Below are 922,746 nucleotides of genomic sequence, written 5' to 3'. Positions count from 1 at the left end.
GCTCCTCAACCAGCTGGGCGAAGTCCGGCAACGTCACGGTGGCGCGCGGCGCGCGTTCGGTCACTGGCGCCGGCGCACTATTTTGTTGCTGTGGCGAACTACTCGGCCCACAGGCCACCAGCACACCGGTGAGAGCGGCCAGCGCCGTCAAACGCAAAGATGTATTGATCATGTTTCCGACTTCCCTTTGCTGGTGAAAAACCGGCGCCGCATACCGCGCCGGACAACCGCCGCGCCGCTCATGGCGGCGGCGCGGCACCGTGATCATCAAGCGGCGCGGTCGTACTCCACTGCCAACATGCGGCCATGGCACACCACGCCAACAGCGGTCCGATCGCAGCGCCAAGGGCCCCATTCGACGCCGGGTGTCCAGCGACGGCCGACACCGCACCGAGCACCAGCCGGCCATGCCACCACCACGCATTGCTCAGCGGCACGCCCGGCGATGGAACTAATGGGATATTCGACGGCGACGCTGCCTTTCGACCGGCCCACCAACCGGTTGCGACCGGTGACTGGTGCGCCGTGTCGCCAAGGCAGGCCGCCGCTGGCCCCTAAGCCGAGCTGCCCGTAGACAGGCGTTATCAGCGCAGCCATCGACCGCCAACGTCCGCTGCGGCCTACCGCACGAACAGGCTCACTGCCCATCGGCACCCTGCTCCAGCGCGTGTCCGCCGATCACCACGTGATCCATGATGCGCTCGGCGGTGTCCTGGGGAATCTCGCCCACCAGCACCAGCAGCAAACCGCCACCTTGGCTGGCTTGCGCATGGCGGGTCATCGCCAACGTCGGGCCCATACGGCTGACACCCTGCTCAACACTGGCGCCTTCCGGCACGCCCTGCACAAATAGCGTGAACGACGCCAACCCATCGCCGTAGGCCAGCGCGGCCACCGGCTGGTGTACCGGCGCTGAACGGCGCAAATCCCGTTGCAGTGGCACGAAGCCGGCCGGCAACCAGCCAGGTTCAATATTGGGAGATATCTCGCGGATTGCCCCGAGGTCTTCGATGGCGTGGTAGCGGTGGGTAGGTGGCGGCGCAAAGTCAGCAGCGGTTAGCGGCGGCGACAACTCCAGCTGTACGAACTCCATGCGCTCCAACGGCGCATTGTTCGGATCCAGCGTTTCGGACTTCAACAGTAGCTTGCTGTCACGATCGACCCACAGCCGGTAGCCATAACGGTGGTTGTCGAGCGGCCGCACCCGCAGTCGAATAGCACTGCGCCCCGCCACCCGCGCGTCGCCGTCCAGCAGCACGCTGTATTGCGCCGGCAACTGTTCCGCCATGCGGTCAAACAACGACACCACCGAGCGGCCATCGCGGTTCGGCATGCGCGTAACGCTGCCGTCCGGGTGTACCGCCAGCACTTGCTGGCCAACCCGCAGCAATTCGGCGCGACCATCGAGATGACTGAGGCGTTCGTACTCGATGCCATCAATCACCGCATGGCGCACCGCCAGCGTGGTGACATCATTGCCGTAGAGATACACCAGCCGCCCGGTAAAGGTGCGGCTGCGGTAGGCGCCAGCCATGTCGGCCAGCAACGTGCGGGCTTCGGTGACCGGGGTCGCCAGCGGCTGGGCGGCCGCCGGCAGTGGCAGGCAGAGTAGAGCGCCGGTGAGCACCAGCGCCCAACGGAAGCGGCGCTCACCCATCATTCAGATTCAGCGCGCAGGGCATCCGCGTTGACCAAGCGCACATAAGGCAGCATGCCTTGGCCACCGTGGCGGGCCGACATTTCACTGTGACGCAGCAGCATCGGGCTGATCGGCTGGCTACCCTGCTGGGCACCGTTTTCCTGCGCCGCCTGGGGACGGGTATCGAGCCCTACCAAGGCGATGTCACCCAGTGGACGTCCCCGATAGGCCTCGGACAACCGTGCCGGCATACCGTTGTGGGACGCGGACGCCGCCATCGGTGCACTGGCCACCTGGGCCGGCCCACCCACCGGGCTGCCGCCCCAGTACTGCCAGCCCACCGTTACCGTGGCCGCCGCCACGCCAGCCGCCACCGCCACCCGGGTCAGATGACCGAGCCAGTTGCCACGGCGCGGTGCCTCATCGGCCAGCGCTTGCTGCAGGCGTGCGCTGAAGTCACCCGGCACAGCGGCCACCGGCTGCCCACGCAGGATGTCCGATGCCAACTGCCACCGGCCAAACTGGGCCGCCGCGTCGTCATCGAGATCGCGCAGCACACGGCGCAGTTCCAGCTCACTCGCTTCGCCGTCCAACAAACTGGACAGTCCTTCACGCTCACGTTCAGTTCTCATGGCGTCACCTTTGTAATGCAGACCATGTCTGTCCTTCTCCCACACTAACCCCGCTCCATCAGGGGTCGCACAACCTGATCAATGGCCTCGCGGGCGCGGAAGATGCGTGAACGCACCGTGCCCACCGGGCAATCCATCACCGCGGCAATGTCCTCGTAGCTCAAGCCCTCGAACTCGCGCAGTGTGACTGCGGTTTTCAGCTCTTGGGGTAAAGCGTTGATAGCGCCGTGGATGGCCTGTTCAAGTTCCTCTGACAAGGCCAGTGATTCCGGAGTTCCGAATTCGTGCAAACCATCTGCACCGACAAACTGTTCGGCCTCGCCAGCATCGACATCACTACCCGGCGGCCGGCGGCCCTGGGCCACCAAATGGTTCTTCGCCGTGTTCACTGCGATCCGGTACAGCCACGTATAAAATGCGCTGTCGCCACGGAACCGTGGCAGTGCCCGCCATGCCTTCAGAAACGCTTCTTGAGCAATGTCCTGCACTTCATCCTGGTCACGCACGTAGCGGCTGATGAGCGCAAAAATACGGTGCTGATACTTACGCACCAGCAGATCGAACGCGCGCTGATCGCCTTTCTGACAGCGTTTGACTAATTCCTCGTCTGACACCCGTGCTCCCCCGACTGGCTCGCACTGTCAAGCCACAATGGTTCCTTCTGACGGACGTGCTAGCGGAAAAGTTCCCATCACGCCCGTAACGATATTGCCTGCCCAGCCCGGAGGGCGGACAGCGCGCCATTGTAGCAAAGCCGTCATGCCACACACCTGTCACCGCAAACGGTTTATCAATGTGATACGAAGCCGACTGCAACTGTTTGATACCGAAGCACTCTTGGTTCGGGATGGTGGTGCCTGCGCAGCGCTCTTATACTGGCGCCCTGCCAGACCCCACCGCCCGGTGGGGCAGACTCAGGCCGAGCCAGCCACGCGGAGTATCCATGGCCACCTATCGCCACGACGTTCTGATCATCGGCAGCGGCGCTGCCGGATTGAGTGTTGCCTTGCGCCTCGGTACCGACAGCCGCATCGCGCTGTTGTCCAAGGGCGAATTGACCAGCGCCAGCACCTATTACGCTCAGGGCGGCATCGCTGCCGTGCTGGATGAAAAAGATTCCCTCGACTCCCACGTTGCCGACACCCATGTGGCCGGGGCCGGGCTGTGCCACGACGACGCGGTGCGCCGGACGGTCGAAGACGCGCCAGAAGCGATCCGCTGGTTGGTGGACCAAGGCGTCGGCTTCACGCGCTTTGACGAAGACGGCCCGTTCCACCTCACCCGCGAAGGCGGACACAGCCACCGCCGCATCCTCCATGTGGCCGACGCCACCGGGCTGGCGGTATCCGGGGCACTGATTGATCAGGTGCGCCAGCGGCCCAACGTCGACCTGTTCGAGCATCGCACCGCCGTGGATCTGATTCTGGAAGGCGACGGCGATCAGCGTCGCTGTGTCGGCGCCTATATCCACAACACCATGACCGGCCTGACCGACGTGTTCCTGGCCCGGGCGGTGGTGCTGGCCACCGGGGGCGCTTCCAAGGTTTACGCTTATACCTCGAACCCGGACGTGGCCACCGGCGACGGCATCGCCATGGCCTGGCGCGCCGGCTGCCGGGTGGCCAACATGGAATTCATGCAGTTCCACCCCACCGTGCTCTACCACCCCAAAGCCAAGTCCTTCCTGATCAGTGAAGCGGTGCGCGGCGAAGGTGGCCGACTGCTGCTGCCGGACGGTACGCGCTTCATGCCGCGCTTTGATGAGCGCGCCGAATTGGCGCCCCGCGATGTGGTGGCGCGCGCCATCGACTTTGAAATGAAGCGACTCGGCGCAGATTGCCTGTACCTCGATATCAGTCACAAGTCGGCCGACTTCATCATCGAGCACTTCCCCACCATCTATGCCAAATGCCTGCAACTGGGCATCGACATGACCAAGGAACCAATCCCGGTGGTACCGGCCGCGCACTACACCTGCGGCGGCGTGATGACGTCACTGGATGGCGAAACCGATCTTCCCGGCCTGTACGCGGTGGGCGAAACCGCGTTCACCGGCCTACATGGTGCCAACCGCATGGCCAGCAACTCACTGCTGGAGTGCTTCGTGTTCGGCAGTGCCGCCGCGCGCCACATTGCCGAGCGTTTGCCGCACTGGCCGCAGCCGGGCGAGGTGCCACCCTGGGACGATTCGCAGGTCACCAACTCTGATGAAGACGTGATCATCAGCCACAACTGGGATGAGCTGCGCCGCTTCATGTGGGACTACGTCGGCATCGTGCGCACAGTGAAACGCCTCGAGCGTGCCCAGCACCGCATCGAGCTGTTGAAACGGGAAATCGCCGAGTACTACTCCAACTACCGTATTTCCAAGGATCTGCTGGAATTGCGCAACCTGGTCGTGATCGGTGAACTGATTATCCGCTGTGCGCTGCAGCGCAAAGAATCACGGGGACTGCACTACATCCTCGACTACCCGGACATGGCTGACGAAATCAGGGATTCGATTCTGGCTCCCGATTCCGACCCCGCCTGAACCACGCCGGCGGTGCGCCACCGTTGAGGTGCAGCACCGCCTGCAGGCAGCGCCAACTGTCGTCATCCATGCTGTGACGGAACAAGAGTTGGCGCCGCCCCACCACTACACAGCCGGGCCAGTGCCGAGCAAAGAAAGGGGCAGCATAACGCTGGCGCCGGCCGCTGGCAGTTTCCACCAACAGCGCCTGCGGCCAAAGCCACAGCGCCACCGCCGGATCATGGCGCCGCCATTCGCGGCGCAGCAATAGCACCACCGCCAGCAACAAGACGGCTTTGATCAAGGCATGCAGTGAGCTGTCGAGCACGGCCAGCGCCGCGGCAACCGCCGGCAGCAGTTGCCAGACACGGGCGCGCCAGTCAGGAGTAAGCGGTTTTCTCTGTCCCCAGCAGTCCCAAGACATGGTCAATGAAACCAGCCAGCGCCGGATCCTGCGGTTGCGAACGACGCGTGAACCACTCGAACAGATCCGGATCGGAGCACGTCAGCAGTTGCTCGAACAACGCCTGATGAGCCGGGCTGTCGTTGAGAAAGTGCTGGTTCAGATAGGCGTTCACCACCACGTCGGTTTCCTTCAGGCCGCGGCGGCACTGCCAGGTGAGACGGCGCTTGATGTCTTCGGCGTTCATGTTGCAAACCCTCCAAACCGGCGTCGTCGGAACCCCAGCGTATGCCTGCCGGGCCGGACGACTGACATTGATGGCGCGCATTATCTATCATCAGCGGTCCTACTGTCTGCCGGGCCGCCCCGCGCATTGTTGTCAGGAGCAGCGCAATGACTGATCACTGGAATGTGTTTCTCGACCAGCAGGGAGCGCGCCGCGACGGCGACGGCCTGCTGCTAGGTTTTGCTGAGGCCAGCCCGACCCCCGCTGTACCGCTGCTGGCGGTGATGGCCCAAAGCCAGGTGCTGGCATTGCGCGGCGCCGACGCCGCCACCTTTTTGCAGGGGCAGGTGACCGCTGATGTGCGCTTGCTGAGCGAACAACGGCCGTTGCCGACGATGCATTTGAGCCTGAAAGGCCGCGGCCTATTCAGCGCTCGTCTCTTGCCGGCCGCCGAGGGCGGTGTCGATCTGCTGCTGCCCACTGCGCAGAGCGCCGACGACGCAAAGAGAATGCTTGGCAAATACATGGTGTTCTCCAAAGCCACGCTCACCGACGACCCGCGCGTGGTGCTGATGTTGGTGGACGACACACCCGACACTCTGGAGCACAGCTTGCATCAGGCGCGCCTGCCACAGCCGCTGCCGGACCATGTGGTGGTGGAAGGTGACATCACCGTGGCGCGACTGGACGGCCGCCGCACCTTGGTCATCCTGCCTGCAGAAGCGGCCATGGAACGATGGCCAATGTTGGTCGAAGCGCGTACGCCTTGTGCTGATGATGGCGCCCGCCTCGCGAGCATCGTCGCCGGTGACGGCGAGCTGCTGCCCGGCGCCGAAGACCTGTTCCTGCCGCAGGCGTTGAATTTCGATGTGTCCGAGGGCGTCAGCTTCCGTAAGGGTTGCTACACCGGCCAGGAAATCGTTGCCCGCATGCACTTCAAGGGCGAGATGAAACAGCGCATGCAGCGCTATCGCTGGCCCGATGCCACCCGTTTACCGGCTCCCGGCGCCGTGGTGCGCAGCGACGCCGGCCGCGCGCTGGGTGAGGTAGTGATGGCGGTAGCCGCTGACGATGCGGTGGAAGCGCTGGTGGTGGTGCGCCTAAGCCATGACGGCGATTTGCATCTGGAGCCGTGGGGCGCGCTGCAGGCCACGCCGCAACCGCTGCCCTATCCACTGCCGGAAAAGTGACGGTGCAATGAAGCGTTACGATGTTTTCTTCGCTTGGGCCGGCGGATTTTGATTTATTGCAGGCTTTCCGCTTTGTGCCCGGCCGCGGGTCGGGCGGCCGCAGGAGCGCCGCACCATGAAAGCCTGGTTGACCGGTCTGGTGACCACCCCACTGCTGTTGCTGGCAACGGTGATGATGTTCATCCCGATGATGCTGGTGGCACTGCTGAAGCTGATTCCGCTGCCAGCGTGGCAGCGACTCTGCTCACGCCTACTGATGTGGATCGCGGAAAGCTGGGCGCAACTCTGCCGTGGTATTTTCGCGTTCTTCACGCCGGTGCAGTGGGACATTCGTGGCACTGAATCACTGCGCCGCGACACCTCCTATTTGGTAATCTGCAACCATCAGAGCTGGGTTGATATTCCGGCGCTGATGCAGGCGCTCAATCGCAAGACGCCGTACTTCAAATTTTTCCTGAAACAGGAATTGATCTGGATTCCGTTCCTCGGGCTGGCGTTCTGGGCGCTGGATTACCCGTTCATGAAGCGCTATCCGAAGTCAGTACTGGCCAAGCGCCCGGAACTGCGCGGCAAGGACATGGAGATCACCCGCCAAGCGTGCGAGAAGTTTCGCCACATGCCGGTGACCATCGTCAATTACTTGGAAGGCACCCGCTTCACGCCGGAAAAACAGGCGCGCCAGCGCTCACCGCACAGTTACTTGCTCAAACCGAAGGCCGGCGGCATGGCGTTTGTGCTCGGCGCGCTGGGTGACAGCCTGGATGCGATTCTGGACATGACGGTGGTGTACCCGGACCAGCCGGCGCCGGGTTTTGGCGATCTGCTGTGCGGCCGGGTGCGCAAGGTGGTGGTGGATATTCGTGTACTGCCACTCACCGACAGCCTGCGCGGCGACTACGAGAACGATGCCGCTTACCGGGTGGCCTTCCACCAGTGGTTGAAAGAGTTGTGGCAGGAAAAAGACGCGCGCATTGGCGTCATTAAACAGGAGCTGGCCGCTGAGCAGCGCCAGCGCTAAACCGCGCCGACTCAGCGGCGCGGTTTAGCTGTGCACACGGCTGGATTAGAGGTCAGCCAGCGGGTGCTGCGGTGCCGGCATCACCATCATCGCCGCCACATCCTCAGCGGTGACTTCCGCTGCGGTGTGGTGACGGAACTTCGGCGCGCCGTCTTTCTCGATCAGCAATGCCCGCACCCCTTCACGGAAATCGCCGTGCATGGCGCACTGCACCGACATCACCCACTCGAACCGGAACGCCTCTGCCAACGACAGATGGCGGGTACGGCGCAGTTGCTCCCACACCAAATGGGTGGTCATCGGGCAGCCCTTGGACAGGGTGCCGGCGGCGCGGCTCCACCATTTGTCGCGCTCGGCCTGGGCCAGGATGTTGTCCAACACCCGTTGCAGCGTCGGCGCCTCGCATGCGGCGTTGATGGCATCGAACTGCTCACGCACCGGAGAGGCCGGTGCATCACCGCGCAGTGCCACCAAGGCGTCATGCAGATGCTGGGCATCCGCATCGTCATCGCCGGACAGCGGCAACGCCGACAGCGCCGCTTTCACCTGTTCACGGTCAACGCCGATGAAGTGATCCGCCAGCCCCATGAACAGTGCATCCGCAGCGTTCAGGTGGACGCCGGTCAGCCCCGCGAACAATCCGGTGTGGCCCGGCGTGCGGTTGAGGAACCAGCTGCCGCCCACATCGGGATACAGGCCAATGGTGATTTCCGGCATCGCCAGCCGCGAGGTGGCGGTGACCAAGCGCATGGAGGCGCCCTGCATCAGGCCCATGCCGCCGCCCATGACCACGCCCTCGGCCCAGCACAGCACCGGCTTGGGGAAGCTGTGCAGCAGGTAATCGAGTTCGTACTCGGTGGCAAAGTAATGCTCGATGAAGTGGTTGCGCTCCCCCACCGGCTGCATGCTCTCGTACATCTTGACGATGTCACCGCCGGCACACAGCGCCCGCTCGCCTTCTCCTTCCAGCCACACCGCCGCCAGTTTCGGATCGGCCGCCCAGGCCCGCAGTTGCGGCAGCAGCAGGTCGATCATCTCTTGGCTGAGCGCATTGAGGGACTTGGGCGCGTTGAGGCGGGCGATACCGATGAAAGCATCGCCGGCGGTGGCAAGCTGCTCAAATACTACGACGTCAGACATGTGGCTTCGCTGCTCCTTATTGCGGGTCGCGGCCCAGTATCTGCTGGATGCTGGAAAAGTCCAGACGACCATTGCCGCGTGCGGCGTGCAGGCCATAGAGGTTTTTCGCCAGCGTACCGAGCGGTGCGTTGCCGCGTACGGCCAGCACGTTTTCCAGCGCCAGACCGAGATCTTTGAGCATCAGATCCACGGCAAAGCCGCCTTGGTAGTTGCGCGACGCCGGCGCGGTTTCCATCACACCCGGCCACGGGTTGTAGACCTCCAGCGACCAGTTGCGGCCGGAGCTGGCCAACATGATGTCGGACAGCACCGCCGGATCGAGCCCGTTGTCGACGCCCAATTGCAGCGCCTCGCAGGTGCCGAGCATATGGATCGCCAGCAGCATGTTGTTGCAGATTTTGGCGATCTGCCCAGCGCCATGATCACCGGCGTGGAAAATGTTGCGGCCCATGGCGGCGAGGATTGGCCGTGCCTGTTCTACTGCCGCCGCCGGGCCACCGCAGATGAACGTCAGGGTGCCGGCTTCAGCGCCGCCAACGCCGCCGGATACCGGGGCATCAATCAGCGTGCGACCGCGCTCGGCTGCCGCCGCCGCCATTTGGCGGGTGGTGGCGGCATCAATGGTGGAGCAGTCGATGATCAGCGCCTTGGCGTCGATCACTGACAGCAGGTCATTGGCGCCTTGGTAGAGATTGGCCACTGCCGCCGCGGACGGCAGCATGCTGATCACCACATCGGCACTTTCAACGGTGCCTTCAGCGCTGCCACCGGCGCGTGCGCCGGCCTCAACCAGTTGTGCGACCAGGCTGTCGCTGAGATCAAACACACTGACCTGGTGGCCGGCCTTGATCAGGTTGCGGGCCATCGGTCCGCCCATATTGCCGATACCGAAAAATGCGATGCGAAGGGAATTGCTCATCGGGGTGCGCTCCGTGTGTTGTTATCGGATGGCCGGATTACAGCGCGGCTCCCGCCAACAGGCGGCGGGCCACGATCAGGCGCATGATTTCGTTGGTGCCTTCAAGGATCTGGTGTACCCGGGCGTCGCGCACATGCCGCTCGAGCGGGTACTCGCGGATATAGCCGTAACCACCGTGCAGCTGCAGCGCGTCATTGCAGACATCGAAGCAGAGATCAGTGGCAATGCGTTTGGCCATGGCACAGAACAGCGTGCGTTCGGCATCCATTTGGTCGAGCTTCCACGCTGCCAGCCGCACCATCTGCTGTGCTGCCACATATTGGGTGGCCATGTCCGCCAGACGGAACTGCACGCTCTGGAATTCCGACAATGACTGACCAAACTGCTCGCGCTCACTGATGTACTGACGCGTCTGCGCCAGCGCGGCTGCGGCCGTGCCCAAGGAGCAGCTGGCGATGTTGATGCGGCCGCCATCGAGTCCCTTCATGGCGATGGCAAAGCCTTCGCCTTCGGCCCCGATGCGGTAACGCGCCGGCACCCGCACCGACTCCAAATTGATTTGCCGGGTCGGTTGGCTGCGCCAGCCCATCTTGTCTTCGTTGCGGCCGTAGCTGATGCCGTCACTGTCAGCCGGCACCAAGAAGCAGGAAATGCCTTTCGGTCCCGGCGCGCCGGTGCGCGCCATCAACACCAGCACATCGGTGCTGCCGGCGCCGGAAATGAACGCCTTGGTACCGGTGATCAGGTAGTCATCACCGTCACGGCGGGCGGTGGTTTTCAGCGATCCGGCGTCGGAGCCGGCACCCGGCTCGGTGAGGCAGTAAGAAGCCAGCAATTCACCGGCCGCCAACTGCGGCACCCACTGGTCGCGCACTTCAGGTTCAGCGAAGCTCGCGACCATCCAAGTGGCCATGTTGTGGATGGTGATGAAGGCGGTGGTCGAGGTGCAGCCCTGTGACAGCTGCTCGAAGATCAGCGACGCATCCAACCGGCTGAGGCCGAGGCCGCCGGCGTCTTCCGGGGTATACAACCCCATCAGACCCAGTGCCCCGGCTTCGGTCAGGGTGTCGCGCGGAAATATACTGTCGGCGTCCCACTCGGCGGCGAACGGCGCCAGTGCCTTGTCGGCAAACTGGCGCGCGGTCTCCTGGTAGGCGCGCTGCTCGTCACTCAGTGAAAAGTCCATGACGCGCTCTCCCGGTCTGTTACTTCAGGCTGATGGTCATGTTCGCTTCCTGCACCACGTCGTCTTCCGGCCAGCGTGAGGTGACGGTCTTGGTTTCGGTGTAGAAGCGCACACCCTGCTTGCCGTAGGCGTGCAGGTCGCCGAAGAACGAGCCTTTCCAGCCGGTGAAGGAGAAGAACGGCAGCGGCACCGGAATCGGGATGTTGATGCCGACTTGGCCCACTTCCACTTCGTGTTGGTATTTGCGTGCGGCGGCGCCACTGGCAGTGAAGATCGAAGTGCCATTGCCGTATTGGTTGGCGTTCACCAGTGCGATGGCCTCGTCGAGGGTGTCCACTTCCACGCAGCACAATACCGGGCCGAAGATTTCTTCCTGGTAGATGCGCATCGACGGGGTGACCTTGGTGAACAGGGTCGGGCCGACCCAGTGGCCGTTGGGGTAGCCGTCCACGGTGCAATCAGAACCGTCCAACAGGCACTCAGCGCCTTCTTCCTTGCCGGAAGCGATCAGGCTCAGCACACGCTTGTAGGCGGCTTCGCTGATCAGCGGACCGTAGGCGGACTCTTCTTTTTCCCACGGGCCCGGCTTCACTTTCGCCAGCTCATCACGCAGGGCCGGAATCATGTCGCGGGCGCTGCCCACAAACACCGCTACCGAAATTGCCATACAGCGCTGACCCGCAGCACCCACCGATGCGCCCACCATTTGGTTGACCACTTGCTGGGCGTTGGCGTCCGGCATGATCACCGAGTGGTTCTTGGCGCCGGCGAAACATTGGGCGCGTTTCATGTTGTCGGTGGCGGTGCGGTACACGTGCTGGCCCACCGGCACCGAGCCGACGAACGACACCGCGCGCACGGTCGGGTGAGTGAGCAGTTGGTCGACCTGCTCGCGGCCACCGTGCACCACTTGCAGCAAGTCGCGCGGGGCGCCGGCCTCCAGCAGCAGTTCAGCCAGACGCATCGGCGTCATCGGGTCTTGCTCGGACGGCTTCAGGACGAAGGCGTTACCGCAGGCAATCGCCATCGGGAACATCCACAGCGGGATCATGGCCGGGAAGTTGAACGGGGTGATGCCGACGCACACGCCCAGCGGCTGGATCCAAGAGTGGGTATCCACCGCGCGGGCAACGTTTTCCACGGTTTCGCCCATCATCAGCGCCGGAATGTTGGCGGCCTGCTCGACCACTTCGATGCCGCGCCAGATGTCGCCCTTGGCGTCGGCAAAGGTCTTGCCGGTTTCTTTGGCGAGGATTTCCGCCAGTTCATCGTGGTGCTGCTTGAGCAGATGTTGGTAACGCATCATCACCCGCGCCCGCTCCGGCACCGGCACTTCGCGCCAGGTCAGGTACGCGGCGTGGGCGCTAGCCACCGCCTGCTCCACTTCGTCATGGGTGGCGAACGGGACTTTGGCCAACACTTCCTGGGTGGCCGGGTTGGTGACGTCCAGCAGTTGGCTGGCGGCGCCGGTGGTGAACTCACCGTTGATCAGGTGGGGAACGATATGGGTCATGATGCCTTTCCTCTTGTTGTGCGTCGGCAGCGGTATCGGCGCGCCGATGGTTTAGCGCGGATGTGGCGAAGTTTTAACACAAGCGGCCCCTGTCGTAAGATGGCGAAAGTTGCCCATGATGGATTTTATTGCATGAACCACCCTGGACTGCCCGCCTGGGCGGAAACCTCCAACTGGCCGCTCACCGGCCACGGCGAGCGCATCCTGCTGCCGCCAGAGCTGCTCCAAGCACTGTCCCATCACCCTCTTTCACAAGGGCTGCACCCGCTGGCCATGGGGTTTTATCCCGCTGCTTTGGGGCACCAAATGCGGCGTCCGAGCCCGGCGGACCATCTGGTGATTTATTGCGTAGAAGGTGAGGGTTGGTACGACACCGGGGCACACCAAGGCACTGTCAGTGCTGGAGATTTACTGGTGCTACCCGCCGGCCGGCCACACGCCTATGGCGCGCGCGGGGAATCGCCTTGGAGCCTGTACTGGGTGCATCTGGGCGGACCGCTGGCCGCACGGCAAATGGCCGAGCTGGACCCGGACGCTGCCAGTTGCCTAGGACTGGGACTGAACGAGCAGATGGTGCAGTACTTCCATCAGTTGCTGGAACATACCCGCGCCACCACGCAGATCGATGCGTTCCTGTTCGCCGCGCACCTGTGCCGTACCCTGCTGAGCTACGCCACGCTGTTGCGCCGACGCCCGCCGGCCGGCCCCCGCGGTATTGATGTGGAAGCACTGCACCGTTACATGCAGGCGCATTTGGATCAGCGGCTGACGCTGGAGGATCTAGCCGCCGCCGCCGGTATCGAGTCGCGCTACCAATTCATCCGCCAGTACCGCGCCCAAACCGGCGAGACACCGGTGAAGGCGTTTCTGCGCATGAAAGTGGCTCGGGCCTGCTATCTGCTGGACACCTCCGACGCTACCGTGGCGGATGTGGCCGCTGCCTGCGGCTTTGACGACCCCTACTATTTTTCGCGGGTGTTCCGCAGCACCACCGGCACCAGCCCCAGTCGCTATCGGCAAAGAGACTGACGAGCGCACGGCTGTATTTGTAAAATGGAAAGGCGAAAAATGAGAGGTTAAAGCTCTGTAAAACAGCAAGTTAGCGGTTTTTTGGAGCCGAAAAACAACTGGTACTTTATTCTTAGATTGCTGTGTAAACGAGTGTAAACATCACGTAACCATTCCCGCTTAACGGGACGGCAGTGACCAATCGATGGGCGACATACCCTGACGCTGAAGGTAGTCATTGGTGGCGGAAAAGTGCCCGCAGCCAATAAAACCGCGGTGCGCTGACAGCGGCGACGGATGCGGCGCTGTCAGCACGCAGTGGCGCTCACGGTCGATCAGCGCACCCTTCTTCTGCGCGTAGCTGCCCCACAGCAGGAACACCAACCCGCTACGTTCGCGATTGAGGCGATCAATCACCGCGTCGGTGAAGCGTTCCCAGCCGCGCCCTTGGTGGGAGTTGGCCTGGCGCGCACGCACTGACAGCACCGCATTGAGCAGCAACACGCCCTGCTCAGCCCAGACCGTGAGGTCGCCATCACGGCCGAACGTCAGGCCGAGATCGCGGTGCAGTTCCTTGAAGATGTTCTGCAGGCTGGGCGGTGGCCGCACGCCGGCCGGCACCGAGAAACTCAGGCCGTGTGCCTGACCCGGCCCGTGGTAGGGATCTTGGCCGATGATGACCACTTTGACGTGGTCAAAGGGCGTGGTGTTGAGCGCATTGAACATCTGCGCGCCGGGCGGATAGATCTCCTGCCCGTCACGCTTTTCCTGTTGCAGAAACGCCCGCAGCTGCGCCATGTACTCGGTGTCGAATTCCTCGGACAGCACCTGCTGCCAAGCGGGGGTGAGCTGGATCGGGCGCGCTGCAGACATGATTTACGACATCACCACCCGGAACAGATAACGAATGCGCTCGCGCACGTCGGCATCGCCAAGACGCTGCGGCGCCACCAACAGATCCAGTTCGATGCCGGACAGGTCGGCATAGATCAGCTCCGCCGCTTCTTGCGGCTGGCCGGCGCCGATGCGCTCACAGGCTTGGCGCAGCACTTTTAGCTGCTCTGCTTTGTAGTTCTCCGCCAGCTTGCGCAGCCGCTCATCCAACACCGCTTCCATGAAGAACGCTTGTTCGGCGATCAGGTGGTCACGTTGCTCGCGCACTTGGCGCAGGATGTAGTCGGCGGTGGCATCCGCCAGCGCCGCCAGCACCGCCGCTTTCTTGTCGGCGTCGACGCCGTTCACGTCCAGCTGGCCGATCAACTCGAACGCTTGGTCGCGGAACGGGCCGATCACGTCACTCATTGCCTGCTCAGCAAAAAGCGTGAAGGTATCAGCGATGAGGTCGGTGATGTCCTTGAAGTAGTAGGTGGTGGCAGACAGTGGCACATCCGCTTCCTTTGCCACCGCCCGGTGCCGCACGCTGCGTACCCCATCGCGGATGATGATCCGCAGCGCCGCCTCCAGAATGGCACGGCGACGCTGTTCACTGCCCGCGCGGCGAGCCTTTCGTCCTTGGTACTGAATCACACTGTTCATCGTTTCCAACCTTGATGGATGACGCGTCCCGACCCCGACGCTAAGAGCTCAACGGTCGCATGTGCGGGAAGAGAATCACATCGCGGATGGACGGCGAATCAGTAAATAGCATGACCAACCGATCAATACCGATGCCTTCACCTGCGGTGGGCGGCATGCCGTATTCCAGCGCCACGATGTAGTCATCATCGTAAAACATGGCTTCCAGGTCACCGGCGTCCTTGTCCTGCGCCTGGCGGCGGAAGCGCTCGGCCTGATCTTCGGCGTCGTTCAGCTCAGAGAAACCATTGGCAATCTCGCGGCCACCAACAAAGAACTCGAAACGGTCAGTGACGAAGGGATCGGCGTCACTGCGGCGCGCCAGCGGCGACACCTCGGTGGGGTACGCAGTGATGAAGGTCGGCTGCAGCAGGCGGTGCTCCACCGTCTCCTCAAAGATCTCGATCTGGATCTTGCCGAGGCCATCGCTGTCTTTGATCTTCAGCCCCATCGACAAGGCCAGCGCGCGCGCAGCGGCTTCATCAGCCAGCGTGGCGGCACTGATGTCCGGGTTGAAGTGCAGGATCGAGTCGAACACCGTCATGCGCGCAAATGGCTTGCCGAAGTCGAAGCTGTGGCCCTGGTACGGCACTTCGGTGCTGCCGAGCACCTCCAAGGCGATGGTGCGCAGCATGTCTTCAGTGAGGTCCATCAGGTCGCGGTAATCGGCGTAGGCCTGATAGAACTCCACCATGGTGAACTCCGGGTTGTGGCGGGTGGACAGCCCTTCGTTGCGGAAATTGCGGTTAATCTCAAACACCCGCTCAAAGCCGCCCACCACCAGCCGCTTCAGGTACAGCTCCGGCGCAATGCGCAGGTACATGTCCAGATCCAGACTGTTGTGGTGGGTGATGAACGGCCGCGCGCTGGCGCCACCGGGAATCACCTGCAGCATCGGCGTTTCTGCTTCGTAGAAGCCACGCTCCTCCAGATAACGGCGGATGCCGCGGATCACCTGGCCACGGATTTGGAACGTCTTGCGCGTGTCGTCGTTGGTCATCAGATCAACGTAGCGCTGACGATAACGAGTCTCGGTGTCGGTCAAGCCCTTGTGCTTTTCCGGCAGCGGCCGCAGTGATTTGGTCAGCAGCTGGTGCTCATCCATCATCACGTACAGATCACCTTTGCCGGATTTGCACAGCACGCCGCGCACGCCAACGATGTCGCCCAAGTCCCAGTGACGGGTGGCCTGCTGCACATCCTTGGTGGCATACACCTGAATGCGGCCGCTGCGGTCCTGCAGCACCTTGAACGCCTTGCGATCGAGCATCAGCCGCCCCGCCACCGCCACCACGATCGCCTTCTGTTCCAGCTCTTCCTTGCTCAGCTCGCCGTACTGGGCGAGCAGTTCCGTGGCCAGGCTGTCCGGGCGGAACTGATTGGGGAAGGCCTGGCCGTCGGCGCGTAGCTGCTGGAGCTTCTCGCGGCGCTCGGCGATCAGTCGGTTGTCATCGTGGTGCTGGAGGGTGTCGTCTGTCATGCCTAATTCCTGCTGAGGCGCGCCGGGGCGCCGAGATGGCCAGTCCGGGTCACAACCCGGACTTCAAGGAGGCCTGAATAAATTGGTCCAGTGCGCCGTCGAGCACGGCCTGGGTGTTGCGGGTTTCGACGTTGGTGCGCAAATCCTTCACCCGCGCGTCGTCGAGCACGTAGGAGCGAATCTGGCTGCCCCAGCCGATGTCAGACTTGGAGTTTTCCAAACGCTGCTTCTCGGCGTTGCGTTTCTGCACTTCCAACTCGTAAACACGGGCGCGCAGCATGCGCCACGCTTCATCGCGGTTCTGGTGCTGGGAGCGGCCGTTTTGGCACTGCGTCACCACAGTGTGTTCTTCGCCGGAGTCCGGGTCTTTGAACACATAGGTGAGCCGCACCGCGGAGTCGGTCCGGTTCACGTGCTGGCCACCGGCGCCGGACGCGCGGTAGGTATCAGTGCGCACCTTGCTCGGGTCGATGTCGACATGGATGTCGTCATCCACTTCCGGCGACACGAATACCGAGGTGAACGAGGTGTGACGGCGGCCACCGGAGTCGAACGGCGACTTGCGCACCAACCGGTGCACGCCGGTTTCAGTGCGTAGCCAGCCGTAGGCGTGGTCGCCCTGCACATGCACGGTGGCACTCTTGATGCCGGCCACATCACCGGCGGAGGCTTCCACGATTTCGGTTTTGAAGCCTTTGTCTTCAGCGAAACGCAGGAACATGCGCAGCAGCATCTCGGCCCAATCCTGGGCTTCGGTACCGCCGGAACCGGCCTGGATGTCCAGGTAGGCATTGCTGCTGTCCATTTCGCCAGAGAACATGCGGCGGAATTCGAGAGTTTCCACTTGCGCCTCAAGGCCATCGAGGTCGCGGTGCAGCTCTTCGAGCATGTCCTCGTCCTGCTCGTCCACGGCCAACTCCAGCATCGCCTCGCTGTCGTCAAAGCCACGGGTCAGGGTGTCGATGGTTTCCACCACATGCTCGAGCTGGGCACGTTCGCGCCCCAAGCCTTGGGCGTATTCGGGTTTGTTCCAGACGGCGGGATCTTCGAGTTCCCGCTGAACCTCGATCAGACGTTCGCTTTTGTTAGCGTAGTCAAAGATACCCCCTCAGCGCTTCGGTACGCGCCTTGAGGTCTGCGAGCTGATTGCGCAGTGGATTGATTTCCATAGCCTCGGATTCCGGAGTGTGCTGTCTGCGGCGGGCGCCGCAAAGGGCGTGAATTCTAACGATTACACGCCCGGATGGCGAGGCGGACGGATTATTCGAACAGTTCGAATACGTGGAATGCGTCGGGACGCATCACTTCCAGCGCCGAGCCGATATAGCGGGCGTTGTCAGGAATACCGTCACCGGTACGGAATACCTTGAAAGAGCGTTCGACGGCGCTGTTATCGAGCACGGAACCGGCGGGCACTTCCACCCACAGGCACAGGTCCCGCTCTTGGTAGCTGAACGCCACCTCGCGGACGATGCCTTCTTCGGGAAGCTTGATACGTTGCACGTCATTTTTTGTACTTAGGCGGTGCTTCATGATGGTTTTCATGCAGGGGATCTCCCGGTTTTGGCATTGCCGGCAGCTTGTGGGAGCCGACATCAAGAACGGGATGCTACCTTGCCCCCGCAGCGGAAACTAGCCGTCCGCTCAGTGGCCGATGAGGTGCTGGAACACCAACTGCACCGAGCGCCGGCCCTGCCACTGGTTCACTTCCAAGCGGTACAACCCCTGCACTCGTGTCGGCTGTTGAGCCAGCAGCGCCTCGTCAGCGCCGAAATGAATGGCGTCTACCACCGCGCCGGTATCCGGCAATCCCAGCGTTAGCTTCAGGTGCCGTTCACCCACCACGCGGGCGTTAAGCACTTCAAACTCGCCATCGAACAGCGGCGGCGCAAAGCCTTGTCCCCAGGGATAGGCACGCTGCAACAGTTCCGCCACCGACAGCGTGACGTCGGTGGCAGCGAGCGGGCCGTCACTGTCCAGCACCGGATCAAAACAGCCCGGCAATGCCAGCTCTGCCACCGCGTCACTGAACGCGGCGGTGAAGGCAGGCAAGTCGGCTTCCGCCATGGTCAAACCGGCCGCCATGGCGTGGCCGCCGAAGCGGTGCAGCAAGCCCGGGTGGCGAGTGGCCACCCGGTCGAGCACATCGCGCAAATGCAGGCCCGGAATTGAGCGCCCGGAACCCTTCAACATGCCCGGCTGCTGGGCCGGCGCCAGCGCCACCACCGGTCGGTGCAAACGCTCCTTCACCCGCGACGCCAGCAGCCCCACCACGCCCTCGTGCCAGTGCGGGTCATACAGACAAACCCCCAGCGGCGCAGCGGCGCCACGTTCGGTGAGCTGTGCCACTTGCTGCTCTGCAGCATCGCGCATGCCCTGCTCGATCACCCGCCGTTCACGGTTGATGCGGTCCAACTCGCCGGCGTGGGCCAAAGCTTCGACGTCGTCATCCGCCAGCAGACAGGCGATGCCGAGCCGCATATCGGCCAAACGGCCAGCGGCGTTGATGCGCGGCCCAACCACAAAACCTAAATCAGTGGCGGTCAGCAGGGCCGGTTCGCGCCCGGACACCTGCAGTAGCGCTCGTACCCCGGCGCAGGCCCGGCCGGCACGAATGCGCCGCAGCCCTTGCTCCACCAGCGCGCGGTTGACGGCGCACAGCGGCACCACATCCGCCACCGTGCCCACCGCCACCAAATCCAGCAGTTCTGCCAGTGGCGCGGCGGCCGGCTGCCCCTGCTCGCGCAGCGCCGCGCGCAGCGCCATCAGCACATAGAAGGCCACACCGACACCGGCCAGGTTGGCCAGCGGGTGATCGGTCACCAACCGCGGATTCACGATGGCATCGGCCTCGGGCAGGGCCTCGCCGGGCAAGTGGTGGTCGGTAATCAGCACCCGGATGCCGGCGGCGCGGGCGGCCGCCACGCCATCAATGCTGGCGATGCCGTTGTCCACCGTGATGATCAAATCCGGTGTGCCCTGCTGGCAGGCCAGCTCAACGATCGCCTCGGACAAGCCGTAGCCATAAATGAAGCGGTCCGGCACCAGGAATTGAGGTTGCGCCAACCCCAGCCATTGCAGCCCGCGCCACAGCAACGCGGTGGCGGTAGCGCCGTCGGCGTCGTAATCGCCGACGATCAGCACCGTCCACTGCTGGGCACGCGCTTGCAGCAGCAAGGCCACTGCGGCGTCGAGGCCGGGCAGGCAATCCGGCGCCGGCAGTTGCTGCAACGATAGATCCAGCTCGGACTCAGAACTGACACCGCGAGCGGCGAGAATACGGGCCAACAAGGGCGGCACCGACGGCAGCACCACATCGGGAACCGGACGGCGGCGAATCTGGGGCAAGCTCATGAGCGGACACATCCTGATACAACGAAAACCGCGGTGCGGCAGCGGCCGGCGCCGCAGTATAACAGCCTGCGCCGGCGCTGCTGCGGCCCACGCCGTTGGCGCGGCGAAACCCGCGAGTCACAAATCTCGCCCGGACGAGGGCTTTAGAAAGGGCACGCATCCCCTATACTGACCAGCCGCTGCCCAAGGAAGGTTCTAACTGGGCACAAAAATGTGAGCATACACTCACATGAATGTCGTGCGGCCCACCGGGGCCACCTTCACGGCATGGCGATTTTAAGAAATGGGAAGTCGGCAGCAGCGCCGAGCACTGTGGCACTTCTTCCCTGACACCAACTGGAGAGCATCGTCATGATCTACTCAGGCAAGGCCGTCAGCGTCCAGATGCTGGACGACGGCATCGCCGAACTGAAGTTCGATCTTCAGGGCGAGTCCGTCAACAAGTTCAACCAGGCGACCGTTCAAGAACTGACTGAAGCTGGCGCAGCCCTTAAGGCTGACGGCAACGTCAAAGGCTTGATCGTCACCTCCGGCAAGAACGTCTTCATCGTCGGCGCCGACATCACCGAATTCACTGAGATGTTCAAGCTGCCGGAAGATGAAATTGCCAGCTGGGCACTGCGTGCCAATCAGGCGTTCAACGGTATCGAAGACCTGCCGTTCCCGACCGTCTGCGCCATCAACGGCATTGCGCTTGGTGGCGGCCTGGAAATGGCGCTGTCCTGCGACTTCCGCGTTGCCAGCACCGTGGCCCAAGTGGGCCTGCCGGAAGTGAAGCTGGGCCTGTTCCCGGGCTTCGGCGGCACCGTGCGCCTGCCGCGCGTGATCGGTGTCGACAACGCCGTGGAGTGGATCGCTGCCGGTGGCCAGCACAAAGCTGATCGTGCCCTGAAAGATGGCGTGGTCGATGCAGTGGTCGCTCCGGAGCAACTGAAAGACGCAGCCATCGCGCTGGTCAAAGAGTGCCTGGCGGGCAAGATCGACCACCAAGCCAAGCGTCTGGAAAAGCAGGTCGCAATCACCCTGCCGCCGCTGGAAAACATGATGGCGTTCCAGACCTCCGGTGCGTTCGTAGCGCAGCAAGCGGGCCGCAACTACCCGGCACCGATGGCCGCCGTTAACGTCATGCAGCAGCACGCTGGCATGAACCGCGACCAAGCGCTGGAAGTCGAGTCCAAGGGCTTCGCCAAAGTGGCCAAGACCCCGCAAGCCACTGCGCTGGTGGGCCTGTTCCTGGCCGACCAAGCGGTGAAGAAAGCCAATGGCGCGCACGTCAAGAAAGGCGCCAAGGACATCAACCTGGCAGCGGTGCTGGGCGCAGGCATCATGGGTGGCGGCATCGCCTTCCAGAGCGCTTTGAAAGGCACCCCGATCATCATGAAGGACATCGCCGACAAGGCGCTGGACCTAGGCATGGGCGAAGCCTCCAAGCTGCTGGCCAAGCGCGTTGAGCGCAAGCGCATGGACGCACCGACCATGGGCAAAACGCTGTCCATGATCCGCCCGACCCTGAACTACGGCGACTTCGGCAACGTTGACGTGGTCGTGGAAGCGGTGGTCGAGAACGAGAAAATCAAGCAGTCCGTGCTGGCCGAAGCTGAAGGCCATCTGAAGGACGGCGCGGTGCTCGCGTCCAACACCTCCACCATCTCCATCACCCGCTTGGCCTCGGCGCTGAAGAAGCCGGAAAACTTTGCCGGCATGCACTTCTTCAACCCGGTGCACATGATGCCGCTGGTGGAAATCATCCGTGCCGAGAAGACCTCTGACGAGACCATCGCCACGCTGGTGAAGTACGCGCAGAAAATGGGCAAGAACCCGGTTGTGGTCAACGACTGCCCGGGCTTCCTGGTGAACCGCGTGCTGTTCCCGTACTTCGGCGGCTTCGGCATGCTGATGCGCGACGGTGCTGACTTCCAGCAAGTCGACAAGGTGATGGAGAAGTTCGGCTGGCCGATGGGCCCGGCATACCTGATGGACGTGGTCGGCATCGACACCGGCGTCCACGCTGCTGCGGTGATGGCGGAAGGTTTCCCGGAGCGCATGCAGTACGACTTCAAAGATGTGTCCACCGTGATGTACGAGAACAAGCGTCTCGGCCAGAAAAACGGCATTGGCTTCTACCGCTACGAAGAAGACAAGAAGGGCAAGCCGAAGAAAGTGGTCGACGAGGCCACCTACGAGCTGATCCAGCCGCACGTGGCTGCGCGCAAGGAATTCGACGACGAAGAAATCATTGCTCGCATGATGATTCCGCTGTGCACCGAAACCGTGCGCTGCTTGGAAGACAACATTGTGGGTTCGGCAGCAGAAGCCGACATGGCAATGATCTACGGCATCGGCTTCCCTCCGTTCCGCGGCGGCCCGCTGCGTTACATTGATTCCATCGGTACCGAAGCGTTCGTGGCACTGTGCGAGAAATACGCACACCTGGGCGGCATTTACCAAGCCCCGCAAATGCTGAAAGACATGGCCGCCAAAGGCGAGTCCTTCTTCGGCTGATCACGGACACAGGAGATAAAACAATGAGTCTGAATCCCAAAGACGTGGTGATTGTCGATGCGGTCCGTACGCCGATGGGCAAGTCCCGCAACGGCATGTACCGCAACGTGCGTGCAGAAAAGCTGTCTGCTGAACTGATCAACGCCCTGCGTGTGCGCAACCCGAACTGGAACACGGCTGAAACTGAAGACGTGATCTGGGGCTGCGTAAACCAGACCAAAGAACAGGGCATGAACATCGCCCGTAACATCGCCCTGCTGGCGGACATGCCGCGCACCACCGCTGCACAGACCGTCAACCGTCTGTGTGGCTCGTCCATGCAGGCGCTGCACATGGCCGCGCAAGCGATCATGACCGGCAACGGCGATGTGTTCGTGGTCGGCGGCGTGGAGCACATGGGCCACGTGGCCATGGATCACGGCATTGATCTGAACCCGGAAGCGTCCAAGCACGTTGCCAAGGCCTCCAACATGATGGGCCTGACCGCGGAAATGCTCGGCCGCATGCACGGCATCAGCCGTCTGCAGCAGGACGAGTTCGCGGTGCGCTCCCACCAGAAAGCTTGGGAAGCCACCGTTGAAGGCCGCTGGAAGAACGAAATCGTGCCGATCGAAGGCCACGATGCCAACGGCTTCAAAGTGCTGTGCGAAATCGACGAAGTGATCCGTAAGGAAACGACCCTCGAAGGCCTGCAAGGTCTGCGTCCGGTGTTCGATCCGCGCAACGGTACGGTGACGGCCGGCACCTCCTCAGCGCTGTCCGACGGCGCCTCGGCGCTGCTGGTGATGAGCGCTGAACGCGCTCAAGCGCTGGGCCTGAAGCCGCGTGCCAAGATCCGCAGCATGGCGGTGGCTGGCTGTGACGCCGCCATCATGGGTTACGGCCCGGTGCCGGCAACCCAGAAAGCGCTGGCCCGTGCTGGCTTGAAGATCGATGACATCGATTACTTCGAGCTGAACGAAGCGTTCGCGGCCCAGTCGCTGCCGGTCCTCAAAGACTTGAAGCTGATGGACAAGCTGGAAGAGCGCGTCAACCTGAACGGCGGCGCCATCGCGCTGGGTCACCCGCTGGGTTGCTCCGGCGCGCGCATCACCGGCACCCTGCTGAACGTACTGGAATGGAAAGGCGGCACCCTCGGCCTGGCCACCATGTGCATCGGTCTGGGTCAGGGCATCGCCACCGTAATCGAGCGGGTGTGATGTCCGGCTGCCCCGCTCACGGGGCAGCACCGGCGATCGAAAAAAAGGGACGCGCAAGCGTCCCTTTTTTTCATGTCTGCGGGTTGCTTCCAGTGAAGTTCACCCACCAGCGATCCACGCCTAATCATCGCGCAGCGATGAGTGCATCGGCGCCGGTCAGTCGCCCTGCCCCTCCCCCCGCACTTGGCGCTGGAACACGCTGGGCGCCTGCCCCAAGCGCTGCTTGAACAGCGCCGAAAACGCCGCCGGACTGGCATAGCCCAGCTCCAGCGCCACTGACGTCACCGACTCGCCGGCCGACAACCGCGCCAACGCCGCCAGTAAGCAGGCCTGTTGCCGCCAGCGCGCAAACGACATGCCGGTCTGTTGGCGGAAAAACCGGCTGAACTGACGCGGACTGCGATGCACCTGTGCCGCCCATTGTTCGGCGCTGATGCGTCGGTCCGGTGCTTTGAGGAACGCCCGACACAGCCGGGCCAGCTGCGCATCGCAGCCGATTGGCGCCGACAACGGCATCGAGGGTGCCGCGGCCACCTCATGCAAGATCAGTGTCATCAGCGCCTCGTCGCGGCCACCCAAAGCATGCAGCCCCTCCACGTCGGCAGCCGCCAGCAGCAGCTGGTGCAGTAGCGGACTGACCACCAGCACCTCGCATTGACGCGCCGCCCGTGGCGCCGCCTGCGGCTCAATATAGAGGCTACGGGTGCTGACACCCTGCATGCGCACTTGGTGCGGCTGTCCGGCCGGAATCCACACCCCACTGTAGGGCGGAATCACCCAGGCACCATCGTCAGTGGTGACCTCCATTAACCCAGACATGCCGTACAACAGCTGCGCCCGCCGATGGCGGTGGCGCGGCAGCACAGTGCCGGGAGCGTAGTCCGTAGCAATTGCCAGCACCGCACGCGGCAGATCTTCCACGCTGCTTAAGGGAACGTTGCGCACACCGGACTCCAATGGCCGAAACCCGTGCATTGTTGTCCGATCATCGAAAGCATGCCAAGCCCGCAGCCCGTATTCTGCCGCTGTTCTGCAGTAGGAGTTCGCCATGGACGTGTTATTCGTGCTGGGCATTGCCACCGGCATTACCACCGCGCTGTTCGGTTTCGGCGGCGGCTTTGTCACCGTGCCGCTGCTCTATGTGCTGCTGTCGCAGGACGGCAGCAACGCCATGCACAGTGCGGTAGCTACCTCCACCTGCGTGATGATATTCAGCGCGCTGATGGCCAGCTGGCGCCATCACCGCCACGGCAGCTTGCCTTGGCAGACGGTGCGGCCGTTGGTACTGCCGCTGGCGATCGGCGCGGCGCTGGGCGCGCTGCTGTCGGCCCAGCTGGACGCGGCACTGCTGCGCCACCTGTTCATTGGTTATCTGGTGCTGACGCTGGCCGACAACCTGTTGCGCAAAGGTTTTCTGCAACCGCAGCAAGCCACTCTGCAACCGCTCAGTGCCAGCGCCAATGCCGTGGCCGGCTCTGTGATCGGCGTCATCGCCGCACTACTGGGCGTTGGCGGCAGCGTGATGACGGTGCCATTGATGCGCCGGCGCGGTGCCAGCATGACCACCGCCACGGCACTGGCCAACCCGCTGACGTTGCCGGTGGCAGTGGCCGGCGGCGCCGTCTACCTGCTGCTGCCTGCCGTGACGACCACCAGCGCAGGCCAGGTGGGACTGGTGCATGTGCCGGCCGCACTGACGCTGATGCTCGGCGCTTGGCTCGGCATCCGCCTGGCGGCGCCGCTGATCGGCCGCATCCCGGACGCGGTGCATGCCCATGCCTATCTGGCATTGCTAACAATGGTTCTGCTGGTCATGGTCATGCTGTGACAGCGCCATGACTGCGCCGCTGTAAAATCCTGTTGGCTCACTGGGCACCCCGGAACCTCACGCGCACACTCCGGCCGTAACAAGTGCACGAGGAATTCAACCGCCACCACGGAGGTAGCCATGGAAGCCCTTGCACGGACGCTCTATCAACGCCTGCAACAGCCGATACCGGACGCCGGAGCATTGGACAGTGCGCGTGCTTTTCTCCATTACCACCTTGATGCTTGCGAGGCGGACGACAGCCCACTCCCGGCTCAGCTCGACCAATTGCCCGCCTGGCTCGATAGCCAGCACCTGTCAGTCGGCAAGGCGTTCGAACAGTACCAACTGGAGCGCCAGCAAGGCGCTCCACGGCGCTACTTCTCCAACATCAGTCATGCGCTCGACTTTCTCCGCCGCGCAGCGCCTACCAAGCTGGTCGATGGCGCTTGGCTCTACGGCTGCTGCGAACATTGGAATGACCCTCGCTTTGCTCCTCTGGTGCGCACCTACTTGGAAGAACTTGGGGATGGTCTGCCAAGCCAAAACCATGTGCTGCTCTACCAGCAGTTAGTCCAGCGCTATCACTGTGAAGACCTAGAGCGCCTACCGGACAGCTTATTTGTACAGGGGGCTCTGCAACTGGCGCTGGGCGCTTTGACAGAAGAATTTCTGCCGGAGGTGGTGGGCTTCAACCTCAGTTATGAACAGTTGCCACTGCACTTGCTGATCACCCGCCAAGAGCTGGCCGAGCTCAATCTCGACCCCTACTACTTCGTGCTGCACATCACCATCGACAACGCCGATAGCGGTCACGCGATCATGGCGTGCCAAGCCACCCAGCGGTTAGTGGCAGCTGCCCGTGATCCACAAGCGTTTTATCGTCGCGTGCGACGTGGGGCGGCGTTGGCAGAGCGTGGCATCGGCACGCCGGATTTGATTCGACAGTTCGATCTCACCGAGGCACTTGATCACGTATTGGCGGCGAAAGCGGCGGTGGGCTTGCAGCTGCACCACGCCGGTTGCCGGGTCGGTAGCCAACCGCTCAAATCCTTGCTTGATGAAGGCCGCAACGACGGCAGCGCGTTGCGTGCTGCGTTGCTGCGCGAAGGCTGGTTGAAACCAGGCCAAGAGCCGCTCCAAAGCCGGTTCTGGCGCTTAATCTACCCGCCGGGCGCGCAGATGTACGGGGTGTTCTCGCTGCGTGAACAGCAGTTGTTGCTCGATTGGCTTGGCAGCGGCAGCTCGCTGTGGGACAGCAGTCGGCCGCAACGTGACGACAGCAGCCCCTCACCGGGGCAGCACCAACAGCTGCTTCAGCGGCTAGCGCCATGCGCCGATCGTAATGCGCGCATGGCGGCTCTAGTACCGCTGCTAGGCCCCTCGCAACACAGTACGCCATTGGGTCTGCTGGCCACCCGTGCCTTCCGCGCCGGCAGCATGGGGGCCTGCCCACGGCACTGGCTGTCGCGGGGCCTGTCGTCGACCCAGCGCAGCATGGTGATTTGAGCGACAGCGTACGGTCATGCTGATGCCGGCTGCCGGGCGGGCCAGTGACCTGTAGGCACCGGATCGAAAGATGGGGCGCTCGATTACTCGCTGGCAGCGGCGTCAACGCAGCGACGAAGTGTGTCGCCCACGGCCAATCCCCGACGCGCCATGACGCCGGCGGCGCCTTCCAGTGCGGCGCGATACGGAGCCGGAGCGTGGTACACCGGGCAGCTGGATGGCGCCCCAAGGCAGGGCACCATGGTGCGGATCGCCAGCACCTCACCCGCCGCAGAGATGAAGGCGATGTCGAGTGGCACCTCAACCTGATACATCCAGAAACCGGTGCGGGTCTGGTCGTGACGATAGAGAAAGTAGATCAGGGTGTGATCATCTGGCGCTGGGCGATCACGGAAGCCTCGCGCGCGCTGGGCCGGCGTGGCGGCTAATTCTGCGTGCCATGGGCCACGCTCACCAGCGGCACCGGACGGACACAGCGCTACGGTCGGCGCTGGCGCCGCCCCCAGGACGCCCGCCCACGCTCCGATCGCCACACTGGCGAGCAACCGCCAACCGTTCATCCTGATCTCCCACCTCGATCTGCAAAAAATAGAACTTGCGTGCGGCACCTCGGTCACAGCACAGGCGCGTGGCAAATTGCTTGGGCAACTTGGGTGTTCCGGCGCGGCGCGCATTCGATACCGACAACAGTACAAAGCTTCAGAAGGGAGGCAACATGAAACGACTTATGGTCGCGGCCGCAGTGATCGGCCTGGGGGGATGCGCAGTGACCAACTCAGCGCCCACTCAATTGGACACGGAAGACCAGAAAATGGCTTATGCCGTCGGTTACCAAATGGGAATGATGGTGCGTGACAGCGTCGGTGGCTTGGATCAGTCACTGATCCAACACGGTCTGCGCACCGGCCTTGATCCACAGGGCAAGCCATTGCTCAGTGACGAAGAAATGGACGAAGTCGGTGCCGCATTCCAGCGCCGCGCGCAGGAGCAGGCAGAAGCCGCCCAAGCCAAGCTGGCCAACGAGAATAAAGTTGCCGGCGACGCTTTCCGCGCTGAGCATGCTCGCCAAAGCGGCGTCGAAACCCTCGATAGCGGCATCCAGTTGGAGCGCCTTGCCAACGGCAGCGGCCCTCACCCGGCCATGGACGACACCATTACCGCCCATTACCGCGGCACGCTGGTGGACGGCACCGTGTTCGACGACAGCAACGAGCGCGGCGAGCCGATCAACTTCTCCCTGCGCCAAGTGATCCCGGCCTGGCAAGAAGTGCTGCCGATGATGTCAGTGGGCGACAAGTGGCGCATCGTAGTGCCGCCGCAGATGGCCTATGGCGATCAAGGTGCCGGCCCGATCGGCCCCAACTCCACGCTGGTGTTCGAGATCGAACTGCTGGATGTGGAGAAATCCTGAAGCACGGCGCTAAAAGCTGCCTTTCCCGGCCTGGCCGTGACAGCCCCTTTACAGGCGGCTAGTCTCGACAGGTCCGGGGCGGGCCGCACTCCGCCTTCCTTTCACCCAACAGGGATGTGTCATGAAACGGCTGTCAATATTGCTGCCCCTGCTGGTGACCCTTTCGGCACCAGTGGCTTATGCAACGGAAGCAAGCAAGGATCAGGTCCGCGCGCAAGTCAGCACACTTACCGAATTACGTCAGCAAGGCAGCAGCCAACCCGAGCGCTATGCCCTCGATCAACCCGAAGGGGTTGAGGCGTGCCGCAGTGAGGCAGCGCCAGCATTGGCGCAAGTGCAAGCCATTCAGGACCAGGTAGTGGGCTACGAGCACCTCGGCTATCGCATCAACTTGACCCTCGCCAGCCAGGCGTTGAAAGAGTGCCTCGGTTGCAGCGATGCGACCGCCAGCTGTGACAACGCGCAGTCGCTGCTGGACCGGGTGTCGCAGCAATTTCTGAGCAAACCGGAGCCGGCTGCCGCTACTCCTTGACCCTCCGCACCGGCCTATGTGACCCAGTTCACGGGCCGGTGGCTTCGCCCGACTGTAACTGACCGGCGACCGCTTTTGGCGTATAGTCGGCGCCGTTGAACGTCCGGGTTATGTGTCACATCGGCCTTGGCCGGCATTCAGCAAGCACTACTATCTCAAACCGAGGGGACCTCCCGTGCGCAAGTACCTGATTGCCTGCCTGGCACTTTTCTCCCTAGGGCTGTCTGCCCTGGCGAATGCGGAAGATTTCCGCCTGACGATCCACAATAAAACCGGTTACGACATCCACTACATCTATCTGAGCCCGCCCGACTCCGAAGATTGGGAAGAAGATGTTCTCGGCAGCTCCATCCTGCGTGATGGCCACAGCCAGCCGATCGACATCAGCGGCTACGACAACCCGATATTCGATATCCGTGTGGTCGATGAAGACCACGATGATTACGTGTTCTGGAAGCACAACGTCCGTCGTCACGATTCCCTGACCGTGACCTTGGACGACCTCAACTGAGGTCAGCTGGCGGCGCCCACGGGTGCCGCCGCTTTACTGCCCGTTGTCCGGTTCCGGGTAATTCACATAGAAGGTTTCCCCACCGCGCTGCACCCGCACCACCGCCTTGCCGGAAGACTCAAACGACTGCCACGCCAGTTCGTCCCAAGCGGCTTCACCAAGCGGGTAACCATTCAATGACACCACTGTATCGCCCGGTTTCACGCCGCTGCGCGCAGTGACTTCCGTCGACAGCCGCTCTCCGACCAGATAACCGTCCGCACTGCCAGCCGTGACCGGCGTCAGGTCCAGCTCCTCCAGCACCTGCTCGCGCGGTGTCAGAGCGGGCGGTGACGCCTCTCCTTCCGGCTCCGCAACCGCGGACTGTACCGCTGCTTGCGCGGCACCGGACAACGGCGCCAGCTGCAGCACCTGCACGCCATACGCACCCTCGATCAGCGCCCGATCCGGCAGCAATGCCTTGATGCGCCGCTCAGCATCCAACCGCTCGCCAACCCGGTAGCGGGCAATGCGGGTGTCATCAATCACAATCACCGCCGACGCCAGAGCCGCATCATCGGTCTGAAACAGGGCGATTAATTGCAGCCCCGCCAACAAATGATTACTCCCAGCTTTCACCGCAGCAGCGGCCGGCGGTGCCGTCGGTGAGGGACTGGGTGGAGGCGACAGCGGAGCCTGAGGCGCGTCAGACGGGACTCTCACCGGCAACGGTCTCTCGGCATGTCGCGGCCATTGCCACAGCCCTATACCGACCAGCACCAGGGCGCCACTGAGTAACCAACCTTTGCGTCCCATGCCGCCCTCCCGGCTAGGCCTGAAATCACAAAAAGTGAAATAGATGAAATTCAGCTTTTCGATTTTTTCTATTTAATTCAAAGCACCAATATGACCTCTATAGAAGCCGTTGCGTCCCGTCAGCACCTTCCATCAAGACTGGAGCAACCTGGCCAGCGCGCTCACTAAGGGTGTCGACGGATGCGGCATAGCGCCTGGCCTCACACGACAACCGCCGGGCCGGGGCCGGAGCGCCACTGGAACGAGCTCTCCGCGCTGCGCCGCCGGGACACTTATGATCGCAGCATGACAAGAATGGCAGGCTGCACCGGCAAAAAAATAAATATTTGGAAAAGCTGCGTTTCTTGAACTTATGTTCAAGTTCAACTCCGGGGATCGACACAATGATGCCCGCCGCGTCGGACCTGTCCCGACCCCCGCGCTCCAGAAGCCTGGCGCCGCATCCGCAACACACTCTCTACGGCAGCTGTTGCCCGGTTTGGCGGGAGGCCACCATGAACGACGTCAACACCATGTCAGACTTGGATATTTTCATGGCACTGGTGGACGCCGGCACCCTCGCCGGAGCCGCGCGACGGCTGTCACTGGCACCGATTTCAGTGAAAAAAGGCCTGCAGCGACTGGAAGAAGCGCTTGGTACCAGCTTGGTGCTGCGCGATGGCCATGACCTGATCCTGACTGCCGCCGGTGAGGCGCTGCATGATCGGCTGTCGGACGTGTTCGCCCATATTCACGACACCATCAGCGCGCTGTCGAATCCGGACGATGCGCTCAGCGGCAGCCTGAAGGTCATCGCTAGCCTCTCCATAGGCCGCCGCCTGATTGAACCGCTGGTAGCGTCCTTTTCGCGACTGTACCCGGCGCTGCAAATCCACTTGCATCTTGAAGACCGCCGGGTGGACTTCATCCGCGACGGCTACGACCTCGCCATCACCCTCGGCGAGCCGCAGGACTCCAGCCTGGTGGCGCGCCGGCTGCTGAGCAATCGCTGTTTCCTAGTGGCCTCACCAACCTATATCCGCGAGGCTGCGCCGCTGCACCGGGCGCAGGACATCCGCCTGCATCGCTGTCTGGCGCTGGACAGCCAAGGCGCGCTCAACGACCTGTGGCCACTGCGTTCCACCCACGCGGGTGAGCAAGGCCAACGCGCCCGGCAGGAAAACATCAAGATAGTGCCGAACATGACCACCGATGACAGCGATGTCTACTTGGCCTGGCTGCGTGCTGGCAAAGGACTAGGGGTGGTGGGCGAGCAAGATGTTATCGACGATTTACGCCGCCGCACCCTGGTGCATGTTTTGCCCGATTACCGGCTGCCTAATTTGGACTACTACTTGGTATTCGCCGGCCGCCGCAACCTGCCGCAACGCACCCGACTGCTGATCGAGTATCTGGACGCCCACTTGGCGCCGCCGGCCTGATTCCGAGCGCCAGCTGCGTTACACTGCCGGCCCTTGCCGCCACCCGCGCCGACCATGCTTTGCTGCCCACTCGATCAATTGCCGCTGACACTCACCGATCGGCACGCCCGCTGTGCCAACGGCCATCATTTCGACCGCAGCCGGGAAGGCTACTGGCCGCTATTGCCGGCACATTTCAAACGCTCCCGGGATCCCGGTGACAGCCGTGACATGGTGCGCGCCCGCGGCCGCTTCCTTGACCAAGGCCACTATCGCGCGCTGGTCAACGCAATGCGGACGCTGCTGGCGGACGCCGAGCTACCAATCGGACAATACGTACTGGATGCCGGCTGCGGTGAGGGCTACTACCTGCACCAACTGCAGCAGCAACTCGGTTGGCCGGCGCACCAGTGCGTCGGCATGGACATCTCGAAGTGGGCAGTACGTGACGCCGCCAAACGCGCGTCGGCAATAACCTGGGTGGTGGGCACCAATCGCCAACCGCCCGTGGCGCCCGCCAGTGCGCGTCTGTTGCTGTGCTTGTTCGGATTCCAATGTTATCCGGCGTTTCACGATGTACTGGCACCCGGCGGCGAGTTGCTACTGGCCGATCCCGGTCCCGACCACCTGCTCGAATTGCGACAACTGCTATACGCCGAAGTGCAGCACAAGCCGCTGCCCACCGCCGCCCGCGCCGAAGCCGCCGGACTGGAAGCCGTAGCGCAACAACGGGTGCGCTATCGCATTAGCTTGGACGCGGCGGCGTTAGCCGATTTGGCGTTGATGACGCCGCATTTCTTCCGCGCCAATGCCGAACGCCGGGCCGCACTCGCCAAACTGGAGAGCCTATCAGTGCAGCTCGACGTCGTGCTGCACCGACTTCGCCGCCCCGCCATTTAAGCCACGCTCACGACCACAGGTCGTCGTCGCCGCCGACTGATTGGCAACCGCAGGTAAAGCGTTCATAGTCGATGGGTTCATTGTTTTTCACCCATCTAGGCTTGGCACAGGACGCAGCCCCATGTTGGAGATGATCGACCTGATTCTGTTCGGCGCCATCGTCATGGTGGCGGCGCTGTTCTGGCGCGGACAGGGCGTACGCGAACGCGCTTACCGGGCGGCCCGCCAGCACTGCAAACAGGTTGATGTCGAACTGCTCGACGAATCGGTAGCACTGGACCGCATCTGGATCGCCCGCCACGGCAACGGCCCGATGCGGCTACGCCGCACCTACCGCTTCGAGTTCACCGTCACTGGTGACGAACGTTACGAAGGCCAACTGGTGATGCTCGGCAGCTTGGTGCAGAGCATCACGCTGCAACCGCACCGGTTCCAATCACTGCACTGAGCCCGCTTACAGCGCGGCCAGTGCCGCCTTCTGGTCTTCGCTCAACGGCGCTGGCGCTTGGGTCTGCCAATCAAAATGCACTTGTACCGCTTGGCCACGTGCCACGCACTGGTCGTTCTGCCACGCCTCTTGGCTGACAGTGAACGAGGTGCGGCCGATGCGCTCCACCCAGGTACGGATTTCGACTTCTGATCCGTAGTAGGTTTGCGCGACAAAATCGATTTCGATACGCGCCAGAATCAGGTTGAGGTTGCGAGGATCCATGTCCGAGCTGAACAGCTCGAACACACCGCGGCGTCCGGTCTCGAACCAGCCGGCAATGACGGTGTTGTTGATATGGCCAAACGCGTCGGTTTCATAGAAACGCGGCTCAATAACAGTGCGGTGCATAAAAAACTCTCCCGATCAATCAGCGCGGCAGTATAGCCTGCCCGCTCATAACTGCTTGGCATGAGCACAGAGCGATTGGTCATTTCCCGATTACGCCGCCGCCTCGTATGGTCAAGGGCTGATGTGGGCCAACGCGGCCCGCAGGTGTATCGACTTACAGGAGAGTTTCCATGACGTTGCGACTGGGCGATGAAGCGCCGAACTTTGACCAGGACACCTCCATCGGCCGGATCAACTTCCACGACTGGGCCGGCGACAGCTGGGTGGTGCTCTACTCTCACCCGGCGGATTTCACCCCGGTGTGCACCACTGAGCTGGGCCGCACTGCGCGCCTGAGCGAAGACTTCGCGCGTCGCAATGTGAAAGTCATCGCACTGTCGGTGGACCCGGTAGACTCCCACGCGCGCTGGATCGAAGACATCAACGACACCCAGCAGTGCGAAGTGGATTTCCCGATCATTGCCGACGAAGACCGCAGCGTCTCGGAGCTGTATGACATGCTGCACCCGAATGCCGCGGCCACCGTTACCGTGCGCTCGGTATTCTTCATTGATCCCGCTAAGAAGATCCGCGCCACCATCACCTACCCGCCCAGCACTGGTCGCAACTTCGATGAGATTCTGCGAGTAATCGACTCGCTGCAACTGACCGATGGCTACAAAGTGGCAACGCCGGTGGATTGGAAAGATGGCGACGACGTGGTGATCGTGCCGTCGATCACCGATGAAGCAGAGCTGAAACAGCGGTTCCCGAAAGGCTACAACGCGGTGCGTCCTTACCTGCGCCTGACGCCGCAGCCGAACAAGTAATCCGCTGCCTCAAAAAAGCCCGCGCTAAGCGGGCTTTTTTTGTGACGTCGATTCAGCGCCCGGCGCACACCGGGCAATCCGGATCGCGCTTGAACGGATGCTGACGCCATGTCAGTTGCCGGCCATCCAAACTGTGCAACACGCCGTCCACGCGCTCGCCGGACAGCAGCCGCAGCACCATCAGCGCCTGCCAAGTTCCCACTGTTCCCACCACCGGGCCGAGGATACCGGCTTGACTGCAGGGCAGTTCCGGCGCTTCGCCGTCACCGTACAGACAGCCGTAACAGGGCGAATCCGGGTGGCGGAAATCAAACGCCACCGCCTGACCCTGCAAGCGGATGGCTGCACCGGACACCAACGGCACGCCGTGGGCGTGGCAGCGCTCGTTGAGCAGCGAACGGGTGGGAAAGTTGTCGGAGCAATCCAGTACCACGGTGGCATTCGGCAGCTGGGCGTCCAGCCATTGAGCATCCACCGCACAGTGGTGCGGTTCCACCGTCACGGTCGGGTTCAGTGCGTGTAGCTCGGCTGCCAAAGCAGAAGCTTTGGCCTGCCCCACGTCCCGTTGCCGATAGGCGATCTGGCGATGCAGATTCGACACTTCCAGGTGGTCCGGGTCCGCCACCACCAAGGTGCCGACTCCGGCGCCCACCAGATACAGCGCCGCCGGGGCACCGAGACCGCCGGCACCTACCATCACTACCCGCGCCGCCGACAGCGCCGCTTGGCCATCCAGATCGAACTCCGCCACCAGCAACTGGCGGCTGTACCGAAACAACTGGGCATCGGTCAGCATTGCGTCCACCTCCCCCACGTCACCCGCTCCTGATCACCGTAATCGCGCGCCGTGGTCACCGCGTCGAAACCCGCCTGCCGCAAGCAACTACGCACTGCTGCGCCTTGGTCGTAACCGTGTTCCAGTAGCAGTAGACCGCCCGCGCGCAAATGAACACCGGCTTCTGCCACGATTCGCCGCACATCATCAAGACCGTCATCACCGGCCACCAGCGCCGAGGCGGGCTCAAAGCGCACGTCGCCCTGCACCAAATGCGGATCATCAGCACGGATGTAGGGCGGATTGCTGACAATCACATCAAAGCACTCCGGCACCGCCGCAAACCAATCGGAACAGCGCCAATCAACGCGGGCCCCAAGCTCAGTGCCGTTGGCAGCCGCCAGCGCCAGTGCCTCCGGCACCCGATCCACCGCCACTAGCTGCCACTGCGGCCGCTCCAGCGCCAGGGTGATCGCTACCGCACCCGTACCGGTGCCGAGATCGAGCACCCGCAGCGCGGCGGAGCCCGCTTGCTGCAGCGTTAGCTCCACCAACAATTCAGTATCCGGACGCGGGATCAGCGTCGCCGGCGACACCGCAAAGCGGCGGCCGTAAAACTCCCGCGCGCCCAGAATGTACGCCACCGGCTCACCGGCCACCCGCCGCGCCAGCCAAGCGTGGAAGCGGGCCTGCCCGGCGGCATCCACACTGCGGTCAGACCAAGTGAACAGGTAGCTGTCGGACACACCGAGCGCCTCCGCCAGCAGGATGCGGGCGTCCAGCGCGGCACTGGGAGACACCGGCGCCAGTTGTGCTCGCGCCGTCGCCAGCAGCGTGGCAATAGTGGCGCTCATGCGCCGTGTTCGGCCAACGCCGCCAGCTGCTCGGCCTGATGTTCCGCCAGTAGCGGTTGGATCACCCCTTCCAGCTCGCCGTCGAGCACGTCAGCTAAGCTGTACAAGGTCAGGTTAATGCGGTGGTCGGTCAGCCGGCCTTGAGGGAAGTTGTAGGTGCGGATGCGTTCCGAACGGTCGCCGGAGCCAACCAGCGACTTGCGCGTGGCGGCACGCTCCTGTTGCTGCGCTTGCATCTGCGTGTCGTACAGCCGCGTCTTCAACCACGCCATGGCTTTAGCGCGGTTCTTGTGTTGGCTACGCTCATCCTGGCATTCCACCACCACACCGGTGGGCAAGTGAGTGATCCGCACCGCCGAGTCGGTGGTGTTGACGTGCTGACCGCCGGCACCGGAAGAACGGAACGTATCGATGCGCAAGTCTTCGTTGCGCAGTTCCACGTCACCGACATCTTCGGCCTCTGCCATCACCGCCACCGTACAGGCGGAGGTATGAATGCGGCCTTGGGATTCGGTGGCCGGCACCCGCTGCACCCGGTGCGCGCCAGACTCGAACTTGAGCCGGGAATACACTTGGTCACCAGTGACCCGGCAAATCGCTTCCTTGAAACCGCCATATTCCCCTTCGTGAGTGCTGACCAGCTCCACCCGCCAGCCTTGGCGATCGGCAAAACGGCTATACATACGCAACAGGTCGCCGGCAAACAGGGCGGCTTCGTCACCGCCGGTGCCGGCGCGGATTTCCAGATAGACGTTGGCATTGTCACGCGGGTCCCGCGGCAACATCAGCTGTTGCAACGCCGCTTCCAGTTGCTGCAGTCGCTGTTCGGCATCAGCGCGTTCTTCCTGCGCCAGTTCACGCAGCTCGGGGTCGGGATCGGCCGCCATCGCTTCGGCAGCCTGGCGGTCGGCCAGCGCCTGACGGTACTGGCGGTAGCAGACCACCACTTCCTCTAACTCGGCGTATTCGCGCGAGCAGGCGCGAAACCGTGCTGCGTCCTGAATCACCTCGGCGGTGGCCAGCAACGCGGACAGTTCTTGGTGACGTTCCACCAGGCGGTCGAGTTTCTGGGTAAGACGTTCCTTCATGATTCGGTGCTCGCAGCATGGACGGGAGGGCGACGCGGGGACGTGCTAACGGCGGCTGCCCGGGTCTTGCGCAAGCAGAATCTCGCGCGCCAGCAGCAGTGCATCATGACGGTTTTCCGCCGCCAACCGGCGCAATTGCACACTGGGGCTGTGCAGGACTTTGTTGACCAAGTTGTGCTGCAAACGCTTGAGTACTTCGGCTGGATCGGCGCCGCCTTCCAGCTGGGTCAGACTGCGGCGCAACTCGTCCTCGCCCAGCGACACCACCCGCTCACGATACTCGCGCAGCGTGTCCACCGCCGCCAACTCCCGGCGTTCACGAGCATGGCGCACAATCGCGTCTTCAATGATGGACTCCGCTTGGCGCGCGGCTTCCTGGCGTTGGCGTACGTTTTCCTCGATCGCTTCGTGCAGGTCATCAACGCTGTACAGATAAACGTCCTGCAACTTGCCCACCGCCGGATCGATGTCGCGTGGTACGGCAATATCGACCATGAAAATCGGCTTGTGCCGGCGTTTCTTCAGTGCCCGTTCGGCCATGCTGCGAGTGATCACGGCCTCCGGCGCGCCGGTACAACTGATAACGATGTCCGCTTCTTCCAGCGCCAACGGCAGCTCTTCCAGGCCAATGGCGTAAGCATCCACCTCGGCGGCCAGCGTTTGGGCACGCGCAAGGGTGCGGTTGGCGATGGTAATGCGGGTCACGCCCTGCTCACGCAGGTGGCGGGCGACCAGGTCGATCATCTCACCGGCGCCCACCAGCAGCGCCCGGCTGCCGCGTAGATCGGCGAAGATATGACGCGCAAAAGAGACCGCCGCATAGGCTACCGAGACCGGATGGGCACCAATACCGGTTTCAGTACGAATCCGCTTGGCAACGCCAAATACTTGCTGGAAAGCCCGCGCCAGCTCGCCGCTGAGCACTCCGGCATCCATGGCGCAGGCGTAGGCATCGCGCATCTGGCCAAGGATTTGCGGCTCACCGAGCACCAGAGAATCGAGGCCACCGGCGACGCGCATCATATGCCGCAACGCGTCAGCGCCTTCATGCATATAGAGCGCATCTCGCAGACGGTGATCGCCAACGCCGTGCCAGCTGGCCAGCCATTGCACCAAATCAGGGCCGGTTTCATCGACCCAGCAGTAGATTTCCGTGCGGTTGCAGGTCGACAGCAAGGCTGCTTCCACCACCCCCGGCACCGTGCCCAGATCGCGCAGCGCGGCGGCCACCTGCGCTTCCGGGAAGGTCAGCCGCTCGCGCAGGCTGAGCTCCGCAGTGGTGTGGTTAACGCCTGTTGCCAATAGCTTCATGTCGGAATGTCACTGCCTCAGACGGGATCCCGGCCCGGTCGGCCACCACCGGAACCGGCGCCTTGGGCGCGGCCGGCTGGGAATACGTGGGTGCCGCATTTTGCGGGATTTGCCCCCCCGAAACAATTGGCGCCCCCGGCAAGCAGTGCCTTGGGCCGCCGGGAAGGCTATGCGATGATGCCAGCACTGCACTCTCGGGACTGTCCATGCCTGTCTTTATTTGTCTGCGCTCCTACCGCCCTCTGACCCTGTCAGTCGCCGCCGCCCTGCTGCTTGCCGGCTGCACTACCACGCCGCCAGCGGCCCAACCGGAGCCGGCTCCGGTGCCGGTGGACTACGCCCCCTACGACAGCAGCGTGCTGGCCGATCTGCTGGTGGCAGAAGTGGCCATGCAGCGCCATGTCTGGCCACTGGGGCAGTCCTATTACCGGCTCGCCAGTGCCGACTACCGCAGTCCTGAGGTGAGCGCCCAAGCGGCGCGGCTGGCAGCGCTGCTGCAGGATCCGGAACAGACACTGGCACAGAGCGAACGCTGGCTGTCGTTGGCGCCGGACAGCGGTGAAGCCCACCAACTGGCGGCGCTGGCCAATATCCAGCTCGGCCGCCGCGACGCCGCCGCCCATCACATCGACCGGCTACTGGCGCTGGAGCCGCGCATCGGCCTCACCCGCTTGGTGGCCCATGCCGAAGGGCTGGATCAGGACGCCAGCGCCAACCTGATGGCCGCACTGGCACAGCTCACCGACCGCTACCCGGATCAGGGCGCACTATGGTACGCCCGCGCCCTGCACTTGCGCAGCGAGTCCGATATGCCCGGCTCACTGGCAGCGGTGGAACGCGCCATCCGCCTGCAACCGCGCCATGAGGAAGCTCGACTGCTGAAAGGCCGGCTGCTGTACGAAGCCGGCAACACTCGCGCTGCCCTGCGCCACCTGCGCCGCGAAGTGCGCCGCGCTCCGGACTCGCTGCGGCCACGGGTGATCTACGTCCGCTATCTACTGGAAGCCGGCGACGCTGACCAAGCAGCCAAGCAGTTGCAGATCCTCACCGAGAAATTCCCCGACGATCAGGACCTGCAACTGTCACTGGGTTTGTTCGCACTGCAACAAGACCACCGCGACACCGGCCGCGCGATCCTCGAAGCCCTGCTGGAAGCCGGCTACCAGCCCAGCGAAATGCAGCTTTATCTGGGCCAGTTGGAAGAACTAGAGGGCCGCCCGCAGCTAGCCATCGAGCACTATTTACAAGTGCAGGACGGCGACAACGTGCTACCGGCACAGGTGCAGGCAGCACGTCTGATGGCAGACATTGGTCAATACCGCGCCATGCACCGTCAGTTAGCCAACCTGCGTCAGCAATTCCCGCAAGAATTACCGCGCCTGTATGCGATGGAAGCGGAACTGCTGTCGCTACAGCAACCGGAAGCGGCGCTACTGCTGCTCAACGAAGCGCTGGAGACGTTGCCCGATCACCCGTCGTTGCTGTACGGCCGCGCCATGCTGGCGGAGCAAATCGGATTGCTGGAGGTCACCTTCGCTGACCTGCGTCGCATTCTGGTGCGTGATCCGAACAACACCGAAGCGCTCAACGCGTTGGGCTACACCCTCGCCGACCGCTCCGATCAGTACGAAGAGGCTTACGGCCTGATCCAGCGCGCGCTGGCAAAACAACCGGATAACCCCGCGATTCTCGACTCCATGGGCTGGGTATTGTTCAAGCTTGGTCGGGCCGAGGAAGCAGTGCCCTACCTAGAGCGGGCCTACCGCGCCTACCCCGATGCCGAGGTGGCGGCACATTTGGGCGAAGTGCTCTGGCACCTCGGCCGCCAACAGGAGGCCCGTAGTCTGTGGCGCGATGCCTTGAGCATGGATGAGGGCGGCGGCCACCCGGTGCTGGATAGCACGCTGCAACGGCTGCTGAACGGAGTCGCGCCATGACTGTGCGTTGGGCAGCCATGATCATCACCGTCGCCACACTGTTCAGCGGCTGCGCCAGTTGGCGCACGGTCGAGGTGCCGGAACACCTCAACGCTGCGACCTTACAGCACTGGGATTTGAGTGGCCGACTCGGTTATCGCACCGCCGCCGACGGCGGCAGCGCCAGTCTGGAATGGCGCCAGCGCAGCGAAGGCGGCCAGATTCTGTTTTCCGGCCCGCTTGGCTTCGGCAGTGCCGAATTGCTGTGGAATGGCGAGGGCGCGGAATTGCGCCACGGCAAGCAACGACACCAAGCCCCCACGCCCGGCGCGCTAGCCTGGATGCTCACCGGCATGGACCTGCCAGTGGATGCTCTTTATTACTGGGTGCGCGGCCTGCCGTTCCCCGGCGCACCGGCGCAATTGCAGCGCGCCGACGACGGCTCGGTCACCGGCCTGCAACAACTGGGTTGGACGCTGCGCTTCGACCGCCCTGAGGCGGTCGGCCACTTGGTGCTGCCACATCGGGTCCGGGCGGAGCGCGGCAGCGACCGCTTCACACTGCTGATCCACCGCTGGGTGCCACTGTCATGACGTTAACCTTGCCGGCGCCAGCGAAGCTCAACCTGTTCCTGCACATCAACGGTCGTCGCGATGACGGCTACCACCTGCTGCAAACCCTATTCGTCCTGCTCGAACATGGCGACACCTTGCACTTGCAGCCGGCCAATGACCTGCAAGTGCACTGCCCCGGCCTGCCCGGCGCCATGACCGACAATCTGGTCTACCGGGCGGCGAAGCTGCTGCAGGCTCACACCGGCACTCGCCAGGGTGCTCACATTTACGTCACCAAACGGCTACCGGCCGGCGGCGGTCTTGGTGGCGGCTCCAGCGACGCCGCCACCGCGCTGCTGGGTTTGAACCGGCTGTGGGAGCTGGGACTGTCACTCGACACCTTGGCGCAGTTGGGTCTCGAACTGGGTGCTGACGTGCCCGTATTCGTGCGTGGCCACAGTGCGTTTGCCGAAGGTGTCGGCGAGCAACTGACGTCAGTAGACGTGCCTGAACAATGGTATCTGGTGGTTTTTCCTGGTGTTTTTGTGTCCACTCAGGAAATATTTTGCGACCGGGAATTGACAAGGAACACCCCCCCCATTACAGTGCAGGCCGTTCTCGGGGCAGCCCCCGAAACACAGCTCGGAAACGACTGTGAGCCCGTTGCCAGAAGGCTGTTTGCCGAGGTAGATGAGGCGTTGGGCTGGCTTGAGAGGCATGTCGGCACAGGCCGCATGACCGGCACCGGAGCTTGTGTTTACGCAACGGTTGCAAATTGGCAAAAAGGCGCTAAATTACTCGCCCACTTGCCACCGCGCTGGTCAGGTTTCGTCGCACGGAGCTGCAACACTTCGCCCCTTCACCGGGTGCTTGAAGACAAAGGTTGAGCTTCGAAGGTGACACAACGGTTAGTGTTGGGGTATCGCCAAGTTGGTAAGGCAACGGGTTTTGATCCCGTCATTCCCAGGTTCGAGTCCTGGTACCCCAGCCATCTTCCTTCTCGTACACTTACGCGAATCACAGGATCAAGGGCCTCAACCCAGGCCCACCAGTGACCTATACCTTGGGGGCGCCCGTGTCCAAACTCGTGGTCTTTACCGGCAACGCTAATCCGGAATTGGCGCAAGCCATGACCCGGCAACTGAACATTCCCCTGGGCGCAGCCGATGTCGGCACCTTCAGCGACGGGGAAGTCGCCGTCGAGATCCAGGAAAACGTGCGCGGCAAGGACGTCTTCATCGTCCAATCCACCTGCCACCCCACCAACAACAACCTGATGGAAGTGCTGGTCATGGCTGATGCCCTGCGCCGCTCTTCCGCTGGTCGCATCACCGCCGTGATCCCCTACTTCGGTTATGCCCGTCAGGACCGCCGCGTGCGCTCCGCCCGGGTACCGATCACAGCGAAGATTGTTGCGGACATGCTCACCACCGTCGGTATCGACCGCGTGGTGACGGTGGACCTGCACGCCGACCAGATCCAGGGCTTCTTCGATATCCCGGTGGACAACGTCTACGCCACACCGCTGATTGTGGCTGACATTGAGCGCCAGCATTACGACGACATGATGGTGGTGTCCCCGGACGTCGGCGGCGTGGTACGTGCTCGCGCACTGGCCAAGCAGCTCAATGACATCGACCTCGCGATCATCGACAAACGTCGGCCCAAGGCCAATGAGTCTCAGGTGATGCACATCATCGGTGAAGTAAAAGGCCGCACCTGCATCCTGGTGGATGACATGGTCGATACCGCTGGCACCCTGTGCAAAGCGGCGCGCGCCCTGAAAGACCACGGCGCCGCCAAGGTACTGGCTTACTGCACCCACCCGATCCTGTCCGGCGCAGCGATCAACAATATCCGCGAGTCCGATCTGGACCAACTGATTGTCACCGACACTATCCCGCTGTCCACCGCCGCCCGCGATTGCGGCCGCATCCGCGTGCTGTCACTGGCACCGATGCTGGCGGAAACCATCCGCCGGGTGAACAACGAAGAATCCCTGTCCGCCATGTTCGACCGCCTCGAGCTGGTCTGAGCTGAACGCCAGGCAATAAAAAAGGGCCCCCAGGGGCCCTTTTTTATTGCACAACATCTAACGCAAGGTGCGCATGTCGGCCACTACCCGCTCAGTCTTCGTCGCTCTTGAGCTTACGGTACTCGATCGGCGTCATACCCACCCAACGCTTAAACGCGCGGTAGAAGGTACTCGGTTCCGAGAACCCGGTCAGGTAAACGATCTCGTCGATTGACTCATCGGTACCGCCCAACAAACGCTTGGCCAAGCGGCAGCGGTAATCGGCCACCAGCTGGTTGAAGTTGGTGCCAGCATCGGCCAACCGAGTACGCAGTTGGCGCGGTTTGATGTTCAGCCGCGCCGCCACATCTTCCAAATTGGCGTGCCCAGACTCTAGCAGCTCGGCAATCAGGCGGTTGACCTGTGCCACCAGATCCTGTTTCTCCAGTCGCGCCACCTGCTCGATCGCCAGCTGCTCATGCAAACGCAACAGCTCCGGCTCGTGGTGGGACGACGGCAGATCCATCAGCGCGCTTCCAAAACGCACCCCGGTATACGGCTGGTCAAACAAGATCGGGCAGCCGAACACGCGCTGGTACTCTTCCATGTCGGCGTGCTGGGAGTGTTTGAAATAGATCTGCAGCGGCTCGAAGGCACCATCGGTGACGAAGCGGAAGAACTTGATCACACCGACCATGCCGCATTCGTTGAAGTGGTGCAGACGCCGATCCCAGAACATCTGCTTGAGCACCACGGTGTCATCGCTCTCTTCCAGCTCACCGCGGGCAGCATCAGACAGCAGACGCTGATAATTCAGCGCCCGCTTGAGGCCCTCACCAAAAGTGGAGCTGCTCAGGAACAGGTATTCCAGCACCTGGCCTTTGAAGATCGGAATGTGGGCACCGAGGTGCAGCCCCACATACGGATCACCGGAGACTTCCTCCGCGGCCTGCCAGAACCATTCCTGGGCATCATGGGGCGTGCGCAGATCGGGCTGGCTCAGCACTGAGGCCTGCAACCCGACTTTCTGCAACACCGCATCAGCGTCAATGCCCGCGGCTTTCATTGCTGTGTAGGCCATACGCAGCAATACGCCCGAATCAGTCAGTTCTGCCATCCTGCTCGATTATCCTGACAGTTCAACACAGGCTGGCAGAGTAGCATACGCCGCACCCAAGCCGGAACCTGCGCCGATGACTCGTCAGTGCCCTCATGCTGCCAGCGCTTGCGGCTCCGGCCGACGGCTGAGCTGGGAGATACGCCGCAGCACTGAGAAGAACTGCTTGCGGAAGCCGCCACTGTTGTACGGCAGACCGTAACGGGCGCAGATTTCTTCCACCCGCGGACCGATTTCCGCATAGCGATGAGCCGGCATATCAGGGAACAGGTGGTGCTCGATCTGGTGGCTCAAGTGACCGGACATAATGTGGAAAAGGCGGCCACCTTCCAGGTTGCTGGAACCCAGCAACTGGCGCTGGTACCAGCCGGCTCGGGTTTCGCCCTCGGCTTCCTGCTCGGTGAACATCGACACGCCGTCAGGGAAGTGGCCACAGAAAATAATCGCGTAGGACCACAAATTGCGCACCAGGTTAGCGCTGACGTTGCCGGCCAACACCGGCAGCGCGCCAGGGCCTGCCAACAGCGGGAACAATAGATAATCCTTCAGCACCTGGCGACGCGACTTGCGACCGATCTCGCGCAGCTGCTGCCAAGCTTCACGCAGCGTCTTGCGACGCGTGATGACTTGATCGAACTCCACATCGTGCAGCGCCACGCCCCACTGAAACAGCCCTGCTAGCACCCAGTTGTAGAGCGGCTGGAAGCGGTATACCGGATGCCACTCCTGGTCTTCCGACATACGCATGATGCCGTACCCAACATCGCGGTCCTTGCCAACGATGTTGGTGTAGGTGTGATGCATATAGTTGTGCGAATGACGCCACTGGTCCGACGGGCACACGTTATCCCATTCGTAGACATCACCGCGCAGGCGCTCATCCTGCAGCCAATCCCATTGGCCGTGCATGACGTTGTGGCCGATTTCCATGTTTTCCAGAATCTTCGAGATCGACAGCAGTGCCGTACCGGCCAACCATGCCGGCGGCAGCCAGCCGGCAAACAGCAGCGCCCGGCCGCCGATTTCGGTGCCGCGCTGCCAGCGCAGAATACGGCGCAGGTAGGCCTCATCGCGCTCGCCCAGCGAGCTCATCACTTCCTGGCGCAGCGCCTCGATTTCGTTGCCGAAGGCTTCCAGTTCTGCGCCTTCCAGGCGCTTGGGGACAATCGCGTTCATGCTGTGTTCCTCACAGTTGGACCTGCACCGGACCGGCCGGCGCATGCACACAAATTTGGACGGATTCATTGCGCACTTCGCGCACTTCACCAGTGCGCAGGTCGCGCACCAGACCGCTGTCGACGTGGCATTTGCAGGCTTGGCAGATGCCCATGCGGCAGCCGTAGCGCGGCGTCAACCCAGCCTGCTCGGCCAGTTCCAGCAACGAGCCACCCTGTTCGCCATCGGCGCTGACAGCACTGCGAGCGAAATGCACTTCGCCTTCGCCCACTACCGTCGGCGGCGACAGTTCGAAGCGCTCGCTGAGCGGCGGCGCCACACCCGCTTCGACGCTGGCTTGCTGCACTGCGTCCATCAACCCAGCCGGACCGCACAGCAGCCATTGGCGCGCAGCGGCATCCGGCACCAGCGCTTGCAACTGCGCTAGGCTGAAACGGCCACCGTTGAGGCCTTGCCCAGCCTCACGGGTGCAACACCCGAGGCTACGCAGTTGCGGCCATTGCGCTGCCAGCACTGCCAGCTCCTCCACCGCCAGTGCTTCGGCGGCGGTGCTGTAGTAGTGCACCAGCACCACATCGCGCTGCTGCCCGGCAGCGGCCAAGGTGCGCAGCATGCTCAGCATTGGCGTGATGCCACTGCCGCCGCAGATCATCAGCAGCGGGCCATCGCCCTCCGGCAGCAGAAACTCACCTTGCGGCGCACTCAGTTCCACCAGATCGCCATCGCGCATGCGCTCTAGCACTTCTCGGCTGACCAGACCCTGTTCATGGGCCTTGATGGTGAGCCGCAACAACGGCTCCTGTTCGCCAGAAGCGATGGTGAAGCAGCGGCTATGGCGTACGCCATCGCACTGCACAGTGAGCAGCACATGCTGGCCGGCACGGTGCCCCGGCCAGTGGGCATTAGGCCGCAAGCTGATGGTGGTCACGGAGGGGGTCTCACGCTGCACCGCCACCACTTCGGCGCGGATGGTCCGGCTGGACCAGAGTGGATTGAACCACTGCAGGTAATCGTCCACGGCCAACGGCGTGGCCAGTGCACGGGTGAGCACATTATCCGTGGCGCGCCACATCCGCTGGGCCCAGCTGGGCGTCAGTGCGGCGGCGGAAGTCGATATCGCGGGCATCGGCAGGCCCCTCCATAGGTGAACATGTGTGCACATTAAATATTGCCAGCTATAAAAGTCAACACCTGTTCACTAAATGATTTTAAAGCTATAAATATCAACATGTTGCAATGTGAACAATGCATTGATGTATGATTCATGGCCTCCCTATATGCATTACTGTGCACACCAAACCGGAACGCCCATGAGCACTACTGCCGAAGCACGCCGAGATCCCCGCCGCGGACGTACCCGCCGCGCCCTGATGGATGCCGCACTGGAACTGGTGGCACAGAAAGAAAGCTTTAGCTCGCTGTCGTTGCGGCTGGTAGCGCGCAAGGCCGGCGTCGTGCCGACCGCGTTCTACCGCCACTTCCCGGACATGGATGCGCTGGGCTTGGCGCTGGTGGACGAATCATTCCGCACCCTGCGCCAAGTGATGCGCGACGTGCGCAGTACCCGCGAACCACTGCCGGACTTGCTGCAGGCGTCGGTGGATGCCTACATGCGCCATGTACTGGAGCAGGCGCCGCATTTCCATTTCGTGGCTAAAGAACGCTTCAGCGGCACCCCGCCAATTCGCTCTGCCATCCGCCAAGAAGTACGACTGTTCACCAGTGAACTGGCCACTGATCTGTCGCGCTTTCCGTTGCTGGCCAAGGTCAGCGCCGAGGACTTGCAGATGATGGCGGCGCTGCTGGTGAACAACATGTCGGCGATCACCGAACAGATCCTCGAACTGCCCGATCAACACCCGGACGAAGCGGCCTACTTGCAGCGCATTACCGTCAAGCAACTGCGGTTGATCCTGCTCGGCGCCAGCGCCTGGCGCAGCCGCCCGCGCTGAGCCCAGAGCGCCGGCCCGCAACCGGCGCGAGGCAATCCGGCCAATCCTGCGGTTTCAACGCCTCCCTATACTGCGCGGCACTGCTCCTGATGCTTGGAAAGGATGTGTCCGATGAGTGCTGCCATTGAAGAGCTGCGCAATGCCCCGGCGATGTTGCCGTTGTTCGCCAAAGCGCTCCTGCGCGCCAATGTGAAGCCGGGCAACAACCCGGTGCTGCCCAATGCGGGCATCCGCCTGCGTGATGTGGTGCTCGATCCCAAGCACCTGCGCACCTACCGCAATGTGTGCGGTTTCCCAGCCGACGGCATGCTGCCGGTGACCTACCCACACTTGCACGCCCACCCGCTGTTCATGTCACTGCTACTGCGCAGCGATTTCCCGTTTGCTGCCATGGGTTTGGTGCACGTGCGCAACCGCATCACCCAGTTCCGCCCGATTGCCGAGCGCGAACAACTCGACATCGAGTGCGGCTTCGGTGAGCTGGTGCGGGTGGCGAAAGGCTACGAATTTTCAATGCTGACCAGCGTCAGCACCGGCGGCGAGCTGGTCTGGGAAAGCGAATCCACCATGTTCCGCCGCGGCGGTGGCACCGGCGTGGAAGAACCGCGCAGTGCACCGAACACCACGCCGGTGACTGACGCCGAAGTGTGGCAGGTGCCTGGCGACATCGGTCGTCGTTACGGCGCCGTATCAGGTGATCGCAACCCCATCCACCTGTACCCACTGAGCGCCAAACTGTTCGGCTTCAAGCGCCAAATCGCCCACGGTATGTGGACCAAAGCGCGCAGCTTGGCCGCTCTCCACGAGCAACTGCCGGTGCAGCCGTTCACCGTCGACGTACAGTTCAAGCTGCCAGTGTTCATCCCGGCCAAGGTGAAGTTTGCCCACACTGCGGTGGCCGACGGCATCGACTTCCGGCTGGTAGCGCAGGACGGCATCAAGCCGCACCTGACCGGCACCCTGCGTCACGCCGACTGATCCACCCCGACCCCGGCCACTGCCGGGGTCGTCGTTTCACCCTGCTTAAATCCCCCTGCTGCCCCCCTCCCCGACTGCTGACGCCATTTGGTCGCGGCACTGCGTCACAGCATATTCATATTTCGTATAAGCATATAACTATAAATTGTGTACCATGTTTTACATCCGGCCCCACTCGGGGCTGCCCATGCTGGAATCCGTGGCGCCCGGCGCCTGCCGCTGCGAGTTGGAGAGGACACCCGTCATGCAACCCGTTGTCACCGCTTTCTTTGATCCCGATACCTTCACCTACAGCTACGTGGTGGCAGACCCATCGTCTAACCGCTGCGCGCTGGTGGACCCGGTGCTGGACTACGACGCCGCCTCCGGCCGCACCGGCCACAGCAGCGCCGAAAAGCTGGTGGCGTTTGTGCATGCACAGCAATTGGAAGTGGAATGGTTGCTGGAAACCCATGTCCACGCCGACCACCTCAGCGCCGCCGCCTGGCTGCGCAAACACTTGGGCGGACGGCTCGCCATCGGCGCGCACATTACTCAGGTGCAGGACACCTTCACCAAGCTGTTCAACCTGGATGACGTGGCCACCGACGGCCGCCAGTTCGACCATCTGCTGCAAGATGGCGAGCCGTTCAAGGTCGGCAACCTCAGCGCTCAAGCACTGCACACGCCGGGCCATACCCCGGCCTGCATGACCTACCTGATCGGCGACGCCGCGTTCGTCGGTGACACCCTGTTCATGCCCGACTACGGCACCGCACGCTGTGATTTCCCCGGCGGTGATGGGCGGGTGCTGTACCGCTCGATCCAGCGGCTGTTCACGTTGCCGGATAGCACCCGCGTATTCCTGTGCCACGACTACAAAGCCCCCGGGCGCGATGAGTTCTGCTGCGAAACCAGCATCGGCGCGCAAAAAGCCGCCAATATCCACGTCCATACCGGCATCAGCGAAGACGAGTTTGTGGCCATGCGCAGCGCCCGCGACGCCACGCTGGGCATGCCGAAACTGATCCTGCCGTCAGTCCAAGTGAACATTCGAGCTGGCGATCTGCCAGCGCCTGAGGACAATGGCAGCCGCTATCTGAAAATTCCCCTCGACGTGTTCTGATTCGCCTGCCAGGAGCCCTCATGCCTACAACAAAAACGCTCACCGCCCAGTTGTCCGTTGCCGCCCAACTGTTGCCTGACGATCTACCGGCACTGGCCGCCGCTGGGATCACCACCCTGATCAACAACCGCCCGGATCAGGAAGCACCCGACCAACCCAGCAGCGCTGACCTGGCGGCGGCGGCCACCGCCGCCGGACTGAGCTATCACTATCTGCCGATCATCCCCGGGCAACTGACCGATGACGCGGTGGCGCAGTTCGCTGCGCTGCTGGCCGCAGCCCATGGCCCGGTGCTGGCGTTCTGCCGTACCGGCACTCGCTCCACCACGCTGTGGGCACTGACGCAAACGCAGCAGCGGCCAGTGACCGAAATTCTGGCCGTGGCGCAGGCGGCCGGTTACGACCTCAGCGCGCTGGCACCGCGCCTGGCCCAGCGCAGCCAAGCAGCGCCCACGGCCAGCGTCAGCGGCGACTACGATGTGGTGGTAGTCGGCGGCGGCGCGGCCGGCTGTGCGGTCAGCGCCAGCCTGTTGCGGCGCCAGCCGGCGCTGCGTATTGCCATCGTGGAACCGGCCAACGAACACTATTACCAGCCGGGCTGGACGCTGGTGGGCGCGGGTGTGTTCGACCCACGCCAGACCGTGCGCGCCATGGCCGACTGCATCCCCAAGGGCGTGACCTGGCTGCGCGGCGCGGTGGCCGAGTGTCTACCGGACGCCCAGCAGGTGCTGCTCGAGGATGGCCAACGCTTCGGCTACCGCGCGCTGGTGGTCTGCCCCGGCTTGGCGCTGGATTGGGACGGTATCGAGGGGCTGCGCACCAGCCTCGGCCAACACGGCGTCACCTCCAACTACTCGTTCCAGCACGCGTCCTACACTTGGCAGCAGGTGCAAGAGCTGCGCAGCGGCAAGGCGCTGTTCACCCAACCACCGATGCCGATCAAGTGCGCCGGCGCGCCGCAGAAAGCGCTTTATTTGTCCTGCGACCATTGGTTGCGCCAGCGCCGTCTGGGCGACATTCAAGTGGACTTCTGCAATGCCGGCGGGGTGCTGTTCGGGGTCGCTGATTTCGTCCCACCGCTGATGGAATACATCCGCAAATACGACGCCCAACTGCATTTCGGCGAAACCTTGGTGGCGGTGGACGGTCCCGGCCGCACCGCACTGCTGCGCTACACCGATGCCGACGGCCAGAGCCAAACCCGCGAACGGCAGTTTGATTTCCTGCACGCGGTGCCGCCCCAGGTGGCGCCAGCGTTCATCCGTTGCAGCCCACTGGCCAACGCCGACGGCTGGGTGGATGTGGACCCACACACATTGGCCCACAACCGCTACGCCAAGGTGTTCAGCCTGGGCGATGTGTGCAGCGCGCCGAACGCCAAAACCGCAGCGGCGGTGCGCAAGCAAGCGCCGGTGGTGGCCGAGAACCTGCTGCGCGCGCTGGCCGGCGAGCCCGCCAGCGCCCACTACGACGGTTACGGCGCCTGCCCGCTGACGGTGGAGCGCGGCAAGGTGGTGTTGGCGGAATTCGGCTACGGCGGCGCCCTGCTGCCCACCTTCCCGCTCGATCCGCGCGTGCCGCGCCGGCTGGCCTGGACGCTGAAAACCCAGGTGATGCCGGCGGTGTATTTCGACCTCATGCTGCGTGGACGCGAATGGTTGGCCGGGCCGCAGGCCCGCCCCGGCGACGCCGTGCCGCAACCCTGAAGGAGAGACCATGCCTGCTCGGCTCGCCCGCTGGCTGCCCTGCCTGACTTGGGCGCACGGGTATAACCGCCACACCGCCGCCAGCGATACGTTGGCGGCGGTGATCGTCACCCTGATGCTGATCCCGCAGAGCCTGGCTTACGCCATGCTTGCCGGCCTGCCGCCGGTGACCGGGCTGTACGCCAGCATCCTGCCGCTGATCGCTTACACGCTGTTCGGCACCAGCCGGGCCCTGGCGGTGGGGCCGGTGGCGGTGGTGTCGCTGATGACCGCCGCGGCACTGACGCCACTGTTCGCACCAGGCAGCGCCGAATACCTCGGTGCCGCCATGCTGCTGGCAATGCTGTCGGGGGCAATACTGCTGGGCATGGCGCTGCTGCGGCTGGGATTTCTGGCTAACTTCCTTAGCCATCCGGTGATCTCTGGGTTCATCAGTGCGTCCGGTCTGCTGATCGCACTGGGCCAGCTCAAGCATGTACTCGGTCTCAATATCAGCGGCGATACCGCCTTGCTGCTGGTGCCGGCGCTGGTGAAAGCGCTGCCCACGGTGCACTGGCCGACGGCCGCCATCGGCCTCAGCAGTCTGGCGTTCCTGTTCGCGGTGCGCAGCCACTTGGCACCGCTGCTGCGTGCACTGGGCATGCCGCACGCGCTGGCCGGCAACCTCGCCCGCCTCGGGCCAGTGCTGGCGCTGATCGGCGCGGTAGCGGCGGTGCAGTGGGGGCAGCTGGTGGACGCCGGCGTTCACGTGGTCGGCGCCATCCCGCAGGGATTGCCGTCGCTGGCCTTACCGGCCTGGGACGCTTCGCTGGCGCTGACGCTGCTGCCGGCGGCGATCCTGATCAGCCTGGTGGGATTCGTGGAATCGGTGTCAGTGGCGCAGACCCTGGCCGCGCGCCACCGTCAACGTATTGATCCCAACCAGGAACTGGTCGCACTCGGCAGCGCCAACGTCGCCGCAGCACTGGGCGGCGGCTTCCCGGTCACCGGCGGCTTTGCCCGTTCGGTAGTGAATTACGATGCCGGCGCCCGCACGCCGCTGGCCGGGGCGCTCACCGCACTCGGCATTACCATCACGGTGCTGTTCTTCACGCCGCTGTTCCACAACCTGCCCCATGCGGTGCTGGCCGCCACTATTATCGTGGCGGTGCTGAGCTTAGTGGACCTGAAAGCACTGGTGCGCACTTGGCGCTACTCGCGCCAGGACGGTCTAGCGATGGCCGGCACCATCGGCGGCGTGCTGCTACTGGGTGTGGAAGCCGGCATTCTGATCGGGGTCGGGCTGTCGCTGCTGCTGTTCCTGTGGCGCACCAGCCAGCCGCACATGGCGGTGGTCGGCCAGATGCCCGGCAGTGAGCATTTCCGCAACATCGCCCGTCACAACGTCATTCAGAGTCCAACCGTGCTGTCAGTGCGGGTGGATGAAAGCCTGTACTTTCCCAACGCCCGCTATCTGGAAGACCAGATTGTGGCGCTGGTGGAGGCCCACCCTGCCACCCGCCACCTGGTGCTGATGTGCTCCGGCGTTAACTTGATTGATGCCAGCGCCCTGACCAGTCTGGAGGCCATCGCCGCCCGCCTCGCCACCGCCGACATCCAACTGCACCTGTCGGAAGTGAAAGGCCCGGTGATGGACCAGCTGCAACGCACTGATTTCCTCAAACAGCTCAATGGCGAGGTGTTCCTGTGCCAATACGATGCGCTGCGCTCGCTGGACCCCGACAGCACCGCCCGGGCGCTGCAGGCCGGACGCGCATCAACCTGAGGCGGCCATTCAAGCGCTGATCGATGTCGTGCCGAATGGTGGCAGGTGCCACAGCAAACACCGCCACCGCAGGCCGGCGCACCGGTACCGCCACTGCCCCCATCGCCCGAAAACGAAAAAACCGCCCCGGCCTATCGGCCGGGGCGGCTTCACTTCAAGCATTTAACGCCTAACAATCAGGCCAGCGCCGGCGCCATGATCGGCTTGGCGCAGACCTGCTCATACGCCAGTTCGTAGTGGCCTTTTTTCGGATCCACGTTGTAGAACTGCACCCACATTTTTTCCTCGTACAGCTCCACCCAGACGAAGCCACACTGGCCGCCCTGCTGGAACCTCACCGGGTTGCGCTTGGCATCCTTGATGCTGTCCGTTTTGGCACCGGCGCCGGTGAGGATAATCTCCGCCGGCCCCAACGCCGGACGCGGCTCCAACCACTGCATATTGTGATCATGGCCGGTGAACAGCATGTCAGCCTGATTGGCAAAGCAGCTTTCAAGGAAGTGCTTGTACTGGCGGCCATCGGCGTTCTTGCCGGTGAACAGCCAACGCAAACCATCATCCAGATTGCCGGCGTTGCCGTGTTTGCCGTTGGACACGTAGGGCACGTGCGACATGGCAATCTTCCAATGCGCACGGCTGCTGTGGACCCACTGTTGCATCAGCTTGCGCTGCGGCTCGCCAAAGTTCTGCCAGGAGTAGGCCGGGTCCGGGTCGTCATAGAAGCTGGTGAGCGGATTGGAATCCACCACGAACAATTCCATGAACGGCTGCTCCGGCGTGCCGCCGAACGCCTGGGTGTAGTAGCGGTCCGGCATGTTCCATTTGCGCGAATAGCGCTGCTCGGAATAGTGGTACTCCACCTGGTAGTCGCCACGCTTGTTGCAGCTGCCACCGCCCAGCGGGGTACAGGCGTTGTCGTGGTTGCCAAGGCAGAGGAAGAACGGCAGGTCGATGTTCTGGTAGGGCAGCTCGAACTTGTCGAGGAAGCCTTTGTCAGCCACCGACGTGGCGCCTTCCTCATACAGGTTGTCACCGGTCACCAGCACGAAATCCGCGCCCTGCGCCGCCATCACCTGTTCCATGGCTTTGGCCACGTAGGTCTGGCCGGCGCCACCGGTGCCGGTATCGCCAATGGCGAGGAAACGCAGCCGGCGCTCACCGCCGAGCATCGGCTGATCACCGCCCGGAGTGGTGCTGCTCCCACTGCTGCCACCACCGCAGGCGCTCAAGGCCGGTACCGCAGCACCGCTGACCAGCAGGTTACGCAGAAAACGACGTCGGTCCATGGTCATGCCACCACCTCCTGATCAAGCAGTCGCGGGGCCAGCGGCGCCGGGTTCGGCAGCGGTGCGCTGGGTTGCTTCACCCGGCTGACGCGGTTGCGGCCGGTGGCGGTCTGGTAGGAGCGGGCAAAGGTTTCTTCGTTGCTGCGCTCCTGCACCGTTTTCAGGTGGAACCAGTCGGCCTGGCAGTGTTCTGGGGTGATGTCGAGCACCACATAGCCACGGTGGAACAGGTCCACCCATTTCAGGTGCGGGTTGGCGGAGTAGAGGAACGCAAACGCCAAGTCGGACAGTCCCTTGGTCGGCGCCGCCGGCGAACTGACCGCCGGCACTACGAATTCCACCGCTTTGGAGCCGTCGCCATTGAACGGGTTGTAGGCAAACAGGTTGCCCGGGTCCGGGCTCAAGTCGAAGGCCCACGAACTGTGGATATCGCCGGTGAGCACCACGGTGTTATCCAGCGCCAGCGCGTCGATGCGGTCGAGTACCGCTTTGCGGCTGTGATAATAGCCATCCCACTGGTCGTAGTTGATCTTGATGCCGCCACCCACATCCCAGTTGGGGTTGTCGATCACCGCGCCCAGCGTTAGGTGCGCCATCATTACTTGCTGACCGAGGATGTGCCAATGGGCGCCGCGGGACTGCGACCGCTCCATCTCATCGAACAGCCAGCGCTCCTGTTCCAGCCCCAACAACGTGCGGTTGGGATCGCGGGTTTCGTGCGGCAAGGTCGCCTGGCGATCGCGGCCGATCAAGCGCGTGTCGAGCATGATCAGGCTCAGCAACTGACCATAGTCGAAGGTGCGGTAGATGCGCACCAAATCATCCGGTAGCACCGCACGAATCGGCATCCACTCGTGGTAAGCGCGCACCGCCGCCCGCTTGCGGTCGGCGTAATCGCCTTGGCCGTTGTTGTGGTTGGCGGCGCCTTCGCGCCAGCTGTTGTCGGCCACCTCGTGGTCATCCCAGACACAGATGAACGGGTGCTGGCGATGGCACTCCTGCAGGTCCATGTCGCCACGGTAGAGCGCGTAACGGCGGCGGTAGTCCTCCAGCGTCACGATCGGGTGCGGCGGATCCAGTGGCCGTTGCGACTTCAGCTTGGCGTCTTCGTACTCGCCCGGGCCGTATTCGTAGATGTAGTCACCAAGGTGGATCACCGCCGACAGGTCCGCGCGCTGCGCCACCTTGCGGTAAGCATTGAAGTAGCCATAGGGGTAGTTGGAGCAGGACACCAGCGCGAAGCGGGCCCGGTCCACCACCGCATCACTCTCCGGGCTGGTACGGGTGCGGCCCAGCGGCGAGTAAAAACCAAGACTGTTGAAGCGGTAGTAATAGGTGGTGTCCGGCTCCGGCAGCAGCGGATCCATCTTGATGGTGAAGTCAGAATCCGAGCGGGCGTAATCAAAACCCTGGTAGATCACGTTGACCATCAGTGGATCGGTGGCCACTTCTACAATCACCGGCACTTCATCCAGCCCTGGCGCGGTCAACCGGGTCCAGAGGATCACTTGGCGCGGCCACGGATCACCGCTGGCCACCCCGTGCTGGAACGGGTTGGGGCCGTCGTAGGCGGGCATGTTCGGCAGCGATGGCTGCGTCAGGTTATTGCCACTGCTGCTTTCGCCCCCGCAGGCCGACAACAGGCCCAGGGACAGGCCGGCCATAGCCGAGCCCTTAATAAAGTCACGACGTTTCACCCGCGACCTCCTTTTTTATGTCGAGAATCAGCGCAACGGAAAATAGGCGCCTTGTTATCGGTCAGGGACGTTTCAATTTAGTGAAAACAAACCCGGCAGGAGGAAATTCTATAGGGGAGTCAACGACTTATAATCGCACGAAAGTACTAGAATTGTTGACGATGCGTAACCCGAAACCGCATTTTCAGCAACGCATTAGCAGCCATCGCAGGTGGCCTTGGCGGCACACGGGTGGATTTGTAACAAGCGCCCGTTACGGCGCGATGACAGTGACCGATCGGGGTACACTGCCGCCACTTTCGGCGGAGATCGGCGCATGGGAATCAGGTGGGTACTGTGGTGGGCAGGATTGTTGCTGCTCACCGGCTGCCAGGGTCCGTTACAGAACTGGACCGATGAAAAACTGGGTTACGGCACGCGGGAAGAAAGACTGACTGGCCTGCTGATCAGCGCCGACCGCAGCCAACTGGTGCTGCTGACTGGCGATGCCGATTATGTGCTCGATATTGATCCAGAACTGGCTGAGCGGCTGCGCAATCCGCCGCGCCCGGAACACATGCGGCTGTCGCGCATGGACGTGGACCGCCGGGGCCGCAGCCACATCACGCTGTCATTGATACCGGTCCAAACGCCGCGGGTGACCAAGACGCTCCACGACACTCCAACCCGCTCGCAGCCAAAACCACCGATGCCGGCCAACGCACTGGCGCGACTGTCGACCGAACTGGTGTTGCCCACGCTGCCGACCAGCTCGGAGCCGGAACCGTCACCGTTGCAGCAACATTTCGAACTCAGCGGGCGCCGCTACCAGAGTAGCGGCGTGCAGGTCCCGGAAGCGTTGGCGCATCCGAGCCATCTGTGGGTGTACCTGGAGCCCGGTCGCGGCCGCGCCGCCACCCGCACTGCCACCAGTCCGGTGCTGGCATTGGCCGACGGCACGCTGATTATCGCCGGCGCCACGCTGATGGTGGTCACCATTACGGCGGTGTGGGCGGTGGGCTGTAGCAGCGCCCATGTGCGAGGCTGGTTCACCGGCAAACCGACACCCGATATCTGCTGAGCGCCGCGTACAGCAACAAAAACGCCGCCCGAAGGCGGCGTTCTTTCAGCGGCGGCGGCGCTAGCGATCCTGCTGGTAACGGCGCAGCACCCACTGCCCGGCCGGCCGACTGCGGAAGGCTTGCAGTTGATTACGGAACGAGGCCGGCAGCGTCGGATCCTGATGCCACCCTTCCCACGGCGTGCCCGGCGCCGCCACCAGTGGTGCCAACAACGCGGCTGCGGTGATGTCCGCCAACGTCAATCGATCACCGACTAGATAGCCGTCGCCCTGCTCCGGCAACCGAGCTTCCAGCGCCGCCAAACCCTGCTCAATACGCTCCAGCGCACGTCGCTGTTCGGTGGGTGTGACGCGGTACAGTAGACGGATGCCGCGCTCCAGCACCGGCCGGTACCAGCGCCGCGCCAGCGCCGGCAGCCGGTATGGCCCCAGCAGCGCCTGCGCCACCGTTTCGCTGCCGAGCACTTCGCCGAACATCCAGCGCCGCACCGCCACACCGAGGCGGTCATATTGCTGCTCCAGCTCGATCACCGTGCGGCGCAGTTCCGCGTCCGCCGGCAATAGCGCTGGTTGCGGATAGTACTTATCGAGGTAGTAGGCAATGCGGGTGGAATCACCGACCCAGCGCTGGCCATCATGCAGCAGCGGCAAAGTGTCGATCGCCGCCCGCACTCGGGTGAACACCCGGTGCGGTCCCGGCAACAGATTGCGTGGCTGGCAAGACAGCCCCTTGAAATCCAGCACCCAACGGGCTTTTTCGCAGTAGTGCGACAACGGAAACTGATACAGCACACGCGCCTGTGACATCTCAAACCACTCACTTACCCAAGCCAGCGCTCAGTCTAATCGGGCGCCCCGCCGGCGCCACGACAAGCGCGCCTGGCGGCCCGGTCGGTGCAGCCAACACCGCGCCGCCAGTGGGCTTCCAGCGGGCCATCCTGTAGCATTGCCGCCTTTGCACGCCTGCCTGACTGGAGTACGCACCATGGGGTTCAAATGTGGCATCGTCGGCTTGCCAAACGTGGGCAAGTCCACCCTCTTCAACGCCCTCACCCAAGCCGGGATCGAAGCGCAGAACTTCCCGTTCTGCACCATCGAGCCGAACACCGGCATGGTGCCGGTTCCGGATGCCCGTCTGGATGCCCTGGCCGCGATCGTGAAACCGGAGCGGGTGCTGCCGGCGACCATGGAGTTTGTTGATATTGCCGGTCTGGTGGCCGGTGCGTCTCAGGGCGAAGGCCTGGGCAACAAGTTCCTCGCCAACATCCGTGAAACCGACGCCATCGCCCACGTGGTGCGCTGCTTCGTGGACGACAACATCATCCACGTCTCCGGCAAGGTCGCGCCGCTGGCGGACATCGAAACCATCAACACTGAACTGGCTCTGGCCGATATGGAGTCGGTGGAAAAGGCCCTATTGCGCGCGCAGAAGTCCGCCAAGGGCCAAGACAAAGACGCCGCCAAACTGGTGGTGGTGCTGGAAAAACTGCTGCCGGCACTGCACGACGGCCGCCCGGCGCGCAGCGTGGCACTGGACGACGACGAGCGCAAAGCGCTGCGCTCGTTCAACCTGCTGACGCTGAAGCCGACCATGTACATCGCCAACGTGGCCGAGGACGGTTTCGAGGACAACCCGCTGCTGGAGGCGGTGCGTGAACTGGCCGCCAGCGAAGGCGCCAACGTGGTGCCGATCTGCGCCAAGATCGAAGCCGACATCGCCGAGCTGGACGATGACGAACGCGCTGAGTTCATGGCGGATCTCGGCATGGACGAACCGGGCCTGAACCGCGTCATCCGCGCCGGCTACCAACTGCTTGGCCTGCAAACCTACTTCACCGCCGGGGTGAAGGAAGTACGCGCTTGGACCATCCGCGTCGGCGACACCGCGCCGAAAGCCGCGGGCGTGATTCACACCGATTTCGAGAAAGGCTTCATCCGCGCCCAGACCATCGCCTACGACGATTTCATCCATTACAAGGGTGAAAGCGGCGCCAAGGAAGCCGGCAAGATGCGCGCGGAAGGCAAAGAGTACGTGGTGAAAGATGGTGATGTGCTGAACTTCCTGTTCAACAACTGAGCCAGATTAGGCCGACCAGCCCACCCAAAAAAAGCCCTGCCCTGCAGGGCTTTTTTACTGCCCCCGCAACGGCATTACCGCCATCGCGGGCAGCTTTTTTACCGTACGCGTTGGCACCTGGCCAGATCGCTACCGACAGGCCGTCACGGTTGAGCCCGCGCGCGCTCCTTGTCAGCATTCGGTAATGGACTCCCATCACCTTGAGGACACTTTCCTTGCCGCAGCCCAACCACTGTGACCACGCGCAACTGCAGTCCGTACTGACGCTGTTGCAATCGCTACTCGGCACGCAACTGCTGGCGGTGTCAGTTCACGGCTCCTGGGTCGCTGGCGGCTTGCAGCGGCACAGTGATATCGATGTTCTGGCCGTCACCCAACAGTCACTGGATCAGCCCCAGCGACGGGCACTCACGGACGCGCTGTTGAAGCTATCGGAGAAGTATCCAGCGCCGACGCCGGGACCGCGCTGCCTAGAGCTGGTGGTCTGTGCGGCGCCGACGCTCGACCACCACAGCTGGCCGACCACGGTCGACTATCTTTACGGCGAGTGGCTGCGTGGGGAGTTTGAGGCTGGCGCTTTGCCGCTGCCGCACCGCGACCCGGAGTACTGTCTGCTGTTGGCGCAAGCGCGCGAGCAATCGCAATCCTTGTACGGCCCGGCACTGGCACAGCTGATCGCGCCCATTCCGGCACACCATCAGCAGCGGGCATTGCGAGAGTTGATCCCGGCGCTCGACGCGGCGCTGCTGGACGACACCCGCAATGTCCTGCTGACCTTGGCGCGCATGGCCTATACCGCCCGCCACCGCGGTTTCATTGCCAAGGACGCTGCCGCGCGCTGGGCCGCCACCACACTGACGCCGGCGCACGCTGCGCTGCTGGAGCAGGCGCGGCGTGAATACCTTGGCGAGTTGGAAGATGACTGGCGCGGACAGGCGCAAGCGGTGACTAACCTGGCCGCCGCATTAGTCGAGCAGGTGCTGGCCGCAGGCTGAACCGTTTAGTAGCCGCTCCAGTGCGTCACTGCGGCGCAGCAATAACGGCGTGCCGCGGCTCCACATCTGCCGCTTACGCGCACGCTGAGTGCATCGGGGAACGGGGGCACACACTGTCGGCACTGCCGACAGCAATCGTTTAGGTGAGCACGAGTCCCCGCGTTGCTTGCGCCTAACAACCTCGCCCCATCAACCCTGCCACGGCTCCCATTGCCAACCTTGCGCGCTCACGCGCAAGCAATCGGTCAGCGCCAAGCGCTGGAGGAAATAGTGGTCATGGGACACCACCACTAAGGCGCCGCGGTAGCCGCGCAACAGCTCTTCTAGCGCCTCCAGTGACGGCAGATCGAGGTGGTTGCTGGGTTCATCGAGCAACAGCAGTTGCGGGGGCGGATCGCTGTACAGCAGGATCGCCAGCGCCGCTTTGAGCCGCTCGCCGCCGCTGAGCTGGCCACTCGGTACCGTGATCCGATCCGCATCCAGCCCAAGCTGCGCCAGGCGCATGCGCAACTCGGCATCGCTGAGCGTAGGCGCCGCGGCTGCCGCCTGGGCCAGCACCGTCTGCGCGGGGTCGAGCAGCGCCAAATGCTGGTCGAGATAATGGCATTCGGCCACCACCCGACACTCACCCGCCAAGGGCTGCAGCTGCCCGGCCAGCACTTTTAACAGCGTCGATTTGCCGCTGCCGTTATCCCCCACCACCGCTATGCGCTGGCCGCCCTGCAGCGTTAGGTCGACCCGGCAGGTGGCAGCTGGCAGATGTGGCAGCTGCACCCGCTCAAGCACCGCCACGTGCCGGCGGCGGTGCTCGGCAACGGCAGGCGGATGCAGGTGAATCGCCTGTTCCGGTAGAACCCGCTGCGCCGCGTCGCGCACCTGCGCATGCAGTTCGCCGTGCTGGCGCTCGAGCTGCAGCTGCAACTTGCCGGCACTGGCTTGGCTGCGCTCCTTCTGCCGATCCAGCAGGATCTTGGCTTGGTTGCCGTGCTTGCCGTGCCGCTCTCCGCGCGCCTCACGCCGCTGCTGGCGTTCCTGCTGTTGGCGCAGCGCGTACTCGCCCTGCTGGCGCTCGCGTTTGAGACGCTCAAGCTCAGCCAATGCCTGCTCGCGCTCGGCGGTTTGCTGCGCGGCATAGAGCGCATAGCCACCGCCATAGCTGCGCAGACCAACGGCGGACAGTTCCACCGTGCGCGCCATGCCCGCCAGCAAGGCACGGTCATGACTGACCACCACCAACCCACGCGGCCATTGCTGCAATTGCGCGATCAATGCCGCGCGATGGCGGGCATCCAGATGGTTGCTGGGTTCATCCAGAATCAGGAAATCGGCGTCTGACAACATGGCGCCGGCCAGACTCACACGCATCGCCTCACCGCCGCTGAGGCGGGCGACGGGGGTGGCGGCGTCAAGATGGCCAAGGCCAGCGCTCTCCAGCGCCCGCTGCAGTCGCTGGGCCATGTCCCAGCGGTCGCCGATGCAGTCGAAATCGTCCGCCGCGCAGCCCCCGGCTTCGATGCGAGCCAACGCTGCCAGCACCGGTGCTGCCCCAGCCAGATCAGCCACCCGCGCGCCGGCGGCCGGCATCACCTGCTGGGCCAGGTAATGCACCGGGCCGGAGCGCAGGCAGCGCCCGGCGCTGGGCGCCAAACGGCCGGCCAACACCTGCGCCAGCAGCGTCTTGCCCACGCCGTTGCGACCGACCAACCCGGTGGGCCGAGCGTCAAAGGTTTCGTTGAGATTAGAAAACACCACCCGACCATCGGGCAGCGACAGCGAGACGCCTTCCAGCGTCAGGAAACGAGAGGTCATCACAGGACTCCGACCGTGCCAAGTTCGCGCCCTGCACGCAGGGCATGGAACGTGCCGTCAGCGACGGCGGCGTCGGGTATCACATGTAGGCGGCACCTCTGGGGAATGGATCATCGAGCGCTAATTCTAATGTGCGGGCCCGGCGCAGAGAAAGTACCGGCATGCTGATCCCCTCAGCAGCGCCATTTCAAACAACAGAAAAAACTATCGAATCGCTTCAATTAACTGATTGGAGCTATGACTGCTGCCGACCTATTCTTTGTTCCGTCCCCCGATATCCCGGCATTGATGCCCACCGCCCCAAGGAGAGAACGCCATGAGCAACAAGCCCAAACTCACCACCGCCGCCGGCGCCCCGGTTGCTGACAACCAAGACGTGATGACCGCCGGCCCGCGTGGCCCGATGCTGCTGGAAGACGTCTGGTTCCTGGAAAAGCTCGCCCACTTCGACCGCGAAGTGATCCCCGAGCGCCGCATGCACGCCAAGGGCTCCGGTGCCTTCGGTGAGCTGGTGATCACCCACGACATCAGCCAATACACCAAGGCCAAAGTGTTCGCCGAGGTTGGCAAAAAAACGCCCATGTTCGCGCGTTTCTCCACTGTGGCCGGCGAGCGTGGCGCGGCGGATGCCGAGCGTGACATCCGCGGCGCGGCGCTGAAGTTCTACACCGAGCAGGGCAACTGGGATCTGGTCGGCAATAACACGCCGGTGTTCTTCTTCCGCGATCCGCTCAAGTTCCCGGACCTGAACCACGCGGTGAAACGCGACCCGCGCACCAATATGCGCAGCCCCAACAACAACTGGGATTTCTGGACCAGCCTGCCGGAGGCGCTGCACCAGGTGACCTACATCATGGGCGATCGGGGCATTCCTGACGGCTATCGCCACATGCACCTGTTCGGCTCGCACACTTACAGCTTTATCAGCGCCGACAACCAGCGTTTCTGGGTGAAGTTCCACTTCAAAACTCAGCAGGGCATCAAGAACCTGACCGACCAGCAAGCGGCCGCCATCGTTGCCGACGACCGCGAAAGCTCACAGCGCGATCTGTACGAAGCGATTGAAAAAGGCGACTTCCCGCGCTGGACGCTGTACGTGCAAATCATGCCGGAGACCGAGGCCGCTGATTACCGCTTCCATCCGTTCGATCTGACCAAGGTATGGTCGAAGAAGGACTATCCGCTGATCGAAGTCGGTTACATCGAACTCAACCGCAACCCGGATAACTATTTCCAAGACGTGGAGCAAGCGGCCTTCACCCCGGCCAACGTGGTGCCCGGCATCAGCTTCTCGCCGGACCGCATGTTGCAGGGCCGCCTGTTCTCCTACGGCGACGCTCAGCGCTACCGGCTTGGCGTCAACCACCACCAGATCCCGGTGAACGCACCGCGCTGCCCGTTCCACAGCTACCACCGCGACGGCGCCATGCGGGTGGACGGCAACCACGGCAGCCGCCTGCATTACGAACCGAACACCTACGGTGAGTGGCAGGAGCAACCGGACTTCCGCGAGCCGCCGATGGCGCTGGAGGGCGTCGCAGGGCGTCATGATTTCCGTGCCGACGATGACGATTACTTCACCCAGCCCGGCACCCTATTCCGGCTGATGCCGGCGGATGCGCAGCAGCGGCTGTTCGACAACACCGCCCGCGCCATCAAGGGCGCTGAACGCCACATCCTGACCCGCCATATTAGCCACTGCTACAAGGCGGACCCGGCCTACGGAGAAGGCGTGGCCAAGGCGCTCGGCATCCCGATGTCGGACGTGGAGCTGTAAGTCCGGCCCGACCCAAAAGCCCGCAGTCTACTGCGGGCTTTTTTATAGGTCGCCGTGGTCAATCCGACGGCGCCGGCGCCGCACTGACCCTAGCCGGCCGCTGGCTGATTCCCGCCAGCCCTGCCTGCCCTAATTGCCCTACTTCCACTACCTACCATACCTGCTGTACCTGCTCCATCTGCTCCATCTGCTCCATCTGCTCCACCTGCCCCACCTGCCCCACCTGCCCCACCTGCCCCACCTGCCCCACCTGCCCCACCTGCTCCACCTGCTCCACCTGCCCAACCTGCCCAACCTGCCCAACCTGCCCAACCTGCCCAACCTGCCCAACCTGCCCAACCTGCCCAACCTGCCCAAGCTGCCCTACCGGCCCTGACGCCACGGCCGCGCTAGCGTGCCGAGCTGTGCCCAGAGCAGTGTCGCCGGCGGCACCGATTCGGCGGCGCCCAGTATGGCTGCATGGGTGATCTTTCCCGCTTGAACACCCGGCGCCGTCAAGCTAGCCGGCACTTCCCGAATGGGCGCGCGATCGACTCCCACGACCTCAAGCAGCCGCTCCGCGCACTCCGATGAAATTGAAAGCGGCACTGCGGCGGCCTTGCTATCCTGTCGCCGCATGCGCGCGGATTCCGGCCGCGGCGCACTGGCACTGGTCCTGCTCTGCCGCGCCACGGTGTCACAGCATCACTGCCGCCGGTCACAACCCGTGAACCGCGAATTGCGACCGGCGAGCTCCTAGCCGCGCACCATGAACCACCGATGTCGTTCCCCACGACGCCGTCCAACAGGGTATCGAACCGTTTTGAGCACGTTGAAACAGGCGCTGGCACAGCAAGACTTCGTCTGCGTGCTGGAAGTGATTCCACAGCCGTCGGCACGCCGCTGGGCGGCGTTGGAGCAGATCCTCCAGCACGGGCAGCTGGCGGGCGCGCCGCTGCTGCCGGCGTTCGCTGATCGCGTCGGTCTGCATCACGACATCGGTCCGCTGGCCGCCGCCGGTATCGCCAATGATCCAGCGTCAGCGCTGCTGCATTTTTCCGGCAAGGACCGCGAACGCAGCCATCTGCTGCAACAGATGGCCCTGATGGAGCAACGCGGCCTGCGACAACTGTTGGTGCTGAGCGGCGACCGACTGCCCGGCCACCAGCCGGACCAGACCCCGGTGCGCTACCTGGAGTCGGTGCCGGCATTGCAGATCGCCCGCGAATACGGCCCCGACTGGCTGTTAGGCGCCGCCCTCAACCCGTTCAAATACCTGGAAGAAGAACGCGCGGCGCAGTACCTGAAGGCGCAAAAAAAGCTGCGGGCCGGAGCGGATTTCCTGACCTTGCAGCTCGGCTACGATGCCGCCAAACACCTGGAGGCGCAGCGCTGGATGGCCGCTCAGCCGCAGCCCAAGCCGCTGCTGGCCTGTGTCATGAAACTGACCAGCGCGCGCGCTGCCACCCTGCAATCAGTGCCCGGCATCGTCATCACCGATGCCATGCGCAGGCTATTGGACGACGAACAGCGCCGCTCGCCGGCCGCCGCCGAGGCGCGCGCACTGGAGCGGCTGGCGTTGCAGATCATCGGCCTGCAATGGATCGGCTATGCCGGCATCCATTTGTCCGGGGTGCACACACTGGAAGAATTGCAGCGGCTGGAACAGGCGATCGACGCCCAACGTGGGCGCATCCATTCGCTGGAACACTGGCAACAGCGCTGGCGCGCCTGCTGGGAACGCGCGGATGGTGGGGACACTGTGTTTGCGCCGCCGCTGGATCGGCAGCCGCTGGGACAACCTGATGCCCGCGCCACCGGCCGCGAGCTGCGGCGCTACCGGTGGCTAGCACAGCTGCACCGCGTGCTATTTGACCGCCGCCACTGGCTCGGCAGCGCGGTCGGCTGGCTGGTGACACGGCAGTTCTGGCAATCGGCGGCCGGAGCACAGCTGTTGCATGCCACTGAACGGGCCGTCAAACGGCCGCTACTGGGCTGCGACAGCTGCGGCAATTGCCGGCTTGAAGACACCCTCTATGTGTGCCCAGAAACGTGCCCGAAGGGGTTAGCCAACGGTCCCTGCGGCGGCACTCATTTGAACCGCTGTGAGTTCGGCGACCGTGAATGCATCCACAGCGTCAAATACCGGCTGGCCAAGGCCACTGACCAATTGCCGCAACTGGCGCAGACGCTTATTCCCTGCATCAACGCTGACGACCGGCACCGCAGTTCCTGGCCGCGCTGGTTTGAGGAAGAGGACTCAAGGTCTGAGCAATGAAGTGCGCTCGGCAGCGCCCGAACCACTGGCCGCAAGCGGTCAGCGCTGAGGCCGCCGCAGCATTCGACGCGGCGGACGGAACCGGCTTTGAATCCAGAACTCGACGACACCTGCGCTAGCACGTAGCTGTCGAGCGAGGCGCTCGGCTACCGTCAAAAAGTTTACGCTGGCTGCGGCAAGGTGGCGTATTGCCCTTTGAAATACAGCAGCGGCTGCTCCACCACTGCATCCTGCAATTTCAACGCCTTCACTTCGCCGATCACGATGATGTGGTCGCCGGCCGCATGTTCAGCGTGGATCTCGCAATCGAACCAATGCAAACAACCGGCAATCACCGGGTTGCCCAATGGCGACCGGTGCTGCTCCACGCCCTGCCATTTGTCGGCACTGCGCTGGGCAAACTGGTTGGAGATCGCCACCTGCTCACCGGTCAGGATGTTCACCGCAAAGCGCCCCGCACGGCGGATGGTGGGGTAGCTCAGCGAGCTAGCCATCACGCTGAACGACACCAGCGGCGGGTCCATCGACACGCTGTAGAACGACTGACAGGTGAACCCCACCGGCTCGTCATCCAGCTGCGATGAAATCACCGTGATGCCAGAGGCGTAGTGGCCCAACGCATCGCGAAAGCGAGCGGGGTCAATGGCGGTACTGAAACATGACATGGTCAATTCTGAATCCTGGACGGCGGAGAAAGCGTGGTGCGTGCGCGGTCGGCGCGGGCCACTTTGGTTGCAAACCAAGCAGCGCGACCGGGGTCACCGGCCGCGCCATGCGGTCGACTGCGCCGTTGCAGTCAGCCGGCCAGCTCGCGCCGCACAATCTCGGCGCCGGCACTGAGTGCCTGCAGTTTGCCGCGCGCCACATGGCGCGGCAGCGGCGCCATGCCACAGTTGGTGCAGGGGCAGAGTTTGTCGGCATCGACAAACTGCAGCGCCTTGCGCAGCGTGTCGGCCACCTGCTCCGGGGTTTCGATGGTATGGGTGGCCACGTCGATGGCGCCCACCATCACTTTCTTGCCGCGCACCAGTTCCAACAGTTCCATCGGCACGCGGGAGTTCTGGCATTCCAGCGAAATGATGTCGAGGTTGGACTGCTGCAGTTTGGGGAAAATTTCCTCGTACTGGCGCCACTCGTTACCCAGCGTTTTCTTCCAGTCGGTATTGGCCTTGATGCCGTAGCCGTAGCAGATGTGCACTGCGGTTTCGCACTTCAGACCTTCAATGGCGCGCTCTAGCGTGGCGATACCCCAGTCGTTCACTTCATCGAAAAACACGTTGAACGCCGGCTCGTCGAATTGAATGATGTCGACCCCGGCGGCCTCCAATTCCTTGGCTTCCTGGTTGAGAATCTTGGCAAATTCCCAGGCCAGTTTTTCACGGCTTTTGTAGTGCGCGTCGTAGAGCGTGTCGATCATGGTCATCGGCCCCGGCAGCGCCCATTTGATCGGCTGCTGGGTCTGCTGACGCAGGAACTTGGCGTCTTCGACGAACACCGGTTTCTGCCGGCTCACGGCACTTTTCACGGTCGGCACGCTGGCGTCATAGCGATCGCGGATGCGTACCGTTTCGCGCTGCTCGAAATCGACGCCGTCGAGGTGCTCGATGAAGGTGGTGACAAAGTGCTGACGGCTCTGCTCGCCATCGCTGACGATATCAATGCCGGCCTGCTGCTGTTCCTGCAACGACAGACTCAGCGCATCCTGCTTGCCGGCGGCCAGTTCATCGCCTTCCAGTTTCCACGGCGACCAGAGTGTCTCCGGCTGGGCCAGCCAAGAGGGTTTCGGCAGGCTGCCGGCGGTGGACGTGGGCAACAACTTCTTCATGGCAAAATCCTGTGCTGGTGATCGCTCAAAGCGCGTAATTGGCTGACCACTGCTCAAGCGTGGCGCGGTACGGCTCGATGAAACATTCCTCGACAAACTTGCCCTGCTCGATGGCCAGGCGGCTGCGCTCTTCGCGGTCGTAGACGATGCGCGTCAGCGAGTAATCCTGGTGCTGCAGGCTCGGCTGGTAGCGCTGGCCGGCCGCGGCGTTGGCGTTGTAAATCTCCGGCCGATAGATCTTCTGGAACGTCTCCATGGTGCTGATGGTGGAGATCAGCTCCAGGTTGCTGTAATCGGTGAGCAGGTCGCCAGTATGGTAGAACGCCAACGGCGCAACGCTGCCCGGCGGCATGAAGTAACGCACTTTCATGCCCATTTTTCCGAAGTAATCATCGGTCGGAGAAAACTCGTTCTGCAGGTACTCCACGCCCAGTACCGGGTGCCGATTGGCAGTGCGGTGGTAGACCTTGCTGCTGGACACACTCAAGCAAATCACCGGCGCTTTGCTGAAGTTCTGGCGGTAAGTTTCCGACGCCACAAAGGCTTGGAAGATCTGCCCGTGCAGCACACCAAAGTTGTCGGGGGTGCTGAAGCTGTCGCGATTGCGGTTGTGCTCCAGCAGCAACACGCTGAAGTCATAGTCGCGTACATAGGACGAAAAGTTATTGCCGACGATGCCGCTGATGCGGGTGTCGGTGCGCCGGTCGAGGATGTGGGTCTGCAGCACCTCGATCAGCGGCAACGCATGGGCGCTGCTGTCAGTGCCGATCTTCATCTCTACCGAGATGATGTCCAGCTCCACCCGGTAGCGGTCGCCTTCCGCGTTATCCCAGTACGCCAGGTCGTTGAACCGGTTGTCGATCATGGTCAACGTGTTACGCAGGTTTTCCTGGCGGCTGGTACCGCGCGCCAAGTTGGCGAAGTTGGTGGTCAGGCGCGTATTGCTCGACGGCTGGTAGTGCTCATCGAAGCGGATACTGTTCAGGGAAAACACAAATTGTTTGCTCATGGCTCTCGGGCGTCCTGATGATCCAAGATGGAATCGGGTCTGATTTCCGGGTTCGCTGCGGGCGTTCCGGCCGGCTGCTCGCCGACGCTGATAGAGCGCGTATCGCGGGCATTGGCCGGGGGTGTGTTCCGCAGTAATGAACGACGAGAGTTTTATACCCGAACGCTACTATGAAAAAAAATGATGTTATCTCACCGAGACATGAGAGCAACTCATAATCAGTACAGAATGACTGATGGCATCCGCTGTCAACACCGTATCCACCCACAAAAAAGCCCGCGATAGCTTGCGGGCTTTTTTGTGGCGCCGGGGCAACTGCGTTAGAACCGGGCGCTGGCATCCAGCCCGATGCTGCGGCTGCGGCTGTCGCCGTCCAGTCCTTGGCTGTGGCGGTAATCCAACCCCAGCGTCCACAGACGACCGAGCACTAAGCCGACACCCGCTTCCACGCTCAGCAGGTCGCGGGAGGCTGGTGCCGCCGAGAGACGGTAAGGCGCGCCGCCGAGATCGGCGTAACCCAGCGCCGCTGCACTACTGCCCTCAAAGTCATGGCTGTACTCCACCCGCGCACGTGGCGTCAGCTGCCCCCAGCTGGTCAGCCAGCCTTGTTGCAGCCGCAGCCCGGCGCTACCGGATACCGCTTCCACCGTTTGCCGTTCGAACTGCAGGTTGTACCAATCGGCACCATATTCGGTGAACGGGTCCAGCCGCGAGTGGGAGCCGGCCAGTCGTACATAGGGCGACAGCTGGCGCAGCCCCTGCTGCCACTCCCAACCGCCGGTCAGCGCGGCAAATACCTGACCGCCACTGCGCTCGCCGCGCGCCAACAACGCGGTGTCGGTGACATGGCGACGGCTGTCAAAGTCGAGGCGGCCGTAACCCAGCAGGCTGTCAACAAACCAGCCTGGTGACGGGCGATAACTGCCGTACAGCGCCAACGACACCGAGCGCGCCCGGCTGCGGGTGCCGGCATCACCGACATCGGTCTTATCTTCGCCGTAGCCGAGGCCCACACCCGCGGTCCAAGCTGGGCTGAAACGAAAATCGGCACCGCCGCCCCAGGTGACTTGGGTGTGATCGAGATCCAGCAAGCCGTCATCGCGCTCGCCGAAGCTGATGCGCGCGCTGCTCCAAAATGCCAGTTCATCAAGCTGCCCGGCGGGCGCCGCTGGGCCACTGCCGGTGGGCGCTGACAACGCCTGCGCCATGGCATTGAGAGCGTCTTGCAGCGCAGGGCTGCCGCGCTGCTCCCAATGGGCGGGCTGGGTGCGCGGCACCATGTCCACTTGCACCGCAAAACGGTTGCGGCGCGCCGGTTCATCATGGTGCAGCTGCTCCAAGCGCCGACCAATCAGATCAATTTGTGCTGTCGCCAGTCGCTTGGCGGCGTCAGTTTGTGCCCGTACCAAACCGATCACCTCGGCATCCTTGGACGGGTCAGGCCGCGCGATCACCTGGATGCTCACGGTACCCGGCGCCGACACGCCACCCTTGTTGGTCAGCGTGTACTGCAGTGACGCACGGCCGGAAAAGTCCGCCGCAGCCTGGAAACGCAGCCGGTAGCCGTCATCGACCAGCTCGGCGACGCCGGCCGCCGCCAGCGGCTGCTGGCTGATGGCCGCGGCACTGAACGGGCCATGCTGCGCACCGTCGGTCAGCCGCAGCTCGGCACTGTTGCCAGCCACCACCTCCAGCACATGGTGTTGCAGCAGTGGCACCGGCAGTGCCGCCACATCAATGGTCACGTTGCCGCTGCCGCTGAAGCCGAACTGATCGGTGATCGATACCGTCAGCACCCGCTCGCCGCTGTCTTTCGGCACACCGCTCACGCGGCCATCAGGGTCCAGACTCAGACCGGTATGCAAGCGCCCATTAACGATGGCGAAGCTATACGGACCGGTGCCGCCAGCTGCGCCAAGCTGCACCGGGCCATAGTCATCATCCACCTGCACCGACGGCAACGTGGGCACCACCAAACTGATTACCGGCGCGTCCACTTTCAGCTGCAATGCCAACGTGCCGCTGAAGCCCAACGTGTCCGTCGCCGACACTGTCAGTGGGAAGTCACCGCTCAGTTCCGGCGTCCCGCTCAGCGTGCCATCCGGAGCCAACAACATGCCTCGCGGCACCGCGCCGGCCACCACAGTGTAGTCATAGGGCGCTCGGCCACCTTGCGCGCTAAAGGGGGTGTCGGGGTAGACACTGCCGCCGACGCCATCCGGCAGGCTGCTGGGCGACAGGGTGATGTTCGGTGCGTCGATGGTCAGGTCCAGGCTCAGATCGCCGGTGAAGCCGTGGGCGTCCATCACCTGCACGTCGAGCGGGAAGTGACCGCTGGTCTCCGGCGTGCCCGACAACATGCCCTGGACGTTCAACGTCATGCCGGCCGGCAGTACCCCGCTCACCACTGCGTAGGTATAGGGCGCTTGGCCACCTTGTGTGCTGAAAGGCGTGTCCGGGTAGGCACTGCCACCGACGCCGGTTGGCAGGCTGCTGGGTGACAGGGTGATCTGCGGTGCGTCGACATCCAGATCCAGATTCAGGTCACCGGTGAAACCGTTGGCGTCCGTCGCCTGTACACCGAGCGGGAAGCGGCCACTGGTCTCCGGCGCACCCGACAGCATGCCCTCCGCACTCAACGTCATGCCGCGCGGCAATACGCCGCTCACCACGGTGTAGGTGTAGGGCGCTTGGCCACCTTGGGCGCTGAAGGCGGTGTCGGGGTAGGCACTGCCGCCGACGCCGGTTGGCAGGTTGCTCGGCGACAGCAGGATATCTGGGGCATGTACGGTTAGATCCAATGAAGTCCCGCGCCTGACAAACGCATCGCGGATTTCAATGTTCACTGGGAAGAAACCGGTTTCAGTGGCCATTCCGCTTAAGGTGCCATCAGCCGCCAAGGTAAGGCCATCCGGCAATTCTCCGGGGCTCACGCTGAACGCATAAGGCGGAATGCCGCCAGTGGCCAAGAGTTGGCGCGAGTAAGGCTGACTAGCCGTGACCGACAGTACGTGTGTATCTAGGCTGAGTGAGCCGTGTTCAGCCGTTAAGCTGACATCCGTAGGAGAGCTGGCAAACCCGAGGCTGTCAGTGGCGATGAACGTGAGGGGGAATATGCCGTCCTCGGTAGGGGCGCCAGAAATCAACCCGTCTGCACCCAGACTCAAGCCGGGCGGTAGCGGGCCTCCGACACTGGTGAAACGGTAAGGCGGGGTGCCGCCGCTGGCCGCCAGCTGCTGAGCATACGGGTAAAAGAGCATGGCCGGCGGCAGGGACGTCGGTGACAGGGTGATCTGTGGTGCGTCGATGTCCAGATCAAAAGTCTGGTCGCCGGTGAAACTGTTGGCATCCACCGCCGACACCGTGAAGGAAAAGCGACCGCTCTCCTGTGGCGTGCCGGACAATACGCCCTCGGGAGTCAAACCCATGCCCCGCGGCAGCGCTCCCTGTTTCACGCTGAACCGGTACGGTGGGACGCCGACGCCTGCGGTCAGCCTGGTCGACGGATACTCGGTGCCGGCAACGGCTGCCGGCAGGCTGGACGGCCGTACCGTCAGGCTGTACGGCTGTACCGGCGGCGTCTGGTTCCCAGTCACAGTGATTCGGTAGACTCTTTCGGTGACGCCGTCCTCTGCGGTGATCTTGATCTCCACAGTCATGGCATCGCCATTGGGAGGCAGCTGGCCCCTCCAAGTGCCCCCGGACGTGATCGGCGATTGGTTCACCACCATGGTCGCTGCACTATTGCTTAACCAGAGCGTCAGTAAAAATATTTTTGTGCCGTACGGCAGCCAAATTTCCCCCACCCCGCCCACGAAGTCAAAATCTTGGCCCGACCACGTAGGAGCGGCGCTAATAGAGCGTAGATTTGCATCACTGGACAGTGACCCCAAGCGCATGATGCCTGCCGAGCGTCCATCAAACTCCGTCTGTAACCGCTGTACGTGACTAGGTGCCTGCATCAGGTCAACCCCGGCCGCCAGTGCCCCCATGGTGCTCAAACACAACAACAGCCCGGCCAGCAGCACGCCGAAAAGGCGGCCCAGCGATGATTGTTTCCCGCTCATGTCATCCCCTATGACCACGCCCCCAAGCCCCCTTGGCTGGCGTGCCCGATCCCCGTCAAAGTGATCCCCGCGCAGCAGCGCAACCTCCCCGGTCGTGATCTGCTGCGCCGGCTATTTTAAGTTCTGTGCCCGGCACTGCGGGCGCGGCGCGCTGCCGCTGTGCCCGCCCGTGGGCGGTTCTGCCCTGCCTTGCTGGTCAAGGTAAAGAGCCGCAACCCACCGGCTCAGCTTGGCCCCCCAAGCACTGGCCGACACCGCCGGCGAGCCGGTCCTCGTCATCGCCACAAAGCAAAAACCGCAGCAGGCTGCGGTTTTTGACGTCCGTCACAATGTCGGCGTTATATCAGAAGTCCACACTGGCCGACAGTTGGAATGTGCGCGGTGCGCCCAACGCCAAGTTGGTGAAATGCGGCGTCGCCCAGTAGGCCTTGTTGGTGACGTTGGTCACCGCCGCACGGAAGGTCACCGGGTAGTTCGCCAATCCCGTGCGGTAGCGCGCGCCCAAATCCAACAGCGTGCGATCCGGAATCGACTGGGTATTGGCGGCGTCCACATATTGTTTGGAGGCATAGCTGGTATTGGCGGTCAGCGTCAGCCGTTCCACCACCGGCACGTCCCACTCCACCCCCAGCTTGGCTTGCCATTCCGGCAGCCCGGTGGCCTGTTGCCCTTCCAAGTTGGGCGTCACCGCCCGCGTCACTTCGGCGTCCGAGTAGGCGACCCCACCCATGACCCGCAGGCTGACCACCGGCGCGCCGAAGAAGCCCCACTCCACCCCACGGTTACGTTGCTCACCCCCAAACACATATTGGTTGTTGTCGGTATAACCGTTGGGCCGCTTGATCTCGTAAAGGCTGAGCGTGTGGGCGAACTCACCAAGGTCGAACTTGACCCCGATTTCGTGCTGCTTGCTCTTGAAGGGCTTGAACACCTCACCGGCGTTGGTGGTGCCGATCGGCGCGATCGGTCCCTGGCTCAACCCCTCGCTGTAGTTGGCGTACAACGACACCTGTTCGGTGGCGCGGTACAACAACGCCGCCGCCGGCGTGGTGGCGTTCTTGTCGTAGCGCGGCTGAGCGGGGCCAGGCAGGTAGCTTTTCACCTCGCTCTCCACCTGCTGGTGCCGTACACCGACCGTCAGTTGCAGCTGCTCGTCGAAGAACGACAGCGTATCGGCCGCACCAACGCTGGTGAGCGTGGTGCCGGTATCGGTCAGCGCGGGAATGTTGGAGGGTCGCGCCACTTCCGGCCCCCATTCTGGCCGGTAGATGTTGCTCAACCAGTTGTTCGGCAGCAGGTTACGGAAGCCGCGCAGGGTGTAGTCCTCTTTGTAATAGGTGGCGTTGACCGCAAAACGGTGCCCCACCACGCCGGTCTGAACACTGCCTTGCAGGCCCACTTCCGCCGATTTGCGCTCCATGCGGTCGGAGACGCCGCTGTAGTTAATGGAAAAATCACCGCTGCTATTGAGCACATTGCCGACCCCCATAATGGTGTCGATCTCCGACTTGCTGAGCCCCGCGGTGGCGTACACCATCAGTTGGTCGGTGATGTCGAATTCGCCACGCAGCAGCCCGCCTTTGTCCGTGTTGTCGAAAAACGACCACGGCGGGTTCCACGAGGTGCCGGGTTTGGGCGGCTTCGGCACCGCCACACCGGGCGCCAGCGTCAGCCCGCGTGTCAGCCCCTCGGTGTAGTCCTCCATGTGGTACAGGTCCGCCGACAGCCGCGCCCGTTCGCCGCGCCAATCCAGCCCCAGCGAGGCCATCTTCACTTCCTTGTCCTGCTTCTTCACCGCGGTTTCGCCATCGCGGTAGACGCCGTTGAAGCGCACGCCGAATTCATTGTTGTCGCCAAAGCGCCGGCCCACATCCACATGGCCGCCGACCTGGGCATCCGACTGCCAGCTGCCGGTGAAACGCGTCAGCGGGTCGTCGCCGGCCCGTTTGGTGACCAAATTCACCGCGCCGCCGGCGGAGCCTTTGGGCGGCATGCCGTTAAGCAGCGCCGACGGACCTTTGAGCACATCGATGCGTTCAAACATTTCCGGGGCGTTGCGGTGGTAAGCGCCGACACCAGCCAGGCCGTTCACCGACACGTCATTCACCGCCGACGGCAAGCCGCGGATCGAATAACTTTCCAGGCTTTCGCCGGCGATGCCGCTGATAAACACCGACGGATCGGTTTTGGCGATGATCTGCTGGATATCCGTAGCCTGCTGGTCGGCGATGTACTTTTCAGTGTAGGCAACGGTGGAAAAGGGCGTTTCCATAAAATCCCGGTCGCCGAGCAGGCCGACACGGCTGCCGGGCGCCACCTGCTCGCCGGCATAACGCAAGGTTTGCCCGGTCTGCCCCTGCACCGACACCGGCGCTAATGTCAGCGTGCTGGCGTCGCTGGCCGCTGTCGCCACCACCGCGTAACCGCCGCCCTGCCGTACCGCCTGCAGGCCGTGCTCGCTCAGCAGCGCCGCCAAACCTTCTTGAATGCTGTAATCGCCGCTCAAGCCGCCACTTTGGCGGCCGCGTGCCAACGCCGGGTCCAGCTGCACGCGTACCCCGGCGTGGCTGGCAAATTGGTGCAGCACCGAGGCCAACGGACCTGCCGCGATGCGATAACTGCTGCGCGCCACGGCGCTGTCAGCTTGCTGTGCCAGCGCTGGCGTCACCGCCGCCACGCCGCCAACGGTGCCGAGGCTGGCGCACAGCGCCCATGCCAATGCGGTGCGAGTGCCACGGGCGGGCGCCGGGCTGAGTGCTGAATCCGCGGCGGAGCGTCCGCCGTAAGTGTGTCGCAACATGGTTCCATTCCTCTCCTATGGAATTTGGTTTGGCTGTTTCTCCCTTGCCAACGGCACGCGCGAGCACGGGCCGTGGAACGCCTGATCACCGGTAGGCGGCGATCACGTCATCGGCCATACGGTCGATACAGGTCAGGCTGGCGGTGCACAGGTACCAAGTCTCCGGATCAACGAAGAACACCTTGTTCTGATTCCACGCCTTGGTTTGCTTCAGCAGCGGATTGGCCAGCGTGTCGCGGTTGACCACCGCGCGACGTTCCATCACCGCGGTGCGGTCGATCACGAACAAGATGTCAGGGTTAGCGCGGTGCACGAACTCGTTGGAAATCGGCTGGCCATGGGGGCCGGATTCAACATCCGGGCTGGCGGATTTGACGCCGAAGGTGTCGAAGATGAAGCCGTAACGCGAGCGCAGCCCAAACGACGACAACGCGCCATTGTTGTGCAGCACAATCAGCGCGGTCTCCGAGCGGCCGGCGGTGACCGCCTGCACCGCCGCCACGGTGGCATCGATATGGGCCACTTTTTCTTGCGCCAAGGCGTCTTTATCGAGAATGCGGCCGATGGTGAGCAAATGCTGCTTGGCCTCCTCCAGCGCATGGCCCTGGGTGTTGTTCAGGTCGATGTCGTAGTGGATGGTGGGCGCCAGCTCGCTGAGTTCGTCGTAACTTTGCGCTTGCAGCGGCGAGATCAGGATCAGGTCCGGCTTCAACACATGCAGCCGTTCCAGATTGGGTTGGATGGTGGTGCCGACATCCATCACCCGCTCGTCATCGCGGTAACGGCTGAGGAAACTGGACACGTAATCCTTGGAAATGCCCACCACCGGCGCCTGCAATTGGTCCAGCGTGTCCAGCTCGCTCATGTCGAACGCCACCACTCGCTGCGGCAGACGGGTGACGCGGGTGGTGCCCAGTGCGTGCTCCACCGTCACCGGGGTGTAGTCACCGGCGGCCTGCTCGGCCGCAACGCGGTCATCCGTCGCCGGTTCACAGGCGGTCAGCGCCGCCGCCATCACCAGCGTGGCCAAGGTGCAGGGCCAAACCCTGCGGTGCTCCATGCGCATCGTCAGTCTCCAGAAGGCAAAGGGTTGAAGTAATTGCAGAGGTAGCCGTGTCGGCACGGCACGATCTCTAGGTCTAGGCCGTACAGGTCCTGCAGGTTGGCGCGCGTCACCACCTGTGCCACCGGGCCGCTGCTGTGCACCCGGCCGCCGCGCATCGCCACCATGTGGTCGGCGTAGTTGGCGGCGAAATTGATGTCATGCACCACCATCACCACGGTGCGACCGTGCTCATCACACAGCCGGCGCGCGGCGCGCATGATGTCCACCGCGTGTTTCATGTCGAGGTTGTTGAGCGGCTCATCCAGCAGCAGTAGATCGGTGCGCTGAGCCACGGTCATGGCCAAAAACGCCATCTGCCGCTGGCCGCCGCTGAGTTCATGCAGCAGCGCTTGGCGCAGCGGCAGCAATGACAGGAACGCCAGCGACTGCTCCACCACCTGTTGATCGGCCGCGGTCAGTGCGCCACGGCTGTAAGGGAAGCGGCCGAACGCCACCAGCTCTTCCACCGTCAGCCGCAAATTGAAATCCAGCGTTTGCCGCAACGTGGCCACCCGCTTGGCGTACTCGCGCAGCGGGATGGCGCTGATGTCGCTGCCGTCTAACAGGATGTCACCGGCGCTCGGCGCCAGCAGCCGCGCCATGGCCATCAGCAGCGTGCTCTTGCCGGCGCCGTTGGGACCGATCAGCGCGGTGACCTGGCCGCGCGGAAACTCCAGGCAAATGTCCTCCAGCACGCGGCGGTCGCCGTAGGATTTTTCGAGATGGCGGACAGCAATCATGGCGTGCCTCGGCGTCGCACCATCAGCGCCAGGAAGTAGCTGCCGCATACCAGGTTCACCAGGATGCTGACGGTGGTGTTGTAGTTGAACCATTGCTCCACCAAGAACTGGGCAACGATGAACAGGCCGATGGCGATGGCACAGCTCATCGGCAGTGTGACCCGGTGGCGGCTGCTGCCAGCCAGGGCATAGGTGATGTTGGCGACGAACACGCCCATGAACGCGGTGGGCCCGACCAAGCTGGTGGACACCGCCACCAACACCGCGATCAGCGTCAAATAGAGGCGCACCGCGCGGCCATAATCCTCGCCCAGCGACAGCGATTGCTCGCGCCCCAGCGCCAGCAAATCCAGCACCCGGACTCGCCGCCACAGCAGCCAGCCCACCGCCGCCACCGCCAGCGCGGAGTACAGCACTTGGTCTGGCCGTGCGCGGTTGAACGAGGTGTAGTTGAGGCCCTGCAGAATGGAAAATTCACCGGGACTGGTTTTCAGCTGGATGAACTGGGTGAAGGTGGTCAACACCATGGTCAGCACCAGACCGGTGAGCAGCAGCAGGTAAACGCTGTGCTGCCGATCGCGCAGCAACCAGCGGTGCAGCAGCCACGAATAGGACAGCATCAGGGCCACCGACAACAACGCATTGCCGTGGCGGCCCAGCAGCACCAAGCTGTGCGCGCCAAGCAGCAGCACCAGCAGCGACTGGAACAGCAGGTAGATGGCTTCGTAGCCCATGATCGCCGGCGTCAGAATGCGGTTGCCGGCCAGCGTCTGGAACACCACCGACGACAGCGCAATGCAGACGCCGGCCACCACCATCGCCGCCAGCCGTGTCGCCCGTTTCGGAATCACATAGTTGACGTCAAAGCCGGAGCCGACCAACAAAAACGCCAGCGCCAGCGCCGCCACCAGCAGCCACAGCCCCCAGCGCGCGTTCATTTGTGCAGCCTCAGGATCAGCACCAGGAACAGCAGCCCACCGATGCTGCCGGCGGTGATGCCGATTGGCACTTCAAACGGATAAATCAGCAGCCGGCCCAGAATGTCGCAGGCCAGCAGCAGCGCCGCGCCCCACATTGCCACCAACGGCAGCGTGCGCTGCAGGTTCTCGCCGTAACGCAGTGCCACCAGGTTCGGGATCACCAGCCCAACAAACGGAATCGCGCCCACGGCGATCACCGACACCGCCACCGTCACCGACACCAACAACAGCCCCAGCGCAGCGGTGGCGGCATAACCGAGCCCGAGGCTGGCAGCCATGTCTTCACCCATGCCCAGTACCGTGAAGCGGTGGGCGTAGAGGTAGGTGATCACCACGATCGGCAGGATCAGGTAGATGATTTCGTACTGCCCTTCCACCACCCGTGAGAAGTCGCCCATCAACCAGCCCTGCATGCTTTGCAGGATGTTGTGGCGGTAGGCGTAGAACTCCGCCACCGCACTGAGCACGGCGCCGTACATCAGGCCGATCACCGGCACCAGCACGGTGTTGTTGAAACGAATGCGGCGCACGATCACCACATAGAGGATGCTGGCCAAGAAGCAGCACACTAGCGCGAACGCCATGCGGGTGCCGGCGCCAGCAGCGGGCAGCCAAGTCAGCGACAGCAAGATGCCGAGCTTGGCCGCATCCAAGCCGCCGGAGGTGGCCGGTTCGACAAAGCGGTTGCGGACGATCTGCTGCAAGATCACACCGCACACCGCCAGCCCGATGCCAGTCAGCACCAGCGCTATCAGCCGTGGCAGGCGGCTGGCGGTGAGCGTCAACCACGCATCGACGTTGCGCTGCCACAACGCCGACCACGACAGCTCGCCGGCTCCGACCAGCAGCGAGGCCAACGCCAACACCAGCAACAACAGCGGCAACGCCGCACGGCGCAACCGGTTGGGCTCAGCCAGCATGACCGCCCCGACGCCCGCGCTGTGAATACCCATGTACAGGCGCGCCGGCACTCCAAGGCCAGCGCGTCAAACCCTTCTCTCCACGGAAACTCTCCCTGAGCGTGGTGGCGTCTGATACTTTGACGGATGAGAATGCAGGTGATAATTGTTCGCATTATGCATGTGATCATTCCGATCACGCAACGCTCGCCACCGGCCCATTGTCGGCGCCCGGGCGTTGACCGCCTGCACCGCCAAGGAGGCTTTCATGCAGGACCATCGCGCCACATCCACCGCCGCTGACTCGCTCTCTGACCACGAAGCGGAACAGTGGCTGCTGCAGCAACAGCAGCCGCAACAGCTGCGCCCCCGGGCGGCCATTTGGCTGCTCGACCAACTCGACACCGACGCCTTGGGCGCGGCGCTGACCGAGCTGGCCGCTACCGAGCCGGCACTGCACGCACGCTACCGCTTCAGCGATGACGGCGAGTTGACCAAGCACTGGCCCACCGACGCCCCGCCGTGGTCGCTGGCGCCCCTTACTTGCCACGGCGCGCTGGCGACCGCCGTGGATCGCGACACCTGCGACTGGGACCTGGCAACGCAGCCACCGCTTGCCATCGCGCTGCTCAACAGCGAGGACGGCCTCGCGCTGCGGCTGCAACAACATCCGGTGCTGGCACAGCCGACCCCGGACCAGCTGTTCAGCGCGCTGGCACAGCACTACCTGGCCGCTGCCGGGCAACCACTGCAGGCGCGCCCGGTGCTGCTGGATACCTTGCCCGTATCGCCACAGGACCAGGCCGAAGCGCTGATCCTTGCCTGCTTTCGGCGCTTGCTGGAGCAGCCCACCATGGGTGCCGACGACGATTTTTTCGATTACGGCGGCCACTCGTTGCTGGCCACCCGCATCATCGGCACCTTGCTGGCTGCGCATCAGTTGGAGCTGCGCTTTAACGATTTCTTCGAAGCCCCCAATGCCGCCGCGCTGGCCCGCCGCGCGCAACCGGCGCAGCGACGGCCACAGCAGCAAGCGCTGTCCAGCGCGCCGTCACAGCGGGTACCGATGGCTTGGGCACAGGCCTCGTTGTGGCGAGCGCAGGTGGCTTACCAGCATGGGCCGGTGTTCAACCTGCCGTTCGCGCTGGCGCTGCCGGACGGCATCGATGAATCAGTGCTAGAACAGGCGATCGCTGATCTGGTGCAGCGCCACAGCAGCCTGCGCACCACCTACCACGGTGACGCGTTGGAGGGTTGGCAGCAGGTCGTGCCGCCAGATCAACTGACGCACTACCGCTGGTTCTGGTCCAGCGCCGACAGCATCGGCCTCAGCCTGGCGCAGGCCGCCGCCCACTGTTTTGACCTGTCCGCCGAGCTGCCGCTGCGGGTGCGGGTACTGCGCGATGCCGCCAGCGGGGCGCAGCAGCTGTCATTGCTGGTGCATCACTTGGCTGTCGATGAATGGTCGGTCAACACCCTGATACAAGATCTGGCGCTGGCCTACCAAGCGCGCAGCGCGGGCATCGCACCACCGTGGCCGGCCCCCGCGGCCGGCTTTGAACTGTTTGCCGCCCAGCAGGCGGCACAGCCGATGGACCCGGCGCACTTGGGTTATTGGACCGAGCAGTTACAAGGCGCGCGCCGCGGGCTGACGCTGCCCGGCATGTTGCCGGCCACCTCGCCCTCCGCCGCCGCCGCGTGGCTCAGCCGCACCCTGCCGAGCACCCTATCTGCGCAGCTGCCGCGCAGCGCCCGCTGCTACGGCAGTTCATTGTTCGGACTGGTCTACACCGCCATCGCGGCCACCTTGCACCGGCTCGGGCAGCTGCCAGAGTTAGTGCTCGGCACCTCCACCGCCGGCCGCGACGATGCGCGCTTTTTCGACACCGTCGGCTACTTCACGGTGATGACCGCCCACCGGGTGCGGTTCGCCGGCAACCCGTCGCTGGCGGCGCTGCTCAAACAGGTCACCCACACCCTCAACACCTCGATGCAGTACGCCGACATTCCGTTGGAGCAGGTACAACAAGCGCTGGGCATGGGCGCCACAGACGGGCTGTTGTTCGATGTCTATGTGCAGATTCATGCCGACAATGCCCTTAACGGCGCGCTCACGGACGCGGCCGGCACGCGGCTGCGCTACCGCCAGATCGACGCCGACAAAACCGAATCCATGTTCGGGCTGCAATTTGAAATCATGGATGACGTGCTCGATGACCAGCGCCGGTTGCGGCTGGTGGTGACTTACCGGGTGGATCGTTATCCGCCCACGCTGGTGGCGCAAATCTGCGACGGCGTGGAAGCCGTGCTGAGCGCGCTCTGCGACCCCCAACAGGCCGAGCAACCCCTGCAGCACAGCACGCCCGCGTGAAACGACGTGGCGCCGCGCACCCACAGCATGGGGCACGGCGCCTTGGCTGCCATAGCGAACACCGCCACGACACCACGCTCTGCGCCAAGTACTGCGCTCCAGCGGTGACGGCTAGCACCGGTGTGCTCTGAGTCCAGTGCTGCGGATGGCGACGCGGCGGTGTCACCCCCGAGATCGCGCTCTGTACAGCAGGGTGCGCCGCATCCGATGGGCACGGCGATCTGCCCAACGGTGAGGCTATTACGGCAGACGCGGCCGGCGCTCGCGCCTCCGCTACGCCGTGGCCTGCGTACTGAATCCGCCGAGTGCAGACGGCAGCAGTTGGCCGCGTTGCCCAGTGCTGCATGCCGCACCACTGGGTTATCGGCAGCGCTAGCCCGCTCTAGGTGCCGAGCCATCCCAGCTCAAGCGGCGGAGCGCACTGCTTAGCGCGGACAGTATCCGCACGACGCCTCACTCACAGCGCTGAGTAGCACCGCATTCGCTTGGTGGTCGGCCTGATGCCGTTGTGGCCTGCAGCGCGACAGCGGCATTCACCGCGTGCAGCCGGCATCAGGCCAACGCGATGACCTAAGCACGCACGCCTTCATTGCGGCGGCAGCCCGTAATGTTGGAACGCGGTGGTGGCCGGAATGCGGTAATGAGCCTGCCCCAACAGCTGATTAACGATCACCGCATTGCGGTAAGCGCCAATGCCTAAGTCCGGCGCGCCCACACCGTGCTGAAACACTTCCGCGTTCTGGATAAACACGCGACCACGGCCGCCGTCTTGGCGCTGCGCGATGAAGTCGCTGTCGACCAGACAATCGCCGTGTTCATCGGTGGCCAGCACGCTGTGTTTTAGGTGTTCGAACCAGTGCGGCCAGGCGTGGCGATAGCCGGTGGCGGCCACCACCGCATCGCAATCTAGCCGGCAATCCTGCGCCAACTGGCGATGCCGGCAATGCAGCCGCACTGCGCCGCCGGGCAACAGTTCAGCGTCCGCCACCTCGCAATTGGAATAAAGCCGCAGCCCCGGCTCAGCACCGGCGATGGAGCGCTCATACAACAAATCGTAAATAGCAGCGATGGTGGACGCGCTGATGCCTTTGTAGAGCAGCCCCTGCTCGGTCACCAACTGGCGTCGCTGCGAGCGCGGCAAGGCGGTGAAATAGTCCATGTAGGCGGGTGTGAAACACTCTTGCCCAAGCTTGGAATACTCCATCGGGTGGAAGCCTACCGAGCGCGTCACCCACTGGATCGACGCGCCCGCCGCCACCTGCTCCGGCGTCAATCCTTGCAGCAACGCCAGCACGCACTCGGCAGCGCTTTGTCCAGAACCCATCACGGTGACCGATTTACGTTGCGAAAGTTGGGATTGTCGCGCCGAAAAATCTGCTGCATGACTGATATTTTCGCTAGTTAAATTTTCTGCCCAAGCCGGCAACCAGGGGCGCGTGCCAATACCAATGGCCAGGTCTCGGCTGTACCAGCGACTGCGGCCGGCCTGACTCTCCACCTCCACTACAAAGCGTTCACGCGCGGCATCATGGCCCACGTCGCACACTTCGCTGCCAAACTGACATGCAGGCAACTGCTGCGCCGCCCAGCGGCAATAGTGATCGTATTCTTGGCGCGGAATCAGAAACTGATCGTAATAGTAAAACCGGTACAGCCGATCGTGCTGGTGCAGATAATTCAGGTAACTAAGCGGATGAGTGGGGTCGGCCATGGTCACCAAATCCGCCAAAAACGGCACCTGCAATGTGGTGCCGGGCAACAACAGCCCTTGATGCCAAGAAAACTGCGGTTTGCGTTCAAAAAACGCCGCGCTCTTGTGGGTGTGGCGCGACAGCAGTGCTGCCAAACCAAGGTTAAATGGGCCGATACCGATGCCGGCCAAGTCCAGGTCAGGGTGTTCCGTCACAGTGTGCAATGCTCCCAAGGTGTAGCCAGTGAAATGCCGGCGCTCAAGCGTGTGCGGCCAGTAGCTGTTCCACGTCGGCCACGGTGCGGCAGTGCAGCAATTGCTGCGGCGAAATCTGCACCGAAAACGCCTCCGCCAACCGCTGGCACAGCGGCTTCAGGTGCTGTGGCCGCAAGCCCAACTCAGCAAAAGTGGCCGCAACATTGGCCGGCGCTTGGCGATGGCCGAGCACATCCAGATAGATAGCCAAAATCGGGTCCGGCGGCGGCGCGCTCAGTGCGGCGATGGCGGCCGCGCGATCCGGTTTGCCGTTGGCGGTGAGCGGCAACTGCGGCAGTGCGCACCAGCGGCTCGGCCAGTGCGACGCCGGCAGGCACTGGCGCGCATGGTCTCGCAGCGTCGCCGTGGTCAGCGCAGCGCCGGCCACCGGCACATACACCACGCCCAACTCCAATTCGCCCTGCTGTGCGTCTCCACACGCCACCGCTAACACCTGCGCCACCTGCCCATGGCGACCCAATTCGGTTTCGATATCGGCAAGTGATAACCGCACGCCGCGCACCTTGATGTAGCCATCCACACGGCTGTCGAACATCAGCACGCCGTCGGGGCGGTATCGGCCGCAGTCGCCGCTGCGGTAAGCCCGCAGCGAACGGCCGTCAGGGTCGTCGACGGTAATGAAATCCTGCTGGGACAGGCCGCCCGGCTGCAGATAGCCGAGCGCCAGATTGACGCCGGAGCTGTGGATGCGGCCACGCACGCCCACCGGGCAATGGCGGCCATGCTCATCGAGCAACCAGTACTGATTACCGGGCAACGGCCGACCATAGGGCACGCGCGGTTGATCCGCCGCGTTGATCAGATGCCAGATGCTCCAGATGGTGGTTTCAGTGGGGCCACCGAGCGAATACAGCTGCGCCTGCGGCGCCCAACGGCGCAACTGCGCCAGCACCGCCGGCTTAATGAAATCGCCGCCCTGCGCCACCAGTCGCAGCGACGCCAGCGACTGGTCGCGGCAACAACACAGCAGCATGTCCACCATCGCCGGCACCGAGCACCACACACTGATGCGGTGCTGCGCTACCAACCGGTTCCATTGCAGCGCGTCTTTCTCCTCCTGCGCCTGCGGCAGCACCAGCGTGGCACCGCTGGTGAAGCTGCCCAGCAGGTCGAACACCGACATGTCGTGGTGGAGCGGCGTCACCGACATCACCACATCGTCAGCGCTCAGCTGCCAGGCCGCGCGGGTACTGCCGATGACATTGGCGGTGGCGCGGTTGTGCAGCACCACGCCTTTCGGCTGGCCGGTGGTGCCGGAGGTAAACAGGCAGTAGGCCGCGGCGCGACTCAGTGAACGGGCCGCCAGTGTGTCGGCATCTGGCAGCGCAGCGGGCGCGTCGCTGTCCAGTTGCTGCGGCGTACACCAAGCCACGTCCGCTGGCGGCGCGGTGAGGCTCACCCGCAGCGCCGGCTGTGCCTGCGCCAGCCAATACTGCTGCCGCGCCGGCGGCGCCGTAGCATCCACCGGCACCCACACCAGCCCCAGCAGCGCGCAGGCCAACATCACCGTGATGTGCTCGGCACTGCGCGGCAGGCACAGCATCACGGTGTCACCAGGCTGCAAACCACGCGCTTGCAGCCCGGCCATGGTGCGGCGCACCTGCGCCCCCAGTTGCGCATAGCTCCATTGCTGTTCGCCCTGCACCAACGCCACGCCGGACTGGCAACCGCCGAACAGATGCTCTGCCAGCGTCACCAGGAATGGCTCACTGTGGGCGCTGTCATCGGCGTTGTTGGCGGCGTAGTGGCCGGTGTCGATCAGGCGACCGCTATGCAATGCCAGATCGCCGCTGTCGACCACCTGCTCCACCGCACGCACTAGCGCATCCAGCAGCGCCTCGATCACATCAGCGCCCAGTGCTTGTTCGGCATAGTCGGCGTCGAACTGCAGACCGCCTTCGACGCTGTGGCTAAAGCGCAGATCCAACGCCACCTGCGGCGTTTGAGTGAGGCCACTGCACCATTGCATCGGGCTGTCGGCAGCAGCGGTGGGCCAAGACAAACCATTGGTGACCACCACGGGTAACACCGGCCCTTGGCGGAAGCGTTCCAACAGCATGCGCGCCAACGCCACCCCGGCGCCGGACACATGCTGCAAGCCGGTCAGCACGTGCTGCTGCAAACGCGCGGCGCGGGCCGCCAAGGGCGTGCCGTCCTGCGGCCAGCACAGCGCCAAAAAACTGGAGCGGTTGGCCAAGGGTCCGTCCTCCGGCGGCGCCACCGGCACCGCCACACACAGCTCGCCGCCTTCCTGCCAGTGGCTGAGCACTTCCAACACCAGCGCCATCAGCGTGCTGTTGAGAAACAGCTGCTGTTGGGCGCCGGCGCGGCGCAGTGCTTTCAACGCTGCGGCACCCAGCGTGCGACTGCGGCGGGCATAGTGGCTGCGTGCTATTTGCGCCAGCGGTGTCCGCCACGGCAGTTGCGGCGGTCCGCTGACAGCGGCCAACTGCTGCGCCCAATAGTCCGCTGCCGCGTCCCGCTCAGCAGCGCTCGGCACGCTAGCCGGCAATGCCGGTGGCGACGGCGCCGGTTCGCCTTCGAACAGTTCGCGCATCAGCTGGGCGATGGCACGGCCATCGACGATCAGGGCATCCATGCGCACGAACACCACCAACTCCGCATCCGGCAGCTCAAACAGCGTGATCGCCCACGGCGGCCGGTCGGCGGCACAGAGCGCGTGGGCCTCCTCCCGGCGCCGCACGGCTAACTGTGCTGCGATCCAGTCGGCACTGGCCGCGCGCCAGTCTTCCTGTTGCAGGTTCAGAGGCGCCGACTGCAACAGCCACTGGCAGCGCTGCTCGGCATCGATGCGGGTGCGCAGCGCCGGATGGCGCGCCGCCATGGTCTGCAGCCGCTGACGCAGCAGCGCCGCTGACATCACACCGCGGTATTCGCGAAACTCCTGCATCGCCACCCCGCCGAGCGGCAACTGCTCGGAACGCCCGAGCAGGTAGGCTTGCTGCAGCGGCGTCAGCGGCGTGCGGCGTCCGGCATCCGGCTGCAGCGGCTGTGACAACACCGCCGCCGGCGTCGCCGCCAGCTGCTGCAACTGCGTCAGGCAGCGTTGGAACAGGGCGCTTAGCCACGGCTGCGGCAGCGCATCAAGGCGCACATCCCAGTTCAGCAGCAGGCCACCACGCCACTGCACCAGTTGCGCGTCGAGCGCCACCTGCGGGCCCTGCGACACCACCCAGTTCATATCGCCGAACACCTGCTGCACCGCTGGCGCGAACAGCTCGCCCTCCGGCAAGTCCACGGCGGCGGTGAACACCACTGGAGCACCCTGGGTGCTGCCGTGGTGGCGCGACAAATCGCGCAGCAACTCGACGCCGGAATAACCGCTGTGGCTGAGCCGCTGTTGCCACTGGCTGGCCAGTTGCTGGCACAACGCCGCCAAGTTCTCAGCCTCATCCAACGCCACGTCGATCAGCAACGTATTGGCGAATTCACCAACCACCTGTGCCACCGCCATGCCCAGCGCTGGGCGCCGGAAAAACGGCACATTGAGGCGAAAACGGCGGTCGCCGCAGGCCTCACCCAGGCACACCGCAAACACCGCCAGCAACAACGTCGACAACGTCACCCGTTGCTGGCGCGCGCACTGGCGCAGCGCCTGCAGCTGGGCCGGCGATAGCCAAGCTGCCAGCCGATCACTGTGCGGCGCGGCGCCGGCAGCCCGCAGCGGCAGGGTCGGCGCCGGCAATAACTGCGGCAATTGCGCGCGCCACCATGCACGGTCCTGCTCGCGGGCGATGCGCAGCGCCTGATCACTTCGCGCGCGGTCCCACCACTGGAAGAACGACGGTGCATTAACGGCAGCATCCGCCTGTTGGTAAAACAGCGCAAAATCATTCATCAACACCCGAAAACTGCCCGGATCCACCGCCGTCATATCGGCGTCCACGTGCAAACGCACCGCTCCGTTGGCCAGCAAACTGAGTGAAAAACGGGTCGCCTGGCCCTGCTCCAGTGCCAGCGTTTGATGAGTCCAGGATTGGCGTTTCTGCAGCAACGCCGCGGCCTGCGCGGCGGCCTCAAGGGTGCGAAAATCATCCACCTCCAGCGCCAGCTTTGGCGCCTGCGGTGGCAGCTGCTGGCGCCCGTCGGCGGTGATCGACAGCGCCAGCATCGGATGCTGCCGACCCAGTGTTTCCAGCGCCCGGCGGCAGCGTTCTGGGTCCAGATCCCAGCCATCGAATTCCGCGTAAAGATGGGCGGCAACGGCGCCCAAAGGTGCATCAATACTGCGTCCCAGCCAGCACGCAGCCTGCATTGCAGTCAGCTCTCTCATTCCCTGCCCACTCGGTTGACAAAACACATCCGTTGGTTCTGTATACACCGCAAATGAGAATGATTCTATTTACCATGCAGACTGTGCGGACTTCTCATGCACTTGCCAAGGAGGCGACCGATGAAAGCTGGCATCCTGCCACAGCAGCATCCGGACCCCGTGCCGGCCCGGCAGCCCTTGCCACAGTTTTCGTTTTCATCCGGATCGCAACTGCTGACGGCGTGGGATCTGGGCACGCCGCTAACGCTCGCCGCCGTCGATGGCGACCAGCCCGGCAGCGCGCTACAGCAGGCGGTGCAGAGTGCGTTCCAACGCGCCCGCGCCGCCGGCCAGCCACGGCCGCTGCTAGTCGGTGCCATCCCCTTCGACGCTTCGCAACCGTCCTGCCTGTACGTGCCACACCGCTACCAGTGGCAGCGTGCCGCCACCGCGCAGCCGGCGCACACCCCGCAACCGCCGCTGCTGAACCAGCGCAATGTGCCGGATGCGGCGGCGTTTAAGCAGGCGGTGACGCGCATGGTGCACCGCTTTCGCGGCAGTGATTTGTGCAAGGCGGTGCTGTCAGTGCAGCGCCAGCTGACGTTTGCCGCTGATGTAGATCTGGAGGCCCTGCGCGACAACCTGCGCGCACAGAACCCGCACGGCTATCTGTTCCAGGTGCCGATGCTCGGCGACAGCACGCTGCTGGGGGTCAGCCCGGAACTGTTGGTGCGGCGGCACGGCAATGCGATGTTGTCGCACCCGCTGGCCGGGTCAGCGCGCCGCCACAGCGATCCACACGCCGACCGCGACAGCGCCGAACGGCTGGCGGCGTCGAGCAAGGATCACTACGAACACCAACTGGTGGTGGACGACATCCGCCACCAGTTGCAGGGCTGGTGCTGCCGGTTACAGATCCCGGCGCAACCATCGCTGACCAGTACCAGTGCACTCTGGCACCTCGCCACCCGCATCGAAGCGGAACTGGTACAGCCGGCGCCCACAGCATTGCAACTCGCCTGCCGGCTGCATCCGACGCCGGCGGTATGCGGCCACCCCACTGCTGCCGCACGCCAGTTAATCCAGAGTCTGGAACCGTTCGAGCGTGGGTTGTTCACCGGCACCGTCGGCTGGTGCGATGCCGACGGCAACGGCGAATGGGTGGTGACGATCCGCTGCGGCACTGTGTGCCGCAATCAGGTGCGGCTGTTTGCCGGCGCCGGCATCGTGGCCGCCTCCGACCCGGACGCAGAATGGGATGAAGTGCAAACCAAGCTTGGCACCATGCTGCGTGCCTGCGGGTTGCCCCAATGAGCGGCGCCGTGGAATTCACGCCATGGCCGGCGGCACGCGCCGCCCACTACCGCGCGCAGGGCTATTGGATCGACCAGCCACTCACTGCCGTACTCAGCGACACGGCGCAGCGCGCTCCGCACGCCGACGCCCTGATTTGCGGCGAGCGGCGCATCAGCTACCACCAGTTGCAGCAAGCCGCCACCCGCTTGGCACAGTGGCTGACCGCGGAGGGTTTGGGGCCCGGCGACACCGCGCTGGTGCAACTGCCGAACGTGGCGGAGTTCTACATGGTGCTGTTTGGGCTGTTGCAGGCCGGCGTTGCGCCGGTCAACGCGCTCTACAGCCACCGCGCGTTTGAGCTGAATGCGTTTGCCGATCAAATCCGCCCGCGGCTGATCATCGGTGACCGCCACCACGAGCTGTTCCGCACTGATGACTTCCTGCGTGCCCGTGCGCGCCAAGGTGAACCGGCTCCCTGCGTGTTGCTGCTGGATGCCGCCGACGCCCACCACGACTTGCAACGGGTGTTGCAGCAGGACCACCCGGCGCCGGTGACACCGCAGCCCACGGCCCCCGACCAGGTTGCCTTGTTCCAGTTATCAGGCGGCAGCACCGGCACGCCGAAACTGATCCCGCGCACCCACAACGACTACCACTACAGCGTGCGCGCCAGCGCCGACATTTGCCGGCTCGGCCCCGACACCCGCTACCTGTGCGCGCTGCCGGCGCCGCACAACTACAGCCTCAGCTCGCCCGGCGCGCTGGGCGTGTTCCATGCCGGCGGCTGCGTGGTATTGGCCGCCAACCCGGAGCCGCAGCGTTGCTTTGCGCTGATCCAACGCCACCGGGTGACCATGGCCGCGCTAGTGCCGAGCGCGGTGGCGCTGTGGCTGGACGCCGCGCCCAGCGCGCAGTCACTGCCATCGCTGCAACTGCTGCAAGTGGGCGGCGCCAGCTTTGCCGAGGCGCTGGCACGGCAGGTGCCGGAACGCCTGGGTTGCCGCTTGCAACAGGTGTTCGGCATGGCCGAAGGACTGGTCAACTACACCCGCCTTGATGACCCGGATGAACTGGTATTCCGCAGCCAAGGCCGACCGATCAGTGCCGCTGATGAGGTGCGCGTCCTCAGCGCCGATGGCGAGCCGGTGGCCGACGGTGAGGCCGGGCTGCTGGCCACCCGTGGCCCTTACACCTTTTGCGGCTATTACCGCAGCCCGGAGCACAACCGCAGCGTGTTCGACGCCGACGGATTTTATTTTTCCGGCGATCTGGTGGTGCGCGACAGCGACGGCAATCTGCGCGTGGTGGGCCGGGTGAAAGATCAGATCAACCGCGGCGGCGAAAAAGTGGCGTCGGAGGAAATCGAACACCTGCTGCTGCGTCATCCAGATGTGCTGCAGGCGGCGCTGGTGGCGGTGCCGGACCCACTGCTGGGCGAGAAAAGCTGCGCCTTCATTGTCAGCCGCAACCCGCGCCTGAGTGCGCCGCAACTGCGCCGCCATCTGCTCCAACTGGGCATCGCCGAATACAAATTGCCGGACCGCATCCACCGGCTCGACCAACTGCCGCTGACGGCGGTGGGCAAACCCGACAAAAACCGGCTGCGCGAGCAGCTGGCCCATTGCTGACAGGACGAGCACCGCACCATGAGCCTTCCCCACCAGATTGATTACCCGATGCCGGCACCGGCGGAGTTCCCCGCCGGCCGCACCAACTGGCCGTTGGAGCCGGCGCGAGCGGCGTTGCTGATCCACGACATGCAGCGTTACTTCCTGCGCGGCTACCCGGCCGGCAGCACGCTGCGCCAGCAATTGATCGGCAACTTGGTGCAACTGCGCCAGTGGGCCCGCCGCCACGGTATGCCGGTGATCTACACCGCCCAGCCGCACCAGCAACCGGCCGCCGACCGCGCGCTGCTGAATGATTTTTGGGGCGCGGGGCTGCCGGCGGCGGCGGCCGCGGAACAAGCCATCGTTGCCGAGCTGGCACCGGACAGCACTGACCTGGTGCTGGACAAGTGGCGCTACAGCGCGTTCCAGCGCAGTGACCTGCTGACGCTGCTAGGTGAACGCCAGCGCGACCAGCTGATCATCGGCGGCGTCTACGCCCATATCGGCTGCATGGCGACGGCGTTGGAGGCGTTCATGCACGACATCCAGCCGTTTTTGGTCGGTGACGCGGTGGCGGATTTTTCTGCCGCCGAGCACCGCATGGCGCTGGATTATGTGGCCGGCCGCTGCGGCCAAGTCACCAGCACCGCCGCGCTGTTGGCGGCGCAGCCGTTCAGCCTGCCCAGCCGCGACTGGCTGCACCAGCGGGTGGCGCAACTGGTGGAGGACAGCGACGAGCTCGACCCCGACGAGAGCCTGATCTACTACGGCCTCGATTCGCTGCGGGTCATGCAGCTGGCAGCGGAACTGAGCGAGCGCGGCATCCGCGTCAGCTTTGAAGAGTTGGCGCAGGCACCGACGCTGAACCAATGGTGGCAACTGTTGCAACAGCGCCAGGCCGCCGCCTCATGAGCGGGCGCTTTGCCGGGCAGCGGGCGCTGGTGGCTGGCGCCGCCGGCGGCATCGGCCGGCGCGTGGCGGAACGCTTGCAAGCGGAAGGCGCCGACGTGATCGGCCTCGATCAGCAACGGATTGAGGTCGACTTCCCGCTGCGGCAAGTGGACCTCACCGACGCCGCTGCAGTGCAAACGCTGTGCGCCGAGTTGCGTCAGCAGCAACCGTCGCTGGATGTGCTGATCAATGCCGCCGGCAGTCTGCAACAGGGCCGCAGCGATGACATTTCCGCGCAGCAGTGGCAGCACTGTCTGGCGGTGAATGCCAGCGCGCCGTTTTACCTGATGCAGCAATGGACACCGGTATTCCGCCAGCAACGGCGCGGCGTGATCGTCAATCTGGCGTCCAATGCCGCCCATGTCCCGCGCCTGGGTATGGCGGCCTACTGCGCCGCCAAGGCGGCGCTGGCCCATTTGAGCCGCTGTGTGGCATTGGAACTGGCGCCGTTCGGGGTGCGCTGCAACCTGGTCTCGCCGGGCTCGACGCGCACTTTGATGCTGGCGCCGCTGCTGGCCGGCGACGACGGCGAAGCGCGCCTGATCGCCGGATTGCCAGAGCAATTCAAGCTCGGTATTCCGCTCGGCCGCATTGCGGAGCCGGATGATATCGCTGAAGTGGTGCTGTTCCTCGCCTCGCCGGCGGCGCGCCACTTGACCCTGCAAGACATCGTTGTGGATGGCGGCGCCACCCTCGGCGCCTGACCCTGCGCTGCGGCGCAGCACGGATTGCCACGGGGCCGCGCCCCACTGCCAAGGAGTTGAGCATGACCCTGTCGGCCGCCGACCAGTCCCGCCTGGATGCGTTCTGGCACTACTGCCTGGAGCACCAGCACTTCAATCTCGGCTACCCGGAGGCGGCCGATTTCGATTACGCCGCGCTCGAGCCGTTCCTGCGTTTCTCGTTGAACAACTGCGGCGACTGGGGCGAAGCCAGCAACTACTTGCTCAATTCGTTCGGCTTCGAAAAAGAGGTGGTGCAGTACTTTGCCGACCTGTTCCGCATAAGCGCCGACCAATGCTGGGGCTATGTCACCCACGGCGGCACCGAGGGCAACCTGTTCGGCTGCTATCTGGCGCGCGAGCTGTTTGCCGACGGCATCCTTTACTGCTCGCGCGACACCCACTATTCGGTCGCCAAAATTGTGCGGCTGCTGCGGCTGCCGTGCCGCTGGGTGGCCTCACAGCCGGGCGGCGAAATGGACTACGACGACCTGTCACGGCAGTTGCAGATCGACCGCTGCCGCCACCCGATCATCTTTGCCAACCTCGGCACCACCTTGCGCGGGGCAGTGGATGACCTGGCCGAAATCCAGCGCCGGCTGGCACGCCATGGGCTCCACCGCGAGCAGTATTACCTGCACGGCGACGCCGCCTTGAGTGGCATGATTCTGCCGTTCGTGGACCAGCCGCAGCCACATACCTTTGCCGACGGACTCGATTCAATCAGCGTGTCCGGCCACAAGATGATCGGCTCACCGATGCCGTGCGGCATCGTGCTGGCGCAGCAACGCCATGTGCAGCAGGTGTCGGTGGCGGTGGATTACATTAGCGCCCGCGACCAAACCATCAGCGGTTCCCGCAATGGCCACACCCCGCTGCTGCTGTGGGCGGCCCTGCGCAGCCGCACGGCCAGCGGCTGGCGTCAGCGCATCGCCCAGTGCGTGGCGCGGGCCGACCAAGCGATTGAGCGGTTCCAGTCCGCCGGCGTGCCGGCCTGGCGCCATCACAATTCGATCACGGTGGTGTTTCCGTGCCCGTCGGAGCCGACCTGGCGTCGCCACTGCCTCGCCACCTCCGGCGATACCGCACACCTGATTACGCTGCCACACCAGCAACCGGCACAACTGGAGCGGGCGATCGATGACATCTGCGCCGAATGGCAAACGCTGACGGTGCCGCACACCGAGGTGAGGGCAGCGCGGCGGGCGTCGTCGTCCAGTTAAGCCAGCGCGCAGAACTCGCACGCGCCGGCGGCGTGGGCTTGGTTGGGTTTGATTGGGCTTGATTGGACTTGGTTGAACTTGTGTCGGGTCGGGCTTGAGTCGGACTGCTTCAGTGACAACCCCACCCGAGCACGCTAGGCCGCACAGCAGTGCTGTAGCCGAAACGCAGTGACCCAGTGGTGCCCCAAATGGCGTCGTCCCCACCACGCTGGACGGGATTGAGCCGGGTGGTGGCGGCGTCGGCTAAACCGTATTCGGTTACACCACACTCGGTTGAACGGCGCGCCATCGACCGCGAGCCCGGTCAGGCTAAAGGCGGCTGCATGGTGTCGAATGGCAGCAAAACCAGCGGCAGCGCGCCGGTGAGAAGGACGCACAGCGGATGCGGCACCGGCTCAGCGCAGTTCAATTAGACCCAGTGAGTGGCACTGGACTTGGCCGGCCGGCGCCTCGCCAGATTGAAAACGATGCAACGCCTTCAGTCGCCCGCAGCGGTTCAGCGCGGCACCGGCGGCAGCACCGCTTTGTGCAGCACCCGGTACATGGCGGCCTGCTCGTCACTCATCAGCCCCATGCTCTGCAGGCGTGCCACCAACGCCGATTCGCGCCGCTCCAGCCGCTCTGCCAAGGCGCTGAGATTAACGCCGGCCTGATACTGGTCATGCAGCAGGGCGTGGTCTTGCTCGCTCCAGGGCAGTCCGGAGTTGGCCGGCAATCCGGCATCCAGATTGCGCTGGCGCTTTTCGTCCAGGCTGCCACCGCGCCGGCGCGGTGGGGACAGTTCGCCGTCGTCGCCGGCAAATTCTTCCGCCAACGCAAACAGCAGGCGGATCGCCGCCGGCTGATGGGTGACCGATTCTTCCGGCAGCATCTCGCCGGTAAGCGGGTGCAGGCCGTTGGCCAGCGCCTTGAGGGTTTCGCTGAGGGTCATGGCCGCTCCTTGTGGCCCGACAGGATGCCGCCAAAGGTACCCGCACCCGCATCCGGCTGACCAGTGCTCAACCACGCCCGCGAATAAATGACAGCCACCGCCCACTGCCAGGCGGCGGCCGGCTGACCCCGCCCGCTTGCGCGCCCTAACCCACCACAACTGTCGCCTAGAGCTTGGCGATCGACACCTCGGTGGATTTCACGAACGCGATCACCTCACTGCCCACTTGCAGTGCCAGCTCGCGCACGGAACGGGTGGTGATCACTGAGGTGACGATGCCGGCCGGGGTCTGCACGTCGATCTCCGACAGCACGTCGCCGAGTACGATTTCTTTGATGGTGCCGCGAAACTGGTTACGCACATTGATGGCCTGGATGGTCATGCTTTTTCTCCTGTGAAAAACAACAATCGGCGTTACTGCGCCCAATGTAATTGCGACGGTAATGGTGCCGCCGGTTCCGGCTGCAGGTCGCCGGGCTGTTGCGCCAATACCCGCTGCAACACCTGGGCCTCCAATGCCGCCAGTTGTGCACTGCCGCGCTGACGGGGCCGCGGCAACTGGACCTCCAGATCGAGGCCGATGCGGCCGTCCTCGATCAGCAGGACGCGATCAGCCACCGCCACCGCTTCGCTGACATCGTGAGTCACTAGCAGCACGGTGAAACCGTGCTGCTGCCACAACTGTTCGATCAATTGCTGCATGTCGATGCGCGTTAACGCATCGAGGGCGCCGAGCGGTTCATCCAGTAGCAACAACTGCGGCCGATGCACCAGCGCCCGCGCCAACGCCACCCGCTGCTTCTGGCCGCCAGATAGCGCCGCCGGCCACTCGCAGGCACGCTCGGCCAGCCCCACCGCCGCCAGCGCCGCCTGTGCCTGCGGCCGCCAAGCCCCGCGCAGGCCGAGACCGACGTTGTCGATCACCCGTTTCCACGGCAGCAAGCGCGCGTCTTGGAACATCAGCCGGGTGTGCTCCCGCTGCGTCGCTAGGGGCGCGCCGCCGCTGTGTACGGTGCCGGCGCTGGGCTGCTCAAGCCCGGCCAGCAACCGCAGCAAGGTGCTCTTGCCGCAACCGCTGCGGCCCACCACCGCGACAAACTGGCCGGCCGGAATTGTCAGCCCGATGTGCGCCAACACCGACCGCGCGCCGTACTGTTTGCCGACGCCGTCTAATTGCAGCGGCAAGCCGCGTGGCGCCGGCGGCGGGAATCGTGCATTCATCGACCACCTCCACCGACTTGATAGGCCGGATGCCAGCGCAGCCACAGCCGCTCCAGTGCTCGCGCGCCGAGGTCTGCCAACTTGCCGAGCAACGCGTAAAGCAAAATTGCCAGCACCACCACATCGGTTTGCAGGAATTCGCGCGCATTCATTGCCAAATAACCGATGCCAGCATTGGCGGAAATGGTTTCCGCCACGATCAGCGTCAGCCACATAAAACCAAGCGCAAACCGCAACCCAACCAAGATCGATGGCAGCGCCCCGGGCAGGATCACCTGGCGGAATAGGCTGAAACCGGACAGCCCATAGCTGCGGGCCATCTCCAGCAGACCGGCATCAATACTGCGAATGCCGTGGTAGGTATTCAGATAAATCGGGAACAAAGTGCCCAGCGCCACCAAGAAAATCTTCGCCGACTCGTCGATGCCGAACCACAGGATCACCAGCGGAATCAGCGCCAGATGCGGCACGTTGCGCACCATCTGCACCGAGCTGTCCAGCAGCCGTTCGCCCCAGCGCGACAGGCCGGTGATGAAACCCAGCAGCAAGCCGATACCACCGCCAATGGCGAGCCCAATCAGCGCCCGCCAGGTGCTGATGGCCAGGTGCTGCCACAGTTCACCGCTGCTTACCAGTTCGCTGCCAGCGGCCAGCACCGCACTGGGTGCCGGCAAGATGCGGCTCGATAACCAGCCACTGGTGACTGCCAGTTGCCAGCCGCCCAGCAACGCCAGCGGCAATAGCCAAGGGGCGATGCGCGCGGCCCAGCCGCGCCGCGTGTCAGTGCCCATGGCGAGGACTCCGGTCGCGGCCCACGGTTAACGCCGGTCGGCTGCAGCCGCGCCAGCTCCCGGCCCGTGCCAAGCCGAACTGCGACCGACGTGAGCACTGCTGCGGCCGCAGCCGCCGTAGTGAATAAGGTCTATCCCCCATCTCAGTGCTCCCCGTCCGCCGGCGGCGTCCACACTCGCTGCGCCACCGACAGCGGTTTCGGTATCAGCTTCAGCGCGGCGAAGCTGTCGGCAATGCGCTGCTGCGCCGCCACCACCTCCGGCGACAACGGCTGCGCACCGTAGCCTTGGCGCTGTACTGCATTGAGGGTGATGGCGGGCGACAGCCCCAGCAGCGGCGCCACTTGGTCGGCCACCTGCTGTGGCTCCCGTGCCGACCATTCGCCCACCTCGCGGATCGCGGCAATCAGCGTCACCACCCGCTGCGGGTGACGCGCCGCCCAGTCGCCACGGGCGAGGTAGAACTGGTGGTTGTCTGCCAGCCCGGTGGCATCGGCCAGCACCCGCACCGGCAGCTGCGCTTGTGCCGCTGCCAGGTAGGGGTCCCAAATCGCCCACGCATCCACCGCGCCGCGCTCGAAGGCGGCACGCGCGTCCGCCGGCGGCAGGTACACCGGTTGGATGTCACGCCACGTCAGCCCAGCACTTTCCAGTGCGCGTACCAGCAAGTAATGGACGTTGGAGCCTTTGTTGAGCGCCACCTTGTGGCCGCGCAGTTGCGCGAGGTCACGAATCGGGCTGTCACGGTGCACCAAGATCGCTTCGGACGTCGGCGCCGGCGGTTCGTGGGCAATGTAGAGCAGATCAGCGCCGGCGGCCTGGGCGAACACCGGCGGCGTCTCGCCGGCCACGCCCACATCCAGACTGCCCACATTGAGCGCCTCCAGCAGCTGCGGGCCGCCGGGGAATTCCACCCACTGCACGGTGACGCCGAGCGGCGCCAATTGTTGTTCCAAGGTGCCACGGGCTTTGAGCACCACCAGCGTGCCGTATTTCTGGTAACCGATGCGCAGGGTCTCAGCGGCAGCGGCGGCAGGGACGATGACCGTCACCCACAACGCAAGCACCACGGCCAGACGCCGGCGCAGACTTGTGTTGCCCATGGCAACCTCCTGTTGTCTGCAGCGGGAACGACCACCTGCTTGCCCGTTGGCGGGCCAAGTAAGGCGGGAAAAAAACGTTCAGATACTCCAGTGCGCCTGCACCAGCCGCTGGTTAAGCAGGTGCGGTGCAATTGGCGCCGGCCGCTGCCGCAGCGCAGCATCTAGTTGTTCGGCGGCGTGCAGCAGACGCTGCTGCACCTCAGCGCGCGCATGGGCCGGCACGCTGTCGGTGGCACGCACGATATCGCGGTCCACCGCAAACACGCTGGGCAGAATCAAACCTGCCTTGAGCGCGGTGAGCACCGGATTGAGGGCGTAATCCACCGACAGCATGTGGCCGTGGCTACCGCCACTGGCGATCGGCAGCACCACCTTGTCGGCCAGCGCCCGCTCTGGCAGCAAATCCAGCAGCACTTTCAGGCCACCGGCCAGCGATGCTTTGTACACCGGCGTTGCCACCACCAGCGCCTCAGCGGCGGCCACCTGTTGCTGCCAGCCGATCACGGCGGGATGACTAAAATCGGCGTGTAGCAGCGGCTGCGCCGGCAGCTCACGCAGCCGCAACCAGCTCAGCGAGTGATGCTTGGGCGCCAGCGCTGCCGCCACAATTTCCAGCAGCGCTTCAGTGCGCGATGAGGGTGACGGGCTGCCCGACACCAACACGATTTCCATCAATCGTTTCTCCTCTGGCCACCCACCGCGGTGCAGATGGCAGGCCACTATGGTGGCCGCTCTGCCAAAGAAAAAAGAATAAATGATTCTGTTCTTATGCAATCGCTTGGCATAAGCCATCACTGCTCGCGCGCATATGCACAGAAGTAAGCGGTCTTTCCGTGGCGCCCCGCGTGCGCCCTAGCATCACTGCTGCCCTGCCCATTGCGCCGCTGCCAAGGAGATCGGCCATGTCTGTTTCTGCTGCTGCCCACCCGCTCGCCAATGACGTGGTACTGGAGCGCATCCAAGCCGCGCTGCACGGCCTGCGCTACGGCGCGGTGGAGATCACCGTGCACAACGGCCAAGTGGTGGTGATCGAGCGGCGCGAGAAATTCCGCCTACCAGACACCCGCCCGCCCCGTTGACCCAGCGCGCCGGCCCAAGTGCTGCCGCGTGCGGCCCGCTGACCGATCACGCCGCGGTCCCCGCAGGTCTAGCAGTAGCGGTATCAGGACAGCAGCAGTCTGGGTCGCTCTGGGCGTCGCCACTGCCAGAGCGGCATCCACGCCGGCCACTTCGCACGTCACCGCCGCTCTGTACGGCACCCTGAGCCACGCTGCCGTTGGCGCCGCTAAAGGCCGTCTCATCGCTCGCCGATGCGTGCGGCTGTCTCCCAACTCGCCCCCACGGCAACGGGGTGCAGACCACCTCGCCGCCCACCGGCTGCCGTTTAAGCAATTGCCGTCGCCCGCGTCTCTAGCTGCTGCCACGCGCGCAACCGCGACCAACCGCCTTCACGCCGCCCGAATGCGGAGCAAAAAAAAGCCGACCCGTATCTAACGGATCGGCCAGGGCCATGCCGGCCGGACTTACTGCATTCAGTTGTGCTGCATCGCGCGCTTGGATCGGAACAGCGCCGGGATCGACAGCAGGCAGATCACCCCCGGCACGATCGACACCGTCCACGCCACAGTGCTGAGCGCCAGCGGCGTTTGCTCCAGCACTTCGGTGCCGGAACCTTGTTGGAAACCGGCCAGTTGCAAGATCAGGCCGGCCAGGCCGGCGCCCAGCGCCAAACCGATTTTTTCTCCCCAGATCCACAGCCCAGTGAAGGCGCCCTCTTCGGCAATGCCGGTGCGGCTGCGCTGCTGGGCGATGATGTCGGGCACGATGGCGAAGCAGAACAATTGCTGCCCCGCATTGGCAATGCCAAACAGCACGATGGCAAACCAGAAACCAGCGGCGCCATACATCGCCAGCCACAGTGATGCGGTGGCGGCACCATAGAGCACGGTGGCGAGCACAAAGCTGTTGTGCTTACCGAAGTTGCGCGCCAGCCAGGTCCAGCACCAGGTGGTGGCCACCGTCAGTACCGTCAGCCCGAGGAACAGGGTCGGTACCGTGGCCGGGTCATTGCCGAGCCAGTATTTGTCGTAGAACGGCAGCATCGCGGTACTCACCGCCACTGAAATCATCTGGATCACGAACGCCAGCCACAGCCAGCTGAACGCACGGTTGCGGAACGGCGCCAGCATCGAGCCGGAACGTACCTGCGGCTGCAACGGTTTCACCGGTGAACCGCCGGTGCCGAGCACCGCACTGGCCATGCCAGCAAAGGCAATCAGGCCAATCAGCAGCGCCATATTGGCGTAGCCTTCGTGACCGCCGCCGGTGGCGCCCACCAGCCACGGCGCCAGCGCGCCAGCGAGCAGGAAACCGAGTGCCAGCAACGCACTGCGCCAAGCTGCGACCTTGGTGCGCGCATGCGGGTCTTCGGTGACTTCTGCCAGCAGCGTGGCGTAGGGCACGGTGAACAGCGAATAACCGGTGCAGGTCAGGGTGTAGAACGCAATCACCCACACCAAGGTCGATTGCCAATCACCCAGATCCGGCGGCGAAAACATCATCGCGAACGCCACCAGAAATACTACCGAGCCCACTGCCATCAGCGGCCGGCGACGGCCCCAACGGGTGTTCAGGCGATCTGACCAGCGCCCCAGCAACGGATCGAACACCAGCTCCCACAATTTCGGAATCAGAATCCCGGCTCCGGCGGCGCCAGGCGGAATACCGAGAATTTCAGTCATGAAAAACAGCAGCAAAATTTGTGGCGTTAAAATAAAAATTGCCGGCCCCAAACTACCCATGCCATAGGCAGGGGCAAACCAGCGGGACGGCAAGCCGGACGCAGTGCGCGGGGTAGAGGTCACGTTGTTATTCTCCTGGTTCAACACATCGAGACCGACCCCGAGGGTCGGCCGGTTACATCAACAATCCCAGTGCTTTGGCACGGGCCACCGCCAAGGTGCGGCGGTTCACTTGGAACTTGGCATTAATGCGTTTGGCGTGGGCTTTCACGGTATGCAGCGAGATCGACAGGATGTCGGCGATTTCGGCATTCGAGTAACCCTTGGCGATCAGTTCCAATACTTCGTGCTCGCGCTGGCTGAGCAGCGCTTCGGCGCGCTCCGGCGGCGCGTTCTGGGCGCTGGAGTCCGGTTTAGGCAACGCCCGCTCGCTGAACTCGTGCACCGCGTTGAGCTGGGTTTCCAGCACTAGGTTGCGCTGCCCTTGGCGTGCCGCCATCGCCGCAGCAGAGGCCAGCATGCGTTCCGCCTGGCGGATATCGCCGCGCTGGTGACGCGCCTTACCGAGTGCGGTCAACGCCTGGCTGACGATGACTTGGAAGCCGGCGCCTTCCGCGCGCTCCAGCGCTTGCGTCAGCACCTCGATCGCTTCATCAATGGCGCCCTGGGAACACAACGCTTGGGCATGCAGGAAACTCATCAGCGCAAACAATTCCGGGCACGAACTCGGCGGCGTCAGCGCCACCGCGTCTTCGTACTGGCGCCGCATGCGCTCCAGCATCTGCGTCACCGGCAGGTAGTGGCGCGCCTGCAACCACACCCCGGCACTGCCGACGCTGAGCACGCTGCGGTAAATCGATTCGGACACGTCGCGGGTGTGCATGGCGCGCTGCACTTCCGCCAACCGCTGTTGAGCGCGGTCGACATCGCCGGCGCGCGCATCCAGCTGCGCCAGCAACACATAGCTGTAGAAAAACACCGGCGTGCCGGCCGCCATCGACAATTCGCGGCCCTGCTCCAGCGCCGGGCGCGCGGCTGCGTCGTCGCCGATCATCATCAATAGCCAGCCGCGGCGGATCTGTTCCGCGCCGCGCAGCAACGCCGAGCCGCCACCTTGGCCGATCAAGGCGACGATCTGGTCCAGCGCCTGCAACGCGCGGTGCAGGTGGCCGGCCAGTTCTTCCACCTGCGCCTGGTCGAGCAGCATCTGGCATTCCAGCAGCAACTCGCCTTTGCGGCGTGCCAGCTCAAGCCCCTGCACCTGCAACCGCTGCGCCTGCTCGTGGCGGCCAAGCGCCAGTTCAGCGCGGGTCATGGACGAGAAACACAGGATCATTTGCGTCCAGTCCTCGTCCTGCTCCAGCGCTGCCAGCGCTTGCAGACCGAGGTTGCAGGCTTCTTGGGCCTGACCGCGATGCAGTGCCACTTCGGTTTGCAGCGCCAGCCGGGTGCCGTCCCAGCCGCTGTCTGGGAAGGCGTCCAGATAGCGCTCCGCCAATTCCAGCCGGCCGCCCATCACCAGCGCGCGGGTGGCGATGCGTAGCGCCGCCGGCTGACCGGCAAAATCATCCACCTGCAGCTGGCGCAAGCCGGCCAGCAGCGGTGACAAGTTGTGTTCGGAAAACAATTTGTGCAGCGGTACCTGCGCCAGCGCGCGCACTGCACGCGGAGCATCCGGCACCCCCAGCGCGTAGCCAAACGCGCTCAGGTGACGGCCGGCCAGTGCTAGCCATCCGGCGCCAGCCAGCAGCGCATCTTCTTGGTGCGGATAGCGTTCGCGCAGTACCGAGCGCAGCGGTTCATAGAGCGTGAAGCGTTCGGTGCTGCCCGGCAGCGTGCGCAAAAACGCCTGTTGTGCCAGCAGTTCCTGCAACGCGCGCGCCTCACCAGACAGGAACGCGCACAGCGCGCTGTCGACAAAGGGCGCGTGGGCAATCACCTGCAGCAGCTGCTGGCTGTTCGGGGCCAACGGTGCCAGCACTTCTTGGTCAAGGTAATCGAGCAATTGCGGGCAGCGATGCAGTTGGGTGTGGGCCAGCAGCTCGCGGCCGGTCTGCGCGTACAGGAACAATCGCAGGCCGGCGGCCCAACCGTCGCTCTGTTCATGCAGACGGCGGGCACAAAAATTCTGCCGCGGTGCCACCGCTGCCAGCAGCTCGCCGACTTCGGTTACCGTCAGCGCCAACGCTTCGCTGCCCAGTTGCAGCAACTGGCCATCCAGCAGCAGTCGGCTCAGCGGCCACTGCGGCTGGCTGCGGGTGGTCACCAGCCACTGAATACTGCCGTGCTGTACCTGTTCCAGCAGCCAGGCATCGCTGTCGTGATCGCGGCAGTAGCCGTCCAGCACCACCAAGGTGTCGGTGCGAGCCGCCAATGCCGACGCCAGACTGGCGCCGTCATCGTCCTGCGGCAGACACAATGCCTCGCCCAGCCGTGCTGCCAACTGCGCCGCGCTAAGCGGCTGACGCGGCAGCGCCACCCACACCACCGAGGGCGCATGGCCGAGCTGGGCAAACTGGTGCGCCAGCACCGTTTTACCGAAACCGGCCGGCGCACACAGCAGGCGCAGCCGCAGTGGCCGTTCCGGTGCCAGCGCGGTCAGCAACCGCTGCCGAGTAATGGCACCATCGAGCACACTGTGGGGGCTGGGGCACAACATGGCACTGTCTCCTCGCATCCGGCGCCGACACGGCACCACTCAGATTCAGTCCTCGCAGGACACCATCAGGCCGCAGCCATCCGGGCCGGTGAAACCATCCAGCAGCGCGAAGAAGGCATCCGGATCCACCGCTTGCTCCGGCGACAACACTCCGTGGCCTTGGATCGCACCCTGCTGCAACAGCGGCAGGAACAGTGCCAGCGGAATGCCGGTCACCGCACTCATGCCGCCAGCCGGCACCTGACGCAAGGTGGCGCCAACGCGGCGCTCACGGCCGTCCTTGGTGCCTTGCGCAAACGCCATAATGCCGATGGCATTGTCGTCTTCGCCTTCCATCAGCCGCTCGCGCCGCTGGTCACGGCCGCCGTCGCTCATCAGCACCGCCGCCGCTTGGTCCACCGTCATGGCGCCGGCACGCACTTGGTCCGCCAGCGCACGCAGATCGTCCACGAGAACTCCGACGCCAAGCATACCGTTCATGCAATTGCGCAGCGCTGGGAATCGGCGCGGGAAGGTCACCGCTTCTGGATGGCCGATACTCCAAAGATCCAGCGGCCCGTAACCGGGGTAGTTGAAGCTGCGCTGCTCCAGCGGCAGGCGTTCTTCGACATTGCCGTCCTGCACCAGCGGGATGGTCTCGGTGAGGCAGTGCACCAGATGTACGGCAGCCGCATCGGCGCTGGCGCCGGCTTCGCCTTCCTCAAAGAAGCCGTCGTCTTCGTTGTGGGCGTTGGACAGTCGCCAAGCGGAGTACAGGGTGTGAATGTCGTCCAGTTGCTGGGCGGCTTTCATAGCCAGCATGTTGGCGATACCGGGGCTGGCGCCTAGGCCAATCACAGCAGTGATGCCTTTGTTGGCGGCCTGTTCGTGCAGCGCCAGCATGTCCAGCGTCGGCTGCCAGTCGTCACAGATGTCGCAGTAGTGCTTGCCTTCATCAATGGCGGCTTGCAGCACCGGCACACCGAAACGGAAGAACGGCCCGGCGGAGTTAATCACCACATCGCACTCGCGGATCGCTGCGCGCAGGTCGGCGCCGTCGGTAATGTCGAGGAAGCGCGCCGAAAAGCGTGGGTCATTCAGCGACGCGGCGAAGCGCCCGGCGCGTTGGTGGTCGATACCAGCCAGCACCACTTGCTCAACGAAATCGAAGGTTTTCATCGCCCGCACTGCGGCGCGCCCCATGCTGCCGCCACCGCCGATCGCCAATACTTTCACACTGTTTCTCCTTGAGGTTGTCAGCCGGACCGCCGGGCCCGGATACCGGATACCGCCGGCGCGGTCAGAAGCTCATGCCCACGCTGAGCGACACAAAATCGCGGTCCACCCAGGTGTTGTAGCGGCCGCCGAAGTAGTCTTTCACCGTCACCGTGGCGCTGTAGCGATCGCGGTAACGGGCGCTCACGGACAGCTCGATGGACTTCGCTTCTTGGTTGAAATTGGGGCCCCAGCCATGCATGTCGTGGGTCCACACCAGCATCGGGCGCAGCCCGACACCGCCGCCCACATCGGCGAAGTCAGCAATAAACGCCGAGCGGTAGCCCCAGGAGTCGCGGCTGTGGAAGCCATCACCGTTGCAGTGCTGCGGGTTGTCGGTGTTGAGCAGCGTTTCGCACAGCCCCGGCACGCCCACTTCACCGTAGCCGTAGATCGAATCGCGCCCGAAACGCACTGCACCGGGGCCGGTCTTGAGGTCGCTGATGTGGTTCCACGCCACCTCGCTCATGAACAAGAACCAATCGGCGCCGAACGCGCCGGGCAGAAACTGGCTGAACGCCAACTGCACTTGCGACACCGGCAGACGGCGGTAACCGCGCAGGTGCTTGCCCTCGGACACCGCATCGCCGTTAAGCACGGTGGGGCTGATCGGCGCGCCGATGGTCTGCTGCGCAATGGCGTCAATGCCCAATGCGGTGTAGGTCAGATCGGTACTGTTTACCTGCAACGGCATGTTCGGTCGCAGACTCAGCTCACCGGAAAAGCTGGTGGCGCCCTCGGCCAATTCAGTGCGGAAGGTGGCCGCGTACAGCTCGATGCTCTCCGGGTAGTCGACGGTGTAGCCGGCCAGCGGCGAGTTGCCGACCAGGTTGGGATCGAACTGCGGATCGGTCACATCCAGCACGCTGCTGGCGATGGTGCTGTAGAACGGTGAGCGGCTGTGATAACGGCTGGCGATCAGGCCGAACTCGGTATCCTTGAGGGCGGCTTCTTTCCAGCGCAACGCCACGCCGTACTCACCACCGTCCTTGGGGGTGTTGTCGGCGTAACGGGGGATGTAGAGGTAATCGGGATCATTGGGGCGGAAATCGCTGCCGTAAATCAGGTTGCCGGTGACGCAGCCGTCCTGCACCACTTCGGTGGTGGCGAAGAAGGTGCCGCAGTTGCTGACCGCCATTTTCTCCCAGCCGAACTGGTAGAACAGGTCGACGCTGACGTCGTTACCGAGTTGCTGGGTCAGGTACACCATCGGCGCCGGGATCAGCGTTTCTTCGAGGATCATGCCTGGACGGCGGTAGGCGTTGCCGTTGTAGGCATACAGATCATTGAGCGCGTGCGTGTAGTCGTCGTTACCCCATGTCACCACTTGGCGGCCAACGCGGATTTCACCGTCTTGACCGCCCAACTGCCAGCGGGCAAAAGCGTAGGCATCAAGCAGCTCAATGCCGGAGGTGCGCGCGTAACGGTAACGGCCACTGTTGCTGATGTCATACAGGCGCTGGTGACGGTCCTGCTGCTCGACGTCGTACCACCACTGGCCACGCACGAACAAGCCGACATTTTCGTATTCCAGCGTCAGCCCGTGCAGGCCCTTAAACACCTGGGTGTAGACATCACCTTTGTTGAAGTTCAGCCGGTGGTCATCGGACGACAACGTCGATGCGGTGCCGCCGTTGCCGACGCCGATCAGCGATTTATCCGGGTTGCTCAGCGCCCAGCCGATGCCGGCACTGATGTGATTATCCAGCTCTCCGCGCAGGTCACCGCGCTCGAATTCAAACGCCAGCGCCGGGGTACCGGCCAGTGCCACGGCCAATACCAGCGCGTGGTGACGGCACAGCGGCCGAGACATTGTTGTTATGGTCATGGTGCAGCCTCATCGTGGAACCAGACACGTCGATGGGGTGCAGCGTCTCAGTGGCAGCCATGGCGTCGGTATTACCCCCAGGGGGTATTCACACCCCCCTCTTTCCATGGCCCAGACCTACTTTGGTAAAAACCGGTGAAACACGCGCCGTTGCTGGCGTTCAGCGATGCGGGAAGCGCTCGGGGCGGGCACAGGGAGGTGATAAAAACAGCGTCTACCGGAGTGCGGTGAGCATGACGGTCGGCAGTGTTACCGGGTGCGCGGCGGTCGACGTTACCGGGCTACCCACCCGGCCGCCGTCGAACGCCCCGAAGTAACTCCCGGTAACGCTCGATCACTCGCTGGTACTGGCAGTACTGAACGCTTGCGACACGTAACGGGCACGGCGCAGGCGCGCGGTGAGGCTGTCGAGCAGGTCGCCGCTGATGGAGGTCGGCACCAGCACCGCTTCGATTTCCAGTTCTTCTTCACCGAATGGGTTGATGTCCACATCGCGCAGCGGAATGTTGGCGGTTTCAAACACGGTTTCCAGCAGCGCCAGCGCTTGATCGCGGTGCTCGCGCGGGGTGATTACACACACGGTGTAGGTGGCTTCCACAGTTTCCACGTCAATCGGCTGGCGATCGATGCGGTTCACCACCGGCCGCAGCAGCGTGTTGGCCGCCAGCACGAACAAAGCACCGAGTAGCGCTTCAAGGATCAAGTCGGCACCCGCTGCGGTGCCCACGGCGGCCGAACCCCACAGCGTGGCAGCGGTGTTGATGCCGCGCACGTTGCCTTCCTCGCGCATGATCACGCCGGCGCCGAGGAAGCCGACCCCGGACACCACGTAGGCGACGATGTGCAGCGGGCTCGGGGTGCCGCCATGCAGTTGGAAAAAGCGCACGCCGACATCCACGAACAGCGCGGCGCCGACACACACCAACACGTTGGTGCGCAGCCCGGCGGTCCGTTGGCGCACCTGCCGTTCCAGCCCGATGATGCCGCCGAGCACGAACGCCACCAGCAGACTGACGGTGGTGTCGGCCAAGGACATGAGATTGATATTGGCAATGCTTTGCATGCGAGCATGCTCCCTTGGCTGAATGACAACCGCATGAATAAAAAAGGGCCGGTGATACCGGCCCTTGTAACCCGGTACCCGCGCCGATCAGTTGGCCACCAACAAATCGCCAAGGAACAGGTAGGCAAAACCGAAGTAGATGAACACGCCCACCAAATCCATCACCGACGTGATCAACGGCGAGCTGAGCGTCGCCGGGTCGGTGCCGATGCGACGCGCCAGGAACGGCAGCATGGCACCCACCACGCCGCCGATCACGGTGCACGCCAACATCGACAGGCCGACGGTGGCCAACACTTCAATGCCGACGCCCTTGGAGAAGTAGGCCAGCACCGCTTCCAGCAAGCAGATCACCACGCCCATGGTCAGCGCCACCGGCAATTCGCGCTTGATGACAAACCAAATATCCTTCCAGCGCAACGTCAACTCACCCAACGCCATGGAGCGAATCACCAGCGTGGCCGACTGGCTGCCAGTATTGCCGCCCATGTCGACGATCGGTGCGATGAACGCCGCCAGCACCAACACTTCGCTGAGGATGTCCTCCTGATGAGACACATAGGTGCTGGTGATGACGCCGAAGAACGTCAGGATCACCAGCCAAAACAGCCGCGTTTTGACGATCTTGCCGAAGCTGGATTCACGCAGATCGAGGTCGTCCCCTTCCAGCGTGGCGCTGCCGCCGAAGCGTGACAGCGAGGTGGCATCCTGCTCTTTCTCGATGTCCATGGCGTCGTCCACGGTGACGATGCCGATCATGCGCTGGCCGCCGTTGATCACCGGCACCGCCAGCAGGTCGTAGCGACGGATCAACGCAGCGGCCTGCTCCGCCGGCCATTCGGCACGGGCGTAGATCGGATCCGGCCGCATCAGGTCGGCGATGTTCTGCTCCGGCGCCGCCAGCACCAGCTCACGCAGCGACAGCGTGCCGAGCAGCCGTTTCTGCGCGTCCTGCACGTAGACCACATAGATGGTCTCTTTAGCCGGTGCGTGGGTGCGCAGGTAAGCCAACGCCTGGGCGGCGGTGCTGTCGGGGCTGACCACGGCGTAATCGGACGAGGTCACTGCGCCCACCGAGCCATCCGGGTAGGACGCCATTTTCAGCAGATCCTCGCGCTCCACCTTGGCCATCGCCGGCAGCAGCTGGTTCTGCGCGGCATGGCTGAGACGGTTGAAGATGTCGGCGCGATCATCGGACGGCAGGTGCTCGAACAGCCGCACCACGGTGTCCTTCGGCATGATGCCGATCAGCGCATCCTGCTGCTCTTGCGGCAGGTAGGAAAACAGGCCGGCGCGCTGGGTTTGCGGCAGTGCCATCAGCATGTTCATGACATCGCGGATCGGCTCATCAGCGAGCGCATCGGCAAGGTCGGCATGGGGGGTGTTGAGTACCGCCAGCGCGAACGCGTGCACGTCGCCGGCACGCAGGGTCATTTTCAGGCGGTTGAGCAAGTCATTGCGGTTCATTGTCGTTCTCCTTCCAGCTCCGGCGCCGCACTCAGTGCAGGAACGCCGGGCTCACCACCACCACACCCAAGGTCAGGGTGCGCTCTTCGTGCCAGCGGCCCACCGGGGCGCCGAAGCTGACATCCAGCTGCAAGCGGTCGGCCAGCAGTTCATGGCGCGCGCCCAGCTGCCAGCTTGGACGCTGGCCGCCGAGGCCGAACATCTCCGCGCCGATGTGGGTCTGCGGCAGCCATTGCCATTCCAGCGCGCTGCCCCAGTTGGCACGGGTTTCCCAGCCGTGATCCTCGTCGCGGTGATGAGTCACACCCAAGTTCACGTGCGCCACCAGCGCCTCGCCCTGTAGCGGCACACTGGTAATGCCGTTGAAGGTCATGTCGCCGAGCAAGTCGTCGTGGATGCGGCGGTCGCGGTCGCTGCCCAGTGACAGCGCAAAGCCGGGGGCTTGATCGGACAGGTCGCGCAGCTGGTGCTTTACCTGCCAAGCGGTCAGGTGGGTGTCGTCGTCATCATCCCAGCCGACGCCGAATGACAACTCGGTACGCTCCACCGGCGTGCAGCCCGGGTTCAGCCAGTAGGCCGGCGCGGTATGGCCGTCATGGCGTACTTGCTCAGTCCAGGCTTCCAGTTGGCAGGCCCCGGCATCGATCACACCGGCGTCGTCGGTATTCCATGGGCGCCCGGCTTGGGCAGACAGCGGCAGCAACGCCGCAGAGGCAGTCAGAGAGAGAGAGGTCAGGCGTGCGGTGGCACGGATGAAGGCTGCCCGACGGGCGGCGCGATCGGCCGCGTGGTGGAAATCAAACATGGTGCATCTCCCTCCGAATCATTTATCGGGGGCGGCACCGGCCTGATTAAAGGCGTGCGTCAGCCTCCGATAAATAATCCGGATTCTTAAAATGAATTTTGGCAAAACAATAAAATCGACAACTGCCAGGTTCGGGGTCCATAACGGCCTCCATCAACGTCATCGGTAGCACCGTCATCGCACGGACGACGGGCACGAGTTCACTACGGGCAAGACCCCGAAGCACATGGACGGACCACAGAAAAGCACTGCACGGCTAGGCCGAATCAGTGGCTATGCGTCTTTCAGAGGAAGGTACGAACGAAGGAAGGGTGTGACTTCGACGTGCCGCCTCGCGCTCCCGGCGCGATCACGGCAGTGTTGCTGCGCGTTATCTTGCCGAGAAGGTGCAGGCCCAGGCCTGCTGACAACTGTGACTCGAACAAGTGCCCACTCTGGGGGCCTCCGCAGTAATTAACACGCGGCGGATTATACGCATCTGCAACGCGGGCGCAATTGATCGCGACATTTTTTTATTATTCAGTTTAATTATTTCAATGGCAGGCCACCCCGTTGTTGGAAAGTGCGCGGCGCACAACGGTACCAACGGCGGAAGGCGGTGGAGAAATTACCCGCATCTTGGTAGCCGAGCGCTGCCGCCACCTGCCCCACCGGCTCGCCCGCCAACAACAACTCCGCCGCCCGCCGTTTACGCGCCGCTGTCTGCAGGGTCTGCAAGCGGGTGCCGGCGCGCTGCAGGCGCCGGCGCAAGGTGCGGGTGGATAGATGCAGTTGCGCCGCCAGCGCATCTTGGTCGAGCAACTGCTGCTGTTCACACAGAGCCCGCCACAGCAGCACTTGCACGGTCACCAGCAGCGGATCGCCCTGCTGTGCCGCCAAGGTGCGATGCAGCTCGCGGTCCGCGTGGGCGGCCAGCGACGGGTTGGCGGTCAGCAGCGGTGTTTCCAGGCCGTGGCGCTCGAACAACAGGCGGTGCTCAGCGGCCCCAAAGCGCACGCTGCCAAACCACTCGGCAAACCGTGGCGCTGCGCACGGCGCCCGCATCAACTGCGCTTGCACCGGTCGCACCGGCACCCGCGCCGTGCGCACCAAGCCATCCACCAGCACCGCCATGAACGCTTCTACCGCGGCCGGATGAACGCTGTCGGGCGCACCGCTAGCGCGGATGACCAGCGCGGTGTGGGCACCGCTGTGTTGCAAACAGACCTCAACGCTGTCGGACACCAGCCGGTAGAACGCCACCACCCGGTGCAACGCCTCACGCACCGTGGCACTGGACACCAACGCCACCCCCAGCGCTTGGAAATAGGTAGGGCTGAAATGGGCCGGCACATCAAGCGCGAAGGCCGCATCACCACTGGCTTGCTCTGCGCTTTGCCAAAGCCGCGTCATCGCCGCCACCGGCACCCGTGCCATCGGATCGCACTGGCGCGCACGCGCCAAGCCGGCCGCCGCCGCCAACGCGTCGGCATCAAGCCCACGTGCCTGCAAAGCATTGAGGACCGCGTGAAGCCACACGGCGATGGTGGTGCTGCTCATGATGTTGGCCACTTTGCACAAGTTTTTGGCCAACGCTAGCAAGAGTTCAGCGACGGCGCCATCCAGACTCGGAGGCCACTATGGACCACTTGGGGAGAATCACCGTGTCCGGCTTGCCGTCCTTCCAACCGAGTTTACGCCCGCTGTTGCTGGCCACCGCCGTCGCTCTGGCCCTCAGTGCCTGCGGCGGCTCCTCGTCTTCGCACCGCAGCACGACAGCGCCGACGCCGGTGCCGCCGCAGCTAGTGCTGCCCGGTGCGGGCGAGCAGTTCGCACACCACATTGCTCTCGACCATCACCCGGATGCTGTGCGCCAACACCTGATCACCCGCGGCAGCAGCATCCACCCGGTACTGGACGAGCTGTTGCTGCCGGTGGTCACACCGCCAGCGCAGGTGTCGCAGTGGCAGCCGCAGGGCCCCCGGCTCGCGGCACCGGCCGACCCGGTCTGGGGCGGACGCGGCGCCTACCGCACCCTGCACGCTGACGCGGTCAACAGCGACACCGTCCACACTGCTATCGCCCAGCCGATGCAAGCGTCGTGGGTAGCAGAATCAGAGTTGTACCTGCCGGAGGGCGCCACCTTCGATGACGCCGGCAACGGTTATGCCGTGCCCACTGACCCTAAAGAAGACGTGTGGCTGGTGAAATTCGATGGCCGCACGGGTGCCCGGCTGTGGGCCATGGGCGGACGGCAGTTCGGCCAAGGCGGTGCACCTATTATTCTCAATCATCCGCAGCAACCGGGTGAGCACATCATCATTGCTGCCAGCTTCGACCAAGTCATGGCGGTGGACAGCCACGGCAACCTGTTGTGGGCCACGCCCACCGGACTGCCGCGTGATCCTGGCCGCAGCACCGTACTGTCGCGTTCGTTCGGCGCCAACTACCACCCCGCCACCGGCAGCATCCTGACCGTGTTCGGCAACGGCGCGGTGGTCGGCCATGCGCTGGCCGACGGCCGGCTGCTCACACCGACCGCCTATCAGCTGCCGGGCAGCCCGCCGCCGCGGCCGCCGATCGAAGTGAAGCCGGAACTGTTCATGGCTGAGCTGGAAGGCATTATCGGCCACCTGTTCAACGATCTGCAGAGCTTTGCCGATATCACCAACCTGATCCTCGGCGGCGATGTGGAAGTGGCCAACTACTTCAGCATCCACCCAGTCACCGGCCAAGTAGTGATTGCCAGCACCGCGCCGGATGAGGCCGACGGCTACCGGGACGGTGTGTCCGAAAAAGGCGCGCTGTACGGACTGGCAGTCAGCACCAACAGTGACGGCTTGCTGCAATTTAATGTCCAGTGGCAGCAGCATTTCGACGGCGGCAGCGCGTCGACACCGGCCCTGAACGCCACCGGCGATCGTATTTACGTAGCTGATGACGCCGGACTGGTGATCGCTGTCAACGCGGCCACCGGCCAGCGCATCTGGGAGGCCGACACGCACGCTGGACAGGTGGTGGGCTCGATCGCGGTGGACGATGAGCGCCAGGAAATCTACGCCGCTACCGGCACTCACATCATCAAGTGGTTTGATCAAGGCCACTGCGCTGGCGATGGCCAGCAGTGCGGCCAGCCGGCGTGGCGCAGCAACCTGCCCGGCGTGTTTGACCTGAGTCCACTGACTGACGGTAGCGCCAGTACCGCACTGCACCAGCGGCTCGGCGCCTTGCTGACACTGGTAATGCGCGGTCAGGGTAACAGCCAATTCAGCTACCGCACCGACACCGCCAACATGGTGCTCGCCGGTGTCACCGCCAATGGCATTGTGGCCCAGGCCGGTTTCGGCTGGGAGGCCGGCCCCGGCCGGGTATTGCCATTCCAACTGGCGCAGGTGGTACTGGACCGCGCCGATGGCAGCGTGCTGCACAGCACACCAGCGCTGGAAGAGAGTGTGGCGGTGATGTCCTCGGCCAACAGTGGTGATCTATACATGGGCAACTCGCCGATCCGCCGTGTGCTGTCAGATGCACTGATCCAACGCGCGGGCACCACCTTGCAGCTGGAGAGCTTCGCCGAGTTCGGCTATCGCGCTTACGGCGGCATCACCCGCTTCGGGCTGTCCACCGCCAGTCATCAATGGCGGCGCATGGTCGATGATTTGCTGCGCGCGATGACGCTGCGGTTGGAGAACCACCGCGATAGCGCCGCTGATCCAGGCTGGCACAGCGATGCCGTGGACGCCAACTTCAATCAGGTCAGCCTCTTGCTGGCACAGCTGCCGGACGCTTTGGCGGTGGGTGAGCAACTCGGCGAGTTGGGCGCTGACGCGGCGCGCTACCAGCAGCTGCAAGTCGACCTCGCCGACGCGCTGGCGCGCCAGCATCTGGCTGATGCGCTGGCCGCATTGGCGGCGCTGTGATGGCCATTGAGGAGCACACCATGACCGCTCGTTTGATAACCTCGCTGGTACTGCTCGCCGGTGCCCTAAGCGCGTGTTCGGACGGCGCCCCGGCGCCGTCCGCCAACGCCGCAGCCCAAGCCGAACTGGCCGCTCACAGCGCCGAATTCCGCCGCGAGCTAATCCATGTCACCGAGGGCGTGCATGTGGCGGTGGGCTTCGGCCTTGCCAACAGCATCCTGCTGGAAGGCGGCGACGGCATCGTCGTGGTCGACACGCTGGAAACCCGGGAGCAAGCTGCCGAGGCACTGGCAGCGTTTCGCACCGTCACCGACAAGCCGCTGGCCGCCATCGTCTATACCCATAACCACGTCGACCATATCTTTGGCGCCGGCGCCTTCGACCCCGACGGCCAGGTGCCGGTGTACGCCCACCGCTCCACGGCGCGCTATATCCATGACATCGTCAATGTGATCCGGCCCGTGATGGCGGTGCGTTCGGCGCGCATGTTCGGCAGCCACTTGGAAGGCAGTGCGCTGGAAAACGCCGGCATCGGCCCCTTCCTCGGCATCAACGCCGAACGCCACGTGGATCTGCGCCTGCCCACCGAAACCGTGGACCGACAGCGCGTGGTGCAGGTGGCAGGACTGACGCTGGAACTGCACCACGCCCCCGGCGAAACCGACGACCAACTGTTCGTGTGGCTGCCGCAGCAGCGCACGCTGCTACCGGGCGACAACTTCTACCGCGCCTTCCCCAACCTCTACACGCTGCGCGGCACTCACCCGCGCGACGTCGACCAGTGGGTGGCCAGCATCGACCACATGCTGGAATTCCCAATCGAGCACTTGGTGCCGTCCCACGGCCGGCCACTGCACGGCGCCGAGGCGATCCGTAGCGCGCTCACCGACTACCGCGATGCGATGCAATATGTGCACGACCAAACGGTGTACTGGATGAACCGTGGCCTCACTCCAGAACGCATCGTTGAGCAGGTGCAGCTGCCGCCGCAGCTGGCCGCGTCACCTTACTTGCAACCGTTCTACGGTCAGGTGGACTGGTCGGTGCGCGCCATCTTCGACGGCTACTTGGGTTGGTTCAGCGGCGATGCCACTGATCTGGCACCGTTGCCGCCAGCAGAACGCTCCGCCTTGCTGGCGCAGTTGGCCGAGCGCGACACCCCCCTCAAGCAGGCGCTGGGCGATGCAATTGCCGCGCAGCAATGGAGCTGGGCCTTGCAGCTGGCGCGCGCGCTCAACGATTTGAATCAACAGGATCAACAGGTCCGCAACTGGCACGCGCACGCGCTGACCCGGCTCGGCGAGCAGAGCCAAAATGCCAACGCCCGCCACTACTATCTGACCCAAGCGGAAGAAGTGCTCAACGGTTTGCAACCCGGGGTGCGCACGCCGGTGGAGGCGGCCACCGTGCACAGCATCCCGCTGGCGCAATTGTTCACCTCGATGCGGGTGTCGCTGAACGCTGAACGCGCCGGGCAGCGCCAGCTGACGGTGGCGTTCGAATTCACCGACTCAGGCGAGGCCTGGCACCTAACGCTGCGCAATGGCGTGCTGGTCGTGAAGGAAGGCCGCACCGAGCGGGCGGACATCCGCCTTGCGTTGCCGGCCTGGCTGTGGAAGGAGGTCAGTGCCCAACTGCGCAACCCCGGCGTCGCTTTCCTGCGCAGCGATGTGCGGCTACAGGGATCGCTGGCAGAGCTGGTGGGTTTCCTGCGCTTGTTCGACCCGATGCAGTGACCGAACGGGGCCTGTGTTGTCGGCACAAAAACAGGCCCCGTGCCCGCACCACCGTACCTGTTTCGCCATACCGCTTTACCCGGCGCCCCGCTTCTCCGTATCATCCAATACTGACCTTTTGGACAGTGAATTTGGAACCATGGAGCTGATCGCCAAACTCTCGTTGCTGGCCGATGCCGCCAAGTACGACGCCTCCTGCGCCAGCAGCGCGGCGCCGAAGCGCAACTCGCGCAACCGCGAGGGCCTCGGTGCGTCCACCGGCGGCGGCATCTGCCACAGCTACACGCCGGACGGCCGCTGCGTGGCGTTACTCAAGATCCTGCTGACCAATTTCTGCCTGTATGACTGCCAGTACTGCATCAACCGCCGCAGCAGCGATGTGCCCCGCGCCCGCTTCAGCGTCGATGAAGTGGTGCGGCTGACGCTGGACTTCTACCAGCGCAATTACGTCAGTGGGCTGTTCCTCAGTTCCGGCATCATCCGCTCGCCGGATTACACCATGGAGCAACTGGTGGCAGTGGCGCGCAGTTTGCGCGAGCAACACCAGTTCCGCGGTTACATCCACCTGAAGACCATCCCCGAGGCGGACCCAGCGCTGGTGGCCGCCGCTGGCCGCTATGCCGATCGCGTCAGCGTCAATATCGAGCTGCCGCGGCAGGAAGGACTGCAGCGACTGGCACCAGAGAAAAGCCTGTCCACCATTCATTCGGCCATGGGGGTCATTCACCAAGCCGGCGAAACCCACCGCCACGCCACCCCCAGCTTCAGCGGCCGTAAACCGGCACGCTTGGCACCCGCTGGCCAGAGCACGCAAATGATCGTCGGTGCCGACGACAGCAGCGATGCGCAGGTGCTGACCACCGCCGAAAACCTGTATCAGCGCTTCAAGTTGCGGCGCGTGTACTACTCGGCCTACAGCCCGATCCCCGGCGCCCCCGGCACCGTGCCGCACCAACCGCCACCGCTGCTGCGCGAACACCGTCTCTACCAAGCTGACCATCTCATCCGTCTGTACGGCTTCGGCGCGGGTGAATTGCTGGCCGGCACCACCACGCTGGCACTGGATCTAGACCCAAAACTGGCCTGGGCGCTCAACCACCGCGACCAGTTCCCGGTGGACCTCAACCTTGCTCCCGAACAGCTGATTGCGCGCGTGCCCGGTATTGGCCTGCGCAGCGCCCAGCGCCTAGTGATGCTGCGCAGGCGACGGGCGGTGTGTTTCGATGATCTGGTGCGACTGCGCTGCGTGGTACGCAAAGCGCAGCCATTCATTGTCACCCGCGATTACCGGCCTTCGAGGGCCGAACCGGAGTCGGCACGCTTGGCACGGCAACTGCGAGACCCGGTGCCAGAACAACTGGGGCTGTGGGGATGAGTCTCGCACCGGTGACAGCATTGCCGCCCAGGCCAGCGACGCACCACTCGGCCAGTGCCGACCGATGAGCTGGACCGGCCACGCCGCTGATTTCAACGCTTGGCGCGATCAGGCGCGGGCGCTGTACCGCGCGCAGCTGCCGCCGCACCAAGTGCATTGGGACGATGCCGCGCAGCCCAGCCTGCTCAGCGACGGCGGCAACTTGCCGGCGCCGGTGCGCGCTGGTCCGCGGGTGCCCAAAACACTGTTAGCACAGCTGGAGCGCGCCGCCGCCTGCCGCATCGAACAGCGCTGGAATTTGCTCTACCGGGTGCTATGGCGCGTCGCCGAAGGTGACCGCAGTGCCATGTTGGCGGGCGATGCCGATGGCAGCCAGCTGGTGCAGCGCCTCACCGCGGTGCGGCGCGAGGTGCACCACATGCACGCCTTTGTGCGCTTCCAGCCCGCTCCCGACGGCCTGCCGCTGGACCTGATCGGCTGGCACCAACCACGCCATCAAATACTGCGCTGGGTCGGCGACCACTTTCACGGCCGCCTTGGTCGTCGCCGCTGGCTGCTGGCCACCCCGGACGACGGTGCCTTGCACGGTGATGGCGAGCAGGTGCATTGGCTGGCACAGTGCCCGCCAGATTGGGCCTCCGCTGCACGCGGCGCTGCCGGCGAAGGCGATCCGATGTGGGAGCGCTATTTCAGCAGTACCTTCAATCCCAACCGCCTCAATCCCCAAGCACAGTTACGCCACATGCCGCGACGCTTCCTCGCCGCGCTGCCGGAAGGTGCGCTCAGCGCCCGGCTGATCCAGGCCACGCGCCGGGGAGCGGCCCCGGAAGTGGTTCGCAGCGGTGCTCCACTGCGCATCAAGTCAGCGCCGCCCGCCGAGGCAGAGCCTGCAGAACCGCACCGCGACAATCAGGCTGGCCGTGCGGACAAAGACCGCTGAAACCTGGTAAACAAGGGGGGCGGAACCGGTCACCGAGTGGACCCTTGCAGATGTCTTGGCAGACACCAGGGCGCTCAATGCTTGACAGTGCCGCGACGCTCATCGAAAATGCGCGGCCTCGATCAAGGCTACGTAGCTCAGTTGGTTAGAGCACAGCACTCATAATGCTGGGGTCGGTGGTTCAAATCCACCCGTAGCCACCATATCGAAAAAGGGCTGAACCGCAGGGTTCAGCCCTTTTTTTATGCCGGCTGCCGACTAGCGCAGTTGCGCCGACAGCGCTTGGTATGGCGCCCCCTCGCAGCCCACCAGACTCTCAAACACTCCGCGCTCCAGATAGCGCGCTTGCGGCAAATACTCCCCCATCACATCAGCTTCATCGCCTTGGCGCTCGGTGCGGTAAATCGCGTGCGCGAAGTCCGGCGCAGTCAGTAGGTTACGCATTACCACGAAGCCGCGCTCAGGATCGTCCTGCCCCAGCGGCGCCGCCACGCCAAAACCATCGCCATGTTGCGGCCATGCCAAGTAATTGACGCCGCACTCGGCGCTGGCATTAGCCGGCCGGTCCTCCGGCAGGCTGGTGACCACCACATAGTGATCGTCTTGATCCAAATGCAGCTGACCATCGTGCAGGCAATCCGCCACCGTCAGCGAGAAAAACTCGCTTTGGCACAAGGACCAATAGCGCATCTCCAATGGCGTCCCCTTGGGCGTATTGGACGGTGTGCGGGGCAAGCGCCCATAGAGCACAACCACTGGCCCCAACCCTCGATCCAGGTGGGTGTAGGCGTACTGGTTGTGAGAAGTGGCGTACAGCCCATCCAAACGGGGCGGCCGGTCTCCATCGCGACAGTGCTCCGCCTGCCCGGCAAACGCGCACAGCAGGTTCACCTGCGGATTGAACGCTGCACGGAAGCGCGGCGGATTGCTGGCCGGGCTGGGCATGCCGCGCAGTGCGCTGTACTGCGCCACACTGATCAACTCACCGGCCGGCGGTTTTAGCTGGGCATTTAACTGCGCGCACGCCTGCTCGCCACCGAGGCCGTCCACCCGTACTTCCGGCGGCAGTTCGGCGTCATCAAACGCCTCATCGCTGGGCAGGTAAATACGGTAGATCACCACGACCTCACCCTCCGCGCCGGGCTCGACGTAAAGCGTGTTGGCCGCCGCCGTCTCCGGTTTAGGACCCGCGACTACATGCACCCGGTACGCCATGGACGCCGACGGCTCGTCATCCGCTTGGTTAGCCGCCAACGCCACAAACGGATTGACCGCGCCAGGCAAGGGCGCAATGTCGGTGTCCTGCAGGGCATGGTATTCACGGCCATCCACATAGCTGGTCAGCGACAGCGCGCGGGCCGCCGGGAAGTCACCCTCAAGCGCCACTTCCCGCTGTGCCGGCAAACGGAAGTGAGCGGCCCAATACCGGGCGTGCTTGTCCGGCGGGCTAGCGCTTTCCTCTTCCTCCTCAGCGTCCGTGCCAGGCCCGTACCAGAAACAGGTTTGGGGCGCCGGATCGGGGCCGGGGCCGGGGCCGGGGCCGGGGCCGGGGTCGGGACCGGGATCCGGACCAGGGTCGGGACCAGGATCCGGACCAGGATCCGGACCAGGGTCTGGACCGGGATCTGGACCGGGATCTGGACCAGGGTCGGGACCAGGCTCGGGACCGGGATCTGGACCAGGGTCGGGACCAGGCTCGGGACCGGGATCTGGACCAGGGTCGGGACCAGGCTCGGGACCGGGGTCTGGACCGGGATCTGGACCAGGATCTGGACCAGGGTCGGGACCAGGATCTGGACCGGGATCTGGACCAGGGTCGGGACCAGGATCTGGACCGGGGTCTGGACCGGGATCTGGACCAGGGTCGGGACCAGGATCGGGACCGGGATCTGGACCAGGGTCGGGACCAGGATCTGGACCGGGGTCTGGACCGGGATCTGGACCCGGGTCGGGACCAGGATCTGGACCGGGGTCTGGACCGGGATCTGGACCCGGGTCGGGACCAGGATCTGGACCGGGGTCTGGACCGGGATCTGGACCCGGGTCGGGACCAGGATCTGGACCGGGGTCTGGACCGGGATCTGGACCCGGGTCGGGACCAGGATCGGGACCGGGATCTGGACCAGGGTCGGGACCAGGGTCGGGACCGGGGTCGGGACCGGGATCAACTGGCGCCGCCCATTGCGGCGCCTTCAACTCTGCTTTGAGCCAACTGCAAGCTAAGTCGCCACCGATGCCTGCCACCGTCATCTTCGGTGGCGGTGTAGCGCCGCCGGTTTGCACCGAGGCACGGTAGAGCAGTACCACCTGTCCGTTGGCGCCAGGCTGGGCGTAAAGCACGTTTTGATCGGGGCGGTCCGGTACCGGGCCAAGCATCAACGGCACACGGTACATCGGCACTTCAGCTGCGCCAGCAGGCAACGCGAACGGACCACCGGCGCCGGCCAGCGGCACCAGCTCAGCAGCGTTCAGACGGTGGTCGGGCCGGCCTTCAACGTAGCTGGTCAGTGACAGCTCAGGAGCCATAGCACCGACCAATGCCAGCTCAGCGCCGGGCCACCAGTTGAAATGTGCGCTCCAATAATGACCCAGCGGATCCTGACCGCCGGACGTGCCCGGCAAGCCGGTGCCAAGATCATGCCAAAAACAGGTTTGTGGTCGGTCATCCACACCGGTGGCCAGTGCAGTGCGATCGTCGCCACAGGCGACCAGCAGCAAAGTGGCCAGCGGCCACAGCCGCCATAACGGCAAAGTACTCATGTTGTCCCCCACAACAAAGCGAGGGGCACATCTTTCCAAAGCCGCGCACGGGGCTGAAGGGAAGGCGCGGAAACCGAGTCCGGTTTCCGGTCACAGCGGATTATTTGCGGGTATTGGGCCCAATCGGCATCGGGAAGGCGTGGATGTTGCCATTGGGGCCGGCGTCGAGGATCTTGCCAATGCCCTCTTTTTCCACTTCGTCGATACGGATCACCGCATTGACCGGGATGAACGAGCGCTGCACGCCAGCGAACTCGTTCTTGAGGCGCTCCTCGGACGGGTCCACCACCATCTGGGCACGCTCGCCGAACAGGAACTCCTCCACCTCGATGAACCCGTACAGGTCACTTTGGTAGATGTTGCTGACGTAGATCTCATAGATCTGCCCTTGATTCAGGAAGATCACTTTGTAGATCTGGCGCGGTTGCGTCATGGCTCGGGGTCCACTCACAGTTGGCGGTGATTAATCGGGCGGCGAGCATAGCACATTCCCCCGCCGCCGCGGCGGCCCGGCTGGCCGCGGCCCGTTGCTGTCCTAACAAGCGAACCATGCGGCATTTCGGTGCCACAGGCTTGGTGTGGCGGGGCCGCTTCCGCTAGCCTTGGAGGCTGACCATTGGGGGTCGCTGGATAAGGGAAACACTGCTGATGACGTCCTACGTGACACTTGCTGTTCTACTGCTGGCCTTGGTGCTGTCAGTGGGCGTTTACAACCGCCTGATCACCCTGCGCAACCGCTTTCGCAACGCCTTTGCGCAGATCGACGTGCAGCTGCAACGCCGCTACGACCTGATTCCCAACCTGGTGGACACTGCGCGCGCCTACATGGAGCATGAAGCCGGCACCCTCACCCGCATCACCGAAGCGCGCAACAGCGCCGACAGCGCCCGCCAGCGCGCCAGCCGCGCGCCGGAAGATGGCGTCGCCATCGATGCGCTCGGCCAAGCCGAAACCGCCCTGCGTCGTTCGTTGATGGACTTCAATGCCGTGGTGGAGAACTACCCGGAGTTGCGCGCCAACGAGTCCATCCGCCAGCTGATGGAAGAGCTGTCTTCCACTGAAAACCGAGTCGGCTTCGCCCGCCAGGCGTTCAACGATGCGGTAATGTTCTACAACACCTACCGCGAGCAATTCCCCAACTCGATCATTGCTGGCCTGTTCAAGAGCCGCTTCACGCCGGCCGAACCGCTGACGCTGGACACCCCGGAGGCGCGCCGCGCGCCGCGCGTAAGCTTCTGACCGTTTCGGCATGAGTTTCTTCGAACAGCAGGCGCGCGCCCGCCGCCGCAGCCTGGTGCTAGTGGGCTACTTCCTGCTTGCCGTGCTGCTGACCATGGTGGCGGTGGTGGCTGGGTTCTACCTGCTGCACGCCTACCTAGACAGCAAGGTACCGCCGCTTGGTCCTTGGCTGCGCGACGGCCCAGCGCTGGTAGCCAGTCTGACCGTGCTGGCGGTGGTGGCCGCTGGCTCACTGACCAAGCTGTGGCAGCTGCGCGATGGCGGCGAAGGGCTGGCGCGCCTACTCAAGGCGCGCGCGGTTACTGCTGGCGCCGATGCACCGCAGGAGCGCCAGTTGATCAACGTGGTGGAAGAAATGGCCATTGCCGCCGGCCTGCCAATGCCACGCCTGTATGTGCTCGATAACGAACCTCACATCAATGCCATGGTGGCCGGTTACCAGACCTCCCGCGCCTGCCTGTTTGTCACCCGTGGCGCACTGGAACAACTGCCACGGGACGAGCTTCAGGGCGTGATCGCCCACGAATTCAGCCACATTTTCAACGCCGACATGCGCCTTAACCTGCACTTAGTGGCGCTGTTGGCCGGCATCCTGACCTTGGGCAAGCTCGGCAGCTTCCTAATGCGCAACGCCTTCCACCTGTCCGCGTCCCAGCGCCACAGCCGCAACAGCAACAAGGACAGCGGCGGCGCGCTGTTCTTGGTGGTTGGGCTGCTGCTGGTACTGATCGGCTACCTTGGGCTGCTATTCGGCCGCTTGATCAAGGCGGCGATTTCGCGGCAGCGGGAGATGCTGGCGGATGCCGGCGCGGTGCAATTTACCCGCAACCCGGCCGGCCTCGCCGGCGCGCTGACGCGACTGCGCAACGGTGCCGGCACCGAGCTGCGTTCGGTGTATGCCGAGGACATGAGCCATATGTGCTTCGGCAACCCGCTTGCCGCCCATCGTCGCTGGCTGGCCACCCACCCGGAGCTGGATGAACGGCTGGCCGCACTCGGCCCGCAATGGCTGGCACGGGCACGGGTTTCGGCGCGTCGTGCTGCGACACCGGACCCGCAGCAACCCCAGCCGCACCTGGCCGCGGCCGGCAGCGCTATGGCGTTCAGCGGCGCGGCCGTGGCCGCGCAAGTCGGCACCGTGACGCCGGCTCACCTCGGCTACGCCCAAAGCTTGGTGGACATGATCCCGCCGCCGGTGCGCGCCGGCCTGCGTGAGGCGGACAGCGCCCGCGACATCCTGATGAGCCTGATGGTGGCCAATGCCGGCAGTGCCGGCGCGGGGATGCTGGCGGCACACCCACAGCAGGCGGCGCTGGCACACTGGCTGCCGCTACTGCGTCCGCTCGGGCCGCGCATGCGTCTGCCACTGGTGGATTTGGCGCTACCGGCGTTGCGCGAACAGTCGCTGGACGCACGCCAACAAACGCTGCAGGCGCTAACCTCATTGCTGCGCCAAGACACTGCTTTCAGTGTGTTTGAGTTCACGCTGTTGCAGCTGGTCACCCACCAATTGCTGCCACGGGATGGCCGCAAGGCAGTGCTTTATCACCGCTACGCCGAGGTCGGCCCGGAGCTCACCTTGCTGCTGTCGGTGCTGGTGCACGCCAGCGGCGCCACCGGCGATGCCGCCGAACACTTATTTCAACGCAGCGGAAGAGTGTTGCTGCCGGCCGGCAGCACGTTGCGGCCACGCACCGTGTGCCGGCTGGAATGGCTCGGCGAAGCGCTCAATCGGCTCAACCTGCTGGCGCCACGCTTGAAGCAGGCGCTGGTGCAAGCCTGTGCCGACATCGTGCTCACCGACGGCAAAGTGCAAGTACCGGAAGCAGAACTGCTACGCGCGGTGTGCGCCACGCTGGAATGCCCCATGCCACCACTGCTGCCGTCCCCATCACTCGCTGCGGAACGGTAAGTACTGACGGGCGTCGTCACGGTAGTTACGCACTGCCTGTGCCTCGCGCCCGCAGAAGTCCGCCACCGCTTGCTGCAAGCGCGGTTCCCGCAACCAATGCAGCGATGCGGTGAGCACCGGCTCGAAGCCGCGCAGCAGCTTGTGCTCGCCCTGCACACCGGGATCAAAGCTGCGTAACCCGCGCTCAATGGCAAACTCGATGCCTTGGTAGTAACACAACTCGAAGTGCAGGGCGTCCTGCGCTGCCAGCGCGCCCCAATAGCGGCCGTACAATGCGTGGTCATCAAACAGGTAAAGTGCGGTAGCCAACGGCTGCGGCTGCCCCGGCGCGGTGGCCGCCACCATCATCAGCTGCGGCGCTAATCGCTGCTGCACGCTATCAAAGAATCGCGGCGACAAGTAAGGGCGGCGCCCGCGCTCGAAATAGGTCTGCGCATAGCAGGGATAAAACGCTTGCCACCAAGTGGCCGGAATCTGTTCCCCTACCGCCCGTTCGATCTGCAATCCATGCTGGGCACGCTGGCGTTCCTTACGCATGTTTTTTCTTTTTCGTGACTGCAATGCCGCTAGAAAATCATCGAAATTCTGATAATCACGATTGTACCAACGGAAGTGGCAGTCGAGTCGCTCGATCAGTCCCGCGCCGGCCAGCTGCTGGCGCTGTGCCGGCTCGGCAAACAACAGGTGCCAACCAGACGCTTGCCGGGCTGACAGTGCCTGCTCTACTTGTTCCATCACCCAGTCACCGGCGTCACGCTGCGCCGGCGCGCGCCAGCGGGGGCCTTCCACCGGCGTGTACGGCACTGCCGTAACCAGCTTCGGGTAATAAGCCAGACCAGCCCGCTGAGACGCCTGCGCCCACAGCTGATCGAACACGTACTCGCCGGATGAATCGTGGCGGCAATAGAGCGGCAACCAAGCCTGCGGCTGCGGCATTTCCAGCAGTTGCCACGGCGCCGCCGGATGCGGCGCCACCACCGCCGCGTCCAGTAACGCCTGCTGCCAAGCATCACTCAGAAATGGGTAACAGTGCGGCAAGATGCCTCCTTGGTCTTTGCAACAAGCCCGAGAATGGTATAGGAATTGGGGCTGCGTTCATTACAATACAGCCCTTCCCTGACTCGCTGATGGCACGGCGTCCATGCAGCAAATTTTATGAACTTGATTCATTTATTTACCGGGGCTTTTTGTTTCCTACAACAACGCCAATAAAACAGTGCTTCGTCATGCCCATTGCCAAGTCTCTTGTCGTCTTTTATTTGATGTTCTCATTCCTGATGGCGGTCGGAGGCCTAGCCCTGATGCTGTCTCCGGCGGCGCTGGCCGGTTTGCTCGGCACGCCGTGGCAGCCGGATTCCGAGGCGCCATCCTTATCTCCGATCCTTGGCCGCCAGGCTGGCCTCGGCCTGCTGCTAGCGTCGGCGCTCAATGCGCTGGCGCTGTGGCTGCCGAGCCGCCGCCAGTGGGTACATGGGGCGCTGCTGGCGTTCTTGACCGCCTTTGTGGCCAGCCACTGGGAGCTGTTCCGTCACCACGACAATCCGTGGCTGGTGGCGCTGTTCTTCTTGCCGGTAGCGCTTTATGCACTGCCGCTGCTGCCGTGGCGCGCGCCGCTGTTCATGGTGCGCGGCGAAGAAGGCGAAGTGAAATGGTTCAACCCCAACAAAGGCTTCGGCTTCATCCTCACTGCTGATGGCCGCGAGGTGTTCGTGCACTTCCGTGCGGTACGCAACGGTGGCCGCCGCGCGCTGCAGCAAGGCATGCAAGTGCGTTTCCGCAGCCACACCACCGAGCGCGGCGAGCAAGCCGAGCGGGTTTATATCCTGTCCTGATTGAATAACGACGGGCCCGGCCATGGCCGGGCCCGTTCCTTTCCTGCGTGTCCTGCCTGCGAGATCCCTGCGTGCAATTGAGTGTTTTGGACTGGCTGGTGCTGGGCGGCTACCTGCTGCTGGTATTCGGCCTCGGGCTGTGGTTTTCGCGCGGCAATGGCACCACTGAACGCTACTTTCTCGGCGGCCGCGGCTTTCCCGGCTGGGCGTTGGGATTGTCGTTGGTCGGCACCTCGATCAGCTCGGTGACCTTTCTCGCCTATCCGGCGGATGCGTTCAAAAGCAACTGGATGCGGTTTCTGCCAACGCTGATGCTGCCGCTGGCGGTATGGTGGGCGGCGCGTTATGTGCTGCCCTACTTCCGCGCCAGCGGCGCCACCACCGCCTATGAATTTCTCGAACAGCGCTTCGGCACCTCAGTACGGGTGTATGCCGCTGCGGTGTTCGTCATCGCCCAGTGGGTGCGACTGGCGACGGTGCTGTGGCTGCTGGCACTGCTGCTGCAGCAGATTATCGGGCTGCCGCCGACCACTGCGATTATCTGCGCCGGCCTGTTTGTCGGCATCTACACCGTGGCGGGCGGCATCGAGGCGGTGGTGTGGACCGACGTGATCCAGACACTGACGCTGATGCTCGGCGGTGTGGTGTGCTTGGTGGTGGTATTGCAATGGCTGCCCGGCGGCATCATGCAAGTGTTCGAACTGGCGTGGCCGGCACACAAACTCAGCGTCGGCGACTGGCAGCAGGGCAACCCGCAGCCGGTGCGCTGGGACCTGTCGCTGACCACCAAAACCGGCACCATGCTGCTGCTGGTGGGACTGACCAACTGGCTAACGGAATACACCAGCAACCAGAACACGGTGCAGCGCTTCTGCGCCGCCCGCTCCGACCAAGCGGCACACCGGGCGCTGTGGGTATGCGTCGCCACCAGCCTGCCGCTGTGGGCGTTCTACATGTTCCTCGGCACCGCACTGTGGGCCCTGTTCCAAGTGATGCCGCAGCCCATACCAGACGCCATTCTCGCTGGCGAGATCAAGGCCGAGGCGTTGATCCCGTGGTTCATCAACACATATCTGCCGTCAGGGCTGGTGGGACTGGTGCTGGCGGCGGCGCTGGCGGCGGCGATGTCGTCGCAGGACTCCGGCATCAACGCCATTTCCACCGTGGCAGTGACCGACCTCTACAAGCGGCTGGTCCGTCCGCATGCATCGGATCGCCACTATTTGAAGGCCGCCTGGCTGATGTCGTCGGTGTCGACACTGATGATGATCGGTGGTGCCCTGCTGTTGGAGCGCGCCACCACCGACACGCTGCAGGATGTGATCTATCTGCTCACGTCGCTGCTCGGCGGCGGCTTGCTGGGACTGTATGTGCTTGGCATCCGTTCTCAGCGCGGCGGCGCGGCAGCGGCCTGGTGCGGCATCGGTGCCACCCTGCTGTTCACCGCGTGGATGCTGGCCGGCCGCCAGGGCTGGTTACCCGGCCACTGGCAGCTGCCATTCGATCTCTATTACGTTGGGCTGCTCGGCAATCTGCTGTTGTTCACGCTGTCGTACGCACTGGCGACGCTGGCGGCACGGCGGCGCAATACCGCATCACGCACTAACCAGCCGGCGCACCAGCACAGCAACCAGGGATCGATCAAGTAGTCCCACAGGTTGTCGGACGGCATCACCCGCAGGCCGAAGCCCAGCTGCGCCGACACCAACAGCAGGCACAGACCATAGGCACCGCGCTGCCAGGCCAGCAGGCCGAGCGCCAGCAACACCAGGCTGAAGCGCCAATCACCGAAGCCCAATGAATAGGGGTCAAGGTAGCTGGCGCCGAGGCTCATCGGGTAGAACCACAGCGCGGTGAGCGTCACCGCCCAGCACAGTGCCCGCAACTGGCCGGCGTCGATCTGCGCGCGGCCGCCGAGGCGCTGATGCATGAACAACAACGCCAGCGTACCCATGGTGAGGCTGAATTCGCCCAGGTAGCTGCGCACCCACATGCCCAATCCCCACGGCATCGGCAACACGGAGGCCAGCACCACCACAATCGCCAATGGCACGCCCACGTGCAGCGCACGCACGCGCAGCAGCCGCAATAGCAGCGACGCCACCACCAACCCCGCCATCAACGACGCGAACGGCCATGCAAGCAAGGTATTGGTAATCACGGCTGACTCCGGTGAGCAACCCGCGCGGCTGACGCCAGCGGGTCCTGGCCGTCGGCGCGCCACCAAGCGTGGGCGATCAACGTCTTTTTCCAGGAATAGAGGATGTGCACATCGCCATTACTGGCGCGCACCACATAAGGGTAATCGAATTGCGAACGGCAGCCGTCGTGGCGGCAGTTGTTGTGCTCGGTGGCGGTGAGCACGCGCTGGTATTGCTCACCGGTCACTGGCCCGGCACGGAAACGGCTGAGGCGGTCAATCACCAGCGCGCGGAAGCTGTCGGCATCGATGTCGTCATCGCGCAGGCCAGCGTCGTCATGCACCGCTTGCAATGAGGACCAGCTTTGGCCGCGGTCGCGGGTTTCCATGATGTACAGATCATCGCGCTCCACCGCATTGTTGTTCACCACCAGCAGCCAATGGCCGTCGCCGAGGCTGACGCCACCCACCGCAGACCCCGGGTTGGGCAATTGACCATCGAACAGCGGTGTCCAGCTTTCGCCGCCGTCGTCGGTGTCACTGCGCCACAGGATGCCGGGTCGGCTGTTACGCGCATTGCGCAGGAACGACACCGCTTGCTGGGGACTGTCCACCAGCACCAGCGGCTGCAGCGATTCACGCAGCTTGCCGATGCGCGAGCGAGACAAGATGCGGTTGTACTCATCGAGCCGCAGCACCTCGCCGTATTTACCAATGAACTCGTGATACACCGGCAAGCCGATGGTGCCATCGGCGTAACGAATCGGCGGCGCCTTCACCAGCGTGCTCAAATTGAGGAACGGCGAGGTCACCAGACCATCGCTGATGCGCCACTGACTGCCATCACCGTCGGACTCCGCCACCGCCAGCCGGCTGGCACCCCAGCCGCCAAAGCTGACCACCACCATGTACAGCCGCAGTCGCCCATCGGCATCCACCGTCGGCACCACATTGCCGAGCTTGCGTACATGGCGACCCAAGCCTTGGCTGACCTGTTCACGGGTCAGCAGCACGTGCTCCGGCCCCCACTCGCCACTGTTTGGGTCGAACACGGCGGAATGGATGCTGACGTCCGCCGCCCCTTCACGGGACCCGGCGAACCAAAAGCCACGCAGCCGGCCATCCGGCAATTCAACCAGTGATGAAGCGTGGGTCTGCAGCGTGTCGCCGTCGGACGCGAAACTGAGTTGCCAGTGATCTCCAGGCTGCGGCGTCAGTGCCGCCACCGGATCTGGCTGATAAAGAGGAAGCGGCTGCCACACATGCATCGGCAACCCACAGAAGAATCCCGCCACCAGCAATGCGCCGATGCCCCAGTGTTTCCAGAAATTGCCCTGCCCCATGCGCCGCGGCATCCCCTTGCTAAAAGGCGTAAGTTATTTTTGAATCTTGTTCGTTTGGTGGCCCCCGCGCGGCGTCGCGGGGGTCTGTTTCCGCGAAGCAGGAAGACCGGGGCGCGGGATTGTAACAACAGCCGTGACAATGCACAGCGCCATTTGTCCCAGATTGGCCTCCATTGGCCCCACACGACGGTTTCGACCGCTGGTCGCTGTGCAAGTGCCCCGCTACCATGGACGCCACCCCGACTGCTCCAAATCCTTGTCCCATGATGCGTTGCGCTGCGTTGTCACTGTTCCTGACTCTGTTACTGCCGTTACCGGTGGCGGCACAGGCGGCGGACGGCGACTGGCAGCTGGCGTCGCTGCGCGACGGCATCGAAGTGCATGTGCGCCAACGCCCGGACAGCGCCCTGAAAGCGTTCCGCGGCGTCACCCGCTTCCAGTTGGATGATCCCTATACGCTGGTGGCCGCCCTCAACGATTACCCGCATTACCCACGCTGGCTGCATTACGTGGACGCCGCCGAGGAATTCCAACGCAGCTCGCCGCTGGAACGACAATTGCGACTGGTGGTGCGGCTGCCGTGGCCGTTGCAACATCGCGAAGCGATCCTGCGCGCCACCGTCACCCAAGAACAGCCGCCACCGCTGGCACGGGTAACGGTGGCGTTGGAAAGCGACAACAGCCTGTATCCTGCGCAGTCTGGGTTCGTGCGCTTCCCGATGATGCGCGGCGTGCTGACACTGCAACTGCTAGGGGCGCAGCAGGTGGAAATGACCTACCAGTTGGAGCTCGACCCGGGCGGCCGGGTACCGAGCTGGCTGGCCAACCTGGCGCTGGCCAATGCGCCCTACTACACCTTGCTGCGCCTGCAGCGCACCCTATCGCGCCCGGAATACGCCGACGCTGGCGCCGACATCCCCTATCTGCAACTGCGCAGCGCCCCCGAGCCCCCTTGACGACCGTCTCGGAAACGTAACAATTCCTTTTTGAATCTGATTTCTGGCGCGCCGCTGAGCTATGCTGCGGGCCATAAAATCACAGTTTTTTCACCTCTACCGCGGGCCGCCATAGGGATGCCGGGAGATACCGCATGTTGCGTCTACTTTTTATTGCCTATGTCTGGCTGGCGTTCGTGCCGCTGGTGGTGCTGTCGACCCTTGGTTTCGGGCTGGCCTGTCTGCTCACCGCCCCTTTCCTCGGCCCGCGTGCCGCCGGCCGCCTGTATGCGGTGCCGTGGGCACGGCTGGGGCTGATGCTCAGCGGCGTCACCGTCAGCGTTGATGGCCGCGAGCACGTCGATCCGCGCCAAAGCTATGTGGTGGTGGCCAACCACCTGAGCCTGTTCGACATCTGGGTGCTGTACGGCTACTTGGATCTCGACGTGCGCTGGGTGGCAAAACAGGAAGTGCGCCGCATTCCGGTGCTTGGCGCTGCCTGCGTGATGCTCGGCCACGTGTTCATCGACCGCTCACACCCGGACAAGGCGATCGCCAGTATCAAGGCCGCCCAAGACACTATCCGCGACGGCACCTGCATGCTGTTCTTCCCGGAGGGCACCCGCAGCCGCAACGGCCGACTGCAACCGTTCAAGAAAGGCGCCTTCAAGGTGGCGACCGAAATGGGGCTGCCGGTATTGCCGGTGATGATCCAAGGCACCTACGAGATCCTGCCGCCGGACTCCGTGGCGCTGCATCCGCGCCATGTTCACATCGGCATCCTGCCGGCGCTGGCGCCACAGCCAAGCACCGAGCGCGGCGTGGATGAACTGATGTGGGCGGCCCATGCCCGCATCGAACACGGTCAGACCGAGGACAAGCTGGCTAATCTGGCCTGAACCTTCGCCACCACCTCGACGAACGGGCCTGCGGGCCCGTTTTTTGTTGGCGTTGGCAAATCTGACATGAGGCGCTGTCAAAATGGCCCTAGGTCCCACCAGCGCCTGCTTTACACTGCGGCACATCACTTCTTTCCATCGCAGAGAGCAGAGCAACCATGAAGGACTTCAATCAGCGCGTCGCCGTAATCACCGGCGCCGGTTCCGGCATCGGCCGGGCCTTGGCTCAACAACTGGCTGCCGAAGGCTGCCGTCTGGCCCTCTCCGACATCAACCAGGAAGCGGTGGAGAGCGTGGCGGCGGACCTGCGCAATAAAGGCGCCCAAGTGATGGCCGACCGCTTGGATGTGTCCGACCGTGAAGCCTTCTATGCCTACGCGGACAAAGTCGCGGCGGAATACGGCTCAGTGAACCTGGTGTTCAACAACGCCGGTGTGGCGCTGGGCGTCACCGTCGAGCAGATGAGCTACGAAGACTTCGAATGGATGATGAGCATCAACTTCTGGGGCGTGGTGTACGGCACCAAGGCGTTCCTGCCGCTGCTCAAACAAGCCGATGCCGGCCACGTGATCAATATTTCCAGCCTGTTCGGGCTGGTGGCGGTACCGACCCAGTCAGCCTACAACGCGGCCAAATTTGCCGTGCGCGGCTTCACCGAGTCGCTGCGCATGGAGCTGGAACTGGAAAACTCAAACGTGTCCTGCTCCTGTGTGCACCCGGGCGGCATCAAGACCAACATCGCCCGCAATGCGCGCATGCACGATGTGTCCCACATCACCGGTCTCGACAGCGAGCGCTCCATTAACGAGTTCGAGAAGTTCTTCCGCACCACGCCGGAACAGGCTGCCGCCACCATCCTCAACGGTGTACGCCACAACAAACGCCGCATCCTGATCGGCAGCGACGCCTACGCCATCGACGTGCTGCAACGGGCACTGCCGGCGCTGTACCAACGCGTGGTCGCCACCGGCCAGAAGCTGCAGCGCAAACGCGCCTAACCGCATCACGCCTGAGCCAGAGCCCCGGGGACGGTTTGTTCTCCGGGGCCCATTCCTTTACGATGGCCACTTCTTGTCCAAGCGATCTGCACACCGCTTGACGCAGGGATGCGCCGGTTGCTGCCGGTCTGTCCCACGAGGTTCTGTTCCGTTCCAGGCATCCGGCGATGCCCGGTGCTCTCCAAACCTTGCGCCAGGGTGGGCCGCCGCGGATGCCAACGTGCCCTGTATCGAGAACCATGACCCACACCGAATCCACTGCCGAGGCGCAACCCGCCGCCGCTGACGTCGCCAAGACCCGCTTCGATGTCTTCAATCTGCATCCAGACCTGCTGCGCGGCATCGCCGACCAAGGTTTCGAGTTCTGCACTCCGATCCAAGCGCAAGTCCTGAGCCACACGCTGGCCGGCAAAGACGCTATCGGCCGCGCGCAGACCGGCACCGGCAAGACCGCCGCCTTCCTGATCACCGCCATCGACGACCTGCTGAAAAATCCGCTGACGGTGCCGCGCTATGCGGGCGAGCCGCGCGCGCTGATCGTTGCGCCCACCCGCGAACTGGCAATGCAGATCGAGAAGGATGCGGTGGCGCTGTGCAAGCACACCCCGCTGCGCGTCATGAGCGTGGTCGGCGGCATGAACTTCACCCGCCAACAAGAGCGCTTGCAGCACTCACTGATCGACATTCTGGTCGCTACCCCCGGCCGCCTGCTGGATTTCTGCACCCGCCGCGACCTGTGGCTGGACCGCGTAGAAATCTTGGTGCTGGATGAAGCCGACCGCATGCTCGACATGGGCTTCATCCCCGATGTCAAACGCATCGTGCGCCACACCCCCACCTCCCAGTACCGGCAGACGCTGCTGTTCTCCGCCACCTTCAGCCAGGACGTGATGAACCTGTCCAAGCGCTGGACCCAAGACGCGGAAGTGGTGGAGATCGAGCCCGAGCACGTCACCACCGACAGCGTCGACCAGAAGGTGTTCATCACCGAGACGGCGCAGAAGTACAACCTGCTCTACAACCTGATCGTCAGCGGCGACCTCGACAAGGTGATGGTGTTTGCCAACCGCCGTGACGTCACCCGTCGCCTGTGCGAACGCCTGCAGAAGGCCGGCCTCAACGCTGCCATGCTGTCCGGCGATGTACCGCAGGCCCAGCGGCTGCGCACGCTGGAACGCTTCCGTGACGGCAAGGTACGGATCCTGATCGCCACCGACGTGGCCGGTCGCGGCATCCACGTTGACGGCGTCTCCCACGTGGTGAACTACAACCTGCCGGACGACCCGGAAGACTACGTGCACCGCATCGGCCGCACCGGCCGCGCCGGCGCCACTGGCACGTCGATCAGTTTTGCCTGCGAAGACGATGCGTTTTTGCTGCCGGAACTGGAGCAGGCAATCGGCATGAAACTGGATTGCGAGTACCCGCCGGCGGAGCTGCTGGGCGCCCCACGCCAGACCGAACGCAAACCGGAACGCCCTGAACAGGCGACTGACGCAGCCGATGACGCCGAGGCAGTACCGACCGCCGCAAACGCAGACAGCGACGCTGCTGCGCAACCCGCGCCCGCCGCTGACGCCGTTGTTGCTGACGGCAATAGCGCTGACAGCAACGACGACGACCAACAACCCGGCGACGCCGACGGCAACACCGCCGCACCGCGTGAAGCGCGCCGTAGCCGTCGTGGCGGTCGCCGCCGCCAACGCGGTGAGCGCCGCAACCAAGCCACCCCCGATGCCGGCACCGGCGGCACCGAAACCACGGCGGCCGCTGCAGCGGCGGCAGTGGCAGACGGTGGCGGAGCCGACGCCTGATGGTGCCGGAGATCAGTGCCAGCGACGCCATTGCCCTGCTGGACGACGCCGACTGGCTGTTCGTGGACATCCGCGACGCCGCCAGTCACGCGCAATTACAGATCCCCGGCAGCCGGCGCCTGAGCCAGCTGGACTGGGATCGCTTTGACGCCGAAGTGCCCCGCCAGCGCAAGCTGGTGGTGTACTGCTACCACGGTCATAGCAGTCTCAATGCCACCGCGTTCCTGCAGCAGCAGGGTTACACCGCGGTCAGCCTGCATGGCGGCTTCGAATACTGGCGCCAAGCGTGCGCCCAGCACTGCGTTCCCGGCGACCAATAACACCGCCCTATCGAAAAGATAACGTCAAACGATTTTATCTATCCCCTCACCACACTGACCATGGGAAGCCTGCACAGGAGGTTTCCCATGGCCAAAACTCTCAGCTTCGGCATCATGCACATCAGCGTCGCCTTTCTGGTGGTGTGGACGATGACCGGCGACTGGCGCATCGGCGGCGCCACCGCACTGGTGGAGCCGTGTATCAATACCGTCGCTTACTACTTCCACGAGCTGTTCTGGAAACGGCGCCAAGCACCAGCAGACGAGGCGATGCTGTCGGTGTGAAGGCCCCGGCCGGACGGCCGGGGCGTGGCAGGTCAGAGGTGGCTTTCGGCGTATTCCGCCAGTGCCGAGCGCGGCACACCGTTCAAGTGCACCGAGCCGCCATGGGCGAAACCTTTGAAGCGCTCGATCATGTAGGTCAGGCCGGAACTGGTAGGCGTCAGGTACGGGGTATCGATCTGCGCCAGGTTACCCAAGCACACCACTTTGCTGCCTTCGCCGGCGCGCGTGATGATCGCCTTCATTTGGTGCGGCGTGAGGTTCTGGCTTTCGTCGATCAGGATCAGCGCTTTCTGGAAACTGCGCCCGCGGATGTAGTTCAGTGATTTGAACTGGATGTTGGCGCGTTCCTTCACGTACTGGATCGAGCCATTGGGGTTCTCATCGTGCAGATGCAGCGCCTCGATGTTGTCGTTGATAGCCCCGAGCCACGGATCCATCTTTTCTTCTTCCGTCCCGGGCAGGAAACCCTGCTCTTCCGCCAGCGGCGGTGTCGAGCGGGTGGCGATGATCTTGTTGTAGCTGCGGTGCTCAATGATCATTTCGATCGCCGCCGCCAGCGCCAGAATGGTTTTGCCGGAACCGGCAGCGCCGGTCAGCGTGACCAAATGCACCGCCGGATCCAGCAGCAGATGCAGCGCCATCGCCTGATAGATATTGATCGGCGTCAGCCCCCACGCCTGCTGGCTCATCAACTGCTCCGCCGGCAGGTGCCACAGCACCACACTGTCGTCCTCCACCGCCATCACCCGGCCGATGAAGCCTTGCTCATCGAGCACGAATTGGTTCAGGTACAGATCACGGCCGGCCAATGCGGCGCTCAGCTCGGCGCGTGGCAACCGGTGATGCGTGTCCGGCCCTTCACGCCAACTGTCGACCTGGGACACCTGCTCCCACAAGCTGCCTTCGATTTCGAAATAGCCCTGCGACAACTGGCGCACATCCGACACTAACTGATCGGTGTGGTAATCCTCCGCCTCAATGCCGCAGGCGCGTGCCTTCAGCCGCATGTTGATGTCTTTGGTCACCAGCACATAGCGGCGCAGCGGATCGCGTTGCTTGAGGATCGCCACATCATTGATGATGCGGTTGTCGTTCAGGTGTTCCGGCAGCGGGTGCGCCAGTTCTGCCACCGGGCGCGGCATCAGTACCGACAGGCAGCCTTGGGTGCTGTCATGGGCGCGCGGGATCGGCACCCCGGCATCCACCTGCTCCGGCGAGGCATGGCCAATAATACGGTCAATCTGCCGGATCGCCGCCCGGCAATCAGCAGCGCTGTGGGACTTGCCGGACTTCAGCTTGTCCAGCTCTTCCAGCACCGTCATCGGGATCGCCACCGCATGCTCCTCAAAATTGAGCAGCGCATTGGGATCATGGATCAGCACATTGGTGTCGAGCACATAGACCTTCTGTTGCCGGACGACAGCGCCGGCAGGAGGTTGTGACTCAGTGCGGGTGCGGGAGGAACGGGAGTGAAGCGGTGCCGCGCGGTGTGCCATGCTCAATCCTCATGCTGCTGGGAAGGAAAAGCGGGCGGGATCCTGGCCACTTGGCGGTGCACAGCGGCCGGGAAATCCCGGTATTCGGCGGTGCAAACGACGCCTCAATGCGTCGCAGATGCCTTCGACCTTAACGTGCCGATCGCAGGCGCACAAACAGTTTTTCGGCCGACATTACAGGAGTTTTCATGTCTGCATTGAAACGCCCGGCAGTGGCATTCCCACCGCCGCTAGTACCGCTCTTGGGCATCATTCTCGGGGCTTTTCTGGACCGCGTGCTGCCCTGGCAGCTGCCGGCGTTACCGCGCCAAGGCGCAGCATTGGCGATGATCGCGGCACTGGTGGCGCTGTGGGCAGTGCTGACGCTGCGCCACCACCGCACCACCGTCTTGCCGCAGCGCGCGGCCACTACTTTGGTCATGGCCGGCCCGTTCCGATTCAGCCGCAACCCCATCTATCTGGCCTTCCTGTTGGTGCAGCTGGGCGCAGCGGCGGCGTGGGGCAGTGTCGGCATGCTGCTCACCCTGCCGATCGGCATGCTGATACTGCAGCGCTGGGTGATTGCCCCAGAAGAGCAGTTCCATGCCCAGCAGTTCGGTGACGCCTGGCACAGCTACCGGCAGCGGGTGCGGCGCTGGCTGTAGCCCCGGCGCGCACCTTCACCCACGCCAGTGGCGCCAACTGCACCTGCTGCAATTGGAACCGCGGCGACGCGAAGTGCCCCGGCACAAAGCGGCTGCTGCGCTCGGCGCGCGGCAGCCAACCCAGACGGCGGTAGAACTCAGCGACTAATTCACTGCAAAAAAACCCGGAATAATCCGGGCACAAGCGAAAACCGGTGCACAGATCCCGGGCCAAGGTACGCAAATAATTTTTGTAAGGTCGCTGGTGCACGCAGCGCAGTAACCGCAGCACCGCGCGCCGCTGGGCAGCGCTCAGCGGTGAGCCTTCGCGGCGGCGCACGGCAATCTCGCCGTCGTATTCATTCAGTTGGCGTGACAACGATACCAGCGCCACACCAGCCACCGGCTTGCCGATCAGCACATCCACCACCGGACTCATGGCGGTGGCTTCCAAGATCAGCGGCTCCGGCAGCCCCGGCTCGTTGATCACCAAGCCGACGTGACTCCAATAACTGCGGGTAAAGAATTGGATACTGCCACTGACCAGGCCGCGGCCGGCGAACAGCAGCAGGTCTCCGGTTTGAAGGGACTCCAGCACCCGCTGTCGGGGCAGGAGGTCAAGTTGCGGACGGGACGGCAGCAACTTCATCATGGTCACGGTTCTTTCATGCCAGTCATGCCCTCACCCTAGGCGCTGGCCGTGACGGAGATGTGACAATTGCCGCGCCGGCACACGTCACGCAACCGTCACCGCCAGTCGCTATGTTCGACGCTCCCGCAGTCACTGCATGGAGTGTCCCGCGGCATGGACGACGCCGACGCCCGCGCCTGGTACCAACAACATCTGCCTGAACATGCGTTGCTGCTGCGCGTGCTCGACGAGGGCGCGCGCTGGTTGCGGGTGCGTGAAGTGCTGCGACTGGAATGGGGCGCGATGCCGGTGCCGGTGTATGCACTGGAGCTGGGCAGCGACGCCCGCAATGCGCCGGTGCTGGGACTGTTTGGCGGTGTCCACGGCATCGAACGCATCGGCACCCAGGTGCTGTTGTCGTGGCTACACAGCACGGTGCAACGGTTGCAGTGGGACCACCACTGGCGCGAAGTACTGCAGCGGGTACGGGTGGTGGTGATGCCGATGGTGAATCCGCTCGGCATCGCGCTGCACCGACGCAGTACCCCGGAAGGCATCGACCTGATGCGCAACGCACCCATCGACGCCACCGAACCGGTGCCGTGGTTGGTGGGCGGCCATCGCATCGGCCCTTGGCTACCGTGGTACCGCGGCAAGGCCGGCGCGCCGATGGCCGCGGAAGCGCAGGCATTGGTGCACTGTGTGCGCCAGCGGGTGCAGTCTGGCCCGTTCTCGCTGACGCTGGACTGTCACAGCGGCTTTGGCCGCCGCGACCGGCTGTGGTTTCCTTATGCCCGCAGCCGCACCCCCTTGCACCATCTGGCCGAAATGCACGCGCTCAGTGAGCAGTACGAGCACACCTATCCGCATCACCACCCGTACCTGATCGAGCCGCAATCGGCCAGCTACACCACCCACGGCGATCTGTGGGATTACCTCTATGACGACCTTTGCCACCGCCATCCGGAGCGCATCATGCTGCCGCTGACGCTGGAGATGGGTTCGTGGCTCTGGGTCAGCAAGAACCCGCGCCAAATGTTGGACTACTTCGGCTACTTCAACCCAGTCATCAGCCACCGCCACCGGCGCGTGCTGCGCCAACACTTGCCGCTGATCGACTTCCTGCTGTCCGCCACCGCCCATTGGCAAAACTGGGTGCCGCTGCCAGACCAGCACCAGCGCCACCTGGAGCAGGGGCTGCGGCGCTGGTACCCGTACCACAGCGGCCCGCCGCTTGCATGAACCCGGCCTCCCCCTGACTGCCGAGGAGTTCCACCATGCGTTTATTGCCCACCGGCGCCGCCATGCTGACCGCTTGTTGCTGCACCGCAGCCGCCGCTGCCACCGCCACCCTGCACTTCACCAGCAGCCAACCGGCGCAACCGTTGGTGTGCGCGGGCGAGCGCTTTCGCACCACTGACAGCAGCCTGTCGGCCGCCCATTTGCAGGGCGAGGCGTGGCAAACACTGCAAGGACTGCTGCGCAAGACGTCGCAGGTCTCCACCGAGGTGCCTGCCGGCGCGCCGTTGACGGTGGCACTGGTGGCCAACCTACGCCAAGGCAGTGGTGTCGGTGCCAGCCGCGGGCGCTGCACTCCGACAGTGCAGTGGACGCCCATTGCTGGTGCGCACTACCACCTGCACCTGGAGGCCGCCGGCGCTGACTGCCAGTTGCACGTCACCTTCAGCGAGGCTGACGGTGCGCCGGAGCAGCCACAACCGGTGCAACCCCGGCCCTACCGCTGCCCGTAAGCTGGCTGGCACGGAAGCTGCTTTATCCCCCCTGCGCCGACCTGCGGCGCACCCATCCGCAACCCGCAGGGGGATCACCATGTCGTCACCCGCCTCTTTGAGCTCTGCCCGTGTTGTTGCTGGCGCACTTTGTGGCGCCAGCCTGATGATGACCTCGCCGGCTCACGCCGAGGTTTCCGCCAGCCTATCTATCGCCAGCCAGTACCTGTGGCGCGGCCAGAGCCTGAGCAGCAACGCTGCGCTATCCGGCGCCCTCGACTACGACCACCGCAGCGGCTTTTACCTCGGTGGCTGGACCACGTCGCTGGATGAATCGATCGAATACGACCTGTACGGCGGCTACCGCGGCCAGCAGGGCGACTGGCAGTACGACCTCGGCTACGTCGGCTACTTCTACCCGGACGCATCGCCGGACAACATGCAGGAGGCCTATCTGAAGCTCGGCTACGGCGGTTTCGGTGCCGAAGCTTACTTCGGGGTCGGCGATTACGGTTGGGGTGGCAATGCGGTGCGCAACCGCGACAACTATTTTCTGCTGCGCTATCAGTACCAGAAGTTTGGCGTGGCCGCCGGCTACTATGACCACTCCGCCGCCGACTACACCCATTTGGACGTGAGTTACGAGGCCTATCCGGGCCTGGTCTTCACCGCCTCGCAAATCGTGCAACAGGACGCACCGAAGCCGTGGGACAACGCGCTGCAGGTGATGGTGGCCTACACCTTCACGTTCTGAACCGCGCCGCCCCCGGTGCCCGGTCCAGCGTGGCACCGGGGGAGCGCGGACGCTGTGACCCGGCGGCGTTGGTGTTGATGCCGGAGCGCGGCGGTCTGTACGGCGCTTGCCACGTGCCCGATGATAGGTGCGCCGAGCCGGTCGGCCGGTCGGTGGCAAGCCGCCCCCAGCGCATCCCAGTGGCCGTTGCACCCAGCAGGCCCTGCGCCGGTGCAACCGCCGCACCGCGACGACCGAGCGCTTCACCTCCGCAGCAACGGCTTCCTGCTCATCGGCCGACCCATTGATTTCGGCGGCCAGATCGCCGCGGCCCACGGATTGCCGGGCTAGCATCCTGAGTGGATCGAGTGATCACCATATTCCGCAAAGGAATATAAAGATCACCATTCATTATTTTTGAAACCATGATGCCATTGCTAAGGTGCCCTGCCTGATATGAGGAGTAGGTCACCATGCTGCGTCGTCTATTTGTACTGATCCTGGCATCCGCCACCGCCCTCGGCAGCATGACCGCAACCTCTGCGGCGCGTGCCGATACCACTCTGCTGAACAGTTCCTACGACATTGCCCGCGAACTGTTCGCCACGCTCAACCCGCTGTTCGAAGCCGATTATCAGCGCGAACACGGTGTAGCGATCCACATCAACCAGTCCCACGGCGGTTCCTCGCGCCAAGCGCAGGCGATCATTCAGGGCCTGAAGGCAGACGTGGTGACCTTCAATCAGATCACCGACATCGACGTGCTGGCTCAGCGCGGTCTGGTGGCAGCAGACTGGGCGGAGCGCTTCCCGTCCGCCAGCTCGCCCTACTACAGCACCGCCGCCTTCCTGGTGCGCAAGGGCAACCCGAAGAACATCCGCAACTGGGACGACCTGGTGAAAGAGGGCGTCAAAGTGGTGTTCCCGAACCCGAAAACCTCTGGCAACGGTCGCTACACCTACCTCGGTGCTTGGCTGTTCGCCCACCAAGCGTTCGACGGTGATGAGCAGAAGATTCGCCAATTCGTGCGCAGTTTCCTGTCCAACGTGGCGGTGTTCGACACCGGCGGCCGTGGCGCCACCGTGACCTTCGCCGAGCGCGGCATCGGCGATGTGCTGATCAGCTTCGAGTCGGAAGTGTCTAACATCCGCAAGGAATACGGCGATGGCGACTACGAAGTGATCGTGCCGCCGGTGAGCATCCTGGCTGAATTCCCGGTGGCGGTGGTGGACAAAGTGGTCGACGCCCGCGGCACTCGCGAGCAAGCCCAGGCCTACTTGGAATTCCTCTACTCCGAACCGGCGCAGGAGATCCTGGCGCAGTTCAACTACCGGGTGCACAACCCGGCGGTGGTAGCCCGCACCCGTGCCCAGTTCCCCGAACTGCAGCTGCTGAAAGTGGACGAACTGCTGGGCAGCTGGGAATCGGTGCAAGAGGCTCACTTCGGTCGCAACGGTATCCTTGACCAGTTGCAGGCTCGGAGTCGCTGATTGTCCTCCGCGCTGTTTTTCCGCCGCCAGCCGGTATTGCCCGGCTTCACGCTCAGCTTCGGGCTGAGCGTGTTGTTTGTGAGCGCGGTGATCTTGGTACCCCTGACCGCGCTGCCGCTGTACCTGAGCGGCCTCGGCTGGGCGGAGTACTGGCAGCTGATCACTGATCCACGGGTGCTGGCGTCCTACCAGGTCACCTTGAAAGCGGCGGCGCTGGCCGCCGTGGCCAACGCCCTGATCGGCCTGCTGCTGGCATGGGTGCTGGTGCGTTACCGGTTCCCCGGTCGGCGCCTGATGGATGCGCTGGTGGACCTGCCATTTGCGCTGCCCACCGCCGTCGCCGGTATCACCCTCACCACGCTGTTCGCCAGTAACGGTTGGCTTGGCCAGTGGTTCCACCGTTTCGATATCCAGATCACCTACGCGGTGCCGGGACTGGTGCTGGCGATGGCGTTCACCAGTCTGCCGTTTGTGGTGCGCGCATTGCAGCCAGTACTGGAAGACTTGAGCGTGGATTACGAAGACGCCGCTCGCACCCTCGGTGCCAACCGCGCCAAAAGTTTCCTGTACGTGGTGTTGCCGCATTTGCGCCCGGCGCTGATCACCGGCACCGCGCTGGCGTTCATCCGCAGCCTTGGCGAGTTCGGCGCAGTGATCTTCATTGCCGGCAACATCCCGTTCGAAACCGAAGTCACCTCGTTGATGATTTTCGTGCGGCTGCAGGAATACGACTATGAAGCAGCCGCTGCGGTGGCCTCGGTGGTGCTGGCCACCTCACTGCTGCTGCTGATTGCGGTGCAACGCTTGCAGCACCATTACCTGAAACGCCTGCAGGGGAACTGAAATGGCCCAACCTCCCCGCAATCCCCTCGCCTGGCTGCTGATCGCGCTGGCGATGACGTTGGTGGTGCTATTGCTGGTGCTGCCGCTGGTGCTGATTTTTTCCAAGGCCTTCGGCGCCGGCCTTGATGTGCTACTGGCCAACCTGGTCGACAGCGACATGCAGTCCGCCATTCGCCTGACGCTGTGGGTGGCCGCTATCACGGTGCCGGTGAACCTGGTGTTCGGCGTCGCGCTGGCCTGGTGTGTGACGCGCTATGATTTCCGTGGCCGCAGCCTGCTGCTGACCGTGATCGACCTGCCGTTTGCCATGTCACCGGTGGTGGCCGGGCTGTGCTATCTGGTGACCTACGGCATCACTAGCCCGCTCGGCCAGTGGCTGTCGGCACACGACATCCAAGTAATGTTCAGCCCGATTGGCATCACGCTGGTGACCATTTTCGTAACCTGCCCCTACGTGGCGCGCATTTTGATTCCGCTGATGGAAAGCCAAGGCAGCGATGAGGAACAGGCGGCACTGACCCTCGGCGCCGGCGGCTGGCAGGCGTTCTGGCATGTGACGCTACCGAATATCAAATGGGCGCTGCTGTACGGCGTGGTGATCACCAACGCCCGCGCAGTCGGCGAATTTGGCGCGGTGTCGGTGGTGTCCGGTGCGGTCCGTGGTCAGACCCTGACGCTGCCGCTGCACGTGGAACTGCTGCACATGGATTACAACACCGTCGGCGCCTTCACCGCCGCGGGCCTGCTGGCCTGCATGGCACTGCTGACGCTGGTGATCAAGACCTTGATGGAGTGGCACCAACAGCGCAGCCAGCGGCTGGCGGCGGCGTCCTCCGACGGAGACACAGCATGAGTATCGAGCTCAGTCATCTGGACAAGCACTTCGGTGCCTTCCACGCGCTGCAAGACATCGCGCTGACCATTCCGAGCGGTTCGCTGACCGGCCTGCTGGGGCCGTCCGGCTCCGGCAAGACCACGCTGCTCCGCATCATCGCCGGCCTTGAGCAAGCGGACAGCGGTGCGGTGCTGTTCAACGGGCAGGACGTGACGCGGCTGCCGGTGCAGCGCCGCCGCATCGGCTTCGTGTTCCAGCAGTACGCGCTGTTTCGCCACATGACGGTGGCCGACAACGTGGCGTTCGGCCTGCGCATGCTGCCGTGGCGCGAGCGCCCCAGCCGCGCCGCCCGCCGCGAGCGGGTGCAGGAATTGCTGCGCATGGTGCAGCTGGAGCACCTCGGCGAACGCTACCCGGCACAGCTTTCTGGCGGCCAACGTCAGCGCATCGCCCTCGCCCGTGCGTTGGCGGTGAAGCCGGATGTGCTGCTGCTCGACGAGCCGTTCGGGGCGCTGGATGCCAAAGTGCGCAAGGAGCTGCGCCGCAGCCTGCGCGACCTGCACGAAAAAATGGGCATCACCACGGTGTTTGTCACCCACGACCAAGAAGAAGCGATGGAGCTGTCTGATCAGGTGGTGGTGATGAGCCAGGGCCGCATCGAGCAAGTCGGCACCCCGGCGGCATTGCAGGCCCACCCGGCCAGCCGCTTCGTGCTCGACTTCCTTGGCGACCGCAATGTGCTGGAAGGCGACGTGGATGGCTGTCGCTGGCACAGCGGCCCAGCCTGGATGCGCCTGGCCGCCGGCCTGCCCAGCGGCCGCCACCGCCTGTACCTGCCCAGCCATGGTGCCAGCTTGGCCACCCGCGCCTCTGCCAACGCCTCGTTGCCTGTGCGGGTCCTCGGCATCAACGAGCAGGGCCCGGCGATCCGCGTGGAGCTCGCCGCCGAGGGCTGGAGCAGTGACGCGCTGGAGGTGGCGTTGCCGCACCAGCACGACCTTGGCGACCAGTTGCTGCGTGGCACATTGCTGTACCTGATGCCCGGCCCGATGCAATCGGTGGATGCCCAAGACCGCCTCGGCCCGGCCGTCAGCCTGGCCGGCCCGGACGGGCCGAAGCTGGAAGCAAGCGGCCACTCACACCGGCGGGCCTGAGCGCGCCGGCCGGCCAGGACTTTATGGCCACCGGCGTTTCGGTATATGCTGCGCCCAATTGCTATCGCCGTCGGGGTCTTCAGACAGCATCTTGGACACACACACCGCTTCACACACGCTCGAACTTGAGCCCTACGACGCCCGCCGCTTGGCCAACCTGTGCGGCCGGCTCGATGAGAATATCCAGCACATCTCCCGCCGTCTGGGCATCGATATCGCCAACCGTGGCAATGCCTTCACGCTGTCCGGGGACGATGCCGCCGTGCAGGCGGGCGCCGATGTCCTCAACCAGTTGTACCGCGAAGCCGGTGACGGCCAAGACATCACCCCGGAGCTGGTCCACCTGCACCTGCAGGGCGCTGGCGCCAGCGCGCCGGAAGCGCGCCGCCATGACTTCGAGCACCCGTCGGAAAACCCGGAAATCCGTACCCGCCGCGCCCGCGTGCGTCCGCGCGGCGAGCACCAAAAGCAGTACATTCACAGCATCCGCCGCCACGACATCAACTTCGGCATTGGCCCGGCCGGTACCGGCAAGACTTGGTTGGCGGTGGCCTGTGCGGTGGAAGCCATGGAGCGCGGCGAAGTGCAGCGCATCATTCTGGTGCGCCCGGCGGTAGAAGCCGGCGAAAAACTCGGTTTCCTGCCCGGCGATCTGGCGGAAAAGATCGACCCCTACCTGCGCCCGCTGTACGACGCGCTGTACGAGATGCTCGGCTTCGAGCAGGTCGAAAAGCTGATGGAACGGGAAGTCATCGAAGTGGCGCCGCTGGCCTACATGCGCGGCCGCACCTTGAACAACAGTTTCATCATTCTCGACGAGAGCCAGAACACCACCCAGGAACAGATGAAGATGTTCCTGACCCGCATGGGCTTCGGCTCACGGGTGGTGATCACCGGCGACATGACCCAGGTGGACCTGCCGCGCCATATCGGCTCCGGGCTGGTCCATGCCATCACCGTGCTGGCGGAGGTGCCGGACATCGGCATCACCCGTTTCGACAGCCAGGACGTGGTTCGCCACCCCTTGGTACAGCGTATTGTGGAAGCCTATGACCGCCATGAACGCGCTGCCGACACCCCGCACTGACCTGCAACTCGGCGACCAACTGCCGGCACTGCCCGCCTTCCTCACCCGCGACCAGGTGGCGCAGTGGGCCGATCTGGCGGCCCGTGCCGCCGGCGGTGGCGCCGGTGAATTGGTGGTGCGGCTGGTCAGCCGGGCCGAAAGCCAAGAACTGAACCGCGATTACCGCGGCAAAGACGCGCCCACCAATGTGCTGTCATTCCCGTTCGAAATGCCCGACGGCATCGAGCTGGACGACGACGAGTTGATTCTCGGTGATCTCGCCATCTGCGCCGAAGTAGTGGCTGAAGAGGCCCGCACCCAATGCAAACCGGAGCAGGCGCACTGGGCACACATGGTGATCCACGGCGTGCTGCATCTGCTCGGCTATGACCACATTGAAGAACAAGATGCCGCCCTCATGGAGGCACTGGAAACCGAGCTGCTCAACGCGCTCGGCCATGACGATCCTTACCTGCTGCCTGAGCAGCCCTGATCGTCGCTGATTTCATTTTCTGACTGTTGTTGACGTTGTGGAGTACTACCCATGTCGGACGATCTTTCCGAATCGACCAGCCCGGGCCGAAGTTGGCTCGACCGGATTACGCAATTCTTTTCCGGCGAGCCCACCACCCGTGAAGACCTGCAACAATTGCTGCATTCGCTCAGCGAGCGCGGCGTACTGGACAGCGAAACGCTGACCATCATTGACGGCGCCATGCAGGTGTCCGCCATGCAAGTGCGCGACATCATGGTGCCGCGCGCGCAGATGATCACCATCAAGGCCAGCGCCCAGCCGCGCGAATTCCTGCCGCTGATCATCGAATGCGCCCATTCCCGTTTCCCGGTGGTCGGCGACGACCCGGATGAGATCATCGGCGTGCTGCTGGCCAAAGACCTGCTGCCGTTGGTGCTGGACCCGACCCGCGCCGAGCGCTTCCAGATCAAGGACCACATCCGCCCGGCCTTTATCATTCCCGAGTCCAAGCGCCTGGATGCGTTGCTGCGCGATTTTCGCGCCAACCACAACCACATGGCGATCGTCGTCAACGAGTACGGCGGCGTGGCGGGCTTGGCCACCATTGAAGATGTGCTGGAAGAAATCGTTGGTGATATCGAGGACGAAACCGATATTGAAGACGACGATTACCTGATCCGCGAAATGGACCACGGTGTGTGCGTGGTCAAGGCGTTGATCCCAATCGAAGAATTCAACGAACACTTCCGCAGCCACTTCAGCGACGAGGAGTTCGATACCCTCGCCGGCCTGCTGCTGCAACAGTTCGGCCACCTGCCCCGCCGCGGTGAGCAGGTGGAATGGAACGGTTTCCGCTTCACCGTGGTGAGCGCCGACGCGCGCACCATCCGCCTGGTGGAAGTGGCGCCGCTGCCGGCCGCTTCCTGATCGCGGCCGCCGGCGCGCCGATGGTGTGCGCCGGCGGCATTCTTTATCATCCCGGGTCCGGTGCCGCCACTGCGGCCGTCCGCTGCCGACAGGAGTAGCTGCGTGTCCCTGTACCGTCCCCAACGCCCGCTGATGGCCGTGCTAGCGCTGCTTGGCGGCCTGCTTTACCCGCTTGCTTTCGCCCCCTACGACTTCTGGCCGCTGGTGCTGCTGAGCATCGCGCTGGCGTGGTGGACGCTGGGTGCCACCGCCAAACAGGCGTTCTGGCGCGGCTGGCTGTACGGCCTCGGTCTGTTCGGTTTCGGCGTGTCCTGGCTGCATGTGAGCATGCACGACTACGGCGACACTCCGCTGTGGCTGGCGGTGCCGATGACGGCGCTGTTCGCGGCGTTCTTGGCGCTGTTCCCGGCGCTGCTGGCCGCGCTGACAGTGAAATTCAGCCGTGGACGCCCCTCGCCACTGCTGTTTGCCGGTGGCTGGTTGCTGCTGGATGTGTTGCGCGGCGCCCTGCTGACAGGCTTCCCTTGGCTGTACGCCGGTTATGCGCTGATCGACACGCCGCTGGTGGCCGCCGCCCCACTCGGCGGCGTCTGGCTGATGACGCTGATTGCGGTACTGGCCGGGCTGACGCTGGCACTCGCGTGGCAGCGGCGGCCCAGCGCCTTCGTGACCGGCGCGCTGCTGCTGCTCGGCGGTGCCACGCCGTTGCTGCCGCTGGAGCGCTTCATCGAACCCGCGGCCGATGCACCGACTAAAGTGGCGCTGGTGCAGGGCAACATTCCCCAGGACCTGCGCTGGCTGGCGACCATGCGCGACGCCACCCGTGACATCTATGCCGGCCTCACCGCCGAGATCGGCAGCGATACGCTGGTAGTGTGGCCAGAAGCGGCGCTGACCGAGTTCTACGACACCGCGCGCGAGTTCCTCGCCGAGCAAAGTGCGCTGCTGGCGGCGCGCGACTCAGCGTTGATCTCCGGCCTGCCCACCCGCGATTGGCAGGGCGACGGCTGGCGCTACTACAACAGCATTCTGGTAGTGGAAGGCGGCGAAGGCATTTACGACAAACAAAAGCTGGTGCCGTTCGGCGAATACGTGCCGCTGGAATCCTTGCTACGCGGCTTGATTCCGTTCTTCGACCTGCCGATGTCCAGCTTCACTCCTGGCCCGGCCAAGCAAGACAACCTGCTGGCGCAGTACATGGTGGTGTCGCCGTTCATCTGCTACGAGATCGTTTACCCAGAATTGGTGGCGCGTCAGGCCGCCGACAGCAACGTGATGGTGACCATCTCCAACGATGCCTGGTTCGGCCACTCTGCCGGCCCGCACCAGCATTTCCAGATGGCGCGGCTGCGGGCAGCGGAAACCGGTCGCTATCTGCTGCGCGCCACCAATAACGGCATCACCGCCATCATTGATGAGCGTGGCGTGGTGCAGGGCCAATTGCCGCAATTCGAGCGCGCGGTGCTGGAGGGCAGCTTCATGCCGTTCTCCGGCAGCACCCCGTTCGTGCGCTGGGGCGGCGCCCCGGTGTGGTGGTTGGCCGCCTTGCTATGCGGCGTGGGGCTCTTGGCACGGCGGCGCTGAGCCAGCCGCCGTGTTGGGCACCGGAACCGATGGCGATCACAAATAGCGCAAGCGGTAGAACACCAGCGCCATCCATTCGTAGTAAATGTCCGGCAGCAGCGCCAGCGCTCCTACCGAAGGCATCCACGCTGGGCCAAGGCTGTCATCGGCGCTGATCACTTCCACCCGCAGTCCCTGGGCGCGAAATGACAGCGCCGCCCGCGCTTGGTGAGCACGACTGGTGACCAACAGGATGCTGTCGATGCCACGCAAGCGCAGCTCTTGCGCGCCATAGCGGGCATTTTCCCAGGTATTGCGGCTGCGCTGCTCCAGCCAGGCCTGCTGCTGCGGCCAACGCCGCTCCAGCAGAGTGCCCATCAACGCACTTTCGGTGGGCCCCAGGCGCCGCTTGCGGCCGCCGCACAGCAACATTGGCAGCGCCGCTTGAGCGGCACGCTCGGCCCCCACCGCCAGCCGCCGCAGCCCGGCCGGCGGCAAGCGCCAATGGCCGCCCCATCGGGTACGCCCAGCGCCCAGTACCACCACCGCCTGCGGCACCACATCACGCTGCCTGCGCGGTGCCGGTGGCAGCAGCCCCAGCACCACCGCCGGCAGCGTGCCGACCGCGGTAAGCACCAACACCCATGCCATGACCGTCATAGCCGGCCACCGCTGTCTGCCTGCAGTTGGCTCATGTATCCTATGCCCTCTTTCTTCTTATCACCCTGGACGGCGTCCCCGGCCACTGCCGGCCGCGCCGTTCACGCATCTGGAACACGTGGCACCGATGGAAACACAGTATCGTCCCGAGCAAATCGAAGCGGAAGCCCAAGCCTACTGGGCACAGCACAACACCTTCAAAGTGTGTGAAGACCCGTCGCGGGAAAAGTTCTACTGCCTGAGCATGTTCCCCTACCCCAGCGGTCGGCTGCACATGGGGCACGTGCGCAACTACACCATCGGCGACGTGATCAGCCGCTACCAGCGCATGCTGGGCAAGAACGTGCTGCAACCGATGGGTTGGGACGCCTTCGGCCTGCCGGCGGAAAACGCCGCCATCCAACGCGGTGTGGCTCCTGCCGCCTGGACCTACGACAACGTTGCCTACATGAAAGGCGAGTTGCAGCGGCTCGGTTTCGGCTATGACTGGAGCCGCGAAATTACCACCTGTGACCCCGAGTACTACCGCTGGGAGCAGTGGTTTTTCACCAAGCTTTACGAGCAAGGCTTGGTCTACCGCAAGATGTCCACCGTTAACTGGGACCCGGTAGACCAGACTGTGCTGGCCAACGAGCAGGTGATCAACGGCCGTGGCTGGCGCTCCGATGCGCTGGTGGAACAGAAAGAAATCCCGCAGTGGTTCATCCGCATCACCGACTACGCTGAAGAACTGCTGAACGACCTCGACCAGTTGGACGACTGGCCGGACCAAGTGAAAGCAATGCAGCGCAACTGGATCGGCCGTTCCGAAGGCGTCGAGCTGTGCTTCGATGTCGACGGCACCCCGCTGCGCGTCTACACCACCCGCCCGGACACCCTGTTCGGTGTCAGCTATGTGGCAGTGGCCGCCGCGCATCCGCTGGCCCAGCAAGCCGCCACCGATAACCCGGCGCTGGCCGCCTTCATCGAGCAGTGCAGCCACACCAAAACCGCCGAAGCGGATCTTGCCACCATGGCCAAGCTCGGCGTCGACACCGGCCTGCGCGCGCGCCACCCTCTCACCGGCGAATCAGTGCCGGTGTGGGCCGCCAACTTCGTGCTGATGAACTACGGCACCGGCGCCGTGATGGCGGTTCCGGCCCACGATGAGCGCGATTGGGAATTTGCCCAGCAGTACGGGCTGCCGATCAAGCAAGTGATCGCCCCGGCCGACGGCAGCGCGGTGGATCTCACCCGCGGCGCTATGACCGACAAGGGCGTGCTGGTGAATTCCGGTGATTTCACCGGCCTCACTTCCGACGCCGCCTTCGATGCCATCGCCGCGCGCTTGGTGGAACAGGGCTTGGGCGAGAAAAAGATCAACTACCGCCTGCGCGACTGGGGTGTATCACGCCAGCGTTACTGGGGTGCTCCGATCCCGATGCTGACGCTGGAAAACGGCGACATCGTACCGGCTCCGGCCGACCAGTTGCCGGTGGTGTTGCCGGAAGATGTGGTCATGGATGGCGTGCGCAGCCCGATCAAGGCCGATCCGGAGTGGGCACGCACCGAATTCAACGGCCAGCCCGCCCTGCGCGAAACCGACACCTTCGATACTTTCATGGAATCGAGCTGGTACTACGCGCGCTTCTGCTCGGCCGATGCCAGCACCATGGTCGACCCTGCCGCCGCCAACTACTGGCTGCCGGTGGATCAGTACATCGGCGGCATCGAGCACGCCATCCTGCACCTGCTCTACTCGCGCTTCTTCCACAAGCTGCTGCGCGACACCGGTCTGGTGGATTCCGACGAGCCGTTCAAGCGCCTGCTGTGCCAGGGCATGGTGCTCAAAGACGGCGTCAAAATGTCCAAATCAAAGGGCAACACGGTCGACCCGCAATCGCTGATCGACCAGTACGGTGCCGACACCGTGCGCCTGTTCACCATGTTTGCCGCACCGCCGGAACAATCGCTGGAATGGAGCGACGCCGGCGTTGAAGGCGCCAACCGTTTCATCAAGCGCCTGTGGCGTCTGGTCACCGAAAACCTTGCGCCCACGGTAGCGCTGGACCCGGCTGCTCTGGATGACGCTGCCCGCGCACTGCGCCGCAAGACCCATGAAACGCTGGCCAAGGTCAGCGATGATTTCGGCCGACGTCAGACCTTCAACACCGCCATTGCCGCGGTGATGGAACTGATCAACGAGGTGGCGCGCTTCCAACCCCAGTCCGCCCAAGACCACGCGGTGGTGCGGGAAGCACTGGAGAACACGGTGCTAATGCTGGCGCCGATCGTGCCGCACCTGTGCCACGTGCTGTGGCAGGCGCTGGGCCACACCGATGCGGTGGTCGATCAGGCGTGGCCGCAACACGACGACAGCGCCTTGGTGAAAGACACCATCGAGCTGGTGGTGCAAGTGAACGGCAAAGTGCGCGCGCGCATTGATGCGCCTGCCAGTGCTGACCAGGCCACGCTGGAGCAGTTGGCCCGCGCCGCGCCGAACGTGCAGCGTTTTCTTGAGGATGTAGTGGTGCGCAAAGTGATAGTGGTGCCCGGCAAGCTGGTGAACATTGTGGTATCTGCCGCATGAGCCGGCGCGGCGCGGTGTGGCTGGTGGCTCTGTTGGGGCTGGTGCTGACGCTGAGCGCCTGCGGCTTCCGGCCGCGTGGCGCGCCGCAGTACGAGCATCTGTCGGCGCTGCAGCTGCGCGGTGCCAGCCTTAATCTGGAGCACTTGGTGCGGCGCGCATTGGAAACCAGCGGTGTGGCGGTGCATGACGCCGCGCCGTTGGCGCTCACCATCAGCGACGAAAACACCCAGCGCCGCACCGTGGCGGTGGACCGCTACGGCCGCGCGGCGGAGATGGAGCTGCGTTACAGCTTTACCTGGCAATTGCTCGATGCCGACAGCCGCCAGCCGCTGAATGAACGCCGCAACATCGCGCTGATCCGCAACTTCATCTACGACGCCGACAACGCCACCGCTGCCAGTGACGAGGAATCCTCCACCCGCGATTCGCTGTACGAGGACGCCACCTGGCAACTGCTGCGCCAGCTCGACGCCACCGTCGGCCGGCTGCGCGCCGCGCAACCGGACAACTGGTCGCTGGACGGCGAGACCCGCGCCGACCGCCATGCAAATTAAGCCGGAAGCGCTGTCTCGGCAGCTGGCCCAGAACGGCCTGCTGCCAGCCTACCTGGTGAGCGGCGATGAGCCATTCCAACAGCAGGAATGCACCGACCTGCTGCGCCGCACCGCGCGCGATAAAGGCTTCGATGAGCGGCACTTATTTTCCGCCGACAGCGGCATCGACTGGCCCGCCCTCTATGCCGAAGCGCAGAGCCTGAGTTTGTTCGGCGGCGCCCGCATCCTCGAAGTCAGACTCGGCGAAAAGCGCCCCGACAAAAGCGCCAGCGAGATGCTGGTGCAGCTGTTGGAAGCGCCCCCCCCCGATACCCTGCTGGTGATTAGCTGCTCCAAACTCGACCGCCGCCGCGATCACGGCAGCCGCTGGGTGAAGGCGTTGGACCAGGTCGGCGCCATGATCGAAGTATGGCCGGTGGCCGCCGGCCAACTGCCCGGCTGGATTGAAGCGCGGCTGCGCCGCCTCGGCCTTGCCGCCAGCGGCGACGCGCTGGCGCTGCTGGTGGAGCGCAGCGAAGGCAACCTGCTGGCAGCCGCTCAGGAAGTGGACAAGTTGGCGCTGCTGTTCCCCGGCGCCACCTTGACGCCGGAACAGGTGGAAGCGGCCGTCGGCCACAGCAGCCGTTTCAGTCCGTTCGACCTTGGCGACGCGCTCGGCGGCGGTGACCTGCCGCGCGCGCTGCGCATCCTCGACACCTTGCACGCTGAAGGAGTGGAGTCACCGGTAGTGCTCTGGGCCTTGACCCGCGAAGTACGGCAACTGGCGCAGATCATTGGCGGTGAAGACCCCGGTCGACTGCCGCCGCAGCGTCTGCGCCAATTGCAACAGCAAGCGCGCCGGCTCGGCCCGGCTGGGGTGCAGCAGGCGGTGGCGCTGGCCGCCCGTGCCGATCAGGCGCTCAAAGGCATGGCGGACGGCGATCCTTGGCAGCACCTCACCAGTTTGGTGCTGCGGCTTGGCGGGCAGCCGCTGCCGGCGGTGTTGGAACTGTAAATCGCTCTGGCGCCCCCCGCGCCGGACCGCATGGTCGGCCCGCTGCGGCGACGGCACTGCTAAGCTGCCGGTTCTTTCGTTGCTCCGGACCGGACATGTTCAAGCGAGACGCCACCGACACTTCCTCGATTTCCTTCACTGCGCTCTACACCGGCCATGTGTGGGAGAAAAATGGCCTCTCAGCGCCTGCGTTCCATACCCGCACCGGCGCGCTGCTGTACCACGCGTTGGCCCCGTTCGAAGCGGTCGGCGGGCGACTGGTAGGCGGCAACATCCGCACCTTCCTACTGCAACGGCACCATCTGATTGACCACTTGCTGGAGCAGGCCATCAGCGACGGCGTCACCCAAGTGATCGAAATCGCCTGTGGTCTGTCACCGCGCGGTTACCGGTTTCGGCAGCGCTATCCACAGCTGCATTACATCGAAGCTGACCTGCCGGACATGGCCGACCGCAAGCAGGCCCTGCTGGCGCGCTTGGGTGCACTGGGGCCCCGCCACCAAGCGCTGCCGCTGAACATTTTCCACGAGCAGGGCGCAGACTCACTGGAACAGGTGCTGGCCGACCACTTTGACCGCAGCCGACCGCTGCTGGTGATCACCGAAGGGCTGGTGAATTATTTTCCGCTCACTGCCATGGATCCGTTCTGGCGCCGACTGGCCCGCGCCATGCAAGGTTTTCCGTTCGCGCGCTATTTAACCGACAACTATCCTTTGCTGGATGACCATCCGTTTCACCGCACCATGCAGACCCTGCGCGGTTTGCTCGGCGCGGTGTCGCGCAGTTCAGTGAGTTTCCATTTCGGCAGCGATGCCGAGGCGGGCCATCACGTGCAGGCACAAGGCTTCGACCACGTGACAGTGCACAACCCGGAGCACTTCTACCAAACGCTGCCGATCCCGGTAGTGCGCGGCACGCCGTTCGTACGCGTCATCGAAGCGCGCACCGGCGCATAAAAAAACGCGGCGCCTCCGTGAAGAGGCGCCGCGTTCCCGGCTCCGTGCAATCCCCCGACTGGTCTGGAGCTCAGGACGGTTCCTGGTCCTGGGTCGCTTTCAGCGGCCCGGTGACCAGCGCAACACCGATGCCCACCGGGATCAGCAGCATGCCGACAGCAATCAACAGTGACAGGAAACCGCTGCCGGTGGTGAACAGTTCGCCAAACACTTCCATGGTTGCTCTCCTGCAATAAACGTCAGGAGTCCATGGCACCACAGTGGCAGATCGGAACCTTGCACCAGATCAAGATCCACCGGTTACAGACTCGGCAACCGGGGTGAATCTTGATCTGGCTCAGGAAAACGGCGGTCAGCCGTAGAGGGTATGCACCTTGACGGCGCTGGGACCGGGGGACAAGAACAGCGCCGGGTCTTTCAGCAACGCGGCAAACCGTTCGGCAGCAGCGATATTGCCGTGCTTGAACAAACAACGCAGCAAACCACTTTCATCGTAGTCGAACACCAGCAATTCCAGTTCCAGCTCCGGCGATGCCAGATGCAGGGTGCAGTCACGGGCGTGATCAGCGATCGGGAAACCCGGCGTGTCGAGCTTGATCAAGCAACCGAAAAAGTTGATGTCGACCACCTTCACCGCCCGCTCGAAACCGAGCCGGTCGCTGACTCGCGACGCACAAGTGACCCGGCCACGGGTGTTGCACGGCACCAGCCGTTCACCACGGCGCCGCTCCAGGTGGCCAAGTTTGTGCTTCGGATACAGCGTCAGCCCAGCCAACGGCTCCAGCGGATCACCGCGCAGGAACGCCGAAAATAGCGCCAATGATTCGTCGCGCTTTTCCAGCTGCGGCAAGTGGTCGGCCCCCTTGATCAAGGCAAAGCGGGCATTCGGGCAGCGCGCGGCGAACGCAGCGTTCTCCCACGGCAGCGTAAAGCTGTCGAACTCGCCGGTGGTGACCAGCGTTTCACACTGCGGATAACCGAGCAGACCTTCCACCGACAACAGCCGCCGGCCGTTAATCTTGTAGCGCTCACGCTCGTTGTCGCTGAGCATTTTCATTTGCCGGTAGAACAGGCGCCGCGCGGTGGGCGTGATGCCGGTTTCCGCCAGCCGTTCGTAGTTCACCAAATACAGCACCACCGCCTGGGAGAACTCATCCATGCGGCCTTCGTCGAGCACCCGCACGGACTCTTCTACCAGCATCCGCCAGCTCTTACGCGGCCGCACCACAATGCCGGCCACGATCAGCTTGTCCATCAGCGCGGGGTATTTGTAGGCAAAGGTGCTGGCAATCGCAGAGCCCAGCGACAGCCCCATCACATGCACTTTTTCGACGCCGGTGAACACCACGAACTCGTGCAGCAGATCGGCTAAGTCTTCCATGCCCAGTTCCGGCGACAACTGGTCGTTGTTGCCCAGCGACGGCAGGTCCACCAGCACCACCGGAAAATCGTTGTAGATGGCCTCGACCGAATACTTGTAGGACGTGAAATTCTGGAACGCGCCGCCGATCACCAGCAGCGGTGGTTTGTGTGCATTCTCCGGGGATGAGAACGCCAGGTAATCAATGCGCCACTGCCCCACCCAAAACGCGTGCGGCACGGCTTTGATCGCCCCCCGGTCGTAAGACTGGAACGAAAATCCCATGAAACGGCCTCCAAGGCTGGCCTGTTGTTCTTGTTGTGAGGGCGATGTCGTGGCACTGGCCATCGCATGCCCTTCGATAGGTCTGGTTTCCTGATAGTGCGTGCTCGCTCAGTCTTTCGACTGAGCACGAGGCATTCTGTGGTATTTGCGGGAGCGCGTAAACGGTCCAGCGAGGCTATAATGTTAATCTTTCATTGAATCGGATTGGCCCTGACCACCATGACCCATCTTGATTACATGCGCCGCCTCGGCACCCAAGCCCGTGATGCTTCACGCGCCATGGCCCGTGCCAGTACCGCCGCCAAGAACACTGCGCTGCAGGAAATCGGCAATGCCTTGGTCCGCCATCGCGACAGCATCCTGTCCGCCAACGCCGCTGACATGGCCGCCGGCCGTGCCAACGGCCTCGACGACGCGATGCTCGACCGGCTCGAACTGACCCCGGAACGCTTCGATGACATGCTCACCGGGTTGGAGCAAGTGGCTGCCCTCACCGATCCGATCGGCGAAATCACTGGCCTGCGCTACCTGCCGTCCGGCATCCAAGTGGGCCAGATGCGGGTACCGTTGGGCGTGGTCGGCATCATCTACGAATCGCGCCCCAACGTGACCATCGATGCCGCCGCGCTGTGCCTGAAGTCCGGCAACGCCGCCATCCTGCGTGGTGGCTCGGAAGCACTGCAGGCCAACCAAGCCATCGCCGCCTGCATCCGTGAGGGCCTCGCCGCTGCCGGGCTGCCGGAGCACGCGGTACAGGTGATCGACACCACCGATCGCGCCATGGTCGACGCCTTGATCCAGCACCCGGAATACGTCGATGTGATCGTGCCGCGCGGCGGCAAGGGACTGATCGAACGCATTAGCAACAATGCGCGGGTACCGGTGATCAAGCACTTGGATGGCAACTGCCACCTGTACATCGATGACGACGCCGATTTCGACAAGGCGCTGCCGGTGACGCTGAACGCCAAAACCCACCGTTACGGCACCTGCAACACCACCGAAACGCTGCTGGTGAGCCGCGCGGTGGCGGACACCATGCTGCCGCCGATTGCCGCCGCGCTGGCAGAAAAAGGCGTGGCGTTGCGCGGCTGCCCGGCCACGTTGGCGCTGCTGGCGGGCCGCATCAGCGCGCTCACCGCCGCCACCGAAGAGGACTGGCACGAAGAATATCTAGCGCCGATTCTGGCGGTGAAGATTGTCGACGGGCTGGACGCGGCCATCGAGCACATCAACCGCTACAGCTCCGGCCACACCGAATCGATCATCACCGAGAACTACACCCGTTCGCGGCGCTTCCTCACTGAGGTCGATTCCAGTTCGGTGATGGTCAACGCCTCCACCCGCTTTGCCGACGGCTTCGAGTACGGCTTGGGTGCCGAAATCGGCATCTCCACCGATAAGTTCCACGCCCGTGGCCCGGTGGGCTTGAACGGCCTGACCAGCAACAAATGGGTGGTGCTGGGCGACGGCCACGTGCGCAGCTAATGACCTCCTCGGCCCCGCTGGCGCTGTACGGCGGCACCTTCGACCCGGTGCATGCCGCCCATGTGGCGGCGGCGCGGGCGGTGGCCGCAGCGCTAGGCGGGCCGGTGCATCTATTACCCAACGCCGTTCCACCACACCGACCACAGCCGTACGCCAGCCCGGCGCAGCGGCTGGCAATGCTGCAGCTGGCCGCCGCCGACGCACCGGAATTGAAAGTTGATGACTGGGAGCTGCGTCAGCCGGGGCCGTCTTACACACTGGCTACGCTGGAACATTTCCGTCAGCACATCGGCCCCGAGCGGCCACTGGTGTGGGTAGTCGGCGCCGACAGCTTCGCCTCGCTGCACCACTGGCACCGGTGGCAGCACTATCCAGCGCTGTGCCACTTGGCAGTGCTACCACGCCCCGGCGCGGCAGCCGCAGACCCAGCGGTGGCAGCGGCTTTCACGTCGGCCGACGCCGCAGCGCTGCGCGGGCAGCCGGCCGGGTTGCGATTAATGCTCACCGCGCCTTGCCTGGAACACTCCTCCACCGCCATCCGTACCGCGCTGGCGGCGGGCCAACGCCACCCCGGACTCGATGCCGGCGTGGCGGACTTCATTTACCGTGAAGGTCTGTATAATGCGCGGCACCTGCCGACACTAGACCGCAATTCCCAGGACTCGCATGACTGATACCCGCTCTCTGTACGACATCGCTCTGGCCGCACTGGAAGACCTCAAGGCCAAGAACCTCACCCACCTGGACGTGCGCGGCATCACCAGCATTGCCGACCATATGATCATCGCCACCGGCACTTCTTCCCGGCACGTTAAGGCCTTGGCCGACAACGTGGTGGAAGAAGTGAAGAAAGCCGGCCATCTGCCGGTAGGCGTGGAAGGCATGACCAGTTCCGAATGGGTGCTGGTGGACTTGGGCGATGTGATCGTCCACGTGATGCAGCCGGCCACCCGCGAGTTCTACGACCTGGAACGCCTGTGGCGCAACCCGGACCACCACCCGGACCGCGCCAAAGACCAGGACGCCTGATTTGCGCGTACGCCTGCTGGCGTTGGGCACGCGCATGCCGGACTGGGTTGAAGCCGGCGTCAGCGAGTACCAGCGCCGCCTGACCCAAGACATTCGCCTCGATATCGAGGAACTGCCGCTGCCCAAACGTGGCCCCGGCAGCGACACCCGTTCGTTGGTGCGCCAGGAAGCGGCAGCATTGGAAAAACGCCTCGCCAAATACCCTGGCTGCCGGACTGTGGCGTTGGAAGTCACCGGCCGCCGCCTCACCACCCACCAACTGTCCAATGAACTGGGTCGCCTGCGCGATCAGGGCCAGGATCTTAACGTGCTGGTGGGCGGTCCTGACGGCCTATGCTCAGAGCTGTCGGCACGGTTTCCGCAGTGGTCGCTGTCCGACCTCACGCTGCCACACCCGCTGGTGCGCATCCTACTGGCTGAACAGGTCTACCGCGCCTGGTCGCTGCTAGTGGGGCATCCCTACCACCGCTAAACAACAAGCCAAGATTGTAAAAGCCTGCCGCCGCGCCTTGCTGTGGTCATCACGGTTGCCGACAGTGGCTGCTCTACTGTTGCTGTTGGAGCCTTGCCATGACCACCCTGTACTTCGCTACCGGCGCCTGCTCACTGGCACCCCACATTGTGCTGGAATGGATCGGCGCCCCGTACACAGCGGTCAAAGTCCAATTCGGCTCGCCGGAATTGCTGGCGGTGAACCCGGCCGGCAGCGTACCGGTGCTGCGCGAAGACGACGGCTGGCTGCTCACCCAGGCCGGCGCCATCCTCGATTACCTCGCCCGCAAACACCCGGAAGCGGCCCTAGATGCCGGTGACGACCTACGCCAACAGGCTGAACAGCAGCGTTGGTCAGCGTTTCTGACCAGTGACCTGCACGCCTCGTTCTGGCCAGTGTTCGGCCCCCAGCGCTATACCACCGACAGCAGCGACGCCGCACAGCAAGCGGTGTGCGCAGCCGGACTGGAATTGGTGCGCAACCGCTTGGCACGGCTGGAACAGCACCTGCAAGGGCGCGAATGGATGCTCGATCGCCGCTCCGTCATTGATGCCTACGCGTTCCCGATGATCCGCTGGGCGATCCAGATGCTGCCGGAGAAGATTGAGCCGTTTCCGGCAATCCAAGCTCTGCACGACCGGCTCGCCGCTGACCCGGCAGTGCAGCGGGTCTTGGCACACGAGCAACGCTGACCCGCGGCCACAGCAATAGCCGGTATAGCAGCAACGCCAAGCTCCAATCGATCCAGAGCGTCCACAGGTTGTGGGATAAAAAGTGGGCTCCTTGCACCATGCGCCCCCAGGACAATAACGCGCCAAGTGCCAGCGCCGCCCCGAGCACCCTCCGGGCGGTGCGCGGCCAGCGGTCCCACAGTGCGAAATAACCCGCCAGCCAAACGAAGCCAGTGGAGGCATGCCCGCCCGGCCAGCAGCGGCCGGGCCGGGCACCCTGCGGCAGTAGTGACCAGAGCGGGCGGAACAACTCGGCACCGCCATAACGCTGTAAATCCGCCGGGCAATGGAATCCGGTCGCCGCTTTCAGCAACGGCACCAGCGCACTGGCCAGCGCCGCTGCCAACAGCAGGTAACCGAGCCGCCAACGCCACAACCGATCGCCACCCGGTCGCAGCAACCACAGCCACAGGCCAAGCAACGCCGCAAACAACACCAGCACTGCATACTTGACCCAGCGGTGCAGCACCGTCTCCAGCCACCAACTGTCACGGCCCGGAAACCCCCAACGTTGGTAGAGCAGATCCGCCCCCCACAGATCCGCCCCACTCGCCTCCCACAGCAGCAAGACCGCCAATAACAGCAGCGAGGCCAACACCCAACGCTGCGGAAACGCTCCAGCGCGCCTCATCGGTGATGCGCCCCCCAATAGGTACTGCCGGCATCAGTGGACGCCGGCAGCGGACCGGCGGCCAGCACACCGCTCCAACTCAGCAGCCGATGGCGATAGGCGTAACTGGCACCTTGGTAGAAAGCGATATTGCGACGCATCAGCTCGTCTTCCAGCGACGCCGGTTGCTCGCGCACCAACCCCAGCGCATCACGGTGTTCGCGCAGACTGTGGCGCGGGCTGAGGATCATCAGCCGATCACCGTCGAACAATCCCAAGTGCTGATAATTGCCGATCAGAACCCGCCGCCCTTCAGCATCAGGCCGCAGCATGTCGCGGCCAAAGAACGTCGACACGTAGGAACGATCGAGCACGCCCAATAGCGTCGGTGCCACGTCGATCTGGCTCATCAGTCGTGCTTCTTCCCGGGGCGCCACCCAGGCCGGCGCATACACCAACATCGGGATGTGGTACTGCGCCACCGGCAGGTCCTGCTTGCCAGCACTGCCGGCGGTGTGGTCGGCGACGAACACGAACAGGGTGTCATGGAACCACGGCTTTTCGCGTGCCCGCTCAAGGAACTCGCCAATGGCGTAATCGGTGTACTTCACCGCACCGTTGCGGTTACTGCCGGAGGGGATGTCGATGCGTCCATCCGGATAGGTGTAGGGCCGATGGTTAGAGGTTGTCATCAGCTGCATGAAGAACGGCTGGCCTGCGGCATACAGCCGATCGGCACGCTCCTCGGCCAAACGATACAAGTCCTCATCGGCCATGCCCCAAGCGTTGGTGAAGCTCAGCGCGCTGTCCGGCACGCTGCTTTGATCAACGATTTGGTAGCCATTGCCACTGAAAAACGCGTTCATGTTGTCGAAGTAACCGCGCCCGCCATAGAGAAACGCAGAGTCGTAGCCAAACCGATTGAACTGCTCGCCCAAACTGGCAAAACCGGTTTCGCGACCGATACGTTTGACGATCGAACGTCCCGGCGTCGGCGGCACCGACAGCGTCAACGCTTCCAATCCCCGATCAGTACGGGTGCCGGTGGCATATAAGTGGGTAAACACCAGCGACTGATCCCACAGTGCATCCAGATTGGGCGTCAATCCGTCGGTATTGCCGAAGCGGCCAAGGTAACGCGCAGAAAAACTTTCCAGCGTCACCAGCATCACGTTGAGCGGTTTGGGCGGGCCGGAGGCCTGTACCCTACGCCGCAGATCGAGCAGTTCGTCAGTGACGAAATGACTGTTCGACTCCGCCACCTCTTCGCGCAACAAGCGATCCACATCTTCCAGCGGCAAGGTGGCATACAAACTGTTGTAATCCAGCTCGTTGTTGCGGAACGCAGCGAAAAATTGGTAAGGCCCGTTCGCGGCCAGCTCAATCTGGTAGCTATTACCGCCTTGCCCACGCGGCCACTGCTGGTCAAGTCCGAAACCAGCCAGCAACGCCAACAAACTGCAGCCGGCCCACAGCGTCATCCGCGGCCGCCAACCGGCGTCGACCCGTCGTGTCCAGCGGTCAAGCCGTCCCCCCCACCATTGAGTAGCCACCATCGCCACCACCGCAATCAGTGCCAGCAACGGGTACACCGGGTAGGACTCAAGAATGTTGTCCACCACCTCGCGCGAATAAACCAAGTAATCGACCGCGATAAAATTGAAGCGAACGCTGAACTCGTCCCAGAACAACCACTCAGCAAAAGCGACAAACAGCATTAGCGCCAAGCTGGTGGCCAGCACCCACTTCAACACCGCAACGTGCCAACGCCGGCGCCATAGGGCGGCAGGACAAAGCAGCACCCAGCTCGCCAACGGCCACAGCGCCATCGCCAAGAAACCAAAATCGTAAAGCGCGCCCACCCACCACAGGTGCCACACCGCCGACAACGACAACTCAGCGTCTGCACCGCTACGCAGCAGCAATGCCAGTCGTGTGAGCCAGAAAAGACTTAACCAGCACAGAGAGATCAGGTACAAGTAGCGCAGCCGGGCGGACTGCAATGCGGACACAGGCATGGACGTTGCTCCACAGCTCAACCTTCGACGGCAGCGAGTGTGCAACCTCTAGTGTCAACCGCTTGTCAAAGCCCCGTGAAGCTCCCGTGAAGGCCCATGCCCATGCGTATTCTTGTCATCGAAGACAACCGCGACATCCTCGCAAACATTCTCGACTACCTGCAGATCAAAGGCTTTGTGGTCGACTGCGCCCAAGATGGCGTCAGTGGATTGCACCTGGCGGTGAGCCAGGATTACGACCTCATCGTGCTGGACCTGATGCTGCCCGGCATCGAAGGCTACGAGGTGTGCCGGCGGCTGCGCCAGGACGCCGGCAAGACGGTGCCAATCATCATGCTCACCGCCCGTGACGGCCTTGATGACCGTATCAAGGGCCTCAACGTCGGCGCCGACGATTACTTGGTGAAACCCTTTGCGCTGTCGGAACTGGTGGCACGTATTCAAGCGGTACTGCGCCGCAGTCAAGGTAATCCATCACGCAAACTGCAAGTGGCGGACCTGGAATACGATCTCGACACGCTGGCCGTTTCGCGCGCCGGGAAACCGCTAAAATTGAACCCGGTGGGCCTGCGTCTGCTGCAGGCACTGATGCAACGCAGCCCAGCAGTGGTGCGCCGCGAAACACTGGAAGAGTTACTGTGGGGCGACAACCTGCCGTCCAGCGACAGCCTGCGCAGCCATGTGCACCAGCTGCGCCAGGTGATCGACAAACCATTCGACAGCAATCTGCTGCACACCGTGCACGGCATCGGCTTCCAGCTGGTGGCGGACGACGATGAGCTCGCTTAAACGCCAGCCCCTGGCGCGCCGCATTGTCATCGGCTTCACGCTGCTGACGGCGGTGATCAGTGGCCTGTTTTCGTTCGGCATCGTGGCCGTGGTGCACTTCGTCGAAGAGCATCTGGTGTCCAAAGAGCTGGGGCGGCAGATGACCGCCATCCTGCACACCGACCTACCCGCCGGGCGTGCGCCGCGGCTCGACCCCTCTACCCAGTTCTACATGATGGGCAACAGCGATTACCCGGTGCCGGCGCGGCTCAGGGATGTCGGCACTGGTTTCACCGAGCGCTCCGACGATGACGACGCGGTGTACATCTACATGCGCGAAGTGAATGGCGTGCGCTACTACTTAGAGCAGGACCAGCGCGAATTCGAAGCACGCGAGCATGCGCTTTATCGGGTGGTTTTCGCCGGCTTCGTACTGAGTGTGGGTATCGCTTGGCTGCTCGGCCAAATGACCGCGCGCGGCATCATGCGGCCAGTATCGCGGCTGGCGCAGCAGGTGTTACACCGAGATCAACTGTCGGTGTCAGCACCGCCGCTGGCGCCGGATTATCCCAACGATGAGATCGGCTATCTGGCGCAGGCGTTCGACCACACTCTGTACGAGCTGCGTCACTCACTGGAACGGGAACGGCTGTTTACCGCCGACGTTAGCCACGAGCTGCGTACGCCGCTGATGGTGATCACCGGCGCCACCGAACTGCTGGCTGAGGCCGATCTGTCGCCGCAAGAGCGCATGCAGCTGCTGCGGGTGATCCGTGCCAGTGATGACATGGCCGGACTGGTGGAGACCTTCCTGCGTTTGGCGCGCCGCGAAAGCGGCGCGGTGCCCTGTGGCGGCACGCTGTCATTGCGTGCCTGTGCCGAAGCCCAAGCGGCATTTTGGGCGCCACTGTTTCATGAGAAAGGCCTCAGTTTCGAGCTCGACGCCGGCGCTGATCTACCGTGCCAATACGATGCGGTATTGCTGCGCGCGGTGATCTCCAACCTGCTGCGCAACGCGCTCCATTACACCGACCAAGGCGGTGTGGTACTGCATTACGACGGCAATCGCTTCAGCGTTGAGGATACCGGCATCGGCATCCCGGCCCATCTGCGCCAACGCATCTTCGAACCATTCAAACGGTTAGAGCACGCGCAAGCGCGTGGCGAGGGACTCGGACTGGGGCTATCGCTGGTACGCCGTATTTGCCTGCGCGAAGGCTGGCAGATCGAGGTCAGTGACCGCAGCCCCAGCGGGTCCTGCTTCGTGGTAACGCTGGGCGCTGGCTGCGCTCCGGTTTGACACTCTTTTCACAGTAATTTGACAGTTTGTTTTCCACCACTGCCGTAGCGTGACCGCTTTCGGCAGCGCGTCCTGACGTGCGTGTTTCCGTTCATTACCAGCCACAGGCTCTCACCCATGCCCTCCACTGTTTCCCCGATGCGCCCCATCAGCGTTGCGGCGCATCTCTCGTTCGTTGCCGGCAGTATGGTGCTGCTGATGGTGCTGTTCAGCTTGCTGCGCGCCGCGCTGCTGGCCTACAACAGCGAACTGGCGGCAGCGGCCAGTGCCCACGACATCAGCCGCGCCTTCTTCAACGGCCTGCGCTTCGACCTACGCATCACGGTGTTTATGATCGCGCCGTTGCTGCTGGCGTTGCCGTTCCAGCGGCTGATCAACGCACGCCGACTGTGGCGCCTGTGGCTGACCTTCTGTGCTGCGCTGGCGCTGTTCCTCGGTGTCATGGAGCTGAACTTCTACGCTGAATTCCACCAGCGCCTGAACAGCTTGGTATTCCAGTACCTGAAAGAAGACCCGGCCACGGTGGTGAGCATGTTGTGGCACGGCTTCCCGGTGGTGCGGCTGGTGCTGGCGTGGCTGGTGGCCAGCGCGCTGCTGTACCTGCTGCTGCGCCGGCTGGACCGGTTCAGCCGTGGCAGCGGCCGCGCCAGCAGCCTGTTCAGCCGCGCGCTGGTGCTGCTGCTGTGTGTGGCGCTGGCCACGGTGGCCGCCCGCGGCACCCTGCGCCAAGGCTCGCCGCTGCGCTGGGGCGATGCTTTCAACACCGGCACGCTGTTCACCAACCATCTTGGCTTGAATGCAGTGCAATCGCTGGCCGACGCGGCGCGCAACAGTGCCTCCTCGCACCGCGAGAATCTGTGGAAAAGCAATGTGCCCGCGGACGAAGCGCTGGCGCGGGTGCGCCAGCGGCTACTGCTGGACACCGACCAGCTGGTGGAAGCCGAGCTGGCGCCGGTGCGGCGCGTCACCACGCCGCCGGCGGACACCCGCTTGCCGGTGCGCAACGTGGTGGTAATCCTGATGGAAAGCTTCGCTGGCCGTTACGTCGGCGCGCTCGGCGACGCCTCCTCGATCACCCCGCATTTCGACGCACTGGCCGAGGAAGGCTTGCTGTTCACCCAGTTCTTCTCCAACGGCACCCATACTCACCAAGGCATGTTCGCCACCATAGCCTGCTTCCCCAACCTGCCAGCCTTCGAATACCTGATGCAGACCCCGGAAGGCGGCCATCCGCTGTCTGGTTTGCCCGCCCTGTTGGCGCCGCGCGGCTACCAAGACGCCTACGTCTACAACGGTGATTTCGCCTGGGACAATCAGCGCGGCTTCTTCGGCAACCAAGGGATGCGTCACTTTGTCGGCCGCCGCGACTACATTAATCCGGTGTTCTCCGACCCAACCTGGGGCGTGTCCGACCAAGATATGTTCGCCCGCGCGGTGGAAGAGCTGGACCGCATGGACCCGGCGCAGCCGTTCTACGCACTGCTGCAATCGCTGTCCAACCACACCCCCTACGCGTTGCCGGACCCGCTGCCGGTGGCAGAAGTCAGCGGCCACGGCCGCAATGACCTGCACCTGACCGCCATGCGCTATTCAGACTGGGCGCTGGGGCAGTTCTTTGCCGCCGCTAAAACCCGTGACTGGTACCAAGACACGCTGTTCGTGATCCTCGGCGACCACGGCTTTGGCGCCCCGGAACAACTGACCGACATGGATCTTTACCGCCATCACGTGCCGCTGCTGCTGTTGGCGCCGGGCATTCAGGAGCGCTTCGGCGCCACCCGCAACACTGTGGCTACCCAGGTCGACGTGGTGCCCACCGCGCTAGGCCGCCTCGGCGAGCGCTACCAGCACCAGTGCTGGGGCCGCGATCTGCTGGCGCTGCCGGCGGATGATCCCGGCTACGCCATCATCAAACCGTCTGGCACCGAGCAGACGGTGGCGCTGATCCGTGACGGCCGCGCGCTGATCCAGCCGCGCGGTAGCGCGCCACAAGCGTGGCAATTCGCACTCGGCGAGCGCCGCACCGCCCAGCGCGACCAGCTTAGCGCCGAAGACCGCGAGGACCTGCGCACGCTGGACAGCTACCTGCAGGTGGCCACCCGCGCGCTGCTCGACAACAACGTCGGCATCCACCCGGCGCCCGGCGGCCGCTGAGCAAACACGGGCGCTGGCAGACCCTGCCAGCGCCCGTGTCAATCAGGGCCCATCACCGTTATCATTGCCGGCTGCTCCACCAACCCGGCGCATCCCCCATGCAATCACCCATGACGTTCAAGGACCACCATCGCGAAGGACGCATCTTCACGGTGCGGCTGCTGTGGGCGTTCGGGTTCGTGGTGCTGCTGGCGCTGGTGCTGGTGGCCCGCATGGTGTGGCTGCAAAGCCTGCAACACGACCGCTACGCCACGCTGTCGAACAAAAACCGCATGCAGACCCAGGCCATCGCGCCCCCACGGGGCCTGATCTATGACCGCCGCGGCGTATTGTTAGCGGACAACCAGCCGGATTTTTCGCTGGCCATCGTGCCGGAGATGGTCGCTGATCTCGACGCCATGCTCGCCGAGCTCGGCACCTACATGGCGCTGGAGCAAAGCGATATTGACCGCTTCCGCCGCCGCCTCAATAGCCCGCGCCGGCCGTGGGAGCCGGTGCCACTACGGGCGCGGTTGACGGAAACTGAGATGGCGCGCATTGCCGTCAGCCAGCACCGGCTACGCGGTGTGCGCATCGATGTGGAAGCCATCCGCAACTACTCCCACGGCGAACTATTTTCCCACGTGCTTGGCTATGTGAACCGCATCAGCGCCGAAGACATCGAGGCGATGACGCCGGAAGAGCGCGCCAATTACAGCGGCACCCACTACACCGGCCGCATCGGTGTGGAGCGTTTCTACGAACGGCTGCTGCACGGCATTGCCGGCTTTCGCAAAGTGGAAACCAACGCCCACGGCCGCATCTTGCGGGTATTGGAAGAGTCGCCACCGCAACCCGGTCAGGATCTGCGCCTGCACCTCGACCTGAAAGTGCAGAAAGCCGCCTGGGATGCGCTCGGTGACCGGCGCGGCGCGGTGGTGGCCATCGATCCCCGTGACGGCGGCGTGCTGGCGTTCGTGTCGCGCCCCGGCTTCGACCCCAACCTGTTTGTGACCGGCATCTCCCACGTCGACTACGCCGGCTACCGCGATGACCATGACCAGCCGCTGTTCAACCGCGCGTTGCAGGGCCAGTACCCGCCCGGCTCCACCGTGAAACCGATCATTGGCCTTGCCGGCCTTGCCGCTGGCGTCACCGACTGGCAGCGCACCATCTGGGATCCGGGTTATTACCGCATCGAAGGCGAAACCCGGGTGTTCCGCGACTGGCGCCGCTGGGGTCACGGCCACGTGGACATGAACAAAGCCATCATGCAGTCCTGCGACACCTACTTTTATGACATGGGCTACCGGCTCGGCATCGACCGCATGGCCGCGTTCCTGCGCAACTTCGGCCTCGGTGACCGCACCGGGGTGGACCTGCCCAGCGAAGCGCGCGGCATCCTGCCGTCACGGGAATGGAAACGCTCGGTGCGCAACCAGGGCTGGTTCCATGGCGACACCATCAACGCCAGCATCGGCCAGGGCTACATGCTCACCACGCCGCTGCAGCTGGCGCTGTCCACCGCCATCCTTGCGCGCCAAGGCGATACCGTGGTGCCACGGGTGGCGCAGTGGGTGCCGCCGGCATCGCCGCTGGATGACACCGTGTTGGAGCAGCATGACCACTGGCGGCGCATGACCCAATCGATGGTGAACGTGATCCACAGCAGCCAAGGCACTGCCCGCGCGCTGGGGCAGAATGCTCAGTTCCACATCGCCGGCAAGAGCGGCACCGCGCAGGTGTTCTCGTTGGCCAATGACCAGGAATACAACGCCCAGGAAATCGCCGAGCGGCTGCGTGACCACGCGCTGTTCGTAGCCTTTGCGCCGGCCGAACAGCCGGCCATCGCGGTGGGTGTCTTGGTGGAAAACGGCGGCGGCGGCGGCAGTGCCGCCGGCCCGGTGGCGCGCGCAGTGATGGATGCTTGGCTGCTCAACGACGACGGCGAGCTGGAGATTCCGCCGCCGGCGCTGCCGGAAACGGTGCCCGCCTCGCTTGGCGGTCCGCTGCCCGCCGCCGCCCCGCAGGAGCCTTGAACATGTTGCCTGATCCGCATCGCAGTCCGCGCCTGCAACCGCGCTTCGACCCCGACAGCCTGGCCTGGCGTCTGCACCTCGACGCGCCACTGTTGGCGGCGCTGCTGATGGTGGTGCTGGGCGGCCTAGTGGTGCTCTACAGCGCCAGCGACGGCAACCTGGACGTGGTGCTGCGCCAGAGCATGCGCTTTGCCATCGGCTTCGGTCTGATGTTCGTGTTGGCCCAGGTGCCCCCCCGCAGTTACCGCTTCAGTGCGCCACTGGTTTACCTAGTCGGTCTCACATTACTGGTGATGGTGTTGCTGTTCGGCACCGAGGCCAAAGGCGCCCAGCGCTGGCTCACCTTACCCGGCCTTGGCCGCTTCCAGCCCGCGGAGGTGATGAAGATCGCCGTACCGGCGATGGTGGCCTGGTACTTCCGCGAGCGGGCGCTGCCGGCACGTTTGCGCGATGTGCTGGTGGTGATGGTGATCATCGCCGCACCGGTGCTGCTGATCGCCAAACAGCCCGATCTCGGCACCGCCATCCTGGTGGCGGCCGCCGGCTTCATTGTGCTGTTCATGGCCGGCCTTAGCTGGCGCCTGATTCTGTCTGCGCTGGCGGTGCTCAGCGCGGCAGCACCGGCGATGTATTTCTTCGTGATGCACGGCTACCAGCGGCGCCGGGTGGACACCTTTCTGAACCCGGAATCCGATCCGCAGGGCGCCGGCTGGAACATCATTCAATCGAAAACCGCCATCGGTTCTGGCGGCATGTGGGGTAAAGGCTGGCTCAACGGTACCCAGTCGCGGCTGGATTTCCTGCCGGAATCATCCACTGATTTCATTTTTGCGGTGCTCGGCGAGGAACTGGGCTTTGCCGGCGTGGTCTGCCTGCTGGCGGCTTATATGTTCATCATCAGTCGCGGGCTGATCATCAGCCACTATGCGCAAGACACCTTCAGCCGGCTGCTGGGCGCATCGCTGGCGCTGACGTTCTTCATCTATGTGTTTGTAAATATCGGGATGGTGTCCGGCCTGATGCCGGTGGTCGGTGTACCCTTGCCGCTCATCAGCTACGGTGGCACGTCCATCGTGACACTGCTTGCGGGTTTCGGCGTCTTGATGTCGATCCACACTCACCGCAAACTGCTGGGCCATTGAGAGCCCTCTTAACTGGAGCCAACATGCGACGGAATCGTGTTTCCCCCCTCATGACTGCGTGGCTGCTGGGCGCCAGCCTGCTGGCGGTCACCCCGGCTGGTGCCAACGACTACGCCTCACGGCCGGAAGGCCAGGCGCTGCTGCGTGAACTGACCGCAGAAGGGCTGGACGCACAGCATGTGCGCCGCCTGCTGGACGCTGCCACCCGTCAGGACAAGATCCTGGAGGCGATTGCCAAACCGGCCGAGCGCACCCTGACTTGGGGTGAGTACCGCAAGATTTTCATCCAAGACAGCCGCATCGAACAGGGCGTGGCGTTCTGGCGCGAACACCGTGAACTGCTGGAGCGCGCCGAGCGCGAGTACGGCGTGCCGGCAGAGATCATCGTCGCCATCATCGGCGTTGAGACCCGCTACGGTCAGCACAAAGGCACCTGGAAAGCGCTCGACGCGCTGGCCACCCTCGGCTTTGACTACCCGCCGCGCGCCGACTTCTTCCGCAAAGAGCTGAAAGAACTGTTCCTGCTGGAGCGTGACGCCGGCATCGACGCCGCCACCGTTACCGGTTCCTATGCCGGGGCGCTGGGCATGCCGCAGTTCATCCCGTCCAGCTACCGCGCCTACGCGGTGGATTTCGACAAGGACGGTAAGATTGACCTGATCAATAGCCCCGCCGATGCCATCGGCAGTGTTGCCAGCTACTTCCGCGCCCACCGCTGGGAAACCGGCGCGCCGGTGGCCGCCCGCGCCCGCGTCAGCGGCAACAGCTACCAAAGCCTGTTCGGCACTGATTACACCCCCAATCGCACGCTCGACAGCCTGCGCCAGGCCAACGTCACGCCGCTGGCCTGCGATGGCGGCGAAACCCGCTACTGCTACCAGCTGCCGGGCAGCACTAAGGTGGCAGCGCTGGAATTGGACGGTGCCGAGGGCAGCGAATTCTGGCTCGCCAACCATAACTTCTATGTCATCACCCGCTACAACCGCAGCCGCTACTACGCCATGGCGGTGTACCAGTTGAGCCGGGATATCGCTGACCGCATGGAGCCATAATGCGTCACGCACTCCCTCTTCTGTTGTTGACCACCTTGGTGGGCTGTGCCGGCAATCCGCCGGCGGAGCCGGTGCCGCCGGCCAAGGGCGGCACCGGCTCCGCAGCGGCGATCCCGCCGACGCCGGGTGCTGACCGCTATTCAATGGCGCGCGATACCGCGCCCAATCACCGCCCGGATACCCAGCACATCCGCGAACCGGAGGTGCGCCATGAACCGCGCAGCCGCTACGGTAACCACTCGCCCTACATGGTGTTTGGCCAGACCTACCATGTTATGGCTAGCGGCGAGGGCTACCGGGCGGATGGCATCGCGTCGTGGTACGGTGCCAAGTTCCACGGTCACCGCACTTCCAGCGGCGAGCCCTATGACATGTACCAGTTCAGTGCCGCCCACCGCAGCCTGCCGCTGCCGAGCTTCGCCCGCGTCACTAACCTCGAGAACGGCAAGTCGGTGGTGGTGCGCGTCAACGACCGCGGCCCGTTCCATCCAGACCGCGAAATCGACCTGTCGTGGGCGGCTGCCCATCGGCTCGGCATCGAACAGAGCGGCACCGGTCGCGTGCGCGTGGAAGTGCTGACGCCGTCCGGCCCGGCCACCGTGGCCACCACCACGCCGCCGCGCAGCAGCACCGCCGCAGCGGCACCCAACGCTGGCATGCGTGCTGCGGTGGACAGCCCGCCGCCGCCGGCCGAGCTGTACCTGCAAGTGGGCGCCTTCAGCCGTCCCCAGACCGCCCAACAACTGGCCGACCGGCTGGTGGCGCAGTTCAGCTACCCAGTGGCGGTGCGTGACAGCGCCAGCGACTCGGCGCTGTACCGCGTGTGGGTGGGCCCGTTTGCCACCGAACCGCTGCGCGAGAACGCCCACGACCAACTTTACCGCTCCGGTTACGGTGAACCGCTGCGAGTGATGCCCTGACCCATTTTATTGCCCGGCCCAGCCGGGCCGCCGGCCCTAGTAGGGTCGGTGTTGATGAGACCGAATTGCCTGGAAAGGACGATTTTTGCCAATGAAAACTTTGCGTGCCCTTGCTCCCCTCTCCGCCCTGCTGGCAGGCGTGTTCAGCCACAGTGCCCTGGCCAACGACATTCCCTCCGCACCGCGGGTGGATGCGTCCGGCTACATCCTGATGGATGCCGCCAGCGGCCAGATCATGGTCGAGCACAACATCCACGAGCCGCTGCCGCCGGCCAGTCTGACCAAGATCATGACCGACTACATCGCAGCGCGGGAAATCGCCAACGACAATCTGGCGCTGGATGACATGGTCACCATCAGCGTGAAAGCTTGGCGCATGGGCGGCTCACGCATGTTCGTCAAGGAAGGCTCGCAGGTGAAGGTCGAAGACCTGCTGCGCGGCATCGCGATCCAGTCCGGCAATGACGCGGCGGTGGCCATCGCCGAGCACATCGCCGGCTCCGAAGAAGCATTCGCGGAAATGATGAACCAGCAAGCCAACCGCTTGGGCATGAAGAACTCGTTCTTTGCCAACGCCACCGGTTGGCCGGACGAGCGCCAAGTTTCCAGCGCCTACGACATGGCGGTGCTGGGCCGCGCGCTGATCCAGAACTACCCGGAAAACTACGCGCTCTACAAAGAAAAGTCGTTTTCCTACAACGGCATCGACCAGACCAACCGCAACCTGCTGTTGTGGCGTGACCCGAGCGTGGACGGCATGAAAACCGGCCACACCGAAGCCGCCGGTTACAGCTTGGTGGCCTCCGCCCAGCGCGACAGCATGCGCCTGATCGCGGTGGTGATGGGCGCCAAGTCGGAACAGGCCCGCGCCCGCGAGACTCAGACCCTGCTCAACTACGGCTTCCGCTTCTACGAGAGCTACGAGGCCTACGACGCCGGCGAAACGCTGACCACCACCCGCGTGTGGATGGGCACCGACGCCAAGGTGGCGCTGGGGCTGGACGAAAAACTGGCGATGGTGATCCCGCGCGGCAGCCACGACAGCCTCGACGCGCAAATGACCGTCAACGACCACGTGCGTGCACCGATCGAACAGGGCCAACAACTCGGCACGCTGGTAATCCGCAGTGGCGAACAGGTGCTGCTGGAAAAACCATTGGTGGCACTGACTGCCGTGGAAGAAGCCGGCCTGTTCAAGCGCCTGTGGCACCACGTGCTGCTGTTCTTCCACAACCTGTTCTGATTCCTGCCCTTGAAAAAGGCCCCCGCCACCCCGACCTTTGCGGGCTTGGCGGGGCGCCAGTGCTCCGCAGCCGTGGCATCATTGCCACTTTGCCGCCGTGAGGAGCGAGCCATGACCACCGTCAACGAACACCTCTGGGACTTCCCCCACCCGATGACCCTGAAAGTGATGGGCGCCAAAGACAGCCCGGTGCAGGACGTGGTGGTGGCGGTACTGACCGAGCACCTGCCCAGTTTTGATCCCACCGATACCATCACCCTGACGCCAAGCAGCAAGGGCACCTATGTGTCCGTCAATGCCCGCGTGGTGATGGACAGTGCCGACCAGGTACGCGCCATCTACGCGGCGCTGAACGATTCGCCCCACGTCAAAGTCGTGTTCTGATGACGCTGGCCCTGCACCTGCGCCGCTTCGACCGCATCGACTACGCGCCCTGCTGGCAGGCGATGAAGCACGCCACCGATCTGCGCAGCGCCGACGACGCCAACGAGCTGTGGCTGCTGGAGCATCCGCCGGTATTTACCCTTGGCCAGGCCGGCAAGCCGGAGCACGTGCTCAATGCCGGCGACATCCCGCTGGTACAGACCGATCGTGGCGGCCAAGTCACCTACCACGGCCCCGGCCAGACGGTGATGTATCTGCTGCTGGAGTTGGCGCCGTTGGGACTCGGCGCGCGGGCGCTGGTGACTGGCATCGAACAGGCACTGGTGGCGCTGCTGGCGGAGTATGGCCTCGAAGCCGCCAGCCGCCCGGATGCCCCCGGTGTCTATGTCGGCGATGCCAAAATCGCCTCGCTTGGGCTGCGTATTCGCCGCGGCCGCAGCTACCACGGCCTGTCGCTCAATCGCGACATGGACCTCGACGTGTTCCAGCGCATCAACCCCTGCGGCCACATCGGTCAACCGATGACCAGCCTCGCCCTGCTCGGCGTGCCGTGCGCGCGGGAGGCGGTGGAAGCGCGCCTGCTGCACCACGTCACCCAGCAGCTGGGACTGCCCGCGCCGACCCAGACCTTTACCACTTTGCCTGACGTGCCGGTCACCGAAGCTGCTACACTCGACCGCGCTGTGCCACCGCTTGCCGAGGACTGACATGACCACTGCCCACCCTGCCCGCGCCAAGGTCCAACCCGGAGAAAAACTGCGGGGTGAACGCAAGGTGCGCACCATTCCTTTGGTCGACCAATCTCCGGCGCCGCAGCGCAAACCGGACTGGATTCGGGTGCGGGTACCGTCCAGCGGCCGCATTCAGCAGGTCAAGGACATGCTGCGCCAGCAGAAGCTGCACACCGTGTGCGAGGAAGCCGGCTGCCCCAACCTGCCTGAGTGCTTCGGCAACGGCACCGCCACCTTCATGATCATGGGTGACATCTGCACCCGCCGCTGCGCCTTCTGTGATGTGGGCTTTGGCCGCCCCAACGCGCTGGACGCCGACGAGCCACGCCATTTGGCTGAAAGCGTGGACGGCATGGGCCTCAAATATGTGGTCATTACCTCGGTGGACCGTGACGACCTCGCCGACGGCGGCGCGCGTCACTTTGCTGAATGCATCAGCGCCGTGCGCCAGCGCACCCCCAAAGTGCAAATCGAAATTCTGACGCCTGACTTCCGTGGCTGCTTAGAAGACGCCATCGACGTGCTCAGCGCCACGCCGCCGGACGTGTTCAACCACAACATCGAAACCGTACCGCACCTGTATAAGCGCGTGCGACCCGGTGCCCGCTTCGATCATTCGCTGAAACTTTTGCAAGATTTTGGCGCCCGTAACCCCTCGATTCCCACCAAGACCGGCATCATGGTCGGCCTCGGCGAAACCAACGAGCAGGTGATCGAGACGTTACAGGCGATCCGCGCCCACGACATCGACATGGTCACCATTGGCCAGTACTTGGCGCCGAGCAAACACCACGCCCCGGTGGAGCGCTTCGTGCATCCGGACGAATTCCGTGAGTTCGCCCGCATTGCCGAACAGCTTGGCTTCACCTCGGTGGCATCGGGCCCGATGGTGCGCAGCTCCTACCACGCGGACCTGCAACACCAGGGCGTCGACGTCGGCACCCTCTGATCAATTCAGGAGACTGTGGTCATGGCAGTGTGGATTCCGGTGATCAAACTGGCATTGCCCTATGTGGCCACCATGGCCACGGCGGCAATTCCTGCCTTTACCCAACGCCGCGACGCCTCGCTGGATGCGGTGCCCGTGCAGATCGAAGAACTGCAACGCGCGGTAGCCGGCAACGCCGAAGCACTGCAAGGTCTGGCCGGCCAACTGGAACAGGCACTGCGAGCGCTCGATCAGCAAACCACCCTGGCCACTCGCCGCGGCCGGCGCGCGCAATGGCTGTCCGCCTTGGCGGTGGTGGTGGCGGTGGCTTCCCTGGGCGTGTCGCTGTCGGTGGTGCTGCCATGAGCCGGTCGCTGCGCCTGCTGTTGCTGCTGCCAGCGCTGATGCTGGCCGCCTGTGTCACCACTCCCGAGGCTCCAGACGCGGTGCACCGCCCCGACGCCGATGCCGAGCGCCGAGCCACACCGACGCCGGTCTGCTCGGACATCGGTTCGCCGGCATTTGTGATCTGCCAGTTCTACAGCCGCTACATCACCCTGCACCCACGCGGGCTCCCCGACGACGCCACCGCCCGCGTGCTACAACCTTTCCTCAGCAGCAGTCTGCTGACGCTGCTTAACGACGCTAGCGAGCGTGCTGACGAATTCAGTGGCCGCATCCTATTCAGCGGCGGCGACGTGATGCCGGATGCATTCAGCGTGCTCAATGTGCGCACCTTCCGCGGCCCGGAAGGCAGCAGTTGGGCGTTGGTGTCGATCCAGCTCGAAGACGGCGAACGCCGCCAGCGCTGGATTGATGAAGCGGTGGTACGCCAAGGGCCCGACGGCTACCGCATCGAGGAATTCGTGCTGCGGCCGGCGGACCGCAACGGCGGCCCGCCCAACACGCTGCGCCGCCAGCTCGGCGACGGCGGTCTCTGACGCCAGTACCCGCTGTCACGCAACTGCCATTGCCGGCACCTAGCATGGGGCGCTTCCGTTGCTGCCCAATGAGATGCCCCCATGCTGCGTCTACTTGCCCTCTGCACGACCCTAGCGCTCAGCGCTTGTGGCGGGAGCAGTGCGTCCTCCGCGCCGCCAGCGCCGACCGCCGCCACCAGCTTCAACCTAGCGGTGATCCCCGATACCCAGTTTTATTCCGAAAACAACGAGCGCGGTTTTCTTAACCTCAATCCGCGCTACCCGAAACTGCCCTTCGAGCCGATCCGCGGCTTCCAAGGCATCACCCAATGGCTGGCTGACCACGCCGACGATTACCAGGTCGCCTTTGCCGTCCATGTCGGCGATATCGTCCAGAGCGGTACCGAGAAAAAAAATGAATGGAAGCGGGCCGACGCCGCCATGGCACGGCTGGAAGCGGCCGGCGTGCCCTACAGCTTGGCGCCGGGCAACCACGATGTGCGCGACAAGAACCAGCAGGACAGTGAGCGCACCCACAATAAAGAGCTGTTCCTCGATTATTTCGGCCGCAATCGCACCGCCAACGGGGCATCGCTGATCAGCAAGGACCCTCTGGGCTACAGCGAAGCGCGCCATTTCACCGCGCTCGGCCAGCGTTTCATGGTGCTGGCGCTGGACTGGCGCACCTCCGACGCCACCTTGCAATGGGCCAATGAGATGGTGGCGCAGCATCCCAACACGCCGGTGATCGTGGCCTCCCACGACATCCTTGATGTCGACCTGGCCCAACATCAAGCGGTGGTGACCGGCAACGGCGAACGGCTGTGGGAAAAACTGATCCGCCACCACGACCAGATTTTCATGACCATCAGCGGCCACAATCACCACGCCGCACGCACCCAGCGCTTCAACGATCAAGGCCTTTCGGTGGATATGATTCTGGTGGATTACCAAGACGAATATGCCGGCGGCAATGGCCTGATGCGGCTGCTGGAAATGGATCTGGCGGCCGGCACCGTTACTGCGCTTACGTTCTCCCCTTGGGTGCTGGAAAAATACCGCGACAGCGGACTGCACAACATCGTCAAAGATTGCCCGGACTTGCTCACTACCGCCGACTGCGACCAGCTGCAGCCGCAGCCGAACGTGGAGCAACCCGGCATCCATCTTGACCACCAGTACCGCTTCGCACTGGATTTCCGCCAGCGCTTCGCGCCGTTCCGTGGCTTTACCGCCAGCGTCGGCCAGGTGCCGTTCGAACCGTCGCTATCGGATCTGCTGCGTGAGGAACTGGCGGCCGCCGCTGCGGCCTTCAATGCCACCCGCTGAGCCGGGGAGATGACGGCAGCATCCCGGTGCACTAGGCTGGACGCCCATTGCTAACCGGGATGCACCATGCTGTACCTCAATGACGAGCTGTCGCTGCCGCTGGAACAGATCCAGCTAGAGGCGATGCGCGCCCAAGGCGCCGGCGGCCAGCACGTCAACAAAGTCTCCACTGCCATTCACCTGCGCTTTGATGTCGGCGCGTCAAGCCTGCCGGACTGGGTGAAGGAGCGGCTGTTGGCGCAGTCCGATCGGCGCCTGACCAGCGACGGCGTGTGGATCATCAAAAGCCAACAAGCGCGCAGCCAATTGCAGAACCGCGAGGCGGCGCTGGAGCGGCTGCGTGAATGGATCTTGGCGGCCCTGCACACCGACCCGCCGCGCATTGCCACCCGCCCCACTCGCGCGTCACGGCGACGGCGGCTGGATGCCAAACAACACCGTGGCCGCATCAAGGCCCTGCGCGGCCCCGTCAACAACGATTGAATGCGCTGGACGTGCCGCCCGAGGCACGCACAATAGCCTCATCCCTTCTGCTGCAAGAGCGCGCGAGAGCCAATGATGACTTACCTGATGCTGCTAGCCGGACTGGTGCTGCTGACCCTCGGTGGTGACTGGCTGGTGGCCGGCGCCGCACGGCTGGCCTCGCGATTCGGCATTTCAACGCTGGTGGTGGGGCTGACCGTAGTAGCCTTCGGTACCAGCGCCCCGGAACTGATGGTGACCCTCAATGCCGCCTTCACCGGCGGCGGCGCTGCCGACCTGGCGCTGGGCAATGTGGTCGGCAGCAACCTCTTCAACATCCTGCTGATCCTCGGCGTCTGTGCGCTGTTGCGGCCGCTGCTGGTGGCTCCTGGCCTACTGCGCCGTGACCTGCCGTGGATGGTGGTCGCCTGCGGTCTGTTGGTGTGGTGCATGCAGGACGGCAACGTTTCAACGCTGGAAGGCGCCGTGCTGTCCGGCCTGCTGCTGGTGTATATCAGCCAGACGCTGTGGCAAGCCCGTCGCGATAGCGCTGCCAGCACGGCGACAGACCGTACCGACGACAGCCCATCAGGGCCTCTCGCTGGCGAGCTGCTGCGGATTGTCGGCGGGCTGGCGTTGCTGGTGCTGGGCGCCCATTGGCTGGTGGCCGCAGCGGTGGCACTGGCCCAGCAATGGGGCCTGAGCGAAACCGTGATTGGTCTGACCATCGTGGCCGGCGGCACCTCGCTGCCGGAAGTGGCCGCATCAGTGATGGCGACGCTGCGCAATCAACGGGACATGGCGGTGGGCAACATCGTCGGCAGCTGCTTGTTCAATGTGTTTGCCGTGGCCGGCCTTGGTGCGCTCGTGGCACCGGGCGGTTTGGTGGCGCCGGCCAGCCTGGTGGCGGTGGACGGCTGGGTGATGCTGGCGGTGGCAGTGGTGTGCCTGCCAGTGTGCTTCACCGGCCGGCGCATCGACCGCTGGGAAGGCGCGCTGTTCTTTGGCTACTACTTGGCCTACTTGGCGTATCTGATCCTCGACGCCACCGGCCACCCGGCGCGCGATGCGCTGGCAGCGGTGATGCTGACCTACGTGGTACCCGCAACACTGCTGTTGCTGGCGCTGAGTGTGCTGCTGTCGGCCCGTCGGACCCAACCGGTGATGCCATGAACCCAGCGCTGATCGACCTGGCGGCACTGCCGCACACCGCGCCGCTACCGATGCTATTCATCGGCCACGGCAGCCCGATGAACACGCTGGAAGACAATTCCTGGACTGCGCGTTGGCAGCAGCTGGCACAGGCGCTGCCGCGCCCAGCGGCAATCCTGTGTATCTCTGCCCACTGGGAAACCCCCTCACCGCAGGCCAGCGCCGCCCACTGGCCTCAGACGATTCATGACTTCCGTGGCTTCCCGCCGGCGTTGCAGCAGTATCAGTACCCGGCGCCGGGCGCCCCGGCACTAGCGCAGTGGCTGCACCAGCACGCCGACGTGACCATGGATGCTGGGCAGGGGCTGGACCACGGCGCGTGGTCGGTGCTGGCGCGCATGTACCCGCACGCCGATATTCCGGTGGCGCAGTTAAGTCTGGCGCGGCCGTTCGATGCCGCCGCCCACCTCGCCCTCGGCGCGCGCTTGGCACCGCTGCGCCAGCGCGGTGTCCTGCTGCTGGCGAGCGGCAATGTGGTGCACAACCTGCGCGACCGCAGCACGCACACGCCGGCCTGGGCCGAGGACTTTGAAGCCCGCGCCAAGCAGGCGCTACTGACCCGCGATGACGACGCCTTGGTGGCCCTGCTCACCGAAGATGCGGCCGCACTGGCGGCCAACCCCACCGCCGAGCATTACCAGCCACTGCTGTATCTGCTGGGCGCGCGCAGCGTCGAGGACCAGGTGAGCTGCCCCACCGAAGGACTCGACCAAGGCACGCTGTCGATGTTGTCGGTGCTGTTCCAGCCGTCGCACTCCTGAACCACGCACTTGCATCGTGCCGCACGGCACGGTGCAATGGCCCGGTGTTCATTACAGGGATGCGTCATGAACCTGCGTGTCTACCGTTGCTGGCCGCTGTATCTGCTGGCCCTGATCAGCGCCGGCTGCGTCACTGCTCCGGCACCGGAACCCGCCGCCGCGGCAACACCCGTCACCGCGGCCGCGCCACCCCCGCCACCGGCGGCCGCCACACCGGTGCGCTACCAAGGCGAAATCGCCTGCGGTGACGACAACTGCCCCACCCTGCTGCTGACGCTGGAGCTGGACCCCGACAGCCACCGCTTCGTGGCCTGGGAAGCGCCGGCGGATCACAGCGCTCCGCGTCAAAAAGTGAACAGCGGCCATTGGGACCGCATCGACCAACCGGATGACTGGCCCGATAGCCAACTGCTGCATCTGCGTGACCCCCAGCGCAATGACCAGCGTTATCTGCTGATCCTCGACGACGACACGCTGAAACTGCTGGACGATGATCGCCAGGAATTCTGGTCACCGTTTAATCTGCTGCTGCACCGGCTGTGAAGGCGGCAACGTAGGCCGCCGATTGCAGTGCCCGCGGATGGGCAGCGCGGGCGCCCACACCGGTAGGCAACGGCCGGCTGCGTTGCTGATGCCCGAACGCCGCGCCGCCCGCAGTTTCGCTACCCCCAGACTTCCACGTTTCGCTAGGCGGTGATGACGTTGAGTGGACTGCCCGGCCAGCGCGCCGGCAGCTTAGTGCGTCGCAGCCATCCGCACTGCCACCCCCATCAACCACTGACCGCGAGCGCCGGATCGGGATACACCCGCGTGTGCTGCGCCTGTGCCCACAGCGCCACCCCCGGCCGCAACGCCTCGGCGATGGCACTGGAGCGCGGCACCTGTACTTGCAGCGGCGCCTGTGCGCGTTCGGTATGCAGCTCCACCCGCAGCGACGGCCCGGCCAAACTGACCGCCGCCACCCGCGCTGGCAGGCCGCCGGCTTGGGGCTCCAGCGACAACTGGATTTCATGGGGCCGTACATAGGCCACCTCACCGCCAGCCACCTCCGGCCAGGGATTCACTTCACCCAGGAAGCGGCACACGAAAGCGTTGGCTGGCTGGTCGTAAACCGTTTGCGGACTGCCCTCCTGCTCCACCCGGCCACGGTTCATCACCACCACCCGGTCGGCCACTTCCAGTGCTTCAGCTTGGTCGTGGGTGACGAACACCGTGGTCAGGTGGATTTCCTGGTGCAGCCGCCGCAGCCAACTGCGCAGCTCGGCACGCACTTGAGCGTCGAGCGCACCGAACGGCTCATCCAGCAGCAGCACCTTCGGCTGTGCCGCCAGCGCCCGCGCCAAGGCAATGCGCTGGCGCTGGCCGCCGGACAGCTGGCTGGGATAGCGCTGGGCAGTCCAGTCGAGCTGCACTAGCTCCAACAGACGTATCACCTGACGGTGGATCTCGGCTTTACCGGGCCGCTCGCGACGCGGCTTCACTTTCAGGCCGTAGGCGACGTTGTCGTACACCGTCATATGGCGGAACAACGCATAGTGCTGAAACACGAAGCCAACGCCGCGTTCGCGCACATGCACGCCGGTGGTGTCTTCGCCGTGGAACAGCACCTGGCCGCTGTCCGGTTGCTCCAGCCCAGCGATAATGCGCAGCAGCGTGGTCTTGCCGGAACCGGACGGCCCCAACAGCGCCGTCAGCGCCCCACCGGGCAGGTGCAAACTGACATCGTCCACCGCCTGAAAACTGCCGAATCCTTTGTTGACCCCGATTACGTCGATACTCATAGCTGCCTCCTCAAGCGCTGGCCGCGTCGCGGTGGCGGCGCCGCTCCAGCCACTCCACCACCGACTTCACCACCAGCGTCACCACCGCCAACCCGGCCAGCAGCGACGCCACGGCAAAGGCGGCGGTGAATTGGTATTCGTTGTAGAGCACTTCGATATGCAGCGGCAGCGTGTTGGTCTCGCCCCGGATGCGGCCGGACACCACCGCTACCGCGCCGAACTCGCCCATGGCGCGGGCGTTGCACAAAATCACGCCGTACAGCACGCCCCACTTCACGTTTGGCAGCGTAACGTGCCAGAACGTCTGCCAACCGCTGGCGCCGAGGGTGAGCGAGGATTCCTCTTCCTCGCGACCCTGCTGCTGCATCAGCGGAATCAGCTCCCGCGCCACGAACGGCAGGGTGCCAAATACCACCACCAGCACGATGCCAGGCACCGCGAAGATCATCCGCAAACCGTGCTCAATCAGCCACTGGCCCACCGGTCCGTGACGGCCGAGGAAGATCACGAACATCAACCCCACCACCACCGGCGAAATCGCAAACGGCAGATCAATCAGGGTGATCAACAAGGCCTTGCCACGGAACTGGAACCGAGTCACCGCCCAGGCCGCCGCCAAACCGAACACCAGGTTCAGCGGCACCGCAATCAGCACCACCAATAACGTCAGGCGGATGGCGGCGGCGGCGTCCGGTTCAGTCACCGCCGCCAGCCAGACACCCAGACCCTGTTCAAAGGCGCTGTAGAGCACCACCGCCAGCGGCAGCAATAGGAATAACGCCAGGAAAGCCACCGCTACCGCGGTCAGCAACCAGCGTACCCAGTGCGGTTCCTGGGTCGCGGCGCGCCAGGGTGCGGCGCTGCCAGTGAGCGTCAGAGGTTCAGACATCAGCGGCTCCTTACTGGCCATGGCGGCGCGCCGCCCACCATTGCAGGGTGTTGATCAGCAGCAGCATCACGAACGCTGCCAACAGCATCAGCGTGCCGAGCGCGGCAGCGCCGGCGTAATCGTATTGTTCGGCTTTGGCGACAATCAGCAGCGGCGTAATTTCGGTTAAAAACGGAATATTGCCGGAGATAAAAATCACCGAACCGTACTCACCGATGGCGCGCGCCAAGGCCAGCGAAAAGCCGGTCAGCAGCGCCGGCGTCAACGCCGGCAGCACCACCCGCCGCAGTGTGGTCCAGCGGCTGGCGCCGAGGATCGCCGAGGCTTCCTCCAGTTCCGGCTCCAGATCCTGAATCACTGGCTGCAGCGTGCGCACCACGAACGGCAGGCCGATGTAGGTCAACGCCACCAGCACCCCCAATGGCGCGTAGGCCACCTGCAAGCCGAGCGGCTCCAGCCAGCGGCCAATCCAGCCGTTACCTGCAAACAGCGTCACCAACGCAATGCCGGCCACCGCAGTGGGCATGGCGAACGGTAAGTCCACCAGCGCATCCAAGAAACGCTGCCCGGGGAAGCGGTAGCGCACCAGCACCCAGGCCACCACGGTGCCGAACACCAGGTTGATCAACGCTGCCAGCAACGCGGCGCCGAACGACAAGCGGTAGGACGCCACCACCTGCGGATCGCTCACCGCTGCCCAAAACTGAGCACCGCTGAGCTGCGCGGTGTAGAGCAACAGGGCCGCCATCGGTAACAGCACGATCAGCCCCAGATAAAACAGCGTGAAACCCAGCGTCAGCCCAAAGCCGGGCATCACCTGAGTACGCTTGCGGACAACCCACATCTAGTTTCTCCACCCACGCCGGGCCGCTGCCGGCCCGGCGCTTCCAGTCAGCGACGGACGCTGCGGTTTTCCTGCAGGATGCGGTCGAACACACCGCCGTCATTGAAGTGAGTGCTCTGGGCCTGGCGCCAGCCACCGAACACGTCATCAATGGTGAACAGTTTCAGCTGCGGGAATTGCGCCGCATGGGCCTGCGCCGCAGTGGGCTCGGTGGGACGGTAATAATGGCGGCCGATCAGCTGCTGCGCCGCTGGGCTGTAGAGGTACTCCAGATAGGCGGTGGCCAAATCGGTGGTCTTGCGGCGCGCGGCATTGCCGTCCACTACCGCCACCGGTGGCTCAGCCAAGATGCTCAAGCTCGGCACCACGATTTCGAATTTGCCCTTGCCTAGTTCCTCGATCGCCAGCAACGCTTCGTTTTCCCAAGCGATGAACACATCACCGAGGCCGCGCTGCACGAAGGTGTTGGTGGCGCCGCGAGCACCGGAGTCCAGCACCGGCACGTTGGCATACAGCCGGCGCACAAACTCATAGGCTTTTTCTTCAGAGCCGGTCTGGTCCAGCGCATAGCCCCATGCAGCGAGGTAATTCCAGCGCGCGCCGCCAGAGGTTTTCGGGTTCGGCGTGATCACCTTGACGTCGTCACGCACCAAATCGTCCCAATCCTTGATCTGCTTCGGGTTTCCCTTGCGTACCAGCAATACGATGGTGGAGGTGTAGGGCGAGCTGTTGCGTGGCAACGCCTGCTGCCAATCCGCCTGCGTCAGCGCCTGCGGGTTGAGGTCGTGGATGGCGTCGATGTCGTAGGCCAGTGCCAAGGTCACCACATCGGCTTCCAAGCCATCGATCACGGTGCGTGCTTGGGCGCCGGAGCCACCATGGGACTGGCGCACGGTGACGGTTTCACCGGTGGTTTGTTTCCAATGCTCGCTGAACAGCTGGTTGTACTGCCGGTACAGCTCGCGGGTGGGGTCGTAGGACACATTCAACAGCTGGCGGTCAGCACTGGCGGCACCGGCGAGCAGACTCAAGGTGACGGCCAGTATCCAGCGAAGGTGTTGGGGCATGGAAACTCTCCTGACAGCGAAAGGCGGACGCGGCGACAGCACCGCAGACCCTGCAATCTAGGGGCTGGCGTTTTATTCCGTAAAAGAATGATTCGCTATCTACATATGCTTCATGGAAATCGCCGGCGGTGTTCCGACAACGCCGGCAGCGCGGCATAAGCTCAGCACCAGAGAGCATTTCATCTGCTCCCGACGTTGCCCCTATGCTGGCGCGGCACGCCCGTTCTATGGGCGTTTTTTTCGGCCTGTGGCCGTTTGTGACCGTTTGGAGAATGGACCATGAAAAACCCTGTCATTCAGCGCACGCTGCTGGCGGCCGCGCTGGCCGCGGCAGTGCCGTCACTGGCCTTGGCCAACCCGGCTGCTCCCATGTTCTACGGCACCCTGCATCTGTCGGTGGACGTGCAGGACAGTGACGCCCCCGGCGACGACACCGCCGTCAACGCCTCCAGCAACGCCAGCTTTATCGGCCTGCGCGGCAACCTGCAGCTGCAACCGCAACTGAAAGTGATCTACCAAGTGGAAGCGCTGGTGAACCTGGTGCAGGACACTGACTTCCGCGTCAACCGCGACACCTTCCTTGGCGCCACCGGCGACTGGGGTCTGGTGCGGATCGGTCGCTTCGATACCCCGACCAAGGTACTGCGCAGCCGCATCGATCTGTTCAACAACCAAGTTGGCGACGCCCGTAACGTGGTGCACGCCGATGGCCTCGACCGCCGCCTCAACAACAGCATTCACTACCGCACCCCGGTGTGGTCCGGGGTCACCGGCAACGTACAGCTGTCCACCAACAATGCCGATGCGTCCAACCAGCCGTCCGGTAACCGCCAAGACAACGACGTGTTCGTCTACAGCGTGTCGATCCAGCACGACACCGACCATAGCTACCTGGCGTTCTCCCACGATCACGACCGCGACAACCGCGAGAAAGCCTATCGCTTGGCCGGCTACTACGACCTCGGCCCGGCACGGCTGACGGCGCTCTACCAACGCACCGAGAAAACGCCGGATGCCGGCGCCACCGGCATTGCCGCCTTCGACACCCAGGCCTGGGGTGTTGGTTTGCGCTACAAGGTGGCCCCCAAAGTGGCGCTGAAGACCCAGTACTATCAGCTGCTGATCGACAACCCGGCGGACGACAAGGTGTCGCAGATTGCTGTGGGCGCCGACTACCAGTACGCGCCGACGTTGCAGTTCTATGCCAACTACGCGTTCACCGACAACGACGGCCCGATCCGCCGCACGCCCTACAACGTGGCGCGTACCTCCACCACTCAGGCCGGCGAAAAGCCGTCCGGTTTCACGGTCGGCACCGTGTTCCGGTTCTGAGTGATAGAGCGCAACGATGGACAGCCCCGGCCCGCCCGGGGCTTTCTATTTTTGGAATATAAGAATCACAAAACAGTCTTTTATGGAATAAGCCTGCCGCCCTAAACTTGTCTCCTGCTGTGGAGACACTGTCATGCCGTTGGCGCACCTGATCGACTACTTCAACCATCAGTACCGGCTCGAATACGGCGAGCACGCGGACGCGGCGCTGGTGCAGACGCCGGAGCGGCGCATCCAAGCTCGCTTCGCCGGGCTGACGCTGGATTCGGCATTTCAGCCCATCATCCGCACCGACACCGGTGCGACGGTGGCCCATGAAGCCTTGTTGCGCGCCACCGCCGCATCGCAACGGCGGCTGTCGCCGGCCAGCGTGTTCATGCTGCCCACCGCAGCCGGGGAAGTGGTGCTGCTCGACCGCCTGTGCCGCACCCTGCACGCGCTCAATGCGTTGTTGTTGGAACTGCCGGCCGGCCAGCTGTTGGCGCTCAATGTGCACCCGCGCCATCTGACCAGTGTGCTGCACCGCCATGGCCAAGTGTTCGAGGCGGTGCTGCGGCAGCTGGGGCTGTCACCGCAGCAAGTGATACTGGAAATCAGTGCCGCCGCTGTGCTGCAAGTGCCGCACCTGCAGCAGGCGGTGGACAATTACCGCGCCCGCGGCTACCGGCTAGCGTTGGACGACGTACCAGTGCAGGCAGCGCCGCAGCCGGCTTGGCTGGCGTGGCAGCCAGATTGGATTAAGCTCGATTTGCGCAGCGGCCCGCTGGATTGGCCGGCGCTCAACGCCTGGCGCCGGGAATGGCCCAGCGATGCCGAGCTGGTGGCGGTCGGCGCCACTGCGGCGCAGCTACCGCACTTGGCCGACCTCGGCATCCAGCATGCCCAAGGGGACCAGCTGGCACCGCCTTGTTCGGCGCTGACCCGTTCACCGTTGTTCAACGTTCAAGGGAGTGTGCAGTCGTGAATCCGACTTTTGTGATCATCCCCGGCTGGCACAGCTCCGGCCCAGATCATTGGCAGCAGCACTGGTGGCGCACGCTGCCCGGATCAATCCTGCTGCTGCAGGACGACTGGCGCACACCGCGCCGCGAGGACTGGGTGCAACGGCTGGATGATGTGTTGGCGGCGCTGGACGGTCCGGTGGTGCTGGTCGCCCATAGCCTCGGCTGCGTGACGGTGGCGCACTGGGCCCAGCGACACCGGCGCGACAACGTGGTGGCCGCGCTGTTGGTGGCACCGGCGGACGTGGAGCGCCCGGACGCCGCCGAGCCGCTGCGCGCCTTTGCTCCGCTGCCGGTGGGCGCACTGCCGTTTCCTGCGCTGCTGGTGGGATCAGAAACCGACCGCGCCGCCGCCTTGGGCCGCGCGCGCCTGATGGCGTCACTGTGGGAAACCGATTTCCTCAATCTCGGTGCTGTGGGCCACATCAACGTGGCAGCCGGTTTCCATCAGTGGGAACAAGGCAAACAGTTGCTCAGCCAATGGCTGCAACTGCGGCTCGGACTCCGCATCGCCGGTCCGCAGGATGATGCCGACAGCAGTCCGTTGCCACGGGCGTGGCCGAGCGCTTGCGCCAGTGCCGGCACAGCGCCGTGGGCGCCGCACGGGCAGCAATGGGGCTGAGCGCTTATCGTGCTGGGCACAACGATTCAGAAGCGGCAGCGGTGGCTGCATCGCCAGGGCGGCGATGCAGCCGGGCCGTAGCGCTAGGATTTATTCGGCAGTGGTGGGATCAATCACCCGGCGCACGGTCTGGATGGCGTTGGCCGGGAAGCCGCCCTGCTCGGCGTGAGCCCGCACCGCGGCCTCGTCCGGGGCGATGTAGACGCAATAGAGTTTGTTGTCGGTAACGTAGCTGTGCACCCACTGCACCGCCGGCATTTCCCGCAATACCGCGCAGGACGCCTGCGACAGTGAATGGATGTCATCGCTGGACATCTGCCCGGCGCCGGGCACCTCTCGCTCGATGATGAAACGGGGCATATGTGGCTCCTTGTTATTGTGATCGTAGGGAGCCTTCCATCATCACCCGCTGCAGCGAGCACGCCACTGTGCTTTAGTCTGACTCGCCGGCTGCTGCTTCACCCCAGCGCGGCATCAGCGTCTGCGCCACGCCGAGCTGATCGAGAATGCGCGCCACCACGAAATCCACCAACTCTGCCACCGACTGCGGCCGATGATAAAAGCCCGGCGCGGCCGGCATGATGGTGACGCCAAGACGCGCCAGCTTGAGCATATTTTCCAAGTGGATCGCCGACAGCGGTGCCTCGCGCGGCACCAAGATCAGCTTGCGGCCTTCTTTCAACGCCACATCAGCGGCGCGCTCGATCAAGTTGTTGCTGGCGCCGGTGGCAATCGCCGACAGGGTGCCGGTGGAACAGGGGCACACCACCATCGCCGCCGGCGCGCCAGAGCCGGACGCCACCGGCGCGGTCCATTGCTCCAACCCGCACACCACCAGCCGACCGCCGGATTCGCCCACTGCCGCACGCAATGCATCAGCCATGGCGGCGGTGCCTTTGGGCAACTTGAGATCGGTTTCGGTACCGATCACCACGCGCGCCGCCTGCGACACCACCACATAGACCTCGGCCTGCGCGGCCAGCAAACACTGCAGTAAACGCAGCGCATAGGGCGCGCCGGAGGCACCAGTGATGGCCAGGGTGACGCGCAGCGGCGCCGGAGTTGTGTTCATGGTGTCCGTCCTCGTCAAGGGCGCGGCAGCTGCATGCTGCCGTCCGCCACTGCCGCCGCAAAAGCAGCGGCGACCTCGCTCATCAGTGTGCGCAGCGCCAGGCACTGCCTGTCGGGGCAGCGCGGGCCCGCCTCTAGGCTTCGACTGCCGCGGGCGACGTGCTCGGCAAAGCGGTGCCAATCGCTACGCCCAGCAGCGACGTAACGCCGCCGGCCAAGGCGATAGCCGGTTGACCTGAAGGCAGCGACTGGCAACGCTCAAATTCAGCCAGCGCAGCCAAATTGCGCGCGTAGGTCAGCATCGCAAGCGCCAAGCGATGAATATTCAAGCGCCGATCGCGCAAGCCCGCGTCCGCCAGCGGCCTAGCAGTCCCATACCCGCAGCGCCGTCATAACAGCTATCTGGATCGCTCCCCACGCCTCTAGCCGGTATCGGCACGGACGTCAGGCGCTTGGCGCCGCCTGCAATGCCGCCAACAGCTTGCGGTGCACACCGCCGAAGCCGCCGTTACTCATGATCACCACCTGCACCGGTTTGGCGCTGTGGCGGTAGCGCTCCACCAGTGTGTTCACCAACTGATCCAAGTCGCCGCTGACTTCGGCCGCCACCGGCGATGCCGCCACCACCGATTCCAGCGACCAGTCCATGCCCGGCGGCTGGTACCAAACTACGTGGTCGGCCTCGGCCACGGCATCGCTCAACTGTTCGCGGTGGGTGCCCAGGCGCATGGTATTGGAGCGCGGTTCGATTACTGCCACCACGGTGTCGTCGCCGACCCGGCGGCGCAGGCCGGCCAGCGTGGTGGCAATGGCGGTCGGGTGGTGAGCGAAGTCATCGAACACTGTCACTGGGCCAACACTGCCAAGATTCTCCATGCGCCGTTTGACGCCGGCGAACACGCTCAGCGCGGCGGCGCCGTCGGTGAGCGACACGCCACAATGGCGCGCCGCCAGCAGCGCGGCGACGCCATTGCTGACGTTGTGGTCGCCAGTGAGCGTCCAACGCACCTGCGCGGTTTCACCGTCGCTGTGAACGCTGAACAGGCTGCCGTCCTCCGCTTCACGGGTGACCGTGATCGGCGCCTCGGCGCCGAACCGCTCCACCTCGCTCCAGCAGCCCATCTCCAGCACCTGTTCCAGCGCTGGCTCGCCGGCGGGCAGGATCACCCGGCCACGGCTCGGCACGGTGCGCATCAGATGGTGGAACTGAGTCTGGATGGCCGCCAGGTCGGCAAAAATATCGGCGTGGTCAAACTCCAGGTTGTTGAGCACCAGCGTGCGCGGGTGGTAGTGCACGAACTTAGAGCGCTTGTCGAAGAACGCGGTGTCGTACTCGTCCGACTCCACCACGAACAGCGGGCCCTCACCGAGCCGCGCCGACACGTGGAAATTATCCGGCACACCACCGATCAAGAAGCCTGGCGTCAGGCCTGCATGCTCCAGGATCCAGGCCACCATGCTGCTGGTGGTGGTTTTGCCGTGGGTACCGGCCACCGCCACCACGTGGCGCCCGGCCAACACCTGCTCCGCCAGCCACTGCGGGCCGGACACATAGGGCAGATCGTGGTCAAGCACATACTCCACCGCCGGGTTACCGCGCCGCAGTGCGTTGCCGATCACCACCAGATCCGGCGCCGGCTGCAGATGTTCCGGCAGATAGCCGTTCATGACTTCAATACCGGCCGCCGCCAGCTGATCGGACATCGGCGGATAGACGTTCTGATCGGAACCGGTGACGCGGTGACCGAGGGCGCGCGCCAGTTGCGCCAAGCTGCCCATGAAGGTGCCGCAGATGCCCAGCACGTGAATATGCATGTTGTCCTCGTCGACGGATTCGGCAAAGGCCCGATTGTGGCAAAGCGCACCCGCGCTGTCGCCTGCCGCACCAAGATGGCAGGAGGCGGTGGCGGACAGTATCATGCGCGCACCGTGATCCAATGAAGGACTGAATAGCATGGCCCGCAAGAACGCTTTTTATGCCCAATCCGGTGGTGTCACCGCTGTCATCAACGCCTCCGCCGCCGGGGTCATTGAAGCGGCGCGGTCCAGCCGCGTGATCGGCAAGGTCTACGCCGGCCGCAACGGCATCATCGGTGCCCTCACCGAAGACCTGATCGATACCTCGAAAGAATCGCGCAGCGCCATCGCCGCGCTTAAGCACACTCCAGGCGGCGCATTCGGCTCCTGCCGCTACAAGCTCAAAAGCGTGGACGCCAACCGCCGCGAGTACGAGCGCCTGATCGAAGTGTTCCGCGCCCACGACATCGGTTACTTCTTCTACAACGGTGGCGGCGACTCCGCCGATACCTGTCTGAAGGTGTCGCAGTTGGCGGAAACCATGGGCTACCCCATTCAGGCCATCCACGTGCCGAAGACGGTGGACAACGACCTGCCGATCACCGATTGCTCGCCGGGCTTCGGTTCGGTGGCCAAGTACACTGCAGTGTCGATCCGCGAAGCCGCATTGGATGTCGCTTCCATGTGCGCCACCTCCACCAAGGTGTTCGTGATGGAAGTGATGGGCCGCCACGCTGGCTGGATTGCCGCCGCCGCCGGTCTGGCCCAGGAGCAGGAAGGCGATGCGCCGCACATCATCCTGTTCCCGGAAATCGCCTTCAACAAAGAGAAATTCCTCAAGAAAGTGCAGCAGACGGTGAAAAAATACGGCTACTGCGTGGTGGCGGTGTCAGAAGGCGCGCGCTACAAGGACGGCACTTTCCTCGCCGACGCCGGCACCACCGATGCCTTCGGCCACAAGCAGCTGGGCGGTGTGGCGCCGGTGATTGCGCAGATGGTGCGCGACGAACTGGCGCTGAAATACCACTGGGCGGTGCCGGACTACCTGCAACGGGCGGCGCGTCACATCGCCTCCGGCGTCGACGTGGAACAGGCTTACGCTGTCGGCCAGGCTGCCGTGGCGTTTGCCGAGCAAGGCAAGAACGCGGTGATGCCGGCCATCATCCGCGGCAAAGGCAAAACCTTCAGCTGGACCATCGAAGAAGCGCCGCTGGCCGATGTTGCCAACGTGGAGAAGAAGATGCCGCGTAACTTCATCACCCGCGACGGCTTTGGCATCACCGATGAAGCCCGTGCCTACTTGGCGCCGCTGATCCAGGGCGAGCCGGACACGCCGTTCAAGAATGGCCTGCCGGTGCACGCGCGGCTGAAATTGGAAGCAGTGCCGAAGAAGCTGAAAGGCAAATTCGAAATCTGATCCCCCATTCCGCCCGTTGTGGCGGAAATCGGGACAACAAAAAAGCCGCTGTCGATGACAGCGGCTTTTTTGTGTCGGCACCACCGCGCCGGTTTAATCCAGCGGCGGCGGGTTCTTTTTCTTCTTCGGCAGCGCGTAACCAGACTGGGTATCCGCAGCCACCGGACGCCGCGGACGATTGCCGGCTGGTTTGTCGCGCTTCGGCGCGGCACTGTCAGCACTGCGACGCGGCGCGTCGTTGCCCGCTTCGGCGGCGGGACGACGGGGCCGGGCAGCAGGTTTCGCCGCCGCGCCCTCTGCAGCGGCGGCCGGACGCGGCGTGCTGCTGCGTGCGCCGGACTTGGCGGGTGCCTTGGCCGCAGTTTTCGCCGGCGCCTTGCCGCTGCCTTTGGCGGCGCTCTTGGCGGCGTCTTTCTTCTTCAATTTTTTCTTCTTGCTGCCAGCCGCCTTACCGGATGCCTTGAGCTTCTTCGGCCCTTGGAATTTACCCGGGAACGCCTCGATCACACGCGCCTCGAACTGTTGGCGCAGGTAGCGCTGGATGCTGGCCATCAGGTTCCACTCGTGCGCCGCCACCAGCGAGATCGCCACGCCGTCACGGCCCTGACGGCCGGTACGGCCAACCCGGTGCAGGTAGTCGTCGCCACTGCGCGGCATATCGAAGTTGATCACCAGATCCAGACCGTCAATGTCGATCCCGCGCGCCGCCACATCAGTGGCCACCAGTACGCGCAGATCACCGTTGCGGAATCGGTCCATGATCTGCTTGCGCTCTTTGTGGTCCTTCTCGCCGTGCAGCACATAGATCTTTTCGAACTGGCTGCGCAATACGCCGGCCAGCCGATCAGCCTGCTCGCGGGTGTTGGTGAACACAATCACCTTGTCGTAGGGCTCATTGGCCAGCAGCCAGCGCAGCACCCGCTCTTTATGACCAAGATCGTCCACGGTGATGATCTGCTGGCGAATGCTGGTCTGCATGTCACGCACGCTGTTGATCACCAGCTCCTGCGGATCGCGCAGCACCGCCGCCACCACCTGCGCCAGCCCATCGCCGCCGGGCGTGGCAGAGAACAGCAGCGTCTGACGGCTGTCCGGGCAGGCCTGCGCCAGCCGCAACACGTCATCTTTGAAGCCCATGTCGAGCATGCGATCCGCTTCGTCGAGCACCAGCGCTTCCACATCGCCCAGCTCCAGCGTGCCGCTTTCCAGATGCTCCAGCAGCCGCCCGGGGGTGCCGATGAGGATGTCCGGGTTGCGACGCATGCGCGCCGCCTGCACCTTGAAATCCTCGCCGCCGATGATGGCTTCGGCGCTGACAAAGGTGAACGGCGTCAGCTGCTCGACACTTTTGGCAATCTGGCGCGCCAGTTCACGGGTGGGGGCCAGGATCAACACCCGCGCGCCCTTGCGGTGGTCCGGGTGACGCACCAGCCGGTCCAGCAGCGGCAGCAGGAAGGCGGCGGTTTTGCCGCTGCCGGTCTGGGCGGTCACACGCAGGTCGCGGCCGTTCAATGCCGCCGGGATCGCCTCCGCCTGCACCGGGGTGGGGGCTTGGTAGCCCAACTGTTCGACGGCGCGCAGCAGCCGCTCATGCAAGGGAAGTTGTTGAAACACAGAGAGTCCTCGGACCAATCAGCAATGCGCGCAGTGTACTGAGTTTGCCCGACCACGACACGCGCCACGGCGGCCGATTAGCGCCGTCATCAAACTGGTCATTTATCATCCCGTTACACAGTCGACGGCGGCCAGTGGTACAGAAGCGGCCCGGATTGGTATAATCCGCCGCCATTCGCCCCAGCCACCACTGAAGGACACCATGGATTACGCAAAAGTGCCGGTCGGCAAAGATGTCCCGAACGATATCAACGTCGTTATCGAGATTCCCGCCAACAGCAACCCGATCAAGTACGAAGTGGATAAAGACAGCAACGCCATCTTCGTTGATCGCTTCCTTGCCACGCCCATGTTCTACCCGGCGAACTACGGCTACATCCCCAACACCCTGTCCGACGACGGCGATCCGCTCGACGTGCTGGTGGTGACCCCGTACCCGGTGGTGCCGGGCAGCGTCATCCGCTGCCGCCCAGTGGGCGTGCTCAACATGAGCGACGAAGCCGGCGAAGACACCAAGCTGATCGCGGTACCACACGACAAGCTGACCACCATCTACAAGGACGTGCAGGAGTACACCGACCTGCCGCCGCTGCTGATCCAACAAATCAGCCACTTCTTCGAGAACTACAAAGACCTCGAGCCCGGCAAATGGGTGAAAGTGGACGGCTGGGACAACGCTGAGGCCGCACGCAAAGCGATTCTGCAGTCCATCGACGCCTACGCGATCGCCAACAACGGCTGATCTAGGCTGCGTTGTGAAAGAGCCCTGCTATGCAGGGCTTTTTTGTGGCTGTCCGCCACGCCCCATCGGCACATTCTGCACCCCAGCTCCTGCTTGCCGAGCACTGCCCGCGCGGTCGCCTGCGCCGCAACCAAAACGCCCGCTGCAATGCAGCGGGCGTGAGGTCCGAACCAGATGCCAGTCCGGCAGATGAAGCCAGCATGAAGGCGGCATTAACCCTGAGTGAGCAATACCCGCAAATCGATGATTTGGGCGTTGGCGCGGGAGATATAGTTGGCCATCACCAAAGAGTGGTTTGCTAACATCCCGAATCCGGAACCATTGAGGATCATCGGGCTCCATACCGTAGCTTGAGTGGCTTCCAACTCGCGAATCACCTGGCGCAAGCTGACCAGTGCATTCTTCTTTTGCAGCACATCGTGGAATTCGATTTCTGCGGCTTTGAAGAAGTGCACCAAGGCCCAACTGGCGCCGCGTGCTTCATAGAACACATCGTCGATCTTGCTCCAGGGGGTCTTTTCCACTTGGCCAACACGATCATCACTGCCGTCATCCAAGTCCAGCTGGGCACGCCCAACGCTAGCGGACAGCCGCAGCGACAAACTGCCAAGCCGGTTTTGCACTTCGCCGAGCCAGTAGTTGAGGTTGTCGGCGCGGGCGTAGAAACGGGCGTTCTCACCGGCCGGCGCCGCCAGCCGCGCCTGATAACGCTCCAGCGCATTGATGCCGCGCCGGTATTCGCTTTCGGTGGCAGGAACCGCCCAGCTCTTGTGGTCAAAGTTGAACTGCGGCTCCGCCACCGCCAAGTCCGGATCTTCCCGGCTCTGGCTTTGCGAGCGACTCATGTCACGACGCATCACCCGGGTCAGGTCACGCACCTGCACCAGCACGCCGAGCTCCCAAGCTGGCATGTTATCCAGCCACAGCCGGTGCGGCATGATGTCGTTGGACAGGTAGCCGCCGGGCTTGGTGAGCAGGGTGTCGGCCACGTCGATGAGCGAACCGGTAATGACTTGGCCGGCCACCTCGCGCCCTTCAGTGCGGACCGGCATCAGGTCCGGCTCCTGGCTCCAATACCAGCCAAGGCCGATATTCACCAACAGCAACAACGCCACCACCGCCAAAATGGTGCGTCCGAGAGTCCAGCGCCGGGCGCTGCGCACCGGCCGTTCAGCAGAAGTGCCCGCACCGCCAGCGGCGGCCGAGTAGGATCGTTTGTTGTTCATGGGAAAGGTCCCCGTGGTCCCGAAACAGCGTGCGCGCCCACGCGCGCACTGCGGGAAACTATATCAGACCCACGGGAACGTAGAGCACTCCGGCGGCACCAGCAGGGCAACCGGTCAGACACGGATATCACCTTAAGGGGGAACTGCGCATGAGGCTGCTGCGAACGATTCTGCTGCCACTACTGTATTGGTGCCTGGCCGCCACACCGGCCCACGCCAACCTGTTCGGCGACCAGCAAATTCCAAGACCGGAACAGGCGCTGCAGGTGGAAGCCTTCGCCAACCCTGACGCCCAGCGCGTGGACGTGATCTTCAGCCTGCTGCCGCAGGTCTATCTGTACCGGCAGTCGCTGGGCTTCACCTTGTACGACCAGCAGGGCCGAGAGCTGCACCGCTTCGACCCGCTGTCGCTGCCCGACGGCACTATTAAGGACGACGAAATCTTCGGCGAGGTGGAGGTCTACTTCGACCAGCTGACATTGGCGCTGCCACTGCCGGACGGCATCAGCGGCCGTACCGTGCTGACCGCCGAGTACCAAGGCTGCCTCGACAATGTGCTGTGTTACCCGCCTCAGGAAAGCCAGCTGGAGCTGGACTTCGGCGGTGCCGACAGCGTCGGCAGCGAACCGGCGGCCCACAGCGCTAGCGCCGGCACTGACAGCAGCGGCTTCTTCGATACGCTGCGCTCGCAGGACGCCAACGTGTTCTCGCGCTGGCTCGGTGAGCAGAACTTGGCGCAGGTGCTGCTGCTGTTCTTCGTCGGCGGCCTGCTGCTGGCACTGACGCCCTGTGTGTTCCCAATGATTCCAATCTTGTCCGGCATCATCGCGGGCCAAGATCAGCCCACCGCCCGACGTGGCTTTTTCCTTAGCACCGCCTATGTGCTGGGCATGGCGCTGCCTTACACCCTCGCCGGCTTGCTGGTGGCGCTGTTCGGCGCCGGTCTCAACCTGCAATTCATGCTGCAGCAGCCAGCGGCCATCATTGTCGCGGCGCTGATCTTTGCGGTGCTATCGCTGGGTATGTTTGGGGTGTTCACGCTGCAACTGCCGGCCGCGCTGCGCGACCGCCTCAGTGCCGCCGGCGACCGCCAACGCGGCGGCTCACTGGGCGGCGCGGCACTGATTGGCGCTATCTCCGGCTTGATCGTGTCGCCCTGTGTGACGCCGATTCTGGCCGGCGCACTGATGTATGTGGCCAGCAGCGGCGATGCGGTAACCGGCGCCCTGACGCTGTTCACGCTGGCGCTCGGCATGGGCGTGCCGCTGATTATCTTTGGCACCGGCGGCAGCCATCTGTTGCCGCGTGCCGGCGGCTGGATGGACGACATCAAGGTGTTCTTCGGGGTGGTGATGTTGGCGGTGGCGGCGTGGTTGCTGTCACGCATTGTGCCGGCCCCGCTGGCGCTGGCGCTGTACGGCATTCTGCTGCTGATTTACGGCGTCGCACTGGGTGCTTTCGCGGCCGACGCTGGCCGTTTAAAACGTGGCGTGGCCTTGGTGCTGGCGCTCTACGGCGCGCTGTTGCTGGTGGGCGCCGCGGCTGGTAGTCGCGACCCGCTACAGCCGTTGGCTCCGTTTACGGCACCGACCATGGTGTCGATGCCGGCTGCCGCCGGACCGGCTAGCCAGCCCGGTTCCGGCGCCTTTGTCGACGTCAAAGGGCAAGCCGCGCTCAATGAGCTGCTGGCCGACGCCCGCACCGAGGGCCGGCCGGTGATGGTCGACTTCTTCGCCGAGTGGTGTGTGGCGTGCAAGATCATGGAAGCCACCACCCTCGCCGACGCCAGCGTGCTGGACCGCTTCGCCGAGCACGATATGCTGCTGGTGCGCGCCGATATCACCGAGGTCAATGCTGACAACCAGGCGATCATGGCGCAGCACAACATCTTCGGCCTGCCGAGCTTCCTGTTCTTCGATGCCGCCGGCAACGAGGTGGCAGACAGCCGGGTGCTTGGAGAAATGAATGCCGGCCGGTTCCTGGAGCATCTAAATCAGCGGGTAATTCCGGCGATCTGAGGGCTAAAACCCCGTGACCGTGCGGTTCCAGTTGTAAGGAATCTTGTAAAACACTTTTCCTGCCCCGGCTTTGCCCCTAGTATTGCTGGTTGAATATTGCCCCGGACTTCCGGGGCAATTTGTATCCAAATCGGCACATTTTCAGCGCAGTTCATGCCTGCGCACGTGTTGGAGGTCCTGGTGGCGTCACTGCTGGTTCTGCACGGCCCGAACCTAAATCTGCTCGGTACCCGCGAGCCGGACACCTACGGCCATACCACGCTGGACGACATCAACGCCGAGCTGCGCCAGCGCGCGGCGGCCGCCGGCCACCGGCTCGACATCCTGCAATCCAATGCCGAATACCAGCTGGTGGACCGCATTCATGCGGCCGCCGCTGACGGCACCGATTTCATCATTATCAATCCCGCAGCCTTCACCCATACCAGCGTGGCGCTGCGTGATGCCCTGCTCGGCACCGCTATTCCGTTCATCGAAGTGCACCTGTCCAACGTGCACGCACGGGAAGCGTTCCGGCACCACTCCTATTTTTCCGACATCGCGTCGGGTGTGATCTTGGGCCTTGGCGCCCAAGGCTATTACCTGGCGCTCGAAGCCGTCTTCAGCCGCCTGGGCGACTGACCCGCCCGGGCCTCACTGACCACCCCACACAGGATCGTTCCATGGATATTCGCAAGATCAAGAAACTGATCGAACTGCTGGAGGAATCCGGCATTGACGAGCTGGAAATCCACGAGGGCGAGGAGTCCGTCCGCATCAGCCGCCACAGCCAACGTGGCAACACCGTGATGATGCCGGCCGCCTACGCTCCCGCGATGGCTCCTGCCCCGGCGCCGGCCCCGGCCGCGGCGGCCCCAGCTGCACCGGCCCCGGCTGCTGCACCGTCCGAGCCGCAATTCAACGGCCACGTGATGCGCTCACCGATGGTCGGCACCTTCTACCGCGCCCCGGCACCGGACGCGGCCAACTTCGCCGAAGTGGGCCAGCAGGTGAAAGCCGGTGACGTGCTGTGCATCGTCGAAGCGATGAAGATGATGAACCAGATCGAAGCCGACAAGTCCGGCACCATCGAAGCCATCCTTGTAGAAAACGGCGAGCCGGTGGAATACGACCAGCCGATGTTCACCATTGTCTGATCAGGAGCCGGCCATGCTGGAAAAAGTCGTAATTGCCAACCGTGGCGAGATCGCCCTGCGGGTGCTGCGCGCCTGCCGCGAAATGGGCATTCGCACAGTGGCAGTGTACTCCAAAGCCGACCGCGACCTGATGCACGTGCGCCTGGCCGATGAAGCCGTGTGCATTGGCCCAGCGCCGTCCACCGAGTCATACCTGAACATTCCGGCGATCATCAGCGCCGCGGAAGTGACCGACGCCGATGCCATCCACCCGGGCTACGGTTTCCTTGCCGAGAACGCTGATTTCGCCGAGTGCGTGGAGCGCTCTGGGTTCAAGTTTGTCGGCCCCAAAGCCGACACCATCCGCCTGATGGGCAACAAGGTGTCCGCCATCGAGGCGATGAAAAACGCCGGCGTGCCCACCGTGCCCGGCTCCAACGGCCCGGTCACCGAAGACGGTGAAAACACCGAGCGGCTGGCGGCAGAAATCGGCTACCCGGTGCTGATTAAAGCGGCGGCCGGCGGCGGTGGCCGTGGTATGCGGGTGGTGGAATCTGCTGAGCAACTGCGCGGCGCCATTGCACTGACCCGCACCGAGGCGCGCAACGCCTTCGGCGACGACACCGTGTACATGGAGAAGTACCTGACCCAACCGCGCCACGTGGAAATTCAGGTGCTGGCTGACGGCCAAGGCAACGCCATCCACCTCGGCGACCGTGACTGCTCGCTGCAGCGCCGTCACCAGAAAGTGGTGGAAGAAGCGCCGGCACCGCACATCCCGCAGCATCTGAAGGATGAAGTGGCGCAGCGCTGTGTCGATGCCTGCATCGAGATCGGTTACCGCGGCGCCGGTACCTTCGAGTTCCTGTACGAGAACGGCGCGTTCTACTTCATCGAGATGAACACCCGCGTGCAGGTGGAGCATCCGGTGACCGAGATGATCACCGGCATCGACATCGTCAAGGAACAGCTGCTGATTGCCTCCGGCCAGCCGCTGTCGATCCGCCAACAGGACGTGGTGATCAACGGCCACGCGTTGGAAGTGCGCATCAACGCCGAGGACCCGGAGAAGTTCACTCCGAGTCCCGGCAAGGTCAGCTACTTCCACGCCCCCGGTGGCAACGGCGTGCGGGTGGACTCTCACCTGTATTCCGGCTACTCGGTGCCGCCGTTCTACGATTCGCTGATCGGCAAGATCATCACTTGGGGTCCGACCCGCGACATCGCCTTCCGCCGCATGCGCAACGCGCTGGAAGAGATCGTCGTCGATGGCATCAAGACCAATATACCGCTGCACCGTGACCGCATCTTCCGCGACAAGAATTTCGCTGAAGGCGGTGTCGATATCCATTACCTGGAATCGAAGCTCGGCCAAAGCTGAGCTATCATGCACCGTTGCGCTGAACGGCCCGCTGCCCCGCAGCGGGCCGTTTTTGTCTCTACGTTTGCCACAAGGACTTGCCATGCCCTGGTTACAACTGCATCTGCCGAGCACCGCCGATCTGGCCGATGAGGTGGAAGATATCCTGCTGGAACTGGGCGCTGTGGCAGTCACCCTCAGTGACGGTGCTGACCAGCCACTGCTGGAGCCGCCGCCCGGCGCGATGCCGCTGTGGAACGAAACCGTGGTCACCGCATTGTTTGAACAGACCACCAACCAAGACCTGCTGCTGATCGCGCTCACCGACCGCCTCGGCCGTGCACCAGTCAGCCACCGCTTCGAAACCGTCGACGACCAGCGCTGGGAACGGGCGTGGATGGATGACTTCCATCCGATGCCGTTCGGCGAACGGCTGTGGATCGTGCCGAGCTGGGCTGAGCCACCGGCGCCGGATGCGGTGAACCTGCGGCTAGATCCGGGCCTGGCGTTCGGCACCGGCACCCACGAAACCACCGCGCTGTGTCTGAATTGGCTCGACGGCGCCGACGTGGCCGGCAAGACGGTGCTCGACTTCGGCTGTGGCTCCGGCGTGCTCGCCATTGCCGCGCTGCTGCTTGGCGCCGAGCGCGCCATCGCCACCGACATCGACCCACAAGCACTGCTGGCCACCCAAGCCAACGCGGAACTGAACGGCGTCGCCGACCGGCTGCACTGCTGCTTGCCGGAGCAACTGCCGCCGGGGGATTACGACCTGGTACTGGCCAACATCCTCGCCGGCCCGCTGGTGGAACTGGCGCCCTTGCTACTGCTGCACTGCCGCCCGGGCGGCGCGATCGTGCTGTCCGGCATCTTGCAGGACCAGGTGGATTCTGTGATCGAAGCATACCGTCACAGCGTGGCGCTGAACCCGGTCACCCTGCGTGGCGAGTGGGCTCGCGTGGACGGCACCTGCAAACCGGTGCCCAATTCCGCAGCATGAAGGCGGTCTGAGCTTGCCGGGCACAGCCCGGTTTGAGTACAACAGAGCCTGCTTGCCGTGAAGGTTGCTATGTCCGACATCGAACACTCCCCATTTAAGACCCGTTGCCCCCACTGCCAGGCGCAGTTCAAGGTGGGCCCGGAACAGTTGCAGCAAGCCCACGGCGCGGTGCGCTGCGGCCGCTGCATGGATGTGTTCCAGGCCGCCGACCACCGGGTGACCGAGCCGGCAGTGTGGTCCGACAGCGACAGCGCCGCCCCGCGTGGTTCGTTGGCCTTGGAGTTGGACCTGAGCGACAGCTTCCTCTCTCTGGACGGCCCTCAGCGGGACCCGCTGCGTAGCGAAGACTTCTCTACCCTCGCCGGTGCGGGCCGGCCGAGCCACGACGAGGTGCCGGACGAGTCGTGGGCGGAAGCGCTGCTGCGCGAACTGGACGATCCGGCACCCAGCACCACGGCACCGATCACTTCGGCACCGGCCCCGCAGCCACCGCCGCCGGCCGCCGACTTGGCGCCGCTGGTCCCGGCGCAATCCGCGCCGGCCGACGCCCTGGAGCTATCACTGCTGACCGATCCGGAACCGATCCCGGTCGCGCCGCCGCCCCACTTCAGCCGCCCGCAACTGCCGGTGGCCGCGCTGTTCGGCGGCAGTCTGCTGATCATCGCCCTGCTCGCCGCACTGGCCGGCCAATACCTGTATTTCCATGCCGACCGGCTGGCACGCACCGACAGCCTGCGGCCGCTGTATGCACTCACCTGCGACCTGACCGGCTGCACGCTGCCGGAACGGGTGGACCTGAGCCGGGTGCGCAGCACCAACCTGCTGGTACGGCCGCATCCGGACCACAGCGGCGCGCTGCAGGTGGATGCACTGCTGTTCAACCACGCCGATTATCGTCAGCCGTTCCCGGTGCTGGAATTGACCCTGCACGGCGCCGGCGGTACCCCGGTGGCGCAGCGCCGCTTCCAGCCGGACGAGTACCTGCAGGGTGATCTTGCCGGCCTGCAACAGATGCCTCCGGACGTGCCGATCCGCATCGGTTTGGCGCTGGAACGCCCAGCCGGTGGGGTCGAGGGCTACCAGTTACGGCTACTGCCCGCCAACAACTGACCCCGGCGCCCCTTTTCCCCCGCGCTCCGGGTCACTATCATGTGCGCCCCCCGCCCGCACCCGGTCGGGGTTCCGGAGGAGCGCCATGCGCATTGGCCCGTACACCTTTCCCAACAATCTGATCCTGGCGCCCATGGCCGGGGTCACCGATCGCCCGTTCCGGCAACTGTGCCGCGAACTGGGAGCCGGGCTGGTGGTGTCGGAAATGGTGACCTCGGACACGCGCATGTGGAACTCGCGCAAGAGCCGCACCCGCCTCGACCACACTGGCGAGCCGGGGCCGATCTCAGTGCAGATCGCCGGCGGTGAGCCGACCATGATGGCCGAGGCCGCGGCCGCCAACGTGGCACTGGGTGCCCAGATCATCGACATCAACATGGGCTGCCCGGCCAAGAAGGTGTGCAAACGCGCCGCCGGTTCCGCCCTGCTGCGCGATGAAGCGCTGGTGGCGGAGATCCTCAAAGCGGTAGTGGGCGCAGTGCCGGCCAGCGTGCCGGTGACGCTGAAGATCCGCACCGGTTGGAGTGCTGACCAGCGCAATGGGCTGGTGATCGCGCAACTGGCGGAGTCACTCGGCATTCAAGCGCTGGCGGTGCACGGGCGCACCCGCGAAGACAAGTTCAACGGCAACGCCGAATACGACACCATTGCCGCCATCGTGGAAGCGGTGTCGATCCCGGTGTTTGCAAACGGTGACATCGATTCACCACAAAAAGCACAACGGATACTGGAAACCACTAGGGCCGGTGGTATCATGATCGGCCGCGCAGCCCAGGGTAATCCCTGGATCTTCCGGGACACGGCCTACTATCTCCAACATGGAGTGCTGCCGCTGCCCCCGGAGGTGAAGGACGTTGCGCAACTGGTGGCCCAGCATCTGGGGGAGCTGCACCAGTTATATGGCGAGGACGCCGGTGTGCGGATCGCCCGCAAACATCTGGGCTGGTATACCCAGTCCCTCCCGGACGGCGAACGCTTCCGGCAAGGATTCAACCGTCTGACCGGCGCCGCCGATCAGAGACAAGCAGTCGAGCAGTATTTCCACGATCTTGAGAACGTTACCGACCGCATTCGCATCGGTCGCTATGACGTGGTACCTGCCGCCGAAACGGACGGCGCTGCGCTCACCACTCAAGAAACGGCGCAATCCGTTGCTCAAAAAGGAGTCAAGGCCGCATGACCAGCACAGCCGCACGGACATTTATTGGCATGAATACCATTGAACCGCGTTCCACCCCGCAGCCGCACCTGACCCTGGCCCAGGCCGACCATCAGGACACCCTGCGCAACTGCGTGCGTCGCTCGCTGAACGAATACTTCCGCAACCTCGAAGGGGAAGCCCCCAACGACCTGTACCCGATGGTACTGGCGGAAATGGAAATCCCGTTGCTGGAAAAGGTGCTCGAGTACACCCGCGGCAACCAGACCAAAGCCGCTGAAATGCTTGGCCTCAACCGCGGCACGCTGCGCAAGAAGCTCAAGCAGTACGGGCTGCTGTAAGCGCCACGGGCTCGGCCCGACTTTTCTAAGGGCAGTGACAACTGCCCTTTTTTGTTCAACCCACAGGTGACAACCCGATCATGAGCCAAGCCGTCCAACGCGCGCTCCTCAGCGTTTCCGACAAAACTGGCGTGGTGGAATTTGCCCAGGCACTTTCCGCGCGCGGCATCGAAATCCTTTCCACCGGCGGCACTTTCCGTGCCCTGAAGGACGCGGGCGTGGCCGTGCGTGAAGTGTCCGATTACACCGGTTTTCCGGAAATGATGGACGGCCGGGTGAAAACTCTGCACCCGAAAATCCACGGCGGTATTCTTGCCCGCCGCGGCCAAGACGACGCGGTGATGGCCGACAATGGCATCCAGCGCATTGATCTGGTGGTGGTCAACCTGTACCCGTTCGAGCAGACCGTGGCGCGCCCGGACTGCAGCCATGAAGACGCCATCGAGAACATCGACATCGGCGGTCCGACCATGGTGCGCGCTGCGGCGAAGAACAACGCCCACGTTGGCATCGTCACCAATCCGGCCGACTACGCCCAAGTTCTGGCTGAGCTGGCTACCCACGACGGCGCCCTGTCCGACGCCTTCCGCCTCGACCTGGCGATCAAAGCCTTCGAGCACACCGCCGCCTACGACAGCGCCATTGCCAACCACTTCGGCCAGCAAGTGGGCAACGGCAACACCCCCTTCCCGCGCACCCTGAACCTGAACTTCGTCAAGGCGCAGGACATGCGCTACGGCGAGAACCCGCACCAGCGTTCGGCGTTCTACACCGAGCGCGCGCCGCAGGAAGCTTCGGTGGCCACCGCGCGCCAGTTGCAGGGCAAGGAGCTGTCCTACAACAACATCGCCGACACCGATGCGGCACTGGAATGCGTCAAGCAGTTCGGCGAGCCGGCCTGCGTCATCGTCAAGCACGCCAACCCCTGTGGGGTGGCGGTGGCGGCTGACCTGCTGAGTGCCTACGACCAAGCGTTCCACACCGACAGTGAATCGGCGTTTGGCGGCATCATCGCCTTCAACCGCGAGCTGGATGACACCACCGCGCGCGCCATCGTCGAACGCCAGTTCGTCGAAGTGATCATCGCGCCGTCCGCCACCGACGCCGCGCAAGCGGTGATCGCGGAGAAGAAAAACGTACGCCTGCTGGTGTGCGGCCAATGGCAGGCGCCGGGCGCTGCGCTGGACTACAAGCGCGTTAACGGTGGCCTGCTGGTGCAAGACCGTGACCTGGGCATGATCGGCGCCGACGACCTGAAAGTGGTCACCCGCCGCGCGCCAGATGCGGACGAAATCCGCGACCTGCTGTTCGCCTGGAAAGTGGCCAAGTTCGTTAAATCCAACGCCATCATCTACGCCAAGGGCGGCCGCACCATCGGTGTCGGCGCCGGCCAGATGAGCCGCGTGAACTCCGCCCGCATCGCCGCCATCAAGGCCGAGCACGCTGGGCTGCCGGTGGCCGGTGCAGTGATGGCGTCCGACGCCTTCTTCCCGTTCCGCGACGGCATCGACAATGCCGCCAAGGTCGGTATCCGCTGCGTGATCCAACCGGGCGGCTCAATCCGTGACGACGAAGTGATTGCCGCCGCAGATGAGGCCGACATGGCCATGGTGTTCACGGGCATGCGCCACTTCCGCCATTGATCCACCCGCCCCGCTGGCGCCTTTGCCGGCGCAGCGGGGCATGCTAGAACGCCTGATTCCGGCCCGCTTGGGGCCGCCGGGAGCGTCGCCTCCCTCCGACTTGTGAGTAGGCCCAGATGATGAATGTTCTGATTATCGGCAACGGCGGGCGCGAACACGCGCTGGCGTGGAAGGCAGCCCAGGCCGCTGGCGTGGACACCGTGTTTGTTGCACCGGGCAACGCCGGCAGCGCCCGCGAAGCCAAGGTGCAAAACGTCGCCATCGATGTGCTCGACAAAGAGGCGCTGGCGGACTTTGCCGCCGCCAACAATGTCGGTCTGACCATCGTCGGCCCGGAAGCGCCGTTGGTGATCGGGGTGGTGGACCATTTCCGCGCGCGCGGCCTGCGCTGCTTCGGCCCCACCGCGGCAGCTGCCCAGCTGGAAGGCTCCAAAGCCTTCACCAAGGATTTCCTCGCCCGTCACCAAATTCCCACCGCCGAATACCGCAACTTCACCGAGCTGGATGCGGCGCTGGCCTACCTGCGTGAGCGCGGTGCCCCGATCGTGGTGAAGGCCGATGGCCTCGCCGCCGGTAAGGGCGTAATCGTTGCCATGACGCTGTCTGAAGCGGAAGACGCGGTGCGCGATATGCTTGCCGGCAACCGCTTTGGCGACGCCGGGCACCGGGTGGTGATCGAAGATTTCCTCGACGGCGAGGAAGCTAGCTTCATCGTCATGGTCGACGGCAACAACATCTTGCCGATGGCCACCAGCCAAGACCACAAGCGCATCGGCGATGGCGATACCGGCCCGAACACCGGCGGCATGGGCGCCTACTCGCCGGCACCGGTGGTCACCCAGGACGTCCACGACCGGGTGATGCGCGAAGTGATCCGCCCCACCGTTGACGGCATGGCCGCCGAGGGCAATCCCTACACTGGCTTCCTTTATGCCGGCCTGATGATCGACAACAGCGGCGCACCCAAGGTGATCGAGTTCAACTGCCGCTTTGGCGACCCGGAAACGCAGCCGATTCTGATGCGTTTGCAGAGCGACATTGTTGCCCTGTGCCAGGCGGCGCTGGACGGCAAGCTCGACCAGGTGGATGCACAATGGGACCCGCGCCCGGCATTGGGCGTGGTGATGGCCGCCGGCGGTTACCCGGCCGACGATTACCGTAAAGGGGATGTGATTCACGGCCTCGACGGCGTCGATGCCGACGACCTGAAAGTGTTCCACGCCGGCACCCGCTTGGACGGCGACGACGTGGTCACCTCCGGTGGGCGCGTGCTGTGTGTCACCGGCCTCGGCGACACCGTCACCGCCGCCCAGCAACGCGCCTACGACGGCGTGCGAGCGATCTCTTGGGACGGCTGCCAAGCGCGCAGCGACATCGGTTACCGCGCTATCGCTCGCGAGCAGTAAGCACCCTGGCACCGCCGCCTGCGGCGGTGCCCCTTGCCGGGGCCGGCGACAATGCTAAGGTAACCGCTCCCGGCCACCGGCCTGGCCTTGGCTTGTTACGGACGACCACCATGGGCCCCACTTCCCGATCTGCCTGCCCTGTCTGGCTGCGCCTGTGCGTCGCGCTGTGGGCACTGCTTTGGGTGCAGTTGGCAGCGGCGGCACCCCCGCCGCCCTATCTGGTGCCGGCAGACATCAGCGATGCCACTATCACCATGTACTCCGAATACCTCAGCGATCCGCGCGGCTCGCTGACCTTGGAGCAGGTGCGGGCACTGCCCAATGCCGCCTTCCACCCCGCCACCCGCAACTCCGAATTTCTTGGTTTCAGCAACGACGTTTGGTGGATCCGCGTAGCGCTGTCCAATCCCGGCGCCCAGCCGCGCTCGCTGCTGTTGAGCCTGCTGCCGGGCCGGTTTGCCGAACTCGACTTCCACCGCCCCGAGGGTGATCACTACCGCCTCAGCGAAAGCGGCCATCTGCGCCAGCCGCCGTGGGGCGATGTGGCCTTTCGCACCGCTACCTGGCGGGTGGAGCTGCCGCCGCACAGCACCCAGGTGTTCTACCTGCGTGTGCGCCCGGATCGCGCGTTCAACTACGCGCTGTCGCTGAGCACCGCCGAAAGCTTTCTCACCCATTACAGCCGCGAAGACGCGCTGTTGCTTAGCCTCGGCGGCCTGCTCGGCGGCCTGGCGCTGTTCACCTTTGCCCAGCTGTTAAAGCTGCGGCAGCGGGTCTACGCCTACTACACCTTGTACTTGGCCGGACTCGCCAGCGCTGCGCTGGCAGAGGCCGGGCTGCTCGGCTTTCAGTTTCTGTTCTGGCCGGGGCTGTCGCCGCACTTAGAGGCGTTCGGGGGACTGCTGGCGCTGGCCGCCTGCGCCGCGTTCACGCGCAGCTTCCTCGACACCCGCTACCGCATGCCATGGGCCGACGGCTGGCTGATCCTGATGCTGCTGCTGGCCTTGGTCGGTGCGCTGGTGGGCTGGTGGCTGCCAGCCTCGCACGCGCTGCAATGGATGTACCTGCTGTGCCTGTTCGGGGTGCTGCTGTTCACGCTGGTGAGCGCCGCCGGCTGGATCGCCCGCGTGCCCGGCGCCGGCCTCTACTTGCTGGCACGGTTGCCGCTGCTGACCGCGGTGCTGTGCATGGTGCTGATTACCTTTGGCGTGGTGCCGCTGGAATTGAACGCCGCCATGGCAGTGATGATCGGCGGCGTGTTCGAGGCGCTGCTGTTCGCCGTGGGGCTGGCCGACAAGTCTCGCCAAGACCTGCGCCGCCACCTGCTGGACGAGCAAGCCGAAGCGCTGTCCAAAGCCACTTGGCGCGCGCGCAGCGATACCCTGTCGCGGCTCAGCCATGAGATCCGCACGCCGATGAGCGGCATTCTTGGCATGGCCGAAATCCTGCAGGACACACCGCTGACACCAAACCAGCGCGACTGCGTGCAAGCGATCGAAACCGCCGGCGGCAGCCTACTGCGCATGCTCAATGATGTGGTGGAATACGCCCGGCTGGAACACGGTCACACCGAAGTCGAGCAAGTGCATTTCGACCTGCAAGAACGGGTGATGGAAGCAGTGGAGTTGTTCCGCGAGCGTGCTGCCGAGAAGCAGGTGGAGCTGATTGCCCACGTGCACTCCAATGTGGCACTGCGGGTGGCCGGCGACCCCGGCCGGCTGAAGCAGATCCTGATCAACGTGATCGGCGCCGGCATCCGCCACGCCCAGCCCGGCGAGTTGCTGTTGGATATTTCCCGCGCCCCCACCGGCCAGCTGGATGAACTGCGCTTCGAGTTAGAAGGCTCTGCCCTCGGCGTGCACGAAGCGCCGTTCGCGCCCTTGGTGTCCGCGCAGGATGACGCGCTGCAGGACAGCGCGGCGCTCGGCTTGACCATCGCCCGGCAACTGGTGGACATCCTCGGCGGGCGCTGCGGGCTGCGCCACGGCCGTACCGGGGTGGCGCTGTGGTTCACGCTGTCACTGCCGGCGGTGGAGCAACCGGCCCGCGCCGGCGCTGATTACCGTCTGCTGCAAGACCGCTCGCTGCTGGTGGTGGATGACTCCAGCACCGTTACCCGCGTGATCCGCCAGCAGGCGTTGTCGTGGGGCATGCGCGTCACCGCCTGCCACGACCCACGCGAAGCGCTGGCGAGCCTGCGCAGCCAGATCAATCTGGATGATCCCTACGACCTGGTGCTGCTGGACCAGAACTTGCCCGGCATGAGTGGCCTGCAACTGGCCGCCCGCATCCTCGAAGACCCGCAGGTGCACCCCTCGCCGCGGCTGCTGATGCTCACCGGCGTTAACGACAGCGGCTCAGAAATCACCGCGCGCAGCATCGGCATCCATGGCGTGCTGCTCAAACCGGTGTCCGGCGCGGTGCTGCGTGAGACCCTGGCCGGCTTGCTCGGCGCCGCCAGTGCTACCCAGCAGCCGGAGGCGGAACAAGACAGTCGACTGCCGGACCCCGGCCTGCGACTGCTGGTGGCGGAAGACCACCAGCTCAGCCAGAAAGTGATTCGCGGCATGCTGGCTAAGCTCGGCCTCGATGCCCACATCGTGTCGAATGGCCGCGAAGCGGTGGACGCCATGCAGCGTGGTCGTTACGACATGATCTTGATGGATTGCGAGATGCCGGACATGGACGGCTTCGAAGCCGCCCGCGCGCTGCGCAGCTGGGAGCGCGAGCAAGGACGCAAGCCGGTGCCGATCATTGCGCTCACCGCCCATATTTTGCGCGAACACCGCGAACGCAGCCTCGGCGCCGGCATGAACGCCCACATCGCCAAACCGATCGAGCTGGATGTGCTGCGCCGCACTATTGTCCAATTCAGCCCGACGGAGGGCAGCGCAGCTTATGCCCCCGACGAATCAGGCTTATCATGAGCCGTCCTGACAACGGAGAGTGACCATGTCCGAGTCTGCGGGTCGCCGCATGAGCCCCCTTGATCACCTGCTGTCCAGCGCCGACAACGCCCTGCGCACGCTGACCCCGGGCGCCGCCCGCAGCGGCCGCCCCAGCCCGGCGGTGCACCGCCAACAAGCCAGCACCCCGGCCGACAACCATCAGGCGCGCCACATTGCCGGTCTGATGCGCATCAATCATACCGGTGAGGTCTGTGCCCAGGCGCTGTACCAAGGTCAGGCCACCACCGCCAGCCTGCCGCACGTGCGCCAAGCGATGGAAGAAGCCGCGCGCGAGGAAGAGGACCACTTGGCCTGGTGCGAAGAACGCATCCGCGAACTCGGCAGCCGTCCGAGCCGTCTCAACCCGCTGTTCTATGGCATGTCATTCAGTATCGGGGCGCTGGCCGGCCTGATCGGCGATCGTTGGTCGCTGGGGTTTGTCACCGAAACCGAACGCCAAGTGGTACGCCACTTGGACAGCCATCTCGCGCAACTGCCACAGGAAGATGAGCGCAGCCGCGCCATCCTCAGTCAGATGCGTGAAGACGAACTGCGCCATGCGATGACCGCCAAAGAAGCCGGCGGTGCTGAGTTGCCGGGGCCGGTGCGGCGGCTGATGTCCACCCTCAGCAAGGTGATGACGTTCTCCACCTATCGCCTGTGAAGCGCGCATAAGCCTAGAACAAAGCCGTCTAATGGACGGCTTTTTCATTCCCTATACTGCCTGCCTGATTCGTTCACCCCCGATCATGTTCAGGAGTAGGCAGTCCCATGGCCCTTCAGCAGTTCCGCGCCAGCGCGCAGCTTCAAGCCGGCACCCGCGTTGACGTCAGCGCCCGGCAATTTTCCCTCGCTATCGATGAGCCGGCCGAACTCGGCGGCACCGACACCGGCATGAATCCGGTGGAAGCACTGCTGGGCGCGCTGGGCGCCTGTCAGGCGATCGTGGCGCGGGTCTACGCGCGTCAGTTCAAGGTGCAGCTGGATGACTTTCGCGTGGAAGTAGAAGGCGATCTGGATCTGGATGGCTTCTTCGGCAAAGCGCCGGTGCGCCCCGGCTACGGCGAGATCCGCTATCGCTTCCAGATCAGCACCCCGTCCCCGCGCGCCAACGTTGATGCGCTGATTGCCCACCTCGAACGTCACTGCCCGGTGGGCGACAGCCTGGCCCAGCCGGTGCCGCTGAAATTGGCCGGCATCGACATCACCGAAACCGCCGCCGCCTGATCGGCGGGCATCAAAAAAGCCGACGCATGCGTCGGCTTTTTTGTGTTTCCAGACCAGCTCAGTCCAGGTTGCGGGAGTAGAAGATCTCCAGCATTTCCTTGTGCAAGCGGCCTTTGATCTCTTCCAGCTCTTCGGCGCTGAACTCATCCGCTCCGGCACCGAACAGATAGTTGTCGATGTCGAAGTCCTTGAGCAGCATCTTGGTGTGGAAAATGTTCTCTTGGTACACGTTCACGTCGATCATCTGGTACTCGTTCTGGGTATCCTCGGTGAGGAAGTTCTGGATCGAGGTGATGTCGTGATCGATGTAATGCTTCTGGCCGTCTACGTCCCGGGTCATGCCGCGCACGCGGTAATCGACGGTAACGATGTCGGAATCAAAGCTGTGAATCAGGTAGTTCAGCGCCCGCAGCGGTGAAATCACCCCGCAGGTGGACACGTCCACGTCCACCCGGAAGGTGGAAATGCCGTTGTCCGGGTGCGACTCCGGATAGGTGTGCACCGTCACGTGACTCTTGTCCAAGTGGGCCACGATGGTGTCCGGCAGCGGCCCCGGGGCTTCCTCATCGAAGTCCGGATCCGACGGCGGTGACTCGTGTTCCGCGATCAGCATGGTCACGGAAGCCCCCTGCGGGTCATAGTCCTGCCGGGCAACGTTCAAGATATTGGCACCAATGATTTTGGTCACATTGGTGAGAATTTCGGTGAGACGCTCAGCGTTGTAGAGCTCATCGATATATTCGATGTACTCCTGACGATGCTGCTCCGTCTTGGCATAACTAATGTCAAAGATGTTGAAGCTGAGCGATTTCGTCAGGTTGTTGAAACCATGCAGCCGGATCTTCGGGTTCAGTTCTCTCACCTCGGTCTACCTTTCCTCTGCGCCGTACGCAGTCACACGTTGCCAACGAATCGGGCTCCGGAAATCGGCGGGTGGTAAATCATTTGCACCAGCACACCTTCCGGGTCCAGACAGTAGAAACTCCGCGCCCCATCACGATGGGTCTTGGGTTCCTTCCTCATCGTCACGCCCTGCTCTTTCAGGAACGTGAACCATGCGTCCACATCTTCAATGCGGTCGATGATGAAGCCTATGTGATCCAGTCGCTGCGGCTGCGGGAAGGATTCGCCTTCCCAGGTATGCAGCGCCAGATTGTCACAGCCCGAACAAAGATAGACGTTGTCCGGATCCGGGCGCCACTCCACTGCCATGCCCAGCAACTCCACATAGAAGTGCTCACAGGCAGCGAGATCGCGCACAAACAGCGCCACATGGCGCAGGCCCCCGAGGGGTGTTGGCCGGGCCGCCATTACGCGGCCTCCACCACTTCATAGCTGTGCTCGATCTGTACTCCGGCACGTCCAAACATGATGGACGCCGAACAGTACTTCTCGGCTGACAGCTCTACCGCCCGCTTCACCTGATTCTGTTTCAGGTTGCGGCCGGTGACGACGAAATGCAGGCGGATGTGGGTGAACACCGCCGGGATTTCGTCTTCTGCCCGCTGCGCGTCAATCTCACAACGGCAGTCGGTGATGTCCTGACGGGACTTGCGCAGGATGTGCACCACATCAAAGGAGGCGCAACCACCCAAACCCAGCAACAGGGTTTCCATCGGGCGCGGTCCACGGTTCTCACCGCCATGATCCGGTGGTCCATCGACCAAAATCCGGTGGCCGGAGCCGGACTCCGCCTCAAAACACACATTGCCTTGCCAGCGAATGGTCGCACGCATGGTTCGTCCTCCCGTCAAGGGGGCGCAGAGTATCACAACCCCTGCCGGGGCCATACCCTGAAAACGGCACGCATTACCGGCCCTAGCGCCCGCTGCTACGGGCGCCGCAGAGGCTGCTGCAGGACCGGCAAGGCTTTCCCCGCCGCGGCGCTGGCCTTGGGCGGTGTGCCCCAGTTAGCATCCTCACTGTCCTCGCCTTGGCACAGGCGCCAAAAAAGGGCACTATCGGACCGCTTTGTCAGGCGTTTTACCTATTTAACCTTGTTAACCAACCCTACGATGAACTTGGCCCATGTCGGATCCCAGCAACAAAATTATTCCTAATCTGGAAAATTTCCTGGCTCACTGCCACCGTCGCAAGTATCCGGCGAAAAGCACCATCATCTACGCCGGCGACGAGTCAGATGCGCTCTATTTTGTGCTCAAGGGCTCCGTGACGGTGATGATTGAAGATGACGACGGCCGCGAGATGATCATGGCCTACCTCAATGAGGGCGACTTCTTCGGTGAGATGGGGCTGTTCGAAGCCGAGCCCAGCCGCTCAGCGTGGGTGAAAGCAAAAACCGAATGTGAAGTGGCTGAAATCAGCTACAGCAAATTCCGCCAGCTGGCGCGTGAAGACGCCGACATTCTGTTCACGGTCTCGGCTCAGATCGCCGGCCGCCTGCGTGCCACCACCCGTAAAGTAGGCGACTTGGCGTTCCTCGATGTCACCGGCCGCGTGGCGGGCACTCTGCTCGACCTGTGCAAGCAACCTGATGCGATGACCCATCCAGACGGCATGCAGATCAAGGTCACGCGCCAAGAGATCGGCCGCATTGTCGGCTGCTCCCGCGAGATGGTCGGCCGGGTGCTGAAAAATCTGGAAGAACAGGGATTGGTTTCGGTGAAAGGCAAAACCATGGTGGTCTACGGCACTCGCTGACCCCGCCCGCGTCACCGTTTCCATGACAGGCGCCCACGGCGCCTGTTTCATTTCTGCTGCCGGCACCAGCCGCAGTCAAACACCGCCCCCACTTTCGCCGCGCGCTGCTCGGCATCCAGCACCCACGGCCGCTCACTGAATGGTGGCTGATGACGCACATGCTGACTGTGCCCACAGCTCAGCAACACCACCCAATGGCCTTCTTCATCCTGCCGAAAACCGGTAATGCGCGATGGCATAAGTGTTTCTCCGGGAACCAAAATTTTGTCAAAGCGCGCCCATATTACGAACTTTCAAAGACGTGGCGGCGAGCAGTTTGCACACTGGTTACCACGCCAGAACGGATCTGGTGAAGACCCCATTCAGGAGATAGCAACCATGTTGAAGAAGCTTTCCTTGCCCGTGATCACCGCTGCACTGGTATTCGGCGGCGCCTCTGCCCACGCTGAAATGAACGCCGACCAACTGAAGGCTCTGATCCAGAAGGCCAACGAATATGGCTTCACCTACTACACCGAAATCGACATCGACGACGATATGAGCGCCGAGATCGAAGGCTGGGTGGACGCAACCACCTACGCTGAAGTGCAGTTCTCCGCCACCGGCGACAAGGTAGGCGAAAAGCGCAAAGAGAAGAAAGACCCGTACGGCCTGAGCCACGATGCCCTGCAAAACACCCTGCGGGCAGCGGCCGCCAACGGTCTGGTCAGCTTCGAGAGCATTGATGTCTCCAAGCGTGGCCACATTTCCGTGGAAGGTTACACCGCGGACAAGAAAGAGAAGGAAATCAAGGTGCAGATGAACCAGGTTGCACCGCCGGCGCGCTGATCGCACGCCGCTCCGACAGCGACCAAACGGCACTCCTTGGAGTGCCGTTTTTTATGTCAGCGGAACAGCGTGGCCAAGGCGTCGCCCGGCTGCGGCGCCCGCATGAACGCCTCGCCAACCAAAAAGCGATCAATACCGGCAGCGCGCATCCGCGCCACATCGTCAGCATTGAGAATGCCGCTTTCGGTGACCAGTTGGCGGTCCGCCGGCACCTGCTGCTGCAGCGCCAAGGTCACATCCAGCGACACCTCGAAGCTGTGCAGGTCGCGGTTGTTGATGCCGATTAGCGGCGCCGGCAATTGCAGCGCGCGCTCCATTTCCTCGGCGGTGTGCACTTCGATCAGCGCGTCCAGCCCCGCTGCCACCGCGGTCTCGTAGAGCGACGCCATCAGTTCATCGGACAGCGCGGCGGCAATCAGCAGCACGCAGTCAGCGCCCAACGCCCGCGCTTCCCAAATCTGATAGGCGTCGATGGTGAAATCCTTGCGCAGCACCGGCAATGAGCAGGCCGCCCGTGCCTGCTGCAAGAACGCATCCTCGCCCTGGAAAAAGTCGCGATCGGTGAGCACCGACAAACAGGCGGCACCGCCTTGCTCGTATTGGGCGGCAATCAGCGGCGGATCAAAATCAGCACGGATCACGCCCTTGGAAGGCGACGCTTTTTTGATTTCGGCAATCACCGCCGGCTGGCCGGCGGCCACTTTGGCGCTCAATGCCGCAGCAAAGCCACGCACCGGCAGTTGTTCATTGGCCACCACCGCGGCCTCTTGCACCTGCAGCAACGGGCGCGCGGCACGGCAGGCGGCCACTTCTTCCTGCTTACGCAGCAGGATACGGTCCAGCACGGTGCCGGTCTGTTGCACGCTCATGATGCGCTCCGCTTGAGAAATTCAGTGAACTTGGCCACATCGCGCAGGCGTTCCGCGGCCTCGCCGTTGTGCACCAGGTCTTCGGCCATGCGCACACCATCGCGCAGCGTGCCAGTGACGCCGGCCACATAAATGGCGGCGCCGGCGTTGAGTGCCATCATGTCCGCAGCCTTCTCGGCGTTGCGGGATTTGCGCTTGCCGAAGGCATCACGGATCAACGCCAGGGAGGATGCCGCATCGGCCACATCGAGGCCCACCAACGAGGCAGATTCCAACCCCACATCTTCCGGGGTGATTTCGTATTCAGTCAGCGTGCCGTGCTTGTACTCGGCCACCTTGGTGCGGCCAGCCAAGCTGATTTCATCAAGGCCATCGGCGCCGTGCACCACCATCACATGCTCAGCGCCGAGGCGGCCCAACACTTCCGCCATCGGCCGGCATAGTTTGTGGGTGAACACGCCGATCACCTGACGTTTGACGCCGGCCGGGTTGGTCATCGGGCCGAGGATGTTCAGCAACGTGCGGATGCCAAGGTCGCGGCGCGGATTGGCGGTGTGCTTCATCGCGGTGTGGTGCTGCGGCGCGAACATGAAACCGACACCGACTTCGCGCACACAGCGGGCAATTTGTTCCGGCGTCAGGTCCAGCTCAATGCCGGCTGCTTCCAACACATCCGCCGAGCCGCTCTTGGAGCTGACCTTGCGATTGCCGTGTTTGGCCACGCGACAGCCAGCGGCGGCGGCTACGAATGCCGAGCCGGACGAGCAGTTGAACAGATTGGCGCCATCGCCACCGGTCCCGACGATGTCGACCAAGTAATCGAGGCCGTCCACCGCCACCGGCAGCACCAGCTCACGCATCACTTCCACCGCGCCGGTGATTTCATCCACCGATTCGCTTTTCATGCGCAGCGCCACCAGGAATCCAGCAATCTGCGCCTCGGTGGCGCCGCCGGTCATGATCTGGCGCATTACCGCCTGCATTTCTTCGCGGCTGAGGTCAATGTTTTCCACCGCTTGGGCGATGGCGCGACTGATGTCCATGGCTTGTCCCCTATAGCAGCGCGTTAGCGCTCAAGAAAATTGCGCAACTGCGCGTGGCCGTGCTCCGACAGAATTGATTCGGGATGGTACTGCACGCCCTCGATGTCCAGTTCACGGTGCCGCAGCCCCATGATCTCTTCGCGGCTGCCGTCTTCATGGCAGGTCCAAGCGGTCACTTCCAAACAGTCCGGCAAACTCGCCTGCTCCACCACCAGCGAATGATAACGGGTGGCGGTGAACGGCGTCGGCAGGTTGCGGAACACGCCCACGCCGGTGTGATGAATGGCGGAGGTCTTGCCGTGCATCACTTGCCCCGCGCGTACCACCTTGCCGCCAAACGCCTGGCCAATGCTCTGGTGGCCCAGGCAGACACCAAGAATCGGCAGCTGGCCGGCGAACTGTTTGATCGCCGCCAGCGAGATGCCGGCTTCGTTGGGGGTGCAGGGACCGGGGGAAATCACCAGCCGGTCCGGCGCCAGCGCCTCGATCTCGGCCAACGAGATCGCGTCGTTACGGTGCACCAGCACCTCGGCGCCGAGCTCCATGAAATACTGCACCAGGTTGTAGGTGAAGCTGTCGTAGTTGTCGATCATCAGCACCCGGATCATGCGCGCTCTCCAGGCTGGGCCACCCGCAAACCGGACAGCGCCATGTTGATGGCGGTGAACACCGCACGGCCTTTGTTCATGGTCTCTTCCCACTCCAAACGCGGCACCGAGTCAGCCACCACGCCGGCGCCCACTTGCACGTAAACGCGCTCGTCTTTGATCACCGCAGTACGGATGGCGATGGCGGTATCCATCTGGCCGTTGAAACCGAGGTAGCCCACTGCGCCGCCGTAAACGCCGCGCTTCACCGGCTCCAGCTCATTGATAATTTCCATGGCGCGGATCTTCGGTGAGCCGCTCAGGGTGCCGGCCGGGAAGGTCGCGCGCAGTACATCCAGCGGCCCCAACCCGTCGTTCAACTCGCCCTGCACATTAGAAACGATATGCATCACGTGGGAGTAACGCTCCACCACCATCTGCTCGGTCACCTGCACCGTGCCCGGCCGGGAAATACGACCGACGTCGTTGCGGCCGAGATCGATCAGCATCAGGTGTTCAGCAATTTCCTTCGGGTCCGCCAGCAACTCGGCTTCCAGCGCCAGGTCTTCCTCCAGCGTATGGCCACGGCGGCGGGTACCCGCCAGCGGCCGCACCGTGACCACGCCATGCTCCACGCGTGACAGGATTTCCGGCGACGACCCGGCAATGTGGAAATCGCCCAAATCAAAGAAGAACATGTGCGGCGACGGGTTCAGGTATCGCAACGCCCGGTACAGATCCAGCGCCGGCGCTTGGAACGGCGCGGACAACCGCTGCGACGGCACCACCTGCATGACATCGCCAGCAGCGATGTAATCGCGAATCTGCTCCACCATGCCTTCGAACTCGGCCTGACTCATTTCTGCTTGCAGATCCTGCTCGGCAATCGCCTCGCCACGCGGGCGGTCATCCGGCCCCTCAGTGGGCGCCCGCAGCCGGGCCTGAAGCACATCCAGCCGCTGTTGTGCGGCCGCCAGTGCACCGGCCTTGGCCGGGTCGGCCAGCACAATCAGGAACAGGCTGCCGCGCAGGTTATCGAACACCACCACTTCTTCACTGCGCACCAACACGATGTCGGGCACGCCGAGCGGATCGCGGCCACGCGGCTCGCCGACCCGCGGCTCGAAATAGCGCACGCTTTCGAAGCCAAAATAACCGGCTAGGCCGCCGTTGAAACGCGGTAGACCCGGCACTTCTGGCGCTCGAAACTGGCCGCGGTAGTGCTCAATCCAGGCAATAGGATCAACGTCTTCCAGCACCTCGTTGACGTCGCCGCTGCGCTCGATGGTGCGCCCACGCACGGTGATCACCTCACAGCCTGGCAGGCCAATGATCGAGTAGCGTCCCCAACGCTCGCCGCCCTGCACCGACTCGAACAGGTAGCTGTACGGGCCCTGTGCCAATTTGCGGTAGGCCGACAGCGGCGTGTCCAGATCCGCCAGTACCTCACGTACCACTGGCACACGGTTGTAGCCCGCACGGGCATAGTGCTCAAAAGAGTCCGCAGACATGATCAATCCTTTGTGGTGTAGAAAACGGGCCTTTAGCCCGGGAGCCAAACACGCAAAGCAGAGTGCCCATTACAGAGCACAGGGGAGCGTCACCATCGCCAGGAGGCGGGTGCGGGCAGAGCAGCGGATTGTGACAGTGCGGAGGACCGGTTCACCGGACGGATTCCTGCAACCAAAAGATGAATGGGCCCGATTGTAGCCACAGTGCCCGACCGAGGCGACCCCCGGCAGCGGCTTTTTTGCCGCCGCCGATCGGGCTGACCTGGATCAAGCCCGGCGCAGCGGCCACGCTGTGTGATTGATCCAGGTCAGCAGCTGTCGTCGTGGGACGGCGGATACTGTCCCCACTACGGACCAAGGAGTAACCCTCATGTCATTCCCCTTGCGCACCACCCTGCTCGGCCTCGTCGCCGCCTCTCCGCTGCTGGTGACCCTGCCGGCCCACGCTTATGAAGCCGGCGACTGGCTGGTGAAATTCGGCGTGACCCAGGTCAACCCGAAGAGCAACAACGGCAAACTCGCCAACGGCACCCTTGCGGTGGACGTGGAAGACGCCACCCAACCGAGCATCAGCGTGACCTACATGGCGACCCGCAACCTCGGTATCGAAGTGCTGGGAGCGCTGCCGTTCAACCACACCGTGACCCTCAACGGCGACAAGAGTGCGACCACCAAGCACTTGCCGCCGACCGTCACCGCCCAGTGGTTCTTCCTGCCGGATGCGCAAGTGAACCCCTATGTCGGCGTGGGCCTGAACTACACCACCTTCTTCAACACCCGTGAGACCGGCCCGATCAGCGGCGCCAATCTGAAGTTGGAAGACTCTTGGGGCGTTGCGGCGCAGGTCGGGGTGGACATCAAGATCACCGAGAGCCTGTATGCCAACGCCAGCGTGCGTTACATGGACATCGATTCTAAAGCCAAGCTGAACGGCGCCCGCATCGGCACTGTGCATATCGATCCGGTGGTCAGCACCCTCGGCTTCGGCATGCGGTTCTAAGCCACGCCGGGCGGCGCTGCCGCTCGGTCCGTGTGCAACAGCCCCGGCGCCTTGCGGCACCGGGGCTTTTTTATTGTTGTCAGCAGAGCCGTGAACGGCGCCCCAGTAATGGACCTTGTCGGCAGTCCCCGCCACCACATATGATGAGAATCATTTCCAATGACAACAAGTTCTCATCTCCTAGGATCCGATCTTGCCGACGCCCGAGCTGGCCCGCCAGCACCCCATCGCACTGCTCTACGCGGACCACCATCCGTGGCTGCTGGGCTGGCTGCGCCGTCAGCTGAGTGACGCCGGGCTGGCCGATGACTTGGCGCAAGACACATTCGTCAGCGTGCTACGCGACGGCAGTGCTGGCGATATCCGCCAACCGCGTCCGTTTCTGGCCACCATTGCGCGGCGCCTGATGGCCCGCCGCCATCGCCGCCAACTGCTGGAAAACAGCTATCTGGAATTGCTCGCCGCGCTGCCGCCGGAACACGCGCCGGGGCCAGAATCCCAATTGTTGGCGCTGGAGGCGTTGCAACAATTGGATCGGGCGCTGGATGGTCTACCAGCCAAAGTGCGCGAAGCATTCCTGCTCGCTCATTTGGAAGGCCTGCGTTACGTCGACATTGCCGAGCGCCTTCGCGTTTCCACCAGCTCAGTGAAGCAATATCTCAGCCGCGCCAATCAGCAATGCTTGTTCGCCATTACCCTATGAGACCGCGCCATGACCTCCACGCCCGGTCCGTTCGCTGAAGGCGCGCCGCTGCCAGTGGAGGTGGCGCAGGCTGCCGCAGACTGGCTGACGCTGCTGATGGCCGATGTCGTCAGCGAGGACGATCGCCAGCGCTGGCAGGCGTGGCGCAACGCCCACCCAGATCACGAACGCGCTTGGCGCCATATCGAAGCCATCACCGGCCACCTGCAGCAGCTGGGCCCGACGCCGGCCTACCAGGTGTTGTCGCCCTATGGCGAGATGCAGCGCCGCCAGCAGCCATCACGGCGCAAAGTGTTGAGCTGGCTGCTGCTGGCCGGCGCCGCCGGCGGCGGTGCTCTGCTGGCCACCCCGGCCAGCCGGCCTCTACGCCAGCGGCTCAGCACCGACTACCGCACTGGCACCGGTGAACAACGCAATTGGACCTTGCCGGACGGCAGCCAGTTACTACTCAACACCGACAGCATCGTAGTGGTCGATTTCCAACCTCAGCAGCGGCGTCTGCAGCTGCTGCAGGGCGAGCTGTGGTTGGTCACCGCCGCCGCGCAGGGGGTCGCTGGGACACTACCGCCACTGGTGGTGGACACTGTCCATGGTCGCATCCAAGCGCTCGGCACCCGCTTCAGCGTGCGCCACTGGCCAGAGCGCACCACGGTGACGGTGGTGGAAAGTGCGGTGGCGGTGATGCCGCGTGATCAATCGGGACCGGCCCAGCGGGTGACTGCTGGTCAGCGTACTGCCTTCGACCGGGTGGGGGTACGAACTCGGCCGCGCGCCAGCAGTGCAGCACCAGCCTGGGTGCAGGGCCAGCTCGTGGCCGACGATTGGCCGCTGGAGCGCTTTATCAATGAATTGGAGCGCTACCGGCCCGGTTATCTACGCTGCCACCCGGCGATAGCGACGCTGCGCATTTCCGGCATATTCCCGCTGCATGACACCGACCACATCCTGCAAACGCTGCCGCAGGTGCTGCCGGTGCGCCTGTCGTGGCGTACCCGTTACTGGGTGTCAGTGTTGCCGTCTGCGACCGACTGATTCGCCGCTCGGTTTATTTTTTCTGCCCGATTCCGGCGCTCGCGGCACCTCTCTTTCAAACACCGGTTTTTCATCACTGTTTGAGGGACAGGCATGGCAGCCCACACACTTCACTGGACGTCCATATTCCGCCGCAGCCCACTTTGGCTGTGGTGCGCTGCACTGGTCTGGGCCGGCAGCGCGGCGCTGCCGGCACTGGCTGACGATTACAGTCGCAGCTATCGCATTGAAGCCGGCGCACTGACACCCGCACTGCAAGCCTTTGCCCAACGCGCCAATGTGTTACTGACATTCAGCAGCAGCCAAACTCGAGGTCGCCACACTGCTGGGCTGCACGGCGATTACTCGGTCCTCGGCGGCTTCAACCAACTGCTGTCCGGCACCGGTCTGGCAGCCGAGCCATTGCCGGGCGGCGGTTACCGGCTGCGCGAGCTGCCGCCGGATGCGCCGGCGGCGCTGGCTCCGGTGGCGGTCAGTGCCAACCAACTCGGCGAGATCACCGACGGCAGTGGCCGCTACACCACCGGCGCACTTGCGACTGCGACCCGGTTGGTGATGTCGCCTAAGGAAACGCCGCAATCAATCAGTGTGGTCACGCGCCAGGAAATGGCCGATTTCCAACTCAATGCCATTGATGACGTGATGACGCACATGCCGGGGGTCAGCATCGCTACCTACGACAGCGAGCGCACCGAGTATTACGCGCGCGGTTTTGCGATCCAGAACTTCCAGTACGACGGCATCCCGATGATGCGCAACTCGGCCTACTCCGCCGGCAACACCCTCAGCGACATGGCGACCTACGACCGCGTGGAGGTGCTGCGTGGCGCCACCGGCTTGCTCAACGGCAGCGGCTACCCTGGCGCCACCATCAACCTGATCCGCAAAAAGCCCACTCCCACCTTCCAGGGGCAGGTCAGCGGCAGTGTCGGTCGCTGGAACGATTACCGCGGCGAACTGGACGTGGCCGGCCCACTCACGGCCGACGGCGGTGTACGCGGCCGCGCGGTGGCGGTGCACCAAGACCGCAACAGTCAGCTGGACGGTTACCAACGCGACACCACCGTGCTGTACGGGATTATCGAAGCCAATCTCGGTGACAGCACGCTGCTGACGCTGGGCGCCGACTACCAAGACAACCAGCCGACCCGCTCCACTTGGGGTGGCAACCCGATCTACACCCGTGACGGCCGCTTCAACCACCGCTCGCGCAGTTTCAACAACGGCGCCGATTGGAGTCACTGGGACCAATACACGCGCACGCTGTTTGCCACGCTGGAGCACTTCCACGCCAACGATTGGGTCACCAAGTTGCAGCTCAATCACCAGATCAACGGCTACCGTGCCGAACTGGGGTCAGTGGCCGGCGGCCATCCGGACTCCGCCACCGGTACCGGGACGCTGATGTGGACCGGCAAGTATGTCGGCGAGACCCGCAGCGATGCCGCCGACGTTTATGCCAGCGGCCCGTTTGAGTTGGCCGGCCGCCGCCACGAATTAGTGGTCGGCGGCAGTGTCAGCCGCAGCACTTGGCACAACCGCAACTATGACGAGCAGCCGGGCTATGACGACGTGGTGCCGGATTACTACCGCTGGACCGGCCGCGTGCCGGAACCAAACTGGCAGCTGAGCAGCCGCAATCATGAGGTCACTACCGAACAGGGGCTGTACCTCACTGCCCGCTTTGACCTGCACCAGCAGCTGAAACTGATCACCGGCACGCGGCTGTCCAACTACAAGGACGAGGATCTGCGCGAGCGTGGCGTTTGGGTGCCCTACGTGGGGCTGATCTACGACTTGCGGCCCGAGCTGTCGCTTTACACCAGTTATTCCAGCATCTTCCTGCCGCAGTCAGAGCGCGATCTGCAGGGCCGCCGGCTGGACCCGCTCGAGGGCGTCAACTACGAAGGCGGCCTCAAAGCCGAGCTGCTGCAGCAACGGCTCACGGCAACGCTGTCTTACTTCCAGCTGGAACAAGACAACTTCGCCCAAGCCAGTGGCGGCACCACGCCAACCGGCGAGCCGGCGTTCCGCGCCGTCAACGGCGTGCGCACCAAGGGCCATGAACTGGAATTGGTCGGCGCCCTCAGCGAACGCTGGAATTTGCACGCCAGCTATACCCATAAAATCGCGCGCCGCCACGGCGACAAAGTCGACACCCTGAGTCCAGAAAACCAACTGCGTCTGTACGCCACCTACGATTTCGCCGACCAGCTCGACGGGCTAACACTGGGCGGCGGCGCCCGCTGGATGGACAAGACCTGGGGCGATGTCAGCTATCCGCCCAGCAACGGCATCCGCCGCCACACCGTGGACGATTACTGGGTACTGGACGCCATGGCGCGCTACCGCATCAACGACCGCCTCAGCGCCAGCCTCAGCGTCACCAACCTGCTGGATGAAAAGTACTACAGCATCTTCAGTTGGTACGGCACCTACACCTGGGGCGAGCCGCGCAACACTCGGCTCAATGTCACCTACCGTTTCTGAGGCCATCGCGTCCGCTGCGGCGGCGCACTGCTACGGAGTCCCGGTACGCCGGGTCACTGCCATGTCGCGATTCGTTGCTTCATTGCCGCTGCTGTCACGCAGCGGCGCCGCCGTACTGGGCGGCTATGCATTTTGTTGGGGACTGATCGCGTTCGGGGTAGCGGCGGGATTCACTCTCGGCATGCCGTTCCACGACGCCGAGCGGCTGTTCAGTTTACTGGCGCTGATGCTCTACCCCTTGCTGTTTCTGTGGAGTTTCAGCACCCGCCACGGCGCACGTTTGTGGGCGCTGCTGCTTGGCGGCGCGGCACTGATGAGTGCCTTAGCATCACTGCTGCAACAGCGGCTGTTGTGAAGGAGCCTCACCTGATGTTCAACAATACCCGTCAGGCCATGGCCTGGGTGCACACCTGGTTCGGCCTGGTGCTGGGGCTGGTGCTGATGCTGGTGTTCTTCTTTGGCGCACTGTCCGTGTTCGATCGCGAAATCGACCGCTGGGCAATCCCGGCGTCGCGGTTTGCGCCGCAGCCGATGCCATCGTTCGACCAGGTACTGCGGCCGGTATTCGAGGACCTGCAACCGTCCGCCGCCAGCCGCCAATTCCTACGCGACAAAGTAGCTGAGCCACTGCCGGACTATTTCGATCGACCAGCACGCTGGGGCGCCTACACCACCCACCGCGACCCGGTGCTGAGCGTATTCGCCGGTTTTGAAGTGCCCCACGCTTACGACCCGGAACAACTCGCTTGGGGCACCCGCACCATCGACCCGCGTGATGGCCGCGCGTTGCCTGACGACCATTTGAAAATCGGCAGCCAATTTTTCTACCCACTGCATTACAGCCTTAACCTGCACTGGATGAGCCTCGGTTACTGGATCGTCGGTGCTGCCGCGCTGATCATGCTGGTGGCGTTGATCAGCGGCGTTTTTATGCACCGCAAACTGTTCCGCGAGCTGTTCACCTTCCGCCCCGGCAAAGCTCAGCAGCGCCGGTTGCTGGACTTGCACAACCTTACCGGGGTGGTGGCACTGCCGTTTCACCTGATGTTCTCGCTCACCGGGCTGGTAATCTTTGCCGGCATTTATTTCCCGGTGACCCACACCCAGCTTGATCCGCTGCACGAACTGCACGAGCAGTTGGAAGAAGCCGACACCGGGCTCCCTCACGACCGTGCCGGCGTCACCGCGCCGCTAGCGTCGGTGGACGCCATGGTGGCAGAAGCGCAGCGGCGTTGGGCGGCACGCGGCATGGCCGGCGAAGTCGGGTTCCTGATGCTGCAGCACATTGGCGATGCCAATGGTTATGTGAGCATCTACCGCGCCGGTACCGACCGCATCGCGCTCACCGGCGAAGGCATCCACTTCCGCGCCAGCGACGGTGAGGTGCTGCGCGAGGACCCAGCGCCCAGCGCCGTGGCGCGGGTGGATGAGTTCCTCACTGGCCTGCATCTACAGCACTTCCGCCACTGGCCGCTGCGTTGGCTGTACCTGTTTGGCGGTCTGACCGGCGCGGTGTGCATCGCCACCGGCCTGCTGTTTTTTGTCGAAAAACGCAAACGCCAACACGCGCGTAACGGCCATCCCGCCGCGCGCGTGGTGGATGCTCTGGCAGTAGCCAGCATCACCGGCATGTTGATCGCTACGCTGTCGATATTGGTCGCCAACCGGCTGCTGCCGGAGACACTGCCAGGGCGCGGTGACTGGGAACAATACTGCTTCTGGGGCAGCTGGCTGCTGGCGCTGCTGCATGCCGGCTGGCGCACTGCGCCTACTGCGCGTGCGCAACCGGCCCCGGCTTGGCGCGAACAGTGCTGGGTGATCGCGGTGCTGGCCGTGGCAGCAGTGCTGCTGAACGGACTCACCACCGGCGACCATTTACTACGCACTGTGAGCAACGGCCACTGGCCAGTCGCCGGCATCGACTTGGCACTGCTGGTCAGCGCTCTGGTTAGTGCGCGGGTGGCGTACCAGTTGCGGCCGGTAGCGGTCGCCAACGCCAACATGGGAAGTGGAGTGCGGCATGATTGAAGTGTGGCTGCTCAGCGCCGCGCTGCTGGCTACCCTAATCGGCGCCGGCTGGTGGGCACTGTCTCTGGACTCGCACTGGAAACAAAGCGGTGGCAGTACGCGCCTACCACCAACGTCCGCGCGCTGCCTGCGGGGGGCCGGCGCCAGCGCCTGGCTGCTGGCACTGATGCTGTGCCTGCTGGCCGATCACGCCACCATGGCAGTGTTGGTATGGGTCATGCTGCTAGCGTTCGCCACTGCCAGCATGGCGATGCTGTTAGCGTGGCGGCCACAATGGTTGGCGCTATGGATCGGCGGCCACCGGCACTGATCGCAGCCGCGTTACAGCGTGCCACTGCAATCCGAGGTCAACACCAGCGGCAAACCGATAGCAATTAGCGCCAGCGCAGCAGCGAGGTGCAGCACCACCGACAACCCCATGGTGCGCCGCGTGCAGTGCCCGACGTGGTCCCAACTCGCGCGTGCGCGGCGCCATTGCCAGTGCGACAGCAGCACCATGATGCTGCCAAGCAGCAGGATGCTGAGTGCCAGCACCACCTGCTGCAGCCGCAGCGTGGCGGGCATCCACTCATCCAGTGACAGGCCGCCGCGGCAGCCCAGGCCACTGCGCAGCACCAATGCCAGCCACAGCGTCCACACCACGCCTTCTAACAACATTCTCAGGGTTACCGGGCTCATCGGCGTCAGCCGCTCCAGAACAAGCAGTCAGGTCAACGACGGGCCGGCATTGGGCCCGCCCACATCCGGCGAGGGCGGCAATATGAAGTGGGACAAAAGCGGATTCACCATCGTAGTCGATGGCAGGCGGCTTACCACGGAGGGCTCTGTCACCCAGGCCAAAGCAGTCTGGCATGGGGGCGACGGGGGTGCTGCAAAAAACCGTTAATATCCGCGCCGGCGCGGCCGCCTAGGGCGACCGGCGCCGAGCGGATGGCGCCATCAGAGTTCGTTGGCGATCTTCTTGTAGCCTTCCACCAGACGCAGGTTGGTCTGCGCTACGTCCTCGGAGAAGCTGGACGCGTCTGGGGTCACCGGCTCGATCATGGCCAGATCGGAATCGCCGTGTACGTGGCTGGTGGACGGCACATAGAAGTTGGCCGGGATGGTGCAGGACTCCACCACCGAGTTGTGGCGCACCACCGAGCCGTCGCCCACGGTGCAGTTGAACAGCACTGTGTTGAAACCGATGAACACACCGCGGCCGACAGTGCACGGGCCGTGCACGATGGAACGGTGGGCAATCGAGGTGTTCTCACCGATCAACACCGCCGCCCCGGATTTGGAGTGGATCACCACGCCGTCCTGGATGTTGGAGTTGTCACCGATGATGATCGGGTCCATGTCGCCATGTTCGTTCACTTCATCAGCACGGATCACGGCATAGGGACCGATGAACACGTTTTCGCCGACCACCACCTTGCCGCACAAAATAGCGGTGGGATCGACAAAGGCGGACTCGGCCACCACAGGGAGGTCTCCACGGGGATTTTTTCTGATCATGCGTCTGTTCCTCGGTGAGTAGGATGCAGGACGATCAGGCTGCGACCGCAGCCAGCGCCTCACGCATCGAATCAATCACGGCACGGTAGTCCGGCCGTCCGTAAATCGCCGAACCCGCCACAAAGGTATCGGCGCCGGCCGCGGCAATATCGGCAATGTTCTGTTCATTGATGCCACCATCCACCTGCAGGCGAATTTGATGGCCGCTGTCGTCGATCAGCTGGCGCACCGCCGCCACCTTACGCAGCGTCGACGGAATGAAACGCTGGCCGCCGAAGCCGGGGTTCACCGACATCAGCAAAATCATGTCGAGCTTGTCGAGCACATACTCCAGCCCGTCCGGCGGCACTGCCGGGTTCAGCACCAAGCCGGCCTTGCAGCCCAAGTCTTTGATCAGCTGCAGCGAACGATCCACATGGCGGCTGGCATCCGGATGGAAGGTGATGTAGCTGGCGCCGGCCTCGGCAAAGCTGCGGATCAAATCGTCCACCGGCGACACCATTAGGTGTACGTCGATCGGCGCTTCGATGCCAAAGTCGCGCAGCGCTTTGCACACCATCGGGCCGATGGTGAGATTCGGCACGTAGTGGTTGTCCATCACATCGAAGTGGATCACGTCCGCCCCGGCCGCCAGTACGGCGGCCGCTTCCTCGCCAAGGCGAGCGAAATCCGCCGCCAAGATGGAGGGGGCGATCCAGGGGGAAAGCTTAGCCATGGGAACTATTCCTCAGCGGGGGCGCCGGCGGCGCCGCTGCGTAACCAATGATCCAGCGCCGCCAGCCGCGCCGGCGTGCCAATGTCGTACCAGTGCCCGTCATGGTGCTGGCCGGTGACCTGCCCATCCGTCATCGCGGCGCGCAGCAAGGGCGCCAGCCGGGCCGGTCCATCGGGCAGGGAGTGGAACAGCGCCGGGCGGTAAACGCCGACGCCGGAGAATGTGTAGGCCCGGGCACCGGGACTGGGTGGGCCGCTATTGTCTGCCACTTTTGCCGCTAACGCCACGCCGGCGGTGGCCAGCAGACGGAAATCCCCTCCCGGCACGTGGGGCGGATTATCCACCAGCACCAAGTGCGCGAGACCGGCCGGCGGTGTCAGCAGCGCGGCAAAATCGATGTCCGTCCAGATATCACCGTTGACCACTAAAAACGGCTGCTCGCCCAGCAGCGGCAGTGCCCGGCGGATGCCGCCAGCGGTTTCCAGTGGTTCGGCTTCACGGGAATAGTGCAGTGCCATGCCGTGGGCCTGGCTGCCGAGCGCCGCTTCGATCTGCTCACCGAGCCAGGCGGTGTTAATCACCACCTCGCGCACACCGGCCGCCGCCAGGCGCGCCAAGTGGTAATCAATGAGAGTGCGGCCGCCCGCTTGTAGCAGCGGCTTGGGGGTGTGGTCGGTGAGCGGCCGCATGCGGGTACCCAGTCCCGCCGCCAGCACCATGGCTTTCACCCGTGCACGCCCTCCTCGGTCAGGATCGTCAGCACCCGGCGCAGCGGCGCCAGTTCTTCATAGCGTGCGGCCACCGTGTCCAGGTAGGCGGCGAAGCGCGGCGTGTCGGTGACATAGCGCGGCTTGCCATCACGATGAGTAATGCGGGCGAAGATGCCCATGATCTTCAGGTGGCGCTGGGCGCCCATCAGGTCGCAATCACGCAGGAAACGATCGCGAGAATCCGGCACCGGCAGGCCGCGCTCGCGGGCCATGGCCCAATAGTCGCCCAGCCAGCCACTGACGCGCGCCTCCGGCCAGCTGATGAAGGCATCGCGGAACAGCGACACCGCGTCGTAACTGACCGGCCCACGCACCGCGTCTTGGAAATCCAGCACGCCGGGGCTAAACGGCCCTTCCATCAGGTTGCGCGGCATGTAGTCGCGATGCACAAACACCTGCGCCTGATCCAGCGCTGCGCGCACCAGTTGTTGATCCACTTGCACCAGCAGCCGACCCAGCTCGGCGCGGGCGCTGTGGCCCAGCCGGCCGGCCAGATGGCGGTCGAGGTACCAATCAGGGAACAGCGCCAGCTCGCGGCGTAGCAGCGCTTCATCGTAATCCGGCAGCCCGCTGACATCGGCGTTTTGGATGTCCAGCAGCACCTTGAGTGCGCGCCCGAACAACGCATCGGCATTGTGCTCATCGAACACATGCAGCCACGTCTCACGGCCGAGGTCACTGAGCAGCAAAAAACCCTGCGTCAGATCGGTGGCTATGATCTGCGGCACCGCCACCCCGGCGGCGGCCAGCCGGCCAGCGACGGCCACGAACGGGGCACTGTTTTCATGCTCCGGCGGCGCGTCCATGGCGATCAAACTGCTGCCGTCCGGGCGGTAATAGCGGAAGTAGCGGCGGAAACTGGCATCAGCCGATGCGACCTCGCCCCGTACCGGCTCACCGAGGGACGTTTGTACCCACTGATCCAATGCCAGTCGGCGTGTATCCTGTTGATTGGTCTGCGGCTGCATTGCCTCTGAGCTTCCTTTACACTCGCCACTTTTGCAGCGCTTTTTACCCGTTCCGGATACCGAATGCCACTGCGATCCGTCCCTTCAAGGCTGTTCACTACCCTGCTACTTGGCGGGGCCCTGCTGCCGTTGCCGGCCATGGCCGAGCTGGGTTGGATGACCCGTGAGCAGGTCCGCCAGTTACCACCCGAGCAACGCCAGAAGGTACCGGCTTGGTGCGAAGGGTTGTACTACAACCCGGCGCTCGGGGTGCCGGACCCGGCGGCAGACACCATTGTCACCATGGCGCGCTCGCAGATGGTACCCGGCGGCCTGACACAATTGTCAGGAGATGTTCGCATCGAGCAGCCGGGCCGCATGCTGAGCGCCGACCAGGCCCAGCTCGACCAGACCAGCGGCGACTTCCTGCTGGAGGGCCGGGTACGCGCTCGCACCCCGGAATTCGCGGTCGATGCCGAACACATGAGCGGCAACATTCACGCCCGCGCCGGCACCTTCACTCAGGTCGACTATGCGCTCTACGCCCAGCACGCCCGTGGCAGTGCCAGCCGTATCGAGCAGCAAGGCGACATGGTGTATCTGGACCAAGCGCGCTATACCACCTGCCCGCCGGACTCCAGCGGCTGGCGGTTGGATGCCGGTCATATGGCGCTGGACCAAGCCACTGGCTGGGGCACTGCACGCAATATGGTGCTGCGGGTGCGCGACGTACCGGTGCTGTACCTGCCGTGGATCACGTTCCCGATCGACGACCGGCGCAAATCCGGGTTGCTGTTCCCGAGCCTGACCACCAGTGACGACGGCGGCTTCGACTTTGCCCAACCGATCTACCTGAACCTGCATCCGCAGTTGGATGCGACGCTGGCGCCGCGCCACATCCAGAACCGCGGCACCGGTCTCGACGCCGAATTCCGTTATCTGACCGGGCTCGGTCGCGGCACCTTGAGCTATGGCCGCATCGAATCCGATCGCCAGTTCAACAATGACTCGCGGGTGATCGCCGGCTACCAGCACCACGGCCAGATCAACCGCTGGACCTTGGACGCCGACGTCAACTATGTGTCGGATGACTTCTACTTCAAGGACCTGGACACCGGCCTCGACGTGCGCTCGCAGACCAACCTGCCGCGTGAAGGTACCGCGCAGTACTGGGGCCGCACCTGGTCGTTCCTGGGCCGAGTGCAAGCGTGGCAGACCATCGACCCGATGCTGCCGGACGCCAACAAACCCTACCGCCGGCTGCCGCAGCTGGCGGTCAGTGGTGATCCGACCTTGGTCGGCCCACTGAAAATGTTGTGGATGAGCGACTTCACCCGTTTCGATCGTTCCACCAGCCTGCCGTTGGACAACATCACCGGCGACCGTCTGCACTTGCAGCCGGCGCTGACCATGCCGCTGCGCACCTCCTGGGGTTATGTGGAGCCGCGCGCGCGGGTGTACCACACCCGCTACCAGCTCGATGGCGTCGACACCCTGCCCAGCGATCGCCCGACGCGCGACATGTGGGGCGTCAGCATGGACTCCGGGCTGTTCTTCGAGCGCGATCTGGCGTTCCGCGACAACGACTGGGTGCAAACGCTGGAGCCGCGGCTGTTCTACAACCGCATTGACTACCAAGACCAGAGCGACCTGCCAGACTTCGACTCCGGCGAGCTGACGTTTGGCTACAACAGCCTGTTCCGTGAAAACCGCTATACCGGTTACGACCGCATCGGCGATGAAGAGAAAGTGTCGGTGGGTCTGACATCGCGGCTGCTCAACAGCGACAGCGGGCGCGAAGCGTTGCGACTGCGCATGGGGCAGTCCTATTACTTGGAAGACCGCCAAGTGCAGTTGGACAACCGCCCGGTGGACCGACGCGACTGGTCGCCGATGGTGGCGGACGCCACCTGGTACTTCAAACGCTACTGGCACCTGTTCGCGGAAACCCAGTGGGACCGCGAGAATGACCGGCGCGAGCAAAACAGCATCCGGCTCGGTTATTCCGATGGCGAACGGCGGGTGGTGCACGTCGGCTACCGCTACCGCGCCCAGGAAAACATCGAGCAAACGGAACTGGCCGGCTTCTGGCCTGTCCACCGCAACTGGAACGTGATCGGCCGCTGGCTGTACGACATCAAAGACGAGCGCTCGCTGGAAAACCTGGTGGGCGTCGAGTACCACGACTGCTGCTGGCAATTGCGACTGGTGAGCATCCGTACCCTGAGCGACCGCAAGGGCGACGGCCGGCTGCTGGCGGACCGCAACCTGCAATTGCAGATTCAGATGATTGGCCTCGGCGGTTTCGGCGGCAAGATCGAGAAACTGCTGGAGCGCAGCATACCGGGCTACGGGAGAACCTACGCCGATGAAGATTGATGCCCCACTGCGCAGGCTTGGCCTGCTCACCCTGCTGGCCCTGTGGACTGGCGTTGCCAGCGCAGCCATGGAAGTGCTGGACCGTATCGCTGCGGTGGTGGACGACAGCGTGATCATGGAAAGCGAGCTGGACGCGCGCGTCGATGAGCTGGCCCGGCAGATGATTGCCGACCGCCGCAGCTTGCCACCGCGTGACGTGGTACGCCCGCAGGTGCTGGAGCGCATGATCGTCGAGCGTCTGCAGATGGACATGGCCACCCGCGCCGGCATCCGCGTCGATGATGGTTCGCTGAACCAGACCCTGACCGGCATCGCGCGCCAGAACGACATGAACTTGGAACAGTTCGCCGACGCCATCCGTGAAGACGGCATCGACTGGGGCTCGTTCCGCGAGCAGATCCGTACCGAAATGGTGCTCAACCAGCTGCACCAGCGCCAAGTGGCACGTCGGGTGCGGGTCACCGACCGTGAAGTGGAACGCTTCATTGATTCGGAAATGGGCAAGCAGCTGTTCGAATCGGAATTCCACCTCGGCCACATTTTGGTGTCGCTGCCGGACGAAGCCTCGCCGACGCAACTGGAGCGCGCCCGCAAACGCGCCGAAGAGGTGGTGCAGAAGCTGCGCGATGGCGCTGATTTCAGTGAAATGGCGGTGAGCTACTCAGACGGCCCCAACGCCCTTGAAGGCGGCGATCTGGGCTGGCGACCGGCGGCACAATTGCCATCGCTGTTCGCCGATGCAGCCTTGACGCTGGAAGAAGGTGCGGTCACCGAACCGCTGCGCGCCGGCAACGGTTTCCACATCCTGAAAATGTTTGGCAAGCGCGGCGAAGCGGTGCAGATTGTGTCGCAGACCCACGTGCGTCATATCCTGATCCGCTCCACCGCGCTGCGCTCCGGTGCCCAAGCGGAACGCCTCGCTGAACAGCTGCACGACCGTGTTGCCGCCGGTGAAGACTTCGCTGCGCTGGCGCGCGAATACTCTGATGATCCCGGCAGTGCCCGCTCCGGCGGTGACCTCGGTTGGGTGTCGCCGGGTGAGATGGTGCCGGAGTTCGAAGACATGTACGGCAGCCTGTCCCAAGGCCAGCTGTCGCCGGTGTTCCAGAGCGAATTCGGCTGGCACTTCCTCGAAGTGCTGGGCACCCGCAAAGCCGACATGAGCGACGAATACCGCGTGCTGCGGGCGCGCCAGGCGCTGCAACAACGCCGCTACGAGGAAGAGCTGCAGCAGTGGCTGCGCGAAGCCCGTAACGAAGCCTACGTCGACATCCGCATCTAATCCCGCTGCCCGGGCTGCTGCGCCAGCCCGGGACAGTGCTATGCTCTGGCTCTTCAACCCTGAGGAGCCTGTCACCGTGCCACTACCCCGCGTCAGCGATCGCCGCCCCCTTGCTGTCACCAGTGGAGACCCCGCCGGTATCGGACCGGATCTGGTGCTTGGGCTGCCACGTTCGCAGCCGGGTGCGCCTCTGGTAGTGCTCGGCGATCTGGACGTACTGCAGGCACGTGCCGAGCAGCTGCGGCTGGAGGTACGACTGCGGGCTTGGCAACCCGGCGACCGCGCCAGCGGCGAAGCGCTATCAGTCTGGCACTGCCCAGCCGGCGCCAACGTCATCGCCGGGCAACCCGATCCGGCCACCGCGCGTGGCACCCTCACCCTGCTCGACCGCGCCATCGACGGCTGCCTTGATGGCACTTTTGCCGGCATGGTCACCGCCCCGCTGTCGAAAGCGGTGATCTGCGAAGGCGCCGACGCCAGCTTCACCGGTCACACCGAATACCTGGCCCAGCGCAGCGGCATCGAACGGGTAGTGATGATGCTCGCCACCCCGGCCCTGCGGGTGGCGCTAGCCACCACTCACCTGCCGCTGCGCGAGGTGGCCGATGCCATCAACGCCGATGACCTCAGCGCCACCCTGCGCATCCTGCACAAGGATCTGCGCGAGCGCTTCAGCGTGCCGCACCCGCGCATCATGGTGCTCGGTCTCAATCCCCACGCCGGCGAAAGCGGCCACCTCGGCCGTGAAGAACTGGATGTGATCATCCCGGTGCTGGACGCTCTGCGCGCCGAAGGCATGCAGCTCAGCGGCCCGTTGCCGGCCGACACCGCCTTCACGCCCAAGCACTTGGCGCAGCAAGACGCGGTGCTGGCGATGTACCACGACCAAGGCTTGCCGGTGCTCAAATACAGCGGTTTCGGCGAAGCCATCAACATCACCCTCGGGCTGCCTTTCGTGCGCACCTCAGTGGATCACGGCACCGCCTTTGACCTGGCTGGCAGCGGCCGCGCCAGCCATCGCAGTCTGCAGGCGGCCACCCGCTGGGCGATGACGCTGGCCGGACAATGACCGGTTCCAGCTAACGCGCTACACTGCATCATCTTTTTTGCCAGAGGATCGCCCATGGGCTCGCACCAAGCGCGCAAGCGCTTTGGCCAGAACTTCCTGACGGACCAAGCCATCATTCAGCGTCTGGTCCGCAGCATCGCACCCAAGCCCGACGATCTGATGGTGGAAATCGGCCCCGGCCAAGGGGCGCTGACGCGCCCGCTGATGGACGCCGTGGACCATCTGCATGCGGTGGAACTCGACCGCGACCTGATTGCCCTGCTGCAGCGCACCCTCAGTGAGCGCCGCCTGACCATTCACCAGGCCGACGCGCTGCGGTTTGATTTCAGCACCCTCAGCAGTGGCCCGCGCAGTCTGCGCGTGGTCGGCAACCTGCCGTACAACATTTCCACGCCGCTGATGTTCCACTTGATCGAGCAGATCAGCGAGGTGCGCGACATGCACTTCATGCTGCAAAAAGAGATGGTGGACCGGCTGGTGGCGGTGCCCGGTACCAGCGACTGGGGCCGGCTCAGCGTGATGATTCAGTATCACTGCCGCACCGACTTTCTGTTCCCGGTGCCGCCGGGCGCGTTCAACCCGCCGCCGCGAGTGGATTCCGCCATCGTGCGGCTGACGCCCCATGATCAATTGCCGGCGCCGGTAACCGACTACACGCTGTTCAGCGAGCTGGTGAACCAGGTGTTTACCCAGCGCCGTAAAGCGGTGCGTAACGGTCTCAAACGTTACTTGACCGCGGCGGAAATCAACGCCGCCGGTGTCGATCCGGGCCTGCGCCCGGACTGTCTGTCTTTAGCGGATTTTGCCACCTTGGCCAACACGGTGGCCGCCGCCCGTGCCACGGAGGCTCCATGAACCACGCCGCCGATCCTGCCCAGGTGTACGCCATCGACGTCACCACCGTGGCGGAATTCCTTGCCGAACAAAGTGATGACGACGCCGAGCGCTATGTGTTCGCCTACCACATCACCGTCACCAACAATGGCTCGCTGCCGGCCAAGCTACTGACGCGCCACTGGATCATCACCGACGGTGATGAACAGGTGCAGGAAGTGCACGGCGAAGGCGTGGTCGGGGAACATCCCCATCTCGCGCCCGGCGATGCGTTTGCCTACACCAGCGTGGCGATCCTGCCGACGCCGTTCGGTACCATGCAAGGCAGCTACCAGATGCTGGCCGACGACGGCCACTACTTTGATGCCGCCATCGCCCCGTTCACCCTCGCCCGTCCGTTGATGCTGCACTGAACCGGAGACCCCATGGCCACCTACGCCATTGGAGACATCCAGGGCTGCCTCGGCGCCCTGGAGCGCCTGCTGGATCGCATCGCTTTTAACCCCAGCCAAGATCGCCTGCTGTTGGCCGGCGATTTGGTCGCACGCGGCGAGGACTCACTCGGCACCCTGCGCCTGCTGTACCGCCATCGCCACGCCATCCAACTGGTGCTCGGCAACCACGACCTGCATTTACTGGCGATTGCTGCCGGCACGGTGGCGCTGCGCAAAAAAGAACAGGACTTGGCACCGATTCTCGCCGCCGCCGACGGCCCAGAGCTGCTGGCCTGGCTGCAGGCGCAGCCGCTGGCGCTGGACCTGCCCGAGTTCGGCGCGGTGATGGTGCACGCCGGCTTGCCGCCGCTATGGAGCCCGGCGCAGCTATTGGCGCGCGCAGCCGAAGTGGAGACCGCCATCCGCGAGCAGCCGGCGCAGTACTTCGCTCACATGTACGGCAATGAACCGCTGCAGTGGCAGGAAGACCTGGCGCCGCCGCTGCGCTGGCGGGTGATCACCAACTATCTGACCCGCATGCGGTTTGTCGATGCCGACGGCGCCCTCGATTTGTCCAGCAAGGGCGAAGCCGATGCTCCGCCGCCGGGTTACGCACCCTGGTATCTGCACCCAGCACGCGACACCGGTACCCGCGTGTTATTCGGCCACTGGGCGGCACTGGCCGGTAATACTGACGGCGGCAGCAATATCACCGCACTGGATACCGGCTGTGTGTGGGGCGGCCAACTCAGCGCATTGCGACTGGAAGACAACCGGTTTTTCCGCTGCGACTGTGGGCCGTCCGCCGCCTGAACCGCACCACGTGATGGCCACAAAAAAGGGCGCCCTAAGGCGCCCTTTTTGATACACCACAACCGCTTACAGCAAACCTTGCAGCCGCTCGCGAATTGTCGCCTGGCAATCGCTGACCAAGCGTTCGATCAGCTCGGCACAGGTGGGGATGTCGTCGATCAGACCCTGCACCATGCCAGAGGTCCAGATGCCGTAATCCACGTCGCCTTCGCTCAGCGCCACCTTACCCTTAGCGCCCTGCACCATGTCAGCGATCAACTCGAACTTCATCGCCGCGCCGGCTTCCTGCTCGATCTCACGCACTTTGGACGCCACCGCGTTCTTGAACACCCGCGCAGTGTTGCGCAACGGCCGGAAGATCAACGCTGTGTCCAGCTCGCTGGCAGCGACGATGGCTTGTTTGATGTGATCGTGCACCGGCGCTTCACGGGTCGCGAGGAAGCGCGTCCCCATGTTGATGCCCTCGGCGCCTAGCGCGAAACAGGCCGCCATCTGCGCACCGGTGCCGATGCCGCCGGATGCCAACATCGGAATGCTCAGCTGCGCTTTCGCTGCGGGCAGCAGCACCAGGTTGGGGATGTCATCCTCGCCCGGGTGACCGGCACATTCGAAGCCGTCCACACTCACCGCCGCCACGCCGACGCTCTGCGCCTTGACCGCATGGCGCACCGAAGTGCACTTGTGGATCACCTTGACGCCGTACTGATTAAACAGCGGCATGAACGGCTCCGGGCTGCGGCCGGCGGTTTCCACCACCTTGATGCCGGCCTCACACACCACCCGCGCGTACTCCTCATAGGGCACCGGCTTGATGGTGGGCAGGATGGTCAGGTTGACGCCGAACGGCAGGTCGGTCATCTCGCGACAGCGCTTGATCTCGCGCTCCAGATCCTCCGGCGTCGGTTGCGTCAGCGCGGTCAGAATGCCGAGTCCGCCGGCATTGGAAACGGCGGCGGCCAGTTCGGCGTAGCCAACGTTCTGCATCCCGCCCTGCACGATCGGGTAACGGGTGCCGAGCAATTCGCTGATACGGGTTTTCATGCATGCCACTCCTCGTAAAAGACCGGGGGACTAGACCACGATCGTGGCCGCGCCGCAATTGCAAAACGTCGTTCCGCTGAGGCTCCAGCGCGGCATTTCAGCCAGCCAGTGCCGCCCGATGACGCCGCCGACGACGCAGGTCGCCCAGCAAGTAAGTGGCCAGCGACAACAGGATCAGCGCCACCCCACCCCAGAGCCCGGAACCGAACTGCTCGTTGTTGAACGCCACCCCTACCGCCACCGCCAGCACCGGCGTGATGAAGGTCACCAGCGACACGGTGGCGACGCTGAGCCGCGTGAGGATGAAGTAGTAGCAGAGCAGCCCCACCAGCGAGCCGATCACCGCCAAATACAACACCGACCAGGATCCGCGCACTGTCAGCGGGATCGACAATGGCTCGCCGCTGACCCACCACACCAGCATAAACAGCGGCGCCGCCAGCACCAGGCTGCCGAAGGTCTGGTTGAGCGGCGGCTGGCCACTGCCGACGCGCTGCACGGCAATAGCACTGGCGGCAAAGCAGGTCACCGATGCCAGCATCATTAGCAGTGGCACCAGCAGCGCGGCATCGGCCCGCAACGAATCATGGAACACCAGCGCCAGCCCACAGAAACCGAGTACGCAGGCCAGCCAATGTGGCCACTGCAACCGAACGCTACCGGGCAAACATTGCAACAAAATGCCAGATAGCAACGGCGCCAAACCGAACATCACCGAGATCAACCCGGACGGCAGCTGCCGCGCGGCCAGATAAGACAGCATCATCGACACAAAAATACCCGGCAGTGCCGCCACGTACCCCAGCGTGGCCCGACGCGACCAATCGAGTCGGCCGCCACGCAGCCAAAGCAGCCCGGCGCACAACACCGCCGCGAGCGCCATGCGCAGCATCAGCGCACCGAGCGGGGCACCAGCTTCGGCGCTCCATTTGATTGTCAAAGGCGTGGTGGTCCAGACCAGGATCACCATCAAGTAACTCAGCACCGTCGCCATGAGGGGCTCCGCAAACGACATCAACAGGAAAAACCGGATGGCGGGCGCAGGGGGCAGCCGCCGGGCAGCACAGATCAGCCTCGTCGGAGGCCGGCGCGGAGGAAGAAAGCAGATGCAGCGAAAACGGCTGCCAACACGGGGGGTTACCTTTTCAGGGACGCAACGTGCGACCATGATGCGGGCCTGATTCCCGCAACGCAATGCAGAGAACCATGACGCACGAAATTTTTCTGGTAGGCGGCGCCGTTCGCGATGCCGCGCTCGGTTTGCCGGTCCACGACCGCGATTGGGTGGTGGTCGGCAGCACCCCAGCTCAAATGAAAGCCGCCGGCTTTCGCGCGGTGGGCAAGGACTTTCCGGTATTTCTGCACCCGCAGACCCAGGAGGAATACGCGCTCGCCCGCACCGAGCGCAAGGTCGGCCACGGCTACCACGGTTTCACCTTCAATGCGGCACCGGACGTCACCTTGGAGCAGGACCTGGCGCGCCGGGATCTGACTATTAACGCCTTGGCCCAACGTGCAGACGGCACCGTAGTGGACCCCTACGGCGGCCTTGAGGATCTGCGTAACCGAGTGCTGCGCCATGTGTCCGACGCCTTTGTCGAAGACCCGCTGCGGGTGCTGCGGGTGGCGCGCTTTGCCGCTCGCTTCCACCGCCTCGGCTTTACTGTGGCGCCAGAAACACTAGCGCTGATGCGCAGCTTGAGTTGCCCGGAAGAATTGCTAGCGCTGTCGGCCGAACGGCTGTGGCAGGAAACCCGCTCAGCGCTGGGCGAGGCCGATCCGCAGGTGTTCTTCGAAGTGCTGGAGCAGTGCGGTGCACTGGCGGTGGTATTCCCGGAACTGGCTTGCCTGCGCGGTGTGCCGCAGCCAGCCCAGCATCACCCGGAAATCGATACCCTCACTCACCAGTACTTGGCACTGAAAGCTGCGGTGGCGCTGGATGCGCCGCTGGAAGCACGCTTTGCGGTGCTGGTGCACGACCTCAGCAAAGGCGCCACCCGTGAAGCGGACTGGCCGCGTCACATCGCCCACGAGCGGCGCGGCGTGGCGCGCGTCAAAGCCTTGTGCGAACGCCTAAAAGTGCCGTCGGCACTGCGTGAACTGGGCATGCTCACCGCCGAGTGGCATACCCACAGCCATCGCGCATTGGAACTGCGCCCCGACACACTGTGGAAACTGCTGCGCGCCTTTGATGTGCTGCGGCGGCCGGAGCGATTCGAGCAATTCCTGCTGGCCTGCGAGGCCGATGCCCGCGGCCGCGAAGGCTTTGCCGAGCGGCCTTATCCGCAAGCCGATTACCTGCGCGGCGCTGCCCGCGCCGCCCGTGACGTGGATCTGGATGCCCTGACGCACAGCGGCCTCGAAGGTCGCGCCCTGGGTGCCGCCATCGAACAAGCGCGGCTTGATGCGTTAGCGCAGTACAAACACCCGTCGTCACCGGCGCCCTGAACCCTAGCGCCGCCACTGCGTGTGCACAGACATCGCACACCCACAACGGCGCCCCAAAATCTACTGAAGGAGCCGCGCAACCATGAATGCTGTCGCCCTGGTCACCGGTGCCGCCCGCCGTATCGGCGCGGTGATTGCCGAACACCTCCACCAACGCGGCCTGAACGTGCTGCTGCATTGCCGTCATAGCACTGCCGAAGCGGATGCCCTCGCTGCCCGCCTGAACCAGCTGCGGCCAGATTCCGCGCGGGTGCTCAGCGCCGACCTCTGTGATCCGCACGCGGTGCGCCGGCTAGCAACCGAGGCGCTGGCGCAATGGGGCCGGCTCGATGTGCTGGTCAACAACGCCAGCAGCTTTTACGCCACGCCGCTGGCCGCCGCTAATGACGAAGACTGGGATGCACTGGTGCACAGCAACCTGCGCGCGCCCTTCCTGTTGATCCAAGCGCTGGCACCGGCACTGCAAGCGCAGCAGGGCGCGGTGGTGAACATCATCGACATTTACGCCGAAAAGCCGCTCACCGGCTTCAGCCTTTACTGTGCTGCGAAAGCGGGCCTCGCGGCGCTGACCAAAGGCCTGGCGCGCGAACTGGGCCCGGCGGCACGCATCAACGGCGTAGCGCCGGGCCCGATCCTGTGGCCGGAACAGGCGGACAGCGGCGATCCGGATGCGATCATTGCCTCCACTGCGCTGCAACGGGCCGGCGCGCCGGACGATATTGCCGGGGCGGTGTGCTGGCTGGCGCTGGATGCGCCCTATGTCACCGGACAAATATTGGCAGTGGATGGTGGGCGTTCGCAGGTCTATCACGGGGCGTTTTAGCCCGCAGCTCTGGACACCGCATCAGCGACCGCGGTGCACTTGGATCGCGCTGTAGCGGTTAGCGACTTTAGACCGCTCTTTCTGAGTCGGGCTGCCAGCGCCGCAGTCTCTGTATCGGGCTGGCGGCACCGCAGTCGGTCGCGCAAGCCAGTGCGCTCGCTGAACCTAAAATCTGAGTGTACGTGGATGAAGTCGCGCTCCGGCTAACCGCCGGAACTGGGAAGCCCCCCCTGAGAAATAGGGTGTGGCCTCTAAGTGCGGGGTTCGAGGTTCGAGGTTCGAGGTTCGAGGTTCGAGGTTTGAGGTTTGAGGTTTGAGGTTTGAGGTTTGAGGTTCGAGGTTTGAGGTTTGAGGTTTGAGGTTTGAGGTTCGAGGTTTGAGGTTTGAGGTTTGAGGTTTGAGGTTCGAGGTTTGAGGTTTGAGGTTTGAGGTTTGAGGTTCGAGGTTTGAGGTTTGAGGTTTGAGGTTTGAGGTTTGAGGTTGTCAGCGTGTGAGGGGCTGCCGCAGCGATGCAAGTGCCCCCGATAATTAGCCACACCTCCGCCGTGGCCCACTCAAGGCCGACCACGACGTGAGGCCACAGTGCCAAAGCGTCAGGAGTGGGCGACAGCCACCTGAGAGGGCGTCCACACCAGCGGCACCTCGGTGAGCGCACCGGGATTTTCCAGTGCGTCCCACAGCTGCTGCCAACTGCGTCCGGAGCCCGGGCAGCGCCCCTGCGGATCCAGATCCAGCAGCGGCTTGAGCACGTGGGCGTAGTGGTACACCTCATCGCGCGGCAGCAGCACACCGTGGTGCTCACCGGCCAAGTCGCCGTAGGTCAGCACATCGATGTCCAAAGTACGGCTGGAGAATTTCTTCTCGGTGCGCAAGCGACCGTGGGCCGCTTCGATCTCGCGCAGGGCGGTAACCAATTCCGGCAGGGATTGGCGAATCCAGACTTCCACCGCCAAGTTATAGAACGGGCGGCCGTTAAAGCCCACCGCCGCACTTTCGTAGATCGGACTGACACGCAAGGTGCCGAAACGTCGATGCAGGTCATCCAGCCCGGACACAATGTGTTGCTCACGCTGGATATTGGAGCCGACACCGAGCAATACCCGGGTCGCCGTTGGGGAAGTCACGCGCGCTGTCCTCGTTCGATCACGACACCCACATCGCGGGCCCCGCGCAGAGCGCCAGGCTTTGACAAGCGCAGCCGCAGCCACGGCACCTGGAACTCGTTCAGTACAATGGTTGCGGCCTGTTCCGCCAGTGTTTCCACCAGCTGGAATTCGGCAGCCCGAATAAAGGCAATCAGTCGTTTGCCCACCGCTTTGTAATCGAGTGCGGTCTCGATCCCATCCGTGGCGGCCGCCGCACGGATGTCCCAGCCCATCTCCAGGTCCAGCGAGACGGTCTGGCGAATGCGCCGTTCCCAGTCGAAGATGCCGATCACGGTATCCACTCTCAAGTCACGGATGTACACAATATCCATTTCCAATCCCCATGCGACCATGCGAATCTTGCACGCCTGAAGGGCGGCTCGCGCAAGACGGAGGAGTATAGCCGGTGGACCTCAGCATGTTACAGGATCATGTCTGGCTGCTGCTGACGCTGAGCGCCGCAGCCTACTTGATGGGCTCCATTTCCAGCGCGATTTTGACCTGCCGCGCGCTGGGCTATCCCGATCCGCGCACCCAAGGCTCCAGCAACCCCGGCGCCACTAACGTACTGCGCATTGCCGGCAAACCGGCCGCAGCGCTGACGCTACTGGGCGATGTGCTTAAGGGCGTGATCCCGGTGCTGGTGGCACGTCAGCTGGAGCTGGGCAACACCGGCGCAGCGCTGGTGGGCTTGGCCGCGTTCTTCGGGCATCTCTATCCGGTATTTTTTGAATTCCGTGGCGGCAAAGGCGTCGCCACCGCGTTCGGCTTGCTGTTCGTGCTGGATTGGCGGCTGGGGCTGGTGACTGGCGCCGCCTGGCTGCTGGTATTCCTGCTGACCCGTATTTCCTCGTTGGCAGCGCTGCTGGCTTTCATCGCCATGCCGGTAGCAGCGTGGTGGCTGATCCCCGACGCGCTGGCGCCACTGGTGCTGCTGTCCGCAGTGCTGCTGCTGCGACACCAGAGCAACATCCGCAAGCTACTGGCTCGCGAAGAGTTAGGGTTCCGCGCTCCGCGCGATCATTGATTAAGCACAACTGCTAGCACAACACGGCCTGGTTCAGGTGCAAACCTGCCGGGCCCTGTTGCGCTACTGATCGGTCACCAACGCCTTCACCCGGCCACCGGCTGCAACTCCGACAGCGGCCAACGCGCGCGCACCGCAATACCCAGATCCTGCTGCTGCTCGCCCGCTGCCATGCGCAAGGCGCCGGCGAAGGCGATCATCACCCCGTTGTCGGTGCACAGTTGCGGGCGCGGATAGCACACCCGCACCGGCGCCAACGCGCGTGTGCCGCTACCGAGTGCCTCCGCCAATCGCGCCCGCAAACGACGGTTGGCACTGACGCCACCGGCCATCACCAAACTACCGTGACCGGTCTGCTGCATGGCGCGGCGGCACTTGATCACCAGCGTTTCCACCACCGCCTCTTCGAACGCCCGGGCGATGTCAGCACGGTCTTGGTCGGACAGCGCCGCGGCACCGCCGCAAGCGGCAATAGTGTTCAAGCAGTAGGTTTTCAGGCCGGAGAAACTGAAATCGAGGCCAGGCCGGTCAGTCATCGGCCGCGGGAAGGTAAACCGCTCGGGATCGCCGTGCTCCGCCAGCGCACTGATGATGGGCCCGCCGGGGTAGCCCAGCCCCATCATCTTGGCGGCCTTATCGAACGCCTCGCCGGCGGCGTCATCGAGCGACTCGCCCAGCAAGTGGTAATCGCCAAGCCCTCGCGCATCAAGCAGTTGCGTGTGGCCGCCGCTCACCAGCAGTGCCACAAACGGAAACGTCGGTGCGTCGTCTTCCAGCAATGGCGCCAACAAGTGGCCTTCCATATGATGCACCGCCAGCGCCGGCACGCCCCAGCCAAACGCCAAGGTGCGCGCGGCGGACGCCCCGACCAGCAAGGCGCCAGCCAGACCCGGCCCAGCAGTGTAAGCAATGCCGTCAATATCGGTCGGCGCCAGCTGTGCCTCAGCCATGACCTGCTCCACCAACGGAATCAGGCGCTGGATGTGATCGCGGCTGGCCAGCTCCGGCACCACACCGCCGTGGCGGGCATGCATGGCGATCTGGCTGTGCAGCGCCTGGCCGAGAATGCCGGCCTCGGTGTCGTACACCGCCACCCCGGTTTCATCACAGCTGGTCTCGATTCCTAACACTCGCATGGGCACGTCCTCCGGCGCGCATCATATCGCCCCACCTAGGCGGTCGCCACACAGCCCGCTTTGCAAACTCCGACGGCTTCGGTAGAATGCCGCGCTCGCCGTGCCATCACGGCCGTCAATCCCACAGCAGGTCGTCACGGCGTCCTGATATATAAAGGTGATTCTGAATGCCGCAAGTACGTGTAAAAGAAGGCGAACCGTTTGACGTTGCACTGCGTCGCTTCAAGCGCTCCTGCGAAAAAGCCGGTGTCTTGGCTGAAGTCCGTCGCCGCGAGTTCTACGAGAAGCCGACCCAAGAGCGCAAGCGCAAGCGTGCCGCCGCTGTGAAGCGCCACCTGAAGAAGGTGTCCCGCGAGCAGCTGCACCGTAAGCGTCTGTACTGATTTTCCCCCTCGGGGATTATTGATGAGCGATATCAAGGACCGCCTCACCGCGGCCATGAAGGACGCCATGCGTGCCAAGGACAGCGCCCGACTGGGTGTGATCCGCATGGCGCTGGCGGCCTTCAAGCAGATCGAAGTGGACGAGCGCATCGAAGTGTCCGATGAGCGCGCTTTGGTCCTGCTCGATAAGCTCGTCAAGATGCGCCAGGAGGCGGCCCGGCAATTCGCCGATGCCCACCGCCAAGACCTGGCCGACAAGGAGCTGGCAGAGATTGAGGTGCTACGCACCTTCCTGCCAGCGCCGTTGTCCGACGCCGAAGTCGATGCCCTGATCGACGCCGCCGTGGCCGCCACCGGCGCCCAAGGCATGGCGGACATGGGCAAGGTCATGGGCCAGCTGAAACCGCAGCTGCAGGGCCGTGCCGACATGGCCGCGGTCAGCCAACGCATCAAGGCCCGTCTGGCCTCCTAAGCCCTCCCTACTCCGCCCACTGGGCGCTGTGGCAGCCAGCCGCTACACTGTGTTCCCTCTGAACGCTCCTCCGGTCATTCCATGGCACGCATTCCCGATTCGTTCTTGCAGGATCTGCTCGCGCGCACCGACTTGGTGGAGATCATCGATGCGCGAGTGCCGCTGAAAAAAACCGGCCGCAACTACAGCGCCTGCTGCCCGTTCCACAACGAAAAAACACCGTCGTTCACGGTCGCCCCCGACAAGCAGTTCTATTACTGCTTCGGCTGCGGCGCCAAGGGCAACGCGCTCGGCTTCCTGATGGAATACGAGCACTTAGGCTTTCCCGAGGCGGTCAAGCAACTGGCCGACCGCGCCGGTGTGGAAGTACCTCGCGAGCAGGAAGATGCTGCCAGCCGCCAGCGCAAGAGCCACATCGACAGCCTGCTGGAATTACTGGAGCGGGCTGATCGCTTCTACCGGCAGCAGCTGAAAAGCGCCGCCGAACGCCAGCCGGCCGTGGACTACCTGAAAGCGCGCGGCCTCAGCGGCCAGGTTGCCGCCCGCTTCGGCCTCGGCTTTGCACCGCCCGGGTTCGACAACCTGATCCGCGAGCTGTCGCTGGATGAAGCCGGATTGGCACTGGCGCTGGAAGGTGGCCTGTTGGTGCGCCGTGAAGACACCGGTCGCACCTACGACAAATTCCGCGAACGGGTGATGTTCCCAATCCGCGACAGCCGCGGCCGCACCATCGGTTTCGGCGGTCGAGTGCTGGGTGACGCCAAGCCCAAATATCTGAACTCGCCGGAAACACCGGTGTTCCACAAGGGCCGCGAGCTGTACGGACTGTGGGAATGGCGTCAAAGCCGCGACCAAGCCAAGCAGCTGTTTGTGGTGGAAGGCTACATGGACGTGATCGCGCTGGCGCAATACGGCGTGCCGAACGTGGTCGCCACGCTCGGCACCGCCACCACCGAAGATCACGCCGGGAAGCTGTTCCGCCAAGTGGACGAAGTGGTGTTCTGCTTCGACGGCGACAACGCCGGCCGCCGCGCCGCATGGCGCGCGCTGGAGTCGGTGCTGGGCGTGCTGGAAGACGGTAAGCAAGCACGCTTCCTGTTCCTGCCGGACGGCGATGACCCGGACAGCCTGGTACGCCGGGAAGGCCGCGAGGGGCTGCTGGCGCGCGCCGATGAAGCGCCGCCGCTGACCCAGTTCCTGTTCCAGCATCTGGAGCAAGATCTCGACATGGGCACGCTGGACGGCCGTGCGCGCTTAGCGCGCCTCGCCCTGCCCTACCTGCAACGCACTAAGGGGCTGTTCTACCGCAGTCTGCTGCGCAAGGAGCTGGCGGACCGCACCCGGCTCACAGAAGACGAACTGATCCACCTGATGGACGCGCCCGGCACGCCCGGCGCAACTTCGACGCCAGCAGCCGCGCCGCCGCCCGATTACGATATGGCGTCGATGCCGCCACCGGATTACGGCGAGCCGCCGCCGCGCTACAGCGGTTACGGTGACGAGCCGGACCCGGAGCAGCGTCCGCGCCGCCGACGCCGCTGGCGCGATCGCGATGAAGCGCCCTATGTCCGGGAGCCGATCGACATCAGCCTCGGCCTCGCTGAGCAGCTAACACTGGTGCTGATTCACCATCCCGGCTTGCTGGCCGACATGCCGCTGCCGGAGCAGATTGAGGAATTGGAACTACCGCGTCTGGACCTGCTGCTGCAGGTGGCGGCGCGGCTGCACGATCAGCCGGACCTGCCGCCGGCGGCACTGCTGGGCAGCATCATGGCCGAGGAACAGGGCGAAGACCTGTCGCGGCTGCTGCGCGCCTCGTTGCGGCCGCCGATGGACGACGCCACCGCGCGCCGCTACTGGCGCGATGCCACGCTGCGACTGCGCATCGCTGACTTGCAGCGCACCATCCGCATCGCGCAAGGACAGGTGCCACCGGATGTGGCGACTTTGGCCGCCCTGCACCAAGAGTTATCCAGCGCACGCTTGGCGCTGGCCGAACCGCTGCAATAGCGGGCACTTGAAAAGCGCCCCTGACGCCCCCATATCAGGGACCATCACCAGCCCGGCCGACTCCGCCGCCCCACCGCAAAGCCGCGTCATTAGGCATTTTGCGGGGCGTTGAGTATAATCCGCCGCTTGGCTTTCTCGCATTTCTCAACCACGGGCCGCATTCATGTCTTCTCAGAAAGAGCAGCAGTCACAGCTCAAGCAGCTGATCGCGCTGGGTAAAGAGCAGGGCTACCTGACCTACGCTGAAGTGAACGACCACTTGCCGGAGTCCATCACGGACACCGATCAGGTGGAAGATATCATCCAGATGATCAACGACATGGGCATCCCGGTGGTGGAAAAAGCCGCTGATGCCGAGTTGTTGCCGATGGATGAGAACTCCGAAGGCACCGACGAAGTCGCCGAAGAAGAAGCGGCGGCGGTACTGGCCTCTGTGGAATCCGAGCCGGGCCGCACCACCGACCCGGTGCGCATGTACATGCGCGAAATGGGCACCGTGGAACTGCTGACCCGCGAAGGCGAAATCGAAATCGCCAAACGCATCGAGGAAGGCATCCGCGAAGTGCTGCACGCCGTGGCCTACTGGCCGGGCACTGTGGAAACCGTGATCGCCGAATTCGACCGCATTACCGGTGAAGAACGCCGCATTTCCGACCTGATCGCCGGCTACCTCGACCCCAACGACGACGGCGCTGCGGCTCCGGCGCAACCGGCGGAAACCCAATTCGCAGCCCGCAAGGAAGCTGCCAAGAAGGATGACGAGGAAGAAGACGAGGAAGAAGCCGAAGAGAGCGACGACGACACCGAAGAGGACGATGGCAGCATCGACCCGGTGCTGGCCGCCGAGCGCTTCAACCACCTGCGCCAGCTGATGGAAAAAGCCCGCAAGGCTGAGAAGAAACACGGCCGCGATCACGCCACCACTGCCAAAGCGCAGCTGGAAATGGCGGAAATGCTGACCCTGTTCAAGCTGGTGCCGCGCGTCTACGACGAGCTGCTGGGCAGCCCGCGTGAGCAGCTCGACCAAGTCCGCCGTCACGAGCGCGAAATCATGGCGCTGGTGATCAAGAAAGGCGGTATGGCACGCAAAGACTTCATCAAGCTGTTCCCCGGCAATGAAACCAATGCCGGCTGGATCGACGAGCAGTTGGGCAACAAGAAACTCAAGCTCGACGCCGATCGCTTCAACGCCGTAAAGGACGATGTGATCCGCACCCAACGCCGCATTACCCTCATCGAGGAGATGTCTGGCCTGCCGGTGCACGAGATCAAAGACATTAACCGCCGGGTGTCGCTGGGCGAAGCCAAAGCCCGTCGCGCCAAGAAAGAAATGGTGGAGGCCAACCTGCGTTTGGTGATCTCCATCGCCAAGAAATACACCAACCGCGGCCTGCAATTCCTCGACCTAATTCAGGAAGGCAACATCGGCCTGATGAAGGCGGTGGACAAGTTCGAGTACCGGCGCGGTTACAAGTTCTCCACCTACGCCACCTGGTGGATCCGGCAGGCCATCACCCGCTCCATTGCGGACCAAGCCCGCACCATCCGGATTCCGGTGCACATGATTGAAACCATAAACAAAATCAATCGCGTGCAACGCCAGATGCTGCAGGAAATGGGCCGCGAGCCGACCCCGGAAGAACTGGGCGTGCGCCTGGAAATGCCGGAAGACAAAGTGCGCAAGGTGCTGAAGATCGCCAAAGAGCCGATCTCCATGGAAACCCCGATCGGCGACGACGAAGATTCCAGCCTCGGCGATTTCATCGAAGACTCCAACATGGAGAGCCCGGTGGATTCCGCCACCATGCTGGGTCTGGAGGAAGCCACCCGCGAAGTGCTGGCCAACCTCACCGCCCGCGAAGCGAAAGTGCTGCGCATGCGCTTCGGCATCGACATGAACACCGACCACACGCTGGAAGAAGTCGGCAAGCAGTTCGACGTCACCCGCGAGCGGATCCGTCAGATCGAAGCCAAAGCCCTGCGCAAACTGCGCCACCCGTCGCGCAGCGAGCACCTCCGGAGCTTCCTGGACGGCGATAGCTGACCGACCGGACTTGCAACAATACAGAAGCCGCTGAATAATCCAGCGGCTTCTTTTTTGCCGCACCCTGGTGCAGCGATCCCTTCAAGGGCCTATAGCTCAGTTGGTTAGAGCAGGGGACTCATAATCCCTTGGTCCCAGGTTCAAGTCCTGGTGGGCCCACCAATTTCCAAAGCCGCGCACTGCGCGGCTTTAAGCTATTCAGGGTTGTGACATCTGGATCAGCCCATAGTCCAAAGGTACAAAATCGGTACAGTACTGGTTATCCGCCTTTGACTGCGGAGCGAACAAGCCGGCCTCCTGGCGAATACTTGCCCAGCTAGAGGTGGCCTTCTCTTCTGCACTCACATTGTCGAGGAAATTGGCCAACAGTCGCCTCGACTCGACGATGCCTTTAACTTGGCCGAACCGAGAGTAGCCATCCAGCGGGCCAGAATACTAGCCGGACGCGAGACTGCGTTGTTGACGCATGATAGTGGAGGCCATGTTTTGCTCTTGCTCGGTAATAGAGCTGGCTTTCAGCCTCGGCCACAGCCAACAAGGAGCGCCGATCGAATGAGCCAAACAGTGCATATACACCGTCACAACGTCACCCTCGAGATAGTTCTGCAACGCAGCCATAGCGTACCTGCCAACTCACTGGCATTGACAATCTGATGCTGGCTCAGCTGTCGCCATAGACAGCGCAGCAAGGCCACTCGAGTAGCGCTGACCTGCCCTCGCCAACCATCCAACGACGTCGAAGTACCCACTCTCTCTACCTACTCACCAACCCAGCGGTTCAGAATGCACGGAATAGGTGGAGTGCAAGATAAAAGGGGGCGGCACTCCGTTGGCCCGGAAAGCAGTCTGCACGGGGGTTGGAGACGGCACCCAATCAGTGCACCTGCGTGCCGCCTACACCGCAAACCTTCGCCAGCACTGGCTCTGAGGCGTGCCTAACACGCCAAACTACGATCAGGCTGGAGGTTCTCTGGATGGTCTTGCATTGACGGTTAGCTGTCCGGCCAGCTAGCCGATACGCACTGGGTCACCGAGTGGCTCAATGCCATGGTCAAACTCGGCTCATCTTGGTTAAGCTGCCCTCACTTACGCACGATAAAGCCATACAGAGCTTATTAAGTGGGAACGCAACCGAAGGATCGATCATGGCGGCCAGCAGTAACTTTGCCTTTCTCCAAGAGCACGACCCGGTTTTCCTGCAGCTTGCGAGCACAGCCGAGCAGGTCTTCGCCAGCGATCCCAACACCACCCTGATCAAGTTGCGTCAACTCGGCGAAGCCTTGGCCCAGGATTTGGCCAGCCGTGCAGGTATCGAGTTCGATGCCACCACCACCCAGTCCGACCTGCTCTACAAGCTCAGCCGCGAGATCCAGCTGGATCAGAACATCCGCAGCCTGTTTCACACCCTGCGCGTCGAGGGCAATAAGGCCACTCACGAGTTTCGCACTCAGCACCGTGAGGCCATGGATGGGCTTAAGGTCGCCCGTGCTCTGGCCATCTGGTATCACCAGTCGTTCGGCAAGAATGCTCATGCGTTCAAACCCGGCCCCTTCTTCACTCCCGCAGACCCCAGCGCTCCGCTGCGCGATCTGCAAAGCCAGATCGAACAGCTCAAGACGCAGCTCAGCGAGTCCAGCCAGCAGCTGGAAAGCAATCAACAGTTGGCAGAGCTACACAAGCGTGAGGCCGAAGAATACGCCGTGCTTGCCGAGCAGATGGATGCCGAATCACGCAGCCATAAGCAGCTAGCAGCCGAACACGAAGCCGCATTGCAAAAGCTGCGCAGTGAGCACGAGCAAAGCCTCAAAGCTCTGCAGCAGCAATTGGCAGCCCAGCCACAAACCAGCCAACAGGTCGCCAAGCTGACTCAGCAAGCCAGCAGCAGCTTCGATCTATCCGAAGACCTGACCCGCATCTTGATCGACCAGCAGTTGATCGACGCCGGCTGGGAGGCCGACTCCCTCGACCTTACCTACGGCAAGGGTGCACGCCCGGAGAAAGGCAAGAACAAGGCCATCGCCGAATGGCCCACCAGCAGCCCCAAAGCCTGCGCCGACTACGTACTGTTCGCCGGTCTTACGCCAATCGCCATCGTTGAAGCCAAGCGTAAGCGCATCAATATCGCCGACCGCATTCCCCAGGCCGAGCGCTATGCCCGTGAGTTTAACTTGGCGACAGAGCATCAGCAGCCCTGGCTACTAGCGGGTCAAACGCAGCCCTGGAACGATGGCCAGGGTGGTCACTTCCGCGTGCCCTTTGCCTTCGCCTGCAACGGTCGGCCCTTCATCAAGCAGCTCGCCGAACAGTCCGGCACCTGGTTCCGTGACCTGCGCAGCACGGCCAACACGCGCAGGCCGCTGCCTGACTTCCACACCCCGAATGACCTGCTCGACCTGCTCAAACGCAGCCAGGCAGACGCCGAGGCCAAGCTCAAAGCCGAAGGCTTCGCCTACCTCAAGCTACGCGACTACCAGGAGAAAGCTATCCAGGCCGTGGAGCAGGCCCTGGCCAACAATCAGCGTGACTGTCTACTGGCCATGGCCACCGGCACCGGGAAAACCCGCACCATCATTGGCCTGATGTACCGCTTTCTGAAGGCCGAACGCTTCAAACGCATCCTCTTTCTGGTTGACCGCAGCGCCCTCGGCCAGCAGGCCATCGACGCGTTCAACGACACCACGCTGGAGCAGAACCACACCCTGGTGCAGATCTACGACATCAAAGAGCTGGGCGATATGGCCGCCGAGGCGGAAACCCGCGTCCAGGTCGCCACCGTTCAAGCAATGGTCAGCCGCATCTTCCGCTCGGATAACCCGCCGCCCGTGGGCGAGTTCGACTGCATCATCGTCGACGAAGCCCACCGGGGTTATACCCTCGACCAGGAAATGACCGAAGGCGAACTGGCCGTGCGTGATCACAGCCAATACCTCTCGCAGTACCGCCGCGTGCTCGACCACTTCGACGCCTGCCGCATTGGCCTCACCGCCACCCCAGCCAAACACACCAGCGAAATCTTCGGCAAACCGGTATTCACCTACAGCTATCGCGAAGCCGTGGCCGACGACTGGCTAGTGGATCACGAACCACCGATCCGCTACGAAACCCAACTCAGCAAGCACGGCATCCGCTTCGAGAAAGGCGAGTCGGTCAGCGTTATCAACACCCAGACCGGCGAAGTTGACGTAGCCGAGTTGGAAGACGAGCTCAGCTTCAACATCGAGTCGTTCAACCGCCGCGTGATCACCCCGGCCTTCGACAAGGTCATCTGTGATGAACTGGCCAAGGAGCTGGACCCGTTTGGCGAAGAGAAGACCATGATCTTCTGCGTCAACCAGGCCCATGCCGAGCGAGTCAAAAACCTGCTCGATGAAGCCTTCAAAGAAGCCTACGGCGAGCAGTACAACCAAGCCGCCGTGGAAATCATCACCGGCCAGAGCGACAAGGTTGAAACGCTGATTCGCCGCTACAAGAACGAGCCCACCCCCAATATCGCCATCACCGTCGACCTGCTCACCACCGGCATCGACGTGCCGAAAATCTGCAACCTGGTGTTTATGCGCCGGGTGCGCTCGCGCATCCTCTACGAGCAGATGAAAGGCCGTGCCACGCGCCGCTGCGACGACATCGGCAAAACCGTATTCCGCATCTACGACCCCGTCGACCTCTATGCCAGCCTGGAAGCGGTCGACACCATGAAGCCCCTGGTGAAGAACCCCAACATCAGCCTGGAGCAACTGGTCAGCGAACTCATCAGCGGAGCCAGCCATGATGCTCCTGGCAGCCAGGACGACAGCAGCCACGCCCATGACGTGCTCGACCAGCTAAGCCAGCGCGTGATGCGTATCCTGCGCAAAGCCCAGCACAAGGCCGAGGACAAACCCTCGCTAAAGAAAAAGCTCGATGAGCTGCAAGAAGTGTGGGGCGTTGAGCCGGCCAAGTTACATAAACACCTGCACGACCTTGGCCCACAGCAAGCGGCCAACTTCGTCCGCCAGCACAGCCAGCTGCTGAACCAAATGGCCGCCGTCAGCGCCCTGCTCGGCTCGGAGAACCACCCGGTTATTTCCACCCACAGCGACGAACTGTTGGTGCGCGAACAGAACTACGGGCAAAACCAGAAACCGGCCGACTACCTGGAAAGCTTCAACGACTTTATTCGCACCCAGCTCAACCAGTCCGCCGCCCTTGGCGTTGTGGTCAACCGCCCCCGCGACCTGACCCGCGAGCAACTGCGCGAAGTCCGCCTGCTGCTTGACCAACATGGTTTCAGCGAAGCCAGCCTGAAAAGCGCCTGGCGCAATCAGACCAACCAGGAAATCGCCGCCAGCATCATTGGCTACATCCGTCAGGCGGCCATCGGCGAAGCCCTGCTGCCCTTCGACCAACGCGTGGCCAAGGCCATGCAAGCCATCTACGCCCAGCAACCCTGGACGCCCGTGCAACGCAAATGGCTGGATCGCCTGGCCAAGCAACTGGTGCATGAAGTGGTCATCGACCCGCAGCAGGTCAACGATGCTTTCCGTAACGATGGCGGCCTCAAAGCCCTGGACCGCAACCTAGGCGGCAACCTGGACCGGGTATTGGAAGCCCTGAACGACAACCTGTGGTCGGCAGCGGGCTGAGCATTGACGCCTCGTGGATTTACCGACAGCAGGTGTCCTCGGTCCCAGGACAGCGGACACCTGCGCTCGAAGCCAGTTGCGCGCTGTATATGGGCAAACTGCTACGCCCACAGACTGCCAAACACACCGATCCGCTTATCATTACAGTGCCAAACCCCTTGCAAAACACTGCCGTGGTGCATAACCTCTCACGCAACACACCCGCCATGCCTATGGTTGCTTCGGCAGCTACGCACAAATTGAGCGGGTTTTTTATGTCCGATAGTTTTTCCGCATGAAGCCCTTCAGCAAGCCAGCCATTGATATTCCTGCGCAGCTGGCCCTGCTCAAACAGCGTGGGCTTACCATCCAGGATGAAGCCAAAGCGCACTGCTTTCTGGAGGCGGTCAGCTTCTTCCGCCTCACGCCCTACATGCGCCCATTCCAGCTTTCGGAAGATGCCGACCACGGTTTCAAGCCCGGCACGCGCCTGCAGGCACTCACCCGTCTGTATGACTTCGACCGTCGCCTGCGCCTGCTGGTCATGGATGCCATCGAGCGCATAGAAGTCGCGGCCAGGGCCGTTATTAGCAACCACATGGGGCCGCAATATGGCTCGCATTGGTATCTAGAACCAAAGTTCTTCCAGCGCAGCTATCGGCACCAGTCACTACTCGACAGCATCCGCAGCAAGCAGGACAAGGCATTCCAGGATCATCTGCGCGAATGCCAGCGCATCGACGCCCCCCAAGCGTCTGACGCCCGCAAAGAGCAGCTCAAGAGCATGCGCGCCAAGGAAAGCTACGCACGTCATTACGCCCTGACATATAACAGCCCCGAGCTAATGCCCGCCTGGGCAGCCATGGAAGAAATCACCCTGGGCGATCTCTCGCATCTGTTCAAAGGCCTGGCTCGCGACGCCGACAAAAAGGCCATCGCCAAACGTCTGAAGCTACCGGCCCCACTGCTGCAATCCTGGCTGCACACCCTGACCACCATCCGCAATATTTGCGCGCATCACGCACGCCTGTGGAACCGCGAGCTGGGTATTCGTCCCGAGCTACCCAGAACGTTTAATTTCCCCTGGCCGCAACACCTGCAACAACCCGGACAACATGCCCGCCTGTTCACCGTGCTGTGCATCCTCAACCTGCTGATGCGTCAGGTCAGCCCGCATACCAGTTGGGACGGGCGCCTGCACCACTTGCTGGCAGAGTTTCCAGAGACCAACCTACGGGCCATGGGTTTTCCGCCCGGCTGGCAGAACGACCCGTTCTGGCAAACACCCGACTAAGCCTCCCTATTTCCCTGTGAGCCGGATAGCAGATGTATTCGGCTCACGCCATGAGCCAATTAGAGATCCCCCATGACCAATTCCGACATCGTCCAGAAGCTCTGGAACCTCTGCGACGTGCTGCGCGACGACGGCATCAATTACAGCGACTACGTCACCGAGCTGGTCTTGCTGCTGTTTATCAAAATGGAATACGAGCAGGTTCAGAACAACGACAGCTTCGCCCACAAGCTGCCCGAGGGGGCACGCTGGCCCGATCTGGCCGGCAAATCCGGTCTTAACCTGCTCGACCACTACCGGCAGATGCTGCTGGATCTGGGCAAGAACAGCGACCCGCTGATCGCCGCCATCTATGCCGACGCGCAAACGCGCCTGAAAGAGCCGCGCCACCTGGAACAGTTGATCAAAAGCCTGGACGGCATCGACTGGTTCAGCGCCCGTCAGGATGGCCTCGGTGATCTCTACGAGGGCCTACTGGAAAAGAACGCCAGCGAAACCAAATCCGGCGCTGGCCAGTACTTCACCCCGCGCCCGCTGATCGACAGCATCATCCGCTGCATCAAGCCGCAACCCGGTGAAACCATCCAGGACCCGGCCGCCGGCACCGCAGGCTTTCTGATTGCCGCCGACGCCTATATCAAGCGCCACACCGACGACCTCTATGACCTCGATGAGAAAGTCCGCAGCTTCCAGCGCAACAAGGCCTTTGTCGGCATCGAACTGGTGCCCGGCACCCGCCGCTTGGCGCTGATGAATACCCTGCTGCACGGCATGGAAGGCGACGAAGAAGGCGTGGTGCACCTAGGCAACGCCCTTGGCCAAAGCGGGGCCAACCTGCCCAAGGTGGACGTGATTCTCTCCAACCCGCCCTTTGGCACGGCCAAAGGCGGTGGCGGCCCGACCCGTGACGACCTCACCTACAAAACCAGCAACAAGCAGCTAGCCTTCCTGCAGCATATCTATCGCGGCCTCAAGCCCGGCGGCCGCGCCGCCGTGGTCCTGCCGGACAACGTACTGTTCGAGGCCGGCGTCGGCACCGAGGTACGCCGCGACCTGATGGACAAGTGCAACCTGCACACAATCTTGCGCCTGCCCACCGGCATCTTCTACGCCCAGGGCGTCAAAACCAATGTGCTGTTCTTCCAGAAAGGCAGCACCGCCAACCCACGCCAGGAACAAGGCTGCACCCAGCGCGTATGGGTCTATGACCTGCGCAGCAATATGCCCAGCTTTGGCAAGCGCACCCCCTTTGGCGCGCAGCACCTCAAACCCTTCGAGGACGCCTACGGGGATGACCCGAACGGCAACAGCCCGCGTGCCGAGAATGTGGAAGGGATTGGCGAGCTGAGCCGCTTCCGCGTGTTTACCCGCGAGCAGATACGTGAGCGTGGCAACTCCCTGGATATCAACTGGCTAAAGGATGCCGACAGCCTGGACGCCGCCGAACTCCCTGCCCCGGAAGTGCTGGCCGGTGAGGCCATGGCCGAACTGACCGAGGCGCTGCATGAGCTGGAAGAACTGATGAAGGCGCTGGGTGCTGGGGATGAAGTGGCGGCGCAGAAGCAGTTGATGGCGGAGGTGATGGGGTTGGCGGTGGTTCAGGAGGCTGGGGATGAGTGAGTTGCCGAATGGCTGGGAACGCGCTGAGATTGGCGATCTGTGCAACCTGATCAATGGCCGCGCATTCAAACCTCAAGAGTGGTCAGACTCCGGTTTACCAATTATCAGGATTCAAAACCTGAACAATCCGGCTTCAAAGTTCAACCATTTCTCGGGAGATTTTGACGCAAAGCACCATGTTAAAAATGGCGATCTACTGTTTGCTTGGTCCGGCACACCAGGCACCTCTTTTGGCGCGCATATTTGGCATGGCGGCGATGCCGTTCTGAATCAGCACATCTTCAAGATTGAGTTTTCGGAACGAGAGACTAACCGTGGATTTCTTCGTTACGCGATTAATCAGAAGTTGGATGAGCTAATCAGCTCGGCTCAAGGCGGGGTAGGCCTTCGCCATGTAACCAAGGGGACTTTCGAGAAAACAGAGATTTCCTTTCCGCCACTCGCCGAACAAACCCGCATCGCCCAAAAACTCGATGAACTGCTGGCCCAGGTCGACACCCTCAAAGCCCGCATCGACGCCATCCCCGCCCTACTCAAACGCTTCCGCCAATCCGTCCTCGCCGCCGCCGTTTCCGGGCGGTTGACGGAGGAGTGGCGAGAGGAAAAGCCCGGCGACCTTGGTGTTGTACTAAACCCAAAGGCAAAAGCTCTTGGTATGGAAGAGTTAGCTGCCGCCGAGGAGCTATTGACGGAGCCACTGCCCACTTTCTGGAAGAAATACGCTTTGGAACAACTTGTTGAGCCTGACCGGGGCATTCCATACGGAATTGTTCAAACAGGTAGTGCTGTTGAAAAGGGTATTCCTACCGTTAGATGTGGGGACGTTAAAAACCTATTTATTGATACCTCAGGCCTGAAAATAGTTTCAGCTGAGATTGAGCATGAGTACAAAAGAACTCGACTCAAAGGTGGTGAAGTATTGCTGGCGATTCGCGGCTCCGTCGGTAATGTTGGTGTTGTTCCTGTATCGCTGCGTGACTGCAATATTAGTCGTGAATTAGCAATGATTCCGACACTTCCATCAGTAGTGCCGTTCTATCTGGCGTGTCTTCTTCAGAGCCCGCTTGGGCAGCGCTTACTTGTTGGCAAGGTCCGTGGTGTGGCACAAAAGGGCATTAATTTGGCCGATGTGAGGAGACTGCCAGTTGCTTTACCACCATACGAAGAACAAACCGAAATAGTCCGCCGCGTAGAACAACTCTTTGCCTTCGCCGACCAACTGGAAGCCAAAGTCGCCTCGGCCAAAAGCCGAATCGACCATCTGACTCAAAGCGTCTTGGCCAAAGCCTTCCGTGGCGAATTGGTGCCGCAAGACCCGAACGACGAACCGGCCAGCGTGCTGTTGGAACGCATCAAAACCCAGCGCGCCGCCGCGCCCAAGGCCAGGCGCGGTAGAAAGGCATCGGCATAAACGCACGATTCAGCCGCTAACGCAGGAGCTGCCGCATGAACCCCAAGGACTGGATTGATTTGCTGCAGCGCCTGTTTGCCTGGCTCAGTGAGCGGCGCAACCCGGTACGCCAGCAGGCAGCACGCGTACTGGCGACCTTCGAAGCCCATGGCGTGGCCCGCACTGAGATCAATGCCCTGCTGCCGGAAGCGCTACAGCTAAGTGCCTACCAATGGTCGAATGCCGATCAGCTCAAGCTGGCCTTGCGCCAGGCACATCTGGATTGGCTCATCCAGCATTTCGCGCTCGAAGAGGGCTGGCTGACCGGGCAAAGCGATTCGGCCCACCAGCACCTCTTTAGCTACAAAGCGCCGGGGGAGCTGCATCAATGGTTTCAGGAGCAGCGCACACCTGAGGCCGACTTCGAATTCAAACTGCATCTGCTAACACCCAACGACCAAGAAATCGGGCCGGGCTCGGAAGGCTATTACGCTCTGATTCTGGAGCGACTGGCTGAAGACCGTTCGGCATGCAGACGCTTTTACCACCTCACCGAAGGCGGCCACTTCGAGAATCGGCCCTGCCTGACTCATCTTCTGCAGGTTTTGGCAATTGCCCATCACCATGGTGCCATCATGCGCCGCTCGCAGCTGGATGCAGCTTCCCTGTATCAACTGAGCCACCATAAAGGGCTTATCCCCAACTGGCTGGACAGATGCCGCCCTCACCCCCTGGAAGCCGACCATGAGCTATGGCCACACTACTCCGGGCACTCCCCATGGCTAGATGAACTGCGCGCTGACGCCGAGCAGGGGCTCTGTGGTGCCCAGCTGATTGAGGTCGTTGAGAAGATTCGTACGGATATTCAACGTTTCTCGCGATAGCCCGGCACGCGACACAATGACAATAGCGTTTCTGAGGTACAAAAAACGGTACGCTAGCGGTACAGCCCCTAGCTTTTTCAGGTTTCGCAAAGTTTCGTTCAAGCACTGTAACGACGCTGCCTTCAGCTTATTTTACTTGCACCAAGCTATTTACGGTTTTGCTGGGCTTGAGGCGCTTCCAGGCAACTCATAATCCCTTGGTCCCAGGTTCAAGTCCTGGTGGGCCCACCAATCTCCCAGCTCGCCTCTTTCAAATCGGCCCATGGCAGAACTATTGCCGTGGCGTTGCCGCACATCTCAGGCCCCACCACATTTGACCCACACACATATCCCTCCGCTTTTCTTCTTCCGAATCTGAATCGCCCCCTGCCTTTACAAATCACCCACACAACCCCCAACTTTCGATAGGTTCCCCTCTCCCCCTCCCCGTCCTTAACTAGTCCCCTTGCATGGCGTGCCATGCCGGCGGGTGCTGCCCGCCTCCAAACAACAACAAAGACACACCCGTTTCCGGAGCGTGCATCATGAGGTTTTCTGTTCCGTCGCTGTCCCTGTTAACCGCTCTCGCCGCCACCTTGGTCCTGTCTGGCTGTGCCGCTCTGTATCCGCCGTTGGGCTGGACGCTGGGTGCCTATGCCAAAGGCGAGGTGGTGCCTTATGTGCTCGACGAAAACGATGCCAACGTATCGGCTTGTGGCACCGGCAACGGTCTGACGCAGCTGATGGCGTCCTTTGGTCGAGTGGTGAAAAGCCCGGATTACGTGCTGTTTTATACCGATCTGCTGACCGGCCTGTGCGCCGAGGAGCAGGCCTACGAGGCCGATCTGCGCCACTGGCGCGCGCGTCAGCAGGGCCAGTCGGTGATCGCCCGTGACGAATTGCTGCAGGCGCAGCGTTGGCACGCGCTGGCGGCCGAGCGCCGTATGAAAGCGGTCGGTGCCCTTACCCGCCGTTACGGCGAACTCGATGAGCGCTACTGCCCGCGCCTGCGCACTCGTGATGACGAACTGACGTATATGGTCGGTTTGGTGACGGTGTTGCAGGCGGTGCGCAGTGATCTGCTGTCCGGCGCGCAGGTGGGCGTGCCGCGCGATCTGGCGATGCAGGCGATGCGTTCCTCAACCTGTCTCGACAACGAAAAATGGTGGGGCGTGCCGCAGGCGATTCGCGCCACGGTGTGGTCGTTCGTGCCGGGCAGTGCGCCGGACGGCGCCGACATTTGGCAGGCCTACCGCCAAGCGGGCGCGGTGGCCGCACGCCATGGCGCCACGCTGCCGCTGACGCTGTTCGCGTTGGGTGCGGGCAACCAGGGCCGTGACAACGAGCTGCGTGAAGCGCTGCGCCAAGCCGCCGCCATCCGTGCTGCCGAGGTGGCGCCGCCGGAGCCCTACGCGCTGGTGGATTTCATCTCCCGTGGCCAGCTGCTGTACCTGTCTGACCAAATTTGGATTGAACAAACCGGCGCGCGGACGCCAGCCGGTGCCCTGGGCACCTTCCCCGGCGAGAGCCGCCGCCCGGCCGCCAACATCCAAGGATTGCTGTAACCGTCGCCAGACTTTTGCCACTCATCAGAACAAGAAGGTGAAACACATGCTGAAGAAACTGACCCACGCCGCCCTGCTTACCGGTGCTCTGGCGTTCTCTAACGGCGCCGCCGCCATGGTTGATCGGACCCTGTGCGTGTTCGACGTCGTAGGCGCCAACGGCGATACCTACCAGATGATGAAACAGTACGTGCTGGCTGCCCAACAATGGGGTGTGAACTTCAAGCTCAAGCCGTACACCGACGAAGCGCTGGCCAAGGGCGACTTCATGGCCGGCCACTGTGACGCGGTGGAGCTGTTCGGCATCGCCACCCGCAGCATTCTCAAATTCCCAGGATCGCTGGACATGATGGCGGCGCTGCCCACCTACGACGGCCTCAACACCGCCATCGCTGCGCTGTCAGCGCCGAACGCGGCGCCGCTGATGAAGGACGGCAAATACGAAAACGCCGGCATCATTCCTGGCGGCAAGGTGTACTTGTTCTCGCACGATCGCAACACGCTGGACGACTGGGAAAAGCTGGCCGGCAAGCGCATCACGGTGATTTCAGAGGATGAGCAGGCGGTAGAGATGATCAAATACGTCGGCGGCACCGTGATGCCGGCGTCGGTGAGCACCTTTGCCGGCATGTTCAACAGCAAGAGCGCCGACCTGTCCTACGCTCCGGGCTTCGCTTACCAAGCGCTGGAAATGTACAAAGGCTTGGGCGAGAACGGCGGCATCCTGCGCTACAACCTCGGCATCCTCACCTTCCAGGTGACGCTGCACCACGACCGCTTCCCGGCAGAATTCGCCCAGCAATCACGCACCTGGGTTTACGACAACATGTGGGACGTGGGCATGCGCGTGGTGGAACAAGCCGAAGCGGCGATTCCCACCAAGTACTGGGTGGACCTGAGCGCCGACAAGGAAGCGCGTTACAACAGCATGTTCTCTGACGTGCGTCAGCGCCTCTATGACGCCGACAAGGTCTATTCGCGCCGCATGCAGACCATGTTGAAAACCATCCGTTGCCGTGAACTGCCCGACAACGCCGAGTGCACCCGCGATACCGAAGGCGGCCCGGCGATCTGAGCCCGCGGCCCCGCTGCCAACACAGCGGGGCCGATCTTCTTTCCTGTCCCTTGTTTGCCAGGATTTTTCCGATGCTAGCTACCCATCAGGCTCACGCCTCCGCGAGCGGCCAGGCGGCGCCGCGCTCGCAATCCCTGTGGTCGGTGCTGCCCGCCTCGCTGATTTTGTTGTTGGCGATTATTTTCGGCACCAGTTCCTACCTGCACTCCCAGCTACTGTCATTCGGACAGAGCATGTGGAACGACTACGGCATGCTGCGCCACGCGATGCCGGCCCCCACCTGTGATGCGCACTTCGATATCGAGCAGCGCATTGCCGACCAAATCGCCCGCGCCGAAGCGCAGGCCGCCGACAGCATCCTGCCGTTCCGAGCGCCGAACCCGGACAGCATTCGCCGTTCGCTGCAGGCGCAGCAGGTGCAGTGCGCCGAACAACACCTGGCCTATGCCCACAACCAACAGCTGCGGCAATCCTCGCTGCTGGTGGCCTACAGCAGCGTCGAAGCCGCAGTGGGTGAAGTGGCAGTGATGGGCTTGGATGCGCAGAAGTACCTGCTGGTGGGCGTGATTTTGCTATGTGCGCTGGTCGGTACGCTGCAACACAGCCACATTTCGCTGCGCGCCATCCGTACCCAGCGCGATGCCCAGGTGTCTGCACTGTTTCAACTGTTCGGCAACCTGTTGCTGCTGCTCAGCGCGGTGCGCTGGCGCGCCATTGCCATGGACTCCGGCGACAGCGCGTCGCCTTGGGTGCACTGGCTCTGGATTGTCGGCTTCAGTGCTCTGACCCTGGTCAGCGTGGTCCAGATGTTGCGTCGTGACCGACAGCTGCCCAGTGGCGGCAACTGGCTCGGTGCGCTGCTGACGATCCCGGTTTACGCCTATATGGCGCTGATCTCTGGTCTCTACTTCCTGCTGGCAGAGCACTATCAGGCCGGCATGGCGGTGCAGCTGATCAAGATGGTCAAGCACGCCGACCTGTACATCAACGTGGCGCTGTACGTGTGGGTCGGGATGCTGCTGAAGCAAACGCGGCTGGCGCACCTGGTGTTCGACGCCATCCGTCCGTGGAAACTGGCACCGGAGCTGATCACCATTGTGGTGGTGCTACTGGCCGCACTGCCCACCGCCTTTACCGGCGCGTCCGGGATTTTCCTGATCGCCGTCGGCGGTCTGATCTACCACGAGATCCGCATGAGCGGCGCCCGGCGTCCGCTGGCATTCGCGGCGACGGCGATGTCCGGCAGCATGGGTGTGGTACTCAACCCCTGCCTGATGGTGGTGATCATTGCCTCGCTGAACAAGCAGGTGACCACAACGCAACTGTTCGACAGCGGCCACAACGTGTTCCTGCTCACCGCGGTGCTGTTCTCCGCCATGGTGCTGCTGACCCGGCGCAATCCGCTCAGCTGTGCCCCGGCCCGAGAAGCATTGCCGGCATCGCTGAAAGCACTGATTCCGCTGCTGCCCTACGTGGTCATCGCCACCGTCAGCATCACGTTCTTCCACTTCGTGCTGAACCAGCGTTTCAACGAGTTCTCAGCGCCGACCATTCTGCCGGTGACGCTGATCCTGCTGCTCGGCTATGACGTTTGGAGCCGCAAGCGCCAGCCGCAACCGGCTGCGCCGGCGGCGGGCGAGGTCGCTCCGATGGCGCCGGCCAGCGGCGGCTTCTGGCAGCGGCTGATCGCTGGCACCGCAGAATCCAGTATCCACATCGGCGCACTGCTGATGTTGATGGCGCTGTCCGTGGTACTCGGCGGCGTGCTGGAGCGTGCCGGCGTGATGGAGCTGTTCCCCACCGACTTCAGCTCGATATGGATGGCAATGACCATGCTGGTGGCGGTGCTGGTGGTGATCGGCATGTTCATGGACCCCTACGGCGCCATTATTTTGGTGTCCGCCACCATCGCCAGCATCGCCTACCAGAGCGGCATCGATCCGGTGCACTTCTGGATGGTGGTGCTGGTGGCGTTCGAACTGGGTTACCTGACGCCGCCGATTGCGCTCAACCAGATTCTCACCCGCCAAGTGATTGGCGATGACGAGATGGACCTGACCCACGCCGAGAGCCGCGCCGAGCAAACCTGGTGGCGCCGCCATGAGCGGTTGGTGATGCCGGTGACGGTAATGGCCATCGCCCTGTTACTCGTAGCTTACGTCCCCCTGGCGGTTGGGTACTGAGCTACGTTGCCGCGCCTGACGGACACCCGGTCAGGCGCGGCTTTTTTCTGCAACGATCAAAACCCGCTGCCCATGCTTTCTTCCCCGCACGCTCCCGTGCACCATGCCGGCAACCCTCCTCCCCTGTTGCCGGAGCCGCTGATGCTGAAAGTGATTGCCCAAGATTTCATCCACCCGCAGCACATCGAGCAGGTGATGCCGCTGTACCAAGAGTTGGTGGCACTGACCCGGCAAGAACCGCACTGCCTGTCCTACGAGCTGTTTACCAATCAGAAAGACGCCGGGCACTTTATCTTTGTCGAGCTGTGGCCGGACCGCGCAGCCCTCGACGCCCATTGCGCCACCGAGCATTTCCAGCGGCTGGTACCGCAGATCGACCGCTGGCAACGGGCGCCCGGCACCTACCTGCTGATGGACCCCGTGTTCGACGCCTGACCTTATTAACGTGCCCTTAGAACCAAAAAAACGCCGCTGTTCAGCGGCGTTTTTTTGTTCCATTAGACACCCGATTTTTACAACAACTGCAGCTCCCGCGCGCGCGCCACCGCCTGGGTACGCGAGGTCACATCCAGCTTGCGGTACACGTTGTGCAGGTGCCATTTCACCGTGCCTTCCGAAATGTGCAGCAGGCGCCCAATCTCGCCATTGCGTTGACCGCTGGCCAGATGGGTGAGGATGTGTTGTTCCTGACTGGTGAGCAGATCATTGCCGCTCGGTTCCGGGCCCTCCAGCAACTGTGCCAGCAGTGCCGCCACCGGCGCCGACACACTGCCGTCGTCAGCCAACCGGCGCAGCAGCGGCTGCAAGCTGGTTTCGTTGCGCAGCCATTGCAACCCGCCGTGCCCAGCCACCTGCTCCAGCGCTTGCTGCAATGAGGTGAGCGCCGCACCGGCCTGCCCGCGCCGCTGAGCGGTGACCGCCGCCGTCACCAAGACCGACAGCCGTCCCACTTCTGCGCCGCGCGGCAACGCCGCCGGACGGCCACTGCCGGGCATCCGTTGGCGTACACATTGGGCACGCAGCGTCAGCAACCGGCTTTCGCAGCGGTTCGGCAGCGTCAGCGGTTCATTGCAGAGTCCGCGATAACGGCGCTCCACTTGCAGTTGCCACGGCAACCGCTCCAGGCCGCGCTGGGCCGCGGTGGCCAAGCCTTGCTGGAATACCGGCTGGGGGTCGGCGCCGTCCCACAACGCCAGCCCAACCTGGGCGCTGTACCACAGCGCCAGCACGTCCACGGTGGCGTGCAGTTCCAGCCCCGGGCGCACCTTGGCCAACGCCGAGCGCGCCGCCTCACCATCGCCTTGGGCCAGCAATGCCACGGCCCGCAAAATCAGCACCTGCTCGAGCATGTCCTGTTGATCGGCCGGCAACGGCGCATCGTGGTGGAGCAGCGCGGCGGTTTCCGCCAACGCACTGAGGTAGTCCTCCTGCGCCAGTCGCACCATGGCCTGCAACAGCGCCACCCAGCCGAGGCCATAACCGGAGTTTTCCTGGCGGAACAATTGCCGCGCGCGGTCAAGTCGCTGCAGGGCAACACTGGCGTGACCTTGATGCAGCAGCGCAAAGGCTGACACACACAGCACGGTGCCGGTTTCCATGGCGCCCGCCTCCTGCCAGCGGGTCAGCCACGCTTCACTCAGCCGCGCCGCGTCCTGCAGCGCATCAGCCAGCGCCGCGTTAACGCAGCGCTGGGCTTCCAATTGCGATTGCAGCACCGGCACCGTGCGGCTGGCCGGCTGCCGCGACGCCACCTCGGCCAACGCCTGCTCCGACTCTTGCACGCGGTTGGTGAACGCCAGCGACCAGGCTGACAGCACGCCGAGCTGCGGCACCTGCTGCCGGGCCGATGCCGGCAAGCGATTGATCCATGACAACAGCCGCTGGTGATCACCACGGCGCCGCACCAACTCATGACCGTACTCCGCCATCAGCGTGGCGGCCTGAGCATAGTCCTGCGCCAGCAGCGCATAGTGAACCGCTTCTTCCATGCGGCCCTGCTGCTGGAACAAACGCATAGCGCGGCGGTAACACATGGCGGCTTGTTCGGGATGGTTGCGTCGCAGCCGCTGGCGCAGGAAGGTGCGCAGCGGCGCCAGCAGACGATAGCTGCCGCCATGGTCCGGCAGCGGTTGCAGGAATAGATTACGGCGGCGCAGCGCTTCCAGCAGCGGGCCACTGCCACTGCGGCCGCGCACGGCGTCGAGCTGGGCGGCGGACACGGCGTCCAGCAGCGCCGCCAGCGTCAGCAACTGGCGTTCTTCGGCGCTGCAACTGCGTTGCAGCAGCGTTTCAAAATAGTGCTCCAGCAATGACGGCAGCTGTTGCTGCAAGGCATCGATGTTGTGCAGCCGGCCGGCTTGCAGCTCACGCAGGCCGTACATCAGCGGCAACGGCCAGCCTTCCAACTGCTGGCGCAGTTGCTGCCAACCGGCGCGCTCGGGGGCCGCCAAGGTGGCCGGCAGCAACTCTGCCAGCTCACGCTCGCTGATGGTCAACTGTGCACCTTCCAGTCGTTGCAGCTGACCGTCGAATACCCAGCTGGCAAGCGGCAGCGCCGGCTCGCTGCGGGCCGCCATTACCAGCGACCACGCTAACGGCCGCAGCACTAGCAACTGCTCCACCAGTGTCAGCGCCGCGCGGTTGCGCAGCACATCAAGATTGTCGAGGAACAGCACCTGGCGCGGTGTCTGCTGAGCGTGGCGCTCTAGCAGTTGCTCCAATGTGCCGGTGCCGTCGCTGCCGAGCGCTTGATGCAGCGCTTGCAGCAAGGTGGGCGGATGGTTGTCCGCCGCAGTGAGGGTGAGCCACGCCACCGGTTCGCCATGGCGGCGATACCACTGGTAGCCGCAGCGCATCAGTGCGGTCTTGCCGTAACCGGGAGGCGCTACCACCAGCGTGAGCGGGGTGGCGGCATGGGACCAACCTCCCGGCAGCGCAACGGTGCGCGCGAACAGAGTACCGCCTTGCGGCGGCGCCATCCTCGCGCGCTGTGCCAGCCGCGTCATCGGCAGTTGGGTTGTCATGGAAACTCCTGCTGGGCCACTGCGTTATCGTTGTTATGTGTGACACACCGGCAACCGCCCACCCAAGGGCGGCGCTGCCCTTGGGGTTATAACTGCATCATTTGCGCCCGGCCATCACCCGGTTGCCTGATTCGCGGCTCATTGCGACAGCGTACCGGCCGCTTCGATGAAGGCGGGCATACCACTGCGCTGGCTGGCCGCGGCCGCCAATTTACGCTCGCCGGGCGAGGCATAGTCACGGTCCCAGGCGATCACTTTCGGCGTCATCAGGCGGTGCCACAGCGGCGGCAGCAGTGCCACGATGATGGTGGTCAGGTAGCCGCCAATCATCATGGGGGCATCCGGGAACGGCCGCAGGTCTTGGTACGGCACCTCCCCTTGAGCGTGGTGGTGCGAGTGACGGGTCAGGTTGAACATGGTCCAGGAGCTGACCCGGCGGTTGGTGTTCCAAGAATGGCGCGGCTGCACCGGCGTGGACGGGTCACGCACGATACCGTAGTGCTCCATGTAGTTGACGATTTCCAGCAGCGACTTGCCCCACAATGCGCAGGCAGTGAAGTACAGCGCCGCGGTCCAGCCGCCCAGCGCCCAGGCCGCCGCCACCAGCAACAGGCTCATGAAGTGGCCGCGCAGGAACGCATTGCTCACCGACCACAGCCCCTTGTTGACGCGCACCAGCCGCGCTTTCTCAATACGCCAGGCGCTGACGTTGCCTTTCCAGGTGGAGGCCAGCACGTGGTAGTAGACGTTGCGGCCGCGCGGCGCGGTGGCCGGGTCGTCGATGGTGGCCACGTAGCGGTGGTGGCCGTACACATGCTCGATGGAAAAAATGGTGTCGAAACTGAACGCCAGCAGCCAACGGCCGATCAGCATCGACACTTTGTCCCAGGTACGGTGGGTTAATTCGTGGGCGGTGACGGTGCCGATGATGCCGATCATCAAGCCGGTGAGCAGTACGCCGAACAGATGATGCAGCCAGGTGTTGGCCGCCCGCGCGGCAAGCACGTCATAGCCGCTGACCGCACCGATCCAAGCGCCGAAGCCGAACGGGTCGGTGCCAAGCATGCTCCACACCGACACAAAGGTGATCAGCGCCATCAGCGGCAGCGCCAGCCACAACTGCACCGTCAACACGCCGGGCAAATTGAATTCCGGCGTGGTGGTGTCGTCACCCAGCAGCGCGTCGCCCAGCACATAGAACAGCACGATGGCGACGAACCCGGCGATGATCCAGTTGCCGCCCGCCAGCAGGGCCAACACGCTGGCCAGGCCGATGCCGTGGAACAGGAAATACTTCAGGTAATGCAGCAGTTTCATGACAGACCTCGTGATTGTTGTTGGAGTGGTCGGGGTTACACCGCTGCAGCCAGCGGTTGCGTCAGGAAGCGGTCGGCATGGATACGCGCAGGATCAATTCCCTGCTGCCGCAGCACGTCACTGGCGGCATCCACCATCACCGGTGGGCCACACAGGTAGGCGTCGGTGTCGGCCGACACTGCGCCGAAGTGTTCGGTAATTAGGCCGCGGGCGCCGGTCCAATCGTCATCACCGGGCTCGGACAACACCGGCAGCACACTGAACGCGGCCGGCCATTGGCGAGCCAGTTGCTCCAGTTCATCAAGCAGGTACAAATCCTGTTGACGGCGGGCGCCGAACAGCACCCGCACCGGGCGCGCCAACCCTTGGGCAGCAGCGTCCTGCAAGATGGCCCGGATCGGCGCCAGACCGCTGCCACCGGCCACCATCAGCAACGGGCCGGTGCCGGGATGCAGATGGAAGTCGCCCAGCGGGCCGCGCAGCGACACCGCCTCGCCGACCAACTGCTGGTCATTGATATGCGCCGAGAACAGGCCGCCGGGCACGCGGCGCACAAAAAATTCCGCGATGCCGTCATGGCTCGGCGCGGTCGCGAATGAGTAGTTGCGGGCGACGCCGGGCAGCGACGCCACCGACAGCTCCACATACTGGCCGGCGAGATAACGCAGGCTGTCATCCAGCCGCACCCGCAGCAGCATGATGTCGTGGGTCAGCCGCTGCTGTGCCAGCACCCGGCCACCGACCTGCTGGGCAGCCGCCAGCGGCCGGTCGAGCACCGCCTCGACGCGAATCTCACCGAGCGGCACCGACTGGCAGGCGAGGATGTAACCCTGCTGCATTTCCTGTTCCGACAGCACATAGCTGAAGTCGGTGAGCTGGCGCACTTTGCCGTCCACCAACTTGCATTTGCAGGTACCGCAGCCGCCCACGCGGCAGCTGTAGGGCATATCCAGACCGGCCCGCAAGCCGGCCTGCAGCAACGTTTCGCGCGCCGCCACCGGCACCGCATGTTGGTTGACCCAGGCACTGTGATTTTTGTTTTTCTTGAACCAGCTGAACATGGTCTGCTCCCGGTTGGCATGAGGGCCGCACTGGCCATGGATGCACCTTAGGAAGCCGGCGGCAGCAGAAACAGGTCACCGCATGACAACTGGGGGTCATTTGTGGACACTAGTGCCTGCACGCCCAGTTACCGGGAGAAACGGGAATGTCGCTGACAATTGTGTTGCCCAGCCTGTACTTGCAGCAGCTCGGTGAATTGGTGGACAGCCTGGGTGGTGATTTCGATCGCTGCTTGGCGGCAGCCGGATTGCAGCGGTCACAGCTGGACACCGCGCTGCTGCGACTACCTTGGCGGGCGTTCCAGCAGCTGGTGGAGCAATCGCTGAGCCACAGCGGCCGTGCCGATCTGGGGCTGCTGCTGGGCGAGCGGCTGCCGGTGCAGACCCACGGCGTGCTCGGCTATGCGGCGATGAACGCCACCACCCTGCGCGATGCCATTGATCTGCTGGTGACCTTCCTGCGGGTGCGTATCACGCTGCTGGCGCTGACACCGGAACCGCACGCTGACGGTCTGCGCTTGCAGCTGACCGCGGCGGTGCCGCTGGGCGCCACCGAGCGCTTTCTCGCTGAAGCGGTGTTGTTGGCGATCAAACACATTTTCGACTTCATCACCCGCGATCACGATGCGGTAACGGCGGTGGCGTTCGACTGCGCCGCACCAGACAACCTAGCGCTGGCGCAGACGCTGTTCCGCGTTCCGGTGCATGACCAGGCCAGCTGGACCGGTTTGGTGTTGGACCGCAGCCGGCTCGATGTGCCACTGCGGCTGGCCGACCCGATGGCGTTCGAAAGCGCCCAGGCGCTGTGCCGCCAGACGCTGGAGCAACTGAGTGCTGATGACCGCCTCGGCCAACGCATCCGCCGCTATCTGCTGGAGCGCCAAGGCCGATTCCCGACGCTGGAGGAAGTGTGCCGCCAGTTGCACATGACGCCACGCACGCTGCACCGGCATCTGGCCGCCGAGGGCACTTCGTTCAAGCAACTGAGTGATGACCTACGCCACATGCTGGCGGTGGAGCACCTGCGCAGCGGCCGGGTGCCGCTGCAGGAATTGGCGTACCTGCTCGGTTACAGCGACATGGCTAATTTCCGCCGGGCATTCCGGCGCTGGGAAGGCGTGCCGCCATCGGAATTCCTCGCGGCACTGCAACGCGACAGCTGATCAGCGTTCCTCGGGCAGCGGCACGAAGCCCACATCGCGCACGCTGAGTGCGGCACCATCCGCGCCCTGCACGGTCAGCGTACGCACCGGACTGCCCTGCTCACGGTCCACCATCACCATGCCGTCGCCGCAGCCGTTCCAGCGTTCACTCCACTGGCGCAGCGCGGTGATCACCACGAACAGGTCGCGTCCCTTGTCGGTGAGCCGGTATTCATAACGAGTGCCGTGCTCGCCGGCATCGACCTTGGTGAGGATGTCCGCCGCCACCAAGCGTGCCAGCCGTTCACAGAGAATATTGCGTGCGATGCCAAGCCGGCGCTGGAAATCGACAAAACGGCGCGTGCCCTGCATCGCTTCCTTCACCAACATCAACGACCAGCTGTCGCCGACCTGGTCCAAGGCATCGGCCACGGTGCACTCCAGAGCCTCAAAGCGTTTGCGGGACACGGCGGGTCTCCAAGCGTGGTACGGAACGTCAAAGTCTAGCCAGATTCGGTTGCACAACAAAACTGGAATGGATTACGGTTGCATCTCGCAACCAAATCCAACCGCCGGAGTGACCCATGAGCCGTTCGCTGGACCCGCTGTTCCGCCCGTTCCAATGCAAGTCGCTGCAACTGCGCAACCGCGTGGCGATGGCGCCGATGACGCGCAACTTTTCTCCCAACCACGTGCCGGACCAAGCGGTGGTGGACTACTACCGCCGCCGCGCCGAAGGCGAGGTGGGGCTGATCATTACCGAGGGCACCACCATCGACCGGCCGTCGGCGAACGGCTATCCGCAGGTGCCCTCGTTTCACGGTGACGCGGCCCTGGCGGGCTGGAAACAGGTGGTGGACGCGGTGCACGGCGCCGGCGGCGCCATCATTCCGCAGCTGTGGCACGTGGGCGCGGTGCGTCGTGCCGGCGTCACGCCCTACCCGGACGCCGCCGCGCAATCGCCGTCAGGACTGTTCAAGCCAGGTCGCAACAACGGCGAGGCGATGACCGAGCAGGAAATCGACGCCACTGTGCAGGCATTTGCCGATGCCGCGCTGGCCGCCAAACAGATCGGCTTCGATGGCGTTGAGCTGCACGGTGCTCACGGCTATTTGATCGATCAATTCTTCTGGGACGGTACCAACCAGCGCACTGACCGCTTCGGCGGCGATGCGCTGGCGCGCACTCGTTTCGCCACCGACATCGTGCGCGCAGTGCGCGCAGCGGTCGGCCCCGAGTTCGCCATCGTGCTGCGCTACTCTCAATGGAAACAGCAGGATTACGCCGCCCGTCTGGCCGAAACGCCGCAGCAGCTGGAGCAATTCCTGACGCCGCTGGTGGATGCCGGGGTGGATGTGTTCCACGCTTCCACGCGCCGTTTCTGGGTGCCAGAGTTTGACGGCTCGGAACTGAACCTGGCCGGTTGGACCCGCAAGCTCACCGGGCAGCCGACCATTTCGGTGGGCAGCGTCGGTCTCGACGATGATTTCATCGGCCACGACAACAGCGGTATGGGCGGCACTGCCAAGCCGGTCGGCATCGACGCGCTGCTGGAGCGCATGGCCGCCGACGAATTCGATTTGATCGCCATCGGCCGTGCGCTGCTGCAAGACCCGCAATGGCTGCAGAAGATCCGCGACGGCCGTGACGAGGAGATCAATGTGTTCACCAAGGACGCCCTGTCCTCGTTGAGCTGATGCGTGTCCGGCACCGCCACCTGCGGTGCCGGACCCATAACATTTCGGCACCTTCGTCTTAATAACTGCAACAAGAATCCAACACAGGCACCGGTCTCGCAGTGGGATATTCGTACCAAATCTGTCCACACGAATAACCACAACAAAAAAGGATGCGAGGCATGTCCATCTCGACCCTCCTACGGGAGCGGGCCGCGTTGCCGTGGCTGCTGCTCGGCGTATTGTGTTTGTCCCTCAGTGCCTGCGGCGGCAGCAGCAGTGGCAGCGCCCGGCCCGCCACCGGCGGCCCGGAACAGCCCGGCGTCACCGAACCAGAACTGCCCGGCGATGATGACGATGATGACGATGGCGGTGACGGCGGCGAAGGCGGCAATCCCCCGGTGGCGCAGCGGCCCGCCGGCCGCTATCAATTCGCCAACGCCTGCTACCGAGTGGCCAGCAGCGATGGCCGCTACTTGAGCGCCAATCCCTCAAAAAGCCGCTACGACCTCACGGATAACCCCCAACACGCCAGCCCGTTCTACTTCAAACCGGCAGCGCTGGGTGAGTATCTGCTGCTGTCTGACTACCAACGCAATGCCGGCCAGCGCGGCAGTAAACAACTGCTTGGCATCAGCGACCCGGCCGACCTGTTCCTTGATCCAGCCGGTAACTTTGTCGGTGAGCTGGGCTACTTGGTGGCCGGCCTGGGCGACACCCTGAACCTGGTGCTGGACCCGATCGCGCCGCTCGGCAAATTGGTACGCAGCCTCGGCGAACTGGTCACCGGCATCGGCGGCAAAGTCAGCGACATTTCGGTGGCGCCGCGCCTTGGCATGGTGAAAGACGCCAACGACCTGTCGATCTGGGCGCTTAATCCGGTTGGCGATGACGAGCAATACCAGATTCGCTCGCGGGTCACCGGACTGGTGCTCGGTGCCGGTGGCGGCGGCAGCCTGAGTATGGTGTCGCCGTCGGTCGCCGGCCCCGACACCCGTTTTCGCTTTGAGCAAGCCGACGGCTGTGCCGAATACCCGGAAGCCGAACTCAATGCCACCGTGCACGAGGCGCCAGCAATCTATCTGAACGAGGTTGACCGGTTTCGCGGTGTCGCTGGCATTGAAGACGATGACATCTACGGTTTTGTCGACACTCACACCCACATTTCGGCGTTTGAGTTCATTGGCGGCCGGGTGAACTACGGCGCGCCCTTCCATAAATTCGGCGTCGACCATGCCTTGGATGATTGCTCGGTACACCACGGCCCGTTCGGCATGACCGGGCTGGTAGAGCACCTCACCAGCAACCCTGGCCCACACGACACTAAAGGCTGGCCTAGCTACGGATATTGGCCGCGCAACGACTCGCTTCAGCACCACCAAACCTACTATCGCTGGATTGAACGCGCGCACTTGGCCGGCTTGAAAGTGATGGTCAACCATCTGGTGCACAACGAGGTGCTGTGTCAGATCAATCCGCAGAAAAAGAACGAATGCGACAGCATGGCCAGCATCGAACTACAGGCCCGGCGCATGAAAGACATGCAGGACTACATCGACGCCCAGCACGGCGGCCCCGGCCTCGGTTGGTTCCAGCTGGTGACCGATCCGGCGCAGGCACGACAAGTGATTTCCGAAGGCAAGATGGCGGTAATTCTCGGCGTCGAAACCTCGCAAGTGCTCAACTGCGGTGAAAACTTGGGCATGGCGATGTGCACCGAAAAGCAGGTGTTGGAGAACCTCGACCGGCTCTACAACCTCGGTGTGCGCAGCCTGTTCCCGGTGCACAAGTTCGACAACAGCTTCGGCGGCCACCTGCCTGATCTATCGGCCGGGTTCGGCATCGGCACGGTGCTGTATGTGGGCAATATCCTCGAAACGCTGCATCCAATCGAGTTTGAGGAATGCGCCTTCGACGAAGACGCGCCGGAAACCGACGGCAACTCTCTCAAAGCGTTGTCACCCGGCGGCATCTTCGAGCAGTTGCTGTACCACCTGGAGTTCATCGGCAACGTGCTGCCCGGCGCGCCCGGCCCGCTGGCGCAAATCGATCCACGCCGCGGCACCAGTCATTTGTGCAACAGCCGCGGCTTGTCGACGCTGGGCTATTTCCTAATCGAGGAACTAATGAAGCGGCAGATGATGATCGAAACCGACCACATCAGCCAAAAAGCCGCACGCCAGATCCTGGCCGTCACCCAGGGCCGCAATTACCCGGTGATCAACAGTCACGGGAGTTGGGGCGGCAGTAATGCGATCCGCGATCTAATCGCGGCTCAGGGCGGTATTACCGCTGACTTCGCTGGCACTCGTGGCGGCTGGGTCGATGCCCTGCGTAACAACGGTCACCGCCAGCGGCCAGCCGGCCAGCATGTGGGCCCGTTTGGCGGCGCCGGCTTTGCCTCTGATGTGAACGGTATGGCAGCGCTAGCCGGCAACGGTGGCGGCGCCGAGGACTTCGAGCGACTGTATCCGTTTACCTCGGTGGACGGGCGCGTGAGCTTTGACGTGCAACGCACCGGCGATCATGAGTTCAGCCTGTTCGAGGGGCGCGGAGTAGCGCATTACGGTCTTTACCCGGACCAGATCGCCGACATGATCCTGCACAGTGACCGCTCACCGGAGGAGATCGACGACGCGGTGAACCAGCTGTTCACCTCGGCTGAAGCCTACCTGCGCATGTGGGAGCGCATCGGCCAAGCCCAGCGTTGAAAGCACCCCGCCCAGCGTCACCACGAGGCTGGGCGGGGTTGCTCAAGACCATTAAAGTAGGTGCCCCCAGTATCACGGCAGCACTTATGAATCTCGACTACGGTCCTCTCAGCACACTGTTCTACGACGCCAGCAAACCGGTGGGGTACAGCCTCAACGGTGATCTGGCGTTTTATCTGAAGCAGGCGGCCCAGTGCGGCGGCAGGCTGCTGGAACCAGCAGTGGGTACCGGCCGCATGCTGATACCGCTGCTGGAAGCCGGCTTTGAGGTGGATGGTCTCGATCGTTCGGCGGACATGCTGGCGCGCTGCCGCGAGCACTGTCAGGCGCGCGGCCTGAGCGCGCAACTGCTGCAGGCCGACATGGCCGCGTTTGCGTTGCCGCTGCGCTATGCCGGCATCCTGCTGCCCGCCGGGTCATTCTGTCTGATAACCGAACTGGAGCAGGCCCGCGCTGCGCTGGCTTGTTTTCACCATCATCTGCTGCCCGGCGGCCGTTTGGTGCTGGATATCGAGCCACCGCCGAGCACACCCTGGCAACCCTCCAGCACCCGCCTGACGCTGGCCAACGGACGCACCCTGACGCTGGATTGCTCTGTGGCCAACTTCGAACCAGAGCAACAGCGCTATGAACTGGCGCTGCACTATAGGCTGATGGAAGGCGAGCAGGTCGTGGCAGAAGAACAGCAGCCGTTCCCGCTGCGCTGGTATCACGCGGAACAAATGCAACGCTTGCTGGAAACCTCCGGATTCGAGGTGGAGAGCGTGCTATCGGACTACCGTGTTTCGGGAGTCCAATCTGGCGCGGAGATGCTGACCTTTATTGCGCGCCGCAAAAAATAAAAAAACGGGGCTGAAAACCGCCCCGTTTTTCTGTTTCTTAAAACACTGTTACGGGTTTGTCACAGACACGGTGCTGTTGTCCACCTGACCGTTGACGGTGCAGGTACCCAAGCTGCTGTTGAACTTGAAGTAGCTGCCGCCAGTAGAGCCGTTGATGGGCCCAAACACGGCGCCGATGGAACCCGGGCTGCTGGTGCATTTACCCAGCGGGGTACCGACATCCACGTTGGTGAAAGTACCGTTGACAGTGGCGTTAGGAGTGGTCGGAATCGACGACACCGGCACCGAAGCCGTCCACGGGAAGTTCAGCTTTACGCTGCTGCACAAGCCCGCACCGGAAGCACTGCCACTGGTCACATTGATCACCATGTTACCCGCCGCCTCTTCGACAGTACCGGTCAGCGTCAAGGTGCAATTGCGCAGCGTCAGCGAGCCTTTGGACAGGTCCGCAGTGCCGGTAAAGGTGTGCGGGCCATTGCCGCCGTTGATGGTCAGAGCTTGAGCCGTGTTGATGGCCATCAGGCCGACCAGACCCGCCGTGACCGCGATCATTACTTTTTTCATCCTAGCGTTTCCTATGTGGTTATTGTGATGTGGAGAACTGATGCCGTGTGAACGGCGGTTTGATACAGGTCGGCATCCATGCCGGTAGTACCGATCCAAACTCAAGCGCTCCCAGCGCGAACGCCGGGAGCGCTCTCGTCAAGGCCGTGGCAGTTGCGTGTGCAGTTCCAGCTTCGCGCCACCGGACGGAATCAGCAGGCCGTAGTCGGCCATCAGGAAATACGTACCAAAGGTGTTGAGCACCAGGTTCAGCGGCAGCTCCAGCGCGTTAACCGATTGCTGCGCCACTTTCATGGTGCCATCCGCGTTGAAAGACACCGGCCCCGTCAGCTGCAACTGCAACGGCACTTGCACCAAGTCGTGCAGCACATCGCCGAAACCTTCGACCCCCATCGCGGTGGCAATAGCCGTGATGTGCGTCTGAAGCTCCATGGCATCCGCATAGAGGTCCACGGTCAGATCAAGCACCGCCTGACCATCTTGTTCTCGGATGACACCCCGGATCGGTTGACTGCGGCTGCACTGCTTTCCAGACGCAATATCGTCGACGCAAGAGAGGTCATCGATCGCAGGGCGCAACCGCATTACCTGCGGACCGGAGTCCATACCCAGCACCCCTTTCTCGCCTCCCAGTGGCGGGAAGGCGGCGTAGATAGGAAGCGAGGTTCCGAAGATTTGCGCGGGATGCACCACTACTTCCAGACCGCCCAACGCCGCGTCGTAGTCGCCCACTTCCGCCACCAAGGACGCGGTCAAATGCATGAACAAGTTTTCCGGGCACTCAGCGCGGTCGTAGCCGGCGATCACGTTCTGCTGGTCATCGCGGATCTGGCCATTGAGGTAGCCGCAACCGATGTTCAGCCCCGGCATGGACATGTTGTCGCCTGGCTCATACAGGGTAGTGCTCAGGATTTTCGCGCTGTTGCGGATCGGTGCGATCCCGCCAGGATCAAGACAGGGGCCAGCACCCGCACACGCCATCGGGTCGCGCTGAGAACTGTCCACGCCGTCTTCCTCAACGCTGTACTCCATATAGGAAATACGCATCTGGTCCATTTCGGCAGGGATCAGGGAGGGCGCATTGCGCTCATGGCGCAGGTTGCCGTTGGTATCGACGCTGGGTCCGTTAAGCACTTGCAGAACCCGTGTGCTGCTGGCTTCAGCGCGGAAATACTGCACCAAGTCCGGACCGCCTCCGGTGGCCAAATTGACCGATTGCACGATCATGTCGTCGTATCCGACGATCTCGTTATCGGATTCGATGGGGGCTTGCGTCCGTTCCAAGGCATGCAGCTGGGTCTGAATCGGTAACCCGCTAACATCACAAATGGCGCCCTGACCATCACACTGCGCCGACGCGCTGTGGCGGTCTCCGTTGGACGCCAAGCGGTAGCGATAGAGTGCGCCCTCTTTCCAGGGCTGCTGCGGCCAGAACCGCAGCTCCGCCCCATTCACCTCCACTCGTCCCGCTACCGCTCCGAGCGAACGACCACTTTCATCAATTTGTTCGACTTGGTAGCTGCCGCCTAACTGCACCGAGGACGCTGCGATGGGCTTGGAAAAAATAGTGATCAGTGGTCGGTTGGCCGGCAGTGTGCTCAACGGCAGATCCGGTTCCGGCAGCTTCGACAGCTCTGCTACAACGGTGAGCCCCAAATCACTGACTTTCTTGCGGCGGTAGGGCTCGCGCAAACTACCGGCGCAGTAGCCCACCGTGCTGTTGGCGAGATCCAGCGAAGCAGGATCCAAGGCGCACGGCTGACCGGGATAGGTCACCAACAACATTGGCGCGCGCTGTGGCACAGGCTGAACACCAAGGTCGATGAACTGCGGCATCTCACCGGACGAGGAATCTTCGATTCTCCATCCGTACTCGTGCCCCTCGTTCACCTGCACCGGCATCTCCAAGCGCATACCGCTGTTGCCGGCCACGGCGGCGCCGTTCAAGCCGACGATGCCAGTGCCCAAACTCAGTTCGTACAACGACGGTTGCACCTGATCGCCTTGCTGCTGGGCGTAACTCAGCGGCTGCTGCGGCTGCAGGTACAAGGCGCTGCCGCGCACCGCGGCGCTGAACGGCACCGGCACGCCGTTATGCGTCAGAGACAATTGCTCAGCGTCTTGCAGGGCGATCGCCTTGTTGAACATCAGCGTCAGCGGCGCATGAGGGTTCACGCGGGCGGGATCGGCTTCGGCGCCGGCGTGCACTTGCTCAAGCACCCGGTCGTCCACCGGCGGACGCACGCCGCTGGTGGGTTTACCTTCCAGATGCAGGCTGATCAGGGTGCGGGCGTATTCACTAGACAACAGTTGGGGCTCTGCCACCGCGATCACGTCCAGCACCAAGTCGTCGCCACGGGCGCGGGCGGTGCCCACCAGAGCGACGTGCATTAGGGTTTGCGTGACGGCACCGTTGGCGCGGGGGTCTTCCGCGCTGATCGCCACGTCCATCATGGCGCGCACCAACTTCGGCGCATCAGCGGCGCGGCTATAGGGGTTGTCCAGCAGCACGCCCGTGGCATCACTGAGCAATTCCAGCGTCACGCGGCCGGAGGACAGTCCGGCAGCCACTTCACCGCCCAACTGCACATCCAGATTGCTGGCGTTCAGCACGGTACCGCGTGGCAGCCGCAACGGTGTTGCGGCGGGAAACGCTGGCGCATGAGCCAGCTCCACTATCAGGTCGCCATCCAATGCCACCTCGGCCTCTGCGCCGAGCAGTACCGAGGACAACGGCACCTGATTTACCGCGGCGCCAGTCAAGGCACTGGTGCCGCCGCTGACCAAGCTCTGACGCATCATGGCGCGCTCGCGCTGCCGATTGCTCTCCGTTACCGGCGGCCGGGTGTCGACCACGGTGAAGCGATAGCGGGTCTCGGCGCTGCCGGCACTGCCCGGCAGACTGTGACCGGCGGTGCTGAGCAGTCCGCCGCCCAACAGTAACTGGTAGCTGCCGGCAGGCAGGTCCGCCCGTGGGTCCACGGTTAAGTAGGGTCCCACCGCCAGTACATCGGCGGCCACCAACTGATCGTTGGCATCAAGCAAGGCGACGGTGCTGTCTTGCTGATTGCCATAGCGCACGCTGGCTGGGTCCAATGGCTGGCTCAGCTGCAAGCGCAAGCTGGCAAAGTCCGGCACCGCCTGATCCAACGCCGGCCACTGGTTAACCACCGTAAAGCGGTCACCCTGCTGACCGGTGAGCGCAGCATCCCAGCGCGGTGCGGTATTGAAGTCGAGAGTGCGGGCCGGTGCCGTGCCTTTTTCCAGATCAATGGCCGGCAACGCCAGCTGGTACGCCGTCAGCGGCTGCAGCGGCGCAGCCGGGGTCAGCATCAAGCCGCGACCTTGGTCCACTGTCTCTACGTGCAACGCCACCGGTGGCTGACCGGCCGCCACCAATTGCAGTGACAGCGCATGCGGTTGTTTCACGGCGCTGGAAAAACTCAGCATCAGCGGCGCCGTCACCGGCACGTTGTGCTGGCCCGCGGCGGGATAGGCGAACACCAAGTTTTGGTTGCGCCGCTCTATCTGGTTGTCGTAATCAGCGTTGACGTCATCTTTGCTGCCACCGCAGGCGGCCAGGCTGGCAGTGAGTGCCAGCAGCATCCACTTTTTCATTATTGTTCTCCTCTCCCGGCTCAGAAGTTGACGCTGACGGAGCCGACGAACACGTTCACATCGCCGCGCGTCGTGACAGTGGCGTAGCTGCCTGGTGTGGCGCTGCTGGACAGCTGGAAGTCACGCTTGTCCAAGTGCTGGTACTGGTAACCGAGGTCGAGCTGCACTGGCCACGCCAGCAACGGCACGCGCGGAATCTGCGCACTCAGGCCGAGCCCGAACACCGTCTTGTTGGCATCGATGTAGTTCACGTCGAGGGTGCGAGTGCTGGCCAGCGGGCTGCGCTCGCGGGCAACACCGACGGTGAGCATCAGGCTGTCGGAGAGGTCCACTTCCATGCCGACGCGCGGAATGATGATGTCGCGGAAATTGATCTGGCCTTGGTCTTTGATGGTGTCGTGTCGCAGGTCGCGCTGCTGCTTGCCCCAGGCTTGGTATTCACCGGTGAGCCCAAGCCGCATACCACCGAAATCGTATTTGAAACCGAGTGTGGTGATGTCCGGCTGCATAGCGTCGTAGGCGCGAATCGCCATTTGCAGACCCGGCGATTGAATGACCCCCGGTACGGTAATGTCCGCACGCACCTTGGTGCGGGTGTTGGAAGAGGCACGGTAGGACAGCGCGGTTTCCAGATTATCGAGCCAGCATTCCGCCTGGTCACAGAAGGTTTCGCCCCAACGCAGGTTGAAGCCGACGATGGGCCGTACTACCGGCTTGGCGGATACCTCCAGCTGCTCACCGGAGGTGTCACCGCCGAGGCTGGTGCCGGCGTAGAGCTTGGCCTCCGCATGCAGTGTCACCCGCGCGGCGATGCCGGCGTCGATGCCGCGCCACAACTGAGTGCCGATACCGGCGGTGAGAAACAGCGGCTGACGCCCATAGGTGAGGTACTGCGGGCCGCTCTGCGTGTTCGATGAGAACGACAGCATTTCGCGGCCGTACTTTTCCACCCCGGCCATCAGACCGAAGTAGATTGGATGATCACTGCTGGTCAGTCGCGACAGATCGGTTTTGAGACCCAGCATCAGCTGCTGGCTGGGACGGTCCTCAATACGGCGGCCATCGGCCTTGAGGTCATGGTCGGCATGCAGCATGCCGAGCGTAAGGCTGCCGCGCCGGTCTTTGACCAAGTTAGCGGGGTTGTAATAGACCGCAGAAATCTGCGAGGAAAACAGCGACAGCGACTGGGCGGAGGCGACATCGCCCGGCAGGATGCCGTAACTGCTCGGCGCATTGCCCATCGAGGCCCAAACCGGCGCACTCGCCATCCCACACACACCCACAGCCGCACAAAGAATGCGTTTCATTGGCACCGTTTTTACTCCCTGATGATCTTGTTTTTATGCCTTCACGGTATCCATTACCGGAGTCGGAAGACGGCTAGTCAGGACCGTCGACCGCACCAGTCACAGGTGTCCCGTGACGCAGCGCACAGCAAGAGTAGGGGTACAAAAAAAAGCGTGAAAGTGGCGAGGAATAACCGAAGTATTTGACTCGGATTCAAACGAAACGGAGGTGTCAGGCGATTAGAATAAACTTTACAAAAACCGCCTTATTTCATTTATCAATGCAAAAACTCGACACACCATGGTGCTGATAAGGCGTCAAAAAATAAAAATAATAAGACTATTTTTTACGCTCTCACCAGGGTGCCATCATGGCACCTTCGCGCAAGCTGGACATAGACACGCGGTACCACGTTGCGCGGCCGGAAGGGTCGCGCGCACTGACGCGGACACCGGCTGGTGGCGGCACCAGCAATCCACCTCGAAGCGGCCACAGGCGGCCGGTGCACACTGGTTGTCAGCGCCACAGACGGGGCACTGCTGGATCGGGGACGGCACAGCGGAACGGGGAACAGTCACGATCAAGTCCGGCAGGTAACAGGGCGCACAGCATAGGCGGTTTGCCTTGCGACCGCAGTGCGCGCCAGCGGCTGACCCAAAACCGTACATCAGTGTCGGCCACCCCATAGTGCTCGCCGCGCCAAGTGTCGATGCTGTATGCCGGCATTTTCGCCTTGACCTGCAAGGACCATAACAATGACAACGACTTGCCTTACACCGTCCCACCTTGCTGCCGGTTCGGCGCTGCTGCTGGCAGCGCTATTGACCGGTTGTGGCGGCAGCTCCTCATCGTCATCCAATCCGGTTCGAGTTGCGCAAAGCTGCTTTTGGGGCGGCCCCTATGTGCGCGAGGTTCCGGAGACCAACATTGCGTATCCCGACACCGGCGCCACCTATTGGAGTGCACGCTTCGAGCTGCCACCCGGCGCGTCGCTGGAACTGCATGGCAATTTCCCGCAGGGGCGCTACATGTCGCTGACCAGCTATGACGAAGACCGGCCCTACTCAACGTTGTCGGATCGCGACATTGAACCGCTGCCAGGCCACATCAACCCATTCCGCACGGGCCACCCCCGCTCGGAAGCGCAGCGTAGTTACCAGGTAACGCTGGCCGAGAACGCCAACGGCGCCAGCAACACGGTGGAGCTGGTGCGAGCCGAAAGCATCGTGTTGTACCGGGTTTATGTGGCCGATCCGGGGCTGGATCGCCAAGGCGGCCAGCCGCTACCAGCACCGGTACTAACGCTGGCCGACGGCCGTACACTGGAAGGCGAAGCGGCCTGTACCGAGCTGTCAGCCAGCCGCGAAGTGCTGAAAATCCCGATGATACCGGCGCCTGCCTATGACGCCATGCGCGCGGCGAACAACCCGGCTATGGATCCGCCACTGTTCCGCGCGGCCTACAGCTCGACGGTAAATATCGACTGCAGCTTCCTGAACAAATGCGCCGAGCACGAGCAACAACCGGCGCAGCGGGAGGTGCGTTTCTACGCGGTACTCGACAACCAATACGTTTATTCCTATGTGGACCGCGCCATCAAACCGCTGGTGGTGCTGCGCGGGAAGTTGCCGAAAACGCCCCAGACCCGTGGCGCCAGCCACTTCGACGACAACGGCAGCGAGCTGCGCTACTGGTCGCTGTGCCAGAACGAGTACTTCTCCCAGCGGGTGAATGCCTGCTTGTATGACGAGCAATTACTGGTGGGCGACAACGACGAGTACTTGATCGTCACCGGACTGGAGCAGGATCGCCCCAGTAACGCTACGGACGCTTGCAAGGTGAATTTCCTGCCCTGGCCGGAAGCGGGCGATGGGCGCGGCCTGTTTGAAGGGGGCACCAACAACGAGACCGACGGTTTCCTGATTCTGCGTAACATGCTGCCGGCACCCGGTTTCACCCAAGCAGTACAGCACACCAGCACGCCCGGTGATGAGGCCCAGGTCATGGGCGAATACTTGCCGGATACCGCCTACTTCACCGTCGATGAATTTGAAGCCTTTGGCTGCGACGTGTTCGACCAGCTGCAACGTCCATTGCAGTGATTCCAGCTGCGCAGCCCCGATCTGGGGCTGCGCGCCTCTCCGCTCTAGCCGCCCGCTACTCGCCGTCGCCGTTGCGCACCAACACCAAGTGATAGTTCCCCGGTTCCGGCACCTCGTACTCAGCCATTGGTACAACACCGCAAATGAGAATGATTGACTTTATCAAGATCGATCTATAAGTTGATAACGTCAACCATTTCGAGGCACTGCTGTGTACACCCGTTACCTGGTCGATCCCCTTCACCGACTCACCCGCGCTTATTTTCGCCACTTGCGTCACGCCATGGCAGGTGCCGACATCGCCTTGCCGATGGGGCAAGTGCGGGCGGTGAAGGTGGTCAGTTTGCTGATGCCGGAGGCCACGCCCCACGCCTTGGCGCAGGCATTGGATCGTGACAAAGCACAGATCACCCGTTTGCTGAACGAACTTGGCAGCGCCGGGCTGGTGGGACGTCACCCGCACCCCGACGACGGACGCCGCCAGCTGTTGACCATCACTGCCGAGGGTCTGGCACTGCTCAAACGCCTGCAACAGCTGGAGCAGCAGACCATGGCCCGCATGAGCGCCGGCCTCAGTGACGAGGACGTGGCGCACTTCATCCGCATGGCGGACACCATGACCGCCAATCTGGACCAAAGAGGTTCCCAATGACGACGCCCCGCCGCCCCACACCGCGCACCCTGCGCGTACTGGGCTCTGAAACCATTACTCCGAACATGCTGCGCGTCACCCTCGGCGATGCCGGCCCCGACCGCTTCCCGCGCGATCAAGAAAGCGCCTACATCAAATTGATGTTCCCAGAAACCGACAGCTCGCCGGCGTTGATGCGCACCTACACCGTGCGCTTCCAACGTGACGACGCTTTCGATGTCGACTTCGTGTTGCACGAAGATGGCGGACCGGCGGCGCAATGGGCGCTCAACGCCAAACCCGGTGATGAAATCCTGATCGGCGGCCCCGGGCCGAAGAAGCTGGTCGATCCCAGCGCTGACTGGTTCCTGTTGGCGGGCGACATGACTGCCCTGCCGGCGCTGAGCGTGAATCTGGAGCAGATGCCGGCTGATGCGGTCGGCGACGCGGTGATCGAGATCCTGCATGCCGACGATGTGCAGCCGCTGCAACATCCGCCCGGCGTCACCCTGCATTGGCTGGTGAATCCACATCCGGGCGAACAGCCACAACTGCTGGCTGATCATCTGGCCACACTGCCCTGGCGTGACGGCCGGCCGTCGATCTGGGCGGCCTGTGAGTTCAGCGGCATGCGCGCGCTGCGCAAGTTCTTCCGCGAACAGCGCAATGTGGACCGCCGTGCGCTGTACATTTCCAGCTACTGGAAACAGGGCAGCACCGAGGACCAGCACAAGGTCATCAAGAACGACGACGCCCGCGCCGACGAACAAGCGTGAGCGTTCAGCCGGCGCCGGATGCGGTGGCAGCCGGCGCGTTATCCAGCCATGACAACGCCAACTCGCCGGCCTGCCGGATCCGCTGCGGATCCTGGTAGGTCCGAGCCATCAGGATCGCGCCTTCATACAACGCCACCATCTGCTGTCCGAGCCGCTCCGCCTGTGGCGCCGGCCAATGGCAGCGGTACAGGTGCGCAAACGCCTGCGCCCACTCATCAAAAAATGCCTGCACTGCGGTCAGCAGTTTCGGTGACGCGCCGGGCGCGTCCACCGCAATCACCCCCATCAAACAGCCGATCGGCCCGTCCATGAACAACTTGGCGGCGCGCTGGTTGATCGCGGCCATGCGCTCGGCGGCCGACCGCTGCTCGTCATAGGCGACGGCAAACAGGTACTGACTGATTTGTGCGTGGGTGTATGCCAGCACGTCGGCGAGCAGCGCCTGCTTGGTGGGGTAATGGTGATAGAACGCCGCTTTGGTCAAGCCGCAGGCGCGCGCCAAAGCCTCCATCGAAGTGCCGTGCAAACCACTGTCCTTGAACACCACGGCGCAGCTGTGTAGCAGCTGCTCACGTGAAATTTTCTGCGGACGCATGACGCTCTACTCCCGACGTGAAGGGTCGAGAAAGAGTAAATGGCGCCAGTATTCATCGCAACTTGAAAGTTACTAAACGTTCGTTTAGTTTGCAGAAATTACATCCCGGAACGCCGCACGCCGGCCACCGCGGCCCTATTCCCGACTCAGGACCCAGCCATGAGCACCTCCCAGCCCCTCACACTGCACGCCGCCGATGGCTACCCGTTGGCGGCCTGCCTATACCCGGCCCAAGGCCCGGTGCAAGCCAACCTGTTGGTGGCCAGCGCCACCGGGGTGCCGCAACAGTTCTACCGCCGCTTTGCGGAGTTCGCGGCCAGCCAGGGCATGCAGGTGCTGACGTTCGACTACCGTGGTATTGGCGGCTCACGCCCTGCGGATCTGGCGACGGCGGACATCAGCTATGTCGACTGGGGAGAGTTGGATCTGGCCGCCGCCGTGGCCCATTTCGCCGATGCTGACGCGCCGCTGTATGTGGTCGGCCATTCGTTCGGGGGGCACGCGCTGGGCATGCTACCCGCCCCACAGCAAGTAACCGCCGCCTACGTGGTGGGCTGTGGCGCCGGCTGGGCCGGCTGGATGCCGCGCCTGGAAGGCTTGAAAGTGCGGTTGATGTGGAACCTGGTGCTGCCGCTACTGGTACGGCGCACGGGCTATTTGGCCTGGAGCCGCTTTGGCATGGGCGAGGACCTGCCGAAAGGTGTCTATCAGCAATGGAAGCGTTGGTGCCGTTGGCCGCACTACCTGTTCGATGATCCGCAGCAAAGTGCACTGCACCAACGCTACGCCGCGGTACGCATCCCGATGCTGTTCGCCAACGCGCTGGATGACGACTGGGCGCTGCCACGTTCGCGCGATGCGTTCATCTCTGGCTACCGCAATGCACCCTGCCAAACCCGCGACCTGACGCTGGAGCGCGGCGCGCTTGGCCACATGGGTTATTTCCGGCCCGGTGCCCAATGGCTGTGGCAGGAGATGCTCGACACGCTGCCGCAACTGGCGCCGCGCTGACCGGCGGCGATTGGGCGGCAGCGGCGTTGTCACGTACCATGACCGCTGCTCCGACCGACAGGAGGCGCCGTGCCGCCCGCAGTTTCCGCCGTTCCCCCGCGCCCGTTCTGGCAAACCTTCAGCATCTTCGTATTACCGCTGGTGTTGACCAATATCCTGCAAAGTCTGGCTGGCACCGTGAACACGGTGTTTGTCGGCCAACTGCTCGGTGTCGAAGCGGTGGCGGCAGTGTCGGTGTTCCTGCCGATCCTGCTGTGCCTGCTGGCATTCGTGATCGGGCTGTCCTCCGGCACCACAGTGGTGGTGGGCCAAGCCTGGGGCGCCAAGAACCCGGAGCTGGTGCGCCGCGCGGCCGGCAATGCGGTGTTCCTGACGCTGGTGGCCAGCGTCACGCTGAGTGTGTTCGGGCTATGGCAGTCGAAATCGATCCTGATGCTGCTCGGTACCGACCCGGCGATCTTGTCGCTGGCACTGCCCTACTTCCACGTGATGATGGCGGGGCTGCCGCTGATCTTTCTGCAAATCGTCTATACCGCCCTGCTGCGCGGCGTCGGTGACAGCCTGTCGCCGCTCTACGCGTGGGTGCTGACCATTGCCGTAGGACTGACGGTCACGCCAATGCTGATCCACGGCAGTTTCGGCCTACCGCAACTGGGCACCATGGCGCCGGCGGTGGCCAACCTGATCGGCAACACCTTGGCGATCACGCTGCTGATCATTCTCCAACGCCGTGGCGGCCGGGTGCTGCAAGTGGACCGCGCGCTGCTCGCCAAGGTGCGGTTCGATGCACAGATGACCGCCACCATTCTGCGGCTGGGCATTCCCACCGGCGTGCAGATGATTACCACCGCAGTGGCTGGACTGGTGCTGATCGGCCTGATCAACCAATTCGGCAGCGCCGCCACTGCGTCCTATGGCGCGGTAGCGCAGGTGATCAACTACATCCAGTTCCCGGCGCTGTCGATCGGCATCGCCTGCTCGATCTTCGCGGCGCAGGCAATCGGTGCGCGGCGGCCAGAACAGGTGGCGGTGGTAACGCGCACCGCCAGCATCATGAACCTGGTGATCACCGGTGGACTGATCCTGCTGGCGTACCTGACCAGCCGCCATCTGACCTCGCTGTTCATCACCGATGACGAAGTGCTGGAGCTGGCGCAGGGTCTGCTGCACATCGCGCTGTGGTCGATCCTGTGCTTCGGCGGCAGTGTGGTGCTGTCCGGCACCATGCGCGCCAGCGGCACGGTATGGACACCGATGGCCATCACACTGTCAGTGATTATCTTGGTGCAGCTGCCGCTGGCCTGGTGGCTGAGCCGCCGCATGGGGCTGGATGGCATCTGGTATGCCTACGCGGTGAACTTCACGCTCGGCTTTGCGCTGCAGTGGGCCTATTACCAGTGGGTGTGGAAGAAACGGCCGCTGGTGGCACTGGACAGCGTCAGCGCATCGCCAGCGACCTGACGCCGGCGGTCAGATCAGTGCGCGACCAGTGTGGCGCTGCAACACCGCCAGCGGGCTGGTGCCCGGGTCGTACTGGTTTTCCACCGCCAAGTGCAGGGTCTGCTCCAGCATGTACTGGCCGGACAACACGCCGTGGGACACTTGGTCAGAGAAACATACCCACACTGAGCCAGGCGGAAACGCCACCCGCTGCTCATCCACCTGCTGCTGGTAAGTGAGGTCGGATTTCATCTGGTCGTGCAGTTGCAGCATCAGATGGTCGTACTCACTGCGCCGTGACTTGGTGATGCCCAGCGAATCCAGCACCCCGGCCTGCCACGCCACATAGCGCTTGGCGCGCGGCAGCATGGTGCGCACCACGTCATCGAAACGTTCACCCAAACGCCACACACGGGGTTCACCGTGGGGGTTGATGTTGGTGAACACGCGCAGGATGCGCTCGCCATAGTTGGGCCGTGACGGGAATGCGTCCACGTGCATGCGGCGATCATCGGCGCGCCAAGACTGGCGACGGCTGTCCACCGGCATCGGCCGGTAGCTGGTGGCCGCCACCCGCAGCGCACCGCGATATCGCGGTAGCAAGGACTCCACCAGGGATTGGGCCTGATGGCGGAACCGCCCGACCATCTCGGTCAGCGCCCGGTGAGTATCGGCCTCAGCCTGCGCGCCCTTGAGTTCACCCGCGCCGTCGAGACTGATGTTGCGCACTTTGGGCGCCAGCAACTGCGGATCCAGCAACGCCTGTTCTTGCGGTTGCAGGCGGAACGGCAACTGCGGGAAATACAGCACTTTCCCGGCTTCCAACGCCGCCGCCCAGGCCGGATCACTGTGTCCCCACTGCCAATCGTTCACTGGCATTTCGAGGATTCTGCCGCTCATTGCACCTCCCGTTCTCGCGCCACAGCGGTTTGTGAAAAATTCGTGAAAGCGAGACACAGAGTAATATAAAGCGGCAGCGCGCTCCAGTGGAACGCGATTCATTTTCATTCATGATGGCGGCGAAGCACCGCGGTAAATCCGCCGCTAAGCGGGCGTCCGAGGCGTTCAAGATAGGGGCGTGGCAGACCGTAGTGAGGACTTACCCTTGCTGACGGAGCCAATGCTGGAGGAATTCGGTCACGGCGGCACGCTCGCCCCGGAACAGCACCCGGTGCGCGGTCTCGCGGCGTTGGTAGGCGTACATGGGATCGTAATACTCCACCAGCAGTGCTTCGATCCAAGCGCAGTGAGCGCTGACATCGCCACTGCTCTGCTGCACCGCCAGCGCCTGAGCCATCAGTTTGGACAGCTGCCGATGGCGCGCATGGCCGAGGCGTTTGACGATGTTGTCCAGGCTCTGCCGCAGACGTTCGGCAAAACGCTGCGGGCCGGCTTCCGGCCCATGCAGGGCGACAAACTCGGCGCACAGCTTCACCACATAGTCGTCGACAATGCGCGCCACCCGTCCGGCCAAGCTGTCTTCCAGCCATACCAGCGGCGCCTGCAGCATGCCGCGATGGAGCGACAGCGGCAGTGAGCACGCGCCCACCAACCGCGCCTCATCCTCCACCACAAAACGACGCGCACCGGCAGAACGCTGGCGCAGCAGATCCAGCGCCAGTCGGTTTTCAAAATCGATCTGGCCGGGCTGGGCGGTGGCATGTTTGCCAAAGCTGGATCCTCGGTGATGGGCATGGCCTTCCAAGTCCAGCGCTTGGTCCAGCGTCGCCAGCACCTCGGTCTTGCCGGTACCGGTCATGCCGCCGAGCACCACCCAGTGACACTGCGCTACCGCCTGCTCGGTGGTATCGATCAGCACCGTGCGCAGCGCCTTGTAGCCGCCTTCCACATAGGGCAGCTGCACGCCGGCCTCCTGCAACCACTGCTGCACGATGCGCGAGCGCAAGCCGCCCCGGAAGCAATACAACACGCCATCAGGATGCTGCTGCGCGAACGCCGCCCACGCCGCCACCCGCGCCCGCTTCACCGCACCGCCGACCAGCTGGTGACCCAGTTCGATCGCTGCGTGCTGCCCGTGCTGCTTGTAGCAGGTGCCGACTTTCTGACGCTCGATATCGTTCATGAGCGGTAGGTTGCAGGCGGCGGGGAAGGCGCCCTTAGCAAACTCCACCGGTGCGCGCACATCCATCAGCGGCACCCCCGACCGCAGCAAACCGGCAAGGTCAGTAACAGCGCTCATCCGGCCAGCACCACCGCATGGGGGCCGGCCGGCTCCAGCACGCCGATCGGAGACAGCGCCAGCCCCGCCGCCGCAGCGGTGGCCACAAATTCCGCCTCGCCCGCTGCCGTCACTGCCACCAGCAAACCGCCGCTGGTCTGCGGATCGCACAGCAGTTGCCGCTGCACCAGCGTCAGTGCCGCGATGCGGTGACCATAGCTGTCATAGTTGCGCTGGGTGCCGCCCGGCACGCAACCAGCGGCCAGATAATGCTCGACGCCGTCCAAGCGTGGCACGGCAGCCGCCTGCAAGCGCGCAGTCAGACCGGCGCCGTCTGCCATTTCCACCAAGTGCCCCAGCAACCCGAACCCGGTGACATCGGTCATCGCGGTCACTGCTGGCAGCGCCGCGAACGCCAGCCCGACCTCGTTCAGTGTGCACATCCAGTCGCGCGCCACGTGTTCATCACCGGGCCGCAGCAGCGCTTTTTTCTCGGCCGTGGTGTAGATGCCGATGCCCAGCGGCTTGGTCAGGTACAGGCGATCACCGGCCTGCGCGGTGTCGTTGCGTTTAAGCCGGTCGCGGGTCACTTCGCCAGTCACCGCCAGACCAAAAATTGGTTCCGGCGCGTCGATCGAATGACCACCAGCCAGCGGGATGCCGGCCGCATCGCAGGCAGCGCGACCGCCGCGCACCACCTCGCGCGCCACTTCCGGCGCCAGCACATTCACCGGCCAGCCGAGAATGGCGATTGCCATCAGCGGTCGGCCGCCCATGGCGTAAATGTCGCTGATGGCATTGGTGGCAGCGATACGGCCGAAATCAAACGGGTCATCGACGATGGGCATGAAGAAATCAGTGGTGGAGACCACCGCACGGTCGTCATCGAGGCCGTACACCGCGGCATCATCGCGCGAGCTATTACCGACCCACAACTGCGGGTCCAGGTGCTGAGCACCACTGCCGGCGAGGATCACATCCAGCACTTGGGGAGAGATTTTGCAGCCGCAACCAGCACCGTGGCTGTATTGGGTAAGGCGGATCGGGGAACTCATCGGGCAGGCCTGTCGGACGTCAAAATCCGATGGTAACAAAGCGTGCAAGCCGCGCGCGAACGCACATTGCGACCAAAGGCCAAAAGGCCGCACCCGGCTTCTGTGGTACCACAGAGGGCAAAGCCGGCCGTCGCCGGATGCCATGTCCTGTTTGTGAGTCAGCCATGTCCACTGTACTGCCCCCGCATTACCTGAACGCCCATCGCCAGGCCGCTGAACAGCCGGAACATTTCTGGGCCGAACACGCCGCCGCGCTGGATTGGCACCGCCCTTGGCAACAGGTGCTGGATGCCAGCGATGCACCGTTTTACCGCTGGTTTGCCGGCGCCGAATGCAATATCTGCCACAACGCCCTCGATCGCCATGTGGCGGCCGGCCGCGGCGCCCAAGCCGCGCTGATCTACGACAGCCCGGTCACCGGCCAACAACGTCGCTACAGCTACCAGCAGTTGCTGGACGAGGTTGCCCGCTGCGCCGGCGCGCTGCAACAACGCGGCGTGCAGGTCGGCGACCGGGTGGTGATCTACATGCCGATGGTGCCGGAAGCGGTAATCGCCATGCTCGCCTGCGCCCGCATCGGCGCGGTGCATTCAGTGGTGTTCGGCGGCTTTGCCGCGCCGGAATTGGCCAAACGCATCGACGACGCCACGCCGACGCTGATCATCAGCGCCTCCTGCGGCATTGAGCCGGGGCGCACGCTGGCCTACCACCCACTGCTGGAGCAGGCGCTGGCGCTGTCCAGCCATCAGCCACGCCACTGCCTGATCCTGCAGCGCGAGCAACTGCGCGCCGAGCTGAAGCCGGGCCGTGATCTGGACTGGCACACTGAAGTCAGCACCGCCGCACCGGTGGCCTGTGTGCCGGTGCCGGCCACCGCGCCGCTGTACGTGCTCTACACCTCCGGCACCACCGGCAAGCCGAAAGGCGTGGTGCGCGATCACGGCGGCCACGCGGTGGCGCTGCACTACTCCATGGAAACGGTCTACAACACCGCTCCCGGCGAGGTGTTCTGGGCGGCGTCGGATGTGGGCTGGGTGGTGGGGCATTCCTACATTGTCTACGCGCCGCTGCTGCGCGGTTGCACCACGCTGCTGTACGAGGGCAAGCCGGTGGGCACGCCGGATGCCGCCGCATTCTGGCGTGTGATTGCTGAGCATCGGGTGAATACGTTCTTTACTGCGCCCACCGCCCTGCGGGCGATCAAAAAAGAAGACCCAGACGGTGCGCTTGCCCGCCACCATGACCTGTCCAGCCTGCGCGCCCTCTACCTGGCTGGCGAGCGTTCCGACGCCGATACCGTGCACTGGGCCGAGCAACTGTTGCAGGTGCCGGTGGTGGATCACTGGTGGCAGACCGAACTCGGTTGGCCAGCGATTGCCAACTGCCAGGGCTTGGCACCGCTGCCGGTGAAAGCCGGTTCATCCAGCGTGCCGGTGCCGGGCTTCCAGCTGGCGGTGCTGGATCAGGACGGCCAGCCGCTCCCGCCCGGCGAAATCGGTCAACTGGCGCTGAAACTGCCGCTGCCGCCGGGCACCCTCAGCACGCTGTGGCATAACGAGGACGGCTACCGCAGCGGCTATTTGGAACGCTTCCCCGGCTACTACCAGACCGGCGACGCCGGCTATGTGGACGCAGACGGCTACGCCTGGGTGATGTCGCGTATCGACGACATCATCAACGTGGCCGGCCACCGACTGTCCACCGGCGCCATGGAGGAAGTGGTGGCCGGTCACAGCGATGTGGCGGAATGCGCGGTGATCGGCGTGGCGGATGCGCTCAAAGGCCAGCTGCCACTGGGGCTGGTGGTGCTGAAAGCCGGCGTGCAGCGGTCGCCCGCTGATATCTGCGCTGAAGTGGTGGCGCAGGTGCGCAACCAGATCGGCGCGGTGGCGTCGCTGAAATCGGTGCTGGTGGTAGAGCGGCTGCCGAAAACCCGTTCCGGCAAAGTGCTACGCGCCACCCTGCGCGCCATTGCCGACGGCCAGCCCTACCAAGTGCCGGCCACCATCGATGACCCGCGTACGCTGGAAGAGCTGGCGCCACTGCTACGTCCCGGCTGAGCGCCGCGGGGTATATCATGGCGCCCTGCTCCGGGTCGCTCGCGGCCCGGCCTTCACCGCCCAAGCAAGGAGCTCCGTGATGGAAATCGAAGTCTGGTCCGACGTGATCTGCCCATTTTGCTATATCGGCAAACGCAAACTCGAAGTCGCTCTGGAGCAAACTGGCATCAGCGCCACGCTGCACTGGCGCAGCTTCGAGCTCAACCCGATGGCGCCGCCGTCCTACGGTATCGGCCTGCTGGAGCTGTTCACCGGCCATTACGGCATGTCGCAGGAACAGGCACTGGGCCTGCTGCATCATGAAGAGCGGGAAGCGCAGCGCATGGGATTGGCGTTCGACTGGCAGGCCGCCCAGCCCGGCAGCACCTTCCACGCCCACCGCCTGCTGAAACTGGCCGCCAGCCAAGGGCTAGCAGACGCGGTGCAAGAGCGTTTCATGCGCGCTTACTTCTCCGAGGGCGCTCGCATCGGTGATGCCGCTGTGCTGCAACAGTTGGCAGAGGAAGCCGGTTTAGCCGCCGACACCGTGGCGTCAGTGCTACAAGGCAGGGAGTACACCCAAGACGTCCGCGCTGACCAACGCCGCGCCCAAGAACTGGGCATTCGGGGCGTGCCTTACTTCCTCATCAACGGCCAGGTGGCGGTATCCGGCGCCCGTGAAGTCGCTGATTTTGTCGACGTGCTGCAATCACAGCGCAGTCCAGACACCGCTGGCGAGCAATGCGCGGACGGTCGCTGCGACCTGCCGTCCTAAACCCGGCTCGCGCTGCGCAAAAAATGTGCAAATAGCACAATCTGGCGATAAGATGTGCACATTGCACATTTGGAGATCGCCATGGGCAGCGTCCCGCACCAGCAACCTGAAGCCGACGCCGTACTCGCCAAAGCGGTGCTGCGCGCCGCCGAGCAGTTGGGGCTGCGCCAGGCTGAGCTGGCGGCGGTGCTCGGCATCCACCGCACCGCTGTCAGCCGGCTGAAGCAAAATCCGGCACTCGACCCGCACTCCAAAGCCGGTGAGCTGGCGCTGCTACTGATCCGGGTGGCGCGCGCACTGTTTGCCCTGACCGGCGGCGACGAGGAGTGGATGCGTCACTTCTTGCGCACCCCCAACCGTCTTACCGGCGCAGTGCCGGCAGAGCAGCTGCAAAGCATCCAAGGACTGGTGACGGTGCTGCAAACCGTCGATGCGCTGCGGGGCAAAATATGAACCTGTGGCAGCAGTGCCAGGGCGAACAGCATCTGCAAACCCTGCAAGGCACGCTGTTCAGGTTGGTGGAAAGCCAAGAGCAGGTGGCCACGCTCGGTTACGTCGACAATCTCGCCGAGCAAGCACTGCTGGAACAAATGCTGGAAGACGTGAAGCCGCCGTCACCGCTGGATGCCAGCGGCCTGCACTATCTGCTGCGGACGCCGTTTCGCTACCCGCCGCTACCGTGGGGCTCACGCTTCGGCAGCGTGCACGAACCAAGCCTGTTTTACGGGGCCTTGGACACCCCCACCGCGCTGGCGGAAACCGCTTATTACCGGCTGCTGTTTTGGCATTCCATGGTCGCCCCCGCCCCGAAAACACAACTGCGCACCCAGCACACGCTGTTCAGTGTCGGCTACCGCAGTGGCCGCGCGGTGGCGCTGCACCAACCGCCGTTTGCCGCCCATGAGGCACTGCTGCGCCACCGCAGCCACTATCACGCTTGCCAACAACTGGGCGCGGCCATGCGCGCCAGTGCGGTGGAGTTGTTCGAGTACCGCTCGGCACGCGCACCGGCGGGCGGGCTGTGCGTCGCGCTGTTCAGTCCGTCGCCATTCCTGCAGAAACGCCCACGCAACAGCGCCCGCTGGTTCTGTGAAGTGACCGCCGAGCAGGTGACCTTCAAAGCCCTGCAAGCAGACCAACTGATCCACTTCGCCGCCCGCGACTTCCTGGTGGACGGCGAGCTGCCGCACCCAGCCTGAGCGGTTACTGCCGGGTCAGATGAGCTGGCGAGAACTGCTCCGCCCGCGCCAGCGGCCACATGCGGCGGTAAAAGTCATTGTCGACCTCGCCTTGCAGCAGCGCTCCTGGCTCCAGATACGGATACAGCTTGCTAAACAACTGAATCTCGGTGGATGACACCCGGCATGCCAGATGATGGGGCCGCAGGTGCGAGGGATGATCGATACCGCCAGCGGCCACCATCTCTGACAGCGCCAGCAGCGTGTTGCGGTGGAACTGGTACACCCGCTCGGCCTTATCCGGCACTGACAGCGCCTGTTGGCGGACCGGATCCTGAGTGGCTACGCCGACCGGGCAACGGTTGGTATGGCAGCTGAGCGACTGAATACAGCCCAACGCAAACATGAAACCGCGCGCCGAGTTGGTCCAATCAGCACCGATTGCCAGCGCTGCCGCCACATCAAAGGCACTGACAATTTTGCCTGCCACGCCAATACGAATGTGCTCACGCAGCCCGGCGCCCACCAAGGTGTTATGCACCAACAGCAAGCCTTCGCGCATCGGCACGCCGACATGGTTGGCCAGCTCCAGCGGCGCGGCACCGGTACCGCCTTCGTTGCCATCGACCACAATGAAATCCGGATAAATACCGGTTTTCAGCATCGCTTTGACGATGGCCATGAACTCCCACGGGTGCCCCAGGCAGAGCTTGAAGCCCACCGGCTTGCCGTCACTCAGCTCCCGCAATTGCTGGATGAACTCCAGCAACTCCAACGGCGTGGAAAACGCCGAGTGACGCGCCGGCGACACGCAGTCTTGACCCATCGGCACGCCACGGGTGGCGGCGATTTCCTCGCTCACCTTGTGCGCCGGAAGGATGCCGCCATGCCCCGGCTTGGCGCCCTGGCTGAGCTTGATTTCAATCATCTTCACCGCGTCACGCTGGGCCTGTTCGCGAAAACGCTCGGGATCAAAGCGGCCGTAATGATCGCGGCAGCCGAAATAGCCACTGCCGATTTCCCAGATCAGGTCGCCGCCATGCTCCAGATGGTAGGGGCTGATGCTGCCTTCGCCGGTGTCGTGAGCGAAGCTGCCTTTGCGTGCGCCAGCGTTGAGGGCGCGGATCGCCTGCGCACTGAGCGCGCCGAAACTCATGGCAGAAATATTGAACAGCGACAGCGAATACGGCTGGCGACATTGCGGCCCGCCGACAGTCACGCGGAAGGTGGCCGGATCGGCCGGCAGCGCCGGCTGCATGGAGTGGCCGACGAACTCATAGCCGTTGGCGTAAACGTCCAACAAGGTGCCAAACGGCCGGTCGGCATTTTCGTTTTTCGCACGCTGATAAATCAGTGATCGTTGGGCGCGGGAAAACGGCACTTGGTCGTTATCAGACTCGAACAGGTACTGGCGCAACTCCGGCCTGAAGTTCTCGAAAATGTAGCGGATGTTTCCCACCACCGGATAGTTTCTGCGGATGGCGTGGCGGGTCTGCAACACGTCCGCCAGCCCACGCAGTGCCAACGCCGAGAACACCAGCGCCAGCAGCACCCACCAAGCCGAGCGTGCGCCCGCCAACAGCGCAACGACACTGACCGCCGCCACAAGGATACAAAGTGCCCAGACCGAAAAACGGGCCCACGATGAAAGCGCCATGAAAAGGTTTCTCCCACCAACAAAGGGTACTGAACGGGTGGTTTTACACGCCATGGCCAACGCGATCCAGCCAGCACCAACTATTTCACAAAACCATTAGGCTAGTGGGGGGGGTCGAGGGCGTTGCGGAACTGACTTGGGGACATGCCGCTCCAGCGCCGAAACGCCTTGGCAAACGCACTTTCGTCGCTAAAACCGAGTTGTTCGGCAATCTCTTGGATACGGCCATCGGTGCGCAGTAGGCGCTGCGCCAATGCAAAACGCTGTTGATCCTGCAATTGGCGGAAGCTGACACCTTCGTCAGCCAGTTTACGGGCAAGATGGCGTCCACTGAGATGCAGCCGAGCGGCAACCTGATCTTTGTTCCACTGCGGATGCACGCGCAGCAGGGCCGTTACCCGTTGGCGAGTGCTTTGCGCGGCCACCTGCGCCAGCCCGACATCAGCCAACTGCACGAGATGATCGCGCACACCGGGATTGGCTTGCTCCAGCGGCAGCGCCAGTTGTGCGCTGGAAAACTCCAGCGCGTCGATGGCAGCGCCGAACATGACCGGGCAACCGAGCAACTTGGAATAATCCGCCGCGGCCGCCAACGGTGCGTGCCGCAACAGCAGTCGCGTCGGTTCAAAGCGGCCGCCGGTATTGCTGCGGCTGAGCTGCAGGATCATCGTCAGCACCGCCTCTACCCGCTGCGCCGGGCGGGTGCGAAACGCCGACTGCACCTGCAATTGCTGCCGTTCGCCCTCACTGTGCAGCTGGAAGCCAACGCCGCCGATCAAAGGCGCGTACTCCACCAGCGCCGCCATACTTTCGGCATAGTTGCTGCAGCTCATTAGCAGCAGCCCGGTGATGTCCAGATGCCCCACCTGCAGCGCCAACCCCAGCCGCAGGCCGATCAGTGGATCGGCGCTGTGGCAAAGCTGATCCCAGAAGCGATCCAGCTCCGCCATCGCTACCCGCTCGCCAGCGGTCGGCCACGGCGGCACCGCCATGCCCAGACGCGCGGCCGCGTCCGCCAGCGCTTGGGCAAAGCGCAGGGTTACGGTGGTACCGGAGCAAGTAAGAAAAGTGGCCATGTCCTGTTTTAACCGAAACCCGGTCCCGTTGCAGCCGGGTACGGTGCCGACGGGCGTTTTAATCTACTGCTGACGCCCCGCATAACCACAACAACGAGGACGCCTATGTACGCGCTGATCGGCGCCGGCCCGATGGGGCTGGCCATGGCCCGCAACCTGAGCAAAGCCGGTGTGCCCTTCATTGGCTTCGAGATTCACAGCGATGTCGGCGGATTGTGGGACATCGACAGCCCCACCAGCACCATGTACCACTCCGCGCATCTGATTTCTTCACGCAGCAAAACTGAGTTTGCCGAGTTTCCGATGCCCGCCGGCACCGCGCTCTATCCAAGCCACCGCGCCATGCGCGACTACTTCCGCGACTACGCGCGGGAGTTCGATTTGTACCGGCACTATGAGTTTTCCACTGAGGTGTTGTTGGTAGTGGAAGACGGCGCTGATTACCTGGTGACCACCCAGCACCAAGATGAGGCTCCGCAAACGCGCCGCTTTCGCGGTGTACTGATCGCCAACGGCACCTTGCACTGCCCCAACCGCATCACGCTGCCCGCGCCGTTTGACGGCGAGCTGCTGCACTCCGCTGATTACAAGCACCCGGATATTTTCCGTGACAAGCGGGTGCTGGTGATCGGCTGCGGTAACTCTGGCGCCGACATTGCGGTGGAGGCGGTTCACCACGCCGCATCGGTGGATATCCTGGTGCGACGCGGTTACTACTTCCTGCCCAAGTTCCTGTTCGGCCGCCCAATCGACACATTAGGCGGTGCGCTGCCGTTGCCGCGCCGCTGGAAACAGACGCTGGATAGCTGGCTGATCCGCGCGGCGGTGGGTAAGCCGTCCGACTACGGCCTGCCGGATCCGGACTATCGCCTGTACGAATCCCACCCGGTGATCAACTCTCTGCTGTTGCACCATCTGGGTCATGGCGATGTGCGGGTACGCCCGGCGCTGACCGCCGTTGACGGCCGCACGCTGACGTTTGCCAACGGCGAGCGCGCCGACTACGACCTGATCCTCACCGCCACCGGTTACCGGCTCAACTATCCGTTCCTGACGCCGGGCCTGCTGGACTGGGACGGCCACGGCGCGCCCCAGCTGTTCCTCAACGTGTTCCCCGCGCAGCGTGACAACCTACTGGTACTGGGCATGGTGGAAGCCGCCGGACTCGGCTGGGAAGGCCGCAATCAGCAAGCCCAGCTGGTGGCGCGTTATCTGGTGCATCAGCAGCGCAACAGCGCCGCCTACCAAGCGTTCAACCGCACCAAAGGTGCACGTGCCGGTCGCCGGCTCGATGGCGGCTATGACTATTTGCCACTAGAGCGAATGGCCTATTACGTCAGCAAACAGGCGTATTTGTCCGCGTTGGCACACCACTCCCGACAACTGGCACTGTGACCCAGCGCGCGACGCTGGCATGGTGGCGCCCACAACAATAATCGATGCACCGCGTCACTGGCCGGTGCACACGCTCTGCGAGGCCTGCGATGACCCACGGCTTTGATTTCGGTAGCGGCGATCTGGTGGTGATGAACATCGCCATCGCCGCGATGATGTTCGGCGCATCATTGCAATTGACCGGCGCTGACTTTCGCCGCTTGCTGACCCAGCCGAAAGCACCACTGGCCGGCATGGTGGCGCAATTTCTGCTGCTGCCGCTGGCGACCTTCCTACTGACGCTGGTGCTGCCAATCGACGCCGAGTACAAGCTCGGCATGATGCTGGTGGCGGCCTGCCCCGGCGGCGCCTTTTCCAACATCCTGACCTGGATCGCACGCGGCAGCCTGCCGGTATCGATCACCATGACTGCCGCCTCCAGCACGCTGGCGACAGTGCTAACGCCGCTCAACTTTGCGCTCTACAGCAGCCTAAACCCGGCCACCCGCGAGTTGATGACGCGCATCAGCCTGGATCCGCTCAGCCTGCTGGCGCTGATTGCCTTGGTGCTGGCGCTGCCGCTGGCTCTGGGCATGTTGGCCGGCAAGCGGTTTCCGCGCTTTGCACAGCGCTCCGAGCCATGGTTTCGCAATGGTTCGCTGCTGGCGTTCTTAATGTTCATCAGCGTCGCGCTGAGCCGTAACTTGTCGCTGTTCCTAGAAGTCGCGCCTGCGGTACTGAGTCTGGTGGTGCTGCACAACGGCGTGGCACTGCTGACCGGCTACAGCCTGGCGCGGATGTTGCGGCTGGACGGCGCGGAAACCCGCGCCGTCACGCTGGAAATCGGCATTCAAAATTCCGGGTTGGCGCTGCTGATCCTGTTCACCTTCTATCCGCAAGCCGGCGGCATGGTGCTGGTGGCGGCCATGTGGGGGCTGTGGCACTTGGTGTCTGGTCTGTCGCTGGCACAGTTCTGGGGTTGGAGGCACCGCCATGATCTACAGTGACAAGCGCATTCTAGTCACCGGCGCTGCCGGCTACATCGGCCGCCAAGTGTGCGCGGCGCTAGCCGCCGAAAACTGGGTGATCGGCACCGACATTCGGCCGGCGGAACTGCCCTGCGAGCTGGTGCAAATGGACGTGCGCGACCCGCAGCTGGAGACCCTACTGCGCGCGCAGCGCATCACCCATGTGGTGCACCTGGCGGCGGTGCTGGGCGACAGCGGCGACCCGCAGCGTGATTACGATATCGACGTCAACGGCAGCACCAATGTGGTGGATGCCTGCATCGCCGCCGGCGTGCGCCATCTGACGGTGACCAGTTCCGGCGCCGCTTACGGCTATCACGCGGACAATCCACCTTGGATCAGCGAAACCGATCCGCTGCGCGGCAATGACAGCTATCCCTACTCTCGCCACAAGCGACTGGTGGAAGAAATGCTTGCCGAGCGCCGCCAGCAACACCCGCAGCTGGCACAATTGATCCTGCGGCCCGGCACTGTGCTCGGCGCCGGCACCCGCAACTTGATCACCAATTTGTTCGAGAAAAAAGTGATGCTGGCGCTGCGCGGCGCGGTGTCGCCGTTCGTGTTTATCTGGGATCAGGACGTGGTGCGCATCATTGTGCGCGGGGTCGAAAGTGGCGCCACTGGCGCCTACAACCTGGCTGGCGACGGTGCGCTGCCGCTGCGCGAACTGGCGCACCTGCTCGGCAAACCGTGCCTGGTGCTGCCGCCGACGCTGGTGCGGTTGCTGCTGCAAATTGGCCAACGCTTGGGCCTGACCCGCTACGGCCCGGCGCAGTTGGATTTCCTGCGCTACCGCCCGGTGCTGGACAACCAGCGCCTGAAAACCATATTCGGTTACACCCCACAGCTGACCTCGGCGCAGGTATTCCGGCTGTGGCGCGACCACCATCGGGAGCAGTAATGAGAACCGTGTTGATCACCGGTGCCACCGGTGGCCTGGGCCGTGCGCTGGCGCTGCGTTACTGGGATGCCGGCCACAGTCTGGTGCTGATGGACGTGAACGCCGACGCGCTCAACGACTTGGCTGGCCGTTTCGGCGACGCCAGCCGCGTGCATACCATCGTTTGTGACCTGTGCGACGACGACAGTATCCATGCCGCCGCCGCGCAACTGACAGCGTACACCAGCATGCTTGATGTACTGATCAACAACGCCGGCATCACCCATCGCTCGGCCGCCAGCAGCACGCGCCCGGAGGTGTTCGCGCGGGTGATGCAGGTGGATTGGCTTGGCACCGTGTCGTTGACCCAACTGCTGCTGCCGCAGCTGCGCCACGGCGGCAAGGTCATTTGCATCGGTTCCATGGCCGGTTGGATGCCGGTGCCGGGGCGCGCTGCCTACTGCGCCGCCAAAGCTGCGCTGACCCAATTCTTTGAAGTATGGCGCCTGGAATTGGATCAATTGGGCATCGGTTTGCTGATGGTGTATCCGAGCTTTCTCGACACCGCTATCGAGCGCAATGCCTTGGGGGCCGACGGCGCGCAGGCCAACCATGCACGCAGTACCTTGGGCTCTGTACGCTCGGCGGACTGGATGGCCGCTAGAATTCTGCACTCTGACCGCCGCCAGCGGATGCGGCTATTTCCCGACCGGCTGTCGCGCTTGGCCAGTTTACTGTGGCGGGTGTGGCCGAAACTCTACTTGCGGCAGGTACGACGCCGCTTCCCCGAGGACATCCAACCTTGATGGTGCCGCTGCTGGCGCTGTGCGTGCTGATCGCGTTCACCCTCGAAGCCATGACCGGCTTCGGCAGCGTGGTGATTGCGGTGTCGCTGGCGTCATTGGTGCTGCCGCTGGATCAAGTGGTGCCGGCGGTGGTGCCGCTGAACGTGGTGATGAGCAGCGTGATCCTAGCGCGCGAATACCGGCACATTCAGTGGCGCCTGCTGCTGGGCCGCATTCTGCCGCTGATGGCGCTCGGCACCGTGAGTGGCTATCTGCTGCTGCCGCTGGTGGAGCCCACGCTGCTGAAGAAGCTGTTCGGCCTGCTGCTGATCGGTTTTTCCAGTCGCGAATTGTGGCAGCTGCACCGGCAACGCTGGCGCCCACTGCCGTCGGCGGCGGCGCCGGTGGTGATGCTCGGTGCCGGCGTGACTCACGGTCTGTTCGCGTCCGGCGGGCCGCTGCTGATGATTGCGCTGACCGGCAGCGCGCTGTCGAAAGCGGCGCTGCGAGCGACGCTGATCAGCGTGTGGTGGACACTGAACCTGTGCCTGACCGTGGCATTTTGGCTGGATGGGCGACTCGCGCCGCAGCTACCGACGGTGGCGCTTCTGCTGCTGTGTCTGCCGGTCGCCGTGATGCTGGGCAACCACTGGCACGGCAAGGTGGATGAGCAGCGATTTAAGAAAGTGATTTATGCGGTGTTAGCCGTGGTGGGCGTCATGTTGGTCGGATCTGCGCTGTAAGCGGACTCACTGATGGCTAAGTGCTAATAAGCCCCAGGAAAATGGGCGAGGGAACTGGCGGCCAGATATTGGACGCCAGGTTTTCCGGCAAGCAGTAGGCTGCCCCTTGATCGGACGCGCTCCTCGCGTGCAGCAGCAACAGCATCGACATATTAGAAATCGAATAAAAACGCCGAAGCCGCTCAACACTTTATTGGTTGAGCGGCTTCGGCGCTTAGGCACAGCTTATAGCATGTTATTTGCTCAGCATTGCCAGCTCAGCATCCTGCTGCAAAATAGCCCACCAGCGCGCCGAGTCCCCTGATAGGTCGACACCGACCACAGGCGAATCGTTACATTCCGGCGCCCGCGCTGGGGTGCCCGCCAACAAAGACTCGTCGAACGGCATATTGAGCACGCAGGCCTCACTCACCAACGGCTCCCAACCGTTTTCCGTTTTCCAACCCAGCGCCGCGTCAGCGGCCACCGCTGCGGGCGCGGTCAGTGCAATGGCGTAACGGTCTGACAGGCTATTGCGCAGGTCCCATTCCTTGCTCGCGCCGCTGGGCAGCGTGTGCGGCTGCTTGGCAGAACCGTCCGGCTGGCTGCCGGGCAAGCCGGTGTCTTGTTCGAGGTCTTTGATCGCGCCGTATTCGCTGGCGTAGATGCCAGTGTGTTGTTGAATACCACTGACAATCAGCACGTCTGACAGGGTGTCGGCAGTGCCTGCCTGCCAGCTGAGCATCACGTGTTTTTTCAGGTCGGTGGTGGTAGCGGGAATATCCACGGCGTTGAGGTTGCCGCCGTTAAGGACCAGGCGCTCTGCGCCGTTCAAGTTCGGCGTCCACGGCTGGTGATACTGATAAAGATACTGATAAGCCAAGCGCAGCAGATCCACGCCGTCTTCGGCACGACTGAAGCCGGGCGTGACTTCCATCGAACGCGCGCGACTGTCGACGCGGTTAAAGGTGTTGTTGGTGCCTCCCACCAGCTTGGCCACAGTGCCATCCGGGGCGGTGCAATCATTGCCCACAAAGCTGGCATCGAAATACATCACCGGCCGCGTGTTGGCGGGAATGGAGTTCGGAAACACAATGCGCTCGCAGCGGTTGCTGGTGCGCGAGAAACGGTCCAGCAACTGCCAATCGGGCTGGGCCAATTCTTTCGGGCCCTGCTCGTTTGCGGTCACAGTGTGCGGGGTAAACCAAGACTCGTAATCCACCCGGTCGCCCTGGAAAGTCAGCACCGAGGCGTTGGCGTCAAACGCGGGCGAGCCATTGCTCATGGTGTTCATTTTTTGCTGGATGATGCGCTGCACCAGCTCGCGCTCGCCGTAGCGGAACTCATAGCCTTTATAGGACGCGTTGCCGGACATGATTTGCGTGTACTGCGGCAAACGGTAGTTGCCGTCCGCAGTGGTCCAAGAGCCCGGATCAACATGAATAGGCGCTTGAATCACCGAGCGCTGATACATGTGTTCATGCCCCTGCACCCAAATCACATCGTGCTTGGCGAAGAACGCACGGATTTCATCCCACTGATTCATTAGCAGGTTATCGCCGCGAACGCCTTCCACGATCATTTCACGGGTCTCGCCGTACTTGGCGCCCACCAAGCCATCGTGGCTGGCGATGACGATGTGATCGACCTTGCCCTCGTGCTGCATGACGACGTCTTTGATCCACTCAAACGCGATCGGCAAGTTGTAGTATTTGAGCAGCACGATCAGCACGTTGTCCCGCACCACGTAGTAATTCAGGTACTGGGCACCGACCATGTGCACCGCATCTTTAGGGATGTAGTCCTTCATGGTCTCAATCCATTGCACCGAATAGGCAAAGCTGTCTTCGTGGTTGCCCATCAGTGGCAGGAATTCAATGCCCGCATCTCGATAAGCCTCTGCAACGGAGGTCCACTGCTCAAACTCTTTTGCCGTGCCCTGGTCCGTCAGGTCTCCCACCGGAATCACGATATCGACCCCAAGTTCACGCTCTTTTTCCAGCACCGCGCGCATAGGGTGCATCGACACGTTGTCACCGCCGCCCTGGGTATCTGGCAGCAAGCCAATTTTTAGTGTGCTGACTGGTGTTGGCGTGACCGGTGTTTCCGGTGAGGTGCTGGGGCTGGTACTCGAACCGCCGCCACAGGCAGCTAAGACGCTGCCGACCATTGTCACCAAAAGGCTCTTTTTCACGAAACTCATTGCTCTTCCCCACAGCATGAATAGGCCGGACCAAGCCGGCAGGTAGCTGCGGGCAGCGAAGCCCTTAGAACACCCACAGCAGGACGGGCGTATCATGCGGGTGTCATGTGGCAGTGGGGTGTCTTAGGTAGGTCAACTCAGAGGCAAAAAGAGTGTTTGCGTTGGTCCTGAGCGCAACGCTAAGACCTCTCAGATTCCGCTCTGTCTTTAGATTTTCTGTTTCTGTTTCCTGATAAAGCAATAAACGCGCAAGCCTAGGCGCCAGGTTGTTTACGGAGCGTCAGCGCTGGTCGCTCAAGTAGGCTTTTCCAATCAGCCAGAAGTATCGGGTTCGGCGAAAAACACGCCTTTTCCACGGATGTTGGAAAGCCCAAGCTGGAAGACCTAGTTGAAACAGGGGCCCATCCGCCCCTCCCTCAATACTCCACGATCACCGTCACGGTATCTTTATAAATTTCGGCCGGGCGTGCCGCCTGATCCGGGTTCACTCTCACTTGGCAACTCTGGACGTCGGTCAACCCCGTGCTCACCCGGCTGAAGGCGTTGTTGCGGTTCCACACCGAGCTGTCTGGCTTCAGGATTTGGTACTCCATGTAGTTGCCAGAGGTGCCCGCCCGCATGCGTTGCCAACCGTCAGCGAAATGGCCGCCGTCGTCGACGTAAAGGCGGTAATTCTCTCGCTGGGTGCAGCAAACAGATTTAACGTTTTGTAAATACGCCAAGAAAGGCGCACTTTGCCCACTTTGCCCACTTTGCGCACTGGGTGGACGATTAGTGGTAGCGACCGGACTGTCACTAAGTGCCACCAGCCATCTTTGCGCGCCATCAACCGGGACGCGCCAGATATTGCATGCCGAGGAAGAAGAGAGAGAACCTGTTGGGCTAGTTGATTGGCGCATGAGTAGGCGGATATATAGGGGTTGGCACCCGGCCTGAGGGCGGGGCAGCGGCGGGCAGCATAGTCACATACTGCTGGGAACAGGCGCGGACTAACCGCCTTAACGAGCGAGCCCGCGGGCCTCGCCTAAAACGATTTGCAGAAACTCCATTTACATCATTTACCGCGTCAGGCTGAGACTGACCGAGGTAGCGGGTGCGGGTGAAGCAGTCCAGCAACTGTCAATTGGGCTGGGCCAGCTGTGTCGAGCCTTATTCATTTGCTCTCGCGGCGTGCCGGGCAAAACGAGACTCGCAGTCCACCCGGTCGCCCCAGAGGGTTAGCACCGAGGCGCTGCCGTCGAACGCGGGCGTATACTAAGTAGGCAGCAGGGCGGTATCCATACTCGGCATCGGCCGGAATCAAAGAAATCAAAAAATCCTTTACACACGCCCTTTTTCTAACAGAGAGTCCAGCACCTCCAAGGCAGCCGCTTTCTTTTCGGAGCCCATCTTATTGATATTACCGACCTTACAGCGTAGCGCCGGCAGTCTAGCTAAACCTTCTATCTCAAGGACATCCCAGTCGGGCCCCGGCCCGTACAGACTGCACAAAAAACCACGCTCCTCGGCAGTCATCGTCTGAATAATCGTTCTCAAAGCTTATTGGGGCGCGCTTTGCAGGAGCTCAGGCGTTATGTTTTCGTTGGCCATGCCCATGAACTCGCTCGCAACGTGGTGGCTGATATGCTTCCATCTCGGGCTGAGCAGCTCTTCCGTAAAACGGCTATGACAACCTAGGTAGACCACGAGCGCACGCCGTATTTCCTCGGTAAAGCCTCGGCTTTCCAACAACGACCACACATCGTAGAAATCGTGAGGATGCTGACGATCAAACGCAGCACAGAGCTTGCCTGAATGGCGCTCCGCCAATGAGACCATATTCTCGGGCGTTGATCTGGCTGGCATGACGCAGCCGGATCATGTGCTTGGTGTAGTCGCGCCGGTCTTCGTGGCGGGTGCGGGTCTGCGTCACCATGAAGGGCTGAAACCCTTCCTTGCGCAGTTCGGTCAGCACCGTGGCGGTGGGGATTAGGCGTACCGCTGGGAACGGCCTTCGTGGGGCGCTTCCGCAAAGATGGACGGAGCCACGCGGTGAATCTGGTCATCGGACAACGGGGAGTCGTTGCGCAGTACCGGGGAGCGGGAAGCGAAACGGGATGCGAGTTGCATGGTCTTTCTCCTGACGAAAAGGGTTTGCTGTTCAAACCGCACACCGGATTCCTAGATCCGGAGCCCAGCCTTTCGGCTGTTCGGTGCGGTTGGCACGAGGAACCCGGTTGGCCCTGTTGCCACCGTCTTTCCTGAGTTCATCGCCCGCGACGGTCAGGAGCCCACGGACGTGGGCCGTCAAGGAGCAAAGCGACAGGATGGTGCGGCCCGCAGGCGCAGCCGAGGACACGGCCTGGCGCGCCTTGATGGCACGCGGCCACGGGCTACAGTCGCGAGCAAGGTGATGGAGTCAGGAGAGACGGCTGGACATGGCAACAGCCGCCATGATGTGCAGACCGCACGCAAGCGAAGCGCGCAGGCCCGAAGTTGGAGGCCGGGCCGTAGGCGTCAGGGATGTGGAAGGCTGGCGAATGCCAGTCCCTTCAGGGATGAGCGAATAGCGAACCTGGAGCAGCGCGATCCGCGAAGTGGGGACGAAAGCATGTGTTTCGTTTATTATCTATTTGTGCTATCGGCTTATTTCGGCCATAAGCAGTAACTCTTCCGCGCCAGCAAGCCGAATGGCGAAAAACAGCTTTGTTCGTGGAAGCTGCCAAATTGGTCAGGTCAGCACATCGACCAAAGCTGCCTCCGTTTCTGGTCAGGATCAGGCTGGCAAGTGGAACAGGATGTTATTGAGTCAAGAAAAGCAGCTTGAACCAACAGGATGATAAAAAGTCAAGGGATGCAGGGGGCACAATTGGATACAGCAAATGGATCGCCGGGTAGAAATCCTCTTGCCGCAGCACAGCGGGAAAGAGCTGGTGCGCAAACATTCGAAAAATACGAATACCAGTACCACTGGGCTCTCTGCCGAATCCTTGGTGCTCACGAGAACTCGGATGATTACGTTGTCTTTATCGAGCTTCATGAGGACGTGGTGCTGGCGACTTCGACCGATGAATCCCTCGCACGGTTTGAATTCAATCAGGTAAAAAATGTCAATGCTACACCTTGGAATCAGAAGAAATTGACTTCGATCCCAAAGTCAACCACCAAAAAAATTACAAATTCAATTCTCGGAAAAATGCTCCAAGGGGTTCGCAAAAAACCATTTTTTGAAAAGCTGAACTCGCTCGATTTGGTTGCGACCTGTGGCTTTAAGCTGCCTCCTAAAACCGACGGCTTGAAGCTCTCAATTATTTCAATAGGTGATCTTCATGATGACTGCCTGAAAGATATCCAGGCTGCAATCAACAAAGAGCTTGGATCCTACCCTATCCCTAGAACCTTGAGGTTCATCACACCTGATCTAGCTACCTCCGGTTTTCAAGATATAGCTATTGGCCGAATTTCCAAGCTCGTCGATGTTAAAGCCCCTGGGGCCATGTGCAACGCATCAACGATCTATCGAGTGTTAATTGATGACTTACATCGCAAGGGAACTGTGGCCTTTGATTTTACTGATTGGAGCAATCTTATAAAAAACAAAGGAACCACTCACGGCGATGTTGAGCGAGTTATCTCGTCCTATACAGAGAAGAAGGGGTTCGAGGTTTTTGAGAAAGACCTGGACGACATCCTCAAGGATCTTGCACTGAAATCGAATAAGCGGATTCAGGTACGCAGAGCGTTTGAACGCTATCACAACGCCGTTCGCCTGGAGCGTTCATTGATTGCCATCGACAACCAACAAGCAGTCAAGGATGCGGTTGAACGCAACTTTGAAGTATTCGAAAGGCAAGGCGTAATAGATTTTATGAAGCTGGCACTTGAAGTTTTGCCAGAGGCAACCAAAAAGAATCTGGTGGACTTGGAATCAATTCATGCCGCGATCATTTACGAGCTGTTGAGCAAGTGTCATGAAAAATGAGCCGACAATCGACAACTTCAAACTGCTGATCAGAAATCTCAGGACAAAGCGGCATGGAAAACTTAGTATTCAAACGACTAGTAGTAGCGTCCGATACCCTAAAATCCGGAAATCAGTTCGAGTTCAAACCCCGCTTCAACTTGATAACGGCGAACGACAATAGCGTTGGGAAATCGACTCTAGCGAAGTTGCTGTTTTGGGCTCTGGGTGGAGACCCTGTCTTAGATGTTACATGGGCGGGGTTTGATGTTCGCTGCCTGGTTGACTTCAGTGTCGGCAATGAGACTTATCAGGCGGGGAGATATGGGAACATCATGTTTCTTCGTCGCCCAAATGGCGAATGGGAAAAATTTCCCAAAATCACAGGCGCATACTCGGATGCCTTTGCTGAGATCGTAGGCTTCGAGGCCCTGTTGCCTAGCAGGAGCGACTCAACCAAACTCGAAACCCCGCCTCCTGCTTTCTACTTCCTGCCTTTCTACGTAGATCAGCAGCGCAGTTGGTCTCACGCATGGAACGGCTTTACCAATCTTGAGCAATACGCGAAATGGCAAAAGACCATCATTGAATATCACACAGGCTATTTGCGGCCTGAATTTTTCACGTTCGAAGAGAAGATTGCTGCTCAGAACCTTGAGAAAAAAACCGCAGAAGGCGAAGTAAAAAAGATTGAGACAGCTATTGATGTAGTAAAAACGTACGTACCTCAATCCAGCAAAATGGTCACCCTATCAAAAGGTGAGTTCGACACCCTCGCCGCAGAGGTCTCTGACGACATCGCAAAACTGCAGGCTAAGCAAGAGGATCTACTTGGGACGATTGCCGAAATCCAAACGGAACGCGTCTATTTGCAAGGCCAACTTGATCTGGCAACGATTGCATCCTCTGAGCTTGATAAGGATTACACTTTCTCTGTCGAATGTGTTGAAGGCGAGACTCTTCTTTGCCCGCTGTGTGGAACCGTACACGACAATTCGTCACCGAGTCGGGCCGCCATTCTCGCTGACAAAGACGAGGCTGAAAGACAGGTGATGCAAATCAACGGAAAGATCGAGCGCCTAAATAAAGAGTTGTCTAATTCTCAGAAAAAGCTTGAGAGTACGCGTGCCGAAATTGATGGGATAAACAAAAAATACAAGTCGCTTGAACCCTCGGGCACATCTGAAAATCAGGAAAGTGCTGCCGAATCATCATTTCTAGACAGCATCGCATCTCGTGCAGTTCAAAAGCATGTACAGCGGACGATGGAGACCAAAACAGCTTTGATACGCTCCATCAAGTCCACGAATAGAAATTTGAGGGCCGAACAGAAAAAACTACTGACCAAGGAAGAGCGGGAGGAGCTGAACGCCGCATTCAAAAACTCCTTGACTTCTTATTTACAGGAGCTGAATGCGCAAGGCGTTAATCTGGCACCAGTCGAATCCCCCCTCGATTACAAGAAAATCCATGGGAGCGGAGGCGCAGCGGAAAGCACCCGTGGCATCTTGGCTTACTACATGTCCGTTATCCATCAGGCGCACAAAGCAGAAAATGAAGCTTTTCCGGCCATTGTGATAGACACTCCGAATCAGCAGGAACAAGCCGATTTCAACTACGAAAAAATTCTCCAATTCCTGATGGGCGCGGTACCTTCAAATGCACAGCTCATTTTATGCGCCATGGATCGTGACGAAATCAAGAGCTACAGACGTGCGGCACACGTGATCGAACTGGATGAACAGAAAATCCTTAAAGAGACGAATTACATCGAATGCCGATCTTTGCTTAACTTCGATGGATCAATTGCAGAACCTTCGAATAAGCTACCGAGTTGAACCACTCATGTTTATATTTACAGGACGCAGTGCATACACACCAGGATAATAATCTCGCAGAGTGGACGTTATTTAACAACAGCGTTATCCGGACTGCTGTTCATGAATGCATGCGCTGAACGTAAAGTGCAATCATAGAAATGCTGTTCTGTCATCTCGAAGATTCACGGCCTCTGTGGGGCGTTGGCAGGCGGAGTTCTTGGTCTGAGCGCTCACAAAAAGGATGATGAAGATGCGAATAGCCAACTTGAGGATCGAGAACTTTAGGGGTGTAAGAAGCGGGTTTCTTCAGTTTGGAAAACATCCCGTTCTTGTCGGAGACAATAACTCAGGCAAGACTACCCTGATCGAAGCTTTGACTCTCGTGCTTGGCAGGGATCGTCTTATTCGCGAGCTGAGCGAGCATGACTTCTTCGGGTCCAATCCACAAGCAGCCGATAGGATCAAAGTCGTAGCAACGGTCACAGGTTTTACCGGCGACGACCCAGAACAGAGTAGCCAATGGTTTCGTGATGAAAGAGCAGTAGTGAAATGGCTTGACGAGACGTCAGGCCAAGTGCATCCCGTGCGGAACAACCCGGAATGGAAACTATGCTGTCAGCTCGGGGTTCAAGCACGCTTCGACCATGACACCCTAGCCGTGGAGACTGTGCGCTACTTTTATGACCACGATGAACCTATAGATCCGTTTGCTGATGAGGCTCCGGCCCCCGTTCCAGGCAAGCTCATTCAAGAACTGAGCTTCTATCTGGTACGTGCGAGCCGGACGTGGGACAAAGTCTTCTCGTGGGGGAACGAGCTCTTCAAACGCACAGTGCTTGCAGCTGCGGCTCAGCCCGCAGCTGCGTTGCTGGCCGAGCGGGACCGTCTGCGAGAACCGGCGCAACCTATCGACGCCGACCCGGGCATTCAACCGCTGATTCAGAACCTGAATACCGAGCTTGCGCTCTCATTCCCAAATGCTCCAAAAGTTCAGTTGAGGCTTACTAACACAGACAGTCGGTCTGTGATGGAAGCAGTTTCAGCCCACTTTGCAGGCACTGATGGCTTCAGTATTCCTGCAGGCAGACAGGGCAGCGGGCTGGTTTCCATGCAGGGTCTGCTACTACTGCTCGAGCTCGGTCGTGCTCGTGCTGCAAGCGGTGGTGAATTCCTGATGGCATTGGAGGAGCCCGAAGTCCATCTACCGCCATCTGCGCAGCAACGGTTGGTTCAGAGGGTTCAAGCTCTCTCCACTCAGACATTCGTCACGACCCATTCACCTCTTGTTGCCAGCATGGCCGATCCGACCTCTGTGCTGATCTTGAAGAAGCATGATGGCGTACTTTCAGCCGAACCGTTCCTAGCGAGCCCACTTACTGCCGCGACGCCAAACTGGAAGCGCAAGTTCTTCCAGCACAGCAGAATTGACGTACTGAGTGCGCTGATGCAGCCGGCACTCCTCGTTCCAGAAGGCCGTGCCGATTTCCAGTTGATGCGTTGCATCCTCCGGCCGTTGACGATGACTGAAGGCTGGGTCGAAACAATGACTCGCCCCTTCGGCATCGAAGTCGGCGTGGTTCCAACGGAAGACGCAAATGTCATCGAGACCCACAGGCTGATGAGGCGCATCCACAAACGTGTGTGCTGTCTCGTCGATGGTGATGCCGCAGGTCTGGAATACGCAGATCAACTGCGGCTGGAGGCCGAGCCGCCCAGCTCGATCATCCGCTGGAACGATGGCGCAATGATCGAAGATGTCATCGGGTGGATTCTCAATGCGGATGAGGACGCAGTAGTTGCCAAGCTCGCGGAGATATCCCCTCAGCCTCCAAATTCGAGCGCGGATGTCGTGGCCTATTTGAAGACAAAGAAGATGGACGTCATCGCCTATGAAAGTCTCGCGGAAGCCATTTCTACGACGCCAGCATGCAGGGAGCGGGCCGCAGATCTCTTAAGCGGTCTGGCCTGTGCCTGTGCCGGCGATGACGCTACGCAGCGCTTTGTTCGCGGAGACCATGGTGTGTGGGTGTTTCATCCATGACGGTTCGCGCGTTCACCGGCGGTGCTGGTTGTGGAAAGACCCACATGCTCATGGCATCGCTGTCAGCGCATCTGGAAGGCGCTCCTCTCCAAAGCGGGCAGAAAGTCCTGGCTCTCACCTTCATGCATGGATCTCGCAGGCGCTTGGAAGAGCGCCTTGGGATGCTTCAGAACCTGAGCGCCAAGACAGAATGCACGACCATCGACAGCTTCGCATGGCGTCTGTTCCGACGTTGGCGTTCGCTCGCTTCAGCCCTCGGTTTTGTGAACATCCAACCGAGTGAGTACGAGCGCATATGCGAGGCCGCCAGTGCACTCGCACAGGTCAGAGATGTCCAAGGCTGGGTGGCTTCGACGTTTCCTGTCCTTGTCCTGGACGAAGCCCAGGACATGACAGCGCACCGCCTAGGCATGGTGGCAGGCCTGGCCAACAGGTTGGAGGTCTTTGTTGCTGCGGACGAGTTTCAGTGTCTGAGCGAGGAGCTACGCCCCAACCCTGCGTGCGCTTGGCTGGCCCAAATATGCGCCCCTGAGGAGCTTTTACAGCCTCGTCGGACAAACGTTGACGAGCTACTCAATGCAGCCAGAGCAATTCGCGCCGGCGAGGCGCCTAAGTCGGGGAAGTTCTTCGTCGTTGCGCAGACCTCCACTGCGCCCTTGGCTGGTGCCTGGATCAACTCCAATTTGAGCTGGTATGGCGGAGGTAAGAGCGTCGCCATTATCACCCCAACCCTTGGAACGTTTGCCAAAGGCGCTTTGGCCTGGGCTGCTGCCAACAAAACCAAGAAAGGTGCAGGCCCGTATGAAGTCGCATGGGAGCAGTCAGAGGCTAAAGCCGCAAGCGAGTACCTCGCCGCGATCAAACTTGCGGACTGGACCGACGCTCCCTCCATCATTGCCGTCCTCGCGGCAGTTGGTGACGCCAGAACAACCAGGGATGTGTTCGAATGGCTAGAGACTCAACGTCGGACCCGGGCGAAGCTGGAGTTCTCAAAGGATGAGGTCGTGAAGTCGATTGAGCAGTCCTTTTCCCAGCGCCGCCAATCTCGCAGAAACGAGGTGCGTGGATGGAAAGGGATGACAGTTCATGGCGCGAAGAACCGAGAGTTCGACAACGTGATTGTTCTGTGGCCAGCGGCGGTTGCTGGTAGTGACGACCAGAAGAGGCGTTTGCTCTATAACGCAGTGACGCGTGCGAAGGAACGATGTGTTGTTCTTGTGCAGGCATCCGCCCATATGAACCGACCTCCGTTCGCATAAAGCACCGAATTGCCCGAGGGGGTCAGATTTACTTCGGCGTCCGGGGTCAGTTTTATCATCAGAGTTAACAGATAAACTCCGCGCGCGAGTATCAACAATCTTTGGAATAGAGGTAAATCATGTGGTTCGTCGTAAAATTTCGAGAGGGCAAATCACCCTCCACTAACAAATATCCACACACCGTTTTGGTTCAAGATAATTGGGACGACTACTCCTATAAGACGACCTTTCACGCCACCATTCATTTATCACCAGACGATGAAGTCGAACTCGGTAGCGTGAAGATCCTCAAGGAGGATCAAACTCATGGCCTAACGCCAGTCCCGCGAAAAGCATTTCGAGTATTAGGCGAGAAATTTTGCTCCCTCGGTGCCGACCTAGAGTATTACGAGAAGCTCTTCAAGCTAGGAGTGGCTGTCTACGAAGGATATTTGGAAGGGCTACAGGACGTGGCATACAGCGATAGTGTCCGGGCTCAGTTTGAAGATCATGAGGGATTCAAAGTTTCGCTGCTCCGCTTCAGCGGTGCAGAACGGACCATCGTAGACGCCAGTCGTCTATTTATGCGTAAAACCCCAACTATTCGTCGCAGAGGGCGTGGCTTTGTCATGCGATTCAAGACTCAAGTTGCACGTCAGGCCACTTCTTTGATTGTTGATTTTGATTTTCGAAGAAAAGGCCCGCTTCCCAACAGAATCAACGTCCTCATTGGTTATAACGGAACCGGAAAGACACGTATGCTGGCAAATCTAGCGACAGTAGCCAGCGGTTACGGCTATGGCGAGAAAAGGGACTTCTTAGAGAAGCGCGCGGGCCGTTTCGTCGGAACTCAACCACCTTTCAAGTCTGTAGTAGTTGTCTCATACAGTGCATTCGACACATTCGCAATTCCAGGAAAAACCAACATAGAAAAAAGGCGCCTTGAGAATGAAGGTGGAATCTTTGGCTATGTCTACTGCGGCTTGCGCGAACGAATAGATGTAAATGACGATGAGGCTTATCGGCTTAAAAATTTGGAAGAGGTAGATCAGGAATTTCTCAGCGCGCTAGAGAGAATACGAAGCTCTGATCGTATGAGTATATTGCTCGATGTATTGAAACCTCTACTCCAAGATGCCTCATTTCAGCGAATCGGTCTGACCACTCTATACGCTGACAAAAACGAAGAGTCACTTCTTGATCTTTATCATGGACTCAGTAGCGGCCATAAAATTGTCACCAAGATGATGACCGAATTGACTGCACACCTCGACGACGCACATCCAACGCTAGTGCTCATCGACGAGCCAGAGACCCATCTGCACCCTCCGTTACTTGCAACTGTCCTTAAAAGCATACGTATATGTCTCGACCATTTCGATGGCTATGCCATCATTTCGACGCACTCTCCCGTCGTACTTCAGGAGACCCCATCAAAGTACGTCCTCGTACTGAAGCGTATTGGTGAACTCTCAAAGGTCGTTACGCCATCAATCGAAACCTTTGGAGAAAATATCAGCGTTATCACCGAAGAAGTTTTCAATCTCGATGATGGATCAACGGACTGGCACGACACGCTTCAATCCCTAGCCAGATCACATAATTTCGAAGAGATTGAAGATATGTTCGGCCGCCGCCTAGGATTCGGGGCGCGATCGTACATGGCAAACTTCATGAAAGAGGATTTGTGAAAGCATGCACTCCATTACTCCTCCTGACATGGACAGCGAAGACGTATTTGATAACATCACTGCCGCAAAACGACAACCTACACGCCGCCGACTGGAGGCAGCCAGAAGACGTGTCGTTGTCGCATATGGAATGTATGAAAATGCCGCTCCCTCTGTTGAGTCGCTAGTTCCTGCCACCGTAACAAACGTACAGCGTAAGGCCTTACATCACGCATACTCCGTAGAAACAGCCCCCATGCTGGATCTACGGGAGAAGCTCAACGAGCCCGTGATGGCCGCACGTTGCCCATTCTGTGGAATCAGTGAGTCAGGCACCCTGGATCATTATCTCCCCAAAGAGCTATATCCAGAGTTCTCAATTTTTTCTTTGAATTTGGTTCCAAGCTGCGCAAAATGTAACACACGGAAGCGTACGTTGATTGTCGATGAAGACACCGATGTCCGATTGTTCCTTCACCCATATTTTGACGATATTCCTAACCAAACATTCCTGACTGTTCGCGTCAGACTCCGCCAAGATGCACTGCTTTTGGAGTTTCGTGTTCGCCGGCCAGTGGGGATGAGCCAAGCCCGATACCTCCAACTGCGCTCCCACTTCAAACAGCTCGATCTAGCAAGTCGCTACCGGAAACTCTCACTTGTCGAACTGCGTGGACGGCACGGTGGCTTTGTTCGCTTTTACCAAAATGGCGGCGGTTCGGCCCGTGTAGCTGCTGAATTGGAGGCAGAGGCGGATGACTACGAGGCAGCGCATGGGCCCAACTTCTGGAGAGTCATTCTGTATCGCGCACTCGCAGCACACAATGGTTTTTGCGATGGGGGGTTTGATGTCGTAAAACCACCGCAAGTAGATGGAGCCGGACAAGAATGAAATCCCATCCATTTACCCCGTCCCACTATCGTCGCCGCAATCGAATTTCTTGGGGAAATGTTGACGCAGGCGAAGTTCGATCAACTCGTGGTGCGGTTGGAGCTGACGAAATCCCGCCGGGGCCGGCAAATAGCGTGACTGCGAAAAGCGCCATACTGGCGCGCCTCGTCAATCAACGCGCAACGCAGATAGTCAGCACCTTGGGGCGGACCTGTGACTCTGGCTAAAGCCGCTGTACGCGAAACCGTTGGAGCGGCCGTACCGCAATATGCGGAGGCCGAGCAGGAACGCCTTCAGCGGGGACTAGCGCTCGACGGTAACCGTCCGGCAAAGTCACCTTGAGTAGGCGGCAAGAATCGAAGAGCATACGTGCCTACGTAAATAGGTGGACACGTATGCTCTTAATGCCAGAAGAAAGCCCAGGCCGCCGGCGTCGGCGTCGGTACACGGACGAATACAAGGCGGCATTGGTCGCACAATGTAAGCAGCCGCATGTCTCGGTAGCGGCGATCGCGCAGGCCCATGGCATTAATGCCAATCTGCCGGCTTAGCCGGTGGATTACCTTGTTTATTCAGGAGTAGAACGTTGATAACTGTCTTCGAGCAGATAACTTACTGACCTTTTTGGGTCGGAAGCAGCCTTCGCTTCAAGCAATCGGAAAATGGACCGAAGCCCCCAAAACTGACAATAACCCACGCTCGGCAAACGACACTTTTTCGGCACCAGCCACAATGGTGTGACTCAGCGTGCGCACCTCCACCAGCCCCAGCGCTTCCTTTAGCCGCTGTGTCAATCCCTTATCGGCCTGCGACGGCTCAGGATTCATGCTCGGATGGTTGTGCGAGAGGATCACCGCCGCCGTATTGAGTCGCAGCGCCTCCTTGCCCACCTCGCGCGGATACACCGATGCTCTGTCGATGGTGCCATGGAAGGGAGCAGCAAGACCGCCTACACCCCACTCAGCCACACACCCACCGTTGGCAAGTGCGCAGCACGCGTAGGCCCGGATCAACGATCCAGGCCGAAGGCGTCAGGGATCAGCACCGAATGGCTGTGATTCGGCAGGAAGCACGGGGCGCAGCCCGCGAGCCCGACGGCGGTACGCCGGGACGAACGACTATGGCTTATCGTCCTTGAGAGACAGCGTTCCACGAGATTCGAGCAGACGCCGCGTGTTGTCCAGCTCTTTTTGCAGCAATTCTGCATCTGGCAGTACGGTGCGGTAGTTCGCCGCCATTACCTTGGTCGGCAAGCCATCCAGTGCATAACGCGCCAGGGCATGGCCCTTGTCAGCGCACAGGATCAGACCCACCGGCGGGTTCTCATCCGGGTAGGCCCAATGCTCCTTGGCATAGTTGCAGTACATGTGCATCTGCCCCACATCGGCATGGGTCAGGCTGCCCAGCTTCAAGTCAATGATGACCAGGCAGCGTAGCTTGCGATGGAAGAACAGCAGATCCACCCGATACCAGGTCTGGTCGATGCGCAAGCGCCGCTGCCGCCCGACGAAGGTGAAGCCTTCTCCCAGCTCCAGCAGGAAGTCTTCCAGACGCTGGATCAATGTCGCCTCCAGGTCGGATTCCGAATACTCGTCCTTGAGGTCGAGGAACTCCAGCACATACGGGTCTTTGATCGCGTCATTGGGCGTGACTGCATCCTCGGGCTTGGCCACTGAACCCTTGACCAGCATCGCCGCCTTGTCTTTGGACAAGGCCGTGCGTTCGTAGAACTGGCTACCAATCTGCCGGTCGAGTTGGCGCACGCTCCAGCCGCCGCGCAGTGCCTCTGCCTCGTAGAACTGACGAGCATGGTCATCCTTGACAGACAGCAGCCGGACATAGGCCGACCACGGCAGGGTGAAGACCTGTGCCAGTTCGGCGAGGTCGAATTTCCGAGACACTGTCTCGGAATTCTCGATGAGCAGTCCGTCTTCAGATTTCCGAGACAGTGTCTCGGAAATTGCCTCAAGGGGGTAAGCGACGAAGAAGCGCCGCATGTTCTCCAGGTTGTCCGGACTGAACCCGCGCCCGAATCGGGCCGTCAGATCGGCGGACAACCGTTCCATCAACTGCTCGCCGTAACCGGCCCGCCGCCTGCCTTTCTGCTCGGCTTCGACGATCCGGCGGCCAATCTCCCAATAGCTGGCCGTCATCAGCGCATTGACACTGCGCGCTGCTGCCTGGCGTGCAGCATCCAGCAACTCCACGATGCCGCCGTGGATGCCGGCATAGCCGGCAGGTAAGGCAGCAGGTTTCCGCGTTGCCACGGGCGTCTTCCTTGTCATGCTGTCACCTCTATAGAGCGGGATGCCCCGGTGATCGCCAGCCGCCGATTCGCCACCAGTTCCGCCGCATCGCGCACCGGCTTGTCCTCGGTATGAACATAGTGCGTGAACATCGCCACGGTCTTGTGGCCTGTGAGCTTCATGCCCACCTTGGTCGGCACGCCAGAATTCGCAATATCGGTGGTCGCTCGGTGGCGGATGCCATGCGTGCCGACGTGCGGTACACCAGTGGCCTTGAGCACGCGCGTCCAACCGCCGTAGTGCTCGCCGTGGGTCATGTGCCGGGTCGGGTCGTTCGGCGACGGCAGGACGTAGGGGCAGCCGCCCCGGCGCGGCGCTGTGGACAGCAGCCGATAGGCTTCCTCGCTCATGGGCTTGGAGATACCGCCGGTCTTGCTGTCGGGCCAGACGACGCGGCGGTTTTCCAGATCAACCCAGCCCCATTCCAGTGGGCAGATTTCGGAGCGGCGGGCGGCAAACTCGAATTGCAGGCGGATCGCCAGCGGGATGACGTAGTTCTCCAATCCTTCCGCCTCCAAGTGTTCCAAGTGGCGGAAGATCCGCACCAGCTCATCGTCCACGATGAGCCGGGTTTCCTTGCCGGGCGGGTACATCGGGACGTGACGGCACGGATTCGCACCGTCCGGGCGCAGCCCCCACACTTCGGCCAGGCTGAACATCTTGCGCAGCACGCCAAAGGTGCGGTTGGCCTCAGCCTGCTTGTAGGCCAGCTTCTTCATCAGCGCCGCCACGTCCGGGCGCTTCACATCCTGCACATTCATCCGGCCCATGATCGGGATGATGCAACGGTCAATCACGCCCTGATAGCCACGCTGCGTGCTGAGCTTGTTGCGCTGCTTCGAGTAATCCTCCATGAAGGTGTGGCAGAGCTCCTTCATGGTCGGTGCCTTGCGGGCGGCATTCTTAGCTGCGCTGGGGTCGCCCCCCTTGCGCACCTCGGCCAGCCACTCCTGCGCCATCGTGCGTGCCTGATCGACCGTCAGTTCCCGGTACTGACCCAAGGCGGGCTTGCGGCGCTCGCCGGCGTTCGTGCGGTACTGGAGCATGAACACCTTGCGGCCCGCCGGGGTGATCTTGCACAGGAAGCCAGGAACCACGGTATCCCGTAGTTCGACGGCCTTGTCTTGGGGTGTGCCGCATCGACTGCGGACTTAGTGAGCTTGATCTTCGCCATGATGACTCCTTGGAAAGCCCGGTTTCCAAGAGCCGCATGGGAGCCACGCGAGGGGAAGCCGGGTCAAGTTTCGGAAAGCACCGGCATATATTGAACTCGCCTAAGCAATTGATAAATATACTGTATCGAGCCTTGGCGTAGTCCAGAGAATTGCGGCACTGGAGTCATCGTGAAACAAAAAAACAGGGCGCCAAGAGCGGGCACATTCGCTTATGAAGGGGAGCGCTCCTTACTCGAACGAGGGATTACCAACTGGCTCGGACGGTTTCACCTGCATAGGTAATGAAGACCATTTTGTTTTTGTTAGCCTCGGTAACGAGCGCGTTCTCGAAGCGAGTGTAGCCAAAGCTCCTCCTTCTACGGCTTCATCTGCCGCAGCAGGAAGTAGCTCCTCTATGGCCTTTTGACACGCCCGGTACGTCGGAAGTGTTTTTAACCGTCATAGTCGTTGCCGCCGTCAACCGCATGTCGAACACCAATGGTTCGCCGGCCGCAACAGTGGCGGTGACGATAAACATAGTGACAGACAGCTTCAGCGCTCCAGAGTGCTCCAGTGATTTCAAGTGTAGAATTCGGTGAGCGCGCGGATACGCTTGATGCCGTCGGGATAGCGCCCGCCCATGCGCCCAAGATAGCTGGCGCGATGCAGGTGCATCATTTAGGCCCCTTGTGATAAAGCAAAGCACGCATGTGGGTATCCGAGAAGACCCCGTCTACAGTGGAACCCAAGGTGGCCTCTTCCCGGCTGGTGATATAGAACGCCGCTCTGGCTCCCCCTCCCCCGCGCCAAGCTGATCAGCTTGCGAGACTTGAGCGCATTATCCAGAGAATGTACGGAAGCGCCCTGAGATAGCGCCACGCTCGCGGGGCGAACTGGCCTGGCGGGAGCAAAGTAAGCCAAGGCTACTGGGATGTCCCGGTTTGCCAACTACTAAATTGACGGCAAAGATCGACGCGAATTAGGCAATTATCAAACCAAAGTGGGGGGCTCCGCAGTGCCCACCATGCTGAAGGATCCACCAGAGCGGCGGCCACGCAGCCAAGCCTACCCATTATCATCCGAGTGGACAGGGTCAGGCTTCCGACCGAGCACTGCTTTCATACTGGCCGGGCTAAAAATGGACGTATCTACAACACTAAGACAAGCTGCGAGCTCTACTTCACCGCCACTAAGCTTGTGGAGCTCGAACTCTTTCGGACAGAGGATACCGACATCCGCCACCCAGTAAGGTGAGAAGGCTGTCAGCACGTAGTGACTCGGGCTAACCACCTCCGTACTAAATCCGTTTTCCAGCATTACACTTCTGGGATAGTCGCTTTCCTTCACTAAGTACTCCACTGTCCCAGGAGACACTTTCAGCAGGCCAGCTACCGTTACTGGAAGCAGCGGCCCTAGCGCTCCTGTAGTAACCATCACCGCAGGTATGAAAAAAGAAAGAAAGAGTACACCCAAAGCTGATCTTCCCTCATTTTCATTCAAACGAATCGTGTACAAGAAAGATGAAACTATAGGAATTAAGACGAGCATAATCATTGCCAGCCCAAATAAAAACTTGCTATGGCAAACCAACCCTGCTCTCATTAGCCACTGGGACAAGGGGTATGCGAATAAAAGTGCTGCAAATGTAAAAATAACAATAAAAATAATCCTAAGCCCCCCTCCAACACTAGACTTCAACCAAACAAACTCTCTAGCAATGATTACTAACGATAAAATAAGAATAGCAAGACCCAGAAAAACCTCTAAGCCTTGGTGACCCAACGTCACTATAACAACGATCAATGAAAATATAGCCGCCGCATCCATAGCTGCAGCAGGCCGGCCTCTCTTATCAGATGGAATAAAATTAAAAGCAGCGCGAAAAAGCAACGGCAGCGCCAACGTAAACGCTAGCAAAGAGACGATTACCAGTGCCCCTGCCAACCCTAAAGCGATTAGCAAGGCTGGGTTTCTCAAAGAGCTTACCAATAAATCCCCTTGCCCTAGCAGTGTAAAATAACTACGTAGTATGGCTGCTCCAAATAAAGCCGATATAAAAAACATCACTCCTGGCAAAATCACAGAACTCTCCGATATCAGATCGGCTAATGATCTTTTCACGGCACTGCTCTGTTTATCCGTTTCCATAATACCTCCAAAAAATTTATTTTCTTTACACCTACAAATTCAAATCAGTCCCATCAGCCCGATGAGCTATACCTAAGCGGCACCAACTCTGGAGTGCATCATTAACTCCCGCGCGCACTCCTAACGCCCCACCCTCGCCGCCATCCTCTCCCTCTCCTCCACCGACAACGTGCCCGCCACCATATTTCGCCACAGTTCTCTGCGTTCTTCGGCGCTGGGGGCCATGGCGGAGAAGGCGTCGTCGCGGCAGAGGGCTTTGCCGATGACTAGGTTGGTGCGTTCGCGGTAGCTGCTCCAGATGTATTGGTGGGGGCCGTGGGTGTGGCCGCGGCGCGTCGGGAGGGATTCGATGGCGGCGATGCGGTAGAGGTGCTCTAGCGGTGTGTCGAGGTTTTGGTATCGGTAGCGGCCGTGCCAGAGGCTGCCGGTTTGGCGGCGTTTGCGGTTGACGTAGCCGGTATAAAGGGTGCTCAAGCGCTTCATGATGACGCTGAGTTCCGCGGGATCGGGCAGCTGGATGACCAGGTGCATTTCGGTGGGCAGCAAGCACCAGCCGCAAAGGTCGATGCGGTATTCCTGGCGCAGGGTGCCGAGGGTGCGCAGAAAGGCGCGGTAGTCGATATCTTCTTCGAACAGCTGCCGGTGTGGGCGGCTGACATTGTGGATGTAGTGGCTATAGCTCGCTGAAAATTGCCGTCGTTCCCTTGGCATGGTGCTCTCCATTTCGTCTGGACCTGCCCCCGGACAGGTCTCGCTCTCCTCTTGAGGTGTCGTGTCTTTATTTTTATTTTCAGGCTGCGTCCTGCAGCCATAAATTGATGCAGATCAATTACAGTGTTTCGGTTGGTAACAGGCGCCTTTTCTGCCGTAAAAAAGTGACTGACTTATCATTCCCATCGGCTACTCGCCGCCCCACCTGCGAACTGCTGCAATACGAGCCAGACGTTTGCGACGACGGGCTGAAACACATTGATCACCATAAATATATGTCCTCGATCATGGCACATTTTTTCGGGAAGTCGGCATGAACTTTGAGAAAAGCAGGATTTCCTGTCGACCGCTCAATAGTTTTTTTCTTACATCGAAACGACGTCGCTACAACGTAAGCGATTGTAGTGGCAGGTTCAAAAAACATCGTCGGGTTTTACGGGAGCAGATCGCTTGTTGGCCGGTCGCCAAGCTGGGTAGCCTGAATGTGTCCGGCGCTTGGGGCAGTGAAGCCGGACAGGGTCGAGGCCAGGAAGGTGTCGGCATCGACGATGAGAGCGTGGCACGACTTCAGAGAGAAGCTCGAAACGCTCTTTGACTCTCAAAAAAATGTTCTTCAACTCCCATGATGGGAAAGGAGCAACACCATGAAAAAGAAACTTCTGACGGGTTTGACTGGGGTGGCTGCAGCAGTGGCCTTGGCTGGGGTAGCGTCTACTGCGAGTGCTATGGCTCCGCCGTATGTAGCATGTGTATACAAAGGCGAGACCTCTCTAGACCTTGGTGGATCAGCGGTGAACTGCTGGCTCAACATGTCGGTGAAGGCTGACTGCGATGGCAATGTCGTTGAAATAACTGCTGCTGGCGCAAACCCGGGCGATAGCACGTGTGCAGCGCTTTTCTTGGGCGGGTTCCCTTGGACTAGCACTCTGAGTGGCATCAATAGTGGTACTGGGAACATTAATACCGGCACTAGCATGCCGTACTCCGTTCTGCTCTTTACGCCCAGCGGGATCTCTCCTATCGCGGGTGGAGTCGTGGAGCTATTCGGCAGTCCAGCTGCAGGAGACAACTTCGCCTGCGATGGAAAAACGATCACTTTGCCGAAAGTCGTAGACGTCAACCCCGGCGGAATTAGCGGCAACTTCGGTGGGTCAGTAACATTCACCGGTGCCCTTTCTCGGATTGCGTGCGGCGAACACCTCTAACCCTTCCTAGCACCTCTGGGCAAATAAGCACCGCTGTTTCTGGCGGTGCTTTTCAGTCCGAGCAATAACTATGATCGCGCTAATCAGGGCAGCTTACACTTCAGTACTGGCCACAGTAGCATTGGGAGTGGCCTATATCGCGCTAGTCCCCTCAGCTCCTCCCTCACCTGCGCCTCACTCAATTTCACCTCAGCAGAAGAAGGCTGAAATCTCTATCGACTCTGCTTCATCTAACGAAGTCGCAGCTCATCACTCCACTCTTCATGACTCCGACTGCGACCTGGACGCCAGCCCCATCAGCAGAGATTCGTCAAACTATACTGTGACAGCCATATTCCACGACAACGCTTCCAAATCCTCATCCGCCGCTATCAACCTCGCAAATATAGGAACATTAAGATTTAAGGAGGGCGATACTATACTAGCTATGGGCAGAGTCAAAAAAATCGGCGTTAGAGAAGTTATAATTTTCAGCTCGGGATGCTTGCTCACGGCACGCTTAGACAGCCTAGACGCACCACATTTAGAGCCACTAGAACCCCCATCAGTAAATCTCCAAACATCACAGCATGAAACCCCTCGAGAAACGCTCATAAAAATGCATGATTTGACACCAGTACAAAGTGATGCCCCATCAGGGTACGTAATAGGGAGCCGATTTTATCCAAAGATTTTGAAAGAATGGGGAGCAGAGCCGGGAGACATAATAATATCTGTAAACGGATATCTTTTGGGGGAGACAACAAACGACCTGCTCGCACTAGAGTCCTATAAAGAAATGGGCAGAGCAGAAATAAGAATCCTCAGTAAACACGGAGAAACTTTATATCGCCAGTACCCATAGATGCCATCCCTGCAAAAAGCTAACCTTGTAGGGTAGCGCCAAGGTGCAATCCATGCACCTTGGCGCAGACCAAACTAAACTACTTTATGGACTCCGATATATACTGAATAAAAGTGCCTCCCTTCGGCACCATTAGCTCCACCAAAGTGCGCGGAGCATTTGCCATTAGAGAAAAGGCAATGTCATTATCATTTCTCTGCTCAATAACCATCCGCCCATCATTTAGAAATTGTACACCACCTGACAACTCCATCGTCACCTTATAACTATAAAAATTGTGATGCATTACCGCTAACAGCTTCTTATTATTTACAACATCCGTCTTCAACCAAGGCGCGTCCAGATACAAGTTTACCCGCGTCTTAAGAACAGGCCCCAACGGGCTTTCACTTATGAATGCAGGTATAGGACTCATATCATTGCCATACCTCATTCTCATCACTTGAAACCCCGAGTCTATAATATTGTGCCTACCTGCCGTCGGGACCTTGGTGAAGGTCTGGAATGAAGTGGTAACTATGTGCCCAGGGTGTATCAATACTTTTAGCGATCCATCGGGCGCTAGATCAGTAGTGACTTCCGCAAAGAGCGCTCCACTAAGATATGTAAACTTATCTTTGGGACACTCTGACGGCACGGCCCAGCTACACTTAAGAGGAAAGCCATCACCTACTCCCGCAACGGCACAATTTCCGTTCGGACCACTCTGAACTGAGAAATCTGGATAACTATCAAAACCACAGCCAACATTTGCCCCAGCTGTCGCACCGCCACTTCCTGTTGTTACAAGGAGGGGATTGGAAAAGTCATCAAGATCGCGCCACCCATAAAATGTGGAGAGAATTTTAGCACTATTAGCAGGAGGCTTTAGCCCATTAGGATCGATAGCCGTATCGCCGTAGGCTGAGTCCATAAGACCTGATGTACTACTGTCGCTTTCCCAGACTACTTCCGAGTTCTCGCTCATCGCATAGTCGTAGAGAATTGCCGTATTATAAGACACCCCCCCTCCCAGCCCACTCATAATGGTTGGCGAGCTGTCGTTCATTAAATTTTTATTTTTATCCACCACATTGGAAAGCCTCAGCAGCTGCAAAACATTCTTACTAGCCGCACCTCCTCTAAAGTATTGAATCAAGTCCGGACCACCACTAGTGTAGGAGGGCGCACTCTCCTCCCAAATGAAATAGTCATTAAATACAGAAGGAAGGTTATTCTGAAAGTTGCTCTTATAATGGGTAGACACCTCTGCCAGCATCTGCGTCGCCAGCGGCAATCCGTCTAAGTCGCACAAACTTGCCCCGGCTTGATTAGCATCACAGTTGGTTGTCTGGGTGGAGACACCACCATTAGAACTTAACTTGTATGCGTATAGCTTACCTTCCAACCACGGCGTATTAGGGTAAAATTTCAGTGTATCTCCATGCAACTCGACGGTCCCATCGACACGCTCATCCATTACATCAGGTTGGACTGGGTCCACTTCATACACTGAAAAGGTCTTAGCGGCTCCATTCGTATCGAACAAACTTGCTTCATCAATCTGTTTAGAAAAAACCACTACGATAGGTCTGTTAGACGGCATCTCAGGCACTGGAAGCAAGTCATCTGCCTCTAGAGGAGCCAAAGCTCCTAAATCGTCATTTGCATGCGGCTGCATTCCTCCTAAGCACCTACCAGCGACCATCTGCTGTCCAGGAGCGGGCTGAAGATTCCTCGAATCAGTATTAAGAGCACATGGAAATCCGGGATAAATCCCCAAAATATATACTGACTTTTTTTGGACATCTACTGGATTTCCGTTTGGCTGCAAACCAAAGAAGCCTAGCTTGTATCCTTGGCGTTTATTAACCAACTCCTTAAAATTAATCACCTCATCTACCACCCCGGCCCACTCATTGCCCAGGGTGCCACGAATATCGCCCTGTACACGCAGGCGGTAGTTGAAGGGGGTTCCGGTTTCCGTGGGGCTTTCCAGCAGTGACTCCGGTTTAATGACTAATGCGGCACCGTCGGCGTATACCGTAACCGGCACGGGAATCTCACTACCGTTTTCTTGTTTCACCAAGCTCACAGTGCCATCAATGCTGTCTGGGTCGATGGTGCGGCTGAAGTTCAGGATGATGGGTTCGTTAGCTTTCAGGAACGGTGTTTTGTCCAGTTGGGTCGCATCGTCCCAGCCAATGGTCATGCTCACCAGTGACATTGCGCTGTTATCCACCGGCGGCACCGGCGCATTCACTTGGTCATCCAGCCCCTGCATATAGAAGCTCAGCACGGCGGTGGCACGCTCGGTGCCGAGGATGTTCGGCTGCACCACGCCCACGGCGTTCAGCGTCATCAGGCCGTCTTCCACCAGGGCGGTGCCGACCAGCTCGATGTGCAGCAGGGTTTGGGTGACGCTGCCGTTGGCAATATCGCCTTCGGCGGAAATGCCCATGTCCATCATCAGCCGCACCAGCTTCGGCGCTTCTGGGTTGGTGCTGTAGGGGTTCTCGATCAGGTAGCCGGTGGCGTCTGACAGGAACTCCATGTACACCTCCCCAGAGCTAAACCCGGCCGGCACTTCGCCGCCAATGTAAATCGGCAGGCTGCTGGCTTTGATCAGCGAACCACGGTCGATACGCAGCGGCGTGGTTTCGTCGTGCTCGGGGATGTGGGCCAGCTCGGCTGCCAAGTAGCCGGACGCTTGTGGCGTGGCCGGATTAGCGGAGCCTTCGGTACCCAGCAGTACCGAATACATGGGCACCAGGTTGACGCGCTTGCCGGTCAGCGGGCTGTCCATGGGCGTGTCGTCGATGATCTGCACCATGCGTGCGCGATCACGGTTGGGGTTCTTGGTGCTGGCCGGCGGACGGGTGTCTTCCGGGGTGAAGCTCCAGCTCCAAGCGTTGGCGCCCATGCCGGTGGCCGGCAGGGTTAGGCCGCGGCTGCTCTTAAGGCCGGTGCTGCCGGTGGCGATTTTAAGGGTGTACTGGGCGCCGCCGACCATGTCGTTAACGGGGTCAATGGTGAGGTAGCTGTCGCCCACCAGCACCCGTGCCGGCACCAACTGGCCGTTGGCGTCCACCAAGGAGATGGTGCTGTCGGCAGCGTCACCGTATTTGACGGTGTTGCGGTCCAGCGGCTGGCTCAGTTGCAGGCGCAGGCTGGAAAGATCTGCCACCGGCAAGGTTTGGCCATCGGGGAAGCGACGCAGTACGTCAAAGGTGTCGGCCCCGACGCTGGCCGCCGGGCCTTGGTGCAGGCCGCGGGTGGTGAAGTGCAGGCTGCGGGCGGCAGACTTGCCGTCGGCCAGCGCCAGCTCGGGAATATCAATAGTGTAGTGAGCCAGCGGGTTTAGCGGGGTATCCGGCGTCAGGATCAACCCCCGGTCGCCGTCGACGCTGGTCATTGATGCGGCCACCGGCTGGCCATTGGCATCCAGCAAACGCACGTTGGCGGTGGCGGGGTCGGTTACGGCGCTGGTGAAGCGCAGCACCACCGGCGACGGCGTGGGCACTTCCACTTGGTCGGCCAGCGGGAAGGAGTACACCAGGCTCTGCCCGGATGCGCGTATTTTATCTTCGTAGCCGCTTTTGACATCGTCTTTGCCGCCGCCACAGGCGGTCAGGCTGACAATGCAGGCGGCCAATAACAGGCGTTTCATAAGGCCACTCTCCTTGTTGTTATCAGAACCGCAGCGTTACGGACGTGGAGAACACGTTGACGCTGCCTTCGGTTTTGGCGTCGCCCAGATAGAGCCCATTGCCGTCGACCACTTCAAAGGTGCGCTTGTCGATGCGCTGGTGCTGGTAGCCGAGGTCCATGCGGACGGGGTAGGCCAGCATCGGCATCTTCGGAATCACGGCGGTGAGGCCGAGGCCAAATACGGTTTTGTCGGCATCGACGTAGTTCACGCCAACGGTGCGCTTGCTTTCCAGCGGGCTGCGCTCGTGGGCCACGCCGGCGGTGAAGGTCAGGTGATCGCCCAGATCAAACTCCACACCGACGCGGGGAATGACGATGTCGCGGAAGTTGGCGTGGGCCTGGTCTTTGATGGTGTCGTCGCGCAGCTCGCGCTGCAGGCGACCCCAAGCTTGGTACTCACCAGTGACGCCGAGGCGGAATTGGCCGAAGTCGTATTTGACGCCGAGGGTGGTGATTTCCGGCTGGAACGAATCGAAGGTTTGGATGGCCAGATTCAGGCCCGGCGGCACGATAACGCCCGGCACCGACACGTTGGAATTCACCTTGGTGCGCGCATTGGAATAGGCGCGGTAGGCGATGGCGGTTTCGAGGTTATCCATCCAGCAATCGGACTTGCCGCAGAAGGTTTCACCCCAGCGGATATTAAGGCCGACGATGGGGCGGAATACCGGCTTGGCGGACACATCCAGCTCTTCGTTAGAGGTGTGGCCGGCCAAGGTGGTGTCGGTGTTCAGGGTCGCGCTGGCGTGCAGGGTGACGCGCAGTGAGAAGCCCACATCAATACCGCGCCACACGCTGGTGCCGACGCCGGCGGTCAGGAACAGCGGCTGGCGGCCGTAGGTCAGATACTGCGGCGAATTACTGGTGCTAGAGCTGAACGCCATCATTTCTTTGGCGAACTTTTCCACGCCCACCATCATGCCGAAGTACAGCGGGTGATCGAGGGTGGACAGGTTCGACAGGTCGGTTTTGAGACCCAGCTGCAGCTGCTGCGACGGCGTGTTCATGATGCGGTCGCCGTTGGTTTTCAGGTCGTGGTCGGCATGGAACACGCCGCCGGTGAGTTCGCCGCGGCGATCACGCACCAAGTTGGCGGGGTTGTAATACACCGCGGAGATGCGGTCGTTGAAAATAGACAGCGACTGGGCCGAGCCGACATCGCTGGGCAGCAAGCCATAGCTGGAGGGCGCATTGCCGAGCGACGCGACGGCGGGCTGTGCCAGCACAGCTGCCAGCCCCCAGGTCATGGCCCACGCGAGAGGTTTTAGTTTCACGGTTTGATCTCCTTTCTTATTTTGTTGCGCCCTATCTATGGGCAACAGGTCAGCAAAGCCGCCCCCACCACGGCACCGGCCAGGCGCACGGAACGACGCCTGACCAGGTTGGCTTTCGATGGTCCGCCGTTGCGGAGCACGGCTTTTCAGATGCACGACGCCAGCACGCAGCCTCGTAGAACTAGGTTAGGAGGGGGGTTGGGGGTATTGAACAGAACGTGGTGAAAGGCTGGATTTCGTCTATTTCATCTTTTATGCGCTAAAAAACGGCACAGACTGTGACATCAGATACTGAGCAATAGACTGTTTCAGGCGATTACGAATTAGTAAAAATGCAGACGTTGTTCGGCAACCTTCTATTTTATTTCTTATATTTTTTGACAACCTTTGTCGCAGGCGATTTTAGTTCGGTTTTGAACGGCGTCACACTTGTACGCTCGCACAGAATGTGACTGGCGGGTTCAATTTCTGTGTGGAAGTGCCAGCCTGACTGGGTGTCACCAAAAGTGACAAGCAAGGCCAGCCAGCGCTGTCGCGATCCAGCACCCGCCACGGCAGCGTCGTGCTTATTCCTGCTCCATTTTTTCGAACCGCTGCGCGAGAAAATCCACCAGTGCCCGAACCGACGGCAGCAACCCACGCCGGGAGGGAAACACCGCGTGAATGATTTCGCGGCGCGGCGCCCAGTCGGGCACCAACTTCACCAGCGAGCCGTCTTGCAGCTGGGGACTGACCATAAGCTCCGGCAGTTGCACGATGCCGACGCCGGAAATGGCCGCACAGCGGAGTGCCACCATGTCGGTGGTGATGAAACAGGGGCGATGATGAACGGTGGCGTGGGCGTCATCCGGCCCATGCAGCGACCAAGCAAAACTCTGCTGCGGCGTGCCCAGGCCAAGGCTGGGCAAGCCATTCAATTCTGACGGCACCGCCGGGTAATGGTACTGGGCGATGAACGCCGGGCTGGCCACTAAACACTGGGAGCGCTCCGCCAACACCCGCATTACCAGGTCGCTGTCTTGCAACGGCGGTGGCCGCACGCGAATGGCCACATCGACGCCTTCGGCGACCAGATCCACTCGGCGGTTAGTGGCTTCCAAGTGCAGGGCCACCTGAGGGTGGGCGGCCATGAAGTCGGCCAGCATGGTGTCCATCACTGCGTGCAGCAGCGCCACCGGACAGGTCATGCGGATCACGCCACGCGGCTCGGCGCGGGTCTCATCAATCGCTTCTTGCGCTGCTTCGGCTTCCACCAGCATCGCCTTGCAGTGCTCGTAGTAGGTGCGGCCAATTTCGGTAACGGTGAACTGGCGGGTGGTGCGTTGAAGCAACCGCACGCCCAGGCGCTCTTCGAGGCTGGCAATGCGCCGGCTGAGCTTGGACTTGGGCACCCCCAAGGCACGCCCTGCGGGCGCAAAACCGCCGTGATCGACCACCTGAACGAAGTAATACAGATCATTAAGGTCCTGCATCGGATGCCACCACTGTTCATTAAATGGAACGCTGAGATGCAAATTAGGCTACTACCGACTCCATCGTGCCATCAATAGCATGGGCTTCAGTTAACCCACCCCTGATTTGGAGGACGCCATGAAAAACGTACTTGGCCTCTACAGCGCCCCGCGCCCGCACTGGGTCGGCGACGGTTTCCCGGTGCGCTCGATGTTCTCCTACAACAGCCATGGCAAGCAGTTGAGTCCGTTCCTGCTGCTGGATTACGCCGGCCCGGCGGAGTTCTTGCCGACCAATCGCCCGCGCGGTGTCGGCCAGCATCCTCACCGTGGCTTTGAGACGGTGACCATCGTTTACAAGGGCGAGGTGGCCCACCGCGATTCCACCGGCGAAGGCGGCGTCATAGGCCCTGGCGATGTGCAGTGGATGACCGCCGGCGGCGGCATTCTGCACGAGGAGTTCCACTCCCCGGCGTTCAGTGAAAGCGGCGGCACGCTGGAAATGGTGCAGCTGTGGGTGAACCTGCCGGCGAAGGACAAGATGACGCCGCCGCGCTACCAAGCGATCACCGATGGGCAGATTCCGGTGGTGCCGCTGCCAAACGGCGCCGGGCAGGCGCGGGTGATTGCCGGTGAGTTGGGCGGCCAAGCTGGCCCGGCGCAAACGTTCACGCCGATGCAGGTGTGGGATTTGAGCCTGGCGCAGGGCAGCTACAGCGCCCTGACGCTGCCTGACGGTTGGCCGGTGGCGCTGGTCGTGCTGGGCGGCACGGTGCAGATCAACGGCAACACTGTGGCCCGCAACGCGGAGATGGTGGTGCTGGACGCGGCCGGCAGCGAGCTGTCCATTGAGGCCAACAGCGATGCCAGCGTGCTGCTGCTGAGCGGCGAGCCGATCGACGAGCCCATCGTTGGCCACGGCCCCTTCGTGATGAACAGCCACCAGGAAATCGTCGAGGCCATCGATGACTTCAACAACGGCCGCTTCGCCCGGATGCCGGCCTGACCGAACCCGCCGGCTGCCCCCGCAGCCGGTTCTCAGGGTGCTACGCACCCTTCCAACCCGAAGGAGCACGTTATGAGCACACCCGCTAACTTCAACGGCAACGCACCGGTGATTGATCCCAACGACGCAGTGATGGTGCTGATCGACCACCAGAGCGGTCTGTTTCAAACCGTCGGCGACATGCCGATGACCGAGCTGCGCGAGCGCGCCGCTGCGCTGGCCACGGTGGCGACGCTGGCAAAGCTGCCGGTGATCACCACTGCGTCGGTGCCGCAGGGGCCCAACGGCCCGCTGATTCCAGAGATCCACCAAAACGCGCCGCACGCTCAGTACGTGGCCCGCAAAGGTGAGATCAACGCCTGGGACAACCCGGAATTTGTCGAGGCCATCAAAGCCACTGGCCGCAAAACGCTAATCATTGCCGGCACCATCACCAGCGTGTGCATGGCGTTCCCGGCGATCAGTGCGGTGGCGGAAGGTTATCGGGTGTTCACCGTAATCGATGCCTCGGGCACCTACAGCAAGATGGCGCAAGAAATCACTTTGGCGCGCATGCTGCAGGCCGGCGTGGTGCCGATGGACACCGCCGCGGTGGCGTCCGAGCTGCAGAAAACCTGGAACCGTGAGGATGCGCTGGAATGGGCAGAAGCCTACACCCATATCTTCCCGGCCTACCGGTTGCTGATGGAAAGTTATAGCAAGGCGCAAGATGTGGTGAAAAACAGCGAAGTGCTGGATTCAATGCGCTGAGTTTAACGCAGCTGCAACGGCGCCCCGCCCCGCGCGGGGCGCTGCTGCTGCGCGGCTGCAGCAAATACGCTATAAAATGCGCTGTAGAGCACCTGCCCCTCTTCTGCACAGCATGCGCTGCCCTCAATAGAATTCCCTTCTGTTCAAGTCTTTGCTTCTGTTCTTTTTATTATTCTGAAAGTTTATTTGCCCCTTCGCGCCATCCATTTTCGGATCGAACGACTTCGCCCAGACACAAACCAGCTGCATCTCAGACGATGACGCTGTAGCGGCCAAGGCTCTGGGCAAGCCCGTACCCCGCCGCCAAACCTCCCTGCAACCGCACAGCCAGCGCGTGAATATTTTTTGGTTCAGATAAGAATCGTCCCAAAGCCGACAGGTTGGCTCAGGCGCAGCATAAACGTGGGTGGTGAACAGTGCTCACGACGCTGGAATGGGCTCGTTCGCCTCTCCGGATCTATCCATCCATCACGAGTGAGGCTACCCCATGAAACTGAACTTCAAACACGCCATGTTTGCTGCCGCCTTAGCCACCACTGCTGGCTCCGCCATGGCTTACGACGTGCGCATCGATGTTAACGGCAAACTCACCAGCAGCACCTGTGAGGTCACCGCAGGATCGTCCAAACAGGCCACCATCAACCTGCCGGAGCTGGACGTCAGTAGCTTGAACGCGGCTGGCGCCTCGTCAGGCCGCAAGCAACTGGATCTGGCGGTAACTGGCTGCCAAGACACCACCGTGGCTGAGGTGCACTTCGAGCCGTCCGGTGTGAACGTGACCCCGGCCGGAACACTGCGCAATTTGGCCACCAGCGAGCCGGCGGCCAACGTGGAAGTGCAGCTGCTGGACGGCCAGTCCAAGGTGCTGAATCTGAACACCGACACCGCCAGCTACGCCGTGTCTGGCGCCACCGGCACCGTGACCCTCTATGCCCAGTACTACTCACCGCAAGGTGATGCGCAGCCGGGCAATGTGACCTCTTACATCGAAATGTCCATGGCCTATCGCTGAAGCCCGTGAGCGGGTCGGGCCCAGTGCACCGACCCGCTTTGCGACCTTCGCCAACAGGAGCCAACCATGATGTTCAGTAGCGTCTTTAAGCAGGTTGTCCCGTCAGTGCTGTGCGCCACGCTGCTGTCTGCCGCAGCGCAGGCCAATGTGGTGTTGTCTGGTACGCGGGTGATTTATGACGGCGCCGAGCGCGAGATCAGCGTTAACGCTCGCAACCCCAGCACTACGCCGGTACTGGCACAAGTCTGGATCGACAGCGGTGATGCTGCCGAGCGGGCGGAAAGCAGCCGCGCCCCGTTTTGGATCACACCGCCGCTGATTCGCATCGAAGCCGGCGGCGCCCAGGTGTTCCGGGTGATGGAGGTGCCTTCCACCGTGCCGATGCCGACGGACCGGGAAAGCGTTTACTACTTCAACATTCTGGATGTGCCGCCGCGGCCGCTCGATGCCGTAGAGCCGTCCTACATGCAGTTTGCCTACCGCACGCGGGTGAAGCTGTTCTACCGGCCCAAAGGTCTGCCAGGCAGCCCGGCGGCCGCCGCAAAACAGCTGCGTTGGTCGCTGCACCCGCAGCAAGACGGCACCGTGGCGATGGAAATTGTTAACCCCAGCGCTTTCCACGTGTCGTTCAACAACGTGCGCGTGAAGGTGGTGGACACCTTTTATGACGTCGACGTGGCCATGACCGCGCCGCTTTCCACCCAGCGCTACAACGTGGACGGCCTGACCATGTTGCCGCCCATCGGCAGCGTGCAGTTCGAGTGGATCAATGATTTCGGCGCCACCGCGCAGGAAGTAGTGCCACTGCGCTAAGCCCACTCAGCACTTGCCCGTCAGCCCCTACGCCCTCCGCAGCTTTGTGACGAGGTGGACCATGCAGCCACGCCTATTTTTGCACCGCCCGGCGGCCACCGTGTTGCGCTGCCTGCCGGCCTTGATCGCCCTGGCGCCGACCGCGCCGCTGCAGGCTGCGCCCTATGCGGAGTTCGATGCGCGGCTGTTTGGCACATCGCTAGATCAAGGCATGGATCTGTCCCGCTTTGCCCAAGGCAGTTCGTTGGAGCCGGGCGAATATCTGCTGGACGTGGAAATAAACCAGCAGTCGGTAGGGCGGCATAGCGTGCGGATGGTCAAGGACGGTCAGCAGACAGTGCCTTGCCTCAGCACCGCGCAATTGGCGCAGTGGCATGTGCGCACTGAGGAACTGGACGCCGACGCGGAGTGCTTGGCGCTTGAGAATCACCTGCCCGGCGCAGCGGCGACTGTGGATGCCGCCAGCCAAACCCTGCGGCTTTCTATTCCCCAAGCGTGGTTGCGCCAGCTGCCGCGCGGTTATGTCAGCCCGGCGCAATGGGACCAAGGCATTTCGGCGGGATTCGTTAATTACAACCTGAACAGTTTCCAGTCTGGCGCTAATGACTTGGCCAGCCAGCGTTCTTATTTCGGCAGCGTCAATGCTGGGCTCAACCTGGGCGCATGGCGCCTGCGTTCCGACGCCACGTACAACCACGACGAGTCCGCCGGCGGGCGCTCCACGCTGTCCACTCTCTACGCACAGCGCAATGTGGTGGGTTGGCGTTCACAATTGACCGCCGGCCGCGCCTACACCCCGGGCGACCTGTTCAACAGTTTCCAATTTACCGGCGTGCGGCTTGGCTCTGATGAACGTATGCGGCCGGATTCTCAAAACGGTTTTGCGCCAGTGGTTAAAGGCTTGGCCGAGACACAGGCGCGGGTAAGCGTTTACCAGGCCGGCACCAAGATTCATGAGCTCAGTGTGGCGCCGGGCCCGTTTGTTATTGATGACCTGTACAACACCGGCTACGGCGGTGACTTGGAGGTGGTGATTGAAGAAGCCGACGGCCAGCAAAAACGATTCACTGTGCCCTACGCCAACATCGCGCGCTTAGTGCGCCCCGGCCAGTTTCGTTACGACTTTAGCGTTGGCCAGTACTACCAACAGCACAGTGATTTCACGCCCGCCTTTGGGCAGGGCAGCTACCAAGTCGGCGTCAGCAATCTAATGACGCTGTACACCGGCGCCTTGGTGGCCGAAGGCTATTACGCCGGCATCGGTGGCATGGCCTTCAACACACCGGTCGGTGCGCTGTCGTTGGACCTGACCCACTCCGATGCACGTCATCTGGATAGATCCGTGTTCGACGGCGAGGACCGGCGGCACGGTGACAGCCTGCGCTTGGCATACAGCACCACGCTGCGCCCCTCCAACACCAACATTGCGTTGGCGGCGTACCGGTTTTCCAGCCGCGGCTATCTGGACTTCGTTGATTATGCCCGGCTGAACAGCGGCACCTGGGGCGCTTTCCCCTGGTTTGCCGACGGCAATGTGGCGGCCGCGCCGTACGCGCTGCGGACGGCGCAGCGCAATCGGCTGCAGGTCAGCCTGAATCAACCGCTGGGCCACCGCAGTACGCTGTTTGCCAGCGGTTCGCTGCAAGACTATTGGGACAGAGGCGCCCAGCGCGACCTGACCTATCAGGCGGGCTACTCCACCGCCTTTAACTGGGGTTCGCTGAATGTCAGCGCCAGCCGCACTCAGCAGTGGATGGCGTCCTCTCATACCGCTTTGATGGCCAGCGTCAACGTGCCACTGGGCGGCAATCGGCGCCGGGCAGCAACGCTGAGCAACGCCATCAGTTACGGCAGTGACCAGACCTCCACGCTGCTCAGCAGTGTGCAGGGCAGCGGCGGCGATCACGATCAGTTGAGTTACCAGATCTACACCAGCATGGCGCTGGACGGCAGTGAGCGCGAGCAAGCAGGCGGTGCCTCGGCGCAGTACGCCGGTCGCCACGCGCAAGTGAATGCAGCAGCCAGCAGCGGCCCGCGCGGCAGCTATCAAAACAGTGTGGGCGTCAGCGGCAACATATTGGCGCACAGCGGCGGCGTGCATTTCTCGCGCGACCAAGGCGACAGCTTTGCCATCGTGCATGTGCCGGGTGCCGCCGGCGCCTCCTTGGAAGGCAGCCGCACCCAGGTGGATGAGCGCGGCTACGCGGTGGCCTCCAACTTGCTGCCCTATCGCCTGAATCGCGTCGCGGTGGACCCTAAGGGCAGCGCCCTGGATGTGGAGATCATCGGCACCGAGAAAGCCGTAGCGCCGACGGCGGGCGCCATTGTGCAGCTGGAATACGCGGTGCAATCCGGGCGCGCAGTGCTGCTGGAAGTGCTGCGCTCCGATGGTGAGGCGGTGCCGCTGGGTGCGGTGGTGCAAGACGGCAACCTGCACACCCTGGGGCTGGTGGGCCAAGGCGGCCGGGCGTTCCTGCGCGGTGCCGACCAGCCCGCAGAGCTGTGGGTGCGCTGGGGTAACCAGTGGGGCCAAGAGTGTTTGATCCATTACCAGCCACAACCGGCGTCTGAGCCCGGGATGCTCAGTGCCCAGACCGAGACCTGTCAGATGATGGTGCCGCCGCGCCGCACCTGCGAGCGACAAGAGGAGCCCTGCCATGACTAATCACGTTTCCATTCTGGCCTGCGTCGGTGTCATCGGTGTTGGGCTGCTGTCGAGCCTGCCAGCTTGGGCAGACACTTCAAAATGCGAAACCTACGATCTACACGCCGACTTTGGCAGCAAGAGCTTTGCCGCCGGCGCCGATCAGAATGTCACCGGCGCGGGCTTCGGAGAAAGCCGGGCGGAAGGCCAAATGTTCAATTGCACTAGCGCCAACATCGGTTTTAAAACTTCCGGCGCGGTTCAGTCCAACCCGACCGTGCAGGGCGTCATATTCGATGACGCGGGCGTGCAACATGCGGTGTTCAGCACCGGCATTCCCGGTATCGGTTATGCCGTGGGCATCAGTGACCGGCGCGGCACCGAATATCAACCGCTGTTGGCCGATCAGCCCACCATCACTTATCAAGGGCCAGGCAACGCCAAAACGTTGGGCTACAAACTTAAAGTGAACTTCGTGTTTACCGATCGGCTGGTCAGTGGCCAGTACCGGCTCTCCAACAAGGACTTGGCTTCTTTCTTCGGCATCACGGCGGCGGGAGATCGGCTCGGCAGCCCGCGGTTCACCGTAAACGCCACCTTCAACATTACTGCCCGCACCTGTGCCGTAAACAGCGGCTCGGTGATCGGTGCGCTGGAACTGCCGCTGGTGTCGAGCCGTGATTTCGAGGGCGTTGCCAGCGGCGGCAATGCCGGTCAGCCGTCGAATGAATTCAATATCGAGGTGCGCTGCGAGGGCGGCGTCAATGTGTGGGCAAGCGTCAGTGATGGCTTGGCGCCGGCCAACACCAGCAACGTGCTGACGCTGGCGCAAGACCGTATGGCTGCAACGGGCGTGGGCCTGCAAATGTTTCGCCGTGGCAGCAGCACGCCACTGCTGTTCGGGCCTGACACCTCCGATGCGGGCCGTGCTGGCGCGTGGTACGTCGGCACCGCGCCCGGTCAAGGCGGCGTGATGAGCACCAAGCTCTACGCTCGTTATGTACGCACCGGCGACAGACTCAAAGGCGGCCAGGTAAGCGGTGTGGCCACGCTGACATTTTCCTATCGGTAACACGGGGCGGCGGCCAAATGTGAGCGCCCAGAAAACCAGGTGGCGCGGGTGGCGGGCTTTCCTCAGCTTGGCTACGCCGCGCCCGGCAGCACCCTGATTGATACAGCCGGTCAGCAGCACAGGGTTAGCACTGGTGAACCGCGCGTCACTGCGCCATTGTTGGGGCACCCCTTGTCGCTGCCAGGAGAGCTGCCCATGCCTGATGCTACAGACCGGTTTCGTGTCCGCTACCGCGCTGGCATTTCTCGCCATTATCACGGCCTGATGCATGGCGTGTTTGTGCTCGCTTATGGCGCGGCGTGGATCGGATTTTTTGTGTCGCAGGTGAACAGTCTGCGCAGCTGGGAATGGCTGGCCATTGCCGTGGGGCTGGTGTTGTTCAATCTGGGCGAATACGGCGTACACCGGGGTTTGGGCCACCGGAAACACGCGCTGGGCACGCTGTTTTATAAACGCCACACCGGCGATCACCATTCGTTTTTTGTCATGGATCGGATGCCATTTGAGTCATTGCGCGACTGGCGGGTGGTGCTGTTTCCGGCGTGGTTGATTGTGCTATTTAGCCTGTTGGCGCTGGCGATCTGGGCGCTGCTATCACTCTGGAATGCCAATGTGGCGGCATTGCTGTCGGCTACTCTGCTGGGTGGGTACTTGCTGTATGAAGTGATGCATTTGTGCGAGCACCTGCCCGATCAGCACCCGATCACGCGGCTGCCCGGTATCGCTCACATGCGTCACTTGCATGCGCTGCACCACCGCCGCGATCTAATGACCACGCGCAACTTCAACTTGGTGTTTCCACTGACAGACTGGTTGCTAGGCACCCTGCATTGGGAGCCGATGCCGCGCAAAGATCAGTGATCGCCGCCGCAATACACCCCATGCAGGGTGCGCATGATCTCCAGCGCCGGGCCGGGCTTTACCGAGTAAAACACGGTTTGTGCTTCCTTGCGGGTGCTGACCAACTCCGCCTCGCGCAACACCGCCAGATGCTGTGACAGCGCCGACATCGACAGCCCTACCTGTTCCTGCAAAGCACCCACCGAGGCCTCGCCCTGCACCAGCCAGCACATCACCATCAAACGGGTGGGATGGGCCAGCGCCTTGAGCAGCGCGGAGGCTTCGGTGGCATGTTGCTGCATGGCAGCCAGATCCGGCATCGACGCCGTCATCTCGATTTCCTCATTGACAAAAATTCAAGGAACGCTAATTTAGCAATCTCTAAATAACCAGCGAGGCCCTGTCTCGCACGTTCACACAGGAGTCGGTCCATGCACCCATGGTGGCTGTATCCGCTGATCGGCGGCGCCCTCATTGGCCTGTCCGCGACCCTGCTGCTGGCCCTCAATGGGCGGGTGGCGGGCATCAGCGGCATGCTCAAAGGCATTTTCATGACCCCCACCGAGGCCGGCAACGGCCAGCGTTGGGCATTCCTGCTCGGCATGATCGCCGCCGGCAGCCCGCTGGCACTGATGCTGGGCATCAACACCGAATCGCCCGCCAGTGTACCGGTATTGCTGATCGCCGGGGTGCTGGTGGGACTCGGCACCAGTTTGTCCAACGGCTGCACCAGTGGCCACGGCGTCTGCGGCCTCGGCCGCCGCTCGGCACGCAGCCTGGTGGCGGTGGTGACCTTCATGAGCACCGCCATTCTAACCGTACTGATTCTGCGCACGGCAACCGGAGGCTGACACCATGAAACAACTGATCGTGGCTTTGGTGATGGGCGCCTTGTTCGGCGCGGGGCTGACGCTGTCGGGTCTCAGCAGCCCGGACGTGGTGCTTGGATTCCTTGATGTGTTCGGCGACTTCAACCCGGCGCTGTTGATCGTGATGGCGGTGGCGGTCGCCATTACCTTCCTGACCGGTGGCCTGATTCTGCGGCGCGGTAAGCCGCTGTTGGCGGAGTCGTTCGCAGTGCCCACCCGCAAGGACATTGATGCTCCGCTGATCGTCGGTGCGGTGCTGTTCGGCATCGGTTGGGGCTTGGCCGGCTACTGCCCGGGGCCGATCGTGATCGGGTTGGGGGCGGGCACCGGCACCGCATGGATTTTCCTGCCGGGAATGCTGGCGGGGATGGTGATTCACCAGCTGTGGCAGCGGCGCGGGACCTGAGGGGCTGCTCTTGACGCGCCCGTTGTTGAGTCACTCCTCGCAGACAGGGAGAGCCTGCGGGCGCACAAGATCAAGCGCCAAGGCTCCCTTCACGCACGGCTCAACAGCATCTCAGCCCGGCACATCGACCACGTCAGTGGCAGCCGTTTCCACCGCCAGCCGGAAACCCATCACTTTCAGGATCGCAACCAGGGTTTTCAGAGAAGGGTTGCCCTGAGCTGACAGAGTTCGGTACATCTGCGTCGGGTTGAGTTCGGCGCGCTCTGCCACCGCTTTGACACCACCGAACGCCTGCGCCAGTTGGCGCAGGACGATCAGCAGTTCCGCTTGGTCGCCGTCGGCCAGAATGCCGTTGATCACTTCTGATGCCAGGGCGGGATCGCTGCGGTACAGCTCCGCCATGGCGTCGTCGTGGGGTCTGCTTCTCATGGGTATGCCCTCTGTTGCCAGTCCTGCCAATAACGCACAGCCTCATCGATATCCGCCCGCTGGGTACGCTTGCTGCCGCCGCACAGCAGCAAGACCAGCCGGTGTCCGGACAGCGCGTAATACACGCGGTAACCCGGCCCAATATCCACTCGCAATTCCCAGACCCCGTCACGGCAGTAGCGGTGGTCACCGAAGTTGCCGTGGTGGAGCCGCGTCACCCGACGGATGATCGCCACCTTGGCGCGCCGGTCGCGCAACCGCCCCAGCCAGTACAGATAAGGGTCCTTCCGCTCACTGGGCGTCAGGTAGTGCTCAAGATCGAACATGGCCAACTTCGTTTATAGACGACAAGCAGTCAAGAGGCATATTGCTCGATCTGCCGCCCTGGACGCTGGAACCGACAGACGGCATGGCAGGCTCGCCTCCACCCGAGCCGTGGACACTAGCCTGATTGAAGAGCGGGAATTGAGAGATGGAAGACGCATCAGATGCCGGATATTCGATCTTGGCGCCGTCACCGGCACTGCCATTGGGGCAGCGGAAGAGAGCTTTGGCCGTGGCAGCAAAGGCTTTGAAAGCAGGCATTTCGAGATCCAGGCACGCCGACCGGACCTGGTCAGTTGCAGGGTCATCGTGCGTTGGCTGTGGCAACAGAAAACCGGCCTAGAGGGCCGTATTTATTGAAGTTGGATCACTCCAAGTACTGGCAATCACTGTACCCGAGCAAGACAAAAAGCCGCATCGCACGCGGCTCGCTATTTCGGAGAACCAACATTCCAGTCGCTTGAATAGTCCATGCGTCCTTGGACTGCCCGTCGCCATATTCGGCCTGACTTGCTTCCGACGGAACCACCATCCTCTACAGCCTAAGCGCCCCCAGCACTCCCGTTAACCAGTGCCAGGCCCCAAAAAAAACGGCGCCACTCAGGCGCCGTTTTTTATTGCTCAAGCCGTCAGAGATTGTACGGCCCGGTGCAGATTTCATGCACGCGGAAGGTCTTGTTGGCGTTGAGGAAACCACCAAAGTCGAGACGGAAGGAATCAAATTCCAAATCTTCTTTCACCTTCACCCGCAGGAAGCGCTGCTTGGTATTGAAGCCCAGACCGAGCAGGTCCAGGTTCAGGCCCGTGCCGCCGACGACTTTGGAATCCACCTCTTTACCGTCGTTGTAGAAACGCACGGTGATGAAGTCGCCCAGCAGCTCCAGGTTGAGCAGCTGAGACGCCGGATCGGAGATCACGAAGCCCACTTCTTTGTCGGTAATCTTCACTGAGGTATCCAGCGCTTCTGCTTTGAACCAGCCAAAGCCGTAGAAGATCGCCAAGCCCATGCGCAGTTCGGCATAGGTTTCGCTGTCACCGTCAGCCAGGAAGTTACGGCCTGAGATCGAGCAACCGATGCAAGCGCCATCAGTTTTGGTATCCGGGCGGAACTGGGACAGATCCAGCGCACGGTAGGTGGTGGTGGCGTCACAGGTGAAGCTGGTGTCGCAGGCATCACCGATGCCGTCGCCGTCAGAATCTTCCTGGCCAGGGTTCGGAACCAGCGGGCAGTTGTCGAGATAGTTGGGAATGCCGTCGCCGTCGGCGTCGCCCATGTCCGGTGCGCCGCCGCTGCACGCATCGCCCACGCCGTCACCGTCCCAGTCTTCTTGGCCCGGGTTGGCGACGAACGGGCAGTTGTCGGTGTCGTTCGGTACGCCGTCACCATCGCGGTCGGTGTCGCACACATCACCAACGCCGTCACCGTCTTGGTCAGCCTGGTCGATGTTCGGCAGGTAGGGGCAGTTGTCCTGATCGTCCGGCACGCCGTCGCCGTCTACGTCGCCTTCACAGGCGTCGCCAATGCCGTTGCCATCGGTGTCTTTCTGATCCGCATTGGCGGTGAACTCGCAATTGTCTTGGTCGTTGTCCACACCGTCGCCATCGGCGTCGGTGTCACAGGCATCGCCAATACCGTCGTTGTCGACGTCACTCTGCTCCGGGTTGAACACCAGCGGGCAGTTGTCGATGCCGTCGTCAATGCCGTCACCGTCGGTGTCGGTGTCGGTGTCGCACGCGTCACCAATGCCGTCGCCGTCGGAATCAAGCTGGTCCGGGTTGTACATACGCGGGCAGTTATCGAGGTGGTTGGCAATGCCGTCGCCGTCGATGTCCGGATCACACACATCACCGACGCCATCGCCGTCCATATCGGCCTGGTCAGCGTTGGCCATGGACGGGCAGTTGTCGAGGTGATCAGGAATGCCATCACCGTCGCTATCAATGTTATCGACGGTCGGTTTGCGGTCACTGTCGCCATCGGCGGTACAGGCCGCCAGCCCAAGGCCGAAGGTGCCGGCCATCAGGGCAATCAAAAGGGTGCGGTTAAAATGATTCATGCCCTGTGTCCTCAGTCTTCAAGCACGGTGAATTCGACGCGGCGGTTCATGGCCCGGCCGGATAGCGAATCGTTGGAGGCCAGCGGCACGGTCTTGCCGTAGCCACGGCTGCTGAGCCGGTCAGTCGCCACACCCAGCTCTACCAGTGCGCGGCGCACGGCTTCGGCGCGACGCTCGGACAGGTCGAGGTTGTACTCGTGAGAGCCGCTGCTGTCGGTGTGGCCGCCGATTTCCAGACGGAAGTCGGTCTGCTCGTTGAGCGATACCGCGATCTTTTCCAGCGCCGGCATGGTGGTGGCGAGGATCTGGTCGGAGTTCAGTTCAAAGGCAATGTTGTGGAACACGATCACCTGGTTTTTCAGCAGGCAACCGTTGGCATCCACCTTGCCGCCCGCCAGCGTGTTCGGGCACAGGTCGCGGGAGTCCGGTACGCCGTCGCCATCGCTGTCCGGCTCACGCACGTAGCGCTCCACTTCCAGCGTTTCGTAGATGTACTTGTCGACTTGGGTTTCCTTGCGGAAGCCCAGTGGCAGTTCCACGCCGATGCCGAAGCGCCAGTCGAAGAAACCGCCCTGATCTTCGGAGACAGTGCCACGGATGCCGTCGTAGCTGTCGTACATGTAGCGGGCGTCCGCACGCAGTTTGAGGCCGTTCTTGAACAGCGGCGCGGTCACCGCACCGATGCCAACGTTGGCGTGGAAGCCAATCTTGTCGTCACGGCTCGGCACCACGTCGTTGCGCAGCACGCCGACCTGGCCGATCACGAATGGGGTGAAGCGCTCGCGGTCGCCGAACGCCCACGCCAAACCGGTGGTCACCGCGGCTTGATAGAAATCACTGCCGCCACCCTTGCCGGTATCCAGCTGGTAGCCGCTGCCTTCACTTTCCCACCACAGTTGGTCGGTCAGTTGGCGGCCGTAGATCAGGCTGGCGCCAAAGCCCTTGCGCGAGATAGCGCGATCTTCATCCACCACTAGGTAGGACATCTGGGCAGCGATGTATTGTTTGGTCTCGGTGCCGTACTGACTGTCAGCGGCGGCGGCACCATGGGCCACGGCCGTCACAGCCACTGCCAACGCAGTGCGTGCAATAAAGTTCGCCATCATGAGCTCCGGGTGGGACGTTGGAACGGCACGGCACCGCAGCGGTGAAACGCGCCGAGGGTGGCGCATCCGTGCCAAAACCCGCGCATGATAGGGACTCAGGAGGGGCACTACACAGAGGGCGAGGCCCTGGGGTTACCAAAAATAACCAAGTCACTACAGGACGCTCACCGGCGCCCGAGGATTGTAAATTCAGGTATACAAGACGGTGCGTTTCTGGCTCCCTCCGCTCACCCGCTTGGCGCCCTTGGTCACGGCCAGCGTCGCGCCGGTCCGCCGCATCACAGGCAGAATTGCTATTGGCTGAAACTCCATTTCTGCGCGATTGCGCCATGGATACGCACCTTCGAGGGCGCGCCAGGCAAACTAACTAAACCACTGATCTGAGACACCTTTCACATCGGCCGCTGGTTTTAGCGGGCATTGGGCTAAAACCCCATGCTATATTCCATGGCCGCCAGCCTCTGTTATGATCCTTTGGCGCTTACGCCATAACAGAACAACCCAGGCCGGCGCCCGGCAGGGACCGCCCCCCGTTATACAGACGCACAGATGCGTCGCCAGCTCATTATTTTTTACCGATAACCCATTGCGGCGATTTGTCATTTTCGCAAATGTGAATGATGACCACGCCACCTGAAGATTCAGGACCGGACTGCTGCGCAGCGGCGGGCCTCCATTGACTAGATTTGAATAACCCATGAGACGTTATCTAACCGCCGGGCTGGATCGGCTTTCCATCCAGCAACTGGAAGACATCATTGCCGACGCCGAGGTGTTGCTGGAAAAGCGCCGCCAGCAGGCCGAGCAGGCTCCTCCGGCTCATACTCTGGCACGAGCCCACGGCCAAGCACCGCAGATTTCCTACCGCGGTCGGCCCTCGGCGCGCGACTGAATCCGCGCTACCCTTGGCGCTCTGCCATGACCGAGCCAAGGAGTACCTATGGAATCCCTCACTCGCCACACTGAGTCGTTCAGCACCTGCGCACAGATCCGCGCCGAGGACGTTGCGGCCATTGCCGAACAGGGGTTCCGCACCCTGATCAACAACCGCCCGGACGCCGAAGGTGGTGACAGTCAGCCGCGCAGCGAAGACATCGCCAAAGCGGCAGCGGCGGCCGGTTTAAAGTACATCCATATTCCGGTAATCAGCGGCCAGATCACGCCCGAGCAAGTGACACTGATGCGCTCTGCCCTAGACAACGCCGAGCAGCCGGTACTGGCGTTCTGCCGCTCCGGTGCCCGCTCCACCCAACTCTGGGGGCTGGCGCTGCAACAATCCCAGCACAGATGAATTTTTCATGACCGGGTTGCACAACGGAGGGTGCCTCCCTATCCTGAAAACTCATTTTTCTCACGGTTACTGACAGGACAGACCATGGCACCGCTCGCAACACGCCTTGCTTCGTCTTCCACGCTGGCCCATTTGGCCGAGCGTCGTCAGCCGTGCGCTGCGTTTTATTTCGGATATTGGTTTCGCCAGCGGCGCGCCTGATCCGAGCAGTGCAGGCGCCCGTTAACACGGACGCCTGACACCAGATCCATGAAACCCCGTCGGCGTCCGCCACGGGGTTTTTTCATGGCAAAAAAAGGACATTGATCAGATGAACACCAACGCGACATTGGCTGCCCACCCACCTGCAGCAGCAATCCGCCCCCCCGCGCCGGAGTTGCTGCCCAGCATCGACGCCCTGGCCGCCGAACTGCCGCTGTCGCCCGCGCTGGCAGCCCAAGTGGCGACCCACCGCCAAGCGGTCCGCAACATCCTCGCCGGCCGCGATCCGCGCTTGCTGGTGGTGGTGGGTCCGTGCTCGATCCACGACGTGGACGCCGCCATGGACTACGCCCGCCGCCTGCGGGCGCTGTCAGACCAGCTCGGTGACAAGCTGCTGCTGGTGATGCGGGTCTACGTGGAAAAGCCCCGCACCACGGTGGGCTGGAAAGGGCTGCTCTACGATCCAGCACTGGACGGCAGCCATGACATGGCGCTGGGCCTGCGTACGGCGCGGCGATTGATGCGCGACATCGTGGCACTGGGCCTGCCGGTGGCCACCGAATTGCTGCACCCGATGGCGGCCGGCTACTTGGAAGACCTGCTGAGTTGGGCTGCCGTGGGCGCGCGCACCACTGAATCGCAGATCCACCGCGAAATGGTCAGCGGGCTGTCGCTGCCCTGTGGCTTCAAAAACGGCACCGATGGCGGCACCACGGTGGCGATTGACGCCATGGGGGCGGCAGCGCGCGGGCATCACCACTTTGGCGTTGACCGCCACGGGCGCCCGGCGGTGCTGGTGAGTGAGGGCAATGCTGACACCCATTTGGTCCTGCGCGGTGGTCGCAGCGGTCCTAACTACCATGCCGACGCCTTGGACGCGGCCAGCAACGCCTTGGCGAACGCAGGGGTGTCGCCGGCACTGATGGTGGATTGCAGCCACGCCAACAGCCAGAAAGACCATCGCCGCCAGATCGAGGTATTGAAGGATGTGTTAGCGCAACGTCGCGCCGGTCGCCATACGCTGCGGGCGGTGATGATCGAGAGCCATCTGGAAGAAGGTGCGCAGCCGCTGTGCGAAACGATGCGCTACGGCGTGTCGGTCACTGATGCCTGCCTTGGCTGGCAAGACAGCGAACAATTGCTGCGGGAGGCGGCGGCGCAACTGTGAGGCCGCCGCCGGGGTGCGTCACGCCAGCCACGACCAAGGGCTGTGACGCACGGCGGCGCCGACCATATAAGCAAACGCCAATACCGCCACCACACCCGCCAGCGGACGGCGACCGCGCAGCGTAATCACGCCGGCGCCGATATAAACCAACAGCGCCAGCAGTTTGGCACCAAACCATGATGCGTCCAGCGGCGACAGCCGCAGCCACAACATCAGCAGCACACCGGCCAGCAGCAACAAGGTATCAATCACATGCGGTGCGATCCGCACCCAGCGCTGTGCCAGATAGGCACTGCCCTGCATCAGCCACACCCAACGCACCAGGAACAGCAGCCCGGACAGGGCCGCAAGCGTCACGTGCAGGTGCTTCAGCGCCACATAGCTCATCGGAATCCCACTACGCTTGGCACTTGGTAATCCAGCGGCGCTACCGCATCCCAACTGCCGTCTTCGTTCTGACTACAACGACGTTCCACTTCGATGACACCATCGCCCTGCGCCTGCCACAAGCAGCTGAGGAAGACATCGCCGCGCACCAAGGAGTGGCACACCGAGAAACTGGCAGCGGGCCACTGCGGGGCCAGTGCCCAGCACGCGCGCGCCAACGTGGTCACTAGCGCCTCGGCCGCCGCCATCTGCTGCGCTGCACGTTCGGCCTGGCCCAGTCCCAACACACTGACACCGGCACCGCTCTGGAACAGCCGCAGCTGCTCGCCGGGCCAATAGGGTGCCGCCGCCAACTCAATCAGCAGGTGCTGGTCCTGCAACAGGAAGCGAAACGGCTGTGGCCACGCCAACGGCGCTAACCATTGCGCCAACAACGCTTGAGTCGGCGCCGTGTGCACCGCCTCTGGCGCCGGCAACGCCGGCAGCTGCGTCAAACGCAGCGCGTACAGCTGATGCTCGTTGATCAGTTGCGCGAGAGCAGAGCGCAGCGGGATTTCTTGATATTGGCGTACCCGCTGCGCTTCGGCGGCGGTCAGCACCCGGCCGTGCTCATCGAGCAACTGGAAGCGGCCAGAACGCGGGTTCAGCGACAGCGTCACCGGGCCGAACGCCGGTTGGCGTGGCGCCGCTTGGCAGTGCACCGGCGCTTGCCAGCGGCGGGCGGTATAAGGCGTCGAACCAGCACCTAACTGCGCCGGCTCCTGCATCCATTCAGACATGGTCCCTTCCCCAACCTATGGCCACCCGTGCCATCGAGCGCGGCCATCAATCGTGACGGTACGACCGTTCCCGGGCGGGAGCGGTTCGGGGCTCATTAAACGTGCAACGCACGGCGGAGTGAAGCGATTTGGGACCTGGTTTGCAAAATCACGACAAAGGCTGGCGCTTGCATCCGCGCCGCACTGGCGTACGCTGCCGCGCCACGCTGACGCCATCTGGATCCGGACTGGCCGAGCCGGGAGCGAATCGATTACTGTAATCAACCGTTGCACCGCGGTGCCGAACGGGTGGATGGAGAGGTCGTCATGATGATTCCTGCACTGGGCTTTGGGACCTATCGGCTGACCGGCAATGTGGCTCAGCAATCCGTGGCCGCGGCGCTGCGCGCTGGCTACCGCCACATTGATACGGCACAGATTTACGGCAACGAGCGGGAAGTGGGCCGCGCCATCGCCGCCAGCGGTGTGCCGCGTGACGAACTGTTCGTCACCACCAAGGTGTGGGTCGATCACTATGAGCCGGATGCGCTGCTGCTGAGTCTGGAAGAAAGCCTCGACCGGTTGCAGCTCGACAGCGTTGACCTGGTGCTGATCCACTGGCCGGCGCCGGACAATCCGGTGCCGATGGACGCATACCTACCGGCGTTGCTGGAGGCCCGCGGCCAATGCATGACTCAGCATGTGGGCGTGTCCAATTTCAGCATCGCTGATCTCAAACAGGCGCTGAAGCTGGTCGGTGAAGGCAGCCTGCTCACCAACCAGGTGGAAGTGCATCCCTATTTGCAGAACCGTGCTCTGGTGGATTTCTGCCGTGCTGAAGGCATCCGCGTCACCGCCTACCTGCCGCTGGCCTACGGCAAGGTCAATCAAGACCCAGTGCTGCAAGCGATCGCCGCCCGCCATGGCGTCAGCGCCGCCCAGGTCAGCTTGGCGTGGTTGCTGCAACGCGGGTTACTGGTGATTCCATCATCCACCCAAGCGACACACATCCGCGACAACCTGGCCGCCGCCCGCGTCGTGCTCACTGATGACGACATGGCAGCCATCGCCGCACTCGACCGTAACGAACGTCTGATCGACCCCGCCGAGTTGGCCCCGCGCCAGTGGGATTGAGTGATTACTGGCCGATTCGCCGAAGCGCGCTGCTGTGCTCCGGCGCGGCCAGCCCGCTTCGCCACCGGTGACGCACCGGTCAGCCGCAAGCCTGCCCACCGTTCCTCCGCCAAACCGCGGCGCATGTCTCCCTACTGCTACCTATCATCTGATCGGCCCTTTTTAAGATTGAGAACCAGTCGGCGGGTTACCACCATGTGTCGCGCCACAAAGGTCATTTTTTGAACACACTTGCCGCCTCATCGACATGGATATCAATCAACAAGTGCAGATACGCCAACGAGCAGAACAACGAAAAGATTTGGCTGCGGCCTTCAACTTCGGACGCGACGTGTGGGCAGAAGTCTTCCACGAGCCCTGTTTCAGGGAGCGCCACTACGCCGATTTGTTTACTCAGATGTGGTCAGCGCCGCAGCGGACCTTTAAGAAAACCGAACTGTATGGACTGCTGGCGCCGTTGAGTTCCCGCACCGCCGCGCGCCATGTGCAGCAAGCGCTGGAATTCGGCCTGCTGCTGGAAGTGCCGAGCCGTTCCGACCGCCGCCAGTTGCGCGTCAGCCTCAGCGACGAATGCGCGCTGCGCATGGAGCGTTATTTGGATCTGGCACTGGTGCGACTCACCCGCCACCTGGCGCAGCGCCACACCCTACCGCCACCAGCGGTGACCCGCGCCCTGCGCTGAAGATCAGCCGCGCAGCGTTCGCATCAGCGCAGCGGTATCAAGATGCTCGTCGATCCAATCCGCCAGCCGCTCCAGCGACGTCTCTTGGCGGGCAGCGTGATCGACCCTCTGCGCCGCCACCCCACAGCGGCTGAGCAACTGCGCCAGCACTGCGGGCTGACCGAGTACGCCGTGCAGAGCACTGCCAAACACTTGGCCATCGTCGCTGATGGCGCCGGCGGCAGCGCCGCTGGTGCCCGCCAATAGTGGGCGAGCCAACGCCGCACCCTGGCACTGCACATCGCCAAAGTCGGTGGCCGCCACAGCTTGCCCGCCCCAGTAGGCCGCTGCCGGTTGCGGCTGTGGCGCCTGCAGCCGACTGCGCAGTGCCAGCAGGCCGAGGCCGGCTTCGGTGCGCCCGTGGCTATCACTGAGCTGCTCGCCCAGCAGCGCGAAGCCCTGTCCCAATCCCAGCAGCACACCACCGTAGCGCAGGTGGCGCAGCAGCTGCGGGCGCCAACCGGCGTCCGCCAGCCAACGCGCATCACCGAGCGGATCGGCGCTGGGCGGTATCAACACCAGGTCGGCGCCGGGCCAAGCGTCGGCGTGCCGCAGCAGCGTCAGCGCCACCTGCGGATGACGCCGCAGCGGTTCCAAATCCGCGTGCTGGGCCATGCGCGGCAGCGACGGCACCACCACCCGCACGGCTTGCTCGGTAGTCGGTGTCGGACAGTGGCCGAGGCTGTCTTCCGGCTCCAGTATCAGCCCGTGCAGATACGGCAGCACTCCGGTCACCGGCTTGCCGCTGTACTGCTGTAACCAGTCGACGCCGGATTGCAGCAACGCCGGATCACCGCGGAAACGGTTGATCACCAGCCCGCTGACGCGCGCCTGTTCGCTGGCACTGAGCAGCGCCAAGGTACCGGTCAGGTGCGCGAACACGCCGCCGCGATCAATGTCTGCCACCAACCACACTGGGCAATCGACCCGCTCGGCAAACCCCATGTTGGCCAGATCGCCGGCGCGCAGATTGATTTCTGCCGGGCTGCCGGCGCCTTCCACCAACACCACGTCGTGGCGCCGGCGTAGTGCCTCCCAAGCCGCCACCGCAGCATCCAGCGCTTGCAGTTTGAACTGCTGGTAATCACGCGCCGCCATGTGGCGCTGCAAGTGACCGCGCACAATCACATCGCTGCCGCGGTCGCTGCGCGGTTTCAGCAAGATCGGGTTCATGTCGGTGTGCGGCGTCACCCGACACGCCGCCGCCTGCATGGCAGTGACGCGGGCAATTTCGCCGCCGTCAGTGGTAAGGCTGGTGCTGAGGGTCATGTTCTGCGGCTTGAACGGCGCCACCGACACGCCACGGCGCGCCAAGTAACGCCCCAGCGCCGCCACCAGCGTGCTCTTGCCGGCATCGGAGGTGGTGCCTTGGATCATCAAGGCACCGCGGATCACAGTTCGATGCCTTTCTGCGCCTTCACGCCCTGATCCGCGAAGGCGTGCTTCACCACTTTCATTTCGGTGACGGTATCGGCCAGTTCGATCAGCGGTTGCGGCGCATAGCGGCCGGTCACTACCACGTGCTGCATCGGCGGCCGCTGCAGCAGGTCGTCATAGACTTGGTCGTGGTCAAGGTAGTCGTAGCGCAGCGCGATATTCAGCTCATCGAGCAGCACCAGGTCATAGCGGGGATCGCGCAGCATCGCGGCGGCTTGCTCCCACGCGGCAGTGGCCATCGCCACATCACGCTCGCGGTCTTGGGTATCCCAGGTGTAGCCCTCGCCCATGATGTGATAAGTGACGCCGGGCAGATTACTGAAGAACGCGGCTTCACCGGTGGGGATGCGGCCCTTGATGAACTGCACCACGCCGACTTTCATGCCGTGCCCGAGCGCCCGAGCGGCCATGCCAAAACCGGAGCTGCTCTTGCCCTTGCCGGGGCCGGTGAGCACCAGCAACAGACCCTGTTCTTTCTGCGCCGCGGCAATCCGCGCCTGCATGATGGCTTGTTTGCGCGCCATGCGCTGGGCGTGGCGGGCGGGGGTTTTGGCGTCTTCACGCATTGGGAGGCTCCACGGCGGGGGCAGCGGCGGCATCAAGGCCGGCCACTGCGGTGGGTACAAAAACCGGCGCCCCGGCCAGCCACGCGCGGCTGAGCGGTTCGCCATACAGGGCAGAAAGGCGCTGCTCGGTAAGCAGCGTGGCGGCGTCACCGGCCTGGTGTTGGCCATCGGTGCCAAGCAGCAGCACCCGGTCGCACCAGCGCGCCGCCAGATTCACATCATGTAGGCACATCACCACCGCAGCACCGGCCTGCGCATGGTGGCTGAGGCGCCGCATCACCTGCACTTGATGGTGCAGGTCGAGATGGTTGGTGGGTTCATCCACCAACCACAGCGCCGGCGCCAGCGCATCGGCCACCGCCAGCGCCACCCGTTGGCGCTCGCCGCCGGATAACTGTTCCAACGGCCGCTGCGCCAGGGCGGTCAGCGACAGCGCGGCCAACGCCTGATCCACCCGGTGATGGTCGGCGTCGGTTTCGCCCTGCCAACCGGCGCGCCACGGGTAGCGCCCCAGCAGCACCGCTTCGCGTACCGTGGTCGGAAAACTGTCCTGCTGAGTCTGGAACACCACCGCGCGGCGCTGGGCCAACGCTTGGCGCGGCCACTGCGACAGCCGCTGGCCGTCCAACCGTATCTGCCCGGCTGCGGGTGAGCGCAAGCCGGCCAGGGTATGCAGCAAGGTGGTTTTGCCGGCGCCATTGGGGCCGAGAATGCCCCAGCATTCACCGGCCTGGATGGTCAGCGACAGCGGTGCCAGCGTGCGGCCGGGAATGCCCGGGTCGAGCCGGTCCAGCTGTAATACCAAGGCCGTCATGTGCGCCTCCGCACTAGCAGCCACAGGAAGGTGGGCACGCCGATCAAGGCGGTGAGCACGCCTACCGGCAGCTGCTCCGGTGCCACCACGGTACGTGCCAGGGTATCGGCGGCGGTCAGCAAGGTGCCGCCGGCCACCGCGGCGGTGGGCAGAATCCAGCGCTGATCGTTGCCGATCAGCAATCGCATCAGGTGCGGTACCACCAGCCCGACAAAACCGACGGTGCCGGCGGTGGTCACCGCCACCGCGGTCAGCAGGCTGGCGCTCAGGTACAACAGCCGCTCTACCGGTCGCACCGCCACCCCCAATGCCGCTGCCGGCAAGGCGCCGCGGGCCAGCACATTGAGCGTGCGCCCGGCCGGCCATGCCAGCAGCACCGCCACGCCGAGCAGGAGCAGCGCCGGCCACGGTGTGCCGGCGTGGCTCAGGTCGCCCATCAACCAATACAACATGCCCGGCAGCCGTTCGGTGGGGCCGATCACCAGCAGCACGCTGACCAGCGCGCTCCAGCCGGCGGCCAGCACCACACCGGTCAGCAGCAGACGCTCACCGGCGCCACGGGTGGCGAGGCCGGCCAAGCCAAATACCAGCAGCGCCGACACCAGCGCACCAATGAATGCCGCACCGGACACCCACCAGGCCGCCAGCCCCAACGACAGCGCGCCCAAGGCACCCACCGCTGCGCCGCCGGAGAGTCCCAGCACATAAGGGTCCGCCAACGGATTGCGCAGCAGCACTTGCATCAGCGCGCCCGCCAATGCCAGCAAACCGCCGGTGGCAAACGCCGCCAGCGCGCGCGGCAAGCGCAACTCCCAGACCAGGGTTTGATGCAGCGGTTGGCCGTCGCCCAGCAACGCAGCCCAGAGTTCCGCCGGGCTCATGGCGACACTGCCCACCGTCACCGCCGCCACCAGGGAGGCCAGCGCCAGCGCCGGTAGGCACAACACCACCAGCGTGCGGCGCTCAACCATCGCTACGCACTTGGTCGAGGTGATCGCACAGCGCGCGGGTGCCGAGCAGCAACCGCAGCGATGGCCGCTGCAAGGTAGACGGCGCCACAAAGAACAGGTGCCCCGCCTGCACCGCCTGCAACGACGGGAAGCGGCGCCAGGCATCCACCCAGCGGTGATCATCTTCGCCCATGCCGCCGGACACGATGACCTGCGGATCGGCGGCCAGCACGGCTTCCAAATCCAGCTTCGGTGTCAGCCGTGGCAGAGCGCCGAACAGATTGATGCCGCCGCACAGGCGCACCGCCTCACTGATGAAATGGGTGTCATTGACGGTCATCAGCGGGTCATCCCAGACCTGATAGAACAACGTCACCGGGGTCGCGGTGCGGTAGCGCTCGCGCAGCGCCGCCACCTCGTCGGCAAACGCCGCGGCGCGCGGATGGCCGATGGCTTCAGTGCCCGCCAGCGTGGCGAGCCGGTGCACCGTGGCACTAATGCCGGCGAAATCGCCCGGCTCGGCGAAGTACACCGGCACCCCAAGGCGGATCAAGGTGTCCACCTGACTGCGCGGATTGCCGCTGCGCCACGCCACCACCAGATCTGGTTGCAGCGCCAACAGCGCTTCCAGGTCCAAGCGCTGGTAACTGCCGACCCGCGGCAGCTGGTTGGCTTGCGGCGGGTAGTCACTGAAGCTGACGGCGCCTACCAACCGCTCGCCGGCGCCGGCGTCATAGACCCACTCGGTGGCGCCCGGCGACAGCGCGATAATGCGTTGCGCCGGCGCCGCCAGGCACAGCTCGCGCTGATCGTCGTCCACCACGCAGCGCTGCGTCGCCCATGCTGGCACCGATGCGGTGGCCAACAACGCGATCAGCGCACTGCGCCACAAGCTTGTGAACATGGAGCCTCTCCCACATTGAACCGGGGCCGCAGCAGCGGCCCCGGACTGTCCTCAGCGGCTTTGGTACTGCACGCTCAGGAACGCATAGCGGCCGGCATTGATATAGCCGCGCGCCAGTTCGTACTGTTTGTCGAACAGGTTTTCCACCGACAGCCGCGCGGTCCAACGCGGATGGAAGGCCCAACTGGCGCGCAGGTCCAGTTGACCATAGCCGGCCAGACGCTGGCTGTTGGCGGCGTTTTCGAAGCGGTGAGACTGCGCCAGCGCCGACGCCCCCACCCCGAACGCACCAAACTGGCGGTCCACATCGACACGCATGCCGTCGCGGGCACGGCGCGGCAGCCAGTTGTCTGTTCTGGCGTCACGGGCATCGGTAAAGGTGGCAGCCAATTGCAGCTGCCAGCCGGCCAGCACGGTACCGGACTGCAGCTCGGCGCCACGGATGCGTGCTTTATCAACGTTCATCGGCACCCACACCGGGCTGCCCGGCGCGCTGGGTGCCCAGGCAATCAGGTCATCCACGTCCATCTGGTACAGCGCCGCATCCCAGAACCAGTGATCGTACTGGGCGCGCAGACCCAGCTCCACGGTTGCCGAGGTTTCCGGGTTCACGTCCGGGTTGCCGCTGCCGGGGTAGTACAGGTCGTTGAAGGTGGGCGCGCGAAACGCGGTGGCGTAGGAGGCGCGGGCACGGTGCACGCCGTCGATGTCGAGCCCCAACGCCACACCACCGGTGACCTTGGTGCCGAACGCTTCGTTGTCATCCCAACGCAGGTTGGCCTGCACCGTGGTATCGCCATAGCCCAGGGTCAGCTGGCCGAACACGCCGACGTTGTCGCGGCTGCGCTCGTCGTAGCTGTTGAGGCTGGTGACGCGGTCTTCCAAGTAGTCCGCACCGACTACCAAGTAATGACGCTCGCCTAGCAGCACGGTGTTGTCGAGGCGGGCGCTGCGGGTACGGGTATCAAAGTAACCGGGGTAGTTGTCCACCGCTTCGGTATCGTCGCGCGCTTCAGACAGCTGCACGCTGGTGCGCCAGTGCTGATTTACCGGTACATCCAGTTTCACGCCGGCGGTCTGGTTGAGGAATTCTTGGTAGCCGCCCTCGTAGTGGGTGCGGCCGTTGCTGCGCAGCAGCACCGTGCTCAGCTCAACGCCGTTGTCGAACTGATGGCCAACGCTGGCGAGTGCCGAGGTGTTGCGGTACGGCTTGTCCTCACCACCGCGCACCACCGGCGCGCCGTCGGTGGCGAAGTGATTGACCGACAGGCTGTAGCGGGTGTTGCCTTCGCTGCCGGAGACGCCGACGCCGGCTTCGCGGCTGTCGAACTCACCGCCGCCGAGGCGCAGCCAATGGCGGTCTTCGCCATCGTTGTCGCGGGTGAACACTTGCACCACGCCGCCCACCGCATCGGCGCCATAGAGGCTGCCACGGCTGCCGCGCACGATCTCAGCGCGTTGCAGCATCGGTGTCGGCAGGTGCTGCCAGGACGGGGTGCCGGAAGTGGCCGAGCGCAGGCGGATGCCATCCACCAGCAGCACCGTGGAGCTGCTGCTGGTGCCGCGGGTGAACACACTGGTGGTCTTGCCGAAGGCGCCATTGCTGACCACGTCGATGCCGGGTTGGCCGCGCATCAGCTCGGTGAAATCGCGCGGCTGGCGGCGCTCGATCGCATCACGGTCGATCACGGTGACAGCGGACAGACTCTCATCAACGGTCTGTGCCATCAGCGCCGGCGTGACCACCAGCGGGTTGAGCAGCCGACTGTCATCGTCTTCGCTGTCCGCGTGGGCGGTAGCCGCCAGCAGCGCAGTGCCAATGGCCAGGGAAAGCGTGTGCAGGGCAAAACGTGGAGCGGTACCGGCCACCCGCCGGCGTGCTGGAGTGTTCAAGGTCGTGTCCCCTAGGAGCGATAGCGGGCAGACGCTCGCGGCAAGGGGTCACGACAGCTGGCAGTGGCCGGCCGCGCCCCGACCTTGCCCGCCGCAATGTCTGGTCCAATAGCGTCAGGCCGGTCTCCGGGCTGATGAGTTGCGGCAGTACCGCGGCATCGGCCGCCTTCCCATGTCGTTGACACAGTGGCATAGGGCCGGTGCACTCAATCACCGTTGCGGGGGCAGCGTCGGATTAGCGCTAGCGCGCACCAACTTCCCGTTTCACCCCGCCGCTGCACGGCGGGACACCTGAGGCGGGGCGAAACTAGCAAGGGTAACGGGGGCGGTCAATGTCAGGCGCTGATGGCGCTACAGACGCGTGGTCTGGCCGCTCAGCGGATCGTGCGCAGCGCCTGCGCCAGTCGCTGCCACTGGCCGGCGTCGGCCGGCGGCAGGCCGAACCGCAGGGCCGCCTGGCCACCGTTCTCGGCGGCGTCCCAATGGCGCACCAGAATGCCCTGGCGCGCCAGCTCATCGGCCACGAACACCGCCGCCGGGTGCGGCACATAACAAAATAGCGGCGTGCTGCCGGCCACCGTCAGCCCAGCCTGTTCCAGCAGATGCACCAGCCGCGCTTGCGCCCGCTGCAGGTTGCGCGCGGTCTGCACCTGCCAGGTGCGGTCCGCCACCGCCTGCCGCACCAGACTGCGTGCCGGGCCGCTGACCGCCCAGGGGCCAAGCTCGGCTGCCAGTGCCGCGCCCAGTGCGCGATCCGTCAGTGCCAGACCGCTGCGCAGTCCGGCCAGCCCGAAGAACTTGCCCAACGAACGCAGCACCACCAGCCCCGGCGCGCCGCTCGCACCGGCTAAGCTTTGCGGGGCAGCAATCGGGTCCATGAAGGCTTCATCCACCACCAGCCAACCGCCACGGGTAGCCAGTTGCTGGTGCCAGCTGCGCAGCTGCGCCGCCGGCCACAGCGCACCGGTGGGATTGTTCGGTTGCACCAACACCAGCACATCCAGCTGCGGCAAGGCGATGTCGACCTCCACCGCGCTGTTCAGCTCTACCACCTCATGGCCGGCGCTACGCCAGCGATGAGCATGCTCGGCATAGCCGGGCACCGGCACGCCGACCCGGGCCGCCGCACGCAGCCGTGGCAGCAGCTGAATCGCGGCCTGACTGCCCGGCAGCGGCACGCAATAGGCATCGGCTGGCGCCCCGGCCCAGTCCGCCAGCACCGCATCGAGGCCATCGTTCATGTCCGGCAACCGTTGCCAGACCTCCGCCGCCAACGCCGGCACCGGCCACCCTTCCGGGTTAATGCCGGTGGAAAGATCGAGCCACTTATGCAGCGGGATGCGGTAATGCGCCGCCGCAGCCGCTAATTGTCCACCGTGACGCAACCCCGTCATCGCACTGCTCCTGCCAACCACCACAGCAACGCCCACAACCAAGCGCCACGCTGCACTAATGTCATCGCCGCCGCCAGCGTAGCCGCCTGCGGTGCCGGGCCGGCGCCCAGCAACGGGCGTTCACTGACGCGACCGTGGTATTGCGCAGGGCCACCGAGCGTCACGCCCAGTGCCGCCGCGCCAGCCGCCATCACCGGACCGGCGTTGGGACTGCCCCAAACCCGGCCCTGCTGCTGCCAGCAGCGCCACACCTGTGGCCGGTTCCCCGCCGGGGCCAGCAACCAATAGGTGGCGGCGGTGAGACGCGCTGGCAGCCAGCCGAGCACGTCATCCAGCCGCGCTGCGGCCCAACCGAAATCGACAAAGCGTTGATTGCGGTAACCCCACATCGCATCCAACGTATTCACCAACCGATGCAGCAGTACCCCGGGCAGCCCCGCCAGTGCAAACCAGAACAGGCTGGCGAACACCGCATCGGCGCCGTTTTCCAGCACCGATTCGGTGGCCGCGCGAGCGATACCGGTTTGGTCCAGGGTACTGCAATCACGGCTGACCACCTGTGCCACCGCCACGCGGGCGGCGGGCAGGTCGGCGGCCGCCAGCGGCTCAGCGATGGCGCGGGCGTGATCACCGAGGCTACGCAGCCCCAGCGCCGCATACAGGCCCGCTAACGACAACAGCGCGGCCGCCCAGCCCGGCAACGCGTGCAGCAGCCACACCGACAGCCACAGTAGCGGCACCACTGCCAACAGCAACGCCAGCACGCCGGCAGCGCGGCCGGCCACATCGGAGCGCGTCACCGACGGTGGGTTGAGCCGCTGCTCAAGCCACTGCGCCCAATGGCCAAAATACACCAGCGGATGGTGGCGGCGCGGCTCGCCCAACAGACGGTCGGCGGCTAGACCGAGCAGCAATGACAGCCCCGGCGCCGCCATCAGCAGCGCTCCGGGGTTGCCTTGACAGTGTCAGGAGCGGCGCACAGGATGCCCGGCGCTGCATCGGTTCGGCGATGCCCTGTCATGGTGATTCAATGTCCTCTGCATTCTGGCAACTGGCGCCAACGGCGCCGGATGCGGCGGTGGCCGCGCAGGCCCGCCACCATCAAACCCAATTGACCAAGCCCCCCGGTGCACTGGGGCAACTGGAAGCGCTGGCGATCACGCTGGCCGCGCAACAGGGTCGCGTGTTCCCGCAACTGCAGCGGCCCTGGATCACCGTGTTTGCCGGCGATCACGGCGTCTGTGAGGAAGGGGTGTCCGCCTTTCCGCAGGCGGTGACGGCGCAGATGGTAGCCAATTTTGCCGCCGGCGGCGCGGCCATCAACGTGCTGGCACAGCAACTGGATGCCACGCTGGAAGTGGTCAACCTCGGCACTGTAGCGCCGCTACCGCCGCTGGCCGGTGTGCGTGATGCAGCGATCATGCCCGGCACCGCCAACCTGTGCCGCACGCCGGCCATGACCACAGCTCAATGCACCGCCGCACTGGCCGAAGGTGATGCCGCGGCGGCGCGCGCCGCTGACGCCGGCAGCGACCTGTTTATCGGCGGCGAGATGGGCATCGGCAATACCACCGCCGCTGCTGCACTGGCCAGCGCACTGCTCGCCTGCGACCCGGCAGCACTGGCTGGCCCCGGCACCGGACTGGCGCCCGCCGGCGTGCAACATAAAGTGCAGGTGCTGCGCGCTGCGCTGGCCCGCCACGGCACGGACAGCGAGCCGCTGGCAGCGCTGGCCTCACTGGGCGGCTTGGAGCTGGCCGGCATGGCCGGCGCTTTCATCGGTGCTGCTCAGCGCGGCATCCCAGTGCTAGTGGACGGCTTCATCGCCACCGCTGCCGCGCTCGCCGCCTGTCGCCTGCAGCCCGCACTGCGACCGTGGCTGCACTTCGGTCACCGCTCCGGCGAACCCGGCCACAGCCGCTTGCTCAGCGCATTGGACGCCAGCCCGTTGCTGGATCTCGGACTGCGTCTTGGCGAAGGCAGCGGCGCCGCTGCCGCGGTGCCGTTATTGAAACTGGCCTGCGCGCTGCACCGCGACATGGCCACCTTTGCCGACGCCGGCATCAGCGGCGCCTGATCTGACGGAGAGCACCATGGAACCCCTGCCGACCCTGTTTGACCTGCTGCGCCACGGCGAGCCACAAGGTGGCACCAAGTACCGGGGCCATCTGGACGATCCGCTGTCCGCCACCGGTTGGGCGCAGATGCGCGCGGCGGTGCAGGCGGATGAGCCGTGGCAGCGCATTGTCAGCTCGCCGCTGCAACGCTGTCAGGCGTTCGCGCGCGAACTGGCGGACGCGCGCGGCCTGCCGCTGGAGATCGAGCCGGCATTTATGGAAATCAGCTTCGGCGACTGGGAAGGGCTGACGCTGGAGCAGGTACAGGCGCGCGACCCCGAGCGGCTGCAGGCGTTCTGGCGCGGGGAGGCCGACCCGCCCGGCGGCGAACCGCTGGCCGACTTCGTCGCCCGCCTCCGTGGCGCTTGGCAGCACTGGCGCGAGCGCTGCCAAGGCGAGCACGTGTTGCTGGTGTGCCACGGCGGTGTGATTCGCGTGCTGCTGGCAGACGTGCTGGGGCTGGAAGTCGGCCATGCACTGGCCCGCATCCAGGTGGATTTCGCCTGTCGCTCGCGGGTGCGCCTCGACGGTCCGCTCAGCAGCCTGCTGGCCCACGGCTATCGGAGCACGCCGCCGTGAGCGCGGCCCCGCTGCGCGTCGCGCTGCAATTTCTCACTCGGCTGCCGGTGTCAGCACCGGCGCCAGACGCGGCGCTGGCCGGCCGCGCCATGCTGTGCTGGCCATTGGCCGGCGCGCTGATCGGCGCCCTGTTGGCGCTGTTGGGCGTGGCGCTGGGCTATCTGGGCATGGCCGCATTGCCGCTGGCGGTGGTGCTGGTGATCGCCTGGGTGGCGGTCACCGGCGGCCTGCATTTGGACGGTCTGGCTGACAGCGCCGACGGCTGGATAGGCGGCCAAGGCGATCGCGACCGCACGCTGGAGATCATGCGCGACCCGCGCAGTGGCCCGATGGGCGTCACCGCGTTGGTGCTGGTACTGCTGGCCAAGGTGGCGGCGCTGGCGGTGCTGTGGCGGTTGGGCAACGCCATCCCAGCGCTGATTGCCGCCGCCCTGCTCGGCCGCGCCAGTTGCCTGGCCCTGTATCTATCACTGCCTTATGCGCGCACCGAGGGGATCGGCCGTTCCGCGGCGGACAATCTGTCACCGCCGGCGGCATGGACGGCGCTGGGGCTGGCTTGGCTGGCGGCGGCATTGCTCGCACCGCTGGCCGCACTGGCGGCAGCGATGTGGGTGCTGTGGGTGCGGCGGGCACTGCAGCGGCGGCTGGGTGGATTTACCGGCGACACCGCGGGCGCGTTGGTGGAAACCGTGGAAGTGGTGGTGTTATTGACCGCAGGGCTGGCATTCTGAGGCGCTCACCACTTTGGCGTTACACACCGCCGATGGATTAATCCGGAAACTGGCATGCGCAAAATACTTGTCCTGACGTTGGCCAGCTTGGCCCTGCCCAGCGTTGCCGCCAGCAGTGAGATCGACTGCAACGATCCGCTCAACACCGTGGAAATCAATCACTGTGCCCAGCGTGAAGTGGACGCCGCCCAGGCCGAGCTGACCAAGTACTTCCAAGCCAGCCTCGACCAACACGCCGATGATCCAACGTTGATCACCGCACTGCGCACTGCCCAGCACGCTTGGGAGGCGTTTGCCGCCGCCCATTGCGATGCCATTTATACCCAGTGGCGCGGCGGCACCATTCGCGCACTGATGGCACTGTCCTGCCGGGAGCAGCTGACCCGGGCCCGCACTCACCAGCTGTGGCAGGCGTTCTTGGCCGACATGGATGGCAACGCGGACCTGCCAGAGCCACCACAACCGAAACAGCCGTAGCAGCGCCAGCGGTTGGCGGGCAGCGCGACCGCGGGTGATCACCGCACGTTGCCGCTACGCAGACCCCCCGGGTGGTGGGCGGGCCGAGCGCACTCACCCGCCAACCTGCCAAACTTATCGCGGCCGCTGCACCAACAACGCCACCACGCCGGCAATACCGAGCATCCAGCAGTAATGAATCGCCCCCATCAGCGCCAACGGCGACAGCCCGGCGATGGAGCACGCCAGCAGCACTTGGGCGCCATAGGGAATCAGGCCCTGCACCACGCAGGAAAAGAGATCCAGCATGCTCGCCGCCCGGCGTGGGCTGACGCGATATTCTTCGGCGATTTCCTTGGCCATGCTGCCGCACACCACAATCGCCACAGTGTTGTTGGCGACGAACAGGTTCGACACCACCACCAGCGCAGCAATACCGGCTTCGCCGACGCGGGCGCCGGCGCGCTGCCAGCGGCGAGTAGTGGCCTGAATGCGGTCGATCAGCCAGCGGGTACCGCCCTGATCGTGCAGTAGTTGCGACAGGCCACCGATCAGCATCGACAACAGCATGATCTCGAACATGCTTTCAAAGCCGCTGTAGATGGCGCCGCTCAACGCGGCGATGCCGTAACCGCTGTCCGCCAGCCCAACGCCGCCGGCCAGCACGATGCCGATCATCAGCACCACCAGCACATGCAGCCCGCTCAGCGCCAGCAGGAACACCGCCACATAGGGCAACACCTTCCAGCCGTCCACCGGCGCGCTGGCCACCGGATGGGTGCCGCCGCCGAGGGCGGCCAGCAATACCACCGTGACCACTGCTGCCGGCAGTGCGATCCACAGATTGACGCGAAACTTGTCTCGCAGCGCTGCGCCTTGGCTGCGGGTGGCAGCGATGGTGGTGTCCGAGATCATCGACAGGTTGTCACCGAACATGGCACCGCCCACTACCGCCCCAATCGCCAGCGGCAACGACAACCCGGTGGCGCCGGCAAAGCCCACCGCAATCGGCGCAGCGGCGGCGATGGTGCCCATGGAGGTACCCATGGCGGTGGCGATGAAGGCGGTGATGATGAACAGCGCCGGCAATACCGCGCTGGCCGGCATCAGCGACAGCCCCATCTGCACCGTGGCGTCGACACTGCCGATGCTCTGCGTCACGCTGGCGAACGCGCCGGCCAGCAGAAACACCAGGCACATCAGCATGATGTTGGGATGGCCAACGCCAAGCAGCAGCCGATCGACACTGCGCGACAGCGGCCGCCCCGCCATCGCCAGTGCCAGCACGATGGCCACCATCGCCACCACCGGCGCTTTGATCTGGTAGAACGCGTAATCGACGCCAGTGGCGCTGAAGTACAGGCCACTGCCGAGGAACAGCACGAGGAAGCTCAACAACGGCAGCAACGCGGCGGCCCGTGGCGTCGGGGCGTGGTCGGAATTCATCACGAGGCGGCACCTGCCGCGAGGGTTGGGTGGGTCACGGGGTTGATCCTGGGTCAGGCTGAAAACAGAGGGCTGCAGTGTGCGGGTTGGCGCGGGCCAGCGCCAATGCTGCAGCGCCGACACACCGCTGGCGTTCAGCGACGGCGCGGGACGCCGGCGGCAAAGACGGAGGCAGAAGCGGTGGCGACGCCGCCACCGTACGCTGCCGCGGACGCAGGCGGGATGTCACAGCGGCGCGCCTTTCAACACCCACGGCAGCCCGGCCACGCTCATCAACACGCGGTCACAGCGCTCGGCCAGTGCTTGGTTGAGCCAGCCGAGTTCATCACAGAAACGGCGGCTGAGCGGGTCCATCGCCACCAACCCAAGCCCCACTTCATTGCTGACGATCACCAGTGCGCCGGGGTAATCAGCAACCGCCTGCAGCCACGCCGCACGCTGTTCGGCAAACGCCTGCTCGCCGGCATGCAGCAAGTTGGACACCCACAGGCTCATGCAATCAATCAGCAGACAGGGCGCGGCGCTCGCATGTTGGGCCAGCACCTGGCCCAGCGCCAGCGGCTCTTCCACCAGCCCCCAGGCGGCCGGTCGGCGGGCGCGGTGCTGGTCGATGCGAGCCTGCATTTCGCCATCGCCGGCGCCGGCGGTGGCCACATATATCACTGCCGATTGCGCCGCCGCGCACTGCTCTGCCAGCGCGCTCTTGCCGGAGCGGATGCCGCCCAATACCAGCGTCTTGCTCATCAGCTTTGGTCTCCGTCCGAAAACGGGCATGCTGCGCCATGGCCGCTGTGGATGCCAGCCGGGTTGCGGTCCAGCGGCGTAATCACTACTTTAGACATCCCTAAAACACGCCGGGCTGACCGGCCCCGGTCGAGAACGCCATGTCCGTTTCTGTCTCTGCTCGCCGCAACCTGCAATGGCTGGTGGCCGCCCAGGCCCTGGGCGGCGCTGCACCGCCGATCATCATTTCGCTCGGCGGCATCGTCGGCCAACAGCTCACCGATGACCCGACGCTGTCGACATTGCCGGTCAGCCTTTACAACCTCGGCTTGGCGCTGTCGACCTTGCCCGCAGCATGGCTGATGCGTCGCCTCGGCCGTCGACCGGCTTATTTACTCGGCGCGCTGCTGGCAGTGCTGTCGGGGATTCTTGCGGCATTGGCGATCCGCCACGGCCAGTTTGTCACCTTCTGTATTGCCACCGCCGTAGCCGGCTTCTACGGCGCCTGCGTGCAAAGCTATCGCTTCGCAGCCTCTGACTTGGTGCCGCCGGCGGAGCGGCCACGGGCTATTTCGCTGATTATGATCGGCGGTTTGGCGGCCGCCATCATCGGCCCGCAAGTGGTGATCTGGACCCGTGACAGCTGGGCCGGCGTGCCGTTCGCCGGCAGTTTCATTGGCCAAGCCGCGCTGGCGTTGTTAGCCATTCCACTATTGATGGCGCTGCGCATCCCGCGCGCCGCCTCGGTGATCGTCAGCGACGGCGACCCCGGCCGGCCACTGGCGGCACTGTTCACCGACCGCCGCTTCGTGGTGGCGGTGATCGCCGGCATCGTCTCCTATGGTCTGATGGCGTTCATCATGACCGCCGCGCCGATGGCGATGGTGGGCCTGGAGCACTCGGTGGACCATGCCGCGCTCGGCATCCAATGGCATGTGCTGGCGATGTTTGCGCCGAGTTTCCTCACCGGACGTCTGGTCAGTCGTTTCGGCGCCCACGCCATTACTGCGCTGGGGCTGCTGTTGATCGCGCTGTCCGGCGGCGCCGCGCTGGCGGGGCTGACCGTAGGCCACTTCTGGGCGTCGCTGATCCTGCTCGGTATCGGTTGGAACTTCGGTTTCATCGGCGCCACCACGCTGGTGACGGCGGTCTACACCGACGCCGAGCGCGCGCGGGTGCAGGCGCTCAATGACTTCCTCGTGTTCGGCACCGTGGCGATCGCCTCGTTCGGCGCCGGCCACCTGCTGCACAGCGTCGGTTGGCAGATGCTGAATCTGGCGATGCAGCCGTTAATCGCCGTGGTGTTAGTGTTGTTGTGGGTGGATGCGCGCAAAGGCTGATGCCACTCAGGGCGCTAGCGTCAGCAACAGGTCGTCCACCCACAGCGGCGGAGCCAGGCCGCAGCGGTGCGCGCTCACCGCTCGGGCGAAAACCGAAAGCGTGGTACAGCGCCCGCGCTGCGTGGTTACCGCCACTAACGCTCAGCCGCATTTGCCGCACGCCCTGAGCCCGCGCCCAGTCAGCGGCAGCATTCAATAGCTGGCGCCCGTACCCCTGTCCGCGCGCCTCCGGAGCCACCCACATTTGATTGAGGTCGGCGTACGCTTGCGTCGTTTGTTTGCACCAAACCACGCCACACGGCCTGCCCTCAGGTGCGGCAAACAGCAGACAGTGCTGGTCTGAGCTCACGGCGCTGAGGAAGCGCTCACGCCACACCGCTTCCGGGCGGGCGGCCTCTTCTGCATAGGTGCTGCCAAAGGCATCCGGGGCGTCTCACAACGCGGCCAGCCGCAATGCCCGCCCGATAGCGGCGCCATTCATGGGCCTGTGCCGGCCGCACCGTCATCAACGCGGCACCGCCTTGGCAACCGCCCCGCGGGCTTTCGCTGCCACCGCCTTCACCCGTCACTGGCGGGCAACTGCCAGCCACTGCGCGCCGCCCATTCCTCGGCGCCCGCCATAAGGATGTCGAACACAGGGTCTTTGATGTCGTAGTAGAAGTCTTCGTCCTGCGGGTCGCGCGCAATCAATCGCTGCTTGATCAAACCGTATGCCTGCGCCGCCACGGGATGGCTGCGCAGGTAGTCGCGACACAGCAACGCGTAGCGCTGGTTGCGGGCGCCGGCCACGCGCACATGCAGATTGACCCGTGGTTGCAGGGATTTGAAAAACCGCTTGGCGGCATCGGCATCGGTCCACTCCGCAGCCGGCGGTTTGTGATCCGCCAGCCCAGTGCGCTCAATCAGTCCCAGCCCTGCCAGTGCCGCCGCGGGCATGGCAGCCAACGCCGCGACGCTGACCTGTACATCCAGCACCGGCTTGGCCACCAACCCCGGCACCGCGGTGGAGCCGATATGATGGATCGCCACAACATCCGGCCAGAGCGCGCGCAACGCGCGAGCCAGTTCGGCAAAACGCTGCCCCGCATCGGGGTCCGGGACGGCCATCACCATGCTCTCCATCTGCATTTCCTGTCAGTACAAATCGATAGCGCAGTGTGGCACAGCGCGGTGCCATGGAAACAGACGCCATCCAGCCTGCTCCTGTTGCCGCTGACGCCGCCAAAGGCCGAGGCCCACGCCGCAGGCTTGCTAAACTGTGCGGCGGCAGCGGCCACTCCGCTGTCCGGCGCGCCACGGTGGCGCCCGGCACCACTGGCAAAGGATATTCCGATGACCCACCTGCTGCGCCCCGCCTGGCTGGCGGTGGCCTTGACGCTGCCGCTGAGTGCGGCAGCCGATGCCGAACGCGGATTCGCAGCGCTGGCGTACCCGAGCGGCGGCGAAACCCTGTATTGCCAAACCCCGTTTGCCGCTGGCGATCGCATCAGCGTCGAACGCATCTACCCGGAACGGACGCTGCTACAGCACTTTGGTTGCAGCAATGCGCTGGCCTGCCGCCAGCACGCCGACTACCTCGCTGCGCGCGACGATCCGCACCAAATGTTCCCCTCCGAACGACGCATGGACCTGCTGCGCCGCGATACCCTGTTTGGCGAACTGCGCCAGGGCGAACGTGGCGAGTGCGGTGTGGCGGCGGTGTTCCAGACCTTTGACCCGCCGCCCCATGCCCGCGGCGACGTGGCCCGGGCCATGCTTTACATGCACACCGAACGCGGCGTACCGCTGGTGGGGCCGCTGGAAATGTACCAACGTTGGAGCTTGGCCGATCCACCGGATGAGGCCGAACGCGCCCGCCATCAGCGCATCGCTGACGCCACCGGCCGGCGCAATCCGTATATCGATGCACCACAACGGGTGCAGCAGGTGAGCTTGCCGGGCGGGCTGCGCTGACAGCATTTAGCGCTCGGCAGGCCGCTACCGGCGGTTCACACTACCGTATTTCCCCCAACACCGGAGCGCGTCCATGACGCCGGACACTGCAACACTGATGGCGCACTACAACCACCACATGAACATCCGCCTGTACCAAGCCGCCGGACGTTTGCCCACGCTGGAACTGCACCGCAACCGGGGAGCTTTTTTCGGCTCGCTGTTCAGCACCCTCAACCACATTGCGGTGGGTGACAGTGTCTGGCTGCACCGTTTTGCCGCACACCCACAGGCCGGCGCGCTGCGCGCGGCCTTAGCCGAGGTGCCGCATCCGACGTCACTGCAACAGCCTCTGGCCGACTCCCTGCCCGCCCTGCACAGGTACCGCGAGCGACTAGACCGGCTGATCGTTGACTGGGCTGACACCCTCACCGAGGCCCAACTGACCGCACCGCTGAGCTACCGCAATATGGCCGGCCAGCCGCAGTGCAAACGCTTCGCCCATCTGGTGCAGCACTTCTTCAATCACCAAACCCACCACCGGGGCCAAGCCAGCACCTTGCTGTACCAAGCCGGTGAGGACGTGGGCGTCACCGACTTGGTGGCCGTGGTGCCAGACCTGCTGCCGTCGTGATCAACCGGTTGCCACGACTCCGTGGTGCACTGGCGCTGTGGACGTCTCAAGCACAAGCCGCTGTCGAACGCTCACGGGCTTCACTGCGTTGACCTTCGTCGCTCTGAAACGCATAAAAAAGCCCCGCTGCGTCACCACAGCGGGGCTTTTTGCTTGGTACCGGATTGCGATCAGAACTGATCGGCATCCAGCTCCATCATGGTGGCGCTGCCGGCCTTCATCTGCGTCAGCAGACTCTGGGCGCGCGGCAACAGGCGCTCGAAGAAGTAGCGCCCCACCACCTGTTTGTTGGCACCGAAGCTGTCACCCCGGCCATCGGCCGCCACCATCATGCGCGCCCACAGCCAGGCGTAGGTGACGTAACCGAAGATGTCCAAGTACTCCACCGCCAGCGCGTTGACCGCATTCGGGTCGCGGCCCGCTTGGTCCATCAGCGTGCCGGTGGCTTCCGCCAGCAGCGCCAGTGCCGCGTCCAGCTCAGCACGGACCGAGGCCAGGACGGCGTTATCGCCTTCTTGTTCCAGCCACAGACGCACTTCAGACAGGAACGCCTGCACTGACTTGCCCTGATTGCGAGTCACTTTACGGCCGGCCAAGTCCAGCGCCTGAATGCCGTTGGTACCTTCGTAGATCTGCGCGATGCGCGCATCACGCACCAGTTGCTCCATGCCCCACTCGCGAATGAAGCCATGGCCGCCGAATACTTGTTGGCCGGTGATGCAGTTGTCGAGGCCCCGGTCGGTAAAGAACGCTTTGGCCACCGGCGTCAGCAGCGCCACGCGGTCTTCAGCGGCGGCGCGCTGGGCGTCGTCTTCGGAGTACTTGGCCAGATCCAGCTGCATGCCGAGGTAGGCAGACAGCGCGCGACCGGCTTCGTTGAGCGCACGCATGTTCATCAGCATGCGGCGAACATCGCCGTGGACAATGATCGGGTCGGCGTTGCCGTTGGGGTTTTGCACGCCGGTGGCGCTGCGGCCCTGCAACCGTTCGCGGGCGTATTCCACCGCGCTCTGGTAGCTGGTTTCACCGAGGCCGAGGCCCTGCAGGCCGATCGACACCCGCTCGTAGTTCATCATGGTGAACATGCAGGCGAGGCCTTGGTTTTCTTCACCCACCAGCCAGCCTTTGGCGCTGTCGAAGTTCATCACACAGGTGGCGGAGCCTTTGATGCCCATTTTGTGTTCGATGGAGCCGCAGGCAACGCCATTGCGCTCACCGAGGGAGCCGTCTTCGTTGACGAAGAACTTCGGCACCAGGAACAGCGAGATGCCCTTGCTGCCGGACGGCGCGCCGGGCAGCTTGGCCAGCACCAGGTGGACGATGTTGCTGACCAGATCGTGCTCACCACCGGTGATGAAGATCTTGGTGCCGCTGATAGCAAAGGAGCCATCGCCGTTCGGCTCCGCTTTGGTGCGGATGATGCCCAGATCGGTGCCACTGTGCGGCTCGGTCAGGCACATGGTGCCAGACCACTCGCCAGCGTAGATGTTCGGCAGGTAGGTCTGCTTGAGCTCTTCGGTGGCGTGGGCATCGAGGCACAGGCTGGCGCCGTTGGACAGCAGCGAGTACAGCGCCAGCGAGGTGTTGGCGCTGTGCATCATCTCCTCGAACAGCACCGCCAGCATCTTCGGCATGCCTTGGCCGCCGTACTGCGGGTTACCGGACAGTGCGGTCCAACCGTTTTCCGCCATGGTACGGAACGCCTGCTTGAAGCCGGCCGGCGCGGTGACCTCGCCGTCCTGCCACTGGCAGCCTTCTTCGTCGCCGCTGCGGTTGATCGGCAGCATCACGCCTTCCACCATTTTGCCGGCTTCTTCCAGCACGGCATCGGCCAGGTCGCGGGTCACTTCAGCGGTGGCCGGCATGCTGGCCCACACTTGTTCGGCAGCAAAGACGTCGTTGAGGACGAAACGCATATCGTCGAGGGGAGCTTTATAAACAGCCATGGAAGTCTCCTGGCAAAGGGCCCGGCAGCCGGGCCATGCAACGAATGTGAATGAATCAAAAACAACAATGCCCACCGGTGGCGGGCATTGTTGCAACTCAGGTCGTCACCGGTCTCAGAACGCGAAGTGCTCTTCGTCCAGTGCCATCAGGCAGTCAAGACCGCCTTCCAGGCAACCTTTGTGGCCGGCCGTGCGCGGCAGGATGCGCTTGAAGTAGAACTGCGCGGTGGCCACTTTGGCTTTGTAGAAGTCAGCGTCAGCAGCGCCTTCGGCCAGTTTCTTCTGCGCCACAGCGGCCATTTCGGCCCACAGGTAGCCCAGCGTCACGTAGCCGGAGTACATCAGGTAGTCGACTGACGCCGCGCCCACGTATTCCGGGTTCTGCATGGCTTGCATGCCGATCGCCATGGTCATGTCGCCCCACTCTTTGTTCAGGCGTACCAGCGGCTCGACGAACTCTTTGAGGTCGGCATTTTCAGCGTTGGCTTCGCAGAACTTGTGGATGCGCTTGGTCCACGGACGCAGCGCTTCGCCACGGGTCTGCAGCACTTTACGGCCGAGCAGGTCGAGCGCCTGAATACCGGTGGTGCCTTCGTACAGGGTAGAGATACGCGCGTCACGCACGTTCTGCTCCATGCCCCACTCGCGGATGAAGCCGTGACCACCGTAGATCTGCACGCCGTGGTTGGCCGCTTCCAGACCGGCTTCGGTCAGGAATGCCTTGGCGATCGGGGTCAGCAGCGCCATCAGGCCGTCAGCCTGCTTGCGGTCTTCATCAGAGCTGGATTTCTGCACGATGTCGCCGAGCTGGGAGATCAGGTACACCAGCGCGCGGCCACCTTCGGCGAATGCCTTGGCGGTCAGCAGCATGCGGCGCACGTCCGGGTGAACGATGATCGGGTCAGCCGGGCCGTTCGGGTTCTTCGGACCAGACAGCGCGCGCATGGCAAGGCGCTCGCGGGCGTAACGCAGACCGCCTTGGAAGCCGGCTTCGGCGTGGGCCACGCCCTGCACCGCGGTGCCCAGACGGGCGAAGTTCATGAAGGTGAACATGGCGTTCAGGCCGCGGTTTTCCGGCCCGATCAGGTAGCCCTTGGCACCGTCGAAGTTCATCACGCACGTGGCGGACGCCTTAATGCCCATCTTGTGTTCGATGGAGCCGCACGCCACCGCGTTGCGCTCACCGAGGGAGCCGTCGGCATTGACGTGGAACTTCGGCACGATGAACAGGGAGATACCCTTGGTGCCTTCCGGCGCGCCCGGCAGACGTGCCAGCACGATGTGGATGATGTTCTCTGCCATGTCGTGTTCGCCGGCAGAGATAAAGATCTTGGTGCCGGAGATGGCGTAGGAGCCATCAGCCTGCGGCTCGGCCTTGGACTTCAGAATGCCCAAGTCGGAACCACAATGCGGTTCGGTGAGGCACATGGTGCCGGTCCACTCGCCGCTGATCAGCTTCGGCAGGTAGGTGTCTTTCTGCTCCGGCGTACCGTGGGTCTCGATGGTGGCGACCGCACCGTGGGACAGGCCCGGGTACATGCTCCAGGACCAGTTGGCGGTACCGATCATTTCAGAAATCGCGATACCGGCAGAGGACGGCAGACCCTGGCCGCCGAAGTCGACGTCGCCGCCCATGGCCGGCCAGCCGCCTTCCACGTACTTGGCGTAGGCTTCTTTGAAGCCTTTCGGGGTGGTGACCACACCGTTGTCGAAACCACAGCCTTCCTCGTCACCGGAACGGTTCAGCGGCGCCAGTTCATTGGCGGCGAACTTCGCACCTTCTTCCAGGAACGCATCAATCAGCTCTGCATTGACGTCTTCCAGCCCCAGAGCGGCGTAGTGCTCGTCAATGTTCAGCAGCTCGTGCAGTACGAAACGCATGTCGCGCACGGGGGCTTTATATTCAGACATCTCTGACCTCCGAAAACCAAAAGATTGAATGCAAGACGGGCGGATGCCGTTGCATCCGGGGACAGCGCTCAAAAAATACTCAGCGCATGATGGGCCACAATGTTAGCCGCCGAAAAACAGGCGGCCCACCAGTATTTGTGACCCGCGAGTCAAACAAGCGTTTGAAAATGCCCGTTTGCGCCACACCCCGTTATACTGTCCGCCCGACCGATGACAGCCCCGTTACGAGGAGCCCCCATGCTCGACCAAGAACTGCTCGACATCCTGGTATGCCCGGTGAGCAAGGCGCCGCTGTTTTGGCAAGAATCCAGCCAAGAATTGATCTGCAAGGCCAACGGGCTGGCCTATCCGGTGCGCAATGGCATCCCGGTGTTGCTGCCGGAAGAAGCCCGCACGCTGTCCGACGACGAACTGCGTCAACTCTGACACATCAGCTTTAACACTTTTTACCGCCGGTCTGCGGCACCATGTGGCCGCGCCGGCCACTTCGCCGCCGCGCCCGGTTGTTGGCAAAGGACCCTGCTGCTATGCGCTCTGCCCTGATCCGTCTGCTCCTGCCGCTGCTGCTCGGTGCCGCCTTGCCGGCGCTGGCTGATTCTACCGACCCGCTGCCAGCCTTGGGCGAAACCACCGCCGAGGACAGCGAGGCGGCGCTGGCACGCGAGGTCGACGCCTGCCTGCTGCGCAGCCTGCGCACCGCCGCGCCGGATACGCCAGTGGAAGTACTGCGTGGCTGGTGCAATGACGACGTGCGCAGCGGCCGCGAGCGCAACGAAGATGCGTTGCGCCAGCGGCTGACGCTAGAGCGCAACTCCCAGTACAACCCGTTCGTAATGACCCCGCACCGACGCAACTACATCATGCCGGTAAGCTGGTGGTCGAACCGGCAGTGGAACGATCCGGACAAGGAAGACGACAACCTGGACTCCACCGAGGTGAAATTCCAGCTGTCGATCAAGATGCCGCTGGCGACCAATGTGTTCGACCACTACAACATCTTCTTCGCCTACACCCAGGTCAGTTTCTTCCAGGTTTACAACGGCGAGAACTCGCGGCCGTTCCGCGAAACCAACTACATGCCGGAACTGTTCGTCACCCGCACCGTGGACTGGCAGTTCGGCCCGGTGGATTCCGAGCTGATCGCATTTGGTTATGTGCACGAATCCAACGGCCGTGACATGCCCACCTCACGCAGCTGGGACCGACTGTTTGCCACCTATGTGGCGCGCACCGGCTCCTACTACTGGTCGCTGCGCAGTTGGTGGCGAATTCCGGAAGACAAGAAAAAAACCCCGGATGCGGTGAAGGGTGACGACAACCCCGACATCGAGAAATACCTGGGCAACTTCGAACTCAACATCGCGCGCCCGTTCGGCAACCATGTGGTGGAGCTGATGTGGCGCAACAACCTGCGCAGCGGCAACAACCGTGGCGCCGCACAGGTGGATTACACCTTCCCGATCTCCAGTCGTTTCAAGGGCATCTTCCAGGTGTTCAGCGGCTATGGCGATTCATTGATCAACTACGACGACTATGAAAACCGTATCAGCCTGGGCGTGCTGCTCACTGACACCCTGTAACCGGAGACCCGCAATTGTGTTGACCCCCCTGCGCTTGCTGCTGCTCACCGCAGCACTGCTGCTTACCGCCGGCTGCACCAGCCTCGGCCGCGACACCGTGGCACCGGAAGTCCACCTCGCCAGCGTGGCGCTGCTGGGCGTGACCATGCTCGACCAGGAATGGGAATTGACGCTGCGGGTACGCAACCCGAACGATCATGCGCTGAAACTGCGCACCGTGGATTATCAGATCTTCCTCGGCGAGCACCGCTTCGCGCGCGGTCTTGCCAAGCCGGACGAAGACATTCCGGCCATGGGCGACGCCCTGGTCAAAACCCGCGTTACCACCGGCCTGTTTGCCACCCTCAAACACCTGCAGGCGCTGGATTACCGCGGCGACAAACCGCTGGAATACCGCATTGAAGGTCAAGCGCGGGTGGGCGGCATACCGCTGCCGCTGTCGTTCCGCCACGCCGGCAACATCGACTTCCCCAACCTCTGATCAACGGGGACTGCGGCGCTGGCGCACATAGCGGCCCGGCGTCTGCCCGGTCCAGCGCCGGAACGCATGGATGAAGTTGGACGCACTGGGGTAACCCAGTCGCGCTGCCACCTGTTCCACCGCCAACCCGCCGGGATGCAGCAACGCCTCCGCCAGCCCCTGCCGCACTTCATCGCGTAGCTGGCGGAAGCCAACGCCCTGCTCGGCCAATTGCCGGCGCAGGGTGCGGCTGCACAGACCCAGCTCGGCCGCCACCTGCTCCATGTCCGGCATCTGCGCCACCCGTGCCACCAACAGATCGCGCACGCGCCCGGCCAGCCCCCGGCGTGCCAACCGTGCGTCCAGCAATTGCTGGCAGTGCAGCACACAGCGCTGCTGAGTCAGTTGGTTACCGAGCGGCAGCGGCTGATCGAGGCGGTCGGCCGACAGCACCAGGGCATCCAGCGCCTGCCCGAACAAGGGCGTGCGCTGGAACACCGCATGGTAAGGCGCCAGATCCTTCGGTGCCGGCGCGCTGAACCACACTTCGCGACCAGCTTCGGGCACGCCGAACAGCTCCTGCTCTAGCACCGCGATAGCGCTGACGTCGCGTTCCACCATAAAGCGGCGCACTGGCGCCGGCAGCGCACTGCCGTCCACCGTCAGCAGGGCACGGCCATCGTGCTCGCGCAGCTGGATGTGGGTGAACGCGAAGGTCAGTTCAAGAAACTGGATCCCGAGCAACGCCGCATCGCGGAACGTGGGACTGCTCATCAATGCAAAGCCCCAGATGCCGTAGGTGGCCAAGTGGTACAGCTCGCCGGTCTGCACCCCTTGGCCGCCGTCATCGCCCAGCGCCGCCACCAGGTTCTCTACCAGTTGCCATTCCTGCCGACCCTCGATTTCAGCCTGCGGATCGGTCAGCTGCTCCGCCGACAAACCGGTGTCGGCCAAGCACTGGCGCGCCGACAGGCCTTGGTTGAGGCCCCAGCGGTAGAGCAATTGCACCGACGCAGCGCCGCGCCGGGATTGGCCGGGGTGAGTCATGATGGCTCCTGGAGATGTCCGATTTTCATAATCTAATGTCCGGCTCGCCCCTCAACAAGGGCGCACGGCTGCCCTAGCATCAACACTGTCCGTCATTGCCCAAGGTCACTACACCATGAATAACAAACTTGAGGCGGTCATCATCGGCGCTGGTTTCGGCGGCGTTGGCATGGCCATCCGGTTGATGCAGGCCGGTATTGATTCCTTTGTCATTCTTGAAAAAGGCGAGGACGTCGGCGGCTGCTGGCGCGAAAACACCTACCCCGGTGCCGCCTGCGATGTCCCTTCCAACCTTTATTCGTTCTCGTTTGAGCCCAACCCCAACTGGACCCGGCGCTTTGCCCCGCAGGCGGAAATCTTTGCCTACCTGCGCCACTGCGCGCGCAAGTACAACGTTTACCCCAAGGTCCGTTTCGGCTGTGAAGTGGAACAGGCTCGCTACGACGACGCCAGCCAGCGCTGGAGCGTGACCACCCGCAACGGCGAGCACTACGACAGCCGTCTGGTGATCGCCGCCACGGGCCAGTTGAACCGCCCGGCCATGCCGCAGCTTGGCGGCGAAGAACGCTTCACCGGCAGCCGCTTCCATTCCGCCCGCTGGGATCACGATGTGGACCTGCGCGGCAAGCGGGTCGGCGTGATCGGCACCGGCGCCAGCGCGATCCAGTTCGTGCCGGCGATCATGGATAAGGTGGCATCCTTGACGCTGTTCCAACGCTCCGCTGCCTATGTGCTGCCCAAGCCAGACCGCGCCTACACGCCACTGGAGCAGAAGCTGTTTGACAAGCTGCCGGCAATACAGAAATTCAGCCGCGGCGCCATCTACAGCTTCTACGAAACGCGGGTATTCGGCTTTAGCGGCTTCGACAAAGCGATGGCGATCTACCGTCTGCGCGCGCAGCAGCACATGCGCCGCGCGGTGAAAGATGCCACCAAACGCGCACAGTTGACGCCGGACTACCCCATCGGCTGCAAGCGCATCTTGCTCAGCAACGACTACTTTGAGGCTCTGGCCCAAGACAAAGCCAGCATCGTTACCGACCGCATCCAGGGCTTCACCGAGAAGGGTCTCGCCACCGCCGACGGCCGCGAGCACGCGTTCGATGTGATCATCTACGGCACCGGTTTCCAGGCCACCGACTTCTTGGCGCCGATGCGCATTACTGGCCGCGACGGCGTGGACTTGAATCAGGCTTGGCGCGACGGCGCCGAAGCCTATTACGGCATGACCGTGCACGGCTTCCCGAACCTGTTCATGCTCTACGGCCCGAACACCAACCTCGGCCACAACTCCATCGTTTACATGCTGGAAAGCCAGTTCAACCACGTTATGAGCTGTCTGGACAGCATGGAGCAGACTGGCGCCGGTGCCATTGAAGTGCGCGAGACCGTGCAGGCATCCTTCAATGCTGCATTGCAAGAACAAATCCGCGCCACCGTCTGGGACCAGGGCTGCACCAGCTGGTACAAGAACGAGAGCGGTAAAAATACCAATAACTGGCCGGGCTTTACGTTCCGTTACCGCCAAGCCATCCGCACGGTAAAAGCCGATGACTATGAATTTTCTTCCCGCTGATCCCCGCTCTGCCCAGCGCGTGGCACGCGCTGCACTACGCACCGCGATGAAGTTGATGGTGCAGCCGCTGTTTCACCCGGCAGTGCCGGTGCCGATGCTGCGCAAAGGACTTCGTGCCACCGCACTGACCACGCTGCCAGCGCGCGGCATTGAGCGCGAACAAACCCAGCTCGGCGCAGTACCGGCCGAGCTACACCGCGCCCGCACCGGCCAGCGTGCCGAGCGGGTGGTGGTCTACCTGCACGGCGGCGCCTACTGCGTCGGCTCGCCGGCTACCCACCGCGCCATCACCAGTGCGTTGGCACGCGATAGCGGTGCCGACGTCTATGCGCTGGACTACCGCTTGGCGCCGGAGCATCGCTACCCGGCGGCGGTGGACGACGCCGTCAATGCGGTGCTGGCGCTGATGCGCGACGGTTACCCGGCCGACCGCATCACCGTGGCCGGCGACTCTGCCGGTGGCGGTTTGACGCTGGCCTGCGCCCTGCGCCTGCGTGACCAGCACCACGTGCGCCTGCACGGTCTGATCCTGCTGTCGCCTTGGGCCGACCTGACCCACCCCAACGCCAGCGCGCCGGTGCAACCGCCGGAGGTAATGCTGAACTGGCGCGGGCTCGACAGCAGCGCCGAGCACTATGCCGCCGGCCAACGTAGTGAACCGGAAGTGTCGCCGCTGCTGGCCGCACTGCACGATCTGCCGCAAACACTGATCTTGGTCGGCAGCGATGAAATCCTGCTCGACGACAGCGTACGGCTGGACCGCGCGTTGGCCGACGCCGGCGTGGTGGTGGATACCTTCGTTTATGAACACATGTGGCATGTGTTTCCGGTGCACGCCGGCGTGCTCAGCGCCGCCGACGATGCGCTGCTGCGCATGGCTGAGCATGTGCAGGGCTTGCACCATGAATGACACCATCCTGCTTACCGGCGCCGCGTCCGGCATCACCCGCGCCACCGCCCGCCTGTTCCATCGGCACGGCTGGCGGCTAGCCTTGCTGGACCAAGACGCCGCCGCCTTACAGGACGTGGCCGCTGAACTGCGCGATGCCGACGGCCGCCCGGCTTGGCACCAAGCCGTCGATGTCACCGACAACGACGCCGTAGTCGCAGCGGTCAACGCCGCCGGCGAAGCGCTGGGTACCCTTCGCGTGCTGTTCAACGGCGCTGGCATTCTGCGCGTGGGGCCATTCGAGGACATTCCACTGGCGGTTCACCGGCGTCTGATCGATATCAACGTGATCGGTCTGATGCAGGTGACGCTGGCCGCCCTGCCGTGGCTGCAGCGCGCAGAACGACCGGTGGTGGTGAACATGAGTTCGGCGTCGGCGGTGTACGGCATTCCGCACTTCGCCAGCTATTCCGCCTCGAAGTTTGCGGTGCGGGCGCTGACCGAATCATTGCAGATCGAGTGGGAGCGCCACGGCATTCACGTGTGCGACATCATGCCGCCGTTCGTGCGAACGCCGATGGTGGATGAGCAGAGCTGGCAGCCGCCGGTGATCCGCCGCTTGGGCGTGAACTTGGAAGCCGAAGATGTGGCCGCCGCTGCGTTCGAGGCGGTGCGCAGCGCCAAGGTGCATCACCCGGTGAGCGCGCCGTTCAAGGCTTTGGTGTGGATGGAAAAACTAGCGCCGCGTGACATCACACGGCGCATGATCCGTTGGCTCAGCCGCGATTGATCAGCCCGGCGGCCAAGAGAACGGCCGCCCGCCGAGCACATGGATGTGCAGGTGGAATACGGTCTGGCTGGCGCCGGCACCGTTGTTCACGTTGAGGCGGAAGTCAGTCAGCCCCTGCTCTGCCGCGACCTTGTTGGCCACCAGCAGCAGGTGCCCGAGCAACGCCTGATCGTCCTCGGTGGCGTCGGACAGCTTCGGAATCGGCTTCTTGGGGATCACCAGAAAATGCACCGGCGCTTGAGCGTTGATGTCGCTGAACACCAGGGACAGGTCATCCTCGTAGAGGATGTTGGCCGGAATTTCACGGTTGATGATCAGAGAAAAGATGGTTTCGGACATGGCGTTCCCCGACATAAAAATGGCTCCCAACCATAAGACTTCCCAGTCACTGTGACCAGCATCACAGCACTGTGTTGCCGTGTCATGGATCACAACCTGACCGGCTAATACAGGATTTATCAGCCATAAGAGTGAGCTTGGCGCGCCCGGCTGTCATAATGCGGCCCCATTACTGTGGACCACACACCTCGGGCAGCGCGTATCCATGGCAACCCTGTTTGTAGAAAACCTCACCGTCCTCGACTTTTCCTACCTGCACGCCAAACGCGGCATGGTCGGCGAGAGCTGGATCGTGGATCTAGAACTTACCGGCACGCTCGATGAGCAGGGCATGCTGTTCGACTTTGGCCATATCAAGAAAGCGGTCAAGAAGGTGGTCGATCAGAGCGTTGATCACCGCCTAGTGATTCCCACCGGCAGCAGCTGCCTGCACCACTGCGCACTGCAGGACGGCCAGATCCAGCTCGACTGGCGCTATCCGCAGGGCACCATCAGCATGAAAGCGCCGGCCTGTTCTTCGGTGCTGTTGTCTGGCGAAGAAGTGAACAAGAGCGCCATCACCCTGCACCTGATGGACATCGTGCGCGCGGTACTGCCGGACAATGTTTCCGAGCTGGTGCTGACGCTGCGCGAGGAAGATGTCGGCACCGCGCCGTTCTACCACTACTCCCACGGCCTCAAAAAGCACGACGGCAACTGCCAGCGCATTGCCCACGGCCATCGCTCCGGCATCCAAGTGTTCGAGAACGGCCGCCGCAGTCGCTACTGGGAAAAGCTGTGGGCCGACCGTTGGGAAGACATCTACATCGGCACTCGCGAAGACTTGGAAGGCACCTACTTCCTTGATGAAGTGCCGCACCACCGGTTTCGCTACCAAGCGCCGCAGGGCCAGTTCGAGCTGCTGATCCCGGAAGATCACTGCTACCTGATCGACACCGACAGTACGGTGGAATACTTAGCCGAGCACATCGCCGCGCAGCTGGCGCAAGAGGCACCGGGCAAAGCGTTCAAGGTGCGCGCCTTTGAAGGCGTGGCCAAAGGCGCGGTGGCGGAAGGTTTCATTGCCAACGGCCGTCAGGGCCGGCTCAACGAACGGCTGATGTACTGACTCAGATATCCTGCTCGCGCTCGTCCGGGTCCTCGCGCAGGATATTGCCCGCCTCTTCCTGAATCAGCCGCCGCAGCCAGCGGTGTGCTGCGTTGTGGTGCAGTAGCGGCGACCACGCCATTTTCAACTCGAAACGCGGAATCACAAACGGTGGGTCTTTTATCACCAGCCGTGGGTTCTGCGCCTGCATCCGCGCCACCCGGCTCGGCAGCGTCGCCACCAGATCGTTATTCATCGCCAGCAAGGCCGGCATTTGGTAATGACGGGTGAAAATCGAGATCTTGCGGCTGCGGCCGATGCGCGCCAGCGCTTGGTCAATCCAGCCCAGCCCTCCGAGCTTTTCCGGATTCATGCCGAAACCGACGCCGAAACCGGTTTTTGATACCCAGATGTGCTGGGCGCTGAGGTAGGATTCGAGATTGAAATCCCGCGCCAGCGGATTGCCCCGGTTGAGTAGACAGGAGAAATAATCCTTCCACAGCGTCACTTGGTGGAACGAGCGCGGCATTTCGTTGAAACGGTTAATGGCCAGGTCCACCCGGCCCTGCTCCATGTCGGCATAGCTGACATCGGATGGCGTGAGGAAATCCAGCACCACGTGGGGCGCCTCCAGCCGCAGCCGCCGCACCAGATGCGGCACCAGCGTGGCTTCGGCATAGTCACTGGTCATGATGCGGAACACGCGGCGGCTCTCGTCGGGCAGGAATTCCTCCCCCGGCGTCATCATGGTTTCCGCCTGCGCCAAGATCTGGCGCACCTGCGGCTGCAGCTCCAGCGCCCGTTCGGTGGGGCTCATGCCATTGGAGGTGCGGATCAGCAGCGGATCGTTGAACAGGTCACGCAGGCGCTTGAGACCGTTGCTCATGGCCGGCTGGGAAATGCCGAGCAGGTCGGCGGCCCGGGTGACACTGAGTTCGCGCAGCAGCACGTCGAGATATTTGAGCAGGTTCAGGTCCACGCGACCCAGATTCATGATGTGCGGCCTACTATTGATCGGGTTGATCATGTTGCCAAACATCATCACTGCTTAGAATAGAGCCTTTGGACCGACGCTGGTCCGGATGCCCCGGAGCCGCACCACTGGACGGTGTACCATGGCCCCGTCACCCGCAGCGGCAACGCGCCCTGCGAGCCAGGAGAGCAGCGAAATGGAACACAAACTCACTCCCAGCGAACGCACTCAGGCCGGCAAGTTCGTGGTACGCCTACCGCCCGGCGTGCGTAATTTGATTGCCGAGGTGGCGCGCACCAATCACCGCAGCATGAATGCCGAAGTGGTGGCACGACTGGAAGAAAGCCTTGGTCTGGCCAGCAGCCGGGTGGCAGAACCGCCCGCCACGCCCTACCAGGCCACCGAACGCACCACTGCTGCTCTGTCCCACGATGAAGCGCTGCTGTTGGAATGTTTCCGCCGCCTGGCGCCGCAGCGCCAGCAGGCGCTGTTAGACCTGCTGCGCTGATTGAGGCTGCCCGCACACCATGATCGACACCATGCTCGCCCGACTGCAGAAATCGGTTGAATACAGTGCCCACCACGCGCGTCACAACGCCCGCATGGTCGGTTGGCTGGGCATCATCACCTTCCCGACCTACTACTTTGTTTGGCACTACTTTTTCCCGCAGCCGTACGAGAACTTCACACTGCGGGCGGTGGGCATGGCGCTGTGCATCCCGCTGTTTTTCTACCAGCAGTGGCCGGCACGACTGGTGGGCCAGGTTTATTGGCACTGGATGGCGGCACTGCTCTACACGCTGCCGTTTTTCTTCACCTACATGTTGCTGCGCAATGACCTGAACCTAGTCTGGAGCATGAGCACTCTAGCGGCGCTGTTCCTGCTAGTGATCGCAGTGAACGATTGGCTGCTGGTGATCCTGCTGTACATCACCGGTTCGCTGCTGGCGTGGGTGTGCTTTGCCATCGGCGGCGATGTCGATGCGGAAGTGGTGGCGCGCTACCTGCAGCAGTTGCCGATCTACATCTTCGTTGTAGTGGCCGGCGGCACCTTCAACCACAGCAGCAATATGCTTAAGGAAGAACGCCTCAACGCTCACGCTGCGGTGGGCCGCAACATTGCCCACGAACTGCGCACGCCACTGGCCGGCATGAAGGGCGCCACCGACGGCCTGATCCGTTTTCTGCCGGACTTGGTCAACGCGCAGCGGCTGGCGGAAGCGGCCAACCTGCCAGTGCGGCGCATCCGTGCCGGCCATCTGGATCAGTTGTCCGATGTGGCGCGCAGCATCCGCGATGAGATTGATTACGCCAACACCATCATCGACATGCTGTTGCTCAGCGCCGAGCAGAGCAGCATCAAGACCGACAACTTCACTTTCTACGGCATGCACGACACTGTGCGCCACGCGCTGGAGCGGTTCCCGTTCAACTCCAGCCGCGATCGCGCACTGGTGAACTGGGAAGGCGGCGAAGATTTCCGCTACTTCGGCTCCAACCTGCTGATGACCCATGTGCTGTTCAATCTGATCAAGAACGCCCTACACAGCATCAACCAAGCCGGACGTGGCGAAATCATGGTACGCACCGCCACCGGCCCGCAGTACAACACGTTGACCTTCATGGACACCGGGCCCGGCATTGCGCCAGAAGCGCTCAAGCACATCTTCGACTACTTCTACACCTCCAATACCGTCGACCAGGGCAACGGCCTCGGGCTGTCATTCTGCAAGCTGGTAATGGAAAGCCTCGGCGGCCGCATCGCCTGCGAGTCGGTGCAAGGCCAGTTCACACTGTTTGAAATGCGCTTCCCGAAGGAGCCGGCCACGTGAGCAGTCCGCGTATCCAGCCCTATTTCCATCCCACCACGGTGTTGATGGTGGATGACAACCAGCGCTTCCTCGACAACTTCAGCCTGCTGCTGGACGAGCGCTTGGCGTGCCGATTCTTCACTTCTGCCAGCGAAGCCTTGCAGCTGATCAACGCGCAAGCACGCGCCACCACCCTCGACCAACGCTGCTGCCGCTATCTGCGCCAGCAAGAGGCCGCCGCCGGTGAACGCACGCTGCGGCTAGACCTGACCCTGATCGAGCGGGAAATCAGCAACACCCAGCGGTTTGCCGATATTTCTGTGGTGGTGGTGGATTACGACATGCCGGAAATGAACGGGCTGGCGTTCTGCCAGCAGCTCAAGCATCCACGGGTGAAAAAGGTGCTGCTGACCGGCGTGGCAGACGAAAAGCTGGCGGTGGACGCATTTAATGCCGGCACCATTCACCACTTCCTCACCAAGCAAGACCCGGACCTGACCGGCAAACTCAACCGCACGCTGGAAGGGCTACAGCAGCGTTACTTTTCCGACGTTTCCACGCTGCTGCAGACTACGCTGGCGCTGGACCCACCGGACTTCCTCCACGACAGCCGCTTCATTGATTATTTTCATCGGCTGCTGCGCCAGCACGACATCGTCGAGTACTACTACGTGGAAGACCCAGACGGCTTCCTGTTGGTGAGCACCGACGGCCAACTGCAGCGGCTGCTGGTGAGCAGCGAACAATCACTGCAGCGGGCGTTGTTCTCGCTGCGCTCGTTGGCGCCACCGACGGATGTACTGAAGCAGTTGAGCGGCGGCAAGGCGTTGCCATGGCTGTGGGCGACGCCGGAAGAGTTCGGCGATGAGCATTTCGACTGGCGGGAGTTTGTGCACCCGGCCACGCGGGTAGCAGGCGAGCAGGAAACCTGGTTGTGCGCCTTGGTGGACAGTCCACCGGCGGACATCGAGTACGACTGGCAAACCTCCAGCTACCGCGCCTATCTGGACAGCCTCGACCAGCTGCGCCGCTGAAGTGCGGCGCCCTAACGGGCGCCGCGGTCGATCACGCGCGCTTGCGCTGTTCCATCATTTCGATTTCCGGCTGCACCCGCGCCAAACGGCGCGTGGACGGCCACTCCCACATGTCCACCTCGTCACGGATCTCGGCGCACACCGCCAGTACCCGCTGTAGCTGCGACAGCGTCAGCAAAGCGTTAACACTGAAGCGCACCAGCGAGCGGTTCTTCGGTGTTGCCGGCGCACAGAACACCGAACCGAATACCCCGCGTTGCTCCAGCGCCATGCGCAACTTCTGAGTACTGCGCTCGGTGCCCGCCTCCAGCGCGATGATCTGCGACTGGCTAGCGGTGACGTTATAACCCAGCTCCGCCAATCCACGGCGCAGGAAATCCGCGTTCACCTGCACCGCCTCCCGACGCCAGTGTTCACGCTGGATCAACTCCAGCGTGGCATCCAGCGCCAAGATTTCATGGTCCAGCAGGCAGGAACTGAAGATCGCCGGCAGTGACGTCACCCAGAAATAATCGGCAAATTCGCCACTGCACAGCACCAGCCCGGCACGACCGGAAAACGACTTCGCCAGACTGGCGGTGACGAAATGCACCCGCTCCTGCAGCCCGGCGGCCGCCACCAAACCCGCGCCGTCCGGGCCGTGGGTGCCCAGCGAGTGGGACTCATCGACGATCAACACGCAGCCGGTCTCTTCGGCAAGCGCCACCAACTCCTCCAACGGACAAATAGTGCCGGAGGTGCTGTACACCGAATCGACACAGATTACCCCTTGGCCATGTTGGCGCACCTGCCGTGCCAGGTGTTTCATGTCGTTGTGGCGAAACGGAATGGCACGACCGTTGGCACTGTTGACCCCCTCCCACAAGGACGCGTGCCCACTCATGTCCACGTACACGGGGATGTCCGCCCCAGCGATCGACTGGATCAGCCCAACGTTGGCGGCGTAGCCGGATTGGCACAGGATTGCGGCTTCATAACCGGTCCATTCCGCGCAACGTTGCTCAAAACGTCGTTGATTGTTATCGCCTTTCAAAAAGGCACCGGACATCACCACACTTTTGTCACCGGACTGCAAACTGCCCACCTGAGCCGCCACAATGCGCGGGTGATTGGACAGCCCCAGATAATCATTGCTGATCATTTCAATGGCCCCCGGTTGTGGCACCGCCCCTTTCAGCAAATGGTCGCCTCCCCATTCATTTTGTAGACGATTGATAAAATGATCGTCCATGCGTGAACGGATGAATTCCGGCATTTTCGCCATTTTGCGGGCACGGGCGCCCCGTTGCATGATTGCACTCATTTCATTACCTCTTTCAGCGGTTTAAATGCCGTTGTATGCACGGCGGAATGCGGGCCCTTTGGGCCCTGCGTTCACGATACGGCACCGCTGAAACGGTTTGAGGCGCCCAAACCGGACAATCGTAAAATGAGAAGCTAATTTAAAATGAATTAACTGGTTATTTGCGCAGTGATGGCATAATGCCATCACTGTTCTTATGCGCAGTTATTAATACCCTTCCGCTAGAGCGGCCCCGGTGCAGGTGATACGCTTGTGCGCAGTCACCAGCCCGGTGACCGATACCGCCGGCCGGTCCGCGAGAGCCCATGAACAGCACCGATTCCAGCCCCAATACCAGCCTGCCTGATGGCCGCGATCTGCCGCTGCCGTGGCACCTGACTTTGCCCGGCGACCTGGAGCCGCGCCTGCGCGGCCAATTGCGTGCCGATGCGCTGCGGCAGCTGCCCTGGGCCAGCGCCCTGATGCTGTTGGTGATGGGCACCGCCACGCTGGTGGAATATTGGGTGGATAGCAGCGCGCTGGCCGAGCTGTGGCGACCACGACTCGTAGCCGTGCTCGGCATTGTTGGGGTGCTGATGGTGGCGCAGCGGATGCCGCGCCTGACCCACCTGCTGCTGTGCGCAGCGGCGCTGTGCGTGGCTCTGCCGCACATCTATTTGGGTACCGTGATCGATCACCCGCTGGCGCAGACTTATTTCTATCTGGCGTTCCTCGCCATCCTGTCGCTCAGCACCCTTTATCGAGTACCGATGTCGTGGGCGCTGCCGACCACGTTGCTGATCTTGGCCGCCAGCGCCGGCGCGCTGTGGCAGTTCCAGCCGCTGGATGCCCGCGCTAGCGCGGTGGTCTTGGCAGTCATGGCCTGCGGCAGTCTGATGTCATTGACTGGCTTGTACGTGATGGAGCGCTTACAGCGCCGCTTCTTCCTGTCGGAACAATTGCTGTTCCTGCACCGCAGTGAGTTGCATGAGGCCAACCAGACGCTGGCCAGTGAAGCCAGCGAAGACAGCCTCACCGGCACCATCAATCGCCGTGGCCTCGACAGTCGCCTAGCAAAATTGCTGCACGGCATGCAGTACCAGTCACGCGGCGCACCAGATTCCATTTCCGTGCTGATTTTTGATATCGACTATTTCAAGCAGTACAACGACACCTACGGCCACCAGCAGGGTGACGAGTGTCTGAAAGCGATCGCATCGGTACCGAAAACCATGGTGCAGCGCTCCACCGATTTCGTGGCCCGCTATGGTGGCGAGGAGTTTGTGGTGGTATTGGGCGGCACCCGGTTGGCAGATGCCCTAGTATTTGCCGAACGCATGCGCGCGCGGGTGGAGCAGCTGGGGATTCCGCACCTGGGCTCACGCAGTAACTCAGTGGTGACCATCAGCATTGGTGTCGCCAGCACCTCTGGCGGCGCCCACGATGCCGACAAGCTGATTCAGCAAGCGGACGCGGCCCTGTACGAAGCCAAGGCCGGCGGCCGCAATTGCGTCGCCAGCGTCAACAGTGATGGCGCGCTGCGGGTGCTGCGCCGCAGCGCCTGAGCAGAGTGGAAGCGAGCTGCCGCCCTCAGCGCGGCGGCAGCAGCGGCAGCGGATCCAGCCGCACATCAAACCAGTTCACCACCCAATGCAGATGCGGCCCCGAGGCACGGCCCGTGGCACCGACATCCGCCACCCAGTCGCCGGCTTCCACCCGTTGGCCTTGCTCCACGTGCACTGCATTTAAGTGGATGAAGGTGGACGCCACTCCTTCGCCGTGGTCGATCACCAGCGTGCCGCCGTTGTAGAACATATCCTGGTGCACCAACGTCACCACGCCGCCCGCCGGCGCCTGCACTTTGCTGCCGGTGGGCGCGGCAATATCCAACCCCAGATGCGGCGAGCCGGGGGTGCCGTTGTAAATGCGCTGGCTGCCGTACACACCGGAAATGCGGCCACTGAGGGGCCAGCGGAACGCGGTAGTGAAGTCCTCCAGCTGGCTGTGCACCGCGCGCGCTTTGGCCATCAATGCGGCTTCCGCGCGGATGCGTTCCTGCACCGCCGGGGGCGGCGGCGCTACGGTACGCGGTGGCACGCCATTGACCCGTTGTAGCGGCCAATCCCCGGCCGGCAACACAAACTCCACCCGCTGCTCGCGACCGTTGCCCACCAATCGCAGTACGCGCTGGCCGCTGGCATCGCGGTCAAAACCAAATGCAGCCCAGCCGTTCGCCGACACACTCAGCGGCGTGCCGTCCAACCACGCTTGGGTGCCCGGCACCAGTTGCACCCGCACCAGACGCCCGGGCGCAGCTTCGCCCTGCTGCGCCAACAGCAAATCCGCCGCACCGGCGAGGGCGGCTACGCTGCACAGCAGCACAGTACTAGCGATACGGGTCCACATCGGTGACGTCCTGTTGGTCAGCGGGCAACATCTGCTCACTGTAGCGGCGCCAGACGCCGGCTTCGATGAACAACCGGTACAAACCGGCATCGATCTGGTTGCGATCGCGTAAATTTTTCATCACCGCCAACGCCTGCGACAACGGCAAGCCACGTTTGTAAGGCCGATCACTGGCGGTCAGCGCTTCAAACACATCGGCAATTGCCAGCATTCGCGACGGCAGCGGCAGTTGATCGCCGCACAGGCCGCGCGGGAAGCCGCTGCCGTCCGGGCGCTCATGGTGGCTGGCCGCGTAATCCGCCACCGCCGCCAAACGCGGCGGGAACGGCAAGGCTTCGAGAATATTCAGCGTCACCTGCGCATGGTGATTCATGATTACGCGCTCTTCCGCACTGAGGGTGCCCTGCGGAATGCACAGTAGCGCCACCTCCCGCTCACTCAGTAGCGGCCGGCGCTGACCATCCAGGTCGGTCCACTGCAACGCCGCCAGCGCCTCAATGCGACGGCGGTCGGCGTCACTGAGCGGTGCGCTACCCAAATTGATCTGGTGCAGGAAATCACGGTCGTCTTGGATCTGTTCCTTCAGCGTCTGCCGCGCGGCCTGGCCGGCGGTCGCCGGCAGCGCGGCCAGTTGCTGCGCGCGCAGCACCGCCAGCCGGGTATCGATTTCCGCCAACCCGTCACGCACGCCGTGCAGTTTGGTGGCCTTGTCGAGGATCGCATCCGGCACTGCGAGCTTGCCGCAATCATGTAGCCAAGCCGCCAGCCGCAACGACTGCTGCTGGTCCGCATCCAACTCCACGTCGGCATACTCGCCAGTGTCCTGCTGTACCGCGTCCAGCAACAGATCAGTGAGCAGCGGCACCCGTTGGCAATGGCCGAAAGTGTGGGCGCTTTTCTCATCCACCATGCGCGCGATCACTTGCACGATGGCATCCAGCATCTGTTGGCTGTCTTCGGTCTGGCCAAGGCAATCGAGCGCCAGCGACGCCAGACACAGCCAGGTGTGCAGCGCGGCCCAACAAGGGTCATCCACCGCCGCAATCGGGTCGCCATCGTGAACCACCACCAGCGCCAGCAAGGTGCCGTCCTGCCGCGCTAAGCGGTAAGCACGCGGTGACGTCGGCTGCCCGGCCGGTACCGCACCGACCGGATCGATCACCGTCGGCCACTGTTGGCGCAGCCATTGTTCACGGGCCGCTGCGCTATCGAAATGTTGCGCTTCGGTGTCATCGGCCAGCGGCGACAGACTGAACTGGTAGCGGCTACGGTGCTTGTCGATGCGGCCGAGCCACAACTCGACACGGTCGGCGCCGGTCAGCTGTTGCGCCTCGGCGCCGCAGCGGGACAAACGTTCCGCCAGCGTCGTGCCGGCCAGCAGATGGGTCAGCGCAACACGCAAGGCGGCGTGGCTGAGAGGGTGTTCCTGGTTCATGTGAAGATGCCATCGGGGGAGAGCCCACAGCATACCCAGCCGCCCCAAAAGCGAACAGGAAATTGCCGCGCAAACCGCCGGACGGTGCGGCTCGCGGCGGCCGCTGCGGCAGCATGCCGCCTTGCAGCACCGGGGCTGATTGCCTACCATCGAGAGCTTATTTTCCCTCCTATACTGACGACGATCCGACACCTCATGAGCATTGCGTACCGGCTGCCCGACGGCGCCGCACTTGAATTCGACCAACCGGTATCCGGTCTGGAAATCGCTGAGCGCATCAGCAAGAAGCTGGCCAAGCAGGCCCTGGCAGTGCGTGTCGACGGCACCCTGCGGGATGTCTACCTGACCGTGCCCGCCAATGCCCAAGTGGAGATCGTCACCCGTGAGGACGCCGATGCGCTGGAGCTGATCCGCCACGACGCCGCCCACGTAATGGCGCAGGCGGTGCAGGAGCTGTTCCCCAACACCCAGGTCACCATCGGCCCGACCATCGAGCACGGCTTCTACTACGATTTCCATCGCGAGCAGCCGTTCACGCCGGACGATCTGAAAGCGATCGAAAAGCGCATGCAAGACATTGTGCGCCGCAATGAAGAGATCCGCCGCGAGGTGTGGGACCGCGATGACGCCATCGCCTTCTTCCTCGACAAGGGCGAAACCTTCAAGGCCGAGATCATCCGCGACCTGCCGGCCGGCGAAGAAGTGAGCCTGTACCGTCAGGGCCCATTCATCGACCTGTGCCGCGGCCCGCACTTGCCGTCCACCGCCAAACTGGGCGATGGCTTCAAACTCACCAAAGTGGCCGGTGCCTACTGGCGCGGCGACAGCAACAACGCCCAGTTGCAGCGCATCTACGGCACGGCCTGGCGTGACAAGACCGAGCTCAACGAGCACCTGCAGCGGCTGGAAGAAGCCGCGCGTCGCGACCACCGCAAACTGGGCCGCGAGATGGACCTGTTCCATCAGCAGGAAGAAGCCCCCGGCATGGTGTTCTGGCATCCGCGCGGCTGGGCGATCTGGCAGAAGGTGGAGCAGTACGTGCGTCAGGTGTACCGCAAGAGCGGTTACCAAGAAGTGCGCGGCCCGCAGATTCTCGACGTCACGCTGTGGAAGAAGTCCGGCCACTGGGACAACTACCAAGAAAACATGTTCTTCACCGAATCGGAGAAGCGCACCTACGCCATCAAGCCGATGAACTGCCCCGGCCACGTGCAGATCTACAACGCGGCGCTGCACAGCTACCGTGATCTGCCGATCCGGTACGCCGAGTTCGGCGGCTGCCACCGCAATGAGCCGTCCGGCGCGCTGCACGGCATCATGCGCGTGCGCGCCTTCACCCAAGACGACGGCCACATCTTCTGCACCCCGGACCAAGTGGAAGCGGAAGTCACTGCCTTCCACGCGCAGGCGATGCGCGTCTACGATCACTTCGGCTTCGACAATGTGTCGGTGAAGCTGGCGCTGCGCCCGGAAAAACGGCTCGGCAACGATGACGACTGGGACAAGGCAGAAAATGCCCTGCGTGCCGCCCTGGCCCGCGCCGGCGTGCAGTGGGAAGAAATGCCCGGCGAAGGCGCGTTCTACGGTCCCAAGATCGAGTACCACCTGAAAGATTCCATCGGCCGCTCTTGGCAGGTGGGCACGGTGCAATTCGATCCAATGATGCCGGAGCGCCTCGACGCCGAGTACGTCGATGAGCACTCCCAGCGCCAGCGGCCGATCATGTTGCACCGCGCCATCATCGGTTCCATGGAGCGCTTCATCGGCATCCTGATTGAGCACCACGCCGGTCACCTGCCGCTGTGGCTGGCGCCGGTGCCGGTGGTGATCGCCACCATCACCAACGCCGTGGATGACTACGCCCACCAGGTGCGTGAAGCACTGGAAGCGGCTGGCGTCACCGCCGAGCTGGACCTGCGCAACGAAAAAATCGGCTACAAGGTGCGCGAACACTCTGCCGCCAAAATCCCGCTGATCTTGGTGCTGGGTGAGCAAGAAGCCGCCGAAGGCAAGGTGGCGATGCGCCGCCTCGGCAGCCGCGACACCGAAGTGCTGAGCCTTGACGACGCCGTGGCCCGCCTTGGCGATGCCGTGCGGATGCCGTCATGAGTCTGCTGCACCAACACGAGCAAGACGCGCTCGGCACCCGCCTGCCGCAGCAGCAGGTGCTGGCCGCGCTGCGTTGGAACGAAGATGGCCTGCTGCCGGCCATCGCCCAGCAGTACGACACCGGCGAAGTGCTGATGATGGCGTGGATGAACCGCACCGCGCTGGAAGAGACCCTCCGCGGCGGCGTGGTGTGCTACTGGTCACGGTCACGCTCGGCGCTGTGGCGCAAAGGCGAGACCTCCGGCCAGACCCAGCGCCTGATGGAGCTGCGACTGGACTGCGACGGCGACACGCTGTTGCTGAAAGTGGACCAGACCGGCCCCGCCTGCCACACCGGCCGACGTGACTGCTTTTACTGGAAAGCCGAGGACGGCGACTTTGTTCTCGACCGCGAGCCGGTGATTGATCCGGCCCTTCTTTACCCGAAATGATGAGCGCTATGCCGACCCTGCACCTGCACAACACCCTCACCGGCCGCAAGGACGTTTTCACCCCGATCGACCCCGAACGGGTGACCATGTATGTGTGCGGACCGACGGTGTACAACTACGTGCACATCGGCAATGCGCGCCCGGTGGTGGCGTTCGACGTGCTGTTCCGGCTGTTGCAGCGGCTGTATCCGAACGTGGTCTATGCCCGCAACATCACCGACATCGACGATAAGATCATCACCGCCGCCCGTGACAACGGCGAGCCGATCGAGGCGCTTACCGGCCGCTTCGCCGAAGCGTTTGCCGATGACATGGCCGCGCTCGGCGCACTGCCACCAAGCATCGTGCCGCATGCCACCGACCACGTCGGCGACATGGTGGCGCTGATCAGCACCTTGATCGACAAGGGCCACGCCTACGCCGCCGAAGGCCATGTGCTGTTCGCGGTACAAACCATGCCCGACTACGGCGCGCTGTCGCGCCGCTCGCTGGACGACATGCTCGCCGGCGCGCGGGTCGAAGTGGCACCCTACAAGCGTTACGCCGGCGATTTCGTGCTGTGGAAACCGAGCAATGAAGACCAACCTGGTTGGGATTCGCCGTGGGGCCGTGGTCGTCCCGGCTGGCACATCGAATGCACCGCCATGATCGCGCGCCACCTTGGCCCGCTGATCGACATCCACGGTGGCGGCGCCGACCTGATTTTCCCGCACCACGAGAACGAAATTGCTCAAGGCAGCTGCGCCCACGGCACCGATTACGTGCGCTACTGGCTGCACAACGGCTACATCAATATCGACGGCGAGAAGATGTCCAAGTCACTGGGCAACTTCCGTCTGGTGCGCGACCTGCTGGGTCATTTCCCCGGCGAAGTGCTGCGTTTTGCACTGCTGTCGGCGCACTACCGTTCGCCGCTCAACTTCAGCGAGGAACTGCTCAACCAGGCGCGCGCCACCCTCGACGGCCTCTACTACGCGCTGCTCGGCCGTGGCGATGCGGTCAGCGCCGAGGCCGACTACCAACTGCCGGACGATCACCCGGTGTTGGCCGCCCTGTGCGACGACCTCAACACCCCGGAAGCGATCAGCGCGCTGCACCGCTTGGCCAGCGAACTGAACAAAGCGGACGCCGCCGACAAGCCGCGCCGCAAGGCCGAGCTACTGGCTGCCGCCAACCTGATGGGGCTGCTGCAGCAGGACGCGGAAAGCTGGTTCCACCAAGGCAAGGCCGGCAGCCTCGATGCCGACGCCATCGAAGCCCTGATTGCCGAGCGTACTGCCGCCAAATCCGCCCGCGACTTTGCCCGTGCCGACGCTATCCGCGCCGAGCTGGAAGCCGCCGATGTGATTTTGGAAGACACGCGCGAAGGCACCCGCTGGACGCGTAAGTAAGCGCCCGGAGTCAACGCTGAAACGGGGCCATACGGCCCCGTTTTTTATGCGCGTCGATCCATCTTGGCAGCATCAGCAGTGCCCGGCAGTGTTCTCCAGCCGGGCACTGCTGATCCAAGTTGTCCAACGCTCGCCCTTGGGTGTGCCCCGCACCGCTACAGCCTAGCTGCCGACTGCCCTGCTGCGACGCCCGCCATGGAAATAACGGCTACCTATATAAGACGCAGCGCGTCGGTCGCGGGCTCAGAAATAGCCAGAGTGCCGATCACGGCGGGACTGCGCCAAGGCATATTCCGCCACCACCACCCGCGCCAAAGTGGCCACCAGTGGCGTTTCGGCGATGCCAATGTCCGGCTCGCGCGCCATGCCCTGCAGCGTCAGCAGCATCATATCCGCCAGCGCCTCACCCTGCTGCCGCTGGCCCGCTTCATCCCAGGCCGGGAACCGGCGCGCCAGACGACGACGCATGTGCTGGGCCACAAAGCGGCTGTGCGGCGCCACCTGCCCCTGCAACTCAGCTTCGGCGCGCGCGCCCTGCTGCAGCTCATCAAACGCCAACGCCACCGGCGAACGGAAGCACTCCAGCAGTTGGCCGAGCTGGCTTTCCAAGCGCTCACGGGTGAGCAGGTCCTCACTCCAGGCGCTGTCATCGCCCAGTACCGCATCAAACTGGCCAACCTGCTGGCCGGCCAGTTGGGCGGCAGCGGCGGCCAGCAGCGCATTGCGCGACGGGAAATGGTGAGTCATGGCGCCGCGCGACACCCCGGCCGCACGCACGATGCGCTCGGTGGTGGTCTGGGCAAAGCCCACTTCCAGCAAGCACTCGGCGGTGGCGGTCAGCACCGCATCACGCATGCGCTGGCTTTTTTCGGCCTGCCAACCGGGGGGGCGGGGAGTGGCTGCAGTCATTGGCGGCATCCAAGGCGGTGAAATTGGGTCGGTAAGCACCCAGAAGGCGGCGGAAAACCGAGCGAAAAAGTGCCTAAATCGGCTCAGAACCGGGCTTATGATGCCGCTGTCCGACAAAAAGAAACAGTGCTGTCTGTTTTATCCAGCGATCCAGCACGGTTATTGGCTGCGCCTAGACACACAGCCCGGGCCGAAGAAAGAACCGGATTCATAATTTATTCACATATATAACAACAAGATAGGCACAAAAAAGCGCAGAAGAAGGGTGTAGAGACAGGCTATTGCGGCCGCCAGATAAAAACAGGTCTGTCTGTTTTTATTGGGGTTCGAAAAATTTCGTTGCGTCAACCGGCTTTTCAGACGGCCCAAAAAACAGCACTATGCCACACCTTCGCAGCAGCACCACCATCAACAACCCATGACTCACCGCAACGTCAAGCCCCTCTTTAAATAGCAGCGGCCCTGCGGACTAGTAGTCACCAATCTGGAGCTAGATGTGCATATTGGCATCCCACTAGAGACCTACAGCGGAGAAACCCGCGTCGCCGCGACGCCGGAAACCGTGAAGAAGTTGGTGGCCCAGAAGCACCGTGTCACGGTACAGAGCGGTGCCGGCATCGCGTCCGCCATTCCTGACAGTGCCTTCGCTGACGCCGGCGCCACCATCGGCAGCGCCGCTGACGCCCTCGGCGCCGAACTGGTGCTGAAAGTGCGTGCACCGAACAGCGACGAACTGGGTCAAATGCAATCCGGCGCCGTGCTGGCCGGCATGCTTAACCCGTTCTGCAACGACACCATTGCCGCCATGAACGGCCGCAACCTGACCGCGTTCTCGCTGGAAGCCGCACCACGCAGCTCCCGCGCGCAGAGCCTGGACGTGCTGTCCTCGCAAGCCAACGTGGCCGGCTACAAAGCGGTCCTGATGGCAGCGGACCACTACCCGCGCTTTATGCCGATGCTGATGACCGCCGCCGGTACCGTGAAAGCGGCCCGCGTGCTGATCCTCGGCGCCGGTGTTGCCGGCTTGCAGGCGATTGCTACCGCCAAGCGCCTCGGTGCGGTGGTGGAAGCCTCCGACGTACGTCCGGCAGTAAAAGAACAGATCGAATCCCTCGGTGCCAAGTTCGTTGATGTACCGCTGGAAACCGACGAAGAGCGCGAGTGCGCCGAAGGCGTGGGCGGTTACGCCCGGCCGATGCCGCAATCCTGGATGGACCGCCAAGCCAAGGCCGTCCATGAGCGCGCCAAGCAGTCCGACATCGTCATCACCACCGCGCTGATCCCGGGCCGTAAGGCGCCGGTGCTGCTGCAGGAAGCCACGGTGGCAGAAATGAAGCCGGGCGCAGTGATTGTCGACCTGGCAGCGGCGCAAGGCGGCAACTGCCCGCTGACCGAAGCCGACCAGGTGGTGGTCAAACACGGCGTGACCCTGATCGGTCACACCAACCTGCCGGCACTGGTGGCTGCGGACGCATCCGCCCTCTACGCCCGCAACCTGCTCGACTTCCTCAAGCTGGTCACCGACGGTGAAGGCCAGTTCAACCTCAACCTCGAAGACGACATCGTCGCTGCCTGCCTGATGTGCCAAGGCGGCAACGTTGTGCGCGTCAACAAGTAAGGAGCTGGGAAATGGACCTGATTTCCGACGGCATCTACAACCTGATCATCTTCGTGCTGGCGATCTACGTGGGCTACCACGTGGTCTGGAACGTGACCCCGGCACTGCATACCCCGCTGATGGCGGTGACCAACGCCATTTCCGCGATCGTCATCGTCGGCGCCATGCTGGCTGCGGCGCTGACCGTGACCCCGCTGGGCAAGACCATGGGCACGCTGGCGGTGGCACTGGCCGCCGTAAACGTGTTCGGCGGCTTCCTGGTGACCCGGCGCATGCTTGACATGTTCAAGAAGAAAACCCCGAAAGCTGCAGCAGAGAAGCAATGACCATGAGCATGAACCTGATCACTGTTCTCTATCTGGTTGCCTCGGTGTGCTTCATCCAGGCGCTCAAAGGCCTGTCGCACCCGACCACGTCCCGGCGCGGTAACCTGTTCGGCATGGTCGGTATGGCCATCGCCATCGTCACCACCCTCGGCTTGATCCACAAGCTGGGCACCGACATCTCGCTCGCCGAAGGCCTTGGCTTTGTGCTGGTTGGCCTGCTGGTCGGTGGCGCGGCCGGTGCCATCATGGCCAAGCGCGTTGAGATGACCAAAATGCCGGAGCTGGTAGCGTTCATGCACAGCATGATCGGCCTGGCCGCGGTATTCATTGCCATTGCAGCAGTGGTTGAGCCGCAGTCGTTGGGCATCGTCGCGCACATGACCGACGCCATCCCGGCTGGTAACCGTCTGGAGCTGTTCCTCGGCGCGGCCATCGGTGCCATCACCTTCTCCGGCTCCGTGATTGCGTTCGGTAAGCTGTCCGGCAAGTACAAGTTCCGTCTGTTCCAGGGCGCCCCGGTGGTGTTCAAGGGCCAGCACATGCTGAACTTGGCGGTCGGCCTGGCCATCGCTGGCCTCGGTGCTTACTACACCGCCACCGGCAGCCACGAAGCGTTCGCAGCGCTGGTGGTGCTGGCGTTCATCATCGGTGTGCTGATCATCATTCCGATCGGCGGCGCTGACATGCCGGTGGTGGTCTCGATGCTGAACTCCTACTCCGGCTGGGCCGCGGCGGGGATCGGCTTCTCGCTGAACAACTCCATGCTGATCGTGGCCGGTTCGTTGGTGGGCTCTTCCGGCGCCATCCTGTCTTACATCATGTGTAAGGCGATGAACCGCTCGTTCTTCAACGTGATCCTGGGCGGCTTCGGTGCCGATCCGGAAGCGTCCGCCGGCGGCGGCAGCCAAGAGCAGCGCCCGGTGAAGTCCGGCTCTGCCGACGACGCAGCCTTCCTGCTGACCAACGCCGACAGCGTGATCATCGTGCCGGGTTACGGCTTGGCAGTAGCCCGTGCCCAGCACGCGCTGATGGAGCTGACCACCAAGCTGACCGAAGCCGGTGTCAACGTGAAGTACGCCATCCACCCGGTGGCGGGCCGGATGCCGGGCCACATGAACGTCCTGCTGGCCGAAGCCGAGGTGCCGTACGAGCAGGTGTTCGAGATGGACGACATCAACTCCGAGTTCGGCCAAACCGACGTGGTGCTGGTACTGGGCGCCAACGACGTGGTGAACCCGGCGGCGAAGAACGATCCGAAGTCGCCGATCGCCGGCATGCCGATCCTGGAAGCGTACAAAGCGCGCACCGTGATCGTGAACAAGCGCTCCATGTCCACCGGTTACGCCGGCCTCGACAACGAGCTGTTCTACCTCGACAAGACCATGATGGTGTTTGGCGACGCCAAGAAAGTCATCGAGGACATGGTGAAAGCGGTCGAGTAATTCCGACCTCGCACCTGGGAAAAGCCCGCTTCGGCGGGCTTTTCTGTTTCTGCTTCGGGCAATTTGCCGCACCCCAGTGCCGTTTTTTAGCGCGATCTGGGTGACAAAATCTAAACGCTCCCCTACTCTCGCCGTTTACCCCTGACTGCCCTTCGGACCCGCCCGCGTGAAACGCTTGCTGCTCGGATTGATTCGGCTGTACCAATACCTGCTGAGCCCGTGGATCGGCCAGCAGTGCCGTTTCTATCCCACCTGCTCGGAATACGCGCGCATTGCCATCACCCATCACGGCAGTTTGAAAGGCAGTTGGCTGGCCGGGGTGCGGCTGTGCAAATGCCACCCTTGGCATCCCGGCGGCTTCGACGCGGTACCCGGCGTACCGCTGCCCGGCATGGACGACGACGATGACGATACTGCGTCCCGCCGCCGGTAATCACCGCTGGAGCTGGCTGGCCGCACTGCTGTTGCTGTGCGCCCAGACCCAGACGCTGCTGCACGATGTCTGGCACCTGCGGGTGCTGGGCCAACCGGCGGCGCACAGCGTGCAGCTGGAGCGCGACCACGGCAGCAGCGGCCCCCGCCTCAGCGATTTAGCCTGCCAGCACTGTGTACACCTGCACGCGTTGCCGCCACGCAGCCTGTGGCTGCCACTGGCACCGCTGGCGCCGGTACTGGTCGAACGCCTCCCTCACCACCACGCGCCGCTGCTGCCGTGGCTGGCTCCCCTGAGCCGTGCCCCACCCTCGTTGAGCTGACACTCACATCGATTGCACTGCCCGGCCCCGCTGCGCCTTGACTGCGCTCGGCCGGGCGCTGTTCACCGTGTCTGAAAACGAGGTTTGACCCATGTCTTCCCTGTTGTTTCGACGGGCGCCGGCACTGCTGTGCCTGCTGTCCCTGAGTGCGCCGTTGGCGGCGCAAACCGCGGCCCCGGAACGCGAACGCCGCAGCGATACCCACGAACTGGAGCGGGTGCAGGTGTCTGCACTACCGCTGCAAGATGAAACCCTGGCCACCCCGGTCAGCGTGCAAGATCAATACGACCTGCTCACCAGCCGTGGCACCACCCTCGGCGACACCCTGCGCGGCCAACCCGGCGTACACGTGGATACCTTCGGCGCCGGTGCCGGCCGACCGGTGATCCGCGGTCAAACCGCGCCGCGCGTGAAAGTACTGTCCGACGGCAGCAGCCTGATGGACGCCTCTGACGTGTCCCCCGACCACGCCATCACCAGCGAACCGATGCTGATGCGGCAGGTGGAAGTGCTGCGTGGCCCGGCCGCGCTGCTGTATGGCGGCGGCGCCATCGGCGGCGTGGTCAACGTGCTCGACGACAAGGTGCCGACGCGCATGCCAGACGGCCACTCCGACGGCTTCCTGTCGCTGCGCGGCAACACTGTGGCGGAAGAGCGCGCGATCGGTGCCGGCATCACAGTGCGCGCCAGTGAGCACATCGCGGTGCGCGCCGAAGGCGCCAGCCGTCGTGCCCACGATTACGAAGTGAACGGCTTCCAGCAGCAGCGCGTGCCCGGCAGTTATGCCGAAAGCGACAGCGGCAGCGTCGGCGCGTCGTGGATCCTGCCCAACGGCTACATCGGCGCCGCCTACACGCTGCGCAAGGATGAGTACGGCCTGCCCGGCCACAGCCACGATTACGCCGACTGCCATCCGCACGGCAGTCAGCTGCATTGCGGCGGGGGCGGCCACCATCACCACCATGACGATGTGCCCTACGTGGATCTGAAAAGCGAACGCTTTGAACTGCGCGGCGATCTGGCACAGCCATGGGATGGCGTCGAACGACTGCGTTTCCGCGGCAGCTACACCGATTACGGCCATGACGAGATCGATGAACAGGTGGTCGGCACCCGCTACGAGACCCGTGGCTACGATGGTCGGGTGGAATTGGAGCATCGCCCGCTGGCCGGCTGGCACGGCGTGGTTGGCGTGCAATACCAGTCGCAGTATTTGGGCACCTTCGGCACTGAAGCATTCCTGCCGGAAACCCGCACCCAGGCGCTGGGCGTGTTCCTCTACGAACACTACCGCCTGCGCGACGACCTGCTGTTCGAAGCCGGGCTGCGCCAGGACTACCAGCGTATCCGCACCGAGAACGACCCGCGCGATCTGCCCGGCTCTAGCCTCTGGGGTCACGCGCTGTCCACCGCGCTGACTTGGAGCTTCCGCCCCGGCTACGAGCTAGCCGGCAGCCTCGCCCGTTCCCAGCGACTGCCGCACGCGCAGGAGCTGTATGCCAACGGTGTGCATCTGGCCACCAACACTTACGAGTGCGGACTACTGGCGGACCGCTACACCTGCGGCGGCAGCGCCAACGATGCCGGGGTGAAGAAGGAGACCTCGCACAACGTCGGCCTCAACTTGCGCAAAGTGGAAGGCCCGGTGCAGTTCGATCTGGGCGCCTTCTACAACCGCGTCGACAACTACATCTACGCGCGCACCCTGGATCGTCACAACGACTTCAGTTTGGTCAAGTACACCCATGCTGATGCGGTGTTCTACGGCGGCGAAGCCGAACTGACTTGGTTTGCCCGCGATGACCTGCAGCTGACCGCCTTCGCCGATGCAGTGGTGGGTGAGTTTGCTCACGGCAAGGACGACCTGCCACGCATTCCGCCTTACCGCTGGGGCGGCCGCGTCACCCATTACTGGCAGACCTTCAGCCAGGAATTGGAGTTCTATCGCGTGGCCGCGCAGCGCCACCTGGCGGCGTTCGAACAACGCACCGGCGGCTACGACATGGTCAACCTGACGGTGCGCTACCAACCGCCGAAGCAACCGAATCTGAATCTGTTCGTACAGGGCCGCAACCTGCTGGGCGAACGGGTGTGGAACCACACCTCGTTCCTCGCCCACACCGTGCCCGAACCCGGCCGCAACCTGATCGCCGGCCTCGAACTGACCTTCTGATACGCGGGCGCGCCACGCGCGCCCCGGGAGAGATTTGCAATGACGACTCACATTCTGCGCCGTCTGGCGCCGCTTGCACTGCTGGCACTGCTGCTCAGCGCCTGTAACAACACCGACTCCAACGGCCCGTCACTGGAGCACGACCATGACCACGAGGACCTGCACGGGCGGCTGCTGATCGCCAGCGACCAACATGACAGCCTGCAAGTGTTTGACCTAGACCAAAATGCCTTCCTCGACAGCCTGCAACTGGACCATCCGGTGAGCGCGCTCTATCCCAGCGCTGGCTACCGCTTTGCGCTAGTGCTGCAACGCGATACCGGCAGCCAGCCGCATCAAGTGCAAGCGGTGGATGGCGGGGTCTGGCTGCATGGCGACCACGCCCATAGCGACCCGGCCCAGATCACCAGCCTGCGCCTGCAGGGCACCACTCCTGGCCACCACCAAATGTTTGGCGACCAGGCCACGGTGTTCTTCGACGGCGGCCCGGTGGGCAGCACCCGCTTCGCGGTGTTCACCGATGAGTTGTTGTCACGCGGGCAAGCGCTGGCAGTGGAGAACCTACTGGCTCCCCACCACGGTTTGGCGCTACCGCGTGGCGACCACCTACTCGCCAGCAACCCCGATCGGGCTGCCGTTCGCGTGATGGCGCTGCACAATGACCACTTCCACGACGAAGGCGTGCTGCCTGAAAGCTGCCCCGGTCTGCACGGCGGCGGCGCCACCGCCACCGCCAGCGCCTTTGGCTGCGAGGACGGGGTGCTGCTGGTGAAGGGCCACAAGCCCCCATTCGCGGCCCATAAACTGCCCACCGCCGAGCGCATCACGCAAGTGGCTGGCCATGCCGAAGTCGCGCAACTGGTGGCGTTTGCCACCGGCAACGCCGTGGCCTACCGCGTTGACCCGGCCACCCAGCAAGCTCAGCGTTTCGACTGGAATCAAGGCGCCGGCACCACCCGCATGCAGCATCGCTTTAGCGTCAGCGGCAACTACTTCTTGGTGCTCGACAGCGACGCCACCCTGCACATTTGGTCGACCCGTGACTGGTCAGCGCAGGGCACCCTGTCGCTGGGGAGTGCCGGCGCGGTGCTGAGCCTCGCCACCGATGCCGATGACCGCTTGCACGTGCTCGATGTCGATCAACAGCAGCTGCGCCGTTACCACCTGGCAGGTGCCAAACCGGACACGGCTGAGCCGGTGGCACTGCCGCAGCCGGCCCGGCACATCGTGTGGACCGGCGTGCCGGCGGCGCATGGCCACGACCATGACCATGACCATGACCACGACCACGACCACGATCACGATCACGACCACGATCACGATCACGATCACGATCACGGCCATGATCATGACCACAGCCACGCGCCTGCCAGCGGCCTCAGCGCGTTGCACTTCTAAACCGCACCGCTGATCCGCCCACCTGACCGGACGCTGTCACAGGCCGGTCAGGTTTCCCTGCCGCGCGCGCTGCTTTTCAGTAGAATGCCCGGCACCCTGCCACCCACCTGCCAAGGAGGTTTCCATGCGCAACCTGATGCGTCCCCTTTCTGCCGCTGCGCTGCTGCTGACCGCCACGTCCGTGCCGATGCTGGCCAGCGCCGATACCGGCTACGTTTCCCTGGGTTACGCGTTCACCGACTTGGAGCCGAAACACAGCCGCAGCAACGCCGATGTGTCGACGTTGCAATTCACCTTCGGCGGCTGGGCGAACCGTTCGCAGACGCTGGGGGCGGAAGTACGCCTTGGGCTCGGCCTGAGCAACGATAAATTCCGCGACAACAGCGGCCAGCGCGGCAAGGCGGAGATCGACCGCAGCTACGGCGCCTACCTGCGTGGCCAGTTCCCCAACACGCTGCCAGTGCGCCCCTATGCGGTACTCGGCGTCACGCGGGTGGAAACCACCGAGAAAGTGGCGCGCAGCCGCAGTCGCAGCTACCACGACCTGTCGCTGGGCTTCGGTGCCGAGTTGGACGTGAGCCACAACGTGTTTGTGTCGCTGGAATACATGCGCCTGATTGACCGCAGCAGCGCCGAAGTGAGCAACCTCACCTTCGGTGTCGGCGGCCGCTTCTAATCACCCCGCCGGCGCAGCCCGCGCCGGCCCCTGCCGGACCGCTCAATGAGCACTGAACCACGAGCAGAGTAGTTCGCCGCAACCGCTGAATGTGGTTGCGGCGCCCCTTCCCTGCGGCGCCGTCAAATCTGGATCCACCGGAGTGTTGACTGTGTCCCACCCTATTCCCCGACCGTCTTCAACGACGGCGACCCTATTGTTGCTGTGCCCGTTCGACCTGCTCGCCTCGCTGGCAATGGACCTGTACCTGCCGGCACTGCCCCGCGTCACAACTGATCTGTCCGCCACAACGGCACAGATCCAAGCCAGCCTGACCCTGTATCTGGTGCTGATCGGCGCCGGGCAGCTGCTGTTCGGCCCTTGGTCGGATCGGATTGGCCGCCGCCCGGTGCTGCTCGGCGGCGGCATGGTGTACGCCTTGGCGTCGCTGATGCTCGCGCTCAGCACCCACATTGATGGCTTCCTGTTCTGGCGGGTGATCCAAGCACTGGGTGCGTCCGCTTGCTTGGTGGCGGTATTTGCCGGTGTGCGTGATCTGTATGGCGACCAACCGCAGGCGCAGAGACTGTACGCGCAGCTCGCTGCACTGTTGGTGTTGGTGCCGGCGCTTGGCCCACTGCTCGGGGCCGTGCTGACAGCGGCTGCGGGCTGGCCAGTCCTGTTCCTCGTGCTCGCCGCCGCGATGGCGCTGGCGTTGACCCGAGCGGCACGCCATTGGCCGGAAACCCGCCCTGCCACCGCCGCCCACCCTGGCCGGTTATGGACGCCGCTACGCCACCGCCATTTCTGGGCTTACCTGTGGGCCTACAGTGCGGCCATGGGGGCGTTCTTTCTGTTCTTTTCCACCTCACCGTGGCTGCTGATGGAGCGCCACGGGTTGCCGCCATGGCAGTTCAGTCTGCTGTTCGCTTCGGTGGCACTGGTGATGGCCAGCGTCGCTTGGCGGCGTGGACGCCAGCGCCACACACCGCCGCTGCACCGCACCGCACGATGGGCCATGGTGTGGCTGGCGAGCGGCGGCGCCCTGTTGTTGGTCAGTGAGTATGCCTATCCGAAGCAATGGCTGGGGCTGATGCTGCCGATGTGGTGGATCGCCGTTGGCATCGCCATGGCCAGTTCGGTGGCCCTGCACGGCGCGCTGCAGCAGCTCGACCACATGGCCGGCACCGCCACCGCGGTATTCTTCTGTCTCGGTGGTGCGCTGATCGGCGCCACCAGCTCCGCTCTCCTGCAACTGCTGCCAACGCACAGCCATTGGCCACTGGCGCTGTACTGTCTGCTGTGGCCGCTGCTGTGTTTGGCGCTGCTGCGCGACCCGCACTAAACGCCCATAAAAAAAGCCCTGCAATGCAGGGCTTTTTTTATCTCGCCAGGTGAATCAAGCGACCGGTGGGTAACCGCCCGGGATGCTCTTGGTCACCACTGCCACCGCGTTGTGCGCGTGCAGGCTCTCCACGTGGTTGACGCGCACCCAGAAGTCACGCAGCACCGGCATCACATCCAGCGCTTCCTGCAGGCGGCGCGCGGCGTCTTCGCAGAACATCAGGTTCTGGCCGTTGAGGCGGGCGAATTCCTGTTCGTCCTCGCGCTTCACTGCGGTTTGCACCGGCGTTTTCAGCGCGCCTTCAACGGCGTCGATCAGGGCAGTGATCGGCAAGGCATCGCCATCGGCGGCATCCAGCTTCACTTTCAGCTGCGCCACCGAGCGTTGGCTGTGCGGGGTTGCCACAATGCCCTGCTCGGTACCGAGCCACGCCACCGCGTCGTCCAACGACACGCTGCCTTCGCTGCCGAAGCGTTCCTGAAACGCGTTCTGGATCAACTGCCGCGCCAGCGCGGCGGAGCATGGGCAGGTGGAGGAATACAGCACATCCACCGCCAGCTCCACATCCAGCTGGTCGCCTTCCAAGGTGGCCGCGATGCGCACCGGATAGCTGCGCCAGCCGGCGTATTGGCTCAGCAGCGCCGGGCGGCGGATGGAAAAATCAAATGCCAGCTCGACGAAGGCACGGCTGCTCAACGGGCCGTGGGTGTCGAGGAAATTGGCCAGCAAGGTGCGCAGGCTGCCCATGTTGACGCTGGCTTCACCGAAGGTTTCCTCCAGCATCAGGAACAGCCGCGACATATGAATGCCGCGCGCGTTGACGTCTTGCAGGTTGACGTACGCCTGGATGGATGCGGCCACCGGCCGCTCACCGTGGATGGTATCGCTCACCTGGGTCGGCAGGTGAATCTCGCTCATGCCCACCCAGTCCAGCTTGGGGCCCACGCGTTGATGCGAGGCGCTGGCCACATCCGGCATGGCGGGGGTGGGTGCGTTGACGCGCTCCATGTAACTCTCCGACGGTCACGGGTGGATCGCCCGTGGGACGTGCAGCGGAATGGCTGCGGATTAACCGGGCGGCAAGTCTAGCAGAGTTTGCAACCTGAATTGACCGTCTCCAGCGAGTGGTTTTATCAATGAATCCGATCTGTTGCGGCCCCCCATCAGCGGGGCGTTTGCCGCCGACGTCGGCATCAAAAAACACCTACGCGCGGGTGAAACATCGAAAAATAGCTTTGATACCGAAGCATTCCTACTCTAGGGTTATGGCCTCTTTCGCGCCACTGGCCGGTTTCGACACGGTCATACCGGAAAAATTACTCAGAGCTGTAAGCATCTGGTTTTTCCCGCGAAGCCATACGGAGCGCAACACCGCCATGGGTACGCCCCACGATGTACTGATCGCGTTGCGTCGCATTATCCGCGCCACCGATCTGTACTCCCGGCACCTGAGCAAAACCGCCGGCCTCACTGCACCGCAACTACTGGTGCTACAGGCCATCGAGCGCCAAGGCCCGCTGAGCATGCGTGACCTGGCCGAGGCGGTGTCCCTGAGCCAGGCCACCATCACCACCATCCTCGATCGCCTCGAAGCCCGTCAGCTAGTGCGCCGCGTGCGCGACCAGACCGACCGCCGCCGCACCCATGCCCACCTCACCGAGGCCGGGTTGGCGCTGCTGGCCGCTGCCCCGACGCCGCTGCAAGAAGAGTTCCTGCGCCGTTTTGCGGAGCTGGCGGACTGGGAGCAATCGCTGATCCTCAGTTCCTTCCAGCGCGTCGCCAGCATGATGAATGCCAGCGACCTGGACGCGTCGCCGGTGCTTGATCTGGGCGCCATGGACCGTGCGCTACCGGCCACTTTGAGCCCGATTTCACCGTCGGCCCCCGCCGGGGCCGGCCACCTCAACAATGACGACCCGGACGCGGTCGTCCAAACAGGGAGTGACCCCAGCTGATGCATGCCCAAGCCGCAACGCCGGTCCCCGTTGCCTCGCCCTCTGCCCCCATCGTCTTGCGCTCACCGGAGAGTGAAGACGGCCAACGCGTCCACGCGCTGGTGCGTGCCTGCCGGCCGCTGGACGAGAACTCGATCTACTGCAACATCCTCCAATGCAGCCACTTCGCCGAGACCTGCGTCGCCGCCGAGCGCGACGGGGAACTGGTGGGCTTCATCTCCGGCTACATCCCGCCCAAGCAAGCCGACACGCTGTTCGTGTGGCAGGTTGCGGTGCGCGATGACCAACGCGGCGAAGGACTCGCCGGCCGCATGCTCGATGACCTGCTGGCGCGCGCGGCCTGCGCCGAGATCCGCTACATCGAGACCACCATCACCCCGGACAACGATGCCTCCTGGCGCATGTTCCGCCGCTTTGCCGCGCGCCATGCCATGCCCACCGAGGAATTCATCCTGTTCGCCAGCCATTCCCATTTTTCCGGGTTGTTGAAGGACGAACACCTGCTGCGCATCGGACCGTTTAACCAGACCCAGCTCTGAGACGCCGTTGGCAATACTGACAAGGAGATGACCCATGAATACCGCTGTATTTGATCGCCGTGAATCGGAAGTACAAAGCTACGCCCGCAACTTCCCGGTGCTGTTCCACAAGGCCCGCGGCGCCTGGCTCTATGATGAAGCCGGCCAGGGCTACCTCGACTTCCTCGCCGGCGCCGGCACCCTCAACTACGGGCACAACCACCCGGAGCTGAAGGCCAAGCTGCTGGCCTACCTGGACGATGACGCCATCGTCCACGGGCTCGATCTTTACACCGTGGCCAAGCGCCACTTCCTGGAAACCTTCGAGCGCCTGATCCTCAGCCCGCGCGGCATGGATCACGTGGTGCAATTCACCGGCCCCACCGGCACCAACGCGGTGGAAGCGGCACTGAAAATTGCCCGTAACGTGAAAGGCCGCAGCAACGTGCTGTGCTTCACCAATGGTTTCCACGGCGTGTCACTGGGCTCGTTGGCCGTCACCGGCAACAGCCACCACCGTGACGCCGCCGGCGTGGCCCTGAACGGCGCCACCGTGATGCCCTATGACGGCTACCTCGGCGCCGACGTCGACACCATTGCGCTGATCGACAAGCAGATTTCTGACAGCTCCAGCGGCCTCGACCTGCCGGCGGCGGTGATCGTGGAAACGGTGCAGGGCGAAGGCGGCATCAACGCCGCCTCGTCCGAATGGCTGCGCCGTCTGGAAGCGCTGTGCCGCAAACACGACATGCTGCTGATCGTCGACGATATCCAAGCCGGCTGTGGCCGGACCGGCACTTTCTTCAGTTTTGAAGAAGCCGGCATCAAACCGGACATCGTCACACTGTCGAAATCACTCAGCGGCTACGGCCTGCCGTTCTCGGTGGTACTGATCAAACCAGAGCTGGACCGCTGGAAACCAGGCGAGCACAACGGCACTTTCCGTGGCCACAACCCGGCGTTCGTCACCGCTGCCGCGGCACTGGAGCTGTTCTGGAGCGATGACCGCTTTGCTACCGAAATCGCCGACAAAGCCGAGCGCATCCGCAGCGCGTTCGCCGGCATTATCGCGCGCCATCCCGACGCCGGCCTGAGCCAATGCGGCCGCGGCATGATGCAGGGGCTGGAGTGCCCGGACGGCGAGTTGGCCGGCGAGATCACCCGCGAAGCCTTTGCCCAGCGCCTGATCATCGAAACCTCCGGCGCCGATGACCAAGTGATCAAGACGCTGTGCCCGCTGACCATCAGCCATGATGACCTGCAGCGCGGCCTCGATATCGTCAGCGACGCGGTGAGCACAGTGCTTGCCCGCCGCAACAAGAAACGTGCCGTGGCCTGAGCCCGGCGCCTGACTGGAGACCAAATATGATTGTCCGCACCTTGGAAGACGCCCGCAAAAGTGGCCGCGCTGTCACCGCTGAGAACGGCAACTGGGAGTCAGTGCGCCTGTCGCTGGCCGACGATGGCATGGGGTTCTCGTTCCACATCACCACCATCTACGCCGGCACCGAGACCCACATTCATTACCAGAACCATTTTGAAACGGTGTACTGCATCAGCGGCAATGGCGAAGTGGAAACACTCGCCGACGGCAAGATCTATCCGATCCGCCCCGGCACCGTGTACATCCTCAACAACAATGACGACCACCTGCTGCGTGGCGGCAGCGAAGACATGGTGCTGGCCTGCGCCTTCAACCCGCCGCTGAACGGCCGCGAGCAGCATGACGAAAACGGCGTCTACGCGCTGGATGAGCCGGCCCTGACCGACTAATGCCGCGCTCGCGCATGAAAAACCGGCCTTAGCGCCGGTTTTTTTACGCCTCGAATACCGACGAGAACAGCACCTCGCCTGCTACCCGAAACGGCGCCCCCATGCGGGGCCTTCAGCCAACCTGGCCTCGGTTATCGCCTCGCGTACCCGGTGCGATCCGCAGCCACAACGGCCGAGCGGTCACGCCAACACCTTCTTCAACGTGGCCACTTAACGCCCTCCCACGCACCTGTGCCGGCTCTGCGCAGCGCGGCAGTTCCCGTGCTATAGACTGCGGCGGCAACGCCCTCACTGCCGCCGACGGCAGCACCGGCATCTGCAGCAGTGCCGCACCCTCTGTCGATAACGCCAGCCTCGCCCGCCTGCTGCACAGCGTGATCACCGCCGCAACGCTAAAAAACCAAAAATTCAGAACGCTTAACGGAATCAATGGCGCTTCCATCAAACCGTTGAAATTGCCTGGGGCGCTCACTCGTGAGAGACTTCCTCGCGGCTAAAAATATTTAAATAACCATTAGAATCAATGCGTTGAATGTCATCTATCGCCTCCTGACGCCATGGATCCCGGAATGAGCCCGCCGAGCACCACTGCAACACCGGAACAACACAAACTGCTGACCGCGCTGGCACTGGCGATGGTCGACCACCCGCGCGCCACCCTCACGGAGTTGGCCAAAGCCGTCGGCGTCAGCAAGGCCACGCTGTATCGCTTCTGCCGCACCCGCGAGCAGTTGATGGAACGGTTGGTGAGCTACGGCGTCGACACGCTGATGCAGGCGCTGCGTGAAGCCCAGCTCGACACCCAGCCGCCGCTGGAAGGCATTCGCCGCCTGGCCGAACTGACGCTGCAAAATCGGGAACTGAGCTGCTTCCTGATTCACCACAGGCACTGCCTAGAGATAGAGGACGCCAACCAATGGAGCGTGATCCTCGACGCCTTCTTCCTGCGCGCGCAGCAGGACGGTTTCCTGCGCATCGATATCAGCGCTCAAGCGCTGACCGAGATCTGGGGCTCACTGGCCGCTGGCGCCATTGATGCCGAGCGGCGCGGGCGCATTCCCCGGGTTGGGCTGAATACGCTGCTGGAACGCTTCTTCCTCAGCGGCGCGGCGGTGCAGCCGTGAACTAACCCGGAGCGGTGCCCGCTTGCGACCAACCCCTAGCCCTGCTCGGCTGGTGTGCGGCCGCGGCACTGCATTGGATGACGCCCATTAAAAAGCCGGCCCTAAAGCCGGCTTTTTAATGGCTGCAGCACGTCAGCCGGGCGTGTGGCGCAGGTCCTCATCACGGGTTTCGCGCAGCAGCAGCAACGCCACCACCGTCACCATGCTCACCACGCCCAGGTAAATGCCCACTGAGCCGAGACCGTGCTTACTGGCCAGTGTGGTCGCCACCGCCGGCGCCAACGAGGCACCTAGAATGCCGGCAATATTGAACGTCAACGACGCGCCGGTGTAACGCACCTCGGTGGGGAACAGTTCCGACAGCAAGGTTCCCAGCGGCCCATAGGTCAGCCCCATCAGGAACAAACCGATCACCAAGAACAGCATCACCCGCAGGGTGTCACCGCTGCCGAATAGCGGCTCGAACGCAAAGCCGTACAGCACAATGGCGATCGACACGCCGATCATAGTCAGGCGGCGGCCGAAGCGTTCCGCCAGCAGCGCCGACAACGGCGTCGCCAGCGCAAAGAACACGATAGCGATCAGCTGGATCACCAGAAACTGCTCGCGGCTGTACTCCAGCTCGGTGGTGCCCCAGGTCAGACTGAATACCGTGGTCAGGTAGAACAGCAGGAAGGTGGCCACCGCCGCCATGGTGCCCAACACCAGGGTACCGGGATGGCGCCGACACACTTCCAACATCGGCATGCGCACCTGTTGCTGGCTGTCGAGCGTGGCCTTGAACACCGGCGTTTCTTCCAGCTGCAAACGGATATAGAGACCGAAGATCACCAGCACCGCACTGGCCAAGAACGGTACCCGCCAGCCCCAACTGAAAAATTGCTCATCAGACAGGAAATGCTGCAACAGCAGGAACGACCCGCCGGACAGAATGAAGCCAAGCGGCGCGCCCAGCTGCGGGAACATGCCATACCAAGCGCGCTTGCCCGGCGGCGCATTTTCGGTCGCCAGCAGCACTGCGCCGCCCCACTCGCCGCCCAGCCCCAGCCCTTGGCCGAAGCGGCACAGCGCCAGCAGCAGTGGTGCCAGCAAGCCGACCTGCGCAAAGGTGGGCAAGAAGCCAATCACCACCGTCGACACACCCATGGTCAGTAGCGCTGCCACCAGCGTCGCCTTGCGCCCGATGCGGTCACCGAAGTGACCGAACAGCGCCGCGCCGAACGGCCGCGCGAAGAAGGCAATGGCGAAGGTGGCCAGCGACCCCAGCAGCCCAGACATCGGATCATCGCTGGGGAAAAACAGCTGCGGGAACACCAGCACCGCAGCGGTGGCGTAAATATAGAAATCGTAGAACTCGATAGTGGTGCCCACCAGGCTGGCGAACAGCACCCGCGAGCGCGGATTGACGGGAGTCTCGGCGACGGTCATGGGGTCCTCGTGGATGGTCTGCCGCAGTGCAGCGCGGCACAGGCGCGAAAGTGTACCCGATTTCAGCGGGCGCACGGCGCCGAACTCAGGGCGCGGGCCGCTCCAGCGGCTCCGCCAGCCGCGCGGCCATCAGGCGTGCATCCTGCAGCCGCCGCAGCGCCTGATACCACTGTTCGGCCTCGACGTAATCGCGGCGCAGGTAGTTGAGCCACTGCTTAACACGGCCGGACTCCTGGCTCGGTGTGCCAGTGCCCAGCAACAACCCAGCATAGTGGGTCAGCCACGGGAACACCTGCTCCCACCCGCCGGCCGGCAACTGGCGGATACGGCGCGCCAAGAACGGGTCGCTCACGGCGCCACGGCCCACCATCAAGGTGTCGCAGCCGCTGTCCTGCCGACAACGCTCGGCGTCCGCCGCGGTCCAGATTTCGCCATTGGCGATCACCGGCAGCGCCACTGCCGCACGCACCTCGGCAATGCGGTCCCAGTACGCCGGCGGCCGGTAACCTTGCGTCTTGGTGCGGCCATGCACGGTGAGCCAACTGGCCCCAGCGGCGGCCACCGCATGGGCGTTGTCCAACGCCCGCGCATCGCTCTCGTTGCCGAGTCGCATCTTTGCCGACACCGGAATCGCCGCCGGCACCGCCCGCCGCACCGCCGCGATGATGTCGTGCACCAGCTCTGGCTCATCCAGCAGCACTGCACCCCCGCGGTGGGCGTTCACAGTTTTAGCCGGGCAACCAAAATTCAGGTCGATGGCCGGCGCGCCCAGCTCCACCGCCCGCGCCGCGTTTTCCGCCACGCACACCGGGTCCGAGCCAAGCAGTTGCAGATGCACCGGGGTGCCGCTGAGCGTACGCGCACCGGCCAGCAGCTCCGGGCACCAGCGGTAGAACACCTTCGGCGGCAACAGCGTGCCGCTGACGCGGATGAACTCCGACACGCACCAGTCATAGCCGCCCACCTCGGTGAGCACCTGCCGCAGCCAGTAATCCGCCAGACCCTCCATCGGGGCCAGTACCAGTTTCATTGTCAGCCTTGCTTCGAACCAGGAGCGCAGCGGGCGGCTACGCGGGGTGCACACTATATAGTGCCGGCCGGCGGCGAACGACTGGCGCACCGGTTTGACTCTCCCTGACCGGTCTTTTAGTGTTCCCGCGCCCCTGCGTCGTGCGACAATCGCCGCCAGGCGCGGCTTCGGGCAGGAGGACCCTCGTACCATGGCAGCCAAACCCAAACCGCTCCAACTGGAGCAGGCTCTGGCCACACTGGACACGCTGGTGGAGCGCATGGAATCCGGCGAGTTGTCGCTGGAGGAGTCGCTGAAGGCGTTCGAGGAGGGCATCCGCCTAACCCGTGAATGCCAGCAGGCGCTGCAGCAGGCGGAGCAGAAAGTCCGCATCCTGCTCACTCCCCAGGCCGGCGCCGAGCCCACCCCTTTCCATGACGAGGATGACGATGACCCGCGCGGCGGATGATCTTTCAAGTTTCATCGCGCAGTGCCGCGACCGGTTCCAGACCGCTTTGGAGTTTGCCCTGCCGCTAGAACACGGCGCGGCGCCACGGTTGATGGAGGCGATGCGTTACGCGGCGCTGGGCGGCGGCAAGCGGCTGCGCCCGCTGCTGGCCTACGCGGCCTGCCAAGCCTGCGGCGGCAAGTTGTCGCAGGCCGACATCCCGGCAGTGGCAGTGGAGTTGGTACACGCTTACTCGCTGGTCCATGATGATCTGCCAGCGATGGATGACGACAGCCTGCGCCGTGGCCAGCCGACCTGCCACATTGCCTTTGATGAGGCCACCGCTATCCTCGCCGGCGACAGTCTGCAGACCCGTGCGTTTGAACTGTTGGCCAATTCCGGTGACTACAAGGATGGCCAGCGACTGGAAATGATCCGCGCGCTGAGCCACGGCGCCGGTGTATCCGGCATGGCAGCCGGCCAGATGCGTGACATCGAGGCCGAAGGCCGGGCGCTGACACTGGAAGAATTGGAGCGCATCCATTACCTGAAAACCGGCCGGCTGATCACCGCCGCGCTGTTGATGGGCGCCATTGCCGCCGATGCGCCGGCGGAAATGCAAGATACCTTGGCACGCTTTGGCGACCTGATCGGCCTGGCGTTCCAGATCCAGGACGACATTCTGGATGTGACCTCCACCGCGGACGTGCTGGGCAAACCCAGCGGGTCCGATGCCCGGCACGGCAAGAGCACCTTTCCTGCCCTGCTTGGACTCGACGCCAGCCGCGATCGCGCGCAGGCACTGTGCCGGGAAGCGCACCAGCTTCTCGACGGCATCGCTGAAGGCCGCAATACCGGTCCATTGCGGGATCTGGCCGACTACATCGTCGGACGATCCCACTGAACCCTAGCCCCGGGGCGGCTATACTTGGCCGCCCCCGACCGACAGACCGAGCCCCGCATGGCGAAGACCTTTGACGAGATTCCGTTGTCGCGGCCGCATACGCCGCTGCTGGACCGCCTGGACAGTCCAGCGGACCTGCGTGCGCTGCCGCGCACGCAACTGGCCCAGGTCGTTGATGAGCTGCGCGCCTACCTGCTGTATGCCACCGGCCAAGCCGGCGGCCACTTTGGCGCCGGCCTCGGCGTGGTCGAGCTGACCGTTGCCCTGCACTACCTGTTCAACACCCCGCACGACCGACTGGTGTGGGATGTGGGCCATCAGACCTACCCGCACAAGATTCTCACCGGACGCCGTGAACAGCTGACCACCATCCGCCAAGAGGGTGGCCTGTCCGGGTTCCCGAAACGCTCCGAATCCGAGTACGACACCTTTGGCGTCGGCCACTCGTCCACCTCCATCAGCGCCGCGCTCGGTATGGCGCTGGGCGCGCAGATGGCCGGTGAAGACCGCCGCGCGGTGGCCATCATCGGTGATGGCGCCATGACTGCTGGCCAAGCGTTCGAGGCGCTCAACCACGCCGCCGACACCAAAGCCAACCTGCTGGTGATCCTGAACGACAACAATATGTCGATCTCCCACAGCGTCGGCGGCTTGGCCAACTACTTCGCCCGCATCTGGGCGTCGAAGAGCTACATTGCGCTGCGCGAAGGCGGCAAGAAAGTGCTGTCAGCAATGCCAGCTGCGTGGGACTTCCTGCGCCGTACCGAAGAAAGCATGAAAAACATGGTCAGCCCGGACGCGCTGTTCGAGTCGATCGGCTTCAACTACATCGGCCCCATGGACGGTCACGACTTAGACGAGCTGCTCGACACGCTCGCCAACTTGCGTGACCTGAAAGGCCCCCAGTTGCTGCACATCTACACCACCAAGGGCAAAGGCTTCGCGCCGGCCGAGCGGGACCCGGTGGGCTACCACGCGATCGACAAAATCGAGCCAAATAAGAAGCCGGTGGTGGTGCCAGACCGTCCGAAAGTGAAGTACCAGGATGTGTTCGGCCAGTTCCTATGCGACATCGCTGAGCAGGACAGCCGCGTCGCCGGCATCACCCCGGCGATGTGCGAAGGCTCCGGCATGGTGGCGTTCTCGCAACGGTTTCCAGAACGCTTCTACGATGTGGCGATCTGCGAACAGCACGCGCTGACGCTGGCCGCCGGCATGGCCTGCGAAGGCCAGAAGCCGGTGGTGGCGATTTACTCCACCTTCCTGCAACGCGCCTACGACCAGCTCATCCACGACGTGGCATTGCAGAATCTGGACGTGACGCTGGGCATCGACCGCGCCGGTCTGGTGGGCGAAGACGGTGCCACCCATGGCGGCGTGTTCGACATTGCCTACCTGCGCACAGTGCCGAACATGATCATTGCCGCGCCGTCCGACGAGAACGACTGCCGCCAGCTGCTCTACAGCGCTTGGCAGCACCCCGGCCCGTCGGCGGTACGTTATCCACGCGGTACCGGCCCCGGCGCCACCATTCAGGCCGCATTCAGCGACCTGCCAGTGGGCACCGCCCGGGTACTACGCGAAGGCAGCAAAGTGGCCATCCTGTCGTTCGGTGCGCTGTTGGAGAACGCGCGCGCCGCCGCCGAAGCACTGGACGCCACGCTGGTGGACATGCGCTGGGTGAAGCCGCTGGACGAGCCACTGCTGCGCCGGCTGGCGGACCAGTGCGAACTGCTGGTGACGCTGGAAGATCACCAGCGCATGGGCGGTGCCGGCAGCGCCGTGAACGAGTTCTTTGCCGGTGAAGGGCGAACGCCGTCACTGCTGAACTTGGCGCTGCCGGATGACTTCATCCACCACGGCAAACGTGACCGGCTGCTGGCCGAGCACGGTCTCGATGCGCCCGGCATCATCGCCGCCGTGGAGGCGCGTCTGGCTAGCCCGCGCGCCAACGCCGCCCACGCCTGATAGCACAGGGCCGCCTCGCGGCGGCCCTGTCAGCACGGCATTATCTTAGCCATCAGACGCCGATCAGCGCCAAGATGCCCCACAGCACCAAGGCCGCATACACCCCCGCCACCAAGTCGTCGACCATGATGCCCCAGCCGCCCTCGATGCGGCGGTCGAGCCAACCGATTGGCCACGGTTTGAGCACATCGAAGAAGCGAAACAGCGCAAAACCCAGCACTAGGTTCAACAGCGTCGGCGGCACCGCGATCATGGTGATCAGGAAGCCGGCGATCTCATCCCAGACGATACCGCCATGGTCGTGCACACCGAGGTCCCGCGAGGTGCGCCCGCACAGCCAAGGACCGACCGCGATCACCACCGCAGTGGCCAACAGGTAGCCCCACAGCGGCAGCGGCAGCAGCAGCGCCCACACGGGAATCGCCGCCAACGTACCAAAGGTGCCCGGTGCTTTCGGTGCCAAGCCGCTACCGAAACCAAACGCCAGGAAGTGCACCGGATTGCGCATCGAAGGGCGCCGCGGCTCAGTCATCATTAGACTCCGAAAAGTGGTTCCAGCCCTGGGGTAACACCGGCAACAGGCGGCCGCTGGCATCGCGCAACCGCAGCCCCGGCTCTGCATCGATCACGCCCAGCACCTGTGCGCCATCCGGCAGCGGCTGCGCCGGCGGCAGGGTGAACAGCAGCAGGTAATCATCGCCGCCGGACAGTTGCAGCGACAGCGGCACCTCGCCACAACGCTGCTGCCAATCTTTTAGTACCGGCGAGCGTGGCAGTGCCGTCAGCGCTAGCGTCGCGCCCACGCCACTGGCGGTGAGGATGTGGTCCAGATCCGCCAGCAAGCCGTCGGACACGTCAATGCAGGCGCTGGCGCGGCCACGCAAAGCGCGCCCCAGCTCCAACTGCGGTTGCGGCCGGCAAAAGCGCGCCACCACCGGCGCCTCATGCCAGCCCTGCTGCCACGCCAATAGTCCGGCAGCCGCTTCACCGGGGCAGCCGACCATGCAGATGCGGTCACCGGGCTGGGCGCCCTGCCGCCGCAGCGCTTGGCCACGCGGCACCTCGCCGCTGACCTGCACCGTGATCGACAGCGGTCCGCGCACCGTATCGCCGCCCACCAGCGCGATGCCGGCCTGCTGCGCCAGTGCCGAGAAGCCGTCCATGAAACCATTGAGCCAATCGCGCTCCACCGCCGGCAGGCTCAGGCTCAGCAAGCACCAGCGCGGATCGGCCCCCATCGCGGCCAGGTCTGACAGGTTCACCGCCAGACTGCGCCAGCCGATATCGGCAGCGGGAAAATCATCAGGAAAGTGGCGCCCCGCCACCAGCGTATCGAGGCTCATCACCACTTGGCAGCCGGGAGTCGGCTCGAGGATGGCGCCGTCATCGCCCACTCCGAGCACCACACCCGGCGCCGCCGCTGCGGTGCCGAAGTAGTGCCGGATCAGGGCAAATTCGTCCATGGCGATCAGCGGGCGCCGATCTCGGCCTGGCGGCAGCGGCGCGCCACCTTGTCGAGCACGCCGTTGACGTACTTAAAGGAGTCCTCGGCGCCAAACACCTTGGCCAATTCGATGCCTTCGTTGATCACCACGCGATAGGGCACGTCGAGGCGTTCGAGCATCTCAAAGGTGCCGATGCGCAGGATCACTTTCTCGATCTGCGACAGCTCCTGCAGCCGACGGTCGAGCGCCGGCTCAAACAGCGCGTCGATCTCATCGACGCGGCGCGGCACGCCGACTAGTAGCTCGTGGAAATACACCACGTCCACCTTGCGCATGTCGTTCTCGGCGCGGAAGTGGGCTTCGATTTCGTGCAGCGGCTGGCCAGCCAGCTGCCACTGGTACAACGCTTGCAAGGCGAAGCGGCGCGCTTTACGGCGCGCGGAAGGGGATGGGGCTGCACTCATTACAATTGCTTCAACAGGCTGACCATTTCCAGCGCCGACAGCGCTGCTTCGGCCCCTTTGTTGCCGGCCTTGGTGCCGGAACGCTCGATCGCCTGCTCGATGCTGTCCACCGTCAGCACGCCGAACGCCACCGGGACGCCGGATGCATTCTGGATCGCCGCCACGCCTTTGGCGGCTTCACCGGCGACATATTCGAAGTGGGCGGTGCCACCACGGATCACTGCGCCGAGCGCGATCACCGCATCAAAACGGCCACCGTCGACCACGCGTTTAACTGCCACCGGCAGTTCCCAGGCACCCGGCACGCGGATGATCTCGATGTCGCCCGGCTCCACGCCGTGACGCACCAGCGCGTCCACCGCGCCTTCCAGCAGGGCTTCCACCACAAAGCTGTTGAAGCGCGCCACCACCAGTGCGAAACGGCCGCTGACGCCGACCAGGCGTCCTTCGATGGTCTTGATGTCTTTCATGGCAAAACCCTTGTCTGTCGTGGGAACCGGCCGCCTCGGGCAACCGGCAAACGGCGGCCATTGTACTCTGAAATGACCGCTGCGGACGCTTTCGTCACGGCTTTTGCCGCACCCCGCCGGGGGGACTGTCCAGCGCCGGGGTTTCAGTTAAGCTGGAACCCCTTGTCTGCGGAGAATCTTGTTCCATGAAACTCTATATCAAGCCCGGCGCCTGCTCCCTGGCCCCCCACATCGCCCTGTGCGAAGCCGGCTACGACGTCGAGACCATTGCCGTGGACCTTGCGGCAAAAACGCTGCCCGACGGCAGCAGCTATCTGGACGTGAACCCGCGGGGACAGGTACCGGCACTGGCCTTGAAGTCTGGCCGCATCCTCACCGAAGCAGCGGTGATCCTGCAGTACATCGCCGATCAGAACCCCGGCGCCCACCTGCTGCCAGGCTACGGCACCGAAGACCGCTATTTCACGCTGGCATGGCTGAACTGGGTGTCCACCGAACTGCACAAACGGTTCGGCCCGCTGTTCACCCCCGGCACCAGCGAAGAGGCCAAGCAGGCCGCCCGTGACGGCTTGATGCAGCAGTTCGCCAAGCTCGAAGCACGGCTGGTGGAATCCAACTACCTGGCCCAAACCGGTTACTCGATTGCCGATATGTATTGCTTCGTGGTGCTCGGTTGGGCCCAGCACGTCGGCCTCGACCTGAGCGGCTTCCCGCGGGTGCTGAGCTACCAGGCCCGCATCGCCGAACGTCCGGCGGTGCAGCAGGCACTGCGCGAGGAAGGGCTGCTGTAAGCAGCCCTCGGGCGCCCTGGCGTCAGGGCGCCTCAGCCGCGACGGACGATGCAAATACCGGGCACTGGTCCGGCTGGTGCGCCGCCGCGCCACGCTGATGCAGCACCACGCCACCAATCACCATTGCCGCCAACACCGCCAGCGCCATCCATTTCTGGCCACCGGGGCGGCCATGCCAACCACCGCGATACACCACCACAGCCCACAGCAGCCATGCTAACAGCCATAGCGGCCGCACCAAGGGCGCGCCCAGCAAGCTCACCGCAGCCAGCGCAAAGCCAACCTTGGTATCAGCGCAGTAGCCAGTGAAGTACGCCACCAACGGCGGATAGAAAAACAGCGGAGCAAGAATGACCCAAACCCAGGGACGCATGATGACCTCGTGCAGTGCAGTGGCGCACGCCCTCAGGCAGAGGGCGACACGTATTCGACAATTTCCAGATCAAACCCGGACAACGCATTGAAGCGCATCGGCGAGCTCAGCAGCCGCATGCGCTGGACGCCGAGGTCACGCAGAATCTGCGAGCCGGTGCCAATGTTGCGGTAGGCCGGACCATCGGTGCGCGGCGCCCGGCGGGCGTCGGAGAAGTAATGGTCGATCATGCCCTGCACATCGCGCTCGCCCTCTTCCGGCGCCAACAGAATCACCACCCCAGCGTCGACGCTGGCCAGCTCATCTAACACCCGGCGCATATTCCATGCCGAGCGGCCGGTCTCCACCGCGCCAAGCAGATCGCGCAGCGGGTCGAGGATGTGGACCCGCACCGTGGTCACCTGCTCAGGACGGATCTCGCCCTTCACCAGCGCCACATGGGTGCAGCTGTCGACGCGATCGCGGAATGACACCAGCCGCAGCGGCCCGTGTTCGGTGTCCAGCGCGCGGTCAGTCACCCGCTCCACGGTTTTCTCGTGCAGCATGCGGTATTCGATCAGATCAGCGATGGTGCCCATCTTCAGGCCATGCTCGGCGGCGAACTTTTCCAAGTCCGGCCGCCGCGCCATGGTGCCGTCTTCGTTGAGCACTTCACAGATCACGCCCATCGGTGCCAGCCCGGCCAGCACCGACAAATCGCAGCAGGCCTCGGTGTGACCGGCACGGCGCAGCACGCCGCCCGGCTCCGCCATCAGCGGGAAAATATGCCCTGGCTGCACAATATCGGCCGCCTTCGCATCCGGCGCCGCCGCCGCTTGCACGGTCCGCGCCCGATCGGCGGCAGAGATGCCAGTGGTAACGCCTTCCGCGGCTTCGATCGACACCGTGAATTTGGTGCCAAAACCGGAACCATTGCGGGTCACCATCAGCGGCAGTTCCAGCTGCTCGCAGCGCTCGCGGCTCATCGGCATGCACACCAGCCCACGCGCATGGCGAATCATGAAGTTGATCGCCTCCGGAGTGCAGTGCTCGGCGGCCATGATCAGGTCGCCTTCGTTTTCGCGGTCTTCGTCATCCATCAGGATCACCATGCGACCGGCGCGGATGTCCTCGACCAATTCCTGGACAGTATTGAGTGCCATCGGGATTACCTTTTCACGAAGCCGGCTTGAGCCAGAAAATCCAGCGTGATGCCGCTGCCAGCGCTGGCATCCGCCGCCGCGTCGCCCTGCAGCAGTCGCTCCAGATATCGGGCGATCAGGTCCACTTCCAGGTTCACCTCGGTGCCGACTTTCCAGCTGCCGATGGTGGTGACTTCCTGAGTATGGGGAATGATATTGAGCGAGAACTCAGCGCCGTTGACGCTGTTCACGGTGAGGCTGATGCCGTCCACCGTGATCGAGCCTTTGCCGGCGATGTAACGCGCCAGCGCGGCCGGCGCCTCAATATCGATGCGGGTAGAGCGGGCATCGTCTTGCATACGCACCACTTTGCCGACCCCATCCACGTGGCCTGATACCAGATGTCCGCCCAAACGGGTGGTGGGCAGCAGCGCTTTCTCCAGGTTCACCGGGGCGCCGGGGCGCAGCTGCCCAAGCGAGGTTTTCTGCAGCGTTTCCACCGACACATCGGCGCTGAAACCGTCGCCGGGCAGGCTGGTGACGGTGAGGCAGACACCATTGACGGCGATGGAGTCGCCCAGTTGTACATCAGCCAGATCGAGGGCACCGGTGGCCACCGTCAAGGTGACGTCGCCGCCGTTGGGGGTCAGCGCCTTGATGATGCCTTTGGCTTCAATGATGCCGGTAAACATGGTCAGTCTCCGTAGCAGGGTCGGCCACGCCGTTTAAGGCGCCGGCACGACATCGTAGGTCAGGCGCAAGTCATCGCCGAGCGCACGCAGATCACGCAGTACCAAGCGTTGCTGCTGCGCCATGTGGGTCAGCTCCCACCGCGCCAGTGGCCGCGCACCGGCACCCAGTAGGGTCGGCGCCATGTATACCACCAGCTCATCGACGCAGCCGGCCGCGAGGAACGCCCCGGCAACGCCGGCACCGGCTTCCACCAGTACCTCATTGCAGCCGCGCTGCGCCAACAGCGTCAGCACCGCCGCCGGCGAGCTGTCGGCCGCCAGCACTTCGGCACCGGCAGCGCGCAACGGCGCCGCAGCGGCGTCATCGTCGCACAGGATCAAGCACGGCGCCGGCTGCTGCAACAGTGGGGTGTCGGTGGGGGTTTCCAAGCGCCGGTCGAGCACCACCCGCAGTGGCGCGCGCAGTGGCGCGTCGCCGTAGTCGCTGTGGGCCCAAGTTTCCGGCCGCACCGTCAGTGACGGGCGGTCGTATTTGACGGTGCCGACACCGGTGACAATGGCGGAGGAACGCGCCCGCAGCCGCTGTACATCCTCACGCGCCGCCGGGCCGGTGATCCATTGCGACTCACCGCTAGCCATGGCCGTGCGGCCGTCCACGCTGATCGCCATTTTCAGCCGCACCCAAGGGCGGCCGCCGGCCATACGCTGGGCAAAACCCAGGTTGAGCGCCCGCGCTTGGCTTTCGAGCAATCCCACCGCCACCTCGATACCCGCGGCACGCAGCCGCGCCAGACCCTGTCCCGCCACCTGCGGATTAGGGTCCTGCATCGCCACCAGCACCCGCGCCACACCGGCGTCCACCAACGCATCGGCGCAGGGCCCGGTACGGCCAGTGTGAGAACACGGCTCCAGCGTCACATAACAGTCGGCACCGCGGGCGGCCGTACCGGCGTTAGCCAATGCGTGGCGCTCCGCGTGGGGCTCACCGGCGCGCACATGCCAGCCTTCGCCCACCACTAGGCCATCGCGCACCAGTACGCAGCCGACACGGGGATTGGGATCGGTGGTGTAAAGGCCGCGCTGCGCCAGTTCCAGCGCACGTGCCATGTGGGTGTGATCAGCAGCGGTGAAAGCCATGCGGACAGGCTCCGGCAGCGGCCGGGCGGCTCAGGCGCCGGGGTCCGGCGAGGAGGAACGGCCGTCGCGCTCCAAACGCTCCACTTCCGCGCGGAAGTCGGAAATGTCTTGGAAGCGGCGATAAACCGAGGCAAAGCGTACGTAAGCCACATCGTCGAGTTGGCGCAGCTCGCCCATCACCAACTCGCCCAGTTCACGGGCGGGCAATTCGCGTTCGCCGGAGGCGCGCAGGCGGTGGCCGATACGGGTGATGGCGGCCTCCAGGTCTTCCATGCTGACCGGGCGCTTCTCCAGCGCGCGCAGCATGCCGGCCCGCAGCTTGGCATCATCGAACGGTTCGCGGGTGCCATCGGACTTGATGATGCGCGGCATCACCAACTCGGCAGTTTCGAAGGTGGTAAACCGCTCTCCGCAGCTGAGGCATTCACGCCGCCGCCGCACCTGGCCGCCATCGGCGACCAGACGCGAGTCGATGACCTTGGTGTCCTCAGCCGCGCAGAACGGGCAGTACATCGATTACTGCTCGTACACCGGGAAGCGGGCGCAGATTGCTTCCACCTGGCCACGCACCCGATCGACCACCGACTCATCGCCGAGGTTGTCGAGGATGTCGCAGATCCAGCCGGCCAGTTCACCGCACTCGGCTTCCTTGAAACCACGCGTGGTCACCGCCGGGGTGCCCAGACGGATGCCCGAGGTCACGAACGGGGAGCGCGGGTCATTCGGCACCGAGTTCTTGTTCACGGTGATATGCGCCCGGCCCAGTGCGGCGTCAGCATCTTTACCGGTGATGTCCTGCTTGATCAGGCTGAGCAGGAACAGGTGGTTCTCAGTGCCGCCGGACACCACTTCAAAACCGCGGGCCACAAACACCTCAGCCATGGCTTGGGCGTTGCGGATCACCTGCGCTTGGTAGTCCTTGAACTCCGGCGCCAGCGCTTCCTTGAAGCACACAGCCTTGGCGGCGATCACGTGCATCAGCGGGCCGCCTTGGGTGCCCGGGAACACTGCTGAGTTGATTTTCTTGGCAATGTCTTCGTTGTTGGTCAGCACCAAGCCGCCACGGGGACCGCGCAGGGTCTTGTGGGTGGTGGTGGTGACCACGTCAGCGTAGGGCACCGGGTTCGGGTACAGACCCGCGGCAACCAGACCGGCCACGTGGGCCATGTCGACCATCAGCAGCGCGCCGACTTTGTCGGAGATCTCACGGAAACGCGGGAAGTCCAGCGGCTGGGAGTACGCGGAGAAGCCGGCGATGATCATCTTCGGCTTGTGCTCCAGCGCCAGGCGCTCCAGCTCGTCGTAATCGATCAGGCCGGTGGTGGTGTCGATGCCGTACTGGACTGCGGTGTAGGTCTTGCCAGAGAAGTTCGGCGCCGCACCGTGGGTCAAGTGGCCGCCATGAGCCAGGCTCATGCCCAGCACCACGTCGCCCGGCTGGATCAGGCCGAGGAACACCGCGCCGTTAGCTTGTGAACCGGAGTGCGGCTGTACGTTGGCGAACTTGGCGCCGAACAGCTCGCAGGCACGGTCGATGGCCAGTTGCTCAATCACGTCAACGTATTCGCAACCACCGTAGTAACGCTTGCCCGGGTAACCTTCGGCGTACTTGTTAGTGAGCTGGGTACCCTGTGCCTCAATGACCCGCGGTGAGGCATAGTTTTCAGAGGCGATCAGCTCAATATGCGCCTCCTGACGACGATCTTCGCCTTCGATGGCGGCCTGAAGCTCGGGGTCAAACTCCGCAATGGTCAAGGATTTAGCAAACATGGGCTACCTTACAAGTGAGGGGTTGCGAGTGGGGCTGCATTCTAACCGAAACAAACCGGCGGGGCACTTTTAAGCGCCCCCGAACGCCGCTGAGAAATACTCATCGTCACAGCGACTGTCGTAACGACAGCGACAGCGACAGACTTCGGGCACGATCGAGATCGCCACGGTCACTCCCCAGGGCCACCTGCCAGCCACCGCCAGCACTGCCCGCAGCCAGCCACCATTGCTGCTGACGCACCTCATAACCCAGCTGCGGCGTCCCCCACCAGCCTTCGAAGCGCAGCGCCGGTCGCACCCACACGCGACCGGCATAGTGCTCGGTATCCAACTGCCAGCCGGGTCCGCGCCAGCGGGGTTGCCCGCGCACCTGCAGCTGCCCGTACGGCTGCAAGCGCTGCCGATAGCGATGGCGATCGCGGCGGCCAGAGAACGCGGGTGCCAGCGCCACGCCACCCTGACGGCCGGCAACGCTAAAACGTCCGGTGGTCAGTGGCGCCTGCTGCCAGTCCATGACGCCCACATCGTCAAGCTGTGCACGCAGCCGCCAACCGGCGCCCTGATAGGTAGCGCTCAAGCCCAGCGCCAGTCCCGCCCCGCTCCCCGGCGCAGCAGGATCGTCCAGCAACAGGTCATCGGAATAGCGGTAACGCAGCTGCGCCTGTCCCTGCGGCAGCCCGGACGGCGAGCGCGTCAGATCACCGTGCAGCTGCCCAGACTGGAACTCGCGGCCGCTCAGCAGCGTGATCGACGGGGTCAATGTCCAACGGCCGGACGACGACCAGCGATAGCCAAGCTGCACACCCTGCGCCCACAGGTGCTCAGCCCGCAACCGCACTTTGGCATGCTGCGGTAATGCGCCTCGCTGGCGATCGTGCCAGTAGAGCGCCGCCGTCGCGTCGTTAAAGCGCAGCAGGTAGTCGTAGCGTTGCTGGTAAGCGAATTGCCAATCGCCAGTGTGCCAACTGAGCGTCAGCCGGTTGCGGGTAAACGCCAACTTGCCGCGCTGCAGCGGACCGTCCCAGTCGTGCCAGTAGCGCTGGATCGCCATCGGCTCACTGACCGCGCGCAGCTGCAACGACATGGCCACGGACTGCGCCGCCGCCGCGACCGGCACCGCACACAGTAACAGCCCCACAGCAACGGGGCCGCAAAAGCGGCCCCGAGCAGGTTCAGTAGAGACTCTCAATGCTGTCATCGAGCCAGGTGACCATGTACACCGCGCCCTCACGCCGCACCGTGCCCAACGCCTGACCTTGGCGCTCGATACGGCCACTGAGCTCGCCGCTAACGGCATCGCGGCTCAGCAGCAGTCGGGTGCCGTCGCGATTGGCTACCGTCACCTCGGTCAGCGGCTGCAACTGTGGGGTGCTGAAGGTCAGCGCCACCGGCGTCTGGTCGGCTTCCTCCCAGTTCAATTTCAGACTCGCGTTGCCGGCGCGGTAGCCGGTGCGCTGCATGTCCAACTCCAGCTGCATCGTCGGCAGGCCAGCGGCCAGGCGACCTTCGGTACGGGCGTGGAGAACGCCGGACAGGTAGCCCCCGTCACGTTCGTGATCCGGCGCCATGCGCACCAAGTACGCCGGCAGTGTGCCCTGCTCCGCCGTGAACAGGTCGTTGCCATAACGGTCATGGGACGGCTGCCAAGACAGCGGCTGCAGCTGATAAGTGCCTTCCCCGGTCACCGGCACCGGCCCCAGGCGCTGGCTGATTTCTTCCAGCGTCCAGCCGCGCAGAGCGAGACGGAGATCGGCGGCCAACTCGTCCTCGGTGAGGTACACCGACTCGATACAACCGGACTCCTCCTCGCTCCACCAGAAACCAGCCTCAACGCACGCAGGTTCGCTGAGCTGCGTATCGAGCACTTCATAGAACCAGGCTGACTCCAGCGGCCACTCGAACTGCTCACCACAGGTCGCCTTGCCATGGGCAGCGCAGTCCACGTAGACGCCATCCGGCCCCTGCTGGTGCAAACGCAATTGCACACCGTCTTGGTCGGTGCCGAGGGTCAGGGTTACTTCATTGAGCCCCGAGTCGTAGGCGTAGCCGGCGCGGTCGTCGAAACGGCCACCTTGCTGGCGCGCGGCAAAGCGCGCGGCGTTGTCGATCACCATCTCCAATTCCGCCACCAGCGGCTGCTGGTCGTCCTGCTCAAAGCGTCCGTCCAGCACCAAGGTGTGCGGTATCGGGCTGACCAACGGCAGGTTGGGATTGGCCGCATGCATCGCCGGTGACGCCACCAGCCCCAACTCGAGGCGGCCGGTGAAGCGCTGCTGCGCGTCGCCATCACCCACCGCCAGCACCGCATCAAGCACCAGATCCACCGAGGTCAACTGCAGCGCGCCGGGCGCTTCCAAGCTGCCAGCGAAGGCTTCGCCAAGGGTGAAGTCCAGCGCCGAGCCGCTATTGATCTGCAGTGACAGACCGTCGCCCTGCACCGTGCCGGAGAACGGCAGCTGCTGGGGCCCGGCACCCAATGCCAGGTCACCGTCTTGGCTGAAGCGTGGCTGCTCGAGCGCCAACGCCACGTACCAGATCGGGCTATCGGCCACGTCATCCGCGCGCAGGCTCACGTCCTGCAACTGCCAGCGCTGGCCCTCGCGCATCAGCTGGCCGCCGATAAAGCGGCTGGCAAATGCCTCCACGTACGCTTCGACACAGGCGTCGTAGTCGGCCATCCAAGGGCCTTCACACACCCGCCAGGGCACATTGTTGTGCGCATAGCGGCGGGCGAGCTCGGCAATGGCTTGCGGACCATCCGGCTCGCCTTTAATCACCACGCTTTCCAGGTGCTCGCCGGCCACCTGCATCACGTCACGCAGCACCGGCAGCAGCTGCGCATGCTCGCCGCCCAGCAGCTGACCCGCCTGCTGCAGGCGTGCCGGCAGCGTGTCCGGATCATGGTCCGGGTGCGCGGGATCCAGCCCACTCTCGAAGACCTCCAGGCTGGCAGCCGCCACACCGCGCACCTGCGCCACCAACGCCTTGGCGGCGTCCAGCGCGCTTTGCTCCGCGGGGCTCAGGCGCGGCGCCGGCAGACACAAGTCGCCGTCACAGTGCTCATCGATCGCATCGTTGATCTGCTGGCTCGCACGCTGGCGGACGCTCTCCAGCTTGGCGCGCAGTTCCGCCTGTTTGGCTGCATGGGCATCGGCCGCCGCTTGCGCGGTCGCCGCTGCAGCATCGCGCAGCGCCAACAGCCGCTCGCGCTCCAGCGCCATCTGCTGTTCGCGCATCTGCTCACGGCGCTCATCCAACCACGCAGGTACCCCTTGCTGCCCGTTTTGGTAAGCGTCCTGCTCCACCGCGGCGTTGAGCACCGCTGTGACCAGCTCTTCCACTGAAGCGCGTGCCACCGCTTCGGGGTCGGTGAGGTCGACACCAGACGGCGGCAAGTAGGCCGGCGGGCTCGACAAACCAAACAGGTCTTGAACGATCTGCCCGGCCCGGGCAGCCGTCAGCTGCTGCTCGCGGGCTAACATATCCTGCAACGTAGTCAGCACGTTGATGGGCAACGCCGCGGCGCGCTGTCCGTCCTCCACCACCAGCAGACCGGAAAGCACCAGCGTAGAGGTGGGATAGGTGGCACCGAAACCGACTTCAACCCCACCACCACTGCGGCATTGCGGTGCATCGCATACCACATGGCCGTTGCCTTGCTGCAGGCTGCCTTGCTGTATGAGAACCCGGTACAAGGACGACCCAGGCTCGACGCCGACATAAAAGTTAGTCGCGGCGGACATCTCGCCAGCCGCCGCTGGCGGCGCCATCGGCAGTACCGGCAGCGAGAAGTGGCCTTGGTCATCGGTCTTAACCACGCCAAGCGTACGGCCCCAGGCGTCCTGCACCGCTACCTGGACGCCTTGCGCGACCCCCTTCATAACGGTGCCGGACACCGTCACCCCGGCTGACGTCGGATTGCGATCACGGCTGCTGCCGCAACCCACCGTCGTCAGCAATAGCCCGCACAGCAGTGCGGCCCCCCAATAGCGTTTCATGCAGCATCCCTCTTCTATTTTTTGGTGTAGTCCTTCGTTCAACGCACAGCCATGGCCGCACCTGCGCTCAATGGGCGCAGGCGGACCACGACACTGTCTGTGAATTCGCTAGCGGCGCGCGGCCCCCCGCCGCGCACCGGAAAATTGGATGATTACGCCGTTTACGCCACGGCGGCAGCGTTCAATTGCTCGCGCGCCAACGCACGCGCTTCCTGCTGGGCGGCGGCCGGCAGCCGCTCGGCGGCGGCGGCATCCAACACGATGCAGGACCGGGCATGGGTCTTGATGGCGGTCGCCGGAATCTGCTCCGACGGCGCACTGCCGTGAATCGCTTCCATGATCGGCGCCTTGCTACGGCCGGTGGCCACAAACAGCAGCTCGCGGGCTTGCAGGATGTCGCGCAGGCCCATGGTGATGGCGCGACACGGCACCACCTCCCCAGCGTCGAAGAAGCGGGCGTTGTCGTGGCGGGTTTGCTCCGACAATTCCACCACATGGGTGCCGGCATCAAACGGCGTGCCCGGCTCGTTGAAACCAATATGGCCGTTGCTGCCGACCCCCAACAGCTGCAGATCCAGCCCGCCGGCGGCAGCAATGGCGCCGCTGTAACCGCTGCTCTCAGCAGCTAGGTCAGCCGCGATACCGTTCGGCACCCGCGCTTGGCCCGCCGCCAGCGGCAGATGGCGGAACAAGTGCTGATCCATGTAGTAGGCATAGCTTTGGCTGTGGCAGGGCGACAGCCCCACATATTCGTCCAGGTTGAAGGTGGACAAGCCAGACAGCTCCAGCGGCTGCTGCGCCAACAGTGCCAACAACTCGGCGTAGACCGGCTCCATGGTGCCGCCGGTGGCGAGCCCCAATACCGCCCGCGGGCGACGGGCCATGACCCGGTACAACTGCCGGGCTGTATAGCGGGCGACATCCTGGACGTCATCAAAAATCAGGTACATGGGCGTGAGGCTCTCTGCAAATTCCCTCTCGAAGTCATGCCGGCTGCGGGGTGACAGCACACCCGACACTCCGGACACCCGTGCGAGAGCGGTTAATTCACCGCCCCGGCGCAAGCGCCCACTTACGGGGTTGGCACCGTTTTGCCACGTGCTCCCCGCCAGCGCCGCCCATTATCCCGACCGCGGCTCCGGCAGCAAGCGCCGCGCCGCCCGCCACGACCGTTTTTGGCTCAGGCTGCGATGCCGCCCACAGCGGCCGGCCGGTCGCCACGCCAACCGATTGCGGTATGCTCGGCAGCGTTTCCTTATCCGATGGAGCCGCAACCGATGGATTCGCTGACTCAAATTGTGCTTGGCAGCGGCGTCGCCAGTGCCGTGATCGGCCGCCAAATCGGGCGCCGTGCGGTGGCATGGGGTGCGCTGTGCGGCACCCTGCCGGATCTGGACGTGCTAGTGCGGTTCGCTGATCCGGTGGCGCAGTTCACCTACCACCGCTCCGCCAGCCACTCGCTCTTAGTGCTGACCGTCCTCACACCACTGCTGGTGTGGCTAGCACGGCGCGTGCATGGCCCCCAGCTGGCCTCGCGCGGGCGCTGGTTTTTGGCCCTGTGGCTGGCGTTGATCACCCATCCGCTGCTGGATGCACTGACGGTGTACGGCACCCAACTCTGGTGGCCACTCACCGATTACCCGGTGAGCATCGCCTCGGTGTTCATCATTGATCCGCTTTACACGCTGCCGCTGCTGGCCGCCATGGTGCTGGTCTGGCGCCAACGTGGCAGCGCCGCCAGCGTGCGCTGGAACAACGTGGCGCTGGCGGTGAGCAGCCTTTATCTGCTGTGGGGCGGCGGCGCTAAGTTATGGACCGAGCACCGGGTCCAAGCCGATTTGGTACGCCAACAGGTGCAGGCCGAGCGGGTGCTGACGGTGCCGGCGGCGTTCACCACCCTGCTGTGGCGGGTGGTGGTGATCGACGGCGACCGGTTCCGCGAAGGCTTTTACTCGCTGGTGGACGGTGATGCCGCACCGCATTGGGGACCGTGGCAGCCGCGCCACGCCGAGCTGCTGGCGCCACTGGCCGGACACTGGCCAGTGGCGCGTTTGCAATCCTTCACTCACGGTTTCTACGCTGCCGCGGTGGACGGCGCGGGCCGAGTGTCGATCAGCGACCTGCGCATGGGCCAGCAGGGCCAGTATTTCTTCTCGTTCGTGGTCGGCCAGCAGGCGGCGGACGGCAGCGTGAGCGCACTGCCGACCCAGCGCGCCGCGCGGGACACTGACGGCCGCGCGCTCGGCTGGCAGTGGCAACGGCTCTGGAATGCCGCCACCCCGTGGCCGGAGACTAACGCCCAAGCGACTGATTTGTATTGAGTATTAAAATTGTCACTTGACAGATACTGGCCGCCGATCGTTTGATGGCGGCCTGTTCCCCTTTTGAGACCCTTCATGGACGCCGACACCGTCGAGCCCTCGAGTTGTAGCTGTACCCGCCTGATTAACCCTGTGACCTGCCGTGGCCTTGTCCCGGTGCCCCTGCCCAGTAGCGGGGTCGCGTCATGATTGAATTGCTGATGGACCCATCGGTCTGGGTCGCACTGCTGACGCTGGTGCTGCTCGAAATCGTGCTCGGCATCGACAACTTGGTGTTCATCGCCATCCTCGCCGACAAGCTGCCGCCGGAGCAGCGCGACAACGCGCGCCGCATCGGTTTAGCACTAGCGCTGGTGATGCGCCTCGGCCTGCTGTCGGTGGTGTCGTGGCTGGTGACCCTCACTACCCCGCTGTTCCACATCGGTGACATGCCGTTCTCCGGCCGCAACCTGATCCTGTTACTGGGTGGGCTGTTCCTGCTGTTTAAAGCCACCACCGAGCTGCATGAGCGGCTGGAAGGGGTCAGCAGCCACAGCAGCGGCCCGGCGGTGTACGCCAGTTTCGCCTCGGTGGTGGTGCAGATCGTGGTGCTGGATGCGGTGTTCTCGCTGGATGCGGTGATCACCGCCGTGGGCATGGTCGACCAGCTGCCGGTGATGATGGCGGCAGTAGTGATCTCCATTGGCATCATGCTGGTGGCGTCCAAGCCGCTGACCGAGTTCGTCAACGCCCACCCGACGGTGGTGGTGCTGTGCTTGGCGTTCCTGCTGATGATCGGCTTCAGCTTGGTGGCGGAAGGCTTTGGCTGGAAAGTGCCGAAAGGCTACATCTATGCCGCCATTGGCTTCTCGGTGATGATCGAGTTCTTCAACCAGCTGTCGAGCCGCAATGCGGCCCGTCACGAACAGCGGCTGCCGTTCCGAGAACGCACCGCGCGCAAGGTGCTGGCGCTGCTCGGCACCGCCCACGACAGCTCGGCACCGGAAGCCGGCCGCGCGCGCCTGAGCGCGGCTGCCGAGGGCTTTGCCCAAGAAGAGCGCCACATGGTCAGCGGTGTGCTGACGTTGGGCGACCGCAGCGTACGCTCAATCATGACGCCGCGTCCGGAGATCGTCTGGATCGACAACCAGCTACCCACCGCACAGTTGCTGGACACCCTGCAGCAGGGCGTGCGCACCGTGTACCCGGTGTGTGACGGCGATCTGGAGAACATCGTCGGCGTTGGCCGCGCCAAGGATTTGCTGCGCGATTTGACCCAGCATGGTGCGCTGCAGCCGGATACCCTGCGCGAGCCGCTCTATATCCAGGAACACGCCAACGTCATCCGGCTGATCGACACCCTGCGCCGCAGCCGCAACCACTTGGCCATCGTCACCGACGAGTACGGCGATGTGGTGGGGCTGGTAACGCCGATGGATGTGCTGGAAGCCATCGCCGGCAACCTGCCGGAAGACAACGAAGCGCTGGACATCGAGGAAGTGGCGCCCGGCCATTGGTCGGTCCAGGGCGGCGCCGACATTCACCAGCTCGCGCAGATGCTGGAATTAGAGGCCCTGCTGCCCACCGACGAGGACTACAGCACCGCCGCCGGCTTCGTGCTCAACCGTCTTGGCAGCCTGCCCCAGGCCGGCGAATGGGTGGACGAAGGCCCCTGGCGCTTCACCGTGGTCGACGCTGATGCCAAGAGCTTGCGTAGCCTGAGCGTCACCCCGGTCCCCCCGGCCACGCCCCCACTGCCCGCCTGAATGCGGCGCCCCCGCCACCGGGGGCGCCCTTTCAACCGCCGCCGCTTTCGGCTAGTTTAGGCGCACTTTTTCCCGCCTCCCGCAATCTGTGGAGCGGCCCGCTTTCTGTCTCAATTGGCGCACAGGTCCTATGTCCCAATACATTTTCACCATGGATCGGGTGGGCAAAATCGTCCCGCCGAAAAAACACATCCTGAAAGACATTTCGCTGTCGTTCTTCCCCGGCGCGAAAATCGGTGTGCTGGGCCTCAACGGCTCCGGTAAATCCACCCTGCTGCGCATCATGGCCGGCGTTGACCAAGACTTCATCGGCGAAGCGCGCCCGCAGACCGGCACCAAGATCGGCTACCTGCCGCAGGAACCGGAGCTGGACAACAGCAAGACCGTGCGCGAGGTGGTGGAGGAGTCCGTCAGCGAAATCCGTGACGCCCAGCAGCGACTGGAAGAGGTGTACGCCGCTTATGCCGACGAAGACGCCGATTTCGACAAGCTCGCCAGCGAGCAGGCGCGGCTGGAAGCCATCATTGAAACCGCTGACGCCCACAACCTAGAGCGCAAGCTGGAAATCGCCGCCGACGCACTGCGCCTGCCGCCCTGGGATGCCAGCGTCGAGCACCTGTCCGGCGGTGAGCGCCGCCGGGTAGCACTGTGCCGCTTGATCCTGTCGGCGCCGGATATGCTGCTGCTGGACGAACCCACTAACCACTTGGACGCCGAGTCGGTGGCCTGGCTGGAGCGCTACCTGCACGACTTCCAAGGCACTGTGGTAGCGGTCACCCACGACCGGTACTTCCTCGACAACTCCTGTGAATGGATCCTGGAGCTCGACCGCGGCGAAGGCATCCCGTGGAAAGGCAACTACACCTCCTGGCTGGAGCAGAAAGAAGCCCGCCTGGAGCGTGAACAGAAAGCCGAAAGTGCCCACCGCAAAACGGTGGAAAAAGAACTTGAGTGGGTGCGCCAGAACCCGAAAGGCCGCCGCGCCAAGAACAAAGCCCGGGTGGCCGCGTTCGAGGAACTGGCCAGCGTCGAGTTCCAAGAGCGCAACGAAACTCAGGAACTGTACATCCCGCCGGGGCCGCGCTTGGGTGAGAAGGTGTTCGAGGTGGCCGGGGTCGCCAAGCACTTCGGCGACAAGCTGCTGTACGAGAACCTCAGTTTCTCAGTACCGCGCGGTGCCATTGTCGGCATCATCGGCCCCAACGGCGCCGGTAAAACCACCCTGTTCCGCATGCTCACCGGTGCCCACCAACCGGATGCCGGCACCATCGAAATCGGTGAAACGGTTCAGCTGGCCTACGTTGACCAAAGCCGCGACGACTTGGCCGGCGACAAGACGGTGTGGGAAGAAGTATCCGAGGGTCTCGACATCCTCAAGATCGGCAACTACGAGGTGCCGTCACGCGCCTACCTGGGCCGCTTCAACTTCAAAGGCCAGGACCAGCAGAAGCGGGTGAAAGACCTGTCTGGCGGTGAGCGCAACCGTCTGCACCTGGCCAAGCTGCTGAAGCAGGGCGCCAACGTGTTGCTGTTGGACGAACCGACCAACGACTTGGACGTGGAAACTCTGCGTGCGCTAGAAGAGGCACTGCTGGCATTCCCAGGCTGCGCCATCGTGATTTCGCACGACCGCTGGTTCCTGGACCGCGTGGCCACCCACATTCTCGCCTTCGAAGGCGATTCGGAAGTGGAGTGGTTTGAAGGCAGCTACACCGAGTACGAAGAGTACCGCCGCAAGCAGCTCGGCGACGCCGCCCTGCAGCCGAAGCGGACCAAGTACAAGAAGATCGACGTCTGAGTGTTGGGCGGATCACAAACACGGGCGCTGCGGCGCCCGTGTTTGTTACTGCCGTCAGCGCCGCGAGCCGAGCACGCCCAAATGAGTGAACGCCACCCCGCGCGCTGATTTAAGTCCCCAACCCAACGCGCGGTCGAAGCCAATACGCGCCGTCCAGATCAGCCCGACCGCCAGCAGCAGCGGCGGCCCGCCGCCAGCCCCGAGCGCTAAACACAACAGCGCGCCCACATAGCTGTGGCTAAGGTTGTAGCCCCAAGCTCCGATCCGTGGCCCCAGTAGGTACAGCAGCAAAGGCGCATCCAACGCCAAGAAACCCAATACGAACCCACCCCAACCGGCCCCCCAGCGGCTGTACGCCAGCAGACTGACCCACAGCACCGCCAGCCCTTCCAGTTGCAGTATCCGTTTCACACCGGTCTCCATCGCATCCTGCTCCGTGTCGCCGCTCTGCTGCCCTGCTGCCAGCGTGCCGTAACGTCGTGACAGTTTGCGGGTGCCCTGTAGCACCCCCCAAGCTAGGCGCTAGCGCAACGTCCGCTCCCGTTGGCCCAGCAACACGTGATTGCCACGCCGCCGCGGTTTGGCAGCGACCCGCGACGCTGACGGCGCCTGCGATCAGGCGGTACCGGCCATAAAAAAGCCCGCGACACCGGCCATGACACCGGTGCCGCGGGCGAGTCAGAACCGCTCAGCGCCGAAAGGTCAGCGGCCGCGCGCCTTGGCCGATTGCCCGGCGATGCCAAAGTGCTGCTTGGGCAGCTCCTGTAGCAACACCCGCACCGTGTCCTGTGGCACGCCAAGACTGGCGACAATGGCGTCGGTGACAGCGGCAATCAGCGCTTCTTTCTGCGCGTCATCGCGGCCTTCCATCAGATGGATATGGGCGATCGGCATGGCCGCCTCCTCAGAATGCTTTGACCAGTGACAGTCGGATCAAAGTGCCCTTGGGCCCGTTGTCGCCGATCTCGTTTTTAACGGTGAACTCTTTATAGGCGGCCCCTTCCAGACCAATGCCGTGGCTTGGCCAGAAGTAACCCACCGAGGCGCCGGCGGCATGGGCTTCGGATTTGTCATCGTCCATGCCGAGCTGGTTGTAGCCCACCAGCGACCAATCCACGCCTTGCACGGTACGGCTCAGCGCCCACTCCAGCGTCAATTGGTCGTCGATGGCGCCGCGGGTGGGCGCCTCGTAGCGGCCCAGCAGCGACACGCTGGTGGCGCCGTCACTGTCGAGCAGGTAGGTGCCGCCCAGGGTGAGCATTAACGAGCTGTAGCCCAGCCCCGGGTCCGCCGGATGGTCATTGCGACCCACGTCAGACCACAGCCCCAGCCCGGCCACCGAGTGCCAACGCTCGCCGTGCCAGCCGAGGAAGCTGCCAGCAAACACATCGCCAATACCACCGTGCTTGTCCTTCAGCACGCCCTTCACTTCAAGGTCGGTTTGGATCAACGGAATGATGGTTTCAAAGCCGAGCTGGCCGCCCAGCACTTGGGTGTCCGACACAAAGATCAGGCGGTTAGCGAGTGCGGTGACGTCCACATCCAGATTGCGATCGTCGGCCCCGTAATGGACCGCATCACCCTTGTAATAGAAACCCGGCGGCGGCACCGCAGCGGCGCGGGTGCCCTCAATACCGGCCACATAATGGCCAGCGTGGGCGGTGGCAGACAGACCCAGCAGGGCCGCGCTGGTCCAGATCAAATATTTCTTCATGGTAGGCCTCACGTCATTGTTGGCTGTTGTTATGCGTGTGTTATGCGTGGAGCGGCGCGCCTCATACAAAGCGCGCGCTGATGGAACCCAACCCTTGGTACCGGATGTTGATGGCATCGCCTTTGTTGACGGTGACCGCTGCGGTGATGCCGCCGGTCATGATGAAGGTGCCGGCGGGAATTTCTTCGCCGCGCTCGCCGAGCATATTGGCCAACATCGCCACCGACGCCGCCGGATGGCCGAGCACCGCAGCGCCAGCGCCGGTGGCCACCACTTCGCCGTTAATTTCCATCACTACACCCAGCGTTTTCACGTCCACATCTTCCAGCCGCGCCATGCAACCACCGGTAATGAACCGGCTGGATGAGCAGTTATCGGCAATCACGCTGGTGAGGTCGAATTTGAAATCGCGATAGCGCGAATCGATCACTTCCACCACCGGCAGGATGAAGTCGGTGGCGCGCATCACGTCACCGATGTGAATGCCGGGGCCTTTCAATGGCGCCTTGGTGACGAACGCAATTTCCGCTTCGATCTTCGGGTGAATCAGCTCGTCCACCACCACGTCACCGCCTTCCGGTACCGAGAAATAGTCCGCCAGGAATCCGTAGATCGGCGTTTCCACGCCCATCTGAGCCATCTTGGCCCAGGACGTCAGGCCCATTTTCAAACCCACCACCTTGTGGCCGCGCGCTTCTTTGCGGCGGCGGATTTCCCATTGCACGTCGTAGGCGTCGGCGAAGGTCATGGCCGGGTAATCGGCGGTAATTTTGGTAATGTCGTGGGCCTGCAACTCCGCGTTTTCCACGTGTTCGGCCAACGTTTTGATCTGTTCCGGGGTCAGGGTGCGGGTCATGTCAGTGCTCCTTCTGCGCGGCCAGCAGGTCGAGGGCCACGTCCACAATCATGTCTTCCTGGCCGCCGACCATGCGCCGACGGCCCAGCTCCACCAAAATATCCACGGTCTTCAAACCGTATTTCTGCGCCGCTAATTCCGAGTGGCGCAGGAAGCTGGAGTACACCCCGGCATAGCCCAACGCTAGCGTTTCGCGGTCCACCCGCACCGGGCGATCCTGCAACGGCCGCACGATGTCGTCGGCGGCATCCATCAAGGTGTACAGATCCGTGCCGTGTTCCCAGCCGAGCCGCTCGGCGGCAGCAATGAACACCTCCAGCGGTGCGTTGCCGGCACCGGCGCCCATGCCCGCGAGGCTGGCGTCCACGCGGTCGCAGCCCTCTTCCACCGCGGCGATGGAGTTAGCCACCCCCAGCGACAGGTTGTGGTGGGCGTGCACCCCGGTTTCGGTGTCAGGTTTGAGCACCTCTTTGAGCGCGCGGAAACGGTCGCGGATGTCCTGCATCGACATGGCGCCGCCGGAGTCCACCACGTACAGACAGGTGGCGCCGTAGTCCTCCATCAGCTTGGCTTGCTGGGCAAGCCCGGCCGGTGTCTGCATGTGGCTCATCATCAGAAAGCCGACGGTGTCCATGCCCAGGTTGCGGGCAAACTCAATGTGTTGGCGCGACACGTCCGCTTCAGTGCAATGAGTCGCCACCCGCACCACGCGGGCGCCGGCATCGTAGGCATCCTTAAGGTCGTGAACGGTGCCGATGCCAGGCAGCAGCAGCGTGGCAATGCGCGCATGGGTCAGCTCCTCTGCCACCGCTTCGATCCACTCCAAATCGGTGTGGGCGCCGAAGCCATAGTTGAAACTGGAGCCTTGCAGGCCATCGCCGTGGGCCACCTCAATGGAGTCGACCTTGGCGGCGTCCAGCGCGCGCGCAATCGCTTTCACGTTGGCAATCGAATACTGGTGGCGGATGGCATGGCTGCCATCCCGCAAGGTGACGTCGGAGATATACAGTTTGCGGGCCGGTTTGAATGTCATGGCAGAACTCCTCACGCGCCTGCCGCTGCAGCGGCAATGCGCTCGGCGGTGGCCAGTGCAGCGGATGTCATGATGTCGAGGTTGCCGGCATAGGCGGGCAGGTAGTGGGCGGCGCCCTCCACTTCCAGGAACACCGTGGTTTTCAGGCCGCTGAAGCGGCCAACGCCGGGCAAGTTCAACGGCGCGTTCTCGGCAATGCGCTCGAACTGCACCGCTTGTTTCAAGCGGTAGCCGGGCACATAGCGGTTGACCGCCGCCACCGTGTCTTCAATCGAGCGGCGCACCGCACCTTCATCCGCTGCCGCCGAGAGCACATAGACGGTGTCGCGCATGATCAACGGCGGCTCCGCCGGGTTCATGACGATGATCGCCTTGCCCTTGCCGGCGCCGCCGATCACTTCAATGGCGCGCGAGGTGGTTTCGGTGAACTCATCGATGTTGGCGCGGGTGCCGGGCCCGGCCGACTTGCTGGCAATGGAGGCAACAATTTCGGCGTAATGCACCGACGCCACCTTGGACACCGCCGCCACAATCGGGATGGTGGCTTGGCCACCACAGGTGACCATGTTGACGTTGGTGGCTTGCAGGTGCTGTTCCAGATTCACCACCGGCACGCAGTAGGGGCCGATTGCCGCCGGCGTCAGGTCCACCAATCGAATGCCCGGCTTGGCGGCGCGCAACCTGGCATCGTTGTGCACATGGGCGTTGGCAGAGGTGGCATCAAACACCAGCTCGATGTCGGCAAATTCCGGCAGCGCGATCAAACCGTCGACGCCGTCATGGGTGGTGGCCACGCCAAAGCGGCGGGCACGGGCCAAGCCGTCAGAGTCCGGGTCGATACCGACCATGGCGCCCATTTCGATGTGCTGTCCATGGCGCAGCACCTTGATCATCAGGTCGGTGCCGATGTTGCCGGAGCCGATGATGGCCACCTTTGTTTTTTTACTCATATTCGTTCTCCCCGCAGCAGGCTGGGTTCGCCGTCAAACAAAGCGCACGCTGGCGCTACCGATGCCGCCAATGTCCACCCGCATCACGTCACCGGCCTGCACCGGCTCCAGCGGCACTAGTGAGCCCGACAGAATTACCTCGCCGGCCTTCAGCGGAATGCCGAAGCGGCCCAACGTATTGGCCAGCCATGCCACGCAGTTCACTGGCGACCCTAGCGCCGCCGCGCCGGCCCCGGTGGAAAGGATGGCGCCGTTTTTTTCCACCACCATGCCGCAGGTGACCAGGTCGACCTGGCGCGGGCTCACCGCCTGATCGCCGAGCACAAACAGCCCACAGGAAGCGTTGTCCGCCACCGTGTCAGCGATGGTGATGCGCCAGTCCTCCACGCGTGAATCCACCACTTCGAAACACGGAATCAGACACTCGGTGGCCGCCAGCACATCGGCAGCAGTGACACCGGGACCGGTCAGGTCTTTCTTGAGAATGAAGGCCACTTCGCCTTCCGCACGCGGCTGAATCAGGCGGTCGCTGATCGGCATGTCCTCGCCCTGGTTGAACACCATGGCGTCGGTGAGAAAACCGAAATCGGGTTGGTCCACCTTCAGCATTTGCTGCACCGCACGAGATGTGAGGCCGATTTTCTTGCCGATCACCTTCTCGCCGTCGGCCAGTCGCCGCTCCAACAAATGCAGCGAAATGCGGTAGGCCTCGTCCACCGTCAGGTCCGGGTGGCGATCGGTGGGCGGCGTAACGGTGTGGCGGCCGCGCAAAGCGTCGTACAGCTCATCGCCCAGGGTCTGAATCAATGTGGTGCGCATCGGCTTTCCCCTTACAGCTTCACGCAGATATTTTTCAGCTCGGTGTAGAACTCGAGCCCGTGGATGCCGCCTTCGCGGCCGATGCCGGATTGCTTGGCGCCGCCGAACGAGGTGCGCAGATCACGCAGGAACCAACTGTTGACCCATACCAGCCCAGCCTCGATCTGCTCCGCCACGCGGTAAGCGCGGGCGCTGTTTTCGGTCCAGATGGCCGCAGCGAGGCCGTATTCGGTGTCGTTGGCCAGCGCGATCACTTCTGCTTCCGTATCGAACGGGCGGATGTGGCAGCAGGGGCCAAAGATTTCTTCGCGAATCACCCGCGCATCGTCGGGCAAGCCCGTCCAGATGGTGGGCTCAATCCAGGCACCGTCATTCAGTTCGGCGCCCATGTCCGGCACACCGCCACCGATTTCCACGGTGGCGCCTTCTTCCACCGCCAAACGGTAGTAAGACAGCACTTTTTCACGGTGCTCCAGGCTCACCAGCGGACCGAAATTAGCGTCACTGTCTTCCGGCCGGCCGCTGCGCAGCTTGGCCACTTCTTCTTTCATACGCGCCAGAAATTTCGGAAAAATACTGCGTTCCACATACACCCGCTCGGTGGCCAGACAAACCTGTCCGCAGTTGACGAACGCCGAGCGCATAGTGCCTTCCACCGCTTTTTCGAGATCGCAATCAGCAAACACGATGCCGGGATTTTTGCCGCCGCATTCCAGCGAAATATTGCGCAGTCCCACCGAGGCGGCACGCATGATGGCTTCGCCGGTGCGAGTCTCGCCGGTGAAAGTGATGGCGTTCACCAGCGGGTGCTGAGTGAGAAACTCACCGGCGGAATCTGGGCCGAAACCGTGCACCACATTGAACACACCGGGCGGCACGCCGCATTCGTTCATCACCTCGCCTAGCAGCGTGGTGGTGGCCGGGGTTTCTTCCGACGGTTTCACCACCACAGTGTTGCCACAGGCCAGCGCCGGACCGACTTTCCAGGTCATCAGTAGCAGCGGCAGGTTCCACGGCGCGATCACTGCAATCACCCCTTTCGGGGTGCGGTGACCAAGGTTCACCGCACCGCGCCCGTCCGGGGTATCCATGCGGAAGCCTTCGGTGGGCTGGTTGGCCACGGTTTCGGCAAAGGCTTTGAAGTTGGCGGCGCCCCGTGGGATGTCGATGTGGGATGCCATGGCGCGTGGTTTACCGGTGTCGCGGCATTCAGCGTCGAGGAACTCATCGAAGCGCTGGTTGATGCGGTCCGCCACTTTGTTCAGCAGCGCGGTGCGCTCGGCTTGGGTCAGGGCCCCCCAAGGCCCACGCAGCGCTGCATGGGCGGCGCGCACTGCCGCATCCACCTCCGCCTTGCCGGCTTCGTGGACTAGGCCGATCAGGCTGTTATCCACCGGCGTGCGGTTCTCAAAGGTGTTGCCGCTGGCCGATGCCACGTAGTGGCCGTTGATAAAATGCTTGAACTCTTTCATCAGCCTTTCTCTCTGCAATGGACTGCAGCCGGGTGACGCGCACCCGGCCCCGGACAGATCAGGTCAACGCAGTCAGGAAGCGCTCGTTGAGCTGGCGGTCGTGGTAAAAAATCGCCTTGCCCAGTTGGTCGGCGTCCCAAGTGATCGGCGGGTAATCCGGATAGTGGTAGTTACCGCCGCAGAACACTTCGTTGCGGTTGCCAGACGGGTCGAAGAAGTAAATGGTTTGGCCGTTGGTGAGGCCGTGGCGCGTGGGACCGATGTCGATCGAGGTGTCGGTCATGGCGATCAAGTCCGCCGCGCGCAGCACCTGTTCCCAGGTTTCCAAATAAAACGAGGCATGGTGGAATTTGTTTTTTTCACCGTGCTTGATGAACGCCACGTCGTGCGCCTTCATCGACACCGTAAGGAACTGCGCCACCCGGTTGCCGTCCGGATCCATCACCTGCTCGGCCAGCTCAAAGCCCAGAATGTTGATGAACACGTCATAGGTGCCATCGAGGTCGTCGCCGTACAGCAGGCAATGGTCGAACCGCTGCACCCCCATACCCTTGAGATCGCGCGGCCAGGCTTCCGGATTACTGGGGTGAATGCCCCATTTGCCGGTTTGCTCCTTGGTGGCAAACAGCTCGAAGAAATGCCCCGTGGGCGCTTGGAAGCGGATGCGGCGGCCGCATCCGGTCAGCTCCTCGGCCGGGATTTCCTCCACCGGCAGACCGTAGGCCCGCAGCTCCTGCGCCAGCCCGTCTACCACCGCCTCGTCGAGGCATTTAAACGCCATGAAATCCATGCCTGGGCTGTCGTCTTCGCGCAGCACCACCGAGAAGCGATCTACCTCGGTCCAGGCTTTTAGATAGACCCGGCCCTGGCTGTCGCGATCAACCTCGATTAGCCCCAGCAGGTCGGTGTAGTGTTGCAGCGCTTCATCAAGATCCAGCACACGGATTTGCACGTGCCCCGGACGCATCACACCTTTTCTCATCGTCGTTATCCTTATTCAGTTGGGGTGTTTTGAAACAACCGGCAGTGATCCGACTCGATCACCAGATCGGTCTGCGGAATCACCCGGCACGCCAGCGCATAACCCAGCGCACGGTCTTCCGCGCTCACGTGGCAGCGACTCATTTTTTCGCAGGCCACCTCGCCGGACAGGATGCGGATGCGGCACAGCCCGCAGCCGCCCTTGCGACAACCCACCCGGATCAGCTGCTGGCCACACTGCTCCATGCCTTGCAGCAGCTTGTCTCCACGTCTGATCAGCAACACCTGATCGCGGTTGCGCACATGGATCCGGCAGAACTCAGTGTCCATGGCAGTTTCCTCAGATGCGTTTGAACAACGCCGAGCGGGTATTGCCCTCGGCGGCATCGGCGGCGGTGAGGAATTTCTCCATATGGATATCCGCCTCGAACACCCGCCCTTGCATTAGCGCGGTGATGGCGGCATCGATCATCGGCGGCGGGCCGCACAGATAGGCCTTATGGCCAGCAAAACTGCCGTTGAAATGGGTCTTGGCTGCTTCGTGGACAAAACCGACATAGCCCGACCAACTGCCGCAAGACGGCGCTTCGTTGAGCGCCGGGTGGTAATGAAAGTTGGCGTGCTGCGCGGCCCACTGCTCAAACCGCTCACGGTGGTACAACTCATCAAGACAGCGCGCGCCTTGGAACAAGTGAATCTGACGCTCATCACCGCGTTCGAGCAGATCGGCAATCATCGATTCCGGGCTTGATAGGCCCGAGCCGCCGGCGATAAAAATCACGTCCTTCACATCTGATCTGCGCACGAAAAATTGCCCGTAAGGCCCGGATAGCGCCACGCTGTCGCCGACCTGCAGCTGGTCGTGCACCCAGCCGGTGCCGGCACCGCCCTCCACCCGCCGCACATGCAGCTCCACGGTGTCGGGCCGGCTCGGCGGATTGGCAATCGAGAATGCGCGCGTGGCGCCAAGGCCGGGAATTTCCAGATTCACGTACTGGCCGGCTTGAAACGCCATGTCACGATCCAACGCCATGGTGATGCCCTTGATGGTGGGTGACAGCGCTTCGATAGCCACCACAGTGGCGCGGTAGTCTTCCACTGTGTGGCCGGCGAAGTCCGGGTCCACATCGATGTCTGCTTCGATCACCAAATCTGACTGCGGCAACGCGCAGCACGCCAGCACCCGGCCCTCTTCGCGCTCCATATCCAGCAGTGCAAAGGGCGAGGCATCGCCGGTGTCGCAGTCGCCCTCCAGAACCTGCACCTTGCAGGTGCCACAGGTGCCATGACCACAGGCAAACGGAAGCCACACACCCTGGCGCAGCGCCGCGGCCAGCAGGGTCTGGCCCTCCTCCACCGTGACCACAGCCCCGGTGGGTTCCACAACCACTTCGTATGTCATGACCTGCTCCCGTTCACACACCCTTGCCCTGGAACCCTTTCAGGTTCGGAGTCAGGAACCGCAGGATGGATTTGTGGGTAATGCCCTGGGCCGACAGCGACTGGTCGAACTGCGGCACAAATGGGCGATGGTCATGACGCCACTCGGCGTCTTCCCAGCGCACCTGATCGAATTCCGGGTGGGCGGCAAACGCTGGACCGGCCACCTCATCGAGAAAGGCGCGCAGCGTCATGTCTGGGCTCACCGCAAACGCGAAGGGGGCGCAAAACATCAGGTGACGATCCCAGCCGATGTAGAGCAGCTGGTTGCCGTGAAAATTGGCCTGCACATCGAGCGCCGGCATCTTGTAGTCGTTAACAATCGCTTGTACGGGCATGTTGTTATCCTTTTTCTTAGTGCGTCCGCCGCGCCGCAACGCGGCGGACCGGTGACACGCTCAGGACACTTTTTTCCACTTCTTCCAGCGTTCTTCGTCCGGCGATCCTTTCAGGTCCAAGTTGTCTTGGCCGAGGGTGATGTTGTAGTAATCGGTGAGGATCTCCTCCACCGACGGGCCGCCGCAGTTCCCCTGGAAAATTTGATGCACCGGCAGCCAAGCCTGCACAAATTTCTCTGGCTCTTGATCGAACACGTGCTGGCAACCGTCGGAGCAGAAGTGGTACTTCTCGCCCTCGTATTCAGACAGCCGGTAGCAAATCTGCTCAGGGTCACTCATCTCGGTGAACGCCATCGGGATTTGGCAGGTCTGGCACAGCTGCGGCAGGCCGGCGGTGTAAAAGCGCTTGCCCTCAGCTTCCAGCTTGCGCGCCAGCTCCCAACGCGGGCGGTAGTACTTGTCGAAGGTGTCCGGGTACTTGGCGCTCAGCCAATCCAGCTCCTCATCCGATGGGATCCAGGTGTGGAAGGCGGCGGCGTGGTTGTAGTTGTAGAAAATCCACCAGGCTTGGTGCGAGACGTGCTCTTTTTCTTTTTCGGTGGTCTTGACGAACTCCGGCATTTTGATGCCATAGCGGGCCAAATCCTTGAACAGGGCCCCGCCAGCTTCCTCGAAATACACCTCCCAGGCTTCTTTCCACGACATCACTTTGTTGGGCAACATGTAGTCCATCATCATCGCCACCAGTGACAGCAAGCGGGTGCCGCGCCAGAACCATTTGTCGATCCACTTCTGCACGATCGGCACGTTGTCTTCGTGCTGCTCCAGCAGGAACTTGACGATCTCCAGCCCCAGCGTCATGTGGCGCGCCTCATCGGATTGCGCGGAAAAACCGAAGGTGCAGGTGGCCATGTCGCCGTTGTGGGCCGCGCCGGACATGAACGGCACAAACAGCAGGTTGGTGAGCACGTATTCGAAGCTAAAACTGATCGCCACCAGAAACTCGAACGGGCCGGCGGTGCGTGCATCTTCAAAGAACGACTTCGGCACCGACAGGTACCAGACCCGGTCGTGCATGTGCGACCAATCCTGGAAGCCGTCGAAGAACTTGTTGTAGTGGCTCATGGCGTGAATCTGGGTTTGCACATGACGCAGCTCGTCAATGCACTGCATCTGGCAGGCCACCCGCGCGCCAGCGCCACCGAACTGGCGACCGACGTGGGCGTAGCCTTGGTAAGCCTGGTATTCCAGCGGCGTTACGCCGGTCAGGAATAGCTTGATGGCGTTGACGTAACGCACGTCGGCGACGTTCAGATGGGCGTTGTTTTGCGCGAACGCATCAAAAATGGCGTACAGCTTTTTTTCTTTTTCAGCTTGGTATTTCCAGTAAGCATCCATGGTCAGACGGAACGGATCTTCCCATTTCGACCAGTCGGTGATCTTGATGCCTTCGAAATCCTCGTACGGAAAGGCCTCTTTGCGATCAGCGTAGGAGTAGTCCCAGTCGAGGTCACGGGTGAGCGCGCGGTAGCGCTCGGTGAGGTTCATTTTTTGCGTGCTCATGGCTAACCCTTTTGTTGTTGTGGTGGCGCGGGCGCGGTCAGTTCCAGTGCAGGACCATCTCGTCCTCGTCCTCACTGACGTTGCCGCCGAGGGTAATCAGGCTCAGGTGCAACTCTTGCAGCTCCCAGTCGCGGCCCATCTTGTCTTCCACGCTGGCCTTGCGAATCACCAGCCGGCCACTGTTCTCAATGCGAATCATGGCCGGCTGCCGCTGGATCACGGCATCGGGGTTGTCGTCTTCAATGGCTTCCACGATGTAGCGCGCGTCATCGTTGTCCTGCAGCGCGATATAAACTTTCGACATGGCAGTTCTCCTGTCAGGCGCCGAGGCCGAGTTTGCTGACGCGGGTATCGAGCGCCGCCAAGGCTTGCGCTAAGGCGTCGTCACCCAATGCCGCTGAGGCAATCGGTGCCAGCGCCTCGGCAGCCCGTGCGCGCCAGTCGGCAATCCACTGATTGAGCTGCGCGCGGTTGGCATCGGATTCGGCGGCAGCGGCTTTCACCACCGCGTCGAACCAGCGGCAGATGTCTTTGTTCCAGCTGCGCATGAAGTCGGTGAGCAACGCCACATCGCGGGCGCCGTCAGCCACCAGCTTGTCGTCCATCTGCCGGTAGAACAGGTCGAACACCAGGGTGTCGAGCACCAGGTTTTGAGCCAACACCACCTCGAACCAGTCCTGCACCACCGTCATCTGCTCACACAGCGCACGCAGGCCCTGCCACTCGGCGGCATGCAGCCAGCTGTCTTTGGCAGCGGCCAGTGAACTGCCGCTGTTGTGATCCAACAGCAAGCCGATGCGCGACAGATATTGAGCAATGCCAAGGCGGTCCATGGCGTTGTAGAGCAGCGCCTGAGTGATAGCGGTGCCGAAGCCGAAGGCGCAGCCATACATGTTGTTGAGGTTGGCGGTGCTTTCCGCGTGACGCAGCGGCAGCAGCCGATGGATCAGGTAGTCGCACACCTTCGGCGACAGGTTGTCTTTGAGGGCGCGTTTGTCGAAATACGCAAAATCACTTTCAGCGATTTCTTGCATCTTGGCGCGGTTTTGCACGTAGGCGCCGTAGTAGAACTGGCGCGGATCTTTGAAGTCGTACCAATCGCTCATCACGATGGCGGTGCGCGCGCGATCGTTGAGCTCATGTTGCGGCTGCCACAGCGGGCGATAGTGAAAATTGACCACCGACTGCAGATCGTAGGTGGCTTCCTGGTAGCGGCTGGCCGCCTTGTCACCAAAACGGCGTTCCAAGTTGGCGTAGACGTTGCGCACCGGCTCGAGGGCGGACGTCTTGATCTCAAGCACCATGTTTCTCACCTTCTCCGTGGCGGCTAATCACCGCCTGTTGTTGTTATCAACTTGTGGCGCAGTCGCGCCGCGCGTCAGCGTTGGCGCGCCATCAGCGTGTCGTCGCCGTAGCGCCACTTCTCCATATCGGCGTCCACCGCTGCCGCTTGCTCAGTCGTCATGTGACGCACTTCGTGAGTGGCGCAAAAACTCTTGAACGCCTCTGGCGGCAACACCAGCTCGACAAACAGCGTCGGGTCGTTGATGGAAAAATCGAACTCCACAAACCGGGCATCCGGCGCGCTGCGCACCCGTACGTACTTGGTCAGCGGCAGCGGCACCACGGCGCCGTCACTGCTGCCGGGGTGCCGCGCCTGGGCCGGCTGATGCACTGTCATGGGCAGAGCCTCCTTCCTCATGCTGCGGGCAACATAGCCAAGGCAAGCGCCGTGCCAAGTTGCTATCAGCATTCACAACAGGCTGTTTTAGAAAGAAAAAAATTTAATTTTGGTTGTTCTGCGAAGAGCCTTTTGACACGTGAAGCCGCGCGAGGCTTTGATCAAATCCTCAGGCAAAAACGAGAAGTGATGTTTTCATCAAGCCCGTGGCTGCGTTCACAGCCGCGTGGTTGAACCCGCTGCACCCGTGCGCTACTTTCGGTGGCCATAACAATGACAACAGGTGCTTCGCTCATGACTGAGCCCGACACGACCCTGTGCTTTCCCGATCTCGGCGAGCTGCTCAACAAGCTCAAATTCGAGCCGGTGGACGGCAAGGTGTGGGTCAACGAACGCCGTGCGGTGTTGCTGGACTTGTTTTCGCTGGCGTCATTTCGCCACGAAATCGTGATGTCGCTCGGTGTTGAACGCGCTAAAGGTTTTTTCATGCGGCTGGGCTATTACTCCGGGCTGCGCGATGCCGAATTGGCGCGCCAGCTGCATCCAGACATGCCGCCGGAAAAAGCGTTTCTGACCGGCCCGCAAATGCATGCGCTGCGCGGCATGGTGAAAGTGGTGCCACTGTATGTGGAGTTCCGCCCAGAAGAGCCGCACTTCCATGCCTCATTCGAGTGGATTGATTCGTTTGAAGTAGAGATCGCTCGCACCCACTTAGGGCCGATGGGCGAGCCCGTGTGCTGGTCGTTGATCGGCTATGCCTGTGCCTATTCCAGCCACTTCACCGGCCTCGAAATTCAGTACCGAGAAGTGGAGTGCCAAGGCCACGATGACGAACGCTGCATCATCGTTGGCAAACTCGCCCATGAATGGGACGACGCGGAAAACTTTCGCCAATTATTCAAAATATCGCCGTTGATTGATGAGTTTTATGAACTCCAATCGCGCATCGTTGCGCTAGAAAAACAGCGCCTCGATGCCAGTGACATTCCGCCGGCGTTGGGCGAGGCGCCGCCGTTCACCAGTGCCTTGAAAGTGATCGATCAAGGCGCGCCCTCGGACGTCACCATGTTGCTGATCGGCGAGACCGGCACCGGCAAGGAAATCCTTGCTCGCCGGGTGCACAGCATGAGCCGCCGCAAAGAGGGCCCGTTCGTGGCGGTGAACTGCGCGGCGATCCCACCTGAGTTGATCGAAGCAGAGTTGTTTGGTGTCGAAAAAGGCGCCTACACCGGCGCCACCCAATCGCGCAGCGGCCGCTTCGAACGCGCTCACGGCGGCACCTTGTTCCTTGATGAAGTGATCGAGCTGAGTCCGCGCGCCCAGGCGGCTCTACTGCGTGCGCTACAGGAAGGAGAGATCGAACGCGTCGGCGGCACCCGCAGCCAGCGGGTGGATGTGCGCATCGTCGCCGCCACCAACGAAGACCTGGCCATGGCGGTGCAACAAGGCAAGTTCCGCGCTGATTTGTTTTACCGCATCAACGCCTACACCGTGGTGGTGCCACCGCTGCGTCAGCGCCGCAACGATATCGGCTTGCTGGCGGAGCACTTCCGCAAGCGCTATGAGCACAAGTACCAGCGCAACACCCAGGGGCTTACCGATCGCGCCATGCAGGCGCTAAACCAGCACCATTGGCCGGGCAATATCCGCGAACTGGAAAACATCATCGAGCGGGCGGTAATTCTGACCCCGGAAAATCAGTCGATTTCCGAAGAGCTCGTGCACAGCAGCGTGCGCGTCAGCACGCCACTGGCGCCGGAACACCGCGTCGATGCGGCGTCCGGCACCTTGAAAGCAGTGTGCAGCGAAGCTGCCACGCTGGAGCGCATCGCCGAACAAGTGCTCGACCAACGCATTGAGTTGGCCAAGCTGGAAGACCATCTGCTGCGCAGCGCCCTCCGCCGGGCCGACGACAACTACACCGAAGCGGCCAGCTTGCTGGGCATGACGCGGGCGGCGTTTGCCTATCGGGTGAAGAAGTCAGTAAAGGAGCCTTAATCAGGCGCTGCCCACCGCATCCACCGGCCGCGCCCACGCGATGCGGTGCAGCGCGAAGCGGTGCAGTCGGTCTTGCCCTTCTTCGCGCGCTAACAGGTAACTGGTGCCTTCGCGGGTGACCAGACCACAAGGCAGAATGCGCAGGTAGCGCTCCGGCGTGGTGGCACCACTGCTGTACTGCACATCCAGTTGATGCCGCGCCAGGATTGCCGCCGCCACCGGCTGCCACACGGCGGTGGAAATCCGCGCTGCCGGAAAGCGTTCCGGGCTGCTCTCCGGCTGCCGTAGCCACTGCGCCAACTCGTTGCTCTCCATGCCGGCCAGGTATTTCTGCGCCCGGCTGAAATGGGGTGCCAGCACATCCAGCACTTCTTGCGGCAACACCATCTGCAAATGGTCTTCGGCCATATGCAGCGCCAATGCGATCGGCGCATCAATGTCGCGCAGATCTTGGGTCACGCTTTCTGACAGGCTCCAGCGATGGGGCATGACGGATTCATCACACATCAGCGGGAACGGTCCCGACAAACGCAATAGGTCTCGCTGGACGGTACGGAGACTTACAGCAAATCCGCGCTCACGCAGCTTCTCGTGCAGGGTGGAGGTGGCAATCCGCCGGGGTTCGAGCGGCACCAAGCGCAACAGGGCAAGCAGCCTGAGCGCCGTATCTCTGGCTTGGGACATGATTTGACGGTCCTTGTTATCGGCCTCCAGAAAGCACCGCCGCCCCCCGGCGCACCCGCTCCCTGGACCGCGACCCCTGCCGGAAAAGGTTAACTGGGTCACACGAACAGTGGTGCCAAACTCTAGGCAGGCGATGAAGTGCGTTCAATTGGCCAAGGCCGATAGCGCGACGCCGCTTGTCGCGGTGGGACGACCGCCCGCGCAGCATTACACGCCAAATTGACCCAATTGTGTCACTGAGGAATAGCAGCGCGACGCGCCGCGAGAGAGACACTGCGCAGCAGCCGCGAGCGGCACGCCGCGCAGCGTGAATATGTTTTTTCACAGAGAGGGTTTACTGCTGTTCGAGGGCTTCCGCCAACGTGCGCACGGCAATCACTTCCATGCCCTCAATCGGAGTGCGAGGACGGTTGGACGCACTGACAATGGCGCGGGTAAAACCGTGTTTGGCCGCTTCGGTTAGGCGCTCCTGGCCGTGCGGTACCGGGCGAATTTCGCCGGCCAGACCGACCTCGCCGAACACCACCATATCGCGTGGCAGGGTCCGGTCGCGGAAGCTGGACACGATGGACAGCAGCAGCGCCAAGTCAGCTCCGGTTTCCATCACCCGAACACCGCCCACCACGTTGGCAAAGACATCTTGGTCACCCACTTGCACGCCGCCGTGACGGTGCAGCACGGCCAGCAGCATCGCTAGCCGGTTTTGTTCCAGCCCGACGCACACGCGGCGCGGGTTGCCGAAGTGGCTCTGATCCACCAGCGCTTGCAGCTCTACCAACAGCGGCCGGGTGCCTTCCCAGACCACGGTCACCAGCGAGCCGGACGACACTTCTTCAGCGCGATTAAGAAAAATCGCAGACGGGTTTTTTACTTCGCGCAGCCCTTCTTGGGTCATCGCAAACACGCCGAGCTCGTTGACCGCGCCAAAGCGGTTTTTTAGTCCACGCAAGGTACGAAAACGGGAATCGGTGGAGCCTTCCAACATCAATGAGCAGTCGATCATGTGCTCCAGCACCTTTGGCCCGGCCAGGGTGCCGTCCTTGGTGACGTGGCCGACCAACAGCAGCACGGTGCCAGTCTGCTTGGCAAATCGGGTCAGCGCCGCGGCTGATTCGCGCACCTGCGCCACCGAACCCGGCGCGGATTGCAGGCCCTGCAGGTACATCACCTGGATCGAGTCGATCACCAAGATGGCGGGCTTTTCCGCACGTGCTAGGTCAAGGATGCGTTCGACATCGGTTTCCGCTGCCAGCCGTAGCTGATCCTTGGGCAGTTGCAGCCGCTCGGCGCGCATCGCCACCTGCGCCGGCGATTCCTCGCCGGTGATGTAAAGGCAGGACTTTTCTGCGGCCAACCGACACAGCACCTGCAGCAGCAGCGTCGACTTGCCGGCACCGGGGTGGCCGCCAATCAGGATCGCCGAACCGGGCACCAAGCCGCCGCCCAACACCCGATCCAGCTCCACCATGCCGGTGCCAATACGCGGCGTTTCCTTCAGTTCGATCTGGTCCAACCGCTGCACCGTGGCGAGGCTGCCTGCAAAACCACTGCGGCTGCCACCGACACTGGCGCCGGCACGGCTGGGCGTGCTGTCGACCACAAATTCGCTGAGCGTGTTCCAGGCACCACAGGCGCTACACTGGCCCTGCCACTTAGCATGGTCGGCACCGCAATCACTGCAGACATAGGCGGTTTTACGCTTGGCAGCCATCAGGCGTCTCCGGCCACGACGCGCGGCACCCGCGCGGTAATCTGGCAAAACAGCGCGTAGCTGATGGTGCCGCACGCCTGCGCCACTTCATCGACACTCACGGTATCGCCCCACAGTTCCACTTCGTCACCCACCGCCGCCTGCGGCAGCCCGGTGAGGTTGATGGTGAGCATGTCCATCGACACGCGGCCGGCCAAATGAGTGCGCACGCCGCCCACCGCCACCGGCGTGGTCGCCGGGGCGTGGCGCGGGTAACCGTCGCCGTAACCAATCGCCACCACGCCAATGCGGCTCGGCACCTTGGCCACCCAGTGGGCGCCGTAGCCCACCGACTCGCCGGCATCAATGTCGCGGATCGCAATCAGTCGTGCGCTCAGTCGTTGGGTGACTGCCAGCCCAAGCTCGGCGGCGCTGTGATCCTCGCGCGGCGTGGCACCGTACAGACAGATGCCCGGCCGCACCCAAGCGCCACGCGCCTGCGGGTAACGGCTCAGACCGGCAGAGTTGGCAGCGCTGAACGGCAGCCGGTACACCCGCGCCAGCTCCTTGGTGGCCGACAATTGCGCTGCACTCATGTCATCTTGGGCGCGATCGGCGCAGGCGAAGTGGCTGACCAAACCGGCCAGCGTGATCTGCGGCAGCGCCTGCAATTGTTCGATGGTGGCCGGCGCTTCTTCCACCGTCACGCCGAGCCGGTGCATGCCCGTATCGAGCTTCAACCACACCGTCACCGGCGCGCCATGCCAGGCGGCCAGCAGCGCGATCTGCCACGGCGCGTGCACCACCCAGTGCAGGTCCAGCGCCGCACCGGCGGCCAATTCGTCCGCATCGAAGAAGCCTTCCATCACCCAGATCGGTCGCTGCACCCCGGCCTCGCGCAGGGCGATGGCCTCTGCAGTCACCGCCACACCGAAGCCGTCGACGTCGGCCGCCAGTGCGGCGGCGGCGGTGGTCAGACCGTGGCCGTAGGCGTCGGCTTTGACCATCGCCAGCAAGTTGGCGTCACCGGCCCACTGCCGCGCTCGGCGCGCATTGGCGGCCAGCGCCTGCGGGCGCAATTCCAGTCGGGTGCCTCGGGTCATGTCGGTCTCCACGGCGTCAACGCCGGACAGCAAACGGCTTATTCGTCGCCGGAGTAAGCCTGGTAGTACTCGGGGGCAAGATCGTCAAAGCGGGTGAATTCACCGCGGAACGCCAACCGGGTGGTGCCGATCGGCCCGTTCCGCTGCTTGCCGATGATGATTTCGGCGATGCCTTTTTCCTGCGTGTCCTTGTTGTACACCTCGTCGCGGTACAAAAAGATGATCAAGTCAGCATCCTGCTCGATCGCCCCGGATTCACGCAGGTCCGACATCACCGGCCGTTTGTTGGGCCGCTGTTCCAGCGAGCGGTTGAGCTGGGACAGGGCAATCACCGGCACGTTTAGTTCTTTGGCGATACCTTTCAGGGAACGGGAAATTTCAGAAATTTCGTTCACCCGGTTGTCACTGCCGGGCACCTGCATCAACTGCAGGTAGTCGACCATGATCAAGCCCAGTTCACCGCCGCATTCGCGCGCAACCCGCCGCGCGCGGGCGCGCATTTCCAGCGGCGACAAGCCGCCGGTGTCGTCAATGAACAGACGTTTTTCCGACAGCATCTGGATCGCCGAACTGACCCGCGGCCAGTCATCCGGGTCGAGCTTGCCGGAGCGCACGTTCTGCTGCGGAATGCGCCCCAACGAGGACAGCATACGCATCACCAGGCTTTCGCCGGGCATCTCCATCGAGAACACCAGCACCGGCTTGTTACAGTGGATGGCGGCGTACTCGCACAGGTTCATGGCGAAGGTGGTTTTACCCATGGACGGCCGCGCCGCCACCACCACCATGTCCGCCGGCTGCAAGCCAGAGGTCATCTTGTCCAACTCTTCAAAGCCGGTGGACAAGCCGGTCACGGCGGTCTTGGTGCGGTAGAGCTCGTCAATGCGGTCAACAGTGCTTTTCAGCAGCGAACGGATATCGCGCGGGCCATTCCCCTTCTGCTGCTGTTCAGCAATTTCGAAAATCGCAGACTCGGCGGAGTCGAGAATCTCGGCACTGGTGGCCCCTTCCGGGCGAAATGCCTTGTCGGCGGTTTTCTGAGAAATCTGAATCAACTGCCGCAGGATCGAGCGCTCGCGCACGATGTCGGCGTAAGCAGCAATGTTGGCAGCACTGGGCGTGTTGCTGGACAGTTCCGACAGGTAAGCGATGCCACCGGCACTGTCGAGCTGGCCTAACTGTTCCAACGCCTGCGACACCGTCACCAAGTCGCGCGGCTGGTCCTGCTCCGCCAGCTGGCCCATCACGCGGAAGATCAGCCGGTGGTCCTTGCGGTAGAAATCCGCCTCGCTGATACGCTCGGCGGCCTGGTCCCACGCGTCATTGTTGAGCATCAGACCACCGAGGATGGCCTGCTCGGCTTCAATGGAGTTGGGCGGCACCCGCAGTGATTCGGGCAGGTGTTGATCAAGCTTGGCGGTAGCGGAATCAGTCATGGACTCGGAAGGCTCTGGCAACACAGACGCACCCAGGGCGGGTGCCGAAGTGGAGGGGATTGTCTCACCCCCCTGCCCACCCGGCAAACGTGGGCGGGGCGGCGACAACCGCCCGGCGGCCCATGACCCCCTTCCACCCGTTGAGGCGGGCTGCGACACGGAGCGGCACCTAGACTGCGCGGTCATCACCCCTTACTGGAATCCCGCTCCCATGCGCAGCCTCTCCATCCGTCTCACTTGCTCAAGCATTTTGCTCAGCGCCAGCCTGCTTACCGCTTGCGGCGGTAGCAGCTCCAGTTCTGTCCCAAACAGCGGCGATTACATCACCCATGCGGCGGCCTCGCTATCTGCGCAGCAAGCGCTGGCGCACTACCTGCTTATTCAGGACCTGCACCACAAAGTACTGTTTGCGCCTGGGATGGTGTTCAACCTGTCGCAGATGGCGCTCGACCCTGCGGATGACACCCGCTGCGTCACCGAAGGCACACAGTCCACACAACGGCTCGACACGGAACCAACTGGCTGGACCGGCGGGCCGCTGACCAACACCCGCTACCAATGGCAGGACTGCCAAGCAGTCATCATTAACCCGCAAACCGAAGAAGGCATCAAAATATCAGTCAATGGCAGCGCTGTGCTTGGTGTCGACCAGGCATCACAGTTCAATTCCGCTTTCGAACTCGGTGCGCCGGGGCAACCGGTTGAACTGCGGGCGGAGGAAATACAAGCGGCCATCGAGGGGGTGATCTACACACGCGTCAATGGCCAGGCGCTGCTCCAAGGCGGCACGGAGCTGAGGGCCTCCCAGTCGAGCGTACTGACCTCCGAGATCTACAACCGCAACCCGGGATCAGAGCGCAGTCTGCGAGAAAAAACCCAGTTCAAGCTGAGCATCACCGGCTATGGCAATGGGCCCTTTGCAGAGTTCGAGATGCAGCCTGGCAACGGTGAGATTCTGTCCGCCCGTGCTCGCGTCGGCTATGAGGCGATCTCCTACGACGGCGCTCAAGAGGTTGTGTGCCCACTGGATGGCTACGTGGACCTGATCAGCAGTCACCCGATAGTCCGCCCGCTACCGCCGCAAGGTGAAGCAACATTTTATTTGCCAAGCGGCGACGTCACCGTGTCCCAGGGCCCTAACGGGTTTGAAGTAACACTGCCGCAGCAGCCGCTTCTGGTAGTGGATGAAGATCTGCTGGCAGCCGCGCAGGAGATCGTCGACGCCTGCTCTGGCCTGGCTTCGTTCTGATACCCGGCCGGGCGCCCTCGGGCGCCCGGTCGTTCAACCCCGCGTCATCCTGACTCGCCATAGCAGCAGGCCGCCAAACAGCAGCCCTTGCCCCAGCAGCCAACCCGCCTGTGGTGCCAGCACCGACCATGGGGCCCCCATCTGATTCAAGACCAGCAACCCCTGGATGCCCGGCCGCGCCGGCACCAGATTCACCAGCGCGTCCAACCAGCCTGGCAAGCTGGTCACCGGCCATGCAAAGCCAATGGTGAACACCAGTGGCAGCGATGAGATCAGCACCAGCAGAATCGGCTGTTCTGGCGCGGTCCAGCAGTAACCCAGCATCAGCGACAGCAGCGCGGTGGTGACCAGGAACATCAGTGTGAACAGCAGCAACTGCGCCAGCGGCGCCACCGCCTGCACGCCGTTCAGAGCCAGGAAAAAGCCGAAGTAGAGGCTGGCAAACAACATGTATAGGCCGACGAACAACAGCAGCCGCGCCAGTAGCGCCGGCAGCAACGGCGTACTGACCACGCCGGCAGCGCGGCGGGCACGGTCCTTGACGGTGATGCCGCCAAGAGTGATCAGCATGGTCTGATGCAGAATCAGCACGAACACCGCCGGTAGCACGTAGTTGAGGTAACCACCGACCGCGTTGAACACCGGCTTGGCCAGCACTCGCACCGGCTGCAGCTGTGCCGCCAGCGGCGCTTGGCTGTCGCGCACCATCAAGCTGCGCAGCGCCTGAGTTTCCAGCACCAGCGTGGTGCCGGCGGTCAGCAGCCCTTCGGCCACCGTGCCATAAATCAGGAAATAGCTGGCATCACCGGCATAGGACAGGGTGGTGGGGCTGCCGCGCAGCACATCGCGCTGGAAGTGTTCGGGGATCACCAGCATGCCGTGCGCGGCCCCCGCCACCAACCGCTCGCGGGCTTCCGCCACACTGAACACCTGGTCGCTGACGCGCACCTGCGGCGTGGCATTAACGCGCCGAATCAGCGTGCGCGACAACGCCGTGCGGTCTTGGTCGATCACCACCACCGGCTGTTCGCCGGCCACATTGTGCTTGTAAGGCAGTGGATACAGCACCGCGTAGAACAAGATGCCGCCGAACAGCACCAGCATCACCGCCGAGTCGGCGCGCACCGCCTGCCATTCCGCGCACAGCAACCGCCAGAAGCTCATCGGTTCGCCTCCGGCCGCAGCCAGCGCACGCCGAGCGGCAGCACCAGCAGGAACAACGTTAGCGCCAGTAACGCCGGCGCCACCACCGCCAGCCCCGCGCCCTGATCGGCCACCGGAATCTGTACTTTCATGTAGTGGGTAGACGGCATCAGGTTGCCCCAGAAGCGCGCCAGCCCGTTCATGTCAGCACGCGGGAAGGTAACGCCCATGAAGGCAAATGCCGGCGCCAGATAGGCGGCGCATAGACTCAATGCCCGCACCACATCCTGCACCTTGCCCATGATCGCCACCGCCAGGCTTTGTACCGCCGCCTGCATCAGCACCAGCCCCAGCACCAGCCAACCCCAGTGACCTTGGCCGCGCCAGCCGAGCAGTTGATGGAACGCCCACAGCATCAGCAGCGCTTGAATAATGAGCAGCAGGCTGATCGGCCACAGCAGCCGGCCCAATGCGCGCCAGCGCTCACCACTGGCGTGCGGCCAGGGCGCCTGCTGCTGGCGCCAGTGCAGCGCCAGCAACGTGGTCATCACCACCACCAGCTGCCACATCGCCGGGGCGATGGCGGTGGCAAGGAAGTGGGCGTAACTCATGGACGGGTTGAACAGCGGCGTCATCTGCGGCCGTACCGGTGCGGCGGCAGCCACCGCGCCGAGCAAATCCTGGCCATAGGTGACCCGCAGCGTGACGCCAGCGCGGGCGGAGTACTCCGCCGCAGCTTCGCGCACCGCGGTGGCGGCCAGTTTGCCGGCCATCAGGTACTGGCTGTTGTAGAACACCACCAGCTCGGGGCTCAAGCCGCGCCGCAACTGCCGCTCAAAACCCTGCGGCAACGTCACCAGCGCCAGCACCTCGCCACGCTGCAACAGCAGCGTGCCTTCGGTCACCGAGCTGACGCCCTGCTGCGGCGCCAGCGCCGGGCTGGCGTGCAGCGCCCGCACCAGCGCACGGGTGGCGGAGCTGTGATCGTGGTCGATCACCGCCACCGGCATCTGCCGTGGCGTTCCTTCGGCAAAGATCGTGGCCAGCAGTACCAGCAGCACCGGCATCAGCCACAGCGCCAACACCCGCAGCCAGCGCGAGGCGCGCAGCGCCTGCCAGCCGTCCAATTCAGGGCGCAAGATCCAGCACCACGCTCATGCCCGGCCGCAGCCCTTCCACCTGCTCACGCGGACGCAACTCCACCTCGAAGGTGCGCAAGTCAAAGTCCTGCCCCGGCGCCGTGGCACGCCAAGTGGCGTAATCGCCCATCGCCGAAACATGGCTGACCACAAACGGCACCGAGGCTTTCAGTGCCGGCACCTGCAGCGTCAACTCGCGCCCCTCTGGGAACGCAGACAGCAGGTCCTCACGCACGTTGAACAGCGCCCAGGCGTCGCGGTAATCCACCAACATCACCACTGGAAATCCTTGCGGCACCAGCTCGCCGGGCTGCAGCAACACATCGCTGACCACGCCGCCGCGATGGGCCTTGATACGGGTGTCGTCGAGCAGATTGCGCACCTCTTCGCGCAGACTATCGGTGGCCTGCTGACTGGCGTGACTGGCATCGCGCGCTTCATCGCGGGCGCCGGCCAGTGCCAACTTGTGGATTTCGTGGGCGGTTTCTTCGGTGCGCAACGCCACTTGGTACAGGGTCCAGGTCTCATCGCGGCTTTGGCCGGATACCAGGCCTTCATCCGCCAGCGCCCGCACCCGCTCCCAGCTCTTGGCCGCCAGTTCGCGGGCCGACTGCGCCTTCTCCCATTCGCTGCGGGTGGCCGCCACGCGCTCGTCGCGCGTACCGCCCTCCAGCGCCTGCACCAGCGATTGGGCGATGCGGTCGATGGCATCCACCTGCACCAGCTTGGCTTCCAGTTCCGGGCTGTCGATACGGAACAGCTCTGCGCCGGCTTCCACGGTATCGCCACGGCGCACATGCACTTCGCCGAGCCGGCCGGGCACCTTCGACGACACCAGATATTGCTGCGCTTCAACCTGCCCCTGCAGGCGCACCGGCCCCGGCCGGTAGCTCCACCACAGCGCCACCAGGATGGCAGCAATCACCAGCAGCGCCGCTGCCACTTTGAAATTGCGCGCGCTCATAGCACCGGCTCCCCTTCACGCATGAATTCAAAAAACAGGTCTTGGCGCCCGGCCAGCGTCAGCAATTCCGACAGCGCCAGCACATAGCGGGTCGCCGCCAGCTGCTGGCGAGTACGGGCGGCGGTCACCGCATTTTGGGCGTCAAGCACGTCGATGCTGCGCGACAACCCTTCGGCAAATGCACGCTGCTGCAGATGCAGCGCCTCCTCGGCCAGCCCAATGCTGTGGGCCAGGCTGTCGAACTGCGACAGCGCTTGAGTCACCTCGTTGTGCTGGCGCTCCAGCAGCACCGCCAGCTTGCGGCGGGTGGCGTTGTACAGGTGGCCGGCTTCGTCCACCGCCGCATCGGCGGCTTGGGTGGTATGACGGCGGCCGCTGCGGTCCAGCAGTGGCATGCGCACGCCGAGGCCGACATACCAATCCGGCGTCAGCTCCTTGGCGAAGTCATTGTTCTGGTACACCTGATGGCTGCCGTAAAGGAACACGTTGGGGTGGTATTGGCCACGGCTGGCACGCGCCAAGGTTTGTGCCTGGCCACGCTTGGCCGCCAGCACTGCCAACGCGGGATGATCGTCGAGCCCAGCGAGCAACTGCGCCAGCGGCGGCACATCTCGATGGATGAACAAGGGCGACACCGGCTCGACGATGCCGTCCTCATGCACCATCGAGCGCAGCGCCACCAGCACGTTGTCGCGCTTCTGAGCGGCGCTGCGAGCATTGAGGGCGGCCTCTTCGTAGGCCACCTCGATCGCCATGCGCTCCAGCGGCGCCAACTGTTGCTGGGCCTCGCGGGCACGGGCAGCGCGGGCATGTTCATCGAGGGTATTGGCGGTGGTATCGAGGGTATCAGTGACACGGTCGGCGGACACCGCGCCGTAGTAAGCAGCCACCAACGACACGAAGCGCAGCCGCTGCATCTCCGCCAACAGCGCCCGGGCTTCCTCCTGCCCCAACCGCGCCAGCTCACCGGCGGCTTTGATCTTGCCACCGGTGTACAGCGGCCACAGCGCCACCAGCGAAGAACGCACCACATTGCGCCGCGTCACCGGGGTCACAAACCAGTCTTCGCCGCCGACGTAGTTGACCAGCGCCTGACCCACCGGGGTGTCGGCCAGTCGCTGCAGCGGATCCAGCGCCAGCGCGTCCAGTTCCACCGGGTGTTCAAGGTGAGTCACCGAACCAACCAGGTCGATTTGCGGCAGCAACAACGACACGTGGGCATCGACCATGCTGGCGGCGCGCTGCTGGGCCGCAGCGCCGGCCGCCAGTTGCTCATCCTCGGCCAGCAACCGCTGCCAGGCGTCCTCCATCGACAGCGGCGCTGCCGTGGCACCGACAGCCCAGCCCAAGCACATCACCGCCCACCATCGCTTCATGCTTCCGTCCCCCACGGCTGGTGTCCTTTGCAAGGTCACGATTGTACCCCATGCGCTGCGCCGGCCAAGGCGCGCTCTGAACGTCGCCGACGCAAAAAAAAGGCGGCCCGCAGGCCGCCTTTTTTAGTTGCTGAGCTTGAGCATCAAGCTTCAGCGACCACCGCCAGTTTCACGGTGGTCAGTACTTCAGCGTGCAGCTGCAGGGTGATGTCGTACTCACCGGTGGAGCGCAGTGCGCCCTCAGGCAGCTTCACTTCTGCACGGTTCACTTCAATGCCCAGCTGAGCAGTGATGGCGTCCGCGATGTCGCGGGTGCCGATGGAACCGAACAGCTTGCCTTCGTCACCGGCTTTGGCACCCAGGGTAACTTGGGCGTCAGCCAGCTTCTCGGCACGCGCTTGGCACGCGGCCAGGTTTTCTTCAGCCTGCTTCTGCAGTTCAGCGCGACGCTCTTCTACCACCGCCAGGTTTTCCTTGGTGGCCGGCAGCGCTTTGCCTTGCGGAATCAGGTAGTTGCGGCCGAAACCAGCGCGCACGTCAACGACGGCACCGAGTTCGCCCAGATTCTTGATCTTGTCGAGCAGAATGACTTGCATGATCGCTTACCTCTCGTCTCGATCAGTTATCGTGAGCGTCGCTGTACGGCAGCAGCGCCAGATAACGAGCTTGTTTGATGGCCTGAGCCAGCTGGCGCTGGTAGCGCGCGCTGGTACCGGTGATCCGGCTCGGGACGATCTTGCCGGTTTCAGTGATGTAGGCCTTCAGGGTGTCCAGATCTTTGTAATCGATCCGGGTTACACCTTCCGCGGTGAAGCGGCAGAATTTACGGCGGCGGAAAAAACGTGCCATGGGTCAATCTCCTAAGAATGCTTCAGTCAAGGCAATCAAGCTGCTGGACGTGCAATTGCAGGCGGTCACGGCTTTCACCCCGGGCACCGGCGCGGGCCAAGAAGCCCGTCGCGCGGAGCGCGTCCCCCTGACGCAGGCTTTCGCTCTGGCGGGTCAGGGGTTCCCCAGTGAGAATCAGCGCCAATCGGGCGGTGACTTCACGGGGCAGTCCGGACTCCAGTTGCCGGGAGCGATGTTCGATCCAGATTCTGCGGATCGGCACCCCGGCGGGGGTCATACGGACTGCTTCTAGAGTGTCTACAAAGCCGCTCAGCGTGCAGTGATTATGCACGTGACTCAGCGGTTGATTCCTCACGGCTGTCATTGGACTTCGCCAGCGGCGACGGCTCGGTGATCGCTTCGTCGCGACGCAGAATGGCGTTGCGGATCACGGCGTCGTTGAAGCGGAAGGTGTTCTCCAGCTCCTGCAGCGTGTCACCGTCGCATTCGATGTTCATGAGCACGTAGTGGGCTTTGTGGATCTTGTTGATCGGGTAAGCCAGTTGGCGGCGGCCCCAGTCTTCCAAGCGGTGAACAGCACCGCCCGCTTCCTTGATCATCGCGCTGTAGCGCTCGACCATGGCCGGCACCTGTTCGCTCTGGTCCGGGTGCACCAGAAACACGATTTCGTAGTGACGCATTGTTGCTCCTTACGGATTGGGAAGCCTCCCGCACAGCGCGGTGAGGCAAGGAGTCCCCGGGCCTCAGGCACGGGAAGGGCGGCGATTCTATCCGCTTATGCGGTTTTTCTCAACGGGTCATTGCCCCAGCGCCGGCGCCGGCCCTATGCTTGCCCGATCTTCACCGCACCGGCCCTAGAGCCGATTGCTTCATAACAAGAACGGGAAGAACACCATGACGATTCGGTTGTGGACGCTGTTGGCGGCATTGGTGGCATCACCAGCGCTGGCCGGGGACACCAGCGTCACCGGGACTAGCGCTGAGGCGCCCCTGAAGCCCTTGCGCAGCTGTGACTTGGCGCGCCAACAGGTACGCGACCTGCCGACACCGGCGGCCGCCGAAACCACCCAGATTCCGCTAACGCTGGATGACGCGCACCGCCACAGCCGTGAACCCGAGCAAGCGCGCCGGCCGCTGCCCAGTGAAGCACCGCGCCAGCCGGTGAACATCTACTATTCCACCGGCGCCGACAGCGCCTGTGTCAACGGCCGCTGCTGAACGTCAACGCCGGTCCAGGAACTGTCCCGGCGACACCCCAGTGACGCGGCGGAAACGGTAGACGAAGGCACTCACTGACTCGTAACCCAACTCCGCCGCCACCTGCTTAACGCTGTCACCGGACGCCAGCAACTGCACTGCCCGCATGATGCGCAGCTGGCGCTGCCAAGGCGTGAAACTGGTACCAGTGTGAGCACTGATCAGCCGCTGCAGGGTGCGCTCGCTCATCGCCAAGGCGTAGGCCCACTGTTTCAGACTACGTCGCACCGCCGGCCCTTCCAGCATCGCTTCCGCCATGCGCCGCAGACGCGGCTCCTCTGGTAATGGCACGTGGTAATCCTGCGGCGCCAGCAACCCCAACTCCGTTAACAGCAGCTGTTCCAATTGCGCGCGGTGAGCAGCGTCGGCGCAGCCCTGGTCGAGCCGCACCACCAGCTCCTGCACCAGCGGCGTCAGCAATAAAGTGCAGCAGCGCGCCGGCATCGGCGCGCGCTCCGGGGCAATGAACACATACACCATGCGCGCCTCGCCAGAGGCACGGTTACTGTGCCAAACGCCGCCGGGAATCCACACCGCGCTGCGTGGCGGCACTGTCCACAGCCCGGTGCGGGTGTGGCACAGCACGCTGCCGGACAACGCCATGATCAACTGCCCCTTGCGATGACGGTGCCAGGGCACCTCGTCCACGTCCGGACCGACCTCTGCCGCCAGTGTCAGCACCGGATCCGGCAGGTCATCGGGGTCAAAGTCGTGGCGACGGGGCAGCTGCATGGGGCGATGTCGTGAATTAGATAGATGTTGGCATCTTATCGACTTCATGACGCTCTGTCTTTTCTCTACAGTGGTCCCCTTGCGCACTCCCGCCACCGCCTGAGAGGACCTGATGCTGTCACTACGCCGGCTCGACCACCCTTCCTGGATGATCCTGGGCATCCTGCTGATCGCCGCCAACCTGCGCGCGCCGGTCACCGGCATTGCGCCGCTGGTCACTATGATCCAAGACAGCCTTGGCCTGTCCGCCGCCGCCGCCGGCCTACTGACCTCATCACCGCTGGCGGTGTTTGCCGTGGTGTCGCTGCTGGCCTCACGGGTGGCGCAGCGCTTCGGACTGGAGCGCGCGCTGATGTATGCGCTGTGGGCGCTGGTGATCGGCATTGCGCTGCGCTCGCTGCCGTCGGTAACGCTGCTGTTCGGCGGCAACCTGCTGGCGGCAGTGGGCATCGCGCTCGGCAACGTGCTGCTGCCGAGCCTGATCAAACGCGACTTCCCGCACCAGATTGTCACCCTCACCGGCTGGTACGCGCTGACCATGGGCTTGGCCGCCGGCCTGACCTCGGCGGTGGCGGTGCCGCTGGCGCACTTGCCAGGGCTGGACTGGCGCCATGCACTGGCGGTGACCGGCATTGTCGCCACCCTCAGTGCGCTGGTGTGGTTCCCGCAGAGCCGCCGCCCGCGCCCCGCTGCCCCCACCGCCAGCAGCGCCAAACCGGTATCGCTGTGGCGCTCGGCGCTGGCGTGGCAGGTAACGCTGTTCCTGGGGCTGAACTCGTTGATGTACTACATCGTCATCAGTTGGTTGCCCGCGATCATGCAAGGCAGTGGCTTCACCGCCACCGCCGCCGGCAACGCCCACGGCCTGATGCAACTGGCCTCCGCACTGGCTGGCCCGGCGGTGGTGCCGTTGATGCGTTACTTCAAGGACCAGCGCATTCCGGTGGTCATCCTCACGTCCTGCAACGTCATCGGCTTGCTCGGTCTGTGGCTGTGGCCGCAAACCGCTCTGGTATCCAGCGCGCTGGTGGGCTTCGGCGCCGGCGCGGTACTGGTGATGGCGCTGGCATTTGTCGGCATGCGCGTCTCGACCCCGGCTCAGGCCGCCGGCCTGTCCGGCATGGCGCAATGCGTGGGCTACCTGATGGCGGCGTTCGGCCCGACCTTCACCGGCAAACTGTATGACTGGCAAGGCAGCTGGCACAGCACGCTGGTGCTGTGTGTGGTACTGACGCTACTGATGGGCACGGCGGGCGTGCTGGCGGCGCGCGACCGCAAGGTGGATGACCGGAACTGAACGGCGGCGCAGGGCAAGGGCCTTCGGCTGCGCCCAGACAGCAGGCTTTGCGTCAGCACCGCCGGGGCAGCGGCACCACACAGGGGCGAGACGTCGCCGTCGCTTCAACGCCGTGCACTGCGCTCGCTTCTGACTGAACCCCGAAAACAATACGGCCCGCTTGGTGCGGGCCGTATGGCGTTTCAGCGGTTGGCGAGCCGGGGCGCCGCCAGGTGGTAGAGCACCACCGCCGAGGCCACCGACACGTTGAGACTTTCCACTGTGCCCACCATCGGGATTTCCAACAGGTAGTCACAGTGTTCGCGGGTGAGCCGGCGCATGCCGTCTCCCTCGGCGCCCATCACCACCGCCAGCGGTACATCCGCCACGAACTCATGCAGCGACTGCGATTGCTCGGAGCGGCCGGTGCCGGCGATCCACAACCCCGCTTCCTTAAGCTGCGCCAACGTGCGCGACAAATTATTGATCTCGAAGTACGGCACCGTTTCCGCCGCACCCACAGCGCTGCGGCAGGCCACCGGCGTCAGCCCGCAAGCGTTGCGGCGCGGCACCACCACCGCATCTACCCCCACCGCGTCGGCGGTCCGCAGGCAGGCACCGAGGTTGTGCGGATCAGTGACGCCATCCAGTACCAGCACCAGCGGCGTGCCACCGCGCTGTTCCAGATGCCGCAGCAGGCCGACTTCGTCGCCCGGCACCCGTGGCCGGGCACGCACCGCCACGCCCTGGTGCTGCGGGCCGGCATGCTTGTCGAGCGTATCGCGACCGACCCGCTGCGGCCGCAGGCCGAATGCTTCAGCCGCACCGCGCACTTGCGCCAACCGTTCTTCACCGCGCTCATCGCGGCTTTCTTGCACGTACATTTCCAGCACCGCCTCGGGACGGTGACGGAGGATGCTTTCCACCGCGTGCAGACCGGAAAACCACACAGGCTTCATTGATAGCGCTCCTCAACCACGATCGCCGGACGGCGGTGTCTTGCTACGGCTGCGCTTGGCGGCCGGTTTGCGAGCGGGCTTGGCGGCGGCCTTGGCGGGCGCCTTGCCGGGCGCGCTGCCGTTGCGGGCCGGCTTGGCGCGGCCAGCGGCGGGCTTTTTCTTGCGTGCCGCGCCTGCCGGCGGTGTGGTGGCATGCTGCGGCTGGGTGCTCCACTCGTCGCTGTCACCGCTGCGAGCGCGGCTGCGGCGTGCGGCCTGCCCTTCGAACGGCGCCCCCTCACCACCCTGCCCAGCCTTACTGCGACTGCGCGTGCCGCCGCGGGCGGGAATATCGCCGCTACGCAGCGAGTCACGCACGCTGGGCTTCTTACGCGCACCGCGTGGCTTGGGCGCATCCACCAACAGCAGGTCGATCTTGCGGTCTTCCGTGTGCACCGCGGCGATCTGTACCCGCACGCTATCGCCGAGGCGGTAGCGACGGCCGGAGGATTCGCCCACCAGCTGATGGCGCTTGTCGTCGTAGCGGTAGTAATCGCTATCCAGCGTCGCCACGTGTACCAAGCCGTCCACGTACAGGTCGTTGATCTGCACGAACAGCCCAAAACTGGTGACGCCGCTGATTACACCTTCAAATTCCTCGCCCAAGTGCTGCTCCATGTACTGGCACTTGAGCCACTGCACCACATCGCGGGCAGCGTCATCGGCGCGGCGCTCGGTCATGGAGCAGTGCTCACCCAGCACCGTCATGGCGGCAGTGTCGTAGGGCAGCGCTTCCGGGCGCTTGAGCTTGGGCAGCTTGCCGGGGTTGGTGACCGGAGCACCGCTGTCACCGTTGCGGATCAGGTAGCGCAGCGCGCGGTGCACCAACAGATCCGGATAGCGACGGATCGGCGAAGTGAAGTGGGCATAGGCGCCGTAGGCAAGGCCGAAGTGGCCTTTGTTCTCGGCGGCATAGCGGGCCTGGGTCAGCGAGCGCAGCATCACGGTTTGGATCAGCACCCGGTCCGGGCGATCGCCAATCTGATCGTTGAGCGCCTGGAACACCGCCGGCTTGGCATCGCCGTCTTTTTCTGACCATTTCAGCGTCAGTCCCAGCGGCGCCACAAAGTCACGCAACGCCATCAGTTTTTCTGGCTTCGGCGGCTCGTGGTTGCGGTACAGACCCGGCAACTCGGCATCCTGCAACGCCTTGGCAGCGCAGATGTTGGCCGCCAGCATTGCCTCTTCGATCATCATGTGGGCGCTGTTGCGCTCCGCCGGCACGATGGCACTGATCTTCTTCTGGTCGTCGTAGAGGATGCGGGTTTCCACCGTCTCAAAATCGATCGCCCCGCGTGCTTCGCGGCGCGTGCGCAGCGCCTGGAACAGCTTCTGGTAGGCGGTCAACATGCGCTTGAGCGGACGATCGAGACTGGCGTCAACGGCCTGGCCTTCCTCGCTGTCTGGCCGCTCCAGCCAATTCCCGACCTCGGTGTAGGTGAGGCGGCGGTGGGAACGCATCACGCCCTCACCGAACGCAAAGCGCGTGATGCGGCCACCGGCCGACACCTGCATGTCGCAGAACAGGCACAGCCGGTCCACGTCCGGATTCAGCGAGCACAGACCGTTGGACAGTTTCTCCGGCAGCATCGGCACCACCCGGTTGGGGAAGTACACCGAGGTGCCGCGGCGGTGGGCCTCGCGATCCAGCTCATCACCGGGGGTGACGTAATGGGATACGTCAGCGATCGCCACCACCAGCCGCCAGCCGCGACTGAGCAAGCGCCGCTCAACAAAGATAGCGTCATCGAAGTCGCGCGCGTCTTCGCCGTCGATGGTGACCAACGGCAGGTCACGCAGGTCGACACGGCCTTTCCATTCGGCCGGGCTGACAGTGTCGGCAAAGGCGGCCGCCGCTGCCTGCACCGCGTCTGGCCAAATATAGGGAATTTCGTGGCTGCGCAGCGCCACGTCGACTTCCATGCCCGGCTGGTCTTCAGCGGCGATGATCTCCACCAGCCGCACCACTAGCCGCGGCTCGCGCGGGCTCGGGTAATGGAGGATTTCGGCGCGCACATGGTCGCCATCCGCCGGCTCTAGTCCATTGAGGTCGCTGACCAGCACTTCCAGGGTGATGCGGCGATTGCTCGGCTCAATGCGCGGACCGGCCGGGCCACGCTTGAAGCGGCCCACCACATCGGTGCTCGCGCGCTCGATAATCTTGGCCACCCGCGCTTCTTGCTTGCCGAAGCGGTTGCGGCCTTCAACGCTGACTAGCACCCGGTCACCGTCCATTGCCAGCGTCATCTGGCGCGGCGACAGGAATAGGTCTTCCTCACTGGGTTCGTCGGTGATCACGAAGCCGAAGCCGTCGCGATGGCCTTGCACGCGCCCGGCGATCAACGCCATGCGCTCGATTGGGCCGTACTGGCCGCGGCGGTTCTCCACCAACTGGCCGTCGCGCAGCATCGCCTTGAGGCGACGGCGCAAGGCTTCGCGGTCGGTGTCGTCATCAATGCCCAGCTGCTGTTCCAGCTCCGGGCGGGCGAGCGGTTGTCCGTGGTCGTTGAGGACCTGCAGGATCAGCTCGCGGCTGGCGACCGGCCGCTCGTACTGCGCTGCCTCACGGTCAGCGTAGGGGTCACGGTAGCGCCTGTTTTTTTTGCTCATAAATGATTGGTTGTCCTGAAAAGAAGGGCCGGGTGCACCGTCTGGGGGGCGGTCCCGGCGCGAAAGGTCACGACATAGTGGGGCCTGCCACTATCCCACGCAACCAGCGTGGCAAACCGATGACGTTTTTTTGCAGGAAGTATTTGACAAGTCCTGCGGATGTACTAGAATGCGCGCTCTTTCCAACGAACGCCCCTTACCGGGTGAACGAAAGAAAGACGCCGAGGTGGTGAAATTGGTAGACACGCTAGCTTCAGGTGTTAGTGCTCGAAAGGGCATGGAGGTTCAAGTCCTCTCCTCGGCACCAATTCCAACGGACTCCCAGTGAGGCCGTAGCAAAAACCGCAATCTGCTGCACAGCGATTGCGGTTTTTTTATGCCTGCCATTCGGCCAGCGGCCCTGCCCGTTGGCGCCCCGGCACCAGCACCCTACAATGCCGCCCCATACTCATGACAATCATTTGCCCGCCGTGGTGCGTGCTGCCAACCCAGGAGCGCCTGTGACCGATCACAAGATTCTGCTCAGCGAAGCCGAAATCCCGACCCATTGGTACAACGTCATTCCGGACATGCCGAATCCGCCGGCGCCGTATTTGGGCCCGGACGGTCAGCCGGTCACCCCGGAGGCGCTGTCGGCGATCTTCCCGCCGGCGATCATCGAGCAGGAAATGACCCAGGAACGCTGGATCAAGATCCCCGATCCGGTGCGTGAGATTCTGCGCCAATGGCGGCCGGCGCCGATGTTCCGCGCGCTGCAGCTGGAAAAGATGCTCGGCACCCCAGCCAAGATTTACTACAAGTACGAAGGCGTCAGCGCCGCCGGCTCACACAAGCTGAACTCTGCCGTGGCGCAGGCGTACTACAACCAGCAAGCCGGCATTAAACGACTGACCACCGAAACCGGCGCCGGCCAATGGGGGTCCTCACTGTCACTGGCGGGCAGCATGTTCGGCATCGACGTGCGCGTGTACATGGTGAAGGTGAGCTACGAACAGAAGCCGTTCCGCCGTTCGATGATGGAAACCTGGGGCGGCGAGGTGATCCCCAGCCCGTCGCCGTTTACCGACGCCGGGCGCGCGGTGCTGGAAGCGGATCCGGACAACCGCGGCTCCCTCGGCACCGCCATTTCCGAAGCGGTGGAAGAAGCGGCCTCTCGCAGCGACACCAACTATGCGCTGGGCTCGGTGCTCAACCACGTGCTACTGCACCAGACCGTGATCGGGCTGGAGTCCAAAGCTCAGCTGGCCAAGGTCGGCGACTACCCGGATGTGATCTTCGCGCCCTGCGGCGGCGGCTCCAACGTCGGCGGCATGATGTTCCCGTTCCTGGCTGATAAAGCTGCCGGCAAGGACATCCGCTTGGTGGCGGTGGAGCCGACCTCCTGCCCGACACTGACCAAGGGCCATTACGCCTACGACTTCGGTGACGTGGCCGGCCTGACGCCACTGATGAAGATGTTCACCCTTGGCCACAACTTCATGCCGCCGGGCATCCACGCCGGCGGCCTGCGTTACCACGGCGACTCGGCGTTGGTGTCGCAGCTCTACCACGAGGGCGTGCTGGAAGCGATCGCGGTACCGCAGTTGGCCACCTTCGAGGCCGGCGTTCTGTTCTCCCGCGCGCAGGGCATCATCCCGGCCCCGGAAGCCTGCCACGCCATCCGCGCCGCCATCGATGAAGCACTGCGCTGCAAGGAAACCGGCGAAGCCAAGACCATCCTGTTCACGCTGTCCGGGCATGGCCACTTCGACATGGCGTCCTACGACCAGTACCTGGCCGGCAAGCTGGAAGACTACGAGTACCCGGACGACGCATTGGCCGAAGCACTCAAGCAACTGCCCAAGGTCTGATCGCTTGACCTTGCCCCGGCGGGAAGGTGTAGCGTTCTGCTCATCTTCTCAGCCGGGAGTTTCCCCATGCTCACCCTGACCATTCCGTCCATGTCCTGCGACGGCTGCGTGCGCAGCATCACCGCCGCCATCACCCAGCTCGACGCCACCGCCCAGGTGGATGCCAACCTGGCACGCAAGCAGATCCAGCTGACCACCCGCGCCAGTGCCGCCGAGGTGCGTGACGCCTTAGCCGCTGCTGGCTATCCCGTGGAGTAACGCCGATGAAACGCGTCGCTCTCCTGCTGGGCCTGTCCCTGTCTGCGCCAGTACTGGCCGAGCCAGGCCCCACCATCCAGTTGTACAAAGACCCGTCCTGCGGTTGCTGCGAAGGCTGGGCCGATCACATGCGCGCCGCCGGCTACCGAGTCAATACCGAGATCGTCGCCGACATGGGCCGCGTGAAACGCCACTACGGCGTACCGGCCCATGGCCAGTCCTGCCATACCGCGCTAGTGGACGGCTATGTACTGGAAGGCCACGTGCCGGCGCACGCGGTGAACCAACTGCTGGCAGAGCAGCCGCCGGTGCAGGGCCTGACCGTGCCCGGCATGCCGATCGGCTCACCGGGCATGGAAGTGCCGGGGCGCGCCGACGACCTGTATGCGGTGGTGCCGTTCAAGGACGGCAAGTTGCTCGGCGGCGGCCAGCGCTACCAGGGCAGCCGTCCCAGCGAGCGCTGAGACCGGTACCGGTGGCGGCCCGCCCCGCCACCGACTTCACCACCAAGACACCGGCCAGCGCCGGCCAGCACCGAGGTTGTTAATTAGCAGGGCGATCACCACTAGCATCACGGCCCCGGCCAGCACCGGCGCCAGCAGGAATGAATAGTCGCTGACGCCGGCCATCATGATCACCAACGGATTGGCGCCGGCCGGCGGGTGCACCACCTGCGCCAGTTGCATCAAGGCAATCGCCACCCCTACCGCCAGCGCCATGGCCCAGGGGCTGGCGCCCAGCCACTGCAGCATCAGCAACCCCACCAGCGCCGCAATCAGGTGCCCGCCGATCACATTGCGCGGCTGCGCCAGCGGCGCCGCCGGTGCGGCGAACAACAGTACACAGGTGGCCCCGAACGGCGCCATCAACAATGGGATGCCGGCGCTGTCCGTCAGCCACGCCACCGCACCGATGCCCGCCATGCCGCCCACCAACCCTGTCACCACCTGCTGCAGCGCCGGCCGCTGCTGCGTTGCGCCGCTCATTTTCCTGCTCATGCGATTCCCCATCGGGCTATGCTGTACCGATCGGTCTGAACAGTGCCAGATATGTACCGATCTGTACAATCAACCTTTAAGATTGAACGGACGAATTCAATAGGAATCTACAATGAGCAAGCGCAACGACATCCTCGACACCGCCCTGCTGCTGTTCAACCGCCATGGCTACCAAGCAGTGGGCGTCGACCTGATCCGCGACCGCGCCCAGGTCTCGAAGATGACGCTGTATAAGTACTTCCCCACCAAAGACGTACTGATTGAGGCGGTGCTGGCGTTGCGCCATCAACGCTTTACTGCTTCGCTGTGCGCCTGCGTGGAGGGCACGCCCAATGCCGGTGAACAACTCCAGCGACTACTGGCTTGGCATCGGCGCTGGTTTGCGTCCGCCGAATTCCACGGCTGCATGTTCATCAAGGCCGCCAACGAATTTGGCGATGCGGAGGAGCTGCTGGAGCTGTCGCGGCAGCACAAGCAGTGGCTGCGGAATTACCTGTCAGGGATCTTCAGCGCCATGGGTCGCACGGACGCTGTACAGGCTGCGGCCTGTACCCAAGCGCTGTTGGACGGCGCCTTAATCGACGCCACCCTTTATCGGGAACAAGCCCACGCCGAGGCTCTCTGGCAAGGGCTGTACCGCTGGCTGGCACTGCCGCCACCCGCCCCGGACACCGAAGCCTGCGGCGCCGACGATTTCCTCGCCTGAACCGTCAACGCCCGTGCACCGAGTGGCTGCCTGGCACGTGCTGACCCGCGACCGTCACCTCGGCACTGGCCTGCGACAACTCCTGCAGGATGCCGCAGTCTTCCGCGCGGTCTACGACCGAGCAGCGAGCACGCAACTGGCGCAGCTGGGCCGCCAACTGGCTCAACTCGCGCACGCGGTCTTCCACGTGGCGAATGTGCTCGTCGATCACTTGGTTCACAGCATCGCAGCCCTGCTCCGGGCGGTCGCGCAGGGCCAGCAGCGCGCGCACCTCATCCAAGGACATATCCAGCGCCCGGCACTGGCGGATGAAGTGCAAACGGCCTTCATGCTCGGCTTGGTAGCTGCGGTAATTACCTTCCGTGCGCGGCGGCAGCGGCAGCAAGCCCTGCTTTTCGTAATAGCGGATGGTCTCCACCGCCGTGCCGGTGCGGCGTGCTAACTCTCCGATGCGCATAAGCAACTCCTGCGGTTGACTCTGTAGTGACTACAGACTTTTCAATGGGCACATTACGCCCGAAGCTGGAGTCTGTCATGTCCCACGCCCCCCACTGCTGTGACCACAGCACACACCCGGCCACCACTGCGGCCGCACCATTAGCGACGGCGCCGGCGGCCGGACAGGTGCGCTCGGTGCTGCACATCGCGCAAATGGACTGCCCCACCGAGGAACGTTTGCTGCGTGATGCGCTGGGGCCGCGCGCGGACGTCAGCGCGTTGTCGTTCAACCTGATGCAGCGGCGGTTGACGGTGGACCACAGCCCCGGCGCCCTGCCGGCGCTCGTGGAGGCGGTGGCAGCGCTCGGCATGCAAGCGCTCACCGAGGGGAGTGACGCGGCACCCACCGCCAGCGGCCCCGACCGCACCCGCATGGTGCTCGCCGGCGTGGCCGCCCTGGCCTCCGAGCTGACTCATCTGTGGCTGGCCAGTGACTGGCCGAGCTTGGCGCTGGCACTGCTGAGCCTGGTGCTGGTCGGCCCGACGGTGTTCAAAAAAGGCTGGATCGCGATTCGCCATGGCCAGCTCAACATCAACGCACTGATGTCGATCGCGGTCACCGGCGCGCTGCTGATCGGCCAGTGGCCGGAAGCGGCGATGGTGATGTTCCTGTTCGCGCTTGCCGAAGCCATCGAAGCGCGCTCGCTGGACCGCGCCCGTGACGCCGTAACGTCATTGATGGCGATGGCCCCGGAGCAGGTGCAGGTGGCCGATGGCCAAGGCGACTGGCGCAGCGTAGCGGCGGCGCAGGTGCCGGTGGGCAGCTTGGTGCGCCTGGCTCCGGGAGAGCGGGTGGCGCTGGACGGCGAGGTGGTCCTCGGCCAGTCGTCACTGAACCAAGCGCCAATCACTGGCGAAAGCGTCCCGGTAGAAAAAAGCCCCGGCAGTCCGCTCTATGCTGGCAGCCTCAACCTGCAGGGCGAACTGACCTATCGCACCACCGCTGCGGCCAACGACAGCACACTGGCGCGCATCATCCACCGAGTCGAGGAAGCGCAGGCCAGCCAGGCGCCGACCCAGCGTTTCATTGACCGCTTCGCGCGTTGGTATACCCCGGCCGCAGTGCTGGTGGCGGTGCTGATGGCAGTGGTGCCGCCGCTGTTGCTCGGCACCCCGTGGCTGGAGGCGCTCTACAACGCACTGGTGATCTTGGTCATCGCCTGCCCCTGTGCACTGGTGATTTCGACGCCGGTGGCGGTAGTGAGCGCCCTTACCCGCGCTGCGCGCAGCGGCATCCTGATCAAAGGCGGCGTCTATCTGGAGCAGGGCCGGCAGCTGCAAGTGCTGGCGCTCGACAAAACCGGCACGCTGACCGAAGGCAAACCGACCCTGCAGCAGGTGCTGGTGGTGGCCGGCGAGCAACCGCAAGCCGAACGCGCCGCGCTGAGTCTAGCGGCGCGCTCCGACCACCCGGTATCCAGAGCCTTGGCAGAAGGATTGGCGACGCGCCAGCAAGCGGCGCCGATGGAACAGTTCGAGGCCCTGCTCGGCCGCGGCAGCCGTGGCCTGCTGGACGGCCGCCCGTTGTGGCTCGGCAACGCCCGCCTGATGCGCGAGCTGGGGGTGTCACTGGCCAGCATTGATGCCCAACGCCAAGCGCTGGAGGCCACCGGTCAAACCGTGGTGATGCTGGCGGACGCCGATCAGGTGCTGGCGCTGTTCGCTGTCGCCGACCGCCTGCGCCCGGACACCGTGGCGGCGCTCACCGACCTGCACCGTCTGGGCGTGCGCACGGTGATGCTGAGCGGCGACAACCAAGCCGTCGCCGACCACATTGCCGCGCAAGCCGGCATCGACGAAGCCCGCGGCGAGCTGCTGCCGGAGGACAAACTCGATGCCGTGCGTGCGCTGCAACAGCAAGCAGTAGTGGGCATGGTCGGCGACGGCATCAACGATGCGCCGGCGCTGGCACAGGCGGAAATCGGCTTTGCCATGGGTGCCGTGGGCACCGACACCGCCATCGACACCGCCGACGTGGCGCTGATGGACGATGATCTGCGCAAAATCCCGGCCTTCATCCGGCTGTCACAGGCCACGCGCCGCGTCCTGCTGCAGAACATCAGCGTGGCACTGGGCCTGAAGGTGGTGTTCCTAGCACTGGCGCTGGGCGGCTTGGCCACCATGTGGATGGCGGTGGTGGCCGATGTCGGTGCCAGCCTGCTGGTGGTGTTCAACAGCCTGCGCCTGCTGCGCGCGCGTCAGTGACTGGACCACCCGCTGGGTGCCTGCGGGCACCGGGCGGGGCTTGGGACGCCGCTTCAGCGGCACCGCCAGCTACGGCGGTTGCGGCAGCGCCGACACGGTACTGGCTCCTGCACCGGGGCTAGAACCGGATTGGGCGGCGGCGCGAACCAGCCCAGCCTGATTTCAGTCCGAGCTTGAATTCCCAGCTAGGCCGAGGCTCAGGCCCAGACCGAAGTCCAAGCCCAAGTCCGAGCCTAGGCTCGGGTCTGGGTCTGGGTCTGGGTCTGGGTCTGGGTCTGGGTCTGGGTGGTGCAAGTGTTGTTTCGGTTTAGGCAAATCACAGTGCCCATCGACGCGTTTTTCACACTTTTTGCCGCAACCTTAAGTAACCGGGGCATGCTATCGGCACCCGTGTCCGTCGCTGCGGGCGCAGGCCGCTGTGGTTGCTCCGGCACCGGCCAGCGCCGTGGTCGCAAGGATGAGTGCTCCGGCAGAAGCACACACGGGCACCTGCAGACGGCATTGGGCGGAGGCTCCCACCATGAAAAGACTTCTGAAAACCATCCTGGCACTCGGCCTGATCGTGGCCGTGGCCGGTGTTTTATTCCTCTATTGGCCGTTGATTCCACGTTCATTGCCGGACGCCGACAACGACGAGCCGGTGGATGTGGTGCTGATCGGCGGCGGCATCATGAGTGTCACCCTCGCCACCTATCTGCAAGAGCTGCAGCCGGACTGGGAAGTGCACCTGTTCGAGCGCGAGGCGGATGTAGCCAAGGAAAGCTCAGACGGTTGGAACAATGCTGGCACCGGCCACTCCGGCTTCGCCGAAATGAACTACACCCCGGAGCGCGCCGACGGCAGCATCGACACCCGGCGTGCGGTGGGCATCGCCGAGCAGTTCGAGGTGTCACGCCAATTCTGGGCGCATCAAGTGCAGGAGGGGCGGCTACGTACGCCATCTGACTTTATCAATCCGACGCCACATATGAGTTTCGTCTGGGGCGATGACAACATCGAATATTTGCGCAAACGCCATGCGGCGCTGGTGCAGAACCCGTTGTTTTACGGCATGGCGTTTTCCGAGGACCCGGCACAGATCCGTGATTGGGCGCCGCTGCTGATGGAAGGCCGTGACCCGCAGCAAAAAGTGGCGGCCACCTACATGCCGCTGGGCACCGATGTGAACTTCGGCGTCATCACCCGCCAACTTACCGAATCACTGCAACGCAGCCCCCACTTCCACCTGCAGCTGAACCATGAAGTACGTGGTCTGGAACAGAATGACGACAAAACTTGGAACGTCACTGTGCAGGACCGCCGCTCCAGCGAACAGCGCACCATCAAGGCCCGCACCGTGTTCATCGGCGCCGGCGGCGCGGCGCTAACGCTGCTGCAGCAATCCGGCATCCCCGAGGCGCGTAACTACGGCGGCTTCCCGGTGGGCGGTCAGTTTCTGGCTTTTGAAGCGCCGGAGCTGACCGCGCGCCACAGCGTGAAAGCCTACGGCAAAGCCGAAGCCGGCTCGCCGCCGATGTCGGTACCACACCTCGACGCGCGCCGGTTGGATGGCAAGCAAGTGCTGCTGTTTGGCCCGTTCGCGCTGCAAAGCACCAAGTTCCTCAAAGACGGCTCTTGGTTCGACCTGTTCTCCTCAGTGAACCAGCACAACGTGCTCGGCATGCTCAAGGTGGGCAGCGAAAATCTGGACCTGGTGAAGTACTTGGCCGAGCAAGCCAGCCTCAGCGACAGCGACCGCCACGCCGAACTCATAAAGTACTTCCCGGACGCTAAGCAGGAAGACTGGCGCCTGATTACCGCCGGCCAGCGCGTGCAGGTCATCCGTCGCGACGCCGATAACGGCATGGTGCTGGAGTTCGGCACCGAGATTGTCAGCGCCGCTGACGGCACTCTCGCCGCCCTGCTGGGCGCGTCCCCGGGCGCCTCCACCTCACCGCCGATCATGATCAATGTCATGGCCAAGCTGTTCCCGCAGCAGATGGCAGATGGCTGGGAAGCGCGCATCAAAGAGATCATTCCGTCCTACGGTCAGCAGCTGAACGACAGCGCCGCGCTGACCAACCGCATCCGCCGGCACACCAGTGAAGTGCTGCAACTGCCCTACCTGACGGTGCCAGCCGGCGACCCTCTGCAACAGTCAGCACCGGCTCCAGTGGGCGAGCCGGCAGCCGAGTCGCAGGACAACAGCGTGATGCAGGCACTCTGAGCCGCTACACGGACACAAAAAAGCCGGGCAGTGCCCGGCTTTTTTGTGTGCCTCAATAACTCAGGCGTCGAACGGGTGGCGCAGAACAATAGTTTCCACACGGTCCGGACCGGTAGAAATGATATCGATCGGCGCGCCGGTCACTTCCTCGATGCGCTTGATATAAGCACGCGCGTTGGCCGGCAGGTCTTCCAGCCGCTGGGCGCCGAGGGTGGATTCCTGCCAGCCCGGCAGATCCTCATACACCGGCTCCATTTCGGCGTAGCTGTCGGCATCCCAAGCGTCGCAGTTTTCAACGCTGGTACCGCAGTTGGCCTTGCGGTAGCCCACGCACACCCGCACCACATCCAGCCCATCAAGCACGTCGAGCTTGGTCAGGCACAGGCCACTGATGGAGTTGATCTGGATCGCGCGGCGCAGCGCCATGGCGTCGAACCAGCCACAGCGGCGCGGACGGCCGGTGGTGGCACCGAATTCGTGGCCACGCTGGGCCAAGCGCGCACCCACGTCGTCGAACAGTTCGGTGGGGAACGGGCCGGAGCCGACGCGGGTGGTGTAAGCCTTGGTGATGCCGAGCACGTAATCCAGGTACAGCGGACCAAAACCGGTACCGGTGGCGGCGCCGCCGGCAGTGGTGTTAGAGGAGGTCACGTACGGGTAGGTACCGTGATCGATATCCAGCAGCGTGCCCTGAGCGCCCTCGAACATGATGTTCTCACCGGCTTCACGCTTGCGGTGCAGCAGTTCGGTGCAGTCGGACACCAATGCACGCACGCTGTCTGCCAGCGCGATGGTTTCGTCCAACGTGGTCTGGAAGTCGATCGGCTCCACGTTATAGAAGTTGCGCAGCACGAAGTTGTGGTAGTCCAGCAGCTCACCGAGTTTGGCGGCGAAGCGTTCGCGGTGGAACACGTCACCGAGGCGCACGCCGCGGCGCGCCACCTTGTCCTCATAAGCCGGCCCGATGCCGCGACCGGTGGTGCCGATCTTGGCTTCGCCGCGGGCGCGCTCACGCGCCTGGTCCAGTGCCACGTGGGACGGCAGGATCAGCGGGCAGGAGGCGCTCAGGCGCAGCCGCTCACGGACCGGCACGCCGCGTGCCTCCAGACCCTGGATTTCCTTGATCAAGGCATCCAGCGCCAGCACCACGCCATTGCCGATCAGGCATTCCACGCCTTCACGCAGGATGCCGGACGGGATCAGGTGCAACACCGTCTTCTCACCATCCACTACCAGCGTATGGCCCGCGTTGTGGCCGCCTTGGAAGCGGGCGACGCAGGAAACCTGGTCGGTGAGCAGGTCGACAATCTTGCCCTTGCCTTCGTCACCCCATTGGGTGCCCAAAATAACGACGTTCTTGCCCATGGCGCGCTTTACAGCTCCGGATTCAGGATGAAAGGGGAATCACTTTCCAGCCGGCACCTTCAGGCACCAACTGGCGATCGCAACAGAGTTCGGCCGGGTCGCTGTCGACGCCGGCCAGCGCTTGCACCACCCGCTCGCCTGCATCGCGCAGACGGGCCAGCTCCTGGCGCAGGCTGGCATCGGCACCGGCCGGGGCAAGAATTGCCCGCGGCAGCGGCGCCGACGGCTGGCAGGCCGCCAGCAATTTGAGGTCGGCACTGAAGCCGGTGGCCGGGCGCGCCCGGCCGAACACCTCACCGATGCGGTCATAACGGCCGCCCTTGGCAAAGGGTTCGCTGCCACCGTCCACATAGGCGGCGAAAATGCAGCCGGTGTGGTAGCGGTAGCCGCGCAATTCGCCGAGATCGACGTGCACCCGCACATCCGGGAACGCGTCCTGCACCCGCGCCACCTGCTCGGCCAACTCGTCGAGCTTCACCAGCGCCGCCGGGTTGGCCGCTTCGATCAGCGGCCGTGCCCGTTGCAGCGCGTCGGCACCGGCTAACCACGGCAGTGCCGACAGCGCCGCCGCGGTGGCCGCGCTGACGCGACGCTCGGCAAAGAAGGCATCCAACTCCACCCGCGCCTTGCGCAAGTACAGGTCAGAGAGTGCTTGTTCGTCGTCTTCAGACAGTTCGGAATCACGCACCAGCGTGCGGTAGATGCCGACGTGGCCGAGATCGAGGGTGATGCCGCGCACTCCGGCTGCCAACAGAGTGGTCAGCATCAGGCTGATCACCTCGGCGTCGCTGTCGACACCGGCATGACCGAACAGCTCCAGACCGATCTGGTACGGCGCGCGGGTGGCACCCGGCAGCGGCGGCCGGGTACGCAGCGCCGAGCTGCAGTAGCACAGCCGACTGGGGCCGGAGCGGCGCAGGCTGTGGGCGTCGATGCGCGCCACCTGCGGCGTCAGGTCGGCGCGTACGCCCATCATGCGGCCGGTCAGTTGATCGGTCAGCTTGAACGTCTCGCGCTCGAGATCGCGGCCAGCGCCATTGAGCAGCGATTCCAGATATTCGATCAGGGGCGGGAACACCAGTTCGTAGCCCCAACGGGCGTACAGATCCAGCAGACGACGGCGCAGACGTTCGATGACGGCCGCCCGTTCCGGCAGGATTTCATCCACCCCGTCGGGCAGCAGCCACTGTTCTTCGCGATTCATCATCATTGTTTCATCACATAGAGCAGCCCGGCGCCAATGGCCATGGCCGCCAGACCATAACGGCGCAGGGTGCGATCCTCCAGTTGGAGGAGCAGACGCGCCAGTGCCCGGACTTGACCGGGAGAAGCAGCGAGTAATGCGCCTTCAAGCGCCAGCCACAAACAGAGGGCTTTCCACCACCAGCCATCCACGTGCGATACCTCGGGTGGGGCTCAGACAGCAAAACGCCGGGCATCGTCTAGCGATGTCCCGGCGTGCCGCATGGTAGCACTTCAGGGGCGCCGAGGGCACCCCGCAGTGCCGCCGATTTTCACTTGCCGGTGGGGCTCTTCAGGTAGCGGAAGAACTCGCCGTCCGGCGCCAGCACCATCAGATCCTTGCCCTCGCCGAAGCTGTGGCGATAGGCCTGCAGGCTGCGGTAGAAGCTGAAGAACTCACGGTCTTGGTTGTACATGCGCGCATAGATGGCGGCCGACTCGGCATCGCCGTCACCACGGATCAACTCTGAGTCACGATAGGCCTCCGCCAGCAGCACGGTGCGCTCGCGTTCAGCGGCGGCGCGGATCTTCTCGGCGCCCTCGCGACCTTCAGAACGGTGACGGGCGGCGTCACGGGCACGCTCGGCGCGCATGCGGTCAAACACTCGGCTACGCACTTCGTCCGGCCAGTCCACTTGCTTGACGCGAATGTCGATCAGCTCGATGCCGAAGTCTTCCAGCAGCTCGTCTTTCAGGTCTTGCACCACATTGACCATCAGCAGCTCGCGGGCATCCTCGGACGGCTTCAGCTCACCGGCATCTTCAGCCCGGATCACCGGCGGCGGCGGCGCATCACCGCTGCCATCACCGACTTCCGGCACTACCAGATCAGGGCGCACACCATCGGCCAGCACTTCTTTACGGCCGGCGACCACTTCTTGCACCGTTTTCTGGGCGAATTCGTTACGCAGCCGCTCCGCCACGCGCACGTTCAGACGCTGCTGGGCGATTTCACGCATACGTTCGGAGTTATTGGCCGCACCGCCACCGATCACGGTGACATAGCGCTGCACGTCCTGCACTCGCCAGATCACGAACGAGCTCACATCCATCGGCTTACGCTCGGACGTCAGGTAGGACTGCGGCGGCAGTTCATAGGCGGTGTAACGCGCATCCACCCGCACCACTTGGTCCACGAACGGCACCTTGAAGTGAATGTCAGGCTGAATGTCGGTTTGCACGATCTGCTGGAACCGCTTTAGCACCGCCCGCTCGGTGGCGGTCACGATGTAGTAGGAATCCAGCGCCAGCACGCCAAGGAAAATTACCGCGATCAGGGACGCCAAACTCTTGCCAGACATCAGCGTGCCTCCCGTTGACGGTTATAGAGACTGCGCGACGCCGGTGCCTGGCTGGTGGCCGGGCTGTCAGTCGACGTCTGCGCACGCGGGGCACTGCTGTCGGCATTGCTGCCGGTGCCAGACGCGGCGCGCTCGCGCATCAGCTGATCCAGCGGCAGGTACATCATGTTGTTGCTCCCTTCGCTGTCGACCAGCACTTTGCTGCTGTTGCCGAACACCGCTTCCAGGGTTTCTAGGTACAGACGCTCGCGGGTCACTTCCGGCGCGCGGCGGTACTCGGTCAGCAGTTTGCCGAACCGCTCTGCCTCACCCTCGGCACGGTCCACGCTTTCAGCGCGGTACGCCTGAGCCTCTTCACGCAGACGCTGGGCGCGGCCACGGGCTTCCGGAATCAGGCTGTTGGCATACGCCTCGGCCTCTTTCTTGAAGCGGTCTTCGTCTTCGCGGGCACGGGTCACGTCCTGGAACGCGTCGCGCACCGCCGCCGGCGCCTCGGTGGAGTCGAGCACCACCGCCTGCACCAGCAGACCGGTGCTGTATTCATCGAGGTAATGCTGCAGACGGTGCTGAACCGCGACCCGCAACTCCTCACGCTCGGTGCTGAGCACGGCGTTGATGGTCTTCGAACCGGCCACGTGGCGCAGCGCGCTCTCGGTGGCGTTGCGCAGCATGCTGTCCGCGTTGGCCACTTTCAGCAGGTAGGCTTCCGGATCGAACACGCGGTACTGCACTTCCAGCGTTACGCCGACAATGTTGGTGTCGCCGGTGAGCATCTCTTCGCTGACGCGATGGCTGCGCACTTGAGTGACGTTGACCTTGCGGTACTGTTCGAACGGCGGCAGGTGCCAGTTCAGGCCAGAGTCCACCACCCGGTGTAGCTTGCCAAAGCGCAGCACCACCGCCTGCTCGGCCGCGTCCACCTGGAACGCCGCCCAGAACAGGTACAGCACCGCCAGCAACGCCGCCACCAAGCCCAGCGTCGCTTTCGGGAAGCCGGCACCACTGCCTTGGCTACCACCACCGCCGCCGGTGAATTTCTGTTTCAGGTTCTTGAACACTTCGTCCAGATCCGGAGGACCTTGCGTGTTCTTGCCGCCACTGCCGCCGCCCCAAGGGTCGCGGGGCTTGTTGCCGCCGGGCTCGTTCCAGGCCATCGAAATCTCCGTCTGGCTCGTCAATGGATGGGGATGTTATTCAGTGTGACGAGCGGAGGGATTGTAGGAACCCCCCTGTTCAGCTGCAACCGGCAGCGCCACGTCAGACTCGGTCAGTCCAGCGCCGCGTAACAGGCGCTGAAAATGGTTGCGGTGCAAACGTACGCGCAGTTGCAACGCGCCGTCGTCACCCACTTGTTCAGCCAGCACTTCGCCGGCTTCATGCAGCAGTGCTCGCAGGCGACCGGAGTCCGGCGGCAGCTGCAGCCACTGGTCCACCCAGCCGCTGGCCAACCGCTCGGCAATCGCCTGGTGCAACAACTCGATGCCGGCGCCGGTCTGCGCCGACAGCCACACCCGCCACGGCTGGCCGCTCTCATCACGCTCGATGCGCGGCGGCTCCTCCAGCAGGTCGACTTTGTTGTAGACGTGCAGCACCGGTAACTCGTCGGCGCCGATTTCCTCCAGCACTTCGTTGACCGCGTCCACATTGACGTCGCGGTCCACTGCCGAGCCATCGGTGACGTGCAGCAGCAGACTGGCGCTGAGGGTTTCCTCCAGCGTGCCACGGAACGCGTCCACCAATCGGTGCGGCAGGTGGCGGATGAAGCCAACGGTATCGGCCAGCACCGCCGGCCCGACGCCGGGAATGCGCACCCGCCGCAGTGTGGCATCGAGAGTTGCGAACAACTTGTCCGCCACATACACATCGGCATCAGTGAGGCGGTTGAACAGCGTCGACTTGCCGGCGTTGGTATAGCCCACCAACGACACCACCGGCGCCTCATTGCGTGCCCGCGCCCGGCGGCCTTGGGCGCGCTGGCTGCGTACCTTGGCCAAGCGGCCTTCGATATGGCGAATACGGTCGCGCACCAAGCGGCGGTCCGTCTCAAGCTGGGTCTCACCGGGGCCACGCAGGCCGATGCCGCCCTTCTGTCGCTCAAGGTGGGTCCAACCGCGCACCAACCGCGTGGACAGATGCTGCAGCTGGGCCAGCTCTACCTGCATGCGCCCCTCGTGGGTGCGGGCACGCAGCGCAAAGATGTCGAGAATCAGGCCGGTGCGATCCAGCACCCGACATTCCACCGCGCGCTCGAGGTTGCGCTCTTGAGCCGGGCTCAGCGGGTGATTGAACAGCACCACATCCGCCTCGTGCTCAGCCACGGCGGCGGCGATTTCTTCCACCTTGCCGCTGCCCACATAAGTCGCTGGATCGGGCTTTTCACGCTTGCAGCGCACTTCCGCCACCGGCTCAGCACCGCTGGATGTCACCAGATGATAGAACTCGTGACGGTCCTCTTCCGCGGGACCCAGGGGAAAATCCACATGCACCAGCACCGCGCGCTCAGCGGGACGGTCGGTGTCAGAGGCCGGACCCGGACGGGCCCAGTCGGGGCGTTCAAAAAATTCCATGCCACTCCGGCATCAGCAAAAGGGGAAACCGGCCGGCTGCAGACGCGGACCGGCCCACAGGCCGGTCCACTGGACGCTTACACGTTGCCGGCAAAATCGTCGCCGGGTGCAGCGACCATGGCGGGGTTGCCACCACCCGGTCCGGATGCACGCGGGTTGCGGGCCGGCACCACGGTGGAAATGGCGTGCTTGTACACCATCTGGCTGACGGCGTTCTTCAGCAGCACCACATACTGGTCAAATGACTCGATCTGTCCCTGAAGCTTGATCCCGTTCACAAGAAAAATGGACACCGGGATGCGCTCTTTTCTCAGCGCATTGAGAAAAGGGTCTTGTAGCGAATGCCCTTTCGACATGGTTTTCTCCTTAGTGTTCTCAGAAAACAAAGCAGTGCCCAGAAGGTGAAGCAGACAGCGTACAGCGCAATGTCGTTGCCGCCCCCATCCCCAGAGCTGTCAGCGCAATTACGGGGGTACCCCGTGTACTTGTTGCAGGTTACTGAAATGGCGCGATAAATCGCCGTTTCAAGCCGTCCGCGCGAATCTTTTACCTTTTGAGGAAAAGTGTCGCGGCGGCGACCCAGCCTCCGGCGCAGAGTGCGCGTCGGGAGCAAAAGGCCCATCCTGGCCAGCACGGAGCCGCCTGCGCGGCCTCCGACTGGTTTGGTCCCCACCGCACACGAAAAGTTTCGGGCCGCAAAGCAGGCCGCCCAAAGGTTGGCGCGCGGGAGGATCAGGCGCCACTAAACACGGAAACCGGCAGGCTTTCAAGGGACTCTTTCACGGCTGCCGGCAGGTTCGTTTGGTCGCTGTCGAGCCAGGTCAACGACGGCCAGCTGCGCAACCAGGTCAGTTGCCGCTTGGCCAATTGCCGAGTGGCGACAATGCCGCGTTCGACCAAGGTCTGATAATCGTACTCGCCGTCCAAGTGCGCCCACGCCTGGCGGTAACCCACCGCCCGCATCGACGGCAGCCCCGCATGCAGCCCTGGCTGCGTCCGCAACCGTCGCACCTCATCCAAGAAACCGTCCGCCAGCATCTGCTGAAACCGCTCGCCGATGCGCTGGTGCAGCATCGCCCGCTCGGCCGGGGCGATGGCAAACTGCACTACCCGGTAAGGAAACACCGTGGCCGGTGCCTGCTGCTGGGCGGCATGGTGGGCCGACAACGGTACGCCGGTGAGCAAATACACTTCCAGCGCCCGCTGCAGCCGCTGGCGATCCTGCGGATTGAGGCGCGCAGCGGTGATCGGATCAACGGCCGCCAACTGGGCATGCAGCGCGGGCCAACCCTGCTCGGCGGCGTCCTGCTCCAACCGCGCCCGCAGTACCGGATCGGCGGCCGGCAATTTCGCCAGCCCCTCCAGCAGCGCGCGGAAATAAAGCATGGTGCCGCCCACCAGCAGTGGCACCCGGCCAGCGGCGTGGATGTCGGCGATGGCGGCCAGCGCATCAGCGCGGAAGTCAGCGGCGGAGTAAGGCTGTGCCGGATCACGGAAATGCAGCAGTCGATGCGGCGCCCGCGCCAACACCTCCGGCGGCGGGCTGGCGGCGCCGATCTCCATGCCGCGATAGACCTGCGCCGAGTCGACGTTGACGATCTCCAGCGGCAGCTGCTGCACCAGCTCCACCGCCAGTCCGGTTTTGCCGGAACAGGTGGGGCCCATCAGGAAGATGACAGCGGGGCGGGAATCCGGGGCGTTCATGGCGATCTCGAACCAACAAAGGTGCGCCATTCTAGCCTGCCCGGCGGCCAAACGGGCGCCGGGCGCGACAGCTTTCCAGCGCCGACGTACACTAGCGCCGCCCTGAACTGCCGGAGCCGCCACCATGCCTGTCACGCAACTTGATCATCCCTTGGTACAGCACAAGATCGGCTTGTTGCGTGATGCCAACAGCAGCACCAAAAAATTCCGCGAGCTGACCTCGGAGCTCGCACGCCTACTAGCCTACGAGGCGTGCCGCAATTTCCCGCTAGAAACGGTAACGCTGGACGGCTGGGCCGGTCCGGTGGCGGTGCAGCAGATTGCCGGCAAAAAAGTCACCCTGGTACCGATTCTGCGCGCCGGCATCGGCATGCTGGATGGCGTACTCGACATGATTCCCAGCGCTCGGGTCAGCGTGGTCGGCATCGCCCGCGATGAAGAGACCCTGAAACCGGCCTCCTATTTTGAGAAGTTCGTCGGCGATCTCGGCGAACGCACCGCGTTCATTCTGGATCCGATGCTAGCCACCGGCGGCTCCATGATCGCCACCGTGGACATGCTCAAGGGGCGCGGCTGCACCCAGATCAAGGCGTTAGTGCTGGTAGCGGCGCCGGAAGGACTGGAGGCGACGCTGGCGGTGCATCCGGACCTGGACATCCTCACCTGCCGCATTGATGAGCGGCTGGACCAGCACGGCTACATCATTCCCGGCCTCGGCGATGCCGGCGACAAGATCTTCGGCACCCGCAACGGTTGCTGACGCGGTAAATTTTGATTGACCCGGCGCTCGGGGTCTCGCCCCGCGCCGCCTGCTTCGGCAAGGTATCGGCAACCAGGGCGACAGGCGCCCTGCCGGACCCCGAGCGCTATACCGATGAAAAAGATTGTTGCCGTCGTCGCAGTGCTGATCATTGTTGTCGTAGGTGTGCTGTTGTGGCGCGCCAGCCCGCCAACCCAGCTGGCTCACTACCAAAACGAGAGCTTCCGTCTGGCCGCCCCGGACCTGTCCGGCCAAAGCCAAGATGAAACCTACTACGCGCTGACCTACCCGCTGTTCGAGTCGGAACGCATCAACCGTTTCCTGATGAAGACGCTGCCGCGGCCGAAAGACCACAGTGCGATGGCCAAAGCGGCGCAGAAGCTGATCGACGAGCACCGTGACTATGCCAAAGATGCTGAGCAACCGATGGCTTGGTTTGAAGAACGCCGCGACCGGGTGCTGCAACAAACCCCCACCTACATTGCGTTTCAGTCAGACAGCCAAAGTTATACCGGTGGCGCCCACGGCAATTATTCAGTGGTGTTCGTGAATTACGACGTGGCCAAGGACCGCCGCTTGGCGATCGGTGATGTACTGCAGTCAGACAAGGTGCAGGCGTTTACCGACCGCGCCGAACAGCGCTTCCGCGCGCAGGAAGGATTGGCACCGGGCATCGCTTATGACGAGCGCTACTTCTTCAACAGTGGCCGTTTCAATCTGACGCCCAACTTCGTGTTCAACGACGAGGGCATTTTGTTCCTCTACAACATCTACGAAATCAAAGCCTACTCCGAAGGCCAGACCGAGCTGCTGCTGCCTTACGCGGAGATCAACGACCTGCTTAATGACACCGGCAAGCACATCCGCGACAGCCTGCCGACATCCCGTCCGGCGCGAACCGAGTAGCGCCCCGCCACCGTGCGATGATGTCCGGGGCGCCACCTCCAGGCAGCGCCCCGGACACACTGGCGGCCCACCTTGCAGCCACCTACGCCGTCACGACACCTTGCACCGACCGTCAGCGCGCCAGAGGCGCCGCTGACGGCTCTGGCTCCAGCCCCCCATCACGCTGTTTTGGCGCGAAGTTCTGAAGTTCTGGGGTTCTGGGGTTCTGGGGTTCTGGGGTTCTGGGGTTCTGGGGTTCTGGGGTTCTGGGGTTCTGGGGTTCTGGGGTTCTGAGGTTCTGAGGTTCTGAGGTTCTGAGGTTCTGAGGTTCAGAGGTTCAGAGGTTCAGAGGTTCTGAGAATCGAACTATCCGAGACTACACGGCAACCCAAACACCCATAGGACTACAACCCAACGCCAGCTCGGAAAGGTGTCGACAGGAACATCGTCGGGCACAGCACCCGTCGCGAAGCGGGCCCTGCAATCGGGAGGCCCCTGTGAAACAACAGCCCCGCACTCGGAAACCGGGGCCGGTCAGCGCCCGCGCAGGAACAGCCGATCCAGCTCCTTCATGCTCAGCTGCATCCAGGTCGGCCGACCGTGGTTACACTGGCCGCTGCGCTCCCTAGCTTCCATCTGCCGCAGCAAGCTATTCATCTCTTCCAGCGTCAGCCGGCGACAGCAGCCCCGCACTCGGAAATCCGAGCCGGTCAGCGCCCGCGCAGGAACAGCCGATCCAGCTCCTTCATGCTCAGCTGCATCCAGGTCGGCCGTCCGTGGTTGCACTGGCCGCTGCGTTCCGTGGCTTCCATCTGCCGCAGCAAGCTGTTCATCTCTTCCAGCGTCAGCCGGCGGTTGGCGCGCACGCTGCCATGGCACGCCATGCTCGACAGCAATTCATCCAATTGCTGATCGATGCGAGCGCTACGGCCCTCGACCACCAGATCCGACAGCACATCGCGTACTAGCGCCTCCACATCAGCGCCACGTAGCAACGCCGGCACCTCCCGCACCGATAGGCTTTCCGGGCCGACCCGCTCGATGATGAAGCCGAGCCGCGCAAACACCTCCGGCTGCTGCTCGGCGAAGTCTGCCTCGCGGCTGGACACCGCCATCGACACCGGCACCAGCAGCGGCTGCGAGCGCACCCGTTCGTCATGCCAAGACTGCTTCAGCTGCTCGTAGGTAATGCGTTCGTGGGCCGCGTGCATGTCCACCAACACCAGCCCGGCGTGGTTCTGGGCCAAAATGTAGATGCCGTGTAGCTGGCCAAGCGCAAACCCCAGCGGCAGCTCATCCGCGCCGCTGGCCTGCGGCGCCGCCGGCTCCAGCCCCATCGGCAACGGTGCTGGCGGCGCCCCGGTGGCGCCCAGCAAGGCGCCGTAATGGGCGGCTTGCGCAGCGCCATCCTGCAACTCCAGCGGCCGGCGCCAAGCTTCTGCCGAGCGCGGCGGCGCCAGCGTCATGGCGCTCTGCTGCGGCGTATCCGCCAACGACAGTGGACGCTCCACCGCGCGCACTTCTGGCGCCGGTGCCTGTCCCGGTTTCAGCGCCGCCACTTCTCGGTGCAGCGCCCGGAACAGGAAGTCGTGCACCATGCGTTGCTCGCGGAACCGCACCTCGTGCTTGGTCGGGTGCACGTTCACGTCCACCAACGCCGGGTCCAGTTCCAAGAACAGCACATAGGCGGCATGGCGACCGTGGTACATCACATCGCTGTAGGCTTGGCGCACCGCGTGGTTCACCACCTTGTCGCGGATCACCCGGCCGTTGACGTAGAAATATTGCAGATCCGCCTGAGCGCGCGAGAACGTCGGCAGCCCCACCCAGCCGTGCAGGCGCAAACCGGAGGCTTCCACATCCACCGGCACCGACTGCTCAATGAAGGCAGCGCCGCACAGCCGCGCCACCCGTTGGGCGCGGGCGGCAGCATCCCGTGCCGCCAGCAACTGCAGCGTCACTTTTTGGTTGTGCGACAACTGGAAGCCGGTGCCGAATTCGCTCAGCGCGATGCGGCGGAACACCTCTTCCAGGTGGCCAAACTCGGTTTTCTCAGTGCGTAGGAAACGGCGGCGCGCTGGGGTGTTAAAGAACAAATCGCGCATTTCCACCGTGGTGCCTTGAGGGTGGGCCGCCGGCTGGATCACTGGCGCCATGTCGCGCCCTTCTACCCGCACACTGGCAGCGCCCTCGTCGCCGCTGCAGCTGGTCAGCGTCAGCCGCGATACCGAGCTGATCGCCGCCAAGGCTTCGCCGCGAAAACCCAGGCTGCCGATCGCTTCGAGGTCTTCAGCTTCGTGGATTTTACTGGTGGCGTGGCGCGACAACGCCAGCGGCAGTTCCTGCTGGCGAATGCCGCCGCCGTTGTCACGCACGCGGACCAGCCGTACTCCGCCCTGCTCCACGTCCACCTGGATCTGGCTGGCGCCCGCATCGAGCGCGTTCTCCAGCAGTTCCTTCACCACTGAGGCCGGTCGTTCGACCACCTCCCCGGCGGCAATTTGGTTGGCAAGGCGGGGATCAAGCAGATGGATAGTGCGCATCAGGAACCTGGAATGGTGAGGGTCTGACCAACGCGGATCAGATCCCCGTTAACGTTGTTGGCGGACCGCAACGCCTGCTCCGACACACTGTAGCGACGGGCAATCGACGATAGGGTTTCGCCGTTTGCTATGCGGTGGGTCAACGCCCCGTTGCCACGCCGGCGCTCAGCAGCGAACCAGCTACCCGGCTGCGGGTGGTGAGTGAAGTACTCGCGCACGCCGTTGACGATGGCACGCGCCACCTTCTCTTGATGGGCGCTGGTCTGCAACTTGCGCGCTTCGTCGCGGTTGGAGATGAAGCCGGTTTCCACCAGCACCGACACCATGGTCGGCTCACGCAGCACGGCAAAGTTGGCCTGTTCCACTTTGTGGCGGTTGCCGTGCAGGCGAGTCACTTTGCCCAGTTCGCCGATCATGCCTTCGGCGAGGATCAGGCTGTGCGCCAAGGTGCCTTCCATGGTCATGTCGGCCAGCACGCCGAGCAGGCCGCCGTTGTCTTTCTCTTCCTCGTACACCCCGGCCACACGGTCGGAGTCGTTGGCGATGCGCGCCAGGTAATCAGCTTGGGCACTGGTGGCGCCGCGACTGGACAGCGCGAACACCGAGGCCCCGTGGGCAGTGGCATTGGTGAACGCATCAGCATGGATGGAAATGAACGCATCGGCGCCCTTTTCCGCCGCAATACGGCGACGTTCGGCCAGCGGCACATAGTAGTCGCCATCCCGTACCAGCACCGGGCGCAGTCCCGGCTCGGCCTGCATCATGCGGTACACGCGCTGGGCGATCTGCAGCACGATTTTCTTTTCCTGCACGCCACCGGGGCCGATGGCGCCCGGGTCCTCGCCGCCGTGGCCGGGGTCGATGGCGACAATCATCGGCCGGGCGCCCTGCGGCTGAGGCTGCGGGCGCGGGCTGGAGCCGGGAGTAGTGGCGGCCGGCGGAGGCGTGGGTGCTGGGGTCGCTGCGCTGCGGCCAGCGCCGGCCACCGGTTCGGTGTCAAACAGGTCCACCACCAAGCGCCAACCGTGCGGCTCAAATGGTTTCAGCTGGTTGGTGCGCGGCCGCACCTGGGCGCTCAAGTCCAGCACCACGCGGGTCTTTCCCTCCGCATGCCGGCCCACCCGCACACCACTGATCGGTGTGCCGTCCAGCGTCAAAGTGGCCATGTCGAATTTGAGATCGACATTGTCGAGGTCGATCACCAACCGCTCCGGATTACTGAGCCGATCGACTTTGTGCTCCACCGGGCCATTCAGGTCGAACACCAGCCGAGTGTGGTCCGGCGCACGGTGGATCCGCACCGAGCTCACGTCCTGTATCGCAGCCGCAGCCGGCAGCGTCAGCAGCATCAGCCACAGCGCCATACTCAGCCCGCGTAGCCAGGCGATTGTTGGGGTCACGCAGTCATCCTCTGGCTTGTCCGGCGGCACTGCCGCCTGTCACCACTGCCCGGCGGCCGGGCAGGTCCAATTGCAGCTGCACCCAAGCATCCGGCGTCGGCAGCACACCGGCGCCGCGCTGCGGCCACTCCACCAAACACAGGCTGTCGTCGGTGAAGTAATCGCGGATGCCCATCAGTTCGAGCTCTTCCGCGTCGCCCAGTCGGTACAGATCAAAATGATATACATGGAGTCCGGCCAGCTCGTAGGGTTCCACTATCGTATAAGTCGGACTTTTTACCGCGCCTTGGTGGCCCAGCGCCTGCAACCAGCCGCGCACCAAAGTGGTCTTGCCGGCGCCGAGGTCTCCTTCCAGAAACACCACACCGCCGCCCGGGAACTGCTGCGCCAGCGCCGCACCCAATGCCAGGGTGGCCGCCTCATCAGGCAAATCATGGGTGGACGGGATGGTCAGCATCAGCGCTCTCTCTAAACGGTGGCGCCGCCGGCCCGGGTGGTCAGCGACGGCGGCATTTTCACCTGTGGCGCGGCAGGAAGCCATGGCTGTCGGACACCGGATTCAGCTCCGCCGGCAACTCCGCCAGCAGTTCCGAGGCCAGCAGGCCGCGCTCACCGCGCCGGCGTGCCACTGCTTCTGCCGCCCGGCCATGCACCAGCGCACCCGCCACGGCGGCTTCAAACGCCGGCAGCCCCTGCGCCAGCAAGGCGCCGATAATACCGCTCAGTACGTCGCCCATACCGCCGCTGGCCATGCCGGGATGCCCGGCACGCACTAGCGCGGTGAGTTGACCCGGTGCCGCCACCAGCGTGCCAACGCCCTTGAGCAAGACCGTGCACTGATAGCGCTGCGCCAGCGCTGCCACCGCCTCAAACCGCGCCGCTTCCACCTCGCCGGTACTGCAGCCGAGCAACCGCGCCGCCTCGCCAGGATGGGGCGTGAGCACCGTGGTCACGCCCAGCGGCGCACCGCTCTCCGCCGCAAGCAGGTTGAGGGCGTCAGCATCCAGCACCCGTGGCAGCTGCCGGTCGCGCAACTGCTGCCACAGCTCCCGCCCCCAGGGCTGCTGGCCCAGCCCGGGACCGATCACCAAGGTATCAAGCCCAGTCAACGCCGCCGGCAACGCTCCGGCGTCATCCAGCACCCGCGCCATCACTTCCGGCTGACGAATCAGCAATGCATCCCGCACCGCCGGGCGCGACAGCACGCTGACTTTACCGGCGCCGCACTGGGCCGCCGCCTGCGAGGCCAAGATCGCCGCGCCACCCAAACCGTGGTCGCCACCGATGACGCCGACATGACCGTAGCGGCCCTTGTGCCCGCCACGCCGACGCGGCGGCAACCACGCGGCCAGATCGCGGGTATCCGGCAGCCAAGCGCTGGCCGCCACCTCCGCCGTGAGCGCCGGCGCCACGCCGAGATCGTCCCAATACAGTTCGCCGGCGACGTCCGGCCCCTGCCCGGTGAGCAGCCCCGGTTTCAGAGTGATGAAGCTGAGCGTGGCGGTGGCTGGCAGGACCGCCGTGCGCACCGCGCCTTGATCGGCGCACAGACCGGATGGCACGTCCAGCGCCAGCACCGGACAGCCGCTGTGCTGCACTTGCTGCATCCACGCCGCCCAATCAGCCGCCACCGGCCGACTGAGGCCGGTGCCGAGCAGCGCATCCACCACCAAATCGGTATCCCGCAGCGCTGCGGCCAACTGCGCCGGTGGGCAGTCTGGCACCGCTGCCGCGCGCGCGGCCACGGTGGCTGGCACGCCGCGCAAAGCAGTCACCGGCACCGCACGCAGGCATGCCACCCGATAGCCGCGCTGCTGCAACAGCCGCGCCACCACATAGCCGTCGCCCCCGTTATGGCCGCCCCCGCACAGCACCAGCACCCGTCGCGCCGCCGGGAAGCGACGCCCGAGCAGATGCACCGCGGCTAGCCCGGCGCGCTCCATTAACCGATCGGCGGGGCCGTCGGCCAGCGCGCGCTGGTCCAACGCGCGGCTGGCGGCGGCGCCGTGCAGGACCCGGGGCAACCGGGTCGGAGGCAAAACGGACATGATTTACTCCCTTCGGCAATGCGTTGATGATACGCCGCCATGAACACAGCGCCTGCCCCGGATCTCGTTGCCCTGGCCGCCCAGATCAAAATCTGGGGCGCGGAACTGGGCTTCCAGCAAGTTGGCATCACCGACACCGACCTGTCGGACGCCGAGCAGCACCTGCATGCCTGGCTGGCCGCGGATTACCACGGCGGCATGGAGTGGATGACCCACCACGGCCATAAGCGCAGCCGCCCCACCGAGCTGGAACCGCTGACGCGGCGGGTGATTTCAGTGCGCATGGACTACCTGCCACCGGACACCGCACCGGCCAAACGCCTGAAGCAGACCGACAAAGCCTACATTGCCCGCTACGCGCTCGGCCGCGATTACCACAAGCTAGTACGCAAACGCTTGGCGACGCTGGCGGCGCGCATCCGTGCCGAGGTCGCCGAGACCCAGCTGGCACGCGCCTTCGTCGACAGCGCTCCGGTGATGGAAAAACCACTGGCAGCCAAAGCCGGGCTCGGCTGGCAGGGCAAGCACACGTTGCTGATCAACCGCCATGCCGGCAGCTGGTTCTTCCTTGGTGAGCTGTACACCGATCTGCCGCTGCCGATCGACGCACCGGTAACGCGCCATTGCGGCTCCTGTTCGGCGTGCATCCAAGTCTGCCCCACCGACGCCATCGTGGCGCCCTACCAGCTCGATGCGCGGCGCTGCATCGCCTACCTGACCATTGAGCACAAAGGGGATATTCCGGAGCCGCTGCGGGCGCCGATCGGCAACCGTATTTTTGGCTGTGATGACTGTCAGCTGGTGTGCCCGTGGAACCGCTACGCGCGCTTCACCGGCGAGGGCGATTTCCATCCGCGCCATCAGCTGGATGACGCCACGCTGGTGGACCTGTTCCGTTGGAGCGAGCAAGACTTTCTCAGCCGCACCGAAGGCTCACCGTTGCGGCGGCCGGGCTATGAAAACTGGCTGCGGAACCTGGCGGTGGCACTGGGCAATGGCCCGGCCACGGCCGAGGCGATCGCGGCACTGCAGCAACGACGCGGCAGTGCCAGCGAGATGGTGGTGCGCCACATTGACTGGGCGCTGGCGCGGCTCAACACCGCGCCGTGAGGCTTATTCGCGCTCGAGCACCAGACTGGCCAGCATGCTGTCCACTGCTTCCAGCTCTTCGTTACGGTCTTCATCTTCGCAGCTGTAAGTGATCGCTAGAGCCACCTTGTCAGCGCGCAGGTACCAGGTGCGCCAGAAGTCGCCGTCTTCACGCTGCACGAAACGCAGGCCGCGGAATTCGCCGCACACCACTTGTTCCGCCGTCAGACCGGCATCCAGTTGATCCTGAGCCAGCATGGTCAGCTGTTCGTCGGTGATCGGTTCGTCTTCTTGGTAACCGATAATCTGCAGCACGCCGGCACCTTCCGGGTGGGAAAATACCGCGGCATCTTCCAGATCTTCGATTTCCCAACCCTCGATGACGTCGAGGGACCAGCCCAGTTCTTCTGTATCTGCCATAACCCAAACCTGTCGGTGGATGCCATTGATGGCGCGCAGTGTACCCGAGTTTGATGACGGGAACAGTGCTGCGCGCCAGCGGCGCGGCAGCATTGCGCACCAACATGGTGCAAGCCTGTGTCAGCAAAAACATGCATGTAAGCCGGCTCTGGCAAGCACATGAATTCATTTCACTTATTCCTGTATACAAGGCACTTTCAGCACTGCCATCATGCCCGCCCCCTGTGCTCGCCCGGAGAACCTCTGTGGACGCATTGCTGCATCATGACCCGTTGTGGCTGCTGGGCCTGCTCGGCGCGCTAGTGGTGACTGGCTGCGTGGCCGGCTTACTGGCCGGCTTGCTTGGCGTCGGCGGCGGCATCGTGGTGGTCCCGATGCTGTACTACCTGTTCGGCAGCCTCGGCGTGGATGAGGCGGTGCGCATGCACCTCACCGTCGGCACCTCGCTGGCGGCCATCATCCCGACCTCGTTCATGTCGTTCCGCGCCCATGACGCGCGCGGCAACCTCGACCGCGCCCTGCTGCGCCGCTGGGCAGTGCCGCTGCTGCTGGGCTCTCTCGCGGGCATCCTGGTGTCCGCGCTGGTAGCGGGCCAAGTACTGACCGGCTTGTTTGCGGCAGTGGCGGTGCTGGTAGCACTGCACATGGCGCTCGGCAGCCGCCCGGGCCGACTCGGCCAGCAACTGCCGGGCACGCCTTGGAACCAATTGATGGCGCTGGTGATCGCCGGCTTTTCGACGCTGATGGGCATCGGCGGCGGCACCCTGAGCGTGCCGGCACTGAATGCGTTCAATTACCCAATGCACCGGGCGGTGGGCACCGCAGCCGGCATCGGCATGCTGATCAGCCTGCCCGGCGCGCTGGGTTTCCTTTGGCAAGGCTGGCAGGCTCCCAGTTTGCCGCCGCTGTCGCTGGGCTATGTGAACCTGGCCGGGGTGGCACTGATCGTGCCGCTAACGATGCTGGTGGCACCGCTTGGCGTGCGGCTGGCCGGCCGCCTTGATGCCCGCCATTTACAGCGCCTGTTCGCGCTGTTCCTGTTGCTGACGTCGGCCCGCATGGTGGCCGACCTGCTGTGAACGTTGCTTTGGAGATTTGCTGACATGCTCAATACCCCCCGCTCGCTTGGCGGCATGCTGGTCGCACCGCACCACCTCGCCGCCCAGGCCGGTCGCGATGTGCTCAAAGAAGGCGGCCATGCCGTGGACGCAATGCTGGCGGCCGCCGCCACCATCGCCGTGGTGTACCCGCACATGAACGGCATCGGTGGCGATGGTTTCTGGCTGATCGCCCGCGCGGGTCAAGATCCGGTGGCGGTGGACGCCTGCGGCGCGGCGGCACTGGCGGCAACGCCGGAGTGGTACCGCGAACGTGGAGTGCAGCAGATTCCCGAGCGCGGCCCACTGGCGTCCCTGACCGTGGCCGGCAGCATTGGCGGCTGGCAGCAAGCACGCAATGTCGCTGCCGATTGGGGCCCGGCCCTGCCGCTGTCGCGGTTGCTGGCCGATGCCATCCACCACGCCCGCAACGGCGTCGCCACCAGCCGCAGCCAAGCGGAGCTGAGCATTTCGAAATTCGACGCGCTGGCTAACGTACCGGGGTTTGCCGAGCAATTCCTCGACCAAGGTCGGCCGCCGGCGGAGGGCTGGGTGTTCCGCCAGCCAGCGCTGGCCGACACGCTTGAGCAACTGGCCCGCGCCGGCCTGGATGACTTCTACCGCGGCGACTTGGCCCGTGCCCAAGCCGACGATCTGGCGGCAGTGGGCAGCCCGCTGCGCCTCGAAGACTTTGCCCGGCACCAATCGCTGGTGCTGCCGGCGCTCTCCACCCGCCTCAACGGCGCCACCCTGTTCAACCAACCGCCGCCCACCCAAGGCATGGCCTCGCTGATGATCCTCGGCATGTTCGAGCGGCTTGGCATTACCGAGGCGGAAGGCTTCGACCATGTGCACGGATTGGTGGAAGCCACCAAGCAGGCCTTCATCGTGCGCGACGCTCACTGCACCGACCCGGCTCATATGACCGTGGATGTGGCCGAGTTCCTCACCGCCGAGGCGATCCGCCAACGGGCCGGCAACATCGACCGCCAGCGCGCACTACCGTGGCCCCACCCGGGCCAACCTGGCGACACCATCTGGATGGGCTGTATTGACCAGTACGGCAACGCGGTGAGCTTTATCCAGAGTATTTATTGGGAATTCGGCAGCGGTGTGGTGCTGCCGCAAACCGGCCTGCTGTGGCAGAACCGTGGTGTCAGTTTCTCGCTCGATGCCGACGGCGCTCATCCGCTGCAGCCGGGCCGCAAACCGTTCCACACCCTCAATCCGGCGATGGCCCGTTTCGACGACGGTCGCACCATGGTTTACGGCACCATGGGTGGCGAAGGACAGCCGCAGTCGCAGGCGGCGCTGTTCAGCCGCTATGCGCTGTTTAACCAACCGCTGCAGCAAGCCATCACCGCACCGCGCTGGCTGCTGGGCCGCACCTGGGGCGACACCACCACCACGCTGAAACTGGAAAGCCGCTTTGAACCAGCGTTGGTGCAAGCACTAGTCGATGCCGGCCACAACGTGGAAGTACTGGACGCCCCGTTCAGCGACACCATGGGCCATGCCGGTGCCATCGTGCGCCACGCCGATGGCGTGCTGGAAGGCGCCACCGACCCGCGCGCCGACGGCATCGTGGCCGCCCACTGATGGAGCGGCCGGCGCCGCCGCTGGCGGAGCAGGTGCGCCAGCAACTGGCCGATGCGATCCTCGCCGGCCAGTTAGCGCCCGGCACCCGGCTGGATGAAGTGCGCTTGGCGCAGCGTCACGGCGTGTCCCGCACACCGCTGCGCCAAGCATTGCAAGCACTGGTCAGCGCCGGACTGGCCGAGCACCATCCGCGACGCGGGGTGTTCGTATGCGATGTCAGCCCGGCGCAGCTGTCGGCCATGTTCGAGTACGCCGCCGATATGGAAGCGCTGTGTGCACAACGAGCGGCGCAGCACATGACCCGCGCCGAGCGGGAACTGCTGCTGGCCACCCATCTCGACGCCGCGCGGCTGCTGGCAGCCGACGACGCCGACGCCTACGACAGCGCCAACCTGCTGTTCCACGAGTTGCTGTTCCGCGGCGCGCATAACGAATACCTGTATGCCGCCGCGCTGGCGGCCCGCGACCGGGTGCAAGCCTACCGCCGCGCCCAATTCCAAAGCCCTGAGCGGCGCGCCGCTTCCCATGCTGAGCACCAGCACATCGTGCTGGCGGTGGTACGTGGCGATGGCGCCCGCGCGGCCGAGTTGCTACGCCGCCATTTGGGCAACGCCGAACGCAGCGCGCTGCAGCAACTGCCCAGCGCGGCGGGTGAGTCCGGCGCTAGCGCCCACTGCGCTAACAGCACCACTGCGGGAGCGAGTCAGCCTTCCACTGCACTAGTCTCTGCCACGGCCAAATAACGGCGCGGCGTGGTGCCGGTCATGGTGCGGAAAAATGCCACCAGCGCCGTATCGCTGTCGAACCCCAGCTCTGCCGCTGCATCGGCCAGGCGAGCCCCGCCGGCCAGAATCTCGATGCCCTTCAACAGCCGCCATTGCTGGCGCCACTGCTGGTAGCCAAGGCCGGTTTCAGCCCGCATCAACCGTGTCAGCGTACGCGCACTGGCGCCGGCGGTGGCAGCCAGCTGATGCAGCGGCGGCGGCAATTGATCCTGATGCAGCACCGCCAGCCGCCGGTCACGGGGCAGCGGCAACCAAGTCGGCACTTCTGCGCCCCGCAGCACGCCTAATCGACACAGCGTGAGCCAAGCCGCTGCTTCGTGTTGCTGCCAATCGGTGTCGGCCGCCGCCAGCGCCATCTGCTCCAGCACCTCGCGCAGCAGCGGCGGCACGTCCAGCAACTTGGGCTGCGCCGGCCAACCGGGGCAGCGCGCCACGTCCACATACACCGAGCGGTAACCCACCACAGCATGCAGCTGCACCCGGTGCACCACCTGCGGCGGAATCCAGGCTGCCCGCTGCGGCGGCAATACCCCACGCTGGTCCGCCAGCGTTAGCCGAATGCAGCCATGACGAGCAAACAGCACCTGACCGCGCCGGTGGCAATGTAGGCCAGAGTCGTGCTCACGCAGGGTGGAGGCAATGCCGACCACCGGCGCCGCCACTTGGTCCGGGTCAAATACCGCATCCGCCGCCAGCCACATGGCGCCTCCTGTCCGATTTGATGGATTAATTGGCCGAATCAATATAACCGCCCAACCTCCGCCCCGACACAATGGCGTCCCGATTATTGCGGAGCCTTACCGTGTCTCGCCCGACCCTGCCCTTGTTGGCCGCGCTGCTGATGTTTCCGCAGCTGGCTGAAACCCTATACAGCCCGGCCCTGCCGGCCATCGCCAGCCGTTTCCAGGTGGACGCCGCCGCTGCCGGCCAGACACTGTCGTGGTACTTCGTCGCGTTCGCGGTCGGCACCGTGTTGTGGGGACGGCTGTGCGACCGCATCGGCCGCCGCGCCACTCTGCTGTGGGGGCTCGGCCTTTATCTGGCCGCCGCCAGTGCCGCACTGGTGATCCGTGACTTCGAGTTGTTCCTGCTGATGCGCATGCTGTCCGCGCTGGGCGCAGCGGTGGGCTCCATCGTCACCCAAACCATGCTGCGCGACCTGTGGCAGGGCGAGGCGTTGGCAGCGCGGTTTGCCCAGCTTGGCCTGCCGCTGGCATTGAGCCCGGCCTTGGGCGCATTGACCGGCGCGCTGCTGGTGAGCAGCGGTGGGCTCGACGCAGCACTGTCCGGGCTGGCACTGCTGGCAGCGCTGTTGCTGGTTTGGAGCGCCCTCGGCCTGACCGAAACCCGCCCGCCGCAGCAGACCGTAGCGCCGGTGCTACCGACCTTACGCCGCATGCTCACCGATCCCGGCGTACTGCGCATAGCGCTGCAGGTGGGGGTGATGAACGTCAGCCTGTTTGCCTACTACCAACTGGCGCCGTTCCAGTTTGAAGCGTTCGGCGCGCCGACTCTGCTGTTTGGCTTGAGTGGCGGACTGGTGGCGGCGGCGGTCTGGGGTGGCGCTTGGCTGAACCGCCAGCTGCGGGCACGGATCGGCCGCGCCGGGCCACTGCTTTGGGGCGCGTTCATCTGGTTGGGTGGGTGTGGCTTGCTGAGCCTGTGGGCCGGCGCACAGTTATGGGCGATGGTGCCGGCCGCGTTGGCGGCGGTGGCCTATGGTGCGGCGATCCCGAACCTGCTGGCCGCCGCGCTGGCGGACTATGACGAGTGCCGCGGCACCGCCGGTGCCCTGCTGGGGCTGGGTTATTACCTGGTGCTGGCGGCGGGGCTGGGGCTGTCACGCCATGCCGACCAGCTGGGCGGGGTGTTGTTAGCGTGCGCGGCGCTGGTGCTGCTGGCCGAAGCCAGCCGCTGGCGCCGCCCCACGCTCAGGATGCCTCTTCGCTGACCACCAGCTGACGACGCTCCACCGGCACATACTTGCTCGGGAAGGCGTAGCGCACGATGCGCCAGCACACTTGGCCAAACTGGCGCCACAGTGAACCGGTGTTGTAATGCACCCCGTAGCGCTGGCAGATGTCGCGGATTTCCGGCGCCACTTGGGCGTAGCGGTAGGCCGGCAGATCAGGGAACAGGTGGTGCTCGATCTGGAAGCTGAGGTTACCGGACAGAATATGCATCAGCCGGCCGCCCTTGAGGTTGGAGGAGCCGCGGATCTGGCGCAGGTACCAATGGCCGCGGGTCTCGTTGCGCAGCACGCTTTTCGGGAACACCTCCGCATTGGCGGTGAAGTGGCCGCAGAAAATGATCAGCCAGGTCCAGACGTTGCGGATGCCGTTAGCGACGACGTTGCCAAGCAGCACCGGCAGGAAGAACGGCCCCGCCACCAGCGGAAACAGCACGTAGTCCTTGAGCAGCTGGCGCCCGGCCTTGCGTGCCACCGGGCTGGCCGCTTCGCGGAACTCCCCCTTGCTCATGCGACCGGCGAACAGACGGCCAATGCGCAGGTTTTGGATCGCCACCCCCCACTGAAACAGCAGCGCGAAAATCACGCTAAAGAACGGCTGGAACAGGTAGAACGGGCGCCAGCGCTGCTCTGGGAACAGCCGCAGCAGGCCATAGCCGATGTCGTCGTCCATGCCCTTGATGTTGGTGTAAGTGTGGTGCTTGAAGTTGTGCGTATGGCGCCAGTTGTCAGAGGTGCCGACGATGTCCCATTCGTAGGTCTTGCCGTTGAATTGAGGATCATTCATCCAGTCGTACTGGCCATGCATGACGTTGTGGCCCAGCTCCATGTTCTCAAGGATCTTCGACAACCCCAGCAGCAACGTGCCGAGCAGCCAGAACGGCGGGAACAGGCCCAGGAACAGCAGCCCGCGACCGGCCGCTTCGGTGTAACGCACTGCAGCGTGGACGCGGCGGATGTAGCGCGCATCGCGCTCACCGACTTCTGCTTCGACGCGCTCACGCACCGCATCGATTTCGCGGCCAAATGCCTCGACTTCCGCCGCAGTCAGGGCGCGGCTCGGAGAGGGGGACAGGCTCATGGTCGGGACTTCCTCACAGGTCCAAAGTCAGATCGGAGCGCGCGCTGCTCACGCACAGCCGAAGCGCAGTGATCGGTTCGGCGCTGAGTGCGCCATTGAGTAAATCTTCGGTGGTACCGGCCTGCTTGCCGCAGGAGCAGGTGTTGCAAATGCCCATGCGGCAACCGTGGGGCGGCCGCTCGCCGGCCTGCTCCAACGCGGCCAGCAGCGGCGTGCCACCGGGCACCGTCAGCTGCCGCCCGGAACGGGCCAAGGTAATGGTCACCGGCTCGCCGGCGGGTTGCAGTGGCGGCAGTGAAAACGCTTCGCTGACCACTTGCAATGCCTGCCCCGCCACCAGCGCTTCGGCGCTGCTGACAAAGCCGGCCGGCCCGCAGCTGTAGACCCGACTGCCGGCTAGCAGCGGTGCCCACTCCGCCAGCTGTTCGGCGTTGATGCGCGCCGCCGGCGCCTCGCCTTCACGGGTCAGCAGCGGCTGCCAACGAAACTGCGGATGGTCCGCCGCCAATTGGTCAAACTCATCGGCAAAGCACAGCGACGCCGCGCGGTCAGCCCAATACAGCAGGGTCACTGACGGCGGCAGCGCATCGGCCGCCGCTGCAGCGCGCAGCAGGCTACGAAACGGCGTGATGCCACTGCCGGCTGCCAGCAGCAGCCAAGGCGCCTGGTCCTGCGGCAACAGCATGTCGCCGAAACCGGCGCTGACTTCCAGCGTGCTGCCCACCCGCTCCGGGGCGCTGAGGAAATGGCTGACGCAGCCTCCGGGCTGTTCACGCACGGTGATCTGCCATTGGCGGGCATCCAGCACGGTTGGACTGTAAGCGCGGGTATGGCGCACACCGGCCACGTCGACGGTGATATTGACGTGCTGGCCCGGCAGCAGCGCCGGCGCACGGCGCCCCCAGCGCAGGGTCAGGGTAGTGGCGCCGTCAGCGGCGGCGGTGACGGCAGACACCCGTGCCAAACGTCGTTCCCAGCGCCAGGTGCGGGACAGGTGGGCGGCCCAAAAATCAAAAATCTTGGGATCCACCAGCGGCGACAGCCAGCGCTTCAGGGCAGACTCGGTGTGCATCGGCACCTCGTTAAATCAGGGCGCGCGGCAATCGCCGCAACGCGAAGACGGGCGATAATATACATTTGTATATATACTCGTCCAGACGCCGATGGCGGCGCTGATCGGCGCTGTTGCGGTATCATCCCCAGCCTTTTGCCGTTTGCGAGCCTTTCTATGGACAGTGCCAGCCCCACCGATCGCGTCGCCCCCCGCCCCCACCTGGGCCGCCGGGCAGTGATCACTGCCGGGGACCTGATGGACGCCGCACTGCAACTGGTCGGCCCGCACCGCAGTATTTCTACGCTTAGCCTGCGCGAGATCGCCCGCGAAGCCGGCATCGCACCAAACAGTTTTTACCGCCATTTCCGTGATGTGGACGAGCTGGCGGTCGCACTGATTAGCCAAGCTGGCACCACCCTGCGCCAGATTATCGGCGAGGCCCGTCATCGCGCCTCCGTCGAGCAGAGCGTGGTACACGGCTCGGTGGAAACCTTCATGGAACAGCTGCGCGCCGACCAGCAGTACTTGCCGCTGCTGCTGCGCGAGGGGTCGGTGGGTTCGAAAGCGTTCAAGGACGCGGTGGAAGCCCAGTTGTGCTTCTTCGAGGAAGAGTTGTGCCAGGATTTAGTCCGGCTGGCGAAGCTGCGGGGCACCGGTGTGCACACGCCAGAACTGGTGGCGCGCGCCATTACCCGACTGGTGTTCGCCATGGGTGCCACCGCCATGGACCTGCCGGAAGACCAGCACCCACGCATCGTAGATGACGTCTCGACCATGGTGCGCATGATCATCCTCGGCACCCAGTCGATGGCACGGGGCCTGGATCAGGCCCCGCTGTAATACTCAGATCGAAAACACCTTGCCACGGTAAAACTGCAGCTCAGCAATCGACTCCCGGATGTCGGCCAGCGCTTGGTGGGTACCCTGTTTGCGGAACCCGGCGAGGATCTCCGGCGCCCAGCAGCGGGTCAGCTCCTTCACCGTGGACACATCCAAGTTGCGGTAATGGAAGTACTCTTCCAGCCGCGGCATGCCACGCCACAGGAAGCGGCGGTCCTGACAAATGCTGTTGCCGCACATCGGCGACACCCCCCGGTCCACCCACTCCTGCAGGAACGCGAGCGTCTGCTCTTCGGCCTCGTCTGCTTCCACCCCTTGTTCACGGATGCGGTCAAGCAGCCCGGAGCCGGTATGGGTGGTGGTGTTCCACTCGTCCATCTGCGCCAACACCGCTTCCGGCTGGCGCACCGCCAGCACCGGCCCTTCGGCCAGCACATTGAGCTGGTTGTCGGTGACGATGGTGGCAATTTCTATGATCCGATCCCGGTCCGGGTTCAGCCCAGTCATCTCCAGGTCGATCCAGATCAGGTTTTGTTTGCGGTCGCTCATGGCGTCACTCCTGTAGCACTGCACCGTGCGGCCACGGTCTGTCGGGCACTGTACCACTTGCCGTCAGCGGGTGAAGGTTTCCCTTGAGTCGGCGGCGAATATGCCGATCATGGTCGCCATGCCAAGAGGAACCCCATGAGCAAACGCCAACTCAACCGGCGCCAGCGCTGGCGCATCGACAAGATCCAGAACGAACGACTGGAGCGCGCCCGGCGCCGCCAGCAGCGACTGGACAGCGATGTGGCCGACGAGCTCGGCGACACCGAGGCCGGCCGCGTGACCGCCCACTACGGCAGCAAAGTCGAAGTGGAAGCGCAGGCACGCCCCGGCGAGCGTTTGCGCTGTCATTTCCGCGCCACCTTGCCACAACTGGTGGTCGGCGATTTAGTGTTCTTCCAGCCCCCGCGCAGCGCCGGCGATGGCGTGGTGGTGGCGCTGGAACCGCGCCGCACCGAACTGCGGCGCCCCGATTTTTACGGCAACCTGAAGCCGGTGGCCGCCAACCTCGACCGGCTGTTGATCGTGTTCGCACCGCTGCCGGTGCCATCCAGCCAACTGTTGGACCGCTATTTGGTAGCGGCGGAACTGTCCGGCATCGCCCCGGTGTTGGTGCTCAATAAAGCGGACCTGGTCGATGACGTGCTGCGTCCTTACATGGATGAGCTGTGCAAGCTGTATACCGACCTGGACTACCCGGTGATCGAGGCATCCGCCACCGAGGCCACTGGGCTGGATGCACTGCGCGCGGCACTGACCGGTCACTGCGCCGCCTTTGTTGGTCAATCCGGGGTCGGCAAATCGTCGCTGGTGAACGCGCTACTGCCCGAAGCGGCGCTGGCGATTGGGGCCTTGTCGGAGCGCTCCGGCCTCGGCCAGCACACCACCACCACCGCGCAGCTGTTCGATGTACCCGGCGGCGGCGTGCTGATTGACTCCCCCGGCATTCGCGAATTTGGCCTCTGGCACATTGATGAGCCGACGCTGCTGTCTGGTTACACCGATCTGGCGCCACTGGCCGGCCGCTGCCGCTTCCGCAACTGCTCGCACCGCCACGAACCGGGCTGCGCACTGCACCAGGCGGTGGCGGATGGGCGGGTGGCAGAAGAACGTCTGGACAACTTTTTCCGCATCGCCGAGACCCTCGACGACGATACCCGCGCCCGCTATACCCCGGCCTGACCGCCGCGCCACAAATGCATTTGTGACAACCGGCGCCATTGGTCAGAATGAGCCGGTTTTCCGCCCGTCCCTTGGAGGATCCGACGTCAATGGAAGCCACCCTGTTTGAACGCCTGTTCGTCATCCTGCAGCACCTGCTGCCCCAGCACCTGGTATCACGGCTGGTGGGTTGGGTGGCGCGCAGCGAGATTTCCTGGATCAAGACCACCTTCATCCGCCAATTCCACCGCCAGTACGACATCGACCTGAGCGAAGCGCAGATTGAAGACGCCGATGCCTACCCCAGCTTTAACGCCTTCTTCACCCGTGCGTTGAAGCCGGAAGCTCGCCCCATCGCCGCCGCGCATGACGCCATCGCCTGCCCAGCGGATGGCGCCGTGAGCCAGCTTGGCGCACTGCGCGACGGCCAACTGCTGCAAGCCAAGGGCCACACCTACTCGGCACAGGAACTGCTCGGTGGCGACAGCGCCCTGGCCGCAGAATTCGATGGCGGCACCTTCGCCACCGTGTACCTGTCACCGCGCGACTACCACCGCGTCCACATGCCGGTGCGTGGCACGCTGCGAGAAATGATCTACGTACCCGGCGACTTGTTCTCAGTAAACCAGACCACCACCCGCCAGGTTCCGCGCCTGTTCGCCCGCAACGAGCGCGCCGTGTGCATCTTCGACACCGAGCAAGGCCCGCTGGCAATGGTCTTGGTGGGCGCCATGATCGTGGCCGGCATCGAAACGGTATTTGCCGGCCAAGTCACCCCGCAGCCGAGCGAGATTACCCGTACCCGCTACACCGAGGGCCCGATCACGCTGGAAAAAGGCGATGAGCTGGGCCGCTTTTTGCTGGGTTCCACAGTGGTAATGCTGTTTGCTCCGGGGGCCTGCCAATGGCGCGCCGGCCTGGGCATGGAGAGCCCGGTACGTATGGGTGAGGATATCGGCCAACTGCTGAAAGCGGCGGCCGATATTCCGATCTTGGCCAGCGACGAATAAACCTTTGGCCCGCAGCGGCGGGCTTGTGCGCCGGTTCTGGTAGCTGGCGCACATCCACTGCCCCAGCCAGATGACCGCAATAGCAGCGCTCACTGACAGCCGCAATAGACCTCCGAATACAGCTCCACCGCACCATCCCAGCGCTACGTCTTTGAGAGTGCGCAGAACAGCACCATTAAAACGGCGGGCTGCCTAGGCACCCGCCGTTTTTAATGGTCGCTCTTCGGTTGCTAGCACCGGGGCGCCGCACCACTGCCCATCAGGCCGGCGAAGTCTGGTTCTCCGGCATCGGCAACGCGGTCACCGCCGCTAACAGCAGCTCGTCTGACTGCCGCTCCAACCGCTCCTGGTGACGCTGCACCAGCGGCCCCAACGGCTGCAACCGCACCGCCACTGCCACGTCGTCATCCTCGGTCAGCGTCAGTGCGGCATCGGCCTGCCAGGCCGCGATGCGGTCCAGCGCCAGCGGCAGCAGCTCGGCCACCGGCACCATCAACTCGCCCACCGGGCCCTGCTCGCACCAGCCCAGCGCCGACAGGTCATCGGCATCGCCGGTGACCAACGCACTAAAGCCGAGCGCCACGCGGCCATCCTGGTGGTGCCACTCGGACAACTTACCGGCGGCCATCAAGAACAGAGTGCCGGCACACACCGCGCGGTAGGCGGCTTCTTCGGCATCGCCTTCGAACAGCACGGCGCAGTCCTCACCCAGCGCGCCGTCGCAGCGGCCGTCGTACAGTGCCACCGCACGCTCCAACAGTTGCTGCCAGGGCTTGAGCATGGTTTCCAACAGGCCGGGGGTGTAACGCGCATCAAGGTGGGCGCGGTGCGCCAGACCGATTCGCAGCACCGCCGCCGGGCCCGGCGGCGTGGCGGGCATCATCGCGTCCCAGTCATCGTCCACCGGCGCCGGCGGACGACCAAGAATCGGCTCTCCGCGCAGGTGCCGGGACAGCCCTTCAAACAGCACCCGGAAGCCGAGCAAGCACAGCGTCAGCAGCACGAAACCGGCTTCCACCGGCTCGCGCTCCGGCGCCGCCGAGCTCGGCCACAGCTGTACCAACCCCACCACACTGCCATTGGCCAGCTTGATGGTTTGGATGGTGGGCGCCGGCCCCTCGGCCTCGCCGCTCACCGCCAGCTGCTGGCCCGTGGCACTTTCAAAGCGCAGCGCCTGCACTGAACGCTGAGCCACCGCCCGTCGCGCCATCACATTCAGGCTCACCCGATCGCCGGCGGCGGCCGCTTCGGCGGCGTTCTCCGCCACCACGGCGGCGATCTCGCGCAGCTGTTGTTCACGTTGTACCTGCACCTGGTGATCGATGCGCTCGAGGAAGTACAGCCCCAGCGCAATGCACGCCAGCAGCAAAATCACCAGATCACGCAGCAGATTGCCTTCGGTGGCCAGCCACTGCCGCCAGGTCGCGCCGGACGCGGACATTGGCGCTCTCCCTTGGTCGGTTGAATTGAGGGTTTCGTCGGTTGCCGCGCAGTATAGCCCAGCGACTGCGGCACGCATGCCCCCTTGCGCGCTTTGCTGCTACTCTATGCGCCCCCGATTTCTGCCCTCCGGTTATGATGAGGACTGCTGCGTGCGCGACATCATTCTGATCCAGGTCTCCGGCAACGACCGTCCGGGTTTAACGGCGGCGTTTACCCGCATTCTGGCCCAGTACCACCTGAACATTCTCGATATGGGCCAAGCGGTGATTCACGACACCCTGTCGCTGGGCATCCTGGTGGAAGTGCCGGTGGGCGCACAGGCAGCGCCGATGCTGAAGGATCTGCTGTTTGAAGCGCACAAGCTGAACATTTCGGTGCGTTTCCGCCCGATTGACCTGCCGCGCTATGAAGAGTGGGTGGCCGGCCAGGGCAAAGACCGTTACATCATCACGCTGCTGGCGCGGCGGATTACCGCCAGCCAACTGAGCGCGGTGACCGCGGTGGTGGCGGACAACGACCTCAACATCGACAACATCAACCGCTTGTCTGGCCGGGTGCGGCTGGACGACGAAGAAGCCAATCCCGATGCCCGCGCCTGCATCGAAATTTCGGTGCGCGGTGAGCCCAAGGACGTGGCCGCCATGCGCGCCGCCTTCCTCGACATTGCCAACCAGCAGAATGTGGACATCGCGTTCCAGAAAGATTCCGCATTCCGCCGCAACCGCCGGTTGGTGGTGTTCGACATGGACTCGACGCTGATCGAATCGGAAGTGATTGACGAGTTGGCCGCCGAGGCCGGGGTTGGCGAGCAGGTGTCGGCGATCACCGAGCAGGCCATGCGCGGTGAACTGGACTTTGACGAAAGCTTCCGCCAGCGCGTCGCACTGCTGAAAGGACTGGATGCCGCCGCACTGGAACGCGTGCAACAACGCATTCGCCTCACTGAAGGCGCCGAGCGTTTGATCGGCACCCTCAAGGCACTGGGCTACCGCACCGCCATCTTGTCCGGCGGCTTCACTTGGTTCGGCGAATACTTGCAGCGGTTGCTGGGCATCGATTACGTGTACGCCAACCAGTTGGAGATTGAGAACGGCCAGGTCACCGGCCGGGTGGTGGGCGACATCGTCAACGGTCAGCGCAAGGCATCTCTACTGCGGGCCATTGCCGCGCAGGAAGGCATCAGCCTAGAGCAGACCATTGCCGTGGGCGATGGCGCCAACGACCTGCCGATGCTCGGCATTGCCGGCCTCGGCATTGCCTTCCGCGCCAAGCCGCTGGTGAAAGAAAATGCCAAACAGGCGATTTCCACGCTCGGCTTGGACGGTGTGCTGTACCTGATCGGGGTGCGTGACCGCGATCAGGCCGAGCTGCTCGCCGCCCAACAGCGGCCGCACGCCTAACGGCGGCGGCCGCGCCGGTTACTCGTCCACCACCAGATTCGACGTCGGCGCCTGCAGGTAATAACCCTGCAGGTAGCGGATGTTGCCCAGCGTCCACAGCGTCTGCATCTGCTGCGCGGACTCCACGAAACCAACAATCACTTGCTTGCCGCGTTCGCTGGCTTCCGCGATCAGCCCGGCGAACGTCTCGCGCGACTGCGGGTTGTCCAGCTCTTGAGTGAAGCTGCCATCGAACTTCACCATGCCCGCCGACACATGCTCGAACACCTTGAACGGGTTGATGCCACCGGCAAAGCGACGGATCGAGAAGCCGCAGCCCAACACACCAACCTGCTCGGAAAACACCTGCGCTTGCTTGAGGAAGGTGTTGGCATCTGCTTCGGTGATCTGGAATACCAACCGCGCCGGGTCGACCTTGGCAGCCTTGGCGGCCTTGGCAATCCACGGCGCCAGTTCTTGGTCCTGCAATGAATAACCGCTGAGATTAATCAACAGCCGCAGCGCGGTGCCGTGACGCGCCATGGCTTTCAACGCGTGGATGATCACCCAGCGATCCACCTTGCCGGCCAATCCGTGCTCGGCGGCCACCGGCATGAAGGTGTCCGGCGCCAAGTCGTCGCCGTCTTTCTGTGGCAACTGCACGAACACTTCGTGGAAGCGGTCCTGCTCGTCTTCCAGGTTCATCAGCGGCTGATACATCAGCGCCAGCCCGTTTTGGGACAGCGCTTGGCACAGCGTCAGCAGCACCGCTTCCGAAGAACCGGCTTCCACATCATCGAGCGGATCGTAGACATACACCGCGTTGCCGCGCCCATCGCCGGCGCGCTGGGCGCGATTGCAGCACTCCAGCGCCCGCGTCAGGACCGCCTGCCCGGTGCGGCTGTTTTCCTGCACGAAGGCCACTCCCACCGACGCCGTCAGGTGCAAGGTGCGGCCGGCCACTGCCGGCATCAATGCGGCCACCGCTTCGCGTACGCGCTCCGCCAGCGCAGGCGCCTGGTCACGATCTTCCAGCGGGATCAGCGCGGCAAACTCTTCGTCACCGGTACGCGCCAGACGCGTGTCGGCACCGGCCATGTCACGCAGCCGACCGGCGAGCAACTTCATCGCTTGGTCAGCGCCGTCGATGCCGACTTCGCTCTGGTGCTCTTCGAACCGATCGATGCGCAGGTATACCAGCGCCGCCATGGTGCCGCGCTTGCGCACATCGGCGAGGGTGGCGTCGAGCTGGTCCATCATCCAGTGGCGATTGGGCAGTCCGGTGACCAGATCCTGCTGGCTCATGGCCTGCAGCTTTTCTTCCAGCACCGACTCGTCGACGCCGGCGCTACGGATCACGATTTGAGTGCAAGTTTCACCGTCGTAACTCGACGGCGAGAACACGAACAACGCGGCAAACTCCTCGCCTTCGGCGTTCACGCCGCGGCATTCGAGTTCTTGGGTCTGGCTTTCGTCCTGTGCGCGGCTGCGCAGCAGTTGCTTGAGGCGTTCGTGGTCGGCGGCCGACACCATGTCCATGATCGGCATGCCGGCGAGATCATCGGCGCTGCCGTAGCCGAACAGCTCCAAGTAGTTCTCGTTGGCGGCGATATGCATGCCATCGAGCACGTAAGCGATCGCATCACGGCTTTGGTCCATCAGCACCGACAGGCGCTTTTCCGCCTCGTGCAGCGACAACTCAAGCTCCTGCAGAGTCCGACGCTGCTGCACCCGTTCCAGCTGCTGATCCACCAGCAGCATGATCAGTTCGCGGTCGTCCGCCGGCGCCACCGCTTGCACGCCACGACTGAGGGCATCGCGCCACGTGGCGGCACTGAAATCCTCAGCCAGCAGCACCACCGGCAGCTCTTTTTCAAGCCGCTGCAAATGGGTCATGACGGTATCGATATTGCAGCCGCCGAACTGTTCGCGCGTCAGCAGCAGGTCCCAGGACGCGCCTTTCAAGGCGCGCAGCAACGCTTCTTCACCCAGCACCAACTCGGCACGGGTGGCGCGGCCGGCGTTACGCAGGTTGTTCATCAACTGCTCAGCCACGTCCTGTGACTCATGTGCGATCAGAATACGGATGGAATCGAGTTTGTAGATCATGAAGGCCCCAGAACCGAGAACAACAACGCCGAAAACGGACCGGCGGCGCCCCCGCGCCGCCGTGATCCCGTGCTTTCCCTGCACCCCTTGATATGCGTGACTGCCGTCTACCGCGGCGTCATTTTCAACAATTTAACGATGTTGAAGCGCCCAGTGTCACCTATCCCGGCGACCAGCGCGTGACTTGTATCACAAAGCCGTCGCCGTGTGGTTCAACCGCAGCCGGCGGCCACCGGCGTTTTGCTGTGATCGCCCGGCAGTTCGCGCACTAAGCGCGGCAGCAGATAGCCGGACAAGCGCGCGCGCAGCGCTTCATGCAGTGCCACCGCGTCGGCATCCGGCACCGCAAAATGGGCGGCGCCGGCCACCGCATCCAACTGGTGCAGGTAATACGGCAGCACCCCGTGGTCAAACAGGCTCATGGCCAATTGCTCCTGCGCCGCCACGCTGTCGTTAACGCCGCGCAGCAGCACCGCCTGATTCAACACGGTCACGCCGACGCGGCGCAGCGCCGCCACTTCGTCAGCCAGCTGCGGCGACAGTTCATGGGCATGATTGGCGTGCAGCACCAGCACCGAACGCCAGCGCGGGTCACCAAGCTGGGCCAGCAGCGCGTCAGTGACCCGGCCGTGGATCACCAGTGGCAAGCGGCTATGCACCCGCAACCGGCGCAGGTGCGGCAGTGCCGCGAGACGCTCCAGCAGCTGGCCGAAGCGGCGGTCGCTGAGGCTGAGCGGGTCGCCGCCACTGAGGATCACTTCACTGACATCAGTTTGCTCTGCCAACCATGCCAACGCCTCGTCCAATCGGTCGCGGGTGGGCAGATGCTCTTGGTAAGGAAAGTGGCGCCGGAAACAGTAACGGCAGTGCACCGCGCAGGCGCCGGTGACCACCAGCAGCACGCGGCCATGGTACTTGTGCAACACACCGGGCACCGGGGTATGCACCGCCTCCGCCAGCGGATCGGTGGTAAAGCCCGCCACCTCAGCGAGTTCCTCGCGGCTGTTGAGCACTTGGCGCAACAGCGGGTCCGCCGCGTCACCGGGCTGCATGCGCGCCACATAATCACGGGGCACCCGCAGCGGAAAGCCACTATCGGCCCACGGCAAATGCTCCAACTGCAGTAGCCGGCGCAGCTCCTCGGGATCAGTGATCAGATCAGCTTGCGCCTGCTGCCAACGGGGCACGGCATCAAGGTCGGTCAGCGGCACTCGCAACGGGGCCGGCAGGGCTTGGATTTCAGCCACTTCAATGCCCGCCACGGGGAGTCTGCCAAGACGGGGTCTGCTGAGTTATCATTACGCCCTCAAAATTCCGGTTCTTCTGACTGTGGGTGTGTACATGGCGACCTATTCTACCAACGAATTCAAGTCTGGCCTGAAGGTGATGCTGGACGGCGATCCCTGCGCCATCGTCGAGAACGAATTCGTCAAGCCCGGCAAAGGCCAGGCATTCAACCGGGTGCGCCTGCGCAACCTCAAGACCGGCAAGATGTGGGAACGTACCTTCAAATCTGGCGAATCGCTGGAAGGTGCCGACGTCATGGACGTGGAGATGCAGTATCTCTACAGCGACGGCGAGTTCTGGCACTTCATGAACCCGGAAAGCTTCGAGCAACTGGGCGCGGATGAATCTGCCGTGTCCGAAGCGCTGCAGTGGCTGAAAGAAGAAGACATGTGCACCGTTACCCTGTGGAACGGTGCGCCGCTGTCGGTTGCGCCGCCCAACTTCGTGGTGCTGGAAATCATCGAAACCGATCCCGGCCTGAAGGGCGACACCGCGGGTACCGGCGGCAAGCCGGCCAAGGTCTCCACGGGTGCCACCGTGCGTGTGCCGCTGTTCGTGCAGACCGGCGAAGTGATCAAGATCGATACCCGCACCGGCGAGTATGTCAGCCGCGTTAAAGACTGATGATCGACTGGCGCCCCGGTGCCGACACCCGGGCCCTTGTGGCCCGGGCCCGTCTCAACCAGACGGTGCGGCAATTCTTTCAACAGCGCGGGGTGCTGGAAGTGGAAACGCCCTTCCTCGCCGCCCATGGCGTCACCGATCGGCACATTCAATGCATCGACGTGCCCGGCTACGGCTACCTGCAATCCTCCCCCGAATACCACATGAAGCGGCTGCTGGCCGCCGGCAGCGGGCCCATTTACCAAATCGCGCGAGTATTTCGCGACGGTGAGGCCGGACGCCGCCACAACCCTGAATTTTCACTGCTGGAATGGTACCGCCCCGGCTGGTCGCTGGAGCTACTGATCGGCGAGTGTGAAGACTTGCTGCGTACGCTGCTGCCCGTGGCGAACGTGCGCCGGGTGGCGTTCCGCACGTTATTTTTCGAAGCCACCGGCCTGGATCCGCTTAACGCGCCGCTGGCTGAACTACAGGCCCGCGCACAAGCTGACAGCGAATTACCAGAACTGCCGCGGGAAGAGTTGGTGGATTACCTGATGGCCACCGTCGTGGAGGCGTCACTGCCGACCGATCAACTCACCGTGGTGGACGCCTTCCCCGGTTGGGCAGCGGCCTTGGCGCGTACCGAAACCGACGCGGCCGGCGACACTGTGGCACGTCGTTTCGAGATCTACTTCGGCGGTTACGAGCTGGCCAATGGCTACGACGAGCTGACCAGTGCCGGCGAACAATCAGTGCGGTTCGCCGAGGACCAATTGTGGCGTCTAGAACAGGGGCGGCCGCCGATGCAGGCGGACCCGTGGCTGCTGGCGGCCCTGACCCATGGCCTGCCGGACAGTGCCGGCGTCGCCATGGGCTTGGACCGCATCCTGATGTGCCAGCTGCAGTGCGACGATATCCGCAGCGTGCTGGCGTTCGATCACAGCCGCGCCTGACCGGCGCGGCCCCCCCTCAGAAACTGTACTGCGCCGCCAGCTGCACGCGCGCCAGATCAGCGCGACGGCCACCGACCTCCTGCAACTGGTAGTGCTGCAACTCGATGCCATAAGTAAGCACAGATAGCGGTGACCACAGCAGGTTGACCGACGCGGTGCGGTAGCGGCGGTTGGTGCCCGGCTGGTAATCCTGTTGGTCACGCAAGCCGCTGTCGGACCACGCCGCAGAGCTGCGCAGCCGCTCAGTCCAGTAATGGCGGTAGATGACCGAGTAACCCCAGGCGGTGACATCGCTGATCTGCCCTTGATCGACCACTGCATCGGCAAAAGTGCGCAACCCCATGTAACGGCCGAGGTTGCCGTAGTTGAGCTGCAGCCGCAGGTCATCTTTACCCCAGGTCGGGAAGCGACCGGTTACGCTGTAAGCGCCAGTCCATTGTGCGTCGCGGCCACTGGCATCATCGAGCCGCAATCGGCGCGCGACCGCGGCGGCCGACAAATACCCCCACGCCTGCCGGGTACTCAGCCGCACCACGGTGTCCGGCACGTCTTGATGATCGAGGCCGGTGTCTTCCGGGTTTTCCAGCGCCAACTCCAGCTTGGCGACATCGCTCCCACGGGTGTAACGCACCTGCGCCTGACGCACGAAGTTGACGCTGGCGTGCTGCCCGAACGCAAGGAGGTCACCCACACCCTGCAAATCCGTAAACGTGGACCACGTCTGCCCCACCAACCAACCGCCATAGCTGCCGTACGCTTCGCGCAGGCGTGGCGCGTAGCTGTTGCTGACCAACTCGTTGGCTTGCATATCGTTGCCGTAGAAATCCACCGCCACATGGGTGCGCAGCGCCTGCTCACCAAACGGCGTCACCGTGCTCAGATACAGCTGCGACTGGCGCGCGCTGAAGCCGGTGCGCCAGCCTCGGTCATGGCGAGTGGCCTTGACGCCGGAAGCCACCACCACTTCGTTGTTGGTGCCGTTCTGGTAGCCGTGATTGGACACCGACATGTCTCCACGCACATAGCCGCCCAGACGCAGGGTGGTATCGCCCAAACGCAGGCCGCCGCCGGGGACGCGCTGCACGGTGTCCTGCTGCAGCGCAGCCAGTTCAGCGCGCAGCGCATCCAGCTCTGCTGCCAGATCCCGCTCCGCAGCGCCAAGCAGTGGCGATAGCGCCAGCACGGCAGCGGCCGCTGCCAATCGGATTGTTATGCTCATTGACTCTCTCCTGATGAGGACGCAACCGGCGCCCACGGCACAACCCTGCGGGGGCATCCGGCTCCCGCAGGTCAACGTGTAAATCGAGAAACGGGACCGGACGGCCCCGTAGGGTTTCAGTCGGCGTCGGTGGAGGCGCCGCCTTGGCTCACCGGTGCCATGCGCAGCAATCCGGTGCGCTCGATCAGCAGGTAGAGCACCGCGCCCGCTGCCAATCCCCAGCCGGCGCCATAGACCGCCAACACCACCCCCATGGTGCCGGCGATGCCGCGCTCGGTGTTGTTCTCCAGTTGCTCAAAACCAACCATCAGACAGATGTAGCCGGTCAGCACCAGCGTCAACGACAGCGCAATGGGCAGCACCGGCTGGAAAAAGCTCACCAACGGCAGCATGAACAGGGCGATGAAGCCGGCGATCCAGAACGTACCGGCACCGCTATAGATGGATTCCATGGCCGCGCGCCCGTACTTGTAACGCTCAGCCATGGTGGCGCCGACTGCGGTCCACAGCGGCCCGGCCAGTCCCGGATAGGGTGCGAAGAACGCATGCAGCGCGTTGCGTAGCGCGGTCACTAGGTGGATACGGTCCACGTTCTGCTCGATTTTTTCATCGGTGCGCAGTTCATCGGCGCGTTGCATCAGTGATTGGCCGACGATGATGTCGCCGAAAGCAATGATGTAGGCGATCACGGCGGTGGGCACTGCCAGCAGGAACAACTTCAGCGGTGGCAAGCCCACCGCGAACGGCAGGTACGACCACATTTCGCCGAACGCCGGTTGCGTGATCCCCCAGCGCACATCCGGCATGTCGTACTCACCAATGGCGATACCGACCACGATCGCCACCAACATACCCGGCACCATGCCGTAGTTGACGATCTTGCGCATCGCCGGGCGCCGCTCGGTAAGGTGTTTGAACGACACTGAGAACATCAAATACAGGCAGATCAAACTGCCAGCAATCAACGAGATCGGCGTGTTGGCGACTCGCCCACCGGTGGAAATTTCTCCCATCAGCGCGGCGAGGCCGGCGCCGATGATAATGCCGCCCTTCATTGAGTTCGGCACGATGCGCACCATGGTGCTGCCGAGGCGTGTCAGCCCCAGTACCAGGAAGATCAAGAAGACCAGCAGTTGCAACGCGAACAGCGCCTGAATCGCTTCCGGCCCCGGCGCGTAATCACCGAGGAACAACAGCACCACTGGAATCGCCGGGGTGATCCAACCCGGCACCAACGGCACACCCAGCAATGCCGGCAGCATGAAGCCGATGCCACACACCACCACGTACGCCAACGCCACGTCATAGGGCAGGCCCAGGTATTTCTCCAGCAGCGGGATCATGCCGAGGCTGACCACGAACATGATGAACCCCTGCAGCATCTCTGCCATTTCCCAGCGGTAATGCACTAACGGCAGCCGCACCTTGAATGGCCCCAACGGCCAGTAGGGCTGCTCGGCGCCGTCGGCGCGCTGATAAAGCTGAAACGATTTGCGTTGCATAACGCCTCCAGAGGGCACTACCGACCAAGTGCGGCAGGCCGCTGTTGTTGTGGTTATCGGGATCGGGCGACCGCTGCCGCAACGCCACAAGGCAGCGACATGAAAGCAGCGAGGGTAGGCAGGGCGTAGCGTCGGGCCGGCCAACGGCCGGCAGCGCCGTGAGGCAGCAAAAAGGCAATATCCATTGCGGTCACCTGGGTGTGTAACGCTGTTGTTGTTGTGGCCCGGGCGTTCCATTCCGCCGGGCTGCCCAGATTTAAACCGCAAAGATTATGGGATTACAAATACCTAGATATAGTAATTAACCTATATTTTGATAAAAAATACACCCAAGTGCTTGATGTCACAGCGAAGGCCGTCGGGCGATTGATGGCGGCGACAGACGGTTCTGAGGCCAGCAAGTGGCGAGCCTTAAGCGCATCAACCGCGGGACGAAGACAGTGCAGGGGAGAAGCCAGCGCGTCGCTGGCGAAGGGCGGCCGGTGTGTGCCCTCTGCAGAGGGCGCGGCAGGACCTCAGCCGGCGCGGCGGGCGGTTTCGTCTATGAGGTCAGCGATTTGCGGCAGTACCGGGTCCGGCAGGTCGTGGCCCATGTTGGGAATGATCACCAGCTTGGCGCCACGAATATGGCGCGCCGATGCGCGCCCACCGGCTGGACGGATCAGCGGATCCACACTGCCGTGGATCACCGTGGCCGGGCACTGCACCCGCTTCAGCCACGGCGTCAGATCACCGGTGGCAAAGATGGCGAACAGCTGCTGCTGAATGCCGCGCGGATACAGCCCGCGATCCCAGCTTTGGCCAAACGTCTGCTCCAGCAGGGCACGGCTCCAAGGCAGCGTGCCGCCGATGGTGCTGATGAATTCAAAGCCGTACGCGATGTAATCCTCACGAGTGCGGATATTGCCCTTCGGCGCCAGCAGCAGCTTCAGTGCACCCAGCGACGGCAGTGGCAGCCAGCGACTGTTATTGCTGGACATGATCGAGGTCAGGCTCAACACCCGCTGCGGGAATTTGCCGGCGGTAAGTTGGGCAATCATGCCGCCCATCGACACGCCGATCAGGTGCGCGCGTTCGATACCGAGGCCATCGAGCAGGCCGATGGTGTCATCGACCATGTCGTGCAGGGTGTAGCCGACTTTCAATCGCAACCCCAGTGTGGCGCGCGCCACCGCCGCCAGCGGACTGTGCTGCTGCGGAAACCGCAGGCGAGAGGACAGGCCCACATCGCGGTTGTCGAAGCGGATCACGCGGTAGCCACGCGCCGCCAGATCATCGAGCAACGACTCGGGCCAAAACACCATCTGACAGGACAGCCCCATGATGAACAGCAGCGGTGTGCCCTGTTCCGGACCACGGTCGTCGTAACAAAGGGTGATGCCGGAAGGCAGCTGCAGCTCGCCGCTGCGCACAGGTGTGGAGGTCATCGAGGCGTCCATCGCTAACAGGATTGGCAAACCTTACGTCAGCCCTGCCGCAGCCACCATGACCGCACCGCTCGCGCAGGCACGCCTCAGGGCGAGCCGGGGCTGCCGGCAAACGCCGCATACAGACAGCCCAGTCCCACGTTCACCGCACCGGTGGCGCTCATGGTGGCCAGGTGCACTTCTACTCCGGCACCGGCCGCGCTGGCCATCATTGATTCCCAGCCCGGCATCTGCGGCACTTCGGCCACATCGCCGGCGTAGCTGATGCACAAATGTGGCGCGCTCAGACCGCCGCTATCCATGGTGCGCGCGAGGTGGCGGAACAGGCGCTCCACCGACTTGGCATGGCTGAAGCCGGTGGCCACCACCGACTCTTCTCCACGCCAGATACGGATGATCGGCCGCAATGACAGCGCCGCGCCCAACGTCAGCACCGCCGCACGGCCAGCATCCGCCCAGGTGCGGCGTTCACCCTTGTGGAAGCCCCGTTCGCGGATATAACGCAAGTCGGCCGGCACCATGTAACCGCACAGCTCTGGAATCAGCCCATCCAGCCGCAGCCGGATCTGGTTCGGCGCAGCGCCGGCATCGATCATGGCTACCGCTTCGGCCACCAGCACGCCGGCGCCGGCAAACAAGGTACGGCTATCAAGCACGCGCATATGGAATGGCCCCGCCACGCCGGCTTGCTCGCGCACCGCTTTGTACTTTCTCAAAATGCCAAACGAGGCACGGCTGGCGTGGTCGAAGATAGGACTGTGTTTTCCAGAAATCGTGATACAGAAAACCAAATCGTGATCAACCACCAGGCGCTCCAAGAACACGGCCTCGATTTGTTCCGCAGTGTAGGGCACTGACTCGGCGTCGACGCCGCGCTCACGCAGGTCGCGCAGATAGAATTGTTCGGTCTGCTCCACGTCGCGCTGATCCACCAACACATCCTCACCAAGGCGGATGGCGATCGGCAAGATGCAGATGCCGTGACGAGCAATAAAGGACGCCGGTAGATCGCAGGTTGCGTCCACCACAATGCCGATTTTCATGATGCTTTCCCCCGCAGTACAGAAAATAGTGCCTTGATGCGGGCTGTTCCCCCCAGCCCACACACCACCTTCGGCACTCCGGTTGCATCGCACAACATCACAATAGGAAAGGCTGCTTTTCGTCCTCTTCCGCTGCTTTTTTGACTGCGCGAAATGACATGGGAAATAACCGCTTCATTGCTGCACATTCTTATATACAGACGTGCATTAATGACGCTGATCAATGTAATCGTTGATGGGCAAGTCACTGATGACATTGAGCAATGTAAATGTCATCAGTCATTTTTGATTAATTTGCAGACATGGGTCGCAACTAAATTTTAAAACCGTAAAATGTTCGGGTCCCCGGATTCGGCTCGCTAGGCGGTTCGCTACAATCTGGGGCAAGACTGTGATGCCCGTGTGTCACACCACTTCACCCCCGCTGATCCGGGTTGGTGTGCTTTTTTACGCGAGTGGCTGCCGCTGGCAGTCACATCATTTCGCACCATTGGCAATGCATCTGCGGGTCACCCGCCGGTCACGGAAGACCAGATACAACAAAGCTGAAAACGGAGCGGATGGCGCATGCTTGGGACCTGCCCTCCGACTCCAAAACACTGCATTGATCAGGACTATACCGATGACAAATGTGTTCCGTTTCTCGACCTTCTCCGTGTCCGCGCTGGCAGGTGCAGTGATGCTGGCCAGCGGCTCTGCCATGGCGGCAGGCCTGACCCTCAACGAACAAAGCGCCAGCAGCGCCGGTATGGCTTACGCAGGCCGGGGCTCTTCCGCCCTTGATGCCAGCACCGTATTCGGCAACCCGGCGGGCATGTCCAAGCTCGATGGCACCCACATGACACTCGGGACCGCGTTCATTGACGCGAGTGTGGATATCAAGAACGCCAGCTCAGTTGCTGCGTACCCAGACCCAGCCGACCCTCTGAACAATCCTCCGATTTTGGTACCGCGCACGGGTAGCTCAAAAGGGGATATGACCCCCGGTACTGCAGTACCCTTCGCTTACTACACCGACCAAATTAATGATCGCTGGCACGTGGGGTTTGGGGTGTTCGCATCGCTGGGCGGCAAAGCGGATTACGAACGCAACTTCATCGGCCGCTATAAAGGCGACAAAACAGAAGTCCAGGTAATCACATTCCAACCAACGCTGAGCTACCGTATTGCTGACAACCTATCTGTCGGCGGTGGGGTCACCGTCAACCGCATTGAGGGCGAGCTGAACACCCAACTGCACTTCGCTCCCAACATGCCGGACGGTCATTTCAACACCAAGGGCAGCGACACCGCGCTTGGCTACAACCTCGGCGTGCTCTGGGATGTAGTGGACGGCACTAGCGTCGGCCTGACCTACCGCTCGAAAGTGAAGTACAAGCTGCACGGCACCGCCAACGTGAATGCCATTGATGCCGCCACTGGCGCACCGGTAGTCGGCAGCTTCCGCGGTGGCCTAGACTTTACTCAGCCAGAGGCCGTCGAGGCGTCGCTGAGCCAGGCGATCACCAACGAGCTGACCTTACACGCCGGTGCCGTTTGGACGCGTTGGTCCGAGTTGCAAGAAATCCGCATCGAAACCAGCGGCGTACCGGCATCCTTAGCCTCCCGTGGCGAGCCCACCGAGTGGCGCGACCAGTGGGCCTTCGCGCTGGGCGGCTCTTACCAGCTAACCCCAACCGTCGTTCTACGCGCCGGCTTCGCTCTGGATGAGTCTCCCGCTACTAACGAGCACCGCAGTGTGCGTGTACCCTACGGCAACCGTAAGGTCGGCACCCTCGGCGTAGGCTGGCAAGCCACTCAGAATCTCGGTTTCGACTTTGCCTATGGCTACCTGAAAGAAAGTGACGCAGCCGTTAACCAAGCTCCAGATGTGGGTCGTCCGGGCTTCTCCGCCACCTACAAAAACTCCGCCAACATCTTCGCAGCGCAGCTGAACTACAAGTTCTGATCAGCGGATTGCGACGACAAAAAAACCGGGGCATGCCCCGGTTTTTTTGTGTCTGATGAACGCCGGAGACCACCGGCGCTGCATTCACATCAGTCTTCCACCGACAGCCCATCGACGTTCTGGAAACCGCGCGGCAAGCGTGCACCGCGTCGGCCCCGCTCACCGTGGTAGTGCTCCAAATCGGATGGCTTGAGACCAAGGTGGCGGCGGCCGGCCTGCACTCGCAACGTCTGCCCCGGCGCTACGATTTGCAGCGCGATGACAAACTCGGTGCGCTCACCCTTGCCGGCGCTGATGGCCATCATCTTGTTGCCCTTACCGCGTGCCATCTCCGGCAAATCGGACAGCGGGAATACCAGCAGGCGGCCATCATTAGACAGTACCGCCACACGCAGGTCAGTGCCGTCCGGTATCCGCTGCGGCGCCATCACCTTGGCGCCCTCTGGCACCGTGAGCACGGTTTTGCCGGCCTTTTTGTTGGCCTGCAAATCAGCGTAGCGCGCAACGAAGCCGTAACCTAGATCAGTGGCCAGCAGCCAGGCGCTCTTGTCAGCGCCCATCAAGGCCGCCACAAAGTGGGCGCCGCTGGGCGGGCTGACCCGGCCCGAGACCGGCTCGCCTTGGCCGCGCGCTGACGGCAAGGTATGTGCCGGCAGCGAATAACTGCGCCCGGTGCTGTCGAGGAAGCACACCACCTGGTTGGAACGACCTTGGGTGGCGGACAGGAAGCCATCGCCGGTTTTATAGCTCAGCGACGCCGGGTCCACATCGTGGCCACGGGCGGCGCGCACCCAGCCTTTTTCGGATAGCACCACGGTCACCGCTTCGGCGGTCACCAGCTCGGTTTCATCCATGGCGCGGGCATCATCGCGGCTCATCAGCGGCGAACGGCGCTCGTCACCGTACTTGTCGGCGTCCTGTCGCAGCTCCTCGGCCACCAGTGTCTTCATGCGCGCCATGGAACCGAGCGTGCCTTCCAACCACTCGCGCTCCTCCGCCAGCGCATCCTGCTCGCCGCGGATCTTCATTTCTTCCAACTTGGCGAGGTGACGCAGCTTCAGTTCGAGGATCGCTTCCGCTTGACGATCGGATAGCGCGAAACGCTCCATCAATACCGGCTTCGGTTCGTCCTCATTGCGGATGATGCGGATCACTTCGTCCAGATTCAGGAATGCGGCCAACAAACCGTCGAGGATGTGCAGCCGCTCCAGCACCTTGTCGAGCCGGTGCTGCAGGCGCCGGCGCACGGTGATCATGCGGTACTCGAGCCACTCGGACACGATGGTGGTCAACGGCTTGACCTGTGGCCGGCCGTTGAGCCCGATCATGTTCATGTTGACGCGGTAGTTCTTTTCCAGATCGGTGGTGGCGAACAGATGGCTCATCAACTGCTCGACATCGATGCGGTTGGAACGTGGCGTGATCACCAGCCGGGTCGGATTTTCATGGTCGGACTCATCGCGCAGGTCGGTGACCATCGGCAGCTTTTTCTTCTGCATCTGGTCGGCGATCTGTTCCAGCACCTTGGCGCCAGACACCTGGTATGGCAGCGCGGTGATGACGATATCGCCCTCTTCCATCTCGTACACCGCGCGCTGCTTGATGCTGCCGCGGCCCTCGGCGTACATACGAATGATGTCGTTGCGCGGCGTGATGATCTCCGCCTGAGTCGGGAAGTCGGGCCCCTGAATATGCTCCATCAAGTCGTCCAGCGACGCGCCGGGATCATTGAGCAGATGAATGCAGGCGGCGGTCACTTCGCGCAGGTTGTGCGGCGGAATATCGGTGCTCATGCCCACCGCGATGCCGGTGGTGCCGTTGAGCAGCACGTTTGGCAGCCGTGCCGGCAGCAGCTTCGGCTCGTCCATGGTGCCGTCGAAGTTCGGCACCCATTCCACCGTGCCTTGGCCCAACTCCGCCAACAGCGACTCGGCGTAGGGCGCCAGTCGCGATTCGGTATAACGCATCGCCGCAAATGACTTGGGATCGTCCGCCGACCCCCAGTTGCCCTGGCCATCCACCAGCGGGTAGCGGTAGCTGAACGGCTGCGCCATCAGCACCATCGCTTCGTAGCAGGCGCTGTCGCCGTGGGGATGGTATTTACCAAGCACGTCACCGACCGTACGCGCCGATTTTTTGTGTTTGGCGGTGGCCTTCAGGCCCAGCTCGCTCATGGCATACACGATGCGGCGCTGGACCGGTTTCAGACCGTCGCCCACGTGGGGCAAGGCACGGTCGAGGATCACGTACATGGAATAATCCAAGTACGCTTTTTCGGTGTAGTCCCTCAACGAGACTTTTTCAAAATCGTCAGCCATGAATCCTGCTTCCAGATGCCAAGATGTGCCTCACACCTCAGCCAGATTGCCCTTGGTTTCCAGCCATTCCTTGCGGTCGCCGGCGCGCTTTTTCGACAGCAGCATGTCGAGGATTTCGTGGGTTTCCACATCCTCGCTGATCGACAGCTGCACCAGCCGCCGGGTGTCCGGTGACATGGTGGTTTCACGCAGTTGCAGCGGGTTCATTTCACCCAGGCCCTTGAAGCGCGTGACCTGTGGGCGCACCCGCTTGCGGTCGGCGGCGAGTCGGTCAAGGATCGACTGGCGCTCACCATCGTCGAGCGCATAAAACACGTCCTTGCCGGCGTCGATGCGGAACAGCGGCGGCATCGCCACAAACACATGCCCGCCCCGCACCAGCGACGGGAAATGGCGCACGAACAGCGCGCACAGCAAGGTGGCAATGTGCAGGCCGTCGGAGTCAGCATCGGCGAGGATGCAGACCTTGCCGTAGCGCAGCCCGGACAGGTCATCCAGCCCCGGCTCGATACCCAGCGCCACGGCGATATCGTGAATCTCCTGGCTGGCCAGCACTTCACTGGAATCCACTTCCCAGGAGTTCAGAATCTTGCCACGCAGCGGCATGATCGCCTGGAACTCACGGCTGCGAGCCTGTTTCGCAGAACCGCCGGCGGAGTCACCTTCCACCAGAAACAGCTCGGTGATCGCCACATCATCGCTGGCGCAGTCGGCCAACTTGCCCGGCAGCGCCGGCCCGGCGGTGACCTTTTTGCGCGCGACTTTCTTCGACGCCCGCAGCCGGCGCTGAGCGTGGCTGATGCACAGCTCCGCCAGCCGACCGGCTTCATCGGTGTGCTGGTTCAGCCACAGGCTGAACGCGTCCTTCACCACCCCGGATACGAAACCTGCGGTGGCACGGGAACTGAGCCGCTCTTTGGTCTGGCCGGCAAACTGCGGATCGAGCATCTTCACGCTCAGCACATAGCTGGCGCGGTCCCAGATGTCTTCCGGCGACAGCTTCACGCCGCGCGGCAGCAAGTTGCGGAATTCGCAGTACTCACGCAGCGCATCCAGCAGGCCGGTGCGCAGCCCATTAACGTGGGTACCGCCCTGCGGCGTGGGGATCAGGTTGACGTAGGATTCGGTGACCAAGTCACCGCCTTCCGGCATCCACAGCACCGCCCAATCCACTGCTTCATGCTCCGCCGCCAGCGCGCCGGTGAAAGGCGACTCCGGCAGCTTTTCCCAACCGCGGGTGGCGTCGTCAAGGTATTCCACCAGGCCATCGGCGTACTGCCAGGTTTCGTTGTCACCGGTGTTTTCATCTTCCAGGATGACTTCTAAACCCGGGCACAGCACCGCCTTGGCACGCAGCAAGTGACGCAGGCTGCGCACCGAGATGCGCGGCGAATCAAAGTATTTCTCGTCCGGCCAGAAGCGCACCTGGGTGCCGGTGTTGCGGCGGCCGCAGCTGTCCACCACCTCCAGCGACTCGACTTTCAAGCCGTGCTCGAACGCCATGCGGTGCACTTGGGCATCGCGGCGCACGGTGACTTCCAGCCGCTTCGACAGCGCGTTCACCACCGACACGCCCACGCCGTGCAGACCGCCGGAGAACTGGTAGCTGTTGTTGGAAAATTTGCCGCCGGAATGCAGCGTGGTGAGGATCACCTCCACACCGGGCAGGCCCATTTGCGGGTGCAGGTCCACCGGCATGCCGCGGCCGTCATCCTCCACCGACACCGAGCCGTCCTTGTAGAGCACCACTTTCACCCGCCGCGCATGACCGGCCAGCGCTTCATCGACACTGTTGTCGATGACTTCCTGAGCCAGATGGTTGGGGCGGGTGGTGTCGGTGTACATGCCCGGCCGTTTCTTGACCGGGTCCAGGCCGCTGAGGACCTCGATGTTCTCTGCTGTGTAGTGTTCGGTACTCATGGTCTCTCAAGCCAGGCCAATGCCGCAGAAGTGCAACACTAGCGGAATGAACGCCTCGAAGTCATCAAAGCCATGACTGCCTCCGAGGCCTTTATAGAGATGGCAATCCGCATACAGCGACCAGGCATCCTGCCAGTCCAGCGTTTCGTCACCGGTTTGCAGCATCACCAGCAGCTTGTCCACCGGCAACCGCTCGGCGGCGTCGTAATGGCGCAGCTGGTCGACCCAGGCAGCGTCATAATGGTCCGGTTCGCCGCTGTGGTAGTGGGTGATGGGACCGACTTGGTCTGCCAGCCGCTGCCACGGTCTCACTGCCGGATTGATCAGCACCGCCGGTGCGCCGTGGCGGGCGGCCAGCCAGGTGGCATAGAAACCGCCCAGCGACGAACCCACCAACGCCACCGGCCCGGCGCCGGCAATGATCTGTTCCAGCTGTGCCATGGCGCGGCGCGGCTCCAGCGCCAGCTGCGGCACCAGCAATCGATCCGCCGCACCGCGCGCGGCAAACCAGCGTTGCAGGCACTGCGCTTTATGCGACGCCGGAGAACTGCGGAAACCGTGGATGTACAACAGTGAAGGGGTCGACGACATGGGACCGATCTCCTGACTCAGCCACTGGGAGGCGCTTCCCGCGCCACGCCGCCGGCCGGCGACGCGCCCCAGTATAGCCGCAACCGCCGACCGCGGATTCAGTGCCGAGGAGTCAGTAGCCGGTGACTGTCAGATCCGGTGCAAAGTCGATGTCATCCACCCGTGATACGCCGCTGTCGATCGCGCCATCGGCGTGCAGGTCGAACCAACGGTAACCGGGCCCGCAATCGTCCAGCGCGAAATCAGCGCTACCGGGCTTGAACTGCACACAGGTGGACGGCGTGCTGTACAGCTTGATGCCGTCGCGCTCGCCTTCAAACGCCTGGTGTACATGGCCCCAGACCACCGCCCGCACCGCTGGGAAGCGGCGCAGCAGCGCAAAAAAGCCTTGCGGATCAGCAATCTGCTGGGCATCCAGCCAAGCACTGCCCATTGGTACTGGATGGTGGTGCAGACACACCATTACATGGGCGGTGCGAGCAGCGCTGAGCGCCTGCTCCAAAAACGCCATGTCAGCACCGGACAAATCGCCGGGCACTTCATCCGGCACCGAGGAGTCGAGCAGCACAAAGGTCCAGTCGCCTAATTCAGTGACGCAAGGACTGAGGCGGGAACAGTCGCCATCCAGCGCCGCCACCAGCGGTGCCGAAATATCATGATTGCCTTCCAGCCAGTACACCGGCATCGGCAGCGCCGCCATCATGTCGATCAAGCGGCGGTAGGAGCGTTCGGAACCGTCCTGGGACAGATCCCCGGTGGCCAACACCAACTGACAATCTGGCTGCTCGCGACGCACGCGCGCCAGCACCATTTCCAGACTGTATTGGGTATCAACACCCAGCAGGCGCGTGCCGGGATCGGCAAACAGGTGGCAATCGGTCAGCTGCACTACCCGCAGTGGCGGTGCAGGGGTCGGGGGGATCACGGTGTCGCGGCTCCTTTCGGTGTTGCGCTCCGGTGCCAGAAGCACCGCTGTTCCTTATAAACCACGCCACGGCTGCGACACAGCGACCGGCGCACAGTTGGTATCAGCTTTCCCGACCAGCGGCAGAGGCGGCCGGTGGCTGCGGCCACACCGGACGCTGCAACGCACCCTGCGCCAACACATGGCGCAACCAGTCGCTGAGGAAACGGTTCCACTGCAACTTCTCGTCGCGCTGATGCATGGCGCTGTTGGGATAATCGTGCCGTGCTGGCACCTGCCGGTAGGGCGCCACCGCCACCACTTCAGCGCTGCGCGCATCGTGGTAAAGGCGCACATCCAAGCGCGCACTGGGCATCAGTGCGTGCTGCCGGTCTTGCTCCAACGCCAGCAAGGTGGTGTAGGGACTGCGCTCCAACACCCGGATCACGACCCGGCCAGCGCCCGGCTCGCCGAGCGCCAACGACAGGGAGTCGTCATCGCCGAGCAGCGCCTGAATGCGGGTCAAGTAGGCATAGTTGGTTTCGCACTGCGTCATCAACTCACGCAGATTGACGCGGTAGCGGCGCAGGGCGCGAGGTGAACGGGCCTGAGTCACGCGCTACTCCCACAGAACCGCGCACGCAGGGCAACGTGGTGCAACTGCAGCCACAACAGCGCGATCATGCTGGCGGCATTATCGATCTCGCCGGCATCCAGCCGCGCGGCGGCTTCGGCCAGCGGCATCTTCACCGCACGGATGTCCTCGTGTTCGTTGGCAACGCCAAACACACCGCCGGCACCGGCCAAGCTCACCGGCGCCAAAAACAAATGCAGCCGCTCATCACTGCCGCCGGGGCTAGGCAGGTAACTCGGCAGCGGCAGCAGCTGGTCAAGCACCAGCCCCGCTTCTTCCGCAGTCTCCCGGCGCGCCACCTGCTCCAGTGTTTCATCGTCCCGGTCGACGATGCCGGCGATGATCTCCAGACACCAAGGCGTGCCGCGCCCGGCCAGCGCGCCGACCCGAAACTGCTCCACAAGCAGCACCTCATCGGTGTGCGGGTCCCACGCCAACACGCCCACGGCGGGCTGGCGCATGAACAGTTCGCGGGTCATCGGGCCAAGCCAGCCGCCGTCGAAACGGCGGTGGCGCAGGGTCAATACATCGACCCGGAAAAAGCCCTGGAAGGCGGTGTCGCGCTGCAGCAGTTCCACATCCTGTGGTCCCAGCGTGTGGCGCGGCGCCGGAGCCTTCATATCAGGACTTGGCCTCGTGGTAGAGGCGGCTGCCGGTGTCGCGGAACTCGGCCGATTTCTCCTCCATCCCCTCCATGGCGGCGGCGTAATCACGCACCTCCTGGGTGATCTTCATGGAGCAGAATTTCGGCCCGCACATGGAGCAGAAATGCGCCACCTTGTGCGCCTGTTTAGGCATCGTCTCATCGTGGAAAGCACGCGCCCGATCCGGGTCCAGCGACAGATTGAACTGGTCTTCCCAGCGGAATTCGAAGCGTGCCTTGGACAGCGCGTTATCACGCAACTGGGCGCCCGGGTGCCCTTTGGCCAGATCCGACGCGTGGGCGGCGATCTTGTAGGCAATGATGCCTTCTTTCACGTCCTCACGGTTGGGCAGACCAAGGTGCTCTTTGGGCGTCACGTAGCACAGCATGGCGGTGCCAAACCAACCGATCATGGCGGCGCCGATGGCGCTGGACAGGTGGTCGTAGCCCGGTGAAATGTCAGTGATCAACGGACCGAGGGTGTAGAACGGCGCTTCATGGCACCACTTCAGCTGCTCGTCCATGTTGGCCTTGATCATGTGCATCGGCACGTGGCCAGGGCCTTCAATCATCACCTGCACGTCGTGTTTCCAGGCAATCTGCGTCAGCTCGCCGAGGGTGCGCAATTCAGAGAACTGCGCTTCGTCGTTGGCATCAGCGATGCAACCCGGGCGCAGACCATCGCCAAGACTGAAGGTCACGTCGTAGGCCTTCATGATCTGGCAGATGTCTTCGAAGTGGGTGTAGAGGAAGTTTTCCTGGTGATGCGCCAGGCACCACTTAGCCATGATCGAGCCGCCACGGGACACAATGCCGGTAACGCGCTTAGCGGTCATCGGCACATAACGCAGCAGCACCCCAGCGTGGATGGTGAAATAATCCACGCCCTGCTCGGCCTGCTCGATCAAGGTGTCGCGGAAGATTTCCCAAGTCAGGTCCTCGGCGATGCCGTTGACCTTCTCCAGTGCTTGGTAGATCGGCACGGTACCGATCGGCACCGGGCTGTTGCGCAGGATCCACTCGCGGGTCTCGTGAATGTTCTGGCCAGTGGACAGATCCATCACGGTGTCACCGCCCCAGCGGGTGGCCCAGGTCATCTTCGCCACTTCCTCTTCAATCGAGGAGGTCACCGCCGAGTTACCGATGTTGGCGTTGATCTTGGTGAGGAAGTTGCGGCCGATGATCATCGGCTCGCTTTCCGGGTGGTTGATGTTGGCCGGAATCACCGCGCGGCCACGCGCCACTTCATCACGCACGAACTCCGGCGTGATCTCCGCCGGAATGGCAGCGCCGAACGGTTGACCGGGATGCTGCTCCACCGGCAACCCCGCCGCGCGCATGGCGGCCAGATTCTGGTTCTCGCGGATGGCGATGTATTCCATTTCCGGCGTAATGATGCCTTGGCGGGCGTAATGCATCTGTGTGACATTGCGCTCAGCGCGCGCTTTCAGCGGCTGGCGCACGTTCGGGAAGCGCAGGCCGGCAGTGGCCACGTCGCTAGCACGGCGGCGGCCGTACTCGGAGCTCAGGTCAGGCAGCTGTTCGGTGTCGCCGCGCTCGCTGATCCAGGCGGCACGAATCGGCGCCAGCCCAGCGCGAATGTCGATCTTGGCATCTGGGTCGGTATAGGCACCGGAGGTGTCATACACCGCCAGCGGCGGGTTCTCCTCAGTACGGCCGTCCGCCAGCATGGTCGGGGTTTGGGCAATCTCACGCATCGGCACCCGTAGATCCGGTCGGCTGCCGGTGATGTAAATCTTACGGGAGCCGGAAATCGGCTCGCAGGCTTCGTCAATGGCGCGGGAAGGGGCGCTCAGGTAATCATCCGGCACAGCGTTCTCCAAGTAGCGCCCGGCGTCAGGACTGCCGGGAATGAGGGGGTGAGATCCGCGGCTTGCACGCACGTCCTTGGCCACTTTGCACGGACTCGACCGGTTCCAGAAAGTGGCTCACTATACGCCAGCGGCGCGCGCCGGCTCAACCGAACTGCAGCGGTAAAAAGCCCGGAAACCCAGTGCTTTTCATGGATTTACCGACACCTTTCCAGTCTTTAAGGGCCGTTTGCGAACCGGATTCGGAAAAACGTGTCATTGCGAGCCGCTTCTCATTACTATTGGGCCTTCGTGAAAAACGGGAACCTTACCGATGTTCAAGCTGAAGACTGCGATTGCTGCAGGCGTAGCGCTGCTCACCGGCGCTTTGCAGCCTGCCTACTCCGCCACCCTGGCGGAGGTTCTCGAGGCCGCTTGGCAGGCCGATTCAGAGTGGAATGCCGCGTTGCGCACTTGGGAAGCCGACCAGCAGTTGGAAAATCAGGGCCGCGCCGCCCTGCTGCCGAACGTCAACGCCTCCTACTCCTGGCTCAAGAATGATCTGGAAGTGCGCACCGGCGCCAAAGGCGATCACGACTATGAGTCGCAGACGCTGACCCTGTCGCTGGTGCAGCCGCTGTTCCAGCCGCAGGCCTGGTACGGCTACAAGCAATTGAAAGCCACCACTTCCGTGGCCGCCGCCAACTTCGCCAGTGCCCGCCAAGACTTCCTGCTGCGGGTGTCGAACCAGTACTTCGGTGTGCTGCGTGGCTGGGAAGACCTGACCACCTTGCGCGCCCAAGAACGCGCCATCGGCCGCCAGCTGGAACAGACCCGCGAGCGCTACGACGTGGGTCTGGTGGCTCAGACCGATGTGCTCGAAGCACAGGCCGCATACGATCTGACCCAGTCCGACCGCATCCTCGCCGAGGCGCAGTTTGAAATCGCCCGCGACCGTCTGGAGGCGCTGACCAACCGCAATTGGGACAGCCTCGCCAAACTGCAGGACGACCTGCCGCTGGACGGCCCACTGCCGGCCAAGTCCGAGGAATGGGTGGAACTGGCCCGCGCCCGCAACCCGCAACTGCTGATGGCGCTGTACCAGAGCGAAGTGCAGCAGAACAACGCACGCGTGCAGGCCTGGGCCCACAGCCCGACGGTGGATTTCGTTGCCCAGCACCAGCGTTACCGCGATGACGACGACACCCTGCAGCCGACGCCGCCGAACACCCGCAATACCGCTTACGGTGTGGAAGTGAAGCTGCCGCTGTTCCAAGGCGGTGCCGTGGCCAGCCGCCGCAAACAGGCGGCGCTGCAATACGAAGCCAGCCAAGAAACCTACCAGCGCACCTGGCGCGATGTGGGCCAACAGGCACTGAGCAGCTTCCGCGTAGTGCACGCTAACGCGTTGCGCATCAAAGCCCGCGAGCAGGCGATCCGCTCCGCGCAATCAGCACTGGAAGCGACCCAGGCCGGTTACGATGTCGGCACGCGCAACATCGTTGACGTGCTCAACGCCCAGCGCACGCTGTTCTCCGCGCAGCGCGATTACGCCACCACCCGCTACGACTACATCACCGAGAGCCTGACGCTGAAAGCTGTGGCCGGGGTGCTGAGCGAAGACGATCTGCAGCAGGTGGATCAGTGGCTGTCACGCAACGATGAAGTCACGCTGGACGATGTGGTAAACGACCAAGACGCCTAAGCGCTCGGTTGGCACCATCAAAAAAGCCACCGCAAGGTGGCTTTTTTATTGCCTGCGCCAGAGCGCGGCGTCCCTGCCGGCTTAGCGGTCAGGCTTTGGCGGCTTGCTGCGCCAGTGCGGCAGTATCCACCCGCACGAAGATCGAATCGGCACTGACCGTGAGCACATCGCCGGCCCACACTTCACATATCACCCGCGACTTGCGGGCCACTTCACCTTCTACCCAGGCTTTCAGCGTCAGCTCTACACCCATCGGTGTCGGCTTGCGATAACTCACGCCCAAGTGGCCGGTGACGCAATCAATTTTTGGCAACGTGCCCGGTTCGCGACCTTCAGCGCGGTAGTGAAACGCCATGGCGGCCCAGTTCGAATGGCAGTCCACCAGCATGGCGATATAGCCGCCGTAGACCAGCCCCGGCCAACCGACGAACTCCGGGTTGGACGGCATGCGTGCGATCACTTGCTCACCGGCATCGTCCCAGTAACTCTTAATATGCAGACCGGATGGGTGCGTGCTGCCACAACCGTAGCAGGTGCCCTCCGGGGCGGCCCGATCCTGCAAGGCCAGCGTTGGGTCGGACATCGTGGTCCTCCTTTGTCATTGGAATCAGTGCACGGCCGACGACCCCGCCGCCTGACCGCCCGCCTCATGATGAACAGCGCCGGAAGCAGGTCAAGCCGGAGATGTAAGCAAGCTAGCGGGGCAGCCGAGGCGCTGCGGGGAAGGTGCATTACAGGCGGTTCAGTCAGCGCCGCCTTAGCGATCGCTGAAGCAATCCCACCGCTAGCAAAAGCGGCTGCCGGCAGCTGCGGTGCAACGCCTCGCCTGCTGGTGGCTTGCTAGGCTGCGGCTTGATGGCGGCACGGCTTCATGGTTCCGCTGCTGCGCGGACTTGTTGCTCCGTTGCTTCGTTGCTTCGTTGCTTCGGTGCTTCGGCGGTTTGTTGCTTCACCGCCCCGCTGCCCCGTTAACCCAACGACCCAACCGTCAGCGCGGCCAGTCACGCTCCACTGTCTCCAACACTCGCTCCAAAGCACCCGCGTGTTCCGCCACCACCGCTTGGGCGGCCGCCCCCAGCGCCTCGCGCAGCGCCGGGCAGTTGAACAGCTCCACCAGAGTGGCGGCGAGACTGTCAGCGTCGGTCACGGTTTTCAGCGCACCGGCTTGCTCCAGCAGGGCAGCAATATGCTCGAAGTTGAAACGATGCGGCCCGCTCAATACCGGCTGCCCCCAGGCGGCCGGCTCCAGCAGGTTGTGGCCGCCCCGTGGCACCAGTGAACCGGCCACCAGCGTGACCGCCGCCGCACCGACCAGCATTAGCAGCTCGCCCATAGTGTCGCCGAGGTAAACCGCCGTATCAGCGATGATCGCCTGCTGCTGACTGCGACGCGCCAACGTCAACCCGCTGTCACGCACCTGTCCGGCCACCTCGTCAAACCGCTCTGGATGGCGCGGCACCAGAATCAGCAACGCCTGTGGCTGCGTTTGCCGCAGCTGCTGGTGGGCAGCAAGGATCGGCGCATCCTCGCCGGGGTGGGTGCTGGCCGCCAGCCACACCGGCCGCGCGCCAATTTCAGCACGCAGCGCCGCGGCAGCCTGCTGCCTTGCTGTGCCGAGGTCGATATCGAACTTCACCGAGCCGGTGACCTGAAGTTGCTCCGGCCGCGCGCCCAAGGCCGCAAAGCGTTCGGCTTCCACCGCGGTTTGCACCATCAGCCCGGTAAAGCATTGCAGCATCGGCCGCACCAGCGCCGACACCCGCCCATAACCGCGCGCGCTGCGCGCCGACAGACGGCCGTTTACCAACCACAGCGGAATACCGCGTTTAGCGGCCACCGCCGCCAGATTCGGCCACAGCTCGGTCTCGAGGATCAGAATCAACTGTGGATCGAACGCATCCATGAAGCGCCCCATGGCCGACGGCGTATCCCAAGGGCAATAAACGTGGTGCACACGATCGCCGAACAGCGCACGCACCTGGTCGGAACCGGTGGGTGTGGTGGTGGTGACCACCAGCGGTGTCTGCGGATGGCGCTCCAACAGCACTCGGATCATCGGCGCAGCGGCCAAGGTTTCGCCCACGGAGACGGCGTGGATCCAGACGCTGCGCCGACTACGTTGGCCGAGCCCGCGCGCAAGACGCTCGCGCCACCGGCCACGGTAAGCCGGTGCACGCCGGCCACGCCACCACAGGCGTACAAAAAGCAGGGGGGTAAGGGCATACCAGAGGGCGCTGTAAAGCCACAAAGCCATGTTCGATTCCGTCGCCGAAGGGGCAGCGCTGCTCGCCGCAAAGGGGGCCTATGCTACCATAGCGCCCGCGCTGGCCCGACCCGCGCCTTCTGCCGATGATCAAGGATTGTCCATGTCCGACTCCCGCTCCGACACCCTCTCTCTGCCCGTGGATGTGGCCGTTATTGGCGGCGGCATCAGCGGCCTGTGGCTGGCCAACCGCCTGCATCGCGCCGGCTATTCCTGCGTGCTGCTGGAAGCGCGGGAGCTGGGCGAAGTGCAGACCCTGCACAGCCAAGGGATCATCCACGGCGGTCTGAAATATGCGCTCGGCGGCGCCCTGTCGAGCGAGTCCGAAGCGATCGCCGGCATGCCCGACCGCTGGCGACAGCTGTTGGCCGGCGAGGGCGAAGTGGACCTGCGCGGCGTCAGCGTGTTGTCGCAAACCCAGCACCTGTGGTCGGCCGGCTCGCTGGCCTCACGCTTTACCACTTTCTTTGCCAGCCGCATGTTGCGTGGCCGCATCGATAAACTGGCGTTTGCTGACTACCCCGCGGCACTACAGGACCGCCGTTTCCGCGGCGCGGTGTACCGCTTGGATGATCTAGTGGTGGACACCGACAGCCTGGTCAGCACCCTTGCAGCACCGATTCAACCGCACTGTCTGCAGGTTCAGGTCAGCGCCGATCAACTGCATTGGCATGAACAGGGACTGGCGGCGATCACCCTGCCCGGCGTTACCCTGCAACCGCGCCGCGCGATTCTGGCCGCCGGTGCCGGCAATGCGGCACTGCTGGATGATGCCCGCCGCGCGGGCCTGTCGCCGCTGCCGGACACTCAGCTGCGGCCACTGCAAATGGTTATGGTCGCGCACGCACAGCCGCTGCCGCTATATGCCCATTGCATCGGCGCCAGCAACAAGCCACGCCTGACTGTCACCTCCCATCCGCTGCCGGATGGGCGCATGGTCTGGTATCTCGGTGGCGATCTGGCCGAGCGCGGCGTGGGCCTGTCCGCCGAGGCGTTGCTGGCTGATGCGCGCCAGGAGTTGGCAACGCTGTTCCCGTGGTTGGATTTCAGCACCGCCGAGTGGGCGACCACCGCCGTCGAGCGCGCCGAACCGCGGCAAGGCAGCCTCGCCAAGCCCGACAATGCCTTTGCCGAAGCCCAGCAGAACCTGATCGTGGCGTGGCCCACCAAACTGACATTGGCGCCGGACCTCGGCGATCGCGTCGCCGCGCTGCTGTCAGCGCAGGGCTTTGTGCCGCAGCACCCGCAGCCGACGCTGCCGGACGATCTGCCTCGCGCCCACCCCGGCCGCGCACCTTGGATGACTGCTTTTGGAGACCGGCATGACTGACTTCATCCGCCCGCTGGGCGACACCGGCCTGCAGGTCAGCGCCCTGGGCCTCGGCACCGTCAAAATCGGCCGCAATCAAGGGGTGAAATATCCACAAGCTTTTGAGTTGCCAGATGATAACGCTGTACGTGATTTGCTAGCGCTGGCACAGGACCTCGGCATCAACTTGCTCGACACCGCACCCGCCTATGGCCGCAGCGAAGAGCGCCTGGGCCAGCTGCTGAGCAATCGTCAGCAGTGGGTGATCGTATCGAAAGTGGGTGAAGAGTTTGAAAATGGCGACAGCCATTTTGACTTCTCCCCAGCCCATACCCGGCGCAGCGTGGAACGCAGCCTGATGCGTCTGGGCACGGACTATCTTGATCTGGTGCTGGTGCATTCCGACGGCAACGATCTGGACTGTTTAGAAGCACTGGATACGCTGCAACAGCTTAAGCGCGACGGCCTGGTACGTGCGGTGGGCATGTCCACTAAGACAGTGGCCGGTGGTCTGGCCGCGCTGGAGCACGGTGATGTGGCCATGGTCACCTACCACCTCGGCTACGAGGATGAGCGCCCGGTGATCGATGCCGCTGCTCGCGCCAACAAGGGCATTTTGATCAAGAAAGCGTTTGCCAGCGGACATCTGCCGGCGGATGTATGCGACCCGGTGCAAGCCAGCCTAGATCTGGTGCTCGGCACTGCCGGGGTCACCAGCATCATTGCCGGCACTCTGAATCCGGGACATCTGCGCGAAAATGTGGAGAAAGCACGCAAAGCTCTGGCGGGCTGATGCGCTTTCGACTGACATATAAAGGGCGTTTGACACGCCCTTCTTTATTGGACTGATCGAGTACTGACGACGGCTTCACGCATTAGACATGGCGCGCAACCCATCCAAAAAATCATTTTTTTGAAAAAATAATTTCAACACAACTCATCAATCACGGAATTTATTTTTCCTTCCGGTTGAAGACCATTCGGGCACGGAGTGTCGATTGGGCGTCTGCCTTAAGCTCCGAACTGACATCGTATGCCGGCACATCAGCGCACTGCGTGGGCAACTCGTTCTCTGAACACCCTTCCACGCATTAGTGCGGTTCCTGCTGCCAATTTCCGCTACTGCCCCAACAGCGACCGCAGCACTCCTCACCCGGCGGCATCCAGCCACTGAATCAGCGCCCCAGCTCAGGTGCCGCAGAACGTCCGCATTACCTGCTGCCCCGGTGCTGCGGGTTGCGCCAGGTCCGCATATTCCGGCTGCACGTCGTAGGGACGCTGCAGCACCTTATTGAGACGGTGAAACAGCGTCAGATCATCACGCTTCTCTGCATCCGCCAGCGCCGCCTGCACCCAGTGGTTGCGGGGAATGAACAGCGGATTAACCGCATCCATGGCGGCAGCAATGCCGTCCGCGGGGCGGGTCTCCAGAGCCAGCCGCTGGCGCCAATCCGCCAGCCATGCGCGCGCGGATTGCGGTGATGCTGACAGCGACAGCCAGGCGGCATCACCATCACTACTGCGGGCACAGTCAGACAGCAGTCGGCATGCCAGAGTGAAGTCCATGGCACCGTGTTCCAGCACCGACAGGAACTGATCGATCAACGCACCATCTTGCTGCTGAGCGGACTGCAAACCGAGCTTGGCACGCCACTGCCGTAGCCGTTGCTGCTCGTAATCGCCGGCAAAAGCACTGATGCAATCGGTGGCCATCGCCACCGCCCGCTCGCTGTCGGCCGCCAACAGCGGCAGCACCGCTTCCGCCAAGCGCGCCAGATTCCACTGCGCCATGCCCGGCTGATTGCCGTAGGCATAGCGACCGCGCTCATCAATGGCGCTGAATCGGGCGCGCGGTTGGTATTGCTCAAGGAAGGCACAGGGGCCGTAGTCGATGGTGTCGCCGGACACTAGGGTGTTGTCGGTGTTCATAACACCGTGCACGAAACCCACCGCCAGCCACTGCGCCACTCGTTCCGCCTGACGCGCGGCCACCGCTTGCAGCCACGCCAGATAACGCTCGGCCACCGGCAGCGCAGCCAGCGCCGGATCGTGGCGGGCGATGGCTTCGTCAACCAGTGCCTGCACCGCCTCGGTATCGTTACGCGCGGCGAAGTATTCCAGTGAACCGACGCGGATGTGGCTGTCCGCCACCCGCATCATCACCGCACCGGGATGGCTACGCTCGCGGCGTACGCGCTCGCCGGTGGCCACCGCCGCCAGCGCACGGGTAGTGGGGATCCCCAATGCATGCATCGCCTCACTGACCAAATACTCCCGCAGTACCGGACCGATCGGCGAGCGCCCATCACCGCCACGGGAGTACGGCGTGCGGCCCGCGCCTTTCCATTGCAGATCACGGATACGGCCGTTGCGGTCACGCACCTCGCCCAGCAATAGCGCCCGGCCATCACCCAACTGCGGATTGAAGTGGCCGAATTGATGGCCGGCATAGACCAGTGCCCGCGGCTCCGCGTGCGGCGGCCACTCATTGCCCGCCCACAGGCCGGCGAACTGTTCCGGCGTGGCCAGCAATTCGCCGGCAATGCCTAGCTCCTCCGCCAGCGGGCGGTTGAAGGCCAACAGCTTGGGCGCTGCCACCGGCGTTGGTGCTTGCAGCTGGGAGCAGCGCTCAGGCAGTTGGCGGTAGCGATGGAGGAAGTCGGGGAACATGGCGAGGCTCCGGGGCATGCGGGGCCTCACCTTAACGCGGAATGGCAACGCCCGCCCAGTAGCCGCCGGCATTGCAGCAGTGCCACCACCGGGGCCGCTCAGGACTCGCGGCGGATTTTCTCAACGATGTGGGTGGTGCTGACGTTGTCGACGAAATCCAGCACTTTCACGGCGCCGCCGTAGCCGTGCACCAGATCAGCGCCAACCACTTGGTCGACGCTGTAATCGCCGCCTTTCACCAACACGTCCGGTTGCAGGGCTTCCAGCAGCGGGACTGGCGTGTCGGTGTCGAAACTGACCACCCAATCCACCGCTTCCAACGCCGCCAGTACTGCCATGCGCCGCTCAAGTGGGTTGATCGGGCGGCCCGGGCCTTTCAGACGACGGATCGATTCATCGCCGTTGACCGCCACAATCAGGCGATCGCCCTGCCGGCGGGCGCTGTCCAGATAACCGACGTGGCCGGCATGGATGATGTCGAAGCAGCCGTTGGTAAACACGATGCGCTCGCCCTGCGCGCGTGCATCCGCTACCGCCACCTGCAGCTGTGCCAGCGTCATCACACCGCGACCGATACCGCCTTCTTGGTGCACCGCCCGGCGCAGCTCGGGGGCACTGACCACGGCAGTGCCGAGCTTGCCGACCACGATACCGGCGGCAATGTTGGCCAGCGCCACCGCGTCTTCAAGGCTGGCGCCGGCAGCCAGCGACGATGCCAGCACCGAGATCACGGTGTCACCGGCGCCGGTCACATCGAACACTTCCCGCGCCCGCGCCGGCAAATGCAAAGCACTTGTCGCACGCAACAGCGTCATGCCTTTCTCGCTGCGAGTAATCAGCAGCGCCTCCAGCGACAGCTCTGCCATCAGTGCACGGCCTTTGCGCACCAAGTCATCTTCGCTAGTGGTGGCGCCCACCACCGCCTCGAATTCAGCCAAGTTCGGCGTCAACAGGGTAGCGCCCCGATAGCGGCTAAAGTCGGTGCCTTTCGGGTCCACTAGCACCGGCACGCCAGCGGCGCGAGCTGCCGCGATCAGCGCCTGCGGGTCACGCAATGCGCCCTTCTGGTAATCGGACAACACCAGCGCGCCGGCGCCGGCCAACTGGCGCGTGACGGTCTCGGTGAAGGGGGCAGGGTCCACGTCGTGGAACGGCTCTTCGAAGTCGAGCCGCAATAACTGCTGCTGACGGCTGATGATGCGCAGCTTGGTGATGGTGGGCTGGTCCGCCACCTGCTGAAACTCGCACTGCACTGACGCCGCCTGCAGCCGCTCCGCCAGCGTCGCCGCCGCTTCGTCCTGGCCCGTCACCCCCACCAGCACCGCCCGCGCGCCGAGCGCCGCCATGTTCAGCGCCACGTTGGCGGCGCCGCCGGGGCGATCTTCCTGGTCGGTGACCCGCACCACCGGCACTGGCGCTTCCGGCGAGATGCGCTGGGTCGGGCCGTGCCAGTAGCGATCCAGCATCACGTCACCGGCGACCACCACATGTGCGCTGTCGAATTGCGGAATCTGCACGCTTTGATCCTTCATCTTGGACGGGTTAGGGCGACCTGGTCAGGGCCCGGAAAAGTGCCCGGCAGTGTACCACAGTGCGGTTTCAGCGCGGCGGCCGGTGCACCGCGGCCACCGCTGTCGGCCTCTGCGACGACAGCTCCATCTGCAACCGGGTGCATCTGCCTACCGAGGTCTTTATAGTCGCCCCCCGCCGGACATCGCGCCGTGCTGCCGCGGCCTAAGCGGACCCCCGGCCGCCCTGTTTCTGCTGGGATGCTTGCCAAGGTTTACAACATGAGTACGGCTTTCAGAACCGATATCAACGGCCTGCGTGCGTGGGCGGTGTTGCTGGTGGTGCTGTTCCATTTCGCAGTGCCCGGCTTCGGCGCCGGCTTTGCCGGGGTCGACGTGTTCTTCGTGATCTCCGGCTACCTGATGGCACAGATTCTCCATCGCGGCCTCAGCCACGGCAATCTCAGCCTAGTGACGTTTTATGCGTCGCGGGTGCGGCGCATCTACCCGGCGCTGGTGCTGGTGAGCGTGGCGTGCTTGGTGGCCGGTTGGTTCCTGCTGGTGCCGGAGCACTACATGGCGCTGGGCCGCCATGTGCGCGAATCGCTGCTGTTCAACTCCAACCACCGCTACCTGTCAGAAGCCGGTTATTTCGACACCGCTGCCGAAAGCAAATGGATGCTGCACACCTGGTCGCTGTCGGTGGAGTGGCAGTTCTACATGCTGTACCCGCTGCTGATGTGGGGATTGTTCCGCTGGGTGCGCAGCCATCTAGCGTTGCTGGCCATCACAGTGGTCCTGATCGCCGCGTCACTGGGCTGGAGCGAATGGCTGGCGCAGCACCGGCCGGATGAAGCCTTCTATGGCTTCTTTGCGCGCGCCTGGGAGCTGCTGGCGGGTGGCGCGGTGTTCCATCTATGTGCTCTCACCACGCTGCCACGCCGACTCGGGCAGGGGTTCCATTGGGCCGGGCTCGGCATCATCGTGCTCACCGCGTGCGTAGTGACCCCGGCTGCCTGGCCCGGCCTCTGGGCACTGCTGCCCGTGCTCGGCGCAGCGCTAGTGATCATTGGCCGCAGCGAATCGCCACTCACCAAGGGCCGGCTGTGGGATTGGCTTGGCGAACGCTCTTACTCGATCTATCTGTGGCACTGGCCGCTGGCGGCGATGCTGCACACGTTGGGTCTGTTCCAGTCCGCCAGCTGGCGGCTGGCGGCACTGGCGTTGGCGCTGTTGCTGGCCGAGCTGGCCTACCGGTTCATGGAGCGCCCGCTGCGCGAACGGCTAGGCCGCCGCTCCAACCGCTTCACCCTCGGCGGCGCCCTGCTCCTGTTGTTGGTGGTGGGCGGCAGCGCCCAAGCTGTGCGCCAGCTCGGTTTCCCGGAGCGCATGCCCGAGCACGTAAAGGCCATCCTGTACGCCTACCCAGACCACAACCCGCGTCGCGAGGAGTGTCTGGGTGTGGAGTTTGATTGCCACTATGGCCCCGATGGCCCGGTGGCCATGGTGCTGGCCGGTGACAGCCATGCCGACACCGTCGCCAACCCGCTGATGGCCGCACGCGGCGGTCAGACCGGCAACATCCTGTTCCAAGGCAATTCCGCCTGCCTGACCTTGCCGGGATTGGCGCATACCGACAAAGACCGCCAAGACTGCGTCGATCTCGGCAACGAGCTACCGGACGTGCTTGCGACACTGCCGGGTGTGCCCTTAGTGCTGGTTAATCGACTCAGCGAATACACCAACGGCAGCCAGATCGACGCCGACCGCAAAGCGTATTTCTATATCCCCGGCGGCGACCGTTACTTCACTGCAGCCTGGTTCGAACAGTTCCGCCACTGGTATCTAGAAACCCTGTGCGGACTGGCAGCTGAGCGCGAGGTGTGGATCATGCGGCCAATCCCGGAAATGGACGTCGACGTCACCAGCACCCTGGCCCAGCAGGCGCTGATGGGCCAATCGCAACCGGTTTATATCAGCCGCGCCCGCTACGCCGAGCGTCATGCCTACGCGCTGTCACTGCAGGACCAAGCGGTGGAGCAGTGCGGCGTGCGGTTAATCGATATCACCAGTGCGCTCTGCGATGACCAGCGGTGTTACGGCTCCGACAACGGCTTGCCGCTGTATCGGGATGAGGACCACTTGAATGAATTCGGCAACCAGCGTCTGACGCCGGTGTTCGAGCGTTATTTTGGGGTGGGACGGCCGGCCGCAGATTGATGTGTGCCGGGGGTAATAGCAGTTGCCCCCGGCCTGCCAAGTTCCTGACTCAATACGACAGACCGGATGCAGCACTGCTGGCCGCTCTGCCGACGGCCCACTACACTGCGGGCTTTGAAGTTCGGAGAAGCACCCAGTGAGCCGCAGTTCACAAACCCCGAAGTCGCTGTCCCACCCCAGTTACTGGACCACCTGGTTCGGCGTTGCGCTGTTCTGGCTGCTGGGGCAGTTACCCTGGCGGATGCTGCTCGGACTCGGGCGCACCATCGGCCGCTTGGCGTGGTGGCTGGCACCGTCCCGGCGCCGCATTGTGGAAACCAATCTGGCACTGTGCTTCCCAGAACAGTCCGCCCACCAGCGGCACGGTTTTGCCAAGGCAGTGATGCGCAGCACCGGCGAGGCCATGACGGAAATTGCCGGCGCCTATGTCAGCCTGCACTTCAATGCTCGTGAGCGCCTGGAGATTACCGGCCTCGAACACCTCACACGCGCCCAAGAAAGCGGCCAAGGAGTGCTGCTGCTGGGCATGCATTTCAACACCATCGATATCGGCGCCCGGCTGCTCGGCGAAGGCGCGGGCGTGCGCTTCAGCGTGGTGTACCGCCCCAATGACAACGCGGTGCTGGATTGGCTGATTAAACGCGGACGCAGCCAGTATGTAGACCGCTATATCGACCGCGCCGACATGCGCGGGCTGGTACGAGAACTACGCGCTGGCGGCATCTGCTGGTATGCGCCGGACCAGGATTACGGCACCGACAATGCCGTGTTCGCACCCTTCTTCGGGGTGCCGGCCGCCACTATCGCTACCACCGGGCGCATCGCCCGCATGGGCAAGGCGGTGGTAGTGCCGTGCAGTCATTACCGTCTGCCGGGTGGCCGCTACCGCATTTGTTTCGATGCACCGTTGGACGATTTCCCCACTGGCGACGACCTTGGCGACTGCACCCGCGTCAACCAGGCCATCGAGCACGCTGTGCTACGTGCGCCAGAGCAGTACCTGTGGGTGCACCGCCGCTTCAAACACCAGCCGGACGGCCGCCAGCTCTACGCTGCCCGCAAGCGCCGCCGCTGAGTTTCGCTCCCTCCCGTGGAAAAAATCACTGTTCCTCACGGGAAAGAGCCCCGGCGGCCACAAATTACCATCCAGCGATGCCTTACCAATCGGGGCGGGGCGCCGACTGTCTCTAGGCAGGGAATGATACGCACCGGCTCAGGTCCATAGATGTGAACTCCTGCTGCAACTGCCTAGCGAAGCCAGCCAACCAATTCAATGTTCGGAGTAACACCCATGCATATTGAGCGAATTCCTCGTATTGCCCATTACATCTGGATTGGACCGAGCCCGAAACCACAGCTGGTAGAGCAGTGCATCGCTTCATTTCAAAAGTGGCTGCCAGACTTCGAACTTATCTGCTGGGACAACGAGCGGAGTGAAGAGGTCTTCAGGCTGCATCCATATGCGAGAGAGGCGTACGAAGCAGGTCTATACGCCTTCGCCAGCGACGTGATACGCCTCCACGCCTTAGTGAAATATGGCGGCGTCTATCTTGACTCTGATCTGGAGCTGTTCAAGCCGCTGGAGCCTTATCTCGAGCACCGGTTTTTCTCCGGCTTCCAAGATCCGCAACATGCCATTACCGCAATCATGGGCTCAGAGAAGAACGGCGAGTTTGTTTGTGCGCTGCTGGCTGAGTATCAGTCACTGCATCTGCTTAACGAAAAAGGCGAAGTGGACTTTACTACCAACACTTACCGCATTAACCAAGCGCTACTGGCGGCTGGCATCGTGCTAGAAGATCGGGACCAAATCTTGCCAAATGGAATTGCCATTTACCGGCGAGAAATTTTCTGTCCCTACCATCCGAAACATGGCGGTAAGCCCACTGACTTGAGCGTCAGCATGCATCACTTCAACGGCAGCTGGGTGGCGTCACGTCACGCCCAAAAATTGATGCAGAAGAGGGCCCGTCGCACGCGCCGCATGTTATGGGTCAGCGGCCTTTTGGCCAGCGCAGCCGTCGCGCTGGTATTACTCCGTTAAGCCATCCTTCGCTACGAGACTCGACACTCTCTGCGCAGGGCCGTATTGTTGGCGCCGGGCCATGCTGGTCCACGTCGCTCGGACGGTTCCGGGCGCTGACGTAAAGAGAATCCCATGTCTGAATCCCGCACTCCGCGCCGGTTTGCGCGCATCGATCGTTTGCCGCCGTACGTCTTTAACATCACTGCTGAGCTGAAAATGGCGGCCCGCCGCCGTGGTGAAGACATCATCGATTTCAGCATGGGCAACCCAGACGGCCCAACGCCCCAGCACATCGTCGACAAGCTGTGCACCACTGCCCAACGCGGTGACACCCACGGCTATTCCACCTCGCGCGGCATTCCGCGCCTGCGCCGTGCCATCAGCCATTGGTATCGCGACCGCTACCACGTCGACATCGACCCGGAAACCGAAGCGATTGTGTCGATCGGCTCCAAGGAAGGGCTGGCGCACCTGATGCTAGCCACCCTCGACCAGGGCGACACGGTGCTGGTGCCGAACCCCAGCTACCCGATCCACATCTATGGCGCCGTGATCGCCGGCGCGCAGGTACGGTCGGTGCCGCTGGTGCCGGGAGTGGACTTCTTCGCCGAGCTGGAGCGGGCGATCCGCGAAAGTATTCCGAAGCCGAAGATGATGATCTTCGGCTTTCCGTCGAACCCCACCTCTCAGTGTGTGGAGCTGGAGTTCTTCGAGCGGGTGATTGATCTGGCGCTGCGGTATGACGTACTGGTCGTACACGACCTGGCTTACGCCGACATCGTCTATGACGGCTGGACAGCGCCCTCGATCATGCAGGTACCGCGCGCCAAAGAGGTGGCCGTGGAGTTCTTCACGCTGTCGAAAAGCTACAACATGGCCGGCTGGCGGATCGGTTTTATGGTTGGCAACCCGGAGCTGGTGGCGGCGCTGGCGCGCATCAAGAGCTACCACGACTACGGCACCTTCACGCCGCTGCAAGTGGCCGCCATTGCCGCGCTGGAAGGTGACCAACAATGTGTGCGCGACATCGCCGAGCAATACCGCGTGCGCCGCAACGTGTTGGTGAAGGGCCTGCATGAAGCCGGCTGGATGGTCGAAGTGCCGAAGGCGTCGATGTACGTGTGGGCGCGCATCCCCGAACCTTACGCTGCCATGGGCTCGTTAGAGTTCTCGAAGAAACTCCTGGCCGAAGCCAAGGTCTGTGTTTCGCCGGGCGTCGGTTTCGGCGAATACGGCGATGACCATGTGCGCTTTGCACTGATCGAAAACCAAGACCGCATCCGCCAGGCGGTACGTGGCATCAAAGCCATGTTCCGTAAGGATGCACGTAAGATGGCTGCCTCGGACAAATCGTCCTGATACCCAGCTGCTTTTTACCAATCCTTGTTCCCCGCCCTAGTAGCGGGGCAATAATTTGAATAAAGCGATAGAATGACCCACCGATCCACTTCTCTCCCTCTGTTGCGCCAAGCAGCCTCCTTGCTGTTGCTTCTGGGCGTTTGCGCATATTTCTATACTTACTCTTGGACCGGTCTACCTAAATACTCAGCTGCCGGGCGCATGGACACGCTTGCTATCACTCTTTTTTTCGCGGGGACCTTCCTTCTCTGCCTATCAGTCCCCCGGTCCTATAAAAGAATGCTGATATTGCTGCCGTGGACCGCAACAGTATGGCTGATTCCCGCCAACTGGTGGCACTTTCACTTCTACAACGATGTGCTAAACATCAGCTCCCTGCATTACGGCTCGGATATCCTCAGGGCTGCAAAATCCCTACCGGCTCTCAATCACATTCCACAAGCCTTTCTAGGCAGCTCTACCCTGATTGCCGGCGCCGCCACTAGCTTGCTCCTTTTCCCAGATGCTAAGCGTCGTGGCCGCCTAATTCTTTCCACAATTGCTGCACTGCTCCTTGTGGGCTCCGCCGCATACGAAGTTGGTCACCGTCAGCGATTGACCGGGATGGACGTGCTCGACCAGCACCCTGTAATGGGTTTCCTCAGATCTTCTTTAGCAAGCAAAGGATCTCTGACCGACTTGCACGTGAACGCTGTCTCCCAATACAAATCCCCTTCCGATAGAGAGTCTCTGTTACTGCCTGCGCCAGCTATTGACGACTCCCGCCAACCACTGAATGTAATCATCATTATTTTAGAGAGTGTTAGAGCTTCAGAAACCGGGTTTTATGGCGATAAAAAATACACTCCGAATCTAGATCGAATAGCCAAGCAAGGCATCGTAATTAGCGACTTCTATGCTAACTCGACCCAGACGCCACGAGCAGAGATGTCAATCCTCTGCGGTGTAACTGACTTTAGTCGGGGCGCGCCGTTCTCCACTTATGGATTGCCAATCATCAACAACTGCCTACCCCGCATTCTTGCCAACGCCGGCTACGAAACGCTGTGGTTCCACGGCTACGACAAGAGTTTTTTCGATCGCACCCACTTTCTATCGGAAATGGGTTTTTTGGAAATACACGACCGGGCGCAAATTTTACAGTCCAATCGTGACACTGAGCAGCTGGGCTGGGGGGTCTCCGATGTTGCAGTATTTGACTATGCCTTCCGACAGCTCGAACAGACTGAGGCCCCATTCATGGCAGAGATCCTGACTCTGTCTAACCATTATCCGTTTGCCTGGGAATGGTCTGCAGCGGACTGGCCCGGGGCCGCTTCCGCATCCATAAGCGACGATATCATGAGCCAATACCGCAATGGCATTAGATATACGGACTACGCGCTAGGGCGGTTCTGGGACAATTTCCAGCATAGCCCACTTAAAGACAACACTATCCTGATCATTACTGGCGATCATGGCGTTCCAATTTACGACACTTCCACGCCAGCATCTCTTTTCATCCGCAATGAGCTGCTTTTCCGAGTACCTTTTGTCGCTATCTTCCCTGATCGGGACCATGTCCTCATGGAGCGTGTCGCCAGCCAGGTCGACATCGCCCCTACTCTGGTGGACGCGTTACACATCAATGTCCCGACCGCCTTCCTCGGCTCATCGCTCTTGACTGGTGACAGTAGAGATAAAGCCATCTTCCTTGCAGGTTCAGGAATCGGTTACCGAGAGGGATCGAAGCACTGCTACTCGCCAGCATTGGTGTGTACACGAGAGGAGGGGAGTTGCACCGCAGAACAAACCCAAGCAGAACTGGTTTGCAGAAAATCCTCCAGTGACCTGTTACAACCGGACCAAGTTTTCCTACTTGCTGAGACAGCAGAGCCTACGTTTTCCGTGCAAAAAGTGGTGGAATTTGTCGACCTCAGCCACTCATCTGGGTTCATGTCTTACCAAGAAAGGCTGCCTTTGCCGGATACTCAAAATTAGCTCCACAGTTCAGTTTGGCACCGAGCCAGACATGATATCGATTAATCGCTGGCGAGCCCGTTCAATGTGGTTTTCATCCCAGCTCCGCACTCGGCCGGGCACCAAATAACACTCCTGCAGCCACGCGATGAACTGGCGGGCTAATAATGGGTCCGACGGCACCGAGTCAGGTCGGGATAAGTAAGCCTGCAATGCAGACTCACTGGCCGCATGCCCCACCAGCCCATCAATGTTGTAAAAAGCGTGCCCTAACGTCACTACCGGCATGCCCAGCAACAGTGACTCTACTCCCACCGAGGAGTTGACCGTCACTATCAGCTGTGCATTCTCGATCAGCTGCTGAGTGTCGTTCTGGTTGGCAAATACGATGCGGGAATCAAGGCCGTGGAGATGAGGGTATTTTATTTTTGAGCTTGGATGCTCCTTGACCACAAAGTGCCAACCTCGCGGAAGTAGATGCACATTCCGGAGCAACACTTGATTGAGCGACTCCATGGTCAGAACCCAAGGCGAATGAGAGATGATCTGAGAGTCGTCATATACCTGAAAGGGTACAAAAATATATTTTTCGGGTAACATCACCGGCTTTTCTTCAATGCTCTGATGACGCTGGGGCCGCTTCATCAAAGAGCAGTTGATCCGTTCACCCCTCGGTACGTAGCTGCGGTAGAAGGCGCTCTCCCTAGGAACGCTATTGTGATAATTCACACCGCTGCCATCCAGCGCCATAGTGTTGGGCAGGACCCCTAACTCTACGTAAATTGGCTGGATCCCCTGCTTAGCAGCCCAACTCAGAACCATACCTTGCTTGTAATGGGCACCGTTGTGGAACATCAACGCATCCGCATGGCACTTTCGATGCGCGCGCATTACAGCAGAAAGGTTGTACGACGCTCTCAACAACAGCAAAAATTGATGAAGAGCTCCGATCTGTCGACCATTGGCACGCTCTTTTGCCAGATGGAAACGAAGCCACTCCCCCCATTCGGAGCGACGCTTGATCATGTAGACAAGACCAGGGAGCGGATTGACCAACCCCGGGCGCTTTGCGGAAACCCTCATCCCTCTGATACCCAGCTCCTGCTTCAGACGGCGATAATACGCATCTTGGCTGCTGCTTAGGGGATAGAAAATCGTGCACGGTAAATTGCTGTTGCTCATCGGCTGATCCTTACTTTTCTGACATCGCCAGCGTCTCGCCCAGGGTCTTCTCCGTTATCTATAACGCTTATTTTCAAGCGGGCTCGATAAAATTCTTCGCCCAGCGCGCCCGGTCTTTAGCGATCCGGCCCTTGGCGTACCAGCCCGGCAGCTGCAGCTTCATGGCGTCCAGATCCAGCACGCACAGGCGTTGATCCTGCCACAGAAAGTTGTTCGCTTTGAGGTCGCCGTGGCAGAAGCGGTAGTGCTCCATGGCGTCGATGAAACGCATCACCTGCTGTTCCGCTGGCACCATCTCCGGCTCGCCGATCAGTGACATTAGTGTCGGCGCGGCGACGAAGTCGCAGATGTAGTAAGCGCTGCCGAGTAGACCGAAACAGCGCTGTTCTAGATAGGCCACTGGCGCCGGGGTGGCGACGCCAATACTGTTCAACCAGGCGCTGCCCTGCCAGGTGCGGCGGGCGCGGCTGCGGCGCAGTTGCTTACGCAAGAAGTGGCCGGCGCCGCGGGTGTTGTAGCGTTTCAGCACCCAGTCCTGACCTTGCCATTGCAGCCGCGTCACCGAGGTGACGCCGCATATTTTGATGATCTCGCCTTCCTGCATTGCCCGATCCAAGCCGTGTTCGAGCAGCGCCTGCAGTGCCGTCTGCTGATCGCAGCGCACCCGCCCACGCCAGTGCTGGTGGCGCACCACCAGCGAGCGCTGGTCATCACGCAGCGCTTGGCGCCAGGCGCGGTAAGCGTCGGCGGGGGTCCGAGAAAGATCGATATCCATGTGCAGCCCTGTCAGGAGTCCTTGCCCGGCGGTTCATCGCAATACTGCAGCGGGAACGCCGCCGGTTGTTCAAAGTAGCGCTGGTAGACGCGCTCCGCCTCACGGCGGCTGGCGGCCAGCAGCCAGCGGTGCTGCCGCAATGCCTGGCGCAGCGGCAAGCCGGTATAGACCTTCAAAAACCGCAACAAATCCCGGCGCGTCAAACCATAGCGAGCGCTGGAGAAATACAGCCCGCCCAGATCCTTGACCCGCCAGCGCGCCGGCACTTTGGCGCGCACCTGGGCCCGGTGCAGGTCGATCAGATAAAGCGGTGCCTGCGCATCCTCCGCGGCCACCGCGGCAGCCGGCATCAGGAAATGGCCAAGGTAATAATCGCGGTGATTGATGCCAGCACCGTGCAGGGTACGGCTAATGGCGGCTACCCGCGCGATCAGCGCGCGCTTGAACAGCAACGGCGTGTGACCGGCAGCGACCCAGCTTTCACCGACCTGCTCCAAGCTGAGGGTATCGACCAGATCATCGGTGACCAGGAACGATTCGCGCCGGGCCGGATCGCTGCCGCGCTCGCCATAGCCGGCCAGCGTCATGGTGTCCAGACCGGCAGCCGCCACCGCGTGGATGGCGCGCACTTCCGCCATTGCCCCCAGCACCGGTGCTTTGAACTGGCTCAGGTTCTTAAGGATTTCCTTCCAGCCGATGCCGCCGTGGTATTTGAGGAAATAACTGTGGCCGTCCGCCGCGGCAAATTGCAACGTGCGCCGGCCCTCGCGGGCACGGTAGACCTGGCCCGGTTGCTGGGCGGCACGTTGGAATGGGTCATCGCCTTGCCACAGGGCGGCAAGATCGTCACGCAAAAACAGGCTCATGCTTGCTCCAGGGCGTCCACCGCCCGTGGCACCAGATCGTAGATCGCGGCTTCGGCGGCGAAGCGGCGACCGGCGGCGCGCCATTGCTCACGCGGCACTGCCAGCAACCTGCGAGTGGCCGCAGCCACCGCCGCGGCGTCGGCCTCACCGAGCACGGTGCCGATGGCGCCTTGTTCAATGTAGGGGGCGTAACCACACACCTCGGTGGTCAGCACCGGCAAACCGGCAATGGCGGCTTCCAGCAGTACGGTGCCAGTGTTTTCGGCATAGGCCGGATGCAGCAACACGTCGGCGGCAAACAGCCAATCCGGCACGTTGTCCTGCCCACCCATGAAATGCACCCGCTCGGCGACACCGAGCTTGGCCGCCTGGCGGCGATAACGGTCCGGACGATCGGCGCCCACCACATAGAAATGCGCTTCCGGCAGCTGCGTCAACGCGCCGATGGCACGGTCGAGGCCCTTAGTGCGAAAACCAGAACCCACGAACAGCAGCACCGGGGTGCGCTCATCCAAACCCAGTTGCTGGCGCAGCGCTGCGCGACGGGCCAGCACATCATCAGGCTGACCGCGATCGCGGCGAATACCCGGCGGCAGGTCGACAAAACGTCCATCAGCGGTGCCGTAGTGGTGCTGATAGAGCGCCCGCTGCGGCGGCGAAATCGACAGGATGCGGGTGTGGGCGGCGCTATCGAACACGCTGCGCTCCATGGCCAGCTTGTTGCGGTAGCGCGGCAGCAGCGTCTTCAACCCGCGATAGCGCGCAGCCAGACAACCGTCGGCGGCGTAGTACCAGTCCAGCCCGGGCATTTTGTTGAAACCGACACGGCGGTCGAAACCCTGCCATTGGCGGGCCACGGCGGCGGCAAACGCCGCATCGCGGGCGTGGTTGCTGGCACCGGTCACCGGCAGCGGCCGCAGCTCGGCGCCGTCCGGCACCGGCCCCTGCCACTGGCGGGTGAACAGCGTCACCTGATGGCCGCGTGCCAGCGCTTCCTCGGCCATGGCGAACATGTCCCGCTGCAGGCCGCCGTAGGGAAAGTATTCAAACAGTGCGAACGCCAGATTCATTGCGCCACCTCCTGCAAGCGGGTCCACACGGTGTGCGGGTCCAAACGGCTGAAGCACGGCGGTTCGACGCCGGCGCCTTGGTTGCCCCGGTACTGGCAACGTTCCTGCACGCAGGGCGCACAGGGGAAGTCGGCGGCCATCGACACCGCGCGGGCGCCGAGCACGCCGGTGAGCGCCGGGTCGGTGGGGCCGTACAGGCCGATGCCGGCCAAGCCGCAGGCGGCGGCCAAATGCGCCAGCCCGGTGTCCACCGCGATGAATGCATCCCAACCCAGAAACGCATCGGTGAGCGCCGTCAGGCTCATGGCCGGCAGCACTTCCACACGCGGCAAGCCGGCGGCGATGCGGGCAGCGCGGGCTTGCTCCACTTCATTGCCCCACGGCAGGAACAGTTGGTGGCCTTCGGCGCTGGCGCGCTCCGCCAGCGCCCGCCAGAACGGCTCCGGATAATGCTTGGTGGTCCAGGTGGTGCCGTGGCAGAACACCAGCTGGCCCGGCTGGCTCAGCGGGCGCGGCGGCTGGGAACGCGGCAGGCCGTAGTCCGGCGCACTGTCCGGCAGGGGGTAGCCGAGGGCCTGAGCAAACAGCTGCCGCTGGCGCAGCACCGCGTGCTGGCCACGGGCCACCGCCAGCGGCCGGTCCAGCACCCAGGCGGACAACGGCTCGCGGGCACTGTGGCGGTCGAAGCCAAAGCGCGGATGGCCGGTGCGGGCGGTGACGAACGCGCTTTTGATCAAGCCTTGGGCATCGATGACCGCATCGTAGTCGCCGTGGAGCCGCGCACGGAACGCCGCCCACTCACCGCTGCGGCGCGCTTGGATCGGGTGTTTGCGCCAACGGCGCAGCGCACAGGGAATCACCTCGGCCACCGCCGGATGGCGCGCCGGCAGGTCAGCGAAGGCACTTTCCACCACCCAGTCGATGCGCAGACCGGGGTCGGCCTGCAACGCATCGGTGAGCGCCGGCAAGGTATGGATGACATCCCCCATGGAGGAGGTTTTGACCAGCAACACTCGGCTCACGCCAGCACCTGCTCCAGCGCTTCAAGCACCCGGCTGGCGGGCAGTTGGCGCAGGCAGTCGAGGTGGCCGAGCGGGCATTCGCGTTTGAAGCAAGGGCTGCAGTCGAGACCAAGGCGAACGATGGCCACCTGGTCGTGCAGCGGCGGCGTGAAGTCCGGTGAGGTGGAGCCGTACACCGCCACCAACGGCCGGTGCAGGGCGGCAGCGATGTGCATCAGGCCGGAGTCGTTGCTGACCACCGCGCGGGCTTCCGACAGCAGGTCCACGGCTTCGTTGAGGGTGGTGTCACCGGCAAGGATGTGCAGCCGCCAGCGCAGTTTTTCCGGGATCAGGTCACGGATCTGCTCGGCCACCTCGCGGTCCTTGGCGGAGCCGAAGATCCACACCTGCCAACCCTGTTCGAGCTGGTGGCGGGCCACTTCCGCGTAATGGTCTTCCGGCCAGCGCTTGGCCGGGCCGAACTCGGCGCCGGGGCACAGCGCGAGCACCGGCAGCGCACGGTTGAGACCGAGGTTGGCGAGCGTCTGCTCCACCTGGTTCATGTCCACCCGCAAGGCCGGGGCGATGATCTCGTCGCGCGCCGGCACCGGCGCCTGCGCCGGCCGGCCCAGCGCCACAAAGCGCTGCACCATCAGCGGGTAGCGCTGCGGGTCCAGCACCCGCACGTCGTTGAGCAGGCCGTAGCGCAGCTCACCGCGCCAGCCGGTACGTACCGGCGTCGCGGTCCAGTAGGGCAGCAAGGCGGATTTGAGCGAGTTGGGCAGCACGATGGCTTGGTCGTAATGACCGCGGAACTGGCGCCCCAGCGAGCGCCGCTCACCGAGCCGCAGTTCACCGTGACCGAACGGCAGCGACAGCGCGCTGCGCACTTCCGGCATGCGCGCCAGCAGCGGCCGGCACCAATCCGGCGCCAGCACGTCGATCAGCACCTGCGGGTCCTGGCGGCGCAACTCGGCAAACAGGGTCTGGGCCATGACCATGTCGCCCACCCAAGACGGGCCGACAACGAGCACGCGGCGGGCGGCCTTCACCATGGTGCCTTTCCTCGGCAGCAGAAACCCGCGCGGCGCACCGCGCGGGCAAGGGAACTCACCGGGCCAGTGTCAGCCAGTCGGCGTACTTGGGCTGCTCGCCGCACACCACCTGGAAGTACAGGCTCTGCAGCTGCTCGGTGATCGGACCGCGGCGGCCTTCGCCGATGGCCCGGTTATCGAGTTCACGGATCGGCGTCACTTCCGCCGCGGTGCCGGTGAAGAAGGCTTCGTCGGCCACGTAGACTTCGTCACGGGTGATGCGTTTTTCGATCACTTCCAGACCCAGATCGTCCTTGGCCAGCTGCATGATGGTGCGGCGGGTGATGCCGTCCAGGCAGGAGGTCAGTTCCGGGGTGTAGAGCTTGCCTTCGCGGATCATGAAGAAGTTTTCGCCGGAGCCTTCCGACACATAGCCTTCGGTATCCAGCAGCAGCGCTTCATCCGCCCCGCAGGCCAGCGCTTCGTTCAGCGCCAGCATGGAGTTGGTGTAACCGCCGTTGGTCTTCGCCTTGGTCATGGCGATGTTCACGTGGTGGCGGTTGTAGGAGCTGGTGCGTACCTTGATGCCCAGTTCCAGCGCTTCCGGCGACATGTAGGCCGGCCATTCCCACGCAGCCACGATCACGTGGACTTGCAGGTTGGCAGCACGCAGACCCATGGCTTCGGACCCGAAGAACACCATCGGGCGCAGGTAGGCGCTGGGCAGGTTGTTGGCGCGGATCGCTTCCAGATGGCCGGCGTTGATCTGTTCTTTGGTGAACGGGATCTTCATCTGCATGATGTGCGCAGAACGGAACAACCGGTCGGTGTGCTCCTTCATTTTGAAGATCGCCGGGCCGTCGGCGGTTTCGTAGGCGCGCACGCCTTCGAAGACGCCGGTGCCGTAGTGCAGGGTGTGGGTCAGCACGTGCACCCGGGCATCACGCCAGGGCACCAGTTCACCGTCAAACCAGATAAAGCCATCACGATCTGCCATGGACATGGCGACACTCTCCCAGATTCGTCTTCATAACCCGCGCTGCTGCTGGCTCACGCCAGGGGCAGCGGGATGTCATAGCGTGCCCGGCGCGGCCACGGCAGCACCGGGCTGAAACCATTTGGCCCAGATCGCCCGCACCCCTTCGCGCAATTCGGCGTAGGCGTCAGCGTCGACCTCGGGATGTTCGTTGCGAAGTGCCATTCGGTGGGCCGCGGCACGGTAGGCCAGGTAGGCTTCGCGCAGCAGGCCGGCATCCCGGGCGGGCATCAACTCCAGCATCGCCAGGGTTTCCAGCAAGCGGATATTGTCGGTGTAGCGGGTAAGCTCGCCGTACTCTGCCGCCCATCGCAGGACGCCGTATTGCACCATAAATTCAATGTCGACGATACCACCGGCACCGTACTTCAAGTCGAAGCGGCCGGGCGCCGTGGGGGTGCTCAAGTGCGCCACCATGCGGTCGCGCATGTCGAGCACTTCGGCGCACAGCGCCGCGCTGTCGCGCGGTTGGCACAGCACCCGATGACGTACCGTTTCGAAGCGCCGGGTGGTCTGGCGGCAGCCGCCCACCACCCGCGCGCGCACCAGCGCCTGGTGCTCCCAGCTCCACGCCTGTTGCAATTGGTAACGCTCGAACGCCACCAGTGAACTCACCAGCAAGCCGGAGGCGCCGGACGGCCGCAGCCGCAAATCCACCTCGTACAGCGGCCCGCTCATGGTGCGGGCGGTGAGCAGGTGGATGATGCGCTGGCCGAGTCGGGCGAAGAACTGCTCGTTGGAGATCGGCTTGTCGCCGTCGGTGCTGCCGCTGGCAGCGGCATCGTGCAGGAACACAATGTCGAGGTCAGAGTTGTAGCTCAGCTCGATGCCGCCGAGTTTGCCGTAGCCGACGATGATGAAGTCCGGCGCACACGGCAGGCCGTCCTCTCGATAGGGCGTGCCGTGGCGCTCCACCATCGGCTTCCAAGCCAGCATCACCACTTGGTTGAGCACCGCTTCGGCCAGCCAGGTGAGGTAGTCACTGACCTTCATCAGCGGCAGCCGCTCGGTGACCTCGCAGGCCGCCACCCGCAACAAGTGCGCCTGCTTGAAGTGGCGCAGCACTTCCATCTGTTGTTCCAGGTCTTCTTCCGGCACCCGCAACAACTGTTGGATCAGCTCGTCTTCCAGCTCGCTCATCTGCGGCGGCGAGTACAGCGTGCTGACATCCAGCAACTCGTCCAGCAACACCGGGTGACGGGTGAGCTGCTCGGCAATCAGCACGCTGCTGGCCGACAGTTTCACCAGCTGCGTCAGCGCCACCGGGTTTTCCACCAGCAGCGCAATATAGGCACTGCGCCGCAGCACCGCTTCGAGGAAATCGAACAGTCGGCGGGCGGTGACCGGGCCGCCGTGCTGATAACCAAGGTTTTCCAGCAGGCGCGGCATCAAGCGGTTGAGACGATCGCGGCCGATGTCCTGCATGCAGCTCACCGAGCGCTGGTCGCGGAACGCCTGCATCAACGCCAACACCTCGTCTGGCTTTTCGATGCCGAGGCCGGCCAGCACCGCCACCGCGCCGGCATCGCTCATGCGCCCCAGCCACAGGTCGCGCAACTCTTTGCTGCCCTGCTCCACGGCCCGCGCTTCCTGGGTGTGGTGGGCGATCACTTGGTCGAAGTGGTAACGCACTCGCTGGCGGTGGCGATCCAAGGTCCGCTGGAACCGTTCCAGCGAGGTGAACGACATCGACAACGACAACCGCTGCCAGTCTTCGTCGGTGTCCGGCAGCCGCTGGGTCTGGCGGTCAGCCACCGCCTGCAGGCGGTGTTCGACGTTGCGCAGGAAGATATAGGCCTCGCGCAGCTCCTCGGCCACCTCCACCGGCAGCAGCTCTTCATCCACCAACAGCGGCAGCACCCGCAGCAGGTTGGCCTCGCGCAGTTGCGGCAGTTGGCCGCCCCGGATCAGCTGGAACGCCTGCACCGTGAATTCCACTTCGCGGATGCCACCGGCGCCCAGCTTGACGTCGTTTTCGATGCCCTGCCGGCGCACTTCGCGCTCAATCAGCTGCTTCATTTCACGCAGCGAGCCGAATGCACCGAAGTCGATATAGCGCCGATAAATGAACGGCCGCAGCCGTGCCACCATGCGCCGGCCGGCGGTCAGATCGCCGCCCACCGGCCGGATCTTGATCAGCGCGTAACGCTCCCACTCGCGGCCCTGTTCTTCGTAGTAGGACTCCATGGCGTCAAACCCGGCCACCAAAGCACCGGCGCTGCCCCAGGGCCGCAGCCGCATGTCGACCCGGAACACAAAGCCGTCGGCGGCGTTGTGGTCGAGCACTTTGATCAGCTGCTGGCCGAGCCGCACGAAAAACTGGTGGTGGGTCATGCCCTTGCGGTGATTTTCCAGCTCACCTTCAAATTCGTAGCCGAAGATCAGGTCGATGTCGGAGGACAGGTTCAGTTCGCGGGCGCCGAGTTTGCCCATGGCGAACGCCACCAGCTTCACCGGCCGGCCATCCGGGCCGCGCGGGGTGCCTTCCTTGGCGCAGGCGCGCTGGTAGAGGTACTCCAGCGCGCAGTCGATCAGCACATCTGCCAGCACCGACAGGTCGGCCACCGTGGTGTGGTAATCGCCGATGCCGGCCAGGTCGCGCCAGATGATGCGCACCATGTGGCGATGGCGCAGCTGGCGCAGGGCCGCCATCAGACTGTAGTCGTCGTCGCACTCCGCCAGCGCCTGCATGACGTCGCTGCGCAGGGCCGGCTCGCTGAGCAAGGTGTCGAGCACGCCCGGTGCTGCCAGCCACTGGACCAGCTCCGGGGTGCGGATCAGGCGTTCGGAGACGTAGTCCGATCCGGCCCAGACTCGCGGCAAGTCCGCCGCCAGCGGCGCCGGCACACTGCCGCCGGCTTCCACAAAGCGGGTCCACTGGTGCTGCAGCGGCGGCACCAGGAAGTCGGGAAAGATGGAAAAGTCAGGATTGTGCATGGCGCCATTCTCTGCCTGCGCTGACGCCAATGCCAGCCCCCGCCATGACGCTGAAAGCCAGCGCCGGTGCGGGATTGGACAGTGCCATAGCGGACTCCGATCACAATAGTGAAATATTCGCCCACCGGCCCTATACTCGCGCCCCTAGCCAGACGCCCCGAATAAACGGAGATCCAGACATGTCCCTGGGTAGCTCTATCGCCGGTCTGTTCGGTCGCTCACCGATCAAGCCACTGCAAAAGCACTACGACATAGTGCAACAGTGTGTCGCCAAGCTGAGTGACTTTTTCCAGGCCGCCATCGACAACGACTGGGATCAAGGCGCGCAGCTGCAGGCAGAAATCGCCAAGCTGGAAAACCTCGCCGACACACTCAAGAAGCAATTCCGCCTGAATCTCCCCAACAGTCTGTTCCTGCCGATGCCTCGCACCGACTTGCTGGAACTGATCTCCACCCAGGATCGGGTGGCCAACAAAGCCAAGGATATCGCCGGTCTGATGCTCGGCCGCCGCATGACCCTGCCGCCGGAGCTGGCCGACCTGATGAACGCCTACGTGGCGCGCGCCATCGACACCTCCGCACAAGCCCTCAAGGCCATCAATGAGCTCGACGAACTGCTGGAAACCGGGTTCGGCAACCCGGAAATCCGCATGATGGAAGAGCTGATCGAAGTGCTCGACGACATCGAACGGGAAACCGACCGCCAGCAGGTGCAAATCCGCGCCGTGTTGTTCCGCCTGGAACGCGAGCTGCCGCCGGTGGACGTGATGTTTCTCTACAAGATCATCGACTGGGTGGGCGAACTCGCCGACCGCGCACAGAAAGTAGGCGGTCAGCTGCACCGCATCGTCGCCAGCTGAGGAGCAGCCCGTGGACATCATCATTGCCAACAGCAGCACCATTTTGGTGCTCGCATGCGCTTTCGGCTTCCTGATGGCCTGGGGCATCGGCGCCAACGACGTCGCCAATGCCATGGGTACGTCAGTGGGCAGCCGCGCCCTGACCGTCAAACGCGCGATCCTGATCGCCATCTTCTTTGAAGCCGCCGGCGCCTACCTGGCCGGCGGCTCCGTCACCGAGACCATCCGTTCCGGCATCCTAGAAAACAGCGTGCTGGAGCAGTCTCCAGACTTGTTGGTGTTCGGCATGATGGCGTCGCTGCTGGCCGCCGGCGTGTGGCTGGCGATTGCCTCGGCGTTTGGCTGGCCGGTGTCCACCACCCATTCCATCGTCGGCGCCATCGTCGGCTTCGCCACCGTCGGCATCGGCTTCGAGGTGGTGCAGTGGGGCAAGATGAGCGGCATTGTGGCCAGCTGGATCATCTCACCGCTGTTTTCCGGGGTGGTGGCGTTCCTGCTGTTCCGCAGCGTGCAGAAGCTGATCCTCAGCCAGCCGAATCCATTCCAGCGCGCCCAGCGCATCGTGCCGGTGTACATGTTCCTGACCGGCTTCATGGTCGCCATGATGACCTTCACCAAGGGACTCAAGCACCTCGGCCTGAACCTCAGCACCGGCGGCAGCCTCGGCGCCTCGGTGCTGGCCGGCCTGATGATTGCCGGCATCGGCGCCCTGCTGCTGCGCCGCATCGAAGCACCGGCGCCCACCGGCCAGCGCTCACGCTTTGCCGGGGTGGAAAAAATCTTCGCCATCCTGATGATCTTCACCGCCTGCGCCATGGCCTTCGCCCACGGCTCCAACGACGTCGCCAATGCGGTCGGCCCGCTGGCAGCGATCTACGGCGTGCTGGCGTCTGGCGAGGGCATCGGTGCCAACACCGCGGTGCCCAACTGGATCCTGCTGCTGGGTGCCACCGGCATCGTCGTCGGCCTGGCCACGTTGGGCGTGAAAGTGATGCGCACCATCGGCACCCGCATCACCGAACTGACCCCCAGCCGTGGCTTCGCCGCCGAGCTGGGCGCCGCCTCCACGGTGGTGATTGCCTCCGGCATCGGCCTGCCGATCTCCACCACCCACGCGCTGGTCGGTGCGGTGCTCGGCGTCGGCATGGCGCGTGGCATCAGCGCCCTGAACCTGAGCGTGATCAGCACCATCTTCACCTCCTGGATCGTGACGCTGCCGGCCGGCGCCGGCCTGTCGATCCTGTTCTTCTACATCATCACTGCCGCCTTCGGCGTGTGATCCCCCCACGCCGGCCCTGCACTGCGGGGCCGGCGTGCACTATACTGGCCGCCATCCGTCTCACCGCGCAGGCCCGCACCATGACCACCCCGCCCCGGGACCCGGCCCAGGATTACGTCACCTGGTTCCGCAACTCGACGCCGTACATCAACGCTCACCGCGGCCGCACCTTTGTGGTGATGATCGCCGGTGAAGCCATCGAGTCCGGCAGCATCCAGCACATCGTCCATGACCTGGCGTTGCTCAATACGCTTGGCGTGCGACTGGTGCTGGTCCACGGCGCGCGCCCGCAGATCAGTGCGCGGCTGACCGCCCAGAACATCTACACCCGCTTCGAGCGCCATACCCGCATCACCGATGCGGCGGCGCTGGCGGCGGCGTTGGATGCGGTGGGCAACATCCGCCTGCGCATCGAAGGGCTGTTCTCCATGGGGCTGGCCAATTCGCCGATGTACAACGCCAGCCTGCAGGTGGTGTCCGGCAACTTCGTCATCGCCAAACCGGTGGGCGTGCGCGACGGCTTCGATTACCAGCACACCGGCGAAGTGCGCCGGGTGCAGGTGGACGCCATCCGCCGCCAGCTGGACGCCGGCAATCTGGTGCTGCTGTCGCCGATCGGCTGCTCGCCCACCGGCGAGCTGTTCAACATGAATTCCGAGGAAGTGGCGTCCACGGCCGCCATCGCGCTGAAAGCGGACAAGATCATCTACCTCGGCACTGCGCCGGTGTTGGACGCCAACCAGCAATTGGTGCGCGAGATCACCCCGCAGGAAGCCGGCCAGTTGCTGGCCAAGGAAGTGGTGCAGGACGCCGACACCGAGCGTCAACTGACCGCCGCCTGCCATGCGGCCAGCAACGGCGTGGCGCGTGCCCATGTGCTGGATTTCCGCGAGGACGGCGCGCTGCTGCGTGAGCTGTTCACCCGCGACGGCCACGGCACGATGGTCACCAACGAAAGCTACGAGACGCTGCGCAATGCCTACATCGAGGACGTCGGCGGCATCCTCGAACTGATCGCGCCGTTGGAGCAAGCCGGGGTGCTGGTGCGCCGCTCCCGCGAGCGACTGGAAGCCGAGATCAAACGGTTCACCATCGCCGAACGGGACGGCATGGTGGTGGCCTGCGCCGCCCTCTATCCGCTGGAGGACGGCCGCAGCGGTGAAGTGGCCTGCTTCGCTGTGCACCCGGACTACCGTGGCGGTGGCCGCGGCGCCAAGCTGCTCGGCCATCTGGAAAAACGCGCCCGCGCCCAAGGCATGCGCACGCTCTATGTGCTGTCCACCCAGGCCATGCACTGGTTCCAGGAACAGGGCTTCGAGCCGATCGACGTGGACGCGCTGCCGGGCGAGCGCAAGAGCCTGTACAACTACCAGCGCAATTCCAAGGTGTTCGCCAAGCCACTGTAAGCCGTGCTTGGCTGACAAAAAACGGCGGACCGGCGTGGCCGGAGCCGCCGTTTTTTTCAGGGTGCGCGCCAGTCTTCACCCCCGAAGGCTAGCGCGCCTTCACCGCAGCACCTGTCCGTTCCCGGCGTGCGCCAAGCCAGACCGGTCTTTTCCGTCGGCGCCCTCGGCCACCCGACCCCTCTGTTTCGGTGCCCGCCCTACTCAGGCCGCAGACGCCGCCACCCGTAACGTCCACCCCCACCTCAAGCCACCAAGCCGCAGCGCGGCTGTGCCCGTTGTGTCACCGCCGCACCGTCGCTACAGACCGCAGCCATCCTGCGCTACAATCGCGGTTTCCCGCCGGCTTCCCGGACCCGCAACGCAGACGAGAATTGACATGCCTGAGTACCGCTCCCGCACCTCTACCCACGGTCGCAACATGGCTGGCGCGCGTGCCCTGTGGCGCGCCACCGGCATGAAGGACGATGACTTCAGCAAGCCGATCATCGCCATTGCCAACTCCTTCACCCAGTTCGTGCCCGGCCACGTGCACCTGAAGGACATGGGCCAACTGGTGGCGCGGGAAATCGAAGCCGCCGGCGGCGTCGCCAAGGAATTCAACACCATCGCCGTGGACGACGGCATCGCCATGGGCCACGACGGCATGCTGTACTCGCTGCCGAGCCGCGACATCATTGCCGACTCGGTGGAGTACATGGTCAACGCCCACTGCGCTGATGCCATCGTCTGCATTTCCAACTGCGACAAAATCACCCCCGGCATGCTGATGGCTGCCATGCGCCTGAACATCCCGGTGGTGTTCGTTTCCGGTGGTCCGATGGAAGCCGGCAAGACCCGCCTCGGCGACACCAAGCTGGACCTGGTCGACGCCATGGTGATGGCCGCCGACGACAGCGTCGACGACGAGACCGTGGCCGAAATCGAGCGCAGCGCCTGCCCCACCTGTGGCAGCTGCTCCGGCATGTTTACCGCCAACTCCATGAACTGCCTCACCGAAGCGCTGGGTCTGGCGCTGCCGGGCAACGGCTCACTGCTGGCCACCCACGCCGACCGCCGCGAGCTGTTCCTGGAAGCCGGCCGCCTGGTAGTGACGCTGGCGCGCCGCTACTACGAGCAGGACGACACCTCGGTGCTGCCGCGCAACGTGGCCAGTTTTGCCGCGTTCGAGAACGCCATGGCGCTGGACATCGCCATGGGCGGTTCCACCAATACCGTGCTGCACCTGCTGGCTGCCGCGCAGGAAGGCAACGTTGATTTCACCATGCAGGACATCGACCGCTTGTCCCGCAAGGTGCCGTGCCTGTCCAAGGTTGCGCCCGCTACCCAGCTCTACCACATGGAAGATGTCCACCGCGCCGGCGGCGTGATGGGCATCCTCGGTGAGCTGGACCGCGCTGGCCTGCTCAACCGCGATACCTTCACCGTGCACAGCCCGACCATGGCCGACGCACTGGAAAAGTACGACATCATGCGCACCAAGGATGAAGCGGTGCTGCACATGTTCAGCGCCGGCCCGGCCGGCATCCCGACCCAGACCGCGTTCAGTCAGGACACCCGTTGGCCGTCGCTGGACAACGACCGCGCCAACGGCTGCATCCGCAGCAAAGAGCACGCCTACAGCCAAGACGGTGGTCTGGCAGTGCTGTTCGGCAACATCGCCGAGCGCGGCTGCATCGTGAAAACCGCCGGGGTGGATGACTCCATTTTGGTGTTCACCGGTCGCGCGCGGGTGTTCGAGAGCCAGGATTCCGCGGTGCGCGCCATCCTCGGCGACCAGATCGTCGCCGGCGACGTGGTGGTGATCCGCTATGAAGGCCCGAAAGGCGGCCCGGGCATGCAGGAGATGCTGTACCCGACCAGCTACCTGAAATCCAAGGGCCTGGGCAAAGCCTGTGCGCTGCTCACCGACGGTCGCTTCTCCGGCGGCACCTCCGGCCTGTCGATCGGCCACGCCTCGCCGGAAGCCGCCGAAGGCGGTGCCATCGCGCTGGTGAACGAGGGCGACACCCTCCACATCGATATTCCCCAGCGCATCATCCGGCTGGAGGTGTCCGACGAAGAGCTGGCCGCCCGCCGTGCACAGATGGAGGCCCGTGGCGGCTTGGCGTGGAAACCGCGCGAAATGCGCACCCGCCAAGTGTCCACCGCACTGAAAGCCTACGCGGCACTGGCCACCAGCGCCGACCGTGGCGCAGTGCGTGACCTGTCCCAGATCGGCATCAAGTAAGCCCCGCTTCCCCACCGGCCAAGCGCCGGTGGGGTTTCATGCTTTCGGCGGCTGCCGTCAGCCTGCCAGCCATGGCACTCTTGGCAACGCTCCACCCACAACAACATTCCAGGAGGTCCCATGACCACAGCATATTGGGCGATGCTTGCAGCCATCTTGCTGCCGTACCTGTTCACGTTCTTTGCCAAGTTCCGCGGCGATTTTGGTCCCAAACAAAACCACAACCCGCGCGAGTTCCTGCAGACCCTGCAAGGGTCCCGCCAACGCGCCAACTGGGCGCAGCAAAACAGCTTTGAAATCACCCCCGCGTTCTTGGCGGCGGTGCTGGTGGCACACACCATCGGTCAGATCGCCCAGCCGACGCTGGACCAACTGGCGGTGGCGTTCGTGATCAGCCGTCTGGTGTACGGCCTCTGCTACATCGCCGACCTGGCCATTCTGCGGTCGCTGGTGTGGTTCGTTGGCGTTGCCATCATCGTCGCGCTGTTCGTGATGAGCGCGGGCTGAGGCAGCCGGGGCGGTCGTCAGCGGCCGCCCCTTCAACGATGCGCATCACCGTCCGCCATCTGTCCGAAGGGTTCGACGCCGGCCCCGAAGACACGCTGTTGGAGGCCGGTCGCCGCGCCGGTTTCGGTTTCCCCCACGCCTGCCGCAACGGCAATTGCCTGCGCTGCCAGGGCACCCTGCTGCACGGTAAGGTGCGCCAGCGGATCGGCAATTTGGCCAGTGCCGAACAACACCTCTGCGCCACCCCGGAATCACCTTGTCAGGTGCTATACTGCGTCGCTTATGCCTTGAGTGATTGCGAGATTGACGTGCCGGATGTCACCGCGCCGGGCCAGTTGCCGGTGTTTGAAGTAGCTTGCCAAGTCCACGCCATCGACCCCCTCAGCCCGGATGTCAGCCGGGTACTGCTGCGGCTGCCCGCCGGCCGCAAAGTACGCTGGTATGCCGGCCAGTACCTGTTGTTGCAGGTGCCGGGCGGCAGCCTGTCCGCGTTCTCGATCGCCAATCCGGCACCGGCGCGGATGCTGGAGCTGCACGTGCGCCACCCCGCTGGCCAAGCCTCCACCGACCACCTGATGGCCGCACTGGCCGAGCACGCCACGGTGCAGGTGACGTTGCCGCAGGGCACCCGCCACTTGGGCGAACACCCGTCGACGCGGCCGCAGTGGTTCATCTGCGGCTCCACTGGCTTTGCGCCGGTGAAGGCCATGATCGAGCAGCTGCTGACACTGCCCTCACCGCCGCCGATTCGTCTGTACTGGGGCGCCCGCCAACAGCCGGACCTGTACCTGGAGTCGCTGGCGCGCCACTGGGCAGCCGAGCACGGCATTGCGCTGGTACTGGCGCTGTCCGACCTGCCGCAGGCGGGCTACGTGCACGGACTGGTGCAGGAGCCGGTGCTGGCGGACCTGCCGCACCACGCCTGGGGCGAATTCCATGTGGCCGGCTCGCCGCCGATGGCCTGGGCCGTGCATGATGCGCTGGCGGCCGCCGGTGTGCCCCGTGCCGATATCCATTCCGATGTGTTTGATTACGCGCCCCGCGATTGAGGGGTGGGAGTCGTGATGCGCTACCAGAGTCCCCATGCCAATGCCGTGTTCGACCAGCCCCGCACGGCGGTGCTGCTGGTCAACCTGGGCACCCCTGATGCCCCCACTCCGGCGGCCCTGCGCCGCTACCTGAAGGAGTTCCTGTGGGACCCGCGAGTAGTGGAGATCCCGCGCCTGCCGTGGTGGCTGATCCTCAACCTGCTGGTGCTGCGACTGCGGCCAAAGCGCTCCGCTGCCGCTTATCGCACCGTCTGGACCGAGCGCGGCTCGCCGCTGCTGTTCCATACCCAGGACCAGTGCGATCGGTTGCGTGAGGCACTGCAAGCACAGTACCCGCAGCTGGAGGTGGCGTTTGCCATGCGCTACGGCTCACCGTCGCTGCCGCAGGAGCTGGACCGCCTGCAAGCCGCCGGCGTGGACAAGCTGATCGTGCTGCCGCTTTACCCGCAGTATTCCGGTTCCACCACCGGCTCGGTGGTGGACGCCCTCGGCGCGCATTTCCGCCGGCGCCGCTGGGTGCCGAGCCTGCATGTGGTCGGCGAGTACCATCGCCACCCGGCCTATATCGAGGCGCTGGCGGAACAGGTGGAGCAGTACTGGGCACGCCATGGTCGCGGCGACCGCTTGGTGTTTTCCTTCCACGGCGTGCCGGAGCGTTATGCCACCGCCGGCGATCCCTACCCGGTGCAGTGCCACGCCACTGCCGCGTTGCTGGCAGCGCGGCTGGGTCTGGCCGAGGATGCGTGGCAAACCACCTTCCAATCCCGCTTCGGCAAAGCCAAATGGCTAACGCCCTACACCGACCAAACCATGAAAGCGCTGCCCGGCCAGGGCGTGAAACACGTGCAGCTGTTCTGCCCTGGCTTCTCGGCGGACTGCTTGGAAACGCTGGAGGAAATCGCGGTGGAAAACCGTGGTTACTTCATCGAGGCCGGTGGCGAGCGATTCGAATACATCAGCGCACTCAACGCTGAACCGCGCCACATCAACATGATGGCCGCGGTACTGGCGGCGCCGCTGGCCGACTGGGCTGATCGCAGTCACAGCTGATTACACGACCGCCGGCCCCAAAACCAACAAGCCCCGCAGAAGCGGGGCTTGTTGCAATCAGCAGTGCGCTTACTCGGCGCTCGGCAACGCCCGCCGCCGTGGCAGCGGCAACACCGGTAGCGCATGGCCTTCCACCAGCAATGCTTGGCGGTAACTTTCCGGCACCGCGTCGCCTTCACCCAGGGCTTCCAGCAACCGCACTAACTCGGCACGGGCACTGACGCTGCCGGCAGCAGCACCTTGTTCGAAGTAACGCCGCGCCTGGCCCCACAGCTGGGCTTTCAGCGCAATACGGCCGCCGGTGAGCAGCACCACCGGATGACGCGGATGGGCCTGCAGCCACTCTTCGATCTGCGCCAGCAACCGGTCCGGCGAAATATCGTTGATCGCTTCCAGCACCGCCGGCAAACCGTCATCCCACTGGTGGGACAGCGCCGTAACGATACGTTTGAGCGCCGCTTCGCCATCACCGAACTGGGCCAAGTAACCGGCGTATTGCGCGCACAACACCGGCTCGCGATGCAGCGGCTGTGGCATTTTCTTCCACAGTCGGGTGAGTGCGTTGCGGCGCGCTTCATTGTTGTCATAGCTGGGGCTGTTGGCGGTCTGGCGCATGCGCGATTGCCAAGCACGGCGCTCACGCAGGTCCAGTTGCGGGGTTGGATGCAGCCGGCGTAGCTGCGGGATCAAATCACACAGCGCGGCCCAGTCGCCTTCACGGGTACAGGCTTCCATCAGCATCGTCAGCAACACGGTGCTGTCACCGTAGCGGCTGCGCATCGCTTGCAGGTGTTCGCGAGCGCGCGCCGGCACACCATCATTGAGCGCAAAACGCGCCGCCAGCAGCGCCGCTGGCAGCTCGCCACGCGGGTACTCGGCCGCAGCGCGCAACCAGTAGCGTTCGGCGTGGCCATCGCCCCGCTGGCGAGCCGCCACGGTGGCACCGAGCAGTGCGGGCAGCGGCCACTCACTGTGATTGGCAGCGTGCTCGAGCCGGTCTTCAGCATCACGCCAATTACCTTCCGCGAGATGCATCAGCCCTTCGCGCATCGATTTGAGGCCGGCGCGACGACGGCGCCAGGGGCCCCAGCTGGCCGGCGTCAGCAGCCGCCACAGCGGCACCGCGATCAACGTCAGCAGCACCAATACCAAGGCTGCCAGGAACACACACAGCACCAAAAAACTCACCGAGGTGGTGACTTCGGTGTTGCCGTGCACGATCAGCACGTAGCCGGGGTCTTTCAGCAACGTCTGGCCCAATACCAGCACCGCGCCGACCACCACCAATACCAGCAGTGCCAAGCCCAGCAGCAGTTTCTTCATGAGCGGTCCCCATCGCGCAGCGCGTCACGGGCTGCGCGCATGGCGCGCAGGCCGTGACCGAGTTCCGGCAATGCGCGCGCCACCGACAGTCCCTGCAGCGTTTCCAACTGATCACTGAAGTTGGCCACCATCGGGTCCTGCTCATCGAACCATTCGTTGACCAGCGACTCGGCGCGCTGCAGCGCCCCGGCATAAAGCGGGCCGCTACCGCGCAGTACCGCCAGGCGCGCTTCCTGCAACGAAGATTCCAGCATCACCCGCACCAGTTGGCGGGTGGCGTCGTCCATCGGTACCGGTGCGTTGTCCTGGTGACGGCGCACCTGCAGCGGCAGATGATGCACCAGCCGCTGCCACCAACTGGCGTCGTCCGGCGGCGGCGCGATGGCGGCTTCCAATTGCTCCAGCGTCGCCGGGCGCGTAGTGGCCAGACGCTCCACCTGCTGCTCCAGCCCTTGCAGGCGCAGCACCACAGTGACGGCATCGAGGTGGTCTGCCGCGCCCAGTGCGGCGAGATCCTTGGCCAATTCAGCGCGCAGTCGGGTCACCCCGGGCACGTCAGCGCCGGATAGCAACTCATCGGCAGCATTGTAGAGACGGCGCGACGCGGCGCTGTCACCGCTCAGCAGCAATTGCTGCTCAGCTAGATTCGCCAACGACATGGCTTCGTTCAGCAGCCGGCGCTGTTCGTCGCGGGCGTTGCCTTGGCTCTGCACCACCTGTGGCGTCGGCCGCGCGTCGAGCTCCTGCAACTGGGCGGACAACTGCGCCAGCTTGCGCTCCAGCGCCTGCTGCTGGCTGCTCAACTCACCCAATTGCTGCTGTTGCTGCTGCTCCACCCGGCCCAGCTCTGGCTTCCAGCCGTCACCGGCATGGCGCTGGGTTTGGTACAGCTCCCACCACTGCCAAGAGAAGAAGGCACCGGCGGCGATCAACAGCAGCAACAATAGCCAACCGAGCTTCTTCCACGGGCTGCCGCGGCGTTTGGCCGGCGTTGCGCGGGGCGGAATCGGCGGGCGTTTCGGGGCGGTACCGGGGGGAGCGGTCTGCGCCGCTTTATCGTCAGCGGCCGTTACGGGCTGCTCAGGTGCTGGATTAGACATGCCACCATATCCTCATCATGCGGGCTGTCTGCCACGGCAATTCGTTCAAATCCCGCCGCGCCGATGGCAGCACCGATGCGGGCGCTACCGGCCACATAGAGCATTTCCGGGTCGGGGGAATGGTTCAGCAGACACTGCCAGCTTTCTACACTGGTCACCAGTGCTGCGGCCAGCTTTTCGGGTGGCCATTTAAAATCTTTTGCGCAATCGCGCTGGTACAACGCCACGCGATCCACCTCGGCACCGCGGGCACGCAATGTTTCGGTGAGCAACATGCGGCCACCGTCACCGCACAGCACCAGCACTTTCCAACCGGCCACATGTTGCAGTTGCGGCAGCTCCAGCACCGCTTCGGAGTTGAACCCGGTGGGCGGACTGATCACATCCAGGCCTTCGGCGCGCAGAGCCGCTGCGGTGGCATCACCCACCGCCAGCCAGTGCACATCCACCGGCCACTGCGGCCAGAAGTCGCGCAGCGCTTCGACTCCGAAACGCACCGCATTGGGGCTGACGAAAAACACCCCTTGATACTGGTCGAGATCTAACAGCCGGGTGCGGTCCGCTGCCGCCAGCGGCAGCGGCGACAACGTCAGCGTCGGTTGGTGACTGGCGTGGAAGCCGGCCGCCTGCAGCAGCGCCATGATGGCATGCTGCTGACCTTGCGGCCGAGTGACCAGCACATGCTGAGTCATTGCGGCGCGTGCCCGTAAACCGCAGCGAGGATACGGCCGGCGCCCTGTGACAGCAGCGTTTCCGCCACCGCGATGCCAAGCGCTTCGGCCTCGCCACGGGGTGCCTGCTGCTGCGCGCGCAGCACTTCGCTGCCGTCTTCGCTGGCGACCAAGGCGCGCAGCGTCAGGGTATCGCCCTCCAACTCCGCGAAGGCGGCAATCGGCACTTGGCAGCCACCTTCCAGCCGGCGGTTCAGGGCGCGCTCGGCCACCACGCAATCCCAAGTGTCGACATCATTGAGCGGCACCAGCAACGCATGCACCCGCGGATCCTCACTGCGGCATTCAATGCCGACGGCGCCCTGACCCACCGCCGGCAGGCTTTGCTCGGCGGACAGCTCGTGACGAATGCGGTCGGTCAACTCCAGTCGCTTGAGGCCGGCGGCGGCCAGCAGGATGCCGTCGAACTCGCCGGCGTCGAGTTTGCCGAGCCGGGTCTGCACGTTGCCGCGCAAACTCAGCACCTGCAGATCCGGACGCCAGGCTTGCAGCTGTGCCGAGCGGCGCAGGCTAGAGGTGCCCACGCGCGCGCCCTGCGGCAGGTCTTCCAGACGTGCGTAATCATTGGATACAAATGCATCACGCGGATCATGGCGCGCACAGATCACCGGCAGGCACAGCCCGTCCGGCAGCACCATCGGCACGTCCTTCATCGAATGTACGGCGATATCGGCACGGCCATCGAGCATCGCCTCTTCCAGTTCTTTCACGAACAGGCCCTTGCCACCGATCTTGGCCAGCGGCGTATCGAGGATCTTGTCGCCCTGGGTTTTGATGCGCACCAGCTCCACCGCCAACTCCGGATGCAGCGCCTGCAGTTCTGATTTGACGAACTCGGCCTGCCACACAGCAAGCGGACTGGAGCGGGTGGCGATGCGAAGCACAGATGCGGTCATGACAGGTCCTCGGTCGAATGCGCGGGGCTGCCCCGGCGGGGCCGTTTCAAGGGCGGCAGTGTACCGCAAACACTGCCTGCCTGCGTCCGCACCGCCCCACCATTGACCTATGGACAAGCCTCGTCAGCGCCCTACACTGCGCTCACCCCCTGGTCTGGAGAAAGTCATGACGGCACCGAGAATTCTGGTGGTCGGCGGCGGCGCCGGCGGCCTGCCCTTGGTCACCTTCCTCGGCAAGCGGCTCGGCCGTAAACAATTGGCCGATGTGGTGCTGATCGACAGCAATACCAACCACGTCTGGAAGCCGCGCTATCACGAGGTCGCCACCGGCGCCATCGACGCCGATTTGGATGCGGTGGATTTCCGCGCCCACGCCCGTCTCAACCATTACCGCTTTGTGCCCGGCGCGCTTACCGCGGTGGATACCGCCGCACGCAGCGTGACGCTGGCGGCGGTGGTGGGTGCCAACGGCCAGACCGTGCTGCCGGAACGCACCATGGATTACGACTACTTGGTGCTGGCGCTGGGCAGCCAGAGCAATGACTTCAACACCCCCGGCGTGCGCGAGCATGCCATGTTCATGGACAGCCGCCGCCAGGCCGAGCGGTTCCGCGAGCGCTTCCTTAATGCCTGCATGCAGGCGGATTTCGAGAACCGCCCGCTGTCGATCGCCATCGTCGGCGGCGGCGCCACCGGCGTAGAGCTGGCGGCGGAACTGCACCACGCGGTGTCGATGCTCAAGCTCTACGGCCACGAGCACCTCGACCGCCGGCGCCTGAATGTGCACCTGATCGAGGCCACCTCACGGCTGCTGCCGGCGCTGCCGGAAAAAGTATCGTCTTCGGCCCGTTCCCATCTGGAGCGGCTGGGCGTGAAGGTGCACACCGACACGCTGGTGGAGTGCGCCGAAGCCGGCGCCTTTGTGGTCAAAGGCGGCGAGCGCATCGAAGGCGATTTGCTGGTGTGGGCGGCCGGCGTGAAAGCACCGGACGTGCTCAGCAGCCTGCAAGGCTTCAGCTTCAACCGCATCGGCCAGATCGACGTGGAGCCGACGCTGCAGGCACGCGGCCATGAACAGGTGTATGTGATCGGCGACAGCGCCAGCTGCATCCTGCCCGGCAGCGAGCGGCCGTTGCCGCCACGCGCACAAACCGCGCAGCAAATGGCGCACCATTTGGCCAAGAGCTTGGAAGGCGTCGTCCTACGTGGCCGCACGCCGACGCCGTTCGTCTACCGCGACCGCGGTTCGCTGGTGTCGCTGAGCAAGTACTCCTCGGTGGGCACGCTGATCCCCACCGCCAAGGGCAGCAACCTGTTCATCGAAGGCGCCTTGGCACGCTGGGCGTACATCAGCCTGTACCGCATGCACCAAGCCGCCCTGTACGGCTGGCCGCGCACGGTGATGCTGCTGATCGCTGGCCGCTTCAACCGTCTGGTGCGTCCGCGCCTGAAGCTGCACTGAGCCTGCCCGCGGGCGGCACCCCTGCCGCCCGCAACAATTTCTTACACCTCGCAAGCTGCTGATATCGCTGCATAAAGCCAGCGTCGGCGACACTGTCTCTGCCGTTTGATGAACTTTCCCTTGCCGCCGGCCTCACAGTGACTGTGACCGCACTGTGCCAGCCTTGGTCCGAGGACTGACACAGCCACGGTGGCAACCGGCTCTGCCAACTGGTCCCTGGCTGCAGCCACTGTCACCACTGCGGTCACCGCCTCTTCCAGGCCGGGTGGCAACCGCCATCCGGCCGTGCAGGGGCAGCATCATCGCAAGCTGAATGAAAGGCAGATAAAGCACGACACTACTGAACAGTCCTGGTCCGTCTGTTCAGACTTAAGGGCGCCCTCGGGCGCCCTCTTTTATTGCCGGATCAGCGGAAAAAGCGCCGCAGCAGACCACTGACGATGCCGGGCTCCAGCACCTTGCGCACATAAGGCACGTAATGGCGGTCCTCGCGCTTGATGTGATTGATCAGCCACAGGCCGATATCGATGCGCACCTCGCGCGCCAGCTTCATCGGCTCCTCGCCATGATCCAAGCGCGCCACATACCCGAGCGCCCGTAGCCGAAACGCTTCGTGGACGCGGCGGTGGGCCGTCAACATCGGGTAACCCGCCTGCTCCATCAGGCTTTCCTCAAAGGTGTTGTGGGAAATGGCGTAGTCCACCAGCCCGCGCACCACCACCGGCAATTGATCCAACTGGCCAGCGCCGATTTGGTCCTCAATCAAAGCGAAATACTCGAACAGCTGCCGGTGCTGCTGATCAATGATGTCGATGCCGGTTTCGTAGTCTTGCGACCACTGCAACGTGACCGTGGCGTTCATTCGCCGTCCTCCCACTGCGTCCCTGTGTCAGCCATTGGCGCGGGCAGCCACTGCCTGCGCCGCTCCACACTGTAGGCAGACGCGTGGGCGCAGGATTGATCTCCATCAGCTAAAGCAGGGGCACGGGAGCGGTTTCCGACCGGCGGCCAGATCCGCCAGCGAACACGAAATGACGCCTGTTGCGGGGTCAGCGCACCCGCGCCGACAGCGACTCCGGCTGCACCAGCCGACCGGTGAGCGGCAGACGGATTTCCACGCACAGGCCGCCTTGGCGGTGGTTGCTCAGGCGCATGTGGCCGTGGTGCATGTCGACAATGCGGCGCACGATCGCCAGCCCCAAACCAGAACCCGTGACGGTGCGAGCTTTTTCACCGCGCGAGAACGGTTGCAGCAGCACCGGGATGTCTTCTGGCCGAATGCCGGGGCCGTGGTCGCGCACCATCATCACCACATCCTGCCCCTGCACGAAGGTGGTGATTTCCACCGGCGGCGCGCCGTACTTGAGCGCATTGGTGAGCAAGTTGGTGATCAAGCGGCGCATGGTCAGCCGCTTGAGCATCAGCCGCGGCACCCGGCCTAGGGTCAGATGGCATTCGAGGTCGTCAAAGCGACTGACGCAGTCTTCGATCAGTTCATTGATGTTGTCGTACACCGCCGGCTCGTCAGCGCCATCGCGGATAAAGCCGATGAACTGTTCGAGGATCGCGTCCATGTCTTCGATGTCGCCGATGATGCCGTGGGACAGCTCCTCATCGTCAATGAACTCTGCCGACAGCCGCATCCGCGTCAGCGGCGTGCGCAAGTCATGGGACACCCCGGCCAGCAACAACGCCCGGTCGCGCTGGGCCTGCGCCAACTCCTGCGCCATGCGGTTGAAGGCGCGGCTCACGGCGTTGATTTCTTCCGGGCCGTCACGGTCATTCAGCGCTGGCACCGAATCGCCGCGCGCGACCACTGCCGCCACCTGCTCCAGCCGTTTCAGCGGCCGGTTCAAACCACGCGCAATCAGCAACCCGGCCAGCACCGAGAACAGCGGCACGGTGACGCCCCAGCCGATCATCAAATAACGATCGTAGTCGCGGAAAAACGTCATCGGCACCCGCAGCCAGTGGCCGTCAAACGAGGCGGCGTTGATCCAAATCACCGGTCGCCGCGAATCCTCGAAACGCACCTGCACCGGCTCGCCGAGCAACTCTTCGATTTCTTCGCGGAAGCTGCTGACCACCGGGCGCGAGATCAGCGGAATCTCGCCGTCGTCAGCATCCGGCGGTGTCGCCGCCATGATGCCCGACACCTCGCCGAGCCGGGTCGACGCCTCGGTGTCGCGGCTGTCGGGGTACAGCGTCAGCTCGGCTTGCAACACCGCCAGACGGGAATATTCACGGATGCCGGGCAAGTAAGCGTTGCGGGCAAAAAACCACAGCGTCAGCACCTGGGTGAGCAGGATCACCAAGGCCACCACCCAGGCGGAACGGGCAAAAGATGTTCGTGGAACCAGACGCACAGGCAGCTCACTCGACAACGGACGCTGGCCGCCATGCTAACCGATGGTCGGCGGCGACGCGCGCCATCTGAACAAACGCCAAGCTCCCGTTTTCCAGCCAGACACGAGAATGCGGTGTGCGCTGCAACACCCTTGCTCTATTCGATAGGGGCAAGCACCGTTGCCTGTGCTTCGACAACCGGCTCACCGGCGACGGTGTTCACTCGAACCGGTTGCTGAGCGTCTACTCCGGCGACACGCTACTGGTGGATCCCACCAGCACCCCCACGCAACACGCCGCTGGCGCCCGAGTTCAACTGGCGCAAGGTAATATGACTTGGAGTTAATGCGTCGACACTGCACGACAGCACAGCGGGCGACTAACCGGCTACTAAAAACTTGCACTGACGGTCCAATCAATCCACCAATAGCCGCAAACCCAACGAGAAATTGATGTGGAGCCACCTCGTCAGATGATGGCCGCAGAGGTCGCATCAGCGACCGTGGAATAGGTTTTCTACACTTTGGCCTAGGCGGGACGGCCTGCGGCCACCAAGCTGGCACCATCGCGAAAAAGGAGACGTTGATCTCCAACAAGGAGTTAGGAGGCGCTACCGCCCCTGCGTCACTCGGTACTTGCTGCGCATATCACCGGGCACTGTGCATCGGCAGACACAATAGTTACCGCATCCATCTGGGGTGCAAGGAGCCCTTCTTTCTCACACAGGGCTTTATCCAAAGCCATCGATGCCTCGGATCTCCAGATTAACTTCAGCTCTCCCCCATCAAGAAGTTCATACTTTCTTTTCACATAAAGGTAGCTACCACCATCACTCAACTGGTACTGACGCTCAACAATTTGAACGCCTCCTTCAGCATGAATGCTCTCCCCTATTACTACGGGATTGATGGTGTTGGGTGTCAAATCAGGATAGCTCCCCCCATACGTATCCGTAGACCGAATGCCTGAATCAGCCCAAGCGGCGCCGGATATGCAAAAAAAACACACACCAACCAGAAATAAAAACTTCATATCCCACATCTCCTTTCTCGCCTAGAACAGTTCCGTATTGGCCCATAGAAAAAAAGCATCAATGGTGTCCATATACCTAACGCTTGCGCTGCAAGAGGCTATAAAGAAAGTAAAAGCTGCATCGAAATAACAGCAAAAGGCCCGCTATTGGGGCTCAACCCACAGGACATCACTCGACAACGGACGCTGACGGTCAAGCAACCCGGTGGTGGTGTCGGAAGTGCCCTTGGCGGGCCGAAAACCACCGGTCATCCGTGTTTTTGCCGCGACGATCCGGTTGTTGATCCAGGTCACCGCTGTGCGGCGCAATGTCACCAGAATCCAACCTCCCGTTTTCCAGCCAGCCACGAGGATGCGGCATGCGGCGCGACCCCATTGTTTTGTTCGATAACGGCGAGCACCGTTGCCTGTGCTTCGACAACCTAGTCACCGGCGAGGGGGTGCAGTCGAACCAGTTTCTAATCATCGACCACGGCGACACGCTGCTGCTCGATCCCGGCGGCAACCTAACCTACACGCCGCTGGCACTGACGCTGGCACGCTACATCAAGCTGGAGGAATTGAACTATGTGTTTGCCTCCCACCAGGACCCGGACATTATCGCGTCGCTGGACAAGTGGCTGCTGCACACTCGCGCCCAGGTGATTTGTTCCAAGCTGTGGGCGCGCTTCCTGCCGCACCTGACCGCCAACTACCTGGCCACCATGCGCGACATCAATACCTTCGAGCGCATCACGGCGTTGCCGGACGCCGGCGCCCAGATTCCGCTGGGACAATGCAAGCTGCAGGCAATCCCAGCGCACTTTTTGCACTCGGTGGGCAACTTCCAACTCTATGACCCGGTCAGCAAGATCCTGTTTTCCGGGGACATGGGCGCGTCACTGGTGGACGACGCCCAGCCGGTGACCGATTTCGCCGCCCACATCCCGCACATGGAAGGTTTCCATCGCCGCTACATGGCCAGCCGTACCGTTACCCGCCTGTGGGCCAACATGGTGCGGCGCATGGACGTGGCGATGATTGTGCCGCAGCACGGCCGGCCGTTTGCCGACCCGGACAGCATCAATGCGTTCCTCGACTGGATCGGCGCGCTGCCCTGCGGCATCGACCTGCTCACTCAGCAGCATTACCAACCGCCGGTCTGATGGCGTCGGGCCGCAGCAACGGCGGTCGGCATCAAACAATGCGGGCGACCGCAACCCACACTCGGCGCCGGTCTGCGGTGCGATAGAAATCAACGCCGGGGGACCGGCGCCCTGATGAGGCGGTTAACGTCCTCTTCGAGCGGCGATGATCCCCATCGGCCGCTCGCTCCCGCGCAGTCACCCGGTCACATCTACCCCGCTGGCGGCAAGCCCCAGGCCAGCGCTTGGTATAGCGCCACCACCTGCAACCACGAAGCGGTATCCGCCGCCACCGCCTGCCGCTGCAACCGGTGCAATGCCCGCTCGCTGTCGAGTACTTCCAACCACAGTGCGCTGCCGGCCTGATAACGCGCCTGCACCATACGCTGCACATCGCCGCTGTGATGGGCGGCACGCAGGGTGGCATCCAGTTGCTGTTGGGCGGCGGCCAGTCCATTCAGTGCCGCCTCCAACTCTTCTTGGGCAATCAGCAACTGCTGCTGGTAAGCCCGCTCGGCCTGGTCAGCCTGTGCCTCTGCCACGCGCACCCGTGCTTTGACGCTGCCCCAGTCCAGCGCCGGCCACGACAACGTCGGCGTCAGCGCGTGAGCACGGGTACTGCGGCCAAGATCACTGCCGCGCAGGGCGAACACGCCGATCATGCCGCTCAGGTCCAAACGCGGATACAGCTCGGCAGTGGCGGCACCAACCTGCTCGGTGCGCGATGCCAGCTGGCGTTCGGCGCGACGCACATCGGGCCGGTTGCGCAGCAGCTGATCCACATCGCCGAGTGGCAATTGCAACGCCCCCGGCGCGGCCGGTGCGGTCTCAGCCACCGGTCCCGCCTGCCCCGGCGGCACCCCTGTCAGCACCGCCAAGCGGTTTTCTGCCTGTTGTAAAGCGGCTATCAGCGGCGGCCGCTGCGCCTCAACCGCGGCCAATTCGACTGCTATCTGGGCCTGCTGCTCTGGCGACCCGGCGCCGAGCACCGCTTGTTGCTCGCGCCAGGCCAACGCCTGCTGCCAGCTGCGTTGCTCCTGCGCCAGCACTCGCAGCTGCTGACGCAGGCCGCGGGCTTGGTAATAACTGCGCGCCACCTCGGCAGCCAAGCTCAAACGCGCTTGATCCAACTCCGCTGCCACGGCATCGCGGTGGGCGGCGGCGGCATTACGACCGCGAGCTAGCCGGCCAAACAGGTCCAATTCCCACGCCATGTGCAGGCCTGCTTGTTGGTGGCCATAGCGCTGACGCGGGCCACCGCTGACCTGCTGGCTGCGACCGCGCTGGTATTCGGCGCCAGCGGTCACCGCCGGATAACGGTCGCGGCGGCGCTCGTCCACCACCGCTTCCGCCGCCACCAGCGTCGCCTGCACTTGCTGCACGCTGAGATTGCCGGCCAGTGCCTGCTCCACCCGCGCGCTGAGCGCCGGGTCCTGCAATAGCTGCCACCACGGCTGCGGCACCGCCACACCGGTGAATTGTTCAGCGTGGGCACTGGCCAAAGTGATCGGCGCGCTGTCCGGCAACTGATAATCCGGGCCGACCATGCAACCGCCCAGCCACCACGCTGACACGCCCAGCGCCAGCGGTTTCCACATGGTTTTCATACTGCGCATGAGGCGTCCTCCCCGCGGTCGAATTGCTGTAATGCCTGCTGGCGCGCGCCGGCCTGAAGAGTGCGGTGGTCGCGTGCCAGCAAGGTGTAAACGGTGGGTAGGATGAACAGCGTGAATAAGGTGCCGACTAGCATGCCGGCGACGATTACCAACCCCAGCCCGTAGCGGCTGTTGGCGCCGGCGCCGGAGGCAAACAACAACGGGATCAGGCCGAACACCATGGCGCCGGTGGTCATCAGCACTGGCCGCAGCCGGATCTGCGCCGCGCGCCGAATCGCCACTGCTTTGCTGAGCCCGTCGCTGGCTTGCAAGCTGTTGGCAAACTCCACCATCAGGATGCCGTGCTTGCTGATTAGACCGATCAGCGTCACCAACCCGATCTGGGTGTAGATGTTGAGCGACGCCCAGCCCAGCGCCAGCGGCACCAGCGCACCGCAGATTGACAGCGGCACCGTGACCAAGATGGTGAGCGGGTCGCGCAGGCTTTCGTACTGCGCCGCCAGCACTAAATAAATGACCACCAGGGCACCGAGGAACGCCCACACCAAGGCGCCGCTTTCCTGCTTGTACTGGCGCGCTTCCGATTGCCAGTCATGGCTGAAACCGGCCGGCAGCTGGTCGGCCTGCTGCTCCAGGAACGCCACCGCATCGCCCAGCGACACACCGGGCGCCGGAATCGCTTGGAAGGTGGCCGCGTTTTGCTGGTTGAACTGGGTCAGCGCATTGGGCGCCACCTCGGTGCTAATACGCACCAGCGTCGACAGCGGGATCAGGCTGCCGTCATGGGCGCGCACCCGCTGCTGCCCCAGATCCGCTGGCGTCAGTCGTTGCTGCGCCAGCGCCTGCGGGATCACGTCATAGGCGCGGCCCTGCAGACTGAAGCGGTTAACGTACTGCTCGCCGATCATCACTGACAGCGCATCACCGATGTCGGCCATGCGCACGCCAAGCGCGTTGGCCTTGGCACGATCCACCGTCACCGCCGCCACCGGGTTGGTGTAATCAAGGTCGCTGTCTACCACTACAAACAAGCCGCTCTGCCAGGCGCGCTGCTTGAGCTGCGCCATGGCGTCGTACAGCACTTGGTGGCCGGCGGCGCTACGCAGCACCATCTGCACCGGCAAACCGCCGGTGCCACCGGGCAGCGGCGCCACTTGGAAGGCAAAGATGCTGCTGCCTTCGATGTCTGCCACCGCGGCCTGCAGCGCACCCTGCACCTCGGCGGCACTGCGTGTACGCTGCTGCCAGCTGCTTAGATTGATGCCTCCGAAACTGCTGCTGGGACCGTCGGTGCCGTTGATGATCCAAGTGCTTTCGGTTTCCGGAAACTGCCAATAAAGCTGGTCGAGCCGTCGGTTGAAGTGTTCGGCGTAGGCGAGATTTACATGCTGCGGCGCCTTAATGGCGGTCAGCACCGCCGCCTGATCTTCGCTCGGTGCCAACTCTCGCTGCGGCAGGCTGTACAGCCACGGCAGCGATACGCACACCAGCACGGCCAGCGAGCCGGTGATCCAGCGCCGTGCCAGCGAGGCGTCCAGCAGCCGGCCATAACCCTCTGCCAGCACGCCGAACACCCGCTCGGCGGCGCGCGCCACGCGTCCCTCGTGCTGCTGCCCCCCGAGCAGATAGGAACTCATCATCGGCGACAGCGTCAGCGCCACCACGCCCGACACCACCACCGCACCGGCCAGCGTCAGTGCAAATTCCTTGAACAAGGCACCAGTGAGCCCGCCCATGAAACCGATCGGGGCGTACACCGCCGCCAGCGTCAACGTCATCGCGATCACCGGGCCGGCCACTTCCCGGGCGCCGATCAGCGCCGCCACCACCGGCGAGCGCCCGGCCTCAATATGGCGGTGCACGTTCTCTACCACCACGATGGCATCGTCTACCACCAGCCCGATTGCCAACACCATGGCCAGCAACGTCAGCAGGTTAATGCTGAATCCAAACGCCAGCATCAACCCCGCTGCACCAAGCATCGACAGCGGGATAGTGGCCACCGGAATCAGCACACTGCGCAGCGAGCCCAGGCATAAGTAGATCACCACCACCACGATCAGCATGGCTTCGATCAGTGTGCGCAGCACCTCGTCAATAGAAGCGTCGATGAAGCGCGCGGTTTCATAGCCCAGATCGACTTTCACCCCCGGCGGCAACGTCTTTTCGATGCCCGGCAACAGCGCACGCACACCGGCGACAATCTCCAGCGGGTTGCCGGTGGGAGTCGGGAATAGGCCGACGTGGATTGCCGGCTCGCCGTTCATCAGGCCACTGGTTTCGGTGCGGGCGGCGCCTAGCGTGACACTGGCCACATCGCGCAATCGCACCAGACTGTCACCCTCGCGGCGCAGCACCAGGTCACGGAAGGCATCCAGGTCTTGCAGATCGGTGTTAACGCGCACATCGGCCAGCACAAAGGCACCCTTGATGGTGCCGGGCGCCGCCTGCACGTTGTTGTCGCGCAACGCCTGCGCCAGTTCGGCGGCGGAAATATCACGGGCCGCCATACGATCACGATCCAGATCAATGCGCAGCGACAGCGTCTGGCCGCCAAAGCTTTGCGCCCGCGCTACCCCGGTGATGGCTGACAGCTGCGGCTCCACTTCCCGCGACAAGTAGTCGGTGAGTGCCGGCAGTCCAATGTCACCAGCAGTGAAACCGACATAAGCCACCGCGGTGGAATCACCGGCGGAGCGCTCGATCACCGGATCGTAGGCCTGCTCCGGCAGCCGGTAACGCACCTGATTGACCTTGGCCATCGCCTCGGTCAACGCCTGGGTGGAGTCGGCATTCAGTTGTAGGCGCAGGGTGATGGTGCTGCGCCCCTGCACCGAGGTGGACGACAGATAATCGCTGCCCTCCACTGTCGACAGCGCTTGGGCAATCGGCTGAGTAATGAAACCCTGCACCGTCTCCGCTGGCGCGCCAGGGTATTCGGTGGTGACGGTGATGGTGGCGTTCTCCAGCTCCGGGTACTGGCGCACCGGCAATTGGTTGAGCGCGAACAGCCCCACCAACAGAATCAAGCAACTGACCACCAGCGCCAGCACTGGCCGCCGCACATACAGATCGGTGAAGGTCATGGCTGTGCTCCCAGCGCCGATTGATCGGCGTTGAGGCTGTCATGCTCACGCGGCGCCACCGCCACCCCGTCCGACAGGTTCAGCTGACCCGAGGTGACCACCACGCTGCCGGGTTCGGCGCCGCGCTCCAGCACTGCCCAACCCTCGCGGCGCGCGCCCACGGTGACGGCCACCCGCCGCACCCGTGGCGTGCCGGCATCGTCTTCAACCACGAACAGGGTTTCGCCGTAAGCGCTGTAGGTGATGGCACTTTCCGGCACCACTGCCACCGGCGCCGACTGCTGCGGCCACACCGACACCGTGGCCGACAGCCCCGGCACCAATGCCGCCGACTCTGTTTCCAGCAGCGCTTCTGCTCGCAGCGTGCGGGCGCTGCTGACCCAGGGCTCCAAGGCGCTGATGCGGGCCTCGAACGGCTGGCCGGCCAGCGCATCCACCCGCACCGTCACCGGCTGCCCGACGCGCAGACCGATGCCGTCCTGCTCGTCGACGCTGAACACCACTTTCAGCGGCCCCTCTGCTACCAAGCTAGTCACCGCCTCGCCGGGCTGCAGGTACTGGCCCAGATGTACGCGACGCAGGCCGGTGCGACCACTGAAGGGCGCCCGCAACTGTTTCTCGGCGCGGCGCGCTTGCGCTTCCGCCACGCCGGCCAGAGCGGTGTCGTGCTCCATGTCGGCCTGCTCCATCTGCTCACGCGACGCGACGTTCTGCGCCAGCAAGGTGCGCGTGCGATCACGGCGCTGAGCCGCCTGCTTGAGACGTGCCTGCCACTGCTGCAGCTCGGCACGTTCGCGCGCGTCCAGCAATTCCACCAGCAACTGCCCGGCGCGCACCGACTGGCCCGGTTCGAAGGCCAGCCGAGTGATGCGGCCGGCGCTGTCGGCGCTGACCGCCACCTGCTGACGCGCCTCCAACACTCCGACGCTGGTCACCGGTACCACCAATGGCCGCTCTGTCACCGTGGCCACCGCCACTGTCACCGGGGCCGGGTTCCAACCGCCGTCGCTAGCGGCCGGCTGCTGCCACCACCAGACCGCTAACGCCGCACCCGCCAGCGCCAGCAAACCCGCGCTCACCACTACGCGGTTCATCGTTGCACCTCCGCGTCACGGCGCACGCTGCCGCGCTGGCGCAGTTGGCCGGCCACCGCCAATGCCATCAAACCGCCGATCACCGACAGGTGTTCCAGCGTCATCAGCAACGCGGTCTGGGCGGCGGCACCTTCCAGCGCCCAAAACCGGTGCACTAGCAGAATCGTTAGCACTAGGAATACCGCCAGCGCGCCAGCGCCGAGCCATACCCAGCGCACCGTGAACAGCAGCGCCGAGCCGACCAGCAGCACCACCGCGCTGGCCAGCGTGTAAAGCGCTGCCGGCTGCAAACCGGCGGCGGCCACTTCCGCCACGCTGATATCCCACACCAGCACCTTGGCCAAACCGGACACCACGAACATCAACGCCATGGCGGCACACGCCAGCCACCACGTCACCGGGTGCTCCACCACCCGCTCCACCCACCGCTGCATGCTTCTGTTCCTCGCTCAAGGATTACCCCGCTGCCGGGCGGCAGCGGGGTTCGGCGCGGCTTGCCAGCCGCAGAGCGAGCGACTATAAAACCTCAACTTAAGTTGAGGTCAATAGGTATGGCGGACTCTCAAGATATTGATTTTTCTAGAGCGATGACGGTAGGAGAAGTGGCTAAGCGCAGCGGAGTACCGGTGTCCACGCTGCACTTCTATGAGCGTAAGGGGTTGATACAAAGCTACCGATCGAGCGGCAACCAACGCCGCTATCCGGCGCTGGTGCTGCGTTACATCGCCATCATCAAGGCCGCGCAGCGCACCGGCATTGCGTTGGAAGACATCGGCGCGATGCTCAGCCAGTTCCCGCCCGGCACCAAGCTCAGTGCCGCCCAGTGGCGCACCATTTCCAGCCGCTGGCGCGCGCAGCTCGACCAACGCATCGTGCAGCTCACGCGGCTGCGCGATGAACTGGACCAGTGCATCGGTTGCGGTTGTTTGTCGATGAAGGATTGTCCGCTGCGTAACCCCGGCGATGTGCTGGGGCAGCAGGGCAGCGGGGCGCGCATCTTGGAGCGCCCCGCGGACGGTGGTCAGTCGGGCACGAACACGTAGCCGACGCCCCATACGGTTTGCACGTAGCGGGGTTTGGAGGGGTCTTCTTCCAGCAGCCGGCGCAGGCGCGACACCTGCACGTCGATGGAGCGCTCCATGGCACTCCACTCACGGCCGCGGGCCAGGTTCATCAGCTTATCGCGGGTGAGCGGTTCACGCGGATGCTGCACCAGCGCCTTGAGCACCGCGAATTCGCCGGTGGTGAGGCTGTTTTCCTGGTCGCCGCGGCGCAGTGTGCGGCGCGCTAGATCCAGTTCCCAGGGGCCAAACATCACCAGTTGGTTCTCGCGGCTCGGCGCACCCGGCACTTCGCGCACTTGGCGACGCAGCACCGCGCGGATGCGCGCATCCAGCTCACGCGGGTTGAACGGTTTTGGCAGGTAATCGTCAGCGCCGGCTTCCAGACCTTCGATGCGTTCGTTGTCGTCGCCTTTGGCGGTGAGCATGATAATTGGCATCGCGGTGCCCTGCTCACGCAGGCGGCGGCAAATCGACAAGCCATCCTCGCCGGGCAACATCAGGTCCAGCACCATCAGCGAGTACAGCTCACGGCCCAGCGCCCGGTCCATCTGCACGGCATCGCCGACGCCTTTGACCTGGAAGCCCTGTTCTTCGAGAAAACGTTGTAGCAATCCCCGCAGGCGCGGGTCGTCATCGACGATGAGAATCTTTTCTTGTGGTTCGGTCACGAATGTCTCCCGATACGAGCGCCGCCCGGAACCCCGCACTGGGGCGGCCGGGCGCCGCAGCATCTTGTCGCCGGCCCGGCGCTTTTGCAACCGACCAGTCACGCTTTTAAGCACACCGATCGCGGCCGAAGGTGCCGCATATCTGCACTTATTGCCGCAAATCATCAGGTTTCAGCAGCGGACGCTGTTGTTAGAATCAACGCCACAATGATAACGAGGGGCGGGCATAGCCTGGGGGGGCTGCCCACCCTGCCTTGAGGGACGAACGCCATGGCGAAGATTCTGGTTGTTGACGATTCTCCTACCCAACTGGCCAACATGGTGCGTATTTGCCAGGCCCACGGGCACCAAACCCTGACCGCCACCAACGGCGCCGAAGGCGTGGCCATGGCCCAGAGCGAAAGCCCGGACCTGATTTTCATGGACGTGGTAATGCCGGAGCTGAACGGCTTCCAGGCCACCCGCAAGATCACCCGCGATCCGGCCACCCAGCATATTCCGGTGGTGCTGGTAACCACCAAAGACCAAGACACCGACAAGGTATGGGGCGAGCGCCAGGGCGCCGCCGGCTATATCGTCAAACCGCCGCAGGAAGCGGAGCTGGTCGCCAAGATCAAGGAGTTGGTGGGCTGACCCCCACCCTTGTTCCTGCCGCGCCGGCGCGCGTCTCACCACAGGCATTCCGGGCTGTCAATCTGTTGCCCTGCTTCTGCCTCCCCTATCATGCGGCCACGTGCCCACTGGGCTTCTTTTGTCTGACCGCGTCCTACTGCCCATGTCGACCACTCTGACTCCCTCCGCTCCGCGCTCCGTAGAACAGCTGATCGCCCAGGAACTCAACGTTGCCACCGCCCAGGTTTCCGCCGCGGTGGCGCTGCTGGACGAAGGCGCGACCGTGCCGTTCATTGCCCGTTACCGCAAAGAAGTCACCGGCAACCTGGATGACACCCAACTGCGTAACTTGGAAGAGCGCCTGCGCTACCTGCGCGAGCTGAATGAGCGTCGCGATGCGATCCTCAAAAGCATCGCCGAACAGGACAAGCTGACGCCGGAGCTGGATGCCGCGCTGCGCGCCGCTGACACCAAAACCCGGCTGGAAGATTTGTACCTGCCGTACAAGCCAAAGCGCCGCACCCGCGCCCAAACTGCCCGTGAGGCCGGTCTGGAACCGCTGGCTGATGCACTGCTGACCGATCCGACGCTGGATCCGGAAGCCACCGCCGCCGGTTACCTGAACCCGGAACACAAGGTGGAATCGGCCAAGGACGCGCTCGATGGCGCCAAGCAAATCCTGATGGAGCGCTTTGCCGAGAACGCCGACCTGCTGACGCGCATGCGCACCTGGCTGTGGGAGCAGGCCGACATCGTGGCCACGCTGGTGGAAGGCAAAGACAAAGACGGCATCAAGTTCAGCGACTACTTTGACCACCGCGAAAAAATCAGCGGCATCCCCAGCCACCGGGCGCTGGCGCTGCTGCGCGGCCGCAACGAAGGCGTTCTGCATGTCAGCATGGGTCTGCCGGAAGCGCTGGAAAGCCAGCAACCGCACCCGTGCGAAGCCATGGTCGCCCACAGCATCGACTGGAAACACCAACAGCGCGCGGCCGACAACTGGCTGCAGGAAACGGTGCGCTGGACCTGGAAAATCAAGCTCGCCACCCACCTGGAAACCGAGATGATCGGCCGCGTGCGGGAACTGGCCGAGGAAGAAGCGATCCAGGTGTTCGCCCGCAACCTTGGCGCGCTGCTGCTGGCACCGCCGGCCGGCGCCCGTACTACCATGGGCCTCGATCCGGGCCTGCGTACCGGCGTCAAAGTGGTGGTAGTGGACGACACCGGCAAGCTGCTGGAATACACCACCGTGTTCCCACACCAGCCGCGCAACCAGTGGGATGCCTCCGCTGCCGCACTGGCGGCGCTGTGCATTAAGCACAAGGTTGACCTGATCGCTATCGGCAACGGCACCGCCAGCCGCGAGACCGACAAGCTGGCCGCAGAAGTGGTCAAGAAAGTGGCCGAGCACACCCGCATTACCAAGATCGTGGTGAGCGAAGCCGGTGCCTCGGTGTACTCCGCGTCTGAACTTGCCGCCCGCGAATTCCCGGATCTGGACGTGTCCTACCGTGGTGCGGTATCTATCGCCCGCCGCTTGCAGGACCCGCTAGCCGAGCTGGTGAAGATTGATCCGAAATCCATTGGCGTCGGCCAGTACCAACACGACGTCAGCCAAGTGAAGCTGGCGCGCAGCCTGGATGCGGTGGTGGAAGACTGCGTGAACGCCGTCGGCGTCGACGTCAACATGGCGTCGGCACCGCTGCTGGCGCGTATTTCCGGTCTCAACACCACCATCGCCGGCAACATCGTCGCCTATCGCGAAAAAAATGGTGCCTTTGCCAACCGCGAAGCGCTCAAGCAGGTGCCGCGCCTCGGCGACAAAACCTTCGAGCAAGCGGCCGGTTTCCTGCGCATCCGCGGCGATAACCCGCTGGATGCGTCTAGCGTGCACCCGGAAGCCTACGCGGTGGTGGAGCGCATCGCCGGCGCCCATGAGCGGGCAGTGAAAGACCTGATCGGCGATATCGGTTTCCTCAAAAAGCTGAAGCCGGAGCCGTTTACCGACGACCGTTTCGGTCTCGCCACCGTCACCGATATCCTCGCCGAACTGGAAAAGCCCGGCCGTGACCCGCGCCCGGAGTTCAAGGCAGCGGAGTTCATGGAAGGCGTGGAAGAGATCACCGACCTGAAGCCGGGCATGATCCTCGAAGGCACCGTCACCAACGTCACCAATTTCGGTGCCTTCGTGGATGTCGGCGTCCACCAAGACGGTCTGGTACACGTGTCAGCGTTGTCGGAAAAGTTTGTGAAGGACGCTCACGAGGTGGTCAGCCCCGGTGATATCGTCAAGGTCAAAGTGCTGGAGGTGGATCTGCCACGCCGCCGCATCAGCCTGACCATGCGCTTGGATGACCGCCACGACGACGCCCCGCGCGGCGACGGCGGGCGCAGCCAAAATGCACCGGCGCGCGGCGGCCGCAACAGCGGCAATGCCGGCAAGGGCACCGGCGCCCGCGGCGGCAACAACGGCGGCGGCCGTGGTCGCACCGAGGCACCGGCCAACGGTACCTTCGCGTCCTTGTTCGCCAAGGCGCAGCAGGAAAAACAGGGTAAGAAAGGCTGACCGATCGCCGTTGCGACCGGCCCCGCTGACGGCAACTGGCCCCGGCGGGGCTGCCAGGACTGAAGGAATCCAGTGATGACGGATGTGCTTTTCCAGCGCCTCAATGCGCTGCAGAACCAGGCCGGCGCCGCAACCCTGACCGGGATTCAGCGCGGCATCGAGAAAGAAAGTCTGCGCATCTCGCCGGACGGGCACATTGCCCTCACCCCGCACCCGCAGGCACTGGGCTCGGCACTGACCCACCCCCACCTGACCACCGATTATTCCGAAGCGCTGCTGGAGTTCATCACACCGCCCAGCAGCGATCCGGCGGCACCGATTGAATTCCTCGAACAGCTGCACCGCTTTGTCTACCAGAACATTGATGACGAACTGCTGTGGGTGAATTCGATGCCCTGCGTGCTGGGCGAGGATGACAGCATCCCGCTGGCCGATTACGGCAGCTCCAACAGCGGCATGATGAAGCACATCTACCGCCGTGGGCTCGGCCACCGCTACGGCCGCCGTATGCAGACCATCGCCGGCATCCACTACAACATGTCGTTCCCGCAGGAGCTGTGGCAGCTGCATCAGGACGCCGAAGGCGACCGACGGCCGTTGGGTGACTTCATCTCCGCCCGCTACATGGACCTGACGCGCAACTTCCAGCGCTATTCCTGGCTGCTGATTTACCTGTTCGGCGCCTCGCCGGCGGTGTGCGCCTCGTTCCTGAGCAGCCGCGAACACAGTCTGCAGCCACTGCTGAAAGGCACCTTGGCTCGGCCGGCTGCCACCTCGCTGCGCATGAGCGACCTGGGTTATCAAAACAATGCCCAGTCGGCTTTGCACATCAGCTACAACAGCCTTGATGACTATGTGGAAACGCTGACCCAAGCGATCCGCACGCCGGCGCCGGAATACCAACGCATCGGCGTCAAGGTGGACGGCGAGTACCGTCAGCTGAACGCCAATATTCTGCAGATTGAAAACGAGTACTACTCGTCGATCCGGCCTAAGCGCACCGTGGCCAGCGGCGAACGTCCGACCCAAGCGTTGGCCCAGCGCGGCGTCGAATACGTCGAAATCCGTGCCCTCGACCTGAACCCGTTCGAACCGGTGGGTATCAACAAGGAACAAATGCGCTTCCTTGATCTGTTCGCCACCTTCTGCCTGATGCACAGCGCCCCAGTGATGTGCAGCAACAACCTCAGCGGCTGCAAAGACAACATCCGCCAGGTGGTTTACGAAGGCCGCGACACCGGCATCCTGCTGCGCAACCTCGGGCGCGATGTCAGCCTGCACGATTGGGCGCTGTCAGTACTGGAGCACATGGAGCCGATCGCCGAGCTGTTCGACGCCGCCTACGACACCCAAGGCTACCGCCGCGCACTAGACGCCCAGCGCGAAAAAGTGCTGCAGCCGGAACTGACGCCGTCTGCAATTCTGATGGATAAGCTGGTTAGCCGGCGCCAAAGCTTCTTCGAGTTCGCTATGAACCAGGCTGAAGCCCACCGCGACCACTTCCGCGCCATGCCGCGCGATGCCGAGCGCGATGCACAGCTGGTGGCCTTGGCACAGCAGAGCCTGCAACAGCAGCTGGAGCAGGAGCGCAACGACAGCCAGAGCTTCGAGGACTTCCTCGCCGCGTACTTCCGCGACTGAAACGGCCCGTGGCGCCGCCGGTCGGCGCCACGGAACCGATCCCCCGGCTACCGGTCTGTGATCCCATCACCCCGGCCGATCTGCGCTGCGCCGGATTGCCCAACGCCATCGGAATCAATGCCATGCCCCCTGCGCTTGTCTCGCTCACCTCATCACGCCTGATCAACGCGTATGGCCTGCTGGTCTGCATCGTCGCGATGGCCGCTGCGCTCTACCTGCAGCATTACCAAGGTCTCGACCCCTGCCCGCTGTGCATCTTCCAGCGCATCGCCGTCATCGCCGCGGGACTGTTCTTCCTCATCGGCCTAGTGTTCAACCCCGCCGGGCTGTGGCGGCGCCTGTGGGCATTGCTGGCACTGGCCGGCAGCGCCTCCGGCATCGGCCTCGCAGTGCGCCATATCTGGCTGCAGGGGCTGCCGCCAGAGCAAGTGCCGGCCTGCGGCCCTGGCCTCGGCTACATGTTCGACGTATTTCCGTTCATGGAAATGCTCGACATGGTGCTGAACGGTTCCGGCGAATGCGCTGAAATTGATTGGACGCTGTGGGGGATCACGTTGCCGCAATTGGCGCTGGCCACCTTTGCCGCACTGGCGGCACTGGCGCTAGTGCAACTGCTGCGACCGCAGCCGGCACGCTGAATCAACGGCTTGGCGCCGCTATTTCGAAGGTAATGGATGTCGCCCGCGTCTAGACCGAATCGGTCTAGACGCCAAGTGACTGACGCGTCAGGGCGAAATAGTTTGTTACAGGCGGCGCGATTGCAGCGCTGGTGCCCCCTTGCTTAGGGTGGGAAGTCCCCGGCCCCCCTGCCAAGGAGGACAGACCATGTACGCTGCCACTGCACCCCGCGCCACCGCTCTGCATCGCACTGATACCTTGGTTCAAAGTTGGCTGTTCGAACGCCAGCAGCTCACCGCCCTACTTTGCACGCTGCCCGACCTACACAACCAGGACGCGCTGATGGCACCCGCTCAGCAGGCTCACTTGGTGGGCTTCTGCGAAGCACTGATGGACTACATCAGCGCCGGCCATTTCGAAATCTACCGCCGCATCATTCACCAGTCGCTGCCGCTGTATCCAGAGGACGCGCGCTGGGTGCTGGACACTATGGACCTGATTGATGCGTCCACCGACGCCGCACTGGCGTTCAACGATCAGCTCGATCAGCAATTGGCCCAAGGCGGGTCCGACAGCAGGCTGGTGCTGCAACTAGCGGCACTGGTGCAATGCCTAGAACAGCGCTTCGGCCTCGAGGATCAGTTGATCCGCCGTTGCCACCTGCGCGATCACGCTGCCACCCGGCACTGAAAACACAACAGGCGCCGTAAGGCGCCTGTTGTAGGGGTGGTGCAACTGACCGCGATCAGTCTTGGCTTTCGGCCTGCGGCTTGATGTCCACCAACTCCACCTCGAACACCAAGGTGGCGCCCGGCGGGATGGCACCGGTGCCGCGCTCGCCGTAGGCCAGCTCCGGCGGCAACACGATGCGCCATTTGTCGCCCACGCTCATCAGCTGCAGCGCGTCCTGCCAACCCTTGATCACACCCGCCAGCGGGAAGGTGGCCGGTGCGCCACGCTCCACCGAGCTGTCGAACACGGTGCCGTCGATCAGAGTGCCGTGGTAGTGGGCCACGATGGTGTCGTCCAGCGTCGGCTTAGCGCCGCCCTCGCCTGCGGTCAGCACTTCGTACTGCAGGCCGCTATCGAGGGTGGTGACACCGTCTTTCTTGGCGTTTTCGGCACGGAAGCTGTCGCCTTCGTCCTGCGCGCCCTTGGCCATTTCAGAAATCTTTTCCTGCTGGTAATCGGCGATGGCTTGGTTCATGTCCTCTTCGCTCAGCGCCAGACCGTCGCTCTTGCCTTCGGCACCCGCACGCAGGCCAGCCAGGAACTGATCCAGCTCCAGGTCATCCATGCCCTGCATCTGCTGACCGGTGCGGTAGCCGATGGCGTAGGATGCTTTCTGGTTGGTGTTTTCGACCTTCACGGACTGATCGCTGCCACATGCCGCCAGGACCGAAACCGCCATCACCAGTGCTAACTTTTTCATCGTGCCTCCATGTTGCATATTGCATCGTTCTTGGGTGTCTTCGCTCCGCGGAGCATCCAGCCGCAGGTTAATCCCGGTGCCGAACCCAAGGTCCGACGCCCGCCCCGATCGTGCCGCCGCTGCGCTGCAGCATACGAGCATGACTGGGCACTGTCACTCTCCCACCGGGTACGCTGCGCATCACAGTGCCGGGGGTGTGACCGCAGCCGCTGCAATTGGTGCAACCGGATCGACGTCAGTGTGACGCGTCCCGCAATGCCGCCGCCGCTGCCCGCCACTGTGGGCTCTGCTGCAAGTCCGCCGCGAATAGACTGCGCCAGCCGGCCGCCGCATCACCCGGCACCTGCCGATACGGCGCCAATAGCTGCTCGAGCTGCGCCAACAGCGCTTGTTCCGCCGCCAACTCCAACACCATCAGCGCCTCACGCTCGGCCAGCCAGCCGGCGGCGCGGGCGTGACGGCGCCAGCTGCGCACGGTGTCGATACGCGGCTGTGCCGCCGCCACCGCCTGCTGCGCTGCGTCCACCGTGGCCGCCGGCAACGGCGCCGCTACCCAGGCCGCCGCCAACCATAGCGGCACCGACACGTGCTGCTGTTCCTGCAGCGCCAACGCCGCCTGCTCCAGTGCCGGATGGCGCCAACATTGTCCTGCCCAATCCCAGAGTGATGCCATTGCGGTGCTCCAATTGCTGCCCGTGCGGTGCATCACTACACTGCCCTTCCCCTGCTGTCATCCCGAGCTGTCATGCTGCGTCTAGAACACCTTGATTTGCGCCGTGGCGCCGACCTGCTGTTGCAGGACGTCAACCTCACCGTGCACCCCGGCTGGCGGGTCGGCCTCACCGGCCGCAATGGCTGCGGCAAAAGCTCGTTGCTGGCGTTGCTATGCGGCACGCTGGAAGCCGATCTCGGCCATTACCAGCGGCCGGCGGACTGGCGCCTTGGCATCATGGCGCAGGAAGTCCCGGCACTGGCGCAACCGGCGCTGGAGTATGTGCTCGATGGTCATCTGGGCCTGCGCGATGCCGAACACGCACTGGCGGCCGCCCAAGATGCCGATGACGGCCATGCTATTGCTAGCGCCCACGCACGGCTGGATGCCCTCGGCGCCTGGGTGCTGCCGGCCCGCGCCGCCACTCTGCTGGCTGGGCTCGGCTTTGCCGACAGCGTGCAGCACAACCCGGTAGCCAGTTTCTCCGGCGGCTGGCGCATGCGTCTTAACCTGGCACGCGTGCTGCTGTCCGACGCCGACCTGCTGCTGCTTGATGAGCCCACCAACCACCTCGATCTGGACGCAGTGCTGTGGCTGCAGGATTACCTCGCCCAGTTCCCCGGCACGCTGATGTTGATCTCCCACGACCGCGATTTCCTCGACGCGGTGGTGACTCATATCGCGCACATCGAGCATCAGCAGCTGACGCTCTACAGCGGCAACTACAGTGCCTTCGAGCAACTGCGCGCCGCGCGGCTGGCGCATCAAGACAGCGAATTCCGCAAGCAGGAAGCACAACGTGCGCACCTGCAGAAATTCATCGACCGCTTTAAAGCTAAAGCATCCAAAGCGCGCCAAGCCCAGAGCCGAGTCAAAGCGCTGGAGAAGCTGGAACTGATCGCACCGGCTCACAGCGCCAGCCCGTTCCGGTTTGATTTCCCGGCGCCGGCGCACCTGCCAGACCCGATGCTGGACTTGGAGAACGTGCAGTGTGGCTACCACACCGATGACGGTGACCTGGTGATCCTCGACCGAGTCACCTTCCACCTGCGCCCGGAAAGCCGCATCGGCCTACTCGGCCGCAACGGCGCCGGCAAGTCGACCTTGATTCGCACCCTCGCCGGTCAGCTGCCAGCGCTCGGTGGGCGCCTGCAAGCGGGACCGGACCTAGTGATTGGCTACTTCCATCAGCAGCAAGTGGATGCCCTGCCGCAGGACGGCACGCCGATGGCACTGATGCAGGCCGCCCAACCGCAGTGGGAAGAAAGCCGCGTGCGCAGCGAGCTGGGGCGTTTCGCGTTCCACGGCGACATGGTGTTCGACCCGGTGCACCGTTTCTCCGGCGGCGAAAAGTCGCGGCTGGCGCTGGCGCTGCTGATCCAGCAACGTCCGGCACTGCTGCTGCTGGACGAACCCGCCAACCACCTTGATCTGGACATGCGGGAAGCGCTGACCATGGCGCTGCAATCCTACGAGGGCGCGGTGGTGCTGGTCTCCCACGATCGCCATCTGCTGGAAACCACGGTGGATGACCTGCTGCTGGTAGCCGACGGCGGCGTGCGCCCGTTCGACGGCGACCTCGACGACTACGCCCGCTGGCTGCGCGAACAGCAACGCGGCCGCGCCGCCGCCGAACAACCGGCCGAGGCGCCGCGCCAAGATGCCCGCGCCAAGCGTCAAGAAGCGGCCCAGAAGCGCACCGCGCTGCGGCCGCTGCGGCAAGCGGTGGAGCAACTGGAAAAGAAAATGGCGCGCTGCACCGACGCGCTGGCAGAACTGGAGCAGGCACTGGGCAACGAAGCGCTGTACCAGCCGGAGCACAAAGCCGAGCTGACCCGGCTGGTGGCGGAGCAGGGCCAGCAGCGCAGCACGCTGGAGGCGCTGGAAGAGCAGCTGCTGGACGCCATGGAGGCACTGGAACAGGCCGAACAGGACAGCTGAGCAACTGCCGCGCCGCCGCCGTCCCGATGGGTCAAATTGGGACGGCTTTCACACTGCTGACACCAAAATACTCATCAAACCGCAATATACGGCTGCCATGCTGGACGGTCCCTACCGCCCACAGGAGCCATCATGCTGTCCTTGTCCGCAGCGCTGGAGCACACCGGCCTGCTCGCCCGACTCTCCACCCGCGATCGCCTGCGGCGAGGCGTCAGCCAACTGCTTGGGCAGTGCGGTTTCGAATATTTCCATTTCGTGCAGGAGCACGTGCGCTCGCTCACCGAGGGCCAGCAGTGGCAGCTGGGCGTGCTGCCGCCGCCGCTGTCGCTCGGTGCCATGGCGCCGCTGGCGGGCGGCAGTGAACCGGGACTGTGGAGCTGGCCGGAGCCCCCCGTGCCGGCGCCAGTGCGCGGGGTACTGCAACCTTGGTTGGCGTTGCCGCTGCACGGCGTAGTGCTGAACTTACCATCCGGGCTGGGCAGCCTGTCACGGCTGACGCTGGCCGCCAACCAGCAGCAACCGCTACCGCCGGCCTGGGAACTGGGGGCGTTCGCGCTGTATCTCGGTCACACCTTGGCCGAGTGCGCCCAACGCCTACAACAGCAGCAGCCGGAACGGCCGGCGCCGGTGTTCAACGCCCGTGAACAGCAATGCCTGGCGTGGGCCGCCGAGGGCCACACCAACGCCGAAATCGGCAGGCTGCTGGGCATCAGTGAACGCACCACCACCTACCACATTGCTCGCGCCTGCCGGAAGATCGGCGCCCGCAACCGCCAACATGCCGTCACCCAAGCCCTGCTCACCGGCGCACTGCCGTTGGACTGTTTGCGCGGGCAGGACCAGCCGGCCCGATTGGGCAGCGAGACCGAGGTGAGACCCGACCGGGTTTGATCCCCTGTGCCGGGTTCTTTACCCTGTTTCCCCTTTCGCAACAGAAACGATCACCGGCAGCCTGCTGTTCGCTGCCCCTGCTGCAAGGAGCCCTTCATGATCGAACAAGCCGTTGCCCATCCCTATTTTGCCGACCATCCCTGGCTTGCGACGCTACTGTCGATTGCCGTGCTAGCGGTGCTCGCTTGGGTCGTCAACTTTGTCACCCGCGCCATTTTGCGCTTTGTGCTGCGCAAACAATTGGCGCTGCAGGGCGTCACCGCTCCCAGCCAACGCGACCTGCCGCAGATGCGCGCGATCTCGCGTATTGCCCACGTGGCGCCAGTAATCGTGGTGATGGCCGGCATCCATCTAGTGCCGGGGCTGTCAGAAGTGGTGGTGCAGGTCACGCGCAACGTGTGCTCGGCGATCTTGGTGTTGACCATTGCGCTGGCGGTCGGCCACCTGCTCGATTACGTCAACCTGCGCTATATGCGCACCGCATCACCGGAGCGCAAACCGATTAAGGGTTACATCCAGCTCGGTAAATTGGTGGTCTACATCATTGCCGCCTTGCTGGTGATCTCGACGCTGATCGACAAGAGCCCACTGATCCTGCTGTCCGGTCTCGGCGCCATGGCGGCAGTGCTGATGTTGATCTTCCAGGACACCATCCTGTCGCTGGTGGCCAGTGTGCAGATTAGCTCCAGCGGCGCGGTGCGCGTGGGTGACTGGTTGGAAATGCCGCAAGTGAATGCCGACGGCGACGTGGTCGATATCGCGCTGCATACGGTCACGGTACAGAACTGGGACAAGACCCTGACCACCTTCCCGACCCGCAAACTGGTCAGCGATTCGTTCAAAAACTGGCGTGGTATGACTGAGTCCGGCGGCCGCCGTATCAAACGGTCGCTGTATCTGGACCAGACCAGCGTGCGCTTCATGGATGAGAACGAAGTGGCGTCGGTGCGCCATTTTGCAGTGCTGGACGACTACCTGGCAGAGAAAGAAGCTGAGCTCAGCCGCTGGAATGAATCACTGCATGAGAGCGGTCGCCACCCGATCAACAACCGTCGGGTGACCAACATCGGCACCTTCCGCGCCTATGTGCAGCAATACCTAGAGAAACATCCGCAAATCCGCCAGGACATGACGCTGTTGGTGCGCCAGCTGCAGCCCACTGCTGAGGGCATCCCGCTGGAGATTTACTGCTTCACCGCCACCACCTCTTGGGGCCCCTACGAGGACATCCAATCGGATATCTTCGACCACCTGCTGGCGATATTGCCGCAGTTCGACCTGCGCGTGTTCCAACAGCCCACCGGGGCCGACGTCTTGCGTCTGGGTCAGTCACTGCGGCTGCAACAGTAAGCGATCCTTTTTACACCGCGCCATCCGGCGCGGTGTCGCTTTAAACCGCCGGCAGGCATACTGCGGCCCCCTCCCATCTCTGGACCCACCTCATGTCTGCTGCGCTGCAGTCCCATGCGGCCCGCTACCGTGCTGAAGCGGCGCTGGCGCTGGGCGGCTTTGCCATTGGCACCACCGAATTTGTGATCATGGGCCTGATCAATGTGGTGGCGCAGGACCTTGGCGTGGCCACCGAGGATGTCGGCTACGCCATCAGCAGCTATGCACTGGGCGTGGTAGTCGGCGCGCCGCTGTTAGCGCTGCTCGGCGCCCGACTGCCGCGCAAGACACTGCTGATCGGGCTGATGCTGCTGTTTGCGGTGGGTAATATCGCCAGCGCGCTGGCCACCCGCTTTGATTTGTTCGTGCTGCTGCGCTTCATTGCTGGCCTGCCCCATGGCGCCTACTTCGGCATCGCCGCACTGGTGGCCGCCAATGCGGTGCTGCCGGGCCAGCGCGCGCGGGCGGTGGCGCGGGTGATGACCGGGCTGACCGTGGCGATCCTGATCGGCGCGCCACTGGGCACCTGGGCCGGTTTCGAATTCGGCTGGCCGGTGGCGTTCATCGGCGTCGGGGTGTGTGCGTTGCTCACGGCGTTGTTGGTGGCGTTCACCGTGCCCAATAGCCCGCCGGACCCGGACGCCTCACCGGCCCAAGAGCTGCGCGCGCTGGTCAACCAGCGGGTGCTGATGACGCTGGCACTGGTGGCGTTCGGCTGCGGCGGTCTGTTCGCAGTATTCAGCTATGTGGTACCGACGCTGGAGCTGCAAGCCGGCATGCCAGAAAGCGCCGGCCCTTGGGTGCTGGCCATTTTCGGTTTCGGCACCTTGCTCGGCATGCTCGGCGGTGCCCGGCTGGCAGACTGGAACCTGATGCGGGCGATCCCGCTGATCCTGATCGGCGTGGTGGTGGTGCAGGCGCTGTTCTACTGGACCGCTAACCTGCTATGGCTGGCGTTGCCCCATGTGGCGCTGATCGGCGCTTCGATTGCACTTGGCCCAGCGGTGCAGACCCGGCTGATGGACGTGGCCGGCCCGGCCCAGACCATGGCGGCGTCCTTGCACCATGCCGCGTTCAACCTCGCCAATGCGTTGGGTGCGTGGCTGGCCGGGGAAGCGATCCGCGCTGGCGCGGTGTGGTCATCCTCTGGTCTGGTCGGCGCAGCGCTGGGACTGGTGGGGCTCTTGCTGTTCTTCCTCGACCGCTGGCTGGAGCGCCGTCAGCGCTGCTGACCCAGGGTCTGCCAGCCGCGCGCCCGGCGGCTGGCGTGCACTCGCTCACCGAGCAGTGCCAACGGCCGATCACGGTGCCAACGCGCGGCTTCCTCGCTGTGTTCTGGCGGCCACAGTGCTGCCACCTGTTGCTGCAAGGCGCGGCCTTGGCACAGCAGGCCATCGAGCGTAAAGCGGGTGGCCACATCGTCCTCGGCCGCCAGCAAACCGCGCAGCCCCAGTAGCAGTGCGAACAGCTGGGCGCCGATATCGTCCGGCCACTGGTGGGTGCACGCCTGCCGCCACAGATAGGCCAAGCTGGCCGTGGTCACGAGAATGTCCTCCAGTGTGCGAAAGCGCAGCGCCGCCGGGCGCGAACCGGGCACCACCAGCTTCGCCGTCGTTGGCAGCGCCAGCTGATGCAGCCGCACCGCGCTGTGCGGCAGCTCGGGAATAAACGCCAACGGCTTGGTATCACCGAATTCCAGCCCGGCGGTGTTGGCGGGCACCTGCAGCAACACCGCCTGCCCGGCGGCGCGCGCCAACACCAGCAGCTCGTCACAATCGGCGCCGAGCAACACCCAGCTCTTGGCACCGCTAAGCCGCCAACCGTCAGCACTGGGAATGGCCTCCGTGGCCAACTCCTCCGCGCGGGTTTTACCGCCCTCAGTGGCGGCAAACGCCCGTGCGATGCCAGCCGGCAAGCCCGGCACCAGCGCCTGGACGGCGGCCTGGTAACCCGCGAAGAACGCCCACGCTACTCGGTCCGCCGCCAAACCGCCGAGCACTGCCGCCGCGAAGCTGTCCGCACCGGCCACGGCTTGGGTGTGGCGCCAGTGCGCTAGCCACTGCGCTAACCTGGGTGCCGGTTGCAGCGGCGTTACCGCCAGCAGGGCGGCCAATTTATCGGGCATGTCGTGGTCTCCGCAGGCGTCCAAAGCGTGGAATTTTTGCGCTCGGGACAGGTCCTAATCCTTCACAAAAAATACGCCAATACCTACACTCGGGCCCCCGACTGGAGCAAGGCCCGCCGGTGTTAACCTGGCTGACAGGGTTGGCAGGGTCTTATCCATCCAAGTACGAAGGAGTTGTCATGAAAGGTTTTCTCGCCGGCGCACTGTGCGCACTGGTCATCGGTGGTTCCACTGCCGCGTTCGCGCAAGGCCCGTCTGCTGAGGATCAGATCCGCTACCGCAAAGCCGGTTACAGCTTCATGGCCTGGAACCTCGGCAAGATCAAAGAGCAAGCCATCGACGGCAGCGTGGCCTTCGATGCTGCCCAGGTGCAAGCCGCGGCCAACGCCATTGCCGGCGTGGCCAACTCCGGCATGGGCGCGCTGTTCGGCCCGGGCACCGACAAGAACGTGGGCTCTCAAGTCACTAACGTGAAGCCGGAACTGTTCCAGAACTTCCCCGACGTAGCAGTGCTGGGCAACAACCTGTCCACCGCCGCCACCCGTCTGGCAGAAGTGGCCGCCACCGGCGACCAGGCTCAAATCCGCACCGCATTCGGCGAACTCGGGCAGACCTGCAAGGCCTGCCACGACAAATACCGCAAACGCTGAGTTACCAGGCCGGCGCACTGACGGCCGGCGGCGGCGGTGGCGGAGCAATCCAGTCACCGCTGGCCACCCACACCGCCAATGCTGCCACCCCCACCGCCGCCAGCAATTGCCACCAGCGCGCGCGGCGGGCCGGGGCCACCGGCTCCGCCGGGATCTCGGTCCGACCATGAATCATCGGCCCCACCAGCTTGCGTCCCCGCAGGCGATACACCACCAGCGCCAGCAGGTGCAGCACGACGATCGCGATCAACACCCATTCCAGACGATGATGCCAAGCGGTCAGTAGCTGCGTGGTGTCGTTGCTCACCAGCTTCACCAGCGGGCCGCCGAAGGCGATGTCATCGTAGGCAAACAACCCCAGCACCGCCTGTAACCCGAACAGACCGAGCATGGCGAATACCGACAACGCCCCGATCGGGCTGTGGCCGAGCCCGCGCCAGCGCCCGGACAGGTAGTTGCGCAGTCGCGCCGGGGTCGGGAAGAACGTCAGGAAACGCGCATAGGTGCCGCCCCACAGGCCCCACGCCAGCCGGAAAGCGATCAGCGCGATCACTGCCATGCCGAACCGCTCATGCCAGATCATGGCGTTGCCACCCAATTTGACGCTGACAAACGCACCGGTGACCGCGGCCACCAACAGCCAGTGGAACAGACGCGTGGGCAGGTCCCAGACGTTGATGTACTTCATGTGTTCTCCAACCTCAGGCAAAGCCCCCGACAGGATCCCCACCACCGGCGGCGCCGGTTCTGACGATCCGGCAGGGCCGGAAAAAAGCGCTCAAGTGTAACCGGTTCCCACGATTTCAGCTTTGACACACGCCAAGCCGCCCACCGCCGTTAACGGCCACCCGCGGTTGGACCGGTACGTGGCGACCGGGGTTCCACCGGTCGCCAGCGGCTTTAGGGCAGCGCCGCGCTGACCACAACGCTCGGTACCGCTGAGCGCAATGACCAGGATTTATGAACAATGATGTCGCTGCGTCATCGGCGGTCGCAGTGGCGACCCTGTCAGCGGCCGCTGCCCGTACACTGGGACCGCGCTCGCAGACCGCCGCAGACAAGGATGGCAAGGCGAGCGCCAGGTCGGGCGACGCACGTTGCGCCCCGCCATGGGATACCGGCACTAGGGAAGGAATGATGCGCAATTGGGGAGCAGTGCTGGCCGTATTAGCCGGCTTTTGCGGAATCGTGGCCACCGCAATGGGGCTACTGGGCGATACCGACCAGCTATCGGAACCACACCTGGCCTATCGCTGGTTGAGTCTGCTGTTCTGTTTTTTGGTGATGGTCAGCGGTGCGCTGAGCATCGACTCCCGTGATCGTGAACCGGTGCTGATGATCTGCTTCACGGCCTTGTGTGCACTCACCATTGGTGAAGGCGCAGCGCTGGTGGCCATGGTGGTGGCACTGGCCGCCGGTGCGCTGGCATTGCTCGGCAGCCCCGCACGCCACTGAGCAGACGCCACAACGCACTGCGCCACCCCGAGGGGTGGCGCAGTGGTGTCACTCAGGAATTGCCGCAGCCTTAGGCTTCGACCGCTTCCTTCATGGACAGCTTGATGCGGCCACGCTGATCCACGTCCAGCACTTTCACCTTGATCACGTCGCCTTCTTTGACGTAATCGGTGACTTTCTCCACCCGCTCTTGCGCGATCTGGGAAATGTGCAGCAGGCCTTCGGTGCCCGGGAAGATTTCCACGAACGCGCCGAAGTCCACGGTGCGGGTCACTTTGCCTTGGTAGATCTCGCCTACTTCCGGCTCAGCGGTGATGCCTTCGATCTTCGCGGCAGCAGCTTGCGCCAGTTCGCGAGTCTCGGCGTACACCTTCACGCTGCCATCGTCTTCGATGTCGATGTTGGCGGAGAACTCATCGCACAGACCACGGATGGTGGCACCACCTTTACCGATCACGTCGCGGATTTTCTCCGGATTGATCTTCATGGTGATCAGGGTTGGGGCGTTGGCGGACAGCTCTGCACGCGGCTGGGAAATTACTTTTTCCATTTCGCCGAGGATGTGCAGACGGCCTTCGCGCGCTTGGTTGAGCGCGGTTTCCATGATCTCTTCAGTGATGCCCTGGATCTTGATGTCCATCTGCAGCGCGGTCACGCCCTTGGCGGTACCGGCCACTTTGAAGTCCATGTCGCCGAGGTGGTCTTCGTCACCGAGGATATCGGACAGCACCGCGTAGCGGCCGTCCTCTTCCTTCACCAGACCCATGGCAATACCGGCCACCGGCGCGGAAATCGGCACCCCGGCGTCCATCAGTGCCAGCGACGCACCGCACACGGACGCCATGGAGGACGAACCGTTGGATTCGGTGATTTCTGACACGATACGGATCGCGTAGGGGAAGTCCTGCTCGTTCGGCAGTACCGCCTGTACGCCGCGACGGGCGAGACGGCCGTGGCCGATTTCACGGCGCTTCGGCGAGCCCATCATGCCGGTTTCGCCCACCGAGTACGGAGGGAAGTTGTAGTGCAGCATGAAGCGGTCGGTGCGCGAGCCTTCCAGCGCGTCGATCAGCTGTGCGTCGCGCATGCCGCCCAGGGTAGCGACCACGATCGCCTGGGTTTCACCGCGGGTGAACAGGGCCGAACCGTGCGCTTTCGGCAGCATGTCCACGTCGATGTGGATCGGGCGCACAGTCTTGTGGTCACGGCCGTCGATACGCGGCGCGCCGGATACCACGGCCTCACGCACGGTGGCTTTTTCCAGGCTGGCAAACGCGCTGCTGATGGCCGCCGCAGTCGGTGCACCTTCAGCGTCGGTGGCCAGCGCTTCAATGGTTTGCTGCTTCAGCTCGCCCACGCGGGTGTAACGCGCTTGCTTGTCGGTGATGCGGTAAGCCTCGGCCAGCTCGGTTTTGACGCGGCCTGCGACCAAGTCCAGTGCGGTCTGGTCCACCGGTGCCGGTTTCCAGTCCCACTGCTGCACGCCGACTTCGTTGGCGAAGGCTTGGACTGCTTTCACCACCGCCTGCATTTCCATGTGGCCGAACAGTACCGCGCCCAGCATCTGGTCTTCGGACAGCTCTTTGGCTTCGGATTCCACCATCAGCACTGCCGCTTCGGTCCCGGCAACCACCAGGTCCAGCGCGGAATTCTTCAGTTCGCTGTAGGTCGGGTTGAGCACGTACAGGCCGTCGATGAAGCCCACGCGCGCAGCACCGATCGGGCCGGCGAACGGAATGCCGGATACGGCCAGCGCGGCGGAGGTGCCGATCATGGCAGCAATATCCGGATCAACGTCGCGGTCCGCGGACATCACGGTGGCCACAACCTGTACTTCGTTGAGGAAGCCTTCCGGGAACAGCGGGCGGATGGGACGGTCGATCAGGCGGGAGGTGAGGGTTTCTTTCTCGGACGGACGGCCTTCACGCTTGAAGAAGCCACCCGGGATACGCCCTGCGGCGTAGGTTTTTTCCTGATAGTTCACGGTCAGCGGGAAGAAGCTTTTGTTCGGGTCTGCTTCCTTCTTGCCGACTACGGTGACCAACACCACGGTCTCGCCGATGGTGACGCGCACTGCGCCGGTGGCCTGACGCGCAACGTGGCCGGTTTCCAGCACTACCGTGTCGCGACCGAATTGGAATTCCTTACGTACAATATTGAACATATCTCTCGTCTCTTCTCTTCTTCCGACAACAGTGGGTGCGGTCGCCGGGCTGTCCAGATACGCCAAAACAACAGAAGCCCGGTGGTACCGAGCTTCTGTTGCAGACAGCCTGATATGGGCGACGCGGCACGCTTAGCGGCGCAGGCCCAGACGCTCGATCAGCTGGGTGTAGCGACCGTGGTCTTTCTTCGCCAGGTAGTCCAGCAGCTTACGGCGCTGGTTTACCATGCGGATCAGACCGCGACGGCCATGGTGATCCTTCTTGTGGGACTTGAAGTGGTCCTGCAGGCCATTGATGTTGGCGGTCAGCAGGGCTACTTGGACTTCCGGGGAACCGGTGTCGCCATCTTTCTGGCCAAAGTCCTTCAGGATCTGTGCTTTCTGTTCTGCGCTCAGCGCCATGATGCAATCTCCAATATGCAGTGAATGTAACGCGCGCAGCCATGCATATTTATAGCTGCCGCGGGATGCCCCAGCATGCGACCGGCGTTATTGTCCGGTCGCCACCAGACGACGGGGGGCTATCATACCGTCATCCAGCACCTCTCCGACACCCAAAAATGCATCGGTGTCGGCGTGGTAAAGCGTCACCCAGCCGTGATCGGGGCGGGCGGTGGCCATCACTGGCTGGCCATTTTGCAGGTAATAGGCGGCATCTTGGCCCAGCACCACCCGCGGCCAGTCGTCGACCGAGGAGGACAACGGCAGCAGTTTCTGGTCCAGCGCCTCGAAACCACCTTCTTCTTTCAGCGCGCCGAGTTCGTCCAGCGTCAGCATGTCGGCGGCCAGGTACGGGCCGGCCTTGATGCGGTGCAGCCAGGTCACATGGCCGCCGCAGCCGAGCAACTCACCGAGGTCTTCCACCAGCGAGCGCACGTAAGTGCCCTTGCTGCAATGGACTTCGAAGGTCAGCTGATCCCCTTCGCACGCCATCACGGTGAGCGCATGGATGGTGACTTGGCGCGCTTTGCGTTCCACTTCAATGCCTTGGCGCGCCAGTTTGTACAGCGGCTGCCCCTGGTGCTTGATGGCGGAATACATCGACGGCACCTGCTCGATCGGACCAAGGAAGGTCATCAAGGCAGCTTCGATGGCGGCAGCATCGGCGGTCACCGGCCGCTCCTGCAACACCTCACCATCGGCATCGCCGGTGGTGGTGGTGACGCCGAGCTTGGCGGTGACCTGGTAAGCCTTGTCGGCATCCAGCAGGTACTGGCTGAACTTGGTGGCTTCACCGAAGCACAGCGGCAGCAGGCCGGTGGCCAGCGGATCAAGACTGCCGGTGTGGCCGGCCTTGGCGGCAGCGAACATGCGCTTAGCAATCTGCAAAGCGCCGTTGCTGGTCATGCCGGGGGATTTATTGAGCAGCAGGATGCCGTTGATTGGGCGTCCATTCTGTCGGCGCTTGGCCACCTTGTAACTCCTGAACTCTGCCAATGCGGCGCTAGCGCCACGTCGGGAATGAACGCGGCCGCGCCGGGCGCCGCGTTACGGCTGTTGGTCGTCGTCCTGTGCGTCGTCATCCTGGTCGCCATCACGTAGCTCAGCATCACTGCTGCGCGCTTGCGCGATCAGGGATGACAACCGGCTGGCCTCTTCCGGCAGCCGGTCGTAGTGGAAGCGCAGGCGCGGCGTGGTGCGAGTGTTCAGATCACGCGCCAGTTCGGAACGCAAGAAACCGGCAGCGCCGCCGAGCACTTGCTCGGCTTGCTGCCCGGCCTCGGCGTCTTGGCCGAGCACGGTGAAGTACACATCCGCCCAGGTCAGGTCGCGACTGACGCGCACTTCCTGGATGGTGACCATCGCCAGGCGTGGGTCCTTGACCCCGGTACGGATCAAAGACGCCAGTTCGCGCTGGATGTGGTCACCGATGCGGTCGGTACGCTGAAAGCCCTGCGGGCGACGATGCCGGCTCATGCTTACAGCGTCCGCGCGACCACGCGCACTTCAAACACTTCGATCTTGTCGCCAGCCTTCACGTCGTTGTAGCTCTTCACCGCCAAGCCACACTCCATGCCGTTGCGCACTTCTTGGACGTCGTCCTTGAAGCGGCGCAGCGATTCCAGCTGGCCTTCGAAGATCACCACCTCGTCGCGCAGTACGCGGATCGGCAGGTTCCGACGCAGCGTGCCTTCGATGACCATACAGCCGGCCACGGCACCGAACTTGGTGGAGCGGAACACTTCGCGCACCTGGGCCACACCGACGATTTCTTCGCGGCGCTCTGGCTCCAGCAAGCCGCTCATGGCCGCACGCACGTCGTCGATCAGTTCGTAGATCACGCTGTAGTAGCGCAGGTCGATGCCTTCGCGCTCGCACAGACGTTTAGCGGCGCTGTCGGCCCGCACGTTGAAGCCCAGCAGTACGCCTTCGGAGGTCATCGCCAGGTTGACGTCGGATTCGTTGATCGCGCCGACACCGCCACTGACGATGTTCACCTTCACTTCGTCGGTGCTGAGGTCGTTCAGGGAGCCAATCAGGGCTTCCAGCGTACCGCGCACGTCGGTTTTGAGGATGATGTTGACCTGCTTAGACTCTTTCTCGCCCAAGTTCTCGAACAGGTTCTCCAGCTTGGAGCTCTGTGCGCGCTTGAGCTTGAGGTCGCGGTCGCGGGTCTGACGGAAGTCCGCCACTTCACGGGCTTTCTTCTCGTCCGCCACGATCATGAACTGCTCACCGGATTCCGGGGCGCCGTCGAGACCGAGGATTTCCACCGGAATGGACGGGCCCGCGGTTTTGATCGGCTTGCCGTTTTCGTCAACCATGGCGCGGGTGCGGCCAAAGTGAGCGCCGGCCAGCATCATGTCGCCAATGTTCAGCTGACCTTCCTGGATCAACACCGAGGTCACCGGGCCACGGCCTTTCTCGACGCGGGATTCGATGACCACACCGCGGGCCGGGCCCACCGGGGAGGCTTTCAGCTCCAGCAATTCGGCTTGCAGCAGAATCGAGTCGAGCAGCTCGTCGACACCGTCACCGGTGTGTGCGGACACGTAGCAGAACTGGTAATCACCGCCCCACTCTTCGGAAATCACACCGAGCTGGGACAGATCGTTCTTCACGCGATCCGGATCGGCCTGCTCTTTATCCATCTTGGTCACGGCCACGATGATGGGCACTTCCGAAGCACGAGCGTGGTTGATGGCTTCCTGGGTCTGCGGCATCACGCCGTCGTCAGACGCCACCACGATCACCACGATGTCGGTGGCCTGGGCACCGCGGGCACGCATGGCGCTGAACGCGGCGTGGCCGGGGGTGTCGAGGAAGGTGATCATGCCTTTCGGCGTGTCCACGTGGTACGCACCGATGTGCTGGGTGATGCCACCCGCTTCACCGGCCGCCACTTTGGCGCGGCGGATGTAGTCCAGCAGCGAGGTCTTGCCGTGGTCGACGTGGCCCATGATGGTCACCACCGGTGCCCGGTTCACCGCGTCGGCGGTGTACTGCACCAGGTTGGCCAGATCATCGGCAAAGGTTTCTTCCTGGCCTTTGGCGGCGCGCGGACGGTGGCCCATTTCCTCAACCAGCAGCATCGCTGTTTCTTGGTCGAGGTACTGGTTGGCGGTGGCCATTTCACCCATCTTCATCAGCGTGCGCATCACTTCGCGCACCTTGATGTTCATGCGCTGAGCCAGATCAGCAACCGTGATCGTCTCAGGCACTTCAACGTCATATACCATTTTTTCCTGGGGAGCCTTGAAGCCGTGTTCTCTCTGGAACGTACTCTTCATCTGCCCATGCGCCACGACATTGCGCACTTGAGACTGCGGGCGACGGCGGCGGCGTTTGGTGGTCCGCTCTTCATCGCGCCAGCTTGCTTCCATGGCTTCGGAAACAATGCCAGAGCCCGTTTCGATTTCTTCGCTGCCGGTGCGCACTGGCTGCTCGCCACCACGGCGCTCGAGTTCAGCGGCCACGCGCTGCGCTTCTTCAGCGGTGCGGCGGGCGGCTTCTTCCTCGGCCTTGCGACGGGCTTCGGCTTCCTGCTTGCGACGCTGCTCTTCGGCTTCGCGCTTGCGGCGCTCTTCCTGTTCGCGGGCAGCACGCTCTTCAGCGGTCTCTTCGCGCTGGACAGGTTCGGCTTTGCGGGTAGTGGTTTTTGGCACCGAGACACGGCGCGCTTTGTCGGCGACTGCATCAGCAGTGGTTTCGGCAGCCGGCTCGGCACTGGCTGCAGCGGCTTCAGCCGCCGCCTTGCGGGCAGCTTCTTCAGCGGCCTTGCGCAGCGCTTCTTCCTCGGCAGCCTTACGCGCCGCTTCTTCCTCAGCGGCCTTGCGGGCAGCTTCTTCCTCAGCAATGCGCGCGGCTTCTTCTTCGGCAGCGCGCTGCTCGGCTTCCAGACGTTCCTGGTCGTCGACCACTGAGCGCTTCACATAGGTGCGTTTCTTACGCACTTCCACCGCCACCGTCTTGGCCTTGCCGGACGCGCCGGTGGTCTTGAGAGTGCTGGTGCTCTTGCGACTGAGGGTGATTTTGCCCGGCGCTGCGGCCGTCGTGTTGTTGATGTGATCGAGCAGTTGTTGGCGCTGTTCCGCCGACACGGCATCGTCCGCGCCCTGGTGGTTCAGTCCCGCGTCCTGCATCTGCTTCAGCAGCGCATCGACGCTCTGCCCAACAGTTTCTGCCAATTGCTTTACGGTCGTTTCTGCCATGTCAGCCAACCTATCTCCTGTCCGCCATCACACCGCGCCCAGTGCGCCGGTGCCGACCGGCTTCGCGCCGATCGTGCAGACAGGACGGTCAGCCTGCCTGCAGTGAGGGGTGGGGCAGCGGGCGCATCAGCGCCGCGCGCCGTGAACAGAAACAGCCCCGCAGGGCCGTTTCTGAGTGTCGTTATTCAAACCAAGGGGCGCGCGCAGTCATGATCAGCTGCGCAGCCCGCTCCTCATCGATCCCGGCCAGCTCGGTGAGATCGTCCACCGCCTGTTCGGCCAGATCTTCCATGGTGATGACGCCGTTGCTGGCCAGACGCTGGGCCAGTTCCGGATCCATGCCATCCATGCCCAGCAGGTCTTCCGAGGGCAGACCACCGCCGCCGGCCAGGGCACGCGCCAGCAGCGCGTCCTTGGCCCGTTGGCGCAGGGCATCAACGATGTCTTCATCGAAACCTTCGATGGCGAGCATCTCGTCCTTGGGCACATAGGCCACTTCTTCCAGCGACGAGAAACCTTCTTCCACCAGCACTACGGCCAGTTCTTCGTCCACATCGAGGGCGTCGATGAAACGCTGCAGGGCTTCTTCGGTTTCCGCCTGCTGCTTCTCTTGCGCAGCTTCCAGCGTCATCACGTTCAGTTCCCAGCCGGTCAGCTCGGAGGCCAGACGGATGTTCTGACCGCCACGACCGATGGCTTGCGCCAGCGCGGACTCGTCTTCCACAGCAACATCCATGGCGTGGCGCTCTTCGTCGACCACGATGGACACCACTTCTGCCGGCTGCATGGCGTTGATCACCAGCTGTGCCGGGTTGTCGTCCCACAGCACGATGTCGATCCGCTCGCCGCCCAGCTCAGTGGACACTGCCTGCACGCGCGCACCGCGCATGCCGACACAGGCGCCGACCGGGTCGATGCGCTGGTCGTTGGTCTTCACAGCAATTTTGGCGCGCGAGCCGGGATCCCGGGCGGCGCCTTTGATTTCAATCAGCTCTTCGCCGATTTCCGGCACTTCGATCTTGAACAGCTCGATCAGCATGTCCGGCGCAGCGCGGCTGGCAAGCAGCTGCGGGCCGCGGTTTTCCGGGTTCACGCCGGAAAGGTAAGCACGCAGGCGATCATTCTGGCGCACGGTTTCACGCGGGATCATCTGGTCGCGGGTGATCAGCGCTTCAGCGTTACCGCCGAGATCCAAGATGATGGTGTCGCGGGTGGCTTTCTTCACCGAGCCGCTGATCAGCTCGCCGATGCGCGGGCGGTATTCTTCGATGATCTGGGCGCGTTCGGCTTCGCGCACTTTCTGCACAATCACCTGTTTGGCGGTCTGTGCAGCAATGCGGCCGAAGGCCACGGATTCGATTTCTTCGATCCAGGTGTCGCCGAGTTGCAGTGTCGGGTCCTGCTCGTGGGCCTCATCCAGGGTCAGCTGGTGGCCGAATTCGTACAGCTCTTCGTCCGGCACCACGTGCCAGATACGGAAAGTGCGGTAGCCGCCGGTCACCCGGTCGATGTCCACGCGCACTTCAACGTCGTCTTCCTTGAAGCGTTTCTTGGTGGCCGCTGCCAGCGCCAGCTCGATGGCCTCAAAGATGACATCGCGGCTCACGCCTTTTTCGTTGGAAACGGTTTCCGCTACCAGCAGGATCTCTTTGTTCATGGCCAGGCCTTTACAAAGACAATAATGGGTCCAGTCAGGAGTCGCGCCCGGTCAACACAGTTCAATCGAACTGCGGCACCACGTTGGCACGGTCCACTTGGGTGAATGGCACGACAAGTGCCTGCCCTTCCAGGGTCAGGTGCAAGTCGTCGCCGTCGACGGCATCCAGAGTTGCCGTCATGCGTCGCCGCGATGCCACCGGAGCCAGCAACCGCAGTTGCACTTGCTCGCCGATGTAGAGGCCGTACTGCTCAAGCGTGAACAGCGGCCGATCCATGCCCGGCGACGACACCTCAAGGTTGTACTCGCCCGAGATCGGATCTTCCACATCCAGCACACCGCTGATCTGGTGGCTGACATCAGCGCAGTTGTCCACGCTGATGCCGTCTTCGTGGTCGATGAACACGCGCAGCACCGCGCCGCGGCCCTGGATGTACTCCAGTCCCCAGAACACGAAACCCATGCTTTCCACTACCGGGCCAAGCAGGGCGTGCAACTGATCGACCTTGCGCATGCTCACCTCACAGTCCGGGCCGGATCGCGGCACCGGGCATTTTCTGCTCCAAACAAAAAGCCCCTGCGAGAGGGGCTTTCTGTTACAGAATCTACCGCAGCAGTAGATTCCTGTTTTGTGGTAGCGGGGGCTGGATTCGAACCAACGACCTTCGGGTTATGAGCCCGACGAGCTACCAGACTGCTCCACCCCGCATCGAACTGGCCGCAGATATTATGGATGCTTCGACCTGTTGTCAAATGTTTATCGGGGAATAAGGCAAATAAAGCATTTTTCTGTGACAGACTTTTTGCAGAACGCGGGCAACCGATGTGAAAAAATCAATACCGGGTAACGTTATTGTCCCGACGCGACTGGCATCATTGCGCCGCGCGTGCACACCCTCTGACGGCGCTGCGTCGACGGCGGCCGCGCAGACTTTTCACTGCTTGCCCCAATCCAATATCTGAGGAACCACCCATGAACGAACAAACTCCTGCGATCCGGCCGGAAGACCGCAACATGGCCATGGCCTGCCACTTGGCCGCCCTGATTGGCCTGCTCATCCCGTTCGGCACCCTACTCGGCCCACTGGTGCTGTGGCTGCTGAAGAAAGACCAGAGCCCGTTCATTGACGAGCAAGGCAAAGAGGCGATCAACTTCAACATCACCATGCTGCTGGCTGGAATTGTCTCCGCCGTGCTGACCATGGTGCTGGTCGGCTTCCTGTTGCTGGCCGTCGTCGGCATCGCCTGGCTGGTGCTGACCATCGTCGCTGCAGTGAAAGTGAGCAATGGCCAGTCCTACCGCTACCCGTTCACCCTGCGCTTGGTGAAATAACGGTACCGGGGCGCCCTCCGGCGCCCCAGCCGGCACCGAATTGCAGGCACAAAAAAGGCTTCCCGAAGGAAGCCTTTTTTGTTTGGTGCGGAAGGCGGGACTTGAACCCGCACGAGCAAGCTCACTACCCCCTCAAGATAGCGTGTCTACCAATTCCACCACTTCCGCAAAACTTGCCGCCGGACTGAGGGTTACGGCGCGGCCGGGGATTCTACCCCAGCCTCGGGGATCTCCAAAGCACTTTCTTCGGGGATCACCAGTTCCGGCACATCAGCATCCGTTTGCGGCGCCAACATCAGGTCCTCGTCGAGCACCGGCACTTCATTGCTCTGCTGCTGGAGACGCTCCAGCACCGGCAGTGAGTCGATGCTCTTGGAGGCCTGGCCGGCGTACCACGCCAGCCCCAGGCTGGTGAGCATGAACACCGCAGCGCAGATGGCCGTCATACGGGTGAGGAAGCTACCGGAGCCGCTGGAACCAAACAGGCTCTGGGAGGCAGACGCACCACCGCCGAAGGATGCACCGGCGTCGGCACCCTTACCGTGCTGGATCAACACCAGGCCGATAACGGCCAGCGCTGCCACCACGTGAATAACATGAAGCACAATTTCCATAATCGTCGCTTAGTCTGCTTTTGCCGCCTGACAAATGGCGAGAAAACTGTCTGCGTCCAGGGACGCCCCTCCGATCAGACCACCATCGATGTCTTTCTCGGCCAGCAGGGAGGCGGCATTATCCGCCTTTACACTGCCGCCGTAAAGGAGGCGCACGGCCGCAGCGACGGACGCATCCTGATCCGCCAAATGGGCGCGGATCACCGCATGCAGGGTCTGCGCCTGGGCCGGAGTAGCGGTGAGCCCAGTACCGATCGCCCACACCGGCTCGTAGGCCACCACGGCATCAGCAAAGGCGGCAATACCGACCTTATTGAGCACCGCATCCAGCTGGCGGCGTACCACCGCCTCAGCCTCGCCCGCCTCATGCTCGTCCAGCGTCTCACCGACGCACAGGATCGGCCGCAGCCCTTGCGCCTGAGCAGCGGCGAATTTCTCTGCCACCACCGCATCGGTCTCGCCGTACAGAGTACGACGCTCGGAGTGGCCCACCAGCACATAGCCGCAGCCCACATCCCGCAACATGGCGCCGGAGACTTCGCCGGTGAAGGCGCCGTCTTGCGCTACGGCCAAATCCTGAGCACCGAGCTGCACCCCGCTGCCGACCAGCGCTGCCTGCACCTGCGCCAAATACGGGAACGGCGGGCACAACAGCACTTCCACCTGTGCCGGCGCGGCGGCGCGCACGGCTTGCGATAGCGAGGCAGCCAGCGCGGCTGAACCGTTCATTTTCCAGTTACCGGCCACCAGCGGCCGACGCGATGTTGTTGTCATATCCGTACTTCCGAATCCAACTAGGTCTCAAGCGATGCTGTGTTGCACCGCCGCGGCCAACTCTTCGCACACGCTGGTGACCAGCGTCGCGTCTTCACCTTCCACCATCACGCGCACCAACGGCTCGGTGCCAGACAACCGCAGCAGCACCCGGCCGGCATCGGCCAGGCGCGCTTCCGCCGCGGCCACTGCAGTGCGTATATCATCACGCTCCAACACGCCGTCGCGCTGGCTGCCACGCACGTTGATCAGTAGCTGCGGCATCTTGGTCATGCCACCGACTGCCTGCGCCAGCGTTTGGCCCTGGCGCTGCAACGCCGCCAACACCTGCAGCGCAGCGATCATGCCGTCACCGGTGGTGATCGCATCTAGGCACACAATGTGGCCGGAACCTTCCCCGCCCAACTGCCATCCTTCGGCGTCGAGCATTTCCATCACATAGCGGTCGCCCACTTTGGCGCGGCGGAATGGAATGCCGGCGTCCGCTAGTGCTTTTTCAAGCCCGAAGTTGGACATCAAGGTGCCCACCACGCCGCCATTTAGCACGCCGCGGGCATGACGATCCATGGCCAGCACGTAGAGCAACTGATCGCCATCCACCAACTCGCCGTGCTCGTCCACCATCAGCACCCGGTCGGCGTCGCCGTCGAAGGCAATGCCGAGATCAGCGCCGTGTTCCAGCACCGCGCGCTGCAACATCTCCGGATGGGTAGAGCCGCAATCGAGGTTGATGTTGAGGCCATCCGGCGACACCGCCAACGGGATCACTTCGGCCCCCAGCTCATCAAGCACGTCCGGGGCGATGTGGTAAGCGGCGCCGTTGGCGCAATCGACCACGATTTTCTTGCCGGTCAGGTTAAGGCGACCCAGCACCGTACTTTTGCAGAACTCGATATAACGACCGCGGGCGTCAACGATGCGACGGATCTTGCCGAGCGCATCGGCAGCGACCATCTCCATCGGCTCATCCAAACGTGCCTCAATCGCCTCCTCCACCGCGTCGGCCAACTTGCGGCCGTCGGCGCCGAAGAACTTAATGCCGTTGTCGGTGTAAGGATTGTGGGAGGCGGAAATCACGATGCCGGCTTGGGCATTGAACGTGGTGGTGAGGTAGGCAATGGCCGGCGTCGGCATCGGCCCCAGCAGCAGGATGTCCACGCCGGCGGCGGAAATACCGGCTTCCAGCGCCGACTCAAACACATACCCGGAAATACGGGTGTCCTTGCCGATCAGGATCTTGCTCAGCCCTTTTTCGGCCAGCACCGTGCCCACTGCCCAGCCCAGGCGCAAGGCGAAATCCGGGGTAATCGGGTACTGCCCGACCGTGCCGCGCACGCCGTCGGTACCAAAATATTTTCGCGTCATCCTCTGCGCGTCCTCTGCAATCCAGGGAGCCCAACGCAGCACTGTGGCGGCCACGTTCGGCGGAGTCGGGGGGTCAGGCCGCGCCCAGCACGGCCCGGGTCATGCGCAGCGCATCCACGGTTTCGCGCACATCGTGCACGCGCACGATCTGGGCACCGCGTTCGGCCGCCAGAACCGCCAGCGCAAGGCTGCCGGCCAGTCGTTCATCCACCGGCCGCGACAACGTGCGTCCGACCAGTGACTTGCGTGACAGCCCCACCAACAGCGGCACGCCGAAGCGCGCCAGGCGGGGCAACTCTTGCAACAGACGCAGGTTATGCGGATCGGTCTTGCCAAATCCGAACCCGGGATCAATCAACAGTTGGCTGCGGGCGATACCGGCGGCTTCCGCCGCCGCCAACCGCGCCAGCAGGTATTGCTCCACTTCCGCCACCACGTCTTCATAGCTGGGCGCATCCTGCATCACATCCGGCTCGCCCTGCGTGTGCATCAGGCACACCGGCAGCCCGGTGGCGGCAGCAGCCGCCAACGCGCCGGGGCGCGTCAGCGCCCGCACATCGTTGATCAGTCCCGCACCGGCAGCGGCGCCCGCAGTCATCACCGCCGGCGTGCTGGTATCCAGCGACAACACCACGTCCAGCTCGGCATTGAGCGCCTCCACCACCGGCAGCACCCGGTCCAGCTCCTGCTGGGGTGAGACTGGCACGGCACCGGGACGGGTCGACTCGCCACCGATATCAATGATGGCAGCACCATCCGCCACCATCTGACGCGCTTGCGCCAAAGCTGCGTCGCGCTGGTTAAAGCGGCCACCATCGGAAAAGGAATCGGGCGTGACGTTGAGGATGCCCATCACCACGGGCGCGGACAGGCTCAATGTCCGCGCGCCGCAGTGGAGCACTGGTGCGGGTTGGCTCATGTCAGGATCAGTGCGTATTGGCGGGCCCGCCGATCGGGCCTTCTTCGCCGCCGCTGCTGTCCGGGGTCTGGGCATCACCGGCACTGGCAGACGGACGGCCGGCGCTGGGGTCCTGCCAGTCCTTGGGCGGACGCGGGGTGCGGTTGTTCATGATGTCGTCGATCTGGTCGGCATCAATGGTCTCGTACAGCATCAGCGCCTGCGCCATGGCTTCCAGCTTGTCGCGGTTGCCCTCGAGGATTGCTTTGGCGCGGGCATAGCAGTCATCAATGATGGCGCGCACTTCGCGGTCGATGGCTTCGGCGGTCTGCTCAGACACATGTTTGCGCTGCGACATCGCCTTGCCGAGGAACACTTCGCCCTCTTCTTCCTCGTAAGCCAGCGGGCCCAGTTTCTCCGATAAGCCCCACTTGGTGACCATGGCGCGGGCCATCTTGGTGGCCCGCTCGATATCGTTGGAGGCGCCGGTGGTCACACCGTCAAACCCGTTGATCATCTCCTCGGCAATACGGCCGCCGAACAGCGAGCAGATCATGCTTTCCAGCGCCCGTTTGGACTGGCTGTACTTGTCTTCGGTGGGCAGGTACATGGTCACGCCCAGCGCACGGCCACGCGGAATAATCGACACCTTGTAAACGGGATCATGCTCCGGCACCAAGCGGCCGATGATGGCGTGCCCAGCTTCGTGGTAGGCCGTGTTGAGCTTCTCTTCCTCGCTCATCACCATCGAGCGACGCTCAGCACCCATCAGGATTTTGTCCTTGGCACGCTCGAACTCTTCCATGCCCACCATGCGCTTGTTGGCGCGGGCCGCAAACAGGGCCGCCTCGTTCACCAAGTTGGCAAGATCGGCACCGGAAAAGCCTGGGGTGCCACGCGCGATCAGCGACGGGTTAACGTCGTCTGCCGCCGGCACTTGGCGCATATGCACCCGGATGATCTGCTCGCGGCCGCGCACGTCCGGCAGCGGCACCACCACCTGGCGGTCGAAACGACCCGGGCGCAGCAGCGCCGCATCGAGCACGTCCGGACGGTTGGTGGCGGCGATGACAATAATGCCGTCGTTGGCGCCGAAGCCGTCCATTTCTACCAACAGTTGGTTCAAGGTCTGCTCGCGCTCGTCGTGACCACCACCGAGGCCGGCGCCACGGCTGCGCCCCACCGCATCGATTTCGTCGATGAAGATGATGCAGGGCGCGTGCTTCTTGGCTTGCTCGAACATGTCGCGCACGCGGGAGGCACCCACGCCGACAAACATTTCCACAAAATCAGAACCGGAGATGGAGAAGAACGGTACCCGCGCTTCGCCGGCAATGGCCTTGGCCAGCAGGGTCTTACCGGTACCCGGTGAGCCGACCATCAGCACGCCGCGGGGAATGCGGCCGCCAAGGCGCTGGAATTTAGCCGGGTCACGCAGGAACTCCACCAGCTCCTGCACTTCTTCCTTGGCTTCCTCCACCCCAGCCACATCGGCAAAGGTAGTCTTGATCTGATCTTCAGACAGCAACCGGGCGCGGCTCTTGCCGAATGTCATCGGGCCGCCGCCGCCTTTGCCACCGCCCTGCATCTGGCGCATGAAGAAGATGAAGATGGCGAGGATCAGCAGGATCGGCAGTACCGAAAGGAACAGCTGCATCAAGAAACTCTGACGCTCCGGTTCCTTACCTTCTACCCGTACCTTGTTCTGGATCAGCGTCGGCATCAGGTCGAGGTCGGCCACCGGCGGCTTCACGGTTTCGAAGCTCTTGCCATCACGGGTTTCGCCACGGATGCGGAAATCTTGGATTTCCACCCGCGCCACGTCACCACGTTCCACGCGTTGGATGAAGTCGGAGTAGTCCAGCCGCTGACTGGCCGGTTCATGGCTGACACCCTGGAACACCGTGTACAACACGGCGGCAATCACCACCCAGAGCACCACATTCTTCGTCATATCGTTCAAGGGACACCTCTCCCCATCCACGCGCACCGATAACCCGGCCGGGCCGGTCTGCGGCTACGCTACACCATTTTCGGACCCGACCCCAGCACATACACCTCCGGCGAACGGGGGCGGCTGGCGGCCGGCTTGCGAGTCACAACCCGCTGGAAACTCTGCTGCAAATCCTTGCGGAAGGCCTCGATGCCTTCCCCCTGAAACACCTTGGCGAGGAAACGACCATCCGGCGCCAACACCTGGTTGGCCATATGCAGCGCCAATTCCACCAAGTACATGGAGCGCGGCTGATCCACCCCCCGGTTCCCGCTCATATTGGGGGCCATGTCTGACATTACAAGGTCGACCTTGCGACCACCGAGCGCATCAAGGATGGCCTCGAACACCTCATCCTCGCGAAAATCGCCCTGAATGAAGGTCACATCAGCAATCGGATCCATCGCCAAAATGTCACTGGCGACGATCCGGCCACTGCTGCCGAGCTCGCGCGCCGCCACTTGGCTCCAGCCACCGGGCGCTGCACCCAGGTCCAATACCGTCATGCCGCGCCGAAACAGGCGATCTTTCTCGTTTATTTCCAACAACTTGAAGCTGGCGCGGGAGCGATACCCTTCGGCCTGGGCCCTAGCGACCCAAGGATCGGAGAAGTGCTCCTGCAACCAACGTCCGCTGCTTTTTGAACGTGCCATGGCTACTCTTCAGCCCCATCCGGGCGCCGCTCGCAGTGGCATCGCCCGCATTGTAGAATGTGCGCCCTTTTCCGGAGACCCACCATGCCGCTTTCAAACCAGGATGTCCGTCGCTTCCGCGCCATCGGGCATCATCTCAAGCCGATCCTGATCTTTGGCGGCAGCGGCCTGAGCGACAGCTTCATCGCTGAGCTCGACGCCCGCTTGGAGGATCACGAGCTTATCAAGGTCCGTATCAATGCCCAAACGCGGGAAGACCGTGATGCTGTGGCGCAAGCGCTAACCGAAGCCAGCGGTGCCCAGATTGTGCAGCGCATCGGCAATGTGGCGCTGCTGTATCGGGCAGCGAAGAAGCCGCATCCGCGCCTGTCCAACATCCTGCGCGCCCAACAGGGCTGAGCCTGTCAGAGCCCTGCCGGGCAAAAGGGTTCCCCAGAAACGACACTGCGCCGTGCCCGCAGGCGGGCACGGCGCAGTCCAGTACCAACACCGCTTAGCGGTGTTCGACGCTGTCGATCTCGAATTCGACTACCCCACCCGGGGTTTCGATCTGCACCACATCCCCTTCTTGCTTGCCGATCAGGCCGCGGGCAATGGGTGAGCTCACCGAAATCTTGCCTTGTTTGATATCCGCTTCGTCGTCACCGACGATTTTGTAGACTTTCTGTTCGTCGGTATCGACGTCGAGAATGGTCACGGTGGTGCCGAACAGCACCTTGCCGGTGTGCGGAATCTGAGTCACATCAATGATCTGGGCAGCACCAAGCTTGCCTTCGATCTCACTAATGCGCCCTTCACAGAACCCCTGCTCTTCGCGGGCCGCGTGGTACTCGGCGTTCTCTTTCAAGTCACCGTGTTCACGGGCTTCCGCGATGGACTGGACGATGCGCGGGCGCTCGACCATTTTCAGGTGCTGAAGCTCTGCGCGCAGCGCTTCCGCACCCTCTGCCGTCATGGGCACTCGTTGCATGATCTCATCAACCTCCGTTACGCCCCTTGAAGGGCCGCATGCAGGTCCTGAAGACGACGGACCTGCAGATCCTGTTCCAATTTGAGCGCTTGGCAAACCGCCCAAGCAGCACCAATGGTGGTGGTGTAGAACACCTTGTTCTGCAGCGCCGAGCGACGGATGGCGAACGAGTCACGCACCGCTTGCTTGCCTTCAGTGGTGTTGATGATCAGGCTGATTTCCTTGTTCTTGATCATGTCCACCACGTGCGGACGGCCTTCGTTGACCTTGTTCACTTTGGTCACCGGCACGCCGGCCTCGGTCAGGCACTGGGCCGTGCCCTGGGTCGCCACTAGGCGGAAGCCCAGCGTCGCCAGCTCACGAGCCACTTCCACCACTGATTTCTTGTCCGCGTCGCGCACCGATACAAATACGGTGCCGCCCACCGGCAGCCGCTCGCCAGCACCCAGAGAGGCCTTACCGAACGCTTCGGCAAAGGTCTCGCCCACACCCATTACTTCACCAGTGGATTTCATTTCCGGGCCGAGAATCGGGTCGACGTTGGGGAACTTGGCAAACGGGAACACCGCTTCTTTCACATAGTAGTGCTTAGGCGTGATCTCAGCGGTGAAGCCCTGCTCTTGCAGGCTGACGCCGGCCATGCAGCGCGCGGCAATCTGCGCCAACGAGACGCCAATGCCCTTCGACACATAAGGCACGGTGCGGGAGGCACGCGGGTTCACTTCCAGCACAAACACTTCGCCGTCCTTGACCGCGAACTGCACGTTCATCAGGCCAATTACGCCCAGCTCCAGCGCCATGGCGCGGGTCTGTTCGCGCATCACGTCTTGGATGGCGTCGTCGAGGGAGTACGGCGGCAGCGAGCACGCGGAGTCCCCGGAGTGCACACCGGCCTGTTCGATGTGCTGCATGATGCCGCCGATCACCACGTCCTTGCCGTCGCACACCGCGTCGACATCCACTTCGATGGCGTCATCCAGGAAGCGGTCCAGCAGCACCGGCGACTCGTTGGACACCGACACCGCGTTCTTCATGTAGCTGCGCAGTTCGTCTTCGTTGAAGACGATTTCCATGGCGCGACCACCGAGCACGTAGGACGGACGCACCACCAACGGATAACCCACTTCGCCGGCCAGTCGCACCCCTTCGTCCGCACTGCGGGCAGTGCGGTTCGGCGGCTGCTTCAAGCCGAGCTTGTTGATCATCTGCTGGAAGCGTTCGCGATCTTCCGCTTCGTCGATGGCATCTGGGCTGGTACCGATGATCGGCACGCCGGCAGCCTGCAGTGCCCGCGCCAGCTTCAGCGGCGTCTGGCCGCCGTACTGCACGATCACACCCTTGGGCTGCTCCTTGGCCACGATTTCGAGCACGTCTTCCAGGGTCACCGGCTCAAAGTAGAGGCGGTCGGACGTGTCGTAGTCGGTGGACACAGTTTCCGGGTTGCAGTTGACCATGATGGTTTCGTAACCATCAGCGCGCATGGCAAAGGCCGCGTGCACACAGCAATAGTCGAACTCAATGCCTTGGCCGATCCGGTTCGGGCCGCCGCCGATGACCATGATCTTGTCTCGGTTGGACGGCTCCGCTTCGCACTCCTCGTCATAGCTGGAGTACATGTAAGCGGTGCTGGTGGCGAACTCGGCAGCGCAGGTGTCCACGCGCTTGTAGACCGGATGAATGCCGAGCTGATGGCGCTTGCCACGCACATCGGATTCTTTCACACCGAGAATGCGTGACAGGCGGCGGTCGGAGAAGCCCTTACGCTTGAGCGCACGCAGGCGCTCGGCGGTGAGCGCGCTGAAGCCGGTGCCGGCCAACGCTTGCTCTTCGCGGATCAGGTCTTCGATCTGCACCAAGAACCAGCGGTCGATCTTGGTCAGCTGGAACAGCTCTTCCACGCTGAGGCCCGCGCGGAAGGCGTCACCCAGCACCCAGATGCGTTCCGGGCTCGGCACCGCCAGCGCCTCAATCACCTGCTGGCGCAGGTCACCGTTATCGGCACTGAGCAGCGGTTCGAAACCGTAGGAATCCACTTCCAGACCGCGCAGTGCTTTCTGCATTGATTCCTGGAAGTTACGGCCGATGGCCATCACTTCGCCGACCGATTTCATCTGCGTGGTCAGCACCGGATCAGCCGCCGCGAATTTCTCGAAGTTAAAGCGCGGAATCTTGGTAACAACGTAGTCGATGGTCGGCTCGAACGAGGCCGGGGTCTGGCCACCGGTGATGTCGTTCTTCAGTTCATCGAGGGTATAGCCCACCGCCAGCTTGGCGGCGATCTTGGCAATCGGGAAACCGGTCGCCTTGGAGGCCAGCGCCGAGGAACGCGACACCCGCGGGTTCATCTCGATCACCACCACCCGGCCGGTATCCGGGCACATGCCGAACTGCACGTTGGAACCGCCGGTTTCCACGCCGATCTCGCGCAGTACCGCCAGCGAGGCATTACGCAGGATCTGGAACTCTTTGTCGGTGAGGGTCTGAGCCGGCGCCACAGTGATGGAGTCACCGGTGTGCACGCCCATCGGGTCGAGGTTCTCGATGGTGCAGACGATGATGCAGTTGTCGTTGCGGTCACGCACAACTTCCATCTCGTACTCTTTCCAGCCCAGCAGCGACTCGTCGATCAGCAATTCGCGGGTCGGCGACAGGTCCAGACCGCGCTCACAGATTTCCTGGAACTCTTCGCGGTTGTAGGCGATGCCGCCACCGGAACCGCCCATGGTGAAGCTGGGGCGGATGATGCACGGGAAACCGAGGGTTTCCAGCACCGCATAGGCTTCGTCCATGCTGTGGGCGATGCCGGAGCGCGGGCACTCAAGGCCGATGGCACGCATCGCCTTGTCGAAGCGGGAACGGTCTTCGGCTTTGTCGATGGCATCGGCATTGGCGCCGATCATTTCCACACCGAATTTTTCCAGTACGCCTTGGCGTTCCAGCTCCAGCGCACAGTTCAGCGCGGTCTGGCCGCCCATGGTGGGCAGCAGCGCGTCAGGACGCTCTACTTCGATGATCTTCGCCACCGTTTCCCAAGTGATGGGCTCGATGTAGGTGGCGTCCGCCATGGCCGGGTCGGTCATGATGGTGGCGGGGTTGGAGTTCACCAGGATCACCCGGTACCCCTCCTCACGCAGCGCCTTGCAGGCCTGGGCGCCGGAGTAATCGAACTCGCAGGCCTGGCCGATCACGATGGGACCGGCGCCGATGATGAGGATGCTCTGAATGTCGGTTCTCTTAGGCATAGTGCTCTGACCGTAGACGTGCGTCGTTCAAATCCGGATCGGGCCGCAATGCGGCCCGACGCTCTCAACCGGCGCGATGCGCCTCCATCAGTTCGATGAAATGATCGAACAATGGTGCCGCATCTTGCGGCCCCGGCCCGGCTTCCGGATGACCCTGGAAGCTGAAAGCCGGCTTATCGGTGCGGTGGATGCCCTGCAGCGAGCCATCGAACAGCGACACATGGGTCACGCGCAGCGTGTCCGGCAGGCTGTCGGGGTCCACATCAAAACCGTGGTTCTGGCTGGTGATCATCACCGTGCGGTCGTCGAGATCCTGCACCGGATGGTTGGCACCGTGGTGACCGAATTTCATCTTGCGGGTCTGGGCACCACTGGCCAGCGCCAACAGCTGATGACCAAGGCAGATACCGAACAGCGGCAGCCCTTGCTCCAACAGCTCCTGAATAGCGCTGATGGCGTAGGTGCAAGGCTCTGGATCGCCAGGGCCATTGGACAGGAACACGCCGTCCGGCTGCAGCGCCAACACCTCGCTGGCAGGCGTTTGCGCCGGCACCACCGTCAGGCGGCAACCGCGGTCCACCAACATGCGCAGGATGTTGCGCTTGGCGCCGTAGTCGTAAGCCACCACGTGGAAGCGGCTGTCTTCGGGCTCGTGGTAGCCCTCACCGAGGGTCCAGCCACCGCTCTGCCACTGGTACTGCTCAGCGGTGCTGACCACTTTGGCGAGATCCATGCCAGCCAGGCCAGCAAAGCCGCGGGCCGCAGCCAGCGCAGCTTCTTCGGTGACGCCGTCGCCGGCCAAAATGGCACCGCTTTGCGCGCCTTTCTCACGCAGAATGCGGGTCAGTCGGCGGGTGTCGATGTCGGCAATGCCGATCACGCCCTGCGCAGCCAAGTAGTCCGGCAGTGATTGCTCGGCTCGCCAGCTGCTGACGGTCATGGACAGATCGCGGATCACCAAGCCGGTGGCCCAGATGCGGGGGGATTCCTGGTCTTCCGAATTGACGCCGGTGTTGCCGATGTGTGGGTAGGTCAGGGTGACAATTTGCTGGGCATAAGATGGATCGGTCAGGATCTCCTGATAGCCGGTGAGGGAAGTGTTGAACACCACTTCACCTGCGGCTTGTCCCGTGGCGCCGATGGAGACGCCGCGGAAGATGCTGCCGTCTTCCAGCGCCAAAATGGCCGGTACCGTCAACGCAACCTCCAGAATGTCGAGCTAAAACTGATAAGGAAAGGGCAGGAGATTCCCGAACAGCGCGTGCGCAAAAAAGCGAGATGGAGTGTTCCACCTCGCTCTGGGTCGAAATCGTTGCTGCCAGCCGCACCGCCAGCCCTTCAAGGCGGGGAGCTATTTTAGGGACAATCGGCCCGTTACGCCACCTCGACGAACGCGTCGCGGCGGCGCAGCGTGAAAAAAATCGCTGGACCGCTGCGGCACTGCTCAGTCACGCAGCGCCAGCACGTCCATCATGTCGTACACACCGGGGCCACGACCGGCCACCCAGCCGGCGGCGCGCACCGCGCCACGGGCAAAGTTCATGCGGCTGGTGGCCTTATGGGTGATCTCTACCCGCTCGCCATCCGCGGCAAACATGACCGTGTGCTCGCCGACAATATCGCCGGCGCGAATGGTCTCGAAACCGATGGTTTGGCGCTCGCGGGCGCCGGTGCGGCCCTCTCGACCGTAGACCGCGCAGGTTTTCAGGTCACGGCCGAGCGCGTCAGCAACCACTTCTCCCATCGCCAGCGCGGTGCCGGACGGGGCGTCGATCTTATGACGGTGATGCGCTTCGATGATCTCAATGTCGACCTCGTCGCCCAACACCCGGGCGGCGGTGTCGAGCAACTTCAGGCACAGCGTCACGCCCACCGAATAGTTGGCCGCGAACACAACGGCGATGTCGGCACTGGCGGCCTGCAACGCGGCTTTTTGCTCATCGGTCAGGCCGGTGGTGCCGATCACCAGCGGCGTGCCGCGCTCACGGCAGGCTTGCAGGTGATGCATGGTGGCTTCCGGCAGGGTGAAGTCGATGAACACGTCCACCGCAGCAGTCACCGCACCGATGTCGTCCACCACGGTCACACCGCAACGGCCAATGCCGGCCATCTCGCCGGCGTCCGCGCCGACCAAAGAACTGCCCGGGGCGTCCACGGCTGCAGCCAGGGTCAGACCGTCCTGGGCGTGCACCGCCTCGATCAGGGTGCGGCCCATGCGGCCGGCGGCGCCCAAGATACCTACTTTCATGTTCTGTCCCCGTGGCGATATATGTGCGAAGCGGCAAGGCTACCGCGTCGGCAGAGCAAGTCAAAGCGGCTCAATCTTCGTGCTCACCGGTGCAGATGTCGCCCTCGGTACTGCCTGGACGCGGCGGCACCAGATCGCGCTTGGCACGCCGATCGCGGGAGACCGCCGCCTGCATCAACATCATGGTGGTTACCGGCGCGGTCATCAGCACCATCACCGTGATCAGCAACTCCTGCAGCACTGGGCGACCGAACTGCACCGAGAAATACAACATCGAGGCGATCAGTACACAGCCGGCGGCCAGGGTGTGGATCATCGAGGGGCCATGGATGCGCTGATAGAAATTGGACAGCCGCACCAAGCCCATGCCGCCGGACAACGCCAGCACTGCCGCCAACACCAGCAACAGACCCACCGGGATCGCCAGCGCCAGCGGTACCGCAGACAAGCTCATTCGATCACCTCGCCACGCAGCAGGAATTTGGCCATCGCCACCGAGCCGACAAACCCCAACAGCGCCATCAGCAGTGCGATATCAAAGTAGACCCGAGTGCCGGCCTGCATGCCTTGCAGCAACACCAGCAGCATCGCGCCCAAATAAAGTGTATCCAGCGCCGTCACCCGGTCCTGAGCGGTGGGGCCGCGCAGCAGGCGCCACAGCGAACACAGCATGGCGATCGCTAGACAGGCATTGACCAGATACCACACTGGCATCAGCGACACGGTCATTCGAAGATCTCCATCAATGGCCGCTCGTAGCGGGTCTTGATCAGGGTCGCCCAGGCGTCTTCGTCGTCCAGGTCGAGCACATGGATCATCAGCAGGCGGCGATCCTCGCTCAGCTCTACCCAAGCGGTACCAGGGGTGGAGCTGATGATGCAGCTCAACACCGCCAATCCGTGCGGCGAACGCAGCTCCAGCGGTAGCGTCATGAAGCCGGAACGGCAGCGTTTTTCGCGGCGACCCCAGATCACCCCGGTGACCTGAATGCAGGACTGCACGATGTCATGGGTCACCACGCAGGCCAGTTTCAGCGCCACGCCGAGGCGACGCACCTTGCGCGCCCGCACCGGTTGCATGCGGCGAGTAGCGGCGGGAATGCCCCACGCCAGCAGCGCGCCGAGCAGAATCTGGCCCACCGAGAAGCTGTCATTGAGCAGCAACCACATCACCAGCAGGAACGCCGACATCAACGGGAACGGCAACCAACGCTTGATCATGGCTGCTCTCCCCGCCATGGCTGCTGCCCAACCACCGATTGCATCAGGTCGTCGACCTGATAAAGACCGGCAGCAGTGCGTGCCAGGTAGCTGCCCACCGGACCGGCCGCCACCGTCAGGCCGAGACAGGCCACCAGCAGGGCCGCCACCGGCGCGGCTTCAATCACCCGCAGCCGCGGTCGGCGCAGGTGGGCGGGTACCCAGAACAAACGGATGCCGAGCCGCATCAACGCCACCACCGCTGCCAAACCAGAGACAATCAGCAGCGTCAGGAACACCCACTGACCCACATCAGGCGTTTCCAGCATGGCGGCCATCAGCGCAAACTTGCCGACAAAACTGGCCAGTGGTGGCAGTCCGGACAGCACCAGCGCGCAGAGAATGAAGTTCAGGCCGAGGAAGGCGAACGCCGCCGGAATCACTACGCCTACATCCTCACCTTCCGGCAGCACCATGCCTTCCGCCTCGAACGCCTCCTGGGTCACCGCCAGCAGGTTGGCGCCGAAATCACGGATCCGTTCCAGCAATTCGATCAACAGGAAGAAGGCGCCGATCGCCAACGTCGACGCCAGCATGTAGTACAGCGTGGCGGTGGTGGCCACTTCGGTACGCAGCGCCAACCCGGCCAGCAACGTGCCCGACGATGCCACCACGCTAAAGCCGGCAAAGCGACGAAAATCCGCCGCCGACAGCAGCCCGAACGTCGCCACCGCCAGCGTCGCCAGACCGATCCACAGTAAGGCGTTGCCGCCGAAACCGGCCGACACCCCGGCCTCATCAGAAAACATCAGCAACCACAGCCGCATCACCACATACAGCCCGACCTTGGTCATGATCGCGAACATCGCCGCCACTGGCGGCGTGGCAGCGCCGTAACTGCCCGGCAACCACAGGTTCAGCGGCCACACCGCCGCCTTGAGCAGGAAGGCCACTGCCAAAATGGCGGCGCCGGTTTCCAGCAGATGGCGATCAGTGGCGCTCATCTGGCCGACTTTGCTGGCCACATCAGACATATTCAGCGACCCAGTGGCGGCATACAGCAGCGCCACGCCGATCAGGAACACCGACGATGCTGCCAGGTTCATCGCTACGTAGCGCAGCCCGTGGCGCACCCGGCGCTTGCCGGAACCGTGCAGCAGCAGGCCATAGGAGGCCGCCAGCATCACCTCGAAGAACACGAACAGGTTGAACAGGTCATGGGTGAGGAAAGCGCCGTTAACGCCGGCGATCAAGAACAAGCTCAGCGCATAAAAGTGCACCCCGACCCGATCCCAGCGCGCCACCGAATACAGCAACGCCGCCGAAAAAATACCGCCGGCCAGCACCAGCATCAGCGCCGACAACCGGTCCACCACCAGCGCAATGCCGAACGGCACCTTCCAGTTGCCGACCAAATAGGTCATCGCCGGCACCCCACCGGGCATTTGATCCGCCTGCCACAGCAGCACCATCGCCGACAGCCAGGACAGCAGCGCCGCGCCCAGCGCGATGCTGACTTTCCGGCGCCGCCACTGCTCTTCGATGCCCACCAGCAACGCACCGGCTAACAGCGGAATCAGGATCGGCGCCATGATCAGATGATCGAGGAGGTTCATTCGCTGTCCTCCTCTTTGCCGTCCACATGGTCAGTACCGGTAAGGCCGCGCGCGGCCAGCAGCACCACCAAGAACAGGGCGGTCATGGCAAAGCCGATCACGATGGCGGTCAACACCAACGCCTGCGGCACCGGATCGGCATAGGGACCGCCGGCCTCAGTGATCACCGGCGACAGATGGCGGTTGAGGCCGCCCATGGCAAAGATGAACAGGTTCACCGCATAGGACAGCAGCGACAGGCCCATGATTACCTGGAAGGTCCGCGGCCGTAGCAGCAGGTACACACCGGCGCCGCTGAGCACACCGATGGCAATCGCCAATATCAGTTCCATCGGATCGCCCCCCGCTGCTCACTTTGCTGTTCCACTTGCTGCTGCTTGATCACGCCACGGTGGCCACGCACCGACTGGTGACCGAGCGCGATCAGCATCAATACGGTGGCGCCAACCACCAGCGAGAACACACCAAGGTCGAACCAGAACGCACTGGGCAACGGCACTTCTCCGAGGATCGGCAGCACCGGATGCGGCGAGTAACTGGTCAGGAACGGGTAACCCAGTACCCAAGAACCGAGGCCCGTGACACCGGCCAGCAGCAATCCAGTACGTACCCAGCGGTGCGGGCGGATCGGCAGGTTGGCTTCTACCCAGCGGGTGCCACCGACCATGTATTGCAGGATGATCGCCACCGACATGGTCAAGCCGGCCACAAAGCCGCCACCGGGCAGGTTGTGGCCGCGCATCAGCAGGTACACCGCCACCACCATCAACACCGGCATCAGCGCCCGCATGAACAGCCCCGGCACCAGCAACGGGCCGTGCTCGGCCATTTCTTCTGGAGTCAGGTCCGGCGGATCATTGGCTTGCTGCGGCAGCAGTAGGCTTTCTTGGGCCGGGCGGAAACGGCGCAGCAGCGCATAGACGGTGAGCGCCACAATGCCCAGCACGGTGATTTCGCCGAAGGTATCGAAACCGCGGAAATCCACCAGAATCACGTTGACCACGTTGGTGCCGCCGCCTTCCGGTAACGCGCGTTCCAAGAAGAAGCGGGCGATGCTTTCCGGGTCCGGGCGCACCAATACCAAATAGGCGAGCAGCGCCATGCCGCTACCGGCTACCAGTGCAATGATCAGATCCCGCCCGCGCCGCAAGCGGTCACGCAGCGATGGCCGCAAACCGAATACCGACGGCGGCAAGCGCCGTGGCAGCCAGCGCAGGCCAAGCAGAATCAGCACCGTGGTCACCACCTCCACCACCAACTGCGTCAGCGCCAGGTCCGGCGCCGAGAACCACATGAAGGTCATGCACACCACCAGCCCTGTGCCGCCCAGCAGCGCCAACGCCGCCAGCCGGTGGTACTTGGCCATCCAGGCGGTGGCCAGCGCACAGATGGCGCCGATCAGCCACAGCACTGCAAACAGAGGATCGATTGGCGCCGAGGGCTCACGCACTTCCACCAATCCGCGCAGCGACGGCAACACCGCCGCGATCAGCACCACGATCACCAATGCCCGCAACTGCGCCTGCAGGCCAGCACGGCTGAGGCGGCCACTGAGGCGCCCGGCCAAGCTGGTCAGCCCCCACAGGATCTGTTCAAACAAGCGCTGGCCATCGAAGCGATGCAGCAGCGGCTCGTGGGGCCGCTGCCCCAGTGGCCGACGCAGTTCCATGGCGGTGTACAGCAGCACACCGCCGACCAAGGCTACACAACTCATGACCAGCGCGGGGTTGATGCCGTGCCACAGCGACAGGCTGTAGGTCGGCGCTTGGCTGCCGAGCACCGCCGTCACCGCGTGGTGCAGGAACGGGCCGACGGTGAAGGCCGGCAGCATACCCACCAGCAAGCACATCAGCACCAGCAGCTCGACCGGGAAGCGCATCCAGTAGGGCGGCTCGTGGGGCGTTTTGGGCAGCTCCGGGTGCCGCTTGCGGAAGAACACTTCGACGATGAAGCGCAGCGAATAGGTCACGCTGAACAAACCGGCCAGTGTCGCCGCCAGCGGCAGTGGCCAGTGGCTGGCCCAATCCACGGTTTCGGCGAAGAACATTTCTTTTGACAGGAAACCGTTCAACAGCGGCACCCCCGCCATCGCCGCCGCCGCCACCATCGCCAACGTGGCGGTGACCGGCATCAGTTGACGCAGGCCGCCGAGCACACGCAGGTCACGGGTGCCGGTTTCGTGGTCGATGATGCCTGCCGACATGAACAGCGACGCCTTGAAGGTGGCGTGGTTGAGGGTATGGAACACCGCCGCCACCAACCCCAGCGGACTGCCCATGCCGAGCAGCAAAGTAATCAAGCCGAGGTGAGAAATGGTCGAGTACGCCAGCAGCCCTTTCAGGTCCTGCTGGAAAATCGCGAGGAAGGCACCAAGCAACAGCGTGATCAAACCCGCACCGCCGATCAGCCACACCCATTCCTCGGTGCCGGCCAACACCGGCCACAGCCGCATCAGCAGGAACACGCCAGCTTTCACCATGGTCGCCGAGTGCAGGAATGCCGACACCGGGGTCGGCGCCGCCATCGCCCGTGGCAGCCAGAAGTGGAACGGGAACTGCGCGCTCTTGGTCAGCGCTCCCAAGGCCACCAGCACCAAGGTCGGCAGATACCAATCGTGCGCCTTGATCAGATCACCGCGCGCCAGCACCACATCCAAATCGTAGCTGCCGGCCATGCGACCGAGCATTACCAGCCCCACCAGCAGACACAAGCCACCGGTGGCCGTCACTGTGAATGACATGCGTGCACCACGGCGCGCATCCGCGCGGTGGTACCAGTAGGCAATCAACATGAACGAGGTGAGGCTGGTCAGCTCCCAAAACAGCGCCAGCTGAATCAGGTTGCCGGACAACACCACGCCGAGCATGGCGCCCATGAACGCCAGCAAGAACGAGAAGAAACGCGCCACCGGATCGGCTGGATCAAGGTAGTAGCGGGCATACACCACCACCAGCACCGCGATACCTGATACCAGCGTCGAGAACAGCCAGGCCAGGCCGTCCATGCGGAAGATCAGCTCCAGCCCGATCTCCGGCCACCACGACACCACCGCGCGCAGCGGTCCCTCGGCATCGGCCATGGCCGGGTACAAGGAGATATTCAGCGCGAGGCAGCCAAGCGCCACCAAGCCCGCCCACCACGCTTCGAAGTTACGCGCGTTGGTCGGCAGGCAGGCGGCCACCAGACTGCCCAAAAAAGGCAGCAATACGATCAGGATCAACGACATGCGGCACACTCAGTCGGAGCGCTCTCCGGCATTTCAGCCGTCCCGCCCGGCAGCTCGGACCACCGACCACGACAGATTTCAGCGTGTGTACGCTGTCCCTGGAACCCTCTCCAGGGCGCTTCGCCGCACCCATTGGCGGGGCTGGCAGAAGCAGATGCGAATGGAGAACTGACGGTTGCAAAAGCGGGCTCGCAAAACCGGCGCGCCCAAAAAGATCGGGTGAATGTAACGGAAAACCCCGCTCCAGATAAAGAGCCGGGAGAAAAAACAGTTAAAAAACCACAGCTTGCCGACCCCGTTCGCGTTCACCGCAACGCAGTCATGGCAACCGCGCAACGCCGTGCTATAACTCGCGCAACCGATGTTGCAGCCGGCTCTGATGCCGCTGCGCCCACATAAGGACTCCCGCATGAAGCACCTGCTCGCCCCCCTGCTGCTGACCAGCGTCCTCGCAGCGCCAGCTTTCGCCGACGACCGCCTGCCGCACACGCCCCGCGCCGGACTCTGGGAAGCGACGGTGGACATGAGTGTCGATGGCGTGCCGTTCGATCCGCTGGAAGCGCTGCGCGGTGCCCGTGAGCAGCTGCTGCAATACCTGCCTCCGGAACAGCAAGCTGCCCTGTCCGCCGCACTTGGCGAGCAGGGCCAAGCGCCGCGCGTGTGTCTGACCAAGGACAACGTTGCCAACGCCAACACGGTGGAATACTGGCTGGAAGAATTCGAATCGGAAATGGACGGCTGCACCTTCACCTCCGCCGGGCGCAACGGCGCCACGCTCAAGGTCACCGGTCAGTGTGATGGCCAGAGCGGCTTTAAAGGCCAGCTCGACGGGACCCTGAACATGCCCGACGACCGCTCGGTGAACACCGTGCTGCAAGGCAAGGGCGAAGTGCGTTTGGAAGCGCTGGGCATGCCGGGCGCCTCCAGCGGTCTGCGTCAGTACCGCATCGCGGTGAATTCTCGCTTCGTGCAGCAGGACTGTGCCGGCGTGCCGGCGCTCAACTGATCCTGCTGGACTGCCCGCCGACCGGCGGGCAGTCGCTCATTCCTCGGCGCGTCCGCGCCAACGCCGTACCCAGAACAGTTCTTGGCGCCGTACCGCCTTGCGGAAGAACTCGTCCTCACCGCTGAGCGGCCACTGTCGCCCGGTGAGCCGTCTCTGAATGGCCCGCCGCAGCCGGATCTTGGCTGACAGCGGTGTTTGCAGATCGTGCTGCATGCGCAGCGCCATTGCCTTGTCGCACTGCGCCGCCGCCGACAGCCCCGGACTCCAAAGCGGGTCCGCCGGCAGGGGCTCCAGCGCTGGCGGCAGCGGTACGCTGGCACCGGCCGGGCCCATTGGCCAGCGGTCATTGTCATGCAGGTGGTTGGCATACAGCAGCCATTGCTGCGGCTGCCATGCGGTGTTGGCCAGCGCCTCTTCCAACGCACGCGTGGTGAAGATGTGATCCGGATGTGGGTCTAGCTCCGGGTGGGGCGTCACCACGGTATGCGGGCGCTCACGCTCAATCAGTGCCGCCAAATCCGCCACCAAGTTGCGCCAGGTGGGAGCGCCATCTTGGTCGCCGGGGAGCGCCGCCGGATTGTGCCGGCGCACGCTGCGGATATCGCACTCACCGGACTCACGCGAGCCCTGCGGCTGGTCCGGAGCAGCGGCCATCGCCGGCAGCTGCAGGCAGTAATAACCCAGCTGCCAGCAGCGCGCCGCCGGCACCCCACCCCACAGTGGGATGGCGAGGCTGTCCCAGCTGCGCAGTCGGCCTTTTAAGATCGCGGCCTGTGCTGGTGACAGCCCGAGGCGCTGAAAATCACCGGCCTCGATTTCGCCTTGGGTCAAGGTCACCAGCGTGGCCGCCGCCGCGCGCTGGTACAGCCCAAACGCGGCCAGCTCGGCGTCATCAGCATGCGGGGCAAGAATCATCAGCGGTTGCTGGCTGCAATCTGCTTCGGCAAAACCGATCAGCTCGAACGGCCCTTGCAGGCGCAGGTGTCGACCGCGCAACGCCAAGCCGTCACCGCGCAGCGCCGGCAAATGGGCGGACAGGTTGAGGTAGCGGCGCCCGGCGGCACCGCGCTCGAACGCCTGTACATCATCGCTGCCGACCAGCACCGCCGGCTCCCGCAACCGCCCCAGACCACGGCCGGTGACAGTCACGGCCAAGAACAGGGTGTTGATGTCGTCTGGCAGCGCGCCGGTGAGCCGCAAGCGACCGTGCTCCAATACCGCGTCCGCACGCCAGGCCGAGGCCGGAAAGTCATAGCGGTAATCGCTGTCCGGTGCATAGAACAGGTGATCCGCCAACCACGCTTCATGGGCCACCCACAGCAGCAGCAAGCCCAGCACCGCCCACCAGGGCCCGGCACTGAGACCCACCGCCACCAACACAAGTAGTGCGCTGTACAGTAGTAGCCGCTTGCGGCGACGGTGTCGGGCCAGCAGCGCCTGCTTGCGCGACACTACCATCGGCCCACCTCATAGGCCGGCACCCGGTGGCACCAGCGCTCTTTGTATTCTTGGTCGAAGCGGCCGAAGGAATAGCGCAGCGCTTTGCCCTGACTGCGGGCATAGTCCCACTCGGCCTGGGTATTGAGGAAACTGAGTACGCTGCCGGGGCTGAAGTCCTTCTGCTCCGGATCCACGCCGCCGTTGATGTATTCCACGCTGACCCACTGCGGCGATTCCACCCGGTACAGAATCTGAATCGCCACCGGCGCGCCATCGCGGAACATCACTGAGCCCACCATCCACTCACGCAGCAGCGTGAACACCTGCTCCAAATGCGGCGCACCGGCGGCAGCGAACCCCCAGCGGCGCTGGAACAAATCGCGGTAAATTTCCGCCAATTGCGCCGGCGATAGCTCCTGCACCGGCGTCAGCACGCCGCCGGACTCTTCCAGCAAGCGCCATTCGCGGCGCTGGTTGTAGCGGAACTTACGGCTGTATTCCTCTGGCTCACGGGCCAGCGCCAGATCGTCCGCTTGCGGACGTGCGTCAGTGAGGGCTTCGATGCGCGGCGCACCGAGGAACTGGCCGCGGTGGCGCAATGCCACGCGTGTCTCGGCGGCCATCGGCAGAATGATTTCGGCATTACCGAGGTCGAACAAATCGCGCTTATTCCAGCGCTTGAGCAGCTTGCGCGACAACGCCAAGTGGCGACCCCAGACCGCCACCGCACCGGTGGGCGCAGCGGCCGGCCCGCACGCCAAGTAGCGCACCGGCGCTTTCGCCAGCGCGGACAGACGCGCGACGAACTCCGGATGCGTGGCCACACTGCCGCCGTATTGGTTCCACAGCTGTTCATAGGTGGCAGCATCCACCGCATGCCAGCCGTGTTCGCGGTAGGCACTCAGCAAGGTCAGCATGTTCGGATTCCGTACAGGGCCCGATCTGGGCCGGGGATCAAAGTGCGGCCACTGTAGCAAAGTGGCGCAACGCCGGGAAAGGCGCGCAAAAGACTGCGGACGCCGAGGCGTCCGCAGGGTCAGGTCAGAGGCCGTCGAAGAAGCGTTTAACGCCTTCGAACCAGCTACTGTTGCGAGGGTTGTGACGCTTGCCACCCTTGGTGAGCGAGTCTTGGAACTGACGCAACAGGTCTTTCTGCTCGCCGGTCAAGCTCACCGGCGTTTCCACCACCACCCGACACAGCAGGTCGCCGGGGCCACCGCCGCGTACCGAGGTGACGCCTTTGCCGCGCAGGCGGAACATTTTCCCAGTCTGAGTTTCCGCCGGCACTTTCAGCTTCACACGACCATTCAGGGTCGGCACTTCCAACTCGCCGCCCAATGTGGCGTCGACAAACGACACCGGCACTTCGCAGTACAGGTCATTGCCATCGCGGGTGAAGATATCGTGGTCACGCACCGAAATCTGCACGTACAGATCGCCGGACGGCGCACCGTGGGCACCGGCTTCGCCCTCACCCGCCAAGCGGATGCGGTCACCGGTATCGACACCGGCCGGGATCTTCACGGACAGCGTTTTGGTGGTCTGCACGCGGCCTTGGCCGTGGCAGCCGCCACAGGGATTCTTGATGGTCTGGCCACTGCCATGGCAGGTCGGGCACGCCTGCTGCACGGTGAAGAACCCTTGCTGCATGCGCACTTGGCCGACGCCGCCACAGGTCTGACAGGTCACCGGCGCTTCGCCGTTGCGGGCGCCGCTGCCGTTGCACTGTTCACAGCTGGTCCAGGTCGGCACGCGAATTTTTTCTTCGGTGCCGCGGACGGCCTGCTCCAGCGTCAGTTCCAGCGTGTAGCGCAGGTCCGCGCCACGAGCGGGGCCACGCCGACGGCCGCCACCGCCGCCACCAAAAATGTCGCCAAAAATATCGCCAAAGATGTCGCCGAACCCGGCGCCACCGGCACCGCCACCACCGCCAAAGCCGCCCTGGGCGTTGACGCCGTCGTGCCCAAAGCGGTCGTAGGCCGCGCGCTTGTCGTCATCGGACAGCACTTCGTAGGCCTCTTTGACCTCTTTGAATTGCTCTTCAGCGTCGGCGTTGCCCTGGTTGCGGTCAGGGTGATATTTCATGGCCAACCGACGGTAGGCTTTTTTGATGTCCTGGGCGTCGGCGTCTTTGGCCACGCCGAGCACTTCATAGTAGTCCCGTTTTGACATGGTTCTGGCCTTCCACTAAGCACCCGGAGGTCAACCCGAATGCACTTTACCGGCACGGGAGCCAGGCTCCCCGATCGTCGCGCCCGTCACGCAGGACGCCGGGCAAAGCCCGGCGTCCTTGGCGTGGGTGCAACCACGACGACTTATTTCTTGTCGTCTTTCACTTCTTCGAACTCGGCATCGACCACGTCATCCTGGCCGGCGTTGCCGCCTTCCGGTTCCGCGCCCGGCTGCTGCTGAGCTGCTTCAGCGTAAAGGCGCTGAGCCAGGCTGCCAGAGGCATCGGACAGCGCTTTGGTGGCGCTTTCGATGGCGTCTTTGTCGCTGCCCTTGAGCACCGCTTCCAAACCTTCGATGGCTTGGTTAATGGCGCCCTTCTCCTCGTCGGTGGCCTTGTCGCCGGCCTCTTCGAGGGTCTTGCGGGTCGCGTGGATCAGATGGTCGCCTTGGTTGCGGGCCTGTACCAGCTCTTCGAATTTCTTGTCTTCGTCGGCGTGGGTTTCGGCATCGCGCACCATTTGCTCGACTTCTTCGTCGCTCAGACCAGAAGAAGCCTTGATCTGGATCGACTGTTCCTTACCGGTGGCCTTGTCCTTCGCGCTCACCTGCAAAATACCGTTGGCGTCGATATCAAAAGTCACTTCAATCTGCGGCACGCCGCGTGCGGCAGCGGGGATGCCTTCCAGGTTGAACTGGCCCAGCGACTTGTTCTGAGCCGCTTGTTTGCGCTCGCCCTGCAGCACATGAACGGTCACAGCAGACTGATTGTCATCGGCGGTGGAGAACACCTGCGATGCCTTAGTCGGGATGGTGGTGTTCTTCTCGATGATCGACGTCATCACACCGCCCATGGTTTCGATACCCAGCGTCAGCGGGGTCACATCCAGCAACAGCACGTCGGTGACGTCACCAGACAGCACCGCACCCTGAATCGCCGCGCCCATTGCCACCGCTTCGTCCGGGTTCACGTCCTTGCGCGGCTCTTTGCCGAAGAACTCTGCCACCTGCTTCTGCACCATCGGCATGCGGGTCTGGCCACCGACCAGAATCACGTCGGTGATGTCGGCCGGTTTCAGGCCAGCATCCGCCAACGCGGTGCGGCACGGCTCCAATGAGCGCGCCACCAGACCTTCCACCAGCGACTCCAGCTTGGCGCGGGTCACTTTCACCACCAAGTGCTTGGGACCGGTGGCATCGGCGGTGATGTAAGGCAGGTTCACTTCGGTGTGCTCGCCGGAAGACAGTTCAATCTTGGCTTTTTCGGCCGCTTCCTTCAGGCGCTGCATCGCCAGCGGATCGCCGCTCAGGGTGATGCCGGTGTCTTTCTTGAACTCATCAGCGAGGAAGTTGATCAGCGCCAAGTCGAAGTCCTCACCACCGAGGAAGGTGTCGCCGTTGGTGGCCAACACTTCGAACTGGTGCTCGCCGTCGATTTCCGCGATTTCAATGATCGACACGTCGAAGGTACCGCCACCGAGGTCATACACCGCGATGGTGCGCTCGCCGCCTTTCTTGTCCAGGCCGTAGGCCAGGGCCGCCGCGGTCGGCTCGTTGATGATGCGTTTGACATCAAGACCGGCAATGCGGCCAGCGTCTTTGGTGGCCTGACGCTGGGCGTCGTTGAAGTAGGCCGGCACCGTGACCACCGCCTCGGTCACTTTCTCACCGAGGTAATCTTCGGCGGTTTTCTTCATTTTCATCAGCACCTGCGCAGAGATCTGCGGCGGTGCCAGCTTGTCGCCCTTCACCTCCACCCAGGCGTCGCCGTTGTCGGCTTGGGTGATTTTGTAGGGCACCATGCCGATGTCTTTCTGCACCACGTCGTCGGTGAAGCGACGGCCAATCAGACGCTTCACCGCGAACAAGGTATTGGTCGGGTTGGTCACGGCCTGACGTTTGGCCGCCTGGCCGACCAGGGTTTCTTCATCGGTATAAGCGATGATCGACGGCGTGGTGCGACCGCCTTCGCTGTTCTCGATGACTTTGACTTTATCGCCTTCCAGCACCGCCACGCAGGAGTTGGTGGTACCGAGGTCAATGCCGATGATCTTAGCCATGTCTATTTCTCTCCTTACACGCCGTGGCGATCCCCGAAGGCAATCTGGCACAGCTGAATGGTGTACAACGCAATTAGAATGTCACTGGCACGCTATATGGTGGTCGGCGCGGCGCTTTCAAGGGCCGCCGGCGCTCATTCGCCCTTCGCCACCACCACCCGCGCCGGACGGATCAGGCGACCGCTGAGGCTGTAGCCCTTCTCCAGCACTTCAACCACCGCGTTGGCGGCTTTGCCGGGCACCGGCACCATCGCCATCGCTTCGTGCTGCTCCGGATTGAACTGTTCGCCCTGCGGGTCGATCTGCACGATTTGGAAGCGTCCAAATACGTCGAGCAGCTGCTTGAGCGTCAGCTCGGTGCCTTCACGGGCCACTGACAGCGCCTCATTGTCAGCGTCCAGCGCCGACAGGCCACGCTCCAGCGTGTCGGCAACTGAAATCAGCTCACCGGCGAATTTCTCCAGCGCGAACTTGTGGGCGTTGGCCACATCACGCTCCACCCGCCGGCGCATGTTCTGGATTTCCGCCTGCGCACGCACATCGGCTTCGGCCAGCGCCTTGCGCACCTGGGCCAGCTCGGCTTCCAGTGCGGCGCGCTCGCCGTCGTGGCCGTCAGTGGCGGCGGTGGGCTCTGCGGCGGTATCGGCGCCGTCGTTCAGCGGCACATCGACGTCTGCCGCCGGTGCTTTTTCCTGTTCACTCATGACCTACTCCACACTGCGGGCGGACAGCACGGGCCCGCCCCATCCAGACAAAGGTGGCAACGATATAGGGTTCGTTCGCGCGGATTCAAGAGACGCTGGGTCGATGACGCGCCGGATCAGAGCTTGCCAAGGGTGGCAGAGAGGATGCGGGCGGTGATGTCGACGGTGGGAATCACGCGCTCGTAATCCATGCGCGTGGGCCCAACCACCGCCAGCACGCCGACGGTCATGGCATTGACCTGGTACGGTGCCGCGACCATCGACACCTCATCAAACGCCTGATGCCCAGCTTCGCTACCAATGAAAATCTGCACACCATCAGCACGCTTACTGCGCTCCAACAGGTGCAGGATGTCGCGCTTGTGGGTAAATGCCTCGAACAAATCGCGCATGCGATCGAGGTTGTCGGCCTGCGCCAGCCCCAGCAGGTTGGCTTCGCCGGATACCACATAGTCGCCTTCGGCTTCATCGCCGGTGAGTGCCTTGGCAGCCACGTCCACGGCGGTTTGCATCAGGGCATCCATCTGCGCCTTGTCTGCGCGCAGGGTGCTCAACAAGCCATCGCAGATCTGGTCCAAATTGCAGCCGCCGTAGGTGCGGTTGATGTAATTGGAGGCTTGCTTGAGCTCGGTATCGGAATAATCGCGGTCGGTGTGGATCACCCGGTTTTGCACTTCGGCACGGTTCACCACCAGCACCACCAACACCCGGCGGTCAGACAGCGGCAGAAACTCCACCTGCCGGAGGGTCGCCACGTCGCGGCGCGGCACCACCACCAGCCCGGCCATGCGGGTCAGCTCAGCCAGCGCGCGCGAAGCACGCTGCACCAACTCTTTCGGTGACTGGTCGAGCGGGATCAGCTGCTCAAGCTCATGGCGTAGCGCTTGCGTATGGGACGCTACCGAGGGCGCAGCACGCAACAGCGCGTCCACGTACAGGCGGTAGCCGAGATCGGTCGGCACGCGCCCGGCGGAGGTGTGCGGACTGGCCAACACGCCTAGGTCTTCCAGCTCCGCCATCACATTGCGAATGGTGGCCGGACTCGCTTTGAGGGCACCGGACTCGGCCAGCGCCCGCGATGCCACCGGCTGGCCATCGCGAATATGGCGCTCCACCAGCGCCATCAACAGGCGCTGCTTGCGCTCGGTCAACTCAACCATCAACGACACAATTCCACGTTTATCCAGAGCATTGCCGTCAGTAACGGCAGCGGGCCCCCACCGGACGGCGGGGGCTTACCAAGGCTCGGCGGTTTCCTTATCATGCACAACACTGGCTTTATGGCCAGTAAACCGCATCGCCTGATGCCGCGCATTCTACCGCAGAGAGACACCATGCTCACTCACCTCAGCGTGCACAACATTGCCACCGTGGAGCAGCTGGAGCTGGAACCAGCCGCAGGACTGACCGTGATCACCGGCGAAACTGGCGCCGGCAAATCAGTGTTGATGGACGCGCTGAGCCTCGCGCTGGGAGAGCGGGCCGACAGCACCGTGATCCGCGCCGGGGCCGAACGGGCACAGGTGCAGGCGACATTCGATGTGCGCCAGTTGCCGGCGGTGCGCGCGTGGCTGGAAGAACGCGAACTGGACCAGGGCGACGAGGTGCAACTGCGGCGCACCCTGCGCCCGGACGGGCGCTCACGGGCCTGGATCAATGGCAGCACCATGCCGCTCAACGACATCCGCGAGCTGGGCGATCTGCTAATCAACATCCACAGTCAGCACGAGCACCAGGCGTTGCTGCGCCGCGATGCGCAGCGGGCGTTGCTGGACAGTTTCGCCGGCGCCGACAACGCGGCCGACCGGACCCGCAGCCAGTGGCAGCAATGGCAACAAGCCCGCCAAGCACTGACCAGTGCCCGCGACCAGTCCCGCGAGCAGCACGACCGCATCGAGCTAGTGCGCTTTCAACTGGAAGAATTGGACGCGCTGGCACTGGCGGAAGGCGAATTGGCCGAGCTGGAAGCCGAACACAAACGATTGGGCCACGCCGAATCTCTGATCCGGCTTTGTCAGCAATCACTGGCGTTGCTGTACGAGCAGGATGAACACACCATCAACGATCACCTCAGCCAGGCCTTAGGCTGGCTTGGCGATGCCGCCGAGGACGATCCATCGTTGAATGACGTCGTCGCCAGCGTCGAGTCCGCACGGCTGCAGGTGGAGGCCGCCGCAGACGACCTGCGCCATTATTTGGATCGCCTTGACGTGGACCCCGAGCGATTGGCTGCCACTGAAGAGCGGCTGTCCAACGTTTACGCCCTGGCCCGCAAGCACCGCGTGCGCCCGGAGGAGTTGCCGGAGCGGCACCGCTCGCTGCAGGACGAAGCCCACACGCTGACCCACTTCGACGATCATCTGGCACAACTGGAAGCCAGCGAGGCGGCGGCGGAAAAGCGCTATCAAGACAGCGCCCGCAAACTCAGCACCCAGCGCCGCAAGCAAGCACCGGCCATGGGCCGAGGCATCGAGCGCTACCTGCACGACCTCGGCATCAAGGGCGCACGCTTTGAAGTGAGCCTGACTGCCACCGAACCGCAAGCGGACGGGCTGGAGCAAGTGGAATTCCAGTTCAGTGCCAACCCTGGCCAGCCACTGCGCCCACTGGCGAAAGTCGCCTCCGGTGGCGAGCTGTCGCGGGTCAGCTTGGCAATCCAAGTAATGTGCGCCAAGGTGCTCACGGTACCGAGCTTAGTGTTCGACGAAGTGGATGTGGGCGTGGGAGGCGGTGTGGCGGAGATTGTCGGTCGACTGCTACGCGAGCTCGGACAGCACGCCCAAGTGCTGTGCATCACCCACCAGCCGCAGGTGGCCGCGCTCGGCCATCGCCATTGGCACGTGATCAAACAGCAGAGCCGCACCAGCACTCAAACCCAGATCCAATCTCTCGATACTGAGCAGCGGGTACAGGAGCTGGCGCGTATGGTGGGCGGGCTGGAACTCACCCCCTCCACCCTCGCCCATGCAGAAGAGATGCTAGCCAAGTCCCAAGCTCAGCCCTGATCTCAGGCATAAAAAAACCGCACTCCAAGGTGCGGTTTTTTTATCGGCCGGTGCTTACTTGGGCTTGCGCTTGGGGCGTACGTACAACACCAGCGAGTGCTCAACGATCTCGTAACCGTGCTCTTCGGCAATGATGTGCTGGCGGGACTCGATCACCGGATCGAGGAACTCGATCACGCGCCCGGTATCCAGACATACCATGTGGTCGTGGTGGCCTTCATCGGCCAGTTCGAACACTGCCGAGCCGCCTTCAAAGTTGTGCCGTAGCACAATACCTGCTTGCTCAAACTGGGTCAGAACCCGGTAGACAGTGGCCAAGCCCACGTCTTCGCCGGCATCCATCAACGCCTTATAAATGTCTTCGGCACTCATGTGCCGTTCGGCGGCGTTCTCCAGCTGCTGCAGAATCTTTACCCTTGGCAGGGTCACTTTGAGGCCGGCTCGGCGCAAGTCCTGATGACTGTCCAACGTCGTATCTCCATGGCTGGGGCTGCGGGAACCGGGAACCTTGTGTCCCGAGGGCAAGTCTGTATTATCGCCCGAAGTCACGCGAAAACCAAAAATGATGCAAAGACCTTACAGATTTTCCACCATTGTCCTCTGCTCGCTGCTCGGCGTGACACTGCTCGCGAGCGGCTGCAGCAGCCTGCGCTTCCCGGGCGTTTACCGAATCGACATCCCGCAAGGGAACTTCGTCACCGAGGACATGCTATCTCAGCTTGAGCCCGGTATGAGCGCCGAACAAGTGCGTTATGTACTCGGCCAACCGACCCTGTTGGACCCGTTCACGCCTAACGCCTGGTACTACCCGATGGTGTATCAACCCGGCAAAGGCAAGAAAGTGTCGCAACGCATCGTGGTCCATTTCAGCAACGGCGTGTACGCCTCCCACGAAGGCGAAGTCATCGACGACTTCCGCAGCAAGGTGCGCGGTCAGCAGGACCGAGAGCTTGACCGGCGCTTGCGCGAACAGCAGCGCAACACCACCCAGGCCGATGACGAGCCGGATCAACGCAAGCCTATCGTACCGCCGGCCCAGTCCCCGGACGGGCCTGGCCAGCAGCCCGGCGTGCAGACACGCTGAGCGTTGACTTCGGGCACCATCAGAAAAGCCGGCTAACGCCGGCTTTTTTATGCCTGTTGGTGACGCCTTTGGCGCGGATCGATATGCGGTAGCCGACCAACTCCACCCGCTCCCCCGCCGCAGCACAGGGCGGGCTGGGTCCGCACCAACCGCGCATTGAAGATGCCAATCGAAAGCTGCGCGGAATAGCTAATGGGATCACTCGCCGCCTGCCCCCACACCTGCACCACAATCCTGCACCGTGCTGCCGGCCGACAGTGAGAAACGCACCGCCGGCAGCTCATCAAACCTCACCGAGAGCACGGGGCATCAGCACCCATCACTCGGACTCGGGCAACAGCTCGCCGACACTGTCCACCGCCGGCACATCCGGCGGCGGCAGCTCCTCACCCTCCGGCTGCTCCAGAGCCGGCTGCTCGATGGCCGGCGCCAGTTCCGGTTCGGGCGCTGCCACCGGCTCACCCGCCAGCGCTTTCCACAGTGAAAACACCACCAGCAACACCAACGCCAACGGCGAGAAGATGCGCACCATGGCGCGCCACACCATGTAAATACCGAAGCTCTTCATGTTCAGCTCTTTGCGGGCGTGGGTTTCTTTCAGCACCCAACCGGCAAAGATGGCGATCAAGAAGCCACCCAGCGGCAGCATGATGTTGACCGACACGAAGTCGAGCAGCTCGAAGAAGTTCATCCCGAACAGGGTGTACCCGCTGCCAAGATTGAACGAGAACACCGTTCCCAGCCCCACTACCCAGGCCGCCGCTCCCACCATCAACGATGCTTTGGGACGGCTGATGCCTTTTTCAGTCAACCAAGCAACCGGTGGCTCGGCGATGGAAATCGACGATGTCCACGCGGCGCACAGCACCAACACAAAAAATGCGGTGCCTACCCACATACCACCGAGTACATCAGACAACGCCACCGGCAGCGTGACGAACAACAACCCTGGCCCCTCTCCCGGCGCCAGCCCATGGGCGAACACCACCGGGAAAATCACCAAGCCCGCCACCAGTGCCACCACCGTATCCAGCACTCCCACCAACAGCACGGTGCTGCCGATGGAGACCGGCGTACGCTTGCCGGTGCGCGGGTTGATGGTTTCGCGCGGCATATAAGCGCCGTATGCCATGATGGCGCCGAGCCCGATGCTGAGCGTGAAGAACGAGTGCCCCACCGCGGCAATGACCGAGCTTCCGGAGATCTTGCTGAAATCGAAGCTGAACAAGAACCGCACTGCTTCACCGAAGCCCGGGCTGGTCATGGCATAACCGAACAGAACAATCAGCAGTACGAACAGAATCGGCATCAGCACCCGCGCACTGCGCTCAATGCCTTTGTGGATACCGCGTCCCACCACCCACAGCGTCATCACCATGAACAAGGTATGACCGGCCAGCACCATCCACGGGTTGCCAAGCAGATCGGACAACGCCTGCTGCGCCTCGACGGTGGTGGCGCCCTGCAAGGAGCCGGACGCCATCTTGGCAATGTAGAACAGCACCCAGCCGCCAATCACGGTATAAAACGTCAGCAACAGGAAGCCCGACAAGGCGCCCAGACCACCCACCCAGGCCCAACGACTGCTGACACCACTGTCGCGCGCGAGCTTGCGCATCGAGCTGATCGGGCTCATGCCACCACGTCGGCCAAGCATCACTTCGGCGGTCATGATCGGCAGACCGACCATGATGATGCACAGCAGGTAGACCGCTACGAAGGCACCGCCGCCGTTGGCCCCGGCCATATAAGGGAATTTCCAGATATTGCCGAGCCCCACTGCCGAGCCGGTCGCGGCCAAAATGAACGCGGAGCGAGTGGTCCAGGCTACGCGGGCCGGCGCCTTGCTGTCTGCCATGGTGATCTATCCCGTTGTAAGACGAAGCCGGCATTGTCCCCCAGATGATCTGACGTGCTCAAGTTGACACCTTGCCCTATAATCGCCCGCCTATGAGCACATCCAAGCAAGGCGGTCGTACCGCCGACATCGCAGTCAACCGCAAGGCGCGCCACGAATACTTCCTCGAAGAACGTTTCGAGGCGGGCCTGGTGCTGGAAGGCTGGGAAGTGAAATCGCTGCGCGGCGGCAAGTGCAACCTTTCCGAGGCCTATGTCACGTTGAAGGGGGGAGAGGCGTGGCTGTTCGGCTGCCGCATCGAACCGCTCGGCAGTGCCAGCACTCACGTGCAGGCTGACCCACTGCGGCTGCGCAAGCTGTTGCTCAACCAGCGTGAGTTGGGCCGCATCTTCGGCAGCGTACAGAAACAGGGCATGACTTGCGTGCCGCTGAGCCTCTATTGGAGCAATGGCCGCGCTAAGCTCGAAATCGCGCTTGCCAAGGGCAAGCAGAACTTCGACAAGCGCGCCACCGAGAAGGACCGCGACTGGAACCGCCAGAAGCAGCGGTTGATGCGCAAACGGTCCTGATCCCCGGTCATCGCCCATGAAAAACGGGCCCTTACCTTGCGGTAAGGGCCCGTTTTTCATTGTTGGGGGTGGGGCCGGCGGGGCCGGCACCCATTAGATCAGCTTTTCGTGGTCGCTACCGACTGCACGCGGATCCTTGCGGACCACCCAGTACAGCATCAGCCAGGCGCGCAGCACTGCCGGCAGGAAGAACACACCGAACAGCACCATCGGCATGCGGGCATCGCCACTTGCGGCCTGCACCAGCGCTAAGCCACCCAGGTAGGCAGCCACAGTCACCAGCAGACCCAGAGCCCGGTACAACAGCGGCATGCGGGCAATCGGAGCCAGGGCACGATCCAACGTTGCGGTCATAGATTGCGTGGTTTTCATCTCTCTATCCTCATGTTGCGCCCGACACCGAAGGGTGGGGGTCGCGGTGGTTGGCGCCTCCGTGCTCAACCTGGTGACCTTGGTGAAGAGGGTCCAGTGTTACTTCGCGAGCGAATGCGTGCGCCTGTGTTACGAAAGGTATCATCCACTAAAACGATGCCATTGGAAGCTGTCACCGTCACATTGTCAGACAAGAGCTAGAACAGTTTACGAAGACGACCCTGATTTAACCTTTTCCCACGGCCTGCCGGTTTGGTGTACACTCGGTCGACTGCGGGGCCGACCAGGTTTCGACATTGGTTTTGAACTCTGTGGTGCATGCCGAGAAGGTCACGATTCTCGTAAATCCTTTGTGACAACCTAAAGTAATCGCAAACGACGATTCTTACGCACTGGCAGCCTAATACCCTGCCTACGATCAAGCGACCCAGCCTGTGGGGAAGCGCGATCGGCTAAGCTACACAGGCTCGCGATGCGGTGCGTCCCGCACCAACTCGCTAAAACTTCAGGGACTCGGCTTCTGCATCCTGCCCCTCGGGCCGCAGCGGCTTAAATCAATAGAGAAGGCTAAGCATGTAGATCTGCAGGCGGATGGCTGATGGACGCGGGTTCGATTCCCGCCGGCTCCACCAAACGCACAAAGCGCAAGATGCTGATTTGCAAGGGTTTCCTTGGTCGGCACTTGCGCTTTTTTATTGCCGTGTCGAAGAAGTGTCGATGCATTGCCAAAAAATTCAGAGCAAAACCGCTCACAGCTCCGAATCAAGGGATGGGGCCGCCCATCCCCGTCATCATCACCAGTCGCTTACGGACAGTGAGGCACGCAGCCTTGGCTGCAAGGGGCGCTGCGCTTCTGCCCTTGCAGCCAAGGCTGCGCACCTCCCTTTGCCCGCGCGACCGGCGACGATGACGGGGATGGGCTTAAACGAACATGCAGGTAGCCTCAAACAACCCTCAGTTGGGATGGCATGCTTGAACATGCCCTCGCCCAGCCACTGAGCCATGAGCTTCGTCTGAGCTCGTCTTGATAAAAAATGGCAGGCCGCTCCTTCCGAACCTTGCCTTGACCATCGGCCGGCTTCTCCCATAGCAGCAAGTCAGGATGCTTTCTCCTGAACTCACTCAGATCATTCCCGCACTTTTGGAATGCCAAGCCGGCTGCACGTGCTGCAGACTTCAACGGACTGGACATCCCTAGGTATCGCTGCGTGGCCTGAGCTCTCGTGAACCCGAACGCCATTCCAAACTTAATTGCCAACTTGTCCTGCTTGATCATGCCCGCCTCGCGCAACGTTCATGTATATATGTTCGGTCACATCTTACGCGCCCCAGCATATATATGCATATATATGTGCAAGACATTGATAGCGTTCGAATTTATATCAAATAATCTGTTTTTTATTTTCTTCTTGTAAGACGTGTTACAGGGACGTCTTTCTGGCTAGATTCCGCCGAGGTTCCCACCACCGCGCACAGCCAGCTGGGCCCGCTGCGCGGCATGCCTCGTGCCTCGGCACCGCCATCCCAGCGCGCCCAGCTGGCGCGTGTCGACGAAGTGTCGAACAGAAGCGTGCCTAGCAAGATCTAAGGAGGCGCAATGAAACGTGAATCCCGCATTATTCCAATAACTGACGGCTCACCAGGCTTAAACAGAGGCGTCTTAAGGGGTTCGATTCCCGCCGGCTCCACCAATACTAAAGCCCCAACTGTTATCAGTTGGGGCTTTTTCTTGTCTATTTGCGCCAGTTCCCGCGTGTTGTTGGGTGTTCCTGCGGAAGCCTGCGGACTTCGCCAGCCGCCCGAATTGGCCGTTCCGGGCCACATTCCACTCTCTCCTGGCCATTCCTCGCTCGGGTTCTCCCCCGTTAGCACGGACACTTTCAAGTAAGCTCATATCGAGCAGAAGGAGTGTTCATGTCCAAGCGCAAGAAATACAGTCCCGAATTCAAACGGGAAGCCGTTGATCTGGCTCGCCGTTCAGAGGCCAGTTGCCGCCAAATTGCCCAAGAGATCGGAGTGGCTCCGAGCCTGCTAAGTCGCTGGGTTCGGGAAGCACAGCCGGGACTGGAGACAGCCTTTCCTGGAACAGGAATCCCGCGGGATGAGGAGCTCGCCCGCCTCAAGCGCGAGCTGGCCCGAGTCACCAAGGAACGTGATTTTTTAAAAGACGCGGCAGCGTACTTTGCCAAGGGGGCATCGAGCGGTACACGGTGATCCAGCGCTGCCGCAACGAGTACCCGGTATGATTGATGTGCCGTTGCCTGAAGGTTTCTGCCAGTGGCTATTACGCTTGGCAGGATCGCGAGCCAAGCCCCCGCGCTCAAGACAACGCGCGCCTGGTGAAGCGCATTCGGGAGATTCACGAAGACAGTCGTGGCGTGATTGGAGCGCCGCGCATGCACGAGGATCTTCGTGACGAGGGCGAAACAGTCAGGCTGAACCGCGTCGCTCGCCTGATGGCGGCGGAGCGAATTCAAGGCTGGCCACGCCGGAAACGGCGCGGCTTTGGCCGGGCAAGCAGCGACTGTCCAGCCGGTGTTAAAAACCTGCTGGAGCGTGATTTTTCCGCACAGGAACCGGAGCGCAAGTGGGTTACGGACATCACGGAAATTGCCACCCAGGAAGGCAAACTCTTCCTGTGCGTGGTGCTCGACTTGTACAACAAGCTGCTGGTGGGTTGGTCGATGCATCACCGCCAGGATCGGCAGATGGTGATCCGAGCGGTGGAAATGGCGATCTGGCAACGACAGAGCAGCGGGTCGGTGATCCTGCATTCGGATCGCGGGAGCCAATTCACAAGTGCTGACTACCAACGCTTTCTGAGTCGAAACACGCTGATCTGCAGCATGAGCGCCGTCGGCCATTGCGGCGACAACGCGGCCTGTGAAGGCTTCTTCGGTCAGCTGAAAAGGGAGCGCGTTGCCCATCAGTCATATCGAACCCGTGACGAAGCCCGGGCGGACTTGTTCGACTACATCGAGCGGTTTCATAATCCTCGAATACGTCGTAGAGCCGCCCGACAAAATTTGAAGTTCACAGACCTTTTAAAACCGTCCGTGGAAATGGGGTAGAACCCCCGCATGGAGTGTGGGCGAACGATTGAGCGGAAATAAGGGCTGGCATGGATCAAAAAACACACAATCAAAATACGGGTTCGTACACCGCCAACCTCCTTGGCAACATCCGAAGCCACTTGGCCGGGCTGCAGGGCTACGACGTGATGGCGCTGGAGCTCATCCAAAATGCGGATGACGCGAAAGCCGAGGAGGTCGTATTTGACATCACGGACAACGGCTTGCTTGTGCGCAACAGCGGCCAGTTCACCTATTGCGGAGATCTGAACAAGCCGTGCGCTTTTCTCTCCGAGGGCAACTACAAGTGCGACTACCACCGGATCACGGATGTCGGCAGCGGCGGTAAGTTGTCGCGCGGCGAGAATATCGGTCGCTTTGGTATCGGCTTCGTGTCCACCTATCAGGTGACGGACCATCCCGAGATCCGTTCTTCCGGCATCAAGCTGGCGCTTTACCCCGAGCGGGGGCAATGGTTCATCGAGGCATTCGAAGAGCCAGATAGAACGTCTTTCTTTCTGCCCTGGGCGAGCGATCCCAACACTGAGGCACGGCTCGCGCTTGGAATCTCCCACGTCAGCCCCACCCACATCGATCAGCTAGCCGAGGATTTTCAGACCGTTCTTCGTAAGAGCCTGCTGTTTCTTCGCCACGTTCGGAAAGCTGAGATACGCCGAAATGGCCAACTCCTACTGGCCTGCGATCTGGACAGAAGCGAAGGCTCAGATCTCATAGTCAGTTTCAGGCCCAGCGGTGACGTTGAGCAATGGCACATTCTTCGCGCCGACGCAGCGGAGGCGGCCCAGCGCCTCTACGCGACGCACCCTCGGCTGGAGACGCTTCATCGAAGCACCAACATCAGCATTGGACTGCGAATTGATCCGGAACCGCTGACTGAGGGACTGCTCTACGCGTTCTTGCCGACCGAACAGTCCACCGGGCTTCCCCTGCACCTCAACGCGGACTTTTTCCCCGAGTCTGATCGCAAAGCGGTGATCTTCGCCGGACATCAGCATGAGCAGGCGTGGAATGAGATGCTAATCGACGCCGCCGCCACCGAGCTGGCCAGGGACCCCGAAGGCCTGCTGAAAATGCTCGCTCCCGTCCAGTTGTGGCAGATCCTCGGTCGAGCATACGACCTCTCCTCCAAGCCGGCGGGATACCCCGCTTGCTTCAAGCGGTTCTGGGAACGCCTGAAAGTCACCGCAACACAAGCACAGATTGCGGAGGCACAGGACGGCAGCCTTCAGCAACCCGGTGGCGTGTTTATTCCTCGCACTAACCTGAATGAACATCAGGCGAAGGCATTGCTTGACGTGGGCGGCAGACTCGTTGCCGAGGAACTTCGACCATTTCAAACGGCGATGAACCAGTTGGGCGCGCCGATTCTGACGCTTGAACGGCTCGTTGTGCTGATGGAATCAGCAATGGCAAAACAGGTGGCGGGAGCAACGGAAGTCGACCAGGAAAGACTGGAACATTTTCACCGCCCTCTCTGGAGCATCATCAACGACCTTCTTCCAGATGCGGGGACGAGCAACCCCAGCACGAATCCAGCGGTGCAACGACTGTTGGCGTTGCCCTTTGTCGTCACCGAGGATCTTTTCGCGGTAACAATCAATCAGTCCTACACGGCGCCTGCCGGGCTGGACGCAGGCCGTATTGCGGCATTGCTGCCGAGACTCGCGATTGCCTCCAGCCTGCTCGCAGGATTTCCGAAAATCACCCGACTGATAAAGCAGCTCCATCTCGGCGCAGTGGTTTCTCACGTCAGCGAGATATGCAAATCCGAACCGGTCGAGGATGTCATCGCTGTTGCACCGAAGGAGCTGCGCGATCTCTACTCGCTGTTTGCTGATTTGGATCACCAAAGCGCCGTCGAGAAGACGATTTATCAGCAACTGCGCGGCCTTCCCATATGGCAATCAAGCCGCGGCCTCGTCAAAGCCACCCAAGCGCTTCTGCCGGGTAACTTCTCAGATCCCACCGGCCAGGCCGACTTGCTGGACGTCTCTGTCCTCACGGAATCGGCCAGAAATTTCCTGACGAGCAAACTGGGCGTGCAGACGCAAACGATCGAGGCGTTTGTACAGACTGTGTTGCCGACGTTTTTTGATAACGACGGCCCGCTGGATGCAAGCAAGTACACACGACTGATTAGCGAGCTCGCCAATCACCCGACGCTGGTGAACGACGATGACATCCGTCGGTTGCTGGGATCGCTTCCGATCGTGCCTACGCAGGATGGAGGCTGGTCGCGCCCGGTCAACACGTACCGCCGCGCTGAAGACCTTGTGAAGGTTCTCGGAGACGCGCTTCACCTTTGGCTGGATGCCAGCCGCATTCCGAATACGCGATCAGTACATACGTTCATCGACAGCCTGGGCATCCGACGAACACCGATTGCCAGGCACCTTGTCGATCGGATGTTGTTCATCGCCGAGAAATACCTTCCAAGCGAAGATGCGAAGCGCGCAAGTAGCGAGGCCTTTTACGTCCTCTGCGACAACTACGAAGAATGGAAAGAGAAAAAGGCCTTTCAGGATGCCCTGGATGACCTTCAAGAGGCGGCGTGTTTCCCTGCCGATGGGGACACGGAAGAGTGGCACACAGCCGACTCTCTGTACGCACCTTACCGTGCCGACGCATTCCGCTCTCAGGCCAATATTCTGGATTTCAGAAACACGGTACGCCTGAAAACAGAGCTGCTGGAAGAACTGGGTATTTCCATCAACCCGGAAACTCGGCTGGTAATCGACCATTTGCAGCATTGCATCGCATCGGGCGTGCAGCCCCATGTCTCGACGTATCAGGTGTTGAACGAGCGCGCACAACGATCAGATCCACTCATTGCGACTCTCGCTGGCTCGCGATGCATTTATGTCGAAAGCCAGAAGACATTCGTCCGTCCCAACCAGCTGTACTGGGTGCCACAGCAACTTGGACGCTACGCGTACACCATTCCGGGAAACTACGAGTCGTTTAAGCCGCTTTTTGATGCAATTGGAGTGAAGAATGCGCCGGAAGGTCGGGATTTCGTCGACATTCTGCTCGATATCGTTGGCGAATACTTCGAGCAGTCCAAGCCACTGACAGGTCCAGACCGCGCGGTCTATGACGTCTGCCTGACCAGCGTTGCTACCGCCCATGAAAATGAGGAGCTGACACCATCGGACCTGCAGCGTCTGCAGGAGGCTCCAGCCATCTTGAACCTACAGGGCCAGCTCACTCATCCGGACGAAGTCTTGCTCCAGGATAGCGAGTGGCATGCCGGATTCTTTGGCGGGGAACTCGACCAAGCCTTGTGCAAGCCCGTTCCTGAACTTTGGCCATTCGTGGAAGAAGTCGGTGTCAGACGGTTGAGTGAGAGTGCGCAGGTTGCCCTTGAATTCGTCGATGGCCCGCAGGCCGACGAAACCCAGCTCGCCGAAAACTTGATGGGCAGGATGGACATCCTCGCCCGTTTGCTTCATGACAAACCAACAACTGTCAGGAAGAAAATTCGTGGCGCTCTTTCGACGTTGACGGCCGTCAGCCACGACATTGTCCGCATCCAGGCGTCTGTCCATGTTGGAGGGGATCAGGCATTCGCACCTCCAACGCCGGCACAGGCGTTCTACGACATTGAGAACGGGCGCTTGATTCTCGCCCGCCCAGTGGGCGATCGGAGTTGGGCGCACGTCCTCAATGCGTTGTTCCACCAACTGATGCCAGAGGAATCAGGCAGCGAAATTTCAAAGCTGACGTTAAGCGTTCGTCCCCTCATGGGGATGTCGGTAGAAGAAGCACATCGCGAATTGAGTGATGCTGGTATTCCCTACCTAGATGCAGAGCCTGGGAACGGGACCACGGAGGACCTGACGTCGCCGGACCTCGATGAGATGGGCGGCACAGCGGAGCCAGACAACCACGAGGAAACCGGGGCACCATCTACCTCCGTCGACGATTCTGGCGAACAGACCGACGGCGCTCCTGGCACCCCCCATGGAAAGCGGCAACGCGATACGTCAGAGCCCTCAACGGGAGGAGAGGCAACAGAGCAACCTGGGCGTGAGGGGGAATCTGGCGGCCCACGCCGTGGTGTTACTGGACGCGATGGCTCGGAAACTGGCGGCGGCAGCAGCAACAAGGGCTCCGGCGCAGGCGAGCGACGCGCGAAGAAACCCCGCCCTAAGCACAAGGAACAATGGGACCGACGCCTGCTTTCCTATGTTCGGCAAAGGCAAGAGGAGTCTTCGGACGCTGGCGATCAGGACGAGCCCTCCGAGCACAAATTGGCTGTCGAGGTTGTGGCTCGCGAGGCGGTATGCGCCTATGAAAAGGAGCGCGGTCGCGTGCCGGAACAGATGGCGCAAACCCACCCTGGATACGACATCATCAGCCGCAACCCCGTTACTGGCGAAGACCGGTTTATCGAAGTGAAGGGCGTCAATGGAGAGTGGAACCAAACCGGTGTCGGTCTATCACGGCTCCAGTTCAGCAATGCTCAAGACTACGGAGACCGCTACTGGTTGTATGTCGTCGAATTCGTTTCTGACCCCGAGCACATTCGCGTGCATCCCATTCGCAGCCCGGCAAGCCAAGTTACTGCCTTCATGTTCGACAGCAACTGGCGGGACGCGGTAACAGAAGAGCGAGCAGCCCCTTCCGCACTATTCATCCCCGGCGCACGGATAGAGCATCAGGACATGGGGTGTGGAGAAATTCGAGATGTGGTCACTCGTGGCAACACCAAGCTGCTTACGATCCTGTTTGATGGTAAGTCGCAGGCGACCCCCCATGTGACTTTGAACTTGCACCGCATGCGTATTCTGGAAGATCCCGATGACGACAATGATTCCTGAGCTTTCTGAAGCGCAGCTCAATGAGCTGCCATCACAGGCCGAGGCGAAGGTATATCGGGCTCTGAGGGACAAACTTCCGCAGGATTACGTCGTCTTTTTTCAGGTCGGGTGGATACTGCGACGAGAGGAAGAGCAAGCGAAGGATGGGGAAACCGACTTCCTGGTTTGCCATCCCGACCACGGCTATCTCTGCATTGAAGTAAAAGGCGGCGGCGTCGGATTTGATGCGAGCACCGGTGATTGGTTTTCTGTAGACCGCCATCAGCAGAAGCACCCCATCAACAACCCGATTAGCCAGGCGCTAAAGGCCAAGTACTCGATTCGCTCAAAGTTGAACGAGCACCCACGTTGGCGGGACCTTGGTCTCGGGAATGTGCTTCGAGGCCACACAGTCTTCTTTCCCGACGTGGGTGACACCAATGTACTGAGTCGACCGGACATGCCCGGAGCCTTGATTGGCTCCGCCAAGTCTCTTCAAGACCCGAAGTCGTGGATCGATGGGGCCTTTGCCTACTGGGGCAACGACACAGGAAGCTTCACCCCGATAGGTCGCCGTGGAATCGACGTAGTCCGCGAAGTATTTGCGAGATCCTTTGTGGTCGCTCCGCTGGTCGCGTCGCGGCTTGCCGATCAGGAGGCACGCAGACTGGTGCTCACGAAAGACCAGATGCGAGTTCTTGACTTCCTGCGCTCACATCGAAGAGCCGCAGTCAGCGGTGGTGCGGGTACAGGCAAGACCGTTTTGGCGCTTGAAAAGGCCCGCCGCCTCGCCTCAGAGGGTTTCAAGACATTGCTCACTTGCTACAACAGGCAGTTGGCCGATCACTTGTCGAGCACGTGCGCTGGTACGAGCAACCTGGACGTAATGAGTTTCCATCAGCTTTGCTATCGACAGGTCGAAAAAGCCAATCACGTCTCGGGCCGGGATCTTGTTGCAGAGGCGAAGGTGACGTACCCCGGCAAGGATCTCTACGACGTACAGCTGCCCAACGCATTTGCGTATTCTCTGGAGGTCCTTCCTGATCGTTATGACGCGATCATTTGTGACGAGGGCCAGGATTTCCGTGAAGAGTTCTGGGTCCCGCTTGAGCTCCTGCTGTCGGACTACGAAAGCGCCCCGCTATACGTCTTCTACGATGACAACCAGAATATTTACGCACGCGCTGGCACCTTCCCTATACGCGAAGAGCCGTTCACGCTGACAAACAACTGCAGGAACACCGCGCCGATTCATGTGGCTGCGTACAAGCACTACAAGGGGGTGCCGGTCAGCCCTCCTGATATCGAAGGGGACGAAGTGCAGTTCGAAGCGTCGCCCGGGCGTGATGCCCAGGCGTCAAAGATCAATGCCCGGATCGTTGACCTCGTCGCTCGCCAGGGAGTTTCTGCAGGAGATATCACTGTATTGATTGCCGACGCGTTGCGTAAAGCCGATTACTACGCGGCCTTAAGGCGACTGCCCCTACCGAAGCCCGCGACCTGGTTGGAGGAAGGCATTCGCGCCAACAACACCGTCCTGATCGACACGATTCAGCGCTTCAAAGGACTCGAATCTCCGATTGTGATTCTTTGGGGTCTGGACACCATCGATTTGACGCGTAGCGAGGAACTGCTCTACGTCGGCATGAGCAGGGCGAAATCGCTCCTGATCGTTGTCGGGACAGCCGCTACTTGCGCGGCCTTTGAGGGTGCGACTGCTTAAATTGCGGACGCGGGTTCAATTCCGCAAACGGGAATCGAACTGGCGTCCTGTCTGATGCGCTCGGTTGGTGACCCGGCCGGGGCAGAACTGTTAGGATTGACGGCAGATGGGGCTGGATTCCGCACCTTTCCGCAGGAGTTCGCAGCGGTCGTAAGGCGCTGAGTTACATAGGTTTGGCGCAGGGTTCCACCCCACCACCAAACACACAAAGCGCAAGATGCTGATTCGCAAGGGTTTCCTTGGTCGGCACTTGCGCTTTTTTATTGTCGTGTCGAAGAAGTGTCGAGATCGGCCAGCGGCGACAGCCTCACGGCCTCTTGCAAGTGCTCCGGCGCCAGGTGCGCATAGCGCATCGTCATGGTGATGCTGGAGTGCCCCAGTATCCGCTGCAGTACCAGGATGTTTCCCCCCTTCATCACAAAGTGGCTGGCAAACGTATGCCGCAAGGCGTGGCTTGCTTGCCCTGCTGGTAGCTCGATGCCGGTACGGTCTAACGCTCTACGGAATGCGGTCAAGCTGGACGACATGCTGCCGCAACCAACTGAACCCGCCCACGAGGCGGGTTTTGCATTTCTGGAGAACACAAATGACCGAACCCGAACAACAAGCGCCCGCAGCGCTCGTGGAGAACATGCTCTTGCTGCGCCGCGAGGACTTTGACGAACTGCTGGACCGCGCCGCTGAACGCGGTGCCGAGCGCGTTCTGTCCCATCTCGGCCTCGAAAACGGCCACGCCGCGAAAGACATCCGCGAGCTGCGCGACCTGCTGGAAGCCTGGCGTGATGCGCGTCGCACGGCGTGGCAGACCACCGTCAAAGTCATCACCACCGGCATCCTGGCCGCGCTGCTGGTGGGGGCCGCTATCAAGTTGAAGCTGATGGGAGGTGCGCCATGACGGCCACCCGCAAGATCTGCCTGCTCGACGACTGGCGAAAGATCGCGCGCCGCGCCTGGAGCATCCGACTGTCTATCGTCGCCGCCATCTTCACGGCGGCGGAAGTAGTGGTGCCGCTGTTCGGCGACGTGCTGCCGCGTGGCGTGTTCGTGCTGTTGGCCTTCAGCGCCAGCATCGGCGCGGCCATCGCCCGCTTGGTCGCGCAGCCGGAGATGCACCGATGATCCGGCCGCTGCAGCGCTGGTCGGCATCGTGCTTCACGAGGGCTACACCGACCGCGCAGTGATTCCGGTCAAGGGCGATGTGCCGACCATCGGGTTCGGTACCACCACCGGAGTGAAGCTGGGCGACACCACCACGCCGCCGAAGGCGCTGGCCCGGGCACTCACCGATGTGCAGCAGTTTGAGGGTGCATTGAAGCAATGCGTCACCGTGCCGCTGGCCCAGAACGAGTACGACGCGCTGGTGAGTTTCTCCTACAACGTCGGCAGCCGCGCGTTCTGCCAATCCACGCTGGTCAGGAAACTCAACGCCGAGGACTAGGCCGGGGCCTGCGCCGAACTGCTGCGCTGGCGCTTCTTCCAGGGTAAGGACTGCGCGCTGCCCACCAATGCGCAGCTGTGCGGCGGGTTGGCCACGCGGCGGCAGGCCGAGTACCGCCAATGCCTCGGGGAAACGCCATGAACCTGATTCCGTGGCCTTACCGCTGGCTGGCCATCGCTGCTCTGGCTGTTGCGCTGATTGGCTTCGGCTGGATCAAGGGCGCGGGCCACGTGCAAGCGCAGCGGGACGCTGCCGCCGCCGGTGAACTGCCCGAGACCGCCCGAGATGCTGATGCGGCCGCCGCAGGCGTTGCGCTCTCTGCCGTCGCCGGAACTATCGCGGCCAACTACCAAGCCTGCAACGAAAGCGCCGAGCAACTGAGGGCGTTGCAGGCGTGGGTCAATGAGATGACAACGAGCATCAAGTAGCGACTGGGCGCTGGAGGTCTGCAAACGTCAACGCGGGGCCTGCGAGTGAACCAACGCGACTGGATTGGTGCAGGGCAGGAACTGCGGCGCTGGGTCTATGGCGGCGGGAAGGTGCTGCCTCGGGGGCTGGTGGCACGGCGAGAAGCTGAAATTGCGCTGGTGTCGACATAAATAGTGGACGAGCTCCGCCCGGGACAGAGCTGCACCTCAGCAGTCAATCACATCAAACCGAAGCCAATCATGCCAAATCCGATCTATTCGGATTTACTGCGAGCATAATCCGTGCAATCATTGCGAAGCTGCCCTTATTCCGACTTTTGATGGAAACCCCTGCCATGTCAGATCGCTGGTTGTCGGTCGAAGAGATCGCCGAGTACCTCGGCGTGAGCAAGGACACCGTTTATGCCTGGATCAGTAAACGGAACATGCCTGCTCACCGAATCGGTCGACTTTGGAAGTTCAAGTCTGAGGAAGTCGATGAGTGGGTGCGCTCTGGTGGAGCAGCAGAAAACGAAGGTCGAGGCAAAGAATGAATGACTTGCTATCGACGGGTTTCGATCGCCTCATCCTGCGGTCGAAACGAAAAGAGGATTGTTGAAATGACGAAAATTTCTTGTGTTGATTTGTTTTGTGGAGCTGGCGGGCTGACGCATGGCTTCGTGCTCGAAGGCGTGCCAGTCGTTGCGGGCATCGACATGGACCCTGCCTGCCGTTTTCCTTATGAGGCTAACAACAGCGCCAAATTTGTAGAGCGCGATATCAGCAAAGTCACCACCGATGAGTTGGATCAGCTTTTCGGCGATGCTGATTTGAAGATCCTTGCAGGGTGTGCTCCTTGTCAGCCTTTTTCCACCTATGCGCAACGCTATGAGCTGGATGGCAAGGATGGCAAATGGGGGCTTTTGTACGAGTTCGCTCGTTTGGCAAAGGGCACTCGACCAGATGTCATCACGATGGAGAACGTCCCAACCGTTGCCAAGCACGAGGTGTTTCACGACTTCGTCGACACGCTCAAGCGACTTGATTACAACGTCTGGTTCGATGTCGTCGACAGCTCGCAATACGGCGTGCCACAAACTCGCCGCCGCATGGTTCTGCTGGCATCAAGGCATGGCGACATCAGGATGATCGAACCTACTATCGATAAGCCAAAAACCGTGAGGCAGGCGATTGGTCGCCTGCGCGCACTGAGCGCAGGTGAAGCAGCACCGAGAGACAAGCTGCACGTTTCATCTACCTTGTCAGAAAAGAATCTCAAACGCATCAAGGTATCGAAGCCTGGCGGCACGTGGCGCGACTGGCCGGAGCATCTCGTCGCTGACTGCCATCGCGCAGAAAGCGGCAGGACCTACCCCGGCGTCTATGGCCGCATGGAGTGGGACAAGCCTGCCCCCACCATGACGACGCAGTGCTATGGGTTCGGCAATGGCCGGTTTGGGCATCCTGAACAAGATCGCGCGATCACCTTGAGGGAAGCGGCAATTATTCAGAGCTTCCCGCGTGACTACGCGTTCATTCCCGATGACGGTGAGGTGAGCTTCAAAGTACTGGGGCGCCTGATCGGCAATGCCGTTCCTGTGGACCTTGGTCGCGCGATCGCACGCAGCATCAACTCCCATCTTGCCGAGATTGCGCCACAACCATGACCCGATAAATGACGCCCCGGCTATTTGCTGGGGCGCATAGAACCCACAGAACAGGAAAACGGTAGACCGCATGGAAATTTCGAACGCACAGAATAGCCAGGCCTACCGGGCCCGCCCAGAGCCTGGGCAGTTAGTCGAGGTCAGGCGGCGCCAGTGGGTCGTTGCCGAAGTCGCCTCATCCAAGCTGACATCAACCTCTGCGCAACAGAATGCGGTGACCCTCTCATCCATCGACGAGGATGGTCTAGGTGAGGAGATTGAGGTCATCTGGGAGATTGAGCCCGGCGCGCAAATCATTGAGCGCGCAGGTCTGCCGTCAATTACTGGCCAAGATGACTCCAACACCCTCGAAGCGTTTCTTGATGCAGTTCGCTGGGGTGCCGCCACCAATGCCGACCGAGGCTTTCTGCAAGCGCCGTTCCGCAGCGGTGTCAGCATTGAGAACTTCCAGCTCGACCCACTGGTGCGAGCCATCGATATGGCGCGCGTCAATCTGCTCATCGCTGACGACGTCGGCTTGGGCAAGACCATTGAGGCGGGTCTCGTCATCCAGGAGATGCTGCTGCGGCATCGTGTCCGCACCGTTCTGATCATCTGCCCGGCATCGCTGCAAGAGAAGTGGCGCGTCGAAATGCTGGAAAAGTTTGGCCTTGATTTCCGGGTTGTCGACACAGCTTACATCAAGCAGTTGCGCCGAGATCGCGGTATCCATGCCAACCCATGGACGTCGCATCCACGCCTGATTGCATCCATGGACTGGGCCAAAAGCGGAGAAGGACTGCGCGCCATGCGCGATGTTCTGCCTGCGCACACCAACTATCCATGCAAATTCGACATGTTGGTTGTCGATGAAGCACACAATATCGCCCCCGCTGCCGGTGTGAACTACGCGCTGGAGAGCCAGCGCACACACTTCATCCGTTCCATCAGCCCGCACTTCCAGCATCGTCTGTTTCTGACGGCAACCCCACACAACGGCTATACCGAATCCTTCACATCGCTGCTGGAGTTGCTGGACGACCAGCGTTTCGCCCGCAATATCCTGCCCGATGAAAAGCAGTTGAGTCAGGTGATGATCCGCCGCCTCAAGAGCGACTTGGTCGATGCAGAAGGCAAGCCGCTCTATGCGCAGCGCAAGCTGCAAGCGTTGCCGGCCTCGTACTCCGCACAAGAACGCGCCATTCACCAGAAGTTGAATGATTACTGCGCGAGCCGCGAGCAAGATGCCGAAAAGGCCGGCAATGCGTTCGGTACATCGTTCGTCAACCAGTTGCTCAAGAAACGGCTCTTTTCTTCTCCCGCCGCTTTCGCATCCACTCTCGAGAAGCACATTGCCAGCCTAGCCAACGGCAGCCAACGCAAAGACAAGGATGCGATGGCTGACCGCATTCTGCGCAAAGCCATCCTGCGGGTCGAAGAAGATTACGCCAACGACCAAGAGGTCGAAAACGCCCAGTCCGAGGCCGTCGAGGAAGCCTCACGTCGGGCACAGCCACTGACAGCAGACCAGCAACAGATGCTGAACGAGCTTCGATCGTGGGCGCAGACGGCCAAGAATCAGGTCGATGCCAAGGCCAAGGCCATCCTCGACTGGCTTGAGGTCAACCTCAAGACCGATGGTCAGTGGAATGATCGTCGGGTCATCTTGTTCACCGAATACCGCACTACGCACCAATGGATGCACGAGATCTTGGCCAGCCACGATTTCGGTGGCGATCGACTGGCCATCCTTCACGGTGGCATGGCGCAGGACGAGCGCGAGAAAGTCAAAGCGGCCTTCCAGACCTCGCCCAAGGATTCAGCGGTGCGCATTCTGCTGGCTACCGATGCCGCGTCCGAAGGTATCGACTTGCAGAATCACTGTAATTGCCTCATCCATCTGGAGATCCCGTACAACCCCAATGTGATGGAGCAGCGCAACGGTCGTATCGACCGGCACGGTCAGCGCCAGAAAGAAGTATTGATATGGCATCCCGTCGATGGCGGCGAACAGGGCAAAGCAACCATCGGTGGTCACGGCGATGACATCATCCGGGCACTGCGCAAGCTCGAATCCATGCGTGCGGACATGGGCAGCGTCAATCCGGTCATTGCGCCGCAGATGTCGGGGCTGATCGAAGGCTCACTCAAAGACCTCGACACCCGTTTGGCTGAAGCCAAGATCGCCAAGGCCAGACGCTTCGTGCGCGCCGAGCGCGAACTGAAAGACCGAGTCGCCAAACTGCACGAACGGCTCCTGACTACGCAGCAGGATTTCCATCTCACGCCAGAACACATCCTCATGGCGGTCAAGACGGGCCTCGAGTTGGCAGGCCGTCCGCCGCTCGAGCCGTTTGCCTTGGCCGACGCCCCAGCGGGCACCGTGTTCAAGATGCCCGCGCTGTCTGGCTCGTGGGCGCGCTGCCTCGAAGGCTTGCGTCACCCCCACACACTGCAAATCCGGCCCATCACATTTGATCACGCCGTCGCCACCGGGCGTGACGACGTGGTGCTGGTTCACCTCAACCACCGACTGGTGCAGATGTGCCTGCGCTTGCTGCGCGCCGAGGTGTGGGCACAAGACGACGTGAAGAAGTTGCATCGCGTCACGGTACGGTCGGTGCCGGACGCACTGATCGATGGCCCCGCCGTAGTCGTCATCTCGAGGCTGGTCGTCACTGGCGGCAACCATCACCGCCTCCACGAAGAGCTGACGGTGGCCGGAGGCTATCTGGGGGACAAATCGTTCCGGCGTGAGGACGGCGTCACCAAAGTCCAGCAATGGCTGGATCAGGCCAAGCCACTGACGGCCGCAGATTCGCTGTTCGATGCCATCCGTGTGCGTTTCGATCGTGCGCAGAGCGCCATCCTGCAGTCGATCGATGCCCGGTCGAAAGACCGGCTCAAGTTCCTGACCAACACCCTGCAGTCCCGCAAGCAGCAGGAAGTGGCCGACATCGGCACCGTGCTTGATGAGCTTGAAAAAGCCATTCAGCTCGAGCTGAAAAAAGATCAGCAACCGGCGCAGTTATCGCTCTTCACTGAAGACGAACGAACACAGCTCAGGCGCGACACCGCCGCACTGGAGGCGCGTCTTGCCCGCATTCCAGCCGAGCGCCAGCAAGAGGCCGAGGCCATCGAAACCCGCTACGCAAAACTGAACGACCGCACCTTCCCGGTCGCCGTCATCTTTCTGGTGCCTGCATCTGCCGTTCAGGGAGGTGCCGTATGAGTGCTCCCAGCGTGCATGATGATTGGTTGTCGTTGATCGAGATCTCCGGCCCTTTCCTCGCCGTTCCCGTTCTGAAGGAAGCCTTTCCGCAAGGGCTGGAAGAGCTCGATGGCATCAAGCGCAAACGCCTGCGCCAAGCCTATGAGGAATGGCGCGAAGCGCTGGAATTGGAAGATGCGCAGTTCGCCGACCTGCACGCGGCCTGGATCGACGAAGTGCTGTCGCGTGGTCTCGAACTCGATGAAGACGGAAAAGGCGACGTCCTCAAGCGCGCCGACTGGTGCGCCGCCAACCTCCAAGCCAGCTTGCCCGAACACGGTGTGACGCTGTCGCCTGATTTTGCGGTGATCGATGAACAGCGTGCCAACAAGCCACTGCTGCTGATCCAGACCTATGCGCAGGATGTCGATCTCGATACCACCCTGAAGCAAGATGGCTGGGCCGCCACACCCGCTGATCGCATGGTTCAGTTGTGCCGGTCATTGGGTTGTCGACTCGGACTGGTGACCAACGGCGAGCGCTGGATGCTGGTGGATGCACCAGTGGGTGCCGTCACCACCTTTGCCAGTTGGTATGCCCGCATCTGGAGCCAAGAACCCATCACGCTGCAGGCTTTCGTGCACCTGCTCGGCATTCGTCGCTTCTTTGTCGATGAAGCCGAACAACTGCCTGCACTGTTCGATCGCTCCCTGAAGTTCCAAGACGAAGTCACCGACGCCCTCGGCGAGCAGGTACGCCGTGCTGTCGAAGTCTTGATTCAAACCCTCGACAAAGCCGACCAGGATCGCAATCGAGAGCTCCTGCACGATGTCAAAGAACCCGAGCTGTATGAGGCCGCGCTGACAGTGATGATGCGCTTGGTGTTCCTGCTCTCCGCCGAGGAGCGTGGCCTGCTTCTAATGGGCGACGAACGCTACGAGGCCAACTACGCGCTCTCCACCTTGCGCATGCAATTGCGCAAGGAATCCGAGGAAATCCTCGAGCGCCGCTGGGACGCCTGGTCACGCCTGTTGGCGATCTTCCGCGCCGTGTTCGGCGGCATCGAACACGAGAATCTGCGTCTCCCAGCGCTGGGCGGATCACTGTTCGATCCGGATCGTTTCCCTTTCCTCGAAGGCCGGGCCAAGGGCTCGAACTGGCGTACTGATGCGGCCACACCGCTGCCCATCGACAACCGCACCGTGCTGTTGTTGCTGGAGGCTATCCAGCAATTCCAGGGCCGCACGCTGTCCTACCGCGCACTGGATGTCGAACAGATCGGCTACGTGTACGAGGGTCTGCTCGAGCGCACCGTCAAACGCACCGATGAAGTCACGCTGGAACTGGATGCCACCAAGAGCGCCAAGACGCCGTGGATCAAACTGGCCGAGCTGGATTCGGCACGCTTGGATGGTGCCGCGCGATTGGCTGAGTTACTACAAGAACGCTCCGGCAGTTCCGCCAGCCGAGTGCGCAATAATCTGGCCAAACCCGTCGACGACACCTTGGCCGATCGCCTGCTGACCGCTTGCCAGGGCGACACCAAGCTGCGCGACCGCGTCAAACCCTATGCCCATCTGCTGCGTACCGACCCATGGGGCTATCCGCTGGTCTATCCCGCAGGAGCCTTCATCGTCACCACCGGTTCCGACCGGCGCGAAACCGGCACCCACTACACCCCGAAATCGCTGACAGAAGCCATCGTCGCCGAGACGCTCACGCCGGTGGCCTACGTCGGCCCAGCAGAAGGAACGCCGCGCGAGCAGTGGACGCTGAAATCGCCCTCCGAACTGCTCGACCTCAAGATCTGCGACCCCGCCATGGGTTCGGGTGCCTTTCTCGTTCAAGCCTGTCGTTGGCTGTCGGATCGCCTCGTCGAGGCTTGGTCACAAGTCGAGGCAACGGGCAAAACCGTGAGTGTGGATGGTGAAGTCTTGGACGCAGGAGTGGCCAAAGAACCGCTACCTCGCGACAGCGAAGCTCGCACGGTGATCGCGCGCAGGCTTATCGCCGAACGCTGCCTCTACGGCGTCGATCTGAACCCGCTGGCGGTCGAACTGGCCAAGCTCTCCATCTGGCTGGTGACGCTGGCCAAGGGCCGTCCCTTTGGCTTCCTCGACCACAACCTGCGCTGTGGTGACAGTTTGCTGGGCATTCACCGACTTGCTCAACTCACCGAGCTGAGCATGAAACCTGGAGGCAAGGGGCAGCAGCGATTGTTCGGCCAGAACATTGAGAGTGCCGTGCGCGAGGCCATCGAGCTGCGACAGCAGTTACGCGAGATGCCGATACGCGACATCCGGGATGTGGAAGCCATGGCACAACTGAACACCGATGCGCGCCGCAGGCTTGAAGTGCCGGAAAGTATCGCCGATGCTTTTATCGCGGAGGTGTTCGCATCAAACAGTAGCGGCGCGACTTTGGAAAATGTACTAGCGTCGCTAACCATCAAGGCCGGACAGGTAGTCGACGGAAATTGGGAAGTGCTTGCTGCAATGCATCGGAGATCAGTTGCCTTGCTCACGACCGACCTGCCCAATGACAAGCCTGTACGTTTGCCTTTTCATTGGCCTCTTGAGTTTCCAGAAGTGTTTTCAGGTCCAAGAGTAGGTTTTGATGCCGCCATTGGCAATCCTCCGTTTCTTGGAGGATTGCGCATTACAGAAACAAGTGGTGCTGCTTATGGAGACTATTTGGCTCACGCTTTTAGTGGGAACAACAAGGTAGACCTGTGCGCATTTTTCTTTAAAAGAATATTTTCTTTGCTGTCTCCACTTGCCGCCATGGGATTGTTGGCAACAAACACAATTTCTCAAGGGGTGACACGTAAGCATGGACTTTCTGACTTAATAACTTCTGGTGCGTCAGTTTTTGCGGCGCGCCCAAACTTCCAATGGCCTGGCAATGCTTCGGTATTTGTCGCCATGATTAATATTTTCAACGGACCTTGGGCTGGGCGACGCTTTATAGATGGGCAGCCTGTCGAGTTCATTAACGACTTGCTGGTCGAAAGTAGTGGTTCAGAGGAAGCCCCAAGAAAACTATCTAAGAATGCTGGCTTGTGTTTCCAAGGCTCAAATCCTCTCGGAGAAGGCTTCTTCATAGATGAAGCGCGCGCAAAGCAGTTAATCGCCATTAATGCCAAAAATGCTGATGTTGTTAAGCCTGTCCTCGGCGGAAAGGAACTAAATCAGTTAATTGATCTGGATTTTTCGCGATGGATTATAGATTTTGGGGAAATGAATCTAGATCAAGTGAAAAATTATCGGGCTCCGTATGACCATGTCCTAATTCACGTAAAGCCGGACCGAGAAACCAAGGATGGAGTTAAATATCCTCGGATGGTTTATGAGTGGTGGAAGTTCTGGCACTCAAGAAATGCCTTGTACGATGGAATAAAGAAGAAAAAGTTAAAAAAGATATTAGTGCGAGCTAGGGTGTCCGATTATCATATTATTGAGTATTTGCCATCAAATATTGTTTATACGGAGCAGTTGGCCGTTTTCTTGTTGCAAGACTGGAGTGATTTTTCTGCACTCCAAAGCTCTTTTCATGATGTTTGGGCAAGACGCTATGCATCATCATTAGGGAATGGAATGCGATATATACCGGGGGACTGCTTTGAGACTTTCCCGATGCCAATCCCAACAGAATCGCTGGCAAAAGCAGGTGAGACGTACTGGAACGCGAGGGCGGAACTCTCAAAGAAAAATCGTACTGGACTATACGAGATATACAAACAATTCCACAATCCGGACTGCACGCAGCCTGAAATTGCAAAAATCAGGGCACTTCATCAAGAAATTGACAATCTCTTGCTCAATTCTTATGGTTTTTCCTCCATTGATCTTGAACACGGCTTCCACAATGTCGCGCAGTCTGGTACGGAAAAAATAAGATTCACAATGTCGCCCAAGGCACGTTCATTTGTTATCCAATCATTAATTCAGCTAAATTCAATTGAGGCTGGGGCATTACCTGTATCTGCAAAACAGGAAAGACGCTCTCCTAAGAAAGCGAATAGCGCTAGCATGCTGGGTGAGAAAAGCTTTCAAGCCAGTTTGTTAGATGATCATTCTTCTTCTGAATGCTTGCCCAAAGATGTTGCCAATCAATGGGGGGCAATATCAACTGATCAAATTCTTGCTTGGCTTGAAGCGCACACAGGTTGGTTTACCAAGCAAGCCATCTTGGCTGGATGTGGAGCTGCAACGGATGACTGGGATGCCGCCATTGCTGAGTTATTGCGTGATGAATTCATTGAGACTCACGCCGATGGCAACCGCTGGCGGGCCAAGCCATGAGCTCAGCGAAACAGCAACTCAAAAATATATCGCCGTCGAAGATAGATGCCTCACCAGAAATTCAGGGTTGGCTGTCCCAATTCCCTGAAGTTCAGAGAACCACGGCCAAGTTGCTGTTGAGCCACCTGCAATTCGTTTCACGCGATGTCTATTCAGCATGGTTGCAGCGAGTCGTTTCTGCGTTGCCGAGCGGGAAGACTTACGCGCTTTACTCAGTTCGGAAACTGGACGATGGATCGCCACTATGGAATGACGAGGGCGATATTGTTGCCCGTCCGGGTGATTCGCTGGGCAGTGAAGACTTGGTTTATTCCCTGGTCGCAAATCTAGCGCGAGCCAATCCTGAGACTCTGCTCGACCACTCTTCACTCACTGAACTTCGAGACAAGAAAGTTCATGATTACCTGCTGATTGATGATTCGATCGGTAGCGGCGACCGTGTATCGGGCTTCATCAATGCGATGCTCAGCCACCCAACGTTTCTGAGTTGGTGGAGTTTCGGACTCGTCAGAATCCATGTCGTCAGCTTTGCAAGGCCGCGCGAGGCCGAAGCGAAGATAGTCGCCAAGATAAAAGGCTCCGACCATGGCAAGCGGAGATTCCGGAAGTCATCGAAAGTCGATTTCACCAGCGATATGGTCTACGACACCAATTGGCTGGAAGGACGCTGGGGAGAAAACCACCTGCAGATCATTCAACTTTGTCGCAGCCAGACCAAGATTCCGAAATGGGCACGCCTTGGGTACGGCGAAGTGCTGGCCAACACCGTTTTCTACCACAGCGTACCCAATAACATTCCTGGCGTTTTGTGGTTTTCCAATGACAAATGGCAAGGACTCATGCCAGGGCGCGCGATGCCCGATTGGCTGTTGGCGCTAATTGATCAGACACCTTTGGTTGCGTCGGAGGTGATAACGTCAAAATCTGATGAAGTGGCTCAGTTACTGGCCCTCATCAAACGGGGTGTTCGCAGTTCCAGAAGCATCGCGGCGAGGCTTTGCGTTGACCACAAATACGCTGTCGGACTCCTCGGAAGCGCGAAAGAAATGGGCTTGCTGACGCCGCAGTTGCGCCTTACAACGGCGGGTCTCGATTGCCTGAAACATGCAGATTCCACTCTTGCTCTGCCGGATTGGGATCGCAGCCTGTATATTCCAAGTTCGTGGTGTGCTGGCCGGGCAACCGTTCAGCCGCCAATCAGAGAGGAGCTTGCTTCTCTTGGGTTGGCAGATTCTGTGGAAGTTTCGGCTTTTGCGGATGGGGATGTCGGACAGGCATCTCTGGAAAGATCTGACGCTAAGGCGGCTGCGCCGCCCTTCAGTGTCATGCTCCAATCACCTGCGGTGTCTCGGGAGAACCATGACACTGATGGCCCCTTGGGCTCAAAGGATAGGTGAATGGAAGCCTGGTCAGTACATCACCTTTCTCAAGCTACCACGCCTGTTCTAGGCAAGCCAGCTGCTGATCATTTGAAGGCCTACGCCCAGCGACTGGCTCGGGCAGGTCTGCCTGTGATTTTTACCTTGCGACATCTCGCAAAAATCACTGCGGTTGAGTACAGCGTATTACGAGCAACGGTAGAGCGGCGGCGAGAGTCGGCCAACTACCGCATGTTTGCGGTGAAAAAGAGAAGTGGCGGCAGACGTCACATCCACGCTGTCTCTGGTGATCTGTTCAAGGTTCAGCAGTTCATCAATCTGGAGTTGCTCCAGAAAATGAGGCCACACCCGGCCTCATACGCTTTTCACGCAGACGGTGGTATTCGTAAATGCGCGTCCGTGCATTGCGGGGCTCGCTGGCTTCTTCAATACGATCTGGAAAATTTCTTCCACGCACTTAGCGAATCCGACGCCTATCGGGTTTTCATGAAAGCGGGTTACCGACCGTTGCTTGCATTTGAACTGGCTCGACTATGCACGACAACTAGGCTCCCAGCGCATCTAAAACATCATCTGCGGCCCAAACGCCTTGTGGCGTCAAAGAAGGCATATCAATTCTATGTAGAGCGAACTGGCGCAACGGGCGTACTTCCCCAAGGGGCTCCGACAAGCCCAATGCTGAGCAACCTTGCCGCATTTGATCTTGATGAGAAGTTGACAATCTTCGCGGATCTGCACGGATTTACCTATACGCGATATGCCGACGATTTAACGTTTTCTGCTGGTGGAGAATTACCCGAGCGTATGTCGATTGGCGATATTCATCGCGCCATCGTCGGAACCATTCGCAAATGTGGCTTTCGTGAAAACGCGAAGAAAACGCGGGTGGCAGGGCCGGGATCGAAAAAGGTAGTGCTCGGCTTGCTCGTTGACGGCACTGTTCCAAGACTGTCGAGAGAGACTTACAAACGAATCGACAGGCACTTGCACGCAGCGCAGAAATATGGACTGGTTGCCGTTGCCGAGCACGAAAAATTTGATTCGGCCATAGGCTTCCATAACCACCTCGCAGGTTTGATCGCTTTCGTCAAAGATGTCGATACCGCAAGGTGGCAAGAATTCCACAATCAGTTTTCAAAAATTCCAGCGCCGATGAGCGCAGGGGCATAGGGGGCAAGATGCAGACAGGTACGGTAGTGAAACAACCCAATGCATGGATCGCCATCGATCATGGCATCGCTGCAGACCTCACACTTGCACCTTATACGTTGCGACTGAAAGGTGAGCATTCGCTGTATCAAGCTATCGCGGATGATGATTGGGTCTTGATCCTAAATGCCGCCGGTCACATCACACGAGTCGGGCGGGTGCTGCGACTTCGTTCCGATCTGGAGACCACCACGATCTACTTCGACCGCATGCTGTTTGTCGATCCGGCGGTTTCGATTGGTCTTACTTCGCTCACCCCGCCTTCGTCCGGCAGCGTTGGTCGCATTCAATGGACGGATTTCCTGGAGTCGCTCCCCAAGGCGTTGCACAAGACGATCGCCGAAGTGCCGATCATCGAGGATCAGGCTTACATCCGCGAACTGCTGCAGTTGGCCGTGATGGACGACCTGCTCGGCCCGGCTGGTGGCCCCCGCGAACGCATCGTCGACATGGGTGTGCGGGATCGCTACTTGGTTGGCAAACTGGCCCCGCGTGAGGCCACACAGGGCGGCATTGAGGGGCTGGACGGGCCACTGGCCAATGACGACTTTGAGGTGCCCACGGAGGCCAAGGCTCCCGGACGTCACGAACCGGGGGCGGAGTTTGGAACGGCCACCGGGCGTGTAGAGCCGGAATCGGATTCGGCTGACGAGATCGACGCTGCCAGCAACCAGTCTCTGGTGCCCAGTAGTTTGGGCATGACTTTCTGCGTCGATGGTGACGCTGATCGGATCGAGATCGAAGCGCGTTGGGGCCGGTACGAGCGTGTACCGAATGATGATCATGAACTGCTCAAGTCCAACGGGCAGAAGGCCAAGGTGTGGCAACGCATTCCTTGTGGCGGCAAGATCGTGCTGCCACTGACCGAAGGCGTGATTCCACATCAAGCACCCGACAACGAGTTTCCCGAAGTGCGCGTGCAGGGTTCTATCCGGGCCAAGAATGCCAATGGCGATCGGCTGGTCACCTTGTTCCTGGTGAACGCACAGGAAGAGCCGGACACCAACCGTGATACGGCGTGGGTGTTCCAGCCCGAGCTGATCGTTCGATCGGAGAAGGAAGCCGCCAAGCGTGCCATCTTCCGGCGCAGGCCGGTGCTGGACGCCGACGGCATGGACCCCGAGCGTGAAGCGTTGGAGATGATCTACCGCAACCGCGTCGAATTCGCCGTGGGCCATGGCGTTGCCATCCATGCCGAAACCGCAGACGATGTGACGCTGGCCACTGAGGTGCGCACCACGGTGATGCCGCAGTACGAAGTGCAGGTCACGGAAACACCCGGGCTTGATCCAAGCGATCGTCCAGCGATGCGCCAGATGGTCAGCAGTGGCCTGCTCGATATGCAGCGGCTGGCGACCCTGGAGATCGACCCGCTCGTCGATGCCTTGAGCATGCTGACCAAGGATTACGCCGCGTGGATCGATGAACAGCGTGCCCGCGTCGGTGCCGAAGTGACCGGCTACGACACCCAGTCGCAACAAGCGATGGATCGTTGCCAGGAGATCCACACGCGCCTGCAGCAGGGTATCGACACGCTGAAAGCCGATGAGAAAGCGCTTGCTGCCTTTCGCTTCGCCAACCGTGCGATGGCGACGCAGCGCGTGCGCAGCCAATACGCGCTGGCCATGCGCCGGGGCGAGGATGTCACCATCGACAAGTTCGATGTGTTGAAGAACCGCAGCTGGCGTCCATTCCAGTTGGCGTTTCTGCTGCTCTCGATCCCGTCGTTGGCAGATCCGAGTCATCCAGATCGCGTCCAGCCCGTCGAGGCCTACGCCGATCTGCTGTGGTTCCCCACCGGTGGTGGTAAGACAGAAGCCTATTTGGGTGTGGCGGCCTTTACCATGGCCATTAGGCGCATGCAGGGCAATCTCGGCGGCTACGACAGCTCACGCGGCTTGGCCGTGATCATGCGTTACACACTGCGCTTGCTGACGCTGCAGCAATTCCAGCGCGCCACGGCATTGATTTGCGCCATGGAAGTGTTGCGGCGTGAAGCGCTGGACAAGGGAGACAAATCCCTCGGCACGGAACCCTTCACCATCGGCCTCTGGGTTGGCAACAAGGTGACACCGGGCACGACCGAGGACAGCCACCGCGCCATCGAGGATGTACGTAACCCCGGCAAATACAACGCCGGAGCGGCATCGCCCGCGCAGCTCACCAGTTGCCCTTGGTGTGGCTCGGAAGTGGCCCCTGGGCGCGACGTCGAGGTCGACAAAGGCACTGGCCGTACCTTCGTCTACTGTGGTGACAAGAAAGGCCGCTGCGATTTTTCCAAGGGCAAATCCAGCAAGCAGCCACACCCGGGGATTCCGGTACTGGTCGTGGACGAAGAGATCTACCACCGCCCACCCACGATGATGATCGCCACCGTGGACAAGTTCGCCATGATGGCGTGGCGTGGTCAGGTGCGCACACTGTTTGGTCGCGTGGGCCAGGAATGCGAGCGCCACGGCTTGCTTTGGCAAGGTGCCGATTGCAATGGCAATCACCAAGCGGGCAAGGGCTTCCCTTCATCCAAGGTGAAGGTCATCAACCCGATCCGCCCGCCTGACCTGATCATTCAGGACGAGTTCCACCTGATCAGTGGGCCGCTGGGCACCATGGTGGGCTTGTATGAGACCGCCGTGGATGAATTGTGCGGCTGGACACTTGATGGCAAGACGGTCAAACCGAAGATCATTGCCTCCACGGCGACGGTGCGCAAAGCCAAGGAGCAAGTGAACAACGTCTTCATGCGTCGAGTTTCGGTGTTCCCGCCGCATGGACTGGACGTGGAAGACAACTTCTTCTCGGTGCAGAGACCGATCGAAGAAAAACCGGGACGGCGTTACCTCGGCGTGTGCTCCCCCGGTAGTTCTCGCCCCGCAATGCTGATCCGCGTCTACACCGCGTTCCTGACGGCGGCGCAAGAACTGTTCGATCACTTTGGCGAACCTGCTGACCCGTACATGACCATGGTCGGCTACTTCAACTCCCTGCGTGAATTGGGCGGGATGAAGCGGCTGGCAGAGGACGATGTGCAGACACGTTCCTATCGCGTGCAGATGAGCATGGTGGAGCGGCCTGCGCTGGCACAACGCAGCATTAGCAACATTCGCGAGCTGACGTCGCGGGTATCGAGCCAGGACATCCCCAAGTACCTCGATAACCTGGAGGTCAAGTTCAAGTCCGAGTTCGACGCCGCAGTCGGCAAGTACGTGACCAAGTGGCAAGAGGGCGACACGCGCGCCATCGATGTGGTGCTGGCCACCAACATGCTTTCAGTGGGTGTCGACGTAAACCGGCTCGGACTGATGGCTGTGAACGGGCAACCCAAGGGAACCGCCGAATACATTCAGGCCACCAGCCGTGTCGGGCGCTCCTTCCCCGGCTTGGTCTGCACGGTGCTGACGTGGGCCCGGCCACGCGACCTATCGCATTACGAAACCTTCGAGCACTACCACGCCACGTTCTACAAGCATGTCGAGGCGCAATCGGTAACGCCATTCTCGCCACGCGCGATGGATCGTGGCCTGACGGGCTCGTTGTTGAGCCTGATGCGTCTGGAGAACGACGAATTCAGCCCGAACGAAGGTGCTGGCCAATTGAGCATGTCCAATCAGGCCGAAATCGTCGATGCCATCAAGGTCTTGGCGACACGCGCAGGCAATGTCGCGGAAGATAACTCGCGCAAGCAGTTGGCTGAGACTGAGCTGAAAGAGCGCGCCGACGAATGGGCGAAAGAAGTCAGCAAGGGTGGACGGATCTTGGCCTACGAGAAGCGCGGCCCCGAAAAAGACAAGACCGTGGCATTGATCAAGTCGCCTGGACTTCAAGCCTGGGACAACTGGACCGTACCGATGTCGATGCGAGAGGTCGAGCCCGGCGTGCGTCTGATCATGAACACGAGCCATATCACGGACGATCACGATTGGAAGCCTCGTCCCGCAACGAAGGATGAGGATTGAACATGATCATCAACAACAAAACTCCAGTCGGCGAAGTACGCCCAAGCCAATTGCTGTGGACTTATGGCCCCGGTGCGCTGATCGACCTGCCCAGCCTTTCCGTAGTGACACTCGGTATCGACCGCTGGGAAAAGGATCGCTGCCAACCGATTCAAGAGGCACGGCTGCTTGCTGCCGTTCGGAAGGTTCTGGGAACGCAGGTCGAGAATCTGCGGATGCCGCCTTTCCAGAAAAGCGAACTCGTTGATGTCTGGTCTGCCGAGGCCAATATCGGCGTTCCCGTCCGGCCATTCCCGCGCTGGATGCGCTGCGTGAAGTGCGGTCTGCTGTCCCCCTTTGATGCCGGTCTGTTCGAGATCAAGGAGAACCGCTTCAGGCCGGAGCGAACCCGCTTCGTTCACAAAGGCTGCCGTGGTTCCAAAGGCGACCAACCGGCCAAGGATGCGGATGCCGTCCCCGCGCGTTTTCTGCTGGCCTGTCGCGATGGTCACCTCGACGACTTCCCTTGGCACTACTTCGTCCACGGCGGCAACAGTTCTTGCAAAGGCACACTGCGCTTCTTCGAGAGTGGTGCATCGCTGCAAACCGAAAACCTGTGGGTGAAGTGTGATGCCTGTGGGGCGTCCAGAAGCATGGCGCACGCCTTTGGAAAAGCCGGAAAAGAGAATCTGCCCGGTTGCCGAGGGCGTCACCCGCATCTCGATCACTTCGATCACGAATGTGATGAAGAGGCTCGCGCCGTTCTGCTGGGTGCCACGAACAGCTGGTTCCCCATCACGCTCTCGGCGCTCGCGATTCCTCAGACCAACGACCCGCTCAGTCAGCTGATCCAGGATGGCTGGGAGTTTTTCGAAGATCTCGACTCCGAAGCCGAAGTGTCGGTGACGGTGAAGACCTTGAAGAAGACTGGTGCGCTGCCAGGAATAGACAAATATGCGGCGGCCTCGATCTGGTCGGCCATCGAGGCACATCGCTCCGGAGGCGGGCAGGATGTCGTAGGTGAGGCCGACATCAAAGGGCCCGAGTGGGATGTGCTGACGGAGGCCAACCCGCCCACGGACTACCCGCACTTCATGAGTAAGAAGGTCGGCACGCCACAGGGCCTCGGAGGCCATATCAGTCGAGTCTTGCTCCTCGAACGTTTGCGCGAGGTGAATGCGTTGCTGGGCTTCACCCGGGTCGAAGCCCCCGAAGAGTCTGGCGACCCCAATGAGCGTCCGCAGATGGCCAGCCTGTCACGCAGCAAGCCGGATTGGGTGCCAGCCAACCAGGTTCATGGTGAAGGAATCTTCATCCAGTTCGATGAGGCTGCGCTCGTCAAGTGGGAGGCTCTGGATGGTGTGAAGAATGTCGACCAGATGCTCCGTGGTGGTCATAAGGGGTGGCGCAATTCGCGTCATCTCGACCCGAACGAAGGCTACCCCGGCATTCGTTATGCGATGCTGCACACGCTGTCTCATCTACTGATTCGGGAGTTGGCGCTGGAATGCGGATACAACGCCGCGAGCATTCGTGAGCGCATCTATGCCGATACGTCGGGCGACAGCCCGCAGGCAGGCATCCTCATCTACACAGCAGCAGCCGATTCGGACGGCACGCTGGGCGGCCTCGTCGATCTTGGCAAGCCAGAAAATCTTGGCCGCTTGCTGGAGCAAGCGTTGAATCGCTCGAAGATCTGTTCCTCTGATCCTCTCTGTTCGGAACATGATCCAGAAAAGGATCGATCACTGCATGGTGCCGCCTGCCATGCGTGCAGTTTGGTAGCGGAGACCTCTTGTGAGCGAGGCAACCGCTATCTGGATCGATCGCTGCTCGTACCAACACTCGAACGCGCCGACGCTGCTTTCTTCAAGGGTTTCTGACATGGATGAACTCTTGGATGCCATTGCAGCATTGGTTTCTCTGGTTTCGCCTGAAAAGGTACAGGCCGTTGCCGCCCGCGTTCGTCGAACCGAAGCCAGCAAAGCTGCGTCGACGTTGCCGAGCGTGGTGGGAACCCCGGTGGCCAGTACCGTGGTCGAGCAACTTGCAGCCGCGTGGCAAAACACCGAGGTCGGCTCAGACGAACTGGCATCGATGCTTATCGCTGCCAGCCATGTCTACACCAAAGCCGCTTCGGAGCAATCCACCGAACTCGTGTGGACTGGCCCGACGACGCCTTTCGTGTCAGCGCGTCGAACAGAGCAGGCACTTCTGCAGGTCATCAATTCCGCTGAACAGTCGTTGTTCATTACCAGCTTCGTGGCCTACGACGTGTCCACCATCGTAAAGGCGCTGAACGCGGCAAATGATCGCGGTGTGGCCATATCAATGCTGCTTGAGTTGTCCCAAGAGCACGGCGGCAGCATTACCTTCGACGCGATAGGCAAAATGAGGACGCTGGTTCCGGCCGCCAATCTCTATGCCTGGCGCGACAAGGCCGATCCGTTTTCCGATGGACGCGTTCACGCCAAAGTCGCTGTCGCAGACGGCAGGATGTGTTTCATCACCAGCGCGAACCTGACCGGGCACGCCATGGAGAAGAACATGGAGGCCGGTGTGCTGATCTCTGGCGGGCGCATTGCAAAGCTGCTTGATGAACACCTGTGCTCACTCGTCGACACGAAAATTGTGTCCCCGGTTTGATGATGATCGCCAAGGCATCTCAAGCTCCCGGATGGATCAGTAGTAGCAAGATCATCGCTGGCAGCTTGGACAGAGGCTCCCTGCTCGGGGGATCTGCGGTAGTGACCCGCTGGGCTTATTGAGGAGGGAAATATAGATGGCGAGATATTCAGAACACGATACCAGCAAGATCTACCAAGCAGCGGACTCATTCCGCGCCAACTGCCTACTGAGCGATGGCTCTCTGCTGTTCAGTGATGCATCTGTTTGGCGCCCTGACGTGCTGGATCGCATCCACAAGGCCTTTGTTGCCACACCAGACGAAGGCGACCGGACGTTCATCGACAAGTTCAAAGACCAGGTGGGCAAGGCTGGCCAGGATGTATCACGTCTTGCGGCAGAGATCTTGAGCGTGTACTTCCTGTTCCCGTCTAGTGTTGGTGGCATGCGCAAGCGGCAGGTCGTGAACGAAGTGCTCGGCTGGGGCGATGACAACCTGCCGGAATCACACCCTGTTTCGGCAGCCTTCGCCAACGGGATCGGCAGTGGCGGTCAGGGCTACAACACCCGCCGCCCTTTCGAGATTGCTTTCCTGATCGAACTCGCCATCGCATGGAAGAAGTTACCGCAGGATCGGCAAGTACAGGTGGCCGCCGATCCGTGGCTCTTTCAAGATATCGTGGACAGCATCGAGGATGCCGAGTCGAAGCAGCTCCGGCACATGCTTCTCCACCTCCTGTTCCCCGAGCACTTCGAGCGCATAGCAAGTGGCAATCACAAGCGCAGAGTCATCAAGGCTTTCTCGGGACTAGTCACTGCCGAATCAGAGGATGATGACCGGGCGATCTTGGCCATTCGCCAGGAGCTCGAAAAGCTGCTTCCCAACCGGGAGCTGGATTTTTACTGGTCGCCGCTTGTCGAGGCTTGGTACGACGACAGCGAGGGTGCATCTGATGGCGCGCCCCTGGAGATCATCCAGCACAAGAAGCAGATCGTCCTCTATGGCCCGCCGGGTACTGGCAAGACCTTCCGCGCCAAGAAGCTGGCTGAGCGCGTCATCCGATCTGCTGCTCTCAGCCAGATGGGGCCCGCTCGCTACTTCCAGTCGCAATCTGCTATCGAATCCGCAATCCGCGACAACGTGCATCGACTACAGCTGCATCCGGCCTACAGCTACGAGGACTTCATCCGCGCACTCCACATTTCGAATGGCGGTGGCACGGAATATCGAGCTGGCTACCTTCCGAAACTGATTGAGGACATTGAGCGGCAGCCACGCGCGGAACGTCTGCCGCACATCCTGATACTGGATGAAATGAACCGGACGGATCTGAGTCGGATGCTCGGCGAGTGCTTCTCCTTGCTTGAGGATCGCAATCAGACGATTGAGCTTCCGGCACGCAATGGCGACGGGGCAGCAATGAAGCTGCGCATCCCGGACGATCTGTACGTGATCGGCACCATGAACCTGATCGACCAGTCCATTGAGCAGATCGACTTCGCGCTGCGCCGCCGCTTCCTGTGGCTACTGTGCCCGTTTGACGCAGAGGCTCTTGTCGGTGCCGCCGAATCCAAGTGGCATAATCTGAAATCGGGGCTTGCGTGGGATCGCATCGAACCGGACTTCCGCAAATTGGCTGCAGCGGCGGCGGCTTTGAACAGGCAGATCCACGACAGCCCGCTGCTGGGCTCGCAGTACGAGATCGGGCACACCTACCTGCTCGACGTGGTCGTATTCCTGCGCAATTTCCTCGGCACTCGACCGACGCGCAAGCAGAACTATCTCTGGAACAAAAAGGGTGAAGCTCTGGAGCCAGTAGTGCAGGTGTGGAATCTGTCCCTTCGTCCATTGCTCGAGCAGTATCTCGCCGGACTGGACGCAAACGCACGCAATGGTGAGCTCGACCGGCTGTCTAGGGTTCTACTCAAGCCGTCGGTGGCCGAGTGAAACTAGTCGCGCGTGACTGCTCGCCGCTTGTCCCGCAACCGACAGCGGCGGAGGCGAACTGGCTCCGTAAGCTCGCAACCAATGTCCGAGCCTCGAATCTTGTCGTGCCCATCTCCGGCGAAAGGGATGACGATGAACCCATCGTCTACTGTGCATGGGACGGCACTTGGTGGGCTGGCCGGTACGTCGGCTCAATTTCCTTCGAGGGACACAGCCTGACTATTGAGCCACGTTTTGGTTTGGCCACGCTTCGGAGTTGGCTTTTTGAAGCCACGTCGGTCGTGCTGACCGACGCGCCCGGAAGGCTCAGGGAGGACGAATCGTTCATTGCCCAACTCCTCGCGTCCGTTTGGGCCCATGGCTTCATCGAGGCGGCACGGCATGGGCTGCCTGCGCTTCGCCGTGAAGTGGCCACCGAAGGCGCGACTGTCAGGGGACGGCTTGATGTCCCGGCATCTCTGCGCTTGATCGCCACGGGTGGTGGACAGGTCGTGTCTATCCGTTCGGAGCGATCGTTGGATCACGCAGCATCCGATGCCATCGTCGCCGCCTACGAGGTTCTGCGACGGTGGCTTGGGGTGCCGGACGAAAAATGGCTGCCTACGCGTGCCAAGGAGCTCCTTCCCCATCTGATGGCTGTCACCGGTGCGCGACCACGCGTGCCGACGAAAGCTCAACTGGACCGGATTCGCTACACGCCGATCACCGCAGGTTTCGCGTCTATCGCTGAGTTATCAAGGCAGATTGCAAACCGAAGGGGGCTCGCTGCCGATATTGATGCCAGCGGTGAAACGAAAGGGGTGTTGCTCGACGTTGCCGAGCTCTGGGAGATGTACGTCCTCAGCATCCTGCGGAAGGCCGCTGTACCTCTGACAGTGATCCACGGCACTCGCGATAAGTCTGCCACCAAGAAACTGCTCCATAGCAATGTTTCGGGCCAAGGTCTGGGCACATTGATACCCGACGCGATACTGCTCTCTGGCTCCGTCATCAAGGGGGTGGTTGATGCGAAATACAAGTCCCTCCATCCGTCTGCCAGCTCACCAAATGGGCCGCAACGCGACGACCTGTACCAGATGGCTGCCTACCTCGGACGCTTTCAAGCACCCGTCGGAATTGAAACCTGGGGTCTCTTGGCGTATCCCTTCGACCCATCAAAACCTGATACTCCCCATGCTGAGCAGAACAGCCCATGGAGCCTTGATGACCGGAAAAAGATCAGCTTTGCCACGTTGCCCCACAACTCCACCGACGCAGTGGCCAAGTTACGTTCGCTGGTCATGCAACTAGCCACTACTGCTGTTTGGTCTGCGAGAGCTTGAAATTTCGGTCGATCAATGTGGGCACGGATCACATAAGCGGGCTTGCCTCCCTGCACCAGCCAGCGTTGGTACTACAAAGTTGCCGCTGTTCGCCCATTCGCAGACCCCTGTGCGAATGGGCAGGCCAGCGGCAAGCCTGTCGGCCATCGCTCTCTATAACGGACAAAAGCAGGACGTCCGCTTCGGGAGCGATGACCCTGACACATCCAGATTGTTAAAGAACGGCGTATCGCCCACATGGGCAGCACTACGACCTTCGGGCAGGAAGGATTTCGCTCACTACTTCAGATCGTGCGCCACTTACTTGTCCAGCGCCACCATGCGCACGATGCTGTCAAACTCGTTCAGCACGTCGGGATGATTTCTCGTCAGGTGCCGCAAGATGGCTTCATTGGCCATCAGCTTGGCGAGATAGCCCTTGGCCAGCACCAGATTGAGGATGTCTTGGCCATAGGTCTGCTCGGCCAGCTTGAACTGCTCTTGGAGATTGCCCATTTCCCGCTCCATCTTGGCCATCTGATCGGCGCTGACGCCGGTCATTTTCTTGGGCTTGGTCTCGCCGACGAGCAGGTTACTGGGTGTGGCGGCCACCAAGGCCTGTGCATAGGCCACCGTGATGTTGTTGGCGCTGACCATCAGTTCGACGCATTCGACCTGACGGGTTGGCTTGAGCTTGCGTAGCACTGCGCCAAGGTTGGCCGAGAAGGTTTGATCGCGCAGCAACTCGGCGGCCTCCGGGCAGATGCCATCGAGCAGATTCAGTTTCTTGATGATGTGGCTGATGTCCACGTCCAATGCTTTCGCGAGCTTTTCCGGGGTGACGCCGCGTTCGACGGCGCGGCGGATCATGAGGTGCTCCTGAATGCTGGAAAGGCGATTGACCCGGTTGTTGTAGGTGTAGCTCTCGTCGTCGGTGGCCACGAGGCACGGTGCCTTGTCGAAGCCCAACTGCTTCAGCGCCACCAGCCGTGTGTGCCCATCGAGCAAGATGTACTGGCCCTCGCGGGAGGGCTTTCCCACCGACAGGGGCTCGATCAGCCCGACAGCCTCGATGGACGCGAGGATCTGCTTGAATTTTCGGGAGGCAAACAAGCCCTCGGGGGTCTTGCGCGATGGCAGGATGGCCGAAAGCTCGAGAAATAGAGGCTCCGGCACGAAGCCCAGTGGCGGTCTGCTCATGTGCCACACCCCCGCGCCCAGACCCGATCCGCCAGATACTGCGGTAACGAGTCCATTCCCTCGGCGCGCAGCAGGTTGGTGAAATTCTCGTCTACCAGCAACTGACGCAACGCACCGACGATGAACAGCAGGTTGCGCTGGGCAGTCTCGGCCTTCCTGACCAGCTGCTTCTGGCGCTCGACTTCACGTTGGTAGTTGCGCACGAGACTCGACGTGGTCACATCCGCATTGGGTTTGCGGGATGACATCTTGCCGCCGACGGCCCGACCTTGCGTGCGGCGACGTTCGATGACCCGCCGTGCCTGGATCAGTTGGCTGCCACGCAGCTTGCCGGATTCATAGGCTTCCTGCAGTGCGGCCTGGATTGCCTTGTCATCGGTGCCCGCGCCAGCAATCGTGATCGCCGCGTTGAGCGGGATGCGTCCGCTGCCGACGGCCATCAGCAGGCGCTCTTCGCCATTCTTGAGCAGGTACAGGATGCCCTGGACATACTCCGGACTCAGGCCCGTCTTCTGCGCAATGTCTTTCTTGTCGTAGCCCTGATCCCGCAGTTGTTCGATGCCGATCAGCAGCTCCAGCGGGCTGAATTTGCGCCGTGCGATGTTCTCCGTCAGGCTCATGATGAAGGCCGATTCATCATCGACGTTCATCACCATCGCGGGGATTTCCTGGTGGCCGAGCGTCTTGAAGGCCTTGAAACGCCCCTCACCGCAGATGAGCAGGTAGTGCTCGCCATCGTTCCCCGGGCGCGGTGTAACGATGATGGGCTTCTTCAGGCCGATGCTCTGGATGTTGCCGACGATCTGTTCGAACACGCGGCTGTTGCGTTCGCGCGGATTCAGAACCTCGATCCGGTTCAACGGGATCATCCGCAATTCCGAGTGGCGATGCTCTTTATCCTGGTTCATGCGGCCCTCCTTATGCGGATGCGCCGGGCCATGCCGTACAGGTAGTCCAGGCTGTCGAAGCGGTAACACTCGAACTCGATGCCGTTGTGATCGGCGAGATGGATGCGGGGCTGGCCGAAGTCGAGTCGCGGCAACAGGTAGTAATCCAGCGCCGCCTGATTTGTTTCATCTAGCCGCACGGCCACCGTGATGTCGGGCGCGAGGCTGGTGTCGAAGCGCACCTTCCAGCGCCGCCGCCCGTTGTCGAGCAACTGGCAACGGGCCAGCACTAGCGAGACGGTGAACTCGTGGTTGACGGTGAGGAGATCGGTGGCCGGATCACGTTCGACCATGCCACCGACCTCGGCGATCATCCGTTCGGTCTGGCCGACGATCTCCGGATGCAGTCGGCGCAGGAACTGGTTCACCTCCAGATACTGGTAGTCCCGATCCGGAGTGAAGCCCACCGTCTGGTACGCGCGGATCAGGCTGCCAAAACGGTGCGCATAGGCCGCCGACGAGGGCACGCCTTCGGCCTCGTCGATGATCAGACCGGAGAGATAGCCATGACGCTGGTACAGGTTGCGCAGCTTCTCGATCAGCTCCTCATCGCTGTAGCGGTGTGATCGTGCGCGCAGGATGCCTTGCGCCGTGTAAAAGAGCTCCGGCGGCACGATGCCCTCAAACGCACCTTCCTTCTTGATCCACATCTCGGGGCTGTTGACCACCCGATGCTTCTTGAGCTTGAAGGAGCGCCGGTTGTAGACGTTGTTGCCGATGTATTTCTCGTTGGACAGCACCTCGCGCACTGTCGCCCGTGTCCAATCACGTCCAAGGTCTGTTCGAATCCCTTGGGTATTCAGCCGTTCGGCAATGTCGAGCTCCGCCAGGTTGTCGGTGACAAACCAGCGATAGATCTGGTTGACGGCGGCGACCTCGTCGTCAGGCCCCGGCTGCAGGATGACGCGGTCAGTTTGCAGGCTCTTGTGCTCACCACGAGCCAATTCACCTTTGAGCGTGCCGGACTGATCGATCAGCACGCGTCGCAGGCCATAGCCAGCCGGGCCGCCTTGCCGAAAGCCCAACTCGATCAGGCGGCACTGCCCCGCGAATACCTTGGCCGACAACTCACGGCTATATTCGCCCGCCATCGCACGCTTGACGCCCTTGACGATGGTGGACACGGGCGAGCCATCATTCTCGAACTGCTCGGCGCAGTAGGCGACTTGGATTCCGGCGCGGCGGCAGATGTATTCGTAATAAGCACTCTCGTCGGCATCCTGAAACCGCCCCCAGCGACTGACGTCGTAGACCAGGATGACCTGGAAGTCCGCGTTTCCCGTCTCGACATCCTTGATCAGTTGCTGCAGTGCTCGGCGGCCATCGATGCGCAGCCCGCTCTTACCCTCGTCGGCATAGGTGCGAACGATCTCGATGTTGCGCCGCTCGGCGTACTCACGGATTTTGTCGGCCTGATTCTCCGTCGAATACTGCTGGTGCTCGGTCGACATCCGCACGTATTCTGCGGCCCTAAATGTTGGAGGGGGTGAGTCCACCTCCGTTGAAAATTCTTCTGCCTGCATAGACCCGATCACTCATTGTTATGTGCGCCTGCTCTCGGGTCTGCTTTTCACCTTGCTGGCACGGCCACGACCAGCGCGGTGCCGGTCGAGATGCACAGGGTTGAAACTGTTGCCATTCAGGATGATCGAGAGCCCATTTGGAGAAAGAAGTTAAGGGCGAATCGCCGGGGTGTCGATCAAGTCATCTCTTGACACGTCCATCTTGCACGGACACGTCAGGCATGCCGGTGTGATCTCGACGATCCATGAAGTGCCGTTTTCCGTTGGAAAGGCTGGGTGTCGTGTGATGCGGTACAGGCCTGTCGGCAGGTCGCACACGTCCATCTTTGCAAGACCAGTGTCCTGTCCCCTGACATCACGCAGACGCTGTTGTGCTCGGTTGTGCTGTTCGTACTCTGGCCGGGCGTTACGGTAGTTGCGCCAGTAGTCAGGATTGCGCTGCGACCATGCCTGCTGGGCTGCGCGCTGGTTGATTCGGTAGTCGGAATCGGACTGAAGCTTGGCCCGCTGCCACTGGCGCTTGCGGGCGCGCTGGCAGTCGGGCGAGGAGCAGTAGGCTTGGCCAGGAACTTGTGGGCGCGGCTCGAATGGTTGGCCACAGCAGGCGCAGAGAGTGCTGGACATCAAAGTTCTCCATATGAAAATTCATATGGGAACGGCTGATCGTCAGCGGTAATCCGGGAAGCTCAGCACCGGGCAATGATCCGGAAATGCCTGATGGTTGATGCCGCGCGGTGGGGAGGGTGTCAGTAACCCATGTCGAGTTTTTGTGCCTGTGCGGCCAACTCGTCCAGTGCCTTGCGGCGCTCACCCAGCATGGCCTGCCGATTGGCCTCGTCCTGAATGATGCGGCACTGCTCGATGATGCCGGCAAAGCTCGGCTGATTCAGCGCCAGCAGACCATCCTCCAGCATTGCGGCATAGTCCTTTTCGAGCGCCGCCAACGATTCACCTGCCGGGATCAGTTGCAGTTGACCACTGATGGCGGCGAAGTAATCGATCTTGGCACCAGCAGCATCTTTCTCGACGAAGAACACCGATTTGTGTTCTGCAACGGCTTGGGCCAGAGCTTGATCGGCGCAGGCCGCTGCACAGTGAGGTGTTTTTGCGATGGCGGCCAAGTCGTACCAGTGACGCGAATAACGCTCGCCGCGCAGCCGCCCCTGCAAGCAATACACATGGGCAGCGGTGGCTTTTTCCCAGAAGGTGCGCTCTGCCGCCATCACCAGGGGCTGGGCGACTGGGAAAGTGACCCCTTCGATTTCCGGTGCGATGTCGCATGCCACTGGCTGAACATGGTGCGGCTCTCCCGTGGCGCGGGCACCAAACTCCAGCAGGATCGTGGGCGCTGAATATCCGGTTCCAGTTTTGACCGCCGGATACGACAGGATCAGCTTGTCCTTATCTTTGCCAGCCAACGTCAGGCTCGCGTCCAATCCATCTTTCACCAGCGCCGCAGCAATGACAGGTTTGACCGTCGTCTCGATCCAGTCGGGCAGGCGGTGGCGTACCGCGCTGCTAATCTTTTTTTCCTGGCTGGCGGAATCGGGAATGGGGTTGCCTTCCTTCAAGAGGTCGGTGGCCAGTTCGCGGATGTCGTAGGTGAGATCCACGTCCTCGGAAAACCGGTCGATGATGCGATACACCTTGGACAACGAGGTGCCGCCTTTGAAGGTGAGCTTGCTGGCCAGGTCGGATTCGTAAATGGCGGACAGCACCCAGACCACCCAGATGTCTTTTTCGAGCAGGTGCGCAGGCCGCCCGGTGCGAGCCGCAGCAAACTCCAGAGCTTCAACCTGATCTTCCCGGCTGAGCGAAAACCAAGACTCAGCCATATGCCATTGCCTCGCTGACCACTTTGGCCATCCAGCTCGGCAGTGCGGCCCGCGCGCCACGCACGGCCTCCCACTCGGACTCGGGCAATTTGGCGCGCAGTTGCTTCAGCGCCTCCGGTGCGCCCTCCGGCCCCAGCCATGACAGCGCACGGATCACCTTGCCTGCGGGGCGCTTGCCCAGCAGCAGTTGCCAGCGATTGCCGTGCTTGAGCTCCACACACCGGCTGCCAAGATGCAGGGTACGGGATGCGCCGGAGGTGAGAAAAACCTCGCGGGTCGGCACCTGCGTGGTCAGGCCCAGCGCATTGGCTTCGGCCGCGCCGTTGGCCACCACCGTTTCACCGCAGCTGGCCTCGATGGCCTGCACCACGGATTCTGTGGACGGTGGGCGGGAGCCAAACCGGCCCTCATGGGGTGCGACATAGGCACCGCGACTCACGCGCAGCAGCTTCCCTTCCTGAGCCAGCCGGGACAAGGTTTTGTCGATGGCTGCCCGCGATCCCAGATGCAGGAACTCCTTGGGCGACAACAGACCACCCTCGGGCATGGCCCGGGCGGCAGACAAGATGTTCTCGGCAAGATGGCTCATGGTCATGGCTCCTTTGTCAGAAATATAAATCAGTATCTGACAAACTGCAATTTGCAGCAGACGTACCCGGTCAATGGTCGCAGAGGAGCCTCCGAGGTCTTGGGAGCCCGGATCACGCACATAAAAGGGGGATTCGCCGAAAGCCAACACGGTTTTCGGCCAGATCATCGAATTCACGGCCTTAAGGCCGAGGTGTTACTATCTGGTTCATAAAGCGGACGCGGGTTCAGTTCCGTGTTCCGCCACCAAACAAAAAGCCCGAGCGCTTCACCGCACCCGGGCTTTTTCATGCCTGCTCTAGACCGAACTCAATCTGCCAGCAACCGGAACGGCTGCGCCGCCTCCAGCTCGAATGCCAGCTCCAGCAAGGTTCTTTCGTCGCCATGGCGGCCGCAGAATTGCAGGCCCAGCGGCAAGCCAGTGCTGGTTTCAGCCAGCGGCAGCGCGATGGCCGGCGCGCCGGAAGCATTGTTGGCAGGCGTGAAGGTGATGTATTCCAGCAACCGCTCCATCTGGATTTCAAACGGCAAATCGGCGGCGAGATAACCGATTTCCACCGTGGTGTGGGCCAGTACCGGGGTCAGCACCACGTCGTAGTCGGCCAAGCTCTGCGCGTATTGGTCGCTGCTTTTCTTCAACTGCCGCAGCATACCCGGCGCTTTCCAGAAATTGCGGCCGAAGTGGCGTGACAGCCCTTTAGTCAGCAGATCCAGTTGGCGGCGCTCGAACCCCTGTCGCATCAGCAGCGGCCCGAGTGTCTGAATGCTGAACGCGAGCATGCCCCAATACAGCAGGAAATCATCGACGAAGCGGCCCGGTAGTGCGATGCGCGCCGGCTCCACTTGATGTCCCAGATCCGCCAGCAACACGCTGGTTTGCTCCAGTGCGCGCAGAGTGTCTGGGCAAGTGGTGGGCTTGATCAACGAGTCCGTCATCACGCCAATACGCAAACGGCGCTGCCCGGGGCCAGTCACGTTACCGATCGGCGGCAACGCGGGGTTGCGGTAGTGAAGTTCGGCGGCTGCGAAGAAACGCGCGGTATCGCGCACGCTGCGGGTCACCACACCGTCTGAAACAATGTTGATCGGCAGTGCGCGGGCAGCTTCTTGCACTACCAGTCTGCCGCGGGTGCTTTTCAACCCAACCAGCCCGCAGCACGCCGCGGGAATGCGGATCGAACCGCCGCCGTCATTGGCGTGAGCAATCGGCACCGCACCGGCGGCCACCAGCGCCGCCGAGCCACCAGAAGAACCACCGGACGAATGGGCCAGCGACCAAGGGTTGCGGGTCGCTGGTTGGTGAGCGGTTTCGGTGGTGGCGGTGAAACCGAATGCCGGCAACGTGCTTTTGCCAAGCAAGTTGAAGCCCTGAGCCAGATACTGCTGCGCCAATTCGCTGGTCTGCTTGAGCGGCTTGGCGCCCACCGCCGCACTGCCTTGGCGGGTCGGCAGCCCCTGCACGTCGATGTTGTCTTTGATCAAGGTCGGCACGCCGGCAAACGCACCGCTGGCGCTGCCGGAGCGGGCACGCTGGCGCGCGGCATCAAAGGTATCCAGCACCATCGCCTGCAGCGGCGCCGCCCGTTGGAGCCGCTCGATGGCGGCTTCGGTGACTTCTTCCTGGCTGACTTCACGGCGCGCCAGCCGTTCGGCCAGATCAGTGGCATCCGAGCGGCCCAAGGCGTCATCGGTAAATACGTGCAAGCGTTCCACAGGCTCTCCGGAGCAGCAAATAAAGATGCACTAACGTGCCACCAAAGCCGACATCAGGCAGTGACGCTGGCGCCCCGCACCGCCCGCGCGCTGGCAAGGGTGATCGCCGAATGCCCCTTTGGAGTCCTATTTACCGGGCAGCCAGCTTGCCAACCTGTCACCGCAGCCATCAGCCACGCTTACGCTGGAATCTCGATCACGTGCCGCCGCTGCTACGCAGCTAATACACCGGCAGCGCGGATGGCTTTGGAACGGCAGATGGGACACCCTATCTGCCGTCCCTGACTGTCCGAGAACAATAATGCGCCTGCACCTGCTCAGTGATCTGCACCACGACCGGTTTCCCCCCACTGCCCCGCCGCGGCCGAAAACCGACCTGCCGGATGTGGCCGCCGATGTGGTGATCCTCGCCGGCGACATCGACAGCGGTGCCGACGGGGTGCACTGGGCCGTAACTCAAGCCGAGCGCCTCGGCAAACCGCTGCTCTACATTCCCGGCAATCACGAATATTACGGTCAGGAATACCACACCACGCTGGCCGCCATGCGCGCAGCGGCAGACGGCAGCAACGTCAAGGTGCTGGATGAAAACCGCTGGCTGCATCAGGGCGTGCGCTTCCTCGGCTGCACGCTGTGGACGGATTACGCCACCACCCCGGCCGGACATGACGCCATGGACATCGCCAGCAAGCTGATGCCGGATCACCACATCATCCGGTTCGGCGAGCGGCTGTTCACGCCACAGGATGCGCTGGCGCTGCACCAACGCGCTCGCGACTGGTTAGCGGCCGAGCTGGCCGTGCCCCACGACGGCCCCACGGTCGTGATCACCCACCACGGCCCCACGCCAGACTGCGGCCATCCACGTTTCTCGCCTGGCCCGCTGGACGGCGCCTTTTTTTCTGACCTGAGCGCGCTGCTGTCCGGTTGCGACCTGTGGCTGTTCGGCCACACCCATGTGTCGCTGGATCTGCCGGTAAATGGCGCGCGCTTGGTTTCCAACCAACGCGGCTATCCCGGCGAACCCTCCGGCTTCGATGCCGAAAAAGTGATCCTGCTGCCGCGTCGCAGTTGCTAAATTTGTTTGATCCGCGGTGATCCGCCACTGCAAGCCTTCGAGTGTCCCGACCATGGGTTACACTCCGGGCTGTCTGTTGTTCGCCAGGTGCCCGGAGGCACCCACGGGAGACCCGATGAGACGCCCTAAAGTCTGGACCCTGTCGCGGCTACTACTGCGCCGTCACCCTGATCCGTCCGCCACGCTGCCGGCGTGGCCGACCCCGCTGGGCGATGCCCCGGAGCAGCCACTGGCACCGGTGTCCGATCTGCAGCGGTTGGTGGATATCCATGCCGCCTGGGAAGCACGTCCGCAGCCCACCGCGGAGTCCTTCCACGCCCTCTTGCGCCGTGGCCCGATGCCGAGCAAGGCGATGGATCGTCTTGATGCTTGGCTGTGTACGCGCTTTCCCGATGGCCATTCGCCCGGCACACGGCTGTCCAGCAGCCTCGGCTGGCTAGGCGCGGTGACATTGCTGGTCGGTGCCCTGATGGGCTTCGGGGTGATGGCCGCCCTGGTGGCCTATGACGGCAGCGCCCGCGTCAACCTGCTGTGGATTCTCGGACTGGCATTGCTGCAAACGGTGCTGTCACTGGTAGCAGCGCTGCTGATGTTCCGCCGCCGTCCGAAACTGACGTTGCTAAGCGGTTTCACCCGTTTGTGGCCGGCGCGCTGTCTGCGCGGCCCGATGCGCCAACTGATCACCGGCTCACGCCGTGACGGCCTGCTTGATGCCCTGCATGTGCCGCTGCTGATGCTGCTCGCGCAGCAGTTTGCGCTGGCATTCAGCGTCGCTGCGCTGGCGTCACTGTTGCTGCACCTGAGCGCACAGGACATCGCCTTTGGCTGGAACAGCACGCTGGAAATCTCAGCGACCGGCATGCACCACTTCCTCCATGCGCTGGCCTGGCCTTGGCACTGGCTCAGCGCCGCAGTGCCGTCATTGGAACTGGTGGAGGCGTCGCACTATTACCGGCTGCGCAATGCCGCCCCGCCGCTGGCTGATCCGGTGATGCTGGGTCGCTGGTGGCCATTCCTAGTAGCGATGTGGGTGGTGTACGCGGTGTTGCCGCGGGCGCTGCTGTTGCTGTGGTGTGCGCGCCGCTGGCGCCGCATGCAGCACCTCACGCTGCAGGAAGCGCCGCTGTACCGGCACACGCTGTCGCACTTCGTGTTCGACCACCACAGCGCGCGGTTGGCCGCAGCGGACGTCATCAGCGCCAGTGTCGAACGCATGCTGCGCCACACCGAAAGCGCCGATCTCAGCGCGGACCAAGATGCCCAGCAACTGGGTGAGCAACTGACCCATCAATGGCAGCAAGCGCTGACGCAGGCCGAGCGCGAGGCCCTTGAAGCACTTGCCATCATTTATCTGCAGGACGGCCCAACACTGGCCGCCAGCGACACCCTGGACCTGCCAGATTCCGAGCAGCTGTTTGCATTGGAGCATTGGGAACGCTGGGGTCTGAGCAAGACTCAGCTGGCGATGTTGGCTGGCCTGGGCGGCACCGCCGCTGGCGGCGGCCTCGACTTGGCCACTGGCGGTGTGACCATGGGCGCCTTGGCCGCCACCTTCGGTATCGGCGCGGCGGCGTCGGTGTACTTCTCCACCCGCATTGCGGCAGTCACCGCCGACGCCGGCACCGTACGGGTGGGCCCGGCCCAGCATCGCCAACTGCCTTGGGTGCTGCTGGGCCGGCAGCTGTCAGCCTGGCAACTGCTGGTGCGCAATGTGCCTGGCAGCACGCCCGCCAGCGGCGACATTCCGGACTGGCGCAGCGGCCTTAACCGACGCCAGGAACGGCAATTGGAGAAACTGTTCTCGCTGTACCGCAAAGGCGCCGGCGATGAAACCCGCCAGCGCCTTGCGGAGCAGTTGATTACGCTGATGGACCGCCTGCACGCGCCTGTTGTCGACGACTGAACCAGAGGCTTCCGAGCAGGGTGATCACCAAAATGCTGGCGATCACCGACAGCGAAATCAGCACCGGCACATGGAACCAGTGCATCGCCAGCATCTTGCCGCCGATGAAGACCATGATCGCTGCCAAACCGTATTTGAGCAGCACAAAACGATCCGCCACGCCGGCCAGCAGGAAATACATGGCACGCAGGCCAAGGATGGCAAACAGGTTCGAGGTCAGCACCAAGAACGGGTCGGTGGTGACGGCGAACACCGCCGGGATACTGTCGAGCGCGAACACCACATCCGACAACTCCACCAAGATCAGCGCTAGCAGCAGTGGCGTGGCATAGCGAATGCCGTCGCGCATCACCAAGAAGCGTTCGCCTTCCAGCGTATCAGTGAGCCGCAGATGGCGACGCAGCCAGTTCAACAATCGGCTGTCATTAAGGTCGGTGTCCTTCTCCGGCAGCAGCATCTTGATGCCCACCACGATCAGGAAGGCGCCGAACAGATACAGCACCCAGCCAAACTGGCTGATCAGCCAGCTGCCGGCAAAGATCATGATGGTGCGCAGGATCACCGCGCCAAGAATGCCGTACAGCAGCACCCGCCGCTGTAACTCCACAGGCACTGCAAAGAAACCGAAAATCAGCATCCAGACAAAGACGTTGTCCACCGCCAGCGATTTTTCCAGCAGGTAGCCGGCAAGAAATTGCAGGCTGTATTCATTGGCCAGTTCCCGCCCAACGCTGCCGTCGAGATACCACCACAGCCCGGCGCAAAACAGCAGCGCCACCGTCACCCACGCCAGCGACCAAAGCCCGGCTTCCTTCACCGACACCTTGTGTCGCCGGCCACCGCCGAGCCATAAGTCCACCGCCAGCATGGCGATCACAATCAGGGCAAAGACACCCCACATCCATCCCTGTCCAATGGTGACCATTGCACTCCTCCAACAAAAAACGGCCGGTTCACGATGAACAGGCCGTTATTGGGGTGTTTTCCACGCACGACCTGCCCGTAGGCAAGGTCTTGCTTGCAACTGTCGTTGCCCAAGGCACCGGGTGTGGACTGGGTCCACCGCCGTGATGACGACACCTTGGCGAAAAGCTACTCCCCTTGTTGGCGCACAATCTATGCCGCAGCGGCCTGGCACGCAAGCTGGCGCACGATTTATTACTCTTCGCTCACCCACAGGTTGCGGCCAAGACGCTCGGCAGCCAGCTGGTACAGCAGCAACAGCCGGTGCTCGGCCCGATGCAGCAGATCGTCCTGCACCTCCGCCGGTTGCACATCGAAGCGACCGGCCGGGGTGTGGCGCAGCAGCACGCCGTCCTCGATCACCCCGAGCATATCGCCTTGCGTGATCCAGGCATCCGGCGACTCATCCGGCCGCAGCAGCGAATCGCCCAGCGCCGAGAACGGTTGCGCCAAGCCCATCACATCCACCATGGTCGGCAGCAAGTCATACTGCGACGCCAGCCGATCGGTGCGAGCGCTGGGCACCTGCCCCGGGGCGTGGATGATCAGCGGGATGTGGAACATGTCCGCAGTGTCTTGCCCATCACCGCCCCACTCATGGTCGGCGGTGAAGATGAAGGTGGTATTGGCAAACCAGTCGCTGTCTTGCGCTGCCGCCATGAACTGCTCCAACGCCCAGTCGGTGTAGCGCATGGTGTTGAGGAAACCATTCAGGCCTCGACGATCATGGGGCGCCACGTGGAATTCCGCACCCGGATCCGCAAATGGCTCATGAGTGGTGCCGGTGAACAGGAAACCGAAGAACGGCTCGCCACCAGCGTGCAGCCGGTCGAGCTGGTCCTTGAAAAACATCAGGCTGTCGTAATCCCAACCGTAGCGGGGCGCCTCGTTGCCGTAATCGCGCCGCAGAGGCACGTCCTCCTGACCGTAGTACTCCGCAAACCCGAGGCTGCGCGCGACCGAGTCCACCCGCAACGAGCGGCGGGGAGATGACTGCATCATCAACGTGCGGTACCCGGCCTGGCCGGCCAAGGCGCCAATGCGGGTCATGTTGGTCAGCTCTAGCCCATGACCAAGCCAAGGATTGCCGGGCAGCAGCGGGATGCCGGTCAACACCGCTTGTAGACCCTGGATACTGCGCTGACCGGCGGCATAGAAGCGGTCGAACACCCACGACTGCTGCGCCAGTGAATCCATGAACGGCGTCGCGCCGTGCTGGCTGCCGGCGAGTCCATCCAAATACCGGTAGCTCCAACCTTCCAGCAGAATCACCACCACGTTGCGGCCGCTTGGCTGGTTATCCGGGTAATGCTTGAAGAACGGGTTATCGCCGGTAACGCCGTACTGCACCCGTGCCGCCGCCAGCGCTTCTGGCGAGAAGTAACGCGGCGTGCGTGGCTGGCTGTGCAGCGAGGCATTCACGGCACTGAAAGCGCCGTTCAGGGTCAGGTTGGAAATTTGTTCGTTACCGCTGACATAGGCGTCAATCACGCTGACCGGTTTGCCCTCCAGTTGCAGGCCGCGACTGGCCATCACGCATCCGGCCACCAACACCAGCGACACCAATACCCGCGGCACCAAGCCCACCGAGCGCTTCAACGGCCGGCTGCCCGGTCGCACCACGGCAAACCACCACAGCAACGGGAACAGCGCCACCATGATCAGCAGCGCCAGCGCTTCTGCGCGCCGCGACTCCATGGCAATGTTCCAGAACAGACCGATTTCGCTGCCCAGTGTCAGCAGCTCGTTGCCGAGGTGACGGCCGACCTCACCGAAATAGCCGAGGTCACCGAAACCCAGCAGCCACAGCGCCAGCATCGGCACACCGGCCAACAGCAACCAGAACCGGCGCCAGCGGATCGAATCGCCCCAGCGCAATGGGATCGCCAGCGCCAGCAGCATCGGCGCGGTGAACAGCACCAGCACCGAGAGGTCAAAGCGCACGCCTTGGCTGAAACCCTGCCACAGGCCAGCGGCGGTCAGGCTGTCAAAATGCGCCGGGTACAGCAGCAGCAACGCACCGCGCAACAGCGCGAAGAACAGCACGCCGGCGCCAAGCACCAGCAACAACGGACGGGCGCGCTCCCACAGGTAGGAGATCCAATGCATGAGACCATCTCGGCAAGACAGGTAGGGAAGCCGGCAATTGTGTCAGAAAGCCTGCAGATTGGGACTATTTTTTGTCCAGACTCGACATTTGATGTGACAAACGCCCGATCAAGATCGGGCAGACGGGGTTTGCGAGGACTCACACCATGACCCGAATCCTGCGCCTGGCACGACGACTGCTGCTGGCGATGCTGTTGCTCGCCTTGCTGCTGCAAGCCAGTTTCGCGCTGCGACTGTGGGTGTATCAACAGCACCCGCCGGAGCACACCGCCTTCATGCGTGCTGCCGTGCAGCGGTTGGCGACCGAGCACGGCGCCCCGGTGACGCTAGATTACCGCTGGGTGCCGCTGGAGCAGATCGCACCGTCGCTGCAACGGGCGGTGCTGGCCGCCGAGGACAGCCGCTTCTTCGAACACGGGGGCATCGACTGGGAGGGTCTACGCCACGCCTGGGAACGCAATCGTGACGCCGGTGCCCCAGTGGCCGGCGGCTCAACACTGACCCAGCAGTTGGCGAAAAACCTATTCCTCAGCGGCAGTCGCTCCTACTTGCGAAAGGGACAAGAAGCCGCCATCGCGCTGATGGCAGAAGTGATACTGGGCAAGCACCGCATTCTGGAAATGTACCTGAACGTGGCGGAATGGGGTGACGGCCTTTATGGTGCTGAGGCCGCTGCACAACATTACTTCAACGTCAGCGCTGCGGAACTTTCACCGCTGCAGGCCGCCGAACTGGCAGCACGACTGCCGCGCCCCCGCTACTATGCTGAGCACGGCGTCACCCCTTGGCTGGCGCGCTACCGGCAAATCATTCTCGCCCGCATGGACCAGATTGCTCTGCCACCCCGCGCTGCCCCCTGATTGGAGATACCCATGACCCTGCGTTTGCTGTCTGCCCCCCATCTCGCCCTCGGCGCGCTGCTGATGAGCGCCGCCCTGGCAGGCTGCGACGGCGGCGGTCCTGCCGACCCGCAGCCGGATCGCCGCATCGGCGTCTGGACCCAGCAAGGCGACACTCAGCCGGTGATGGTGCTGGAAGGCACCCAGCGCTGGCACCTGCTCGGCGTCGACGACCTGCAAGGACAGCGCTGGCAAACCGATTCCGGCGACGCCGTCACGCTGACCGGCCGCGTGCCGTCGTCCGACGCGGACTGGAGCCACCAAGCTACGCTTACGCTTGATGCCGCCGACCGACTATCGGTATCTGGCGTTGACGTCTTGGACGGCACTTGGCTGCGCGACGACAGTGCCGCGTGGGCATTGGACGGCCAGCTCGACCTAGCGCAGCAATCACTGCAGGCTGGCGACCGCGTCGAGCTGGTACTGGAACCGGTGACGCCCCCTAATGTGCGCGGCGGCGTGCTGCAGCGGGAAAGCCTGCAGGTAGACGCTGACACGAGCGCGCAGCCCTTCCGGCTGTTCCTACTGCCGCGCCAATCCGGCCAACCAGACCGGCGCCTGGTTGCCACCGTTTACCGTGATGACAAACCGGTACTGAGCGCCAGCAGTACCACACTCAAGGATCGCCAGCCGGATCCGGTCAACCTGACCCTGCTGCCGCTGGCAGCACCACTGCACCATGGCGAATACCACGTCGAAGGCGACCGCGCCTGGTTCCATGACTGCCAGACCGATCAGGATTACGCGCTGGCCGACAACGGCGGTGCCGAAGACGTGCGCCAACAGTGGGATGGCCGCCGCCAAGCCGATGGCAGCCTGCTGGCCTCGGTGCGCGGTGTGCTGGTGGACGGCACCTTGCACATCACCCAAGCACTGGACATGCGCGAGAACGGCCGCTGCGCGCAGCGTACCGAAGCCTCGCTCACCAACACCTACTGGAAGCTGACCCAACTGGATGGTGCCAAACTGCCCGGCGAGTCGGCCAGCGAGCCGCACTTGGTGCTGGCCGGTGCTGAGGATGACGGCGCACTGCGCGCCCACGGCAGCCTCGGTTGCAACCGTTTCTTTGCCGCCTATGAACTCGGTGATCAGCATGCGCTGCGCTTTGCCGGGGTCGGCGCCACCATGATGGCGTGCATCGACGGCATGGCCACCGAGCAGCGCTACCGCAGCCTGTTCGAGCAGGTACGCAGTTACCGTTTGGAGGGCGAGCTGCTGCGGCTGTTTGATGACCAGCAGAATGAGATTGCGCTATTCCAATCGGTTTACCTGTTCTAACCCGCCCGGCCGCCGGCACCGTCCGGCGGCCGCTTGGTGACGTTTACGCCATTGGCGCGTCACGTCTTGCCGGCCCTTGATTGCCCCCCGAAGCTGTCGCCGCCGTGATCCACGTCAGTCTGCGGCCAAGCTCTGCCACCAGCCCAGTGGCGGAGCCTTCCGGCTATCGCTTAGACTGCCGTACTGGTTACCCGGCGCACATTAACGGCAGCACACCGGCCTCTCCGCGGCTCGCGGACGGCACGGTGCCTGAGAGCAGACTGCCGCTCCGCGCCACCCTGCGGCGATCCACCACGAGCTTTTGGAGTCTGCTCCGCCGCGACTGCCAAGGAGGCCAACCATGATTCTCAATGCCACACCCTACTGCCCGCCCACCCATGTGGAACTGCTGCGCCACGGCGAAGCGGTTGGCCCCGGCGTGTTCCGCGGCCAACGTGATGACCCCCTCTCCAACCTCGGCTGGTCGCAGATGCGCACAGCGGTAACGCTGGAGGAACACTGGGACGCGGTGCTGACATCACCACTGCAACGCTGCCAGAGCTTCGCCGAGCAGATTGCTGGCATCAATGATATCCCGTTGTACCTAGACGCCGATTTCAGCGATCTGGATTTCGGCCACTGGACCGGCTTGCGACTGCAAGACTTGCCGCACCGAGATCAACAACGGCTGCAGAGCTTTTGGTCCGGCAACGACCACTACGCGCCGCCGGAAGGGGAAACCCGGGCACTGTTCAGTGAACGGGTGGTGAGCGCCTGGCAGTATTGGACTGAGCGCCTACAAGGTCAGCGCATCCTGATGATCTGCCACGGCAGCGTAATGCGTATGGTGATTGCCCACGTGCTCGGCATGGATCCGTCACGCATGTTTCTCGGCATGCGCGTGCCGCATGGCTCGCGCAGCACCATTGCCTTGTCGCACACCGACCACGGCACTTTCTCCAGCTTGGTGGCCCATGGCGTGATGCCCAAGCAGGTTTGTGCAGAAGCGGCATAAGGAAATGAATAATTCATATTTATAAGGAATAAGGTTCCGGGGCATACTGCTGCAGTCCACTTGAGCCCCGATGCGGAGAAACGCGGTGACGGCCGACACGTTCCACCTCAACCAGCAGTTGCCCCTCGCCACCGACAAGCCGTTGTGGCTGTTCGGCTATGGTTCCCTGATCTTCCGGGCTGACTTTCCGTTTCTCGACCGCAAGCCGGCGCGCATTGCCGGCTGGCAGCGTCGTTTCTGGCAGGGCTCACACGATCATCGCGGCACACCGGATGCGCCGGGCCGAGTAGCTACTCTGGTACCAGCCCAACAAGCCGGCTGGTGCGTGGGCATGGCCTATCTAATCTCCCCGGAAGTACTGCATCCGCTGGATGAGCGTGAGCGCAATGGCTACCTGCGCGTGATGACCGACCTGCACTTGCAGGGTCAAGGGACGGTGGACGGTCTGATGTACATCGCCAATGCCGATAACGGCGCTTTCCTGGGCCCAGCGCCGCTACCGGACATGGCGCGACAGATTCACCACAGCGCCGGCCAATCCGGCCCCAACGCAGATTACGTGCTGGGGCTGGCGGATGCGCTGGTGGACCTGCAAGCCGAGGACGACCATGTGTTCGCCCTCGCCGATGCGGTGCGCGCGCTGCGCCGCACCGGCTGACCAGAGTCGGTTAGGAGCGGCCCAGATCGAGCAACGACGGCATCGGTTTGCGGTATTCCGGATAGCACTGCACATGGGCGGGCGTTAGGCCCTCCGCATTGACCACCCCCAGATCCACATCGTCACGGTCGAGCACATAGGCTTCGATGCACAGCTCGCCCAGTGTGTCGGTGTCCGGATCACCTTCCACCGCTTCTGCCCAGAAGAACCCGTACACACCACCACGCTGGAACGTCGCCACGTTGCGCTCAGCATCCTTGATCTGCCGCGTCTTGCCGGCGGCACCGCTGACCATGAACGCGGTGCGGCCGCAGGACGGCACGGGATCGATCACCTGCAAATCGTGGTCATGCCCGGACCAAAAGAAGTCGACCCGATTGCACACTGCTTTTTCGATGAACTCCTTCCACTTGGTGCCGGAGATGATCGGAAACAGCAGCGGCGGCAACCCATCGTAATTGCCGGCATTGCCGTGCTTACCATTGGATAGGTAGGGGTGGTGTGCGATGGCAATTTTGAAACGCGCGCGCGACTGCTGCGCCGCATCCAGCATCCACTGACGCTGCATCAGGCCGTAGGAATGATCGGCGTACTGGGCGTCGGCATCCACCAAGGCGATGGGGTTGGAGTCGAGCGCGAAAATTTCCACCAGCGGCTGTCCACCATGACTGTCGCCGGCGGTGAACCGGTAATAGCGGGCCGGCATCTGCCAGCGTTCGGAGAAACGGTCGGTGCGGTAGTGGTAGTCAACCTGGTACTCGCCGCGCCGGTTGCTGAGGCCATCGCCACCGAACACGCCGGTATTGTCGTGGTTGCCAAGCACCATGTAGAACGGCAGCTTCACCGGCTCGAACGGCAACTCGAATTTGGTATCGAACTGCTCGTCATAGGCGCCTTTGACGCCGTCGTCATAAATGTTGTCGCCCATGCCCAACGCCAGATCACAGCCGGCGCGGCCGTCGGCGTCTTGTTTCAGCTCGCAGACCTTGGCCATGGCCCGGCCGACATCGTAATGCCCAGCACTGCCGGTGCCGGAGTCGCCCATCACGATCATGCGCACCCGTTCGCGCGCGGCGGCCTCTGGTGCGGGCACGGCACTGTCGCTGCTGCCACCACCGCCACAGGCTGCCAAACCCAACGCTAAACAGGCCAGCGCTGCCGACCGATTCACCCCTGCCATCTTTCTCTCTCCCCGCTGTCCCCTTGCGACCGGCCCAGTGTGGCGGTCGGTACGGCGGTGCATGCTCGGGGGCGGCGATGACACTTTGATTGCAGACGGCGCGACCGGCAGGTTTTTCAGCCGTTCTACTGTTGCGGCACTGGCTAGAACGGCTGATCAGCCTGAGTTTTGGGCATAAAAAAAGGCGCTCCGAAGAGCGCCTTTTTCAGACTTCACTACAGGGGTTCGATCAGATGTTGTCGAACTGGCCCATGGTGTTGTCTTTACCGCCGGCTTTCAGTGCCGCTTCACCAGAGAAGTACTCTTTGTGATCGTCACCGATGTTGGAGCCAGCCATGTCCTGGTGGCGGACGGTGGCGATGCTCTGACGGATTTCGCGACGCTGAACGCCCGCTACGTACGCCAGCATGCCTTCGTCACCGAAGTAGCCTTTGGCCAGGTTGTCAGTGGACAGTGCCGCAGTGTGGTAGGTCGGCAGCGTGATCAGGTGGTGGAAGATACCTGCTTCACGGGCTGCGTCACGCTGGAAGCTGCGGATGCGTGCATCAGCTTCTTCACACAGGTCTGAGCCGTCGTAGTCGGCGGACATCAGGCGTGCACGGTCGAACTTGGAAACGTCCTTGCCTTCTGCTGCCCAGTCATCGAAGACCTGCTGGCGGAAGTTCAGGGTCCAGTTGAACGACGGGCTGTTGTTGTACACCAGCTTCGCGTTCGGTACCTGTTCGCGGATGCGGTTAACCATTTCCGCGATCTGACCAACGTGCGGCTTCTCGGTTTCGATCCACAGCAGGTCAGCACCGTTTTGCAGGCTGGTTACACAGTCCAGCACCACGCGGTCGATACCGGTGCCTTCTTTGAAGCAGAACAGGCCGGACGCCAGACGCTTCACTTTCTTCAGCTTGCCGTCGGCCTTGATCACCACGTCGCCGTTCTGGATGTCTTCGGCAGAGGAGATGTAGTCACCGTCGAGGAAGCTGTTGTACTGGTCGCCCAGGTCGCCCGGCTTGTTGGTCACGGCGATCTGCTTGGTCAGGCCAGCACCCAGGGAGTCGGTACGGGCAACGATCACGCCGTCGTCCACACCCAGTTCCAGGAACGCGTAGCGAACCGCGTTGATCTTGGCGAGGAAGTCAGCGTGCGGAACGGTTACTTTACCGTCCTGGTGACCACACTGCTTCTCGTCGGATACCTGGTTTTCCAGCTGGATGCAGCAGGCACCGGCTTCGATCATTTTCTTGGCCAGCAGGTAGGTGGCCTCTTCGTTGCCGAAACCGGCGTCGATGTCAGCGATGATCGGCACGATGTGGGTTTCGAAACCGTCGATCTTGCTGATGATCTCGCCTTCGGCAGCCTTGTCGCCTTTCTCACGGGCAGCGTCCAGGTCGCGGAACAGGTGGTTCAGTTCCCACGCGTCAGCTTGCTTGAGGAAGGTGTACAGCTCTTCGATCAGCGCCGGCACAGAGGTTTTCTCGTGCATGGACTGGTCGGGCAGCGGACCGAACTCAGAGCGCAGCGCAGCAACCATCCAGCCGGACAGGTAGAGGTAGCGCTTGTCGGTGTTGCCGAAGTGCTTCTTGATGGAGATCAGCTTCTGTTGGCCGATGAAACCGTGCCAGCAGCCCAGGGACTGGGTGTACTTGCTGGTGTCAGCGTCATACTCCGCCATGTCTTTGCGCATGACTGCGGCGGTGTACTTGGCAATGTCGAGGCCGGTTTTGAAGCGGTTCTGCAGCCGCATGCGCAGCGCGGACTCAGGGTTGATCGCGCTCCAGGTGCTGTCGCCTTTGACAACGGAAGCTACCGCATCAATGTCTTTCAGGTATTGAGACATGGTCGGAATCCTATTCAAGCTCTAGATGGGAAGTGACGACCGCAGTGCCGAGGCCGTCTACTCTCCGCCCCGGTTGGCAGTCCGGTTCGGAAAGTAGGTGCAGTCTAGGCAGTCGCCGCGCATAAATAAAATCAATATCTCGTATTCTCACTATTTGTCAGGTGAATAATGGTCCGATGCACGGTCCCACGCCCGTCCCAGCAGCGTACCGCCGGGCGTCACCTGACGCAGCGCCTGCCTTATACGCGAATCGAGGGCTCGGTGCACGCAGGTGTCTCAACCCGCCCAGACCATGCTGCTATACTCCCCGGCCCCGATATTCCCCGCTGCAGAGCAGGACGCTGTTGATGAAATACGCCATTTTGCCGGTCACGGCCTTCGCCCAAAACTGTTCACTGCTGGTGTGTGAGAGCACTGGTAAGATCGCGGTGTGCGATCCCGGCGGCGACCTGCCGGCGATCGAGGCGGCGATTGCCGAACTGGGCGGCGAGGTGGAGAAAATTCTGGTGACCCACGCCCACATCGACCATGCCGGCGCCGTGGCTGATCTGGCGGAGCGGTTTGCCATCCCGGTAGAAGGCCCGCACCGCGACGACCAGTTCTGGATCGACATGCTGCCGCAGCAATCCGCCATGTTCGGTTTCCCGCCGGCGCGCGCCTTTACCCCGGACCGCTGGCTGGAACACGGCGACCAAGTGACGGTGGGCGAGCAGACTCTGCAGGTGCTGCATTGTCCCGGCCACACTCCCGGCCACGTGGTGTTTTTTGCCGCCGATGCGCGACTTGCTGTGGTCGGCGATGTACTGTTTGCCGGGTCCATCGGCCGCACCGATTTTCCCCGTGGCGACCACGCAGCGCTGGTGGATTCAATCCGCAACCGGCTGTTCCCGCTGGGTGACGATGTGGCTTTCATTCCCGGCCACGGCCCGATGTCCACCTTCGGACAGGAACGCAACACCAACCCCTTCGTGAGTGACCACCGTGGTTGAGCTGCTCGCCGAATACGTCCAGCAACACACCTTCATGCGCATCCTGTCGACGGTGCTGGCGCTGATTATCCTTTTCGGCGGTGCCAGTCTGGCGCGCCGACTGGCGCGCCGCTTCGGCGAGATGCGTGGCTACCCGCTGGGCCGCACTTTCCAAGTGACAGTGCTGATCAACGTGGTGACGCTGTTCATTGTGTTCTTCACCCTCAGCGGCATCTGGGGCTTCACCGGCCAGGGCTTTATGGTGGTGGCGTCGTCGTTCTTCGCACTGGTCGGTATCGCGCTGTTTGCGGCGTGGTCGATTCTGTCCAACGTCACCGCCGCCTTCATCCTCTTCTTCAGCTCGCCCTACGGTGTCGGCGACCGCATCCGCGTGCTTGATGGCGACAACACCGTAACCGGGCGCGTGCGCCACATGGGTTTGATCTACCTGACACTGGAAGACCCGGACGGTCACCGCTACACGCTGCCGAACAACATCCTGCTGCAGAAAACCGTGATCCGGCTGGCCAACAACCGCGAGCTGCCGATCGACAAAAAGCACTGCCGCTGACCCACCCGCACTGCCACTCTCGGCAGTGCGATCTGCGGCACTGTCACAATTTCTTCATGCCGGCCGCGCATCATGGGCCGCTCGCCACTGGAGTACTGCCATGTCTGTTGTTCGTGTTGCCCTGATTGCGTTGCTTGCTACCCTGGTCAGCGCGTGCCAAAGCGCTGCTACCGTGAAGCTCTATGACGGCCCAGAGCGCGCTGCCGCCGAGCTGGTGATGGTCAAGGTACCGGAGCAAATCGAACTGATGACGCTGGACGGTGCGCAGATCAAAGGCGCCAGCACACTGTTCTCCGGCGGCACCCGTGAGCTGGCACTGAGCCCCGGCCGCCACGAGATCCTCGCCTACTACAAAGAGTTGTGGGACAGCACCATCGAATCGCACGTGATCTTCCGTTCGGCACCGGTGTACTTCACCGTCGATGGCCGCCCCGGCGACCGCTTCGAACTGGGCTTCGCCGCACCGCGCAGCCGCGATGACGCCGAAGCGCTGTCGGAAGATTTCCGTGGTTGGAGCCTGAACCTGGCATCCGGCGTGAAAACCCCGACCCGCGCCAGCGGCATTGCGCGCCCGAATTTGATCAGCAACCTGATTTCCAATGACAGCACACCGGCCGCAGCAGCGCCGGTAGCAGCACCCGCCGCCCCCCGTGGCAGCTACCTGGATGAGCTGAAACGGTTCTGGAGCGAAGCGACCCCAGATGAGCGCCGCGCATTCCGCGATTACATCGGCCAGTAAGCCTCAGCGCTGGCGCTGCTCCTGTAGCGTTAGCACCATCTGGCGCGCACCGCCGTTGAGACGGTGCGCGCGCAGGTAGATGCCCCGCCACGTCCCAAGCTGCAAACAACCATTGCCCACCGGCAACCTTAGCCGACCACCGATCGGCATGCTCTTGAGAGGGGCCGGCATGTCATCTGGGCCTTCTTCGCGGCGGCGATAATATTCGGCTTCCAGCGCAGCACTATGGCTTCCAGATCGCCATGCACCGGCGGGTCGCCATGCTCGCTGATCGCCAGTGACGCCGAGGTGTGCTGCAGCAACAAGTGCAACGACCCCACATCCAGAGTGGCCAACTTCCAGTGCAGTCAATTAAGGCGCCGCCTAAATGTCATCGGTGATCAGCTGAATGCCGCGCTCGCGCGACATCAATATCAGCCGTAGTTGCCACCAGACCGACTCCCCGGCCATCGCTTGTCCTCACACCACTCGGTTGTGCAGCGCGCCTTGGCGCCAAGAGTGGATATTGTCCGCCACAATGCCGATCAACCGCTGACGCGCTTCGCGGGCCAGCCAAGCGCTGTGCGGCGTCAAGATCAGATTGCAGTCGCGCATTCCCAACAGCGGATGGTCCGCCGGCGGCGGTTCCACCGACAGCGTGTCGAGAGCGGCGCCACCGAGCTGACCGCTGCGCAAGGCTGCCGCCAACGCGGCTTCATCAATCAGGCCGCCGCGCGCGGTGTTGACCAGCAATGCTCCGCGTTTCATCAGCGCCAAGCGCTCGGCATTGATTAAGCCGGCGGTCTCCGGCGTCAGTGGGCAGTGCAGCGACAGCACATCGCTCTGCGCCAACACGTGCTCCAGCGGCAAACGGCCGGCTTCTGGGGCGGCGTTGGCACGTAAGCTGGCGGCCACATTCACCTGCATACCCAGAGCGGCGCCAAGCCGCGCCACTTCCTGCCCGAGACGCCCGTAACCGACGATGCCCAAGGTGCGGCCAGCCAGCTCTACCGCTGGATAATCCATCAAGCAAAACAGCTCACTGCGCGACCAGTCACCGCGCTGCACGGCGGCTTGGTAACGCGCCCATTGCGTGGCCAGCCCCAGCATCAGCGCCAAAGTGTGCTGGCCGACGCTGGCCACGGCATAATCGCGCACATTGCACACTTGAATGCCCTGCTCAGCGGCGGCGGCCAGGTCCACATTGTTGGTACCGGTTGCGGCGATGCAGATCAGTTTCAGTTGCTCGGCAGCAGCCAGTGTGGGCGCATCCAGCAGCACCTTGTTGGTAACCGCCACCGTGGCGCCGTGCAAATGAGCACGTCGGTCGGCTGGTGCAGTGGTGGCATGGGATTGCCAGCGCGGCAGACTGGCCCACAACTCGCTCAAGTCGAGGTCTTGCGGCTGCAATGTGGCGAGATCAAGAAAGGTACCCAGCATGACGACTCCTGCCGATGACGGTATTGCCCACGCATTGCGCAACGCCGGTCTCGACCCGGACGCCCCCCCAGCACTGCTGTTGGTCAGCGCCTGCCTGTTGGGCCGGCCGGTGCGTTACGACGGACGCGATAAATATACGCCGCTGTTGCTGCAAAGGCTGGCGCCCTGGTGTCGCTTCACCGCGTTGTGCCCGGAAGTGGGCGCCGGGTTGGGTACCCCTCGACCACCGATCGCGCTGTATGAAACCAGCGCCGGCGTGCGCCTGCAGGGATGTGACGACCGACAGCGGGATGTCACTGTCGCGGTGCGCGACCAGGTACAGCGAGTAACGAATGTGCACGGTGCGCTGCTCAAGGCCCGCTCACCGAGCTGCGGGCTGGGTACTGCAGTGCTGCACCAAGCCGATGGCAGTCACTCGCTCACGGACGGCGCTTTTTCCAGTGCGCTGCGTGCCCAGCATCCACTATTGCCGATAGCCGATGAGGTGTCCTTGCAGCAACCAGCACGGCTGCAAAACTTTGTGCTGGCGGTGTGGAGATACCGACAAGGCATAGACTGATATGCAATAGGTCTTTTAAAAAAAATATTTCTACAACTGAAATTGACAGCAGTTGAACAAAAAAACAGTCCCAATTTTTAGATATCAGGCGTCCGGTAGCGCAGTAATAGCTGCCGAGAAAAATAGCGGCCTACCATAAGTTATCCGCCGCCTTCGCCGCTCATCAGAAAATGAAAAAGGCGCCGTAGCGCCTTCCTCATCACTGACCACACTTACTCAAGGTAGGTGTAGCCGGCCAAGCCATCCTCGATTTCGCTGAGGAATGCCTCACGCTCGGCATCCGACAGTGCCGCCCGGTCGGCGTGAGCGCGCAACAAACACATCAGGTCTTCAGTGTCGTAATTCACGTAACGCAGCACCGAACTGACGGTATCCCCCTGAATTGCATGATCCAGATGAATGCTGCCGTCTGCGTCGATATCCACATCCACGGAATCGGTGTCACCGAACAGGTTGTGCATGTCACCAAGGATTTCTTGGTAAGCGCCGACCATGAAAATACCCAGCTCGTCACCGCAGTCCGCCGGCAGTGGTAAGGTGTTTTCCAGCCCTTCGCCGTCCACATATTCATCGATGCGGCCGTCGGAGTCACAGGTGATGTCCTGCAACACCGCCCGGGTTTCGGTGGGCCCGTGCAGGCCACGCAGCGGCAGGATCGGGAAAATCTGGTCGATCCCCCACACGTCCGGCACCGACTGGAACACCGAGAAATTGACGAACAGCTTGTCCGCCAGCACTTCGTTGAGCTGGTCCAGCAACTCGCGCTGTTGGCGCCGAGTCGGATCCAGCGCCGCACGGATGGACAGCAGGCAGTTGGTGTACAGCTTTTCGGCGGCAGCCCGATCGCTCAGCCCCAGCTCACCGAACAGGTAACGCTGGTGTACATCCTGCCAAGCCGCCAGCACATCTTGGTGCAGCTCCAGCCAAGGTTGGCGCGGCTGGGCTACCTGTTGCTGCAAGCGCCACAGCTGATGAAGCTCTTCCGGGGCGTCCTCCTGCGGCTCTGCCACCGCGCAAGTGCGCAACAGCTCGCGGTCAATCACGCTCACCAGCAGCACCGCATGGTGGGCGGTCAAGGCACGGCCGGATTCGCTGATCAACTCTGGATGCGGCAGACCGGCTCGGTCGGCAGCATCGCGTACGGTCTGCACGATGGCGCTGGCATAATCTTCCAGCGCATAGTTCATTGAGCAAGCGGAGCGCGAGCGGGTGCCCTCGTAATCCACGCCCAGACCACCGCCTACGTCGAGGATCGAGATCGGCGCGCCGAGACCATGCATCTCTTGGAAGTAGCGAGTCGCCTCGCGCATGCCGGTCTTGATGTCTTGCAGGTTGGCGATCTGCGAACCGAGGTGGAAATGCAGCATGCACAGGCTGTCGAGGTAGCCAGCGTCGCGGCACTGCTCCACTGCCTGCACCAGTTGCGAGGCCGACAACCCGAACTTGGATTTTTCGCCACCGGTGTTCTGCCAGTTGCCTTTGCCGAGCGACATCAGCCGCACGCGCAGACCAATGCGCGGACGCACGCCCAACGCCCGCGCTTCGGCCAGGATCAGCGGTAGCTCGGACATTTTTTCGACCACGATGTGGACTTTGTAGCCGAATCGTTCGCCCATCAGCGCCAAGCGGATGTACTCACGATCTTTGTAGCCGTTGCAGACGATGATGTTGCCGGCATCACCGGAGTGCGCCAGCACCGCCATCAGCTCCGGCTTAGAGCCCGCCTCCAGCCCAACGCGCACGCCGTCTTCGCGCGGTTGCAGGATTTCGTGCACCACGCGCCGCTGCTGGTTGACCTTGATGGGGTAAACCGGGGTGTAGGCGCCTTCGTAATCGTGCGCCAGGATCGCGGCATGGAAGGCTTCCGACAGCCGCCGCACGCGGTGGCGCAAGATACCGTCAAAGCGCACCAACACTGGGGAGCGCAGCCCCTGTTCGCGGCACGCATCGAACACCGCCTGCAAGCGGGCGCTACCGGCGGCGGGGTTGCCGCTGGGACAGACCGTCACATGCCCGGCCGCATCCACCGAAAAGTACCCCTCGCCCCAGCGATCAACGTTGTAGATACCAGCACTCTCGTGCGGCAGAAGCGGTGTAGACGTGGTCATGGCCTCTCCTCATCAGGCCGGCGATTATCACAGACCCTCCGACAAGACCCAATGCCTATTTGCCGCCTCAGTTGCGGGTTAGGAAACCGTTACTGAGCAACGCCGGGAAACCGTGGCCTGCCATATCCAGCACCACAGTGGAGGCGTCATAGGGAAGGCGGTGACCGCGCACCCGCATCTGCTGCCAATCGATCACCAGATATTCACAGCCATCACGGCCATGGCGGCTGCGTCCCACCGAGCCTGGGCAGATCAGGCCGGCTTCGAATGGCGCCAGCGCCACGTGGTCGGCCGCGACAAAGCCATCCAAACCGCGACGCAGGTAAAACACGCCCTGGCGGTGGCTTTGGCCATGCAGCAGCCACTTTTTGCCGCGCTTGACCACCGCCGCAAGGTTGTCTTCAGCGGTGGCGTCGTAGATGTAGCCAAACAGCGGGCGCGGCTCCACCAGTGCACCATGGACCCCAAGCCAGCTATCACCGTCGAGCGTGCGCGGCAAGCCGGCCAACCAGTCCCGCTGTGCCGGAGACAGTTGTTGCCGGGTCCATTCCACGCTCCAACGTGCCGCATCGGAAATGCCGTCCAGGCACTGATCGCTGGAGGCGAGCCAATCGAGGTTGCCTTGCAGCACGTGGCAACCACGGGTGCGCAGCAAGTCAATGCAGGCGCCCGGTGCCGGGCCATAACCGACCACATCCCCAAGCACCAAGATGTCATCAATGTCGTCAGCATCAGCTTGTCGCAGGATGGCTTCTAGGGCTGGCAGATTGCCGTAGATATCGGCCATCACCAGCGTCCGGCGCGGAAAGCTGCCGGCTTCGAAACAGGCACCGACGGCCGAGCGGCCCCGGCAATCACGCTCCGAGCGGCACAGACCTGCCGCCAAGGCGGCACGGTGGGATTCTTGAGCCGCGCCGGCGACAAAATGGTCATAGAGCTGCGACGCCAGCGTCTGGGCCAACCCTTCATCACCATAGCTGGCCAACAATTGGGTGCGCATGTGGCCACCCACCTGCTCCCAAGCCGCCGCTGGCAACGCAGTGAAGCGCCGGATCCAGGTCACCAGCGTGGCGCACAGGGACGAATGCTGTTGCAGCGGATAATGATCGTCGTCGAGGTAAACCAGTTGCCCGGAAGCGGTGAAAGCAAAGTTGCTCAGCCCTTCATCCAGTGCCACATCGCTGCGCGCCGCCACCGCCAAGCACAGGCTGGCCACCTGAGCGAGGCCTTCAGCCACCTCAGCGCCGGCCTGCTGCAGCGCATCATCCAACGCCACCAGCCGTGGCGTGACGCTGGCCACTTTGACACTGTGGTCACCATGCAGCACCAGCCAGGTCTTTTCCGGGTGGTAACAGCCGAGCAGCCGCTCGTGCTCACAGCGCGCGGCGATCCAATCGCGTGCGGCGGCGGCGGCGGCGAACTCCAGCTCGCTGCGGGTCTTGATCACCCGGTCAGCGCAGGCATAGATCTCGGTAACCGGACGTCCACTGAAACGGCTCAGCCGCGACAGCACCTGCGGATGGCATGAAGTGCGAGCCACCTGTTCCGGCGACAACCCCGGTGCCTGCCCCAGCGCTGCCACGATTTCGATCTGCGCCGCGCCCCACATGATTCAGCCTGATGGCCGGTGTTGGTGGCGATAGTGCGACGGCGGCGCGCCGAACCAACGCTTGAAGGCGCGAGTGAAGTTGTTCATGTCGGCATAGCCGAGGGTGTAGGCAATTTCCTTGATGCTCTGGTTGCCACGCTTCACCCGTTGCAGCGCGATGTCCTTACGCGCCTGCTCCAGCAAGGCGCTGAACACCACGCCTTCGGCCGCCAGCCGACGTTGCAAAGTGCGGGCAGACAGACCGAGGCGCCGAGCAATTTCTTCCAGCTCGAACACCCCACCCGGCAGCACGTGCATGAGCAACGAACTGACTTTTTCCTGCAGCGACCCTTCACTGCTGCGCAGATTGCGCGCCAGCTCGTGGTGCAACCGCTGGTAGACATCCGGGTTGGCACCGTTCGGTGTCTGCATCAGGTCGTGACGGCTGAACAGCATGCGATCCTGCACCGTGCCGAAATACGGCTGCACGCCGAAACAATCACGGTACAAGCGACTGCCACTGCGGCCGCGCTGCTGCAACTCCACCTGCAGCGGCACTATTGGTTGCAGGCAATGGCGCGCCATTTCTCGCACCAATGCCGCAAACAACAGATCTACTTCAGCGTGGCAGATCGGCGACAGCGGATTTTCGTGGAAAGTAAGCACCACCACGTCATCGCGCTCTTCGACGATCAGCAAACCGTTGCCGGCCACCAGCGGAAAATAATTGGCAAGCGCCTTCAGGCCCAGCAGCACCGTGGGCGCGGTCAGCGCGCAGTAACCGACCTCCTGGAACGACGCGAGGTTCAGATATCGACTGCCGAGCAGCCCACAGTCGGGGCCGAGCAGTTCGCGGGCGGTGCGCCAGAGCCCGGTGATGCGGGCGCTGGGCACCGATTCCCACGGTGTGCGCAGATCGTCACTGCCGAGGCCTTGCTGCGCCAGAACGCGTTCCGGCGCATGGCCCTGATCCTGCAGCAGCCGCGCCACCACACAGGCCTGTGTGCGTGCAGACTGGGGAAGTGCCATGTTCATGGCCGCGCTCCCTATCCGTTCAATGGGTGATTACGGGCACAGCGGCGAAATGCGCGGCACCGCACCACGTACTGCGGCCCAGCCCATGCCAAGGTTGGCTTTACGCCCAGTAATCAGCACCAGCATGGAGTTGGGTTTGTCCGGCATCACGATCATGAAGTGGTAAGTGCGTTCGGTGGTCATCTGCACTTCCTTGATCATGTTGGTGACCTGATGGCCACGCTGACCGGACAGCAGTTTTTCCACGGTGCTGATGGTCTTGCCGCGGAACATGTCCACCGCCGCTGCCGCTACAGCATCGAGGTAGGTTTGGGTGAAGTAGGGCACGTTGTGGTACACCGCCAGCAGCAGGCCGGAGGACACGTCCACCACCGCCGCGCCCAGTGCGTCGTTCACGTCGTCGACCAGTGATTTACAGATTTCTTCCAGTGATGTCATGGTTTCTTCCCCTTGAGGTTGAGCTTATTGGTGAATCAGTTGTTGAAGTCGTTCAGCGGTCATCTTGCTGGTCGACAGCAACATGCCGAGATTGATGCGTTGATTGCCGAGGCAGGTCAGTGTCAGGCGGCTATCCACCCGCAGGCTGACCACGAAGCCGTCGGTGTTGTCGAGAATCACGTAACGGCATTGTTGCTGGCGTGTCTCCCGAGCGATGGTTTCAGCCAGCGCCAGCAGCGAACTGGACATGGCACTCAGGCGGCCGCCCTGTTCCTGACGCTCGATGTAAGTGGCTTGGGCTTGGCCGTCGGAGGTGCACAGCAGCATGCCGTACACGCCGTCGGTATCGCGGCAGGTGTCGGCCATCAGCCGTTCCGCTTCCCGCATTTTTTCCATATGCGCAATGGCAATGTTCATCGTGTCCCCATCAGTACTCAGCGGTGGTCATCAGCACATCCAGCAACAGCCGCACGTCCTCTGCCTGGCGGATATCCACTGCCAGCACCGGCAGGCACAGCCCACGCGCTTCCAGCGCGTCCTGGTAGTCGGTCAGCGCCGCCGTGTCTGGCTGCGGGTGACGGGTCACCGCCACCACCGCACCGGTGCGCGCCACCAGTTGCTTGAAGCTGTCCAGGTACAGGCACATGTCTTGCACCGCCTGCGGCCGGCTGTGGTCCACCAGCACCACCAACCCCAGGGCACCCTCGGCGAGGATGTCCCACATGAACTCGAACCGCTCCTGGCCGGGGGTGCCGTATAAACGCACCAGATCCCCGTTTTCCAGACGCAATTCGCCGAAATCCAAGGCCGCCGTGGTATGGCTTTTGATTGCTGCCAACTCGTCGGTGGCCAGTACATCCGTACTGACCGGCACTGTGTCGCTGACCGCGCGTATTGCCGTGGTCTTGCCCACCCCCGGAGTGCCGGTGAAGATGAATTTGAGTTCCCCCGTCACGCCTTACTCCCGTTCCTTCCCCAGCCCCAAACGCTGGCGGATACGTTGGAAGATGCCGGCCTTCTGGCGGCGCTCTTCCGGCTCTTGCGGCGCTGCATCGGGCGCCGGGGCCGGCATGTCCACGATCTGCAGCAGCCCTTGCACTTCAGCGGCGGCAACGAAAGGCCAGGCCACTTCTTCTGCCACCCCGGTATGGGCCACCAGCGCCTGCACCGGCATTGCGCGACGGCTCAAGGCCGCACACAGGCGCCCATAACCGCTGTGGCATTGCAGCGCCGCGCGGCCCGGCCAGCGCCGCAGCTGTAGCGCCGCTTGTCGGTAACGGTCGATGCCTTCCGGATGCAGCACCAAACCGGCCGCCGCCGCTGGCCACAACAGGTCGGACAGCGGTGTGGCGTTGCTCCAGTCCAGCGACCGTGCCACTGCTTCCGGCTGACAGCGCCCAGACACAAAGGCGCGCAACAGGTTGAATAAATCACCCTTGTCACCGGACACCAGTGCGGTCCCAGCTTCCCGGTCCACCGCCAGCCGCGCCTGGCTGCTGGACAGTTGGTAGCGCGCCGGCCAGTGCTCGGACAGCAGCGGCGCCTGGCTTGATGCCACCGGCACCACCGGCGGCGCAGCCGCTGCGGCGACGGGCGGCGGCGCCACCACCACCGACTCGGCATCAACTTGGTCTGCTACGCCGGCCAGCGCTGCTCGGGCGCGATCCAGCACTGTCAGCAATGAACGTGAACGCAGCGGCGACGGCAGCATGAACACTTTGCGGGCCGGCTCGTCCTCGCACTCACCGAAGCCGACCAGTACCGGGCGCTGGTTGGCCGCCAAAGCCGCCGTGGCGCCAAAAGCCGGGTGCCCAACTGCCATCAGCAGAATGTCGCAGTGGGCCGCATCCACCAGCTCCCAGCGCTGTGATTGGTTCAGCTCGAGAATGCTCAGCAACGACCGGAGAATCAGGCTGTCATGCTCCGACAACCCGGTTATTCCCAGTCCGATGGCCCCGTCCCCACCCATTCCTATGATTCCTGTACTCTTTGGCCGACAGCGGCTAGTGATAAATCATTAAACACCGACTCATACTTATACGCTATCTTTTTCTGCCGTCCACACTGCATTGGGTGCCATTCCCTCAGAACTTGAATAGGCACACAAATCTAGCGGCATCAGGATGATGGCATTTTGTCCCATATTTTCTTCTTAGCTTGGGACGATGGGAGTGGGAGCAGTGGGATGAGCACGCTAGAATGCGCGCCGTTGTCTCTTCACCGCCTCGACGAGGATGCGATCCGATGTCCCAGACCCCTTGGTTTATTGAGCACTTTGACAGCGCCGGCACGGCGTTCGGCCTGCGCCTGAAAGGCAAGCTGGAAGAGGTGCAGACGCCCTACCAGCACATTGAAATGTGGGACACCGACACGTTCGGCTACCTGATGACCATTGACGGCGCCACCATGGTCACCAGCCGCGACAACTTCCTTTATCACGAGATGATGTCGCATCCGGTGCTGTTCACCCACGCCGCACCCAAGCGGGTGGTGATCATCGGCGGCGGCGACTGCGGCACCCTGCGCGAAGTGCTGCGCCATCCGGGTGTAGAGCAGGCCACCCAGATCGACATCGACGAGATGGTGACGCGCCTGTCGGAGAAGTACTTCCCAGAGCTGTGCGAATCCAATGATGACCCGCGCGCTGAACTGCTGTTCATCGACGGCGTGAAATGGATGCAGGAATGCGAAGCCGGCAGCATCGACGTCATCATCGTCGACTCCACCGACCCGGTGGGCCCGGCGGAAGGGTTGTTCAAAGCCGACTTCTTCCGTGACTGCCACCGCGTGCTGCGCGACGGCGGCATCATTGTGCAACAGAGCGAATCACCGCTGCTGCACAGCGATACCATCATCCGCGACCTGCACCTGAACATGCGCGAAGCGGGCTTCACCAGCACGCAGACGCTGCCATTCCCGCAGCCGTGCTACCCGAGCGGCTGGTGGAGCTGCACCATGGCTGGCAAGGGCGTGGACGTGACGCACTTCCGCGAAGAGGCGGCGGCGGCAAAACCGTTCGAAACCCTCTACTACACTGCGGATGCCCACCGCAGTGCGCTGGTACTGCCACCCTTCATGCGCAAAGCCTTGGCATGACGACACCGCCCTGGCGCCGGTTTACCGGCGCTCAGGGCGATTCTTCGCCCCAGCACCCAGCCAGCCCCCCACCCGCCTATACCCCTCCGAACACTGCGCCTTCTACTGTCTGACAATCTTTCTTCAATCTTGACCACATGGCATGTCAGATGCGGCGATAAAGCCATGCCATTGGACAATGTAAAGGTTAAATTGGCTCCAATCCTGGGTGTCCCTGACCCAGTGCAGGAGTGCCGGCGCGGCAGATCGTCCGCAGCCATGATGCGTCTCCTGTATCTGCCTACTGACCGAGAGCGCAGCTATGTCCAAACAACAACTTGACGTCCTGATCATTGGCGCCGGCCTGTCCGGTATCGGCATGGCTTGCCATCTGACGCGCGAATGCCCCGACAAGCGCTACGCCATCCTCGAAGGGCGCGATGCCATCGGCGGCACCTGGGACCTGTTCCGTTACCCGGGCATCCGTTCCGATTCCGACATGTTCACTCTCGGCTACTCGTTCCGCCCGTGGACCAGCGACAAAGCCATTGCCGATGGCCCGTCGATCCGCCAGTACATCAACGACACCGCGGATGAATACGGCGTGCGCAAGCACATCCACTTCAACCACCGTGTGCTGCGCAGCAACTGGAACTCCGCTGAAGGTCTGTGGGAAGTGACTGCCGAACACGAAGGCAAGTCCACCACCTTTTCCGCGCGCTTCGTCGTCAACTGCACCGGCTACTATCGCTATGAAGCCGGTTACACCCCTGAATTCCCCGGCCGCGACAGCTTTAAAGGTCAGATCGTCCACCCGCAGCTGTGGCCGGAAGACCTGGACTACCAAGGCAAGAAAGTCATCATCATCGGCAGTGGCGCCACTGCCGTGACGCTGGTGCCAGCGCTGGCCCAGGGCGGCGCTGACGTGACCATGCTGCAGCGCTCGCCGTCCTACGTGGCATCGGTGCCGGAAAGCGATCACATCTCCATCGCATTGCGCAAATTCCTGCCGGAATCAGTGGTGTACCGCCTCGCCCGTGCCCGCAACGTGGGCCTGCAAATGGCGGTCTACCGGCTATCGAAGATGCAGCCGAAACTGATGCGCAAACTGCTGATGAAGCAGGTCGAACTGCAGGTCGGCAAAGAATTCGACATGACCCACTTTGATCCCAAGTACAACCCGTGGGATGAGCGCCTGTGCGCGGTGCCGAACGGCGACCTGTTCAAGGTGCTGCGCAAGGGCCAAGCGCAGATCGTTACCGACCACATCGAGACCTTCAACGAAAACGGCATTTTGCTGAAATCCGGCCAGCAGCTGGACGCGGACATCATCATCACCGCCACCGGTTTGCAGGTTCAAATCCTTGGCGGCGCCGAGCTGACGTTGGACGACAAGCCCTACGACCTGCTCAATGCAGTGGCGTACAAGGGTCTGATGTTCAGCGATCTGCCCAACGCCGCCATGGTGTTCGGTTACACCAACTCTTCCTGGACCCTGAAAGCCGATATCAGCGCCGAGTACGTGTGCCGTCTGCTCAACTACATGGAAGAAATCGACAAGAAAGTGGCCACCCCGCGCACCCCCGCCGGTCTCAATACTCGCCCGTTCATCGACATGGACTCCGGCTACGTACAACGTGCCCGCGCGCTGATGCCAAAGCAGGGTGACCGCGCGCCTTGGCAAGTAAGCCAGACCTATGCGGTGGACCTGGCCTCCATGCGCTTGAGCAAGATCGATGACGGCGCCATGGAGTTTTCCAATCCTCGCCCGGCGTTAAAGAAAGCGGCACCAGCCCAGCAGGACGCAGCGCCGGCTGCCGCCAAGAAGGCCCCGGCCAAACCGAGGGCAAAGAAGGCGCCGGCCGCGAAAAAAGCGGCGGCATCGAAGCCTAACCCGGCCGACGCACCAGCCTGATCCGGAACCATAAAAAATGCCGCAATCGCGGCATTTTTTATGTCTGCGTTTTCTGTTTTCATCGACGCGGCATCACCGGCATCCGGCTGCGTAGCCAGGCCAGCGCCGGATCTGCGCTGTGCTCCTGGTGCCAGTACAGATACAGCGATAACGGTGGCAGCGCCAGCGGTAGCTCTCGCACCACCAACCCCGGCGGCGGTTGTTGCAGCGCCAGCATCCGCGGCAGGGTAAGCAGTAGGTCGGTGGTGGTGAGTGTTGCCATGGCCGACTGATGATGTTGGCAGCGCAAAGCGATGGTGCGATGGTGGCCGGCTTGGGCCAGACCGAAATCCTCCAGCCCGGGTCCGCGCCGACGCGACGACACCAGTACATGGCGCGCACCAAGATAATCTCCCAGCGTCAGCACCTGTTTCGCTGCCAGCGGATGATCAGCGCGCATCACCAAGCTCAGGGGCGCATCCATCAGGTGTTGCTGGCCGATGCGGGAATCCACTGGCAGCTGCACATCGATAGCAAGGTCCAGCCGCCCCGCCAGCAAGGTGGAAGGCAGGTCGCGCCGGCTGACCGACAGCGTCTGCACATCCACGCCCGGCGCTTCGCGGGTGACCACCTGCATCAGCTGCGGCAGGATGTAAGCTTCCAGCCCGCTGCGCAGGCCCAGCACGAAGGTGCGCCGCGCCTGGGCCGGCTCGAAGCCGCCCATGCCCGCTAGACAGCCCTGCAAGCCGTGCAACGCCTCGCGCACCGGCCCGATCAGCTCCCGCGCTCGGGGTGTGGGCACCATGTCATGGCCGCGACGCACGAACAGCACGTCGTCGAGGCGATCGCGCAGCCGCGCCAGTGCATGACTGACCGCAGGCTGGCTGAGACTGAGCAGGCTGGCAGCACGGGTGATCGAGCGTTCGCGATAGATTGCTTCGAACACCACGAACAAATTCAGGTCGATGTTACCGATATTCAGTTTTTTCATAGTCGCAAGCCCGCTCCATGCACAGCGTGCAGCACGTTGTCACAGCCACCACCGGCTTGCAACGATCGGTCGGGACCGCCAAGGAGAGTCGTCATGAGCCATACCACACGGACACTGATCACCGGCGCCAGCAGCGGGCTCGGCGAGGGCTTGGCGTGGGAGTTTGCCGCCCGCGGCCACCAACTAGCCCTGTGCGCGCGACGGCTGGACCGATTGGAAGCACTGCGTGACGCGCTACGGGCGCGCTACCCGCACTGCCGGGTGGTCATCGCGGAACTGGATGTCACCGACCACGGCGCGGTGTTCGACGTGTTCAAGCAGCTCAGCGATGCACTCGGCGGCCTCGACCGGGTCATCGTCAACGCAGGCATCGGCAAGGGGGCGCCGATTGGCAGCGGCGGTTTCAGCGCCAACTTGGCCACGGTGAACACCAACTTCACCGCCGCGCTGGCGCAGTGCGAGGCGGCGGTGCAGCAGTTCCGCGCCCAAAATCAGGGGCATCTGGTGGTGATCTCATCGGTCACAGCGTATCGAGGCATGGCGGGTGCCACCACCGCCTACGCCGCCAGTAAAGCGGCCGTGGCGACGCTGGCAGAAGGCATCCGGTCGGAGCTATGGGACACGCCCATTCGGGTTACCACGCTGTTCCCTGGCTATATCCGCACAGACATCAATGCGCGCCTGAAACATGCACCCTTCATCGTCGATCGTGAGCAGGGTTGTCGGGCGCTGGCCGCGGCAATCGAGCGGGGCGTGGCCAAGGCCAGCATCCCGCGCTGGCCTTGGGGTGTGATTGGGCTGGCATTGCGGCTGCTACCGCTGGGAGTGGTACGGCGCCTGACCTGAGGCCAAGCGCCGGCGGCATCAGTGGATGGTGCCGGCCTGGGCTGACGGCGAGCGGGCAATGTAGGCCAGCGCCTGTTCAGTGTCGCCTTCCGGCTCCGGATGGAAGCTCGGAGCCGCCCAGCGCAGGGTGCGACGCACCAGCATGGAAAACTTCGGCAGCGTATCGCGACTGCGGCCGTTGCGCTCCATCTCGAACACCATCCGCACTATCGACATGCGGGCGATCTTACGTGCCTTCGGATCTGGGTCTTGGCCAGCCAAGTCACGCGCCGCATCAGACAGCAAGTAAATAAACATCGGGAACACCACGGCCATGAGCGCCTGGCGACTCACATAGAAGCCCAATTCGGTTTTGCACAGGTGTTCGAACAGTTCAAACGCCACCGAGCGGTGTTCCACCTCTTCGGCCAGGTGCCAACGGAACAGGTCCGCCACTACCGGGTCGCCAATATCCCAGCCATCGCTGTTCATGCACCAGTCGCCCAGCATGCCGGTGAAGTGCTCGATCGCCGCGATGATACCAACGCGCAGGACCAGCCAGCGCTTGGTGCCAATGGCGCGGGTCAGCAGCGGGTAGCCGAGGGCATCTTCACCCAGCACCTGACCAAACAGCCAGTTAGCGCGGTCCAGTACCGGCTCAATGTCGTAACCGTTATCCGCCAACCATTTTTCGGCCTGGCGGTGAGCACGGGCGTGGTTAGCCTCCTGGCGAATAAAACCTTCCACATCCTTGCGCAGCTGTGGATCAGTCACCATCGGCAACGCTTTGTTGTAAACACGGCAGAACCACAGTTCGCCGGCCGGCAACAGCAGGTTGATGCCATTGACCATGTGGCTCGCGAACTCATCCTTCGGCAGCCAATGTACCGGGGAGTCGGCGAGATCGAACTTCGGTTGGCGGATCACCAGCTGATGGCGTTCCTGGCGTTGTTGACTCTGCATGGCGAGGTCCTTCACAACAGTAATTTAGGGAGGTGGCGGTCACGCCACGCGCAGTGAACGCAAGGACTCTTGTTGGTCCCCTCGTTCTACGGCATCAATAAAATCGCGGATGGCGGCCGCCAACCAATCAGGGTCACTGAGCATCAGCCAGTGACCGGCGTCGACATCGCGGCGGTACAGTTCCGGCACCCACTCGTGCAGCTCATCAAACAGGTAGACGCCAGCATAGGCATCCTTCAGCGGCACGATCAGTTGCACCGGGCAGTCAGCGTAGCGCGGCGCCGGGCGCAGCAGGCGCGGAGCAAAGTTGGATCGGTACAGCCAGACGCCGTCGCGACCGTCCACGGTCTGGTAGGGGTTGGCATGCGGCTCCTTCACCCCTTCAACCTTGGACAGGAAGTGTTTCCAATTGCGGCCGACCACGGCTTTCCACATTAACTCCGGTATCAGCGGCAGTTGGAACGCGGTGATATACCAAGAGGACATAAGCTGCTTCAGCGCGGAAACGCGGCTGGCGCTGTCAGACAGGTGGCTGCGCACCCAGTAGCCCATGTGGTCGAGGCTCGGGCCGGACACCGTGGTGTAAGAAAGAATGCGGTCCTTCATCGGCGCGGTGGTGACCGACTCCCAGCTCTGGATCGAGCCCCAATCGTGACCGGCCAGATGGAATTGCTGCCCCGGGATCAGGGTATCCACCACCGCTTCCAGGTCTTCCACCAGCACACTAATTTGGTAAGCCTTGCGCCCTTTCGGCCGGTCGGACTCGCCCGCACCGCGTACGTCATAGGCAATAACATAGAAACTGTCGGACAATCTTTCCGCCACCGGCACCCAAGCCAGATGGTTGTCCGGGTAACCGTGCACCAGCACCAACGGCGTAGCCGTCGGATCACCCCAGGTATAAGCCTGCAGAGAGATCGATCCGGATTGGATACGATGCCGTTGAGTCGTCATGTTGGGGCTCCAGGGCGAGCCTCAGCTCGCAACTTCACATACAGAATTCGCTGCCTGTGACACAGGCGAGTCATGATTACATTTTAAATGGAACCATTAGGCAATGTAATCATTGACGTCGCGAGCTCGCCCGGAAGTCAATGCCTTGTACTGGAGCCCCTATGCTGTTGCCGTCGATGGTTTCTTTCCGTAACGCCTCGTTCTTGCACCATTGTTTGGTTTTGGCGGCCTTGCTACTGGCGCAACCGGCGCTAGCGGACGCGCCCTGGAAGCCGCTGAAAACCGCTACTGCCCGCGGCGAGGTGAGCACCTGGAACCGCCCGGTGGAGGGCTACCCCATCAAGCAGTTCAAAGGTGTGGTGGAAGTGCCCTACTCGGCGCTGAATGTGCTGGCGGTGATCCGCGACGTGCCCAACTTCCCCGATTGGGTGTTCCAGTGCCAACGCGCAGAGCAACGCAGTGAATGGGGAGTGACCCATACCCGCATCATGATCAAAGGCATCTGGCCGGTATCAGATCGGGACGTAGTAGTGAACACTGCAATCACTCAAGATCCGGCCACACTGGCGATTACGGTGGCGTCTCGAGCCACCGATGCGGTCTACCCGCCACAGCGGGGTTATACCCGCCTGCCGGAACTCGACAATCGCTTCGTGGTGGAACCCTTGGCCGACGGCTGGAGCCGGGTCACCTTCGAGACTTTTGTGGACCCCGGCGGCTCGATCCCCACTTGGCTGTCGAACTTCGTCGCTACCAAGGCACCGCTGACTACCTTGCAAGGACTGCACGCGCAACTGGAAAAACCTGCTTACCGGGTCTATGACGCACATCAATTGTCGCTGCCGGATCCGGACGCGCTGCGCTTCCCTGCCGCGCATCTCGCTCCGTGAAACAAAGCGGGCGCCGTTGCCGGCGCCCGCGCTTGCTCAGCTTTTCACGCGTAGGAACTCGGGGTAGGCCTCCATCCCGCACTCCGGCACATCGAGCCCGTTGTACTCATCCTCTTGGGACGCGCGCAGCCCCATCAACTTACCGAGCAGCGCCCAAACCAGCAGTGACATCAAGAAGATCCACAGGAAGATCACCGCGATACCCGCCAACTGTCCCACCAGCGTGGCATCCGGGTTGGCCCATGGCACCAACAGCAAACCGAGGATGCCGCAGCTGCCATGCACCGAGATGGCGCCGACCGGATCATCAATGTGTAGCCGGTCAAGCCCGAGGATGCTCAGCACCACCAGCACACCGCCCAGCGCGCCATACAGCGCCGCCAGCGCCGGCTCCGGATTCACCGCATCCGCCGTGATCACCACCAGTCCGGCCAGCACACCATTGAGCAGCATGGTCAGATCGGCCTTGCCGAACAGCAGCCGCGACATCAGCAACGCCGCCACACCCCCGGACACCGCCGCCATATGCGTGTTCAGGAACGCCATCGCCACCAAATTGGCACTGTTGCCGTCCGACAGCTTGAACACCGAACCCGCATTGAAGCCGAACCAGCCCAACCACAGCACCATGGTGCCCAGCGCCGACAGCGGCAGGTTGGAGCCAGGAATGGCGTTGATGGTGCCATCGCTGTTGTACTTGCCGCGCCGCGGGCCGAGCAGCAGCACTGCCGCCAGCGCTGCCGTGGCGCCTGCCAAATGCACTACGCCAGAGCCAGCAAAATCGCTGAAGCCCAGTTCGCCGAGATTGAATAGACCGAACACATCCCGGCCGCCCCAGGTCCAGGCGCCTTCCATGGGATACAGGACTGCGGTCATAACCATGGCAAACAGCAGGAACACCCACAGCTTCATGCGCTCTGCCACGGCGCCGGACACCACCGACATGGCGGTAGCCACGAACATCACTTGGAAGAAGAAGTCGGCACCGCGGGCGTAGTTGGCGTCACCGCCAAAGCCGTTACGGCTGGACGCATCGAGCATGCTGGCCAGATCGAACTGGCCGATGCCATGCAACAGCAGCGGCCCACCGTACATGATGGCGTAGCCCACCAGCAGGTACATGATGGCGGCAATGCAAAACAGCGAGATATTCTTGGTGAGGATTTCAGTGGCGTTCTTGGCTCGGACCAAACCGGCTTCAAGCATCATGAAGCCGGCGGCCATCCACATCACCAGCGCGCCGCAGACAAGGTAATAGAACGTATCGAGGGCAAAGCGAAGTTCAAGCACGTGTTCCACAGGACAACCCTCCGGAGATGGACGTCGCGATCAGTAGGCATGGATCGTTGGGTGGAGCGGGTGGATCAGACGGCGTCTTCGCCGGTTTCCCCGGTACGAATACGGATCGCCTGGAGCAACTCGGTGACGAAGATCTTGCCGTCGCCGATTTTTCCGGTATTGGCCGCCTTGGCGATGGCATCCACCACCTGGTCGAGGATGCTGTCGCCGATGGCCACTTCGATTTTCACCTTGGGCAGGAAGTCCACCACGTACTCAGCACCGCGGTAGAGTTCGGTGTGGCCCTTCTGCCGGCCGAAGCCTTTCACTTCGGTAACGGTGATGCCCTGGACGCCGATCTCGGACAGCGCCTCGCGCACGTCGTCAAGCTTGAACGGCTTGATAATGGCTGTGACGAGTTTCATGTACTTCTCCTCTGGCGAGCACCGCGACGCGATGCATTCCAATACGACGGGCCGCGCCCGTCTGGTCAGTGGTGGGCGGACGCCCTGTCACTGCGTCTGGTTTTTTGCACGATCCATGCCTATTTGAATTCGCACGCAAAATCAGAGAGTTGCTGTGTCTGGCCCACTGTCGCGGGCACAAGACCGGGCCATTATAGCGCAGCACTTGGCCGCGCTCCCCATTTTGGTGCGCAAGCGGTCGCGGCGGCGCTGGCCGCGGTCCGGGGGCGGCGCTACCATGGCCGCTTTGCTGACCACGCGGACAAGCCATGAACGACCTGCCCTTGATCGACCGCCTGATGGCGGACATCAGCCGCCGCCTGCCGGCGGGCCTTGGAGAACTGCGCGATGAAGTAGAGCGCAGCGTGCAAGCGGTGCTGCGCGAGACCATCACGCGCATGGATTTGGTTGGCCGGGAAGAATTCGACGTGCAGCAGCAAGTCCTGCTGCGCACCCGCGAAAAACTGGAAGCGCTGGAGCGCAGCGTGGCCGCGCTCGAACAACAAAGCAGCTGACCTGCTTCATCCCGGATAGCTGACAACCACTATCAGCGTTGTCGGCTGTCCAGCCCGCCCGGGCGGCGCCACACTGCCGCCATGTCTTCGTTCTCCCGCATTCTCAGCCGTGCCGAACTTGGCCTTGAAGCCCCAGAAGTGGTGGTGGAAACCCATCTGTCCGGCGGCTTACCGGGCTTCCATATCGTCGGCCTCGCCGAAACCGCGGTAAAAGAAAGCCGCGACCGCGTACGCTCGGCCTTGCTCAATAGCGGTTTCAGTTTTCCGCAACGCCGCATCACCGTGAACTTGGCACCCGCCGACCTACCCAAGCAGGGAGGCTGTTTCGACCTGGCCATCGCCACCGGCATCCTCGTAGCCAGCGGCCAAGTGCCCGGCACCCAGTTAGAGCATTTAGAGTTGGTCGGTGAACTAGCGCTGTGCGGTGGTCTGCGCCCGGTGCGGGCGCCACTGCCGGCGGTGCTAGCCTGCCAACGGGCCGGCCGCAAACTGGTGCTACCCCAGGGCAATGCAGCCGAGGCAGCACTGGTACCGGGCGTGGCATTGATGGCGGACTGCCTGCGCAGTCTGTGTGCGGCGCTGGCCGGGCAGCTGACGCTCACAGCACCGGTGGCCAGCGAGCCGCCGCAGTCTCCCGAATCACCCCTGTGCCTGTCCGACATCCGCGGCCAATCCCATGCCAAACAAGCACTGGAGATCGCCGCCGCCGGCGGTCATTCACTACTGCTGTGCGGCCCGCCAGGCAGTGGCAAGAGCATGCTCGCGCAGCGGCTGCCTGGTCTGCTGCCGCCACTCACAACGGCACAGGCCATCGAGGTGGCCGCCGTGCATGGACTGCGCAATCCGCGCCCATTGGCCGCCCTCCACCTGCCTCCATTTCGCGCGCCACATCATTCAGTCAGCACGGTGGCGCTGGCAGGCGGCGGCGCGCAGCCGCGGCCCGGCGAGGTGTCCCTCAGCCATCACGGGGTGTTGTTCCTCGATGAGTTGCCGGAATTCCAGCGCAATACCCTGGAAACACTGCGTGAGCCGCTGGAGACCGGCGAAATCCATCTGGCACGGGCGGCTTACCGCACCCGGCTGCCGGCGCAGTTCCAGCTGGTGGCGGCGATGAATCCTTGCCCTTGCGGCTACTTGGGCGACCCCCAGCGCGCCTGCGGTGATCCGTGCCCACGCGCGGCGCGCTATCAGCAAAAGCTGTCCGGCCCGCTGCTCGACCGGATTGATTTGATGGTGGGCGTCAGTGCGGTGCGGCCGGCAGAGTTATTGTCGCTGCCCAGCGGGCAATCCAGCACCGACATCCGCGAACGGGTCATGGCGGCGCGGCAGCGCCAATGGCAACGGCAACCGGGGCTGAACCGCAATCTTGATCATCAAGCGCTGGCCCCGATCCTGCACCGGCACCAAGACTGGCTGACACCAGTGGGCGAGCGCTTGGGACTGTCAGCTCGCGCCACCCACCGCTTGTTGCGGGTGGCGCGGACAGTGGCGGATCTGGCGGCAGAAACCGAGGTCAACGCTCAGCACCTGCGTACGGCCTTGGCGTTCCGGCATTGGCAAGGCTGAACAGGCGGCCGTTCAGAGTGCCGAGCACAGGTGGCCCCCATCCACCGGCAACGCCACGCCACTCATAAACCGTGAAGCATCAGACGCCAGCAGCAACAGCGGCCCGCTGATGTCTTCCATCTCGCCAACACGGCGGAACGGCACCCGACTGATCTGACGCTGGCCGGCTTCTGAGGCCAGCCAATCACGGTTGATTTCGGTTACGAAGTAGCCCGGACACAACGCATTGCAGCGGATGTTATAGCGCGCATAGTCAAGCGCCACTGAACGGGTGAACTGCACTACCGCGGCCTTCGAGGCTGCATAGGCCGGTAGCTGGTTGCCGACCCGCAGCGCTAACACCGATGCCACGTTGACCAAGTTGCCGGGGCGGTCCGCTGCGCGCCACGCTTTGATGGCCGCGCGGCTCACCGCCCACACGCCTTTGAGATTGGTGTCCAGCACCGCATCCCAGTCGTCTTCGCTGAGCGACTCCGTGGTGCCAAGGCGGCTGATGCCGGCATTGTTGATCACTACATCTAGCGCCGGCATACGCATGAACGCCTGCTCAACGCTGGCGGGGTCCGCCACATCCATCCGCAGCACCAGCGCTTCGCGACCGAACGCCCGCACCGCAGCAGCGGTTTGCTCAAGTCGCTCCAACCGCCGTGCCGCCAGCACCAGATCAGCGCCAGCTTCCGCCAACGTCACCGCGAAATGGGCACCGAAGCCGGACGACGCCCCGGTCACCAGCACCCGTTTGCCCTGCATGGAAAAGCGGTCCTGCATCTCAATCTCCTTCGCTGGATGTCACACCGGGCGACCGCTGCCGGCGGCCCGACCCGCTGTTATGATACGCGCTTCCCGCACCGGAGCCGCCTGTGAACAACCTCAATCCGCGCCAGCAAGAAGCCGTGATGTACACCCAGGGGCCCCTGCTGGTGCTGGCCGGCGCTGGCTCCGGCAAAACCAGCGTCATCACCCGCAAGATTGCCTGGCTGATCGAGCATCACCAGATCAGCGCCCGCCACATCGCGGCGGTCACCTTCACCAACAAGGCGGCGCGGGAAATGAAGGAACGCATCGGCACTCTGGTGTCGCGCAGCGCCTCGCGCGGCCTGATCGTGTCGACCTTCCACAACCTTGGCTTGCGTATCCTCAAGTCCGATTTGGCACTGTGCGGTTTGCGCAGCGGCTTCTCGATCCTCGACCAGGCCGATGGCCGCGAGTTGCTGAAGGAGCTGCTGCACCAAGGCGACAGTGAGCGCGATCTCGACGCGGTGGATTTCATCCTGCACCGCATCTCCTCATGGAAAAACGACTTGGTGTCACCGGAACAGGCACTGAGCTTGGCGCAGACCGACGACGAGCAACGCGCTGCTATCAGCTACAGCCGCTACAACCGCATGCTGCGCGCCTGCAACGCGGTGGACTTTGACGATCTGATCTTTCTGCCAGTAACGCTCTTGCGTGACCACCCCAGCGCGTTGGAAAAATGGCGTAACCGCATTCGCTACCTGCTGGTGGACGAATACCAAGACACTAACAGCGCCCAGTACGAGCTGGTGCGGCTGTTGGTAGAACCGCTCGGCCGCTTCACCGTGGTCGGCGACGACGATCAGTCGATCTACGCCTGGCGTGGCGCGCGGCCGGAAAACCTCGCCCAACTACAGCAGGACTGGCCGCATCTGAACATCGTCAAACTGGAGCAGAATTACCGCTCCTCCGGCCGCATCCTCAAAGCCGCCAACGCAGTGATCGCCAACAACCCGCATGTGTTCGAGAAAACGCTGTGGTCCGACTACGGCTACGGCGAGCCGATCCGGGTGGTAGCGCTGGCCGATGAGGAGGCGGAAACCGAGTGGATTGCCACCGATATTTTCCACCAGCGGCTACAGCGAGGCCTGCGTTGGAAGGATTTCGCGGTGCTCTACCGGGGCAATTTCCAGTCACGCGCGCTGGAGACCAAGCTGCAAACCATGCAGATCCCCTACAAGGTCTCTGGTGGACGCAGCTTCTTCTCGCACACCGAGGTGAAAGACCTGATGTGCTACCTGCGGCTGCTGGTGAACCCGGACGACGACAACGCATTCCTGCGTATTATCAACACGCCCCGGCGCGAGATCGGCTCGGCAACGCTGGAGAAGCTGGCCGGTTGGGCCGCCAAGCGCGGCCAAGGGCTCTATCACGTGTGCGACGACATGGCGCTCGACAGCGTGTTGCCGGCCCGTGGCGCCGAGCGGCTGCGCGAGTTCAAGCAGTGGATGGACCAGAAGCGCGAGCTGAGCCAGCGCGACCATTCCACCCAAGCCGTGCGTGAACTCATCAGCGAACTCAACTACGAAGGCTGGGTGCGCCAGAACGCCTCCAGTCCTCGTATTGGCGACCGCCGTGTGGAAAACGTTTGGACGCTGGTGGGCAGCTTGGAGCGGATGATGGAACGCGACGAAGAAGATCGCGACCTCGCCAGTACCATCGCGCGCCTGGTGTTGATCGACATGCTCGAACAACAGGATAACGAGGACGACACTGACCGCGTGCAGCTGCTGACACTGCACGCCGCCAAGGGGCTGGAGTACCCCCACGTCTACCTGATGGGCATTGAGGAAGAGCTGCTGCCGCACCGCGCCAGCATCGAGGACGACAATATCGTTGAAGAACGGCGTTTGATGTACGTGGGCATCACCCGCGCTAAAGCCAACCTGACGCTGACCCACGCGCTGACACGTAAGCAATTCGGGGAGCGGGTGGGCACAGTACCGAGTCGTTTCATCGAGGAGATGCCGCAGGACGACCTGCAATTCCACGGCGAGGGTGCAGTGCACGATCCGGACCAAGCTGACGCCATCGCGCAGAACAGCCTCGCCGGTTTGCGGGCGCTGTTGGGCGACTGAGCGGGCATAAAAAAACCGGCGCACACAGCGCCGGTTTCTTTACAGCTCCGACTCGTCCGCCGGCTCTTCGAGCGGCTCGGGAATGTCGGCGGGGTCCATCTGTGGTGGCGGCGGCTGACGCAGCACGGTATCCGGAATTTCCGGCTCTGCCACCGGCACCGGTTCCGGATCGCCGCACGCGGCCAACCCCATCAGGACTCCCAAGAGCAGTAGGCTGCGCATAGCTTACTTAGACTTGGAAACCATGTAATCGACGGCGGCATGCAGCTCTTCGTCAGAGCAGTCCATGCACAGACCTTTCGGCGGCATGGCATTAAAGCCTTCGATGGAGTGCTTGTAGAGCGTGTCGATGCCCTTAGCGATGTGCGACGCCCACTCACCGGCGTTGCCCATGCGCGGCGCACCCGCGGCGCCAGTGGAGTGGCAGGCGGTGCAGGAGCTGTTGAACACCGCCTCACCGGAGCGCGGCTCCTTGTTGCCGGCGTCGGCTACCGTGGCCACGCCACAATTGTCGCCTTCCACACACACCGTGCCGGACGGCTTGATGCGTTCGGCGATGGCGCGATCGCTGAAAACAGAGCGCTCACTGGCGGCAAACGGGGAACCGGAGTTGGCGGTCGCGGACGAGCCGAAGACCAGCAGAGCCAGTGCGGCAGCAATGGCAACAATGAATTTGTTCACGATCAATACCTCATCTCGGCGTGGGGGTGCGGCGCGAGGCCATGCGCCACGGGCCCGGCGGCGGCGATTATACCCGCACCGGGACAATGGTTGAAACAGTCGCTACGAAAGTGCCGTACGCGGCAGACTGAGGGTGAATACACTGCCCTCGCCCAGCACACTGCTGACCTGCACTTCGCCACCATGGCGCTCGGCCACCACCTTGACGAAACGCAGCCCCAATCCGGCACCGCGAGTACGGGCACCGCCGGCGCTGCGGGCACGGGAATAGGCCTTGAACAGATGCTGGAGGAAGTCCGGCTCGATACCCACGCCGTGGTCCTGCACCCGGCAATGCACGCGCTGGCCGGCGCAGTAGAGCTTTACACTGACGTCGCGGCCGGCACCAGAGTACTTCACCGCATTGGTCAGCAAGTTGACCATGCCGCGCTCAAGCAACTCGTGGTTACCGTTCACCCACACTTCTTCGGCAAGGTCGTATTCGAACTCCACCCGGATCTGCCGCTGCACCGCCTGAGCGTTAACCTGCTCAATAGCACTTTCCACCACCGGCAGCATATCCAGCAGCACGAAGTCCTCCTGCTGCACCGACTCGGCGCGGGCCAATTGCAGGAATTGCTCGGCAAAGTTCAGGCTGCGGCGGGCGTAATACTCAGTCTGCTCAAGGAACTGACCCGGCTCCAGCGGCGCCTTGCGCGACTGCTCCGCCAGCGCCAACAGCGACACCATCGGGCTGCGCAAGTCGTGCGACAGGAAGTCCATCATCTCGCCACGGGCGCGGATGGCGTTCTTCACTTCACTGATGTCTTTCAGCGTGACGATCAGTACTTCGCCGGGATGCTGGCCAGCACGAATGCGCAGCACATCCACATACAGATCGAGCCCGCCACGACTGCGACACTCCAGTTGGGCGCGGCCGCTGGACAACGCATCGCAAAGAATGGCGCGCCAATTGAAATCCTCCGACAGCACCAGCTCGCGGCCGATATCCAACAGCGACAGCTGCGCCACCCGACGCTGGGTCAGTCCCAGCCATTCTTGCGCCTGGGTATTGAGGAACAGCAGGCAGCCGCAGGCATCGGCAATCGCAATGCCGTCGCGCAACTGCTCCAAGCTAGCTTCGAAGAAGCGCGTCAGCGCTTGCTGCTGCACCTCCTGCGCCGCCATCCGCTCGATATGACTTTCCACCACGTCATAGTGGTTGTCGGCGTGGTCTGGCAACGCGTCGCTACGCGCAATCATGGCGCGCACCCATTGTTCCTGAGCCGGGGTCGGCGCGCCTTCGTTCCAGACCAGCGACAGCTCGTAGCGCTGATGGTCATGAATCATGCTGTAGTGGCGACCGCGGGTGCCCTGCCAGCTGCGCTCCGGCACGGCCGCGCCACCCTCACTGCGCGCGAGCCGGTTCGGCACCCCCGGCACCGCTGGACGAATGCGCCAAGCGGTCACCGGCATCACCTGCTCCAACCACACCAGGAAGTCATCCAACCGCGCCTGTTGCACCAACCGCTGGTTGAGGTCGTCGTGCAGCGACTGACGCTCCAGCGCCGCACGCATGTAGCCGATCGAGTACTCTAGCCGCCGCCAAGTCCAAAGCGGGTAGGCCATCAACGCACCGATCATCGCCGGCCCCACCGGGAACCACAATTGACGCCAATACAGCATGGTGTAACTGAATAGCAGCACCCCGAGCACCGCCCCGCCGACCACCGGAATCGACCAGCGCGGCGCCACGAACGGCAGCACCGTGGGCGCAATCAATGCCAGCGCTAACGACAGCCCCCATACCCAGGGGGTCGGTAATGGCCGCAGCAAACGGTGCTCGCGCAGTGCCGCAAACACGGACGCGTTCAACTCCACTCCTGGCAGCAACCCACGTCGGCCAGACAGCGGCGTCGGCAATACGTCTCCCAGCCCTTGGGCGGAGGCGCCGACAAACACAATCTTGTCTTTGATATCAGACGCCGCAGCGCGGCCGTAGAGGACATCCAGCACCGACACCCGGCGGAAACCCTCGCCCTTCTGCGAGAACGGCACCATGCGGTAATACTGCCGCACCACACCGCTGCGGGCGGCATAAGCCTGCCGCGCTGGGTACAACGGCAGCGCGCGCGGATCCTCGTGGTCGAGCAGAGCCAACGACAGGTGCGGCCACCAGGGCTGGCCGACGCCGGAGCGCATGTACAGACCGCGCACCACACCGTCTTCGTCGAGTTCCACGTCCACGTGACCCATGCCGGCGGCGGCGCGCGCAAAGGAGCTGTGCGGCATCACCTCCTTGAGGTTGGCACCGCCGTCGCCTTCGGACACATGCACCGGCAAGAACACCGAGCCGTGGCGAGCCATGGCGGCCACCAAGGCAGCGTCGGATTCCGGTCGTACCCGGTCGGGTTCGGAGAAGATCAGGTCGAGCACGATGGCGCGGGCACCGAGATCATCCAAGGCCCGCACCAACTGGGCATGGACGCTGCGATCCCACGGCCAGCGGCCGATTTCCTGCAAGCTGGGCTCGTCGATGGTGACGATGGTGATATCTGCCACCGTCGGTTCCGGCAGCAGCTTGAGCATGTTGTCGTAGAAATAACGGCTGAGCGACATCCACGCGCCGGTGTGCAGCAGGACAATGCATAGTCCTGCCACCACCAGCAGCACCGCCAGGTGCTCAAGGTAATAACGCCGGGATGTCTCGCGTTTCACATTGTCACGCTGAGCCACCACCTTGCGCCGTCACGGCGAAAGGTGTCAGGCCTCTCCCGCATGCATGCCATCCATGCCGCGCGACGGACAGAGCGCAGCTGCCTGCCCTGCGTTCATGCGGCCCCTCCCTGCTCGTCCACCGGCTCAAGGCGGTAACCGTGTTGGTAAATGGTCTTGATGCGGTAGCCCCGCTCCGGCCGGATTTCCAGACTGCGCCGGATGCGGCTGATATGCACGTCCACGGTGCGCGATTCGATCGCGGACATGATGCCCCACACCTTTTCCAGCAGGTGCGCGCGGGACATCAGTTTGCCGATGTTCTGGAACAGATAGCTGGCGAGCTCGAAATCTTTGTCGGTCAGTTTCACCGGTGCACCGTCGAGCGTGATGGTACGGCGTACACGATCCACCACCCACGGGCCGACTACCTGCTCAGTTTGCGGGACTACCTCGCCGACGCCGGAGCGGCGGCCGAGCGCGGTAATGCGGGCCAGCAGTTCAGACTGGCGCACCGGCTTCACCATATAGTCGTCCGCACCGGCAGACAGCGCGCCCACTACTGAGGCTTCGTCGTCACGCTGGGTCGCGAACAGCACCGGCACGGCATTGCCGCTCTGGCGCAGCTCTTCAAGCACCGACAGACCGGAAAAGTCCGGCACTTCCCAGTCCAGCAGCAACAGGTCGAAGGTCTCGCGGCGCATCAGCACCATGAACTCGCGGCCACTGGCACAGTGGTTACAGGTGTGCCCCGCTTCGGTGAGCCAATGCTGGATCAGCTCTGCTTGTGCCTGATCATCTTCCAAGTAGGCAATACGCAAGGTTCCGCTCCTTCTTCGATCCCTGGGTCAGTCAGTGGGGCCCGGCAGAGTCATGGTCTTGCCGGACCGAGCACAGTGATTCCGTGCCATGGTGTATCCGTCCGTCGGCCCTGCGACCCGCTTCAGAGGTGCGTCAATGCGCCCACCCCCGTGGCCACGGCCGCTCAGCTGCGCCGGAGCGCCGGCCGTCGGTGGAGCAGGCAATATAGCGGTACCCGTCCCACTTGCCCATCGCCGCCCCCAATTGAGGCAGGTGCATGGACGGCAGCGGCGAGAGTCCGTATCATTGCCGCCCACTTCCGGAGCAACTTTCCGGAGTCCGCACCCGTAGCTCAGCTGGATAGAGTACTGCCCTCCGAAGGCAGGGGTCACAGGTTCAAATCCTGTCGGGTGCGCCATCTTGAAGCAGTACAAAACGGGCCCGCCGCAGCGGGCCCGTTTTTCGTTGTGCACGAATATTTCACCAGCAACGAAAGTACCAGCAGAAAATGGCACATTTGCCACAAAAAACGAGCAGTCAGTTGTAAAAGCTGCTTTTCGTTTTATGCCAGCCCTCCGCCTTGACGCCTCCGCTGCCGCAGCGGCACCATGCGTTCTGGCACGATCGAACCTGATCCGTCACACCTCCTAAATTTCCTCGAGGACCACGCCATGGACGCGGCTTGCCACCTCTTCCAAAACTCACAGCCGGACCTGCCGTCCGACTATGCGTTGCTCAACGACGGCATCGCGCTGGATCAGGCCGGCGCGCCAGTGACCTGCCCACAGGATGCGGAGTTAGTACGTGCTTACTGCTTCCATGGTCTTCAATTGTGTGCCGCCAGCGCCGACGCGGAGCTTGATCGCATTGCAGACCGCTTGGCGGCCGTTGCCGCACTGGCCGGTCGCGAGCATTACCGCCGCGCACTACAGGCGCTGCGCGCCGAGTTAGCAACGGTCTAACTTGTGGTGAATAAAAAAGGCCGGCAATGCCGGCCTTTTTTATTCACTCAACACCTACAGCGATCAGACCGCATCAAGTGCCTGGCGCACGTCGTCGAGGATATCGTCGATATGCTCAATACCGATCGACAGCCGCACCAGGTCGGCGCTCACACCGGCCGCTTTCAGCTCGTCGTCAGACAGCTGGCGGTGGGTGGTGGTGGCCGGATGGCACGCCAGTGACTTGGCATCGCCAATATTCACCAGCCGCTTGATCAGCTGCAGCGCGTCGATGAAGCGGGCGCCAGCTTCGCGGCCGCCCTTCACACCAAAGCTCAGGATCGCCGCCGGCTGGCCACCCATATAACGCTTAGCCAGTTCGTGGAAACGGCTGTCCGGAAGACCGGCGTAATTAACCCAGTCCACTTTCGGATGCTGCTGTAGGAACTCCGCCACTTTCTGCGCGTTCTCGCAATGGCGCTCCATGCGTAGCGACAGCGTTTCAATGCCCTGCAGGATCAGGAACGCGTTGAACGGCGACAGCGCAGCGCCCATGTTGCGCAGCGGTACCACGCGTGCACGACCGATGAAGGCCGCTTCACCCAACGCTTCGGTGTAGATCACGCCGTGATAGGACGGATCCGGCTGGTTGAAATGCGGGAAGCGCGGGTTGTCTTTCCACGGGAATTTACCGGAATCGACGATGGCGCCGGCTATGGAAGTACCATGACCGCCCATGTATTTGGTCAGCGAGTGCACCACGATGTCCGCGCCGTGCTCGAACGGACGGCACAGCACTGGCGTCGCCACGGTGTTGTCGACGATCACCGGCACACCATGCGCGTGGGCCACGTCCGCCAGCGCTTGCAGGTCAACAATGTTGCCCGCCGGGTTGCCGATGGACTCGCAAAATACCGCCTTGGTGCGGTCGTCGATCAGGGCACCGATGGCGGCCGGATCATTGCCGTCGGCAAAACGCACTTCAATACCCAGCGTCGGCAGCGTGTGGGCAAACAGGTTGTAAGTGCCGCCGTAGAGCTGGCTCACCGACACCACGTTGTCGCCGACCCGAGCCAGGGTCTGAATGGCGGCCGTGATCGCGGCCATGCCGGAGGCCATGGCCAACGCGCCGATGCCACCTTCAAGCTCCGCCACGCGCTGCTCCAGCACCGCGTTGGTGGGGTTCATGATGCGCGAGTAAATGTTGCCCGGCACTTTCAGGTCGAACAGGTCAGCGCCGTGCTGAGTGTTGTCGAAGTAGTAGCTGGTGGTCTGGTAGACCGGCACCGCCACGGCGTGGGTTTCCGGATCACCGGCGAAGCCGCCGTGGATGGCAATGGTTTCACGTTTCATGGGTTACTCAACAAATCGCAGAAAGAGGACAGGATAGCCGAACTATAGTCACCCGGCCGCCGGGCTGAAAGAACCTGTGGCGCTAAGCTCATTCCGGCGGCGGGGCGTTAGCGGGCGGGACGCAAACGTTCGGCGATTTCCACGCTGACAAAGATCGGACCGATCAACAGAAACACCAGATCGTCAACGAACGACGGCTTTTTGCCTTCCACCTTGTGTCCCCAGATCTGCACCACCCACGCCGCCAACCAGACCACCACCGCCGTCCACAGCAATGACAAAGGACTGGCTTCCACCAACCGGATCAGCACCACCGACAACGCGAACCAGCCGATCATCAACACCAGCGTGCCGAATGACAGCCTTGCATAAACGATGGCCGCGAGGACGCCGGCGACGGTGGCGCCATTGATCCAATACGCTGCACCGCCGTCCAGCCCCAGCCAGCTGCCGACCGGAATCAGCCAAAACAACGCCAAAGTGGAAATGAAAATGGCAGGAACGCAAATGAAGTGAACCCATTGGTTGACCGGGTGCTGATGGCTCTCGCCGTAATCGGCCAAGAATTGCTGCAAACTGCGCATGGCACTCTCCTTTATTCTGGTTCGTTATCGGGAGGCGACAACGGGTCGCAATGGCGCCCAATGCGTGTCGTGCCGGCATTGTCCCGCCAGCTTAGGGTGCCGACAAGCCCGCGCTGACCGGCGTTGCCGGCGATCACGCCAAGCGTCATGGAGCCGGATCACAGTTCTGCAATTGCTGGTTCAATGCCGCCAATACCTGGTGCCGGTGGAGCACACCCAGCAACAGGCCTTGGTCGTCTACTACCGGATAGATTTTGGGTTTCTGGTGCAGCATCAGCGCCGCCACATCCAGCACCTGGGCATCTGGCTTCAGCGTCAACGGCGAGCGGTGCATAACGTTTTCGACCCGCTCACCACCTTCGCAGAAGTAGCTGGCCATCAGTAGCGTGCGCAGGCAGTCCTGCTCGGAGACGAAGCCCACCACCTTGCCATCAGCACACACCACTGGCATGCCCAACAATCGGTAGCGCAGCAGCAGCGCCACCACCTCGGTCAGCCCAGTGCCTTCCGGCACCGACTGCGGTTGCCGCGTCATGATGTCCTCGACCAACCATCCCGCCATAACGCGCCCTCCGCGAGCCGGATGCAGAAGAAGGCGTGTCCGTTAGCAGACACGCCCGTACCCGCTCAGGCTTACCCGCTCACTCCAGTAAAGGCAACCCGGAGCGCCAGGGCGGCACTACTTCTTGCGCGCTTTTTTCGGAGCAGACGCTGCCGCTGCGGGGCCGACCACCGGCTTCTGCGCACGCGCTTGTTCGGCTTCCTCGTGCCAGCCAAGCGCGTCCAGCACGCCAGCGCCGTAGGCCGGGTCAGCCTTGGTGCAGAGCGCGATCTGGCGCAAACAGATTTCCTTCGGCACGCCCGCCATGTTGGCCGCCATGTTGCTGCACAGCGCTTGCTGCTGCTCCGGGCTCATCAACCGGAACAGTTCGCCGGGCTGGCTGTAATAGTCGTCATCCAGCTCGCGGTAGTCGTAGCGCCAGGCGTCGCCGTCAAGCGCCAGTGGCGGCTCTACATAACGGCGGTCATGCTGCGGACCGCCGAAGCTGTTGGGTTCGTAGTTGACGCTGCCACCGCCGTTGTCACCGCCGGCCATCAAGCCATCACGGTGATAGGTGTGCACCGGGCAGCGGGGACGGTTCACCGGCAGCTGATCATGGTTGACGCCGAGCCGGTAGCGGGCGGCATCGGCGTAAGCGAAGATGCGGAATTGCAGCATCCGGTCAGGGCTGTGACTAATGCCCGGCACCACGTTGGCAGGACTGAAACTGGCCTGCTCTACTTCCGCGAAGTAGTTGTCCGGATTGCGGTTCAACTCCAGCTCACCCACTTCGATCAGCGGAAACTCCTTCTGTGACCACACTTTGGTCAGATCGAATGGATCAAAGCGGTGCGCCTTAGCCTGCGCCTCGGTCATCACCTGAATGCAGAAGCGCCAGCGGGGAAAATCGCCGTTCTCGATGGCATCGTACAAATCGCGCTGGTGGGTTTCGCGGTCTTTGCCGACCTGCTTGATGGCTTCATCATCGGTCCAGTTGTCGATACCTTGGCGTGATTTGAAGTGAAACTTCACCCACACCCGCTCACCCTCGGCGTTGATCAGGCTGTAAGTGTGGGAGCCAAAGCCGTGCATGGTGCGGTAGCTGGCCGGCAACCCGCGGTCAGACATCAGGATGGTGACCTGGTGCAGTGACTCCGGCACCAATGACCAGAAGTCCCACATCGCGGTGGGGTTACGCAGGTTGTTGCGCGGGTCGCGCTTTTGGGTGCGAATGAAGTCGGGGAATTTATAGGCATCGCGCACGAAAAACACCGGCGTGTTGTTGCCGACCAGATCCCAGATGCCTTGTTCAGTGTAGAACTTCAACGCAAAACCGCGCACATCACGCTCGGCGTCTGCCGCACCGCGCTCGCCGGCCACGGTGGAGAAGCGCAGCAGTACATCGGTTTGCTTACCCACTTTAGCGAACAGCGCAGCATGGCTGTACTTGGAAATATCCTGGGTGACGGTCAAGGTGCCGAACGCCGCCGAACCGTTGGCGTGCACCACGCGCTCCGGGATCCGCTCACGGTTGAAGTGGGCGTGCTTTTCAAACAACGGCCAGTCCTGCACCAGTAGCGGGCCATGCGGGCCAGCGGTGAGGCTGTTTTCGTTTTCACCCAGCGGAATGCCGGTGGCGGAAGTCAGCTGCTGCGGTTGCGACGACTCGCCGCCAGAGGCTTTTTTCTTGCGGACCGATTTGGTGCTGTTGACGCTGCTCATAATGGCTTCTCCCTGCGATGGTGTGCTGAGCGGCCCCCGGCATCAGGACATTCGCCACCTGCATGCCGAGCCGTCGCATCACCATACGGCAGCTGGATGCGCGCACTGTGTCGGTTCACGAAATTTCACTTTTTTAACGCGCCAGATCGACCACCACAAAAAGACACTCGCCCCCATCCGCACCTCTGACTATGATCAGTTCCATTGCCCGCCGGGCATGCCAATCCAGCACCGCAATGAATTGATCGAGGACGCGACAAGATGGGAATCATGAGTGAGTTCAAGGAATTTGCCGTCAAAGGCAACGTGGTCGACATGGCCGTCGGTATCATCATCGGCGGCGCTTTCGGCACCATCGTTCAGAGTCTGGTGAACGACATCATCATGCCGCCGGTGGGCCTGCTGCTGGGCGGCGTGGATTTCTCCGAGCTGTTCCTAGTACTGCAGGGTGACGGCGTTTACGCCACCCTTGCCGATGCCCAAGCCGCCGGCGCCGTGACCATCAACTACGGCGCCTTCATCAACAACGTGGTGAGCTTCCTGATCGTGGCATTTGCGGTGTTCATGCTGGTGAAAACCGTCAACCGCATGAAGCGCAAAGAAGAAGCGGTGGAAGCACCGGCAGCGCCAGCCGCTCCAGCAGAAGAAGTCGTGCTGCTGCGTGAGATTCGCGACAGCCTGCGCAAAGACTGATCCGGCTCGGGCCCCGGCCGCGGGGCCCGTGTTCACTCCGCTTTCGCGCCATGGCGTCCAACACCGCGCTCGAAACGCTCCGCCCCCTGTTGTGCTTCGCCGCTGCTAAGCGTCATCAGGCCAAGGCTGAATTCATCCCGTAGCGCTTCCACCTCATTTTTTGACCACTGCCCCAGTGCGCTGGCGCGGTCATGCCGCAGACATTGTTGTGGGAAAGACGCCAGCTGCAACGCCAGCTCACGGGCGCATTGTTCCAGCTCGGCATCGGGCACCATCCTGTTGGCGAGGCCCATGGCGAGCGCTTCTTGGGCATCCACTTCGCGTCCGGTGAGGATCAGGTCCATCGCCCGGCTGCCGCCGATCAAACGCGGCAACCGTACGCTGCCTCCATCAATCAACGGCACCCCGAAGCGACGGCAAAACACACCGAAACGGGCACTTTCCGCCGCCACACGCAAATCCGCCCACAACGCCAACTCCAGCCCACCCGCGACGCAGTAGCCGCGGACAGCAGCGATCACTGGTTTGCTGAGCTGCATGCGGGTCGGCCCCATCGGCCCGTCACCCTCAATGTGTAGGGCATTGGTGCGAGCGCTGTCGCCAGCGGCCAGCGCGTGCAGGTCGGCGCCCGCGCAGAAGTGCTCGCCAGTCGCCGTCAAGATCGCCACCGACAGCCGCTCTTGCGCTTCGAAATAGCGGAACGCATCGGCCAACGCTTCAGCGGTGGGACGGTCCACCGCATTGCGGCAGGCTGGGCGATTGAGCCGCACCCACAGCAGTGGGCCTTCCTCCTGCACCCGTACTGGTTGTTCAGTCGTCATGGTCATTCCCCAAAATGCGCTGCACCGTGCGCCGCCCCATGGCACGTCGGCGGCGCCGAGCCTGGGCGGCAATCAAACGTGAAAACTCGACAATGATACGGCGGTCCTCATCGTTCATATCACGGAACATTTCCGCAAAGATATTGTAATCCTGCTCCCACGGCGGGCCGTTATCTTCACGAATCACGCACACCTGAGAGCGTCTTTCTCGCAACCGGTATACACCACCCTTGACCTGCGTCGGCGCCGCTATGCCCAGCCAGGTTTTCACCTGCACCGCCAGCGGCGGCTCAAGCTGTGTCAGTAGATGATCAACGGCAATATCGAACGGCATCCTGTCTAGCAACCTGAGAGGTACGTTCATGGGCCACTCCTTGAAAAAGATGGCGCCCATTATGGGAATACGCACGACCTCTAACCATGCAGTTATGCCAAAAAATCGTTTGCACAATCACAACAAAAAACGCCGGGATAACCCGGCGTTCAGTGATCACTCGGTGGCGAGCTTCATCATCACCAAGCCCGACACAATCAGCACCGCGGCCACCACCCGCAGGGCATTCACCGGCTCCGACAGCACGGTGATGCCGACGACGAATGCACCTACAGCACCGATACCGGTCCAGATGGTGTACGCCGTGCCGAGCGGCAGACTGCGCATGGCCACCGCCAGCAAGCCGAAGCTGATCATCATCGCCACCAAGGTAATGACCGTCGGCCCGAGGCGAGTAAAGCCCTCGGACTGTTTCATGGTGAACGCCCAAACAATTTCAAACAGTCCCGCGACAAGCAGAAAAACCCAAGCCATGACGGCCTCCTACACTGCGCGCCAGGCCGTCCTGGACTTAAAACCCATGGGATGGGGGAGGTCGTTCCTCCTGATTGGAGTGCCCACCACCAGCAGCGCTGGCCAGCGGGCGCACCTATATTAGCGGCAGTCACCAGCCAACGCTCGATTCGAGCAAGGTTTTTACCATCGGCCGCCCCGCCGACGGCCGGGGCCCACTGCTCATTTCCCCATGCCGACGGCGGTGCTAGGCTGCCCCCGGTTCTTGAGCAGGATATCGATTGTGACCGAAGCCACTTATTCCCATACCGAAGAAGTCATCAACAGCCTCACCCACGGCATTGGCGTCGGCCTCAGCGTGGTCGGCACGGCCCTGCTGGTGACGTTTGCTGCGCAACAGGGCGACCCCTGGAAAATTATCAGCTTCAGCATTTTCGGCTTCAGCCTGGCGCTGTTGTACGCCGCGTCGACGCTGTACCACGGGTTCCGTAACCCGGCGCTACGGCGTGCCTTCAAAATGCTCGATCACTGCGCCATCTTCATTCTGATCGCCGGCACCTATACGCCGTTCCTGCTGGTAAACCTGCGTGACTCGGTGGGCTGGACCATGTTCGCGGTGATCTGGGGGCTGGCGCTGCTCGGCGTCGGCCTGAAGATTGCCTTCGTCAACCGCTTCAAACTGGCGCGGGTGATGATCTATGTGTTCATGGGCTGGCTGGTGATGTTTGCTTCCCGCGAGCTGCTCACCCACGTCAATGACCTGGGCTTCTACCTGCTGCTAGCCGGGGGCATCACCTACACCGCCGGCGTGGTGTTCTATCTAGCTTCAGTAATTCCCTATAACCACGCCATCTGGCACCTATTCGTAGTCGGCGGCAGCGTGTGCCACTTCCTCGCCGTGTTCTACGGCGTGCTGCCCTACCCCTACGCTTAATCAGTTTTCCTGATACCACGTCACCAGCCGGCCCGCTGTTTCTGATGCGGGCCGGTGATTAGTCTGCCTCCACCACGCGGCACGCTGCCGCGATATCGCATGGGATGGAGGTGCCGTAATGGCCAAGGTTCTGATTCTGTACTACAGCACGTGGGGTCATGTGGAGACGCTGGCCGAAGCCGAAGCAGAGGGCGCGCGCAGCGTGGCCGGGGTAGAGGTCACCATCAAGCGCGTCCCGGAACTGATGCCGGACGAAGTAGTGGCCGCCATCCACGCCAAAACCGATCAAGCGGCTGACATTGCTCGTCCGGAAGAGCTGGCGGACTACGACGCCATCATCTTCGGCACCCCGACCCGGTTCGGTAACATGGCCGCGCAAATGCGCAACTTCCTCGACCAAACCGGCGGCCTGTGGGCCCGTGGCGCGCTGGTGGGCAAGGTCGGCAGCGTGTTCATCGCCACCGGTACCCAGCATGGCGGCCAAGAAACCACCATTACCTCGTTCCACACCACGCTGTTCCACCACGGCATGGTGGTGGTGGGCGTGCCTTACTCGATTCCGGAGCTTTCCAACATGGATGAGATCACCGGCGGCACTCCCTACGGCGCCAGCACCCTGGCCGGTGCCGACGGCCAACGCCAACCGAGCGCGAATGAACTGGCGATTGCCCGAGGCCAAGGCCGCCACGTGGCCGAGCTGGCACTGAAGCTGGCGCGCTGAGCGCTGTGCCCTCAGCAATTAGGCTGCGGGCTTCTGGTTTCACGACTCCAACGGCGGGTGCCGCGCCGGGGCGGCGCGGCGGCTGATGTAACGGTTCAACAGGCCCATCGCCACCTGATACGGCCACGCCCATTTGCGCTGCACCCAGAAACCGAAACGCACGTCCGCCGAGGTATAGATCCAGAAACGCTTGCGCCGCACGCCGCGTAGAATGCGCGCGGCCGCCACCGCCGGTGTCACCGCATGGCGCTGGAACCGCTGGGTGAGTGCGATCACTTCTGGATGATCACGATCCACGCCAACAATCCGCAGCGTACGCACTAAGCCAGTGTCCACGCCGCCCGGGCACACCAAACTGACGCCAATGCCGTGCTGCTGGAGGTCATAACGCAGCACTTCGGAAATACCGCGCAAACCGAATTTGGTGGCGCTATAAGCCGCGTGCCAAGGCAACCCGAACAGTCCCGCCGCCGACGATACATTGACGATCTGGCCACCGCTGCCGCGTGCGATCATCGCCGGCAGGAAACTGTGCAGCACATGTACCGGCCCCATCAGGTTGATATCCAGCAGCTGGCGCCACATCGCCAGCGGGATCTCGCCCACCTCGCCCCAAATCGAAATACCTGCCACATTGAACAGCATGTCCAACGCCCCGCCCTCAGCATGGGCCGCGTCCGCTAATTGCTGCACCGCACCGGCATCGCTGATGTCGAGCGGCTGCGCCAATGCCACCTGCACCCCTTCGGCCCGCAACGCCGCCACCGTGTCCGCCAGCGCCTGCTGCTGCACGTCGGTGAGGATCAGCACCGCGCCAGCAGCGCCCAACTGTTCCGCCAGCGCGCGCCCGATGCCGCTGGCCGCACCGGTCACCAAGCAGCGTTTGTGTTGAAAATGGCCCATGGCCGGTCTCCGTGGATGATCAGTGGCGCCATGGTGCCCGAGCACTGCCGCCGCCACAGTAGCGACCCCGGCCAGTATCGGTAGCGAGCGCGGACACCATGGCCGCGATGGGTGCGCATCACCTACTCTTTGGGACTCTATTGCCACGGACCCTGGCCATGACCGCAACCAGCCCTTCTGACGACTGGATTTCCACCCGCCATCTGCAGCAGTTGCTGCGTCATGCCGGCGGTTTGCGCCCGGTGGTGGAAGCGCTGCTGGCTGAGGTTGGCCTGTCACCGGCAGAACTGCTGCACGGCGACGGCACGGTGCCGGTATCGCAAGTGGAAGCCTTGCTGGAGCTGGCCGAACGGCGCTTCAATGAACCCGCCATGGGGCTGCGTTTGGCCAGCACTCTGCAGCCGGCGGCGCTGGGCGTGCTCGGCCTGCTGGTGCAAACCTGCGACAGCTTCGGCGACGCCATTCAGACCGTGATCCGCTTCAACGGCTTGCTGAGCAGCTTTGGCGAGACCGCCATTGAGTTCACCCCGGGCCGGGTGTCGGTGAAATGGCGCTGCCGCAGCGGTGGCCCACGTCTGCGGCGCCACGCCAGCGAATATGTGCTCGGCTTGTTCGTGTCATTTGCGCGCCACCTGATCGGCGACCAGGCGCGCCCGTCAGCGGTGAACCTGCCGCATCCATCCGGTTCCAATGCTGCCCGCAGCGCCGCCGAGACGTTTTTCGATTGCCCGGTGCATTACGCCCAGCCACTGGCCGAGGTCTCGCTCGACGCACGGCTGCTGAACCTGCCGCTGGCGCACAGCGATCCGGGCCTGCGCCGTACACTGGAGCAGCACGCCCAAACCATGCTTGAGCAGGTGCCAATGGCGCCGTCGCTGCCGGATCAAGTGCGCCGCTTGTTGCGCGATGCACTGGAACACGGCAAGCCGCAACGCGAACTGATCGCTGAGCAACTTGGCCTTAGCGGCCGCACCCTGCACCGCCACCTTGAAGACGCCGGCACCGGCTTCCAGGAAATCCTCGAGCAGGAACGCCTGCGGCTGGCAGAGCAGACTCTCGCTCACACCCGGCTGCCCCTGAAGAAAATTGCCGACCAGCTCGGTTTCCAAAGCCCGCAGACCTTCATCCGCTGGTTCCGTAAACAACGTGGCTGCACGCCTGCCGCCTGGCGCGCGCAGGCCGATACCACCACGCCGTTGTGATCTGTTGTCCGCTTACCGCAAGGAGTCGTCATGGCCGTTGATCCGCTGATCCCACCTGGTGGCTGGGCCGGCCCCGACCGAGTGCGACTGGACGCGCCGCCGCCGCGCCGGCAGGGCTGGCTGCTGCGGGTAGTCGGCCAGGCTTCGCGCCTGTTCGGCCGCAATCAGCTGCCGAATGTGTTCCCGCTGCTGCACCGCCATCCACGCCTGTTCTGGGGCTGGTTGGTGTTCGCCGCACAGATGATGCCGTTTGGCACGCTGTCCGGACGCCAGCGTGAAGCGCTGATCCTCCGCACGGCTTGGCTCAACCGCTCGCGCTACGAATGGGCGCAGCATGTGGAGATTGCTCTGCGCGAGGGGCTGACCGCCACCGAAATCCACACCTTGGCGCTGGCGCCTACCACCAGCACCGATCCAGATCTGGCACTACTGCTGCGGTGCTGCGATGCGCTGCACCAAGCACCGGCGCTGCCCGATGAGCTGTGGCAGCCGCTGCTGCAACGGCACGGCGAGCGCGGCGCCTTGGAGGTGATGATGCTGGTGGGTCACTACCGTATGTTGGCGGCGGTGCTGAACAGCAGCGGCCTGCCACTGGAGCCGAGCATCGAAGCCGCACTGGCCGACTTCCACCGCCAACTGTCCAGCCACTGACAGCGTTGCACCGGCGGCATTTCCCCGGCATCGTGGCACCCCCCGCCCCTGCTGCCGAGGAGCCCGATGTCGCCGCTGCCCCGCTGGCTGCGCCACTACCGCGCCCAGGATCTGCCCAACGACCTGCTTGCTGCACTGATGCTGACGCTGATCAGTGTGCCGCAAGGCCTTGCCTATGCCGCACTGGCCGGCCTGCCGCCCGAGATCGGCCTCTACGCGTCGCTGTTGCCGGCGCTGGTGTATGCCTTGTTCGGCAGCCATCCAGCACTGGCGATGGGCCCGGCGGCACTGATCGCGGTGATGATCGCCTCGGCCTTGTCACCGCTGGCGACGCCCGGCAGTGAGGCGTATGTGGCCGCTTCAATCATGCTCACCGCGCTGTGCGGCGGCTTTATGTTGCTGTTCGGGCTGTTGCGGCTGGGGGTACTGGCGCAACTGCTCAGCCATCCGGTGGTGAGCGGCTTCGTCAACGGCGCCGCACTGGTGATCATCACTAACCAACTCGGACCGCTGCTGGGCGTGCACGCCAGTGGCGACAACACCCTCAGTCTGCTGGCAGAACTGGTGCCGGCGTTGCCGGGGCTGGACCCGGTGACCACCGCCGTCGGCGTCACCGTGCTGATGATCTTGGCGGCACGCCGCCCGTTGGTAGCACGGCTGGTGAAAGCGCTGCCGCGCCACCGCAAGCTGCTGTCCTTCAGCGCGCAAGCGCTGCCGGCGCTGCTTGGCATTGCCGCGCTGCTGCTGATGCACTGGCACCCACTGACGGTGGCCACCCTCGGCACCATCCCGGAAGGCTTGCCGGCACTGCGACTGCCGGATTGGGACCTGCCGCTGATGCAGCAACTGGTGCTGCCGGCACTGGTGATCGGGCTGGTGGCCTACGTGGAAGGGCTGGTGATCATCGAAGGGCTGGCTCGGGAAGATGCGCCACCGGTGAATCCAGACCGCGAACTGCGCGCGCTCGGCGGCGCCAACCTCGCCTCTGCCTTCACTGCCGGCATGATCGTGGCCGCCAGCTTTTCACGCACCACGGTAGCGGCCGAAGCCGGCGCCCGCACGCCGCTGGCGGCGCTGGTGAGCATTGCCCTGTTATCGGTGCTGCTGATGGGCTTCACCGACCTGCTGTCGGCGCTGCCGCTGGCGGTGCTGGCGGCCATCATCATCGCTGCCTCCTGGTCACTGATTGAGTTCGGCCAGCTGCGACGACTGTGGCGTTATGACCGCAGCGATGCCGCGGTGTTTACCGGCACCTTCCTCGGCGTTTTGCTGATCGACATCCAAACTGGCATTGCGCTCGGCATTGGGCTATCGCTGCTGGCGCTGATCTGGCAGGCCAGCAATCCACACGTGGCCGTGATCGGCCAGATCCCCGGCACCAGCCAGTTCCGCAACCGTGCCCGCCAGCAGGTGGAAGAAGTGCCGGAACTGCTGATGCTGCGCATCGACGAAAGCCTGTTCTTCGGCAATATCCGGGTAGTGAACCAGCGCATTACCGACACCCTCGCCCAGCACCCAGCCAGCCGCCACCTCGTGCTGGTGATGTCATCGGTGAGCCACATGGACAGCACCGCGCTGGATTACCTGGCCCGGCTGCGGCGACGGCTGGCGCAGCAGGACGTCACCCTCAGTTTCGCTGAGGTGAAAAACATCCTGCTGGAAAAAATTGCCCACGCGCCGGTATTTGCTGACGGCGACACCGTGCTGTTCAGTACCGCTCTAGAAGCCAAGCAAACGCTGCTCGGCCTCCGTCAGTAGCGCTGATCAGCGTTTCAGTGCGGCCTCGATGTCGGCAACCAGACTGTCCGGCGTCTTAATCGGCGCGTAGCGGTGCAGCACTTTGCCGTCGCGGCCGATCAGGAACTTGGTGAAATTCCACTTGATGCGCCGGCTGCCCAGCACTCCTGGCGCCTCACGCACTAGGTACTGCCACAGCGGATGGGCGCCGTCGCCGTTCACCTCGACTTTATCGAACACCGGGAAGCGCACCGCGTAGCGGGTATCGCAGAACTCGGCAATGTCATCAGCGCTGCCCGGCTCTTGGTTGCGGAACTGGTTGCAGGGAAAACCGAGCACGGTGAAACCCTGTGCTTGGTAGCGTTCCTGCAACGCCTGCAGCCCTTGGTATTGCGGCGTCAGCCCGCAGCGGCTGGCGGTGTTAACGATCAGCAGCACCTGGCCACGGTAGCTGTCCAGGGGCTGTTCGGTACCGTCCAGCAGCGGGGCGGAAAAGTCGTAGACAGTGGTCATCGGCGGCTCCGGTTCAATGATGACTCCATTGTAAGCGGGCGGCGCTGGAGTTCATCGGCATGGGCCGGTAGATTCAGGTCCCCTTCGGCCAATCCGCGTGTGAGATGTCCATGCAATGGCAACAGTTGCTCAACAAGGGCCGGTTGGGCCGGCGCCCGGCCAAGGACGAGAGCGGCCGCACCGCCTTCATCCGTGATCACGACAAGATCATTTTCTCTGGCGCGTTCCGCCGGCTGGCGCGCAAGACCCAGGTTCACCCGCTGGCCACCAACGATCATGTGCACAACCGCCTGACCCACTCACTGGAAGTGTCCTGCGTCGGCCGCACGCTGGGCATTCGCATCGGCGACCAACTCGAGCAGCGCGGCTGGCTGCCGCCGGATGTACGCGCCACCGATCTGGGCGACATCGTGCAATCCGCCTGCCTTGCCCATGACATCGGTAACCCACCGTTCGGCCACACCGGCGAACGCGCCATCCGCGCTTGGTTCAAGGATCGCGGCCAGCACTATCTGGACCTGATCGATCCCGCCTGCCACACCGACCTGCTGCTGTTCGAGGGCAACGCCCAAGGTTTTCGCACGCTCACCAAAAGCGAATATCACCATTACGAAGACGGCATGCGGCTCACCTACGCCACCCTCGGTGCGTTTCTCAAATATCCGTGGCTATCGGATTACGCTGCCCAGCCGGACTGTCCCCGGCCACACAAGTACAGCGCGTTTCGGTCCGACCAGTCGGCGCTGCTGGAAGTGTGTGCTGCCACCGGTATGGCACCGGCCGGGCCGCAGCGCTTCGCGCGCCATCCGCTGGCGTACTTGGTCGAAGCCGCGGACGACTTTTGCTACGCCATCATCGACCTGGAAGACGGGTTGGAGATGGACCTGCTGCATTGGAACGAGGTGTTCGCTCTGCTGTCTCCAGCGCTCCCAGACACCGAAGAGGTGCGTAATCTGGTGCACTCCAACCTGCGCGTCGGCCGCAAGGCGGCGCTGCTGCGCGGCAAGATCATCGAACGCTGCATCGAAGCTGGCGAACAGGCGTTCTTGGCCCACCATGACGACTTACTGGCCGGGCAGGTACAAGGCGATCTGATTTCCCATTGTGAGCCGGTGGTGCGCGATCTGGTGGAAAACGCCAAGCACATGGCGCGCACGCAAGTGTTTGAGCACCCGCGCAAAGTGGAGCTGGAAATCGGCGCTTTCGAGGTCATTGGCACACTGCTAAACGGGCTCATTGATGCCGCCGTCGGCCACGCGCTCGGCGTCACCGATAACTACCGCCACAAGCGCATCATCGACCTGATCGGGCGCGAAAGCTTCCCGCCGGAGCTGGCCACGCTGCCAGAATCGGAGCGGGTGTACGAATGCATCATGCGGGCGCTGGATTTCCTCGCCGGCATGACCGACAACTACGCCACTTACCTGGCCAAGCAATTCTCGGGCATGGCGGTCGCCCGCTACTGACAGCGGGTGCTGCCGTGGCGGGGCGCTGTTATCATGGCGCCCCGCTGCCATCACCTGCGAGATCCACCATGGCCCAAAGTCCCTCCGGCTTCCGCCCCGAATTGCTGTCGCCGGCCGGCACCCTCAAGCATCTGCAATATGCGTTTGCCTACGGCGCCGATGCCGTTTATGCCGGTCAGCCGCGCTATTCGCTGCGAGTGCGCAACAACTCGTTCAAGAACGAGGACGCCTTGGCCGAGGGCATCGAAGCGGCCCACGCGCAGGGCAAACTGTTCTACCTCGCCTCCAACATCAGCCCCCACAACGACAAGGTACGCAGCTATCTGCGCGACCTAGCGCCGATCGTGGAGCTGAAACCGGACGCACTGATCATGTCCGATCCGGGCCTGATCATGCTGGTGCGTGAGCAATGGCCAGACCAGGAAATCCACCTGTCGGTGCAGGCCAACGCGGTCAACTACGCCACGGTGGAGTTCTGGCGCCGCCAGGGCATCCGCCGGGTGATTTTGTCGCGTGAGCTGGCGCTGGAGGAAGTGGCCACCATCCGCGAGAAAGTGCCGGACATGGAATTGGAAGTGTTCGTGCACGGGGCACTGTGCATGGCCTACTCCGGCCGCTGTTTGCTGTCCGGCTACATGAACCACCGCGACGCTAACCAGGGCGCCTGCACCAACGCCTGCCGCTGGGATTACAAAGAAGTGGCCGGCGCCGAGGACTCCACCGGCGACCTGATCCCGGTGCAGAACCTAGAAAGCGTGCAAACCTACACGCCGCCGCGTTCGATCTTGCTGGAAGAGCCCAACGAGCCGGGCCGCACCATCGCCATGCACGAAGATGAGCACGGCACCTACATCATGAACTCCCGCGACCTGCGCGCAGTGCAGCATGTGAAGGCACTCACTGAGATGGGCGTGCACTCGCTGAAGATCGAGGGCCGCACCAAGTCGGTGTACTACGCCGCGCGCACCGCGCAGGTATACCGCCGCGCCATCGATGACGCCGCCGCCGGCCGCGACTTCGACATGGAGCTGATGGACGAGTTGGAAGCAATGTCCAACCGCGGCTACACCGAAGGCTTCTTCCGCCGCCATCCGCCGCAGGAATACCAGCGCTACGAAGCCGGCACCTCCACCCTCGGCACCCAGCAGCTGGCTGGCGAAGTGATCGATGCCGACCCGCAGTGGGTCACGCTGGCGGTGAAAAACCGCTTTGAGCGCGGCAATGACGTGCTGCTAATCACTCCGGAAGGCAACCGCCGTTTCCCGCTGGAGGTACTGGAAAACCGCAAGGGTGAAGCGATCGAGGTGGCACCCGGTGATGGCCATGTGGTGCGCGTGCCGCGCCCGGAAGGACTGAGCGATGCCGCTCTCGGCTTCGGCCTGTTGGCGCGCTACGTGGACCCGGCATGACCGAGTCCAATGCGCGCCCCGAGCTGATCGAGTGGGCCGACTTCGAGCGGGTGGAACTGCGCGTCGCCACGGTGCTGGAAGCTCGGCCCAACACCAAGGCGCGCAAACCCGCTTACGTGCTGACGCTGGATCTGGGACCGCTCGGCACCCGCATCTCCAGCGCCCAGATCACTGACCATTACACCCCGGAGCAACTGATCGGGCGCCAACTGCTGTGCGTGTGCAACTTTCCCAGCATGCGCGTGGCCGGGGTGAAGTCGGAAGTGCTGGTGACCGGCGCCCACGACGCCAACGGCCACGTGGTGCTGGCCAGTTTCGAACACCCAGTGCCAGCCGGCACGCGGCTGGCCTAAACCGGCTCAGTCGCGCAGCAAACGCTCTGCTAAACCGGACTGGCGCTGCACTTCCCGCCGCGCCGCCTGCGCCAGCAGACCGGCCGGACCGGCCACCTGCAGGCGCCGCCGCGCCCGCGTCACCGCGGTGTACAGCAGCTCCCGCGTTAGCAGCGGGCTGTCCTGATCCGGCAACACCACTAAGACCTGCTCGAACTCACTGCCCTGTGACTTGTGGATGGTCATCGCCCACGCTTCTTCATGGCTCGGCAAACGCACCGGCGCCACCAACCGCACCGCCCCATCGAGGGTGGCAAATGCCACTTTGAGGCTGCCATCAGCCGGGTCGCGCACGGTGATGCCGGCATCGCCGTTGAACAGCCCCAGCGCCCAGTCGTTGCGGGTCAACAACACCGCCCGTCCCGGGTACCATTCGCCGGCGGCCAAACCGCCCTGACGTAAGGCCCGCACCAGCTCTTGGTTGAACTGTTCCACGCCCCAAGGGCCACGCCGCAGCGCACACAGCACGCGGAAGCGACCGAACGCGGCCAGCACCGCCGCCGGATCGGCGCCTTCCGCCGCCACCTGCACCACCGGACGCAACGCCGCGAGTGCCTGTTGGAGCACCTCCGGCCGCTGGGCAGGCAGCCAGCCCAAATCTGCCGGTGGCGCCTGCCGCAGTGCCGCTAACGCGGTGTCATCTTGTTCGCGCAGCGCGGTGGCCAGCTCGGCAATGCCAGAGCGTTCGCCAAAACGGTGCACTCGCGTCAGCCGCACCACCAAATCCTGTTCCGGCCGCTGCGCCGCAGCCGGCACCGGCAAGCCTTCTGCCGCCAAGCGCGCCGCATAGTCCGGCGAGTAAGCGCCGGTGGCCAACCGACACAGGTCCGCCAGCACCGCGCCGGCTTCCACCGACGCCAACTGGTCGCGGTCACCCACCAAACAGACGCCGGCATCCGCCGGCAACGCCCGCAGCAACTGGGTCATCAGCCCCAGATCCACCATCGAGGCTTCATCTACCACGACTTGGTCGACCAGCAGCGGATGCTGGGCGTTGTGACGCGGACGGCCATCGCGGCCGATACCCAGCAGTCGGTGCAGCGTCACCGCTTCGCTGGGCAGTGCCGCACGGATGTCCTCCGGCAGCGCCAGCTCGGCCAAACTGGCTTGCAGCGATTCGGTCAGCCGCGCCGCCGCCTTGCCGGTGGGCGCGGCCAGCCGGATACGCGGCAAGCTGGCGTGCGGGTCTAGCGCCCGCGCAGTCAGCAGCCGCAGCGCCAGCAAGCGCGCCACGGTCCAGGTTTTACCGGTACCAGGGCCACCGGTGATCACCGCAAACGGCCGCAGCACGCCGTGCATGGCGGCCACCTTTTGCCAGTCGAGGCCGTCACCGTGGCCCGCAGGGAACAGCGCCGCCGCGTGCTGAGCCAGCACCCCGCCGGGTAGCGTGCGCCATGGCAAACGCGCGCGGATTGCCCACAGCACCTGGGCTTCCGCCTGCCAATCGCGAGCCAAATACAACCGCTCGCCATCGCGGATCAGCAGCGCGGTGTCGCCGGGGATGCCGACAATGTCGCCGTCGGGATCCGGCAGCGCCTGTGGCCGCGGCCACGGGCAGTCGTCATCGAACAGCCGCTGCGCCGCAGGCAGATCCAGGCACACATGGCCCTGCCCGCTCTGGTGGGACACCGCCAGCATCCACCACACGCGCTCATCATCGGCGTCGGTGTGAGCGGCCACCAACTGCGCAAGGGCGGCATCCAGGGGCCGTAGCCGGCCGCTGCGGGCACGCTCTTCAATCCAGGCTAAGGCGGTCATGGGGCATCTCCGGCGCCGAAACAATGATCCAGACGGTCGAGGTCGGCAGCGTCCGGGCGGTGGTGCCACACGCCGCGAGCGGGGCCCTCTACACCACGCAGAAACTGGTAGAGCACGCCACCGAAGTGCTGATCGGGGTCGTAATCCGGCAATGTCAGCCGCAAATGACGATGCAACGCCAGCGCGTAAATGGCGGCCTGCAAGTCGTAGCGGTGTTCGGCCATCGCCCGCGCCAAGGCACTGTGGGTGTAGTCCTCGGTCCGGGCGCCAAGCCAGTTGCTCTTGTAGTCGAGCAGGTAATAGCGACCCTGATATTCGAAGGTCAGGTCAATGAACCCCCGTAGCATGCCGGCCAAGTGCTCGGCCACCAGCGGCGGTCTTGGCAACGTCGGTGGCAACCAGTCGAGTTGCTGATCCAACTGCTCCAAGGTCAGCGACGGCACCGACAGCATGAACTCCATCTCCGGCAGCCGCTGGGACAGCTGCGCCAGCGGCACCGGCAACACTCCCAGTGGCACCTCAATCACCTGCTGCATCCACGCCAATACCGGCGACTGCCACTGCTCGGCATCGAAGCCGAACTCAGTCAACCGCTCATTGACACTGCTCTCGGTCAGCGGATGCCCCTGGCCCCAGTCCTCCAGCATCGCGTGCAGGAACACGCCGGCGGAGGCACCACGCGGGAAGCTGTGCGGGGTCAGGCCATCATCGCGCGGCAGCGGCGGCAACAGCACCGGTTCCGCCGCTTCGAAGAAATCGCCCAGCGGCTCGTCCAATTGGCGCGTCAGCGCGGTATAGCTGCTGATGCGCCAACGCTCCTGCAGCCGCCCGCGGAAGGGTCGAGCCGCCACCGGCGCGGCATCCAGTTTGGCCTCCGCCACCGCCGACGCAGCGGGCGGGGCGTCAGCGGTCCAGACAAAACCATCACCGCACAATTGATCGAGCACGTGCTGCGGTGACTGGCCGGCGCGCTGCAGCAGCCACGCCAACGCCGACTGCTCAGCGCCTTGGCCAACCGGAGTGTGCAGCACATAACAGCGGTGCACGCTGCGCGTCAGGGCAACGTAGAGCAGCCGCACATCCTCCGCCAACGCTTCCTGCTCCGCCTGCTGCTGCCACTGTTCGGCAAATTCCGGGCTCAACGCTGACGGCGACAACGCCACTTGAGTTTGGCCCGCCACCGTCAGCGTCAGATCGGCCTGATCCAGCGCGCGCCCATTGCTCATGCCGAGCACGAAGCACAACGGATACTGCAGCCCCTTGCTGGCGTGAATGGTGACTACCTGTACCAGGTTGTCTTCGCTTTCCAGACGCAGTTGCAGCACGTCTTGCTGCCGCCCCAACTGCCGCTGGCGCTGGTACCAGTGATGCAGCTCGCGCGGGCCGCCTTGCTGACCAGCCGCCTGCTGTAGCAGTTCCGCCAAGTGCAACAGGTCGGTGACCTTGCGCTCGCCGTCGGTTTGAGCGCGCAGGCGCGGCAATACCTGTTCGTGTTCGAGCAGCGCGTAAAGCGCCGGCAGCACACCTTGGCTGCGCCACAACCGTCCCCAGCGCCGGAACTGTTCCAACGTTGCCGTCCACTGGCGTTCATCCTCGAATCGTTGCTGCAGCTGCTCCATCGGCCAGCCGAGCAAGCTGGTGGCCAGCGCCGCACGCACCCGACGCGCCTGCTCCGGCTCCACCAACGCCGCCAATACCAAGCCCAGATCGTCAGCCACGGCAGTGGACAGCACGCTGTCGCGGCCTCGGTAAACACTGGCAATGCCGCGCTCAGACAGTGCCGCACGCACCGCACGGGCCTCGTTGTGAGTACGCACCAACACCGCCATGTCGCCAGCCGCCAGCGGCCGCTCGCCGATTAGCGCACTGCCGCCCGCGGCCTGTTGCAGCAAACCGGCGATTTCATCCGCCACCCAGTTGCTGCTCCACAGCAGGCTGCGCTCCTTGCTCTTGCCCAACCCGGCCTGCTCGGCGTCAGCATGCGCCCAGGTCAGCGCACCGCGGGGCGCGCTGTCCTGCACCTGCAGCGGTGTCTGGTCAGCGCCGCCAGCCGGCTTCACCGGATGGAAAGGAATGTCCGCGGTGACAAACGGCACCGGATGGGCCGCGAATACGCGATTCACCGCCGCCACCATGGCGCTGCTGGAGCGGAAGTTGGTGTCGAGGGTATAGCGCTGCTGCGCCGGACAGTCTTCGGCGGCCTGCAAATAGGCGTGGATGTCCGCGCCGCGGAAACGGTAAATCGCCTGTTTAGGGTCCCCAATCATGAACAGCGCTGTATCCGGGCGATCACGGTACAAGGTGCGGAAAATACGGTACTGCACCGGGTCGGTATCTTGGAATTCATCCACCAGCGCCACTGGATAGCGCTGGCACAGCGCCGCCGCCAGCCGCTCGCCATCGTCCTGTTGCAGGGCGCGGTCCACGTCCACCAGCAGATCATCGGCGCTGCGCTGGCTGCGTTGCTGCATCAGCTGCTCGCGGCGTGCCACCAGCTGATCGCGGCACTGGCGCAGCAGTGCGGCGCGCTCCAGCGGCGCCAGCCGTTGCTGCTGGGCGGCGATCTCAGTCAGCACGGCAAGGCCCGGCAACGTCGGCACCGTGGCGCCGGCCTTGGCACGCTCCAGCAGGTGTTCTGCCAGCAGCCGTTCGTGAGAGTCGTTACCGGGCCGCAACGGCGAGGCTTCCACACCCGCAGCAAAAGCATCCAAATGCTTGAGCGCGCCTTCCGCCCACACCCAGCGCCACTTGCTGCCGTTGAATTGCTTGGCGTCGGCGGCCGCCTGCAGCGCCGCGGTGAAGGTGGCGCCTTCGCGCTGCCACAGCTCTCGCGCCTGTTGCAGCGACTGCTCCAACTCAGCACGGGCAGCGGCCACGTCATCATTGGCGATATCCGGCACCAACTGCGGCAACGGCAGCCGGCACAGCGGCCGCAACGCCTGCGCCAAACCGCTCGGCGAGCCGAACAAACGCAGCAGCGCATCGGCCTGCCAATCCCGCTGCTGCGGATGCATCACCGCGCGCCACAGGTCGTTCACTGCCTGGGCAAACAGCTCGGCATCGTCGTCAACAAACTCGGCGTCGAGGGTGACGCCCATGTCCAGTGCGTACTCCTTCAGCACCCGCTGGCAAAAACCGTGGATGGTGAAGATGGCGGCGTTATCCATGCTGGTGATGGCACGCTCCAACAGCGCCAGCGCCGGTTCCGCAGCCATACTGTCGAGCAGGAAGCGGCCGAACGGCTCATCCGCCTCACCACGCTGAAACCAGCCACGCGCCTGCACCAGGCGCGCCCGCACCCGGCCACGCAGCTCGGCCACGGCGGCGCGGGTGAAGGTCACCACCAGCAGGTTTTCCACCGCCACCGGCGCGCAGCCGATACCCAGTACCAGCCGCAGGTAGAGCGCAGCAATGGAATAGGTTTTGCCGGTACCGGCACTGGCCTCAATCAGGTTGAGGCCGTGCAGCGGCATACCGGTTAGGTCAATCGGACGCAATTCATGCATAGGGATGCAGCTCCCCGTATTGCCACAGGCTCTGCAGCAACTGGCGGCCAAGGCGGTAAAGGGCGGCGAGGTCCTGCGCGCTCCACTGCGGGAACAGCCGCAGCGACGCCGGCTGCTGGCCCTCACCGGGATGGCGATCGCTGCCCCAAAGAGTGGCAAACAGCTGCTCGTGGCGCTCGGTTTCGTCCAGCTCGTCACTGAGCTGGCAGGCCTTCCACGCCGCTTCCGGCAAGAACGGCTGCGGCCGCTGCAGGCTCTCGCCATAGAACTGCAGCAGCTGCTCCAGCACTTGGCGTGCCTCGGCGGCCGGCAGCGGCAACAGCACCAGCATCATGTCTTCGCCCAGCAAACGGCTGGTGCGGCTGCCTTCCGGCACCGCGTCAAAACTGTTAATAGCCAGATGCTGCAGCCAAAACGGCAGTACCCGACCGAGCCGCAGCGGCGCTTTACTGGCACTGAGCCGTTGCAGCTTGGCATAGGGTTCCCGGTTGAGGATCTTGCCCACCTGCACCGAATCCCAACCGGCACAGTCCAGTTCGCGCACCGTCAGATCCAAACTGAGCGGGCCGGCGTACAGTGTCTGCGCCAGCGGCGGCAGCACCGTGCCCTGATCGCGCCGCAGCGCCAAGGTACGCGCCAGCTGCTCGCTGGCCTCGCCCAACGTCTGCTCGAGAAATACTTGGCCGGGAATACCGGGCGGCAAGGCACCACTGTGTTCCCAGTAAGGCGCGCGGGCATGGGGATCGGCGCCGCCTTCCAGCGCCTCCAGCACTTCCTGGCGGATCTGCCAGCGGGTGAGGCCATCGGCTGCGAACGGCTCATCGTCTTCCAGCACATCGTCGCTGCGGTCCTGGGGCACGCCCAACCGCTGCTCCAGATACCACGCCAGTGGCTGGCGCAGGCAACGGCCCAGATCGTTGAGGGTGGCGCGGCGCAGCCCGTCCGGCAGTGCCGTACTGGCCACCGACGGCGGCTCTGGGGTCGGCATCGGCACTGCCACGCTGGCCCACAACGGCGAGTAGCTGAACAGTGCCGGGTCGTCACCAAAGTAACGGCGGCTGAACGGTTGCAGCGGATGGTCCAGACGCAATTGCTGGGACAGCGGCGGCGACGCCTCGAATGCGGCGTCCAGATAATCCATCAACTCCGCCAGCACCACGGACGGCGGTCGTTCGCTGTTGTCGCGGCCATCGCGACCGCACCAGCTGATTAGCAGGCCGTCCCGGGCCGACAGCAGTGCTTCAAGGAACAGGTAGCGGTCTTCACTGCGCCGCGAGCGGTCACCGGGGCGCGGCAACAACCGCAGCAGGTCGTGGGCCATCGGTTGTTCCGGGCGCGGATAAGCATCGTCATTCATGCCCAACAGACACACGCGGCGGAACGGTACCGAGCGCATCGGCATCAGGGTGCAGAAATTCACGCGTCCGGCCAGGAAACGCTGACCGCCGACACTGCTGCCGAGTTGGTCTTGCAGCCAGCTTTGCACCAACGGCAGCGACACCGGCGCGCGCTCGCCAACGCTGTCCTGCAAATGTTGGCTAAGGGCACCAATCTGACGCCGCAGCAACTCCAAGGCCACCGGTTCGGCGCTGTCAGCGGCGAACAAATCATCGAGCAGGATCAGCAGCCTCTGGCGCCAACTGGCGGCATCACCGGCCCGCGCCAAGCGCTGCTGGTGCTGCTGCAGTTGCCGCACCAACCAGGCCAGTCGGCCGGCCAATTCGGCTTGGGCGGCGCTGACATCGGGAAGGTTGGGACGCGCACGCCACAACTGACTGTGTTCACCCAGTGCCACACCCAGCAGCAGTCGTTCCAGCCCTTTGATCCAGGTGTTATCGGCGAACTCTGGCAGCCCCAGCCGCCCCCGGTGGGCGCCGTCCAGGCCCCAGCGGATGTGGGTGTCTTGCACCCAGCCGCGCAGCAGCGGCAGGTCTTCCACTGCCAGCCCGTAGCGATCGCGCACTGCGGGTACATCCAGCAGCTCCATCAGTTCGTTGGCCGTGAACCGGTGCAGATCCGGTTGCAACATCAGCAGGAAGGCCCGCACCAGCGGGGATTCATCCGTCAGCGTACGATCGGCGATGGCCCACGGAATGCGCACCGGCTCGGCGCGGCTGAACACCGCTTCGATCAGCGGTGCGTAACCGGCCACGTCCGGCATCATCACCACGATGTCACGCGGTTCCAGCGTCGGGTCCGCTTCGAACCACGCCAACAGCTGGTCATGCAGCACTTCCACTTCGCGCATTGGGCTGTGGCAACAGTGCAGAGCGATATTGGCCGGCGCCGGCGGTTGCGGTTGTTCACGGCCATCTCGCAAATCATGGATATCGCGCTGCACCTGGCCCAGCAGGGTGTCCGGCTGCGGCGCGTCAAACACGTCGATGTCCTGGATGTCGTCACCCCACAAACCGCCTAGCAGCAACTCCAACTGTTCGCGGCCCTGATGGCCGAGCGAGGCCAGCAGCGGATTGCCGACTTCATCCGGCAAACTCTCCAGCGGCACGCCTTGCTGTAGGGCTTCCACCCGCCGCCGCGCCAGTTGGCGGTCACTGCGAATGTCACCCCAGTACTGCTGCGAGGGATTGAGCATGAACAGGTGCACGTCGAGGTGTTCGCCGAGCACACCGAGCGCCGCCAACTGCGCCGCCGGCTGGCTGCTGGGGCCGAATACGAACAGTCGCTGCAAGCCACTCTCTGGCGCCACGCTGCGCAAATGCTCCACCGACATCAGTGCCGCACGGTGGACGTCTTCCGGCCAGCGACTGTGAATGTGTTGGCTCAGCTGCTGCCACAACACCGCCTGCCAGCGCAGATGCTCCGGCACCGGGCCGTCGTCGCCCTGCTCCCACTGCTGGATCCAGTCCGGCCGGTACACCAAATATTGGTCATAGAGATCCGCCAGTTGGCGGCACAATCGGTAGCGGCGTTGCGGGGAATCAGGGTGCAAGTATTTGCGCAGTGGCGCGGCAGACGGGTGCTCCAGCAGCTGCGGCAGGATGGTCAGCAGCTGCCACACCAAGGCCGGTTTATCCCACACCGATTGCGGCGGCAGCGATGGCCGGGTGCGGCGATGCAATTGCCAAAAGAAGCTCGACGGCAGCACGAAGCGCAGGTTAGCTGCCACGCCACGGTTAGCAGCCAGCTGCAATTGCAGCCAGGTGCCCATGCCAGGGCTGTGTACCAGCACCGTTTCCGCCGCCAGCGGCGCCGGCGGCTGAGCGCGCAGCACCTGTGCCAACAGCTCGGCAAGGTGTTCCAGACGGTTCGACTGGTAAAGAAAATGCATGCCCCTTCCTGCCCGCCGAACGGCGGATCGTCACATCAACGAGCAGGGCCGCTCAGGAGCGGCGCGGTAACTCCGCCGCGGCATCACGCACCGCCTCGGGCACGATGATTTCGGTGGCCACCGGCAAGTGATCGGACAGCAGGCACTGGTCCAGCACGCCGGTTTGCGCGGTTTCGAGATCACGGCTGACAAGGATGTGGTCGAGGTGTTTTTCCGGGGCCCAGCTCGGGTAGGTACGATGCTCGCCGTCCATCAGGCGGATGTCCAGTTCCGAGATCGGCGAGCGCAGCAGTTCATCGGGCAGGCAGTTAAAATCGCCCATGATCACCACGTAGGGATAGCGTTTGAGCAATTGCGCCAAGTAGAACAGCTGAGCGTTGCGGTAACGGCCGCCGAGCGCTAGGTGTACACCCACCACCACCAGCGGCATCTCCGGATGGCCGTATTTGACAATGAAAGCGCCACGCCCGGGCAGCCCCGGCAAACGATGGTCCTCCACCGCATAGGGAATCGGCCGGCTCAGCAAGCCATTGCTGAATTGACCGAGTTTGCCGAGGTTGCGATTGAGCTGTTGGTGCCAGAACGGGAAGCCGGCCTGATCGGCCAAGTGGGACAGTTGATTGAGAAAGCGTGAGCGCAGGCTGCCGCCATCGACTTCCTGTAAGGCCACCAGATCGTAATCGCGGATCACTTGGCTGATGCGTTGCAGGTTTTCAACGCTGGTCGGTGCGGCCACCAAATGTTTCCAGCTGCCGGTGAAATACTCGCTGAACTTGGACGTGCCGATGCCGGCTTGGATGTTGAACGACAACATCCGCAGCCGGTCCTGGGGCAACGCCACCACTTGAGTCTCACGGACCCCCCGCAGCCCTTCCCGCACCAGTGACACCGGTTTGTTGCGGGGATGCGGCAACTGCTCTGTGGTGCTCATCAAGGACTCTCCTGATGGGGCGGCAACAGCCGCCCCGCGGATTCGGTCCCGGTCAGCCGCCCTGACGCTGGCGCGCCTGACGCTCACGGTTGACCAGGTAATCGATCACCTGGAAGGTCTCGGTGTCATTGCGCAGGTTGGTGCGCAGCACCATGTACTTGCCATTGACGGTGAAGGCCGGCACGCCGCGCAGACCGGAGTCACGGGCCACGGTATCGGCGGCGCGCATCTGCGCAGTCACACCCACGGAGCCGAACACTTGGTCGAAGTCCGCGGCGCTGACACCGTACTTGCCGAAGAACTCGCGCAGGCCATCTTCCAGGAACAGGCGCTGGTCGCGGTGCTTGTGGATGCCGTCGAACAGCGGGGTGTGGATCTCGTCCAGCACACCCAGCGCTTCAGCGGTGAAGAAGGCGCGTGCCAGCGGCTCGGCGCCACGGATGAACAGGATCGGCGAGCGCACCAGATTGACGTCGTTGCCGGCACGTTCCTGCCAGGCATCCACGTAGGGCTCCACCGAGTAGCAGGCCGGGCAGCCGTAGAAGAAGAACTCCCGCACCTCGATCTTGTCCGGATCGTCCACGTCCAGTGCCCGCGCCAGTGTCTGGTAGTGCTTGCCTTCTTCGAAGCGGGCGCCGTCGGCCCAAGTCGGGGCGGCAAACAGCGCCACCACCAGAGCCATCATCCCCATCGCCACTCGCAGCATCATGTTCTCCTCGTTGTATCTGAACTCGGTCCGCCATGACGCCCCTGCGTCGGGACCATCCCAACGGGCGTTATGACCGGCGTGACCCGGAATCGTTGCACCGCAGGCCGATTTTCTTGTCGCTGTTGCGTAAAAACACCAAAAGGCGGCCTAAGCCGCCTTTTGGAAGGGTCGCCCCATCATCAGGGTCAGTCAGACAGGCCGCTGATGAAGCTGGCCAACGCGCGAATCTCGCGGTCGCTCATTTTGGCAGCGATGGTCTGCATCATGCCTGGCGCTTCGCCATCCGCATCGTTGCGGCGGTACTTGGCAGCATCCAGATCATCACGGCCGGCGGCGCGGAAAGCGCGCAGCTGGGCTTCCACGTACTCGGCGGACTGGCCACCGATGGCCGGGAAGCGGGCGGCAGCAATGCCAGCGCCGGTGGGGCTGTGGCAACCAGAGCAGGCGGCCATGCCTTTTTCCATGTTGCCGCCACGGAACAGGCGCTCACCTTCCGCTACCAGATCCGGTTTGGCCATGCCGGTTTCGATGGTCTGCGCAGCAAAGTAGGCAGACAGATCCGCCATGTCCTGGTCGGACAGGGTGGCCACCTGGGCCTGCATCACCGGGTCTTCACGCAGGCCGCTCTTGAAGTCGTGCATCTGCTTGTTCAGGTACTGCTCGGACTGGCCAGCCAGTTTCGGGTACATGGCCATGGGGCTGTTGCCATCCGGCCCGTGGCAAGCCGCACACACGGCTGATTTGGCTTGGCCGGCATCGGCATCACCAGCGGCTTGGGCGTGACCGGCCACCAGGCCAGCCAGCAACAGGGCACACAGCTTCAAGGACTTCATGATCTATCCTTCAATCGTCTTATTTGCTTTTGCTCATGTATTCGATCAGCGCACGGTATTCATCGTCGCTGCAATCCATGCACATGCCGCGCGGCGGCATGGCACCGAATCCTTCCTTCGAATGCTTGATCAGCGTGTCCATGCCTTTTTCAAGGCGCGGAGCCCAGGCAGCTTGGTCGCCCACTTTCGGAGCGCCAGCAGCGCCAGTGCTATGGCAGAACACGCAGGCCGCGTTGTAGCGGTCTTCAACGGAATTTGCGCTTGCCACGCCGGCACAAAGGGCCAGGGCGGCGACAGTCAGCAGCTTCTTCATCGCGTCATGCTCCCAGGCGGTCGGGGGGCCGCCGATCAGGGTCGGGTTGGTGCAATGCGGCCGGACCAAGCCCGGCGGCGCGCATTATATACCATAGCCCCATAATTTCGTCACACCGATTATGGTCTTTACTACCCCAAACGACGGGTTTGCGCCGCCGGCCGCAAGCCGCCACCATGCACGCCACCCTGCGCACCCGGACCCGCGAGACACCCATGCACCCGATCGAACGCCAACTGCACTCCACCCAGTTCCTTACCAGCGCCCAACTCTACAAGCAGTGCCCCCCCGATGAAGGCCGTGAGGTGGCGTTCGCCGGGCGCTCCAATGCCGGCAAGTCCAGTGCACTCAATCGCTTGTGCAGCCAAAAGACGCTGGCGCGGACCTCCAAGACACCGGGCCGCACCCAACTGCTGAACTTCTTTGATGTGGCCGAGGACCGTCGACTGGTGGACTTGCCCGGCTACGGCTACGCCAAGGTGGGTGCCCAGACCCGCCAGCAGTGGCAGAAAGAACTCGATGGTTACCTGTCCCAGCGTCAAAGCCTGGCTGGCCTGATTCTGTTGATGGACGTGCGCCATCCGCTCAAGGACTTCGACCACATGCTGCTGGATTGGGGCGCAAAGGCGGAAATGCCGCTGCATGTGCTGCTGACCAAAGCCGACAAGCTCAGCTACGGGGCCGCCAAGACCACGCTGATGAATGTGCGCAAAGCGCTCAAAGACCACCCGGGCCCGCTGTCACTACAGCTGTTCTCCTCCACCAGCGGCCTAGGCCTCGAAGAAGCTTGGGACCTGATTGGTCAGTGGCTAGAGCTGGACCCGGCGACCGAGTGACGCTTTTTGTCACCCTGCGCGCCCAGTTGGTCACTTTGCCAACGCGAGGACGATGAAGCGGCAACGGCCGATCGGGATGTTTGCAGGGTTTTAAGGACTTTGGTCACAGTTGGCATGCCGATTGCTTAGTACCACGCAGTAGTATGCTGGCAGCGCCTGGGGGGGTGTTCTGCGGGCAAAAAAAATCCCTAGCAGCAAATCGGGGGAAGGGAACGACTGCGCTGCTAGGGAGGCTTGCCGCCTCCGGTTCTCTGGGGGAAGTCAACCGGAGACTAAAAAGACTACGGACCGGCGAGGGTTACTGGGGGGATCGGGGGGATACCGTTCCGCAGTCACTTGCTGAGAGGAACTTTACTGGCTTAAGTTCCGCCATGCCACGTGGTCACGGCTGAAAAGCCGATCTTTTACATTCAAATCCGAGCCGCAATGCGGCTTTTTCTGTGCCCGGATATTACTGCGCACCGAGATTTGGCATTTCCCAAGCGCTTGGCGCCACCGCCATCACATTGCAGGGCGGAGCCAGTCGTCACCGGGGCTGCGACCCGGTCAACATCCCTACTAATATCGATAGATGCGCGGATTTATGGCGCATCCGCCCGCGGCTGGGGCGGATTTCACAATCACCCTCAGCGCTCGCTGAACTGGTTCCAGAACTGCTGCGCGGTGCGACCGGAACGGCCGCCCTTCTGGGTGGCGAACAGCCGCGCTTTCATGTGCAGCGCGTCGCGGTCGGCCACGTCCGGAAACAGGTGGTCGATCATCTCGAAATAACCCTGCTCGGAAATTGGGTGGAACGACACACTGAGACCGAAGCGATCGGCCAACGAGATACGCTCCTCGATCGCGTCGCCCAAATGCAGTTCACCATCAATGACTTTGCTTTGCAGGTTGTCGCGGCTGTATTCCGGCAGCAGGTGGCGGCGGTTGGAGGAGGCGTAGATGCGCACGTTCTCCGGCGGCAGCTCAATGGAGCCTTCCATCACCGTTTTGAGGTGCTTGTAGCCATGCTCGCCCTCGTCGAAGGACAGATCGTCACAGTAGACGATGAAGCGCTGCGAGCGCTCACGGATGTCATCGACGATTTCCGGCAATGCGGCCAGTTCGTCCTTGTCGACTTGGATCAGCCGCAGCCCTTGCGGGGCGTATTCATTCAGCAGCGCCTTGACGATGGACGACTTGCCGGTGCCACGGCTGCCCCACAGCAACACGTGGTTGCAGGGCTGGCCGGCGAGGAAACGCTCGGTGTTCTGCACCACCTTCTGCTTCTGTGCCTGGATACCGAGCAGGTCATCCAGCCGGATAGGATCGCGCCGACGCACCGCGCGCAGGCTCTTGTTGTAGCTGCGCCACAGCGCCGCTTCGGTGTTTTTCCAGTCGATACTGCTCATTGGTCTCAGTGTGCCTCGTCCCAGTTGTCGCCCACGCCCGTTTCCACTTTTAGCGGCACCGACAACTCAGCAGCGGCCTCCATGCGCGGACACAGCCCCTCGATCAGGGCCGGCACATCAGCCGCCGCCACTTCGAACACCAGTTCGTCATGCACCTGCATGATCATCAGCACATCAAGACCGGCCTGTTGCAGCCAGTCGTCGACGCTGATCATCGCGCGCTTGATGATGTCCGCCGCCGTGCCTTGCATCGGTGCGTTGATGGCGGTGCGCTCAGCACCCTGCCGCAGGGCCGCATTACGGCTGTGGATCTCGGGCAGATACAGACGGCGCCCGAACAGGGTTTCAACAAAGCCCTGCTCCGCCGCCAGCGCACGGGTGCGCTCCATGTATTCCTTCACGCCGGGATAACGAGCGAAATAGCGGTCAATGTAATCCTGTGCTTCGTGACGGGGAATCCCCAATTGCCGCGCCAGACCGAAGGCACTCATGCCGTAGATCAGGCCGAAGTTGATCGCTTTGGCATTGCGGCGTTCGTTGTCCGTGACGGTGTCGAGGGTCTTTTCCCACACCTCCGCAGCCGTGGCGCGGTGGATGTCGAGCCCCTCAGCAAACGCATCGCGCAGGCCGGCATCGCCACTCAGATGCGCCATGATGCGCAGCTCAATCTGGGAATAGTCCGCGGCCACGATGCGGCGCCCTTCCGGCGCCCGGAACGCTTGGCGGATGCGGCGCCCTTCTTCGCTGCGCACCGGAATGTTCTGCAGATTCGGATCGCTGGACGACAGCCGGCCGGTGGCCGCCACCGCTTGGTGATACGAGGTGTGTACGCGGCCGCTGCGTGGGGAAATCATTTCCGGCAATTTGTCGGTGTAGGTGCTCTTGAGTTTGCTCAAACCCCGGTGAGCCATGATCACCCGCGGCAGCGCATGCTCATCGGCCAGTTCCGCCAGCACCGGCTCAGCGGTGGAAGGCGCGCCCTTCGGCGTTTTCTTGATCACCGGAATGCCGAGCTTGTCATAGAGGATCTCGCCGAGCTGCTTGGGCGAGTTGAGGTTAAACGGCTGGCCGGCCAGCTGGTGGGCTTCCTGCTCCAGCGTCATCATGCTGCGCGCCAACTGCTGACTTTGGTGGCGCAGCATGTCGGCATCGACGAAACAGCCGGTACGCTCAATTCGGGACAGCACGGGGATCAGCGGCAGTTCGATGTCTTCGAACACCGATACCAGCGTCGGCTGTGTGCTCAGTTGCGGCCACAGCGCTTGATGTAGACGCAGCGTCACATCGGCATCCTCAGCGGCGTAGTCGGCTGCTTGCTCCAGCGGAATCTGGTTGAAAGTCAGCTGCTTGGCGCCCTTGCCGGCAATGGCCTCGAAACTGATGGTGTCATGGTTGAGGTGGCGCTTAGCCAATGTGTCCATGTCGTGGCGCGAGGCCACCGAGTCGAGCACATAGGATTCCAGCATGGTGTCGTAGGCGATACCCTGCAGCGCCACACCGTGGCTGGCCAACACGCTCATGTCGTACTTCAGGTTCTGGCCGATTTTGCCGATCGTCGGGTCTTCCAGCAGCGTCTGCATGGCGCCACGCACTTGCTCCCAGGACAACTGCTCCGGCGCACCAGGATAATCGTGACCCACCGGCACATAAGCCGCTTCACCCGGGGTGATGGCAAACGACAACCCGACCAACTGGGCTGCCATGTAATCAAGACTGGTGGTTTCAGTATCGAAGGCAAAACAGCCGGCTGCCCGCAACCGATCCACCCACTGCTCCAGCAGCGGCAGGTCGGTAATGGTCTGGTAGCCGCTGCGGTCCAACGTCAGCGGCGCGGCCGGCGCGTCGGCGCTATCGGCGGTGCTGCCGTCGCCCCCCTCCAGCTCCGCCACCCAGCCCTTGAACTCCAGTTCGCGGAACAGCTCCAACAGCGCGGTTTGATCCGCCGCGGTGATCTCCAACGCTTGCGGCGCCAGCGGGCAATCGACCTTGATGGTGGCCAGCAGGTAGGACAGCCGCGCGGCCTCCTCATGCTCTGCCAGCTTGGCGCCCAAGGTGCGCGCTCCGCGCACCTCCAGCCCGGCCACTTTGTCCAAGTCGCGGTAGATGGCATCGATGCCGCCAAGGCCAGTGAGCAGCGCTAGCGCCGTTTTCTCACCGACGCCGGGCACCCCGGGAATGTTGTCGACCTTGTCACCCATCAGCGCCAACAGGTCGATGATCAGTTCCGGCCCGACGCCGAACTTCTCACGTACGCCAGCCGGGTCCATCACCGTCTGATTCATGGTGTTCACCAGCGTGATGTGCTCATCGACCAACTGCGCCATGTCCTTGTCACCGGTGGAAATCACCACCGCTTCGCCGGCAGCAGCGGCGTCCCGCGCCAAGGTGCCGATGACGTCATCCGCCTCAACGCCGTCTTCCACCAGCAACGGCAGCCCCATGGCGCGGATCACTGCGTACAGCGGCTCTACTTGGGCGCGCAGATCATCCGGCATCGGTGGGCGCTGGGCTTTGTAATCGGCAAACAGCTCATCGCGGAACGTTTTACCCTTGGCGTCGAACACCACCGCCATGCGCGTCGGCTGGTAGTCAGCGATCAGCTTGCGCAGCATCGACACCACGCCTCGGATGGCGCCGGTGGGCTGGCCGCCGGCGGTGGTCAGCGGCGGTAGCGCGTGAAACGCGCGGTACAGATAGGACGAGCCATCCACCAGAATCAGCGGCGGCGTGGCGGGCGTTTGTGCGGACATAAGCGGGCCTGTTGACGGCTGGAGACAGCATCTTGCCGGAGGATCAATGGATTTCAACCGCGCCGCGGGATGCCGGAACCGGCAGCGCTAAAGCGGCAATGCTATCATTGCCGCCGCCCAATGCCGCACCCACTGACCAGTCGATCGACCTATGAGTGTGTTTACCCCCCTGACCCACGACCAGCTGACCGAGGTGCTGGCAGCCCATGGCTTGCGCCTGGCCCAGGCCACACCAATCAGTGAAGGAATCGAAAACAGCAATTACCGCATTGATGCCGTGGACAGCGCCGGCCGTCCGTTGGCACTGGTACTGACGCTGTTCGAGCAGCTCGAAGCCGAGCAACTGCCTTGGTTCTGCGAGGCGCTGTCACAGCTGGCTGCCACCGGTCTGCCGGTGCCGGAGCCACGCGCCGGCCGCATCGTGCAATGCCGCGGCCGCCCCACGGTGTTGGTACCGCGGCTACCCGGCACCCATCTACAGTGGCCCGATGATGCCGCGCTGGAACAGATCGGCGCGGCCTTGGCACGCATCCATCTAAGCCCTCTGCCGGCGAGCCCGTGCCCGGCGCCACCTCCGCAGGCACAGCTACAGCTGCTGTTTTTGCACCATGCCGATGCCCTCAGCGCCGATGATCAGGCCCAAGCCGCCAGTCTGATGCAGCGCTGGCAAGCTCTCGACAGCCCGCCGGTGCTATGCCACGGCGACCTGTTCCGCGACAACGTGCTGTTCGATCACGGCCAGCTCAGTGGCCTGCTGGATTTCTACAACGCCGGACCCGGCTGCCCGCTCTACGACTTGGCCATCACGCAGAACGACTGGTGCCGCGCCGCCGACAACCAGCTGGCAGCGGAGCGCGACGCGATCTTGCTGGCCGGCTACACCGCGGTGCGGCCACTGTCGGCAGAGCAACTGGCGCTGCTGCCGCTGGCACGCACAGTGGCGGCGCTGCGCTTCTGGCTGTCACGGCTGGCACAGCCGCACAGCGCCGAAGGCACGCTCGGGCAGGGGCACAAGGATCCACAGGAATTCGAACAGATCTATCGGCAGCGACTGGCAGCGCTAGGGTGACGGTTACTGCGCCGAGGACAGCGCTAACGGCGTTTCCTCGGACAGGATGCGGGCACAGATGCCCGCCAACCAATCTTCTGCCTGCCACAGCTCGCTGTGCGGCCGCGCCTGCAGCGCCGGCGTCATCACCGGCACCTGCTCGGCACGTGCCAACACCACCATGTGCTCGGACACATTTTGCAGCCATCCCCAGTGGGCGGTGCGCTCACGCTCAAGCCGCAAATAACCTTCGGTCATTGCCACCCCCAAACGCCGCTTGCGGGCGAAATCCAGCGCTGGCGCCAGCCGCTCATCGGCGCGCGTCAGCCAGCGTTCGGTCTGCAACCCATAGAGCCGCGCCGCCACCGTCTGCTGTAGACGGCCCGCCAACGCCGGGCCGCTGCCTTGCAGCAAATCGCCGCTGGCGAGACGAAACTGCAGGTCATCCTGCAACCAGGGGTGGACATCGATGAAGTCGAGCTCGCCGGTATCCAGCTGCGGCAGGTTGCGCCACTGGCTGAGCGGCACCGACAGGCCGTAGTAGTAGTCCGGGAACAGCGCGCGCAACGCGCGCGGCACCTCGACGGTGTATTCGCTGACTCGCTCACACACTCGCTCATCCCAACGCAGCAGCCCCAGCACCCGGCGCGGGTGGCGGCCGAACACCCGACGCGCAGCTCCCCAGGCGGCCGGCGGCAACGGGAACTGGTGGCAAAAATCCACCGCTTCCACCTGCGCCGCAAAACCGTTCTCACGGATGAATTCCAACGTTTCCACCCACACCCGCACGAAATCGCGCGGCTGGCGCACAAAATGGCGGCGGCCTTGGCTGTCGGGCAGAAACCAACTGCTCAGCCACAGCACCACACCGTGCTCGCGGGCTTGCTGCAGCAATTCGAGCAGCGCTTTATGTGGGCGCACCTGTACCGACGCATCGGTGCCGCGGCCATGGCGATCCGGCTCCGCCTGCACATCGAAGCGCTCGGACTCATAGCCGTCGGCATTGGTGGCAATTAGATGGGGGAAGGGGTCGATGCGCAGGGCATTGAAGCCACGCTGCACCAGTTGGCCCATGACCTCGCCCAGATCGCGGTATTCCGTCGCTCGGCCATCGCGGCGCAGCAGCCAGGAGTAATCCCAGCTGGCCACGGCACGGCGCGGCAGAGAGTGGCTGCGTTGGGTCATCCGAACAAGGTCCCGGAATGAGTAAGGCTGGTCAGCATACGAGTTTGCCCCATCAGCACAATGGGCATCAGCGCCGCCGCTACTGGCGGCAAACCCAATGCCATCATGCCGCGCTGCACCGCCTCAGCGCTGGCGCAGGCACTGGGCGAAGGTGGTCACGGTCTCGCGCAGAAAATCACTGTAAACAATGGTTGTACGGGTGCGTGCCACCGGGTCCAGCGGCTGCACCGTGCACTGCGGACACAGGCGCTGCAGCAGTGCCAACCGCGCTTCGGGCTCGGCCAGGATGCAGCGCACGCGGGCCTCGCGCACCTCGGCACTGAGGCGGGCGAAGCGCTGGGCGCCCAGCGCGTCTTCCAGCTGTTCACTGACCACCAGCGGCTGACGCAGGCCCATGGCTTCAGCGTAGTAGCCCCACGGATTGTGCTGACTGAGGTAGGGCACCGCCGCCAGCGGTGCAAGTAACGTGCGCGCCGCCGAGGTTTCACGCTCCACCTGCGCCGCGAACTGCTGTTGCCGCGGCGCCAACTCCAGCTCCGGGAACAGCGCGGCGTGCTGGCTCAAGCCGGCAGCCAACCGCACCATGTTGTCGGGCCACAGCCAAACGTGCGGGTCCAGCCCCAGCCCATGGTCATCGGCGTGATCCTGATCGGCGTGGTGATGATGGTGGCCGTCGCCACCGCGCCAATGCACGCCTTCCAGCGCAGACAACGCCAGCTGGTGACGACCATGGCGACGCACCAACGCTGCCAGTGCCGGCTCCGCCTCGGCGCCGAGCCACACCAGCAGATCCGCCTCGCGCACCAGCCGTGCCTGGGCGGGGGTAAAGCTGCTGTGATGTTCGGATTGGTTGGGCAGCATCAGCGTGCGCACCTCGGCACTGTCACCCAGCACCTCGCGCAGCATCATCGCCAACGGCTCGATACTGGCCATCACCAACGGGCGGGCAGACTCGGCGGCAACCGGGCCGGTGAGTAGCAAACCCAGGACCAGCAACAACAAGCGCATGGCGTCTCCGTGATCGCAAGCGGCCGAGTAGTATATCATCGCCGCTCAACGACCATGAGTCTGAACCATGCCCACCTGCTCTGCCCCCTCGCCGTTGGTGGCCTTGCACGATGTCAGCGTCCGTTATGGCGCCCAGACAGTGCTCGACCGCATCCGGCTGGACATCCCGCCACGACGCATCGTCACGCTGATCGGTCCCAATGGGGCCGGCAAGTCAACGCTGGCGCGGGTGGTGCTGGGCATCTGCAAGCCGGACCAGGGACAGGTGACGCGCCGCGCCGGCCTGCGGGTGGGCTACATGCCACAGCGACTGCGCATTGACGACAGCCTGCCGCTGTCGGTGGACAACTTCCTCGCGCTGGCCGACGCCGGCACCCGCCACACCGGCCGCCAAGCGGCGCTGGCGCGCACCGGCGTGCCGCACCTGCAGCAGCGCGCCATGCAGGCGCTGTCCGGCGGTGAAATGCAGCGGGTGTTGTTGGCACGTGCACTGCTGCGGCGCCCGGACCTGTTGGTGCTGGACGAACCGGCCCAAGGCGTTGATGTCAGCGGCCAAGACGCGCTCTACGGCCTGCTGGCCGAGGTGCGCGATGAACTCGGCTGCGGCATCCTGCTGATCTCCCACGACCTGCATCTGGTGATGGCCGCCACCGACGAGGTGGTCTGCTTGCAGCACCACATCTGCTGTTCCGGCACCCCGGATGCGGTGCGCAGCGACCCTGCGTTCCTCGACCTGTTCCCGGGCCAGCGGCCATCACATCTGGCGCTCTACACCCACGAACACGACCACGCTCACCGCTTGGACGGCCATGTCAGCTGTGACGGACATTCCCATGATGCTTGAGCTGTTGCTGTGGCCACTGCTGGCCGGATTGGCGGTCGCCTTGGTAGCCGGCCCAATGGGCGGCTTCGTGGTGTGGCGGCGGATGGCGTTCTTCGGCGATACCCTCGCCCACAGCGCGCTGCTCGGCGCCGCCTTCGGCCTCGCTTTAGGCATGGCGCTGTATCCGGCGGTGGTGCTGTGCAGTGTGGCACTGGCGTTGGTGCTGGTGGCACTGCAGCAACAGCGCGCCGTGGCCAGCGATACCCTACTCGGCATTGTCGCCCACACCACGCTGGCGCTGGGGGTCATCGCCCTCAGTGTGCTGCCATCCGTGCAGGTGGACCTGTTCGCGTTCCTATTCGGCGACCTGCTTGCCACCAGCGGCGCCGAAGTGATCGGCTTGTGGCTGGGCGCGTTGGTGATCCTGCTGCTGCTGTGGCGCAACTGGCGCCCGCTGCTCAGCATCACCGTAGATGAAGATCTGGCGCGCGTGGAAGGCGTGCCGGTGGCGGCCACTCGCGCTCTACTGATGGTGCTGCTGGCGCTGCTGATCGCCGGTGCTCTGCGCACCGTCGGCGTGTTGCTGATCACCTCGCTACTGATTATCCCCGCCGCCAGCGCGCGCCGCTTCAGCCGCAGCCCACAGCAGATGGCGATGCTGGCCAGTGTGTTAGGCATGGTGGCGGTGGTGGCGGGGCTGTCCTTGAGCTGGTGGCGCGACTTACCGGTGGGCCCAGCGATCGTGGTGTGCGCAGCGGCTTTGTTTGTCACTAGCCTGATACTGCCAAAGCGCAACTGATCGCAAGTCATTGAACTATCGTGCCGTTTTGGCCCGATGTTACCTTGAGTGTTACCGCTTTTGCGTACCATGGTGCCGCTCTGTCGCACTGTGGTTACAGCTTTATTACAGAACACTGAAACGGACAGCCGAGTCGCCATCAAGGACAGACCTGCTCTTACCCCCCGGTTACACGGCGCGCCCGCAGCCGCTACATATTCCCGCCTGACCGCTTCCTATAGTCCCCCCGAGGGGGATGTCTGCCTTCAGATTTCCCGTGTTCACAGCCTTCAGTACAACAATCAAGGTGAGCAAAGATGAAACCTGTCCTTTCTCGCGTGGCCGCATTGGCAACGCTGGGCCTGGCGCTGACGCTGAGCGCCTGCGGCGGCGACAGCAGCGGCAGCCGCTCTGACGGCAGCAGCGCCACGCCACCGGCTACCGGCGGCGGCAACACGACCTATGCTGCGCTGCTCGACAGCCACAACCCACTGAGCGAACAGCTGTGTCCGGATGTGGCGTTCGAGGCAGCATCCGGCAATGACATCGACAGCGGCGCCTGTTACCGCGCCGCCACCGCAACCAATGCCGACAACGCCCGCGATCTGGCTGACCGCATTGATCCGCTGGCCCAGTTCTGCCCGGTCGCCGCCAAGGACTTCAAAAGCTTGGTCTACGGCCACCAGAATGGCATCGGCGTGCTGCCACTGACGTTCGTGCCTAAGTGTTTGGCAGAAGTGGGTGGCCTGAAAGATCGGCTCGGCGACCTGCTCGGCAACGGCGATCTGAACGGCTTCGCCGGCGCTTTCTGTCCGGTGGCAGCCAACAGCGCCTCGTTCAACCCTGCCCAGTGCCTCACCGAAGCGCTGGCCGGCGGTGCTGGCGGCGGCCTGCCCACCCTGCCGGGTCTGGATAACCTGTGTGCTAATCCGGCCGACCCGCTGTCGTGCCTGACCGGCCTCGCCGATACCCTGCAACAGCTGACCGGCATGACCGACCAGATCCCTGTGCTCGGCGATCTGCTCGGCACCCTGCTGGGCGGCTTGCCCGGTGCCGGTGGCGGCCTGCCAAACTTCGGCGATCTGTGCGACCCCACCGATCCGCTCAGCTGCCTCGGGGCAGTGGCAGGTCTACTGACCCCGCTCACCGCGCTGATCGGCGAGGTGCCGGTGCTGGGTGAAGTGGTCAATGGTTTGCTCGGTGGCGTATTGCCGGGTGGCGACAACGGCGGCGGCATGCCAAGCCTGCCGGGTCTGGATGGCCTCTGCGATCCCACTGATCCGCTCAGCTGCCTCAGCGCGCTGACCGGCCTGCTGGAACCAGTGACCGGCTTGATCGGCCAGGTGCCGGTGCTGGGCGACATCGTCAACGGCCTCCTCAACGGCACGCTGCCAGGTGGCAATAACGGCGGCGACCTGCAAGGGCTGGACGGCCTTGGCACCCTGCTCGGTCTGCTGGCACCGCTGACCGACCTGATCGGCCAGGTCCCGGTACTTGGCGACATCGTCAACGGTCTACTCGGCGGCCTGCTGCCGGGCGGCAACGGTGGCGGCGACATGCCGGCACTGCCGGGCCTCGACTGCAACCCGACTGATCCGCTCAGCTGCCTCGGCGCGCTGACCGGCCTGCTGGAGCCGGTAACCGGCCTGATTGGCCAAGTGCCGGTGCTGGGCGACATCGTCAACGGTATCCTCGGCGGTCTGCTGCCGGGCGGCAGCAACGGCGGCGCCATGCCGGCACTGCCGGGCCTCGACTGCAACCCGACCGACCCGCTCAGCTGCCTCGGCGCGCTGACCGGCCTGCTGGAGCCGGTGACTGGCCTGATTGGCCAAGTGCCGGTGCTCGGCGACATCGTCAACGGCATTCTCGGCGGTCTGCTACCGGGCGGCAGTAACGGCGGCGACATGCCGGCACTGCCGGGCCTCGACTGCAACCCGGCGGATCCACTCAGCTGCCTCGGCGCGCTGACCGGCCTGCTGGAGCCGGTGACCGGCTTAGTCGGCCAAGTGCCGGTGCTGGGCGACATCGTCAACGGTCTACTCGGCGGCCTGCTGCCGGGCGGCAACGGTGGCGGCGACATGCCGGCACTGCCGGGCCTCGACTGCAACCCGACTGATCCGCTCAGCTGCCTCGGCGCGCTGACCGGCCTGCTGGAGCCGGTAACCGGCCTGATTGGCCACGTGCCGGTGCTGGGCGACATCGTCAACGGTATCCTCGGCGGTCTGCTGCCGGGCGGCAGCAACGGCGGCGCCAGGCCGGCACTGCCGGGCCTCGACTGCAACCCGGCCGAGCCACTCAGCTGCCTCGGCGCGCTGACCGGCCTGCTGGCGCCGGTAACCGCCCTGATGGGCCACGGGCCGGTGCTGGGCGACATCGTCAACGTTATCCTCGGCGGTCTGCGGCCGGGCGGCAGCAACGGCGGCGCCATGCCGGCACTGCCGGGCCTCGACTGCAACCCGGCGGATCCACTCAGCTGCCTCGGCGCGCTGACCGGCCTGCTGGAGCCGGTGACCGGCTTAGTCGGCCAAGTGCCGGTGCTGGGCGACATCGTCAACGGTCTACTCGGCGGCCTGCTGCCGGGCGGCAACGGTGGCGGCGACATGCCGGCACTGCCGGGCCTCGACTGCAACCCGGCTGATCCACTCAGCTGCCTCGGCGCACTCACCAGCCTGCTGACGCCGCTCACCAACGGCATTGCCCAAGTGCCGGTGCTGGGCGACGTGGTCAACGGCCTGCTCGGCGCATTGCTCAATGGCGGCACCCCGTCGATCCCGGGCGTACCGAATCTGGAACAGGTATGCGGCAACAGCAACGACCCGCTGCAATGTCTGCTGAATGCCGGCCAAGGTCTCGACGGCCTCAGCGGCCTGCTCGGTCAGGTACCGGTGCTGGGTGACTTGCTCGGCGGCCTACTCGGCGGTGTGCTGGGCGGCGGCGGTGGCAGCACCGGCGGCAACGGCTCACCGCTGGATGGCATTCCGATTCTCGGCCCGATCCTCGGTGGCCTGCTCGGCGGCCTGCTGGGCTGAGCCGCTGATCCTAGCGCAATAAAAAACGCCGCATCCGATACCGGGTGCGGCGTTTTTTATTGCCGGAGTAGCAAGGCTGTCGCCTAACACCCGGAGCAAAGGTTTAGCGCTTGGGTGCGATGAATTTCATCAACGACATAAACCACATCATCTGGCTGACATCACCTTCGATGGCAATCTTCTGCTGCTGCATGCCTTCCATGAAGACCATCTGATTGCCGGCTGCTTGCTTGAGCACATTGAAAGCGTAAGCCGCATCCTCAAACGACAGCGCCACCGTCGGCGCCGGGTGCAGACCTGCGCCGCTGCGCACACCGCCGTCGCTGAAGTGGAACCAGCGCGCCGGGGTGCCAGCCTTCGTGCGCCACTGCATCAGCACATTGCGACCGGACAGTTTGCCGGCAAATTTCTCATTACGGCGACCCAGCCAGCGCAAGCGCAGACCCAATATCCACATCACGAGACGGAAACGCATACAGATACTCCTACCGCCGACTCAGAACAGCGCCGGCATGTCCTTGTTGAGAGCCATTTTTTCGCTGCAGGCATCACCGGTCAGAGCGTAGCCGTGGAGCTGGCCTTGCTCGTCGCGGAACAGTGCCTTGACGTGGTGGCCATCGGCCTCCACTTGCCAATGCCCAGCGGTTCCGCGCGGCGCCACCACACACACCACCGGGCAGGCCGGGGTTTTGATGGTGATCGGCATCACGCCGTAGCTGACATCGGTCGGCGTGCCGGCCAGTGTCTTAGCCAGCGCCCGTGCCGACGCCATCAGCGGCAGCAGGTAGGGCAGCACGTGGCCGTCCACTTCGGCGCAATCGCCGAGGGCAAAAATCTGCGGATCGCTGGTGCGCAGCTGACGATCCACCTGCACGCCACGGTCCACCGCCAGACCGGCTTCGGCCGCTAGCGCGATGCGCGGACGCAGGCCCACAGCCGACAGCACCAGATCGACATCCACGGTGGCACCATCGGACAAGGTGGCACGCACACCCTCACCATGGCGATCAACACGTTGTACGAACGGGCCGAAGTGGAAACTGACCCCGAGCGCGCCGAGACCAGCCGACACAGCCTGGGACGCTGCTTCCGGCACCAGCAGCGGCAAGCAGCGGCCCATCGGCTCCACCACATGCACCTGGATGCCAGCCTGAGCCATATCGTTGGCAAACTCACAGCCGATCAGGCCGCCACCCATCACCAATACCGACTTGCGGCCTTCGAGGGCGCTGCGGAAGCGAGCGTAATCGGTGAGGTCATTGATGCTGAACACCGCGTCTTGGCCGTCGCCTTCTAACTGCGGGCGGAATACATCGGCGCCGCAGGCCAACACCAACTGGCTGTAATCGAGGCGCTCGTCGCCCAGTACCACCTGCTTGGCAGCGCGATCAATGGCGGTCACCGACACACCTGGGCGGACCGTCACGTTGAGTGCAGCGGCGGTCTGTTCCGGGCTCGCCATGACCAACTCATCGGCGGTCTTGTTACGCGCCAGGCCGTTGGACAGCATCGGTTTGGAGTAATTGCGACCGTCGTCCGAGGTCAGCATCACCACCGGCGTTTCAGCGTCGTGCTTGCGGAATTCCTTGACCAGGTTGAAGCCGGCCAAGCCGGTGCCGATGACAACAATAGGAGCCATAACGGTATCTCGCTGTGAATCTGGGGGTGGCCGCTCACGGCCCTGAAACAGGGAAGGCGCCCGCGGCGCCTTCCAAGAGAGGGTCAGATCTGGACCATCTCGAAATCATCCTTGGACACGCCGCAATCCGGGCAGACCCAGTCATCGGGGATGTCATCCCAGGCGGTGCCCGGCGCAATGCCTTCGTCCGGCAGGCCCAACGCTTCATCGTAGATGAACCCGCACACGACACATTCCCACTTTTTCATGTTCTGTCCTCAACCGCGTAACCTGTGGAAAGGCGGCCCAGTGGGCGCCGAAAAGAGACCGGCTAACCTAGCGACCGCCCCGTCAAAAATCAATGACACTGCCGACGGTTACAGTGGCGGAGTGGCACCTTGCAGCAGGCGCAAGGGTCAGGCTGGCCGTGCTTGCCATGCCCTGCAGGCTGCCGCATAGTTCGCCCGGCCATGCCCGCCGGGAGCCCATGTTGACCTCGTTCCGCCCCAGTCCGTTTCTGCCCTCGCAGCTTCATTGGCAGCCTGCCCAGCAGCGCCGCCTGCCGCCACTGGTGCGTGACTGGTTACTGGACACCGGCTCCCTCACTGCCCGCCTGCGCCGCCACGGCCGCTTCGCCGTGCGCCTACTGCAGGAGGGCATCAGCGCCCCCACCGCCACCGAAGCCCGTTTCGCCGGCCTATCCGCGCGCCAGCACGCCCGCATCCGCGAAGTGGAACTGCTGCTGGATGACCAACCAATGGTGTACGCGCGCTCAGTGCTGCCGCTGACCTCGCTCACCGGCGCCAATCGCGTACTCGGCCACATGGCGCGTCGCTCGTTGGGCTGGGAGCTGTTCCGCCTGCCCATGGCCAGCCGTGACGCGGTCTGGATCACCGAGGTGGACGGCGAGCGGCTGCCGCACCCGCAATCCGGCGAGCAGCTGTGGGGACGGGAGTCACTGTTCCGCAAGCGCGGCCAACCGATCTTGGTGGCGGAGTTTTTCCTGCCCGCACTGTGGACACGGGTGCTGGCCGAAACCGACGGAGAATAAGGTGTTTGCCTGGATAGAAACGCGCTTTCCAGCGCTGTGGCCGTGGATTCAACTGATGCGCCTGGAGCGGCCGATCGGCGCGCTGCTGGTGTTCTGGCCAACGCTGTGGGCGTTGTGGATCGCCGGCAACGGCAGCCCCTCACTGAAAAACATCCTGGTCTTCACCGCCGGCGTCTGGCTGATGCGCGCCGCCGGCTGTGTGATCAATGATTACGCTGACCGCAAATGGGATGGCGCCGTAGCCCGCACCTGCCAGCGCCCGCTGGCCACCGGCGCCCTGCGCGGCCGCGATGCGCTGGCGCTGTTCGCCGTACTGATCGCGTTGTCCGCCTCGTTGCTGCTACTGCTTAACCCGCTGACGTTCTGGCTGTCGTTCGGCGCGGTGGGGCTGGCCACGCTGTACCCCTTCACCAAACGCTTCACCCATCTGCCGCAGCTGTTTCTCGGTGCCGCCTTCGCTTGGTCGATCCCGATGGCCTTTGCCGCCGAAACTAACAGCGTACCGGCCGCCGCTTGGTTGCTGTTCGTGGCCAAGCTGCTGTGGACGGTGGCGTTCGATACCGAATACGCCATTTGCGACCGTGAAGACGACCTCAAAGTGGGCATCAAAAGCACCGCGATTCTGTTCGGCGACGCCGACCGCTTGATCATCGGCCTGTTGCAGGCACTGGCCCTAGTGGCGTTGGCGCTGCTGGGCCGGGCACTGGCGTTCGACTGGCCTTGGTACCTAGGCTTGGCCGTGTCCGCCGCATTGTTCGTCTACCAGCAATGGCTGATCCGCGACCGCGATCCAGCGCTGTGCTTGAAGGCGTTCCTCAACAACCAGTGGGTCGGCGCGGCCATCTTTGCCGGCCTCTGGTTGCACTACCTGCTCGCTTGACGGCCCGAGGCGGCGCTTGAGCCGCCGGCGGCGATTGCGCATTCTGACGCTATCGCCCCGGGCCAGCTGTCATATTCCTGTCATTAAATGGCCATCTAATGGGCATCGAACCCACTACCTACACGATATGACATGAGCAAGCACAAGATCCTGATCGTTGACGACGAACCCGCTATCCGCGAGATGGTGGCGGTGGCATTGGAGTTGGCGGACTTTGAGGTCCTGGAGGCGGAAAACGCCCAAACCGCCCATGCCATTATTGTGGACAGCCGCCCCGAGCTGGTGCTGCTGGACTGGATGCTGCCTTCGGTGACCGGCATTGAGCTGGCGCGGCGCCTCAAGCGCGACGAGAACACCGCGGAAATTCCCATCATCATGCTTACTGCCAAGAGCGAAGAGGACAACAAGATCCAAGGGCTGGATGTCGGCGCGGATGATTACATCACCAAGCCGTTTTCCACCCGCGAGTTGATCTCCCGCATCAAGGCCGTACTGCGGCGCTCCAGCGTTGGCGGCGCAGAAAAGGCCATCGACGCCGAGGGTTTGTGCCTGGACCCAGTCAGCCACCGCATCACCGCCAACGGCGAACCGGTGGAAATGGGCCCCACCGAATACCGCCTGCTGGAGTTCTTCATGAGCCACCAGGAGCGCGCCTATTCCCGCACCCAATTGCTCGACCAAGTGTGGGGCGCCAACGTGTATGTGGAAGATCGCACCATCGACGTCCACATTCGCCGCTTGCGCAAGGCACTGGCGCCTTATAATTTCGACCGGTTCATCCAGACTGTACGCGGCACCGGCTACCGGTTTTCCACCAAGACGCCACGTCCGGTCTGACCGGCCCTGAGCACCCACGCCCCGGGCCGGCGTCGCCATCCGGGGCGGCACTGGCTGTGCAGGAGAAACCGGCTTGAATTTCACTGTCTTCAGCGAAGTCCGGCGCATTGCGCTGGTCCTCGTCATCGGTCTGTTGCTGTCTTGGTACGCCCACAGCTTCTGGCCGCTGGCACTGGCCATGATCGGCTATGTAGCCCTTAACTTGTGGCAGATCGTGCGCTTCGTGCGCTGGATCCAGCGTTACCCGGAACAATGGGAGCCGCCGGAAAGCTCCGGCGCCTGGGGCGAACTGTTTGACGCCATCTACCGGCTGCTGCGCAAGGAAATGTCCGCCCGCGACGACCTACAGCAGCTGATCGGCCGTGCACAAAGCTCAATCACCGCCCACCGTGACGCCATCATCGTGGTCGACCGCCGCGGTCGGCTGGAGTTCTGGAACCGCGCCGCCGAGCGCCTGCTGGGCTTTCGTGCGCCGCAGGATGTGCGCCAACCGCTCACCAACCTGATTCGCGATCCGCGGCTGGTGGAATACCTGCACACCGGCAACTTCGACCATCCGATGTCGCTGCCTGCCCCGTCCAACGACAACATCCTGTTGGAATTCACCATTACCCGCTTCGGCGGCGGCGAATGGCTGGTGGTGGTGCGCGATGTCACCCGGCTGCATAACCTGGAACAGATGCGCAAGGATTTCGTTGCCAACGTCAGCCACGAATTGAAGACCCCGTTGACGGTGTTGAAAGGCTACCTGGAAACCCTGATCGACACGCTGCCGCCGGAACAAACCCGCATGCACCGCGCGCTGCAGCAAATGGATCAACAGAGCCACCGCATGGATGCATTGATCCAAGATCTACTGTTGCTGGCCCGGCTGGAAGGCACCGAGCCAGACAACAACTACCACAAGATCATGCTGGCGCCGCTGCTGCGCCGGTTGCAGCAGGACGCGCTGTCATTGCACCCGGAGAAGGCCCAGCAGATCGTGCTGGAAGTGGCGCCGGACGCCACTCTGCTCGGCGATCATAACGAGATCCAGAGCGCGTTCAGTAACCTGATCACCAACGCGGTGAAGTACACGCCGCAGGCAGGGCGCATCGACATCCGCTGGTGGGAGGACGACTTGGGCGGGCATTTCTCGGTGCTCGACAACGGCGTCGGCATCGACCGCCAGCATCTGCCCCGGCTCACCGAGCGCTTCTACCGTCCCGACCACAGTCGCGTGACACACACCGGCGGCACCGGGCTCGGACTGTCGATCGTCAAGCACGTGCTGATCCGCCACAACGCCCGTCTGAACATTGAGAGCACGCTCGGCAAAGGCAGTTGCTTCACCTGCCACTTCCCGCGCTGGCGGGTGGGTGACGAAGAGCGCAAGGACGTCGGCGGCTGAGCCGTTCCGGCAGTTGTCAGTGACCGCCGGCCACCGGGCGGGCTTCGACGTCGTCGAAACGGTCCACTTTGCGCAGCACCGGGAACACCTTTGCCCACAGCCCCACCACCGCCAGCGTTGCCAAGCTGCCGCCGACAGCGGCCGTCACGGTGCCAGCCGCCGACGCAAAGGTACCGGCGCGGAATTCGCCCAGCTCGTTGGACGAGCCAATGAACAGCATGTTCACGGCGTTGACCCGGCCGCGCATGGCGTCCGGGGTGGCCAGCTGGATTAAGGTCATGCGCACGTTAACGCTGATCATGTCCGCAGCGCCGGCCAGTAGCATCATCGCCGCCGACAGCCAGAACCAGTGCGACAACGAGAACACCAAATTAGCCACGCCGAACACTGCCACCGCCACGAACATGGTGCGCCCGACCCGGCGCTGCAACGGTCGCAGGCTCAGGTACAGGCCCATTACCAGCGCCCCCACCGCCACCGCGCTGCGCAACACGCCAAGACCGGTGGAGCCCACATCCAACACCTCGCTGGCATACACCGGCAGCAACGCCACCACGCCGCCCAGCAGCACCGCGAACAGGTCGAGGGAAATGGCACCGAGGATAATCGGCCGAGTGCGGATGAAACGGATGCCGGCGAAGAATCGCTGCACCGCACGGCTCTCACCCGCCGCTGGTGGTTCGGCATAACGCACCCGCAGCGGGATCAGCGTTAGCACGCTGAGCACAAAGGCCGCGCAGCACACCGCGTACACCACCTCGCCGCTCACCGCGTAGAGCAGCCCACCCAGCAGCGGCCCACTGATAGTGGCGAATTTCATCACCATGGCGTTGACCGATATCGCCTGCGGCAGCCGCTCACGCGGGACGATCTGCGGCAGCAGGCTCGACAGGGACGGCGACAGGAACGCACGGCCCGCCCCAAACAGCGCCAGCACTGCGTACACCGCTGCCAGCGGTGCACGGCTGGCCCACAGCAGCAACGCACTGCACAGCGCCATCACCGCCACACTGGCCATCATCAGGCGTTTACGGCTGTAGCGGTCTACTAGGTCGCCGGCCGGCAATAACAACAGCAGCATCGGGATGAACTGCGCCAAACCGGCCCAAGCCAGCGCCAGCGGATCGCCGGTGCGATCGTAGACCTGCCAGGCCACCACCACCGCCTGCATCTGCATGGCCAGCACCGCTGCCAAACGTGCTACTAAAAATAGAACGAAGTCGGCCTGCTGATGCAGGCGGCCGGACGCCGGCGGCGATGCGAAGGTCATGGCAGCCGCTCAGTAGTGCGGCGGGATTTCGTGTTCGACGGCCAGCGGCCCTTTGGCCACCGCCGCCGACAACTCGTGCAGGTGCTCCAGCAGTCCGTGGCAGATCTTGTGCAGCTGATCGAGCTGCTGTTGCTGGGACGCAACGATGTCGTTGAGGGTCTCCAGGAGGTCGTCCTGGTAGGCAATGCGGGTTTCGAGATCGATCAGACGGTCATCGTCCATCGGGACGGGTTCCTCCGGCGGCGGGCATGGTTGCCGACTCTAACACGTTGACGTACCCTTGGCGCCGTTCTGGGGGAGTAGTCGATGCGCCGCCCCGCGCAGCCCACCGTCAACATACTTGTCGCACACGACATGGCGGTGAGGACCGGTTTCCGGCAACGGAAACAGGACCGGCAAGACCTGGGACACTGCGGCCTCCTGTGGCGGGACGGGCTGTAGTGTCCTGTGTCGAAGTACGGTCCCGCCCCAGGAAACCCCACCATGATGTTCGAAGCCTTCTTGGTCTCCACCGGCTTGGTCGCGATCGGCGAAATCGGTGATAAAACCCAGCTGCTGTCATTCGCTCTGGCCCAACGCTACCGAGCCCCTTGGGCGATTCTGGCCGGCGTCATTTTGGCCACCCTCATCAACCACGGGCTGTCGGCCTGGTTCGGTAGCTGGCTGGCCGGACTGATCTCGATGTTCTGGCTCACGGTGATCCTCGGCATCGGTTTCATCGGCCTCGGCCTGTGGATGCTGGTGCCGGACGGCGAAGAAGAACTCGATCAAAAGCGCCGCATGGGCCCATTCGTAGCCGCCTTCGTGCTGTTCTTCTTGGCCGAGATCGGTGACAAGACCCAGATCGCTACGGTGGCACTGGCGGCACGTTACAGCACTGACATGCTGTGGGTGCTGGCCGGCAGTACGCTGGGCATGGTGCTGGTCAACGCACCGGTGATCTGGCTCGGTGCGCTGCTCAGCAACGGCGTCTGGCAGCGCCGCATTCACATGTTGTCGGCGGCACTGTTCGTCACTATGGGTGTGGTCACGCTGCTGTCCCTGCTCTGGCAATAACGGCCGCCCACAAAAAAGCCCGCCGGATGGCGGGCTTTTTTGTGCTGTCGGCATCACTTGTTGCTGCCGCGCACTTCCTGCTCGATCTGGTCCAGTGTGTAGTGGCGCACGTCCTTGCCCTTCACCAGGTAGATCAGCTGTTCGCAGATGTTGCGCGCGTGGTCGCCGATGCGCTCCAGCGAACGCAGCGTCCAGATCACGTTCAGCACCCGAGAAATGGAGCGCGGGTCTTCCATCATGAAAGTCACCAGCGAGCGCATCGCTGAGCGGTATTCGATGTCCACCTGAGCATCTTCCGCCGCCACTTCCACCGCGCGGTTGGCGTCGAAGCGGGCAAATGCATCCAGCGCTTCGTGCAACATGCGGCGCACGTAGTTGCCGATGTGACGCACTTCCACATAACCGCTGGGCGACTCGCCTTCCTGCGCCAACTGCTGCGCCATGGAGGCGATTTTGGCGGACTCGTCACCGATGCGCTCCAAGTCGGATACACATTTGGACACCGCGATCAGCATGCGCAGGTCGGACGCCGCTGGCGCCCGCAGCGCCAGCACGCGGGCGATTTCCTCGTCGATCTTCTTCTCGAAACCGTCCACGCGGTCTTCGGTGACCAGCACCTGGTCGGCCAGCGCGGTGTCCGCATTCAGCAGCGCTTGCAGCGCGTCCGTAACCTGGCGCTCCACCAGCCCGCCCATCTCCAACAGGTTGGTGTGGATGGACTCCATTTCTTCGTTGAACTGACTGGAACTGTGTTTCCCAAGGTGGAAACGATCCATGGCGTTCTCCTCGTATCGCCGCTCGGCTCAGCCGAACCGGCCGGTAATGTAGGCCTCGGTCAGTTCATGATCCGGCCGGGTGAACACTGTCTCAGTGTCGTTGACCTCGATCAGCTCGCCAAGGTGGAAATATGCGGTGCGATCAGACACCCGTGCCGCCTGCTGCATGGAGTGGGTGACGATGGCGATGCTGTACTGGCTGGACAGCTCGTCAATCAGCTCCTCGACCTTGGCGGTGGCAATCGGATCCAGCGCCGAGCACGGCTCGTCCATCAAGATCACTTCCGGGCTCACCGCAATGGCGCGTGCAATGCACAGGCGCTGCTGCTGACCACCGGACAGACCGGTGCCGGGCTTGTCCAAGCGGTCCTTCACTTCTTCCCACAGGCCCGCGCGGCGCAGGCTGCTCTCAACGATGTCGTCGAGGTCGCCGCGCCCGCGAGCGAGGCCGTGCAGGCGTGGGCCGTAGGCCACGTTGTCGTAAATCGATTTCGGGAACGGGTTGGGCTTTTGGAACACCATGCCGACCTGGGCACGCAGCATCACCACGTCCAAGCTCGGATCATAGATGTCGCGGCCATCCAGCGTCACCAGCCCTTCGACGCGACAGCCCTCAACGGTATCGTTCATGCGGTTGAGGGTGCGCAGGAAGGTGGATTTGCCGCAGCCAGACGGGCCAATGAAGGCAATCACTTCGTGCTCGCGGATTTCCAGGTCGATGCCTTTGATCGCTTGCACGTCGCCGTAGTACACCTTGACGTCGCGGGCGCTCATCTTGGCTTTCGGTTGCGGTGCGGCCACGCCGGCCGGCGTCGGTGCCGCAGTTGCTTCGACAGCTTTCATGTTCACCACCTTGTCTCGAATTTCTTGCGCAGCCAGATGGCCAGGCCGTTGAGGCTGATCATCATCGCCAACAGCACGATGATCGCCGCCGAGGTGCGCGCTTCAAAGAAGTTGCGCAGCTCGTTGCCCTGCCACAGGAACACCTGTACCGGCAGTGCCGTAGATTGGTCCATTGGTGAAGTCGGCACGTTGGCAACAAAGGCACTCATGCCGATCAGCAGCAGCGGCGCGGTTTCCCCCAGCGCCTGGGCGACACCGATAATAGAACCGGTGAGGATGCCCGGAATCGCCAGCGGCACCACTTGGTGGAACACCGTCTGCACCTTGGAAGCACCCAACGCCAACGCCGCCTGCCGAATTGACGGCGGCACCGCCTTAAGTGAAGCGCGGGTAGCGATGATCACCGTCGGCAGCGTCATCAGCGACAGCACCAGACCGCCCACCAGCGGCGCCGACAATGGCAGGTGGAACCAGTTGATGAAGATCGCCGCACCGAGCAGGCCGAACACGATTGACGGTACCGCCGCCAGGTTGTTGATGTTCACTTCCACCAAGTCAGTGAAGCGGTTTTGCGGCGCGAACTCTTCCAGATAGACCGCACTGGCTACGCCCACCGGCACCGCCACGAAGATCACGATCATCATCATGTACAGCGAGCCCATGAAGGCACCGGCCAGACCGGCGGAGGCCGGCGAACTGCGCGAGTCCGTATTGAAGAACAGCGCCTTGCTGAAGCGCACCTGCAGGATGCCTTCTTCGTGCAGGCGGTCCGCCAACTGGCGCACCGCCGGCCGCAGTTGCTGCTGGCTGTCCGGCAGCGAACGGTCGATATTGCCGCGGATCCAGACATCGATATTGGCGTCGGCGAGCAGCTTCATCGGCACCGTCTGGCCGATCAGGTCGGGGTCGTCCTTGATGCGGTCACGCAGGGTGTAACGCTCGGCGCTGGTGAACAGCGCGCGCACGTCGCGGCGCTGACTGCCCAGATCCGGGTCCAGCGCGATCACGCTGTCTTCCAGCAGTCGGTTCCAATTCACCATCGCCAGCTGCCCCTGCCAAGCCAGTTCCCGCTCGCGGAACTCGGACGGGCTTTCGCCGGCCTGTTGGGTCGGTTTCGGGTCGATCTGAATCACCTGCGGGTCGAAATAGACATCCAGCACCAGCGTCGATTGCCAGAATGCCGGCAGCCCCTTAGACAGGATGCTGGCAAACAGCAGCGCTACGAACGCCAGCCCGGCGGTGACCGCCGCCAGCCCCATGCCGCGGAACAGTTTCTCGCGGGCATGGCGGCGACGCAGGTTCTTCTCGATACGCGCCTGCAGCAGGGCGCGACTGTTCGGGGTGTGCGGCATCTCGGGTGTGTTCATCAGTCGTATTGCTCCCGGTATTTACGCACGATGTAGAGCGCCACCACGTTCAGAGCCAGGGTGATCACGAACAGCGTCAGGCCTAGCGCAAATGCCACCAGCGACTGCGGACTGGCGAAATCGGTATCGCCAGTGAGCTGATTAACAATGGTGATGGTCACGGTGGATACCGCTTCCAGCGGGTTGGCGTGCAGGATCGGCGAGTTACCCGCCGCCAGCACCACAATCATGGTTTCGCCAATCGCCCGGCTGGCCGCCAGCAGGAAGGCACCAACGATGCCCGGCAGCGCCGCCGGCAGCACCACTTGGCGGATGGTCTCGGAGCGCGTAGCGCCCAACCCCAGCGAACCGTCACGCAGTGACTGCGGCACCTGGGTGATGATGTCGTCGGACAGCGACGACACAAACGGGATGATCATAATGCCCATCACCACCCCGGCGGTGAGTGCCGACGTAGCGCGAATCTCGACGCCAATCAGGTCACCGACGTTGTGGAAGAACGGTCCCACCACCATCAGCGCGAACACGCCGTAGACAATGGTGGGGATCCCGGCCAGCACTTCGATGATCGGCTTGGCCACCGCCCGCAACCAACTCGGTGCGTACTCGGCCATGTAGATCGCCGTCATCAGGCCAATCGGCACCGCCACCGCCAGCGCGATGGCACTGACCATCAGCGTGCCCCACAGCAACGGCAGCAGGCCGAAGTCGCCCTCGCCGTGGCCGACGGTGCTGAAGCGTGGGTTCCATTGAGTACCAAAGAAGAAGTCCATCGGGCTGACAAAGCTGAAGAAGCGCATCGCTTCACCCAGCATCGACAGCACAATGCCGACCGTGGTCAGGATCGCCACCCCGGAGCACAGCACCAGCAGCAGGTGCACCACTTGCTCAACGTGGTTGCGGGCGCGCAGTTGCGGCGCAATGCGGCGCCAAGCCCAGACCAGGCCCACCAACAACAACGACGCCATCACTGCCAATCGCGCCAAGTCACCGATCCGGCGCAGGCGGTCCAGGTGTTCGGCAGCGGCAGCCTCCCAGGGCGCCACTTCGCCGGCGACACCGAAGCCGGACGCCATGTCGTTGAGCCGGCGCAGCACCACGTCCAGTTGTTGACTGGACAGGCCGGCGATGTCCGGCGGCAATTCAGAGACCACCAACGCCCGCACCACCATCGGTTCGAGCAGGGCCCAAAGCAGAAATACCAGTAACGCCGGGATACCACACCACAGCGCCACCAACATGCCGTAATACCCCGGCCGGGAATGCAGGGACTGGCCCTGCTGGCGCGCGACCTTGCGGCTGCGGGTCAATCCCAGCTGGTACGCCACCGCCATAACGGCCAGCACGATGACGATTAGCATCAGGTTACTCATCTTGACTCCAGTCGCTCCGGCCGCTGCCGGGGCAGGTCATCAATCCCAAGACACCCACCGGGGCATCCAGACCAGAGACCCCCGCCTGGAATACAGTACGGGGGTCTCGGGCAGGTTACCGGATCAAGCGGCAACCCGGACAGCGTGTTACTTCACTGCTTTACGTGCTTTGAAGTCGGCCAGTACTTTGGCGCGCTCCTGATCGTTCATCGGGATCAAGCCTGCTTCTTCCAGCGGGCTGCCGAAACCGGACACCGCGTCGCTGAGGAAGTATTCCACATACTGCTCGACACCCGGAACCACGCCGATGTGCTCACCCTTAACGTAGAAGTACAGCGGGCGGGACACCGGGTACTGACCGGAGCCGATGGTTTCCAGGGACGGCGTCACACCGTTCATGGTGGCCACTTGCAGGCGGTCACGGTTCTGCTCGTAGAAGCTCAGACCGAATACGCCGACGGCATCGGACTGGGCCTGCAGACGAGCCAGGGTTTCGGTGTAGTCACCGGCGATTTCGATCACGCGGCCGTCCTGGCGCATGCCCAGGCAAGCTTTGCCCTGCGCATCTTTGTCCATCGCTTTGAAGGTGTCGAAGCTGGTGCAGCCGTCGAGGATCACTTTTTCCTCGAACACTTCACGGGTGCCGTGGTTGGAGGCCGGGATCACCAGGATGATTTCCTGGTTCGGCAGGCTGCTGTCGATCTGGTTCCAACGGGTGTACGGGTTGGCGACCAGCTTGCCGTCCTTCTCTACCTTGGCAGCGGCAGCGGCGAATACGTGGCGCGGCTCCAGCTTGAAGGCGCCCTTGTCAGCGCGGGAGGCAAACACGATGCCGTCGTAGCCCACCTGGATTTCCAGGATCTGCTTCACGCCGGCCTTGTTGCAGCTTTCCACTTCGCCGGACTTGATCGGGCGGGACGCGTTGGCGATGTCGATGGTGTTGGCACCCACACCTTGGCAGAACTGGCGCAGGCCGCCGGAGGAACCACCGGAGCCGACCACCGGGGTCTTGAACTGGGCGAACGCGTTGCCGAACTCTTCGGCGACGATGCTGGCGAACGGCAGTACGGTGGAGGAACCGGCGATCTGGATGGTGTCACGGGCCATGGCCGGAGCCGCCACGGCAGTCAGGCTCACGGCCGCGAGGGCCACTCCAAGACGGGTATTCAAACGCATGGTGTTCGTCCTCATTTGTGCAATCGGTGTGTCAGGGCATCTTTCCGTGTATCCGGCGGCGCGCTCGGCGCCGATTCCCCGTTGGGCCCTGTGCCCAGGGTGAGCAGATTGTCGGCAGCCACTGTGTCAACGGTGTGACAAATCCGTGGCGATCCTGGGACAGCCCTCTCCCACACGCGGCCGACTTTAAGACCACTTTGTGACACTGATGTGACAGAAGGCGCAATAAACGGTGACAACCCGGTGACAGCCGCCATACCTGATACGGCCAAGGTTGCAGTGACAGCGGTTTGCTTTCACGCCACCATTGAGTCTGCGCGCGCCAGCGTTACACTGGCGGCTTGGGCGCACGCCCCCACCCGCTTTGCACGATGAGCATAACAATGACTGACGATCACGAAGAGCCGACGCCGGAAGGCGAACTGGCACTGCAGACCATCGCCATGCCCGCCGACGCCAACTGGAATGGCGACATCTTCGGTGGCTGGCTGGTATCCCAAATGGACCTCGCCGGCGCCATTTGCGCCCGCAAGACCGCCCCTGGCCGGGTTGCCACGGTGGCGATCGACACCATGGCGTTCCTGCGCCCGGTGCCGGTCGGTGCGGTGGTGTCCTGCTACACCGAATTGCTGGATGTGGGCCGCAGCTCCATGAACATCCGCGTGGAAGTGTGGATCCGCAGCAAAGGTGAGACGGCCAAGGTCACCGAGGGCATCTTCACGTTCGTGGCGATCGACGAATACGGCCGCACCCGCGCCGTCCGCCAAGCAGTCTGATCTCCGCCATGCCACGTTGGTTGCTGTGGTCCTGGGTACTGCTGGCCAGCGTGGCAGGGGCCGACGACGGCCCGCCGCGCCAGGAAGTACGCTATCCCGCCATGGAGTCCGCGCAGGACCAACGTGACAGCTATCCACTGGCGCTGCTGCAATTGGCGTTGGACAAAAGCAGCGATGAATTCGGCGACTACGAGCTGACCCCGGCGCCTGACCACGCCACCGCCACCCGCGCGTTGATGGAGCTGCGCCCCGGCGGCAGCCTCGATGTGCTGTGGACCATGACCACCGCCGAACGTGAAGCCATGGCACGGCCGATCCGCATCCCGATCCATAAAGGACTGCTCGGCTATCGGCTGCTGGTGGTACGCAGCGAAGACGCACCTTGGTTCGCGGCCGCCAACGACCTCACACCACTGCGCACCGTGCTGGCCGGCCTCGGCCATGACTGGCCGGACCGGGAAATCTTCGACGCCAACCAACTGCCAGCGCTGCCGGTGGGTAATTACGAAGCGCTGTTCTATATGCTGCAGCAGGGTCGCTTCGACTACCTGTCGCGCGGCATGCTGGAAGCTTGGGCGGAACTCGACCATCGTCGCGAGCTGGACCTGAAAGTGGCAGACCGGCTGCTGCTGTACTTCCGCGTCGCCAACTACTTCTTTGTCGATCCCAGCGACGAACGGCTGGCGCAGCGGATCGAACTCGGGCTGGAGCAGGCATTGGCCGACGGCAGCTTCGACGAGCTGTTCTACAACTACCCCGAACACCAGCAAGCGTTCGCCCTTACGCGCGCTGCCGAGCGCCAACTGCTGCAGCTGGACAATCCGCTGCTGCCGACCATGCCGGTGGAACGGCCGGAGCTGTGGTACTACCCCGAGCGCCAACCGCTGCCCGCACCCTGACAGTCCGAGTGCACTTTTTCCGCACCCTGATAGACTGGCTGTTCGTCCCAACCAAGGCCTTCCCGTCGTTCTGATGACCCATACTTTCGCTGCCGATTCCGTCGGGCTGGTGCGGCCCGAACAGATGCATTTTGACGAGCCGCTGGAACTCGAATGTCGCCGTGTGCTGCCGCAGTACACGCTGATGTACGAGACCTATGGCACGCTCAACGCAGACGCCAGCAACGCGGTGCTGATCTGCCATGCCTTGTCCGGCCATCATCATGCGGCTGGCTTCCACGACGCCGCCGAAAAACGGCCGGGCTGGTGGGACAGCTGTATCGGTCCGGGCAAGCCGATCGATACCCGTCGTTTCTTCGTGGTGGCGCTGAACAACCTCGGCGGCTGCCACGGTTCTACCGGCCCCACCAGCATCGACCCGGATACCGGCAAGCCTTGGGGTCCGGATTTCCCGATGGTGACGGTGAAAGACTGGGTGCGCAGCCAGGCGCGCCTGGCCGACCGGCTCGGCATCCAGAAATGGGCCGCCGTGATCGGCGGCAGCATGGGCGGCATGCAAGCGCTGCAATGGTCGATCGATTACCCCGACCGACTCGCCCATGCGCTGGTGATCGCGGCGGCACCGAAACTATCGGCACAGAACATCGCCTTCAACGAGGTGGCACGGCAGTCGATCCTCACTGATCCCAACTTCCACGGCGGCCGCTACACCGAGCAGGGCACCTACCCACGCCAGGGCCTGATTCTGGCGCGCATGGTCGGCCACATCACTTATCTGAGCGACGACGCCATGCGAGTGAAGTTCGGCCGTGACCTGCAAAGCGGCCACTTCCACTACGGCTTCGACGTTGAGTTTCAGGTGGAAAGCTATCTGCGCCACCAGGGTGAGCGTTTCTCCACCGCATTCGATGCCAACACCTACCTGCTGATGACCAAGGCGCTGGATTATTTCGATCCGGCGCGGGAGTTCGACAACGCACTGGAACAAGCGCTGGAGCGTGCCCGCTGCGGTTTCCTGGTGGTGTCCTTCACGTCCGATTGGCGCTTTGCCCCGGACCGCTCGCGCGAAATCGTCAACGCGCTGGTGGCGGCCGGTCGTGATGTCAGCTACGCCGAGGTGGAAACAGATAAAGGGCACGACGCCTTCCTGCTCAAGATCCCGGAATATTTTCGGGTGTTGAGCGCCTACTTGGGCCGCGTGGCCGACCAGCTGGAGGAGTGCTGAGATGGTACGTCCTGATCTGGCCCTGCTGGCCGAATGGATCCCGCAAGGCGCCCGGGTGCTCGATCTCGGCTGCGGTGACGGCAGCCTGCTGGCGTATTTGAAGGAAGCCCGCGGCATCCAGGGTTACGGTTTGGAAATCGACCCGGACAACATCGCCCGCTGCCTCGACAACGGCGTCAACGTGATCGAGCAAGATCTGGACCAAGGGCTGGGTAATTTTGCCGATCAGCGTTTCGATTACGTGGTCATGACCCAGGCCATCCAAGCCCTGGAGCGCCCAGACGGACTGCTGGCGGAGATGCTGCGGGTCGGTCGCGAAGCGATCGTCACCTTCCCCAACTTTGGTTACTGGCGGGTGCGCCAGTACCTGCTGGCGCGCGGTCGCATGCCGGTATCGCGGCGGTTGCCGTACCAATGGTACGACACCCCCAACATCCACCTGTGCACGGTGCGCGACTTCGAGGCGCTGTGCCATGAGCACGGCCACCGCATTCAGGAACGCAAAGTCTTGAACCACGACCTGCAACAAACCTGGCCCTCACAAGTGTGGCCGAACCTGTTCGGCGAGTTGGCGCTTTACCGCCTCTCCCACTGACACCCGGGAACCCGCGATGAAAATGGTGCTTGCCTCCGGCAACCAAAAGAAACTGGTGGAACTGGAAGCGCTGCTGGCGCCGCTCGGCTTCGAGCTGGTGACGCAGAGCGAATTGGGGGTGCCGGAAGCCGAAGAAACCGGCCTCACCTTCGTCGAGAACGCCCTGATCAAGGCGCGCAACGCCGCCGCCCACACCGGACTGCCGGCCATCAGCGACGATTCAGGACTGGAAGTGGACGCGCTGCAGGGCGCGCCAGGTATCTACTCGGCCCGCTTTTCTGGGGTTGGCGCCACCGATGCACGCAACAATGCGCTGCTGGTGGAGCAGTTGCAGGCCTTGCCCGGCGTCCCACTTACCGCCCGCTATCACGCCGTGATTGCCGTCATGCGTCACGCCAACGATCCGGTGCCGCTGATTGCCCATGGTGCCTGGGAAGGCGAGATTCTGCTGACGCCGCAAGGTGACGGGGGCTTCGGTTATGACCCCCACTTCTTCGACCCGCTGCGCCACTGCACTGCGGCGCAGATGCCGGCAGAGGAAAAGAATCGCATCAGCCATCGTGCACTGGCCCTCGACAGCCTGCTGCAGCAGCTGAAAAACCTGCGCGAAAAAATCTAAACAACTGTTAAACCTTCATTTTTTTCGTGCTGGCTCTCTCTTGCCGGTGGGACGGTTCCGTTAGTCTCTCTCGGGTTACCACGGTCCCCGTGGGATCCGTCCCCAGATAAGGAGAGTCTCCAATGAAAAAATTGTCCATGGCTGGCCTGGCTTTGATCGGTGCGTTTGCGCTGTCCGCATGTGAAGAAGGCCCGGCAGAAAAGGCTGGCAAGCAAATCGACGAAACCGGCGAGCGTATCCAGGAAAGCGTGGATCGTGCCACTGGCCAGGAAACCACCATGGAGCGTGCGCAGCGCCGTACTGAAGACGCGCTGGAATCCGCCCGCGACAACGTTTCCGAGGCTTACGACCACGCCAAGGAAGAAGTAAAGGAAGGCTGGGAACACACCCGTGATGCCACTTCCGAGACCTACGACCGCGCCAAGGAATCGGTGCAGGAAGGCTACCAAGACGCCAAGGACAGCGTGAACAACGCGCTGGACCGCAACAGCAACAAGTGAGCATCCCCCGGGGCGGCCTGACCGCCGCCCCGTCTGCTACACTCGCGCCTCCCCCCACCTGCGCGAGCCGTCATGACCCTGAGCCTGCCACCACTGAGCCTGTACGTACATTTGCCGTGGTGCGTGCGCAAGTGTCCTTATTGCGACTTTAATTCCCACACCCGTGACGGCGCCCTGCCGGAGCAGGATTACCTGCGCGCACTGCTACACGACCTCGACGGTGAACTGGCCGACGCCGCTGGCCGGCCACTGCAGTCGGTGTTTTTCGGTGGTGGCACCCCCAGCCTGCTGCCTGCTGGCTTCTACCACGCCTTCATGGACGCGCTGGCCGCCAAGGCAACGCTGGCCGACGATCTTGAGGTCACCTTAGAGGCCAATCCGGGCACCGTGGAGCAGGACCGTTTCGACGGCTACCGCCGCGCCGGCATCAACCGCTTGTCGATCGGGGTGCAGAGCTTTAACGACCAGCATCTGCGCGCGCTTGGCCGCATCCACGGCGGCAACGAAGCACGGCGCGCCATCGACGCCGCTCGCCGCGCCGGATTCGACCGCATCAACACCGACCTGATGCACGCGCTGCCCGAGCAAAGTGCCGAGCAGGCGGTGCAAGACCTGCGCACTGCGCTGGAGTGCGGCGCCAGCCACCTCAGCTGGTACGAGCTGACGGTGGAGCCGAACACGCTGTTCTGGCGCGCGCCGCCGCCGCAACCGGAAGACGATCAGCGCGCCGACATCGAAGACGCTGGCTTTGCGCTATTGGCCGAGGCCGGTTTCCAACGCTATGAGGTGTCCGCCTTCGCCCTGGCTGGCGAGGCCTGCCGCCATAATCTCAATTACTGGCAGTTCGGCGACTACTTGGCGATCGGTGCCGGCGCCCACGGCAAACTGAGTGAGCCGGCCAGCGACCGCATCCTGCGTTACCGCAAGACCCGCTTGCCGGCGCATTACCTCGCTGACGATGGCCAGTGCCGCCGCGATGTAGCCCAGATTGCCGCCGCCGAGCGGCCATTCGAGTTCATGCTTAATGCACTGCGCCTTTGCGAAGGCGTGCCGGCAGCGCTGTTCCCGGCGCGCACCGGTCTGCCGCTGGCGGTACTGGACGGTGTTATGGCGCCACTCGTGCAGCGCGGCCTGATGCATCCCGTCAGTAGCCAGCGATTGGCTTGCACGCCGCTGGGGCTGCGCTTCCTCAATCAAGTTCTCGACGCCTTCCAAGACATCGGCCTCTGATCGGTGCGTAAATGGCCCGAAACGGGCCGTTCACACTATTGCGGCAATTTTGAACCATCTTCATACTTCGGCATTCGCGCTGTATAGCCACCCCTATTTGAAGGATGTACCCACCATGGAGACGCGCTCACGCCGCGCCCGCAATTTTGCTGCCCGCGAAACACTGTTTCTGCGCGCTGCCGAAAAACAAATTTGCGACGCCGGCCTGCTGTCGCTGCAGATGGCCAAGGTGGCCAAGGATTGCCAGTACGCCACCGGCACCCTCTACCAGCATTTCAAATCCAAAGAAGACTTGCTGCTGGCGCTGTGCGCCGACCAAACCCTGCAACGGGCGGAACTGTTCCACCGGGTGGAGAGCTGGCAGGCGCCGTCACGGCTGCGCATGATGGCGCTGACCATGGCCGATGCCCTGCTGATCCAGCATCACCCAGACCATTTCCGGCTGGCCCAATACTGCTTCACTGAAGTGGTCTGGGGCGCCGCCTCGCAGGAGCGCCGCGACGCGCTTCTAGAGGTGCACCGACCGATGGCAGAGCTGGTGTCCGGCGTGGTGCAGCAAGGCCGTGACGACGGCGACCTCGGCCAGGTGCCGCTGCCCAACCTGCACGTCGGCCTTGGCCAGCTGGCCCTGCACGTCGGCTTTAGCAACTTGGTTCATGCCCACGGCACCACCGAATACTTCCAGATCCCGAACCCCGAACGGCTGTGTCTGCAGCACGCCGCTTTGCACCTGAACGCGCTCGGCTGGCAACCGCTGCTGGATGCGTTTGACCTGACTGCTCTGCAGGCGCAGTTGGACCACATCTGCACCACCTTGTTTGGCGACCTGTGTCCTGACCAGGACGGTCAATCCGACGCAATCGAGAAAGAGGATCAGTCCCGATGAATTTACGTCTAATCATGCTTCTCGGCGCCGTACTGCTGGTGTTCGTGGCGGTGTTCGGCTTGCAGAAGCTGCAGAGCGAAGGCCTCAACGACTTCCTCGATAACATGCCGATCCCGGCAGTATCAGTGAGTGTCGCTGAAGTCGAGCCGATGAACTGGGCCAACTACTTGGCCGCGGTGGGCTCCGCCCGCGCGGTCAACGGCACTCAACTGACCACCCAGTCCGCCGGCTTGGTCACCGAAATCCGCTTCAACTCCGGCGATCAGGTGAAGAAAGGCCAGATCCTGCTGCTGCTGGATGACGACACCGATCGCAGTGAGTTGCAGGCGCTGGTGGCGGCGGCCGAACTGGCCCGTGCTGATCACGAGCGTATCAGCCGCCTGTTCGACCAGGGCAGCGTGTCCAAGGCTGATCTCGATCGCGCCAAAGCGCAGGCCGACCAGACCCGTGGCCAACTCGCCAGCCAACAATCCCGTGTGTCGCTGAAAACTGTGCGTGCGCCGTTTGATGGCACCCTCGGCATCCGCTTAGTGAACGTCGGCGAGTACCTGGCACCCGGTACCGCGGTGGTCAGCGTACAGCAACTGGATCCGATCTATGTGGACTTCAACCTGCCCGAGCAACAGCTGTCACAGGTGCATCTGGGTCAGACCATCGAGGCCGGTTTTGACGCCTGGCCGGACCAGCAGTTTGAAGGCACCGTCACGGCCATCGAGCCAGCGATCGACCGCGGTACCCGCAACTTCCGCGTGCAGGCCACGCTGCGCAACGGTGACCAGCGCATCCGTCCGGGCATGTTCTCCCGCGTGGCGCTCGACCTGGGCAGCGCCGACGACGTGCTGGCGGTGCCGCAGACCGCCATCAGCTACAACCCCTACGGCAACGCCGTATTCGTGGTCGTGGAAAAGGAAGAAGGCGAAGGGTTGATCGTCAAGCGCCGCTTTGTCCGCACCGGCCGCACCGTGGGCGACTTCGTGGCGGTGGTGGAAGGGCTGAGCGCCGGCGAGCGTGTGGCCACCTCCGGCCTGCTGCGGCTGTCCAATGACAGCGCAGTGGAGATTTCCGACGAGCTGCCTCTGGAGCCGAGTCTGGCGCCGACGCCGAACAACTCCTGAGCAAAGGAAGCTGATCATGTCTTTTACTGACATTTTCATCCGCAAGCCGGTACTGGCTTGGGTGGTGAGCCTGTTCATCTTCCTGCTCGGCGTGCGCGCCGTGTCGGAGTTGAACGTGCGCGAGTATCCGGAGTTGCAGAACTCCAAGATCACCGTCACCACCATGTATGTCGGCGCCGACGCCGATTTGATCCAAGGCTTCATTACCACCCCGCTGGAGCGGGAAGTGGCCACCGCCGAAGGTATCGACTACCTGATCTCCACCAGTAGTGGTGGCGTATCGGTGATCGAGGCGTACCTGCGCCTGGATGCTGAGCCCAATGCGGTGCTGACCCAAGTCGCCGCCAAGGTGAACAAACTGCGCAGCACGCTGCCCTCCGAGGCAGAAGACCCGGTGGTGGACCTGGAGCAGGGTGACACCACCGCTGCCATGTATATGGCGTTCTACAGTGACATCCTCGACAACAACCAGACCACCGACTACCTGACGCGGGTAGTGGAGCCACGCCTGTCCACCGTGGCCGGTGTGCAGCGCGCTGAAATTCTCGGTGGCCGGACCTTCGCCATGCGCATCTGGTTGCAGCCAGAACGCATGACTGCGCTGGGCATCACCGCCAGCGATGTCTATGGCGCACTGCAAGCCAACAACGTGTTGTCAGCGGTGGGTTCCACTAAAGGCCGCTACGTCAGCATCGACCTGAAGGCACAGACCGACCTGCAGGACGTGGAAGACTTCGAGCAGCTGATCGTGCGCGAGGATGATGGCGCCATCATCCGTCTGCGCGATGTGGCGGAAGTGGAACTGGGTGCGGAAAGCTATACCACCTCGGTGACCTTCGGCCGCGACGCCGCCACCTTCATCGGCATCCAGGTCTCCCCGGACGCCAACGCGCTGGATGTGATCGCCAGCGTGCGCAATGTGTGGGACAACGAGATTCTGCCGCAGCTGCCAGAAGGCCTGTCGGCGGACATCCCTTACGACTCCACTGAATACATCCAGAGCTCCATCAACGAGGTGATCAAAACCATCGTTGAGGCGCTGCTGATCGTGGTGGTGGTGATCTTCCTGTTCCTCGGCTCGCTGCGGGCGGTGCTGGTACCGGTGATCGCGCTGCCGATCTCCATGGTCGGTGCGCTGTTCATCATGTTGCTGGCTGGCTTCTCCATCAACCTGCTGACGCTGCTGGCAATGGTGCTGGCGATCGGCATCGTGGTGGATGACGCCATCATCGTGTTGGAAAACATCCACCGCCACATTGAAAACGGCATGAAGCCACTGGACGCGGCGCTCAAGGGCGCACGCGAACTGGCGTGGCCGGTGGTAGCGATGACCACCACGCTGATCGCGGTCTACCTGCCAATCGGTTTCATGGGCGGCCTCACCGGCACGCTGTTCATCGAGTTCGCCTTCACCCTGGCCGGCTCGGTTTTGCTGTCCGGCGTGGTCGCTCTGACGCTGTCGCCGATGCTGTGCGCGCGCTTGATCAAGCCGCATGACCCGCACGCCAAGCCGGGCTTTGCCGACAAGCTCGATGCGTTCTTCCAGCGCGTCCAACGTGGTTACAAAAGCAGCCTTACCGGTGTGCTCGGTGCCAAAGGCGGCGTGTTGGTGTTCGGTGCCGTGGCGCTGATCTCCACCTATTTCCTGTTCCTCAACACCCCCGAGGAGCTGGCGCCGGTGGAAGACCAAGGCTTCGTGCTGACCATCGCCAACGCTGACCCCTACACCACCATGGAGTACTTCGAGGCCAATACCGATCTGCTGCGGGAGAAGCTGGAAAGCATCACCGAGATCGACAAGGTGTTTATGGTCAACGGCCTGTCCGGCGCCGGCTCCGGCACTACCACCGATGGCTTCATTGGTTCAGTGCTGCACACCTGGGCCGATCGTGATCGCTCCACTCGCGCGGTACTGGAGCGCACAGTGCAGCCGATGTTGCCGAGCATCCCCGGCTTGGAGCTGGTGTCACTGCTGCCGCCGCCGCTGCCGTCCGGCGGCTCCGGTTACCCGGTGGAAATGGTGGTGGGCACCACGCAGTCAGTGGAAGCCGCTGCGGCGCTGGTGGAGGACATCATCGGCAAGGCCTATCAGAGCCGGAAGTTCATCTTCCTGACCACCGATTTGAAGATCAACAAGCCGCGTGCTGAGCTGCTGGTAGACCGCGAGAAGGCGGCGGCATTGGGCATCAATATGCAGGCGTTGAGCCAGGATCTGAGCGCTATGCTGGCTGGTGGTTATTCCAACCGCTTCTCGCTGGAAAACCGTTCCTACAAGGTGATTCCGCAAGTACAGCGCGGCGACCGGCTGAACCCGGAAGACTTGCTCAACTATTACACCCGCACGCGCAGCGGCGAGCTGGTGCCGATCTCCACCTTCGTCACCCTCAGTGACTCGGTGCAGCCGCAAATGCTGAAGCGCTTCCAGCAGCTCAACGCCATCACCATCATGGCGGTACCGCGCCCCGGCGTGGTCATGGGCGACGCCCTGAAAGTGCTGGAAGACGCGGCCGCGGAAGTGCTGCCGACCACCGGCTACCAGCTCGACTACTCCGGCCAGACGCGCCAGTTCAAGCAAGAAGGCGCGCAGCTGATGATGGCGTTCCTGTTCGCCATCATCATCATCTACTTGGTGCTGTCGGCGCAGTTCGAGTCCTGGCGCGACCCGCTGATCATGCTGGTGTCAGTGCCGATGTCGATTTGCGGGGCGCTGCTGTGCATGGCGATCCTCAACATCGTTTCCAACTTCGCCATGATCGGTGGCCTGATGTGGCCCACCGCCACCATGAACATCTACACCCAGGTGGGTCTGGTGACGCTGATTGGCGTGATCTCCAAGCACGGCATCCTGATCGTGGAGTTCGCCAACAAGTTGCAAGAGCAGGGTTTGTCCCGCTACGCCGCTATTGTCGAAGCGACCTCCATCCGCCTGCGCCCAGTGCTGATGACCACCTTTGCACTGGTATTTGCCATGCTGCCGATGTTGATCGCGTCCGGCCCGGGCTCCGGCTCGCGCTTTGCGATGGGCTTTGTCATCGCCAGCGGCATGACACTGGGCACCCTGTTCACGCTGTATGTGGTGCCGACGGTGTATATCTATCTTGGCCGTGACCACGGTCACACCAACACCGATCTGGCCACCATCGACCACTGACGGCTGCCATGCAAAACCTGCCCCGCCCGCGTATGCTGGCGGGGCTTTTTTTTGCCTGCCCTACGGCCCTGTGCCCCGTCGTCCCACCCGGATCAAAGGAGTCACCATGCCCACCAATGCCGACCTTATGGCCCGCGACCTGAAAGTGTTGTGGCACCCCTGCACGCAGATGAAGGACCACGCGGAGCAGCCGCTGATACCGATCCGGCGCGGCGAGGGGGTCTGGCTGGAAGACTTCGATGGCAAGCGTTATCTGGACGCCGTGAGCTCCTGGTGGGTGAACCTGTTCGGCCACAATCACCCTGGCATCAGCGGCGCAGTCAAGGACCAGCTCGACCAGTTGGAGCATGTGATCCTAGCCGGCTTCACCCATGAACCAGTCGTGCGGCTGTCAGAACGGCTGGTGGAGATCACGCCGCCGGGACTGACGCGGGTGTTCTACGCCGATAACGGCTCCTCCGGCATCGAGGTGGCGTTGAAGATGAGTTTCCACTACTGGCAGAACCAGGGCCGCAGTCGCAAGCAGCGCTTTGTCACGCTCAGCAACAGCTACCACGGCGAAACCCTGGCCACCTTGGCGGTCGGCAACGTGGAACTCTACAAAGCCACCTACCAACCGCTGCTGATGGACGTGATCACCGCGCCGTCCCCGGACTGCTACCTGCGCGAAGACGGCGAATCCTGGGAGGACTACAGCGCTCGCCGTGCCGATGACATGGAGGCACTGCTGGCCGAGCACCATGAGGAGGTGTGCGCGGTGATCGTCGAGCCGCTGGTGCAATGTGCCGGCCACATGCGCATGTACCACCCGGTGTACCTGCAACGGCTGCGCGCCGCCTGCGACCGCTACCAAGTACATCTGATCACCGATGAAATTGCCGTAGGCTTTGGCCGTACCGGCACTCTGTTTGCCTGCGAACAAGCCGGCATTACCCCCGACTTCATGGCGCTGTCGAAAGGCCTCACCGGTGGCTACCTGCCCCTGTGCGCAGTGCTCACCACCGAGGACGTCTACCAAGCGTTCTACGACGACTACGCCACCCTGCGCGCCTTCATGCACTCGCACAGCTACACCGGCAATCCGCTGGCCTGCGCCGCCGCCAATGCCACCCTCGACCTGTTCGAACGCGAAGACGTCTTAGGCCGCAACCGCATGCTGTCAGCCCATCTCAAACAAGCGCTGGCGCCGCTGGCTGACCACCCGCATGTGGCGGAGGTGCGCCAAACCGGCATGATCACCGCCATCGAGCTCAGCCCGGACGGCACCCGTCACACCCAATACGACTGGCGCGAACGCCGTGGCCTACGGGTGTTCCGCCACGCGCTCACCCGTGGCGCGCTGTTGCGTCCGCTCGGCAACGTGGTGTATTTCATGCCGCCCTACATCATTACTCCGGACCAGCTCGACTTCCTCGCCGATGTGGCGGCGGAAGGCATCGATCTGGCCACTGCCTGAGTCACGCCATGCGCCGTTTCTACGACCCCCAGCCGTTCACCGCCGGCCAACCGGCCACGCTCGGTGCCGATGCCAGCCACCACATTGCGCGGGTGCTGCGCATGCGCGAAGGCGACCCGTTGGTGCTGTTCAACGGCGAGGGGGGTGAATGGCAGGCGACGCTAGAGCAGGTGCACAAGAGCGCCGTGGTGGCACGTTTGGAGCAGTTCAACGCTGATGACCGCACGCCGCCGCAAGCGGTGACGCTAGCGCTGCCGCTGATCAAAGGCGAGAAGCTCGATTACGCGGTGCAAAAGGCCACCGAGTTGGGCGTGACGCGCATTGCGCTGGTGCAGACCGAGCGCGCCGAGGTGCGGCTGGACGGCGAGCGGGCCGACAAGAAAGTGCGCCACCTGCGGCAAGTGGCGATCAGTGCCTGCGAACAATGCGGCATGAACCGGGTGCCGGAGCTGCTGCCGCCGGTGTCTTTGGCGGACTGGTTGGCACAGTGCGAGAGCGCGCTGAAATTAATCGCCCATCCCGGCGAACAGCCGTTCCAGCCGGAACAGGTGCGGGCGGTGGACGCGCTGGCGCTGGTCACCGGCCCGGAAGGCGGCTTCACCGACGCTGAATTGGCCCTGGCCACCGATGCCGGCTTCATCCCCTGCGCCTTGGGCGAGCGGGTACTGCGGGCGGAAACCGCGCCGGTGGCACTGCTGGCGGCGTTCTGGGCCTGGCAGTTGGGTTAAAGCTCAGGGCAGCCGGCTGACATCCAGCGTGCTGTTGCGGCGCCGGGCCTCGCGCAGGAACGGCACCACTTCTTTGCGGTAATAACGGCGCTTCTCACCGTCGCGCCGCCGCAGCCGTTTGTAGACCCAGTAATACTGCTCCGGCCAGCGACTGATCAGCTCGGCCAGTACGCGGTTCATTTCTGCCAACGTGGTGGCCTCATCGGCGTCGTACATGCTGGCCGGCGCCGGCTCCAGGTACACCGCAATGTCATCGGCACCGTTGCGGCGGTGGCAGCCGACAAAATAGATGTCCGGCTGGTAACGCTGGATGAACTTGTAGGTCAGGTTGGAGGTGCGCACCGGGTGGCCGAAGAAGGGTACCGACGGGTTGTTGCTGCCGTGGGGAGTGTGGTCCACCAAAATCGCCACCGCTTCGCGCCGATTCAGCGCCGCAATGCCGGCCTTCACCCCGCGTGCATCAGCCGGCACCAAGGTCGCGCCGGTGCCTTGCCGGCCATTCACCACCAGCTGGTTGAGCGCTTCGTTGGCGCCGGGCTGATAGAACACCGTCATCGGCCCTTCTTGCCCCACCACCAGGCAGGGGATCTCCCAACTCGATTGATGCAGCGTCAGCAGCAGCACTGGCCGACCGGCAGCGTAGGATGCGCGCAACGCATCGAGGCCGGTCACTTGCTTCACCCGTGCCAGGCTCACTTCCGCCGGATGGCACCAGACGTGGGAAAATTCCCCCAGTGTGCGGCCGGTTTCCAGCAGTGATCGGCGCGCCAATCGCGCGGCACTGCGGTAATCCAGCTCCGGGTAGCACAGCATGATGTTCACCAAGGTGGCGCGGTAAGCACTGGCCATCGACAGTGGCAACCAACTGATCAGCCACGCCAGCGCCGCCCCGAGTGCGGTCACCCAAGACAACGGCAGGCGCGCCAGCACCCGCAACAACAGCACCACGGCATCGTTGCCGTGGCGGGGAGTTGATTGACTCATCACTCGACTCGGGAAGACAACAGCTCCGGCCCGCTGAGGGTTTCCCCATGGGCCATGACAATGAAATCCGTGCTGGGCACCTGCTGTTCGGCCAGCGCCCGTTGCAACACGTGCGGCGGCGCATCCATCGGCTCATCGGTCAGCACAAAGGTGCCCCAGTGCATGCCCACTGAACGGCGAGCACCGATATCACGGTGAATCCGTACCGCTTCATCCGGATTCACATGCACCGGCTGCATCAGCCAGCGCGGTTCGAAGGCGCCGATCGGGATCAGCGCCAGATCGATATCAGGGAACAAAGCACCGATCTCGGCAAAGCAGCCACCGTAGCCGGTGTCCCCGGCAAAATACAATCGCAGATCGCCGCAATCCCAAATCCAGCCCCCCCACAGGCTGTGGTTACCGTCACTGACTCCGCGGCCGCTGAAGTGCTGGGCCGGCACCAGAAACGCCTCCGCGCCATCCTGCTCGGCGCCTTCCCACCAGCCGCATTCGCGCACCTGGCGGATACCCCGGCGGTGGAACCAAGCCGCTACGCCAGTGGGCACGAACCATGTCAGCGCATCGCCGAAGCGCTGGTGCAGCGCCATCACGCTGTGGTGGTCGAGATGATCGTAATGATTGTGGGAAATCAGCACTTGATGGATCGGCGGCAACGCCGCCACCGTCAATGCCGGCGGGGTATAACGACGCGGGCCAAGCCACTGGAACGGGCTGGCGCGCTCGGAAAACACCGGGTCGGTGAGCAGGTTCAGACCGCGATGCTGGAACAGAAAAGTGGAGTGGCCGATCCAGGTCAGCTGTGGCGCCACCGGTGCCGCCAGCCGGGCGTCATCCACCGGACGCAGCGGAAAGCGCTGGCCGGGCGGAAACTTGCCGCGGCTCTGCCATTGCCAGCGCAGGAAGTCACCGAGCCCATGGGCTGGGGTGCGCTCCAAGTTGTAAAAGCGCGGGCCGGTGCGGCGCACTGAAGCCGCCGCCGCGGCCAGCTGTTGGCGATCAAGCTTCGGCATACAGCCCTGCCAACACGGTTTCCAGTGCGTCCAGATCCGGCACCACGGCGGACTCGCCGGCCACCTGCACCCGGTGCGCTTCCATCGGTCCGCGGCCGCTGCCGGTATCCTGCAGCGCCGTCGGTGCCACCGTCAGCGGCTGCGGCTCGCCTTGGAACACCATGGCGTAGTGCGGCAACACGCCACCGAGCCCGCGCAACACACCGATGCGGGCGCCCTCACCCACCACCACCGGCCCGGTCTGGTTAAGGCGCTCGAACGACACCAGCGGCAATTCTTCATCGCGCCAGCGGATCCAGCCCAGCAGCCAGTCACGGCCACGGCCGGGCCGCTCCGGATGGCGCAACGGCAGCACCTCCGCCAGCAGCGTTTCCGGCACCAGCCACGGCCGCTCACGCATGGGCACCAGCAGGCTGGGGATGTCTCGGGGCAGATCGCTCATGGTCACTCCTGAAAGGGCGCAGCAGGGCCGCGCCATCGGTGCATTATCCGTCCACACCGGCGCGGTGCAACCGCTGCCGGTTCCAAGCCACCAGCTGCGCGGCCAACTGCTCTGGCGCGCCGGTGAAGGTCACCACACCGCTGGCGCGGGCGGCGTCTGGCTGGCTGCTGATGGCACAGCTGTCCGCGCTTTGCGCCCACACCTGGCCGCCCGCCGCCGCCAGCGCTAGCGCACCGACAGCGCCGTCGGCGCCCATGCCGGAAAACACCAGCGCGCCGGCCGCGGCCCCGAAGGTGTCCGCCAACGCAGCCATCAATTGATCGATCGAGGGGCTGTACGCGCCCTGCCAAGGCTGGTGGGTCCACTGCACGGTGCCCTCGCTGTCAAACTGCAGTGCGGACTGCACCGGCGCCAGCAGCACCCGCCCCGGCGCCAGCCGGCTGCCGGGACGAGCCACCTCGCACTGGTAGCTGTTGTCGCGGGTCAGCACCCGCGGCAACAACTCCAACGCGTGGCCGTCGATGTGTTGGGCGAGCACGAACGCCACCGGCAATCCGGCAGGCAGGCAATCGAGGAACAGTTTTACCGCCGCCGGGCCGCCCAGTGAGGCCGCCAGCAGCCACACCTGCAAACCGGTCTCTACCGGCAGCGGCGCGTGATGGCGCCCCGCCGGCGGGCCGAGGTAGGCATTGAGCTTGTGGGCCAACCGACGGCGCCAGCGCGGATAGTCCGGTGCGATGGTGGCCGGTGCGCTGCCGTCGCCGAACAGGATCGGCATCTGCACCTGGTCCAACAGCCAAGCAAGGAAACCGTGGTCGCTGGTGCCGTCCTCCAGCTCCACCACCAGCAGCGCTGGCGGCTGCTGCAGCCAATCCACCGGCAACGCATCCGGCGCGGCGGCAAACGCCACCCGGTAGCCGAGCTCGCCGATGGTGTGGGCCAGTGCCTGCCCCTGGCGCCGCGAATCGGCAATCACGCCTATGCGCGGCGCCGGGGTCATGCCGGTCGCTCGACCTGCGCCGCCGCCAGCAACTCTTGGATGGTGCCGAGCAGCTCACCTTCCTGATACGGCTTGCCGAGGTAGGCGTTAACGCCAATATCGAACGCGCGCTCGCGGTGCTTCTCGCCGGTGCGGGAGGTGATCATGATGATCGGAACGCCTTTCAGACGGCTATCGTGGCGTACGTGAGTGGCCACTTCGAAGCCGTCCATGCGCGGCATTTCGATGTCCAGCAGCATCAGGTCTGGGCGCTGTTCTTCCAGCCGCGCCAGCGCGTCGATACCGTCCTTGGCGGTGATCACGTCGAAGCCATTGCGCTCCAGCAACCGCGTGGTGACCTTACGCACCGTCACCGAGTCGTCGGTGACCATGATCAGCGGCGCCCGCTGCGCCAGCGGCGGCGTCTCAGCGGTCAGGCGCGCACTGCGCTGCTCCAACGCCAGATGTTCGCGCTGAGCCTGGCTGGCACGAATCAGCGAGTGGATATCGAGAATGATCACCACCGCGCCATCACCGAGAATGGTGGCGCCGCTGATGCCGGCCACGGTGGCCAATTGCGGGCCCACCGACTTCACCACCACTTCGCGCGAACCCACCAGCGCGTCCACCAGTACCGCCACCGTGTGTTCCGAACTGCGGATCAGCAGCACCGGCAGCGGCGCGGTCTGGGCTTCCAGGAACGCCTTGCCGTGGCCGTGCACGTAATGGCCGAGGTAATCAAAATCGTACTGCTGGCCGGCGTAGACGAACGGCTTGCCGCCACCGGCGGGGCCGTAGTCATCCACCTCGTAGGGGCTGACCCGTACGATGCCTTCAATCTGGTTCAACGGGATGGCGTAGTGGTCGTCGCCCACGCGCACCATCAATGCGCGGTTCATCGCCAGCGTGAACGGCAGCCGGATGGTAAAGCGGGTACCGACGCCAGCGCGTGAGGCAATGCTCACCGATCCGCCCATCTGCTTGATCTCCGACGCCACCACATCCAGCCCAACGCCGCGGCCGGAGATCTGCGTGACGGCGGTGGCGGTGGAGAATCCCGCGGTGAACAGCAACTGCTGTACATCCTGCTCCGACAGGCTGTCATCGGCGCGGATCAGCCCGCGCTCCAGCGCCTTGCGCCGCACTGCCTCGGTGTCAATGCCGCGGCCGTCATCAGTCAGCGTCAGCACCACCTCGCCGCCCTCGCGGGTCAGGCTCAGCTCCAGCCGGCCGGCCTCGCCCTTGCCGCCTTGCACGCGCTGCGGCACTGCTTCAATGCCGTGGTCCACCGCGTTGCGCAGCATATGCTCCAGCGGCGCCACCATGCGTTCCAACAGACTGCGGTCGAGTTCGCCGTCCGGGTTAACGATGTCGAACTCCACCTGCTTACCGAGTTCACCGGCGATCTGGCGCACCACCCGCCGCAGCCGCGGCACCAACCGCGAGAACGGCACCATGCGGGTGCGCATCAGCTTTTCCTGCAGCTCGGTGTTGATGCGCGCCTGTTGCAGCAGCAGCGTCTCGGTGTCGCGGGTGCGATCAAGCAGCGTGCTTTTCAGGTCCTTAAGGTCCGACGCCGACTCCGACAACTGCTTGGTGATCTGGTGCAGGTTGGAGTACTGGTCCATTTCCAGCGGATCGAAATCCTGGTCATAACGGCCCGCTTCGATGCCCTGTTTATAGTTCGATAGGATTTGCGCTTCGGTCTCGCTGTCAAGCCGGCGCAGCTGGTCGTAGAGCCGGTCGATGGTGTGGCCCATTTCTTCCACGTGAGCGGAAAACTCGGCGATGCCCTGCTCCACCCGGCCACGGTTAATACTGGTTTCACCGGCCAGGTTGACCAACTGCTCCAGCAGCTCGGACGGCACCCGCACCAACTCCTGCGGCTGCGGCTGACGCCGCTGGCGGGCATCGGCGCGGGTGGGTAGCGCATCGGCGGCAACTGGCGCCGGCACCATCGCCGCCACTGATTCGTCCGCCGCCCGCGCCCGTACCGGCGCCGCCGGCACCCGCTCACCGATGGCACCCAGCAGATCTTGCAAGCGATTCAGCCAGCGCTGCATCACTGCGCGATACGCATCGTCCGGCGCTTGGCCGTGCAGCGGGTGATCGAGCAGGAAGGTTTCGAAGTCGTGACTGGCGTCGCCCAGTGCTTTCAGGCCGGCCAGCCGCGCGCCACCTTTGACGGTGTGCAACGCGCGCTTAATCTCATCGCTGGGCTGGCCATCGCTACCGTCCTGCCAAGCAGCCATCTGGTGCTCGATACTGTCGGTCAGCTCGGCGCACTCTTCCAAGAAGATGCGCAGGATATCCAGGTCGGCATCCGCCGCCACCAGGTCATCGGCGCTGATTTCCTCGCCATCCAGCAGCAGTGGACCGGGGCCCACCGGGGTCGCTGGCTCGCGCAGCGGCTGGCGCGGCCGCGCCGCCAACTGGAACTGCTCCGGCGCGGACAGGTAACTGGCGATGGCGCTTTGCAGGTCGGCACCGAGCGGCGCAGTGGCGCGGCGACGGGTGGCCGCCAACATGTCTGCCAGCCGGTCATGACAGCGGTGCAGCAACTCGAACAACGCCGGCTGCACCGCCACCCGACCTTCTGCGACGCCTTGGTAGAGCGACTCCAGGTCATGACCAAGATCGCCGACGCCCTCCACATCGGCCATGCGCGCGCCGCCTTTGAGGGTGTGCAAATCGCGCTGCAGACTGTGTACGGCGATCAGATTGTCCGGCGCCGCCATCCAGTGATCCAGATGGGCACCGATGCTGTGCATCAGCTCTTCGGCTTCTTCCAGGAAGATCGCCACCAGCTCCCGGTCGCGGCGTTCCGGCGGCAGTTCCAGCACCAACTCGTGCAGCACCGGCACCGCGTCGGCCACGCTTTCTGCGGGCTGGTCAATCAACTCGGGTTCAGCCGCCGGGGTGACGCCCAGTGCCACCGCCAATTCCCGCAGCAGGTCACTGGCCGCGGCCGGCAACCGACCGCCGCGCAGCAGATCGAGCTGTTCGGCGAGCCGGTCATGGCAGCGTTGCAGCAACTGCTGCAGCGCAGCAGTGACCGGCAACCGATGGGCCACCAACGCTTCGTACACCGATTCCAGTTCATGGCCGAGATCGCCGATGGCTTCAACGCCGGCCATGCGCGCGCCACCCTTAAGGGTATGCAAATCGCGCTGCAACACCGTCAGCAGGTTGCGGTCGTCGTGGGCCAGCCAGCGTTCCAGCAGTTGCCCAGTACTGAGCAAGATTTCATCGGCTTCTTCGAGGAACAACGCCAGTACGTCGTCGTCCAGCTCGGCGGGGGAGCCGTGGCTGTCCGGCATAGCTGGCGAGCGAGTGGCCACCGACAACGGCGATACCGCCGGCGTCGCAGCAGCGACCGTCAATGTGTCAGCCAGCGCACGTAGCGCCGCCAGCTGCGCCGGTTCGGAACGCAGGGTTTGGCCGGCCGCCAAACAGTCCATCATGGTGATCAGACTGTCATGGCAATCCGCCAGCAACGTCAGCGCTGACGCCTCCAAAGCCGCCGTCGGTGCCCGCTGGTAGACCGCCGCCAACGCCTGCGCCAGAGTGCTGATTTCAAGCTGATTGGCCCCGGCGGCGGACGCCGCCAACACCGTGAGCTCATCGCACAGCGCCGCCACCGTGGCCGGCGCCAGCTGGCTAGCGGCCCACTGATCGAGGATGCGATCGGCATCCATCAAATGATCGACACCGGCGGACAGGAACACCGACAGCAGCGCCTCATCCGGCTGCGCCAGACCAGCTTGAGCGTGCTGGTGCAACAGCGCGATGCGCTCGCCCAATGCCGGCGCCTGCGGCAGTGCCAGCGGCCATTGCGGTGCGGCCAAGGCACTGGACAACGCCGCCACCAGGTCATCCAGCAGCGCCAGCGCATCACAGTCCGCCGGCACTTGGTGATTGACCAGTTCTTTCAACCAGCGCTCGGCCGGCTCCGCCAGCTCGGCGATGCTGTCGACACCGGCCATACGGGCGCTGCCCTTGAGGGTGTGCAAGGCGCGGTGGAGAGCATCATCAAGCGGGTGTTCGGACAGCTCGCGGTCGAGGTGGGTAAGCCAGTCACGCATGTCGGCCACGTGACCACCGGCTTCAGACAGGAAAATCTCCCACAGCACCGGGTCCGGTTGTGGCGGCAGCGGGTAGCGCGGCGCCGGCTCGTCGTCCGATGGCGGCGGGTAGACGCCGTATTCCAGCCCGGCCAGATCGTCGTCCACGGTAAAGGTGAAGCGCTCGCGTTCCGGCGGCGCATCAATCACCGCACGCAGCAGCGCAGCATCATCATCCGCAGCGGCACTGTCAGCCGCGTCGCCATCGCCCAGCATTGGCGCTGCGGATTGCGGCGACTCGGTGTCGAGCGCTTGGGCAGGATCGGTGTCCGCTGGAGAATCGATGGCGGCTACGGCATCTGCGATATCCGCAGCATCCAGCGTTAACGTTTCTGGCGCTGCGGTATCGGCTTCAGCGTCGGCAGCGGTGCCGGTATCGGTATCGGTATCGGTATCGGTATCGGTATCGGTATCGGTATCGGTATCGGTATCGGTATACAGCGTTGAAACGTCCAACTGGACGTCCAGAGCAAGTCGCTCAGTGTCATCGGCGGCCAGCGGCGTGAGCGGTGCCGACAGCGCGTCCAGCTCCAGCAGTTCAATCGACGGCAACGTGGTGTGATCCGCATCGGCATCGAAATGGGAGTCGGAATCTGCGTCTACGGCTGCCAATGCGTCGACAGATTCGACATCCACAGCAGCCAAATCCAGCGGCTCCTCATCAGCGACGACGGATTGCACCGCTGCGTGGCCATCCGCCGTGGATGCCGCCAACGTAGCAGCCACCACCTGCGCTTCGACGTTGAGCTCCAGCACCGGTACCGCCGTCAGCGTTTCACCGCGCGCCAAGGCGTCTGCGGCCTGCTGCAGCGGCGTCACGTCACAGGGCGCTGGTTGGTGGTTGGCGAACGCGTTAACCAGCTCCGGCACCAGCCGGTGCACGGTGCGCACCAGTTCGATCAGCGTTGGTGTGGCAGGCACCGAACCGTCGATCACCCGGTTCATCATGTTTTCCACCGACCAGGCCAGTTCGCCCACGACGGTGGCGCCGACCATGCGGCCGGAACCTTTGAGAGTATGGAACGCGCGGCGGAACTCCACCAGCGCTTCCTGATCCTGCTGGTTGGCGACCCAACGCGGGAAATACAGGTTCAGTGCGTCCAGCACCTCGCCCGCTTCCTCGACAAAAATCTCGATGATTTCATCGTCGATGAGGTCGTCACCCGCCGCATCAGCGGGTTCAACCAAGGGCGCGGCCGCGAGCGGTACTGCCAGCGGCGCCGGGGCTTGCTGCGGGGCCGCCGGGGCCGCCAACGGATCGGCACCGAACTCCTCGTCGTCCAACGGGAAACCCAGCTTGGCGACGCTGTCGCGCGCCAGCCGCAGGATGTCGTCGCTGGTATCGGGGTCGTCGCTGAGGCGCTCGAGGTAGTACTCCACGCTGGTCATGGCATCCGCCAGCGTATCCATGCTTGGCCAGTCCGGCGCGGCGGCGGCTTCCGCCAGCAGCACCTCGCTGACATAGCGCACACATTGGCGCAGCACCAACGCCGGGCGCGGCAGGTGGATCACCTGCAGCCCGCCGCGTACCGCATCGAGCCGCGCCGGCACCTCCTGCAAGTGGACGCGGTTCCACTGCGAGGCAATGAATTCGATGATGCCGTCTTTGGCTTCCTCCAGCCCGGCGCGGCATTCGCGGATCACCGCATCACGCGCCTTGCCGACATGATCCGGCACCGGCGCCAGCGCGCTGGATGACGGCCGCTCACGGGTCATGCCCAGCAGCGTCGCTTCCACGTACAGCAACGAACCGGCCACGTCCATCAGCGCTTCAGCGCTCGGCGCCTGCTCGCCGGCCGCCATCGCCGCCAGCACTTGCTGCTGTTGCTCCACCAGCCGACGCGGCTGGCCGAGGCCGAGCATGGCCACGGTGTCGGCCACCGGCTTCAGCCGCTGCACCTGCTCAGCGAGCACATCCAGCTGTCGGCTGTCGCCCTGCACGAACATTTCCAGCGCCGTTTTGACCTTCGACAGCTCTTCACTGAGCGCGGTCACCACCGAACCCATGGCGGCGTGGTCGGGCCCGCCCATCAGCGCCTGTTCTTGGCGCACCATTTCTTCGGACGGCAGCGCATTGTCGAGGCCATAATCACGCCGCAGCGCAAGGATGCGTGGCGTGTCGCCATCGCTTTTGGCGATGTAGTAGAGCAGGTTCTTCAGCAGCTCACGCGGCGGCGGCTGTTGCAGCACGGCAGCGCCGTCGGTGGCCAACTGGCGCAGCCACGGATCGATCTGACCGAGCACCTGCTTCACTGACGCGCCCAAGGCCACCGAGCCCGCCGCCAATCCTTCCACCAGCGCCGCCGCGGCCTGCCACAGCGGCGCCAAGCGCGCCGCCCCGGTAGCGTGTTCGAGTTTGGCGAACATTTTCGCCATGTTGGTCAGCTGGCGCGGCAGCTCCTGGCCACGCAGTACTCCCACCAGCGCCATCTGATAGCTCTGGCGGATCTTGCGCGCCAACTCAGCAAAGCGCGGGTCCAAAGCCAGCGCCGACGGCGGCTGCGCGGGACCGGTCTCCAGCACCGACAAATCGGGTTTGAACAGCGCGGTTTCCGACAGCAAGCTGTCGCCACGGGCGGCGCGCAGGTCGTTGAGCAGCGGCAGCAAGACCACCGGCAGATCGCGGCGGCTGGCCTGGATGCGCTCCAAGTATTGCGGCAGTTGCAGGATCGCGCGCATCAGCGTTTCCAGCGCATCGGCTTGGGCTGCTTCCGGCAACCGCTGGTCTACCAATGCCTCCGCCAGCCGCTCCATTTCCTCGGCCAGCAGCGCGGCGCCGTAGAACTCCACCATCTGCAGGGTGCCGTACACCTGATGCAGGTGGGCCTGGCAAAAACGCATGCGCGCGCTGTCCTCGGGATGCTCCACGAAGGCTTCCAGCGCCTGCTGTGACTGGTTCAGGGTCTGTTGGATTTCGCCCTTCACCCAATCCAGCGCAAGGTAGTCATGCTGATCCACGGTTGAGACTCCCGCTCGATACTGTGCTTGTGGTCACGCTGTTGTCCGCCGGTATGCCAGCGTGCCCGCCGAGGGCAGCCGCTGCAGTAGCGGATGGTGCCAGTCCGTCATTTCCCCTGGGCCCAACACCAGCAAGCCCCCCGGTGCCAGCCGTTCGGCCAGGCGCGACACGATGTCGCGTTTCCGCCAACGGCGGAAATAAATCAGCATGTTTTGGCAAAAAATCAGATCCATATTGCCGAGCGGGCTGTGCGCCAGCTCGATCACATTCTGCCGCGCAAAACACACCCGTTCCTGCAGCGCCGGCTTTACCTGCCAGTGCGATTCATCCAGCGGTGTCAGGTAACGCGAGCGGTAAGAGCCCGGCACCCGCTCGACGCGCCGCTCCGCATAACGCCCGGCGCGCGCCTGGGCCAGCGCCGGCGCGCTGATGTCGGTGGCGGTGATGCTGTACAGGCAGCGGCTGTTGCTGGCTCGCAGCGCATCGTCCACCAGCATCGCCAACGAGTACGGCTCTTCACCGGTACTGCAGCCAACGCTCCACAAATCCAGAGTGCGGCGCGCCGGCGCTGCTTCCAGCCACTGCTGCACGCTGCGCTGTACCAGCGCAAACGACGGCGGATGGCGGAAGAAACTGGTTTCCTGCACCGTCAGCCGGTCCACCAACACTGCCCATTCCATCGCCTGCACCGGCGCCGGGGCAGTGACCAGCCTAGTGTGATACTGCGCATAGTCGCCGACGCCGAGGCTGCGCATGCGGCCGTAAAGACTGGCTTCCAGAAACGGCTGCCGCTCCGGCGTCAGAGTCATGCCGGTGCGCTGCTCAAGCAGCGTACGCCACAGCGCAAACTGCTCGGCATCCATCGCTGGTGCGCGCTGGATGCCGCTGGTCGGAGTGCCCTCCTGGACCGCCATGACCGCCCGCCGTCACTCGTGCTCGGGCAGACGGAAACCGGCCACCGACTGACGCATTTCCTGCGCCATTTGAGCCAAGTTACCGATCGAGCGTGCGGTGGCGGTGGTGCCCGCAGAGGTCTGCGAGGTGATCTCCTGGATCACGTTCATGGTGTTGGAAATATGGCCGGCAGACGCCGCTTGCTGGCGCGCCGCGTTGGAGATGTTTTGGATCAGGTCAGCAAGGCTCTTAGATACCGTCTCGATCTCCTCCAGTGCCACACCACCGTCCTGTGCCAGACGCGCGCCTTTCACCACTTCAGCGGTGGTGTGCTCCATTGAGATCACCGCTTCGTTGGTATCGGTCTGAATGGTTTTAACCAGCGTTTCAATCTGCTTGGTGGCGCCGGCGGAGCGCTCTGCAAGCCGTTGTACTTCGTCCGCAACCACCGCAAAGCCCCGGCCCGCTTCACCGGCCATGGACGCCTGAATGGCAGCGTTCAACGCCAAAATGTTGGTCTGGTCGGCGATGTCGTTGATCAACGACACGATGTCGCCGATCTCCTGGGAAGACTCACCCAGCCGCTTGATACGCTTGGAGGTTTCCTGGATCTGCTCACGAATGGTGTCCATGCCGTGGATGGTGGACTGCACCACATCGGCGCCTTTGTTGGCGATACCTACGGAGCGCTCTGCCACCGCTGCGGATTCGGCGGCGTTGGCGGATACCTGGTCGATCGACACCGCCATTTCGTTCACCGCCGCCGAGGCACCGGCGATTTCCTGCGCCTGGTGCTCGGACGCTTCCGCCAAGTGCATCGCAGTGGACTGGGTTTCCTGAGCCGCCGACGCCACCTGCACCGCGGTCTGGTTGATGGTCTGTACCAACGAACGCAGCTGGTCAATGGAGTAGTTGATGGAGTCCGCGATGGCACCGGTAAAGTCCTCGGTCACCGTGGCCTCTACCGTCAGGTCACCGTCAGCCAAGTCGCCGAGTTCGTCGAGCAGTCGCAGAATCGCCGCTTGGTTACGCTGGTTTTCGGACTCCAGCCGCTCACGCTGACGGCGCCCCACGCGCGAGCGCAGGAACAACTGGGCGCCGAGCAGGATCGCCGACAGCAGCGCAAACAGCAGCCCCAGCGGCACCGACGGGAACAGCCCAGCGGTGGAGCGCTCGAAGGCATCGTTCAGGGTCGTGGCCGCCGCCAGCAGGTCCTGGGTCTGGCGGAAGATGTTATCGGCGGCCGCGCGCACTTCGGTCAGCTGCGGCGCGGTTTCGAGAATTTCGTCCAAGGAACGGGTCACGTACTCGTCGAATAGGCTGGCGATTTCGGCCAGCGGATTGAGTACCAGCTCGTCGGTATTGGCCAGCACGCCGAGACCGGCGTCGCCGGTGATCAGGCCCTCCAATACTCGCGCAAAGCGCTCGGCATCCGTGCCGAAGGCGTCGGCCGCCTGCTTGGCACCATCACCGCCGGCAAGGATACGCGCCACCGAGCGCACGATGCGCTCTGCCAGCCACGATTGACGCTGGGCAAAGGCTACTTGGTCGGGACCGGCGCCGAGGCGAATCATCACCCGCACCACTTCCTCGGATTCGTCTTGAATGATCGGGATGGCTTCACCCAAGGCTTCTGCCACATCGTGCAGCGCCACCACGGTGTCTTCACCGCGCAGGATCACTTCGGTGTTGCGGCTTACGCCGCGCCAGGTCTGCTCCAGCTGTCGCGCCAGCTCGGCATCGATGTCGGCATCGCGCACCGTGTCCCAGGCAGTCTGGTAGTCACGTTGGGCACGGGCCAACAATGCGAAGGCGTCGCCGTTGCCGGCCGCCGCTTCCAGCGCGTTCTTGGCCAACTGCTGCGACAGCACGCGCATTTCTGCGGCGGTGGTCACCTGCTGTTTGGATGTGCCGGCCTGCACCGCCAGCATCACGAAGGTGACAATGGCGGCGACCATGGTCAGTACCGCCCCAGCAGTCAGCACCAGTGACGCCGGACTGCCGCCGATCATTCCCCGCAATCTGACAAGCAGTTGCCCCGATGTGAACTTCATAGTTTGGCTCCCCGGCCTGACCTGTTCGCTCAATCAATGCGCACCCCACCGCCGGCGTGGCCGGACTCACGCTGCGCGCGGCCGGCGGGGTACCTGTCCGGCGGCGGCGCCGCCGGGTTGTTCTAATGACTCCGCGCGACGTCAAGAAAACGCGGATCATCCACCAGCCGGTGCAAGCTCAGCACCGGCCACCACTGACCATCACGCTCGTAGGCACCGTCGATATAGGGCGCCAACGGCCCGCTCACCGGCGGCGGCGTGTCACGCCAGGCGCTGGGCGGGAAATGCTGCATGCCGAGCACTTCGTCCACCGCCATACCGGTATAAAGATCGCCTTCGTCCACCACCAACAAGCGGCGCCGGCGCTCTGGCACCGTGGACGGCAGGTCGAGAAAGCCGGGCAGGTCCATCACCGTCATCAGCCGGCCGCGGACGTTGGCCACGCCCTTGAGCCAGTTCAGCACGCCCGGCACCCGGGTGTAGGGCGGTTGGTTGAGGATTTCTGCCACTTGGTCCAGCGGCGCCACCAGACGCACACCGCCGAGCACTACACCGATGCCGCTCCATTGCTCGGTGCGCTGCTGTTCGATCGGAAGCTGGACGGCAAGATGCCGGCTGCGGGCGTGGAAATCCGCCAGCGTGGCGTAGGCTGCCGAGGCCGCGTTCATGGTGTCCCCCTAGGTCGCACCGGCTCAGCCGAGCACGCGGCTGACAGTATCGATCAAGATGTGTTCGTCCACCGGCTTGGTCAGGTAATCACGGGCGCCTTGGCGCTTGCCCCACACGCGGTCGGTTTCCTGATCCTTGGTGGTGATGATCACCACCGGGATGGTGGCGGTGTCGTCACTGCGAGTGAGTTGGCGGGTGGCCTGGAAGCCGTTCAGGCCCGGCATCACCACGTCCATCAGCACCAAATCAGGACGCTCGGCCTTGGCCAGCGCCACGCCATCGGCACCGTTGGCTGCTTCGAGCACGGTGTGGCCGTGTTTTTCCAGGATTTCCCGGAACTTGTAGGTTTCCGTGGGTGAATCGTCCACGATCAGGATGCGCGCCATGTGATCCCCTCAAGTCTTGTTAAACCGCCCCCCGGCGGGTTGCAGTCGTTCAGGACGCTGCGTGCTGGCGGATCGCCCCCAGCAATTCTTCCTTGGAAAACGGTTTGGTCAGGTATTCGTCTGAGCCGACAATGCGCCCTTTGGCCTTGTCGAACAAACCGTCTTTGCTCGACAACATGATCACCGGCGTGGTCTTGAACGCGCTGTTGTTCTTAATCAGCGCGCAGGTCTGGTAGCCATCCAGACGCGGCATCATGATGTCGACGAAAATAATATTCGGCCGCGAATCAGCGATTTTGGCCAGTGCATCGAAGCCGTCAGTGGCGGTAATGACTGTGCATCCTGCCTTTTGCAGCAAGGTTTCTGCGGTGCGACGAATCGTCTTGGAGTCGTCGATCACCATCACCTTGAGACCCTGGAAATTGTCCGTCATGGAAGCTGCCTTTTGAACTGTGATCAGCGATGGAGGAGGCTTCAAAGCGTTGTGGTTCATGCCTTCTGGTGAGAAACCGGCACACCAATCACCCATTCTTCTGAGCCGTGGCGTGTTTTTAGCACAGATTCAACACCCTTGCCACGGATCGGCGGCGACCATGACGGCTGTGTCGCACGCTTGCTACCATGACCGCCGCCGTTTCGCAGGAGTAACGCCATGTCGCTCGCTATCGGGGTCGTGATGGACCCCATTGCCACCATCAAGCCGTACAAGGATTCCACCTTCGCCATGCTGCTGGAGGCCCAGCGCCGCGGCTGGACCCTGCACTACATGGAGCCGGAACACCTGTTCGTTCAGGATGGCCGCGTCCATGCCACCACCCAGGCGCTGAGTGTGACCGATGACACCTCGCACTGGTTTGACCTCGGACAAGCCCGCACCCTGCCGCTGGCCGAGCTGGACATGGTGCTAATGCGCCAGGACCCGCCGTTCAACAATCACTACCTGTATGTCACTTACCTGCTCGAAAAAGCCGAGCGCGAGGGAGTGATGGTGGTGAACCGGCCGCAGAGCGTGCGCGACTGCAACGAGAAACTGTTCGCTACCGAATTCCCGCAGTGCTGCACGCCGACGCTGGTGTCCTCGCGCGCCGACCTGCTCAAGGCATTTGTGGCCGAGCACCGCGACACCGTGCTCAAGCCGCTGGACGGCATGGGCGGCAGCAATATCTTCCGCGTCGAGGCCGGCAGCCCGAACCTGTCCGTCATCATCGAGGTGCTCACCGAACACGGCCGCACACCGATCATGGCGCAGCGCTACATTCCCGAGATCGTGCAGGGCGACAAGCGCATCCTGATGATCAACGGCGAGCCGGTGCCCTACGCCCTGGCGCGGGTGCCGATGCAGGGCGAAACCCGTGGCAACCTGGCCGCTGGCGGCACCGGTGAAGGCCGGCCATTGACCGAGCGCGACCGCTGGATCTGTGCCCAAGTGGGCCCGGTGCTGCGCGAAAAAGGGCTCTACTTCGTCGGACTGGACGTGATCGGCGACTACCTCACCGAGATCAACGTCACCAGCCCCACCTGCATTCGCGAGTTGGACGCACAGTTCAACCTCAACATTGCCGGTGATTTGTTCGACGCGCTGTTGGCGCTGCGCTGAACCCGACCACCGGGTGCGGTTTTGCGACCCGGTGAATGGACAAGCCCCGGTGGCGGCGGCAGACTCGCTGGATTCAATGCGGGCCGTCTCCGGGGGGAGTCCGGTCCGCCTTCTCGCGGGTATCTCCGGGGCATGAACCAACACACCACCGTTAGCGCCAACGACCGGCTCGGCTTCACGCTGTTTTTCTCTGCTGCCGCCATTGCAGTGGTGATTCTCGGCGTGGTGTTCGTTGCGCCGCCGGCACCCCCGCCAGCCCCGACGCTGGATGTAACGCTGGCGCAGTACCAATCCGACCGCCGCAACGATGACGCCGATTTCCTCGCCCAGATCGACCAAGACGGCTCCGGTGATCTAGATCACCGTGCCGATGTCACCACCCAGACCGAAGCCGACTTCGCCGATCAGCAACAGCAGGACGTGCAAACCACGCCCCCGGCGGTACTGCCCACCCAAGGCGAGCTGACCACGGTAGTGATCACCACCCGCGGCGCCTCCAGCCAGCGCGCTGCGCCGCGCCCGGAAAAGGCGGCCCCCCCCGCCCCGGCACCACTGCCGGCAGGTGACCAAGAATCGTTGGCCGCGCTGAGCCGCGAGATCGCCAGCCTGCAAGCACGACTCGACGCCCAGCAGCAGGCCTACGCGCGCCGGCCACGGGTGCATACGCTGACCTCGGTGTCTGCCCGCGCCCATTACGAGGCCGCCTACATCGACCAATTCCGCCGCGCTGTAGAAACCACCGGCACCCAGTACTTCCCGGCCCGAGCGCTGGCCGAGAACACCTTCGGCAATGTGCGGCTGATGGTGGCGCTGACCCGCGACGGGCGCGTCAAAGAGGTGCAGATCCTCGCCTCCTCCGGCCATGCATTCCTCGACCAAGCGGCGGTGGACAGCGTGCAGCGGGCAGCGCCATTCACGCCGTTCAGCGGCGAGTTGCGCGACAAGGTCGATGTGCTAGAAATCATCCGCACCTGGCGCTTCGATGCGCGCCGCATTCTCACCAGCCACTGATACTTGCCGCCGCCGGCGGCACTGCCATACTGGGCGCCATGACCACTCCTGAACCCACCTCCGGCCTTGCCCACCACCTGCTGATCGCCATGCCCCATCTCGATGATCCGGGCTTCGATCAGACCGTCACCTACGTGATCGAGCACAGCGCCGAGGGCGCCATGGGGCTGACCCTCAATCGGCCGCAAGCACTGACCATCCAGCGGGTGTTCGAAAGCATGGATATCGTGCCGCGCGTGAGCGTCGACCCGGCGCTGCACCCGGTGCTGTCCGGCGGGCCGGTGGATCCGCAGACTGGCTTTATCCTGCACCCGCCGTGCCAGCAAATGTGGCAATCCACGGTGGTGCTGGCACCGGGGCTATGGCTGACCACCTCGCGCGATGTGCTGGCGGCCATTGCCTGCGGCCAAGGGCCGGAACGCTCGTTGATCGTGCTCGGTTATGCCGGTTGGGACGCGGGCCAGCTGGAACAAGAGCTGGCCGAAAACGTCTGGCTGACGGTGCCGGCACCGACTCAGAACTGGGTGTTCGAGGTACCGTTCCCAGAACGCTGGCACGCTGCGGCGCACCTGCTCGGCGTCGACCTGCGGCTGCTGAGCGCCACCGCCGGCCACGCCTGACGCTGTCATCGGCTGCTCACTGCAGCGCCATCAAAGCGTCATATGACAGGCGCATGCTGGCGTTATGCAGTGAGTTGTCGGTTTGCCGAAACGGCGTTGACGCGGCGGGCGTGGTCCACCCCGCCGGTTTTTTTATGCCTGCTGCCGGGGCTTTAACTCACGCGCTGTAGTAGACGCAGATGCGCTGGCCGTCGATGTTGTGCACGGTCACCGGTGTGCCGTACAAATCGGTCAGCATCGGCGCCGTAATCAGTTCCGCTGGCGGCCCATGCTGCACGACTTTGCCATCCCGCATCGCCACGATGGTGTCCGCATAGCAAGACGCGAAATTGATGTCGTGCAGCACCATCACCACGGTTTTTCCCAGCTCGTCACAGGCCTGGCGCAGCGTTTCCATCATCGCCACCGCATGGCGCATATCGAGGCCGTTAAGCGGCTCATCGAGCAGCACATAATCGGTCTGCTGACATAGCACCATGGCTACGAACGCGCGCTGGCGCTGGCCGCCGGACAGCTGGTCAAGAAAGCGCTCCTGCAGTGCTTCCAAGCCTAGGTAACGGATGGCGTCGTCGATATGGCGTTGATCCTCGGCACTCAGCCGTCCGCGCGAATGCGGGAAGCGGCCGAACGCCACCAACTCCCGCACCGTCAAGCGCAACGCCACATGGTTGTCTTGCTTGAGGATCGCCAACCGCTTGGCCAGCTCGGTGGTATCGCTGTGGCGCACATCCATGCCGTCCACACGCGCTTTACCGCTGCTCATCGGCAGCAACCGGCTGATCATCCCCAGCAGCGTGGATTTGCCGGCGCCATTGGGGCCGATAATCACCGTCATGCCGCCGGCGGCGATACGCAGTGACACCTCGTCCACCACTAAAGTGTCGGCGTAGCGTTTGGTCAGTTGGATCGCTTCAATCATCGTTTTGCCTTGGCGGTGATCAGGACAAGGAACAGCAGGCCGCCGACAAACTCGATGACCACACTGACGGAAGTACCCAGCTTCAGCACGTGCTCCAGCACCGCCTGACCGCCCACCAACAAGGTGATGGCAATCAGGATTGCGGCCGGCAAGGTATAGCGGTGGCGGTCGGTGCCGAGCAGGAAATAAGCCAAGTTGCTGACCAACAGGCCGAGGAAGGTGATCGGCCCCACCAGCGCGGTGGACACCGACACCATCACCGCGATCAGCACCAGCGTCAGCAGCACGGTGCGGTGGTACTGCACCCCCAGCCCCACCGCCATCGGCCGCCCCAGCGCAATCACGTCGTAACGCGGCAGCAGCCGCCACGCCACCAACGCACAAGCGCCGAGTAGCACTGCTGCCACTATCAGCAGCGATCCTTCGGCGTAGTTGAACGAGGCGAACAGCCGGTCCTGCAACACCAGAAACTCGTTGGGATCGATCATGCGCATGATCAGGTTGGTCAGGCTGCGGAACAGCAGGCCAAAGATGATTCCCACCAAGATCATGCGATGCAGGCTTTGGGTGCTGTCAGTGAACAACCAGAAGAACAGCGCACAGGCGAGTCCGGCCATCACCACCACTTGCACCAAGAACTGCCCCACCGACGCCTCACCGAGCTGGGCCAGCTCGCTGCCCAGCCCGTAAGCGGCGGCGGCCTGGATCAACGCATAGAGCGCATCGAAGCCGATCAACGCCGGCGTCAGAATGCGGTTGTGGGTAATGGTTTGGAACAGCACCGTGGACACCGCGATGGCGCAGGCCACTAGCACCATCACCGCCAGTTTGGTGCCGCGGAACATCAGCAGGAACGACCAATCGCCGGAGCTACCGGCGGTCATGAACAGCGCCGCCGCGGCCAGTGCCGCCAGCAGCATCAGCAACAGCCGCAACTGCACCCCACGCCAGCGCTGGTGCCACAAATTGCGGGCCGGCGGCGCCGCATCCATCCGAGGAATCATGACGGCACCTCGCGCCCGCGCAGAATCAGCAGCAGAAACAGCATGCTGCCGACCACGCCCATAATCACCCCGATCGGGATTTCATAGGGATAGCGCACCAGTCGCCCGATAATGTCGCACAGCAGCACCAACCCGCCGCCCATCAAGGCGATCCATGGCAGTGCCCGGCGCATGTTGTCGCCCAGCACCAGGCTCACCACGTTGGGTACGATCAGACCAAGAAACGGAATGGTGCCGGCGGTGACGCCGACCACGGTGGCGATCAACGCAATGATCACCAGCCCGAACAGCATCAAGCCACGATGGTTGATGCCGAGATTGGTGCTAAACCCTTTGCCCATGCCGAGGATGGTGAAACGGTCCGCCACCAAGTAAGTCACCGCCGCCAGCACGCAGCCGATCCAGAGCATTTCGTACCGCCCGCGCAGTACGCCGGAAAAGTCGCCGGTCATCCACGCATGCAGCGACTGCATCATGTCGTGGCGGTAGGCAAAATACGTGGCCACCGCGTGCACCACACCGCCCAGCACCAACCCAATCAGCGGCGCCAGGAACGGCGAACGCAGCGGTACTCGCTGCAGGATCAGCAGGAACAACAGGGTGCCAGCCAGCGCGAAGCCGGACGCAATCAGCATGCGGCCGATGACCGGAATATCCGGCATCACCAGCATCACGAACAGGATGCCGAGCATCGCCGACTCACTGGTGCCGGCGGTCGTCGGCTCCACGTAGCGGTTCTGCACGATCATCTGCATCAGGAAACCAGCCACCGCCAGCGATACGCCGGCCAACAACAGCGCCAGCGTGCGCGGCAGACGGCTGATGGCCACCAGCGACCACGCCTCAGAAGCGCGCCCATGACGCAGCTCCGACCACGAAAAGTCGCCGGCACCAATGCTGATGCTGACCAGTACCAACAACGCCAGCGCCAACAGGGACAAGGCAAAAAAGGCCGCGTTGCGGACGCGGCCTGTGGGGTGCACCAGAGTCATGTCAGGAGGCTGGCTGCGCCAACACCTCGATCAACTGCTCGACGTTTTCCTGCAGTGCGGTTAAGCCGGCGCTTTCCAGCAGGTACCAGTTGACGGTGTTCAGGTACACCACTTGGCCTTTCTGCCAAGCAGTGGTCTTGTGCACCAGCTCGTTGTCGAGCAGGCGGCGCGCAGACTGGCCTTCTTGGCCGATGGCCGCATCGCGGTCCACCACGAACAGCCATTCCGGGTTGGTTTTAACCAGGTATTCGAACGAGATCGCTTGACCGTGCAGCGACACTTTCAAGCCGTCATCCGCCGGCTTGAAGCCGAACGCATCGTGGATGGCGCCGAAGCGCGAACCGGGACCGTAGGCGCTCATCTTGCCGCCAGTGGTGAGAATCACCAGCGCCGGGCCGGTGTCGGCGCTCAGGGCCTTCAGCTCATCAATGGAGGCGTGGATGGCGGCCAGTTTAGCCTCCGCTTGCTGCTGCTTGCCGAACAGGTCGGCCAGCAGCCGGGTGCGGGCTTCCACGTTTTTGATCAGGTCGGCATCCGCCGGGGACAGGTCCACGGTGGGCGCAATGCGGCGCAGTGCCCCGTACTTGGCAGCGGAACGGCCGCTGACAATGATCAGGTCCGGCGACGCCGCGTGGATGGCTTCGTAATCCGGCTCGAACAGCGTGCCAGCGTTCAGCGCGTCCTCCTGGTAGTGCGCCAGCCGCGGCGGCACCACCACCGCCGACGGCACGCCCAGCACCGGCACACCAAGCGTATCGAGGGTATCCAGCACCGCGAAATCTAGCGTGATGATCTTGGCCGGCGCGCCCTTCAGCACCGTGGTGCCCTGCGCGTGGGGAATCGACACCTCGGCCGCTTGGGCACCCAGCGGAGCGCACAGCAGTAGCGCGCTGAGCGCCAACCAGGCGGCGGTCAGAGTACGGAACAACGGCGATGGAGCGGTCTGCGGCATGGGACTGTTTCCTGATGATGGTGCAGTGGAAGGACGCCGATGAAGCCGACCGGAGACCGGCCGGCTCAATGCAACTGCGCCCCGGACACAACAGCAAATGAGAATCGGTCTCGATTATCAAAGCTTGGCCACCAACCCGGTACAGCAAGAACGACTGAAAATATCGCCAAAGCGTCATAAAGCCGTTTGCTTGACCATCAACCCCGCCGCGGTTTGTCTGATGCGGCGCGCGAGGCGGTGTATCCGCCGGCTGTCGGTCGGCGCTGCATTACCACTGCTGCCATTCGCCCGCCAACCGGTCACAATGGCCGCTTTGCAACGGTCACGAGACGCCCATGTCCTCCATCATCACGGTGCTGGCCTTCGACTTCGGCACCCAGAAAATCGGCGTCGCCAGCGGCCAGTCACTCACCGCCAGCGGCACCGCCCAACCGGCCCTACCCTGCCGTGACGGCATTCCCGACTGGCATCAGATGGCAGCGCTGATGGCCACCTGGCAGCCGGCAGTGCTGGTGGTGGGCTTACCGCTGAACATGGACGGCAGCGACAGCGAGCTGGCGCGGCGGGCACGCAAGTTCGCCAACCGGCTCAAGGGACGCTACGGTCGTCCGGTGGCGCTGGTGGACGAACGGTTGTCCACGCGCGAGGCGCGCGAGCGCATGGGCGACGCCTACCGCGGCGGCCCGGACCCGCGGGTCGACAGTTTGGCGGCGGTAATTCTGATCGAAAGCTATTTCAACGACGGAGCGGGAGAGACCCTGTGACGGACCTCAGCAGTACCGCCATCGATGCGCGCTTGGCGCGCATGGCCGATGACCTTCAGCAGCATCTGGCAGCCCGAAATATCACCGACCCGGCATTAGTGGGCATTCACACCGGCGGCGTCTGGGTCGCCGAGGAATTGCACCGACGGCTGGCCCAAACTGGCCCGCTCGGCACCCTCGATATCAGTTTCTACCGCGATGACTTTTCACGGCGCGGCCTGCACCCCAGCGTGCGTCCCAGCGCATTGCCGTTCGAAGTAGAAAACGCCCACATCGTGCTGGTGGACGATGTGCTGATGAGCGGCCGTACCATCCGCGCCGCGCTCAACTTGCTGTTCGATTACGGCCGGCCGGCAAGCATCACACTGGCGGTTTTGTTCGACATCGGACGACGGGAAATGCCGTTTGCAGCTGACGTGTGCGGTGAGCACTTGGCACTGGCCCCGGATCAGCGGGTAGAATTACGCGGGCCCGCCCCCCTCGAGGCGGAGATCCTGACCCTGAAGGCGTGATAATGAGCCAGCCGTCCCCGGACACCCTGCAGCTCACCGGCTCCGGCCGGCTTAGAAACTTTCTGACCATCGACGCCCTGCCCCGCTCGATCCTCGAAGAGATCCTCGACACGGCTGCCTCCTTTGTCGATGTGGGCGATCGCTCCATCAAGAAAGTGCCGCTGCTGCGCGGCAAGACTGTGATCAACCTGTTTTTCGAACCCAGCACCCGTACCCGCACCACCTTCGAACTGGCCGCCAAGCGGCTGTCGGCGGATGTGCTGAACATGGACATCGCGCGCTCCTCCACCAGCAAAGGCGAAACGCTGATGGATATGCTGCGCAACCTGGAAGCGATGTCGGCCGACATGTTCGTGGTGCGCCACGGTGATTCCGGCGCGGTGGACTACATCGCCCGGCATGCCACCCCGGAGGTGGCGATCATCAACGCCGGCGACGGGCGCCACGCGCACCCGACCCAGGCGATGCTCGACATGTACACCATCCGCCACTACAAGGGCGGTTTTGCCGGCCTCAAGGTGGCAATCGTCGGCGATATCCTGCATTCGCGGGTGGCGCGCTCGGAAATCCACGCACTCAACATCCTCGGCGCCGAGGAAGTGCGCGTGGTAGCGCCGCGCACGCTGCTGCCCGCCGATATCGACAGCCTCGGCGCCAAGGTGTTTACACGACTGGAAGACGGCCTACGCGATGCTGACGTGGTGATCGCGCTGCGGCTGCAGAAAGAGCGCATGAGCGCTGCGCTGCTGCCGTCGGAAAGTGAGTTTTTCCGCCTCTACGGCCTGACCAACGAACGCCTAGCGGTGGCGCATCCGGATGCCATCGTGATGCACCCCGGCCCGATCAACCGCGGCGTCGAAATTGCCTCGGAAGTGGCCGACGGCCCGCGCGCAGTGATCCTGCACCAAGTGACCTTCGGCATTGCCGTACGCATGGCGGTAATGTCGCTGTGCATGAGTGGACGCGAAACCGAACGGGAGGCCGCCCATGCAGCCGCACGCTGATCTGTTGATCCGCAAAGCGCGGGTCATCGACCCCGCCAGCGGCCGTGACGAAGTCGCCGACCTGCTAGTGGAAGACGGCCGCATCAGCCGCATCGGTGCCAGCCTCGACGCCCCCGGGGTGGACATGGTCGACGCCGAAGGGCTGTGGCTACTGCCCGGTCTGGTGGACAGCTGCATCCGACTGTCCGAGCCCGCCCGTGGCCGCGCCGGTACCATCGCGTCGGAAACCCACGCCGCCGCCGCCGCCGGCATCACCCACCTGGTGGCGCTGCCGGACACCGACCCGGTGGCCGACCACGCCGCCGCCGTGCGTCTGATTCGCGAACGCTCAGTGCGGGCCGCCGCCGCGCGGGTGGTGCCGCTCGGCGCCCTGACTCAAGGGCTGGCCGGTGCACAACTGTCGGAAATGAGCAGCCTGGCCGATATCGGCTGCGTGGCGTTCGCCAATGCCGGCAAGCCGGTGCAGGACACGTTGGTGCTCAAGCGGGCATTCGAATACGCCGCCACCTTCGACCTGCCGGTGGTGGTACGGCCGCAGGACGCGGCGCTTAGCGCCGGGGGCTGCGTGCACGAAGGCCCGGTCAGCACCCGCCTTGGGCTGCCGGGGATTCCGCCGTTGGCCGAATCACTGGATGTGGCCCGCGCGCTGATGCTGGCCAAGGCCACCGGCGTACGGCTGCACCTGCAACTGCTGACCACCGCCGACAGCGTGGCGCTGGTGCGCGCTGCCCGTGCTGCCGGCCAAGCAGTGACGGCGGATGTCGGCATCCATCACCTGTGGCTGGACGATACCGCCGTGCGCGGCTTCAACAGCCTCTGCCATGTGGACCCGCCGCTGCGCAGCGCCACTGACCGCGCGGCGCTACTGGAGGGCGTCGCCGACGGCACCTTGGATGCCATTTGCTCTCAGCACACGCCGCTATCGGCTGCTGCCAAACTGGCACCCTTCCCGTCCACCGAACCGGGCATCTCCGGCGTCGATACGCTGCTGGGGCTGACGCTGGAACTGGTGGAGCAGGGTCAACTGCCACTGGCGCGGGCGTTAGATGCCGTAACTCAGGCACCCGCGCGTTGCCTAGGCGTGCGCGGCGGCAGCCTGGAGTACGGCCGCCTCGCCAGCCTGTGCGTGGTGGACCCGGCCCGGCGCCGGCCAGTGGCGGAACGCTGGTTGTCCGCCGGCCGCAACACACCATGGCTGAACTACAGCCTGCCGGGCCAAGTGCAGCTGACGCTGTGCGAGGGCCGCGTTACTTGGCAGGCGGACGCCTGACACCGCGCCCGGCCCCGGGTGCTTCAACCCGGGGCGGCGCGCGGCGGGCGTGTAGCCGCGGCCAACAACTTCTGGAATTCCGGGCACTGCAAATGATCCGCCGCGGAGCACTCGGCGACATGCCGCAGTGCATCGCGCACCCGCAGCAACCGCAGGATCTCACGCCCCAACTCGTCGGCGGCGTCACGCAGCAGCGGCCGGTCCACCCTCAACGTGCCACCGGGGCCGAGCATGGCGCCGATGGCGTCCAGCGATAGCCCGCCCTGCTGGCCCAGGGCAATCAACGCCAGCCGCTGCAACACTGACTCAGCGAACACCCGGCGCCGCCCCTCACGCCCGATTGATTGGATCAGCCCGCGCTGCTCGTAATAACGCAGCGCCGAGGCCGGCAATCCGCTACGCCGGCTGACTTCGGCAATTCCCAACGCACTCATGCTTGACCTCAAGTCGACTTGATTGGGCACAGTGGCATCTTCCCCTCCCAATCCGGAGTCTGTCATGGCTTATCTGCCGCTGTTGTGGGACGCGCTGTTACTCGGCATCGGCGCCACCTTGTTCATGGACCTGGCCGGCGTGGCCCAGCATCTACTGCTGCGCAGCCCACTGCCGGATTATCGTTTCGTCGGCCGCTGGGCGGCTTACCTGCGCCAAGGTCGCTGGCGCCACGCGCTGCTGTTCAACGGCCTGCCGAAAGCGCACGAGAAAGTGATTGGCTGGGCGCTGCACTATGTCACCGGTGTGGTGTTCGCGCTGCTGTTGTTGCTGTGGCAAGGCCGCAGCTGGCTGCAAGCACCTGAGCTCGGTAGCGCCCTGATGGTGGGTGTCGCCACAGTGCTGGTGCCCTGGTGCCTGATGCAGCCGGCATGGGGAATGGGCCTGGCCGCGCGCCACACGCCTGCGCCCTGGACGGCACGCCGCAAAAGTCTGGTGGCCCACGGCTGGTACGGCATCGGCCTGTGGTGCAGCGGCTCCCTGCTGGCACTGAGCTGAGCCGCTCGGCGGTTGATCGATAGCGGCCGACAACAAAGATGTATATAAAAAGAATCTTTGTTCTAACGAGTGCAACACAATGCCGCGCCAATCTGTTTTCGCCCTGTGGGCCTATCCGTTCCGGGTATTCTTCCTCTCCACTGCTGCCGCAGCCTTGGTGCTGGTGCCGCTGTGGATCGGCCTGCGCCTGCACGGCAGCCCACAGCACCAACTGGCGGCCTTGCTGTGGCACCAGCATGAAATGACCGTGGGGCTGCTTAACGCAGCCATTGCCGGCTTTCTGCTGACGGCGGTGTGCAACTGGACCCGCACACCGCCGCTGGCTGGCGGCCGGCTGCTGGCCCTGTGGGCGCTGTGGCTGGGCGGCCGGTTGGCGCCGTTACTGCCGGCGGCATGTCAGCCGCTGGCACTGGGGCTGGACCTGGCGTTCCTACCGGTGGTGGCCGCGATCATGGCCCAGCGTGTGATCAGCGCCGGCCAATTGCGGCAGTTGGGCCCGGTGGCGGTACTGGCGCTGTTGTGGGCGCTGGATTTGAGTTTCCACCTGTACCAACAACCGCAGATGTTGCACGCGCTGCTGCTGGCCGCCACCGTACTGATGCTGGTGATCGGCGGCCGCATTACGCCGGCGTTTACCGCCAACTGGTTGCAACGCCAAGGCGGCTCGACAACGACGCTGCGCCGTTCCGTTTGGCTCGACCGACTCGGCATCCTGGCCGCATTGGCGGTGCTGGCAGCCCAGCTGCTGCTGGCACGCGGCTGGCTGCCGGCGGCGCTGGGTGCGGTCACCGCGCTGGTGACGCTGGTGCGACTGGCCGGTTGGCGCAGCATGGCGATCCGGCGCGAGCCGCTGCTGTGGGTACTGCACTTCGGCCACCTGTGGATCGTGGTTGGCTATGCGCTGTGGGCACTGGCACGTTTACCGACCCCGCTGGTCACCGATAACGCCTGGCTGCATGCCCTCGGCACCGGCGCCATGGCGACGCTGATTCTCGGCGTGATCACTCGCGTCAGCATGGGCCATACCGGACGGCCGTTGCAGCTGCTGCCGGGCATGGTGTGGGGCTACTGGGCGCTGCAGGGCGCCGCGCTGGTGCGGGTGCTGGCGGCACTCGGTCTGCTGCCGTGGCTGGCCGGCATCAGCACGGCCGCTGCACTTTGGACGCTGGCTTGGGCGCTGCTGCTGTGGCGCTATGCGCCGGTGTTGTGGTCTCCGCGTGCGGACGGTCGGCCAGGTTGACGCGGGTGCGCCGGCACTAGCGCTATTGCGACCCGGTGGGTTGCTCTAAAAAAGCCGATATGACGACCTCCTAGAGGAGATGTTCACGCCGCCAGTGTGCGGGGCGCATCAGCAAAACGCACAGCTAGTGCCGCATGGAAAGCCGGCGTGGGGTTCCGTGAATCTGGGGTTTGAGATTCGAGATTCCGGATTTGGGATTCAGGATTCAGGATTCAGGATTCAGGATTCAGGATTCAGGATTCAGGATTCAGGATTCAGGATTCAGGATTTAACTTAGCCTCCTAACGCCAGAAAACTTAGCGTGCGAGGGGGTTCCGGGTTCCGGGTTCCGGGTTCCGGGTTCCGGGTTCCGCACTATCGAACCCTGGCAGCCACGGCTAGGGCAACCACTCCCGCACTCAGCGCCGCACCAGACCTATTACGCTGATAGCGGCGCCCGCAACAGGAACGCCCGCGCCGGCGCGGCGTCCGGGCCGACCAGATCGGCCAGAGTGTAACTGTCGAGCACTGCCAGAAACGCTGCCAGCGCCTCCGTGAGCACACCGCGCAAGCCGCAGTGGGGCGTCAGCACGCAGGCGCCGGGATCGCTGAAGCACTCCACCAGATCCAATTGGCGCTCGGTATGACGCACGACTTCCCCCAGCACGATCTGTGCCGGCGGCTGGGCCAACCGCAGGCCACCGCCCTTGCCGCGCAGCGTATCGACGTAGCCAAGCTGCCCGAGTTGATGCACCACCTTCACCATGTGATGGCGCGACACCTGGTGCCGTTCGGCAATGGCGCTGATGGTGGTACGGGCATCGTCGCCCAGCACCGCCAAGTGGATCAGCACCCGCAGCGCGTGGTCGCTGTACTGGGTCAGCCGCACCGCTGCCGCTCCCGATTCACTGCGGTGGCCATTGTTTGAGCATGTCCGCCACCAGACTGCGAATCAGCGTCTCACGGCGCTGCGGCGTCATATCTTCATTGAGGTAGCGACGGCTGGCCGCGCGCCACACCGCGTCCTGATCCTGGCTGCGCACCATTTCCACCACCAGCTTGCCTTCCTTCACCACGTAGCCTTCCGGGCTGGTCATCACCGCCACGCCGGCCGGACCACGGCCCCAGCCGAAGCCGTAGCTGAAACCGCTGCTTTCATTGCGCAGCTGCGGCTCCACGCGGTAGTGCACCAGAATGTCAGCGGCATCCGCCGCCGCTGGTTGCAGCCCCTTGGCACGCAGGCCCTGATCCAGCGCGGCTTCGATGCGCTGGCCATCCAGCGTGCGCCAGCCGGGCTGTTCCGGCGCCACCAGCGCAAAGCTGCGGTCGCTGTCGAAGCGCACCGCCGGGTTGTAATCGAGGTTGACGGTGGCGCAGCCACCGATCACCACCAACATTGCCGCCATCACCATAGCTCGGATCATCATCGCTGCTCCGTATCAGACGGCACCGAGGGTGCCGATTGGGAAGATGGATGCGCCAACTGCCGGCAGAGTTCCGCGGTGCGCTCCACCAACAGCTGTGCCAACGCTTCCGCCACCGGTCCCGGATGCTCCTGCGCCTGCACCAGATGCAGGTCGGCGAAGCGTTCGGAACCCAGCTCCAGCTGCAACGGCTGCAGCTGGCCGCTGGCCAGTTCGTGACGGATTTTTTCCTCCGGGAACCAGGCAAAACCGAACCCCTGGCACGCGGCATGAATCGAGGTGGCAAAGTGACTCAGCGTCCAGCGCTGCTCGGAGCCAAGCCAGCCGGCATCGATGCGGCGACTGCCGGAATCACGCAGCACCAGTTGCCGATGCTGCTGCAGGTCGCGCAACGTCAGCGGGCGCTGGATCTGATGCAGCGGATGCTGCGGTGCTGCCACCGGCAGGAACCGGCAACGCATCAACGGAATGCCGATGAAACCATCCGGCACCCGGCTCATCACCGCCAGGTCTGCGTGGCCATCCAGCAGCGCTTCTTCGGTGCCGGTGAGCACCGTTTCGGTGCATTCAATGCGGGTGTCGGGGAACTGCCGGCCCAGCTCATCGAGGCACTCGAGCAGCAGCCACATCGGATACAGCGCCTCCACCGCCAGCCGCAACTGGGCTTCCTGGCGCCCGGCGAGAGCATCGGCACTGCGCTCCAGCGCATCGGCTTCCGCCAGCAGATGGTGGGCACGGCGGTACAGCAGCTCGCCCGCCGGCGTCAGCACCGCTTTGCGGCCCTGCAGGGCAAACACCCGCAGCGACAGCACGGTTTCAAGTTTCTGGATCGCATAACTGATCGCGGATTGGCTCTTGTCGAGCTGCTCGGCGGCTTGGGCGTAACCGCCGGCGTCCACCACCGCCACCAGCGCGCGCCACTGTTCCAGAGTGATACGGGGCTCGGCCATGGTCGGGATCATCGAAGAATTGGATTGAACGGCATCACTCTACGCGGTTCCTTGATCACAACCTAGAGGTACCCTGTGGAGCGTCATGCACTGCAAAGGAGGTCGCCATCATGGGCGTACTGGTTCACGGTCACTGGCAGGATCAGTGGTACGACACAGACAGCACCGGCGGCCACTTCGAACGCAGCGCGGCGCAATTTCGCAACTGGGTGACACCGGATGGCGCCCCCGGCCCCAGCGGCCGCGGTGGCTTTGCCGCGGAACCGAACCGCTATCACCTGTATGTGTCCTACGCCTGCCCGTGGGCGCACCGCACCCTGATTCTGCGCCAGCTGAAGGGCTTGGCGCCGATCATTGGCGTGTCTGTGGTGCACCCGCTGATGGCCGAACACGGCTGGACCTTCGCCACTGATTTTGACGGCGCCAACGGTGATGCGGTCAACGGCCACCAGCGTCTGTACCAGCTCTACCAGCAAGCGTTGCCGGACTATTCCGGCCGCGTCACGGTGCCGGTGCTGTGGGACACCCGCACCGATACGGTCGTAAGCAACGAGTCGGCGGAAATCCTGCGCATGTTCAACAGCGCTTTCGATGGCGTCGGTGCCCGCGCCGGTGATTACTACCCAGCCGCGCTGCGCAGCGAGATCGACCGCCTCAACGACTGGATCTACCCGCGCATCAACAACGGCGTCTACCGCGCCGGGTTTGCCACCCGCCAGCAGCCCTACGATGAGGCGGTGAACGAGTTGTTCGCGGCACTGGAGCAGTTGGAGCAACGGCTGGCCCAGCAGCGTTATCTGGTCGGCGACCGCATCACCGAGGCCGACTGGCGTTTGTTCACCACGCTGGTGCGCTTCGACGGCGTTTACGTGGGTCACTTCAAGTGCGACCGCAAGCGGCTGATCGACTACCCCAACCTGTTCGCTTACACCCGCGAGCTGTACCAGATGCCAGGGGTGGCGGAGACGGTGCACATGGACCACATCCGCTTCCACTACTACCGCAGCCATCCAAGCATCAACCCGCACGGCATCATCCCGGTGGGCCCGCAGCCGAACTTCAGCCGCCCGCACCAACGGAACGCCATCCACGCCGGAGGATTGTCATGAGCACACGTCGACTGCAACGCCTGATACCCGGCCAACAGGTCAGTGATGGCGCCGGGGTACGGCTCAATCGCACGCTCGGTCAAAGCGCTTTCACACGGCTGGACCCATTCCTGATGCTGGACGAGTTTTCCTCGTTTGACGCCGATGACTATCTGGCCGGTTTCCCTTCCCACCCGCACCGCGGGTTCGAGACCGTCACCTACATGCTTGACGGCCACATGTTGCACGAGGATCACCTTGGTAATCGCGGCGACCTGACACCGGGCGCTGTGCAATGGATGACCGCCGGGCGCGGCATTATCCACTCGGAAATGCCGCAGCAGCACGCTGGCCGTATGCGCGGCTTCCAGCTGTGGATCAACCTGCCGGCGAAAGAAAAAATGACGCCGGCCCGTTACCGCGACATTGCGCCCGAGCAGGTGCCGTGCTTCCAGTTCGCACCCGGTGTGCAGGTCAAGCTGATTGCCGGCCGGCTGATGATCCCCGGCGGCGATGAGTATGCTGGGCCGATCAACGGCGACAGTGAACCGCGCAGCACCGACCCGTTCTACGCCGACGTGCAGCTGGACGCCAACACCGAGGCCACCCTGCCGGTGAAAGCCGGCCATGCCGCTTTCCTGTATGTGTTTGAAGGGACGCTGACGCTGGACGGCCAGCAGGTGCCCACCCACAGCGCGGCAGTGCTCAGTGATGGCCAGCGCGTCACCGTGCACAGCGGCCACGACGGTGCCCGGTTCTTGCTGCTGGCCGGCCGCCCACTGAAGGAACCGGTGGTGCAATACGGCCCGTTCGTAATGAACAGCAGTGAAGAAATCGAGCAGGCGCTGCGCGATTACCGCCAAGGCGTGCTGACCGACTGAATCACCCCGCGGCGCTCACCGCCTGCTCCACCCCACGGCCGCTTTGTCTCGCGGCCGTTTTTTTGCCCAGCCATTACGGCCCGGCGATTTCGTCCAGATCGTGCAGCAAATTGCGCTCTACGGTGTCCCGGGTCAGCACCTCAAGGTCAACGCCGAACTGGTCCCAACTGCGCGGCGGCCGTTGCTCCGGTGCCAGACTGCGCCGTCCCTGCAGCGCCGGTGCCACGCGCGGGCTGAGCACAAACTGGTCAATCAGCTGGTCGGCACCGGCCGGCAGCAGATTGCCGTCAGCATCGCTCACCGCATAGCTGCGCACCTGCAATTGACGACCCACTTTCTCCAGCACCGAATAGCCATGGCAGACCTTCGACACCGCCGCCCATGACGCCGGCCGCGCAATCAGCTCATACAAGCGCCGGCCACCGCCGCCCTGGGTCAGCTGCACATAGCCGCCCTCAGCCTTAAGGCCGCGCTTCATCGGGTGGGAGCGCTCATAAATGTGGTCGTGGCCGACCAACAGCAGGTCCACGTCATAGCGCAGCAGAATCTGTTCCTGCAGCGTAATCAAACCGATATTGCCGGGGCTGCGGCCCTTGTTGTTGGTCCAGATGGTGTAGTGCTGCACCACCACGATGAAATCGATCTCGCCATCGCGCCGCCGCTGCCAAGCCTCGGCCAGATCTTGCTCCATCGCTACCAGCTCTTCGCTGAGCGCCAAGCCGCTGCTGAGGTCTTTCAACAACGAACCGCCGGTGCTGAAGAAGAAGTGCACGCGGTTGTAATCGAAGCCGTACCAAGCATTGTTGCCGGGCTGGCTGAAGCGGGTTAGGTAGCCCTGTCCCTTGCCGTCTTTGTTTTCGTGGTTGCCGGGGCAGGTCATCAGCGGAATATGCGCGGCGTACGGCTGCTGAAAATCGAAATACTGATCCCAGACCGGCTGGTGGCCGTCGGCGTAGGCCACATCCCCAGCGATCAGATAGAAGTCCGGCGCCGCGGCGGCCACGCTGTGCATCACCCGCTCGCTGGCGGCGCCAAGTCCTTGGTCACCGAAATGGCAGAAGCGGAAATCACCGTGGCGGGTCGCTTGCAGCACTCGCACCGGGCTCCAGCCACCGGCATCGGAGCCAACCCGGTAGCGCACCGCCACGCCAGCCTGCAAACCGGTGAGGGTGGCCACATGGGTGCGCACCTCGACCCCGTAGGTGGCGTGATGGGCCGCGGCGACCTGATGCGGGAACGGCTCGCTGTCCAGCGCACAGGCATCCATGCCATCCAGCACCGGGCCGTATTCCACCACACTCTCCGGCGCAGTGGCGCCGTCGGTGAACCAGGTCAAAGTGCGGGTGCCGTGCACATCATTGTTGGTCCAGCTGGCATGGACACCACGTGGCGGCTGGGCACCGCCACCGACCTGCGGCGGGCAGCCGGCGCCGGTGTTGGCTTCGGTACGGCCGCTGCCGCCGCAACCTGAAAGCGCCATCGAAGCGATGCCAAACAGAATGCCGCGCACCAATGCGCGGCGGGTGAAGTTGCCATCCATGCCTGCTCTCCGGTTGAGATTGCGCAGGCATTGTCAGGCTTACAACTGACAGTCCGGTGACACCGCAGGATCAGTAGTCGTCGCTGTCCTGCAGGCTCAGGCGGCGGGCAGCCGAATCGAGCACGGCGGCACTGGTTTCGGAGCCAAGCTTGATCATCAACCGCAGGTCGTTGGGCGCATCGGCGTGCATCATGGCGTCTTCGTAGGTGATTTCGCCTTGGGTATAGAGGTCGTAGAGCGCCTGATCAAAGGTCTGCATGCCCAGCTCGCGCGACTTGGTCATCAGCTCTTTGAGCAAGTGCACTTCGCCCTTACGGATGTGGTCCGCCATCAGCGGCGTGTTCAGCATCACTTCGATTACCGCGCGACGGCTGCGGCCGTCTGGGGTCGCGATCAACTGTTGCGCGACGATGCCACGCAGGTTCAGCGACAGGTCCATGTACAGCTGGTTGTGCCGGTCCGCAGGGAAGAAGTGGATGATGCGGTCGAGCGCCTGGTTGGCGTTGTTGGCGTGCAGCGTGGCTAAACACAGGTGCCCGGTTTCAGCAAAGGCGATGGCGTAATCCATCACCTCGCGTGAGCGGATCTCACCGATCAGGATCACATCCGGCGCCTGACGCAGGGTGTTCTTCAGCGCCACCTCGAACGAATCGGTATCCAACCCCACCTCACGCTGGGTGACGATGCAGCCGGCGTGTTGGTGGATGAACTCGATCGGGTCCTCGATGGAAATGATGTGGCCTTTTGAGTTGCGGTTGCGGTGGCCAATCATCGACGCCAGCGAGGTGGACTTACCCGTGCCGGTGGCACCCACAAAAATCACCAGCCCGCGTTTGGTCATCGCCAGATCCTTGATGATCGGCGGCAAACGCAGTTCGTCCACGGTGGGAATCTTGGTTTCGATCCGGCGGATGACCATGCCCACCAGGTTGCGCTGGTAGAAGGCACTGACCCGAAAACGGCCGATGCCGCGCGCGGAAATAGCGAAGTTGCATTCCTTGCTGTCGATGAATTCGCGGCGTTGTTTTTCGTTCATCACGCCGAATACCACATCGCGGGTCATGTCTGGCGTCAGCGCGGTAGTGGTGACCGGTACCACCTTGCCATGGACTTTCATCGACGGCGGCACGCCGGCGGTGATGAACAAATCAGAAGCTTCTTTTTCCACCATTAGGCGGAGTAGTTTTTCAAATTCCATCGCCGCATTCCCCTCGGCACAGACAATTCAAACCGGTCAGAAGTTTTCCGGCGTCTTGGCTTTTTCGCGCGCGGCTTCGCGTGATACCACGCCGCGTTTAACCAGCTCCTGCAAGCACTGGTCGAGCGTCTGCATGCCTAGTGCAGCACCGGTCTGGATGGCGGAATACATCTGCGCCACCTTGTCTTCGCGGATCAGGTTACGGATCGCCGGGGTGCCAATCATTATTTCGTGGGCCGCCACCCGTCCGCCGCCGTTCTTCTTCATCAGCGTTTGTGACACCACCGCCTGCAGCGATTCCGACAGCATCGAACGCACCATGGATTTTTCTTCCGCCGGGAATACGTCCACCACCCGGTCAATGGTTTTCGCCGCCGAGGTGGTGTGCAGGGTACCGAACACCAAGTGACCGGTTTCCGCCGCGGTCAGCGCGAGGCGGATGGTTTCCAGGTCACGCATCTCACCAACCAGGATGATGTCCGGGTCTTCCCGCAGCGCCGAGCGCAGTGCTTCAGCAAAACCGTGGGTATCGCGGTGCACTTCCCGCTGGTTGACCAGACATTTTTTTGATTCGTGCACAAATTCAATCGGGTCTTCGATGGTGAGGATGTGCTGGTGGCGGTGGTTATTGATGTAGTCGATCATCGCCGCCAGCGTGGTGGATTTACCGGACCCAGTGGGGCCCGTCACCAACACAATGCCGCGCGGAGTATCGGCAATCTTCTGGAACACCCGGCCCATGCCGAGGTCTTCCATGGTCAACACTTTCGACGGAATGGTCCGGAACACGGCGCCAGCACCGCGGTTCTGGTTGAAGGCGTTGACCCGGAAACGCGCCACACCGGGCACATCGAAGGAGAAGTCGGTTTCGAGGAATTCCTCGAAATCCTTGCGCTGCTTGTCGTTCATGATGTCGTAGATCAGCGCGTGGACATCTTTGTGTTCCAGCGGCGGCAGGTTGATGCGGCGCACATCGCCGTCCACCCGGATCATCGGCGGCAAACCGGCGGACAGGTGCAAGTCCGAGGCGCCGTTCTTGGCGGAAAAAGCAAGCAGTTCAGTGATATCCATGGGCCTTCGATACCTTGGGACGTTGGGGTCTCCGGGTAGGCAAGAGGGCGTCGTTTGTTATCATGGCCGCCCGACGCCGGCTGCGACGCACAGGTCCCCCGACCCGTGCCTTATTCTGAGCCCCCCGATTCAACTCAGAATTTCCTCGTAGGCGCTAACTTACCCGGTCAACGACAGCGGTTCAATCATGCCCGACGCCCCAGCTCTGCCTTTGGCCCAGCGCTTATACGCGGTACAGCAGCAGCTGGGCAACGCCGCCATGGCCGCCGGCCGGGCACCGGATGCGGTGCAACTGCTGGCGGTGAGCAAAACCCGCAGCGCCGACGACATTGCGGCACTGGCCGCCCTCGGCGTGCGCGACTTCGGCGAGAACTACTTGCAGGAAGCGCTGGCAAAACAGGCACAATTGGCGGATCTGCCACTGACTTGGCACTTCATAGGCCCGATCCAGTCGAACAAAACCCGCGACATTGCCCGCCGCTTCCACTGGGTGCATTCGGTGGACCGGTTGCGCATCGCCGAGCGCCTCAGCGAGCAACGTGGCGCCGAGCAACCGCCGCTGAACATCTGCCTGCAGGTGAACGTGGACCGGGAGGCCAGCAAGAGCGGTGTCACCCCGGAGCAACTGCCCGCATTGGCACAGCAGGTGGCGGCCTTGCCGCACTTGCGCCTGCGTGGCCTGATGGCACTGCCCAGCGCCGACAGCAACGACCGCAACCGCGCCGCCTTTGCCACGCTGGCGCGGTTGCAACAGCAACTGGGCGCCACATTGCCCGGCCTCGACACGCTGTCGATGGGCATGAGCGACGATTTCGACACCGCCATCGCCGAAGGCGCCACCTTCGTGCGCATCGGTACCGCACTGTTCGGGCCGCGACCGGCCCGTCCCTGACAAGGAGCACTTTTGATGGCCCAGTACAGCATTGGCTTCATCGGCGCCGGCAACATGGCCACCAGTCTGGTCGGCGGCATGATTGCCAAGGGCATCCGTCCGGCGCGCATCTGGATGAGCGATCTCGACGGCGAACGCTTGGCCGGTCTGCGCCAGCAGCATCGGGTGCATGTCAGCACCGACAACGCCGACATCGCCAGCCAGTGTGATGTGCTGGTGATGGCGGTGAAGCCGCAGGTGATGGAAGACGTCTGCCGCGCGCTGGCGCCGCAGTTGGCCGGCCGCGAGGTGTTGGTGATCTCGATCGCCGCCGGCGTCACCGTGGCCAACCTGCAGGCGTGGCTCGGCCCGCACCCGGTGGTGCGCGCCATGCCCAACACCCCGGCCTTGGTGCAGGCTGGCGCCACCGGTCTGTACGCGGTGGACAGCGTCAGCGCCGCCCAGCGCGAGCAGGCGGTGCAGATCCTTGGTAGCGTCGGCCTGACGTTCTGGTTCGAGCAAGAATCAGCCCTGGATGCGGTCACCGCGGTATCCGGCTCCGGCCCGGCCTACTTCTTCCTGCTGATGGAAGCGATGATCGACGCGGGTACCGAGCTGGGCTTGGACCGCGCCACCGCCCAGCAGTTGGTGCTGCAGACCGCCTGGGGTGCGGCGCAGTTGGCAATCACCAGCCCCAACAGCCCGGATGTGCTGCGTCAGCAGGTGACGTCACCGGGCGGCACCACCGCCGCCGCGCTGGACGTGTTCGAGCAGCGCGGCCTGCGTGACACCGTCAACGCAGCGCTGAGCGCGGCCCGCGACCGCTCCGAAGCGCTTGCAAAATGACCTTCTGGCCCAATACTTGAGCCACCTTTTAATCGGCCCGCTGCGGCGGGCCGCGCTGTTCCGGAGTAACCGATGAACCCGCAGGGCGCCCTGTTTTTCCTGCTCACCACCGCCATTGAGGTGTATGCCTTCATTGTGCTCACCCGCTTCATCCTGCAAGCGGTGCGGGCCGACTTCTACAACCCCATTTCGCAGATGGTGGTACGGCTGACCAACCCGGTGCTGAACCCGCTGCGGGCGCTGCTGCCCAGTCGCGGCAACATCGATCTCGCCTCGCTCGCCTGCGTGCTGCTGCTGGTGGCGCTAAAAGTGGTGGTGATGATTCTGCTCAGCGGCGCGCCGCTGGGTGCCCAAGCGGCCGGCCCGATCGTGCTGTACGCGGTGCGCTCGTTGGGTTCGATGATCATCAATTACTTCTTCTTCGCGATCTTGGTGCGGGTGATTCTGAGCTGGGTGGCACCGGACCCCTACCACCCGTTCGCCGCGATCATGACTCAGGTCACCGAACCGCTGCTGGGCCCGGTGCGTAAAGTGCTGCCGAACTTGGGCGGCCTCGACCTCAGCCCGCTGGTGGTGCTGCTCGGCCTGCAGTTCCTGATGGTGCTGTTCGCGCTGTGAGCCATCCCTGCCAGCGCGACGGTGACGACTGGCTAGTGCACTGCTATTTGCAGCCGCGCGCCAGCCGCAGCGAAGTCGTGGGTGAACACGATGGCGCGCTGAAGATCCGTCTCAGCGCGCCGCCGGTGGACGGCGCTGCCAACACCGAGCTGTGCGCTTTTCTGGCCAAGCAGTTCGGTACCAGCAAGACCCAAGTCGAGATCGAAACCGGCCATACCAGCCGCCGCAAACGCGTGCGGGTGCGCGGCGCCAGCCGCCGGCCGGATTTCGCCGGCTGATTTCAGCGCGCCGCAGCGGCCAGTCCGCGCGCGCGCCCTTCACGCTCGTAATAGCGCTTGGCGCACGCGTTCTGCTGATGCCAATACGCACGCATTAACGGCGGCAGCGGCGGCAGCCAGAACCGGTTCGGCAACGGCTGCGCCGGTGCCCGCTGTCCCAACGCCACTGACGCCATCACCAGCCCTGGGCCCTCAAGGGTATCGCGCCGCGCCAATACTTGGCCGCCGGCATCGACGATCTGCGTGGCACCGACAAATTCGGTGCGATATGGCAACGTTTTGCGCCAGCCCGGCACCAGCATGAAGTCAGTGTCGAACTGCCCGCAGTGCGACGCCTGCACCACCGGCACCCCCAGATGGAGCGCGAACTGTGACGGCGCTTGGTCCGACATGCGCCGGTTCTGCGCCGCCAGCCTCGCCAGCGCGCGCGCAGTGAGCCCACCCCAGTTATCCGGCACTGTCCACCAATGGGTGCCGCTCATCACCAACCCCACCCGGCCCAACATGCGCTGGGCGGTGCCGGTGCGGATCAGCTCCCAGCACACCGCCGTGCCGACACCGCCCAGCGCAGTATCGAACACGCCGTCGTCAGCGCCGGGACCGTAGAAAGCGCCTTCCCACATGGTCGGCAGGTCTTTGTCGTGCAGATGGATGCGGCCGTCCGGCTCCACCAAGTGGTAGCGGTTATAGATGCTGTCGCCCTCGACGATCAGCATCGAGCCGCCGATGGTGACGCCGTGGCGGCGGGCGGTGTCGCGCAGGAACGCCACCGCCGGGTTATCAGCCCGCATCACGCTGTCATGCACCACCTGCTTGAACGGCAGCGGTGAGGCAAAGAATTCCGGCAACGCGATCACTTCGGCGCCCTCTTGCACCGCCCGCGCCACCCACGGCTGCAGCCGTTCCAGATTGTCGGCCACTCGGCCCGGCACACCTTCAAACTGGACCGCTGCCACCTTCACCCGTTGTTCTGTCATGCTGACACCCCGGACACTTTTAGATAATGTGTCCGGATATTGATGACCAAGGTCCCAATCTGTCAACCGGAGCTGTGATGGCCAACGACCTGGAAACCCCGATTCTCGATGCCGCACTGGCGCGTTTGCAGCACGGCGGCTGGGCCGCCATGACGGTGGCGGCAGTGGCCGCCGACGCCGGCGTCAGCCGCCAGCAGGTGTACCGCGCCATCGGCGACCGCCAGCAGCTGGGCCGGCGGGTGCTGATGCGTGAGGTGCAGCGTTTCATCCAACCGGTGCTGGCTGCCCACCGTGCGCACCCGGACGACGCCGTGCGCGGCATCAGCAGCGCCAGCGCCACCACATTGGCGGCGGCCGCTGACAATCTACTGATCAAAGCGCTGATTGCTGGCCAAGCCTCACCGCTGCTGCCATGGGTGGCATTGGAGTCCGGCCCGGTGCTGGAACCGGTGCTGCAAGCGGTGACCGCCTCGGCCTTAGCCACCTACGGCGAGCACCACAGCCCCGCAGCTCTGACACGGGCCATCGAGGTCTCGGTCCGTCTGACCATCAGCCATTTGCTGCAACCCACGTCATCCCAAGAAGACGCCGTGGCGCAGATCCACGACACCATCGCTGCTTTGTTGAGCCTACCTGGAGCCTGACCATGTCCCCGACCCTGTCTCTCGCACAGCACCTGGCGCTGGCCGCCACCGGCCTGTTCTTCCTTAATGGCTTGCTCACCGGGGTGTGGAAATACGCCCAGATGCGCGGCGGCGACCACGCGCACTACTACGTCAACATCGCCCACCGCACCAGTTTGATGTACGCCTTTGCCTGCCTGCTGCTCGAGCGCTTCGCCGCACTTTCCGCTTGGAGTGCACCGGTGAATACCGCCGCGGTGATCGCCAGCGTGGCGTTCTTTGCGATGGCGGTGGTGACCTACATGGTGCACGGCTTCCTCGGCGACACCGAAAACCAGTTGGAGCGCCCGCACAAGCTCGGTCGCGCCACACTGCCGAACCTGCTGATCACCGGCTTCATGGTGGCACTGATCATTGCCGAGATTGGCGGCTTCCTGGTGCTGTTGGCCGGCGCCGGACGCGGGCTCGGCTGGTTCTGACACGGTAGCGCTTGCAGCAGGCGGCGGCCCTGCCCTATCATTCGAGAATTATTCTCATTTGATAACAAGACCCGTTCTGGACCTGCCGCCACTGTGACCGTTGCCGCCCCCTGCCTGCATCGTCTCTACCAGGATCACAGCCCTTGGCTGCTGGGCTGGTTGCACCGTCGTGTTAACGACGGTGCCGACGCCGCCGATCTGCTGCACGACACCTATCTGCGACTGATCACCAGTGGCCGATTGCCGGACAGCGACTGTCCGGAGCAATCGCGGGCGTTCTTGATGCAAATCGCCAAAGGGCTGGTGATCGACCTGCACCGACGTCGGCGGCTGGAACGGGCTTATCTGGAGTCACTGGCCCAACTGCCCGCCGCCTGTGTGCCGAGCGAGGAACAACGGGCACTGGTGCTCGATACCCTGACCCGCGTTGACGCAGCACTGGACCGCCTGCGACCGCGCACCCGCAGCGTGTTTCTGCTGTCACGCTTTGAACACCTCACCTATGCCCAGATCAGCGCGCGCTTAGACGTCTCGGTGGCCACCGTGCGCCAAGACATGCTGCGCGCCACCACCGCCTGTTTGCTGGCACTGGCCGCGTGAGCGCCCTGGGCAACGAACTGGCCGCCTTTGCACAGCGCCACGGCGTGCCGCTGGCGGCGTTGAAAACGGCGCTGGCGTGGCGGGTAACACTGTGGGACCAGGGCGACCCGGCACCGCCGGCGGCACTGAAGGACTGGCTAGCGGCGGCAGAAAGTCACCGCCGCGCCTGGCACCTGCTTGACCACTTGGATGCCATGGCGGCGTTGCCGGACGACAGCGCCAAAGCGCTGCTGGAGCAACCTGACGCCGGGCGGCGCCGGCTGCTGTCGCTGGTGCTGCTGGCCGGTGCCGCCGGCCTCACCGGCGCCACCTTCAGCCACACGCCGTGGCTCAGTCACCAGTTGGCCGACCTGCATACCCCGGTGGGGCAGCGGCGCGAACACCTGCTCGCCGACGGCAGTCGGTTGCTGCTCAACACCGCCAGCGCAGTGGCACTGCCGCGCGCCGATCGACCGCTGCGGCTGTACCCCGGCAGTGAGCTGCTGCTCACGGTGCCCAACACGGTACGTGACTACCGCATGGTGCAGACTCCGGATCAGCTGGTCGCAGCGGCCGCAGGCCGCCTCTGGCTGCGTCACCAGCGCCATGGCCTGACGGTGGCGGCGCTGGATCGCGACGCGCAACTGTTCCGCAGTGGCCGCGCGCAACCTCTCAGCGCGGGTCGCCAGTACTTGGTGCGCGCTGACGGCCTGCGTGAACTGCCGCTATCTGATAGCGCATTAGCGTGGACCCACGGCCAACTGGTGGTGCAGCACTGGACGCTGGGCGAAGTACTGGCCGAGCTGCGCCGCTACCACAACGGCCGCCTCGACTGCGCACCGGAACTGGCCACACGCACACTCAGCGCCAGCCTCGATCTGCACCATACCGGGCAGGCACTGGAGGCGTTGGCAGAGGCGCTCGATTTGCGCGTGCAATGGCGCACCCGGTTCTGGGCGCGGTTGGTGGCGGCATGAGCGGTAAAAAAAATCTCATCAAACAGGTAGCACTTTTTGCTGCGGGTTCGGGAAGGAAGTGAACGCCTTGATTCATTACCTTCAGGACCTTGCCATGATCCGCTCGACCTTGCTTGTCACCAGCATCGCGCTGGCGGCCCTGCCCGTTGGCGCCCTAGCTGCGCCGCGTCACTACGACATTCCTGCCGGCGACCTGGCCGCCACCCTGACCCGCTTTGCCGGCGAAACCGGCATCACGTTGATTGCCGATGACCGTCTCACCGCCGGCAAGGCCAGCGCTGGCCTGCGCGGCGACTTTGACGCCGAGGACGGCCTGCGGGCATTGCTGGCCGGCACTGGGCTGCGGCTGGTGGCGTTGTCCAGTGGCGGTTTCCGACTTGAGGCCGCAGCGGCCGCCAGCACCACCAGCACTACCGCACTGGCACCGGTGACGGTCACCACCGCCGCCGGCTTCGAGCAGGTGGTGAGCCGCGCACCAGCCAGTATTTCAGTGATCACCCGTGAGCAATTGCAGCGCCGCCCGGTCACCGATTTCACCGATGTGGTGCGCGACATTCCCGGCGCGTCGATCACCAACGGCGAAGGCCGCAACGTCGATATCAGCCTGCGCGGCATGCCACCGGGCTACACCCTGATCCTGATTGACGGCAAACGGCAGAACCTCAACGGCATCGCCCGGCGCGGCAACAACAACGTGCGCCAGAGCTTCATGCCGCCGGCGTCCGCCATCGAGCGCATTGAGGTGATCCGCGGGCCGATGTCGACCTTGTACGGCGCCGATGCCATGGGCGGCGTGATCAACGTGATCACCAAAAAGGGCAGCCCGCAGTGGAACGGCGAAGTCTCCGCCGACTACCTTGCCCAAGATGATTCCAAGTTCGGCAACGCACGTGGCATGAGCGCTTATTTCAACGGCCCGCTGATCGCCGATCAGCTCGGCCTGCAACTGAGCGCCCGCGAGCAGTTCCGCGATGAGGACCGAGTGCCGCGCGGCCAGCCGGAACGCATCAACCGCAACCTCACTGGCCGGCTGTGGTATACGCCGACGCCTGATCACGACTTCACCTTTGAAGCGACCCGCGAGAAATTCGAGATGAATGCGTGGGTTACCGGCCGCTCGCCGGGCAGCCTATGGGAACAACGCACCGAGCGCACCAGTTGGTCGCTGGCGCACACCGGCCGCTGGGCACTGGGCAGCAGTGACCTGGTGTTTCAAAAGGAAGACGCCGAGAAAGACAACATCAAGGCCGACAACTGGACGCTGGATGCCAAATTCCTGGCGCCTTGGAGTGGCTGGGGCAATCACCTGACCACCTTCGGTACCCAGCTCACCCGCAACAAGGTCGACAGCTGGAACCTGCAATCCGTGGGTGGCGGCGTCATCGATGTGATCGAACAGAAAAACCAGGCGCTGTTTATCGAGGACGAATGGGGGCTGCTGCCCGATGTGAGTGCCACCCTCGGCGTGCGCTTCGATGACCCGGACGATTTCTCCAGCCACGTCAGCCCACGCGCCTACCTGGTGTGGAGCCCGATGCCGCAATTAACGCTGAAGGGCGGCGTCGCCACCGGCTTCAAAGCACCGCAGGCGGACTATGTGGCGCCGGGCCTGATCACTGAGAGCAGCAACGTCACCACCGGCGTGGTGTCTTACACCTACGCCAATTCCGACCTGAAACCGGAAACCAGCACCAACTACGAAATCGGCGCCATCTGGGAAGGCGACAGCGGCGTCAACGTCTCGCTGACCCTGTTCCGCACCGAATACGACGACAAGCTCAGTACCAACAGCTTTGAAGTGTTCAAGGATGACGGCAGCCCCAGCAGCGGGCCGATGGACCCGGCCGGGCTGTGCCAACCGGCGGCCGGCCAGTACGGCTGCATCTGGAGCGAACGCATCAACGTCGACAAGGCGCGCACCGAAGGGGTGGAGCTGACGCTGCAAACGCCACTGGTGGACCGGTGGAGCCTGACCACCAGCTACACCTACTTGGAGTCCGAGCAGCGCAGCGGCCCCGACAAGGGCCTGCCGCTGTCCGGCGCGCCGCGTCACAAACTGGTCAACACCCTCGACTGGCAGGCCACCGAGCGCGTCAACCTGTGGCTCAGCCACAGCCTGCGCAGCGCCCTGCGCATGAGCAACCGCCCGGCACCGGCCTGTTTCGGCAGCGGCAGTTGTCCGTCACTGGCGATGCTGGATCTGGGCGGCACGGTGCGCGTGGATGACCGCCTGAGCTTCAACCTCGGGCTCTACAATCTCACCAACAAATCTTGGTGGGATTACGACACCCGCGGCAGCGTCGAAGACGGCCGCCGTTACTACGTGCGCGCCACCTATGCCTTCTAAGCGCCACACCACACGCGGGGCCGCTGCAGCGGCCCCGCGTTTCACCCCGGCCCACGCCACTGGCGTCGGTACCAAGGACCCTGATTGATATGGCGTTCTCCGTTCCCATTCCGGACCGCGCGCGGCCGGTGCTGGCCATGCTCTGGCGCATCCTGCTGGCCACCGCCGGCGCCTACGCCGTGGCCAGTCTCTTCGCCGCCGCGTGCAGCCTGTTGCCATGGCTAACGCGAGCCGACCAAGTACTGGCCGCCACCATGCTGGCATTCGTGCTGCACTGCGCGCTGGTGATTGCGGTGTTCCACGCCCACACCCTGGTGCGCGCGACGCTGGTGTGCGTGGTGCCGGCAGTGCTGCTCAGCGCCCTGCTGTACGGGGTGCGCCCATGAGTCAGCCACGGGGATTTCGCCAAACCAATGCCTGGCTGCACACCTGGATCGGGCTGCTGCCCGGTTGGCTGCTGTATGCGGTATTCCTAACCGGCACCATCAGCTTTTTCCACGAGGAGCTGACGGTGTGGATGAAACCGGAGCTGCACCATTCAGTGGCGCAGCCGGATACCGCAGCGCGCGCGCTGGCAGCCATGAGCGAGCGGGCACCGGATGCCGCGCTGTGGCAGATCCAGTTGCCCAGCGAACGCAGCCCGGTGGTGCAAGTGCGCTGGTACGCCCCGGGTGAACCGATGGGCCGTGGCAGCGGCCAGTCGCTGACGCTGGATGCCGCCACTATGGAACCGCTGACCGCCCGCGAGACCCGCGGCGGCCATCTGCTCTACCGCTTCCACTTCGAGCTGTACGGGCTGCCGCGCATTGAGGCGCGCTGGGCGGTAGCGCTAGCGACCATGGCGATGTTCATTGCCCTCATCACCGGCGTCATTACCCACAAAAAAATCTTCAAGGATTTCTTCACCTTCCGCCCGCGCAAGGGGCAGCGTTCGTGGCTTGATGCGCACAACGCGCTGGCGGTATTGGCGTTGCCGTTCCACCTGATGATCACCTTCAGCGGACTGCTGTTGTTCATGTTCCTGCTGATGCCCTGGGGCATGGATCTGGCCTATGACGGCGACCGCCGCGCCTTCTTCAACGACACTCGCAGCGGCCGCATGATGGCGCCACCGCCGGCCGCCACGGACGCCGCGCCGGCGCCACTGGCAGCACTGGCGCCGATGCTGGCCGCCGCTGAAGCGCAGTGGCCACGCGGGGTGGGCAGCATCCAAGTCAGCCAGCCGCTGCGCAGTGATGCGCGCATCACACTGCGCGAACATGGCGCCGCCTCGCTGCGCGATCGCGGCAACAGCCGCCAGCTGCAATTCGATGGCGTCAGCGGCGAGCCGGTGCCAATGGACAGCCCGCAAATGCCATCCATCACCAGCCAGATCTACAACGTGTTCACCAGCCTGCACTTGATCCGCTTTGGTGACACCACGCTGCGCTGGCTGATGTTCATCAGCGGCGTGCTCGGCACGCTGATGATTGCCACCGGCATGGTGCTGTGGGTGGTGAAACGACTACCGCAGCGGCGCAAGCAGGGCCGCACGCCGCTCGGCCACCATCTGGTGGAAAGCCTCAACATCGCCACGTTGGTGGGCCTGCCGTTGGCGATCGGCGTCTACCTGTGGGCCAACCGGCTGCTGCCGGCCGGGCTCGCCGGGCGCGGCGACTGGGAGATCAACGCCCTGTTCGGTGCTTGGGCGCTGTGTCTGCTGCATCCACTGCTGCTGCGCAACTATCGCCGCGCTTGGCAGCAACAATTGCTGCTGTGCGGCGTGCTGCTGCTCACCGCACCGCTGGCCGGCGTGATCGGCGGTGGTCACCTGTTCAGCCACATCGGCCGCGGCCACGGTTTGCTGCTGGCCACCGACCTGACACTGATCGCCAGCGGCCTGGCATTCCTGTTCGCCGCCCACCTGTATCGTCGGAGAAGCGCATGAAGCTGTTGTTGTGTTGGTGTCTGGCGGCAGCTGGCTTCATTGCCCTGAGCCTGCCGCTTGGCCGCCATGCGCAAAATGCACTGGGCCGGCCGCTGTCTGTCGGCCAAGGGCGGTTGTTGCGCGTTGTCGGTGCGCTGGCGATTGCACTGGCAACGGTGCCGGCAATGCAGCACTGGGGAATATCGGTGGGATTGGCGGTGTGGAGCTTGGTCATTACCGGCGCTGCATTGCTGCCGATGGCATTGCTGACCTACCGACCGCGCGCCTTGGCCCCCACTGGCTGGGGGCACGGTTTGGCGGCGGCTGTTTTGTGGCTGCTGGCCTGAACCGGCGAGCCATAACTAGCTCAAATGGTCAGCCATACTGGGCGATTTTCTCGGCAAGCTTTTCCAACTCACCACGGTAACCTCGCGCACTCGCACGCACCCGCTCTTTGACAGAACGGTAGTCGCCTGCATTAGACGTATTTTCCCAGCGCTCGTAGCGTTGCAGTGCAGCATCACATTCCTGCAGCAATGCCGAGTAAGCCATGATCTGGCCGGAAAGACCGGAGAGTTCCATGTTCTTCTTAAACTGGGCATCACTTATCCGGCTGTCTCGCTCCTGCAAAATCAGAGCGTATATCACACCGGCAAAAGCCAGACCGGAAAACAGCGCGTTCACCGCACCGAACATGTCCCCGAACGCACCGGCGTCCTCCGGCCAGGGAAAAAAGTAGCGCATGACCGGAATGGAAAACGCCCAAATCAAAGCAATTGTGGCCAACATGGCTAACAAAACCGTTTTTCTCATTGCTCCTCCTCTGAGCAAACCTCTCCTAGTACCACGCTAAGCGCAGCAATTTACAGCACCTCCAACCGCGCGTACTGCGCTACCAACCATTTGCTGCCGGCATCGTCGAAGTTGATTTGCAGCCGGGCGTTGGGCCCGGCACCTTCGAAGTGCAAGATGGTGCCTTCGCCAAATTTCGGGTGCAGCACCCGCTGGCCGAGCCGATAGCCGGCCACTTCCTCATCCCGCAGCGCACTGCTTGATACCGGCGCCGGGCGGCCAAAGTTGCCGCGCAGGCGTACTTCTTCCACCAGCTCAGCGGGAATCTCGCGCAGGAAGCGCGACGGCGCCTGTGGCTTGGTGTCGCCATACAAGCGGCGCGATTCGGCCCAGGTCAGGTACAGCTGGTGCATGGCACGGGTGATGCCGACGTAGCACAGCCGCCGCTCTTCTTCCAAACGTCCCGGATCTTCCGACGACATCTGGTGCGGGAACAGCCCTTCTTCCATGCCGGCCAAGAACACTACCGGGAATTCCAGTCCCTTGGCCGAGTGCAGCGTCATCATCTGCACCGCGTCGTCATGCTCGCCAGCTTGGCGCTCGCCCGCTTCCAGCGCTGCGTGGTCGAGGAAGGCGGTGAGCACGTCGCCGCTGTCTTCCACGTCTTCGTCGCCGAACTGCTGGGTGGCGGTGATCAGTTCCTGCAAGTTCTCCACCCGTTGCTGGCCTTTCTCACCCTTTTCATTGGCGTGGAATTCCAGCAGCCCGGAGGCGTGCAGCACGTGCTCGGTGCGGTCAGCGAGGCTCATGCCGTCGGTATCACGCGCCATCGAGGTGATCAGGTTAAGGAACCCGGCCAGCGCGCTGGCCGCGCGCCCCGGCAAGCTGCCGTCGGTGACCAGCCCCTGCGCTGCTTGCCACAGGCTGCTGTCAGCCAGCCGAGCGCGCTCGCGCACCAGCTCCAGGGTTTTGTCGCCGATGCCCCGAGTGGGCGTATTCACCACCCGTTCGAATGCGGCATCGGCGTCGCGGTGCAGCAGCAACCGCAGGTAGCTAAGCGCATTACGGATTTCCAACCGCTCGAAGAAGCGCTGGCCGCCGTAAATGCGGTAAGCGATGCCGGCCTGCAGCAATGCTTCTTCCAGCACCCGCGACTGCGCGTTGGAGCGGTACAGAATCGCCATTTCACGGCGGGCGTAACCGGCGTCCTGCTGCGCCTGAATGCGGGCAGCGATAAAGCGTGCTTCGTCCACCTCGTTGAAGGCGGCATAGACACGGATCGGCTCGCCTTCCTTGTCCTCGGTCCACAGTTCCTTGCCAAGGCGGTCGCTGTTGTAGCGGATCACCGCGTTGGCGGCCTGCAAGATAGTGGCGGTGGAGCGGTAGTTCTGTTCCAAGCGGATGGTGCGCAGGCCGTTGTAGTCCTGCGCTAGCTTGTGGATGTTCTCAATGCGCGCGCCGCGCCAGCCGTAGATCGACTGGTCATCGTCACCGACGATGGTCACCGAGGTGCCGGCGCCGGTGAGCAGTTGCAGCCAGGCATATTGGATGCTGTTGGTGTCCTGGAATTCGTCCACCAGGATGTGGCGGAAGCGCTGCTGGTAGTGGGCGCACAGCTCTCGGTCGTCGCGCAGCAGCTCCAACGCGCGCAGCAGCAGCTCGTTGAAATCCACCAAACCGCCACGTTCGCAGGCGCGCTCGTACTCTTCATAGATGCGTTGCTGGGTGCGCAGGAACGGGTCGATGCCCGGCTCCAGATGGCGCGCCCGCAGCCCCTCATCTTTCTGGCTGTTGATGAACCACTGCGCTTGGCGCGCCGGCCAGCGGCTTTCATCCAACTCTAGATCGCGGATCACGCGCTTGATGATGCGCTGTTGGTCGTCGTTGTCGAGGATGGTGAAACCTTCCGGCAGCTTGGCCTCTTTCCAATGGGTGCGCAGCAGCCGGTGAGCAATGCCGTGGAAGGTGCCCACCCACATGCCGGAGCTCGGCATCGACAGCAATTGCTCGATGCGCCCACGCATTTCGGCAGCCGCTTTGTTGGTGAAGGTCACCGCCAGAATGCTATAGGGCGACATCTGCCCGGTGGTCACCAGAAAGGCGATACGGTGCACCAGCACACGGGTTTTGCCGGAGCCGGCCCCGGCCAGCACCAGTACATAGGGATCACTGGCCGCCACGGCATCGCGCTGGGCAGCATTGAGTCCATCGAGGAGTTCGGTCACGTCAGTCATGGGGCAGGGATTCTAGCGACTTTGCTGCTGGCCGTCGCGGACTGTACCGGGTCTTGATCCAGTGCAAGTCCACGGCGGTTTACGCTTGCTGTCCCCCCAGCCCGACTACCAAACTTCCGCCCTCGGTTGCGCAATCCATACAGTCGGGGGACACAGCAGCGGTTTTACTGACCGGCAGCCCCCGCTACACTGCGGCTCATCGCCCACCAGTACCTCCATACCAATAAACAGGGCGAACGATCCGTTTTCCTCTGGGGAGCATCCTTTGGCTTCTGTGTATTCTCCGCCCCGTCCCGTTGAGCACGTTTCACCTGCCAGCCTGGCGCGCCTGTGGGTGCGTGCGCTGCCACTCTTGAGTCTGACCGAACTGTTGGTTGCCACCGTACTGGTGTCGCTGTATGTCAGCGCCGCGCCGCGCGGCGTGCTGCTGATGCTGTTGCCACTGAGCGCCGGCCTGTGCCTGCGCGGACTGGCGCTGGTGCGGCTGAAACGCATCGGCCTTGCCGGTCCGGCATCACGCCCCGGCAAGCTGCTGGCGATGACCAGCCTGCTGCTGACCGCCGGCAGCTTCGCGCTGGTGCCGTGGCTGTTCAGCCCCGGCGCCGATCTGCTGGATCCGCAGTTGGTGGTGCGCAACGGCGTGCTACTGGCCATGACCCTGGGGCTGACGGTGATGGCGGTGGTCTGCCTCGCCGGCCGAAGACTGCTGGCACTCGGCTACGTGGCGCTGGTGCTCGGCTCGATGGCCGCCCACCTGGCGCTGTGCGACCCGCAGGGCCGGCCACTGGCCGGCGGCCTGCTGCTGTTTCTGCTGTTCTTGGTGCTGGCCAGCCAGCGGCTGGCACAGTTCAGCCTGCGCATGTTGCAGTACCAGCACCGCAACGAAGCACTGATCCACTATCTGGAAACCGCCCGCGCCGACGCCGAAGCGCTGAACAGCAAGCTGGCGTTGGAGATCATCGAGCGCCAGCAAGCCCGCCAGCGCTTGCAGGACTCCCGCAACCAGTTGGAAACCATGGTGCAGGAACGCACCCACGCGCTAGAGGCCACCAACCGCCGCCTGCAACTGGCGCTGGATGCCAGCCACATTTGTCTGTGGGACTGGGACCTGAGCCGGGCGACCATGGTGCATGTGAACCTGGCGCGCCTGCTCGGCCACCCGGACTGCAAAGAGCCGGAGCTGGCCCAGCAACTGCTCGATCACATCCACCCCAACGACCTGCCGGACATGCGCTGCGCCATCGTGCGTCATCTCAAGGGGCAGGCCAGCGACTACCGCGCGGTGTTCCGCATGCGCCACGCCGACGGCCAATGGCGCTGGATGCAGGACGAAGGCCAGGTGGTGGAGCGCAGTGCTGACGGCCGCGCCCAGCGCATGATCGGCACCCGCCGCGACATCAGCGACGATCGTGCTGCGCGCGAGCAACTTCGGTTGTCGGCCACGGTGTTCGAGCAGGCGTCAGAAGCGATTTTCATCCTCGACCGCCACTTCCGCTTCCTCAATATCAACGACATGTTCCTGCGCACCACCGGCCTCACCCGCGACGCCGTGCTCGGCCGCCCGGTACTGGAAGTGAGCCAATCCCAAGACATCGTCAGCCAGTACCACAGCATCGCCCACACCTTGCAGCAGGAAGGTCTGTGGATGGGCGAACTGCAGGAACGCCGCCGCAACGGCGAACCGCTGCCACAGTGGCTGCAGGTGTCCGCGGTGTATGACGAACAAGGCACGCTGACTCACTATGTCGGCCTGTTCACCGACCTCACCGCGCGCAAGGAAGTGGAGCAGCGGGTGCAGTTTCTGTCCAACTACGACCGCCTCACCGGCTTTGCCAACCGCAGCCAATTCCGCGAACGGCTGCAACGGCAGCTGACGCTGTCACGCCTCAACCGCCAGCCGCTGGCGCTACTGCACATCGACCTCGACCGCTTCCGCCCGATCAACGATTCGCTCGGTTATGAAGTCGGCGACCAGCTGCTCAAACTTACCGCCGACCGCCTGCGCGACTGCGGCTTCAACGAGGAGCAGCTGGCCCGCATCGCCAGCGACGAATTCACGCTGATGCTGTCTGACACCGGCGCCGGGGTGGCGCTGGACAACCTGTGCCAACTGATCCTCGGCACCCTGCGCCGGCCCTATCAAGTTGGCCCGCACGAGTTGCTGCTGGGCGCCAGTGTCGGCGTCAGCCTGTTCCCCGATACCGCCCACGATGCCCAAGCACTGGTGAACCAGGCCGACTTGGCCATGCACCAGGCCAAACGCGCCGGTGGCAATGCGTGGCGCGTATATGTGCCGGAAATGCGCGCGGCCTCATTGGAGCAATTGGAGCTGGAAACCAGCCTGCGCAAAGCCATCTTCCGTGATGAGCTGGTGGTGCATTACCAGCCGAAAATGGACATCGCCACCAGCCGCATTATCTCCGCCGAAGCGCTGGTGCGCTGGCAACATCCGCAGCTGGGACTGCTCAGCCCGCAGCAGTTCATTCCGCTGGCGGAGGAAACCGGCCTCATCTGCGCCATTGGTGAACGGGTGCTGGAGCATGCCTGCCGCCAAGCCTTCAGCTGGCACCAGGACGGCCACGGCCCAATTCGGGTGTCGGTGAACCTGTCTGCGCATCAAGTGCGCAAAGGCAATGTGCTGGAGATGGTGGAACGCGTGCTGGCCGACACCGGCCTGCCGCCGACGCTGCTGGAGCTGGAGCTGACCGAAAGCCTGCTGATGGAAGACTTGGACAGCCACACCACCCTGATGAGCGCGCTGCGCAGCCAGGGTATCTCGCTGTCATTGGACGATTTCGGCACCGGTTATTCGTCGCTCAGCTACTTGAAGCGGTTCCCGATCGACACGCTCAAGATCGACCGCACCTTCATTACCGAGCTGGAACACAGCGCCACCGATGCCGCCATCACCCGCGCCATCATCGACATGGCCCACAGCCTCGACCTGAAAGTGGTGGCAGAGGGGGTGGAAACCGCCACCCACCTGCGCATCCTCACCGATATGGGCTGCGACGCCATCCAGGGCTTCCTGCTCAGTCGGCCAGTACCGGCAGAGCAGTTCGAAACCCTACTGGCAGCGCAGGCGCCGAGCGTTCACGAGTCTTGTTCGGACTGATAACAACAGGCCCCGCACTGCGGGGCCTGTTGTTTACTGCGTCACGGCGCTAGACCAAATCCAACAACAGCGACGCAATCGAGAAGTAGATCAGCACCCCACTGACGTCGGCGATGGTGGTAATCAGCGGCGTACTGGCGGTGGCCGGGTCGAAACGCAGTTTGCTGAGCAGGAACGGCAGCCCCATGCCGATCAGACTGCCGACCATCACCACGATAATCATGGTCAGCGCCACCACCATCGCCACATCGACGCCGGCGCGGAAGATACCCACTACCATCACCGCTGCGGCCATGGTTAAGCCCAGCGCCATGGCCACGAAAATTTCCCGCCCCAGCAGCCGCGCCCAGTCCTTGCCGGTCACATCGCCGGTGGCCATGCCGCGCACCATCAGGGTGGCAGACTGGGAGCCGGCGTTGCCGGCACTGGCCACCAGCAGCGGCATAAAGAACAGCAGCGCCACGTGGGCGGCAATCATGTCCTCGAACAGCGCGATGCCGGCACCGGTGAAAATGTTGGCGAACACCAGCACCACCAACCAATGCACCCGCGAACGGTACAGCGACCACGGCGACACCTCGGCGAACGAGCCGTCCAACTTGCCGACGGTGGCGCCCTTGTGCATGTCCTCGGTGGCCTCGGCTTCAGCCACGTCCATAGCGTCATCGTAGGTGACGATGCCGACCAGGGTGTCGTCGTGGTTGAGGATCGGCAGCGCCAGCAAGTCATAGCGTGAGATGCGCTTGGCCACCTCTTCCTGGGTGTCGTCGGTGCGCGCGAAGATCACGTCGCGCTTCATCAGCTCGTCGACGCGGGTATCCGGCTGCGCCAGGATCAGTTCGCGCAGCGACACGGTGCCGAGCAGCAGGTGGGCGCTGTCGACCACGAACGCCAAGTAGATGGTTTCCTTGTCCGGCGCGGTCAGCCGCAGCGTGCGCAGCGCCTCACGCACCGTCATGCCGGTGTGGATGCTGGCGTAGTCGGTGGTCATCACCGACCCGGCCGAACCTTCCTCGTAGCTGGCCAGCCGGCGCATGTCCTCGCGTTCCTTGCGCGCCAGCCGCATGTAGAGGTTGCGGCGCATGTCTTCGTCGAGCGCTTTGAACAAGTCAGCGCGTTCGTCCGCCGGCATCAGCGTCATGGTTTCCGCCAGCACTTCGATCGGCAGGTGTTCGGCCAGCTGCTGTTGGCGGTGCAAGGTGAGGTAACCGAAGGTGTCGGCGCGGCGCTGCAAGGGCAGCGCCATCAGCAATTCGATGCGGTGACGGTTGTCGTCAGCATGCTCAATGAAGTCCGCCAGGTCCGCCGGAATCTGATCCGCCAGCCGCGCCACCAACGTGTCGCGATCCTGCTCATGCAGCGCGGTTTCGACAATACCTCGGAGGTCATCATGGGTCATGGCACGGCTCCTGCGCACACTCTGGTGCGGAGCAGGGCCATGGGCGCGGCAGCGCCGCAGGGCAGACCACTACTCCAGCAGCAGATGGACGACGTGGATAAGATGGTTCAATCGACTGGACGGGTCCATGGATAAGGGCGTCAGCTTCGGCGGCTGCACCTTAAAGTAAACCCGCGTACCGAGGCAACCGCCGCCCGGTGACAGCCGCCGATTTTTCATTTCGTTTTATGTCGTTCCATCAGCGCCGCCGACGGCGCGGTGATGTGCTGCACCACCGGGTCGTCCAGGTTCCAACCGCCGCCGAGCGCCGCCGCCAGCGTCAGACTGGCCAGCAGTTGGTCGCGCTCCAACGCCAGTGCGCTGCGGCGGGCGTCGAGGGTGGTGGTCTGCGCCGACGCCACTTCAATGAAACTCACCAAGCCGGAGGCATAGCGGCGGTTCACCACCCGTTCGTTGTCTTCCGCCAGCGTCACCAACGCCGCTTGGTCATCAGCCTTACGGCGCAGCAGCGCCACTTCCGCGAGCGCGGTTTCCACGTCGCGCAGGCCTTCCAATACCGCCTGCCGATAACCGGCCACTTGGGCGTCATAGTCAGCCAAGGCGGTTTCTTTCTGTGCCCGCCGCAGGCCGCCATCGAACAGTGTCTGCGCCAGCGACGGCCCCAGCGACCACACCCGTGCCGGGGCGTTGAACAGGTCTTCGATGCGCTCACCGACCAGCGCGCCACTGGCGTTCAAGGTCAGGTTCGGCAGCCAGGCCGCTTGCGCCACGCCGATGCGGGCATTGGCGGCCGCCACCTGGCGCTCCGCAGCAACCACATCTGGACGGCGAGCAATCAGCACTGCCGGCAGGCTCGGCGGCAGCGACGGCAGCGACGGCAGCGATGGCAGCTGCTCGGCCGCGGCGAGACTGAAAGCGCTCGGCACCTCCCCCAGCAACACCGCTAGCGCAGCTTCTTGGGCGGCACGCCGCCGCGCCAAGTCGTGGACTTGGGTTTGCAGCGACTGGCGCTGGGTTTGGGCCTGGATTACATCAGAACGGGCGGCGACACCGGCTTGGTATTGGCGCTCGGTAAGGCTCACCGACTTGGCGTAGGCCGCCAGCGACGCCTCCAGCAGCGCTTGTTCCTGATCGAGACTGCGCAGCTGCACATAGGCGTCCGCCACCGCTAACTGCACCGCCAACCGGGCACCGGCCAGCTCGGCAGCGCTGGCATCGCGCTGGGCGGTGCCGGCTTCCACCTGGCGCCGCACCTGGCCCCACAGGTCCGGCATCCAGCGCACCGCCAGACTGGCGCGAGAGTCCCAGGCGGCGCCCTCGCCGGCGGTGCCGGCGCGGGTGGTGGCAACGGTGCCGTCCACGGTCGGGCGCCCGGCGGCACCGGCTTGGCGCAGCGCCGCTTCGGCGCCGCGATAACGCGCTTCCGCCTGCGCCAGCGTCTGGTTGGCGCCGGTGGCTTGATCCACTAGCGCGGTGAGGGTGGCGTCCTCGAACGCTTCCCACCAGCGCCCCTGCGCCAGCCACGGCTGCTCCGGTACCGGCTGCCAGCCGTCGTTGTGGCGCCACGCCTCGGCGCTGGCGGCTTCCGGGGTGTGGTAATCCGGGCCGACCATGCAACCGGCCAGGCCGAACAGCACCACAGCGGGGACAAGGTTACGCAGTTTCATGGTCAGACTCCGCGGCAGCACGGCGGCGCAGGCTCCACTGCCGCAACCGCTCCAAGTAGAAATACACCACCGGCGTGGTGAACAAGGTCAAGAACTGGCTGACCGCCAAGCCGCCCATGATGGCGATGCCCAGCGGCCGGCGCATTTCGGCGCCGTCACCAAAGCCCATGACCAGCGGCAGGGCGCCAAGCAGGCCAGCGAGGTTGGTCATCAGGATCGGCCGCAGCCGCAGCCGCGCCGCTTCGCGAATGGCGGCCAACGGCGTCAGCCCCTGTTCACGCTGGGCGGCTAGCGCGAAGTCGATCATCAAGATCGCGTTTTTCATCACGATGCCAATCAGCAAGAACAGCCCCAGCAGCGCAATCAGGCTGAACGGGGTACCGGTCAATTGCAGCGCTGCCAAGGCACCGACTCCGGCCGGCGGCAAGGTGGATAGAATCGTGAGCGGGTGCAAGGTGCTCTCGTAAAGGATGCCGAGCACAAAAAACACCGCCAGCAGCACCGACAGCAGCAACATCGGCTGGCTCATATTGGCGCTGAAATCCGGGCGGCCGCTGCCGTCGGCAATGAACACCGAGGACGGCATCATCAGTTCAGCGGTGACGCGCTGGATGGCGGCTTCCGCCTGTTCCGCCGTCACCCCCGGCGCCAGCGCATAACCGATGCCTTCGGCGGCAAACTGGCCATCGTGACGGACACGGTCATTGGCCTGGCCGTAATCCCAGCGCGCAAAGCTGGCCAGCGGCACGCGGCGGCCATCGCTGGCCAGCACTTCCAGTTTTTCCAATACCGACGGCTGCTCGGTGTAAGCCGGCAGCACTTCCATCACCACCCGGTACTGGTTCAGCTCGTCATAGAGCGTGGCCACCTGGCGCTGGGAAAACGAGTTGCTCAGCACTGAGGCGATGGTGGCCATATCGACACCCAGCCGCGCCGCTTCCTCGCGGTCGATGTCGAGCACCATCTGGCGCGTGCCTTCATTGTTGCGGCCGCTGACATCGGTCAGCTCCGGCATCGCTTCCATGGCATCGGTGAGGCGCATTGCCCACTGGCGCAGGTCCTTCAATGAGTCGGAACGCAACACCACTTCGAAATCGCTGCGGCTGAACGGACCGCTGAGATAAATATCCTGGTCCACCATCATGAACATGCGCCCGCCGGGCACTTGTGGTGCCGCCTCGCGCAGCCGCTCCACTACCTGCTGGGCGCTGACACCACGCTCGCTGAGTGGCTTCAGGTTGATGGTGAGCTGGGCGTTGGTGAGGCCGCCGCTGCCGCCGCTGGTGCCGGTCACATCGGCCACCGCCGGATCAGCCAGAATCAGTTGCCGGAACGCCTCGATCTTCGGCTGCATCACTTGGAACGAGAAACCGTCGTCGCCGCGCACGAAACCGCGGATCTGGCCGGTGTCTTGCTGCGGCAAGGTGCTCTTCGGCACCGCGATGAACAGGTAGACACTGCCGGCCATTACTCCGGCCAGCGCGATCAGCATCAACCGCCGGTGGCGCAGTGCCCAATCCAGCGCCACCGTGTACACCGCCAGCAGGCTGTCGAACCGGTGGCCATGGCCACGCTCCGCCGGCGGCGTCGGTCGCAGCCACAGCGCCGCCAGCGCCGGTGTCAGTGACAGCGACACCGCCAACGAGATCACCATCGCCGCCGCCAGCGTGATGGAGAATTCGCGGAACAGCTTTTCCACCACCCCGCCCATGAACAGGATCGACACGAACACCACCACCAGCGCCAAGTTCATCGCCAGTAATGTGAAGCCCACTTCGCGGGTGCCCACCAGCGCCGCCTGCAGTGGCGGCGTGCCACGGTCGAGATGGCGTTGGATGTTCTCCAGCACCACGATGGCGTCGTCCACCACCAGCCCGGCGGCGATGATCAGCGCCAACAGCGACAGGTTGTTGAGCGAGAAGCCCTGAAAATACATCACCACTGCCGCACCGATCAGCGACACCGGGATCGCCAGCGACGGAATCAGCGCGGTGCGCAAGCGGCCGAGAAACGCCCACACCACCAGCACCACCAGCACAATCGCCACCAGCAGCGTGTACTGCGCATCCAGCAAGCCGGCGCGGATGCCCGGCGAGCGGTCCATGATCACTGCCAGCTCGGCATCCGGCGGCAGCAACGCGCGCAGGCGCGGCAGTTCTTCATGCAGCCGGTCGATGGTGGCCACCATGTTGGCGTCCGGCTGGCGGTTGACGGTGAGGATCACCGCCGGCTGACGGTTGTGAAAACCGCTGCTGTAGCGGTCTTCCACCGAGGCGGTCACCAGTGCCACATCACCGAGCCGTACCAACACGCCGTCGCGCTCGCGCACCACCAGTTCGCGGTACTCATCCGCCTCGCGCAGTGGATCGGAGGTGCGCACTTCCCAGCGGTGGCTGCGGCTTTCCACCATGCCCAGCGGCCGTAGCGCGTTGGCCTGGCTGATGGCACGGCGCACTTCATCGAGTGACAAACCGGCGTGGATCAACGCCGCCGGGTCCAGCTGCACCCGCACCGCCGGCAGCGACGCCCCGGAAATATTCACTTCGCCGACGCCGCCCACCTGCGCCAGTTTCTGGCCGATGATCGACGCTGCCAGGTCATACAGCTCACCGGGCGACAGGTTCGGCGAGCTGAGCGCCAAACCCATGATCGGCGCCTGCGAGGGGTTCACCTTGAAATACTGCGGATGGCCGGGCATGCCAGACGGCAATTGGTCGCGGGCGACGTTGATGGCAGCCTGCACCGCCCGCGCCGCTTCGTTGATGTCCCGGTCGAGATCGAATTGCAGCACGATCTGGGTGCTGCCCTGGTTGCTGCTGGAGCTGATGCTCTGCACCCCAGCAATGCTGCCGAGCGCGCGCTCTAACGGCGTGGCAACGGTGGACGCCATGCTTTCCGGGCTGGCGCCCGGCAGGTTGGCGTAGACCACGATCACCGGAAAATCCACCTGCGGCAGCGGCGATACCGGCAGCAGCCGCCAGCACAGCAGCCCAGACAGCACCAACGCCAGTGCCAGCAGCACCGACGCAATCGGCCGGCGAATCAGCGCGGCCACCAGATTCATGGTTGCAGCTCGGCGCTGGGGGCCGGCTTCGGCACCAGCCGATCAAACAGCAGGTACACCACCGGCGTGGTGAACAGCGTCAACACCTGGCTCACCAGCAGCCCGCCCACCATCACCAATCCCAGTGGTTGGCGCAGTTCAGCGCCGGAACCGCTGGCCAGCATCAACGGCACCGCACCAAACAGCGCCGCCAGCGTGGTCATCAAGATCGGCCGGAAACGCATCAGCGCAGCGCGGTGGATGGCGTCACGCGGCGACATCCCTTGGTGGCGCTGCGCATCCAGCGCGAAGTCCACCATCATGATGCCGTTCTTCTTCACCAGTCCGATCAGCAGCACCACCCCGATCACTGCAATCATGTCGAACGGCCGCCCGGTCACCAGCAGCGCCAACAGCGCACCCACCGCCGCCGACGGCAGCGTGGAGAGAATGGTGATCGGGTGAATGGTGCTCTCGTAAAGCACGCCGAGCACGATGTACATGGTCACCACCGCCGCCAGAATCAGCCACAGGGTGTTGGACAGCGAGGCGCGGAACGACTCCGCCGCGCCTTGGTAGCGGCTTTCCACTTCCAGCGGCATGTCCAGCTGTTGCTGCACCGCGTCGATGGCACGCACCGCCTGCCCCAGCGACACCTTCGGCGCCAAGTTGAACGACACCGTCACCGATGGGAACTGGCCCTGATGGTTGACCACCAACGCCGCCGGCCGCTGGGTGACGGTGGCCACCGACGCCAGTGGGATCGGTGTGCCGTCGCGGCTGCGCAGGTAGATCTGTTGCAGTGCATCCAGCCCAGTGGCCTGCTCCGGCGCCACTTCCAGCACCACCCGGTATTGGGTGGCTTGGGTAAACAGCGTGGCAATCTGGCGCTGGCCAAAGGCGTTCTGCAGGGTGTTGGCCACGGTGCTGACATCCACGCCGAGGCGTGCGGCGGCATCGCGGTCGATGTCGACGTAGGCCTGCAGCCCTTTTTGTTGCAGATCGGTGGCGACATCGGCCAGCTCCGGCTGCTGCTGCAGCGCATCCACCAGCACCGGCACCCACTCCGCCAGCAGCGCGCTGGACGGCGCGGTGAGCGTGAACAGGTACTGGGTGCGGCTGACGCGGTCCTCAATGCTGAGCTCTTGCACCGGCTGGAACCAAGCGCGGATACCGCTGACTGCTGCTGCGCGCTCACGCAGCCGAGTCATCACCGCCTGTACCCCTTCGCTGCGTTCAGCATGGGGCGGCAGGTTGATCAGCATGCGGCCGCTGTTGAGGGTGGTGTTGGTGCCATCGACGCCGATAAACGACGACAGGCTGCTGACCGCGTCGTCTTCCAGCAGCACCGCCGCCAGCGCTTGCTGGCGCTCCGCCATGGCCACGAACGAGGTGGTTTGCGGGCCTTCGGTGACCACCTGGATCACACCGCTGTCCTGCACCGGGAAGAAGTCCTTCTGCACCATCAGGTACAGCAACGCGGTCAACGCCAGCGTGACCAACATTGCCAGCAGCGCCCAGCGTTGATGGTCGAGCACCCAATCCAACGCCTCGCCGTAGCGGCGGATCATGCGCTCGCTCCAGCTGTTGGGATCCGCCTGCGGCGGCAACCGTTTCAGCAGGCGCGCGCTCATCATCGGCGTCAGCGTCAGCGACACCACCAGCGACAGCCCAATCGCCACCGCCAGCGTCACCGCGAATTCATGGAACAGCCGGCCCACCACATCGCCCATGAACAGCAGCGGAATCAGCACTGCCACCAGCGATACCGTCAGCGACACCAGGGTGAAACCGATCTCTTTGGCGCCCACCAGCGCCGCCTGCATCGGCGACGCGCCTTGCTCACGGTGACGGGCAATGTTTTCCAGCATCACGATGGCGTCATCGACCACAAAGCCGGTGGCAATGGTGAGCGCCATCAGCGACAGGTTGTTGATCGAATAACCGGCCAAGTACATGAACGCAAAGGTGCCGACCAACGATAGCGGCACGGCCACGCTGGGGATTACGGTGGCCGAGGCGGTGCGCAGGAATACGAAAGTCACCAGCACCACCAAGCCGATGGCGAACAGCAATTCGCGCTGCACATCGCGCACCGCCGAACGGATGCTTTCGGTGCGGTCGGTGAGCACCCGCACATCCACCGAGGCCGGCAAGGTGGCGGTGAGCTGCGGCAGCAGGGCTTTTACCTGGTCAGCAACGTCAATCACGTTGGCGCCGGGCTGGCGCTGGATATTGACCAGCACCGCCGGCTGGGTGTCGGCCCAGGCGGCGAGGAAACGGTCTTCGGCGTCTTCGCGGATCTCGGCCACATCGCCGAGCCGCAGCGGCGCGTTGCCGGCCCAGCTGAGGATCAGCTTGCGGTAGTCGGCCACCGATTGGATCTGGTCGTTGGCGTCCAACATGGTGGAGCGGAACGGGCCATCGAAGCTGCCTTTCGGCTGGTTGACGTTGGTGGCGACGATGGCGCTGCGCACGTCATCCAACGTCAGGCTTTGCGCTGCCAGCGCCGCGGCGTTGACCTGCACCCGCAGCGCCGGCCGCTGGCCGCCGGCAAGGCTGACCATGCCGACACCGGGCAGCTGCGCCAACTTCTGCGCCATGCGGGTATCAACCAAATCGTGCACATGGGGCAGCGGCAGGCTTTCCGAGGTCACCGCCAGCGTCAGGATCGGCGCATCGGCGGGGTTCACCTTGCGGTAGATCGGCGGTGACGGCAGGTCCGACGGCAGCAGGCTGTCCGCGGTATTGAGCGCTGCCTGCACCTCCTGCTCGGCCACACCGAGGTTTACATCCAGCCCGAATTGCAGCGTGATCACCGAAGCACCGCCGGAGCTGGTGGACGACATCTGCTTGAGTCCGGGTATCTTGCCGAGGTTGCGTTCCAGCGGCGCGGTGATGGTGCGCGCGGTCACATCCGGGCCAGCACCGGGGTGGAAGGTGAACACCTGGATGATCGGGTAATCCACCTGTGGCAGCGCCGCCACCGGCAACAGTCGCCACGCCAGCAGACCGGCCACCAGCAACGCCAGCATCAGCAGCGAGGTGGCCACTGGCCGCAGGATGAACGGGCGCGAGAAACTGCTCATTGACGGGCCCGGCGGCCGCTGCGGGCAGGTGCGTCCTCACTGGTTTCAGTCGGCACCGCATCCACGTTGACCGCTTCCGGCGCGCCATCGGTGACCACCACCGGGGCACCGTCGCGCAGTCGGTCGATGCCTTCCAGCACCACCTGTTCGCCTTCTTCCAGACCACTCAACACCGCCACCCGCTCGCCGTCCACCGGACCGAGGCCGATGAAGCGCAATGCCACTTTGCCGTCGTGCTCGACATACACATAGGTGCCGCGCGAGCCGTACTGCACCGCATCGGAGGGAATGGTGAGGGTGTCATCCAGGGTGCGCAGGAACAGCCGCACGTTAACGAATTGGTTGGGGAACAGCGCGTCATCGTCGTTGCTGAATTCGGCTTTCAGTTTCAGCGTGCCGGTGGCGGTGTCGATCTGGTTATCGAACGTGGTCAGGGTGCCACGCGCCAGCACCGTTTGGTCGTTGCGCGCCACCGCCTCTACCACCAGCGGCTGAGCACCCAGTGCGTCACGCAGCGCCTGCAATTGGGTTTCCGGCACGGTGAACAGCACGTTGATGGGGCGGGTCTGGGTCAGCGTCACCAGCGCGGTGCTGTCATTGGCGCCGACCAGGTTGCCCGGGTCCAACGCGCGCAGACCAACGCGTCCAGCCACTGGCGCGGTGATGCGCGTCCACGACAGCTGCAGACGGGCATCATCAATCTGGGCCTGGTTGGTCTGAGCGGCAGCGCGCAGCTGCGCCACCAGCGCGCGCTGCTCGGTGAGCGTCTGGCGAGCAATGGCATCGTCCTTGAACAGCTCTTCATAGAGCGCCAAGTCTTGTTCGGCATTCTGCAGTTGGGCTTGGTTCTGCCGCGCTTGGCCTTCGGCTTGCGCCAGCTGTACTTGGTAGGGACGCGGGTCGATTTCAGCGAGCAGGTCGCCGGCGGCCACTTCGGCGCCTTCCTCGAACGCCAGCCGCACCAGCTCGCCCGCCACGCGGCTGCGCACTTGCACGGTATTGAGCGGGGTGACGGTGCCAATCGCTTTTACCTGCACCGACAGTGGGCCACGTTCCACCGGCACCACGCGCACCACCGCCGGCTGTCCGAACAGACCGCGGGACGGCGCCGTGGCCGCCTTCGGCGTGCGCATCAGCACCCAGAGGATGGCGCCGACCAACAGCACAAACACCAAGCCCCACACCAAGGCGGCGCGAGACAGACGGGCAGAAGCAGGTTGCGACATCCAGGATTTCCCCACGGCAACGGCGCGGGCCGTGCCCCGGGCCGAACAATGATAAACAGTGCCGCATTGTAGGAAGTGGCTTCCTTACGCGGCAACTGCGCGGTGGGGGAATCCTCAATTACTGCACAGTTGTTATTGCACCCGGGTGCCGAGCCAGGTGGCGCGCTCCTGCAGCAGGCCGCCGACCGCGTTATGCAGCCACTGCAGCGGCGCGCTCGGCGCGGCGGCATCGCTGTGCAACCACACACGCAAATGCGGCAATGACTCGCCGCGCCAACGCACGGCCACCAGCTCCGGTGCCAATTGCGGCGTGAAGGTGGGCAGCAGTGCCACCGCGCGGCCACCCTGCAGCTGGGCGCGGGCGTGTTCGCTGGCCGGCACTTGCACCCAACCTTGGGCGTAGCGCGACAGCCACTGGTGCCAACCCGCCAGCGTCGGGCACTGAGCCATGCTTTCCGGCTGTACGCCGACCAACTGGCCGACCGCAGCGCTGTCCAGTTCCGCCAGCCATGGGCTATGGCGCAGCTGACGCCGCGCCACATGGGGCGAGAATTCCACCTGCCCCATGTGGCGGGCGTCGTCCGCCGGCGCGCTGTCGCTGAGCAGTACCGCCAAATCTGACTGCGCGGCGGCGGCACCAAGCGGCACCGCCTGTAGCACCAGCTGCAACTGCGGTTGCTGGCGCATCAGTTGCAACAATCCGCGTTGCAGGAAGCCGGACAACAGCGGCTCCGATACTGCCATCACTAGCGGTCGCGAAGGCGTCAACGGATGCCCCTGCAAGCGCTGGTACAGCTGCTGGCCGGCCCAGGTCAGGCACACCTGCCGTTCTTGGCGGAACAACAGCCGCGCGCCCTGCTGGCGTTGCAGCCGATCCATCATGCGGCGCAGCGCCACCGGCGTCAGCGCCAGGTCTTGTGCCGCATCGGCGAAGTTGCCGCGCTCGGCGACCCGCACAAAAGCGCTTTCCAATTGCACCGGCGGCAGCGGGCTGGCCGCGCTGGAAGCCGGTGCGATAAACCGTGCCATGATTGCCTCCTTGCCCTCATCAGATCTGCCCCCGGGATAGTCAGGACGCGCCGGCCTTCCCGTGCCGGCGCCGTGGCTTAAGCGCTGGCGCGCTGGCTATCGTCTGCCGCCAATTGCTCGCGTAGGAAAAACACCAGTTCTTGGATCAGCCGGTCCCACAGCGTTAGCTGGGCCTTCACGGCATCCACATGGACACCGCCCGCCACCATCAGGTCTTGCTCCAGCACCAGCGCATCGCCCTGATGGCTGAGGCGGGCGAAACGCATGCGGCTGTTCCAGCGGTTCACCAGCTCGGCCGGCAGTTCGCCGTCCACTTGCAGGGTGAGGCCAAAGGTGACATCCAGCCACTGGCCATCGGTCTCGGCCGCATTACCGAACCGAGCCAGGAACGCCAGGCCTTGGCTGGCACTGCGCAGCAGCCGGCCCTCCTCATCCACGGTGACGCGGTAGCCTTGCTCACGCAGCAAAGTGGCCAGTTGTTCAGCGCTGAAGTGACGGATCAGTTCGAGATGCTCGCTCATTGGGACGCTCCTGAAGACGTGGTCGGCGCCGCCGGTGCGGTGGCCTGTTCGGCCTCCGGCAACGGTTGGGCCGGGTGGTAACGGTGGCCGTAAAGACTGTCGGCGTATTCCTGCACCAGATTGTCGAGCTTGACGCGCTGGTGGGTGGCAAACGGCTGGCGCGCTCGCAACAGGTCGCGGGTACGCAGCTGTTCAAAGGCGGTGATGACCTCGTGACCGGTCTGATACAGTGCCTCGTTCTGCACCGTGCACTGCTCCACTTGAGCACGGCGGAAACGCAGTTCGTTTTCGGCCACACTGCGCTGCTGTTCCTTTTCGCGCGCGGTATGCAGCAGCTCGTCGTAGGCGGCGCGGTATTCCTCCAGCCGCTCGTTACGAGCGCTGATCTGCGCTGAGGCTTGGTCACGCAGCCGGTCGTGCTGGGATTCGGCACGCGATAAGTCGCGGGCATGGCGTTCGACCTGCTGTTCGGCGCTCTTGAGTGCGTGCTGGGCCTGATCGCGCTCGGCGGTAAGTTGGCGCAGTTCTGCCTGGGCGCGCTGCAACTGATCGCTGACGCTGCGCAGCTCCGCCCGCAGGCGGTCCTCCAGCGACGCCGGGGCGGCTTGCCCCAGCGCCTGCACCGAGCCGAGCGTACTGACCAGCACCACCAGCGCCGGCAGCAAGTATCGGGGCGTGGACAGCATCATCAGAACCTCGCGTTCAGGTCGAGTTGGACGATGTCGAACGCCAGCGGAGCGCCATAGACTTCCTCAGTGCTCATCCAGCGTAGCTGGGTCCAGACATTGCGGTGCAGACCGTAGGCGCCGCTGAGGTAGAAGCCCTTGGCGTTGGTGCCGCCACGGTGGAAGCTGGCGTCGTTGTAGGCGTCCGGCAGGGCATCGGGCTCGATGCGCTTGTAGCCGGCCTGCAGCAGCCACTGGCCCTGCTCGCGGATATCGAGGGCGTTGCCCACCGACAGCTCCAGCATCCAGGCGGTGTCGCCGCTCTTGATGCGACCGGCGAGGTCGACGTTGTTACCGATCAAGCCGTCGGTGCTGCCTTGGGCGGTGGCGCCCATGCGGCGGTACATCTTGCTCTCGCTGTAGCCGAGGTTCTGGATGTAGTTGGCGTGCACGCGGTAGCGCAGGTCATTGACCAGATCACCGTCCCAGCGCAGGTGCAGGTCGAGCAACTGGAACTCGGCGGCCAAGCCCACGTACTGCGGCATCGGCGTGGCGGCCGGATCGGTGGGATCGAGCGCGATGTCACGCAGCATGAACACGGTGTTGCCCTTCTGCATGAACGCCGGGCGCGACCAGTCCGTGGAGCAGCCATAGCCGCCCTCGCGCGGCGAGCGCCAGGGGGAGCAGGCAGCACTGCGCTCACCGCTGATATTGTCGAACTCATAGAAACTGGCCGCCGCCAACAGGCTGTTGCGCTCGGAGAACTGGAAACGCGCACCGACCTGGGCACCAAACAGCCATTTGTCCTTCGAACGCTGCTTCACCTCACTGCGGCTGGGGCTGTCGTCGCTGGTGTACTCCAGCGGGAAGGCGCCCAGGGTGGCGAACAGGCCGCTGCCGTCGGTGTCGTCAAAGCCCACCGCCAGACCATCCAGATTTAGATCGTTGGAATAGAGCATGTCGGTGAACAGGAACGGGGTGGCGAACCGGCCCCCGGTGACGCTCCAGCGGTCACCGGAGCGCCAGCGGATGTAACCGCGATCCAGCCAGAAATCTTTTTTCTCCAGACCGCCGCCAAGGGTCTGGTTGGTGGACACCGGATCGTCGCTGCTGCCGGTGGCCAGCCGCAGCCCGGCCTCCCAGTGATCAGACAGCATTGCCGTCACACCCAGCCGGGCGCGCACGCGGATCAGGTTAGTGCGATCACGCGTGGTGTTGTAGAACGGCGGGTAGGCGCCGAGGCCGATCTGCGCCGGCGACATGTCCTGCGGCCCTTCTTGGTTGAAGCGGTGGTAATCGACCAAGTAAGGATCGTTGCCGTCACCCATGAAGCGCGACTCATCGCGCAAGCGCACGTCGGCGTCCACTTTGATGCGGCGGGTCCAATCGGCCACTTGGCCGGGCGCGGCCCAGCCATCGCGTTCGGCTTCGGCGATCACTTGCTCGCGCAGCGAGGCGGTGATTTCTTCGCGCACGTTCTCCGGAATGTAGGGCACCCGCACATCGCCGGGCTCTGCCGTCAGTGCCGGTGCCGCCTGCTGCTGCGCTTGGCGCAGCAGGGCATCGGCTTGCTCCGCTTCCAGCACGCCCTGCTCCACCAGCAGCCGGATCAGGTTCACGGTGGTGGCGTCCGGGGCTTGTGCTTGGGCCACGCCGGCGGTGAGCAGTGCCAGCATCACGAGTTTGCGTTTCATTGAGCTCTCCTTGGTCAGCGATCAGCCCGGGCGACGCCCGGACACCGCAATCGTCACCGGCAGTCGCAGCGACGCCGGCGGCCGTTCTCCGAACGCCGCTGCCCGTCGCAGCGCCGTCACCACTTTTTCGTCCACGCTGTCATCACCGCTGGAACGCAGGACTTCCACGCGGGTGATCTGGCCGCCTTCGTTCAGCCACAGGTTCAGGCGCAGTTGGAACACCAGCGCGCGGGTATCGGCGTCATCGCGCAGCACCCGCTGCAACTGATAGGCCAGGTATTGCCCGTAGGTGGCGTTGCCGGCGCGGCCGGCGCCGCTGCCGCCCATGCCGCCGCCCCCGCCGGCGCTGAGGCCGAAGGCATCGCTGCCGGATTGGGCATCGCCGTCGATCTGCATCGCTTCCGACAGGTCATCACTGGGACGCGGCACGTCGTCTTCGGGCAGCGGTTCATCCAGCGGCGTCGGCTCCGGGTCCGGATCTGGCACGTCCTGCTCCACCTCTTCCGGTTCCGGCGGCGGCTCCTGCTCCGGCGGCGGCTCTGGCGGTGGCGGCAGCGGGATGATGGTCTGCAGCGGCGGCGTCTCGCGGCGGATGCCGCTTTGTTGCTGCGCCCAGTACCACACCAAAGCGCCGATCAGCACCAAGGCGATCACACCCAGCAGCCACCACAGCATGGTCTTGCTCCGTCCGTTACCGGCGTTGTCAGCGCGCTTGTTCACCGCATGGCCTCCCGCCGATCATTTCGGCCGCCCGGTGACCAGGCCGACCTGGTTCAAGTCCAGCCGCCGCAGCAGGTCCAGCACTTCCACCACTTTCTGGTACTGCACCACCGCGTCACCGCGCACCACCACCGGGAAATCCGGGGTGATGGCTTTTTCGCGGCGCAGCCGGTCTTCCAGCTCCGGCAGAGTGACCGGGTAGGCATCGAGAAACACCTGACCCACATCGTTGATGGAAATCGCTTTGGTGTTGGATTCCGACAGCGAGGTGGAGGTGCTGGCCTTGGGCAGGTCGACGCGAATGCCTGCCACTTGCGCGGTGGCGGTGAGGATGAACATCACCAGCACCACCATGAGCACGTCCACCAGCGGCGTGATGTTGATGCCGTCGACCACATCATCGTCTTCGTCCGGCGCGTTGGAGCGGGCCATCTCACACCTCCTGCGCGGCGTCGCTGCGCTCAGCCAGCCGCGCCAGCAGTTCGTCGCCGAACACGCGCATGTCCGCGCTGACATCCTTGTTGCGCGACACCAGGCGGTTGTAGCCAAACAGCGCCGGGATAGCGACGAACAGGCCCATGGCGGTGGCCAGTAGCGCCGCAGCCATACCCGGCGCGATGGCGTTGATGTTCACGTCGCCGGCCATCGCGGTGCCGAGGAACACCACCATGATGCCGAGCACGGTGCCGAGCAGGCCGATGTAGGGACCGCCAGCGATGGCGTTGGACAGCACCCCGAGACGCGCACCGAGTTGCTGCAGCGCACCGGAGCGGGCGGCGTCCATGCTGGCACGCACCGACTCCAGTGCCGCCGGAGACAGCCGCGTCATGCCTTCACTGCGACGCACTTGCACCTGTTCCATGGCGGCGTCGTAGATGCGGTACAGCGAGGAGTGCGGGTAGCGGTCGGCGGTGGCCTGATGCAACTGCTCAAGGCGGGTGCCGGCGTGGTTGAACTGGTCACGGAAGGCGGCGTTTTCGGTTTCCATGCGGGTGAGGGCGCGGCTTTTGCGCACCATAATTACCCAGCTTTGCAGCATCATCAGCAGCAGGATGAACAGGATCACCCAGGCATCGAACGGCACCGCACTGAACAGGAAGCCGAGTGCGCCGAAGCCCATGCCGGACTGCTGCTCATCAACGCCGTAACTGACCAACCGCGAATCTGCGCCCTGCGCCGCAGCGTCCGCACGCAGCAGAGCCTCCGGGCGCACGATGCGTGACAGTCGTAGTTCATCCAGTGCCCCCACGAACGGCTGCGCCACCGGCGCCGGCGCATCGCCCTCCACCGCCACATTGGGCAGGGCGGCGAGGTGCGCGGCGGTGTTCAGCGGCGGCAATAACGCCGCCAGGCTGGCAGCGGCACGGCCATCAACATACAGCCGCACTTGGGTGCCGTCGGCGGTCACCGCCAGGTGTTGCCACTGGCCGGTGACCAGCGGCGCACCAAGGGTGGAGCGCTGGCCGTTGACCGCCACATAGGGCGCGCCGTCCGCCAGGCCGAGCAAAAATTGCTGGCCGCTGTCGGCGCGGGCATAGAGCACGCGGTCGCCATCCAGCTGGTCCGGGCGCACCCACAGGCTCAGCGTCATTAGCCCGCCGTTGGGCAGCGCCAGCGAGGCCGCCGCCGGCAGCGTCAGGCCACCGGTGCCATTGAACTGTGCGGCGCGGCCGATAACGCCGTCGGTGAGGTCGTTGAGGGTGCTGGTGCTGTGATTGCCGTAGCCGGTGCTGTCGCGCGGGGCGCTGCCGGCCGGATCATCGAAGTGGTAGACCAGCGTGTAGTTGGGATCAAAGGTCTGGCCACCGTCGCTGGTGCTGGGGGCGTTGTCGTTGCCGTAGTACAGCCACAGGTCTTGGCGGGTGCCGCCGTCCACCGCCGGCACATCGACCCACACATAGGCCACGCCCATCAGTGCATCAAACCGCTCCACTTGGTGGTTGAGCACAGTGCGGTCATCACCGGTGACAAACCGCAGGTCGGCACCGCTTTCCTGCACATCATTGAATTCGAAGTTGCCGGTGTGCAGCCGCACCAGCAGCGGCGTGCGCCCTGGCGCCTGGTCGATGGCGGCGCCTTCGGCAGTGGTGTCCACGGAAATCTGCTTGCGGTACTTCCAGTTGGCATCCCACCACGCCTGGGCGGTGAGCGGCGCCAGCAGCAGGCAAGTGATCAAGAGGGTTATCAGGCGTTGCATGGCGTCGTCCTTACTCCGGGTCCGGGGCAAACATCAGAAGGTGGCGCGCACGTTGAAGTGCACATGGGGGTCGTAACGTTCAGTGTTAGCGCCGTCGCGCAGCGGCCAGGCAAGATCCAGGCCCCACGACAGCCAGTCGTACATCTGTGCGCGCGTGCCGACCCCGGCGCTGGCTAGGCGGTGCACCCAGCGCTGTTCCGGCAACGGTTTCAGTAGTTCCAAGCGCGCGCTGTCGGCAAACAGATAGAAGCGCCAGTCATTCAGGTCTGGCCCGAGCCAGCCCGACAGCGTCGGCGTGCGCAGCTCGGCGGACAGCAAACCACCGGTGTCCCCGGTGGATTCCGCGGACAGGTAGCCGCGCACGCTGGTGGCGCCGCCGGCAGACATCTGCTCGTTGGAAATCAGCGGGCCGGTGGCCAGCTGCACCGAGCCCGTGCCGTGCAGCTGCCAGCCGGATTCAGTGAGGTTATGGGTATGCGAGGCACCGGCCTTGAGCAGCGTGAAGCTGGGGCGGGCGCGGTGGCGTTTGTCGTTGAACTCTTCGTCGCTGCTGCCGTAACCGAAGAACTCGGCAAAGCCCGTCACCACGGTCAGGTGCAAGTCAGACTGGCTCTTGTCGCCGAAACGGTAGCCGGTGTAACCGAGCGACAGCGGCGCGTATTTGATCGGGTAACGCTGGGCGTCGACGCCGGCCATGCCGAGCGCTTCACGGAAGCTCTTGAACTCCATGCCCGCCGACACCGAGTGCAGCCAGCGGTTCTGGAACGGCCAGCTGTACAGCAGGGTGGCGCCGTAGGCAGTGCCGCGACCGACCACGGTGGTGCCGCCGACGGTGGCCACGTCGCTGTCGGATTTGAACGCATTGGCACGCAGCGACCAGTTGCCGCCCAGCGGCGCCAGGTAGGAACCGGTCCAGACCTTGGCGTCATCCAGGTCTTCCGGGGCGGTGAAGAAGGTCAGCGAGGCATCGTGGCCTTTCTGCCACAGGTTGCGGTGGCCCACGGTGACCACGGCGCGATAGTGGGTGGTGTCAGCGCTGTAGTCGTTATTGAACGCCAAGCTGCCGTAGCTGGGCCGCTGGTCGTCCACCTGCAGAGTGACGTCCATGGTGCCCGGCAACTGTCCTTCGCGGACCACCGGCGCCACCGGCCGCAACCGCTGCGCCACCGCACCCAGTTCTTGCTGCACCGCTTGGAAGTTGGGCACGCTGCCCTCAGTCAACGCCGGCACCTGATCGCGGATGGCTTGCGGCGAGGTATGGGTGGCGTCTTCCACTCGCACCCGGCCGATGCGGGTTTCGTTGACCACCAGCAGCACCACGCCGCCGGTCACCGCTTGTTCGGGTAAATCGACGAACACGGACTGGTAGCCGGCCGCCTCATAACGCTGTTGCAGCGCTTCGCGGGCGGCGTCGATGTCAGCCAGCGTGCGCTGCTCGCCGAGGAAGGGGTACACGGTGTCCTGGATCTCGCGCACCGTCAGCACCGTGTTGCCGCGCACCAGGTACTCGCGCACCGTAACGGTGGCAGTATCGATGTGCGCCGCGTCGTCGCTGACGTCCGCTTGTTCCGCCGCTAACGCCGGCGCTGCCAGTGCCAGCATCAACGCACTGGCGAAAATTCCGTGTGCGCCGAATCGACGCGTCCTTGTTGCTGCCGTCATGCCTTGGTTTTCCCTTTGGTCCCCGGCCAGGGGGGCAACCGGGCGGCCACGCCGCAGCCAGCCACCCGAACAGTGCCCAGTTGACGGCGATGCCGACGCGGCACCGAAGGGTTGTCACAAAGAATTCACACGGCAGTCAGTGCCAGCGCTGCAGCCAGTGCAGCAACAGCGTCGGATCGACGCTGGTATCGAGGTAGTAATAGTGCGCGCCATGGCGCAGCAGCAGGCTGGAAGCTCCGGCACTGTTGGGCACCGGCTGCACCCACAGCGCCCGATCGCCGGCGGTTCGGTGCAGCAAAGGCGCGGCATCGGTCGCTGACAGGAAGTGAGCGGCGCGCTGATCATCGGTGGCGCCGCCGGACTGAAAGTAGGCCAACTCGTCATGGGTCAACTGGCGGTGGCCGAGGTAGCGGCCGTCGGCAAACCGCAGCAGCAACATGTCGCCGCTATGGCCGATCGCCACCGGCGTCACGCCGTCCAACGGCCACTGGCCGGCGGGCAGGTGCAGTTGCACCGGCGGCGCCGCACACCCGGCCACACTACACAGCATTATCAGCAACCGTTTCACGTCCGCGCTCCGCCGCTCCATTGCCGCGGCAGTATCGCCAAGCACACCTCGGCGATGGCCCGCGACAACCCCGGCGGTCGCCAGCACAGGATCGACGGCTCAGCTGAGCACCACCACCTGCCCCGGCAAGCGCGTCACCGACAATCCATAGGCGGTGCCGATCAATTGCGGAATCTCGTTGATTTGATCCAGCTCGAAGCGCGCCTGCACCCGCATGCGCCCCAGTTCGCGGCGCAGCAGCAGCACCCGGCCGGGCCAATAACGATTAAGTTCATCCACCACTTCCGCCAGCGGCCGGTCGTTGAACACCAATACCCCGTGTTGCCACGCCAACACGCTGTCGGCGTCGGCGCGGTAGACATCGCTCTGCCGCTCACCGCGCACCACCAGTTGCTGGCCGCCGGAGAGCGCGGTCTGCTGGCTGCCGGAATGCACCCGCACCTGGCCCTGCAGGCAGGTGATGCACAAGCGTTCGGACAACTGCTGCACATTGACCTGGGCATCGCGCACCTGCACCAACGCCGCGCCCGCCCGCACCATGGCCAAACCCTGTGCTGGCGCCGTCAGCAGCAGTTCGCCGCGCAGCAGTTCCAGCCACCAGCCACGGTCTTGAGGCCGCGCATTGAGCGCGCTGTCGGTATTGAGCGTCAGAGCCAAGTCACCCAGCGACAGCTCGCGCTGCTCGCCCACCGCCGTGACATAGTCGCCGCTAGGGCTGCGCCAGCCGGCAACACCGACGCCCAGTCCCGCCATGCCGGCCGCCACCGCGCCACCGGCAAGCAGGCCCTTGAGCAGCCGTCGGCGCTGCGGATTTTGCGGCGCGGCAGTCGCCAGCGCGCAGTGGGAAAGTTGTTGCCAGCGCCGGTACTCGCGCTGAAATGCCGCGCGATGGTCAGGGCTGGCCGCACACCATTGGCGGAATGCCTCCGCATCCGCTGCCGTAGCAGCGCCGGAGGTCAGCCGAACAATCCAATCCACCGCTTCCTCAGTGGATGCTGTGTGCGGCGCTGTATCAGGCCGGATCACCATGGGAATCGGTCACCGCATCAGAGTCGGACGCCGGTTGCGTCCGCGCATGAGGAACAGACCGACTGCCGGCCCCGGGACCGAACCGTTGGTACACATCCCGTTCCACTAGGTCGCCACAAAACAGCAGCGCCGCCTTGAGTTCTTTTTCGATGGTGCGGGTCGACACCCCAAATTCCTGCGCCAGCTCCCGGTGCCCCACCCCCGCCAGCCGTGATGCCAACAAGATGCGCCGCCGCCGGCTCGGCAGCCGGTGCAACGCGCGCCGCAGCAACCACACTTCCTGCTCGGCCTGGGCCGCTTCCGCCGGCCCCGGCCCGGATGCCATGTCATGCATCAGGGATTCCACTTCGTCGCTGTACAGCAAGCGTTGCTCGGCACGGTGCTGGTCCATGGCCAGATTGACAGCGATACGCAGCAGGTAGCCCATCGGGTTGGCCACGGCGGTCGCGTCCGCCATTTGGTCCACCTTCATCCAGGTTTCCTGCAGCACATCCTCGGCCATGTGCTCGTTGCCCAGCCGCGCCACCAGGCGCCGTTTCAGCTCGTGATAACGCTCCAGATACAGCGTTTTCATTTGTTCCTTGCTCATCGGCTAGCGCTCTCCTGAACACTGCGCCGCCGGCCCACCGGGCTGCGGCGTGAGCAGCAGGGTGACCGGCTGCTCCCGTCCTTGTCGTGCTGCCGGCGCGAGCTGCCATTGCCCGAGCCGACGCTGCAACTGGCGATCGCGGTCCGGCACCCCAGTGCTGGCCAACAACTTCACCTGCCGGACGCGGCCGTCCGGATGCCACCACAACTGCAAGGCGGCGCGGTAATCCCCCGGCGCCAGCAGCGGCGTGGCGCAGAGCCAGCGGCGCAGGCCATCGGCCAGCGCGCGGTCATCCACCACCGGCGCCGCACTGGGCGCCAGCCGCCGCAACGTAAAGGCACGCTGACGCGAGTCGCTGAACGCCGCCTCCAGACCGCTGCCGGCCAGCAAATGAGCCAGCGCGTCTTGATCTTCAAACGCCCCGCGCAGCGCCGGTGCCTGCTGGCCGTCCACCCAAGGGCGCGGGTACAGCACCGCCATACCGGTGGCCGCGCTGAAGGCTTCCAATGCCTCATGCAGCGGCGCCGCAGGCAGATCAAACTGCCGCCGCTCCGCAGCCATCGCCATTGCCGCCGCCAGCACCAGCCAGCCGGTGCAGGCGATCCGTTGCCACCGCATGCGGCACTCCCGCTGAGCGCGCCCAGGCCACCTGTGCGCCGGATCACAATACTGGTGAGACCCGGTTACAGAGGCGTTACAAACACACCCCGGCGGCGGCCAACAGGGATTTTGCAAAGCTGTCACCGGCGCGGCGCGCCAGTTGGCCATACTGGTGTCCCGCTGTGTTTCGGAGTCCCGCCATGCGCCCCTTCACTGCCCTGCTGCTCATCGGCCTGCCGCTGATCAGTCACGCCGAAACAGCTACGGAGCTGCCGGTATGCGTCAGCATTGAGGTGGATGGCGTGCGCATTCCTGACTATCAGTGCCTGAGTGCAGCGATGGCGGCACCGGCAGCCTCTGGTCAACCCGGCGTTGCCCCTTGGAACCTGGATGGCACCGACCCTCAACGTGCGCCGCAGCAATGGGGCCTGTTCAATCAGTCCGCACTGCGGACCATGCTGGGCAATCAATTCGGCAAGGGCGTGGTACCGGAACGGCCGCCGCGCTAGTGAATTGGGGAAAGCAAAACGGGCCCGTGAGGGCCCGTTTTGGTGGGGCGGGGTGGATCAGCGGCCGGCTTTAGTAGAGCAACCAGCACCGTTGATTTCTGCCGGAGCTCCACTGTTGATGTAGGTCGCCATCACAGCGCTGTTCCAGTTGGCAGCCAGCGGGATCAGGGCGTGGGCACTGATATCCGCATCGTGGGTGCCGGTGTAGTGATCTTGGAAGAACGCACGGATAGAGGACGCTTCGCTAGGATCCGCGTAGCACTCATTCGCCAGCAGGAAGGTGAAGCCTGCGATGGAATAGCCCGCAGTCGGGTTGGCAAAGGTCTTACCCCAATTGATGGCTTGGAGACGATCAGTACCCTCCGGCGGCTCTACAGATTCCACGGTCATGATCACGTTCACTTCGGTCGGAAGGTAGAACTGCCCGTCATTCGGGTTTTGCAGTGCAGCAACCTGACTGGCATCGTTGACGTCGATGTAGGCCGGATCCGGGCTCACATAGCCAATGGCGCCAGGCGTGGCCTGAACAGAACCGGCGACGCCGCCGCTGCCGGTCGCTTGCACGAATACCGGGTTGGAAGGATCGATAGTGCTTTGGAAGTCATTGGTCACGTCCGGGAACTTGACTGAATCCACAGCCTTCAGGTGGCGCACGAAAATCTCGGTGGTGCCGCTGCCGCCGGTGCGGTACACCACTTTGAGGGCCAGGTCGGGGTAGGAGCTGTCCAGCTGGTTCCAGTTGGTGATCTCGCCTTTGAAGATGGAAACCAGCTGAGCGGAGGTCAGGTTCAAAGAAGACAGGCCCGGCACGTTGAACGGCACCGTCACCGAGGTGGCCGCCAGCGGTACTTGGATCAGCTTGCCCACGGTCGGCTCCAGATCAGTAGCAAAGTCCAGAGCTTCCGCTTCAGATACGACGGAGTCACTGCCCGCATACTTCACCGCGGTGCCCGCTGCATACGGCGGCAGACCGTTTTGCTGGCGCACGGCGTTGAAGTGGGTGGCATCGTTGCCGAAGAAGGCTTTCTTGCCGGTACCGCTGCCGGTGCCGGCGTAATCCCAACCGTAGCTCGGGTTGTATACCACCAGATCTTCAAACAGCGGTTGGGACAGCGTAGCACCGCCACCGATTACTGCAGCAGAAGCGACCGATGCACCGGCCAGAGCAGCAGCGGCCACACCGGCCACCAGAGCGTTCTTGATCAGATCCATGATGTTGCCCTCGTTGAGTGATTGGTTGAATGCGTGGTCATCGCCCACATCGGCAGCCTTGGTATCGGCCGGTGTCTGGCGCTGAACACCACCTTAGACGCCACTCATTGAAGAAGAATTAAAAAAACTCGGGTTCTTTTAATTTTCATAAAAAGTGGGAAATAACGCGCTCTTTAAATTAAAAATCCCCTGCTCCATCAAGAGCAGGGGATTTTTTAAACACGCCTATGAAGTTGACCTCCGGTTAACGCATCGCCGACACCTCTTCCGCCGTCAACAACGCCAAGGCCTGAGCCTGGAGGGTGGGGCCACCCAACACTTCTACCGCAGGGGGGGGCGCCGCCTGAGACAGCGGCGCTCCTCCAGGGGCCAAGTCCTCGTCCCCGTAGCCGAGCACATCTACACTGATCAAAGACTGTTGTTGGCTGCGCTCTCGCTGACGATTCACCGCCTCTGCTGCTTGGGCAGCCGCGCTTGATGCTGCGCTGGCTGCAGACAGCGCACCCACATCCACTGCCGCCAACACCGGCAATCCTTTGGCCTCCCCCTGTACCTCAATGTTGTCCGCGTTAAGTACCTGCAGCGCGGCGATATTGACGTTGCCGGACACGCGGATACCCGCTTCACCGGCATCAATGGTGCCGAGCGGAGCAATCAAATCCACGTCCCCCGGTTCGGTGCCCGGCACCGGACTCAAGGTGGCAATACCCGCTCCGCTGCTGGGCGCATTAGGAGCCAGCAACACATTGCCCCACTGGTCATACAGGCGACGGGGCGGCGTGAACAACTGCGTACCCTGAGCACCTCGGCCGGCGTTGATGTCGCCCAATTCGCTCCAGGCTTGGATGCTGCCGCCCAGCAACGTCATGATCCGGCTTTGTCCCAGCAGGATGGAGTCTCGGGAAAACAGGCGGATATCGCCCTGCCCCAGAGTAATTACCCCCGCGGTGCCCGGCGGATCGACGCCTTCCACGCCATAGGTTTGGGCACCAAACGGCGTATGGACATGGATATCCCCGCCATTGATCGTCCGGATGCCGGAGCCACCGAACATAATGACATCCGCAGAAAGAGCGCCGTCAGGTTCAGGGCGGTCGACATAAGCCATCTCAATAACACGGCGCCCACGCAAATAGCTGCCAACACGGCGACTGTCCGGATCATTGAACTCGCGCCCACTGAGCAGCAATTCGTTGAGCACGATTTGCCGAGCAAAGTCCTCACGCAGCCTCGCAGCAACCAGACCCAACTGTGCCAGCGCTTCGTCATCTGTCCCTTGGAACGCCGCATTTTCGCGCAGGAACTCCGCCCATTCCTTGCGGTAGCTCTTCACCACATAGCCAGGCTGGTCCGCCAGTGGCAGCTCAGGGTCGGCCAGCCATTGATCGTCCAAGTACTTGTCCAGCAGGGCATCGGCTGCAAGGGGAGCTTGATTCAAGCCTGCTACCATCTGGATGTCTGCACCCAAGCGCAAATCATTGGGCACCACCACCCCCAGGGATGTGAATTGACCCTGGTCCTTCAACAGGATGCTGCCACCCGCCAAGACGTTCAGCCGCCCGGGACCCGCCACGCGGAATGACGAAGAAAGGATGCGCCCTCCGGCTTCGATGGTACTGACGTCGTCGTTGCGGCTGTGACTGGCGAGACCATAAGCACCTCCCTCGTTATTAGTGACCGCATCGGGCTGACCCACTCCGATAATGTCTTTGCCGGCATACAGATGGACCGGCCCCCCGGCCGCGTACAGTGTGCGCCCCCCTGGGTCGCGGCGCACACTGCCAACATGGAAGTCCGTTAGGTATCCATCGAGGGCATAAGCCCAGAGCGGCATGGCACGGTCAGAGTCTGAGGCTGTGCTATAAGAACCGTAGGCATGGAGGTCATTTTTCCAGTTACCCGGCCCTAGTGACACGTTACCCGCATAGGCTGGACGGAAAATGGTTGCCAAAGCGTCTATGCTGGTATCGATCGGCAGCCAGCTGGATCCCCCACCCCAAATACTGTCCCGCGCCAGCAGCCGGATGGACGCTTGCTCTGAAGGCATAAAGTATTGCGACTTTCCTTGCTGGCGCTGCCCTGAAGAAAAAGCGCCGCCGATAAAAATGCTCTCGCCGCCGGCGAACAAATCGACCCGCGAAGGCAAATAGTAGTTTCCCACGCCCGCTGCGGTGCCAATTTCTCCTTCCTTGGGGGCACTGTTAACGCTATCACCGCCATTAAGTAAATGTGCGTTGAACCGCAGCCCCGCATTACCACCGGCTGACAATACGGTGACACCGGTACCCGGACTCCAACTGGTGAACCAAGACGGAGTGGAAGCAAGGTGGGTGCCACCAATCCTGGTGATGTCCGCAATGGTGTTAATCCAAGCATCTCTCTGAACAGCGAGGGAGGCCTGTGCGTCCCCTAATACCAAGTCCAACGCGCCAGATGCTGACACACGCTGAGGCCGCTGCCCTAAGCCAACCGCCCAGCCCGAAGGGGAAAGCAGAGTTGCGTCAGCGAGGCGCCCGTAACCGCTACTGCCCGCCTGCAGTTGTAGTGCGCCGCGCAATACCCCCAAACTACCCGCCCATGAAGACGTAGTGGGATTCACCCCGTAAAAACTCACAACATCCAGCGGATTGATATCCCCGGCGCGCATCCGTAGATCCCCTCCGCCTGCGGCGAGCATTTCACCCGCCACGTCACGGGCAGAAGAAGCCACCCAGAACTGGATACCCTGTGACACAAAACTGTTGGCATTTCGCCTCGGCGCCACCACACCGATACTGCCTGCGACCTCCACCGCCAGATTGCCGCCACCAAGCGTCCCTACACCCGTGAAGCCGACAAACCGGGGCGCCCGGTTGGCTGTTTGCCGATCCAGCGGGTCGGTGTGGAAGCTAGCCCCGACGTCCTCGTCTTGTCGGATGTAAGTCCCGTAGTTTATCCACCAAGCGCCAGGTATCGGCTGTTCCAAACCACCCTCACCGATCCCCTGTTGCCAGAGCCAAGCACCCGGCTTGACATAGTTAACGCTTCGAGGCGCGCTCACTTCATATCTCGGCGAGGCCATGAAACCTGTGAGGTTACCGCCTGCTCTGACCGTCAACTGCCCACCGTATTCCGGATACCACGCCTGCCATGGTGTTTGACTACCGCCAACCAAATGCTGGTAATCCCCACCCGCCACACCAGCGAGCTCGCTCTCTGCGCGCGGCTGGTTATACACAGCAGCCACCGGTAGTGGCGTTCCGGCGGTATAGACTCCATAAAGGGAGTCCATGCTGACATCCCCCCCCGCCACGAGATCCAACCGACCTGTGCCAGTCCGCACTACGCTCGGGATCAAACCAACGACCAGACGACGCTTGGCGAAAAGGTCTTGTGCGCACCAGCCGGGGTTCGCTTCACACTCAACCAGTTGCTCCGGCGCCACGTCCTCTCCAGGGGCCATCCCCATCCCATTACCCGCCTGCCAAAGGTACCGAGGTGTCTCGGCCAGACGTCGGGCCACTTGGTAATGGTGGTCTGAGAGCGTCAAGCGACCATGGCGGCGAGCCACTAATGGATCAACACTATCCAGATCACCGCCGGCTACCAAAGACAAATCCCAGGACTCAAAACCATTGGGCAACATGGCGGCCAGCGCCCAGTTGCGTCCCTGAGAGCCGTCCACCGGACTGCGCAAGTCGAACTCTTCGACGCCATCCGGCAATTTCACGTCAATCCCCGCCGGAATGAGAGAGCCGCGCTTAAGAGCCAGATCATGACTGGTCTCTAGCCGCCAAACTCTGTACTCAGCCAAATTGGTAGGGGCCGCTTGCGCGTTAGCACTGCCAAATGGCAGAGCGATACCTTTTGGCCAAGTCATCGCCGCCACCTGCACGGCGACGGGCAATACCGATCCTGCCCCCAGCCGACTGCCTGCCGGCAGCACTAAGGTGTCAGTCAGTAGCGTCCCGGCACTGTAGCGGGTGCCGTCGGGCAGTAGGATATCCGCAGCCAAAACCGTATTAGCAGGCCAGGTGGCTACCGCATCCAGTATTACTTCAGTTCCCAACGCGCCGCCCGCAGCCATCCAGAAGGCGGCCAACGGCACATCGTAGTTCAGTGTTTGCCCCGGTCGAAACGCGGTGCCTTGAGCAAGCACAATATCTGCAACCTGCAGGATCACGTCCGTCGAGTAGCGATCGACTCCAGCCCTGAGGAACCATCCGTTCTCGTCCGGAGACACCGGCGGTGCCATGAAACCATCGGTAATACTGCCCAGCACCTCCAGGTCGCCGCCGGCACGCAGCGTCAAGGCGCCGGCTTCGCCGGAGCCGTAGTCGCCAGTCATCGGGGTGTTGGGGTTCAAGCTGGCGTAGCGGTAGCGGGACAGGTCCAGATCGCCCTGAACTACCAGTTTGCCGTCGTCGGTGTCTGAGCGGATTTCCACCGCCGGGCGCAGGTGGAAGGCCTGTTCGCGGCCATCGCGCAAGCCGGCAAAGCGAGCGCGCAGGTCGTCGTTGCGCAGCGCGGCGTTGATGAACAAGGTGCTGTCTTGGTGCTTCTGGTCCAGGTACGCCTGGTTGATGATCTGCTCGCGGTCACCGTCGGCGTTGTCCCAGTCCACCGGTGCGTCGTCGTAGCTGCGCAACGCCAGCAGATCAATGCGGCGGGCGCCATCAACCTGGACTTGGCCACGGATATCCACCGCCACATCGCCGTCCGCATCCGCGCCGCGACGGGGGGCGATCAGTGTCAGAGTGCCGCGCTCGGCACCATCATGGGCGCCTTTGCCGGTGCGCGGTGCGTCCACGCCGTGGCGCAGATCAACACGGGCACCCTGCTCCATCACCAGCTCGCCATCGCCGCTGCTGAGCAACACCTGCGCACGGTTGACCGCATCGATGATCTGGCCATAAGAGTCCACCCGCAGGCGCGTGCCGTGGGCATCCAACACACCACGGCCGGTGACAGTGAGCCCATTGCGGGCGAACAGTTCGATGGTGCCGGTGAGCAGGCCTGATGCGTCGATCTTGCCATCCACCGTCAGCCTGCCGTTATCCAAGGCAATGCGCACTTCACGCGCTTTGACCTCATCGCTGACTACCAAGTCGCCTTGTTTTAGCTGGAAGCGACGGGCGCCGAACACCTGATCGTCATTGAGGCGCCAGTTCAACTCGGCAAAGTCTGCCAGCGTTTGGGCACGTACCGTCACTTCAGCACCGGCATAAGGCAGCCGGGTTCCTGCGGCGTCGTACTCGCCGCTGACCGCGCCACGGATGCGGCCGCGCAAATCCACATGGCCGTCTTGTTCGCCGAGCGCGGTGACCTTCAAGGTGCCACCTTGGCTGTTGGTGGCGCTGAGGTCGATGCTGCTGCCGGCGGCAGTGGTAATGCGGCCTTGTTCGCTTTCCAGCTCCACATCACCGCCCCAGGTGTATTGACGCTGATCGCGGTATTGCAGGGTGCGGCCGGCCACATCGATCACGGCATTATCGGTGAGCACCACATCGCCTTGGCCTTTAAGAGCCAACTTACCGGTGGGCAGCAGCACCTCGGTGTCGAGCGTGACGCGCTCGCCGGCAAACGACAGCGAGGCACCCAGGTCGCGGGTGAGATCGCGCTTGTCTTCAACCGCCTCAACACCTGTCGGCAGACCGGTGAGCAATACATCGCCGCCAGCCATCACCGACAGATCGGCCCCGGCGTTACCGGTAATGCGCGGGGTTTCAATGCGCAGGTTGCCGCCTTGATAGCGGTACCCCTCGCCTTCGACGTAGTCACCGCGAGATTGGTAGACCTTGAGTGTGCCGGTGTGGCCGGTGGTGAAGCGCTGGCGCGCTTGCAGTACCACCTCGGCAAAGCCGAGCAGGGTGCGGTCGCGGCTGTCGCGACTCACCTGAGAGGCATCCGGTCCGGGTCCCATTTCAATCACATCGGCGTTCACCACAAAGCGCCCTGAACCGTTGCCCGCACCACCCTCGACGACTTGCTCTGGCCGCTCCGCGGCAGCGACTCCACCATCCCAGGCCAAGTGTCGTGTGTTAAGAGTGAAGGTGTCGTCCGCTCCGCCAGCGCCAAGAATGGCTGGCGTTGACAGCATGAAGACATCCAGCAGGGATTTTCCTTGGCTGTCATAGGTGCTCAAGGTCACGTCGCCAAACAAGTTCATGCCTTGTGACGCGCCGAGTGTGAAGCTCTCCAGTGCCGGCGCTCCGCTGGACGTATCGCCTTGCAACAATCGCTCTAGGGTCTGTTGGTCGAAACTGAAGCCGTCTGGCAGCACACCGTTCGCTTGGGCTTCGGCCAACGCCTCTGCAGATCCCATGTTCACGTGGCCTAACGACAGGCCCAAGTGGCGAGTGCCGTAGCGCACACTGTCTGCCAGGCTCACATCTGATGCTGCCACAAAGCGCAGACTACCCTGGCTGTAGAGGCGCGCCTGCTCGCCAATCTGCAGGCGGGCGCTGCTGCCGCTTTTCACATCCACGCGCTGGACGCCATTGCTGACCACCAATGCCGCCCCATCTACCTCAAAGCGCACACCGGAAGCGGCATCCAGCACCGGGCGCTTACCGGAAAGGGTATCGACCACTACCCCCTGTTCTAGATTGACTCCAGCACCAGTACCGCCCGCAATTAACCACAGCTCGTTGCCGGTTAAGTGCACGTTCTCACGCACGTGAAGGGCGCCGGTTTGGGCAGTCACGTTAACCAAGTTGCCACTGGCTACCGTGCCGCCACCACTCAGCACGCCGCCTATCACCAAGCGCTCCATGTCCTCCGCCAGCGTCATCAACGAGTCCGCTGATAACGAGGCGCCTACAAAATCTTCGCTGCGCCCTGCCCCGGACTGCACAATTTCCATTTCACCGGTGCGAGCCGCGACAATCTCAAGGGTTGAGCCAATGCCGCCTTCCGCAGCGCCGGCCCGCAACGTACCTGCGTAGTCCAGAGACTCGCCTTGATCGCTACCGGTGTTGAAGTTGAGACGCAACGTACCGCCGTCGGCAGGCAGCCGACCGCGCAGCACGCCATCAGATAACGCGGTAGCCAATTGATACTCGCTGTAGGAGGTCTCGTTATAGCCAGCGTAGCGACGCAGGTTAGCGGCGGAGGTAATCAAGGCTTGGCGGGGCGCCACATCGCCAATATTGGTGCCGGCCACCTGCGTTAGGACGGGCGCGGAGAAAGAACCATTGGTCAGTGACTGGACGCGATCGCCGGGCAAAGCATCGCCATTAAACTCAATGCGGAACGCTCCCGGCAGCAAGGCGTAGGTGGAAGGCATCAAGGTGTAAACACCGGCAGGCAGCCCAGGCACACCGCTTTCAATGACCACCTGACGCCCGACGTCCGGCAGTCCAGCACCCTGCTCTGGATCAATAGGGGCATAAGCGGACTGGTAGCCTGGCACCAAAGCATAAACCGGGTTAGTCGCCAAACCCGGGAGCCTGAATCCATCCGTACCGATTTGAATTAACGGTGCGAGGCGAGCATCGGTGGAACCACCTCGACCTGGCAGGAACCCGGCGCCGGCCAACTCCCCGCCGCCGCTGACATCAATTATCGCGTCTTGCTCCACTTGCTGGTGATTACCGATGATGTCTACCCGGTTTTGGCTACCGCCAAACAGAGCGTCCGGATTTTTCTCAACGCCTCCATACCACCACACCTCACCGTCCACGGTGCCGCCATAGGGCATCACCAGCCCAGCGCTGCTGGTTGATGTCAGACTGCCACGCTCCAGCACCACAGAAGAGGTATGGGCACCTCCCATACTGACGTGACCTAGCGGTGCATAAAGGGCACCACCTTGGCGGATGTACTCCGCTGACAGATTCAATGAACCAAAAACTGAATAGGGCTTCTGTTCACGGAGCAAGCCTGCCACAGACTTTATTTCTAAAGAGCTGCCAGGAACCGAGACCGCCCCCTCACGCCCCGCAACAACTGTAACCTGCACATGCGTGGCTGGATAAACGCGCTGACTTTCTAGGAAAATGTCCCCGGCAGTATAGAACCCAGCCGTTCTCAAAGACGATTGACCATTACCTGCATTAAAGCCCAAGAAACGGATATCCCCGGAGCTGCGGATGCTGACGGCGTCAAACCCTTTCAGCTCCGCCTTCTCACGTTCGACAATGATCTGATTCCCAGCAGTAGGAGCATTGCCCAGAGCGACGTGACCTGCCAAATCTACGTGATCTGCTTTGATCACCAAGTCACCGGCCGCCTTCGACAGACCAGGCGTATTGCTCCCAGTATTAAGCTGATAGCTAGGAGCAATAGCGCCGTTAGCGATCTCGGTGGGGAAAGAAATTCCCCCAAGCATTACATAAGGCGCCCGCACCGCCCATCGATGACCTGCACCGGCATCAACTCCAGAAGCCCAGCCATACCCTCCAGCAAAAAGTCGAATAGCACGGCCCAGCGACATTTCCAATGAACCCAGCGCTTGGATCCCACCCTCACTGTGAATCGTCAACTCATCGAATTCACCCGCCGCTACTTTTTCCATCGACAGTGACGCCGAGCCGGACTCCGCTTCTGGTCGCTCAGCTTCGGTATTGGTGAGAATAATCTGACGAATGCGGAACAGCCCTTCATCCATCTGCCATACGGCACCTTGATTAATTGGGTAGGTGGCAATGCCCATTGCCACAGACAAGCGTCCGCCACTGGCGCCCTCTCCGCCGGAAGCCGCCAGCAGCTCTCCCTCCAAATCCAGTTGTCGGCGGCTGGCAAGGCTGATGCTGCCACCATCGGTGGCACGGCGCGTGCGACCCAACGCTTCGATATCGAACTCTGCCTCGCTGCCGGAGGCTTTTAACGAAGCACCTGACTCCAGTACTACCGCCCCCTGTCCATTAGTGGCCGGCAGCAACATATTCAGCCTGCCCGTTGCGTCATCGACATCACCTCCAAGCCGGATGCGCCCACCGGCGCCCACCCAACCCAATCGACGATCAGAACGCTCTTCAAGCCAGGCTCTACCTGACACATCCAGCACCGCTCCATCACGGACCACGATGCCATGGCCGGCTAATTCGGTAATATTGGCCGCCGCAACATCGACGCTGCCACTATGAGCCTGAATGCGACCACGGATATCTACTGTGTCGCCCGTAAGTGCTATCTGCTGGCCATCATCCACCCGTAGCTCTGCGCCCTGATCAACACGTAGTTGTGCGGTCGGGTTGAAGCTGCCCGTAGCGCCCGTGGTCAGAGAAAGTCCAGCACCTGCACGCTGCTCAAGGGCGGATGCGTCACCGTTCACCGTGAACTGGTCGGGCAACCAGACATCTGCCGTGCTTGATCCCGGCGCCGCCCGCAAGACGGGCATAACCACTTCCAGCAATGTGCCCGCGGCCACCGTCAAGCCATCTCGGCCACCCACTTGGTAGTGGGAGAAACCTTTAGAGAATTGATCCGTACCCAAGCGCTGCTGCGCTTGGACAGCGAAATCCACGGAGGCTATTTCACCAGCCTTCAGCAAAGTGCCGGCCGCAGCCGTCGCGACTCCGCCCAAGGCAGCCACCATAGACGCCGACAACATCGACCCCGCAGGAACCACTTGGCTATAGGGAGCCAGCACCGGAATACCACTGGGAAAAACGTTGGCGGGGATGCGAGCGCCCACCCCGAGCAAAGCGACCAAACCACTCCGGTTAGTGATGGTGCTGCCTGCAGGAATCACGTCCCCCGGCCGTACACTGCCACTGGTGCCACCCAGTGCAAAGATAGCGTTGGTACCCATCCCCGGGGTACCTCTCGGAGGCACGGTCCAGCTCTCAGCCAACACTAATGGTTTGGCCGGTGAGACGTCGTAATTAACGCGCACTGGGACCACCTGCCCACCGTCCACATGGGTCCGCTGCAGTGTCACCTCGAACGGCAGCCGCTGCCCTTCCTTCACTTCTACGGTGATGTCCCGCTGCAAACGGAAGCCGGTACCGATTTCCTCCCCGGCTTCAATGATCCCCTCCGCGCCGGCGCTATCATCATCAGAAATCACCACCCCACGACTTGAAATCAACGTCAACGTGCCGCCACCGTCCACGCCGTAGCCTTCGATCTCGCCGTTCAGTTCCAGATCACCGCCCAGCTCGATATGCCCGAAGGTGACATTGCCGCCGCGGCCACCCAGCCGCTTGCCGTTCTCGCCAAAGCCACCGCCGGAGGACACCGTGATCAAACTGCCATCCGCCAGCTTTGTGTCACCGCTGCTGCGCAGCAACACATCGCCACCATCGCGGTATGCGAGCTGCTTGGTATCGCCGCCGGTGCTCAGCACCACCCAGCGACCCGAGGCATCCAGCACCACGTTTTCGGCCACTTCGATGCCCACCGGATTCTCACCGCGGGCGCGCAGTAGATGGTCGCCCATGGTGACGGTGTCGTTGAGGACCGTCGGTTGGCGGCTGATATTGCCCGCTTCAATGCGCCCACTGCGCGCCACCAAGTCGGCGTTGATGCGTACATGGGGAGACAGCAGCTGGATGCTGCCGCCGTCGGCCACTGACACTTTCTGTTCCACGCTGACGCTGTCGAGACCGGCCACGCGCAGGCGGCTCAAACCTTGGGCGTCGAGCCAATCGCCGTTGAGGTGGATGCCGCTGTCGCGGGCATCGCCCCCCAAGGTCACTTGGTCGGTCACGGCGCTGAAGCGATCCACCAACCGACCGCTGCTCTTGTCGTAGAACTGCTCGAGCTTGCCAATGATCAACTCGGCACCGCGGGCAATGGCGTTCTGCGACTGATAGAAACTTTCCAGGCCGGCTTGGCCGCGACGGATCTGGCGATCACCTTGGTACACCTCGCCGATCAGGTCGCCGGCCAGGGAGGCGGTTTCGGTACCGACCATCATCTGGCCCGCGTCGCGGCCGATGGTGTAGCCGTTCTCCAGCACCCGCTGTGACGCCACCATCGGATTCCAGTAATAGTCGGTATGACCCCAGCGCTCGCTGCGGCGCTCGAAGCCTTGGTACAGGCCGGTGTAGAGCACGTCGCCGGGGGCGGTGGCAACGTCGTAGAGCTTGCCGTCGGCACCTTTCACATAGGACTTGTAGACGTAGCCGGTCTGCACCTGCAGGGTGCCGCCGGACAGGTTGATGCGAGAACCTTGCTCGGTGACCAGATCCTTGCCGCTGACCCGCAGGCTGCCGCCCTGCGACAACCACTCACCGATACCACGCCCCAGGTTGGCCACATGACCACCTACTTCCAACAGGCCGCCGGCGGTGTACCAACGGTCGCCGTCGTAGCCGTTGGTGCCCGACGGCACGAAAATCAGATCGCGCAGATCAATCCACACGCGCTTGCTGTTGAGATTTTTTTCGTCGCGGTTGACCGGTGATTCGCGCTGCTCAAAGCCCTGTACGTTGATGCGGATGCTGTTCGATTCCATCGACACCACCACACCGGTAGCGCCGGACACGTCCAGCACTGCGCCATCGCGGATCTGGGTGCGGGGCGCGTCCACTGTGATGTGGCCGCCGGTCGCCAGCGTGGTGCTGCCACCTTCGAAATTCACTTCACCACCGCTGACAACTTCCACCCGCGACAGGGCCCCGTGGGTACGGGCACCGCTATAAAGGTCGAAGTCGCCAGTGTTATTCACTTGATTGGGACCCTGACCAACAAGGTTGGTGAGCCCGGCGTCTTTCTGTGCATCCAAACCGGTAACATCGCTGTCCTCCACCAGAATGGCGGTGACACTGTCTTTGCCGAAGGTGATGCTGCCCTCGTTGTCGCGGGCGCTGTTGAGCAGGTGCACGGTGCCGCGATTGTCCACCGAGGTCGAACTGACGATGACGCCGTCCTGGCGCAGCTGATGCCCTGCCAAGGTGATGTCGCCGGTGGAGGCTTGCAGGATGCCGCTGTTGGTCACCAAGCCGCTGTCGCTGCCGGCAGCGCGGCGCACGCCCACTTCGTTGCCACGGGTGCTGGAGCCCGGGTTGCTGTCGGTGCTGTAACCGCGGCGGATGACGAATTCATCCCCGGCGGCCAGCGTGACCTGACCATTGGCGGTCACGATCCGGCCGGCGTTGTGCACTTCACGCCCAAGCAGCATCACGTAGCCGCCCGCTTCCGTGGCTTTTTCGGCTTTGTGGGTAGTGATCTCAGCGCCGGCCTCAACCACCACTTTGCCGCCGGCGGCGGTGAAGCTGGGGGTGTATTGGTTGTTGCTTTCGCTCGCGTAGATGCCGCGCTCGCTGAACTGCTCGTCACTGATCTGCGTCGCCGCCGCGACCAAATTGCGCACGTTGACTTGTGAGGTGCCGGTGAAGATCACACCGTTGCGGTTGACGATCATCACAGTGCCGTCGCCCTTCACCTGACCAAGGATCTGCGACGGTCGCGACTGGGCATCATTGACGCGGTTGAGCACCGCCCAGTCCCGTTCCTGCTCAAAGTTCACCGTGGTGTCGCGGCCGACGTTGAAGGTTTCCCAGTTCAGGATCGCCTTGTCGTCGGTCTGGGTAATGGTGACCTCGGTTCTGCCATCCTTGATGGTTTGCACCGGCGCCTTGGCATTGCGCCAAGCTTCTTCAAATGGCAGCGAACGGTCAATTTGCAGGCCGCCTTCGCCCAAGCCATCGGGGATGTCGATGGCGGAGTCATAGGCGGCACGGCGCGACGCTGCATGACGGGCCTGCGCAGCAGCAATATTGGACAGCGTGTTGCCGAGGTTGCGCATGCTTTCACGCAATTGAGCATCCGGCGTCGGCATCGGCGGCCGCGGCACGCCAGTACCCGGCGGCAGCCCACCAGGATAGCCCGCACCAGCACTGCCGCCCTGACTGGGCGGCGCGGTACCACCATGCATCCAGCCCGGCATCGCCGCCAAGGCGCCTTGACTAAGCATGGCCAGTGCCACGGCCTGCGCCAACGGACGCAGCAGGAAACGGTGGGTGCGGGACACCCGCAGGGTTCGCGGAAACAGGGTACGAGCCGCCATTAGCTGTTCAACTCCGGTTGCGGGCCGCCAAGGCAGCCGCGGATTCAGGTCCTTGAGGGAAGGGACGGTCCATACCTGAAGGCACCGAAGCGAGCGCCAGGGAGTTTCACGGAAGATTCATTTGCCATGGCGCGAACGCGCCGAACCGGACGAACTAGTTGCCTGGCACGCCGCCGTGCAGCTGGCGCAACCGATGGGCCAGCAGCGGGGTTTGCTGCACGTCCGCCCAGCCCTGCTGCAGAGCAGCTGCCAACTGTCCGGCGGGCCAGGGGCGCTGATTCATGGGCAGCGACACAAACCAGCGGTACATCAAGTTGTAGCCGAGAACATCGTGCAAGCGCTGCCCGTCGGTGTCATGACCGTCGTAGCGCGCCAACACCAATAAGCGCGCCCGCAGCGACGCCGGCAGCTCGCCGTCGGGCAGGTGCTCGGCCAGTTGCTCAAGCAAGCCGTCCTGATCCAACTGATGGCTGAGGGCATAGAGCGGATGGTCCAGCGGCAGATAGTCTTCAAGGCACTGCTGGCGCTGCTGGCACCACAGCTCCTGCGACACGATCCACACCCAAGGCGCGCCATACCGGTGTACCGCCACCGGCGCCCGGCGGGCGTTCTCGACGATGCGCGACAAATGCTTGTCGAGCTCCTGCATGCCGACGCGAGTAGTGCGTTCCATGTATCCCGCCTTTCCAGAAGCCGCTGGTCAGAGAAGACGGTTGAAGCGAGCTAGCACCGAAGCTGTTCTACATGTTTCTTGGCTTGCCCCAGTTATTCTCAAAGACGAGTCGTCCTATCTGTTTGCTAACAAAAGGGATTTTATTTGCCAAGATGAAATATTCCATTAACACAACTATGCTTTCCAGAACGATAGGGCTGGGGACACGAACAGTCCTTGCAAGCACAAGTAGGCGACAGGGATACATCAATATTGGAAAAGCAGTGGTCTTTACAAGAGCTTGGTGCCGCCGTGGACGCCTATATCGACATGCTGCAGCACCAACAAAGCGGGCAACCATTCGTTAAGAAGGATTACTACAGAGCACTGTCGAAAGAATATGGTCGAACAGTCAAATCCTATGAATACCGGATGCAAAACATTTCTTATATTTATGCACTGCAAGGACGAAGCTGGATTACCGGTCTGCGGTCAGCACGGAATGTCGGTACCAATGTCATTCAGACACTGGAAACGCTAATTGCAGAGCGAGAAGGACAGCATATAGCGGCAAGCGCTTCCTTTAACGCCAACGTGGTACAGCTTGTTGCCTGCGCATAACAGCAAGCGGTACCGAAAGGCAATATTTCGCCAGCCATCGTCCAGTCTTCAGTTACTCAGTTTGTTAGAGACCCAAGCGTAGTGGCTTGGGTCCTCCACCAAGCGAAAGGACAATGTGAAAGCTGTCTAGCACCCGCCCCATTTCTCCGCGAAGACGGCTCTGCCTACCTAGAAGTACATCATGTCCAGCGCCTTATAGATGGGGGTGCAGACACCGTAGAAAATGCGATTGCCGTCTGCCCAAATTGCCATCGACAACTCCACTATGGTGCGGACAAGAAAGCGCTCGCCGAAGCGATTCGCCAACGAATCGAACGACTAGGAAAGTAAGCTAGGAGACTTATTAACAACAGCGCTAACAAAAAAGCCCGGAAAATCCGGGCTTCTTAAACGGGATCGTCACTCCACTGTGACCGACTTTGCCAGGTTTCTCGGCTGGTCCACATCGGTGCCCCGTAGCACCGCCACATGGTAGCTAAGCAGTTGCAGCGGGACCGAATAAACGATCGGGATCAGGCTTTCCGGAACTGTCGGCATCGCTAGTACGCGCATGCCGGCTTCGTCTTGCAGCTCAGCTTGTTGGTCGGCAAACACATACAATTCACCGCCGCGGGCGCGCACTTCCTGCAGGTTCGACTTCAGCTTTTCAAGCAGGTCATCGCGTGGTGCCACAGCCACCACCGGCATGTCCTTATCTACCAGCGCCAACGGCCCGTGCTTGAGCTCGCCGGCAGGATAGGCTTCGGCATGAATGTAGGAAATTTCCTTGAGCTTCAGCGCTCCTTCCATAGCCACCGGGTATTGGGTGCCGCGGCCGAGGAACAGGGTGTGCTGCTTCTCGACGAAGTCTTCCGCCAAAGTTTGAATCGCCGCATCCATCTGCAGTGCTTTTTCCACCAAATTTGGTAGCTGCCGCAGTTCTTCCAGATGCTGCGACAGAGCCGCTTCGCCGAGGCCTCGCGCATGCGCGAGCGCCAACACCAACAGCCGCAGCGCCGCCAATTGAGTGGTGAACGCCTTGGTGGATGCCACGCCAATTTCCGGCCCGGCCCGCGTCAGTAGCGCCAGTTCCGACTCACGCACCAACGACGAGCTGGGCACGTTGCACACCGCAAGGTGGGCCAAGTAGTGAGCGTGGGTGGCGGCACGCAGCGCCGCCAAGGTATCGGCGGTTTCGCCGCTCTGGCTGATGGTGACGAACAGCGTTTTTTCCGGCACCACGTGGGCGCGATAACGGAATTCGCTGGCAACCTCCACCTGACAGGGCACCCCCGCCAACGCTTCGATCCAATAGCGCGCCACCGCGCCGGCGTGGTAGCTGGTGCCGCACGCGATAATCTGCACGCACTGCACATCGCGCAGCATCGCCGTGCGCTCACCGAACATCTGCGCCAGATCCTCGGCGCCGCCCAGGCGGCCTTCCAACGTCCGCTGCAGCGCCAGCGGTTGCTCAAAGATTTCCTTGAGCATGAAGTGGCGGTATTCGCCCTTTTCGGCGTCTTCGTGCGCGCCTTCAAATTCGTGCACCGGTCGCTGTACTTCGGCACCGTCGGCGGCAAACAGGCGCACGCTTTCACGGCGCACTTCGGCGACGTCGCCCTCCTGCAAGAACACAAAACGATTGGTCACCGGCAGCAGCGCCAGCTGGTCGGACGCCACGTAGTTTTCACCGATCCCCAGCCCCACCACCAATGGGCTGCCGCTACGCACCGCGATGAAGCGCTGTGGCTCGTCAGCGCTGACCACGCCCAGTGCGTAGGCGCCTTCCAAGCGAGTGACTACGTGCTGTACAGCGGCCAGCAAATCGGCGCCCTGCTGTAGCTGCTGGTGGATCAGGTGCACCACCACTTCGGAATCGGTGTCGGAGGCAAAGGCATAACCGCCCGCTTCCAGTTCGAAACGCAAGGCTTGGTAGTTTTCGATAATGCCGTTGTGCACGACAGCCAGTGCGTCACCAGACAGGTGGGGATGGGCATTGCGCTCCGACGGCACGCCATGAGTGGCCCAACGGGTGTGAGCGATGCCGACGCCACCCTGGGCGCCGGCTTGCTTCAACGCTTGCTCCAGTGCGGCCACTTTGCCTTCCCGGCGTAATCGCACCAGACCGGCGCTGCCCAGCAGTGCCAAACCGGCGGAGTCATAACCGCGGTATTCGAGTCGCTGCAGTCCAGCGATGAGGATCGGTGCTACGTTGCGTTCTGCGATGGCGCCGACAATTCCGCACATAAAAGTCCCTGTCAGTTTTTTCGAGTCGGCCGTGTCCAGCCGCTGATATTCCGTTGTTTGCTGCGCCCTACCGCCAGTTGTTGATCCGGCACGGTTTGGGTGATGACGCTGCCGGCGCCGACGGTGGCACCGGCACCAATGGTCACCGGCGCCACCAACGAGCTGTTGGAGCCGATGAAGGCACCGTCGCCGATCTCGGTGACGAACTTGTTCACACCATCGTAGTTGCAGGTGATGGTGCCAGCGCCGACGTTCACGCCCGCGCCCACTTGCGCGTCGCCCAGATAGGTCAGGTGATTCACCTTGCTACCGGGACCAATCTGCACTTTCTTGGTTTCAACAAAGTTGCCGATACGAGCACCGGCTGCCAGTTCAGTACCCGGACGCAGCCGCGCGAACGGGCCGACATGGCAACCCTCTGCCAACTCGGCACCGTCGATCAGACTGTGCGCATCCACCACAGTTCCGGCGCCGATGCGTGCGTTGCGAATGACGCAGTGCGGGCCAATGCGCACCCCGTCCTCCAGCACCACATCGCCCTCGAACACCACGTTGATATCAATCACCACATCTTGGCCGCACTGCAGCGTGCCGCGCACGTCGATGCGAGCCGGGTCCATCAAACTGGCGCCGCCACGCATCAGCGCTTCGGCCTGGACCTGCTGGTGAATGCGCTCCAGGCGCGCCAGTTGCACCCGGTCATTGATGCCATCCACTTCCCACGCAAACTCCGGCTGCACCGCTTCCACGGTCAGCCCTTGCGCCACCGCCATGGCGATCACGTCAGTCAGGTAGTACTCGCCTTGGGCGTTATTAGCGGACAACTGCGGCAGCGCATCGGCCAGGAACCGCGCCGGGCAGGCGAGAATGCCGGTGTTGATCTCGCCGATGGCACGCTGTTCGGCGTTGGCGTCCTTGAATTCAACAATGGCCTGTACCGCGCCTTGTTCGTTGCGCACGATGCGGCCATAAGCGCCGGCATCGTCCATGTCTAATGTCAGTAGCACCAACTGGTCTTCGCGTACATCGGCCACCACGCGCTGCAGGGTCTCCGGGCGAATCAGCGGTACGTCGCCGTACAAAATCAGCACCACGTCTTCATGCACTTCCGGCATCGCTTGGGCCACGGCGTGACCAGTGCCCAGTTGCTGCGCCTGTTCCACCCACGCCACATCAGTGGCCGGCACCGCGGCGCGCACTTGGTCACCGCCATGGCCGTACACCACGCACAGCGTCGCAGGCTGCAATACTCGGGCGCTGTCCAATACGTGGGACAGCAGCGGTTTCCCGGCCAGCGGGTGAGCGACTTTGGGCAGCGCCGAGCGCATGCGCGAACCTTTGCCCGCAGCCAGGATGACGATCGCAAGTTCCATCTAACACCTCATCGTGAATCTGTCTGTCGCGGCGACAGCCGGCGACGCAAACAAAAAAGGGCAGCGCTAGCGCCACCCTTTCCTGTTATCCGACCGGCGTTCCCCACATGGGTTCAGCCGCCGAACTTCTTCTTCATCTGCTGGATCGCACGCAGCTGGGCCAACGATTCAGCCAACTGCGCCGAAGCGGCAGAGTAATCCAGATCGCTGTGCTTGCCTTCCAGTGCCTCGCGGGCGCGTTGGCGCGCTTCTTCCGCCGCGGCTTCGTCGAGGTTTTCGGCACGGGCGGCAGCATCTGCCAACACCGTGATCACTTTAGGCTGGACTTCAAGGAAGCCGCCGTTCACGTAGAACACTTCTTCCTTGCCGCCCTGCAGCACGATACGTACCGGACCCGGCTTGAGGGACGTCAGCAGCGGTGCGTGACCGGGCATCACGCCCAGGTCGCCTTCCGCACCGGCGGCGACGAGCAGTTCCACCGCACCGGAAAACAGCTGCTTTTCAGCGCTGACGATATCGCAATGAACAGTCATCGCCATGGGACACTCTCCTGCCAGCTGGGGCAGTCAGGGCTTAGTTGCCCTGACGCTTGTTGTAGGCCTCAAGCACTTCCTCGATGCCGCCCTTCATGTAGAAGTCCTGCTCCGGGATGTGGTCGTACTCGCCGCCCAGGATGCCCTGGAAGCTGCGGATGGTGTCCTTGAGGGATACGTACTTGCCCGGTGAGCCGGTGAACACTTCGGCCACGAAGAACGGCTGCGACAGGAAGCGCTCGATCTTACGTGCGCGCATTACCGTCAGCTTGTCGTCTTCGGACAGTTCGTCCATGCCCAAGATGGCGATGATGTCCTTCAGCTCTTTATAACGCTGCAGAACGGTCTGCACGCCACGGGCCACGGCGTAGTGCTCTTCACCAATGACCAGCGGATCCAGCTGGCGGGAGGTGGAGTCCAGCGGATCGATGGCCGGGTAGATACCCTTGGCAGCGATGTCACGGCTCAGTACCACGGTTGCGTCAAGGTGCGCAAAGGTGGTGGCCGGGGACGGGTCGGTCAAGTCATCCGCCGGTACGTATACCGCCTGCACCGAGGTGATGGAGCCGGTCTTGGTGGAGGTGATGCGCTCTTGCAGCACGCCCATCTCTTCCGCCAGCGTCGGCTGGTAACCCACCGCTGAAGGCATACGACCGAGCAGCGCGGACACTTCGGTACCGGCCAGGGTGTAACGGTAGATGTTGTCGACGAACAGCAGTACGTCACGGCCTTCGTCACGGAACTTCTCAGCCATGGTCAGGCCGGTCAGGGCCACGCGCAGACGGTTACCCGGCGGCTCGTTCATCTGGCCGTACACCATCGCCACTTTGGACTTGGCATGCTCGGTGACGTTTACCACACCGGCTTCCTGCATCTCGTGGTAGAAGTCGTTCCCTTCACGAGTCCGCTCACCCACACCGGCAAATACAGACAGACCGGAGTGCTGAGTGGCGATGTTGTTGATCAGCTCCATCATGTTCACGGTCTTGCCCACGCCGGCGCCGCCGAACAGGCCAACCTTGCCGCCCTTGGCAAACGGGCACACCAGGTCAATCACCTTGATGCCGGTTTCCAGCAGGTCGGTGGAGGAAGACTGGTCCGCGTAGGACGGTGCCTTGCGGTGGATGGAGGCACGCTCCTGCTCACCGATCGGGCCACACTCGTCGATCGGACGGCCGAGCACGTCCATGATGCGACCGAGGGTTTCGGTGCCCACCGGAACCATGATCGGGTTGCCGGTGCCGGCCACGGACATGCCGCGCTTCAGACCTTCGGTGGAACCCATGGCGATGGTGCGCACCACGCCGTCGCCCAGCTGCTGCTGTACTTCCAGAACGGTTTCAACACCGTCCACGTTCAAGGCGTCGTAAACATTGGGCACCGCCTCGCGGGAGAACTCCACGTCGATCACAGCGCCGATGATCTGAACAATACGACCGCTACTCATGCTTGCTTCCTCTTAAGCTTGCTCGCCCGCCCGGTCAAACCGCAGCGGCGCCACTCACAATTTCGTTAATCTCCTGCGTAATGGCGGCCTGGCGCGCCTTGTTATACAGGAGCTGGAGATCACGAATCAGGTCGCCGGCGTTGTCGGTCGCTGCCTTCATGGCCACCATTCGGGCGGCCTGTTCACAGGCATTGTTCTCAACCACACCTTGATACACCTGAGACTCGACGAACCGCTTGAGCAGGCCGTCAATGAGCACCTGGGCGGAGGGCTCGTAGATGTAATCCCAACGCTGGCCCGTGGGTTTCTTGAAGTCTGACTCGTCACCGGACTTCAGGGGCAGCAATTGCTGCACCAGCGGGCTCTGGGTCATGGTGTTCACGAACTCGTTGTACACCAAGTACACGCGATCCACTTCACCCGCTTCGAAAGCATCCGCCAACACCTTGATGGACCCGACCAGGTCCCCCAGGTGCGGGGTGTCGCCGAGGCCGCTGACGGTGGAAACCAAGTTGCCACCGAAGCTGCGGAAGAAGCCGATCGCCTTGCTGCCGACCGCTGCGTACTGCACCTGAACGCCCTGCTCAGACCACTGGCGCGCATCGCGCACCAGGGCCTTGAACAGGTTCACGTTCAAGCCGCCACAGAGACCGCGGTCACTGCTGACCACGATGTACGCCACTTTTTTCACCTCGCGCTCGCGCAGGTAAGGGTGACGGTACTCGGTTTCCGCGTTGGCCAGGTGAGCGATGACGTTGCGGATGTGGGTGGCATAGGGCTTGGAAGCCGCCATGCGCTCCTGCGCGCGACGCATCTTACTGGCGGCAACCATCTCCATGGCACGGGTGATTTTCCGCGTGCTCTGGACACTTGCGATTTTGGTACGAACCTCTTTCGCGCCGGCCATAGGACTATCCTTCTAAGCGATTACCAGGTCTGGGTAGCCTTGAACTTCTCGATGGCTTCCTTGATGCCGGACTCGATCTCGGCGTTGAAATCGCCTTTTTCGTTGATCTTGTCCATCAGCGCCTTGTGCTCGCTGAGCATGTAGGACAGCAGGCTGGCTTCGAAGCTGCCAATCTTGTCCAGTGCCACATCTTTCAGGAAGCCTTCGTTCATGGCGTACAGGGACACACCCATCTCGGCCACGGACATCGGGCTGAACTGCTTCTGCTTCATCAGCTCGGTGGCGCGCTGACCATGCTCCAACTGAGCACGGGTGGCTTCATCCAGGTCCGAGGCGAACTGGGCAAACGCTGCCAGCTCACGGTACTGAGCCAGTGCCAGACGCACACCGCCACCGAGTTTCTTGATGATCTTGGTTTGCGCCGCACCACCTACCCGGGATACCGAGATACCGGCGTTCATGGCCGGACGCAGACCGGCGTTGAACATGTCGGACTCAACGAAGATCTGGCCATCGGTGATGGAGATCACGTTGGTCGGTACGAAGGCGGACACGTCACCGGCTTGGGTTTCAATGATCGGCAGCGCGGTCAGGGAACCGGTTTGGCCTTTCACTTCGCCCTTGGTGTACTGCTCCACATACTCTTCGCTCACACGGGCAGCGCGCTCCAACAGACGGGAGTGCAGGTAGAACACGTCGCCAGGGTAAGCTTCGCGGCCCGGCGGGCGGCGCAGCAGCAGGGAGATCTGACGGTATGCCCAAGCTTGCTTGGTCAGGTCGTCGTACACGATCAGGGCGTCTTCGCCGCGGTCGCGGAAGTACTCACCCATGGAGCAGCCGGCGAACGGGGCCAGGTACTGCATGGCCGCCGGATCGGACGCGGATGCCGCCACGATGATGGTGTTCTTCAGCGCACCGTGCTCTTCCAGCTTGCGTACTACGTTGGCGATGGTGGACTGCTTCTGTCCGATCGCAACGTAGATGCACTTAATGCCGGAATCGCGCTGGTTGATGATGGTATCGACCGCGATGGCGGTCTTACCGATCTGACGGTCACCGATGATCAGCTCACGCTGGCCACGGCCAACCGGGGTCATAGCGTCGATGGCTTTGATACCGGTCTGCACCGGCTCATCCACTGACTTACGCCAAATCACGCCCGGCGCAACCTTTTCTACCGGTTCAGTGAGTTGGGTGTTCAGCGGACCTTTGCCATCGATCGGGTTACCCAGTGCGTCTACCACGCGACCGAGCAATTCCGGACCCACCGGCACTTCGAGTACGCGGCTGGTGCATTTGACCTTTTGGCCTTCTGCTACGCCGAGGTAATCGCCGAGCACTACCGCGCCCACGGAGTCACGCTCCAAGTTGAGGGCCATGCCGTACATGCCGCCCTCAAACTCGATCATTTCGCCGTACATCACGTCGGCCAGGCCGTGGATGCGAACGATACCGTCAGAAACGGACACCACCGTTCCTTCATTGCGCGCCTGGGTGGAGACATCAAGCTTGGCGATGCGCTGCTTGATGATCTCACTGATTTCAGACGGGTTGAGTTGCTGCATGCTTCAATCCCTCAAACTCAAGAGTTCAGTTGCTCGGCCAGGCGGGCCAATCTGCCGCGCACACTGCCGTCAATCACTGTGTCGCCCGCGCGAACGAGGACGCCGCCGATCAGGGATGCGTCAACACGCGTTGTGACTCGCACATCCCGGCCCAGGCGCTGTTTCAGACTGCTCACCAGCCGCTCGACTTCGGCTTCTTCCAGCACGTCCGCCGAGACGATTTCTGCGTCGACGAATGCATCCTGAGCCGCCAACAGTTCGTGGAACAGCTCCAGGATCGCCGGAAGCAGGGCCAGGCGGCCGTACTCGGCAAGCTGGGTGATGAAGTTACGTGCCGGCTCGTCCAGCGCGTCGCTGCCGCACACTTCGAGCAAGGCCTGGGCCTTGTCAGAAGCGGTCAGCTGCGGCTGTTGCAGCCATGCGCGCATGGCCGGCTGTTCGGACACTGCCGCAGCCAGCGCCAGCATGTTTTCCCACTGCGCCGTAACACCTGCGTCCTGGGCGAACCGGAACGCGGCCTTGGCGTAGGGGCGAGCGATGGTGGTCAATTCAGCCATGGGTTACCCGTTCTGTCAGAGTTCGGCCGCCAGCTGCTCGAGCAGCTGCTTGTGTGCATCCCGATTCACTTCAGCACGCAGAACCTGTTCGGCCCCTTGCAGCACCAGCACGGACACTTCCTTGCGGAGCTGTTCACGAGCCTGGTTGATCTCTTGTTCGATGTCCGCTTGAGCCTTCTCGATCAGGCGGGCACCTTCAGCGACGGCATTGCCCTTCGCTTCTTCAAGGATCTGGTTGGCGCGACGGTTCGCTGCGTCAATGATCTCGGCGGCCTTGTCCTTCGCCTCTTTGAGGCTGTCGGTGGCCTTCGCTTGCGCCAGCTCCAGATCGCGTTGCGCTCGATCCGCGGCACTCAGGCCGTCGGCAATCTTCTGCTTACGCTCGCTCAGGGCCCGGGTGATGGGCGGCCAAACGAACTTCATGCAGAACAGCACAAACAGGGCGAACCAGATGACTTGGCCAAGCAGTGTTGCATTAATGTTCATGCGAACACCTCAAACCGCGATTGGTGGTCCCTTTCGGGTTTTATTGGAAGATCAACAGGAACGCGATAGCGACACAGATAATCGGAACAGCATCCAGCAGACCAGCGATGATGAACATGCGCACTTGCAGCATCGGGGTCAGTTCCGGCTGGCGCGCGATGCTCTCGAGGAAACGGCCACCCATCAGACCGAAGCCAACACCGGCGCCGATGGCGGCCAGACCAGCTACGATTGCAGCTGCAAGCAGGTTGATACCTTCCATTATTCCACTCCCGTTAAGGTTTTTTAGGTTGCTTTGAAGAACTGGTTATCGGAACCCGTTCAATGTTTCTCGCTGGCCATGCTCAGGTAGACGATGGTCAGGATCATGAACAGGAACGACTGCAGCGGCACCACCAGCAGGTGGAAGATCGCCCACGGCACCGCGCCGAGGAACTGCCAGTAACCCAACATGGCCGCCAGCAGGATGAACACGAATTCGCCGGCAAACATGTTGCCGAACAGACGCAGACCGAGCGACACCGGCTTGGCCAGCAGGGAAACGATTTCCAGGAACAGGTTGATCGGCATCAGCACGATCTTGAACACCGGGTTCTTGGTCTCGAATGGGTGGAATGCCAGCTCTGCGAAGAAGCCGCCCACGCCTTTGTTCATCACCGAGAACACAATCATCATCACAAACACCGAGAACGACATGGCGAGGGTGATGTTGGGGTCAACCACCGGCACGATCTTCAGGTAATCGAGGCCGAGCATGGTCTGGAAGCCGAGCGCGGTGTCCACCGGCAGCAACTTGATGGACGCCATCATGAAGATCCAGCAGAACACCGTCAGTGCCAGCGGCGCAATCAGCTTGCTCTGGCCATTGAAGGTATCGCGTACGGAGGTGTCGACGAATTCGACCACGGTTTCGACGAAGTTGATGAACCCAGAGGGGACACCAGCGGTGGCACGACGAGCCACCAAGGAGAAGATCAGGATGAACAAGGCACCGACGATGCCGGACCAGGCCAGGCTGTCGACGTGAAAGGCCCAGAAGCCCATGGCGTCCACTTCAGTCGCACACTTTGCCAGCATCCACTGGCCTTCTTGCGCCACTGAACCATCACAGAGTGCGGCGCCTTCCGGCACCTTCCCCCAGGTGAGGTTGGTCAAATGGTGCTGGATGTACTCATTGACGGTGTGCTGCGTTTCGCCGTGTGCCATGGAGGCCGTTTCAGTTGCCATGAAAGTTCCTAACCATCGAGCGTATTGTTGCCGGAGCCCGGAGGAGCCGCAGCGCCGGTCGCGCGCACCAGCCAGATCCAGCCGGCGACTTGTGTCACAAAGAATCCTGTCAGGAGCGTGCCTGCCGCCAACTGTTCACGCAGCAGCGGCCATTCACTGAATGACAGCCAAAACAACAACAGCGTGATGGCCACCTTGCCCATTTCTGCACGGATAGCCGATCCCGCCTGATGTCGTGGAATGCGCAAACGCGGGTGCAGCCACATCTGATAGCCGGCCCAGGCATGTGCCAAAAGACAAATAGCACCGCCCCAAAAGGCCGCCAGTCCGCTAAAGGGACCGAAGAGGAGCGCGCACGCCACCGCCATCACCAGCATCGCGACCAGCTGCGCAAACATGAGGCCTCGGAAATGAGAGGCGCCGGATTGAGCTGAGTTGGACACGGTGACTCCGGGCATGCCAGCGCTGCCGTCACAGCAGTGTGGGTATAGACTCGCAGGCGTATCCAGCGAGCCCCCGATCACAGGCGCGCAGAGTATAGGGACATGGCTTTTTGATAGCAACCGAACCGGGCCCGGTTTCGGCACCTTTACTACCTATTGTCTGACAAGACAGAACCAAGGTCTCATGCGGGTTGCGGCAGCACCGACGTGCCAAGGGTGACGGGGTAAGAGCAAGCGCGACTGTCCAGTCGCGCCGGGCGGATCATTTGATGTGGCTGAGGATGCCGTCCAATTCGTCGAGGCTGTTATAGCTGATTACCAGCCGCCCCTTGCCACCGCCCAACTGCTTGAGGGCCACCGGCGCCCCGAGGCGATCGGACAGGTCGTTGAGCAGCCGGCGCACATCCGGATCTTCCCGTGACGGCGGCGTGGCCGCTGCGCGCTGCTTGTCGTAGTCGCGCACCAAGGCTTCGGTTTGGCGTACGTTCAGCCCGCGCGCGACCACCATGCGTGCCGCATCTACTTGGCTGGCGCCGGTGAGCGACAACAGCGCCCGCGCATGGCCCATCTCCAGGTCGCCGTGCTCCAGCAGCTTGCGCACTTCGTCCTCAAGGCTGATCAACCGCAGCAGGTTGGTGACCATGGCGCGCGACTTGCCCACCGCGTCTGCCACCTGCTGGTGAGTCAGATTGAACTCGTCTTTCAGGCGCGCCAACGCCAGCGCTTCTTCCATCGGATTGAGGTCTTCGCGCTGGATGTTCTCGATCAACGCCATGGCAATGGCGGCATCGTCGGCTACTTCGCGGATAACGGCCGGGATTTCCGCCAAACCGGCCAGCTGTGCCGCCCGCCAGCGGCGCTCGCCGGCGATGATCTCGTAGCGTTTATCGCCGATCGGACGCACCACGATCGGCTGCATCACACCCTGGGCTCGAATTGACTCGGCCAACTCTTCCAGCGCATCCGGCGACATATCACGACGCGGCTGGTAGCGGCCGCGCTGCATCAACTCCACCGGCAGCTTGCGCAGCTCACCATCCTGCGGCGGCCGTTCTGCGCTAACTGGCGCCACGCTATCGTCGTCGAGGCTGACCTGCTCACGGCCGGCTGGGGCGCTGCGCGCCGCGCTCTGGCTCAAGAGTGCATCCAGGCCCTTGCTCAGGCCCCCTTTGCGTTTTGCGGCCATGCCTTACTCCTGGTTTTCGGTGGCGCGGGCTCGGGCCTGCTGCCGCAGCGTCTGCTCGCGGCGCAGGATTTCACCGGCCAATGCCATATAACTGATGGCGCCCCGGGACTTGACGTCGTAAGTAATCACCGGTGCACCGTGGCTGGGCGCTTCAGCCAGCCGCACGTTGCGGGGGATGATGGTGCGGTACACCCGATCACCGAAGTGGGTGATCAGCTGGTTGGAGACATCATTGGACAAACTGTTGCGCGGGTCATACATGGTGCGCAGCAAACCGCCAATATGCAGCGACGGGTTCAGCACCGCACTGATCTTCTCAATGGTCTGCAGCAGTGCGGTCAGACCTTCAAGGGCGTAGTACTCGCACTGGATCGGCACAATCACCGAGGTGGCCGCCGCCAGGCTGTTCACGGTCAACATGTTCAGCGACGGCGGGCAGTCGATGAGGATGAAGTCGTAACGGTCCATCACCGGCGCCAGCGCATCGCGCAGTCGGTATTCCTTGGCCTCGAGGTCCAACATCTGCACCTCGGCGGCGGTGAGGTCACCATTAGCCGCCAGCAGATCAAAACCGGACTGCTCTGGAGTGGTCACCACCGCCTGCTCCACCGGCAGGCCTTCCACCAGCACATCGTAGATGGTGTGCGGCACATCGTACTTGTCGACCCCGGAACCGGAGGTGGCATTGCCCTGCGGATCGATATCCACCAGCAGCACTTTCTTACGGGTGGCGGCCAACGAGGCGGCCAAGTTCACGCTGGTGGTGGTCTTCCCGACCCCGCCTTTCTGGTTGGCAATGGCAAACACCGTGGTCACGCACAATCTCCCTGGAAAATCCGCTGCGGCGCGGGTTGCAGCACTACCAAATAACGGGCTTCGGCCAGGCCGGGGACGCTCAGCTCCACCGCCTCGGTCTGCCACTGCGGCGGCAAGGCGGCAATTTCTTGCTCCACCAAGGCACCCTTCATAGCGAGCAGATGGCCGCCGTCCTCCAGCAAATGGCCGGTCACGGAAACCATGTCGACGAGGGAAGCGAAGGCGCGCGATATCACCTGCGACGCGCCATTACGGTACTGTTCCACACGGGCCTGCACAACCTCGACATTGGCTAGCCCCAGCTCCAGTGCTGCCTGGCGCACAAAACGGGTCTTCTTGCCGTTGCTGTCGAGCAACACAAAGGATTGCTGCGGCCGCGCAATCGCCAGCACGATGCCGGGAATGCCGCCGCCGGTGCCCACATCCAGGGTCGAGCCGCTGCCAAGCCACGGCAGCACCGCCAACGCATCGAGGATATGGCGGGTCACCATTTCCTGCGGATCCCGCACCGCGGTGAGGTTAAACGCGCGGTTCCACTTGTGGAGCAGGGCGACGTAATCGACCAACTGTTGTTGCTGGGCGTCAGACAGCGACACTCCCAGAGCGGCCACGCCGGCCGCCAGGCGCTGGGCAACCGCCTTCACGACGCGGTTCCAGCGCGGCCCAGTGCGGTCTTTTTCAGGTGCACCAGCAACAGCGAGATCGCAGCCGGGGTCACCCCCGGTACCCGCCCGGCCTGGCCGAGCGTGGTCGGGCGCACTGCTTCCAATTTTTGACGCACCTCGTTGGATAAACCGCTGACTTGCCCGTAGTCGAGATCAGCGGGCAGCGGCGTCGTCTCCGCCGCGCGCAAACGCGCCACTTCCCCCTGCTGGCGCTCGATGTAGCCGGCATATTTGGCGAGGATTTCCACCTGTTCTGCCACCGCGGCATCAGCCAGCGGCAGCCCCACTGCCCCGAGCAGGGTCGGGTAATCCACTTCCGGCCGCTTGAGCAGGTCCATCAGGTTGTATTCGTGAGCCAGCGGCGTGCCCAGCAGCGGATTCACTGCCTCGGCATCAGCGGTGCCCGGACGCACCCAATGGCTGCGCAGACGCTCGGCATCGCTGACAGCGCCGTCGCGCTTGGCGCAGAACGCTGCCCAGCGCTGGTCATCTACCAGGCCCAGCTTGCGGCCCGTCTCCGTCAGCCGCAGGTCGGCGTTGTCTTCGCGCAGCAGCAACCGGTATTCGGCCCGGCTGGTGAACATGCGGTACGGCTCCTGGGTGCCGAGAGTGATGAGGTCGTCTACCAGTACGCCGATGTAGGCTTCGTCACGCTGCGGGAACCAGCACTCCTGATCCTGCGCCATGCGCGCTGCGTTCAGACCCGCCAGCAGACCCTGCGCGCCGGCCTCTTCATAACCGGTGGTGCCGTTGATCTGGCCGGCGAAGAACAGTCCCGGCATGAAGCGGGTTTCCAGTGAATGCTTCAGGTCCTGCGGATTGAAGTAGTCGTATTCGATGGCATAGCCCGGGCGGGTGATGTGCGCCTGCTCGAAACCGCGGATCGAACGCACCGCCGCCAGCTGAATATCAAACGGCAAGCTGGTGGAGATACCGTTCGGGTACAGCTCGTGAGTGGTCAGCCCTTCCGGTTCCACGAAGATCTGGTGCGAATCCTTGTCCGGGTAGCGATTCACCTTGTCTTCAATGCTCGGGCAGTAACGCGGGCCAACACCCTCAATGACGCCGGTGAACATCGGCGAGCGGTCGAAGCCGCTGCGGATGATGTCGTGGGTCTGCTCATTGGTATGGGTGATGTAGCAGCACACCTGCTGTGGGTGCTCAGCGACATCGCCGAGGTAGCTCATTACCGGCAGCGGGTCGTCGCCCCACTGCTGTTCCATCACAGAGAAATCCACGCTGTTGCCGTCGATACGCGGTGGGGTGCCGGTCTTAAGCCGGTCCACGCGGAACGGCAACTCCCGCAGCCGCCGCGACAGCGCGTTGGAGGGCGGGTCGCCGGCACGGCCGCCGGGTTCATTGTCGAGGCCGATATGGATGCGGCCACCGAGGAAAGTACCCACCGTGAGCACCACCGCCTGAGCATGGAAGCGCAGCCCCATGGTGGTGACCACGCCGACACAGCGGTCCTGCTCGATGATCAGGTCATCCACCGCCTGCTGGAACAGCGTCAGGTGCGGCTGATTTTCCAGCATGCTGCGGATGGCCGCCTTATATAGGACACGGTCAGCCTGGGCACGGGTGGCGCGCACGGCCGGGCCCTTGCGGGCATTGAGCACGCGAAACTGGATGCCGGCGCGGTCGGTGGCGCGCGCCATGGCGCCGCCGAGGGCGTCAATCTCGCGCACCAGATGGCTCTTGCCGATCCCGCCAATGGCCGGGTTGCAGCTCATCTGGCCGAGGGTTTCGATGTTGTGGGTCAGCAGCAGGGTGTCGACCCCCATGCGGGCAGCGGCCAACGCCGCCTCGGTGCCGGCATGACCGCCACCCACCACGATCACGCCGAAACGCTTGGAGAAATCCATTACCGTTGTACCTGTCTGGCAGAGCGTCGGAAGGGGCCAGCACCAACCGCAACACGGATGACGCTGGCCCCTTCATGGAGCACGCCGGAATCGGCATGCTGGTCAAATTATGAGCAAGGGGCGTAAGTATATAGTGCGCCGCTTGAAAAGAAAGCGTTGCTGGAAGCTGTGCTAGACTGGCGTGCACTTTTTGCTCACCGGCTGTTTGCCCCCGTTACCCTCCTGACAGGATTCAATGCGTGGAAAACATTGATGTGATTATCCTGGCGGGCGCCATGGTTCTGTTCATCGGCCTGTTGCTCGGCACCCTCAGTCCCCGCGTCGGGGTTCCCACCTTGCTGGCATTTCTTGCCGTGGGCATTGCTGCCGGCGAGGACGGCATTGGCAAAATCCAGTTTGAAGACGTCGATACGGTATTCCTGATCAGCAATCTGGCGCTGGCAATCATCCTGCTCGATGGTGGCCTGCGCACCCGCTTGGAACACTTCCGCGTTGCCCTAAAGCCGGCGTTGACGCTGGCCACGCTCGGGGTAGTGCTGCCGGCAGCCCTCACCGGCGCCTTCGCCACCTGGCTACTGGGGGTCGATTGGCGCATCGGGCTGCTGGTGGGCGGCATCATCGGTTCCACCGACGCGGCGGCAGTGTTCTCGATGATCCGCAGTTCCGGGGTGCGGCTGAATGAACGGGTGTCGAGCACGCTGGAAATGGAATCTGGCCTCAACGACCCGATGGCGATTTTCATCACGGTAATGCTGATCGAATTGATCACCAACCCGGCCATGAGCTGGGGGCTGCAAACGCTGGGCATGCTGGTACAGCAGTTCGGCGTCGGTGTGCTAATGGGCATCCTGCTCGGCATCGCCTTGGCGGAGTTGCTGGTGCGGGTGCGCGGCAATGAAGGGCTGCATGCGTTGCTGCTGTGCACCGGCGGCCTGACTATCTGGGCGCTGGCGAACATGCTTGGCGGCTCCGGCTTCTTGGCGGCCTATATTGCCGGACTGATGGCCGGCAACTGGCGCCAAGGCACCAGCGACAACGTGTTGCGCTCCATGGACTCCATGGCATGGCTGTCGCAATCAGGCCTGTTCCTGATGCTGGGGCTGCTGGTGACGCCACGGGAGATGCTGGAGTCATTGGTCCCCGGGCTCTGCATCGCCGCCTTCTTAATGCTGGTGGCGCGGCCGCTGGCCACTTGGCTGCTGCTGAAGCCCTTCAACTATCCGAAGAGCGAGCAAATTTTTATTGCTTGGACCGGGTTGCGGGGTGCGGTACCGGTAGTACTGGCGGTATTCCCGCTGGTGGCAGGCATCGAGGAAAGTCGGCAAATCTTTAACATCGTCTTCGTTGTGGTGATGGCATCGCTGCTGTTGCAGGGTATGACGCTGGGGCCGCTGGCGCGCACGTTGAAGCTGGCCTTGCCCCATGCCGCACAGCCGATCAACGAAGTGGAACTGGCCGGTCTCGACGACCGGTTCATTGTTCAATATGCAGTCGGCGCCGACAGCAAGGCCGATGGCCGCAGCCTTGATCTGATCCCGCCGACGACTCAGCTGCTGGCGTTATCGCGCGCCGGCGCGCCGCTGGAGTGCGACGACCACACCACACTGCAGGCCGGCGACATTCTCACGCTGATGACCACGCCCGCCGATCAGACGCCGATGAGTGAGTGGCTGCACGCTTCACCGCAGGAACTGCGCACGTTCTACGGCGACTTCATCGTCAACAGCAGCGTGCCAGTAGCGGATTTGTTGGACAATTACGGCCTCAGCGGCGTCAGCGAGCGCGATGCCTCCCTAACACTGGAGCAGTACTTCCAAGAACACCACCGCGGCCAACCAGTGCTCGGTGATGCGGTGGAGCTGGTGGGCCTACGACTGCGCGCCCGCGTGATTGAAGGCGGTCGCGTGACCCGGTTCGGTATCCGGTTGCCGCACGCCCACTGAGCCTGCCGCCGGGCGGGAGCCCGGCGGCAGATTCTCATTTGCGCCCTGTTGCCGGGTTTTTCCAGTCAACGCTCGTTCACATTGCTTTCGTTATAACTGCGCCCGAATTTCCGGATTCCCGATTTCGGGTGCGCGGTCCCGCGCCGCTGCTCCGGAGCCACCCTCAGGAGAGCTCCATGCCCCAGTACAAAGTGCCGATGCGCGACATGCGCTTCCTGCTCAACGAAGTGTTCGACTACGAGCGCCATTACCAAGGCCTGCCGAACGGCGCCGACGCCACGCCGGACATGGTCGATGCGATCCTCTCTGAGTGTGCACGTCTGTGCGAAGAAACCATCGCACCGCTGTACCAGAGCGGCGACGAAGAAGGTTGCCGTCTGGAAGATGGACAGGTGTTCACACCGAAAGGTTACAAGGAAGCCTACAACGAGTACGTCGCCGGTGGCTGGCAGGGGCTGTCACATCCGCCGGAATACGGCGGCCAAGGCCTGCCGATGTCGCTGGGTCTGTTCAAGCAAGAAATGCTTGGCACCGCCAACTGGTCGTTCGCGATGTACCCGGGCCTGTCGCTGGGTGCCATGAATACCATCATGCTGCACGGCACTGACGAGCAAAAAGACACCTATCTGACGCCGCTCACCGAAGGCACCTGGGGTGGCACCATGTGCCTCACCGAGCCACAGTGCGGCACCGACCTCGGCCAGGTGAAGACCCGCGCCGTGCCCACTGGTGACGGCGGCTACAAGATCACTGGCACCAAGATCTTTATTTCTTCCGGTGACCACGACCTTACCGAGAACGTGGTGCATATCGTTCTGGCCCGCCTGCCGGACGCGCCGGCGGGCACCCGCGGTATCTCGCTGTTCATCGTGCCCAAATACCTGCCGGGCAAAATCGGCGAGAGCAACGGTGTCACCGTCGGTGCACTGGAAAAGAAAATGGGTATCAAAGCGTCCGCCACCTGCGTGATGAACTTCGATGACGCCATCGGCTATCTGATCGGGCCGGAAAACCAAGGCCTTGAGTGCATGTTCACCTTCATGAACTCCGCTCGCATCGGCACTGCCATGCAGGGTGTTTGCCACGCCGAGCTGTCGTTCCAAGGCGCGCTGGCCTACGCCAAAGAGCGTCGCTCCATGCGCGCGCTGAGCGGCAAGAAAGATCCGGACCAAGTAGCCGATGCGCTGATTCATCACGGTGACGTGCGCCGCATGCTGTTGACTCAGAAAGCCATCGCCGAAGGCGGCCGCGCAATGCTCTATTTCACTGCGCAATATGCCGACAAGATGATTTCCGGAATTCTCGAAAATGACGAGAAAAAACAACAGTACTGGGATGGCCAACTGGGCTTCCTGACCCCAATCTTGAAAGGCTTCCTCACCGAGAAAGGTTTGGAAGCGGCCAACCTCGGCATGCAAGTATTCGGTGGCCACGGCTACATCCGCGAGCACGGCATGGAACAAATCGCCCGTGACGCGCGCATCTCCACCTTGTACGAGGGCACCACCGGCATTCAGGCGCTGGATCTGCTGGGCCGTAAAGTATTGCTGATGACGCGCGGTAAATGCGTCCGCGAATTCAGCCAAAAACTGCTCGACTTCGGCACCCGCAACATGACCGACAGCACCCTGCGCCCGTACGCTTGGAAGTTGCTGAAAATCGCTGGTCAATGGAACTACCTGACCACGCGCATCATGCTTACCGCGTCCAAGAACCGCGATGCTGTCAGCACCTCCAGTTATGATTTCCTGATGTACTCCGGCTACGCCATGATGGCGTATTTCTGGGCGCTGATGGCGGCCACGGCAGCGGAAAAAATTGCCAACGGCGGCGAGCAACCGAAAGAATTCTACGAGGCCAAACTGGCCACCGCAGAGTTCTTCTTCGAGCAGCTGTTGCCGCAGGCAAAGGGCCATGCGCAAAGCATGCTCAACCCCACTAAAGTGGCGATGCAGTTGAAGCCGGAGCACTTCTCCTTCGACTACGAGTAAACGCCCCATGGCACTGCCCGCCCCCGCGCGGGCAGTGCTGTCTTTCCTCTCCGTTTGCGCGACCGTGACAGCCGCTACTGGCATGACCCACGCGTCAGTGATGGCCGGCCTTTTCCAGAGGCAATGGCACCTCTTTTGTTTTAATCTTTCACGCACATCCTGACTGCAAAGGGGATCTTGCATGTCGTATTTTGAGCACAAACGGATTCTGATTACCGGTGCCGGCACTGGCCTCGGCGCCCTGCTGGCACAACGGCTGGCGCAAGCCGGCGCCACTGTCATTGTTACCGCACGCCGCTTGGAAGCCGCCACGGAAGTAGCGGACAGCATCCGCCTCAACGGCGGCATCGCCCACGCTGAAGTACTAGACGTAGCCGATGTGGAAGCGATTCCGGCGTTCCGCGACCGGCTCCACCAGCAATACGGACCGCTGGATGGACTGATCAACAATGCTGGCGTGGTATTCGGCGGAGAGTTCGAGCAAGTCCCCTTGGCGCGCCATCTCGACACCTTTACCACCAACACTCTTGGTCTGATGGCGCTGTGCCACAGTTTCCTGCCCGATCTTCAGCAAGCCCGCCAGGGGCATTTGGTCAACATCGCCAGTGCCAGCGCCTATATCGGCCTGCCTTACGGCAGCACCTATGCCGCCAGCAAGTGGGCGGTGCTGGGCTTTTCCGAATCACTGCGGCTGGAAATGGCCGAGCGCGGCTTCCACAACGTGGCGGTCACCACGGTCTGCCCGAGTTACATCAGTACCGGCATGTTCGACGGGGTCCGTTCGCCATTCCTGTCGCGCATGCTCAGTCCGGAAAAAGTGGTGCAGCAGACCCTGCGCGCCATGCGTCGACGCGAAGCGGTGGTAGTCGCACCGGCGTCGGTACGCACCATTGATTTGATGAAAGGCGCCCTGCCGCGGCCGTTGTGGGACCAACTTGCGCGCCGTACTGGCATCACCGGCTCGATGAAGTCCTGGCGCGGCAAAGCCTGATTTTTCGCTACATCACTCACGCATAACGATAAATAGAAGACAAAAGGATCACCGATGAAGCCCCTGAGCCCTTTGGATCAGTTGTTCCTGTGGCTGGAACGGCGCCAGCAGCCGATGCACGTAGCCGGCCTGCAACTGTTCAGTTTCCCTGAAGACGCCGGCCCCAAATACATCAGCGAGCTGGCACAGTCGATGCGCGAATATAACGCGCCGGTGGGTCCGTTCAGTCAACGCCTGCAAAGCCGGCTGGGTCAGAACTTCTGGGTGGAAGACACCCAGTTCGATATCGAACACCATTTCTGCCATAGCGCGCTGCCGAAGCCAGGCCGTATCCGTGAACTGCTGACACTGGTGTCCGCCGAACACTCCAACCTGCTCGACCGTGAACGGCCGCTGTGGGAAGTGCACTTAATTGAAGGGATTCGCGGACGGCGCTTCGCGCTCTATTCCAAAGTGCACCATTCAGTGATGGACGGCATTTCCGCCATGCGACTCGGCACCCAGGCACTGAGCGACGATCCAAATCAGCGCGACCTGCCGCCGGTATGGGCTTATTCACCGCCGAAGAAGGAGCGTCTGAGCCTGAGCGCCAACCCGGTGGTGGCGCTCAGCGGGCTGGCCAAGTTGACTGGCGGCCTCAGCCGACAAATCGCCACCCTGCCAGTGCTGACCCGGCAGCTGTACCAGATGTCGCAGAAAGCGCGCCGTGATCCAGACTACGTGTCGATCTTCCAAGCGCCGCAAAGCATGATCAACCAGCGTATCACCGGCAGCCGCCGGTTTGCCGCCCAGTCCTATGCCACCGAGCGCTTCCGCGCCATCGGCAAAGCGTTCGGCTGCACTCTTAATGATGTGGTGCTAGCGGTATGCGGCAGCGCCCTGCGCGATTACCTGATCAGCCAGAATGCGCTTCCGGATAAACCGCTGATCGCCATGGTACCGGTGAACCTGCGCCAAGATGACAGCACCGGCGGCAACCAGATCGCCATGATCTTGGCCAACTTGGGCACCCACATCGCCGACCCCGCCAACCGCCTGCGGGTAATCAAAGCATCGGTGGAAGACAGCAAAGCGCGCTACAAACAGATGTCGCCGGAAGAGATCCTCAATCTCACCGCGCTGATGATGGCGCCCACCGGCCTCAACTTGCTCACCGGGCTGGCACCAGAATGGCGAGCTTTCAATGTGATCATTTCCAACGTGCCCGGTCCCACCAAGCCGCTGTACTGGAACGGCGCACGCCTGGAAGGCATGTATCCGGTGTCAATCGCGCTCAACCAGATTGCTCTCAATATCACGCTAACCAGCTACATCGATCATCTGGAATTCGGATTGGTAGCCTGCCGCCGCACACTGCCGTCCATGCAGCGGCTGCTGGATTACCTTGAACACGGCATTCGCGAGCTGGAGATCGCCGCAGACCTGCGCTAAGCCAAATCCCCGCCGGAAGCGTCAAATTTGTACAAATCCGGCGGGGTTACGGGACTATTTTCCTGCTCGGTTTTTCCTCCACCCCCATATCCTTGCCTTACCCGCCTCTCATGTGGTTGAAAAACAACCATTTATTGCTGGATTTATGATCATCTTGCACAGCAGAAAGAGGCTTGCCATTTGGTCAAAAAACACTAGCGCCCCCCAGGCAAACCGCGTAAGGTGGCTCGTGCTGCAGAAGGAAGGCAGTGGTTGTTTTGGTCGTCGCTGTCGGAGTTACCACCTCAACACCCCCATCCCCCGAAGCCTGCACGCTCTCACGATGAAATTGTTTTTTTGAGGTATAGATTCAATGGCTACCGGCACTGTGAAATGGTTCAACGAGTCCAAGGGCTTTGGCTTCATCACCCAGGACGACGGCGGCGCAGACGTATTCGTACACTTCAGTGCTATCCAAGGCACTGGGTTCAAGACCCTGCAGGAAGGTCAGAAAGTGACCTACGAAATCCAGCAAGGTCCGAAAGGCCCGCAAGCCGCTAACGTTGTGGTCTGAGGCCCGACGTTTGCATCTTGCAGCAAGGAACCCCACTTCGGTGGGGTTTTTTGTGCCTGTCATTGTGAGCTGACGCCTACTCCTGTTCGGCGTTTGCCCCCAACAGCGCTTGCTTCGCCTGGCGCGGCAGCTTTTTGATGGCTGCTTCCCGCCGCGCAGCATCGCCACGGGATGCCTGCTGCTGGCTGAACACCAGCGACACCGGACGACGTGCGCGCGTATAACGGGCACCGGCAGCGGTGTGATTGTGTTCGTGCACCCGGCGCTCCAGATCACGGGTGATGCCGGTGTACAGGCTGCCATCACTGCACTTCAGCATGTAGACATACCAGCTACCCGGTTCGGTGTGTGCCATGAGTCAACTCGTCGGTGGCGTGCGCGTGCTATTATCCAGCCACCTTTCCTGCCCCGCCACCCCGCAAGGAGCGCCTGATGATTTCCTACCTTTATTGGTTCCTGCTGGCTGCGCTGGTGTTTGCCGTGTTGCTCGGATTCGGGGCCCGGCTTGGTCATTGGAAAATCGCCGGTGCGGTGGCCGCCCTGCTGCTGTTGATCGGTACCAGCAGTTACTACTTCTACTTCGAGCAGCTGTTCGTCAAACGTTGGGGCGGCACAATGTCGATCACTATCCCTGACGGCCAGATGCATCTTGGCGCCACCTGGAAAGGCGACCATCTTTGGATCGAGAACTACGATCCCGCCACTAACCGCTGCATTTTCAGTGAATATTCCCGCGGGAACCTGCTGGAAGGGCGCGTGGTGCTGAAAGACTGCAATCCGCTGCTGCCCTCGGCACCGAATCGGCCGCAGTCGCCGCGCCCGCTCACCCCGGATGCCGGCGACAACCTGTGACCGAGGAGCAGGCGCTACTGACGCGTATCCGCCGCGGTGACCGTATTGAATGCGAGGAAGTGCTGGTCATCATCGAGGCTGGTTACCACTACCAGCCTCACCGGTTCGTTAACGGACCGCCGGGGCAGCAATGTGATAATCCCGCGGGTACCAATGAAGTGTCCTGCCGCCTGTTTGCCTTCGCCCAGCAACACCGACTAACTGTGGCCGAAACGCTGGCTTGTTTTGGTCACCACTACCGTGATGGCGTGCTGACAGATCCGCAAGGCAGCGGCCATACCAACCTGCGCATCTTCGCCCGCCATGGTTGGGCACACCTCACCATGCCCGAAGCCGTACTCACGCCCCGCTGAAAATTTGCCCGCTTGGACAGGCATGGGGCCTTTCCCCTTATAATTGGCGCTTTCCCGGCACGGTTCGGGACCCAGTGGAGCCGTGACGAAGTCAGGGCGCTGGTTTCATTGCCGCCGGGACGCGGCCTGCGACGATATTCCGGATTCCATGACTGATTACGCCGTTGGACAACGCTGGCTCAGCGAGACCGAAACCGAGCTGGGCTTGGGCATCGTGGTCAATATCGACTACCGCCTGGTGACCCTGTTTTATCCCGCCTGCGAAGAAGAACGCACTTACGCTAAAACTAACGCTCCGCTGTCACGCATGGTGTTCGGCCCCGGCGACACCATCGAGAACCAGGATGGCGACAGCTTCACGGTGGAGTCACTGAGCGTCCAGCAAGAGCTGTACCTCTACCAAGTGCGTGACGAAGACGGCAGCGAACGCATCATTCCGGAAAGCCAATTAGGTTACCGGGTATCGCTGACCGCCGTCGCAGACCGACTGTTCTCCAAACAACTCGACAGCAGCAGTTGGTTCAATCTGCGCGTAGCGGCACTGTATGCCCAAGCAGAAACCGAGAACTCACCGGTACTTGGCCTGCGCGGTCCGCGCGTGGACTTGATCGGCCACCAGTTGTGGATTGCTCATGATGTCGGCACCCGCAAGGCCCCACGAGTACTGTTGGCTGATGAAGTCGGTCTGGGTAAGACCATCGAAGCGGGGTTGATCCTGCATCAGCAATGGCTCACCGAGCGCGCCCGACGGATTTTGATCGTGGTGCCGCCGGCGTTAGTCCACCAGTGGTTTGTGGAAATGGTGCGGCGCTTCAACCTGCACTTCAGCATTTTCGACCATGAGCGCTTGGCGGCATTGCAACCGCAGGAGTCCATCAAGGACATGATGGCGCGCCTGATTGCAGAAGAGGCCGGCGCTGCACCTGCCGAAGCAGACAACCCGTTCTCTACTGAGCAACTGATTCTGATCAGCACCGACTTCCTGGCGGAGTGCGATCTGCAACAGCTGATCGATGCCCAGTGGGATCTGCTTATCGTCGATGAGGCCCACCATCTGGCGTGGTCGCCGGACGCGCCAAGCGAGGAATACCAACGGGTGGCCAAACTGGCTGACGCCGCGGAAGGCTTACTGCTGCTAACGGCCACACCAGAGCAATTGGGCTTGGAAAGTCATTTTGCGCGCTTGCAGTTGCTTGATCCCGCCCGCTTTCACGATCTTGACGCGTTCCGCGCCGAACAGGCCGCCTACCGTGAAGTGGCTGACGTTGCCGGCGCCATGATCGACCAACCGGTGTGGGACACGGCATTGCGCAACAAGCTGGCCGCGCTGCTGCCGGATGAGGCGCTGGACGAAACCCGCCGCGATGCGCTGTTGGCCGCATTGCTAGACCGCTCCGGCACCGGCCGCGTGCTTTATCGCAACACCCGCAAGAACATCAGTGGCTTCCCACAGCGCCAACTGCAGCCGGTCCCGCTAGCGGTACCACCACAGTACGCCGGCGAAGAGACCGACCTGTTCCCGGAGCGCGGATTCTCTGATGACCGCTGGTGCGCTGAAGATCCGCGTGTCACCTGGTTGGCGGATTTCCTGCGCCGCGAGCGCAGCCGCAAAGTGCTGATCATTTGTGCTCACAAGGAAACCGCCATCGATCTGCATGCGTGGTGCGGCTACAAACTCGGCATGAACGTGGCGGTGTTCCATGAAGACATGGACCTCATCAGCCGCGACCGCGCAGCCGCCTACTTCGCCGATTTTGAAGATGGCGCCCAAGCGCTGATCTGCTCCGAAATCGGCAGCGAAGGCCGTAACTTCCAGTTCGCCCATGACCTGGTGTTGATGGATTTGCCACGCCACCCGGATTTGCTGGAACAGCGCATCGGGCGGCTCGACCGCATTGGTCAAAAGCAGGACATTCAAATCCACGTGCCCTACTTCAGCGATCATGCCCAAGCAGTGATGTTCCATTGGTATCACGACGGCATGGGCGCCTTCAGTCGCACCAACCCCGCTGGTTCGCAGATTCTTGCCGCCACCGGTGCGGCGCTTGAACAGGCGCTGGCCGCACCAGCCGACAGCGCCCGCCGCGACGCACTGGTGGCAGACACCGCCGCCACCATGGATACCCTGCTCGGCCAGCTGGAATCCGGTCGCGACCGCCTGCTGGAGCTCGGTTCCCACGATCCCAATGGCTCGGCACAGCTCATTGCCGCCTTGGCGGCAGCCGATGCGCATACCCCCCACGATTTCATGGAGCGGGTATTCGAGCGTTTCGGCGTGGAAGTAGAAGAACATTCCGAGCACGCCGATATTCTGCGCCCCGGCGCCCACATGCTGGCGCCCTTCCCCGGCCTGCCGGAAGAAGGCGTCACCGTCACTACAGACCGCAGCACGGCGCTAAGCCGCGACGACATGCTGTTCCTGACCTGGGAGCATCCGATGGTCACCGGTGCCATCGAACTGGTGCTGGGAGAAGACCGGGGCAAGGCGGCCACGGCTCTGCTACGCAATCCGAAGGTGAAAGCCGGCACCCTACTGGTGGAATTGATCTACAGCCTGCGTTGCAGCGCGCCGCGAGCCTTGCAGGTGGAGCGTTTCCTGCCTACCACAGTGATGCGCAGCCTGCTGGATGCCCAGGGCCGCGATCTGGGCGGCAGCATTTCCCATGACGGTCTATCGAAGCAATGCCAGAAGATGGACAAAGGGCTGTCTCGCAAAGTAGTGGAAAGCCAGCAGACACTACTGACCCAGTTGCTGGCACAGGACCAGAAACGGATGCAGGCGCTGGCTCAGGACACGCTCGACCAAGCGCGGGAGAAGATGGAGACCGAATTGTCCCGGGAGCAACAACGTCTACGGCAACTGCAACAACGCAATGCTGACATCAGCGACGCAGACATTGCCGCCTATAATGTGGAGCGCCAGGCGCTGACGGCTGCGTTGGCCGAAACACGCTGCCATTTGGCCGCAGTACGCGTCATTGTCGCCGGCGGATGAAGCGTTTTCGGAACCCAAAAAAAGCGCCCTAATGGGCGCTTTTTTTATGGTGCGATGGCTTATAAAGTGCGGCCACAGCCTTTGTAGTTCTGTCCATCCAGCTCGACTTCCACCGTGTAGCTGAACGCTTCGCCACTCATGTCATCTTCACAGCCTTTGCGCAGCGCCACTACTCGGATCGGATTGCCGGCCAGCTCAGCGCGGTACTCGTCACCGTTTTCCACCGGACGCAGTTGGAAGCTATCGGTCTCGGCGACTTTTTCACCGTAGTCCATTACCAATTTGAGATGTTTTTTGCCGGACACTTCCAGATACCAGCCCGGCTCATTGCCGACCGCACGGAAGGTCACGCCACGCTCGCGGGCTTTATCCCACGGCTCACTCCAGACTGCCTCGTCCGGCAAAATACGCTCATCCGGGTCGGTCACCTTGCCGAGCATGATTTCCATCGCCGCGGGATCCTTGCCCACTTCCAGCTTCGGGTCGTTGTGATCCATGCTGATCCAACGCAGATCGCCTTCCGGATCACGAATGCTGGCGCCGACGCTGTAAGTGAAGCCGCGGGTCAGATCCGCCTCGTCGTAATGCAGCTCGAAGGCAATCGGCACTTGGCCACGGGTACTAATGACCTGCTCGCTGATCAACCGCGACGGCGCATCGGCGCGGGACACATCGTTCAACTGCACACGCAGTTCAGAACCTTCGCGTAGTGCCTCGCGCTCTCGATAGATCACTTCACCCTTGAGTACACGCTTGGCCGTCGGCACGTTGCTTTCCGAGCTGCTGCCTTGAGCGCTAGTCTCGGTATTGCCGGACGGCTTCGAGGCCGGCTTGTCACACCCGCTGAGGGCAAGAGTAGTACCCAATACCAGGGCAGACGCCCACAAGCCTGTGCGCTGACTCATCATGAGAGAAGCTCCATTGAATAAAAAAGACGATTCATCATGCGACTGCGACCGGGCTGACTCAAGCAAGGAGTTGTAAAGGCTGCCGCGATTATCCACAGTGCTCCACCGGTCCTACACGCAGTGTCCACAAAGTTATCCACAGGATGAACAGATCATGTCTCTGCTTCCCCATTTGCGACTCGAGCCCACCCAATCGGCGGATGCCTGCGTCATCTGGCTGCACGGCCTCGGCGCCAGCGGCGATGATTTCGCACCGGTGGCCCGTTATCTGGCGTTGCCGAAGGTACGCTTCATTTTGCCTCATGCCCCGCAAATGCCGGTCACAGTGAACAATGGCCATATCATGCCAGCCTGGTACGACCTGCGTGCCAGCGGTCGCAACGATGCGGTGGATACTGAAGGGGTCCAGCACTCCGCAACACAGATTGCTGCTTTTATCGACGCCGAGCGTGCCGCCGGCATGGCCGCAGACCGTATTGTATTGGCTGGTTTCTCACAGGGCGGGGCGGTGGCCTATCACACCGCTCTAAGTTATCCACAGAGACTGGGCGGTTTACTGGCCTGCTCCACCTATCTGGCTACCAGCGATTCGCTGATCCGTAGCGACGCCAATCATGATCTGCCGATCGCCGTCCACCACGGCCACCATGACGAAGTGGTGATGCCTGCACGTGGTAAGTCCGCCATCAGCCAGTTACAGCAGTGGGGCTATCCGGTGACCGAACAGTGGTACCCCATGGGCCATGAAGTGTGTATGCCGCAGCTGGATGATGTGCGCGATTGGATGCTGGCGCGGTTGGCCTGATGCCGTTAACACAACGGGCGCCCTGAGGCGCCCGTTGTCATGGCAGCGAAGGTGGTTACACCACGCCTTGCGCCAACATCGCTTCTGCCACTTTCATGAAACCAGCAACGTTAGCGCCACGGACGTAATCCACGTGGTCACCGTCGCGGCCGTACTTCACACAGGCGTTGTGGATAGCGTGCATGATGGCATGCAGCTTTTCGTCCACCTCGCCTTCGGTCCAGAGCAGACGTAGGGAGTTTTGGCTCATCTCCAGACCGGATACTGACACGCCGCCGGCGTTAGCCGCCTTACTGGGTGCATAGAGCACTTTCTCACGGCGGAACAGGGACACCGCATCAGCGGTGCAACCCATGTTGGAACCTTCAGCGATGCAGTAGCAGCCGTTCTTCAGCAGCGCGGCCGCATCAGCCTCGTCCAACTCGTTCTGAGTGGCACACGGCAGTGCCACGTCGCAGGACACATTGGCCCACGGACGTTCACCTTCCAGATACTTGAGGTTGAATTCGGCGGCCAGCTCGCTCAGGCGACCGCGCTTCTCGTTCTTCAGCGTCATCAGCGCGCGCCAATGATCGCGGGTGAAGCCTTCTTCGTTCACCACCGTGCCGCTGGAGTCAGACAGGGTCAGCACCTTGGCGCCGCTTTCAACCAGCATCAGCATGGCGTACTGAGCCACGTTACCCGAGCCGGACAGTGCCACGCGCATACCATCCAGGCCGGATCCCTTCTGACGCAGCATTTCTTCAACGAAGTAAACCAGACCGTAGCCGGTGGCTTCCGGACGCAGCAAACTGCCGCCCCAAGTCAGGCCTTTGCCGGTCAGCACGCCGGTGAATTCGTTCTTCAAGCGCTTGTACTGGCCGAACATATAGCCCACTTCCCGGGCGCCAACGCCGATATCACCGGCCGGCACGTCAAGGTTGGGGCCAATGTGGCGCTGCAGTTCGGTCATAAAGGACTGGCAGAAGCGCATCACTTCGCCCTCGCTCTTGCCCTTCGGATCGAAGTCAGCGCCGCCTTTACCACCACCCATCGGCAGCGTGGTCAGACCATTCTTCAGCGTTTGCTCAAACGCCAGGAACTTCAACACGCCGGCATTCACCGACGGGTGGAAGCGGATGCCACCTTTATAGGGGCCGATGGCGCTGTTCATCTGCACGCGATAACCGCGGTTGACGCGCACCACACCTTGGTCGTCCACCCACGGCACCCGGAACTGGATCACGCGCTCAGGCTCGATCAGGCGGTCGAGGATGCCGGCGGCAAAGATTTCTTCCCGGTTTTCGATGTCCGGCCACAACGCACGCAGCACGGTTTCCACTGCTTGGTGGAATTCCGGTTCGCCCGGATCCCGTTGCCGCATCTGCTGGAGCAGCTGGTCCAGCCGCTCGATCGGTTGAGTCATTGGTAACTCCCTGATCCTGTCAATGAGTGTTTTTCAGTCGCGGGGGCGCCATTTAGAACGCAAGCGCTATCCGAGGCAAGTGGTTGAGCAAATGACGGCGCGGCTGCCAATCGGGCAGGCGCGCCGTCATCAACCGGTAGAAACCGGGGCCATGGTTCATGTGCTCCAGATGGCACAGCTCATGGACAACCACGTACTCCAGGCACTCCGCCGGCAGCTGGATCAGCGTCAGACTGAGGTTGATATACCCTCGCGCCGACAAAGACCCCCAGCGGGACCGCATTTGTTTGACCCGCAGCACCGGCCGCGCATGCCCCCGCTCTGCAAACCAAGGGAAATGGCGATCGATCTCTGCGTCGTAATAATGTCGAGCCTGCTGCCGGTACCAGCCCTGCAGCAACGCTGCCACCGGTGCCGCTGACAGATCAGGCGCCCTGATCAACAGGCGTCCGTCCTCCAGCTGCACACTGGCGCGGGGCGCGCAGTCTAACTCAAGTACCAGCGGCTTGCCGCGAAACGGGTGTACTGCCCCCGTCTCCAGAGCCAGTTCCAGTGGTGCTTGCCGCGTGGCCAACCGTTGCCGGGCGCGCCGCAGCCAGTCTCCTCGACTGGCAACAAACGCAGCAATCTCGGCATCCGGCACCCGCCACGGGGCGCGCACCTCTACTTCTCCATCCGCCGTCAGGCGCAGCTCCAGCGTCCGCCGGCCACTGCGAATGACGCGGTACTGCTCCAGGTCGGTCTGTGACATGCGCGCGAGTATATTACAGGCGGGGCCGAGCTGTCCGCCGTGACCCGGCAGTATTGGAAGGGCAAACGTCGGGTGTCGACAATGTACTCACTGGCGTAGTGCTGCGACAGGTCTTAGAAGAGTAGTTTATGAACTTATAAAATATATAATTACAGATGCGAACAAAATTAGTAATTATTAATTTACAAATTAAAAAACGGCCATATAAATATATTTTTTATAGAAATATAAACGAATGATTTTTAAAAAAATGCCCGCTCTAACAGCGGGCATTTTTTATTTTTCATAGATCAACCAAGGTGCTCGGTACGCATCAATTTCTTGTCAAGCTTGCCCACGCTAGTACGCGGTAGGCTGTCAACAAACTTGATATTTTCCGGAATGCCGTAGCGCGAAATCACACCTTTTTCAGCGAAGTCTGCTACTAGGTTTTGGATCGCTTCACTGGTCACATCTGCATCTGGTTTTTTCACTACCAATGCCAGCGGACGTTCGCCCCATTTTGCATCCGGCATACCAATGACAGCGCACTCTGCCACGCCCGGATGTTGCAGAATAAGGCCTTCCAAATCGAGCGAGGAAATCCACTCACCACCGGTCTTGATCACATCCTTGATGCGGTCGGTGATCTTCAGGTAACCATCAGCGTCAATCACACCAATATCGCCGGTATGCAGCCAACCGCCCTGCCACAGTTCTTCCGAATTAGCCGGATCGTCCAAGTAGCCTTGGGTAAGCCAAGGTGCCCGCACCACGATCTCGCCTTGGGTTTTGCCATCGTGCGGCAAGCTGTTCATGTTGCCGTCGACAATGCGTAGATCGACCATCGGAATCGGGCGGCCAGCACGGCAGCGCACATCCGCCTGCGCATCCATGTCCCACTCCTCCATGTGCGGCATCAGGTTCGCCAACGTCAGTACCGGGCCGGTTTCGCTCATGCCATAGCCGGTAAAGATGTCGATACCCATCTCCATAGCGCCCTTGGCCAGCGATTTCGGCAACGCCGAACCACCGATGATGACTTTCCATTTGCTCAGGTCGAGCTGACGCACCACTTCACTGCCCAGCAGCATCTGGATAATGGTCGGTACGCAGTGCGAGAAGGTGACTTTCTCGGTCACCAGCAATTTCAGCAGGATCTCTGGCACATAGCGGCCCGGGTACACCTGCTTCACGCCCAGCAGCGTGGCCAGGTAGGGAACCCCCCACGCATGCACGTGGAACATCGGCGTGATCGGCATGTACACGTCAGACTGGTTGAAGCGGCCCTGACCGTCGCCGGAGGTCACTGCGCGCAACGCAAAAGTGTGCAACACCAACTGACGGTGGCTGAAGTAGACGCCCTTCGGCAGGCCGGTAGTGCCAGTGGTGTAGAAGGTGGTGGCGCAGGTGTTCTCATCCAGCTCCGGGAACGCGTAATTGCTGTCGGCCTGTGCCAGCAACGCTTCGTATTCACCGGCGAAACCAGCCGGTACATCACCGCCTTCATCGTCCAGCAGGATGAAGGTTTTCACCGTTTCGATACGGTCCTTCACTGCGTCGATCAGCGGCAGGAATTCACGGTTCACCAGGATGACGTCATCCTTGGCGTGGTTAATGGTGTAAAGCACCTGTTCCGGCGACAGCCGGACGTTCACGGTGTGCAGCACTGCGCCCATCATCGGGATCGCATAGAAGCACTCCAGGTAACGGTGGGTATCCCAGTCCATTACCGCCACGGTATCACCGGCTTTGACGCCGGCCGCGGCCAGTGCAGAGGCCAGACGGCCAACGCGCTGCTGGAGCTCCAGGTAAGTCATGCGGCATTTATCCGCATAGACGATTTCCTGGTTCGGGCTGGTCCGCACGCCGGTTTCAAGAATGGTCCCGATGACCATCTGCGTGGCCACTGCTGACGGGGTGCGTGCGATCAGTCGTGCTGTCATGGAGTACTCCTCGTTATGACACGGCCGCAGGCCGTGCGTTTGTTGTATACAGCGCAAGAATGCGGCCTGCCCAGCCGCATCCAGGACGGAGAAAAATCGGATTCATTGTGCTTGGATGCCCCCGTGAGTCAATTGCTCCGGGTCCAGCAGCTGGCGTAGCACCTGGTCGTCCAAGTCGGTGTATTCACGTGCTACCTCCAGCACCGGTCGACCAGTGCGGAAGGCCTCCTTGGCGATATCCGCTGCCTTTTCATAGCCGATCACGGGATTCAACGCAGTGACCAACACCGGGTTACGCGCCACCGTCTCGGCCAAGTGCTCGCGGTTGGCCTGCATACCGGCCAGCATGGGCACTAGAATGCCCATACCCCGTTCGAGGTAGCCCGCCATCTGCACCAAGTTGGCGGCCATCAACGGCATCATCACATTGAGTTGGAAGTTACCGCTTTGAGCAGCTATCACGTTGGCTTGGTCCAGCCCCATGGTTTGCGCGGCGATCATGCACACCGACTCACACACCACCGGATTCACCTTGCCGGGCATGATGCTGGAACCCGGCTGCACCGCCGGCAGCTGGATTTCCGCCAGACCGTGAATCGGACCGGAGTTCATCCAGCGCAGGTCGTTGCAGATTTTCATCAACACCACCGCCAACGCACGCAACGCCGCCGACACGGACAGCGGTCGGTCCAATGCGCTTTGGCCAGAAAACGGCGACGCCAACGGCTGTAGCGGATGACCGCTACGTTGCGCCAACGCGGCAGCAAAGCGGGCAGCGAAGTCGGGATCGGCGTTGATGCCGGTGCCCACCGCGGTTCCCCCCTGCGGCACCGACAACACAGCCTCATAGGACTGCTGCAACTGACGCTCGGCAAACTGCAGCTGCGCCACCCAGCCAGACAATTCCTGGCCCAGTGTCAGCGGCATGGCATCCATCAGGTGAGTGCGGCCAGTCTTGACCACGTCAGCCCATTCCCCAGCACGCTTGTCGAGCTGTTGCATCAATGCCGACAGCGCCGGCAACACACCATCTTTCAAACTGTCGGCGGCGGCCAAATGCAGCGCGGTGGGTACGCTGTCATTACTGCTCTGCCCCAGATTCACATCGTCATTAGGATGCACCGCCACGCCTTGCTGCTGGCACAAATGGGCGATCACTTCATTCATATTCATGTTGCTGCTGGTGCCGGAGCCGGTCTGGAACACATCCACCGGAAACGCCTCCGCATGGGCGCCGTCGGCAATGGCGGCGGCCGCGGCTTGGATGGCCGCCGCCTTGTCGCCGGGCAGCAAGCCCAACTCAGCATTGGCCGCCGCAGCGCCCCACTTCACCTGCGCCAGCGCACGGATGAATGGCGCCGGCATCGGGCCTGAGATTGGAAAGTTATCCACCGCACGTTGGGTTTGCGGTCCCCACAGGGCATCAGCGGGAATCCGCACGTCCCCAAGGGAATCCCGTTCAATACGTTCAGCCATGCTGCTTGCCTCCTGTTCCAGAACCGGGTCGGGCACCCATGGTGCAACCTGCCCGGCAACGCAACAAGCCTGCCTTTTGGCAGGGCCATGCACCAATGAAAAACATCGTTTGATGACATCTTGAGGGGGCGTGGTCCCCGTATGCTGTTGCGCGTCAATGCAAGGGAGGAACCAGGATGAACGGAAGCTGGCGTTGGGCGCTGCGACAATGGTCGCGGCAGTTGTGGGTGCGCGCGGCGCTGTTCGCGTTACTGGGCGTCGCCACTGCGCTGCTTGGCCTGCTCGGCCAATGGCTGGTGCCGGCCGATTTGGATCTGCACATCGGCGCCAAAGCGGTGGACAGCATCCTCAATGTGCTGGCCTCCAGCATGCTGGCCGTCACCACATTTTCGCTCAGCGTGATGGTGAGCGCCTATGCTGCCGCCTCCAGCGGCGTCACGCCGCGTGCCACCAAGCTGTTGATGCAGGACAGCACCACTCAGAACGTGCTGGCCACCTTCATCGGCTCGTTTCTGTTCAGCTTAGTGGGACTCGTAGCGCTGAGCACCGGCTCCTACGGCGACAGCGGCCGTATCATCATGTTCGTCATGACATTGCTGGTACTGGCACTGATCGTGCTGACACTGCTGCGCTGGATCGAGCACTTATCGAGCCTCGGCCGCGTCGGTGAGACCACCGAGCGGGTGGAAAAAGCCACCCGCCAGGCGCTGGCTGCCAGGCGACAGCGCCCCACCCTCGGCGGCAATGCGCTGACCGACCGGCAACCGATCCCGGCCAACGCCACGCCGGTCTATCCCACCGCTATTGGCTATGTGCAGTTTGTTGATGTGGCCAAGCTAGCCACCTGGGCGGAATCCGCCGAGGCCGAACTGTATGTCACCGCCATGCCCGGCCGCTTTGTTCATCTGCTGGAGCCGCTGCTGTGGATCAGTGGTGCCGAAGCAGACGCCGACGCATTATTGCCGGCGTTCGCCTTGGGCGACGAACGTTCGTTCGACCAAGACCCGCGTTTCGGCCTAGTGGTGTTGTCAGAGATCGCTTCGCGGGCGCTATCACCGGCGGTGAATGATCCCGGCACCGCCATTGATGTGATTGGCCGTGCCACCCGTCTGTTGGAGCTGTGCCCGCCGGAGGAGGAATTTGAAGTGGAGTATCCGCGTCTGTGGATACCGGCGCTGCAGGACAGCGATTTGTTTGACGACCTGTTTAATCCAATTGCCCGCGACGGCGCTGGCTTGCTGGAAGTCCAGTTGCGGCTGCAGAAATCACTGCATGCGCTGGCGCTTTGCGGTCCTGGCAGCTATCGCAGTGCCGCCCATCGCCACGCTCGGCGCGCGCGGACCCGTGCGTTGCAGGCCTTGGTTCTGGACGACGAGAAAGCACAGATCGAGCAGCAAACGCGCTGGCTGAACTGAGGGTTACTTAGCTTCCACCTTGGTTTTACCGCAACGTTCGCATTGGAACCGAGTGACCAACTTACCTTCTTTGGTGTCGAACACGGTTTCCTTCACCACCTTCCAGCGGTGAAAACCGTGTTGGCATAGCCCCTTTTTGGGCGCGCGGGGTTTGCGAAACGGCAGGACGTTGGACATGGAAAACCCGTTAGCAGTAGCAAAAATGCAGTGTGCATGGATTTTCCCACGGCCTCCAGCGGCGTACGGATAACGCTTCGATTCATCGTGCTGAGTCGCTGCCGGCACCGTCTGCAAGTGGATGCTTTGCAGCCAGCAGGGCACAGAGAGCGGTCCGTAAAATGAGTCTCAGTGGATAAAACTTTTAAAAACAGTATGTTGTTGAACATACGACCTGCTCTACACCGCCATCCAGGGCGCCCGAGGTCATTACGACAGGAGGGATTATGCCCGGTTACCACACCCGCAAAATCGACGTGCAAGTGGGTGCCTTCCACTGCCGCATCCGTGCACTCAGTGATCACATGCAATTTGCCGACCCCGAAGGTGAGGCGGCCAACGCCGGCATCTGCTCGGCCAGCTGGAGCCTGTTCGGTCAACTATGGCCAGCCAGCCGGGTGCTGGCGCAAGCGGTAAAGCACATCGATATCCACAACCGCCGCATCATTGAACTCGGCTGCGGACTCGGTCTGCCAAGTCTGCTGCTGCAATCGCGGGGAGCCGACATCACTGCCAGCGACCACCATCCGCTCAGTGAACCGTTCCTCGATTACAACTCAGCCCTGAACAAGCTGCCGCCGATTCCCTACCTCGACCTGCCGTGGGCGGATACAGCGTTGAATGTGGGAAAATTCGACCTGATCGTCGGCAGCGACATTCTTTATGAAGGCAATCACGCTGAGCTAGTGGGCGATGTGATTGGGCGCATCGCCGCAGACGATGCCAAGGTGCTGATCACCTGTCCGGGACGTGGTTACCGCAACCGGCTGACGCGGCGGTTGGAAGAGTTAGGGTTTGAAGTCACCGAAACACGCATGGCGTTTTCTGAAGATCAGGTGGCGCCGTTCAAAGGGCGGTTGCTGTGTTATCGGCGTGGAAACCTGAAACAAGCGGCGTGATTGGTTTTGGTTCTCTGGCCCGCAATAGCGGGCCAGAGAAAAAATTTATTTTCCGATGCAGAAACTGGAAAAAATTTTCCCCAGCAAATCATCCGCCGTGAACGCACCAGTGATTTCCTCTAGCGCCCGCTGGGCATCACGCAAATCCTCAGCCAGCAACTCACCCGCCGCCTGCCCCAGCAATTGCTGCTGACCATGATGCAGCGCCTGCAGCGCCTGCTCGATAGCAATCAGATGGCGCCGGCGTGCCGAGAAAGGACTTTGTGCGTCATCGCGATAGCCGGCCACTTGCTTTAGGTGTTCACGCAACGCGTCCAGCCCCTGACCAGTACGCGCCGAGACACAAAATACATCCGCTTCCGCCGATGACATTTCTGTGGCCAGATCGATCTTGTTTAGCACTAATGTGATCGGGACCGGCAATGCTTCCACCGCCTGCTGCGCGGAAGGCAACAGCTCCGACAGTGGTGGCAACTCACCATCCACCAAAGTCGAGGCATCGACCACAATCAAAATTCGGTCTGCTTGCTCGATCGCTTGCCAAGCGCGGCGAATACCTTCTTGCTCCACCACGTCTTCTGACTCACGCAGGCCGGCGGTGTCCACCAGCTTGATCGGCAGACCGTCGATCTGGATGGTTTCACGCAGAATATCCCGAGTAGTGCCGGCAATGTCGGTGACAATCGCCCGTTCTTCACCCGCTAGCGCATTCAGCAATGAGGATTTACCGGCATTGGGGCGGCCGGCAATCACCAGCGTCAGGCCCTCCTGCAGCAAGCTGCCACGGCGGGCAGTGGTGAGCACTGCGTTGACCTGCGCCACCAGCGACGATAGGTCACCTGCCACCCGTCCATCGCTCAGGAAGTCGATTTCTTCTTCCGGAAAATCTATGGCGGCTTCGACGTATATACGCAGGTCCACCAATTGGCCCACCAACTGGTTCACCTCGCGCGAGAAGGCACCCTGCAGTGAACCTATCGCAGCACGGGCGGCGGACACCGTATTAGCATCGATCAGGTCAGCGATCGCTTCTGCCTGAGTCAGATCCATGCGGTCGTTGAGGAAAGCACGCAGCGAAAACTCGCCGGCGCGCGCGGGGCGCGCGCCTTGGGCGACACAGGCTTTCACCAGTTGGTCAAGCAACACCGGGCCACCATGGCCTTGCAGTTCCACCACATCCTCGCCGGTGAAGGATTGGGGGCCTGGGAAACTGAGCACCAACCCTTCATCGATCACTGCGCCGGTGGCGTCTACGAATGCAGAAAAATGTGCGTAACGCGGTGTCAGCGGTCGGGGTCGGGCCAGCACCGCGGCGGCAATGCGCTGAGCGTCGGCGCCGGAGAGGCGCACGATACCAACACCGCCACGACCCGGCGCGGTGGCAATGGCAACGATGGTGTCTTGAGGAGTGAGTGCATTCATGGCGGCAGTATAGGCGGTGGAGGCCAGAGACAAAAACGCCCGGCATTGCCGGGCGTTTTCAGTGCGCGAAGGTCAGTTATTCGCGCTCGATCTTGCGGGTGATGAACCACTGCTGCGCGATAGACAGCAAGTTGTTGGTCAGCCAGTACAGCACCAGACCCGCCGGGAACCAGAGGAAGAATACGGTAAAGATGACCGGCATCCACTTCATCACCTGGGCCTGAGTGGGATCCGGCGGCGTCGGATTCAGACGCATCTGGAACCACATCGACGCCCCCATCAGCAGCGGTAGCACGAACCAGGGGTCCATCACCGACAGGTCATGGATCCAGAGGAAGAACGGCGCCTGGCGCAGCTCCACCGATTCCAGCAGTACGTAGTAAAGCGAGATGAACACCGGCATCTGCACCAGCATCGGCAAACAGCCACCAAGCGGATTGATCTTCTCGGTCTGGTACAGCTTCATCATTTCCATGGACGCCTTTTGGCGGTCGTCCTTGTGCTGCTCGCGGATGCGCTGCATCTCGGGCGCTACTTTGCGCATGCGCGCCATGGAGCGATAGCTGGCCGCGGACAGCTTATAGAACAGCAGCTTGAGGATCAGCGTCAGCAGAATGATCGCAACACCCCAGTTGCCGACCCCGAAACCGAGATCAAACTGGCTGCCAAACACGCTGATGTGGCCGCTTTGCAGGAATACCAGCAAGGCAAAGATCGGCTGAGAAATGAACCACAGCGGACCATAATCCACCGTCATGTCCAAACCCGGGCTGATGCCGGCCAGTACGTCCTGCTCTTTCGGGCCGGCGTAGAACTCAGCGTAAAGCACCCCTTCCTGGCCCGGCTCCACCGTAGTCAACGGCGACACAAAGCGCAGCAAGTACTCATCCGTGCCAGCCACCTTGCGGTGCACACTGGTGAAGGTGTTGGTGCGGGTGTTATCCGGTACCCAGGCACTAAGGAAGTAGTGCTGGATCATTGCCACCCAGCCACCGGTTTCCTTCAGACTCAGTGCCTTGCGGCTGTCTTCCATATCGGAAAACTTGAGCTTGTTGTAGGCCTTCTCAGCGCTCCAGTACGCCGCACCGAGATAAGTCGGCAGCGGTGCGAAACCAGCGCTTTCGCGGCCAGGATCATCGGTCCCGTCACGCTTAATCTGGCCGTACAAAGCACCGCGCCATGGCGCATTGCTGTTGTTACGAACGATGTGCGACTGACGCACCAAGTAACTGCCACGCTCCAGCGTGAAGCGCTTGATGATTTCCACCCCGCCTGGCTGGGTCAGGGTTAGGTCGACATCCAGCTCGAAATCATTGTCGCCAAGGCGGAAGGAGCGGGCGGAAACATTCCAAAGCGGCCGACCTTCAGCGGTGTCAGTGCCGTTGGCACCGACCAGACCGCTTTGCGCCACGTATTGGCGGGCACTGGTGCGCTCCAGCAACACGAACGGCTGCGCGTTGTCATCGAGAGAACGTGGGTAATTCAGCAGTGCAGCACGCACGATATCACCGCCGAGGCGGTCGATTTCCAGTGCCAACACGTCAGTGCGGATGCGAACAATGCGGTCGGAACCGGTAGTGGCCTGTTCGTCGATGTCTGCTTCAACTGCCGGAGTCAGCGAATCGCTGTTTTCCACAGCAGCGGGCACATCGGAATCGGTGCGGGCGCTGAGCTCGGCATCGGGCACATCACCGGGCACCAAGGTCGCAGGCTGTTCCTGCGTCACATTGGCGGACGCCGGATGGCCATAATCCTTTTGCCAAGCAAGGATCATCAGGTAGGTCACCACCGCGATGGCAGTGAGGATTAACGCTCGTTTAAGATCCATATCCAGAAACTGTCATGCGGCAGGAAAACGGCCGGCAGTGTCTCAAGCCTGATTCCACTTGGCAAGGAGCTTGTCCCAGAGCTCATCAAGCTCGGAACGCAGTGTATTCGGGGCGGGATCGTGCAGATTGCCGCGCAATAGCACAACGATGTCCAATGCAGGCATCTGTGCGCGACGTAAACGGAAGGATTCTCGCGCTACCCGTTTAACGCGGTTACGGTCCACCGCACGCCGGGCGCGTTTTTTAGCAACCACTAAGCCGACCCGCGCGCAGTCTTCGCCATTCTTGCGAGACAACAACAGGAAGTTGCGGCTGCCGCTCTTCACTGTGGCTTGGTCGAACACTGCTTTGAAATCAGCACTGGTCAACAGCCGGGCGGAGATCGGAAAACAAAGATCCGGTGAACTGTCGTTCACCGGATCTTTGGCGTATCGCTGTGTCAAAAGGTCTGGCCTGTAATCAGGCGCTCAGACGCTTACGACCTTTGGCGCGACGACGGCTGAGTACGGCGCGGCCGTTCTTGGTGGCCATACGTGCACGGAAACCGTGGTCGCGTTTGCGCTTGATTACGCTCGGCTGAAAAGTACGTTTCATGTTCGTATCCCCAGGGGATGACTGGTCAATCGAAGGCCGGCAAGTGTAGGGGAGTGGTTTTGCGGTGTCAACGCATGATCCAAGGCAGGAAACAGGGCGCGGTCTACAGTCTTTATAATTCTCTTTTTTAAATTCTTTGATGATAGTGGTGATAGTAATAGGGGACGCCAATTTCTGTGGATAAGTGTTTTTTCCCTTTATATATCAAATGCTTTGCCTGTGACTAAAGCGTGCGTAAGCCGGTGGGTGATCGGGGATGGAGCCGGGGATATCCGGGGATCAATTGGGGATGAAAGTTATCCAGTGCGCCGTCCACAACGCTATACCGACGTTGTGCGCCTGCTTGCACTCAAGGTTATCCACAGGCAGCGGCCGGATTTGCCTGTGGATAAATCGCGGCGGCGCGGCTAGAATCCACTCCTTCTTATAGGTTTCTGAAAACAGGGGTCGGTGCGGGGCGTGTCGGTAGAGCTTTGGCAACGCTGTTTGGTGCGGCTGGAAGACGAGCTGCCTTCACAGCAGTACACCATGTGGATCCGCCCGCTCCAGGCTGCTGTGGCTCAGGAGGGGGCGGAGCTGGTGCTGTTCGCCCCCAACCGCTTCATCGTCGATTGGGTGCGGGACAAGTATCTGGAGCGCATCAGCGAGCTGTTTGCGGAGCTTCAGGACGGCCCGGTACCCACCCTGACGTTGCGTGTCGGTGCAGCCCGTGCAGCGACGCCTACACCGGCTCCTGCGGCGCCCGCTCCAGTGGCTACCGCTGCGCCCGTCGTCGCCGCGCCAGGTCAGCAGTTTGCGTCACCGGCGGCGAAAGAAACCGGCCCCGTTGCCAAACACCGGCACAACCTCAATACCTCGTTCCTGTTTGAGAACTTCGTTGAGGGAAAGTCCAACCGCATGGCGGCCGCGGCTGCTCAGCAGGTGGCTGAGAATCCCGGTACCCACGGGTACAACCCGCTGCTTCTATATGGAGGCGTGGGGCTGGGGAAAACCCACCTGATGCATGCGGTGGGTAATAGCATGCTCAAGCGCAATCCCAACGCTAAAGTGGTCTACCTGCACAGTGAACGCTTCGTCGCGGATATGATTTCGGCGCTGCGTAACAAGACCATCAACGAGTTCAAGCGCTTCTATCGCTCGCTCGATGCGTTGTTGATTGACGACATCCAGTTCTTTGCCGGCAAGGAGCAATCGCAGGAGGAGTTTTTCCATACCTTCAACGCGTTGCTTGAAAACGGCCAACAGATCATCCTCACCTGCGATAAATTCCCCAAGGAAATTGATGGGCTTGAGGAACGCCTCAAGAGCCGTTTTGGTTGGGGGCTGTCGCAGCCGATGGAGCCGCCCGATCTCGAAACCCGGGTGGCGATTCTTAAGAAGAAGGCGGAAGAATCCCGTATTGAGCTGCCCAACGACGCAGCCTTCTTCATTGCCCAGCGGATCCGCTCGAACGTGCGTGAATTGGAAGGTGCTCTGAAGAGAGTGATCGCTCACGTACGTTTCACCGGTGCGGCACTGGATGTGGCGTTGGTGAAGGAAGCGTTGCGAGATCTGCTTGCCATCCAGGCGCGCCAGGTCAGTGTGGATAACATCCAACGCACGGTGGCGGAGTACTACAAGATCAAGATTGCCGATCTGCTGTCGCCCCGGCGCAGTCGCTCGGTGGCGCGACCACGGCAGATTGCCATGGCGTTGTCGAAGGAACTGACCAGCCACAGTTTGCCGGAGATCGGTGATGCCTTCGGGGGCCGTGACCACACCACGGTGCTCCACGCATGCCGCAAGGTGAAGGAACTGCGGGAAGGCAGTACGGAGATCGAAGAGGACTACCAGAATCTGCTGCGTAGTCTCACCTCGTGAAAACCATACTATTTGTAGGGGCATAAACATGAGATTCACCATCAACCGCGAGTTGCTGCTCAAGCCACTACAGCAGGTGGCCGGCGTGGTCGAGCGGCGACAAACCCTGCCGGTACTGGCGAACGTGCTGATCGAAGTATCGGATCAGCGGCTATCGCTGACCGGTACTGATCTGGAACTCGAGTTGGTCGCTCGCCTACCGTTGGAAGGTGACGGCCAGCAGCTGGGGGAAACCACGGTACCGGCGCGTAAGCTGCTGGATATCTGCAAAAGCCTGCCGGCTGAGTCAGAGATCCGGTTCGAGGTTGATGGTGAACGCATGGTGGTCCGCTCCGGTCGCAGCCGCTTCACATTGTCCACCCTGCCCGCTTCTGACTTCCCCAGCCTGGAGGAGGAGGTCGGTGGTGCCTCGTTGGAGATCGAGCCGGAGCAGCTGCGCCGTTTGATCGACAATACCGCCTTCTCCATGGCTCAGCAGGATGTGCGTTATTACCTGAACGGTATGTTGCTGGAGCTGGGCAAGAACCGTTTGCGGGCTGTGGCTACTGACGGCCACCGTCTGGCTATGGCAGATGCCGAAGTCGCCGGTATCAGTGAAGAAGTGCAGGTCATTGTGCCGCGTAAGGGGGTGATGGAACTGGCCCGTTTACTTGGCGACGGCGCGACGGCAATCCGGCTGACGGTGGGCAAGAACCACGTGCGTTTGGTGGTGGGCGATATCACCTTTACCACCAAGTTGGTGGACGGGAAATTCCCGGAATACGAACGAGTAATCCCGAAGGACACGCCGCGTCGCGTGTCGGCAGATCGCGAAACCCTGCGTCAAGCATTGGGACGTGTGGCGATCCTATCCAACGAAAAATACCGTGGCGTACGCTTGCAGTTGTCCGACGGCATGTTGCGTATCCAAGCCAATAACCCGGAACAGGAAGAAGCAGAAGAAGAAGTGTCTGTTTCGTTCCAGGGCGATGAGTTGGAAATCGGCTTCAACGTCAGTTACCTGATTGATGTACTGAACGCATTGCACGGTACCGAAGTGCAGCTGCAGTTGGGCGACAGCAATAGCAGTGCAGTAGTAGTGGATCCGAACACGTCCGGCACCTTGTATGTCGTAATGCCGATGCGCCTCTGATTCAGCGTGCAGCACATGAAACGGGCCGACTCCTTATTGGATCGGCCCGTTTTTCTTTTCGGTGATGGTGCACTACTCTGTTGTTTCTGCTGATGTTGGATTGCCCTCCCCCATGCTTCACCGCCTCGATCTCCATCATTTCCGGATCTACCGTGATACCCAGTGGTGCCCAGGACCTGGGGTCAATGTGGTATTGGGCGATAATGGCTCCGGTAAGAGCAGTTTGCTGGAGGCGATTTATTTGATCGGAACTGGACGTAGTTTCCGTACCGCCCGTTTGCCTCGTTTAGTCCAGGATGGACAGGAGGAGGCTACGCTGTTCGCTGAGATTGGCGGCGCGTCCGTGTCTCTGGACGGGATGAGACATTCGGTCGGCATGGCGCGCTCTCGCACTGGATTTACCGCGCTGCGGCTGGATGGAGCTCCGGTGCGGGGGCTGAGTGAATTGGCCCAACTGCTGCCCGTACAAGTATTCCATCCAGGCACAGTGGAAATGCTTGAGGGGGGTGCTGGAGAGCGTCGCCGATTTCTCGATTGGGGATTGTTCCACGTGGAACAATCCTTTCTGCCGTTATGGAGGCAGTTTTCACAAGCTCTCCAACAGCGTAACCGGCTATTACGTGCGGGGGGATCAGAGCGCGAGTTGAAGCCGTGGACGCAGCAAGTAGCGGCCTTTTCTGTTAGTATTGATCGGTTGCGGCGCGACTATTTGGAGCGCCTGCAGCCCCGTTTGGAGGCGACGTTAGCCGGTTTGGGGCAACTCCCCGAAATTCGTCTAGCGTTGTTCTCTGGCTGGGCAGAAAAAGATGCTGACGCATTGGAGCAGCTTCTGTTCCAGGATCTGGAGCGTGAGCGCCAAATGGGCCACACCACTCGTGGTGCTCATCGGGCTGACTTACGCTTTACCTGCGATGGCGTCCCGGTTCGAGACGTACTGTCCCGTGGCCAGCTGAAGACTCTCAGCTACGCGCTGTTGATAAGCCAGTTGTCGCTGATGGTGCAAGATTATGGTCGTCATTGCGTCTTGCTGGTGGATGACCTGTGCAGTGAGTTGGATACAGCTCACTCGCGCGCGATCCTCACCGTGTTGGCGTCGTTGAACCAGCAAATGATCATCACTGCGCTGCAGCGGGAGCAGTTGAGTCATTTGGAAGATATTGTGCAGAGCGCGAAGATGTTCCACGTGGAACATGGCCGCATCAGCGCCCTGCCCTGATCCAATCCCGCGCCCGATCAAGCTGGGCACCCGCGCTGCGGTCGCGTTTGCCATGAGCGATTAAAGGAAGGCACATGACTGAGAACACCTACGATTCCGGCAGTATCAAAGTATTGAAAGGACTGGATGCAGTCCGCAAGCGCCCGGGCATGTACATCGGTGACACAGATGATGGAACCGGTCTGCACCACATGGTGTTCGAAGTTGTGGATAACTCCATCGACGAAGCGCTTGCCGGACACTGTAAGAACATCAAAGTCACTATTCATGCGGATGAGAGCATCACTTGCTCGGATGACGGCCGTGGAATACCTGTGGATATCCATCCGGAAGAAGGCGTTTCCGCTGCCCAGGTGATCATGACGGTGCTGCACGCCGGCGGTAAGTTTGACGACAACAGTTATAAGGTTTCCGGCGGTCTCCACGGCGTGGGTGTGTCCGTGGTGAATGCGTTATCCGAGAAGCTGAAACTGACTATCCGGCGTAACGGTAAGCTCTATGAACAGGTTTATCGCCATGGCGAGCCGGATACTCCACTGAAAGAAATCGGCCCCACCGAGGGCACCGGTACCACGGTGACCTTCCGGCCTTCCAGCGAGACCTTCAGCAACATCGAATTTGTCTACGACATTCTGGCCAAGCGCCTGCGCGAGCTGAGCTTCCTCAACTCAGGTATCAGTATTTCTCTGAAGGATGAGCGCTCGGGCAAGGAAGAACTGTTCCAGTACGAGGGAGGCTTGGCGGCCTTTGTAGATTACCTCAACGGCGCGAAGACGCCGCTGAACAAGGTGTTTCACTTCATCGGTACCCGCGAAGACGGCATTGCCGTGGAAGTGGCGCTGCAATGGAATGATTCTTACAACGAGAACATCTATTGCTTCACCAACAACATTCCCCAACGGGATGGCGGCACCCACTT

At 63.1% G+C, this 922,746-nt stretch carries 808 protein-coding genes, 7 tRNA genes, 1 other RNA gene, 5 pseudogenes and 1 riboswitch (2 of these 822 running past the window's edge); of the genes and pseudogenes, 397 read left to right on the top strand and 424 right to left on the bottom strand.

The features are described from left to right. The 4 genes from AB5I84_RS04605 to rpoE form a co-directional block, all read right to left on the bottom strand. On the bottom strand, positions 1-172 hold the 5' end (the start) of the coding sequence (locus AB5I84_RS04605; protein ID WP_369454683.1) for a DegQ family serine endoprotease. 1,280 nt of this gene lie to the left of the window's left edge; the window shows 172 of its 1,452 coding nt (coding positions 1-172); it begins with the start codon at positions 170-172; its stop codon lies beyond the left edge, outside the window. Between the two features lie 465 nt (positions 173-637). Next, positions 638-1,660, bottom strand: coding sequence for a MucB/RseB C-terminal domain-containing protein (locus AB5I84_RS04600; RefSeq protein WP_369454682.1), 1,023 nt, complete (start codon positions 1,658-1,660; stop codon positions 638-640). Beyond that, positions 1,657-2,271: a sigma-E factor negative regulatory protein gene (locus AB5I84_RS04595; RefSeq protein ID WP_369454681.1), complete on the bottom strand. Its 615-nt coding sequence runs from the start codon at positions 2,269-2,271 to the stop codon at positions 1,657-1,659. Before AB5I84_RS04595 ends, AB5I84_RS04600 begins: the two co-directional genes overlap by 4 nt. 44 nt (positions 2,272-2,315) lie before the next feature. Then, the gene (rpoE, locus tag AB5I84_RS04590) at positions 2,316-2,885 is read right to left on the bottom strand and encodes an RNA polymerase sigma factor RpoE (RefSeq protein WP_369454680.1); all 570 of its coding nucleotides are present in this window, start codon (positions 2,883-2,885) and stop codon (positions 2,316-2,318) included. 329 nt (positions 2,886-3,214) lie between these two features. Here rpoE and nadB point away from each other — a divergent pair, with 329 nt between their 5' ends. Continuing rightward, positions 3,215-4,804, top strand: coding sequence for an L-aspartate oxidase (gene nadB, locus AB5I84_RS04585; RefSeq protein ID WP_369454679.1), 1,590 nt, complete (start codon positions 3,215-3,217; stop codon positions 4,802-4,804). On the opposite strand, the gene AB5I84_RS04580 is transcribed toward nadB, so the two are convergent. Together AB5I84_RS04580 and AB5I84_RS04575 are read right to left on the bottom strand one after the other, a co-directional pair. Beyond that, the gene (locus AB5I84_RS04580) at positions 4,764-5,207 is read right to left on the bottom strand and encodes a hypothetical protein (protein ID WP_369454678.1); all 444 of its coding nucleotides are present in this window, start codon (positions 5,205-5,207) and stop codon (positions 4,764-4,766) included. The genes nadB and AB5I84_RS04580 overlap by 41 nt on opposite strands. Further along, a complete protein-coding gene (locus tag AB5I84_RS04575; protein ID WP_369454677.1) occupies positions 5,164-5,433 on the bottom strand; it encodes an FAD assembly factor SdhE in 270 nt (89 codons plus the stop codon). The genes AB5I84_RS04580 and AB5I84_RS04575 overlap by 44 nt, the downstream gene beginning before the upstream one ends. 146 nt (positions 5,434-5,579) lie before the next feature. Between AB5I84_RS04575 and ygfZ the strand changes: the two genes are divergently transcribed. Together ygfZ and yihG are read left to right on the top strand one after the other, a co-directional pair. Further along, positions 5,580-6,602, top strand: coding sequence for a CAF17-like 4Fe-4S cluster assembly/insertion protein YgfZ (gene ygfZ / locus AB5I84_RS04570; protein WP_369454676.1), 1,023 nt, complete (start codon positions 5,580-5,582; stop codon positions 6,600-6,602). Positions 6,603-6,717: 115 nt separating this feature from the next. Continuing rightward, the gene (gene yihG, locus AB5I84_RS04565; protein WP_369454675.1) at positions 6,718-7,620 is read left to right on the top strand and encodes a 1-acylglycerol-3-phosphate O-acyltransferase, YihG family; all 903 of its coding nucleotides are present in this window, start codon (positions 6,718-6,720) and stop codon (positions 7,618-7,620) included. Between the two features lie 45 nt (positions 7,621-7,665). On the opposite strand, the gene AB5I84_RS04560 is transcribed toward yihG, so the two are convergent. Genes AB5I84_RS04560 through AB5I84_RS04545 form a run of 4 tightly spaced genes read right to left on the bottom strand, consistent with a single transcriptional unit; the run spans position 7,666 to position 12,378 of the window. Beyond that, on the bottom strand, positions 7,666-8,760 hold the full coding sequence (locus AB5I84_RS04560) for an enoyl-CoA hydratase/isomerase family protein (RefSeq protein ID WP_369454674.1): 1,095 nt from the start codon (positions 8,758-8,760) through the stop codon (positions 7,666-7,668). Positions 8,761-8,776: 16 nt separating this feature from the next. Further along, positions 8,777-9,679, bottom strand: coding sequence for a 3-hydroxyisobutyrate dehydrogenase (mmsB, locus tag AB5I84_RS04555; RefSeq protein ID WP_369454673.1), 903 nt, complete (start codon positions 9,677-9,679; stop codon positions 8,777-8,779). 37 nt (positions 9,680-9,716) lie between these two features. Beyond that, the gene (locus AB5I84_RS04550; RefSeq protein ID WP_369454672.1) at positions 9,717-10,865 is read right to left on the bottom strand and encodes an acyl-CoA dehydrogenase family protein; all 1,149 of its coding nucleotides are present in this window, start codon (positions 10,863-10,865) and stop codon (positions 9,717-9,719) included. A 19-nt stretch (positions 10,866-10,884) separates the two neighbouring features. Further along, positions 10,885-12,378: a CoA-acylating methylmalonate-semialdehyde dehydrogenase gene (locus AB5I84_RS04545; protein ID WP_369454671.1), complete on the bottom strand. Its 1,494-nt coding sequence runs from the start codon at positions 12,376-12,378 to the stop codon at positions 10,885-10,887. Between the two features lie 132 nt (positions 12,379-12,510). On the opposite strand from AB5I84_RS04545, the gene AB5I84_RS04540 reads away from it, so the two are divergent. Then, complete coding sequence (locus AB5I84_RS04540; protein WP_369454670.1) at positions 12,511-13,407, top strand: AraC family transcriptional regulator; 897 nt, start codon at positions 12,511-12,513, stop codon at positions 13,405-13,407. A 159-nt stretch (positions 13,408-13,566) separates the two neighbouring features. Here AB5I84_RS04540 and ung read toward each other — a convergent pair whose 3' ends face one another. From ung to recJ, 6 genes are all read right to left on the bottom strand, one after another. Next, positions 13,567-14,259, bottom strand: coding sequence for a uracil-DNA glycosylase (gene ung / locus AB5I84_RS04535; protein WP_369454669.1), 693 nt, complete (start codon positions 14,257-14,259; stop codon positions 13,567-13,569). 3 nt (positions 14,260-14,262) lie between these two features. Then, complete coding sequence (locus AB5I84_RS04530; protein ID WP_369454668.1) at positions 14,263-14,922, bottom strand: TetR/AcrR family transcriptional regulator; 660 nt, start codon at positions 14,920-14,922, stop codon at positions 14,263-14,265. 40 nt (positions 14,923-14,962) lie between these two features. After that, entirely contained in the window at positions 14,963-16,441 is a 1,479-nt protein-coding gene (gene lysS / locus AB5I84_RS04525) for a lysine--tRNA ligase (protein ID WP_369454667.1), read from the bottom strand. A gap of 49 nt (positions 16,442-16,490) precedes the next feature. Next, a protein-coding gene (prfB, locus tag AB5I84_RS04520; RefSeq protein WP_369454666.1) for a peptide chain release factor 2 occupies positions 16,491-17,610 on the bottom strand; the annotation gives its coding sequence in 2 pieces (ribosomal slippage) (positions 16,491-17,537 and positions 17,539-17,610; 1,119 coding nt in all). 91 nt (positions 17,611-17,701) lie between these two features. Beyond that, on the bottom strand, positions 17,702-17,986 hold the full coding sequence (locus AB5I84_RS04515) for a DUF7352 domain-containing protein (protein WP_369454665.1): 285 nt from the start codon (positions 17,984-17,986) through the stop codon (positions 17,702-17,704). Between the two features lie 99 nt (positions 17,987-18,085). Continuing rightward, on the bottom strand, positions 18,086-19,795 hold the full coding sequence (recJ, locus tag AB5I84_RS04510) for a single-stranded-DNA-specific exonuclease RecJ (protein ID WP_369454664.1): 1,710 nt from the start codon (positions 19,793-19,795) through the stop codon (positions 18,086-18,088). Between the two features lie 351 nt (positions 19,796-20,146). Here recJ and fadB point away from each other — a divergent pair, with 351 nt between their 5' ends. Together fadB and fadA are read left to right on the top strand one after the other, a co-directional pair. Continuing rightward, positions 20,147-22,297 (top strand): fatty acid oxidation complex subunit alpha FadB, encoded by a 2,151-nt coding sequence (fadB, locus tag AB5I84_RS04505; RefSeq protein WP_369454663.1) that lies wholly within the window; start codon positions 20,147-20,149, stop codon positions 22,295-22,297. Between the two features lie 23 nt (positions 22,298-22,320). Further along, entirely contained in the window at positions 22,321-23,496 is a 1,176-nt protein-coding gene (gene fadA, locus AB5I84_RS04500) for an acetyl-CoA C-acyltransferase FadA (protein ID WP_369454662.1), read from the top strand. Between the two features lie 156 nt (positions 23,497-23,652). Here the strand turns inward: fadA and AB5I84_RS04495 are convergent, their stop codons facing one another. After that, positions 23,653-24,441, bottom strand: coding sequence for an AraC family transcriptional regulator (locus AB5I84_RS04495; protein ID WP_369454661.1), 789 nt, complete (start codon positions 24,439-24,441; stop codon positions 23,653-23,655). Between the two features lie 103 nt (positions 24,442-24,544). On the opposite strand from AB5I84_RS04495, the gene AB5I84_RS04490 reads away from it, so the two are divergent. Together AB5I84_RS04490 and AB5I84_RS04485 are read left to right on the top strand one after the other, a co-directional pair. Continuing rightward, positions 24,545-25,324: a sulfite exporter TauE/SafE family protein gene (locus tag AB5I84_RS04490; protein WP_369454660.1), complete on the top strand. Its 780-nt coding sequence runs from the start codon at positions 24,545-24,547 to the stop codon at positions 25,322-25,324. 120 nt (positions 25,325-25,444) lie between these two features. Continuing rightward, positions 25,445-26,812 carry an iron-containing redox enzyme family protein gene (locus AB5I84_RS04485; protein WP_369454659.1) on the top strand — a complete coding sequence of 456 codons (1,368 nt, stop codon included), beginning with the start codon at positions 25,445-25,447 and terminating at the stop codon, positions 26,810-26,812. Between the two features lie 83 nt (positions 26,813-26,895). On the opposite strand, the gene AB5I84_RS04480 is transcribed toward AB5I84_RS04485, so the two are convergent. Beyond that, the gene (locus AB5I84_RS04480; RefSeq protein ID WP_369454658.1) at positions 26,896-27,372 is read right to left on the bottom strand and encodes a DUF192 domain-containing protein; all 477 of its coding nucleotides are present in this window, start codon (positions 27,370-27,372) and stop codon (positions 26,896-26,898) included. Positions 27,373-27,527: 155 nt separating this feature from the next. Between AB5I84_RS04480 and AB5I84_RS04475 the strand changes: the two genes are divergently transcribed. The 3 genes from AB5I84_RS04475 to AB5I84_RS04465 all read left to right on the top strand — a co-directional run bounded on the left by AB5I84_RS04475 (position 27,528) and on the right by AB5I84_RS04465 (position 29,266). Continuing rightward, positions 27,528-28,223 carry an FKBP-type peptidyl-prolyl cis-trans isomerase gene (locus tag AB5I84_RS04475; RefSeq protein ID WP_369454657.1) on the top strand — a complete coding sequence of 232 codons (696 nt, stop codon included), beginning with the start codon at positions 27,528-27,530 and terminating at the stop codon, positions 28,221-28,223. A gap of 121 nt (positions 28,224-28,344) precedes the next feature. Further along, positions 28,345-28,755 carry a hypothetical protein gene (locus AB5I84_RS04470; protein WP_369454656.1) on the top strand — a complete coding sequence of 137 codons (411 nt, stop codon included), beginning with the start codon at positions 28,345-28,347 and terminating at the stop codon, positions 28,753-28,755. A gap of 175 nt (positions 28,756-28,930) precedes the next feature. Continuing rightward, positions 28,931-29,266 carry a hypothetical protein gene (locus AB5I84_RS04465; protein WP_369454655.1) on the top strand — a complete coding sequence of 112 codons (336 nt, stop codon included), beginning with the start codon at positions 28,931-28,933 and terminating at the stop codon, positions 29,264-29,266. Positions 29,267-29,299: 33 nt separating this feature from the next. Here AB5I84_RS04465 and AB5I84_RS04460 read toward each other — a convergent pair whose 3' ends face one another. Continuing rightward, on the bottom strand, positions 29,300-29,860 hold the full coding sequence (locus tag AB5I84_RS04460; RefSeq protein ID WP_369454654.1) for a hypothetical protein: 561 nt from the start codon (positions 29,858-29,860) through the stop codon (positions 29,300-29,302). A gap of 695 nt (positions 29,861-30,555) precedes the next feature. Between AB5I84_RS04460 and AB5I84_RS04455 the strand changes: the two genes are divergently transcribed. The 3 genes from AB5I84_RS04455 (at position 30,556) to AB5I84_RS04445 (ending at position 32,809) form a co-directional block, all read left to right on the top strand. Then, entirely contained in the window at positions 30,556-31,482 is a 927-nt protein-coding gene (locus AB5I84_RS04455; RefSeq protein ID WP_369454653.1) for a LysR family transcriptional regulator, read from the top strand. A gap of 54 nt (positions 31,483-31,536) precedes the next feature. Continuing rightward, positions 31,537-32,361 (top strand): putative RNA methyltransferase, encoded by an 825-nt coding sequence (locus tag AB5I84_RS04450; RefSeq protein WP_369454652.1) that lies wholly within the window; start codon positions 31,537-31,539, stop codon positions 32,359-32,361. Positions 32,362-32,482: 121 nt separating this feature from the next. Next, complete coding sequence (locus AB5I84_RS04445) at positions 32,483-32,809, top strand: DUF3301 domain-containing protein (protein ID WP_369454651.1); 327 nt, start codon at positions 32,483-32,485, stop codon at positions 32,807-32,809. A gap of 6 nt (positions 32,810-32,815) precedes the next feature. On the opposite strand, the gene AB5I84_RS04440 is transcribed toward AB5I84_RS04445, so the two are convergent. Then, positions 32,816-33,199 (bottom strand): acyl-CoA thioesterase, encoded by a 384-nt coding sequence (locus tag AB5I84_RS04440; RefSeq protein ID WP_369454650.1) that lies wholly within the window; start codon positions 33,197-33,199, stop codon positions 32,816-32,818. 170 nt (positions 33,200-33,369) lie between these two features. Here AB5I84_RS04440 and AB5I84_RS04435 point away from each other — a divergent pair, with 170 nt between their 5' ends. Continuing rightward, on the top strand, positions 33,370-34,008 hold the full coding sequence (locus tag AB5I84_RS04435; protein ID WP_369454649.1) for a peroxiredoxin: 639 nt from the start codon (positions 33,370-33,372) through the stop codon (positions 34,006-34,008). 52 nt (positions 34,009-34,060) lie between these two features. On the opposite strand, the gene AB5I84_RS04430 is transcribed toward AB5I84_RS04435, so the two are convergent. The 4 genes from AB5I84_RS04430 to hemA are packed head-to-tail and all read right to left on the bottom strand — an operon-like array spanning position 34,061 to position 38,036. Then, the gene (locus AB5I84_RS04430) at positions 34,061-34,822 is read right to left on the bottom strand and encodes a HesA/MoeB/ThiF family protein (protein ID WP_369454648.1); all 762 of its coding nucleotides are present in this window, start codon (positions 34,820-34,822) and stop codon (positions 34,061-34,063) included. Beyond that, positions 34,798-35,637 carry a peptide chain release factor N(5)-glutamine methyltransferase gene (gene prmC / locus AB5I84_RS04425; RefSeq protein WP_369454647.1) on the bottom strand — a complete coding sequence of 280 codons (840 nt, stop codon included), beginning with the start codon at positions 35,635-35,637 and terminating at the stop codon, positions 34,798-34,800. Before prmC ends, AB5I84_RS04430 begins: the two co-directional genes overlap by 25 nt. Beyond that, entirely contained in the window at positions 35,634-36,725 is a 1,092-nt protein-coding gene (prfA, locus tag AB5I84_RS04420; protein WP_369454646.1) for a peptide chain release factor 1, read from the bottom strand. Before prfA ends, prmC begins: the two co-directional genes overlap by 4 nt. Positions 36,726-36,770: 45 nt before the next feature. Next, entirely contained in the window at positions 36,771-38,036 is a 1,266-nt protein-coding gene (gene hemA, locus AB5I84_RS04415) for a glutamyl-tRNA reductase (protein ID WP_369454645.1), read from the bottom strand. Positions 38,037-38,242: 206 nt separating this feature from the next. Between hemA and AB5I84_RS04410 the strand changes: the two genes are divergently transcribed. The 5 genes from AB5I84_RS04410 to AB5I84_RS04390 all read left to right on the top strand — a co-directional run bounded on the left by AB5I84_RS04410 (position 38,243) and on the right by AB5I84_RS04390 (position 42,541). Beyond that, the gene (locus tag AB5I84_RS04410; protein WP_369454644.1) at positions 38,243-39,973 is read left to right on the top strand and encodes a tetratricopeptide repeat protein; all 1,731 of its coding nucleotides are present in this window, start codon (positions 38,243-38,245) and stop codon (positions 39,971-39,973) included. Next, positions 39,970-40,545 (top strand): lipoprotein insertase outer membrane protein LolB, encoded by a 576-nt coding sequence (gene lolB / locus AB5I84_RS04405; protein WP_369454643.1) that lies wholly within the window; start codon positions 39,970-39,972, stop codon positions 40,543-40,545. Before AB5I84_RS04410 ends, lolB begins: the two co-directional genes overlap by 4 nt. Then, positions 40,542-41,393 carry a 4-(cytidine 5'-diphospho)-2-C-methyl-D-erythritol kinase gene (ispE, locus tag AB5I84_RS04400; protein ID WP_369454642.1) on the top strand — a complete coding sequence of 284 codons (852 nt, stop codon included), beginning with the start codon at positions 40,542-40,544 and terminating at the stop codon, positions 41,391-41,393. The genes lolB and ispE overlap by 4 nt, the downstream gene beginning before the upstream one ends. A 28-nt stretch (positions 41,394-41,421) precedes the next feature. Beyond that, a tRNA-Gln gene (locus AB5I84_RS04395) sits at positions 41,422-41,497 on the top strand. Positions 41,498-41,581: 84 nt separating this feature from the next. After that, on the top strand, positions 41,582-42,541 hold the full coding sequence (locus tag AB5I84_RS04390) for a ribose-phosphate pyrophosphokinase (protein ID WP_369454641.1): 960 nt from the start codon (positions 41,582-41,584) through the stop codon (positions 42,539-42,541). A 91-nt stretch (positions 42,542-42,632) separates the two neighbouring features. Here AB5I84_RS04390 and AB5I84_RS04385 read toward each other — a convergent pair whose 3' ends face one another. From AB5I84_RS04385 to AB5I84_RS04375, 3 genes are all read right to left on the bottom strand, one after another. Then, entirely contained in the window at positions 42,633-43,637 is a 1,005-nt protein-coding gene (locus tag AB5I84_RS04385; protein ID WP_369454640.1) for an AraC family transcriptional regulator, read from the bottom strand. Positions 43,638-43,730: 93 nt separating this feature from the next. After that, positions 43,731-44,813 carry a fatty acid desaturase family protein gene (locus AB5I84_RS04380; protein ID WP_369454639.1) on the bottom strand — a complete coding sequence of 361 codons (1,083 nt, stop codon included), beginning with the start codon at positions 44,811-44,813 and terminating at the stop codon, positions 43,731-43,733. A gap of 10 nt (positions 44,814-44,823) precedes the next feature. Beyond that, positions 44,824-45,939, bottom strand: a complete 1,116-nt coding sequence (locus AB5I84_RS04375; protein ID WP_369454638.1) for a ferredoxin reductase — start codon at positions 45,937-45,939, stop codon at positions 44,824-44,826. A 184-nt stretch (positions 45,940-46,123) separates the two neighbouring features. Between AB5I84_RS04375 and AB5I84_RS04370 the strand changes: the two genes are divergently transcribed. The 5 genes from AB5I84_RS04370 (at position 46,124) to AB5I84_RS04350 (ending at position 52,319) form a co-directional block, all read left to right on the top strand. After that, the gene (locus AB5I84_RS04370) at positions 46,124-46,765 is read left to right on the top strand and encodes a TetR family transcriptional regulator (RefSeq protein ID WP_369454637.1); all 642 of its coding nucleotides are present in this window, start codon (positions 46,124-46,126) and stop codon (positions 46,763-46,765) included. A 111-nt stretch (positions 46,766-46,876) separates the two neighbouring features. After that, the gene (locus AB5I84_RS04365) at positions 46,877-47,743 is read left to right on the top strand and encodes a MaoC/PaaZ C-terminal domain-containing protein (protein ID WP_369454636.1); all 867 of its coding nucleotides are present in this window, start codon (positions 46,877-46,879) and stop codon (positions 47,741-47,743) included. Positions 47,744-47,987: 244 nt separating this feature from the next. After that, positions 47,988-48,848 carry an MBL fold metallo-hydrolase gene (locus tag AB5I84_RS04360; protein WP_369454635.1) on the top strand — a complete coding sequence of 287 codons (861 nt, stop codon included), beginning with the start codon at positions 47,988-47,990 and terminating at the stop codon, positions 48,846-48,848. 20 nt (positions 48,849-48,868) lie between these two features. Then, entirely contained in the window at positions 48,869-50,554 is a 1,686-nt protein-coding gene (locus AB5I84_RS04355; RefSeq protein WP_369454634.1) for a bifunctional protein tyrosine phosphatase family protein/NAD(P)/FAD-dependent oxidoreductase, read from the top strand. A gap of 10 nt (positions 50,555-50,564) precedes the next feature. Further along, complete coding sequence (locus AB5I84_RS04350; protein WP_369454633.1) at positions 50,565-52,319, top strand: SulP family inorganic anion transporter; 1,755 nt, start codon at positions 50,565-50,567, stop codon at positions 52,317-52,319. A 176-nt stretch (positions 52,320-52,495) separates the two neighbouring features. On the opposite strand, the gene AB5I84_RS04345 is transcribed toward AB5I84_RS04350, so the two are convergent. Further along, positions 52,496-53,611 carry a metallophosphoesterase gene (locus AB5I84_RS04345; protein WP_369454632.1) on the bottom strand — a complete coding sequence of 372 codons (1,116 nt, stop codon included), beginning with the start codon at positions 53,609-53,611 and terminating at the stop codon, positions 52,496-52,498. Beyond that, on the bottom strand, positions 53,608-55,302 hold the full coding sequence (locus tag AB5I84_RS04340; protein WP_369454631.1) for an alkaline phosphatase D family protein: 1,695 nt from the start codon (positions 55,300-55,302) through the stop codon (positions 53,608-53,610). Before AB5I84_RS04340 ends, AB5I84_RS04345 begins: the two co-directional genes overlap by 4 nt. Positions 55,303-55,618: 316 nt before the next feature. Between AB5I84_RS04340 and AB5I84_RS04335 the strand changes: the two genes are divergently transcribed. Further along, complete coding sequence (locus tag AB5I84_RS04335; protein ID WP_369454630.1) at positions 55,619-56,362, top strand: hypothetical protein; 744 nt, start codon at positions 55,619-55,621, stop codon at positions 56,360-56,362. Positions 56,363-56,422: 60 nt separating this feature from the next. On the opposite strand, the gene AB5I84_RS04330 is transcribed toward AB5I84_RS04335, so the two are convergent. Then, the gene (locus tag AB5I84_RS04330; RefSeq protein ID WP_369454629.1) at positions 56,423-57,169 is read right to left on the bottom strand and encodes a glutathione S-transferase family protein; all 747 of its coding nucleotides are present in this window, start codon (positions 57,167-57,169) and stop codon (positions 56,423-56,425) included. Positions 57,170-57,347: 178 nt separating this feature from the next. Here AB5I84_RS04330 and ychF point away from each other — a divergent pair, with 178 nt between their 5' ends. Continuing rightward, positions 57,348-58,439, top strand: a complete 1,092-nt coding sequence (gene ychF, locus AB5I84_RS04325; RefSeq protein ID WP_369454628.1) for a redox-regulated ATPase YchF — start codon at positions 57,348-57,350, stop codon at positions 58,437-58,439. Positions 58,440-58,654: 215 nt separating this feature from the next. Continuing rightward, on the top strand, positions 58,655-59,434 hold the full coding sequence (locus AB5I84_RS04320) for an aminoglycoside adenylyltransferase domain-containing protein (RefSeq protein ID WP_369454627.1): 780 nt from the start codon (positions 58,655-58,657) through the stop codon (positions 59,432-59,434). Between the two features lie 189 nt (positions 59,435-59,623). On the opposite strand, the gene AB5I84_RS04315 is transcribed toward AB5I84_RS04320, so the two are convergent. After that, positions 59,624-61,243, bottom strand: coding sequence for an ABC-F family ATP-binding cassette domain-containing protein (locus AB5I84_RS04315; RefSeq protein ID WP_369454626.1), 1,620 nt, complete (start codon positions 61,241-61,243; stop codon positions 59,624-59,626). A 316-nt stretch (positions 61,244-61,559) separates the two neighbouring features. On the opposite strand from AB5I84_RS04315, the gene AB5I84_RS04310 reads away from it, so the two are divergent. Continuing rightward, positions 61,560-63,020, top strand: coding sequence for a catalase (locus AB5I84_RS04310; protein ID WP_369454625.1), 1,461 nt, complete (start codon positions 61,560-61,562; stop codon positions 63,018-63,020). 151 nt (positions 63,021-63,171) lie between these two features. Here the strand turns inward: AB5I84_RS04310 and AB5I84_RS04305 are convergent, their stop codons facing one another. Next, positions 63,172-63,297, bottom strand: coding sequence for a hypothetical protein (locus tag AB5I84_RS04305; RefSeq protein WP_369454624.1), 126 nt, complete (start codon positions 63,295-63,297; stop codon positions 63,172-63,174). A 525-nt stretch (positions 63,298-63,822) separates the two neighbouring features. Between AB5I84_RS04305 and AB5I84_RS04300 the strand changes: the two genes are divergently transcribed. Next, entirely contained in the window at positions 63,823-65,277 is a 1,455-nt protein-coding gene (locus AB5I84_RS04300; RefSeq protein ID WP_369454623.1) for a methylenetetrahydrofolate reductase C-terminal domain-containing protein, read from the top strand. A 161-nt stretch (positions 65,278-65,438) separates the two neighbouring features. Here AB5I84_RS04300 and AB5I84_RS04295 read toward each other — a convergent pair whose 3' ends face one another. From AB5I84_RS04295 to AB5I84_RS04255, 9 genes are all read right to left on the bottom strand, one after another. Beyond that, a complete protein-coding gene (locus AB5I84_RS04295) occupies positions 65,439-65,942 on the bottom strand; it encodes a flavin reductase family protein (protein WP_369456060.1) in 504 nt (167 codons plus the stop codon). A gap of 131 nt (positions 65,943-66,073) precedes the next feature. Then, the gene (locus AB5I84_RS04290; protein WP_369454622.1) at positions 66,074-67,102 is read right to left on the bottom strand and encodes a methionine synthase; all 1,029 of its coding nucleotides are present in this window, start codon (positions 67,100-67,102) and stop codon (positions 66,074-66,076) included. 25 nt (positions 67,103-67,127) lie between these two features. Next, positions 67,128-68,111: a DUF1852 domain-containing protein gene (locus AB5I84_RS04285; protein WP_369454621.1), complete on the bottom strand. Its 984-nt coding sequence runs from the start codon at positions 68,109-68,111 to the stop codon at positions 67,128-67,130. Between the two features lie 320 nt (positions 68,112-68,431). Further along, entirely contained in the window at positions 68,432-71,770 is a 3,339-nt protein-coding gene (locus AB5I84_RS04280) for a putative Ig domain-containing protein (RefSeq protein WP_369454620.1), read from the bottom strand. A gap of 751 nt (positions 71,771-72,521) precedes the next feature. Then, complete coding sequence (locus AB5I84_RS04275; RefSeq protein ID WP_369454619.1) at positions 72,522-74,978, bottom strand: TonB-dependent siderophore receptor; 2,457 nt, start codon at positions 74,976-74,978, stop codon at positions 72,522-72,524. A gap of 85 nt (positions 74,979-75,063) precedes the next feature. After that, entirely contained in the window at positions 75,064-76,044 is a 981-nt protein-coding gene (locus AB5I84_RS04270; protein ID WP_369454618.1) for a siderophore ABC transporter substrate-binding protein, read from the bottom strand. 2 nt (positions 76,045-76,046) lie between these two features. Next, positions 76,047-76,823: an iron ABC transporter ATP-binding protein gene (locus AB5I84_RS04265; RefSeq protein ID WP_369454617.1), complete on the bottom strand. Its 777-nt coding sequence runs from the start codon at positions 76,821-76,823 to the stop codon at positions 76,047-76,049. Next, the gene (locus AB5I84_RS04260) at positions 76,820-77,761 is read right to left on the bottom strand and encodes an iron chelate uptake ABC transporter family permease subunit (RefSeq protein WP_369454616.1); all 942 of its coding nucleotides are present in this window, start codon (positions 77,759-77,761) and stop codon (positions 76,820-76,822) included. Before AB5I84_RS04260 ends, AB5I84_RS04265 begins: the two co-directional genes overlap by 4 nt. Further along, entirely contained in the window at positions 77,758-78,723 is a 966-nt protein-coding gene (locus AB5I84_RS04255; RefSeq protein WP_369454615.1) for an ABC transporter permease, read from the bottom strand. Before AB5I84_RS04255 ends, AB5I84_RS04260 begins: the two co-directional genes overlap by 4 nt. Before the next feature lie 247 nt (positions 78,724-78,970). Between AB5I84_RS04255 and AB5I84_RS04250 the strand changes: the two genes are divergently transcribed. Continuing rightward, positions 78,971-81,073: a condensation domain-containing protein gene (locus AB5I84_RS04250; protein WP_369454614.1), complete on the top strand. Its 2,103-nt coding sequence runs from the start codon at positions 78,971-78,973 to the stop codon at positions 81,071-81,073. Positions 81,074-81,659: 586 nt separating this feature from the next. On the opposite strand, the gene basC is transcribed toward AB5I84_RS04250, so the two are convergent. Then, positions 81,660-82,979 carry a putative histamine N-monooxygenase gene (gene basC, locus AB5I84_RS04245; RefSeq protein ID WP_369454613.1) on the bottom strand — a complete coding sequence of 440 codons (1,320 nt, stop codon included), beginning with the start codon at positions 82,977-82,979 and terminating at the stop codon, positions 81,660-81,662. A 43-nt stretch (positions 82,980-83,022) separates the two neighbouring features. After that, positions 83,023-87,333: an amino acid adenylation domain-containing protein gene (locus AB5I84_RS04240; RefSeq protein ID WP_369454612.1), complete on the bottom strand. Its 4,311-nt coding sequence runs from the start codon at positions 87,331-87,333 to the stop codon at positions 83,023-83,025. Between the two features lie 120 nt (positions 87,334-87,453). On the opposite strand from AB5I84_RS04240, the gene AB5I84_RS04235 reads away from it, so the two are divergent. From AB5I84_RS04235 to AB5I84_RS04215, 5 genes are all read left to right on the top strand, one after another. Continuing rightward, positions 87,454-88,626: an isochorismate synthase gene (locus tag AB5I84_RS04235; RefSeq protein ID WP_369454611.1), complete on the top strand. Its 1,173-nt coding sequence runs from the start codon at positions 87,454-87,456 to the stop codon at positions 88,624-88,626. Between the two features lie 8 nt (positions 88,627-88,634). Further along, positions 88,635-90,236, top strand: a complete 1,602-nt coding sequence (locus AB5I84_RS04230) for a (2,3-dihydroxybenzoyl)adenylate synthase (protein ID WP_369454610.1) — start codon at positions 88,635-88,637, stop codon at positions 90,234-90,236. Positions 90,237-90,254: 18 nt separating this feature from the next. Then, the gene (locus AB5I84_RS04225) at positions 90,255-91,130 is read left to right on the top strand and encodes an isochorismatase family protein (protein WP_369454609.1); all 876 of its coding nucleotides are present in this window, start codon (positions 90,255-90,257) and stop codon (positions 91,128-91,130) included. Next, the gene (dhbA, locus tag AB5I84_RS04220; RefSeq protein WP_369454608.1) at positions 91,127-91,873 is read left to right on the top strand and encodes a 2,3-dihydro-2,3-dihydroxybenzoate dehydrogenase; all 747 of its coding nucleotides are present in this window, start codon (positions 91,127-91,129) and stop codon (positions 91,871-91,873) included. The genes AB5I84_RS04225 and dhbA overlap by 4 nt, the downstream gene beginning before the upstream one ends. Before the next feature lie 62 nt (positions 91,874-91,935). After that, positions 91,936-93,114, top strand: coding sequence for a histidine decarboxylase (locus tag AB5I84_RS04215; protein ID WP_369454607.1), 1,179 nt, complete (start codon positions 91,936-91,938; stop codon positions 93,112-93,114). A gap of 496 nt (positions 93,115-93,610) precedes the next feature. Here the strand turns inward: AB5I84_RS04215 and AB5I84_RS04210 are convergent, their stop codons facing one another. The 6 genes from AB5I84_RS04210 to ssuE all read right to left on the bottom strand — a co-directional run bounded on the left by AB5I84_RS04210 (position 93,611) and on the right by ssuE (position 97,832). Continuing rightward, on the bottom strand, positions 93,611-94,045 hold the full coding sequence (locus tag AB5I84_RS04210; protein WP_369454606.1) for a hypothetical protein: 435 nt from the start codon (positions 94,043-94,045) through the stop codon (positions 93,611-93,613). A 166-nt stretch (positions 94,046-94,211) separates the two neighbouring features. Beyond that, positions 94,212-94,427: a TOBE domain-containing protein gene (locus AB5I84_RS04205; RefSeq protein ID WP_369454605.1), complete on the bottom strand. Its 216-nt coding sequence runs from the start codon at positions 94,425-94,427 to the stop codon at positions 94,212-94,214. Positions 94,428-94,459: 32 nt separating this feature from the next. Then, positions 94,460-95,266, bottom strand: coding sequence for an aliphatic sulfonates ABC transporter ATP-binding protein (gene ssuB, locus AB5I84_RS04200; RefSeq protein ID WP_369454604.1), 807 nt, complete (start codon positions 95,264-95,266; stop codon positions 94,460-94,462). Further along, complete coding sequence (ssuC, locus tag AB5I84_RS04195) at positions 95,263-96,057, bottom strand: aliphatic sulfonate ABC transporter permease SsuC (RefSeq protein WP_369454603.1); 795 nt, start codon at positions 96,055-96,057, stop codon at positions 95,263-95,265. The genes ssuB and ssuC overlap by 4 nt, the downstream gene beginning before the upstream one ends. Positions 96,058-96,200: 143 nt before the next feature. After that, positions 96,201-97,160 (bottom strand): sulfonate ABC transporter substrate-binding protein, encoded by a 960-nt coding sequence (locus tag AB5I84_RS04190; RefSeq protein ID WP_369454602.1) that lies wholly within the window; start codon positions 97,158-97,160, stop codon positions 96,201-96,203. Between the two features lie 78 nt (positions 97,161-97,238). Continuing rightward, positions 97,239-97,832: an NADPH-dependent FMN reductase gene (ssuE, locus tag AB5I84_RS04185; protein WP_369454601.1), complete on the bottom strand. Its 594-nt coding sequence runs from the start codon at positions 97,830-97,832 to the stop codon at positions 97,239-97,241. Positions 97,833-98,062: 230 nt separating this feature from the next. On the opposite strand from ssuE, the gene AB5I84_RS04180 reads away from it, so the two are divergent. Further along, the gene (locus AB5I84_RS04180) at positions 98,063-98,239 is read left to right on the top strand and encodes a YezD family protein (RefSeq protein WP_369454600.1); all 177 of its coding nucleotides are present in this window, start codon (positions 98,063-98,065) and stop codon (positions 98,237-98,239) included. A gap of 453 nt (positions 98,240-98,692) precedes the next feature. On the opposite strand, the gene AB5I84_RS04175 is transcribed toward AB5I84_RS04180, so the two are convergent. The 8 genes from AB5I84_RS04175 to AB5I84_RS04140 all read right to left on the bottom strand — a co-directional run bounded on the left by AB5I84_RS04175 (position 98,693) and on the right by AB5I84_RS04140 (position 110,516). Next, on the bottom strand, positions 98,693-100,024 hold the full coding sequence (locus AB5I84_RS04175) for an MFS transporter (protein WP_369454599.1): 1,332 nt from the start codon (positions 100,022-100,024) through the stop codon (positions 98,693-98,695). A 52-nt stretch (positions 100,025-100,076) separates the two neighbouring features. Beyond that, the gene (locus AB5I84_RS04170; protein WP_369454598.1) at positions 100,077-102,560 is read right to left on the bottom strand and encodes a helix-turn-helix transcriptional regulator; all 2,484 of its coding nucleotides are present in this window, start codon (positions 102,558-102,560) and stop codon (positions 100,077-100,079) included. A gap of 45 nt (positions 102,561-102,605) precedes the next feature. Beyond that, positions 102,606-103,775 (bottom strand): saccharopine dehydrogenase family protein, encoded by a 1,170-nt coding sequence (locus AB5I84_RS04165; protein WP_369454597.1) that lies wholly within the window; start codon positions 103,773-103,775, stop codon positions 102,606-102,608. Between the two features lie 64 nt (positions 103,776-103,839). Beyond that, a complete protein-coding gene (locus tag AB5I84_RS04160; protein ID WP_369454596.1) occupies positions 103,840-105,642 on the bottom strand; it encodes a DUF1302 domain-containing protein in 1,803 nt (600 codons plus the stop codon). A gap of 334 nt (positions 105,643-105,976) precedes the next feature. After that, positions 105,977-106,705, bottom strand: coding sequence for an MgtC/SapB family protein (locus AB5I84_RS04155; RefSeq protein ID WP_369454595.1), 729 nt, complete (start codon positions 106,703-106,705; stop codon positions 105,977-105,979). A gap of 87 nt (positions 106,706-106,792) precedes the next feature. Beyond that, on the bottom strand, positions 106,793-108,172 hold the full coding sequence (gene mgtE, locus AB5I84_RS04150; RefSeq protein ID WP_369454594.1) for a magnesium transporter: 1,380 nt from the start codon (positions 108,170-108,172) through the stop codon (positions 106,793-106,795). Positions 108,173-108,203: 31 nt separating this feature from the next. Continuing rightward, a complete protein-coding gene (locus AB5I84_RS04145) occupies positions 108,204-108,977 on the bottom strand; it encodes a PA4824 family protein (RefSeq protein WP_369454593.1) in 774 nt (257 codons plus the stop codon). Between the two features lie 528 nt (positions 108,978-109,505). Next, positions 109,506-110,516 (bottom strand): AraC family transcriptional regulator ligand-binding domain-containing protein, encoded by a 1,011-nt coding sequence (locus tag AB5I84_RS04140; protein WP_369454592.1) that lies wholly within the window; start codon positions 110,514-110,516, stop codon positions 109,506-109,508. Between the two features lie 104 nt (positions 110,517-110,620). Between AB5I84_RS04140 and AB5I84_RS04135 the strand changes: the two genes are divergently transcribed. From AB5I84_RS04135 to AB5I84_RS04115, 5 genes are all read left to right on the top strand, one after another. Then, complete coding sequence (locus AB5I84_RS04135; RefSeq protein WP_369454591.1) at positions 110,621-112,876, top strand: outer membrane protein assembly factor BamB family protein; 2,256 nt, start codon at positions 110,621-110,623, stop codon at positions 112,874-112,876. A 20-nt stretch (positions 112,877-112,896) separates the two neighbouring features. Next, on the top strand, positions 112,897-114,612 hold the full coding sequence (locus tag AB5I84_RS04130; protein ID WP_369454590.1) for an alkyl sulfatase dimerization domain-containing protein: 1,716 nt from the start codon (positions 112,897-112,899) through the stop codon (positions 114,610-114,612). Between the two features lie 139 nt (positions 114,613-114,751). Further along, a complete protein-coding gene (locus tag AB5I84_RS04125) occupies positions 114,752-115,987 on the top strand; it encodes a putative DNA modification/repair radical SAM protein (RefSeq protein ID WP_369454589.1) in 1,236 nt (411 codons plus the stop codon). A 64-nt stretch (positions 115,988-116,051) separates the two neighbouring features. Continuing rightward, a complete protein-coding gene (locus AB5I84_RS04120) occupies positions 116,052-116,927 on the top strand; it encodes a TIGR03915 family putative DNA repair protein (protein WP_369454588.1) in 876 nt (291 codons plus the stop codon). A 126-nt stretch (positions 116,928-117,053) separates the two neighbouring features. Next, positions 117,054-117,130, top strand: a tRNA-Met gene (locus tag AB5I84_RS04115). A 55-nt stretch (positions 117,131-117,185) separates the two neighbouring features. Here AB5I84_RS04115 and AB5I84_RS04110 read toward each other — a convergent pair. Together AB5I84_RS04110 and AB5I84_RS04105 are read right to left on the bottom strand one after the other, a co-directional pair. Further along, on the bottom strand, positions 117,186-118,313 hold the full coding sequence (locus AB5I84_RS04110) for a hypothetical protein (RefSeq protein WP_369454587.1): 1,128 nt from the start codon (positions 118,311-118,313) through the stop codon (positions 117,186-117,188). Between the two features lie 1,474 nt (positions 118,314-119,787). Then, entirely contained in the window at positions 119,788-120,120 is a 333-nt protein-coding gene (locus tag AB5I84_RS04105; protein WP_369454586.1) for a DUF1820 family protein, read from the bottom strand. Between the two features lie 215 nt (positions 120,121-120,335). On the opposite strand from AB5I84_RS04105, the gene AB5I84_RS04100 reads away from it, so the two are divergent. Both AB5I84_RS04100 and AB5I84_RS04095 read left to right on the top strand, forming a co-directional pair. Further along, complete coding sequence (locus AB5I84_RS04100; RefSeq protein WP_369454585.1) at positions 120,336-120,926, top strand: LemA family protein; 591 nt, start codon at positions 120,336-120,338, stop codon at positions 120,924-120,926. A gap of 10 nt (positions 120,927-120,936) precedes the next feature. After that, a complete protein-coding gene (locus AB5I84_RS04095) occupies positions 120,937-122,838 on the top strand; it encodes a M48 family metalloprotease (RefSeq protein WP_369454584.1) in 1,902 nt (633 codons plus the stop codon). On the opposite strand, the gene AB5I84_RS04090 is transcribed toward AB5I84_RS04095, so the two are convergent. Continuing rightward, positions 122,818-123,876, bottom strand: a complete 1,059-nt coding sequence (locus tag AB5I84_RS04090) for a GNAT family N-acetyltransferase (protein ID WP_369454583.1) — start codon at positions 123,874-123,876, stop codon at positions 122,818-122,820. The genes AB5I84_RS04095 and AB5I84_RS04090 overlap by 21 nt on opposite strands. A 263-nt stretch (positions 123,877-124,139) precedes the next feature. Between AB5I84_RS04090 and AB5I84_RS04085 the strand changes: the two genes are divergently transcribed. Both AB5I84_RS04085 and AB5I84_RS04080 read left to right on the top strand, forming a co-directional pair. Beyond that, positions 124,140-124,670, top strand: coding sequence for a cold-shock protein (locus tag AB5I84_RS04085; protein WP_369454582.1), 531 nt, complete (start codon positions 124,140-124,142; stop codon positions 124,668-124,670). 71 nt (positions 124,671-124,741) lie between these two features. Then, positions 124,742-126,319, top strand: coding sequence for a sodium:solute symporter family transporter (locus tag AB5I84_RS04080; RefSeq protein WP_369454581.1), 1,578 nt, complete (start codon positions 124,742-124,744; stop codon positions 126,317-126,319). Positions 126,320-126,827: 508 nt separating this feature from the next. On the opposite strand, the gene AB5I84_RS04075 is transcribed toward AB5I84_RS04080, so the two are convergent. Continuing rightward, on the bottom strand, positions 126,828-128,153 hold the full coding sequence (locus AB5I84_RS04075; RefSeq protein ID WP_369454580.1) for an exo-alpha-sialidase: 1,326 nt from the start codon (positions 128,151-128,153) through the stop codon (positions 126,828-126,830). 263 nt (positions 128,154-128,416) lie between these two features. On the opposite strand from AB5I84_RS04075, the gene AB5I84_RS04070 reads away from it, so the two are divergent. The 6 genes from AB5I84_RS04070 to AB5I84_RS04045 all read left to right on the top strand — a co-directional run bounded on the left by AB5I84_RS04070 (position 128,417) and on the right by AB5I84_RS04045 (position 133,404). Further along, positions 128,417-129,109, top strand: a complete 693-nt coding sequence (locus tag AB5I84_RS04070) for an START domain-containing protein (protein WP_369454579.1) — start codon at positions 128,417-128,419, stop codon at positions 129,107-129,109. Between the two features lie 134 nt (positions 129,110-129,243). Then, a complete protein-coding gene (locus tag AB5I84_RS04065) occupies positions 129,244-129,987 on the top strand; it encodes a lysophospholipid acyltransferase family protein (RefSeq protein WP_369454578.1) in 744 nt (247 codons plus the stop codon). A gap of 158 nt (positions 129,988-130,145) precedes the next feature. Further along, positions 130,146-130,985 carry an SDR family NAD(P)-dependent oxidoreductase gene (locus AB5I84_RS04060; RefSeq protein WP_369454577.1) on the top strand — a complete coding sequence of 280 codons (840 nt, stop codon included), beginning with the start codon at positions 130,146-130,148 and terminating at the stop codon, positions 130,983-130,985. Positions 130,986-131,224: 239 nt separating this feature from the next. Further along, a complete protein-coding gene (gene rhlB / locus AB5I84_RS04055) occupies positions 131,225-132,799 on the top strand; it encodes an ATP-dependent RNA helicase RhlB (protein ID WP_369454576.1) in 1,575 nt (524 codons plus the stop codon). After that, positions 132,799-133,119: a rhodanese-like domain-containing protein gene (locus tag AB5I84_RS04050; RefSeq protein ID WP_369454575.1), complete on the top strand. Its 321-nt coding sequence runs from the start codon at positions 132,799-132,801 to the stop codon at positions 133,117-133,119. The genes rhlB and AB5I84_RS04050 overlap by 1 nt, the downstream gene beginning before the upstream one ends. 87 nt (positions 133,120-133,206) lie before the next feature. Beyond that, positions 133,207-133,404, top strand: coding sequence for a DUF2061 domain-containing protein (locus AB5I84_RS04045; protein WP_369454574.1), 198 nt, complete (start codon positions 133,207-133,209; stop codon positions 133,402-133,404). 32 nt (positions 133,405-133,436) lie between these two features. On the opposite strand, the gene AB5I84_RS04040 is transcribed toward AB5I84_RS04045, so the two are convergent. Further along, positions 133,437-134,900: a PhoH family protein gene (locus AB5I84_RS04040; protein WP_369454573.1), complete on the bottom strand. Its 1,464-nt coding sequence runs from the start codon at positions 134,898-134,900 to the stop codon at positions 133,437-133,439. A gap of 188 nt (positions 134,901-135,088) precedes the next feature. On the opposite strand from AB5I84_RS04040, the pseudogene AB5I84_RS04035 reads away from it, so the two are divergent. Then, positions 135,089-135,442, top strand: a pseudogene (locus AB5I84_RS04035) (methyltransferase family protein); the annotation flags it as partial. On the opposite strand, the gene AB5I84_RS13775 reads toward AB5I84_RS04035, so the two are convergent. Beyond that, complete coding sequence (locus tag AB5I84_RS13775; RefSeq protein ID WP_439650186.1) at positions 135,420-136,175, bottom strand: hypothetical protein; 756 nt, start codon at positions 136,173-136,175, stop codon at positions 135,420-135,422. The pseudogene AB5I84_RS04035 and the gene AB5I84_RS13775 overlap by 23 nt on opposite strands. Positions 136,176-136,328: 153 nt before the next feature. Between AB5I84_RS13775 and AB5I84_RS04030 the strand changes: the two genes are divergently transcribed. The 11 genes from AB5I84_RS04030 to lnt all read left to right on the top strand — a co-directional run bounded on the left by AB5I84_RS04030 (position 136,329) and on the right by lnt (position 146,991). Next, complete coding sequence (locus AB5I84_RS04030) at positions 136,329-137,396, top strand: DUF2817 domain-containing protein (RefSeq protein WP_369454571.1); 1,068 nt, start codon at positions 136,329-136,331, stop codon at positions 137,394-137,396. A 35-nt stretch (positions 137,397-137,431) separates the two neighbouring features. Beyond that, on the top strand, positions 137,432-137,905 hold the full coding sequence (locus tag AB5I84_RS04025; protein ID WP_369454570.1) for a hypothetical protein: 474 nt from the start codon (positions 137,432-137,434) through the stop codon (positions 137,903-137,905). A gap of 79 nt (positions 137,906-137,984) precedes the next feature. Beyond that, entirely contained in the window at positions 137,985-138,638 is a 654-nt protein-coding gene (locus AB5I84_RS04020) for a TorF family putative porin (RefSeq protein ID WP_369454569.1), read from the top strand. Between the two features lie 452 nt (positions 138,639-139,090). Beyond that, positions 139,091-140,107 (top strand): thiosulfate ABC transporter substrate-binding protein CysP, encoded by a 1,017-nt coding sequence (cysP, locus tag AB5I84_RS04015; RefSeq protein ID WP_369454568.1) that lies wholly within the window; start codon positions 139,091-139,093, stop codon positions 140,105-140,107. After that, positions 140,108-140,950 (top strand): sulfate ABC transporter permease subunit CysT, encoded by an 843-nt coding sequence (gene cysT, locus AB5I84_RS04010; protein ID WP_369454567.1) that lies wholly within the window; start codon positions 140,108-140,110, stop codon positions 140,948-140,950. A gap of 1 nt (position 140,951) precedes the next feature. Then, positions 140,952-141,803: a sulfate ABC transporter permease subunit CysW gene (cysW, locus tag AB5I84_RS04005; protein WP_369454566.1), complete on the top strand. Its 852-nt coding sequence runs from the start codon at positions 140,952-140,954 to the stop codon at positions 141,801-141,803. Next, positions 141,800-142,939, top strand: coding sequence for a sulfate/molybdate ABC transporter ATP-binding protein (locus AB5I84_RS04000; protein ID WP_369454565.1), 1,140 nt, complete (start codon positions 141,800-141,802; stop codon positions 142,937-142,939). The genes cysW (AB5I84_RS04005) and AB5I84_RS04000 overlap by 4 nt, the downstream gene beginning before the upstream one ends. Positions 142,940-143,030: 91 nt before the next feature. After that, the gene (locus AB5I84_RS03995; RefSeq protein WP_369454564.1) at positions 143,031-144,026 is read left to right on the top strand and encodes a PhoH family protein; all 996 of its coding nucleotides are present in this window, start codon (positions 143,031-143,033) and stop codon (positions 144,024-144,026) included. Then, positions 143,989-144,498, top strand: coding sequence for an rRNA maturation RNase YbeY (gene ybeY, locus AB5I84_RS03990; RefSeq protein ID WP_439650185.1), 510 nt, complete (start codon positions 143,989-143,991; stop codon positions 144,496-144,498). The genes AB5I84_RS03995 and ybeY overlap by 38 nt, the downstream gene beginning before the upstream one ends. 51 nt (positions 144,499-144,549) lie before the next feature. Beyond that, positions 144,550-145,407: a CorC family transporter gene (locus tag AB5I84_RS03985; protein ID WP_369454563.1), complete on the top strand. Its 858-nt coding sequence runs from the start codon at positions 144,550-144,552 to the stop codon at positions 145,405-145,407. Positions 145,408-145,509: 102 nt separating this feature from the next. Continuing rightward, complete coding sequence (lnt, locus tag AB5I84_RS03980) at positions 145,510-146,991, top strand: apolipoprotein N-acyltransferase (RefSeq protein WP_369454562.1); 1,482 nt, start codon at positions 145,510-145,512, stop codon at positions 146,989-146,991. Positions 146,992-147,027: 36 nt separating this feature from the next. Here lnt and AB5I84_RS03975 read toward each other — a convergent pair whose 3' ends face one another. Continuing rightward, positions 147,028-147,630 carry a YdcF family protein gene (locus tag AB5I84_RS03975; RefSeq protein WP_369454560.1) on the bottom strand — a complete coding sequence of 201 codons (603 nt, stop codon included), beginning with the start codon at positions 147,628-147,630 and terminating at the stop codon, positions 147,028-147,030. Positions 147,631-147,757: 127 nt separating this feature from the next. Here AB5I84_RS03975 and leuS point away from each other — a divergent pair, with 127 nt between their 5' ends. The 4 genes from leuS (at position 147,758) to AB5I84_RS03955 (ending at position 152,703) form a co-directional block, all read left to right on the top strand. Next, complete coding sequence (gene leuS, locus AB5I84_RS03970; RefSeq protein ID WP_369454558.1) at positions 147,758-150,199, top strand: leucine--tRNA ligase; 2,442 nt, start codon at positions 147,758-147,760, stop codon at positions 150,197-150,199. Continuing rightward, positions 150,196-150,753: an LPS-assembly lipoprotein LptE gene (locus AB5I84_RS03965; RefSeq protein ID WP_369454557.1), complete on the top strand. Its 558-nt coding sequence runs from the start codon at positions 150,196-150,198 to the stop codon at positions 150,751-150,753. The genes leuS and AB5I84_RS03965 overlap by 4 nt, the downstream gene beginning before the upstream one ends. Beyond that, positions 150,743-151,747: a DNA polymerase III subunit delta gene (gene holA / locus AB5I84_RS03960; protein ID WP_369454555.1), complete on the top strand. Its 1,005-nt coding sequence runs from the start codon at positions 150,743-150,745 to the stop codon at positions 151,745-151,747. The genes AB5I84_RS03965 and holA overlap by 11 nt, the downstream gene beginning before the upstream one ends. A gap of 95 nt (positions 151,748-151,842) precedes the next feature. Beyond that, positions 151,843-152,703, top strand: coding sequence for a class I SAM-dependent methyltransferase (locus AB5I84_RS03955; RefSeq protein ID WP_369454554.1), 861 nt, complete (start codon positions 151,843-151,845; stop codon positions 152,701-152,703). Between the two features lie 70 nt (positions 152,704-152,773). On the opposite strand, the gene AB5I84_RS03950 is transcribed toward AB5I84_RS03955, so the two are convergent. Together AB5I84_RS03950 and AB5I84_RS03945 are read right to left on the bottom strand one after the other, a co-directional pair. Then, positions 152,774-152,920 carry a hypothetical protein gene (locus tag AB5I84_RS03950; RefSeq protein WP_369454553.1) on the bottom strand — a complete coding sequence of 49 codons (147 nt, stop codon included), beginning with the start codon at positions 152,918-152,920 and terminating at the stop codon, positions 152,774-152,776. 135 nt (positions 152,921-153,055) lie between these two features. Further along, positions 153,056-154,348 (bottom strand): alpha/beta fold hydrolase, encoded by a 1,293-nt coding sequence (locus tag AB5I84_RS03945; protein WP_369454552.1) that lies wholly within the window; start codon positions 154,346-154,348, stop codon positions 153,056-153,058. A 219-nt stretch (positions 154,349-154,567) separates the two neighbouring features. On the opposite strand from AB5I84_RS03945, the gene AB5I84_RS03940 reads away from it, so the two are divergent. The 5 genes from AB5I84_RS03940 (at position 154,568) to AB5I84_RS03920 (ending at position 158,050) form a co-directional block, all read left to right on the top strand. Further along, on the top strand, positions 154,568-155,836 hold the full coding sequence (locus AB5I84_RS03940; protein ID WP_369454551.1) for a glutamate-5-semialdehyde dehydrogenase: 1,269 nt from the start codon (positions 154,568-154,570) through the stop codon (positions 155,834-155,836). Continuing rightward, complete coding sequence (gene nadD / locus AB5I84_RS03935; protein WP_369454550.1) at positions 155,836-156,510, top strand: nicotinate-nucleotide adenylyltransferase; 675 nt, start codon at positions 155,836-155,838, stop codon at positions 156,508-156,510. The genes AB5I84_RS03940 and nadD overlap by 1 nt, the downstream gene beginning before the upstream one ends. Further along, entirely contained in the window at positions 156,503-156,865 is a 363-nt protein-coding gene (rsfS, locus tag AB5I84_RS03930; protein WP_369454549.1) for a ribosome silencing factor, read from the top strand. The genes nadD and rsfS overlap by 8 nt, the downstream gene beginning before the upstream one ends. Position 156,866: 1 nt before the next feature. Beyond that, on the top strand, positions 156,867-157,337 hold the full coding sequence (rlmH, locus tag AB5I84_RS03925) for a 23S rRNA (pseudouridine(1915)-N(3))-methyltransferase RlmH (RefSeq protein ID WP_369454548.1): 471 nt from the start codon (positions 156,867-156,869) through the stop codon (positions 157,335-157,337). Positions 157,338-157,435: 98 nt separating this feature from the next. After that, a complete protein-coding gene (locus tag AB5I84_RS03920; protein ID WP_369454547.1) occupies positions 157,436-158,050 on the top strand; it encodes a glutathione S-transferase family protein in 615 nt (204 codons plus the stop codon). 25 nt (positions 158,051-158,075) lie between these two features. Here the strand turns inward: AB5I84_RS03920 and AB5I84_RS03915 are convergent. Together AB5I84_RS03915 and AB5I84_RS03910 are read right to left on the bottom strand one after the other, a co-directional pair. After that, positions 158,076-158,720 (bottom strand): annotated as a pseudogene (locus AB5I84_RS03915) (phosphatase PAP2 family protein); the annotation flags it as partial. Next, complete coding sequence (locus AB5I84_RS03910) at positions 158,717-160,717, bottom strand: LTA synthase family protein (RefSeq protein WP_369454546.1); 2,001 nt, start codon at positions 160,715-160,717, stop codon at positions 158,717-158,719. The gene AB5I84_RS03910 and the pseudogene AB5I84_RS03915, both read right to left, overlap by 4 nt. A gap of 102 nt (positions 160,718-160,819) precedes the next feature. Between AB5I84_RS03910 and AB5I84_RS03905 the strand changes: the two genes are divergently transcribed. The 18 genes from AB5I84_RS03905 (at position 160,820) to AB5I84_RS03820 (ending at position 178,584) form a co-directional block, all read left to right on the top strand. Then, positions 160,820-161,506, top strand: coding sequence for a response regulator transcription factor (locus AB5I84_RS03905; RefSeq protein WP_369454544.1), 687 nt, complete (start codon positions 160,820-160,822; stop codon positions 161,504-161,506). Next, entirely contained in the window at positions 161,493-162,785 is a 1,293-nt protein-coding gene (locus AB5I84_RS03900; protein ID WP_369454542.1) for a sensor histidine kinase, read from the top strand. The genes AB5I84_RS03905 and AB5I84_RS03900 overlap by 14 nt, the downstream gene beginning before the upstream one ends. A gap of 117 nt (positions 162,786-162,902) precedes the next feature. After that, on the top strand, positions 162,903-164,939 hold the full coding sequence (locus AB5I84_RS03895) for an LTA synthase family protein (protein WP_369454541.1): 2,037 nt from the start codon (positions 162,903-162,905) through the stop codon (positions 164,937-164,939). A gap of 110 nt (positions 164,940-165,049) precedes the next feature. Further along, positions 165,050-166,957, top strand: coding sequence for a penicillin-binding protein 2 (gene mrdA, locus AB5I84_RS03890; RefSeq protein ID WP_369454540.1), 1,908 nt, complete (start codon positions 165,050-165,052; stop codon positions 166,955-166,957). Between the two features lie 2 nt (positions 166,958-166,959). Then, positions 166,960-168,099: a rod shape-determining protein RodA gene (rodA, locus tag AB5I84_RS03885; RefSeq protein WP_369454539.1), complete on the top strand. Its 1,140-nt coding sequence runs from the start codon at positions 166,960-166,962 to the stop codon at positions 168,097-168,099. Between the two features lie 23 nt (positions 168,100-168,122). Then, positions 168,123-169,151 (top strand): lytic murein transglycosylase B, encoded by a 1,029-nt coding sequence (mltB, locus tag AB5I84_RS03880; protein ID WP_369454538.1) that lies wholly within the window; start codon positions 168,123-168,125, stop codon positions 169,149-169,151. After that, positions 169,151-170,071 (top strand): septal ring lytic transglycosylase RlpA family protein, encoded by a 921-nt coding sequence (locus AB5I84_RS03875; RefSeq protein ID WP_369454537.1) that lies wholly within the window; start codon positions 169,151-169,153, stop codon positions 170,069-170,071. The genes mltB and AB5I84_RS03875 overlap by 1 nt, the downstream gene beginning before the upstream one ends. A 91-nt stretch (positions 170,072-170,162) precedes the next feature. Beyond that, on the top strand, positions 170,163-171,314 hold the full coding sequence (locus AB5I84_RS03870; protein ID WP_369454536.1) for a D-alanyl-D-alanine carboxypeptidase family protein: 1,152 nt from the start codon (positions 170,163-170,165) through the stop codon (positions 171,312-171,314). Positions 171,315-171,425: 111 nt separating this feature from the next. Beyond that, on the top strand, positions 171,426-171,698 hold the full coding sequence (locus tag AB5I84_RS03865) for a YbeD family protein (RefSeq protein ID WP_369454535.1): 273 nt from the start codon (positions 171,426-171,428) through the stop codon (positions 171,696-171,698). Next, a complete protein-coding gene (lipB, locus tag AB5I84_RS03860) occupies positions 171,698-172,405 on the top strand; it encodes a lipoyl(octanoyl) transferase LipB (protein WP_369454534.1) in 708 nt (235 codons plus the stop codon). The genes AB5I84_RS03865 and lipB overlap by 1 nt, the downstream gene beginning before the upstream one ends. 1 nt (position 172,406) lies before the next feature. Beyond that, positions 172,407-173,378, top strand: a complete 972-nt coding sequence (lipA, locus tag AB5I84_RS03855) for a lipoyl synthase (RefSeq protein WP_369454532.1) — start codon at positions 172,407-172,409, stop codon at positions 173,376-173,378. Between the two features lie 21 nt (positions 173,379-173,399). Continuing rightward, positions 173,400-173,723, top strand: coding sequence for a hypothetical protein (locus tag AB5I84_RS03850; RefSeq protein ID WP_369454531.1), 324 nt, complete (start codon positions 173,400-173,402; stop codon positions 173,721-173,723). Next, positions 173,720-174,298, top strand: coding sequence for a hypothetical protein (locus AB5I84_RS03845; RefSeq protein ID WP_369454530.1), 579 nt, complete (start codon positions 173,720-173,722; stop codon positions 174,296-174,298). Before AB5I84_RS03850 ends, AB5I84_RS03845 begins: the two co-directional genes overlap by 4 nt. A gap of 81 nt (positions 174,299-174,379) precedes the next feature. After that, the gene (locus tag AB5I84_RS03840; RefSeq protein WP_369454529.1) at positions 174,380-175,606 is read left to right on the top strand and encodes a metallophosphoesterase; all 1,227 of its coding nucleotides are present in this window, start codon (positions 174,380-174,382) and stop codon (positions 175,604-175,606) included. Between the two features lie 66 nt (positions 175,607-175,672). Continuing rightward, positions 175,673-176,089: an alternative ribosome rescue aminoacyl-tRNA hydrolase ArfB gene (arfB, locus tag AB5I84_RS03835; protein WP_369454528.1), complete on the top strand. Its 417-nt coding sequence runs from the start codon at positions 175,673-175,675 to the stop codon at positions 176,087-176,089. Positions 176,090-176,161: 72 nt separating this feature from the next. Then, complete coding sequence (locus AB5I84_RS03830) at positions 176,162-177,241, top strand: calcium/sodium antiporter (protein WP_369454527.1); 1,080 nt, start codon at positions 176,162-176,164, stop codon at positions 177,239-177,241. After that, positions 177,238-178,041 (top strand): 4,5-DOPA-extradiol-dioxygenase, encoded by an 804-nt coding sequence (ygiD, locus tag AB5I84_RS03825; RefSeq protein ID WP_369454525.1) that lies wholly within the window; start codon positions 177,238-177,240, stop codon positions 178,039-178,041. Before AB5I84_RS03830 ends, ygiD begins: the two co-directional genes overlap by 4 nt. 66 nt (positions 178,042-178,107) lie before the next feature. Continuing rightward, a complete protein-coding gene (locus tag AB5I84_RS03820) occupies positions 178,108-178,584 on the top strand; it encodes a hypothetical protein (protein WP_369454524.1) in 477 nt (158 codons plus the stop codon). Between the two features lie 227 nt (positions 178,585-178,811). Here AB5I84_RS03820 and AB5I84_RS03815 read toward each other — a convergent pair whose 3' ends face one another. The 4 genes from AB5I84_RS03815 to AB5I84_RS03800 are packed head-to-tail and all read right to left on the bottom strand — an operon-like array spanning position 178,812 to position 182,622. After that, on the bottom strand, positions 178,812-179,822 hold the full coding sequence (locus tag AB5I84_RS03815; protein WP_369454523.1) for a sulfate/molybdate ABC transporter ATP-binding protein: 1,011 nt from the start codon (positions 179,820-179,822) through the stop codon (positions 178,812-178,814). 10 nt (positions 179,823-179,832) lie between these two features. Beyond that, positions 179,833-180,711: a sulfate ABC transporter permease subunit CysW gene (cysW, locus tag AB5I84_RS03810; RefSeq protein ID WP_369454522.1), complete on the bottom strand. Its 879-nt coding sequence runs from the start codon at positions 180,709-180,711 to the stop codon at positions 179,833-179,835. A gap of 10 nt (positions 180,712-180,721) precedes the next feature. Further along, positions 180,722-181,555: a sulfate ABC transporter permease subunit CysT gene (gene cysT / locus AB5I84_RS03805; RefSeq protein WP_369454521.1), complete on the bottom strand. Its 834-nt coding sequence runs from the start codon at positions 181,553-181,555 to the stop codon at positions 180,722-180,724. A gap of 47 nt (positions 181,556-181,602) precedes the next feature. Then, entirely contained in the window at positions 181,603-182,622 is a 1,020-nt protein-coding gene (locus AB5I84_RS03800; protein ID WP_369454520.1) for a sulfate ABC transporter substrate-binding protein, read from the bottom strand. Positions 182,623-182,901: 279 nt separating this feature from the next. On the opposite strand from AB5I84_RS03800, the gene AB5I84_RS03795 reads away from it, so the two are divergent. From AB5I84_RS03795 to AB5I84_RS03785, 3 genes are all read left to right on the top strand, one after another. After that, positions 182,902-183,954 (top strand): porin, encoded by a 1,053-nt coding sequence (locus tag AB5I84_RS03795; RefSeq protein WP_369454519.1) that lies wholly within the window; start codon positions 182,902-182,904, stop codon positions 183,952-183,954. Positions 183,955-184,087: 133 nt separating this feature from the next. After that, on the top strand, positions 184,088-184,918 hold the full coding sequence (locus tag AB5I84_RS03790; RefSeq protein ID WP_369454518.1) for an EAL domain-containing protein: 831 nt from the start codon (positions 184,088-184,090) through the stop codon (positions 184,916-184,918). After that, positions 184,915-185,577 carry an RBBP9/YdeN family alpha/beta hydrolase gene (locus AB5I84_RS03785; RefSeq protein WP_369454517.1) on the top strand — a complete coding sequence of 221 codons (663 nt, stop codon included), beginning with the start codon at positions 184,915-184,917 and terminating at the stop codon, positions 185,575-185,577. Before AB5I84_RS03790 ends, AB5I84_RS03785 begins: the two co-directional genes overlap by 4 nt. Positions 185,578-185,667: 90 nt before the next feature. Here the strand turns inward: AB5I84_RS03785 and AB5I84_RS03780 are convergent, their stop codons facing one another. The 3 genes from AB5I84_RS03780 to mpl form a co-directional block, all read right to left on the bottom strand. Beyond that, entirely contained in the window at positions 185,668-185,937 is a 270-nt protein-coding gene (locus tag AB5I84_RS03780; RefSeq protein WP_369454516.1) for a DUF4242 domain-containing protein, read from the bottom strand. Positions 185,938-186,010: 73 nt separating this feature from the next. Then, complete coding sequence (locus tag AB5I84_RS03775; RefSeq protein ID WP_369454515.1) at positions 186,011-186,649, bottom strand: flavin prenyltransferase UbiX; 639 nt, start codon at positions 186,647-186,649, stop codon at positions 186,011-186,013. Between the two features lie 443 nt (positions 186,650-187,092). Beyond that, on the bottom strand, positions 187,093-188,463 hold the full coding sequence (mpl, locus tag AB5I84_RS03770) for a UDP-N-acetylmuramate:L-alanyl-gamma-D-glutamyl-meso-diaminopimelate ligase (RefSeq protein WP_369454514.1): 1,371 nt from the start codon (positions 188,461-188,463) through the stop codon (positions 187,093-187,095). Positions 188,464-188,602: 139 nt separating this feature from the next. Between mpl and AB5I84_RS03765 the strand changes: the two genes are divergently transcribed. Beyond that, on the top strand, positions 188,603-189,862 hold the full coding sequence (locus AB5I84_RS03765) for a 6-phosphofructokinase (RefSeq protein ID WP_369454513.1): 1,260 nt from the start codon (positions 188,603-188,605) through the stop codon (positions 189,860-189,862). Positions 189,863-189,955: 93 nt separating this feature from the next. On the opposite strand, the gene AB5I84_RS03760 is transcribed toward AB5I84_RS03765, so the two are convergent. Further along, a complete protein-coding gene (locus tag AB5I84_RS03760; RefSeq protein WP_369454512.1) occupies positions 189,956-191,476 on the bottom strand; it encodes a DEAD/DEAH box helicase in 1,521 nt (506 codons plus the stop codon). Between the two features lie 202 nt (positions 191,477-191,678). On the opposite strand from AB5I84_RS03760, the gene ppa reads away from it, so the two are divergent. Continuing rightward, the gene (gene ppa, locus AB5I84_RS03755; protein ID WP_369454511.1) at positions 191,679-192,218 is read left to right on the top strand and encodes an inorganic diphosphatase; all 540 of its coding nucleotides are present in this window, start codon (positions 191,679-191,681) and stop codon (positions 192,216-192,218) included. Positions 192,219-192,430: 212 nt separating this feature from the next. Here the strand turns inward: ppa and AB5I84_RS03750 are convergent, their stop codons facing one another. Beyond that, positions 192,431-193,444 carry a DUF2333 family protein gene (locus tag AB5I84_RS03750; RefSeq protein WP_369454510.1) on the bottom strand — a complete coding sequence of 338 codons (1,014 nt, stop codon included), beginning with the start codon at positions 193,442-193,444 and terminating at the stop codon, positions 192,431-192,433. A gap of 149 nt (positions 193,445-193,593) precedes the next feature. On the opposite strand from AB5I84_RS03750, the gene dsbD reads away from it, so the two are divergent. From dsbD to AB5I84_RS03685, 13 genes are all read left to right on the top strand, one after another. Beyond that, positions 193,594-195,462, top strand: a complete 1,869-nt coding sequence (gene dsbD / locus AB5I84_RS03745; protein ID WP_369454509.1) for a protein-disulfide reductase DsbD — start codon at positions 193,594-193,596, stop codon at positions 195,460-195,462. A 180-nt stretch (positions 195,463-195,642) separates the two neighbouring features. Further along, complete coding sequence (gene aroQ / locus AB5I84_RS03740; protein WP_369454508.1) at positions 195,643-196,083, top strand: type II 3-dehydroquinate dehydratase; 441 nt, start codon at positions 195,643-195,645, stop codon at positions 196,081-196,083. A 41-nt stretch (positions 196,084-196,124) separates the two neighbouring features. After that, positions 196,125-196,598: an acetyl-CoA carboxylase biotin carboxyl carrier protein gene (gene accB, locus AB5I84_RS03735; RefSeq protein ID WP_369454507.1), complete on the top strand. Its 474-nt coding sequence runs from the start codon at positions 196,125-196,127 to the stop codon at positions 196,596-196,598. Between the two features lie 13 nt (positions 196,599-196,611). Further along, positions 196,612-197,958: an acetyl-CoA carboxylase biotin carboxylase subunit gene (accC, locus tag AB5I84_RS03730; protein ID WP_369454506.1), complete on the top strand. Its 1,347-nt coding sequence runs from the start codon at positions 196,612-196,614 to the stop codon at positions 197,956-197,958. Between the two features lie 82 nt (positions 197,959-198,040). After that, entirely contained in the window at positions 198,041-198,937 is an 897-nt protein-coding gene (gene prmA / locus AB5I84_RS03725) for a 50S ribosomal protein L11 methyltransferase (protein WP_369454505.1), read from the top strand. A 69-nt stretch (positions 198,938-199,006) separates the two neighbouring features. Beyond that, positions 199,007-200,047, top strand: a complete 1,041-nt coding sequence (locus AB5I84_RS03720; protein ID WP_369454503.1) for a zinc-ribbon and DUF3426 domain-containing protein — start codon at positions 199,007-199,009, stop codon at positions 200,045-200,047. 85 nt (positions 200,048-200,132) lie between these two features. Further along, a complete protein-coding gene (dusB, locus tag AB5I84_RS03715) occupies positions 200,133-201,227 on the top strand; it encodes a tRNA dihydrouridine synthase DusB (RefSeq protein ID WP_369454501.1) in 1,095 nt (364 codons plus the stop codon). A 29-nt stretch (positions 201,228-201,256) separates the two neighbouring features. Next, positions 201,257-201,547 (top strand): DNA-binding transcriptional regulator Fis, encoded by a 291-nt coding sequence (gene fis, locus AB5I84_RS03710; protein WP_369454500.1) that lies wholly within the window; start codon positions 201,257-201,259, stop codon positions 201,545-201,547. A gap of 80 nt (positions 201,548-201,627) precedes the next feature. Next, the gene (gene purH / locus AB5I84_RS03705) at positions 201,628-203,190 is read left to right on the top strand and encodes a bifunctional phosphoribosylaminoimidazolecarboxamide formyltransferase/IMP cyclohydrolase (RefSeq protein WP_369454499.1); all 1,563 of its coding nucleotides are present in this window, start codon (positions 201,628-201,630) and stop codon (positions 203,188-203,190) included. 119 nt (positions 203,191-203,309) lie between these two features. After that, positions 203,310-204,596 (top strand): phosphoribosylamine--glycine ligase, encoded by a 1,287-nt coding sequence (purD, locus tag AB5I84_RS03700; RefSeq protein WP_369456058.1) that lies wholly within the window; start codon positions 203,310-203,312, stop codon positions 204,594-204,596. Positions 204,597-204,706: 110 nt separating this feature from the next. Continuing rightward, a complete protein-coding gene (locus AB5I84_RS03695; protein WP_369454498.1) occupies positions 204,707-207,523 on the top strand; it encodes a hybrid sensor histidine kinase/response regulator in 2,817 nt (938 codons plus the stop codon). A gap of 25 nt (positions 207,524-207,548) precedes the next feature. Next, on the top strand, positions 207,549-208,208 hold the full coding sequence (gene coq7, locus AB5I84_RS03690) for a 2-polyprenyl-3-methyl-6-methoxy-1,4-benzoquinone monooxygenase (RefSeq protein WP_369454497.1): 660 nt from the start codon (positions 207,549-207,551) through the stop codon (positions 208,206-208,208). 107 nt (positions 208,209-208,315) lie between these two features. After that, entirely contained in the window at positions 208,316-208,771 is a 456-nt protein-coding gene (locus AB5I84_RS03685; RefSeq protein WP_369454496.1) for an OsmC family protein, read from the top strand. Positions 208,772-208,829: 58 nt separating this feature from the next. Here AB5I84_RS03685 and speD read toward each other — a convergent pair whose 3' ends face one another. Genes speD through AB5I84_RS03670 form a run of 3 tightly spaced genes read right to left on the bottom strand, consistent with a single transcriptional unit; the run spans position 208,830 to position 210,507 of the window. Next, the gene (speD, locus tag AB5I84_RS03680) at positions 208,830-209,624 is read right to left on the bottom strand and encodes an adenosylmethionine decarboxylase (protein ID WP_369456057.1); all 795 of its coding nucleotides are present in this window, start codon (positions 209,622-209,624) and stop codon (positions 208,830-208,832) included. 41 nt (positions 209,625-209,665) lie between these two features. Next, positions 209,666-210,082: a VOC family protein gene (locus AB5I84_RS03675; protein ID WP_369454495.1), complete on the bottom strand. Its 417-nt coding sequence runs from the start codon at positions 210,080-210,082 to the stop codon at positions 209,666-209,668. Next, a complete protein-coding gene (locus tag AB5I84_RS03670) occupies positions 210,082-210,507 on the bottom strand; it encodes an OsmC family protein (RefSeq protein WP_369454494.1) in 426 nt (141 codons plus the stop codon). Before AB5I84_RS03670 ends, AB5I84_RS03675 begins: the two co-directional genes overlap by 1 nt. Positions 210,508-210,799: 292 nt before the next feature. Between AB5I84_RS03670 and crp the strand changes: the two genes are divergently transcribed. After that, on the top strand, positions 210,800-211,432 hold the full coding sequence (gene crp / locus AB5I84_RS03665; RefSeq protein WP_369454493.1) for a cAMP-activated global transcriptional regulator CRP: 633 nt from the start codon (positions 210,800-210,802) through the stop codon (positions 211,430-211,432). A 47-nt stretch (positions 211,433-211,479) separates the two neighbouring features. Here crp and AB5I84_RS03660 read toward each other — a convergent pair whose 3' ends face one another. Next, positions 211,480-211,671, bottom strand: coding sequence for a DUF3565 domain-containing protein (locus tag AB5I84_RS03660; protein WP_369454491.1), 192 nt, complete (start codon positions 211,669-211,671; stop codon positions 211,480-211,482). Between the two features lie 139 nt (positions 211,672-211,810). Here AB5I84_RS03660 and AB5I84_RS03655 point away from each other — a divergent pair, with 139 nt between their 5' ends. Then, complete coding sequence (locus tag AB5I84_RS03655) at positions 211,811-212,260, top strand: hypothetical protein (protein ID WP_369454490.1); 450 nt, start codon at positions 211,811-211,813, stop codon at positions 212,258-212,260. 56 nt (positions 212,261-212,316) lie between these two features. On the opposite strand, the gene trpC is transcribed toward AB5I84_RS03655, so the two are convergent. From trpC to trpE, 4 genes are read right to left on the bottom strand one after another with little or no spacing between them, the layout of a single operon-like run. Then, positions 212,317-213,129 (bottom strand): indole-3-glycerol phosphate synthase TrpC, encoded by an 813-nt coding sequence (gene trpC, locus AB5I84_RS03650; RefSeq protein ID WP_369454489.1) that lies wholly within the window; start codon positions 213,127-213,129, stop codon positions 212,317-212,319. After that, positions 213,126-214,172 carry an anthranilate phosphoribosyltransferase gene (trpD, locus tag AB5I84_RS03645; RefSeq protein WP_369454488.1) on the bottom strand — a complete coding sequence of 349 codons (1,047 nt, stop codon included), beginning with the start codon at positions 214,170-214,172 and terminating at the stop codon, positions 213,126-213,128. The genes trpC and trpD overlap by 4 nt, the downstream gene beginning before the upstream one ends. Before the next feature lie 23 nt (positions 214,173-214,195). Continuing rightward, entirely contained in the window at positions 214,196-214,780 is a 585-nt protein-coding gene (locus AB5I84_RS03640) for an anthranilate synthase component II (RefSeq protein WP_369454487.1), read from the bottom strand. Further along, positions 214,777-216,270 (bottom strand): anthranilate synthase component I, encoded by a 1,494-nt coding sequence (trpE, locus tag AB5I84_RS03635; RefSeq protein ID WP_369454486.1) that lies wholly within the window; start codon positions 216,268-216,270, stop codon positions 214,777-214,779. Before trpE ends, AB5I84_RS03640 begins: the two co-directional genes overlap by 4 nt. 370 nt (positions 216,271-216,640) lie before the next feature. On the opposite strand from trpE, the gene AB5I84_RS03630 reads away from it, so the two are divergent. The 7 genes from AB5I84_RS03630 to AB5I84_RS03600 all read left to right on the top strand — a co-directional run bounded on the left by AB5I84_RS03630 (position 216,641) and on the right by AB5I84_RS03600 (position 223,833). Further along, the gene (locus tag AB5I84_RS03630; protein WP_369454485.1) at positions 216,641-217,270 is read left to right on the top strand and encodes an OmpW/AlkL family protein; all 630 of its coding nucleotides are present in this window, start codon (positions 216,641-216,643) and stop codon (positions 217,268-217,270) included. A 193-nt stretch (positions 217,271-217,463) separates the two neighbouring features. Beyond that, on the top strand, positions 217,464-217,973 hold the full coding sequence (locus AB5I84_RS03625) for a sigma-70 family RNA polymerase sigma factor (RefSeq protein ID WP_369454483.1): 510 nt from the start codon (positions 217,464-217,466) through the stop codon (positions 217,971-217,973). Between the two features lie 9 nt (positions 217,974-217,982). Continuing rightward, on the top strand, positions 217,983-219,005 hold the full coding sequence (locus tag AB5I84_RS03620) for a FecR domain-containing protein (protein WP_369454482.1): 1,023 nt from the start codon (positions 217,983-217,985) through the stop codon (positions 219,003-219,005). A gap of 93 nt (positions 219,006-219,098) precedes the next feature. Further along, on the top strand, positions 219,099-221,495 hold the full coding sequence (locus tag AB5I84_RS03615) for a TonB-dependent siderophore receptor (RefSeq protein ID WP_369454481.1): 2,397 nt from the start codon (positions 219,099-219,101) through the stop codon (positions 221,493-221,495). 61 nt (positions 221,496-221,556) lie between these two features. After that, positions 221,557-221,850, top strand: coding sequence for an iron uptake protein (locus AB5I84_RS03610; RefSeq protein WP_369454480.1), 294 nt, complete (start codon positions 221,557-221,559; stop codon positions 221,848-221,850). Positions 221,851-221,864: 14 nt separating this feature from the next. Further along, positions 221,865-223,523 carry a PepSY-associated TM helix domain-containing protein gene (locus tag AB5I84_RS03605; protein WP_369454479.1) on the top strand — a complete coding sequence of 553 codons (1,659 nt, stop codon included), beginning with the start codon at positions 221,865-221,867 and terminating at the stop codon, positions 223,521-223,523. Next, complete coding sequence (locus AB5I84_RS03600; RefSeq protein WP_369454478.1) at positions 223,516-223,833, top strand: DUF3325 family protein; 318 nt, start codon at positions 223,516-223,518, stop codon at positions 223,831-223,833. The genes AB5I84_RS03605 and AB5I84_RS03600 overlap by 8 nt, the downstream gene beginning before the upstream one ends. Positions 223,834-223,844: 11 nt before the next feature. On the opposite strand, the gene AB5I84_RS03595 is transcribed toward AB5I84_RS03600, so the two are convergent. The 5 genes from AB5I84_RS03595 to AB5I84_RS03575 form a co-directional block, all read right to left on the bottom strand. Further along, the gene (locus AB5I84_RS03595; protein WP_369454477.1) at positions 223,845-224,201 is read right to left on the bottom strand and encodes a hypothetical protein; all 357 of its coding nucleotides are present in this window, start codon (positions 224,199-224,201) and stop codon (positions 223,845-223,847) included. Between the two features lie 261 nt (positions 224,202-224,462). Beyond that, on the bottom strand, positions 224,463-225,023 hold the full coding sequence (locus AB5I84_RS03590; RefSeq protein WP_369454476.1) for a gamma carbonic anhydrase family protein: 561 nt from the start codon (positions 225,021-225,023) through the stop codon (positions 224,463-224,465). A 34-nt stretch (positions 225,024-225,057) separates the two neighbouring features. Next, positions 225,058-225,738 (bottom strand): ribulose-phosphate 3-epimerase, encoded by a 681-nt coding sequence (rpe, locus tag AB5I84_RS03585; RefSeq protein ID WP_369454474.1) that lies wholly within the window; start codon positions 225,736-225,738, stop codon positions 225,058-225,060. A gap of 5 nt (positions 225,739-225,743) precedes the next feature. Further along, a complete protein-coding gene (gene murU, locus AB5I84_RS03580) occupies positions 225,744-226,457 on the bottom strand; it encodes an N-acetylmuramate alpha-1-phosphate uridylyltransferase MurU (protein WP_369456056.1) in 714 nt (237 codons plus the stop codon). A gap of 5 nt (positions 226,458-226,462) precedes the next feature. Then, positions 226,463-227,476: an aminoglycoside phosphotransferase family protein gene (locus AB5I84_RS03575; protein ID WP_369454473.1), complete on the bottom strand. Its 1,014-nt coding sequence runs from the start codon at positions 227,474-227,476 to the stop codon at positions 226,463-226,465. A 63-nt stretch (positions 227,477-227,539) separates the two neighbouring features. Here AB5I84_RS03575 and AB5I84_RS03570 point away from each other — a divergent pair, with 63 nt between their 5' ends. The 6 genes from AB5I84_RS03570 (at position 227,540) to AB5I84_RS03545 (ending at position 234,266) form a co-directional block, all read left to right on the top strand. Continuing rightward, positions 227,540-229,834 (top strand): LPS-assembly protein LptD, encoded by a 2,295-nt coding sequence (locus tag AB5I84_RS03570; protein WP_369454472.1) that lies wholly within the window; start codon positions 227,540-227,542, stop codon positions 229,832-229,834. Continuing rightward, positions 229,824-231,116, top strand: a complete 1,293-nt coding sequence (locus AB5I84_RS03565) for a peptidylprolyl isomerase (RefSeq protein WP_369454471.1) — start codon at positions 229,824-229,826, stop codon at positions 231,114-231,116. The genes AB5I84_RS03570 and AB5I84_RS03565 overlap by 11 nt, the downstream gene beginning before the upstream one ends. A 76-nt stretch (positions 231,117-231,192) precedes the next feature. Continuing rightward, complete coding sequence (gene pdxA, locus AB5I84_RS03560) at positions 231,193-232,185, top strand: 4-hydroxythreonine-4-phosphate dehydrogenase PdxA (RefSeq protein ID WP_369454470.1); 993 nt, start codon at positions 231,193-231,195, stop codon at positions 232,183-232,185. A 54-nt stretch (positions 232,186-232,239) separates the two neighbouring features. Next, positions 232,240-233,040: a 16S rRNA (adenine(1518)-N(6)/adenine(1519)-N(6))-dimethyltransferase RsmA gene (gene rsmA / locus AB5I84_RS03555; protein WP_369454469.1), complete on the top strand. Its 801-nt coding sequence runs from the start codon at positions 232,240-232,242 to the stop codon at positions 233,038-233,040. Further along, positions 233,037-233,432, top strand: coding sequence for a Co2+/Mg2+ efflux facilitator ApaG/CorD (apaG, locus tag AB5I84_RS03550; protein WP_369454468.1), 396 nt, complete (start codon positions 233,037-233,039; stop codon positions 233,430-233,432). Before rsmA ends, apaG begins: the two co-directional genes overlap by 4 nt. Before the next feature lie 12 nt (positions 233,433-233,444). Beyond that, positions 233,445-234,266, top strand: coding sequence for a symmetrical bis(5'-nucleosyl)-tetraphosphatase (locus AB5I84_RS03545; RefSeq protein ID WP_369454467.1), 822 nt, complete (start codon positions 233,445-233,447; stop codon positions 234,264-234,266). A gap of 66 nt (positions 234,267-234,332) precedes the next feature. Here AB5I84_RS03545 and AB5I84_RS03540 read toward each other — a convergent pair whose 3' ends face one another. Together AB5I84_RS03540 and AB5I84_RS03535 are read right to left on the bottom strand one after the other, a co-directional pair. Beyond that, positions 234,333-235,307, bottom strand: coding sequence for an NAD(P)H-dependent flavin oxidoreductase (locus tag AB5I84_RS03540; RefSeq protein ID WP_369454466.1), 975 nt, complete (start codon positions 235,305-235,307; stop codon positions 234,333-234,335). Positions 235,308-235,404: 97 nt separating this feature from the next. Further along, positions 235,405-236,301 carry a DMT family transporter gene (locus AB5I84_RS03535; protein ID WP_369454465.1) on the bottom strand — a complete coding sequence of 299 codons (897 nt, stop codon included), beginning with the start codon at positions 236,299-236,301 and terminating at the stop codon, positions 235,405-235,407. Positions 236,302-236,513: 212 nt separating this feature from the next. Between AB5I84_RS03535 and AB5I84_RS03530 the strand changes: the two genes are divergently transcribed. Further along, positions 236,514-237,755, top strand: coding sequence for a multifunctional CCA addition/repair protein (locus AB5I84_RS03530; protein WP_369454464.1), 1,242 nt, complete (start codon positions 236,514-236,516; stop codon positions 237,753-237,755). A gap of 82 nt (positions 237,756-237,837) precedes the next feature. Next, entirely contained in the window at positions 237,838-238,578 is a 741-nt protein-coding gene (locus AB5I84_RS03525; protein WP_369454463.1) for a pteridine reductase, read from the top strand. A gap of 593 nt (positions 238,579-239,171) precedes the next feature. Here AB5I84_RS03525 and folK read toward each other — a convergent pair. Both folK and folB read right to left on the bottom strand, forming a co-directional pair. Beyond that, positions 239,172-239,702: a 2-amino-4-hydroxy-6-hydroxymethyldihydropteridine diphosphokinase gene (gene folK / locus AB5I84_RS03520; protein WP_369454461.1), complete on the bottom strand. Its 531-nt coding sequence runs from the start codon at positions 239,700-239,702 to the stop codon at positions 239,172-239,174. Continuing rightward, positions 239,699-240,055 (bottom strand): dihydroneopterin aldolase, encoded by a 357-nt coding sequence (gene folB, locus AB5I84_RS03515; protein WP_369454459.1) that lies wholly within the window; start codon positions 240,053-240,055, stop codon positions 239,699-239,701. Before folB ends, folK begins: the two co-directional genes overlap by 4 nt. A 74-nt stretch (positions 240,056-240,129) precedes the next feature. On the opposite strand from folB, the gene plsY reads away from it, so the two are divergent. Beyond that, entirely contained in the window at positions 240,130-240,750 is a 621-nt protein-coding gene (gene plsY, locus AB5I84_RS03510) for a glycerol-3-phosphate 1-O-acyltransferase PlsY (protein WP_369454458.1), read from the top strand. Positions 240,751-240,836: 86 nt separating this feature from the next. Here plsY and tsaD read toward each other — a convergent pair whose 3' ends face one another. Further along, positions 240,837-241,886, bottom strand: a complete 1,050-nt coding sequence (gene tsaD, locus AB5I84_RS03505; protein WP_369454457.1) for a tRNA (adenosine(37)-N6)-threonylcarbamoyltransferase complex transferase subunit TsaD — start codon at positions 241,884-241,886, stop codon at positions 240,837-240,839. Positions 241,887-242,053: 167 nt separating this feature from the next. Here tsaD and rpsU point away from each other — a divergent pair, with 167 nt between their 5' ends. The 14 genes from rpsU to AB5I84_RS03435 all read left to right on the top strand — a co-directional run bounded on the left by rpsU (position 242,054) and on the right by AB5I84_RS03435 (position 261,821). Beyond that, positions 242,054-242,269, top strand: coding sequence for a 30S ribosomal protein S21 (gene rpsU, locus AB5I84_RS03500; protein WP_008733647.1), 216 nt, complete (start codon positions 242,054-242,056; stop codon positions 242,267-242,269). Between the two features lie 22 nt (positions 242,270-242,291). Then, positions 242,292-242,741 (top strand): GatB/YqeY domain-containing protein, encoded by a 450-nt coding sequence (locus AB5I84_RS03495; protein WP_369454456.1) that lies wholly within the window; start codon positions 242,292-242,294, stop codon positions 242,739-242,741. A gap of 81 nt (positions 242,742-242,822) precedes the next feature. Beyond that, positions 242,823-244,751, top strand: a complete 1,929-nt coding sequence (gene dnaG, locus AB5I84_RS03490) for a DNA primase (protein ID WP_369454455.1) — start codon at positions 242,823-242,825, stop codon at positions 244,749-244,751. A gap of 163 nt (positions 244,752-244,914) precedes the next feature. Next, positions 244,915-246,795: an RNA polymerase sigma factor RpoD gene (rpoD, locus tag AB5I84_RS03485; protein ID WP_369454454.1), complete on the top strand. Its 1,881-nt coding sequence runs from the start codon at positions 244,915-244,917 to the stop codon at positions 246,793-246,795. Positions 246,796-246,880: 85 nt separating this feature from the next. After that, positions 246,881-246,957, top strand: a tRNA-Ile gene (locus tag AB5I84_RS03480). Positions 246,958-247,940: 983 nt separating this feature from the next. After that, the gene (gene hsdR, locus AB5I84_RS03475) at positions 247,941-251,417 is read left to right on the top strand and encodes a type I restriction-modification system endonuclease (protein ID WP_369454453.1); all 3,477 of its coding nucleotides are present in this window, start codon (positions 247,941-247,943) and stop codon (positions 251,415-251,417) included. 274 nt (positions 251,418-251,691) lie between these two features. Next, positions 251,692-252,690 carry an Abi family protein gene (locus AB5I84_RS03470; RefSeq protein ID WP_369454452.1) on the top strand — a complete coding sequence of 333 codons (999 nt, stop codon included), beginning with the start codon at positions 251,692-251,694 and terminating at the stop codon, positions 252,688-252,690. 72 nt (positions 252,691-252,762) lie between these two features. After that, entirely contained in the window at positions 252,763-254,310 is a 1,548-nt protein-coding gene (locus tag AB5I84_RS03465) for a class I SAM-dependent DNA methyltransferase (RefSeq protein ID WP_369454450.1), read from the top strand. Then, positions 254,303-255,721 (top strand): restriction endonuclease subunit S, encoded by a 1,419-nt coding sequence (locus AB5I84_RS03460; protein ID WP_369454448.1) that lies wholly within the window; start codon positions 254,303-254,305, stop codon positions 255,719-255,721. Before AB5I84_RS03465 ends, AB5I84_RS03460 begins: the two co-directional genes overlap by 8 nt. A gap of 35 nt (positions 255,722-255,756) precedes the next feature. Continuing rightward, positions 255,757-256,584 (top strand): hypothetical protein, encoded by an 828-nt coding sequence (locus tag AB5I84_RS03455; RefSeq protein ID WP_369454447.1) that lies wholly within the window; start codon positions 255,757-255,759, stop codon positions 256,582-256,584. 524 nt (positions 256,585-257,108) lie between these two features. Beyond that, positions 257,109-258,128 (top strand): hypothetical protein, encoded by a 1,020-nt coding sequence (locus tag AB5I84_RS03450; RefSeq protein ID WP_369454446.1) that lies wholly within the window; start codon positions 257,109-257,111, stop codon positions 258,126-258,128. Between the two features lie 46 nt (positions 258,129-258,174). Continuing rightward, complete coding sequence (locus AB5I84_RS03445; protein ID WP_369454445.1) at positions 258,175-259,203, top strand: putative solute-binding protein; 1,029 nt, start codon at positions 258,175-258,177, stop codon at positions 259,201-259,203. Between the two features lie 71 nt (positions 259,204-259,274). Further along, positions 259,275-261,386: a TRAP transporter large permease subunit gene (locus tag AB5I84_RS03440; RefSeq protein WP_369454444.1), complete on the top strand. Its 2,112-nt coding sequence runs from the start codon at positions 259,275-259,277 to the stop codon at positions 261,384-261,386. Positions 261,387-261,527: 141 nt separating this feature from the next. Then, positions 261,528-261,821 (top strand): putative quinol monooxygenase, encoded by a 294-nt coding sequence (locus AB5I84_RS03435; RefSeq protein WP_369454443.1) that lies wholly within the window; start codon positions 261,528-261,530, stop codon positions 261,819-261,821. Positions 261,822-261,898: 77 nt separating this feature from the next. Here the strand turns inward: AB5I84_RS03435 and AB5I84_RS03430 are convergent, their stop codons facing one another. From AB5I84_RS03430 to AB5I84_RS03420, 3 genes are all read right to left on the bottom strand, one after another. Further along, the gene (locus tag AB5I84_RS03430; RefSeq protein ID WP_369454442.1) at positions 261,899-264,409 is read right to left on the bottom strand and encodes a helix-turn-helix transcriptional regulator; all 2,511 of its coding nucleotides are present in this window, start codon (positions 264,407-264,409) and stop codon (positions 261,899-261,901) included. Positions 264,410-264,547: 138 nt separating this feature from the next. Then, a complete protein-coding gene (locus AB5I84_RS03425; RefSeq protein WP_369454441.1) occupies positions 264,548-265,726 on the bottom strand; it encodes an alkane 1-monooxygenase in 1,179 nt (392 codons plus the stop codon). Positions 265,727-265,761: 35 nt separating this feature from the next. Further along, positions 265,762-266,787, bottom strand: a complete 1,026-nt coding sequence (locus AB5I84_RS03420; protein ID WP_369454440.1) for a 2Fe-2S iron-sulfur cluster-binding protein — start codon at positions 266,785-266,787, stop codon at positions 265,762-265,764. A 146-nt stretch (positions 266,788-266,933) separates the two neighbouring features. On the opposite strand from AB5I84_RS03420, the gene AB5I84_RS03415 reads away from it, so the two are divergent. Continuing rightward, the gene (locus AB5I84_RS03415; RefSeq protein ID WP_369454439.1) at positions 266,934-267,950 is read left to right on the top strand and encodes an AraC family transcriptional regulator; all 1,017 of its coding nucleotides are present in this window, start codon (positions 266,934-266,936) and stop codon (positions 267,948-267,950) included. Here the strand turns inward: AB5I84_RS03415 and AB5I84_RS03410 are convergent, their stop codons facing one another. Further along, positions 267,951-268,397 carry a winged helix-turn-helix transcriptional regulator gene (locus AB5I84_RS03410; protein ID WP_369454438.1) on the bottom strand — a complete coding sequence of 149 codons (447 nt, stop codon included), beginning with the start codon at positions 268,395-268,397 and terminating at the stop codon, positions 267,951-267,953. A 116-nt stretch (positions 268,398-268,513) separates the two neighbouring features. On the opposite strand from AB5I84_RS03410, the gene AB5I84_RS03405 reads away from it, so the two are divergent. From AB5I84_RS03405 to AB5I84_RS03395, 3 genes are all read left to right on the top strand, one after another. Then, positions 268,514-269,626, top strand: coding sequence for an NADH:flavin oxidoreductase (locus AB5I84_RS03405; RefSeq protein WP_369454437.1), 1,113 nt, complete (start codon positions 268,514-268,516; stop codon positions 269,624-269,626). 161 nt (positions 269,627-269,787) lie between these two features. Next, positions 269,788-272,316 (top strand): hypothetical protein, encoded by a 2,529-nt coding sequence (locus AB5I84_RS03400; protein WP_369454436.1) that lies wholly within the window; start codon positions 269,788-269,790, stop codon positions 272,314-272,316. Between the two features lie 86 nt (positions 272,317-272,402). After that, positions 272,403-273,158 (top strand): class I SAM-dependent methyltransferase, encoded by a 756-nt coding sequence (locus AB5I84_RS03395; RefSeq protein WP_369454435.1) that lies wholly within the window; start codon positions 272,403-272,405, stop codon positions 273,156-273,158. 48 nt (positions 273,159-273,206) lie between these two features. Here AB5I84_RS03395 and AB5I84_RS03390 read toward each other — a convergent pair whose 3' ends face one another. From AB5I84_RS03390 to AB5I84_RS03375, 4 genes are all read right to left on the bottom strand, one after another. Further along, positions 273,207-273,722 carry a PraA/PraB family alkane oxidation protein activator gene (locus AB5I84_RS03390; protein ID WP_369454434.1) on the bottom strand — a complete coding sequence of 172 codons (516 nt, stop codon included), beginning with the start codon at positions 273,720-273,722 and terminating at the stop codon, positions 273,207-273,209. Between the two features lie 138 nt (positions 273,723-273,860). After that, the gene (locus AB5I84_RS03385) at positions 273,861-277,340 is read right to left on the bottom strand and encodes an Ig-like domain-containing domain (RefSeq protein WP_369454433.1); all 3,480 of its coding nucleotides are present in this window, start codon (positions 277,338-277,340) and stop codon (positions 273,861-273,863) included. Positions 277,341-277,360: 20 nt separating this feature from the next. Further along, positions 277,361-278,608, bottom strand: a complete 1,248-nt coding sequence (locus AB5I84_RS03380; protein WP_369454432.1) for an OmpP1/FadL family transporter — start codon at positions 278,606-278,608, stop codon at positions 277,361-277,363. Positions 278,609-278,995: 387 nt separating this feature from the next. Further along, positions 278,996-279,295 carry a cysteine-rich CWC family protein gene (locus tag AB5I84_RS03375; RefSeq protein WP_369456055.1) on the bottom strand — a complete coding sequence of 100 codons (300 nt, stop codon included), beginning with the start codon at positions 279,293-279,295 and terminating at the stop codon, positions 278,996-278,998. 87 nt (positions 279,296-279,382) lie between these two features. On the opposite strand from AB5I84_RS03375, the gene AB5I84_RS03370 reads away from it, so the two are divergent. The 3 genes from AB5I84_RS03370 to AB5I84_RS03360 all read left to right on the top strand — a co-directional run bounded on the left by AB5I84_RS03370 (position 279,383) and on the right by AB5I84_RS03360 (position 282,136). Then, positions 279,383-280,729, top strand: coding sequence for a hypothetical protein (locus AB5I84_RS03370; RefSeq protein WP_369454431.1), 1,347 nt, complete (start codon positions 279,383-279,385; stop codon positions 280,727-280,729). Between the two features lie 211 nt (positions 280,730-280,940). Next, complete coding sequence (locus AB5I84_RS03365) at positions 280,941-281,381, top strand: MarR family winged helix-turn-helix transcriptional regulator (RefSeq protein ID WP_369454430.1); 441 nt, start codon at positions 280,941-280,943, stop codon at positions 281,379-281,381. Continuing rightward, positions 281,378-282,136: a siderophore-interacting protein gene (locus AB5I84_RS03360; protein ID WP_369454429.1), complete on the top strand. Its 759-nt coding sequence runs from the start codon at positions 281,378-281,380 to the stop codon at positions 282,134-282,136. The genes AB5I84_RS03365 and AB5I84_RS03360 overlap by 4 nt, the downstream gene beginning before the upstream one ends. A gap of 4 nt (positions 282,137-282,140) precedes the next feature. Here AB5I84_RS03360 and AB5I84_RS03355 read toward each other — a convergent pair whose 3' ends face one another. After that, positions 282,141-282,731, bottom strand: a complete 591-nt coding sequence (locus AB5I84_RS03355) for a TetR/AcrR family transcriptional regulator (protein WP_369454428.1) — start codon at positions 282,729-282,731, stop codon at positions 282,141-282,143. 159 nt (positions 282,732-282,890) lie between these two features. Here AB5I84_RS03355 and AB5I84_RS03350 point away from each other — a divergent pair, with 159 nt between their 5' ends. Both AB5I84_RS03350 and AB5I84_RS03345 read left to right on the top strand, forming a co-directional pair. Further along, positions 282,891-283,742 carry an alpha/beta hydrolase family protein gene (locus AB5I84_RS03350; RefSeq protein WP_369454427.1) on the top strand — a complete coding sequence of 284 codons (852 nt, stop codon included), beginning with the start codon at positions 282,891-282,893 and terminating at the stop codon, positions 283,740-283,742. 69 nt (positions 283,743-283,811) lie between these two features. After that, entirely contained in the window at positions 283,812-285,203 is a 1,392-nt protein-coding gene (locus tag AB5I84_RS03345; RefSeq protein WP_369454426.1) for an MATE family efflux transporter, read from the top strand. Positions 285,204-285,212: 9 nt separating this feature from the next. Here the strand turns inward: AB5I84_RS03345 and kdoO are convergent, their stop codons facing one another. From kdoO to selD, 3 genes are all read right to left on the bottom strand, one after another. Beyond that, positions 285,213-286,082 (bottom strand): Kdo hydroxylase KdoO, encoded by an 870-nt coding sequence (gene kdoO / locus AB5I84_RS03340; RefSeq protein WP_369454425.1) that lies wholly within the window; start codon positions 286,080-286,082, stop codon positions 285,213-285,215. A 199-nt stretch (positions 286,083-286,281) separates the two neighbouring features. Next, entirely contained in the window at positions 286,282-287,382 is a 1,101-nt protein-coding gene (mnmH, locus tag AB5I84_RS03335) for a tRNA 2-selenouridine(34) synthase MnmH (RefSeq protein ID WP_369454423.1), read from the bottom strand. Then, positions 287,379-288,416: a selenide, water dikinase SelD gene (gene selD, locus AB5I84_RS03330; RefSeq protein WP_369454421.1), complete on the bottom strand. Its 1,038-nt coding sequence runs from the start codon at positions 288,414-288,416 to the stop codon at positions 287,379-287,381. The genes mnmH and selD overlap by 4 nt, the downstream gene beginning before the upstream one ends. 164 nt (positions 288,417-288,580) lie before the next feature. Between selD and AB5I84_RS03325 the strand changes: the two genes are divergently transcribed. The 4 genes from AB5I84_RS03325 (at position 288,581) to AB5I84_RS03310 (ending at position 292,429) form a co-directional block, all read left to right on the top strand. Further along, positions 288,581-290,476, top strand: a complete 1,896-nt coding sequence (locus tag AB5I84_RS03325) for a propionyl-CoA synthetase (RefSeq protein WP_369454420.1) — start codon at positions 288,581-288,583, stop codon at positions 290,474-290,476. Between the two features lie 79 nt (positions 290,477-290,555). After that, complete coding sequence (locus AB5I84_RS03320) at positions 290,556-291,230, top strand: DsbA family oxidoreductase (RefSeq protein WP_369454419.1); 675 nt, start codon at positions 290,556-290,558, stop codon at positions 291,228-291,230. 81 nt (positions 291,231-291,311) lie between these two features. After that, complete coding sequence (locus tag AB5I84_RS03315) at positions 291,312-291,683, top strand: antitoxin Xre-like helix-turn-helix domain-containing protein (protein ID WP_369454418.1); 372 nt, start codon at positions 291,312-291,314, stop codon at positions 291,681-291,683. Continuing rightward, entirely contained in the window at positions 291,680-292,429 is a 750-nt protein-coding gene (locus AB5I84_RS03310) for an RES family NAD+ phosphorylase (protein WP_369454417.1), read from the top strand. The genes AB5I84_RS03315 and AB5I84_RS03310 overlap by 4 nt, the downstream gene beginning before the upstream one ends. A gap of 4 nt (positions 292,430-292,433) precedes the next feature. Here the strand turns inward: AB5I84_RS03310 and AB5I84_RS03305 are convergent, their stop codons facing one another. Then, positions 292,434-294,065 carry an FMN-binding glutamate synthase family protein gene (locus AB5I84_RS03305; protein WP_369454416.1) on the bottom strand — a complete coding sequence of 544 codons (1,632 nt, stop codon included), beginning with the start codon at positions 294,063-294,065 and terminating at the stop codon, positions 292,434-292,436. A 101-nt stretch (positions 294,066-294,166) separates the two neighbouring features. Further along, positions 294,167-295,141, bottom strand: coding sequence for an AraC family transcriptional regulator ligand-binding domain-containing protein (locus AB5I84_RS03300; protein WP_369454415.1), 975 nt, complete (start codon positions 295,139-295,141; stop codon positions 294,167-294,169). Between the two features lie 105 nt (positions 295,142-295,246). Between AB5I84_RS03300 and AB5I84_RS03295 the strand changes: the two genes are divergently transcribed. From AB5I84_RS03295 to AB5I84_RS03275, 5 genes are all read left to right on the top strand, one after another. Next, positions 295,247-296,536, top strand: coding sequence for a flavin-containing monooxygenase (locus AB5I84_RS03295; RefSeq protein ID WP_369454414.1), 1,290 nt, complete (start codon positions 295,247-295,249; stop codon positions 296,534-296,536). 89 nt (positions 296,537-296,625) lie between these two features. Beyond that, the gene (locus AB5I84_RS03290; protein ID WP_369454413.1) at positions 296,626-297,522 is read left to right on the top strand and encodes a bile acid:sodium symporter family protein; all 897 of its coding nucleotides are present in this window, start codon (positions 296,626-296,628) and stop codon (positions 297,520-297,522) included. Then, complete coding sequence (locus tag AB5I84_RS03285) at positions 297,509-298,444, top strand: SDR family oxidoreductase (protein WP_369454412.1); 936 nt, start codon at positions 297,509-297,511, stop codon at positions 298,442-298,444. Before AB5I84_RS03290 ends, AB5I84_RS03285 begins: the two co-directional genes overlap by 14 nt. Beyond that, the gene (locus AB5I84_RS03280; protein ID WP_369454411.1) at positions 298,444-299,229 is read left to right on the top strand and encodes an SDR family NAD(P)-dependent oxidoreductase; all 786 of its coding nucleotides are present in this window, start codon (positions 298,444-298,446) and stop codon (positions 299,227-299,229) included. Before AB5I84_RS03285 ends, AB5I84_RS03280 begins: the two co-directional genes overlap by 1 nt. After that, on the top strand, positions 299,229-299,951 hold the full coding sequence (locus tag AB5I84_RS03275; RefSeq protein WP_369454410.1) for a sulfite exporter TauE/SafE family protein: 723 nt from the start codon (positions 299,229-299,231) through the stop codon (positions 299,949-299,951). Before AB5I84_RS03280 ends, AB5I84_RS03275 begins: the two co-directional genes overlap by 1 nt. Positions 299,952-300,186: 235 nt before the next feature. On the opposite strand, the gene AB5I84_RS03270 is transcribed toward AB5I84_RS03275, so the two are convergent. From AB5I84_RS03270 to AB5I84_RS13765, 5 genes are all read right to left on the bottom strand, one after another. Continuing rightward, entirely contained in the window at positions 300,187-302,133 is a 1,947-nt protein-coding gene (locus tag AB5I84_RS03270) for a metallophosphoesterase family protein (RefSeq protein ID WP_439650184.1), read from the bottom strand. Positions 302,134-302,549: 416 nt separating this feature from the next. Continuing rightward, on the bottom strand, positions 302,550-302,855 hold the full coding sequence (locus AB5I84_RS03265; protein WP_369454408.1) for a spore coat protein U domain-containing protein: 306 nt from the start codon (positions 302,853-302,855) through the stop codon (positions 302,550-302,552). Between the two features lie 817 nt (positions 302,856-303,672). Further along, complete coding sequence (locus AB5I84_RS03260; RefSeq protein ID WP_369454407.1) at positions 303,673-303,951, bottom strand: nucleotidyl transferase AbiEii/AbiGii toxin family protein; 279 nt, start codon at positions 303,949-303,951, stop codon at positions 303,673-303,675. After that, positions 303,902-304,087, bottom strand: coding sequence for a hypothetical protein (locus tag AB5I84_RS13770; RefSeq protein ID WP_439650214.1), 186 nt, complete (start codon positions 304,085-304,087; stop codon positions 303,902-303,904). The genes AB5I84_RS03260 and AB5I84_RS13770 overlap by 50 nt, the downstream gene beginning before the upstream one ends. A 14-nt stretch (positions 304,088-304,101) precedes the next feature. Beyond that, a complete protein-coding gene (locus AB5I84_RS13765; RefSeq protein ID WP_439650183.1) occupies positions 304,102-304,242 on the bottom strand; it encodes a hypothetical protein in 141 nt (46 codons plus the stop codon). A 724-nt stretch (positions 304,243-304,966) separates the two neighbouring features. On the opposite strand from AB5I84_RS13765, the gene AB5I84_RS03250 reads away from it, so the two are divergent. The 7 genes from AB5I84_RS03250 (at position 304,967) to AB5I84_RS03220 (ending at position 314,285) form a co-directional block, all read left to right on the top strand. Beyond that, complete coding sequence (locus AB5I84_RS03250) at positions 304,967-306,094, top strand: DUF4297 domain-containing protein (protein ID WP_369454406.1); 1,128 nt, start codon at positions 304,967-304,969, stop codon at positions 306,092-306,094. A 53-nt stretch (positions 306,095-306,147) separates the two neighbouring features. Further along, positions 306,148-307,911: a coiled-coil domain-containing protein gene (locus AB5I84_RS03245; protein ID WP_369454405.1), complete on the top strand. Its 1,764-nt coding sequence runs from the start codon at positions 306,148-306,150 to the stop codon at positions 307,909-307,911. A gap of 232 nt (positions 307,912-308,143) precedes the next feature. Then, complete coding sequence (locus tag AB5I84_RS03240) at positions 308,144-309,934, top strand: ATP-dependent nuclease (protein ID WP_369454404.1); 1,791 nt, start codon at positions 308,144-308,146, stop codon at positions 309,932-309,934. Continuing rightward, positions 309,931-311,193: an ATP-binding domain-containing protein gene (locus AB5I84_RS03235; RefSeq protein ID WP_369454403.1), complete on the top strand. Its 1,263-nt coding sequence runs from the start codon at positions 309,931-309,933 to the stop codon at positions 311,191-311,193. The genes AB5I84_RS03240 and AB5I84_RS03235 overlap by 4 nt, the downstream gene beginning before the upstream one ends. Before the next feature lie 119 nt (positions 311,194-311,312). Then, a complete protein-coding gene (locus tag AB5I84_RS03230; protein WP_369454402.1) occupies positions 311,313-312,863 on the top strand; it encodes an AAA family ATPase in 1,551 nt (516 codons plus the stop codon). A gap of 4 nt (positions 312,864-312,867) precedes the next feature. After that, positions 312,868-313,734, top strand: a complete 867-nt coding sequence (locus AB5I84_RS03225; RefSeq protein WP_369454401.1) for an HNH endonuclease — start codon at positions 312,868-312,870, stop codon at positions 313,732-313,734. Positions 313,735-314,129: 395 nt separating this feature from the next. After that, positions 314,130-314,285, top strand: coding sequence for a transposase (locus AB5I84_RS03220; RefSeq protein ID WP_369454400.1), 156 nt, complete (start codon positions 314,130-314,132; stop codon positions 314,283-314,285). Positions 314,286-314,381: 96 nt separating this feature from the next. Here AB5I84_RS03220 and AB5I84_RS03215 read toward each other — a convergent pair whose 3' ends face one another. The 5 genes from AB5I84_RS03215 to AB5I84_RS03195 all read right to left on the bottom strand — a co-directional run bounded on the left by AB5I84_RS03215 (position 314,382) and on the right by AB5I84_RS03195 (position 320,053). After that, positions 314,382-314,702: a JAB domain-containing protein gene (locus AB5I84_RS03215; RefSeq protein ID WP_439650182.1), complete on the bottom strand. Its 321-nt coding sequence runs from the start codon at positions 314,700-314,702 to the stop codon at positions 314,382-314,384. Positions 314,703-314,852: 150 nt separating this feature from the next. Continuing rightward, the gene (locus tag AB5I84_RS03210; RefSeq protein WP_439650181.1) at positions 314,853-316,001 is read right to left on the bottom strand and encodes a PDDEXK nuclease domain-containing protein; all 1,149 of its coding nucleotides are present in this window, start codon (positions 315,999-316,001) and stop codon (positions 314,853-314,855) included. Between the two features lie 14 nt (positions 316,002-316,015). After that, complete coding sequence (locus AB5I84_RS03205; protein WP_439650180.1) at positions 316,016-317,137, bottom strand: tyrosine-type recombinase/integrase; 1,122 nt, start codon at positions 317,135-317,137, stop codon at positions 316,016-316,018. A 1,122-nt stretch (positions 317,138-318,259) separates the two neighbouring features. Next, a complete protein-coding gene (locus tag AB5I84_RS03200; RefSeq protein ID WP_369454398.1) occupies positions 318,260-319,342 on the bottom strand; it encodes a hypothetical protein in 1,083 nt (360 codons plus the stop codon). A 120-nt stretch (positions 319,343-319,462) separates the two neighbouring features. Beyond that, complete coding sequence (locus AB5I84_RS03195; RefSeq protein WP_369454397.1) at positions 319,463-320,053, bottom strand: transposase; 591 nt, start codon at positions 320,051-320,053, stop codon at positions 319,463-319,465. A 644-nt stretch (positions 320,054-320,697) separates the two neighbouring features. Between AB5I84_RS03195 and AB5I84_RS03190 the strand changes: the two genes are divergently transcribed. Next, positions 320,698-321,258 (top strand): PraA/PraB family alkane oxidation protein activator, encoded by a 561-nt coding sequence (locus AB5I84_RS03190; RefSeq protein ID WP_369454396.1) that lies wholly within the window; start codon positions 320,698-320,700, stop codon positions 321,256-321,258. 70 nt (positions 321,259-321,328) lie between these two features. Continuing rightward, entirely contained in the window at positions 321,329-322,102 is a 774-nt protein-coding gene (locus AB5I84_RS03185) for a hypothetical protein (RefSeq protein ID WP_369454395.1), read from the top strand. Positions 322,103-322,181: 79 nt separating this feature from the next. Here the strand turns inward: AB5I84_RS03185 and AB5I84_RS03180 are convergent, their stop codons facing one another. The 3 genes from AB5I84_RS03180 to AB5I84_RS03170 form a co-directional block, all read right to left on the bottom strand. Continuing rightward, entirely contained in the window at positions 322,182-325,751 is a 3,570-nt protein-coding gene (locus AB5I84_RS03180) for an Ig-like domain-containing domain (RefSeq protein ID WP_369454394.1), read from the bottom strand. 22 nt (positions 325,752-325,773) lie between these two features. After that, positions 325,774-327,066: an OmpP1/FadL family transporter gene (locus AB5I84_RS03175; RefSeq protein ID WP_369454393.1), complete on the bottom strand. Its 1,293-nt coding sequence runs from the start codon at positions 327,064-327,066 to the stop codon at positions 325,774-325,776. Positions 327,067-327,632: 566 nt separating this feature from the next. Beyond that, positions 327,633-328,538, bottom strand: a complete 906-nt coding sequence (locus tag AB5I84_RS03170; RefSeq protein ID WP_369454392.1) for a LysR family transcriptional regulator — start codon at positions 328,536-328,538, stop codon at positions 327,633-327,635. Between the two features lie 118 nt (positions 328,539-328,656). On the opposite strand from AB5I84_RS03170, the gene AB5I84_RS03165 reads away from it, so the two are divergent. From AB5I84_RS03165 to AB5I84_RS03135, 7 genes are all read left to right on the top strand, one after another. Continuing rightward, a complete protein-coding gene (locus AB5I84_RS03165; RefSeq protein WP_369454391.1) occupies positions 328,657-329,523 on the top strand; it encodes a pirin family protein in 867 nt (288 codons plus the stop codon). Positions 329,524-329,595: 72 nt separating this feature from the next. Beyond that, positions 329,596-330,273, top strand: a complete 678-nt coding sequence (locus AB5I84_RS03160) for an isochorismatase family protein (protein ID WP_369454390.1) — start codon at positions 329,596-329,598, stop codon at positions 330,271-330,273. Positions 330,274-330,760: 487 nt separating this feature from the next. Continuing rightward, positions 330,761-331,285 carry a fimbrial protein gene (locus AB5I84_RS03155; RefSeq protein ID WP_369454389.1) on the top strand — a complete coding sequence of 175 codons (525 nt, stop codon included), beginning with the start codon at positions 330,761-330,763 and terminating at the stop codon, positions 331,283-331,285. 66 nt (positions 331,286-331,351) lie between these two features. Then, positions 331,352-332,098, top strand: a complete 747-nt coding sequence (locus AB5I84_RS03150) for a fimbrial biogenesis chaperone (RefSeq protein ID WP_369454388.1) — start codon at positions 331,352-331,354, stop codon at positions 332,096-332,098. Between the two features lie 61 nt (positions 332,099-332,159). Further along, positions 332,160-334,763 carry a fimbria/pilus outer membrane usher protein gene (locus tag AB5I84_RS03145; RefSeq protein WP_369454387.1) on the top strand — a complete coding sequence of 868 codons (2,604 nt, stop codon included), beginning with the start codon at positions 332,160-332,162 and terminating at the stop codon, positions 334,761-334,763. Continuing rightward, the gene (locus AB5I84_RS03140; RefSeq protein WP_369454386.1) at positions 334,756-335,814 is read left to right on the top strand and encodes a fimbrial protein; all 1,059 of its coding nucleotides are present in this window, start codon (positions 334,756-334,758) and stop codon (positions 335,812-335,814) included. The genes AB5I84_RS03145 and AB5I84_RS03140 overlap by 8 nt, the downstream gene beginning before the upstream one ends. Positions 335,815-336,009: 195 nt before the next feature. Next, on the top strand, positions 336,010-336,675 hold the full coding sequence (locus AB5I84_RS03135; protein WP_369454384.1) for a sterol desaturase family protein: 666 nt from the start codon (positions 336,010-336,012) through the stop codon (positions 336,673-336,675). Here the strand turns inward: AB5I84_RS03135 and AB5I84_RS03130 are convergent. Next, positions 336,669-336,986, bottom strand: coding sequence for an ArsR/SmtB family transcription factor (locus AB5I84_RS03130; RefSeq protein WP_369454382.1), 318 nt, complete (start codon positions 336,984-336,986; stop codon positions 336,669-336,671). The two genes, AB5I84_RS03135 and AB5I84_RS03130, sit on opposite strands and share 7 nt — an antisense overlap. A 99-nt stretch (positions 336,987-337,085) precedes the next feature. Between AB5I84_RS03130 and AB5I84_RS03125 the strand changes: the two genes are divergently transcribed. Further along, entirely contained in the window at positions 337,086-337,505 is a 420-nt protein-coding gene (locus tag AB5I84_RS03125) for a YeeE/YedE family protein (protein ID WP_369454381.1), read from the top strand. Positions 337,506-337,509: 4 nt separating this feature from the next. Next, positions 337,510-337,929 carry a DUF6691 family protein gene (locus AB5I84_RS03120; protein WP_369454380.1) on the top strand — a complete coding sequence of 140 codons (420 nt, stop codon included), beginning with the start codon at positions 337,510-337,512 and terminating at the stop codon, positions 337,927-337,929. Between the two features lie 111 nt (positions 337,930-338,040). On the opposite strand, the gene AB5I84_RS03115 is transcribed toward AB5I84_RS03120, so the two are convergent. After that, the gene (locus AB5I84_RS03115; protein ID WP_369454379.1) at positions 338,041-338,358 is read right to left on the bottom strand and encodes a helix-turn-helix domain-containing transcriptional regulator; all 318 of its coding nucleotides are present in this window, start codon (positions 338,356-338,358) and stop codon (positions 338,041-338,043) included. After that, entirely contained in the window at positions 338,355-338,684 is a 330-nt protein-coding gene (locus tag AB5I84_RS03110) for a type II toxin-antitoxin system RelE/ParE family toxin (protein WP_369454378.1), read from the bottom strand. The genes AB5I84_RS03115 and AB5I84_RS03110 overlap by 4 nt, the downstream gene beginning before the upstream one ends. Here AB5I84_RS03110 and AB5I84_RS03105 point away from each other — a divergent pair. After that, a complete protein-coding gene (locus AB5I84_RS03105) occupies positions 338,683-339,042 on the top strand; it encodes a hypothetical protein (RefSeq protein WP_369454377.1) in 360 nt (119 codons plus the stop codon). The two genes, AB5I84_RS03110 and AB5I84_RS03105, sit on opposite strands and share 2 nt — an antisense overlap. Positions 339,043-339,311: 269 nt before the next feature. Here the strand turns inward: AB5I84_RS03105 and AB5I84_RS03100 are convergent, their stop codons facing one another. After that, positions 339,312-340,739: a thrombospondin type 3 repeat-containing protein gene (locus tag AB5I84_RS03100; protein WP_369454376.1), complete on the bottom strand. Its 1,428-nt coding sequence runs from the start codon at positions 340,737-340,739 to the stop codon at positions 339,312-339,314. 11 nt (positions 340,740-340,750) lie between these two features. Beyond that, on the bottom strand, positions 340,751-341,842 hold the full coding sequence (locus AB5I84_RS03095) for an OmpA family protein (protein WP_369454375.1): 1,092 nt from the start codon (positions 341,840-341,842) through the stop codon (positions 340,751-340,753). 700 nt (positions 341,843-342,542) lie between these two features. Here AB5I84_RS03095 and AB5I84_RS03090 point away from each other — a divergent pair. The 3 genes from AB5I84_RS03090 (at position 342,543) to AB5I84_RS03080 (ending at position 344,505) form a co-directional block, all read left to right on the top strand. Further along, positions 342,543-342,737: a hypothetical protein gene (locus AB5I84_RS03090; protein ID WP_369454374.1), complete on the top strand. Its 195-nt coding sequence runs from the start codon at positions 342,543-342,545 to the stop codon at positions 342,735-342,737. Between the two features lie 48 nt (positions 342,738-342,785). Further along, positions 342,786-343,136: a protein tyrosine phosphatase family protein gene (locus tag AB5I84_RS03085; protein ID WP_369454372.1), complete on the top strand. Its 351-nt coding sequence runs from the start codon at positions 342,786-342,788 to the stop codon at positions 343,134-343,136. Positions 343,137-343,446: 310 nt separating this feature from the next. Continuing rightward, positions 343,447-344,505, top strand: a complete 1,059-nt coding sequence (locus tag AB5I84_RS03080) for a 3-deoxy-7-phosphoheptulonate synthase (protein WP_369454371.1) — start codon at positions 343,447-343,449, stop codon at positions 344,503-344,505. Between the two features lie 18 nt (positions 344,506-344,523). Here AB5I84_RS03080 and AB5I84_RS03075 read toward each other — a convergent pair whose 3' ends face one another. Next, positions 344,524-344,892, bottom strand: coding sequence for a SirB2 family protein (locus AB5I84_RS03075; protein WP_369454370.1), 369 nt, complete (start codon positions 344,890-344,892; stop codon positions 344,524-344,526). Further along, positions 344,889-345,671 carry a hypothetical protein gene (locus tag AB5I84_RS03070; RefSeq protein ID WP_369454368.1) on the bottom strand — a complete coding sequence of 261 codons (783 nt, stop codon included), beginning with the start codon at positions 345,669-345,671 and terminating at the stop codon, positions 344,889-344,891. Before AB5I84_RS03070 ends, AB5I84_RS03075 begins: the two co-directional genes overlap by 4 nt. Positions 345,672-345,977: 306 nt before the next feature. Between AB5I84_RS03070 and dkgB the strand changes: the two genes are divergently transcribed. Beyond that, complete coding sequence (gene dkgB, locus AB5I84_RS03065) at positions 345,978-346,784, top strand: 2,5-didehydrogluconate reductase DkgB (protein ID WP_369454367.1); 807 nt, start codon at positions 345,978-345,980, stop codon at positions 346,782-346,784. A gap of 331 nt (positions 346,785-347,115) precedes the next feature. Continuing rightward, positions 347,116-347,466: a MarR family transcriptional regulator gene (locus AB5I84_RS03060; RefSeq protein WP_369454365.1), complete on the top strand. Its 351-nt coding sequence runs from the start codon at positions 347,116-347,118 to the stop codon at positions 347,464-347,466. Between the two features lie 3 nt (positions 347,467-347,469). Here AB5I84_RS03060 and AB5I84_RS03055 read toward each other — a convergent pair whose 3' ends face one another. The 8 genes from AB5I84_RS03055 to cbiB form a co-directional block, all read right to left on the bottom strand. Next, entirely contained in the window at positions 347,470-348,882 is a 1,413-nt protein-coding gene (locus AB5I84_RS03055; protein WP_369454364.1) for a cobyric acid synthase, read from the bottom strand. A 14-nt stretch (positions 348,883-348,896) separates the two neighbouring features. Further along, positions 348,897-349,508 (bottom strand): cob(I)yrinic acid a,c-diamide adenosyltransferase, encoded by a 612-nt coding sequence (gene cobO / locus AB5I84_RS03050; RefSeq protein ID WP_369454363.1) that lies wholly within the window; start codon positions 349,506-349,508, stop codon positions 348,897-348,899. Continuing rightward, positions 349,501-350,322 (bottom strand): ABC transporter ATP-binding protein, encoded by an 822-nt coding sequence (locus AB5I84_RS03045; protein ID WP_369454362.1) that lies wholly within the window; start codon positions 350,320-350,322, stop codon positions 349,501-349,503. The genes cobO and AB5I84_RS03045 overlap by 8 nt, the downstream gene beginning before the upstream one ends. After that, complete coding sequence (locus tag AB5I84_RS03040) at positions 350,319-351,293, bottom strand: FecCD family ABC transporter permease (protein ID WP_369454361.1); 975 nt, start codon at positions 351,291-351,293, stop codon at positions 350,319-350,321. The genes AB5I84_RS03045 and AB5I84_RS03040 overlap by 4 nt, the downstream gene beginning before the upstream one ends. Next, positions 351,286-352,176 carry a cobalamin-binding protein gene (locus AB5I84_RS03035; protein ID WP_369454360.1) on the bottom strand — a complete coding sequence of 297 codons (891 nt, stop codon included), beginning with the start codon at positions 352,174-352,176 and terminating at the stop codon, positions 351,286-351,288. Before AB5I84_RS03035 ends, AB5I84_RS03040 begins: the two co-directional genes overlap by 8 nt. 51 nt (positions 352,177-352,227) lie before the next feature. Further along, entirely contained in the window at positions 352,228-354,069 is a 1,842-nt protein-coding gene (locus tag AB5I84_RS03030) for a TonB-dependent receptor domain-containing protein (protein WP_369454358.1), read from the bottom strand. Between the two features lie 100 nt (positions 354,070-354,169). Then, positions 354,170-354,379, bottom strand: a riboswitch (cobalamin riboswitch). A gap of 64 nt (positions 354,380-354,443) precedes the next feature. Next, a complete protein-coding gene (gene cobD / locus AB5I84_RS03025) occupies positions 354,444-355,463 on the bottom strand; it encodes a threonine-phosphate decarboxylase CobD (protein ID WP_369454356.1) in 1,020 nt (339 codons plus the stop codon). Then, a complete protein-coding gene (cbiB, locus tag AB5I84_RS03020) occupies positions 355,460-356,398 on the bottom strand; it encodes an adenosylcobinamide-phosphate synthase CbiB (protein WP_369454355.1) in 939 nt (312 codons plus the stop codon). Before cbiB ends, cobD begins: the two co-directional genes overlap by 4 nt. A gap of 95 nt (positions 356,399-356,493) precedes the next feature. On the opposite strand from cbiB, the gene cobT reads away from it, so the two are divergent. Genes cobT through AB5I84_RS03000 form a run of 4 tightly spaced genes read left to right on the top strand, consistent with a single transcriptional unit; the run spans position 356,494 to position 359,367 of the window. Then, positions 356,494-357,540: a nicotinate-nucleotide--dimethylbenzimidazole phosphoribosyltransferase gene (gene cobT / locus AB5I84_RS03015; RefSeq protein WP_369454353.1), complete on the top strand. Its 1,047-nt coding sequence runs from the start codon at positions 356,494-356,496 to the stop codon at positions 357,538-357,540. Between the two features lie 16 nt (positions 357,541-357,556). Further along, positions 357,557-358,159: a histidine phosphatase family protein gene (locus tag AB5I84_RS03010; RefSeq protein ID WP_369454352.1), complete on the top strand. Its 603-nt coding sequence runs from the start codon at positions 357,557-357,559 to the stop codon at positions 358,157-358,159. Further along, entirely contained in the window at positions 358,156-358,890 is a 735-nt protein-coding gene (gene cobS / locus AB5I84_RS03005) for an adenosylcobinamide-GDP ribazoletransferase (protein WP_369454350.1), read from the top strand. Before AB5I84_RS03010 ends, cobS begins: the two co-directional genes overlap by 4 nt. Before the next feature lie 54 nt (positions 358,891-358,944). Beyond that, positions 358,945-359,367 carry a lysozyme inhibitor LprI family protein gene (locus tag AB5I84_RS03000; protein ID WP_369454349.1) on the top strand — a complete coding sequence of 141 codons (423 nt, stop codon included), beginning with the start codon at positions 358,945-358,947 and terminating at the stop codon, positions 359,365-359,367. Between the two features lie 114 nt (positions 359,368-359,481). On the opposite strand, the gene AB5I84_RS02995 is transcribed toward AB5I84_RS03000, so the two are convergent. Both AB5I84_RS02995 and cobU read right to left on the bottom strand, forming a co-directional pair. Then, positions 359,482-360,792 carry a Na+/H+ antiporter NhaC family protein gene (locus AB5I84_RS02995; RefSeq protein ID WP_369456054.1) on the bottom strand — a complete coding sequence of 437 codons (1,311 nt, stop codon included), beginning with the start codon at positions 360,790-360,792 and terminating at the stop codon, positions 359,482-359,484. Positions 360,793-361,017: 225 nt separating this feature from the next. Beyond that, positions 361,018-361,536, bottom strand: coding sequence for a bifunctional adenosylcobinamide kinase/adenosylcobinamide-phosphate guanylyltransferase (gene cobU, locus AB5I84_RS02990; protein WP_369454348.1), 519 nt, complete (start codon positions 361,534-361,536; stop codon positions 361,018-361,020). A gap of 140 nt (positions 361,537-361,676) precedes the next feature. Between cobU and AB5I84_RS02985 the strand changes: the two genes are divergently transcribed. After that, positions 361,677-362,855, top strand: a complete 1,179-nt coding sequence (locus AB5I84_RS02985) for an MFS transporter (RefSeq protein WP_369454347.1) — start codon at positions 361,677-361,679, stop codon at positions 362,853-362,855. Between the two features lie 85 nt (positions 362,856-362,940). Here AB5I84_RS02985 and AB5I84_RS02980 read toward each other — a convergent pair. Both AB5I84_RS02980 and AB5I84_RS02975 read right to left on the bottom strand, forming a co-directional pair. After that, a pseudogene (locus AB5I84_RS02980) lies at positions 362,941-363,231 on the bottom strand (GNAT family N-acetyltransferase); the annotation flags it as partial. 182 nt (positions 363,232-363,413) lie between these two features. Continuing rightward, positions 363,414-363,968, bottom strand: a complete 555-nt coding sequence (locus AB5I84_RS02975) for a GrpB family protein (protein ID WP_369454346.1) — start codon at positions 363,966-363,968, stop codon at positions 363,414-363,416. Between the two features lie 219 nt (positions 363,969-364,187). Here AB5I84_RS02975 and AB5I84_RS02970 point away from each other — a divergent pair, with 219 nt between their 5' ends. After that, the gene (locus tag AB5I84_RS02970) at positions 364,188-364,808 is read left to right on the top strand and encodes an endonuclease (protein WP_369454344.1); all 621 of its coding nucleotides are present in this window, start codon (positions 364,188-364,190) and stop codon (positions 364,806-364,808) included. A gap of 73 nt (positions 364,809-364,881) precedes the next feature. After that, positions 364,882-365,421 carry a DinB family protein gene (locus AB5I84_RS02965; protein WP_369454343.1) on the top strand — a complete coding sequence of 180 codons (540 nt, stop codon included), beginning with the start codon at positions 364,882-364,884 and terminating at the stop codon, positions 365,419-365,421. A 170-nt stretch (positions 365,422-365,591) separates the two neighbouring features. On the opposite strand, the gene AB5I84_RS02960 is transcribed toward AB5I84_RS02965, so the two are convergent. Together AB5I84_RS02960 and AB5I84_RS02955 are read right to left on the bottom strand one after the other, a co-directional pair. Further along, positions 365,592-367,367: an acyl-CoA dehydrogenase C-terminal domain-containing protein gene (locus AB5I84_RS02960; RefSeq protein ID WP_369454342.1), complete on the bottom strand. Its 1,776-nt coding sequence runs from the start codon at positions 367,365-367,367 to the stop codon at positions 365,592-365,594. Positions 367,368-367,481: 114 nt separating this feature from the next. Continuing rightward, on the bottom strand, positions 367,482-369,278 hold the full coding sequence (locus AB5I84_RS02955; protein WP_369454341.1) for an acyl-CoA dehydrogenase C-terminal domain-containing protein: 1,797 nt from the start codon (positions 369,276-369,278) through the stop codon (positions 367,482-367,484). A gap of 237 nt (positions 369,279-369,515) precedes the next feature. Between AB5I84_RS02955 and AB5I84_RS02950 the strand changes: the two genes are divergently transcribed. The 3 genes from AB5I84_RS02950 (at position 369,516) to AB5I84_RS02940 (ending at position 371,339) form a co-directional block, all read left to right on the top strand. After that, the gene (locus AB5I84_RS02950; protein WP_369454340.1) at positions 369,516-369,704 is read left to right on the top strand and encodes a Trm112 family protein; all 189 of its coding nucleotides are present in this window, start codon (positions 369,516-369,518) and stop codon (positions 369,702-369,704) included. A 101-nt stretch (positions 369,705-369,805) separates the two neighbouring features. Next, the gene (locus AB5I84_RS02945; protein ID WP_369454339.1) at positions 369,806-370,858 is read left to right on the top strand and encodes a phospholipase A; all 1,053 of its coding nucleotides are present in this window, start codon (positions 369,806-369,808) and stop codon (positions 370,856-370,858) included. A gap of 16 nt (positions 370,859-370,874) precedes the next feature. After that, positions 370,875-371,339 carry an LEA/WHy family protein gene (locus tag AB5I84_RS02940; RefSeq protein WP_369454338.1) on the top strand — a complete coding sequence of 155 codons (465 nt, stop codon included), beginning with the start codon at positions 370,875-370,877 and terminating at the stop codon, positions 371,337-371,339. Here the strand turns inward: AB5I84_RS02940 and AB5I84_RS02935 are convergent, their stop codons facing one another. After that, positions 371,340-372,365 (bottom strand): AraC family transcriptional regulator, encoded by a 1,026-nt coding sequence (locus AB5I84_RS02935; RefSeq protein WP_369454337.1) that lies wholly within the window; start codon positions 372,363-372,365, stop codon positions 371,340-371,342. It lies immediately after the preceding gene. 115 nt (positions 372,366-372,480) lie between these two features. Between AB5I84_RS02935 and AB5I84_RS02930 the strand changes: the two genes are divergently transcribed. The 3 genes from AB5I84_RS02930 to AB5I84_RS02920 are packed head-to-tail and all read left to right on the top strand — an operon-like array spanning position 372,481 to position 375,620. Next, entirely contained in the window at positions 372,481-373,941 is a 1,461-nt protein-coding gene (locus tag AB5I84_RS02930; RefSeq protein ID WP_369454336.1) for a flavin-containing monooxygenase, read from the top strand. Then, positions 373,922-374,851: an alpha/beta hydrolase gene (locus AB5I84_RS02925; protein ID WP_369454335.1), complete on the top strand. Its 930-nt coding sequence runs from the start codon at positions 373,922-373,924 to the stop codon at positions 374,849-374,851. The genes AB5I84_RS02930 and AB5I84_RS02925 overlap by 20 nt, the downstream gene beginning before the upstream one ends. Further along, a complete protein-coding gene (locus tag AB5I84_RS02920; RefSeq protein ID WP_369454334.1) occupies positions 374,844-375,620 on the top strand; it encodes an SDR family oxidoreductase in 777 nt (258 codons plus the stop codon). Before AB5I84_RS02925 ends, AB5I84_RS02920 begins: the two co-directional genes overlap by 8 nt. Here the strand turns inward: AB5I84_RS02920 and AB5I84_RS02915 are convergent, their stop codons facing one another. Then, positions 375,621-375,959, bottom strand: a complete 339-nt coding sequence (locus AB5I84_RS02915; protein ID WP_369454333.1) for a histidine triad nucleotide-binding protein — start codon at positions 375,957-375,959, stop codon at positions 375,621-375,623. Between the two features lie 205 nt (positions 375,960-376,164). Between AB5I84_RS02915 and AB5I84_RS02910 the strand changes: the two genes are divergently transcribed. Next, the gene (locus AB5I84_RS02910) at positions 376,165-377,067 is read left to right on the top strand and encodes a 6-pyruvoyl trahydropterin synthase family protein (RefSeq protein WP_369454332.1); all 903 of its coding nucleotides are present in this window, start codon (positions 376,165-376,167) and stop codon (positions 377,065-377,067) included. Position 377,068: 1 nt separating this feature from the next. On the opposite strand, the gene AB5I84_RS02905 is transcribed toward AB5I84_RS02910, so the two are convergent. Beyond that, complete coding sequence (locus AB5I84_RS02905; protein ID WP_369456053.1) at positions 377,069-378,040, bottom strand: LysR family transcriptional regulator; 972 nt, start codon at positions 378,038-378,040, stop codon at positions 377,069-377,071. Between the two features lie 175 nt (positions 378,041-378,215). Between AB5I84_RS02905 and AB5I84_RS02900 the strand changes: the two genes are divergently transcribed. The 3 genes from AB5I84_RS02900 to AB5I84_RS02890 are packed head-to-tail and all read left to right on the top strand — an operon-like array spanning position 378,216 to position 380,864. After that, the gene (locus AB5I84_RS02900) at positions 378,216-378,527 is read left to right on the top strand and encodes an Arc family DNA-binding protein (RefSeq protein WP_369454331.1); all 312 of its coding nucleotides are present in this window, start codon (positions 378,216-378,218) and stop codon (positions 378,525-378,527) included. A 31-nt stretch (positions 378,528-378,558) separates the two neighbouring features. Continuing rightward, the gene (locus tag AB5I84_RS02895; protein ID WP_369454330.1) at positions 378,559-379,851 is read left to right on the top strand and encodes a sensor histidine kinase; all 1,293 of its coding nucleotides are present in this window, start codon (positions 378,559-378,561) and stop codon (positions 379,849-379,851) included. Further along, the gene (locus AB5I84_RS02890; protein ID WP_369454329.1) at positions 379,848-380,864 is read left to right on the top strand and encodes a response regulator; all 1,017 of its coding nucleotides are present in this window, start codon (positions 379,848-379,850) and stop codon (positions 380,862-380,864) included. The genes AB5I84_RS02895 and AB5I84_RS02890 overlap by 4 nt, the downstream gene beginning before the upstream one ends. 31 nt (positions 380,865-380,895) lie before the next feature. On the opposite strand, the gene cqsA is transcribed toward AB5I84_RS02890, so the two are convergent. After that, positions 380,896-382,167, bottom strand: coding sequence for an alpha-hydroxyketone-type quorum-sensing autoinducer synthase (gene cqsA / locus AB5I84_RS02885; protein WP_369454328.1), 1,272 nt, complete (start codon positions 382,165-382,167; stop codon positions 380,896-380,898). 305 nt (positions 382,168-382,472) lie between these two features. Here cqsA and AB5I84_RS02880 point away from each other — a divergent pair, with 305 nt between their 5' ends. Then, the gene (locus AB5I84_RS02880; protein WP_369454327.1) at positions 382,473-383,711 is read left to right on the top strand and encodes a GGDEF domain-containing protein; all 1,239 of its coding nucleotides are present in this window, start codon (positions 382,473-382,475) and stop codon (positions 383,709-383,711) included. A 25-nt stretch (positions 383,712-383,736) separates the two neighbouring features. On the opposite strand, the gene AB5I84_RS02875 is transcribed toward AB5I84_RS02880, so the two are convergent. Continuing rightward, positions 383,737-384,552 carry a M23 family metallopeptidase gene (locus AB5I84_RS02875; RefSeq protein ID WP_369454326.1) on the bottom strand — a complete coding sequence of 272 codons (816 nt, stop codon included), beginning with the start codon at positions 384,550-384,552 and terminating at the stop codon, positions 383,737-383,739. After that, positions 384,533-385,987 (bottom strand): HD-GYP domain-containing protein, encoded by a 1,455-nt coding sequence (locus tag AB5I84_RS02870; protein ID WP_369454325.1) that lies wholly within the window; start codon positions 385,985-385,987, stop codon positions 384,533-384,535. The genes AB5I84_RS02875 and AB5I84_RS02870 overlap by 20 nt, the downstream gene beginning before the upstream one ends. Before the next feature lie 195 nt (positions 385,988-386,182). On the opposite strand from AB5I84_RS02870, the gene thrS reads away from it, so the two are divergent. The 3 genes from thrS to cysS are packed head-to-tail and all read left to right on the top strand — an operon-like array spanning position 386,183 to position 389,918. Continuing rightward, positions 386,183-388,096 (top strand): threonine--tRNA ligase, encoded by a 1,914-nt coding sequence (gene thrS, locus AB5I84_RS02865; RefSeq protein ID WP_369454324.1) that lies wholly within the window; start codon positions 386,183-386,185, stop codon positions 388,094-388,096. Beyond that, positions 388,093-388,527 carry a phosphoribosyl-AMP cyclohydrolase gene (gene hisI, locus AB5I84_RS02860; RefSeq protein WP_369454323.1) on the top strand — a complete coding sequence of 145 codons (435 nt, stop codon included), beginning with the start codon at positions 388,093-388,095 and terminating at the stop codon, positions 388,525-388,527. The genes thrS and hisI overlap by 4 nt, the downstream gene beginning before the upstream one ends. Positions 388,528-388,535: 8 nt before the next feature. Beyond that, positions 388,536-389,918, top strand: coding sequence for a cysteine--tRNA ligase (gene cysS / locus AB5I84_RS02855; protein ID WP_369454322.1), 1,383 nt, complete (start codon positions 388,536-388,538; stop codon positions 389,916-389,918). 243 nt (positions 389,919-390,161) lie between these two features. On the opposite strand, the gene AB5I84_RS02850 is transcribed toward cysS, so the two are convergent. Beyond that, positions 390,162-390,827, bottom strand: a complete 666-nt coding sequence (locus tag AB5I84_RS02850; protein WP_369454321.1) for a TetR/AcrR family transcriptional regulator — start codon at positions 390,825-390,827, stop codon at positions 390,162-390,164. A 496-nt stretch (positions 390,828-391,323) separates the two neighbouring features. Here AB5I84_RS02850 and AB5I84_RS02845 point away from each other — a divergent pair, with 496 nt between their 5' ends. The 9 genes from AB5I84_RS02845 (at position 391,324) to AB5I84_RS02805 (ending at position 400,539) form a co-directional block, all read left to right on the top strand. Next, positions 391,324-392,445: a Re/Si-specific NAD(P)(+) transhydrogenase subunit alpha gene (locus tag AB5I84_RS02845; RefSeq protein ID WP_369454320.1), complete on the top strand. Its 1,122-nt coding sequence runs from the start codon at positions 391,324-391,326 to the stop codon at positions 392,443-392,445. 11 nt (positions 392,446-392,456) lie between these two features. Continuing rightward, positions 392,457-392,771, top strand: coding sequence for an NAD(P) transhydrogenase subunit alpha part 2 (locus AB5I84_RS02840; RefSeq protein ID WP_369454319.1), 315 nt, complete (start codon positions 392,457-392,459; stop codon positions 392,769-392,771). An 8-nt stretch (positions 392,772-392,779) separates the two neighbouring features. Next, complete coding sequence (locus AB5I84_RS02835; protein ID WP_439650179.1) at positions 392,780-394,213, top strand: NAD(P)(+) transhydrogenase (Re/Si-specific) subunit beta; 1,434 nt, start codon at positions 392,780-392,782, stop codon at positions 394,211-394,213. Positions 394,214-394,379: 166 nt separating this feature from the next. Continuing rightward, positions 394,380-394,646 carry a membrane protein insertion efficiency factor YidD gene (gene yidD / locus AB5I84_RS02830; RefSeq protein WP_369454317.1) on the top strand — a complete coding sequence of 89 codons (267 nt, stop codon included), beginning with the start codon at positions 394,380-394,382 and terminating at the stop codon, positions 394,644-394,646. Continuing rightward, a complete protein-coding gene (locus AB5I84_RS02825) occupies positions 394,618-394,968 on the top strand; it encodes a hypothetical protein (protein WP_369454316.1) in 351 nt (116 codons plus the stop codon). The genes yidD and AB5I84_RS02825 overlap by 29 nt, the downstream gene beginning before the upstream one ends. Before the next feature lie 91 nt (positions 394,969-395,059). Continuing rightward, complete coding sequence (locus AB5I84_RS02820; protein WP_369454315.1) at positions 395,060-397,141, top strand: TonB-dependent receptor domain-containing protein; 2,082 nt, start codon at positions 395,060-395,062, stop codon at positions 397,139-397,141. A gap of 39 nt (positions 397,142-397,180) precedes the next feature. Then, a complete protein-coding gene (locus tag AB5I84_RS02815) occupies positions 397,181-398,539 on the top strand; it encodes a hypothetical protein (protein WP_369454314.1) in 1,359 nt (452 codons plus the stop codon). A 124-nt stretch (positions 398,540-398,663) separates the two neighbouring features. Then, positions 398,664-399,215 carry an outer membrane beta-barrel protein gene (locus AB5I84_RS02810; RefSeq protein ID WP_369454313.1) on the top strand — a complete coding sequence of 184 codons (552 nt, stop codon included), beginning with the start codon at positions 398,664-398,666 and terminating at the stop codon, positions 399,213-399,215. Between the two features lie 151 nt (positions 399,216-399,366). Next, positions 399,367-400,539: a Bcr/CflA family efflux MFS transporter gene (locus tag AB5I84_RS02805; RefSeq protein ID WP_369454312.1), complete on the top strand. Its 1,173-nt coding sequence runs from the start codon at positions 399,367-399,369 to the stop codon at positions 400,537-400,539. A gap of 54 nt (positions 400,540-400,593) precedes the next feature. Here the strand turns inward: AB5I84_RS02805 and folE2 are convergent, their stop codons facing one another. After that, a complete protein-coding gene (gene folE2 / locus AB5I84_RS02800; RefSeq protein WP_369454311.1) occupies positions 400,594-401,547 on the bottom strand; it encodes a GTP cyclohydrolase FolE2 in 954 nt (317 codons plus the stop codon). A gap of 368 nt (positions 401,548-401,915) precedes the next feature. Between folE2 and AB5I84_RS02795 the strand changes: the two genes are divergently transcribed. The 5 genes from AB5I84_RS02795 to AB5I84_RS02775 all read left to right on the top strand — a co-directional run bounded on the left by AB5I84_RS02795 (position 401,916) and on the right by AB5I84_RS02775 (position 405,909). Further along, entirely contained in the window at positions 401,916-402,494 is a 579-nt protein-coding gene (locus tag AB5I84_RS02795; protein ID WP_369454310.1) for a MarR family winged helix-turn-helix transcriptional regulator, read from the top strand. Then, entirely contained in the window at positions 402,494-403,033 is a 540-nt protein-coding gene (gene ectA / locus AB5I84_RS02790) for a diaminobutyrate acetyltransferase (RefSeq protein ID WP_369454309.1), read from the top strand. The genes AB5I84_RS02795 and ectA overlap by 1 nt, the downstream gene beginning before the upstream one ends. 34 nt (positions 403,034-403,067) lie before the next feature. Then, entirely contained in the window at positions 403,068-404,351 is a 1,284-nt protein-coding gene (ectB, locus tag AB5I84_RS02785; protein ID WP_369454308.1) for a diaminobutyrate--2-oxoglutarate transaminase, read from the top strand. Between the two features lie 26 nt (positions 404,352-404,377). Beyond that, on the top strand, positions 404,378-404,785 hold the full coding sequence (locus AB5I84_RS02780; protein ID WP_369454307.1) for an ectoine synthase: 408 nt from the start codon (positions 404,378-404,380) through the stop codon (positions 404,783-404,785). A gap of 569 nt (positions 404,786-405,354) precedes the next feature. After that, entirely contained in the window at positions 405,355-405,909 is a 555-nt protein-coding gene (locus AB5I84_RS02775; RefSeq protein WP_369454306.1) for a TetR/AcrR family transcriptional regulator, read from the top strand. A 132-nt stretch (positions 405,910-406,041) separates the two neighbouring features. Here AB5I84_RS02775 and AB5I84_RS02770 read toward each other — a convergent pair whose 3' ends face one another. Beyond that, positions 406,042-407,337, bottom strand: coding sequence for an MFS transporter (locus AB5I84_RS02770; RefSeq protein WP_369454305.1), 1,296 nt, complete (start codon positions 407,335-407,337; stop codon positions 406,042-406,044). A gap of 85 nt (positions 407,338-407,422) precedes the next feature. Beyond that, positions 407,423-408,367 carry a tRNA dihydrouridine synthase gene (locus tag AB5I84_RS02765; protein WP_369454304.1) on the bottom strand — a complete coding sequence of 315 codons (945 nt, stop codon included), beginning with the start codon at positions 408,365-408,367 and terminating at the stop codon, positions 407,423-407,425. Positions 408,368-408,557: 190 nt separating this feature from the next. Between AB5I84_RS02765 and AB5I84_RS02760 the strand changes: the two genes are divergently transcribed. The 3 genes from AB5I84_RS02760 to dxs are packed head-to-tail and all read left to right on the top strand — an operon-like array spanning position 408,558 to position 411,666. Then, positions 408,558-408,815 (top strand): exodeoxyribonuclease VII small subunit, encoded by a 258-nt coding sequence (locus AB5I84_RS02760; protein ID WP_369454303.1) that lies wholly within the window; start codon positions 408,558-408,560, stop codon positions 408,813-408,815. Next, positions 408,796-409,698 (top strand): polyprenyl synthetase family protein, encoded by a 903-nt coding sequence (locus AB5I84_RS02755; RefSeq protein WP_369454302.1) that lies wholly within the window; start codon positions 408,796-408,798, stop codon positions 409,696-409,698. Before AB5I84_RS02760 ends, AB5I84_RS02755 begins: the two co-directional genes overlap by 20 nt. A 57-nt stretch (positions 409,699-409,755) precedes the next feature. Beyond that, on the top strand, positions 409,756-411,666 hold the full coding sequence (gene dxs, locus AB5I84_RS02750; RefSeq protein ID WP_369454301.1) for a 1-deoxy-D-xylulose-5-phosphate synthase: 1,911 nt from the start codon (positions 409,756-409,758) through the stop codon (positions 411,664-411,666). A gap of 52 nt (positions 411,667-411,718) precedes the next feature. Here dxs and AB5I84_RS02745 read toward each other — a convergent pair whose 3' ends face one another. From AB5I84_RS02745 to ribH, 4 genes are read right to left on the bottom strand one after another with little or no spacing between them, the layout of a single operon-like run. Beyond that, a complete protein-coding gene (locus AB5I84_RS02745; protein WP_369454300.1) occupies positions 411,719-412,198 on the bottom strand; it encodes a phosphatidylglycerophosphatase A family protein in 480 nt (159 codons plus the stop codon). Then, positions 412,191-413,129, bottom strand: a complete 939-nt coding sequence (gene thiL, locus AB5I84_RS02740) for a thiamine-phosphate kinase (protein WP_369454299.1) — start codon at positions 413,127-413,129, stop codon at positions 412,191-412,193. Before thiL ends, AB5I84_RS02745 begins: the two co-directional genes overlap by 8 nt. Before the next feature lie 5 nt (positions 413,130-413,134). Continuing rightward, entirely contained in the window at positions 413,135-413,575 is a 441-nt protein-coding gene (nusB, locus tag AB5I84_RS02735) for a transcription antitermination factor NusB (protein ID WP_369454298.1), read from the bottom strand. Next, complete coding sequence (gene ribH / locus AB5I84_RS02730) at positions 413,575-414,045, bottom strand: 6,7-dimethyl-8-ribityllumazine synthase (protein WP_369454297.1); 471 nt, start codon at positions 414,043-414,045, stop codon at positions 413,575-413,577. Before ribH ends, nusB begins: the two co-directional genes overlap by 1 nt. A 185-nt stretch (positions 414,046-414,230) precedes the next feature. Between ribH and gstA the strand changes: the two genes are divergently transcribed. After that, complete coding sequence (gene gstA, locus AB5I84_RS02725) at positions 414,231-414,836, top strand: glutathione transferase GstA (protein WP_369454296.1); 606 nt, start codon at positions 414,231-414,233, stop codon at positions 414,834-414,836. A 22-nt stretch (positions 414,837-414,858) separates the two neighbouring features. Here the strand turns inward: gstA and AB5I84_RS02720 are convergent, their stop codons facing one another. From AB5I84_RS02720 to AB5I84_RS02680, 9 genes are all read right to left on the bottom strand, one after another. After that, positions 414,859-415,209, bottom strand: coding sequence for a hypothetical protein (locus AB5I84_RS02720; protein WP_369454295.1), 351 nt, complete (start codon positions 415,207-415,209; stop codon positions 414,859-414,861). A gap of 32 nt (positions 415,210-415,241) precedes the next feature. Further along, the gene (gene ribBA, locus AB5I84_RS02715; protein ID WP_369454294.1) at positions 415,242-416,351 is read right to left on the bottom strand and encodes a bifunctional 3,4-dihydroxy-2-butanone-4-phosphate synthase/GTP cyclohydrolase II; all 1,110 of its coding nucleotides are present in this window, start codon (positions 416,349-416,351) and stop codon (positions 415,242-415,244) included. 5 nt (positions 416,352-416,356) lie between these two features. After that, positions 416,357-417,022, bottom strand: a complete 666-nt coding sequence (locus AB5I84_RS02710; RefSeq protein ID WP_369454293.1) for a riboflavin synthase — start codon at positions 417,020-417,022, stop codon at positions 416,357-416,359. A gap of 33 nt (positions 417,023-417,055) precedes the next feature. Beyond that, positions 417,056-418,159 (bottom strand): bifunctional diaminohydroxyphosphoribosylaminopyrimidine deaminase/5-amino-6-(5-phosphoribosylamino)uracil reductase RibD, encoded by a 1,104-nt coding sequence (gene ribD, locus AB5I84_RS02705; RefSeq protein ID WP_369454292.1) that lies wholly within the window; start codon positions 418,157-418,159, stop codon positions 417,056-417,058. Between the two features lie 30 nt (positions 418,160-418,189). After that, positions 418,190-418,672, bottom strand: coding sequence for a transcriptional regulator NrdR (gene nrdR, locus AB5I84_RS02700; protein ID WP_369454291.1), 483 nt, complete (start codon positions 418,670-418,672; stop codon positions 418,190-418,192). A gap of 3 nt (positions 418,673-418,675) precedes the next feature. Then, positions 418,676-419,929, bottom strand: coding sequence for a serine hydroxymethyltransferase (gene glyA, locus AB5I84_RS02695; protein WP_369454290.1), 1,254 nt, complete (start codon positions 419,927-419,929; stop codon positions 418,676-418,678). Between the two features lie 106 nt (positions 419,930-420,035). Next, complete coding sequence (locus AB5I84_RS02690) at positions 420,036-421,013, bottom strand: hypothetical protein (RefSeq protein ID WP_369454289.1); 978 nt, start codon at positions 421,011-421,013, stop codon at positions 420,036-420,038. 88 nt (positions 421,014-421,101) lie between these two features. Continuing rightward, entirely contained in the window at positions 421,102-423,927 is a 2,826-nt protein-coding gene (locus AB5I84_RS02685) for a hypothetical protein (RefSeq protein WP_369454288.1), read from the bottom strand. Positions 423,928-424,088: 161 nt separating this feature from the next. Continuing rightward, the gene (locus AB5I84_RS02680) at positions 424,089-424,877 is read right to left on the bottom strand and encodes a glucosamine-6-phosphate deaminase (RefSeq protein WP_369454287.1); all 789 of its coding nucleotides are present in this window, start codon (positions 424,875-424,877) and stop codon (positions 424,089-424,091) included. Between the two features lie 327 nt (positions 424,878-425,204). Here AB5I84_RS02680 and AB5I84_RS02675 point away from each other — a divergent pair, with 327 nt between their 5' ends. The 3 genes from AB5I84_RS02675 to ettA all read left to right on the top strand — a co-directional run bounded on the left by AB5I84_RS02675 (position 425,205) and on the right by ettA (position 429,791). After that, positions 425,205-426,248: a metal-dependent hydrolase gene (locus AB5I84_RS02675; RefSeq protein WP_369454286.1), complete on the top strand. Its 1,044-nt coding sequence runs from the start codon at positions 425,205-425,207 to the stop codon at positions 426,246-426,248. Between the two features lie 185 nt (positions 426,249-426,433). Next, positions 426,434-427,993 (top strand): TerC family protein, encoded by a 1,560-nt coding sequence (locus AB5I84_RS02670; protein WP_369454285.1) that lies wholly within the window; start codon positions 426,434-426,436, stop codon positions 427,991-427,993. 130 nt (positions 427,994-428,123) lie between these two features. Beyond that, the gene (ettA, locus tag AB5I84_RS02665) at positions 428,124-429,791 is read left to right on the top strand and encodes an energy-dependent translational throttle protein EttA (RefSeq protein ID WP_369454284.1); all 1,668 of its coding nucleotides are present in this window, start codon (positions 428,124-428,126) and stop codon (positions 429,789-429,791) included. A gap of 54 nt (positions 429,792-429,845) precedes the next feature. Here ettA and AB5I84_RS02660 read toward each other — a convergent pair whose 3' ends face one another. The 16 genes from AB5I84_RS02660 to AB5I84_RS02585 all read right to left on the bottom strand — a co-directional run bounded on the left by AB5I84_RS02660 (position 429,846) and on the right by AB5I84_RS02585 (position 442,638). Then, on the bottom strand, positions 429,846-430,202 hold the full coding sequence (locus AB5I84_RS02660) for a DUF4260 family protein (RefSeq protein ID WP_369454283.1): 357 nt from the start codon (positions 430,200-430,202) through the stop codon (positions 429,846-429,848). Positions 430,203-430,493: 291 nt separating this feature from the next. Then, positions 430,494-430,685, bottom strand: coding sequence for a 2-hydroxymuconate tautomerase (gene thmT / locus AB5I84_RS02655; protein ID WP_369454282.1), 192 nt, complete (start codon positions 430,683-430,685; stop codon positions 430,494-430,496). Positions 430,686-430,695: 10 nt separating this feature from the next. Further along, positions 430,696-431,505, bottom strand: a complete 810-nt coding sequence (locus AB5I84_RS02650) for a SphA family protein (protein WP_369454281.1) — start codon at positions 431,503-431,505, stop codon at positions 430,696-430,698. 61 nt (positions 431,506-431,566) lie between these two features. Continuing rightward, the gene (gene dmpH / locus AB5I84_RS02645; RefSeq protein ID WP_369454280.1) at positions 431,567-432,361 is read right to left on the bottom strand and encodes a 2-oxo-3-hexenedioate decarboxylase; all 795 of its coding nucleotides are present in this window, start codon (positions 432,359-432,361) and stop codon (positions 431,567-431,569) included. Between the two features lies 1 nt (position 432,362). Then, on the bottom strand, positions 432,363-433,394 hold the full coding sequence (dmpG, locus tag AB5I84_RS02640; RefSeq protein ID WP_369454279.1) for a 4-hydroxy-2-oxovalerate aldolase: 1,032 nt from the start codon (positions 433,392-433,394) through the stop codon (positions 432,363-432,365). Positions 433,395-433,405: 11 nt separating this feature from the next. After that, a complete protein-coding gene (locus AB5I84_RS02635) occupies positions 433,406-434,344 on the bottom strand; it encodes an acetaldehyde dehydrogenase (acetylating) (protein ID WP_369454278.1) in 939 nt (312 codons plus the stop codon). 33 nt (positions 434,345-434,377) lie between these two features. Then, a complete protein-coding gene (dmpE, locus tag AB5I84_RS02630; RefSeq protein ID WP_369454277.1) occupies positions 434,378-435,163 on the bottom strand; it encodes a 2-oxopent-4-enoate hydratase in 786 nt (261 codons plus the stop codon). A gap of 11 nt (positions 435,164-435,174) precedes the next feature. Beyond that, entirely contained in the window at positions 435,175-436,635 is a 1,461-nt protein-coding gene (locus AB5I84_RS02625) for a 2-hydroxymuconic semialdehyde dehydrogenase (RefSeq protein ID WP_369454276.1), read from the bottom strand. 58 nt (positions 436,636-436,693) lie between these two features. Beyond that, entirely contained in the window at positions 436,694-437,617 is a 924-nt protein-coding gene (locus AB5I84_RS02620) for a catechol 2,3-dioxygenase (protein WP_369454275.1), read from the bottom strand. Positions 437,618-437,628: 11 nt separating this feature from the next. After that, positions 437,629-437,946 (bottom strand): 2Fe-2S iron-sulfur cluster-binding protein, encoded by a 318-nt coding sequence (locus AB5I84_RS02615; protein WP_369454274.1) that lies wholly within the window; start codon positions 437,944-437,946, stop codon positions 437,629-437,631. Positions 437,947-437,956: 10 nt separating this feature from the next. Further along, positions 437,957-439,018 (bottom strand): NADH:ubiquinone reductase (Na(+)-transporting) subunit F, encoded by a 1,062-nt coding sequence (locus tag AB5I84_RS02610; RefSeq protein ID WP_369454273.1) that lies wholly within the window; start codon positions 439,016-439,018, stop codon positions 437,957-437,959. Positions 439,019-439,031: 13 nt separating this feature from the next. Then, on the bottom strand, positions 439,032-439,394 hold the full coding sequence (locus tag AB5I84_RS02605; protein WP_369454272.1) for a phenol hydroxylase subunit P4: 363 nt from the start codon (positions 439,392-439,394) through the stop codon (positions 439,032-439,034). A gap of 60 nt (positions 439,395-439,454) precedes the next feature. Further along, positions 439,455-440,957, bottom strand: coding sequence for an aromatic/alkene/methane monooxygenase hydroxylase/oxygenase subunit alpha (locus tag AB5I84_RS02600; RefSeq protein ID WP_369454271.1), 1,503 nt, complete (start codon positions 440,955-440,957; stop codon positions 439,455-439,457). Between the two features lie 37 nt (positions 440,958-440,994). Next, on the bottom strand, positions 440,995-441,261 hold the full coding sequence (locus AB5I84_RS02595) for an MmoB/DmpM family protein (protein WP_369454270.1): 267 nt from the start codon (positions 441,259-441,261) through the stop codon (positions 440,995-440,997). 13 nt (positions 441,262-441,274) lie between these two features. Then, complete coding sequence (locus AB5I84_RS02590; RefSeq protein ID WP_369454269.1) at positions 441,275-442,261, bottom strand: aromatic/alkene monooxygenase hydroxylase subunit beta; 987 nt, start codon at positions 442,259-442,261, stop codon at positions 441,275-441,277. A gap of 74 nt (positions 442,262-442,335) precedes the next feature. After that, complete coding sequence (locus AB5I84_RS02585; RefSeq protein WP_369454268.1) at positions 442,336-442,638, bottom strand: phenol hydroxylase subunit; 303 nt, start codon at positions 442,636-442,638, stop codon at positions 442,336-442,338. Between the two features lie 294 nt (positions 442,639-442,932). Between AB5I84_RS02585 and AB5I84_RS02580 the strand changes: the two genes are divergently transcribed. Beyond that, positions 442,933-444,636, top strand: a complete 1,704-nt coding sequence (locus tag AB5I84_RS02580; protein WP_369454267.1) for a sigma 54-interacting transcriptional regulator — start codon at positions 442,933-442,935, stop codon at positions 444,634-444,636. Here AB5I84_RS02580 and AB5I84_RS02575 read toward each other — a convergent pair whose 3' ends face one another. From AB5I84_RS02575 to dnaB, 4 genes are all read right to left on the bottom strand, one after another. Further along, on the bottom strand, positions 444,637-445,320 hold the full coding sequence (locus tag AB5I84_RS02575) for a helix-turn-helix transcriptional regulator (RefSeq protein ID WP_369454266.1): 684 nt from the start codon (positions 445,318-445,320) through the stop codon (positions 444,637-444,639). Positions 445,321-445,654: 334 nt separating this feature from the next. Then, positions 445,655-447,031: a DNA repair protein RadA gene (radA, locus tag AB5I84_RS02570; protein ID WP_369454265.1), complete on the bottom strand. Its 1,377-nt coding sequence runs from the start codon at positions 447,029-447,031 to the stop codon at positions 445,655-445,657. Further along, entirely contained in the window at positions 447,031-448,113 is a 1,083-nt protein-coding gene (gene alr / locus AB5I84_RS02565) for an alanine racemase (RefSeq protein ID WP_369454264.1), read from the bottom strand. The genes radA and alr overlap by 1 nt, the downstream gene beginning before the upstream one ends. A 38-nt stretch (positions 448,114-448,151) precedes the next feature. Beyond that, positions 448,152-449,549 carry a replicative DNA helicase gene (gene dnaB / locus AB5I84_RS02560; RefSeq protein ID WP_369454263.1) on the bottom strand — a complete coding sequence of 466 codons (1,398 nt, stop codon included), beginning with the start codon at positions 449,547-449,549 and terminating at the stop codon, positions 448,152-448,154. Between the two features lie 211 nt (positions 449,550-449,760). On the opposite strand from dnaB, the gene AB5I84_RS02555 reads away from it, so the two are divergent. Further along, positions 449,761-450,798, top strand: a complete 1,038-nt coding sequence (locus AB5I84_RS02555; protein ID WP_369454262.1) for a hypothetical protein — start codon at positions 449,761-449,763, stop codon at positions 450,796-450,798. Positions 450,799-450,831: 33 nt separating this feature from the next. Here AB5I84_RS02555 and AB5I84_RS02550 read toward each other — a convergent pair whose 3' ends face one another. The 8 genes from AB5I84_RS02550 to rpsF all read right to left on the bottom strand — a co-directional run bounded on the left by AB5I84_RS02550 (position 450,832) and on the right by rpsF (position 456,949). Beyond that, entirely contained in the window at positions 450,832-451,962 is a 1,131-nt protein-coding gene (locus AB5I84_RS02550; protein WP_369454261.1) for an ABC transporter permease, read from the bottom strand. Next, complete coding sequence (locus AB5I84_RS02545) at positions 451,959-453,080, bottom strand: ABC transporter permease (RefSeq protein ID WP_369454260.1); 1,122 nt, start codon at positions 453,078-453,080, stop codon at positions 451,959-451,961. Before AB5I84_RS02545 ends, AB5I84_RS02550 begins: the two co-directional genes overlap by 4 nt. Further along, on the bottom strand, positions 453,070-454,044 hold the full coding sequence (locus tag AB5I84_RS02540) for an HlyD family secretion protein (protein WP_369454259.1): 975 nt from the start codon (positions 454,042-454,044) through the stop codon (positions 453,070-453,072). The genes AB5I84_RS02545 and AB5I84_RS02540 overlap by 11 nt, the downstream gene beginning before the upstream one ends. Then, positions 454,041-455,420, bottom strand: a complete 1,380-nt coding sequence (locus AB5I84_RS02535; protein WP_369454258.1) for a TolC family protein — start codon at positions 455,418-455,420, stop codon at positions 454,041-454,043. Before AB5I84_RS02535 ends, AB5I84_RS02540 begins: the two co-directional genes overlap by 4 nt. Before the next feature lie 143 nt (positions 455,421-455,563). Beyond that, complete coding sequence (gene rplI / locus AB5I84_RS02530) at positions 455,564-456,016, bottom strand: 50S ribosomal protein L9 (RefSeq protein ID WP_369454257.1); 453 nt, start codon at positions 456,014-456,016, stop codon at positions 455,564-455,566. A 22-nt stretch (positions 456,017-456,038) separates the two neighbouring features. Beyond that, complete coding sequence (gene rpsR, locus AB5I84_RS02525) at positions 456,039-456,269, bottom strand: 30S ribosomal protein S18 (protein ID WP_369454256.1); 231 nt, start codon at positions 456,267-456,269, stop codon at positions 456,039-456,041. Between the two features lie 22 nt (positions 456,270-456,291). Continuing rightward, complete coding sequence (gene priB, locus AB5I84_RS02520; protein ID WP_369454255.1) at positions 456,292-456,633, bottom strand: primosomal replication protein N; 342 nt, start codon at positions 456,631-456,633, stop codon at positions 456,292-456,294. Beyond that, complete coding sequence (rpsF, locus tag AB5I84_RS02515; RefSeq protein WP_369454254.1) at positions 456,593-456,949, bottom strand: 30S ribosomal protein S6; 357 nt, start codon at positions 456,947-456,949, stop codon at positions 456,593-456,595. Before rpsF ends, priB begins: the two co-directional genes overlap by 41 nt. A gap of 214 nt (positions 456,950-457,163) precedes the next feature. Here rpsF and AB5I84_RS02510 point away from each other — a divergent pair, with 214 nt between their 5' ends. Then, entirely contained in the window at positions 457,164-457,487 is a 324-nt protein-coding gene (locus tag AB5I84_RS02510) for a hypothetical protein (RefSeq protein ID WP_369454253.1), read from the top strand. A 3-nt stretch (positions 457,488-457,490) separates the two neighbouring features. On the opposite strand, the gene AB5I84_RS02505 is transcribed toward AB5I84_RS02510, so the two are convergent. After that, positions 457,491-458,258 carry an AraC family transcriptional regulator gene (locus tag AB5I84_RS02505; RefSeq protein WP_369454252.1) on the bottom strand — a complete coding sequence of 256 codons (768 nt, stop codon included), beginning with the start codon at positions 458,256-458,258 and terminating at the stop codon, positions 457,491-457,493. A gap of 112 nt (positions 458,259-458,370) precedes the next feature. Here AB5I84_RS02505 and AB5I84_RS02500 point away from each other — a divergent pair, with 112 nt between their 5' ends. Continuing rightward, positions 458,371-459,555: an MFS transporter gene (locus AB5I84_RS02500; RefSeq protein WP_369454251.1), complete on the top strand. Its 1,185-nt coding sequence runs from the start codon at positions 458,371-458,373 to the stop codon at positions 459,553-459,555. Positions 459,556-459,737: 182 nt separating this feature from the next. Here AB5I84_RS02500 and rlmB read toward each other — a convergent pair whose 3' ends face one another. Then, positions 459,738-460,493: a 23S rRNA (guanosine(2251)-2'-O)-methyltransferase RlmB gene (rlmB, locus tag AB5I84_RS02495; RefSeq protein WP_369454250.1), complete on the bottom strand. Its 756-nt coding sequence runs from the start codon at positions 460,491-460,493 to the stop codon at positions 459,738-459,740. Between the two features lie 12 nt (positions 460,494-460,505). Next, on the bottom strand, positions 460,506-463,142 hold the full coding sequence (rnr, locus tag AB5I84_RS02490) for a ribonuclease R (RefSeq protein WP_369454249.1): 2,637 nt from the start codon (positions 463,140-463,142) through the stop codon (positions 460,506-460,508). A gap of 220 nt (positions 463,143-463,362) precedes the next feature. Here rnr and AB5I84_RS02485 point away from each other — a divergent pair. From AB5I84_RS02485 to AB5I84_RS02470, 4 genes are all read left to right on the top strand, one after another. Then, positions 463,363-463,449 (top strand) — tRNA-Leu (locus AB5I84_RS02485). 193 nt (positions 463,450-463,642) lie between these two features. Beyond that, positions 463,643-464,992: a TrpB-like pyridoxal phosphate-dependent enzyme gene (locus AB5I84_RS02480; RefSeq protein ID WP_369454248.1), complete on the top strand. Its 1,350-nt coding sequence runs from the start codon at positions 463,643-463,645 to the stop codon at positions 464,990-464,992. A 66-nt stretch (positions 464,993-465,058) separates the two neighbouring features. Further along, on the top strand, positions 465,059-465,250 hold the full coding sequence (locus AB5I84_RS02475; RefSeq protein WP_369454247.1) for a heavy-metal-associated domain-containing protein: 192 nt from the start codon (positions 465,059-465,061) through the stop codon (positions 465,248-465,250). Between the two features lie 5 nt (positions 465,251-465,255). After that, positions 465,256-465,714 carry a DUF411 domain-containing protein gene (locus AB5I84_RS02470; RefSeq protein ID WP_369454246.1) on the top strand — a complete coding sequence of 153 codons (459 nt, stop codon included), beginning with the start codon at positions 465,256-465,258 and terminating at the stop codon, positions 465,712-465,714. Positions 465,715-465,750: 36 nt separating this feature from the next. On the opposite strand, the gene AB5I84_RS02465 is transcribed toward AB5I84_RS02470, so the two are convergent. After that, on the bottom strand, positions 465,751-466,236 hold the full coding sequence (locus AB5I84_RS02465; RefSeq protein WP_369454245.1) for an HPP family protein: 486 nt from the start codon (positions 466,234-466,236) through the stop codon (positions 465,751-465,753). Between the two features lie 124 nt (positions 466,237-466,360). Here AB5I84_RS02465 and AB5I84_RS02460 point away from each other — a divergent pair, with 124 nt between their 5' ends. Further along, positions 466,361-466,954, top strand: a complete 594-nt coding sequence (locus AB5I84_RS02460) for a TetR/AcrR family transcriptional regulator (RefSeq protein WP_369454244.1) — start codon at positions 466,361-466,363, stop codon at positions 466,952-466,954. 4 nt (positions 466,955-466,958) lie between these two features. On the opposite strand, the gene cadR is transcribed toward AB5I84_RS02460, so the two are convergent. Continuing rightward, positions 466,959-467,411, bottom strand: a complete 453-nt coding sequence (gene cadR, locus AB5I84_RS02455; RefSeq protein WP_369454243.1) for a Cd(II)/Pb(II)-responsive transcriptional regulator — start codon at positions 467,409-467,411, stop codon at positions 466,959-466,961. A 77-nt stretch (positions 467,412-467,488) separates the two neighbouring features. On the opposite strand from cadR, the gene AB5I84_RS02450 reads away from it, so the two are divergent. Both AB5I84_RS02450 and mqo read left to right on the top strand, forming a co-directional pair. Then, positions 467,489-469,657 carry a heavy metal translocating P-type ATPase gene (locus AB5I84_RS02450; RefSeq protein ID WP_369454242.1) on the top strand — a complete coding sequence of 723 codons (2,169 nt, stop codon included), beginning with the start codon at positions 467,489-467,491 and terminating at the stop codon, positions 469,655-469,657. 520 nt (positions 469,658-470,177) lie between these two features. Next, complete coding sequence (gene mqo, locus AB5I84_RS02445; protein WP_369454241.1) at positions 470,178-471,863, top strand: malate dehydrogenase (quinone); 1,686 nt, start codon at positions 470,178-470,180, stop codon at positions 471,861-471,863. 60 nt (positions 471,864-471,923) lie between these two features. Here the strand turns inward: mqo and AB5I84_RS02440 are convergent, their stop codons facing one another. The 8 genes from AB5I84_RS02440 to miaA form a co-directional block, all read right to left on the bottom strand. Next, positions 471,924-473,228 carry an adenylosuccinate synthase gene (locus AB5I84_RS02440; RefSeq protein ID WP_369454240.1) on the bottom strand — a complete coding sequence of 435 codons (1,305 nt, stop codon included), beginning with the start codon at positions 473,226-473,228 and terminating at the stop codon, positions 471,924-471,926. A 22-nt stretch (positions 473,229-473,250) separates the two neighbouring features. Next, complete coding sequence (locus AB5I84_RS02435) at positions 473,251-474,432, bottom strand: ATP phosphoribosyltransferase regulatory subunit (RefSeq protein ID WP_369456052.1); 1,182 nt, start codon at positions 474,430-474,432, stop codon at positions 473,251-473,253. A 2-nt stretch (positions 474,433-474,434) separates the two neighbouring features. Then, positions 474,435-474,623 (bottom strand): DUF2065 family protein, encoded by a 189-nt coding sequence (locus AB5I84_RS02430; protein WP_369454239.1) that lies wholly within the window; start codon positions 474,621-474,623, stop codon positions 474,435-474,437. A 119-nt stretch (positions 474,624-474,742) separates the two neighbouring features. Beyond that, positions 474,743-475,771, bottom strand: coding sequence for a protease modulator HflC (gene hflC / locus AB5I84_RS02425; RefSeq protein ID WP_369454238.1), 1,029 nt, complete (start codon positions 475,769-475,771; stop codon positions 474,743-474,745). After that, on the bottom strand, positions 475,771-476,925 hold the full coding sequence (gene hflK, locus AB5I84_RS02420) for an FtsH protease activity modulator HflK (protein ID WP_369454237.1): 1,155 nt from the start codon (positions 476,923-476,925) through the stop codon (positions 475,771-475,773). The genes hflC and hflK overlap by 1 nt, the downstream gene beginning before the upstream one ends. A gap of 36 nt (positions 476,926-476,961) precedes the next feature. Then, positions 476,962-478,338: a ribosome rescue GTPase HflX gene (gene hflX / locus AB5I84_RS02415; RefSeq protein ID WP_369454236.1), complete on the bottom strand. Its 1,377-nt coding sequence runs from the start codon at positions 478,336-478,338 to the stop codon at positions 476,962-476,964. Between the two features lie 77 nt (positions 478,339-478,415). After that, the gene (gene hfq, locus AB5I84_RS02410; RefSeq protein WP_369454235.1) at positions 478,416-478,694 is read right to left on the bottom strand and encodes an RNA chaperone Hfq; all 279 of its coding nucleotides are present in this window, start codon (positions 478,692-478,694) and stop codon (positions 478,416-478,418) included. Between the two features lie 376 nt (positions 478,695-479,070). After that, positions 479,071-480,072, bottom strand: coding sequence for a tRNA (adenosine(37)-N6)-dimethylallyltransferase MiaA (miaA, locus tag AB5I84_RS02405; RefSeq protein ID WP_369454234.1), 1,002 nt, complete (start codon positions 480,070-480,072; stop codon positions 479,071-479,073). A gap of 94 nt (positions 480,073-480,166) precedes the next feature. On the opposite strand from miaA, the gene upp reads away from it, so the two are divergent. Both upp and AB5I84_RS02395 read left to right on the top strand, forming a co-directional pair. Beyond that, positions 480,167-480,802, top strand: coding sequence for a uracil phosphoribosyltransferase (upp, locus tag AB5I84_RS02400; RefSeq protein ID WP_369454233.1), 636 nt, complete (start codon positions 480,167-480,169; stop codon positions 480,800-480,802). A gap of 114 nt (positions 480,803-480,916) precedes the next feature. Continuing rightward, positions 480,917-481,708, top strand: coding sequence for a DUF3298 and DUF4163 domain-containing protein (locus AB5I84_RS02395; protein ID WP_369454232.1), 792 nt, complete (start codon positions 480,917-480,919; stop codon positions 481,706-481,708). Positions 481,709-482,221: 513 nt separating this feature from the next. Here AB5I84_RS02395 and AB5I84_RS02390 read toward each other — a convergent pair. From AB5I84_RS02390 to AB5I84_RS02370, 5 genes are read right to left on the bottom strand one after another with little or no spacing between them, the layout of a single operon-like run. Further along, positions 482,222-482,344: a hypothetical protein gene (locus tag AB5I84_RS02390; protein ID WP_369454231.1), complete on the bottom strand. Its 123-nt coding sequence runs from the start codon at positions 482,342-482,344 to the stop codon at positions 482,222-482,224. Between the two features lie 53 nt (positions 482,345-482,397). Further along, positions 482,398-484,230 (bottom strand): DNA mismatch repair endonuclease MutL, encoded by a 1,833-nt coding sequence (gene mutL / locus AB5I84_RS02385; protein ID WP_369454230.1) that lies wholly within the window; start codon positions 484,228-484,230, stop codon positions 482,398-482,400. Further along, positions 484,230-485,630: an N-acetylmuramoyl-L-alanine amidase gene (locus AB5I84_RS02380; protein ID WP_369454229.1), complete on the bottom strand. Its 1,401-nt coding sequence runs from the start codon at positions 485,628-485,630 to the stop codon at positions 484,230-484,232. Before AB5I84_RS02380 ends, mutL begins: the two co-directional genes overlap by 1 nt. A 4-nt stretch (positions 485,631-485,634) precedes the next feature. Next, positions 485,635-486,087 carry a tRNA (adenosine(37)-N6)-threonylcarbamoyltransferase complex ATPase subunit type 1 TsaE gene (gene tsaE, locus AB5I84_RS02375; RefSeq protein WP_369454228.1) on the bottom strand — a complete coding sequence of 151 codons (453 nt, stop codon included), beginning with the start codon at positions 486,085-486,087 and terminating at the stop codon, positions 485,635-485,637. A gap of 58 nt (positions 486,088-486,145) precedes the next feature. Further along, positions 486,146-487,678 carry an NAD(P)H-hydrate dehydratase gene (locus AB5I84_RS02370; RefSeq protein WP_369454227.1) on the bottom strand — a complete coding sequence of 511 codons (1,533 nt, stop codon included), beginning with the start codon at positions 487,676-487,678 and terminating at the stop codon, positions 486,146-486,148. A 39-nt stretch (positions 487,679-487,717) separates the two neighbouring features. On the opposite strand from AB5I84_RS02370, the gene queG reads away from it, so the two are divergent. Next, a complete protein-coding gene (gene queG / locus AB5I84_RS02365) occupies positions 487,718-488,788 on the top strand; it encodes a tRNA epoxyqueuosine(34) reductase QueG (RefSeq protein ID WP_369454226.1) in 1,071 nt (356 codons plus the stop codon). A gap of 3 nt (positions 488,789-488,791) precedes the next feature. Here the strand turns inward: queG and AB5I84_RS02360 are convergent, their stop codons facing one another. Further along, positions 488,792-489,187, bottom strand: a complete 396-nt coding sequence (locus AB5I84_RS02360; RefSeq protein ID WP_369454225.1) for a hypothetical protein — start codon at positions 489,185-489,187, stop codon at positions 488,792-488,794. A gap of 245 nt (positions 489,188-489,432) precedes the next feature. On the opposite strand from AB5I84_RS02360, the gene AB5I84_RS02355 reads away from it, so the two are divergent. From AB5I84_RS02355 to AB5I84_RS02345, 3 genes are read left to right on the top strand one after another with little or no spacing between them, the layout of a single operon-like run. Beyond that, the gene (locus tag AB5I84_RS02355) at positions 489,433-490,266 is read left to right on the top strand and encodes a sulfite exporter TauE/SafE family protein (protein WP_369454224.1); all 834 of its coding nucleotides are present in this window, start codon (positions 489,433-489,435) and stop codon (positions 490,264-490,266) included. A gap of 24 nt (positions 490,267-490,290) precedes the next feature. Beyond that, a complete protein-coding gene (locus AB5I84_RS02350; RefSeq protein ID WP_369454223.1) occupies positions 490,291-491,883 on the top strand; it encodes a gamma-glutamyltransferase family protein in 1,593 nt (530 codons plus the stop codon). Beyond that, positions 491,883-492,626, top strand: a complete 744-nt coding sequence (locus AB5I84_RS02345; RefSeq protein ID WP_369454222.1) for a GntR family transcriptional regulator — start codon at positions 491,883-491,885, stop codon at positions 492,624-492,626. The genes AB5I84_RS02350 and AB5I84_RS02345 overlap by 1 nt, the downstream gene beginning before the upstream one ends. Here AB5I84_RS02345 and AB5I84_RS02340 read toward each other — a convergent pair. Beyond that, positions 492,587-493,369 carry an AraC family transcriptional regulator gene (locus AB5I84_RS02340; RefSeq protein ID WP_369454221.1) on the bottom strand — a complete coding sequence of 261 codons (783 nt, stop codon included), beginning with the start codon at positions 493,367-493,369 and terminating at the stop codon, positions 492,587-492,589. The two genes, AB5I84_RS02345 and AB5I84_RS02340, sit on opposite strands and share 40 nt — an antisense overlap. A gap of 101 nt (positions 493,370-493,470) precedes the next feature. Here AB5I84_RS02340 and AB5I84_RS02335 point away from each other — a divergent pair, with 101 nt between their 5' ends. Then, a complete protein-coding gene (locus AB5I84_RS02335) occupies positions 493,471-494,619 on the top strand; it encodes an MFS transporter (RefSeq protein ID WP_369454220.1) in 1,149 nt (382 codons plus the stop codon). On the opposite strand, the gene AB5I84_RS02330 is transcribed toward AB5I84_RS02335, so the two are convergent. Together AB5I84_RS02330 and AB5I84_RS02325 are read right to left on the bottom strand one after the other, a co-directional pair. Continuing rightward, positions 494,600-495,718 (bottom strand): fatty acid desaturase family protein, encoded by a 1,119-nt coding sequence (locus AB5I84_RS02330; protein WP_369454219.1) that lies wholly within the window; start codon positions 495,716-495,718, stop codon positions 494,600-494,602. The two genes, AB5I84_RS02335 and AB5I84_RS02330, sit on opposite strands and share 20 nt — an antisense overlap. A gap of 13 nt (positions 495,719-495,731) precedes the next feature. Then, on the bottom strand, positions 495,732-496,790 hold the full coding sequence (locus tag AB5I84_RS02325; protein WP_369454218.1) for a flavin reductase family protein: 1,059 nt from the start codon (positions 496,788-496,790) through the stop codon (positions 495,732-495,734). Between the two features lie 156 nt (positions 496,791-496,946). Between AB5I84_RS02325 and fabR the strand changes: the two genes are divergently transcribed. Continuing rightward, positions 496,947-497,612, top strand: a complete 666-nt coding sequence (fabR, locus tag AB5I84_RS02320) for an HTH-type transcriptional repressor FabR (protein WP_369454217.1) — start codon at positions 496,947-496,949, stop codon at positions 497,610-497,612. A gap of 3 nt (positions 497,613-497,615) precedes the next feature. Here fabR and orn read toward each other — a convergent pair whose 3' ends face one another. Further along, entirely contained in the window at positions 497,616-498,161 is a 546-nt protein-coding gene (gene orn, locus AB5I84_RS02315) for an oligoribonuclease (RefSeq protein ID WP_369454216.1), read from the bottom strand. 135 nt (positions 498,162-498,296) lie between these two features. Between orn and rsgA the strand changes: the two genes are divergently transcribed. Both rsgA and asd read left to right on the top strand, forming a co-directional pair. Continuing rightward, positions 498,297-499,340, top strand: coding sequence for a small ribosomal subunit biogenesis GTPase RsgA (gene rsgA / locus AB5I84_RS02310; protein ID WP_369454215.1), 1,044 nt, complete (start codon positions 498,297-498,299; stop codon positions 499,338-499,340). An 89-nt stretch (positions 499,341-499,429) separates the two neighbouring features. Beyond that, positions 499,430-500,329: an archaetidylserine decarboxylase gene (gene asd, locus AB5I84_RS02305; protein ID WP_369454214.1), complete on the top strand. Its 900-nt coding sequence runs from the start codon at positions 499,430-499,432 to the stop codon at positions 500,327-500,329. Positions 500,330-500,588: 259 nt separating this feature from the next. Here asd and AB5I84_RS02300 read toward each other — a convergent pair whose 3' ends face one another. Then, on the bottom strand, positions 500,589-501,770 hold the full coding sequence (locus AB5I84_RS02300) for a hypothetical protein (protein WP_369454213.1): 1,182 nt from the start codon (positions 501,768-501,770) through the stop codon (positions 500,589-500,591). A gap of 151 nt (positions 501,771-501,921) precedes the next feature. Between AB5I84_RS02300 and serB the strand changes: the two genes are divergently transcribed. Next, the gene (gene serB, locus AB5I84_RS02295) at positions 501,922-503,172 is read left to right on the top strand and encodes a phosphoserine phosphatase SerB (RefSeq protein ID WP_369454212.1); all 1,251 of its coding nucleotides are present in this window, start codon (positions 501,922-501,924) and stop codon (positions 503,170-503,172) included. A gap of 18 nt (positions 503,173-503,190) precedes the next feature. Here the strand turns inward: serB and AB5I84_RS02290 are convergent, their stop codons facing one another. Together AB5I84_RS02290 and epmB are read right to left on the bottom strand one after the other, a co-directional pair. Beyond that, positions 503,191-505,260: an EAL domain-containing protein gene (locus AB5I84_RS02290; RefSeq protein ID WP_369454211.1), complete on the bottom strand. Its 2,070-nt coding sequence runs from the start codon at positions 505,258-505,260 to the stop codon at positions 503,191-503,193. A gap of 212 nt (positions 505,261-505,472) precedes the next feature. Further along, the gene (gene epmB / locus AB5I84_RS02285) at positions 505,473-506,477 is read right to left on the bottom strand and encodes an EF-P beta-lysylation protein EpmB (protein ID WP_439650204.1); all 1,005 of its coding nucleotides are present in this window, start codon (positions 506,475-506,477) and stop codon (positions 505,473-505,475) included. Between the two features lie 124 nt (positions 506,478-506,601). Here epmB and efp point away from each other — a divergent pair, with 124 nt between their 5' ends. Together efp and epmA are read left to right on the top strand one after the other, a co-directional pair. Then, entirely contained in the window at positions 506,602-507,171 is a 570-nt protein-coding gene (efp, locus tag AB5I84_RS02280; protein WP_369454209.1) for an elongation factor P, read from the top strand. Next, positions 507,171-508,106, top strand: coding sequence for an EF-P lysine aminoacylase EpmA (epmA, locus tag AB5I84_RS02275; RefSeq protein WP_369454208.1), 936 nt, complete (start codon positions 507,171-507,173; stop codon positions 508,104-508,106). The genes efp and epmA overlap by 1 nt, the downstream gene beginning before the upstream one ends. Positions 508,107-508,122: 16 nt before the next feature. On the opposite strand, the gene AB5I84_RS02270 is transcribed toward epmA, so the two are convergent. The 4 genes from AB5I84_RS02270 to AB5I84_RS02255 all read right to left on the bottom strand — a co-directional run bounded on the left by AB5I84_RS02270 (position 508,123) and on the right by AB5I84_RS02255 (position 513,297). Beyond that, positions 508,123-509,325 carry a porin gene (locus AB5I84_RS02270; protein ID WP_369454207.1) on the bottom strand — a complete coding sequence of 401 codons (1,203 nt, stop codon included), beginning with the start codon at positions 509,323-509,325 and terminating at the stop codon, positions 508,123-508,125. Between the two features lie 116 nt (positions 509,326-509,441). Then, on the bottom strand, positions 509,442-510,827 hold the full coding sequence (locus AB5I84_RS02265; protein ID WP_369454206.1) for a solute carrier family 23 protein: 1,386 nt from the start codon (positions 510,825-510,827) through the stop codon (positions 509,442-509,444). A gap of 515 nt (positions 510,828-511,342) precedes the next feature. Further along, positions 511,343-512,254: an alpha/beta fold hydrolase gene (locus tag AB5I84_RS02260; protein ID WP_369454205.1), complete on the bottom strand. Its 912-nt coding sequence runs from the start codon at positions 512,252-512,254 to the stop codon at positions 511,343-511,345. 86 nt (positions 512,255-512,340) lie between these two features. Next, positions 512,341-513,297, bottom strand: coding sequence for a DegV family protein (locus AB5I84_RS02255; protein ID WP_369454204.1), 957 nt, complete (start codon positions 513,295-513,297; stop codon positions 512,341-512,343). 622 nt (positions 513,298-513,919) lie between these two features. Here AB5I84_RS02255 and AB5I84_RS02250 point away from each other — a divergent pair. Next, positions 513,920-515,245, top strand: coding sequence for an OmpP1/FadL family transporter (locus AB5I84_RS02250; protein ID WP_369454203.1), 1,326 nt, complete (start codon positions 513,920-513,922; stop codon positions 515,243-515,245). Between the two features lie 89 nt (positions 515,246-515,334). Here AB5I84_RS02250 and parC read toward each other — a convergent pair whose 3' ends face one another. From parC to thiC, 7 genes are all read right to left on the bottom strand, one after another. Then, positions 515,335-517,563: a DNA topoisomerase IV subunit A gene (parC, locus tag AB5I84_RS02245; RefSeq protein ID WP_369454202.1), complete on the bottom strand. Its 2,229-nt coding sequence runs from the start codon at positions 517,561-517,563 to the stop codon at positions 515,335-515,337. Positions 517,564-517,593: 30 nt separating this feature from the next. Further along, on the bottom strand, positions 517,594-519,483 hold the full coding sequence (gene parE / locus AB5I84_RS02240; protein WP_369454201.1) for a DNA topoisomerase IV subunit B: 1,890 nt from the start codon (positions 519,481-519,483) through the stop codon (positions 517,594-517,596). Positions 519,484-519,489: 6 nt separating this feature from the next. Continuing rightward, the gene (locus AB5I84_RS02235; protein WP_369454200.1) at positions 519,490-520,074 is read right to left on the bottom strand and encodes a YqiA/YcfP family alpha/beta fold hydrolase; all 585 of its coding nucleotides are present in this window, start codon (positions 520,072-520,074) and stop codon (positions 519,490-519,492) included. A gap of 112 nt (positions 520,075-520,186) precedes the next feature. Continuing rightward, complete coding sequence (cpdA, locus tag AB5I84_RS02230; protein WP_369454199.1) at positions 520,187-520,999, bottom strand: 3',5'-cyclic-AMP phosphodiesterase; 813 nt, start codon at positions 520,997-520,999, stop codon at positions 520,187-520,189. 103 nt (positions 521,000-521,102) lie between these two features. Then, the gene (locus AB5I84_RS02225) at positions 521,103-521,594 is read right to left on the bottom strand and encodes a DUF1249 domain-containing protein (protein ID WP_369454198.1); all 492 of its coding nucleotides are present in this window, start codon (positions 521,592-521,594) and stop codon (positions 521,103-521,105) included. Next, positions 521,591-522,232 carry an NUDIX domain-containing protein gene (locus tag AB5I84_RS02220; RefSeq protein WP_369454197.1) on the bottom strand — a complete coding sequence of 214 codons (642 nt, stop codon included), beginning with the start codon at positions 522,230-522,232 and terminating at the stop codon, positions 521,591-521,593. Before AB5I84_RS02220 ends, AB5I84_RS02225 begins: the two co-directional genes overlap by 4 nt. A gap of 1 nt (position 522,233) precedes the next feature. Further along, complete coding sequence (thiC, locus tag AB5I84_RS02215) at positions 522,234-524,087, bottom strand: phosphomethylpyrimidine synthase ThiC (protein WP_439650178.1); 1,854 nt, start codon at positions 524,085-524,087, stop codon at positions 522,234-522,236. 313 nt (positions 524,088-524,400) lie between these two features. Between thiC and AB5I84_RS02210 the strand changes: the two genes are divergently transcribed. Next, the gene (locus AB5I84_RS02210) at positions 524,401-525,771 is read left to right on the top strand and encodes a TolC family outer membrane protein (RefSeq protein WP_369454196.1); all 1,371 of its coding nucleotides are present in this window, start codon (positions 524,401-524,403) and stop codon (positions 525,769-525,771) included. Between the two features lie 88 nt (positions 525,772-525,859). Here AB5I84_RS02210 and AB5I84_RS02205 read toward each other — a convergent pair whose 3' ends face one another. Then, positions 525,860-526,354, bottom strand: coding sequence for a PaaI family thioesterase (locus tag AB5I84_RS02205; RefSeq protein ID WP_369454195.1), 495 nt, complete (start codon positions 526,352-526,354; stop codon positions 525,860-525,862). A 405-nt stretch (positions 526,355-526,759) separates the two neighbouring features. Beyond that, positions 526,760-528,025 (bottom strand): lipid IV(A) 3-deoxy-D-manno-octulosonic acid transferase, encoded by a 1,266-nt coding sequence (gene waaA, locus AB5I84_RS02200; protein ID WP_369454194.1) that lies wholly within the window; start codon positions 528,023-528,025, stop codon positions 526,760-526,762. A 112-nt stretch (positions 528,026-528,137) separates the two neighbouring features. Between waaA and AB5I84_RS02195 the strand changes: the two genes are divergently transcribed. Beyond that, complete coding sequence (locus AB5I84_RS02195) at positions 528,138-529,364, top strand: FAD-dependent oxidoreductase (protein WP_369454193.1); 1,227 nt, start codon at positions 528,138-528,140, stop codon at positions 529,362-529,364. Next, on the top strand, positions 529,357-530,136 hold the full coding sequence (locus AB5I84_RS02190) for an aldo/keto reductase (RefSeq protein ID WP_369454192.1): 780 nt from the start codon (positions 529,357-529,359) through the stop codon (positions 530,134-530,136). The genes AB5I84_RS02195 and AB5I84_RS02190 overlap by 8 nt, the downstream gene beginning before the upstream one ends. Before the next feature lie 395 nt (positions 530,137-530,531). On the opposite strand, the gene AB5I84_RS02185 is transcribed toward AB5I84_RS02190, so the two are convergent. Continuing rightward, positions 530,532-532,031, bottom strand: coding sequence for a protein adenylyltransferase SelO (locus tag AB5I84_RS02185; RefSeq protein ID WP_369454191.1), 1,500 nt, complete (start codon positions 532,029-532,031; stop codon positions 530,532-530,534). 80 nt (positions 532,032-532,111) lie between these two features. Then, on the bottom strand, positions 532,112-533,545 hold the full coding sequence (gene hldE / locus AB5I84_RS02180; RefSeq protein ID WP_369454190.1) for a bifunctional D-glycero-beta-D-manno-heptose-7-phosphate kinase/D-glycero-beta-D-manno-heptose 1-phosphate adenylyltransferase HldE: 1,434 nt from the start codon (positions 533,543-533,545) through the stop codon (positions 532,112-532,114). Positions 533,546-533,803: 258 nt separating this feature from the next. Here hldE and AB5I84_RS02175 point away from each other — a divergent pair, with 258 nt between their 5' ends. The 5 genes from AB5I84_RS02175 to AB5I84_RS02155 all read left to right on the top strand — a co-directional run bounded on the left by AB5I84_RS02175 (position 533,804) and on the right by AB5I84_RS02155 (position 541,106). After that, the gene (locus AB5I84_RS02175; protein WP_369454189.1) at positions 533,804-535,741 is read left to right on the top strand and encodes an acyltransferase family protein; all 1,938 of its coding nucleotides are present in this window, start codon (positions 533,804-533,806) and stop codon (positions 535,739-535,741) included. A gap of 136 nt (positions 535,742-535,877) precedes the next feature. Beyond that, a complete protein-coding gene (lpxL, locus tag AB5I84_RS02170) occupies positions 535,878-536,816 on the top strand; it encodes an LpxL/LpxP family Kdo(2)-lipid IV(A) lauroyl/palmitoleoyl acyltransferase (RefSeq protein WP_369454188.1) in 939 nt (312 codons plus the stop codon). Positions 536,817-537,032: 216 nt separating this feature from the next. Then, a complete protein-coding gene (locus tag AB5I84_RS02165) occupies positions 537,033-537,785 on the top strand; it encodes a glycosyltransferase family 32 protein (protein ID WP_369454187.1) in 753 nt (250 codons plus the stop codon). 114 nt (positions 537,786-537,899) lie between these two features. Further along, positions 537,900-539,126, top strand: coding sequence for an alanine transaminase (gene alaC / locus AB5I84_RS02160; protein ID WP_369454186.1), 1,227 nt, complete (start codon positions 537,900-537,902; stop codon positions 539,124-539,126). A gap of 279 nt (positions 539,127-539,405) precedes the next feature. Continuing rightward, the gene (locus AB5I84_RS02155; protein WP_369454185.1) at positions 539,406-541,106 is read left to right on the top strand and encodes an LTA synthase family protein; all 1,701 of its coding nucleotides are present in this window, start codon (positions 539,406-539,408) and stop codon (positions 541,104-541,106) included. 9 nt (positions 541,107-541,115) lie between these two features. On the opposite strand, the gene AB5I84_RS02150 is transcribed toward AB5I84_RS02155, so the two are convergent. The 8 genes from AB5I84_RS02150 to glnE all read right to left on the bottom strand — a co-directional run bounded on the left by AB5I84_RS02150 (position 541,116) and on the right by glnE (position 550,986). Further along, the gene (locus AB5I84_RS02150; RefSeq protein WP_369454184.1) at positions 541,116-542,267 is read right to left on the bottom strand and encodes a capsular polysaccharide export protein, LipB/KpsS family; all 1,152 of its coding nucleotides are present in this window, start codon (positions 542,265-542,267) and stop codon (positions 541,116-541,118) included. Positions 542,268-542,340: 73 nt separating this feature from the next. After that, entirely contained in the window at positions 542,341-543,042 is a 702-nt protein-coding gene (locus AB5I84_RS02145; protein ID WP_369454183.1) for a lipopolysaccharide kinase InaA family protein, read from the bottom strand. Positions 543,043-543,053: 11 nt separating this feature from the next. Beyond that, a complete protein-coding gene (rfaP, locus tag AB5I84_RS02140; protein ID WP_369454182.1) occupies positions 543,054-543,908 on the bottom strand; it encodes a lipopolysaccharide core heptose(I) kinase RfaP in 855 nt (284 codons plus the stop codon). After that, positions 543,905-544,978 carry a glycosyltransferase family 4 protein gene (locus AB5I84_RS02135; RefSeq protein ID WP_369454181.1) on the bottom strand — a complete coding sequence of 358 codons (1,074 nt, stop codon included), beginning with the start codon at positions 544,976-544,978 and terminating at the stop codon, positions 543,905-543,907. The genes rfaP and AB5I84_RS02135 overlap by 4 nt, the downstream gene beginning before the upstream one ends. After that, on the bottom strand, positions 544,975-546,000 hold the full coding sequence (gene waaC, locus AB5I84_RS02130; RefSeq protein ID WP_369454180.1) for a lipopolysaccharide heptosyltransferase I: 1,026 nt from the start codon (positions 545,998-546,000) through the stop codon (positions 544,975-544,977). Before waaC ends, AB5I84_RS02135 begins: the two co-directional genes overlap by 4 nt. Further along, positions 545,997-547,034: a lipopolysaccharide heptosyltransferase II gene (gene waaF / locus AB5I84_RS02125; RefSeq protein ID WP_369454179.1), complete on the bottom strand. Its 1,038-nt coding sequence runs from the start codon at positions 547,032-547,034 to the stop codon at positions 545,997-545,999. The genes waaC and waaF overlap by 4 nt, the downstream gene beginning before the upstream one ends. Positions 547,035-547,089: 55 nt before the next feature. Continuing rightward, a complete protein-coding gene (locus tag AB5I84_RS02120) occupies positions 547,090-548,016 on the bottom strand; it encodes a branched-chain amino acid transaminase (protein WP_369454178.1) in 927 nt (308 codons plus the stop codon). 69 nt (positions 548,017-548,085) lie between these two features. Continuing rightward, complete coding sequence (glnE, locus tag AB5I84_RS02115; RefSeq protein ID WP_369454177.1) at positions 548,086-550,986, bottom strand: bifunctional [glutamate--ammonia ligase]-adenylyl-L-tyrosine phosphorylase/[glutamate--ammonia-ligase] adenylyltransferase; 2,901 nt, start codon at positions 550,984-550,986, stop codon at positions 548,086-548,088. A 179-nt stretch (positions 550,987-551,165) separates the two neighbouring features. Between glnE and AB5I84_RS02110 the strand changes: the two genes are divergently transcribed. From AB5I84_RS02110 to hemH, 7 genes are all read left to right on the top strand, one after another. After that, complete coding sequence (locus AB5I84_RS02110) at positions 551,166-551,846, top strand: TIGR00153 family protein (protein ID WP_369454176.1); 681 nt, start codon at positions 551,166-551,168, stop codon at positions 551,844-551,846. A 10-nt stretch (positions 551,847-551,856) separates the two neighbouring features. Further along, positions 551,857-553,125 (top strand): inorganic phosphate transporter, encoded by a 1,269-nt coding sequence (locus AB5I84_RS02105; RefSeq protein ID WP_369454175.1) that lies wholly within the window; start codon positions 551,857-551,859, stop codon positions 553,123-553,125. An 80-nt stretch (positions 553,126-553,205) separates the two neighbouring features. Next, a complete protein-coding gene (gene argA / locus AB5I84_RS02100; protein WP_369454174.1) occupies positions 553,206-554,531 on the top strand; it encodes an amino-acid N-acetyltransferase in 1,326 nt (441 codons plus the stop codon). A gap of 376 nt (positions 554,532-554,907) precedes the next feature. Further along, on the top strand, positions 554,908-556,758 hold the full coding sequence (gene ilvD, locus AB5I84_RS02095) for a dihydroxy-acid dehydratase (RefSeq protein ID WP_369454173.1): 1,851 nt from the start codon (positions 554,908-554,910) through the stop codon (positions 556,756-556,758). Positions 556,759-556,878: 120 nt separating this feature from the next. Then, complete coding sequence (locus AB5I84_RS02090) at positions 556,879-557,265, top strand: MAPEG family protein (RefSeq protein ID WP_369454172.1); 387 nt, start codon at positions 556,879-556,881, stop codon at positions 557,263-557,265. A gap of 38 nt (positions 557,266-557,303) precedes the next feature. Then, complete coding sequence (locus AB5I84_RS02085; protein ID WP_369454171.1) at positions 557,304-558,314, top strand: 2Fe-2S iron-sulfur cluster-binding protein; 1,011 nt, start codon at positions 557,304-557,306, stop codon at positions 558,312-558,314. A gap of 15 nt (positions 558,315-558,329) precedes the next feature. Continuing rightward, on the top strand, positions 558,330-559,364 hold the full coding sequence (gene hemH, locus AB5I84_RS02080) for a ferrochelatase (protein ID WP_369454170.1): 1,035 nt from the start codon (positions 558,330-558,332) through the stop codon (positions 559,362-559,364). Positions 559,365-559,433: 69 nt separating this feature from the next. Here hemH and AB5I84_RS02075 read toward each other — a convergent pair whose 3' ends face one another. The 4 genes from AB5I84_RS02075 to hemC are packed head-to-tail and all read right to left on the bottom strand — an operon-like array spanning position 559,434 to position 563,414. After that, on the bottom strand, positions 559,434-560,687 hold the full coding sequence (locus AB5I84_RS02075; protein WP_369454169.1) for a heme biosynthesis HemY N-terminal domain-containing protein: 1,254 nt from the start codon (positions 560,685-560,687) through the stop codon (positions 559,434-559,436). After that, positions 560,684-561,787 (bottom strand): uroporphyrinogen-III C-methyltransferase, encoded by a 1,104-nt coding sequence (locus AB5I84_RS02070; protein ID WP_369454168.1) that lies wholly within the window; start codon positions 561,785-561,787, stop codon positions 560,684-560,686. The genes AB5I84_RS02075 and AB5I84_RS02070 overlap by 4 nt, the downstream gene beginning before the upstream one ends. Continuing rightward, positions 561,757-562,479, bottom strand: coding sequence for a uroporphyrinogen-III synthase (locus AB5I84_RS02065; RefSeq protein ID WP_369454167.1), 723 nt, complete (start codon positions 562,477-562,479; stop codon positions 561,757-561,759). The genes AB5I84_RS02070 and AB5I84_RS02065 overlap by 31 nt, the downstream gene beginning before the upstream one ends. Continuing rightward, the gene (hemC, locus tag AB5I84_RS02060) at positions 562,476-563,414 is read right to left on the bottom strand and encodes a hydroxymethylbilane synthase (RefSeq protein ID WP_369454166.1); all 939 of its coding nucleotides are present in this window, start codon (positions 563,412-563,414) and stop codon (positions 562,476-562,478) included. Before hemC ends, AB5I84_RS02065 begins: the two co-directional genes overlap by 4 nt. Before the next feature lie 166 nt (positions 563,415-563,580). Here hemC and AB5I84_RS02055 point away from each other — a divergent pair, with 166 nt between their 5' ends. Next, on the top strand, positions 563,581-564,876 hold the full coding sequence (locus AB5I84_RS02055) for an NAD(P)/FAD-dependent oxidoreductase (protein WP_369454165.1): 1,296 nt from the start codon (positions 563,581-563,583) through the stop codon (positions 564,874-564,876). A 406-nt stretch (positions 564,877-565,282) separates the two neighbouring features. Here the strand turns inward: AB5I84_RS02055 and AB5I84_RS02050 are convergent, their stop codons facing one another. The 3 genes from AB5I84_RS02050 to AB5I84_RS02040 form a co-directional block, all read right to left on the bottom strand. Further along, a complete protein-coding gene (locus tag AB5I84_RS02050; protein WP_369454164.1) occupies positions 565,283-565,738 on the bottom strand; it encodes a bacteriohemerythrin in 456 nt (151 codons plus the stop codon). A gap of 187 nt (positions 565,739-565,925) precedes the next feature. After that, positions 565,926-567,242, bottom strand: a complete 1,317-nt coding sequence (locus AB5I84_RS02045) for an ATP-binding protein (protein WP_369454163.1) — start codon at positions 567,240-567,242, stop codon at positions 565,926-565,928. 604 nt (positions 567,243-567,846) lie between these two features. Beyond that, positions 567,847-568,254 (bottom strand): hypothetical protein, encoded by a 408-nt coding sequence (locus AB5I84_RS02040; protein WP_369454162.1) that lies wholly within the window; start codon positions 568,252-568,254, stop codon positions 567,847-567,849. 359 nt (positions 568,255-568,613) lie between these two features. On the opposite strand from AB5I84_RS02040, the gene AB5I84_RS02035 reads away from it, so the two are divergent. Further along, a complete protein-coding gene (locus AB5I84_RS02035) occupies positions 568,614-569,399 on the top strand; it encodes an oxygen-binding di-iron domain-containing protein (protein WP_369454161.1) in 786 nt (261 codons plus the stop codon). A 191-nt stretch (positions 569,400-569,590) separates the two neighbouring features. Here the strand turns inward: AB5I84_RS02035 and AB5I84_RS02030 are convergent, their stop codons facing one another. From AB5I84_RS02030 to AB5I84_RS02015, 4 genes are read right to left on the bottom strand one after another with little or no spacing between them, the layout of a single operon-like run. Beyond that, on the bottom strand, positions 569,591-570,994 hold the full coding sequence (locus AB5I84_RS02030; RefSeq protein ID WP_369454160.1) for an efflux transporter outer membrane subunit: 1,404 nt from the start codon (positions 570,992-570,994) through the stop codon (positions 569,591-569,593). After that, positions 570,982-574,080, bottom strand: coding sequence for a MexW/MexI family multidrug efflux RND transporter permease subunit (locus AB5I84_RS02025; RefSeq protein WP_369454159.1), 3,099 nt, complete (start codon positions 574,078-574,080; stop codon positions 570,982-570,984). Before AB5I84_RS02025 ends, AB5I84_RS02030 begins: the two co-directional genes overlap by 13 nt. Beyond that, positions 574,077-575,174 (bottom strand): efflux RND transporter periplasmic adaptor subunit, encoded by a 1,098-nt coding sequence (locus tag AB5I84_RS02020; protein WP_369454158.1) that lies wholly within the window; start codon positions 575,172-575,174, stop codon positions 574,077-574,079. The genes AB5I84_RS02025 and AB5I84_RS02020 overlap by 4 nt, the downstream gene beginning before the upstream one ends. After that, positions 575,171-575,608: a DoxX family protein gene (locus tag AB5I84_RS02015; RefSeq protein ID WP_369454157.1), complete on the bottom strand. Its 438-nt coding sequence runs from the start codon at positions 575,606-575,608 to the stop codon at positions 575,171-575,173. Before AB5I84_RS02015 ends, AB5I84_RS02020 begins: the two co-directional genes overlap by 4 nt. Positions 575,609-575,725: 117 nt before the next feature. Here AB5I84_RS02015 and soxR point away from each other — a divergent pair, with 117 nt between their 5' ends. Further along, on the top strand, positions 575,726-576,217 hold the full coding sequence (gene soxR / locus AB5I84_RS02010; protein ID WP_369454156.1) for a redox-sensitive transcriptional activator SoxR: 492 nt from the start codon (positions 575,726-575,728) through the stop codon (positions 576,215-576,217). On the opposite strand, the gene ompR is transcribed toward soxR, so the two are convergent. Then, positions 576,196-576,906, bottom strand: a complete 711-nt coding sequence (gene ompR / locus AB5I84_RS02005; RefSeq protein WP_369454155.1) for an osmolarity response regulator transcription factor OmpR — start codon at positions 576,904-576,906, stop codon at positions 576,196-576,198. The genes soxR and ompR overlap by 22 nt on opposite strands. Positions 576,907-577,176: 270 nt before the next feature. On the opposite strand from ompR, the gene AB5I84_RS02000 reads away from it, so the two are divergent. From AB5I84_RS02000 to AB5I84_RS01980, 5 genes are all read left to right on the top strand, one after another. Next, positions 577,177-577,539 carry a response regulator gene (locus tag AB5I84_RS02000; RefSeq protein WP_369454154.1) on the top strand — a complete coding sequence of 121 codons (363 nt, stop codon included), beginning with the start codon at positions 577,177-577,179 and terminating at the stop codon, positions 577,537-577,539. Positions 577,540-577,681: 142 nt separating this feature from the next. Continuing rightward, positions 577,682-580,084, top strand: a complete 2,403-nt coding sequence (locus AB5I84_RS01995) for a Tex family protein (protein WP_369454153.1) — start codon at positions 577,682-577,684, stop codon at positions 580,082-580,084. Positions 580,085-580,159: 75 nt separating this feature from the next. Next, positions 580,160-581,725: a glutamate--cysteine ligase gene (gshA, locus tag AB5I84_RS01990; RefSeq protein WP_369454152.1), complete on the top strand. Its 1,566-nt coding sequence runs from the start codon at positions 580,160-580,162 to the stop codon at positions 581,723-581,725. A gap of 122 nt (positions 581,726-581,847) precedes the next feature. Beyond that, positions 581,848-582,363, top strand: coding sequence for a disulfide bond formation protein B (locus AB5I84_RS01985; RefSeq protein WP_369454151.1), 516 nt, complete (start codon positions 581,848-581,850; stop codon positions 582,361-582,363). 187 nt (positions 582,364-582,550) lie between these two features. Next, entirely contained in the window at positions 582,551-583,033 is a 483-nt protein-coding gene (locus tag AB5I84_RS01980; protein ID WP_369454150.1) for an Rsd/AlgQ family anti-sigma factor, read from the top strand. 55 nt (positions 583,034-583,088) lie between these two features. Here AB5I84_RS01980 and bamJ read toward each other — a convergent pair whose 3' ends face one another. Both bamJ and AB5I84_RS01970 read right to left on the bottom strand, forming a co-directional pair. Next, positions 583,089-583,775, bottom strand: coding sequence for a BamJ family beta-barrel-assembly machinery protein (gene bamJ / locus AB5I84_RS01975; protein ID WP_369454149.1), 687 nt, complete (start codon positions 583,773-583,775; stop codon positions 583,089-583,091). A 235-nt stretch (positions 583,776-584,010) separates the two neighbouring features. Then, entirely contained in the window at positions 584,011-584,448 is a 438-nt protein-coding gene (locus tag AB5I84_RS01970) for a DUF2390 domain-containing protein (RefSeq protein ID WP_369454148.1), read from the bottom strand. A gap of 72 nt (positions 584,449-584,520) precedes the next feature. On the opposite strand from AB5I84_RS01970, the gene AB5I84_RS01965 reads away from it, so the two are divergent. From AB5I84_RS01965 to AB5I84_RS01950, 4 genes are all read left to right on the top strand, one after another. Then, entirely contained in the window at positions 584,521-586,428 is a 1,908-nt protein-coding gene (locus AB5I84_RS01965; RefSeq protein WP_369454147.1) for an ATP-binding cassette domain-containing protein, read from the top strand. Positions 586,429-586,560: 132 nt separating this feature from the next. Beyond that, a complete protein-coding gene (locus AB5I84_RS01960) occupies positions 586,561-587,319 on the top strand; it encodes a helix-turn-helix transcriptional regulator (RefSeq protein WP_369454146.1) in 759 nt (252 codons plus the stop codon). A gap of 96 nt (positions 587,320-587,415) precedes the next feature. Continuing rightward, complete coding sequence (locus AB5I84_RS01955) at positions 587,416-588,669, top strand: mechanosensitive ion channel family protein (protein WP_369454145.1); 1,254 nt, start codon at positions 587,416-587,418, stop codon at positions 588,667-588,669. A gap of 92 nt (positions 588,670-588,761) precedes the next feature. Beyond that, positions 588,762-589,940: an MFS transporter gene (locus tag AB5I84_RS01950; RefSeq protein ID WP_369454144.1), complete on the top strand. Its 1,179-nt coding sequence runs from the start codon at positions 588,762-588,764 to the stop codon at positions 589,938-589,940. Here AB5I84_RS01950 and AB5I84_RS01945 read toward each other — a convergent pair. Next, positions 589,928-590,833, bottom strand: a complete 906-nt coding sequence (locus AB5I84_RS01945; RefSeq protein ID WP_369454143.1) for an acyl-CoA dehydrogenase family protein — start codon at positions 590,831-590,833, stop codon at positions 589,928-589,930. The genes AB5I84_RS01950 and AB5I84_RS01945 overlap by 13 nt on opposite strands. A gap of 179 nt (positions 590,834-591,012) precedes the next feature. On the opposite strand from AB5I84_RS01945, the gene AB5I84_RS01940 reads away from it, so the two are divergent. Further along, a complete protein-coding gene (locus AB5I84_RS01940; RefSeq protein WP_369454142.1) occupies positions 591,013-591,483 on the top strand; it encodes a c-type cytochrome in 471 nt (156 codons plus the stop codon). Between the two features lies 1 nt (position 591,484). On the opposite strand, the gene AB5I84_RS01935 is transcribed toward AB5I84_RS01940, so the two are convergent. Further along, complete coding sequence (locus tag AB5I84_RS01935; RefSeq protein WP_369454141.1) at positions 591,485-592,171, bottom strand: cytochrome b/b6 domain-containing protein; 687 nt, start codon at positions 592,169-592,171, stop codon at positions 591,485-591,487. A gap of 449 nt (positions 592,172-592,620) precedes the next feature. Here AB5I84_RS01935 and AB5I84_RS01930 point away from each other — a divergent pair, with 449 nt between their 5' ends. After that, positions 592,621-592,938 carry a hypothetical protein gene (locus tag AB5I84_RS01930; RefSeq protein ID WP_369454140.1) on the top strand — a complete coding sequence of 106 codons (318 nt, stop codon included), beginning with the start codon at positions 592,621-592,623 and terminating at the stop codon, positions 592,936-592,938. A gap of 70 nt (positions 592,939-593,008) precedes the next feature. On the opposite strand, the gene pnp is transcribed toward AB5I84_RS01930, so the two are convergent. The 8 genes from pnp to AB5I84_RS01890 all read right to left on the bottom strand — a co-directional run bounded on the left by pnp (position 593,009) and on the right by AB5I84_RS01890 (position 602,120). Next, positions 593,009-595,102, bottom strand: a complete 2,094-nt coding sequence (gene pnp / locus AB5I84_RS01925) for a polyribonucleotide nucleotidyltransferase (RefSeq protein WP_369454139.1) — start codon at positions 595,100-595,102, stop codon at positions 593,009-593,011. A gap of 132 nt (positions 595,103-595,234) precedes the next feature. Then, entirely contained in the window at positions 595,235-595,504 is a 270-nt protein-coding gene (gene rpsO / locus AB5I84_RS01920; RefSeq protein WP_369454138.1) for a 30S ribosomal protein S15, read from the bottom strand. A gap of 87 nt (positions 595,505-595,591) precedes the next feature. Next, on the bottom strand, positions 595,592-596,515 hold the full coding sequence (truB, locus tag AB5I84_RS01915; RefSeq protein WP_369454137.1) for a tRNA pseudouridine(55) synthase TruB: 924 nt from the start codon (positions 596,513-596,515) through the stop codon (positions 595,592-595,594). Positions 596,516-596,590: 75 nt separating this feature from the next. Next, positions 596,591-597,019: a 30S ribosome-binding factor RbfA gene (gene rbfA, locus AB5I84_RS01910; RefSeq protein WP_369454136.1), complete on the bottom strand. Its 429-nt coding sequence runs from the start codon at positions 597,017-597,019 to the stop codon at positions 596,591-596,593. A 2-nt stretch (positions 597,020-597,021) separates the two neighbouring features. Then, complete coding sequence (infB, locus tag AB5I84_RS01905; protein WP_369454135.1) at positions 597,022-599,754, bottom strand: translation initiation factor IF-2; 2,733 nt, start codon at positions 599,752-599,754, stop codon at positions 597,022-597,024. Positions 599,755-599,935: 181 nt separating this feature from the next. Then, a complete protein-coding gene (gene nusA, locus AB5I84_RS01900) occupies positions 599,936-601,411 on the bottom strand; it encodes a transcription termination factor NusA (protein ID WP_369454134.1) in 1,476 nt (491 codons plus the stop codon). A gap of 61 nt (positions 601,412-601,472) precedes the next feature. Next, positions 601,473-601,925, bottom strand: coding sequence for a ribosome maturation factor RimP (rimP, locus tag AB5I84_RS01895; protein ID WP_369454133.1), 453 nt, complete (start codon positions 601,923-601,925; stop codon positions 601,473-601,475). 118 nt (positions 601,926-602,043) lie between these two features. Next, positions 602,044-602,120, bottom strand: a tRNA-Met gene (locus AB5I84_RS01890). 264 nt (positions 602,121-602,384) lie between these two features. On the opposite strand from AB5I84_RS01890, the gene AB5I84_RS01885 reads away from it, so the two are divergent. Continuing rightward, complete coding sequence (locus AB5I84_RS01885; RefSeq protein WP_369454132.1) at positions 602,385-602,744, top strand: DUF4870 domain-containing protein; 360 nt, start codon at positions 602,385-602,387, stop codon at positions 602,742-602,744. A gap of 83 nt (positions 602,745-602,827) precedes the next feature. Here the strand turns inward: AB5I84_RS01885 and AB5I84_RS01880 are convergent. The 7 genes from AB5I84_RS01880 to rlmE all read right to left on the bottom strand — a co-directional run bounded on the left by AB5I84_RS01880 (position 602,828) and on the right by rlmE (position 609,041). After that, positions 602,828-602,912, bottom strand: a tRNA-Leu gene (locus AB5I84_RS01880). Positions 602,913-602,935: 23 nt separating this feature from the next. Continuing rightward, complete coding sequence (gene secG, locus AB5I84_RS01875) at positions 602,936-603,358, bottom strand: preprotein translocase subunit SecG (RefSeq protein ID WP_369454131.1); 423 nt, start codon at positions 603,356-603,358, stop codon at positions 602,936-602,938. Between the two features lie 9 nt (positions 603,359-603,367). Then, entirely contained in the window at positions 603,368-604,132 is a 765-nt protein-coding gene (gene tpiA / locus AB5I84_RS01870; RefSeq protein WP_369454130.1) for a triose-phosphate isomerase, read from the bottom strand. 27 nt (positions 604,133-604,159) lie between these two features. Then, on the bottom strand, positions 604,160-605,497 hold the full coding sequence (glmM, locus tag AB5I84_RS01865) for a phosphoglucosamine mutase (RefSeq protein ID WP_369454129.1): 1,338 nt from the start codon (positions 605,495-605,497) through the stop codon (positions 604,160-604,162). A gap of 73 nt (positions 605,498-605,570) precedes the next feature. Further along, the gene (folP, locus tag AB5I84_RS01860; protein ID WP_369454128.1) at positions 605,571-606,416 is read right to left on the bottom strand and encodes a dihydropteroate synthase; all 846 of its coding nucleotides are present in this window, start codon (positions 606,414-606,416) and stop codon (positions 605,571-605,573) included. A gap of 7 nt (positions 606,417-606,423) precedes the next feature. Next, on the bottom strand, positions 606,424-608,349 hold the full coding sequence (ftsH, locus tag AB5I84_RS01855; protein WP_369456050.1) for an ATP-dependent zinc metalloprotease FtsH: 1,926 nt from the start codon (positions 608,347-608,349) through the stop codon (positions 606,424-606,426). A gap of 68 nt (positions 608,350-608,417) precedes the next feature. Further along, the gene (rlmE, locus tag AB5I84_RS01850; RefSeq protein ID WP_369454127.1) at positions 608,418-609,041 is read right to left on the bottom strand and encodes a 23S rRNA (uridine(2552)-2'-O)-methyltransferase RlmE; all 624 of its coding nucleotides are present in this window, start codon (positions 609,039-609,041) and stop codon (positions 608,418-608,420) included. 84 nt (positions 609,042-609,125) lie between these two features. Here rlmE and yhbY point away from each other — a divergent pair, with 84 nt between their 5' ends. Next, complete coding sequence (gene yhbY / locus AB5I84_RS01845) at positions 609,126-609,440, top strand: ribosome assembly RNA-binding protein YhbY (RefSeq protein WP_369454126.1); 315 nt, start codon at positions 609,126-609,128, stop codon at positions 609,438-609,440. A gap of 94 nt (positions 609,441-609,534) precedes the next feature. Here the strand turns inward: yhbY and greA are convergent, their stop codons facing one another. The 10 genes from greA to AB5I84_RS01795 all read right to left on the bottom strand — a co-directional run bounded on the left by greA (position 609,535) and on the right by AB5I84_RS01795 (position 621,542). Beyond that, positions 609,535-610,011, bottom strand: coding sequence for a transcription elongation factor GreA (gene greA, locus AB5I84_RS01840; RefSeq protein ID WP_369454125.1), 477 nt, complete (start codon positions 610,009-610,011; stop codon positions 609,535-609,537). 17 nt (positions 610,012-610,028) lie between these two features. Next, positions 610,029-613,253 carry a carbamoyl-phosphate synthase large subunit gene (gene carB, locus AB5I84_RS01835; RefSeq protein ID WP_369454124.1) on the bottom strand — a complete coding sequence of 1,075 codons (3,225 nt, stop codon included), beginning with the start codon at positions 613,251-613,253 and terminating at the stop codon, positions 610,029-610,031. A gap of 64 nt (positions 613,254-613,317) precedes the next feature. Beyond that, positions 613,318-614,451, bottom strand: coding sequence for a glutamine-hydrolyzing carbamoyl-phosphate synthase small subunit (gene carA / locus AB5I84_RS01830; RefSeq protein ID WP_369454123.1), 1,134 nt, complete (start codon positions 614,449-614,451; stop codon positions 613,318-613,320). 246 nt (positions 614,452-614,697) lie between these two features. Beyond that, entirely contained in the window at positions 614,698-615,501 is an 804-nt protein-coding gene (gene dapB / locus AB5I84_RS01825) for a 4-hydroxy-tetrahydrodipicolinate reductase (RefSeq protein WP_369454122.1), read from the bottom strand. Positions 615,502-615,571: 70 nt separating this feature from the next. Further along, positions 615,572-615,955, bottom strand: coding sequence for a monovalent cation/H(+) antiporter subunit G (gene mnhG, locus AB5I84_RS01820; RefSeq protein WP_369454121.1), 384 nt, complete (start codon positions 615,953-615,955; stop codon positions 615,572-615,574). Then, complete coding sequence (locus tag AB5I84_RS01815; protein WP_369454120.1) at positions 615,952-616,230, bottom strand: K+/H+ antiporter subunit F; 279 nt, start codon at positions 616,228-616,230, stop codon at positions 615,952-615,954. The genes mnhG and AB5I84_RS01815 overlap by 4 nt, the downstream gene beginning before the upstream one ends. Continuing rightward, positions 616,227-616,721 carry a Na+/H+ antiporter subunit E gene (locus AB5I84_RS01810; protein ID WP_369454119.1) on the bottom strand — a complete coding sequence of 165 codons (495 nt, stop codon included), beginning with the start codon at positions 616,719-616,721 and terminating at the stop codon, positions 616,227-616,229. The genes AB5I84_RS01815 and AB5I84_RS01810 overlap by 4 nt, the downstream gene beginning before the upstream one ends. Further along, a complete protein-coding gene (locus tag AB5I84_RS01805; protein ID WP_369454118.1) occupies positions 616,718-618,316 on the bottom strand; it encodes a monovalent cation/H+ antiporter subunit D in 1,599 nt (532 codons plus the stop codon). Before AB5I84_RS01805 ends, AB5I84_RS01810 begins: the two co-directional genes overlap by 4 nt. Further along, positions 618,313-618,648, bottom strand: a complete 336-nt coding sequence (locus tag AB5I84_RS01800) for a Na+/H+ antiporter subunit C (protein ID WP_369454117.1) — start codon at positions 618,646-618,648, stop codon at positions 618,313-618,315. The genes AB5I84_RS01805 and AB5I84_RS01800 overlap by 4 nt, the downstream gene beginning before the upstream one ends. Further along, on the bottom strand, positions 618,639-621,542 hold the full coding sequence (locus AB5I84_RS01795; RefSeq protein WP_369454116.1) for a monovalent cation/H+ antiporter subunit A: 2,904 nt from the start codon (positions 621,540-621,542) through the stop codon (positions 618,639-618,641). The genes AB5I84_RS01800 and AB5I84_RS01795 overlap by 10 nt, the downstream gene beginning before the upstream one ends. Before the next feature lie 409 nt (positions 621,543-621,951). Here AB5I84_RS01795 and AB5I84_RS01790 point away from each other — a divergent pair, with 409 nt between their 5' ends. Next, entirely contained in the window at positions 621,952-622,548 is a 597-nt protein-coding gene (locus AB5I84_RS01790; RefSeq protein WP_369454115.1) for a DUF3617 domain-containing protein, read from the top strand. Between the two features lie 36 nt (positions 622,549-622,584). On the opposite strand, the gene AB5I84_RS01785 is transcribed toward AB5I84_RS01790, so the two are convergent. The 6 genes from AB5I84_RS01785 to hrcA form a co-directional block, all read right to left on the bottom strand. Continuing rightward, a complete protein-coding gene (locus tag AB5I84_RS01785) occupies positions 622,585-624,006 on the bottom strand; it encodes a PIG-L family deacetylase (RefSeq protein WP_369454114.1) in 1,422 nt (473 codons plus the stop codon). After that, positions 624,000-624,905, bottom strand: a complete 906-nt coding sequence (locus AB5I84_RS01780) for a GNAT family N-acetyltransferase (RefSeq protein ID WP_369454113.1) — start codon at positions 624,903-624,905, stop codon at positions 624,000-624,002. Before AB5I84_RS01780 ends, AB5I84_RS01785 begins: the two co-directional genes overlap by 7 nt. A 124-nt stretch (positions 624,906-625,029) precedes the next feature. Then, entirely contained in the window at positions 625,030-626,160 is a 1,131-nt protein-coding gene (dnaJ, locus tag AB5I84_RS01775; RefSeq protein ID WP_369454112.1) for a molecular chaperone DnaJ, read from the bottom strand. A gap of 143 nt (positions 626,161-626,303) precedes the next feature. Then, positions 626,304-628,217 carry a molecular chaperone DnaK gene (dnaK, locus tag AB5I84_RS01770; protein WP_369454111.1) on the bottom strand — a complete coding sequence of 638 codons (1,914 nt, stop codon included), beginning with the start codon at positions 628,215-628,217 and terminating at the stop codon, positions 626,304-626,306. 134 nt (positions 628,218-628,351) lie between these two features. After that, complete coding sequence (gene grpE, locus AB5I84_RS01765; protein WP_369454110.1) at positions 628,352-628,921, bottom strand: nucleotide exchange factor GrpE; 570 nt, start codon at positions 628,919-628,921, stop codon at positions 628,352-628,354. A 116-nt stretch (positions 628,922-629,037) separates the two neighbouring features. Beyond that, positions 629,038-630,081 (bottom strand): heat-inducible transcriptional repressor HrcA, encoded by a 1,044-nt coding sequence (gene hrcA / locus AB5I84_RS01760; RefSeq protein ID WP_369454109.1) that lies wholly within the window; start codon positions 630,079-630,081, stop codon positions 629,038-629,040. 174 nt (positions 630,082-630,255) lie between these two features. Between hrcA and recN the strand changes: the two genes are divergently transcribed. Next, on the top strand, positions 630,256-631,926 hold the full coding sequence (gene recN / locus AB5I84_RS01755) for a DNA repair protein RecN (RefSeq protein ID WP_369454108.1): 1,671 nt from the start codon (positions 630,256-630,258) through the stop codon (positions 631,924-631,926). A gap of 54 nt (positions 631,927-631,980) precedes the next feature. Here recN and fur read toward each other — a convergent pair whose 3' ends face one another. Next, entirely contained in the window at positions 631,981-632,394 is a 414-nt protein-coding gene (gene fur, locus AB5I84_RS01750) for a ferric iron uptake transcriptional regulator (RefSeq protein ID WP_369454107.1), read from the bottom strand. 262 nt (positions 632,395-632,656) lie between these two features. Between fur and AB5I84_RS01745 the strand changes: the two genes are divergently transcribed. Further along, the gene (locus tag AB5I84_RS01745) at positions 632,657-633,010 is read left to right on the top strand and encodes an outer membrane protein assembly factor BamE (RefSeq protein ID WP_439650177.1); all 354 of its coding nucleotides are present in this window, start codon (positions 632,657-632,659) and stop codon (positions 633,008-633,010) included. A 319-nt stretch (positions 633,011-633,329) separates the two neighbouring features. Here the strand turns inward: AB5I84_RS01745 and AB5I84_RS01740 are convergent, their stop codons facing one another. After that, on the bottom strand, positions 633,330-634,868 hold the full coding sequence (locus tag AB5I84_RS01740) for a sodium-dependent transporter (protein ID WP_369454105.1): 1,539 nt from the start codon (positions 634,866-634,868) through the stop codon (positions 633,330-633,332). A 92-nt stretch (positions 634,869-634,960) separates the two neighbouring features. Here AB5I84_RS01740 and smpB point away from each other — a divergent pair, with 92 nt between their 5' ends. Further along, the gene (gene smpB, locus AB5I84_RS01735; protein ID WP_369454104.1) at positions 634,961-635,437 is read left to right on the top strand and encodes an SsrA-binding protein SmpB; all 477 of its coding nucleotides are present in this window, start codon (positions 634,961-634,963) and stop codon (positions 635,435-635,437) included. 93 nt (positions 635,438-635,530) lie between these two features. On the opposite strand, the gene AB5I84_RS01730 is transcribed toward smpB, so the two are convergent. Continuing rightward, a complete protein-coding gene (locus tag AB5I84_RS01730; RefSeq protein WP_369454103.1) occupies positions 635,531-635,809 on the bottom strand; it encodes a hypothetical protein in 279 nt (92 codons plus the stop codon). Between the two features lie 275 nt (positions 635,810-636,084). On the opposite strand from AB5I84_RS01730, the gene ssrA reads away from it, so the two are divergent. The 4 genes and pseudogenes from ssrA to AB5I84_RS01710 all read left to right on the top strand — a co-directional run bounded on the left by ssrA (position 636,085) and on the right by AB5I84_RS01710 (position 645,426). Continuing rightward, positions 636,085-636,441: a transfer-messenger RNA gene (ssrA, locus tag AB5I84_RS01725) on the top strand. A 1,282-nt stretch (positions 636,442-637,723) separates the two neighbouring features. Next, a pseudogene (locus tag AB5I84_RS01720) lies at positions 637,724-638,880 on the top strand (IS3 family transposase). Between the two features lie 50 nt (positions 638,881-638,930). Further along, positions 638,931-643,724: a protein NO VEIN domain-containing protein gene (locus AB5I84_RS01715; protein WP_369454102.1), complete on the top strand. Its 4,794-nt coding sequence runs from the start codon at positions 638,931-638,933 to the stop codon at positions 643,722-643,724. Continuing rightward, a complete protein-coding gene (locus AB5I84_RS01710) occupies positions 643,705-645,426 on the top strand; it encodes a DEAD/DEAH box helicase (RefSeq protein ID WP_369454101.1) in 1,722 nt (573 codons plus the stop codon). The genes AB5I84_RS01715 and AB5I84_RS01710 overlap by 20 nt, the downstream gene beginning before the upstream one ends. 260 nt (positions 645,427-645,686) lie before the next feature. Here the strand turns inward: AB5I84_RS01710 and AB5I84_RS01705 are convergent. Further along, positions 645,687-645,935, bottom strand: a pseudogene (locus AB5I84_RS01705) (tyrosine-type recombinase/integrase); the annotation flags it as partial. 77 nt (positions 645,936-646,012) lie between these two features. On the opposite strand from AB5I84_RS01705, the gene AB5I84_RS01700 reads away from it, so the two are divergent. The 16 genes from AB5I84_RS01700 to AB5I84_RS01630 all read left to right on the top strand — a co-directional run bounded on the left by AB5I84_RS01700 (position 646,013) and on the right by AB5I84_RS01630 (position 668,847). After that, a complete protein-coding gene (locus AB5I84_RS01700; protein WP_369454100.1) occupies positions 646,013-646,321 on the top strand; it encodes a DUF6127 family protein in 309 nt (102 codons plus the stop codon). Further along, positions 646,318-646,545 carry a DUF7940 domain-containing protein gene (locus tag AB5I84_RS01695; RefSeq protein ID WP_369454099.1) on the top strand — a complete coding sequence of 76 codons (228 nt, stop codon included), beginning with the start codon at positions 646,318-646,320 and terminating at the stop codon, positions 646,543-646,545. The genes AB5I84_RS01700 and AB5I84_RS01695 overlap by 4 nt, the downstream gene beginning before the upstream one ends. Positions 646,546-646,573: 28 nt before the next feature. Further along, positions 646,574-646,864 (top strand): glycoside hydrolase family protein, encoded by a 291-nt coding sequence (locus tag AB5I84_RS01690; protein ID WP_369454098.1) that lies wholly within the window; start codon positions 646,574-646,576, stop codon positions 646,862-646,864. A 137-nt stretch (positions 646,865-647,001) separates the two neighbouring features. Then, positions 647,002-647,292 (top strand): hypothetical protein, encoded by a 291-nt coding sequence (locus AB5I84_RS01685; RefSeq protein WP_369454097.1) that lies wholly within the window; start codon positions 647,002-647,004, stop codon positions 647,290-647,292. Positions 647,293-647,295: 3 nt separating this feature from the next. Continuing rightward, positions 647,296-647,463, top strand: a complete 168-nt coding sequence (locus tag AB5I84_RS13760; RefSeq protein ID WP_439650203.1) for a glycoside hydrolase family protein — start codon at positions 647,296-647,298, stop codon at positions 647,461-647,463. A 164-nt stretch (positions 647,464-647,627) separates the two neighbouring features. Next, positions 647,628-647,825 (top strand): methylation-associated defense system helix-turn-helix domain-containing protein MAD1, encoded by a 198-nt coding sequence (mads1, locus tag AB5I84_RS01680; RefSeq protein WP_015471944.1) that lies wholly within the window; start codon positions 647,628-647,630, stop codon positions 647,823-647,825. 66 nt (positions 647,826-647,891) lie between these two features. Next, positions 647,892-648,938: a DNA cytosine methyltransferase gene (locus AB5I84_RS01675; protein WP_369454096.1), complete on the top strand. Its 1,047-nt coding sequence runs from the start codon at positions 647,892-647,894 to the stop codon at positions 648,936-648,938. A gap of 70 nt (positions 648,939-649,008) precedes the next feature. Beyond that, entirely contained in the window at positions 649,009-652,149 is a 3,141-nt protein-coding gene (drmD, locus tag AB5I84_RS01670) for a DISARM system SNF2-like helicase DrmD (protein WP_369454095.1), read from the top strand. After that, positions 652,146-656,432, top strand: coding sequence for a DNA methyltransferase (locus AB5I84_RS01665; protein WP_369454094.1), 4,287 nt, complete (start codon positions 652,146-652,148; stop codon positions 656,430-656,432). Before drmD ends, AB5I84_RS01665 begins: the two co-directional genes overlap by 4 nt. After that, a complete protein-coding gene (locus AB5I84_RS01660; RefSeq protein ID WP_369454093.1) occupies positions 656,429-657,829 on the top strand; it encodes a phosphoribosyltransferase-like protein in 1,401 nt (466 codons plus the stop codon). The genes AB5I84_RS01665 and AB5I84_RS01660 overlap by 4 nt, the downstream gene beginning before the upstream one ends. Next, positions 657,830-658,981: a reverse transcriptase family protein gene (locus AB5I84_RS01655; protein ID WP_369454092.1), complete on the top strand. Its 1,152-nt coding sequence runs from the start codon at positions 657,830-657,832 to the stop codon at positions 658,979-658,981. It begins immediately after the preceding gene. Positions 658,982-659,007: 26 nt separating this feature from the next. After that, positions 659,008-662,973: a DISARM system helicase DrmA gene (drmA, locus tag AB5I84_RS01650; protein WP_369454091.1), complete on the top strand. Its 3,966-nt coding sequence runs from the start codon at positions 659,008-659,010 to the stop codon at positions 662,971-662,973. Between the two features lie 2 nt (positions 662,974-662,975). After that, positions 662,976-664,835 (top strand): DrmB family protein, encoded by a 1,860-nt coding sequence (drmB, locus tag AB5I84_RS01645; protein WP_369454090.1) that lies wholly within the window; start codon positions 662,976-662,978, stop codon positions 664,833-664,835. Position 664,836: 1 nt separating this feature from the next. Further along, on the top strand, positions 664,837-665,598 hold the full coding sequence (gene drmC, locus AB5I84_RS01640) for a DISARM system phospholipase D-like protein DrmC (protein WP_369454089.1): 762 nt from the start codon (positions 664,837-664,839) through the stop codon (positions 665,596-665,598). A 136-nt stretch (positions 665,599-665,734) separates the two neighbouring features. Next, positions 665,735-667,525: an AAA family ATPase gene (locus AB5I84_RS01635; protein ID WP_369454088.1), complete on the top strand. Its 1,791-nt coding sequence runs from the start codon at positions 665,735-665,737 to the stop codon at positions 667,523-667,525. Positions 667,526-667,629: 104 nt separating this feature from the next. Next, complete coding sequence (locus AB5I84_RS01630; RefSeq protein WP_369454087.1) at positions 667,630-668,847, top strand: 5-methylcytosine restriction system specificity protein McrC; 1,218 nt, start codon at positions 667,630-667,632, stop codon at positions 668,845-668,847. A gap of 300 nt (positions 668,848-669,147) precedes the next feature. Here AB5I84_RS01630 and AB5I84_RS01625 read toward each other — a convergent pair whose 3' ends face one another. From AB5I84_RS01625 to AB5I84_RS01595, 7 genes are all read right to left on the bottom strand, one after another. Beyond that, entirely contained in the window at positions 669,148-670,026 is an 879-nt protein-coding gene (locus AB5I84_RS01625; protein WP_369454086.1) for a plasmid partitioning protein RepB C-terminal domain-containing protein, read from the bottom strand. Beyond that, positions 670,023-670,934, bottom strand: a complete 912-nt coding sequence (locus tag AB5I84_RS01620; protein WP_369454085.1) for a ParB/RepB/Spo0J family partition protein — start codon at positions 670,932-670,934, stop codon at positions 670,023-670,025. Before AB5I84_RS01620 ends, AB5I84_RS01625 begins: the two co-directional genes overlap by 4 nt. Further along, entirely contained in the window at positions 670,931-672,496 is a 1,566-nt protein-coding gene (locus AB5I84_RS01615; protein WP_369454084.1) for a recombinase family protein, read from the bottom strand. The genes AB5I84_RS01620 and AB5I84_RS01615 overlap by 4 nt, the downstream gene beginning before the upstream one ends. Positions 672,497-672,646: 150 nt before the next feature. Continuing rightward, positions 672,647-673,120, bottom strand: a complete 474-nt coding sequence (locus AB5I84_RS01610) for a hypothetical protein (RefSeq protein WP_369454083.1) — start codon at positions 673,118-673,120, stop codon at positions 672,647-672,649. Between the two features lie 122 nt (positions 673,121-673,242). Beyond that, complete coding sequence (locus AB5I84_RS01605) at positions 673,243-674,331, bottom strand: nucleotidyl transferase AbiEii/AbiGii toxin family protein (RefSeq protein WP_369454082.1); 1,089 nt, start codon at positions 674,329-674,331, stop codon at positions 673,243-673,245. Then, positions 674,324-675,088 carry a DUF6088 family protein gene (locus AB5I84_RS01600; protein ID WP_369454081.1) on the bottom strand — a complete coding sequence of 255 codons (765 nt, stop codon included), beginning with the start codon at positions 675,086-675,088 and terminating at the stop codon, positions 674,324-674,326. The genes AB5I84_RS01605 and AB5I84_RS01600 overlap by 8 nt, the downstream gene beginning before the upstream one ends. A gap of 140 nt (positions 675,089-675,228) precedes the next feature. After that, positions 675,229-676,632 (bottom strand): amidase, encoded by a 1,404-nt coding sequence (locus AB5I84_RS01595; protein WP_369454080.1) that lies wholly within the window; start codon positions 676,630-676,632, stop codon positions 675,229-675,231. 301 nt (positions 676,633-676,933) lie between these two features. Here AB5I84_RS01595 and AB5I84_RS01590 point away from each other — a divergent pair, with 301 nt between their 5' ends. Next, on the top strand, positions 676,934-677,710 hold the full coding sequence (locus AB5I84_RS01590; RefSeq protein ID WP_369454079.1) for a metallophosphoesterase: 777 nt from the start codon (positions 676,934-676,936) through the stop codon (positions 677,708-677,710). Between the two features lie 115 nt (positions 677,711-677,825). Further along, entirely contained in the window at positions 677,826-679,613 is a 1,788-nt protein-coding gene (locus tag AB5I84_RS01585; protein WP_369454078.1) for a DUF2868 domain-containing protein, read from the top strand. Here the strand turns inward: AB5I84_RS01585 and AB5I84_RS01580 are convergent. Both AB5I84_RS01580 and AB5I84_RS01575 read right to left on the bottom strand, forming a co-directional pair. Next, positions 679,570-680,538, bottom strand: coding sequence for a TerC family protein (locus AB5I84_RS01580; protein ID WP_369454077.1), 969 nt, complete (start codon positions 680,536-680,538; stop codon positions 679,570-679,572). The two genes, AB5I84_RS01585 and AB5I84_RS01580, sit on opposite strands and share 44 nt — an antisense overlap. 233 nt (positions 680,539-680,771) lie before the next feature. After that, a complete protein-coding gene (locus AB5I84_RS01575) occupies positions 680,772-682,685 on the bottom strand; it encodes an LTA synthase family protein (RefSeq protein ID WP_369454076.1) in 1,914 nt (637 codons plus the stop codon). Positions 682,686-682,831: 146 nt separating this feature from the next. Between AB5I84_RS01575 and mtgA the strand changes: the two genes are divergently transcribed. From mtgA to AB5I84_RS01555, 4 genes are all read left to right on the top strand, one after another. Next, positions 682,832-683,545, top strand: coding sequence for a monofunctional biosynthetic peptidoglycan transglycosylase (mtgA, locus tag AB5I84_RS01570; protein ID WP_369454075.1), 714 nt, complete (start codon positions 682,832-682,834; stop codon positions 683,543-683,545). A 12-nt stretch (positions 683,546-683,557) separates the two neighbouring features. Beyond that, a complete protein-coding gene (locus AB5I84_RS01565; protein ID WP_369454074.1) occupies positions 683,558-684,862 on the top strand; it encodes an META domain-containing protein in 1,305 nt (434 codons plus the stop codon). A 340-nt stretch (positions 684,863-685,202) separates the two neighbouring features. Further along, on the top strand, positions 685,203-685,856 hold the full coding sequence (locus AB5I84_RS01560; protein ID WP_369454073.1) for a histidine phosphatase family protein: 654 nt from the start codon (positions 685,203-685,205) through the stop codon (positions 685,854-685,856). A gap of 85 nt (positions 685,857-685,941) precedes the next feature. Further along, complete coding sequence (locus tag AB5I84_RS01555; RefSeq protein WP_369454072.1) at positions 685,942-686,514, top strand: gamma-glutamylcyclotransferase; 573 nt, start codon at positions 685,942-685,944, stop codon at positions 686,512-686,514. A 10-nt stretch (positions 686,515-686,524) separates the two neighbouring features. On the opposite strand, the gene AB5I84_RS01550 is transcribed toward AB5I84_RS01555, so the two are convergent. After that, positions 686,525-687,694 (bottom strand): metallophosphoesterase, encoded by a 1,170-nt coding sequence (locus AB5I84_RS01550; RefSeq protein ID WP_369454071.1) that lies wholly within the window; start codon positions 687,692-687,694, stop codon positions 686,525-686,527. A 229-nt stretch (positions 687,695-687,923) separates the two neighbouring features. Next, positions 687,924-689,525 carry an isocitrate lyase gene (locus AB5I84_RS01545; protein WP_369454070.1) on the bottom strand — a complete coding sequence of 534 codons (1,602 nt, stop codon included), beginning with the start codon at positions 689,523-689,525 and terminating at the stop codon, positions 687,924-687,926. Between the two features lie 347 nt (positions 689,526-689,872). On the opposite strand from AB5I84_RS01545, the gene AB5I84_RS01540 reads away from it, so the two are divergent. The 3 genes from AB5I84_RS01540 (at position 689,873) to AB5I84_RS01530 (ending at position 691,803) form a co-directional block, all read left to right on the top strand. Then, positions 689,873-690,514 (top strand): MBL fold metallo-hydrolase, encoded by a 642-nt coding sequence (locus AB5I84_RS01540; protein WP_369454069.1) that lies wholly within the window; start codon positions 689,873-689,875, stop codon positions 690,512-690,514. After that, positions 690,507-691,064 carry a mechanosensitive ion channel family protein gene (locus AB5I84_RS01535; RefSeq protein ID WP_369454068.1) on the top strand — a complete coding sequence of 186 codons (558 nt, stop codon included), beginning with the start codon at positions 690,507-690,509 and terminating at the stop codon, positions 691,062-691,064. The genes AB5I84_RS01540 and AB5I84_RS01535 overlap by 8 nt, the downstream gene beginning before the upstream one ends. Before the next feature lie 100 nt (positions 691,065-691,164). Further along, entirely contained in the window at positions 691,165-691,803 is a 639-nt protein-coding gene (locus tag AB5I84_RS01530) for a DUF2057 family protein (RefSeq protein WP_369454067.1), read from the top strand. A gap of 3 nt (positions 691,804-691,806) precedes the next feature. Here the strand turns inward: AB5I84_RS01530 and AB5I84_RS01525 are convergent, their stop codons facing one another. Beyond that, positions 691,807-692,154, bottom strand: coding sequence for a YjbQ family protein (locus AB5I84_RS01525; protein WP_500796472.1), 348 nt, complete (start codon positions 692,152-692,154; stop codon positions 691,807-691,809). A gap of 108 nt (positions 692,155-692,262) precedes the next feature. Continuing rightward, a complete protein-coding gene (locus tag AB5I84_RS01520; protein WP_369454066.1) occupies positions 692,263-693,222 on the bottom strand; it encodes a D-2-hydroxyacid dehydrogenase in 960 nt (319 codons plus the stop codon). Here AB5I84_RS01520 and AB5I84_RS01515 point away from each other — a divergent pair. After that, on the top strand, positions 693,221-693,781 hold the full coding sequence (locus tag AB5I84_RS01515) for a 2-thiouracil desulfurase family protein (RefSeq protein WP_369454065.1): 561 nt from the start codon (positions 693,221-693,223) through the stop codon (positions 693,779-693,781). The two genes, AB5I84_RS01520 and AB5I84_RS01515, sit on opposite strands and share 2 nt — an antisense overlap. A 212-nt stretch (positions 693,782-693,993) precedes the next feature. On the opposite strand, the gene speA is transcribed toward AB5I84_RS01515, so the two are convergent. The 7 genes from speA to AB5I84_RS01480 all read right to left on the bottom strand — a co-directional run bounded on the left by speA (position 693,994) and on the right by AB5I84_RS01480 (position 700,919). Beyond that, positions 693,994-695,889 carry a biosynthetic arginine decarboxylase gene (gene speA / locus AB5I84_RS01510; protein ID WP_369454064.1) on the bottom strand — a complete coding sequence of 632 codons (1,896 nt, stop codon included), beginning with the start codon at positions 695,887-695,889 and terminating at the stop codon, positions 693,994-693,996. Between the two features lie 67 nt (positions 695,890-695,956). Then, entirely contained in the window at positions 695,957-697,498 is a 1,542-nt protein-coding gene (locus AB5I84_RS01505) for a metallophosphoesterase family protein (RefSeq protein ID WP_369454063.1), read from the bottom strand. A 3-nt stretch (positions 697,499-697,501) separates the two neighbouring features. After that, entirely contained in the window at positions 697,502-698,512 is a 1,011-nt protein-coding gene (locus tag AB5I84_RS01500; protein ID WP_369454062.1) for an AraC family transcriptional regulator, read from the bottom strand. A 30-nt stretch (positions 698,513-698,542) separates the two neighbouring features. Continuing rightward, entirely contained in the window at positions 698,543-698,950 is a 408-nt protein-coding gene (locus tag AB5I84_RS01495) for a roadblock/LC7 domain-containing protein (RefSeq protein ID WP_369454061.1), read from the bottom strand. 24 nt (positions 698,951-698,974) lie between these two features. Further along, the gene (locus tag AB5I84_RS01490; RefSeq protein ID WP_369454060.1) at positions 698,975-699,367 is read right to left on the bottom strand and encodes a roadblock/LC7 domain-containing protein; all 393 of its coding nucleotides are present in this window, start codon (positions 699,365-699,367) and stop codon (positions 698,975-698,977) included. Positions 699,368-699,377: 10 nt separating this feature from the next. Further along, positions 699,378-699,905 (bottom strand): GTP-binding protein, encoded by a 528-nt coding sequence (locus tag AB5I84_RS01485; protein ID WP_369454059.1) that lies wholly within the window; start codon positions 699,903-699,905, stop codon positions 699,378-699,380. A 3-nt stretch (positions 699,906-699,908) separates the two neighbouring features. After that, positions 699,909-700,919, bottom strand: a complete 1,011-nt coding sequence (locus AB5I84_RS01480) for a hypothetical protein (RefSeq protein WP_369454058.1) — start codon at positions 700,917-700,919, stop codon at positions 699,909-699,911. A 275-nt stretch (positions 700,920-701,194) separates the two neighbouring features. Between AB5I84_RS01480 and speE the strand changes: the two genes are divergently transcribed. After that, a complete protein-coding gene (gene speE / locus AB5I84_RS01475; protein ID WP_369454057.1) occupies positions 701,195-702,046 on the top strand; it encodes a polyamine aminopropyltransferase in 852 nt (283 codons plus the stop codon). 301 nt (positions 702,047-702,347) lie between these two features. Continuing rightward, positions 702,348-703,940: a flavin-containing monooxygenase gene (locus AB5I84_RS01470; RefSeq protein WP_369454056.1), complete on the top strand. Its 1,593-nt coding sequence runs from the start codon at positions 702,348-702,350 to the stop codon at positions 703,938-703,940. A 58-nt stretch (positions 703,941-703,998) separates the two neighbouring features. Here the strand turns inward: AB5I84_RS01470 and AB5I84_RS01465 are convergent, their stop codons facing one another. Beyond that, positions 703,999-704,910, bottom strand: a complete 912-nt coding sequence (locus tag AB5I84_RS01465; protein WP_369454055.1) for a LysR family transcriptional regulator — start codon at positions 704,908-704,910, stop codon at positions 703,999-704,001. 93 nt (positions 704,911-705,003) lie between these two features. On the opposite strand from AB5I84_RS01465, the gene AB5I84_RS01460 reads away from it, so the two are divergent. Then, a complete protein-coding gene (locus tag AB5I84_RS01460) occupies positions 705,004-705,756 on the top strand; it encodes an SDR family oxidoreductase (RefSeq protein WP_369454054.1) in 753 nt (250 codons plus the stop codon). 18 nt (positions 705,757-705,774) lie between these two features. Here the strand turns inward: AB5I84_RS01460 and AB5I84_RS01455 are convergent, their stop codons facing one another. After that, positions 705,775-706,698 carry a metal-dependent hydrolase gene (locus AB5I84_RS01455; RefSeq protein WP_369454053.1) on the bottom strand — a complete coding sequence of 308 codons (924 nt, stop codon included), beginning with the start codon at positions 706,696-706,698 and terminating at the stop codon, positions 705,775-705,777. Between the two features lie 39 nt (positions 706,699-706,737). Continuing rightward, positions 706,738-707,652, bottom strand: a complete 915-nt coding sequence (locus tag AB5I84_RS01450; RefSeq protein WP_369454052.1) for an alpha/beta fold hydrolase — start codon at positions 707,650-707,652, stop codon at positions 706,738-706,740. Positions 707,653-707,813: 161 nt separating this feature from the next. On the opposite strand from AB5I84_RS01450, the gene AB5I84_RS01445 reads away from it, so the two are divergent. Continuing rightward, positions 707,814-708,542 (top strand): START domain-containing protein, encoded by a 729-nt coding sequence (locus AB5I84_RS01445; protein WP_369454051.1) that lies wholly within the window; start codon positions 707,814-707,816, stop codon positions 708,540-708,542. A 36-nt stretch (positions 708,543-708,578) separates the two neighbouring features. Here AB5I84_RS01445 and AB5I84_RS01440 read toward each other — a convergent pair whose 3' ends face one another. Both AB5I84_RS01440 and glnK read right to left on the bottom strand, forming a co-directional pair. Next, a complete protein-coding gene (locus tag AB5I84_RS01440) occupies positions 708,579-709,841 on the bottom strand; it encodes an ammonium transporter family protein (RefSeq protein ID WP_369454050.1) in 1,263 nt (420 codons plus the stop codon). 65 nt (positions 709,842-709,906) lie between these two features. Beyond that, positions 709,907-710,245: a P-II family nitrogen regulator gene (gene glnK, locus AB5I84_RS01435; RefSeq protein ID WP_369454049.1), complete on the bottom strand. Its 339-nt coding sequence runs from the start codon at positions 710,243-710,245 to the stop codon at positions 709,907-709,909. 308 nt (positions 710,246-710,553) lie between these two features. Between glnK and AB5I84_RS01430 the strand changes: the two genes are divergently transcribed. Then, positions 710,554-710,799, top strand: a complete 246-nt coding sequence (locus tag AB5I84_RS01430; RefSeq protein WP_369454048.1) for an accessory factor UbiK family protein — start codon at positions 710,554-710,556, stop codon at positions 710,797-710,799. A gap of 81 nt (positions 710,800-710,880) precedes the next feature. After that, positions 710,881-712,365 carry a YifB family Mg chelatase-like AAA ATPase gene (locus AB5I84_RS01425; protein ID WP_369454047.1) on the top strand — a complete coding sequence of 495 codons (1,485 nt, stop codon included), beginning with the start codon at positions 710,881-710,883 and terminating at the stop codon, positions 712,363-712,365. Between the two features lie 12 nt (positions 712,366-712,377). On the opposite strand, the gene AB5I84_RS01420 is transcribed toward AB5I84_RS01425, so the two are convergent. Then, positions 712,378-713,133 (bottom strand): SDR family NAD(P)-dependent oxidoreductase, encoded by a 756-nt coding sequence (locus AB5I84_RS01420; RefSeq protein ID WP_369454046.1) that lies wholly within the window; start codon positions 713,131-713,133, stop codon positions 712,378-712,380. A gap of 92 nt (positions 713,134-713,225) precedes the next feature. Here AB5I84_RS01420 and rep point away from each other — a divergent pair, with 92 nt between their 5' ends. Beyond that, the gene (gene rep, locus AB5I84_RS01415; protein WP_369454045.1) at positions 713,226-715,238 is read left to right on the top strand and encodes a DNA helicase Rep; all 2,013 of its coding nucleotides are present in this window, start codon (positions 713,226-713,228) and stop codon (positions 715,236-715,238) included. Between the two features lie 39 nt (positions 715,239-715,277). Here rep and AB5I84_RS01410 read toward each other — a convergent pair whose 3' ends face one another. The 4 genes from AB5I84_RS01410 to AB5I84_RS01395 form a co-directional block, all read right to left on the bottom strand. Next, positions 715,278-715,430: a hypothetical protein gene (locus tag AB5I84_RS01410; protein WP_369454044.1), complete on the bottom strand. Its 153-nt coding sequence runs from the start codon at positions 715,428-715,430 to the stop codon at positions 715,278-715,280. A gap of 33 nt (positions 715,431-715,463) precedes the next feature. After that, positions 715,464-715,919 (bottom strand): c-type cytochrome, encoded by a 456-nt coding sequence (locus AB5I84_RS01405; RefSeq protein WP_369454043.1) that lies wholly within the window; start codon positions 715,917-715,919, stop codon positions 715,464-715,466. Between the two features lie 102 nt (positions 715,920-716,021). Further along, a complete protein-coding gene (locus AB5I84_RS01400; protein ID WP_369454042.1) occupies positions 716,022-718,616 on the bottom strand; it encodes a CHASE2 domain-containing protein in 2,595 nt (864 codons plus the stop codon). 113 nt (positions 718,617-718,729) lie between these two features. After that, the gene (locus tag AB5I84_RS01395) at positions 718,730-719,434 is read right to left on the bottom strand and encodes a response regulator transcription factor (protein WP_369454041.1); all 705 of its coding nucleotides are present in this window, start codon (positions 719,432-719,434) and stop codon (positions 718,730-718,732) included. A 321-nt stretch (positions 719,435-719,755) separates the two neighbouring features. Here AB5I84_RS01395 and AB5I84_RS01390 point away from each other — a divergent pair. Next, positions 719,756-719,832 (top strand) — tRNA-Arg (locus tag AB5I84_RS01390). A 253-nt stretch (positions 719,833-720,085) separates the two neighbouring features. Next, positions 720,086-720,376, top strand: a complete 291-nt coding sequence (locus tag AB5I84_RS01385) for a hypothetical protein (protein ID WP_369454040.1) — start codon at positions 720,086-720,088, stop codon at positions 720,374-720,376. A gap of 63 nt (positions 720,377-720,439) precedes the next feature. Here AB5I84_RS01385 and AB5I84_RS01380 read toward each other — a convergent pair whose 3' ends face one another. The 4 genes from AB5I84_RS01380 to AB5I84_RS01365 all read right to left on the bottom strand — a co-directional run bounded on the left by AB5I84_RS01380 (position 720,440) and on the right by AB5I84_RS01365 (position 724,555). Continuing rightward, positions 720,440-721,708, bottom strand: a complete 1,269-nt coding sequence (locus AB5I84_RS01380; protein WP_369454039.1) for a bifunctional O-acetylhomoserine aminocarboxypropyltransferase/cysteine synthase — start codon at positions 721,706-721,708, stop codon at positions 720,440-720,442. Between the two features lie 107 nt (positions 721,709-721,815). After that, the gene (locus tag AB5I84_RS01375) at positions 721,816-722,292 is read right to left on the bottom strand and encodes an Mpo1 family 2-hydroxy fatty acid dioxygenase (RefSeq protein ID WP_369454038.1); all 477 of its coding nucleotides are present in this window, start codon (positions 722,290-722,292) and stop codon (positions 721,816-721,818) included. 145 nt (positions 722,293-722,437) lie between these two features. Then, positions 722,438-722,854, bottom strand: a complete 417-nt coding sequence (locus AB5I84_RS01370; RefSeq protein WP_369454037.1) for a CBS domain-containing protein — start codon at positions 722,852-722,854, stop codon at positions 722,438-722,440. A 117-nt stretch (positions 722,855-722,971) separates the two neighbouring features. Then, positions 722,972-724,555 carry a catalase gene (locus AB5I84_RS01365; protein ID WP_369454036.1) on the bottom strand — a complete coding sequence of 528 codons (1,584 nt, stop codon included), beginning with the start codon at positions 724,553-724,555 and terminating at the stop codon, positions 722,972-722,974. Between the two features lie 270 nt (positions 724,556-724,825). On the opposite strand from AB5I84_RS01365, the gene mscL reads away from it, so the two are divergent. Continuing rightward, positions 724,826-725,248, top strand: coding sequence for a large conductance mechanosensitive channel protein MscL (gene mscL, locus AB5I84_RS01360; protein ID WP_439650176.1), 423 nt, complete (start codon positions 724,826-724,828; stop codon positions 725,246-725,248). Positions 725,249-725,280: 32 nt separating this feature from the next. Here mscL and AB5I84_RS01355 read toward each other — a convergent pair whose 3' ends face one another. The 3 genes from AB5I84_RS01355 to AB5I84_RS01345 all read right to left on the bottom strand — a co-directional run bounded on the left by AB5I84_RS01355 (position 725,281) and on the right by AB5I84_RS01345 (position 726,877). Further along, the gene (locus AB5I84_RS01355) at positions 725,281-726,069 is read right to left on the bottom strand and encodes a crotonase/enoyl-CoA hydratase family protein (RefSeq protein ID WP_369454034.1); all 789 of its coding nucleotides are present in this window, start codon (positions 726,067-726,069) and stop codon (positions 725,281-725,283) included. Then, a complete protein-coding gene (locus AB5I84_RS01350) occupies positions 726,059-726,433 on the bottom strand; it encodes a hypothetical protein (RefSeq protein WP_369454033.1) in 375 nt (124 codons plus the stop codon). The genes AB5I84_RS01355 and AB5I84_RS01350 overlap by 11 nt, the downstream gene beginning before the upstream one ends. Before the next feature lie 126 nt (positions 726,434-726,559). Next, positions 726,560-726,877, bottom strand: coding sequence for a DMT family transporter (locus AB5I84_RS01345; protein WP_369454032.1), 318 nt, complete (start codon positions 726,875-726,877; stop codon positions 726,560-726,562). Between the two features lie 211 nt (positions 726,878-727,088). Here AB5I84_RS01345 and trhA point away from each other — a divergent pair, with 211 nt between their 5' ends. Beyond that, positions 727,089-727,790: a PAQR family membrane homeostasis protein TrhA gene (gene trhA, locus AB5I84_RS01340; protein ID WP_439650175.1), complete on the top strand. Its 702-nt coding sequence runs from the start codon at positions 727,089-727,091 to the stop codon at positions 727,788-727,790. A gap of 118 nt (positions 727,791-727,908) precedes the next feature. Then, positions 727,909-728,511, top strand: coding sequence for an NAD(P)H:quinone oxidoreductase (gene wrbA / locus AB5I84_RS01335; RefSeq protein ID WP_369454030.1), 603 nt, complete (start codon positions 727,909-727,911; stop codon positions 728,509-728,511). Positions 728,512-728,550: 39 nt separating this feature from the next. On the opposite strand, the gene AB5I84_RS01330 is transcribed toward wrbA, so the two are convergent. Next, positions 728,551-729,414, bottom strand: coding sequence for an SDR family oxidoreductase (locus AB5I84_RS01330; protein WP_369454029.1), 864 nt, complete (start codon positions 729,412-729,414; stop codon positions 728,551-728,553). Positions 729,415-729,572: 158 nt separating this feature from the next. On the opposite strand from AB5I84_RS01330, the gene AB5I84_RS01325 reads away from it, so the two are divergent. The 3 genes from AB5I84_RS01325 (at position 729,573) to AB5I84_RS01315 (ending at position 733,025) form a co-directional block, all read left to right on the top strand. After that, on the top strand, positions 729,573-730,616 hold the full coding sequence (locus tag AB5I84_RS01325; RefSeq protein ID WP_369454028.1) for an AraC family transcriptional regulator: 1,044 nt from the start codon (positions 729,573-729,575) through the stop codon (positions 730,614-730,616). A 30-nt stretch (positions 730,617-730,646) separates the two neighbouring features. Then, entirely contained in the window at positions 730,647-731,267 is a 621-nt protein-coding gene (locus tag AB5I84_RS01320; protein ID WP_369454027.1) for a carboxymuconolactone decarboxylase family protein, read from the top strand. 66 nt (positions 731,268-731,333) lie between these two features. Beyond that, positions 731,334-733,025, top strand: a complete 1,692-nt coding sequence (locus AB5I84_RS01315; protein WP_369454026.1) for a SulP family inorganic anion transporter — start codon at positions 731,334-731,336, stop codon at positions 733,023-733,025. Between the two features lie 6 nt (positions 733,026-733,031). Here the strand turns inward: AB5I84_RS01315 and AB5I84_RS01310 are convergent, their stop codons facing one another. Beyond that, complete coding sequence (locus AB5I84_RS01310) at positions 733,032-733,517, bottom strand: glutathione peroxidase (protein WP_369454025.1); 486 nt, start codon at positions 733,515-733,517, stop codon at positions 733,032-733,034. A 110-nt stretch (positions 733,518-733,627) separates the two neighbouring features. Between AB5I84_RS01310 and AB5I84_RS01305 the strand changes: the two genes are divergently transcribed. The 3 genes from AB5I84_RS01305 (at position 733,628) to AB5I84_RS01295 (ending at position 736,745) form a co-directional block, all read left to right on the top strand. Next, positions 733,628-734,983 (top strand): deoxyguanosinetriphosphate triphosphohydrolase, encoded by a 1,356-nt coding sequence (locus AB5I84_RS01305; protein ID WP_369454024.1) that lies wholly within the window; start codon positions 733,628-733,630, stop codon positions 734,981-734,983. Positions 734,984-735,051: 68 nt separating this feature from the next. Beyond that, positions 735,052-736,392 (top strand): prephenate-dependent tRNA uridine(34) hydroxylase TrhP, encoded by a 1,341-nt coding sequence (trhP, locus tag AB5I84_RS01300; protein WP_369454023.1) that lies wholly within the window; start codon positions 735,052-735,054, stop codon positions 736,390-736,392. Further along, positions 736,389-736,745, top strand: a complete 357-nt coding sequence (locus tag AB5I84_RS01295) for a tRNA-binding protein (RefSeq protein WP_369454022.1) — start codon at positions 736,389-736,391, stop codon at positions 736,743-736,745. Before trhP ends, AB5I84_RS01295 begins: the two co-directional genes overlap by 4 nt. 6 nt (positions 736,746-736,751) lie before the next feature. Here the strand turns inward: AB5I84_RS01295 and recD are convergent, their stop codons facing one another. From recD to AB5I84_RS01260, 7 genes are all read right to left on the bottom strand, one after another. Then, positions 736,752-738,542: an exodeoxyribonuclease V subunit alpha gene (gene recD, locus AB5I84_RS01290; protein WP_369454021.1), complete on the bottom strand. Its 1,791-nt coding sequence runs from the start codon at positions 738,540-738,542 to the stop codon at positions 736,752-736,754. After that, positions 738,539-742,048, bottom strand: coding sequence for an exodeoxyribonuclease V subunit beta (gene recB, locus AB5I84_RS01285; RefSeq protein ID WP_369454020.1), 3,510 nt, complete (start codon positions 742,046-742,048; stop codon positions 738,539-738,541). The genes recD and recB overlap by 4 nt, the downstream gene beginning before the upstream one ends. Further along, positions 742,041-745,337, bottom strand: a complete 3,297-nt coding sequence (gene recC / locus AB5I84_RS01280; RefSeq protein ID WP_369454019.1) for an exodeoxyribonuclease V subunit gamma — start codon at positions 745,335-745,337, stop codon at positions 742,041-742,043. Before recC ends, recB begins: the two co-directional genes overlap by 8 nt. Before the next feature lie 52 nt (positions 745,338-745,389). Next, positions 745,390-746,268, bottom strand: coding sequence for an endonuclease/exonuclease/phosphatase family protein (locus AB5I84_RS01275; RefSeq protein WP_369454018.1), 879 nt, complete (start codon positions 746,266-746,268; stop codon positions 745,390-745,392). A 52-nt stretch (positions 746,269-746,320) separates the two neighbouring features. Next, positions 746,321-746,977: a thiol:disulfide interchange protein DsbA/DsbL gene (locus tag AB5I84_RS01270; protein ID WP_369454017.1), complete on the bottom strand. Its 657-nt coding sequence runs from the start codon at positions 746,975-746,977 to the stop codon at positions 746,321-746,323. Between the two features lie 185 nt (positions 746,978-747,162). Beyond that, a complete protein-coding gene (locus tag AB5I84_RS01265; protein ID WP_369454016.1) occupies positions 747,163-747,810 on the bottom strand; it encodes a c-type cytochrome in 648 nt (215 codons plus the stop codon). Positions 747,811-747,829: 19 nt separating this feature from the next. Beyond that, positions 747,830-748,123 carry a c-type cytochrome gene (locus AB5I84_RS01260; protein WP_369454015.1) on the bottom strand — a complete coding sequence of 98 codons (294 nt, stop codon included), beginning with the start codon at positions 748,121-748,123 and terminating at the stop codon, positions 747,830-747,832. Positions 748,124-748,338: 215 nt separating this feature from the next. On the opposite strand from AB5I84_RS01260, the gene yihA reads away from it, so the two are divergent. After that, positions 748,339-748,959: a ribosome biogenesis GTP-binding protein YihA/YsxC gene (gene yihA, locus AB5I84_RS01255; RefSeq protein ID WP_369454014.1), complete on the top strand. Its 621-nt coding sequence runs from the start codon at positions 748,339-748,341 to the stop codon at positions 748,957-748,959. 626 nt (positions 748,960-749,585) lie between these two features. Here the strand turns inward: yihA and AB5I84_RS01250 are convergent. Together AB5I84_RS01250 and polA are read right to left on the bottom strand one after the other, a co-directional pair. Further along, complete coding sequence (locus AB5I84_RS01250; RefSeq protein ID WP_369454013.1) at positions 749,586-750,347, bottom strand: ATP-binding protein; 762 nt, start codon at positions 750,345-750,347, stop codon at positions 749,586-749,588. A 5-nt stretch (positions 750,348-750,352) separates the two neighbouring features. Continuing rightward, a complete protein-coding gene (gene polA, locus AB5I84_RS01245; protein WP_369454012.1) occupies positions 750,353-753,097 on the bottom strand; it encodes a DNA polymerase I in 2,745 nt (914 codons plus the stop codon). A 151-nt stretch (positions 753,098-753,248) separates the two neighbouring features. On the opposite strand from polA, the gene AB5I84_RS01240 reads away from it, so the two are divergent. Beyond that, positions 753,249-754,166 (top strand): homoserine kinase, encoded by a 918-nt coding sequence (locus AB5I84_RS01240; RefSeq protein ID WP_369454011.1) that lies wholly within the window; start codon positions 753,249-753,251, stop codon positions 754,164-754,166. Between the two features lie 3 nt (positions 754,167-754,169). On the opposite strand, the gene AB5I84_RS01235 is transcribed toward AB5I84_RS01240, so the two are convergent. Together AB5I84_RS01235 and AB5I84_RS01230 are read right to left on the bottom strand one after the other, a co-directional pair. Further along, the gene (locus tag AB5I84_RS01235) at positions 754,170-755,330 is read right to left on the bottom strand and encodes a cellulase-like family protein (protein ID WP_369454010.1); all 1,161 of its coding nucleotides are present in this window, start codon (positions 755,328-755,330) and stop codon (positions 754,170-754,172) included. Between the two features lie 123 nt (positions 755,331-755,453). Next, entirely contained in the window at positions 755,454-756,338 is an 885-nt protein-coding gene (locus AB5I84_RS01230) for a metal ABC transporter substrate-binding protein (RefSeq protein ID WP_369454009.1), read from the bottom strand. A gap of 67 nt (positions 756,339-756,405) precedes the next feature. Between AB5I84_RS01230 and znuC the strand changes: the two genes are divergently transcribed. The 3 genes from znuC (at position 756,406) to AB5I84_RS01215 (ending at position 760,968) form a co-directional block, all read left to right on the top strand. Then, the gene (znuC, locus tag AB5I84_RS01225) at positions 756,406-757,182 is read left to right on the top strand and encodes a zinc ABC transporter ATP-binding protein ZnuC (protein WP_369454008.1); all 777 of its coding nucleotides are present in this window, start codon (positions 756,406-756,408) and stop codon (positions 757,180-757,182) included. Beyond that, on the top strand, positions 757,175-757,960 hold the full coding sequence (locus AB5I84_RS01220; protein ID WP_369456049.1) for a metal ABC transporter permease: 786 nt from the start codon (positions 757,175-757,177) through the stop codon (positions 757,958-757,960). The genes znuC and AB5I84_RS01220 overlap by 8 nt, the downstream gene beginning before the upstream one ends. 296 nt (positions 757,961-758,256) lie before the next feature. Then, the gene (locus AB5I84_RS01215) at positions 758,257-760,968 is read left to right on the top strand and encodes a hypothetical protein (protein WP_369454007.1); all 2,712 of its coding nucleotides are present in this window, start codon (positions 758,257-758,259) and stop codon (positions 760,966-760,968) included. Positions 760,969-761,071: 103 nt separating this feature from the next. Here AB5I84_RS01215 and AB5I84_RS01210 read toward each other — a convergent pair whose 3' ends face one another. From AB5I84_RS01210 to rd, 3 genes are all read right to left on the bottom strand, one after another. Then, entirely contained in the window at positions 761,072-761,443 is a 372-nt protein-coding gene (locus tag AB5I84_RS01210) for a hypothetical protein (RefSeq protein WP_369454006.1), read from the bottom strand. A gap of 21 nt (positions 761,444-761,464) precedes the next feature. Next, on the bottom strand, positions 761,465-762,607 hold the full coding sequence (locus AB5I84_RS01205) for an FAD-dependent oxidoreductase (protein WP_369454005.1): 1,143 nt from the start codon (positions 762,605-762,607) through the stop codon (positions 761,465-761,467). Positions 762,608-762,690: 83 nt separating this feature from the next. After that, positions 762,691-762,855 carry a rubredoxin gene (rd, locus tag AB5I84_RS01200; RefSeq protein WP_369454004.1) on the bottom strand — a complete coding sequence of 55 codons (165 nt, stop codon included), beginning with the start codon at positions 762,853-762,855 and terminating at the stop codon, positions 762,691-762,693. A gap of 218 nt (positions 762,856-763,073) precedes the next feature. Between rd and AB5I84_RS01195 the strand changes: the two genes are divergently transcribed. The 4 genes from AB5I84_RS01195 (at position 763,074) to phoR (ending at position 766,744) form a co-directional block, all read left to right on the top strand. Next, positions 763,074-763,637, top strand: a complete 564-nt coding sequence (locus AB5I84_RS01195) for a chorismate--pyruvate lyase family protein (protein ID WP_369454003.1) — start codon at positions 763,074-763,076, stop codon at positions 763,635-763,637. A 1-nt stretch (position 763,638) separates the two neighbouring features. Continuing rightward, positions 763,639-764,517: a 4-hydroxybenzoate octaprenyltransferase gene (gene ubiA / locus AB5I84_RS01190; protein WP_369454002.1), complete on the top strand. Its 879-nt coding sequence runs from the start codon at positions 763,639-763,641 to the stop codon at positions 764,515-764,517. A 132-nt stretch (positions 764,518-764,649) separates the two neighbouring features. Next, positions 764,650-765,354, top strand: coding sequence for a phosphate regulon transcriptional regulator PhoB (phoB, locus tag AB5I84_RS01185; RefSeq protein ID WP_369454001.1), 705 nt, complete (start codon positions 764,650-764,652; stop codon positions 765,352-765,354). A 73-nt stretch (positions 765,355-765,427) separates the two neighbouring features. Then, entirely contained in the window at positions 765,428-766,744 is a 1,317-nt protein-coding gene (gene phoR / locus AB5I84_RS01180) for a phosphate regulon sensor histidine kinase PhoR (RefSeq protein ID WP_369454000.1), read from the top strand. A gap of 16 nt (positions 766,745-766,760) precedes the next feature. Here the strand turns inward: phoR and AB5I84_RS01175 are convergent, their stop codons facing one another. Both AB5I84_RS01175 and AB5I84_RS01170 read right to left on the bottom strand, forming a co-directional pair. Further along, positions 766,761-768,014, bottom strand: coding sequence for an MFS transporter (locus AB5I84_RS01175; protein ID WP_369453999.1), 1,254 nt, complete (start codon positions 768,012-768,014; stop codon positions 766,761-766,763). Positions 768,015-768,023: 9 nt separating this feature from the next. Beyond that, the gene (locus AB5I84_RS01170) at positions 768,024-768,236 is read right to left on the bottom strand and encodes a SlyX family protein (RefSeq protein ID WP_369453998.1); all 213 of its coding nucleotides are present in this window, start codon (positions 768,234-768,236) and stop codon (positions 768,024-768,026) included. 261 nt (positions 768,237-768,497) lie between these two features. Between AB5I84_RS01170 and AB5I84_RS01165 the strand changes: the two genes are divergently transcribed. Further along, positions 768,498-769,070, top strand: coding sequence for a TMEM165/GDT1 family protein (locus AB5I84_RS01165; protein ID WP_369453997.1), 573 nt, complete (start codon positions 768,498-768,500; stop codon positions 769,068-769,070). Between the two features lie 53 nt (positions 769,071-769,123). Here AB5I84_RS01165 and phoU read toward each other — a convergent pair whose 3' ends face one another. From phoU to AB5I84_RS01140, 5 genes are all read right to left on the bottom strand, one after another. Continuing rightward, positions 769,124-769,846, bottom strand: coding sequence for a phosphate signaling complex protein PhoU (phoU, locus tag AB5I84_RS01160; protein ID WP_369453996.1), 723 nt, complete (start codon positions 769,844-769,846; stop codon positions 769,124-769,126). Positions 769,847-769,873: 27 nt separating this feature from the next. Continuing rightward, on the bottom strand, positions 769,874-770,689 hold the full coding sequence (pstB, locus tag AB5I84_RS01155) for a phosphate ABC transporter ATP-binding protein PstB (protein WP_439650174.1): 816 nt from the start codon (positions 770,687-770,689) through the stop codon (positions 769,874-769,876). A gap of 2 nt (positions 770,690-770,691) precedes the next feature. Next, positions 770,692-772,056, bottom strand: a complete 1,365-nt coding sequence (pstA, locus tag AB5I84_RS01150; RefSeq protein ID WP_369453995.1) for a phosphate ABC transporter permease PstA — start codon at positions 772,054-772,056, stop codon at positions 770,692-770,694. Further along, positions 772,056-773,429 (bottom strand): phosphate ABC transporter permease subunit PstC, encoded by a 1,374-nt coding sequence (gene pstC, locus AB5I84_RS01145; protein ID WP_369453994.1) that lies wholly within the window; start codon positions 773,427-773,429, stop codon positions 772,056-772,058. Before pstC ends, pstA begins: the two co-directional genes overlap by 1 nt. Positions 773,430-773,576: 147 nt before the next feature. Next, positions 773,577-774,566: a substrate-binding domain-containing protein gene (locus AB5I84_RS01140; RefSeq protein WP_369453993.1), complete on the bottom strand. Its 990-nt coding sequence runs from the start codon at positions 774,564-774,566 to the stop codon at positions 773,577-773,579. Between the two features lie 422 nt (positions 774,567-774,988). Here AB5I84_RS01140 and AB5I84_RS01135 point away from each other — a divergent pair, with 422 nt between their 5' ends. The 12 genes from AB5I84_RS01135 to AB5I84_RS01080 all read left to right on the top strand — a co-directional run bounded on the left by AB5I84_RS01135 (position 774,989) and on the right by AB5I84_RS01080 (position 787,785). Beyond that, entirely contained in the window at positions 774,989-775,381 is a 393-nt protein-coding gene (locus AB5I84_RS01135) for an acyl-CoA thioesterase (RefSeq protein WP_369453992.1), read from the top strand. 8 nt (positions 775,382-775,389) lie between these two features. After that, the gene (locus AB5I84_RS01130; protein WP_369453991.1) at positions 775,390-776,280 is read left to right on the top strand and encodes a transporter substrate-binding domain-containing protein; all 891 of its coding nucleotides are present in this window, start codon (positions 775,390-775,392) and stop codon (positions 776,278-776,280) included. Between the two features lie 73 nt (positions 776,281-776,353). After that, a complete protein-coding gene (gene metX / locus AB5I84_RS01125) occupies positions 776,354-777,505 on the top strand; it encodes a homoserine O-succinyltransferase MetX (RefSeq protein ID WP_369453990.1) in 1,152 nt (383 codons plus the stop codon). 1 nt (position 777,506) lies between these two features. Next, positions 777,507-778,100, top strand: coding sequence for a methionine biosynthesis protein MetW (gene metW / locus AB5I84_RS01120; protein ID WP_369453989.1), 594 nt, complete (start codon positions 777,507-777,509; stop codon positions 778,098-778,100). A gap of 16 nt (positions 778,101-778,116) precedes the next feature. Beyond that, positions 778,117-778,719 carry an RdgB/HAM1 family non-canonical purine NTP pyrophosphatase gene (gene rdgB / locus AB5I84_RS01115; protein ID WP_369453988.1) on the top strand — a complete coding sequence of 201 codons (603 nt, stop codon included), beginning with the start codon at positions 778,117-778,119 and terminating at the stop codon, positions 778,717-778,719. A 122-nt stretch (positions 778,720-778,841) separates the two neighbouring features. Beyond that, positions 778,842-779,219 carry a hypothetical protein gene (locus AB5I84_RS01110; RefSeq protein ID WP_369453987.1) on the top strand — a complete coding sequence of 126 codons (378 nt, stop codon included), beginning with the start codon at positions 778,842-778,844 and terminating at the stop codon, positions 779,217-779,219. A 72-nt stretch (positions 779,220-779,291) separates the two neighbouring features. Next, positions 779,292-780,449: a radical SAM family heme chaperone HemW gene (gene hemW, locus AB5I84_RS01105; RefSeq protein ID WP_369453986.1), complete on the top strand. Its 1,158-nt coding sequence runs from the start codon at positions 779,292-779,294 to the stop codon at positions 780,447-780,449. Positions 780,450-780,564: 115 nt separating this feature from the next. Beyond that, on the top strand, positions 780,565-781,335 hold the full coding sequence (locus tag AB5I84_RS01100) for a TetR/AcrR family transcriptional regulator (RefSeq protein ID WP_369453985.1): 771 nt from the start codon (positions 780,565-780,567) through the stop codon (positions 781,333-781,335). Beyond that, positions 781,332-782,450, top strand: coding sequence for an efflux RND transporter periplasmic adaptor subunit (locus AB5I84_RS01095; protein ID WP_369453984.1), 1,119 nt, complete (start codon positions 781,332-781,334; stop codon positions 782,448-782,450). The genes AB5I84_RS01100 and AB5I84_RS01095 overlap by 4 nt, the downstream gene beginning before the upstream one ends. A gap of 16 nt (positions 782,451-782,466) precedes the next feature. Beyond that, positions 782,467-785,601 carry an efflux RND transporter permease subunit gene (locus tag AB5I84_RS01090; RefSeq protein WP_369453983.1) on the top strand — a complete coding sequence of 1,045 codons (3,135 nt, stop codon included), beginning with the start codon at positions 782,467-782,469 and terminating at the stop codon, positions 785,599-785,601. Between the two features lie 106 nt (positions 785,602-785,707). Next, the gene (locus AB5I84_RS01085; RefSeq protein WP_369453982.1) at positions 785,708-787,057 is read left to right on the top strand and encodes an adenosylmethionine--8-amino-7-oxononanoate transaminase; all 1,350 of its coding nucleotides are present in this window, start codon (positions 785,708-785,710) and stop codon (positions 787,055-787,057) included. 8 nt (positions 787,058-787,065) lie between these two features. Beyond that, positions 787,066-787,785, top strand: a complete 720-nt coding sequence (locus AB5I84_RS01080; protein WP_369453981.1) for a 16S rRNA (uracil(1498)-N(3))-methyltransferase — start codon at positions 787,066-787,068, stop codon at positions 787,783-787,785. A 3-nt stretch (positions 787,786-787,788) separates the two neighbouring features. Here the strand turns inward: AB5I84_RS01080 and AB5I84_RS01075 are convergent, their stop codons facing one another. The 10 genes from AB5I84_RS01075 to pilG all read right to left on the bottom strand — a co-directional run bounded on the left by AB5I84_RS01075 (position 787,789) and on the right by pilG (position 802,722). After that, a complete protein-coding gene (locus tag AB5I84_RS01075; protein ID WP_369453980.1) occupies positions 787,789-788,769 on the bottom strand; it encodes a lysophospholipid acyltransferase family protein in 981 nt (326 codons plus the stop codon). Beyond that, positions 788,769-789,782, bottom strand: coding sequence for an MBL fold metallo-hydrolase (locus AB5I84_RS01070; RefSeq protein WP_369453979.1), 1,014 nt, complete (start codon positions 789,780-789,782; stop codon positions 788,769-788,771). The genes AB5I84_RS01075 and AB5I84_RS01070 overlap by 1 nt, the downstream gene beginning before the upstream one ends. After that, positions 789,769-790,224, bottom strand: a complete 456-nt coding sequence (locus tag AB5I84_RS01065) for a chemotaxis protein CheW (RefSeq protein WP_369453978.1) — start codon at positions 790,222-790,224, stop codon at positions 789,769-789,771. Before AB5I84_RS01065 ends, AB5I84_RS01070 begins: the two co-directional genes overlap by 14 nt. Before the next feature lie 43 nt (positions 790,225-790,267). After that, a complete protein-coding gene (locus AB5I84_RS01060) occupies positions 790,268-791,224 on the bottom strand; it encodes a chemotaxis protein CheB (RefSeq protein WP_369453977.1) in 957 nt (318 codons plus the stop codon). Then, positions 791,221-798,285 (bottom strand): hybrid sensor histidine kinase/response regulator, encoded by a 7,065-nt coding sequence (locus tag AB5I84_RS01055; RefSeq protein ID WP_369453976.1) that lies wholly within the window; start codon positions 798,283-798,285, stop codon positions 791,221-791,223. The genes AB5I84_RS01060 and AB5I84_RS01055 overlap by 4 nt, the downstream gene beginning before the upstream one ends. Positions 798,286-798,318: 33 nt before the next feature. Further along, positions 798,319-799,200, bottom strand: a complete 882-nt coding sequence (locus tag AB5I84_RS01050; RefSeq protein ID WP_369453975.1) for a CheR family methyltransferase — start codon at positions 799,198-799,200, stop codon at positions 798,319-798,321. Between the two features lie 12 nt (positions 799,201-799,212). Next, a complete protein-coding gene (locus AB5I84_RS01045) occupies positions 799,213-801,192 on the bottom strand; it encodes a methyl-accepting chemotaxis protein (protein WP_439650173.1) in 1,980 nt (659 codons plus the stop codon). A 164-nt stretch (positions 801,193-801,356) separates the two neighbouring features. Further along, entirely contained in the window at positions 801,357-801,902 is a 546-nt protein-coding gene (locus AB5I84_RS01040; protein WP_369453973.1) for a chemotaxis protein CheW, read from the bottom strand. A 24-nt stretch (positions 801,903-801,926) separates the two neighbouring features. Further along, positions 801,927-802,289, bottom strand: coding sequence for a twitching motility response regulator PilH (pilH, locus tag AB5I84_RS01035; protein ID WP_369453972.1), 363 nt, complete (start codon positions 802,287-802,289; stop codon positions 801,927-801,929). 49 nt (positions 802,290-802,338) lie between these two features. Continuing rightward, positions 802,339-802,722, bottom strand: a complete 384-nt coding sequence (gene pilG / locus AB5I84_RS01030; protein ID WP_369453971.1) for a twitching motility response regulator PilG — start codon at positions 802,720-802,722, stop codon at positions 802,339-802,341. A 219-nt stretch (positions 802,723-802,941) separates the two neighbouring features. Between pilG and gshB the strand changes: the two genes are divergently transcribed. From gshB to AB5I84_RS01015, 3 genes are all read left to right on the top strand, one after another. After that, a complete protein-coding gene (gene gshB / locus AB5I84_RS01025; RefSeq protein WP_369453970.1) occupies positions 802,942-803,886 on the top strand; it encodes a glutathione synthase in 945 nt (314 codons plus the stop codon). 132 nt (positions 803,887-804,018) lie between these two features. Then, positions 804,019-804,897 (top strand): TonB family protein, encoded by an 879-nt coding sequence (locus AB5I84_RS01020; RefSeq protein ID WP_369453969.1) that lies wholly within the window; start codon positions 804,019-804,021, stop codon positions 804,895-804,897. A 38-nt stretch (positions 804,898-804,935) separates the two neighbouring features. Continuing rightward, positions 804,936-805,517: a YqgE/AlgH family protein gene (locus tag AB5I84_RS01015; RefSeq protein WP_369453968.1), complete on the top strand. Its 582-nt coding sequence runs from the start codon at positions 804,936-804,938 to the stop codon at positions 805,515-805,517. A gap of 157 nt (positions 805,518-805,674) precedes the next feature. On the opposite strand, the gene AB5I84_RS01010 is transcribed toward AB5I84_RS01015, so the two are convergent. The 4 genes from AB5I84_RS01010 to AB5I84_RS00995 are packed head-to-tail and all read right to left on the bottom strand — an operon-like array spanning position 805,675 to position 809,384. Further along, positions 805,675-806,436, bottom strand: a complete 762-nt coding sequence (locus AB5I84_RS01010; protein WP_369453967.1) for an iron ABC transporter ATP-binding protein — start codon at positions 806,434-806,436, stop codon at positions 805,675-805,677. Next, positions 806,433-807,440 (bottom strand): iron chelate uptake ABC transporter family permease subunit, encoded by a 1,008-nt coding sequence (locus tag AB5I84_RS01005; RefSeq protein ID WP_369453966.1) that lies wholly within the window; start codon positions 807,438-807,440, stop codon positions 806,433-806,435. The genes AB5I84_RS01010 and AB5I84_RS01005 overlap by 4 nt, the downstream gene beginning before the upstream one ends. Beyond that, positions 807,437-808,432: an ABC transporter permease gene (locus tag AB5I84_RS01000; RefSeq protein WP_369453965.1), complete on the bottom strand. Its 996-nt coding sequence runs from the start codon at positions 808,430-808,432 to the stop codon at positions 807,437-807,439. Before AB5I84_RS01000 ends, AB5I84_RS01005 begins: the two co-directional genes overlap by 4 nt. A gap of 1 nt (position 808,433) precedes the next feature. Continuing rightward, on the bottom strand, positions 808,434-809,384 hold the full coding sequence (locus tag AB5I84_RS00995) for a siderophore ABC transporter substrate-binding protein (protein WP_369453964.1): 951 nt from the start codon (positions 809,382-809,384) through the stop codon (positions 808,434-808,436). A gap of 335 nt (positions 809,385-809,719) precedes the next feature. Between AB5I84_RS00995 and ruvX the strand changes: the two genes are divergently transcribed. Genes ruvX through AB5I84_RS00975 form a run of 4 tightly spaced genes read left to right on the top strand, consistent with a single transcriptional unit; the run spans position 809,720 to position 812,934 of the window. Beyond that, positions 809,720-810,148, top strand: coding sequence for a Holliday junction resolvase RuvX (gene ruvX / locus AB5I84_RS00990; protein WP_369453963.1), 429 nt, complete (start codon positions 809,720-809,722; stop codon positions 810,146-810,148). Beyond that, positions 810,145-810,660 carry a bifunctional pyr operon transcriptional regulator/uracil phosphoribosyltransferase PyrR gene (pyrR, locus tag AB5I84_RS00985; RefSeq protein ID WP_439650172.1) on the top strand — a complete coding sequence of 172 codons (516 nt, stop codon included), beginning with the start codon at positions 810,145-810,147 and terminating at the stop codon, positions 810,658-810,660. The genes ruvX and pyrR overlap by 4 nt, the downstream gene beginning before the upstream one ends. A gap of 2 nt (positions 810,661-810,662) precedes the next feature. Continuing rightward, on the top strand, positions 810,663-811,664 hold the full coding sequence (locus AB5I84_RS00980) for an aspartate carbamoyltransferase catalytic subunit (protein WP_369453962.1): 1,002 nt from the start codon (positions 810,663-810,665) through the stop codon (positions 811,662-811,664). Further along, complete coding sequence (locus AB5I84_RS00975; RefSeq protein ID WP_369453961.1) at positions 811,648-812,934, top strand: dihydroorotase; 1,287 nt, start codon at positions 811,648-811,650, stop codon at positions 812,932-812,934. Before AB5I84_RS00980 ends, AB5I84_RS00975 begins: the two co-directional genes overlap by 17 nt. A 23-nt stretch (positions 812,935-812,957) precedes the next feature. Here AB5I84_RS00975 and AB5I84_RS00970 read toward each other — a convergent pair whose 3' ends face one another. Further along, a complete protein-coding gene (locus AB5I84_RS00970) occupies positions 812,958-813,368 on the bottom strand; it encodes a helix-turn-helix domain-containing protein (RefSeq protein ID WP_369453960.1) in 411 nt (136 codons plus the stop codon). Between the two features lie 64 nt (positions 813,369-813,432). Between AB5I84_RS00970 and AB5I84_RS00965 the strand changes: the two genes are divergently transcribed. Continuing rightward, a complete protein-coding gene (locus tag AB5I84_RS00965; protein WP_369453959.1) occupies positions 813,433-813,924 on the top strand; it encodes a DUF2938 family protein in 492 nt (163 codons plus the stop codon). A 79-nt stretch (positions 813,925-814,003) separates the two neighbouring features. Beyond that, positions 814,004-815,164 (top strand): NnrS family protein, encoded by a 1,161-nt coding sequence (locus tag AB5I84_RS00960; RefSeq protein ID WP_369453958.1) that lies wholly within the window; start codon positions 814,004-814,006, stop codon positions 815,162-815,164. A 418-nt stretch (positions 815,165-815,582) separates the two neighbouring features. Here the strand turns inward: AB5I84_RS00960 and AB5I84_RS00955 are convergent, their stop codons facing one another. Genes AB5I84_RS00955 through AB5I84_RS00945 form a run of 3 tightly spaced genes read right to left on the bottom strand, consistent with a single transcriptional unit; the run spans position 815,583 to position 817,517 of the window. Further along, on the bottom strand, positions 815,583-816,032 hold the full coding sequence (locus AB5I84_RS00955) for an Rrf2 family transcriptional regulator (protein WP_369453957.1): 450 nt from the start codon (positions 816,030-816,032) through the stop codon (positions 815,583-815,585). Positions 816,033-816,048: 16 nt separating this feature from the next. Continuing rightward, on the bottom strand, positions 816,049-816,570 hold the full coding sequence (locus AB5I84_RS00950) for a DUF4136 domain-containing protein (protein WP_369453956.1): 522 nt from the start codon (positions 816,568-816,570) through the stop codon (positions 816,049-816,051). Further along, entirely contained in the window at positions 816,567-817,517 is a 951-nt protein-coding gene (locus AB5I84_RS00945; protein ID WP_369453955.1) for a LysR family transcriptional regulator, read from the bottom strand. Before AB5I84_RS00945 ends, AB5I84_RS00950 begins: the two co-directional genes overlap by 4 nt. Positions 817,518-817,627: 110 nt before the next feature. Here AB5I84_RS00945 and AB5I84_RS00940 point away from each other — a divergent pair, with 110 nt between their 5' ends. Both AB5I84_RS00940 and AB5I84_RS00935 read left to right on the top strand, forming a co-directional pair. Next, a complete protein-coding gene (locus AB5I84_RS00940) occupies positions 817,628-818,626 on the top strand; it encodes a glutathione S-transferase family protein (protein WP_369453954.1) in 999 nt (332 codons plus the stop codon). Continuing rightward, positions 818,623-819,486, top strand: coding sequence for a pirin family protein (locus tag AB5I84_RS00935; RefSeq protein WP_369453953.1), 864 nt, complete (start codon positions 818,623-818,625; stop codon positions 819,484-819,486). The genes AB5I84_RS00940 and AB5I84_RS00935 overlap by 4 nt, the downstream gene beginning before the upstream one ends. 73 nt (positions 819,487-819,559) lie before the next feature. On the opposite strand, the gene AB5I84_RS00930 is transcribed toward AB5I84_RS00935, so the two are convergent. From AB5I84_RS00930 to AB5I84_RS00920, 3 genes are all read right to left on the bottom strand, one after another. Further along, entirely contained in the window at positions 819,560-821,026 is a 1,467-nt protein-coding gene (locus AB5I84_RS00930; RefSeq protein WP_369453952.1) for a purple acid phosphatase family protein, read from the bottom strand. Between the two features lie 70 nt (positions 821,027-821,096). Then, positions 821,097-822,224, bottom strand: coding sequence for a PilT/PilU family type 4a pilus ATPase (locus AB5I84_RS00925; RefSeq protein WP_369453951.1), 1,128 nt, complete (start codon positions 822,222-822,224; stop codon positions 821,097-821,099). A gap of 36 nt (positions 822,225-822,260) precedes the next feature. Continuing rightward, positions 822,261-823,295: a type IV pilus twitching motility protein PilT gene (locus AB5I84_RS00920; protein ID WP_369453950.1), complete on the bottom strand. Its 1,035-nt coding sequence runs from the start codon at positions 823,293-823,295 to the stop codon at positions 822,261-822,263. 187 nt (positions 823,296-823,482) lie between these two features. On the opposite strand from AB5I84_RS00920, the gene AB5I84_RS00915 reads away from it, so the two are divergent. The 4 genes from AB5I84_RS00915 (at position 823,483) to AB5I84_RS00900 (ending at position 825,908) form a co-directional block, all read left to right on the top strand. Then, positions 823,483-824,187, top strand: coding sequence for a YggS family pyridoxal phosphate-dependent enzyme (locus tag AB5I84_RS00915; RefSeq protein WP_369453949.1), 705 nt, complete (start codon positions 823,483-823,485; stop codon positions 824,185-824,187). A gap of 15 nt (positions 824,188-824,202) precedes the next feature. Continuing rightward, entirely contained in the window at positions 824,203-825,012 is an 810-nt protein-coding gene (proC, locus tag AB5I84_RS00910) for a pyrroline-5-carboxylate reductase (RefSeq protein WP_369453948.1), read from the top strand. Positions 825,013-825,084: 72 nt separating this feature from the next. Beyond that, positions 825,085-825,630 carry a YggT family protein gene (locus AB5I84_RS00905; RefSeq protein ID WP_369453947.1) on the top strand — a complete coding sequence of 182 codons (546 nt, stop codon included), beginning with the start codon at positions 825,085-825,087 and terminating at the stop codon, positions 825,628-825,630. Continuing rightward, positions 825,627-825,908 carry a DUF167 domain-containing protein gene (locus tag AB5I84_RS00900; protein WP_034075653.1) on the top strand — a complete coding sequence of 94 codons (282 nt, stop codon included), beginning with the start codon at positions 825,627-825,629 and terminating at the stop codon, positions 825,906-825,908. The genes AB5I84_RS00905 and AB5I84_RS00900 overlap by 4 nt, the downstream gene beginning before the upstream one ends. Before the next feature lie 2 nt (positions 825,909-825,910). Here AB5I84_RS00900 and AB5I84_RS00895 read toward each other — a convergent pair whose 3' ends face one another. Further along, positions 825,911-826,885: a carbon-nitrogen hydrolase family protein gene (locus AB5I84_RS00895; protein WP_369453946.1), complete on the bottom strand. Its 975-nt coding sequence runs from the start codon at positions 826,883-826,885 to the stop codon at positions 825,911-825,913. 77 nt (positions 826,886-826,962) lie between these two features. Between AB5I84_RS00895 and AB5I84_RS00890 the strand changes: the two genes are divergently transcribed. The 8 genes from AB5I84_RS00890 (at position 826,963) to AB5I84_RS00855 (ending at position 834,143) form a co-directional block, all read left to right on the top strand. Then, the gene (locus tag AB5I84_RS00890) at positions 826,963-827,529 is read left to right on the top strand and encodes a TetR family transcriptional regulator (protein WP_369453945.1); all 567 of its coding nucleotides are present in this window, start codon (positions 826,963-826,965) and stop codon (positions 827,527-827,529) included. 2 nt (positions 827,530-827,531) lie between these two features. Next, positions 827,532-827,987 carry a hypothetical protein gene (locus tag AB5I84_RS00885; protein ID WP_369453944.1) on the top strand — a complete coding sequence of 152 codons (456 nt, stop codon included), beginning with the start codon at positions 827,532-827,534 and terminating at the stop codon, positions 827,985-827,987. Positions 827,988-828,080: 93 nt separating this feature from the next. Continuing rightward, positions 828,081-828,587, top strand: a complete 507-nt coding sequence (locus AB5I84_RS00880; protein ID WP_369453943.1) for a sigma-70 family RNA polymerase sigma factor — start codon at positions 828,081-828,083, stop codon at positions 828,585-828,587. Further along, positions 828,584-829,543 carry a FecR family protein gene (locus AB5I84_RS00875; protein WP_369453942.1) on the top strand — a complete coding sequence of 320 codons (960 nt, stop codon included), beginning with the start codon at positions 828,584-828,586 and terminating at the stop codon, positions 829,541-829,543. The genes AB5I84_RS00880 and AB5I84_RS00875 overlap by 4 nt, the downstream gene beginning before the upstream one ends. A 94-nt stretch (positions 829,544-829,637) precedes the next feature. Beyond that, a complete protein-coding gene (locus tag AB5I84_RS00870; protein ID WP_369453941.1) occupies positions 829,638-831,890 on the top strand; it encodes a TonB-dependent receptor domain-containing protein in 2,253 nt (750 codons plus the stop codon). 89 nt (positions 831,891-831,979) lie between these two features. Beyond that, entirely contained in the window at positions 831,980-832,276 is a 297-nt protein-coding gene (locus AB5I84_RS00865) for a hypothetical protein (protein ID WP_369453940.1), read from the top strand. After that, entirely contained in the window at positions 832,273-833,817 is a 1,545-nt protein-coding gene (locus tag AB5I84_RS00860) for a PepSY-associated TM helix domain-containing protein (protein WP_369453939.1), read from the top strand. The genes AB5I84_RS00865 and AB5I84_RS00860 overlap by 4 nt, the downstream gene beginning before the upstream one ends. Further along, complete coding sequence (locus AB5I84_RS00855) at positions 833,814-834,143, top strand: DUF3325 domain-containing protein (RefSeq protein ID WP_369453938.1); 330 nt, start codon at positions 833,814-833,816, stop codon at positions 834,141-834,143. The genes AB5I84_RS00860 and AB5I84_RS00855 overlap by 4 nt, the downstream gene beginning before the upstream one ends. 28 nt (positions 834,144-834,171) lie before the next feature. Here AB5I84_RS00855 and AB5I84_RS00850 read toward each other — a convergent pair whose 3' ends face one another. Continuing rightward, entirely contained in the window at positions 834,172-834,609 is a 438-nt protein-coding gene (locus AB5I84_RS00850) for a hypothetical protein (RefSeq protein ID WP_369453937.1), read from the bottom strand. Between the two features lie 50 nt (positions 834,610-834,659). Then, entirely contained in the window at positions 834,660-836,822 is a 2,163-nt protein-coding gene (gene uvrD / locus AB5I84_RS00845; RefSeq protein WP_369453936.1) for a DNA helicase II, read from the bottom strand. Positions 836,823-837,174: 352 nt separating this feature from the next. Between uvrD and AB5I84_RS00840 the strand changes: the two genes are divergently transcribed. Further along, complete coding sequence (locus AB5I84_RS00840) at positions 837,175-839,937, top strand: putative bifunctional diguanylate cyclase/phosphodiesterase (protein WP_369453935.1); 2,763 nt, start codon at positions 837,175-837,177, stop codon at positions 839,935-839,937. A 49-nt stretch (positions 839,938-839,986) separates the two neighbouring features. On the opposite strand, the gene mgtE (AB5I84_RS00835) is transcribed toward AB5I84_RS00840, so the two are convergent. The 17 genes from mgtE (AB5I84_RS00835) to AB5I84_RS00755 all read right to left on the bottom strand — a co-directional run bounded on the left by mgtE (AB5I84_RS00835) (position 839,987) and on the right by AB5I84_RS00755 (position 861,653). Next, entirely contained in the window at positions 839,987-841,336 is a 1,350-nt protein-coding gene (gene mgtE / locus AB5I84_RS00835; RefSeq protein WP_369453934.1) for a magnesium transporter, read from the bottom strand. A gap of 215 nt (positions 841,337-841,551) precedes the next feature. Further along, positions 841,552-843,003: an efflux transporter outer membrane subunit gene (locus AB5I84_RS00830; protein WP_369453933.1), complete on the bottom strand. Its 1,452-nt coding sequence runs from the start codon at positions 843,001-843,003 to the stop codon at positions 841,552-841,554. Next, complete coding sequence (locus tag AB5I84_RS00825) at positions 842,990-846,067, bottom strand: efflux RND transporter permease subunit (RefSeq protein ID WP_369453932.1); 3,078 nt, start codon at positions 846,065-846,067, stop codon at positions 842,990-842,992. The genes AB5I84_RS00830 and AB5I84_RS00825 overlap by 14 nt, the downstream gene beginning before the upstream one ends. Then, positions 846,064-849,135: a multidrug efflux RND transporter permease subunit gene (locus tag AB5I84_RS00820; RefSeq protein ID WP_369453931.1), complete on the bottom strand. Its 3,072-nt coding sequence runs from the start codon at positions 849,133-849,135 to the stop codon at positions 846,064-846,066. The genes AB5I84_RS00825 and AB5I84_RS00820 overlap by 4 nt, the downstream gene beginning before the upstream one ends. After that, positions 849,132-850,361, bottom strand: a complete 1,230-nt coding sequence (locus tag AB5I84_RS00815) for an efflux RND transporter periplasmic adaptor subunit (RefSeq protein WP_369453930.1) — start codon at positions 850,359-850,361, stop codon at positions 849,132-849,134. The genes AB5I84_RS00820 and AB5I84_RS00815 overlap by 4 nt, the downstream gene beginning before the upstream one ends. A gap of 132 nt (positions 850,362-850,493) precedes the next feature. Then, positions 850,494-851,390, bottom strand: coding sequence for a helix-turn-helix domain-containing protein (locus tag AB5I84_RS00810; RefSeq protein ID WP_369453929.1), 897 nt, complete (start codon positions 851,388-851,390; stop codon positions 850,494-850,496). A 77-nt stretch (positions 851,391-851,467) separates the two neighbouring features. Next, positions 851,468-851,911, bottom strand: a complete 444-nt coding sequence (locus AB5I84_RS00805; RefSeq protein ID WP_369453928.1) for a YbjN domain-containing protein — start codon at positions 851,909-851,911, stop codon at positions 851,468-851,470. Further along, positions 851,908-852,600: a hypothetical protein gene (locus AB5I84_RS00800; protein ID WP_369453927.1), complete on the bottom strand. Its 693-nt coding sequence runs from the start codon at positions 852,598-852,600 to the stop codon at positions 851,908-851,910. The genes AB5I84_RS00805 and AB5I84_RS00800 overlap by 4 nt, the downstream gene beginning before the upstream one ends. Beyond that, the gene (locus AB5I84_RS00795; RefSeq protein WP_369453926.1) at positions 852,600-854,270 is read right to left on the bottom strand and encodes a putative porin; all 1,671 of its coding nucleotides are present in this window, start codon (positions 854,268-854,270) and stop codon (positions 852,600-852,602) included. Before AB5I84_RS00795 ends, AB5I84_RS00800 begins: the two co-directional genes overlap by 1 nt. A gap of 21 nt (positions 854,271-854,291) precedes the next feature. Next, positions 854,292-854,990, bottom strand: coding sequence for an energy transducer TonB family protein (locus tag AB5I84_RS00790; protein ID WP_369453925.1), 699 nt, complete (start codon positions 854,988-854,990; stop codon positions 854,292-854,294). A gap of 18 nt (positions 854,991-855,008) precedes the next feature. After that, complete coding sequence (locus AB5I84_RS00785; RefSeq protein ID WP_369453924.1) at positions 855,009-855,422, bottom strand: ExbD/TolR family protein; 414 nt, start codon at positions 855,420-855,422, stop codon at positions 855,009-855,011. A 1-nt stretch (position 855,423) separates the two neighbouring features. Beyond that, on the bottom strand, positions 855,424-857,187 hold the full coding sequence (locus AB5I84_RS00780) for a DUF2341 domain-containing protein (RefSeq protein WP_369453923.1): 1,764 nt from the start codon (positions 857,185-857,187) through the stop codon (positions 855,424-855,426). Positions 857,188-857,220: 33 nt separating this feature from the next. Beyond that, the gene (locus tag AB5I84_RS00775; protein ID WP_369453922.1) at positions 857,221-858,849 is read right to left on the bottom strand and encodes a ShlB/FhaC/HecB family hemolysin secretion/activation protein; all 1,629 of its coding nucleotides are present in this window, start codon (positions 858,847-858,849) and stop codon (positions 857,221-857,223) included. 136 nt (positions 858,850-858,985) lie between these two features. Then, complete coding sequence (locus AB5I84_RS00770; RefSeq protein WP_369453921.1) at positions 858,986-859,417, bottom strand: hypothetical protein; 432 nt, start codon at positions 859,415-859,417, stop codon at positions 858,986-858,988. Between the two features lie 99 nt (positions 859,418-859,516). Continuing rightward, positions 859,517-860,395: a FecR family protein gene (locus AB5I84_RS00765; protein WP_369453920.1), complete on the bottom strand. Its 879-nt coding sequence runs from the start codon at positions 860,393-860,395 to the stop codon at positions 859,517-859,519. A 34-nt stretch (positions 860,396-860,429) separates the two neighbouring features. After that, positions 860,430-861,035, bottom strand: a complete 606-nt coding sequence (locus AB5I84_RS00760; RefSeq protein WP_369453919.1) for an RNA polymerase sigma factor — start codon at positions 861,033-861,035, stop codon at positions 860,430-860,432. Positions 861,036-861,038: 3 nt separating this feature from the next. Then, positions 861,039-861,653 (bottom strand): TonB-dependent outer membrane receptor, encoded by a 615-nt coding sequence (locus AB5I84_RS00755; RefSeq protein ID WP_369453918.1) that lies wholly within the window; start codon positions 861,651-861,653, stop codon positions 861,039-861,041. A gap of 182 nt (positions 861,654-861,835) precedes the next feature. On the opposite strand from AB5I84_RS00755, the gene AB5I84_RS00750 reads away from it, so the two are divergent. Then, the gene (locus AB5I84_RS00750; protein WP_369453917.1) at positions 861,836-862,144 is read left to right on the top strand and encodes a hypothetical protein; all 309 of its coding nucleotides are present in this window, start codon (positions 861,836-861,838) and stop codon (positions 862,142-862,144) included. A gap of 57 nt (positions 862,145-862,201) precedes the next feature. Here AB5I84_RS00750 and AB5I84_RS00745 read toward each other — a convergent pair whose 3' ends face one another. The 3 genes from AB5I84_RS00745 to AB5I84_RS00735 form a co-directional block, all read right to left on the bottom strand. Then, complete coding sequence (locus AB5I84_RS00745; RefSeq protein WP_369453916.1) at positions 862,202-863,356, bottom strand: substrate-binding domain-containing protein; 1,155 nt, start codon at positions 863,354-863,356, stop codon at positions 862,202-862,204. Between the two features lie 244 nt (positions 863,357-863,600). Beyond that, the gene (locus AB5I84_RS00740) at positions 863,601-876,296 is read right to left on the bottom strand and encodes a filamentous hemagglutinin family protein (protein ID WP_369453915.1); all 12,696 of its coding nucleotides are present in this window, start codon (positions 876,294-876,296) and stop codon (positions 863,601-863,603) included. Between the two features lie 154 nt (positions 876,297-876,450). Then, entirely contained in the window at positions 876,451-876,969 is a 519-nt protein-coding gene (locus AB5I84_RS00735) for a transposase (RefSeq protein WP_369453914.1), read from the bottom strand. Between the two features lie 216 nt (positions 876,970-877,185). On the opposite strand from AB5I84_RS00735, the gene AB5I84_RS00730 reads away from it, so the two are divergent. Both AB5I84_RS00730 and AB5I84_RS00725 read left to right on the top strand, forming a co-directional pair. Further along, positions 877,186-877,569 carry a hypothetical protein gene (locus tag AB5I84_RS00730; protein WP_369453913.1) on the top strand — a complete coding sequence of 128 codons (384 nt, stop codon included), beginning with the start codon at positions 877,186-877,188 and terminating at the stop codon, positions 877,567-877,569. Between the two features lie 81 nt (positions 877,570-877,650). Beyond that, positions 877,651-877,899 carry an HNH endonuclease gene (locus tag AB5I84_RS00725; protein ID WP_369453912.1) on the top strand — a complete coding sequence of 83 codons (249 nt, stop codon included), beginning with the start codon at positions 877,651-877,653 and terminating at the stop codon, positions 877,897-877,899. Between the two features lie 69 nt (positions 877,900-877,968). Here the strand turns inward: AB5I84_RS00725 and glmS are convergent, their stop codons facing one another. From glmS to mnmG, 15 genes are all read right to left on the bottom strand, one after another. Continuing rightward, complete coding sequence (gene glmS / locus AB5I84_RS00720; protein WP_369453911.1) at positions 877,969-879,795, bottom strand: glutamine--fructose-6-phosphate transaminase (isomerizing); 1,827 nt, start codon at positions 879,793-879,795, stop codon at positions 877,969-877,971. Positions 879,796-879,806: 11 nt separating this feature from the next. Then, positions 879,807-881,168, bottom strand: coding sequence for a bifunctional UDP-N-acetylglucosamine diphosphorylase/glucosamine-1-phosphate N-acetyltransferase GlmU (glmU, locus tag AB5I84_RS00715; protein ID WP_369453910.1), 1,362 nt, complete (start codon positions 881,166-881,168; stop codon positions 879,807-879,809). A 113-nt stretch (positions 881,169-881,281) separates the two neighbouring features. After that, on the bottom strand, positions 881,282-881,707 hold the full coding sequence (locus AB5I84_RS00710; RefSeq protein WP_369453909.1) for a F0F1 ATP synthase subunit epsilon: 426 nt from the start codon (positions 881,705-881,707) through the stop codon (positions 881,282-881,284). Positions 881,708-881,741: 34 nt separating this feature from the next. Further along, positions 881,742-883,148, bottom strand: coding sequence for a F0F1 ATP synthase subunit beta (gene atpD, locus AB5I84_RS00705; protein WP_369453908.1), 1,407 nt, complete (start codon positions 883,146-883,148; stop codon positions 881,742-881,744). A gap of 34 nt (positions 883,149-883,182) precedes the next feature. After that, the gene (atpG, locus tag AB5I84_RS00700) at positions 883,183-884,055 is read right to left on the bottom strand and encodes a F0F1 ATP synthase subunit gamma (protein WP_369453907.1); all 873 of its coding nucleotides are present in this window, start codon (positions 884,053-884,055) and stop codon (positions 883,183-883,185) included. Positions 884,056-884,075: 20 nt separating this feature from the next. Next, complete coding sequence (atpA, locus tag AB5I84_RS00695) at positions 884,076-885,620, bottom strand: F0F1 ATP synthase subunit alpha (RefSeq protein ID WP_369453906.1); 1,545 nt, start codon at positions 885,618-885,620, stop codon at positions 884,076-884,078. A gap of 17 nt (positions 885,621-885,637) precedes the next feature. Then, positions 885,638-886,177, bottom strand: coding sequence for a F0F1 ATP synthase subunit delta (locus tag AB5I84_RS00690; RefSeq protein ID WP_369453905.1), 540 nt, complete (start codon positions 886,175-886,177; stop codon positions 885,638-885,640). Between the two features lie 15 nt (positions 886,178-886,192). Next, positions 886,193-886,663, bottom strand: a complete 471-nt coding sequence (locus AB5I84_RS00685; protein ID WP_369453904.1) for a F0F1 ATP synthase subunit B — start codon at positions 886,661-886,663, stop codon at positions 886,193-886,195. A 40-nt stretch (positions 886,664-886,703) separates the two neighbouring features. Further along, positions 886,704-886,925: a F0F1 ATP synthase subunit C gene (gene atpE, locus AB5I84_RS00680; protein ID WP_369453903.1), complete on the bottom strand. Its 222-nt coding sequence runs from the start codon at positions 886,923-886,925 to the stop codon at positions 886,704-886,706. A 59-nt stretch (positions 886,926-886,984) separates the two neighbouring features. Then, positions 886,985-887,890, bottom strand: coding sequence for a F0F1 ATP synthase subunit A (gene atpB, locus AB5I84_RS00675; RefSeq protein WP_439650171.1), 906 nt, complete (start codon positions 887,888-887,890; stop codon positions 886,985-886,987). An 8-nt stretch (positions 887,891-887,898) separates the two neighbouring features. Further along, a complete protein-coding gene (locus AB5I84_RS00670) occupies positions 887,899-888,288 on the bottom strand; it encodes an ATP synthase subunit I (RefSeq protein ID WP_369453902.1) in 390 nt (129 codons plus the stop codon). A 307-nt stretch (positions 888,289-888,595) separates the two neighbouring features. Next, complete coding sequence (locus AB5I84_RS00665) at positions 888,596-889,519, bottom strand: ParB/RepB/Spo0J family partition protein (RefSeq protein WP_369453901.1); 924 nt, start codon at positions 889,517-889,519, stop codon at positions 888,596-888,598. 3 nt (positions 889,520-889,522) lie between these two features. Next, entirely contained in the window at positions 889,523-890,335 is an 813-nt protein-coding gene (locus AB5I84_RS00660) for a ParA family protein (protein ID WP_369453900.1), read from the bottom strand. Then, complete coding sequence (gene rsmG, locus AB5I84_RS00655) at positions 890,332-890,979, bottom strand: 16S rRNA (guanine(527)-N(7))-methyltransferase RsmG (protein ID WP_369453899.1); 648 nt, start codon at positions 890,977-890,979, stop codon at positions 890,332-890,334. Before rsmG ends, AB5I84_RS00660 begins: the two co-directional genes overlap by 4 nt. After that, positions 890,976-892,865: a tRNA uridine-5-carboxymethylaminomethyl(34) synthesis enzyme MnmG gene (gene mnmG, locus AB5I84_RS00650; RefSeq protein ID WP_369453898.1), complete on the bottom strand. Its 1,890-nt coding sequence runs from the start codon at positions 892,863-892,865 to the stop codon at positions 890,976-890,978. The genes rsmG and mnmG overlap by 4 nt, the downstream gene beginning before the upstream one ends. Positions 892,866-893,104: 239 nt before the next feature. Between mnmG and AB5I84_RS00645 the strand changes: the two genes are divergently transcribed. The 5 genes from AB5I84_RS00645 (at position 893,105) to cspE (ending at position 899,774) form a co-directional block, all read left to right on the top strand. Beyond that, positions 893,105-894,808 (top strand): potassium/proton antiporter, encoded by a 1,704-nt coding sequence (locus AB5I84_RS00645; RefSeq protein ID WP_369453897.1) that lies wholly within the window; start codon positions 893,105-893,107, stop codon positions 894,806-894,808. 176 nt (positions 894,809-894,984) lie between these two features. Further along, positions 894,985-896,799 (top strand): acyl-CoA dehydrogenase C-terminal domain-containing protein, encoded by a 1,815-nt coding sequence (locus AB5I84_RS00640; RefSeq protein WP_369453896.1) that lies wholly within the window; start codon positions 894,985-894,987, stop codon positions 896,797-896,799. Positions 896,800-896,980: 181 nt separating this feature from the next. Beyond that, positions 896,981-897,790 (top strand): SDR family NAD(P)-dependent oxidoreductase, encoded by an 810-nt coding sequence (locus tag AB5I84_RS00635; RefSeq protein ID WP_369453895.1) that lies wholly within the window; start codon positions 896,981-896,983, stop codon positions 897,788-897,790. Between the two features lie 54 nt (positions 897,791-897,844). Then, positions 897,845-899,221, top strand: coding sequence for a WS/DGAT/MGAT family O-acyltransferase (locus tag AB5I84_RS00630; protein WP_369453894.1), 1,377 nt, complete (start codon positions 897,845-897,847; stop codon positions 899,219-899,221). A gap of 352 nt (positions 899,222-899,573) precedes the next feature. Next, positions 899,574-899,774 carry a transcription antiterminator/RNA stability regulator CspE gene (gene cspE, locus AB5I84_RS00625; RefSeq protein ID WP_369453893.1) on the top strand — a complete coding sequence of 67 codons (201 nt, stop codon included), beginning with the start codon at positions 899,574-899,576 and terminating at the stop codon, positions 899,772-899,774. A gap of 76 nt (positions 899,775-899,850) precedes the next feature. Here the strand turns inward: cspE and AB5I84_RS00620 are convergent, their stop codons facing one another. After that, positions 899,851-900,129 (bottom strand): GIY-YIG nuclease family protein, encoded by a 279-nt coding sequence (locus tag AB5I84_RS00620; RefSeq protein WP_369453892.1) that lies wholly within the window; start codon positions 900,127-900,129, stop codon positions 899,851-899,853. A 77-nt stretch (positions 900,130-900,206) separates the two neighbouring features. On the opposite strand from AB5I84_RS00620, the gene AB5I84_RS00615 reads away from it, so the two are divergent. The 3 genes from AB5I84_RS00615 to rapA all read left to right on the top strand — a co-directional run bounded on the left by AB5I84_RS00615 (position 900,207) and on the right by rapA (position 903,974). Next, the gene (locus tag AB5I84_RS00615; RefSeq protein ID WP_369453891.1) at positions 900,207-900,626 is read left to right on the top strand and encodes a hypothetical protein; all 420 of its coding nucleotides are present in this window, start codon (positions 900,207-900,209) and stop codon (positions 900,624-900,626) included. After that, a complete protein-coding gene (locus tag AB5I84_RS00610) occupies positions 900,623-900,979 on the top strand; it encodes a HopJ type III effector protein (protein ID WP_369453890.1) in 357 nt (118 codons plus the stop codon). The genes AB5I84_RS00615 and AB5I84_RS00610 overlap by 4 nt, the downstream gene beginning before the upstream one ends. A 148-nt stretch (positions 900,980-901,127) precedes the next feature. Beyond that, positions 901,128-903,974: an RNA polymerase-associated protein RapA gene (gene rapA, locus AB5I84_RS00605; RefSeq protein WP_369453889.1), complete on the top strand. Its 2,847-nt coding sequence runs from the start codon at positions 901,128-901,130 to the stop codon at positions 903,972-903,974. A gap of 59 nt (positions 903,975-904,033) precedes the next feature. Here rapA and AB5I84_RS00600 read toward each other — a convergent pair whose 3' ends face one another. Then, complete coding sequence (locus tag AB5I84_RS00600) at positions 904,034-904,879, bottom strand: YbaY family lipoprotein (RefSeq protein ID WP_369453888.1); 846 nt, start codon at positions 904,877-904,879, stop codon at positions 904,034-904,036. Between the two features lie 157 nt (positions 904,880-905,036). Between AB5I84_RS00600 and AB5I84_RS00595 the strand changes: the two genes are divergently transcribed. Beyond that, on the top strand, positions 905,037-905,687 hold the full coding sequence (locus AB5I84_RS00595) for an alpha/beta hydrolase (protein ID WP_369453887.1): 651 nt from the start codon (positions 905,037-905,039) through the stop codon (positions 905,685-905,687). A gap of 55 nt (positions 905,688-905,742) precedes the next feature. On the opposite strand, the gene gdhA is transcribed toward AB5I84_RS00595, so the two are convergent. The 4 genes from gdhA to AB5I84_RS00575 all read right to left on the bottom strand — a co-directional run bounded on the left by gdhA (position 905,743) and on the right by AB5I84_RS00575 (position 911,244). Next, a complete protein-coding gene (gdhA, locus tag AB5I84_RS00590) occupies positions 905,743-907,092 on the bottom strand; it encodes an NADP-specific glutamate dehydrogenase (RefSeq protein WP_439650170.1) in 1,350 nt (449 codons plus the stop codon). A gap of 52 nt (positions 907,093-907,144) precedes the next feature. Continuing rightward, entirely contained in the window at positions 907,145-907,843 is a 699-nt protein-coding gene (locus AB5I84_RS00585; RefSeq protein WP_369453886.1) for a M48 family metallopeptidase, read from the bottom strand. A gap of 290 nt (positions 907,844-908,133) precedes the next feature. Then, positions 908,134-909,768, bottom strand: a complete 1,635-nt coding sequence (locus AB5I84_RS00580; RefSeq protein ID WP_369453885.1) for a fatty acid--CoA ligase — start codon at positions 909,766-909,768, stop codon at positions 908,134-908,136. Between the two features lie 102 nt (positions 909,769-909,870). Continuing rightward, positions 909,871-911,244, bottom strand: coding sequence for a class II fumarate hydratase (locus tag AB5I84_RS00575; RefSeq protein ID WP_369453884.1), 1,374 nt, complete (start codon positions 911,242-911,244; stop codon positions 909,871-909,873). A gap of 176 nt (positions 911,245-911,420) precedes the next feature. Here AB5I84_RS00575 and AB5I84_RS00570 point away from each other — a divergent pair, with 176 nt between their 5' ends. Next, positions 911,421-912,659 (top strand): DUF2254 domain-containing protein, encoded by a 1,239-nt coding sequence (locus tag AB5I84_RS00570; protein WP_369453883.1) that lies wholly within the window; start codon positions 911,421-911,423, stop codon positions 912,657-912,659. A 3-nt stretch (positions 912,660-912,662) separates the two neighbouring features. On the opposite strand, the gene AB5I84_RS00565 is transcribed toward AB5I84_RS00570, so the two are convergent. After that, positions 912,663-912,836, bottom strand: a complete 174-nt coding sequence (locus AB5I84_RS00565; protein ID WP_369453882.1) for a hypothetical protein — start codon at positions 912,834-912,836, stop codon at positions 912,663-912,665. A gap of 266 nt (positions 912,837-913,102) precedes the next feature. Here AB5I84_RS00565 and AB5I84_RS00560 point away from each other — a divergent pair, with 266 nt between their 5' ends. After that, the gene (locus AB5I84_RS00560; protein WP_369453881.1) at positions 913,103-913,774 is read left to right on the top strand and encodes a class I SAM-dependent methyltransferase; all 672 of its coding nucleotides are present in this window, start codon (positions 913,103-913,105) and stop codon (positions 913,772-913,774) included. A gap of 45 nt (positions 913,775-913,819) precedes the next feature. Here the strand turns inward: AB5I84_RS00560 and mnmE are convergent, their stop codons facing one another. The 4 genes from mnmE to rpmH all read right to left on the bottom strand — a co-directional run bounded on the left by mnmE (position 913,820) and on the right by rpmH (position 917,619). Continuing rightward, a complete protein-coding gene (gene mnmE, locus AB5I84_RS00555) occupies positions 913,820-915,196 on the bottom strand; it encodes a tRNA uridine-5-carboxymethylaminomethyl(34) synthesis GTPase MnmE (RefSeq protein WP_369453880.1) in 1,377 nt (458 codons plus the stop codon). A gap of 76 nt (positions 915,197-915,272) precedes the next feature. After that, positions 915,273-917,024 (bottom strand): membrane protein insertase YidC, encoded by a 1,752-nt coding sequence (gene yidC / locus AB5I84_RS00550; RefSeq protein ID WP_369453879.1) that lies wholly within the window; start codon positions 917,022-917,024, stop codon positions 915,273-915,275. A 42-nt stretch (positions 917,025-917,066) separates the two neighbouring features. Beyond that, on the bottom strand, positions 917,067-917,441 hold the full coding sequence (rnpA, locus tag AB5I84_RS00545) for a ribonuclease P protein component (protein WP_369453878.1): 375 nt from the start codon (positions 917,439-917,441) through the stop codon (positions 917,067-917,069). A 43-nt stretch (positions 917,442-917,484) separates the two neighbouring features. Beyond that, a complete protein-coding gene (gene rpmH / locus AB5I84_RS00540) occupies positions 917,485-917,619 on the bottom strand; it encodes a 50S ribosomal protein L34 (protein WP_369453877.1) in 135 nt (44 codons plus the stop codon). A 459-nt stretch (positions 917,620-918,078) separates the two neighbouring features. Between rpmH and dnaA the strand changes: the two genes are divergently transcribed. The 4 genes from dnaA to gyrB form a co-directional block, all read left to right on the top strand. Beyond that, complete coding sequence (gene dnaA, locus AB5I84_RS00535; RefSeq protein ID WP_369453876.1) at positions 918,079-919,479, top strand: chromosomal replication initiator protein DnaA; 1,401 nt, start codon at positions 918,079-918,081, stop codon at positions 919,477-919,479. A 28-nt stretch (positions 919,480-919,507) separates the two neighbouring features. Further along, on the top strand, positions 919,508-920,611 hold the full coding sequence (dnaN, locus tag AB5I84_RS00530) for a DNA polymerase III subunit beta (protein WP_369453875.1): 1,104 nt from the start codon (positions 919,508-919,510) through the stop codon (positions 920,609-920,611). Positions 920,612-920,723: 112 nt separating this feature from the next. After that, complete coding sequence (gene recF, locus AB5I84_RS00525) at positions 920,724-921,827, top strand: DNA replication/repair protein RecF (RefSeq protein ID WP_369453874.1); 1,104 nt, start codon at positions 920,724-920,726, stop codon at positions 921,825-921,827. 74 nt (positions 921,828-921,901) lie between these two features. Then, on the top strand, positions 921,902-922,746 hold the 5' end (the start) of the coding sequence (gyrB, locus tag AB5I84_RS00520) for a DNA topoisomerase (ATP-hydrolyzing) subunit B (protein ID WP_369453873.1). 1,570 nt of this gene lie beyond the right edge of the window; only the first 845 of its 2,415 coding nucleotides appear in the window; its start codon is at positions 921,902-921,904; its stop codon lies off the right edge, out of view.

Origin of the sequence: Alcanivorax sp. REN37 (assembly GCF_041102775.1) — a bacterium.
GTDB lineage: Bacteria > Pseudomonadota > Gammaproteobacteria > Pseudomonadales > Alcanivoracaceae > Isoalcanivorax > Isoalcanivorax beigongshangi.
The sequence above is the reverse complement of the archived record's forward strand: the minus strand, read 5'-3'. Positions and strand labels throughout refer to the sequence as shown.

Coding starts and splice junctions, on each gene's coding strand:
- AB5I84_RS04600 (WP_369454682.1), bottom strand. CDS start 1,660: ATGATGGGTGAGCGCCGCTTCCGTTGGGCGCTGGTGCTCACCGGCGCT.
- AB5I84_RS04595 (WP_369454681.1), bottom strand. CDS start 2,271: ATGAGAACTGAACGTGAGCGTGAAGGACTGTCCAGTTTGTTGGACGGC.
- nadB (WP_369454679.1), top strand. CDS start 3,215: ATGGCCACCTATCGCCACGACGTTCTGATCATCGGCAGCGGCGCTGCC.
- AB5I84_RS04580 (WP_369454678.1), bottom strand. CDS start 5,207: ATGTCTTGGGACTGCTGGGGACAGAGAAAACCGCTTACTCCTGACTGG.
- AB5I84_RS04575 (WP_369454677.1), bottom strand. CDS start 5,433: ATGAACGCCGAAGACATCAAGCGCCGTCTCACCTGGCAGTGCCGCCGC.
- ygfZ (WP_369454676.1), top strand. CDS start 5,580: ATGACTGATCACTGGAATGTGTTTCTCGACCAGCAGGGAGCGCGCCGC.
- yihG (WP_369454675.1), top strand. CDS start 6,718: ATGAAAGCCTGGTTGACCGGTCTGGTGACCACCCCACTGCTGTTGCTG.
- AB5I84_RS04560 (WP_369454674.1), bottom strand. CDS start 8,760: ATGTCTGACGTCGTAGTATTTGAGCAGCTTGCCACCGCCGGCGATGCT.
- mmsB (WP_369454673.1), bottom strand. CDS start 9,679: ATGAGCAATTCCCTTCGCATCGCATTTTTCGGTATCGGCAATATGGGC.
- AB5I84_RS04550 (WP_369454672.1), bottom strand. CDS start 10,865: ATGGACTTTTCACTGAGTGACGAGCAGCGCGCCTACCAGGAGACCGCG.
- AB5I84_RS04545 (WP_369454671.1), bottom strand. CDS start 12,378: ATGACCCATATCGTTCCCCACCTGATCAACGGTGAGTTCACCACCGGC.
- AB5I84_RS04540 (WP_369454670.1), top strand. CDS start 12,511: ATGAACCACCCTGGACTGCCCGCCTGGGCGGAAACCTCCAACTGGCCG.
- ung (WP_369454669.1), bottom strand. CDS start 14,259: ATGTCTGCAGCGCGCCCGATCCAGCTCACCCCCGCTTGGCAGCAGGTG.
- AB5I84_RS04530 (WP_369454668.1), bottom strand. CDS start 14,922: ATGAACAGTGTGATTCAGTACCAAGGACGAAAGGCTCGCCGCGCGGGC.
- lysS (WP_369454667.1), bottom strand. CDS start 16,441: ATGACAGACGACACCCTCCAGCACCACGATGACAACCGACTGATCGCC.
- AB5I84_RS04515 (WP_369454665.1), bottom strand. CDS start 17,986: ATGAAAACCATCATGAAGCACCGCCTAAGTACAAAAAATGACGTGCAA.
- recJ (WP_369454664.1), bottom strand. CDS start 19,795: ATGAGCTTGCCCCAGATTCGCCGCCGTCCGGTTCCCGATGTGGTGCTG.
- fadB (WP_369454663.1), top strand. CDS start 20,147: ATGATCTACTCAGGCAAGGCCGTCAGCGTCCAGATGCTGGACGACGGC.
- fadA (WP_369454662.1), top strand. CDS start 22,321: ATGAGTCTGAATCCCAAAGACGTGGTGATTGTCGATGCGGTCCGTACG.
- AB5I84_RS04490 (WP_369454660.1), top strand. CDS start 24,545: ATGGACGTGTTATTCGTGCTGGGCATTGCCACCGGCATTACCACCGCG.
- AB5I84_RS04485 (WP_369454659.1), top strand. CDS start 25,445: ATGGAAGCCCTTGCACGGACGCTCTATCAACGCCTGCAACAGCCGATA.
- AB5I84_RS04480 (WP_369454658.1), bottom strand. CDS start 27,372: ATGAACGGTTGGCGGTTGCTCGCCAGTGTGGCGATCGGAGCGTGGGCG.
- AB5I84_RS04475 (WP_369454657.1), top strand. CDS start 27,528: ATGAAACGACTTATGGTCGCGGCCGCAGTGATCGGCCTGGGGGGATGC.
- AB5I84_RS04470 (WP_369454656.1), top strand. CDS start 28,345: ATGAAACGGCTGTCAATATTGCTGCCCCTGCTGGTGACCCTTTCGGCA.
- AB5I84_RS04455 (WP_369454653.1), top strand. CDS start 30,556: ATGAACGACGTCAACACCATGTCAGACTTGGATATTTTCATGGCACTG.
- AB5I84_RS04450 (WP_369454652.1), top strand. CDS start 31,537: ATGCTTTGCTGCCCACTCGATCAATTGCCGCTGACACTCACCGATCGG.
- AB5I84_RS04445 (WP_369454651.1), top strand. CDS start 32,483: ATGTTGGAGATGATCGACCTGATTCTGTTCGGCGCCATCGTCATGGTG.
- AB5I84_RS04440 (WP_369454650.1), bottom strand. CDS start 33,199: ATGCACCGCACTGTTATTGAGCCGCGTTTCTATGAAACCGACGCGTTT.
- AB5I84_RS04435 (WP_369454649.1), top strand. CDS start 33,370: ATGACGTTGCGACTGGGCGATGAAGCGCCGAACTTTGACCAGGACACC.
- prmC (WP_369454647.1), bottom strand. CDS start 35,637: ATGAGCGCCACTATTGCCACGCTGCTGGCGACGGCGCGAGCACAACTG.
- prfA (WP_369454646.1), bottom strand. CDS start 36,725: ATGAAGGAACGTCTTACCCAGAAACTCGACCGCCTGGTGGAACGTCAC.
- hemA (WP_369454645.1), bottom strand. CDS start 38,036: ATGAAGCTATTGGCAACAGGCGTTAACCACACCACTGCGGAGCTCAGC.
- AB5I84_RS04410 (WP_369454644.1), top strand. CDS start 38,243: ATGCCTGTCTTTATTTGTCTGCGCTCCTACCGCCCTCTGACCCTGTCA.
- lolB (WP_369454643.1), top strand. CDS start 39,970: ATGACTGTGCGTTGGGCAGCCATGATCATCACCGTCGCCACACTGTTC.
- ispE (WP_369454642.1), top strand. CDS start 40,542: ATGACGTTAACCTTGCCGGCGCCAGCGAAGCTCAACCTGTTCCTGCAC.
- AB5I84_RS04385 (WP_369454640.1), bottom strand. CDS start 43,637: ATGGCAGAACTGACTGATTCGGGCGTATTGCTGCGTATGGCCTACACA.
- AB5I84_RS04380 (WP_369454639.1), bottom strand. CDS start 44,813: ATGAACGCGATTGTCCCCAAGCGCCTGGAAGGCGCAGAACTGGAAGCC.
- AB5I84_RS04375 (WP_369454638.1), bottom strand. CDS start 45,939: ATGCCCGCGATATCGACTTCCGCCGCCGCACTGACGCCCAGCTGGGCC.
- AB5I84_RS04370 (WP_369454637.1), top strand. CDS start 46,124: ATGAGCACTACTGCCGAAGCACGCCGAGATCCCCGCCGCGGACGTACC.
- AB5I84_RS04365 (WP_369454636.1), top strand. CDS start 46,877: ATGAGTGCTGCCATTGAAGAGCTGCGCAATGCCCCGGCGATGTTGCCG.
- AB5I84_RS04360 (WP_369454635.1), top strand. CDS start 47,988: ATGCAACCCGTTGTCACCGCTTTCTTTGATCCCGATACCTTCACCTAC.
- AB5I84_RS04355 (WP_369454634.1), top strand. CDS start 48,869: ATGCCTACAACAAAAACGCTCACCGCCCAGTTGTCCGTTGCCGCCCAA.
- AB5I84_RS04350 (WP_369454633.1), top strand. CDS start 50,565: ATGCCTGCTCGGCTCGCCCGCTGGCTGCCCTGCCTGACTTGGGCGCAC.
- AB5I84_RS04345 (WP_369454632.1), bottom strand. CDS start 53,611: ATGACCATGGACCGACGTCGTTTTCTGCGTAACCTGCTGGTCAGCGGT.
- AB5I84_RS04335 (WP_369454630.1), top strand. CDS start 55,619: ATGGGAATCAGGTGGGTACTGTGGTGGGCAGGATTGTTGCTGCTCACC.
- AB5I84_RS04330 (WP_369454629.1), bottom strand. CDS start 57,169: ATGTCACAGGCGCGTGTGCTGTATCAGTTTCCGTTGTCGCACTACTGC.
- ychF (WP_369454628.1), top strand. CDS start 57,348: ATGGGGTTCAAATGTGGCATCGTCGGCTTGCCAAACGTGGGCAAGTCC.
- AB5I84_RS04315 (WP_369454626.1), bottom strand. CDS start 61,243: ATGACCTCTCGTTTCCTGACGCTGGAAGGCGTCTCGCTGTCGCTGCCC.
- AB5I84_RS04310 (WP_369454625.1), top strand. CDS start 61,560: ATGAGCAACAAGCCCAAACTCACCACCGCCGCCGGCGCCCCGGTTGCT.
- AB5I84_RS04295 (WP_369456060.1), bottom strand. CDS start 65,942: ATGTCATGTTTCAGTACCGCCATTGACCCCGCTCGCTTTCGCGATGCG.
- AB5I84_RS04290 (WP_369454622.1), bottom strand. CDS start 67,102: ATGAAGAAGTTGTTGCCCACGTCCACCGCCGGCAGCCTGCCGAAACCC.
- AB5I84_RS04285 (WP_369454621.1), bottom strand. CDS start 68,111: ATGAGCAAACAATTTGTGTTTTCCCTGAACAGTATCCGCTTCGATGAG.
- AB5I84_RS04280 (WP_369454620.1), bottom strand. CDS start 71,770: ATGACTGTGGAGATCAAGATCACCGCAGAGGACGGCGTCACCGAAAGA.
- AB5I84_RS04275 (WP_369454619.1), bottom strand. CDS start 74,978: ATGTTGCGACACACTTACGGCGGACGCTCCGCCGCGGATTCAGCACTC.
- AB5I84_RS04270 (WP_369454618.1), bottom strand. CDS start 76,044: ATGCGCATGGAGCACCGCAGGGTTTGGCCCTGCACCTTGGCCACGCTG.
- AB5I84_RS04265 (WP_369454617.1), bottom strand. CDS start 76,823: ATGATTGCTGTCCGCCATCTCGAAAAATCCTACGGCGACCGCCGCGTG.
- AB5I84_RS04260 (WP_369454616.1), bottom strand. CDS start 77,761: ATGAACGCGCGCTGGGGGCTGTGGCTGCTGGTGGCGGCGCTGGCGCTG.
- AB5I84_RS04255 (WP_369454615.1), bottom strand. CDS start 78,723: ATGCTGGCTGAGCCCAACCGGTTGCGCCGTGCGGCGTTGCCGCTGTTG.
- AB5I84_RS04250 (WP_369454614.1), top strand. CDS start 78,971: ATGCAGGACCATCGCGCCACATCCACCGCCGCTGACTCGCTCTCTGAC.
- AB5I84_RS04240 (WP_369454612.1), bottom strand. CDS start 87,333: ATGAGAGAGCTGACTGCAATGCAGGCTGCGTGCTGGCTGGGACGCAGT.
- AB5I84_RS04235 (WP_369454611.1), top strand. CDS start 87,454: ATGAAAGCTGGCATCCTGCCACAGCAGCATCCGGACCCCGTGCCGGCC.
- AB5I84_RS04225 (WP_369454609.1), top strand. CDS start 90,255: ATGAGCCTTCCCCACCAGATTGATTACCCGATGCCGGCACCGGCGGAG.
- dhbA (WP_369454608.1), top strand. CDS start 91,127: ATGAGCGGGCGCTTTGCCGGGCAGCGGGCGCTGGTGGCTGGCGCCGCC.
- AB5I84_RS04215 (WP_369454607.1), top strand. CDS start 91,936: ATGACCCTGTCGGCCGCCGACCAGTCCCGCCTGGATGCGTTCTGGCAC.
- AB5I84_RS04210 (WP_369454606.1), bottom strand. CDS start 94,045: ATGACCCTCAGCGAAACCCTCAAGGCGCTGGCCAACGGCCTGCACCCG.
- AB5I84_RS04205 (WP_369454605.1), bottom strand. CDS start 94,427: ATGACCATCCAGGCCATCAATGTGCGTAACCAGTTTCGCGGCACCATC.
- ssuB (WP_369454604.1), bottom strand. CDS start 95,266: ATGAATGCACGATTCCCGCCGCCGGCGCCACGCGGCTTGCCGCTGCAA.
- ssuC (WP_369454603.1), bottom strand. CDS start 96,057: ATGGGCACTGACACGCGGCGCGGCTGGGCCGCGCGCATCGCCCCTTGG.
- AB5I84_RS04190 (WP_369454602.1), bottom strand. CDS start 97,160: ATGGGCAACACAAGTCTGCGCCGGCGTCTGGCCGTGGTGCTTGCGTTG.
- ssuE (WP_369454601.1), bottom strand. CDS start 97,832: ATGGAAATCGTGTTGGTGTCGGGCAGCCCGTCACCCTCATCGCGCACT.
- AB5I84_RS04180 (WP_369454600.1), top strand. CDS start 98,063: ATGTCTGTTTCTGCTGCTGCCCACCCGCTCGCCAATGACGTGGTACTG.
- AB5I84_RS04170 (WP_369454598.1), bottom strand. CDS start 102,560: ATGTTGTGCCCCAGCCCCCACAGTGTGCTCGATGGTGCCATTACTCGG.
- AB5I84_RS04160 (WP_369454596.1), bottom strand. CDS start 105,642: ATGACCATAACAACAATGTCTCGGCCGCTGTGCCGTCACCACGCGCTG.
- AB5I84_RS04155 (WP_369454595.1), bottom strand. CDS start 106,705: ATGCAAAGCATTGCCAATATCAATCTCATGTCCTTGGCCGACACCACC.
- mgtE (WP_369454594.1), bottom strand. CDS start 108,172: ATGAACCGCAATGACTTGCTCAACCGCCTGAAAATGACCCTGCGTGCC.
- AB5I84_RS04145 (WP_369454593.1), bottom strand. CDS start 108,977: ATGTTTGATTTCCACCACGCGGCCGATCGCGCCGCCCGTCGGGCAGCC.
- AB5I84_RS04140 (WP_369454592.1), bottom strand. CDS start 110,516: ATGAGCAGCACCACCATCGCCGTGTGGCTTCACGCGGTCCTCAATGCT.
- AB5I84_RS04130 (WP_369454590.1), top strand. CDS start 112,897: ATGACCGCTCGTTTGATAACCTCGCTGGTACTGCTCGCCGGTGCCCTA.
- AB5I84_RS04125 (WP_369454589.1), top strand. CDS start 114,752: ATGGAGCTGATCGCCAAACTCTCGTTGCTGGCCGATGCCGCCAAGTAC.
- AB5I84_RS04120 (WP_369454588.1), top strand. CDS start 116,052: ATGAGCTGGACCGGCCACGCCGCTGATTTCAACGCTTGGCGCGATCAG.
- AB5I84_RS04105 (WP_369454586.1), bottom strand. CDS start 120,120: ATGACGCAACCGCGCCAGATCTACAAAGTGATCTTCCTGAATCAAGGG.
- AB5I84_RS04100 (WP_369454585.1), top strand. CDS start 120,336: ATGACGTCCTACGTGACACTTGCTGTTCTACTGCTGGCCTTGGTGCTG.
- AB5I84_RS04095 (WP_369454584.1), top strand. CDS start 120,937: ATGAGTTTCTTCGAACAGCAGGCGCGCGCCCGCCGCCGCAGCCTGGTG.
- AB5I84_RS04085 (WP_369454582.1), top strand. CDS start 124,140: ATGCTGTCTCCGGCGGCGCTGGCCGGTTTGCTCGGCACGCCGTGGCAG.
- AB5I84_RS04075 (WP_369454580.1), bottom strand. CDS start 128,153: ATGGGGCAGGGCAATTTCTGGAAACACTGGGGCATCGGCGCATTGCTG.
- AB5I84_RS04070 (WP_369454579.1), top strand. CDS start 128,417: ATGATGCGTTGCGCTGCGTTGTCACTGTTCCTGACTCTGTTACTGCCG.
- AB5I84_RS04065 (WP_369454578.1), top strand. CDS start 129,244: ATGTTGCGTCTACTTTTTATTGCCTATGTCTGGCTGGCGTTCGTGCCG.
- AB5I84_RS04060 (WP_369454577.1), top strand. CDS start 130,146: ATGAAGGACTTCAATCAGCGCGTCGCCGTAATCACCGGCGCCGGTTCC.
- rhlB (WP_369454576.1), top strand. CDS start 131,225: ATGACCCACACCGAATCCACTGCCGAGGCGCAACCCGCCGCCGCTGAC.
- AB5I84_RS04050 (WP_369454575.1), top strand. CDS start 132,799: ATGGTGCCGGAGATCAGTGCCAGCGACGCCATTGCCCTGCTGGACGAC.
- AB5I84_RS04045 (WP_369454574.1), top strand. CDS start 133,207: ATGGCCAAAACTCTCAGCTTCGGCATCATGCACATCAGCGTCGCCTTT.
- AB5I84_RS04040 (WP_369454573.1), bottom strand. CDS start 134,900: ATGGCACACCGCGCGGCACCGCTTCACTCCCGTTCCTCCCGCACCCGC.
- AB5I84_RS13775 (WP_439650186.1), bottom strand. CDS start 136,175: ATGATGAAGTTGCTGCCGTCCCGTCCGCAACTTGACCTCCTGCCCCGA.
- AB5I84_RS04030 (WP_369454571.1), top strand. CDS start 136,329: ATGGACGACGCCGACGCCCGCGCCTGGTACCAACAACATCTGCCTGAA.
- AB5I84_RS04025 (WP_369454570.1), top strand. CDS start 137,432: ATGCGTTTATTGCCCACCGGCGCCGCCATGCTGACCGCTTGTTGCTGC.
- AB5I84_RS04020 (WP_369454569.1), top strand. CDS start 137,985: ATGTCGTCACCCGCCTCTTTGAGCTCTGCCCGTGTTGTTGCTGGCGCA.
- cysP (WP_369454568.1), top strand. CDS start 139,091: ATGCTGCGTCGTCTATTTGTACTGATCCTGGCATCCGCCACCGCCCTC.
- cysW (WP_369454566.1), top strand. CDS start 140,952: ATGGCCCAACCTCCCCGCAATCCCCTCGCCTGGCTGCTGATCGCGCTG.
- AB5I84_RS04000 (WP_369454565.1), top strand. CDS start 141,800: ATGAGTATCGAGCTCAGTCATCTGGACAAGCACTTCGGTGCCTTCCAC.
- ybeY (WP_439650185.1), top strand. CDS start 143,989: ATGACCGCCATGAACGCGCTGCCGACACCCCGCACTGACCTGCAACTC.
- AB5I84_RS03985 (WP_369454563.1), top strand. CDS start 144,550: ATGTCGGACGATCTTTCCGAATCGACCAGCCCGGGCCGAAGTTGGCTC.
- AB5I84_RS03975 (WP_369454560.1), bottom strand. CDS start 147,630: ATGACGGTCATGGCATGGGTGTTGGTGCTTACCGCGGTCGGCACGCTG.
- leuS (WP_369454558.1), top strand. CDS start 147,758: ATGGAAACACAGTATCGTCCCGAGCAAATCGAAGCGGAAGCCCAAGCC.
- AB5I84_RS03965 (WP_369454557.1), top strand. CDS start 150,196: ATGAGCCGGCGCGGCGCGGTGTGGCTGGTGGCTCTGTTGGGGCTGGTG.
- holA (WP_369454555.1), top strand. CDS start 150,743: ATGCAAATTAAGCCGGAAGCGCTGTCTCGGCAGCTGGCCCAGAACGGC.
- AB5I84_RS03955 (WP_369454554.1), top strand. CDS start 151,843: ATGTTCAAGCGAGACGCCACCGACACTTCCTCGATTTCCTTCACTGCG.
- AB5I84_RS03950 (WP_369454553.1), bottom strand. CDS start 152,920: ATGGAAGTGTTTGGCGAACTGTTCACCACCGGCAGCGGTTTCCTGTCA.
- AB5I84_RS03945 (WP_369454552.1), bottom strand. CDS start 154,348: ATGGGATTTTCGTTCCAGTCTTACGACCGGGGGGCGATCAAAGCCGTG.
- AB5I84_RS03940 (WP_369454551.1), top strand. CDS start 154,568: ATGACCCATCTTGATTACATGCGCCGCCTCGGCACCCAAGCCCGTGAT.
- nadD (WP_369454550.1), top strand. CDS start 155,836: ATGACCTCCTCGGCCCCGCTGGCGCTGTACGGCGGCACCTTCGACCCG.
- rsfS (WP_369454549.1), top strand. CDS start 156,503: ATGACTGATACCCGCTCTCTGTACGACATCGCTCTGGCCGCACTGGAA.
- AB5I84_RS03920 (WP_369454547.1), top strand. CDS start 157,436: ATGACCACCCTGTACTTCGCTACCGGCGCCTGCTCACTGGCACCCCAC.
- AB5I84_RS03910 (WP_369454546.1), bottom strand. CDS start 160,717: ATGCCTGTGTCCGCATTGCAGTCCGCCCGGCTGCGCTACTTGTACCTG.
- AB5I84_RS03905 (WP_369454544.1), top strand. CDS start 160,820: ATGCGTATTCTTGTCATCGAAGACAACCGCGACATCCTCGCAAACATT.
- AB5I84_RS03900 (WP_369454542.1), top strand. CDS start 161,493: ATGAGCTCGCTTAAACGCCAGCCCCTGGCGCGCCGCATTGTCATCGGC.
- AB5I84_RS03895 (WP_369454541.1), top strand. CDS start 162,903: ATGCCCTCCACTGTTTCCCCGATGCGCCCCATCAGCGTTGCGGCGCAT.
- mrdA (WP_369454540.1), top strand. CDS start 165,050: ATGACGTTCAAGGACCACCATCGCGAAGGACGCATCTTCACGGTGCGG.
- rodA (WP_369454539.1), top strand. CDS start 166,960: ATGTTGCCTGATCCGCATCGCAGTCCGCGCCTGCAACCGCGCTTCGAC.
- mltB (WP_369454538.1), top strand. CDS start 168,123: ATGCGACGGAATCGTGTTTCCCCCCTCATGACTGCGTGGCTGCTGGGC.
- AB5I84_RS03875 (WP_369454537.1), top strand. CDS start 169,151: ATGCGTCACGCACTCCCTCTTCTGTTGTTGACCACCTTGGTGGGCTGT.
- AB5I84_RS03870 (WP_369454536.1), top strand. CDS start 170,163: ATGAAAACTTTGCGTGCCCTTGCTCCCCTCTCCGCCCTGCTGGCAGGC.
- AB5I84_RS03865 (WP_369454535.1), top strand. CDS start 171,426: ATGACCACCGTCAACGAACACCTCTGGGACTTCCCCCACCCGATGACC.
- lipB (WP_369454534.1), top strand. CDS start 171,698: ATGACGCTGGCCCTGCACCTGCGCCGCTTCGACCGCATCGACTACGCG.
- lipA (WP_369454532.1), top strand. CDS start 172,407: ATGACCACTGCCCACCCTGCCCGCGCCAAGGTCCAACCCGGAGAAAAA.
- AB5I84_RS03850 (WP_369454531.1), top strand. CDS start 173,400: ATGGCAGTGTGGATTCCGGTGATCAAACTGGCATTGCCCTATGTGGCC.
- AB5I84_RS03845 (WP_369454530.1), top strand. CDS start 173,720: ATGAGCCGGTCGCTGCGCCTGCTGTTGCTGCTGCCAGCGCTGATGCTG.
- AB5I84_RS03840 (WP_369454529.1), top strand. CDS start 174,380: ATGCTGCGTCTACTTGCCCTCTGCACGACCCTAGCGCTCAGCGCTTGT.
- arfB (WP_369454528.1), top strand. CDS start 175,673: ATGCTGTACCTCAATGACGAGCTGTCGCTGCCGCTGGAACAGATCCAG.
- AB5I84_RS03830 (WP_369454527.1), top strand. CDS start 176,162: ATGATGACTTACCTGATGCTGCTAGCCGGACTGGTGCTGCTGACCCTC.
- ygiD (WP_369454525.1), top strand. CDS start 177,238: ATGAACCCAGCGCTGATCGACCTGGCGGCACTGCCGCACACCGCGCCG.
- AB5I84_RS03820 (WP_369454524.1), top strand. CDS start 178,108: ATGAACCTGCGTGTCTACCGTTGCTGGCCGCTGTATCTGCTGGCCCTG.
- AB5I84_RS03815 (WP_369454523.1), bottom strand. CDS start 179,822: ATGAGTATCGACGTAATCGGGGTCAACAAAGGATTCGGCAGTTTTCAG.
- cysW (WP_369454522.1), bottom strand. CDS start 180,711: ATGTCTGAACCTCTGACGCTCACTGGCAGCGCCGCACCCTGGCGCGCC.
- cysT (WP_369454521.1), bottom strand. CDS start 181,555: ATGTGGGTTGTCCGCAAGCGTACTCAGGTGATGCCCGGCTTTGGGCTG.
- AB5I84_RS03800 (WP_369454520.1), bottom strand. CDS start 182,622: ATGCCCCAACACCTTCGCTGGATACTGGCCGTCACCTTGAGTCTGCTC.
- AB5I84_RS03795 (WP_369454519.1), top strand. CDS start 182,902: ATGAAAAACCCTGTCATTCAGCGCACGCTGCTGGCGGCCGCGCTGGCC.
- AB5I84_RS03790 (WP_369454518.1), top strand. CDS start 184,088: ATGCCGTTGGCGCACCTGATCGACTACTTCAACCATCAGTACCGGCTC.
- AB5I84_RS03780 (WP_369454516.1), bottom strand. CDS start 185,937: ATGCCCCGTTTCATCATCGAGCGAGAGGTGCCCGGCGCCGGGCAGATG.
- AB5I84_RS03775 (WP_369454515.1), bottom strand. CDS start 186,649: ATGAACACAACTCCGGCGCCGCTGCGCGTCACCCTGGCCATCACTGGT.
- mpl (WP_369454514.1), bottom strand. CDS start 188,463: ATGCATATTCACGTGCTGGGCATCTGCGGCACCTTCATGGGCAGCTTG.
- AB5I84_RS03765 (WP_369454513.1), top strand. CDS start 188,603: ATGGCCCGCAAGAACGCTTTTTATGCCCAATCCGGTGGTGTCACCGCT.
- ppa (WP_369454511.1), top strand. CDS start 191,679: ATGGATTACGCAAAAGTGCCGGTCGGCAAAGATGTCCCGAACGATATC.
- AB5I84_RS03750 (WP_369454510.1), bottom strand. CDS start 193,444: ATGAACAACAAACGATCCTACTCGGCCGCCGCTGGCGGTGCGGGCACT.
- dsbD (WP_369454509.1), top strand. CDS start 193,594: ATGAGGCTGCTGCGAACGATTCTGCTGCCACTACTGTATTGGTGCCTG.
- accB (WP_369454507.1), top strand. CDS start 196,125: ATGGATATTCGCAAGATCAAGAAACTGATCGAACTGCTGGAGGAATCC.
- accC (WP_369454506.1), top strand. CDS start 196,612: ATGCTGGAAAAAGTCGTAATTGCCAACCGTGGCGAGATCGCCCTGCGG.
- prmA (WP_369454505.1), top strand. CDS start 198,041: ATGCCCTGGTTACAACTGCATCTGCCGAGCACCGCCGATCTGGCCGAT.
- AB5I84_RS03720 (WP_369454503.1), top strand. CDS start 199,007: ATGTCCGACATCGAACACTCCCCATTTAAGACCCGTTGCCCCCACTGC.
- dusB (WP_369454501.1), top strand. CDS start 200,133: ATGCGCATTGGCCCGTACACCTTTCCCAACAATCTGATCCTGGCGCCC.
- fis (WP_369454500.1), top strand. CDS start 201,257: ATGAATACCATTGAACCGCGTTCCACCCCGCAGCCGCACCTGACCCTG.
- purH (WP_369454499.1), top strand. CDS start 201,628: ATGAGCCAAGCCGTCCAACGCGCGCTCCTCAGCGTTTCCGACAAAACT.
- purD (WP_369456058.1), top strand. CDS start 203,310: ATGAATGTTCTGATTATCGGCAACGGCGGGCGCGAACACGCGCTGGCG.
- AB5I84_RS03695 (WP_369454498.1), top strand. CDS start 204,707: ATGGGCCCCACTTCCCGATCTGCCTGCCCTGTCTGGCTGCGCCTGTGC.
- coq7 (WP_369454497.1), top strand. CDS start 207,549: ATGTCCGAGTCTGCGGGTCGCCGCATGAGCCCCCTTGATCACCTGCTG.
- AB5I84_RS03685 (WP_369454496.1), top strand. CDS start 208,316: ATGGCCCTTCAGCAGTTCCGCGCCAGCGCGCAGCTTCAAGCCGGCACC.
- AB5I84_RS03675 (WP_369454495.1), bottom strand. CDS start 210,082: ATGGCGGCCCGGCCAACACCCCTCGGGGGCCTGCGCCATGTGGCGCTG.
- AB5I84_RS03670 (WP_369454494.1), bottom strand. CDS start 210,507: ATGCGTGCGACCATTCGCTGGCAAGGCAATGTGTGTTTTGAGGCGGAG.
- crp (WP_369454493.1), top strand. CDS start 210,800: ATGTCGGATCCCAGCAACAAAATTATTCCTAATCTGGAAAATTTCCTG.
- AB5I84_RS03660 (WP_369454491.1), bottom strand. CDS start 211,671: ATGCCATCGCGCATTACCGGTTTTCGGCAGGATGAAGAAGGCCATTGG.
- AB5I84_RS03655 (WP_369454490.1), top strand. CDS start 211,811: ATGTTGAAGAAGCTTTCCTTGCCCGTGATCACCGCTGCACTGGTATTC.
- trpC (WP_369454489.1), bottom strand. CDS start 213,129: ATGAGCGTGCAACAGACCGGCACCGTGCTGGACCGTATCCTGCTGCGT.
- trpD (WP_369454488.1), bottom strand. CDS start 214,172: ATGGACATCAGTCGCGCCATCGCCCAAGCGGTGGAAAACATTGACCTC.
- AB5I84_RS03640 (WP_369454487.1), bottom strand. CDS start 214,780: ATGATCCGGGTGCTGATGATCGACAACTACGACAGCTTCACCTACAAC.
- trpE (WP_369454486.1), bottom strand. CDS start 216,270: ATGTCTGCGGACTCTTTTGAGCACTATGCCCGTGCGGGCTACAACCGT.
- AB5I84_RS03630 (WP_369454485.1), top strand. CDS start 216,641: ATGTCATTCCCCTTGCGCACCACCCTGCTCGGCCTCGTCGCCGCCTCT.
- AB5I84_RS03620 (WP_369454482.1), top strand. CDS start 217,983: ATGACCTCCACGCCCGGTCCGTTCGCTGAAGGCGCGCCGCTGCCAGTG.
- AB5I84_RS03615 (WP_369454481.1), top strand. CDS start 219,099: ATGGCAGCCCACACACTTCACTGGACGTCCATATTCCGCCGCAGCCCA.
- AB5I84_RS03610 (WP_369454480.1), top strand. CDS start 221,557: ATGTCGCGATTCGTTGCTTCATTGCCGCTGCTGTCACGCAGCGGCGCC.
- AB5I84_RS03605 (WP_369454479.1), top strand. CDS start 221,865: ATGTTCAACAATACCCGTCAGGCCATGGCCTGGGTGCACACCTGGTTC.
- AB5I84_RS03600 (WP_369454478.1), top strand. CDS start 223,516: ATGATTGAAGTGTGGCTGCTCAGCGCCGCGCTGCTGGCTACCCTAATC.
- AB5I84_RS03595 (WP_369454477.1), bottom strand. CDS start 224,201: ATGAGCCCGGTAACCCTGAGAATGTTGTTAGAAGGCGTGGTGTGGACG.
- AB5I84_RS03590 (WP_369454476.1), bottom strand. CDS start 225,023: ATGATCAGAAAAAATCCCCGTGGAGACCTCCCTGTGGTGGCCGAGTCC.
- rpe (WP_369454474.1), bottom strand. CDS start 225,738: ATGGCTAAGCTTTCCCCCTGGATCGCCCCCTCCATCTTGGCGGCGGAT.
- murU (WP_369456056.1), bottom strand. CDS start 226,457: ATGGTGCTGGCGGCGGGACTGGGTACCCGCATGCGGCCGCTCACCGAC.
- AB5I84_RS03575 (WP_369454473.1), bottom strand. CDS start 227,476: ATGCAGCCGCAGACCAATCAACAGGATACACGCCGACTGGCATTGGAT.
- AB5I84_RS03570 (WP_369454472.1), top strand. CDS start 227,540: ATGCCACTGCGATCCGTCCCTTCAAGGCTGTTCACTACCCTGCTACTT.
- AB5I84_RS03565 (WP_369454471.1), top strand. CDS start 229,824: ATGAAGATTGATGCCCCACTGCGCAGGCTTGGCCTGCTCACCCTGCTG.
- rsmA (WP_369454469.1), top strand. CDS start 232,240: ATGGGCTCGCACCAAGCGCGCAAGCGCTTTGGCCAGAACTTCCTGACG.
- apaG (WP_369454468.1), top strand. CDS start 233,037: ATGAACCACGCCGCCGATCCTGCCCAGGTGTACGCCATCGACGTCACC.
- AB5I84_RS03545 (WP_369454467.1), top strand. CDS start 233,445: ATGGCCACCTACGCCATTGGAGACATCCAGGGCTGCCTCGGCGCCCTG.
- AB5I84_RS03540 (WP_369454466.1), bottom strand. CDS start 235,307: ATGAAAACCCGTATCAGCGAATTGCTCGGCACCCGTTACCCGATCGTG.
- AB5I84_RS03535 (WP_369454465.1), bottom strand. CDS start 236,301: ATGGCGACGGTGCTGAGTTACTTGATGGTGATCCTGGTCTGGACCACC.
- AB5I84_RS03530 (WP_369454464.1), top strand. CDS start 236,514: ATGACGCACGAAATTTTTCTGGTAGGCGGCGCCGTTCGCGATGCCGCG.
- AB5I84_RS03525 (WP_369454463.1), top strand. CDS start 237,838: ATGAATGCTGTCGCCCTGGTCACCGGTGCCGCCCGCCGTATCGGCGCG.
- folB (WP_369454459.1), bottom strand. CDS start 240,055: ATGGATATTGTGTACATCCGTGACTTGAGAGTGGATACCGTGATCGGC.
- tsaD (WP_369454457.1), bottom strand. CDS start 241,886: ATGCGAGTGTTAGGAATCGAGACCAGCTGTGATGAAACCGGGGTGGCG.
- rpsU (WP_008733647.1), top strand. CDS start 242,054: ATGCCGCAAGTACGTGTAAAAGAAGGCGAACCGTTTGACGTTGCACTG.
- AB5I84_RS03495 (WP_369454456.1), top strand. CDS start 242,292: ATGAGCGATATCAAGGACCGCCTCACCGCGGCCATGAAGGACGCCATG.
- dnaG (WP_369454455.1), top strand. CDS start 242,823: ATGGCACGCATTCCCGATTCGTTCTTGCAGGATCTGCTCGCGCGCACC.
- rpoD (WP_369454454.1), top strand. CDS start 244,915: ATGTCTTCTCAGAAAGAGCAGCAGTCACAGCTCAAGCAGCTGATCGCG.
- hsdR (WP_369454453.1), top strand. CDS start 247,941: ATGGCGGCCAGCAGTAACTTTGCCTTTCTCCAAGAGCACGACCCGGTT.
- AB5I84_RS03470 (WP_369454452.1), top strand. CDS start 251,692: ATGAAGCCCTTCAGCAAGCCAGCCATTGATATTCCTGCGCAGCTGGCC.
- AB5I84_RS03465 (WP_369454450.1), top strand. CDS start 252,763: ATGACCAATTCCGACATCGTCCAGAAGCTCTGGAACCTCTGCGACGTG.
- AB5I84_RS03460 (WP_369454448.1), top strand. CDS start 254,303: ATGAGTGAGTTGCCGAATGGCTGGGAACGCGCTGAGATTGGCGATCTG.
- AB5I84_RS03455 (WP_369454447.1), top strand. CDS start 255,757: ATGAACCCCAAGGACTGGATTGATTTGCTGCAGCGCCTGTTTGCCTGG.
- AB5I84_RS03450 (WP_369454446.1), top strand. CDS start 257,109: ATGAGGTTTTCTGTTCCGTCGCTGTCCCTGTTAACCGCTCTCGCCGCC.
- AB5I84_RS03445 (WP_369454445.1), top strand. CDS start 258,175: ATGCTGAAGAAACTGACCCACGCCGCCCTGCTTACCGGTGCTCTGGCG.
- AB5I84_RS03440 (WP_369454444.1), top strand. CDS start 259,275: ATGCTAGCTACCCATCAGGCTCACGCCTCCGCGAGCGGCCAGGCGGCG.
- AB5I84_RS03435 (WP_369454443.1), top strand. CDS start 261,528: ATGCTGAAAGTGATTGCCCAAGATTTCATCCACCCGCAGCACATCGAG.
- AB5I84_RS03430 (WP_369454442.1), bottom strand. CDS start 264,409: ATGACAACCCAACTGCCGATGACGCGGCTGGCACAGCGCGCGAGGATG.
- AB5I84_RS03425 (WP_369454441.1), bottom strand. CDS start 265,726: ATGAAACTGCTGCATTACCTGAAGTATTTCCTGTTCCACGGCATCGGC.
- AB5I84_RS03420 (WP_369454440.1), bottom strand. CDS start 266,787: ATGTTCAGCTGGTTCAAGAAAAACAAAAATCACAGTGCCTGGGTCAAC.
- AB5I84_RS03415 (WP_369454439.1), top strand. CDS start 266,934: ATGTCGCTGACAATTGTGTTGCCCAGCCTGTACTTGCAGCAGCTCGGT.
- AB5I84_RS03405 (WP_369454437.1), top strand. CDS start 268,514: ATGAGCCGTTCGCTGGACCCGCTGTTCCGCCCGTTCCAATGCAAGTCG.
- AB5I84_RS03400 (WP_369454436.1), top strand. CDS start 269,788: ATGTCCATCTCGACCCTCCTACGGGAGCGGGCCGCGTTGCCGTGGCTG.
- AB5I84_RS03395 (WP_369454435.1), top strand. CDS start 272,403: ATGAATCTCGACTACGGTCCTCTCAGCACACTGTTCTACGACGCCAGC.
- AB5I84_RS03390 (WP_369454434.1), bottom strand. CDS start 273,722: ATGAAAAAAGTAATGATCGCGGTCACGGCGGGTCTGGTCGGCCTGATG.
- AB5I84_RS03385 (WP_369454433.1), bottom strand. CDS start 277,340: ATGAAAAAGTGGATGCTGCTGGCACTCACTGCCAGCCTGGCCGCCTGC.
- AB5I84_RS03380 (WP_369454432.1), bottom strand. CDS start 278,608: ATGGCGAGTGCGCCGGTTTGGGCCTCGATGGGCAATGCGCCGAGCAGT.
- AB5I84_RS03375 (WP_369456055.1), bottom strand. CDS start 279,295: ATGTACGGTTTTGGGTCAGCCGCTGGCGCGCACTGCGGTCGCAAGGCA.
- AB5I84_RS03370 (WP_369454431.1), top strand. CDS start 279,383: ATGACAACGACTTGCCTTACACCGTCCCACCTTGCTGCCGGTTCGGCG.
- AB5I84_RS03360 (WP_369454429.1), top strand. CDS start 281,378: ATGACGACGCCCCGCCGCCCCACACCGCGCACCCTGCGCGTACTGGGC.
- AB5I84_RS03355 (WP_369454428.1), bottom strand. CDS start 282,731: ATGCGTCCGCAGAAAATTTCACGTGAGCAGCTGCTACACAGCTGCGCC.
- AB5I84_RS03350 (WP_369454427.1), top strand. CDS start 282,891: ATGAGCACCTCCCAGCCCCTCACACTGCACGCCGCCGATGGCTACCCG.
- kdoO (WP_369454425.1), bottom strand. CDS start 286,082: ATGAGCGGCAGAATCCTCGAAATGCCAGTGAACGATTGGCAGTGGGGA.
- mnmH (WP_369454423.1), bottom strand. CDS start 287,382: ATGAGCGCTGTTACTGACCTTGCCGGTTTGCTGCGGTCGGGGGTGCCG.
- selD (WP_369454421.1), bottom strand. CDS start 288,416: ATGAGTTCCCCGATCCGCCTTACCCAATACAGCCACGGTGCTGGTTGC.
- AB5I84_RS03325 (WP_369454420.1), top strand. CDS start 288,581: ATGTCCACTGTACTGCCCCCGCATTACCTGAACGCCCATCGCCAGGCC.
- AB5I84_RS03320 (WP_369454419.1), top strand. CDS start 290,556: ATGGAAATCGAAGTCTGGTCCGACGTGATCTGCCCATTTTGCTATATC.
- AB5I84_RS03315 (WP_369454418.1), top strand. CDS start 291,312: ATGGGCAGCGTCCCGCACCAGCAACCTGAAGCCGACGCCGTACTCGCC.
- AB5I84_RS03310 (WP_369454417.1), top strand. CDS start 291,680: ATGAACCTGTGGCAGCAGTGCCAGGGCGAACAGCATCTGCAAACCCTG.
- AB5I84_RS03305 (WP_369454416.1), bottom strand. CDS start 294,065: ATGGCGCTTTCATCGTGGGCCCGTTTTTCGGTCTGGGCACTTTGTATC.
- AB5I84_RS03300 (WP_369454415.1), bottom strand. CDS start 295,141: ATGGCCACTTTTCTTACTTGCTCCGGTACCACCGTAACCCTGCGCTTT.
- AB5I84_RS03295 (WP_369454414.1), top strand. CDS start 295,247: ATGTACGCGCTGATCGGCGCCGGCCCGATGGGGCTGGCCATGGCCCGC.
- AB5I84_RS03290 (WP_369454413.1), top strand. CDS start 296,626: ATGACCCACGGCTTTGATTTCGGTAGCGGCGATCTGGTGGTGATGAAC.
- AB5I84_RS03285 (WP_369454412.1), top strand. CDS start 297,509: ATGATCTACAGTGACAAGCGCATTCTAGTCACCGGCGCTGCCGGCTAC.
- AB5I84_RS03280 (WP_369454411.1), top strand. CDS start 298,444: ATGAGAACCGTGTTGATCACCGGTGCCACCGGTGGCCTGGGCCGTGCG.
- AB5I84_RS03275 (WP_369454410.1), top strand. CDS start 299,229: ATGGTGCCGCTGCTGGCGCTGTGCGTGCTGATCGCGTTCACCCTCGAA.
- AB5I84_RS03270 (WP_439650184.1), bottom strand. CDS start 302,133: ATGAGTTTCGTGAAAAAGAGCCTTTTGGTGACAATGGTCGGCAGCGTC.
- AB5I84_RS03260 (WP_369454407.1), bottom strand. CDS start 303,951: ATGGTCTCATTGGCGGAGCGCCATTCAGGCAAGCTCTGTGCTGCGTTT.
- AB5I84_RS13765 (WP_439650183.1), bottom strand. CDS start 304,242: ATGCAACTCGCATCCCGTTTCGCTTCCCGCTCCCCGGTACTGCGCAAC.
- AB5I84_RS03250 (WP_369454406.1), top strand. CDS start 304,967: ATGCAGGGGGCACAATTGGATACAGCAAATGGATCGCCGGGTAGAAAT.
- AB5I84_RS03245 (WP_369454405.1), top strand. CDS start 306,148: ATGGAAAACTTAGTATTCAAACGACTAGTAGTAGCGTCCGATACCCTA.
- AB5I84_RS03240 (WP_369454404.1), top strand. CDS start 308,144: ATGCGAATAGCCAACTTGAGGATCGAGAACTTTAGGGGTGTAAGAAGC.
- AB5I84_RS03235 (WP_369454403.1), top strand. CDS start 309,931: ATGACGGTTCGCGCGTTCACCGGCGGTGCTGGTTGTGGAAAGACCCAC.
- AB5I84_RS03230 (WP_369454402.1), top strand. CDS start 311,313: ATGTGGTTCGTCGTAAAATTTCGAGAGGGCAAATCACCCTCCACTAAC.
- AB5I84_RS03225 (WP_369454401.1), top strand. CDS start 312,868: ATGCACTCCATTACTCCTCCTGACATGGACAGCGAAGACGTATTTGAT.
- AB5I84_RS03220 (WP_369454400.1), top strand. CDS start 314,130: ATGCTCTTAATGCCAGAAGAAAGCCCAGGCCGCCGGCGTCGGCGTCGG.
- AB5I84_RS03200 (WP_369454398.1), bottom strand. CDS start 319,342: ATGGAAACGGATAAACAGAGCAGTGCCGTGAAAAGATCATTAGCCGAT.
- AB5I84_RS03195 (WP_369454397.1), bottom strand. CDS start 320,053: ATGCCAAGGGAACGACGGCAATTTTCAGCGAGCTATAGCCACTACATC.
- AB5I84_RS03190 (WP_369454396.1), top strand. CDS start 320,698: ATGAAAAAGAAACTTCTGACGGGTTTGACTGGGGTGGCTGCAGCAGTG.
- AB5I84_RS03185 (WP_369454395.1), top strand. CDS start 321,329: ATGATCGCGCTAATCAGGGCAGCTTACACTTCAGTACTGGCCACAGTA.
- AB5I84_RS03180 (WP_369454394.1), bottom strand. CDS start 325,751: ATGAAACGCCTGTTATTGGCCGCCTGCATTGTCAGCCTGACCGCCTGT.
- AB5I84_RS03170 (WP_369454392.1), bottom strand. CDS start 328,538: ATGCAGGACCTTAATGATCTGTATTACTTCGTTCAGGTGGTCGATCAC.
- AB5I84_RS03165 (WP_369454391.1), top strand. CDS start 328,657: ATGAAAAACGTACTTGGCCTCTACAGCGCCCCGCGCCCGCACTGGGTC.
- AB5I84_RS03160 (WP_369454390.1), top strand. CDS start 329,596: ATGAGCACACCCGCTAACTTCAACGGCAACGCACCGGTGATTGATCCC.
- AB5I84_RS03155 (WP_369454389.1), top strand. CDS start 330,761: ATGAAACTGAACTTCAAACACGCCATGTTTGCTGCCGCCTTAGCCACC.
- AB5I84_RS03150 (WP_369454388.1), top strand. CDS start 331,352: ATGATGTTCAGTAGCGTCTTTAAGCAGGTTGTCCCGTCAGTGCTGTGC.
- AB5I84_RS03145 (WP_369454387.1), top strand. CDS start 332,160: ATGCAGCCACGCCTATTTTTGCACCGCCCGGCGGCCACCGTGTTGCGC.
- AB5I84_RS03140 (WP_369454386.1), top strand. CDS start 334,756: ATGACTAATCACGTTTCCATTCTGGCCTGCGTCGGTGTCATCGGTGTT.
- AB5I84_RS03135 (WP_369454384.1), top strand. CDS start 336,010: ATGCCTGATGCTACAGACCGGTTTCGTGTCCGCTACCGCGCTGGCATT.
- AB5I84_RS03130 (WP_369454382.1), bottom strand. CDS start 336,986: ATGACGGCGTCGATGCCGGATCTGGCTGCCATGCAGCAACATGCCACC.
- AB5I84_RS03125 (WP_369454381.1), top strand. CDS start 337,086: ATGCACCCATGGTGGCTGTATCCGCTGATCGGCGGCGCCCTCATTGGC.
- AB5I84_RS03120 (WP_369454380.1), top strand. CDS start 337,510: ATGAAACAACTGATCGTGGCTTTGGTGATGGGCGCCTTGTTCGGCGCG.
- AB5I84_RS03115 (WP_369454379.1), bottom strand. CDS start 338,358: ATGAGAAGCAGACCCCACGACGACGCCATGGCGGAGCTGTACCGCAGC.
- AB5I84_RS03105 (WP_369454377.1), top strand. CDS start 338,683: ATGGCCAACTTCGTTTATAGACGACAAGCAGTCAAGAGGCATATTGCT.
- AB5I84_RS03110 (WP_369454378.1), bottom strand. CDS start 338,684: ATGTTCGATCTTGAGCACTACCTGACGCCCAGTGAGCGGAAGGACCCT.
- AB5I84_RS03100 (WP_369454376.1), bottom strand. CDS start 340,739: ATGAATCATTTTAACCGCACCCTTTTGATTGCCCTGATGGCCGGCACC.
- AB5I84_RS03095 (WP_369454375.1), bottom strand. CDS start 341,842: ATGGCGAACTTTATTGCACGCACTGCGTTGGCAGTGGCTGTGACGGCC.
- AB5I84_RS03090 (WP_369454374.1), top strand. CDS start 342,543: ATGAGACGTTATCTAACCGCCGGGCTGGATCGGCTTTCCATCCAGCAA.
- AB5I84_RS03085 (WP_369454372.1), top strand. CDS start 342,786: ATGGAATCCCTCACTCGCCACACTGAGTCGTTCAGCACCTGCGCACAG.
- AB5I84_RS03080 (WP_369454371.1), top strand. CDS start 343,447: ATGAACACCAACGCGACATTGGCTGCCCACCCACCTGCAGCAGCAATC.
- AB5I84_RS03075 (WP_369454370.1), bottom strand. CDS start 344,892: ATGAGCTATGTGGCGCTGAAGCACCTGCACGTGACGCTTGCGGCCCTG.
- AB5I84_RS03070 (WP_369454368.1), bottom strand. CDS start 345,671: ATGTCTGAATGGATGCAGGAGCCGGCGCAGTTAGGTGCTGGTTCGACG.
- dkgB (WP_369454367.1), top strand. CDS start 345,978: ATGATGATTCCTGCACTGGGCTTTGGGACCTATCGGCTGACCGGCAAT.
- AB5I84_RS03055 (WP_369454364.1), bottom strand. CDS start 348,882: ATGATCCAAGGCACCACCTCCGATGCCGGCAAGAGCACGCTGGTGGCG.
- cobO (WP_369454363.1), bottom strand. CDS start 349,508: ATGCGTGAAGACGCCAAAACCCCCGCCCGCCACGCCCAGCGCATGGCG.
- AB5I84_RS03045 (WP_369454362.1), bottom strand. CDS start 350,322: ATGACGGCCTTGGTATTACAGCTGGACCGGCTCGACCCGGGCATTCCC.
- AB5I84_RS03040 (WP_369454361.1), bottom strand. CDS start 351,293: ATGGTTGAGCGCCGCACGCTGGTGGTGTTGTGCCTACCGGCGCTGGCG.
- AB5I84_RS03035 (WP_369454360.1), bottom strand. CDS start 352,176: ATGTTCACAAGCTTGTGGCGCAGTGCGCTGATCGCGTTGTTGGCCACC.
- cobD (WP_369454356.1), bottom strand. CDS start 355,463: ATGACGGGGTTGCGTCACGGTGGACAATTAGCGGCTGCGGCGGCGCAT.
- cbiB (WP_369454355.1), bottom strand. CDS start 356,398: ATGGCGGCGCCGGGGCTGTCATTGCTGCTCGGTCTAGCCGCCGACCGT.
- cobT (WP_369454353.1), top strand. CDS start 356,494: ATGTCCTCTGCATTCTGGCAACTGGCGCCAACGGCGCCGGATGCGGCG.
- AB5I84_RS03010 (WP_369454352.1), top strand. CDS start 357,557: ATGGAACCCCTGCCGACCCTGTTTGACCTGCTGCGCCACGGCGAGCCA.
- AB5I84_RS03000 (WP_369454349.1), top strand. CDS start 358,945: ATGCGCAAAATACTTGTCCTGACGTTGGCCAGCTTGGCCCTGCCCAGC.
- AB5I84_RS02995 (WP_369456054.1), bottom strand. CDS start 360,792: ATGAATTCCGACCACGCCCCGACGCCACGGGCCGCCGCGTTGCTGCCG.
- cobU (WP_369454348.1), bottom strand. CDS start 361,536: ATGAGCAAGACGCTGGTATTGGGCGGCATCCGCTCCGGCAAGAGCGCG.
- AB5I84_RS02985 (WP_369454347.1), top strand. CDS start 361,677: ATGTCCGTTTCTGTCTCTGCTCGCCGCAACCTGCAATGGCTGGTGGCC.
- AB5I84_RS02975 (WP_369454346.1), bottom strand. CDS start 363,968: ATGGTGATGGCCGTCCCGGACCCCGATGCGGGGCAGCGTTTTGCCGAA.
- AB5I84_RS02970 (WP_369454344.1), top strand. CDS start 364,188: ATGACCCACCTGCTGCGCCCCGCCTGGCTGGCGGTGGCCTTGACGCTG.
- AB5I84_RS02965 (WP_369454343.1), top strand. CDS start 364,882: ATGACGCCGGACACTGCAACACTGATGGCGCACTACAACCACCACATG.
- AB5I84_RS02960 (WP_369454342.1), bottom strand. CDS start 367,367: ATGGCTGTTTATAAAGCTCCCCTCGACGATATGCGTTTCGTCCTCAAC.
- AB5I84_RS02955 (WP_369454341.1), bottom strand. CDS start 369,278: ATGTCTGAATATAAAGCCCCCGTGCGCGACATGCGTTTCGTACTGCAC.
- AB5I84_RS02950 (WP_369454340.1), top strand. CDS start 369,516: ATGCTCGACCAAGAACTGCTCGACATCCTGGTATGCCCGGTGAGCAAG.
- AB5I84_RS02945 (WP_369454339.1), top strand. CDS start 369,806: ATGCGCTCTGCCCTGATCCGTCTGCTCCTGCCGCTGCTGCTCGGTGCC.
- AB5I84_RS02935 (WP_369454337.1), bottom strand. CDS start 372,365: ATGACTCACCCCGGCCAATCCCGGCGCGGCGCTGCGTCGGTGCAATTG.
- AB5I84_RS02930 (WP_369454336.1), top strand. CDS start 372,481: ATGAATAACAAACTTGAGGCGGTCATCATCGGCGCTGGTTTCGGCGGC.
- AB5I84_RS02925 (WP_369454335.1), top strand. CDS start 373,922: ATGAATTTTCTTCCCGCTGATCCCCGCTCTGCCCAGCGCGTGGCACGC.
- AB5I84_RS02920 (WP_369454334.1), top strand. CDS start 374,844: ATGAATGACACCATCCTGCTTACCGGCGCCGCGTCCGGCATCACCCGC.
- AB5I84_RS02915 (WP_369454333.1), bottom strand. CDS start 375,959: ATGTCCGAAACCATCTTTTCTCTGATCATCAACCGTGAAATTCCGGCC.
- AB5I84_RS02910 (WP_369454332.1), top strand. CDS start 376,165: ATGGCAACCCTGTTTGTAGAAAACCTCACCGTCCTCGACTTTTCCTAC.
- AB5I84_RS02905 (WP_369456053.1), bottom strand. CDS start 378,040: ATGAATCTGGGTCGCGTGGACCTGAACCTGCTCAAATATCTCGACGTG.
- AB5I84_RS02900 (WP_369454331.1), top strand. CDS start 378,216: ATGGAACACAAACTCACTCCCAGCGAACGCACTCAGGCCGGCAAGTTC.
- AB5I84_RS02895 (WP_369454330.1), top strand. CDS start 378,559: ATGCTCGCCCGACTGCAGAAATCGGTTGAATACAGTGCCCACCACGCG.
- cqsA (WP_369454328.1), bottom strand. CDS start 382,167: ATGAGTGCAATCATGCAACGGGGCGCCCGTGCCCGCAAAATGGCGAAA.
- AB5I84_RS02880 (WP_369454327.1), top strand. CDS start 382,473: ATGAACAGCACCGATTCCAGCCCCAATACCAGCCTGCCTGATGGCCGC.
- AB5I84_RS02875 (WP_369454326.1), bottom strand. CDS start 384,552: ATGTGGACCCGTATCGCTAGTACTGTGCTGCTGTGCAGCGTAGCCGCC.
- AB5I84_RS02870 (WP_369454325.1), bottom strand. CDS start 385,987: ATGAACCAGGAACACCCTCTCAGCCACGCCGCCTTGCGTGTTGCGCTG.
- thrS (WP_369454324.1), top strand. CDS start 386,183: ATGAGCATTGCGTACCGGCTGCCCGACGGCGCCGCACTTGAATTCGAC.
- hisI (WP_369454323.1), top strand. CDS start 388,093: ATGAGTCTGCTGCACCAACACGAGCAAGACGCGCTCGGCACCCGCCTG.
- cysS (WP_369454322.1), top strand. CDS start 388,536: ATGCCGACCCTGCACCTGCACAACACCCTCACCGGCCGCAAGGACGTT.
- AB5I84_RS02850 (WP_369454321.1), bottom strand. CDS start 390,827: ATGACTGCAGCCACTCCCCGCCCCCCCGGTTGGCAGGCCGAAAAAAGC.
- AB5I84_RS02840 (WP_369454319.1), top strand. CDS start 392,457: ATGGACCTGATTTCCGACGGCATCTACAACCTGATCATCTTCGTGCTG.
- AB5I84_RS02835 (WP_439650179.1), top strand. CDS start 392,780: ATGAACCTGATCACTGTTCTCTATCTGGTTGCCTCGGTGTGCTTCATC.
- AB5I84_RS02825 (WP_369454316.1), top strand. CDS start 394,618: ATGACGATACTGCGTCCCGCCGCCGGTAATCACCGCTGGAGCTGGCTG.
- AB5I84_RS02820 (WP_369454315.1), top strand. CDS start 395,060: ATGTCTTCCCTGTTGTTTCGACGGGCGCCGGCACTGCTGTGCCTGCTG.
- AB5I84_RS02815 (WP_369454314.1), top strand. CDS start 397,181: ATGACGACTCACATTCTGCGCCGTCTGGCGCCGCTTGCACTGCTGGCA.
- AB5I84_RS02810 (WP_369454313.1), top strand. CDS start 398,664: ATGCGCAACCTGATGCGTCCCCTTTCTGCCGCTGCGCTGCTGCTGACC.
- folE2 (WP_369454311.1), bottom strand. CDS start 401,547: ATGGAGCGCGTCAACGCACCCACCCCCGCCATGCCGGATGTGGCCAGC.
- AB5I84_RS02795 (WP_369454310.1), top strand. CDS start 401,916: ATGGGTACGCCCCACGATGTACTGATCGCGTTGCGTCGCATTATCCGC.
- ectA (WP_369454309.1), top strand. CDS start 402,494: ATGCATGCCCAAGCCGCAACGCCGGTCCCCGTTGCCTCGCCCTCTGCC.
- ectB (WP_369454308.1), top strand. CDS start 403,068: ATGAATACCGCTGTATTTGATCGCCGTGAATCGGAAGTACAAAGCTAC.
- AB5I84_RS02780 (WP_369454307.1), top strand. CDS start 404,378: ATGATTGTCCGCACCTTGGAAGACGCCCGCAAAAGTGGCCGCGCTGTC.
- AB5I84_RS02775 (WP_369454306.1), top strand. CDS start 405,355: ATGAGCCCGCCGAGCACCACTGCAACACCGGAACAACACAAACTGCTG.
- AB5I84_RS02770 (WP_369454305.1), bottom strand. CDS start 407,337: ATGACCGTCGCCGAGACTCCCGTCAATCCGCGCTCGCGGGTGCTGTTC.
- AB5I84_RS02765 (WP_369454304.1), bottom strand. CDS start 408,367: ATGAAACTGGTACTGGCCCCGATGGAGGGTCTGGCGGATTACTGGCTG.
- AB5I84_RS02760 (WP_369454303.1), top strand. CDS start 408,558: ATGGCAGCCAAACCCAAACCGCTCCAACTGGAGCAGGCTCTGGCCACA.
- AB5I84_RS02755 (WP_369454302.1), top strand. CDS start 408,796: ATGACCCGCGCGGCGGATGATCTTTCAAGTTTCATCGCGCAGTGCCGC.
- dxs (WP_369454301.1), top strand. CDS start 409,756: ATGGCGAAGACCTTTGACGAGATTCCGTTGTCGCGGCCGCATACGCCG.
- AB5I84_RS02745 (WP_369454300.1), bottom strand. CDS start 412,198: ATGACTGAGCCGCGGCGCCCTTCGATGCGCAATCCGGTGCACTTCCTG.
- thiL (WP_369454299.1), bottom strand. CDS start 413,129: ATGGACGAATTTGCCCTGATCCGGCACTACTTCGGCACCGCAGCGGCG.
- nusB (WP_369454298.1), bottom strand. CDS start 413,575: ATGAGTGCAGCCCCATCCCCTTCCGCGCGCCGTAAAGCGCGCCGCTTC.
- ribH (WP_369454297.1), bottom strand. CDS start 414,045: ATGAAAGACATCAAGACCATCGAAGGACGCCTGGTCGGCGTCAGCGGC.
- gstA (WP_369454296.1), top strand. CDS start 414,231: ATGAAACTCTATATCAAGCCCGGCGCCTGCTCCCTGGCCCCCCACATC.
- AB5I84_RS02720 (WP_369454295.1), bottom strand. CDS start 415,209: ATGCGTCCCTGGGTTTGGGTCATTCTTGCTCCGCTGTTTTTCTATCCG.
- ribBA (WP_369454294.1), bottom strand. CDS start 416,351: ATGGCACTCAATACTGTCCAGGAATTGGTCGAGGACATCCGCGCCGGT.
- AB5I84_RS02710 (WP_369454293.1), bottom strand. CDS start 417,022: ATGTTTACCGGCATCATTGAAGCCAAAGGCATCATCAAGGCGCTGACC.
- ribD (WP_369454292.1), bottom strand. CDS start 418,159: ATGGCTTTCACCGCTGCTGATCACACCCACATGGCACGTGCGCTGGAA.
- nrdR (WP_369454291.1), bottom strand. CDS start 418,672: ATGTACTGCCCGTTCTGCGCGGCTGAGGACACCAAGGTCATCGACTCG.
- glyA (WP_369454290.1), bottom strand. CDS start 419,929: ATGTTTGCTAAATCCTTGACCATTGCGGAGTTTGACCCCGAGCTTCAG.
- AB5I84_RS02690 (WP_369454289.1), bottom strand. CDS start 421,013: ATGTCGTTGCAGCTGCGCGCGGTCAGTGAGCCGATGGCGATCCAGCGC.
- AB5I84_RS02685 (WP_369454288.1), bottom strand. CDS start 423,927: ATGAAACGCTATTGGGGGGCCGCACTGCTGTGCGGGCTATTGCTGACG.
- AB5I84_RS02680 (WP_369454287.1), bottom strand. CDS start 424,877: ATGTACCTGATTTTTGATGACGTCCAGGATGTCGCCCGCTATACAGCC.
- AB5I84_RS02675 (WP_369454286.1), top strand. CDS start 425,205: ATGGATTCGCTGACTCAAATTGTGCTTGGCAGCGGCGTCGCCAGTGCC.
- AB5I84_RS02670 (WP_369454285.1), top strand. CDS start 426,434: ATGATTGAATTGCTGATGGACCCATCGGTCTGGGTCGCACTGCTGACG.
- ettA (WP_369454284.1), top strand. CDS start 428,124: ATGTCCCAATACATTTTCACCATGGATCGGGTGGGCAAAATCGTCCCG.
- thmT (WP_369454282.1), bottom strand. CDS start 430,685: ATGCCGATCGCCCATATCCATCTGATGGAAGGCCGCGATGACGCGCAG.
- AB5I84_RS02650 (WP_369454281.1), bottom strand. CDS start 431,505: ATGAAGAAATATTTGATCTGGACCAGCGCGGCCCTGCTGGGTCTGTCT.
- dmpH (WP_369454280.1), bottom strand. CDS start 432,361: ATGACCCGCACCCTGACCCCGGAACAGATCAAAACGTTGGCCGAACAC.
- dmpG (WP_369454279.1), bottom strand. CDS start 433,394: ATGACATTCAAACCGGCCCGCAAACTGTATATCTCCGACGTCACCTTG.
- AB5I84_RS02635 (WP_369454278.1), bottom strand. CDS start 434,344: ATGAGTAAAAAAACAAAGGTGGCCATCATCGGCTCCGGCAACATCGGC.
- dmpE (WP_369454277.1), bottom strand. CDS start 435,163: ATGCGCACCACATTGATTCAGACCCTGGGCGATGAGCTGTACGACGCT.
- AB5I84_RS02625 (WP_369454276.1), bottom strand. CDS start 436,635: ATGAAAGAGTTCAAGCATTTTATCAACGGCCACTACGTGGCATCGGCC.
- AB5I84_RS02620 (WP_369454275.1), bottom strand. CDS start 437,617: ATGAGAAAAGGTGTGATGCGTCCGGGGCACGTGCAAATCCGTGTGCTG.
- AB5I84_RS02615 (WP_369454274.1), bottom strand. CDS start 437,946: ATGGACACTGAGTTCTGCCGGATCCATGTGCGCAACCGCGATCAGGTG.
- AB5I84_RS02610 (WP_369454273.1), bottom strand. CDS start 439,018: ATGACATACGAAGTGGTTGTGGAACCCACCGGGGCTGTGGTCACGGTG.
- AB5I84_RS02605 (WP_369454272.1), bottom strand. CDS start 439,394: ATGCCCGTACAAGCGATTGTTAACGACTACAAGATGCCGGCGCTCGAT.
- AB5I84_RS02600 (WP_369454271.1), bottom strand. CDS start 440,957: ATGAGCACGCAAAAAATGAACCTCACCGAGCGCTACCGCGCGCTCACC.
- AB5I84_RS02595 (WP_369454270.1), bottom strand. CDS start 441,261: ATGTCGAAAGTTTATATCGCGCTGCAGGACAACGATGACGCGCGCTAC.
- AB5I84_RS02590 (WP_369454269.1), bottom strand. CDS start 442,261: ATGGTGCTTGAGATCAAGACGTCCGCCCTCGAGCCGGTGCGCAACGTC.
- AB5I84_RS02585 (WP_369454268.1), bottom strand. CDS start 442,638: ATGACAGTGCATCAGCCGGCCCAGGCGCGGCACCCCGGCAGCAGTGAC.
- AB5I84_RS02580 (WP_369454267.1), top strand. CDS start 442,933: ATGACTGAGCCCGACACGACCCTGTGCTTTCCCGATCTCGGCGAGCTG.
- AB5I84_RS02575 (WP_369454266.1), bottom strand. CDS start 445,320: ATGTCCCAAGCCAGAGATACGGCGCTCAGGCTGCTTGCCCTGTTGCGC.
- radA (WP_369454265.1), bottom strand. CDS start 447,031: ATGGCTGCCAAGCGTAAAACCGCCTATGTCTGCAGTGATTGCGGTGCC.
- alr (WP_369454264.1), bottom strand. CDS start 448,113: ATGACCCGAGGCACCCGACTGGAATTGCGCCCGCAGGCGCTGGCCGCC.
- dnaB (WP_369454263.1), bottom strand. CDS start 449,549: ATGACTGATTCCGCTACCGCCAAGCTTGATCAACACCTGCCCGAATCA.
- AB5I84_RS02555 (WP_369454262.1), top strand. CDS start 449,761: ATGCGCAGCCTCTCCATCCGTCTCACTTGCTCAAGCATTTTGCTCAGC.
- AB5I84_RS02550 (WP_369454261.1), bottom strand. CDS start 451,962: ATGAGCTTCTGGCGGTTGCTGTGCGCGGAATGGCAGGCGGTGCGCGCC.
- AB5I84_RS02540 (WP_369454259.1), bottom strand. CDS start 454,044: ATGAGCGCGCGCAATTTCAAAGTGGCAGCGGCGCTGCTGGTGATTGCT.
- AB5I84_RS02535 (WP_369454258.1), bottom strand. CDS start 455,420: ATGAAGCGATGGTGGGCGGTGATGTGCTTGGGCTGGGCTGTCGGTGCC.
- rplI (WP_369454257.1), bottom strand. CDS start 456,016: ATGCAAGTCATTCTGCTCGACAAGATCAAGAATCTGGGCGAACTCGGT.
- rpsR (WP_369454256.1), bottom strand. CDS start 456,269: ATGGCACGTTTTTTCCGCCGCCGTAAATTCTGCCGCTTCACCGCGGAA.
- priB (WP_369454255.1), bottom strand. CDS start 456,633: ATGACAGCCGTGAGGAATCAACCGCTGAGTCACGTGCATAATCACTGC.
- rpsF (WP_369454254.1), bottom strand. CDS start 456,949: ATGCGTCACTACGAAATCGTGTTTCTGGTGCACCCGGACCAGAGCGAA.
- AB5I84_RS02510 (WP_369454253.1), top strand. CDS start 457,164: ATGACGATTCGGTTGTGGACGCTGTTGGCGGCATTGGTGGCATCACCA.
- AB5I84_RS02505 (WP_369454252.1), bottom strand. CDS start 458,258: ATGCAGCTGCCCCGTCGCCACGACTTTGACCCCGATGACCTGCCGGAT.
- AB5I84_RS02500 (WP_369454251.1), top strand. CDS start 458,371: ATGCTGTCACTACGCCGGCTCGACCACCCTTCCTGGATGATCCTGGGC.
- rlmB (WP_369454250.1), bottom strand. CDS start 460,493: ATGAAGCCTGTGTGGTTTTCCGGTCTGCACGCGGTGGAAAGCATCCTC.
- rnr (WP_369454249.1), bottom strand. CDS start 463,142: ATGAGCAAAAAAAACAGGCGCTACCGTGACCCCTACGCTGACCGTGAG.
- AB5I84_RS02475 (WP_369454247.1), top strand. CDS start 465,059: ATGCTCACCCTGACCATTCCGTCCATGTCCTGCGACGGCTGCGTGCGC.
- AB5I84_RS02470 (WP_369454246.1), top strand. CDS start 465,256: ATGAAACGCGTCGCTCTCCTGCTGGGCCTGTCCCTGTCTGCGCCAGTA.
- AB5I84_RS02465 (WP_369454245.1), bottom strand. CDS start 466,236: ATGAGCGGCGCAACGCAGCAGCGGCCGGCGCTGCAGCAGGTGGTGACA.
- AB5I84_RS02460 (WP_369454244.1), top strand. CDS start 466,361: ATGAGCAAGCGCAACGACATCCTCGACACCGCCCTGCTGCTGTTCAAC.
- cadR (WP_369454243.1), bottom strand. CDS start 467,411: ATGCGCATCGGAGAGTTAGCACGCCGCACCGGCACGGCGGTGGAGACC.
- AB5I84_RS02450 (WP_369454242.1), top strand. CDS start 467,489: ATGTCCCACGCCCCCCACTGCTGTGACCACAGCACACACCCGGCCACC.
- mqo (WP_369454241.1), top strand. CDS start 470,178: ATGAAAAGACTTCTGAAAACCATCCTGGCACTCGGCCTGATCGTGGCC.
- AB5I84_RS02440 (WP_369454240.1), bottom strand. CDS start 473,228: ATGGGCAAGAACGTCGTTATTTTGGGCACCCAATGGGGTGACGAAGGC.
- AB5I84_RS02435 (WP_369456052.1), bottom strand. CDS start 474,432: ATGAATCGCGAAGAACAGTGGCTGCTGCCCGACGGGGTGGATGAAATC.
- hflC (WP_369454238.1), bottom strand. CDS start 475,771: ATGTCTGGCAAGAGTTTGGCGTCCCTGATCGCGGTAATTTTCCTTGGC.
- hflK (WP_369454237.1), bottom strand. CDS start 476,925: ATGGCCTGGAACGAGCCCGGCGGCAACAAGCCCCGCGACCCTTGGGGC.
- hflX (WP_369454236.1), bottom strand. CDS start 478,338: ATGGAATTTTTTGAACGCCCCGACTGGGCCCGTCCGGGTCCGGCCTCT.
- hfq (WP_369454235.1), bottom strand. CDS start 478,694: ATGTCGAAAGGGCATTCGCTACAAGACCCTTTTCTCAATGCGCTGAGA.
- miaA (WP_369454234.1), bottom strand. CDS start 480,072: ATGGCGCACCTTTGTTGGTTCGAGATCGCCATGAACGCCCCGGATTCC.
- upp (WP_369454233.1), top strand. CDS start 480,167: ATGCCTGTCACGCAACTTGATCATCCCTTGGTACAGCACAAGATCGGC.
- AB5I84_RS02395 (WP_369454232.1), top strand. CDS start 480,917: ATGAAAAAGATTGTTGCCGTCGTCGCAGTGCTGATCATTGTTGTCGTA.
- AB5I84_RS02390 (WP_369454231.1), bottom strand. CDS start 482,344: ATGAATAGCTTGCTGCGGCAGATGGAAGCTAGGGAGCGCAGCGGCCAG.
- mutL (WP_369454230.1), bottom strand. CDS start 484,230: ATGCGCACTATCCATCTGCTTGATCCCCGCCTTGCCAACCAAATTGCC.
- tsaE (WP_369454228.1), bottom strand. CDS start 486,087: ATGCTGACCATCCCGTCCACCCATGATTTGCCTGATGAGGCGGCCACC.
- AB5I84_RS02370 (WP_369454227.1), bottom strand. CDS start 487,678: ATGTCCGTTTTGCCTCCGACCCGGTTGCCCCGGGTCCTGCACGGCGCC.
- queG (WP_369454226.1), top strand. CDS start 487,718: ATGAACACAGCGCCTGCCCCGGATCTCGTTGCCCTGGCCGCCCAGATC.
- AB5I84_RS02360 (WP_369454225.1), bottom strand. CDS start 489,187: ATGGCAGATACAGAAGAACTGGGCTGGTCCCTCGACGTCATCGAGGGT.
- AB5I84_RS02350 (WP_369454223.1), top strand. CDS start 490,291: ATGCTCAATACCCCCCGCTCGCTTGGCGGCATGCTGGTCGCACCGCAC.
- AB5I84_RS02345 (WP_369454222.1), top strand. CDS start 491,883: ATGGAGCGGCCGGCGCCGCCGCTGGCGGAGCAGGTGCGCCAGCAACTG.
- AB5I84_RS02340 (WP_369454221.1), bottom strand. CDS start 493,369: ATGTGGCTGGCGGCGGATGCGGTATTTGACCCGGACCAAGTGGCGGCG.
- AB5I84_RS02330 (WP_369454219.1), bottom strand. CDS start 495,718: ATGAGCCTGTCCCCCTCTCCGAGCCGCGCCCTGACTGCGGCGGAAGTC.
- AB5I84_RS02325 (WP_369454218.1), bottom strand. CDS start 496,790: ATGCACACCGAGTCTGCCCTGAAGCGCTGGCTGTCGCCGCTGGTGGAT.
- fabR (WP_369454217.1), top strand. CDS start 496,947: ATGGACAGTGCCAGCCCCACCGATCGCGTCGCCCCCCGCCCCCACCTG.
- orn (WP_369454216.1), bottom strand. CDS start 498,161: ATGAGCGACCGCAAACAAAACCTGATCTGGATCGACCTGGAGATGACT.
- rsgA (WP_369454215.1), top strand. CDS start 498,297: ATGAGCAAACGCCAACTCAACCGGCGCCAGCGCTGGCGCATCGACAAG.
- asd (WP_369454214.1), top strand. CDS start 499,430: ATGGAAGCCACCCTGTTTGAACGCCTGTTCGTCATCCTGCAGCACCTG.
- AB5I84_RS02300 (WP_369454213.1), bottom strand. CDS start 501,770: ATGTCCGCGTCCGGCGCGACCTGGCGGCAGTGGCTGGCCACCGAAGGC.
- AB5I84_RS02290 (WP_369454211.1), bottom strand. CDS start 505,260: ATGATCTACAAACTCGATTCCATCCGTATTCTGATCGCACATGAGTCA.
- efp (WP_369454209.1), top strand. CDS start 506,602: ATGGCGACCTATTCTACCAACGAATTCAAGTCTGGCCTGAAGGTGATG.
- epmA (WP_369454208.1), top strand. CDS start 507,171: ATGATCGACTGGCGCCCCGGTGCCGACACCCGGGCCCTTGTGGCCCGG.
- AB5I84_RS02270 (WP_369454207.1), bottom strand. CDS start 509,325: ATGAGCATAACAATCCGATTGGCAGCGGCCGCTGCCGTGCTGGCGCTA.
- AB5I84_RS02265 (WP_369454206.1), bottom strand. CDS start 510,827: ATGCAACGCAAATCGTTTCAGCTTTATCAGCGCGCCGACGGCGCCGAG.
- AB5I84_RS02260 (WP_369454205.1), bottom strand. CDS start 512,254: ATGACCTCCACACCTGTGCGCAGCGGCGAGCTGCAGCTGCCTTCCGGC.
- AB5I84_RS02255 (WP_369454204.1), bottom strand. CDS start 513,297: ATGAAAATCGGCATTGTGGTGGACGCAACCTGCGATCTACCGGCGTCC.
- AB5I84_RS02250 (WP_369454203.1), top strand. CDS start 513,920: ATGACAAATGTGTTCCGTTTCTCGACCTTCTCCGTGTCCGCGCTGGCA.
- parC (WP_369454202.1), bottom strand. CDS start 517,563: ATGGCTGACGATTTTGAAAAAGTCTCGTTGAGGGACTACACCGAAAAA.
- parE (WP_369454201.1), bottom strand. CDS start 519,483: ATGAGTACCGAACACTACACAGCAGAGAACATCGAGGTCCTCAGCGGC.
- AB5I84_RS02235 (WP_369454200.1), bottom strand. CDS start 520,074: ATGTCGTCGACCCCTTCACTGTTGTACATCCACGGTTTCCGCAGTTCT.
- AB5I84_RS02220 (WP_369454197.1), bottom strand. CDS start 522,232: ATGAAGGCTCCGGCGCCGCGCCACACGCTGGGACCACAGGATGTGGAA.
- AB5I84_RS02210 (WP_369454196.1), top strand. CDS start 524,401: ATGTTCAAGCTGAAGACTGCGATTGCTGCAGGCGTAGCGCTGCTCACC.
- AB5I84_RS02205 (WP_369454195.1), bottom strand. CDS start 526,354: ATGTCCGACCCAACGCTGGCCTTGCAGGATCGGGCCGCCCCGGAGGGC.
- waaA (WP_369454194.1), bottom strand. CDS start 528,025: ATGGCTTTGTGGCTTTACAGCGCCCTCTGGTATGCCCTTACCCCCCTG.
- AB5I84_RS02195 (WP_369454193.1), top strand. CDS start 528,138: ATGTCCGACTCCCGCTCCGACACCCTCTCTCTGCCCGTGGATGTGGCC.
- AB5I84_RS02190 (WP_369454192.1), top strand. CDS start 529,357: ATGACTGACTTCATCCGCCCGCTGGGCGACACCGGCCTGCAGGTCAGC.
- AB5I84_RS02185 (WP_369454191.1), bottom strand. CDS start 532,031: ATGCCCCGGAGCCTCGCCATGTTCCCCGACTTCCTCCATCGCTACCGC.
- hldE (WP_369454190.1), bottom strand. CDS start 533,545: ATGAAGGATCAAAGCGTGCAGATTCCGCAATTCGACAGCGCACATGTG.
- AB5I84_RS02175 (WP_369454189.1), top strand. CDS start 533,804: ATGAGTACGGCTTTCAGAACCGATATCAACGGCCTGCGTGCGTGGGCG.
- AB5I84_RS02165 (WP_369454187.1), top strand. CDS start 537,033: ATGCATATTGAGCGAATTCCTCGTATTGCCCATTACATCTGGATTGGA.
- alaC (WP_369454186.1), top strand. CDS start 537,900: ATGTCTGAATCCCGCACTCCGCGCCGGTTTGCGCGCATCGATCGTTTG.
- AB5I84_RS02155 (WP_369454185.1), top strand. CDS start 539,406: ATGCTGATATTGCTGCCGTGGACCGCAACAGTATGGCTGATTCCCGCC.
- AB5I84_RS02150 (WP_369454184.1), bottom strand. CDS start 542,267: ATGAGCAACAGCAATTTACCGTGCACGATTTTCTATCCCCTAAGCAGC.
- AB5I84_RS02145 (WP_369454183.1), bottom strand. CDS start 543,042: ATGGATATCGATCTTTCTCGGACCCCCGCCGACGCTTACCGCGCCTGG.
- rfaP (WP_369454182.1), bottom strand. CDS start 543,908: ATGAGCCTGTTTTTGCGTGACGATCTTGCCGCCCTGTGGCAAGGCGAT.
- AB5I84_RS02135 (WP_369454181.1), bottom strand. CDS start 544,978: ATGAATCTGGCGTTCGCACTGTTTGAATACTTTCCCTACGGCGGCCTG.
- waaF (WP_369454179.1), bottom strand. CDS start 547,034: ATGGTGAAGGCCGCCCGCCGCGTGCTCGTTGTCGGCCCGTCTTGGGTG.
- AB5I84_RS02120 (WP_369454178.1), bottom strand. CDS start 548,016: ATGTCCATGGCAGATCGTGATGGCTTTATCTGGTTTGACGGTGAACTG.
- glnE (WP_369454177.1), bottom strand. CDS start 550,986: ATGCACAATCCTGACTTTTCCATCTTTCCCGACTTCCTGGTGCCGCCG.
- AB5I84_RS02110 (WP_369454176.1), top strand. CDS start 551,166: ATGTCCCTGGGTAGCTCTATCGCCGGTCTGTTCGGTCGCTCACCGATC.
- argA (WP_369454174.1), top strand. CDS start 553,206: ATGACCACCCCGCCCCGGGACCCGGCCCAGGATTACGTCACCTGGTTC.
- ilvD (WP_369454173.1), top strand. CDS start 554,908: ATGCCTGAGTACCGCTCCCGCACCTCTACCCACGGTCGCAACATGGCT.
- AB5I84_RS02090 (WP_369454172.1), top strand. CDS start 556,879: ATGACCACAGCATATTGGGCGATGCTTGCAGCCATCTTGCTGCCGTAC.
- AB5I84_RS02085 (WP_369454171.1), top strand. CDS start 557,304: ATGCGCATCACCGTCCGCCATCTGTCCGAAGGGTTCGACGCCGGCCCC.
- hemH (WP_369454170.1), top strand. CDS start 558,330: ATGCGCTACCAGAGTCCCCATGCCAATGCCGTGTTCGACCAGCCCCGC.
- AB5I84_RS02075 (WP_369454169.1), bottom strand. CDS start 560,687: ATGAAGAAACTGCTGCTGGGCTTGGCACTGCTGGTATTGGTGGTGGTC.
- AB5I84_RS02070 (WP_369454168.1), bottom strand. CDS start 561,787: ATGTCTAATCCAGCACCTGAGCAGCCCGTAACGGCCGCTGACGATAAA.
- AB5I84_RS02065 (WP_369454167.1), bottom strand. CDS start 562,479: ATGACTCAGCATGTGCTGGTCACTCGGCCGCAAGGTCAGCAGCATGCC.
- hemC (WP_369454166.1), bottom strand. CDS start 563,414: ATGACCGCATCTGTGCTTCGCATCGCCACCCGCTCCAGTCCGCTTGCT.
- AB5I84_RS02055 (WP_369454165.1), top strand. CDS start 563,581: ATGACGGCACCGAGAATTCTGGTGGTCGGCGGCGGCGCCGGCGGCCTG.
- AB5I84_RS02050 (WP_369454164.1), bottom strand. CDS start 565,738: ATGAACGCCACGGTCACGTTGCAGTGGTCGCAAGACTACGAAACCGGC.
- AB5I84_RS02040 (WP_369454162.1), bottom strand. CDS start 568,254: ATGAAGTTTTTATTTCTGGTTGGTGTGTGTTTTTTTTGCATATCCGGC.
- AB5I84_RS02035 (WP_369454161.1), top strand. CDS start 568,614: ATGCGGCGCGACCCCATTGTTTTGTTCGATAACGGCGAGCACCGTTGC.
- AB5I84_RS02030 (WP_369454160.1), bottom strand. CDS start 570,994: ATGCGCAGTATGAAAACCATGTGGAAACCGCTGGCGCTGGGCGTGTCA.
- AB5I84_RS02025 (WP_369454159.1), bottom strand. CDS start 574,080: ATGACCTTCACCGATCTGTATGTGCGGCGGCCAGTGCTGGCGCTGGTG.
- AB5I84_RS02020 (WP_369454158.1), bottom strand. CDS start 575,174: ATGAACCGCGTAGTGGTGAGCGCGGGTTTGCTGGCGCTGGCGGGTGCG.
- AB5I84_RS02015 (WP_369454157.1), bottom strand. CDS start 575,608: ATGCAGCGGTGGGTGGAGCGGGTGGTGGAGCACCCGGTGACGTGGTGG.
- soxR (WP_369454156.1), top strand. CDS start 575,726: ATGGCGGACTCTCAAGATATTGATTTTTCTAGAGCGATGACGGTAGGA.
- AB5I84_RS02000 (WP_369454154.1), top strand. CDS start 577,177: ATGGCGAAGATTCTGGTTGTTGACGATTCTCCTACCCAACTGGCCAAC.
- AB5I84_RS01995 (WP_369454153.1), top strand. CDS start 577,682: ATGTCGACCACTCTGACTCCCTCCGCTCCGCGCTCCGTAGAACAGCTG.
- gshA (WP_369454152.1), top strand. CDS start 580,160: ATGACGGATGTGCTTTTCCAGCGCCTCAATGCGCTGCAGAACCAGGCC.
- AB5I84_RS01985 (WP_369454151.1), top strand. CDS start 581,848: ATGCCCCCTGCGCTTGTCTCGCTCACCTCATCACGCCTGATCAACGCG.
- AB5I84_RS01980 (WP_369454150.1), top strand. CDS start 582,551: ATGTACGCTGCCACTGCACCCCGCGCCACCGCTCTGCATCGCACTGAT.
- bamJ (WP_369454149.1), bottom strand. CDS start 583,775: ATGAAAAAGTTAGCACTGGTGATGGCGGTTTCGGTCCTGGCGGCATGT.
- AB5I84_RS01970 (WP_369454148.1), bottom strand. CDS start 584,448: ATGGCATCACTCTGGGATTGGGCAGGACAATGTTGGCGCCATCCGGCA.
- AB5I84_RS01965 (WP_369454147.1), top strand. CDS start 584,521: ATGCTGCGTCTAGAACACCTTGATTTGCGCCGTGGCGCCGACCTGCTG.
- AB5I84_RS01960 (WP_369454146.1), top strand. CDS start 586,561: ATGCTGTCCTTGTCCGCAGCGCTGGAGCACACCGGCCTGCTCGCCCGA.
- AB5I84_RS01955 (WP_369454145.1), top strand. CDS start 587,416: ATGATCGAACAAGCCGTTGCCCATCCCTATTTTGCCGACCATCCCTGG.
- AB5I84_RS01950 (WP_369454144.1), top strand. CDS start 588,762: ATGTCTGCTGCGCTGCAGTCCCATGCGGCCCGCTACCGTGCTGAAGCG.
- AB5I84_RS01945 (WP_369454143.1), bottom strand. CDS start 590,833: ATGCCCGATAAATTGGCCGCCCTGCTGGCGGTAACGCCGCTGCAACCG.
- AB5I84_RS01940 (WP_369454142.1), top strand. CDS start 591,013: ATGAAAGGTTTTCTCGCCGGCGCACTGTGCGCACTGGTCATCGGTGGT.
- AB5I84_RS01935 (WP_369454141.1), bottom strand. CDS start 592,171: ATGAAGTACATCAACGTCTGGGACCTGCCCACGCGTCTGTTCCACTGG.
- AB5I84_RS01930 (WP_369454140.1), top strand. CDS start 592,621: ATGCGCAATTGGGGAGCAGTGCTGGCCGTATTAGCCGGCTTTTGCGGA.
- pnp (WP_369454139.1), bottom strand. CDS start 595,102: ATGTTCAATATTGTACGTAAGGAATTCCAATTCGGTCGCGACACGGTA.
- rpsO (WP_369454138.1), bottom strand. CDS start 595,504: ATGGCGCTGAGCGCAGAACAGAAAGCACAGATCCTGAAGGACTTTGGC.
- rbfA (WP_369454136.1), bottom strand. CDS start 597,019: ATGAGCCGGCATCGTCGCCCGCAGGGCTTTCAGCGTACCGACCGCATC.
- infB (WP_369454135.1), bottom strand. CDS start 599,754: ATGGCAGAAACGACCGTAAAGCAATTGGCAGAAACTGTTGGGCAGAGC.
- nusA (WP_369454134.1), bottom strand. CDS start 601,411: ATGAACAAAGAGATCCTGCTGGTAGCGGAAACCGTTTCCAACGAAAAA.
- rimP (WP_369454133.1), bottom strand. CDS start 601,925: ATGCGCAAGGTCGATCAGTTGCACGCCCTGCTTGGCCCGGTAGTGGAA.
- AB5I84_RS01885 (WP_369454132.1), top strand. CDS start 602,385: ATGAACGAACAAACTCCTGCGATCCGGCCGGAAGACCGCAACATGGCC.
- secG (WP_369454131.1), bottom strand. CDS start 603,358: ATGGAAATTGTGCTTCATGTTATTCACGTGGTGGCAGCGCTGGCCGTT.
- tpiA (WP_369454130.1), bottom strand. CDS start 604,132: ATGACAACAACATCGCGTCGGCCGCTGGTGGCCGGTAACTGGAAAATG.
- glmM (WP_369454129.1), bottom strand. CDS start 605,497: ATGACGCGAAAATATTTTGGTACCGACGGCGTGCGCGGCACGGTCGGG.
- folP (WP_369454128.1), bottom strand. CDS start 606,416: ATGAGCCAACCCGCACCAGTGCTCCACTGCGGCGCGCGGACATTGAGC.
- ftsH (WP_369456050.1), bottom strand. CDS start 608,349: ATGACGAAGAATGTGGTGCTCTGGGTGGTGATTGCCGCCGTGTTGTAC.
- rlmE (WP_369454127.1), bottom strand. CDS start 609,041: ATGGCACGTTCAAAAAGCAGCGGACGTTGGTTGCAGGAGCACTTCTCC.
- yhbY (WP_369454126.1), top strand. CDS start 609,126: ATGCCGCTTTCAAACCAGGATGTCCGTCGCTTCCGCGCCATCGGGCAT.
- greA (WP_369454125.1), bottom strand. CDS start 610,011: ATGCAACGAGTGCCCATGACGGCAGAGGGTGCGGAAGCGCTGCGCGCA.
- carB (WP_369454124.1), bottom strand. CDS start 613,253: ATGCCTAAGAGAACCGACATTCAGAGCATCCTCATCATCGGCGCCGGT.
- dapB (WP_369454122.1), bottom strand. CDS start 615,501: ATGAAAGTAGGTATCTTGGGCGCCGCCGGCCGCATGGGCCGCACCCTG.
- mnhG (WP_369454121.1), bottom strand. CDS start 615,955: ATGAGCTTGTCTGCGGTACCGCTGGCGCTGGCGATCCCGGTGGGTCTG.
- AB5I84_RS01815 (WP_369454120.1), bottom strand. CDS start 616,230: ATGACCGTGTCGCTGATGCCAGTGTGGTATCTGGTCAATGCCTGTCTA.
- AB5I84_RS01810 (WP_369454119.1), bottom strand. CDS start 616,721: ATGATCAAGCGTTGGTTGCCGTTCCCGTTGATGTCGGCGTTCCTGCTG.
- AB5I84_RS01805 (WP_369454118.1), bottom strand. CDS start 618,316: ATGAACCTCCTCGATCATCTGATCATGGCGCCGATCCTGATTCCGCTG.
- AB5I84_RS01800 (WP_369454117.1), bottom strand. CDS start 618,648: ATGGAACTGATATTGGCGATTGCCATCGGTGTGCTCAGCGGCGCCGGT.
- AB5I84_RS01795 (WP_369454116.1), bottom strand. CDS start 621,542: ATGTCGTTGATCCTGATCGTATTGCTGCCTTTTTTGGGCAGTCTGGTG.
- AB5I84_RS01790 (WP_369454115.1), top strand. CDS start 621,952: ATGAAGCACCTGCTCGCCCCCCTGCTGCTGACCAGCGTCCTCGCAGCG.
- AB5I84_RS01785 (WP_369454114.1), bottom strand. CDS start 624,006: ATGGTAGTGTCGCGCAAGCAGGCGCTGCTGGCCCGACACCGTCGCCGC.
- AB5I84_RS01780 (WP_369454113.1), bottom strand. CDS start 624,905: ATGCTGACCTTGCTGAGTGCCTACCGCGAACACGGCTGGCATGCGGTG.
- dnaJ (WP_369454112.1), bottom strand. CDS start 626,160: ATGTCAAAACGGGACTACTATGAAGTGCTCGGCGTGGCCAAAGACGCC.
- dnaK (WP_369454111.1), bottom strand. CDS start 628,217: ATGGCTAAGATCATCGGCATTGACCTCGGTACCACCAACTCCTGCGTG.
- grpE (WP_369454110.1), bottom strand. CDS start 628,921: ATGAGTGAACAGGAAAAAGCACCGGCGGCAGACGTCGATGTGCCGCTG.
- hrcA (WP_369454109.1), bottom strand. CDS start 630,081: ATGGTTGAGTTGACCGAGCGCAAGCAGCGCCTGTTGATGGCGCTGGTG.
- recN (WP_369454108.1), top strand. CDS start 630,256: ATGCTCACTCACCTCAGCGTGCACAACATTGCCACCGTGGAGCAGCTG.
- AB5I84_RS01745 (WP_439650177.1), top strand. CDS start 632,657: ATGAGCGCCGAACAAGTGCGTTATGTACTCGGCCAACCGACCCTGTTG.
- AB5I84_RS01740 (WP_369454105.1), bottom strand. CDS start 634,868: ATGGCAGACAGCAAGGCGCCGGCCCGCGTAGCCTGGACCACTCGCTCC.
- smpB (WP_369454104.1), top strand. CDS start 634,961: ATGAGCACATCCAAGCAAGGCGGTCGTACCGCCGACATCGCAGTCAAC.
- AB5I84_RS01730 (WP_369454103.1), bottom strand. CDS start 635,809: ATGAAAACCACGCAATCTATGACCGCAACGTTGGATCGTGCCCTGGCT.
- AB5I84_RS01715 (WP_369454102.1), top strand. CDS start 638,931: ATGGATCAAAAAACACACAATCAAAATACGGGTTCGTACACCGCCAAC.
- AB5I84_RS01710 (WP_369454101.1), top strand. CDS start 643,705: ATGACGACAATGATTCCTGAGCTTTCTGAAGCGCAGCTCAATGAGCTG.
- AB5I84_RS01700 (WP_369454100.1), top strand. CDS start 646,013: ATGACCGAACCCGAACAACAAGCGCCCGCAGCGCTCGTGGAGAACATG.
- AB5I84_RS01695 (WP_369454099.1), top strand. CDS start 646,318: ATGACGGCCACCCGCAAGATCTGCCTGCTCGACGACTGGCGAAAGATC.
- AB5I84_RS01685 (WP_369454097.1), top strand. CDS start 647,002: ATGAACCTGATTCCGTGGCCTTACCGCTGGCTGGCCATCGCTGCTCTG.
- mads1 (WP_015471944.1), top strand. CDS start 647,628: ATGTCAGATCGCTGGTTGTCGGTCGAAGAGATCGCCGAGTACCTCGGC.
- AB5I84_RS01675 (WP_369454096.1), top strand. CDS start 647,892: ATGACGAAAATTTCTTGTGTTGATTTGTTTTGTGGAGCTGGCGGGCTG.
- drmD (WP_369454095.1), top strand. CDS start 649,009: ATGGAAATTTCGAACGCACAGAATAGCCAGGCCTACCGGGCCCGCCCA.
- AB5I84_RS01665 (WP_369454094.1), top strand. CDS start 652,146: ATGAGTGCTCCCAGCGTGCATGATGATTGGTTGTCGTTGATCGAGATC.
- AB5I84_RS01660 (WP_369454093.1), top strand. CDS start 656,429: ATGAGCTCAGCGAAACAGCAACTCAAAAATATATCGCCGTCGAAGATA.
- AB5I84_RS01655 (WP_369454092.1), top strand. CDS start 657,830: ATGGAAGCCTGGTCAGTACATCACCTTTCTCAAGCTACCACGCCTGTT.
- drmB (WP_369454090.1), top strand. CDS start 662,976: ATGATCATCAACAACAAAACTCCAGTCGGCGAAGTACGCCCAAGCCAA.
- drmC (WP_369454089.1), top strand. CDS start 664,837: ATGGATGAACTCTTGGATGCCATTGCAGCATTGGTTTCTCTGGTTTCG.
- AB5I84_RS01635 (WP_369454088.1), top strand. CDS start 665,735: ATGGCGAGATATTCAGAACACGATACCAGCAAGATCTACCAAGCAGCG.
- AB5I84_RS01625 (WP_369454086.1), bottom strand. CDS start 670,026: ATGAGCAGACCGCCACTGGGCTTCGTGCCGGAGCCTCTATTTCTCGAG.
- AB5I84_RS01620 (WP_369454085.1), bottom strand. CDS start 670,934: ATGAACCAGGATAAAGAGCATCGCCACTCGGAATTGCGGATGATCCCG.
- AB5I84_RS01615 (WP_369454084.1), bottom strand. CDS start 672,496: ATGCAGGCAGAAGAATTTTCAACGGAGGTGGACTCACCCCCTCCAACA.
- AB5I84_RS01610 (WP_369454083.1), bottom strand. CDS start 673,120: ATGTCCAGCACTCTCTGCGCCTGCTGTGGCCAACCATTCGAGCCGCGC.
- AB5I84_RS01605 (WP_369454082.1), bottom strand. CDS start 674,331: ATGGCTGAGTCTTGGTTTTCGCTCAGCCGGGAAGATCAGGTTGAAGCT.
- AB5I84_RS01600 (WP_369454081.1), bottom strand. CDS start 675,088: ATGATCTGGCCGAAAACCGTGTTGGCTTTCGGCGAATCCCCCTTTTAT.
- AB5I84_RS01590 (WP_369454079.1), top strand. CDS start 676,934: ATGCGCCTGCACCTGCTCAGTGATCTGCACCACGACCGGTTTCCCCCC.
- AB5I84_RS01585 (WP_369454078.1), top strand. CDS start 677,826: ATGAGACGCCCTAAAGTCTGGACCCTGTCGCGGCTACTACTGCGCCGT.
- AB5I84_RS01580 (WP_369454077.1), bottom strand. CDS start 680,538: ATGGTCACCATTGGACAGGGATGGATGTGGGGTGTCTTTGCCCTGATT.
- AB5I84_RS01575 (WP_369454076.1), bottom strand. CDS start 682,685: ATGCATTGGATCTCCTACCTGTGGGAGCGCGCCCGTCCGTTGTTGCTG.
- mtgA (WP_369454075.1), top strand. CDS start 682,832: ATGACCCGAATCCTGCGCCTGGCACGACGACTGCTGCTGGCGATGCTG.
- AB5I84_RS01565 (WP_369454074.1), top strand. CDS start 683,558: ATGACCCTGCGTTTGCTGTCTGCCCCCCATCTCGCCCTCGGCGCGCTG.
- AB5I84_RS01560 (WP_369454073.1), top strand. CDS start 685,203: ATGATTCTCAATGCCACACCCTACTGCCCGCCCACCCATGTGGAACTG.
- AB5I84_RS01550 (WP_369454071.1), bottom strand. CDS start 687,694: ATGGCAGGGGTGAATCGGTCGGCAGCGCTGGCCTGTTTAGCGTTGGGT.
- AB5I84_RS01545 (WP_369454070.1), bottom strand. CDS start 689,525: ATGTCTCAATACCTGAAAGACATTGATGCGGTAGCTTCCGTTGTCAAA.
- AB5I84_RS01540 (WP_369454069.1), top strand. CDS start 689,873: ATGAAATACGCCATTTTGCCGGTCACGGCCTTCGCCCAAAACTGTTCA.
- AB5I84_RS01530 (WP_369454067.1), top strand. CDS start 691,165: ATGTCTGTTGTTCGTGTTGCCCTGATTGCGTTGCTTGCTACCCTGGTC.
- AB5I84_RS01515 (WP_369454065.1), top strand. CDS start 693,221: ATGACGACTCCTGCCGATGACGGTATTGCCCACGCATTGCGCAACGCC.
- AB5I84_RS01520 (WP_369454066.1), bottom strand. CDS start 693,222: ATGCTGGGTACCTTTCTTGATCTCGCCACATTGCAGCCGCAAGACCTC.
- speA (WP_369454064.1), bottom strand. CDS start 695,889: ATGACCACGTCTACACCGCTTCTGCCGCACGAGAGTGCTGGTATCTAC.
- AB5I84_RS01505 (WP_369454063.1), bottom strand. CDS start 697,498: ATGTGGGGCGCGGCGCAGATCGAAATCGTGGCAGCGCTGGGGCAGGCA.
- AB5I84_RS01500 (WP_369454062.1), bottom strand. CDS start 698,512: ATGAACATGGCACTTCCCCAGTCTGCACGCACACAGGCCTGTGTGGTG.
- AB5I84_RS01495 (WP_369454061.1), bottom strand. CDS start 698,950: ATGACATCACTGGAAGAAATCTGTAAATCACTGGTCGACGACGTGAAC.
- AB5I84_RS01490 (WP_369454060.1), bottom strand. CDS start 699,367: ATGAACATTGCCATTGCGCATATGGAAAAAATGCGGGAAGCGGAACGG.
- AB5I84_RS01480 (WP_369454058.1), bottom strand. CDS start 700,919: ATGGGTGGGGACGGGGCCATCGGACTGGGAATAACCGGGTTGTCGGAG.
- speE (WP_369454057.1), top strand. CDS start 701,195: ATGTCCCAGACCCCTTGGTTTATTGAGCACTTTGACAGCGCCGGCACG.
- AB5I84_RS01470 (WP_369454056.1), top strand. CDS start 702,348: ATGTCCAAACAACAACTTGACGTCCTGATCATTGGCGCCGGCCTGTCC.
- AB5I84_RS01465 (WP_369454055.1), bottom strand. CDS start 704,910: ATGAAAAAACTGAATATCGGTAACATCGACCTGAATTTGTTCGTGGTG.
- AB5I84_RS01460 (WP_369454054.1), top strand. CDS start 705,004: ATGAGCCATACCACACGGACACTGATCACCGGCGCCAGCAGCGGGCTC.
- AB5I84_RS01455 (WP_369454053.1), bottom strand. CDS start 706,698: ATGCAGAGTCAACAACGCCAGGAACGCCATCAGCTGGTGATCCGCCAA.
- AB5I84_RS01450 (WP_369454052.1), bottom strand. CDS start 707,652: ATGACGACTCAACGGCATCGTATCCAATCCGGATCGATCTCTCTGCAG.
- AB5I84_RS01445 (WP_369454051.1), top strand. CDS start 707,814: ATGCTGTTGCCGTCGATGGTTTCTTTCCGTAACGCCTCGTTCTTGCAC.
- glnK (WP_369454049.1), bottom strand. CDS start 710,245: ATGAAACTCGTCACAGCCATTATCAAGCCGTTCAAGCTTGACGACGTG.
- AB5I84_RS01430 (WP_369454048.1), top strand. CDS start 710,554: ATGAACGACCTGCCCTTGATCGACCGCCTGATGGCGGACATCAGCCGC.
- AB5I84_RS01425 (WP_369454047.1), top strand. CDS start 710,881: ATGTCTTCGTTCTCCCGCATTCTCAGCCGTGCCGAACTTGGCCTTGAA.
- AB5I84_RS01420 (WP_369454046.1), bottom strand. CDS start 713,133: ATGCAGGACCGCTTTTCCATGCAGGGCAAACGGGTGCTGGTGACCGGG.
- AB5I84_RS01410 (WP_369454044.1), bottom strand. CDS start 715,430: ATGGGGTTGGCCGCGTGCGGCGATCCGGAACCGGTGCCGGTGGCAGAG.
- AB5I84_RS01385 (WP_369454040.1), top strand. CDS start 720,086: ATGGACGCGGCTTGCCACCTCTTCCAAAACTCACAGCCGGACCTGCCG.
- AB5I84_RS01380 (WP_369454039.1), bottom strand. CDS start 721,708: ATGAAACGTGAAACCATTGCCATCCACGGCGGCTTCGCCGGTGATCCG.
- AB5I84_RS01375 (WP_369454038.1), bottom strand. CDS start 722,292: ATGCGCAGTTTGCAGCAATTCTTGGCCGATTACGGCGAGAGCCATCAG.
- AB5I84_RS01370 (WP_369454037.1), bottom strand. CDS start 722,854: ATGGCGGGATGGTTGGTCGAGGACATCATGACGCGGCAACCGCAGTCG.
- AB5I84_RS01365 (WP_369454036.1), bottom strand. CDS start 724,555: ATGAGCAGCGTCAACAGCACCAAATCGGTCCGCAAGAAAAAAGCCTCT.
- mscL (WP_439650176.1), top strand. CDS start 724,826: ATGAGTGAGTTCAAGGAATTTGCCGTCAAAGGCAACGTGGTCGACATG.
- AB5I84_RS01355 (WP_369454034.1), bottom strand. CDS start 726,069: ATGACGACTGAACAACCAGTACGGGTGCAGGAGGAAGGCCCACTGCTG.
- AB5I84_RS01350 (WP_369454033.1), bottom strand. CDS start 726,433: ATGAACGTACCTCTCAGGTTGCTAGACAGGATGCCGTTCGATATTGCC.
- AB5I84_RS01345 (WP_369454032.1), bottom strand. CDS start 726,877: ATGGCTTGGGTTTTTCTGCTTGTCGCGGGACTGTTTGAAATTGTTTGG.
- trhA (WP_439650175.1), top strand. CDS start 727,089: ATGCCGACGGCGGTGCTAGGCTGCCCCCGGTTCTTGAGCAGGATATCG.
- wrbA (WP_369454030.1), top strand. CDS start 727,909: ATGGCCAAGGTTCTGATTCTGTACTACAGCACGTGGGGTCATGTGGAG.
- AB5I84_RS01330 (WP_369454029.1), bottom strand. CDS start 729,414: ATGGGCCATTTTCAACACAAACGCTGCTTGGTGACCGGTGCGGCCAGC.
- AB5I84_RS01325 (WP_369454028.1), top strand. CDS start 729,573: ATGACCGCAACCAGCCCTTCTGACGACTGGATTTCCACCCGCCATCTG.
- AB5I84_RS01320 (WP_369454027.1), top strand. CDS start 730,647: ATGGCCGTTGATCCGCTGATCCCACCTGGTGGCTGGGCCGGCCCCGAC.
- AB5I84_RS01315 (WP_369454026.1), top strand. CDS start 731,334: ATGTCGCCGCTGCCCCGCTGGCTGCGCCACTACCGCGCCCAGGATCTG.
- AB5I84_RS01310 (WP_369454025.1), bottom strand. CDS start 733,517: ATGACCACTGTCTACGACTTTTCCGCCCCGCTGCTGGACGGTACCGAA.
- AB5I84_RS01305 (WP_369454024.1), top strand. CDS start 733,628: ATGCAATGGCAACAGTTGCTCAACAAGGGCCGGTTGGGCCGGCGCCCG.
- trhP (WP_369454023.1), top strand. CDS start 735,052: ATGGCCCAAAGTCCCTCCGGCTTCCGCCCCGAATTGCTGTCGCCGGCC.
- AB5I84_RS01295 (WP_369454022.1), top strand. CDS start 736,389: ATGACCGAGTCCAATGCGCGCCCCGAGCTGATCGAGTGGGCCGACTTC.
- recD (WP_369454021.1), bottom strand. CDS start 738,542: ATGACCGCCTTAGCCTGGATTGAAGAGCGTGCCCGCAGCGGCCGGCTA.
- recB (WP_369454020.1), bottom strand. CDS start 742,048: ATGCATGAATTGCGTCCGATTGACCTAACCGGTATGCCGCTGCACGGC.
- recC (WP_369454019.1), bottom strand. CDS start 745,337: ATGCATTTTCTTTACCAGTCGAACCGTCTGGAACACCTTGCCGAGCTG.
- AB5I84_RS01275 (WP_369454018.1), bottom strand. CDS start 746,268: ATGAGCACCACAGAGCAGTTGCCGCATCCCCGCAACAAACCGGTGTCA.
- AB5I84_RS01270 (WP_369454017.1), bottom strand. CDS start 746,977: ATGATGCTGCGAGTGGCGATGGGGATGATGGCTCTGGTGGTGGCGCTG.
- AB5I84_RS01265 (WP_369454016.1), bottom strand. CDS start 747,810: ATGAAGTCCTTGAAGCTGTGTGCCCTGTTGCTGGCTGGCCTGGTGGCC.
- AB5I84_RS01260 (WP_369454015.1), bottom strand. CDS start 748,123: ATGAAGAAGCTGCTGACTGTCGCCGCCCTGGCCCTTTGTGCCGGCGTG.
- yihA (WP_369454014.1), top strand. CDS start 748,339: ATGCACCCGATCGAACGCCAACTGCACTCCACCCAGTTCCTTACCAGC.
- AB5I84_RS01250 (WP_369454013.1), bottom strand. CDS start 750,347: ATGAGCAGTATCGACTGGAAAAACACCGAAGCGGCGCTGTGGCGCAGC.
- polA (WP_369454012.1), bottom strand. CDS start 753,097: ATGTCCGCACAAACGCCCGCCACGCCGCCGCTGATTCTGGTGGATGGC.
- AB5I84_RS01240 (WP_369454011.1), top strand. CDS start 753,249: ATGAGTGTGTTTACCCCCCTGACCCACGACCAGCTGACCGAGGTGCTG.
- AB5I84_RS01235 (WP_369454010.1), bottom strand. CDS start 755,330: ATGACCCAACGCAGCCACTCTCTGCCGCGCCGTGCCGTGGCCAGCTGG.
- AB5I84_RS01230 (WP_369454009.1), bottom strand. CDS start 756,338: ATGCGCTTGTTGTTGCTGGTCCTGGGTTTGCTACTCACCGGCCCGGTT.
- znuC (WP_369454008.1), top strand. CDS start 756,406: ATGCCCACCTGCTCTGCCCCCTCGCCGTTGGTGGCCTTGCACGATGTC.
- AB5I84_RS01220 (WP_369456049.1), top strand. CDS start 757,175: ATGCTTGAGCTGTTGCTGTGGCCACTGCTGGCCGGATTGGCGGTCGCC.
- AB5I84_RS01215 (WP_369454007.1), top strand. CDS start 758,257: ATGAAACCTGTCCTTTCTCGCGTGGCCGCATTGGCAACGCTGGGCCTG.
- AB5I84_RS01210 (WP_369454006.1), bottom strand. CDS start 761,443: ATGCGTTTCCGTCTCGTGATGTGGATATTGGGTCTGCGCTTGCGCTGG.
- AB5I84_RS01205 (WP_369454005.1), bottom strand. CDS start 762,607: ATGGCTCCTATTGTTGTCATCGGCACCGGCTTGGCCGGCTTCAACCTG.
- rd (WP_369454004.1), bottom strand. CDS start 762,855: ATGAAAAAGTGGGAATGTGTCGTGTGCGGGTTCATCTACGATGAAGCG.
- AB5I84_RS01195 (WP_369454003.1), top strand. CDS start 763,074: ATGTTGACCTCGTTCCGCCCCAGTCCGTTTCTGCCCTCGCAGCTTCAT.
- phoB (WP_369454001.1), top strand. CDS start 764,650: ATGAGCAAGCACAAGATCCTGATCGTTGACGACGAACCCGCTATCCGC.
- AB5I84_RS01175 (WP_369453999.1), bottom strand. CDS start 768,014: ATGACCTTCGCATCGCCGCCGGCGTCCGGCCGCCTGCATCAGCAGGCC.
- AB5I84_RS01170 (WP_369453998.1), bottom strand. CDS start 768,236: ATGGACGATGACCGTCTGATCGATCTCGAAACCCGCATTGCCTACCAG.
- AB5I84_RS01165 (WP_369453997.1), top strand. CDS start 768,498: ATGATGTTCGAAGCCTTCTTGGTCTCCACCGGCTTGGTCGCGATCGGC.
- phoU (WP_369453996.1), bottom strand. CDS start 769,846: ATGGATCGTTTCCACCTTGGGAAACACAGTTCCAGTCAGTTCAACGAA.
- pstB (WP_439650174.1), bottom strand. CDS start 770,689: ATGAAAGCTGTCGAAGCAACTGCGGCACCGACGCCGGCCGGCGTGGCC.
- pstA (WP_369453995.1), bottom strand. CDS start 772,056: ATGAACACACCCGAGATGCCGCACACCCCGAACAGTCGCGCCCTGCTG.
- pstC (WP_369453994.1), bottom strand. CDS start 773,429: ATGAGTAACCTGATGCTAATCGTCATCGTGCTGGCCGTTATGGCGGTG.
- AB5I84_RS01135 (WP_369453992.1), top strand. CDS start 774,989: ATGACTGACGATCACGAAGAGCCGACGCCGGAAGGCGAACTGGCACTG.
- AB5I84_RS01130 (WP_369453991.1), top strand. CDS start 775,390: ATGCCACGTTGGTTGCTGTGGTCCTGGGTACTGCTGGCCAGCGTGGCA.
- metX (WP_369453990.1), top strand. CDS start 776,354: ATGACCCATACTTTCGCTGCCGATTCCGTCGGGCTGGTGCGGCCCGAA.
- metW (WP_369453989.1), top strand. CDS start 777,507: ATGGTACGTCCTGATCTGGCCCTGCTGGCCGAATGGATCCCGCAAGGC.
- rdgB (WP_369453988.1), top strand. CDS start 778,117: ATGAAAATGGTGCTTGCCTCCGGCAACCAAAAGAAACTGGTGGAACTG.
- AB5I84_RS01110 (WP_369453987.1), top strand. CDS start 778,842: ATGAAAAAATTGTCCATGGCTGGCCTGGCTTTGATCGGTGCGTTTGCG.
- hemW (WP_369453986.1), top strand. CDS start 779,292: ATGACCCTGAGCCTGCCACCACTGAGCCTGTACGTACATTTGCCGTGG.
- AB5I84_RS01100 (WP_369453985.1), top strand. CDS start 780,565: ATGGAGACGCGCTCACGCCGCGCCCGCAATTTTGCTGCCCGCGAAACA.
- AB5I84_RS01095 (WP_369453984.1), top strand. CDS start 781,332: ATGAATTTACGTCTAATCATGCTTCTCGGCGCCGTACTGCTGGTGTTC.
- AB5I84_RS01090 (WP_369453983.1), top strand. CDS start 782,467: ATGTCTTTTACTGACATTTTCATCCGCAAGCCGGTACTGGCTTGGGTG.
- AB5I84_RS01085 (WP_369453982.1), top strand. CDS start 785,708: ATGCCCACCAATGCCGACCTTATGGCCCGCGACCTGAAAGTGTTGTGG.
- AB5I84_RS01080 (WP_369453981.1), top strand. CDS start 787,066: ATGCGCCGTTTCTACGACCCCCAGCCGTTCACCGCCGGCCAACCGGCC.
- AB5I84_RS01075 (WP_369453980.1), bottom strand. CDS start 788,769: ATGAGTCAATCAACTCCCCGCCACGGCAACGATGCCGTGGTGCTGTTG.
- AB5I84_RS01070 (WP_369453979.1), bottom strand. CDS start 789,782: ATGCCGAAGCTTGATCGCCAACAGCTGGCCGCGGCGGCGGCTTCAGTG.
- AB5I84_RS01065 (WP_369453978.1), bottom strand. CDS start 790,224: ATGAGCGATCTGCCCCGAGACATCCCCAGCCTGCTGGTGCCCATGCGT.
- AB5I84_RS01060 (WP_369453977.1), bottom strand. CDS start 791,224: ATGACCCCGGCGCCGCGCATAGGCGTGATTGCCGATTCGCGGCGCCAG.
- AB5I84_RS01050 (WP_369453975.1), bottom strand. CDS start 799,200: ATGGCGGTCCAGGAGGGCACTCCGACCAGCGGCATCCAGCGCGCACCA.
- AB5I84_RS01045 (WP_439650173.1), bottom strand. CDS start 801,192: ATGATCGGCGGCAGTCCGGCGTCACTGGTGCTGACTGCTGGGGCGGTA.
- AB5I84_RS01040 (WP_369453973.1), bottom strand. CDS start 801,902: ATGAACGCGGCCTCGGCAGCCTACGCCACGCTGGCGGATTTCCACGCC.
- pilH (WP_369453972.1), bottom strand. CDS start 802,289: ATGGCGCGCATCCTGATCGTGGACGATTCACCCACGGAAACCTACAAG.
- pilG (WP_369453971.1), bottom strand. CDS start 802,722: ATGACGGACAATTTCCAGGGTCTCAAGGTGATGGTGATCGACGACTCC.
- gshB (WP_369453970.1), top strand. CDS start 802,942: ATGTCGCTCGCTATCGGGGTCGTGATGGACCCCATTGCCACCATCAAG.
- AB5I84_RS01020 (WP_369453969.1), top strand. CDS start 804,019: ATGAACCAACACACCACCGTTAGCGCCAACGACCGGCTCGGCTTCACG.
- AB5I84_RS01015 (WP_369453968.1), top strand. CDS start 804,936: ATGACCACTCCTGAACCCACCTCCGGCCTTGCCCACCACCTGCTGATC.
- AB5I84_RS01010 (WP_369453967.1), bottom strand. CDS start 806,436: ATGATTGAAGCGATCCAACTGACCAAACGCTACGCCGACACTTTAGTG.
- AB5I84_RS01005 (WP_369453966.1), bottom strand. CDS start 807,440: ATGATTCCTCGGATGGATGCGGCGCCGCCGGCCCGCAATTTGTGGCAC.
- AB5I84_RS01000 (WP_369453965.1), bottom strand. CDS start 808,432: ATGACTCTGGTGCACCCCACAGGCCGCGTCCGCAACGCGGCCTTTTTT.
- AB5I84_RS00995 (WP_369453964.1), bottom strand. CDS start 809,384: ATGCCGCAGACCGCTCCATCGCCGTTGTTCCGTACTCTGACCGCCGCC.
- ruvX (WP_369453963.1), top strand. CDS start 809,720: ATGTCCTCCATCATCACGGTGCTGGCCTTCGACTTCGGCACCCAGAAA.
- AB5I84_RS00980 (WP_369453962.1), top strand. CDS start 810,663: ATGAGCCAGCCGTCCCCGGACACCCTGCAGCTCACCGGCTCCGGCCGG.
- AB5I84_RS00975 (WP_369453961.1), top strand. CDS start 811,648: ATGCAGCCGCACGCTGATCTGTTGATCCGCAAAGCGCGGGTCATCGAC.
- AB5I84_RS00970 (WP_369453960.1), bottom strand. CDS start 813,368: ATGAGTGCGTTGGGAATTGCCGAAGTCAGCCGGCGTAGCGGATTGCCG.
- AB5I84_RS00965 (WP_369453959.1), top strand. CDS start 813,433: ATGGCTTATCTGCCGCTGTTGTGGGACGCGCTGTTACTCGGCATCGGC.
- AB5I84_RS00960 (WP_369453958.1), top strand. CDS start 814,004: ATGCCGCGCCAATCTGTTTTCGCCCTGTGGGCCTATCCGTTCCGGGTA.
- AB5I84_RS00950 (WP_369453956.1), bottom strand. CDS start 816,570: ATGATGATCCGAGCTATGGTGATGGCGGCAATGTTGGTGGTGATCGGT.
- AB5I84_RS00945 (WP_369453955.1), bottom strand. CDS start 817,517: ATGGCCGAGCCCCGTATCACTCTGGAACAGTGGCGCGCGCTGGTGGCG.
- AB5I84_RS00940 (WP_369453954.1), top strand. CDS start 817,628: ATGGGCGTACTGGTTCACGGTCACTGGCAGGATCAGTGGTACGACACA.
- AB5I84_RS00935 (WP_369453953.1), top strand. CDS start 818,623: ATGAGCACACGTCGACTGCAACGCCTGATACCCGGCCAACAGGTCAGT.
- AB5I84_RS00930 (WP_369453952.1), bottom strand. CDS start 821,026: ATGGATGGCAACTTCACCCGCCGCGCATTGGTGCGCGGCATTCTGTTT.
- AB5I84_RS00925 (WP_369453951.1), bottom strand. CDS start 822,224: ATGGAATTTGAAAAACTACTCCGCCTAATGGTGGAAAAAGAAGCTTCT.
- AB5I84_RS00920 (WP_369453950.1), bottom strand. CDS start 823,295: ATGGATATCACTGAACTGCTTGCTTTTTCCGCCAAGAACGGCGCCTCG.
- AB5I84_RS00915 (WP_369453949.1), top strand. CDS start 823,483: ATGCCCGACGCCCCAGCTCTGCCTTTGGCCCAGCGCTTATACGCGGTA.
- proC (WP_369453948.1), top strand. CDS start 824,203: ATGGCCCAGTACAGCATTGGCTTCATCGGCGCCGGCAACATGGCCACC.
- AB5I84_RS00905 (WP_369453947.1), top strand. CDS start 825,085: ATGAACCCGCAGGGCGCCCTGTTTTTCCTGCTCACCACCGCCATTGAG.
- AB5I84_RS00895 (WP_369453946.1), bottom strand. CDS start 826,885: ATGACAGAACAACGGGTGAAGGTGGCAGCGGTCCAGTTTGAAGGTGTG.
- AB5I84_RS00890 (WP_369453945.1), top strand. CDS start 826,963: ATGGCCAACGACCTGGAAACCCCGATTCTCGATGCCGCACTGGCGCGT.
- AB5I84_RS00885 (WP_369453944.1), top strand. CDS start 827,532: ATGTCCCCGACCCTGTCTCTCGCACAGCACCTGGCGCTGGCCGCCACC.
- AB5I84_RS00870 (WP_369453941.1), top strand. CDS start 829,638: ATGATCCGCTCGACCTTGCTTGTCACCAGCATCGCGCTGGCGGCCCTG.
- AB5I84_RS00865 (WP_369453940.1), top strand. CDS start 831,980: ATGGCGTTCTCCGTTCCCATTCCGGACCGCGCGCGGCCGGTGCTGGCC.
- AB5I84_RS00860 (WP_369453939.1), top strand. CDS start 832,273: ATGAGTCAGCCACGGGGATTTCGCCAAACCAATGCCTGGCTGCACACC.
- AB5I84_RS00855 (WP_369453938.1), top strand. CDS start 833,814: ATGAAGCTGTTGTTGTGTTGGTGTCTGGCGGCAGCTGGCTTCATTGCC.
- AB5I84_RS00850 (WP_369453937.1), bottom strand. CDS start 834,609: ATGAGAAAAACGGTTTTGTTAGCCATGTTGGCCACAATTGCTTTGATT.
- uvrD (WP_369453936.1), bottom strand. CDS start 836,822: ATGACTGACGTGACCGAACTCCTCGATGGACTCAATGCTGCCCAGCGC.
- mgtE (WP_369453934.1), bottom strand. CDS start 841,336: ATGACCCATGATGACCTCCGAGGTATTGTCGAAACCGCGCTGCATGAG.
- AB5I84_RS00830 (WP_369453933.1), bottom strand. CDS start 843,003: ATGAAACTGCGTAACCTTGTCCCCGCTGTGGTGCTGTTCGGCCTGGCC.
- AB5I84_RS00825 (WP_369453932.1), bottom strand. CDS start 846,067: ATGAATCTGGTGGCCGCGCTGATTCGCCGGCCGATTGCGTCGGTGCTG.
- AB5I84_RS00820 (WP_369453931.1), bottom strand. CDS start 849,135: ATGAGCAGTTTCTCGCGCCCGTTCATCCTGCGGCCAGTGGCCACCTCG.
- AB5I84_RS00815 (WP_369453930.1), bottom strand. CDS start 850,361: ATGTCGCAACCTGCTTCTGCCCGTCTGTCTCGCGCCGCCTTGGTGTGG.
- AB5I84_RS00810 (WP_369453929.1), bottom strand. CDS start 851,390: ATGGCACGGTTTATCGCACCGGCTTCCAGCGCGGCCAGCCCGCTGCCG.
- AB5I84_RS00805 (WP_369453928.1), bottom strand. CDS start 851,911: ATGAGCGAGCATCTCGAACTGATCCGTCACTTCAGCGCTGAACAACTG.
- AB5I84_RS00800 (WP_369453927.1), bottom strand. CDS start 852,600: ATGATGCTGTCCACGCCCCGATACTTGCTGCCGGCGCTGGTGGTGCTG.
- AB5I84_RS00795 (WP_369453926.1), bottom strand. CDS start 854,270: ATGAAACGCAAACTCGTGATGCTGGCACTGCTCACCGCCGGCGTGGCC.
- AB5I84_RS00785 (WP_369453924.1), bottom strand. CDS start 855,422: ATGGCCCGCTCCAACGCGCCGGACGAAGACGATGATGTGGTCGACGGC.
- AB5I84_RS00780 (WP_369453923.1), bottom strand. CDS start 857,187: ATGCAACGCCTGATAACCCTCTTGATCACTTGCCTGCTGCTGGCGCCG.
- AB5I84_RS00775 (WP_369453922.1), bottom strand. CDS start 858,849: ATGACGGCAGCAACAAGGACGCGTCGATTCGGCGCACACGGAATTTTC.
- AB5I84_RS00760 (WP_369453919.1), bottom strand. CDS start 861,035: ATGAGCAAGGAACAAATGAAAACGCTGTATCTGGAGCGTTATCACGAG.
- AB5I84_RS00755 (WP_369453918.1), bottom strand. CDS start 861,653: ATGCGGTGGCAACGGATCGCCTGCACCGGCTGGCTGGTGCTGGCGGCG.
- AB5I84_RS00750 (WP_369453917.1), top strand. CDS start 861,836: ATGCGCCCCTTCACTGCCCTGCTGCTCATCGGCCTGCCGCTGATCAGT.
- AB5I84_RS00745 (WP_369453916.1), bottom strand. CDS start 863,356: ATGGATCTGATCAAGAACGCTCTGGTGGCCGGTGTGGCCGCTGCTGCT.
- AB5I84_RS00740 (WP_369453915.1), bottom strand. CDS start 876,296: ATGGCGGCTCGTACCCTGTTTCCGCGAACCCTGCGGGTGTCCCGCACC.
- AB5I84_RS00735 (WP_369453914.1), bottom strand. CDS start 876,969: ATGGAACGCACTACTCGCGTCGGCATGCAGGAGCTCGACAAGCATTTG.
- glmS (WP_369453911.1), bottom strand. CDS start 879,795: ATGTGCGGAATTGTCGGCGCCATCGCAGAACGCAACGTAGCACCGATC.
- glmU (WP_369453910.1), bottom strand. CDS start 881,168: ATGGAACTTGCGATCGTCATCCTGGCTGCGGGCAAAGGTTCGCGCATG.
- AB5I84_RS00710 (WP_369453909.1), bottom strand. CDS start 881,707: ATGGCGATGACTGTTCATTGCGATATCGTCAGCGCTGAAAAGCAGCTG.
- atpD (WP_369453908.1), bottom strand. CDS start 883,148: ATGAGTAGCGGTCGTATTGTTCAGATCATCGGCGCTGTGATCGACGTG.
- atpG (WP_369453907.1), bottom strand. CDS start 884,055: ATGGCCGGCGCGAAAGAGGTTCGTACCAAAATCGCAAGTGTCCAGAGC.
- atpA (WP_369453906.1), bottom strand. CDS start 885,620: ATGCAGCAACTCAACCCGTCTGAAATCAGTGAGATCATCAAGCAGCGC.
- AB5I84_RS00690 (WP_369453905.1), bottom strand. CDS start 886,177: ATGGCTGAATTGACCACCATCGCTCGCCCCTACGCCAAGGCCGCGTTC.
- AB5I84_RS00685 (WP_369453904.1), bottom strand. CDS start 886,663: ATGAACATTAATGCAACACTGCTTGGCCAAGTCATCTGGTTCGCCCTG.
- atpE (WP_369453903.1), bottom strand. CDS start 886,925: ATGGAAGGTATCAACCTGCTTGCAGCTGCAATCGTAGCTGGTCTGGCC.
- atpB (WP_439650171.1), bottom strand. CDS start 887,890: ATGGCAACTGAAACGGCCTCCATGGCACACGGCGAAACGCAGCACACC.
- AB5I84_RS00670 (WP_369453902.1), bottom strand. CDS start 888,288: ATGTTTGCGCAGCTGGTCGCGATGCTGGTGATGGCGGTGGCGTGCGCG.
- AB5I84_RS00665 (WP_369453901.1), bottom strand. CDS start 889,519: ATGGCCGCAAAACGCAAAGGGGGCCTGAGCAAGGGCCTGGATGCACTC.
- mnmG (WP_369453898.1), bottom strand. CDS start 892,865: ATGGATTTCTCCAAGCGTTTCGGCGTGATCGTGGTGGGTGGCGGTCAT.
- AB5I84_RS00640 (WP_369453896.1), top strand. CDS start 894,985: ATGCCCCAGTACAAAGTGCCGATGCGCGACATGCGCTTCCTGCTCAAC.
- AB5I84_RS00635 (WP_369453895.1), top strand. CDS start 896,981: ATGTCGTATTTTGAGCACAAACGGATTCTGATTACCGGTGCCGGCACT.
- AB5I84_RS00630 (WP_369453894.1), top strand. CDS start 897,845: ATGAAGCCCCTGAGCCCTTTGGATCAGTTGTTCCTGTGGCTGGAACGG.
- cspE (WP_369453893.1), top strand. CDS start 899,574: ATGGCTACCGGCACTGTGAAATGGTTCAACGAGTCCAAGGGCTTTGGC.
- AB5I84_RS00620 (WP_369453892.1), bottom strand. CDS start 900,129: ATGGCACACACCGAACCGGGTAGCTGGTATGTCTACATGCTGAAGTGC.
- AB5I84_RS00615 (WP_369453891.1), top strand. CDS start 900,207: ATGATTTCCTACCTTTATTGGTTCCTGCTGGCTGCGCTGGTGTTTGCC.
- rapA (WP_369453889.1), top strand. CDS start 901,128: ATGACTGATTACGCCGTTGGACAACGCTGGCTCAGCGAGACCGAAACC.
- AB5I84_RS00600 (WP_369453888.1), bottom strand. CDS start 904,879: ATGAGTCAGCGCACAGGCTTGTGGGCGTCTGCCCTGGTATTGGGTACT.
- AB5I84_RS00595 (WP_369453887.1), top strand. CDS start 905,037: ATGTCTCTGCTTCCCCATTTGCGACTCGAGCCCACCCAATCGGCGGAT.
- gdhA (WP_439650170.1), bottom strand. CDS start 907,092: ATGACTCAACCGATCGAGCGGCTGGACCAGCTGCTCCAGCAGATGCGG.
- AB5I84_RS00585 (WP_369453886.1), bottom strand. CDS start 907,843: ATGTCACAGACCGACCTGGAGCAGTACCGCGTCATTCGCAGTGGCCGG.
- AB5I84_RS00580 (WP_369453885.1), bottom strand. CDS start 909,768: ATGACAGCACGACTGATCGCACGCACCCCGTCAGCAGTGGCCACGCAG.
- AB5I84_RS00575 (WP_369453884.1), bottom strand. CDS start 911,244: ATGGCTGAACGTATTGAACGGGATTCCCTTGGGGACGTGCGGATTCCC.
- AB5I84_RS00570 (WP_369453883.1), top strand. CDS start 911,421: ATGAACGGAAGCTGGCGTTGGGCGCTGCGACAATGGTCGCGGCAGTTG.
- AB5I84_RS00565 (WP_369453882.1), bottom strand. CDS start 912,836: ATGTCCAACGTCCTGCCGTTTCGCAAACCCCGCGCGCCCAAAAAGGGG.
- AB5I84_RS00560 (WP_369453881.1), top strand. CDS start 913,103: ATGCCCGGTTACCACACCCGCAAAATCGACGTGCAAGTGGGTGCCTTC.
- mnmE (WP_369453880.1), bottom strand. CDS start 915,196: ATGAATGCACTCACTCCTCAAGACACCATCGTTGCCATTGCCACCGCG.
- yidC (WP_369453879.1), bottom strand. CDS start 917,024: ATGGATCTTAAACGAGCGTTAATCCTCACTGCCATCGCGGTGGTGACC.
- rpmH (WP_369453877.1), bottom strand. CDS start 917,619: ATGAAACGTACTTTTCAGCCGAGCGTAATCAAGCGCAAACGCGACCAC.
- dnaN (WP_369453875.1), top strand. CDS start 919,508: ATGAGATTCACCATCAACCGCGAGTTGCTGCTCAAGCCACTACAGCAG.
- recF (WP_369453874.1), top strand. CDS start 920,724: ATGCTTCACCGCCTCGATCTCCATCATTTCCGGATCTACCGTGATACC.